Source organism: Microbulbifer mixtoriginis (SeqCode), from assembly GCF_052466865.1.
Window position 1 is genome coordinate 122,844 of record NZ_CP174293.1, and the last position, 664,657, is coordinate 787,500.

Here is a 664,657-nt window from a genome sequence, read left to right on the forward strand (position 1 = left end):
TCTCGTACAGGGACCTAGACCGCACTCCAATAGGGTGCTGGCCAGGTTCGCCATGGCAATGGTGAGAAACAGCACCGCGATAAATTTCTCGGGAAAGGTGAATCGACGCGGTGACAGGTTCCGCCGCAAGAAGCCCAACATCATTGCGACCCCGCAATAAGTAAGCAGCCCAAAAAAAGCCACGGCCGCCCAGGTATAGAGATGCAAGCCGAGAAAGGGCTCTCCAAATCCGGGGTTATTGGGCAGAATATGCAACAACACCTGGCGCCCGGCAGCAGCCAGCCCGGCAATACTCGAGAGAATAACAATTCCGTAGTGAGCGGGACGTACACCAAATCGCAGGTTCATCAGCAAGCCCAAGCCAGCCATGGTAAAGGCTACACGCTGAAGCAGGCATATGGGGCAGGGCAGTTGGTGCTCGTAAAGCTCGATGATAAAAGCCGCCCAGAGAAACGCAGAGAGGCCGAGAAGAGCCAGGGCATCAAGCCTTCGGACCATATACACCATAGCGGCACCCCGGCTAGAAGGAGAGGTCCAGCGTTGTGTTCGAGTGATAAATCAACCAGATGATGTAAATCACCATAGTCAACAACCACCACACGGTGGCCGCGCGCTGGCGGCGCTTCCATATATACCAGGCTGCAATCAGAACGGTAAGAAAAGGCAGTACCAATACCACGGGCCATCTCCACAGACAGCAATACTCTGAGATTAGTAGTAAATTCCCGCCAATGCCCTACCGCAAAGTAAACTCAACGCTGGCAACGAGTGCAAAAGAAGGTACTGCGCTGGCCCAGAACCATATCCCGCACCGGGCTCCCACAACTGGGGCAAGGTGCTCCCGCGCGGCCGTAGACATTGAGTTCCTGGGCGAAATATCCCGGCTTGCCATCACCACCGATAAAGTCCCGCAGGGTAGTGCCACCTTGGGCAATGGCACGACTCAATACCTTTTTGATCGCCTCTGCAAGGCGCAGATAGCGGGCTTTTGAAATAGAGCCCGCTTCACGATCCGGGCGGATACCTGCCAGGAAGAGGGATTCACTGGCATAAATATTCCCCACCCCCACCACGATACGCCCATCCATTATGAACGTTTTCACCGACTGTTTACGCTTGCGGGAAGCGGCGAACAGGTAGTCACCACTAAAACTCTCCGACAGCGGCTCTGGCCCTAAATGACTGAGGAGATCGTGGGCCAGGGGGTCTGCTGCGGTCCACAGAAGAGCGCCAAACCGGCGTGGATCCCTGTAGCGCAGGGTCAGGCCACTATCGAGTCGCCAGTCGATATGGTCGTGCTTCTCAGGGGATTCTTCCTGCTCGACCAAGCGCAGGCTTCCAGACATCCCCAAATGCCAGATGGCACACCCCTTATCTGTATGCACCAGTAAGTATTTGGCGCGACGCTCCAGCTTCAGAATACGGGCATTTTTAATGTGCTTGGCGAAGTCCAGGTCCACAGGCCAGCGCAGTCGTGCCTGTCGCACCACAACCGATCGCACCCACTGTCCCTCTAGATGGGGGGCGAGGCCACGGCAGGTGGTTTCTACTTCTGGGAGTTCAGGCATTTCTCATCTCACGATGGCTGTAGCCGAGGAGCGGACACAAAAAAGCCCGGCAAGAACCGGGCTCTTCTGCGAGTACTCGAAAGGCAATTACTTGATTTTGCCTTCTTTGTACATAACGTGCTTGCGAACAACGGGATCGTACTTTTTGATCTCCATTTTCTCAGGCATGTTGCGCTTGTTCTTGGTAGTGGTGTAGAAGTGGCCAGTACCGGCGCTGGAATTCAGACGAATCTTCTCACGCATTGCTCAATCTCCAATCAGTTAGCTGAATACAGCTAATTATACTTTTTCGCCGCGGGCGCGCAGCTCAGTCAGGACAGCGTCGATACCTTTCTTATCGATAACGCGCATGCCTTTTGCGGAAACACGCAGTTTCACAAAACGCTTCTCGGACTCAACCCAGAAACGGTGGCTGTGCAGGTTCGGCACGAAGCGACGCTTGGTGCGGTTCTTAGCGTGGGATACATTGTTTCCGGTTACCGGACGCTTACCGGTTACCTGACATACCTTGGACATCTGTTGGCCTCTTCAAAACGCTTGTGCCCGCATGGCGCCAATCCTGAAGAGGAAAAGGGTGTGCGGGAACATAAAAATCGGGATTCTAATCCGGTTCCTGGATGGCGGCGGAACCTGTGCAGAATCTGGCCCGGCCGCAAAGAGCGGCGTTTTATACCAAAAGAGCCCGTAGGGAGCAAGTTTTGTACAGTACTTCTGCGTCAATCGCAGCTTCTCAATTGCAGTGCCTACAGCAGCCCCTGCTCCGCAAAGGATAGGGCCTGGCCCTCGCCCACGATCAGATGATCCAGCACCTTGATATCCACAAGCTCCAGGGCCTGTACCAAACGCTCGGTAATCCAGATATCCGCCTGGCTAGGCTCACAAATGCCCGAAGGGTGATTGTGCGCCAGAATCACTGCCGCTGCACCCCGCTGTAAAGCAGCTTGCACCACCTCACGGGGATAAACACTGGCGGCATTCAGAGTGCCCTCGAACAATTCCTCAAAACTGATAACACGGTGCTGGGTATCCAGGAAAAGGCAGCAAAAGACCTCGCGGCGGCGATGGCGCAACTGCATAGCCAGGTAGTCTCGCACTGCCGCCGGACTGCACAAAGCACTGCCCTTTCGCACCGTTTCTGCCAGGTGTCGTCGCGCTATCTCCAGCGCCGCTTGCAGCTGTACAAACTTGGCATCCCCCAATCCGCGGGCGCGACAAAACTGCTCCTTACCAGCCTCCAACAGGGCACGCAAGCCGCCAAACTCACTGAGTAGACCCCGCGCCAAATCCACTGCGGAAACGCCCGGCAGCCCCACCCGCAAAAATATCGCCAACAACTCTGCATCCGACAGCGCCGCGGCACCCTGCGCCAATAGCTTCTCCCTGGGCCTCTCAGCCGCCGGCCAATCCTTGATCTTCATAATCGTTTCTCGCCTTCCCTGACTGTCTTTTTTTGTGAACTCTCTCCCCAACTCACCACAAGCACGATTTTCGCGTCTATTCTGCGCCTTATAAGTCCAGACGCAGAAATGCTAATCTAACCCGCTCGCATATATTCGGAAACTGTATCTATGTCCTCACTGGCCGATAAACGCATACTTTTGGGAATCAGTGGCGGTATTGCCGCCTACAAGAGCGCCGACCTGGTACGCCGCCTAAAAGAACGCGGTGCCCAGGTGAGAGTGGTAATGAGCGCCGGCGCGCGCGAGTTTGTGCAGCCGCTGACTTTCCAAGCCCTATCCGGCAATCCTGTACACACCGATCTGCTGGACCCAGCCGCTGAAGCCGCCATGGGGCATATCGAACTGGCCAAGTGGGCCGACCTGATCCTGATTGCCCCCGCCAGTGCCCAGGTGATGGCAAAACTGGCCTGTGGCATGGCCGACGACCTGCTCACCACCTTGTGTCTCGCCAGCGAAGCACCAGTGGCCCTGGCCCCCGCCATGAATCAGGCCATGTGGCGCCACCCAGCCACCGCTGCCAATGCCAAAACCCTGCGTGACCGCGGGGTACAGCTGTGGGGACCGGCGGCTGGCAGCCAGGCCTGCGGTGACGTGGGACCCGGCCGCATGCTGGAGCCCGCTGACTTGGCTCTGCAGACCGAGTCACAGTTCGGCTCTAGCGACTGTCTGCGCGGCAAGCGCGTGGCGATTACCGCCGGCCCAACCCGCGAGGCCCTGGACCCGGTACGCTACCTAAGCAACCACAGCTCCGGCAAGATGGGGTTCGCCCTGGCCGAGGCCGCCCGGAAGGCCGGCGCCGAGGTCACACTGATCGCCGGGCCGGTAAATTTGGCCACTCCCGCACATGTGAAGCGCGTTGATGTCATCGATGCGCGGGATATGCGCGATGCCGCCGAGCGTGCGGCCGACCTCTGCGATATTTTTATCAGCGCTGCCGCTGTTGCCGATTTTCGCCCGGCCTCGGTGGCGGAACAAAAAATCAAGAAACGCGAGGGCTGCGACGAGAGCGCTATTACCCTGGTTAAAAACCCGGATATCGTCGCCGGCATCGCCGCGCGCAGCGAGCGACGCCCCTTTACCGTGGGCTTTGCCGCTGAGACACAGCAAGTCGAACAGTATGCGCAAAGCAAACTGCAACGGAAAAACCTCGATATGATTATCGCCAACGACGTCAGTGGCAGTGAAACCGGCTTCAATAGTGACCGCAATGCCGTCACGGTGATAGATCGCCACGGCAATACACAACTGCCCGAGGCTCTAAAGGCCGACCTAGCGCGACAGTTAATAGAAATTATTGCCGTCAAAGCGCAGAAATAAAGATTAACAGGCAGGAAAATCAGTGGTTTTCAACAAGAAAAATCAGAGCCAAGGACTATTGCACAAGGGGTTGCTGCTGCCTTCGTTGCTGGCGACCGTCGCCTGGCTTTGCGGGGCCTATCTAATCGTTGAGCATATAGTCACCCCCCACAATCAAGCGCAAGTACAACAGGCAGCCCGGGCGCAGGGAAAAATCTTCGCGCAAGATGTAGAGTCTCTGTTAGCCGAACGCACGCGGCAGCTGCAACAAATTGAACGCAATGGACAGCCCCTTGAAGAACAGCTAAAAACAGCACAACTACCGAAACAATCGCGAATTCAGGTCTTTTCAGAGGCACAAATCCGCGTGGGCGCAGGTGAAAAGCCAACCCTGAACTTCGCGCTAGTAGATCTGCTCAAGCGTACCCGACAAGACAGTCAACAGCCCCTAGAGATACTGCGTACCGGCCCCGACAACAGCTGGCAGCTTCACAATGCTGTTAACCTGGCGGGGCAACAACTTCTGATCAGCCAGCCCTTCGCTGTTTTGCAAACATCCCTGGAAACGCTCGATAAAAACCAGGGGCAGATTCAGCTGCTTCAAAAATTTCCCGATTCGATTGCACAGCCCCTTTGGCGCGGCGGGCAGGGCAGTGGCTTCAGCCATTCTGAAGCAATTCCGGATAGTTACCTGCAGGTGCAGTTCAGCCCCTCCCCTGCATTTATCCAGCAACACAGCTTGCCACTTGTGTGGATCTATCTCACAGCCGGCGCCGGCCTGCTGCTCTCCTTACTGGTACTTCTACGCTTCCTGCCCCGAGACAACCGTGCTCCTTGGGAGCGCAGTCAAAAAGGCGGAAGAAGCGAAAGTGAAAAATTCCCTGCGCCCGAGTCGCAGCAGGATGCTCTGCTGGCGGATGAAGCTTTACCCCAAGGGCTCGCATCGGCACCCAGCATCGCTCCCGAAGCTTTACAACAGAATATGACAAATCGCGCTGAGGCAAGGTCTGCGACCAAATCAGGTAAGCCCCAACATCCGCTAACTACCGAGTTTCCCCCTCATGTATTTCGCGCATACGATATCCGCGGCATCGCCGGTGAGGAAATTGATGAGCCCTTTGCCTACCAGCTGGGAAAGGCCCTCGGTACCCTGGCACAGCACGCCGGAGAGCAAATCCTGCTAGTGGGGCGCGATGGCCGCAACAGTAGTGCACTGCTCAGCAACTGCCTGATGGAGGGGATTCTCGATAGCGGCTGTAACAGTATCGATCTGGGCCTGATCCCATCACCACTGCTTTACTACGCCTGCGCCAAGGGCAAGAACACCAGCAGCGGAGTTATGGTGACCGCGAGCCACAATCCGGCGGAATACAATGGCTTCAAGATTGTGCTCAAGGGCCGCCCCCTCTCTGAAGAAAAGCTACAGGGCCTGCACCAGCTTATGCAGCAGGGGCCCTTCAAAAGCGGGGAAGGCAGTAACCGCGAGCAGGATATTAAAGACAAATATATTGACGAGATCTTTAACAACGTCGCCCTCGCCGGACAACCGCACCTGGTAGTGGATGCGGGCAATGGAGCCACTTCCGTTTTGGCACCCCGGTTGTTTGAGCAGCTGGGCTGCGCAGTCACTCCGCTGTTTTGTGAAGTGGATGGGGACTTCCCCAACCATCCACCCGATCCCTCGCGCCCGGAAAACCTGCAAGCATTGATCGACAAAGTGGCGGAAACCGGCGCAGACCTGGGCATAGCTCTGGATGGCGATGGTGATCGTGTCACTCTGATTTCCAGCAGCGGGCGCATCGCCTGGGCCGATCAGCTGGTTATGCTACTGGCGAGAGACATCCTGGCACGCAACCCAGGGGAGACGATCGTCTTCGATGTGAAAAGCAGCCGTAGCCTTGCTCAATTGATAAACCAGTACGGCGGCCGCCCGGTGATGTGGAAGACCGGCCACGCGCCGATGAAAAACAAAATGCTAGAAACCAAGGCAATTCTTGGCGGTGAGTTATCCGGCCATATTTTTATTCGGGATCGCTGGTTTGGTTTCGACGATGGTATCTACGCAGCGGCGCGGCTCCTGGAGATTATGGCCCTGCGGGAACAGAGCCTGGATGAACTCCTCGACTCACTGCCGCAAATGGAGAGCACCCCGGAAATATTGTTGCCCGTAGAGGAGCAGGAGAAATTCTCCCTGATAGAGCAGTTGCGCGAACAAGGCAATTTTGACAATGCCGATATCAATACTACCGACGGTCTGCGCATAGAATTTTCTGATGGCTGGGGGCTGGTGCGCGCCTCCAATACTACCAGCGCGTTGACCCTGCGCTTCGAGGCCGAAAATAAAGAGGCTCTGGAGCGTATTCGCAAAGTAGTCATGGCGCAGATCAAGAAAATTGCTCCCACAGTTGTCGTTCCCAATTGGGAACTGCTCAACTAGCGCACCAATTTTAAACCTGTGCGGCACAGGCAGGTGCCGCAACCGACTAGCGCTCCGTGCTTTAATCAAAAAAATCTCGACCGCGCAGTATCTACAGCAGCGGCTGGACAGCGGGAAAGCTATCCAACCGCATCCCACCATAAAGGAATTGCCATGTCCCTCGATAAGAAGTCCGCTCTGCGTATTGCTCAGGTTTTGAATGAGGCCTTGCCCTATATCCAGCAATTCACCAATAAAACCGTGGTGGTAAAGTTTGGCGGTAATGCCATGGTCGATCACGAACTGCAAAACGACTTTGCCCGCGACATTATCCTGATGAAGCTCGTGGGCATGAACCCGGTAGTGGTACACGGCGGCGGCCCGCAAATAGGCCTGCTGTTGAACAAACTCAATATCGAATCTCACTTTGTCGACGGTATGCGCGTAACCGATAGCGAGACCATGGATGTGGTGGAAATGGTATTGGGGGGCACGGTCAACAAGCAAATTGTCAATCTGATCAATCAGAACGGTGGTCGCGCAGTGGGCGTTACCGGCAAGGATGGCTTGTTAATCGAAGCGCGCAAACTGAGTCGTAAAAATGAGAGCGCCGGCCTGCACGCCTCAGAAATTATTGATATCGGCCAGGTAGGCGAGGTGGAAAAGGTCAATACCGATGTCATCAATATGCTGATCCAGGGCGGCTTTATTCCGGTAATCGCCCCCATCGGCGTCGATAAAGAGGGGGTTTCTTACAATATCAATGCCGATCTGGTGGCCGGTAAGGTCGCCGAGTGCTTGCAGGCAGAAAAGCTGATGCTGCTCACCAATGTTGCAGGCCTGCAAGATAAGCAGGGCGAGGTACTCACCGGCCTGACGACGCCCCAGGTGGAAGGGTTGATTGAAGATGGCACCATTCATGGCGGTATGCTGCCGAAAATCAGTTGTGCGCTCGACGCGGTAAAAGACGGGGTCACTTCTGCCCATATTATCGACGGCCGGGTACCTCACGCGGTCCTGCTGGAAATATTTACCGACACCGGCGTCGGCACCTTGATTACCAATAGTGAGACATAAAGCCATCGCACAGTAGCGCTTGGCAATTGAAGACAGACGTCCGAATCGGTAGGATTCCGCCGCCGAAATATTATGGCGACAAGAGCAAAAATCACCGTCCACCCCCCAAGTGGACTAAAGGCAATCAATGAGCAGCGAAAAAATCAATCGGCGCCAGCAAATTCTGGAATCTCTGGCACATATGCTGGAAGCCAGTCCTGGCGCACGTATTACAACTGCAGCCCTGGCCAAGGAAGTTGGCTTTTCTGAAGCGGCGCTATACCGCCACTTCCCCAGTAAGTCAAAAATGTTCGAAGGCCTGATCGAGTTTATCGAGGAGACTATTTTCAGTCGCATAGCGCTGATTCTTCAGGAAGAACCCTCTGCTTTGGAGCGATGCCAGAGAATCCTGCACCTTCTGCTGGCTTTTTGTGAGCGCAATCCGGGTATTACCCGACTTCTCACTGGCGATGCGTTGACCGGCGAAACCGAGCGTTTGCACGGGCGTATCCTGCAGCTGTTCGATCGCCTGGAAACCCAAATCCGTCAGATTTTGCGTGAAGCGGAACTGCGTGAACACCTGCGTCCAACCCTGCCCCTGGGCGGTGCCGCCAACCTGTTATTGGCCAGTGCCGAGGGCCGTATCGTGCAATATGTACGCAGCGGCTTTAAGCGCAAGCCCACCGAGTACTGGGCCGAGCAATGGCCGGTTTTGACCTCCGGCTTTTTCCGCGAGACCGTCGCCGCAGCCAGGTAACTGGCTGTGCGGTATGGAAAGTGAAAGATAACTGGAAGGACGCACGTGTAACGAAGCCAGAAAGGCGCTAATGGTCCTGCACTATCAGGACCTGTTAGTAATTTCTGCGTAGCGCGCGGCGGCTTTATCGAATTCCTCACCGATAGAACTAGCCTCGTCGGCGCGCCGTTTAAGGCGCTCGCGCAGTACTGCCACTTCTTTTTGCAAATCGGCAATACGCTGCAGGAGCTCCGGAGCCACCTCGCGCCCACCGCGCTGGGTGCGCGCCGCCTGTGTCTCTTCCTGGGTAATTTGACGAGTGAGACTGGTGATATTCGAGTGCATGATCGCCATATCCTGCTCGACAATTGCCAGCTTGCGTTTGCGAGCACTTTCGATATCGGCGAGGCTGTTATAGCGTTTGAGCAGCTTGCGGTCCGCTTCTTCGCGTGCTTCCTGTCGGCGCTGCGCTTCGAACTCCTCGGGACTCAACTGCGGTGGAACCACTTCTATAACACGGCCAGAAAGGTTGAGAATTTCGTAGCCCTTAGCCACGTACTCCGGCGGCACCATTTCATTGAGTACCATGATGCCCTGCTCATCGGTATAGCGATAGAGCAACTGCTCACCGCTGGCAGCACTCGCCAGGGTACAAAACAACGGAATGGCAGGAACCAGGAAACATTTTATGGGGGCGATTGCCATCGCTCTTCTCACTAAATTGATGCGGCCCGCTATAACGAGCGGGCCTCTCACTTAACCCGTTACGCCGTAACGCTGCCGGTAATCGACAATTTTTTGCAGGGTTTCACTATCCTGAGACTCCTGCTCGAGGAAACTGACTATATCATCCAGCTGTACAATGCTAATGACTGGGATATTAAACTGCTGTTCGACCTTCTGAATAGCGGAGAATTCACAATCTTCGCTGGCCTTTTCCTGACGATTTAAACCGATGACTACACCGGCCGCTTCGGCACCGTGAGATTCGATGATTTGCATCACCTCACGCACCGCAGTACCGGCCGTAATCACATCATCAATGATCAAAACCTTGCCATTAAGCGGCGCACCCACTAAGGTTCCGCCTTCGCCGTGATCCTTGGCCTCTTTGCGGTTGTAGCAGAAAGGCTTATCGATACCTTTCTGAGCCAGTGCCACGGCAGTCACCGCACCCAGCGGGATACCCTTGTAAGCCGGTCCGAAAATGACATCAAACTCCACTCCCGAAGCGATAATCGCCTCGGCGTAAGCCTGTCCTAGTGCGGCTAATGCCGCACCGGTGTGGAAGCGGCCAGCATTGAAAAAATAGGGGCTTTGACGGCCTGACTTCAGAGTGAAGTCACCAAAACACAACACCTGATGATCCAGGGCCAATTGGATAAAATTGCGCTGATATTGCTGCATGGAAAATTGTTAACTATTAGCTAAGGTGAAGGGAGACCTCCCCGTAGCATTTCTTCCGGGGATAGGCATGCAAATAATGTTTCTAATGATACACAGTCCGCTGGTAAGGGGCTAATAATGCGAATAGTAAGCTTGTCTGTAGACGGCGTTCATCAGGCCGCACAGCGCGGTCTCTACGATTGGTTAGCTGAGCAGGATGCAGACATTATCTGCCTTCAAGACCTGCGCTCTCTGGAGCCGGAGCTAGACCACCCCATATTCCACCCCGATGGCTATTACAGCTACTTCTTCGATTCGGGAACGCCCCATGAAAACGGCGTGGCGATCTATACACGCAACCAGCCCAAGGCCATTATTTTCGGTATGGGTTTCGCCAACGGCGAGGATATGTATGGGCGCTATTTACAGGCAGATTTTGAACGCCTGAGTGTGGGTTCTCTGTTAGCGCCAATAGCCACTGACGAGGCTTCACTGGAAAAAAAGGTCCAGTTTTTCGACGACATGCAAGCGCACCTGCACAAAATCAGCCGCAAGCGCCGCGATTTTATTTTCTGCGGTAACTGGGGCATGGCACACCGCCGTGCCGATGTGCAGAACTGGCAGGACCACCAGGATAACCCTGGTTTCATGCGTCACGAACAGCGCTGGCTGGACCAGCTGTTCAATGAAATTGGCTATGTCGATGCCTTTCGCCGCGTGGTCAAAGACACCGATGAATTTACCTGGTGGCCGAGTGGCACCGTAGGCGAAGGTGATGGCTGGCGTACCGACATGCAGATCGTTTCACACGGGTTGAAAAATCGTATTGAGTACGGTGCGATTAACAAGAATGTGAATTTCTCCAGCCACCTACCACTAATGATGGATTACGACCTGGAAGTATAAACCGTTGAGGACTCGGCCCATTTCGGCTGAGAGTAGGGGAGCCGAGTCCTGTCGCGAACCGACCCGCTTTACAGCGGGAGCGGTCCTAACTCAGCAAAATACAAAGCCTCACTCATCCAAGGCTTTTTGCTGTATCTCGATCAGTTCATCGATTCCCGCTTTACCCAAGCCCAGCATCTGCGCGAACTCTTTCTCGGAAAAAGGCTTACCTTCAGCGGTACCCTGTACTTCGATCATACCTCCGTCTGCCGCCATCACCAGATTCATATCCGTATCAGCCGCGCTGTCCTCTGGATAGTCCAGATCCAAAACCGGCTCGCCGTCATAAATTCCGACAGAGACCGCCGCGACAAGGTTGAGCAACGGATCCTCAGCGAGAATTTTTTCCCGCTGCATATGGCGCAGCGCATCCACCAAGGCTACACAAGCGCCGGTAATAGCCGCCGTGCGTGTACCGCCATCGGCCTGGATAACATCGCAATCCAGGGTGATCTGATTCTCTCCAAGCTTTTCCAGATCCACCGCTGCGCGCAGGGAGCGGCCAATCAGACGCTGGATCTCTACAGTGCGGCCGCTCTGTTTACCCTTGGCTGCCTCACGCGGCATGCGGGAACCTGTAGAGCGCGGCAGCATGCCATACTCCGCGGTGATCCAACCGCTGCCCTGACCGCGCAGGAAGCGCGGTACTTCACTCGACACTGAGGCATTACACAGAACTTTTGTGTCGCCAAACTCTACCAACACAGAGCCCTCGGCGTGGCGGGTGTAGTTTCGGGTAATTTTTATCTGGCGCATCTGCGCCGCCGCGCGGCCACTGGGACGCTGCATAGCTCACCTCGGTCAATGAATGAAAGCCCTGCATTATATACCCCCACATGGATATCCGAACGCTGTGCTATGATGCCGAGCCGATAAATACGCCTGCAGGGGATGAGCAATGGCCAATAACCGGGAACAGAACAAAGTGCGAAGCATGACAGCCTTCGGTCGCGCCGAAGCCGCTTATGCCACAGGAAACGCCATTTGGGAGCTGCGCTCGGTCAACCATCGCTACCTGGAGCCGCACTTCCGTCTGCCCGAGGTCGCCCGCCCTCTGGAAGCGCAGTTACGAGATATTTTGCGGAAAAGTTTATCCCGTGGAAAAGTGGAACTCACGCTTACAGTAAAACCCAACAGTGTGGAAACGAGTGGGCTTGAAATTAATCAGCCGCTGGCACAAGCATTGATTAACGCCGCCAAACAAGTGACCGGCGGTGAAGGCGCCCAACCACTCAACCCCCTGCAGATTCTCCAATGGCCCGGTGTTATTAGCGAACCGGAAGCCGATACTGAGCAGCAATCCGCCACTATTTTGCAAGCGTTTCGCGAAGCGCTAGAACAACTGCGCGCGAATCGCGAGCGTGAGGGTGCGGAGTTAGCCAAATTTATTGAAGCCCGCTTAAAAGGCATTGAAGAACAAGTCGCCCTAGTGCGGGAACTGTTACCACAGATTCTAGAGGCACAGCGGGAAAAACTGCGCAACCGCCTGGAAGAGCTCTCTATAGAATTGGATAAGGAGCGCTTGGAACAGGAAATTGTGCTGCTCGCTCAAAAAGCCGACGTCGATGAAGAACTCGATCGCCTAAATGCCCACACTGTAGAAACCCGCCGGGTACTCGCTGGAGGCGGTGCTATAGGTCGGCGCTTGGATTTTCTTATGCAGGAATTTAACCGCGAGGCCAACACTCTCTCTTCCAAGTCCGTGGTAACCGACACCACCCAGGCTGCAGTAGAGCTGAAGGTCTTGATCGAACAAATGCGTGAGCAAGTACAAAATATTGAGTAAGCACATTATGGGGCTTTTTTAAAACCAAAATAAGAGCCCCGTATTCACGTTCGGCTAAAAAACTATCTGCGACTTTACCCAGCTAACATTAAAATACGTTTTATATGCGAAATAATATTAAATGGGTTGGGGCTATATTCTTAGCTGTAACCATTATAGAAATTATTAATATATTATCCGGCCGCTCATTGAATTACTTCGGCCTAGTTCCTAGATCCATCGACCATCTGCCCCATATTTTTACCGCTCCATTGCTACACGGAAGCATCTGGCATTTTCTATCCAATATAGTAACCCTGTGCGTTTTCAGTTTTTTGCTGTTGCAATATGGAGTGAAAACCTACCTAAAAGTCACTCTGACGATTATTGTCACCACTGGCCTTGCCGTTTGGCTATTTGCTAGAGGCGGGAATCATCTGGGCGCAAGTTCAGTAATTTATGGCTATTTTGGATTCTTATTGCTGGCCGGCTTTATCAGCAAGCAGTTTGTTCGACTAATGATATCCATTTTTGTCGGATTGGTTTATGGCGGGCTTATTTTTGGTGTGCTGCCACAAGGAATGTATATTTCCTGGGAATCGCATCTATTCGGTTTTCTCTTTGGCATAATGGCTGCAAAAATATGGGCCCACACACCCAACCCTATTACGGACCGACAAGCTGTATCTAAAAATTCATAGTTTTTCTCTAGCAAATTCACAGCAGGCACACAGGGAGCCGGATGACCGCTCTCTGTGTGCACTCAAAAAAATAAAAACAAGTTTCCGGCCATAGTTCGTACAGACGGCTGAATGCTGTTTTGAAGTCATTGTAATGTCAGAAAAGTTACCAGTCAGATATTCAGCGCGAACTCTGAAAGAAGCTACCACTGGGGATTAATGCATGCGCTGTGACAAAAATACTTAAAATTACCTCACACCAGAAAGGCATAAAATCATTTGCTGCCAAACAGTGATTTACTGTTTTTTTCTGCAAAACCGATAACCACCCCTCGCCAACTGAGCTCGTGAACTAAGACACACCTTCTCACTGACCAAGTTCTCATTACCTGACTTTTTTCTAAAAAATTATAAATTTGTCGTCATAAGCCACACAATTTCAGATTTCTCAGCTGAGGACAATAATCTCAAAGTCGTTATATATCTGTGCCAATGTGAAACTTTGGTACTAATTTTGGTCTTTTTAACCGCCAAATGCCTATTCTGGCGGCTATTCGGGACTTTCTATTGGCGGATATATTTCTGTCAGTGAAAGATCTTTTCAGGAGTGACCGATAGACCAGCTGATTGGCTGGCTGTCGGATAACAATAATTTCGAAGAGCAAATAATAATGACTTCACCACTCAAGAACCTTCGGCAGAAGACGGCTCTAGCGAGCGTTTTTACACTGCTATGCACTGCGCCCTTCACTGCCCAGGCACAACAAGCGGACAACGCTCTACTGACGGACCGCATCATCGTTAAATACAAGGAAAGTGCCAAGGTTGGCCGGGCTGCCAGCATGGCCAGGGAAACGGTGGAAAAGGCCTCCCGTCGCGCCGGCCACAAAATGCGTCACCTGCGCCGTATGGCCACTGGTGCTCAGGTAATGCGCCTGGAAGGTCGCAAAAACAGAACGGAAATGAACGCGATTATCAACCGCCTGAAACAGGATCCGGATGTGGAGTACGCTGAGCCGGATCTGATGATGCGCGCAATGGCTGTGCCCAATGACTCTAGCTATCTCAACCAGTGGCACTACTTTGAGTCCACCGGCGGTCTGAACCTGCCATCGGCCTGGGATGTCACTCAGGGTGAGGGAGCGGTTGTCGCGGTGCTCGACACCGGTTACCGCCCACACCCTGATCTGGTGGGCAATATTCTGCCAGGCTACGACATGATTTCTGACACTTTCGTGTCTGTAGACGGCGATGGCCGTGATAGCGATGCCACAGACCCAGGCGACTGGTATACGGACAAAGCCTGTGGCGATGATCCTCGCATCCCCTCGGAAAGCGACAGTAGCTGGCACGGCACCCATGTCGCCGGCACCATCGCAGGCGTCACCAATAACAATATGGGTATCGCCGGTGTCGCCTACAAAGCCAAGATCGTACCGATACGCGTGCTCGGCCGCTGTGGTGGCTATACCTCAGATATCGCCGATGGCATCATCTGGGGCGCCGGCGGCTCTGTCAGCGGCCTGCCATCCAACCCCAACCCCGCACAAGTACTCAACCTGAGTCTTGGTGGTGGTGGCAGCTGTGCCACGACAACTCAGAATGCTATCAACACCGCACGCAGCCTAGGCGCCACTATCGTAGTCGCTGCCGGTAATGAATCCGATAACGCCAGCCAATACACTCCCGCCAGCTGCGATGGCGTAATAACTACTGCCTCAACGAACCGCGATGGCGGCCGCTCTTACTTCTCCAACTACGGCAGCGTAGTGGATGTTGCAGCACCAGGGGGAGCGCAGAGTTTTGCTAACGACCCGAACGGCATTCTCTCCACCCACAATAGTGGCAGTACCGTCGCGGGCAGCGATAGCTACGTCTATATGCAAGGCACCAGTATGGCTGCCCCACATGTTGCCGGTGCTGCCGCACTACTGTATTCGGTAAACCCTGACCTGGGCCCGGACGACATCGAATCGATTCTCACCACCACCGCACGCAGTTTCCCATCTTCATGCAGCGGCTGTGGTGCCGGTATTGTCGATGCTACAGCAGCAGTGGCCATGGCGAGCGGCGGTAGCGATGGAGACAACGGTGGCGATAACGGAAATGGCGGCGGTGTCAGCTGGACCGAATCCAACCTTTCCGGCAGCTCCGGCAGTTGGAACGACTTCACCATCGAAGTCGCTGCGGGTACCACAAGCTTGAATATAGAGATGTCTGGCGGCAGTGGCGAAGTCGACCTCTATGTCCGCCATGCCAACTACCCCACTCTGCGTCGGTACGATTGCCGCCCCTACCTCTGGGGCAATGAAGAGAGCTGTACTATTAGCAACCCTGACTCGGGCACCTGGTATGTCAGTGTTTACGGTTACGACTCCTACAGCGGCGTCACCCTTAAGGCTGAAACCACTCCCTAATTGACGACATAGGCCGGCGCCAAAAGCTCCGGCCACGGATGAGGTATTTTGGTGCGGATTAGCAATAAAGAACCAAAGTACCTCACCCAATTGGTGCGGGGGGAAGGGAAATAACGAGCTGTGCGTTACGCGGCTAAGTAAGAGGCCATGCCTCTGCACCCCTGCACCAACCCCGAACTTTGCCAGCTGTATCGACAAAATTCCTTAATGCACTTTTTTCGGGCACATATTTTGCCTGTGCTCTAACGGTGCCTCGCTTTTTTGCAGTTCAACCGAAAACCGAGCACCCGGATTTCCCCTCCTGTCAGCTAAATACTGACCGGGGTGATAACCATCCATCACGGAGAGATAACAATAATGAAAACACCACTGAAAAATCTATTGCATAAGTCCGCACTGGCCGGCGTATTTTCACTGCTGTGTGCAAGCCCCTTTGCCGCTCAGGTCGAAGATACCAGCAACGCTCAAATCACCGACCGCATTATCGTCAAATACAAGCAGGGCGCTAAAATAGGGCAGGCGGCCAGACTAGCTCCGGAAACCGTAGATAAAGCCTCCCGCCGCGCCGGCCATAAAATGCGTCACCTGCGCCGTATGGCCACAGGTGCTCAGGTGATGCGCCTGGAGGGACGCAAAAACAAAGCAGAGCTTGAGGCTATTATCAGCCGCCTTAAACAGGACCCCGATGTCGAGTATGCAGAGCCCGACCTGATGATGAAGGCCATGGCCGTACCCAATGACCCCAGCTATTACGATCAGTGGCACTATTTTGAGTCCACCGGTGGCCTTAATCTGCCGGCAGCCTGGGATACCACTCAGGGCGAGGGTGTGGTCGTCGCAGTTATCGATACCGGCTTCCTGCCCCACGCAGATCTGGCCGCTAACCTGCTGCCCGGTTACGACATGATTTCCGATACCGATGTCTCTGTGGATGGCGACGGCCGCGACAGCGACGCCACCGACCCCGGCGACTGGTATACCAATACCTACTGTGGTGACCCCCGATACCCGGAAGCGGACAGCAGCTGGCACGGTACCCATGTCGCCGGCACCATAGCGGCAGTGACCAACAATAATATGGGCGTAGCCGGTGTGGCCTCCAAAGCGAAGATCGTACCCGTGCGAGTACTCGGCCGCTGTGGCGGTTACACTTCAGATATTGCCGACGGCATCATCTGGAGTGCCGGCGGTTCTGTCAGCGGTGTCCCAACCAACGCCAACCCCGCCCAGGTACTGAACTTGAGCCTGGGTGGTAGCGGCAGCTGCGCTACCACAACGCAGAATGCCATCAATACCGCACGCAGCCTCGGTGCCACCGTCGTGGTTGCCGCCGGCAACTCCGCTCGCAACGCTCGCCGTTACACGCCGGCAAGCTGCTCGGGGGTTATTACTGTTGCCGCCACAGATCGCTCCGGTGGTCGCGCCTACTACTCTAATTACGGTAATGTGGTCGACGTAGCCGCACCGGGTGGTGAGACCAATGTAATAAGCAGTGATGGTGTGCTATCCACGCTCAACAGCGGCAACACTGTAGCCGGTACGGATTCCTATGCTTACTATCCCGGTACCAGCATGGCCACCCCCCATGTAGCCGGTGCCGCAGCTCTGATCTATTCGGTGAACCCTAGTGTGACACCCGATCAGGTAGAGTCTATTCTCACCAGCACCGCGCGCAGCTTCCCATCCTCTTGCTCGCGCTGTGGCTCTGGCATTGTCGACGCTGCTGCGGCAGTGGCAGCGGCCAGTAACTGATTCCCCTAAATAGCCACCGCTTGTGGATCTTATGGAAAGGCCGGCATTTGCCGGCCTTTTAGCTTTCACGTGCCGGCCCACGCAATCTAACGAACAAACGCGGCAAATTGGGGGTCAACCGGCGTATCTGCAAGATGATTGATGTAATTGCTCATTACTTTCTGCGCAACCCCAACAATAATCTCCAGCAGGTTTTGGCGGTTATAGCCCACTGCGTAAAACCGCTCTGATACCTCATCTGAAATCACACCGCGCTCACGCACAATCGCCAGGGTGGTATCCCGCAGTACTTCAAGTTTTTCAGTAGGTAGGGGCGTCTTATTGCGAAGGGCCTCATTCACTTCATCCGCTACTTTCATCGCCTTGGCAATAGCGCTGTGTGCCGGTACACAGTAGTGACAGTTATGCTCCACATTGATGCTCTGCCAGACCACGGTCATTTCTTCGGCATTGAATGAGGTGTCCAGGAAGTACTGATGTAAATCCTGGTAAGCCGCCAGGGCTTGGGGCGACTCTGCCATAACCCCGTGCAAGTTGGGGATAGAGCCAAAGGCCTTGATAGATTTCTGGAGTAGGGGTTTGCTGTCTTGCGGTGCACTTTCAAGATCGTAAATCTGGAACTCTTTCATCGCTGAACTCACCTTTGATGTTTGGGTTAAATACTTGAGCGATCGATCAAGTATTGTGAGACTAACCAATATTGAGCGATCGTTCAACAGCAAAGAGTAATTGGCGGATATCTCTTGAAAGGGTAAAATTTGAGCAATTGCTCAAGTGGAGGCAACATGGCGAATACCGCGAAATTTGACCGCCAGGAAGTATTGCAGCGGGCAACCTGGCTTTTCTGGCAAAAAGGGTTTCACGCCACATCGACTCGTGATCTACAACAGGCCACCAATCTTCGTCCTGGTAGTATTTATGCCGCTTTTGGTAGTAAATCTGGACTTTTCAAAGAGGTTCTCAGCTATTACGCGCAAAATCGCGACCAATTACTCCTTCAATGCATAAATGACGAAGGCAGCAACCTTGGAGGCTTGCGTGCCTATTTCCATCACATATTGCTAGGTGACGATTTTGATGCCCCAAACGAGCTCTGCCTATTAGCTAAAGCCATCTCAGAGCTGGATGAAGGGGAAGAAGCACTATTGGCCGAGGCCCGCGCTTTACTGGCTGCACATGGGGCAAAGTTCCGTCAGTATCTGGAGAGTGCGGTGAATGCTGGAGAGCTTTCCAAACAGACAGATTCGGCGCTGCTCGCTCGCCAATTACAGGTTCAAATGATTGGGCTGCGAACTTATCTCCGCGCCACCTCGGACCGCGCTGCGGTTGAGCAAATGATCGAACAGTTGTTTGACCCAGCCTGCGTGCAGACCACAAGTTGAGAAAAAGGCGATTATGCGCGGCCTCTTATACAAACGCTGACGGATTTCGGAATCCAGCCCCTGCGGTTATTTGACCTGCGCAGCCCCTATGGCACATTCAGGAGAAACGGTATCGAGTAATAACAATAAGAGGTCACCGTGGATCTGATTACCTTCGCCATCCCTTTTTTCCTGATCGCCGTACTCACAGAACTCGCACTGGACCGCTGGAAAGGTTGGGGGCTTTACCGCCTCAACGATGCCCTGGGAAATTTGAGTACGGGTATCCTAAGCCGCATACTTGGGCTTACTTATAAAAGCCTATTTTTAGTCATTTATATCCCGCTATACCAGCTGCTGCAGCCTTACTACCAAGCAGTCGGCTTCGACTGGTCCATGAGTAATGGCTGGCACCTGGCACTAGCTGTACTCGCCTACGATTTTTGTTACTACTGGAAGCACCGCATCTGCCATGAGGTCAACGTGTTCTGGGCGGAACACCTGGTGCATCACCAGAGCGAGGACTACAACCTCACCACTGCCTTGCGCCAGTCTAGCGGTGGGCTGCAGTTGGATTGGGTATTCTATTTACCCCTGCTGCTGATTGGCTTACCAGCGGAAATGGTGATCGTGGCCGGAGCCATAGATCTGATTTACCAATTCTGGGTACACACGCAAAAAATTCCCAAAATCCGCTGGATGGAATGGCTGCTGATTACCCCCTCTAACCACCGAGTACACCATGCGCAGAACAAGGTGTACGTAGATAAAAACTACGGCGGAATCCTGATCTTATGGGACCGCCTGTTTGGTACCTATCAAGAGGAGCTGGAGGGGGAGCCCTGTATTTACGGTGTGCGCAAACCCCTTAATACCTTCGACCCTCTGGCGGCAAACCTGCAACATCTGAAACGCATGGCGCAAGACGCCTGGTATACAAAAAACTGGTGGGACAAATTTACCCTTTGGTTCCGCCCCACCGGCTATCGTCCCGCAGATGCCGAAGCGGCAATGCCAGTCCCCTCCACCAACCTGAAATCTTTCCAGCGTTACAACCCACAGATTCATCGGGCCCGGCGCAACTACGCGCTGGGCCAGCACCTGTGCTATTCCGCCGCCACCCTGGCACTCCTGTGGTACTACCAGAGCCTGGAGATTCCCTTACTGCTGGGGGCAGTAGCACTGTTGGTTTTTGGCCTGGTAGTCAATGGGCGAATTCTCGATAACCATCCACTGACCAAATATCTGGAACCCTTGCGCCTGGCCCTCTACTGCGGGGTGCTGCCGATGTTAAACACACAATTTGTCCCAATTTTTAGCGCTTATATTGCGATCAGCGCTCTGGCCTGGGGGTGGTTGGCAATCACTTGCAAAGAGGATACAGTCGCTGTCGTTTGCGATTAGCAACAAGGAGTGAACCTCGATTGCAGGATGTTGGTGGTGATCGAGTGATCTCCCGCTGGGCGATCCCGGCCGGGCTCAGAAGGCAGTTTATAGCGCCTCCTGAAACTCCCAACACTTACCCCCCAATTCCGGCCGGGGTTTAGCCTTTTCCTCCTCCTTTTCCTGGGATTGCGCAACTGCCAGTCACCGCTCAGGTAACGGCTTCGGTTATAATGCGCGCTTTGCCCCCGAACAGGATCAGTTGTGCAAACAGGAACCCTCTATACCGTATCCGCCCCCTCCGGCGCTGGGAAAACCAGTCTCGTCAAAGCACTGGTGGATAGCGACAGTCAGGTCACCGTTTCTATCTCCCATACCACCCGTTCCATGCGTCCGGGCGAGGTCAACGGTGTCGATTACCACTTCGTGTCGCGCGAGGAGTTTCTGGCAATGCTTGAGCAAGATGCCTTCTTCGAGCACGCTCAGGTATACGGTGATAATTACTACGGTACTTCCAAGGGCAGTATCGAGGAAATTCTCGCTGGTGGCCGCGATGTAATCCTGGAAATTGACTGGCAGGGTGCCGCTCAGGTGCGCCGTCTGCACCCAGAGACCGTCGGTATTTTTATTTTGCCGCCCTCTCAGGAGGCCCTGCGCGAACGCCTCACAGGTCGAGGCCAGGACGACGAAAGTGTGATCGAGCGTCGTATGGATCAGGCCATTGATGAAATGACCCACTACGTGGAAGCCGACTATCTGGTGATTAACGACGATTTCGAGCAGGCCCTAATAGAGCTTGGCTCCATCTTCACCGCCCAGCGCCAACGCCTGGAAAAGCAACAGAAACGCCACGGTGAACTGTTGCAGGCACTGTTGCGCCATTGAGCCGGTTGATCGAATTGCGTACACTCCCCGGTCCGGTAAAATAACCGGTCCCCCGAACAGAATTCGCCCACCCGGGCACAGTGAATGGAACCGAAAGTTTATGGCACGTATCACCGTTGAAGATTGCCTGGAGCACGTCGACAACCGCTTCGAACTCGTTATCGTGGGTAGTAAGCGCGCCCGCCAGATTGCCACCGGCGGACAGGATCCGATGGTTCCAGAAGAGAACGACAAACCCACGGTTATCGCCCTGCGTGAAATCGAAGAGGGCCTGGTTGATGCGAGCATTCTCGACCAGCCAGATCGTGAAGAGGCCCCGGCACCCATGGCGGCCCCGGCCTATCTGTCCGACCAGGAAATCTGATTTCGATCTGTTCTGACCTAGAGTTTATGAGTTTTACGAGAGGCGCGCGCGGCATTGCACACCATCGATAGTCTGGCCCACCGCCTCTCCTCATACCTGCCTCCCGAGCAAATCCAAATAGTCCGTCGCGCCTATTTCTACGCGGAACAAGCCCACGACGGTCAGCAGCGACGTTCCGGTGAACCCTATGTGACCCACCCTTTGGCGGTGGCCACAATTCTCGCTGGCATGCATATGGATCACGAGAGCCTGGCTGCAGCCATGCTCCACGATGTGATTGAAGACACCGGAATCCCCAAAGCCGCACTGGAGGAGCAGTTTGGTGGCGAGGTTGCCGATATTGTCGACGGTGTATCCAAACTGACCCAGTTTGAGACAGACAGCGCCGCGGAAAAACAGGCGGAAAACTTCCAGAAAATGGCTCTGGCCATGGCGCGCGATATCCGCGTGATTTTGGTCAAGCTGGCCGACCGCTTGCACAACATGCGCACCCTCGGCGCACTCAAGCCACAAAAGCGCCAGCGCATCGCTCGCGAAACCCTGGAAATCTACGCACCCATTGCCCACCGCCTGGGTATGAACGATGTGCGTATCGAGTTTGAGGACCGATCCTTCTTTGCGATCCACCCACTGCGCGCCAGCCGACTGCGTGCCGCTCTGGTAGCCGCGCGCGGCAATCGCAAGGAACTGCTGGAGCAGATCCAGAACGCCATTGAGCTGCGCCTGCAGCGTGAAGGAATCAGCTCCCTGGTGATTGGTCGCGAGAAACACCTATTCAGCATCTACCAAAAGATGCGCGCCAAGAAAAAATCCTTTAAAGAGATCATGGATGTCTACGCTTTCCGCATCATCGTGGACAGCGTGGACACCTGCTACCGGGTGTTGGGCGTAATGCACAGCCTCTATAAACCCGTCATCTCCGAATTCAAGGATTATGTTGCCATCCCCAAATCCAATGGGTACCAGTCACTACACACAGTGCTGCTGGGAATGCACGGGGTGCCTATCGAGGTGCAGATCCGCACCAAAGAAATGGATGAAATGGCCAATAGCGGCATCGCCGCCCATTGGCTGTACAAGGCTTCCGGCGATGAGGTAATTAACACTGGTGGTACTAGCCAGGTACGTGCACGCCGCTGGGTGCAGGGCCTGCTGGAGATGCAGCAGCGTGCCGGCGACTCCCTGGAGTTTATTGAGAATGTTAAAATCGACCTCTTCCCCGACGAGGTCTATGTATTCACCCCCAAAGGACAGATTGTCGACCTGCCCGCCGGTGCCACCGCTGTGGATTTCGCCTACTCAGTGCATACTGATATCGGCAACTCCTGTGTGGCCGTGCGGATCAACCAGCGCTTGGCGCCCTTGTCGCAGCCGCTGGCCAGCGGGCAAAAGGTGGAAATTCTCACCCGAAAGAATGCTCAGCCAAATCCAAACTGGCTCAACTTTGTTGTAACCGCCAAAGCCCGTAGCGCCATTCGACACTTCCTCAAACATCAGCGCCACCACGACTCCATTACTCTGGGGCGGCGCCTGCTCGAAAAGGCCCTGGGTAAATTTAATACCCGCCTGGAAGAACTGACACCGGAGCAACTGGAAAAAGGTCTGCAGGAAGCCAAGTGTGCCACTCTGGAGAAATTGCTGGAGGAGATAGGCCTCGGCAACAAAGTCGCCTTCTCTGCGGCCAAGCTGTTGGCTCCCGCGCACAGTGAAGAGGCGGAAGCGAGCAATATCTCCTCGCCACTGACCATTGATGCCCAGGAGGGCATGATGATCAGTTTCGCTCGGTGCTGCCGCCCCATTCCGGGGGATACCATCATCGGCCATATCAGCTCCGGCAAAGGCGTAGTGGTACATCGGGATACCTGCCGCAATACCAACGAATTCCGCGAACACCCGGAAAACCTGATGCTGGTGAACTGGTCCCCAGACGTACGCGGAGAGTTCCTCGGGGATGTGCGGGTGGAAGTGGAGTCCGAGCGCGGCATTATCGCGCGCCTGGCCACCCGTATTACCGAAGAGGGGGCCAGTATCGAGCAGATTAATGTGGATGAAAAAGACGCCCATAACAGCGTAATTTCCCTCACATTAGAGGTCAGTGGCCGTATTCATCTGGCGAGAGTCATGAAAAGGCTGCGCAACCTGCCGTCGGTGATCCGTATCTCGCGCCCGTAAGATACTTGGATATCGTACTGGCGAGCTAATTATCGACTCACTGAGAGCGAGCTTTTACTCCGCTTTTTGGCCTATGGCTTCGCTGCCATTCACTACAAAAGCGCGCTATATTTACTGGCTTTCCGCAACAAATAGCAATAAGTAATGGAGTGCCCAATGCCCAACCGCGCAATTATCAAAACAGACAAGGCTCCGGCAGCAGCCGGTACCTACTCCCAGGCGGTAAAGGTCAACGATACGGTATACCTGTCCGGGCAAATAGGACTGGATCCCGAGACTCAGCAGATGGTTTCCGGTGGTTTTGTCGATGAGGCCCACCAGGTTTTCCGCAACCTTGCAGCCGTTTGTGAGGCCTCGGATGGATCGCTCCAGCATATTGTGAAGCTCAATCTCTACATCACCGACAGCAACAACTTTGCCGCAGTGAATGAGGTGATGGCGGAGTTTTTTCAGGAGCCCTACCCAGCGCGTGCCACGGTGGTCGTTAAGGAGCTGCCGCTTGGTGCCCAGTTTGAAGCCGAGGGGGTGATGGTGCCTTAACCCAGCAGAGCGCCAGCCTGCAGTGCCGGACTTCCGCCCGGCACTGCATTTCTAGATTTCTCTCTCGTAGATTTGCCGCTGTCAGCCTTCCGCTTCCAATAGCGCACTGTAGCCCACTTTGTAATCGGGATACTTGAGCTGGTAACCACTAGCGAGCAAGCGCTGATTACTGAGTTTTTTCGAGCGGCGTTCGCTGGTCTGCACAATCTCACGCAAATGGGCGCTGGTATAGCCCATAGCCTTCACCAGCCACTGCTGTAGTTCATACATGGGGACCGGCTTACTATCGGCGCCGATATACAGCGGCTCTGGTATCCAACCCTGCTTGTGCCTTTCAACCAGGTGCAACAAAAAGCCAATGCAATCGTCCACATGAATACGATTACTGAACTGGGGGGGCTGGGGCGGAGCACAGCGACCGGCGCGTACCTGAGAGAGCAAGCGGTCACGCCCCGGACCGTAAATTCCGGCAAATCGTACAATACAGACCCCGGGAATCGCCGAGCGTATGATCTCCTCCGCTGCGAGCAGCGCCTCTCCCTGAAAACCACTAGGTGCAGGAGGCGTCTGCTCATCGAGAAAATCATCACCGCTCTGGCCATACACGCGGGTTGAAGACGCCCATATCACCAAGCGCGGCGGTTTTGGCAGGCGTGAAATGGCCTCGCCCAAAGCCCGCGCGGTTTCCACGTAAGCGCGCTGATAACCGCCAGGGGTATGTTCATCAGGAGTAAATGTGGCGAGGACGATATCGGCACCATCCGTCAGCAGGCGCTCGATATCCCCCACCTTGGTGGCATCCCCCCGACGCCAATTAACCGCATCCGCTCTGCGCTTACTCGCCAGAGCCACCAGAGGGTTGCGTCGCATGCCGTAAACACTGTACTGCTTGCGATCTATATTTAGAGCGAGGCGCGCCCCCAGATCACCACACCCAAGGATCCAAAGCTTCTCTTTTTGTGTCATATAGTTCCCGACAATCTTACGCCTGGGACAGCGTCGACTGCCATATTCCCTTGATATTGTGCTGTTGCGTCCCGCAGAACTCCTCAGATGAGAAGTCCCTAGTCTTATTCATTAACTATTAAACGGTGCGCCAAAAAAAATCCGCAAACGATTGCGGTTTTGCCATCCATGAATAACGATGCGAGGCACTTTCACGCCTCACCATTCCATCTGCCGCTCTGGTATTGAACTAATTACCGCGCCCTTTGAGTAGGCGGTAGACAGCGAGAAAGATAATCGCACCAATGGTGGCTGTTATTATGTCGCCAAATCCGAAACCGGTCACGGGGCCACCGAATCCAATCAGGGCACCAAGCCAACCACCGATGAAGGCACCGATAATGCCAATCACCATTGTGACTATCCAACCACCTGGGTCTTTACCTGGCATGATCCATTTGGCTAAGGCGCCGGCAATCAGTCCGAGAATAATCCAGGATAAAACTCCCATGGCGTTTCTCCATTCTGTTGGCCCTCATAAGATATAGCAAAATTTTGCGCCTCAATTCCATAAAGGCGTCCACAATTGGTAATTTTTCCCAACTTTGTGCCTGAGGTGACAGCTTAGCGCTAGGGTGTGGTCAGCAGCTATTATTTATGAATAATAGCTATCAAATACTATCGCTTAATTGTCTTTACCATGACTCTCAATGAACTGCGCTACATCGTCACTCTCGCTCAGGAACAGCATTTCGGCCGCGCCGCCGAGCGCTGCTTCGTCAGCCAACCGACCCTGTCTATCGCAGTAAAAAAGCTGGAGAAAGAGCTGGGCGTCGCCCTTTTCGAGCGTTCCAAAACCCGGGTACAGGCCACGCCATTGGGGGAGCGTATCGTCGCCCAGGCCCAACTAGTACTGGAACAGTCTGCCGCTATTAAAGACATCGCCAGCGCCGGTAAGGACCAACTGGCGAGCCCCCTCTCGGTCGGGGCGATTTTTACTATCGGCCCCTATTTGTTTCCGCACTTTATTCCGCAGCTACAGCACCTGGCCCCAGATATGCCTCTCTACGTAGAAGAAGGCTACACTGCCACTCTGCGCCAACGCCTGCGCAAGGGCGAGCTGGATGCGATCATTATCGCGTTGCCATTCACCGAGCCCGATGTGGTCACCCAACCACTTTATGACGAACCTTTCGTGGTATTGATGCCTGCTGGGCACCCCCTTGCCCAGCAGGAATTCATAGATCCCGAGCAGCTCACCAAAGATAATGTGCTGTTGCTTGGGGAGGGCCACTGCTTCCGCGACCAAGTGCTGGAGGCCTGCCCACACTTGCAGGTCACTATGGAGAAGGAGAGCGGTGGTGGAGGCATTCGCACAGCCGCCGATGGCAGTTCGCTGGAAACCCTGAGACACATGGTGGCCTCGGGTCTCGGTATCACCGTATTGCCATTCTCCGCTGCCACTGCTTCGCAATATGCCAGCGGACTGCTGGAAACACGCCCCTTCAAGGCGCCGGGGCCCCGGCGCACCGTCGCATTGGCTTGGCGTGCCAGCTTTCCACGCCACCGAGCTATCGATATATTGCGTGAGGCCATCAGCCAGTGTCATCTGATCGAGCCATAAACAACCTTGCAGATCAGCCGGTTACCAACCTCAAAGGGGTAGGAGACAAGTTTGCCCAGGTCCTGGCCAAACTGCATATCCACTCCCTGCAAGACCTGCTGTTCCACTTGCCGTTGCGCTATCAGGACCGCACCCGGGTGGTGCCGGTGGCCGGGCTCACTGCCGGGATGGATGCGGTTATTGAGGGCGAGGTAACTGCCGCCGATGTAGTTTTCGGCCGCCGACGCAGTCTGGTAGTCAAGCTTCAGGATATGAGCGGCAGTATCACTCTGCGTTTTTTCCACTTTTCTGCTGCGCAGAAAAACCGCTTTGCCCGCGGCGTACGCCTGCGTTGCTTCGGCGAGGCGCGGCGTGGCGCCGCCGGCCTGGAACTCTACCATCCCGAGACTGAAGTTGTCGGCAGCGAAAACGCCACTACCGAGGAAACCCTGACACCGGTTTACCCCCTGACCGAGGGCGTCAGCCAGGGGCGTATGCGCGGTCTGATGCAGCAAGCCGTGGAGCTCCTGCGCAGTGGAGCCGTGACCGAACTGCTCCCTGCAGATTTACTTCCAAAGCCATTGCGTTACCCACTGAGTGACGCCCTGGTTTATTTGCACTCGCCACCTGCCGGCACCCAGTTGGAAAAACTCGCCGCCGGCACACACCCCGCACAACAGCGCCTGGCCCTGGAAGAGCTGCTCGCGCACCATTTGAGCCTGCTGGAATTGCGGCGCAACAGCGCAAGGGTTGCGGCACCGCCACTGCCCAAAAACAAATCTCTGGAGAGAGATTTCCTCTCGCGACTGCCATTTTCGCTCACCGGTGCACAACAAAGAGTCTGTGAGGAGATCGCCGAAGACCTCGCCCAAGACCTCCCTATGATGCGCCTGTTACAGGGAGATGTCGGCGCCGGTAAAACCCTGGTAGCGGCCATGGCTGCCCTCAAAGGCATCGGCGCTGGTGCTCAAGTGGTGGTGATGGCGCCGACAGAGATTCTCGCCGAGCAGCATAGAATCAATTTCTGTAACTGGCTTGAGCCTCTCGGCGTACAGGTAGCGCAACTTACCGGCAGCTTAAAAGCCGCCGAACGCCGCGAACAGTTGAGCAAAATTGCCAGTGGCGAGGCGCAGCTGGTGGTAGGCACTCATGCACTCTTCCAGGAGGGTGTGGAATTCCATAACCTGGTGTTGGTGATTATTGACGAGCAACACCGTTTCGGGGTGCGCCAGCGGTTGGAGCTGCGTGAGAAGGGCGCCGCCAGCGGTGCCACCGGCAGGTTGCAACCGCACCAGTTGATTATGACCGCCACCCCGATCCCCCGTACCCTGGCTATGTCCGCATTTGCCGATCTGGACTGCTCCATCATTGATGAGCTGCCTCCCGGTCGCCAGCCTATCAACACCGTGGCGATCTCTAACGACCGCCGCGACCAGGTGATGGAAAGAGTGCACAGTGCCATCGCCGAGGGGCGCCAGGCCTATTGGGTCTGCACCCTGATTGAGGAATCCGAGAGCCTGCAGGCTCAGGCCGCAGAGTCCACCGCCGAGGAATTAGTGGAGATGCTCGACGGTGCGCGTGTGGCCCTGGTACACGGACGCCTTAAGCCGGAGCAGAAAGAGCAGGTAATGAGCGCCTTCAAAGCTGGTGAGGTAGACCTGCTGGTGGCAACCACGGTGATCGAGGTGGGGGTAGATGTGCCCAACGCCAGTCTGATGATTATTGAAAACCCAGAGCGCCTGGGGCTCGCCCAGCTGCACCAGCTGCGCGGTCGGGTTGGGCGCGGCTCCATAGCCAGTCACTGTGTGCTGCTCTACGGTACACCGCTGTCACAAAATGGACGGGCGCGCCTACAGGCGCTGCGTCAGCATAGCGACGGCTTCGCCATCGCTGAGGAAGACCTGCGTCTGCGCGGACCAGGGGAAATTCTCGGCACCCGCCAGACTGGAGAGATCCAACACCGTATTGCAGATCTGCAGCGGGATGCGGAACTGCTGCCACAAGTGCAAAAAATAGCCATATCCCCACATTTGACGGAAGGGATGCGACAGCAGCTAATTAAGCGCTGGTTACAAAACAAGCCCCGTTTCGCCGAGGCTTGAGGAGAGCGCCTTAGTGGGCGCCTACTGTACTGTTATCGTTGATGCTGACACTCTTGTAATTGGCGTCGTAGTAAGTCTCCTCGTCCAAGGCGCCTTCACTCTTCGCCACCACACTGCTCACTACCGCATCTCCGGTGATATTCACTGCGGTGCGCACCATATCCAGCAGGCGGTCAACGCCGATTACAATGGCAATTCCCTCCAGCGGCAGGCCCACCTGCTGCAGTACCATACCGAGCATAATCAGGCCCACTCCGGGCACCCCGGCAGTACCAATAGAAGCCAGGGTTGCTGTCAGGATCACTGTCAGGAAGCCGGTCAAGCCGATCTCAATACCAAAGAACTGAGCGATAAAGACCGTTGCCACACCCTGCATAATCGCGGTGCCATCCATATTAATAGTGGCACCTAGAGGAATGGTAAATGAAGCAATCTTGTTATCCACACCTAGGCGTTTCTCTACCGTCGACAATGTCACCGGGATAGTGGCGGCAGAGGAAGCGGTACTGAAGGCGAACACCATAGTCGACCACATCTTCTTCAGTAGTTCTAGTGGATTTAGACCGCTCAACAACTTGAGCAAAGCTGAATACACAACTAGCGCATGCACTAATAAGGCTGCCAGAACTACAAAGAAATACTTAGCCAGTTGTTTTAGCCCTTCTATCCCCAAACCTGCAAAAGTTTTCGCCAACAGGGCAAAAACTCCGTAAGGAGCAAACACCATCAACACGCCCACCATGCGCAGTACAACGCTATTGAGATCGTTGAAGAAAGCTGCAACGCGCTTCCCTGGCTCACCACAGCGGGAGATCGCATAGCCCATCAATAGGGCAAACACGATAATTTGCAGCATATTGCCCTCGGCCATGGCTGCGACCGGGTTGGTGGGAAAAATATTTACCAGCACTTCAGAGAGTGGGGGGGATTCTTTTGGTTGGAAAGAAGACGTTGCCGCAGCAGCAGCCTCGCTCACACCTACCCCAGGCTGGAAGATCAGTGCCATGCACAGGGCCAGGGTAATAGCGATAGCCGTTGTCAGCATGTAGAGCAGCACAGTTTTACCCGCCAACGGACCGATCCGGCTTCCTTCAGACAGGGCACAGGCACCACTGATCAGAGAAACCAACACCAACGGCACCACCATCAGCTTCAGAGAGGCGATAAAAATTCGCCCGATAATGTCGAACAGGCCACCCGTCAGGTAGAGGTTGATTGCGTTGGTAACACCCTCACCGAGCAACTGGCTCATATTCAGGATATTGATCAGGATTCCCAGCCCAATACCCGCGATCATCCCCAGCAGAATTTTGGTCGTAAGCCCCATAACAAGCTTCTCTTTATAAATTCATTGTTTTCATTAAAGGGAGCACTATATCCATTGCCGCCCCGGTGAGCAAAAATCCAACGGGGTGGCGCCAGCCGCCAGTGGGCAGGGTACAATGCCCTTTTTACCGACTGCGGAGTTATCGTTGCACCAGTCTCCATTTGTACCTGCGGGCGATTGGCGGGGGCGGCCGTTTGAATCGGCACAGTCCCAACCACCAGAAAACCTAATGCCGTGGCTGGCATACACCGGTTCGCTCACCGCTGCACTGAAGCAACTGAGTGGAGGGGATTTCAGTGTGCGGGTACTCGGTCAGAGCTGGCAGCTACCCCGAGCGGAGGAATGCCGCGCGCTCAATTTAAATCGGCACAGCCGCGCCCTGGTGCGGGAGGTACTACTGATAGGGTGTGGCCAACCCTGGGTTTACGCGCGCAGTGTCCTGCCCCTGCGCAGCCTGCAGGGCAAGTCCCGCAACTTACGCAGTCTCGACGACCGCCCTCTAGGGGAGCTACTGTTCAGCGAACCAGGGATTCGCCGAGGCGAAATAGAGTTCAACCAATTGCGGCGCAACCCCGACTTGCAGGCTCAAGGACTCTGCGACGACGGCGACAGTGCCTGGGGGCGCCGCTCAATTTTTTGGCTGCGGAGCAAGCCCCTCTTGGTCGCAGAGGCTTTTTTATCGCAGTTCTGCCCCGATGGCCCACCTGCAGTCCCCGCAAACCAATAATCAAATACAGGGAGATTAGCCACCGTGATTAGCCAACAAATCGCCGCGCGCTGGCCCGCCGCAATGCCCTATTGGCAATTGGCGCGTATGGATAGGCCCATTGGCTCCCTATTACTTTTGTGGCCCACTTGGGCCGCACTATGGCTTGCGGCGGGGGGCTGGCCAGGGCTGCAACTATTTGCAGTGTTCACTTTGGGCGTCATCCTGATGCGTGCGGCCGGCTGCGCGGTAAATGACTTCGCCGACCGCGAGATTGACGGCCATGTTAAGCGCACCGCCACGCGCCCCCTGGCCACCGGCAACGTTACCCCCATGGCGGCTCTTGGCCTATTCGCCGGACTCAGCTTCGCAGCTTTTCTGCTGGTGCTCACCACCAATCAGCTAACGATTTTATTGTCATTGCCAGCACTGGCATTGGCCTTCTGCTACCCCTTTGCCAAGCGGCACACTCACCTGCCTCAAGTCGTATTGGGCGCGGCATTCAGTATGGGTATCCCCATGGCCTTCGCCGCAGTGACAGGCGAAGTCCCCCCTCAGGCCTGGCTTCTCTATGTCGCCAACCTCTTGTGGACCCTGTGTTATGACACTTTTTACGCCATGGTAGATCGGGATGACGACCTAAAAATTGGAGTTAAATCCACGGCAATTCTGTTCGGGGAAATGGACAGAGCCATGACTGCCACCCTGCAGCTTTTGGTTCTAATGGCACTGGTGTTGATCGGCCAGCGCTTCGGCCTCGGCGCCATTTACTACTTGGCAGTTACAGCTATAGCGGCGCTTTTCGCCTACCAGCAATGGCTGATTCGCAACCGCGATAGAGAGGCCTGCTTTAAGGCATTTATCCACAACAACTGGGTAGGGTTGGTGTTTTTTGCCGGTATATTCCTGCATTACCTCTTCAATTGATCCAGGTCTGGGAGTTCAGGCATAACCGTCATATATTTGTCATATAAATCCCGTTTAATCCTCGGCCATAACCGGGAACTTCTGACAACAGAGCGGGTATGGCAGCCAAATGCACAGTAAAACGATCCTGATTGTCGACGATGAAGCCCCTGTACGCGATATGCTGCGGGTGGCTTTAGAAATGGCAGACTACCGTTGCCTGGAGGCGGAAAACGCCCAAGAGGCCCACGCCTTAGTCATCGACGAAAAGCCAGACCTTATTCTTCTCGATTGGATGCTACCCGATGTATCCGGAGTAGAGCTGGCCCGCCGACTTAAGCGCGATGAGCTGACCACCGCGGTGCCCATCATCATGCTCACCGCCAAAGGTGAAGAAGACAATAAAATCAAAGGGTTAGAGACGGGCGCTGACGACTATATCACCAAGCCCTTCTCCCCCCGCGAGCTGGTGGCGCGCCTCAAGGCGGTACTGCGCCGCGCCGGCCCGGCCACCCCTGAAGACCCCCTCAGCGCCGGCGATCTGGTACTGGACCCTCTAAGCCACAGGGTCACTATCAAAGGACAGCCGGTGGATATGGGGCCTACTGAATTTCGCCTGCTGACTTTCTTCCTCTCTCACCAGGAACGCGCCTACACACGCACCCAGCTGCTGGATCACGTCTGGGGTGGCAATGTCTATGTGGAGGAGCGCACCGTCGACGTGCACATCCGCCGCCTGCGCAAAGCTCTGGCACTTGACGGTCACGACCGTTATATCCAGACAGTGCGCGGCACCGGCTATCGATTTTCTGTGCAAACTGTCGAAAAAGTGTGACAATCCTTCTGGATCGGCACTGACTCCCGCGGTAACCCTTGGTCACTCCTGTAAGAGGATCGGGTTTCTAAGATGTATTAAGTGCGGGGGTGGACATCAGCCCTCCCGACAACTGCCAGGTAACACGGCAAGGCTATGTTGGATCGCAGTATTGGCGAATTTTCGCGCTTCTTAATTATTGCTCTGGGCTGCTTGACCCTCGGCTTCACCACGTCCGAGTGGTCGCTCACCCTGATTTTAGGGCTGGCAGCCTACCTGCTCTCAGTGCTGTGGCAGCAGCACCGCTTCAATCGTTGGCTGGCCAATGGCCGCCGCGGCCCCGCTCCCACTGCTTTTGGTATCTGGGGTGAAATCTATGACGACTTCTACCGTATGCAGCGCCGTCACCGCCGTGAGAAGCAAAAGCTACATGTCATGTTACGCCGTGTTCAGGACAGCACCAGCGCCCTGCGCGAAGGCATTGTAGCCCTGGAAAATGGCGACCACCTCGCCTGGTGGAACCCCGCCGCCGGCGAGCTGCTCGGCCTGCAGTCCAGTGATCAGGGGCAGTCCCTGGTGAACTTTGTGCGCGACCCTGGCTTTGTCAGCTATATGCACAGCGAGGATAACAGCCCCCGCGAACCACTGACCCTGCCAGCGCCGGGAAATGAAGCCCTACACCTGCAACTGGAAGTGACCCGCTACGGCAAGGATGAAGCCCTGGTTATCGTTCGCGATATCACCCGCCTGCACAATCTCGAGCAGATGCGTCGTGATTTTGTCGCCAACGTTTCCCACGAGTTGCGCACTCCTCTTACCGTAATTGCCGGCTACCTGGAAACCCTGCAGAACAGTGATGTGGCACCTCCCGCCTGGCGGCGCCCGCTGGTTCAGATGGAGGAGCAGGCGGCACGTATGACCACCTTGGTCAACGACCTGCTTCTTCTGGCACGCCTGGAAACGTCAGAGCGAAAAACGGGTGACGTCTCTGTAGATGTGCGCGAGTTGATGGAGCGAGTTGCCCGTGAGGCGCGCAGCTTTAGCGGCGACCGTCACCAGGTCAGTGTGGCGTGCGAAGGGGATTGCAGTATCCGCGGCGATGCCAGTGAGCTGCACAGTGCTTTCGCCAACTTGGCGCTCAATGCGGTGAAATACAGCCCGGGGAACGGGGAGATACAACTGCGCTGGTGGCAGGATAACGATGGCGGCCACTTCAGTGTGCGGGACCAGGGTATCGGTATAGACTCGCTGCATATCCCGCGCCTTACCGAACGTTTTTACCGGGTAGACCCCGGCCGCTCCCGCGACAGCGGCGGCACAGGATTGGGCCTGGCTATCGTCAAGCATGTACTATTGCGCCACGGTGCGGAAATGAGCGTGCACAGTGTCCCAGCCCAGGGCAGTACTTTCACCCTGCACTTCCCCTCTACCAAGCTGGAAGAGAGCCCCTCTCGGGAACTAATGGAGACCGAGGGTGCGGATTCCTGATCCACCCCCTCAATGATAAAACTATTCAAATTCCGGCAGCTTTACCGGCTCACCATTTTTGATATAAGTTGCCTCTTCTTCATCGTGCACCGGGGTGCTCTCCCGGCGCAGGATCAGGTGGTGCAACTTTAAATCCCCATCTCTTAACAACAGATGCTCATTGCCATTGTCATCCACAGGCAGAGGCTTGTTTCCCACCAAGGCATCGCGCAGAGCGCGCAGCCGCGGCACATCTTTATAGCGATTCAGGTCATTGGAGAGACGCGTTTTCATGCGCTCACTTTCATGCAGGGCTGCAGCAGTTTCACGATATTTGGCGAAAAAAAATACAGCAGCAATGGCAAATGCTACAACAACAGACACTTCAAACCATACGGGCATAATCACTCCTTGTTATCGTATTTACGCCAAACGACCAGCTGGTTGTTCGCTGGCAGGTAATTTAGCTCTTCCCGACGCATGCCGACATCACTGGCCAATTGATCCAACCACTCCAGATCACGGATACCGCTATCGGGGTTGCGCTCTTTGAGGTAGGTATCGAAATCCGCATTGCTGGGCCCGATAAAACTGCCATCAATCTTGAAGGGTCCATATACAACCAGCAAGCCATTGGGTTCTAACAGGGTGTGCAGTTTGTGAAAGAATCGCTGTACTGACTCCTTCGACATAATATGCAGGGTATTCGCGGTAAACACCGCATCGAAATTCAGCGCTGGCCAGGGCGCATCGACATCCAGAGTCAGAGGTTCGCGCAAGTTCTGTGCGGGCGCACTCGCCAACCAGGCACGCACACCGGGCAGCATTTCCGTCCGCTCCGAAGTCTGCCAAATTAAGTGGGGCAGGCGCGGTGCAAAAAAGACCGCGTGCTGACCTGTGCCGCTCCCCACCTCCAATACCTTATGGCTACCATCCAGCAGGCGGCGCAGATGAGTAAGAATTGGATCGCGATTACGCGCACAAGCCGGTGCATCCGGCAGGCTGGTATCGCTCATTGCTGCTCATCCCGAGTGAAAACCCAGTCGTGCTCATTGGACATGCCCGAGTTATAGGCATAGCCGGCTACATCAAAGCCCTTAAGCTCCTCCGCTTTCTTCACCCGCTGCTCAATCGCCCAGCGGCTCATCATGCCACGCGCTTTCTTAGCAAAGAAGCTGATCATCTTATACTGACCATTTTTTAGATCTTTAAAATGGGGGGTAATGACCTCTGCATTGAGCGCCTTGGGCTTTACCGCCTTGAAGTACTCATTAGAGGCAAGGTTGACCAATTCCCGGCTCTTCAGCGCATGCAACTGGGCATTGAGCGTCTCAGTAATTTGCTCTCCCCAAAATTCATACAGATTTTTACCGCGGCTGTTTTCAAACCTGGTGCCCATTTCCAGGCGGTAGGGTTGCATCAGGTCCAGCGGGCGCAACAGGCCATAGAGACCGGAGAGCATTCGCAAATGCTTTTGCGCATAACTGAAGTCTCGCTTGCCCATAGTTTCAGCGGCCAGGCCGGTATAAACATCTCCCTTAAAGGCGAGCAGGGCCGGGCGCGCATTTTTATCTGTGAAAGGGCGTTTCCAGTCTTGAAAGCGGTCGTAATTCAACACACCCAGCTTGTCGGAAATCTTCATCAAGCTGGAGATCTGCTGTGGGCTCAGATCACGCAGTTCGCCAATTAATGCCGCTGACTCCTTGAGAAAGTCTGGCTGAGTGGTTTCCAGTGTGGGTATTTCGCTCTCGTAATCCAGCGTCTTGGCTGGAGAAATCACTATTAACATCGGGTGCCTTACTTATGCTGCTTCGCTTTCTATTTGAGCCCAACCGCTAGGACCGGGGCACTGCTCTATTCGGGCTTCAATATATCCTGCCACCAGTTGAGGGGTGTTTGGCCATCCTTCGGATCGTAGACATTGCCGTAGTACCAGGCACTGTTGGCACCATCACAGATACTATTGAGAATTTCCTCAATCTTATCGAAACCACAGCTGACATGGATGCTGTAAACCAGCATGCGTGGAACTTCCAGATCCAGCTCTCCTCCAAGTTTCTCCAGCTGCGGGCTCAAGCGGTCGGAGAGTTCGGCGCTATCGCCGCGACAAAAAACACGGATCGCCAAATTGCCGGAGCGCTTAACCAGCTCAAATTGCTGGGTGTCTTTATCCACTTTGATGCAATCGCCACTGGCGATACCTTTAATAAATGCGGGAGAACGCACCAGCTGGCAACTGTCGTCCTCATTGACACGTACCTGTAAGCGCTCTACCACCGGCTCGCCATCGGGGTTGGTGCCCGCAAATAACTCTATTACCTGAAGTGCCGTCATAACCTCTATTCCCCGACTGTGTACAATGGGTGATCGTTGAATAATCGGCATTATACAGGGAGGCAAGCAATGATCTCGCGTAACCAGGCTTTCTTCGCCGCAGTGGCGTTGACGGCAACCTCTATAATCAGTGGCTGCGTCACCAATCCAGTGACCGGAAAGCAACAGTTTTCTCTGGTATCGGCCCAGCAGGAATTGAACTTAGGGCAGCAGCAATACCCAATCAACCAGCAACAACAGGGCGGTCAGTACACCATAGATCCCAGCTTGCAGGAATATGTGAACCGGGTCGGGCAAAAGCTGGCAAGATTCTCAGACCAGCCGCAGCTGCCCTACGAATTTGTGGTATTGAATAACTCCGTTCCCAACGCCTGGGCACTTCCCGGTGGCAAAATCGCCATTAACCGGGGCCTGCTGGTCCTGCTTGAGGATGAGGCAGAATTGGCCGCTGTACTCGGCCACGAGATTGTCCATGCCGCCGCCCGCCACTCCGCCACCGCCATGTCACAACAACAGGTGCTCGGAGCCGGACTGGCTGTACTCGGTGCGGCCACCAAAGATTCCGCCTATGCGGACCTTATTTCTACTGGCAGCCAGCTGGGAGGTTCTGCCTATATCGCCCGCTACGGGCGCGGCAACGAACTGGAATCCGACGAATACGGCATGAAATATATGGCTGCCGCCGGCTATGACCCCCAGGGCGCCGTGCGACTGCAGCGCAAATTCGTCGAACTCTCCAAAGGGCAGCAGAGCAACGGCCTGGAAGCCCTCTTCGCCAGCCACCCCCCATCACAGTCCCGCGTCAGCGCCAATATCGAGCACAGTAAATCCCTACCCAAGAACGGGGTCACCAACCGCGATGCCTATCAAAAGGCCATAGCACAACTAAAACGCGATGCCGATGCCTATGAAAATTATGATGGTGCCATAAAAGCAGCCAATAAAAAGCAGTTTGGTACGGCACTGAATTTGATACGAAAGGCACAGAAGCAACAACCAAAAGAAGCCTCTTTCTTCGCTCTGGAAGGAGATTTGCTCGCCCAGAAAAAACAATTTGATAAAGCCCACCAGGCCTACGACCGTGCCGTACAGAAAAATCCTGCACTATTTTCCCACTGGTTAAAACGCGGCATGGCTAGTGCGCAACTTAAAAATTACACTGCTGCGGAGAGGGACTTAAACCGTTCTCTACGTTATTTGGAAACAGCTTACGCACACTTCTATTTGGGCGAGGTGTATGAAAAGCAGGGGAATAAGCAAAGCGCTTTCAAGCACTACGAGACAGCAGCCGGGGCAGGGGGAGAAATAGGCACTAAGGCGCAGGCGCGGATACAGGCATTGACTGGAAAAGCTTAAGCCCAATTTCTCCTAAAAATCGATTAAAAAGGGCTACTTATAAGTAGCCCTTTTATTTAGCTATTAATTACAGCTGAACAGTCAAACCTAGCTCAAATTTATCAATGTCTACATCGAAATCTGCACCAGCGGCATAGGCTTCATTACCAAAGCTGCGCAAGTTCATACCTTCCGCAAAGATAGTGCTATAAGCGGCCTCAACAGCGATATTTCTACTAAAGAAGTGTGAAAAGGCTACCTTATAGTCATCGTTCTCATCAAACTTTACACCAAAAGACGTATTTGAAGTGAAGTAGTAATCTGTACCAACTTGCCAGTAATCATCACCATTATCAATATTGGCATAGGCAAGTTCAGCGGCTAGGTATTGATTACCGCCTAAGCTCGTAAAGTACTTAGAAGAGAACACCTGAACATCGAAGTCATCATCTGTTGCAAAATCAAAACCGATATAATCGGTACCACTTAGCTGATAATTATAACGAGCTTCAACTAAAGTTTTGTCTTCCTCGTCAGTATCAACGTGAGACGCTTCTACCAGAAAGTTGGGGGTGAAAAAGTACCCAAGTGTTAACTTGTTTACGCCACTATCGTCTACTTCTGTAATATTAGCACCGAATACTAAGCCATTATCAGCAAAGTATTCACCTGCAATTGCAAAATTATCAAGGTCTTCACTTTCTACATCGTAGTGAAGAAATGCTGCCGAAACATTGCTAACTTTATTAATATATTCAAATTCTTTAAGCGGTCCTAGTGCCTCTTTACCGCTAAAGTAGTAAGTCGTTTCTGCACCGAACTGATTTCCATCAGCACTATCAAAATCAAGATTGGAATATCCGAGTGTAGAAATAGAGTTGTACTCCTCAGCAGTTGCAGTAGCCGCAAGAAGCATCAGGGGAAGAGCTGCGAGCTTGAATCTCATATCAAAATCCTTCGTTAACGTAGGGATCCAAATTGGGCTGCGGATTGTAACAAAAGATTTTTTGTCCGCAACAACAGTTAATTACACAAAGTCAGTTTGAGAAGACTTTGCGACGAAGGGAGTGAGAACAGAGGCTAGATAGAATAAAAAGCGGCTAGCCTAGATGTAATTATCCGTAATCAAGTACTTTAAATGCTTATTCAATGACCGAGTAAAATTTACAGTTTTTATTTTTTAAAAAATAATTTATTCAGCTTCTATTCAGCTCTGACGTAGCATTCTTAAGAAAGTTCATCACCAGTAGAAGAAGCTACTACGTCTCTAAATTCTTTAAACTCTCCTAAAGGTCGTATTCCCACAAAAGGAGCCACGTTTTGAATAATTTCATCAATCGCTAACGTATGTTTAGCCTGCATAGCATCGCGTTCTGTTTTACTGTGCCAAGTGGCTATCGCTATGAGGCTATTTTCGTCACCGATCTTTTGCAAAAGTTCCGTGCCCATAGCCCCAGGTGCCCGCTGAATTAACTGAGACGCACGTACCCAGGCATCGGCATATTCTTCCGCTGTGAAACCTTCCTTGATTTGAACCTCAAAAATATATTTCATCACCAAGCCTCTATATATTTCCAGTTTTTAAAAATTGCTTGCAATAAAAAAGGCCGCTTTGAGCGACCTTTCTTTGGCTGAGGAAACTCAGGATTTCCTTAAATTCAAATTCCTCTCGTGGCCGTGGCGAATATCCGCTCCCTCCACCAAGTAGACTACCTGCTCACAAATATTCTTGGCGTGGTCACCGATACGCTCCAGTGAGCGCAGTGTCCACAGCACATTGATCACGCGGGAAATACTGCGTGGATCTTCCATCATGTAAGTCACCAGCTCACGGACGGCGGTGCGGTAATCCATGTCCACCTGCTCATCCTCGGCGAGGGTGCGCAATGCGGACTCCACATCGAAACGAGTGTAGGCATCCAGGGCGTCGTTGAGCATTTTGCGTACAGCATTTGCCAGATGGCGTATCTCGGTATAGCCGCGCGGTGAGGTGCCCTCATCGGTCAGGGCAATCGCCATTTTCGCGATTTTGCTGGCCTCGTCACCGATACGTTCCAGGTCGCGGGCGATACGGGTTACCGACATCACCATACGCAGATCCGAAGCGGCGGGCTGGCGCTTGGCGATGATTAAAGTCGCGTGCTCGTCCAGGGCCATCTCGCACTTGTCGATTTCCTCTTCGACGCGCAGGACTTCCTCGGCGAGCTGGCTGTCGGCATTCGACAGAGCATCGACGGCATCGGCTACTTGGCGGGCGACCATGCCGCCCATTTCCAACATCTCGGTCTTGATTCCCTCCAGGTCCTCATTGAACTGGCGGGAGATATGCTGATCGAAGTGCATTTCCATAGTTATCCCTCGGAGCAAGATTGGCTTAGCCGAAGCGGCCGGTAATGTAGGCTTCGGTTAGTTCGTGCTCCGGATTGGTGAACACGGTCTCTGTATCGTTGACTTCAACCAAGTGCCCCAGGTGGAAGTAAGCCGTGCGCTGACTGACGCGGGCCGCCTGCTGCATGGAGTGGGTCACGATGGCAATAGTGTAGTTCTCGCGCAGCTCATCGATCAGCTCCTCAATACGCGCAGTGGCAATAGGGTCCAGGGCGGAGCAGGGCTCATCCATCAGGATAACCTCCGGGCTCACCGCAATGGCTCGGGCGATACACAGACGCTGCTGCTGACCGCCAGACAGGCCGGTGCCCGGCTTGTCCAAACGGTCCTTAACTTCATCCCAGAGGCCGGCGCGGCGCAGGCTGTTTTCCACAATTTCATCCAGGTCGGCGCGGCGGCTGGCGATCCCGTGGATTTTGGGGCCGTAGGCCACATTTTCATAGATAGACTTGGGGAAGGGATTGGGCTTCTGGAACACCATCCCCACCCGAGCGCGCAGCGGCACAACATCCACCTTGGGACCATAAATGGGGTCGCCATCCAGGCTCAATTCGCCTTCCACCCGACAGCCTTCGATAGTGTCATTCATGCGGTTGAGGCAGCGCAGGAAAGTGGACTTACCACAACCGGATGGGCCGATCATCGCCACAACTTCATTGCGGCCGATATCCAGGCCCACATTGTGAATAGCCTGGGTTTCACCGTAGAACACATTCACATTGCGCATGCGTAACTTGGCGGTATCAGTAAAGGGCTGGCCCACTGTTTTCCGCACCTCGGCTTGGCTCACTGCCATTTTTTCACCGGTCAGTTCGGGTTGCGCCGCTTCAGAATGTCCGGCGGCATCCAGGGTCATGGTACTCATAAATAATCCTGTTTTCCGATTATCCGCGCTGTTACCAGCGGCGCTCAAGTTTCTTGCGCAGCATTACTGCACTGGTATTCATAAGAATCAATACACTCAGCAGCACCATAATGGCTGCAGAGGTACGCTCCACAAAGGCGCGCTCTGGGCTGTCGGCCCAGAGAAAAATCTGTACCGGCAATACCGTGGCCGGATCAGTAACTCCGCCGGGTACATCCACAATAAAGGCAACCATACCGATCATCAGAAGGGGAGCAGTCTCTCCCAGGGCCTGGGCCATACCAATAATCGCACCGGTGAGCATACCGGGCATGGCCAGCGGCAATACATGGTGGAAAACCACCTGCATACGCGAGGCACCCATACCCATCGCCGCTTCGCGAATCGAAGGCGGCACCGCTTTCAACGCCGCACGACTGGAAATAATAATTGTCGGCAATGTCATCAGGGTAAGTACCAGACCGCCAACCAGAGGCGCTGAGCGCGGCAACTCAAAAAAGTTGATAAAGATCGCCAGCCCCAGCAAGCCGAATACAATGGACGGCACTGCCGCGAGGTTATTGATATTCACCTCAATCAGATCGGTCCAACGATTCTTCGGCGCGTATTCTTCCAAGTAGATAGCGGCAGCCACCCCGATTGGGAAAGACAGCGCCAAAGTCACCAGCAATGTAAACAGCGAGCCCATCAAAGCGGCGCGGATACCTGCCTGTTCCGGCTCACGCGAATCGCCGTTGGTAAAGAAAGTGGTATTAAAACGCTTCTTCAGTTCGCCACTTTGTAGCAACTGCTCGATCCAGCCGGCTTTCTGTTCGGATGTACGGCCGCGGAAGCCCTCTTTGGAATCCTTCAAGCTTTTAACAAAAGTATCCACATCGTCGTCAGCGGCAAACCATACCTTCTCGCTCTTACCCAGTAGCTCTGGGTTTGCAGCCAAGCGATCACGCAGGTTAAAGGGTGCCCCCGAGGAAACTAAGCTATAGAGCTCACGCTTGTCACTGCGGCCAGTCACCGAGGGAAAACGTTCGCGCAACGCCGCGCGGATCACGCCGGTGAAGTTGGCCCAGGCAAGGCTCTCCTCATCGACCTTCTCAATACCGAGTACCTGCGCATCGTAGTGCACTTCCAGCTCAATGGCGGTCTGCACAAAGGCGCCGCTACCCTTGCTGATAATATCGCTAAATAGAATAACAACCGCGAGTATGCCGAAAGCGATACTGGCAATGCCCAGCCCGCGAAACAGTTTTTCCTTGCGATGGCGGCTGGCGAGGCGCTTCTCGATGCGCTCACGAACCTGCGTCTGGGTGAGGTTAGTCATACTGCTCCCGGTATTTTTTCACTACATGCAGGGCGATAAAGTTCAGCACCAGAGTGGAGATAAATAGCATCAGGCCAAGCGCAAATGCGGCCAGGGTCTTGGGACTGTCAAACTCCTGGTCGCCGACCAGTAGCGTCACGATTTGCACGGTAACAGTGGTTACCGAATCCAGAGGGTTCGCAGTCAGGTTGGCGGCGAGGCCCGCGGCCATCACTACGATCATGGTTTCACCAATTGCGCGAGATACCGCCAAAAGTACACCGCCGACAATTCCCGGCAGGGCGGCGGGAATCACCACCTTGCGCACGGTCTCCGATTGGGTTGAACCCAATCCCAGAGCGCCATCGCGCAGGGACTGCGGAACTGCATTAATAACATCGTCAGATAATGAAGAGACAAATGGGATAATCATAATCCCCATCACCAGGCCAGCGGCCAGGGCGCTCTCACTGGAGGCCTGTAAACCCATTGAGGTGGCCAGGTCGCGAATAAATGGGGCAACAGTCAGTGCCGCAAAAAAGCCGTATACCACGGTGGGTACACCGGCGAGAATTTCCAAAATAGGCTTGGCCACGTTGCGCACGCGCTTGCTGGCGTACTCGGCCAGATAAATAGCGGCCATCAGGCCCACAGGCACCGCCACCAACATAGCGATTGCGGAAACCATCAGGGTGCCGGTAAACAGGGGTACCGCACCAAAGGCTCCGCTGGAACCAACCTGATCGGCGCGTAGGGCCATCTGCGGGCTCCAGTGCAGGCCGAACAAGAATTCAGTCACCGGCACCGACTGGAAAAAGCGCAGCGACTCAAACAGTACCGAGAACAAAATACCCACAGTGGTAAAAATCGCGGCGCAGGCACAGGTAATCAGAATGGCCTTCAGGACTTTTTCCACTTTCTCACGGGCACGCAGCTCCGGTGAAAAACGCAACAGTGCAAATGCCCCCAGGCCCACCGCCAATATCAGGCTTAAAAAGGCCTGCAGAGCATTGGAATTATTGCGCAACTGACTGAGGTGCTCGGCAGCCGACTGTAACTGTGGGGATGACTCTCCCACCAAATGGCCAGCGGCGAGATTTTGAATTTGTGCATAGAGCAGGTTCTGCCCGGCAATGGTATCGGGCTTGTCGGCGATGCTGTGCATCACCATAGAGCGAATAATGGCATCGTCAAAAATCAGCCAGGCACCCAGTAGTAAAAGTGCCGGTAAACCACACCAAAGCGCGGTAAATAATCCATGATAGCTGGGCAGTGAGGCCAGATTACGCAGGCCTCCGCGGCTGCGCGCTGCACTCAGTGCACGACTAAAGCCGGTACCGTAGGCCACTAAAATCAACAGCAGCAAAAGAGCGAACAGTGTGGGGGTTTGCATTGAGTTACCGCGCTAAAAATGTCGATGTCGGCATTATCCCGACTTTTCCCTGTGTTTCCACTTGGCTTTCATAAAAACGGCCAAGCCCTCTCGAGCTTGGCCGTCAATTCCCTTTGACTGTACTACTCCAGGATAAATTTACTTCGCAGCAAGATTGCTCAGGGCATTCAGCTTGCGAACGTCAGTAGCAATTTTCTGGCGTTTCTCTTGGGGCAGCGGGATCATACCTTTGTCAGTCAGGTAACCTTCATCACCCCAAGCGCGCTCATTGGTGAACTCCGCCAGGAACTGCTTGATACCTGGCACTACGTCGGCATGTGCCTTTTTCACGTAAATAAACAGCGGGCGGGAAACTGGATATCTCTGATCGGCGATAGAGTCGAAAGTCGGAGCCTGTCCTTCGATCAAAGAGCCTTGTACTTTATCGGCATTCTGGTCGAGGAAGCTGAAACCAAAGATGCCCAGGGCATTTGGATTGGCAACCAACTTGTTGACGATCAGGTTATCGTTCTCACCGGCTTCAACATAAGCGCCGTCTTCGCGTACGTTGTGACAGATCGCCTTGTAAGCGCTCTTGTCTTTTTTCTTCATGGCCTTGATCCAGCCAAATTTCTTACAACCACCTTCCATTGCCAGCTCCGCGAAGGCATCGCGGGTACCGGAAGTGGGGGGCGGCCCCAAAACTTCAATTTTGGTATTGGGCAACGCAGGGTTTACGTCTTTCCAGGTCTTGTAAGGGTTGGCTACCAGCGTTTCGGAACCGTCCGGGTTCGGTACTTCTTTTGCCAGGGCCAGGAAAATATCTTTGCGGGAAAGCTTGAAAGGCGTTGCTTTCTTCGCATTGGCCAGCACGATGCCGTCGTAGCCAATCTGTACTTCCACAACATCAACGCCGTTGCCGTTACACATCTCCAGCTCGGACTGCTTAATGCGGCGGGAAGCACCAGTGATGTCTGCAGTGCTTTCACCAACGCCCTGACAGAACAGCTTCATGCCGCCGCCAGTACCTGTGGATTCAACTACCGGAGTCTTGAACTGGGTAGCACGGCTGAAACGCTCCGCCACAGTGGTGGTAAAAGGGTAAACAGTGGAAGAACCCACAACACTGATGTAGTCGCGAGCCGCCAGGGCTACCTGAGAGGTGGCAAGGGTCAATGCCGCCAGGGAAGTAGCCAAAATTTGCTTGTTCATGTGTAACTCCGATGAGTGTTTTTTATTTCACGCGGCGATGCTAGGAACAACGGATGACGATTCTATGAATAAAACATGACAAAAAAGTTACAGCCGGAAATTTACCCCGCTGGTGCCCGGGCAGGCAAAGCGGTAACCTGCATACAAACGAGATAACAATAAGATGTAAAGAGAGAAGCCCCCATGCTATTTCTGATGCGTGGAGCGCGTGCACTGGAGAGTCTATCCAGTCGCACCGGCCACCTGCTCGCCTGGTTTACCTGGGCCATGGTCTTAATACAGTCCTGCGTTGTGACTCTGCGCCACCTGTTCGACAGTGGCTCCATAGCGCTACAGGAGTCCGTAATCTATCTGCACGGTGCCGCCTTTATGTTGGGCCTGGCCTATGCCCTACAAACCGACGCCCACGTGCGTGTTGATGTCTTCTATCGGCGAATGGGTCCCAGGGGTAAGGCTTGGGTTAATGCTGTGGGTTTTCTGCTATTTCTTTTGCCAGTCTGCACTTTTATGTTGCTGAGCAGCTGGCAGTTTGCTCTGAATAGTTGGTCAGTGCTTGAGGAGAGCGCCAATGCCGGCGGCCTTCCCGGTGTTTTCCTGCTGAAAAGTCTGATTCCCCTCGCGGCAGTAACCCTCGGTCTCGCCGGCACCGCCCAGTTTATTCGTGCTCTGCTACAGCTTATGGAGGTTTCAAGCCCGGTAAGCGAATCTGTAGCGAAACCACGATTGCTCAAGCAGGTGGAGGAGGCAGAGGCATGATCGAGCTGATACCTCTATTGATGTTTGCCGCCGTTTGCGGGCTACTGATGTTCGGTTACCCGGTAGCTTTCACGCTCGCCGGTACGGCCCTAATCACCGCCGGGTTGGGTATCGTGTATGGCGCTTTCGATGCCGAGCTACTGCGTGCCTTCCCCGACCGCCTCTACGGCATTATGCAAAACGGCACCCTGGTTGCCGTGCCGCTCTTTGTCTTAATGGGAGTCATTCTCGAGAGAGCAAAAATCGCCGAAGACTTGTTGGTCAATCTGACCAAAGTATTTATGGGCGCGCCGGCGGGTATGGCCATTTCTGTAGTAGTTGTCGGCGCACTTCTGGCCGCCAGTACTGGTATTGTGGGCGCCACTGTGGTGACTATGGGATTAATGTCCCTGCCCTCTATGTTGAAGCAGGGCTACTCCCCAAAGCTCGCCACCGGCACCATCTGTGCCACCGGCACCCTCGGGCAAATTATTCCCCCCTCTATTGCTCTGGTGCTGCTTGGGGATACTCTCTCCAACGCCTATCAGCAGGCACAACTATCCGCAGGTATTTTTAATCCCAAGCCGGTCAGCGTTGGCGACCTTTTTATCGGTGCCATTATCCCTGGCCTATTGCTGGTGGCGGCCTACATTGTTTACTTATTGTTCGTGGCGCGCCGTTCTCCGGGTAAGGCCAAGACCGCGCAGCAGCAACCTCTGGAAGTTTGGCCGCTACTGAGTAGCCTTTTTCCTCCTATCGCTTTGATGCTATTAGTGCTGGGGTCAATTATTACCGGTGCCGCAACGCCTACAGAAGCCGCCGCCGTAGGTGCTCTGGGGGCGGGATTACTGGCTTGCAGTCGCGGTGCTCTGCATTGGGCGCAAGCGGGGGAGGTGGGTCGCAGCACTCTACAGGTAAGCGCGATGGTGTTTGCCATTCTTATTGGTGCTTCATTGTTCTCACTGGTCTTCCGTGGATATGGCGGTGAAGAACTTGTCACCAGTATTTTCCACAGCCTGCCTGGAGGTGTTATTGGTGCGACCTTGCTGGTCATGCTGGTGATCTTCTTGCTCGGTTTCATTCTCGACTTTATTGAGATCACCTTTGTGGTGGTGCCCATTGTTGGACCGGTGTTGTTGGCGATGGGTGTGGACCCGATTTGGCTGGGCATCATGATTGCAATCAACTTGCAGACATCCTTCCTTACCCCACCCTTTGGATTTGCATTGTTTTACCTTCGCGGTGTTGCGCCAAGTTCAGTGGCCACTTCCGCTATCTATCGCGGCGTTATGCCATTTATCGCTATTCAGCTGCTGATTTTGTGCCTCCTAGCACTCTGGCCTGCTCTGGTGACTTGGTTGCCGGGGGTGGTTCAGAATTAATCCAAAAGACAACAATCGGTAGTGATAAGACCTTGTATCGCTACCGATTGGATCCAGCCCAAAACGATCGTACTAACATTGAAACTTAATAAACCCTTCGCCCCTTAAATTCATCGGCACATCTTGATTCCCTACGGCAAGTCACCAGCACCTGCTAAATTGGCATTAAATTTTTTAATTTGCTCGCCAGACCTTCAATAAACCTCTGTGGATATCTCTCCTTAAAAATAGATCCATCAAAAGGAATTAAACACTGCTATCGATATCCAAGCACGAATAAAAAATTAAAAAGGATTTAAAAAATGCTAAATATTACCAGCCTTTCCAAGACCTACGATAACGGCGTGCATGCGCTTAAAAACGTCAACTTGGATATTCCCAAGGGTATGTTCGGATTGCTCGGCCCCAATGGTGCCGGCAAGTCTTCTTTAATGCGTACTATCGCCACGCTGCAATTTGCAGACAGCGGCTCCATCACTTTTGATGGTATCGATGTGGCCAGTAACCCTCAGAAAATTCGCAGCACCTTGGGTTATCTACCACAGGATTTCGGGGTTTATCCGAGAATCAGTGCTGAAGATATGCTCGATCATATGGCAGTTCTAAAAGGTATTAGTAATCGCAAAGAGCGTCGCGAAATGGTGGCTGAATTACTGCACCAGACAAATTTATTTAAGGATCGCAAAAAAAACCTAAGCGGTTACTCTGGGGGTATGCGCCAGCGCTTTGGTATTGCCCAAGCCCTGATCGGTGACCCACGCCTGATTATTGTCGACGAGCCTACCGCTGGTCTCGACCCTCAGGAGCGCAATCGCTTTCACAACCTGCTTAGCGAAATTGGCGAGAACGTAGTGGTAATTCTTTCCACCCATATTGTCGAAGATGTTGCCGATCTGTGCCCCAATATGGCGATCCTGGCCGCAGGTCAAATTGTGGCCCAAGGTAAACCCGAAGAACTTATCTCTAAATTGCAAGGACGTGTATGGCGGCGCACCGTCGATAAATCTGAGCTGGAAGAATGCCACAATAATTTTGATGTGATTTCCACTCGTTTATTAGCCGGGCGCCATGTTGTGCATGCGCTGGCAGATACCCAACCGGCAGTAGGCTTTGAGCAGCTGCAACCGGACCTTGAAGATGTCTACTTCTCCACCCTGTTTAGCAGTAAAAAAGCTCAAGTGGCTAACGCCGCTTGAGATGGGGGGGATTTCGAAATGTTTTTATCGGTTGCTAAGTTTGAATTTCACTACCAGTTGCGCCAGCCACTGTTTTATGTGACCAGCCTGGTATTTTTTCTACTGACTTTTGGTGCTATGACCGTCGACAATATACAGATCGGCGGCGGTGGAGGTAGCACCCTGATCAACTCTCCCTACGCGATTATGCTAACCCTGTTAGTAATGTGCGTTTTCAGTATTTTTATCACTGCCGCCTTCGCAGCCAATCCGGTGCTGCGTGATCGCGATATGAAAATGGAAGGTATTGTCTTCAGTACCCCTATCAGCAAGCGTGATTATTTATTGGGGCGCTTCACAGGATCATTCGCCGTGGCCTTCCTGGCTTTCTCATCTACGGCGCTTGGTATGTTGTTCGGTTCATGGATGCCTTGGCTAGACCCAGAGCGCTTGGGCCCCACTCAAATATCCCACTACCTGCAAACCTTATTCATACTTATCTTTCCCACCATGCTGTTTTGCAGCGCCATGTTTTTTAGCCTGGCAGCCATAACTCGCAGCATGATGGCCACTTACCTGGGGTTGATCGCCTTCCTGATACTCTATTTCACCAGCCAGGGAATCATGGATGAACCCGCCTATCGAAGTGCTGCCGCACTGGCTGACCCCTTTGGTATCGCCGCCTTCCAGGAGACAACTCGCTACTGGACCGCTTTCGATCGCAATACCTCTATGATCACACTAGAGGGAAACTTTCTAATCAACCGCTTACTATGGCTGGGCGCCAGCTTATTATTTATCGGCTCAGGCTATAAATGCTTTTCATTTGCCGAACGTAAACCTCTCTGGTCGCGCCGCCGCACCACAGAAGCTGCAGATAGTGAGATACCTCGGTACATCAAGCCCCTACCGCGAATTACTCCAAACTTTGGGGCAGCCACGGTTTGGCAACAATTCCGTATACGCTGCGGTTTTGAAGTAAAAGCAGTAGTAAAAAGCCTAGCTTTTTGGGTAATCCTGGCACTGGGTGTTCTGAATGTCTTGGGCGCATCCCTGAGCCTGGAGGCAGTATTTGGCACCTCGGTATACCCGGTGACTCGTTCTATGGTCAGTCTGATAGAAGGTGCTTTTAGCCTCATCATGTTGATTATTCTGATCTACTATGGGGCTGAATTGGTGTGGCGAGAACGCCAGGCCGGTTGCCATGAAATTATGGATGCCGTGCCCACACCCAGCTGGATTTTCGTAGCGAGCAAGTTTATTGCAATGCTGGTGGTTCTGGCCGGTATCCTGATAGCCTGCATGCTTACCACTGTGGCTGTACAGCTGGGCAAGGGATATACAACTCTTGAGCCTGGACTGTATTTTTACGGACTCTGGTATCAGTTTGCGCTGCCGTTTTACTTGATGGCAGTCCTATCAATCTTTGCCCAGGTGATAACCCGCAATAAATTCCTCGGCATGCTACTGATGGTGGGCTACTTAATTAGCTCCAGTGTCCTTGATGGCCTTGGGTTCGAACACAACCTCTATCAATTTGCAGACTGGAACGCCGCACCTTACTCGGACATGAATGGTTATGGTCACTTTGATCAGGGTCGGGCTTGGTTTGCGTTATATTGGATCAGCTTCAGCCTGATACTGGCCATCTTGAGTTACGGGCTCTGGCAGCGCGGAACCCTGGCTCCTCTAACTAGCCGGGTCAAAGCCCTGCGCTTCCAATTGGGGCTTTCCAGTCGATTAACTGCCTCCACAACCCTGCTACTGTTTATCGGCACGGGCGCCTTTATTTTCTACAACACCAATATTCTCAATCACTACGAAACCAGCAAGGATCGTGAGCGACTGGCTGCAGACTATGAGAAGAAATACAAGGCCCTGGAGGATAAACTCGCACCACATATCACCGATGTCAAAGTGGATGTGGATATCTTCCCCAATGAACGCCGCTATGAAGTGCGCGGCCGCTATTTCCTGGTTAACAAGCGTGAGGAGTCGATTGATGAGGTAGTTATAGGGCTGGATCGCGGCCTTACAGTTAACCAGTTATCCCTAAATCAGGCCAAGTTACGCGAAAAGGACGAGCAGTTCGGACACTATTTCTTCGAGCTGGATCGCCCACTTGAACCCGGCCAGTCCCTCACGCTGGAGTTTGATCTGAGCAGGATCAATCGCGGCTTTATGAACTCCGGCTCCTCCACCACCTTGGTGCAGAACGGTACCTTCTTTAATAACTACGAAGCGCTGCCCTTTATCGGTTACAACAGCAATTTTGAGTTGACTGATCGTCACCTGCGTAAAAAGCACGATCTACCGCCGCCGCAGCGTATGCCCAAACTGGAGGACAAAGAGCACTACCGAAAATCCTATCTTCGCAGCGACTCCGACTGGATCAACTTTGAAACCACCGTCAGTACTTCCTTGGGACAGATAGCACTGGCCCCCGGCTACCTACAAAAAGACTGGCAGGAGGGAGAGCGCCATTATTTTCATTACAAGATGGACGCGCCCATTCACAACTTTTTTTCCTACCTTTCAGCGGACTACACAGTGGTCAAAGATAAGTGGCAGGACGTTGCCATTGAGGTCTACCACCACAAGCCCCACGACTACAACATAGATCGTATGGTTGAGGGGGTGAAAAAGTCCCTGGAGTATTTCAGTGAGGCATTCAGCCCTTATCAGTATCGCCAACTGCGTATCGTCGAGTTCCCAGGCTATGAATCCTTTGCCCAGGCATTCCCCAACACCGTACCTTTCTCTGAATCTATCGGTTTTGTCGCCGATCTGCGGGACCCGGATGAGATTGATTACGTCTTCTATGTAACCGCCCACGAGGTGGCGCACCAGTGGTGGGCGCATCAATTGATTGGCGCCAATGTACAGGGAGCGACTCTACTGTCTGAAACCCTGGCGCAGTACTCAGCACTAATGGTGATGGAGCGGGAATACGGCCCTGAAAAAATGCGTCGTTTCCTCAAATATGAGCTGGATGGCTACCTTAGCGCTCGGGGTACCGAGTTACTTGAGGAGTTACCTTTATCTCGCAACGAAAACCAGACCTATATCCATTACGACAAGGGCTCGCTAGCGATGTACGCCCTTAAGGATGCGATGGGTGAAGATGCCGTCAATGCGGCTTTGGCCTCCCTGTTAAAAGAAAAAGGCTTCTCCAGTGATCCCTATCCCACCAGCATGGATTTAGTGGCAAGACTCCGAGCCCACGCCGAACCACCCCAGCAAGAGCTGATCACCGATATGCTGGAGCGAGTAGTCCTCTTTGATCTCAAAGTCGCAAATGCCAGCTATGAGCTGTTGGAGAACGGCAATTATCGCGTATTACTGGAGCTGGAAGCGCACAAATATGAAGCCGAAGGGGATGGACAGGAGCAAGAAATTCCCATCAATAACTGGATAGATGTTGCGATTTTTGCAGAAGATCCCGACAAGAACGCCAGTTCAGACAATGTGCTCTACTTGACCAAACAGCAGATCAGTGAAGAGACCACCCTGCTGGAGTTTGAGGTGAAGGGCAAGCCGAGCATTGCTGGCTTTGATCCCTATATCAAGATGATCGACAAAAACCCGGACGACAATCTGTTGGCAATAGAGACACTTTAGGGCTCTTGTCACTAATTTCCCGGCCACCTAGGGGGGTGGCTGGGAAAAACTTCCCTCGTTTTCGTTGGAAAAACTCAGACAAGTACTGGTCAAATACTACTCAATTTGTGCTAGAATGCGCCACCTTCCCTCAGGTGGAAACCAATAACTCTAACAATCTGTGAGTAGTCGATGTCCGCACTTTCAGCCCTTGATGAAAACCCGCAACCAACAGGCACGCTTACCCTGCAAACCCTGGCTATGCCCCGTGATACCAACCCCCAGGGGGATGTATTCGCTGGTTGGCTGATGTCGCAAATGGACCTGGCTGGAGCAATCTTGGCCCAAAGCATTGCACGCGGCAGGGTAACTACCGTAGCGGTCGGCAGTATGGTGTTCTTACGCCCGGTTCCGGTTGGCTCTACGGTCAGCTGCTATGCCGAAGCTATAGAGGTAGGGCGTTCCTCTATTAGGACAATGGTTGAGGTATGGCTGACACGGGTGGACTCTGGTGAGCAGGTAAAGGTCACCGAGGGTGAGTTTGTTTTTGTCGCTATCGACGATAGAGGGCATACCAGACCGCTGCCCTGAAACGACTTGCAAAACTATTTCGGGAAACTGCCTTAAACCAGTTTCCCTTCTATGATATTAATTCTGCCTTTTATTCCTGTTTCTTGCTTTCTCCATCAAGTTCACGCGCCTGGTAATAAGCCTCTTCACTTATCTGGTGATAGGGCCGCACATCCCGCTCAAAATCCTTAAAGGCTTTATAGATACGCGCAAATTCTGGGTCCTTATTTGCGGTCTCTTGCATCAGTTGAGTATTGATCTGCTTTAAATGGGCAAGCACATCGTCTGGCAAACGCTTAACTTTGACTCCGTGTGTTTCCACCAGCTCACGCAGGGCGCGATTATTACGTGCGGTGTACTCATCCAACATATCCTGGTTTGCTTCGCGGGCAGCCACGCGCACAATAGCCTGTAGGTCTTTGGGCAATTTCTCAAAGGCTTTTTTATTGACGATAAATTCCATCATTGAGCCGGGTTCATGCCAGCCGGGATAGTAGTAGTACTTGGCAACCTGATGGAAACCGAAAGCGAGATCGTTGTAAGGTCCAACCCACTCGGTCGCATCAATAACACCAGTCTGCAGCGCGGTATAAAGCTCACCACCGGGAATAGTCACAGCGGTACCGCCGGCCCGGTTTAATACTTCACCGCCCAGACCGGGAATTCGCATTTTTAAGCCCTGCAAATCCTTAACAGAGTTAATCGGTTTGTTAAACCAACCCGCCATCTGTACCCCAGTAGAGCCACCGGCCAGGGGGATCAGATTGAACGGTTCATAAATCTCTTTCCAGAGTTCCAAACCGCCACCGTGGTGCAGCCAGCCATTCATTTCCTGTGCGTTTAAACCAAACGGTACCGCAGTAAAAAACTGGGCCGCTGGAATCTTGCCTTTCCAATAATAGGCGGCACCGTGTCCCATCTGTGCAGCGCCCTCAGATACCGCACCAAAAATACCTAGAGCGGGTACCAGCTCACCCGCACCATAAACTTTAATTTTGAGGCGGCCGGAGGACATCAACTCAACATTTTTTGCAAAGCGCTCTGGGGCCTGGCCTAGGCCGGGGAAATTTTTTGGCCAAGTGGTGACAAGCTTCCACTCGAACAATTCTTTATTGCCATTATCGGAAAAGTTTTGTGCAGGGCCCTGTGCTACGCGGGAAGTGACCAATGCAGCAAAGGTAACAACAAGTAGGGCCAGTAGGCCCAAAATAATAGCGGGATACCAGTTAACTTTTTTCATCGCTTTTAATTATCTTTTTTCTTGTAAGGCGCTGATCATCGATAAATGATCTTTTTTAAATGGTCGGGATTTTGGGAAAAACCGAAATCAGTGTAGAAAAATTTCTAATCTGACTTGGTTTTTACCAAAGCAAACAATCTATAAAGGCTGCAGCTTAGCCATAGCCACTACCAGCCATTTACTGCCAGCATCATCGAAATTCACTTGTACACGCGCACGGGGGCCATTACCTTCGAACTGTACTACGGTGCCCTCGCCGAATCTGGCATGCTCAACCCGGCCACCCAGTGCCAATGGTGGTAAATCATCGAAGTCTGGCGCCGGGTCGGAAAACTGGCCCACCTTACCGTAATCCGCCTGGTAGAGGGGACGGGAAATTTCGGTCTTCAAGCGCACTTCGTGCACCAAATTTGGCGGAATCTCACCGATAAAGCGAGATGGACTGTTGTAGGTCTCGCTGCCAAATAGGCGCCGGTTTTCCGCGTAGGTAATATACAGCTTACGCATGGCGCGGGTGATACCCACGTAGCAGAGACGTCGCTCTTCCTCCATGCGGCCGGGCTCCTGTGTAGACATCTTGTGGGGGAATAGGTTTTCCTCCACGCCCGCCATAAACACCAAAGGAAATTCCAGGCCCTTGGCGGAGTGTAGGGTCATCAGCTGGACGGCATCTTCAAACTCATCCGCCTGACCTTCACCGGCATCGAGGGCGGCGCTGTCGAGGAACTGGTTAAGAAGAGGGATTTCCTCCTCATCTTCCTCGCCCTCGGGCAGGTCCACACCAGCAAAAGAGCGACAAGCAGTGACCAATTCCTGCAAGTTCTCCACTCGTGTCTGGCCCTTCTCACCTTTTTCTTTGCCGTGGAATTCCAGCAGGCCGCTAGTCTCGATCACATCCTCAGCAATGGCATCCAGCTCTTTCTCTTCCGCATTTGCAGCCAGCTGGTTAATCAGATCCAGAAAGCTCTGCAGGGCGTTGCCGGCGCGCGCAGCCAGAACCCGCTGTTGCAACATCAGCTTGGCCGCCTGCCACAGGGAGCAGCCCTGCTCGCGGGCATAGGAGCGCACCATCTCCACCGTGCGCGCACCAATGCCACGAGTGGGGGTATTTACCACCCGCTCAAAGGCGGTGTCATCATTGCGATTGCTGATCAGGCGCAGGTAGGACAGGGCATTTTTAATTTCCAGGCGATCGTAGAAGCGCTGGCCACCGTAGATACGGTAGGGCACCTGATCGCGCAGTAGCCCCTCTTCAAGCACCCGGGATTGGGCGTTGGAGCGGTAGAGGATGGCAATGCTGTCGCGGCGATTGCCATCGCGCACCCAGTCATTGATACGCTCGACGATGAAGCGCGACTCATCCTGCTCGTTGTAGGCGGCGTAGACGGCAATAGGCTCGCCTTCTTCACCCTTGGTCCACAACTCCTTGCCTAGGCGACCGCTGTTATTAGCGATCACCGCATTGGCGGCGTTCAGAATAGTGGAAGTGGAGCGATAATTCTGTTCCAGGCGCACCGTCTGCACTTCACGCAGATCTGTAGAAAAGTGCTGGATATTCTCGATCTTGGCGCCGCGCCAACCGTAAATGGACTGGTCATCGTCACCCACAGCGGTGATATGGCACTGCTCCCCAGCGAGCAGGCGCAACCAGGCGTATTGAATCGTGTTGGTATCCTGGAACTCATCCACCAGGATATGGGGGAAACGCCGGCGGTAGTGGGCCAGAATACTGTCGTTATTCAGCCAAAGTTCGTGGGCGCGCAGCAGCAACTCGCCAAAATCTACCAGCCCACCGCGCTGACAGGCCTCTTCATAGGCGAAGTAGATGCGCACCATGGTCTGCAACCAGGGATCGGCGCCGGCATTGATATATTGCGGGCGCAGGCCTTCATCTTTCTGCGCGCCAATCCACCACTGGGTTTCCCGCGGCGGCCACTTTTTATCGTCCAGCCCCAGATCTGCCTGTACCCGCTTGATCAGGCGCAGCTGGTCGTCGGAATCCAGAATCTGGAAGTTCTGCGGCAACTTGGCTTCTTGCCAGTGGGCTTTGAGCAGGCGGTGAGCCAGGCCGTGGAAAGTGCCCACCCACATGCCAAAGGTATTCACCCCCAGCAGCTCTTCGATACGAGCGCGCATCTCACGGGCCGCCTTGTTGGTAAAGGTCACCGCCATAATGGAGTAGGGCGAGGCGCCCTCCACCTGCATCAGCCAGGCGATGCGGTGCACCAGCACCCGGGTCTTGCCCGAGCCGGCACCGGCCAGAACCAATTGATTGCCGGGCGCGGCAGCTACCGCTTCGCGCTGGGCGTCGTTGAGGGGGTCTAAAATCTGAGATACGTCCATGGGCGAAGATTGTACCAGAGCTGCTGCATAAGACCTGTGTAAATAAACAGGATTTTACCCCGGCTGACAATGCAAAGCCCCTCGCCAGCCGGGGGCGCAGCGGCTAAACTGCGCCAACTGGCATAGAGAAGGAAGTCCTGTGAAACCGGCGGAAGTAACGCAACGAATCAGTGAGCAACTGTCATCCATGCGCAAATCTGAGCGCAAGGTGGCGGAGTATATTCTCGCCAATCCCGATGAAATTATTCATATGCGCATCGTCGACCTGGCCACCGAGGCCCAGGTGAGCGAGCCGACCGTGGTGCGCTTTTGTCGCGCCGTGGGCTGTTCCGGCTTCCAGGAGTTCAAGTTGAACCTGGCGCAACAGCTGGCTTCCAGCCCCAGCTTCGGCCAAATCGCGGTGACCGAGACCGACACCATTGCCGAGTACAAACGCAAGGTGTTCGACTCAACAGTAGATACACTGCTGAAAGTGCGCGATAGAATTGACGACCGCGCCCTGGAAGCCGCCGTTACCGCCATGGCTGCCTCCAAGCGGGTGGAATTCTTCGGCTTTGGCGCCTCTGGTGCTGTCGCCGCCGATGCCCAACACAAGTTCTTCCGACTGCAATTGGCCACCGCCGCCCACTCGGACCACCACATCCAGAATATGTCAGCCATGTCTATGCAGCCGGGCGATGTAGTCGTGGCTATCTCCCAGAGTGGCCGCACCAAGGCACTACTGCGCTCCATGAGCATGGCAAAGGAGCAGGGCGCTCTGGTGGTTGGCCTGGCACCCAGCGGTTCGCCGGTGGCACAGCAGGCCAGTATCCCGCTAGAAGTGGATGTGGAAGAAGATATTGAGATCTATACACCACTGTCCTCACGCATCGCCCACCTGGTGGTGATCGATGTGCTCGCCATCGGCGTTGCCCAGCGCAAAGGCCCCCAGTTGCAAGAGCACCTACTAAAGCTGAAGCAGGGCCTGTACACATTGCGGGAAGACAAACACTGAGGGAAATTTGCAAGAATGCGGCACTGGATAATGTGTCGCAGCCCCTCTACCATGCCTGCTGTATCCGGCAATCTACTGCCACTGCCAACAAGTGCCCCTAGCCGTTCCAGAGCAATTCCATGACATCCACCGCATTATCCGCTGAGCAAAAAGCACCGCGCTGGTTGGTGGTATGGCTAGCGGCGCTGGTCTCCCTGACGCCATTTTCCATCGACAGTTACTTGCCGGCTATCCCGGCCATGGCCGGTGCGCTCGATACCGAAGTGGAGCGGGTGCAGTATTCGGTCTCCAGCTTTTTACTGGGTTTTGCCCTAGGCCAGCTCTTCGGCGGCCCCCTCTCCGATCGTTGGGGTAGGCGACTGGTCGGCACTATCGGCCTGTGCATTTATATCGTCAGTTCACTGCTGATCCTGTTTGCCGACCATGTCGATCAACTGATTATCCTGCGCTTTTTCCAGGCCGTGGGGGGCGGTTTTGCTACAGTGATTTGCGCCGCCATAGTGCGCGATCTGCACAGTGGGCGTGAAGCCGCCAAAATTATTTCTATGATCAGTACCATCATGCTGATCGCCCCCCTGATCGCTCCAGTAATCGGCTCTCTACTGCTAGCAGTGGGTGGCTGGCAGAGTATTTTTGTATTCCTGCTACTGTACGCCGCTGCCATGCTGCTATTAGTGCGCTTACTGTTACCAGAAACTGTATCGCGTTTTACCCGCGCGCGGCGCCAGTTGATGCCATTAGCATCACTGATTTCCACTTATGGACAGGTGCTACGCAACCGCCGCGCCCTCGGTTTTCTCGGCGCCCAGGCCTGTGTCAGTGGTTCGATGTTTATCTATATCACCACCGCACCCTTTGTCTTTATGGACTACTTCAGTGTCAGTCCGAGCCGCTTCCCGCTGTTCTTTGGCGCCTGTATTCTGGGGCTGATCTGTATGGTGCAGGTCAATATCCGCCTGCTCAACCTGTTCCAGCCGCGCAATATTTTATTGGCTGGCGTCACTCTGCAGATGCTCGGCTGTGGTTTGCTATTACTCGGCACTTTGACCGGTATTAAAGAACTGACTCTGTGGATGGTACCGCTGGTATTGGTAATGAGCTGTATCGGTATTACCGGGCCCAATGCCGCCGCCTGTTATCTGGAGTTTTTTCCCAAAATCAGCGGCAGCGCTAACGCCCTGTATGGCGCCACAATTTTTATCACCGGCGGCGTGCTGGGCGGATTGGTAAGCAGCCTGCACACAGGCACCCTGGTTCCTATTGCCGCGTCCATGTTTGGGTGTGCAGTAGTGGCCCTGTTCTCCACTCTGGTAATCGCCCAGGCACGCAAACCCATCGACTCGGATATACCAATCACCAGGCGCTTTACCCCGCGTTGAAGAGTCAGTTTTGTTTTCATCTATTGAAAAGAGGGTATTTCGGCCCGGCCATATTGGCTAAGTACTCAGGGACCATATTTGCCACTTCTGTTCCGGAGCTCCACCTAGTTGTTGATAAAAAGCTTGTGCATCTACATTAGTAGAAAGAACTTCCCACTTTATTTTGGCACTACCCCGCTCATAGGCCTCTTTTATTAAATATCCCATCAATGCCCTTCCTACCCCTTTACGGCGATATTCTTTGTTGCCAACTACGTAAAGTTCTTTAATCCACAGCCAGGGAGTTAAATCGTAGGTAAAGGGAAGGGCATAAAAAACCAGGTAGCCAATAGCTACACCACTGTCTTCGGCCACTAAACATTGGAAGTCTGCCCGCTTAAATAGTCGATTATTTAATTCTTCCTCAGTAACCTTGAACCTATCTAAGTAGCCTTCGAATTTAGCTAGCCCACGCATCATCTCCAATAATTGACGAATATCACTAGGCTTTGCGTTACGTATAAGCATTTATTTGTTGCCAAATTTGATGGATTGGTAGAGGGTGCAATCTTCACCCTCTTTATTTCCGGTCTTGAGAGATAAAATCTCACTTTGACCTTAGGCGCTGATAGTTTCCTTTTCTCCCACCAGTTTGAATCCTTCATCTATCCATCCGGTTATACCACCAATCATTTTTTTCACTGGAAGCCCCAATTTTGCCAACCGGACAGCAGCCTTCTCTGTTGCATTGCAATGGGGCCCGGCGCAGTAAACGACGAACAAAGTGGAATCTAGATAGCGAGATACAAGCTCTTTATTGATGTGCTGATAAGGTAAGGACTCAGCGCCCAAAATGTGCCCCTGACGAAAGGCTTCTTCACCACGAACATCCAACAGGACAAAGTCCTGGCGCCCATTGGTTAGGGCATGATGAACATCCCAGCAGTCCGTCTCAAAGGCCATCAGTTCTTGGAAATGTTGCAGGGCTTTTTGGCTGCTAGCTGGGGCAATACGACTTACAGCAGAACTCATAATTATCTCCTTGGTTAACACTCACTCTTTGTCATGTATGTATTCTGTTCTCTGGCTATTTATTTAACGATTGGCTTAAAAGCCATATAGCGTTAAATTTGAGCCAATCTGGGTATCGAAGTGAGAAATCAAGGGAGGGCATGATGGATAAGGGAAAAGCAAAGCGCGTAGCGATTCTGGTTCATCACCAGGTTGCCTTATTTGAACTTGGCTGCGCGACCGAACTGTTCTGTTTACCCCGCCCCTGTACCGATACGCTCTATGAGGGAGAGGTTGTTTCCTTCACTGCCAAGGCACAGCTGGGGCTTGGGGGCGTATCCCTACAGTGCAGACAAGTGAGCAGCCTGATGGATTACGATTTGTTAGTCGTACCCAGCTGGCCGACTACACCACAAACCAAGGACTGCTCCCTACAATCTGTATACGCTGCTGTGGAAGCCTTTGCGGCGGAACGCCGGCAAATTCTGACTTTTTGTTCTGGCGCATTTTTACCTGCCGAAATTGGTTTGCTGGATGGAAGGCAAGCCACCACGCATTGGCGCTATGCGAATACCTTTAAAAAGCGATTCCCCAAAGTAGAGTATGTAGGGGATGTACTTTATGTCTGGCAGGACAAATTGGCCTGTTCTGCAGGAAGCTCAGCAGCAATAGATTTGGGAATAGAGTATTTACGGCGTAGCCATGGTTATGAATTGGCTAATTCTGTAGCCAAGCGCCTGGTGATGGCTCCTCATCGGCAGGGAGGACAGGCCCAGTTTGTAGAGACCCCAGTTCCCAAGCGGCCCGATCATTTCGCGGGCGCCCTGGATTGGGCCCTTGCCAACCTGGATAAACCCATCATGGTGGGCGACTTGGCGAAGCAAGCGCATCTCTCTCGTCGCAGTTTCGATAGAAAATTTCGCCAATCCATGGGGTTGGCCCCTAAAGAATGGTTAACGCAACAACGGCTTCGTGTAGCGCAGAAAGCACTGGAGTCAGGCAGTGAGACCATTGATCATGCAGCACAAGTTTCTGGTTTTGAGAGCAGTGCAACTCTTCGCCATCATTTCCGTAAAGCTTTCGGTATCTCTCCGGGTCAGTACCAACGACAATTTGCCTGTCCAGATAAGGCTGAAGATATGTGTAGGAAGTAAATAAACCTGAACGGGATAAGATGCTTTCAGTGAGTACAGCCACAACTTCGACCAACGCTAGCGGAGCTGATGCACTGTTTATTTGGCGGCAATATACTCTTGGGCCCCCAATCTAACTGAGATTTTCCTCTTGCAAGGCCTGCTGAACTGCCGGGCGCGCTGCCATACGCTCCTGAAAAGCCTGTAACCTGGGCCACCGTGTCATATCAAAATCCTGAACCTTGAGCCAGCGGTTTATCAGGTAGAGATACGCATCCACGACAGATAGAGAATTCCCCAGCAGGTAGTCGTTCTGTAGCTGCTCTTCAATATAGTCTATGCGACGTAGAATCCTTTCCCGAGCTTTTTTCTTTTCTTCCTCAGTGCCTTTCCAAAACAGGGGCAAGAAAGATTTATGAACCTCCGCACTGATAAAATTCAACCACTCCAACAAGCGGTAATGGTCCAAAGTGCCCAACGGTGGCGCCAAACCGGCATCGGGCTTTTGCTCGGCGAGAAACTGCATAATAGCGACGCCCTCTGTGAGTAACTCGCCCCCCTCTAGCTGCAGTACTGGTACATAGCCCTTAGGGTTAACTCTATAAAAGTCGTCGCCGTTTTCCAGGGTATGCGTCTTTAGATCCACCTTGCAGAGTTCGAGATCAATACCTGCCTCCAGGGCGACAATATGTGGGGATAGAGAACAGGCTCCTGGCGCATAAAAGAGTTTCACGGTGACCCTCCTGAGTGGACTGTGCGGCATCGGGCAATATAGGCGCCTACTGGCTTCACAAGGCGCTATTTTTTGCGAATCCAGTGATCTAGGCTGAAGCGCCCAGCACCCGCGCAGGCGAGAATCAGGTAGCCTCCAGCAATGGTGATGTTCTTCATAAAGCTGGTCATCTCTGCGGGATCGCCTGGTGAGTAATGCACCATCCAGGCACTAGCCAGGCAGAAGAGAAAAAGAATCACTGCGGAAAAGCGGGTAAAGAATCCGAGCAATATCGCCAGGCCACCGACCAGTTCTACGATAATCACCAAGGGGAGTAACAGGGCGGGGATTCCCATGGAAACCATAAAGGCTTCCGTCATTTTGTAGCCGCCGATCTTATTCCAGCCGGCAAAGATAAACAGCAGGGACATTAATACCCGCCCGACAAGTTTAGAGGTATCACATAACAGGGGATGATGTGCCACGGCCTTCTCTCTTCTTTAACTGTTACATTGGGCTCTACCTGATGCCTCCAGTGTAGTTGGGAAGCCATATCGAAATGGGGGCGATGCCGACAGCAATGTATTCCACTAAGAGAAACTTGCACCGCAATTGAGAGTCAGACGAAGCGGAAATTAACGAATGACAGTTTCGGCAGGCGCGGAAAAGTTGTTGTGGATATAAATAGAAAATGCGGTTGTACCGCACTGAGGAGCCGTTACAATTGCGCGCCCCCAACCAGGGCGCAGCCGGCGGTATCTATACCTGACACCCCTGTGCCCAGAGCCCTGTCAGGGAAACTCGAGTGGGCCCCTGCGCGACTACACTAACGGCACACTCAGCAACTGATAATTTCGCCCGTAAAAGCATCGCTTTTGAGGGGTGGGCAAGGCCCCGCAATTCTTATCCCTGGAGTCCACGCACGGCATGGAAGTCTATTACACCTTTTGTTTTCTTGCCGCGGTGTCGGTCTTTCTCGGTTTCCTAAATCAGTATGTGCTGCGTGCACAAACCACAATTGCCATCACCACTGGGGCCCTGGCCTTGTCGCTCATTGTCACCGGCCTGGGCAAATTGGGGGTAGTGGAGTTGCGCACCTGGGCCGACCAACTGCTGCCGTTGCTTAACCTGGAAGACATCCTACTCAAGGGAATGCTGGGCTTCCTGCTCTTCGCCGGCAGTTTGCATATCGACCTGTTGGAATTGCGCAATCAAAAACTGGAAATTGGCTTGCTGGCGATTGTTGGTACTTTGATTTCCACTTTTGCGGTGGGCGGCCTGCTGTATTGGTTCCTCATGTTGATCAATATGCCGGTAGCCTTCATTTACTGTCTATTATTTGGTGCCTTGATCTCCCCCACCGACCCCATCGCCGTATTGGCCATTATGAAAAACCTTAAGGCACCGGAGCAGGTTTCCATTCAGGTGGAAGGGGAGTCCCTGTTCAACGATGGCTTCGGTATTGTGGTATTTGCGGTAATTTACGCGGTGGCTTTCGAAGGGGGGCAACCAACTGTACCGGCAGTGGCAGAGCTATTCGTGCTGGAAGCGATTGGGGGAATTCTGCTCGGCCTAATTATCGGTGGGCTGTTCCACTGGCTGATCTGCTGCACCGACGACCACAGCCTGGAGCTGTTGCTCACCCTGGTCATTCCAACTGCCGGATTCTCATTGGCCAATATCCTCGGTGTCTCCGGTGCCCTGGCGATGGTAGTGAGCGGAATTATTATCGGCAACTTCACCCGCGAGCGCGGCTTTTCCAGGGTGAGCCAGCACGAACTGGATAACTTCTGGAATATCACCGAGGATTTCCTCAACGGACTGCTGTTCCTGTTGGTGGGCCTGTTCCTGATTACTATCGATCTGCGCCCGGCGGACTACCTGCTAATGGTGGCGGGAATTGTCATCGTACTAATGGCACGAGTCCTGGCTGTGGGGGTGCCCTTCCTGTACCTGAAAAGGCGCCGCAGCTACCACCCTTACACCAACCGGATATTGATCTGGGGTGGTCTCAAAGGCGGCCTGGCCCTGGCCCTGGCTATGTCCATTCCCTCTGGCAGCGCTTTTGTTCAGGGGCAGGACCTGCGCTACCTATGGGTGGTTATGACCTACGGCGTAGTGCTCTTTTCTATTGTGGTGCAGGGCTCTACCATAGCGCCATTAATACGCCGCAGTCGCGAATTTGCCGAACCGGAAAGCGCGCCCGCCAGCGATCAGCAACACACTGCTAACTAGCGATAATCGATCAATGGAACACTCTAACTTCCTTGTTGAAGCCGTCATCTTTATGGGGGCCGCGGTTATCGCTGTGCCTATCGCCACACGCCTGGGCCTGGGTTCCGTACTCGGATACCTACTGGCCGGGGTGGCCATTGGACCCAGCGCACTGGGCCTGGTGGGGGATGCCAGCGATGAAATGCATGTGGCCGAATTCGGCGTAGCGTTGATGCTGTTTTTGATCGGCCTGGAGATGCAACCTAAAAAGTTGTGGCAAATGCGCGGCGCCATCCTCGGCACCGGCAGCGCGCAACTACTCCTGACCGCTGCTGCAGTGGCGGCAATAGCGCTGTGGTTATTCGATATGAGCTGGCGCACCGGCGTAGCGATCGGTTTGATCCTGGCCCTGTCCTCCACCGCTATCGTCCTACAGTCCCTCAATGAAAAAGGGCTTCTCAAAACTCAAGGCGGGCGCAGTGCCTTTGCGGTGCTGTTACTCCAGGATATCGCTGTAATCCCCATTCTCGCCCTGCTGCCATTGCTCGCGGGTACTACCGCCGAATCCCACGCCAGCGGCTTGGAGGGATGGGGGTATGCCGCTGCAGTTATTGCCACCATCGCTGCCTTCGCTATCACCGGCCGCTATCTGCTGGGACCGCTGTTACGCCTGGTAGCTGGTAGCCAGGTACGCGAAATGTTTACCGTTACCGCCCTGCTGATTGTCTTTGCTGCAGCGGCGGTAATGAGCTGGCTCGACCTCTCACCGGCTCTGGGTACTTTCCTCGCCGGAGTACTGTTGGCGGAGAGTGAGTTTCGCCACGAACTAGAGGCAGATATTGAGCCGTTCAAAGGATTGTTACTGGGACTTTTCTTTATCGCTGTAGGCGCCAGCCTGAACTTTGCGCAGATCGCGCAAAACCCACTGCTGTTGTTTGGTCTGGTAGTAGCCCTGGTAGTGGTGAAATTTGGCGTTCTGTTCCTATTGGCAAGGTTCCTGCGTATGTCCAAGGGCGAGGATTGGTTATTCGCACTATCCCTGGCCCAGGCGGGAGAATTTGGCTTCGTTTTGGTGTCCTTTTCCACTCAAATCCAAGTACTCGACGCCGAGGCCAGCAGCTTGTTGGTAGCACTGATCGCCCTGACTATGGCGCTCACACCGATTCTGTTACTGGTATTTGAAAGGTTTATTCAGCCGCGTTTTCTTATCGGCCCGGAAGCCCCACAGGCAGTCGAACACGAACCACCGCTGGATTCCAATTCACCGGTCATCATCATCGGTTACGGCCGTTTCGGCCAGATTGCCGGACGCCTGCTCAATGCCTGTGGTTTTAGCACCACCCTACTGGAGCGCAACGCCGAACAGCTGGATTTGGTTCGTCGCTATGGTATTGAGGCCTATTACGGTGATGCCACGCGGGAAGACCTACTGCGCGCCGCCGGCGCCGCCCAGGCACGCCTGGTGATACTCACATTGAGTGATCAGGCAGCGTCTTTGGAGATCATCGCGCAACTGCAAAAACACTTTCCGCACTTAAAGATTCTCGCGCGGGCGCGCAGCCGTATGCACCAATACGCGCTGATGGAAGCCGGGGTAAAATATATTTTTCGCGAGACCGTCGATCCCGCCTTGGCAATTGGTGAGAAGGCCCTGGAGCTGCTGGGACTCAGCCCCTTGCAAGCGCGCCGCGCTGCACGCAAATTTAAACAGCACGACCAGCGTATGCTGGAGGCACTGTTTCCCTACTGGCGCGATGAGGCACAGCACATCGCGCAAAGCCGTATCTATCGTGAACAACTCTTGCAGGCTCTACAAGAAGACCGCCGCGATAGGGACCTGCATCTGGACCATTACTGGGAAGAGGCGAAAGTGGAGACCGAAAGGTCTTAATTGGCCACTGCCTGTGCCGATAAAAGACTTAGGAACATAGCGCCAAGATAGCTTTTACCCAGATTAAGGTATTAGCTGACGGCGCAAACTTTTGAGCGCAATGTGGTTGAGTGCGACTTAGTGGCCAACTGCGGAGCTGTGATCGAGCACAGCGATCACAGCCCGACCTGGTATCAGAGTTTCACTCACATGTCCCTTTCCACACAAATCCTTGGCTAATAAAATATCGCCAGCTCTAAAAATATGCTGTTCGCCAGAGCTGGTCGTTATTTTCACCTCACCTTCCAGATAAAAAATAAACTGCTCTCGTGGCGCGCAGTGCCAATCAAAAATCTGATGCTCATCGAACTCGCGAAAATATATTTGCCGCACCTGATAGGGATCAGAATAATCCCCAAGTGGCTGATGGTTCTTCTGGATTATTTTCCGCTCTTTAAAGGTAGATACGCCATCAACACTTAGCAGCTCTATATACTTCATACCTTTCCCAACCTATTGCGAATATTGATCCGGGAAAACTTCTATTCCTTAGACAAAATACTGGCCTCTATCAGATCAACTTCGAGCACTAATTTTCTGTGCAACTCATCATCAATCTCCCGGCTCACACGGAGTTCCAAAAGACGCTGTCGCTCTGCGGCCAATGCCGCCAGACGAAAACGGCGTTCCACCCGTGCCCTCAACCATACCGTCTCGCCCGCTTCATCATCACCGATGTTGATGCGCCGACGGTATATCTCCAGCAGGTGATCGATCGCCTCGTAGGCAATCTCTTTATTTTTCCAGTGTACATCTATTTCTTTACGCAAACTGATCAGCCGATGTTCAGCCGCCTTGGCGGCAGAAACCCTTGCTCCCTTTTCATCGCCAATCGCCGCAAGACTGGGCGTATCCGGTAAGCGCCTAAGAAGAAATGGTAGGAAAATACTGGCGACCAATAATGAAATCAGAATTACCCCCATAGCTATCGCTATAGATGCTTCACGGCCAGGCAATGGTTTGCCATCAGGCATTAAAAGAGGCATTGAAAATGCACCAGCAAGAGTGATAGCCCCACGCACACCAGCCACGCTCAACACACTGACCAGAGCAAATTGAGTAGAGAGAGAGGGAAGGTTGCGGCGAAAGCGCGAGAGATAAAGCGATACCCAAACCCAGATAAAACGCAGCATCAAAAGAACAAAAGAAATTGCCAGGACATACAATACAATCCAACCTAATCCAATATCCTGAGCCCAACTCGAATCTACATCGATAAGGCGCACCAGCTGTTCCCCCAGCAGCACGAAGATAATGCCATCGAGCACAGTTTGTACGGTATTCCAAACTGCTCTACGGTCCATCCGTGTAGCGGATTTTTCTGAACCATGCAAGCTGGTGTAATGAGTGGCAATTCCCGCACTTGCAGCAGCAAGAATTCCCGACACACCTACACTTTGACCGGCTTGGTAGGCGGCAAAAGGGACCAATAAGCTTACCAAAATCTGGATCGCCGTATCCTCACCGCGAAGGTACACCAACCAGCGCAACAGATAGCCACAGATAAATGCCACCCCCGCACCAATGGCAACCCCTCCTATGGCAACCCAAAAAAAACCGGTTACGGCCTGTGGAAAAGAAAAACTGCCAGTCATCGCCGCAGCCAAAGCAATACGAAAGATATCGAGCCCAGAGGCATCATTAAATAATGATTCTCCAGCAAGAATATGCTCAAGCCTTGGGGGAATATTATTGGTGCCCTGCACAACCGATACGGCCACAGGATCCGTGGGGGCAAGTATTGCCGCTAGTGCAAATGCCATGGCGATCGGCATAATCGGCAACAACCAAGCGATAAAAAAACCCATGCCAAATACGGTAAATATTACCAGCCCTACAGCCAAGGTAATTATCGAACCTAAATCTCTGAAAAGAGCACCCTTGGGAATGCGCCAGCCAGCCAAAAAAAGCAAAGGTGGAATAAAAAGCAGAAAAAATATTTCTGGGTCTAATGGTATTTTTATGCCGAACACGGCGCCGAGAAGAACACCGCCTAAAATTTGAATAAGAGGCAAGGGAACAGGAAAAGGCAAAACTCTAGCGACAATCAGGCTGAGCGCCACTACCAGCAATAACAGCAGAGCAACAACGAGATAGTGCATCGCCCACTCATATTCCTTTGAAAGACTGCGGCACTGCAATTTTCAACCCGACTTAACAGGTCAGCCATTCCGCCAGTATAGGAAAGAGGATTACCGAGGCTTCACAAAGTCATTTAAAGTGTGGGCTTTAGCGCCTAAGCAAGATCATAGACGCTTTAAGAAACAAAGATCCCCACAAGAGGGAAAAGAGTTAACCGAAACGCTGTAAACCTAACAATTAATTTCGAACAGGCACCTCTGGCATCGGTAGAGAGATACTCTCTAGAGAGAGTTCATTAAAAATAGGGAAAGATTATTAATAGCCTAAGGTCTTTCTCATAAATTAGAGTTCCTTGTGCATAATTTTGGGAAAGTTGGATTTTTTAAAAAATACTTATCCACATCAAAAGCCACCTGCTGCCGTAGGGTAAATTTTAAAACTCCAACCTGTTAATAACACTCCCTATCTTACCCACCGGAAAAGAACATAGACCAGGTAACAGAGTACCTGTAGAAATCCAGCGGATAATAATCAATCCAGCCAGAAAAATATTAACAGGCCTCTATTTAAACCCGACTAGCTGGCGAGAAAATCACGCAGCAACCGATTAAACCTCTGTGGCGCTTCAAGAAATAGGAAGTGACTGCCTCCATCTTCAGCCTCGATAATCTCCAACCGAGAACTTTTAATTTGTTGATGAATCCATTGCTGGCATTCTACTGGGTGAGGGCTGGCACGGCCGAAGGCGATCAAAGTGGGTTTTCCAATTCTGGGGATAAAATCGCGCCAATCGCGAGTAACATTGTCAATAAACAGGCGCGCCGCCAGAGCGCGCGGGAACTGCAAATTGACCCCAACCAGCTCTTCCCTTTGATCCTGTGTCATTGCCGGAGTCACCATTGACATCAAAATGTCACGGGTTGCCTGCTCGCCCTGGGAGCTACGCAGTTGGCCGGTAAACTGGAAGAGCTGTTCGGCAGTGAGGATTGCACCGGCCTGCAAACGCTCTTGTTCAGACCAATAAGGCTGGGCAAGTAAGGCGGCGGGTTCATCAATAAAAATCAGTTTGGAAACTCGCGTATCGCCAAACATCTCCAGGTAATTCCAGATCACCGAAGCACCGGCCGAGTGGCCAAGTAGATAGAGAGGGGCCGGGTCCAGGGCTGTGATCAACTCCTGTAAGTCCTTCGCCAAGCGGGCAATACGGTAGCCATACAAGGGTTTTTCTGACTGACCGTGGCCACGCATATCGAGAGCAATGACTCGGTAGCGATCACATAAACCGGCAAGTTGATGCTTGAACAGGGCCGCCCCTTGAGACCAACCGTGCAGTATCAGTAGGGTCGGACCAGTCCCGGCACACAGATAGCTGAGCTTTACCCCGTCCGACGTGGTAAAGCTCAAGCGCTGCGCGGATTTGTTCATAAGCCATCCATGGCCTTGGGGAATTACTCTACCGTCACCGACTTAGCCAGGTTCCTAGGCTGATCTACATCGGTGCCTTTCAGCAACGCCACATGATAGCTGAGCAACTGCAGGGGCACGGTATAGAGGATAGGTGCCAAACTTTCTGGGGAGTCCGGCACTTCCACTACGGTAACCCCTTGCTCGCTGGTGAAGCCGGCCTTCGGGCTGGCAAAGACAAACAGCTGTCCACCGCGCGCACGCACTTCCTGCAAGTTGGACTTAAGCTTTTCCAACAGCTCGTCATTGGGGGCCACAACAATTACTGGCATATCCGCATCTACCAGTGCCAGCGGGCCGTGCTTGAGCTCACCTGCCGGATAGGCTTCTGCGTGGATATAAGAGATTTCCTTAAGCTTTAATGCGCCTTCAAGGGCGATAGGAAACTCGACACCACGGCCGAGGAACAACGCATGATTCTTCTCCGCAAAAGCCTCACTGGTATGTTGAACCAGTGCATCGAGGCCGGTGAACTCTTCCATCAGCTTCGGCAGCTGATGTAGCGCACTAACTAGTTCCGCTTCACGCTCACTGGGGAGGCCGTTGGCCTTGGCCAACGCAATACTGAATAACTGCAGGGCCACCAATTGGGTGGTGAAGGCTTTGGTAGAGGCCACACCAATTTCCGGGCCCGCTTCCGTCATCAGCGAAAGTTCAGACTCACGCACCAGAGAACTGTTGGGCACATTGCAAATCGTCATAAAACCCAGGTAGCCAAGTTTTTTGGCCTGACGCAGAGCCGCCAGGGTATCCGCAGTTTCGCCGGACTGAGAAATAGTCACGAACAAAGTACCCGGACGAACAACAGTCTTGCGGTAGCGAATCTCACTGGCCACCTCCACGGAGCAAGGCACTCCCGCCCAGTCCTCCAGCCAATAGCGCGCCACCATTCCCGCGTGGTAGCTGGTACCGCAGGCGACGATCTGTACCTGCTCTACCTGGGGCAGGATTTCCTGGGCGCGGCTACCCAGCGCCTGGGACAATACCGAATGCTCTCCAATGCGTCCGGCCAAAGTCGCCGCCACAACCTCCGGCTGTTCGAAGATTTCCTTCTGCATATAGTGGCGATAGCGCCCCTTGTCGGCAACGTCGTGGCCCCTATCCAGCTTATGCACCGGATGGCTCACTTCTTCACCTTGCTTATTGCGAATGGAAATCCCACTGCGACGCACTTCCGCCACATCCCCCTCTTCGAGGAAGATAAAACGATCGGTTACCTGGCGCAGTGCCATCGGGTCTGAGGCGATAAAGTTCTCCTCAATGCCAACGCCCAAGACCAAGGGGCTACCGTAGCGCGCACAAGCCAGGACCTCTGGCTCCTCTCTGCTGATCACGGCGAGGGCGTAGGCACCCTCCAGCATCTTGGTCGCCTTGCTAACCGCATCCACCACGCCCAGGCCCTCTGTGCTCAGGGAGTGAATCAGGTGAACCACCACTTCGGTATCGGTATCGGAGGCGAATTCATAGCCCTTGGCCTGTAGCTCCTCGCGCAGAGCCTGGTGATTCTCAATAATCCCGTTGTGCACCAGGGTGATATGTTCAGACATATGTGGATGGGCGTTTTCGTCGGAAGGCACTCCATGGGTAGCCCAGCGTGTGTGGGCAATGCCTTGATGGCCCTCAGTGGGATCGACCTTCAGCTTGGCCTCCAGGTCTACAACCTTACCCAAACTCTTGCGCAACTGTAGCTGGCCTTCATTATCGCGAAGGCAGACGCCCGCAGAATCGTAACCGCGGTACTCCAGGCGGCGCAGGCCCTCGAGAAGAATACCCGTTACATTGCGCTGGGCCAGTGCCCCAACAATCCCACACATACCGATCTCCTCTCAAATCCTAAAATTTTTGTTTGTTCTTTCGTTAGTCGCCTGCAACTGACTTTAGCGATGCGCAAATCACCCGCACCCCCAAATCTTGCAATTGCTCGCGCGCACTCTCTTCCAGACCAGAGTCTGTCACCAGTACATCGACTTTTGACCAGGATAGCTCCAGGTTGGGAATACGCCTGCCAACCTTGCTGGACTCCGCCAATACCACTACTTCCCGAGCAACTTGCGCCATCACCCTGGATAGGCCTATTTGCTCGTTAAAAGTACAAGTGCCTCGCTCCAGATCTATGCCATCCGCACCAATAAACGCTCTGTCAAAGTCGTAATCGCGCAAAACCTGTTCCGCCACCTTGCCTTGAAAAGCCTCGAAGTGGGGGTCCCAGGTGCCGCCTGTCATTAACAGGGTTGGCTCGTTTTCCAGTTCCCGCAGGGCATTGGCCACATGTAGCGAGTTGGTCATAACCACTAGACCGCGCTTTGATTCCAGCTCGGGGATCATCGCCGCAGTCGTGCGGCCGTAATCAATCACGATGCGATGGTGGTCGGGAATCAAGGCCGCCGCAGTGCGGCCAATGGCGCGCTTCACTTCCGATGGCCCTTCCTCTACAACCAATTCTCGCGGTACCGGTATGGCACCACCACGGCGACGTAGCAGCAAACCGTGGTTTTCCATCGCAGTAAGATCCTTTCGAATCGTAACTTCTGAAGTTTCGAAACGCCTTGCTAAATCTTCGACACTGGCCTCCCCAGTTTCATTCAAAAGACTCATAATCCCATGGCGACGTTGTTGGGTATTGCGTTTCGACATAACTTGCTAACTTTCATTTCGAAACTTAAAGATAGCAAAATGAAAGATAAATTCCCACAGGAATTTCAAAAAGGCAGAGGCCCAACAGGGAAACAGCAGAAATGATGCCGCTACTCAGGTGGAAAGCGCGGCTAGCATCGCCTGGAGAAAGCGCGCCAGTTCACCGCCGGTCACCGCTCGATGATCAGCACTAATAGAGAGCGGCAACAGTGGCCGCATAGCCGGCCAACGATCTATGACGACGACTCCTTGGCAAACCCTGCCCGCACCGACAATGGCCACCGTAGGGGGCAACACAACGGGTGTCGCATAGCGCCCGGCAATAGCACCAAAGTTGGACAAGAGAATCGTTGCGCCCTGCAAATCGCTCTGGGCGATTCCGGTCTCCCTGGCCTGATGCTTGAAGTCGGCCACCTGGGCCATCAGTGAGTCATCTGATCGCGTGGCTACATCTTTGAGCACAGGGACATATAGGCCTCGCGGGGAATCTACCGCCAATCCGATATTGACGGGCTGTTGAGGATACAGCTGATCATCTTGGAAATACGCATTGAGGGTAGGCTCCGCAGCACAGGCAGACTGCACAGCGCGAATCAGTCTCAATAATGCCGGTTCGCTGCCCCACCAGCTGGAGATATCCGCATCATCACACAGAGTAATCTGCGCTACCTGGTCCCTAGCGCGACTCATGGACAGGCCCATGGCACGCCGCGCCGGGGACATAATTTCCCCAGGCTCTTGAGCTTTTACCAAATCCCTCTCAGGCAAAGGCTTCCTTGTATTTTGCTCAGCTTGATCGGTAGCTATTTCCGCGGCACTAAATTTTGCCCCCGCGGCAGAGCGCACCTGTGCAGCTGTGATCAGTCCCCCGTCCGTGGAGAGCTTTTCCAAATTCACCCCCAGGCGCCGAGCTAGGGCACGAACCGAGGGTGTTGCCAGCCGTTTAGGCCCCTCAGTAAGGCCCTGCTCGGCGCCGAGGACATCTTCACTCTGTTCGAGCTTCCCAACCACCGTTCCACTGTCGGCCCGCGACCGACTAGATGCCGATGCCCCGCACACTTTTTCCTTTTCAGGTTCTTCCATTTCAGGTTCTTCCTGAAAGACAGACTCTTTGGGAGAAGAAGCTTCAGCAGGCACTGCTGATTGCGATGTCTCTTGGTTACTGCCTTCAGCGACAAAGCCCACTAAGGGCTCACCCACATTGACGGTTTGATCCGGCTCTGCAAACAGCTTTTCTATTCTGCCTCCCCAAGGAGCTGGAACTTCTACCAGAGCTTTGGCGGTCTCAACGGTTACCAGGCTTTCGTGGGCGGCAATTTCATCTCCTTCGTGCACATGCCATTCCCGCACTACTGCATCCGGCAACCCCTCACCGAGGTCGGGCAGGGTAAAAATTTTCATGCCACCCCTCCATTTGCGTATTCGAGCACTTCGCGCACCGCCGTCATAATTCGCGGCACACCGGGTAGGTAGACATCTTCAAGCTGGTAATAGGGCATCACCGTATCGAACCCCGTTACTCTTTGTACCGGTGCATGCAATAGGTCAAAGGCATATTCATTGATCTGTGAAGCCACCTCCGCACCCAGACCACAAAAACGCGCGGCTTCATGTATCAAGACACAGCGGTGGGTTTTCTCCAAAGAATCAATAATGGTGTGAATATCCAGGGGTTTTAGAGTGGCGAGATCGATCACCTCCGCTTCGATGCCTTCAGTGGAGAGCTGCTCGGCAACCTGCAGAGTCTCCTTCAGCGAAGCTCCCCAGGCGATCAAGGTGATATCACTGCCCTCTCGCAAGACAAAGGCACGGTCCAGCGGCAGAGCCTCACCATTGTCGACGACTTCCTGGCGCACCGCACGATAGATCCTCTTGGGTTCGAGAAAGACAACCGGGTCTGGATCGCGGATCGCCGCCAGTAACAATCCATAGGCCCGCGCCGGAGAAGAGGGCACCACTAAGCGCAATCCGGGAATATGGGCGAACAGGGCCTCAGTACTCTCCGAATGATGCTCTGGTGCATGAATTCCGCCTCCATAGGGGGCCCGGTAGACAATCGGGCAGGAGAGACGGCCGCGAGTGCGATTGCGATAGCGCGCGGCGTGGCTGAGGATCTGATCGAGACCGGGATAGATAAACCCCATAAACTGAAATTCCGCCACCGGTCGCAGGCCCTGCACCGCCATACCAATCGCAATCCCGGCAATCATATTTTCCGCCAGCGGAGTATCCAGTACCCGTTCATGGCCAAAACGCGCCTGCAGGCCATCGGTAGCACGAAAAACGCCGCCGTTCAGTCCCACATCCTCACCGAAAACAACCACCTTGGGGTCTCTCTGCATTTCGAAAGCGAGCGCCTGGGTAATCGCTTCTACCAGGGTAATTTGCGCCATCAGCTGTCCCCCTGCAATTGTTGGTATTGCTCGATAAAGGCCTCGGGCAAGGTTCCATAGAGGTGATCGAAAATAGCCGTAGACTTATCTCGAGGAGTTTGCCGATACACCCGCACTGCCTCCTCCAGTATCTCCTTCAACTCCCGCTGTAATTCCTCTTCCTGTGCATCTCCCCAGATACCCAGGCTTTCCAAATAGATTCTAAGCCGCCTGAGCGGCTCCCTACCCCAAGCTTCTTTGACGCCCTCTTGTGGTTGGTAGCGGCTGGCATCATCCGCAGTGGTGTGATCGCACAGACGATAAGTCACCGCCTCAATCAATGAAGGCCCGCCACCTTCATGGGCCAGTTGTAGCGCCTCCAACACGGCCTGATACACAGCGATCACATCGTTGCCATCAACCTGTAAACTGGGGATACCGGCGGCGATTGCCTTCTGCGCGAGGGTCTTACAAGCAGTCTGCCCAGAGCGGGGTAGGGAGATGGCCCACTGGTTGTTATTGATCACCACCACCAGCGGCAACTTCCAGTCCCCCGCTAGGTTGATCGCCTCATAGAAATCTCCCTTGGAAGTGGCGCCGTCACCGCCACTGGTAACCGCCGCACGTATGGGCTCCCCCAGCTGCTCCTGTTTATATTTGAGCGCAAAGGCAACGCCGGCCCCATGCAACATTTGCGTGGCAATAGGTACGCTTAGCGGTAGATCCTCGCATACGTGGCGATAGTTCTGGCCGCGTTCATCTCCTCCCCAAATAGCGTAGATTTCCTCTATACGCACACCGCGCTCCAAAAGGGCACCGGTTTCCCGGTAATTGGGGCAGTAGACGTCTTCTTTTGCCATGGCGGCACCGACACCCACACCGATCGCTTCCTGCCCAAGACTGGACGGGTAGGTACCGAGTTGACCGGTGCGCTGCATCTTCACCGCACGATCATCGACCATACGCGCCAGGGTCATCTGCCGGTATAGGGCAACCAGAGTATCCGGGGTAGCGAAATCGGGTAGCGCCTGCGTAGTTTGTCCTGACTCATCCAGGTACTGTAGAGAGGCGATATCAAAGCTGGCGAGCAGCTGCATTCTAGGCTTGTGCATCGGGCCATTCCTTTTGTTCCCGAAGCGCAAGTTTAATGGAAAGGAGGTATCCCACCGGGTGGGAGGAGTGAAATCCCGCCGGAATTCGATTTTCCAGCGGGTTTCCCCTTTTAGGAAGGGTAAAAACTAATTTCGTTTAATGGGACGTTCCCAACCGGTGATATTGCGTTGCTTGCCCCGCGCCACGGCCAGCTCCTCGCTGCCCACCTCCCGGGTAATGGTGGAGCCCGCTCCTATGGTGGCACCACTGCCAACTTTCACCGGAGCAACCAGAGCGGTATTGGAACCAATAAAGGCGCCGTCACCAATTTCAGTGAGGGACTTATTCACACCATCGTAATTACAGGTGATGGTGCCGGCACCGATATTCACAGACTCACCCACAACTGAATCCCCCACATAGGAGAGGTGATTAATCTTGCTGCCGACTCCCACTTTGGCCTTTTTGGTCTCTACAAAGTTACCCACCTTGGCTCCATCAGCCAGCTCGGTGCCAGGGCGCAGGCGAGCAAAAGGACCAATGGTACAAGCTTCACCCACATGAGCACCTTCAATGACAGAATTGGCCTCTACACAGGTACCATCCGCCAGGCGGCAATCTTTTAGCAGGCAATTGGGGCCAATCTGTACTCCCTTGCCCAGTGAGACATCACCTTCGAAGATACAGTTGATATCAATGGATACATCGGTATCGCATTCGAGGCTGCCACGGATGTCGATCCGGGCTGGATCGAGCAAAGTGACACCGGCATTCATCAGTGCCACTGCGCGGGTATGTTGTAAGGCCCGCTCCATCTGAGCCTGCTGGGCGCGGCTGTTGACACCGGCGACTTCCAGCGTGTCACTGGCACGCTCGCCCGTCACCGCGATCTCCTCACTCACAGAACGTGCGATGACATCGGTCAGGTAATACTCGCCCTGGGCATTCTCACAAGACAACTCAGGTAACCAACGAGCCAGCAGATCTGCCGGCGCCGCCAGGATACCGGTGTTCACCTCACTAATAGCCAGTGTATCGGCATCCGCATCTTTCTCTTCTACAATCGCCCGCACCCGACCCGACGTATCGCGTACTATGCGCCCATAACCGGCCGGATTGGCCATTTCTACCGAGAGCAGGGCTGGGCCATGATCCGCAGCCGACAGCAGGGACTGTAGAGTTCCCGCCCTGACCAATGGCACATCACCATAAAGTACCAACACGGTGGCACCCTCGCGGAACTGAGGGATAGCCTGTGCCACAGCGTGGCCGGTGCCCAGCTGTTCCGTCTGCTCAACAAACTTCACACCACTATCGGCAAAGCGCTGACGTACCTGGTCTGCGCCGTGTCCGACAACCACGGTAATTTCAACCCCCTGCAACTGTCGCGCCGTCTCAATGACATGTCCCAACATGGGAATTCCGCCAATCGGGTGCAGCACTTTGGGCAGGTCCGATCGCATACGGGAACCTTTGCCCGCAGCCAAAATTACTACGTCAATAGTCATAATGGTCTGAAATCTCACTAACTCCTTAAATTTGTCAGCATTGTGGCTACTAGTCAGCTGTAACTCAACCCGATGTAACAGCTTGTCGCTTAACTCATCGTGATTGCCGCCGGACGGCAATCCCGGTAATTTAGCCTCCTGAAGATCAATACGTTGCCCATTACAACAGTACAGTCAGAGCCAACGCAGACAATGCGGTGGAGGGAAATTGTCCATGAATACAATCGAGCAAAAAAAACCACGGCGCCATTTATTGGCTCTGGCAGCGCTTATGCTGTCCCTGCCTCTGGGAGCCGTAGCAGAAGCAGAAAGCGCTGAAGAAAAAGAAGGAGATAAGGCGGAAGCCCAATCCTGGGATATCAACAAGCCGCCCTACGAATTCAAACCGATCCAGTTGGACACCCGCGAGACCACCTGGAGCAACCTGGATATCAGCCCAGATGGCAAAACCATCCTGTTCGATATGCTTGGCGATATCTACACAGTGCCGGTAGCAGGCGGCGAGGCAGTAGCCCTGACCAATGAAATCGCCTGGAATATGCAGCCGCGCTTTAGCCCGGATGGCAAGAACATCGTATTTATCAGTGACCGCGACGGCGCCGACAACATTTGGTTGATGGATCGCAATGGCGACAACCTTCGCCAGCTCACCACAGAGAAGGAAAACCTGCTGCACTCGCCCAACTGGAGCCCCGATGGCCAGTACCTGGTAGCACGTAAAGGTTTTATGTCCGGCCGCAGTATTCCCGCCGGTGAAATCTGGATGTACCACTACGGTGGGGGTGAAGGTCGCCAATTGAAAGAGCGTATCGGTGGCGATATCGCCCAGAAGAATATTGCCGATCCGGCCTTCTCTCCAGATGGACGCTACGTCTATTACTCCATCGATACCACACCCGGTACCGTATGGGAGTACAACAAGAACTCGACCAAAGAAATATTTGCCATCAAGCGCTACGACCTACAGGACGGTGAAGAGGAAACCTTTATCTCTGGTCCCGGTGGCGCGGTGGCGCCAGTGCCCTCTCCGGATGGCAGCAAACTGGCCTTTATTCGCCGCCAGGACAACCAGACCTCCCTGTTCCTGAAAGATTTGGATACTGGGCTGGAAACCCCTGTTTACGCCGGCCTTGAGCGAGACCTACAGGAAATTTTCGGTCCTCATGGTAACTACGTTCAATACGACTGGATGCCCGATGGTGAGTCATTGGTCGTTTGGACTGGCGGTAAATTCCTGCGCATTTCAATAAACGGTGACAGCGTCGCGCCAATTGAAGCCCATGTGAAGGTAGAGAAGCAGGTCGCCGACGCGGTGCGCTTCCCTGTGGAAGTAGCCCCGGATACCTTCGATGTGAAAATGATTCGCTGGGCGCAAAAATCCCCCAATGGCAAGCAGGTCGCTTTCCAGGCCTTGGGCAAGATTTATATTCAGGATATCGACAGTGGTGAACGCCGTCGCCTGACCCGCCAGAATGACCACTTTGAGTTCTACCCCAGCTGGTCCCGCGATGGTCGCGAGATCACCTATGTCACCTGGGACGACCAAAAACTCGGTCATGTGCGTGTAGTATCCGCCCGCAGCGGTCGCGGCAAGAACATCACCAAACAGCCCGGTCTCTACGTAGAGCCGAGCTTCTCCCCCAGTGGTGACACCGTGGCCTACCGCCGCTTTACCGGCGGTTACCTGCTCAGCCCCGAATACTCTTTAGAACCGGGTATCTACCTGGCAGACGTCGACGGCGACTGGCAACGCCGGGTCGTGAAGTCCGGCTATGAGCCGCACTTCGGCGCTAGCGAGGACCGTATCTATTTCTCCGAGTACCAACACGCCGGCGGCGGCAAGCGCGTATTGAAGAGCACCAACCTGGAAGGCAAAGATGAGCGTGAGCACCTGCACGGTGCCGAGATTACCTCCTTCAGCCTGTCCCCAGACGGCAAGTGGGTCGCCTTTACCCAAGACTTCAAAGCTTTCGTCGCGCCCTTTATGCACACCGGCAAGTCCGAGGTGATCGGCCCTAATAGTAAAGCGGTCAAAGTCACCCAGGTATCCAAGCGCGCCGGTGAAAACCTGCATTGGTCTGCCGATAGTGACACCCTAGGCTGGGCACACGGGCCCAAGCTGTTCGAGCGGGAACTGAAAGACGCCTTCGAATTTGTCGCCGGCGCTCCGGAGGATCTACCAGAGCCGGTTTCTGAAGGCATCGACCTGAGCTTTGAGCAGTCCTTCGACAATCGCGCTGGCCTCGTTGCCCTCACCGGTGGCAAAGTCGTCACTATGCGCGATGCGGAGAACACCCGCGAAATTATCGAGGATGGCGTGGTTCTATTCCGAGGCAACCGCATTGTCGCGGTGGGCCCAGCTGCAGAAGTTGAAATTCCCGCCGAGGCGAAGCGTATCGATATCACCGGCAAAACTGTATTGCCAGGGCTGATTGACGCTCATGCCCACGGCGCTCAGGGTCGCGAAGAAATTATCCCGCAGCAAAACTGGAACCTGTTCTCCAGCCTGGCATTTGGCGTGACCACGATTCACGACCCCTCCAATGACAGCAGCGAGATATTCTCCGCCGCAGAAATGCAAAAGGCCGGTCTGATTACCGGACCGCGTATTTTCTCTACTGGCACCATCCTCTATGGGGCCAAAGGTCCAGGCTACAAAGCCAAGATCAATTCCCTGGAGGACGCTCAGTTCCACGTCAACCGTCTCAAGGAAATGGGCGCCATCTCGGTGAAGAGCTACAACCAGCCCCGCCGCGACCAGCGCCAGCAAGTGCTGCAGGCAGCCCGCGAAGCCGGCATTATGGTAGTGCCCGAGGGCGGCGGTAAGTACCAGCACAATATGAACATGATTGTGGACGGGCACACCGGTATCGAGCACTCACTGCCGATCGCCAATGTCTACGGCGATGTGGAGCAACTGTGGAGCCAAACCCAAGTGGGTTATACACCGACCTTCGTTGTGGCCTACGGCGGCCTCTGGGGTGAGGAGTACTGGTATGACCGCACCGAAGTATGGAAGAACGAGCGCCTGACCCGCTTTACCCCCGATTTTATCGTTAACCCCCGCTCTATCCGTCGCCCCACTGCGCCGGATGCCCACTACAACCACTTTAATGTGGCCCGTCAGGCCAAGCAGCTGCGCGACGAAGGTGTCACCGTACATATCGGCGCCCACGGCCAGCGCGAAGGACTTGGAGCGCACTGGGAGATGTGGATGATGGAGCAGGGCGGCTTTACCCCCTGGGAAGCCTTCCGCGCCGGTACCATCGATGGTGCCCGCTACTTGGGTATGGACGGTGATATCGGCAGCATTGAGGCTGGTAAGCTGGCTGACCTGATCGTGGTTGACGGCAACCCCTTGGATAACCTACGCCTGTCAGAGAACATTACCTACACGGTAATTAATGGCCGTGTGTTCGAGGCAGAAACCATGAACGAAGTCGGTGCTGGCGAACGCTTGGCATTCTTCCACGAACGCCTGCCTATCAGCGCTATGCCCGCTCCTACGGCAGAGGCGGTACAAGAGAAAATGGAACGCCACCACTGGGTACATTAATTCCCAGAGTCTTCGTTTTGAATCCGGTGGCTTCCGCCGGATACAACTTCTAGGGCGCGGAGAACTATCAAAGCGCCCAATTACCTATCTCTTATAACCCTACTACAGAGAGTTTTCGGCTAGGGCAAATTATTGGTGATATAGCCATATTTCAGAAGACCCACAAATACGGCCCCACCAAAGGTATTACCCAACGTGGCTAAGATTTGAAAGCGCAGTACTTCCATCAAACCTACCGAGCCATCACCACCTATCCAGGCACTAAATATTGCTACGGCCCCTGCTACGCAATGCGGCAGACTGCCCAGACCGATTACAAAGGTCACTATTGCAATAACCATTATTCGACTAATGGTGTCAGTACTGGATGAAACCAGCCAACCGAGTAAACCCATTAGCCACCCAGCCAAAATTGCACCAAGAAATAACGCACTATTATTCGCACTAATCAGCTTTTGACCATAGTAATCAAAACCTGCTGAGACAATGTTTTGACTGACTGAGGCATAACCCACTAGTATCAACGCAAATAAAAAAGTGCCAATCATATTGCCGAGATAAATGAATCCCCAGATACGCCCCAGATCACGCAAACGCTGCCTTCTATCAGCAACTGGTAAAATTGCCAATGTCGTATGTTCGGTAAAAAGATCTGTGCGCCCTATAATGACCAAAATAAAGCCAACCGGGTAACTCATCGACAACACAAGGTGTAACGCCGATTTATCCAGCTCTTCATGAAAACTGCTAAACAGCACCATCATCAAGAAAAAACTAAAACCAATTTCCAATCCCGCAGCAATAGATGACCACAACAGAGAGCGACTCTCACGTTCATATTCATGCAGGCTGGCATCCATCTGTTCACACAAAACCACCCGCTCACTCTTGGGTCTATCGCTATTGATACTCATAGAAAATCAGAATGGGAGATGAAAAAAATTACATCATGGGAAGATGCGACACAGCATTCAGGATAGCTGCTTTGGACTTGAACAAGGCTCTAACTAGCCTCGCCATTAAATTAAAAAATTCATAAAAAATATGAGGTAATTATTCACTCTACATAATTACCGGTGAAGTTCAAATGCATCCAATACTTTTCTCCAGACTTTAACACTCATCCATTAAAAAGCCTCGCATAGCGAGGCTTTACATAGTAATCTCAAAAAGTGATAACTAAACTTCATTAACCTCTTCTATTAGAGCTTTATCCAATGCGTGCGCTCGCTGGAAAGCTTCACGTTTAGATAAGCGCTCAACATATTCCTGAAACTCTATTCTCTTCTCTATAGTGCCAAACTGCAGCCCCCATTCTAACTGGGCGCCTATATAAACATCCGCTGCAGTAAAACGCTCACCGAGAATATAGGGGCCGGACTTAATCACCTTAGAAAGTGTGTCTAATGCCAACTGATAGGAACCGTAACCGAGCATCAGCTGCTTGTCTGCACCTGCCTCTTCCCCAAAGATATATTTATTCACAATGGCAGATTCCATAGGGCCAGCCGCAAAAAACATCCAGCGATAAAAACTCGCTCTCTCATCGTCATTCATTGGCGCCAATTCTGACTCAGGGAACACTTCCGCCAAGTAAACACATATAGCTGAAGCTTCTGTAATAATTCTCTCACCATGAACCAGAGTAGGTACCTTACCCATTGGATTGATAGCAAGGTATTCGGTGGTCTTCATAGGTTCACCGTACTCAAGTACCTCTGTACGATAAGATAAGCCCAATTCTTCTAGCATCCAGCGCACTATGCATCCGCGGGACTGGGGGTTAGTATATAAAATCAAATGATCTGACATGATTCTCTCCCTGAAAACGGAGAGAATAGTTTATTTTAAAACTATTATTTTTCGAGAGATTTTTGCGCCAGTAGGGAGGTTCTTGCTTTGGGATTAGAATAATCTTGTAAATAATTAAGCTTGTAAAAAGGTCATAAGGCTAATTTTTCATCACAGCCATTCAGCCAACTCTATCGTGATGTATTCAGGACCCTCAATGTATACCAACTTTCTACTCAAATACTCTATAACCTGACCACGAATATGAACTCCATTTTTCTTCAAGTAGTCCACAGAAAACTCGATATCATCAACCCTCAAGCAAAGATGGTTATAGCCAGGTCTTGCCAGATTTAATAAATTGGAATCAGAAAATATCTTTGGTGCGCGGAAGTGTAACAACTGAATTTCAAATCTAGGCTCAGCATTCTTCAAAACCATTGTTAAATGGTCTGCCTGAACATTGGGGACCTCCAGGTATTTAGAGATTTTCTCTCCTGAAATAACATCAGTAATCTCCAATTCAAAATCTAATAATTCAAAGAATTTTTGGCTTTTTTCCAAATTGGTGACAGCAATGGTTACGTGATCAGGATTCTTTATCATCAACTAATCCTCAAAACTCTCTATCGATTCCTGGAAATTGCTCTACCAATTCTCTCGTACTGTTGGAGTAAGTTGGGCATACTCTCGGCTCCAATATATTCTTTTGAATGCTCGGTAAAGCCTTTCCAGTGAAAAGGAAACATCACTTCCACCTTGGAATTTGAAACAGCAAAGTTATAAGCTTGACGAGCTCGAGAAATAAGTTGTGCCTCTGATAAAATTCCATAATCTCGATTAGTGGTCTTAAACCCTCTCGGAATTAAATAATATTTAGCATTCATATGCTGAGTTTTATGCATCAATTTTTCAACAATTTCGTCCTGGAAGTTAACCCCAACATAGTGATCAACCCCGAATAAATTGTAGTTCTCTGGTACGATTAGCTGAAATCTAGCCTGACTCACAGTGTTGTGTGTAAATGTAATAGCAAGTTTTGCCTTAGGGAAATCTCTCCTTATCAATTCTCCAATCTCCTCAAGGTAAGTTTTCAAATCTTTATCCGGTAACAGAGATCTTTGGAAGGGTTCATCTAGCGGATCAAAAGCGTAAATAATATCTTTAAAAGGCAGTAACTCTTTCCTGGCTTTTTCCCATCTATCCAGATAATTCTCCTGCTTATTTTTTCCATAATCCTTAAAAAAAATAGGGGCCAAAGCCACCCAGATTTTCAACCCATGCTTCCTGGCAATTGCCATTAGGTCTTTATCGAAGTACCAAATGTCAACGAAAGTAGAGAATTTTGCGACTTCAGGGATATCATCTTCATCCCAACCGGAGTGATAAAACCCAAATTCTTTTAGGTGGCTTGGCACCCTATTTTTCTCAGGAGTGATTCCTGTGACAAAAATATTACCGGGAATATAAAAATGCTTGGTGTTACTGAGATATTCGGCGGGAGTGGGGGCGTCATAGAATTGAGAGTGGCTATTTACACCCAAGAACAACAAAAAAAATGTCAGAAAAATCGAAACTTTTCTAAATGAGGCCTGATACAACTTACTGAGAACCATAAATCAGCGCCACTTTAAATTTAAAACATAAACTTAGCTTAGGCAGCCAACAACTAGTATAGAGAATGTGACAGAAAGATATTATGATTTTGTACGCAAGGCACTTATTTACACAGGTTTACGAAATGAGCTCAAATAAAGACAGAATGTATAATTTAATTATCTACTAACACCAACCACCTTTGGAAAGGTATCACGCATACAACAAACTAATATAGAGAAATGTGAAAGCAAGAATGACATGATTAAATGTACACAGAGGTCGTACTTTCACCCAGAAGCATGGACAGTTGACATAAAATTTTTTCTAAAATAAAGATAACTTTTAAATAAAACCAAAATCTCATAAAAAATTAATAAAACTATTTATTAACCTGAAACAACTAGATTTTTGGCATACAACATTGGAGCGAAATTTTGTGAGAAAATCGATTAAATCACTAATAAAGACATTAGTATGTCTGTATAAATAGATTCTCTCTCTACGAAAATCTGTCAGCAGCATTTCAATTCAACAATATATACCTGGCCTCCTTGAAAACTAAGCTAGGAGGCTCATAAGCGCCAGAAAAAATATTGCTGGCGCCAGAACAATTAAAAACTATTGTGTTACAGTTAAATACTGCTTTGTTTGCATATCAAAAACAGCGATACTTCTATTAGGCATAGCCAGATATACTTTATTCTCTTTAGTATCAATCACAGGTGAAATCAGCATATCCTCATTATTCTTCTCCTGAAGATTCAGCAACAAAGTTCTATCTCCAGTTTCCAGATCTACAGCCAGAAGCTCAATATCAATTGGGAATTCATCTCCTTCAGTATGGTTATAATCCTCAATAATTATTTGATTATTTAACTCATCAAACACCATAAAGCCAAGTTCATTCATACTTGGTCCACTGCCAATATCCTTACCTGATACTGTGGTTATTTCCTGACTATTCAGGTCAATTTTGTTGATAGTTCCATGAACATCCGAAATGTAGACGTGCGAAGAATTCGAGTTCAAGGATATATATTGTGGATGCCACATATCCATATACGTAAAATCTGTTATTACACTTCGATTTCCTGTCTCTATATCAACAGCAATCAATGAAGATCCAGATATAGTTAATATTCGATTTTGTGTCGAATCTACAGCTAGAGCTCTCGACCCCATAAGGTTTTCACCAACTCCTATTTCCACTCCTGAAATTATGGTTCGATTCCCGTTATTAGGGTCTATTTTGACGATACTATTGGATACAGATTCCGTTGCGTAAATATTTCCATTTCTATCGTCTACAGCCAGATTATTAAAATAGCCTTTAATGATACCTTCGCCATAGTTTGGTCCTGATAGAATGGATCTGTGCCCAGTTTGTAGATCTACAGAAATAACTTGCTGAATCTTATCGAAATCAGAAAATAAATCAGAGTTACCATAACTATCATTCAGAACGATAATACGGTTATTATCTTGGTCAAAGATAGGAGCTTCACTTACAGAAATTAAGGGCCCATCCCCTCTAATTTTTCTGGATAAGCGACTCCTCTCTCCACTTTCCTTATTGATTGAGAAAGTATGCCCAGTCAGGCAGGAATTAATTAGAATAAAAGGCCCTACATCCAAAAAGCCATTTCTAGCTGAGTCGAAATTGAGATTTTCTTCACCGGCATCCAGTTCAGAAGAAATTACCTCTCGATCACCTGTTGTTAAATCAATTTCAAACAATCTACTATGGTGGTCGCCCACGTAGGCTTTGTTATTCTCTAAATCGACAGATAGACCTTTTATACTGTAAAAAGACTCTCCTGCACCTATATTCTTCCCTGAAATTTCACTTGCCGCCCATGTAAATGGATTTAATTCCAGTAACGCCTTCTCTTCGAGTACAAAAAATCTGCCACCTTTAATTTCAAGTCCCTGGTTTAGGTAGCCTACGGAACTTCCATCTACATACTGAAACTCTGATATTTTTTCTCTCTCACCTGTGGCAGGATCAACTTTTATTAAGGAGCTCGGCCAATAATTTTGAACATAAATATCTCCACTACTATCATCAATTGAAATCTGGGGCCTCTTGCCAAAAGATAGTGATTCATCATCAGTTTCTGAAATGCTATTTACTACATTAAAATCCCTATCAACCAACAACAACCTGTCTTTTTCAATAACTAAAAAATTTCCTGTAATCGCATCGTATTTCGCACCGACGACATCAGTAAGACTTGAGGAGATAAATCTCTCTTGCATCTTTTCCAGACTAATTTCCCTAACAGGGTTAAACGTATAGGCTACATTTCTATCATCATCATATGCCAAAGGGCTGCAAAACCTATAACTGTCAAAATTGTCATAGGCGTTTACAGTTAAAAAAGCAGCTTCCGGGGTTCTATTTCCATTAACATCAGTGACCTCTACATTGATGCCCGTGGTTTCACCTGCAGTCAACGGTATTTCTACTTGCCAAGTTTTAAAGCCATCATCGGAATCTGCTTCTATCCCGTTTACCAGCACATTTTCCACCCCAACATTGTCTGTCGCACTCCCGCGGACGATCAATGTTTCCCGATCACTCCACAATCCGTTGGCAGATGGAAACAGGATACTGGCGCTTGGGTTTTCGTTATCTGTTTTCTGTTCACGATTATCATCGCCTCCGCCGGATGAGCCGCCACCACATCCGGCCAGTAGGTAAATTAAAGTTGATATTGTGAAGAGTTTTTTAAAGGTGGGCTTCAATGTAGATACCTCGTACAACTTAGATCTACCCCTATGGGCACATAGAGTAGGGAGTGACTTTCAAAAACAGGGGGAAGGTAAAGTGAGAACCAAGAATACAAAAAAAGCAGCCGAAGCTGCTTTTTTATCGCCTTGAAGTAGGCGCTTTACACGAATGCAAGCGCTGCTTACTTGCCGGCCGCCTTGCGGATTGCCTGCAGAGTGCGCAGACGCGCCTCGGCTTCGGCCAGCTGGGCTGAGATACGCGCATAATCAACTTCAGAAGGCGCTTTGTGCAGGGCGTGTTCCGCTTCTTCGCGGGCCTTCTGCGCGGCTTCCTCGTCAATTTCACGCTCGGCTACATCCGCGAGGATGGTAACCATGTTCGGCTGCACTTCGGCGTAGCCACCGCTGACGAACAGTACTTCCTCTTCACCACCGGGCTTGATGATGCGTACCGGACCGGGCTTCAGGGCGGTAAGCAGTTGCGCATGGCCGTAGGAGAGACCCAGCTCACCTTCGATACCACTCACAATCACCATCTGCACCAGTCCGGAGAAGAGAGACTGCTCGGCGCTGACAATGTCACAATGTACTGTCATGGCCATAGTATATGCCTCTCTGGCTTAGCCTTTGGTCTTGTTGGCTTTTTCCACAGCTTCGTCGATGGTTCCCACCATGTAGAAGGCCTGTTCAGGCATGTGGTCATACTCACCGTTCAGGATGCCCTGGAAGCCACGGATGGTTTCTTTCAGGGAAACGTACTTGCCTGGTGCACCAGTGAAGATTTCCGCAACGTGGAACGGCTGGGACAGGAAACGCTCGATCTTACGGGCGCGGGCTACGATCTGCTTGTCTTCTTCAGACAGTTCGTCCATACCCAAGATCGCGATGATGTCCTTCAGCTCTTTGTAGCGCTGCAATACGGACTGTACGCCACGAGCCACTTCATAGTGCTCCTGACCGATTACCTGCGGGTCAAGCTGACGAGAGGTGGAATCCAGCGGGTCAACAGCCGGGTAGATACCTTTAGCGGCAATGTCACGGCTCAGTACTACAGTGGAGTCCAAGTGCGCGAAGGTGGTCGCCGGAGACGGGTCAGTCAAGTCATCCGCCGGTACGTATACCGCCTGGATAGAGGTGATAGAGCCAGTCTTGGTGGAGGTAATACGCTCCTGCAGAACGCCCATCTCTTCCGCCAGGGTCGGCTGGTAACCTACCGCAGAAGGCATACGGCCCAGCAGTGCGGATACTTCGGTACCGGCCAGGGTGTAACGGTAGATGTTGTCGACGAACAACAGCACGTCTTTGCCTTCATCACGGAATTTTTCCGCCATGGTCAGGCCGGTCAGGGCTACGCGCAGACGGTTGCCGGGCGGCTCATTCATCTGGCCGTAAACCATCGCCACTTTGGAGTTGGCTTTGTTTTCCAGGTCAACAACGCCGGATTCAGCCATCTCGTAGTAGAAGTCGTTACCTTCACGAGTACGCTCACCAACACCTGCAAACACGGACAGACCGGAGTGCTCGGTAGCGATGTTGTTGATCAGTTCCATCATGTTTACGGTTTTACCTACACCGGCACCACCGAACAGACCAACCTTACCACCCTTGGCGAACGGGCAAACCAGGTCGATTACCTTGATGCCGGTTTCCAGCAGTTCGGTAGAGCTGGACTGCTCTTCGTAGGTCGGTGCAGCGCGGTGGATAGAGGAGCGCTCTTTCTCACCGATAGGGCCACACTCGTCAATCGGGTTGCCGAGCACGTCCATGATGCGACCGAGGGTTTCCAGGCCTACCGGTACAGAAACCGGAGCGCCGGTATTGCGCACGGGCAGACCGCGGCTGATACCTTCGGATGAACCCATGGCAATAGCGCGTACCACGCCGTCACCCAACTGCTGCTGCACTTCCATGGTGAGGTTCTTGTCCTCAACCACCAGTGCGTCGTATACATTCGGAACAGAATCGCGTGGGAATTCCACGTCGATGACGGCTCCGATCACTTGCACAATTTGCCCGTTACTCATTTCCGGATCCTCAGCTTTAAATTCTTTCTAGGCTGACCATTACTGCTAGGGGCAGCGGATTAAACCGCCGCCGCACCGCCGACAATTTCGGACAGTTCCTGGGTAATGGCCGCCTGGCGCGCCTTGTTGTAGACAAGCTGCAACTGATCGATCAGCTCACCGGCGTTATCGGTGGCGCTCTTCATCGCGATCATACGCGCTGCCTGCTCACAGGCTTTGTTTTCAACTACTGCCTGGTATACCTGAGACTCGATATAGCGAGCCAGCAATCCATCCAGCAATTCAACCGGATCCGGCTCGTAGAGGTAGTCCCACTCGTGCATGAGTTTTTCATCTTCGTCTTTCGGCAGCGGCAGCAATTGCTCAACCCGCGGCTTCTGTGACATGGTGTTGATAAACTCGTTGGATACCAGGAACAGGCGATCGATATCGCCTTCTGCGTAACGGTCCAGCATTACCTTAACTGAGCCAATCAGCTTGTTGGCCTGGGGCGCATCGCCCAGGTCGCGAACTGCTGCGACAACCTTGCTGCCGATGGCGTTAAAGAAACTGGCCGCCTTGTTACCTACCGCGCAGACTTCTACGTCAACGCCTTTTTCGGACCACGCCTGCATCTCGCGAATAGCCGCCTTGAACATGTTGATGTTCAGGCCACCACAGAGTCCGCGGTCAGTGGATACCAGGATAAAACCGACCCGCTTGGCCTCGCGCTCCTGCAGGTAAATATGCTGGTACTCGGCCGAAGCGTTGGCGACGTGGCCGATCACTGCGCGTATGCGCTGGGCGTAGGGACGCCCCAGTGCCATGCGATCCTGAGCTCTACGCATCTTACTGGCTGCAACCATTTCCATTGCGGCAGTAATCTTCTGCGTGCTCTTGATGCTGGCAATTTTTGTGCGTACTTCTTTTCCGCCTGCCATAGTGATTTACCTTGTTCGCTGGAAGTTAGATTCCGAAAGAGCGGCAGTGCCGCTCTTTCGCGCTCTCCAGGGAGTTCTTACCAGCTGCTAGTAGCGACGAACTTCTCGATAGCGGCTTTGAAAGCTGCGTCGATTTCGTCGTTGTAGTTACCAGTCGCGTTCACTTTCTCCATCAGCTCTGCGTGTTCGCTGTTCATGTAAGCGAGCAGGGCGGCTTCGAAATCGAGAACCTTGGCAACTTCTACTTCTTTCAGGTAACCCTTGTCGGCGGCGTAAACGGAAACAGCCATGTCCGCGATAGACAGCGGAGAGTACTGTTTCTGCTTCATCAGCTCGGTTACACGCTCACCGTGATCCAGCTGGGCCTTGGTAGCTTCGTCCAGATCAGAGGCAAACTGGGAGAATGCCGCCAATTCGCGGTACTGAGCCAGAGCGGTACGGATACCACCGGACAATTTCTTGATCACCTTGGTCTGCGCTGCACCACCTACACGGGATACGGAGATACCCGGGTTGATCGCAGGGCGGATACCGGAGTTGAACAGATCGGTCTCGAGGAAGATCTGGCCGTCGGTAATGGAAATCACGTTGGTCGGTACGAACGCGGATACGTCACCGGCCTGGGTTTCGATGATCGGCAGGGCGGTCAGAGAGCCGGTTTTGCCTTTCACTTCACCATTGGTGAATTTCTCTACGTAGTCGGCATTTACACGCGCAGCGCGCTCCAGCAGACGGGAGTGCAAGTAGAAAACGTCACCGGGGTAGGCTTCACGTCCAGGCGGACGCTTCAGCAGCAGGGAGATCTGACGGTAGGCCCAAGCCTGCTTGGTCAGGTCATCGTATACGATCAGGGCATCTTCACCGCGGTCGCGGAAGTACTCACCCATGGTACAGCCAACGTAAGGAGCCAGGAACTGCATCGCTGCCGGATCGGCGGCGCCAGCGGCCACTACGATGGTGTGGTCCATAGCGCCGTGCTCTTCGAGCTTGCGCACTACGTTGGCAATAGAGGACTGCTTCTGGCCCACGGCAACGTAGATACACTTAACGCCGGTGCCTTTCTGGTTGATGATGGCGTCGATCGCCACAGCAGTCTTACCGATCTGGCGGTCACCGATGATCAGCTCACGCTGGCCACGGCCAATCGGGATCATGGTATCAACCGCTTTCAAGCCGGTTTGTACAGGCTGGTCAACGGACTGACGGGCGATAACGCCAGGCGCTACTTTTTCTACCGCGTCGGTCAGCTTGTTGTTCAGTGGACCTTTACCGTCGATCGGGTTACCCAGCGCGTCTACAACGCGGCCGAGCAGTTCCGGACCAACCGGGGTTTCCAGGATACGGCCGGTACAACGACACTTCTGACCTTCGGCCAGAGATTTGTAGTCGCCCAGGATTACAGCACCAACGGAGTCGCGCTCCAGGTTCAGCGCCATACCGTAAACGCCGCCTTCGAACTCGATCATCTCACCGTACATCACGTCGGCCAGGCCGTGGATGCGGATGATGCCGTCGGATACGGAAACAATAGTGCCCTCATTTTGGGCTTCAGTGCTCACATCGAGATTTTCGATGCGGCTCTTGATGATTTCACTGATCTCAGAGGGATTCAGTTGCTGCATGCTCTGTTCCTCAAGTCCCCCGCCGGCTGACGCCGACGGGGAGAGTAATTTAGGAGTTCATCGCCTCGGCGAGCTTGGCCAGACGGCCGCGTACGGAACCGTCGATGACTGTATCACCGGCGCGGATGATCGCGCCGCCCAGCAGGCTCTCGTCCACCGAGCTGTGCAGATGTATTTCGCGTTCAAACTTCGCCCTGAGCTTTTGGCCCAGTGCTTGCGCCTGTGCATCGCTCAGGGCGTGCGCGGAAACAACTTCCACCTCGAGGGTGGCTTCCGCCTGCGCTTTCAGCTCTTCGAACAGCTCGGAAATTTCCGGCAGCAGCTGCAGGCGGTGGTTTTCCGCCAGCAACCGGATGAAATTTTTTCCGTGCTCGCCGAGCTCGTCTGAACAGATCGACAGGAATTTATCTGCGCGCTCTTCACTGGTGAGCTGTGGGTTATCCAGCAGCTCACGCACTTTTTCGTTCTGGCTGACCGCCGCCGCAGTTTCCAGCGCAGCGCTCCAACCACCTAAGTGGGAGGCTTGCTGCGCATAGGCAAATGCAGCTTTAGCGTAGGGCCGGGCCAGTGTGCTGAGTTCCGCCATGGGGTTCCTCGCTTACAGCTCGGCTGCCAGTTTGTCGATCAGGTCGTCGTGCGCCTTAGCGTCGATATTGACCGCGAGAATCTTCTCCGCACCCAGGACAGACAGGTCTGCCACACGGCTGCGCAGTTGCTCTTTAGCGCGATTCACTTCCTGGTCGATCTCAGCTTTAGCCGCAGCTTTCAGGCGATCGCCCTCAGCATGCGCAGCCTGCTTTGCTTCATCGAGAATCTGATTAGCGCGCTTGTTGGCGCCATCGATAATCTCGCTCGCCTGATCTTTGGCTTCTTTCAGCTGCTCGGCAGCTTTGCGCTTGGCCAGTTCCAGATCTTTCTGCGCGTGCTCGGCGTCAGCGAGACCATCTGCGATCTTCTGCTCACGCTCTTTCATCACGCCCAAAAGCGGCGGCCAAACAAACTTCCAGCAAAACCAGACGAAAAACAGGAAAGTAATCGACTGGCCGATTAGAGTCAGGTTGATATTCACACCGACACCTCTTGCTCTTTAAATAGGGTTAAGGGCAATTGGAACGGCGTAATTAAACCAGACCAGGAGCTACGGCGAAGATCAGGTACATAGCGATACCAACACCGATCATCGGAACCGCGTCAAGCAGACCAGCCATCAGGAACATTTTGCCCTGCAGAGCCGGAGCCTGTTCAGGCTGACGAGCGGAACCTTCCAGCAGCTTGCCACCCAGAGTACCGAAACCGATAGCGGTGCCCAGGGCGCCCAGACCGATCAGCAGTGCACTTGCGATGTAAACCAGACCTAATGCTTCCATTGTGTTCTCCAAATCAAAGTTAAAGAGTTGTTGTAAAGGTCGAAAAAAGGGTTAAAAACTTATTGATCGTGCTCGTGCTCATCGTCGCGATGGTGTGCCATCGCCATGTACACGGTGCTCAATACCATAAATACGAACGCCTGCAGCACGATTACCAGTACGTGGAAGATCGCCCAGCCCATGTGCAGGAGACCCGCACCAATAAAGCCGAGAACGCCAACGCCAAAGACAATCGCAATCAGGATAAAGATCATTTCACCGGCGTAGAGGTTTCCGAACAGACGCAGGCCCAGGGAGATCGGCTTGGCGATCAGGGATACTGCCTCCAGCAGGAAGTTGACCGGGATCAGCAGGATGTCAAAGAACAGTTTGCCGGTATGGAAAGGGTGCAGAGTCAGCTCTTTCAGGAAGCCGATGGCACCTTTTTCGCGAATACTGAAGAAAATCATCAGTGCAAACACCGCCAGGGCCATACCCAGAGTGGCGTTCGGGTCGGTAGTCGGAACCACTTTAAAGAAGAGGTGATCGTTACCGGAAATCTTGGCGGCAGCCATTGGCAACCAGTCCACCGGCACCAGGTCCATCAGGTTCATCAGGAATACCCACACAAAAATGGTCAGCGCCATCGGGGCAACCATGGTGTTGCGGTGGGGGAAGGTTTCCTTAACCAGCTTGTCGATAAACTCGGTGACCAGCTCCACAAAACTCTGGAAACCGGTGGGCTTGTCCACACTGGCCTTTTTGGCAGCGCGGGCAAACAGGAAACAGAAAATCAGGCCGAGGCCGATAGACCAACCCAGTGTATCCACATGTAGGGCCCAAAAGCCCATATCCGCGGCTTCCTGAGAGGAATGCGCCATAGTCCAGGTGGACTCACTAAGCACAGAACCATCGGCGCGGGTGTACCCGGCCGGCAGCTTGCCGTAAGTCATATTTTGCAGGTGGTGTTGGATATACCCCGTCGCAGTTAGAGCTTCGCCCGCCATAGTTCCTCAACAATCGTAAAAGTAAGAATTCTTTTTTTCTTATCCACCGGCTAGCGGACCATGCGCGCCACCATAATCCACTGCACGATCACACAGAGGACGTAGCTGATAAAAAGCGCTGCCGCATTCAGCGGCTTGACGGTGGCAAAAACTGCCGCAAAACCCGCCATGGTCAATATAAATTTGCCGGTTTCCGCGCGGTAGAAATTGCCTACCACGCGATGGGCCGCGCGCGCACCGCTATCGCGAAAGGCGCGCCTGCCGAAATATGCTCCGGGCAGTGCACATAGGGCACCGCCGATAAATACGGAAAGCGCCGTCACCGGTTTGCCACTCAAGTGCAGTACCGCACTGGCCACCGATATCAGCAGAAGCTGTACCGCGGCAATTCGTAATACCGGGGGTTTTCTCATAGACGGGATAAGCCGACTTCTGTGCGCTGTCCGCCCAAAATTTGGGCGTGCGAATTATGCTGCAACAGCATCGCCGATTCAACCGGCAAATGTCGCCAACTTATTTGATTTTCGGGCGGTTTTGCGCGGAATTACTCGGCGCAGTGAGTAATTGCCAACAGTTATTGCGCGCGCCACTAGGACGCGCATTTCGCCGCGGCTTTAATCCTCGGCGTAACCGAGGTGGGCAAGGATTCCGTCCAGCTCTTCCAGGGTGGTAAATTTCAGCACCAGGCGACCATTGCCCTTTTCGTTGTGATCGATAGAAACAGGCACTCCGACCTTTTCCGCCAGACGCTCAGTCAGGCGGCGGATATTGGGGTCGGGCTTGGGCTTTTCCTGCTTCGGCGTGGCCGGCTGTTGCAGGCGACGCACCAGCGCTTCCGTCTGGCGCACGGTGAGGCTGCGCTCGACAACCTGACGTGCGGCGGAACGCTGGGTGGCACCGGAGAGACCGAGCAGCGCCTTGGCGTGGCCCAGCTCCAGGTCACCGCGCTCAAGGAAAGTGCGCACCTCTTCACTGAGGCTCAATAAGCGCAGTAAGTTGGTCACGGCAGTTCGAGATTTACCCACCGCATCGGCCACTTCCTGCTGAGTCAGCTTGAATTCATCCTGCAGTCGCTTAAGGGCCACAGCCTCTTCGACCGGATTCAGATCTTCACGCTGGATATTCTCGATCAATGCCATGGCGATGGCGGCTTCATCGGAAACGCTGCGCACCAGCGCCGGCACTTTCTCCAATCCCGCCAGTTGGGCGGCACGCCAACGCCGCTCACCGGCAATAATCTCGTAGCTTTGCTCGCCGATACCACGTACGACGATCGGCTGCATAATACCCTGGGCGCGAATCGAGTCCGCCAGTTCCTGCAGGGACTCCTGTGGAAAATCCCGGCGCGGCTGGTAGCGACCCCGCTGCAAAAACTCGATCGGCAATTCTTTCAACTCACCGTCGACCACGGCAGTTTCGGTTTCAGATTCACCGGTAGCCTCGGCGATCGCGGTGCTGTTTTTATTGCTGATCAGGTGGGATAAACCCCGGCCCAGTCCTTTGCGTTTGGCGGCCATAGTTATTACCCCTTATACCGCTTCCGCCATAGGGCGGCTTTTCTTTTTGGTAGGTTGATTGGCGGGATGGCGGCGATTGATTTCACAAGCCAATGCCAGGTAGGCGATAGCGCCCTTGGAGTGGCGATCGTAATCCAACGCCGGTTTGCCAAAACTGGGCGCTTCCGCCAAGCGCACATTGCGCGGAATACAAGTTCGATACAGGCTATCGCCAAAATACTCCTGCAACTGCGCCGACACTTCGCTGGTAAGACTGTTGCGCGGATCGTACATGGTACGCAAGATGCCTTCGATTTTCAGATTCGGATTAGCGGTCTGCTGGATCTGGGTGATCGTATCCACCAAGGCTGACAGTCCCTCCAGGGCATAATATTCGCACTGCATGGGAATCAACACGCCGTGAGCTGCACAGAGTGCGTTTACCGTCAGCATATTTAGCGACGGCGGGCAGTCGATAATCACGTAATCGTAACGATTGCTCACCGTTGCCAGAGCGCGGCTCAGACGAGATTCGCGGCCCTCCAGATTCAGCAACTCCACCTCTGCCGCAGACAGGTCACCGTTGCCCGGGATCAAATCAAAACCGCTCTCTGTGGATACAATGGCCTGCTCAACGGGTAATTCAGCGGCCAGCACATCGTAACCGGACACCTCAAGGTCACTTTTATCCACACCGCTGCCCATGGTGGCATTGCCCTGGGGGTCCAGGTCGATCAGCAATACGCGCCGCTTGTTGGCAACCAAAGATGCGGCCAGATTGACGCAGGTAGTGGTCTTACCAACCCCGCCTTTCTGGTTGGCCACAGCAAATATCTTGCTCAAGATTCTTGTCCTTTGTTGTTTCCGGGTGCGTTTGCCCCGACGCCGGCTCGGCTTCGGGCAGCGGCTGTTGTGTCCCTCGAAAGGGGAGCAGGATTGGGCGGGCGACAGACCCACCAAACTACCATCTTATTCTGTGCGACAGAGCTGAATCATATGTCGCTCACCGTCGCAGCCGGGCACCGACAACCGGTGCACCTGCTCGACCTTAATGCCTTTTGGCAGAGCGCTCAACTCATCCTCAGGCAGCTTGCCCTTCATGGCATAAAAACGACCCTTAGGCGCCAGCATATGCTCACTGCCATTGACCATATCCTCGATGGAGGCAAAGGCGCGGGACACCACACCGGCAAAAGGCTGTTCTGGCACAAAGGCTTCTACCCGCTTATTGACTACCGTGATATTGGGCAGGGGCAGGGTGCTGGCCACTTGGAACAGGAAGCGGGTCTTCTTGCCATTGCTGTCGAGCAGGGTGATGGCGCGCTCCGGATGCACAATTGCCAGAGGAATCCCTGGCAGGCCGCCACCGCTACCCACATCGATCAAAGAGCCTTCGCCACAGAGATTTACCACACTGAGGCTGTCGATAATATGGCGCTCCAGCATCTGCTCCGGGTCGCGTATGGCGGACAGGTTATAGGCACTGTTCCAGCGGGCAAAAAGCGCCAGGTATTCCAGTAGCTGATCCTGCTGCCGGTCACTGAGTGCCACCGACATCTGTGCCGCCGCCTCTAACAGGCGCGGACGAAACTGTTCCATTGAGTGAGAAATGGGTCTATCCCCCAGTAGTCCCGCGAAACTCAAACCCCGCAGGGCCTCGCGGGATACCCTGTGGAAAACCGATTTATACCGCTTTTTTGCGCTTCAGCAGCCCGCGCTTTTTCAACTGGATCAGCAGCAGGGATATGGATGCGGGCGTCACGCCCGGTATCCTCGAGGCCCGCGCCAGGGTATCCGGGCGGGTCTCTCCCAGCTTTTGCTTGACCTCATTGGACAGACCGGAAATATCGCTGTAGTCGAAGTCCGCCGGGATCGGGGTATCTTCGTAGGCCTGCAAGCGCTCAATTTCCTCGCGCTGGCGATCGATATAACCGGCGTACTTGGCCGAAATTTCCACCTGTTCGGCAACCTGCTCGTCGGTTACCGCTTCCCCTTTGAGGCCCGCCACATCCTGATAGCCCAGTTCCGGACGGCGCAGCAGGTCCATCAGGCTGTATTCCCGCGCCAATGGCTGCGGCAGTTTGGTTTCTACGGAGGCGGCCTGGGATGTCTTTGGGTGCACCCAGGTCTCTTGCAGTCGCTGGGTTTCCTGAGTGATCGCCTCGCGCTTTTCACTGAACGCTGCCCAGCGGGTATCGTCGACCAGGCCCAATTCGCGACCTTTTTCGGTCAGGCGCAGGTCAGCATTGTCCTCACGGAGCAGCAAGCGATATTCCGCGCGGCTGGTAAACATGCGGTAGGGCTCTTTGGTGCCACTGGTGATCAAATCATCTACAAGCACGCCCAGGTAGGCTTCATCCCGACGCGGGGACCAAGCTTCGCGCTCCTGCGCCTGTAGGGCGGCGTTGGCGCCAGCCAGGAGTCCCTGGGCGGCCGCTTCTTCGTAGCCGGTGGTACCATTGATCTGGCCGGCAAAATAGAGCCCCTGGATAAATTTGGTTTGCAGGGACGGCAAAAGATCGCGCGGATCGAAGAAATCGTACTCAATCGCATAGCCCGGGCGGGTGATATGCGCCTTTTCAAAGCCCTTGATGGAGTGCACCAGCTCAATCTGCACATCGAAGGGCAGACTGGTGGAAATACCATTGGGGTACAGCTCGTTGGTAGTCAGCCCCTCCGGCTCGATAAACACCTGGTGGCTGTCTTTGTCCGCAAAGCGGTGCACCTTGTCCTCAATGGAGGGGCAATAGCGCGGGCCGATCCCCTCAATCACACCGGAATACATGGGCGAGCGATCGAGCCCCCCTTGGATAATTTCATGAGTGTGGGCATTGGTGTGGGTAATCCAGCAGCAGACCTGGCGCGGGTGCTGATCGCGGCTGCCCAAGTAAGACATCACCGGTGTGGGGCTATCTCCCCACTGCTCCTCCAACTCACTGAAATCTACTGAGCGGGCATCAATACGAGGAGGGGTGCCGGTTTTGAGGCGGTCGACACGGAAAGGCAGTTCGCGCAGACGATCCGCCAAGGCAATCGAGGGCGGATCTCCGGCGCGGCCGCCGGCGTGGTTATCCAAGCCGATGTGGATACGCCCACCGAGGAAAGTACCGGCAGTCAGTACCACTGTCTTGGCTCGAAAGCGTACTCCTGCGTTGGTGACAACGCCAACAACCCGTTCACCTTCGACTATCAGGTCATCTGCCGCTTGTTGGAAGATCTCCAGGTTTTCCTGTGCTTCCAGGATCGAACGGATCGCGGCGCGATACAGGGCTCTATCGGCCTGGGCACGAGTTGCCCTTACTGCGGGGCCTTTGCGGGCATTGAGGACCCGGAACTGAATTCCGCCCAGGTCTGTTGCCGTTGCCATAGCGCCACCGAGGGCATCGACCTCCTTCACAAGATGACTCTTGCCAATACCGCCAATGGCCGGGTTGCAGGACATTTGTCCAAGGGTCTCGATATTGTGGGTCAGCAGCAGAGTGGAAGCTCCCATACGTGCCGCTGCCAGTGAGGCTTCGGTACCTGCGTGGCCTCCGCCGATCACGATCACATCATAGGTCTTAGGGAATTCCATAGTGGCTGCTACTGGTTACAACTTGGGGCGCACATTTTATAGTCAGTAAGTGTCCTCAGCAATTGGCTTTATTCAAGCCTTTTAGGAAAGCTCTGCCTTTGTCTTTCTCTCTCCTTCCTGAATATCAACTTCTGATCAGATGAATTTCAAAACTCTGTCTTGCTTTCTTAAATACTCTTACTAATGAATATATGTATATCTTAAAGAGTATTTTTATATTTGTTGTTTTTATTAGACCTGCCGCAACTCGGTATAAGCACAAAAAAACCTTTAAAAACAATAAGTTACAAAGATGAAAACCCTGCCGACAAACCCTTGGTGGACACAGGGGTAACCGGGGTATGAGGCTGTGAAAACTTGGGACAACTTTGCCCTATCTACTCTTATTAGGAAGTTATCATCATACGATTATTCTATTTTGCAGGTGCTTATCCCCTCTTTTGCCCACAGTCAGTTTTTTTTGACTAGTGTCTGTGGTGCTTTACCCAGACATTCTGGGGGATACCTGTGAGTAGTCAAACGCAATGTATAAATCTGTGCATATACCCATTGAATGGGTGTGGGTTAATGGTGAGATAACTGCCAATAAGATTATCCACGGGAAATCCCCGTGGACATGTATAACTTCTTTCCCTTAAGAGCCATTTAAACAGCTATCTCAAGCTTATTTCTCACCTTTTTCGTGGAAAATATGCGGGAAAGCTGGGGATTAAATAGAACTTTTTTAACAACCTAGGATAGATCTGGGCTCTTCCTGTGAGCAAGAGGTGTGGAACTTGTGCCAGAAGGAGAATAAGAAGATGGAGAGTAGGGAGGTACTATAGGGAAGAGAAGAGGACGCTATTTACTAGCGCCCCCAATTGGATAAGTGCGTGGAACTCCACACCTTCTTATTTTCCGATACAAAAGCTGCCGAAAATTTTCCCGAGCAGCTCGTCCGCACTCATTGCACCGGTGATTTCTCCCAACGCCTGTTGGGCTTGGCGTAAGTCTTCCGCGAGTAACTCACCGGCACCATGACTGTGGAGCTGCTGGGAACCTTGCTCAATAAAGGCTCGGGCGCGCTCAAGAGCCTCTAAATGGCGTCTACGCGCACTAAAAGTGCCTTCGGCAGCACCACTGAAGCCGATAGACTGTTTCAAATGCTCCTTCAGTGCTTCGAGGCCTGAGCCAGTCTTGGCGCTGATGGCTATAACCGGCACTCCTTCAGTGTGAGCTTGGAGGCCTGCACTGTAATCGCTGAGATCAATTTTGTTCAGTACCAGTGTGAGCTTGTCTAAGTCCTGAAGCTGGTTGGTAAATTCCGGCCAGGCCTCTGCCGGGTCCAGTGAGTGAAGTTGCTCTGCATCCATTACCAGGAGCACGCGATCCGCCTGGTGAATCTCCTCCCAGGCGCGCTCGATGCCTATTTGCTCTACTTTATCTGGCGCATCCCGCAGGCCGGCGGTATCGGCGAACTGCAGGGGCATGCCGTCAATGTGGATATCTTCCCGCAAGATATCGCGGGTGGTGCCGGCGATATCGGTGACGATGGCGGTATTGCGACCCGCGAGGGCATTGAGCAGACTCGACTTGCCGGCATTGGGGCGCCCGGCAATGGCCACCCGCATACCCTCGCGCATAATGGCGCCCTGGCGCGCCTGAGCTTCCACACCAGCCATTTGTGCCAGTAGGGCCTGGATATCCGCAGCCACCTTGCCATCGGCGAGAAAGTCGATCTCCTCTTCGGGAAAATCGATGGCGGCTTCCACATAGATACGCAGGTGGGTAAGGCTTTCCACAAGGTGTTCGATCTTGTCGGAAAATGCGCCCTGTAGTGAACGCATGGCGTTGCGCGCCGCTTGGGCACTACCGGCATCAATCAGATCGGCGATCGCTTCGGCTTGGGTGAGATCCATTTTGTCGTTGAGGAAGGCGCGTTCAGAAAACTCCCCGGGACGTGCCTGGCGGGCTCCCAGTTTGATCGTTGCCTTCAGCAGTTGATCGAGAATGACCGGTCCACCGTGGCCCTGCAGTTCCACCACGTCTTCTCCGGTAAATGAGTTGGGGCCTGGGAAGAATAGGGCGAGTCCCTGGTCGATCAGTTGCTCACTGTGGAAAAAATTTCGGTAATGGGCATAGCGCGCTTTGAGCGGTTTATCCCCGCAGATTTGCTGGGCAATGGACAGGGCTTTGGGGCCAGAGAGGCGGATTACACCGATACCACCGCGCCCTGGTGCGGTGGCGACGGCGGCGATGGTGTCACGATTAAGGCTTTGTTGTGTCATCGGCTGAGTGTACTCGACATAACGGAAAAGGGCCGCAGTTGCGGCCCTTGTTGTTTGTGATCTGTGGATACTTGATCAGTATTTTCCGGCATCCACCTGCTTGTTGATATACCAGGTTTGACCGATGGTGATCAGGTTGTTTGCGATCCAGTACAGGACCAGGCCAGCCGGGAACCACAGGAAGAACACCGTCATCATCACCGGCATCAACTGCATGATACGGGCCTGGGTCGGGTCGGTGGGGGCCGGGTTTAGCTTCTGCATAAACCACATGGACAGGCCCATCAGTACTGGCAGGATGAAATAAGGGTCCTTTGCCGACAGGTCGTGAATCCAGAAGATCCAGGGCGCGTGGCGCAGCTCTACGGTTTCGGTGAGCATCCAGTAGAGGGCGATAAACACCGGCATCTGCAGCAGGATCGGCAGGCAGCCCCCCATGGGATTGATCTTCTCGCGGCGGTAGAGCTTCATGGTCTCTTCCGCCAACTTCTGACGATTGTCCTTGTACTGCTCCTGCAGTTTTTTCATCTGTGGAGCAAACTTGCGCATGCGCGCCATAGACTTGGTGCCTGCGGCGGACAGCGGCAGCAGCAGTGTCTTGATAAAGACGGTGAGCAAGATAATCGCCCAGCCCCAGTTGCTGACAATATGCTCCTGGATAAAGTGCAGTACGCGGAACAGCGGCTTGGCAATCCACCACAGCCAGCCGTAATCCACGGTCAGGTCAAGATAGGGCGAGATCTCCTCCAGGCGGTAGACATCCTTGGGGCCGGCATAGAAGGAAGCGCTCAGCTCGCCCTGAGTCGCGGCGGGGATTTGTACCGGCTGGGCGGTGAAGCCCATACGGAATAGTCCGTTGGACAATTCGCGCAGCTCAAAAGTGTTGCGTTCATCCTGTGGGGGAATCCAGGCGCTAAGGAAATAGTGCTGCACCATGGCTACCCAGCCGCCTTCCACTGTGGTGCGGGTGGGTTTCTCGGCGATTTCCTCAAAATCCTGCTTGAAGTAATTTTCTTCGTTGGTGTGAAGAGCGGCACCGAGGAAGGGTGACATACCAAAACCAGTATCAGTCACCGGCTCACTGGCATCGCGCTTGATCTGGCCAAACATAGCGGCGGACCAGGGCTTGGCGCTGGTGTTATCCACCAGGTAGGCCACTTGAACGAGATAGTCGCCACGCTTGAAGGTGTAGCGCTTGGTGATATTTGCGCCTTCTTGTTGCAGGGTCAGGTCCACAACCAGCTGATCCTGCCCTTCGACCATGGCGTAGTTGGTCTTTTCAACCTTAAACAGGGGGCGGCCAGCGGCGCTATCGGTGCCGTTGTTACCGATCAGACCACTCTGGGCGATATAGGTGTGATAGCGGGTCTGGTTTAACAGGATTAAGGGCTGATCAGGCGTATCCAGCTTTTCCTGGAACTGTCGCAGGGCCACTTTTACGATATCACCGCCACGGGGATCAATGAGCAGATCAAAGACGTCGGTGGTGACATTGATGAGCGTGCGTTGGCCGCTATCGGTGCCTGTCTCTGCTGGCGCTTGGGACTCCAGTTGGGGTACATCGCCATTGCCGTTTTCGCTGGTCTGCGCCGGGATTTGGCTGCCGCTCTGTATATCGTCGTGAACTATGGTTTCGCGGTCGAGTTCAGGAGTGTGCTGCTCTTGAAATGCATTCCACTGGAAGATAAGTGCGAGGAGAACCGCGAGAATTCCACCTAGCAGCGTATAGCGTTGCCAATCCATCTTAATACCTAGAGCGTGTTCTTGTGTTTGGTGGGGGGAACCGGGTCCAGTCCACCAGGGTGCCAGGGGTGGCATTTTATAAGGCGGCGCGCAGTTAAATAACCCCCCTTTAAGGCTCCGTGAGTTTCAATCGCCTCTTCGGAGTATCGCGAGCAGGTTGGGTAAAAGCGGCACTGGTTACCTACCCATGGGCTGGCCAGATAGCGGTAGACGTGTATCAGCTTGATCAGTAGCCACTTCATGACTTCGATTGTGGCTGTTGCGTGCGCTTGGCCAGCTTGCGCCAGAGCTTGTTTAGTGTCTTCGCCAGTGCGGCCTTATCCAGATCTGCAACCCCCGGGCGAGCCAATACTACAGCATCCAGCGGCGGCAACTGGTGTTGCTGCAAGCGGAAGGTTTCTCGGGTAATTCGCTTGATTCGATTGCGGTCGGAGGCGTTGCGCACATGCTTCTTGGCAATTACCAAGCCGAGGCGCGGATGCTCAGAATCACTGGGGCATGCGAGGATCAGGAGGTGGGGATGCGCGGCGCGCACAACGTTTTCATTGAAAACCTTGCGATACTGCGCCGCATTAAGCAGGCGCAGAGTCTTGGCAAATCCAAAGCTGCTGCGCACCTGCTGCATAGGGAGAATCTCTAAAAAGAAGAGGAAGAGATATTATGCAGACAGTACTTTGCGGCCTTTAGCGCGGCGGCGGGCCAGGATTTTACGGCCGTTTTTGGTTGCCATACGAGCGCGGAAACCGTGAGTGCGTTTGCGCTTCAAGTTGCTGGGTTGAAATGTGCGTTTCATAGTCTTGCTACCTGAGACTTTGTGTTCAAGATTTCTCGGGACCATCCCCGGCCGCGGCCTGGGCTCCGGTCCGGCACAGAGCCGGCGCAGACGGAGCTACGCGCTGCGAAGGCCGCGGATTGTATAGAAAGGCAACAGTGAAAGCAACGCACAGACGGGAGATATTCGGCTTGTTTACCACTAAATCACTGATGCCAAATAACGGCTATTCGACAAGCCCTTGAGCTACCTGATGTATTTCGTGATGCCCACCGATTGACCCCAAGATATGCACAGACGGCTGTGGATAAAGTTCCAAGGGCGTAGGCTTCAATTGTCTAATTGTTACGCAAATACCTGATTGCATGGACATTTTTGCGCAATTTTTTCAACAGCGCCACGCTTTCTTGTGGATAACCCATCGATGGAAAGGTATACTGCGCCGATCTTATTTGACGGCTAGGGCACTCCAGTCCTTTCATGCCGTTGTCTCCGTGGTCTTACCATTTTGGGGTTTTGGGGGGTTTCTTGACTGAATCCGTTTGGAAGCAGTGCGCGAGCTGTTTGCAGGATGAGCTGCCATCTCAGCAGTTCAATACCTGGATCAGACCGCTGCGCGTCAATCCCGCGTGTGCAGAGGGCGAGTTGCGACTGGTTGCACCAAATCGCTTTGTTCTGGACTGGGTTGGCGGTAAATTCCTTCATCGTATCCGCGAGCTGGTCCACCAGTTCTCTCCTGGACAGCCACTTCAAGTAGGGCTGGAGATCACTGCTCGTCGCCCCGCGCGTTTTCAGCGTAGTCGCGCTGCAATGGAAGCGGCACCTGTACCGGCTCCCGTGCCCCCTACGGCTCCGGTTGCCAGTGCTATGCCGCCACCGATAGCACCTACAACTTCCCCGGCACCTTCTGTTTCATCGGGTCCGGTGGATTTTTCCACAACACCTGGTGTGGTTTCTCCCTCTGTCTCTCAGGGGTTTATGAGCCATGCGGAGCCACAGGCTCCTGTTCCCAATCAGCCGCTGAATGGTGGCGGCTTTGGTGGTGGCCCTGGTGTAAATCCTCATTCAATACTGGAAGAGGAGACCAACTCCAGACAGGTCAGCAAGGGGGAGCAGGCGGTATCCGATATTCGTCCTGCGGTAATGAACGACATGGTGCGTTCTATCCCGGAACAACCCGCGCGGCAGGTTGAGGTTGAGGGTGCCATTAAGCACGGCAGCTCCCTCAATCGAAACTTCACTTTTAAATCTTTTGTTGAAGGCAAATCCAACCAATTGGGCTTGGCTGCTGCGCAGCAAATCTCCGACAACCCTGGTGGCGCCTACAATCCGCTCTTTATTTATGGTGGTGTGGGCCTGGGTAAAACGCACCTTATGCATGCGGTGGGCAATGCGTTGTTAGAGCGCAATCCCAATGCCAAAGTGGTCTACCTGCACTCTGAACGTTTTGTCGCGGATATGGTGAAGGCTCTACAGCTCAACGCCATCAGCGATTTTAAGCGCTATTACCGTTCTGTGGATGCGCTGCTGATTGACGATATTCAGTTCTTTGCTGGTAAGGAGCGCTCTCAGGAGGAGTTTTTCCACACTTTTAATGCGCTTCTCGAGGGTGGTCAACAGATTATCCTGACCTGCGACCGCTATCCCAAGGAGATCGACGGCCTTGAAGAGCGCCTCAAGTCCCGCTTTGGTTGGGGCCTGACTGTGGCTGTGGAACCGCCTGAACTGGAGACGCGGGTAGCCATATTAATGAAGAAAGCGGAGCAGTTCGGTGTAGAGTTACCCCACGATTCCGCTTTCTTTATCGCGCAGCGTATCCGCTCTAATGTGCGCGAGCTAGAAGGCGCCCTGCGCCGTGTGATAGCCAACTCCCAATTTACCGGCCGTGCCATTGACGATGTATTGGTGCGCGAGGCCCTCAAGGATCTACTCGCCTTGCAGGATCGTTTGGTGAGTGTGGACAATATTCAACGCGTGGTGGCCGAATACTACAAGATCAAGGTGGCTGACCTGTTGTCCAAGCGCCGCAGCCGCTCTGTCGCGCGTCCGCGTCAGGTGGCTATGTCTCTGGCTAAAGAGTTGACCAACCACAGTTTGCCAGAGATTGGCGATGCCTTTGGCGGGCGTGACCACACTACGGTCTTGCATGCCTGCCGCAAAATTCGCGAATTGCAGGAGTCTGATGCGGATATCCGCGAGGACGTAAAGTTACTGACACGGTCGTTGACCACTTAATCGAATAACTGACAAACAAGGCGAAACTACCGATGAAATTCAATGTGAGCCGGGACGCCCTGCTGAAGCCCCTACAACTGGTAGCCGGTGTCGTTGAGAAACGCCAGACCCTGCCGGTCCTGGCCAATGTATTGATGCAATTACAAGGTCAGGAGTTGTCCCTGACTGGTACTGATCTCGAAGTGGAAATTGTCGGCCGCTTGCCGGTGGATGGCGTGGAAATGGAAGGTGAAGTAACTGTTCCAGCACGCAAGCTGCTGGATATCTGTCGCTCATTACCGGATGGCGCTGAATTAAAATTTGAGCGCGATGGCGAGCGCCTGGTATTGCGCAGTGGCCGCAGCCGTTTTCAGTTATCCACTTTACCCGCAGCGGACTTCCCCAATCAGGAGGAAGCCAGTGCCCAGACTCGATTCGATATTTCTCAGCGCGAGATTCGCCGTCTGATCGAGGCAACCAGCTTTGCCATGGCCCAGCAGGACGTTCGCTATTACCTGAATGGCCTACTGCTGGAGTGCCGCCCACAGCAGCTGCGCGCAGTCGCCACTGACGGTCACCGCCTGGCACTGTGCGACCGCGATGCTCCGGGCTTGAATGTATCGGCACCCATTCAGGCGATTGTACCGCGCAAGGGCGTGTTGGAATTGGGGCGTTTGCTGGAAGATAGCGACGTGCAGGCGCAGGTAGTATTGGGCAACAACCATATCCGTGTGATGAGTGGCCAGTTCACCTTTACCTCTAAGCTGGTGGATGGCAAGTTCCCGGATTATGAGCGCGTTCTGCCACGTGGTGCCGGCAACGTGGTCTATGCCGACCGTCAGGGCCTGCGTCAGGCTTTCTCCCGAGCAGCGATTCTTTCCAATGAAAAATATCGCGGGGTACGTTTGCAGGTCTCCGAGGGTTTGCTGCAGATTGTGGCCAATAACCCCGAACAGGAGGAGGCCGAAGAGCAAATGATGGTGGATTACGTGGGGGAGCCCATGGAAATAGGCTTTAACGTTTCCTATTTGCTCGATGTTACTGGTGCTATTCACAGCGACCAGATTCGCATTAGTCTGGCGGATGCCAACAGCAGTGCTTTACTGCAGCAACCTGAGGACGGAGATGCCCTCTACGTGATTATGCCGATGCGTCTGTAAGCCCTGGTTAGTAAGCATTTGGCTCACAATCGAGAAGGGACCGCACTGTATTATCAACAGGCGGTCCCTTTATTTTTTCTGAATATTGCCGCTGAATTTTTCCCAGCCAGCGGGGCGAGGGGTCTATGGCGCTGACCCGCCTTCTGATTTCTAATTTTCGAAATATCTCTCACGCCGATCTGCTTTTGGACACTGGGGTTAACCTGTTCTGTGGCATCAATGGCAGTGGCAAGACTTCCATTCTTGAAGCTGTTCATATGTTGGCTACAGGCCGCTCTTTTCGGTCTCGCCAGCACAAATCGGTTATCCGCCATGATCATTCAGGGCTCACGGTTTTTACCCAGCTGGATACGGGCTTCAATCTTGGGGTCGAGCGCCTAGCTGATGGCGGAGGCCGTGTGCGTGTCAACCAGGCGGCGGCTGAGTCCAGTTCACAGCTTGCTAACTGTCTCCCCTTACAACTGATTAACAGCGATAGTTTCTCCGCCCTGGATGGTGGCCCTGGAGTGCGTAGGCGACTTCTGGATTGGACAGTGTTCCACGTGGAACATCTCTTTGCTCAGCAATGGAAAAACTATCAAATCGCACTGAAGCAGCGAAATGCCTTGTTGCGACGTGGTAAAATCGATCCGGACGCGATCGGGATTTGGGAGCATCAGTTGTCCCAAAGTGGCGAACAGGTGGATACCCTGCGTCGCAGCCAATTCGAGCAATTGCGTGCGGCCGTAACAACGCTACTGGAAGAGTTACCTCCCAGCCTGCTAAATCGGGTAGATATGAGTTATCGACGCGGTTGGCGAAAAGAGGTTGAACTGGCCGAGGCGCTTAGAGAGTCTCGGGATAGTGATCTCAGTCAGGGACATACCCGCACTGGGCCTCACAGAGCAGATCTCCGTTTTACCGTTGCAGGTGAGCCTGCACACAATGTTTTATCCCGTGGCCAGCAGAAAATGCTGGTATGCGCCGTACGCACGGCTATGGCGCAGTTGGTTTGTCGTCACCGAGAGAAACCGGTATTTCTTGTGGACGACCTTCCAGCAGAGCTGGATGATCACAATCAGCATGTTTTTGCCCAGTGGGTTGGTCGTTGTGCCAGCCAGGTACTGGTAACCGGAATAGATGAGGGCACTACAAGCCGCCCCTGGCGACAATTGGAAGCCCCTTGGAATTGCCCAAAAGTGTTCCACGTGGAACATGGGAATATCAGCGCCGATGCATCGGCTGCATAATAAGTTGAATGGAGCGAATAAATGTCAGAGCAGCAAAGCTATGACTCGAGCAGTATCAAGGTACTCAAAGGCCTGGATGCGGTGCGCAAGCGCCCCGGAATGTATATCGGTGATACCGACGATGGCACCGGCCTGCACCACATGGTGTTCGAGGTGGTCGACAACTCCATCGATGAAGCACTAGCAGGCCATTGCGATGAGATTCGCGTAACCATCCATCCGGATGAATCGATTTCTGTCTCAGATAACGGCCGTGGTATTCCAACAGAAATCCACCCAGAAGAGGGGGTTTCTGCTGCAGAAGTAATTATGACCGTGCTGCACGCCGGTGGTAAGTTCGATGACAATACCTATAAGGTATCCGGTGGTCTGCATGGCGTGGGTGTGTCAGTAGTAAATGCGCTGTCAAAAGAGTTGAAGCTGACTATTCGCCGTGGGGGTAAGATCCACGAGCAAACCTATCATCACGGTGTGCCCCAGGCTCCACTGGAGGTGGTGGGAGATAGCGATACCACCGGCACCACCGTGCACTTCAAGCCCTCTGCAGATACCTTCAGCAATATCGAATTCCATTTCGATGTACTGGCCAAGCGCTTGCGCGAGCTGTCCTTCCTCAATTCCGGTGTACGTATTGTCTTGAAGGACGAGCGTAGTGGTAAGGAAGAGGTCTATGAATACGAGGGCGGCTTGAGTGCCTTTGTGGAGTTTCTTAACCAAAACAAAACTCCCATCAACAAGGTGTTGCACTTCCAGAGCCAGCGCGATGACGGCATCGCCGTAGAAGTGGCGCTACAGTGGAATGACAGTTTCCAGGAAAGCATTTTCTGCTACACCAACAATATCCCCCAGCGCGATGGTGGTACCCACCTGGCAGGCTTCCGCGCGGCGCTGACTCGCGGTTTGAACACCTATATTGAGCGCGAGGGCCTGGGCAAAAAAGATAAGGTCAACACCACCGGCGACGATGCCCGAGAAGGCCTCACCGCGATAATCTCTGTGAAGGTACCGGACCCGAAATTCTCCTCGCAGACCAAAGACAAGCTGGTTTCCTCTGAGGTGAAGCCCGCTGTTGAGCAGGAGATGGGACATCACTTCAACGACTACCTGTTGGAGAACCCCCAGGAAGCCAAGTCCGTCGTTACTAAAATGATCGATGCGGCGAAAGCCCGTGAGGCGGCGCGTAAGGCGCGTGAGATGACCCGCCGTAAGGGTGCCTTGGATATCGCTGGTCTGCCCGGAAAACTGGCAGACTGCCAGCAGAAAGACCCAGCCCTGTCGGAAATCTACCTGGTGGAGGGTGACTCTGCCGGTGGTTCTGCTAAGCAGGGCCGCGATCGTCGTACCCAGGCGATCCTGCCGCTGAAGGGCAAAATCCTCAATGTGGAAAAAGCGCGCTTCGACAAAATGCTTTCCAGTGCCGAAGTGGGCACCTTGATCACCGCACTGGGCTGTGGCATCGGTAAGAGCGAATTCAACCCGGACAAGCTGCGTTACCACAGCATCATCATCATGACCGATGCGGATGTGGATGGAGCCCATATCCGCACATTGCTGCTGACATTCTTCTTCCGCCAGATGCCGGAGTTGATTGAGCGTGGCCATATCTATATCGCCCAGCCGCCACTGTATAAGATTTCCAAGGGTAAGCAGGAGCAGTACCTAAAAGATGAGGGTGCTCTGACTCAGTTCCTCACCAACGCCGCCCTGGAAGGCGCCACATTATTTGTGAACCCGGATGCACCTGGACTATCTGGCGCTTCCCTGGAAAGCCTGGTGGGCGAGTATCGCAGTGTGCTGGCTACTATTGATCGTCTGTCCCGCCTGTATCCAGAGGAGGTGCTGCGCAGCATGATCTACCTGCCCAGCTTGTCTCAGGAAGACCTGCAGTCTCAGGAGAAAGTCGCGGCTTGGAGTGAGAAGCTACAGGAGAAACTCGGTGACGAAGAGAGCGGAGGAACCCGTCGCCATGAAGTGACTGTGCAGGAAAATACCGAGCGCGGCCTATTCCTGCCCCATATCCATATCGTGGCGCACGGCGTCGGCAGCGACTACCTGATCAACCATGAGTTCTTCGATTCCGCTGAGTACGCGTCTGTTTGCGCTCTGGGTGAGAAGATGGTGGGGCTGTTGGAAGAAGGTGCCTTTATTCAGCGCGGCGAAAAGCAGCGCGCTGTTGGCAGCTTCCCTGAAGTGATGGACTGGCTGATGGGCGAGAGCCGCAGAGGCTATGGTATCCAGCGCTATAAGGGGCTGGGTGAGATGAACCCGGAGCAGCTTTGGGAAACCACCATGGACCCAGAGAGCCGCCGTATGCTGCAGGTAACCGTTGAAGATGCCATTGCGGCTGACCAGATATTTACCACCCTGATGGGGGATCAGGTAGAGCCACGCCGTGACTTTATCGAGACCAATGCCCTAGCGGTGGAAAACCTGGATGTTTAAGTCTTCCAGACGCTCTTACGCTTAAAAATAGATGGATTGCCTGGGGCGGTTTTATACCGCTCCAGGTAAGTATCGATCGAAATCACCCCGCCAGTTTGCCTTCCAGCTTATCCTCAAGGCGCCTGAATAGACTCACAATAAACTCTCGAAAGACTTTAAAGCGCAGTACATTGCGGTGTTCCGGTGTAGAGACCAGCCACAGATCGTGCAGGCTGGAGGGTTCCGCGCCGGGTAAGCGAATAACACCATTAACTCCATCGGCGAGAAAGCAGGGAAGCCTGGCCAAGCCCAGTCCGCTTCTGACAGCTTCTAGCTGAATCAGGCCATGGCTGATCTGATGTTGATAGGGCAAATCCGGATAAGGGGTGTTTTGGGCCCAGTTCACCCTGCCATCCTCATTACTCCAGCCGAGCCAGCGGCCGTGCTCTGGTAGTGATTCTGCAATATAGGCTGGCGAGCCGTAACAGCAGCTAGGTAGGTTGGTAAGCTTACGGGCAATAAACCTTTCGGGTACCTCTGCACCTTTGGGCAGGATTCTCAAAGCCACATCCGCCTCGTGTTTCTCGAGGCTGAGCACCTGGCTGGTCACTAGGAGCTGAACGTTTATCTGTGGGTAGGCGTTGGTGAACTCATTGAGGTGCGGAATCACAAGATGGGAGGCCACGACATCAGGCATGGTAACGCGTATTTCACCAGAGAGCCGATGGCTACCACCCTGCAAGTGCTTCTGTGCCGCGTCGAGGTACTGCTCTGCGGATTTGGCATAACCGAGCATGGCTTCTCCATCTTCGGTTAGTTGATAACCTTTGGAATTACGGTAAAACAGTCTGGCTTGAAGCCTCCCTTCAAGAGCGTCAATACGGCGGGATACAGTGGAGTGGCTTACTCCAAGGTCTTCGGCAACGCTGCGGGCACTATGACTCCTGGCAACCGCAATAAAGAACTGAATATCAGTCCATTCAATGGATCCTTTATGCAACACAGTGTCCTATTTTGTTATATTCCGTTGCAAATAGTGTCCAGCTAATCTGTCTCCCGTCAATGTTTATTGCACCGAACATCCTGGGAGAATCCAATGAAAATCGTTCAAGTTAAGAGAGAAGTTGCCATAGACCGCCCGATTGAGGAGGTCTGGAAAGTGCTTGCTGTGGATTTTGATACCGCTTACCAATGGATGACGCTGATACCGCATTCCTTTGCCAAAGAGGGTACTCCGGTTGGCAATGCCAGTGTAAAAGGGCGTGTCTGTGTACTGACAAATAAAGGCCCCAATGGTCTTGTCGCCGATGAAACCATCACAAGATTTGATGATAAAAAGCATGAGCTGGATGTGTCTGTAGAAACCAAGAACACACCGCCAGGATTTCCGGTGAAGAAAAGTTTATCGCAGTTTAAATTAGAGGCTTTATCCGAAAATGGGACAAGGGTGAGCTTCACTGCGAACATGGAGCTGGGTGCCATTGGTGGCGTACTGAGCCCGGTAGTGAAAAAAATGACGGGCACACAGTTTGGTAAAATGTTGGAGGACCTAAAAAATCATTTGGAAAAAGGCCGGCATCTTACCGGTGAGGCCGCTGCTTAGTTGGCTGAATATTAAGAATATAGTTTTATAAGCCCTTCTGTTTCTGCTATCAGCAAGCAGAAGGGAATGGGAAAAAAGCAAAGAAAAAAAATATTTTTTGCAGAGAAATCTGACAAAAGCCAAAATTATGAATTAATTGCTATGCATAAATAAGAACTATTTGATCGCGGAAGATTGGGTATCTTGGAAGAAAAACTAAGGGAAAAAGAAAGTTTTTAGAAAAAAAGCGGAGAAAAAATTCCCCCGCCGATCTATGAATTTATTTCTCCAGTAATAACCCGCACTCGCGATGTTCTTCACCCTTGGTCGGATCGAAATACACATCATTGTCCGGCAGTTCGTTTTCGTAAACGTACTCTTCTACATCAATCTCTTTCAAATGAAACATTGGCGCTACGCGAATGGTGCCGTGATTCCCCTGGGTAAAAACATCCAGGTTTTTACGGTGTGCATTCTGATCGTGACGAATGCCGTTTAACCACACATCCGGTTTCAATTCCTGCATGGCGCGGTTAAACGGCTCGAGCTTAACCGTACGCGAAAAGAAGTCGTGCTCGGGAGTATCCAGGGCTGGAATACCACCGTATACAGCGTTGTAGTGGGCCGCGGACATCTTTGGAGAGTAGGTACGCAGATTGAGGCCCAGCTGTTTTACCACATTTTCAATATGGCGATAGGTCTCAGGAGTGTTGTAACCGTGATCCACCCAGATCACCGGAATATCCGGCTTGGCTCTGCTCACAAGATGCAGAAAGGCCACAGCAAGGGGGCGGAAATTGGTAAAGACTACCGGGTTCTGGGCCTTTTCCATGGTGAATTGCATGATTTCGCTGGGTTTAGCCTCAGCAAAAGTCTGATTCAATACTGCCAGGTTGGCATTGTGATGAAAGAAGCGGCCTCTCGAAGACTGCAGGGCATTACTGGAAGCGTTGTGTCCCATAAAAATCAGCGCATTGGAAAACTAGAATGGAAGTCATGCTACCCGGATAGCTTGTCGCGTAGAAACAATAAAAAGGAGTGAATCAATAAGCTTCGGTTATAAGTAATGGGTTCAACCTCGGATATTAGGTTATGAACTCAGGGGCGAAGACCTCCACAGGACATAAAAATCTGATGCTGCCCATATTCGGCATTGTATCCGCGTTGTGTTTCTACAAACCCATGTTTTTGCAGGAAATAACGCGTGCGCAGGTTTTCACGAAATACTTGAGCCTGGAGTTGTTTACATCCCCTGGCAACAGCCTGAAGTAAGGTGGCGCCAATACCACAGCCGGTGAACAGTGGGCTGACACAGAGGTGGGCGATGTTATCCCTGTCCACCAGGGTAATAAAAGCCTCCGCAACGGCGCTGTGGCGGCCGGTAAAGACCAGGCATTGGTTGGATCGGCGGCAGTCTCTACGAAATTCACTTCGGCGCTGCAACCAGAACTGACGGGGCAGCGAAGGGTGTGAATTTGTTACAGCGTGTAGCCAGAGCTGTTCCAGCCTATCCAACTCTTTGAGTTCTGCCATTCGTATCATGGGCATTCCCAAAGTGGATACATGGGCCCAATGCTAGTCAGCTCAAAGAGTAGATCCTAGGAAACATCCAGTTATTAGGATAGAAACTAAAAACAAAGAGGTTTTTTCCTCGTAAAGGCGCCAAAAAACAAAAAAATGTTCTGTCATATCCCACCCTTCTAAGTGGTAAAATACAATCATTCTTATTAACAAAAACAATTACAAATTACTTAGATTCATTGGAGGGTTCATGAAGAGATTTTTCCTGTCGCCAATGGCTTTTGCCCTGGCGGTTGCTGTCGCAGCTCCCAGCCTCGCTGAGGAACGTTTAGAGAGCGTATCCGTTATTGGTAACTCCGATTCTGTCTCCAAGCTGCCGGGCTCCGCGCACCTGGTGGATGCCGAAGAGCTGGCAAAATTCGAGTTTGTGGATATCAACCGTATGATGCGCTCGGTTCCGGGGGTCTACATCCTTGAAGAGGATGGCTACGGCCTGCGCCCGAATATTGGAATTCGCGGTGCCCAGGGTGGGCGCTCCGCCAAAATTTCCCTGATGGAAGATGGAGTCCTGGTGGCTCCAGCACCCTACTCGGCACCGGAAGCGTATTATTTCCCGAGTGCCGGCCGCATGGATGCCATTGAAGTAGTGAAGGGCCCCGCTGCGTTGCAATACGGCCCATTCACCGTGGGTGGTGCGGTAAATATGTTGAGTACCCCCATTCCCACTTCCAGCCAGGGGATGGTGCAGCTGGAAGCCGGTGAATACGGTGAGACCCGTGTGCACGCACACTATGGCACCAGCACAGAAAATACCGGCTGGCTACTGGAGACCCAGCAACAGTATGCCGACGGTTTCCGCGAAATTGATCGATCTGGCAGTGCAGATATCGCCAAAGAAGACTATCTGCTGAAAGGTCGCCTGCAATCCAATGCGGATGCGACTTACCGCCAGCAGTTGGATATCAAGCTGCAGTACTCCGAAGAGGAGTCTGGCATGAGTTATCTGGGCCTAACGGATGCCGACTTTAAGAAAGATCCGAACCGTCGATACGGTATCAGCGCCCTGGATGAAATGCAGAATCGCCACAGCACTATCCAGCTGAACCACAGCATCGAACTGAGTGACAGTTTTACCCTGCATACCCAGGCTTACTACAACAAGTTTAAGCGCGACTGGTTTAAGGTCAGCGAGGGTGACTTGATAGATGCTGTTAATACCGGCGGCAGTGTTGATGGAGTTCTAGACCCACAGGCGGTATTGGATGGCACTGAGGATTACACCTTCGGTGTTAAGCACAACAACCGTGAGTACGAGGCCAAGGGCCTACAGATTAGTGCCGGTTGGCGCTTTAGCACTGGCACCGTCGCCCATGAATTAGCCTTCGGTATACGTCAACATCAGGATGAAGTCGACAGATATCAGCCCGTAGAAGTTTTTAATCAGACCGATGGCCAGCTGGTATACGAACGTGTTGAGCTGCCAAGTTCAAGTAATAACCGTGTTGAAGAAGCGGATGCAACTTCGTTCTTTATCTACGACGATATCCAGCTGAACGATAAGCTGACTCTCACTGCTGTTCTTCGCTACGAGGATATTGAGACCGAGCAGCAGCGTTATAACGACGCCGAGCGTACCGAGAAGGGCAGTTATCGCTCCAATCAGGTGGATGAATGGCTGCCAGGTTTGGGACTTGTTTACCAGGCAAGCGAACAGTGGAGCCTGCTGGCAGGTGTGCACCGTGGCTTCGCCCCTCCAGGCGCAGGTGCAGCCGATGGCCAGGGGCCGGAGTTATCCACAAACTATGAATGGGGTGCTCGCTTCGATAACGGCAGCCTGAACGCCGAATTGATCGCCTTCTACAGTGACTATGAAAATGCTGTGCAAAACTGCTCGGTGGCGGTGAAATGCCCCAATGGTGCCGAGAGTGGTACCTACCAGTTGGGTGAAGCAGAAATCAAAGGGCTGGAAGCCACCTTTGGAAGTGAGTGGGTGCTCACAAATGGTTGGATACTACCGGTGCGGGCAACCTATACCTTTACTGATGCAGAAATCAGTGAAGATAGTGATGGCAATGACCTGCTTGCCGGCGATAATCTCGAATATCTGCCGGAAAATGTTTTTGCCGTATCCGCCGGCCTCGACAGCGGTGCAGCCTGGCGTTTAAACCTGACCGCGGCTTACCAGGACGAGATGTGTGTGAATACCGGTTGTAACCGGGGGAATACCGATAAATTCGATTACACAGAGTCTCTGTGGGTTGTGGATGCCGCTGCGCACTACGATTTCAGCGCAGACCTGACCGGTTACCTGAAAGTGGATAACCTGTTTGATGAGCAGGTGATTATCAGCCGCAGTCCCGATGGTGCCCGCGCCAACCGGCCGCGCACCGCCACACTGGGTATGAAATACATTTTCTAATCCCACAGAGTGACAGAGCACTCAATTAGAAACCCCGGCTTTCGCCGGGGTTTCTTTTATAGCGAATAAGTGCACGCTACCAGCGGCTGCCGCCCAAATGGGCAAAGTGGGCCTTGAGGTAGTTGGTCTCAGGAATTGCCGGATGTATTGGATGGTCTGCGCCCTGGCCACCGCTGGCGAGTATTGAAGCTCTACGACCCAATCGGTGCGCAGCACCGCGTATACAATCGAGCAGTTCTTCCGATTGAAGATGCATAGAACAGGAAGCACTTACTAACAAGCCGTCCTCCGATAATAAACGCATAGCCAGTTCGTTTATGTGGCGGTAAGCGGCAAGGCCGGCTTTGTGATCTTTGCGTCTTTTAATAAACGCGGGGGGGTCTAGCACTATGACATCAAACTTCTCGCCCTCGGCCACCATGGCCTTCAGAACCTCCAGCGCCTTACCTTGCACCGTATCCAGTCTGTCGGCAAAACCGTTGTGCTGTGCATTCAATTGACACCAGTCCAGGGCCTGCTGCGAGGCATCTACACAAACTGCGTGACTGGCGTCGTTGGCCAGAGCCTGGATTCCCCAGCCGCCCGCATAGGAGAAGAGGTCCAACACACGCTTCCCTCGTACCCAGCGGTTTAACAGGCGGCGGTTTTCGCGGTGATCGTAGAACCAACCGGTTTTTTGCCCCTGGTGAACTGGCGCCAAAAGCGGAACGCCATTTTCCTCAAAGGGCACTAGTTCTGGCACTTCTCCGTAAGCAATCTGGTTAATGAGGGGCATATCCTCAACTGCACGGCCCTGGTGATCATTGCGCAGTAAAATTCCTGTAGGTTGAGCCAGCTCGATTAACTTATCCACAACCACCTGTTGGTAGCGATCCATGCCCCAGTTGCTGACTTGTACGACTAGATGATCGTTAAAGCGATCAACTACCAGCCCCGGTAGGGCATCGGAATCTCCGTAAACCATACGGTAGCTGGGGTGGTCGAAGTAGCGTTGCCGCTGTAGCAATGCGGTTTGCAAGCGCTCACCAATGTCGTCTTCGGAAAAATTGTCCTTGCGGCTCAATAGGCGGGCGCAGATTAATTGACTGGGGTTGACCCAGGCTGTGCCCAGAAGTTTACCCTGACTATCCAGAACCTGGCACTGGCTCCCCGCTTCCAAGCCTTTCAGCGGGGAGCGCTTGGTGTCCACCTCATTACTGTATATCCACAGGTGGCCGCGCTTTAAACGGCGCTCTGCGCCGCGATTCAATATTAATTCCGCCAATTGGGGTCTCCGTAAGCTGGGGTGATTCGCGGAGGCAATTGTGCTTGGCTCGGGGGATAGGTCAAGGATTTCGAGTCTTTGTGGATAAACAGGATCGATGTGCAGTGATCAAAGAGCAAAGTACGAGTAAAAGTGTGAATAACTAGCTAATGGGTCATCTTGTGGATAACCCACAGGAATTCAGATATTCAGTAAGCAGAGTAGCTCACTAAGGATGTGAGCACTTACAAACATAATGTATTCTCGACAATAAATGTAGTCACAACCTCTGCAGGAGGAGGGGTATTTAGCAGAAATGGTTGGTAAAGTGCGAATTAATCGGCAGAATTTACCGCCAAGATAAAATTGTGCCTTGTTGGCGTTGTGGAAAACTCTATCAATGAAATTGACTCAGGACCAGTCTATTCAAATTGCCATGTTTATCTATCCGGGCGCTTCCAGCTTGGATGTGACTGGGCCACTGGAGGTTTTTGCTCTGGCCAATCATCTCCTCCGTGAGGAGGGGCGTTACCCTTCTGACTTTTACAAAATTCAGTTATTGGCTGAAGAATCCGGGCTGGTACAGATGGGCACGGGTGTAAAGCTGTATGCGGATTGTGGATATCGTGAGGTGAAAGATATCCACACCCTGTTGATGAGTGGTGGGCCGCCTGGAAGTTATAAAGCCCTCTATTCCCAAACAGATATTCTTGACTGGCTGTGTGAACAAAAACAGGTGGTTAAACGAATGGGCTCAATTTGTAATGGTGCTTTGATTTTGGCTAAGGCTGGGGTGCTGGCTGGTCATAAAGCAACTACCCATTGGGCAAATGTGGATGAGCTACGGCAGTTTGCCGATATTGAAGTAGACCCTGATGCGATTTATGTATGTGATGATCATATTTATACCTCGGCCGGTATTACCGCGGGTATTGATCTCGCTCTGGCGTTAGTCGAGGAAGATCACGGGCGTAGTTTGGCACTGGCAATCGCCAAACTAATGGTCCTCTATCTCAAGCGAGATGGTGGCCAGCGGCAATACAGCAGCCACTTGATGAATCAGCAACAGAGTGATCGCTTTGCCAGGCTTGTGGAGTGGATTTACCAAAATTTAAATCAGTCTCTCACAGTAGAAAAATTGGCACAGGAATCTGCTATGAGTCCCCGTAATTTTTCTCGCTGCTTTCTCAAGGAGCTGGGAGTGACCCCAGCGCGCTTTGTCGAAAATATCCGTGTGGAAAAAGCCTGCCAATTATTGTCTGAACAAAACTTGTCGCAGGAAAAAATAGCCTGTCTATGCGGCTTTCAATCCCAGGAGCAATTGAGACGCACGTTTCGAAGACATAAAGGCATACTTCCCAGTGAGTTTCGTCGGCGATTTCACTAATACTAATATTTTAAATAAAGAAAATCGCCAGTATTTAAATTCCATTTAAAAATAGTCAAATAAATTTTTAACTCTTCTCGAGGTTTACTGCATCTAGGTCATACTTTTTGCGCATCTAATATTTTACGGAACAAGAAAGATTCTCTTCGTTTAAAAATAGGTAATTAGATGCGTAAAATTTTTATGATTTTTTGTATGGTCATCACTCTTCCGAGCCTCGCTCAAAAAGGAGATCGGCAAGGTGATATAGAGCGCCTGGACAGTAGTACTATTTCTCGGGATAAATTAATTGAGAAAATTGAAAATCTGAGAAAAGAGAATAAAATTCCCGGTCTGGTTGTCGCTATATTTAATCGACATGAGGTGGTATTTTCTGAAGCACTTGGTTATGCCAATTTTCCAGAAAAAGAAAAATTAGATATAGACACTGAAATCTATGGAGCCTCATTGAGTAAAGCTGTTTTTTCAGTATTGGTCATGGCGCTGGTTGAACAGGGGATAATTGATTTGGATAGGCCTCTGCAATCCTACCTAGAGGAACCAATTTGGAAAAATTCTGGTGAACACTGGCATCAAAATTTTACCCATCTTCGAAATGATCCTCGTTATGAAAAAATCACAGCGCGAATGTGCCTGTCACACACTACTGGACTGCCAAACTGGAGGTGGATTGAGCCAGATAACAAACTGAAATTACATTTTGATCCAGGAGAGCGATATAGCTATTCGGGTGAAGGAATGGTACTGCTACAGTTTGTGCTGGAAAAAATTACCGGCAAACCTTTGGAGAAATTGGCACGAGAAATTGTATTCGGCCCCTATGGTATGACTCATTCCAGTTATACATGGCAAGCGTCCTTCGAAAATAAATATGCTTTGGGTCATCGTTCAGATGGGAGCACCTATCCTCGGGACAAGGATAATTCGCCCAGAGCACCCAGTACCCTAGAGACAAATCCCGCAGATTACATAAGATTCCTGCAGGGAATTTTACATAGAAAGAATTTAAGTAGTAATGCCTATCGAGAAATATTTCACCCCCAAGTAAGAATTAAAAGCGAAACTCAATTTGGCCCTGGAGTTCATAGGTTTACTAATGCATACGATTCTATTCAGTTGAGCTATGGATTGGGTTGGGGACTTTTCCATACTGAGCATGGTTGGGCAGCGTTTAAAGAGGGCCATGGCGAAGGTTTTCAGCATTACTCTCTGATTTATCCTAAGGCTGGCACGGGTGTTTTACTGATGAGTAACAGTGATAATGCTGAGGATATATTTGGGCGTTTGCTGGAGTTGACGATTGCGGAGAGGAAGGTTCCTTTAGGTTGGGAAGGTTACTTAGATGTAAATGCTAAGAAAAAGATAAATAGTGAGTAGAAATAGAAAAACTAATCAGAGGATATTTACGTTTTTTTGGTTATCGAGTAAGAAAAAAGACTGAGAAAAAGCCATTTATACTATTTGTCCTGGCCGACCATCGGCTAAAAACACCCTCCGCTATTTAGCGGAGGGTGATATTCCTTACTGGGTATTCACTATAACTTCGGTTTCGGCAAATACCGTCTCACCGTTACCGTGGCTGAGAATCCCCAAGGCTCGGGTACCAGGGGAGAGATCCTGCCACTCCAGATTGATAGTGCCACTACTATTTATTTGTGCCTGCGGCGGAGCTGTGAGCTGGGTATTGCCGTTGTCTCCACTCAGGTTAAAGTTAAATAGGGTAAATGGCGTAGGGCCCTCCGCAGAGGCGTAGTCCACTACGAATACCGCATACTGACCTGCGGCGGGATTGACCAAATCGACAGATTCAGCGGAAGTCGGTGAGCCACTGGTGCCCACCTCTGGGAAATCGGGGCCGGGGCCGTAGACTTGTAAATCCAAGTCGTCGCTGCCACTACCATCGCCCACATCCGCATCAAATAAGGCTACGCGGGCAAGCTTTGTACCCTCCGGAATATCGAAGAAAATCAGCTGGTTTTCTCCATCCTCAACGCTACCAGGGAAAGGTACGCCTTCCGCCAAGCCGTTGATATCCACTTGATAGTTGCCGTTATAACCAAATTGTACGGGCAGGTTTACTGCACCATCGCTGCCATCGACACTGATCTTCTGAGTTGTGGATAGTGGAACCGGGCGTACAGCGATAGGACTGCGTACTTCCTGGCGTAAACCAACAGATTTCCAGCTTAATTCGCCAAATACCCACTCGTTCATGGCCGCTTCTTCGGTAACCGTAAAGGTAACTTCAAACTCGGCGCTATCTCCCTCTCTAAGGCGTAGGGTTTTAGGGTTAACACTGACCTCGACACCTGCGGGTGCCTCTACAGAAGCCCAATACCATCTCTGGCCGCGGCCGACGCTGGTGACACGGCGCTTGATGGTTTGCGTGCCAACCAATTCACCGATGCCGATTGATGGCAGGTTGAGATCGCTGGAATCTAAAGAATAGCCAGCGGAAACCAGTCCCTCACAGGTACTGGCCTCGATAATCTGCGGCTGATTTTCTGCGCCACAGAGGAAGGCTAGATAGTCGTTGAAACCGGCATCGTAGACTAGACCGGGGTCGAAAGCCGCGGCGGGCACTATAGCGCCAGCACCAATATCGAAGGGATCAGCGGCTTCGGGTCCGAAGGACTTTTGAAGGTTGGTGCGCGCTGTACTCATCAGTGCGGATTTGGCCATAGCCGGGCTCCAGTCCGGATGAGCCTGTTTTAACAGGGCCATAATACCGGCGACATGGGGGCTGGCCATGGAGGTACCATTTTTGGCGGCGAATAGGTTGCCGCCACTCAGTACCGGTGAAGTACCGGCGAGAATGCCTACGCCCGGTGCTGCCACATCCGGCTTGATAATATCCGTCGCACCCACGTTGTGGCCGCGGGAAGAGAAGCTGGCGATGCGGTCTTCGCGGGAAATCTTCAGCTCAGGATCCAGGGTGCCCGTGACCCCCGAATTCTCAACCAGCATGGCGCCATCCGCATGGCGAATCATCACACCTGGGATCGTAGTATCCGGTGCCGACATAACGATCGGATCCATACGGTCTACAGCACTGCCGTCGTTATAGACAACAATGGCCACTGCGCCGGCGTCTGCAGCATTGTTGTATTTAGTACTGAAGGAGCATCCCCCACGCTTCACCAGCGCGATTTTGCCTTCAATGGCCTCGGAGTTGGTGAGTGCGGAGCAGGCCTCCAGAGGGGCACCCACAACAACAGGTGCCGATAGTAGACCTACATCTTCCATAGTGATCGGGCCGTTGCCTTCACGGGCATCGTAGGTGCCCACAACCGCTTCAGGGGCATCCACCTGCAGGGCTGTGCCAAAGCTCTGGTCGTCTTCGGCGGCTGCCACTGCGGTAATCCAGGGGACACCGGAAGGCGTGCCCATTGTTTGTGGGCCTGGGCCATTATTGCCGGCAGAAGTGGCAACAAAAACGCCCGCATCGGCGGCAAACAGGAAGGCGATCTCATCGGCACCGGTGAAAACGGTACTGGAGCCACCCACTGAGAAGTTGATGACATCCACACCGTCGGCCACGGCTTCGTCAATAGCAGCCATGGAGTCTGCCGAGGAGCAGCCACTATCGTCCGGGTCTGGGGCATCCCAGCACACCTTATAGGCCGCGATACGGGCACGCGGCGCCATACCGGTCAGGGTTTTCCCATCTGGGGTCACTACACCGTAGTTCCCTGCGGCAGTGGTGGCGGTGTGGGTGCCGTGTCCGTCCGCATCCCGTGCAGAGAGAAACTCGTAATCCGCCAGAGTCTTGTTGGAGAGGAAGGCGTCTGAAAAAGACTTGGCCTTGATCAGTTTGTTATTGCAGGTAAAGGCGGCGTCACCGGGGTTAAAGTCTGTGTTACCAAACTCACAGCCCTCACCGATAAAGGATTCAGGCACCGGACCATAGGAAATATTGACGCCACGATTACCCTGCCGTGGCGTTGGAACATCCATCAGGCTCGGGTGTTCTGGATGAATACCCGAGTCGATTACACCCACGACCACATCCTCACCGGTGATTCCCCAGAGCCAGGGACTGGGTGTATTTGTCAGGCCGAGGAAGTCTGCAGTGGAATCGGTATGCATTTTCAGCAGGCGATCTTCCCAGACGCCTTTCACATCTTTATGGCTACGCAGTGCTTCGGCATCCTTTTCACTCATAATCGCGGCAAAGCCGTTAAAGGCCGCCTTGTATTCATGCACTTTGCGTGCGCCGGGCACCGCGGAAAGCACCTGTTGACGACGTGTTTTGAGAAAATCGGAGTAGTGGCGATAGCTACTACTGCGGGGGTCAGCCTTGCGACGTACATTGGACTTAGCGCTGGAGAGGCCCGCGACTGTGCCGCTGTAGGTGGAGAGTGGCTCGCCATCGAGCTGTACGATATAGACCTTTTTATTCTTTTGGATTTCGGGGGTGAGTGTGTCTGCTACTGAGGCTGCGAAACTACTGCCAGAGCACAGCAGGCCCGCAATAAGCGAGGAAATTATTTTTCTTTTCATTGAGTTGTCCCATTTTTTATTTTAACAGGCGGGTAGAGGTGGGAGAGAAAGTGCGCTGTTTATCCAATGTCACTGACACCCAACAAGCCATCCTAGCGCGCTTTCACTGGGATAAAGCCACCCGACCTGTGACTCGCTTTTAAAGTAATGTGTCGCAGGACTCAATAAACTGGCGTCATAGTCATTGTTTTGTACTATTTTTGCTAACTGGCGAGAAAGAAAAAAACGTAAGTCACAAATGCGAGGTGGCGCAGTAGTGGAGAGGGTTTCTGATGACGCTTTTCTGCGAGATTGGAAAAGCTCATTAAATTTAGAGGGCTGTAAAAGAGAGATCAGTGGGCTCAGGGGCCCACTAGAAACAGGCTGAAACTGGCTAAGTCGGCAAACACAGCGGTTTCCGCCAGACGCGGATCGGGGCTCTCTACTAGCTGTTGCAGGGTTTCTGCGCCTGCACCGGTTTTTAGTAGTACCGGCTTACACCCCTTGACCAGGGCCAGCTGTAAATCGGCCAGTTTATCACCGAGCAGATAGCAGCCATGCAAGCTGGTGTCGAATTCCGCTTCGATGGCATCCAGCAGGCCCGCCTGGGGCTTGCGGCAACGGCAGTTGTCTTCGGGCCCATGGGGGCAGTAGAAAATCGCGGCAATTTCACCGCCTGCATCCTCTACCTGGGAACGCATCTTGGCGTGTATCGCCTCCAAGTCATCCAAGTCAAACTGGCCCAGGGCCAGGCCGCTCTGGTTGGTGGCAATCACCAGTTGGTGGCCAGCCTGACTGAGCGCAGCCAGTGCTTCAATGCTGCCGGGCAGGGGCTGCCATTCGTCTGCGGATTTTACGAACTGGTTGGGGTTTTGATTAATGACCCCATCGCGGCCAAGAAGAATTATTGCCATGTCGATTCGCCTGTTTCGTTGAGGCGGGGCGCAGAGCCCCGCTTCAAGTCGCTATTACTTGGCTGGAACCAACAGGGAGATGTCGGCAACTTCGAGGAACAGTGCACGCAGCTGGGCCAGTAGGGCCAAGCGGTTGTTGCGCAGTTGCTCGTCGTCACTCATTACCATCACATGGTCGAAGAAGTTGTCCACGGTTTCACGCAGGCCCGCCAGGCCGGCGAGTCCTTCGGCGAAAAGCGCATCGCTATACAGCGGTTCAACTTCTGTGCGGGCAACCTGTACTGCGGCGAACAGGGCTTTCTCCGCTTCCTCCTGCAATAGTGCTTCATCGACACTGCTGGGCACTGTGCCATCCAGCTTGGCAAGGATATTGGAAACGCGTTTGTTCGCGGCGGCCAGGGCGCCGGACTCCGGTAGTTGGCTGAAGGCGTTAACCGCGTGCACACGGTTGTCGATATCCAGCGGGCGCGACAGCTTGCGCGCGGCAACGGACATAAATACTTCGGTGGCGATACCCTGATCCTCGTAGCGGGCGCGGAAGCGCTCCAGGACATACTGCAAAGTCTGCTCTACCACTTTGTCGTATTCACCCAGAGCAGTGCGCGGATAGTTGTCACGGGCCAATTCCAGCAATTCGCGCAGGTCCAGGTCGAGACGCTTCTCTACGAGGATGCGGATGATCCCCAGGCTGGCGCGGCGCAGGGCGAAGGGGTCGCGGGAGCCGCTGGGGGGTTGGCCTATGCCGAAGATGCCGACCAAAGTATCCAGGCGATCCGCCAGGGCGATTACAGTGCCGGTGTCGCTGGCGGGCAGCTCGTCACCGGCAAACTTGGGCATATACTGCTCGTACATGGCCTTGGCCACATCCAACGGCTCGCCGTCATTTTCGGCGTAGTAGTAGCCGGCGATGCCCTGCATATCGGCAAACTCGAACACCATCTCGGTAACCAGGTCCGACTTGCACAGGCGGCCGGCGCGCTCGGCCCAGTCGCCGTTGCTTCCGGTTTTCTCAGCGATGGTGCAGGCCAGGGCGGCTACCCGTTCAGTCTTGTCGTAGACGCTACCCAGGTGCTGCTGGAACACGATTTGGCGCAGTTTCTCGCGGCGTGATTCCAGGCTGGTCTTTTTGTCGGTCTCAAAGAAGAAGGCAGCATCTGCCAGGCGCGGACGGATTACGCGCTCATTGCCGTGGATAACCTGGGCGGCATCCTGGCTCTCGATATTGGACACGGTGATAAAGAACGGCAGCAATTGGCCATCTTCATCTACCACATGGAAATATTTCTGGTGCTCCTTCATGGAGGAGATCAGGGCTTCAGCGGGTACTTCCAGGAAGCGCTCTTCGAAGCGGCCGGTGAGGGCGACAGGCCATTCAACCAGTGCAGTCACTTCGTCGAGCAGATCGTCATCGATGACCGCTTCACCATTGACGTTGTTGGCTTCGGCGATCACTTGGGCGCGAATGGCTTCGCGGCGCTCGGCGAAGTCAGCCATTACGTAGCCGGGTTCGCGCAGAACCTGTGCATAGTCGTGGGCGGAGTGGATCTCCAGTTCCCGATTGCAGTGGAAGCGATGACCACGGCTGGTTTTTCCGGCTTTCAAGCCGAGTACTTCACCATCTACGACCTTGTTGCCAAACAGCATGACGAGCCAGTGCACCGGGCGCACGAACTCTTCGCGGCGCGCACCCCAGCGCATGCGCTTGGGAATAGGAAGCTGAGCCAGTGCCTTTTCGACAATACCAGCCAACAGGGATTCAGTTTCAGCGCCTTTCTGTTCACTGATAAAGGCCAGGCGCTCGCCTTTGTCGGTCAATTTGCGTCCCAGCTCTTCAACGGTTACGCCGTTGCTGCGGGCGAAACCCTCTGCGGCCTTGCTGGGCTTGCCTTCTTTATCGAAGGCGGCTTTGACGGCCGGGCCCAGCTTTTCAATTTGTTTGTCTTGCTGCTTATCCGCCAAACCGAATACCGCTACGGCCAGGCGGCGAGGGGCTGCGTAGGCTTTCACTTCGCCAAAAGACAACTCGGCGCCTTTGAGGCCTTGGGTAATACCATCGGCGAAAGCGCTCATCAATTTGTGTAACGCCTTGGGTGGCAGCTCTTCGGTGCCCAGCTCTACCAGAAAATCCTGAGCCATTACTGCTTCTCCTCTTGCTCGATGTCTTCCGCCAAAATATCTGCTCGCAGTGCTTCATCTGCCATGGGGAAGCCTAAGGCGCGGCGCGCATCGTAGTAAGCCTGTGCCACGGCGCGGGCCAGGGTGCGTACACGCAGGATATAGCGCTGGCGCTCAGTCACTGAGATGGCGTGGCGCGCATCCAGAAGGTTGAAGGCGTGGGAGGCCTTCATAACTTGCTCGTAAGCGGGGAGCGGCAGGCCCAGCTCAATCAGGCGTGTGCTCTCGCGCTCACAGTGATCGAAGGTGGCGAATAGGAATTCCACATCGGCGTGTTCAAAGTTGTAGTGGGACATTTCCACTTCGTTCTGGTGGAAAACGTCGCCATAGGTGACGGGGCTGCCGTCCGGGTTGCGGGTCCACACTAAATCGTAGATAGACTCGACCCCCTGCAGGTACATGGCGATACGCTCGAGACCGTAGGTGATTTCGCCGGTAACCGGGTAGCACTCGAGGCCGCCCACCTGCTGGAAGTAGGTAAACTGGGTGACTTCCATACCGTTCAGCCAAACTTCCCAGCCGAGGCCCCAGGCGCCCAGGGTTGGGGATTCCCAGTTATCTTCCACAAAGCGGATATCGTGGATAGCCGGGTCTACTCCCATGGCGCGTAGGCTATCGAGGTACAATTCCTGGATATTGTCCGGGGATGGCTTCATCACTACCTGGTATTGGTAGTAGTGCTGAAGGCGGTTGGGATTCTCGCCGTAGCGGCCATCGGTGGGGCGGCGGCAGGGCTGTACATAAGCCGCATTCCAGTTTTCCGGGCCTATGGCGCGCAGGAAAGTGGCCGGATGAAAGGTGCCGGCGCCCACTTCCATATCCAGAGGCTGTAGAATGACGCACCCTTGGCGCGCCCAATAATCCTGTAGGGCAAAAATAAGTCCCTGGAAGGTACTGAGATCGTATTGCTTGGACACCGCTATCTCCGGATCAGTATCTGCTGTGGGCAAAGGGACGCAATTATAGCGGCAGCGACTGCTGCGCTTAAAGCGCTATAGCCGCGTCAAGAGGTTTCAATGGCCATACTTGGGCAACACGACCACTTTAAAGTGGTTTTTGTATAGGAAGTAGTGAGTGGATATTAAGGGGCGCCTTGCTGTAGGGGCACTGAAAATCATCGGCAAATTGCCGTTGCACTGGTCGCGGCGATTGGGTTGGTTTGCTGGCAAAATGGTTGTGTGGACTCGTTCCGAAGGCCTGCGCCTGAGCCGCATTAATCTAAAACTCTGCTATCCGGCAATGGACCCCAAGCAGCGCGAAAAGCTGGCAAGGGAGAGTGTGATCAACACGGCCATGGCGGGTTTTGAGATGGCATCACTGTGGAATACGCCCTGGGCAAAAAATGAAAATGCCATTGTTCGTGTGCGCAATCAGCAGTTACTCAACGCCGGTGAGACCGATGGGCGCGGCACTATTGTCTTAATGCCACATACTGGCAACTGGGAAATATTCGGCCTGTATGTAGGTACCTTGTCCCCCTGTGCTGTACTTTACCAGCCTCCTAAAATAGAAGCCCTGGACCCGGTGATTCGCAGCGGGCGCGAAGTAACTGGCGGCAAGATGGTGCCCACCAATGTGCACGGTGTGCGCGCGCTGCTTAAATCATTGAAAGCGGGAGATTTAGCCCTGATTCTTCCCGACCAGGAACCGGATATGGGCGGTGACTTTGCCCCGTTTTTTGGGCGCCCGGCTCTGACGATGACCCTGGTGCACAATCTGATACAGCGCACCAAGTGCCATGTGGTTTTTGGGTTTGGCAAGCGTGTAGAAGGCGGTTTTGAGCTGGTTTTTGTCCCCGCAGAAAAAGCGATTTACAGCGAAGAGCAAAAAGTATCTCTGGCGGCGATGAACCGCGGTGTGGAGGCCTGCATCGCCCAAGCGCCGGAGCAGTATCAGTGGGAATACAAGCGTTTTCGCAGACAGCCGGAGGGCAAGAGTAAAATTTACCGCAAACAAACATAGGGGCCTGAGCGGCCCCTTTGTCTATCGGCATCTAGGTAAAGTTTACGTCGCGTGGCGAAATGCCACAATTACCGGCATACGCGCGGCGCGCCAGGCGGGGAAAAAACCACTGACAAAGCCGATTACCAACGCCAACACGGCGCCCTGCACGAACAGGTCTGGGGACATTTCAAAACTGAACACCACCTGGGTAAAACTGCCGCCCAGGGTTGAGGTATTTAGGCCGTCGAAGAACAAGTAGGCGGCCAATGACCCCAGTAGTCCACCGGCCACCGCCAGTACCATCGCTTCAGCAATCGTGCCGCAGAAAGCGGAAAAATTACTGAAGCCGAGGGCGCGCAGGGTGGCAATTTCCTTGGCACGGTCCGCCACTGAGGTGTACATGGTATTGAGTGCTCCAGCCAAGGCACCGAGGGCCATCACCGCACTGATTATCCAGCCAAAGGTGGCGATGTACTGCAGTTGTTTACCCTGACTGGCGAAGTATTCTCGCTCGGTCTGCGCTTCGAGATTAAGGCGCGGTTCCCGCGCAATGGTTTCCTTGACCGATGCCAGGCCGTCGTCATTATCCAGTTGCAAGCGAATGGATTGATAACTGCTGCCACGGTTGTAATGGCTCTGGATTGTTTTGATATCTGCCCACAGCTCACTTTCAAAAATATTGCCCCCTGTGGAAAAAACTCCGACAACTGTCCACAGGTTTTTACCAAAGCGCACTTCCTTGCCAATCTCGAAACCGCTGAATTCCCGCAGGACACCCTCGCCGACAATCATTTCATTGGTTCCGGGAAAAAACATACGGCCTTCGGTTAAGTGCATGTTGGTGCGCATGGCCATACCGGTTTGGTTGAGTCCGCGCAGGGGGATATTGGCCTCGGTACCACTGGACTTTTTGATACCATCCACAATGACATAGAGTTCCGGTGAAACCTGTGGGCCGTTGGCGTCGCGGGCGACTCCTGCAGATTCGCTAACCAGGTTGACTTGATCCTGCAGGATCACCGAGTTGAGCTCGGTAGAGGAACCCTCGCGCATCAGGATGGCGATTTGGTTGGAGCCGGCGCCGCGCATAGTTTCTTCGAAGCCTTTGGCCATGGCGAGAAATGCCAACAGTATTGCCACCACCACCGCCGAGGCCAGTACCATCGCCAGTGACATCCACAGGCGCCGGCGCAGGCTGCCCAGGTTCATCAGGGTCACTGAAATAATTTGTGCAATTAGAGAGCCCATTGGCTGTCCTCCGGTCGGGCTTGATCAATCGGGCACCTACAGTTGTTAGGAACTCGATACGATGTATTTAGGGCTGACGATTAAATGCCGAGACAATATTCAATCGCAGCGCGTTAAAAGCCGGTAACAAGCCGGTAATAATTCCCAGCAGCAGCATAAAAAACAGCGCCTGTAGAGCGATATCGCCATCGAGAATCAAGTTGGGCAGGAAACGGGCGAGAAAGGTTTTTATTCCTTCAACTAACAGCCAGGCCGCAGCGAGTCCGGAGAGACCGCCGATAAATGCGACCAACAGGGATTCCGATAGCACCATGCGAAAAATGCGTGCGCTGGAAAAGCCCAGGGTTTTGAGTACAGCAATCTCGCCGGTGCGCTCGCGAATCGCCAAGGCCATGGTATTGCCAACCACAATCAGAATGGTGAAAAACGCGGTGAAAACCACCGAGAAAATAATCAAACCGATATTGCCAATTTGCTCGATAAAAGCTTTATTAAAGGATTTTTCCGTACTGGTATCGGTTTCACTTTGCGAATTGGCAAAACTGTCATCAATGGTTTTGGCTACTTTCTCATTGAGAGAGGGATCGTCAGTAGTGAGTGCCATCCATCCTATCCAGTCATTGCCAAATGTCTGAGTTTCCATGAAGTATTTATAATGGAATAACATTTGGCGAGTATCGTACTGCTCGGTATCCCCTTTAAAAATTCCTGAGACTACAAATTCCCAGGTATAGCCACCATCTTTATGGGTGAATATATTTGAGGAGATAGGGATCCGGTCACCAATTTTCCAGCCATATATTTGCGCGAGTTTCTCACCTATCAGCGCGCCCTGGCGATTATTAAACCAAGCCTGTTTTTGCTCATCCGGAATCACTATTTCTTCGTAAACGCGTAAATAGGATTCGGGGTCCACAGCCAGCGAGACAATTTGCCTACTTTGTTCCTGATAATAACCGCCAAACCAGTTCAGGTGGGTGACATCTTTTACTCCCTCGACCGCAGCGACTTTTTGGAAATAAGAGATGGGTAGCGATTGGGTGAAATTGATCCGGTTAAAAACTACCAGGCGATTATCAGCGGACAACTCCACACTGGAATTGAGTGCAGATTTCAAACTGGTCACTGCGCCAAAAATTAAAAAAGCGATAAAAATTGCAAAGCAGGTGAGAAATAACCGCAGAGGTTTCCGCGTCATGTTTTTATAAATTAAATAGAGATCGTTCATGCCACTATTTCCCTCTGCACAAATTGTCCCTTGTCGAGATGCAGGGTGCGTTTGGCGTATTTGGCTGCGGCCGGGTCGTGGGTAACCATAACGATAGTCTTGCCGTGATCGCGGTTGAGTAGTTGCAGCATCTCCAGGATTTCATCGGCGGTGGCGCGGTCGAGATCACCGGTGGGCTCGTCACACAGAATGAGTTTAGGATCTGAAACAATTGCGCGGGCGATGGCCACCCGCTGTTGCTGGCCGCCGGACATTTCACTGGACATATGTTTGGCGCGATCGCTCAAGCCCACCAAAGCGAGGGCGGTTTCGACATTTTTGCGGCGCTGTGCCTTGGAGAGCTTGGTTAACAGTAGCGGCAGTTCTACATTGCGTTGGGCATTGAGCATCGGCATCAGGTTGTAGAACTGGAAAATAAAACCAATATTCTGCGCGCGCCAACGGGTTAGGGCGCTCTCATTGAGGGAGTCTATGCGGGTACCATCAAACCAAATTTCCCCGCTGGTGGGTTGATCGACACCGCCGAGCATATTTAACAGAGTGGTTTTTCCGGAGCCGGAAGGCCCCATAATGGCGACAAAATCTCCTCGCTCAATACTCATATTGAGATCGTCAAAAATAGAGATTTTCTCTTTACCTTTGATAAAATTCTTGCCGACATTTTTTAACTGAAACAACACATCTTCAGACATCTGTAATTTCCTTTTTTAATGAATAATTAGAGCCGTAGTCTGTGCCGTTAAAGAGCGACTTCCTCCCCGGCCAGGAAGCCGACCTTCACCCCCATATCCGGTAGGATACGGGCGTCTTTTTGATCGATACCGATACGCACACGCACCGTAGCTTTGGCGCGATCGGCGGTTGGAATAATTGCCACCACCGTGGCGGGAATATCCCACTCCGGGTAGGCGTCAAGATTCGCGTTTACCCTTTGACCCGTGGAGACCCGGCCGATAAATGCCTCGTTGACATCCACTTCAATTTCCAGGGAGTTCATATCCACAATGGTACAGATACCGGTGCGGGTGAAACCGCCTCCGGCGGAGCTGGGTGCGACAATTTCTCCGGGCTGAGCATTTTTTTGTGTAACGATTCCCGCAAAGGGCGCGCGTATCGTGTGATCCTCCAAGCGCTCCCGCTGTCGCTCGGCTTCCAGTTTAGCCACCTCAATATTTGCCCGAGCGCTGTTTAAATCGGCTCTCAAGCCTTCAACAGTGGCCTCACTCTGGGTGAGTTGTGCTTTGCTGGAGTAGTTTTTTTCACGCAAGCCAGCGAAACGCCGGTACTGACGCTCTGCTTCTTTTAGCTTGGCGAGAATACTGGCTTCCTGGGCTTGCAGTACCTGAATCTGCGCACGGGCAAATGCCAGGCTGACGCGCGCTTTGACGTCGTCGAGGCGGGCTAGCACTTGACCTTCCTGTACCTGCATACCCTCCTCGACATCTACACTGCTGATCAGTCCCATTACCTCTGCTGACACCGTAGCCATGCGTCGGGCGGTGATATATCCGGAGGCATTCAACACCGTCTCCAGGTGTGCGCTGGAGGGGGCAGATGGCGTAGTGTGTGTGTTGGCGGGAGTTGGGATTGTGTTAGGGCTTGCGGGTGGGTCTTCGGCCAAGAGGGAGGCGCCAAAAAAACCAACTAGCAGGCCGGCGACTGCACCGGAGGAAGCCGCCAGTAGGGTTTTTCGGGGCGATGACGATAAATCATTGGGAGCCGTATCCCGGTCAATTTTCAACTGACCGAGCAGCTCACTGGTGTTTCTGCTCATACAGCCATGTTCTTATTGATTACTTCCTGTAAAGAACAACTGTGGCAGAAACTAAAAAATATTGCTATTCGATCTGACTTGCGGCGTTGGCGCCAAATTAGTGGCGCCAAAAGGCGGGGGTTAACAGCACCAGCAGGGTGAAAATTTCCAGGCGTCCCATCAGCATGGCGAGGATCAGAAACCACTTGGCCACCTCATTGACTGAACCGTAGTGAGATGCGGCCTCACCCAGAGCCGGGCCGATATTGCTCAGGCAGGAGGCCACCGTTGTCACAGAGGTGACGAAATCTTCGCCGGTGGCAATCACAATAATCGAGAGAATAAAAAACGACAGCACATAGACGGCAAAAAAGCCCCACACAGCATCGGTTACCCGATCGGGTACGATCTTGCGGTTGATCTTAATGGGTATCACCGCATTGGAGTGCACCAGTCGATTTAATTCGCGCATACCGGATTTCATAATCAACATGCCGCGTACCGCTTTTATACCACCAGAGGTAGAGCCGGCACAGGCGCCGAGAATACCCAGAAGAAGCAATGCGTAGGGAAGGAATACCGGCCAGGCGGAAAAGTTTTCAGAGGCAAAGCCGGCAGTGGTACTGATAGAAACCACCTGGAAGAAACCGTGTAGCAGGCTGTTGCCTGGTGAGAAGATATTCAGAATCCACAGATAACAGCTGATCAACAGGCCGGCCCCCAAAATCAGCATTACGTAGAAACGAAATTCGGAATCGCGCCAGTAGTGCTTGAGGGTTTTATTGCGGAAGGCGTAAAAATGCAGGCCAAAGTTAATCGCCGCGGTGAACATGAAAATAATGCAGATCACCATAATGGCCCGGTTGTGAGCGTAGAAGCCCATACTGGCATCGTGGGTGGAAAAGCCGCCGTTAGCCACGGTGGAGAAGGCGTGTCCCACGGCATCGAACACGGTCATGCCCGCCCACCAGTAACCGATGCCGCACAGAATGGTCAGGATTACATAAATTACGATCAGTGCCCGTGCCGTCTCGGCGATGCGCGGTGTCAGCTTGGTATCTTTCACTGGGCCGGGTATTTCCGCCTTGTACAGCTGCATACCACCGATGCCGAGCATGGGCAGGATTGCCAGTGCAATAACAATTACGCCGATACCACCAAACCACTGTAGCTGCTGGCGGTAGTAGAGGATGGCTGGAGGCAGGGAGTCCAGGCCGGTAATTACGGTGGCGCCAGTGGTGGTGAGCCCGGAAATCGATTCAAAAATCGAATCGGTAATACTCAGGTCCGGCTGTGGACTGATAATAAACGGCAGGGAGCCAAAGCTGCCGAGGATTAGCCAGAATAGCGAAGTCACCACAAAGCCGTCGCGGGTGCGCAGATCCTGGCGCAGGTCGTGTACCGGCAGCCACATAAACAAGCCGGTCACCAGAGTGATCACAAAGGCAATAACGAAGGCGTTGTGGGTATGGTCCTCATACCACAGGGACACGGCGATCGGTGGCAGCAGTGTCAGGCTGAACACAGTGAGGAGAATTCCGAAAACTCGCGCAATTACCGCAATTCGCATTGGCGCCTGTCAGCCTGTTATCTGTTGTTACTTTATATATATGGACGGCGGTGTTTGTAATCGCCGGACTATTCAATAAAAAATATGATTTAGAAAAAGCCGAAGCCAACCTGGAACAACTGCTCCACATGGCGTGTCTGGCGGCGATCCACCAGGAATACAATCACGTGATCGTCGCTTTGCACAATTACATCGTCGTGCGCCATCAAAACTTCGCTGCCATTTTCTGTTTCGCGCACTATGGCACCGATGGAGGCGCCCTCGGGCAGATCGATATCCTCGATTTTCTTTCCCACCACCTTGGAGGTGCGCTCGTCGCCATGGGCGACAACTTCGATCGCCTCGGCGGCACCGCGGCGCAGGGAGTGCACATTAACCATATCGCCGCGGCGCACATGGGTGAGCAGGCTGCCGATAGTATTTTGCTGGGGCGAAATGGCAATATCGATTTCCCCGCCTTGTACCAGGTCCACGTAGGCGCGGTTGTTGATCAGGGTCATCACCTTGCGCGCGCCCAGGCGTTTGGCCAGTAGCGATGACATGATGTTAGCTTCGTCATCGTTGGTGAGTGCGAGGAAAACATCGGTGTCCTCAATATTTTCTTCCAGCAACAGCTCTTGGTCCGAGGCGCTGCCGTGCAAGATAATGGTGTGGGACAGCTCCTCGGATAAAAATACGCAGCGTTCATGGCTGCGCTCAATAATTTTAACCGAGTAGCGGTTTTCCAATTTGGTTGCGAGCCGCAGGCCAATATTGCCACCACCGGCAATTACCACACGCTTATAACCGTGTTCCAGGCGGCGCAACTCGCTCATTACCGCACGGATATCGGCGCGTGCGGCGATAAAAAATACCTCGTCGCCGGCCTCGAGCACCGTGTCCCCCTGGGGAATGATCGGCCGGTTGCGCCGGTAGATGGCCGCCACACGAGTATCCACCTTGGGCATGTGTTCGCGCAGATAGCGCAGCTGATGGCCTACCAGAGGACCGCCCTGAACTGCCAATACAGTGACCAGCTGCACGCGACCACCGGCGAAATCCAGCACCTGTAGCGCGCCGGGATGTTCCATCAGGCGTGCGATATATTCGGAGACCAGCTGCTCGGGGCTGATCAAAACGTCGATGGGAATCGCCTGGTTGTCGAATAACTCGGGGTACTGCAGATAGGAAGAGGCGCGCACGCGCGCGATCTTGGTGGGCACACGGAACAATGAATGGGCAATCTGGCAGGCTGCCATATTGGTTTCATCGTTATTGGTGACCGCCACCAGAATATCGGCATCCTCAATGCCGGCATTCATTAGCACGTCGGGATGGGAGGCGTGGCCGTTAACCACGCCAATATCAATGCGATCACGCAACTCGCGCAGGGTTTTTTCGTCGCTGTCCACCAGCACAATATCATTGCGCTCGGAGGCCAGAGCCTCCGCCAGTGAGCCGCCCACCTGGCCGGCGCCGAGAATGACAATTTTCATATCGGATGAGACTCGCGGCTAGCGCTGCTGTTATTCGGCCTTGCTGAGCAGAGCGTAGTAGAAACCGTCGCCGCCACCGTTATGGGGTAACAGTTGCATTCCAGCAACTTGTTTTTCACCCCAGGACTTACCGTGCAGCAGTTGCGGGGTATTGTCGCTCGCATCGTCGGTCTCCGCAACGAAGGCGGCGACAACTTCACTATTTTCGGCTGGTAACACTGAACAGGTGGCGTATAACAGACTGCCACCGGGTTTGAGCAGTGCCCAGGTGGCGCGCAGAATTTCCGCCTGCAGCTTGGCCAGCTCGGCGATATCCTCGGCACGGCGCAGCAGTTTGATATCCGGGTTGCGGCGAATCACCCCGGTGGCAGAGCAGGGTGCATCGAGCAGAATACGGTCGTACTGCTGTCCATCCCACCAGGCATCCGGCGCAGCCGCATCGGCGCAAATTAACTGTGCGGAGAGGCCGCAACGTTCGAGGTTTTCCTGCACCCGATCGAGTCGCTCCTCCTCGATATCCAGGGAACTCAATTCTATAGCGGGCTGCTGCTCCAATAGATGGCAGCTTTTGCCTCCCGGCGCGGCACAGGCATCCAGCACCCGCTCGCCTTCACAGGGGGCCAGCAGTTGCGCTGCCAGCTGGGCGGATTCATCTTGCACACTCACCAGGCCCTCGGCAAAACCGGGCAGAATTCCCACAGGTACTGCTTCGAGCAGGGTGATGCCAACCGGAGAGAGGGTACAGGCCTCGGCGGACAGGCCGGTCTCGTCGAGCTGCTGCAGGTAATCCTCGCGGGAAATGCGCGCGCTGTTGACCCTCAAGGTCATGGGGGGGTTGGTATTGTTAGCGCGAAAAATCTCCGACGCTTGCTCTGGCCAGGCGGCTTTGATCGCCTGTTGCATCCAGGCGGGGTGCATAGAGCTGAACTGGGGGTTGCCGGACAATTTTCGCTGCAAACGCTCGCGTTCGCGTAAAGCGTTGCGCAGTACGCCGTTGATCAGGCCAGTGGCGCGATCCAACTTGAGACTGCGGGCGGCATTGACCGTGGCAGAGATAGCAGCGTGATCGGGGATGCGGGTGTATTCCAGTTGATACAGGCCCAGCAGGATCAGTGCGCTTACCAGGCTATCGCTGGGGGTTTTGCGCAGTAGCTTGGTAGCGATCAGTTGCAGGCGCGGGGCGGTGCGGGCACTGCCGTAGCACAGCTCGCGGAGCAGGGCGCGGTCGCGCTCCTCAACCTTGTCTTCGGCTTTAGGTAACAGGCGTGCCAGTGAACCTTGCGCTTCCAGTAGTGCGGCCACCACTCGGGCTGCTTCGGCGCGTACATCTCTACTCATAGTGATCCCAATTGTGTTCCGGGAGTGAACAGCGCCCGGTAGCCTTTCAAAATTTCCGCTGAGGGCAGCGCTTTTTTACCGGGTAGTTGAAGTACTTGCAGACGCAGGGCTTCGCGACCACAGGCGACCAGAATACCCTCGTCATCGCTGGCTAGAATGGTGCCGGGCGTATCGCTGTGGCAGCCGCGTTCCAGGCTGGCGCTGTAGATACGCAGGCGTTGTTCGCCTTTACTTTCGATATAGGTAGTCCAACACACCGGGAAGGGATTGAAGGCGCGGATCTGGCGCTGAAGTTCTTGCGCCGGGCGCTGCCAGTCGATGCGCGCTTCCTCTTTGCTGATTTTATTAGCGTAATTGGCTGTAGCATCATCTTGAGCCACCGGCTTGGCGACGCCTGAGGCCAGCTGCGCTAGGGCTTCAATCAGAGCCGGGCCGCCGAGCTCGGCGAGCTTGTCGTGCAGGCTGCCTCCCGTATCTTGCTCAGTAATGTCACAGCGGCGCTCCACCAGTACCGGCCCCGTATCTAGCCCGGCTTCCATTTGCATGATTGCCACACCACTGTGGCTGTCTCCCGCCTCTACGGCGCGCTGAATGGGAGCGGCGCCGCGCCAGCGCGGCAGCAGGGAGGCGTGTACGTTGATACAGCCCAGTCGCGGGGTGTCCAGCACTGCTTGCGGCAGGATCAGTCCATAGGCCACCACCACCATGATATCGGCGCCGAGTGTCGTCAGCTCTTCCTGCGCTGCCTGGTCGCGCAGGCTCTGAGGTTGATACACGGGGATATCGTGGGAGAGGGCCAGCTGCTTGACCGGGCTGGCCAGCAGTTTCTTACCGCGCCCCGCCGGCCTGTCCGGTTGGGTGTAAACGGCGATGACAGTGTGGTCGCTGTCGAGCAGCGCCTGCAGATGCACGGCGGCAAAGTCCGGCGTGCCGGCAAAAATGATATTCACTGGCGGATTCTCAGATCGAGGGATGGAGATGGCGCCGGGCCTGCCGGCGGCCAGTTTTTATAGATCAGGCGCGTCGGCGCTGGGACTTTTCCAGCTTGGAGCGAATGCGGTTGCGCTTGAGTGGGGAGATGTAATCCACGAACAGTTTGCCATCCAGGTGGTCAACTTCGTGCTGGATACACACTGCCAGCAGCCCCTCTGCCTCTATGGCAAAAGGTTCGCCGTTGCGATCCAGCGCCTTGACTCGCACCCTGCGCGGGCGTTCTACCGTCTCGTAGAAACCGGGTACCGACAGGCAACCTTCGTCGTACTGGTGGATCTCCGGGTCCAGTACTTCGATCTCCGGGTTGATAAATCCGTACGGCTCGCTGCTGTCTTCGGAAATATCCACCACCACGACGCGCTCGTGCACATTGACCTGGGTGGCGGCGAGGCCTATGCCAGGTGCGGCGTACATGGTTTCGAACATGTCGTCCAGCAGTTGACGGTGCGCGTCGGTAACTTCTGCGACGGGTTTGGCGATCTCACGCAGGCGCGGATCGGGAAATTCCAGTATCTCGAGTTTAGCCATAACACCTGTGACAAACTTCTAGTATTCGTTGAACGTGCGCTGATAACATTATGATCGCGCTCAATATTTACCGAGTGGACCCCGATTTTCGCTGGCGCCTTGCGCCCGGGGCCGGCCACACTTCCTGTAGAAGGGTGGTTCGGCGCTGAGAATTATAGCGATAAAGAGCATAGGAATGCTTCCATGAAAAAAATAATCCTGGCCGCCGTCTCGATTTTGGCGGTCGCCCTTGGCACCCAAGCGCAGGATCAGGTGCGCCTGAACCCCAGCCATCCGGATGCCTATGTTGTGCAAAAGGGCGATACCCTCTGGGATATCTCCAGTGAGTTTCTGGTACAGCCCTGGTATTGGCCGGAGATCTGGCAAGTAAACCCCCAGGTTGAAAACCCTCACTTGATTTACCCCGGCGACAGCCTGCGCCTGGTGTATGTGGATGGCCAGCCGCAACTGCAGCTGCAGCGCGGCCCGCGGGCTTATCAATTGTCTCCCGGTGTTAATGGTAACCGCTTAACGCCGCAGATCCGTCGCCAAGCCGTGGAGGATGCGATTCCGGCGATTCCCCTCGATGCCATCAATGCCTTCCTCTCGCGCACCCGTATCGTCGAGCCCAATGCCTTCGAGGGTACGCCCTATATTGTGTCCGGTTCCGATAACCACATTTTGATGGGTGCCGGCGATACCATCTACGCACGCGGTGATTTTGAAGTGCCCCTGGCCTCCTACGGTCTCTACCGCCCGGGCCCGGTGTATGTGGACCCCGTCAGCAATGAGACTCTAGGACGCCAGGCTCTTGGGATAGGTGAAGTGGATTTGCTACAGCTGGACCCGGATAACCGCCCTGGATTCTCCGTCGCCACCCTGGGCGTGGCCAGCACCGCCCGCGAGATCCGTCTCGAGGATCATTTGATGCCAGTGGAAGAGCGTTCTATCGATGCACTCTTTCACCCCAGTGCCCCGGCCGTGACAGTGAATGGCTTGATTGTTGGTGTCGATGAGGGCGTGACTCAGATTGGTAAATTCGACGTAGTTATCCTCAATCTGGGTGAGCGCGATGGCATAGTGCCTGGCAATGTGATGGCAGTTTATAAGCGCGGTTCTTTAGTGCGCGATCGTATCGCCGGAGACAGCGTGAAGCTGCCCGATGAGCGCGCAGGTGAGATGATGGTTTTCCGCACTTTTGAAAAGATGAGCCTGGCGCTTATTCTCGAAGCTGATCGCCCCTTGGCGGTGATGGACTCGGTGCGCAATCCCTAAATAAGCATAGAAATCGAGCGGCGCCTCTTGCTGTTTGGAGCGCCGCAAATCTGAATACAACCTCTCCTGTAAAACAGACAAAAATGGTGAGCCCGCATGGATGCGTTGACCGCCAGCATGGCCCTGCTGCGTTTAGAGGGCCTAGGGCCCGCCCGCTACTGGCAGCTGCTAGAGCACTTTGGCAGCCCCGATCGGGCCTTACTGCAATTCCCCCCAACTTTGTTGAGCAAACTACCGCCGCGGGCCCAATCCCAGTGGCGTGATTGTTGTCGTCTTGGCCTGCAGAGCGAATTGTTGGAGTGGGTGGCAGCCGAGCGCGCCCGCTGTGCACAAATCGGCGTGCAGCTGCTGTACCACGGTGATGCAGGTTTCCCGAATTTGCTCGCAGAGATCTCGCGACCACCGCCAATACTCTATGTGCGGGGCGAAGCTGCTGCTCTCACCTTGCCCCAAATCGCTATTGTTGGTGCGCGTCGCGCCACGACTTCTGGCCTGGATAACGCTCGCAGTTTTGCCATGGAGCTCGCCGGATCCGGTTTTGCCATCACCTCGGGGTTAGCACTGGGGGTGGATGCGGCCGCGCACCAGGGTGCTTTGCGGGGACAGGGAGCCACGATTGCGGTGCTGGGCAGCGGTGTCGACTCTGTCTATCCGCGTCAGAACCGCGCCTTGGCGGAAGAAATCCTGAGCGCGGGTGGCGCCATTGTCAGTGAACTTCCACTCGGCAGTAGCGCTGAGGCGAAAAACTTCCCGCGTCGCAACCGGATTATCAGTGGGCTCTCTATGGGAGTACTGCTAGTGGAGGCTGCAATGCGATCGGGGTCGCTGATCACTGCGCGGCTGGCGTTGGAGCAAAATCGAGAGGTTTTCGCTATCCCCGGCTCCATCCACAACCCGATGGCCAGGGGCTGTCACCACCTGATTCGCGAGGGGGCAACATTGGTGGAGACCAGCGCAGATATCGCCGGGCAGCTGGGGGGGCTGTTAGCGGAGCCTGCGGATAGTGAGCCCCTAAGCAATACCCTGCTGGATAATCAGCAGCTGTCAGTGTTATTAGCCCTGCAGGGAGGGCCTCGCAGTATCGAGCAGTTGGCCGTGGATACTGGGGAGCCGGCGGGTGAACTGATGGCGCTGCTATTGCAAATGGAGTTGCTAGAGCTATTGGAGCAGCTGCCCGGTGGGTATCAATTGACGGCTCAGGGAGCTGCCTGTTGTCTCCAGAAAGAAGGCGTGGCCACCTGAATCCTCCCCTGAAGGACCAGCCGCCGAGCGATTCGCGAAGTCAAAGCGCTGCGTTAATACTCTGTGGACTCGAACACAGGAGGCAAGTCATGGCGAATAATTCCAAGCTCACCACGGATGCTGGCGCACCCATCGCGGATAACCAAAACAGCCTTAGCGCCGGACCACGTGGCCCCCTATTGATGCAGGATTATCAACTGCTGGAGAAGCTCGCTCATCAAAACCGTGAGCGGATTCCCGAACGCACGGTACATGCCAAGGGCTGGGGAGCTTACGGTACTCTGCGGATTAGTGGAGATATTGCCAAGTACACCTGCGCCAAGGTATTGCAGCCCGGTGCTGAAACACCAATGATAGCCCGCTTCTCCACTGTAGCCGGAGAGTTGGGAGCGGCGGATGCCGAGCGCGATGTGCGCGGCTTTGCCCTCAAGTTTTATACAGAAGACGGCAACTGGGATCTGGTGGGCAATAACACCCCGGTCTTCTTCGTACGCGACCCCTATAAGTTTCCCGATTTTATCCACACGCAAAAACGTCATCCCCGCACGCACTTACGCTCCCCAACAGCCATGTGGGATTTTTGGTCGCTATCTCCAGAGAGCTTACACCAAGTTACGATCCTGTTTTCAGATCGCGGCCTGCCAATTTCACCTATGCATATGAATGGTTACGGCTCCCACACCTACTCTCTGTGGAACAGTAGTGGCGAGCGCTTCTGGGTGAAGTTCCACTTCAAGACCCGCCAGGGGCACAAATTTCATACCGATGCCGAAGCGGAGTCAGTGATTGGCCGCACTCGCGAGAGTTATCAGGAAGCCCTGTTTGGTGCGATTGAGAAGGGTGACTATCCCAAGTGGAGTCTACAGCTACAAGTAATGCCTGAGGCCGATGCTGCCAAGACAAATTACAACCCTTTCGATCTCACCAAAGTGTGGCCACATGGGGATTACCCGCTGATTGAGATTGGCGAAATGGAGTTGAATCGCAACCCCGATGATTATTTTGCCGAACTGGAACAGGCAGCCTTCTCTCCCTCAAACGTAGTACCGGGCATTAGTTTCTCCCCGGATAAAATGCTACAGGCGCGAGTGTTTTCCTATGCCGATGCCCATCGCCACCGTTTGGGTACTCACTATGAGAGTCTTCCGGTAAATGCACCTCAATGCCCAGTGCATAACTACTATCGAGACGGCGAGATGAATACCAGCGGGATTCGCACAGGCAATCCCGATGCTTATTACGAACCCAACAGTTTCAACGGCCCGCAGCAAGACTCCAGTGCCAAGGAGCCGCCACTAAAGCTTTCCGGTGCTGCCGATCGCTACGATCATCGCGAGGGCGACGATGATTACGGCCAAGTGCGGGCGCTTTTCAATCTTTTTGATGACGCCGAAAAACAGAGACTCTTTGGCAATATTGCCAGAGCCATGGCCGGAGTTCCGGATGAGATAGTACAGCGACAATTGGTACTTTTTTCCCAAGTCGACTCTAGTTATGCTGAGGGCGTAGAGTTATCTTTAGGAAAAAAATAAAAATACTTTCTATTTCGTAAAGCTTTAATTACCTGACAATTATGGTAAAAATGTATTTCTTACTTTTTAAAAAAAAGAAGATAAGCTTATGGATTGGATGATAAAAAAAATAACTGCCCTCTCATTTTTCACTGTTTGGCTGTCAGCTTGTTCAGTTCAACCATCTATTGTCGATTTGTTACCACCTTCAGAGTTTTCTAAAAAGCAGCTTTTATCTGGTTCTATTTTAATTGGAGAGCCTGTAAAAATTAATGATCTGCCAGAAGTTGATATTTTGGCAATAAATTCCGAAATGGAAATGTTTTTAGATGAAATAAAAGGTAAAGACGATACTGACCGGTTAAATAATTTTTTGCTAAAGTTGCAGGAAATTAATTTCTCTCTTTTTTATGAAGCTAATGCCACTTTAAATGCCTCTGAAGTGTTTTTGGAAAAGAGGGGTAACTGTATGGCCTTTAGTGCTTTTATGGTTGCCATGGTTAGGGAACTCGGAATAGAAATAAACTTTAATCAGGTATTTGTTCCAGAAACTCGATACTTGGAGGATCAGCAGACCTATGTTTATCAACACATCAATACTATTTCAGACCTAGGAAGTAAAAAACAGGTTTTGGATTTTAATTTTATTGACTACGAATCAGATTATCATGGGGAGGTGTTAGATGACTCGGAAGCATTTTCTAAATTCTATAGTAATTTATCAGTAGATTTCCTTTCAGAGAGGAACTTCAAACAGGCCTTTCTCTATATTCGTAAGGCATTATTATTGTCGCCTGATTCCTCAAATCTATGGAGTAATCTAGGTGCAATTTATCGATCTGCAGGCTACCGAAATCTGGCAATCAGCACTTATAGAGTCTCTCTAGAACTGGACAGCCATAATATGGTTGCATTGAATAATATGGAAAGGGCGCTCAGGGAGAGGGGAGATTTGGAGTCCGCCCAGATTCTCTCTAAACAGTTACAAAATTACCGTGAACAAAACCCTTACTACTGGTATGCCAGTGCTCAGGCAGCTTACTCAAAAAAAGATTACGCTTCAGCAATCCGAAACATCAAGGATGCAATTTCTCTAGAAAAAAATGACCATCGCTTTCATTACCTGCTGGGGCTTGCGCGATTCAAGTCTGGGAGTCGAGGTTATCGTAAGAATTTTCAGGAGGCTTTAATTCTGTCGGAGACAAAGTATGATCAAACGCGTTATAAGAAAAAGTTTGATGCTCTGGGAATACAAAATATTGAGCCAGTAATTCGAAATAAAGAATATAGACACCCATTCTCTCTATGGGACTGGTGGTATCTAGATACTTAAATAAGACATCATATAACAAAATAGGATGCTATTTGTATCATGAGCACAAAGTTGCCTCTGTTTTCAATTGCTGTAGGCACACCTTGTGCATGGTTGCGCAATCCGCTAGATTTTGGCGCTTGTCCCTACTTTGACAGTTGAGAGAGTTGAAATGAGCAAGCCTTTTGTAGCGATCCTGATGGGGGCCGGCCCCGATCTGCCAGTTATGAAAGCCGCCTTCGGTGTACAGGAGAAGTTAGACATTCAGCAGTGCGAAGCGAAGTAGCAGCGATACTGTCATGAGGTACTCTCCGCTTGCTGTACAGAAGGCTGCCCGTGCTCTTGCGGCGGGCGGTGTTATCGCGCACCCCACCGAGTCCGTGTGGGGCCTCGCCTGTGATCCAAATAACCTGCAGGCAGTAAGGCGCCTGCTGCGCCTGAAGAACCGCCCACTGGAAAAGGGCCTGATCCTGGTTTCCGGTGAGGAGGAAAGTTTTAGTCAGCTGCTCGACCCACTCAGCGCCGAGCAGCGCGAAAAGATGCGGGAAACCTGGCCCGGACCCGTGACTTGGCTGGTGCCCCATCGCGACCGCATACCCTATTGGGTCTGTGGCGCCCATCCCGCAGTGGCCCTGCGTCATACCGACCACTCTTTTACCGCTGCGTTAACAAGGGCTTTTGGCGGTGCTATCGTATCCACTTCTGCCAATCCGGCGGGGTGTCAACCTGCCCGGCACAAGTACCAGGTACTTCGCTATTTTGGTGATGCCCTCGACTTTGTCGGCGGTGGTTCCACCGGGGGCCGAAATTCCCCTAGTGAAATTCGCGACCTGCTCAGCGGAGAGCAGTTGCGGGCGGGCGGATGAATTCTTTAAAACGAGTTAGTGTTTCCCAATGAGTGATATTGATACCAAGGAAGTAAAGGGCTACCTGCTGGATCTACAGGATCGAATCTGCAGCGCACTGGGTAGCGAGGACGGCCTGGAGTTTCACGAAGACGCCTGGGAGAGGCCCGGCGGCGGGGGCGGTAGAACCCGGGTGTTGGAAGAGGGAAATTTAATCGAGAAAGGTGGGGTCAATTTCTCGCACGTCTATGGTGACGGCCTGCCGCCCTCTGCCACGGCCAGCCGCCCAGAGTTGGCTGGCTGCTCTTTCGAAGCGATGGGGGTTTCTTTGGTGATCCACCCGCGCAACCCCTATGTACCCACAAGTCATGCCAACGTGCGCCTGTTCGTGGCCAAAAAGCCTGGCGCCGAGCCGATCTGGTGGTTTGGTGGGGGCTATGACCTCACTCCTTACTACGGTTTCGAAGAGGATGTGGTGCATTGGCACAATACTGCAAAGAGCGCCTGTGCGCCCTTTGGTGAAGAGATCTATCCGCGCTTCAAGCAGTGGTGTGACAAGTATTTTTACCTGAAGCATCGCGATGAGGCCCGCGGAGTAGGCGGCCTTTTCTTCGATGATTTTAACGAAGGTGGTTTTGAAAACGCCTTTGCCCTAACTCGCGCCGTGGGTGATAGTTATTTGGATGCTTATCTGCCCATTATTCAAAAGCGCAAGGATACGTCTTACGGCGAACGCGAGCGGGATTTCCAGCTTTACCGCCGCGGCCGTTATGTGGAATTTAACCTGGTATTCGATCGCGGCACCTTGTTTGGCCTGCAGAGCGGTGGGCGCACCGAATCTATCCTTATGTCATTGCCCTCGCTGGTGAGTTGGAAATACGACTGGCACCCAGAAGCAGGTTCGGCGGAGGAAAAACTCTACACGGATTTTCTGCCGCATAGGGACTGGGTATAACCCCAGGTCACGCACTACGGAGGTTCGCTGTGCAACAAACGCGATTGGAAGCCATCAACTCGCTATTTTTGGATTACAGGCGTCACTTTGAGACCGGGGATGCGGAACAGATAGCGGACTATTACCGTTTTCCTCTGCATTATTACCGTGAAGATGGCAACAAACTGGCGGTAGATCGCGGCGCCTTCGTGCAGCAGGTTGAGAAGCTGCTCAACGCTTATAAGCGCCTGGAGGTATGCCAGATACTCGGCACTGTCACTGAAATCATCGAATTGAATGATTACAGCAGCTTGGCCAGTGTACGCTGGACCCTGTTACATCACAGAGAAGAAGACGATAAGACCCTCGAACTCTACAGTTCACACACACGTTACCTGCTCACTGATACCGAGCAGGGCCTTAAAGTCGACGCTTTAGTACTCGTCGATGAAAGTGCCAAGATCCGCGAGGCGGTCAGGGCGCGCAAGAGGGCCCAGTCGTGAGTGACCGCTATGCAGTGGTAGGCAATCCCGTCGACCACTCCCTGTCTCCACAAATTCACGCCGCCTTTGCCGCCCAGACCGGCGAGGACCTGGTATACGAAAAGATACTTGCCCCTCTCGATCGTTTTACTGAGTCGGTACAAACCTTTTTTGCCGAGGGTGGGCGCGGCCTCAATGTGACAGTGCCATTTAAGCTTGAAGCTTGCGAGCTGGCTGATGCGCTTACCGAGCGCGCGGCCGCTGCCGGTGCGGTGAACACCCTGGTATACGGAGAGAGTGGAAATCTGCTGGGCGACAATACCGATGGCGCCGGCTTGGTTTCAGATATCCGCAACAATCTGGGTTGGACAATTCAGGATAAGCGGGTGTTACTTCTGGGGGCCGGTGGCGCCGCCCGCGGAGCCCTATTGCCGCTGCTGGCTGAGCATCCCTCACAGCTACATATCGCTAACCGCACCGCCGCTAAAGCCTGTCAGTTAGCAGATGAGTTTTCCCACTATGGGGCTATGACTGCAGGCGGACTGGATCAGCTGTGTGGAGGTTTTGATCTGGTTATCAATGCCAGTTCGGCGAGCCTGGGTAACCAGTTGCCCCCCCTGCCTGAACACCTTTTTACAAGCACTGGTCGGGCCTATGACATGGTCTACGGTGCAAAGCCGACGCCTTTTGTACACTGGGCCCGTGAACTGGGGGTTGAAGCAGCCGATGGTCTCGGCATGCTGGTGGGGCAGGCCGCGGAAGCCTTCTATTTATGGCGCGGGGTGAAGCCCCGTGTTGAGCCGGTGTTGGCGCAGTTGCGGCGAACACTAACAGCCTGACTAATGCGGCTGAAGTTATAACAACAAAAATTAAGAGGATGCTGGTTGTGCGCGAGTGGTTGCGTAATCTCTCTATGTGCTTTGCGGTGGGTTGTTTCGGCGGCCTTTGTTATGCCCTGGGTCTGTGGGCTATGGGCAGCTACGGGTTTACCCGCTGGTTGGGGGTAGACTTGGCACCGCACCTCAGTAACGCTTATCTATACCAGCGTATCGTTTGGGGTGGGCTCTGCGGTCTGTTGTTCTTGCTCCCCTGGCGCAATGCTTGGCTATTGCGCGGTGCTTTATTATCACTGCTACCTGCCGCTTTCTTGCTGTTCTACCTCCTGCCCCAGCGTGGCTATGACTATGGCGCTTTTGTGCTGGGAACTATGACTCCGCTAGTGATCGTTCTCGCCTGTGCTATTGGCGGTATTGCCGCATCCGCGCTGCTGCGACTACAGGGTAAGTAAAGTAACTGAGGCCAGTTAGGCACCGCCGCAAGTGACTGCGGCGGCTGCTCCAATCAGGCCTCAAACTCAATTTCGATAAGGCTACAGCTCTGGGTGTGGCCCATAGCTCTCTTGATGGTGGGATATACAGAGGCGGTGGCGACGCTGACGCCCAGCTCGATTCGCTGTTTTTTATCCAGCTGCTCAGAGATACGCTGGCCTAACAACGGATCAATGTTTTTGTAACTGGCCAGCGCAGTGGCAAAGTCAAAAATATCCTTGAGAGGCTCCGGTAAATTACTGCCGCCCTGAATGCAGGCCTTTACCAGTTGCGGAGCGACATTGGCTTCCAACGCCATGCGCACATTCAATTGCAGGCAGGCACCGCAGTCCGCCACCTGCATGGCGGCCAGTTTGCTCACCCAAAAAACCTCCAGCGGTAAGAATTCCCGGTGCATCGACAGGGGCTGGAACTGTACAAATTTTTCAAAGCCCTCTGGAGACGAGCGTAAAAACTCTTTTAGATACTCCATGTCGTAGCGATATTTCTTGGAGAAGGCATCCATTTCTTGCAGCTGCTGCTGTTCTGTCATCTCTATGGCTCCTATTGCCGGTGATAGAAAGTCGGACCTCCTCGGTCCTGCAGCCAAGTTTTATCGGTATTGCTGTTAGATAAAAATTAATAACTATCGGATTTCTCGATAGGTGGGCTGTAATAATTACCGTATAGACGCCGAGCTTCCCGGGCGAACCAAAGGCCGGCTTTGCCTTGAGCTGTTTTTGCCGACCACAACAGGTCGACATCCAGACTCCAGGCGCTCAGTGCGCTGGTGAGTTTCAGCTCCACCAGTTTTCCACTCTTCAGGAAAGGGCGAGCCAACTCATAGGGCGCGTTGACCCAGCCTATGCCTTTGCAGGCCAGATCCAGGGCCTGTAGCAGGGAATCGCAGACCCAGACCTGCGACGAGAGCTGCCAGCGTTGTTGGCCCTCCTCCATGGCTGCGATTATTTGCCGGTGGCGCGCGGCCTCACGCAGAGAGCTAGGCTGCTGATGCGCCAGTGGATGGTCCGGTGTGGCCAGGCAGAGAATTTGTTGGCGTCCGAGTGTGTTGAACTCTAGTGCGCCCGGGTAGCTGCCGCCGCTTGTCACAAACGCAAAATCGGCTTCACCTTTGGCGATACTTTGCACTGCCTGATGATGACTGGAACTGCGCAGTTGCAGCTGGGTGTGGGCAAAACGCTGGCTGAAGCTTGCCAGTACATCGTTGAGGCGATCGGGCATCACCAACTCCTCAAACAGGATACGCAGCACGGGTTCCTCGCCGCGCTGGTAGGAGTCCGCGGCCTGCTGAAAACGCTGCAGCTGCCCCAGCGCTTGGCGGGCAAGCGGCAACAGGGCCATGGCCGCAGCTGTGGGGTGTGGGAATTTTCCGCTACGGTCGAAAAGGGCGAGTCCCAGGTCCAGCTCAAGATTCTGAATACAGGCACTTACCGAGGATTGAGCACGCCCCTGTTCGCGGGCAACAGCGGAGAAAGAGTCCAGCTCGCAGGCGCGTACAAAAGTATGCAATTGATCAGTATTCAGATTGAGCATGAGTGTCGAATCGCCCGGCGATGAGTTATTCAATATCCTGGCGCAGATATTGATCCTTCAGATTCACATAATTTTGCGCAGAGTAGCTAAAAAACGCCTTTTCCTTGTCGGATAACGGGCGGGCTTTGCGGCAGGGGGAACCCACATAGAGATAACCGCTCTCCAAGGTTTTGCCTGGTGGTACCAACGCGCCGGCTGCTAAAACGACCTCGTCTTCTATAACCGCACCGTCGAGTACTATGGCGCCGATACCGATCAAAATCCGGTTACCGATGCTACAGCCATGCAGGCAGGCCTTGTGGCCAATTGTGACGTCTTCGCCGATTGTCAGTGGCCACCCCTCGGGATTAAACGGCCCCGCATGGGTGATATGTAATACTGCACTGTCTTGGACACTGGTACGGGCACCTATCTGAATTCGATGCATATCCCCGCGCACCACCGCCATGGGCCATACGGAGCAATCATCACCCAGAGTGACATCGCCAATCACAGCTGACTGTGGGTCAACAAAAACACGATGGCCAAGTTGCGGGGATTTCTCGCTCGCAGAATCGTTGTGGCTGCGCAGTGGGGACATAAAGAAGCTCCTGTACAATGAATCCTCTATCATAGCTGTATCCTATTTCGAGCACAGGGTCCCGTATGTCCAATCCATTGTTGAATCTCCCTCTTCTGCCACCGTTCACCCAGCTGCAGCCCGAGCAGGTTGAGCCTGCAATTGCAAAACTCATCGGAGACTGCCAAGGGCAGTTACAAAGAGGCTTAGAGAACCCTGGCTGGGAGAGCACCTTGCAGCCACTTGAACAGGTTCAGGATCAGCTCAACCGGGCCTTCTCTCCGATCAGTCATCTCAACAGTGTACTGAGTGGTGAATGGCGAGCGCCCTATGAAGCGGCGCTTGTTCAGGTAACAGCCTATTGGACTGAGCAGGGGCAAAACCGCGAATTGTACGAGGTGTATCAACAGCTGGCGGCATCGCCTGAATTTGTGAGCTGGCCGCAGCCGCAAAAGAAATCTGTAGAGTTGGGTTTACGGGATTTCGAATTAAGTGGGGTCGGCCTGGAGGGTGAAGCTCGGGAGCGCTTTGCAGCCAATAGCAAGCGCCTGGCTGAACTTTCCAGCCAGTTCGCCAACAATGTTTTGGATGCTACCAATGCCTGGACCTGGCATACGGAAGATGAGGCAGATTTAATTGGCTTGCCGGAAACCGCTATAGCGGCGGCGAAAAGTGCGGCAAACACAAAAGGCAAAAGTGGTTGGTTGATCACCCTAGAGGGTCCGAGCTATTTGGCGGTAATGACTCATGCGGAGAACCGAGAGTTGCGCCGGTTGGTGCATACCGCATTTGTGAGCCGTGCCTCTGAGGTTGGGCCCAACGCTGGAGAATTCGACAATTCAGAAGTGATGGAATCTATCTTGGCACTTCGCGCAGAGCAGGCCCAGCTATTGGGAATGGCTAATTACGCCGAGTTATCTCTGGCCAGTAAAATGGCGCCAGATTGCGAAGGCGTATTGGAGTTTCTCAATGACCTGGCGAAGAGAGCCAAGCCCGCAGCCGAGCGGGAGATGGCTGAATTACGCGTATTTGCCAGCGAAGAGTATAAGTTAGAAGAGCTTCAACCTTGGGATATTGCTTGGGTTGCGGAAAAACTCAAGCAGCAGCGTTATGCCATTAGCCAGGAAGAGCTACGCCCTTACTTCCCTTATGCCAAGGTTCTGGAAGGTTTATTCGCCGTAGTGGAAAAGCTCTTTGGAGTTGCTGTGCAGGAAGACACTACTGTGGAAACCTGGCATAAAGATGTACAGTTTTTCTGGCTTTATCGCAATGGTGAACGTATTGCGGGCTTTTATCTGGATGCCTTCGCGCGAGAGAAAAAGCGTGGGGGTGCCTGGATGGATACTGTTGCCACACGTCGCCAAGGTGAAGAGGGCTTGCAGCTGCCTATCGCTTATTTGGTGTGTAACTTTAGCCCCGCAGTGGGAGATATGCCCTCTCTGCTAACACATTACGAAGTCACTACCTTGTTTCACGAGTTTGGCCATGGCCTGCATCACATGCTAACGCAAATTGCTATAGCTGCGGTTTCGGGTATCAATGGTGTGGCCTGGGATGCGGTAGAAATGCCCAGCCAGTTCCTGGAAAATTGGTGTTGGCAACCTGAGGCGATCGCCATGATCTCTTCTCATTACCAAACTGGAGAGCCGTTGCCTGCAGAATTACTAGAAAAAATGCTTGCGGCAAAGAATTTCCAGTCCGCTATGTTCACTGTGCGACAACTGGAGTTTGCAATTTTTGATTTTCGACTTCACGCCAGTGAAGAAGTGATGGATACGCAGAAAATTCAGCAGCTAATGTCAGAGGTACGCACCGAGGTGGCTGTAGTTCCCGTGGCTAAAGAAAATCGCTTCCAGCATGGTTTTAGCCATATTTTTGCCGGTGGCTACGCTGCAGGATATTACAGCTATAAGTGGGCAGAGGTGCTCTCAGCAGACGCCTTTTCACTATTTGAAGAAAAGGGTATTTTTGACAGTGCTACTGGCGAGAGTTTTTTGCATTCTATCCTCGAACAGGGTGGCAGCCGGGATGCTTTAGACCTGTTTGTAGAATTCCGAGGTAGAAAACCCGATGTTGATGCACTATTGCGTCACTCAGGTATTGAGCAGCTTGAATTAAATATCAGCCCGGCCTGAAAAGGCCGTTAAGTCATGCATGTTGAGCAGTAACTATGGTCGATGAGGAAAATTCCGGTGGGCATTCCAAAAAATCCAAAAAACGATTTATTGCTGGCGCTGTTTGCCCACGCTGTAGCGAGATGGATCGTATAGTCAATTACCAGGAGGATGGAAAAAATTTTCGTGAGTGTGTTTCCTGCGGATTTAAAGATGAAATACGCCTGCAGTCCGCGCCTTCTGAGCTATTAACCCGGGTTAGTACCGGGCAGAGAAAAGAGGCGAGTGAAGAACCGGTAAAATTTATTCAACCTACAAAAAAAAATAAGTAGTGAAAAAGGCAATTGTAGTTATAGCCGTGCTTGCCATTGCAATTATTGCTGGCTTGTACGGCCTAAATCATTATCGAAAAATTCAGAAACAGCAACTGGAGCAGACCTCACATCTATTGGCCAGTTGCGTCAACCAAGGACTTCTCAGCCTATTTCGTTTACAGGCAAATGATTGGCACAAGAATCCAGGCTTTGTTCTGCAACAGCAGCGATCACTTAATGAGAGTGTCGAAGGGCTACCGGAAAAGATTTTAGAGGGAAAATCCTTTAAGAAATGGGAGTATGCTGTCGATATCTGTAATAAATTAACAAGAAATAGCAATTTACAACATATTACTATTTTCAGACCGCTAGCCGACCTCGCTTCATTTGAAATGTCAGATGCTGCTACGTTTAAAAGTAGAAAGTCACTGAGAAAACGTAAGAAAACTATTGGTGCACTGAGAGAGTCAGCACAGGCAGCGGATAGATACCTGAAAGATTTACGCAGTGATATAAGTACTCAGATGAAAGTTTATAGATTTTCTGATGAAGAAAAAGAATTTATTCAAAAACAAATAAACACAGAAGTTCTGGACTATTATCAGAAAGGGAATTTTTCACTTAATAATGCCAATGTATATCTTGAAAGATTATCAACCTTTTATAAGTTGATGGCCGAAAACCCGAAAGCTTACACTGTGCGTAGTGGCAGTCTTTATTTTTATGATCGCTCTCTAAGAAGCAAAATTGATATTTTGAATCGAGCAATTTTACAAGGAGAAAGTGAGTTCTTTTCCAACTACACTCAGATTTTGGTCAGTAAGCAGATAAGAGCTTTGGGATTTTAAAAAATCGTGAGCGGGTATTAATACATTATTGTTCCCGCTCAATATTTGTCATCCTGAGATTATTATTTTTATTTCCTGAAACCATGAGTTTCATAGATCAACAAAATCCCTAAAAAAATTTATTAGACATTGATCTTCTAATGGTTTTCAATCTAATCAATTGTTGTACATCATCTCCGATATAAATTCAGTATCATACTACTCTATTCTGTATTCAGCTGAATAATTCAGCTTATTACAAGCCAGAAACCCTCTAAAACTTAATTTATAAAAGTATTAAATTATTTCTTAATCCATGTGTCGGTTACAGTGTAGTATCGAAAGTAAGCAACAAGCCCTAAAGATCGTGCGCCAATCCACAAAAAAAGACTAAACCATATGCCATGGTTTCCCCAATCTCGAGTTAACCACCAGCTTGGGAAAAAAATTAGAATAGTAGCTATAAACATAGTATTGCGCATTTGTCGGCTTTTTCCGGCGCCAATAAAAACACCATCAAGTTGGTAACTCCATACGGCTAATAGCGGCAGAGCGCAAAGCCACCAATAAACGTTATTTACTTGCTGGATCACACTAGAGAGATCTGTAAACAACTTTATTATTATTGGCTGACAAAATATCAACAATAGAGTAATAAAGAGTGCACTTCCTAAAGCCCAAATGCCTGCGGCATTAACTATTTCCTGAAATAGTTTTTTTGATTTTTTTCCTATTGATTCACCTACTAATGCCTCAGTTGCATGGGCAAAGCCATCCAGCGCGTAAGAAGTCATCATTAATAGTTGTAATAATATTGCATTGGCTGCAAGGGTGGAGTCTCCTTGGGCGGCCCCTTGAGCAGTAAAGAATGTAAATGTTAATAACAGCAGGCAGGTTCGAATAAATAAATCTGTATTGATTTGCAGTATCTCAAGCCAAGGCTTCCACTCTATCCATGGCTGAAATTGAGGGGTTTGAAGACACTTTTTTAATGCTTTCCAAATTTTAGGATTAACACGCTTAAGTAAAAACAATCCCATCAATAAGGCGAAAGTATCAGAACAAACTGTGGCTATCGCAGCGCCTTTTGCCCCTAAACCAAGACCGAGAATAAAAAGAAAATCCAAAAGGATATTGAGTATATTTGCTGCTAGCAAAATATATAGTGGAGCCCGGCTATCCTGTCGGCCTATAAAGAAACCCAGTATGGCAAAGTTAACTAGTGCAAGAGGAGCACTTATCAGACGAATCTGTAAATAAGCCACTGCATGTGGGCTGGCTGCACTACTGGCATTCATCCAACCAACAATATTGTCTAGCAAAGGATAGGTAATAATCTGAAGTAGTATCCCTAATGCCATTGCCAATAGTACTGCTCTTAGCAACCATTCAACACCACCATCTTGACTGCGTGCAACGACACCAGTGGTGCCCATGCGAAGAAAACCGAAGGCCCAAAGCAGCATTGTCATAACACTTGCGCCAATGGCTACTCCAGAGAGGTAAACGGCCGAAGAAAGGTGACCGAGAATTGCGGTATCTACTGCCCCAAGTAAAGGAACTGAAATATTACTAAGAATCATAGGCCAGGCAAGATTCCAAACCCGACTCATGCTTCTTGAATCAATTGTTAGGTACTTCATAGGGGCTACTTATGATTAATAACTGTAAGAAAAAAAACGTATCAGTTTGGAGTTTTGTCTGATGTATTTTAAGAGGGATTAGTATCGTTTTGGCGCATAAATCTACTGTTACTAAGCTGTCGATTATACCTTATTGTTCAATTTGATGATTGTTGAAGGCAGGATTGGACAGAAGGGAGCAATAAAGGAGAGCAATTTTATACAAGCAATAAAGTGGTACTGAAGTGGAGAGTCTGTGTGAATGCACAACGCAAATAATCTTTTTAATACAAATTAATCGTCCCGGGACAACAGAACTTGAGCTTATTGCAAAATAGGAGTTATATCATCAAATAATGATTAAATTTATTTGAAATTTCCTATGCAGGAAGCTGGTTTGAGCATAATTTATCGCTATAAGGCCTGATTGACTTTTCATTGACAATATGTTCCTGTTGTACCTGCAGTAGTTGCGACAAATAAAGAAACACAGGTTGTTGGTTGTACCTTCCGGGCGACGACATCTGAAGTAAAAATTTTTTTACTAAAATAACAAGTTGCACTGACGGCAGTAATGCGGGGATGTCACCTCGTCCAGTGTATGTAGTCTTGTGTTACTACAGTATGTCCAAAATTATTGAGTGGATTTAACCCTGTAACAGTATATAGACAGGGCTATTTCAGCTATCCGTGAAGGCCGGCGGCCAAAAATAAAATTCGGGTTTTCGAAGGAAACCCGCAACCACGGAGATCTGTAGGCGATGTTGAGAGGCTTTGATCGGCTGTTCGCCTTGCTGGCCGCTTCGCTATCTGTCCAATCCGTACTGGCGGAAGAGCAGGCTGTTGAGCGCTGGGGGGTCAATATGCCCAAAGGGGTGACAGAAGTTGCCCAAACGACCTATGAATTACACATGCTGATTTTCTGGATTTGTGTAGCCATTGGTGCTCTTGTATTTGGTGTCATGTTTTACAGTATGTGGCGTCATCGTAAGAGTAAGGGGTACAAGGCTGCACAGTTTCATGAAAGTACAGCTGTGGAGCTGGTGTGGACAATAATTCCCACTGTCATTTTGATTCTCATGGCTATTCCTGCGACCAAAACCCTCTATGAGATCTATGATACCGATAAAGCGGATCTAGATATCATGATTACGGGGTATCAGTGGAAGTGGAAATACGACTACATTGGTTCGGATGTTACTTTTTTCTCAAATCTCTCAACCCCACGCAGCCAAATTAATAACGAACAGCCAAAAAGCCCAAACTATCTATTGGAAGTTGATGAACCCTTGGTTGTTCCTATTAAGAAAAAAATTCGATTCTTAATTACTGCCAATGATGTGATTCATGCTTGGTGGGTACCTGACTTAGCTGTAAAAAAAGATGCTATTCCAGGTTTCATTAATGAATCCTGGACACGTATTGAAGAGCCTGGAATTTATCGTGGGCAATGTGCAGAACTCTGTGGCAAAGATCATGGATTTATGCCGATCGTGGTAAAAGCTGTTCCCCAAGAAGAGTACAACGCTTGGCTGGATGGGCGAGTTGCTTCTGCAGTAAAAATGCGCGAGCTTACGGGAAAAACTTTTACTTTTGATGAGCTTTTTGCACAAGGGGAAAAAGTCTACAACAGCATGTGTGCAGCCTGTCATCAGCCAAATGGAAAAGGGGTTCCCGGCGTATTTCCAGCGATTGCCGGATCAAAAATTGCGACAGGTCCCCTGAATACCCATCTTGACATAGTCATTGATGGATCACAGGTAAACCCTGCCATGCAAGCATTTGGAGAACAGTTATCTGAGGTGGATATAGCCGCAGTGATAACTTATCAACGCAATGCCTTTGGTAATGAAATGGGCGATACGGTTCAGCCCGTTGATATCCTTAATTTTAAGAATAAGCAGTAAGCGCTAGGGGATTTTAACATGGCACACGGACCTCAATCTGGCTTGAAACGCTGGCTATATACCACAAATCACAAAGATATTGGTACTTTGTATCTTTGGTTCAGCTTTGCAATGTTTTTCCTGGGTGGCTGTATGGCACTCATTATACGAGCTGAGCTTTTCGAGCCTGGGCTACAAATCGTACAGCCAGAATTTTTTAATCAAATGACGACCATGCATGGGTTAATCATGGTCTTTGGGGCGGTAATGCCGGCATTTGTCGGGCTAGCAAACTGGATGGTACCGATGATGATCGGCGCTCCGGATATGGCATTACCACGGATGAATAATTGGAGCTTTTGGATTTTACCTTTCGGTTTTGCAATGTTGGCATCGACCTTATTTATGGAGGGGGGAGCACCTAACTTTGGTTGGACATTCTATGCCCCCTTGTCGACAGAATATGCACCACCGAGCGTCACGTTTTTTATATTTTCCATTCATATTCTGGGTGCATCTTCCATTATGGGAGCCATTAATATCATAGCGACCATTCTGAATATGCGTGCTCCAGGCATGACTTTAATGAAAATGCCACTTTTCGTCTGGACCTGGTTGATCACTGCTTATCTTCTAATCGCAGTGATGCCAGTACTAGCTGGTGTAGTGACGATGATGCTGATGGATATCCACTTTGGTACCAGTTTCTTCAGTGCTGCAGGTGGTGGTGACCCAGTTCTATTCCAGCATGTTTTCTGGTTCTTTGGGCACCCAGAGGTATACATCATGATCTTGCCTGCATTCGGTATTATTTCGGCGATCATTCCCACTTTTACGCGTAAACCACTATTTGGATATAGTTCTATGGTTTATGCCACAGCTGCCATTGCATTCCTCAGCATGATTGTGTGGGCTCACCATATGTTTACAGTGGGTATGCCTATAGCCGGCGAGCTGTTCTTTATGTATGCCACCATGCTGATTTCAGTACCCACGGGTGTGAAAATTTTTAATTGGGTTTCTACCATGTTTAGAGGCTCCATGACATTTGAAACCCCCATGTTGTTCGCTATAGCTTTTATTATTCTGTTTGCCATTGGCGGATTCTCAGGATTGATGTTGGCCATTGCCCCAGCGGATTTCCAGTATCATGATACCTACTTTGTAGTTGCCCATTTCCATTACGTACTGGTTCCTGGGGCTATTTTTTCCATTACGGCAGGGGTTTATTACTGGTTGCCCAAGTGGACAGGGAATATGTACAACGAAACTATGGGGAAAGTGCATTTCTGGTTAGCTTTCATCGGATTGAATTTAACCTTTTTCCCGATGCATTTTGTCGGTCTGGCGGGTATGCCCAGAAGAATTCCAGACTACGCACTACAATTCGCTGACTTTAATCAGATGGCCAGTATGGGGGCATTTCTTTTCGGTGCGGCTCAGGTGGTATTCCTCTTTAATGTGGTACGTACAGTCATGGGTGGTAAAAAAGCCACTGATAAAGTATGGGATAACCCGGAGGGGTTGGAATGGACGGTGCCATCACCGGCTCCCTATCACACCTTTAGTACCCCTCCGGTTATTCGTTAATTTCTGGTTCTTGTGCCGATGAAATTTAGCGAAAATACGAAAGTTTCTGCGAAATTGCTGGCGCTTGCCGCCAGCATGCTGGTGTTCGCCATATTCGTGATGCCACCACTTTATGATGCTTTTTGCGAGATTACTGGTTTGAATGGTAAAACTGGCGGGCGTTACGAAGCGGTCCCTGCTGCTATCGATACCAGCAGGTCTATCACCGTTCAGTTTATTGCGAGTAATAACGACAATATGCCTTGGAAGTTTTCTCCCAGTGTAATGTCGGTGGAAGTCCATCCAGGTGAGGTTATGGATACCGTTTTTATCGCTTTTAATCCTACTGGAAGGGATATGATCGGTCAGGCCATTCCCAGCTTGGTTCCTTTTAAAGCCGCGGAATACTTTCATAAAACTGAATGTTTTTGCTTCAATCAGCAAATTTTAAAAGCGGGTGAACAGGCAGAGTTACCATTGCGATTTATCGTTGATCCCGAGATTCCTAACAGTGTAAATACCATAACCCTTTCCTACACGCTGTTCGATGTTACGGAAAGAATTTCTAAAAATATCGAAAAAAATAACGAGCCCGAGCGAGAGGGATAAAATTCATGGCTAGTGAAAGCAGTTATTATGTTCCAGAACAATCCAAGCTGCCGATATTTGCCACTATAGGTTTGTTTTTAATTGCCTTTGGTGCTGCGAATTGGATCAATGGTGGTAGCTCCTATATTTTCTTTACCGGTGCGCTGGCTTTGGCAGCAGTCTTATGGTTCTGGTTTGCAGCGGTAATCAGAGAAAATATGGCTGGTCTGAACAGTGAACAGTTAAAGAGATCTTATGTCTGGGGAATGGGATGGTTTATTTTCTCTGAGGTTATGTTTTTTGCTGCATTTTTTGGGGCCCTATACTACATAAGAAATTTCTCTGTTCCTTGGTTAGCTGGAGAAGGCGATAATGGAATATCCAACATGTTGTGGGAGGGGTTTGAGAATACTTGGCCTCTCTATGTGACTCCGGATGCAGCAGCTCATGGCGATACAGCACAATTTATAGGACCTAAAGATGTTATTGATCCATGGCATTTACCTCTTTGGAATACAATAATTCTTTTATCTTCCAGCGTTACCGTACATTTCGCTCATGTGTTTCTTAAAAAAGGGGAGCGTGGGAAATTTAATCTGTGGTTGGGAGGAACTGTTCTACTAGGTTTCATATTTTTATATCTTCAGGCGCAAGAATACTATGAAGCCTATCAACATCTTGGACTCACTTTAGAGTCAGGCATTTATGGCACAACTTTTTTCATGTTGACGGGTTTCCATGGAGCTCATGTAACTCTGGGAACGATAATGCTGCTCATAATGTTGTTACGTTCTGTAATCGCACATCATTTCAAACCTAATGATCATTTTGGCTTTGAAGCAGCAAGCTGGTACTGGCATTTTGTAGATGTTGTCTGGGTTGGCTTATTTATTTTTGTATATGTGCTAGGTGCATAATTTATAAGTACATAGGATTCGCCTCAGGTTGAATTAACTTGAGGCGATATAAACTAATATTTATCTGTCCAGGGGGCAGTATTAGCCAAAATGCCGCTTTCGAAGCCATACCAGATGGCTAATAAAAGAAGTGCGGCAAGAGAAATCCGTATACCTAAAGCATAAAGAGTACGTTTAGACTGGGGAGCACCCATATCTCGCAGTAGAAAAAATAAAGCACTGGATAGGCTCACCAGTATCGCGAGAAAAAGAACGACTATAACGATTTTGAGCCACATATAATTATTTTCCATTATTTTATGTAGTAGCACATGACAGTAGAGATACCATCAGTTTCTTCAGATAATACCAGTGTATCATTGATTCGTAACTGGTCGATCACCCTGTTTTCTTTTGGGTTTATTCCAGTTTTTGTGTTGTTGGGATTTTGGCAGCTCGGTAGAGCTGATGATAAGAGAATCATAGATTTAGAAATCAATTCAAGATTGTCATCCCAACCAGAAAATCTACATTTAGTTACGAATTTAAAAAGATTTCTGCCTGTAAAATTTGATGGAAATTATTCTGATGAATATTTCTTATTGGATAATCGAACTCGCACTGGAAAGGTAGGGTATGAGGTTCTTCAAGTCTTTATATCTGATGAACAGAGATGGCTAATAAATCGAGGCTGGATTCCATTTTCAGCTAGCCGGGATGTAATGCCTGAAGTTAATTACCCTAAAAATAAGATAAAAATCAATGGGTTTTTATACCCGGTTGAAAACTTAAAATCTATAGAGACTAAAGAAAAAATAATAAATCGTAGAATACAGATTGTTAATAAAGAAATTGTTCAAAATATGACGCTCAGTAATAACAACTGGATCGTTAGGTTAAGTGCTGACTCAGACTCAGCATTCATAACTGATTGGCAATTAGTAAATAGCAGCGTGGATCGACATATCGCTTATGCGATTCAATGGTTTGCTATGGCTACAGCTTTATTTTTTCTTTGGTTTTTTACTGCTACCAATTTTATAAAAGTAAATAAAATAAATAATTAGGGGTATGATAATGGAAGGAAGAGAAGGGTCCTCCACTCTGCAAGAAAATGGAGAAATAAAAACAAATTCTTCTTCAAAAAAAATACAGATATTTTCTATTGCAGCATCGGTATTTCTACCGATTGTTGCAGCTTATATAGTGTTTTATACGGGAGTGGGAATACCTGATGGAACAACTAATCAAGGTGAGTTACTTCAACCACCGATTAATTTTAATGATTTAAAAATATCTTCACTTGAAGAGGAGACACAGTTAATTGGGGGGGAACACCAAAAGTGGAGATATCTCATTATAAGTCCTTCAGACTGTGGTGAGGACTGTGAAAAACTATTATATACCAGTCGCCAAGTGCATATCCGATTGGGTGAGAAAGCCAGCCGAGTTGAGAGGCTTCTTGCAACTCATCATTCCATGACTGAAGAAAAAAAAGAAAAACTACAGTTAGAACATCCTCGTCTAAAGATTTTCAGATTGAATGACAATAGCGTAAATACGCTACATGAACTGACCGACCATAAAAAAATTGATGATGTTAAAGCAATATTAATAGATCAGGAAGGGTTCGCAATGATGATCTATGACAACCAACATAGTGGTAATCAACTATTGAAAGATATCAAACGCCTGTTGAAGTACTCCTATGAAAAATAATGGAGAGTGACATGGAATCGTCAGAAAAAAAGAAAATAAAGCAACCTATAAAAGAGCAATTTGGTTGGCGTTTGAAGTTAACATTGGCTGGATGTGTCTTAGCCATAATTGTTGTTACTTTAGGAGCATTTACTAGGCTTGTTGATGCTGGGTTGGGCTGCCCCGATTGGCCTGGTTGTTACGGCCATCTTACTTGGCCAGATAAAAATCATGAAATTCAAGCGGCTAACTATGCATTTCCAGATACACCTGTAGATACTAGCAAAACTTGGCCTGAAATGGTGCATAGATACTTTGCAGGCATCCTGCTTTTATTAGTCGCTTCACTTGTTTACATATCCTGGCGTAATCCTAAACAACGCACTTTTAAACAGATACATTTTTTGATGGCCCTGATTACTTTGCAAGCGGCTTTCGGTATGTGGACTGTCACCTTGAAGTTATGGCCTCAGGTTGTCACTGCGCACTTACTAGGAGGAATGGCAACATTATCTATGCTGTGGTTACTCGTAGAAAGAATGAGATATGACAAATTATCAGGTCAATTTAAAAATTACCGTAAACTTCATAATTTATTACCACTTGCCGTTTTGACTGCTATAGCAGTAGTTGTTCAGATAGCCTTGGGAGGCTGGACGAGTTCAAATTATGCTGCACTTGCCTGTCCAGACTTCCCCTCGTGTCATGGAGAGTGGCTTCCTAAAGCTGATTTTAAGGAAGGGTTTAATATCCTCCAACAAATTGGGCCAAATTATTTAGGTGGTGCTTTGGAAAGTGATGCACGTACGGCTATTCACTTTATTCATCGTATCGGCGCTTTAATCGTGACCGGACTAGTCCTTAGCCTTTCATTTTTTTCCTGGAAAGCTGGTGAGTATCGTTGGGCCCTTATATTGATTGCTTTGATAGGGATGCAGGTAAGTTTGGGTGTCGCAAATGTAATCATGTTTTTACCACTATCAATTGCTGTTGCTCATAATGCCGGTGCCGCATTTCTATTATTAGGTATTTTAACTTTCTGTTATCGTATTTACTCAGCTGGCTCTATTGAAGTACGAGAAAATAATTCTAAAAAAAATAGAATTATAAAAGATTCAGAATTGGCTGCTGAGTTGTAATGATCTATGTCTTATCAAGGAAGAATTAGAAAAGAAGAATATTATGGCTATACAAACTGCTAAATTGAGCTTCACTAACTGGCGTGATTATTATGAACTGACTAAACCCAGAGTAGTCATGCTGATGATTCTTACATCTCTGATTGGTATGTTGTTAGCTGTTCCAGGAATGGTTCCGTTAGAAATTTTAATATTGGGTAATTTAGGTATTGCCCTTTGCGCTGGTAGCGCTGCAGCGATTAATCATCTGGTTGATCGTTACATTGATACAAAAATGGCGCGTACTAGCAATCGCCCAGTTGCAAGAGGAAGGGTTGAGCCACGCAAGGCCATACTATTTTCTCTGTTTCTGGGTATTCTTGGTATGGCAGTGTTAATGGTATTTGTGAATGTCTTAACTGCTTGGTTAACACTGATATCTCTGATTGGTTACGCTGTTATTTACACTATGTTTTTAAAGCATGCCACACCTCAGAATATTGTCATTGGCGGACTCGCTGGTGCAGCACCGCCACTACTCGGCTGGACAGCGGTAACTAATGAAATTCATCCACATGCCCTGTTACTGGTACTGATCATATTTGCCTGGACACCTCCGCACTTTTGGGCACTAGCAGTGCATAGGAAAGAGGATTACGCCAGAGCAAAAGTTCCGATGCTTCCAGTTACTCACGGTGTTCCATACACAAATCTGCATATTTTACTTTATACATTTATTTTATTTGCAGTTAGCTTACTTCCTTTTGCGACTGCAATGTTAGGTTGGTTGTATCTTCTTGGGGCGGTGGTGCTAGGTCTTGGGTTTATATATTGGAGTTTGGTAATGCTACGGGGTCGAGACCCCAATGCGGGAATCGAAACCTTTAAGTATTCTATTATTTATCTGATGGCTTTATTTTGCATTATGTTGTTGGACCACTATTTAATATCGGTGTAAAAAATGACTAATGTTCATAAGATGGCTGAGCCTAAATTCATACAACGCCAAAAGCGTGGTGTTCGAATAACGATTACCGTTTTACTGATGTTTATTGTGGCAGTTTTGGTTGGCTTTGTTCATAAGTTAAGTCAGCCAAGGATATTAAGTGATTCTGAGCTTCGCATAAATGGTGCCGTGAAATTACAGCGAGCAAGAATTTTAGATAATTTTCAGTTAATCACTGATACAGGCAGTGCATTTGAAACAAAGAATATGAAAGGCCAATGGACTTTCATATTCTTTGGATTTACCCATTGTCCCGATGTTTGCCCTACAACTCTGTCGAGTCTCAATAGTTTCTATAAACTCCTTGATGAAGATATTCGTGCAGATACCGATGTTATTTTAGTTTCGGTTGATCCTGCCAGAGATAAACCACTGATTTTACATGATTATGTTCGATATTTTAATAATGATTTTCGCGGTGTTACTGGTAATTTCATAGAAATAAAGCGTTTTGCTAGTCAACTTAATGTTCCTTTTAATAAAGTTATTCTGGAAAATAATGATTATACGATGGATCATGGTTCTCAAGTTGTATTAATAAATCCCCTTGGACATTACCATGCTTTCTTTAGAGCTCCACTAGATCCGGCAAAAATGAAATTAACCTATCGTTCAATTCGTGCCACTTTTAATGGTTAATTTACATATTGGTGTATTCTCATAAATTACTCTTTGACCTGTGTATACTTAGATGTAAGGAAGTAAAGTGCAGTTGAAAAGCCTTGACAAGGTTCACTCAACGGATGTTTCTAAAGTCCCTTGGGGTGCACCACTTATATTATCCTTATGTATTATTCCTTTTGGCTGGGCTGGCTTTCTTGCACCTCTTACCTGGATCGCTTTAACCTCACTTGAAATATGTCGAGGGTGGAGGCGTGCGGCTTTATATTTTGTTTGTATTGCCCTTATGCTGTTGGCCGGCTTTAATATCATTCCTGGTAGTGAGCGAATTCAAATTTTAACTCCCTACTCAGATAGTGCAGGGAATTTGATATATGCGAGTTTCAATAGTGGTAAAGCATTAGTTGCTATTGGCTTACTCGCTTTTATGCTTCGTCAAAAACAAACCGTACGACCTATCGATTTATTTTTTTTAATAATTACTATTGCTATTCCAATCGCTATTGGGTTGGTTTTGTATGGTCCTTCGGTAAAAATATCTAATACAATATTAATAGCAGCAGTTATCAATCTTTTAGTCGTATGTATTAGTGAGGAAGGCTTTTTTCGCTGGGTGTTACAAAGAGGATTAGAAGAAACCCTTGCTGAGTGGCGATGGCTTTCTGTTCCAATAGTCACAGTTATTTTTACCATGCTTCATGTTGGGTGGTCTGCAGATACTTCAGCAGTTATTCTACTCGGTTTAGCCTCTTTTTGTTATGCAATTCTCTGGTATTTACGTAGAAATTTTTGGCTTTGTGTGATGGCTCACTGGGCGGTCAATGTATTTCATATGTTATTACTCCCTTATCCTCTTCCTGCTTAAAACTGAAAAGTGATAATAATCTATCCAAGATATTCGTTGAAGCGTACTGATAATGTTCAAGTTTTTACCGCAGATCTTATTCACGTTTACCATTTGATTGGGAGATTCTTATGAAAAAATGCTTGGTTTTTATTTTGATATTCTTGTCGGCTTGCGATGAGTGGAATGTTGAAAATCACCATGCACTTGCGAACAAACTTGTACTGGAAAATATGTTAGTGGATGGTCATATAGATGTTCCATATAGGTTGTCGAAAGAAAATGTTGATGTTGGTTCCAGCGTAGAAGGGGGAGACTTTGATTATCATAGGGCCATTAAAGGTGGTTTAAACGCTCCTTTTATGTCGATCTACATACCTGCTGAAAAGGAAATTGATGGAACTGCTAAGGATTATGCAGACCAGCTGATTACTAATGTCGAGACATTGGTAGAAATGCATCCCGAAAAATTTGCGATTCCTAAATCTTTAAAAGAATTAAAAGCTCAAGTTGAGCAGGGTAAAATTTCACTGCCTCTGGGCATGGAAAATGGTGCAGGTGTTGACGAAAGCTTAGATAATTTAAGGCATTTTTATAACCGCGGGGTTCGCTATATTACCCTAACCCACTCTAAGAGTAATCATATCTCGGATTCTTCCTATGATGAGTCAAGGCCGTGGAAAGGATTGAGTGAGTTTGGTAAGGATCTAGTGAGAGGGATGAATGCACTAGGTATTATGATTGATGTGTCCCATATTTCTGATGAGGCCTTTTGGCAGGTAATGGAAATTTCATCAGTTCCTGTAATCGCCTCACATTCCTCAGCGAGACATTTCACCCCAGGTTTTGAGCGCAATATGAGCGATGCAATGATAACTGCGCTTGCAAAGCAGGGAGGGTTGATTATGGTCAATTTTGGCTCAACATTTATTAGTGCTAAATCTAGAGATTCCTATAACTCAATTAGTCGGCTGACTGAAAAATATATTAAAGAAAATAACTTAGATATACATAGTCCGGAAGTTGAAAAATATACGGAAACGTTACATCAGGATATGTTTGTCTATGCCGATTTAAGTGATGTACTTGATCACTTTGATCATATTCGCGATTTAGTTGGTGTTGACCATATTGGAATAGGCTCAGATTTTGATGGTGTTGGTGACAGTTTACCTGTTGGGCTGAAAGATGTTTCAGAATATCCAAACCTTGTCTTTGGTTTACTTGAACGAGGTTATAGTGAAGAAGACATCAAAAAGATCCTCGGGGGTAATCTACTGAGAATCTGGCAAAGTAATGAAGAGCATGCGACTTCACAAAGGCACTGATTTAGACATTGGCCTCAAGTTGGTGAGCTATGCTTTTAGCAATTTTATAAATTTTACTGTCGAACCTGAACACAGGTCTTTTGAAGAGATTAATTTGTATGTTTCATCGGCTGAGGAAAGCGCGGCTTTTTCTTGGTTGGTTTGGTCTTTTAATTGCTATGCCATTTTTTCTTTGGGGATTGGCAGGTGTGCTAAATATTGTTCCATCAATGATTCAATATTTTGGGGTCCAAGGGATAGGTATTCCCGCGATGATTACAATATCAGGATTTTTATTAGCTGCGGTAGGGTTTTGGCACTATGATTAAATTTGGCGGTTAAATCAATGTTGAAGGCATCTGATTTCTTTATTTTATTAGCTGTTCTGATCTCATTTTTTTTGTCTGGGTACTTATGGTTTAACGGCTATAAGGAACAGGGTATTTTTACTGCCTTATGGGTGCCCAGTATTTTAAGTTTTGGCATCTACTTTAAAGTATCAGCCCTTCTGGCAAGAAGATAAAAGCTATGTCTGATACATTAATTTTGATAATAGGAATTGGCGTATCTATCTGTCTATTAATAGGGGTAGGGCTGACTATCTATGAATTCCATAAGGCGGGTTATGAGCCAGTTGGAGATCGATCGAAGAAGAATAAGTCTATTAAATAATTTCGGAAAATCTATAAGATAAAAAGGGAAGCCGATGGCTTCCCTTTTTGTTTGTGAAAGCCCTTTGATTAGAAGCTATAAGTCATTTTTCCGTAGATAAAGCGTCCGCGTGGGTCATGCTGAGATTGTACATAGCCATAAAGATCATCTTCTCCATCACCAATTGCGAAGGGTGGTTCTTCATCAAAGAGGTTTTCTGCCCCTAGGCTGACCACCATATTATTAAATCCGGTATATCTGGCTTGGAAATTTATTGTCATGAAGGAATCTACGGTACGATCCGTACGGGAGGCGCCAACGTCAGGGATATCCTCAAACTCACCGATGTAATTAACTCCTGCGGTTAGGCCAAAGTTATTGAGAGCCCAGTCAGCAGTTGCCATCCATCGATGTTGTGGGTATTCATACTCTCCAGCTAAGTCCTCTGTAATTGGGTCCTCTGTAGAACCCAGGCCAACACGTTCAAATTCAGCAAGATAGGAATAATCTAAACGCAGGCCAAGTTCCCCACCAGCCAGGGCTAATCCACTATACACAGCGGTAAAATCAATGCCAGAGACATCTTGCTCCCCAATATTCAGATAGCTACCGTAGATATCCTGAATTGGGCCTAAAGTATCGCCTGGTTTCAGAGGATCTGCACGGACACAGATGACACTGTCCTGACTACCACAGTATTTGTCATAAAGATATTGAGCTGGTTCTGCCTCAATCTTATTTTCCTGAATGATATTCCAGTAGTCTAAAGATAATTTCAGACCATCCATTGGTTCAAGAACTGCGCCGATATTGAATGATTCGGATTCTTCTGGCTCCAAGTCGGTATTGCCCGTGAAAACAACGGTATAGTCGGTCCTTGCACAGAAGGCATCATTCACTGCACAACCGTAACTATCTTCAATAAATAATGATTTTTGTGATGGTCCCAATCCTACTTGAGCTAAGGATGGGGCGCGGAACCCTGTACCCCAAGAGGCGCGTAGAGAAAGCATTTCATTTGCGTTCCACAGCAAACTGGCCATAGGGTTTGTGGTATCGCCGAAATCACTGTAGTCGTCGTAGCGTCCAGCCAAGCTCAGTTCGAAGTTGGCGGGCAGGGGAATTGCAAACTCGATAAAGGCAGAGGTGATATCACGACTAGCTTTGGCAAAAACAGATTCAGTACCAAAAATTAAACCACGCTGGAATTGGTCATCGGGGATATCGGATATCTTTTCCTCGCGGTATTCAAGCCCAGTAGCCATGGCAATGGTGCCGTTCTGGGTTTGAAATAAATCACCACTGATTGAAAAGTCGTAACCAGTGAAATCAGACTTGCCTTGTCGAACCAGATTGGTGGTTATCGCATCAATTACTGAATCGGGATTCTGAACTCCACCAAAAGGATTGTATCGCCCTGCATTGATTTCCTGCTGGAGTAAGTCAGTGCGAACCCAGCCTTGGGAGCGGTCACCTGTTTGGGTCGATTCGCTGCGAGAGCGCTGAACTGAGGCCTCCCAATCCCACTCAGCAATACTGCCGCGCAGACCGAAGACACCACGTAGGTTATCGGTCTCAATATCCCATTGCCGTGCGCCGGCATCTACAGTGCGGTAGCGGTAGATTTTTACATCTTCACCGAAGGGATTGTTGGGGTGGTCTGCAAGTACATAGAGATTAGCCTTGTCGTCCAAAGGTGTTGGCGCACCCTGGGCTACGGAAGTGTTGTGCTGCACAGCAATTTCGCTAAAGAATTCAACGCTCTCAGTCAACTGGGAATGGCCAAGCATCAATAGACCGGTACGCTCCGATTCTGGAGTGAGCAGGTTCCAGGGGCCATAGTTGTATACGCAGACACCTTCGGAAACGCGATCCTGCGGGCAGTTTGGATCGGCAACAGTGGTTCCATCACTTAAGGTAAAGCTACCTGGGTAGCCACGGGATGATCGGTTGTCTGCGCCTCCGCGACTTTTTAAATTAGGGTTGTCTAAACCACGCTCAGAGCTGGTAAGACGGGTGTTTGCACTGTGATCCAAAATTACAGTGAAGTTGGAGCTTTCCCCATTGATGCCCCAAACAGCTGAAAAGGACCGTTGGGAGTAATCTTCCGCACTGCCGTAATCCATTGAGACTTCTGTGCCCTCAAAGTCCTTACGCAATACCAAGTTAACAACCCCTGCTACTGCATCGGAGCCATAGATAGCCGAAGCACCGTCTTTCAGAATTTCCACTCTTTCAACCGCTGCCAGGGGAATGCTGTTGATATCGACGAAGTTCGTGCTGATACTTTCAGCGAAAGAGCTGATAGCAACACGCTTACCATTAACCAGTACGAGCGTGGCATCAGCCCCCATACCACGCAAACTCACCGCAGCAGCACCGTTGGCGGTGGAATCCTGGTTGTTGCCGCGGGTGGAGAAAGTGCCGTTACCGGCGGCGGGGTTTTTCTCAAACAGTTGCTGTAGGTTGGTATAACCGGATTTCTCGATGCTTTCGCGGTCCATTACCTGGATCGGGGTAGCATTTTCAAATTCAGAGTTGCGGCTGATTCGGGAGCCGACAACGGTGACCTCTTCAATAGCACCTTCCTCGGCGGCGAAGAGAGCCTGTGGAGTTATTGAAGCGGCCGCGGCCAAAATGGCAGAGGCCAACACATTGCGACGGAGAGTGAATTTTTCCATGTTTATTGCTCAACTTTTTTATTGTCATAGTCCATGACTGGCCCAAATTGGCTGGTCGTCGAGCAACACTAGCAATGGCGGAAAACTGAAACAATTAGCTCAGAGCTGGGCAAAGACCCTGTGGATAAATGGGTGAAGTGGGTCGCTTTTTTTGGATGAAATAAACGCCAAAGCTACTAAAGGCAGTGTATTAGAAGCTGTGGCAGAGCTTAAAGACTGTTAGAAGGAACGCTAGTAATTTTGAAGTGGACGAAGTTGGCTACAAAGAAAAAACACAGTCGCTGCCAGGACAATAGAGGGCCCGGCTGGCGTGTCCCATAAAATAGAGGCGAGCAAGCCGAGCACTACGGCGAGGCAGCCGATCAGGGATGCCAGCAGCGCCATTTGCTCTGGAGTGCGGGAGAGCCTGCGTGCTGCAGCAGCGGGAATAATCAGCAAGGCGGTGATCAGCAACACACCAACCACTTTCATGGCAATGGCAATTAGCAGGGCTAGCATCAGCATTAGCGCCATGCGTATTCTCTCTACCGGTACACCTTCCACCGAGGCCAGCTCCTCGTGCAGAGTGAAGGCTAATAATTTTTCCCATAGCCAATAAAGCAGAGTGAGGATGCCCACGGCAGTAACAGACATCAGCACCAGATCTTGGCTGCCTACGGCGAGTAAGTCGCCGAGTAACAGGGAGAGTAGGTCCACCTTAATTTCGAACAGGCTGACAGTCACGATTCCGAGAGCGAGCATCGAGTGGGAGAGAATCCCCAATAGAGTATCCACGGCTAACTTCTGTCTGCGCTGCAGGTACACCAGTAGAATTGCCAGCAAACAGCAGGTTGCGCCAACGGCGAGGGTGGGCATGATGTGTAGTACAAAGCCGAGGGTGACACCGAGCAAGGCTGAGTGAGCCAGCGTGTCACCGAAGTAAGCCATGCGCCGCCAGACGGCAAAACAGCCCAGTGGGCCGCTAACTAATGCGACTAGCAGACCGGCACCCAGGGCGTACCAGAGAAATTGGCTGTGCAGTAATTCTCCAAATTCGACCACTTATTGTTGCTCTCTATTTTTGCCGTTCGACTTTGTACCAGAGTGGTTGCACTCTCCGGCAATATCGCCACTCAGTTTGTGCTGATGGTTATGCTGGTGGGTATAGGGAGCCACGGTATCGCCAAAGAGCGCCAGGTAGGCGGGATCTTTGCTCACCTGTTCCGGGTGTCCGTGACAGCAGATGTGTTGATTGAGACACAGCACCCTGTCGGTGGCGGCCATCACCAGATGTAAATCGTGCGACACCAGCAGCACTCCGCAGCCCAGCTCATCGCGAAGGGTGGCTATCAATTGATACAGCTCACTCTGCCCACCAACATCGACGCCCTGGGTGGGCTCATCCAGTACCAGTAATTGCGGTTTGCGGGAGGCGGCGCGAGCGAGTAGTACTCTCTGCATCTCCCCGCCAGAGAGGTTTGCCAGGCTGGCTTGTAACAGCTGCCCGGCACCCACCCTATCCAGTGCAGCCTGTGCTTGAGTAGTCTTTATTCCCGGCTGGCCCATTTGTAGGAAGCGCTGCACGGACATGGGCATCGAGTTGTCTATGTGTAAGCGCTGGGGCATATAACCGATTCGCAAGCCCGGTTGGCGCCAGACGGTGCCACTTGTAGGCTTGGTCAGCCCCAGTAATAGTCGCAGCAGGCTGGTCTTGCCGGCGCCATTGGGGCCGATCAGGGTGACAATTTCCCCCTGAATCAACTCCACGGAGATATCCCGGAGTAATTGCCGGCCGGCGAGTTGTAGCGCGACACGGTCGGCGGTAATTAGCGGCGGGGAAGGGTTCAGGACAAAATCTCCGGGACGGGCGTGAAAAACCGTATGTTTGTGGCCTCCAAGCGAGGACTCAAAAGGAGAGTCTGTCACCAGTCGGGCTGGCGGCACGAAGCCGGTTGTGATTATATCTCAGTTTTGCGTCGCCAAATGTCTCTCATGTCTCCCTCTTCGCGTGTTTTCTACTTTTCCGCCCTGATGTTGTTCTGCCTCAGCCTGCTGGCCTGTGGTAAATCGCAGCCCATTGAGCGCACAGAGCTGGTGGTGAGCGTGCGCCCGCTGGCACTGATCGCACGGGAAATTGCCGGTGATAACCTGCCGGTGAAAATATTAATCCAGGGGGCCGACCCCCACCATTACGCCCCCAGTGTTGCGGAGCGGGCACGTCTGGAGCGCGCCTTATTAATGATTTGGTTGGGGCCGCAGATGGAGGGGCTGCTGGCCGGGCAGGTGAATTCGCTACCCGAAGAAAGGCAATTGCAGTTATTGGGCGCAACTGAATTTGAGTACCAGGGGGCCAATGCAGCCGATCCCCACCTGTGGCTGCGTCCGCGCAATGCGGCATTGGCTGGGGCCCTGATCGCTGAGCGCCTGGCACAATTGCAGCCGCAACAGGCTGAGCTGTATCGCAGTCGCGCCCGCGACTTTTCCCAATCTATGGCCAGCCTTCAGAAAGTGCTGGACCGGGCCCTGTGGGCCTACCGCGATGTACCCATAGTGGTGACCCATGATGCTTATGGACATTTCTTTGGCTCCGCTGGGGTGAATACCCGTGCTCTAAGCAATGGCAGCGGTGGTGGTCGCGGTGCACGCGCCATGTTAGGCCTCAGTGGGATGGGGCGAGGTTGCCTGTTTGGAGAAGTCCCAGAAAATACTCGGGACCGGCAAGTGGCAGAGCATTTGGGGTTGGAATATGTCGCTCTGGACCCCCTCGGCGAACAGCTGGGGCCCGATGCCAGCTATCGCGACTTGATCGAGTCACTGTTGGCACAGGCGCGCAGCTGTCTTAGTGAGATACCTGACAGCGGTGTAGATGAAGCAGAGGAGTAAACTGGGCCCCAGGTAATGTGATGTCGACTTGGGAAAAAAAGATGGCCCGACAGTAGAGACGCGGGCCATACCTTGTAACCATACCTTATTAGAGCCGCTTAACCGGCATTACCGGATTTATTTTTGAACTGCAGAAGTTTTTCTGCGCGCGCTGAATCTCGCTCGGCCTTGCGCTGCATCTTTTCCAGTTGACGCATCTGGCGTTGAAATAACGCTTCACTCTGTTCCCTGGTGGCTTCTTCCAGCATCAGCTCGTGACTTGGTATCTGTGGATAATCTGCTGTAGCGGAGACCGTTTGCTGGGACTTTTCCGTTTGGCAGGCAGATACCGCGGCTACTGGCGTTGCTAGAAATGAGGCGGTAAATAGCAGTGCGGCGTACATCACTCCTCTCATAATAAGAATCCTTCCTGTACATCTGTGGGTAACTTTTTTGCGGAAATAAAAGGCCCCGTGCCGCCTGTGGGCGGCCATTGGCATTTGTTTCCGGGGAGTTGGCGATTAATGAAAGTCGCTACCGGCAAGACTAGACAAGCCTGAGCATTTGGTGAGATTGCTGCGTCGATTGTTAGTAACCCAGCGTCGAGATGAGTTGGCTTTGCCGCAGGGGCTGTGGTGGCGGTAAATGTTCTGCCTGGCGCTAGCGAGCGGAAAAACTGTGCAAAGGGGGGTATCCTATCGGCCAATCCAGCGCCGCGAGCGCCCGACAGGACAAATAACAGAATCCCGAGATTTATGAGTAAACAAAGCACCCCTGCCGCCCCGCTGATCCTGGTGGATGGCTCCTCCTATCTGTACCGCGCCTTTCACGCTCTTCCGCCGTTGACCACCAGCCAGGGCAAACCCACCGGCGCCGTGCGTGGTGTGATCAGCATGCTGCGCCGCCACTTGAAGGAGCATCCGCAAAGCCCAGTGGTAGTGGTGTTTGATGCGAAGGGAAAAACCTTCCGCGATGAGATGTTTGCCGAATACAAGTCCCATCGCCCTCCCATGCCGGACGACCTGCGCGAGCAAATTCAGCCGATCCACGACATTATCGATGCCATGGGGCTACCGCGCCTGGTGGTAGATGGGGTCGAGGCGGACGATGTGATCGGCACCCTGGCCCTGGAAGCCCAGCGTAAGGGCCAGGAAGTGATTATCTCCACCGGTGATAAAGACATGGCGCAATTGGTGCGCCCCGGTGTCACTCTGGTCAATACCATGTCCAACACGGAGATGGATAGCGAAGGGGTTGTGAAGAAGTTCGGCGTGGGGCCGGAGTTGATTATCGACTTCCTCGCCTTGATGGGGGATAAATCCGACAATATTCCCGGTGTCCCCGGAGTGGGGGAAAAGACGGCGCTGGCGTTGCTGCAAAATCTCGGCAGCCTCGAAAATATCTACGCAGACCTGGACGCCATTGCACCGCTGGGATTCCGCGGCGCCAAGACCCTCGGTAAGAAAATGGCCGAACACCGCGAGGCGGCAGAACTCTCCTACAAACTGGCCACCATCAAGACCGATGTAGAGATGCCTTATCACCCACAGGGTCTGCATAATGCGGATCCCAATACCGATGCCTTGATAGAGCTGTTCACTGAGAATGAATTTCGCGGCTGGCTGGAAGAGCTGACCAGTGAAGAGTCTGAAGAGGCCATGGCTGAGGCGGTTGAGCGGGATTATGTCATCGTTACCGAGATGACTGAATTCGACGCCTGGCTTGAACAGCTCAAGGCATCTGAGATCTTTGCTTTCGATACCGAGACCACCAGCCTTAACTATATGCAGGCAAAACTAGTGGGGGTGTCTTTCGCAGTCGAGCCCTATCGAGCCGCTTATGTGCCTCTGGCCCACGACTATATGGGCGCACCTGAGCAACTGCCCTTCGATGAGATTCTCGCCAAGCTGAAACCTCTGTTGGAAGACGAAAAACAGAAAAAGGTGGGGCAAAATCTTAAATACGACAGTCATATCCTGGCCAACTACGGCATTGAGCTGCGTGGTATCGCACGGGATACGATGTTGGAATCCTATGTACTGGACAGCACCGGCAGCCGCCACGATATGGACAGCCTGGCACTAAAATACCTGGGCGAGCACACGGTTCATTTTGAGGATATTGCCGGTAAAGGCGCCAAACAGCTTACCTTCAACCAGATCGAGCTGGATAAAGCCGGTCCCTATGCTGCTGAAGATGCGGATATCACTTTGCGTCTGCACAATGAGTTGAGCGCACGCCTGCAGAGGGAGCCGACGCTGCAAAAGGTACTCGATGAAATCGAGATGCCATTGCTACCGGTGCTCGCACTTATGGAGCGCAACGGCGCCTATATCGATGCGAAAATGCTCGCCGAGCAGAGTGCCGAACTCGAGCAGAAGATGCGCGCGTTGGAGCAAAAGGCTTACGAGGTGGCCGGTGAGGAATTCAACCTGGGTTCCACCAAACAGCTGGGAGTCATTCTGTTTGAGAAATTGCAGATCCCGGTGATCAAGAAAACCCCCAAGGGGGCGCCATCCACTGCCGAAGCGGTACTGCAGGAACTGGCCCACAATCACGAGCTGCCAGCGCTGATCATGCAGTATCGCGGTCTGGCCAAATTGAAGAATACCTATACCGACAAGCTGCCGAAAATGATCGACCCCAGCAGCGGGCGGGTGCATACCTCTTACCACCAGGCGGTGGCGGCCACCGGTCGACTGTCCTCCAGTGACCCCAACTTACAGAACATTCCCATCCGCACTGAGGAAGGGCGTCGTATCCGCCGTGCCTTTACTGCGGACCCGCGCATTAATGGCGGTAGTGAAATTATTGCAGCGGACTATTCACAAATTGAGCTGCGCATCATGGCGCACCTGTCTGGGGACAAGGGTTTAGTGGATGCCTTCGCCCACGGAGCCGACATTCACCGCGCCACTGCTGCAGAGGTCTTTGAGGTGGCGCTGGATGAAGTCAGTGATGAACAGCGCCGCCGTGCCAAAGCCATCAACTTTGGCCTGATCTACGGTATGTCAGCATTTGGCTTGGCCAAGCAATTGGATATCCCACGCGCCGATGCGCAGACTTATATCGACCGCTATTTCGAACGCTATCCCGGTGTGTTGCGCTATATGGAGGATACCCGCAAGCAGGCGGCGGAAAAGGGCTACGTAGAGACCCTGTTTGGTCGCCGCTTGTATCTGCCGGAGATCAACTCGCGCAACGGCATGCAACGCCAGGCGGCCGAGCGTACTGCGATCAACGCGCCAATGCAGGGCACCGCCGCAGATATTATCAAGCGCGCCATGATAGCCGTGGATGCCTGGCTGAAAGAGCAGCAGTTGTCGACAAAACTGATTATGCAGGTACACGATGAACTGGTACTCGAAGTGCCTAAGGATGAGGTTGAGACAGTGGCCAGTGGTGTACAGGAGATTATGCAGGGCGCTGCCCAATTGCATGTGCCTCTGATTGTGGATCTGGGACGCGGCAAGAGCTGGGATGAAGCGCATTGAGTTTCTCAATTTAAGCGACTGGTTCATCCATTAAGTAAAAGAGCCAGTTCAATGAGATACGCCGGTACAAGATGGCTTAATAGGCGTCTTTTTGATGAAAAAAGTGCCAATAAGTGTGTTTTAGTCGGCGTTTTTGCATTCTTTGCGCGAAATCGTGGAACTGTTCCGGCGACATCCCCTCTAAAAAGGCAAGATCGTTGGAATGCGTCATCATCCCCCAAGGAAGTCAGATGTTTGCCCCGGAACTCCCCCAAGTCCGGGGCATTTTTTTTGCCTTCAAATTAAACCCTTCTACAGCTCTCGCTTTTTCATGGATTAAGCGACACAAGTAATTCCCGTAGGCCCGCTGGCGTTCATCTGGTCTAGTCTGAGCACTACAAAGATTTCATTCGTTTGCCACAACGTCTGGGCGGCTAGGATTATTAACTGCCCCTGTCCCCTGGTTACCGAGAGGGCCATCAATGCAGAACAAAACTATAGCGTTGGCTGCCGAGCACAAAACTCTACAGGCTTCTCTCACGCTGCCCCAGGAAGCGCGTGCGCTGGTGATCTTTGCCCATGGCAGCGGTAGTAACCGCAACAGTCCGCGCAATATCGCCGTGGCGCGACGTCTGAACGATGATGGATTTGCCACACTTTTATTTGATCTGCTCAGCAAAGAGGAAACCCGTGCAGATGAGGCTACCAGCGAATACCGATTTGATATCGACCTGAGTGCCCGGCGCCTGGTGGAAGTGATCGATTGGGCCGCACATGGGGAAACTACACGGACTCTGCACATCGGACTATTCGGCGCCAGCACTGGGGCTGCGGCAGCGTTGATTGCCGCCGCCGAGCGTCCGTCCCTGGTGGGTGCGGTGGTTTCACGGGGCGGCAGACCGGACCTGGCCGGTTCCGATCTACCCCTGGTTAAGGCACCCACGCTGTTGTTGGTAGGCGGTGATGACAAGCAGGTGCTGGAATTGAATAAAGAGGCCCTAAATCATATGGTCAATGAGCCCCGCTTGCACTTGATACCCCACGCCGGTCATTTATTTGAGGAACCCGGTGCCATGGATGAAGTAGTGCGCATGACCGAGCGCTGGTTTCGTGCGAGTTTACTATGAGTAGACTGAAACTATTTAGCCTGGATGCCGGCGCCGATTTTGCTGGTCGTGTGGCTGCAGCCCTGGGTGAACCATTAGCTCGCCACGAAGAGCGATGCTTTGCCGATGGTGAGCATAAAGTGCGCCCATTGGATGATGTCGAGGGGGCGGATGTCTTCCTGGTGCAATCCCTATACAGGGACCATTGCAGTAGTGTCGATGAAAAACTGCTGCGTTGTTTGTTCTTCATTGGCGCCCTGCGCGATGCCGGGGCGGCACGTATTACCGCAGTAATGCCCTACCTTTGCTACGGACGCAAAGACCGGCGCACCAAATTACACGATCCACTGCCGACTCGCTATCTGGCCAGTTTGTTTGAGGCCGTGGGGACTCAGGTGGTCGTGACTCTTGATGCCCATAACCTGGCTGCGTTCGAGAATGCTTTTCGCTGCCGCACCTTACATTTGCTGTCGGAATCGCTGTTACTGGAGTTTGCGCTGAGTCAGCTGTTGGCGGAGCCGCGACCACTATCGGTTTTATCGCCGGATGAGGGCGGTATAAAGCGCGCGGAGGCCTTGCGCGAGGCCCTGTGTGAGCGTCTGGGGCGCCCAGTAGGTTGCGCTTTCGTCGAGAAGTATCGCAGTGGAGAAAAAATCAGCGGGGGCACCTTGGTGGGGGAAGTGCAGGGGGCGGTCGTGTTGGTTGTGGATGATCTTATCGCCAGTGGGGCAACGCTCTGTCGGGCGGTGGAAGCTGCCCATGGAGGCGGGGCGGAGCGTATCCTGGCACTGGCCAGCCACGGCCAATTTAGTGGTGATGCTTTCTCAAACTTGTCACAACTACCCCTGGAGGCGGTGGCAGTGACCAACTCCTTACCCCAGTTAAATTTGCCACAGAGTTTCCATCTGCTCGACTGCGCCCCATTGATGGCGGAAGCGATTCGGCGCCTGCATGATTGTGGTCCGGTGAGTGAGCTTACACTTTAATTTTTTCAGCAAATTTGTCTTATCGACAAAGTAACTCTCAGCTTCACACCTGTCTTACTCAATGTTGGCGCATAAATACTCTTCTGAAATCCGTTCCATCCCTATCACGCGTTATTTTTTCCGCCCCTGAGCCGCATTTACATTTATTTACTTAAGCAATGGGAACAAACCGGGCAAATGTCCTATCGAATAAAACAGATCATTGTTGCTCCCTAACCCCAAAGCGTTCAGCTTTTTAACCCCGGAATTCCCCAAACCCGGGGTTTTTTTTGTCTGCGCGCAGGAGGATTTGTTTTCCGCCTCTCTGGACCTTTCTTATTAGCCGCTGATTTATTGGTGTCTTTGGAACCTATTTCCGGAAATTAGTGATTAAAGGGCATAGTATTCGCGCACCTCTGATCGTGGTGTTTACTGGCTGGGAAACGAATCTGAGCCAGCCTAACCTTTCAATATGTAAGGTGTTTGCATATGTAGAGGAACCCTCAGACGTACCCGTCCCCCTGGGTACGTCTGGCAAGTGCCCCACCCCAAGGGCACTGACCCCTAGCCGGCAGCCCCCATCTGCCGGCTTTTTTTATGCCTTGTTCTCAATACCTCCCCAAAAGTCTTTTCATTTGTCTCTTTCAGTTAAATGCACTTGCAAATGATAATGTTTCTCATTATCTTTAATTTGAACCTAACAGGGGGGCTACCGTGAATTTACGTTACCTATGTGCTAATCACCGCCAGTGGCTGATTGAGAATAACGATCGTGCGGAACAGGCGTGGTTGGATTGGATGGAGCGCGGCAGGATGCTGTGCGAAGAGGGAAATCATAGTGAGGCGATTCCCTATCTGGGTTGCGCGTTTGATGTGGCGGGAATGCTGCTCACAAGCGAGTGGCCCAGCTATGCCATATCTGCAACACGTTTTAGTGAATGTGCCGCTCAATTAATGGCGGCTTACCGGAAGCAGGGAGATGAAAAACACCACCACTACCTCCTTGTTGGAGCCAGTTCTGTTCTCGCCCGCCAACTGGGAGATCGCGATAAACAGCGGCTTGCCGCTGACTGCATCAGCGCACTCTATACGGATGGGGACGACGAGCCGGCACCCTTACTTGCCGGGGGAAAGCTCGTATCCCATGGCGGGGCGAACCTGCAGTTGCACTAAAGGGGAGGCGGCAGCAGAGGCCGAAAAATCCTCGCATCTGCTCACCGTTGCTATTTGCGAGGATACCCTGGTGAATCTGTTAGCACAGCGTGCCCTTTGCGCAGAGGCGCTGCACTGTGCGACCCCCCAAGCGCGACGTCGTCTGCGCGAGTTACTACTGCGTTCGCTGTTGCCCGGGGGAGAGAACATTTCGCCGGGCGGGAACTGACAGGGTGATCTCGGAGCCCCCGACCTCCTTGAACATCGCTTTGGCTTGCAGACCGGTGGCTTTGGCCTAGATGTTCACTGAGCAGAAACGCGTGCCAAGGCGTAACTGGATCCCGTCTCCCCCAGAGTTTGCTTTAGCTTTCAGTCTCGGTTGGCACTTCAGCATCGGTCTGGGGCGCCAGCCAGGTGTTTAGCTTGCGCTCCAGCTTGTCGAGGCCGGTTTTTTTCAGTGAAGAAAAGGTCTGTAGGGTTACGCCGCGACTCAACCCCTGCTCCTTGAGGGATTTCTCCACGGCGAATAGGGCGTTGTTGGCCGGGCCATTTTTCATTTTATCGGCCTTGGTAAGCAGGATATGCACGGGCAGTCCGGCCTCTACCGCCCAGGTGAGCATATGCAGATCGAACTCCTTGAGAGGCTGGCGTATGTCCATTAATAACACCAGGCCGCGCAGGCAGGTGCGCTGCTCCAGGTACTCGGCCAGATGGCGCTGCCACTCGTCTTTCATAGCACGGGCTACCTTGGCGTAGCCATAGCCCGGTAAGTCTACTAGGCGCTGGTCTTCTGACAGGCTGAAAAAGTTGATCAGCTGGGTGCGCCCGGGGGTTTTAGAGGTGCGCGCCAGCTTGTTGTTGCTGGTCAGGGCATTGATGGCGCTGGACTTGCCCGCATTGGAGCGGCCGGCAAAGGCCACCTCGGCGCCAATGTCTTCAGGACACTGTGCCAGAGTAGGGGCGCTGGTGAGAAATCGTATGGAACGATAGTTCAGTTTCTGTGGTTGGGCTTCAAATTTGTTAATTGGCATCGTTTAAGTCTGCTGATTCAGTACACTCGCTTGGCGCGCAAGTATATAATGCCGCGGTTTTCGCGTCGCAGGACTATCGGGGGCGACACGAAACGCCATATTTCAGCGCGCAACGGGACGACGTATGAACAGCATTATCAAGAACACTGCTCTGGCACTCGGTTTGGTTTTCGGCTTGGGGGCCGTACCTTTTGCAATGGCTTCTGGCGATGCTGCTGCGGGCAAGGCTAAGGCCGCCCAGTGCGCCGCCTGTCACGGTGCTGATGGCAACAGCCTGTCACCGGCTTTCCCCAAAATCGCTGGCCTCGGTGAAAAGTACCTCTATAAGCAGCTCCAAGACATCCAGAGCAAAACTCGCGACATACCGCAGATGATCGGTCAGCTGGATAACTTTAACGACCAAGACCTACAGGATATCGCCGCCTACTTCGCCTCCCAGCCAATGCAGCTGACTGGCTCAACAGCCTTCCCGGTGATGCTTAATAGCGGCGACAGTGTCGATAGCCTAATCCTTGGCCGCAAGCTGTTCCGCGCAGGCAATAAAGAAACTGGCGTACCGGCTTGCATGGGCTGTCACTCTCCCACCGGTCAGGGCAATGCCCCGGCGGGCTATCCGCGCCTGTCCGGTCAGTATCCGGAGTATATTGAAGCGCAGCTGAAAGCCTTCCGTGCGGGTACTCGTGCCAATGATGGTGAGATCCGCACCATGCGCACCGTTGCCAAGCAGCTCTCCGATGCAGAGATCAAGGCGGTTGCCAACTATATCGCTGGTCTGACCGACTAAAAGGGTTAGCCACAGTAACGAGAGGCCGGTCACACACCGGCCTTTTTTGTGCCCGACGCTCGCTCAAGTGGGCGGGAATTGGGTAAAGTATTGCCACTTTTGCGACCTTTCCTTGCGCCTGGCGCTGGGAACTTAAATAATCTGCGCTGTCTATTGTGTCCTCAGTGGCCCGACAGTATGCCGCCAAATCAGGCGCTCGAACCACGAATGTACAAGCTGGAGAAGACTTATGAGAGCAGTTCTCGCCCCTATAACGATGGTTTTGGCTGTGTTGTTCAGCCTAGTCGCCTGCGCCCAAGAAGGCGGTGAATTCAAGGCGGGCCAACACTACCAAGTGCTGCCACAGGCGGTAGCGCAAAAAAACGCCAATAAAATCGAAGTGACCGAGATGTTCTGGTATGGCTGCGCCCACTGCTTTCATTTCGAACCGACCCTGGAGCGCTGGAAAGAAAAAATGCCCAGTGATGTCTCCTTGGTGAAGCTGCCGGCTATTTGGCAGCCCGTGATGGATGTTCACGCCCGCTTGTTCTACGTGGCTGATGCCATGGGTGTTCTGGAAAAAATGCACACTCCGCTGTTCAATACCATTTACAACCAGCGCCAAATGCTGGCGATTCGTGAAGGTCGCAACTTTAAGCCCGACCTGGCTGCTATTGAAGCCTTATTTAACAAGCATGGCGCCGATGGTGCTAAAGCGGCCAAGCTGATGAACTCCTTCGCCATTAACAGCAAGGTCAAGCAGGGTGTTGCCAATCAGCGCGCCTATAAAATGACTGGTACACCTGAAGTGGTTGTGGCTGGTAAGTACCGTATCAGCTCCTCTCTGCCGGGTTACAAGGGCAAAAGCAATGGTCAGGAATTGATGCTGCAAGTAGCGGATTACTTGATCGCCAAGGAGCGCGCCGATCGAGGCTAATAGCCCATCTGAAAACAAACCCCGCCCAGTGCGGGGTTTTTTGTATCTAGGCGTTTGCCACAATTAACGACTACCACCCCTTTCGTTATCTGCCAGTAACAGGAAGTCATTTTTGCGAAATTCATGGACTTTACTACTCTTGCTGGCCCTCTCAGTTCAATCTCTTTGGGCGCAGCAGGTCGCGGAAAATGACAAGCTTGCCGCGCGCGCGAGCAACCTGCTTTCCTATATCGCTGTGGGTTACGGGGATGCCATCGATAAAGGCCAAATTATCGATATAGGTCTCTATCAACTCCAGCAAGACCATGCTGCCGAGGCGCTGGATCTGGTGCGGAAGTTGCCAGATAAACCGGGCCGTTCAGCCCTGGAAAACAGCATGGCAGGGTTACAGGCGGCTTTGAGCCGACGCGAGGATGCTGAAAAAGTGCGAAGGCGCGCCAATGAGATAGCCGACCGATTGGCGGCTCTCTATCAAATGCAGCGTTCACCAGCCCACTCACTGCCTTCAGCCAGCTTGGCTGCTCCCCTTTTCCAACAGCGCTGCGCCAGCTGCCACGGTAGATGGGGCCAGGGTGATGGAGCCCTGCCCGATCTACGCGATGCTAGGCGGATGGCGAGTTTCAGTCTTTATGACCTCTACAATACTCTCGACCCTAACGTGGATAGCGTGCATAGCGAGCGGGTTGATGGCGACTTAAATAGTCGCCAGCGCTGGGCTCTCGCGGTGACGGTGGCCGCTTTTGCCGTAAAAAATCAGCTGCCACCCTCCGCCGATCTTGCCGAGCGCTATCCAGCACTGATCAGTCTGCCGGGTATGGCGGTAACCCGACCGATTGAGTTGCCCACTGATGCCAGGAGTGCCTTATTGTGGTGGCGGGGCCACCCGCACCTGATCCGCTCCCTCGAACACCCCCTTACTCGCGCAGAGGGGTTACTAAGCCTGGCGGAAACCGCTTATCGAGGCGGTGACAATGCCGGTGCTTATCACAAATTGATGCTCGCCTATCGAGAGGGCTATATGCCGTTACAGCAATCCATTGAAATGAGCGACCGGGTTTTGTACAGCGAGTTACAAGCCCAATGGCAAACATTGCGCCGAGAAGTGCTCTCAAACGCGCCCAATACTGATGTGATCGCTTCAATTCAAAATTTAGGCACCTTGCTAGGAAGAGCCAGAGCACGCTTGGAACCAATGCCGGGGGGACACATCAGCTATTTATGGGCGGCATTGCTCTTTGCATTGGCACTGGCACTGGGGGTGTCACTTTGGTGGGGACTGCGCTGGAGAAAGCGGTCTAGACTTTAAAGGGTTTGTGCGCCAAATCAGCTGATCAGCCGTGAGGAAGTCGCCGTGGCAAGATCCTTATTCTCCGCTCTTATTCTCTGTTGTGTGGTGCCGCTTCAGGCGGCTGAACCGCTAGATGCCTTTCCTGCAGAAGTTGAGGGTAAGCGGCGCCATGTTATTGAGTTGCCCAAGGTGGTCGATGAGAGCCGCTTTATGGTTGAGTTAGTGCCAGGCAAGAATGCATTGGCCGATTGCAACCTGCGCAGTTATAGCGCGCCCTTACAGCGCCAGGTTCTACCGGGTTGGGGTTACCCCTATTATGTGCTGGCAGAACCAAAGCCCTCCAAAGGTACCAGTAAAGTTTGCGGGTCCGACTCCGAATCGCGCCGTTTTATCCGCGTGCGCGGTAACGGCCTGATACTGCCTTATTCAAGTAGCCAGCCCCTGGTGGTGTATTTGCCGGAGGGCGTCCAATTGAAATACCGTGTGTGGCGTGCGGATAAAAACCTGTCTGATGCTCACTCAAAATAATGATTGCTCGTAGCCCTATCTAACAGCCTTTCTAATTCCACTCCCCCATAGTGGCGCCTCAATAAATATTTTTAATGCTTCTAATGCCACTGTGGGATTTAGCGTCTAGCCTTACTAAGCAAGGGATGTGAAAAATAGCGCCTGTGCGATTTTTCACGCCGGTTTTTTTGGCCTGTGGCCGTAACCGGCCAGGAAAATTGGCGGTGACGCCAGCCGCCGTTTACAGCAACCCCTTTCCGCGGTTCTTACCGTGGAGCACTTACGGTAGAGCAGCGCATGAAGTATTTGCGTAATCCCCCTTCGAATTTTGTGTTTGTCTCCATACGACAGAGTTGTGCCATTGCCTTAATGCTGTTCCTGTTATTGCCCTCGATGGCAACGGCGGAATCAGCTCAACAAAGGTGGGCGGGCAACTGGTTGGTAGTGAGTGAAGGTGACGACCAACTGGTTTGGCAACTCAATGCCGATGGCTCCGGTTATGCATATGGCTTTAACTCCGGTGGCAGATTGACCCATGGCTTTGCCATTAACTGGCAACTGGATGGTGATCGTGTGCGGGTCCGCACCGGTGCTTCCGTTAGCTGTAAGGGCGGTGTGGTCTCGGTGGCGTTTCGTGGTTGGAGCCGCTCCACTCTGTTATTTGCCGTAATAGACGGGCGGCACTGGCTGCAGGCTGGCGGTGGGTTACTGAGTTTCCAGCGCCGATTGAGTGACTGGAGTACGCCTAAAGCGGGTAGTAACTGCCCCAACATTGCCAGCTGATTTTTGGGCCCGAGTAAGAAACAAAAACAGGAATTTTCCACTCAGGGAGGGGAGCGCCGAACATTGGAGTAGAGCTGTGATGCAAAAGTCCTTGGTTTTGACTCTGGTATTTTTGCTCACAGCATTTTCAGCTTTTGCCAAGGAGGAGCAGAAAAAAAAAGAAAAACAGAGTGAACAGACACAGCAGCGCAATGCAGGCTGGCACGCTCAATCCAAGCTGAATGCCAGCCAGTGGGTGGGTGCCTGGCTAATCTCCAGAGATGGGGAGGCCCGCCATGTATGGAGTCTCAAACCCGATGGTACTGGCCGCTCCTACGCTTTTCTCCCACATGACGGAAAAATGCAATTTGCTTTTGGTTACGATATCCACTGGTATTTTGATCCTTTCACCCAAATGGCCAATATAAAAACCGGTCGTAGAATCATTTGCCGCAGAGGAAAAATATATCCCTATTTTCTCACCTTGAAATCCTATGAGAGCGATTATTCAGTGCGAGGTAAATTTGCCTGGCAGACTACCTGGACGGAAGTGAGTATCGGTCGGGATCGCCTGCATAAATCTCTGATTGTTTTTGTTGCACCATTATCTGCCTGGCATGATCCTGGCAAGGGTGCTCCCTGTCCCGAGTTCCCTCGTGTGCGTCTGGAAAAAGCGATTGATAGAATGTTGCAACGCTGGGAAAAGAAAGATTCCCCCGATTTAGAGGTGAATACTGCACCAGCTCCGGGCGAGCCAGAGCTAGAAGGAGAGGAGCTGAAAAAAACCAATAAAAAGAGGGTGAAAACCCGTCAGCGAAATTAAAATAAAAAACCTCTGAGACAGTGGTGTTGTTATCCATTAATAGAACGTGATGATCAAGCAGGTCTTATGGCCATGTAGTTTTACCTGTGGGAAATGTTCCCTCTGGATAATTACACTAGGTGGTTTCTGACTGGTAACCATTCGCTGAGTATTTTCACAGCAGGTTTTTTCAACGGCAAACCGGATATGACTGCAGAAGTTTCCCTCGCAAATATCCTGAGAAATATGTGCCCAAAGTTACATGAGGAAACCTACGTGTTTTGCCAGGTGTCGGATGCTCGGCTCGAAGAAGTCTTGACTCAAAGCCTGTGTATCTTCCGCGAAGGCGAGGGGATGAGCGCGATCTTACCCAGATGCTTGGCACAGCAGTATGGGATTGCTTCCAGCGGGCCCTTCAGACAAATTACCCTGCAGGTCTTTTCCGGTCTCAGTGCGGTGGGCCTTACCGCTACAGTCGCCAGGGAGCTGGCTGATGCGGGCATAGTGGCGAATATGGTAAATGCCCTGCGTCACGATCATGTCTTTGTCCCTGAAGAGAGCGCGCAGCGAGCCTTACAGCTTTTACGCGGGCTCAGTAATCGGGTGTATTACACCTGAGCGCTTGCCAGTGCGTATTAATTACCCTGAACCCCAGCCCCACGGCGAGATTCGCCAACTACTACCAGACCTGTTCTTCGTCCCTGGGACCGTAAAACTGGCACCGGCGGTTACCATTAACCGCAACATGGCCATTGTGCGTTGGCAGGAAGAGCTGATACTGGTGAACCCGATACGCCTGCGCCCAGCGCAAGAAGAGAAGTTGCAGGATCTCGGCCGAATAGCTCATGCAGTGCGTCTTGGCTACCATCACGGCCAGGATGATCTTTATTACCGTGACCATTTTGATCTGACTTTTTGGCGGCAGACCGGTTCGAACTTTTATCCACCCAGTGCCGATAGATTGGTGAGGGATGGTGGAATTTGTCCAATACCCGGCAGTCGCTTCGTGGAACTGCGTTACAGCCGTTACCCAGAGGCATTCTGGTGGTTGCCCTTCAATGACGGCCTGTTGCTGGGCTGTGATGCTCTGCAGTATTGGGGGAAGTGGAGCGGTTGTAGCTGGTTTGGCCGAAATCTGCTGCGACTGTCCGGTATGCGCTCGGGGATGCAGGTACCGCCTGCCTGGCGAACACGGATGACTCCTGAAGGCCGGGACCAACGCTGTTGGCTGCAGGAGGATTTTGAGCGCCTGCTACAGCTGCCCTTCCTACACTTTCTGGCAGCCCATGGAGAGTTTTGTGCGGATCGGGCCCATGAGGAAGTGACCGCCGCAATAAGCCGAGCCTTTCCTGGTCTCTACAAGGCCGCCTGAATTCTATATATTAATCCTTTCAAGTAAGTGATCACTCACATTTTGGTGCTCTGCGCTAAGTCTGAACGTGGTAAGATTGCGCTCCTTTTTGGTGCGGTGTTGGTTCTGTCTGGCAGACCGCAAAGATTTATTCGAGAAGTAGTAATCCGATGAAAAGTAAAGTCCTGCTCAGCGGCCTGCTGTCGTTGCTGCTGGTGGCCTGTATGCCAGTTTCCACCAGCACAGCCCCAAGCGCGAATATCGACAATATCAGTCGGGATGTGAATTACCTGGCTTCTGCAGAGCTGGCGGGAAGAGACACAGGCAGCGAAGGCTACCTCAAGGCGGCGCAATATGTGGCCGCGCAGTTCCAATCCATGGGGCTCGCTCCGGCTGGTGAGCAGGGGTATTTTCAGGATGTACCTTTCCGTAGTGCCAGCTGGAATGGCACTGAGCCGACTTTTGTTTTAAAGGGGGGCAAAGGTGAGGTCGGCTTTGCCTTCGGGGAGGACTTTATCACCTCGCCTTCTGCGTCCAGTGAGCAGGCACGCTTGGAGGCCGAGCTGGTGTTTGTTGGCTACGGAATTGAAGCGCCGGACTATGGCCTAGATGATTATGCCGGATTGGATGTGAAGGGTAAGATTGCAGTGATACTGGGTGGTCGCCCGAAGAGTCTGCCCAGTGAAGTGGGGGCTCACTATGCATCAAGTCGCAACAAGGGTGAGACCGCTGCTCGTCATGGTGCGGTGGGTTATATCACCATTTATACCCCCGAGCGCGAGAAGCGCCGCCCCTTCGTGCGCTATGCGGAGCATCGTCACGATGAGACTTTCGACTGGGTAAACCGAAAAGGCGAGCCGGGCAGCGCTATCCCCGGTTTGTATCCTGGTGTATTGCTTGATATCGATGCGGCGAGCAAACTCTTCGACGGTGCCCAACAGAGCCTCGCAGCTATCTTCAGCATTATGGAAAAAGGTCAAAATCCCCGTGGATTTTCGCTGCCTTACCGTGCTGCCCTGAGTACAAGCTCTAGGCACGAGGAAGTGCGTAGCCCCAATGTTGTGGCCGTATTACCGGGTAGCGACCCGGTGCTTAAAAATGAATATGTGGTCTTCTCTGCACACCTGGACCATATCGGTAAAAAAGAAGATGGCCAGATTTATTACGGCGCTCAAGATAACGCTGCAGGAATCGCAGTAATGCTGGAAACCGCACGGTTGTTTGCGGAGTCTGGCCAAGCACCACGACGCTCTCTATTGTTTGTTGCGGTGACCGGGGAAGAGAAGGGATTACTCGGCTCGGACTACTTTGCCGAATACCCTACCGTACCTCTGCAGTCCATCGTGGCCAATATCAATCTGGATATGCCCATGCTGCTCTACCCATTCCGCGATATTATTGCCTTTGGTGCCGAGCATTCGTCCCTTGGCCAGATTGCGGAGCATGCGGCAAAACTCAGCGGTTTAAAATTGAGCCCTGATCCCATGCCTGAAGAAGTGATCTTTGTTCGTAGTGATCACTATAATTTCGTTCGCCGCGGTGTGCCCTCTATTTACCTAATTACTGGGCGCGAAGCTCAGGATCCGAATATTGATGGTACCGCTAAACAAGTGGCATTCCTGAAAGAGAGCTATCACAAACCCGGAGATGCGCCTGATGCTGGGGTGAGCTATGCAGCTGCTAAGCAATTTACCGAAGTTAATTATCTAATTGCCAGGGAAGTGGCGGATGCTGCGGATAAGCCTTCATGGTATGAGGGAGATTTCTTTGGGGACCTGTTTAGCCAGTAGTTAACGTACACTAGTGGTTATTGGAGATTCCCTCGATACCTGGCTAATTTGAGCAGGGAATCTCCAGGTCATGAAGCTTTCAGCCGAATTTCTCGAGTTGCAGGGCCTTTAAAACTATTGCGGTAAGTACCTATTACCTCTTTAGAAGTAAAATGGGGCCTAGGCCTAACTACGAGTGAAAGGTAGATATCTTCTTCAGGTTGCCCACTCCAACATCGGTATTCAGAATAGGGTTCAGGCCAATTTTCTTCTTGGCCGACCAGTGAAGAGACTTTAAGCAGCTTACCGAGTGGATCACCACTGCACTTGGCAAGCGCCTCCTTCATGGTCCAAGATTTTATAAACTCTCGCTTTAAGAGGGCTTTCGGTAAGCTTTGTAACCAGGACACCTCATAGGAGCTAAAGTAATTCTGGGCTATTGCCAGCCAATCTCTTTTGGGATGGTCTCTTTCACAGTCAATACCAACCGGAATTTTTCCAATGGAGACTGCAAGGTAGTCTGCCGTATGGCTGATCGAGAGGTTGACAATAGGGGTTCCTGAGAAATTGGCAACTGTAGGGTTCTTAGGGTCAACTTCCAGATCAGAAGGGTGGCATCCGAACCGTTCAGCAATAAGGGTTTTCGCGAGTAGGCGCCCGGCTAAAAATTGCATCCTCCGATTCGGGTTGCGAATGTTTTTTAAACGTAAATGTTCCGTGTCACTCAATAAGAAAGATGAGTTCGCCTGCCAATCCTCAGGCCAATTTTTGAATGAAGAGCAAGTAAAATAAAGCATAAAGTCTTATCTATCGATTCAGACTTAGATTGTAATCACTAACAAAGCTGAATAGCAGAACGGCTCTCATGGTAAATGGTTGAGGAAAAGATGGGGTACATACATCTTCAGAAATGCCTCAGAAATAGACCATAAATGCCGGATTGGGCAATTAAGAATCATTCTTAAATTTAGAGTTTTTTACCTTAAATTGTCACCTTAAGGGAATTTTATTCTTGGTGAGGGATTTGTCATTTTTAGTGGCCCACGAAGGCTTAAGTTGACCTTATGCCAGTGAAATTAAGGGCGCTAGTATACAAGAAATGTCCTAAGGAATAGTTCTCGTGTATTTAGGTGTAATAAAGAAACTCACCAGTCCCAATTGAAGGTTCTTTTGCTAGCGGGAATTGATCATTTTGTGTACCATTCCCGCCCTGTTGCCGGTCACGAAAAGCTCAAAAAGCCACCTAAAAACAATGGTAGAGCTGGCTGGATACTAAGGCTTGATATTGAGGGTTGGAGCCAAGCTCCATAAGAGTAGTTTGTCTATTGAATTTGTAATTTCCGATTGGCGAGCTTGGTATGCGGGGGTTTCGGAACCTGCGGACTGGCATCGATGGCACAGTGGCGAGTTAGAACTGCAGGAAGATACCCTGGCTGATGTCTCCTTTCTTCCGGCGATGCTCAGGCGCCGCCTGAGCCCATTGTCTAAAGCCGTATTTAATAGTGCTTACCCACTTCTGCAGCAGAGAGATATCCCCCTGCTGTGTTGCTCTGTGCACGGAGAGGCGATGAGAACTTACTCTCTTCTACAGGGGGTTGCTGCGGAAGAAGATTTATCCCCTACGGCGTTTGGTTTATCAGTACACAATGCGATCGCCGGCCAATTGTCTATAGCGAATAAAGTACGATCTCCAGCTCTCGCTTTAGCGGGTGGTGACTATCCATTACTGGCAGGTTTAATGGAAGCTACCGGTATTTTGCGGGAAGGTGCAAAAGAAATACTGCTGATATTTTGTGAGGAACCCCTGCCAGAAATGTATCACCCTAGCACCCAAAGTCCCTCAGGTGTTTGTGCTACAGCTTTACTCTTAACCTTACCAGTTGAGGGAAGTAAGGGTACTGGAGTGACTTTGCTAAATTCTTCGAGCGTCAGACTAAAAACGGCATTTGAAGAGGCTGATTATCAGCTACCTCTGATAAGCGCGCTTATTAAAAACTCAGGAAAAGTACCTGTTGCCAAAGGGTGGGAGTTACTAATCAATGCAAACTAATTTGGAGTCTGGCAAGAGGTATGATCGGTATTGGTTTAGGCTGATAGCCACTGCCGTTGCGTTTAGTCTATTTGGTTTTGGTGGTCTGATCCTTCGATTTATTTTATTTCCACCTCTCAGAATTTTATACCCTAATGCAAATGTACGTATGCGTAAGGCTAGGTTAATCATACATCATGCCTTCCGTTTGTTTATTGGGTTTATGCACAAAACAGGGATATATACTTATGATTTCAAGGATGAGATTAAACTGCAAGAGCCCGGCCAATTAATACTGGCTAATCATCCCACTCTTATTGATGTCGTTTTTCTTATATCTCGAATACCTAATGCAAACTGTATTGTAAAGGCGAGTCTATTTCGAAATCCCTTTATGCGTGGTGCTGTAATGACTGCGGGTTATATTCCCAATGATGACCCGGAAAAAATAATTGAGCTTGCCTCAAAATCTTTGAAAAAAGGGGAGTCAGTGGTTTTATTTCCGGAAGGAACCCGCTCTGTGCCAGGGAAACCATTCAAGTTCCAGCGGGGGGCTGCCTATATGGCACTTCGTTCTGGTATTAGTCCGACTCTGGTTACCATTCGCTGCAACCCGCCAATGCTGATGAAAAATATCCCGTGGTACAGCATTCCGTTATCGCGGCCACATTTTGAATTTGATGTCTCTGAATCTTGGGAGATTCTCAAGATGAAAGAAAAAAGCGAAAGCCCATTGGTAGCCAGGCAAGTTACCCAAGAATTAAAAGCATTTTATACTGAGGAGTGTGCTGCGTGAATGATTTGGTTGAAGAGCTAAAGACACTGATTATTGAGGTTCTAAACCTAGAGGATATTACACCAGAGGAAATCATCGCAGATGAGCCTTTATTTGGTGAAGGTCTAGGTTTGGATTCCATTGATGCGCTTGAGCTAGGTCTGGCATTGCAGAAGAAATATAACATATCTATCGATGCGGAAAATGAAGATACCAAATCACATTTTGCTAGTGTGAACAGCCTGGCAAAATTTGTTAATGGTAGCCGCGCGTAAGAGAGATATGTATGTTGAAAGATAGAGAAGAAATTTTTCCAAAATTGACCGAAATCCTTGTTGAGATGTTTGAGGTTGATGAAGAGGATATAACAGAAGAAGCCCACCTTGCTGATGATCTGGATATAGATAGCATTGATGCGGTTGACCTGATAGTTCGTTTAAAAGAGCTTACTGGAAAGAAAATTGCACCTGAAGAATTCAAAAGTGTAAGAACTGTTGGAGATGTAGTTGGTGCAATTGAAAAGGTAATGGCGGAGAAGTGAGTCGATTCGCGCAGCTAATATTGGTCATTATTCTGACACTGTACCCTGTGGCAATTTATTTTGGCATAGAATACTTGTCTTTAAGTAGTATTCTGTTACTGCTATTGATTGTTGCGGTTTCAAGGGTATTGTTTGGCAGCGCGAATAAGGCGATTGGCACCAAGCTAATGGCCGTGGCCTTGGCTTTTGTTGTTGGCGTCTCCTGGTTAAGGGGCGATTCAAGTGGACTTCTTTGGTATCCAGTACTTTGTAACCTGATTCTATTTTCACTGTTTTTATACAGTTTGAGTCAACCGCAAACATTAGTAGAACGGCTTGCTCGCCTTACGACTCCAGATTTACCACCTGAAGGTATTCTATATACACGAAAGGTTACCAAGGCATGGTGCATATTCTTTTTAATTAATGGAAGCCTCGCACTGGCAACTGTTTTAAACGGCGATATGAAAATCTGGACTCTTTACAATGGCCTTGTTTCATATGTGCTAATGGGAACTATGATGGGCGGTGAATGGCTACTGCGTCGTCGTGTCCAAAATAAGGTGTGAGTTAAGGCCGTGGACAAAGTACAGTTTGAACAAGTGTTTGGTTACTCGAATGACCAAGCAGTAGTTAGCTATTCAAGTCGTGGGGAAATTTCATTCGCACAATTTAAACGTGAATTGGCATTTGTTGAGCGAAAGCTAAAAAAATCCCTAAACGAAGCTGGGATCAAAAGAGCTGCCATTTTCTGTGAAGATAGTTACGAGTTTAGTTTGCTCTTTTTTGCAGCTATGTCTTGTTGTGAAGTCGTTGTTATTCCGGCAAATAACAAGCGATTTACTCAGCAAAAACTGGGTGAGCAAACCCTATTACTGGGCAGCTGGGAAGATAGCTCGGCATTTAGTATAAATATTCCGGATCAATATAGCGAAGAGCTATCGGTTCCCAATTATTTTGATGCTGGTATTCAATTATTCACATCAGGAACCAGTGGTGAACCACAAACCGTTGATAAAACCTTATATCAATTGCTCAACGAGGTTAAGGCCCATAATCTGAAGTGGTCATCCCGGGTGGTTAATACAACTACTTTGGCAACAGTCAGCCACCAGCATATATATGGCTTACTGTTTAAATTACTGTGGCCACTCGCCAGCGGGCGTCGATTTGTTAGTAAGACTTATGTGGATATTGTGGGATTACTCCAAGACGCCCACAAGTGGGGGCCTGCCGTGTGGGTTGCAAGCCCTGCACAGTTAAGCCGCCGTATTTCTTCCTGGCCATGGGCGTTAGGAAAGTCCTTAGTGGATATCTTTTCTTCTGGGGGGCCTTTACTGGAAGTAGATGCAAAGGCGATCGATCAGTTGTGTGGAATCCAGCCCATAGAGGTCTATGGAAGCACTGAAACGGGGGGGATTGCCTGGCGTAATCAATTGCGTCAGAAAAGTTGGAGTCCACTAAAGGGAGTGAACATTGCAAAAAACAGCGATGGGTTACTCAAAGTCTCTTCTCCGTGGTTGCCCAAGGAGTTTATTTGTCAGGACAAAGTACAAATAAGTACAGATGGTATGTTCGAACTCAAAGGACGAGCTGATCGCATTGTTAAGATTGAAGAGAAAAGAATTTCTCTTACACAAGTTGAGTCCCTACTAGTTGGAAGCTCATATATTGTAAAAGCCAATGCACTTGTTCTGGAGCGTAAAAGAAAAATAGTTGCCGCTGTTGCCACACTAACGGAATCCGGGAAAGAACTATTACAAAAGAAAGGAAAGGCTTCTCTTGTTCGTAAACTTAGAGAAACCCTGGCCAAGGATCTTGATGGCGTGGCTGTGCCACGTTCTTGGCGTTTTGTTGATGAAATCCCCACTAACTTACAGGGAAAAATAACGAGAGACCTGCTAATGCAACTTTTTGATGAAATTCCGGCAGCAATGGTGCCACAGATTATTAGCAGCGAAATATTAGATAATGCTCGTCAAGTTAATTTTACGGTTAATGACGATTTGCCTTGCTTGGATGGTCATTTTGAAGGCTCACCGGTAGTGCCGGGAGTAGTACAGCTGGATTGGGCTATGCATTTTGGCCGCCCACTTGTAAAAGCCGGCAGTACGTTTACCCAAATGGAAGTGATTAAATTTAAGCAGTTAATGATGCCCGGTGATGCTGTCACTTTATCTTTGGAGTTCAGCCAGGAAAAGAACAAATTAAATTATTCTTTTCGGAACACTCAAGATGGCAATTTAGAATATAGCAGTGGTAGATTGTGCTTCAGCCATGTCTAACTTTTGTTTTGTAATACCCGTTTATAATCATGAGGGGGCGATCGCAGAGACGCTGGCATCTCTGGATAACTTTAACCTGCCTTACATTCTGGTAGATGATGGCTGTGATGAACCCTGTAGAATTGAACTGCAACGGTTAGAGCAGAGCTACGGTCCCCGGGTTCACTTGGTTGTTCGCCAGGCTAATGGTGGAAAAGGTGCCGCGGTAAAAAGTGGTCTGCGAGCTGCGAAAGCGCTTGGATATAGTCATGGAATTCAAGTCGATGCCGATGGTCAACACAGCCCCGCTGATATACCTCAATTCCTTGAGAAAAGCAGAAAGTGCCCTGACTCACTGATTTGTGGCTATCCGCAATACGATAAATCAGTTCCTAAAGTTCGTTTGTGGGGACGCTATCTAACTCATGTATGGATCTGGATTAATACTCTTTCTCTGGAGATTAAGGATTCCATGTGTGGGCTGCGTTGTTATCCCTTATCTCGAACTGTAGATTTGTTAGATAACGAGTATACCGGTGATCGAATGGATTTTGATCCAGAGATCTTGGTACGGTGGTATTGGAGCAAAGGCGGTCTCTGCCAGGTACCAGTTAATGTGAGCTACCCAATAGATGGCGTTTCCCATTTCCGGGGATTTGAGGATAACTTCCTTATATCGGCAATGCACACCCGTCTATTTTTTGGCATGTTGGCCAGAACTCTGCGTATTTCGACAGTAGGGCGAAAAGCGTGAGTAATTTACACTGGTCAAAATACCGGGAACAAGGCTTTTTCCTGGGTATCAAATTCTTATTCTGGTTGCACCACTGGTTGGGTCCGATTGCCTTTAAAGTTGCGGTATACCCGGTAGTTTTATGCTATTACCTAAAAAATCAGAGTGGCCGCAATTCGATCCGTGAGTACTTGGAATTATTCGCCAAACGCTACCCATCTAGCGAAATAGAACCGAATTGGAAAACCGGATTTAAAATTTTCCTTAATTTTGCTAACAGTGCTAGAGAAAAGCTTGAAGCTTGGTTTGTGGGTATCCCGGATAGTCAGGTAAATTTCCCAGAAAGAGCGGGTCTTCACCAGTTGGCCGCTAGTGGCCAGGGTGGATTAATTATTGGCTCTCACCTCGGGAACCTGGAGGTTTGCAGGGCACTTGGCAGCCTGACAAAGGTACGGGTAAATGTGTTGGTGCATACAAAGCATGCGGTGAAATTTAATCGCATGATGAAGATGCTCAACCCCCTGAGTCAAGTGCGGCTTATCCAGGTGACAGAAGTAACTCCCGCTTTAGCGATGCGACTCTCCGAGGCTGTTGAAGCCGGGGAGCTGGTTGTTATTGTCGGTGATAGAACACCGATTAACTCTATGGGGCGCACCTGCGAGGCAGAATTCCTGGGGCGAAAAGCGCCTTTTCCCCAGGGGCCCTATATTCTTGCTGCGCTGCTCAAATGCCCGGTGTACACACTTTTCTGTCTGCGCAGTACTTCCGGATACGATATTTATATGGAAAAACTCTGCGATCGTGTTGTGATGAAACGCGGTGACAGAGAGGGGCATATTCGCTCTCTTGTCGAGGAGTTTGCACGACGGTTGGAACGCTATTGTCATATAGCACCTTTGCAATGGTATAACTTTTACCCGTTCTGGGATCAGCAAAAATGAATTCAGCAGTACTACAACGAACCCAAATAGTCTTTGATGGCACAGATCTATCTATTGATCAGGTAAACACCATTGCAGCCGGCCGTGGCGATATCTCTCTATCTGATGAAGAGGGCTTTGTCGCAAGGATAAATCGCGGTGCCGAGTTCCTGGATAGCCTTTGGCAGAAGGAAGGTGTGATCTACGGAGTAACCACTGGGTATGGTGATTCCTGTACCGAAAGTATTCCAGCAGACCTGGTGGAAGAGTTACCTCATCGATTATTTACCTTCCATGGTTGTGGAATGGGGGAAGTCTTTACTCTTGAGCAGAGTAGAGCGATTGTTGCTGCCCGGATTGCCAGCCTTGCAAAGGGCAGTTCAGGGGTCCGATATCGGCTGTTGCAGCAATTGGTTTTGTTACTTCAGAAAGACATTATTCCGGTAATTCCCCAAGAGGGTTCTGTGGGAGCCAGTGGCGACTTGACCCCACTGTCTTATGTTGCTGCGGTTTTGTGCGGGGAGCGCAAAGTTTGGTACCGAGGCCATCAGAGAGATACTGCTGAGGTATTCGATGAATTACAGATTGAGCCATTAAAGCTATATCCAAAAGAGGGTTTAGCAATAATGAATGGCACCGCCGCAATGACTGGCTTGGCGTGCTTAGCCTACAAACGGGCAGAGTATCTAGCACAGCTGAGTGCTCGTATTACCTCCATGATGAGCATTGCACTGGATGGCAATGCCTATCATTTCGATAGCGCGCTTTTTGCAGTGAAGCCTCACCCCGGTCAAAACCAAATTGCAAAGTGGATTCATGACGATCTCAATGTTGGTGCTGCTCCAAGACAAAATAGTCGATTGCAGGATCGCTATTCACTTCGGTGTGCTCCCCATGTAGTTGGTGTGTTACAGGACTCTCTGCCCTGGCTCCAGCAGTTTATTCATAACGAACTAAACAGTGCCAATGATAACCCGATCATTGATGGTGAAAACGAGAGGGTGCTTCATGGTGGGCACTTCTATGGTGGGCATATAGCCTTCGCCATGGATAGCCTGAAGAATGCGGTAGCAAACCTCTCTGATTTACTGGATCGACAAATAGCCCAACTGGTAGATGTTAAGTTCAATAATGGGCTCCCGGCAAACCTATCAGGTGTAACCGGGCCTCGAAGATCAATTAACCATGGCTTTAAGGCTGTTCAAATTGGTGCGAGTGCCTGGACTGCTGAAGCACTAAAGCAGACCATGCCCGCAAGTGTTTTTTCCAGATCAACGGAGTGTCATAACCAGGATAAGGTCAGTATGGGCACCATTGCTGCCAGGGACTGTATCAGGGTATTACAGTTAACGGAGCAAACAACCGCAGCGGCACTGATGGTTGCTTGGCAGGGCATTCAGCTTCGAGTTCGTAGTGGAGGAGTGGATTTGGAAAAATTATCTACCGCTCTTAATACCACAATCAGGCAGATAGGAGATGAATTTTCTTTTCTGGAGGAAGATAGAGAGCTTGAACAGCCATTGAGAAAATTCGTTTCGTTAATTCAGCAAAGACATTGGCGCTTATATGAAAACTAATACACCTATGCGCCCTGAAAAATGGACGGCACAAGTTGAACTACAAATTCCTTTCCACGATGTGGATATGATGGAGATAGCTTGGCATGGGCATTATGCAAAGTACTTTGAAATAGCCCGATGTGCATTGTTTGATCAGTTGGAATATAACTACCAACAGATGAAGGAATCAGGTTTTGCCTGGCCGGTCATAGATTTGCGCGTACGATATGCAAAGCCTTTACGATTTCAGCAGTGGATTGTTGTTCGCGCTGAGGTTTCTGAATATGAAAATCGATTTAAGATCAATTATACGATAACAGATAGAGATACCGGTGTACGCTTAACAAAAGGGCATACCGTACAGGTAGCTGTCGAAATAAGCAGTGCCGAAATGCTGTTTGCATCACCTCCAATTTTGCTGGAAAAATTGGGGGTAAATTAGTGATGACTGCCAAGCGTTTGGTTTTATTTTTTATTTGCTTTCTATTTTCCACAGTAACTTCTGCTTTGACTTCAGAGCAGCAGGCGGTTTTGCGGGAGATAGAGAAAAATATTGTGTCATATCCACAGATGCTTGGCACTTTTTCCCAGACAAAGAGGCTGCCCCAGTTGCCCAGGCCTCTGGTTTCTTCAGGCATCCTGGCTATTTCTGAAGAGTTAGGATTAAGCTGGCGAATAGAGAATCCAATAGAATCCCATCGAATATTTAAGCTAGATGATGCTGATTCTGGTAATCGGGTCAATAGCAATATTGTAGGAAATCATGTGGCTGATCCTCTATTAAAGATTATCAGTGGTGATTTTAGCGAACTGGATCAGACTTTTACGGTGGGACCTCAGATCGCAGAAGAGCAATGGCGAATTAACTTAATTCCCAAACAAGAGGCTTTTAGAAAGGTTATTGAATCGATAGAAGTCGTGGGAGACAAAAAGATTCGGAAAATAGTACTAGCTGAAGCCAACATGGCAATTACTGAAATAGATATTATGAATTTACATTCAGTTGAAGCTAATAACAGTCAACTACTGAGTGAATTCTCAGAAGATAACCAGAAATAATCTCATGTCACGTCGAGTTGTTATTTGGCTTTCCTTTGTTAGTGTAATTCTTGGGATAACTGTATTACGCTATCAATCCAGCTGGCTGCAAACAGATATTTTGTTATTAGCTGATAATAACTCCGACTCGGTAAGTAGTGCTGGCATCCAGAAAAAAGTCAGTCAGCAATTACAGGGAAGTTTAATTTGGGTTTTAGTTTCTGAAGGAAAAGAATCACAACGTCTGGCCAGGCATACCCAAGAGTTGGCGCAGAAACTAAAGGCCGCTAAATCTTTAGAGTCTGTTGAATATCGTTGGACCGATTCTGAAAGCTATAAAGAGGAGTGGGAGCTGCTCTTTCCTCTGCGCCAACAGCTACTCAGCCTTGAAGATAGGGCGTTATTAGACGCTACGCCAGAGGAACTTATACAGCGTCAATTGAGTAAATTATACGGGCCTGACGGCGCTGGAATCGATTTGGAGAAAGATACTTTCTCAACTTTTCGCAATTACTTTACCGCTGATATTGGAGTTACTCCACAAGTCTTTGATGGAATTCCGGTACATACAGAAGGACATAAAGTTTTTACCCTGCTTTATACGCTGGCCGCACCAGTTGATTTGACTGGAGAGAGCGATATATCACTTCTTTCTTTACAGTCAGAATTAAAGCAATGGGCTCAAAAAAATGGTTATTCGCTGCTGGTAGCTGGAGCCCCCCTGCATACAGAGTATGCTGCTGCTATGGCACAGGATGAAATACGCCTGATTGGCTCCCTTTCGATCCTTGCTATTTGCTGTCTATGTATTGTTGTCTTTCGCTCATTAAAACCTCTACTAGCTTGTACATTCGCAATTCTATGTGGCGTGGCCAGTGGCATATCTGGCGTCATTATCATTTTGGGCCAAATTCATATACTGGCTTTTGTATTTGGTACGACGGTTTCTGGATTGGCAATCGATTACGCATTTCACTTTATTTGTAATAGATTGAGGCTTGGCAAGCCAAAAGATAAGGATATTTTACCTGGGCTATTGTTGGGCTTGATATCAAGCTGCTTGGCATTTTTCTCTCTTGCATTAACACCTTTTCCGCTTTTACAACAAATAGGGGTTTTTGTCGGCTGTGGTTTAATAGGGGCTTGGTTGACTGTAATCCTGTTATTTCCAGGCTGGATTAATATTAAGCATAGGCCTTTATCGTTTTCCAGTCAGTTTCCTAAACTCAATATTAGGTACTACCTGTTCCCATTGGTTGGGCTGTTGATTTTTGGAGCTGCGGCACTTCAGAAAATTCAATTTAATGATGACCTAAAACTGTTTTACCAGCCTCCAGAATTTCTTACACAAGATGAAATAGATCTAAATTCTCTGATTAGATCCCGGCCAGACTCCCGTTACTTTCTGGTTTTTGGTGAAGATGAGCAACAAGTATTAACACGGGAATGGGAACTTAGAAATCAACTGGACTATTTAGTAGAAAAGGAAATTATTAGTGGTTTTCAGGGGGTAACCAACCGGATACCTCCAGAAGAGGTTCAAGAAGCTGACTGGATGTTATTGTCGAAGTTTTATAGTGGGGATGCTGTCAGGTCTTTTTATCAGCAATTGGGTTATTCTGCACAAGATATTAATCAACAGTTAAAATCTAAAATACAGCCATTCAATACCTTTAACTTCTCTGAATGGTTGCCAGTTGCAGGTCGGCAATATAAAGGACTATGGCTGGGTTGTGAAAATAATCACTGTTATTCTGTGGTTCGTATTTATGGCTTAACAGAAGATTTGTCATCTTTAGAGTTACTGCCTGGAGTAACCTATGTCGATACTACCAGAAGTATCTCTAATGTGATGTCACAACAACGTGATCTGTTGCTGCAATTACTACCATTAATATTCATTGTTGTATTTTTAGTGACGGCAACTAAAACAGGAATAAAACAAGCCTTAAGTATAGTTGCACTTCCATCCAGTGCAGTACTAGGCACCCTGGCGATAGTGATTTTACAGGGATCAGCAATTAATCTATTTCATGTTGCGGCTTTATTGCTTGTCTTTGGAATTGGTATAGATTACGCAATATTTAGCCATACGAGCCGGAAAGCAGAGCAGCATTATACCCTGCTGGCGATAGCTATGGCTGGGTTAACAACTTTTTTAGGGTTTGGTTTGCTAGCATTGTCTGGCACACCGGCGATTGCAAATTTTGGGTTAGTCCTGGCTGTGGGCACAGTATTAACTTTGTTGTTGGCATTTCTATTTTTTTGTACACGGGGTAAGGGATATTAGCCAATGAAAGAAATTAAGTCTGACGTTGTTATTATTGGTGCCGGACCTGCTGGAGCTGTAGCCGGTGTTTTGTTGGCTAAAAATGGCTGGAGTGTATCGATCGTTGAGCGAGAGATGTTCCCTCGCTTCTCTATCGGCGAGAGTTTGCTGGCACAGTGTATGGAATCTCTTGAAAACGCAGATATGTTGGAGGCAGTAAAATCCGCAGGCTTCCAATTTAAAAATGGTGCTGCTTTTGAATGGGATGGTGCCCGTACCTCATTTGACTTTCGTGAAAAATTCACACCAGGGCATGGTACAACTTTCCAGGTACAGCGAGCCAAGTTTGACAAAATACTGGCCGATGAAGCTGAGCGCCAGGGAGTAAAAATTTATTATCGTCATTCTATTGTATCAGCTGATATTGCCGAAAATGGTGCGGAACTGATTGCAGAACACAATGGTGAAGAGCTTGCTTTCCAGGGCCGTTTTGTTCTGGATGCAAGTGGTTTTGGACGAGTTCTACCAAGATTACTGGACCTGAATCGTCCATCAGAGTTTCCTGAACGTGAATCAGTATTCACACATGTAGAGGACAATATTACTGATAGTAATTTTGACAGAGATAAAATACTTATCACAGTCAATCCCAATGAGAGAGATATTTGGTATTGGTTGATACCTTTCGCCGATGGCAGAGCTTCTGTTGGTGTTGTTGGTGAGAAGGAAAAGATCGCGGCTTGGGGACAGGATCCAGAACAGATCCTGAAAGGTGCTATTTCGGCTGCACCAGAGTTGGCAAAAACTTTATACAACGCAAAATTTGATACCGAGATTCAACGTATTCGTGGATATTCAAGTAATGTAACCAAGCTGGCAGGTCCAGGCTTTGCTCTTTTGGGAAATGCTGGTGAATTCCTTGATCCAGTATTTTCTTCAGGCGTTACCATCGCAATGAAGTCTGCAGAGTTAGCTGCTGAATGTTTACACCGTCAACTCTCTGGAGAGAGCGTTGATTGGGACAAAGAGTTTTCTGTGCCTTTAAAGCAGGGTGTTGAAGTTTTTAAAACGTATGTAAAGGCTTGGTATGATGGTCGTTTTCAGGATGTGATTTTTTATCAGACTGAGCAAAAAGAAATTAAAGGAATGATTTGCTCAATATTGGCAGGTTATGCCTGGGATAAGAAAAATCCTTTTGTTGCTGCTGCAGAGCGTAGATTGAATACACTGGTGGAAATATGCTCCGCTGGTTAGTGCTTTATTTTAGTATCTTTACTCTGGTGGGTTGTATTTCCCCTAGGGTAGAAAAAGATAAGTCTGAAGGCTGGTCTTTGGCGCCTCTTTTAGCTGAGCAACCGCGTCAGATGAATCAACATTTGCGTATTGTTTATCAAAACAATGTGTACGAAGTGATTGCGGCCACCTTGCTCTCTTCAGAGAACATGAGGGTTTCGCTTCTCAGCCCTGAAGGTATGAGTTTGTTAGATATTGCATATGATGGTAATGAGATCAGCACTCATCACTACATGCGTAGAGCGGCAAGTCTGCCACCTGAAAAACTGTTAGCAGACATTCAGTTTGTATATTGGCCAGTTACTCAGCTGCAGAAACAATTACCTGTTGGGTGGAAGTTGCAAGAGTCCATAGTTGAGGGGGATTATATCCGTCAGCTCTTCCACAATGGAGAAATAAGTACAGAGGCGCGCTACAGTACTAATGATATTTGGGAAGCACAGGTTGAGCTTGAGCACAAACGACTTGGTTACAGGTTAAGCATCAGGAATTTTTAGGTATGACTAATTTCTATCTTAATCATATGGGCATCATCTGTACCCTGGGAAATTCTGCTGAATCGGTAGCTAAACCCCTTTTTAGCGGTGATAGCTCTTTTATGCGACTGGATGAAAACCGATTATTAAACTATCAGGGAAACCTGGGTATTGTGCAGGAGAAGTTGCCAGAATTACCGAGTTCGCTACAAGCCTATCACTGCCGTAATAATCAGCTGGCTTTGGCTGCACTGGGCCAAATCGAATCAGAGATCGGTAGTCTTGTTGAAAGATATGGTACAAGCCGAGTTGGAGTGGTTATGGGAACTTCAACTTCTGGGATCGATTCTGGTGAATCTTACCTCAGTGGTAAAAAAGACACTGGTTACAATTACCGGCTTCAACAGCAAATGGCAGGACTTAGTACTTTTGTCGCAAAGTATCTGGGTGTGCAAGGCGTACAACTTACAGTTTCTACAGCGTGTTCATCCAGTGCGAATGCCCTTGCCAGTGCCCGGCGCCTTCTCTCTACCAATGTTTGTGATGCTGTGGTTGTTGGTGGTGTGGATTCTCTTTGTGGCATGACGATTCGTGGCTTTCATAGCCTGGGGGCACTTAGTGCGGGCCAGACCAACCCCTTCAGCGTTAATCGGGATGGTATTAATCTTGGGGAAGCTGGCGCAATATTTGTGATGACCAAAGAACCTGGGCCTGTGATTCTATCCGGTGTTGCTGCCACGTCTGATGCCCACCATATGTCGGCTCCAGATCCAGAGGGGCGCGGTGCAGAGGCCTGTATGCGCAGAGCACTGGAAAATGCGAGCTTGGATGCAAGCGATATTGATTATCTAAATCTCCATGGTACGGGCACACCACAAAATGACTCTATGGAGGCTTTAGCCGTTGAAAGGGTGTTTGGAAGCCAACTGCCTTGCTCTTCCACTAAACCTTTAACCGGGCACACATTGGGAGCTGCTGGTGCACTTGAAGCGGCCTTTTGCTGGCTTGCCCTGCAAAATGATCAACTCCCCCCCCATCAGTATGATGGGCATTATGATCCGGAGATTGTGCGGCTGAACCTTTGCCAGGGCCAAGAAGCTGCTGGAGGATTGCGCTACGTAATGAGTAACTCCTTCGCGTTTGGTGGGAGTAACTGCTCGGTAATTATGGGCAGTCAGAGGTAAAATATATGCAAAAATATACTGCTGGAGAATTGGTTCCACACAGTGGAAATATGTCACTTCTCGATGAAGTAGTTTCAGTAGATGAGGAACAACTGCTGGCAAAATTGCGGGTCCGAGATGATGGAATTTTTTCTCGCGACGGTCGTGTTCCCGCCTATGTGGGAATTGAGTATATGGCCCAGTCAATAGCGGCATTTTCCGGTTACCACGCCAAGGAACGGGGCGAAGAGGTTCGCCTGGGCTTTTTATTGGGTACCCGTAAATTTGTGTCAAATGTTGAAAGTTATCGCTGTGGCGATGAACTGACGATTGAAGTCCAGCGTTTGCTGCAGGCTGAGAATGGCATGGCGACATTTGAGTGTGTAATAAAGGGCCCCTCCATCGAGCAAAGTGCGCGGTTAAATGTATATCAACCGGACAACGTGGAACAGTATTTGAAGGGTAGAAATTAAATGTCTGAGTGGATTTTAGTTACGGGTTCAAGCCGTGGTATAGGTCGGGCAATTGCCCTTCAGTTAGCTGAAGATGGTTATAATATCGTTTTACATTGCCGTAGCCGCCGTGACCAAGCTGAAGAGGTTGCAGAGGAAATTGCCAAGCTAGGAAGTAAAAGTAGAATTCTTCAGTTTGATATTTCTGATCGGAACCAAACTAAAGATGTTTTGCTAGAAGATGTCGATGAACACGGTTGTTACTATGGGGTTGTATGCAATGCAGGTGTAACTGCTGACAATGCTTTTCCCGCAATGCCTGCCGAGGATTGGGATTCAGTCGTTCACACAAATCTGGATGGTTTCTACAACGTCTTGCATCCCCTGACTATGCCCATGGTTAGACGCCGTGCTCCCGGTCGAATAGTTGTGATGACTTCGGTCTCTGGCGTCGCTGGAAATCGAGGACAGGTAAACTATTCCGCGTCTAAAGCTGGTTTGATTGGTGCGAGTAAAGCGCTCGCACTGGAGCTGGCGAAACGAAAAATCACCGTTAATTGTGTTGCTCCGGGTCTTATTGATACCGATATGCTGGATGAAGATTTGCCGGTTGAAGACATTTTAAAAATGGTTCCAGCCCGCAGAATGGGCAAGCCTGAAGAAGTCGCAGCGACTGTAGCCTTTTTAATGCATGAGCGGGCTGCTTACATTACCCGTCAAGTTATTTCCGTAAATGGTGGTCTCTGCTAATGAAGCGTGTTGTTGTTACAGGAATGGCCGGAATATCTCCTATCGGCCAAGATTGGGAGTCGGTTAGTGAGTCTTTGCAGAGCCGTCGTTCCGGAATTGTTTATATGGAGGACTGGGACAAGTATGAGGGACTTGAAACTCGCCTTGGTGCCCCAGTAAAAGATTTTGAAAAGCCATCTCATTACAATCGCAAACGCGTTCGCAGCATGGGGCGCGTCTCATTAATGGCAGTTCGCGCCAGTGAAATTGCTCTTCAGGATGCGGGATTGTTGGATGACCCCATTCTCAAAAGTGGAGCTGTCGGAGTTTCATATGGCTCGTCAGCAGGCACTCCGTCAGCAGTGGCTGATTTCGGCAATATGTTGATAAATCACCGCACCGACGGCCTTAATGCCACCAGCTATATAAAAATGATGTCTCACACGGCTGCGGTCAATATCGGAGTATTTTTTGGTTTGTGTGGGCGGGTTTACACCACCAGCTCTGCTTGTACTTCTGGCAGCCAGGGAATTGGGTATGCCTATGAAGCGATCCGCAATGGTAGCCAAACTATTATGGTCGCCGGTGGTGCAGAGGAGCTGTGTGCAACTGAGGCAGCAGTTTTCGATACGCTTTATGCTACCTCCACAAAAAATGATACTCCTGAAGCGACCCCGCGTCCCTTTGATAGAAACCGGGATGGTTTGGTGATCGGTGAAGGTGCTGGCACGCTGATTCTGGAGGAGTATGAGCATGCTGTTGCACGTGGAGCCAGAATTTATGCGGAAGTTGTTGGCTTTGGTACAAATTCTGACGGTAGCCATGTTACTCAACCCCAGTCGGGGACTATGCAGGTGGCTCTGGAGCAAGCTATAGCTCAATCTGGCGTAGATGCTAGTGAGATAGGTTATGTCAGCGCACATGGTACTGCCACGGACCGAGGAGATATCGCCGAGAGCCATGCGACTCGCAATGCGTTTGGTCGTGCTGTGCCTATCAGTTCCCTCAAGAGTTATACCGGCCATACGCTGGGTGCCTGCGGCGCTTTGGAAGCTTGGACAAGTATCCAGATGATGCGCAATGGTTGGTTCCATCCCACAATGAATTTGGCAGAAGTTGATGCTGATTGTGCGGACTTGGAATTTATCCAAGGCCCCGGCAAGCACATCGATACAGAATATGTCATGAGTAATAATTTCGCCTTTGGTGGAATTAATACTTCATTAATATTTAAAAAAATTTCTTAATTAATCGATGAGTGACCTTTAAATAAGGGATAGCAGATGAAGTGGATACTGGCTGTAGTTTCAATAATTTTCTTAGCTCAGCCAGTATTAGCTGACGAATTGTTGTTAAGTTTTGGTGGTGGACCACAGCCAGATTCAAAACAAAGTAACAAGACCTTTGGCTTAGACTACTCCTTTAAAACGTTTGAAAAGAGTTATCGGCAGCATATTGATATAGGTGTAAGTTACACAGAAATTAGTACTAGTGCGGATGAAAATAAACGCATAAGGGCTTTTTCCATTTACCCGCAGTTAAATTTGTACCCAAGGCAAAGAAGTTGGGGGCAACCCTTTTTCTTTGTTCGAGCATTGGGCCCCAGTTATATATCCAGTAACTATTTAGGCGATCGACGCCAAGAGAACAACTTTTCTTTTCAGGCGCAGGTGGGTTATGGCGCAAGAATTAACTGGAGGAAAAAGGAGGATCTGGTACTAATGGTATCTTGGAAGCACTTTTCAAATGCTAATTTGTTTGATGAAAATGATGGTATAGATATGCCATTTGTCTTAAATGTTGGCATAAGGCTTTAAAAAATACTCGTATTCTCCCAATGATAGATATCATTGGGAGAATTCTTAAGCTTTAAATTGATAACTGCTTAATAATCGCATCATTCAAGTTACGTACCCAGCGATTGTAATTTCTGTGGATAGTATAGTATTTTTCATTGTAATCAAGCAGGTCGCTATCTTTATAAGTAATACTATAATTATCCATATCGTATTTGATATCTGCCTCAGCGTGATGTTTGCGAACATTAATTGAAGCAATTATTTGTCCAGGGGCGACCTCACGACAAGTCCAGTTTCTTGCTATACATCCCGCGATAATTGATTTTTTAATGGTATCCTGAGTTTGTGCAGAACCATCAAGGCGGTCAGGAATACTTCTTTCTTGGATATTCATAACTGGATTACTGGTGCAGCCAGCGAGAGTTAATGCGAAAGCCGCAGAGAACAATATTTTCTTAAAATTTTTCATTTAAATATCCTGTTGGTAGTTTTAGGATCAAATTTCGTGGTTTTTCTTCATCCACTTCGCTACATCATTACCAAGTGTATGAACACAGCGTTGGAGTACTTGGCAAGAGTTTTTAAAATTTGCACCAAATCCACCGCTAGAATTTCTAGTATTAGTAAAACTGTCTACTAATTTCCCATTATTGTAAAGTTCCGCCTCAATAGATACCGACTTTCTATGTCCTAACCAAGCGTTACCAGAACTCAGGGCATTTAGAATACTTAGTTTGAGACTATAGCCCTCTGACTGAGGATTTAGTTCAGACGTTGAAGAGATATAGTATCCATATTTACTAAGAAACTTCTGGGTCGAATTAGAAAACTGCGAGCCGAGATTCGGGCATTCACTAAGTATATTGGCAGCAATTACTTTCTCATCATGATAGTGAGCTGCTGAATTGATCTTAATGACATCTTTTGCCATTGCTAAAGAAGAGATACTTAAAATTGTACCAGCTAGTACGACTTTAAATCCGCTGATATTCATATTGCCTCAAAGGAATATTACAACTGCCAGGAAGTATACAGATGTAGCCAAATTGATAAATTGTCGAATTTTTATGCGCGATAATTTACCAGATAAGAAAGCCTGACAATAGTGGTTAAACGAACTTTAGGACAGATGATTTTTCACTGAAAAGTAATATAGCGGAACTCAATATTCATTTTATACCCATCAGTCATCTTTAAATTTCTCGACACTGACAAATGTATATTGCCGTCAAAAGCTAAAATTTAGCAGTTGATACCGTAGTGCTCGGAAAACTAAATCTCATTGAGAGTTCATTTAATTGATTTCGATGGATTGGCATAACTCCAACCATCGCTCAATCCCCGCACTTCTATATTTTTGTCGATGAAGGGCGAAATAAAATTCTCTGTGGAAATTTCTCTGCGATACCGGCAATTCGATCAATGAACCCCGCTTCAGGGCATCAGCTAAAGAGACTCTAGATAGGCAGCTGATACCGAGCCCAGCTTCCACCGCTCGCTTAATTGCCTCTGTATGCTGAAGCTCCAACAAAATATGGAGTTTTGGTAGTAGTCCGACCATTGCACGCTCAAAAGTCTGACGTGTGCCGGAGCCAGGTTCCCGGGTAATCCAGGTGGCTTTGAGCAGATCTTTGTCTGTCAGGCGCTTGCGTTTGGCGAGGGGGTGAGAGGGGGCGCAAAAGACGACTAATTCATCACTACGCCAGGGAATCATCTCCAGATCTGGGTGATTAAATTCACCCTCAATAAGTCCAAGATCCAGCTCAAAGTTGAGCACCCGCTCGGTAATTGCCGAGGTATTGGCGACCTCCAGCTCCACGCGTGTGCCGGGTTGCTCCTCCATGTAGCGCGCCATTACGTTCGCAGCCAGGTAATTGCCGATGGTTAGGGTTGCCCCTATTTTTAGGCGGCCCAGATCGCGATGACTGGCGAGGCTCTGTTCTAATTCCTGTGCCCGTTCCAGCAGTTCCTTCGCCTTGGGCCAAAGTTGCCTACCCAGCTCATTCAGGCGCAGGCGCTTGCCGGTGCGCTCGAATAAGCGCAGCTCAAACTGTTGTTCGAACTCTTTTAGGGCGGTGGAGGCGGCAGACTGGGACATGCTCAGGCTCTCTGCCGCGCGGCTCACATTCTCGTGGTGGGCACAGGCCAGGAATACCTCCAGTTGGCGCAAGGTATAGCGCAAAGGGAATTCTCCACTTAATCGTTAAAATAGATAAGGAATATCGAAATATCCCACTTTGCCAATAGATCTTCCAGAGCTAAAATTCAACTATCAAGAGACTCGTGGAATAACCGGTTTTAAGTTTATGTCCAAATTGAATATAGAGAAGGTGTTGGATGTCCATCACTGGAACGACACGCTGTTTAGCTTTAAGACCACCCGAGATTCGGGTTTTCGCTTTGAGAATGGACATTTCACGATGATCGGTCTGCAGCAGGACAACGGCCGTCCACTGCTGCGTGCCTACTCCATTGCCAGTGCCAACTACGAAGATGAGCTCGAATTCTTCAGCATCAAGGTACCCGATGGTCCCCTGACTTCTCGTCTGCAGAAAATTGTGCCGGGCGATGAGATCTATGTGAGCCAGAAGCCCACCGGTACTCTGGTTGCGGATCACCTGTTACCTGGCAAGCGTCTGTGGTTGCTGTCTACGGGTACTGGTTTGGCACCTTTCATGAGCATTATTAAGGATCCCACTGTCTACGAGCGTTTCGACCAAGTGATTCTTACCCACGGGGTGCGCTATGTCTCTGAGCTGGCTTATCAGGAACAGATCGAGAATGAGCTACCTGAGCATGAGTATTTTGGTGAGATGGTGCGTGAGCAGCTGCTCTACTACCCCACTGTAACTCGTGAGCCTTATCGTAATACCGGCCGCCTGACCGACTTGATGCTGACCGGTAAGCTCTTTACAGATCTCGATGTGCCCAAGCCGAATGTCGAGGAAGACCGCTTTATGTTGTGCGGCAGCCCAGCAATGCTGAAAGATCTCACCAATATCCTAGATGACTGGGGATTCAAGGAGACACGCGCAGGTGTACCGCACGAGTATGTGATTGAGCGCGCTTTCGTCGAAAAGTAAGTTGGCCTGTCCACCCATAAAAAAACCACCCTCAGGGTGGTTTTTTTATGGGTGAAATACAAACGCTCGAAACTATCCTGACCTTGTGAAACCCTTACCTTCTATTTTGATTCGAGGGTGAATTTGCTGGGAGTGGCTAGATGAAGCGGTTTTCGCTGGGAGTACTACTGTTTTCCTTCCTGTGGCTAGGTGCCTGTACACGAGTGCCGGAGGGGGTTGAGCCCGTACAGAATTTCCAGCTGCAGCGCTATTTAGGCCACTGGTATGAGATAGCCCGCTTGGATCACTCTTTCGAGCGGGGCCTGACCCTGGTAACGGCGGACTACAGCCTCAACCCCGATGGTTCTGTCGCAGTGGTGAATACCGGTTATTCACAAGCGCGTGATGATTGGCAATTGGCGAGAGGGAAGGCTGAGTTTGTTGGCGCAAAAGATGTAGGACACTTGAAAGTTTCTTTCCTTGGGCCCTTCTATTCTTCCTATATCGTGATTGCCCTGGCAGGCGATTATCAATATGCGATGGTTTCCGGCTATAACAAATCCTATCTGTGGATATTGTCCCGCACCCCGACTATGCCCAAGGATGTTCTGGAGCGGTTTTTACAGAAAGCTAAGGCGATGGGTTATCCCGTCGATCAGCTGATTTTCCCCAAGCAGGAGGCGCAGCCGGGTAATAAACCCTCCGCGCAGTCTTCAAGATAAGGGCCTGTTCAAGATTCTTTGCTCCCTCCACCAGCTTGTGCAGACCAATAACAGCAAAATCAGAGCCGGCCATTGGCGTTCAATCGGCTCTTTGTTTGTGTGGGTATTAGCTATTGGTCCCAAACGCGCGGCGGCCATTTGTCGGGTCTCCCTGGCATTTACAGACTGCTGCCACTGAGGCCAGTCCTCCTTGGCAAAGATATAGAAATCCAATGTCGCTTCGCCCTTCAAATCCGTCTTAAGCTGATGCCAGCCAGAACCCTGTGGCCAGAAGCTGTAGCACTGGCCCTGGGAATTACTACTTACGGCGACACCACTGATGGGTAGGGAGTTTTCTTGGGAGCTTAATAATATTGGTCTCTGATTAGAAAAAAGTGGGCTGCATAGGGTGGTGCGTACCAGTGTACGCGGTAACTCATTGGAGAGGGTTACTGGCGGCTGACTACCTAAATGCTTGAGTTGGTAATCAATAATCGACTTCCACAGGCTGGCGAATTCAGTAGCAAACCCACTGGTTAGCCAGCGGTGGCTGTCGCTAAATAGGATAAATCCCAGGTGTTGGGCCTCGGTTGAGCGTCCCCAGAAAAGCGGATTTTCTCTTTCACCCAGTAATAAGTCGCTGGAGCTGGGCTGCACGGCTATAAGGCCTAGATTGCGTAGTGGGGGAATCTCCGCATTGTCCGCTTTTTGGTAGCCAAAGCCGGAGTGTAAACGGGTATCTTCTCCCTTTTGCAGAGGCATGGATTGGGCTGCAGCGTATTGGAGAAACTCTTCAGAGCTATCGCCACTGACTAACCATAACAGTGACTTTGTGGCGGCCAGCTCGCGGAGCTGATGCTTTTGTTGAGAGGAGAGTTGTGCCCACAAACTGCTATCGAGAATGACTAAATCGAAGGGACTTTCCTTTGTGAGTAGATCCGCAGACTCGGTAAGTGGAAGCCCATTGAGAGTCTCTTTTCTACTAATTTCAGGTGCCAACTGGGTCATCACCTGTGCCGCTACACCGGATTGGCGCAGCCAGCGAGAGAGAGCTGCTGTCTCAAAAGAGGGGCGTGCCAGCCACAGTAATAATTTGGGTTGGAGCGGTTCTCGCACCAGGATGGGTAAAGGATCTGTATGGGTTTCGCCGGCTTCGCTTTCCGTACGTACTCGGTATAGCTGGGGGCCTGCGAGTTTTGGGGTGGCAGTGAGTTGTGCCTGAATTGTTTCTCCCACTTTCAGCTCAAGACTGTCTTCAATATGGCCGTAGGGATTGAGCAGACTAATTTTTAAGTTTTCAGTCAGTGGCTGGTTGTTGTGAATCTTTAACTTTAAAGAATCACCCAAGGTAATTTGCCGCTGCCAGTCCAATTCCCAGCGGCCATCAGATTCCTGGATCTTCGATAACTCCAGGCGCACCGGTGCCAGGTCCCGAAGTTTGTCGCGGCCGAGTGGCTCCCCATTGAGAGAGATATTTTCCACACCATTGAGATTTATTGGATGTGAGCTCGCCAGCTGTTTGCTGTCGATAGAGATATTGCGCTCGGCGGGAATGATTGCCGGCGGCTGCCAGAGCATCCAGGCACTCAACCAAATCGCCAGTTGCAGGCCATAGTCGAACGGCTTGGCACCTCGGCGGCGCAATAGTACGAGTGATGCTAAGCAGGCCAACAGGCACAGGCCGGGTATCAAGAAATCAATCACAATGATTTCTCCCCTTGCTGGTGCAGCCAACGGCTGAAATGGCCGTCGGCCTCAGTTTGCAAAGGCAATGAAGGCGCAGATTCCGGTGCTGGCAGTAGCTGATAGAGCAGCTGATTCAGGGAGTTTGTGCAATCAATGCAATTCGGTTGCTGGTGGCGCTGCTGGTATAAACGCAGCTGTTTGGACAGCTCCAGGCCAAGATCTAATGATTGCTCTGTGGCTAGCTCATTTATCTGCACCAGCAGATCGGTATCGAGTTCGGCACCAGAGTCTACTTGGGCCATTAGGGCGAGCACCTGTGCTCTTTGTTTTTGTTCAAAGGCACTGTCGAGGGTTTCTGGCGCTACGTCTTCCCGTTCGCCGCTAAGCCGACGGCTTTCGTCTACGGGGGGCGCCTCGAAGCCGACTCTCTGTAAGTAAATACGTGAAGCCTGTTGTACTTCCTTGATAAAACGCAGCGCCCGGTGCTGATGGGGCAGGGAGGCTTGGGGCTCTATAACCGACAGGTCGCGCCAGGAACTCCACATGGCATTCAGCGCATTGCGTAGTAGCTCCTTGGTCTGGGGATCAAACAGGGTGGCATGCTCTGAGCTGTCATGCCGGTGTCCGGCAGAAGCCGCTATGCGCTCTGCCTGTTGGAAATGGGAGTCTCGCTGTGCAAAGGGAGTGGCATTTTCTTCGCCATGTGCCTGGTGCTCAGCGCCTTCTTTGTGGTGATGACTATCGCCGTGTTCGGACTCCTCTTTATCATCGTGCTTCTCGCTCTCTGCTCCAGAATGCTCCGCTTCCGAATCCTCTTCGCCGAGAAAGCGGCCGTAGCGCATGCGCAGCAAATTCTGTTCATAGGCTAAACCCTCGGAGCGTTTGCGAAACTCCTGCGGATGCAGCTGCTCTCGCTCGGCTAGCAGGGCCTCGGTGTCAATAATCAGCTGGCGTTGGCTGCGAAAGTACTCCGGTAATATCTTAATCGCCATCCCCTCGCTGTCACTCAGCCCGAAAATCTCTTCTTGCGGCCAGCGCAAGATAAAGTGTTGGCTCTTGGCAACGTTGGCACTGGGCTCGCGGTTATCCCTGGCCTCCAGGTACCAGTAGAGTTCATCTCCCGCTTCCATGGAAAACTGGTGGATGGGCAGGGTGAAATCGTAGCGAGCTGCTTTTTTATCTTCCGAGGGGTTTGTTGATAAAGCAGTGGATTGCAAACTGGTGAGTGCAATACGCTCTTCGCGAAAGCGTAAATTTTCCCCGGTGCCGCTGGCGAGGGTGACCAATAAATCCGCAGAACTCACCTGGTAATCATCATTAATGATTACTTTCACGGGAATACCTTGGGTGCTCCCTTGAATGGTATCGACGCGCAGGCTGGGTGCCTCAAAGGTAAACTCCGGGGCACTGTCTTTTTGCACCCGAATATTATGGATTTCCGGCAATAGCAATTGGCTCTCCTCGAGTTGTACTGAGAGCTGATAAAAGTCTGCCTTAGCGATAGTGCGTTGTAATTGCCATTTTTTACTGGGTAGATCACCTAGTGGAGAAAAGGCGAAGCGCTCAGCTTCGGCCAGCATTTCCAACCCTTGCACCGGCTGATTCAATTCAAGTTGCCACTCGACCGCAGACTGCTCCGGCACATCGATTTGTAGGGATTGGCTGTCGGCTGCGAGCCCAGTGTAGGCGGGCGGCTGGATATGGGTTGCCGCGCGCGTTATGGCAAGTTTTTCGGCAACGGGAATAGCTGTATTTTGTTGCGTGGTCTCAGTTTTATCCCCGGTGAAGAGAGAATCGCTCAGTACAAATAACAATAGTCCCAGGCAGGCACCGAAGGCATTTGTCAGGGCACTGCGGAGTTTTTTTGGACCGAAAGACGATCTGTCGCCACTTTTTAGCAGTTGTTGCAGCTCTGTTTCGATACGCGCGCGCTGTAATTGCTGCAATGGGCTTTGGTTGGTTTCCTGCTGGTTAAGCAACTGGCTGCTGTCTTGTAGCTGTGGATATTGTCCATCCAACTGTCGACATAGGCTTTCAGGGCTTAGGCGCCAGCTGCGATCCAATAGAATTGCTACAACAATAATTCCGAGCCAGGCGAACAATAACCACTGTGGCCAGCCGAATACAAAAATGCCCAAGCCAGCCAGAAGGCTGAGGCCAGTGGCAAGCCAGAGATAGGGCCGTAGGGCCGTCAGTTGCCAGCGCCTGCGCACAGCATTAAGGGTGGACTCACGCTTATCCATGGTCAGCCTCCCCGTTACTAACAGTTGCCATAATGACTGCAGGTCGCGATAGGATAATTAGGCGTTCAAAAGCCAGAAGTAACAGTAGGGCGGCTATTAACCAGGGTTGCAGTTGTACAATACGACGGTTTTTTACCTCGCTGTCTTCTACAGGAAGGCCTGCCCCAGCTATGTCTGCCACTACTTTTTTATTGGCAGACCAATAGCCACGATTTTGGTGTTGCAGAGCCCAGTCTTGCCCAGACCAGTGCTGCCACAGGAGTTCGGGCAAATCTGCGCGGCGATAAAAGGCCTCGCTGTACCAGTCACTTTCGTAGCGCAGCCAACTTCCCCGTCCCATTGAGGCCGCTTGAGCTGACTGGCTGTTATCCACAGCAACGAAGTTGAGATTATCGGTAGGGGGGATGCTGTTGTCGGTGATTAACAGGCCGCCATCTGAAACAAATTCCAGCACGGCTTGTGGCAGGGGCGCGGGGCCCGTGTAGATCAACCAATCTGCCTGCTCGGCATTGGGTGTCTCTTCTTGTTCCTGAATATGCACCGATAGTCCCGGCATATTGCCTTGCCAGTCTTCCAGCACAGGCGCCCACCAGCTGGGCGCCTTGCCCATTAAAGCGATACTCGGTAATGCCTGGCTCGGAGCTGTGGATGCTTTGTTGAGGCCGTGCCACTGCCAATGGGGACTGAATCTCAGTGCCTGGTGGGATGCTGGAACCCCGTTGTTTATCAACAGGATATGAGCCCTGCGCAAATCCGCCCGGCGTGATAGTGCTGATAGAGTTTTCCACAGGTCCACATTTTGTGGTGGGGGTGAGGTTACCGAAGGCGTTTCTGGGGATAACCACAGCACTTTATAACCTTCCCCCACAAGCTGCGGCAGTGAATTGTGGATAAATGTATTCGCTTCGCCCGCCCCAATTCTGGGGTCTACCAGTATCACGCCCTCTTGGGGATAAATTTTCCGTTTAATCAGCGGCTGAGCCAATAAACTTGCCAGCAGGGCGACGATTAGCAGGCGCAATAGCAGCAACCACTTGTTATCCACAAGAGGGCGGCGCGCGCGACTCTGTGAATATCTTTGTACCCATTGCAGCGCAGCAAAGGAGATCTGCTGTGGATTACTTCGGCGCAGCAAATGAATGGCGACAGGGATAATCAGGGCAGTGAATAGCCATAGCCACTGTGGGGATTGAAATAAGTTATTTATCCACAACATCTCAGCACAACCTGCCGTGCAGTTGAATAAATTGCTGCAATGACTTTTCCACAGGTTGCTCGATAAGGTCGGTCTGCAGTGAACATTCCTGTGTGGCAAAGCGTGCTTTTAACTCGCTCTGTGCTTGAGCAAAAGCATCCAGGTAAGACTGGCGTTGCCGCTCGGCGTCCACTTCTAAAGTTGCGGGAGTAATGGCGCTTACTTCTGGATTGAGCAGCTTTAGCTCTCCGCCAAAAGGAAAAGTCTGTTCTGCCTCAACTAACAATTGCAGTGGCAGGCAGGGGCGGCCGGCGGCATGCAAGCGTGCGGCAAAATCGCCGATCTCATTGCCCTGTTGAAAAAAATCACTCAGCAACACCACCTGACAGGGGCGTTCAAAGTATTGCCACAGCGGCGCCAGTTGAGCGCGATCTGGCCAGCGGTCGCTGGCGTCGAGTTGTTGTAGCTGAAGGGCGATTTGGCGCTGGTGGCTCTCACCCTGGCCTTCGGGCACATAAACCGTCCGGCTGTTGTTAAACGCCAATAGGGAATAGCTGTCTCCCTGGGCGTTGAGCAGCCAGCAGAGGCTGGCAATCCAGCACTTGGCGTAATGCAGTTTATTCAGGCTGGGCTCGACAAAGCTTGCCTGGCTCAGGGAGGCGCTGGTATCGAGCACAAAGCACACGTGCATACGGCTCTCCTGCTCGGTCTCGCGCACATAGTAGCGATCGCTACGGGCGAACAGTTTCCAGTCGATATGGCGAATGGAATCGCCCGCTTGATAGCCTCGGTATTGGTGAAATTCCAGACCGGTGCCACGGCGTTGGCTGTGTTGCACACCGAGCATCACGCCCTCGGCAATATGTCGCGACAGCCACACCAGATCGCGACAACTGGCCAGGGTTTTGGGGGACAGATATTCCACGCTGATCAGTCCCGGCCCGGTTCCGGCACCGCTGTCAGTAATTCGTCAATCAGCTGTGGCATCTGCACGCCATCGGCCTGGGCCTGGAAGCTGAGCAGCACCCGGTGGCGCAATACCGGCAGTAACAGGCTACGGATATCCTCGCGGGTGACGGCGAGGCGTCGCTGCAACAGGGCCCGCGCCTTGGCAGCGAGAATCAGAGCCTGTCCCGCGCGGGGACCGGCGCCCCACTTGATCCACTGTTGCAGGGTATCGCTGCCGCTGGTTTCCATGCGTGTAGCGCGCACTAGTGTCGCCACGTAGCGGTACAGATCGTCGCTGACATGAATTTCTCGCACCAGTTTCTGCATTTCCCGCAGTTGCTCCGCATCCAGGCTGGGACTGGGTTTGACCCTGCTGGCACCGGTGGTGGAGCGCAGGATTTCAACTTCATCCCGCTCATCGGGATAGTCGATATGAATATTTAACAGGAAGCGGTCCAGCTGAGCTTCCGGCAGCGGATAGGTGCCGGCCTGTTCGATGGGGTTTTGTGTGGCCAATACGAAATAGGGATCGGGCAATTTGAGTGTTTTACCGCCCACCGTTACTGAGCCTTCCTGCATGGACTCCAATAGGGCTGCCTGGGTTTTCGGCGGTGTGCGGTTAATTTCATCGGCGAGCAGGATATTGGTGAAAACCGGGCCCTGCTGGAATTTAAAAAAGCGCTTGCCGGTGCTGTGATCTTCTTCGAGGATTTCACTGCCAAGAATATCTCCGGGCATTAAATCCGGGGTGAACTGTACCCGCTTAAAATCCAGCGCACTGGCATCGGCGAGGGTTTTTACCAGCAGGGTCTTACCCAGTCCCGGCACCCCTTCGAGTAGGGCGTGGCCCCCGGCCAACAGACAGATCAACATCTGCTCCACCACGGGTTTTTGGCCGACAATCACCCGCGCAATCTCCTGTTGAAGATTGTCGAGGCTGTGCAGTTGTTCTTCGATACTATTTTCCAGGGTGGTCAGCATAATCAGCTCGTCAGTGCGTAAATAACAATGTTCACCGCAAATTTTGTGTTATCGATGGCGAGCCAGCGTTTGTTGCGGTAGTCGTAGTCCCATTCGCAGCCGAAATCTTTGTTGCTGTAGAGCACGGCGATACGGCCGTTTACAACAATGGCTTTCAGGTAGTCGTGTACCAGATCATCACCCCAGCCATTTAATTCAAAGCTGGTTACCGGCAATTCATCGAATTGAAAGAAACAGCGGTAGAGGTCGTGATCGTCCGGGAGCTTTTGCAGGCAGTCTTCGCCAAACAGCTCGGCCATTTGCGCTTCGAAGGATTTGGCAAAGAGACCGTCGATATCGTGGTTGCAGTCGTCGACAAATACAAAGCCACCGCGATTGGCGTAGTCGCGAAAATTCTTTGCCTCTTCCGTGGTGAATTGCACCAGCTTGTGTCCGGCCAGGTAGCAGAAAGGCGCCAGCAGCATTTTCTTATCGGCCAGCGGCACTATGTGCTCTTTGGGATCAACCCTGAGATTGGTGTATTCCACCAGTGAATTGAGCAGGTTAGAAGGCATGCGCTGATCCACATCCCAGTCACCGGACTCGTACATCAAGCGGGTGAAATAAAAATCGTAGTGCTCCTGCGCACTACCCGGTGCGGTATTTTGTGCGCGTGTGCCCAGCGGCAGCGCTGCGGCGCAGCTACCCAGGATCAGGCGCTGGAGAAAAGCCTTGCGGGTGAGGGACACGGGATAACTCTGTTACTGCGTTGGTTTATTGTTAGCTAGAAAGGAAAGTAGGTACTTCACTCAAGACCGTATGAGGCATGGATGCCGATTACGAGCGTACAGGGACGTATTAACAGCGTGTCTTGAGTGAAGTGCCTGCTTTCCTTTAATCATAACGCTAGGGCCATACCGGTTATCCGGCCTGACCCCTGCGTGGATCAGTGATTAGCCCAGCTTGCGCTTGGTGTTAATCACATTGATACCGTCGAAGCGTGCAGTGGAACTACCGTGGGATACCGCACTGGTTTGCATCGGCTGTCCCTTACCGTCAAAGAAGGAACCACCCAGGCGGTAATCATCTTTGTCGCAGACCTGCGAACAGGCATTCCAGAATTCCTGGGTGTTGGACTGGTAAGCGACGTCCTCCACCATGCCGGTAATCTTGCCGTCTTCAATCTCGTAGAACAGCTGTCCACCGAACTGGAAGTTGTAGCGCTGCTGATCGATGGAGAAGGAACCGGCACCCACAATATAAATGCCTTTCTCCACATCCTTGATCATATCGTCAACACTCAGCTCCTCCTTGCCAGGCAACAGCGAAACGTTGGACATGCGCTGGAATTGCACGCTGGACCAGCTGTCGGCGTAGCAGCAGCCGTGGGATTCCTTTTGCCCCAGCATATGTACCTGGTCGCGGGTGGCCTGATAGTTCACCAGCACACCGTCTTTTACCAGATCCCAGTTGCGGGTCTTCACGCCTTCATCGTCGTAGCCGACGGCGCCGAGAGAGCCGGGTTGTACCTTATCGGCAAACAGGTTGACCTTGTCGCTGCCGTATTGGAATTTGCCGCTGCGCCATTTATCGATAGTGGCGAAAGAGGTGCCGGCAAAGTTGGCCTCGTAGCCGAGCACGCGGTCCAGCTCCAGCGGGTGGCCGACGGATTCATGGATGGTGAGCCACAGGTGGCTTGGGTCCAGCACCAGGTCGTACTTGCCTGGTTTGACCGATTTAGCCGTGAGCTTTTCCTTGGCTTGTTGCGCCGCCAGTCGCGCGTCTTCGGCCATATCGTAGGAATCGCGGTAGAGCACTGTCTGCGCTTGGATCTTGTCTTCGGCGCGGCCATCCAGATATTCAAAGCCGCGTCCTACCGGCTGGCTGAGGCCCTGGCGGGTACGGAAGCCGCCAGTTTTCTTGTCCACTGCGGTGACCGAGAAGGGCGCCCACAAACGGTGAACATCCTGGTCGATATAGGAGCCGTCGGTAGAGGCAAAATACTTTTGTTCATTCACCAGGTACAACATGGAATTGATATAGCTGGCGCCGGCATCCATAGCGGACTTGTTCACGTCCATTAACAGGTCCACCTTGTCGGCCAGGGGGATCTGCATAGCGTTTTTCTGGATGGGTGTCTGCCAGCTCACCTCGCCGTGGCCTTTTACCGGAGCCAGCTGTACTGGTTCCTGCTGGTACTTGGAGTTGGCCTTGGCCGTGGCTACTGCCTGACGGGTGGCGCGGGCGACGCCATCGGCGGTCAGGTCATTGGTGGCAGCAAAGCCCCAGGTGCCATTAGCAATAACCCGAATGCCCATGCCGATAGATTCGGTGTTCACCACGTCCTGCACTTTCATCTCGCGGGTGATTACGTATTGATTCAGGTAGCGACCAATACGCACATCGGCATAAGTGGCGCCGAGTTTAGTGGCGGTATTCAGGGCGACATCGGCAAATTCTTTTTTTACCGAGAGATCAATACCGCTCTGGGTCAGTTTGCTCTCGGCCACCAGATTGCCGGACAGCGGCAACATGGAAACACCCAGGCCGGCACCGCTGAGCTGGAGAAATTTTCTTCTATCCATTTCGTTATCCTCAAGTGGTGCTGGCGGTTAAACGGCGTCAGAAAGGCTGCTGAAAGTAAAGTCGCGTACTTTCAGTGCGGGAATCATGGCGGACATGCCCCACATACCCACTCGCTGGGGGACGCCCATATCTTCGATATTGTTGAGCATGATTACCGGGCTCTCGTTGAAGCGGAAGTTCTTCACCGGGTATTTAATCTTGCCGTTTTCGATATAGAAGGTGCCGTCGCGGGTGAGGCCGGTGAGCAGCATGGACTGCGGATCGACCATACGGATATACCAGGTGCGGGATACCAAAATACCGCGGCGGGTATTTTTGATCAGTTCTTCGGTGGTTTTATCGCCGCCGATCATAATCAGGTTTTTGGGCTCGGGGACCACTTCGCCTTTGCTTTGCTCGGCCCAGTAGCGGCTGCGCGCCAGGTTTTTCACTACGCCGTCTTTCACCCATTCGGTGCGCCCCAGCTGCATAAAGTCACCGTCGGTCCAGGGTTGGGCCGGCACATCGAGACTGGTGGGATCGGAGTAGAAATTTACGCGCTTGTCGAACATCTTCTCGCCGGTGCGGTTGCCGCCGCCCTTTTTGCTCATAAAGCTGCGGCCTTCGTCGGCACTGCGCGCATCGAAGCCGCTCATCATGTAACCCACCAGGCCGGACACTGCATTGGGCTCCAGGATCACGGTGTACTTGCCCGGTTCCAGGGCGCGGGCTTCCTGGGACAGGACCGCTTTGTCGATGGCGACAGAGGAAGTGCTGCCGGTATTCATTGCGCCGAAATCGGTAACATCACTTTCGGCCCAACCGGAGCCCAGGCCATTCTCGGTGCGCATGGTTACGGTGAAGTTGGCTGAAGTGGAGGCGTGGTAGCCGAACAGGCCTTTACTGGTGGCGACTGCGGCAAAAGAGCGCTCGTCTTCCAGGTAACCCGCGGCAACCACCTTCTTTTCCTTGGCCGCAATAATGGAATCTGCGGCCGCCTTGGCGCGCTGGTCTGGGGTGATATCTGCGGTGGACTTGGCGAAGCCGTCCACGCTGACATATTTCTGTGGGCCCAGCATCGGCATGGCTTCAGGATTTTCCGGAGACAGCTTGGCCAGCTCTTCGGCGCGACGCATCACTTTTTCCAGGGAGGCATCGCTGAATTCGTTGATGGTGGCTACGCCCGACTTCTTGCCGAAACGGGCCTCTACCGCCAGCTCGATATCGTTGACGATGCCACTTGTGGAAACACTGTTGCGCGCATAGCGAATATTGCCGGTCTCGCTGCCGGCCAGCTGCGCGCTGGCTTCATCGGCGCGGCTGTATTTCAAAACCTTATCGAGAATACGCTTCGCTTCACTTCTACTCAGAATTGCCATTGCCTTTTCTCCAATTACTTATTCTTGTGCGCTCTTCAGGAAATCTTGCGCTTGGTATTGATTACATTAATTTGGTCAAAACGGGTGGTGGAGCAGCCGTGGGATACCGCACTCACCTGGCTGGGTTGGCCCTTACCATCGAAGAAGGTTCCGCCCAGGCGGTAGTCGCTGCTGTCGCATATTGCCGAGCAGGAACTCCAGAATTCCTGCGTGTTGGACTGGTAGGCGACGTCCTCAACCTGGCCGACGATCTCACCGTTTTTGATCTCATAGAACAGCTGTCCGCCGAACTGGAAGTTGTAGCGCTGCTGATCGATGGAGTAGGAGCCGCGCCCGACGATGTAAATGCCTTTTTCCACATCGCGGATCATGTCTTTGGCTGAGTACTTCTTCTCTCCCGGAGCCAGGGAGACATTGGGCATGCGCTGGAATTGCACGCTGGACCAGCTATCGCCGTAGCTGCAGCCGTGGGATTCCTTTTGGTCGATCATATGCACCTGATCGCGAGTGGCCTGGTAGTTCACCAGGATGCCATCTTTCACCAGATCCCAACGCTTGGTTTTAACCCCTTCGTCGTCATAGGCGACGGCACCGAGGGAGCCCGGTTGTACCTTGTCGGCAAACAGGGTGACTTTGTCGCTGCCGTACTGGAATTTACCGCTGCGCCACTTATCCAGGGTGGCGAAGGAAGTTCCGGCATAGTTGGCTTCGTAGCCCAGCACGCGGTCCAGTTCTAATGGGTGGCCCACAGATTCATGGATGGTCAGGCATAAGTGCGAGGGTTCCAGTACCAAGTCGTACTTGCCCGGATCGATGGATTTGGCCGATAGCTTGGCTTTGGCCTGCTCGGCCGCGAGCACGGCATCCTCGGCCATATCGTAGGAGGCTTTGTAGAGCGTGGTCTGTCCGCGAATTTTGTCTTTGTCGTGACCAGCCAAGTATTCATAACCCCTTCCCACTGGATCGCTGAGGCCATTGCGCGTTTTGAAGGCCCCACTTTTCTTATCCACAGCGGTCACCTGCATGGGCGCCCACAGGCGGTGGATATCCTGGTCGATATAGGAGCCGTCGCTGGAAGCAAAGTATTTCTGCTCATTGACTAAATACAGGGAAGAGCGAATATAGCTGGCTCCGGCTTTGAGTGCCCCATTGTTAACATCCATCAGGAAATCGACTTTCTCACTGATGGGCACCTGCAGGGCATTCTGTTTGATCGGTGTCTGCCAGGAAACCTCGCCTGCGCCTTTAACCGGTGCCAAGCGCACGGGCTCGGTCTGATATTTGGCGTTGGCCTTGGCAACGGCAACCGCCTGGCGTGCGGCGCGGGCAACGCCGTCGGCAGTCAGATCGTTGGTGGCGGCGAAACCCCAGGTGCCATTGGCGATTACGCGGATACCGGCGCCGAGGGATTCCGTATTGACGATATTCTCCACGTTGGTTTCGCGGGTCATCACGTACTGGTTGAGATAGCGACCGATGCGCACATCGGTATAACTGGCACCGGCTTTGCGCGCCGTATTCAGGGCGACATCTGCCAGGTGTCGTTTGTGCGAGCTGTGCATGCCCTCATTGAGCAGTTGCTCGGCGCTGACCTGAATGCCCTGCAGTGGTAATAAAATACCACTGGAGCCGACGCCGGCGATCTTGAGGAATTTTCTTCTTTCCATTGGCTACCTTTATCCCCCCATAGCGTTTGGGGGTGTGCTTATTGTTATTGTGCCCGATACATACAAGAGGCCCGGCCGGGCGCCTTGTCCAGACAACAAACCTATACAGGTAACAGGCCATGATTGCTTTTGTAAAGTGTTGGTTCGGTGAAATGAGGTTTGCTAGGGGCAAATGGTTACGGAAAGAGGAGGGGGATGAATCAAGTTGCTAAATGGCTGCGCGCTGGCGCACCTCAGCAAAAGTCGTTTCTATAAGCAAATTGCCGTTACGAAACACTGGTCTCAGAAAATTCTTGTATTGATTTACATCCTCCAGACGAATGGTTCTGAAGTCGCCATTCTCGCATTGAATCAGGGCCAGGCGTCCGCGCTTGGATTTTTTCTCTGGCCCTGTGCGCGGGTCCTTGTAGATGTCTCGCCAGATACCGTTGATGCGAATAGCACTGGCTTTCATGGCAAAGCTCATTAAGTCCCTGTCGACTTTTTGCAGCAGTCCGCCACCCATACCGAAAGCGACATTCTCGGCACTCTGCTTATGCTTCTGCATTGCCTGCAGTATTTTGGGGATAGTGAAGCGGGAGATACTATCTCCTTGGATAACACGGATATACTCAGGCAAAACACGGTAACCTTTGCTGTTGGTGTGAGCTCCAAATATATGCATCAATCGCTCTATACAATCGACAACAATCTGTACAGGGTTGCCGGAGTCTGGGCGGATAACCAAGGTCCCACCACTGTTTTGAATCGTGTTTTTTAATTGGCCACCCCAGATATTTTCCACTGCATGCCATAAATCATAGCTATCACTGACCACCGCAACGGTTTTATTTTTTCCGGAAAAATGTTGCAGAATGTTCTGATAGGCCAATGCTTCCCCATCCCGGCCCCAGGCGGTAATGGTGCTATGCTCCGCAGCCGGAATAGAAAATCCAGGCATATCGGCATGGTAAAAATTTCTCGCACCTAATATTCCTGAGAGAGTATCTGTTCCGTAAAAATTCACTAGATGAGCCATACCGCCCAACGTGGCACTTTCCAAGCTACTGGCCCCACGCGCACCGAAATCGTGTAATTGAAAGGGGAGACTCTTCTGGCTGTCGGCCGTTTGCTGTAAATAATGCGCAATGATTTTTTTGATTTCCCGGCTCTGTGTGGCGACAGTACAGGGATACCAGAGAGCGCGCACCAGTGCGGTCTCAAGATAACTGGTCAACCAGAAACAGGATGGGCAGGTATTAACAATTTGTGCCATAACATTGTGTAAAGGAATAATGCTTCCCTCCTCTACAGCACAAATCTCTAAAGGCAGCAGCCCTCGATGTTTACTGACGATATGTTCCCAGCCCGCGCGATTAAAGGGCAAACCGTGGGTTTCTAATAGCTTTTTTGCCTCTTCGATATTGGCAAATGTGATAGGTCTTTGTAGGTACTGTTTAATAAAAGCTTGTAAACCAAAAAATACCGTTTCAGAAAATTCCCCGCCGCGGCACTCGATATAGCTGCTAATAAATTCCGTACCTGGTGGATACTGCAGGTAGTGGCTGGCTTTATAGCTATCGACGTTGAGAATCAGGTTTTCTATCGACATTAAGTTCGTCAATTGGCGATGGAACTATGGGTGTGTCGCCAAAAGCCTGTTTCTGGGTGTGAAAAACAAAAATATTTTTGCGGGAATTTATCCCTGTAAGGATGTGTAATTTAAAACAACTGGCGGTAATCAGAACAATTCCTTACAAAAATCCCCTGAATTATAGATAGCACAATCAACAAAAGATTATTTTTCCACACCGGCTGGTTCTGTCGTACCAATAGGTCATGCGAGTTTTAATTGACCCTACACATAGTGGTGTGTACTTTTGTATACATAGCAAGCAAGGGATCATTATGCTCAATAAAACACAATCTATATCGGCACGCCTATCGGCGGAAGATTATGCATATTTGATGTCAATTGATCGCAATGGGGCGGTGACCCAAAGTGAAAAAGTACGCGAAATTATTGCACTGGCGAGAGAGTCTATTGGCGGGGATTGTCTTTCCCGCAGCTATCTCTCCTCTGCAGAGGCCATGCTGCCGTTAAAGGCTCGTTATCTGGAGGAAAACCAGCGGAGCCTGTTGATTGAGGCGGTAATGGACCTGCTCACAGAAGGTGCCGCCATTATCCAAAATGTGGCCGGTAAAGAGCCAATGGCACCGGAATTAGAGAAAGACTTGTTGCCAAGTGTCGAGGCTTTCCTGGAAAAAATGTTGCTGTTGTCACAACAGAGCAGTCCACGCAGCATTCACCGTGATTCCGCCGTGAGAATTCGTGAACGCCTTGAAAGTGAAACTGCGGAATAAGTATCTGCGCAAATGAGTTTTATGGTTAAGCAAGCGGCAGAATTACTGTTGAAATAAAAACGGTAAATCCACAGTCTGTTGTGGTAAGTACTTAATAGAGTTTGTCAGATCTTGAGGGACTTGGTCTGGCTTTGGTGGAAATTAAACAGTAAAAGGAAAGAAAATTTTGAGAGAAGGATTAATTAAGCGCATTTCACGCTTAATCTCTGTGTCTGCGAATGCAGTTGTGGACTCAGTTGAAACTGCTGCGCCAGAGTCAGTGATGGAACAGGCAATCCGGGATGTGGATGATGCGATTAAGGATGTGCGAGATCAGCTAGGGAAAGCCGAAGCATCTAAATATCTAAATAGTAGAACGTTAAACGAAGAAAAAACACGTCATAAACGTTTAGCTGAACAAATTACCATCGCTGTAAATGAAGGTCGTGATGATTTGGCTGAAGTCTCCATCGCCAAGCAAATGGATATTGAGGTGCAGCTTCCAATTTTAGAGAAAGCGATCAGTGAAAATGAGATAGAAATAAAGGAACTAGGTTCTTATATTCTTGCTCTGCAAGGTAAGAAGCGTGAAATGCGTGAGCAATTACAGGAATTTATTGCAGTCAATAAAAATGCAAGAGGTAGCGTTGTTACTGATGAATATGGTAGGGATAGAAAGTCGAAAGCCCAGGTAGAACAAGCTACCGATGCATTTAATCGAGCAATAGGTAGTACAGCTATATCGACATTTGATTCCGAAATAGATGCCAGTAAGTTAGCAGAGCTTGAGGAGTTTGCACGAAATAATCGTGTGAAAGAACGTTTAGCCAAAATTAAATCGGGGGGCTGATGATATTCTTGTTGCAAGATCAAAACCTGATCTTCACTGGCGCGCTACTTTTAATGTTTATGATAGCGCTTCTTGAAGGCGTGATGACATTGATTGGTGTTGGTATTTCAGACTTACTGGATAACGTACTACCAGATTTTAATGTTGACGTACCAGACACAGGGTTATCTGGGGGGATGACTAAACTACTCGGATGGTTACGTTTTGGGGAGGTGCCTGCACTTATCCTGTTAGTTACTTTTTTGGTTGGTTTTGGAGTAACGGGCTTATTAATCCAAATACTCATGGAGTCATTCTTTGGGTATCTATTACCGGGCGGTTTACTTGCTGTCGGAGTCCTTTTCCTGGCTCTCCCCCAGGTACGTTTTGTTGGCAATATCATGCGACGCTTTGCCGTGGGTGATGAATCTGAGGCGGTTGAGAGAAACTCCTTTATTGGCCGTGTAGCGATTATTACGATCGGCAGAGCAGAAATCGGTTCACCGGCAGAGGCGCGTTTTAGTGATGAATACGGAACCACACACTATGTAATGGTGGAGCCGGATGAGAGTGAAATATTTAATCAGGGGGATAAGGTGTTACTGGTTGAAGAGCTGGGAGCACATTTTCGAGTAACTCGCCCCAGCAGTATACATCTTATGGAGAATAACTAAATGGAGAATCTAGCAGTGATAGGAAACCTTCCGATTATGGTATTTATTGCCGGGGCTGTATTAGTGGCCCTGATTGTTATTGGAACTATTTTTGCACGGCTTTATACACGTGCCTCTAAAGAGCGTTCTTTTGTACGTACCGGTATGGGTGGGCAAAAAGTCATTATGAATGGTGGTGCACTGGTATTACCGGTGTTGCACGAAATTATTCCGGTGAATATGAATACTCTGCGCCTTGCGGTATCCCGCAAAGAGCACCAGGCGCTGATTACCAAAGATCGCATGCGTGTCGATGTACTTGCGGAATTCTATTTGCGCGTGAAGCCCGATGCCGAGGCGATTGCCAATGCGGCACAGACTTTGGGCCTACGCACTCTGGACCCCGAAGCGTTGAAGGAAATGATTGAGGGCAAATTTGTCGATGCGCTTCGCTCTGTGGCCGCCGAAATGGAAATGGCAGAGTTGCATGAACAACGCAGCCAGTTTGTACAAAAAGTACAACAGGTAGTTTCCGAGGATTTGTTGAAAAACGGACTGGAACTGGAGTCTGTTTCTTTGACCGGTCTGGACCAGACTCATAAAGAGTTTTTTAACCAGGATAATGTCTTCGATGCCGAAGGCCTTGCCAGCATGACCCGCTCCATTGAAGCGCGCCGCAAGGAAGTGAACGACGTCGAACAGGAAACTATGGTGCAGATCGAGAAGAAAAATCTCGAAGCCGAGCGCCAGAAACTGGAAATCGATAAGGAAAAACGTTACGCCCATTTGGAGCAACAACGCGAGCTAGAAAATCGCGAGGCCGCACAAAAAGCTGATATTGCTCGTGAACTGGCCGCTCAAGACAGGGCTGCGCGTCAGGCAGAAATTGAAGCCCAGCGTGAGGTTAGTCAATCCCAGATTGCCGCTGAGCAGGCGACTAAACTGCTGGAGATTGAAAAGGAGCGCCGCCTGAGAGAGCAGGAAATTGAGCGTGAGCGTATTCTCGATGAGCAGCGTATCTCCAAAGAGAAATCTGTAGAGATTGCGGAGCAGGAGCGGGCAATTGCCGTTGCGGAAAAATCCAAAGAGCAGTCCCAGGCAGACCAGCAGGCCAACGTTGCACTGGCTGAAGCGGTAAAAGCCGAAGAGCAGGTGCGCACTGCCAAGGACGTGGAAGTGGCAGAGCGTGATAAGCGCATCGAGATTATCGAAGCCCAGAAAGTGGCTGAGCGTCAGGCTACCGGTATTAAAGTAATGGCCGAAGCGGAGAAGTCAGCTGCAGAAGATAAAGCCGAAGCACTTCGCTTGCAGGCTTCTGCAGAGGCAGAGGCAATTCGTATTAAGGTTGAAGCAGATCGCGAGAAATACGCGGTGGATGCTGAAGGTCAGCGTCTGATGAACGAGGCATACAACAGTCTCAATGAAGCTCAGATTGCATTGAAGAAGGTGCTGAGCCTGCATGAGAATCTGCCCAATATTATCCGTGAAAGCGTTAAACCGATGGAAAGTATTGATGGCATGAAAATTATTTCTGTCGAAGGTTTAAATGGTGTGGATGGTCGTGCCTCCAGTGGAATTCTGGATGGAGAATCGGAAGCTAAAGGCCAAAGCCTGCCGGAAGCTTTAGTCGGCAGTGCTCTGAAGCACCGTGCGATGGCCCCCTTAGTGGATTCTCTCTTGAAAGAAGCGGGTGTTGGCAACTTAAGTAAACCCGTTGAGACAGAGAGTTAATATTTTTCAGATTTGATAGATAAACGATATTTGGGCTTTATTTACTAGTTATTTATTTGATAAAAACCCTAATCTCGCAGCCCAGATCTTTAAAAAAGATCTGGGTTATTTTTTATGGAAAAGAAATTATGAAACGTTGTACCAGTTGTAAAAAAGGTGTGCTCAAACCAGTTGTCATTGAGCAGTTGTTTCGTGCACATACCTGCTCAAGTTGTGGTGGGAACTGGATTTTGGTTGAAGACTATCTGACTTGGAAAAGAAAAAATCCCGAGTACCAGTTTTCCGATAATATAGCTGTGCTAAATGAAATCGTGGCCGAAGATACCAAGAAAGCTATTTTATGTCCGGTAACAGGCATGATCATGCAGAAGTTAAAAATTACTGCGGCTAGTGAACACCGTTTAGATTATAGCCCGACAGTTGGTGGTATTTGGCTGGATAAAGGAGAGTGGGAGCTTCTGAGAGCTGAGGGGCTTGCTGCTTCTTTGAACTCATTGGTTACCCATGAGTGGCAGAAAAAGGTTAGGGATACTAGGGCACAAGAGACTTTTTCTGAGGTTTATAGAAGCAGATTTGGCGAAGAGCTATATGACAAAGTAAAAGAAATTCGAGAGTGGTTACATTCCCAAGAAAAGAAAGCAGATATTCTTGCCTATTTGACCGCGGAAGATCCTTATTCTGCGGAGCGATAATTACCAGTTTTGTAGTGATGTTACTCTGGGAGCATGATTCATTTTTGTTTCCTTTAGCTGAGTAGTTGATGTTTATGTGCTATTTAAGTCGCTAATTGAAATGGCGCATCAATACTCTTTTTTTGGTGTCGTCTTTAAAGGCTGAATCGACATTTAAATTATCCGTATTTGGATTTTATAAACTGATCTATTGGTAATGGATAAAAATTGCATAAAATTGATAAAAGATTCTCAATTTTTTTCGTTAGGATTCTGGAAGCGCCTTTGAAGATTAAAATCTGGATGTTAACCTGATTAAGGTCGCTAATTTGGTTTGCTGCGACAACTAATATATAAAAATAACTAGGTTAGGAAAATGACTATCAAAAAAATTCTATTAGCGAGTTCTTTGATTTTTGCCTCCTCTTTAGCCGTGCCGGCTTTTTCTGCCAATCTTGTTTGCCAACTAAATGTTAAGCCTGGTGGCCATGTAATGGGTAATGGCACTTCCCACTGTAATGGAATAGATTTCAGTTTTGGAAGCTCCACTTCTGGAAGTTGGAGTATTACCAATATCTCTAAATCTATTGATCGGGTCCATTGGGTAAAAGGCTGTAATTCTGGGCTGTCATGCGGTGTGACAGTCAGAGCTTATTCATCCAACGAGGCGCAGGCCTATATCCATTACAAGGATGGAAGTATCGAATATGTAACAGCCAACATGTGGTACGAAACCGGGCATTAAGTTAGTACTACGGCGCCGATTGTTCTATCGGCGCTTCTATTTACCAGTGGACATCTACTTAATCAGATAATACTCGCGTCGATTTTCTCACTTTAAATACGTGGCGAACCCTCTCATCATCGGCTTTTATTAAAGCCATGGAATACAAGGACTATTACAAGATTCTCGGTCTGGAGCGGAATGCTGATCAGGCGGAGGTCAAGCGTGCCTATCGAAAGTTGGCACGTAAATACCACCCCGATGTCAGTAGTGAGAAGGATGCCGAGGAGCGCTTTAAAGAGGTGAATGAGGCCTACGAAGTGCTTAAGGATCCAGAGAAACGTGCGGCCTATGATCAGTTGGGTAGTGGCTTTCAGTCCGGCCAGGATTTCCGGCCGCCCCCTAATTGGGATCAGGGGTTTGAGTTTCACGGTGGTGGTTATACCGATGCCGATAGTGAGGCCTTCAGCGATTTCTTTGAGAGCTTATTTGGGCGAGGCGGATTTAGTCAGGGCTATGGCGGCAGACAGAGGCGCCAGTACAGTGCTCAGGGGGAAAACACCTACGCGCGAATCGCCATAGATCTGGAAGACAGTTATCGCGGCAGCAGTCGGCAGATTACCCTTAAACACACGGTGTTGGGGGAGGATGGGCGCCCGCAACTGCAGGAGCGCACACTAAACGTCAAGATTCCAAAAGGGATTACTGAAGGTCAGCAAATTCGTCTGGCCGGGCAGGGTGAAGCAGGCATTGGCGGCGGTAAACCCGGTGACCTTTATCTCGAGATCATTTTCAACTCTCATCGTCTCTATCATACCGAGGGCCCAACGGTTTATCTGGACTTACCCATGGCCCCTTGGGAGATGGCCTTGGGGGCCAAAGTACAGGTACCAACACCGAGCGGGCCCCTGAAAGTTACCATCCCTGCCAATAGTGATAACGGCAAGAAGCTTCGCCTCAAGGGGCGGGGTATCCCTGCCAAACAACCTGGTGATATGTACATCGTGCTGCAGACAGTTACCCCCTCTGCCACTAGCGATGCTCAGCGCGAGGCCTATCGTCAATTCAGTAAGGCCTTTGACTTTAATCCGCGCCAATCCATGGGGAGCTGATAATGAGAGTTAGAAAGGCCGAACAGGTCACCGGTGTGCTGCTTGATGAAGAGAGTGAACTGAGTTTGAGCGAATTGTGTCGCGCCTGTGAGCTTCCTGCTGAACGTATATTGGCACTGGTGGAGGAAGGTATTATCGAGCCACGTGCGCGCAAACCCCGCTGGCGCTTTAGTGGTATTTGCGTGCGCAGGGTTCGTCGTGTCTACACGCTGGAGCGGGATCTTGGAGTCAATCTTGCCGGTGCTGCGCTAGCGCTGGAATTACTCGAAGAGATAGAGCGGTTACAAGCGCAGCTGGCGCGATTAGAGCAGCGGCGAAAACGTTAGTATTTATTCATGGCTGGCTTGTAACAGTGGACCAATGACTTCAATTTTCTCAATCCAGATAACACCGTTGTAATTCTTAGGCAGGAAATTTAAATCCTCTGGTCGGTAGATAGCGGTAAGGCCGCCCTTTTTATCTTGATGATCCAGCACTATGACTAAACTGCCGCTTTGGGCTACCCGGTCGATAAATCGGTTCGGCCAGCCCCAGAGTGCCCAATGCCAGGTATTGGGTGCCATAACAATACTGTTGCGGCAAGCCTCGGGGATATAGCCGCTCCACCCAATCAGCAAATATCCCAGTGCACAACCTTTTGCGCTGTTCCTACTGAAGGCCAAAGCTTTGGGCCTTAACTCCCGTATTCTTGCGATTGGGAGGGGGCCGCCGTAGACCATTAAGCGGGAATCGGAGAGTAGTTGGTGTTGGCGTAAATAGTTATTGAGTAGGTCTGCTTCATTGGGGTCATTACTTTTTATATTGATCAGGAATTGTCGATCTGGGAAGTGTTGCAGAACTTCTTTCAATGTGGGTAGTAGTCCAATGCCCTGGCCGCGAAAAGGGAAGCTTTTTCCGCCATCGAAGGTGTACCCATAGCCGATATCGAGTTTCTTTAGGTCAGTGATGGCATGCTTCCGAGTGACGCCTCTTCCATTTGTACGGCAATCCAAAGTCCAGTCATGAAATACGGCAAATTCACCGTCGGTTGTGGGATGGATATCGAGTTCGACAATATCCGCGCCATGCGCAAATGCTGCTTCCATGGAGGGAATGGTGTTTTCAAGATAGCGGTGCTCAGGCTGGAATATGCGAATAGCCGTACAATCGTCACGCCCTAGATTATCGCGATTGTAGGTTTGGTAGACACCGCGATGGGAAATAAGAACGGGCTCGCCCTGGGGTGTTGGAGCCAACCAGGAAGCATTTAATAGGTAAATAGCTCCAAAGCCGAATAAAGAACCCAACATGCCAACTTTGGCAAAAAAGCTCCGCCTCATAAAAGCATCTCCGTCATTATTTCCCTTGAGGTGCTGCCAATACTAGCTGGCACTGGTCTGGAAGAACGGGCTTTTTGGGGGCAAATTATGGCGAATTCAGGCGGTAAACTTGGGGTGGTGTGAAGCCACCCCAAGTACGGTCAAAGTGCGGCTTTAGTAATGGTGGTGATGAGGTAGCCAGTGTAGATAAGGTAAGCTGTCAAAAGAGCACCGCCTTCCCAGCGGTTGATTCGACCCTGGCCACGAAAGCCATAGGCGAAGACAAACAGGGCCAGGGTCAAGCCGATCACCATGGGCCAGTCTCTGGTGAGTACTTCCGGTGGCACACTGGACATGGGAGCGATAGTGCCGGCAATCCCCACCACGGCCAGCAGATTGAACATATTCGAACCCACCACGTTGCCTATCGCAATATCGTGTTCGCCTTTGCGCGCGGCTACTATGGTGGCTGCCAGTTCTGGTAGAGAAGTACCGAGGGCGACAATAGTAAGGCCGATAATCAGATCGCTAACACCCAGCGATTCGGCGATGGTCACTGCGCCCCAAACCAGCAACCGCGAGCTGACAATCAGAAGTACCAAGCCGGCGACTACCCAGAACAGAGCCCGGCCCAGGGGCATGGCGTGTTCTTCCAACTCCTCAGCGACCTCACCTTCCAGATTATCGCCTTTGCCGCGCAGGGCGGAGAATACACTCCAACCGATCAAGCCGAAGAAACCCAGTAGTAGAATGATTGATTCCCAGCGCTCCAGCTTGTCATTCCATAGGAAGGCGCCACTCAGAAGAGTGATGGCCATTAATAGCGGCAGCTCTTTGCGCACAATTTTCGAATGTACGCTCAAGGGAATTATCAGGGCACTGAGGCCAAGGATCAGGCCGGTATTGGTGATATTGGAACCATAGGCGTTGCCCAGGGCCAGGCCGGGGCTGCCATCCAGCGCGGCAATGGCTGAAACTACCATCTCAGGGGCAGAAGTACCGAAACCGACAATCACCATGCCGATCAACAGCGTGGGCATACCGGCGTGCTTGGCTGTGGCAGCGGCGCCTTCCACGAAGCGGTCAGCACTCCAGACCAGCACAATAAAGCCGGCGATAATGGCGAGAGCGGCGAGAAGCATAGGCAGTCCTCAAAAGATACAGGCGGATTGGGGCATGGCCCGACAAACGGTCAGCGATTGTACCGGCTCTCGGCGTCACAATCAGTGAATTGCTGAAAAGGTAGGCGCGATATCTGTAAAAAATCGAAAGTGTCCCGCCAGTCAGATGGTTCCGCTGCCAGTGTGGGCTACAGTCAATGCATGGCCCGGTAAATCTACGGGATGGCTGAGAGGCTCTGTGCCCCGGTGCGAAGCCCGCTCAGTTGGTGGAGATGTCGGGTATGTTTACGCGGGTCGCACAGAGCCATGGGCGGCGGATTCCGCGACATCCATGTCACCGGCCACTCGCCGGCTAGTTAGGAGGCCTATATGCAATTCAAAGCTTCAATCGGAATACTGGCGGCTGCGCTGGTGCTGACCCTCTCCGCTTGTGAACAGAGGAAAAAGGAAGAGTCCATGGACAAAGGCGGTATGGGCACTGCTGAAACCGGGTGCTGCCAGCATGCAGAAAGTGCCTGCGCCGGGGATGTTACCAAATCCCAGTGCGACCAGATGAGCGGCAAGTTTCATAAAGAGCATATGTGCCGCACCGATACTGGCAAGTGCGCTCGTAAATAGCATCTGCTGCTGAGGGTGCGGTACAAGCCTGTGCTGCGCCTCTCTTTCTCACCTGAATCGCTTATCTAGCGGTCTTTCTTACAATTCACGTGAATGCATAATCCCCTCATGTTCAGTGACTGAATACTACCTTTGGGTACGTATTCCTGGCCCCCTTGACATTAGTTACATCTGCAACTAACTTCCTTTGCGCTAGAAATTAACCAGCGCGCAGCCCCGATAAATGGCGCCGCGATGATAAGAGACGGAGGACTGCATGGCCGACTTATTTGAGAACCCGATGGGTTTGGATGGCTTCGAATTTGTAGAATTCACTGCGCCGGAGAAAGGCATTCTCGAGACTGTGTTTAGCGCCATGGGCTTTACTAAGGTGGCCAGCCACCGCTCTAAAGCCGTGGAGTTGTGGCGCCAGGGTGATATCAACTTTGTCACCAACTACGAGCCCGACAGCCACGCCTACTACTATGCCCAGGAGCATGGTCCCTCTGCCTGTGGCCTGGCCTTCCGGGTGAAAGATGCCAAGTTTGCCTACGAAGAAGCTCTGCGCAAGGGCGCTCAACCGGTAGATGTACAGACAGGCCCTATGGAGCTGAAACTGCCGGCTATCAAGGGTATCGGTGGTGCGACTCTGTACCTGATCGACCGCTACGAAGATGGTGAGTCCATCTACGATATCGACTTTATCTGGGAAGAGGGCGTTGACCGTCGTCCGGAAGGTTGTGGTTTCCACACTCTGGATCACCTTACCCACAACGTGTATCGCGGCCGTATGGATTACTGGGCCAAGTATTACGAAGACCTGTTCAACTTCCGCGAGATTCGTTACTTCGATATCAAAGGCGAATACACCGGCCTGCTGTCCAAGGCGATGACTGCACCGGATGGCAAGATCCGTATCCCGCTGAACGAAGAAGCAGCTGGTGGCGGTGGCCAGATCGAAGAGTTCCTGATGAAGTACAACGGCGAGGGTATCCAGCATATCGCCTTTGCTTGTGATGACTTAATTGCCTGCTGGGATCGCCTGAAAGAGCGCGGTATGGAGTTTATGACCCCGCCGCCGGACACTTACTACGAAATGCTGGAAGAGCGCCTGCCAGGGCACGGCGAACCTACCGAGGAATTCCAGAGCCGCGGCATCCTGCTGGATGGCACCACTGAGGGCGGCCAGCCGCGTCTGCTGCTGCAAATTTTCTCTGCCAATATGCTCGGCCCGGTATTCTTCGAGTTTATCCAGCGCAAGGAAGACGAAGGGTTCGGCGAGGGCAACTTCAAAGCCCTGTTTGAATCCATTGAGCGCGACCAGCTCAAGCGTGGCGTCATTAAAGAAAAGGAATAACAATCGGAGGCTTCAATGGGCATTAAGCGCATTCACCACGTGGCGTATCGCTGCAGGGACGCTAAGGAGACGGTGGAATTTTACCGCGATCTTCTCGGCATGGACTTTCAGCTGGCCATTGCCGAAAACGAGGTACCCTCAACCGGTGAGCCGGACCCTTACATGCACGTCTTTATGGATGCGGGTATGGGGAATGTGCTTGCCTTCTTCGAAATCCCCAACTCCCCGGAGATGGGGCGCGATGAGAACACACCCAAATGGGTGCAGCATATCGCTTTCGAAGTGGAGTCCATGGAAGAAATGCTTGAGACCAAAGCGCGACTGGAAGCGGCCGGGGTCGACGTACTCGGCCCTACCAATCACACGATTTTCCAGTCTATCTATTTCTTCGACCCCAACGGTCATCGCATTGAGCTGGCTGCCAATACCGCCAAGCCTGGTATGCACAAAGAGCTGAAGCGGGTTGCTGAGGATATGTTGGAAGAGTGGTCGCGTACTAAAAAAGCCCCAAGGCACGCCGCCTGGATGCACGGGGAAGAAGAGTTTGTGGAAAAAACTGAAGGGGAGGCACAGTGAAGTTAGCCAGCCTTAAATCCGGCCGCGATGGCCAACTGGTTGTTGTTAGCGATGATCTTACCCGTATGGTGCCGGCCGGCGATATCGCTCCCACCATGCAGAGTGCATTGGACAACTGGGCAGCCGTCAGTGGCGAGCTGGAGAAGCTGCACGAGCGTTTGCACAACGGCGAGATTGCCGGAGAGCCATTCGAGCAGAGCCTGTGTGCATCGCCTCTACCGCGCGCTTATCACTGGGCCGATGGCAGTGCCTATGTGAACCATGTTGAGTTGGTGCGCAAGGCTCGCGGTGCCGAGGTGCCTGAGAGCTTTTATAGCGATCCGCTCATGTACCAGGGGGGCTCTGATACCTTCCTGGCCCCGCGCGAGCCGGTGACCATGCCGCAAAGTGAGGGCTTTGGTATCGATTTCGAGGCGGAAATCGCCGTAATCACCGACGATGTACCCATGGGAGTATCCGCCGAGGATGCGCTCTCCCATATCAAATTGGTAATGTTGGTGAATGACGTTTCCCTGCGTGGATTGATTCCTGCGGAGTTAGCTAAAGGTTTTGGCTTCTACCAGTCCAAACCCTCCAGTGCTTTCTCACCGGTATGCGTGACTCCAGAGCAGCTGGGTGAAAACTGGCGTGAGGGCAAATTGCACCTGCCACTGGTCTCACTACTGAACGGTGAGAAGTTTGGTGAGCCCAATGCTGGTGTGGATATGACCTTCCACTTTGGCCAGTTGATTGCCCACGCGGCGAAGACCCGCCCACTCTGTGCGGGTACTATTATCGGTTCCGGTACCGTATCCAATAAGCTGGATGGCGGTCCCGGCAAACCGGTAGCAGAGGGTGGAGTTGGCTACAGCTGCATCGCTGAGATCCGCATGATCGAAACCATCCAGAATGGTTCGCCTAGTACACCGTTTATGGATTTCGGCAACACTATCGCTATCGAGATGTTCGATGGTGAAGGTCAGTCTATTTTTGGGCGTATCGAGCAGACAGTGGAGAAGGTTTAATATCACCTTCTTGCCACAGTTTATGTCGTAAAAAAGGGGCAACCGTTAGGTGGCCCTTTTTTATTTAGATACCTTTTGTTTAGATTCCTTTTATTTAGACCCCAAGCCGACGCATGGAAAGTAATGACATTTGCCGCCGTATATTGGCCAACTTTTCACTTTCCAGTGTGGCAGTGATGACTGCTTCACCCTCGCCGGCTTCGGCCAGGATTTCACCCCAGGGATCAATAATCGCGGAATGTCCCCAGGTACGTCTTTTCTCCGAGTGGGTCCCCCCCTGATTGGCGGCAATTACAAAGCAGCCGTTCTCAATCGCACGTGCTTGCAACAGGGTCATCCAGTGTGCCCGCCCTGTGGTGTGGGTAAATGCCGCAGGCACCAAAAAAATCTCAGCACCGGCTATGGCTAGTAGGCGGTAGAGTTCGGGAAAGCGCAGATCAAAACAGATACTGAGCCCCAGAGCCCCCCAGGGCGATGTCGCCACACAGGGCTCGTTGCCGGGTTCAATACTGGCGGATTCACGATAGCTGCCGGTAGCGTCCTCAACTTCCACATCAAATAAATGTATTTTGTCGTAGCGAGCCAGCAAAGCGCCTTGATCGTCGAATAGCAGGCACGCTGAGCGGCTGCGCTTCCCCTCAGTAGGGCTACCGTCGGCTCGCTCCAGTAAGGGTATCGAGCCTGCGACCAGCCAGATACCCAGCTCCTCTGCCCAATTTGCAAGGGCGTGTTGAATGGGTTGTCTATCTGCGTTGGCTTTACCAGAAATGCAAAAAGGTTCGGCCACGGAAAAACTACCTTTATCCGAGAAATGCGCAAAGTTTTCCGGCAGTAGTATCAGTTGCGCGCCGTGCCCGACTGCTTCCACAAGCAGTTTGTAAGCCTGTGAGAGATTATTTGTAACGCTCTCGCCACTGACCATTTGCACTGCTGCAACACAAAGGCTATTCACTAAGGGTCTCCTTTTTCTCCGGTTTTATTACGGAGTATTGATCAAGCTAAAACCTGATAATGAGAATGAAATGTAACAGAGTGATAATTCTCACTTTGTTAGCCCCACTTATCTTGAGGCGAACTTTGGAGGGGTGAATCCCATATTGGTTTGATAAGTTCTTTTTAGTGTAGATCCAGTTTCTTAGGGATATGGCTACTGAAAATTCCCCTGATTTTTCTGCAAAGGTTTCCCTCCATTTTTTCTTTATACTTTTTAAGCAATTAAAAAACTGGGTGGTTTTGTATATGCTCTTAGCAGAAATGGTAATTCCGCGTGGAAGCCCTACCAATTAAAATTTCAGTCAGTAATTTTTAGACTCTTACTATCTGTTTTTAAAGTGGTTGAACGAAAAAATACCACTTTAACCAATAAAATTTGGCCAACATCCCTTAAAACCTCCCTTCAAAATAAGCATTTATGCGGCCTGGAAAAAGAGTGCCAGAGTCGATTTAAAAAGCTTTTCTATTTCCTGTTGGCGCTGAAACTTTTCTGCTTCAATGCCGGCCCAATCTGATAAGTGGCGTAGAAAAATTCCACGAAATTTTTAAAAGGGATTTTAAAAGCGCTTTTCTTGCCTAGTAGAAGTGAGAGAATAAAAATGCCTATTTGGGTCGACAAAACCATTCTTACCGTAACTGGTACACGTGTACAGCCCGTGCAACAGGCGGTGCCCAGATACAATGGAGTAATTGTCAAGGACTTTAGCCAATGCTTCGATCCGGTGAAGGGGTTGATCACCATGCATGAAGATACTGCTGGTGGTGTGTGTGAATCCCTCTCGGCTTTTTGGATGAAGTATCACTCTGAAGGCGGTACTTTGTGGAGCTGGTTATACCCCAATAACACGCTCGATGAGCGCCATCTCTATCATGTGATGACTTTACAACAGGCAGGCATGCACGATGATCAGGATCGGATTACCGAAGCTTGGTTGGGGGTGCAAAACCTGTATCCTGTCAGTCAGAATATTTTTGGGGGGGCTTTCCCCAATGGGCGTGGTGGTAATACGATTCGTGGTATTAATAATCCGCGTAGAGCCAATGGGCAGAGCGGTTTGTTCTCTCCCAATGCCTTGGCTCGGGAAATTATTCTAGATCAAACGGGCGGAGCGGGCTGCTATAAAAAAATCAGCCTGGATGGCACTTTCGCCGGTCACACCATGGCTGCCTGGGTGGCGCAAGACATCGCCTTCTTTGATCCGAACTTTGGCGAATTCTGGTTTGAATCCCGCGCTTCTTTCTTTAATTGGTTTACCCAATCCTTCTGGTATCAGTCCATGTATTCCGCCGGTTTGAGTGGTGGCTTTGCTATTCGCTCTTATGCGCGCAGGGGCTAATTAGTCACCGATAGTGTGGGAGTTGTAGCCACTGCGGCTCCCACAGTCCTCTTAATTCACACCCTTTTATGTAATCAATCTTCAACCACCTCGTCCTCAAGTCACGAACTATCTCGGTTTCAGGGTCACGGAAAACAATCTTGCAGTGTGTCACTCATGTTAAGGTTGGCCGGTCATAACGAATATCAATTTCGATGAGCATAAACTTAGCGATTAAATGGAGAGCAGCGTGAAATCCGGCAAGGCCCTGGCAAAACACTTTAAGCGGCTATCTGGCGTTATCTTGGCCACTTGTGTACTAACCCCAGTATCTTGGGCCACAACGGCAACAGAACAGCTCCAGGATGTGATCGAAGACCACTGGCAGTATCGTCTGCGCGAGGATCCAATTACTGCGGGACGTATGGGGGTGTCGGACTATAACCGTCAGTTGCCGGGGGTGACTGCTGAGGATAGAGCGCGTCGGTTGAAGTCCGAGCAAAAATTGCTGCAGCGCTTGCAAACGATAGACGCTAGTGAATTAGCGGATTCGGACAAGGTTAATCGGGAGTTGCTCACCTGGGTACTGGAAAACTCCATCGAGGCCAATCAGTTATTCTTGAAGCGTATACCGCTCAATACCTTCTCTAGTTTCTTCGGTACAGCCCTGGATGCGCACAGTGGCCTGGCGATGACCAGCGTCGCGGATTATGAGGATTACATCGCTCGTATCCGCGAGTTTGGCCGCTTCTTCGATGAGAATATTGCCAATATGCGCGAGGGTATTCGCACAGGTTTTGTTTTGCCCAAAATAGTGGTGCAAGGCATAGCCCCTACGGTGCGAGCCCAGGTTTATAAAGACCCAACTAAAAGCAGCTTGTATAAGCCATTTGCGGAGATGCCTGCTGCAATTACTACTGAAGAGCAGCAGCGCCTGCGCAATGCCGGCAAAGAAGCCATTGAACAGGTCGCTATTCCGGCTTTTGACCGTGTAGCAAACTTCCTGGAAGGGGATTATCTGAAAGCCGCCAGTGAGACCCTTGGGGCTGAACAGCTGCGTGGTGGTAAGGATTACTATCGCTACAACATCGGCTATTACGTCACCTTGGATATGGATCCAGCGGAAATTCACCGCACAGGTTTGGCCGAGGTGAAACGTATTCGTGCGGAAATGGAAGCGTTAATAAAGGAATCTGGTTTTAAAGGTAGCTTTGCGGAATTTACCCACTTTCTGCGTACGGACCCCCAGTTCTATGCCAAAACGCCGGAAGAGCTGCTAAAGGAGACTGCCTATATCTCTAAGCGAATCGACTATGTGTTGCCGGAGTTCTTTAATCTGCTGCCACGCACTCCCTATGGCGTCGTTCCGGTACCCAGCGAAATCGCGCCCAACTACACCACGGCCTCCTATAATCCTGCCGCTATCGGTGGCACCCGTGGTGGGGCCTATTGGCTGAATACACACGGCCTGGATCAGCGCCCCTTATATGAACTGCCTGCACTGACTTTACACGAGGCGGTACCCGGTCATCACTTGCAAGGTGCTTTGTCTCAGGAACTGGAGAATGTACCGGACTTCCGCCGAGAACTTTACTTAAGTGCTTTTGGTGAAGGATGGGCGCTTTACTCCGAGCGCCTTGGCAAGGAGATGGGCTTATATACAACGCCTTATGAACACTTTGGTCGTCTCAGCTATGAAATGTGGCGTGCGGCACGTTTGGTGATCGATACCGGTATTCACTCTCAGGGCTGGACTCGCCAGCAGGCGCTCGATTTCCTCTCCAGTAATACCTCGCTATCTCCCGCGAATGTACGCGCAGAAGTGGATCGTTATATATCCTGGCCGGGCCAAGCCCTCTCTTACAAAATGGGAGAAATTAAGATCCGCCAGTTACGCGCTCAAGCGGAAAAGGAGTTGGGAGAAAAATTTGATCTGCGTGCTTTCCACGATGCACTGTTAAAAAATGGAGCCCTACCGCTTTCCATGTTGGAAGAGCAGATGCAACGGTTTATTGCGGAGCAGAAAGCCTCTTAAAGTGTCTTGTTTTGCAATCCCGCTCTTCATTGTTAGAGCGGGATTGCCAGAATAAGCCAGCGTATAACCGGCAAATTATTGATACAAGCGGTAAAGCAGCTTTTTTTCAGATAAAACCTATCCATCCCATAGCGTGTGCGTATTTTATTAGCATCCCGCTACACATCAGTACGACTACCCCTCTCAAATAGGTGGGGTTGATTTTAAAAAGGCAGTGTGACCCTATCCATGCACCTATGACTTGTCCAGCCATCATCAAAATGCCTATGACCCATACCACTTGCCCTGCAACTAAAAATACCAATAAAGAGGCGACGTTGGTGGAGAAGTTAAGAGGCTTTGCTATTGCGGTGGCTGTCAATAAATCTTGTCCTCGGCAAGCAATGCCTGACAAAGTGAAAAATGACCCAGTCCCAGGCCCAAACATGCCGTCGTAGTATCCAATAAATGGAATTACCCCATATTGATATTTCTTGCTAGATAGTTTGGGTTCATCATTATTCTGGGCTATAGCCGGAGAAATCAGAAAGTAAATAGCAATAAATAACAGTACTATAGGGATAACAAAAGATAAGATGTCAGTATTGATAAGTTGTACGGCTATGGTTCCAATAGCGGCTCCAATAAAGGCGGATAGCATCAACCTTTTAATCCCATCCCAGCTTACTTTTTTACCCCTAATCATCATATAAGTGGCTGTTGCTGTACCGATACTGCCTTGTAATTTATTGGTACCTAAGGCAGATAGTGGTGGAATACCGCTTAAGACTAAGGCCGGAACGGTTATCAGGCCGCCGCCACCCGCTAATGTATCGAGTAGGCCGGCAACAATAGCAACGAAAAATAAGATAAGTAATAACTCTGTAGAGAAGCTAGCGAAATCCAAAAAGATACCTCCTTTCGCTTACTGTTAGATTTATTAGCTAATAAAGCCTGAATATTTTTTACAGGAAGAAGCATTTATAAATTTCCCGCCAAACTAATAAGAAATAACTTATTTCTGACGAAGAAATACCCATCTAATTTGCTTTCTCTTTCCCCTGCCACCACATCAGGAAGTCCTCTCCCACTGAATACTGGGGCAGGGAGTGGCGGCTTCTGCTAATTTCCTGCTCCTGCTCCATTTCGGTTACTTTTAATTTTGTAGCTTCAAACCAGGCTTCAGGATTGTCCACACCTTGGTTAAGGGCCTCACCGTAAAGGGCTGAGCTAAACCAGGTGCGCTGAGAGTCGTCACTGCAACCAAAGGAGCTACGGTCGGCAGCGGCTGAAGTAAAGATTACTCTGTTGGGGTTATTTAAAGCTTCTATCCACTGTCCGGAAAAGCAAGCCGAAATTATGATCCATTGGTGCTGAGCGTTAATATTGTCTAACCACTGTTGCCCATCTTTTAGAGATAGGTCGTTAAGTGGTATTTCACCTTCGGCAATTTTGAAGTCTCCATTGCGAGCACCATGGCTTACAAGATGCACCAGAAGTAAATCTTCTTTGGGGTCCATCAGTTGGTCTAAAGCTGTTAGACTTTCCTGGATACTGGTTCGAGTGGCCAAGGGAAAACCGTAACCGCCACCGTTACTAAGGCGCAGCAGTCGCTGGTCGATATCAAAAGCTTCATCTAGGCGTTCTGCCACCCACTCCAGCTCCCTTGCAAATACCGGAGAGGTACCATCACCACCTACTAGTAGTGTGTAAATATCACGGATGCCGGGTCTTTGTGGGGGCAGTGCGTTTATAGCATTTCGTAAGCGTTCACTCTCACTGTAGAGGCGGGTTTCCGCTTGGGCGCCGGGTATATTTGCCAGTGCGCGCCAAGCAGCTTCGCTAGGGTAATAAATACCTTCGGAGAAATAGCCAGGTTTCTCGATAATGTTGCCTTCAGCATCCCTACTAATTTGTTTACCTTCCCCCTCAGCTTCCCCATAGCTGAATGTGGCATGGATCACAGTGCCGTCAGGCTGAGTGAGTTCACCCTCGCCAGAGTATGAGCCGTACTCAAAGCCGCCGGTATAACGATAGCCATCGCTATCCGAGTAGTTGCCTTGTATTAAATAGCCGTTTTCAAAAGTGCCCTGATAAAGGCTGCCATCATCGGTACTGAGTTTGCCTTCGCCATGAGGGTCAAAAGCCAAAAATTCGCCATTGTAAATGTCACCGTCATCCCAATTTAACGTACCGTTTTTTAGCTCCCCTTCAAGGAATTCACCTATCCACACAGTTCCATTGCAGGTATAGCGACCTTTGCCGTGGGGCTCCCCATTGAGAAACTCGCCTTCATAAGTACAACCATCATTTCCGGTTAATACGCCTTCGCCCGTCATGCGGCCTTCTCGAAAGTTTCCACGATAAAGGCTGCCATTGGGCCATTCGAGTTGGCCCTGCCCATGAAACAGGCCGTTTAACATATCGCCTTTGTATACCGAGCCATCTGGCAAGGCGGTTCCGCCTGCAAACTGAGTTGGCTCGCAGGCACTGAGTAAAAAAATAAGCGGGAAAAAGTAGATAGATCTCATTCCATGATCCAGCATCAGGGTTTAGGAATGAGACTAACAAAAAATGGTGCCAGGCGGTCTCTATGTTTTATTCAGTTGGTCGAATTTAAGACCGTATTTATCTAAAAGTTGGCGTATCCGGTGAGAGTCGTTATTGGATTTTTTTGCTGTGCGGCTCACTTGAAACAGTTTGCGCCCGGCTGCTGCCATAGAGTTGGACTCCTCACAAACTTGAATCAGTCCCGCCAACTTGATCTGCTCGTAGTAATCCATCTGTTCGATGCGGTCACGGCCCAACAACATTTCAATACGGGCAAAGGGCAGTGATGACTTACTCTGTGGGCTTTGCCACTTAATCTGTAATCTGTGAATTTCCTCCTCCACTACCTGGGTCGTGATACGCCCGCCGTCGGCGAGGGTGCCCATGCGCAGGATACTGGCGATAAGATCGCGAAAGTTCGCTGACCAGCTGGCCTCTACCGAGCGGCCAAAGTTCAGGTACCTCTCCCGCGCCGCTTTATTGAAGCTCACCAGGTGGCCAGACTTTGTGGAGAAGGCTTCAAGCTCAAAGTCGATATTGGGTTCCAGGTCTTCAATACGCTCACGCAGAGAGGGTAGGCGGTAGGTCCATAAGTCGATACGGGCCAGCAGGTCTGCACGAAACTTACCCTCGCGACTGAGCTGTACTAGATCCCGGTTGGTGCCAGCGATCAGCTGGAAGTGACTGCTCACTTCTTTATCTGAGCCAAAGGGCATAAAGCGCTTGTGCTCTATGGCCCGCAGTAGCATTGCCTGTTCGTCCAGTCCCAACTCGCCAATCTCATCCAGAAATAGCAGACCCTTATCCGCCTCCATTAATAGCCCAGGGCGGTGTGTGGTGGCACCGGTAAAGGCCCCTTTGCGGTGGCCGAATAGGGCGGACATGGCATTCTCACCACGTAGGGTGGCGCAGTTTACCGCGACCAGGCCTCCTTCCAATTTTCCGCGTTGTTTACGTAACTCATAGACACGCTGGGCCAGCTGAGATTTTCCTGCCCCCGTCGGTCCTGTAATGAGAATGGGCACATCGGAGCGAATAGAGACCTGCTCTAACTGCTCGATCATCTGGTTAAAGGCCTGGTTGTTGGTTTCGATACCGCCTTTCAGGTAGGTAGTGCCCTCCTGGTGTTCTCGCTGGAAACGTGAGGCAATCTGGTCGTACTTGGATAGATCCAAGTCGATAATCTGGTACTGCCCCGGCAAATTACTGTTTTTCTGTGCAGGAGAAGTTTGCAGCAGGCGCCCAGGGAAATAACCGGCCTCTGTGAGCAGGTAGAGACAGATCTGGGCCACGTGGGTGCCAGTCGTGATATGTACCAGGTATTGCTCCTGATCCGGCTTAAAAGCGTAATCGCGGGCGAAATCCAGCAGGTTGCTGTACACACTCTCGAAATCCCAGGGGTCATTGAAGTTGACCCGGTGATGAACCACGTCGGTTTCAGGGGAAATACGTGCAATGTCCTCAGTGACCTGGTCTGCCAGGTTTTTCGAGTGGTTGTCGAAAAGGAGCTCCAGCCGATCGATCAGCAGGTCATCGTGCTGGCACATAGAGATATTGGGGCGCCACTTGTCCCAACGCTTGTCACTTGTACGCGCCGGTCTTTAGTCGTGCCGAGAATACTGATAGCTACTGTTTTCATACTATCTAAAATAATAAATAGCTATCTTAAAAGATAGATATTCTATACATCGTACTGGGCTAACCCTCCCTTAGAACGCTACCGATAAAATAATTTATTTATAAAAAACAATGAGTTACAGAAAATTGGAAAGTTTCTGCAAAAGTTGGCACTCAATTCGCTATATCAATGGCAAAAGAAGCGCGTGAAGTGGTAACGCGGTTTCATGAGATTCTTAAAGGAGCGAGAGATGAAGCCATTGCCGTATGAAGTGATGCAGGCATGTGGGGTACCGATTAAGTCCTGGACCTTAGGTGTGCCCTTTGAAGAAGAAGCCAGGGCTCAGCTTAAAAATATTTCGCAGTTGCCTTTTATCCACAAGTGGGTGGCGGCAATGCCCGATGTACACCTGGGCAAAGGCGCCACCATTGGCAGTGTGGTACCCACCCTGGGAGCGGTAATCCCCGCAGCTGTGGGTGTGGATATTGGCTGTGGCATGATGGCAGTCCGCACCAGCCTCACTGCAGCACAGCTGCCAGACAACCTGGCGGGCGTCCGCAGTGCCATTGAGCGCGCAGTGCCCCACGGCCGCACTGGTCGACACCGGGGTAGGGGTCGGGATAAGGGTGCCTGGGAGAATCCGCCGCACGATGCACTTGCCGGCTGGGCGCCGTTGGCAGCGCAGTTTGAGGTGCTGAAGGAGAAACACCCAGTATTGAAAAATACCAATAATATCAATCACTTGGGAACGCTTGGTACCGGTAATCACTTTATTGAGATGTGCCTGGATAAGCAAGGCAGCGTGTGGCTGATGTTGCACAGCGGCTCTCGTGGTGTGGGTAACCGTATTGGTACCTACTTTATCGAAAAGGCCAAGCGGGATATGGAACGCTGGCATATCCACTTGCCTGATAGTGACTTGGCCTATTTCCCCGAGGGTAGCGAGCATTTCGATGACTATGTGCGGGCGGTGGAGTGGGCGCAGGAATTTGCTCGCATCAATCGTGAAGTCATGATGGTACGCACTATTGGCGCGGTGAAGCAGGCACTGGGTATGGATTTTGAGGCGCGCATGGAGGCGGTAAACTGCCATCACAATTACGTTTCCCGCGAACAACACTACGGCAAGGAGGTACTGGTAACGCGCAAGGGCGCTGTAAGGGCGCGTGTTGATGAAATGGGCATTATTCCCGGAAGTATGGGGGCCAAGTCTTTTATTGTGCGGGGGTTAGGAAACGAGGAAAGCTTCTGCAGCTGTAGCCATGGTGCCGGGCGGGTGATGTCCCGCACAAAGGCGAAAAAACTGGTATCCCTGGAAGAGCATCGCGCGGCTACTGTCGACGTGGAATGCCGTAAAGATGAAGGTGTGATCGACGAAACCCCATCGGCCTACAAACCTATTGAGAAGGTTATGGCAGCACAAAAAGACCTGGTGGAAATCGTTTACACCCTCAAGCAGGTAGTCTGTGTCAAAGGATAGTTAGCACCGGCCAGGGATAAGGCGTTTAATAGTGAGGAATGTCGGAAGTTATGCCTAAAGGGCAGGCTTTCCGCAAGCAAGTTTGAATGTTTGTGTTCCAGTCAGCGGAGCCGGTTCTGTATGCCGGCCTGGCACCCCCGACGCTGGCGGTAGGTGTACCCACTGGGGCAATCTTCAAACGCCTACTTTGTCGCTCAATTGGTAAAGCAACCGTTAAATCGGTTTGTTACAGGTTCGATTCCTGTCAAAGTCACGTCGCCTGGAAAGCGACTTTAAGGGAAGGCGAGAGCCTGGGGTTCGAGTCCCCACAAAGAAGCCCTCTTTGTTGAAATCTATCCGGGGCCTACAGTGCCTTATGGTTTCGGTTATTGGGAATTGCAGCAATCCAGCCATAAAGGCACGCCGGCGGCAGTGTCGCCTTGCGTGGGTTTACGCTGTGCGTGTGGATTACAGCATTTGCATTGATTCTATTCTGGCCAAGGATGTTGGCTTCGTCACCCAGGATGGGTGCAAGAAGAACTTTGCAGAACCGCTGTATTTTGCACCCTCTGTGTATAAGCGTTGGGCCACTCTGAGATCGAGTGGGCCCCACCCTAAAGGAATAAAATGATAAGAGATCGGAGAAATGAAGTCTCTCTTTAAAATATGGAAGATTGTCAATGTGGCTGATAACGAGCGAGCACTGCTGTTTCGCCGCAGCCGATTTGAAAGGGTGCTGCCACCAGGGCGTCACCGTATTTGGCTGCTCTCAGGTGATGTACGGGTGGAGACCTATGATATTACTGAGGTGGTTTTTGATGCGATTAAAGCAAAATTCCTGCTGAATACTTATAGCGAAGTGTTAGGTGAATATTTGCAGTCCTACGAATTGTCTGATCAGCAAGTCGGACTTTTCTATCGGGATGGTAACTTGGTAGATATCCTTCCCCCTGGTTCATACCGGGCCGTATGGAAAGGAGGGGAAACCGTTCGTGTAGGTATTGTGGATATTTCCAGGGAATACACCATTGATGACAATGTACTGGGGCTTCTCGGTCGCGGTGCCTGTGCAAGCCAAATACGCATCGCTGCTCAGGCAGTGAGCTATAACGAAGTTCCCGATGAGCATGTGGGTCTTTTAGTTGTCAATGGAAAGTTGGAGAAAGCGCTGCAGCCGGGTCGCTATGGATTTTGGAAATACAATCGCTCTATCGCAGTGAAATTGATAGACATGCGCCTGCAAACTATTGAAGTGAGTGGCCAGGAAATTCTAACCAAAGATAGAGTTAGCCTGCGTATCAACTTAAGTGGCAGTTTCAAGATTACAGATCCACAGCGGGTGGCATTGAAACTCAGTGATTATAAAAACCATATTTACCGTGAATTACAACTAAGTTTGCGTGAAGCGGTGGGTACCCAGACTCTGGATAGCTTATTAGCAGATAAAGATCGGCTGAATATTGTTATTGCAACGGCTATCCATAAAAAACTAGCGCATTACGCTATCGAAATTGTCAGTGTCGGAGTGAAAGATATTATCTTACCGGGCGACATGAAGATGATTCTTAATCAGGTAGTGGAAGCGCAGAAGGAGTCTGAAGCGAATTTAATAAAGCGTCGTGAAGAGACCCAGGCTATGCGCTCCCTGCATAACACTGCCAAGATGATGGATAACAATCCTACATTACTGCGTCTAAAAGAATTGGAATCCTTAGAAAAAGTCAGTACACGCATCGATAAAATATCAGTTTATGGCGGCTTAGAAGGCGTTCTTAATGATCTCGTGAAACTGCGTCCAACAGCTTAAGGTAGCAAGCCACGGAGTAAGCTTTGAGTTTTAAGGACTTAGGCAGTGACTAAGATAGACGGTGCTCAGGGGAAGGGCTGCAGACAGATTTTGCGGACTTCCCTTACTTTGTCCTTATGCCTGGGAATGCCGATTCTTATTAAAACTATTCGTGCAGACCGTAAAAGCTTAGCTTTTTAAATCGTATTGTCACCGCTATTGTTGACCAATGGAGTAAGCAAATTATGCTTTGAAAGCTGTGTCTACAATAAAAACCATTTTAGATTTTTCCAAAAAGAATTTTTTGACGACGTTAATACGTATGGGTGCAGAAAAAGAAGCTGGACGAAGATATAAATACTGATCATTTATCGTTATAGATTCTTCACGAGAGAAATTGGTTCAAGGGTAACAAAAAAATTCGATGAAGAAATTAGATAAAAATAGAACGAAAGTAACTCAAGCAGCGCAGTTAATTGAGGAAAACCTTCATAGAAATTTGAAAATTACCGATATTGCTAATCATGTTCATCTATCGCCTTTTCATTTTCAACGATTGTTTTTTGCCTATATGGGAGAACCTGTGAATCGCTATATTGCGGTGCGCCGTCTGGAGATCGCAGCATTAGAACTCACCAACGCTTCAAACGTCAACTTACTGCAGCTTGCACTTAATTGCGGTTTTCAAACCCATAGCGCGTTTTCTCGGGCATTCAAAAAACAGTTCGGAATAAGCCCCTCTGCTTTTCGCAATTCTCCCGAAGCCGCGGAAACAGGGGTGCAACAGGGCCGCCCGTATTTGATCAATCAGCCGCCGCGCCAGGTGATTGAGCCAGTCGAGATCGTCACTCTACGACCATTCTATTTCCGGTTTCAGCAGTCGAGAGGAACCAATGAAGGCCAGTTTTTCCACAAGAGTGATTTGGATATTGGTGCATATTTTTTAGCGCTACTGAAAGAGACAGTGCCACCGGATCAATTCTTGATGAGCTGTTTTCCTAACACCCCCCAGATGCTCAATGATGATACCGTTACAGTTTGGTACGGTGGAGCCTATTCAGAACGCCTAAACAACAACAAAAGCTATAATTGGCGCATGTTCGACGCTGGAACATGGGCGGTCTTTGAACACTGGGGGGATTACAAATTTCTCTACCAAACTTGGAACCAGATTTATCGCAACTGGCTTGCTCAGACAGCGTATAGGCTGCGTGATGAATTACCGTTCGAAGCTTATTCGGGAACACCGAACTACATCGACCCAGTAAAACAACTCACTCGTATTTATATTCCACTCAGAAAAGCATGATAGGAACAGCAGGTTTCCACTTTACTTGCTAAATTCGTCCGGAACAAAATTGTTCGGGATTAAGCGATGCAACTTCATCAATACTCAGCTACCCAGATTTGTGCAGCCTTGTCGGCAGGCGATATCCAGGCCAAAGAGGTAATACACCACCTGCTAGAACGTATACAGCGCCTCAACCCGATGATCAATGCCGTTGTAACACTCAATGAAAACCAGCCTACAAGTAACATGTGTCCATTGGCGGGTTTGCCCATTACCCTGAAAGATCAAATTTACTATCGAGGTATGGCCTGCACATTTGGGTCGGAACGTTACAAGGGGTTCCACCCTACCCAAACCGCATCTGCCATTGAACGACTGCTGAATGCTGGTGCACAGGTTATGGGTAAAACGAATCTCCCGCCCCTCTCGATGGACTTTCAGTGCAGTAATACTCTATTTGGCACCACTAACAACCCTTGGAATTTAGAATACACACCGGGGGGGAGTAGTGGTGGCGGCGCAGCTGCGATAGCGGCGGGGATGAGCTTTGTCGATATTGGTACAGACTTGAGTGGGTCTTTGCGTATCCCTGCCTCATTTTGTGGTGTGTTTAGCCTTCTGCCGAGCGAGGATGCCATTCCCATTGATGGGACTATGCCAAACCAGGTTGCACCGCTGAAGCATTTTGCGCGTATGGGACCGATTGCCAGAACTTGTGATGACTTGGATCTAGTATGGACACATATGAATAACCAGCCAGACGTTGGGCAGAAAGAATTTAAAATGCCAAAGGTCAACTGGAGTGTCGATAGCGGCGGGATTGAAGTTTGTAAGAGCATCGTTAAATGTTTTGAAAATGCGAAAAACGCATGGGAAGAATCTGGGGTTCACGTAGTACAGGATCAACCAAAAGATTTCGATTTTAAACGGGCACGTCGTGCATTTGGTGAAATTATGGGGTTTGAAACAAGCGCTTTAATGTCGGCGCCTGTACGTTTTCTTTCCAGCATTCTTGGGCGTGCAAGTGCGCGCCGTTCACCAGAATTCATCGCGAATGTCATGCTTGGTTATCGCCACAATAAAAGCCGCCTTAGCAATGCAATTGACGAAAAAAAGATATTGTCTGGTGCTATTGATGCCTTTTTGGCAGATAACAGTGTATGGGTGTTGCCCGTTACGGCGACTTCGGTGTTTAAGCATATGGCACCAACCAGCGATCGCAATGGTGTGCGTGATTACGCCCTCCCTATGTACATCAATGAGCAACCGGTAAATTATTTTGATGCGATGGCAGCCTTTACAACGCCGATTTCACTGACGGGTCATCCAGTTGTGACCTTACCAATAGGATTTGATGGAAACGGGCTTCCGATCGGAGCACAGCTGATCGGCCTTAAAGGCCAAGAGAAAGAGCTTATCGAAACTGCGAAACGCTTACATAACATTCTGAAACCACACCAGTGTCCCATGTTTATGAATGGCTAATATGGATTCCATGCGGCTTGTAACATCACATTCAAAAACATGAATTGCAGATGTTTATTGAGTTGATATTAGCGGTAGCTTTGATTGTCAATGACACCTTTTCTTTGCATAAAAATTACGCAATTATGCTCGTAGCGAAATGCTAAAGAGGGAACTTTAGCGTGAACTACCCAAGGTTGATTGGCCCATTGAGTGTTTGTATATCCGAAAATCAGGCTATTAAAGGACAGGCAATGTACTCTCCCTGTGACTGTTATCCCAGCATTTGACTAAAGTGTTTTATGTTATGGGAGAGTATCAGATAGATTCTGATCGCATTGTCGATCTTGTAATTCGGCAGATACAGCTTTGTAGGCGTGCCGGTGGATGAGCACTTGGTGGATCAATTGATACTACCCATGGCCTTAGATAGCAGAGGCTGTTTTACCTAGCTCGCATTTGCTAACCAATATTTCAGTCATTCAAAAGCTAACTGGAACGAACGTTTAGCTGAAAGTTTAGTGAAGGTAATTGGAAAGCTCTTTTTCTAAATTAGTAGGAAACATAAGCAAGTGATACAGCGAAGATGACGATTAAAAAAATTATTCAGGTTATGGACGAGCTGCTCGTCAGCTTTGGTTGATTAATGTGTCTTTGCATAAATAAAAAATAGTTTAGTATATTGCCGCCTTATGGAAGAGCTGAAATCACTCAACTAGTTCATGGGATGTAATAACGTAAAGTTTTCTACACGAGAGTTGACATTGCTCTTTGTTGAAAGTGTAAATAAAAGGAACTTATCTGAATGATGTCTAAGATTTTAAAATTAACTGTTTGCGTAGCTGCCCTTATGGCTGCGGCATGTAGCGGCGGTGGCGGGGGTGATGGAGATAGTGGAACCGGAGGTGATGGGACGACTGTCCCAGTAGCCAACCAAGCACCGGTAGCAAGCTTTACTTTGTCTTCGCAGTCTGGGCTTTCGCCTGCGCAGGTTAAGTTTGATGCATCTGCTTCAAGCGATGCGGACGGCAGTATTACTAGTTACGAATGGAATTTTGGTGATGGCAGTGATGCTACTGGGAAGGAAGTTGAGTATACCTTTTATGCATACGACGGGATTGACAAGGAGTATACGATTCAGCTGACGGTTACGGATAATGACGGTGCGACTGCCACTTCCGAATTGACATTTACAGCCCTTAAAAATTCACCGCCAGTTGCAAAATTTGCATATAACCAGCCAGATCTTGAATCACCATTGGTTTTATTCGATGCTTCAGAAAGTACTGATGCAGAAAGTACTGACTTATTGTACCAGTGGGATTTTGGTGATGGTACGACAGGTGAGGGTATCCAGCCCGAGCATGAATACCAGGAGTATGGAGATTACACCGTCAGCCTAACTGTGGATGATCAGACGGGTAATACCAATAAGTATGTAACTAATTTGCTAGTCAGTGATGGCCAGTTTGTTGCTTTTGGAAAGATATCTCTTGCAAAAGGTGAGTATGCTGATAGCGATACCAATGATCCTAACAGCGAGCTTGTACCAAATAACTCCATGAAAGAAGCGCAGGCAATTTCAGGGGTTAGTGAAGTTGTTGGTTTTGTTGTTGCTCAATTTGCTTCTCAAGATAAGAGTTCAAGTGCCTACCGGGATGAGTTTGATTTCTATGTTGCTTCGTTAAAAAAGGATCAGAATGTTTCTCTACATATTCAGGACTGGCAAAATGGTGATGCAGATATCGATCTTTGGTTGATAGATGAGTCTGGTAATTTGCTCATAAGTTCAAATGGTGTTGAAGAAACGGAATCCCTAAAAATCCCAGAAGATGGAAGTTATTATTTAGCAGCATTGGCATTTGGTGGGGCTTCTGCTTACCGTATGCAAATATCCTCTGCTCCGATAGTTGATAGCGTTGGTAATTCAATCCGTACCAACGAAAAATTTGTCGCTGGTGAACTTATAGCTCGTCTAAAGCCCACGGCTAAAATAGCAGGTATTGGGAAGCTTACTGCGGCAGGCGCGGTCAAGCACACTACCAGGGATGATGGCCCAATGCTACTGGATTCAAATCAGGCGGCGAAGGGGTTTGGCTTATTTAAGTCAGCGGGAGTATCCTCGCTATCGAATACTGCTGGCGTAAAGGTTTCAGCTGAAATACAGCGTAAATTGGAGACCATTTATAATCTCAAGCGTCTTAATGCTAGTGGCCAATTTGAATATGTTGAACTGAACCGGATTCGTCAGCGTCAATCAGTCAGCGATCCTTTGTATCCAAAGATGTGGCATTACTCACAGATTGCTGTACAGGACGCGTGGAGTACGTCAACCGGAAGAGGTGCAATCGTTGCGGTATTAGACACGGGTATCTTATCAGGTCATCCAGACCTCCAGGGTCAGTTGGTAGCTGGCTTCGATATGATCAGTGATATTGATAATTCCGTGGATGGAGATGGTATTGATCCAAACCCTGAAGACCCAGGTGATGCTCCAGACAGTGATAATGATTCCTGGCACGGTACCCATGTGGCGGGCACAATCGCTGCAGCTACTAACAACGGTATTGGTATTGCAGGCGTTGCCCATGAAGCCAAAATAATGCCTGTACGGGTGCTGGGCGCTGAGGGAGCTAGCGATTATGACATTGCTCAAGGGATTTATTTTGCTGCAGGTCTCACAAATGATTCTGGTAAAGTTCCGGATCAAAAAGCTGATGTAATTAACATGAGTCTCGGAGGGGCAGGTTACTCTCAAACGATGCAGGATGCAGTGCATGCAGCCCGTGAAGCGGGTGTGATAGTTGTTGCAGCTGCAGGTAACAACGGCGATGATGTAAGTAATTATTCACCAGCTAACCTCGATGGGGTTGTTACAGTGGCTGCCACTCGACAAGGCGGTGAGCCTGTTTGGTACTCCAATTTTGGGGGCAATATTGATTTGACTGCCCCTGGCGGTTTAATGCCAATTGATAGACGCAGGCCAACAGAGCCCTTTGATCCTAAGATAATAGCTAAATCCGATGGCGGCGTGATAAGCACTCTCGGGAAAGAAACTGAGAGCGGTGAAATCGAGTTTATTTATGGAGGTATGCAAGGTACTTCTATGGCTGCACCCCATGTGTCCGGTGTTATTGCCTTGATGAAGGAGGAGTGGGAGTCAATGACTCCTGACGATTTTGACAAATTGATAACCGACTTTAGAGTTTCCTACGGTAATACACCAAGCCCTCGATTTGGTTATGGTGAAATAAATGCTGAGCTTGCAGTTGCTTCTGCAAAATCTCGTGCCTTTGCTACACCACAGCTTGGACGTTTGTATATCAAAAGTGGTCATCAGCATGAACTGTGGACCCAAAAAGAAGCGAAGGTAGAACTGCTGGCAGATATGCCTGGAGTCTCGGTTGCTGAGATTAATGCATCTGTCTCTTGGTTGAGTGCGAGCTATCTAGATGAGGATTCAAATGGTCTTGGCAGTTATCAAATTACTGTAGACACTGACAACCTAGAGGCAGGTCGTTATTCTGGCATTTTGAGCTTTGTTGCTTCTACCGAAACCCGTTTTGATTTATGGATATCAGTCCAGGTTATCGCTGAAGATGTGGAATCTGGTGGTAATGCCGGCGCCGTTTATGTCGATTTTGTTGATATTAAAACTGGTGAAGCTGCAGGCCGGGTAATGGCAACTTTCGATCCAGAACAGGGTGTCTACCATTATAAGTCCCCTCAATTAGATGCCACTTCTGAGTTAGGATTTGGTGTGATGGCCGGAACCGATATCGATAATGATGGGGTGATCTGTGAAGTGGATGAACTGTGCCACCGCTTGGTGACTAATGATGATTGGTTACCAATAGTTAGTGGGTATTTTCACGAAGATGTAGAAGTTACGGATTTAGAGTTAAGGGCGTTATGGTTTCCCTTGAAAGATCTGTAATCTAAGAGACCATATTAGTCTATGGCTATCCCCATACATCTAAGATGGGGGTAGCTATTCATTACGAATGCTTATTAATAAGTTTCCCATGCAGTTTATGCTCAAAATTATTTTTTTGGGTAATTTTTATTTTGAGTATAAATACTCCGCCTTGATGGTAATAAATTTCAGAGAGGCAAGCAGTCTTGAACAATTGTCGGAATGTAGAGTGTTTTTTTGAATATATCGCCAGTAAATGTAGCAAGTTGGCAAAAATTGTTTTTCTAGGTGTTTAATAGGCGAATTCTTTTTTTAATTTTTTAGAAGAGGCTAATGTAAACTCTAGTAGTAATGAGGTAAATAGTTCAAAAAGTGCTGTGATTAACTTTTACCCAAGAAAGTCTTTTTCAGAAAGTAAGTCTATAAGTTGTTTTTTTCAATAAGTATTTGGGCGACCTCCGTTCCCACTTAAAAAGTCCTTAAGACTACCAAAAAGGTAATAATCCCAGCCACTTTTACACATATCCCAACATTTCATTTCTGGAGATAGACCAATATGGGTAAATTTAATCAGAGTTCCCGTATTCTCCTCAGAAAATTCGAAACGCAGAGTACTGCCTTTCCACTCCTCGGGGTCATCTACGTTATCGGAAACCATATTGGATTCAGTACATTCAAGCTCAATCAATTTCTCGGGCTTCAATATTTTGGCGCGAAAGACCCAGTAAGATTGACCTTTGAAACCGGTTTTGGCGATGTCACCGACCTTTAGGAAGGGTGCGCTTACCGGTGTCCACCACTGGGACATTTTTTCGGTTACTGCCTTGTAAGCATCTTCCCGGGAACTTGGGCTAAAAAATGATGTAGTGTAGTTGGACATCACCGTTCTCCATAGGGTCATCGAAGCTGGGTCTGGAAGGCATGGTAAAGAATGCTATTTACCTTTCATCAGCAATCCAGAGATTTCACCCTTGGGATCTAGTTTGCTGTGCATATTAATAAAGACCTTTCCATCCATTAGCGCTTTTCGATAAGGCTCTTCCACCATCCATTTACCCATAATAAATCCACTGGTGCCCTCGGAGCATTTCTTTTCCAGTCCGTGTTTATCCTTATCGGTTTTGGTCTTGGGCCAATCGGGAACCATTCCGGGGTTTGTCGGCATTCCACAGATAGTTTGGATAATCGGACCGCTCGCTTTACCGGGCTTGCAGATAGGCGGCTCTTTGCCATCGCCAGCGCATTGCATATGGAAATGCGACATGGCTACCCCACCGGGTGATAGATCGCTGTAGCCAACCATAAAACTCAGCATATGTGTCTGGTTATTGTAGGCGCCAATAAAGAATCCACCCGCATCTTTAGGGGTTTGTGGATTCACCTTTTTGCCGAGCATATTTTCGTTAGCGGTGGTCAGGTCAGCCTTAAAGATGGTAAACCGCTTGTCATCTCCGGCATCGGACCAGGCTTTCTCGCCAGATCCATGTTTGGCAGTTGGTGAGTCTTTTTCTTTTTTATTGTGGTTATCTGCAGTGGTGAAAGTGGAATAGGCCAGTAAAAGCATCGCCATTATTAAATAAGCGATTTTGGGTAATGAACTGAGTTTCATAAACCTCTCCTCTATATTGAGTCGATCTTGTTATTACCTATACGAGAAATTTAATGCCAGACGCTTAATAGCGCTCATATTCACTATGAATAATGGTGTAGATCATGGATGGCTGGCGATAACTACTTGTAGCATATGCGCTTGGTTCTGGCCGCTTAGGGCCAATTTGGGAGACAGTATTTTTTACTGGGTATCTTGGGGAATAAAGGAATTCGTGGAAACGGACTATCCGGCTTCACATGAAGGGATGGGTATAGGGAGGATGCAGCCGGAAAAAATTGGGGTTATCGGAAAAAATTATTAACAGGCATTTTCGCTAAATTTAAAATACTGGATACAACGATTGCTCATCCGTACCCAGTGACTCTGCTATCGAGGATGGGGGCGCTATCACCCCGCATCCTTCCAAACTAATTCGCGCTCTCGGGCATAAAGGGGAGTAAAGTTAAATTGTACCTCTGTGCCCCCCTGCGTACGCCGCTGAATATTCAGTTTTCCATTCAGATTACTGGCGCGCTCCTGCATGATTGACATACCGAAGTGGTTGCGTTTTTCCGGTGCGTTGCTGATACCCACACCGTTGTCGCGGATGCGCACATTGAGCGATTGGTTATTAGCCTGGATCATGCTGATTTGCACCATATCGCCCTGAGAGTGGTATACGGCATTCTGGGTAGCTTCGCGTACCAGCTGCAGCAGATGGATTTCTTCATGGGGAGTGAGCGGTACTTCATTGAGGTGATAGTCGAGCAAAATAGTGATCTGCGGGTGTTGCTCGCGATAAGCGAGGATGGATTGCTCGAGGATATTGCGTAGGCCGCCAGGGCCTATCTGCAGCCTGAAGGTGGTGAGCAGTTCGCGCAGCTGGCGATAGGAGGAGTCCAACCCCTCTTTTAGCTCGGTAATAATCTCCTTCACCTTGGACTTATCTACCTGCTCGCTGCGATTGGCGCGATTGAGCCTAGTGACTTGGATTTTCAGGTAGGACAGCGATTGGGCCAGGGAGTCGTGCAGTTCCCGCGCGATGATCGCGCGCTCATCCAGAAGGGCAACGCGGCGCTCTTGGGCCTCGCGCTCGTTGATGGCAATGGCGGCGGTGACGCTGTCGGCAAAGGTGGCCAGGCGTTGTTGCTGTTCCTCATCGAGGCTGTTGCCTCTGGGCAGAGTGCACATCAGTACGCCGTAATTGCGCTTATCCACTTCCAGGGGGAAGCGGTACACGCGGAACTCTCCCTCATCGGAGGGGCCGCAGGTGCTCACGCAAACCCGACAGTCACTGCCGCTGCACTGGCTGTTGCCAAACCCCTGTACCAGATGTTCGTAGGGGGCTTCGCCTTCGGGTGTCATCAGGCACAGGTCCAGGTTGTTCAAGTCGGCGACATTGGCGAACTCGCCCAGCCATTGCCCCAGCTCGGACCCGGCCAGGGGCCCCTCGCTAATACGCCGTGCCAGTCGGTATTGGAAATCCAGTGCCTCGTGGCTCTTCTGTAGCTGGGCGGTTTTTTGCTCGACGCGGTGGGCCAGGTCACGATGGGTTGCGTGAATCTCGTCGCTCATATAATTGATGGTGCGCGCCAGAACCCCCAACTCGTCTTCGCTGTCGATCTCCAGGCGATTTTGGTTGAAGTTCCCCTGGGCGATGCTCATTGAGCGGCTGATGAGTTGCTTCAAAGGTTGCTCCACGGAGCGATGGAGTATGTACAGGGACAGGTAAACAAGCGCCACTATGGCGAACAGGGAAGCCACCTGTACCAGGCGCAGCAGGCTGATCTTTTCTTCGGCGATGGTTTGATAGTCCAGTACCAGGGTGTCTACATCGTGAATAAATGGTTCCAGGTGGGTGGCCAACTGCAGGGAATCCATGCTGGTGCGACCGGCGGCGATGGATTCCAGCAGCGGTCGAATCTCTTCCTCCCAACTGCCGATTACCTTGCGGTAGTTGCGCGCCGCGCGCAGGTTATCGCTGGCACTGAAGTCGGAAATACTCAATACACGGCTCAGGCGCGAAGTCACTTCGTTCGATAGTGTGGCGGTGGCTTCCATATCACCAGAAGGTGCTGTCGCTGCGAGCCGGTAGCTCATAGCGCGCAGGGAACCGGCCAGGTTCACTGCGGCGGCATCGTTTTCCGCGGCGTCAGAGATAATGTAAGAGGCCACCATGGAGCTCAGCGCGACTAACACTGTGAGCAGCATCAGGGTGCCGATTCGATAGACGATGGACTGTCGGATTCGATTCAACATATCAGTTCACTTCGATCTCGGGCCGCTGTTGGATAGCCTCTATTGTGCCGCTTACAAGCGCTCAAATTTGTGAGTACCACCAAAGAGTGCCAGTTTTGCACAAAATTTAACCTATTGCCTGTGTTTTAAATACCGCCTAAGTCATTACGGGACTTACGCCCAACCTCAACCATTAACTGGCGCCATTTTCTTACCTACTCATGGGTAGCTCAGCGCTTTTCTACCCCTTTTTGGTCAGGTGATCCTCTTTTACAGCGCTTTTATATTCCCAGCTAAACCGATGCTTTAACCGCATTTCGATGCCCTGGGAGTACCGCATGAGCCATTTCCTGGACCGACTGAAATATCTGAAGAAACAAAAAGAGCCTTTTTCCGGAGGACACGGGGAAAAGACCCATGACGACCGTAGCTGGGAAGACGGCTATCGTCGCCGCTGGCAGTTCGACAAGATTGTGCGCTCCACCCACGGGGTGAACTGCACCGGCTCTTGCAGCTGGAAGATCTACGTCAAAGACGGCCTGGTCACCTGGGAGACCCAGCAGACCGATTACCCGCGCACCCGCCCGGACCTGCCCAACCATGAGCCCCGAGGTTGCCCACGTGGCGCCAGCTACTCCTGGTATATGTACTCGGCCAACCGCCTTAAGTACCCGAAGATCCGCAAGCGCCTGGTAAAACTCTGGCGCGAAGCCAAGTTGAGACACAGTGATCCGGTGGATGCCTGGGCCAGCATTGTTGAGGACCCGGCCAAGGCCAAGTCCTACAAAGAACGCCGGGGAATGGGTGGCTTTGTACGGATTAAGTGGGATGAAGTTAATGAGCTAATCGCCGCTGCCAACGTCTACACGACCAAGAAATACGGACCTGACCGGGTAACCGGCTTCTCGCCGATTCCCGCCATGTCCATGGTGTCCTACGCCGCCGGTGCCCGCTACCTGTCATTGATTGGCGGCAACTGCCTGAGTTTCTACGACTGGTACTGCGACCTGCCGCCCGCCTCTCCGCAGATTTGGGGCGAGCAGACCGACGTGCCCGAGTCCGCCGACTGGTACAACTCCAACTACCTGATCGTGTGGGGCTCCAATGTGCCGCAGACCCGTACCCCGGATGCGCACTTCCTCAGTGAAGTCCGCTACAAGGGTGCCAAGACCTGCGTAATCACCTCCGATTACTCCGAGTGTTCCAAGTTTGGCGACACCTGGCTGGCACCGCGTCAGGGTACCGATGCGGCCCTGGCGATGGCCTTCGGCCACGTGATTTTGAAAGAATTCCACGTCGACAAGCCCAGCGCCTACTTCACTGAATATGTGCGCACCACCACCGATATGCCGATGCTGGTGACCCTGGAAGAGCGCGACGGCAAGCTGGTACAGGGCCGCTTCCTGCGCGCCTCCGATCTGGCAGATGACCTCGGCCAGGACAACAACCCGGAGTGGAAGACCATCGCCGTCAACCACGATGGCCAGCTGGTGTCACCTCAGGGTTCCGTAGGTTATCGCTGGGGGGAGCCATCAGCGAAAGATGGGCGCGGTAAGTGGAACATCGAACAGCGCGATGGCCTCACAGGTGAAGAAGTAAAGCTGAAACTCAGCCTGAAAGACTGCGCCGATGAAATCGCCCAGGTGGCCTTCCCTTACTTCGGTGGCCAGACACATGAACACGACTACTTCCAGCACACCGACCACAGCGATGTGATCGACTACAAGGTGCCGGTGAAGTTTGTGCAGAACAAAGACGGCGAGGTGCTCAAGGTTGCCAGCGTCTACGACCTGACCCTGGCCAACTACGGCGTTGAACACGGCCTCGACGATCCCAACTGTGCGCACAGTTACGACGAAGACAAGCCCTACACACCCGCCTGGCAGGAAAAGATTACCGGCTGTCGCCGCGAGAACGTTATCCAGGTTGCGCGCGAGTTCGCCAACACCGCCGACAAGACCCGTGGGCGCTCCATGGTGATTGTGGGTGCCGCCCTCAATCACTGGTACCACATGGATATGAACTACCGTGGCCTCATCAATATGTTGATGATGTGCGGTTGTATCGGCCAGAGCGGCGGTGGCTGGGCCCACTATGTGGGGCAGGAAAAACTGCGCCCGCAAACCGGCTGGACCCCGCTCGCTTTCGGCCTCGACTGGCAGCGCCCGCCGCGCCATATGAACGGCACCTCCTTCTTCTACAACCACGCCAGCCAGTGGCGCTACGAGAAGTTGGAGATGGACGAAGTGGTTTCGCCATTGGCCGACAAGAGCAAGTGGCAGGCTTCCATTATCGATTACAACAGCCGCGCCGAGCGTATGGGCTGGCTGCCCTCCGCACCGCAGCTGGGTATGAACCCGCTGCAACTGACCAAAGATGCCGCCGCTGCGGGTATGTCCGCCAAGGATTACACCGTACAGCAGCTCAAGCGCGGCGCGCTTAAGTTCGCCAACCAGGACCCGGATAATCCGCAGAACTACCCGCGTAACATGTTCATTTGGCGCTCCAACCTGCTGGGTTCCTCCGGTAAGGGCCACGAGTATATGCTGCGCCACTTGCTCGGCACCAAGCACGGCCTGATGGGTAAGGACCTGGGTGAAGCCGGCGGCAAGAAGCCGGAAGATGTGGCCTGGCACGATACCCCCAGTGAGGGCAAAGTCGATCTGCTGGTGACACTGGACTTCCGTATGTCCACCACCTGTCTCTACTCCGACATCGTGCTGCCAACGGCCACCTGGTATGAGAAGGACGATCTCAATACCTCCGACATGCACCCCTTTATCCACCCGCTCACCAAAGCGGTGGACCCGGCCTGGGAAGCGCGCAGCGACTGGGACATCTTCAAAGGTGTGGCGAAGAAATTCTCCGAACTGACCGACGGCCACCTGGGGGTGGAGAAGGATCTGGTAACCCTGCCAATCCACCACGATACCCCCACCGAAATCGCCCAGCCCTTTGGGGTGAAGGCCTGGTGGAAGGGTGAGTGCGACCTGATCCCCGGCGTTACCGCGCCAAGCATGATCGAGGTGGAACGCGACTATCCCAACACCTACAACCGCTTTACCTCTATCGGCCCACTGCTGGAAAAACTCGGCAACGGCGGTAAGGGCATCAGCTGGAATACCGATGACGAGGTGGACTTCCTCAAGAAGCTCAACCGCACCTGGAATGATGAAAGCGCCCGCGATGGCCGCGCCCGTATCGACAGCGCCGTAGATGCCGCCGAGATGATCCTGTCTCTGGCCCCTGAAACCAATGGCCAGGTGGCGGTGAAGGCCTGGGAAGCCCTGGGCAAGATTACCGGTCGCGATCACACCCATCTGGCCAAGCCCAAGGAAGACGAGAAGATCCGCTTCGCCGATATTGTGGCGCAGCCCCGTAAGATTATCTCCTCACCCACCTGGTCCGGCCTGGAAGATGAGCATGTGAGCTACAACGCCGGCTACACCAATGTGCACGAGCTGATTCCCTGGCGCACCATCACCGGCCGCCAGCAGTTCTACCAGGATCACGAGTGGATGCGCGACTTCGGCGAGACCATGTGTGTGTACAAGCCGCCCATCAACCTGAAAACCGTACAGCCGGTGCTGAACCAGAAGCCGAATGGCAACAAGGAGATCCTGCTGAACTGGATCACCCCGCACCAGAAGTGGGGTATCCACAGTACTTACTCCGACAACCTGCTGATGCTCACCCTGTCTCGCGGTGGCCCCATCGTGTGGATGAGTGAGAACGACGCCAAGCTGGCGGGTATTGAAGACAACGACTGGATCGAAATCTTCAACGTCAACGGCGCCATTGCCGCCCGTGCGGTGGTGTCCCAGCGAGTGCCAGACGGCATGGCCATGATGTACCACGCCCAGGAGCGCATCGTGAATACACCCGGAGCGGAAACCACCGGCACCCGCGGCGGTATCCACAACTCCGTAACCCGCGCGGTGATGAAACCCACCCATATGATCGGCGGCTACGCCCAGCAGTCCTACGGCTTTAACTACTACGGCACTGTGGGCTGTAACCGGGATGAGTTTGTGGTGGTGAGAAAAATGAACAAGGTCGACTGGCTGGATGGCGAAGACATCAAAGAGCCGACCCGAGAGGAGGTGTAACAATGAAAGTTAGAGCCCAGATCGGCATGGTGCTGAACCTCGATAAGTGTATCGGCTGCCACACCTGCTCCGTGACCTGTAAAAATGTCTGGACCTCCCGCGAGGGGGTCGAGTACGCCTGGTTTAACAACGTCGAGACCAAACCCGGTGTCGGCTACCCCAAAGAGTGGGAAAACCAGGACAAGTGGAACGGCGGCTGGACCCGCAAGAAAAACGGCAAGCTGCAGCCCAAGATCGGCAGCAAGCACCGGGTACTGGCCAACCTGTTTGGCAACCCGGATATGCCGGAAATCGACGACTACTACGAGCCGTTCGACTTCGACTACCAGACCCTGCACAAGGCGCCGGAGCAAAAACACCAGCCGGTAGCCCGCCCGCGCTCGCTGATCAGCGGCGAGCGCATGGAGAAGATCGAATGGGGTCCCAACTGGGAAGAGATTCTCGGTACCGAATTCGACAAGCGTAAGAAGGATAAGAACTTCGAACAGGTCCAGGCGGATATCTACGGTGAGTTTGAAAACACCTTTATGATGTACCTGCCACGCCTGTGCGAGCACTGCCTCAATCCGGCCTGTGTCTCTGCCTGCCCCAGCGGTGCCATTTACAAGCGCGAAGAGGACGGCATCGTCCTGATCGACCAGGACAAATGCCGCGGTTGGCGCATGTGTGTGTCTGCCTGCCCCTACAAGAAGATCTACTACAACTGGAAAACCGGTAAATCCGAGAAGTGTATCTTCTGTTACCCACGTATTGAGGCGGGCCAGCCAACTATCTGTTCCGAAACCTGCGTAGGCCGTATCCGCTACCTGGGGGTGCTGCTCTATGACGCCGACCGCATCGAAGAAGCCGCTGCGGTAGAAGACGAAAAAGCCCTCTACCAGGCCCAGTGCGATATTTTTCTCGACCCCAGCGATCCCAAAGTCCAGGAAGCCGCTCGCGCCGAGGGTATCCCCGAAGCCTGGCTCGAAGCCGCGCAGAAATCCCCGGTGTACAAGATGGCCATCGACTGGCAGATCGCCCTGCCGCTGCACCCGGAGTACCGCACCCTGCCCATGGTTTGGTACGTGCCGCCGCTGTCTCCGATCCAGAACGCAGTGCAGGCCGGCCAAGTGGAAACCGTCACCGTGGGGCGCGGTGCCGAGATCCCCGATCTCTCCACCCTGCGTATCCCGCTGCAATACCTGGCCAACCTGCTCACCGCCGGCGACGAAAAGCCAGTGGCCCGCGCCCTGGAACGCATGATTGTGATGCGCGCCTATATGCGCGGCATCCATGTGGACGGCGTGCAGGAACGCGAGTTGCTGGAAGAGGCCGGGATGACCGTAGCCCAGGTAGAAGAGATGTACCGCTATATGGCCCTGGCCAATTACGAAGACCGCTTCGTGGTGCCTTCAAGCCACAAGGCTTACGCCGAAAACGCCTATGACATGAAGTCCTCCTGTGGTTTTAGCTTCGGCAACGGCTGCAGCACCGGCAATGACAGCACCAACATCTTCGGTGGCAAGCAGAATGCAGTGCGCGAAGTGATACCGGCCAAAGTAGTCGACTGAGGCTGAGGGGAGAGTACCGATGAAAGTATTAAACCTGATCGCCCGCCTGCTGGATTACCCGTCCGATGAGCTGGTGGCGCATCTGGATGAGTTAACCAACTGGGTGGCGGAATCCGAAGACCTGGACAAGCCCCTGCGCGATTTGCTGCTGGCGTTTATCTCTCATTACGAGCGTATGGATGCGCTCGATTGGCAGAGTGAATACGACGGTTTATTTGAACGCGGCCGCGCCGTGTCCCTGCACCTGTTCGAACATATCCACGGCGAATCCCGCGATCGCGGCCAGGCCATGGTGGATCTGATGAACCGCTACCGAGCTGCCGGTCTTGAGCTGAATGAGCGCGAACTGCCGGATTACCTGCCCACCTACCTGGAGTTTTGCGCCACCCAAGGTGAAGGCGCCTATGAGTGGGTGCACGACATTACCCATGTTATTGCCCTGTTGAGTGCGCGCCTGTCCAAGCGCGAGAGCCCCTATCACCTTTTGATGGATGCGCTCTTGCAAATGGCCGGAGTCTTCGTCGACCTGACCGCGCTCAAAGAGGAAGTCGCCAATGAGGAGCGTGACGATACCCCCGAGGCGCTGGACAAGATCTGGGAGGAAGAGGTGGTCAGCTTCACCGGCGCCAACAATTGTGACCAGTCCATAACGCGGCCCAGCGCTGCGCAGCTGCGCGACGGCCAGCCCCTCACCTGGGCCTCCAGTGCCAAAGATGCCGCGCAGAATTCTGCCCAGCCCATACCACAGGAGTAACAAGATGAACTATCTGAATACGCTGCTCTTTGCCATCTATCCCTTCGTTGCCCTCACGGTGTTTCTGGTGGGGAGCCTGATCCGCTATGACCGCGACCAATACACCTGGCGCACCGGCTCCAGCCAGTTGTTGGAGCACAAGCAATTGCGCATCGGCAGTTACCTGTTCCATATCGGGGTGATTGCCATTCTCGCGGGCCATTTTGTCGGCCTGCTTACGCCCAAAGCGGTGTGGCACCTGCTCGGCATTGAAGCCTCCACCAAGCAGATGATGGCGATGGGGATCGGCGGTTTCTTCGGGGTAATTTGCTTTATCGGCCTCACCATTTTGATTAAGCGCCGCCTCACCAATCCGCGAGTGCGCGCCACCACTTCCAAAATGGACCTGATCATCCTGCTGATGCTTTACGCCCAGTTAATCCTCGGCCTGATCAGTATCCTGGTTTCCGCCGGCCATATGGACGGTGCCGAAATGCTCAAGCTGATGACCTGGGCCCAGTCCATTGTCACCCTCGATGGCTCCGCAGCCGCAGCGGCTATCGCCGACGTAAATATCATCTACAAGCTGCATATTTTCCTTGGTATGACCCTGTTCCTGCTGTTCCCCTTCAGCCGCCTGGTGCACGTATGGAGTGTTCCAGTGCAGTACTTCCGCCGCAATTACCAGGTAGTACGCGCCAAAGCCGCGCGCTAATCCCAGCAATCGTTTACCAGGCCCGCCAAGTGTGGGCCTTGTGTGGAGAAGAGTCATGAGTGCATTACTAGCTTCCGACGCCGCCGGGCATGAATTCGAACTGGCTGAAGCCGTGGCCGTGAACGGCAGTGAAATTCCCGCAGACCTGATTTACCAGGAGATGCAATACCAGACCGCCAACTCCCCGCGCCAAGCAATTTACCGCGCTGCACGGGCATTGGTTATCGGTTGGCTGTTACGGGAAAAGGCCGCAGGGCAGGGGCTATGCGCCGCCGATGAAGACCTGCACAGCGAGGCCTTCGATCACGCCGTTTCAGATCTTTTGAAAGGTGAGTTGCAAGTGCCCCCGGCCAGTGAAGCCGAGTGCCGCGCCTATTTCGAAGCCCACCCACATAAATTCCGCTCCGATCCCCTCGCCGAAGTGCGCCATATCCTGATCCCGGCCGCACCGGATGACTCCGAAGCCTGCGCCAAAGCACGCGCCGCTGCTGAGGAAATGCTCAAGCAGATCCGCAACGATGCCAATCCGCTACAGACCTTCGCCCAGTTGGCCCAATCCCACTCCGCCTGTTCCTCCGCCGAAGCCGGTGGCAGCCTCGGCCAAGTAGGGCGCGGTGATACCGTCGCCTCCTTCGAGCGCGCAGTATTCGAGCAGGGCACCGGCTTGGTAGCAGAGCCCGTGGAGACCCCTTATGGAGTACACCTGATTTATGTGGAACACTGCGAACCGGGCCGCCCGCTGGAATACGAATATGTTTCGGAGCGAATCGAGGAATACTTAACCGAAAAACGCCGCCGCCAGATGACTAGCGACTACCTGCAAAAAATGGTGCAGGCCGCGCAAATCTCCGGCCTGGATTTATCGGGGGAGGCCCACTGAGGTGGCAGAGATTCGCAACCGTTCGCATGCGATTGCGACTGGGTAAATTGAATTAGAATTCTTAATCCAGTACAGGTACAAAGTCACTTGTTAATCTTTTCTATATAAGAGGCCATAACCTAAACCACTAGTAGCTCCAAATAGAAGGCCTACTGTAAGTATATGCTTTAGATAAATTAACCAACCCCAAAGCGTTGGATAGCCATTAACTGCTTTTATTACATCTATGCCGATTAAAGTATCTTCAACCTTACCAATGTAACTGCCATCAGGGTACGGCCAGTCATTAAATCCAGGATATAGAGAGCCAACAATTAAACCTAGACACATACACTTGAATATATTTAAACCAAAGTATCTTTCTATTATTAATGTAAGTGGTACATAAATCATCATGTGTGCTAGCGATATGGGAATTGAAAAAATCAAAATAAATGCTGGGCCGGCTGAGTTTATTTTAGAAAATCCTAACGTACCGGCCAGTAACAAAAGTAATATCGAAGGAATAAGGCTTGCAGCAATTATTGATGGTATATGTCGCACAGAGATTTGGTTTGAACTTACGTCCAGAAATTATAGGCTATCATAGGGTGCCTAAGCTATGTAATTGATTGATGTGTCATATCCAGCTAGTACTTTCGCACCAAAGCGTCGCATGATGTTTAAATACGTTAGTGTGGCTGTCTTCGCAAAGACCACAGCGCAGCGATTATTACCATTCCACAAAACCCTAAATATATTATTTTGCCGTTCAAATTTTCAACATCAACACACTGCCAATTTTCACACTGACGGACTATAAAAACATTTCTCGGATCAATCCAGAAAATTATACCTGCCGTTATTGCGGAAAATATAACCGGGTAGGATCTTACTTTGGGGGCAACTTCGGCCAAGAATGCCGCAAGCCAGAAAGCGAAGAGTGATGCCAAATATAACTTTAATTGGCTCTCACCAGAGAAAATCAAGCTGGTAATTGTGCTGAAAAAAGCACACAGCCCGATAAAGAATCTAAGTCCGCTTAATCTGGAAAGACCACCATCATCCTTGGTAAATTTGTAGCCATATCTTTTCATGGTTTATTCTAGTGTATTGATGGGCAGCCTAGGCTTAAACCGTTAGTCATTGAATTTAAAGCGTAATCTAGCCTTATATTTACACCAGCTTCCTGACCAGTCAAATTTCCTACATTCTTAATGCTTTTACAGCAGATCAATCAAATAAGTTATCCGGCTCTGACTCTACAATTTCAATTTTTTGCAAAATTCCATCAGGATTAAGCAGGGCAGTTAGCACTACCCAGCCATCTACAGATCGTCGGTACTCTCTAATTGGATATTTAGGGTCATATCCCTCAATGCGCTGAAGGTTTTCTGGTCAATGAGTGATGTTTTCAGCATGATAAAATGTGGATGAAATAATTGGTAAAAATGAGGTTGCAATATTCATAAATGAATAAAGCCTTGCTAGAGTGGTTTTTTTCTCCGACAAAAAAAGAATAGCGTTAATATGTACTTGCCCTGATAAGACTTCTTGTTAACTATTATTTTCTTCATTAATCACTAAAATAGTTCTTTCTATAAATCTTTTATAAGCTTTATGAGGTAGGAATGGGGATTTATTATTTATATTGAACTTCTCCAAAATATCTTTAACTTGTGCGTCAATCATTATTTGTTCCACACCCAACCCTTTTTGATGAAGCTCTTGAATTTTATTTATCCATGTAAAAGTATTTTTCCTGAATTCAAGCAAAGATGGCTTGTTTGCTGGAGCGCCATGCCCCGGTATTACCAAGCTCTGATCATCGCCCAGATTTAAAATGGCCTCAATGGCTTCATTAAAACCTTTAATTCCACCAGCATAAAATGTTGGGTGCCAGCTGGTATCGAATACATCACCGACAAATATAGAATTACTTTCCTTATGGTAATAAATATTGTCGATTGTTGTATGAGACTTGACTTTAATGTTAGTGAGTTCATCTAAATTGAAGCTGCTCTCTATCAATTTTCCACCTTGCTTTTCAAAGTGCGCGTTTCCACCGGTGTGGTCGGAATGCGTGTGTGTGTTTAAGATGAAGGAGATAGGCTTATCGTAAATTGATCGAATTGTTTCATCTAATGCACTTAACTGATTATTTCCTGGCATAGGATCAATGAGTACCAATCCATTTTCCGTTGATATTAAGCCAATATTCGTTCCGTACTCTTTTCCACTCAAGATATGTAGGTGTTCAGAAACTTTTTGCACACTAATGCTACTTGATAAAGCGATAGAGCTGGTGAGTAGAAATAAAGTGGAGGTCAGAATTCTAAATCCTTTCAAAACTCATCCTCTTGCACTGTGATAAATGGTTCTTTAGTTTGTAACGGCTTTGTCAGTTGCACTTTGGATACGGGATGGTAGTGGGCTACTTTAGTAAGGCTAGCCAAAAACGTTAACTGCACATAATTGCTAGCCGTAGCTATTCCACGCTTATTTTAATTTCATCAATAGGGTAAGCCGGCTTAATTTGAGCACAACTTAGTGCCTTGATGAAGGCAATGCACGATATTTAAGTAACCAGTTATGTGAATTAATGTTTACTGGTGATAACTGGCTATTTCATAGAATGAAAACCGATATTATTTCCTTCGGTATCTTGCGCTATTGCGATAAAACCATGCTCCCCAATAGACATTTTAGGCACTACTACCTTCCCACCTGCTGGCTCAACTCTGGCCAGTTCAACAGAACAATCTTCGCTATCAAAATACGCTAGAGTGCTATTACCTCCAGCTTCAACACCCTCCATTTTACAAATTGCTCCACTTGCACCCGGCTCTTGTTTCATTGGAAATGCCCACATCTCGGGTTGAGGGAAGTCTTTTACTTCGTCAGGATTGTCTAGTCGAGTTAACTGCTGCTTGAGAACAGCTTCATAAAAGGACTTTGCACGAACCATATCATTTACATAAATTTCAAACCAACAAACTGCATTTGTATTCATTTGAGTATCCTCACTGTTAAGTATCTAAGTATGGTTTGTATTTCTGGAGACATAACGAAGTTTTAGAAATATCATTCATATTTTACGCGCAATAATGAAAACTACCATGTCATGCATTCCATGCTGCCATATAACTTCAATGGTAAAACCAGCGTCTTGAATTTCTTTCTCTAATTTTACTTTTGTTAGGATGAAGACATCGGGCATTATGCCCATGAATTTTCCCAGAGGTGCTAAGAGCTTAATAAACCGTATATAGGAATTACCCATACAAACGGTACTACTCACGAAAACACCACCAGGCTTGAGGATTCTAGCAGTTTCTGCCAAAACATCTCTTCTATCCGGTAGTAAGTGAATAACATTTAAACCCAATACTGCATCAAAACTTGCAGACTCAGCATTGAATTCGGTTAATGTACCTCTGGTAAATCTAATATTATCGATACAGGCTTCCCTGGCCTTAGTTCGGCCAATCTCAAGCATATTTTCAGAGATATCTACCGCTTCAATATGTTGCACATGTGGAGCGTGGCAAATCGCTGTAGTTCCTGTTCCGCAACCAAACTCCAAAATATTCATATCAGGCGTAAAGAATTTCTGGGTATCTGAGAGCTTCTTCTGATAACTTGCTTCGTCAGAAATAGGGCTCCTAGCATACTCCTCTGCTTTTCTATCCCAGAACTTATCAGACCTAGTCATATCAGTTCCTGTATAAATGCCAAGGCGTTATCGGCGCTGTTTTTTTCTCCCTGACTCATAAAACCTCATGCTGCGGACCGAAGCGTACGAAAGCCTTAACATTTTAAGTTTCAAAACCCATTAAGAACACCCCACAACTTATCCCAGCGTTCAAGCTTTTCAGCGGCACTCAACAGTCTTGGCTGAATTTGAATAGGGTTGCCAAGTTGATTCACGTCTTGCAATAAATTAGAATTTACTGCTCCGCGAAGCCGACCATTTATATTGCAGCCTACGGCTAGCAGTTCATTACAAGCTTTACAATGGTAGAAATTAGCAAGCTGATCACCATTTTGTTTAGTTAAAATCCCATCACCAATGAAAACCACTGACATATTCGGATCACTAATAATAAGTGACGGGTTGGCTTGGCAATAATTACAATCGCAAATGCGCGGATTCAAACCTTCGAGTGGTCCAGCTAACTGAACCTCAACCCGCCAACGCTTACATTTACACGATCCCTTAAAGAGCATAATAATTAGCGCCAATTACGATGAAAGATACGCTTGCCTCAATTGCCGGAGGCTACTGGCATCTTTTTGTCAGGGTTTTGACAAAAAAGGTGACAGCAACCGCAGATCAGATTGCATGCACTTGGTACGCCCAGCATAGGCGTGAACTAATAGGGTGAAAGTTCCCTGTAGGAAGATCAGCATTTAATGGCACTCCATTAAATGCTAACTACCAGCGAATGGCAACTGCAAAATGGTGAGATCTTAGGGGGAGGGGGCCACTGAAAAACTACAAATTACCGAATAGAAATATCATTTAATGCTTAGCCTAGAGGCGAGGTGGTCAAGGGCACTGAAGCCATGTGATCTAATGGGTAGAGTAAATGATGAAATTGTGTGGTGAAAGTCACACCCTTATCAGGGGAGATCTGTGTAACCTGCTGATATGAAGCTGTCAGTATTGCCGCTGACTCATAAGTAGGCCCAATCCGCTAGCCACCATCGCAGGGAAAAGAAGTGGTGAAACATAGCTGCGCCTCGGTCAGAAATGACCAAGGTGATTAAACAGAAGTCAGGCTACGGGCATAGTTATCCATGATGAAGAAACAAAAGCAACTTATGCAAGCATCTAAGATGGCATGAATAAAGCAATTTTGGAGTATGCTAAAAGTTATATTGATTGCGCCGAAGATGATATTTTGTCAGTAACTGCAATGCTCATTGGTGCAGTTGCCATAGCAAGAATCATAGGTAACGAGAGTTCCGTTACAAAATTATTGCAAGCGTGTCGCCAACAGGCAGGGTTGAAATTGGGTGGAATATAACGCTGAGCATATGGGCGGCCGAAACAGAGCGAAGCGGTGTATAGATCGTCCCAACCCGCGCTATTTGCAGATGAAAGCTGCGTTTGTATGGTTGTTCTAGTTCGATTCAAATGTTGAAAACCCTTTTCGTTAACGGGTAAATTGAGACACACCTTCGCCGGTCACCGAAGATCTTTTCTGCCACAGTTCGTTGCATTGTCGGTTCATAAAGGCCGATAACAAGTATGAACGTAACAGACACTCATTAGGCATAACTCGAATAGTCATGTGGGACTCAAGCCCGAATAGTGAGGCCGAAATACCTTTATTTTATGGAACCTCAAGAGATTAATGTCGGTATCGATGCTAGTAGCATACAGCTCGATATTTTTGTGATATCAACTGGCCAATTCTTTACTGTTACCAATGATAAATATGGTATTAAGGACACCATTCAACAACTGTAGTGCCTTAAACCCAGAAGAGTACTTATCGAGTCCACCGGAAGGCTTGAATTGGAGTTTGTCTGTGCTGCTCACAAGGCGGGACTGCCTATAGTTGTTTGCAATCATTCAAATGTAAGAAACTTTGTAAAGTCAACAGAGCAACTCGCCAAAGCTGACCAGCTGAATGCTGTCGAAATTGCTCACTTTAGGGAGGCAAAGAAGTCGATGTTATCGCCAATAAAACCTGTAAATTTAATATTAGAGACTTACTGCTGGATCTAGCATCGCTGGTTTAATAATGTGATGCTTTATACGCCAAATGGTAAAAAATTAACTTGCCTTTATTGACTTACTAGCAACAGTAACTGCAAAATAATCATGTTGTAAATTTTGTGTCAATTTCAATATTTGTTTTTTCGTAAGGACGCGTTAAATGAAAAAATTAAACTTACACCTATCGGTAGTTGCAATATTATTCTCGCTTCTCTCTCACCAAGCACTTTCTACAGATGTGTCATCTGGGTATAAAGCCAAAATAGAAATGGATTTTTTATTGGCCCCAATAAAAAATGAAGTTGATTTGGAAAACTATTTAGCTATTACTCCAATAGATAATAGTCCTCTGAGAGTTCTGCCGGAAATAGAGCGAGATATATTTATTAATAGCTTGGTCTTTACCAAAAAAGGTCTCGCTTCATTTGATTACAGTGCACTTACTTATGGACCGAGTGTTACCGAAGTTTATAGCATTTTAGCGCTATTCGGGTCTCAATCCGTCACTCCATTTTTACCAGGTTTATCAGTAACATCCGGACCGGATAAATCGATAATGAATGCGGCCGATACTATGCCAGTCGCATCCCAGTTGCTTGATTATCAATGTAGGTGGAATAGCCCTATTAACCAATTTTCCTGTCTTTTTACTCCATTTCAAACTTGCTTTCCTGCTTGGTGCACCTGATAGTTAGTTAGGTTGATATCCCCACTCAACTAAGTGGGGATATCAAGAAGGCTAGAAGAGTTAGCTCTATATATTGAGATTGTTATCTAATTAGATGAGATTTCAAAATCATACTTGGGTTTACGAATCTAAAATTTACATTATGACGAGGTCTATTGGTTAGATTACTGAAATATTTACATGCTTCAATTTCAATTCGATTTTCACAGTTGTAGTAGATGCAGGATTTCGCAGTAAGAAATAATAGTAACCTCATCTCCTTTTTTAAAATAGATGATTAAAAAAATGAATAATGTTAAAATATTGGTTTTTGTAATGCTAATTTTTAATGCAAGCTTTGGGGTTTGGGCAAGTACAAATAAACCAATAAAGAGCCTTTACAACCAAATAAATCAAATCTACAAAGATACACGAATGGATCCAAGTGGGAACAAATTAGCTAAGAAGTTTTACTCAGATAACTTTAGTCCCATTATAAATTCTGAAGCCTTAAGTGATTTTAGTGGAATTGAACTGGAATACCTATTTCAAGCTACAAAAACCGCTATTGCTTATGATCCAGATGTCAATTACGCCAAAGATATGGCTAGAGTATTACATTATTTAAAGATAAAGAATCTTGTGAAAGAGCGTCACTTAGTTGCTCTGCAGGAGGCCTATATTGCAACTCGACAATTTGAATTAGCCAGTAATATGGTTGAACAAAAAAGTTCTGGATATTTACAAGTTATACCGGAAGTTCATAGGGTTAGCGAAAAAACATCTAGGCATCCTACAATTTGGAAAGTCGAGAAGAACTCTATTAAACAGAGTGCTTTTAGCATACCAGACAATGGCCCATTCATTTTGGTTGCATCAAACCCCTTATGTAGTTTTTCCATTTCAGCAGCTCAACATATTATTGTTGATGAGGAGCTATTAGAGATCTTCTCTGAATACTCATATTGGCTCACTGAGCCTAGGGGTAAACTGTATATTGAGGGGTTCCTAGATTGGTCGCGAAATTATCCAAGCTTACCCACAGGTTTGATGCATGAGACTCCACCATGGTCTGAGTTACCTGAGTTGCGTAGCAACATAGGAACTCCGGCATTTTATTTCTTTTCTGATGGTAAATTTATCGAATACTTTGTTGGTTGGCCACGAGAGGGAGAACCTGAAGCACTGAATAATGCTCTCAGGAATGTCGGTTTGAATCGTTCTGAAAAACAAATATCTGTAATGAATGGGGGTGGCTAATGGACTTTACCGAGATTGATAACATCACTACTCAATATTTCTATGTAATGAAAAATAAACTCGTAGACGTATCAAGAATGCCATTAGCATTGTAAAACAGCTAAACCTGTAGATGATAATGCTGGCATCAAGGGCTGAAAAATTGATACCTTAATAAGTAAATTAGAGATCTGGTCACATTTTTTAGGTTTGTAAGAGCAAAATTACTCTCTTTCAACAGGTTTGAGATAGACTTTAAAGCTTGTCACTCAGATTGCCAATATAGTCACTTAATATCTATCATTAGCGCTATTATTGCGTTGAACCAAATGTCATCGTTTACAAATAGGCATAATATGAAGGCATTCACACTAACTATTTTAGTTATTGCAGTACTATCTTTCTTTTTCTTACAGCCAGTGTTCTCTCTAGATACTTCACTAAAAAGTCAAGGCGAAAAATTTACGCGCAGTAGTTTAATTAAACAAAAACAAAAATATTGGATGGATAAGAGAGAAAAGGATTACCAGCTTGCTCCAATAAAAAATCAATTAGAATTAGAAAAATACTTAGAGATTACTCCAACTGAGAAATCACCTTTGAATGCATTATCGGAAATAGAAAGAGAAATATTTATTAATAGTTTGACTTTTACTAGTAGAGGAATAGCTGGATTTGACTATAGCGTACTTAGCTATGGTCCAACGGCTACAGAAGTCTACAATATACTTGCATTATTCGGTTTTCAATCCAATACCCCATATTTACCAAACTTAACAGTAGCATCAGAATCAGATAGCTCAATAATGGCAGTAGCAAAAATTATGCAGGGCGACTTTGTTATATTGGATAGCCTTTGCATATGGAATACTGATATTAAACAGTTCTTTTGTGGGCAGCGCGGGCTTGAAATTTGTTTCCCAATGATTTGTTTGTAAATAATCCGTGTTTTGTAATTCGGTATTTTCCTATATATTGCAGTACATAAATCCTAGACCCCCACTAAAAGCGACACACTTGGTGATAGCCAAGGAGGAAAGTTGGCTGTAGGCTGGTTAACTTCCACGCAAATAAGCCAGCAATCCCATGGAACCTGCACCAGCCAGCTAACCCTCAACGAACGATATCAGATTAAAGTCCTCAACGGGCCAGAACTATACAGCCAGAGCCATTGCGCAACAACTCAGTCGTTCAAACAAAACCATTTCTCGTGAGCTAAATCGCTGTAGCCTTTATAGTGCGAAGAGCGCTCACTTACTATATATGGGTAGGTCGACATCGTGTGCGTATGGTCCTGTGTATTTCCACATTGTTGCTATCAAGTCCCACTTCATATTAAAGCCAATGTAGAAACGTCTAGTCGACGTTGGAAAATTTAAGAATGTGGCTCTAATTGCATGTATGAGAAAGTAATTTATCATCCTGACTACCATGGTGAATAACAACACCTATAGGGATGAAAATATGGCTTAAAAGCTTGACGAATAACCATAGTCATTTGTTATGTGGTATGTCTTCATGCCAGCCGGCACGTGAATACCGGACAGGGGGATGCTTCGGTTAGCACTTGGGTGTTGCCTTCGATGATCATGAATCTCTGGGTGACTCTTAAGCTGATTAAGCAATTCGAGAGGAAGTTGGAGGACTTCGCCAAAACGATACCCGGAGGCGGTTTGCGTTATCGTCTCCAGTGAAACCAAGGTCCACCCCGTCCGATCGCCTCATTCACCACGCACGAGTAATTGCAGGTCTTCCGCAGTCCCTTCGATAAGGCGGCTAAGGGATTCGGCGCGCGAGATCCGGCCGTCTCTTAGCGTATACAGGCTGATTACCTTGATTGTGAGCTGTTGGCTATCTTTCGCCTTCGCGCGCACCAGATGCATATCAGCTATCCGATCGCCCTCACCAATTACGGAAAGGTAATCGAACCTGACGGCCGAGTACTCCATTCGGAGCAAATTGATACGCGAATCGAGTTGCGATCGCCCAATCGTTGTGTCGTCGATAACCTGCACGAAGTCTTCGGTAAAGTAGCGGTCGGTGACCTTAGAATCAGCGTTTGGATCACATACCGCTTTGGCCATCTCATCCAGAAAAGCTTCGGCCTGCTCACTATTCATTTTTCGATTCTTCTCCGTTCGCGTCTGGTTGTGGTCGAACGCATGGACAGACATCTACCACTGTATAACGCTAAGGTTGACCGAGCTGTCATGCAGCTCGCAAATAATATTACAAACTAGGCGGAGCCTATCTAGCGAGTTTGATTATAGCGGCTTTGGGCCAACGCTCTGTGATGCGCAAGTGGGTCAGCTTAAACCTTTGGTATCCGGGTGGCAGTTAAGAGGACCGCGATTTGGACACTTATGGATGATGTTCAAATCAGACTGGTGTGCTGAGCCAGATGATGCATCCTCAATAGCTCGTCGCTTAAAGGCGACCTGACAATCGAAGCATGCAAACTTATGCAAGAACTCAGTCATAGTGTATAGCGCGTGGTGAAGGGGTGGGCCATGCAATGAATTATCTCGCTTATAAGCTTTATTAAGTGGCTATTGGCTGGCATGGTAGAGAACGAAACTGATTGTTAAAGAGGCTACTATAGCCCCAAGGATACTGAGCGCTACTTTCACTGGGATAATGGGTACTGGAGTCCTATAACGTTGCTCTCGGCCAAAGACTGTGAACGAGCTCCGCTTACCATAGGGGGCGAACATGACAAAGAATATCATAGAGCCAATGGTTATAGAGTAAGCCAACCATCCAAATACGCTGGAGGCTGTTAAAGTTTCTTGAGTTGCCAGGATATAGACATAGATACCTATACCAGGGAGCAAGCCGAGTAACTTTTTATCCATTTTTCTTCGCATGATAACTCTATTACTAAGGGCTGCTTTCTTTTTGATTGTCTTGTGCGAACATAATGCTTGCCATGAAACAAAGCGGTCATAAAGGAACTCTTTTCCTGTGACCTTCTCTTAGGCATCATTGGCTATATGTATAAAGTCTTCAGCTTCGTAGCCCTACAGTTCTGGACACCACTAACATCTTAACCCGTAATATTCTTTGTACCTCAGCCTATGGGGATCAAAGATTAAGTCAGATTCTCCATGCCCCTATCTTAATTACTCGGTTAAAACGGAGTGCTTAAAAATTCATTAAGTTTGTACAGTTAGTGCAGTGAGCTTTCGAAATAGATAAAGGCATATCCGAAAGCTAACCCAAGGAGGACAGGTCCGGGGTAACGTCTAAACAGGCGTTTTACTTTACTAGGTGTTCGACCATTACGTAGGTCATTAATTAATTCTTGCTGTGCTTGAAAGGCATGTAGCGCTGAGAAGACGGCGGCGGTCAAAGAGTAGGTGAACCCTTCAGAAATAGGTGTATCAATACCAAGAGCAGTTTTGAGAGTAACAATACCGCCTATAAATGCCATCGCAAATGACAAATTAGACTTTAAAAATTCGAACTCTAATTCTTGGCTCAGAAGATAATGAGGGCTTTGCTCTATGGGTTTATCATTTACTAATTCTTGTAACTTTGCTCTCATTACTCACAACCGTTAACAGGATCTATTTGGATAATAGTACCTTTGCCTTCCCAATGGAATACTCAAAGCTTACGGTAAGTTCTGTAGCAGTAGAGCGACAGTTGTTCAGCAGAAAATGTTCGATCGTACCAATTTTATGGGTTTAGGCCATCTGGAGCTATTTTTATAAAGTAAATTATTACAGGTATAAAGCACATCAAGGTTAAGACTAGGTTTGCGATATTCAGTATTCGCTTGCTCCTAAATATCACAAATAACAACCCTGCTAATTGAGCAACGACGGTATAAAGGAAATACATCCCTAGTGTTCTATAAAAATTTGCTAGTTCTAGGGTAATAAGAGCTGGAAAGATCGCTACCAGCAAATATGAGATGAACCCACATAGCATCGCGATACTAAGTCTACATACTAAATAATTTGTTCTTCCCATATTAGTTTTTAATTGTACTTCTCGCATAATGAAGCGGGTCAGACATTAAAAAGCTCTATGACAGACTGGGTAGATTTATTTTCTAATAATACATATGTAGTATAAGGTCAAAACCTTTTATTGAAAATCTTACTCTTTCCATGTCTTCTGTATATTTGCCGAGATTATTCCCATCAAGATCCCAGACATTTTCTTTGGCGAACCACGTATTTAATTCGTGATCATGACATTTGAACTGGCTTTGTGGTACTACCTTACCGTTTTTCATGGTCGGCCCAAAATTCCTACATTCTGTGCCCCACCTCCACCACTTTATATCTGGCATATTTACCATGCCTTCTCTGAGGGGAACGCCAAAAACTGTGATTTCGGACTCATAGTTTTTATAAATTATGTATCTAAAGCCCCACTTCCCTCCCACCTCATAATTTACATCCCGAGTAAGTATTTCACCCGGCTCCAGGTCAGCTATATCAATACTAGGAGATAGTTCACCAGCATTTGCTGGAGGCTTTAGGGCACTGCCAAACATGCCAAGTATGAATCCGATTCCAATTAGAGAGACAGTAAGAAGGCTAAACCAAAGTAATTTTTTGCGCTTTTCCATTTGATGCTCACAGTGTAGTCAAAATAAGTTTGATTAAAATGTATAATTACCTTATCTGGTGGTGTAAATTGAAATACGGCCATCTAAAGATGAAGAAAATTTTTCTTCAACTAGAGATTTAAGCTTGCTCCATTTCATGGAAAGATTTTCCTAATTACACATAAATCCATCATTTAACGGCTGCTTTTTATTGATAGCTTCGTGCCAACAAAATGGCAACAACATACCCAAGGGATGGGAAAAATCTTTCAGTATTAAGTATTTCTATCAAAAATACTTATCGCACAAAGCCGGGTATAGCTTGGGTAAATCGTCCTCATCCCACGCTTCGCCAAAGGGATCATCTCTGCCTTCAGAAGTAAGGCGGTCATAAGGAAACTCCTCTCCTGTGACCTTCTCGTAGGCATCATTAGCTATATACATGAAGTCCTCAGCTTCGAAGTCTTCAGGTAGCCAATCGGCCAGAGATTCAGGATTTATTAGTGCTGCTTCAAACTTCTCGCGTCCTCCAAGTATCAAGCCAGCTCTGAAGTAAGTAAAACCATCATCGGAACAGCCACCATTTAAGATATATGCCACAGCCCAAATATCCCAACGGTATGTGAGGTCATTTAGTTCGCACTGCTTTTCCTTGAATGCAATAATTTCATTAGGAGTGAGCTTGCTTACAGCCTCAACTAATCTATCAAAAACTTCCTCAATATCGGGTACTCGCTTTGTTACGCTTTCTACCAAATCCCAAAATCTTGAGTCTTCCACGATCACCCCTTTACTTATAAGATCGTAAATATGGTCCGAAACGGAACAGCAAAGCTGCGAAACGAAGGTTCAGCCAACACTGCTGCCATTTTAAAGGAATGATATTGATCATTCCCCAGAGCGCTTCCTGCGGTTTTCAAGTAGCCAAAGTTGACCTTCAATACCGTTTTTTATCCATGCCTCTTTGGCAGACTTCCATGTATTATTCATATATAGATATCATCTTTTCCTAGTGGAAAAACAAGCTTTCACCTTTTCCAAGCAATAAAAGATGAAAGCTAATTTAATTCCACTACATCAGTTTGTTAAAGACTCAATACTTCCCAAGCATCACCCTTGCGAACAAAACCTTTCTCTGAAACTATATGAGGCCACTCGTTCTCAGGGTCATAAACTATACTTCTTACTTGTTTGAGGCCTTCAGCATCTTCTGATCCGGTTACTATTACCAAATCTCTAGATGGAATATAAACAACAATATCTCCCTTTACGGGAAACTGTTCTTTATTCCATAGCTTGTCATAAAGTATGAATGAGGCTTCATAATTTCCACCTGCCAGTAACATCGATAAAGAGGCAGGATTGCCTTGTATTTGCAATTCAATGGAGTTCCGTAAGTTTTCCTTAGCTAGGGTGCGTAACTCTTCATTTTTAATCTGTAGTTTATCTATATCTTTTTGAGAGATATATCTCATTGAGGTTTCAGTATCAAATACATAGAGGACATAAAGCTCTTCATTTAACTGTTCAAAGTAAAAGGGAAAAGGAGCATCACTACCTTTTTCTCTAAACATTGCTGCTACTTGACTAATATAATCTCTATTTTTGATGACTGGGAATATTTGTGTCTTGCCAAAATTAATTTCTTTTGGTTGGAATAGCTCTTCTAAGCTTCCAGTATATTGTTTAATAATATCTTCAAGTGATTCAGGGCTATTTGTATAAGAAATATAGGCGTTTTTTAAAAAAGAAATCTGCTCTTCACCCTCATTGTTTTCGAAGTGGACTTCTAGCTGATCTTTTTTCTCAGCTTTAATGCCCACAATCTTTTTTTGAACAGCTTTGATATATCGTTCAACAAACTCATCTTCACTTAATAATTCTTCAGCAATACTTAATTGACAGAAAAGTATCATTAATAGAAAAGCTATTTTTTTCATTCTTTACCCCTAATTAGAATATACCATGTATTTATTAGCTTTGTTTACACTTAACTGTTTTATCAATAGCTTCAGACCAGGCTGATTGACTATCAAAGTTTTCAATGAGACCGTTATTGGCTTGATTACCTGTGAAAGCACCAATACCATGCTGGATCATATATGTTGGATGGTATGTCGGTAGCCCCCGTGCGCGCAAAGCTTCACATACTTGTTCATTACTTTCCAAGATTGTATTTATTTCTGATTGAAGAAGAGAAAGCTGTTCCTCCGAAAGGCCGCTTAAGGTATTCATGCGAAGAATAATGATGCTTTGATGTGCTGTTTGATCACTAACTCTTTTGGTATCATAAATTCCATAAGTCATGGCAGCGTAATACATTTTTGCTGCACCTGAATAATTTCCAGAGTTTAGGCATTTCTTCATGCCAGAAAATATATCAGCAGGATTTTGACTGGCTTGGAGCGAGTTAATATCCTCACAGGCAGCTGGCTTAGGCGCTTCTAGGTTTCCTTTGCTTTGAAAGTTTGTAACATCAGAATTGCTAGCGCATGATGTAATAGCGATGGATGCCAGTATTGCAATGATTTTATTCATATATTTGATACCTCTTGTGAAGCCAGCAACGTATTTAAAAGAATGCTGCATTATACCGATTTTATATATATTTGAACAAAGCGGTTTGCTGTAACCAAAAAACCTATCACCCAGCATATTCTGAGTAAATATACTGCAAATAAGAACTATCGTACCTGAGGCAGTCTTTATGTAGCGGATGAACGGATTGCTGTTATCGCTGAAAGTGTGTCGATAATGATCGATCTATTATTTTTTATCTTCAACTAGAGGATCTGTAAAGAGTACCAATTTAAGTTGCTATTTTTATGAGCAGCCTGGATTTTCGTCAGCATAAATAAACAAAAATATAGGCACAAAAATGATCTTATTGGATTTTATTCAGTTTGTTTCAGTGTCAAAGCTGCGTAAAATCGAAAGATATTTATTGGTATTTTGGCCGGGATTGGGTGACCTTTTGTAGACCGATGACCAAAGACCAAAGGGATTCGAGAGAATCAAGATATCTAAGAGTTTTCTAAAGAACCATCCTCTCACAGGAGAACGGTAGCGTGACGTAACAGTAAGTAAAAGGCGCTGACCCAAGGTGCAGCAACACCAGGGGCCAGCTGACCAAATTGATAAGCGAACTATCAAAATGGCTATATGGATCATACGCTAGAAACCCGCTCGTCTTCAATAAAGTGGAGTACATTCAGCGGCTTGGTGCGATTCCCCAAGCTCTGGGAGCGTATTGCCTGCCTTTTCTTCTTCTATGCCTATCGTTCCCGTGCACCACCTCGTATTTCCTCACAACGTTACTTTCTCAGCCTTCCATCAGAGAAGGTCTATCCATGGTTTGAGTATCAGTAGGAAATAACTATGTTGATCTTAAAACGTAGGACTGGTGAAAAATTAAGAATTGGAGCCAATGTCTCCATCACGGTATTGGAAGTTAAGGGTAATCAGGTGAAGATAGGAATACGTGCTCCTAAATCCCTATCCGTTCATCGTGAGGAAATATATATAAGAGTCCAAAAGGAACGATCGTTAAGGGAGGTAAATTTTTGAGAATTGATTTTAGAATTTCGAATGTTTAGTAAAGTGACGGCTTAAGTGAAGTATGAGCCGTCTCGGCTGTCTATTTTATCGCGAAAGCAACACATGGTAGATTGTCTAGTAAACTCTGTTTGTTTGTATATTACTATTTAAACGTTTCCGGTATTCTGTAGAATACGTTCATTCATGATGACCCAATATTATTTCTAGATTGTTATTCCGGTATTTATTTAATTTTATTGTGTCCATATAGGCTTAGGTCATTAACAAGATCGTCTGTTTTTGACACGATTCCTACACTATTGAAAATGGAGTAAACGATCGGAATTGAGAAGATATATGGTCTTGCCTGTTTTGCGTTAGGTTTCTCCTCTTGGATTTTTCTCATTTTATAGCTATGTTTAAACATATTATCCTCTGTTGGCTCAGTGGGAATTTTTAATTCGCTATCTGTCGTCAGTGGTATTGATAACGATTTTGTTCTATTAATATATTTTTCTGAGTCAATATATGGAGAGGAATAAAATAAGTTTTTGATTGTGAAACAGCTAAAGTAATCACGCTTATCTTCGGTGATGTCTAGCAAATGAATGTAGCTGTTTGCTAACGCAGCTACGATTTGAAAGAAAATAGAGTAATCAATAATTTTAATGTCGGTATAACCATGTTCTTTGACAATATCGATATACTCTAAATAATGCTTATTATTGTGATTTCCCTTGCAGAACTCTTTTAAATTGTACACCCTAAATGGAATATCAAACCTAACACTTCCATCATGCCACCATCTCAAAGTTAGCGCAGCCAATCCTGGGTCCATTTTTGATGTTTGTCGGGCAACAAAGCCATTTTCCGTCGTATGTACAGAATTAAGTGGTGCATGTACCCCATGAACAGAATTATCTAAGTTTCTCATAATTTTAGAGAAATCATCGAACTCAAGTTCATTTTTTGGTAGTGGCTGCCCACTCCTAGGCTTAAAGAATATGTATCCCCAAGTTTGGGAGGATTGCTTTTCTGGTAATTCCGGAACTGTAGTAAGCTTCTTAATAATTTGTTTTTTATATTTTTCAGATCTTTTCCATAACTCATCGAGTATATATCTATCAGTTTCTGCTTTTGGTTTTGATTGATCTGAAAGTCTTCTGTAAATTCGACCAGACGAATGTATATGCGGGGTGTTGTTACTTTGAGGAATACCAATAATAATTACAGAATGATCTTTAGGTAAATTGACCTCTTTTATTGGTCCTGCAATAACTTTTTCTTCATAATATACTTCAGGATTTACATGTGCGGAACTTGCCTCCCTTATAGCTAACAAAATTTTTTCTACTTCATTGTTTTTAACTCCAGGAAACTCGCCAGCTTTTCTTGAACCATTATCTTTTTCCCTGACTCCGATAATTAGCCATCCACCATATTGATTAGAGAAAGCCGATAAATGCTTGGCATAATCAGATACCTTTATGGTTCGTTCTTTATAGTCAATATACCAACCTTCAGATACTTCCTTTAAGTTTCTTAAGTCTGCCCCATTAATTTCTTCAAGTCTATTTTTAAACGGGTAAAATGAATAATTCATTTGGCTATATTCTCGAATCTATGGCTTTAATTATTGTATGCTCGATATTTGATGTTGATATTAATTGATTCCACAGTTGCCTATGGGTGTGTTCCTGCTCTGCAATTCAGTTAAATACATAATACATGTTTAAACGGCCATATTTTTTATTGCAGATAGCCAGCTAGCAATCTCATCATAGCCGCCCCTTTCAATTATTCGCTCAATAGTCATTTTTTCAACAGCAGTAATATTCAATAGTTTTTTCTTATTGCTGCTGAGCTCTTTTTGCTTCTCTGAGGGTAGCTCATCCCAGTTATTATTTATAGCGACATTCATTGCTTGAGCAACAAGCATAGGTACGTCATCTTGGTCTCCTAATGCGGCTAATTCTATATGTGTACCTTTCTCAGCATAAGCCTCAATAATTGCTTCATGATGAAGGTAATTTTCTAGTTCAAGCTTCTCAGTATTAAATGCCACCTTGATTGGATTATTTTCATCGTTAATTTTTTGAACCGCAGTAACATATGATCCAACATCACTGTCATAAATATGGATCTCTGGCTTGCCCAGCCCATCTAAGTGTTTTTGATCAATGTAATGCTTCAACGCAGAACCCCCAGTTATCACATAACCGATAGTTTTGGACTGCATAAGATTTATGATATCTGGATCATATTCATTTAAAATTTTACTGTATCTTTTAAGAGCATTCACATCATGATTGCCTTCAACATAAACCAGAGCTTTAACACGTTCTGATGGATTGGGAAGAATTCCAAGGGTATTTATGATCTTTGATATCACAGCTTCATTTGCTGAGTTAGCTGCTGAATCAAAACCATATTCTACCTGAACTTTCCCATTCTCATCAGAAGATATAAAGCGTAGTGATTTAACTGGTATTTCTCTTACAAGATTTGCGCTATGTGTAGTGAATAATACCTGGACATCATCTTGTTTGCTCAAGTCGTGGAGTGCATCAATAATCATTTGTTGATGATTAGGATGTTGTGCAGTTTCAGGCTCTTCTATTGCATAGATAATTGATGGAGCATTTTTTTCAGCTTTACGCTTCTCAGCTTGAGCTTGGAAAAAACTAAGTACAACCAATCTCCTTATGCCGCTACCTCGTTTATTGAGGGGTATATCATTCTCATTCAAAAGTGTAAGATCGAAGACTTTTGCATAAGTCGGCGTTTTGATGAATTCTGATCTGAGTCTTTCTGAGATATCTTTATCAAAATTCTTGAGTTTTTCGATCGTTCTATCGGCAATCTCTGTTGAGTATTCCTTAACTTTTGATTCGACCTCAGAAAGTAGATCCCGTATCTGAGGTAGTGCAAGTGCTTCTTTTATTGCTGACTGCAATGGATCTTTAATGTCACCATCTTTGTCATCAAATGTTTTGTCAGTTTTAAATAAGGAGAAAATAGGGAGAAGTTTTTTTAGGGAGTTCCAAACAGTCTTAATGTTATCCTCATTATCTATATTTCCATCGACTTTTATTTCTCTCATTTGGCGCCCACCACCTACATGTTCGCGAATAGCGGCCCTTAGAGCGGGGTTCTTACTACTATTTACTCCTTGCAAGTTAACCCCCAGTTCCTTGGCAAAAGATTTAAGGGGTGTGTTCTTCATGCTTAGCAAGTTTGTAAGGCTTTGATCTGAAGGATGATTTGCATTTAAATATATTGAAGTTGTTTTTCTTGCTGCAAAAGTAAATACTTTTTTAATTTCTAATTGATCTTTTGTGTTAAGAATCCCCTCATCTTTTGGTGAGGTTTCTATTGATGTATCTAAAACCACTTCCTTAGGGATGTCTTCAAAGTAGCATGTTATTTCAATGGAATTGTTATCAGCATTGTTAGATAGGTCATTAGCTTCTATAGTATCATTGAAAAATGCATCTACAGCTTCAATTACAGCTGATTTCCCAATATCATTTTTTCCAATTATGGCTGTTAGATTATCCAACTGGAAGGATGTTTCATCCTTGTAGCATCTAAAGTTTTTTATTTTTACTTTTATAAGACGCATTTTATATTTCCTTGGTGAGCGTTCGTATGTGATCAAACTTTCGAATGAGACAATATGATATCATGTCTTCAATATGTACCATGAACTAGAAGACGAAGTGGCCAGGATAAATGTAATTTAGAGTGCTAATTTTGACTAGGGTTAAATAATCCGGGTAATGTATATGAATACATCGTACCTAGATATTTAATTAAAATTATAGATGGTTAAAAATTATTGATTAATGATATAAATCACCATGGACATACGAAACTACGCATGAATGTTTAAACCATAAGAAATCTATAAGTGCCACTTCTTGTATAAGATACAACATAAAGAGAGTACGATGGAGTATACACAATCTTAAATTGCCAATAAAAATAGAACGTTTGTAGCTATATTTGTGACAGCATACTTGTAAGCCGGGACAATCTTTTAGGATAGCTCTGCTCTTACGCACTAGACGAAAACAATGCGGCCACCGCCAATAAAGTAGCCACCCAAATCCCACAAAGAATCTTCCAGAAAAGGGAAGCATCTCTTTTCTCAGTAGGGTCTTCCCTTAGGTAATCCGGGTTAGGATTGGTCAGGTCGCGTATAAATTCCGTCAGGGTGGAGTAGCGCTGTTCCAAGTCGATACTGCATCCGCGCTCCAGGGCGCGGTCGAACCAGATGGGGACTACCGGATTAAACTGGCTGGCGGTGCGGTAGCGCAGGCGTTCGAAGTCGGCGTGGGAGCGGCTGTTTTCGATCTCCTCGCCGTAGGGCAGTTCGCCGGTAAACATTTCATAGGCAATAGTGGCGAGGGCATAGATATCGCCGCGAATACCGCTGTTGTGCCCAAGGATATAGTGGGGGTCGGAGTAGCTGGCGGTGCCCAGCGCTTCCGGGTGTTCCAGGGGGTGGAAAATCTCGGCACTGCCGGCTACGTAGACTGAACCGAAATCGATAATTTTTACCCGCCCGTCGCCGTCGATCATGATATTGGCCGGGCGCAAATCCTGGTGAATGGTTTCCTGATCGTGGAAGGCCTGCAGCCCGGTGGCAATTTCCTTAAGGATACGAAACGCTTCCGCCGGTTTGGGAAAGCGGTTATTGGTGATCCACTGTTCCAGGGTGCTGCCTTGCACATACTCCATCAGGTAGTAGAGCGCGGTTCGTGGGCGGGTCTGGCGGTGCAGGCGCACTACCTGGGGGCTGCGAATACGCAGGCCTATCCACTCCTCCTGAATAAAGCGGTCGATATAGTGGATATCGTCCTCGTAATTTACCGAGGGGGTTTTCATTACCAGGATTTCCCCGGTGGCACTGTCGCGCACCAGGTACAGTTGGCTGCGCTGGGAGGAGAACAGCTCCCGCTCTACCTGGTAACCATCCAATACCATGCCCGGTTCCAATTCTGGCGGGAAGGGCAGGCGGGTAAGCTGGCGGCTGTAGTCGTCCAGGGTGGTTTGTGGCAATGCTTTTACCTTTACCACTAATGCGGAGAGGTTATCGTCACTGCCGTTTTCCTCGGCGAGGCGCACCAGGGTTTCCGCTGTTTCCTGTTCGCTTATTTGGGACTCTGCCAGCAGCTCGCGCAGTAGATCCTGTTTAATAAAGTCGTGCAGGCCGTCGCTGGTAATCAGCAGCACATCGTCCTTAGCCAGGCTGAGCTGACCGTAATCCACTTGCAGGCCGGTATCCATTCCCAGCGCGCGGGATAGCATCTGCTGGCGGTGGGCCAGGGTGATGTTGTGGTCCCGGGTGAGGCATTTAAGGTTGTCGCCGCGCAGGTGATAGATACGGCTGTCGCCGATATGGAAGTAGTGGGCGGTGCGGGATTTAAAAATCAGGGCAGAGAAGGTGCAGAGGAAACCCTTTTCCTGTTGGGGAAAGTCGTGGCTTTTGCGGTATAGCTTGCTGTTAATGGAGGCGAGGATTTTCTGTCCGGCGTGGGCCACAGACCAGGTATCCGGCACCTTGTAATAGTCCCGCACAAACTGCTCGGTGGCGGTGTGGCTGGCTTGGGCACCAGCTTCGGCGGAGCTGACTCCATCGGCCAGTGCGGCGACTGCGCCCAGGTATTCCTGTAAGTGCGGGCTGGCTGGCCAGTGATAGATTGCCGCGTCTTCGTTCTGCGGTTTGATGCCGGCACTAGTGCAGAGGCCGTGGCTCAATCGCGGTGTCTGGGCTTCGGGGTTTGCCTCGGTTTCTGTTTGCACCCCGGAATTGGTTTCGCTCACAGCTTTCTCCTATCTCTTTTCGTCCCCTCAGACCAACGGCGAAAAACAAAGAAGGGCCATTGGCCCTCCTTTGCGTTTGTTGCTTGATAACAGCTTTCCGATCACTCCACGCTAATCAGCTGCACTGTGCCATCCGGTAGCACTTCGGCGATATTGCCTTTGGGCTCCTCCAGGAACAGGCAGGCGAAGAAGATCACCGCTGCTGCGCCGCAGATAATCAGGAAGAACTGGCTGTAGCTGACATAAGACAGGGCGGTAAGGAAAGTAACCGCACCCACGTTGCCGTAGGCTCCGGCCATACCGGCGATCTGCCCGGTCATGCGACGCTTCACCAGGGGTACGACGGCGAATACGGCACCCTCACCGGCCTGCACGAAGAAAGAGCAGCACATGGTGGCAACTACCGCAGCGGGAATCCACCAGCCGCCGTTGATCTGGCTCAGTACAAAGTAACCCACTGCCAGGCCGCCGATCAGGAACATCAGGCTGCGGCGGCGTCCCAGTTTGTCAGAGAAGTATCCACCAGTTGGGCGAGCCACCAGGTTCATAAAGGCGAAGCCAGAGGCGAGCAGGCCGGCCTTCACCGGGCTCAATCCTTCAAAGGTTTCCAGGAAGAACAGGGGCAGCATAGAAACCACGGCCAGCTCTGAGCCGAAGGTGACGAAGTAGGCCAGGTCGAGGATGGCTACCTGCTTGAAGTTGTATTTCTCCAGCTCGGGCACACCTTCGCGCAGGTGGTCTTTGTTTACATTCCAGATCATGCGGGTCTGGAAGGCGAACAGTACTACCAGTAGGCCCCACATCACGTAGGTGGCATTCTGGCTCAGCAGGGCTACGCCGCTGGGAGACAGTTTGTAAGCCAGCGCTGCCAGTGCCAGGTACATGGGCACATTCATCAGCAGGTAGAAGTAGAAATCCCGCTTGCTGGTAACTTCCAGGCCGCCGCTCTTTTTCGGTTTGAAGTAAGTGGAACCTTTAGGAGTGTTGCGGGCAACGCGGTAGTAGATGATGCCGTACAGGCCGGCGATGATGCCGGTGAGGCCCAGGGCATAGCGCCAGCCGTCTTCACCGCCGAACAGCAGGGCGATGGTGGGTAGGGTCATGGCACCGGCAGCAGAACCGAAATTCCCCCAGCCGCCGTAAACACCTTCTGCCAGGCCGACTTGTTTGGCTGGGAACCATTCACCCACCATGCGGATACCAATTACAAAGCCGGCACCCACAAATCCCAGCAGGAAGCGGAACAGGGCCAGGGATTCATAACTGTCTGCGGTGGCGAAGCCCAAACAGATTAAAGATGAGGTCATCAGCAGCCCGCTGTACACCAGGCGCGGCCCCAATTTATCCACCAGCATACCGATAATGATACGGGCGGGGATGGTGAGTGCCACGTTGAGGATTAACAGGGCTTTTACTTGCTGGCTGGTGAGGTCGAACGCTTCCTTGATAAAGACCATCAGCGGAGCGTGGGAGAACCACACCACGAAAGTCAGGAAAAACGCAAACCAGGTAACGTGCAGCGTCTTTATTTTGGGATCGCCCCAATTAAATAAATTGAGGCCGCTGGATTGACTCATGACTATTTTCTCCGGCTTCTCAGAAATTTAGAGGTGGATAGGGTCATGGCCGATAGTATTTGAGCAGCGCTACAGGGAAAGTACACAAAGGGGGTAGTTGGGTACTGAATAAAGGCTTTGGTGCTTGGTGTTAGCCCATTTGGGGTAGAGCCTTTTAAGGGGAGCTGCTGCCTATTGAATAAGATTTACCTCTTGTTGAGTAGCCATAAAAAATCGGCTTGTGAGCGGAGAGTTTTTGGGAGTAATTGTGATTACCGGGGTTTTTATGCATCTTGCTGGCAGGTGGCCTTTACCAATACTGCTCTTTTCAATCCGTTCGTGGCGGCGCAACAGATATGTATTGATCGGGCAGCCGATGTGGTGACCAAATCATTTTCCCGAAAACTGAAAAAACAGGAGAAGCCCGCCGTGCAATATACCCAGCAACTCGCCGGACGTGTGCTGATATTTGCCTCGGCCATGTTTGCTGCAAACTTTTCCGTGTGGACACTCTACGCGGTGCTTGGAGTGGAAGTCCGCGAGCAGCTAGACCTCTCAGCCACAGAATACGGCATCTTACTGGCCGCGCCGATTCTGAGCGGTGCGCTACTGCGTTTTCCCGCGGGCTTGTTGGTGGAATATTTCTCGGCAAAAAAACTTATCCTCCTGCAAATGCTATTGCTGCTGCCGGTGCTTTTATTCTTGCCCTATATCGAGAGTTACGGTGAGCATCTACTGGCCGGTTTGTGGTTGGGGATTTCCGGGGTCTCCTTTGTGTTGGGTATTCGCTATATCACTCCGTGGTTCGAAAGGAGGCAGCAGGGCACCGCGATGGGCATTTTTGGTGCAGGCAATGCCGGGGCGGCGATTACCCTGGCCCTGGCGCCAGCGATCCAGAATTGGCTGGGGCGTGAATGGATTGGGCCGATTTATGCGGTTGGTATTTTGCTTATGGTGGTGTTATTCGAATTTTGTGCACCTGAAGAAACCCGTTATATGCGCAGTCGCAACAAGGCAAAAATTCAGCACCATCTAAGGCCACTGATGCAGATCAAGGTGTGGCGTTATGGGCTCTATTATTATTTTGTCTTCGGCAGCTTTCTCGCACTTTTACTGTGGCTGCCGAATTACTACCTGGCGGTGTACGAAGTCAGTACCCAGGTGGCGATGGCGCTGACCCTGCTGTTTGTGGCCCTGTCCAGTTCACTGCGTGCGCTGGGTGGCTGGTTTGCAGATCGCTATGGTGCGCGCACGGTGAATTGGAGTGTGTTCTGGACCTGCTTGGTATGCCTGTTTTTTCTCAGTTACCCCCCAACCAGTATGACGATTCACGGGGTGGAACGGGATGTGCATCTAAATATCGAGGTGGGCATTGAGTTGTTTACCCTGTTGTTGCTGGTAATTGGTATTGCCCAGGGGTTTGGTCGCGCTTCGGTTTACAAGGCGCTACACGATAATTTTCCAGCACATATGGGCAGTGTCGGTGGCACTGTAGCCACAATCGGTGCGCTGGGTGGTTTTACTCTGCCGGTCCTGTTTGGTATCGCACAGGATTTAGTGGGTATTCACAGTGCGGCATTTATGTTGCTCTACGGCGTGCTGGCAGTTTGTATGTTGGTAATGTATCTGGCAATCCAGAGGGAGCAATATCAACAGCGTTTGGCCTTCGCCAGGCAAAATAATTTTTTGCATGAGGATGCGAGTAACTCTGCGGCTTTGCCAGATAGGTAGCGCCCACTACCAAAATGGAATTATGTGTGTGTAAAGGGTAGGAAGTATTTATTTTTTCTACCGAGAAAAACTGTGGTTTCAACCACGTCTGAAAAATTGTAATTTGTCACTGTCACTCCGTTGTTGCAAAGGAAAAGCGTAATGACCATTTCCAGATTTCCCAAAATTTTCGGTGCTTTACTGTTGGGGGCCTGCAGCACAGTCGCATTGCAGGCCGCTGCGCAGGATGGTGAAAATGCCACTCTTGTCGACGCGCTTAAATCCGGTGAAGTCGGGTTGAATCTGCGTTATCGCGTAGAGATCGTCGATCAGGAAGATTATGACCAGGATGGTATTAATGGGGATGCACTCGCGTCCACTCTGAGAACCCGCCTCAACTGGCGCAGTGGCAGCTATCGCGGCTTCAGCGGTTTTCTTGAGATGGACGATGTTACTGCAGTCGGTAACGACAATTACAACTCCACCGTCAATGGTAAAACTAATTACCCGGTAGTGGCCGATCCGGATGGCACCGAGGTTAACCAGGCCTATATCCGTTATAACGGAGAAAATTCCATAATTACTGCTGGTCGCCAGCGTATTAACCTCGATGGCCAGCGCTTTGTTGGCGGTGTTGGCTGGAGGCAGAACGAGCAGACTTACGACGGCATACGCTATCAGTATGGCAGCGCCGACAGCCTGCAGCTGGACTATAGCTACGTGTACAACGTAAACCGGGTTTTTGGTGAAGATAGCGCCGGCGCCGAATTTGAAGGCAATATCCAGCTACTCCATGCCAGCTACCCGGTGGCCGAAAACCATAAAGTCAGTGGTTTTGTTTACAGCCTGGATTTAGAAAATTTCGTGAATAATTCCAGCCGCACCTATGGGGTGGATTACAAAGGAAGTTTTGGCCCTGTAAAAGCTAATCTAAGCTACGCGCGCCAGGACGATACCGGGGATAACCCCTTCGACTACAATGCCGACTACTATCTGGCGGAAGTTGGCGCAGACCTGGGCCCGGTAACCGCAAAACTCGGTTATGAAGTACTGGGTTCTGATAATGGCGTTGGTTTCAAAACGCCGCTGGCTACCCTGCATAAATTCCAAGGTTTCACCGACCAGTTCTTGGTGACTCCAGGTGAAGGCATTGAAGATATGTATATCAGCGGTGCTATGAAACTTGTGGGTGGCAAGTTGAATATGGCCTATCACAATTTTGATGCGAATGAAGGTTCCGCAAATTATGGCCATGAGTGGAATATCAGCTACGGCCGCAAGCTGACAGAGGAAATTTCTGCACTGGTGAAATACGCCTCTTACCAGGCTGACGATCACAACGTGGATACCGACAAGTTCTGGTTAATGGTGACCGCCAATTTCTAATTAAATAAAGCCGCTCCATAGCGAGGCCCTGGCTCTGGCCGGGGTTTTACTTATAAAAACCGACGAATTTCTTTAGGGGAATTTTTCGGTTTTTAGCCATTCTGCCTACTGAATTTCTATTTTGTGATGTTATTTCCCTTAACGGTTGGCATCACTGTGAGTACCTAGGGAGTACCACCTTTGCCCCAAGCATAAATTAACCAGCTTGATACACTGACATCAGTTTAAACACCGAGTCCCGCTACCTAAACAGCGCCGTTTTTTATTGACGTTGCAAGGTGCCGGGACCGTGGCCGTACCGGCCACCAGGGTCTAGCGGGAAACTGCGCGGCCTCCCGAAATTGGAAAGGCGTTTAATGTTACAAGACAATTTTGGCCGTAGGTTTTACTACCTGCGCCTGTCCGTGACGGACATCTGCAACTACCGCTGCAACTACTGCCTGCCCGAGGGCATCGGTTGCGGACGTTCCCTGGAAGGGGAAAATCCTCTGTCAGTCGCTGAGGTGGGCACATTGGTGCACGCTTTCGCTTCACTGGGTACGGAAAAGGTACGCCTTACCGGCGGAGAGCCCTCCCTGCGCAAAGACCTGGTGCCGCTGCTCGAAGCCGTGCGCGCTAGCGATAAGATTCGCCGCTTAGCCATTACCACCAACGGTTACCGCCTGCCCAGTCAGATTGACGACTGGCACCGCGCGGGCTTGGATCAGGTGAATGTCAGTATCGACAGCCTCGACCCGGCTCAATTCCACCATATCACCGGTCACAACCGCCTGGATAAAGCCTTAGCAGGCCTGGATCGCGCCCTGGCCTTGGGTATCGATACCAAGGTCAACGCAGTGCTGATGCGCCAGTACAACCTGGCCGAGCTGGATAATTTCCTCGCCTGGGTTCGAGAGACTCCGGTGACCCTGCGCTTTATTGAATTGATGCGCACCGGCGATAACCGCGAGTTCTTCGCCAGCAACCATGTCTCCGGCGGCGATATAGAAACCCTGCTGCTGCGGGAAGGCTGGGAGCAGGTGATCCGCACCCGCGATGCCGGTCCGGCGCGGGAGTACTTCCACCCGGATTACGCCGGCCGTATCGGCCTGATTACCCCTTACGGCAAAGACTTCTGTGCAAGCTGCAACCGCCTGCGGGTATCGGCCCAGGGCAAGCTACACCTGTGCCTGTTTGCGGACCAGGGCTTTGATATGCGCGAAATCATTGCCGCCGGCGATAGCGAAGCGCTGGCAGCCCATATCCGTGAGTTGATTGTGGATAAAACCGCAGGCCACCAACTGCACGAAGGTTTTACCGGCGCTACCCGCAATCTGGCGATGCTGGGGGGCTAGGGTTATGGCCAGGGCTCTTGTTGGCAAATCGACAATCGGCGTGGTGCTGGCCGGCGGCCGCTCCAGCCGGATGGGCCGAGACAAGGCCCTGCTGGCCCACCCCCAACGGGGCAATTTTTTGCAGCATGCCGAGGCATTGCTGAGTGAGCTTCCGCTGGAAAAAGTCGTGACCAGCGGCGCCCGCCCTGGAGCGATTGAAGACCTGGTGCCGGAGCGGGGTCCACTGGGCGGCCTTTATTCGGTAGCCCTGGCAACCGGTGCCGATGCAGCCCTGGTGATTCCAGTAGATATGCCCCTACTTGGGCGGGAGCACCTCGCAGAGTTATTGGCAGAGGGGCAGGCAAGTGGCCGGCCCTGTTATTTTGAAAACTTCTTTTTTCCCCTGTGGCTGCCGTTAAATGGTGACTGCCTGGATTATTTGCGCCGTGCCGTCGAAGGCAGTGCGCGCAATTCTGTCGGCGCGCTGCTGCGTCACCTGGGGGCCAAATCCATACCCATAAAAAGTGCCGGCGATTGGCATCGCAATATCAATACGCCGGCAGATTATCTCGGCTTGAGTACGCCGGATAAAACTCCAGAAAACAGTTTTTTGAGAGACCACTGAATATGTCCGCACACGCTAGCAAAGAATTTGTACCGCTCAATATCGCGGTACTTACCGTATCCGATACCCGCAACGAGCAGACTGATACCTCTGGCCAGTACCTGGTGGAAGCCCTCAAAACTGCCGGCCATCAGCTCGCGGATAAGCGCATTACCCCGGACGATGTTTACCAGATGCGCGCGGTGGTCTCCGCCTGGATTGCCGATCCCAAAGTACAGGTGGTATTGGTGACCGGCGGTACTGGTTTTACCGATCGCGACTCCACGCCGGAGGCCCTGAGCCCGCTGTTCGATAAAACCGTCGACGGCTTCGGCGAGCTGTTTCGCCATATTTCCCTGGGGGATATCGGCAGCTCCACCGTGCAATCCCGCGCGCTCGCCGGCCTCGCTAATCGCACACTGATATGTTGTATGCCTGGTTCCACCGGAGCCTGTCGCACGGCTTGGGAAGGCATATTGCTGGAGCAACTGGATGCCCGGCACAAGCCCTGTAACTTTATCCCTCATGTGCGTTTTGCCAGCGCGCCCTGCGAGAGCCGGGGGTAATTTGTGAGCCAGTTAACCCATTTAAACCAGCGTGGCGAAGCCAGCATGGTGGATGTTACCGAGAAGGACATCACTGACCGCAGCGCCCTGGGCGAGAGCAGCATCTGTATGAGTGCAGAGGCTTTTGCACTGCTGAGCCAAGGGACGCACAAAAAAGGCGACGTGCTCTCTGTAGCTCGTATCGCCGGCATCCAGGCTGCCAAGAAAACCTCGGATTTAATTCCCCTGTGCCATCCGCTGGCGTTGACCAAAGTAGCGGTGGATTTCGAATTGCAGCCGGAAAAGCACAGTGTGCATATCACCGCTTTCTGCCGCTTGGCCGGTCGCACCGGAGTAGAGATGGAAGCGTTAACCGCAGCTTCGGTAGCGGCGCTGACCATTTACGATATGTGCAAAGCCGTAGACCCGGCGATGGAAATCGGCCCGACCCGCCTGCTGCAAAAAACCGGCGGTAAGCGCGGCCACTGGCGCGGCGATGCCGCGGACAAGGCGTAAAAATTTCAGAGGTGTAAAGCGATGGTAAAGGTTCTGTTTTTCGCCCGTCTGCGCCAGCAATTGGGCATGGGCGAGACTACCCTGGAGGACTTTTCCGGCAGTCTCAGCGAGTTGCGCAAAACCCTATGTGAACAGCACCCGGATTGGAGCCCGCACCTGCAAAGAGACGATATTCGTATGGCCCTGAACCAGGAGCTGGCAGAAACCGGAGCCCAGGTGAAGGCTGGGGATGAAGTTGCATTTTTCCCGCCGGTTACCGGCGGTTAGTGGTGCCAATATGAAAGCCGTTGATCGTATTGAAGTCTGTGAAACGCCCCTCGACGTAGCGGCTGAATATACTGCGCTGCAAGGCAACAGTGGCGATGGTGCCTGCGCCCTGTTTGTGGGTTCGGTGCGGGACTTCAATGCCGGTAGTGATGTCTGCGGCCTGGCCCTTGAACACTATCCGGGCATGACGGAAAAAAGCCTGCAACGGATTATCAATGATGCCCGCGATCGCTGGTCCCTGGGTCGTGTGACTATCGTCCACCGTGTTGGCCCCATGCAGATCAACGACGAGATTGTTTTTGTCGGCGTTACCAGCCCCCACCGCCAGGCTGCCTTTGCCGCCTGCCAATACATCATGGATCGCCTCAAAACTGAGGCGCCTTTCTGGAAGCGCGAAGCGGTAGCGGATGAGTCCGGTAAGCCTTCAGAGCGCTGGGTTGAAGCCCGGGCCAGTGATGCTGCGGAGATGGAAAAGTGGTCCGCCGGCTGAGCCTGCTGCTATCCGCTTTACTGGTGGCCATCGCGCTACCGGTTAATGCGGATAACTGCACCTTGCGGGTGGCGGTAGCGGCCAGCTTCCGCCCGGCACTGGAACAGGTACTGCCGGAATTTGAGCGTCGCCATGCCTGTGTGGTGCAAATCAGTAGCGGCAGCTCCGGGGTGCTCTACCAACAAATAGCGCACCGCGCGCCCTTCGATTTATTCCTGTCTGCGGATCGTGAGCGCCCCGAACTGTTGGAAAAGCAGGGTGGGGCACTGGCCAACAGTCGTCAGACTTACGCCCTGGGTTTACTGGCTCTCTGGCACCCAAAATCGGAATCGAACATTGAGCAGTTACTGCAAACCTGGCCCGATAAAATTGTATTAGCCGATCCGAAAGTAGCGCCGTTCGGCAGTGCCGCCCGGCAAGCGCTGCAACGCCTGGATTTGTGGAAGAAAAAACAGACTCAATTAGCCTGGGCTCACAATGCCGGCCAAGCCTATTTAATGCTGGATTCCGGCAATGCCCGGCTGGGTTTTGTCGCCGCCAGCCAGATGCAAGCGGCCGGCCGCGATAACTACTGGCTGCTGCCGCAGCATTTGTACAAACCCATTGAACAGCAGCTGCTGATTCCCACCCAGAGTCGTCGGCCTAAAGAGGCGCAGTCCCTCGCTGAGTATTTGCGTTCAGGGGAAGTGCAGGCGCAACTGCACCACCTGGGTTACGGTGTTTTGCCGACTCAATATCGAAGTAGAGATGGAGGGAGTGGCTTATGAATATCGCCGCTGCCGACTGGCAGGCCCTGTGGCTAACTTTGAAATTGGCCGGCTTAACTACCTTACTGCTGTTTATTATCGGCGTGCCCCTGGCCTGGAAGTTGAGCCAATGGCAGAGCCGCTGGCGCCACGGTATCGAGGTATTAATTACCCTGCCGCTGGTACTGCCACCCACGGTGTTGGGTTTTTATTTACTGCTTTTATTTTCCCCTAACTATGCTCCTGGGCAGTGGCTGTCACAACTTTTTGATGGCCCTTTGGTGTTTTCCTTTACCGGCCTGGTATTTGCGTCAGTAATTTATTCCCTGCCGTTTATGGTGCAGCCGCTGCTAGCCGCGTTTAATGCCAATGGTCAGCGCCTGACCCAGGCTGCCGCAGCACTGGGTATACCGCCCTGGGCGGCATTATTAAAAGTTCTTTTGCCGGCGAGTCGCGCCGCTATTGTGAGTGCCTGCGCTTTAACGTTTGCCCATACCCTGGGTGAGTTCGGGGTAGTACTGATGATTGGTGGTGCTATTCCCGGTGAGACCCAGGTGGTTTCTATCGCTCTTTATCAACATGTGGAGGCGATGGAATACGGTGCGGCGCACCGGCTGGCTTTGATGTTGATGGGAATTACTACGATACTGCTACTCGCTGCCCGTTGGCTGGGACATAGTTTGGCCCCGCGCAGATCAAACAACGAGCAGGCTAAACCGGTAATGGGGGTGCTGGGCTAATGGAAATCACCTTACCCCTATTCGGTACTGCGTCTACCACTTCTGATTCCACCGGACTGAGTGTTGCAGGGCTGGTGACTTCGCTTAACGCTGCGGCTCCCTGGCAATTAGAGCTGCCTGCCTCTGGGATTTTTGGTCTTACCGGCCCCTCCGGCAGCGGCAAGAGTACATTGTTGGCAGCCCTGGCTGGACAGCGCCATTGCCGTGGCAATATCACTTTTGCCAATACAGTCTGGCAGCGCGGACGCCGCGCCCTGGCTACCCACAAGAGAACGCTTTCTTTGGGCTTTCAGGATAGCCGCTTGTTTGCCGGCCAGTCGGTGGCAGATAACCTGGCACTGGCCCGCCGTTACAGCCGCAGGCCACTGCCCGAGGAAGAGTGTGATCGGCTGCTAAAGGCTTTTGGTATTGAAGCGCTGCTTCATCAGCCGGTAGACCTATTGTCTGGTGGAGAGGCCCAGCGAGTGGCTGTATTACGCCAGCTTTTTAATAACGCGCAGCTGCAATTATTTGATGAGCCACTATCAGCGGTTGACCGTGCCCAGGTACTGCGACGCCTATTGCCGACCCTTCGGGATTTCTGGGCTCGATATCCGGCGCTGGTAATCTGGACCAGTCACGATTTTGATGAAATCCAGCTGCTGGCCCAGTGCTGTTTGTGGATGGATTCTGCTAATTTGTCCGCACCACTTCCTTTACCTGAAGTTGCCCAACGCTTGGATAGCCACGGCGTAGGGGATAGCTGTCGCAGCCGGATAGAAGCGCGAGTGGAATCTCTAAATGATGGTCTGCTGACTTTGAATTTAGGGGGGATTTCCATCTTTGCAGATAGGGTGACAGGCCATTATCGAAAAGGCGATACCGCTGCTTTTCTGCTGGAAGCTGGAGATATCAGCCTCAGTGTAGAGAAGCCAGGCCTGTCCAGTATTCTCAATTGCCTGCCGGTAACTTTAGTTGCTAAGCAGAGCCTTACCGACGGCCGCATGCGTTTACAGTTAGCCGCTGCTGATCAGGTATTCTACGCAGATATTTCCCGTCTCTCCTGCGAGCGCCTAGAACTGCGTGAAGGCACTACCTACTTTGCCCAGTTTAAGGCCGGTAGTCTTGCTGGTTTGTAAGCCTCTTATTTCTCTTTGAATAATCTTGCACTGAAAACTTCTGCGGAATATGGAGGTTTAAAATGGCTGAGGGAAATATCTGTGAAAAAGGTATCGCTTCTCCACCAGTGCATCATAAAAAAGGGGAGGTAAAAACCTCCCCGAAGCAACGGTATCCCGTGAGTGAAACTGAATTAAGGGTTATAGAACTCCCCGTTTTTACGCAGGTAGAACCAGTAGTTAACCACCAGGCAAACCGCGTAGAAAATGGCAATGCCTGCCAGGGCGTATTCCGGGGTAGTGGCTTTGATCTGCTCGCCGAAGACCTTGGGAATATAGAAGGCACCGTAGGCGGCAACTGCTGAGGTCCATCCCAATACCGGACCTGCCTGTTCTTTCGGGAACACCATGGCGATGGTGCGGAAGGTAGAACCATTGCCGATACCGGTAGCGGCGAACAGCACCAGGAACAGCAGGAAGAAGGGCAGGAAGAACTCTTCCGGCGTGGCTGAGCCGTAGGCGGCCTTCATGTAATAGGCCACACCCAGGGCACTAGCCACCATGATTGCGGCACAGATTTGGGTAACCAGGGCTCCGCCGATACGGTCGGAGATCCAACCACCTACCGGGCGAATCAGGGCGCCGATAAATGGCCCCATCCAGGCGTACATCAGGGCGCTGGGGCCGTTGTTGTTGATGGTATCGTGAGTCATAACCCCGTCTACCATCATATGGCTGTACCCGAAGATCACTTTGATAGCCAGGGGGAAGGCCGCCGCGAAACCGATAAAGCTGCCGAAGGTCATGGTGTAAATCACACTCATTACCCAGGTGTGCTTGTTGTTGAAGATACGGTATTGGCGTTGCAGGCTAGTTCTGATCTCACCGGGCAGCAGTTTCAAACCGAACACGGTGGCAGTGATTACCAACACCAGCACGATTTCCTTGGGCACGCCCCAGCCTGAACCATTGGCCGCTTCGGGAAGCAGCAGCCACAGACCTGCGATTGCAGTGAAGAGGCCGATTCCCAACATCATGGTCATCTTCATCATCGCGCCGATAGAGCTGCCCACATCCGGGGTGACTTCGTCGGTGCGCAGATTGTTCATGCCGAACCAGCCCACAAAGGCCAGCGGAATCAGGAACAGCAACCACACGAAACCGGCATTTTGAATCCACGCTTCAGAACCGGCCGGTATCTTGCCAATCAGGGAGCCAGAGCTGCTCACCAAAGTCATGGGATCGCCGCCAGCAGCGCCGAAGGCACCGAAGGTCATAAATAGCGGTACCAGGATCTGCATGGTGGTAACACCGAAGTTGCCCAGACCCGCATTCAGGCCAAGCGCCAGTCCCTGCTTTTCCTTGGGGAAAAAGAAACTGATATTGGACATGGAAGAGGCGAAGTTACCACCGCCGATACCAGACAGCAGCGCCAGCAATTGGAATACCCACAGTGGAGTCTCCTTGCTCTGCAGGGCGATACCAGTGCCGAGGGCGGGGATCATCAATAGGGCTGTGGTAAATACAATGGTGTTGCGCCCACCGAACAATCGAATAAAGAAACTACTCGGTATTCGAAGGGTAGCGCCGGTGAGGCCGGCGATGGCCATTAGGGTAAACAGATCGGCTTTGGCAATGGGAAAGCCAAGGTTCAGCATTTGAACGGTAATAATGCCCCAGTAGAGCCACACGGCGAAGCCGCACAGCAAACTGGGAATGGATATCCACAAATTCCGGTTTGCGATTTTCTTGCCCTTGGACTGCCAGAATTTGCTGTCCTCCGGGGCCCACTCGTAGATGTCAGACACGGCGGCCACTCCTCCTCGAAATGATTCGTACAGCCACTATGGGCCGGGGTTTGAGCCTACTCAATTACCAACAGGAAGTAACCCTTTTGCCCTGGAGTAATAGCTACCTCTTAGGGGGTAAGTGCCGAGGTGGGACGCTATGGTAAAGTCACTGTACAGATTTAAACCAATTTTCAAATTGAAGCGGGGCTCTCTATGATTTCTTCTGCTACGGTAATGATGGTCGATGACCACCCGCTATTTCGCAAAGGCCTTAAACAATTATTTGCAATGGAGCCCGGCCTGGAGCTGGTGGCCGAGGCCAGTAGTGGAGAGGAAGCGCTGGTGCTGGCCAAGCAACACGAGCCGGACCTTATTCTGCTGGACCTGAATATGCGCGGTATGGATGGGCTGGATACACTGCGCGCAATGCGTGCTGCAGATGTTTCCTCGCGTATCGTGATACTCACCGTTTCTGATAATAATGCCGACGTGGTGTCTTGTATCCGCGCCGGTGCCGATGGCTATCTGCTCAAGGATATGGAGCCTGAGGATATTCTTGAACAAGTCATTCTGGCTACTCATGGCAAGCTTGCAATTAGCCAGCGCCTCACTGAAATTCTCGCCTCGGCACTGCGCAAACCGGATAACTCTGGAGCGGATATCCTCTCCTCTCTCACAAGTCGTGAATACCAAATACTGCAATTAATCGCCGATGGCCTGAGTAACAAATTAATTGCTCGCGAATTAGATATTAGTGATGCAACAGTGAAGGTGCACGTTAAACACTTATTGAAGAAATTGGGGATGCGCTCCCGTGTGGAAGCCGCTGTGTGGATGGTCAATCAAAGACGCCCTGATTTCCAGGATCGAAACCACTGATCACTCTGCCCTAACCGCAAAGGACTGAAGTAAGAGAAATTCTCTATGCCCACTATCGACTGCTGTAGCCAACCGGGTTTGATGCCCATAGAAAGTGCCCGCGAAAAACTTCTCGAAGCACTGAGTCCAATCAGTGGCACTGAGACTTTGCCCCTGGCACAAGCCGCCGGTCGAGTATTGGCTGAGGATGTTATCTCCACAGTAAACCTACCGCCCTGCGACAACTCCGCGATGGACGGTTACGCCCTGCGCTTCGAAGACTTGGCCAGTGGCTTACCGTTAGAGCTGATCGGCAAATCTTTTGCCGGTGCACCTTTTGACGGTGTGGTGAACCCGGGCACTTGCGTGCGCATTATGACGGGAGCCGCAGTACCCGCCGGTGCAGATACGGTGGTGATGCAGGAAAATGTCGATGCCCAGGAAGAGTCGATACGTATAAACGGTGAAGTTCGCTCTGGAGATCATATTCGCCGCTGCGGTGAAGATGTTGCCGAAGGGGCTAGCCTGCTTAAGGCCGGAGAGCGTATTAGCGTTCCCCATATCGCCCTGCTCGCCGCTGCCGGTGTTGGCACAGTGGCAGTAGTGCGCAAACCAGTCATTGCCCTTTTCTCTACTGGCGATGAACTGCGTCAGCCCGGCGAAGCCCTGGGCAAAGGCGATATCTACGATAGCAACCGCATTGCCCTATTGGCTGCTCTCGATCAGTTGGATCTGGAAATTTTGGACTTGGGTATTTTGCCCGATAACAAACAGGCCATCACCAATGCCTTGCAACGCGCTTCCCAAGAGGCCGATGCCATTATTACCTCCGGAGGAGTCTCCGTTGGTGAAGCGGATTACACCCGTGAAGTGTTGGAAGAATTGGGAGAGATTGGCTTCTGGAAAGTAGCGATGAAGCCAGGCAAACCTTTTGCCTTTGGTTTCCTACAGGGAACCCCTTTCTTTGGCCTACCCGGCAATCCGGTTTCCGCTTTGGTTACTTTCTACCAGCTGGCCTTGCCGGCCCTGAGTGTGATGAAAGGCGATCAGTGGACTGGCCCGCAGACCTTACAGGCAAAACTGTTAAAACCCCTGAAGAAAAAGCCCGGCCGTACCGATTTCCAACGGGGTGTTTATCGCACTGATGAAAGTGGGGCATTGGTGGTGGAGCCAGTTGGCACCCAGGGGAGCCATATTCTTACCGGTCTGGCTTCTGCTAATTGCTTTATCGTTTTGGCGCGGGATAGCGGCAGTGTAGAAGATGGGGAGCAAGTGGTGATTGAGCCTTTGGGGGTGCCGTTGGGGTAGGGCTGCTAATAGACTTTTGTGGCTGGCCTGAGCCGATATATGTCTATCTAAGAAAATTTGTCTGAAGAAGCTGATGTAATCAGAGAGGATTAGCTTCGCCCTTTAGGCTCGCTGCTCTAAGGCAGCTTTGCTGCCTCCGAGTCGAACCTGAGTTCGAACAAAGCCTGGGAGTGAGCCACATACAAAAAAGCCCGCATAAGCCGCATAAAAGGGTGGTGTACGTGAGGATTAGCTTCGCCCTTTGGGCTCGCTGCTCTGCGGCAGCTTCGCTGCCTGCGAGTCGAACCTGAGTTCGAACAAAGCCTGGGACTGGGAGTGAGCCATATACAAGAAAGCCCGCATAAGCGGGTGGTGTGCGTGAGGATGAGCTCCGCCCTTTGGGCTCGCTGCTCTGCGGCAGCTTTGCTGCCTCCGAGTCGAACCTGAGTTCGAACGAAGCCTGGGAGTGAGCCATATACAAAGAAGCCCGCATAAGCGGGTGGTGTGCGTGAGGATTAGCTTCGCCCTTTGGGCTCGCTGCTCTACGGCAGCTTTGCTGCCTTAGAGTCGAACCTGAGTTCGAGCGAAGCCTGGGAGCTTGCCATATATAAGGAAGCCCGCTTATGCGGGTGGTGTGCGGGAGGATTAGCTTCGCCCGTTGGGCTCGCTGCTCTACGGCAGCTTTGCTGCCTTAGAGTCGAACCTGAGTTTGAACAAAACCTGGGAGTGAGCCATATACAAAGAAGCCCGCATAAGCGGGCTTCTTTGTATATGGCCCGCCCGAGAGGATTCGAACCTCTGACCTTCGCCTCCGGAGGGCGACGCTCTATCCAGCTGAGCTACGGGCGGTTTTGGCTATCTGCGCCAATGGGAGGCGGATTATACAGAAGGGTGGGGGCGGGTGAAAGGACTTATGGCGCTTCTACGCAGGCTTTGGCAGGGGGCGGCACAGTGCTTATAATGCGCGGCGTGGAAGTTTGCGGCAGTAAATCGATAGTCTACGGGCCAACTCACTTCGGCCCTTTGGGGGAATAGCATGAAGAGCATTTTGGGTATTGTGGCGGCACTGGCCGTCAGTGCGGCTGCGGCAGTGGCCCAGTCTGTTGACCAGGAAATTGAACAGCGTATCGCTCCGGCGGGTGAGACCTGTATGAAGGGCGAGGAGTGTGCGGGGGCAGTAGCGGCTGCCCCGGAAGCTGCCAGTGGCGGTGCCCGCAGTGGTGAAGATATCTACAACAAGAGCTGTACTACTTGTCACGCGGCGGGTATAGCGGGCGCGCCTAAGTTTGGTGATGCCGCTGCCTGGGCACCGCGTATTGCCAAGGGCATGGACACTCTTTATACCAATGCCATCAATGGTATCAATGCCATGCCGCCTAAGGGCCTGTGTATGGATTGTAGCGATGACGAAGTGAAGGCTGCGGTTGATTATATGGTGGATAACAGTAAGTAAGCTGTTTCACTATTGGAAAAAGGCCGCTTATTGAGCGGCCTTTTTTATTTCTCTCCTAAGCAAAACTCATCTTCCTCTAATCGGCTTTTTTCTTGCGATAATTTCCAGCTAACACCTGGATCGTCAAATAAGCTTACCGAATGTCGTAAAAAGCCAAATGATATAACTTGTCTTAAATGACTATAAGAAAATTCAGTGTCAGATAAGCTGCAATAGTAACTGTAATAAGCCGTAATTAGGCGTTATTTTCTTCCAGCCTTATGAAAACTGTATTATCGCATTTGAACTTAAAAAAATTTCTACAAGAAACAAGGGAATTACCTATGAAACTGGGTAAGTTGATTTCTTTCACTGCTCTATCTTTTGTACTGGCTGCTTGTAGTGGCGGTGGTGGTAGTGGGGGCGATAGAGCTAATGGCGAATTACCGGAAACATCTGGCGGATCATCAGGAACGCCTGATGGGAGTGACTTACAACCGGTCCAGATCAGTATTCAAGGTTTAATTGGAGAAAATGTTGACGGCGTTGCTTCGGTGAAAGTCAAGGTGGGTGACACTGATTACGATGCAACCGTTGATGGAAAAGTCTTCTCTGCGGAAATAATAGACGCAGAGGTTGATGAATTAGTCAACATAATTGTTAGTTATCCGGCCACTGAAGAGCGTAAAGAAATTATCCTTAAGTCTTATGTGGGAGATGTTTCACAGCTAGAGGCTCGTGAAAATGACGGCTTGGTTTCTGTTGATGAGCTACCGACACTTTATGTAAATGCGATGTCTACCGCTGCAGCTGCTTTTTTAGAAAAAGTTAATGGAGGCAAAATTACTTTATCTAGTGAGTTGTTGAATGCATCTCAGGTTTTGCCACAAGAAATGCTGTTAGAAAGTGCTGTTGGGCTTCGTTATGTTATTAGTGGTGGTGAATCGCCACTTTTTTCTCACGATAATACTTATGAATTTATTCAAGACTATCCGGTAGCTGCAAAGGTAGCACTTCAGTTGAAAAACACGTCTTCTGTAAGTGCTGAAAATTATGAAGAGCTTCTAGCCCAGTTTTTGAGTGATAGTGAGCAAATTATACCTGTTGAAGGTTATTCTGGAGAGGATGTAATACTTGTTGCAGCAGATCCCGAGATAGAGCGTATTCGTGGATTTGTGATGAATTTATCTGGAGAAGCATCAGGTTCAGGGCAGTTTATAGATGATCATTATGATGTTGAAACAATTGACCCGTTAACTTATGTAATTTCCAACAATAAAACGATTTTAGATGTATCTGGCTGGGATCGAGGTGGCTATTTTCCAGAAGAGTGTACGGCGGATGGAAATTTTTCGGCTAAACTCAATAGTATCCAATTAACAAAATATTACGATGCTGCATTTTATTCAGCGTATAAAATTGATTATGCCTATTCGTGCGAATCACCAGATTTAAATGAGGCAAACGCAGTTAATTTCCAAGTGGAAAATCAGTTTGCCCAAGTAAATACCCAGAGAGTAGGAGATTTGAAGGAGATATCTGCAGCTGAATTTTCTATTGCTGGCTTTAGAGATCGATCTGGGGATAGCAATTTTTCATACGCAGATTCTTGGCAACCTTCGATCATTACTCCAAATGCAAATGGAACGATTGATCAAAGGTTTGACCTTCTTTCTGGTTATAAAGATGGTGGCGTACTTTCTTTTAATGATGCCGGAAACCTGGTTATAGAAAGTAATCGTGGGGTAAAAGTAGAATACTATACTTTTGGTGCTTACGGAGCTGCTATTCGGACTTTGGGTGTTTTGCGCAGAGCAGATGGCTCTTTAGTTTCGGTTGGAGGCCACTTTGCCACTCCGGTTGTGCGCGGTACTGTTATGCCTGCTCCTTCCGACATATTCAATTACGGTGGTATCTTCGATTTACTGGATTCGGAATTCCCAAGCTATGAGGAACAATTCGGATTACGGTACTTTGCCGATGGAAGTGGTACTCAAGTTTATGAAGGGAGTGAAGGAATTACAGAGTCTGGATTTAACCTTTTCAGCTGGTCAGATACAAATATTATGCGTGAACATCGCTATTTTGTAGATCCTACTACCGGTGAAACTTTTAGTTCTTGTCCTGCAGACAATGTTGATTGTGTAGAATGGCGATATCGAGAAGTAGAACCCCTCTTTTTTGATGGTACTTACTACTACCTCCGTGTTTATCAGGAGCTGGACTACTGTAAGATAAGTGGTAGTGATTCATGTAAAGAAGCCTTGGGCTATATCGATCGCTGGACCTTGTCAGCAATCCAGTAACGGGTTGATATATATTAAAAAGGCCGCTTTTCAAGCGGCCTTTATTGTTCTTGGAGCTGATGGGTGGGTGTATAAACTTCAATCAAACATACTCAACAAAGACCCCAAAGTTTCCTCCCCCTTTGCCTGATTCTGCTCCGGCGTCGCCTTGCCAAATCCTTCCAGCAACACATCCTCTTCCGGCAGCTCGTCGATAAAGCGGCTGGGTGTGGTGTCCTGGGTTTCGCCGAACTGTTTGCGCTTGCCTGCCAAAGTCATGGTGAGGGTGCGCTGGGCGCGGGTAATGCCTACATAAGTGAGACGGCGCTCCTCTTCGATGTTGTCGTCCTCAATACTGTTGCGGTGGGGAAGTAAGTTCTCTTCCATACCGATCATAAACACGTGGGGGAATTCCAGGCCCTTGGCGGCGTGTAGGGTCATCAAGCTGACCTTATCGGTGGCTTCCTCTTCTTCCTGGCGCTCGAGCATATCCCGCAGGATCAGTTTGGAGATGGCCTGTTCCAGGCGGATATCCTGCTCCAGCTCATCGTCGGTGCCCTCCATAATCTTGTTGAGGCTCTCCAGCAACCAGTACACATTCTCCATGCGCTTTTCGGCCACTTTCTCGCTACTGGCGTTTTGCGAGAGCCAGCCGGCGTAGTCGATATCCTCCAGCATCTCGCGAAGGGCGCTATTGGCGGTGGTATCGCGACAGTTGCGCTGCACCCCTTCGAGCCACAAGGCGAAGCGATTCAGGCGCTCGTAGCCCTGCTCGTTAATATGCTCCTTAAAGCCGAATTCCGAGCAGGCTTTGAACATAGAGATCTCGCGGCCCTTGGCATAGTTGCCCAGGGCCTCCAGGCTGCTGGTACCTATTTGGCGGCGCGGGGTATTGATAATGCGCAGGAATGCGTTGTCATCATCCGGATTTACCAACAGGCGCAGGTAGGCCATCACGTCCTTGATTTCGGCGCGGGCGAAGAAGGAAGTACCGCCGGACATCTGGTAGGGAACCTGGTGCTCCTGCAGTTTCATTTCAATCAGGCGCGCCTGGTGGTTGCCACGATAGAGCACGGCAAAATCCATAAACTTGCAGCCGCGGCGGCTCTTCTGCAGAAAGATCTCGTTGGCGACCCGCTCGGCCTCCTCGCTTTCATTGGCCACTTTGAGCACGCGGATCTCCTCACCCAGACCGCGATCGGACCACAATGCCTTGTCGAACTCGTGGGGGTTGTGGGCGATCAGGTGGTTGGCCACTTTGAGGATGCGGCTGGTGGAGCGGTAGTTCTGCTCCAGTTTGATCAGGCGAAGGTTGGGGAAGTCGGTCTTCAGCGCACTCATATTTTCCGGGCGCGCGCCGCGCCAGGCGTAAATAGACTGGTCATCGTCTCCCACCACTGTGAGACCGCCGCGCCCGCCCACCAGCAGCTTCACCAGCAGGTACTGGGAGTTGTTGGTGTCTTGATACTCGTCCACTAGTAGGTAGCGAATCTTCTTGCGCCAGCGTTGCAGTAACTCCGGATCTTTGTCGAACAGCTGTACCGGCAGCAGGATCAGGTCGTCGAAGTCGACGGCATTGTAGGCCTTGAGGGCTTCGCAGTAGCGATCGTAGGCAACCGCGATTGCTTGCTCACCGGGGCTCTGTGCCTGCTCTAGGGCACGGCGCGGGGTGAGCATATCGTTCTTCCAATTGGAGATCTGGTTTTGTACCCGATCCAACAGGTCTGTATCCAGGTCGCCATCCCTGAGCATCAGCTCCTTGATCAGGGCGCGGGCGTCTTCCGCATCGAAGATGGAGAAGCCGGGCTTAAAGCCGGCGGCGCGGTATTCCTTGCGTAGGATATTCAGCCCAAGGTTGTGAAAGGTGGATACGGTGAGGCCGTGACTCGCTTTGGAGCGCTTGCCATCTGGACCCGCCAGCAGTTTGCTGACCCGCTCTTTCATCTCCCGTGCCGCCTTGTTGGTGAAGGTGAGGGCGGCGATATTGCGCGCAGCGTAGCCACACTGTTCGATCAGGTAGGCGATCTTGCGGGTGATTACGCTGGTCTTGCCGGAGCCGGCACCGGCCAGTACCAGGCAGGGGCCATCGACATACTTCACGGCTTCGGATTGGCGGGGGTTGAGCTGGGTCATAGATAGAGTTGTATCTTCGCGTGACGAGAAAATGGTGGATTCTAACAGCCTTAGCCCGGATCCACCCGGCATGAGTGCGAATGCCTGGACAGGTTTCTCCTTTGCCCTAGGAGTTGGCTATAGCAGGGTCCTGCGCACTAAATCTATAGCTCACTAGAATAATTCATCACAGCCTTTTATTTAGAAGACTAAGTTAACTAATGGGTATGCTTTAATAGAGAAAATACAGATATCTTTCAGTAAGTGGCAGGATTGAGGCAAATCGATTTTATTCTGTCTAGAGCGCCCTATAAAAAACTAATTATTGAATATTATTGATCTATCTTACTCTTTGTAGATTTGAGACACAGAGTCTATTCTACTTCGAATACCAACTTAAAAGTTTGGCTCGGATTCGCCTATTTGATTATTTGAACGATATAAATTTAGGTCTTTTATACTTCCTTGGTCAGCACTATGTGATTAAATTAATAATTTATTTAAATGACTGAGCGGACTCGAGGCCACTTTATTTGTTGTATAGGTATATCGCAATACAGCTACGGTATCTTTTTGATTTTTACTGAGTTTTGGTCAGGATTTAGCAGTCCTAATCACTCCATAAGGAGAGGGCTTTGCTACCCCGAGTTGAGGGGCTTGTAGTGCTATGTTGTTATATCGGCTAACTATTTTTGTTTTATATTCTGGTGCCTCATGAAAAATCTCCATGGAATTGGATTAGTATTTATTGCCTCGTCTGCATTGTTTGGGTTTAACTCTTGCTCGGATTCGGATTTTTCGAGCGGATATAGGCCTTCGCCCTTGCCTGAATTGTTGTGTAGGAAATATCCAAAAAGAATATATAAAAAATTAATTTCAAATCATAATGGTGAGGTTGAAAATTCTATTGTAGAGCAGTTTAGCGCTAGCTGGAATTCCAGTCTAAATACTCATACCGTCGAAGCAATAGATGATAGCTTTATTTATGTTGATACATATGATTCCCCCAGAAGTTTTATTTTGAATCATAAAGATTTCTTCCCTGTTAATTACTTAAAGTCACACCATCTTGACTTGATTGGTGGCGTCGGGGCAGATGTTGTTAATACATTTGATGATGAAGTTATAAGCTTAACAAATATTTATGTAATTGATCATTATTCTGCTGAACATGTGTATCATTGGGAAGAACATGATGAGCAGGGTAGACCTATAAAGGGGGTTTATTCTTATATTGATGATGGCCATGTTTTATGTGAAAAACTATCAATTGAATTTGTCTACAAGGAAGATGATAGAGCTTTTGAAGAGATCTATAAGGTTGTGGAGGATACGATAATCTATGGTGACTATTCAGGTTTTTCGGGATGTAGTGATAGGGTTTTTAAAGAGTATTACGATGATTTTGGCAGTGTGTATTTAATCGAGCGTACATATAGTGATTCTGGAAATTACTTCATGTATGAATATGAATATAAATATGAAAAGGTGGCTTCTGTTTGTGAAGTTAAACAAGAATAGGTCTTTCGGCTTTACAGATGAGAAATTGATAATTTTTTATTTGAAATATAAGAAGTTCGTTGCCTTAAACATTTAGGCTTGGAAATACTTTAAAATTCAGACTCAATGGGTAAAGGAAATTCAGGCTACTAAGTAGTATATTTTTCTTCCAAGCTATTTTTAAGCAATATGGGTGTCGACCTTTTCAGTTTGTACTAACAGGGGGTTCCACTAGTTTGGCTTATAATCCCCTTTGGTAGCAAAAACCTTTAGCTACAGTGTACTTTGCCAATGGGATTAGCTATAACTGCACCTTTTCCCTGCCTGTGTAACCCCATGCAACAGCCCATCGCCGGCTACCATCTGGATGAAGAGGATCACTGGGTGGCGGAGCTCGCCTGTGGCCACTTCCAGCATGTACGCCACAATCCTCCCTGGACCAACCGGCCCTGGGTGATCACTGAACAAGGGCGCGAGTCCATGCTGGGATTCCAGCTCAATTGCAAGAAATGCGATGAGGGTGCACCGCCCGATACGCTCGAAGAGGTTGTAGAGCCATGACAAAACTCTGGGTTGATGCCGACGCTTGTCCGGTCGCTATCAAGGAAATCCTGTTTCGCGCCGCTGAGCGCACAGCCACAGAACTGACGTTGGTGGCCAACCAAGCGGTACGGGTGCCGCCGTCGCGCTATATCCGCTCCGTGCAAGTGACAGCCGGTTTTGATGTGGCGGATAACGAGATAGTGCAGCGCTGCGAGGCAGGGGACCTGATTATTACTAGCGATATCCCACTGGCAGCAGAGGTGATCGACAAGGGTGCTGAAGCCCTTAATCCCCGTGGGGAGCGCTATACCAAAGCCAATATCCGCGCGCGTCTGAATATGCGGGACTTTATGGATACCCTGCGCTCCAGCGGTGTGCATACCGGCGGACCACCGGCCCTTAGCCAGGCGGACCGCAAAGCTTTTGCCGATCAGTTAGATCGATGGCTGGCAAAGAGTCGCAAGTAACTTTAAGGAGAATTGCCGTGGAGAATTTGAGGCTGAAGCCAATGGAAGAGTGGCAATTCCCAACATTGATGTCTTGGCTACCTGATTGGGAGCAGTGCCAACAGTGGGGTGGTCCTGATTTCAGGTTTCCGTTCGCGGGGAGGTCCTTCTTGGAGGATTGCCGTTGGCCGGAGTTACCCAGCTACGCACTTCAGGACAGCAGCGGTGATGTGCTGGCTTTTGGGCAGTATTACCAACACCTGGGCCGCTGCCACCTAAGTCGCTTAATTGTCTCTCCCAATCATCGCGGAGCCGGATTAGGGCGTGCGCTGGTAGTACAGCTTGCACAAACAGGAGCCAGAGCCCTGGATGCAATCGAGTGCTCTTTATTTGTCCTGCGTACTAATCTAGCGGCACGGACTCTCTACCAGAAATTGGGTTTTGAGGAAGCGGCTTATCCAGGGCAGCGAAAATGGCTGGAACAGTGCGATTTTATGGTTGCACCTTCTAAAGGTTTTCAGCAGAAACAAAATATTGAATAGCGAATATTCCATGCCTGAATTAATACAACCCATCACTGAACGCTTACAGCTACGCCAGTGGCGAGCGAAAGATAAGCCTGTATTTGCTGAAATGAATGCCGACGCCAGGGTGATGGAGTTTTTCCCCTCATTACTGACGCGACAGCAGAGTGATGCCGGTGTGGATCGCAGTATTGCGCATATTGAGAAATACGGCTGGGGCTTTTGGGCCTTGGAGCTGAGAGACACCAACGAGTTTCTCGGATTCGTTGGTATGAAAAATGTGACTGAAGATTTGCCTTTCGCACCGGCGGTAGAGATTGGCTGGCGCTTGGCCTTCCCTTATTGGGGAAAAGGTTATGCCAGTGAAGCCGCAAAAGCATCTTTGGATGTAGCTTTTAATACTCTTAGCCTGAGTGAAGTTGTTTCTTTTACGCCGCTTCAGAATCTTCGCTCCCAGCGGGTGATGGAGCGGCTGGGCATGCGGCGGGATTCTCTTGTCTTTGAACATCCGCAGGTTCCAACCGAAAGCCCTTTGTTAAAACATTGTTTATATCGTATCAATGCTGATGAATGGTCTAGAGGGCATTCAATCAAATAATTTGTCAACTCTGGGTGCTCTTTTGCTGAAAAAGGGGCCCCTGATTAGTTTCGTATTCATTTGCGGCCTCAAGGTCCTCCCTGCGCAGCTTACTATGTGACTCACACTCTGTATTGCGACATCTTGAAAGACTTACACATTCCTGCGAAGCCGCGCCTTATCGAGAACCATTCTGAAAGCCAGGGGCATCATTAATATTGAGTGATTCCCTGGTAAATTTTCCCACAATCAGATGTTTCTTAGGGTGTGTATGTTCTGCTGGAAAGGAATACACACACCTATAGAACGGTTTACATTTCTTTTAGTCCATTTGATGCTTTATTAAGGTAGGAAAAGTTCGTCAAATTTAAGTTAATCATTTTTTAGTTGACTGGACTTTCATTACTTCAAAATGGTCTTAAGGGTATAGGTATTACCAAAAATTTTCTCAGCGCGTAGCTACTCAGACAATGGCCAGATTGATTCAGCCTGATTCAAAGCGATTAGTCCTTCGCCAATGGCGAGAAGAGGATCGTGGTGATTTTGCTCATTTAAATGCAGATACTCGGGTTATGCGGTTCTTTCCCTGCACTCTGAACCGAACTAAAAGTAATAAACTACTAAATACCCTTAAGGAACATATCGATGAATACGGATGGGGGTACTGGGCGGTGGAATTGAAAGAGAATGGACAATTTATTGGTTTCGCTGGTATTAAACATGCTTCGGCTGAGTTGCCTTTCTCTCCAAGTGTGGTACTTGGTTGCCGCTTCATTAGGGATTTTTGGGGGCGGGGGTATGCCAGTGAAGCGGCCAAGGCTGTCTTTGCAGTAGCATTCGAACAATTAAATCTTACTGAGGTAGTGGGGTGTACCGCATTACAAAATCTTCCTTCACAAAGAATGATGCATGGCCTGGGTATGAGTCGTGACGCCTCAATCTTTGACCATCCACTGGTACCGGAAAACAGCCCCCTGCGGCCTCACTGTTTGTATCGGCTCTCGTTTGATACCTGGTGGGAGCAGATAGGCGGAAAATCCTATTAAGTGGTTTAAATTAAAATTATAGATAGTCTTTAAGCTATTCAATGGAACCTATTTAATGGACTTGCGTCATAAACAGCAATCTCAATAAACATAAGAAACAAAAGCAAATGGAGGTGTTTTATGATGAATCTGTTTCGGTTAAAGGCAATAAAAGTTGTCCTTATAAATATTCTGCTGTTAATCAGTTTGCCAATGGCTCATGCGGAGTTCATAAAAAATACGAGTAAACGTCCGGATACCTCAACCCTTTATTGGTCTCTAGAATTTCCTGCCCACAGCGAGTCTCACGGCTTGTTACTGATCGCTCAGGGCTCAGGTTGTCTTCCTGCCATTAAGAATAAGACAGTACAACAAGTTAAGAAGATTGCCCCAAAATTTGCCGTGCTATTGGTAGAGAAATACGGGGTTACCCATGCGGATGGGCCCAATGACCAATTTAAAGACTGCTCACAGGCTTATGTGGCGAAGCATACCGTTGAGCAGCGCACCCGGGATGTTGTGCAAATTGTTGATGAGTTAAAAGGTTCTGACTGGTGGAATGGCAAGCTGGTACTCTTTGGTGGCTCAGAGGGCGGTGATGTTGTTGCCCGTTTGGCCCCCAAATTAAATCCAGATGCGGCTGTAGTTTTCTCTAGTGGGCTTGGGCAATCTTTTGCAGAGGTACTTAAGTCCTTGGTTCCTCCTCACGTAGCGACAGAAGTCGATGCCAAACTCGCTTACGCACGGACGAATCCTGAAAGTGTAGAAGTCTGGGGGGGGAATTCTATGCGCTGGTGGGCGGATGTTGTCGATCGGGTACCAGTCAATGACTTATTAGATAGCCATGTCCCTGTCTTATTGATTCAGGGTACAGAAGATAAGTCCTCTCCTGTCAGCTCCGGCCGTGCAGCGCGTGATGCTTATACAAGCGCGGGGCGATGTGAATTATCTTATTGGGAGTATCCCGGTTACGATCACTATATGACAGATACCGATGGTGTGAATCACCGAAGAGAGGTTTTTGAACGAGTTGCTAGATGGATAGAAAATACCTTACTTAATGGAGCACCCAGATGTATATCCGGTGTAAAGAAAATAGAGAGCAATTGATGAATATAAGAACCAAACTAGCCGCGATAGTAATGACAGTTTACGCCAGTACCACGATGGCAGAAAATTTCTCAGTATTGCCGCAACTGGAAAACTACAAAGTGCCAGAATCCTGGCGCCAGCCAGTAGCGCCTCTAAAAATAGCAGATAATACGTGGCAAATAGGTACAGAGGGAATTACCTCACTGTTATTAAAAGGCAAAGAGGGATCGATTTTAATTGACGGTGGCATGGAGCAGACGGCTGAACATTTATTGGAGAATATGCGCAGGTTGGGAGTCGCCCCCACGGATCTCAAATTAATCTTGCACAGTCAGGCCCATGCAGACCACGTAGGTTCCTTAGCCGAGCTAAAACGCGTGACTGGTGCACAGGTAGTAACCAATGCCGAGTCGGCAGTGCTGATGGCTCGCGGTGGTGCTAATGATATTCACTTCGCCGACGAACTTTTATATCCGCCAATAAAGGCAGATCGTATTCTTCATGATGGCGAGCAAGTGGTTCTGGGAAATTTGCGTTTACGCGTACATTTTATCCCAGGTCATACACCGGGCAGTATGGCCTGGACCTGGGAAGATGTAGCTGATGGTAAAGCTACAGACATCGCTTATGTGGATAGCCTTACAGCGCCGGGTTATCAACTGATTGATAATAGCCGCTACCCCAATATCGTAGAGGACTTCCGCACAAGCTTCGCCCGTGTGCGCGATTTACCTTGTGATTTACTACTTACCCCTCATGCTCCTGCCAGTGGCTGGGAGTTTAAAAACCAAGCTATACAGAACAAAAGGGTAACTTGTGGTCAATATGCACAGAAAGCAGAAGCAAGATTAAATAAAAAGCTAGAAGCTGAGAAAAATTCAGATGACTAATTATTGGTGCCATTAAAATACACCCAGCATAATTAATGCCGGGTCAAAAATTGATGTACCTTTGGTACAAGATAGAAATACATTAGTGGGACCAGAATGGCGGTCATTATTAAAGCCTTTAAACCAATTGCAATTTGCAATTCCAGTGCCTGTATCCCCAGAAGTAATAGAGTAACAATGGGGTAAACCAATGCCCATATGCACAGGACGTGTAGTATCGGTCTCTTCATTTGTTCAGTTTCTCCATAAATTTGGAAATTGTCTTAAAATACCCAGGCAAAATTTTCTGTAAAAATTGTTTTCCACTCTTGGTGAGTGCTACACATTTTGCCCTACCATCGCTGGAATCTGCTTCCATAGCGATAAGCTCTTCTTCCACCATGCTTTTCAAGGTTCGTGTCATTACCGGCCGGGAAACATCAATTCGTTCTGCAATTTCGGAAGCTAGTAAACTGTTTCTTTGAGGCTCCCGGTCGATAACGATCATCACTAAGAAACGCAGCTGGGAGGTTCCGTGTTCAGTAAAATAGCTCTCCAGCTCTCGTAAAAGCAGGCTTGCATCCCGCATCATGGTAAGTGCGCCCTGAACGGCAGTTGGATCTTTTACTGAATAACGTTTGGCATATCCTTCAACCATTTGTTGCGAGGGAAGAGCTTTGAGGAAAAACATTAGGCAAGTCTCTTGAGCTTATTGATCTCCACCGGCTCTTTTAGCCACTCTTGATAGGCTTCGAAGATCGGAGTGATATAGGGCATGGTGTAATGCTTTTCTAAGTCTTCCTGGCTGCGCCACTCCTCGTATAAAAACAGGCATTTCCCATCCTCGTGCACTGCGAACTGGAGGCAGCCTTCCTCTTCGAGGGTATTTGGCACTATGGATAAGATGGTCTGTTTGGCTTGTTCGAAGAATTCCGCCTTGGGGGAAATCTTGGCAATGATGAAAAGATTCATAGCCACAAACGTCACTTAATATAGAATTTGATTACCATGATAATCAAATAGCTTGAGTTGTCAAACTACTAGTGGGTCAGTTTAATGTAAGGAGTAGAGGAGAGCAGCCGGTTTACTTAACATTGTAGAGATAGCAGTGGCTCAACTAGGAGCCACAGAAATGATGATTGCACGAAACTAGTAATGAGCTACCTTGGAGCGGCCAAATAAACTTGGCGTTTGTAAAGCTTACGCCACTGGATACCGTCTTCTGATTTCCATATGTCATTATTTATTCCCTCACCCTGACCCCCAATAAGTAATAGATGGTCACCATTGCTCACTATTTGGTGAGAGCCTCTGGCTGAGAAGGGGGCGGAAGAGGTTTCCAGAGTCCAGTTAACCCCATCCTTAGAAGACCATATATCATTGGTATATTCCGCCACTTCTGTGTCCCATCCCCCAATTACCCATAGCTTATTCTTAAAGGCTACAAATTGGTGATCGTAACGAGTATTAAAGATTGGGTTGAGAGTTTCTTTTGACCAATTGATACCATCGGTAGATGACCACATGACATCATCTGAACCTAAGTCCCCTTTTCCTCCAAAAATCCAAATTTTATTATTGAAGCTAAGTGCCTGATGAAAGTGGCGAGATATAAATGGAGGGTTATCTGTGACTAGTGTCCAGTTAATACCGTCTATTGATGACCAGATATCTTTTTTTCCTTTATCGCCATAATCTTCGGTACCCCCAATAAGCCATAGCCGCTCATCGTGACTTATGAGTTGATGGCCGAATCGGGCTGAGAATCCAGGAGTCTCTGACTCTAACTTCCAATTTATTCCATCTATAGATGACCAAACATCATTCTTTAATCCGTGGGATTGCTCGCAACATTCTCCGTCATTACCTCCAATTAACCACATTTTTCCATTGTGGATCGCGACTTGATGTCGATAACTGAAAGGGAAATTCGGATTGTCTTTCGCTAGTGTCCAATTTGAACCGTCACTAGATGACCAAATATTATTCTTTGAATTTCCAGAACCACCAATAATCCAATATTTATTTTTATAATAAATAGCTTGATGTTGTGTTCTTGGTGGTATTTCATCAGTTTTTGTGTGTTGTTGCCAATTCACACCATCTATAGATGACCAAATATCATTTCTTAACCCACTAAACATACCACCTGATCGACCACCAATTAACCATATTTTTCCAGTAAAACTAATAGCTTGATGGTTTTCACGAGATGAAAAAGGGGTGCTTTCGGTTTCTTGCTGCCATCTAACCCCGTCTGTTGATGACCAAATATCGTTTATATTATTTGGGCCGCCACCTTCACTGCCACCAATTACCCAAAGCTTATTGTCATGGGATACTAGTTGGTGGTCTTCTCTCGCCATAAACGGAGTCTCTTCTGATACCTGTTTCCAATGCTCTCCATCCTCTGATGACCAGATTTCACCCCTTGTGAAATCAAATCCCAGGGCGCCGATCATCCATAGTTTATTGTTAAAACTTATTGTTTCTGCCGCCCATCCGATTAAGAATGAGGGGTCGTCTGTAACAAGAGTCCATGTGACTCCATCAGTAGACGACCATATATCATTGAGCAAATTGTCCCCTGTTGAATCTCTATACGCACCACCAATGATCCATAATTTATCATCGTGAGTAATAAACCTCTGTGTAATACGACCCGGAAAATTGGGATTATCAGTAACCAGTTCCCAGGTAATTCCGTCATCTGATGACCAAATTTCATTATTATCAGGGTTACTAATAGGACCTAGCACAACCCATAACTTATTATTGTATACAGTGGCTTTAGGAGACCAGGCTAGGGGGAAAGGTGCATTTTTAGTTTGTAGTTCCCAAATAATTCCGTCATTACTGGACCAGATATCATTCTGGTACTTCAAACCATCATAACCACCGATTAGCCAAAGTTTTTCTTTAAAAGCTATTACCTGATGTCCCTCTCTCCCAGAAAATTCTGATGTAGTTACCGTGACAGAGGCTTTTGAAGTATCAGAAAGAAGATTATAGAAAGCTGGCTGGGAGAGAGTGGCAGCTGTGTCGGTAATTATTTGACCATTGATAGTACTTAACTGCCCATTTTCACAAGTATTATAACTTTCTAAATTACACTCATTTTCAGTGCTGCGATAAAATAAGGTGTTGTCATCTGACTCAGAAAACTGAACTTTAGTATCAGATTTGCCTACCCACGCAGTCATACTTATTGTTTTTATTTCAGAGATAACTTGATAGTTAGATGAAGCGGAAAAGTACTGATTGTCCTGATCTATAGTTGCCGTTATGGTAGCTGAGCCTGCGGCTATAGCGGTAATTAAGCCTTCTGAATCAACGGTGACTATTTCCGGATTACTAGAGCGGTAAGCTATTGAGCCTGTGCCTTGTCCACTAGCAGTGTTTTGAAACATGTCACCTAAATACAAACTTATTGAGCCTGTGTGAGCGAAAGTCAGATTTTGATGGCTCAATGATGAATCAGGCTCTTCACCACCACCACCACCACCACCACCACCACCACCACCACCACCACCACCGCAGCCGGTTAAGAACAAAAAAATAACTGCATTAAAAAACGCTGATAAAATAGAACGGAGATATAGTCTTCCTTCTATCATTTAATTATTCCTTTTAATGTGCACATACGCGTTACTTGAGATAGATTTTCAGAAGCGAATAATAATATTAAGTGTAAGGCTTAAACTCATGCCATAGATTAATTATTTTAAAACTTAGATTTGTTGCTAACTGGATAACGCTGTGATATTTCTTCGGTCAAAATTTCGATAGGCTAGTGCTTCAGCAATCTGAACAGCACCAACTCTTTCCTGTTTGGCTAGGTCCGCCAGAGTGCGGGCGACTTTAAGCACTCGATGATAGCTGCGTGCAGAAAGCCCAAGTTTTTCTACTGACTGTCGCAGTAGTAGTTTTTCGGTATCGCCTAGGGCGCAGTGGTTTTCCAGCGATGCCCCTTTTAATAAGCTATTGATTGTTCCCTGTCGCTGTAACTGCTGTTGGCGGGCATTACAGACTCGCTCACGCACACTCTCAGATGACTCACCGGGAGGAGAATCCTGTAACTGTATTGCGCTCATTGCGCCAACTTCCACCTGCATATCAATACGGTCCAACAGCGGTCCGGAAAGCTTGTTGCGGTAGCGGTCTATCTGGTCCGGTGTACACCGGCAACGAGTTTCTCCCAAATAACCACAGGGGCAGGGATTCATCGCGGCCACTAATTGGAAGTGGGCGGGGAAGGTGACTTGCGCTCTGGCGCGGGAAATACGCGCCTCGCCATTCTCCAGCGGCTCACGCAATATCTCTAGGGCATGGCGGGGAAACTCCGGCATTTCATCTAGAAATAAGACCCCGCGGTGGGCCAGGGAAATCTCTCCTGGGCGCGGTGTGCTACCGCCGCCCACCAGCGCGGTTGGGGAGGCGCTGTGGTGGGGGGCGCGGAAGGGCCTGTGACTCTGGTGGGGTAATCCAGCGCTGGAGTACACAGCTGCCACTTCTATAGATTCACGGCTGGTTAAAGGCGGCAATATACCGGGCAAACGGCTGGCTAACATGGTCTTGCCTGTACCCGGTGGACCATAGAACAAAAGGTTGTGGCCTCCTGCTGCAGCGACTTCCAAGGCCCGTCTTGCCTTGAGCTGGCCGCGAACATCAGCGAGGTCTGCAGTGTGTGTAATTACTGGCTCTAATTGCTGCTCGGCGCGGGGTAATTTTTCCCGGCCATGCAGTTCTGCACACACTTCAAGAAGTGAGTTGGCGTTAGCGATTTCGCTGCCAGCCAGGGCGGCTTCGCTGCCGTTTTCTTTCGGCACTATTAATAGGCGTTGAGCTGCAGCACTGGCGATGGCCGCGGGGAGTGCGCCGCTGACTTGGCGTATTCCGCCGGTAAGGGCGAGCTCTCCGATAAATTCGTAGCTTTCCAGGGGCTCACTAGGCACTTGGCCGGAGGCGGCGAGTATGCCTATAGCGATGGCGAGATCGTATCGCCCGCCGTCTTTGGGTAGGTCCGCGGGGGCCAAATTAACGGTGATACGCCGCTGGGGGAATTCAAAGTGGCTGTTAATTAGGGCACTGCGTACCCGGTCGCGGCTCTCGCGCACGGCAGCTTCGGGTAGGCCGACGATATGAAAGGCGGGGAGCCCGTTGGCCAGGTGGGTCTCAACGGTGACCAATGGGGCGTTAACACCCAGCTGGGCACGGGTGTAGCTAACTGACAGGCTCACATTTTCATCCTTGATGCGGCGGCTTGTGGAAGAACTAATCCTCGGGTTTGTGTTCTCTCTGTGCGAGAGCCTGCTCCAGTATTTCCACCTTGTCTTCCAGGCGAGCCAATTTTTCTCTGGTGCGCCTCAGTATCTCCACTTGAGTATCGAACTCGCGCTGGGAGACCAGCGGCAATTTATCCAGTGAAACCTCCAGCGCACTGCGCAGGTCATTGGTAACTACTGTGCCCTGCTGTTGCAGTTCTTTTAAGAGTTGTTGCAGTTTGTCCGCAGCCACGGGCAACTCCTTGCTGTCAAAATCTTATTTAATGGCACCAGATTGTAACCCACACCCTATAGCCACAAAAGCTGACTCTTTGTGCACTATTCTGATCACTGCCTCTGCAAGATTCCCCACTTCTGTGCACGCGATGACAAACAGTTCCATCTTGGTGCGTGAGACTTTGCGGGCTCATTGTTCGTATTTATTCCGGTTGTCTGCTTTCCCGTTAACTTATTGATTTTATTGGATATTGCTGTCCTGGCATCAAGTCTGCAGTGAATAGGCAGGTGTGCCATTTACGATCACTGGGAGTCTGGGAAAGTAGCGGTTCACAAGACGCAAGAGACCCTCTGTCATACCCGACAGTGCAGGACCGATTGCAGGCGGCGCCATTACAGCTCTTGAAATACAGCCTATAGAAATTTAGGAGAAATAAAGTGGAAGTTAAAAAGCATAAAATTGCCACTATTTTCGCTGGCGCTTTACTGGCGTTGGGCACTGCCAATCTAACAAATGCTGAAGAAAATACCTCTTCCAGCAGCTCTCAGGAAGAGGGCATCAGTTTCAGCGCCAACCTGGGTATGGTTTCAGATTATCGCTTCCGAGGCATTTCACAAAAGGATAGAAATCCTGCAATTCAGGGTGGTCTGGATCTGGATTTTGGCAATGGCTTTTACGTGGGTACCTGGGCTTCGCAGGTGGATTTTGCCTATGGATTTGATGAAACCGATTACGAGCAGGATTTTTACGGTGGTTTCTCCGCAGATATTAATGACTCCATTAGTTACGACGTCGGCTATATCTATTACGCCTATCACGGTAGTGACCAGGATGAAGATTACTGGGAAATTTACAGCAACCTCAGCATTTCAGACCTGACCCTCGGAGTTGCTTACTCTCCCGACTATTGGGCGCAGAGCGACGAATTTTATTACACCTTTGCGGAGTACAGTTTCTCACTGCCAGCAGATCTGAGCCTGGATTTGCATGTTGGTTACAACATTTTTATGGAGCGTAGTGAGTTCCTTTATGAGGACGATGATTATATCGATTATTCCGTAACGCTCAGCAGAGGCTTCGGTGGTTTGAACCTGAGTGCGGCTTACGTTGGTACCGATGTCAGTAAAGAGGAATGTTGGGATACCGATTGGTGTGAGCCAACCCTGGTAGTTGGTGCTACTTATACTTGGTAATCAGTTCGCCCGCGATATTTCGCGGGCATTTTTTTTGGAGGGGGGAATCCATGAAATTAATCACCGCAATTATCAAGCCTTTTAAGTTGGATGCCGTGCGCGATGCCCTCAGAGAAGTGGGTGTTAATGGCGTGACTGTTACTGAGGTAAAAGGGTTTGGTCGGCAAAAGGGCCATACCGAATTGTATCGGGGCGCTGAGTATGTCGTGGATTTTCTGCCGAAAACCATGCTGCAGATTGCCGTAGAGGATTCTGAGTTAGACAAAGTTTTGGAGGCACTGGGCTCCAGTGCTCACAGCGGAAAAATCGGTGATGGAAAAATATTTGTTGCCAACCTGGAGCAGGTAGTGCGCATACGCACCGGCGAAACCGGCAGAGACGCGATCTAACTCGATAGCAACAAACATAATTTTAAAAATATACAGACTTGAACGGAGAGAAACATGGAAAACCAGATATTTCAGTTGCAGTATGCAATTGATACTTTTTATTTCCTGATGTGCGGTGCCCTGGTGATGTGGATGGCTGCGGGTTTTGCCATGCTGGAAGCTGGCCTGGTGCGCTCAAAGAACACTACAGAAATCCTCACCAAAAATGTTGCGCTGTTTGCAATAGCCTGCATTATGTATCTGCTTACTGGATACGCCATTATGTATGATGGCAACTGGATGCTATCTGGCATTGAGGCATTTAGCCTCGACACTGTACTGGCCGATTCCTCCAGTAATGGATTTGAAGGCGATTCCGTTTATTCGAGTGCTTCTGACTTTTTCTTCCAAGTCGTATTTGTCGCCACCGCTATGTCCATCGTGTCCGGTGCCGTGGCTGAGCGCATGAAGCTGTGGAGCTTCCTTGCTTTCGCGGTGGTATTGACTGGCTTTATTTACCCTATGGAAGGTTCCTGGACCTGGGGTAGCCAGGATGTCTTTGGTCTATTTAGCCTGGGCGACCTCGGTTTCTCCGATTTTGCCGGCTCCGGTATCGTACATATGGCTGGCGCCGCCGCCGCTTTGGCAGGCGTGCTGTTGCTGGGCGCACGTAAGGGTAAATACGGACCCAATGGCCAGGTTTATGCGATTCCCGGTGCCAACTTGCCGCTGGCCACACTCGGTACCTTTATCCTGTGGATGGGGTGGTTCGGCTTCAATGGTGGTTCCGTATTAAAACTGGGCGATGCCGCCAGTGCGCACTCAGTCGCCATGGTATTTGTTAATACCAATGCCGCTGCAGCCGGTGGTGCTATTGCCGCACTGATTACCGCCCGTTTGCTGTTCGGCAAGGCCGATCTCACGATGCTGCTCAATGGCGCGCTGGCGGGCTTGGTGGCAATTACTGCCGAGCCCTCTACTCCTACCGCGCTGCAGGCGACTGTGTTCGGTATGTTTGCCGGTGTTCTGGTGGTCTTCTCCATCATTACTCTGGATAAACTCAGAATTGATGATCCGGTCGGCGCTATTTCCGTGCACGGTGTAGTTGGTCTGCTCGGCCTGTTGCTGGTCCCCCTAACCAACGAGGAATCCACCTTTGTGGGTCAGTTGGTTGGCGCCTTGACTATCTTCCTGTGGGTCTTCGTAAGCTCCCTGGCGGTTTGGTATCTGCTCAAGCTGGCAACCGGTATCCGTGTCAGTGAGGATGAAGAGATTGAGGGTGTTGACTTGGCCGAGTGTGGAATGGAAGCTTACCCGGAATTTATGAGCAAATAGTCGCTCGGTAGTGGCGTCGCCTTAATATTGGGGTGGCCGCCGCATTGAGGTTCCCGCAAAGAAGATAAACCAGGGGAAAACACAAGATGAAATTAATAACGGCCGTAGTGAAGCCCTTCAAGCTGGATGATGTGCGCACTGCCCTTTCTGAAGTCGGTGTCCAGGGAATGACGGTAACAGAGGTGAAAGGCTTTGGCCGCCAGAAGGGCCACACCGAACTCTACCGTGGTGCGGAGTATGTGGTGGACTTTCTGCCCAAGGTTAAACTGGAGCTGGCCGTCGATGACAGCATGGTGGATGCGGCTGTAGAAGCTATCACCAAAGCGGCGCAAACCGGAAAAATCGGTGATGGAAAAATCTTTATCACCGCGCTCGAGGAAGTGATCCGAATCCGTACTGGGGAAACCGGTAGCGAAGCGGTGTAATGTTTGCCGATTAATCAGGGTATTTCTATTAATAATACCCAGTGTGTTTAAGGCCCCGTAAGGGGCTTTTGCTTTTCTTTATCCCCTAAAATGATCCCTGACCGTCTCCTACTAGAAGGTTTCTCCCTACCTGTCACTTAAATCTCCATAACAAACTGCAATATCTCCTCGATTTTTTCCCAACAAAAAACTCTACGGGCTCCGGTGCCTGCAGCTGGCAGCGTAGATTGTAAGTGCCTATATATTAATCGCCGCTTTTGATGCGGTGGGCGATTGCTACTCCGGTGGCTTTCAATTTCATTGGCGCCGCGGGAAGGGGCGGCACAGAGGTACTCCCTCTGTAACAGGAGTAAGGGTTACAGGGTTTTGCTATGAAAGATAGTTATGAAGATCAGGGTAAGAATGCTCGCAGCAAGGATACAGAGGAATTTGCCGAAGAGCGCTCCATTACCTCCCGTGAACGCGCCAGAAGCCAGCTGAGTTCTGATGTTGAGGAATTTCTAGCCGGTGGCGGGGCGATTAATGAAGTCGATCCAGACGTCACCGCCGACCCGCCACGGAAACCGCAGCCAAAATACGGTAGTCGACCTATTTAGTGCTTTTCAACGTTGCCGCCCCTGAGATCAGGTTGGCGGCAAAATCTTTTCTGCAGGAACCCCTGAAGCCTGTTGGCCTCAGGGATTCAGTAGCCTGGGCAACAGGCGCTCCAAAACTTCGCCAATGTAAGAGAGAAACAGAGTGCCGAGGCTGGAGCGGTAGTATTGGGGGTCGGATGATCCAACTGCCAGCATGCCGAGCTGATTGCCGAGCGGGACCACTGCGGCGGAGGCAATTTCCTGCCATTGGTCTCCGAATAAATACTCTCTTTCCCCGGGACGCAAAATTCCACATATTGGGCGGCCATTACGCAATATGGCGCCAACGGCCGTCTCTGCGCTGGAGAGTGTGCTGGTGCGCACTTCACCGAGCTTGTCGGCTGGCACGCCTAGCGGTCCAAATAGAGTTAGGCTGGTAAATTCCACATTGAAGTCATGGGAAAAGCTGTTGTACAGAGCCGTGGTAGCCTCACCAATGGTTTGTGCTTCCAATAGGGCGAGGATCAGACGGCGGCTATTAAAAAACAACTGATCGTTATCGCGTGCATTGTGCAGTAATTGGTCGAGGCGTTGCCGCATCTCAATATTGCGCTCGCGTAGCAGATTAGTCTGATGTGTCATCAGCGACACGGTCTTGCCATTTTCCCGCGGCAGTTTGATGGTTTCGAGCAGGTCCATGCGCTCGACAAAAAACTCAGGGTTTTGCATTAGGTAGCGAGCTACCTGGCGCGCGAGCAACTTGTCATCGCGCTGGGTTTCCCTGTGGTTGCCGGCGACAATCTCATCAGAAGTTTGATTGGCGTCTGTGTGTTCCATCGTGTTCTGTTCACATTGGCGCGGGCGCGTGGTGAATCCTGTGCTCTATCGGAATTAGAGCTGAGGCTCGCCCGCTAAATTATTTAAACAATGATTTGCCCGTGGAAAACGGTAGTCGCGGGCCCGGTCATAGTAACCGGCTGATTCGGCCCACTCCAGTGGATTGTCAGGGACCCGCCGGGAAGGCGGATTTCCACCTGCTCATCCACCAGGTCGCGCAGGTGGGCATACACCATGGCTGCGCAGGCACCGGTGCCACAGGCGTGAGTTTCACCTACGCCGCGCTCAAATACACGCAACTGTGCCTGACTGCGGGAGTCGACTTGCAGAAAACCCACGTTCACCTTCTGGGGGAAGCGGGGATGTGCCTCGATTAAAGGGCCGAGGGTCACTACCGGGGCGCTGTGAATGTCGTCGACCAACAGTATGGCGTGGGGGTTACCCATGGAGACTGCGCCGATGGTAAAGGTCTCGTCACTGGCTTCCAGCAGGTAGCTATCCGCACGGCGATCGGCATTGAACGGAATCTTCTCCGGCTCTAAAACGGGGGCGCCCATATCGACACTGACCTGGTCGTTATCCAGTACACGCAGGTGCAGCATACCCGCAGCAGTTTCGACCTTGAGCCGTTTTTTTCCCGTCAGGCGGCGTTCGCGTACAAAGCGGGCGAAACAGCGTGCACCATTGCCGCAGTTCTCCACCTCGCCGCCATCGGCATTAAAGATGCGATAGCGAAAATCTGCCTCTGGCCCCCGTGGCGGCTCTGCCAGTAGTACTTGATCACAGCCGATGCCTAGGCGCCGATCGGCGATTCGGCGAATTTTATCTGGTGACAGCTTGAGTCTCTGGCTGATGCCATCGAGCATTACAAAATCATTGCCGAGCCCATGCATCTTGCTGAATTTAACGCGCATTCCATTTCTCTGTAAAACTGATTGAGCGGGCCATCCTAGGGGTGCTCGCCACCGGTGACGCCGGCATTGCTAGCGCCCCGGAATTCTTTTGGTTGGTAATTAAGAGGCAAGGGTGACACAAACCGTTAGACCTTTTCAGGCACCGGGGTCTCACCCCGAACCAGGTCGTCGAAAGTTTCCCGTGTGCGCACTAAATAGCTATTCTCGCCATCCACCAGCACTTCCGCTGCACGCGGGCGGCTATTGTAGTTGGAACTCATGGTAAAGCCGTAGGCGCCGGCGGACAGCATGGCCAGTAATTGCCCCTCGCGCAGAGCCAGGGCGCGGTTCTTGCCGAGGAAGTCACCGGTTTCGCAAACGGGGCCAACGATATCCCAGAGTGTGTCCTCACCGTCGCCCGGAGTAACCGGCACTATATCCTGCCAGGCCTGGTAAAGGGCAGGGCGCAGGTTGTCGTTCATGGCCGCATCGACAATGGCGAAGTTGTGTCCTTCGGTGTGCTTCAGGTATTCAACCCGAGTCAATAGAACACCGCCGTTAGCGGCAATCGAACGGCCAGGTTCCAGTATCAGGCCCAGCTGGCGTTCGCCGATACGCTCCAGAACTGCTTTCAGATAGTCTGCAACTACTGGGGGCTCTTCACCCCGGTAGCGGACCCCGAGGCCGCCGCCGAGATCCAGGTGTTCCAGCTGGATACCTTCGGTGGAGAGGGTGTCCACCAGCATCAACAGCCGGTCGAGGGCATCTAGGAAAGGGGCCACTTCGGTGAGCTGGGAGCCGATATGGCAATCCACCCCGGTCACTCTCAGGTGAGGTGAGCGCGCTGCGTATAAATACACATCCAAAGCGCTGTTGATGGCGACGCCGAATTTATTTTCTTTGAGGCCGGTGGAAATATAGGGATGGGTTTGTGCGTCTACATCTGGGTTGACCCGCAGTGAGATTGGGGCAACAGCTTCGCACTCCGCCGCTACTTGCTCGAGGCGGCGCATTTCGGCCTCCGATTCGATATTGAAGCAGTGCACACCCACTTCCAGGCCACGGCGTATCTCGTCTGCGGTTTTACCCACACCGGAAAATACTATTCGCGAGGGATCTCCTCCCGCCAGCAATACCCTTTCGAGTTCGCCCCCGGAGACGATATCAAACCCAGCGCCAAGCTGGGCCAAAAGCGACAGGATACCCAGATTGCTGTTGGCCTTCACCGCATAGCAGATCAGGCCGGGGTGGCTGCCCAGTGCTTCGGCATAGGCTTGATATTGGCGCTCGAAGTGGGCGCGGCTATAGACGTAGGTGGGGGTTCCGAAACGCTCGGCGACCTCTTCCAGTGATACCTGTTCTGCCCACAGGCTGCCTTGGCGATAACTGAACTCACTCATTTCTGCGGTGCTTGCTCCTCTGGGTAGCCCTCTTCCGGGTAGTCTTCTGGCGCAGAGTAATCCCCGGGTTCTGAATAGTCGTTTGGTTCGGAGTACCCTTCCGGTACAACAGTTTCTCCGGCTGGAACAAGTACCGGCTCATCCGGCTCCACCGCAGTGCTACTAGTGGGCACCGTAGTGGGCGGGCCTGTGGTGATAGCTGGCGCGGGTTCGGCCGGCGCCTGAGGCAGGTACAGCGGTCCTTTCTGACCGCAGCCACTGAGGAGTGCGGATGCACTCAGCAGGGCGCAAAGGGGGTAGAGCATTTTCTTTGGCATGGGTGACATCCTGCACTCGGGCTTTAGAGCGGTGTTCGGCAAAAGCCTGATAGTATAGCGAGCCAATAGATTGAACACAGTAGACGGTAACAGAAGTAATAAAAGATGAGCCAAACGGAATATGAAGCGGCCATTGAGCATACCCTGATGGCGATTGAGGATGCCCTGGACGATTGTGACTGGGATATCGATTACGAGCGCAGTGGTGCCGTGCTCACCTTGACCCTGGAGGATAATGGCAGTCAGGTTATTCTCTCCCGGCAATCTGCCAATCAGGAACTTTGGGTAGCTGCCAAGTCGGGCGGTTACCACCTCACGTTTACCGCGCCCGGCTGGAAATGCAGTACCACCGAGGAAAATCTACCGACCCTGCTCAATCGCGTGCTGAGCGAGCAGCAGGGTGAATCGGTCGAACTGGGATTACCGCAGTAATCCCGGTTTACTGATCGGCCGTACCCCAGGCGCCCGGATGCAAAAAACGGGCTCCTAGTCCTGCTGGGGTCTGCCTTAATGACGCCCTTCAATTTGCACTCGTGCTTGTGCACAGGCAGCGCGAACCTGATCGGGAGCGGTGCCGCCGATATGGTTACGAGCGGCTACCGAGCCTTCCAGGGTGAGCACTTCAAAGACATCCGCACCGATATCAGCAGAGAATTGCTGCAGCTGCTCTAAGCTCAGCTCCGCTAGGTCTTTCTGCTGTTCAATGGCAAAGGAAACCGACTGGCCGACGATCTCGTGGGCATCGCGGAAGGCAATGCCTTTGCGCACCAGATAATCCGCCAGGTCGGTGGCAGTGGAGAAACCCTTGGCGGCTGCCGCCAGCATGTTTTCTTTTTTTGCCTTGAGTGCGGGCACCATATCCGCAAAGGCGCGCAGGCAGTCCAGTGCGGTATCGGCAGCGTCGAACAAAGGCTCTTTATCTTCCTGGTTGTCTTTGTTGTAAGCCAGGGGCTGGCTTTTCATCAGGGTCAGCAGTGCAATCAGGTGGCCGTTCACACGGCCAGTCTTACCGCGTACCAATTCGGGCACATCCGGGTTTTTCTTTTGCGGCATAATTGATGAGCCGGTACAGAAGCGATCCGGTAGGTCGATAAAGTCGAACTGGCTAGAAGCCCAGAGCACCAGTTCCTCGCTGGCGCGGGAAAGATGGGTGAGCAGTAGGGCGGTGAAGGCGCAGAATTCAATGGCGAAATCCCGGTCGCTCACCGAGTCCAGGGAGTTCTCGGTCGGAGCATCGAAGCCCAGCAGTTCGGCAGTGCGCGCGCGGTCGATTGGGTAGCTGGTGCCGGCCAGTGCTGCGGCACCCAGGGGCGAGCGATTGACTCTTTTGCGGCAATCCATCAGGCGCTCGAAATCCCTGCTGAGCATGGCATTCCAGGCCAGCAGGTGGTGGCCGAAGGTCACCGGCTGCGCACTCTGCAGGTGGGTAAAGCCGGGCATAATGGTATCGGCTTCGCGTTCGGCCAGGTCTACCAACCCGGTTTGCAGTCGGGTTAATTCGGCGCCGATCCGGTCGATGCGGCCGCGCAGCCACAGGCGGATATCGGTGGCGACCTGGTCGTTGCGGGAGCGGCCAGTGTGCAGTTTTTTACCGGTGGCACCGATGCGTTCGGTCAGGCGCGCCTCGATATTCATATGCACATCTTCCAATTGCACCGACCAGGGAAAGTCACCCGCCTCAATTTCTACTGCGATCTCTTTCAGGCCATTGGCAATCTGGTGATATTCATCACCGCTCAATACCCCAACCTCGGATAGCATCTGTGCATGAGCGAGGGAACCCTGAATATCTTCCAGCGCCATGCGCTGATCGAAGGTGACAGAGGCAGTGAATCGCTCTACGAAAGCGTCGGTGGCTTCGCTGAAACGGCCGCCCCAGAGTTTGGCGGCGGGATTAGTGGCGGAGTCGGGTTTGTCGTTGCTCATGGTTTTCCTGGCTGCAGTGAGGTGAAAGGCCGGGGAGCTTGGTGGTATCGTGCGCTTTGAATATAGGGACAATCAAGAATAACAACTGCATGTCATTTCCCAGGCCGCCGGGCATTATATCGCAGAAAATTCGAAAAACTGACACTGATAGCAAGGATTCTGCGCTTTGCAGGCAAGTGCCTTTTCTTCCGGATTTATGCGGTGTCACCGCCCTGGCCGCATTGGTGTTGATGGGGGAATTGCTGGCCCTGGTTCTGGTGCTCGCCTTGGACGGGCTGCGCGACTTCAGTTGGCAGCGCCTTGGCTTAGTGTCCCTGGTGATTCAGTGGGTGATATTGCCCTGTGCCGCCGTGCTTTGCCGGCTGCGCCCCTATCTAGCCAAGTTACCCCACAAACATGCCGGCGCTATCAGCTTTATCGCGGTGTTGGGCGTGCTTGGATTAGTAATGGGGATTCAGCGCTATGTGCGTGCTCTATTGCTGCAGGCGGATTTCGACTGGTGGGGACTGGCTAGTGATTGTCTCCTTGGGGCTATCTGCGCCGGGGTGGTATTGCGCTACGCCTATTTACAACAGCAGTTATACAACCAGCAACAGGCGGAACTGGGCGCGCGTATCGAGGCGTTGCAGTCGCGTATACGACCGCACTTTTTGTTTAACAGCATGAATAGCCTGGCCAGCCTGATCGCGGTAGACCCAGATCGCGCTGAGCGTTTGGTGGAAGATTTGTGCGTGTTGTTTCGGGCCAGCCTCGCTGACCCAAAGCTGGTGCCGCTGTCGCAGGAAATACAATTGTCCCAACGTTATCTGGAGATTGAGGCTCTGCGCCTGGGCGAGCGTTTGCAGCAGCAATGGCAGCAGCAGGGTACTTTGGAGGATATACAAGTACCCAGCATGTTGTTGCAACCATTGCTTGAGAATGCCGTTTTACACGGTGTGGCACAGCTGCGTGAGGGCGGCACAATTACTGTGGCCGTGAAAACCGAAGGCGGTGTTCTGTACATTGATATTGAAAACCCACTTCCGGCAGAAACTGTGCATTTCACCAGGGAAAGCAACGGTATGGCAGTGGAGAATATTCGCCAGCGCCTTGCCGCCTATTACGGTGATCGCTTCAAGTTTACCGCCGGTCGGGTGGGGGACCACTACCGAGTGCAGCTACAACTACCCTTGTTTCCCCGGGAGGTGGTTCAGCGTGAAACAAAACCGACCATAAATTCCAGTAGAGATACTGAGGTGATGGAGTGACCCAGTTGCGAGTCCTGATTGTCGATGATGAACCCCTGGCCCGCGCGCGGCTGCAGCGGCAGTTGTCTACAATCGAAAATTGTATTCCTGTTGGTGAAGCGGCGGATATTGAATCCGCGTTGATACAGGTGCAGATACTGGACCCGGATCTGGTCTTGCTCGACATAGAAATGCCCGGCGGCAGCGGCTTGGAATTGGCCCAGCAGCTTTCCACACGCGAGTGCCCACCCGCGATAATTTTTTGCACTGCCCACGATGAGTTCGCCCTGCCGGCCTTCGCCACCGCCGCAGTGGGTTATCTACTCAAGCCTGTCAGCGTGGAGCAGTTGCGCCAAGCGCTGGCAAAGGTGCAGTGCCTCAATAAACCCCAACAAAAACTTGTTAGTGGTGACGAGAAGGATCGCGGTCGCAGCCGAATCAAAGCGGTGAGCCGTATGGGGGTCGAGCTATTGGAAGTGGACAGCATTCGTTGTTTGGTTGCTGACAGCAAATATGTGGTGGCCCATCACCCTGCCGGTGAGACGATCCTTGATGAGTCATTAAAAGAGTTGGAAAGCGAATTTGCCGAGCGCTTTGTTCGAGTGCACCGCAGTGCACTGGTGGCAGTAGCATTTATTACAGGCTTACGCAGAGACGGAGCGAATTATCGGGTGGAGCTGGAAGGGGTAACACAAGCCCCATTGGTAAGCCGGCGTATGCTGTCTTCGGTAAAAAACCTGATCACGGAGATTTGCTAGTAGTTAAACCATTCCGCGCAGGAACACGATTAGCACAGCTGCTACCATCAGAAGGGCAAAGCAAACTCTGATTATTCGTGCCTGTTTAGGTTTATGAAAAACCGGTCGCAAACTTCCTCCCAAACATAGCCAGATAAAATCGACCACAGCCGCGACTATCAAACAGACCATTCCAGTAGCAATGTAACTTAAGTTGCTTTCTTCAATTGGCAGTAAAAATTGGGAAAAGATGGCAAAGAAGGCGGCATAAGCTTTTGGGTTGAGTAGATTAAAAATAAACCCATCCAACAGTGATGGCGCTTGAGTTTCCGCTGATGGGTTTTTCTCCATTACTGGGGCTGTGGCAATTTTTATGGCGATATAGCCAATATACAAAGCCCCGCAAAGTTGTACGGCAAAGCGCGCCTCGGGCCAGGTTGCCAGCAGGGCCGCTATCCCGGCGGTTGCGCCCATAATTGCAACGCTTAGCCCCAGTAGGATACCGATAAGAAAATGGCTACTTTTCCTGATCCCAAAAGTTGCCCCAGAAGCGGCCAGCGCGAGTGGTGCGGGACCGGGGGAGCCAAGTAGCAGAGCTGTTGCTGCAACAAGGGAAAAAAGTGCTTCCAACATATATTCTTATCTTATTTTCCACCTGCGACATCAATAAATGAGCCGGTTGTAAAGGTTGATTCGTCACTGAGAAGCCAGGCCACAGCCTTAGCCACTTCTTCTGCTTGCCCGCCGCGTTTGAGTGGAATTGCAGACGATACTCGCTCAATTCTATCTGGTTCGCCGCCATCAGCATGCATTTCCGTGTAAATAAAACCCGGTCTTACACCGTTTACCCGAATTCCCTCACCGGCGACTTCTTGGCTGAGTCCGATGGTTAGAGTATCTACAGCACCTTTGCTAGCCGCGTAATCGATATATTCGTTAGGTGACCCTGAACGGCTGGCGGCGGATGAGATATTGACAATAGTTCCTCCGCTGCCCCCGCTTTTTGTTGACATCCTTTTAATCGCCTCGCGACAGCAGAGCAATGTACCGGTGATATTGGTCCGAAGAATCTCGTTGATACGCTGAGAATCCATTAATTCAACACGCATCTGCGGTTTAATGATTGCGGCATTGTTTACCAGACTGTTAATCGGGCCGAGATTTTGGTCAACCTTTTCGAATAGACGGACAACCTCATCTTCTGAAATGATATCGGCACGTGCCGCTATTGCAGTAACACCTAAAGATTGAAGTTCATTTACTAGGTCTTCCGCTTGCTTCCTTCGTTCCCGATAGCTGATGGCAATCTGATATCCACGTTGAGCCAGTAGTTTTGCTGTGGCGGCACCGATTCCCCGGCTGCCTCCGGTTATCAAGGCAACTTTATTTTTCATTTCTATGGCCGCGATGAAGTGAGTAATTCGGTGAGGGGAGGAGAAGGGTAAGGAAATATTGTTCCCCAAGTCAAACAGTAGGTTGGGGCCCTGAGTATCTTGGAATAACGCTGCTCGTAAATTATTGAGCGCAGCTTGCTGTGGACTTATCGGGAAATTAAAAGCGGTTTTTTCAGATGAGAACCGTTTACAGGTGTTAGGGCGTTGATTTTTCTGTAAACGGTTCTTGGATAGCTAAGCAGCAACCTTAGTAAAGTTGCGGCCCACCATCGCCGTACTCAGAGTCATTTTGTAGACTCAACTCGCCGGCGGCGCTGTTTAAATACTCCGCATCGGATTCAGACTTAAGCTTGATCATCAGGCGCAAGTCGTTGGCGGAGTCGGCGTGGGCGAGGGCGTCCTCGTAAGTAATTTCGCCGCGATCGTAGAGTTCATACAGCGCCTGGTCGAAGGTCTGCATGCCCTGTTCGCCGGAGCGTTTCATCAACTCCTTCATCTTGTGCACCTGGCCTTTGCGCACCAGGTCTGACATCAACGGCGTGTTGATCATAATTTCCAGACAGGCGCGGCGGCCATCGCCATCCGGTGTTGGTACCAGCTGCTGGGCAACCATGGCCTTAAGGTTCAGGGACAGATCCATAAACAGCTGTTGGTGACGGTCTGCCGGGAAGAAGTGAATGATCCGGTCGAGGGCTTGGTTGGCATTGTTGGCGTGCAGTGTACAAAGGCACAGGTGACCAGTTTCGGCGAAAGCAATGGCGTGCTCCATCGTTTCGCGGGAGCGCACCTCACCAATCAGGATGACATCTGGCGCTTGACGCAGAGTGTTCTTCAAGGCGATTTCGAAGGAGTCGGTATCCAGACCCACTTCGCGCTGGGTCACAATACAGCCGCGGTGCTGGTGGATAAATTCGATCGGGTCCTCAATGGTGATGATATGGCCCTTGGTGTTCTCATTGCGGTGGCCGATCATCGAGGCCAGGGAGGTGGACTTACCGGTACCGGTGGCACCTACAAAAATAATCAGCCCGCGCTTGGTCATGGCCAGATCTTTGAGTACATCCGGCAGGCCGAGGCCGTCAATGGTGGGGATTTTTGTTTCGATGCGTCGCAGCACCATACCCACCAAGTTGCGCTGGAAGAAAGCCGACACCCGGAAACGGCCCACGTTGCGTACCGCAATGGCGAAGTTTAATTCCTTCTTCTCGGCGAACTCACGGCGCTGTTTCTCATTCATGGTGCCCACTACTAGCTCGCGGGCTTTTTCTGGGGTGAGGGCACTGCTACTGCAAGGCACCACGCGGCCGTGCAGTTTGATGGAAGGCGGTACGCCGGCGGTGATAAACAGATCCGATGCACCTTTCTCTACTACCAGCTGTAGGAGTCTTTCTATATCCATGATTGTTACCGCGTATTATTTTTTGACTGAAGAGGGGCCGTTAATGCTTAGAAGTTTTCTGGCATCTTGGCTTTTTCCCGCGCGACTTCGCGGCTGACGATACGTCGCGCCACCAGGTCTTCCAGACACTGGTCCATGGTCTGCATACCAACGCTGGCACCAGTCTGGATGGCGGAGTACATCTGCGCGATTTTGTCTTCGCGGATCAAGTTGCGGATTGCGGGAGTGCCGCGCATGATCTCGTGGGCAGCGACACGGCCACCGCCGTTTTTCTTCAGCAGTGTCTGCGAGATTACCGCTTGCAGGGATTCCGATAGCATGGAGCGCACCATGGCTTTTTCCTGTGCCGGGAACACATCCACTACCCGGTCGATAGTCTTGGCGGCGGAGGTGGTATGCAGGGTGCCGAATACCAAATGGCCGGTTTCCGCTGCGGTTAATGCCAGGCGAATAGTTTCCAGGTCGCGCATCTCGCCCACCAGAATGATATCCGGGTCTTCACGCAGGGCCGAGCGCAATGCTTCTGCGAAGCCGTGGGTATCTCTATGCACTTCGCGCTGGTTCACCAGGCATTTTTTGGATTCGTGCACGAATTCGATGGGGTCCTCAATGGTGAGGATATGCTCGTATTTGTTGTCGTTGATATAGTCCATCATCGCGGCGAGGGTGGTGGACTTACCGGAGCCGGTGGGCCCTGTGACCAAGACCAGGCCGCGCGGAGTATCGGAGATTTGTTTGAAAACTTGGCCCATGCCCAGATCCTCCATGGTTAAAACCTTGGAGGGAATGGTCCGGAATACGGCACCGGCACCGCGGTTGTGGTTAAAGGCGTTCACACGAAAGCGGGCTACACCAGGTACCTCGAAAGAGAAGTCGGTCTCGAGAAATTCTTCGTAGTCCTTACGTTGCTTGTCGTTCATGATCTCGTAGATCAGGCCGTGCACCTGCTTGTGTTCCATGGCCGGCAGGTTGATACGGCGCACGTCGCCATCCACACGGATCATCGGCGGAAGGCCTGCGGAGAGGTGCAGATCCGAAGCGTTTTGTTTGGCGCTGAAGGCGAGGAGTTCAGTGATATCCATACTGCTACCTTATGGTTCTTGTTTGGGCTCAGGTAAAATCGCCACTCATTTCGGTAAGGGCCTCAGTATATGCGCAAAGAGACAATCGTCGAAAACCTGAATGCAGTAGGTGAGCGGATTGTGACCTGCTGCAACAACTGCGATCGCGATCCTGCAGAAATCACCTTGCTAGCGGTTTCCAAGACCCGCCCAGCGGAGGATTTGCGTATCGCCTATGCGGCCGGTCAGCGACACTTTGGCGAAAACTATTTGCAGGAAGCCCTGGAAAAACAGGATGCCCTACAAGATCTGGATATCCATTGGCATTTTATCGGGCCATTGCAGTCGAATAAGTCTCGCGCGGTAGCCGAGCACTTTGATTGGATGCATACGGTGGATCGTCTAAAGATCGCCCAGCGTCTGTCATCCCAGCGGCCAACTAATTTGGCTCCCCTCAATATCTGTCTGCAGGTCAATATCGATAATGAGCAGAGCAAGTCTGGCATAGCTCCACAGGATTTGGAGGCACTGGCGCGGGAAATAGTGCAATTGCCGGGGCTGCGCCTGCGTGGTTTGATGGCGATCCCCGCGGCGCGACAGACAGTACAGGCGCAACACCAACCTTTTTTAGAGATGGCGCGCCTGCTGCATTCTCTGCAAGAGTTATTTCCCAACGAGGAGCTGGATACACTTTCCATGGGTATGTCTGCCGATATGGAGGCGGCGATTGCCTGCGGTGCGACCATTGTGCGCATCGGCACAGATATTTTTGGCGCGCGCAATTACTCTGAATGAAAGATCCTATTTTTATCCGAACGCTTGCCCGAAGTTCTAGGGCTGAGTTCGTGGGGAAAGTGTAAGAGACCAATGAAACGCTCAGGGACTCTCGAAGTGATATTGCTGGGGTTGACGCTATGCGCAGTGATTTCCCTGTCTATGGCGCACACCCTGCTGGTGACCTGGATGGCCTTGGAATGGCTGGCTTTTCTTTGCCTGCTTTCCTTTGCGCTACCTAAGGTCACACTGATCACCAATTTCTTAGACCGCACCGTCTCCCAGGCCCTGTGGCCTGAGAGCCGGCACTGGTTATGGATACTTGCCATAGCGCTCAACCTGATCGCTGTTGTGGAAACATTGAGTTTAAGGCCTTAAAAACTAAACGGCCCACTGGGCCGTGTATTAAGCATTACGATTTATAAGAGCCTTTGGCACTACTCAATTAAAGTCAGTTTTTCCTTCTGTGTTTCGTCGAGCAAGTGTTCGGCAAAAAACAATGCGGTAGCCTGGGTGAAGACATCATTGTTTTCCTTTTTACGGTAGCCGTGCCCCTCATTTAACGCATTCATGTACCAAACCTGGTTACCGCTTGCTCGCAGTGCCGTCACGATCTGTTCCGCTTCTGTGACGGGGACGCGAGGGTCGTTTTGTCCCTGCACCACAAACATGGGGACCTGGATTTTCTCCACATGGTTGTTAGGGCTGATACCTTCCAGGAATTCGCGCATTTGCGGATCGCGCTCGTCACCGTATTCCACACGGCGCAGGTCCCGGCGATAACTCTTGGTATTGGTGAGAAAGGTGACAAAATTGGAGATACCGACAATATCCACAGCCGCTTTTAAACGATCCGAATAGTGAACGCTGCTGGCCAGTACCATATAGCCGCCGTAGCTACCACCGAAGACGGCAACCCGCTTGGCATCCAGGTCCGGCTGGGTGGCGATCCAGTCCAATAGCGCGCCAATGTCTTTCACCGAATCTTCACGCTTGTAGCCGTTGTCCATGGCCAGGTAACTTTTTCCGTAGCCGGCGGAGCCGCGCACATTAGGAGCGATCACTGCAGCCCCCAATTTCTTCAACCACAGTTGGTACTTGCTGGAAAACAGTGGGCGGTACTGAGCTTCGGGGCCACCGTGAATGGAAATAATGACCGGCACAGGCGCCTTTATATCGCGTGGTTTGTAGACGAAGGCGGGAATCTTGCGTGGCTCGCCATTTACCTTATCGAAAGTGGGGTAGTGCAACAGCTTGGGCTCGATAAATTGCTCGGTATCCAGGCCGCCCACCTCACTAAATGTCCAGCGGTTCAGATCGCCACTGGATAGGGGGCGCCGGCCCAGATCCAAAACAAAGGTATCAGTGGGGGTTTTGGGGGTGTTCAGTGATAACGCTAACTTGTCTCCGCTGGGGTTGAACTCGATACCGCCGATCACACCAATAGGTAGTGTGTCGACTTTGCGGTAGCGATCATTGCGCGGATCGTACAAGTACAGTGCCGACATGCCGTTCTCGTTGGACACGAAAGCACCGCGGCGGCCGTCCTCACTAAGGACAAAGCTGCTGATATCCCAGGGAATACCGGCGCTAATAATTTTCTCATCGCCGCTGGCTAGATCTTTGCGGATCAGTTGGGTGAACTCGCCATTTTTATCGCTAACCAGGTATATGGAGCGGTCGTCGTAGCTAAAGCCGGCGGGAAAGTTGCGAGAGTCTTTTTCATCATCACCGGAGAGCAATGTTATTTCGCCGCTGTCCAGGTCCAACAGGTGAACTTTAGAGCGGGTGGAAGAAATATATTGCAGAACCAGTAGCTGGCTGCCGGATTGAGAGAAGTCACTGGGTCCCCACCAGCCACCATCCTCCGATTTTAGTATCAGGCGATCTTCATTTTTCTTGTCGCCAATCATAGTCAGCCAGATATCGTTGGCCCTACCATCGCGGCGGGTGCTTTGGTAAGCCAGGGCCGAGCCCTGCTTATTCCAAAGAATGGCACCATTGCGAGATTCGCCATCGCTGAGCATCTTGCTCTTACCGTTGGTACTGTCAAATAGGAAAATCTGCGCATATTCGTTGCCGCCGGCGTCCATGGTGTAGGCCAGCTGTCGGTGCTGGGGGCGGGTAAGTACTTCCCCAATTGGTTCGTCAAAAAAAGTCAGCTGGCGGCGGGCTCCTCCAGCGCGCTCTACCTTGTGCAGCTGGTTTACTTCGCCAAAGCGGGTACTGATATACATACCGCTGCCTTGCATATCCCAGCCGCGAAAACTGGCTGAGCGCACATTCTGGTAGCGGTCGAGCTCTTCCACCAGGCTCGCTGGAATTGGGGGAATGTCGTGTAACTGCAGCTGGCCATTGTTCTCGGTGCGGGTCTCCACTCCATGGGCAACAGCAGCCGCGCTGAGCATTGCGGCGGTCACCAAATAGCGCCATTTCAACATCGTGTTCTCCTTGGCTAGCGCGCTGGGGCGCGCTTCTCTTGTTATTGGAATTGAGCGACCACATATTATCGGAATCCCTGCGGGGTATAACAGCCAGTAAAACTCACAGAGAATGAGGCGAATGCTCGCCGAGGTAACCCAAGTGACTGCAACAAATCCCAAAATTGTTTTTATCGGCGGTGCCGGAAATATGGCCGGTGCGGTAATCGGTGGCCTGCTGGCGGCGGGATACCCGGCCGATAGAATTGTGGCTACCGGGCGTGATCCCCTCAAACTTGAGGCGTTTGCCAAGCGCCACAATACCGTGGTGCACAGTGACAATATCGTCGCAATCGATGGCGCGGATGTTATCGTTTTGTCGGTAAAACCCCAGGTGATGCGCGATCTGTGCATGGATTTGCGCCCCCACTTGAAAGGACGCAAGCCGCTGATTATTACTTTGGCCGCAGGTATTCCCTTGGCCGCCTACCAGCGTTGGCTGGGGGAGCATCTGCCGATTGTACGCGCTATGCCCAATACGCCGGCTCTAGTGCAGAGTGGGGTGACCGGGTTGTTTGCAGATGAGGCGGTAACTGCGGAGCACCGCGCCATTACTGCGCGCATAGTCAACGCAGTAGGTATCTCCCTATGGGTGGATAAAGAAGAGGGCATCGACCAAGTGATCGCTGTGGCAGGGTCGGCGCCGGCGTACTTCTTTCAGTTTATGGAGGCGATGATCGACGCCTCCGCAGCCAGTGGCTTTGCCCGCGCCGATGCCGAGCGCCTCGTGTTGCAAACTGCCCTGGGCGCCGCCAAACTGGCCATGACCAGTGATGTAGATGTAGCCCAGTTGAAGCGCAATGTGATGTCGCCGGGTGGTACCACCGAGCGCGCTGTGCAGCGCTTTGAGCAGGGCGGCCTGCCGCAGTTGGTGGCCGATGCCATGCGCGATTGTGCCGAGCGCGCTGCAGAGATGGCTCGCGAACTGGACCAATAAACTTATCAACACAATAAATGGTGCAGGCTGCGCCGCGAGTTGATCACTCTTTAGGGATTTTCAATGACAAGTACCTTCAGCAACATCGGTGTTTTCCTGGTGGCTACCCTGGGTATCCTCTACCTATTTGCGGTATTGATGCGTTTTTTGCTGCAATTGGCCCGGGCAGACTTCTATAACCCGATTTCTCAGGGCATCGTTAAAGTTACCAATCCGCTACTACTGCCCCTGCGCAAGGTGGTGCCGGGTCTCTTCGGCGTGGATATGGCCTCGGTAGTGCTGGCCTTGCTGGTGGGTCTAGTGATGATACTGGTTTGCGGTGCGTTTGCCGGATTTGGTCTTTTCAATCCCCTGAGTGCACTGCTGTGGTCTCTTATCGGCTGTGTCGCTACCGTGATCGCGGTCGTGTTTGTGGGAATGCTGATTTCCATTGTGTTCAGCTGGATCGCTCCGCAGAGCAGCCACCCAGCACTGATGCTACTGCGCCAGTTGCTAGAGCCCTTCTGCGCACCGGTACGCCGCTTGATTCCGCCTTTGGGGGTGATCGATATCAGCCCTATCTTCGTGTTTATTTTACTTACTGTGGCGGATAAGTTGCTATTAGGCTTTGCCAGTATGGCCAATATGCCGCGCTTTGTTTATAGCCTTTTCTGGCATATTCCCGGTTTTTAAATTGACTACTGTGCGCTTTTCTTCCACCGCGCGCACTGGATCGCATTTGGCGCGGTGTTAGACTTTTATACTAACGGCTACCGGACCAACTTAGCTTTGAGTGCTTTGGGTCGGTAGCCCACAGAGTATAAATTACAAGAATACTGTGAAATGGAAGACGCACTCCTACGCCAACATATCTCTGAATACGACCGCTGGAAAAAGAATCTGGATCGACAATTCGCCCAGTTCAGTCAGTGGTTACAGCAGCATTTCCCCAACTCTGCCGGCGCCTGCCAAGTTGTACAACAGGCCCGTGCGCTTCTCAGCGATGATCAGTTCACCTTGGTGTTTGTGGGAGAATTTTCCCGTGGCAAAACCGAGCTGATCAATGCCCTCTTGGCACAGACCTACGGTCAGCGGCTGCTACCCTCCAAACCCGGCCGCACCACCATGTGCCCAACGGAGATCTTTAGCGATGGCGGAGAGCGCGCCAGCCTGCGCCTGTTGCCCATTGAGACCCTGGCGACCAATACCAGCCTTGAGAGCTTCCGGCGAATTCCACAGAAGTGGGTCACGCACGAGTTCGACGCCAATAATCCCGATGCGACCCGCGAAGCTTTACTAAAAGTGGCCGCCACCAAATCGGTGTTGCCGGAGGAGGCTGCGCGTTATGGCTTCGATCGCCGCCACCTGGATGACAAAGGCAATTTGGTGGAAATTCCCGCCTGGCGCTATGCGCTGATCTGCCTGCCACATCCACTGCTAGATCAAGGCCTGCGGATTATTGACACACCGGGACTCAACGCTCTGGGCAATGAGCCGGAACTGACTCTGAGCACACTGCCTGGCGCCCAGGCCGTCGCATTTCTGCTGGCCGCCGATGCCGGTGTCAGTGGCACTGATATGAATATGTGGGAGACCCACCTGGCTCCTCTGCGTGAACATCGCGGCACTCCGGTTATGGCGCTGCTGAATAAAGTGGATGTGCTTTGGGATGACCCAGATGAAGATGCGCAGCAACTGTTGCGGCGCATGCGTTCTCAGGTCGCAAAATTACTGTCCCTGCCACAGGAGAGTGTCACCGGAGTCTCGGCAAAAATGGCCCTGTTAGCGCGTCAACAGCAGGATGTCGAACTTTTGCGCAACAGCTGTTTTACTGATTTTGAAAAGCTGTTGGTTCAACGTTTGCTGGAGCACCGCCAAAAAGTGGCGGAACACCGCTCTCTGCACCAGGCCCTGACGTTGATGGCGGATACCCGCGATCTGCTCAAGCGCCGGCTCAACAGCGGCCGTGCCGCGCTGATGCATTTGCAGCGCAATAGTGCCAGCACTGAGGAGCAACTGACCGAGTTGGGCCAGTTGCAGCAGACTGTGCGTGAGCAACATAAGCTCTGCCATCAGGAGTTACTCACCCTAAAGTCCAGCCAGCGCATGCTAATGCGGCAGAGTACGGCCCTACTCGCGCCTATTACCATACAGCAGCTGCAACGGTTGGTTGATGAAACCAGTAAGGCGCTGCATAAGCGTTGGACACCCATGGGACTTGCCAAGGCCATCGATACCTTTATGGAGGGAGTCGATTGCCAGTTAGCCACCTTAGAGCGGGAAGTGGATCAGGCGAATCGACTGTTGGATGCGATTTTTGAGCGTTCCAGCCTGAAGAAGGTGGACAGTGCCGAACAGTACTTCACCATTCGCCAATTCCGTATCACCCTGCGCGGCCTACACCGCCAGGCGGCCCAGCTGCGACGCTCCCCACAGCTTTTACTGGCGCGGCGCAACCGTTTGAGCGAGCGTTTTGTTACGACCCTGGCCAGTGAGGTAGGGCGCCTTTATAGCGAAATGGGTGCCGCGGCAGAAAACTGGCTTGAGCAGGCGCTGGAACCACTCAAGCAACATACGCAATACCAAAAACATCTTCTGAATCGGCACTTGATCAAATTGACCGAGCTGAAGCAGAAAACCCGAAGTCGGCACACCGATTTGCGTACCCTAGAGGATGAGGTACTGCGCAATGATCGGGCCCTGTCCGCACTGGAGGACTTGCTGCGCTACAGTACTTCGGCACCACAGCCTTTGGCGCCAGCGCCGCGCGTGCACAATGTCACCCCACTGAAACCAGCTCTGACGACTTAACACACTCGCCGGCGGTTGCTAATTGTCATAAGTTGCAGCACTCCCGTACACTTGCTGCAGTGACAATAACCAACCGCCAAATAACCCGACAGATATAATTACTTTGTCCACGGAAAACTCCAGTCCCTCCCGCGAGGCACCCAGTACAGCAGATCATGGCTCTGTAGGTCTTGTAACAGCAAAGAGCCACAAGTTTTGTGAACCTCTGCAGTTGGCCTGCGGGCGTGTTTTACAGGACTACACCCTAGTCTATGAAACCTATGGCGAAATGAATGCCGATAAAAGTAATGCGGTGTTGATTTGCCATGCGCTATCCGGTCACCACCATGCTGCGGGCAGACACAGCCCCGAGGACAAGCGCCCAGGGTGGTGGGACCACTATATCGGTCCCGGCAAGCCCATCGATACCAATAGGTTTTTTGTGGTGGCGGTCAATAACTTGGGCGGCTGCCATGGTTCTACCGGGCCCGTCTCTATCAATCCCGCCACGGGTAAACCCTGGGGCCCGGATTTTCCCTCCTTGCGGGTGCGCGACTGGGTACACAGCCAGGCGCGCTTGGCAGATATTCTTGGCATAGAGCAGTGGGCCACAGTGATTGGTGGCAGCCTGGGGGGAATGCAGGCCATGCGTTGGTCTCTGGAGTACCCGGAACGTTTGCGCCATTGCGTGGTGATTGCTTCGGCGATGAAACTCTCGGCGCAGAATATTGCTTTCAATGAGACCGCACGTCAGGCGATAACCTCGGATCCGGATTTCTGTGCAGGGCGCTATCTGGAGGAGGGGAAACTGCCACGTGGAGGTTTGGCCGTCGCGCGCATGATTGGCCACATTACCTATCTTTCCGATGATGGTTTGGCGCATAAATTTGGTCGTGAACTGCGTTCCGGCAGCTTCCAGCAGGGCGTTGACGAAGAGGTGGAGTTCCAGATTCAGAGTTATTTGCGCTACCAGGGTGATAGCTTTTCCAGCAGTTTCGATCCAAATACCTACATCCTTATGACACGAGCGCTGGATATTTTTGATCTCGCACGGGAGTACAACGACGACCCAGTAGCGGCTTTTGCCCATGCGCGTTGCCGCTTCCTGTTGATCTCCTTCACTTCGGACTGGCGCTTCGCCCCCAGCCGCTCGCGGGAAATCGCCGATGCGTTGATGCACGCCAATCGAGCGGTGAGTTATGCAGAAATAGAGTCCGCCATGGGACACGATGCCTTCCTGTTGCCAAATAAGCGCTACGAGGGCGTCTTTCGTGCCTACATGCAGCGTGTAGCGCTGGAGCACAAAGCAGGGCAGCCCGCATGCGTATAGATCTCAATGTAATCCAGGAATGGATAGCACCCGCAAGCCGAGTACTCGATCTGGGCTGTGGTGATGGTGAACTGCTGGAACAGTTGCAGAAGAACAAAGACGTTGTCGGTTACGGACTGGAAATAGATGCGCAGCAGATACACCGTTGTGTGCAGCGTGGGGTCAATGTCGTCGAGCAAAACCTCGATGCGGGGCTTACCAATTTCGCCGATGCCAGTTTCGATACCGTGGTAATGACCCAGGCCCTGCAAACGTTGAGGCACCCGCATCTGGTGGTGGGTGAAATGTTACGAGTTGGGCGCGACTGTATTATCACCTTCCCCAACTTTGGCCAGTGGAAGGCCCGCTGGCACCTGGCTTTTTCTGGGCGTATGCCGGTTTCCGATTTATTACCATTTGAATGGTATGACACACCCAATATTCATTTTTGTACTTTTCGAGACTTCGAGGTGCTGTGCGAGCAGAACGATTGGACTATTTTGCACCGCCAGGTAGTATCTGAGTCGAAATTAGGGGTGGTCTTTAAAGACTTTTTGCCAAATTTATTTGGTGAGACCGCGATATACCACCTGACTCGCTAAACTAATATCTGCGCCAAGTTTTTGTTCCGGGTCTCTGGGGCAAACTGCTGATATGGGTGATTATCGCTCTGGCCAAACCGCCGGGTCTGCCCGGTTATTCAGTTGAAAGGGCGCTCATAACAATTGGAGGTGACCCGTGAACCGCATCTTTAATGTCGCTGCCGCTCTTACGCTGCTCTTCCTGACCGCTAGTGCCATGGCACAACAGGCCCGTGTTATTAAAAATTACGAGGACTTCGGAGATTACCGGGTGATTTTCTCGGTGTTCAACAGTGACTTTATCCAGCCGGACATCGCCCAACAGTACCAACTGGTGAGGGCTAAAGACCGCGCCTACGTGAATGTTTCTGTGGTGAAAAAAGATGGTGGTACCAAGGGCCTTAGTGCGGAGATGTCTGGCAATGCGACAAACCTGATTCAGCAGTCGCGACCGTTGAAGTTTAAAGAAATTCGGGAAGGCGACGCGGTTTACTATTTGGCACCCTTGCGCTTTGAAAAAGAGGAAACTCTCACCTTCAACGTGGATGTGACCCTGCCCAATGGCAAGAAACAGACGATTTCCTTCCGTCGCAAGCTCTAGCGGCAATGGTGAATGATCTGAGTGAGCGATTCTCTCTGTTTATATGGCTGCAAGCTGTGTGATCACAGAAAGACATCTCAATTAAACTGAATCCTTTGCGGGCCCAGAGCCCGTTTTTTATTTGATACGGCATGTTAAAAAGAATTGTTTTGGCCAGCGGTAACGCCGGCAAATTGCGAGAATTTTCCCAACTCTTCAACAGCTGGGACATCGAGGTTCTGCCACAGTCTGAATTCGGTGTGAGTGATGCAGAGGAGACCGGGCTCAGCTTTATTGAAAATGCCCTGATCAAAGCACGTCACGCCAGCCGCATTAGCGGCCTCCCGGCGCTAGCCGATGACTCTGGGTTGGCAGTGGATGTGCTCGGTGGTGCGCCGGGAATCTATTCGGCGCGATATTCCGGCGAGGGTGCTACGGATGCACGCAATAACAGCAAGCTGCTTGAGGCCTTGCAAGGGATCGAAGAGGTGCGTCGTGGTGCCAGTTTCCACTGTGCACTAGCCTTTGTACGCAGTTTTGATGACCCGGTCCCCCTAGTATGTAGTGCCCAGTGGCGCGGCCGTATACTCAATGAGCCTGCCGGTGAGCAGGGCTTTGGCTACGACCCCCTGTTCTTTGTGGATGCGGAAGGAATGACCTCTGCGCAGATGCCGAGAGAGCTGAAAAACCGCATTAGCCACCGCGCCCAGGCAGTGGTGGCATTTGAAACGATGTGGCAGGAAACTATGCTGGGTACCGATCTTGCAGGATAGAAACCATAGTTTGCAGTTACCGCCGCTTAGCCTTTACGTACATATCCCCTGGTGTGTGCGTAAATGTCCCTACTGTGATTTCAACTCCCACCAGGCGAGCAGAGATCATACGGATACGGAGTATGCTCTCCCCCAGGCGGACTATGTGGCGCAACTGCGCCGTGATTTGATCAGCCAGCTGCCTTGGGTGCAGGGACGCAAGCTGCGCTCGATTTTCTTTGGTGGTGGTACCCCGAGCCTGTTTTCTCCCGAAGCAATCGGCCAGATCCTGATAATGGCTGAGGAGCTGGTTGGCTTCAGTGAGAATATTGAAATAACTTTGGAAGCCAATCCGGGTACTTTCGAGCAGGCTAAATTCACCGGCTATCGGGCCGCAGGGGTTAATAGACTCTCGATTGGCGTGCAGAGTTTTAGCAGTAGCCAGTTGCACAATCTGGGCCGCATCCACAGCGGTGAAGAGGCCAGTGAGGCCCTAGGGATGGCGCGGAAGGCCGGCTTCGATAATATCAATCTCGATCTGATGCATGGCCTGCCTGGACAGACAGAGGCTGAGGCTCTGGAAGACCTACAGCGCGCTGTCTCCCTGGCGCCTGAACATATCTCCTGGTACCAATTAACCATTGAACCCAATACAGCGTTCTACAGCGCTCCCCCCTCGACACCGGGTTCACAGCTGATCGCCAGTATGCAGAGCCACGGGCGCGAGTTCCTTGCCTCGGAGGGGTACTTTCGCTACGAGGTGTCCGCCTACAGTGGCAGGGGACTGGAGTCGCGCCACAACCTCAACTATTGGGGCTTTGGCGATTACCTGGGTATTGGTGCCGGAGCCCACGGCAAGGTCAGCTTGCCTGCAGAGGGGAAGATATTGCGCAGTCGCCGTACGCGAACTCCAAGAGACTACCTATCGATTGCACCCCAGGGAGGGGAGTTGTTGCAGCGCGCACTGGCTGAGCCCCATATTGATTCAATAGAGTTCAGCGATTTGCCTCTCGAGTTCTTGATGAACGCCCTGCGCCTGGTCGAGGGTGTACCGGTAGATACTTTCGAGCGCTATACCGGCCTATCATTGGAGGCCCTGCAGCGACATTGGCCGGGGCTGATGGCTATGGATCTGGTACAGCCGCTGGAGCGCCGTATTGCTGCCAGTGCCTTTGGCTTTGACTATCTTGATGAGATTCTTCAGCGGTTTTTGGAACAGGCCTGATATCTGAGCAGGGCTTGAAAACGGAATTAATGCCCCAAACTCTGGGCTGATCGGCGCAGTACAGCTGTATTACCACAGCCGGCATCGTGAGATGATGCGCCTGCGGTGTCCCCGCATCGAGTAACTAAAGAACAGGAAAGCATTATGAGCGAGCACGCAATCATCAACGTAACCGACGCTGAGTTTGAAGCCGAGGTTCTCAAGGCTGAAGGTCCGGTGCTGGTGGACTTCTGGGCGCAATGGTGCGGTCCGTGCAAAATGATCGCTCCGGTCCTGGAAGACCTCTCTGGTCACTATGGCGAAAAATTGAAAATCGTCAAAGTTGACGTGGATGCCAACAAAGAAACCCCGGCAAAGTACAATGTACGCGGTATTCCTACCCTGCTGCTGTTTAAAGGTGGCAATGTGGAAGGCACTAAGGTTGGCGCCCTGTCTCGCGCCCAGTTGACCGAGTTTATCGATAGCCAGCTTTAATCCCGGTTAATTCATCCTGCAAAGAAGGCAAATTTCTTTGCAGGATGGGAAACACCCGTTATACTGGCTGTAATTCTGTAATAGTTCAGTCAGCTGTGAATCCAGTGACGATCAGCTGAAGAAAACGCCCTCCCATAGGTTCCTGACTATTCCCGGCGTATTTATTCCTCGAATTGAGCTTAATTGAGACGGCTTTCCCTATAACGTTTAGTGTTGGAAAGCTAAAGCCAATGAGTATTACGCTTTTGAAAGGCATGGAGTCCTGGAGTACCGGGCAAATAAACGAGCAAATCTCTGATTTTCAAACCCCTCCTCAAATTATTTCCGGCGTGTCCGCGCCAATGACAACAGAAACCTTAATAAGCAATTGGTATGAATCTCTCCGAATTAAAAACCAAACCCATTGAAGAGTTGATTGAAATAGCCAAAGGCATGGGCCTGGAAAACCTGGCCCGGTCGCGTAAACAGGATATTATTTTTAATATTCTCAAACGCCACGCCAAAAGCGGTGAAGATATTTACGGTGATGGCGTATTGGAAATCCTTCAGGATGGTTTTGGATTTTTGCGTTCCGCTGATTCCTCCTATCTCGCGGGTCCGGATGATATCTATGTTTCCCCCAGCCAAATTCGTCGATTTAATTTGCGCACGGGTGACTCAATTTCCGGAAAAATTCGCCCACCAAAAGAGGGTGAGAGATATTTCGCTCTATTAAAGGTTAACGAAATTAATTTCGATAAACCGGAAAATGCCCGCAATAAGATTCTTTTTGAAAACCTCACCCCGCTTTTCCCCAACGATCGCTTAACCCTGGAATGTGGAAATGGCTCTTCCGAAGACCTGATTGGCCGCATTATTGATCTGGTTGCGCCGATAGGTAAGGGCCAGAGGGGTTTGATCGTGGCGCCGCCAAAAGCCGGTAAAACGATTATGTTGCAGAATATGGCTCAGGCTATCACGCGCAACAATCCGGAGTGCCACCTTATTGTCCTGCTGATCGATGAGCGCCCGGAAGAAGTTACCGAAATGCAGCGCTCGGTGCGCGGAGAAGTGGTTGCCTCTACATTTGATGAGCCTCCGGCACGTCACGTGCAGGTTGCCGAGATGGTTATCGAAAAGGCCAAGCGCTTGGTAGAGCACAAGAAAGACGTGGTCATCCTGTTGGACTCTATTACCCGTCTGGCGCGTGCCTATAACACCACGGTACCCAGTTCCGGTAAGGTATTGACTGGTGGTGTGGATGCCCACGCCCTCGAGAGACCTAAGCGTTTCTTCGGCGCCGCACGGAATATTGAAGAAGGCGGAAGTCTGTCTATTATTGCTACTGCACTGATTGATACTGGCTCGAAGATGGACGAGGTGATTTTCGAGGAGTTTAAAGGCACGGGTAATATGGAGTTGCAGTTGGATCGTAAGATCGCGGAAAAACGTGTTTATCCGGCAATTAATGTTCGACGCTCGGGAACACGTCGAGAAGAGCTGCTGATGCCTGAGGGCGAGCTGCAGCGGGTATGGATCCTGCGCAAGTTACTACATGATATGGAAGATGTAGCCTCAACTGAATTCCTGGTGGACAAGCTGAAAGACTTCAAGACAAATGACGAATTCTTCCTGTCCATGAAACGGAAATAATTTTTTTATATAAAAGGCGCCCATATCGGCGCCTTTTATATTCTGGTTTGCACAAAGTGATTATTTGCGCGAATTAATGTTGAAAAGGCGAGCTATAAGGCATATAAAGTTCCACATCGTGGCGCTGGGTATGAAATTTATAGTTTGGCGCCCGACCGAATTGGCCCAGGGATAACCCCGCAAAGGGCCAATCTCAAATGGATAATCTGGTGGAGCTGGTTATTCATTTGTGACTGCACGACAGCCCACACATCTAGTGAGAACCTTTTGTGAATATCTATATTGGAAATCTGGCCTACGCGGTAACCTCTGACGACCTGCACGAAGCTTTCGGCGCATTCGGAGAAATCTCTCGGGCTACTGTTATTACTGACCGTGAGACTGGCCGCTCTAAGGGCTTCGGTTTCGTAGAAATGCCTAACGACGACGAAGCGCGCAAAGCGATCGAAGAGATGAACGACCAGCCTCTGTCTGGCCGTAACATCCGCGTGAACGAAGCTAAGCCTCGCGAAGATCGTCCGCGTCGCCCTCGCTTCTAAGCTACGGCTAGCTTAAGTTTTTTGCGACCCGCAGCATTTTGTTTGCGGGTCGTTTCTTCCTTTTCTCAATTGGCACCCTATCCTGGGGGCTGTTCCCCATTTTGTAATTTCTGTTTTACACTGCGCGCTGGATTTTTCTTCTTGACCGGCAGCCCATGAAATACAAAGACCTGCGTGATTTTATCCAATTGTTGGAAAAGCGTCGCCAGCTCAAACGGATTAAATTCCCTGTAGACCCCAATCTGGAAATGACAGAAATCTCTGATCGCGTTCTGCGCTCGGGAGGTCCTGCATTACTTTTTGAAAATCCTATCGGTTTTGATACGCCGGTGCTCGCCAATCTGTTTGGCACCACTGAGCGAGTAGCGCTTGGGATGGGGCGTGAGAGCATTGATGACCTACGTGAGGTGGGTGAATTACTCGCCTTCCTCAAGGAACCTCAACCGCCTGAGAATTTGCGCGATGCCTGGGAAAAACTGCCGGTTTTCAAGCAAGTGCTCAATATGGGGCCGAAGGTGGTCAAGGGTGCAGCCTGTCAGCAGGTGGTAGTAGATAAAGCTCAATTAGACCTCACCAAATTGCCAATTCAGACCTGCTGGCCGGGAGATGCGGCTCCATTGGTAACCTGGCCATTGGTGATCACTCGTGGGCCAGAGAAGAAGCGCCAAAACCTGGGTATTTATCGCATGCAGTTAATCGGTAAAAACCGACTGATAATGCGTTGGCTCAGCCACCGGGGAGGTGCGTTGGATTACCGTGATTGGTGCCGGAAGCACCCCGGGGAACCCTATCCTGTAGCTGTAGCACTTGGTGCAGATCCGGCCACAATACTGGGAGCAGTGACCCCGGTACCTGATAGCCTGTCGGAATACGCCTTTGCCGGGCTATTGCGTGGAGATAAAACCGAAGTAACTGGTGCATTGCTCAGTGATCTGCAGGTTCCCGCCAGTGCTGAGTATGTGTTGGAAGGTTTTATCTACCCCGATGACATGGCCGATGAAGGCCCCTATGGGGATCATACGGGCTATTACAATGAGGTGGACCGTTTCCCGGTGTTTACGGTGGAGAAAATCACCCACCGGAAAAACCCCATATATCACAGTACTTACACTGGCCGTCCGCCGGATGAACCCGCGATCCTGGGCGAGGCGCTCAATGAAGTATTTGTGCCTATTTTGCAGAAACAATTTCCTGAAATTGTCGATTTTTACCTGCCACCTGAAGGCTGCTCCTATCGGCTAGCTGTAGTAACTATGAAAAAGCAGTATCCCGGACATGCCAAAAGGGTAATGATGGGAGTCTGGTCTTTCCTGCGCCAGTTTATGTATACCAAGTTTGTTATCGTTACCGATGATGATGTGAATGCAAGAGATTGGAAAGATGTAATTTGGGCTATGACAACCCGTATGGACCCCGCGCGTGATACGGTGATGGTGGAAAACACCCCGATTGATTATCTGGATTTTGCCTCACCAGTTTCTGGCTTGGGTTCGAAGATTGGTTTTGATGCTACTAATAAATGGCAGGGAGAAACCAATAGAGAGTGGGGTAATCCTATCGAGAAAGATCCACAGGTGGTCCAGAGAGTCGATGAAATCTGGTCCAAATTAGGTTTTGAATAATTACTGGTCCTACTTTATTTTAGTTGTCCTTCCATAGGGCGTCCCAAGAGGCGCTCTAGTTGCTAATTTCTTAGCATTTAACCATTTTCCATATTCCCGCATCTATAGATAAAGCTGATAACGTCAAATCTCGGTAGCAGCTTTATGGCCGTCTTTGATTAATTGTGGGGAATATTTAAATGAGAGTACTTTATGCTGTCAGCTTAATGATTGTTGGCGTTTTCGGATTTTGGGCTATATTGCCAAGCCAGCAGGAGAGAAGCGCCGAGATTACCAATATTGAAGAATTTCTGCCCGCAATTATGACAGAGGCGGCTATTCCTGGTATGGCCGTCTCAAGAGTAAAAGACGGTAAGCTTGTTTTTCAGCAAGTCTACGGAATGGCGGATGTGGAATCTGGTGAGGCAGTTACCCAGAATACTCCCTTTAATATCGCATCAATTAGCAAACCTATTATGGGCGTAACGCTATTGCAATTGGTCGATAATGGAAATTTGGAACTCGATCGGGATATCAATACCTATTTACCATTTAAGGTGGATAATCCACATACAAGAGGTGAAAAAATTACTTTAAGAAATCTGGCAAGTCACACTGCAGGTATTGCGGATTACTATGACTATGCCACTTATTCTGAAAACCGCGACCCAGAAATTAGTCTTGAGCAACATCTCCGTGCTCTCCTTACTAAGGAAGGTAGTCTGTACAATAATGGAGACTATTATCTGAAATCTATGCCAGGGAAAAGACGGCAATACAGCAACTTATCTGCAGGTTTGGCGGGGCTTCTAGTGGAGTCTGCAATAGGCCAAACCCTCGCTGACTATAGCAAGGATACCCTTTTTCACCGTTTGGAAATGGAAAGTGCAAGCTGGAAACTTAATGGAATGGATCTGAATTCTATAGCTGTGCCTTATAAAGTAGAGCAATGTGTACCATTTGTCGGCCTGTGTACTGATGATGAATCGAGCAAAATAAATTATTTTGTGGGAAGGTTAATTAAGCCACCTTTCGAATATAAAAAATTTCATCCATATCCTCACAATGGTAATCCACAGTATCCGGATGGTGGTGTTCGCGTAAGTATTGCAGACCTTAGTGATTTCCTACTGGCAGTCCTTCATAACCGGGATAAATCAGGGGCGAAACTCTTGTCTGATGCCATGTATGAAGAAATGTTTCGTTTGCAGTTGCCCAAATCGGTTTCTGATTCGCAACGCTTTTTTTGGAGAGATCGCGATGGGTTTGTGGGGCATATGGGGTCAGATCTGGGGGTTTTTACTGCTATGTATTTTGACCCAGACCGTAAGGATGGCTTTATTATACTAATGAACCGTGGTATGGATAGTAAGTCAGCCGAGGCGATGAGGCATATTGCCAGACGCTTAGTGCAAATATAATAATCATAAATAAGATAAAGTGATTAAGGTTGTATCTGAAATTTCTGAAAATCCATTAATAGGTTTTTTCGGTGATTGAGGAAGTTCCAATGGGTATCATTGGGTTGAGCTCTCTCACTATAGGAAAAGGAGTACCAATTATGATTAGAGCCAAAGAGGATATAATTAAAATTCTTTCAGTCGCCCTGTGTTGTTTTCCACTTATGGTGAATTCAGGAGAGACTAACCTGAAGAGTAAGGAAGCTTTCGAACGAATAAAATCACTTAGTGGAGACTGGAAAAAGGAAGGCGATACTGGGGGGGATTTTTATATTAAATTTTCCCAGACTGCCGGAGCCTCTGTTTTGGTAGAGAATTGGCTGTATAAGGGTAAATCTCATTCGCTCACTATCTATCATATGGATAATGGCAATTTATTGGCAACCCACTATTGCCCTCAAGGAAATCAGCCCCGTTTGCAGCTTCGTTCAAGTGGTGAAAGAAGACAGCTGTTATTTTCTTTCAAAGATGCTACCAATCTTTTGGATTTAGAAGCCAATCACCAACATAGTTTGGGCTTTGAGTGGTTAGAGAGTGAAGGGATTATCCGTACAGAGAGCTATATGGAAAATGGAACTCTAAAGCCTTCGAGTATGCGCCTAGTACGTAAGTAAACTGTCAAATCAATCAATTCTGTATATCACTCTTTCTTGCAATAAAGCTGGTAATGATTCTTCTGCCAGCTTTTTTTGTGCGTCTAATTCAACCAAATGTGACTTAGGTAGTATGATGTAATCTCTTCTATACTTCGATGCTATATTGCATGTTAATTATGCAGTCGACCAATATATTTAACATTTGATGACATTCTTGTCTGGCTTTTAGTGGTCGATAAACAAATTACATCATGATGGTCCTGGGGATTAGGGCAAATAATTACAATATGAGGGAGGGGTGATAAATGGAATTGATTCTTTTTGTAATCATTATGGTGGCAGTCTTAGTCCTGCCATTAAAAATGGCTGCTGCCATGATGGGGGCGAGAAATACAGGAGTTTTCCACTGTCTTTTTGCTTTATTGTTGGCATTAATTGTACAGAGAATAGTGGGCGGCATGTTGCCCGGTGTGAGTGACAGCGCCGGGGTTCTCTTGACTATTCCACTGGCGGCTATTGCCTATATGTTGGTATTGGGTACTGGATTTTTGAAAGCAATAATTATTGCGATTCTGCAGGGAATAATTACTTTCCTAGCGATGCTTCTTTTTGCTGGTATGTTCGCAAATATCTAATAGCTTCGGGCAATTTTTTTCTTATTCAGCTTGGTCAAATAGCTTTTTTACGGATGCCTTCTGTTCCTGATCCAAGTTAGATCTCCCTTTAAGTGGCGCTGTTTTATAAATTTTTCTTTTTTTCTGGTGTAAAGGTAAACAGAAGCTTCGCTGCTTTACGGTATAGATTTAGTGAAAATCCCCAAGCTAGAGAATTTTATTGCTGTCTGGAAAGCTTTTATTTTTCCATTGAGGCTATTTCAGTCATGTGGGGCTGATTTAGGTTGAAAGGAATTTTTCAATCGGAATCCTGCTGAAACTCCTCATTAAGGAACTGGCTCAGGGGTTCGAAATAATCATTGAAGGCCTCGAACTGCGGTATGTGCCCGACCCCATCAAGTTCGGTTAACTTCGCATCTGGAATAATGGCAGCCGCTTTTTTACCCAATAGGTCATAACGCCCCAGAGTCTTTTTAATGGGTTCGGCAGCGCGGGCGCGGCCAATCGCGGTGCGATCCCGGGTACCGATAATCAGTAAGGTAGGCACAGTGAGATCTGCGAATTCATAGATAACCGGCTGTGTGAAAACCATTTCTGAAGTGAGGGCATCAATCTTGGCTATATGCTTAGAATCAGGGCCCAGTGACCAGCCGGCCTGAATATCGAGCAGGGAATCGTAGGACTTTCTCCATTTCCCATCAAAATAGGCCCTGGACATATAGCTCTTAATCCCTTCGGGTGTTTGTGCCTGCTCCCTAAGGATGGCTTGTTCCAGGGGTTCGTATGGTACGACGCGCTTCCAGTCCTCCAAGCCGATTGGGTTTACCAAGGCGAGCTTTCTCACCATCCCCGGGTACATTAAAGAAAAGCGTGTAGCCAGCATGCCTCCCATGGAGTGACCAACGACAGAAACCTGATCCACTTTGAGTTTGTCGAGCAGAAATTTGGTATCTGTAGCCATACCGTGCAGGTTGTATTGCATCAATGGCTTACTGGACTTTCCGAAGCCAATTTGGTCTGGAGCAATAACACGGTAGCCCTGTTCTGTGAGCGCGGCGATACTATCTTTCCAGTAGGCGCCGGAAAAATTTTTACCGTGCAGAAGCAGTACTGTTCCCTTAGAGGGTACAAGCTTGTTCGCAGAAATATCCATATAGGCCATGGCCACAGGCTGGCTTAATTTGGATAGCTCTAGAGTCTTAACCGGATAGGGGTACTCGTAGTCACTCAGCAGCTTATCTTGTGGCTGGATTGGGTTGTCAGCAGCCAGCGTCACCTGTGATAAGAGAATGGAAAATAAAATAGCGAAGGATGAGAGATATTGCTGTGACGGTGTCATGGAGCAAGCCTCAAAAAGGATGCGGAGGCTTACTACTATGGGGCAAATAGTATAACAGGAAAAGGGCCCAGATTATCTGGACCCTTGGAGAAACGGTTAGGCGTGTACCCCGAGCAGGGGTTTGTCCTGACTGGGCATGGATACAGGAGGTAAGTTTGGAACAGCTTGCATCAGCCCTTCCTCAAACAAGCGCGAGGCTTTGTCCTTCTCGCCGAGTGCTTTAAATAGCCGTGCCAGTTCTGCAGAGGTTGCGGGGTCCTGACGTAACAACAGGCTCTTCTCAAAATACTGTTGTGCCTTTCCCCACAGCTCGTTGCGTAAGCTCAGGCGCCCGAGACAGGTGAGCAGGTCGGCACTCTCACCATATTCCTTGAGCCAGCCCTCTGCAGCAGAGAGCTGAGCCGCTGCGTCGGCACCGGCAAGGCGGCCGTATAGATCGGCCAGCTTGGGAGCCCACTCTCGGTTTAGTAGCCAACGCAGGTGTTTTTCCGCGGCACTGTCATCACCGCTTTGGTGCAGCAGACGGGCAAAGAGACTGCGAAGCTCTACGTTGCGTTGCCAGCGGCCATTCAGGCCGTGCCAGATGTCATGTAGTTTCTCTCTGTCATTTCGGTTTGCGGCTTCGATGAGTTGATGTTCGTAGACTTCCCGCTCTAGTTTTTGTCGGTCTTCTTCGGACATATTGGCGTGTTTTTCTAATTCAGGGAGAAGTTCTCTCAGGTTGCTCCAGTCCCCCAAAGCGTAATAGGCCTGCTTGAGCATCTGTAGCAGAGCCGGGTGCTTAGGTTCTAATTGCTTGGCTCGCTTGAGGCTGGCGATACACTGTTCGTAGTGTTTATCCTGTAGCTGCATACGGGCCTGGCTCAAAGCCACTGCCAAGCCAGTGTCATCGCCACAGGCTTCGGCTTTTGCCAGCAACTCATTGGCTTCTTCGCGAAATCCAAGCTCATGAGCGCTGCGCGCGGCAGCCAGGTAATTAATCAGTGGCGCCTCGGAGCGCGGCGCACTTTTTAAAAGTTGTCGTCGGGCACGTGACCAGTTGCCCTCCATAAACTCCACCAGGCCACTAGTGAGACGTCTGCGGGCGACCCGCTGGCGACCAAAGCGCAGGCGATCGACGCTGCCGCGCACAGCGCGAAAGAGACTGCGGCTTATCCAGGTGAGAAGAAACAGGGCGAGCAAAAGGGCAACTAGCGCGACTATGGCGAACCAGAGATTCATCTCATAGCCTTTGTTGAGTTCGCCACCGAAGCCGATTACCAAATACCCGGGGTAATTCTGATTTATCTGCGGCAGTAAGGCGCCGAGAAGTAATAGGGCGACAGCAGCAAAAAGGACCTTTCTCACTGGCTGACCTCCTCGGTGGTGCCGGTGCCATACCCTGACGTTTTGTGCAGCCGCTCAATGTAATTGTAGAGAGCCACCTGTGAGGCATTCAGGTCTGGCATTTGCGCCTGAATGGGCTGTTTGCTGAGTTCTGCCAGTTGTTGCGCGAGTGTGTTGCGCTGGGAATTGGCTGTGCCATAAGTCAGAAGCAGCTCGCGGGCGCTATCAAGAGCGTCCTTGTAAATGGTGCTATCGCCGCGCAATAGAGCCAGTTGTGCCTGCTCCATATTTAGACGCAGGGTTTGGCGAAAGCGTGCCTCGCTTTGAGGGGAGAGCATTACCGGGTTGATATCGCCATCGATGGGGCGAACAGAGTCGCGTAGGAAGTTGGTAAAATTTTTCCAGCTGCTCTCCCATGCAGATTGGTTATCCTGCGTGGGCTCTGCTTTTGCCACCTCCCTTGGAGTTTGGGTCATATCGAATTGCGGCTGTATAGAGGCGCGGATCAACTGCTCTTCCAGGGCGCGCAAGCGTAAATAGAGGCCTTCTCGATCGATATTTTCCACGAGTTTCAAAGCGGTGATATCCCGTGCCAACTGTTGGCGCACTCCGTAGAGATCGGGAAGATTTACTTGGCGCAAAATGGTGTCGACCTTTTCAACAAGGCCCAGAGCGGCGCGGCTATTATCTTCAAGCATCAGCCGTTGATTGGCCATTCGCAACAGGTAGTCGGCCTCGGCCAGCTGCCAGTCCTCCCGGCTCACATTACCGAGCTCACTGAGCCGGTTGCCCTGGGCGGTGAGGCTGCGCTGAAGAGCCGCTAGCTGTTGCTGTAGCTGCAAAATAGTGCGCGTTTGCGATTGTATTTGATTGCGCAACTCAGTATCTGTCTGTTGAAGTTGATCAAGCTGCTGGTTCTGTGGGGAGACGCTCGGCGCTTCTGCCTGCTGGGGTTCTATGGAAGGAGGTTCGGCAGTAGATTGTGCAGCGGGTGCAGTAGAAGTTATCCCTTCGCGGGCTTGGCTGGAAGTATCAGGCCCGGTAGAAATATTTGGCGATGTGACTTCACCTTTTGATTCGGCTTTCTGTGTGGACACAGTTTGTTTGGCAGGGAAAAAGTCCAGCTGTGCGATGCGGTTGCGCAGTTGGGGCCAGCTGTACCAGGCAAAAGCGATCAAAGCGATAAGCAGCAGAATAAAGACCAGCCACCACCAATGCCCACCGCCCTTTTTAGGCATCACATTTTTAGCGGCCTTATCAGTTTTGCCTTCTGCTGCTTTGGCAAAATTGCTCTTGCTCCCCCCCTTGTCCAGTGCATCGGAAGTGAGTTCGTTAGCCGGGGTGGAAGGATTGTCCTTGGGTTTTTCGTTGGTCATGGGCTTGGGGCGCAGCTGGTAATTGTCGTCGAATTATAGCGAGTGGCACCGACCATAATAGCGCCGGTGGCGTCGTTTTGAGATTTTTAACCCAATAGGGCAGCAAATTCGAGAGCAATTCAGTTTAGCGCCCTGAGCAGTGCCTCTAGCATAGCGCTGTCTCCGGCATTCTGAGCACTGCTGGTATAGATAAAACCCAGAGCACGGGCTTGCTCCGCGACGCGCGCGCTGGGACAGATAAGGGCAGCCTGGAGGAGGTGTGCGCAATTTGCACGCTCAATGCAGCTGTGTAGGTTCGCGAGAGTCTCGCCACTGTGGACCGTGATGGCATCCGGGGTGAAAGAATACCCCGCCAAATCCGCTGGGGCACCTGCAGGTAGGGACCTACGGTAGAGTTCACAGTAATCCACACGCCCACCCCGTGCGCGCAAGGTGTCGCCAATAAGAGTGCGTCCGCCAGTGCCGCGGAAGATCAGTACCCGAAGTCCTGAAACCTCTTGTAGGGTGGGTAGGGCGAGCAAGTCCTCGGAAGTCATGTGTTCGCCGCTGTGCTCGCAGGTTATACCACGCATCAGTAATGCTTTAGCCGTGGCCGCGCCAATAGCGAGGTAGCGTGGCCCCTGGGGTAATTGTGGCCAGTAATCCTCCAGCCAGTCGACGGCGTAGCGCACCGCATTCTGGGAGACGAAAATAGCAAAATCCACTTGGTCGAAATCGAGAATCCGTTTTTTAATGGCCTGCTGAGCCGCCTCATCAATGAGGGGCTCAATAGCCAACATAGGGATAGTGTCAACTTCCGCGCCCGTAGCGCGCAATAGCGTACCCCAGGTGTCGGCTTGATGGGCGGGGCGCGTGGTCAGTACGCGTTTGCCTTGCAGGCGCTTGGCCATATGGATCTGTCCTGGGCTTAAATCGCGTCGAGAATTTTGTCGGCACCCTGCTCCAGCAACTGTTCAGCGAGTTGAACGCCCAGAGCTTCGCCATCAATGGCTGCACCACGGATTTCGGCGCGGATCATGCTGGTGCCATCGGGACTGCCGACCAGGCCGCGTAGCCACAGAGCGTCGCCTTCCAGCTCGGCATAACAGCCGATGGGAACCTGACAGCCGCCGTTCAGGCGCTTAACCAGTGCGCGTTCTGCACTGAGTCGCGCGGCGGTTTCATGGCAGTGCAGTGGTTGCAGTAGGGCTTCCAGCTCGCTGTCTTTGCGGGCTTCGATACCGACAGCGCCCTGGCCGCCGGCGGGTAGCAATACAGTGGCGGGGAGAAAGCTGCGGATGCGTTCGCGCATCTCCAGGCGCAGCAGCCCGGCGGCAGCGAGAATAATGGCGTCGTACTCTCCCGCATCCAGTTTGGCTAGGCGAGTGTTTACGTTACCGCGTAGGAACTTGACCTCCAGATCGGGGCGCTGCGCCAGAAGTTGGCACTGGCGGCGCAGGCTCGAAGTGCCCACAATCGCGCCTTGTGGCAGTTCCTCCAAATTGGCAAAGCGGTTGCTGACGAAGGCATCACGCGGGTCCTCGCGCTCGCAAATAACTGGCAGGTAGAGGCCTTCGGGAAATTCCATCGGCACATCCTTCATAGAATGTACGGCGATCTCCGCGCGTCCCTCCAGCATGGCCACTTCCAGCTCTTTGACAAAGAGCCCTTTGCCGCCCACCTTGGTTAGGGGGATATCCAGCACCTGATCGCCACGACTGGTCATTGGCAGCAACTCTACCTCCAGCTGAGGGTGCTCCTGCAGCAGGCGATCCTTAACATAATTGGCTTGCCATAGGGCCAGGGCGCTCTCGCGCGTAGCGATGCGGATACGGGAAATGGGCATTGGGCTCGATCACTCATTTGTGTGGGCGGGTAATTCTATCAGAGCGCCGGCAGCTATGGCTCAGCTTGCACAGATTCTGGGAGCGGATATCAGGCGCGTGTGCGCAGCCAGTCCTCGAGAATGATACGCGCGGCAATGGAATCCACTGGATTATCGGCATAGCTACCGCGGTGGCCGCGCTCGGCAGCCTCTTCTTTGGCTGCGCGGGTACTGAGGCGCTCATCAATCATTTCTACCGGTAGCCCGGTGCGCCCGTGCAGGCGCTGGCCAAATTTACGCGCACGAGCACCAAATTCACTCTCACTGCCATCCATATTCAGTGGTAAACCCACAAGCAAATAATGTGGCTTCCACTCGTCGATTAGTCGCTGGACCTTGTCCCAGTCGGGTTTGCCATCCTTTGCCGGTAGTGGTGGCAGCTCTTTGGCACTTCCGGTCAGGCTCTGGCCAAAGGCGAGGCCAATGGAACGGGTGCCAAAATCGAAGGCGAGGGCGGTAATGGGTTTACTCATCAGAGGGAACATCCGGTATTAGAGGGATCAATCTTGGGCCGAATGATAACCGGGAAGGGCTAGGCGTGTCCGGCCTGTGAGCCGAGCCCTGAGAGGTCGATACCGTGTCGAGCGGCAGCACTTTGCCAACGTTTTTGCACTGGGGTGGCAAACAGGATTTCGGGTTCTGCCGGTAGAGTCAGCCAGGCGTTTTCTGCCAGTTCCTGCTCCAATTGTCCTGGCCCCCAGCCGGCGTAGCCCAGAGCTAGCAGCACATCGTCGGGGCCATGACCTGAGGCCAGTGACTCGAGAATATCCCTGGAAGCGGTAAGACTGATTTCCATATTGATTTCGCTCGTCGAGTCGAAATGTACACCGGCACCGTGCAGGACAAAGCCCTGCTCGGGAGAAATAGGCCCGCCCAGCAGGACAGTTTCATCGCCACGTTGGCTGGAGTCCTTCAGCGACAGCTGCTCGAAAACCTCTCGCCAGTGCACTTTGCTGGGGGCGTTGATCACTATGCCCATAGCCCCCTCTTGGCTGTGCTCAACAATTAGAGCGATGCTGTGCTTGAAGCGCGGGTCCTCCATGCCGGGCATGGCCAGTAGGAATTGGCCGCGCAAGCTGCCATGGGTTAGGTCGCTGTCAATGTTCGAATTGGGCATAGTTGGATTCTAGGTCGCTTGCGTGCAAGGCAAGTTTAGCCGCGCTCGGGCAGCTCACCTGCGGTAGTGGAGAAGCCAGTTAAATCGAAGCGCCAGGTGCGGATAATTTCGAGGCGGTCAGCCTCCTTGCGAATCTCCGCTGGGAAAGGCGCAAAGGGGGCTGCCAGGCGTACAATCTGTTGGGCGGCATCGTCGAGGATTCGCTCTCCCGAAGAGTCCAGAATCATGACTTCCTCCACCGCGCCTGTGGGCAGCAAGCGCACCATCATGCGCAGGCTGCCAGTGATTTTCTGCTGCAGGGCTTCCGCGGGGAAGTTGTCGCTACCTATTGCTTCCACCTTCTGGCGCCATTCGTGCAGATAAGCGGCATCTGCAGAGGCCTTGGTTGCCACTGAGGTCAGGCGTCGCACTCGCGGGCGTTGGGCAATAGTTTGGCGAATTTTATCCAGGCGTGCTTGCAGGCTGGCAATCTTTGGATTTGTCCTGGCTAGATCATTTGGGGCATCGCCGCGTTTCTCTTCGGAAAACTTGTCTTCGGCGGGTAGTTCCGGGGCCTGCAGAGGGCTATCGCCGATGGTGGTGATCAACTGGCGGCGCTGGTCAGCAGGCCGTGCGGCTTGCTGCTGTGGTAGAGGATTTACATCGTGAATTTGCGTATCGGCAAATTCGGCGCGACGATTGCTGGACAGCTCCTTTGGGGTATCTGCCGTGCCGCTGGCCTGCTGGTTGTGTTGGGCCAGGTAGTCGGCATCTTCCGGTGCTTGTGGCGAGTTATATTGCGACAGAGTAACTTCCAGGGTTGGTGCGGCTTGCCGCCCTTCAGGCTCGGCAAAAGCCACACCAAAAATCAAAAGCGCGTGAATGGCGCCAGCGAGAAACAGCGAGAACGCAAAACGCTCGCGCTGAACTGCATAATTTGGCGTCGTGTTGGCGGTGGAATTCATTATCTATTATCAGTTACTGCTTATATCTTGCCGAGCGTTACGCTCGGCATTCCCATCCGGCCCGTTCACTGGTGGGAGTCATTCAAGTTGAAGGCGCAGTTTAGCGCTTTTGTGCCAGACGGTGTGTGATGGCGCTCATTAGTCGCGCACCGATATAAGTGTCGTAGGCCGTATCAATCTCACGCACACAGGTTGGGCTGGTGACATTAATTTCCGTGAGGTAATCACCGATAACATCCAGACCGACGAATAACAGCCCTTTTTCCTTCAGGGTGGGGGCGACTTGTTCGACGATCCATCGATCTCGGTCAGTCAGTGGCCGCGCTTCACCACGGCCACCGGCGGCTAAATTGCCGCGAGTTTCACCCGCCTCGGGAATTCTGGCTAGGCAGTAGGGTACGGCTACACCATCGACAACCAGAATGCGCTTATCGCCATCTTTAATTTCGGGAATATAACGCTGCGCCATGATTTGTTGGCGGCCGTGTTGGGTGAGCATCTCCAGAATGGCGCCTAAATTAGCGCCGTCCGGTTTGCAGTGAAAAATACCTGCGCCACCCATGCCATCGAGGGGTTTGAAAATGACATCCCGATGGGTTTTATGAAACTCCCTCAGGCGCTGCATATCCTTGCTGACCAATACAGGCGGGCAGCACTGGGGAAAAGTCGTTGCAAAAATTTTTTCATTACAGTCCCGCAGAGACTGCGGTTTGTTAACGACTAATGCACCTTCGCGTTCAGCCGCTTCAAGGATGTAAGTGGAGTAAATGTACTCATTATCGAAGGGGGGGTCGATACGCATTAAAATGGTATCGAGTTCTCCAAGGGGCATCTCCCTGGCTTCTTCCAGGCTAAACCAACGCTCGGCATCGTCAAATACCCTCAGTGGTCTGCCCTTACCAATGGCGCGGCCATTGTCCAGATACAGGTCGCTTTGCTCAAAATAAAACAGCTGGAAACCGCTGTCTTGTGCGGCCTGTAACAGTGCGAGTGTCGTATCTTTCTTAAAATTGATCTGGGCGATGGGGTCCATCACCACACCGAGGGAGTAATTCATCTTAGCTTCCGTAGTTGAAGGGATTTTTGATCCCGCGCCGCGGTGGTTGTGGCTGATTGAAATGTTGCCACTGCCAACTTGTAGGGTGGATAAGGTAAGAGCAGCTTCGTCTAGGTGCAACTTAATTAGATAAGTTGTCTGGATTGGCAATAAAAAGTGGTGATTATTTGCACCATAAGGTCTGCGGTGCTTCAGCGCGGCTAGATTCACCTGGGGTTCTGTGATAAAAGTTCCACCCAGTGTGCGATCTTGGCAAAGAGAGACACCCAGGCCCCGCAAGCGGCTCAAAAAAGGGTGCAGATAAAAAATTTTCGCGTGCCCGAAAATAAGTAAACAGGGGATTCAATAAAGACTATGGAGCTTAACTGGGAAAGTCTGACTGTAATGGTGATTGACGACAGTAAGACAATTCGCCGCACTGCCGAGACTCTGCTACAAAAAGCAGGTTGCACGGTCGTCACTGCTACAGATGGTTTTGATGCGTTGGCGAAAATCGCGGACTCCCGTCCCGATGTTATTTTTGTCGATATCATGATGCCGCGCCTGGATGGCTATCAGACTTGTGCGCTGATTAAAAACAACAGTGAATTCCGCTCCACTCCAGTAGTGATGTTGTCGAGCAAAGATGGTTTGTTCGACAAAGCGAAAGGCCGCGTTGTTGGTTGTGATCAATATCTGACAAAGCCATTTAGTAAAAGCGAGCTGCTGGGAGCAATTTCCGCTCACGCAAAGCCGCACCACGCAGCCTAAGTAATCACTAACAAAAAGGGTCTGATTTTTTGGGCCAACCCCTTCGCTCTTTGGGGGGGGATGAATTAACAGACATACCGTTCACCACATCTGCCTGTGGTGGAAGGTTCTGTAGTCTGGCAGTGCATTGGCAGTAAGTGCAGACTTGGCACATGCCATCAAAATAAATACAACAAATCGCCAAGCACTGTCATTTATTGAGCAGTTGCCAATTCGAAGAAGTCATGGGGGAAATGATGGCAAGAGTATTAATAGTTGATGACTCTCCTACCGAAACACACAAGCTGACCACAATACTTGAAAAGCATGGCCATTCGGTAATTACCGCGCCCAATGGTGAAAATGGTGTGGATGTTGCACGCAGTCAGCGACCAGATCTGATTTTGATGGATATTGTGATGCCTGGGTTAAATGGATTCCAGGCCACACGCCAGCTGAGTAAGGATGGCAATACCGCGGGGATACCGATCATTATGGTGACTACCAAAGATCAGGATACCGACCGGGTTTGGGGTATGCGCCAGGGCGCAAAAGCTTATCTCACCAAGCCCGTTGATGAGGGCAAATTGTTGAGTGCAATTGGGGAGGTGTTGGCCTGACGGCCAGCTGCTCAGCGTGCAGTCACAAACCCCCTATCTAGCACTTGTTGATATCGCTCGGCGAGCTAAAGCGCAGGCCACCGGCCTGCCCGGCCGCCGAGAAATCAAACCCTATTGGACCGGAATCGGTTTCTCTTTACTCGGCCACAACTTCGTCGCCTCAATGGATGATGTTGTGGAATTGCTCGAAGTGCCGCAGCACACTTTTATTCCCGGCGTTCAGCCCTGGGTAAAAGGTGTTTCTAATGTTCGCGGCCGCCTGTTACCCCTGATTGATCTCGCAGCCTTTTACGGCGGCCACCTCTCGGGCCAGCGCCAACAGCGCAGGGTTCTGGTGTTGGAGCGGGAAAAAACCTACGTGGGGTTGATTGTCGACAGGTTGCACGGAATGCAGCATTTGGCATTTGAATATGCCCGTGAAGCACCAACAGATTTAATTGAGCCATTTGCGCCGATGGTGCATGGCCAGTTTATTTTACAAAAGGACCGGTGGCTGGTGTTCGACATGCGGGCTCTGCTCAAAGACCCTCATTTCATGGATGCTGCCACTCGTTAAGGTCCGATTGAATTTTCGGCATCTCGCAGCTTTTGAGATGTTGGGGGGACCCTAAAGCGGTGCAGGGATATTCGCACTGGCTGAGGGCCATTGTCATTAAAGCGTTAAATATTCAGTGGTATTAAACCGGCCTAATGCTTGGGCCCGCTAGGAGTAAACTATGAAAACAGGCTCCCAGAGCTCCTTTTCCGCGTTTCGCAGTAACCCTGCTGCGCTGGGTTTGGGTCTGCTGGTACTCGCCGTACTGGCGGGGCTGATTGTCAGTATCTATTTGGTGCAGACCCGCAGTGATCGCGATAAAGAGTACCTACAGCAAGTTGCTGAACTTCGAGCACTTTCCTATCAGCTGGTCTCCTATGCACCGGCGGCCACTTCCGGAGACGACGAAGCGTTTGCCGAGCTGGAAAAAGTTTCCGGGCAGATGGCTAACGCCTGGAATCAGCTGCAGGGAATGGATAAAGGCAGCCGCAGGGCGCTGGACGCTGAGCTAGCGACTTACGGTACCGTTTGGCGTAAGTTGCGCGAGCAGGTGGAAACGATTACCGGTAACAAAGAAACGATTATCTTCCTGAACGATGTTGCCACCACTTTGAGTGACTCCCTGCCGGAATTGCAGGCTGAGCACAACAATATTGTGGAAATTCTGCTAGCTAATAATGCCCCCGCTAATCAGGTTGAACAGGCTCAGTTACAGGTATGGCGGGCTGAGCGAATCGGTCGAAACATCGACAAGATGCTGCAGGGTGATGACGATGCCGAAGGCGCAGCCGACCAGTTTAATACCGATGCTAGCTTGTTCGGTAAAGTGGTAGATGGCATGAAGAGCGGTGATGTAGTGATGGGAATTTCCCGCATTACCGATGAGGAAGCGCGCCGCTCGCTCGATGAAATTACCGAACTGTTTGAATTTGTAAGCTCGTCTGTTCGCGAGATCTTCGAAGCAACCCCGGCACTGTTTGCATCACGTCAGGCAACCAACGGCATTATTGCATCCTCGCCACAGCTGCTTGAGGCTCTCAGTACTCTGAACGACCGTATTGTGAATCTGGCCGATGAACGTCAGCCAAACAATATGACTATTACCATTTTGGCTGCAGCCTTCGTGCTGTTAATTTTTGCCATGATGGGAATGGCCTTCTCCGGTACCCGCCGCAGCCTGATGGAAGAAGCCGAGACCAATGAGCGCAACCAGCAGGCGATTATGCAGCTGCTGGATGAGCTTGCTGACCTCGCCGATGGTGACTTGACCACCTCCGCAACGGTAACCGAGGCCTTTACTGGTGCGATTGCAGACTCTATCAACTTCACCATCGACCAGTTGCGTGTGCTGGTATCTCGAATTAACGGCACCGCACAGGAAGTATCTGGGCTTTCTCAGGAAACCCAGCAGACAGCCCTGCACCTTGCCGAGGCTTCCGAGCATCAGGCTCAGGAGATTGCCGGGGCCTCTGCCGCGGTGAACGAAATGGCGGTCACCATTGACCAGGTATCTGCTAACGCCTCCGAATCTGCTCAGGTTGCCGAGCGCTCGGTACAGATCGCAAGCAATGGTTCCAAAGTGGTACAGAACACCATCAAGGGCATGGATAATATCCGGGAGCAGATTCAGGACACCTCCAAGCGGATCAAGCGCCTGGGTGAATCTTCCCAGGAGATCGGCGATATCGTAAGTCTGATTAATGACATTGCCGACCAGACCAACATCCTCGCACTGAATGCTGCCATTCAGGCGAGCATGGCGGGTGACGCCGGTCGAGGCTTTGCCGTGGTTGCGGACGAGGTTCAGCGACTGGCGGAACGCTCTGCCGCGGCAACCAAACAGATTGAAGGCCTGGTAAAAGCGATTCAGTCTGACACCAACGAGGCGGTAATCTCCATGGAGCAGACCACCACAGAGGTGGTACGTGGTGCACGTTTGGCACAGGACGCCGGTGTTGCGCTGGAAGAGATCGAGAATGTATCCAGCAACTTGGCCTCTTTGATTCAAAACATCTCCAACGCCGCCCGCCAGCAGGCTTCCTCTGCTGGCCACATCTCCAACACCATGAACGTGATTCAGGAGATTACTTCGCAGACTTCTGCCGGTACACAGGCTACTGCTCAGTCTATTGGTAATCTGGCGCAGACCGCCAGTGCCCTGCGTGAATCTGTTGCCGGCTTCAAACTGCCGCAAGAGGAGAGCGTGGAAACCAATAGTGAAATGTACGACGTGGAGTTGCCGGAGATGGATGCGGAAACTTTCACGCTCGACAGTGAGGAAAGCAACTCCTTGGAGTCCCGTGAAGACCGGGCTCTGGCCTAACCCACAAAATAAAGCCCGGCGCCTTCGTTGGCTGCCGGGCGGAGAGGGCGCACGGAGCAATTTCCGCAAGATTGCGAACCCTGGATCGCTTCGGGTAGAGCGCCTGCATAGAGAATGAATTATTGGGGACTTGGCGTGAGTCACGACAATCCGAACTTCATGGCCCTGGACTGGCTGATAGGCGAAATTAACGAGACTCTGGCACAGGCACGCCAGTTCCTCGAGACTTTCGCAACGGATCCGCAAGCCGGTGAGACCCTGCTGCAGAACAGCTTGTCCCTGGTGCACCAGGTACACGGTAGCCTGCATATGGCGCAACTCAATGGTGCGGCGATGCTGGCTGAGGAAATGGAGCAATTGCTTCAGTCACTGGCCGGTGGCACCGTTGAAAATACCGATGAGACGCGCGAATTTACGATGCGCGCCCTGCTGGAATTACCTCTCTATTTAGAGAAGGTTTCTTTTCAGCGCCGTGATAATGCGGTGCTGTTGCTGCCCCTCCTCAATGATTTGCGCGCGGTGCGCCGCGAGCGCCTGATTACCGAGGGCGCACTCTTTTCCCCGGACCTCACTTCATCGAATCGCATCAACGGAAAGCGCCAGCCTTTGACTGCAGACAATGTGCGCCTGCAGGAGCTGGTGGGCAAGTTGCGCAAGATGTATCACGTTGCCGCAGCGGGGCTAATCCGCGATGTAAACAGTGGTGAGAGCCTCTCTTACCTGGTGAAAATTGTCGAGAAGTTGCAGCTGCTCTACAGCGGTAGCCGGCGGCAGTCTCTGTGGGAAGTATTACTGGGTATCCTGGAAGCCCTGGCGGAGCACCGTATCAATGTGCAACCAGCATTGCGCCATCTGCTGCGCCGAGTCGATGTAGAGTTCCGCCTGCTGCAGGGTCGCGGTGCCAGAGTACTGGATGCCGAGCTGGATGCAGACTTCCTGAGTAACCTACTCTTCTACGTTTATCTGGCCGGTCCAAATGGTAGCCGTTGCCAGGAACTGTACCAACGCTTTGCCCTGGATAGGGCAGTGCCGGGCACGCCTCGTCCGGATACAGAAGATGTCTTGGCCATGGGGCCTGAAGCATTGGGTACCGCAATAACTGCACTGCGTGAAGAGTTGCAGCTGGTGCGTGAGGCGCTGGAACCCAGTGGCGCAGCCTCCGAACTTCCTCCCCTCAGTGAGACTGCTGCTATCGCCAAGCGGATTGCAGATACCCTCGGCGTTTTGGGTCTCGAAGCGCCAAGAGGTCGTGCCCGCGGCATTTATGAGTATCTACGCGATGCCTCGCGCGGCACTGATGTCGAAGAGTACCTGATGCGCGCCGCAGGTGAGCTGGTGCAGCTTGACTCAGCCCTATCGGCTGCTGTCGACCGCAATAAGCGCGGTGATAATGAACAGCCGATTATGGGTGATGCTACAGATTCGGTGCTGCGCGAAGCGCGCCTGGGCCTGGAGGCGGTTAAAGAGGCGGTCATGGAGTATGTGGCCAGCCACTGGGATATCAGCTATCTAAGCCGCGTACCCCAGCGCCTGCAAGAGGTATGTGGTGGCCTTGAAATGGTGGGCTACCAGCGTGCGAGCAAAATTATTGCCGCTTGTAATCGCTTTATCAGCGATGCACTGATCGACCGGGCAGAGCAGCCGGAATGGCGAATGCTCGACACCCTGGCCGACGCGATCACGAGTGTCGAATACTATCTGGAACGCCGAGTTGAAGGCCTGGATGATACTGAGATGTTGCTGGCTCTGGCGGAAGACAGTGTCGCGAACCTCGGCATTACCTTTACTGATGCTGAGGTATCTGCGGAGGAGACTGAGTCCGTCCACGAAAGCGCGGTGATTGAAGAGGATAATGCTGGACTTAAGCTATTTTCACCGGAGTTTTTCGATAGCGCAGACACCGACAAAGATAATCGTGAAGAGCAACTTCTCAATGTTGTCTCTGCACCGGCTGAGCTTGAGATCGAATCCGTCCCTTATGTTGAACAGCCAGTGGAGAAAGCACTGGATCTGCAGCAAGTGGAAGTCCCTGCTGCGGAAGAAGCTAATGAGCATGAAGACAACTGGTTCTCAACAGTTGAAAGTACTGTCGAGCCTGAGACTCTTTCCGAGGCCCCGGCGGTAGCTGCAGAAGAAGAAATTTCTGTAGCAATGGCAGCAGACAGCGAAGATGAGTCGTCACCTAACGAAGTGGAGCCGCTTGCAGAAACTGGGTCAACCTCAGAGCCTGTTGAGAGCGAATCGCAAGAGTTAGTCGATGATAGCGAGAGCTTGATCGATGATGAGATCATCGAAATTTTCCTCGAAGAAGCCAGCGAAGTACTCGCGCATATCGGCAATTATTTTCCGGAATGGGCCGCTAATTTTGCCAACTCAGACGCCCTGGTGGAGTTCCGCCGTGGCTTCCATACCCTGAAAGGCTCTGGCCGTATGGTCGAGGCGCTGGATATCGGTGAGTTGGCCTGGTCCGTGGAAAATATGCTTAATCGGGTAATCGATGACAGCATAAAGCCTGAGCGCGCCCATGTGCTGTTAATTGAGCGGGTATATCAGAAGCTGCCATCGATGATCGAGGCATTCCGCCTCCGCAAGAGCGATCCGGACAAATCCCTTACCCTGCAGTTACAAGCCTGGGCGGAGCAGCTCAGCCAGGGGCATATCCCCTCGGAACTGCTGGTCGAAGATGCCAATACCGCAGCTACTGCAATCGTTGAGGAAGAAGAATGCAGCGACGAGCGGGCACAGTTGTGGGAGATCTTTGCCCAAGAAGCCGATACTCATCTGGGTGTCGTTGATGACTACCTTGCAGACATGCGTGCTGCGGCTCCGGTTTACGGTGTACCCAGCGACCCCCTGCACCGAGCCCTGCATACCCTGAAGGGCTCTGCGCATATGGCAGAGGTCAAGGTGGTGGCCGAAATGATGGCGCCTCTGGAGCGCTTCGCCAAAGAGCTGCGTATTTACCAGGTGCCCATCGATGCGGATATCTTCGAGCTGATTGGCGATGGCGCAAATTACGTACGTCAGGTTTTGGCACAGATCCGCGCTGCAGAGCCCATTGAGGTTGAGAGGGCCGAGCAATTCCTTGCCCGTGTTGCCGAGTTGCAGGAACGTTCCGTAGGTCACCTGATCCGCGAGCGCGAAGCGAATGAGCCCAGAGCAGTAGATCCTCAACTTCTTGAAGTGTTGATGGCAGACGGTATGCGTGTCCTGCTGGATGCGGATCAGATGCTCAATCAGTGGCGTGCAAACCCTGCCGATAAATCTCAGGTGAGTGAAGTTGCCGAAGAGCTCAATACCCTGCAGGAGGCCGCCAGCCGCGCTCAGCTACCGACCCTGGCAGAGCTGGCACAGTTACTGCTGGAGGTTTATCGCAAAGTATTGGCCGATCAGCTAGAGGAAGAACCCGCCTTGTGGGCTTCCCTTGAACAGGGGCACAACGAGTTACTCGATTTAGTGGATGCTGTCGCCGCTGCCCAGGACTTACCTGAGGTTAGTGAGGCGGTAGAGGAAGCTCTGCGCTATCTGGCCGAAGGCGAAGTGAGCGAAGATGTATCAGAGGATGACTACGACCTGAGCGAACTGGGTATCGAGGCACAAACTCTCGACCCTGAAGCTGGAGTGGCTGCAGAGGTTTCTGATCTAGAAACTGAAAATATTGAAGAGCACTCAGTTTCCGTCGACGAGGTGCAAGCCTCCGTACTGGAGCCGATTTTTGCCCCCACCGCTGAGTCCGTTTCTGCGACTTTGCCTGAGGTAGAGTTAGAGTCCGCGCAATCAACGGAAGTTGAAACTGTCGATGCTCCAATGGTGGAGATGGTAGACAAGAGCGCTGTGGAATCCGTGGACGTCTCACCCGAGCCAGTCTTGGATGACCTCTATGACGCACTGTTCGAGGTGGCCGAGACTACAGACATCTGCGCTGACAAGACAGCTGAACCTGAACAGAATGCAGTAGAGCCTGCTATTGAGGCTGTGGAGCCTGTTCGCCAAGCGCCTACTGTGGAAGTGGTATCAGAGTCACAAGCTGGGCTGAGTATTGCCGAACAACAGCGCCTGTTGGCGGATATTGATCCCGATGTGGTCGATGTCTTTATGGAGGAGGCTGGCGATCTTACCGACGAGCTGGAAGAGCTGATTCAGGCTTGGGAAGACACACCAGAGAGTGGTGAGCAGGCTGAGGCGCTCAAACGGGTTCTGCATACCTTCAAGGGCGGTGCCCGCATGGCCGGCCTTATGGGGCTTGGTGAAGTTGCTCACCGCTTTGAAACAGCGATTGAGGGCATGCGCGATATTGTGAAACCCTCCGCACAATTCTTTAGCGAGGCGCATTTCACACATGACCGTATTGCCGAGGGAGTAGAAACCGTTCGCGCCTGGATGGCAGGTGAGCAGTTGGAGGCCTTTGTTCAACTGATCACTACCGATTGGGCTGACATTCAAAACCCGCTTGGCAATGTGTCTGATCCTGTCACTCAAGCTATCACGGAGGAAGTACCTCCAAGTGTTGATGCTGAGCTTGTGACTGTTGCTGATGAGTCCATCATTGTCGATAAACAGGAGCCACTGTCCACAGAAAGCGAGGAACGTCCTGAACCTGAGCAGGGACTAGAGCCCTCTGGGTCATTGCCGCAGCCAGTACAATCTTCTGATGCCGGCAATGTTCTGCCATTTATCCGCAAGCCCGAGGGTGTGGAAAATGAGGTGGCGGCTCCCACCAGGAACCAACCACAGGAAATGGTTCGGGTTGCCGCTGAGCTTTTGGAAGAGCTGGTGAACCTCGCTGGTGAAACCGCAATCTCCCGAGGCCGTCTCGAAGAGCAGATGAGCGAGTTTGGTCTGGCCCTCGATGAGATGGATTCAACCCTGTTGCGTCTCAATGAGCAGCTGCGTCGTCTGGATCGTGAGACCGAGGCACAAATCTTGTTCCGCCAGGAGCAGCTGGCTGAGCAGGATGGTGATTTTGACCCGCTAGAGATGGACCGCTACTCATCTATTCAGCAGCTGTCCCGCTCCCTGCTTGAGTCCACTTCTGACTTGATGGAGCTGCGCTCCACCCTGGATAACAAAGCCCGCGATACCGAGACACTGTTGCTGCAGCAATCCCGTGTTAATACCGAGTTGCAAGAGGGGTTGATGCGCAGTCGCATGGTACCTTTCTCACGCTTGGTGCCCAGGCTGCGTCGTATTGTGCGCCAGGTGAGTGCGGAGCTCGGAAAACAGGTGGAGCTGGTGTTCTCCAACGTCGAGGGGGAACTGGACAGGTCCATGCTGGAACGTATGGTGGCACCTCTGGAGCATATGCTGCGCAACGCGGTAGACCACGGCATTGAAATGCCTGATGCACGCCGCGCGGCAGGCAAGGCCGAACGCGGTCGCATCGATGTGGCTCTGGCTCGAGAAGGCAGTGAGGTGGTGCTGACCATTCGCGACGATGGAGCAGGGGTGAACCTGATCCGCGTGCGGGAGAAGGCTGTGGAAAATGGCCTGATGCGCCCGGATGCGGAGCTCTCCAATAGCGAGATATTGCAGTTTATTCTTCAGGCAGGTTTTACCACTGCGGAAAAAGTTACCCAAATTTCCGGCCGTGGGGTCGGTATGGACGTGGTTTCCGCCGAACTCAAACAGATCGGTGGCAGCGTGCATATCAATTCCGAGGCGGGTGCCGGCACGGAATTTGTAGTGCGCCTGCCGTTTACCGTATCGGTCAACCGCGCACTGATGGTGAAGATTGGCGAAGACCTGTTTGCTCTGCCGCTCAACACTATTGAAGGTATCGTACGCCTGAGCCCCTTTGAGCTGGAGCATTACTACCGCTCTAGCGATGCCCGCTTTGAATATGCAGGCGAGCTGTATGAGGTGAACTACTTTGGCACCCTGCTGAAGTCTGGTGCCCAACCGAAGCTCAGTGTTGATGATATGCAGTTACCGGTATTGTTAGTGCGCTCCGAGGGTCACGCTATGGCCCTGCAAGTGGATGCTATCCGCGGCAGCCGCGAGATTGTTGTGAAGAGTCTTGGTCCACAGTTTTCTGGGGTACAAGGAGTTTCTGGGGCAACGGTAACTGGTGATGGCAGTGTGGTGGTGATTCTCGATGCCCATGCCCTGCTGCGGCGTCAGGCAACCCAGTTAGCACGCCCGGATATCCCACAGCTGCAGTTACAGGTAGAAGAGCAGCCCGAGCGGGAAGAACGCCAGCAGACTGTAATGGTGGTAGACGATTCCGTAACGGTACGCAAGGTAACCACACGCTTCCTGGAGCGCGAGGGGTATCTGGTCAGTACCGCCAAAGATGGTCAGGATGCCGTGATTCAGCTGCAGGATAAGGTTCCAGATCTGATACTTCTGGATATCGAGATGCCCCGTATGGATGGCTTCGAAGTGGCGCGGCATATTCGCTCCAGTAGTCGCTTGCGAGATATCCCCATCGTGATGATTACTTCCCGTACCGGTAGTAAGCACCGTGATCACGCTATGTCTCTCGGAGTCAATCACTACCTGGGTAAGCCCTACCAGGAAGACGTATTGCTGGAGGCTATTCGAGAATATGCCGGCACTTCGGCCGTTGGCAGTTGAGCGAATACCAAGAAATGAAATATTGCATGCAAGAGGTAGGCAATGAGTGAAGTTGAAGCGCTGCCGCTAGATGTTCCCCAGGAGGTGAGCAGCCTGCTGTTGCCGCTACAACAGGGCCAGATGTTGGTTCCTGTAGAAAGCCTTTCCGAGGTGATCGCTATGCAGGTACCTATGGCGGCATACGATGTGCCTGAGTGGTATCTGGGGGACCTCATTTGGCGTGAGCAACGCCTGCCGCTGTTGTCTTTTGATGTGATGCGTGGCGAAGCACTGGGCGGAACCTCAGATAATGCTCGTATCGCGGTGCTGAGTAGCGGAAACCCCGATGGAGACCTGCCCTATTTTGCTCTTATATTGCAGGGGACACCGCGTTTAGTAAGGGTGACCCAGGAAGAACTAGTGCTACGGGAGCAAACCCTGAGCCCAGGGGAGCTAATGCACGTGGCACTTTTAGGTGAAGAGGCCGTCATTCCCGATCTGCAGAGCGTAGAGCGTTCCTGCCTTAGGTATAGAGAGTCAGAATAGTGGCGTAATAGCGCGGATGTCTCTTGTATGACAGGTGATAAGAGAGAAAACAATAATCAATAAAAGAAAAGGGGCCATGGGCCCCTTTTCTTTTATTGGTATGCCCACTCATTAAGTGGGCTTATGGCAGGGATGCCGTATCTTAGAAAAGCTCTTCGGGTGGTGGCTCACTCGAGCGGTCCCGGCCTGGCATCTCATCGTCGGAGTATCTGGTGCGATAGGGGTTGTAGGCCTCGCGCCCGGGTACCCTATTGGTGCGGAAGATCTCAAACATGCCGCCATAGGAGGTACGTAGGCCGTTCTTGGGGTTGATACGCACGGTCGTTATGCTGTCTGGCTGGGGCAGGTGACGCTCGGGCAAGCCCTCCAGGGCAGTACTCATAAAATCTATCCAGATAGGCAGTGCCGCAGAGCCACCGTACTCATTTTTACCGAGTTCGCCGTAAGAGTCGAAACCCACCCAAGCACTGGTGGCTAGGTAGGGGCTATAGCCTGAGAACCATGCGTCGCGCGGGCCGTTGGTTGTTCCCGTCTTGCCAGCAATATCACCGCGCTTCATAGCGAGGGCGCGTCGGCCGGTGCCTTTTTTGATCACATCCTTGAGAATGGAATCCATGATGTAAGCCGTCTCCGGGGTCATGGCGCGCGGTGCCAGGGGGCGTGCTTGGGGCTTGGATGAATCTAGTGGGCCTACCGGGAGTACTTTCAGCTCGGGAGGCTCTTTGCCTTGGTCCGGGCCCTCTTCACCGGGCTGAATTGCCGCTAGGTCGAGTGGCTCCTGATTATTGAATCCTTGGGACTCACTGCCAGGCTCAGGGCAGTCATTGCACACAGTGAGTGGTAGGGCCTGGTAGAGAGTTTCGCCATTTACATCTAAAACTCGGTCAACAAGATAGGGTTCCACTCGATAGCCACCATTGGCGAAAGCTGCATAGCCACGCACCATTTCTAGGGGCGTCAGGGCCGAGCTGCCCAGTGCGATGGTTAGGTTGCGCGCCAATTTACTGCGGTCAAAGCCGAAGCCCTCGACAAAACCGAGGGCGTAATCGAGCCCCAGTGCCTGCAGCAGGCGAATGGAGACCATGTTACGTGACTTATACAGAGCCATACGCAGGCGGGTGGGGCCAAGGAAAGTGCCGCCATCATTCTCCGGGCGCCACACATCTTGCAGGTTGGTTTCCTCGAAGATTATTGGGGCGTCGTTAATCACACTGGCGGCGGTATAGCCGCGCTCGATAGCCGAAGCGTAGATAAATGGCTTGAAACTGGAGCCCGGTTGCCGCGCCGCCTGGGTGACGCGATTGAAGTGGCTCTGGCGGAAGTCATAGCCACCGACTAAGGCGCGTATGGCGCCGTCTTGAGGATCGATAGAGACTAGGGCTCCCTGGGCCGATGGCACTTGGGTTAGCTCCCATTCCTCAGTAATTTGTGGCTCCAGGGGGCTGGAAGAGACTTCTTCGGCCTCTGCAAATGGATCGGGGTTGGGTGTGTCTTCAAAGGCGCTAGCAAGTTGGGCTGCCCCACCTGCGCTGGTAGGTTCGCCCTGGGAGCCGATAACCTCAGTGTGCTTAATCTCAATGCGGCGCAGGCGCACCACATCACCAGGTGCAAACATCTTCTCGGCAGACTGTAAGCGTGGTCCTCGTGAGCTTTCAGTAATATAGGGGCGAATGGAGTCGAGCCCATTCTCCCAGGGAACCTCGACCACACGGCGGTCGCGCAGCTGTACTTGCAACAGCTTTGGCTCCACCGCAGTGACTACCCCAGGCTCAAGCCCACCCAGCACAGGGATTTCATTGAGCAGATCAATCAGTTGGTCACTGTCATGCAGCAGTTCCGGTGGCAGTCGCTGTTCCGGGCCACGATAACCGTGGCGTGAATCATAGGTTTCGAGGCCGTGTTGCAGTGCCCTGCGCGCCTGGTCCTGCAGGCGGCTGTTGACGGTGGTGATGACCTGATAGCCATCGGTGTAGGCACTGTCGCCAAAAAGCTCAACAGCTTCTTTGCGCGCCATTTCGGCGATATAGGGGGCATCCAGATCCAGATCGCGGCTGTGGTAGCTGGCGGTCACCGGTGCGGTAATGGAGTGCTTGTACTCATCCTGATCGATATATCCCAGGTCGAGCATGCGCTTCAAGATCCAGTTGCGGCGCACCAGGGCCCGAGTGGGGTTGGCGATGGGGTTGAAGGTGGAGGGGGCCTTGGGCAACCCCGCCATCATTGCCCATTGTGCCATGCTCAGGTCCTTGATGTCGCGACCGTAGTAAACATGTGCGGCAGCCTGAAAGCCATAGGCGCGGTTACCCAGGAATATTTTGTTGATATAGAGTTCCAGAATCTCATCTTTGCTGAGTTCGCGCTCAATTTGCAGTGATAAGAGGATCTCATTGAACTTGCGGATAAAACGCTGCTCACGGCTTAGGAAGAAATTGCGCGCCACCTGCATGGTTAAGGTACTACCACCAGACTGGATTGAGCCGGTCTGCACGAGCTGCGAGGCTGCCCGCATCAAACCCTTAATCGAAACCCCACTGTGTGAGTAGAAGCTCGCATCCTCTGCTGCCAGTATTGCCTTGATAAATGGTTCTGGCGTTTGTTCGATGGTGATAGGGTTGCGGCGTTTCTCACCAAACTCGCCTATCAGTTTCATGTCTTGTGAATAGACGCGCAGTGGGGTCTGTAGGCGAATATCCCGCAGGCTTTCGACTGAGGGCAGCCCGGGTTTCAGGTAGAGGTAAATGCTGGCGAAAACCATGGCTGCGCCGGCTGCGCCGGCGAGACAGAGCCAGAGCAGCGCTAGTAGACGATTTCGGGCTTTTACTGTCATGAAACTGCTTCTGTGTACTTCATTTGAGTGATTCGGTGAATAATTATACGAATATTGTGCGCTATTACCTATGCAAATGCCGGTTGAAGCGGTAATTTAAAGTGCTATAACATCAAACTTTCATAACCCACGGAAAAGATAAGAAAAATGGGGATTTTCCCTTTTCTGGATAAAGGCCCGAAGGCCATGTTGGGACTCGATATTAGCTCGACCGCAGTAAAGTTGCTGGAGCTAAGTCGCAATGGTGACAAATATCGGGTCGAAAGCTACGCCGTGGAACCCCTGCCGCCGAATGCGGTAGTGGATAAGAACATCAATGATGTTGGCGCCACGGCGGAAGCTATCCGCAAGGTAGTGCGCCGTTCCAAAACCCGACTGCGCCGTGCGGCTGTCGCCGTATCCGGCTCCGCAGTGATCACTAAGACCCTGGAAATGCCCGCTGATCTCTCCGATGAGGATCTGGAAGCGCGTATTGCCTTGGAAGCGGATCAGTACATTCCCTATCCCCTCGAAGAAGTTAGTCTCGATTTTGAGGTACAGGGGCCATCTGAAAGAGGGGATGACCAGGTGGAAGTGTTACTGGCAGCATGCCGCAGCGAAAATATCGAACAGCGGGTTTCCGCCCTCGGTGAGGCTGAGTTGGAGGCGGGTGTCGTGGATGTGGAAGCTTACGCTATTGAGCGCACTTACACTCTGCTGGAAGATCAGTTTCCTCCCCAAGAGCAGTTGGTTGTTGCGGTAGTGGATATCGGTGCGACTATGAGTGCACTGTCTGTACTGGTTGATGGCAAGACAGTTTATACACGGGAGCAGCTATTCGGTGGTCGGCAGCTCACCGATGAGATTCAGCGGCGCTACGGCCTCTCCGCCGAAGAGGCCTCTCTGGCGAAGCACCAGGGTGGCAGCGGATTGCCCGATGACTATTATGCCGAGGTTCTGGAGCCGTTTCGGGATGCGGTGATTCAGCAAGTCACCCGCGCGCTGCAGTTCTTTTACTCTTCGACTTCCTACAGCGATGTGGATTACATATTGCTCAGTGGTGGGGTTGCCGCGATGGAAGGTTTGTCTGATTTGGTCGGTGAAAAACTGGGCAAACCCACAGTGATTGCCAATCCTTTTTACAAAATGGCTACCTCTTCTCGGGTAAACCAACAGATATTAGCCAAAGAGGCTCCAGGGCTGATGATCGCGGCAGGGCTCGCCATGCGGGAGAAGGAGTACTGAGATGGCCAAGATTAATCTACTCCCCTGGCGCCAGGAATATCGCGCACAAAAGCAGAAAGAGTTTCAGCAAGTATTAGTGCTGGTGATTATTGCTGCTGCGGCGTCGGTTTTTCTTTGGATGAAAACGGTTGATCGGCAAGTCGCTTCCCAGAATGAGCGCAATCAGATACTGCAGGTCAAGATTAATGCTCTAAATAAACAGGTAAGTGAGATCAAGGACCTGAAAAAGCGCCGCCAGGAACTGATTGATCGAATGCGGGTGATTCAGGAGCTCCAGGGGAACCGTCCTCTAGCTGTTCGTTATTTTGATGAGCTGGTACAGGCAACTCCTGAGGGGCTTTGGCTCCTTGAACTTACCCGCAAAGGTTCTCAATTGGAGTTGTCAGGAGTAGCAGAATCCAATAACCGTGTATCATCTTTTATGCGCAATTTGGACCAATCCGACTGGTATGAATCTCCAAACTTAACGGATGTTACTGCTAGCCCTGAATATGGGGAACAAGCGAGTGCTTTTCAGTTAACAGTAAATTTGAGTGGTCGTAAGAGTGACGATGCTAACGATAGTGATTTAACTACCACTGGCGTTGAGTAAAGGAATTATATAATGGCATTCGCAGAAACTCTTAAGCAACTCCAAGATTTAGATATTAATGACATCGACTTTTCAAGAGTTGGAGTCTGGCCGATAGCTGGTCGTATTACTCTCTTAATCATTGTTTCAGCAGTTTTAGTTTTTATTGGGTATTACCTCTGGATAGGTGATCTTTATAACAGCCTGGAACGTGCGCAGAATAAAGAGAAAGAGCTGTTTTTGCAGTTTGAAAACAAGCAATTTGAGGCTGCAAATCTGGATGCGTATCGTGAGCAACTAAGGGAGATGGAGGGCACCTTTGGCGCACTGCTAAAGCAACTACCAAAAGATACAGAAGTTCCAGGATTGTTAGAGGATATTGATGAGTATGGGAGAGGTAGCGGCCTAACGATCGAAAAAGTTGCTCTGGAAAGTGAGTTGGTTGGAGAGTTTTATGTTGAGCTGCCAATTCGTATAGAGGTTCAAGGGGGGTACCATGAATTTGGTTCTTTCGTGAGTGGTATTGCTGGAATGCCTAGGATTGTGACTCTTCATGATTTTACTATCTCAACCAACCGAGATAGTGGTGGGCTGCTTGATATGGTTATCAATGCAAAAACCTACCGCTATAAAGATCAGGAGGATGAGGAGTGACAAAAAAAACAGCCATCGTAGCTACACTTTTAGCGGTTTCTGCTTGCAGTATGAATGTAGATCAAAATGATTTACATCAAAGAATGGCTGAGGTTGAGCGGAGGCCTAAAGGTCAAATTGAGCCTATCCCGACGTTTACGCCATATAGCCCATATATTTATAGTGCCGCTGCTCAGAGGAGTCCATTTACTCGCCCTGTTTTGGAGTCTGATCAGCGATTAGTTGGTAGAAGACTTGAAATAGCACCTGATTTAAGTAGGCGTAGAGAGTTGCTTGAAAGTATTAACTTTGATGCTTTGGCAATGGTGGGCACGATTTCCCGTGATGGCCAGTTATGGGCCCTGATTGATGATGGTAATGGTGGAATTCACAGAGTAACTGTGGGGAACTACTTGGGGAAAAATCACGGGCGAGTTGTGAGCGCTACACCCACGCAACTCGATGTGTTGGAAATTATACCGGATGGTACCGGGGGCTGGATTGAGAGGCCACGTGCACTCGCGCTGGAAGAGAAGGACAACGGATAATGATTAATAAGCAGTTTGCTAAGTGTTTGGCACCGTTTCAGATTTTACTGCTCGCTGTATTGATGGTTCCTGCGGCGTTACAAGCGCAGGTGAATCAACTGAACGATATACAGTTTTCAGAGCTTCCCGGTGGCCGGGTTCAGCTGCGTTTAACTTTCACGGAGGAGCCTCCAGAGCCCACTGGATATACAATAGAGCAACCGGCTCGGATTGTGATGGATTTTGCCGGTGTTGAAAGTGTGCTACCACAAAAGAAATATTCACTGGGAATAGGTGCCGCTCGCAGCGCTGTGGTAGTTTCCAGTGAGGGGAGAACTCGCCTAATTGTTAATCTGGATCAACTGCCGGTATACACCAGTGAACGTCATGGTAGCCAGCTCGTGATGGAGATTGGTGAATCTGTAGTTGCGACGGCTTCATCTCCACAATCCCCCACCCATGACAGTGGCCTTAATCTTGGTGGAAACAAGCAGTTCAATGCCTTGGGTGCTATTGCTGTTAACGGGGTTGACTTCCGGCGCGGTGAAGAGGGCGAAGGTAAAGTCATTGTTAGCCTTTCTGATCCGGCAGTAAATATTGATGTGGAACGCACCAAAGGCAAAATCTATTTGACTTTTCTGGGCGCAGAATTGCCCGAATCTCTTCGCCAGAAGCTTGACGTAACTGACTTTGCAACCCCTGTGAATGCCATTACGGTAGACTCTGATGGCCGCAATACCGTAATAGCTGTGGATCCGACAGATGCAGATTATGATTATCTCGCTTATCAAGCCGATAATCAGTACGTGTTGAGCGTAAAACCTCTGTCCGCAGCGGAAGTTCGCGAGAAGGAGAAAGAGTTTCAATTCACAGGGAAAAAGCTTTCGTTAAACTTCCAGGATATTGAAGTTCGTTCCGTGCTCCAAATTATTGCTGACTTTACTGATCTCAATCTGGTGGCAAGTGACACCGTGCAGGGGCGAATCACATTACGGCTTGATGGTGTGCCTTGGGATCAGGCCTTGAATTTGATTCTTAAGGCCAAGGGCTTGGATAAGCGCCAGGAAGGTAGCGTCATTATGGTAGCTCCAGCTGCTGAGATTGCAGAAAGAGAGCGCCAGGAGTTGGAGAGCCGTAGGCAATTGCAGGAGCTGGCTCCACTAAGAACTGAATATATTAGTGTGCGCTATGCTGATGCCGGAGAGCTGTTTACATTATTTTCTGGTCAGCAGACGGATGATCAAGGAAAGGGCAATTTTGCTGGGGGTAAACAAGACGCTAATCAAGCAAGTATTTTGTCAGCCCGTGGTAGTGCAATTGTAGATGAGCGAACCAATACAATTATCCTTACAGATACAGAAGAAAAAATCGCACAGTTCCGCGAACTGATAGAAGTTATAGATGTTCCTATTCGTCAGGTGATGATTGAGGCCAGGATCGTCACTGCAAATAGTGAGTTCGAGCGCGAGCTCGGTGTTCAGTGGAACTATACAGGCACTCATGATATTGACGATGACTCTGTAGTCATTGGTTCTGGAGGGCAAAATAGCACTAGTGTCGGTGGATCTGGATCTGGACCCAGTGTCTCTTCACCGGCCAGCACCCATGATCCTTTGCTGGTGGACTTAGGTGTTGGAACACCTGCTGGGCAACTAGCTTATGCGATATTAAAGGACAATTTTTATTTGGGTTTGGAGCTGTCTGCGATGGAAGATGTGGGCATGCTTGAGATTGTATCCCAGCCCAAAGTAGTAACTGGTGATAAACAAGAGGCGAATATCCAATCGGGAGTGGAAATACCTTACTTGGAGGCTACCTCTTCTGGTGCAGCTTCTGTGACATTTCGAGAAGCTGTTCTTGAGTTAAATGTAACACCTCAGATAACTCCAGATAACAATATAATAATGACGCTTAATATCGAGCAGAATAGTGTTGGGGATTTGTTTAGCGTTAGTGCTAATACGGCTGTTCCTACAATTAATGTGAACACCCTAGCGACAAAAGTACTAGTCAGTAATGGCGAAACAATTGTTTTAGGCGGTGTGTTTGAGAGCAATGTTCTTGAGGGGGAGACTAAGGTACCCTTACTTGGAGACATTCCGTACATAGGTAACTTGTTTAAGAAAACTGTACGCACAGATGATAAACGTGAGATATTGATGTTTATCACCCCGCGTATTATCGAAAGTGAGACTTTTTTATCTAAGTGATTAACCGCTCCATCTTTTTAGTCGGCCCCATGGGGGCCGGCAAATCCACGATTGGCAGGTTGTTAGCGGCACAATTGCAGCTGCCTTTTGCTGATACCGATAAAGTGCTGGAAGAACGCACAGGGGCAGATATCCCCTGGATATTTGATGTAGAAGGCGAAGCCGGCTTTCGTCGACGCGAAAGTGAAGTGCTCGAAGAACTTTGTCTGGGTCCCCACCAAGTTATCGGCACCGGTGGTGGCATCGTTCTACTGGAGGAAAACCGGAGGTTGCTGCAAAAGTTTGGTCATGTGATTTATTTACAGGCCGGGGTAGAGCAGTTGCTGGAACGCACTTCCAAGAACAGTAACCGCCCTCTTTTACGAGTGCCCAATCCACGCGCGCGTATTGAAGAAATTTTACAAGAACGCGCCCCTCTTTATCGCGAAGTTGCGGATGTTATCTGCGACACTGATGACCTGACCCCCAAGCAAGCATCAGCCCTGGTTGCTGAGCGCCTTATGGAAAGCCTCTCCCAATAACCCCTTTTTCACTCTGTGCTAAAGTGCGTCTCATTAACTCAATGCGCTACATATTGGCGCTAGTGGGAAGGAGAGCATTGTGCACTGTTTTAATGTGGAACTGGGGGAGCGCAGTTACCCCATTGTCATTGGGTCCAAGTTATTAGCCGACTCACAATATTTACTGCCCTATTTACGTGGGCGCCAGATCTGTGTGGTTACAAATGAGACAGTGGCTCCCCTGTATTTGTCCCGCTTACTGGATGGGCTCTCTGACTTTGATAAGGTTGATGTTGTCGAACTACCCGACGGGGAAGCCTTCAAGACTTTGGATACCGTCAATCGAATTTTTGACGCTCTATTGGAACAGCGTCACAACCGCACGACTACGCTAATTGCCCTAGGGGGTGGTGTTGTGGGAGATATGTGTGGATTTGCCGCTGCCTGTTATCAGCGCGGCGTCGATTTTATTCAGGTGCCCACTACACTCCTTGCCCTGGTCGACTCCTCTGTGGGAGGTAAGACTGGCGTCAATCACCCGCTAGGTAAAAACATGATTGGGGCTTTTTACCAGCCCCGGCTAGTACTTGCCGATATGGATACATTGACGACTCTGCCAGATCGTGAATTCTCAGCAGGTATTGCTGAAGTAATCAAGTATGGCCTGATCTGTGATGCACCATTTTTCCACTGGATAGAGACCAACATTGATGCACTCTTATCGCGAGATCCCAAGGCTTTGGCTTATGCCGTGGATCGTTGTTGTCGTGATAAGGCAGAGGTTGTGGCTAGTGATGAGCGTGAGGCAGGCCGCCGCGCCATATTAAACTTTGGTCATACCTTTGGACATGCAATTGAGACTGTGCAGGGCTACGGGCGTTGGTTGCATGGTGAGGCGGTGGCCGCAGGAATGGTGATGGCTCTGGAGCTCTCGCATTTACTGGGAGACGTGGACAGTGAATTGGTTCAGCGTGTTCGTCAGCTGCTGCAAATAGCCCAGTTGCCGCAGCAGTCTCCCGCGGATATGAGTGTCGATGATTTTCTACAGGCTATGCAGTTAGACAAGAAAGTGCTGGATGGCAAGTTGCGTTTGGTATTGCTGAGATCTTTGGGGGACGCAAAAGTTGTCGATGATACGCCTCAGGAAAAAGTTATAGATGCGCTAAGGAACTGTGGTGCCAGGTGACAGGGGATTCGCGAACTGCGCTTATTAGAGAGTACGATCACTTAAAATCAAGTCGACAGGAAATAAATCTGCCTTATTTTTGTTTGGCAGTTAAAAAAACTGTGAATTATTGAAAATGTAGTGGTAAGCAAGTAATATTGCGCGCCCCCCGGAAATAATGGCGGGGCAAAATAACCGCCAATAAGAACAATAAAGAAAGCCCCATTAGAGGGCTTTTTTTATCTCGGGATCTTTTACTTAGGGACCGCAGGAGAGCGTAGCGCGAGCGTTAAGCCATTTTTGCCCATATCAGGCCGCTATCGGCAGTGCCTGTGGTCCCCCAATCGATAGTGACGAGGAATTCTATGGGTAGCAGTCTGTATCAGTTGGATGAGTTTAAGGACAACTGTGGTTTTGGTCTGATCGCTCATTTACAGGGTGTGGCGAGCCATAAGTTAGTACAGACGGCCATTGAGTCCCTCACCTGTATGACCCACCGCGGCGGTATTGCCGCCGATGGTAAAACTGGCGATGGCTGCGGTTTGCTGCTGCAGAAGCCCGATAAATTCCTGCGCGAGGAAGCGCTAAAGTTGTTCGGTCTGGAACTCACTGAGGCCTATGCCGTAGGTTCGGTGATGTTGCCTCTGGATGACAGTGAGGCGCAGAGCGCTCGTCAAATCTTTGAGTCTGAGCTGCAGGCGCAAGGAATGCGGATTGTTGGTTGGCGCACCGTGCCCACCAACCCCGAGTGTCTTGGCCCCATCGCCAGGGACTGCCAACCTCGCTTCGAACAACTGCTGATCAATGATGCCGAAGAGCCACTGGGTGAAGCCCGTTTTAATGCTCGGCTGTATGTGGCCCGGCGTAAGGCCGAGTTGCAGCTGAGTGGTGATGTTTATATCGCCAGCCTATCGACTAGTGTGCTCTCCTACAAAGGACTGATGATCCCGGCGGATCTGCCGAAATTCTTCCCTGAGTTGGCGGATCCGCGCCTGGAAACCGCTATCTGTGTTTTCCACCAGCGCTTCTCTACCAATACCATGCCGCGCTGGCCTCTGGCCCAGCCTTTCCGCCTGCTGGCGCACAATGGTGAAATTAATACCATTACCGGCAACCGCAATTGGTCGGTGGCACGCACCAACAAATTTGTTACCGAGCTGATTCCCGAGCTGAATGCGCTGGTACCGCTGGTGAACCGCGAGGGCTCCGACTCCTCCAGTTTGGATAATATGTTGGAGATGTTGTTGGCGGGTGGTATGGAGCTACACCGTGCGGTGCGCATGCTGGTGCCGCCTGCCTGGCAAAATGTTGAGGGCATGGATGCAGACCTGCGCGCTTTCTATGAATACATCTCCATGCATATGGAGCCCTGGGATGGCCCCGCCGGCTTGGTGATGACCGATGGCCGTCACGCGGTATGTACTCTCGACCGCAACGGCCTGCGCCCGTCCCGCTGGGTGATTACCAAAGACGATATTATTACCGTGGCTTCGGAAGTCGGTGTTTATAACTATGCACCGGAAGATGTAGTAGCTAAAGGGCGTCTCGGGCCCGGGCAGATGCTTTCTGTGGATACCCAGGAAGGCAAGCTGTACCACACTGCCGATATCGACAATATGCTCAAGCGCGCCCAGCCTTATAAACGCTGGCTGAAAGAGAAGGCGCGCCGTATTCGCTCCACCTTGGTGACCGCACCGGTTGACAATAATTTTTCCCACCAACAGTTTAAGGTCTACCAGAAACTGTTCAGTTCCTCGCTGGAGGAGCGCGATAAGGTAGTGCGTCCGATGGCGGAAGCCGGCCAGGAAGCGGTGGGTTCCATGGGCGACGATACGCCGATGGCGGTGCTGTCCCGCTACAACCGCTCGCTCTACGATTACTTCCGCCAGCAGTTTGCCCAAGTGACCAATCCGCCTATAGACCCGCTGCGGGAAACGGTGGTGATGTCCCTGGAAACCTGCTTGGGCCGTGAAAAATCCGTGTTTGAGGAGACGCCAGAGCACGCCGACCGCGTGATTCTGTCCTCGCCGGTGCTCTCCCATATGAAATACACCGCGTTACTGTCGCTGGATCGCCCCGGTTTCGACGCGGAAATTTTCGACCTGAACTACGATCCGGCAAATCTGGATCTTCATAGTGCAATTGAACGTCTGTGTACCAAGGTAGAGGCTTCTGTTCGTGCCGGCACCGTGATTGTGGTGCTGTCCGACCGCGATATTCGCCAGGGCCATCTGCCCATAGATGCGCTGCTCGCCACCGGTGCCGTGCACCATCATTTGGTGCATGCGGGCCTGCGCTGTGATTCCAATGTGGTGGTGGATACCGCCAGTGCACGGGATGCGCACCAGCTCGCCTGCTTGGTGGGTGTGGGAGCGACGGCAGTACATCCCTATTTCTCCTACAGCATTATTAATCACCTGATCGACAGGGGAGAGTTGCTGCTGGATGCGGCAGAAGCGCAGAAGAATTACCGCAACGGCATCATCAAGGGCCTGTTAAAAATCCTGTCAAAAATGGGTATCTCCACGGTAGCCTCTTACCGCGGTGCGCTGTTGTTTGAGTTGGTCGGTCTTTCCAAAGAGGTGGTGGACCTGTGTTTCCCCGGTGCACCCACTCGTATCGAAGGCGCCGGCTTTGCCGAGTTGCAGGCAGATATGGCCGCGCGTGCGGATATCGCCTGGAAAGCGCGTAAGCCGGTGTCCCCCGGGGGCCTGCACAAATATGTGCATGGCACCGAATACCATACTTTTAACCCGGATGTGGTGACGGCCCTGCGCCGAGCGGCCAGTACTGGGGATTACTCCGCTTGGCGTGATTACTCGGAACTGGTCAACCAGCGCCCGGTGGCAACCTTGCGGGATATGCTGGCCTTCAAGGAAAACCTTGAGCCTGTGCCATTGGAGGAAGTGGAGCCGGTCGAGCAGATTGTGCGTCGCTTTGACTCCGCTGCTATGTCCCTGGGAGCTCTGTCTCCCGAGGCGCACGAATCTCTGGCTCAGGCCATGAACCGCCTGGGTGGACGCTCCAACAGCGGAGAGGGCGGTGAAGATCCGGCCCGTTTTGGCACCGACAAAGTCTCCAAAATCAAACAGATCGCCTCCGGCCGTTTCGGCGTGACGCCGCACTATCTGGTCAATGCCGAAGTGCTGCAGATCAAGGTGGCTCAGGGCGCTAAGCCCGGTGAGGGTGGTCAGTTGCCCGGCGGTAAGGTGAATGACCTGATTGCTCGGCTGCGCTACTCGGTGCCCGGTGTCACCCTGATTTCACCGCCACCGCACCACGATATTTACTCCATTGAGGATCTGGCCCAGCTGATCTACGACCTCAAACAGGTTAACCCGGATGCACTGGTATCCGTAAAGCTGGTGTCCCGTCCAGGAGTTGGCACTATCGCCGCTGGCGTGGCTAAGGCTTATGCGGATTTAATTACCATTTCCGGCTATGACGGCGGTACTGCAGCGAGCCCGATCACCTCTATTCGCTATGCTGGTTCACCTTGGGAATTGGGCCTGGCGGAAACACACCAGACCCTGCGAGCCAACGACTTGCGCGGCAAAGTTCGTGTGCAGACGGATGGGGGCCTTAAAACTGGCTTGGATGTAGTCAAGGCGGCGATTCTCGGTGCGGAGAGCTTCGGCTTTGGTACTGCGCCAATGGTGGCGATTGGCTGTAAATACCTGCGTATCTGTCACCTGAATAACTGTGCCACGGGTATCGCGACCCAGCGCAAGAACTTGCGCGATGCGCACTATATCGGCACCGCAGAAATGGCGATGAACTTCTTCCGCTTTGTTGCCGAGGAAACCCGCGAATGGATGGCGAGCATTGGTGTGCGCACCATGGAAGAGCTGGTCGGCCGTGTAGACCTACTTCGCATCATTGAGGGAGAAACCGACAAGCAGAAGAAACTGGATCTGTCGCCGCTGTTGCATACCGATGCACTACTCGATAGCAAACCGCAAACCTGCCAGCAGGCCACAAATGAGCCCTGGGATAAGGGCGAGTTGGCCGAGCGCATGGTGGAAGAAATTCTACCCGCCATTGAGAACCTGACTGGTGGTGAATTCAGCTTCGAGGTGACCAACTGCGATCGCTCTCTGGGGGCGCGTCTTTCTGGCGAGATCGCCAAGCGCCACGGCAACCAGGGCATGGTGGAGGCGCCAATAAAACTCAACCTCAATGGAGTTGCCGGGCAGTCTTTCGGCGTATGGAACGCCGGGGGGCTGGAGATGTATCTCGAAGGGGATGCCAACGATTATGTCGGTAAGGGCATGGCCGGCGGTAAGCTGGTTATTCGACCGCCTGAGGGTAGTGAGTTTGCTTCCCAAGACACCAGCATCGTCGGTAATACCTGCCTGTACGGTGCTACTGGCGGTAAGTTATTTGCCGCTGGCCGTGCCGGCGAGCGCTTTGCTGTGCGCAATTCCGGTGCCTTCGCCGTAGTGGAAGGGGCCGGCGATCATTGCTGTGAATACATGACCGGTGGAATGGTCGCGGTGCTAGGGCGCACCGGCTACAACTTTGGTGCCGGTATGACCGGTGGTTTTGCCTATGTGCTGGATCTGGAGCGCGATTTCTTCGACCGCTGCAACCACGAGCTGATTGAGCTGCGCCGTATCAGTAGTGAAATTCTCGAGCCGCACCAGAGTCATCTGCGCGAAGTGATCGAAGCCTATGTCGCGGAGACCGGCAGCGCCTGGGGTGAAGAGCTACTGGATAACTTCGACGATTACCTGAGCCGGTTCTGGCTGGTAAAACCTAAGGCGGCGAGCCTTGCGGATCTTCTTTCTGACGTGCGCAAGCGCGGCGAATAAGGCTGGGGTGGAGAGACAGTATGAAAGACAGACTGAACAATGATTTCCAGTTTATCGACGTGGCCCGTATAGATCCGCCGAAGAAAGATATCATCGCGCGCACCAGTGAATTTGTGGAGATTTACCAGCCATCCAGTGAAAACCAGGTGGCGAGCCAAGCACACCGCTGCCTAGACTGCGGCAACCCCTACTGTGAGTGGAAGTGCCCGGTGCACAACTATATTCCCAACTGGCTGAAATTGATCAGCGAGGGGAATGTGATCGAGGCGGCGGAACTCTGCCACGAGACCAACACCCTGCCGGAAGTTTGCGGGCGCGTTTGTCCCCAGGACCGCCTGTGCGAGGGCGCCTGTACCCTCAACGACGGTTTCGGCGCTGTGACCATCGGCAATGCTGAAAAGTACATCACTGATACTGCCTTTGCCCTGGGTTGGCGTCCGGATCTCAGCCATGTGGAAAAGACAGGTAAAAAAGTCGCGATTGTGGGCGCGGGCCCAGCCGGACTGGGCTGCGCCGATATCCTGATACGCAACGGCGTACAGCCGGTGGTCTTCGACAAGCATCCGGAGATCGGCGGCCTGATCACTTTCGGTATTCCGGAATTCAAGTTGGAAAAATCGGTGATGGAAAAGCGCCGCGAGGTGTTTGTTGAGATGGGGGTGGAGTTCTGTCTCAATACCGAGGTGGGCAAGGACATCAGTTTCGAGCAGTTGCTCAATGACTATGATGCCGTATTCCTGGGGATGGGTACCTACAACTACATGAAGGGCGGCTTCCCTGGTGAGGACCTGCCCGGCGTGCACGATGCTTTGCCGTTCTTAGTGGCCAACGTCAATCGCAATATGGGTTGGGAGAAGGACCCTGCGGAATTTGTCTCGGTGGAAGGCAAGCGTGTAGTGGTGCTGGGTGGCGGTGATACCGCCATGGACTGTAACCGCAGCTCTATTCGACTGGGGGCCAAGAGCGTGACCTGTGCCTATCGTCGCGATGAGGAAAATATGCCGGGCTCCCGCCGCGAAGTGGTCAATGCCAGAGAAGAAGGGGTGCAGTTCCTGTTTAACCGCCAGCCGGTAGAAATTGTTGGCGACGGCAAGGTCTCTGGAGTGAAAGTAGTCACTACCGAGTTGGGTGAGCCCGATGAAAATGGACGTCGCCGTCCGCAGGTGGTGCCCGGTTCCGAAGAAGTCATCCCGGCAGATATCGTGCTGGTCGCCTTCGGTTTCCGCCCAAGCCCGGCGGAATGGTTTGCCGAGCACAGCATTGAAGTAGCGGACTGGGGTGGTGTCGTTGCCCCGGAAGAACAGAAATACAAGTTTCAGACCTCCAACGAGAAGGTCTTTGCCGGTGGCGATATGGTACGCGGTTCCGACCTGGTGGTAACAGCTATTTGGGAAGGGCGCCAGGCCGGTGAGGGTATTCTCGATTATCTGGATATCTGATTTTCCCGGTTGCGGATGGGAGGCTTTAAGCCTCCCATTTTTATATCTTTGTAGAGCGGCACCAGCCCTCAACCTGCCTGGATGATATTGTTGCCAAGCTGTATCTAGTGGCCCCGCCCCCTGTACAATGGCCGTTTTTTTAGCCCGCTCGGTGTACCTATGTCTGATACCAAACCGTCCGAATTGAAAAACGACCGCTTTCTCCGCGCCTTGTTGCGCCAGCCCGTGGATCGAACACCAGTGTGGATGATGCGCCAGGCGGGTCGCTACCTACCCGAGTACCGCGCCAGCCGCGCCGAGGCTGGGAGCTTTATGGATCTATGCCGTAATACCGAATTGGCGTGCGAGGTCACTCTGCAGCCGTTGGAACGCTACCCACTCGATGCGGCGATTTTATTCTCCGATATCCTCACCATCCCAGATGCTATGGGCCTTGGGCTCTATTTTGCCGAGGGCGAGGGCCCCAAATTCCATAAGCCGCTGCGCACTGCCGCTGATATTGAGGCATTGGAAGTGGTGAACAGCGAACGGGATCTGGACTATGTGATGAACGCTGTGTCCACCATTCGCCGCGAGCTAAATGGTCGTGTGCCGTTGATCGGTTTTTCCGGCAGCCCCTGGACCCTGGCCACTTACATGATTGAGGGCGGCTCCAGCAAGGACTTTGCCCGCAGCAAAGAAATGCTCTACAACCGCCCCGAGCTGATGCACCAGCTGCTGACTGTACTCGCCGATTCGGTGACCGACTACCTGAATGCACAGATTCGCGCCGGTGCCCAGGCGGTACAAATTTTCGATACCTGGGGCGGCGCCTTAAGTCACAGCGCCTACCGCGAGTTCTCCCTGCAATATATGCAGCGTATTCTCAACGGTCTGATCAAAGAGGCCGATGGCCGCCGGGTGCCCGCTATCCTGTTCACCAAAGGGGGTGGTCAGTGGTTGGAAGCGATGGCGGATACCGGTGCTGATGCTCTGGGGCTCGATTGGACCACCGATATCGGCAGTGCCCGCGCCCGTGTTGGGAATCGCGTTGCCCTGCAGGGTAATCTGGATCCTTCCGTGCTCTACGCCAGTCCAGAGCGCATCCGCCAAGAAGTGGAAGCTGTGCTGCAGTCCTACGGCCAGGGTAGTGGCCATGTTTTCAACCTTGGCCACGGTATTACTCCGAAAGTAGATCCGGCCCATGCCGGCGCCATGATCGAGGCAGTGGTAGAGCTTTCCGCAAAATATCACGTCTAACTGTGGCAACTAGTGTCTGAGTCTGTGAATGCAGTCTCACTTTGTATAGGTGCTCGCCAATATCTGTCCGTGATATAAATGTGCGCTTGCCCGAGGGGGCCCGGATTTAGAAACGGGGCCCTTGCTGAGGGCGGTCTCCAAGCATTTACTACAGTGGTCGGTACCTCCCCAAGTGGCACTCGAACAGGCAAAAATTTCCGTCGGTGATCTCCAGCGCGGCATGTTTGTGTCCAGGCTAGACAAACCCTGGACACAGACTCCATTTGCCCTGCAGGGCTTTTATATCCGCGATTTGGAGGAGATTCGCCAACTACAGAAGTACTGCCGTTTTGTTTATGTCGATGTGCACAAAACCGTAGGCAGTGCCGGTGTTACCTTGCGCCGTTTGATCGGCGCTAGTGGTGCAAGTGCTAAAGGGCATGGCCGAGCCGCTGTGCGCGTCACCATTCCCTGCCGCCCCGTTGCGGTCTCTCACAAGACTTACCCCCCCCCTCAGCCCGCCCAGCGCGAGGCAGGCAATGCGCGCAAGTTGCACGGCCAGATATTGCGCGGCATGGGTGAAGTTATGGGGCTGGTAGCGAGCAATCGACCACTGCCGGTGCCACAGATGAACCGGGTGGTAGAGGATCTGGTTGAGAGTGTGCTGCGCAGCCCGGATGCTTTCGCCTGGTTGGCGCGAGTGCGAGACAGGGATGAACATACTTACAGTCACTCGGTACGCGCCAGTATTTGGGCGGTGCTGTTTGGCCGACATATCGGCTTGGCGCGACATGAGTTGGTGCAGCTGGGGGTGGCCACCCTGTTAAAGGATGTGGGCAAGTTATCGATTCCCGCAGAAGTGCTGCAGATGCCTAAGCGCGACCCGCGCAGCGAGCTGGAGTATCGTAAATTTGTGCAGCACAGCGTGCAGATGCTATCGGCAGACGCCCAGGTCGACCCCCAGGTGATTGATATTGTGCGCGGTCATCGCGAGCGCCACGACGGCGGTGGTTATCCCGGTGGCTTGCGCGGTGACAAGATTCCCGTATTGGCGCGCATGTGCGGCATCGTTACTTTTTATGATGAAGCGACGAACCCCCGCGGCGCCAGCCAGCCCATAGCGCCTTCAAAGGCCGTGGCCGAACTCTATGACCTGCGTGGCATCGCCTACCAAGAACAGCTGGTCGTCGAATTTATTCAGGCGATAGGACTCTACCCCACCGGTACCCAGGTAGAGCTCTCCAGTGGCGAAGTGGGTGTAGTGGTGGAGCAGACCTATGACCGGCGTTTGCGCCCCAAGGTGATGATTGTGCTGGATGCGCACAAGCGCCAGCTGAGTAAACCGCGCCTGTTTGACCTGGCGGCTGCCGAGGATCGCGCAGAAAAGCTGATTGAGCGTGGCAAGATGCGCCCGGAGGAAAAGATCAGCATAGTGCGGGATATAGAGCCAGGGGCTTATCCGGAGGTGAATACCTCGGCGGTGCGGGACGATTACCTTTTCAATAGTGGTGGGCAGCTGTCCCGCTTTTTCTCGCGCCTGGCGAGATAGTTTATTCCCGGGGGAAGCCTTGAGAGCGGCGTAACTTACCGCTCTCCCGAAGAATCAGCCGGCGTCAGCTATCATGCTGCCGAAATACTCACCCATACGCACAGGGGTTTCCGCCTCAAGGCTGTCCAGCCAGCGCACTTGATCCGTCCCAAACAACATGATGACTGTGGAGCCCAATTTAAAGCGCCCCATCTCCTCGCCTTTTCGCAGGTGAATCGGTGCATTCTCAAGATAGTTGGTGGTGCGCACATCGCGGGTATGGGGCGCCACCTGGCCCGCCCAAACAGTCTCGATTCCGGCAACGATCATGGCACCAACCAAAATCATGGCCATGGGTCCGGCTTCAGTATCGAATACACACACCAGGCGCTCGTTGCGGGCGAACAGGCGCGGTACGTTTTCGGCGGTTACGGTGTTGACCGAGAACAGCTGGCCCGGCACATAAGTCATACTGCGCAGGGTGCCGTCGATAGGCATATGTACCCGGTGGTAATCCTTGGGTGACAGGTACACGGTGGCGAAGTGGCCATCGTCAAATTGGGCCGCCAATTCCGGATCACCACCCACCAATTCCAGCAAGCTGTAGTCGTGCCCCTTGGCCTGGAACACACGGCCATTGTGGATAGCACCGAGCTGACTGATGGCGCCATCTGCGGGACAGGCCAGGCTACCCTCGCTACTGACAATCGGCCGTGCGCCCTCTTTGAGTTCACGGGTAAAAAAGTCGTTAAAGGTACGATAGGCGGTGCAATCGGTCTCTTTGGCCTCCTGCATATCGACACCGTACTTTTCGACAAACCAGCGGGTGAAAGGGTCTTTGATCGACTTGATCTCGGTGTTCGCCAGCCAGCCCGCAGCGCGGGAAAGAGCGTGTTGCGGAGTCAGGTATTGCAGGGTGGTAAAGAGTTTTGGATTCATACGGGTACAACGTTTTCCGGTAATACTTACTGTTCGACGGGCGTATTGGGCAGGTTGCCCCACTCACTCCAGGAGCCTGGGTAGGCGCGAATATCAAAACCCAGGGACTTACCCACCAACCAGGTAAAACCAGAGCGGTGATGACTTTGGCAGTGGGTGACGATTTTATGTTTTTCATTGATGCCGAGCTTGGCGAGTAGCTCGCGCGCATCGGTGCGGATACGCAGGTCGCGCTGAGGGTCCATCAGCTGGGTCCACTCGCAGTTGATTGCGCCGGGAATATGACCGCCCTTGGTAGCCAAGACCCTTTCTCCACTGTACTCCTGGGGGGAACGGGCATCCCAAACGAGGAAGCCGGGGTTGCCAAGATGCTCCTGGATTTCCCGGGCACTCATGGCAGCATCGGTATCGATCGAGACTTCGATATCGCTTGGGGCAGCCTGTGGTTCTTCAGTGGTCAGTGGTAACCCGGCACCGCGCCAAGCGTGCATACCACCGTTTAAGTAGCTGTAATTGCGGTGGCCAATACTCTCCAGGGTCCACAGAAGGCGTCCGGCCCAGCCGCCGCCTTCATCATCACAGGCCACTACATGGGTTTCCGGGCGCAGGCCAATAGCGCGAAAAACTCGGGTCAGCTGCTCGGCGCTGGGGAGTTTACCCGGCGCAGGGGCAGTACCCGCCATCAGTGCCTGAAATGGTAGGTGCAGGGCGCCGGGGATGTGTCCGTTCAAGTAATTTTGCAGGGAGCTGAGGTCGACAATCAATAGCTCTTCATGCTCCAGCTCGGCGGCGAGCTCTTCCGCCTCAATAATCAGGTTCAAAATTTATTCTCCGATTCCAGGCTGTTGCGCAGGTGTAAAAAGCTGTTCATACGGCGCTCACTGATGTCGCCGTTGGCCAGTGCTTCGTGAATGGCACAGCCGGGTTCGCCCTGATGGTTGCAGTCGCGAAAGCGGCAGTGGCCGATAAAGGGGCGGAATTCCACAAACCCTTCCAGTAGCGCGGCCTCCTCCATATGCCAGAGGCCAAACTCGCGGATGCCGGGAGAGTCTATCAGATCGCCTCCGCTGGGCAGGTGAAACAGTTCCGCTGCGGTGGTGGTGTGGGTGCCCTTCAGGGTTGCCTCGGACAGGGCGCCGGTACGGGCGCCGGCACTCGGTAGCAGGGCGTTGACCAGTGAAGATTTACCCACGCCGGACTGCCCGACAAAGACGCTGCTGCCCTTGGCCAGGGTCTCGAGTAGTTGTGGCAGGCCCTCGCCGGTTTTAGTGGAAAGGCGCAGTACTGGGTAGCCGAGGTCGGGGTAGGGGGCCAGTAGGGTATCCAGTGCCTGGCGGTTGCCATCGTCGATCAGGTCGATCTTGTTCAGCAGCAGGATTGGCGCTATACCGGTGGTCTCTGCGGCGACCAGGTAGCGGTCGATGGCATTAGCGAAGGGCTCCGGGTAGGGGGCTATAACAATCACAATGCGGTCGATATTGGCTGCTACGGTTTTCAGGTCGCCGTAGCGATCAGGGCGCTGCAGCTCTGAGTTGCGCGGCAACCGCGCACCCACAACCCCATAGCCGCCATCGCTATCACTAGTGGCGGGACGCCAAGCGACGCGATCGCCGGTTACCAGGGTATCGATATTGGCACGCATGTGGCAGCGTTGGCGCAGGGAAGCATCGCTCTCACTTTCCACCAAAATTTGGGTGCCATAGTTGGCGATGACAAGACCGGTCTGTTCCTGGCCCAGTTGACCGTCGTCCAGAGCTTGTTCTGCGGACTCTTCGCGCTTGCGCGCGCGGGCCTCACGCTCCTGCTGGATCTTGGCGACGCGCCACTGTTGGCGGCGGTTTAATTTGCGTTTACTCATGCACTGGCACCTGGAGATTAGCGGCGGATTATAGCCATTGCCGGGTAGTTGCGGTAACTTGCGCGGAAAGTTTGAGGAGACCCGCTGTGGATCAGAACAACCTGATCTGGATAGATCTGGAGATGACCGGCCTCGATCCGGAAAAAGAGCGCATTATCGAAATCGCCACCATTGTGACCGATTCGCGGCTGAATGTGCTCGCCGAAGGCCCGGCGATGGTGATTCACCAGAGCAAAGCCCTGCTGGATGCCATGGATGACTGGAATACCGAGCAACACGGCGGTTCTGGTTTGGTGGCAAAAGTAAAGGAATCGAATATATCCGAGCGGGAAGCGGAGCGAGAGACCCTGGAGTTCTTACGCCACTGGGTGCCGGAGGGTGCCTCGCCCATGTGCGGTAACTCTATCGGCCAGGACCGTCGCTTCTTGGTCAAATATATGCCGCAGCTGGAATCCTACTTCCACTACCGCAATCTGGATGTGAGTTCGGTGAAAGAGCTGGCCAGGCGCTGGCGTCCGGATGTGTTGGATGGGGTGAAAAAACACAGTAGTCACTTGGCTCTAGACGACATTCGCGATTCCATCGAAGAGTTGCGCCACTACCGCGAGACCTTCTTTCGCCTCAGTTAAGCTTCCGACTTAGCGGAGCTCTCGGCAGATTAGAGCCTCTTTTCTGCTGCCCCGACTCTTTTCTGTGCCTCGATAAGGGGCTCAGGTTACGCGTTTGATCTTGCGTTTGCGTTTGCGTCCACTGCGTAGCCGCGCCAGGGCCCAATCGATATGCTCCAGCACCAGAGGCGTGGCCGTTTGCCGCGATTGTTCCAGGCTTTCGAATACCTCCTCGCTGGCCGCGCCATTGCCGAGCGCCACCGCCAGGTTGCGCTGCCAGCGCTCATAGCCGATACGGCGGATTGGCGAGCCCTCGGTCTTGCGCAAAAACTCCTCCTCGCTCCAGTTGAACAGCGCTAATAGCTCGCCGTTGTCGAGGCCGTGGCGCGGGTGGAAGTCCTGCTCTACGGTGGGTTTGGCGAACTTGTTCCAGGGGCAGATTGTCTGGCAATCGTCGCAGCCGAAAACCCTATTGCCGATGGGCTCGCGGAATTCCTCCGGAATCGGCCCCTTGTTTTCGATGGTTAGGTAAGAGATACAGCGCCCGGCATCTAAGGTGCGCGGGCCGATAAAGGCATCGGTTGGGCAGACTTTAAGGCAGGCCACGCAATCGCCGCACTCGTCGGCAAAATCTCCGGCATCGACAGGCAAGGGCAGATTGGTATAGATCTCGCCGAGGAAGAAAAAAGAGCCAGCTTTGGAATTGATCAGCAGGCAGTTCTTGCCGACCCAGCCGAGGCCGGCCTTGCGCGCCAGAGCGCGTTCCATTACCGGTGCGCTGTCGGTAAAGGCGCGACCCTTGGAATCGATACCCTGTTCGGCACAGAAGGCATCGATCTTCTTGGCCAGGCTGGCCAGGCGCTTGCGAATCAGCTTGTGGTAGTCGCGACCATTGGCGTAACGGGAGACATAGGCCTTACTGGAATCCTTGAGCACTTTGATCGGCTGGGTATCCGGTGGCAGGTAGTCCAGGCGCACACTGATGGCGCGCACGGTTCCCACTTCCAGTAGTGCCGGGCGCCAGCGCTTTTCCCCGTGGGCGCCCATCCACTCCATATCCGCGTGGTAGCCCTTATTGATCCAAGCGCGCAGGCGCTCACCGTCCTCCTCCAGCTGGCAGTCGGTGATACCAACCTGCTGGAAGCCCAGCTCCCGTCCCCAGAGTTTGATCAGGTCGGCTAATTCGGCGAGCAGTGATTCGGTCATAGATAAAGCGGCTCGATATCCCATGCAAGCACAATGACTGGCCGGGGCGGTATACTTTGCTGTCAGTGCAAGTGGCAGCGATACAATCGCCCATTTTGCCACAGATGACATCTTCACCACATTGCGGGAGCCGCATGGATACGCCACAACCTTTGTACAGTGCCGAATCGGTACGGGAACTCGACCGACAAACAATCGCCGCGCTGGAAATTCCTTCGATACAGCTGATGAAGCGCGCGGCCCGCGCTGCTTTCATCCATTTACGCGCCCGCTGGGCAGATATCGGCCGCATCCAGGTATTTTGTGGCGGTGGCAACAACGGCGGTGATGGCTATGTGATTGCGGCTCTGGCCGCGCAGAAGAAGATACCGGTGACGGTGTTTGCCTGTACTGACCCCGAACTCTTGAAGGGCGATGCCCGCGAGGCCTATGCCTACGCCGTTCGCGAAGGCGTTCAGGTGCTGACCTCGCTGACCGAGCTGGACAGTGCCGACGGCAACACCCTGATCGTAGATGCACTGCTGGGGACAGGGATTAGCGGTGAATTACGTCAGGATGTTGCTCATGCCATTGAGCGAATTCGCAAGAGTCCCGGTCCGGTTTTTTCCGTAGATATTCCCTCTGGCCTGAGTGCCGATAGCGGCGGCGCTGATCTGGCCGTTCAGGCCGATATGACCGTGACGTTTATCGGTCGCAAGCTGGGCCTCTACTGTGGGCGTGGTCCGGCGCTTTGTGGCGAGGTGATCTTTGCCGATCTGGGTGCCCCCGCACCGGTTTATCAAGCAGTAGAGCCCCTGGCGCAACGGTTTGAGGGCTCCAGCCTGAAACGCCTGCCCGAGCGTGCTGCGGACAGCTACAAGAATATGTTTGGCCATATTTTGATAGTCGGTGGCGACAGCGGTTTCGGTGGCGCAGCGTTGATGGCGGCGCAGTCCTCTGCGCGCAGTGGCGCCGGTCTGATCTCCCTGGCAACTCGCCCGGAACACTTAACTGCCGCTTTGACCCGTTGCCCAGAGGTCATGGCTCATCCGGTTATTTCTGGCCAGGAACTGGAACCACTTTTAGAGGGGCCCGATGTCATCGCAGTGGGCCCGGGTCTTGGCCGCTCTCCCTGGAGCGAACAGTTACTGGCCCGCGCCGGCCGCGCTCAGGTGCCGCTGGTGGTGGATGCGGATGCATTGAATATCCTCGCCGTTGGGCGGGTACTCGCTGGTGTAAAACGCGATGATTGGGTGCTGACGCCCCATGTCGGCGAGGCGGCGCGCCTGCTCGGCTGCAATACCGCCGAGGTACTGGCAGATCCCCGCGCGGCGGCGATGGCAGTTCAGCAGAAATTCAGTGGTGTGGTGATACTAAAAGGCGCCGGCACTCTGATTGCCCACGAAGGCGGTGTCGATCTGATCAACAGCGGTAATCCGGGTATGGCCTCGGGAGGCATGGGTGACCTACTCACCGGAATAGTGGCGGCCTTGATCGGTCAGCACCTGCCTTTGGTAGATGCGGCGCACCTGGCAGTTTGGCTGCATGGCGAAGCGGGTAACCGCGCCGCGGAGGATGGTCAGCGCGGTTTGTTGGCTACAGATTTATTGCCCTGGATTCGACGGTTGGTGGACTGATAGTGAGTGAACTGAAATTGCATTTAGCGGACGAAGAGGCAACGGTGGCCGGCGGCGAAGCGCTGGGCCGCGCCTGCCTGGCCAGTGGTCTACAGCGGGGGCTCACTCTGTACCTGAATGGCCAACTGGGTGCTGGCAAGACCACCTTTTGTCGCGGTGTGCTTAGAGCCTTTGGGCATCAGGGCGCGGTGAAGAGCCCCACTTACACCCTGGTTGAGCCCTACGAACTCGGCCCCCAGCGGGTATATCACTTCGACCTCTATCGCCTGGGAGATGCCGAGGAGTTGGAGTTTATGGGGGTGCGGGACTATTTCGCCACGCATAGCCTGAGCCTGGTGGAATGGCCGGAACGCGGCGCTGGCGTTTTGCCCGAACCAGACTTGGAATTGACGCTGCAAGTACCGGACAGCGGCCGCCAGCTGCTGTTGAATACCCATTCCAAACAGGGAGAAGCGGTACTCGATACTCTGGCAAAGATGCTAAATAAATAGCAATTGGCCTGGATTCAGGGATGTGTAAAAACAATAAGTGAAAGGGTTGGGAAGTAATGAGTAGGATGTGGCGCTCGCTGGTGGCCCTGGTAACTGGGCTGGTAATTGCACTGCCGCTGATGGCGGCTGAAGTGGAGGGCGTGCGCCTGTGGCGGGCGCCGGACCACACGCGCCTGGTCTTCGACTTGAGCGGCCCGGCGGAGCACAAGTTGTTCACCTTGAGTGGGCCTCACCGTGTTGTGGTGGATATTGCCGATACCCAATTGAAGGCGCAGTTAGATACTCTGGACCTGAAGGGTACTCCCATCGCCCAAGTACGCCACGCCCGCCACAACAAGAAAGACCTGCGCGTTGTCCTCGATCTGAAGCAGCAGATCAATCCGCGCAGTTTTTCCCTGCGCCGTCATGAATTACTGCCGGATCGCCTGGTGCTTGATCTTTACGACAAAGTGGAAAATCAAGAGAAGACCCTGCAGCAGGTGAGTACTGAACGCGACATCGTTATTGCCGTGAATGCTGGTCACGGCGGTGAGGACCCGGGTGCACTGGGTCCCAGAGGTCTGCGCGAGAAGGATGTGGTGCTGGCTATTGCGCGAAAACTACACAAAGAACTCGATCGTGAGCGGGGTTTCAGCGCGAAATTGGTCAGAACCGGCGATTACTTTATTCCCCTGCGTCAGAGGGTGAAGAAGGGGCGCAAAATGCGCGCTGATCTGTACATTTCGATTCACGCCGATGCCTTTACCCGCAAGGAGGCCCGCGGTGCCGGTGTCTATGCCGTTTCCTCGCGCGGCGCTACCAGTGAGACAGCACGTTTCTTGGCCCAGCGGGAAAATGAATCCGACCTGATAGGCGGTGCCGGTGACTTAAGCCTGGATGACAAGGATGACACCCTGGCCGGGGTATTACTGGATTTGTCGATGACCGCCACCATGAATGCCAGCCTGGATATTGGCGCCAGTGTACTGAATTCACTGGCCAGCTTTACACACTTGCACAAAAAGAAAGTCGAGCAGGCGAATTTTTCGGAGTTGCGCAACCCGGATGTACCCTCAATTTTGGTGGAAACGGGCTTTATCACTAACCCCTACGAGTCACGACGATTGAGTGATCCCAAGTTTCAGCAGCGTATGGCAGAAAAGCTCAGTGAGGGTATAGTGGCTTACTTTCGCGCTAACCCTCCGGCGGGTACCTGGCTGGCAGCCAACAAGCCTGCCAAGTCGCGTCGCCATGTGATTAGCCGCGGCGAGACACTGTCCGGAATTGCCGCGCGTTACCGGATTTCCGTGGCCTCCCTGAAGAAAGCCAACGGTATTAAGAGCTCAGTGATCCGCGTGGGGCAGACTCTGAGTATCCCCTCGGGTTAGCCCCAAAGTTATCGACTTATCGGCCCTTCAAATTAGCGTTAACAAGTCAGAGTTATGCACGAACGTATCCAGCAATTATCTCCGCGTCTCGCCAACCAGATCGCTGCCGGTGAGGTGGTCGAACGCCCCGCCTCTGTAATTAAGGAGCTGCTGGAAAACAGTTTGGATGCCGGCGCCACGCGACTGGAAGTGGATATCGATAATGGCGGTATCAAGCGCATGAAAGTGCGGGATAACGGCAAGGGTATCGAGAAAGAGGATTTACCCATGGCGTTGGCGCGTCATGCCACATCGAAAATCCATGTACTGGAAGATCTGGAAGCGGTGGCCACCCTGGGTTTCCGTGGTGAGGCCCTGGCCAGTATTTCCTCTGTCGCGCGATTGAATCTGATCAGTAGCCGCGATGAGAGCGGCAAGGGCTGGCAAGTGAGTGCCGAGGGCCGTGATATGCAGGCGCAGCTGGCCCCAGCGGCCCACCCCCGCGGCACCACCGTGGATGTGCGTGATCTATTTTTCAATACGCCGGCGAGGCGTAAGTTTCTGCGCACCGAGAAGACTGAATTTAACCGTATCGATGACACCATCAAGCGCCTCGCGCTGTCCCGCTTCGATGTGTCTATCACTCTGCGCCACAACGGCAAGGGCGTGCACAACCTGCGCGCCGGCAGCGGCCGTGTGGAGATGGAGCGCCGCGTGGCGCAGGTATGCGGTCCGGCGTTTATGCAGAACGCCCTGCATATTGATGTGGAGCGCAGTGGTTTGCGCCTATGGGGTTGGGTGGCCGAGCCGGCTTTCTCCCGCTCCCAGGCCGATCTGCAATTCTTCTACGTCAATGGGCGTGCTATCCGCGATAAGGTGGTGAGTCATGCGGTGCGCCGTGCCTTTGCGGATGTGCTTTATCACGGCCGCCATCCGGCGTTTGTGCTCTATCTGGAGCTGGACCCGGCATCGGTAGATGTAAATGTACACCCGACCAAGCACGAGGTGCGTTTCCGCGATGGTCGCTTGGTACACGACTTTTTGTTTGGCAGTTTGCATCGGGCTCTGGCGGATGTGCGCCCTGGGCAGAAAGATGAGCAAGCTGAAGAGACTGATGGGCAAGAAAATGGTGCTGCTGAAAGAGTCAGTGGTATTCAGGCAGGAGAGTTTTCCGGCCAACAAAAAATGCCGCTCTCCAATCGCCCCTCACCGGCGAGCTTACAGCAGCAAATGAATGCCTACGGTGCCTTGCATCAACCCTATCGGGAGCCGGCGGCTGTTGCAGAGCCTGCGGTACCCTCTCCAGATGCGCCTCCGGCTGGCGCTCCTGTTGCACCAATGGCTGCGCAGGCACCCACGATTAATGAGAGTGCTCATGGAGAAGATGTTCCGCCGTTGGGTTTTGCCATCGCTCAGCTGCATGGCATATATATCCTCGCGCAGAACGAGCAGGGCATGATCGTGGTGGACATGCACGCCGCCCACGAGCGTATTGTCTATGAACAGATGAAAGTGGCCCATGCTGCGGGCGGTATTCAGGCACAGCCATTGCTGGTACCAGTGAGCCTGGCGGTCAGCCAGCGCGAGGCGGATTGCTTCGAGGAGCGCAGCGAAGTGTTTACGGCTCTCGGTTTCGTGCTACAGCGCGCAGGCCCGGAAACTTTACTGGTACGGCAGGTGCCGACCATGTTGCACGGTGCTCAGGTGGAGCAACTGGTGCGCGATGTGTTGTCAGATTTACTTGGGCAGGGTGACAGCGAGCGTATAGGCGAGCAAATCAACGAAGTGCTAGCCACCATGGCCTGTCACGGTTCTGTACGCGCCAACCGCCGCTTGACGATTCCGGAAATGAACGCGCTGTTGCGGGATATGGAGCGCACTGAGCGCAGCGGCCAGTGTAATCACGGCCGTCCGACCTGGACCCAGGTTAAACTGGCGGATATGGATAAGTGGTTTATGCGCGGTCAATAATCGCGTTTTGGAAGTAGGTGGTGATTTGAGCGAGCGCACTCTGGACGATAAACCCCGCGCAATTTTTTTGATGGGTCCCACGGCATCGGGCAAGACGGATTTGGCCATGGCTTTGGCCGATCGCCTGCCGGTGGAATTAATTAGTGTGGATTCGGCTCTCGTTTATCGGGGTCTCGACGTGGGCTCGGCCAAGCCCAGCGCGGAGGAGCTGGCCCGCTATCCCCATCGCTTGATCGATATCTGTGATCCCAGCGAGTCTTTTTCTGCCGGCCGATTTCGCAAAGATGCTCTCGAAGCTATGGACGAAATCAGCGCAGCCGGTAAGATCCCTTTACTGGTTGGCGGAACTATGTTGTATTTCCGTGCTCTCCTGGAAGGAATGGCAAAGTTGCCAGAGGCCGACCTGAAGCTGCGCGCCGAGATTGAAGCGCGTGCCGAACGCGAGGGCTGGCCCGCGCTACACGCGGAGCTGGCACAGGTCGATCCACAGTTGGCGGCAGAATTGCACCCCAATCACTCAGTGCGCATAGAGCGGGGACTGGAGGTTTATCGGATTACCGGTGTCCCTCTTTCCCAGTTGCGTCGAGAACAATCTGGTGGTGGGGTACAGGAACGCTACCACTTGACTCAGTTGGCGATTATCCCCCGGGACAGGTCGCTGCTACATCGGCGTATCGAACTGCGCTTTAAGCGGATGCTCGAAGCTGGGTTTGTGCAGGAAGTGCGCGGTTTATTTGATCGTGGCGATCTGCATGAGGATCTACCGGCGATTCGTGCGGTGGGCTATCGTCAAGTTTGGCAGTATCTGGAAGGGCACTGCGATTATGATGAGATGGTTGCTGCGGGAATTGCCGCCACCCGCCAGTTGGCCAAGCGACAGCTGACGTGGTTGCGGCGCTGGCCCGAGTTGGAAATTTTGTACACTCAGGACAGCGAGGGTAGGGTGCGTGAGAATGATGAAATATTGGCCGAAGCCTTGAAATTTCTCGCTTGAGCATCCATAACGTGGTTGGGCTATAAAACGACAAGCTCAGTCAGTCAGTTTTCACAGGGTCGGCCTTTTCCGGCTCGCAACTACACTACTTATTACGCGTATTCGACCTCAGTCGTTTTTTGATCCGCGCACTTCGCGGATACGATTGCGGCCTGCATACCGCATTCAGCTTTTTGACAAGGAGAAAAAAGATGTCAAAAGGGCACAGCTTACAAGACCCTTACCTCAACGTATTGCGCAAAGAGCGTATCCCGGTTTCTATCTATCTGGTAAACGGCATCAAGCTCCAAGGGCAAATTGAATCTTTCGACCAGTTTGTGGTGTTGCTGAAAAATACCGTCAGCCAAATGGTTTACAAGCACGCTATTTCCACTGTTGTACCGTCCCGCGCAGTGCGCGTTCCCCTGTTGAACCCAGCCGCACAGCATGGCGGCGAGGGCAATGGTGAAGGCGGTGAGCGCGAATCTTTCAGCTGATTGAGTTGCGCTTAACGAGACTCGCGCCCCGTTACCGGGGCGCAAGCAGCCGAGTGAATCCGGAGTTGGACTTGCGGCTGCCATTTCAATCTAGGGAGCCAGATAGGCGCCCATTTCCTCATATAGAGATTTCCCATTGTTTTTCGATCGACCGGAATCTGGTGAACTGGCAGTACTGGTACACCTTGAACTCTCCGCTATAGACAGCCCCGATGATCCTCGCGAATTTGAGGAGCTGGCCCTCTCTGCCGGAGCCGATCCGGTCAGTTTTATTTTTGGACAACGTGCCACTCCAGACCCTAAAACCTTTGTTGGTCGAGGTAAGCTGGAAGAGATTCGCCAGGAAGTGAAAGAGCAGGGTGCCGAGCTGGTGATCTTTGATCACACCCTCTCACCCAGCCAAGAGCGCAATATTGAGCGTGAACTCAAGTGCCGGGTGCTGGATCGCACCGGCCTGATTCTGGATATCTTCGCCCAGCGTGCGCGCACCCATGAAGGTAAGTTGCAGGTGGAGTTGGCGCAATTGCGCCATATGACCACCCGCCTGGTGCGAGGATGGACCCACCTGGAACGGCAGAAAGGCGGTATCGGTTTACGCGGACCGGGCGAGACCCAGCTGGAAACGGATCGGCGTTTATTGCGTGCGCGTATCGATTCCATTGAGAAGCGCCTGGAAAAAGTTCGCCGCCAGCGAGAGCAGGGCCGGCGTGCGCGCTCCCGTGCCGAAGTGGCTACGGTTTCCCTGGTGGGTTACACGAACGCCGGCAAGTCGACTCTGTTTAACAGGCTCACTGATGCCGACGTGTATGTGCGCGATCAACTGTTTGCAACCTTAGACCCTACTATGCGAAGGGTTGAATTACCCAATGTCGGCGCCATGATCCTTGCTGATACGGTAGGTTTTGTTTCGCACCTGCCACACAAACTGGTGGAGGCGTTCCGCGCGACCCTGGAAGAGGCTGCGCAGGCAACGCTGCTTCTACATGTGGTGGATGCCGCCGCAGAAGATCGTCTGCACCTGATGGAAGAGGTTCAGACCGTACTGGAAGAAATTGGTGCTGCGGATATCCCGCAGCTGCTGGTGTACAACAAAATCGACCTGCTCGCCGACAGTGAGCCCCGCATTGACCGCGATGAAGAGGGGGTACCGCGTGCGGTTTGGCTCTCAGCGGTGACCGGTGCTGGTTGTGACCTGCTGGTGGAGGCGATTGCAGAGCGCCTGGGAGAGCAGATGGTACAGGGGCTGCTGGTGGTAAAACCACAGCAATCCCGCCTGCGCGCACAGCTCTACCAGATCAACGCGGTGCAGAGCGAACACTATCGGGATAATGGCGATTGCGAATTGCAGTTATTGCTTCCGCGCAGTGATTTCCAGCGTTTACTGGCCCCATTTACAGATGGTGGTGAAGAGCCGGAGTGGCTGCCAAAAGAGGCACTTCCCGATGATAATGAGGCGCAAGAACACTAGCGCCAGCACATTTTCGTGTGGCTGATGCGGCCCCAATTGCGACAAACTTGCCTTCAGCAGAGGTCTGGCGGCAATATTTTGCCGGCGGGGAATGCTAGAATCCGCCGGAGTCAAAGCTTAAATGATCAGAGTTGGAGTAATTTAGATGGCCTGGAATGAACCGGGTGGTAACAACGGCAAAGACCCTTGGGGTGGCGGCGGTGGTAACCGCAATAACGATGGCCCACCGGATCTCGACGAACTGTTCCGCAAAGTCCAGCAGAAACTCGGTGGGTTGTTTGGTGGCAGTCCCAGTACTGGAACGGGCAACTTTCCCTGGATGCTGGTGATTGTTGTTGCCGTATTGATTTATGCAGGGCTTGGTATTTATCAGGTCAATGCCAACGAACAGGCGGTGGTATTGCGCCTTGGTAAATACCACTCGACCGAATCGGCCGGCCTGCACTGGAATCCACCGCTGATCGACAGTGTAACCAAGGTCAATATGACTGAGGTGCGTACCGAGCGCACCACCGGACAGATGCTGACCGAAGATGCCAATATCGTTGAAGTGGTATTGACCGTGCAATGGCAGGTAAGTGATGCGGAGTCTTTTGTACTGCGTGTACGCGAACCTGTGAAGAGTCTACAGGAGGCCACTGACAGTGCCCTGCGCCACGTAGTGGGCTCTCTCACTCTGAACGGTGTGATTTCGCAAAACCGGACCCAGGTATCCACCGACACCCAACAGCGCCTGCAGGAGTACCTGGATTTGTACCAAACGGGTATCCGTATCGATGTGGTGAACTTGACTGACGCCAAGGCGCCCCGCGAAGTGCAGGATGCCTTTGACGATGTAACCAAGGCCCGCGAGGATGAGGTGCGTCTGCAAAATGAAGCCCAGGCTTACGCCAACCAGGTGATCCCTGTTGCCCGCGGTCAGGCCCAGCGCATTATCGAAGAGGCGGAAGCCTACAAGGCCCGTGTAGTCGAGAGTGCCCGCGGTGAGGCGGTACGCTTCGAGAAGCTGCTCACAGAGTATGAGCGTGCGCCGGAAGTGACTCGCGAGCGTCTGTACCTGGATGCGGTGCAGGATGTAATGTCCAGTACTTCGAAAGTCATGGTGGATGTCGAGGGTGGCAACAACATGATGTACCTGCCGCTGGATAAGCTGGCACAGGAGAGCTCATCCCAGGCGGCCCAACGTAAAGACACCTCCCCGATCGTAATCGAAGAGGTCTACCAGCGTATCGTCGAGCGCCTGCGTCAGGATGCCGCCAGCAGCCGCCGCAGCCAGACTGTTCGCTAGGAGGTGATGGAATGAACAACAAATCTTTGGGAATTATTGTTGCACTGCTGCTCGTCGTCCTGTTGGTTTCCTCCAGCGCCTTCGTGGTGAAGGAAACGGAAAAGGCCGTGTTGCTGCGCTTTGGTGAGCTGGTGCGCACCTATACCGAGCCGGGGCTCTACTTCAAGATTCCGTTTGCGGAGAAGCTGCGTAAGTTTGATGCTCGTATCCAAACTGTGGATTCAAGCCCGGTGCGTATGCTCAATAGCGAAAACAAGTTCATGATGGTGGACTCGTACGCTAAATACCGTATCTCCGATGTGAGTAAGTTCTACATCGCTACCCGTGGCGATGAGCGCAATGCGGTGCGTCTACTGTCTGAGCGGATCAACGATCAGCTGCGTAACCAGTTCGGTGTGCGTGACCTGCATGAGGTAGTCAGTGGTGAGCGCGATGAGCTGATGGCGGAGATCACCAAAAACCTGAATAAGGTTGCTCAGGGCGACTTGGGTGTGGAGGTGATCGATGTGCGCGTCAAGCGCATCGACCTGCCACCAGAAGTCTCCGAGTCCGTGTTCCAGCGTATGCGTGCAGGCCGTGAGCTGGAGGCAAGGGATCACCGAGCCAAAGGGCAGGAGGCCAGTGAGCGGATCAAAGCCAATGCCGATCGCCAAAAGGTGGTGATTGAGTCCGAGGCCTACCGCCAGGCCGAAGAACTGCGTGGTGCTGGGGATGCGGAGGCTGCATCGATTTATGCCGCAGCCTATACCAAGAACCCCGAGTTCTACCGCTTCACGCGCAGCCTACAGGCTTATAGGGAATCTTTCCGCAGCAAATCCGATATGTTGCTGGTGGATCCGGATAGTGAGTTTTTCCGCTATCTGAAGGACCCTAAAGGGCAATAAACCAACTTGCGGGGCAAATGGCAGCGGATTATCCCTAACCCCCAGCTGTTTGCCCGAGGTCGTGGCTGTCCTTGCGACAGCCCTACCTTCCTGCCGGCAGTTGGTGCTAAAATCACGCAAACCGGGCCTCGCCCGGTTTTTTTGTGGAAGCCGACGCGCCTCATTAACTCTGAAAAGTCCGTTTCACCATGACTCAAGCCGATCGTTGGATGCTGCCGGATGGCATCGCGGAGATTTTGCCCGCGGGAGCTGTTCAAGTTGAAACCCTGCGCCGCCGACTGTTGGACCTCTACCATTGCTGGGGGTACGAGTTGGTGATACCGCCAATGTTGGAATTCACCGAGTCCCTGCTGGTTGGTATGGGGCGTGATCTCGACCTGAGCACCTTCAAGGTCACAGACCAGATTTCCGGCCGCACACTCGGTATTCGCGCCGATATTACCCCGCAGACCGCGCGTATCGATGCGCATAGTTTTCCTCGTGCGGGGGCTAACCGCCTGTGCTACGCGGGTCAGGTCCTGCACACCCGGCCACGTACCGCGATGGGCTCGCGTGCGCCGATCCAGATAGGTGCGGAATTGTTTGGCGTGGACAGCCTCAGTGGAGATATCGAAGTGATCTCCCTGATGCTGGAGAGCCTGCAGGTTGCCGGGGTAGAAGATATTTATTTGGACCTCGGCCATGTAGCGATTTACCGAAGTCTCGCCGAGGCAGCCGGGCTCGGTGACAGTGAGCGTGAAGAACTTTCCGCGCTGCTGCAGAACAAGGCCAGTGCCGATGTTTACAGCTGGGTGTCTGAGAATATTAGTGATTCACAGGTATCGGGCTGGCTGCAAGCTCTCCCCAGTCTTGCCGGCGGGCTTGACTGCCTGGAACGAGCCGCCACTCAGTTGGCGGGAGCGCCGCAGGCTCTGTTGGATGCTTTGTCTGATCTGCAGCAGGTCGCCGAGGCTCTGGGGCAGCGCTACCCGGCGGTGACCCTGTTCTTCGATTTGAGTGAAGTGCGTGGATACGACTATGAAACCGGCTTGGTATTCGCCGCTTACACACCGGGCCACGGGCAGGCACTCGCCAATGGTGGCCGCTACAACGGTATCGGTGCAGTATTTGGCCGGGACCGCCCGGCAACGGGCTTTAGTAGTGATTTAGTGGCTCTCAACACGCTGGGTACCAGCGCGATACCCGCTGAGGGCGCCATACTCGCGCCGGAGGTAAGTGGTCCCCAGGGCGCCGGGCTGTGGCGCGCAATTGATGAGCTGCGCGAGCGGGGAGAGGTGGTCATTGCCACTCTTTCCGATAGCGCAGAGAGCGATCTTCATTCGCGTTGTGATCGCGAGCTGGTATTCGAGGGCAACTCCTGGGTGGTAAAGCCCCGGGATTGAACAAAGGCGGGCGCAGCGGATGTGCCAATAATGTGCCTATATTGGTGCGGTGAACCCCGCAAGATTCATTGATGTAGGGGCCTCTCGGCCTCCTGCAGAACGAAACCTGAGTTAGAGATTGATACAGATGGGCAAGAATGTAGTAGTGCTGGGTACCCAGTGGGGCGATGAAGGCAAGGGTAAAATTGTCGATTTGCTGACAGAACAGGTCTCCCTGGTGGTGCGCTTTCAGGGCGGACACAACGCCGGCCATACCCTGGTGATCGACGGTGAGAAAACTGTACTGCACCTGATCCCCTCCGGTATCCTGCGCCCCAGCGTGACCTGCCTGATCGGCAACGGTGTGGTGCTGTCACCGGAAGCATTACTCAAGGAAATGTCTGAGTTGGAAGAGCGCGGTGTTCCAGTGCGCAAGCGCTTGCGCCTGTCTCCGGCCTGTCCTCTGATTCTGCCGGTGCATGTGGCACTGGATCAGGCCCGTGAAAAGGCGCGCGGTGCCAAAGCAATCGGTACCACCGGTCGCGGTATCGGTCCCGCCTATGAAGACAAAGTTGCCCGCCGCGGTCTGCGCCTCGGTGACCTGTGTAACTGGGAGAACTTCTGCAATCAGCTCAAGGAGCTGATTGACTACCACAATTTTGCCCTGACCGAATACTACAAAGTCGATCCGGTGAGCTACGAGGATACTCTCGAGCAGGCTAAGATCTGGCGTGAGCAACTGGTGCCGATGATCATCGATGTGGCCGACCAGCTGCATAAGGCCCGAGAACAGGGTGAGCACATCCTATTTGAGGGGGCCCAGGGTTCCCTGCTGGATATTGACCACGGTACCTATCCGTTTGTGACCTCCTCCAATACCACTGCTGGCGGCACCGCCACTGGTTCTGGTTTTGGCCCCCTCTACCTGGATTACGTACTGGGTATCACCAAGGCCTACACCACCCGCGTTGGTAGTGGCCCTTTCCCCACCGAACTCGACTGTGAAGTAGGGCGTCACCTGGGTGAGAAGGGACATGAATTTGGTGCTACTACCGGGCGCCAGCGTCGCACCGGCTGGTTCGATGCCGTTGCCGTACGTCATGCTATTCGTATTAACAGTATCTCCGGCTTGTGTCTGACCAAGCTGGATGTACTCGATGGTCTCGAGGAAGTGAAGATCTGTGTCGGTTACCGCAACAGTGCCGGAGAAGAAGTACCGGTACCTTTCGACGCTGCCGGTTGGGAAGGGGTAGAGCCTGTATACGAAAGCATGCCTGGCTGGACAGAGAATACCTTCGGTGTACGTCGTGAGGCGGACCTGCCGGCCAATGCCAAGGCTTATATCTCCCGTATCGAAGAGCTGGTGGGTGCGCCGGTAGATATTGTTTCTACAGGTCCCGACCGCAACGAGACGATCGTTCGCGCCTCTTCCGCTCTATGTGAAATGGGAATCCATAACGCGAGCGTATAAGCCTCTAAAGCCTGCTTGTGAATCTACGGTCAAACCCTGGCCTTGCTATTTTTAGTGAGGCCTTTGATCATTAGACCTGATTCAAGTTATCGGTCGAGTGGTTTTGAAGCCACTCGCTACCAGAATTCAATCGGGCCAATTTATGACCTCTTCCGTTTCCGTTACCAGCCGCTATAGCTTTGCTGAAGAGATTGCCAATAGCGTAACCCACGGTATCGGAGCCGTTCTGGCTATTGCTGGTTTGGGTGTTCTCACTGGTTTCGCCGCACTGCGTGGGGATGCCTGGCATATCGTCAGCTCCAGTGTCTATGCCTCTACCCTGATTCTTTGTTTCCTCGCTTCGACTCTTTATCACGCCGTCAGCCATATAGGCGCCAAGGCGATATTACGAACTCTGGATCACTCCTCAATTTTTCTGCTGATTGCCGGCACCTATACGCCCTTTACCCTAGTGACTCTACGCGGGCCCTGGGGTTGGTGGTTGTTTGGCATTATCTGGGGCTTGGCACTGCTGGGCTTGATTATCCAGTTCACTCCCTTGAAAAAGATCCGTGCACTGTCGATCACCCTCAGCGCCCTGATGGGCTGGGTGGTTATCGCTGCAATCAAGCCCCTGGCGAATAGTCTTGAGACCGGTGGTCTATGGCTGTTGGTGCTGGGGGGGCTCTGTTATACCGGCGGTATTGCCTTTTATTTGTGGCGCAGCCTGCGTTTTCACCACGCTATTTGGCACCTATTTGTGCTGGCTGGCGGTATTTTGCATTTCTTCGCCGTACTCTTTTACGTCATTCCCTGATTTTGTGGCCCTGGTCACAGGGCCTCGCCATCACCAGAACTTCCTTTCGACTCCACTGTCCCCATTAATGACGGATCAAGCGGATGACACCATTGGAGAAATCCGCCTTCCGGAAGAGAGAGGCTCGTTCTAACCTTGTGCGAGCGAAATGTCGTGTCAAAGGTACTCCCATGCCCAAATTGCAACGGTTCCCCGCACTGCTCTATGTTCTTACCCTCTGTTTGGCGTTATTCACTCTACAGGCTCAGGCTGCCGATAAGCCGGACCCGGCTTTTGAAAAGTGGGTAAAGGAGTTCCGCCAAACGGCCGTTAAGAATGGGATTTCCCCTCAGGTTTACGACCAGGCCTTTAAAGGCATTACCTCTCCTGACCAGTGGGTACTGGATAGAGCCAGTTACCAGCCGGAATTCAAGGCGCCGGTGTGGCAGTACTTCGACAACCGTGTGCAAAAGCGCGCTATCGAGCGGGGCAAGCGGGAAAAAGAGAAGATGCAGCCCTGGCTCGATAAAATCGAGAAGCGCTTCGGTGTGGACCCCAATATCCTACTGGCAATCTGGTCGGTGGAATCGAGCTTCGGAGGCATTCTTGGCAATGAGACGGTAATGCGCAGTGTAATCCGCTCCCTCGCGACCCTGGCCTATGCAGATCCCCAGCGCAAGAAGTTTGGTCGGCAGCAGTTGTTGGCGGCACTGAAAATCCTGCAGGCCGGTGATGTTGAAGGTCAACACCTGCTTGGATCTTGGGCAGGAGCTATGGGGCATACGCAGTTTATCCCCACCAGTTACCAGGCTTATGCTGTAGACATCGACGGCGACGGCAAGCGTGATATCTGGAATTCGGTGCCGGATGCACTGGCTACCGCAGCCAATTTGCTTTCCAGTAATGGCTGGCAGAAAGGTAAGCCCTGGGGCTATGAAGTCACCATTCCCGCCAAGAAAATGCCGGGCGGTAAATTGACAGTTGCGGAGTGGGAAAAGCTCGGAGTCAAGCGCGCCAATGGTGAGCCCTTTCCAAGTAAGAAAGCTGTGGCGGAGCTGAAGCTGCCTGATGGGCGCAATGGTCCGGCATTTCTAGTATTTAAGAATTTCTTTGTACTCAAGCGTTACAACAACTCCGATCGTTATGCTATAGCCATCGGTTTACTTTCGGATCGTATTGGCGGCGGCGCGCCGCTGGTGAAAGACTGGAACCGCCCATTTACTCCCCTCGACGGCAGTCAAGTTGAACAGTTGCAAAAACTGCTGAAGCAGAAGGGTTTCTACAGTGGTGAAATTGATGGTAAAGCTGGTCCGGGAACCCGAAAAGCGATAAAGGCTTTCGAGAAGAGCGCCGGTGTGGAGGAGAAGGGCTTTCCCAGTAAAGAGGTATTGGAGTTGCTTCAGAAACAGTAGGGCGCCTCTAAAAGTTCTCATCCGGTAGTAGGCTGTCCTGCAATAACTCGAGGTTTTCAACTACCTCCTGGGGTTCGTGGAAATAGGCGATGTGATACATCGCCTCGCCCTCCTGCACCAGTGGGATGTTCTGCTTGCCGATTATGATTCCCTCGCCATTACTGCGTACCTGGTCTAGTTCATTGCCATAGGGGTCGGCAACAGTGGCGAGCAGGTCACCTTCGTACACTTGATCACCAAGCGCTTTAAGGTGGGTGGCTATGCCGCTGTCGCCAGCTCTTAGCCAGCCACTGCTACGAGCGATAAAGGGTTCTATTAAGCTGCGTCTGCGCCTTACCGGGAGCATACCCAGATGCCTGAGAACGTTAGTCACTCCTTTCAGCCCAGCGCGAATGCACAACTCATCAAAGCGCAGGGCTTCTCCTGCCTCATAAAGGAGGATTCTCACTCCCCGATCTGCGGCCGCCTGGCGTAGGGAGCCATCGCGAATCGATGCATTCAGCAATACCGGTACACCGAAAGCCTTGGCCATGGCACGGGTCACATCGTCGTCGAGATTGGCGCGTACCTGGGGAAGGTTACTGCGGTGGGCGGCCCCGGTATGTAGATCGATGCCGTAATCGCATTTGGCCACTATCTCACGTAGAAACACATGGGCCATTCGCGCAGCCAGGGAGCCTTTGGCTGAACCGGGAAAGCTGCGATTGAGGTCGCGGCGATCGGGTAGGTAGCGGGTGTGCTGGAGCACACCGTAGACATTGACCATAGGTACGGCAATCAGGTTACCGCGAAGGGATTTTAGACTGCGGCTCTGAATCAAACGGCTGATGATTTCGATGCCGTTCAGCTCATCGCCGTGCACGGCCGCACAGACAAAAATCGTGGGCCCCTCCCGTTTACCGCGCTGTACATAAACGGGTATGGCCATTTCTGTATTGGTGTAGAGGCTGACTACAGGCAGGTCTATATGGCGGGATTCCCCCTTGGCCACTGCGATACCGCCAATTTCAAAGTTCGGGGATTCTTGCATGGTTACGTTCACAATTGAGAGCTCTAAGTTTAGGGAATAGAGCAGGCGAGGGTGGGCCCCGATGAGGGGCGCCAGTAGGATTTTAGAGCCTGATTAGCGGCATATTGGACGTAGTGTGAGAGAAAATCCTTGAGCCGTTCAGCCACATTTGCAGGGCGGGATTCCAATATCCGGAAGTGGTGTACCACAGGCCAGTCTCAATATCGGCGATCAAGCCGATACCGCGCCAGGGGCCAGGAGTTTGTCCAAAAGCTCGGCCATTTCTGTCCTCGGCATCTTTTCCCTGAGACCATTGCACCGTGCCCTGTGCGTCGAAAATAGCCAGCGGTTTTCCCTGTGAGTCAGTGTGATAGTACTCACAGCGGCCGGAGCTCCAGTGGCAGAGTACGGATCCGTTTAAGGGGTGTGTTATCCAATGGCCGATGCCGCGGGATTTACCATCGATCTGGTGTGCTTCAGCCCAGATGCCCAGGCCACTCCAACTGCTGGTGACCCGGCGCTGGCGTGACGATTTCCGATGGGTGCAGGTTTTACTCAGGCGGCGCCCGAACGGGTCATAGCGGAAATGAGTTTTAAAATCGCCGCATTCTGCGGTGCTCATCAGCCCCCAACCGTCGTACTGGTATTGATAATCTCTGCGCCCGGGAATTTGCCGCTCGGCGACCACGTTGCCGCGCTTATCCCTGTCAATTTGTGCCTGGGGAAACCCGGTCTGGCGTATTGGAGTAGTGAGCTGTAGCGGGGGGCACTTATCAAATTGCCAAGCGAGGGCGAGTCCACTTTCCAGGCTAAAAGGGCTTCCAAACCGATGTTTGACTGTACTGCGCACCTCTCCCTGGATATGAATAGTGTTTTGCTCTTTGAACTCACTGCGCAGCACCGGCTCGCCATTGCCATCCACACCGTAAAGCGCACCACAGGGTGTGAGCGTGTAGGCCAAGTCGAGGTTGTCGGAGCTGGCGCTTCTCAACCAGCCGCGTGAATCGTACTGATACCTCAGGCTGAAATCGCGCACGTCACTGCTGTCGTGGTTCTCGGCGATAACCCGGTTGCGTCGGTCGTATTTAAAACGGACAGATGAATGTAAATTGTTAGCTTGAATCAGGCGTTTTTCAGTATCGTAATGGAACTCATTAATTTGGCCATTATTATTGCGTATGCTGGCGAGGGTGCCTCTGTCGTAATAGTGGAAGTACCAACGGCAGTCGTTATCACAGTATTCACTTAGGCTGCCATCAACGCTGTAGTTCCAAGTGAGTTGGCGCTCGTCCGGGGTGCGGTGGCTGATCAGTTGGCCGAGTCCATCATATTGCCAGCAGTAATCTCCGGTGGGGGTTTGCAGTTGGGTCAACTGGCCCTGGGTATTGTGGTGTAAAGCCCATTGATTGCCATCGGCGAAATGTATCTGGCAAATACGGCCGCAGCTATCGTAGTCCCACTGCAAGCTTTGGCTGTTACTGGCATGGATGGCGTGGGGTTGGCCACGCTCGCAGTAATCGATTCCATATTGGTAGCTGCCTATGTGGGACTCGCGTAATTCGCCGGTGGGGCCATAGCGCCACTCACGCCAAGTTTCCCCATTGACGACCAGCGTGGTCATGCGCTGCCAGTGATCGTATTCGAAACCCCACTGCTTTTCCCCTCGGCGCACCGTTTGTAACTGCCCCTGGCCATCCCAGGTAAACTCAATGCAGCCGCCCTCGGGATCTGTAATTTGCGAGAGCAAACCGCGATCGCTATAGAGCAATTTCCACTCTTGCTGTTCCGGGTCGATAATTGCCTGTGGCCGTCCCTTGTCGCTGTAAGAGAACAGCCATGATTGTTGTTCACTTAACTGTACTGCCTGTGGGTAGCCGTCTTCACTGTATAAATAACGCTTGCTGTTGCTCCCTTCGGTGATGCGCCGCAAGCGGCCAAATTCATCGTAGCGGAAGAAGGTACGCTGTCCATCGGCATTAATCTGCTGGCAGAGATTCCCGTAACAGTCGTAGAGCCAGCTTTTTTGCCGCTGCCCTTGACGCTCTTTGGTGAGCTGGCCGAACTGGTTGAAGTGCAGCTGTTGTGGAGTTCGCTCAGTATTTTCTACCTGGCAATTCCCACGGTTGTGTTGCCAGGTTAATAATGTTTCCGATTCCTCTTGTATCAGCCTGTGGCAGTGCCCTTGCAGGTCGTATTCAAATTGACGCTTGCCACTCACACCGCTGTGCGCTTGCACAAGCAATAAATCGTGATAGTGATAGCTCTCCAGATCGTGATTACTGTGGACTTCGGTTAGTAGACCGCCCTGGAATTCATAGCTGCACAGATTGCGCTGATCATCGGGAGCGTGGTTATTCAGCAGTTTGGTAAGGCGCCCGCCGCGGCTTTCGAAGTCGAGTACCCGCCCCCAGGAGCTGACAATTTTTCTGGGTAACCCTTCGCTGTAATCAATGGTTAGGGAATTGCCGAACTGATCTCGAATCTCGGTAAGCGGGAGTGCACTGTTGACTCCATCTGCGCGAAAAATTTTATCGGGCTCATTAAAGGTGGAGAGTCGATAGCTGTGCAGACTCTGCCGGAATAGCAGCAGTCGTTCGAAGCGGTTATAACAGCCGTGCCCAATCGCGGGTAACTGGAACTGAATCTTGCGGCCTTCGGCATTAAACAGTTCTACTTGGTTATCCTGCACCAGTAACTGTTCGCTCAGCGAATGACGCCAGCCAGCTCCAATTCCACTGTCTTCATCGATACTAGAGCGGTAGTATCGTTTCCAAGAAAATGGCAGTGGCCCCGGTATTGTGAGGTCCACACATTCGAAATTCAGTTCGCCGGTTGCAATGATTACCTGTTCGTGTACCCGACGGCACCGGCTAAGAGCGGGGACATGAGTCCCCAGTGGGTTGGTACCGGGAGTATTAATAAATTGAACTGGGCCCTCATTGACTCCGGGTAACAGCTCGACTTCAGGTGCAGCTGAAATTGTATAGGTGTTGACCTCGACAGTAGGTGGTTCTGGCCACAGAGGTCGGTGGTGGCCGTCAGTAATTTGGGCCTCGGGAAGTTCTTCAATAGCCTCCACCCAGCGATAGGCTGCCGCAGGATTTCCCTGGGGGAAGGTGGCTGTGGAGGGGCTTAAGACTTTGAGCAGGTTGGGGACCAGCTGGGTGAGACGTTCCGGTGTCATTCTTCAGCTTCCGGCAAACAGTTTTATCGTTGCGCTTTTCTGATAGTTACATCTGGTGATTTTGGTCTTTGGGTTGCGCTCTGCTCTTGTGCGAGTATCTGCGCTGCGGGTTGGGAGGAGTATTCAAGAATACCCGCACTGATATTGTCGCGCCCTCCCATTCTGTTGGCATCATCAATAAAGCGATAAACACATTCCAGAGCGGGGCGGTGAGTGGCAAGCACTCGCTCAATCGCATGATCGTCCAGATATTCAGTTAAGCCATCGGTGCAGAGTAATAGCAAAGCGTTCTCTGTTAATTTCCAGCTATTAATTTCTGCTTCTACAGAATTGGAAACGCCCAAAGCGCGGGTTATGTGATTTCGCACACTGGATTGCTGTGCCTGCTCCTCGCTTATTTGACCACTGTCTATCATTTCCTGAACAACACTGTGATCGCGTGTAAGGCGCTGTAAGCCGAAGTTATTCCATAGATAAGCGCGAGAATCACCAATATGCGCGACGATCAGAAAATCGTGCCACATAACAGCGACAACAATTGTTGTTCCCATTTTTGCAAAATGCGGGTTGGTATTTTTTGTGTTTAGGAGGGCGTTGTTGGCACTGTTGATAGCGTCGATCAAAGTCGCGCGTAAAATCAATTGTTGTTGCTCGGGTGTGCAGGAGAGAAAGGTATGTTTTAAAAGATCTTCTAAATGGAATTGAACGGTTTCTGCCGCTATTTTGCTAGCTGTGGCACCGCCTGTGTATCCCCCCATACCATCCGCTATCACGATATAGGCGAAAGGTTGGTCGGCGCTGGCATACCAGCGAATACTATCCTCGTTTTCCTCGCGAACTTGACCAATGTCAGTGCGTCCGTTGACCGCCAGACTTATCTGATCCATGTCTGGTGCAACTCCCCTTTATTTAAATAGCAACAAAATGCAGCGTAACATGATTACAACCACTAACCAGAGTTCATGTTAACTTGGCAGTAGACTAAGTTTGAAATTTTTTTCCCTGATTTGCGATAATAAAACCTTTATTCATCACTAGAAAGGCATTGCGCCTTATAAAAAAGGATTTGCTGGCAAAATGCCTCGTTTGCCCAGGCTCAATCTAATAGATATCCCTCAGCATATTGTGCAAGTTGGTCACAATAATTTGCCGTGCTTCTTTGATGAGGAGGATTATCAATATTATTTGATTAGTTTGCGCAATGCTGCTGATCAGTACCATGTGGATGTGCATGCATACGTCCTACTGCCCAATATGATTCAGATTATTGCCACCCCGAGGGTTCCAGATGGCATACCTTCAATGATGCAATCTCTAGGGCGTCGTTACGTACAGTTTGTCAATCACCGTTACAAGCGTTCCGGCACCATTTGGCGAGGGCGTTATAAATCCAGCTTGATTGACTCCGATGCCTACTTGCTGACCTGCTACCGCTATGTGGAACTGCGCCCTCTTTATTTGGGACTTGCTGACTCACTGGGAAATTATCAGTGGTCAAGTTTCAATCATCATGTAAACACTAAGCATGATAATTTGATTAAAGATCATCGTTTATATACCGACTTGGGTGAAAATGCCGGGCAACGTGCACAGGCTTATCGCCAGCTTTTTCGCTATAGCTTTGATAGCCGGCTACTGGATTACATCGCTGAAACCATTAAGTTGGGGCATGTTCTGGGTGGAGATGCTTTTAAAGATAAGATTGAACAAATCGCCAATCAGAGGGTTCGTCCGCTGAAAAGGGGACGACCAAGAAAGTCGAATAAAATCGAAAAACAAGTAGTGGAAACCAAATAGATAAAAACGCATGATGAGTACAAGAGGTTTCGTTGTGCTGCGTATTTTTTTTACCTGTGGATAATTAACTGTGAGCAAAGCCACTATAGCTGCCGGATTTCAAATCCACGGCGATAAAAATAAAAAGGAAGAAACCATGGACCATGGCAGTGATATTCTAAAAGTCGCAATCTTGGGCGATTTTAGTGGTCGCTCCAGCCGTCGTCAGTGCGAGCCTGAGACTATTGCTCAGCGCAGGGTATATGTGCTGAACCGGGATACTTTTGAAGGAGTATTCAGTGATCTTAGGGTGAGCCTGCAGTTGCCGGTGATGGATGAGCCGCTGCAATTACCTTGTTTCGATGATTTACACCCGGATTACCTCTACAGCCGTCTACCGCTTTTCAAACATTTTATAGCGCTCGGTCAACGCCTGCGTGATCCTGGCCAATTCCAGCAAGCCGCAGAGGAGATTCGTCAGTGGAAACCGGAGCTGACTGAAACGGGCCAAGAGGCTGCGGATTATTCATCTGAGCAGTCAATCCTCGATGAGATTCTCGCGGCGGGTCGCGAGCGCCTGGCTAGGGAAAATGGCAGTGCTTTCCAGGTGGATCAACTGATTAGGGACATTGTTGCCCCCTATGTACAAAAAAGCGTGGATCCCATGCAAGGGGAGTATTTAAACGCCTTGGCCGAGGCGACCTCTGACACTATGCGCAAGGTGATGCATCATAGTGATTTCCGCCAGTTGGAGGCGAGCTGGCTCAGTCTGCATTTCTTAATGAGGCGACTAGACGAACACCCAAATTTGCAGCTGCACCTGATTGATGTCAGCAAGGAAGAGCTGCTTGCCGATTTTGCCAGTGCTGAGAGCGATCTGGAAAAGTCTCAGGTTTTTAAATTACTGGTTGAGCGTGAAACAGTCGCCGGTGATCGTCCCTACAACCTCGTGTTGGGTGACTTCTTTATTACGGACGAGGAGAGGGATCTGCATCTGTTGATCGATCTCTCCACTATTGCGGAAGCGGCTGGAAGTACTCTGCTTCTCGGAGGGGACACCAAACTGGCCGGCTGTCCCAGCTTGGCAGGATCAGTTGATCCAGATGATTGGTATTATCCCTTGAGTGAGCGCTTTGCCGAAAGCTGGCAGGCGGTACGGGATTACTCCGCCAGTGAGTATGTTGCACTGGCCTCCCCACGCTTTATGTTACGGCTGCCATTTGGCCGTGAGACCTCCACCACTGAGCATTTTGATTTTGAAGAACTAACCCCCGATCAGGGCCATCAATACTACCAGTGGGGTAATAGTGCCTATCTGCTCGCCTTGGCTATCTGCCAGGGTTTTTCCACAACCGGCAGATTCCAGGCTCCCACCTCTGCAACCTATGAAAGCCTGCCTTTGCATCTGCGTAAACTGCCCCAGGGACAGTGGATCACCCCCTGTGCTGAAGCGTTGCTTACCGATCGTGCAGCAGCAGAGTTTAGTCAGGCGGGGCTGAGTACTATGCGCTCGGTACAGGGCCGCGATCAGATTGTCCTCCCCAGTTTAAGATCTCTCGCCGGTGGAGAATTAAAAGGGCCCTGGAGTTAAAAAGTATTTCCCGGTCACGGCATTCTCTGTAGGCCGGGTTTGAATTTCTTGTGTGGAAGGCCATTGTGCCCGAATCATTTTCGCTCTCCTTGGTAGTTTGTGTCCCAGCGGATGAGCGAAGTACAACAACTGTGTGAGTCAGGAAGACATGGATCTAATTCTCTCAGTATTGGCCGACCCCGCAGGGGCCAATATGCTCAAGCACACCAAGCTGTTCACTAAAGATGGGGGTAGTCTGGGGCGCTCTGCTGATAATTACTGGGTGCTACCCGATCCCGAACGTGTTGTCTCATCTCAGCACGCGCAAATTTCTTTCAGTGATGGGCAATTTTTCCTGACAGATACCAGCACTAACGGTACCTATCATAACGATGGCGATAACCCGCTGGGTAAAGGCAATAAACTCCCTCTGAGCGAGGGGGATATCATCAATGTGGGTGAATATCGCCTCAAGGTGACGTTGCGACAGCCTCAGGCCGAAAGTGACCTGCCAAAGGGATTGGGCAGTGCCGATTTTCTCGATACTTCCGATCGCACCACCTTCAATGCCAGTGCTATGGCCAAGATGCAGAGCCAAGCGGAGGCAAAGCAGCTGGATAACTGGTTGGAACCCGGTGGCAGCAACGATATTTCCCAGTCTGGCGAATGGGGTTACGTCCCACAGAGTAGTCAGAGTGCTCCCGCGCAGGATGATTTACTGGCTGCAGATCCGGGTCCACTGGACCCTATGTCGGCTTTTGAGCAGCCACAGTCTTTCGGATCGTCAGATGTGCAGGGACTCGGTTCATTTGGTAGCGAACCCCAAGGGCAGGCGGCGCCAGGGCAATGGTCCGATGATGAGTGGTGGAAAGATGGCAGTGCCCAGGACCATGTGCCGGCAGATCAACACTCTATGCAAATTGCTCCACAAACTCCGGCCCAATCATTTGAGGCTCCTCCCTCCACACAGCCTCAAGCACCTCAGCCGCAATCTTTCCAGGCGCCAGCTCCGCAACCCCAGGTAGCTCCTCAGCCTCCGCTTGCGCCCCCATCACAGCCAGTTGCCCAACAGCAGCCCCAGTTCGCCCCAGCGCCAGTGTCACCACCTCCGGTACAAATGCAGCCACAAGCCCCGCAGGCTCCACAGGATAATCCTTTTGCGGATTCTTTTGCGGCAATACAGGGACAACAGGTAGCGGGCGCACCGGGCTTTGATACTGCACAGGCGCCTCCTGCAAGCCCTATGGGTTTTGCCTCTCAGGGGCAGAGCTTTTCCCAATTGCAACAACCGGCTCCTGTTCAGCAGAGCCCGGCGCCTGAAGTACCGGTAGCACCGGTGCAGCCAGCCCCGGTTCCTCCGGTATCCAGTGTGCTGGCGGCAACGCTGGGCCTGAATATGAATCCTGGGCAACAACAAATAGCCGATCAACAGGCCGCGGAGATCGTCCGCGAAACGGTTTCCCGCCTGATCGACCTCCTACGTGCGCGCAGCAGTATCAAGAATGAGCTGCGTGTACAGCGCACTATGATCCAGACAGAGGCGAATAACCCACTGAAATTCAGTGCCACGGAGAGAGATGCGCTGGAGGCGATGTTCGCCGGTAATGGTGCTTTTTTACAGCCGAAGGAGGCGGTGCAGGATAGTTTCGATGATCTCTCCGATCACCAGGTCGCGGTGCTGGCGGGGATGCGCGCTGGTTACAGTGCGATGTTGCAGTATTTCAGCCCGGACAATATTGAACGTCGCCTGGGGAATACCTCTGGTGTATTCGGCAATAAGAATGCAAAGAAATGGGAGGGCTTCAGCGCGATGTATCGGGAATTAGTGGGCGATCCGGATGCTTGTTACCGCAAGCTTTTCGGTGATGAGTTTGCTGTGACTTATGAAAACCAGTTGTCTGAGCTGAAGAATGCCAGACAGCTGAAAAATTAATAGATCGGAAGAGGGAATTGGTCGTGTCCATAACAAAGTTACTGAAATTCACCCTACTCGGAATACTGGTAGTCAGTCTGGCAGCGTGCCAAACAACTAGGCGCACCCTGAATCTGGATACCAGTGTCGAGCTCTCGGTCAACATCCGCAATGACGTCAATCCGGATGATGATGGTCGTGCATCGCCGGTGGTAGTGCGCGTGTTTATGCTGGCAGACGACCGCCAGTTTGCCCGAGAGGATTTCCTTAATCTTTATGAAAATGCGGAATCCCGTCTCGGCAAGGATCTCCTTGATACCGTTATCCTGAAGGAGTTCGCACCTGGTGAGCAGCGTGTGGAAGAGCTGCCTTTGACTCCAGAAGTGAAGTACATCGGTTTATTGGCAGAATTTGTGCAGTATCAAAAAGCCGATGCACTCATGGTGCTGCCGATAACCGACCACAAAAAGAATAGTTATCAGATTGCCTTGGCCGACACGCGTATCGGCACACCCGATAATATCGCCAAGCGACGCCGAGGCATTGTTTCACCGCTATCTCGCAACGATACCAGTGGGAAGAAGGGCGACACGGTGACAATCTCCAGTGAAGACTATGACTTGATGAAGAAGCGTCTTCAGGAAGCGGAAAAATCTAAATAGAGCGTCGCTCAGCACAGGTTTAATTAAGCCCACTTCAAGTGGAATTGGGTTTTACAAGGAAGACATATGTCGGTTAACAACAAGGTGATCTGGAGTGAGGGCATGTTTTTACGCCCTCAACATTTCCAGCAGCAGGACCGCTATCTCGAACAGTTAGTTGAGGCTCGCACAGCTTCGCTGGGGCCCTATACCTGGGGTGTGCTGGAGCTGGCGATCGATAGTGAACCGCTCTCTATGGGAAAGATATCGCTATCCCGTGTACGTGCGATATTTCCCGATGGTACGCCAATTCTTGCACCGGAAAATGAAATCCTACCGGATGTCCTGGATGTGCCGGTTAACACCCGCGATGAGATCGTCTATCTATGTGTACCGATGAAGCGTCCCGGCAGCCAGGAATCCATCCGTGACCAGGAAGATTTTCCCCAGGCGCGCTACCAGACAGCAAACTTCGATGCGCGCAATAGTGCCGCAGCCTCCGGGGAGTCTGCCCGTATCCAGGTGGGCAAACTGCGAGTGTGTCTCAAGCTTGAGAGCGATGATCTCAGTGGGTACGCGTCTATTGGTATCGCCAGAATACGCGAGCGCCAGCCGGAGAAACCGGTCGAGTTGGATTCTGACTATATTCCACCGCTATTGAATGCAGAGACTTCAGCGGTAATCAAAGCCTATATCGAAGAGGTTAAAGGCCTGTTGGATCACCGCGGCTCCGCGCTGGGACACCGCTTGAGTGATAGTGGCCGCAGCGGCTCAGCAGAGATTGCCGATTACCTGTTGCTGCAGGTTATTAATCGTTTTGAACCCCTGCTAAAACAAATTACAGCTCAGCCACGCCTGCACCCGCACAGTTTGTTTGTGGAGTTGCTGCAATTGGCTGGTGAGCTGTCGACATTTACTTCATCGACCAAGCGCCCACCGGAAATCCCCAGTTACTCGCACGAAAACCTACAACTCAGCTTTGCTGGGTTGTTTTCAGCCCTGCGCCAGTCGCTCTCTACAGTTCTGGAGCAGACTGCTATTGCCATGGAATTGGTGCAGAGAAAGTTTGGTATTTATGTGGCCCCGGTCTCCGATCCCTCGCTACTGAAAACGGCCAGCTTCGTGATGGCTGCTAAAGCCGATATGCCCGGCGACCTGTTGCGCAGTCGTTTCCCCACGCAGGCCAAAGTGGCGCCAGTGGAAGCTATCCGTGAGTTGATTTCCGCTCAGCTGCCGGGATTGTCATTGCGCCCCTTGCCAGTGGCGCCGAGACAAATTCCCTATCACGCGGGTTTTACCTATTTCGAAATGGAGCGCAGCGGTGAGCTGTGGCAGGCCATGCAGAGATCTGGGGGCTTTGCGGTGCATCTTGGCGCGGAATTTCCGGGGCTGACCATGGAGCTCTGGGCCATAAGGAATAACTGATATGAGCAACGACAGCTTCAGCCCTCCACCGTCGCCCAATGCAGGTGACAGGACCGTAATGATTCCCACTCCAGGTGCCGCAGCTCCGGTGCAGCCCGGTTCATCTGCACAGCCGCAGTTCTTTGCCAATCCCGGCAGTTCAGCGGATATGCAGATTCGCAATAGTTTGAATCCCCTGGTCTCCGCAGCCTCCAAGCTGCTGGGGGTGATTATCAAGCTGCGCACAACCATGAATCACTCCAATGTGCCGGATCTGCACAAGCGGCTGACCAAGGAAATTCAGGCATTTGAGCGGGAATCCAAACAGCTGGGCCTGGCCCCTGAGGCAGTGCTTACCGCGCGCTATCTGCTGTGTACCGTTGTGGATGAAGTGGTGTTGACTACGCCCTGGGGTACGGCGAGTGGTTGGAGTCAGCACTCGTTGCTCAGCCTGTTCCACAAGGAGACGTTTGGTGGTGAGAAATGTTTTTCCATTCTGCAGCGTATGCTGGAAACCCCTGCGTCTCATCTGGAGTTGTTAGAGCTCTTTTATCTTTGCCTCAGTCTCGGTTTTCAAGGCAAGTATCGCTTGGTGCAGCGGGGCCACGAGCAGATTGAGCAGATTCGCGATGAGCTTTATCGGACCATAGAGCAGCACAAATCGGCAATGGACCGCGATCTCTCTCCCCACTGGCAGGGCTGTGTCGAGCGCAAGTCGGGCCTGATTCACTACATGCCTTTGTGGGTGATTATGAGCGTCGCACTGGGGTTGTTGGTTGCCACCTACAGCGGCTATCGCTGGTGGCTTTACGAAACGACCACCCCTGTGGCTGACCGAGTAGTGGAATTAACAGGCAGTGACAGCGAGCCCCCGCAAGGGGAAGGGTGACACTCGGACCGAATTGATCCGGTGCCGACTGAGCCCGGGAGATGGAGCTATTCATGAAACGCTTGCGCGACTTTTTTACCAATAAATGGGTGCTTGGCATTATCGGCCTCGCAGCCCTGTCTGTTCTGATTTGGTTTGGGGCGGATTACATCAAGTTTGGCAGTGATAACGCCACACTGTCCCATACAGTTCGCATTACCATCATTGTTTTTATTTTCGCAATTTGGTTGGTGTGGAACCTGAGCCAGTGGCTGGTTGAACGGCGCCAAAACCAGGCTCTGATTAAGGGCATTGAAGAGTCTCAGGAAGATACCCAGGATCCGGATGAAGAGCATTCCCTCGAAGAGCTTGAGGCTTTATCGGGGCGTTTCCGCGAGGCCATGGATGTATTGCGCAACGCTCGCTTTAAGTCAGAGAAGGGCAAGGTGTCCCTTTACCAGCTGCCCTGGTACGTCATTATTGGTCCACCCGGCTGCGGCAAAACTACTGCGTTGGTAAATTCAGGGTTGGAATTTCCCCTGGCGCAAAGCCACGGTAAAGAAGCCCTGGGAGGAGTTGGCGGCACGAGAAATTGCGATTGGTGGTTTACCAACGATGCAGTTTTGATCGATACCGCCGGCCGTTATACCACTCAGGACAGCCACCGGGTTTACGACAACAGTGCCTGGCGCGCATTCCTCGGGCTATTGAAACGCTATCGTCGTCGCAGGCCGATTAATGGTGCCCTGGTTGCCATCAGTTTGCAGGACCTGATGGTGCAGACCGATGAACAGCGCCAACATCAGGCCAAGACGATTCGTTCGCGAGTGAATGAACTCCAGCAGGAGCTGGGAATACGTTTCCCTATTTACCTCACCTTTACCAAGTGTGACTTGGTAGCGGGCTTTAGTGAATTTTTTGACAACCTTTCACAGGCGGAGCGCGAGCAGGTCTGGGGTATGAGCTTCCCCCGTGAAGCCAATGCCACTGTCGGCGCGCCGTTGGATAACTTCAGGGCCGAGTTTAACCAGCTGATTGAGCGCTTAAATCAGAGAGTGTTGTGGCGTGTGCACCAGGAGCGCAATGTTGAGAAGCGCGCGCTGCTGCAGGGATTTCCCGCCCGCATGGAGAGTTTGTCAGATATTTTAGCGGACTTTATCAAGCAGACTTTCGAGCCAAACCGCTATGAAACTGTGCCTATGGTTCGCGGTATATATTTTACCAGTGGTACCCAGGAGGGCAGCCCGGTAGACCGTATGATGGCTTCGGTAACAGCGGATTTTGGCCTGGAGCGCAGTGTTGGGCCCAAATTCCAGAGGGTTGGAAAAAGTTTCTTCCTGAATCGCCTGCTCAAGGATGTGGTATTCCCCGAAGCTGAATTGGTGGGAGTCAATCGCAAGGTAGAGAGCGCTAACCTGTGGTTGCGCAGAGGGGTATATGTCACTTTAGCTGCGGCATTTGTGGGTTCGATCTTTCTCTGGAGTGGCAGTCTCGCATCCAACAAATTGTCCATGGGGGAAGTCAATGACCACCTGGCGGCCTATGAGCAAGCTGAGGAAAAGCTAAATGGTAAGAGGCCTACGCCGGCGAATGTTTTGCAGATGCTTGAACCCTTGCGGCAGGCGACTTCGGTGTATGACCGCGAGGAACACCCCTGGATCTCCAATCTGGGATTGTATGACACCCGTATAGATCAGACGCTGGATAACCTCTACCGGCAAAAGCTTGAAGAGATCTTTTTACCGGCGCTATTGCGGGATATTGAAAGTAACCTCAGCCGCTTGGGGAGTGATGATCCTGCACTGGTCAGTACCCTCAAAACCTATCTGATGTTCTTCAACCCGGACAAATTGGACATCACGACCGTTGAGGGCTACTACAGCGCCCGCTGGGAACGCCAATTACCCGGCGAAGCTCAGGAGCAAGATAATTTACGCTACCACCTCGATCAATTGTTGGCGCGTCCAATACCTGAAAGTGTTCAACAAAATGAGCGTGTAGTGGCTCGCGCCCGCCAACAGCTGCGACGCATCCCTGTGCCGCAAAGGCTGTTTGCGCAATTGCAAAATAGCGATCTTGGGCAGACCTCTGTCGACTTGTATCAGGAAATCGGCGGTGATACCCAACGGGTGTTTGGTGTGAGAGCTGGCGATTCACGCTTTAGTATCCCCTTCCTATATACCAAGGCGGGTTATAAGGACGTGGACTTTGGTGCAGATTCCCAGTTGATGACCACTATGGCGGATGAGCGCTGGATCTACGGTGGGGAACTCAGTGGTGAGGACTTTACCGAAGCCGACCGGACGAAACTTGGCGAGGATGTAAAGCGTATTTATCTGGGGGAGTATCTTCAGCACTGGCAATCCTTCCTTGGCGGTTTCAGCATTCGCAGATTCAACAGCACTTCCCAGGCGCTTGAGGTTCTCTCAACCCTGTCAGACCCCATTTATTCCCCATTGCTGGCAATCACGGAAATTACTTCGGATAACACACGCCTGACATTGCGACCGGAGCTGTCGGTGGATGCCAAGGGGGTGCCTTTACCGGTATCCAGTACAACTCGTCGACTCGGTGGTGCGGCACTTGATAGCGCGGCAGGGGCGTTGAAGGACCGCTACAAGCCTAATATTGTCGATGTGCGCTTTGAGGAAATACAGCGCATCACACAAAGCGAGAAAGGCAGACCCGCACGGGTTCAGGAGTATCTCCAGACTATCAATAAGATTCAGGAATATCTGACTGAAATTGACAGTGCTCCAGACTCCAATGAAGCGGCGTTCGCCAGTGCCAAAGCCCGTTTTGCTGGGGGCGGCGATGCGATTAAGCAGCTAAGAGTCAAAGCGGCCAATGCGCCGGCGCCTTTTGATAAATGGCTGACCGAAATTGCTGACAGCACTTGGGCTCTGGTCATGTCGAAAGCCAAGGGGCATCTAAACCGGGTATGGCGTGAGCAAGTTTATCAAAGCTACGCCAGCAGCCTGGCAAATCGCTATCCGCTGCGCAGTGACCGGGACCAGGAAGTACCAGTTATTGAATTTAATCAATACTTCAAGCCTGGGGGCATTGAGCAAAAGTTTGTTACTGAATACTTAAAGCCTTTCGTCGATACAAGAAATTGGAAAGTGAAGTATGTGGAAGGGCAGGGTATGAGCCTTTCAACTGAAACGCTGTCCCAGCTGCGTAGAGCGGAGAAGATTCGTAAGACCTTCTTCAAATCGGGAGAAAGCGCAGCTTATTCTTTCCGTATAGAGCCAACCAAGCTGGATTCCAGTGTGCGCCTGTTTGAACTTGAGCTGGGAGATCAACGTGTTCCCTATTCACATGGCCCCAAGACCAGTAAAAAACTCACCTGGCGCGGTGGCGAGAGTAATCGGGTGCGGATTATCTTTGAAGATCTCAATGAAACCGTACACCGTAAACATTTCGAAGGAGATTGGGCTTGGTATCGACTTCTTGCAAGCTCAGATCTTGAGACAGGGCGAAGCAATGCGGAGCGTTTGGTGACCTTCTCTGAAGAAGGGCGGAAAGCACAATTCAAACTAGTGGCTTCGAATATAAATAATCCTTTCGATCGCAGTTTACTGCGTGGTTATCGGTGCCCGGAAACTCTGTAGTAGGGAGTGAGTGACTTGCAAAGCAGCATAGGTATCTTTGGCAAGCTTCCTGGGCATGGGGATTTTATCCAGCGTCAGCTTCCAGCGAGTTTCGTCAGGGTGTGGGATGAATGGCTGCAGCGTGCAGTGCATGGCTCCCGAGAAATAATGGGTGAAAGCTGGCTGGACTATTATTTGACCAGTCCGGTCTGGCGCTTTGCCCACAGTAAAGGAATCATTGATGAGAACCCCTGGGTAGGGGTTCTAGTGCCTAGTGTGGATAGTGTGGGGCGTTATTTTCCTTTGACTATCGCCGCACCGTTGCCCTCCTCTATCGACATAATTAACTTTATGTCAGATGCAGATAGGTGGTATCGGGAACTTACAGAATTGGCTGTCAGCGCACTGCAAAATATGCTCCATGCAGATCAGTTGTTCGAGGCCTTTAGTGAGGTGCCGGTAGAACTGGGGCAGCTGGCTACAGCTGCAGCACAGAGTGAGTTCTTTGTCGCGAGTAATGATGCCTCGGGTAACGAAAAGCGCTACGCGGGGTTGCTCGGACAGGTATGTCGTAAGCAGTTCGCCAGTTACAGTCTGTGGTCTTGCGAAGGATCACAGCATCTAGCCCCAACCAGCGTGCTTTGCCCCTCTTTACCCAGCCCTGAATTTTACTGCTCTATGTTGGGTGCCAGTCAGCAAAGACAGTGAATAAATAGGTAAAGGATATCTAGTGTGAAGCAAATAATAGTGGCTTTAAATAGTAATAAGCATCGGCGGCATAGTGTGTTAACCGGTGATATTTCACACAGTGAAACTCGACATATCTGTCAAGTGTACCTACCCGAGTTCACGGCTCTAGCTGGAGAATGTCCGATCATATTTTTAAAGTCTCAAGAAGAGAATGTCCTGGAAAGTTGTGCTTTATTAGGTATAAAACCGGGGCAGAATCTTTTTATTCAGCAGGATAAATGGTTGGGTGGTTATATCCCGGCAACATTGAGAGCTTATCCATTTTACTTGCATTACAAAGATCAACTGGAAACAAATCCAATAATTTGTGTGGATTCATCCTCTCTCTCACTTGGTAGCTTAGATGGAAATAGAAGTAGGCTATTCGATGATGAGGGGCAAGCGACAAATGCATTATTGCAGGCCAGAAACTTACTGAGTGGAATTCATCAGCAGAAATCAAATAATAAAGAATTTATTCGTTGCCTCACTGAGATGGAACTCTTTCAGGAGCAGGTAGTGGTAGTCGATTTACCTGGTAATACCAAACATCGATTAACCGGTGTATTTTGTGTTACTTCAGAGCGTATGAATGCATTGGATGATAATGACTTCTTACGCTTAAAAGAGCGTGGCTATTTAGCTCCAATATACGCTCATATGCTGTCTTTGCATCAGTCAACAAATTTAAGCCGGCTATTCAAAAAGTATCAAGCGAGGCTACTTCACTAGAGGGTTAAGGCTAAACAATAAAAACCCTATTGTTTTTAAATCATTTGAGCTTGGTGAAGCAATGGCAACTTACTCCAGATGCATTAAAGCTCATGGCATAAGTGAAATTAATTGAATAGCCTATTTAGGAAAAAGGTACCAGTGTACAGGGCTCTTTGGTTGTCCAAATATCCGCCAACCTATCTATAACTGCAGGAAGCAAGGGTTAAGGTATGTCATATATCGTGGTATTTACTGGGGAGATTAGAGCACTTTTTGAGCGGCGAAAGGCAATATCAGCCCTGGGTAGCGAGTTTGGATTTAGTTTTACACAAATTAAAGCGCTTATGGCTAGCAGCCGCTCACAGCTTAGAAAGACTGCAGATCGTGCAGAAGCCTGTCGTTTTGTTCAGAAATTATGGATGGCCGGTTGGCACTCCAAATTATTTTTGGACTCTGACTTGTTGCACTCTACTAAAGAATCCGTTGAGCGTGGTGCTTCTCATTTACCTGTGGTTATGGGAAAACTCCACTGTGAAGGTTCGCAGCTGCAACTGTGCGCACCGCGTAATTGGGTGGTTTGTAATAATTTGAATCCAAACGCTGAAATTCAGGCTGGTGATACCGAATTAAACCGGTACCTGATTGTATTGGAGCAAAAGCGAACTGAACTTCCCGAAGAGCTAAGCCTCACGGACTATGCCGAGGCTCAGATGCAGCAGTGTTTGAGCAAAGTATCTAATGGCAACCTTCTAAGTGGCCCACAAGTGCTAGAGCGCGATTGGCAAATGGGTTTGTTGTACGAGATGGGTGCTAATGTCGGCAAAGATTCGGTTCAATATATGGTTGTTTTTTTTCGCGGCAAAGAGAGTTTCTATACCATTTTTCTATGGACCTCTTTGCAAAGCTTTGCACAAGCAAAAACAGAATTTATTCAGATAGTGGCAAGTTTTCAATGCTCTCCGGAAAGTGAGACTACCGCAGAAAGTAAGGCCTCAGCTGTAATTGCTGTGTAATCGGCTTGTCAGCGGCTGTAAAATCTAAAAAAATAACAAAAATTATTTGTTTAATATTGTGCGCTGTGCACTTTTTTTAAGGTATTGCGATTACATTGTGTCATTTGCCTTGATTAGATCTTTACAACGTGTACTCTTCTCGGAAATCTTCTTGAAGGAATTGATTGGGTAGAAGGGACTTTTTTCATGGCATTCCCAAATACAATAAATATCGAAGAACTCACGGCTCCTATTTCTTCAGAGAGCCCTGTCGGTGAGGATATTCGGGAGGATCGATCACCGACCTCTGATTACTACTCCATCAAAGATGCGCGAAATAGTGCTAGGGCCGCAGAGCGCTCGGCCATGTTTGATGACACAGATTCTGATCTGCTGGCCCCTTGGCGTGATGTGGCAAAGGCCGCAGAAAAGATTCTGACAAAGAAAAGTAAAGATCTGGAAGTGGCCAGCTGGTATACAGAGGCCCTAATTCGTCTCCATGGCTTTAGTGGCCTCAGAGATGGCTTTCTATTAATTGAGCAGCTGGTTACCAATTTTTGGGATGGCCTATACCCAGTTCCTGATGAGGATGGTATTGAAACTACGGTTGCACCACTGACGGGCCTTAATGGTGATGGCGGTGACGGTACGCTAATGATGCCGATCCGTAGTGCACCAGTAACCCCGGAGGGGGATTACGGAGATTTCTCTTTTTTCCAGCATCAGCAAGCCCGGGATGCAGATCGTATCGCAGATGAAGATGCTAAAGCGGCCCGCATTGAGACTCTGGGATATAGCCTGGAAGATGTAGATCAATGTGTGAACAGCGCGACTAATGAATGGGCTAAGAATCTGATAGAAACTATAGAAGCTACTATTAGCAGCTATAAAAATATCAATGATGCTTTGCGCTCTAGTTGCGGTCACGATGCACCGCCATCAACTAATATTTCCTCTCTACTGGATGAAGTATTGCGTACAGCGAGATTCATTTATAAGAGTCAGCTTGATGCGCTAGCACAGAATGAGGCACCGGAAGTAACTGAAGACACACAGAGTAACTCCCCCATTGAGGAAGCTGTTCCCAATGTGGCATCAACAATAGTTGCGAATGCTATTGCAGCACCCACCGGACCGGTTAGCTCCCGAGAGGATGCTCTTAAATTACTAGAACAGGCCGCGAAATATTTCCGTACCTACGAGCCACATACTCCTTTGGCTCCAGGGTTGGAGCGATTAATAGGCTGGGGTCGTATGACAGTCTCTGAATTGATGACTGAGTTACTACCAGATGAGCAGTCCCGAGCCCTATATTCCCAGTTGACAGGTGTTCGTCTCGATGGAACGGATACCCAACGTTATGTAGCTCCGCCGGTAACGAGTAATACCCCATCACCAATTCCAGCTGCATCTGAGCCAGCATCAACAGCCACTGAAGCTGCATCTGCAGCTGAGGATAGCTGGGGTGGGCAAGCACAAGAAGAAGCCAGCTCGGGTTGGTAATTAATTAAGAACAGCAGTCCCTAAATCTAGGAAGGAGACCTGAGATGTCTGAGAGTATCCACAATAAACTTAAGCGTGTGCGCAAACCACGTGTACATATAACTTATGATGTTGAAACCAATGGTGCGGAAGTTAAAAAGGAACTTCCCTTTGTTGCTGGTGTAATGGGCGACTACTCAGGGGATAACACCGAAAATCGCAAAGCATTGAAAGATCGTAAGTTTGTTCAAATTGATCGCGATAATTTTAACGATGTAATGACCAAGGTTAATCCAAAACTGAATCTTCAGGTGGAAAATACCTTATCTGGTGATGGCAGCAAAATTGGTATTGATCTAGATTTCAATCATATGGATGACTTTTCTCCAGAGAAAATCGTCGATCAGGTTGAGCCGCTGAAACAACTCTTGGAAGCACGCAGTAAATTACGTGACCTTCTCAGTAAGGCAGACCGCTCTGAAGAACTAGAAAAAGTTTTAGAAGACATCCTGAAAAGTACGGAAAATGTCGGTGCTATTTCCGAGCAGTTGGGGTTGAACAAGGATAAAGGAGAGGACTCAGAATGAGCACAGAAGTAGAAAATGTTGCGGAAGGTGAAGCTGAGGAACAATCGGTCAACCTACTGGAGCAGGCTATTGCCGCGACCAAACAAACAGAACCGCAGGAAGCCCAGGATCTGATCGCAAACCTGACAGAGCAGGTTTTAAAAGGAACCGTAACCTGGGACCGTAACCTTACCCAGACAATCAAAAAAGCAGTCAGTGCAATTGACCAGGCTATGTCTAAGCAAATGGCCGCTATTCTGCACGATGAAAAATTCCAGAAGCTTGAAGGTTCCTGGCGCGGACTGAATCACCTGGTGATGAATTCTGAAACAGGTGCAACCATGAAGATTCGCATGCTCAATTTGAGCAAACGCGAATTGTTCCGAGACCTGGATAAAGCAGTTGAATTTGATCAGAGCCAGACCTTCAAAAAGATTTATGAAGAAGAATTTGGTATTGCAGGTGGTGAGCCATACGGATGCATGATAGGTGATTTCGAATTCACCAGTCACCCTGAAGATATCGAGCTTCTGAGTAAAATGTCCAATGTTGCGGCAGCGGGTTTCTGTCCGTTTATTGCTGCAGCCGGTTCCGGTATGTTTGGATTTGATAACTTTACCGAACTGTCGAAACCCCGTGACCTCGGTGGAATCTTTGAGTCAGCTGAATATATTAAGTGGCGTAGTTTCCGAGATAGTGAAGATTCTCGTTTCGTTACTCTGGTTATGCCACGGACTCTGGCCAGAACTCCCTATGGCGCAAATACCAAGCCAATCGAAGCTTTTGACTTTGAAGAGTTTGAAGTTGATGAATCTGGAGTTTCACGCCCTGCGGACCACGACCAGTACTGCTGGATGAATGCCTCTTATGTAATGGGCACCACCATGACCAAGGCCTTTGCTGAGAATTCCTGGTGTACAGCCATTCGTGGTGCCGAGGGTGGTGGTAAAGTGGAAGGTCTGCCCTCACATATATTCAAGAGTGATGACGGCGATATGGACCAGAAATGTCCAACAGAGATCGGTATTACTGATCGCCGTGAAGCCGAATTGAGCGCTCAAGGATTCTTGCCGTTATGTCACTACAAGAATACCGATTACTCTGTATTTTTTGGTGCTCAAAGTGCGCAAAAACCAAAAGCCTATGACGACCCGGATGCTACCGCGAATGCGGCGATTTCTGCACGTCTTCCCTATCTGATGGCTACTTCAAGAATTGCCCATTACCTGAAAGTAATGGCGCGGGACAAAGTTGGCTCCTTTATGGAGGCTAGTGATTGTGAACGCTGGTTGAATAAGTGGATTACCCAATACACCAACTCAAATCCGGACGCAAGCCCAGAGATGAAGGCAAAGTATCCGCTTTCAGAAGCTCGAGTTGAAGTGAAGGAAATTCCAGGTCAACCTGGGTGCTACAGTGCTGTTGCCTACCTGAAGCCCTGGTTACAAATGGAGGAGTTGACCACCTCCATGCGTATGGTTGCCAATATCCCATCTGCTGGATAAAAACATGTGCCCGCCTCGGAATAAGGGGCGGGCTATTTTTTGAAAAGCCTTCATCAAAGCTTTAAATTACTTGAAACTGTAAGAAATGCTAATGGGAGTTTTCCGGTGCCCTGCGCAACAAAAAAAGAATTTACAGAAGATTATTTAGATATTTTGCCGGAAAATTTAGCGAGTGGAGATCAGGGTGAATTAAAGCGTTTTTTACGCGAACCAGACGAACTATTCTCTTTTGAATACTGGTTAACAGAAATATGTCCTTGTCCAAAAAAGGAGAATTTTTCTGTTCGCCAATATTTGAGTCGTATTATTGTTGAGCTTGATGAGCTTATATGCGATCAAGTTAATCGGATTCTTCATAACCCTCGTTTTCAGCGTCTAGAGGCAAGTTGGCGTGGTCTATCAATGCTGGTATTTGATACACCACATTCAGACAATATTAAGATAAAACTGCTAGATGCCAGCTGGAAAGACTTGAGCAAAGATATGGAGAGGGCCCCAGATTTCGATCAGTCTGGACTTTTTCATTTAGTTTATAACGAAGAGTTTGGTACTCCAGGTGGAGAGCCCTTTGGTTTGTTAATGGGAGATTATTATATCTCGCATCGGCCGATGGCAGATCACCCTTACGATGATATTTTTACCCTGCAAGGCATAGCCCATACAGCCGCCGCCGCTTTCGCGCCATTTATCTGTGCTGCAACACCTCAACTTTTTGGCGTCGATCATTTTGATGATTTGGCCAAGCCAATTCGCTTCTCTGAGGTTTTTCGCCAAAAAGAATATATACGCTGGAATAGCCTGAGAGATTTAGAGGATAGTCGCTTTATAGCCATTACTTTACCTCAAGTGCTTATGCGCGAGCCCTATAGCCTAGAGTTTTCAGAATATCGTGGGTTGAGATTTGAGGAACAGGTTAGCGGATCTCACAACCGGCGATATCTTTGGGGGAATTCCTGCTTTGCTATGGGGGCAGTACTGTTACGCGAATTCAGTGAAGTTGGTTGGTTTTCCCATATTCGCGGTGTTGCACGGGATCATCTTGGCGGTGGATTGGTGACTCAGCTGCCCACCCTGGCCTATAAGCCGGACAGCCGCCCCGGTATGGTTAAGATGACCACTTCGATTCTGGTTACAGATTTTGTAGAAAGGGACCTATCAGAACTGGGTTTTGCATGCTTGAGCCACTGTTATGACACGCCATATAGTGCTTTTAATAGTGTGCCCTCTCTTCAGAAAGCTAAACAATATACATCGAAAGCGGCTACGGCGAATGCGCGTATTAGTTCTATGCTGCAACAAATTCTTTGCGCCTCACGCTTTGCTCACTATATCAAGGTGATGATTAGGGATAAGGTGGGTGCCTATATGAATGCTGCTGATTGTGAGCGCCAGCTTCAGCATTGGTTGGACCAGTATACTACTGGGCGAGATGATTTATCTTGGGAAATGTTGGCACGTTACCCCCTGCGTGAAGCTCGAGTTCGTGTGGCGGATGAGCCTGGCAAAGTAGGTAGTTATCAAAGCGTAATTCATCTTAAAAGCCACTATACGGTCGATCATTTGGTCTCCGAGCTCAAGCTCACTACGGCTCTGGCAACGATAGGTGTTGGGGCTTCATAGAATTATGGCAAGAGAAAAAAGACTGTTAGCTCCAGTGCTAGATCGACTACTTGAATCATCTAGTAAAGTAAATGTTCACCAATCCCATCAGATTTTACGCCAGCTACGTGAGGGGGTTAGGCGCGACCTCGAATATTTATTTAATACACGTTATCGCTGTATTTCACCACCATCTGAACTGCGGCACTTGGACGAGTCAAATATAAATTATGGTCTGCCAGATCTGTCTACTGTCAATTTATCTTCATTAGACAGTCGAAAACAATTCTGCCGGGATATTGAGAAGACAATTTTACATTTTGAACCAAGAATTCGCTCTGTAAAAGTTACCACTCAAGATAAGGTAGATGTGGAAGATCCCAGCATACGTTTTCGTGTAGAAGCAGTATTGCATGTTAATCCTGCATCTGAGGTTATCGTATTTGACTCTGCCTTAAACCCGGTAACACAAATGGTAGACGTGTCTGAGATTATGTAATGAGTGAAAAATTAATAGATCTCTATGAGCGTGAGCTCGCATTTATTCAGCAAACATCCGCTGAGTTTGCACGTATGCACCCTGCAGCTGCATCACGACTGCAGTTAGATGCAGATACCGTAGATGATCCGCTTGTGGGGCGTTTGTTGTCTGGTTTTGCATATATGAATGCCAGGGTTCAACAAAAACTTAGTGATGATTTCCCTGAGCTTACAGATGCAATGCTGGAAACATTGTATCCACATTATTTACGACCCATTCCATCATGTGCGATCGTTCAATTTGAACCGGATTCAGACCTTGATGCAATTACGCAGGTTGATGCAAAAACGTTATTGGAAAGTGACAGCTTTCAAGGACAAACTTGCAGGTTTACAACTTGTTATCCGGTGGAAATTAATCCGTTTCAACCGGTCAGCGCAAGCTTAATGCCACGCCCGTTTATTGCTCCTGGTTGTAATGAGATTCAGGGAGCAAACGCCGTTCTTAAGCTCTCCCTTAAAGCTTTGAGTCCTGATCTGAGCTTTGCGGAGATGAATCCCGAAAAAATAAGATTCTTCTTGCGTGGTCAAGCGACACATGTGTATAGCCTCTATGATCTGCTTTTAACCAAATGTGTAAAGCTGGTTGTGGCAAATGGAGAGAGTGATCCAAAACCGACTTTTCTATCCCCAGAGGATATTTGCCAGGTCGGGATGAATGCAGAAGAAGGTTTATTACCCTATCCAGATACAGCATTCATCGGTTACAGGTTGCTTACTGAATATTTTGCTTTCCCCGAAAAATTTCTCTTCTTGGATATTGAAAATTTACAGGGGGCTTTGAATGATAGTTATGCAGATACATTGAACCTGTATTTTTATCTTTCAGAGACGCATGAGGAACTGGAAAAACAATTGGTTCCAAGTATGTTTGCACTCGGCTGTACGCCTGTTATTAATTTATTCAAGCAGAGTGCAGATCCTATACCGCTCACCCATACTCAGTATGAATATCATGTTATAGCAGATGCTCGTCGTAGCGATGGACTGGAAATATATTCTATTGATGAGGTGGCTGCCACAGACGGTGATGGCGAAACCACTAAATATAGGCCTTTCTACGGGATTAAGCATAGCCAACACCACGCGGAACAGTCAGCATTTTGGTTCAGTCGGCGTCGTGAAGTTATAGAAGGGGAGCATCGCAATGAGCAGGCTTCCGAAGTTGATTTGAATCTCGTTGATTTAGATTTCAATCCGCACAGGATTAATGATCAAACACTCGATATTAAATTAACTTGCTGTAATCGGAATCTGCCTAAGAAGTTACCCAGTGGCAATTCTCAACCTTATCTTGAAGTAGTTGATGGTGACGTCCCAGCGAAACGAATTAGCTGTGTTGTGGCACCAACAGCGACATTGAGGCCTCCGAGAAGAGAGCGAGGCTACTGGAAGCTGATATCACATCTGAACTTGAATCATCTCTCCTTATCTGGAAGTCAGGGATGTGATGCCCTCAAAGAAATTTTCAGACTGTATGATTTTAGGGATTCAGCCAGTACTCGTAATTTGATTGAATCTTTATTAAAGCTGAATACAAAACCCATTACTGCTCCTATCCAGATTGATCAAAGCGTCGTTCTTTGTCGGGGAACTGAGGTAGAAATTGAACTCGACTCGATGATGCTTACTGGCACTAGCCCTTTATTATTTGCCAGCATCATTGAACGTTTTCTTGGCTTATATTGTTCTATTAATTCATTTACTAAATTGATTGCTACCATGAGTGGCAGAGATGGAGAACTTAAAAGATGGCCACCTCGCGCCGGCGAAAAAGCTTTACTGTAATAGAGCGGCTGCGTCGAGAGCCCTATCATTTCGAATTCTATCAGGCGGTGCGTATCCTGGAGCGTGCTGTGTCTTTGGCGGATGGCGGATTTTGTGATGAACCTATTGCCAGTGCGGCTCCACCAGCGAAGGAAATGGTTCGCTTCAGCGCCCAGACCGGTTTATCTTTTATTGGCTCAGACGTTTTACGTCTGGAAAAAAAGACCAGTAATAATGTAGAAATACAAAATAAAGAAGTTAGTCAATGGCATATGGAGGTTGGCTTTACTGGTCTTATAGGGAGTCAGGGTGTAATGCCCTACTACCTGACGGAAATAGTTCAAAAAGAGCTCAGAGAAAATAATACCGCTCTGCGGGATTTTCTCGATATGTTTAATCACCGTCATACTTCGCTACTTTATAAAGCATGGCATAAATACCAATTGCCTGTGAACTATGAACGCCAGCGTTTACGCAATGAAAGGGTTCCAGATATTTTTACACAGGCGATTGCCTCTTTGGCGGGCCTGGGTACTAGCGAGATGCGCTATCGATTGCCAATTCCCGATGAAGCTCTTTTGGGCATGGCAGGCCATTTGGGGCAGGGACGTTGCTCTGCAGCTGCGCTGACCAGCATGATTAAGCATTTCTTTGGTTTGGATGTCGCTATAGAGCAATTTCAGGGGCAGTGGGATGAATTACCGAAAGACATTCTCTGTCGCCTGCCTTGTGATGAAGCTCCCAGTGGAGTAAATAACTGTCTAGGGGTAAACACAATTCTGGGTACGCACTGTTTCCAAGCTCAAAATAAATTTCGAATAGTCATCGAACCAATGGCTTATGAACAATTTATGACTATTGCCCCGGGAACTCAGAAACTGGAATCCCTTAAAGCCTTTATCAAACTAAGTGCTGGGATTGAGTTGGACTTCGAGCTATCAGTATCTTTACCTGCGCAACAAGTTTCGCCTGTTCAGTTAAACAAAAAATCTGATCATGAACCTCTTTTAGGGTGGAATACACATATGGCCAGTGAACAGGAATCAGCAGAACTCATACAGATTACCTTAAGTGCTGAAAATATGTCGCCTGATGAAGCCTTGCCAGCAGCATAATTGTTCATTAACAATAATTTTTAAAAGGATCTTTTTACTGTGATAAATATCGATTTGAAGCGGCTTGTTGATACCATGACACCGCATATGCGTGATTCTCTTGAAGGCGCAGCCGGCCTTTGTTTATCTCAAAATCAATACAATGTTGAACTTGAGCACTGGCTGCTTAAATTATTAGATCAATCAGATACAGACCTTTATCACCTACTGGAAAAACATGACTGTAATCCGGCAAATTTTGCTAAACAGCTTGCCTCCTCTATAGCTGGATTCCGCTCGGGAAGTAGCCGACCTCCTGCACTATCTCCGACAATTGTCGAAGCGGCAAAGAATGCCTGGATGCTGGCGTCTATCGACTATGGGCACCGTGCAATCAGTTCTGGACACTTCCTCGCAGCTCTGCTGTTGGAAGAGACTTCACGTCGACAAATTCAAGAATCTTGTCCAGAGCTTAAAAATATAGCGCCTGAGTCTATTCGTGAAACTGCCCGGGCGATGTTTGGGCAAAGTGGTGAGTCGAGTCATATTGGTGCTGCCTGCGCAACTGATGATGGCGCTGCTGCCGTAGCGGCCGCCGCTAGTAAAGCGCCAGCTCTCGATAAGTATACCGTCAACCTGACTGAAAGAGCGAAGAAGGGGGAGATTGACCCAGTTCTAGGCAGAGATGAAGAGATTCGGCAGTGTATTGATATCCTCACTCGTCGTCGACAAAACAACCCGATTCTCACTGGTGAGGCAGGTGTTGGTAAAACAGCCGTAGTTGAAGGCTTTGCTTTACGAATTGCCAGTGGAGATGTACCTGAGCCTCTACGTGGTGTAGCAGTTCGGACGCTGGACCTGGGCTTACTTCAGGCCGGTGCTAGCGTAAAGGGCGAGTTTGAGAATCGTCTTAAATCTGTGATTCAAGAGGTCAAATCCTCCCCAACGCCTATTATTTTGTTTATTGATGAAGCTCACACCATGATTGGTGCAGGAGGCAAGGAGGGGCAGGGAGATGCGGCCAACTTACTTAAACCCGCTTTAGCACGAGGTGAGCTGAGAACATTGGCAGCCACGACCTGGGCTGAATATAAGAAATACTTTGAGCGGGACCCTGCTCTGACTCGGCGTTTTCAGGTTGTAAAAGTTGAAGAGCCCAGTGAAGCAAATGCCATTGATATGATGCGTGGAATTGCCACTACTCTTGAAGCACACCATAAAGTACGCATCCTTGACGAGGCAGTTATTGCTTCGGTTAAGTTATCCCACCGCTATATTCCTGGGCGTCAACTACCTGATAAATCTGTAAGCTTGCTGGACACCGCCTGTGCCCGCGTGGCCCTGAGCCAATCAGCTACTCCTGGCGCTATTGAAGATGCTCAAATTAATATTGAGCGGACTAACACAACGCTTGCTAAGTTGGAACGTGAAAATGCAGCGATGGGTGAGCACGAAGAACAGCTGACAGAACTGAAAGAATTCAAGCTGACTGAAGAGCAGAGATTATCCTCATTAAAACAACAGCTTGTTCAAGAAAATGAGCTGATTGAACAGATACAAAAAATTCGAGATCAAATTGACTCCGAATTTATGAAAGGAAAGAGTGAAAATCTGGAGCCCGATTCAGCGCTTTTAGCTGACTATCAGCAACAATTGAAAAGCCTGTCTGCAGAGCTTGAGGTAATACAAGGTGATACACCTTTGATGCAGCCATCTGTTGATGAGCAGGCTATCGCTGCGGTGGTTGCCAACTGGACAGGTATTCCTGTTGGGAAAATGGTCAGTGATGAAATCGTAGCTGTGAAAACTCTGGCTGGGCGCCTGAACAAGCGTGTGATTGGTCAACCCCATGCGATTGAGGCTGTTGCTCAGGCAATTCGTACTTCACGGGCAGGATTGACTGATCCACGCAAGCCAGTTGGTGTATTTATGTTTTGCGGCACTAGTGGCGTAGGTAAAACTGAGACTGCATTGGCTTTAGCCGATGAGTTGTTTGGTGGTGAGCAAAACATCACTACGATAAACATGGCCGAATTTAAAGAGGAACACAAAGTATCTATGCTGCTAGGGTCTCCTCCCGGATATGTAGGGTATGGGGAAGGAGGAGTTCTAACCGAAGCTGCTAGGCGTAAACCTTACTCCGTAATCCTACTGGATGAGATGGAGAAGGCCCATCCCGGCGTACAGGATATTTTCTACAACCTGTTCGATAAAGGTACCATCAAAGATGGTGAAGGTCGTGATATCGACTTTAAAAATACCGTTATCATTATGACCTCTAACGCTGGTGAGGATGCTATTAGGGCTATATTCAGCCAGGTAGAGAAAAAGCCAGAACCAGATGTACTGCTAGATAATATACGTCCCCAATTACTACAGAAGTTCAAACCAGCGTTTCTTGGCCGTGCTAATGTTGTTGCCTACTATCCACTGGATGACGAGAATCTGGTTGAAATTTGTAAAATCAATATGCGTAAGATTGAGAAGCGTGTTCGTGAACACTATGGCGCTTCTTTCTCATATGATGAGGATGTACTTATCAATATTGTGGCGCGTTGCCATGAAGCAGATACTGGAGCCCGCAATATTGAGGTAATTCTAAATAAAACTTTATTACCAGAATTGGCCAGTGAATGTTTGGATAAAATGGCGAAAGGTGAAGAGGTTAAGGCAATTAAAGTGTCTGCGACTGAAGAGGGTGATTTCGCCTATAAAGTAGAATAATCTGGAAATTAGCCCAGTAGTGCTAAACTCCTGGGCTATTCATGATGTATCCAATACCTTAATTAAAAAACGCTAAGTGAATTAATTTAATTTATATTGGTTTTTATCTATTTTGGCGTTGTGTTTGGATATAATTCCTGAAAAATATACAAGTGAAGCTTCATAAGCTATATGGGTTATTCAAATAATTTTCTTGCTGGGGAATTTAGTGCATTTTTCTATGTTTGAAGGGGTGCCTAAGGTTTTTTACTTTGTGCGATAGATTAATTCACCTGTCCAATGCTGCCATATTTTCTTCGTCTAGCTATACCATGTTCAACACGAATAGTATTTTCTGAAATTGTCAGTGGGTCATTAGGGAGAACATTGTTGTCATCGCTTAGGCCCCCTACATTAGCTAGCTCTTCAAGTAAAATTCTTTCAGTTGTTACCCAAATCCAGCCTTGGGTTCTCGTAGTAATAACATTATTTGGGTTGTTGACGGTTCTATTGAGATCTGGAATTCTAATGCTTGCCCCGCCAGTATTTACGCGAGCCCTAAAGAATCGTGATGGTTGAGTTACTTGAACATTATGTAGCATGTTTTGACGCTCATCTACTAAGCAAGTAATTTCAGTTGCGCCACTTAAATAAACTCCACGATTTATTCGATCAGCGTGGCCGAGCTCATGTGCCAACGTGATAAAAATAGGGCAAGCACCGCCATCAGTCACAGTGCCATTTTGATTGAGGTTTGTGGTAGTCTGAACTGTGTTATTCCAGTGGACACATGCACTGGCTCCTGCGCTCATTACTTTTCCCATGAAACCTTGATCGTGTTTAACCAGTGGGACGTAATACTTAAAGTTACTCCATACCCTATCTTTTAACCACTTATCTGGAACTGCCGCTAATCCCGCACTTTCAGTTATTCTTGTATCATGTGGGCTGGCAATAATCCGAGAAACAAGGGTTGCACTTTGAGGTAGCTGTAAGAGTGCATTGGTCATACCAACACCCCGTGTAATTCGGGTAACCGTACGAGCACCGAAGTGATATTTTTCTGCAGAATATGCTAGGGCATTGGCTTGCCCAAGAAGAACAGTTAAAGCGTTTCTAACTTGATTAATAAATGCAACATTGGTTGAATCAATACAAAGTCCCATAAAATCCTCCTTTTATGGTTGTTGATTGTCATAAAGCTATGGCTCTTATTTACTTCAATAGGAAAGTTTGTTGGCAGCCAGTAGATTTTCATTTTTGGGCATGAAGGTATGTATTTGTAGTTGACTAAGCAGTTCTTCTCGAAGTAAAAGATAATAAAATGCGAAAAACTAATCGAGATATTTTTGGAGCAAGTTAGACATAAAAGACCTTATTCTTAGTTGAGTTGTATTATATTTTTGGCTTTTATGGTCTTTTCTAATTTTTTTAATTTATACTGCTAATTGGTGCGTCATGACAAACAGAGTTTGTCTTATAAGGGTTATTAAGTAAATTTATTGTCCCTTAAATTCTTTTTTTGCTCTTATTTAAGTTAAGCAAAGGCCACTGTGAGTGGTTAACCACCAATTAATACTGTTGGACACCCAATAACAATCTTCCCTCCATGTCCAGTTGTATCCCCCATACGGGCAGCTGGTTTTTTTTGTAGCATTACGGTAGTGCTACCCATAGCAACAGTATCTGGTGGTCCCACACAAGTACAAGTGCTGCCAACAGTTGCGGATGGCATGCCGCCGATGATTACTGTTGGAGCACCTGGGCTGAGAATAGGGCCGCCTACATGAGGTACCGTACCAGTAACCATGGGGCATACATGCATATCGGTGATACGTGAAGCTGGCTTGCCCATAATTTAATCCTTCACTCTTCCATTGCCGCCGCGGGCCAGATCCAGACCCTGTTTCATATAGCGGTCAAAGCGTTTGGCGGGGTCTACTGGGTCAGATAAGACTGCTGCTAATGTAATACTGCCAGCCACTGCGTGCGCATAGAGGTGTTCTGGCGGTTCAACCACAGGCTCGCCTTCGGCTGCGAGGCTGCCGTGACACCAGCTGGCAGCGGTTGCTGCCCAGCTTGCGGGCGTCTTGTGTTTGGTTTTATCACCCAGTGTTTTACAATTTAATCGCGACTCCTCATTGGGTTTTTTAGCCCAGGTTTCTGCTGCGATCAATGCACTAACGTTGTCTTCGTCAGTCTCAGGACTTTGTATATCGCGTGCCGCAAGGCAGGCCCACCATACCGCTTCTCGTTTTGGCAGTCCGTGGGCTAGTAGTTTTATTGCATCCGGATAGAGGCCAGCTTCTATCAGTTGATTAATGCTAACTTCAGGTGCGGTATCTGGCACCAGATGCTCTTCCGCCTCCTCGCTAACCTCAAAATTCTTAAGGAGCTCAGCTGCAGTTAACGCTTGTACTTTGATCAGGTCGGTCATCTGCTGTTTAATCCCATCAATTGATCATGGTAACGCCACCTTTTAAGGTAAGCATACCACCGCCCTTAACTTCAGCCGTCGCGTCTCCTTTGCAGGAGAGCATTGTTCCTTTGATGGTAATACCTGCCGGCGTTAGCTTGATACTGCTGCCACCAACCTTTAACTCAATTGAAGCCTTGGAGGATATCTTGATTGCCCCCATAGCATCGGTTGTTTGGGTGCCTTTACTCACCTTAAGGGTATGGTTGCCTGAACCGATAGTGACAACCTGGTTGCCCTTATTGACATTGAGTTTTTGGTCCCCTTTGGCAATGGTGATAACTTCGCTACCATCCGTGACGGTAACACTACGATCCTGTTTGATTTCTAGTGTTTGCTGGTTTTCAATTTTGCCGGTTTGATCGTTATGGATCACAAAGTTATGATCCTTGCCAGCTTCCATATAAATTTCTTCATTGCCACCCTTGTCATCAAACCTAAGCTCATTGAAAGTGCTACCTTCATACTCGGTTTTCCAGCCACTTTGGGTCGCTGTGTAGTTGGGCCCAGGGTTGTCACCGTTATAAACCGCCCCGGTAATCAATGGCCGATCCGGATCGCCATTGATATAGGTAACAACGACTTCTTGGTTAACTCTTGGAACAAAATTCGCGCCCCAGTTCTTACCGGCAAAGGACTGCATTACCCTTACCCAACAGCTGTTCTGTTGAGAATTCCATGGGAATTTAACTTTGAGCTGTGTATAGGGATCCTGTGAGCTGTCTGAAGCTGTGGCCTTGACCTCTAAAACTCGTGCTACCTGTGGTGAATGGATTTTTTTCGCACATACATTGGGCTGTGGGCGTGGCATTACCGTAGAAGGTATACAGCTAAAGGTGTTGTGGAAGTGGGTATCAATACCATTTCCATCTGCTGCAGAAGTATGCACTGAGGTAATAAGATATTTGCCCTTTTCAGAAGATAATGAGTGATCGAAATTGAAACGACCGCCTGCAGTAAAGGAGGGGCAATCACTGCGACCGTGGCTTACATCAAAAAGTGCTTCTTGCGCTTCCATTGCTCGTTCGGCAAGTGCTTTGTGATAGCTGTCTGTAAATTTGTGCTTGTGCTCACCATCAACCTGGAAATGGTTTAAGCCATAGAGGCCGCGCATATAATTTGCAACATCATTAAGCTGGCTAGTCGTTTTTACCTGCTGCTTGTTGTCTTTAGTTGCTGTGTACTCGCTATAATCTTTAAGCTCAAACCCACCACCGTGATAGTTGAAGTTTCTTCTCCAGCTACTTATGGTATTTTTGGTTGGATGGCTGCCTCCGCCGTCATACTCAATGTCAGCGCTTTCACAATCATAAAAGTCTTGAGAATCGTCGCAAAGAACGAGTTCGTGCTGTCCTGTGGAATGCTTGAAATAGTAGGATATGCCTTCTTCAGCCATCAGACGATTGATAAAATCAAAGTCGCTCTCGTCAAACTGAACACAATATTCACGGGTAATATACTCAGCATTTAACTTTAACGTGAGTTTTATTACTCGGCTATATTCTCCCAGAACCTCTTCTAGAATCTGCTTGGCAGATTTGTTTTCAAAGACTCGATTGCTGCCAGCCAAACTGGTAAACCACAGACCCGGTTGCAAAATGGCGCTATAACTACGTACACCCTCAGCATTAACATCATGTAGAGAGAACTGGGTAACGTAACCATTGATATGGCGAGGTGTTTCAGAGTGGTGAATGGAAACTGTTACCGGTTTGCCAACAATATCCTTTTGTTCAATAGCATGGTCATCAGAAAGCAATTGCACTTCATAGCGGAAAAGCTTAGATATATGCTCTTCGCCTTGCAGGGTCGTAGCAATTAGCGCATCTGTGCCAACCGGGCTATCGACCGTAATCATTCTTTTATCTTGATTGAGTGTAGCCATGGGCAGCCCCAACTATCCCTACGGTGCCTGAAAGAAATGAGAAACTAGCAGATTTGCAGATCTTTAGCTGAATACTCAATGAGCATTCAGCTAAAGACCTGTAGACAGCCCGCAGAGATTCTGCAGGCCATCTTATCCCAAAAGGGTATAGACCTATTACAGCGGAGTAGCGGTAGTGAGGTCGTATCCAACACGCATGTTTTTGGGGTTCTTGTTGGATTTGTCAGCGTGATTGAGGTCAGCCTCAATCTTGGCAAAGCTAAGGGAGATGGATTCCTGAGGTGCGCCGCCAGCAGAAGCACCGATGCTGTAAGAGGAGATCAGTACGTTTTCTAGCTTATACACAGCGTACTTTTCTACAGAGTTAGCGCCAGTTTGTACAACGTGGATCTCAACAGGTACGCCTTCGTCACCAGTTACGGAAGCCTTAAACAGGCCACCAGATGCAGCGTCAATACGCTTGGTGAAGGTAACTTCGCTCAGGCTCGGACGAGAAGCTTCACGGTTGGAGGTAGCGCCGGCTTCCATAGTGATACCGCGACCAACACCAAAGTTGAAGCTGTCAACTTCGATCCAGTCTTCGTAGCCCTTGGCAGTAACGTTACCCTTAGTGGCGAGGCTGTTGAAGTTCATGTAAATAGCCATGGGAAATCCCTCTTTGTTGGCTTGAGATATTGGTGGTTAGTTCCTTGCTACCGAATTAGTGCGGTAACTCAGATGGTGTCGCAATGACAACTGAGGTGATTTAAACAGAGTGAAATACAAAAAAAAACCGAAATTTCAGCTTATAAAATCGACTCTGGCACTAATTATCCAGGGGAGTATATTGATTGCTGGAGGTATGCCGTCTGCGCTTATTCGACTCTGACACTAATTAATTTTCTATTGAACAGAAAAGCATGATGTCAAAAAAAATGAGTATTTGAGGAAAAAATATTAAGAATTGTTAACGGAATCACGTTAATAAAATATTTTAAGTTAGGGATTTTCTTCTGTCAGGTGAGCTTGTAAGAAGGTGTAATTATTTGTCTTCAGTATCAGTTTCTCTTCTGAGTCTGTAATTGTCGAGTAGTTTTTTCAAAACGGTATATAGTCAAATATATTTGCTTACCTGTTCATTGTTGCCTAAAAGGCTGTTCGATATACTTTGCCCCTTATTTAGCTTGACAACCTGCCCGTAGCAATATTTTGTTACGGTCTTTGGATGTGTCGAAAAGCTTTCCCATGGAGGCGGAATTGAACGATAAGACACGTGTTGTTCGGCCGAACGGCAATCTGCCCGGACCGGATCAATCTAAAAAGGGACTGACAGATGATGGCGACGTAACCGTCGTTGTTAATCAGGACTCCACTGGGAAAAATGATCACCCTCCGGTGCGGGGTGCGCAGGCAATACTGCCCTCTGCTGCATCTGGGTTTAATCCAGATGCAACAGTTTTTAGCCCTGCACCTCGAAAGAATACCGGCCAAAAGAAAGAGCTGGGCCAACTTTCTGGTGGAATTTCTGCAAACCCTATTGATACTTCTGACTCTTTTGAGCCATTGCCATCTGGCGCTGTAACCAAAACAGTGATCAAGGGGCGATTTGAGCTAGATAAGCTCCTTGGGGTTGGCGGTATGGGAGCTGTTTATAAGGCACTTGATCGCCGTAAGCTGGAAGCGAATGACAGCGAGCCTTATGTAGCAATCAAGCTGTTAAATGATGATTTCCAGAAACATCCTGATGCCTTTATTTCCTTACAGCGCGAAGCGCGTAAGTCACAAACGCTGGCCCACCCCAACATCGTAACGGTTTACGATTTTGACCGCGATGGTGATCGGGTCTTTATGACCATGGAGTTTCTCGAGGGTGCACCGCTTGACAAACTCCTGCGAGAGCATGCGGATGTTGGGCTGGAACCCGAAAAGGCGCGCTCTGTTTTTTCTGATATTTCCCAGGCCCTCATTTACGCCCATTCCCATAAGATCGTCCATTCCGACTTTAAGCCTGGCAATATCTTTGTTACCAGTAAGAAAGGTGCGAAGGTTTTTGACTTCGGTATTGCTCGAGCCGTATCTGAAGGGGGGATCGCCAATAAAACTGGCGAGACTACGGTTTTTGATGCCGGCAGTCTGGGAGCTTTGACGCCCGCCTATGCCAGTTACGAGATGCTGAAAGGGGGGGAGCCCGCTCCATCTGATGATGTCTATGCCCTGGGTTGTGTGGCCTACGAGCTATTTTGTGGCCGGCATCCTTATGACAAGGTTCCCGCCGACAAGGCCTTAGAAAAGAAGCTACGCCCGAAACGTATCAGGGGATTAAATCGACGGGAGTGGCGTGCTCTTGAGGCCGCTCTGCAGCTAAAACGAGAAGATCGTACTGACACAGTAGAAAAATTTGTTCAGGCATTTTTTGTCAGCAATACCTGGAAGTGGGTATTAGGTGGGGCTTTCACCATGGTGCTTGTAGGTGCTGGGGTGGGCTATAGCCACTTGGAACAGCAGAATACAGCTGAGCAAGAAAGAGTAAAGATTGAGCTTGAAAAGAAGCTCCAGGAAGAGCTACTACAGCGGCGAATCAGTGATAAAAAAGAAGCGATTAATCGTTTGGTGTCACTGAGTATCCTTACTCCAGCCTGGGAAAAGGACCTTCGCTTGGAGCTTCATGAGTATTCTGAGCTTAACCCCAGCGATGAAGAATTTCTCGATAATAAACGCCGTGAAATTTCGGAGCTGTTTCTCGCCGCGGCTACCGGTCAGTTAAACCTGGGTAATCTGGATCAAGCGGATTCCATGCTGGAAAGCGCTGCCAGCTGGTATGGCGTATCCAGCCAGGCTGTTGCGATCAAATCCCAGCTGGCTACGGATAGAGAGAACCTGCGAGCTCGCTTGGAGGCTGAGCGCCTAGAGGCAGAGCGTGAGGCTGAGCGCATTCGTCTTGCGGAAGAACGCGCTGAACGCCGACGCTTGGCCTCTATTAAAAACAGGCAAATCGACACTGTTCTGGCCAATATGGAATCCACACTTACCTGTGGCTTTGATATGAATGTCGCCGCTGTGGGAGCGCAGTTATCTCAGCTGGCAGGGCTAGATAGTGTTAAAGCCAGACAGATTCGTCCGGTTGTTGGTGAAGAGCTTAATAACTGTGCCACCAAATTGGGTGCTGAAGACCCACTAAGGACAGAGGCTCTAGTCGATGAGTTCAGGGCGCTCCTGCCTGGTTATCAGCCCCTCAAAGAATTCAAGCTGGATTTTTGTGGACACCTAATCCCAGGTAGCGGTGGCAGGGGAGATCGCTACAGCTGTCGCGATCGTCTTGCAGATGGTACCAAGGGGCCAGCAATGGTAGTGGTTCGAGGTGTGAGTGGTCGGCCCTTGGCAGTTGGAAAGTATGAAGTAAGTAACCGAGACCTCGAGCACTATTGTAGTGCAACCAAGCAATGTGCAGCCATCGATATCGCCGCGGGCGATCTGCCAGCCAATAACTTAACTCTTCAAGATGCAGAAGCGTATATCAGCTGGTTATCCGATGAGACGGGGTACCGTTATCGCCTCCCATCAGAGCAAGAGTGGTTTGCGGCTGCCAGTGCTAATGGCGAGGAAGAGGTTGCAGATCGCAACTGCCATTTAAAGTATGGCGGTATTGAGAAAGGGGTCGAGTTGGTACCAGCCCAGGACGGATCGACAAATAGATTTGGCCTAGTGAATGCTGTGGGCAATGTTCAAGAGTGGGCGAAAGGTACTGACGGGGAGTTACTTGCGCTTGGCGGTAATCGACAAGACCCCATGAGCCGTTGTCTCGCTACATCCAAAAGGTTGCATGCAGGACTCGCAGATGAATTAACAGGCTTTCGCATCGTTAGAGATGTGAATTAATAAAAAAATACGCCTCTTCTAGCCATGTGAAGGCTGGATTCGGCCAAATAAATATGAGTAATTTGGGGGAGTTATGCTTGGGCTTGGAAAAAGTAAGCTGGCGCTATTTGTGGGCGCAGGCTTCCTGCTATCAAATTTGCCTGTTTATGCTCAAGACGAGGGTTCCAGTTTTCGCAGTCGTGTAAAGCAGGCTTTTGACCAGGATACGCCAACAGTTAATGAGGCGGACGTAACCAAGGACTTCCTGCAGCGCACCTATGAAGCGGAAGATCCAAATTTGAATACTGAGATTCCAGATATCTCTCAACGTAATCAAGGCCCAAGAATTACTGTAAAAGAGTTTAAGTTTCATAGGTTAGAAGAATACCCAGATTTTGGTATTGAACGTGAAATTGTCGAAGAGATGGCAGAAAAACTTCGCGTCAAATTTATGAAAGAGGATAAAATCCTCGCTAGCGGTTATACGGTTGATAACCTAGAGGAGTTAGCAGTTTTATTGGGTAATATGCAAGCCCAATTTAATCCAGGTGGTTTGGGGCCTGCTGAACTCAAAAAACTCGTCAGTGTCATTGAGAAGCAGAATAAAGAGCGTGGTTTGAGTTACGCTGATCTGGAAGAAATTGCTGCGGAACTGACTAATTTTTATCGTCGCCAAGGACTTTTTCTCGCTCAGGTACAAATTCCTGCCCAAGATGTTGAGGATGGCGTTGTAACTCTGACGGTTCAAGAGGGATTGTTGGGGCAGGTCGCTGCTGAGGATAATAAAGAATATGCTCTAGAACAGCTGGCTAAGCCCTTTGAGAAACAAAAAGGTAAGCTAGTTAATCACGATAATATAGAAGAGGGTCTTTACCTTCTAAATGATCTGCCAGGCTTAAATGTTACCGGCTATTTTAGTGCAGGTGAAAATCCTGGTGAAACTAAGCTCAACTTGAAAGTACGCGATGCGTCTAGCTGGAAAACTTCATTTAGGGTGGATAACCACGGATCAGCTTATACTGGTGACCAGAGATTTTATACAACCGTAGACTGGTTAAACCCTTTGGGTATTGGAGATGCACTTACCATTGGCTATTTGAAATCGACTAATGTTTCCGATTTTGATTCGGACTTCGGTTCTGATCTTGGCCAGTTAAGATACAGCCTTCCACTATTTGGACCGCGCACTAGGCTTGAGTTAACAGCAGATTACAATGACTTTGTATTGCGTGATGTTGAGGATCCAGATAACCCTGTAAATGTGCTCGATATTCATGGTGACAATACCAGTTACGCGCTTACAGTGGATCATAAATTTCGTCGTTCTAGGGGTTTCAACTTGACGGGCTCTTTTGGACTTACTGATAAAAAGTCCAATCTACGTGCAATTACCAAATTTGATGAGCCTGGAGATCATGTATACGGCGGTGAACTAGGTTTTTACATGGACCACCTCTCCAGTGGTGCTATTTCCATGCTTAATATATTGAGTACCAATATTCAATATGGGGAGCATCAAAGGGAACTTGAAGGTAAATTGCAAGCAGCGCGCGGTGACCATTTTACCAAAGTGTCTTTAAATAGTAGCTCACTACTATTTTTGCCGATGCCGTTCACTAATGATCAGTCTCGCCTAATAATTAAAAGCCGTATACAGCAAAGCGATAATCCCCTGCCTGCGTTTGAGCAGATGTCCTTGGGGGGGGCTAATGGAGTTAGAGCCTTTGATGTACGAGACTTTTCTGCTGATAGGGCCGGACTTTTATCTGCCGAATGGTATCCCAGTTTCCCCGAAGTGGTGAACCCTATCTTATTTGGTCAGCGCCTAAACGATATGATGCAAATTGCGTTATTTGCCGATGTGGGTTACGGCATTGTGAATAACTATAAATCAGGGAAAGAGGATGACTGGGCCAGGCTTGCCGGAGGTGGTCTGCTGTTTAAGTTTACCTGGAATGAAATCTTCTCCAGCAAAGTATCAGTCGGTTGGCCTATTGAAAAAGCCTCTTCCATCGAAGGTACTGGTGAAGATATAGATCAGCCTATGGTCTATGCCGATTTTTCCATTTTTTATAACTAATAATTCAGAATATCATCGATAGCTGAAGCTGACCTGACCGCTCTATGCAAGGTACCGGTATGAAAGCCAAAAAAAATACTCTTGAACTGAAAAAACTGACTTCTGCAATCAAGGTATCCCGCTTAGCGTATGCTGGCATGTTTGCAGGCTTACTAAGCCCTCTGACGCATGCAGGCCCGGAAGGCGGTGTGGTAACCGGTGGTAGTGGCACAATCGATGTGAATGGTACGACCACCACAATCGATCAAAATACCGATCTGCTCTCGATAGATTGGGATTCTTTTAATCTAAGTGCTGAAGAGTTGGTTAAGTTTCTTCAGCCAAATACCTCCTCAGTCGTACTCAACCGAATTTTGGATCAAAGTGCTAGTACGATTCATGGCTCCATTGAAGCCAATGGCCACGTTATTCTAGTAAACCCGCGCGGGGTACTCTTTACCGAAAGTGCCACTATTAATGTTGGTGCCATTACCGCCTCTGGGCTCGATATGAGCCCAGAGGATTTTATGAATGGCAACTTTACCTTTAAGGGGGAGGACGGCTCCGCGGGCTTTGTTGTCAACAAAGGTGTTATCAATGCAGCCAGTGCTGTATTGGTAGGTAAACAGGTCACCAACGCCTCGTCAGGTCTGATTAGTGCAGAGCTGGTCAGTTTGGCCGCTGCAGATGAAGCGATCCTTACCTTCGATGCCGACGGCATGATCGGTGTGCAAGTCACTAAAGAGGTGATGGAAAACGACCTCGGTGTTGATAGCGCTGTTTTAAATAAAGGTAATATCGATGGTGCCCAGGTTCTCCTGGAAGCGAGTGTATCTGGTGACTTATTTACTGCTGCAGTAAATAACGAAGGCACGATTAAAGCCCAGGGAATCGACACCAGCGGAGGCAAAATCCGTTTATTTGGTTCGGGTTCCAGTGTCATCAATAGTGGCGCGTTACAAGCCGCTGGTTCCACGGGCGGTCAGGTGGTGCTCGAGGGTGATACTGCAGAACACAGTGGTGCGATTGATGTTCGTGGTAGCGCTGGCCGGGGCGGTCAGGCCATGGTTCTCGGCGATGAAGTGCTGGTCAGCGGCACCATAGATGCCCGTGGCACGGCGGCAGGTGGTGAAGCATTAATCGGTGGAGATTATCAAGGAAAAAATTCCCGGATTCGTAATGCCAAAAAAACAACAGTCACTGAAGATGCTCATATTGACGCGAGTGGTTTAGGCGAAAGCGATGGTGGTGAGGTTATTGTTTGGGCCGACCACACTACGAATTTTGCCGGAACTATTTTAGCCGAGTCAGGTAAGCAAGGTGGTGATGGTGGTTTTGTCGAAACTTCAGGTAAGGTTTATCTTAACCTTGGTGAAGATGGCATGTATGTTTCTACATTAAGCCATGGCAAAGGAATTACAGGAGAATGGCTATTAGATCCAGGTTGGTTCGATATCCTAGATGATAGTTCAGAGGATGTTCCTGATTGCATAAGTAACTGCATGAGTGTGGGTACATTACAGGACGCTTTAACTAATAATAGTGTAACTGTAAAAACAACTTCCGATAATACTGCAAATGCTGCTTGGAATAGTGGTAATGAAAGTTATTCTGGTGATTTTACTTATGGAATACGTATTCGAAATAACTTGAGTTGGAGCAGTAATACTACATTAACTCTAGATTCCCATGCTGGAGTAATGATACACCAAGATGCAACTGTAAATGCTGGTGGAGCTGGTAGCCTCTCTATCCTTGCCAAAACAGATGTAATTAATAACGGAACTATTCAAGGCCTAGTAAACTTTTCTGTGGCAACAGATGGTAGTTTCATTAATGCCGCTTCGGCCGTATTGAATGATAGTTATTTTGGTTCCATAACTGCTGAGAATATTCAGATTATAGCTCAAGGGGATATCGAAAATAATCTGGATGGAGATAAGGCAGCAGAAATAGTTGCTAATAAGATTAATTTATCTGCTGGTGGCTCTTTTAATAATTACGGTAAGATAAATTTTTCAGGTGTCTCAGATGGTCAGGGTGCTTTTGAAGGAGATAGTTTCGAATTAAAAGTTGGTCAAAAAGGTGAGGGCTCAACTAATTATCTTGGTAAGATTTATTTTGATGGTGCATCGCAAGCTACTTTCAACGTTTTAGGTGGCAGTGGTTCTGATATATTTGTTCTTAGTGATTGGCAAGATGAAGTATTCATCACTGGGAATAATGCATTTGATCTGGTATCAACCTCAACAAACCCTGATGAGACCAATGTAAATCATCTAAAATTGTCCTTTTCTAGCATTGAAAATCTTAATACCGGTGCGGGTACAGACAGTATTATTGACGGTACTGGGCAAACCGGCAGTCAGTGGATTTTGGGATCCGGGAATAAAGAAATCACAGGCTACAATATTGCCTTCAGTGATGTAGAAACTATCCAGGCAGATGTTGGCGAGCTGGTTGGCAGAAATGACCAAGATGAAATTTTTACGCTTTCTGCTTACACAGATAATGGACAGCAAAAGACCCAGATTGATACTAAAGGCATGGCCTTTACCGGTATTGATATTTTAAGCGCTGGGGACTCAAGCTCTTTTACAGACACGATTAACAGTAGTGTTAACAATAGAAACTGGGCGCTCACAGCGAGTGATAACCAGGTAGAGCATGCCGATGTCATCATCAATGATGCTGATATATTCAGTGGCGGCAATGGAATACTGCAGGGTGCGTCCAATAGCAATGATAGCTACCAAATTGTAAAAAATGCTGATAGCACAACGGCGATCCAAGTTGATGGGATGCACTTTAATGGGCTTACCCGAGTGGAAGCCGGAGCACATGCTGGTGTTAACACAACAGATATTTTGATCGGTACCGACGAGGCCGATACGTTTGGTTTCCTTAGTGGCGAACTACATACTTACGGTATCAGCTTCACCGGTATTGAAGAAGTTAATGCCGGAGGCACAAGTAATGATGGCATTTCTGATCAACTGAATACAGAAACTGATGTAAATCTCACTGGAAATCAAGAAGAGCTGCGCAATGCCAATATCCTGTTCAAAGATATTGAACAGGTCGCTTTTATTAACAACTCAAACGGCAAGATTGTCGGATCGGCTATAGATGACAGCTTTATCATTGCCAGTACCGCTGACAAAATCACAGCCAATAGTATTGACTTTACTGGCTTCAATAAAACGATTGATACCGGCGAGGGTAGTGATACTGTTAGCACGCTTGTAGCCAACAGTACATGGAGTCTCTCGAATACAGATAAAGAAGCCACAAGCAGCGGAATTACCTTTACCAATATAGAAAAAGTCACCGCTTCAGATAATCAGGGCACACTGGAAAGTAAGAACGATGATAATGAATTTGCCCTGACTAGTGATGGACGTATTGATGCTGATGCTATTCGCTTTACTGGATTTACCACAATTGAGGGTAACGGTACTGCGTCACTAGATGCCAGTGCTATTAGTGGCAATCTTCTTTTGCTAGATGACAACAACGTAAAAGCAGATTTTACCGATGGCAACATTATCGATATTACGATATCCGGTATTAATGAAGCGGTAGCGAGTAATCTGCTGGGTGCGGATATCGCTTATACGGTAAAAGATACCAACAAAGTTTTCGCTAAAGCGATCACCTTCTCCAGTGTTGATCGTATTGTTGATACTGGCTCTAGTGGAGCTGTTACCTCTGAGACCAGCGACCAGTGGGAACTCGTTTCTGCGGATAATGAAGTTAAGCACTCAGGCATTACTTTTGCAGGAATGCGCAGTCTGACGGGTGGTAATAACACCCTCGTTGGTGCCGCTGATAACGGAGATAGCTATCAGCTTTCCCTGACAGGCGATATCACCGTTGACTCCATGATCTTTAAAGGTATTCGCAATGTGAATGCGAATACGGATGATACTAATTATACGGACACGGTAGATGCAACCGGTGCAGTTACTCTTCAAGGTAATAATGCCTTTGGTGTAACCATCGATCCTAATGGTAGCAGCTATGACATCAACTTCAGTGGCATTGATGCGGTTACTAATACAGGAATTTTAACCGGCACCACGGGTGCAGACACCTTCACCGTTGAGGGTGATAATAAGCTGCGCAGCAAAGGCATCCAGTTCTTGGATGTGAGCTCTGTATTAGCCGGCAACGATACTAATATTGCCGACACCGTGAATGCAAAGGCTGGAGAAACGGTTGCGCTCACTGGAATCGCAAAAGAACTGATTACCAGCAATATCTTATTTAAACAGATTGAGATTGCGGGTGCGGGTGGCGAAAATCTTGTCGGCTCAGATTCGGACGATACGATCGAAATTACTGGAGACAAGGCCTTCAAAGCCAATGAGATAGCCTTTACCGGTATTGCAAGCCTCAATACCGGTGCGGGTACAGACAGTATTATTGACGGTACTGGGCAAACCGGCAGCCAGTGGATTTTGGGGTCCGGAAATAAAGAGGTCACAGGCTACAATATTGCCTTCAGTGATGTAGAAACTATCCAGGCAGATATTGGTGAGCTGGTTGGTAGAAATGACCAAGATGAAATCTTTACGCTTTCTGCTTACACAGACAATGGACAGCAAAAGACCCAGATTGATACTAAAGGCATGGCCTTTACCGGTATTGATATTTTAAGCGCTGGGGACTCAAGCTCTTTTACAGACACGATTAACAGTAGTGTTAACAATAGAAACTGGGCGCTCACAGCGAGTGATAACCAGGTAGAGCATGCCGATGTCATCATCAATGATGCTGATATATTCAGTGGCGGCAATGGAATACTGCAGGGTGCGTCCAATAGCAATGATAGCTACCAAATTGTAAAAAATGCTGATAGCACAACGGCGATCCAAGTTGATGGGATGCACTTTAATGGGCTTACCCGAGTGGAAGCCGGAGCACATGCTGGTGTTAACACAACAGATATTTTGATCGGTACCGACGAGGCCGATACGTTTGGTTTCCTTAGTGGCGAACTACATACTTACGGTATCAGCTTCACCGGTATTGAAGAAGTTAATGCCGGAGGCACAAGTAATGATGGCATTTCTGATCAACTGAATACAGAAACTGATGTAAATCTCACCGGAAATCAAGAAGAGCTGCGCAATGCCAATATCCTGTTCAAAGATATTGAACAGGTCGCTTTTATTAACAACTCAAACGGCAAGATTGTCGGATCGGCTATAGATGACAGCTTTATCATTGCCAGTACCGCTGACAAAATCACAGCCAATAGTATTGACTTTACTGGCTTCAATAAAACGATTGATACCGGCGAGGGTAGTGATACTGTTAGCACGCTTGTAGCCAACAGTACATGGAGTCTCTCGAATACAGATAAAGAAGCCACAAGCAGCGGAATTACCTTTACCAATATAGAAAAAGTCACCGCTTCAGATAATCAGGGCACACTGGAAAGTAAGAACGATGATAATGAATTTGCCCTGACTAGTGATGGACGTATTGATGCTGATGCTATTCGCTTTACTGGATTTACCACAATTGAGGGTAACGGTACTGCGTCACTAGATGCCAGTGCTATTAGTGGCAATCTTCTTTTGCTAGATGACAACAACGTAAAAGCAGATTTTACCGATGGCAACATTATCGATATTACGATATCCGGTATTAATGAAGCGGTAGCGAGTAATCTGCTGGGTGCGGATATCGCTTATACGGTAAAAGATACCAACAAAGTTTTCGCTAAAGCGATCACCTTCTCCAGTGTTGATCGTATTGTTGATACTGGCTCTAGTGGAGCTGTTACCTCTGAGACCAGCGACCAGTGGGAACTCGTTTCTGCGGATAATGAAGTTAAGCACTCAGGCATTACTTTTGCAGGAATGCGTAGTCTGACGGGTGGTAATAACACCCTCGTTGGTGCCGCTGATAACGGAGATAGCTATCAGCTTTCCCTGACAGGCGATATCACCGTTGACTCCATGATCTTTAAAGGTATTCGCAATGTGAATGCGAATACGGATGATACTAATTATACGGACACGGTAGATGCAACCGGTGCAGTTACTCTTCAAGGTAATAATGCCTTTGGTGTAACCATCGATCCTAATGGTAGCAGCTATGACATCAACTTCAGTGGCATTGATGCGGTTACTAATACAGGGATTTTAACCGGCACCACGGGTGCAGACACCTTCACCGTTGAGGGTGATAATAAGCTGCGCAGCAAAGGCATCCAGTTCTCGGATGTGAGCTCTGTATTAGCCGGCAACGATACTAATATTGCCGACACCGTGAATGCAAAGGCTGGAGAAACGGTTGCGCTCACTGGAATCGCAAAAGAACTGATTACCAGCAATATCTTATTTAAACAGATTGAGATTGCGGGTGCGGGTGGCGAAAATCTTGTCGGCTCAGATTCGGACGATACGATCGAAATTACTGGAGACAAGGCCTTCAAAGCCAATGAGATAGCCTTTACCGGTATTGCAAGCCTCAATACCGGTGCGGGTACAGACAGTATTATTGACGGTACTGGGCAAACCGGCAGCCAGTGGATTTTGGGGGCCGGGAATAAAGAAATCACAGGCTACAATATTGCCTTCAGTGATGTAGAAACTATCCAGGCAGATATTGGTGAGCTGGTTGGTAGAAATGACCAAGATGAAATCTTTACGCTTTCTGCTTACACAGATAATGGACAGCAAAAGACCCAGATTGATACTAAAGGCATGGCCTTTACCGGTATTGATATTTTAAGCGCTGGGGACTCAAGCTCTTTTACAGACACGATTAACAGTAGTGTTAACAATAGAAACTGGGCGCTCACAGCGAGTGATAACCAGGTAGAGCATGCCGATGTCATCATCAATGATGCTGATATATTCAGTGGCGGCAATGGAATACTGCAGGGTGCGTCCAATAGCAATGATAGCTACCAAATTGTAAAAAATGCTGATAGCACAACGGCGATCCAAGTTGATGGGATGCACTTTAATGGGCTTACCCGAGTGGAAGCCGGAGCACATGCTGGTGTTAACACAACAGATATTTTGATCGGTACCGACGAGGCCGATACGTTTGGTTTCCTTAGTGGCGAACTACATACTTACGGTATCAGCTTCACCGGTATTGAAGAAGTTAATGCCGGAGGCACAAGTAATGATGGCATTTCTGATCAACTGAATACAGAAACTGATGTAAATCTCACTGGAAATCAAGAAGAGCTGCGCAATGCCAATATCCTGTTCAAAGATATTGAACAGGTCGCTTTTATTAACAACTCAAACGGCAAGATTGTCGGATCGGCTATAGATGACAGCTTTATCATAGCCAGTACCGGTGACAAGCTCACGGCTAATAATATCGACTTTACTGGCTTCAATAAAACGATTGATACCGGCGAGGGCACTGACACCGTTAGTACGCTTGTAGCCAACAGTACATGGAGTCTCTCGAATACAGATAAAGAAGCCACAAGCAGCGGAATTACCTTTACCAATATAGAAAAAGTCACCGCTTCAGATAATCAGGGCACACTGGAAAGTAAGAACGATGATAATGAATTTGCCCTGACTAGTGATGGACGTATTGATGCTGATGCTATTCGCTTTACTGGATTTACCACAATTGAGGGTAACGGTACTGCGTCACTAGATGCTAGTGCTATTAGTGGCAATCTTCTTTTGCTAGATGACAACAACGTAAAAGCAGATTTTACCGATGGCAACATTATCGATATTACGATATCCGGTATTAATGAAGCGGTAGCGAGTAATCTGCTGGGTGCGGATATCGCTTATACAGTAAAAGATACCAACAAAGTTTTCGCTAAAGCGATCACCTTCTCCGGTGTTGATCGTATTGTTGATACTGGCTCTAGTGGAGCTGTTACCTCTGAGACCAGCGACCAGTGGGAACTCGTTTCTGCGGATAATGAAGTTAAGCACTCAGGCATTACTTTTGCAGGAATGCGTAGTCTGACGGGTGGTAATAACACCCTCGTTGGTGCCGCTGATAACGGAGATAGCTATCAGCTTTCCCTGACAGGCGATATCACCGTTGACTCCATGATCTTTAAAGGTATTCGCAATGTGAATGCGAATACGGATGATACTAATTATACGGACACGGTAGATGCAACCGGTGCAGTTACTCTTCAAGGTAATAATGCCTTTGGTGTAACCATCGATCCTAATGGTAGCAGCTATGACATCAACTTCAGTGGCATTGATGCGGTTACTAATACAGGGATTTTAACCGGCACCACGGGTGCAGACACCTTCACCGTTGAGGGTGATAATAAGCTGCGCAGCAAAGGCATCCAGTTCTCGGATGTGAGCTCTGTATTAGCCGGCAACGATACTAATATTGCCGACACCGTGAATGCAAAGGCTGGAGAAACGGTTGCGCTCACTGGAATCGCAAAAGAACTGATTACCAGCAATATCTTATTTAAACAGATTGAGATTGCGGGTGCGGGTGGCGAAAATCTTGTCGGCTCAGATTCGGACGATACGATCGAAATTACTGGAGACAAGGCCTTCAAAGCCAATGAGATAGCCTTTACCGGTATTGCAAGCCTCAATACCGGTGCGGGTACAGACAGTATTATTGACGGTACTGGGCAAACCGGCAGCCAGTGGATTTTGGGGGCCGGGAATAAAGAAATCACAGGCTACAATATTGCCTTCAGTGATGTAGAAACTATCCAGGCAGATATTGGTGAGCTGGTTGGTAGAAATGACCAAGATGAAATCTTTACGCTTTCTGCTTACACAGATAATGGACAGCAAAAGACCCAGATTGATACTAAAGGCATGGCCTTTACCGGTATTGATATTTTAAGCGCTGGGGACTCAAGCTCTTTTACAGACACGATTAACAGTAGTGTTAACAATAGAAACTGGGCGCTCACAGCGAGTGATAACCAGGTAGAGCATGCCGATGTCATCATCAATGATGCTGATATATTCAGTGGCGGCAATGGAATACTGCAGGGTGCGTCCAATAGCAATGATAGCTACCAAATTGTAAAAAATGCTGATAGCACAACGGCGATCCAAGTTGATGGGATGCACTTTAATGGGCTTACCCGAGTGGAAGCCGGAGCACATGCTGGTGTTAACACAACAGATATTTTGATCGGTACCGACGAGGCCGATACGTTTGGTTTCCTTAGTGGCGAACTACATACTTACGGTATCAGCTTCACCGGTATTGAAGAAGTTAATGCCGGAGGCACAAGTAATGATGGCATTTCTGATCAACTGAATACAGAAACTGATGTAAATCTCACTGGAAATCAAGAAGAGCTGCGCAATGCCAATATCCTGTTCAAAGATATTGAACAGGTCGCTTTTATTAACAACTCAAACGGCAAGATTGTCGGATCGGCTATAGATGACAGCTTTATCATAGCCAGTACCGGTGACAAGCTCACGGCTAATAATATCGACTTTACTGGCTTCAATAAAACGATTGATACCGGCGAGGGCACTGACACCGTTAGTACGCTTGTAGCCAACAGTACATGGAGTCTCTCGAATACAGATAAAGAAGCCACAAGCAGCGGAATTACCTTTACCAATATAGAAAAAGTCACCGCTTCAGATAATCAGGGCACACTGGAAAGTAAGAACGATGATAATGAATTTGCCCTGACTAGTGATGGACGTATTGATGCTGATGCTATTCGCTTTACTGGATTTACCACAATTGAGGGTAACGGTACTGCGTCACTAGATGCCAGTGCTATTAGTGGCAATCTTCTTTTGCTAGATGACAACAACGTAAAAGCAGATTTTACCGATGGCAACATTATCGATATTACGATATCCGGTATTAATGAAGCGGTAGCGAGTAATCTGCTGGGTGCGGATATCGCTTATACGGTAAAAGATACCAACAAAGTTTTCGCTAAAGCGATCACCTTCTCCAGTGTTGATCGTATTGTTGATACTGGCTCTAGTGGAGCTGTTACCTCTGAGACCAGCGACCAGTGGGAACTCGTTTCTGCGGATAATGAAGTTAAGCACTCAGGCATTACTTTTGCAGGAATGCGCAGTCTGACGGGTGGTAATAACACCCTCGTTGGTGCCGCTGATAACGGAGATAGCTATCAGCTTTCCCTGACAGGCGATATCACCGTTGACTCCATGATCTTTAAAGGTATTCGCAATGTGAATGCGAATACGGATGATACTAATTATACGGACACGGTAGATGCAACCGGTGCAGTTACTCTTCAAGGTAATAATGCCTTTGGTGTAACCATCGATCCTAATGGTAGCAGCTATGACATCAACTTCAGTGGCATTGATGCGGTTACTAATACAGGAATTTTAACCGGCACCACGGGTGCAGACACCTTCACCGTTGAGGGTGATAATAAGCTGCGCAGCAAAGGCATCCAGTTCTTGGATGTGAGCTCTGTATTAGCCGGCAACGATACTAATATTGCCGACACCGTGAATGCAAAGGCTGGAGAAACGGTTGCGCTCACTGGAATCGCAAAAGAACTGATTACCAGCAATATCTTATTTAAACAGATTGAGATTGCGGGTGCGGGTGGCGAAAATCTTGTCGGCTCAGATTCGGACGATACGATCGAAATTACTGGAGACAAGGCCTTCAAAGCCAATGAGATAGCCTTTACCGGTATTGCAAGCCTCAATACCGGTGCGGGTACAGACAGTATTATTGACGGTACTGGGCAAACCGGCAGCCAGTGGATTTTGGGGTCCGGAAATAAAGAGGTCACAGGCTACAATATTGCCTTCAGTGATGTAGAAACTATCCAGGCAGATATTGGTGAGCTGGTTGGTAGAAATGACCAAGATGAAATCTTTACGCTTTCTGCTTACACAGACAATGGACAGCAAAAGACCCAGATTGATACTAAAGGCATGGCCTTTACCGGTATTGATATTTTAAGCGCTGGGGACTCAAGCTCTTTTACAGACACGATTAACAGTAGTGTTAACAATAGAAACTGGGCGCTCACAGCGAGTGATAACCAGGTAGAGCATGCCGATGTCATCATCAATGATGCTGATATATTCAGTGGCGGCAATGGAATACTGCAGGGTGCGTCCAATAGCAATGATAGCTACCAAATTGTAAAAAATGCTGATAGCACAACGGCGATCCAAGTTGATGGGATGCACTTTAATGGGCTTACCCGAGTGGAAGCCGGAGCACATGCTGGTGTTAACACAACAGATATTTTGATCGGTACCGACGAGGCCGATACGTTTGGTTTCCTTAGTGGCGAACTACATACTTACGGTATCAGCTTCACCGGTATTGAAGAAGTTAATGCCGGAGGCACAAGTAATGATGGCATTTCTGATCAACTGAATACAGAAACTGATGTAAATCTCACCGGAAATCAAGAAGAGCTGCGCAATGCCAATATCCTGTTCAAAGATATTGAACAGGTCGCTTTTATTAACAACTCAAACGGCAAGATTGTCGGATCGGCTATAGATGACAGCTTTATCATTGCCAGTACCGCTGACAAAATCACAGCCAATAGTATTGACTTTACTGGCTTCAATAAAACGATTGATACCGGCGAGGGTAGTGATACTGTTAGCACGCTTGTAGCCAACAGTACATGGAGTCTCTCGAATACAGATAAAGAAGCCACAAGCAGCGGAATTACCTTTACCAATATAGAAAAAGTCACCGCTTCAGATAATCAGGGCACACTGGAAAGTAAGAACGATGATAATGAATTTGCCCTGACTAGTGATGGACGTATTGATGCTGATGCTATTCGCTTTACTGGATTTACCACAATTGAGGGTAACGGTACTGCGTCACTAGATGCCAGTGCTATTAGTGGCAATCTTCTTTTGCTAGATGACAACAACGTAAAAGCAGATTTTACCGATGGCAACATTATCGATATTACGATATCCGGTATTAATGAAGCGGTAGCGAGTAATCTGCTGGGTGCGGATATCGCTTATACGGTAAAAGATACCAACAAAGTTTTCGCTAAAGCGATCACCTTCTCCAGTGTTGATCGTATTGTTGATACTGGCTCTAGTGGAGCTGTTACCTCTGAGACCAGCGACCAGTGGGAACTCGTTTCTGCGGATAATGAAGTTAAGCACTCAGGCATTACTTTTGCAGGAATGCGTAGTCTGACGGGTGGTAATAACACCCTCGTTGGTGCCGCTGATAACGGAGATAGCTATCAGCTTTCCCTGACAGGCGATATCACCGTTGACTCCATGATCTTTAAAGGTATTCGCAATGTGAATGCGAATACGGATGATACTAATTATACGGACACGGTAGATGCAACCGGTGCAGTTACTCTTCAAGGTAATAATGCCTTTGGTGTAACCATCGATCCTAATGGTAGCAGCTATGACATCAACTTCAGTGGCATTGATGCGGTTACTAATACAGGGATTTTAACCGGCACCACGGGTGCAGACACCTTCACCGTTGAGGGTGATAATAAGCTGCGCAGCAAAGGCATCCAGTTCTCGGATGTGAGCTCTGTATTAGCCGGCAACGATACTAATATTGCCGACACCGTGAATGCAAAGGCTGGAGAAACGGTTGCACTCACCGGAATCGCAAAAGAACTGATTACCAGCAATATCTTATTTAAACAGATTGAGATTGCGGGTGCGGGTGGCGAAAATCTTGTCGGCTCAGATTCGGACGATACGATCGAAATTACTGGAGACAAGGCCTTCAAAGCCAATGAGATAGCCTTTACCGGTATTGCAAGCCTCAATACCGGTGCGGGTACAGACAGTATTATTGACGGTACTGGGCAAACCGGCAGCCAGTGGATTTTGGGATCCGGAAATAAAGAGGTCACAGGCTACAACATTGCCTTCAGTAATGTAGAAACTATCCAGGCAGATATTGGTGAGCTGGTTGGTAGAAATGACCAAGATGAAATCTTTACGCTTTCTGCTTACACAGATAATGGACAGCAAAAGACCCAGATTGATACTAAAGGCATGGCCTTTACCGGTATTGATATTTTAAGCGCTGGGGACTCAAGCTCTTTTACAGACACGATTAACAGTAGTGTTAACAATAGAAACTGGGCGCTCACAACAAGTGATAACCAGGTAGAGCATGCCGATGTCATCATCAATGATGCTGATATATTCAGTGGCGGCAATGGAATACTGCAGGGTGCGTCCAATAGCAATGATAGCTACCAAATTGTAAAAAATGCTGATAGCACAACGGCGATCCAAGTTGATGGAATGCACTTCAATGGGCTTACCCGAGTGGAAGCCGGAGCACATGCTGGTGTTAATACATCGGATATTTTACTAGGCACCAATGATAAAGAAATATTTACTTTTAATGACAGTGCTGAGCTACAGGTTAATGGCTTAACGTTTACTGGTCTTGAGTCTGTCAATGCTTTGGGCGGCGATGATTATGTAGATGCCGAAAATTACTCTAATGGTCTGGAGCTAACAGGTATTGCTGGAGAGTTACGTCTTTACTCTCAGGGGTTACTTTTCCAGGATATTGAAGACGCTTACACGACAACTCTCTATGGCACCGATAATGTTGATGCTTTCAGCATAATTGAAAACGGAAATGACAATCTTGTTGTTGCCTCAGCGATCGATTTTACTGGGGTGACAATTGTCGATGCATTGGGAGGCCAGGACACCTTATCCGTCGATGAGGCAAATCTAGAAAATGGAAAAATCAACGGGATCCAATTCGTTAATCTCAGTGACATTATCTCCAGTAGCATTGTTATTGGGGCGTCCCAAGAAGGAGATTTTTATGTATTAGGGGATGGGTTGGTTTCATCTGATACTGATTCGCAAAATCCTGGATATGAATTTAATTTCACTGGTGTAACAAGTGTTAAAACAAATGGCTATGCAAGAACTGTAACTGGTTTACTTGGCCACAACTGGATAATTAATAACGCTAACACTGCGACGAATAATGGCATTACATTTTTTGATGTCTCTTACTTAATTGCAAAGAATGCAGGTTTAGAAGGGTACTCAAATTTAGGCTGGGCTTTGACTGCTAATGATAATGAAGTAAGTCATGCAGGAATTATTATAAAAAATGCGAATTTAATTAGTGGAGGCGGTAGCACGCTGACGGGCAAAGAAGGCTTTGCTGACACCTACACCTTCCTAGACGGCGGCAGCCAAGGGCAGTTAGTGAAGGTGGACGATATGCAGTTCGCCGGTCTCAGCACAGTCGCCGCCGGTGATGGAGGTGACACCGTGATTGGCCAGGCGGGCCAAGGTTGGGCCCTGACCGACAATGCGAATGAAGTAGAGCACGGCGCGATCACCATCCAGAACGCCGAGTTTATCAGCGGCGGCATCAGCACCCTGATGGGGGGAGACTTCGCTGACATCTACACCTTCCTCGACGGCGGCAGCCAGGGTCAGTTGGTGAAGGTGGACAATATGCAGTTCGCCGGCCTCAGCACGGTCGCCGCCGCCGGTGGTGATGACACCGTGATCGGTCAGGCGGGCCAAGGTTGGGCCCTGACCGACAATGAGAATGAAGTAGAGCACGGCGCGATCACCATCCAGAACGCCGAGTTTATCAGCGGCGGCATCAGCACCCTGATGGGGGGAGACTTCGCTGACACCTACACCTTCCTCGACGGCGGCAGCCAGGGTCAGTTGGTGAAGGTGGACAATATGCAGTTTGCCGGCCTCAGCACGGTCGCCGCCGCCGGTGGTGATGACACCGTGATCGGCCAGGCGGGCCAAGGTTGGGCCCTGACCGACAATGAGAATGAAGTAGAGCACGGCGCGATCACCATCCAGAACGCCGAGTTTATCAGCGGCGGCATCAGCACCCTGATGGGGGGAGACTTCGCTGACACCTACACCTTCCTCGACGGCGGCAGCCTGGGTCAGTTGGTGAAGGTGGACAATATGCAGTTCGCCGGTCTCAGCACAGTCGCCGCCGGTGATGGAGGTGACACCGTGATTGGCCAGGCGGGCCAAGGTTGGGCCCTGACCGACAATGAGAATGAAGTAGAGCACGGCGCGATCACCATCCAGAACGCCGAGTTTATCAGCGGCGGCATCAGCACCCTAATGGGGGGAGACTTCGCTGACACCTACACCTTCCTCGACGGCGGCAGCCAGGGTCAGTTGGTGAAGGTGGACAATATGCAGTTCGCCGGCCTCAGCACGGTCGTCGCCGCCGGTGGTGATGACACCGTGATTGGCCAGGCGGGCCAAGGTTGGGCCCTGACCGACAATGAGAATGAAGTAGAGCACGGCGCGATCACCATCCAGAACGCCGAGTTTATCAGCGGCGGCATCAGCACCCTAATGGGGGGAGGCTTCGCTGACACCTACACCTTCCTCGACGGCGGCAGCCAGGGTCAGTTGGTGAAGGTGGACAATATGCAGTTCGCCGGCCTCAGCACGGTCGCCGCCGCCGGTGGTGATGACACCGTGATCGGTCAGGCGGGCCAAGGTTGGGCCCTGACCGACAATGAGAATGAAGTAGAGCACGGCGCGATCACCATCCAGAACGCCGAGTTTATCAGCGGCGGCATCAGCACCCTGATGGGGGGAGGCTTCGCTGACACCTACACCTTCCTCGACGGCGGCAGCCAGGGTCAGTTGGTGAAGGTGGACAATATGCAGTTCGCCGGCCTCAGCACGGTCGCCGCCGCCGGTGGTGATGACACCGTGATCGGTCAGGCGGGCCAAGGTTGGGCCCTGACCGACAATGAGAATGAAGTAGAGCACGGCGCGATCACCATCCAGAACGCCGAGTTTATCAGCGGCGGCATCAGCACCCTGATGGGGGGAGACTTCGCTGACACCTACACCTTCCTCGACGGCGGCAGCCAGGGTCAGTTGGTGAAGGTGGACAATATGCAGTTCGCCGGCCTCAGCACGGTCGCCGCCGCCGGTGGTGATGACACCGTGATTGGCCAGGCGGGCCAAGGTTGGGCCCTGACCGACAATGAGAATGAAGTAGAGCACGGCGCGATCACCATCCAGAACGCCGAGTTTATCAGCGGCGGCATCAGCACCCTGATGGGGGGAGACTTCGCTGACACCTACACCTTCCTCGACGGCGGCAGCCAGGGTCAGTTGGTGAAGGTGGACAATATGCAGTTTGCCGGCCTCAGCACGGTCGCCGCCGCCGGTGGTGATGACACCGTGATCGGCCAGGCGGGCCAAGGTTGGGCCCTGACCGACAATGAGAATGAAGTAGAGCACGGCGCGATCACCATCCAGAACGCCGAGTTTATCAGCGGCGGCATCAGCACCCTGATGGGGGGAGACTTCGCTGACACCTACACCTTCCTCGACGGCGGCAGCCTGGGTCAGTTGGTGAAGGTGGACAATATGCAGTTCGCCGGTCTCAGCACAGTCGCCGCCGGTGATGGAGGTGACACCGTGATTGGCCAGGCGGGCCAAGGTTGGGCCCTGACCGACAATGAGAATGAAGTAGAGCACGGCGCGATCACCATCCAGAACGCCGAGTTTATCAGCGGCGGCATCAGCACCCTAATGGGGGGAGACTTCGCTGACACCTACACCTTCCTCGACGGCGGCAGCCAGGGTCAGTTGGTGAAGGTGGACAATATGCAGTTCGCCGGCCTCAGCACGGTCGCCGCCGCCGGTGGTGATGACACCGTGATCGGCCAGGCGGGCCAAGGTTGGGCCCTGACCGACAATGAGAATGAAGTAGAGCACGGCGCGATCACCATCCAGAACGCCGAGTTTATCAGCGGCGGCATCAGCACCCTGATGGGGGGAGACTTCGCTGACACCTACACCTTCCTCGACGGCGGCAGCCTGGGTCAGTTGGTGAAGGTGGACAATATGCAGTTCGCCGGTCTCAGCACAGTCGCCGCCGGTGATGGAGGTGACACCGTGATTGGCCAGGCGGGCCAAGGTTGGGCCCTGACCGGCAATGCGAATGAAGTAGAGCACGGCGCGATCACCATCCAGAACGCCGAGTTTATCAGCGGCGGCATCAGCACCCTAATGGGGGGAGACTTCGCTGACACCTACACCTTCCTCGACGGCGGCAGCCAGGGTCAGTTGGTGAAGGTGGACAATATGCAGTTCGCCGGCCTCAGCACGGTCGTCGCCGCCGGTGGTGATGACACCGTGATTGGCCAGGCGGGCCAAGGTTGGGCCCTGACCGACAATGAGAATGAAGTAGAGCACGGCGCGATCACCATCCAGAACGCCGAGTTTATCAGCGGCGGCATCAGCACCCTAATGGGGGGAGGCTTCGCTGACACCTACACCTTCCTCGACGGCGGCAGCCAGGGTCAGTTGGTGAAGGTGGACAATATGCAGTTCGCCGGCCTCAGCACGGTCGCCGCCGCCGGTGGTGATGACACCGTGATCGGTCAGGCGGGCCAAGGTTGGGCCCTGACCGACAATGAGAATGAAGTAGAGCACGGCGCGATCACCATCCAGAACGCCGAGTTTATCAGCGGCGGCATCAGCACCCTGATGGGGGGAGACTTCGCTGACACCTACACCTTCCTCGACGGCGGCAGCCAGGGTCAGTTGGTGAAGGTGGACAATATGCAGTTCGCCGGCCTCAGCACGGTCGCCGCCGCCGGTGGTGATGACACCGTGATTGGCCAGGCGGGCCAAGGTTGGGCCCTGACCGACAATGAGAATGAAGTAGAGCACGGCACGATCACCATCCAGAACGCCGAGTTTATCAGCGGCGGCATCAGCACCCTGATGGGGGGAGACTTCGCTGACATCTACACCTTCCTCGACGGCGGCAGCCAGGGTCAGTTGGTGAAGGTGGACAATATGCAGTTCGCCGGCCTCAGCACGGTCGCCGCCGCCGGTGGTGATGACACCGTGATTGGCCAGGCGGGCCAAGGTTGGGCCCTGACCGACAATGAGAATGAAGTAGAGCACGGCGCGATCACCATCCAGAACGCCGAGTTTATCAGCGGCGGCATCAGCACCCTAATGGGGGGAGGCTTCGCTGACACCTACACCTTCCTCGACGGCGGCAGCCAGGGTCAGTTGGTGAAGGTGGACAATATGCAGTTCGCCGGCCTCAGCACGGTCGCCGCCGCCGGTGGTGATGACACCGTGATCGGTCAGGCGGGCCAAGGTTGGGCCCTGACCGACAATGAGAATGAAGTAGAGCACGGCGCGATCACCATCCAGAACGCCGAGTTTATCAGCGGCGGCATCAGCACCCTGATGGGGGGAGACTTCGCTGACACCTACACCTTCCTCGACGGCGGCAGCCAGGGTCAGTTGGTGAAGGTGGACAATATGCAGTTCGCCGGCCTCAGCACGGTCGCCGCCGCCGGTGGTGATGACACCGTGATTGGCCAGGCGGGCCAAGGTTGGGCCCTGACCGACAATGAGAATGAAGTAGAGCACGGCACGATCACCATCCAGAACGCCGAGTTTATCAGCGGCGGCATCAGCACCCTGATGGGGGGAGACTTCGCTGACACCTACACCTTCCTCGACGGCGGCAGCCAGGGTCAGTTGGTGAAGGTGGACAATATGCAGTTTGCCGGCCTCAGCACGGTCGCCGCCGCCGGTGGTGATGACACCGTGATCGGCCAGGCGGGCCAAGGTTGGGCCCTGACCGACAATGAGAATGAAGTAGAGCACGGCGCGATCACCATCCAGAACGCCGAGTTTATCAGCGGCGGCATCAGCACCCTGATGGGGGGAGACTTCGCTGACACCTACACCTTCCTCGACGGCGGCAGCCAGGGTCAGTTGGTGAAGGTGGACAATATGCAGTTTGCCGGCCTCAGCACGGTCGCCGCCGCCGGTGGTGATGACACCGTGATCGGCCAGGCGGGCCAAGGTTGGGCCCTGACCGACAATGAGAATGAAGTAGAGCACGGCGCGATCACCATCCAGAACGCCGAGTTTATCAGCGGCGGCATCAGCACCCTGATGGGGGGAGACTTCGCTGACACCTACACCTTCCTCGACGGCGGCAGCCTGGGTCAGTTGGTGAAGGTGGACAATATGCAGTTCGCCGGTCTCAGCACGGTCGCCGCCGCCGGTGGTGATGACACCGTGATCGGCCAGGCGGGCCAAGGTTGGGCCCTGACCGACAATGAGAATGAAGTAGAGCACGGCGCGATCACCATCCAGAACGCCGAGTTTATCAGCGGCGGCATCAGCACCCTGATGGGGGGAGACTTCGCTGACACCTACACCTTCCTCGACGGCGGCAGCCAGGGTCAGTTGGTGAAGGTGGACAATATGCAGTTTGCCGGCCTCAGCACGGTCGCCGCCGCCGGTGGTGATGACACCGTGATCGGCCAGGCGGGCCAAGGTTGGGCCCTGACCGACAATGAGAATGAAGTAGAGCACGGCGCGATCACCATCCAGAACGCCGAGTTTATCAGCGGCGGCATCAGCACCCTGATGGGGGGAGACTTCGCTGACACCTACACCTTCCTCGACGGCGGCAGCCTGGGTCAGTTGGTGAAGGTGGACAATATGCAGTTCGCCGGTCTCAGCACGGTCGCCGCCGGTGATGGAGGTGACACCGTGATTGGCCAGGCGGGCCAAGGTTGGGCCCTGACCGACAATGAGAATGAAGTAGAGCACGGCGCGATCACCATCCAGAACGCCGAGTTTATCAGCGGCGGCATCAGCACGCTGGTGGGTGGAGAACATACGGACACTTTCTCCTTAAGTAAATCCGGAGCGGATGCCATAGTGCGAGTCGACAACATGACATTTATGGAACTTGATTCTGTGGATGCAGGCGAAGGCTCAGACACTATTGTGGCTACAAGTGATATAGCTGGAGAAACCTGGGTATTGGGATTAGGCCGCGGTGCTCTTGCTGTTGCAGGTGTGAGCTTTGAGGGCATTGAGCAGGTTGATGCAGACAACGTGTCGCTGGACGCATCAACAAATAATCAGGCAGACACTTTCGAACTTGCCAAAACTGGGAAATCGCTCAAAGCGCGGGGTATTGAGTTCTCGTCTGTTGCCAGCGTTTCTGCGGGAAGTGGTAACGATGATAGCGATACGATTCAGAGCGATGCGGGAAGTTGGCAGTTAGCTGGTACTGCAAATGCCCTTGAGGTGAATGGTGTTCAATTTAGCGGTATTGATCATGTAGAAACTAATAATGCACAGTTATACGGTACTGACGCTGATGATGTCTTAGCCCTAACTGAGTCTGGAATCGCCACGGCCGGAATAGCATTTACAGGCATTACTAAAGTCAGCAGTGAGGGAGGTACTGACCATCTTATAGGTACCTCTGGCAAGGATACCTTTGTCCTGGCTTCCAATGGTGATATTACTGCTGCGGGCATTCTCTTTACCGGGCTTGAAAGTGTGGATACTGGTGAGGGTGAGGACACTGTTAATGCAGCCAGTAGTGGCGCTAGCTGGACATCTTCCAGTAATGGCAGCTCCCTAGAAAACGGAGCGGCTCAAGCCAGGGTGAATGGCCTGACTGTTCTGTTTGATAATCTTGAGATGGTCCAGGGCGTGGGTACATATATTGGCCAGGACATCGGCAGTAACTATGTCTTCGATAGCCTCAACAGCATGACAGTTGCCGGGGTCACTTTTGCGGATCTGGAGAGCCTGAGTGCGGGTAGTGGAAACGATACTATCCAGGGGGCCAATATCGATGCGGTTTGGGATATTAACGATGCGCAGAGTACCGTAAGCGGCAATAACAAAAAGCTTGTGTTTAGCGGTATTGAAGCGATAAATGCGGGTAGTGGCCAGGATACTTTTAATTTAAATGGCGGTGAGCTTGCTTCAATAGATACCGGTGCAGGTAATGACACGGTCATACTCTCTGCAACCACCATCGATAGTATTTCCCTGGGAGAGGGGGATGACTACGTGGAAGTGAATGAGAATAGCTCTGACACAGTAGCACTCTCTGGTGGCAGCGGAAGTGATTCCTTCCAGTACAACCTTGCTGGTGATACCTGGCAGGTGAAATCCTCTGGCAACAAAGTAGGCAACTTTAGCTTCTCTGATTTTGAGTTCCTTGATAACACTTCCAGTAATCTCACTTTGGAAACAGACTTTGCTTTTGATTTTGAAAATGGCGGTGTTAATTCCGGCAGCTTTAACAAAAGCGGCGTAGGTTTGCGATTTGCTGGCAGTGGTATGCGTCTCGGTTACGATGGATCAGGGGATATTAATGTACTTAGCAGTGCCACGGGTACTATTGGCGGTAGCCTCAAAGCTAAGCGTGCAGATTTGGTGGTCAGCGGAGATGTCAACATTGAGTCCGATGTCGATGTCCTTGCTATCTCTACTTCCGGGCCGGATGTCGATATTACGGTGCTGGCGAAAGACAACCTACTGATTGATGAAATCAATGCCGGTCGCGGTAACGTTCAGTTGGCGAGTGAGGGCTTTGGTATGCTCACCGCTGAAACCTACGGCGATACGCATATCACAGCGGGCAATATCACTCTGGGTACCGATACTCAGCTCTGGAGTATTATCGGTAGCGAGTTGGTGCCGCTGCGTATGGATGCGCTTACCAATGTGGCAATTGTTTCTGTCTCCTATTACGAGCCTGAATTTATTGGGCAGGTGCCTAACTTCACTAGTAAGGGTGACGAGCTGCAGTCTATCGCTGGTGCTCAGGCATCCCAGGGATTGCGCTCCGCAATCCAAAATGGTGTTGAGGACTTCACCCAGGTTGACCCGGCGATTTTCAGTGCGGTGAAACCTTACAGTAGTGGAGTGGATGCGGTGAATTCCCCGGAAATGCGTTTGAGATCCGGTGAGTTGTTACCTGCAGCAGGACTTTCCGGAACCGATGAGGAAGATCCGGAATTCGACGCCAGGCTGGAAGAGAGCCAGGATGTTACTGTCGACTACCGTGAGCAGGAGACCTTGGCCTCCATTAATTCAGGGGGCCGATGACCCCTAGAAGACTTTAAAATACCGAACCGGCCCCAGTGGCCGGTTTTTTTATGGGCGTTTGTATTGGAAATATCTGGGGACTTTTCGTGGGTAAGATTTACATAAGCCGCAACGAAAAAAGGCCGACTCTTTCGAGTCAGCCTTTTTGGAATTGGTGCCCAGGAGAGGACTTGAACCTCCACGACCGTTAGGTCACTAGCACCTGAAGCTAGCGCGTCTACCAATTCCGCCACCTGGGCAAATCAACGTGTGCTCCGTTGAGGACGCGAACTATAGAGATCTGCAGGGGGAGTGTCAACGGTTTCTTAGCGCTTATTTCAACATTTTACCCAAAGGTCTGGAAATGTGCTGAAATCGCTTATAATGCGTTCAACAGCGGCGAAACATTGAACAAAAACTCTCTACCTCCGCCGCCTGCCTTTGACCGGATAACCTCCGGAAGCCGCCTCAATGGGCGGTTATCTCAACAACGGATGCTGTTTTGACACACAAAAATACTTCAGGCCCCCTCAACGCTGACCCTCATGCCCAGCGAGAGGCGGAAAAATATGAAAAGCCTATCCCCAGCCGAGAATATTTGCTGCAACTTTTGGAGCAGCAGGCGGAACCGGTGCCCTGGGAATTTGTTGCCGACCTTCTTGAATTAGAAGATGAGGACCGGCGTGAAGGGGTGCGCCGGCGTCTAATCGCCATGTCCCGAGATGGCCAGATTGCCAGCAATCGCTCTGGTGATTTTGGCGTACTGGACAAAATGAGCCTGGTTCGTGGCCGCGTGATTGGCCACCGCGACGGTTTTGGTTTCGTTGTGCCCACGGATGGTGACGGCGATTTATTTTTGTCCCATCGACAAATGCGCAAAGTCTTTGACGGCGATGAGGTGCTGGTGCGGGAGACTCCCGGCGGCTTTCGCGGCAAGCGTGAAGGTGCCGTGGTTCGGGTAATCAAGCACAATACCGAACAGCTGGCTGGGCGCCTTTACCGGGAAAATGGTATCTGTTTTGTGCGGCCCGATAACCCCCGCGTGAACCTCGATGTGATGGTAGCGGCAGAAGATGCCGCCGGTGCCGAACACGGCCAATATGTCGTGGTAAAAATTGTCACACAACCTGGGCGTGACCGCGTACCTCAGGGGGAAGTGCTGGAAGTGCTCGGCGACCATTTGGCACCGGGCATGGAGATCGATGTCGCGATCCGCAACTATGGCATCCCCCATATCTGGCCCGCGGCCTTACAGGCGGAAGTGGATGCCATTGCCGATGAAGTGCTGGAAGAGGATAAAAAAGCGCGGGTTGACTTGCGCCAATTACCCCTGGTCACTATTGATGGTGAGGATGCCCGCGATTTTGATGATGCAGTTTACTGTGAGCTTTTGCCTGACAACAGTTGGAAGCTACTGGTAGCCATTGCCGATGTGTCTCACTACGTGCGCCCCGGCTCGGTGCTCGATGAGGAGGCCCATAGCCGCGGCAACTCGGTTTATTTTCCCGACTTTGTCGTGCCTATGCTGCCGGAGAAATTGTCTAATGGGCTCTGTTCATTAAATCCGGAGGTAGATCGCTTGTGTATGGTGTGCGAGATGCACATTGATCGCAGCGGTGAAATTACCGATTACCGTTTCTTTGAAGGTTTGATGCGCAGTCATGCGCGTCTGACCTATACCCAGGTAGGGCAGGTATTAGAAGAACGGGACAATCGCGATAGTGGTCTGCGTAAGCAGCTCGCCGCACTGGTTCCACATCTGGATAATTTGCACGATTTGTACCTGGCGTTGCGCAGTGCCCGCGATCGGCGTGGGGCGATAGATTTTGAAACCACCGAAACCCGTATTCTGTTTGACAGCGAACGCAAAATTGAGCGCATAGTGCCGGTTACCCGCAATGATGCGCACAAACTGATCGAAGAGTGCATGTTGGCGGCCAATGTTTGTGCGGCGGATTTAATGGAGCTGTCGGAATTACCGGCTCTCTATCGCGTGCACGATGCCCCGAAAGAAGAAAAACTCAGCAACTTGCGCGAGTACCTCGGTGAGCTGGGATTGCGACTGCCCGGTGGCTCCGAGCCACAGCCCGCGGATTTTCAGGCGTTACTGGAGCAGGTCGAGGGCCGTGCGGATGCCCATATAATTCAAGTGATGTTACTGCGTTCCATGAATCAGGCGGTCTATCAGCCGGAAAATCGCGGCCACTTTGGTTTGGATTATCGCGCCTATGCCCATTTCACCTCGCCCATTCGCCGCTATCCCGATTTGCTGTTGCATCGTGCCCTGCGCTGGCTAATTCGCAATGGCAGTGCCAATGAAGCCGCAGTGGTGCAGAAGGTGTACAGCGTGCCGGGCGCCAGACCTATCGATCGACAGCAGATACTGCCCTACGATATGCCGGCGATGTTACAGCTCGGCGAGCAGTGCTCCATGACTGAACGCCGTGCAGACGATGCTACCCGCGATGTGGTTAGCTGGCTCAAGTGCGAATATTTGCAGGATCATGTGGGTGAAGTTTATTCCGGCGTAATTAGTGCGGTAACGGGGTTCGGCTTATTTGTCGAGCTCAATGATCTTTTTGTTGAGGGGTTGATCCACGTGACCGCGCTGCCAAAAGATTATTACCGCTTTGAGCAGGCGCACCAGCGTTTAATCGGCGAACGCAGTGGCAAACGCTACCATCTAGGTGACTCAGTTAGCGTTCAGGTGGCGCGGGTCGATCTTGAAGAGCGCAAAGTAGACTTTATTCTCGAGGAATTGGTGCCGCGTCAAAAGGCCTCCCGTGCTAAGAAAGAAACGACTAAGGTCAGTGCCCGCGCGATGGAAATGGCTGTAGAGCATCAATTGGAGCGGGAGCGGCGCAGCAAGCAGAAAAAAGACAGCAGCCGTAAATTACATGCCAGCCCCTGGGGAAAGCGCGCAGAAACCTCAGCGGAAGTAGCGCCTATTCGCAAACGTAAGGTCGGCTCCAAAGAGGCGGTCCCTGTGGGAGAGCTGACGGAGGATAAGCCCAGTACGAGCAAGAAAAAATCAAGCGAGGATACCGACAAGCAAAAAACTGAGGCGCCGGCAAAGCGTCGCGGAAGCAAGCGCACTCCCACGCGCAAAGGCGGCAAACGCCCAGCGGTAGCTGCGCGCAAGGCTGCACAGAAAGCAGAAAAGGCCAAAACGCGTAGCGGCAAAGTTAAAAAGAAGAAGAAAGCTTCTTCTACCAGTAAAAAGAAAAAGTGATCGAGGCATAAGTTGAGCCAAGAATTGGTATATGGCCTGCACGCGGTGCAGGCTTTGTTAAAGGGTTCCCCACAAAATGTGCAGGAGTTGATGCTATTGCGTGGGCGCAAAGACCAGCGCTTACAAAAAATTATTCAGCAGGCGGAAAAAAATGATATCGCACTGCGTTTTGTCGACCGTCGCACTTTGGATGATAAGGTGGAAGAGGGCGCTAATCACCAGGGGGTAATCGCTCTTTGTGCGAGTAAAACCCAGGTTCTGGATGAGAAATTTCTGTTTGGCATGCTCGAAAAGCTGGACCAGAAAGGTGAGGCGCCATTTCTCTTGGTCCTGGATGGCGTGACCGATCCCCATAATTTGGGTGCCTGCTTGCGCTCAGCGGAGGCTGCCGGTGTACACGCGGTGATTGCGCCCAAGGATAAATCCGCAGGTTTGACCCCGACAGCCCGCAAGGTGGCCTGTGGTGCGGCTGAGGTTTTACCCTTTGTTACGGTGACCAACCTCGCGCGTACCCTACAGCAGTTACAGCAGGCTGGAGTGTGGATTTTTGGTGCGGCAGGAGAGGCTACTCAGGATGTCTACCAGTCTCAGTTGACGGGTCCTATGGCTTTAGTGATGGGTGCCGAAGGCAGTGGCCTGCGCCGATTAACCCGGGAGCACTGTGATCATTTAATTAAAATTCCGATGGCCGGTGAAGTCAGCAGCCTGAATGTGTCTGTTGCCACCGGTGTTTGTCTATTTGAAGCGGTGCGTCAGCGCAGCGCCTGATTTATTCCTTTTTTTTTGATCTGTAAGTCCTGGTGATTACTGATGCCGGGACTTGCAGTATCTCGGCGTAGCGCTTCACACGCAAACCTCTTTTTCCCCTCTATTTCCACTATTCACTGCTAGATTTTTTCCACTGTCACACAGCAATTTTACTGTGCAGCTTTCTATTTCATGCCGCGGGTGAAAAATTTGCGGGTAACTTTCCTTTGATATCCGGGAGTAGCGGTTTGTACGCCTGGCCCCAAAAATTACTGCGACGACGATCGCGTAATGCTCGTTTTGCTGAGTTGATACATCCACATATTCGCCAACTTTATCGTATGGCCTTTCGCTGGACAGGGAATCGCGAGGAGGCTGAGGACCTGGTACAGGATGTTTTGGCAAGCCTGCTGACGCGATCTGTAGCACTGGAAAAAATTCAGCGCTTAGGTCCCTGGTTAATCAAGGTGCTCTATAACCGCTATGTGGATCTCTACCGCCGACGCCGAAGCTCCCCCATTGATGAAGAGGTTGATTGGGAGACGGTGGCAAGCGGCACGCCAGAGAAGGGGCTTTCTTCTCAGGTGGAAATGCAGCGCATTTTACTGCAGGCGCTATCGAAACTAGAGGTCGATTGGCGCGATACGGTATTGCTGCACGATGTAGAGGGGTACTCCCTACTAGAGGTGGCAGATATTTTGGGCATAAGTGTGGGCACGGTGAAATCACGCCTACATCGCGCCCATAAAAAATTAAAAAAATTGCTCGGTGAGGGAACTATTAGCGAGGGTCATCCGTGTTAGTAATCAGAGGAAAAGCCAATGCTGAAATATGACGCTGAAGATTTTTCCAGTGAGATGTTGTTACGTCACCAGCTCCGCGCCCTGCCGGTTGAGAACCCTGGCGATGACTTGGAAGAGCGTATCTTAAAGTCTGTCTTCGCTGGGCAGGAAAGCAGTCAATCGTCTTCTTTATCAAAATTATTTTTTGACGAATATCGGCGAGTGGGACAGTTGGCTGTAGCTGCGGGTTTCTTCGTGGTCGTGACATTGGGAGTGATACTGACATTCTTAAAAGATACCCCGATGGATGTTGGGGCTGGTTATACGCAGCAAGATGTCGAAGGTACTATCAGGCGGCCAGTGCACCTTTTACTGCACAGCAGTCGCCGGATGCCGGGGGCACTAATCAGGGTCGTCTTACCGGAAAATATGCAACTTGATGGTTATGCGAGCAGTCAGGTGTTGCAATGGCAAACGGATATTGCTGCAGGAAGTAATCGCTTGTCGTTGCCGGTGAAAATCCTCGGTGAAAATAGCACGGGGGAGATATTGATCGAAGTGGAATACGGTGGGGTGAGCAAGCGACTGCGTCAACGATTAACGCACTTGTGAAGCCGGCCGCAATGTAGGGTTCGATAGCAATTTTTGTCACAACCTAGAGGTAACCAAGCGATGTGGAAACAGGGATTATTGGCGGCGGGTGTCGCTGCAGCAGTTATGTATAGCGGCCCTTTATTGGCGCAGGAGGCACCAGAAGACCTGGATGTCACTCTCACTGTGGTTGAGGAGGGGCAGGATGCGCAAGATGTGGTGAACAACATAGAGCTTCCGCCGGATATGCAGGAGGTGGCTGAGGAAACCATCGCGGCGGTAATGGAAGCAGTAGCGGCTACTGGGCAGGGCGCTGAACATAGTGAGGAAATTGAAGCAAGGATGCGTGAGGCCCTCACACGCCATCAGGAGTTGATTGCCAATGCGCGTCTCTCAGCAGAAGCGGCCAGGGAGGAAGCTCTGCGCACCGCTGAAGTAGCCAGGGAAAGTATCGAAGAGGCCGTTAAGAGTGCGATGAACGGTGCAGATATACAAGGCGTTATCGAGCAAGTGATGCAGGATATTCTTTCTAGTCTACCTGCGGATATTCGCGACCAGATTTCTATGGAGCTTGATGGAATGTTTGAGCAGGCTCAGGACAATTTACCCGATGGGCCAGATGCCTAATTAATTGGCATTGCAAAATTTATGACAGGGAATGTTTAGAGGTAATCCACAGTGCGAAATGGGCGAATCGGAATAGTGCTAATTACGCTGTTGGTGTTGATATCACCAGTATCAATAGCTGCAGAGTTCTTCAGTGAGGCTACGGAGGCTTTCAAGCAGGGAAAATACCGTAGGGCGCTTAAGTACTTTGAAATTGAGCGTGAGTCTGGCAATAACTCTGCAAAGCTCAGGTATAACATTGGCGTTACCTTGATGAAACTAGAGCGTTATTCGGAGGCCGCGATATATTTTCTCGGCCTCCTGAATAATGCCCGCTGGAAGGATTTGGCCCGTTATAACTTGGCCATTGCCGCAGAGCGAAGTGATCGAGAATTGGTCGCACTTAAACATTACCGTATTGTGCGAGCAGGGGCGGCTACAGAAAAGCTGCGGGACATGGCTGCGCGCCGTCTGCGCTTATTGGCAGAGGATCATCGCGGCGAGCGTGAGAAACCCTGGCTGGCCACTGTCAGCCTGACGGTGGGCAATGATGACAACGCCTATGCGTTGCAAAATGAACTACTGGAAGAAGCCTCGATTGGGGATGACAATTACGCCGAGTTGTTTGCCTGGGGTCAATACCGCCTCAAGGGAACTGCTGGGAGTGGCTGGCGGGTGCAAGGTTACGGATTTGGGCGCAAATACAAGGAATATGACAATCTCGATCTAGCCAGCGCCAGGGCGGGATTATTCCATGATCGCCGCCTGTTTGGTTGGACTGCAGAGATGGGATTTGCCGTCGAAATGGTGACCTTGGGGGGGGAGCCTGTCACACAGCAAGCACGGCTGTTGGGTAAAGTTTCAGGGAATTGGGGTCGCTCCAGAATTGTCTTTTCCTATAGCCCAGGTTACTACTTTGGTGGCGAGGATTATGCTTATTTGGATGGCTGGCGTCAGTACTTTGACTTGAGTTGGCAGCGTTCATTATTTTCGACCGAGGCGAAGTTGTTTTATCGATTCGATTACAACGATCGTGAAGGGCAGGAGAAAGCAGAGGGGGATTACTATAGCTACTCACCCGCTCGTCATACTCTTGGAGGCACCCTGGTTTGGATACCTTCACCAAGGTGGAATATATCCACAGGGGTGGAGTATCGCAGTAGCCTCTATAACGAGAGCAATCGTATTACCGATAGCCAAGGTGATGTGGATCTCTATTTTAGAGAATCTGATCGAATGAGATCCTGGTTAGGAGCAAAGCTTCGTATTACCCCTAATCTCCATGTTAATGGGAAGTACCAATATATTGAAAATGAGGAGAATCGGGAATTCTATACTTACGACAAAAGTGAATATAGTTTAGGGGTCGGTTATAGTTTTTGATAGCTGAACTATTAAATCGCTTGGGGGCAAGGATGGCTCCCCCAAGCGCATCTGTAAATTTATAATGGGTATTGAGAAGTTTAAGTTATTCCTTTTCGAGATTATTGATCTTTTTTATTGGATATTGGAGCCCAGGTTATTTAGATAGTTATAGTCCAGACTGTGTTCAAAGATTTGTTTTGGATGTTTTCCTTGGAATAACTTATTGGCCATGTTGCTATAAAGCGCATAACTCGATTGAAATAAAGCAGGTCCCCAGCTTAGCCTACGAATACCCGCTCGCCAGAAATGGGCGGGCTCTTCCATACCGGCTAGCAGCATTAAATTGAGTGGCATACTGATTTCTTGTGTTAGCTTTTGTGCGTCCGCCAGGGAGGTTAAACCAGGAATAAATCCTCCGTTGGCACCGGCCTCCCGGTAATCGGACAACCTTTGCATCACCTGTTTCAGTGAATCCTGGCTGTTCTCCGTACTGTTCAGGTAAATATCGGTCCGTGCATTAATAAAAAAGGGTCGCGCCTTTAACGTGGAGCGAATAGCCAGGATTTTTTCACGCAGCAGTTGTGGGCTTTCCCTGCCATCTTCGATATTGATGCCAGCTACGCCAAGATCACACAAGGTTGCAACTAACTCCGCTACTTGCCCGGGATCAGAGCTGTAGCCATCCTCAATATCAATGGATATCGGGACGCGGGAAACCCTCAAAATGCGCTTAACGGCGCTCAGGTGTTCCGATATTGGCATGCTGCTGCCATCGGCATAACCCAGTGACCAAGCCACAGCGGCGCTACTGGTAGCTAAGGCGGGAGCGCCGGCTGCTTGGCAGAGCTGTGCGCTAGCGGCATCCCAGATATTCGGAAGGACTAAGAGTTGGCTGCCTTCATGCAAAGCGTTGAATTGTTCGAAGTAATTAATGGCCATTAAATTTCCCCATGCGACGATTTATTGATCGAGTAATTGGGGTAGAAAATTACTTCGAGCCTTTTCTAACTTCTGGCCAAAAACGGAAGTGAACAGAGTAGGCGTTACTGTGTATGGGGGTATTACTGTGCTGGAAAATAAGCAGGAGTAGAAAAACTGGGGGTTGAATACCTGAAGAGTTCAGCTGCCTCGGCGCCACACTTTGGATGGCGCCAAGACCTGTATTTCCTCAGTAAGAGCCTGCTTGGTGTTGAGTCAACCAGCTGTCCACTTCGGCGATAATCGGGCGTGGATTTTTGATCCAGCTTAGGTGGGGGTTGCCTTTCGGATAGGTAGCGGCCATCTCACGGGTCTCGCCATCTACGATAGCAGCCAGTTTGCGCGCAGCCTTTACTGGTGCAAAGGGATCTCCGGCCAGGGCGATATGAAGAGTGGGTTGGTTGTTGGGCTTGTGTTTTCCAAAGCGTTTTTCTGGAGCGAAGCGCCCACTGAAAATAGAACGGGCCCAGTCTTTCATCAGTTTGCGCGCTTCACGCCAGCCAAAACCCATGCGTGCGCCAGGGAAATAGCCAAGCAGACTCGACGTGACACTCACTATTGAGGCAAAAAGTAAAATGGCGTACCTGTGCAGTCCGCTCCAGCTGCGGTGGTCTACATGGCCGGAGGCGATGGTGACAACCCTGGCATTGCCGGTCAGGCCGGCACGGGCCGCGAGAGTGCTAGTTTGGCCGCCGATACTGTGGCCGAGAATCAGGGCCGGGCCTGCGGGGAAGGACTCTTCCAGCAGTGCCAGTAGTTGCGGGATAAAGGCAAATACCAGGTCATCGTAGCCGTAGTCGGCATTGCGGTTAGGTCTCGGCAGGCTTTCGCCGGTTCCCGGCAGTTCGGTGATGGCGGTGCTGTAGCCGAGTCGCTGTAATTCCTTCAACAAAAGATGGTAGCGATTGGCGGGAACGCCCATGGCGGGAATCACCAGGACTAGTGGGCCTTCGCCGTTGTGAACGGTGGTGACGGGCACCTGGAAGGCGCCAAAACTAAGGTTGTGCGTTTCTTGGGGCATGGTACTTCTCCCTACAGAGGGAGGCACTATATGCCAGCTCGCCGCCACAAACCCATGACCAGAACGCGCAGTTCAGTGGCTGAATCTACACAAAGACAGGGTTTCGCTGGGCTAAGGCCCAGGGTGGAACGGGTGGTCTCTGAGGGAGCAGTTGGAATAATTAGTTCACTTGTCCCCGCGCTGGAGAAGACACAGCCCACAAATAATTGATCAACTTGCAAGCAATCCCGCAACTGCCTAGAATACGCCGCCCGCAATGGGCTCGGTCTATCCGCGCCCGTTGTACTCCTTGCCTTACCGGACTGTCCGGAAGGCTGATTAACCCGTAAGGAGCTAAAATGCGTCATTACGAAATTGTATTCCTGGTTCACCCGGACCAGAGCGAGCAGGTACCCGGCATGGTGGAGCGTTATACCGCTGCCATCAAGGACACTGGCGGTGAAGTACACCGTCTGGAAGACTGGGGCCGTCGCCGTCTGGCTTACCCGATCAACAAGATCCACAAAGCCCACTACATTCTGATGAATGTTGAGTGCACCGAAGAAGCTCTGGAAGAGCTGACCACCAACTTCCGTTACAACGATGCGGTTATCCGTAATCTGGTAATCCGTGAAGACGAGGCGATCACCGACGAGAGCCCGATCATGAAAGCGGAAAAAGAAAGCCGTGAGCGCAAAGCTGCCCGTGCAGAGCGCACCGAGCGTCGCGAGCGCGCTGAAGAAGAGCAGTCCTCTTCTGACGCCGCAGAAGCTTCTTCCGATAACGCTGAAAGCGAAGAGTAAGGGGATTATCAGATGGCACGTTTTTTCCGTCGTCGCAAGTTCTGCCGTTTCACCGCCGAAGGTGTTAAGCGTATCGACTACAAAGATCTCGATACCCTGAAAGCCTACATCTCTGAGACTGGCAAGATTGTTCCAAGCCGTATCACCGGTACCAAAGCCAAGTATCAGCGTCAGCTGGCCTCTGCGGTCAAGCGCGCGCGTTACCTGGCCCTGCTGCCGTACACGGACAGCCACGAAGCCTAAGCCGCAGTTTGCTTAGACTCATTAATAGAGAAGCTATCTAACTATGCGCGCCGTAGCTGAGTTTATTATGCGCGGGCGCGTGCGGGCGGTGATCCTCACCATGGTGGGGATACCGCTGATAAGCCCGGCAATCCTCGCTCTAGTGAGTTTGCGCCGCGGCAGCAGTGAAGGCCTGATGGTTTTGGCCTGGGCACTGTTGCCGATCGTTGTTATGGGCATGAGCGGTCATGTACTACCACTGGTGACCGGTATTTCCGCCGGCCACTTTGCCGCAGTGTTCTGCGGCGCCGTGGCACTGCGCAGTAGCCGTTCATGGGTCGCCGCATTGTTCACTGTAACAGCGGCCTCGGCGGTGGGTATTTTGCTCACCTCTGCCTTCAGCGGCGGTTTGCTCCAGGGCTTTATGCAAGCGCTCGAAAGAGCGGCAGAGCAGCCCAATACGGTTCCGATGGAAGAACTGAAGCAGGTGTTCTCAGGCGAATTGCAGATCACTGGATATCTGAGCCTGATATCGGCGATGAGCGCCACACTGGCTTTGGTTCTGGGGCGCTACTGGCAGGCGCTACTGTATAACCCCGGCGGTTTCCGCCAGGAGTTTCATCAGTTGCGTATGCCGGTATGGCTGGCGGCACTGAGTATGCTGCTGTGGGTGGTGAGCCTGGTGACCCCGGGTTACGCCTTCTGGGGTGCAGTAATCGCCTTCCCCATGGTGGTTGCAGGTATCGCCCTTATTCACTGGCTGGTCGCCAGTCGCGGTTGGGGGATTGGTCCCCTGGTGGCGATGTACGTGATGCTGGTGATTGGTGGCTTGCCCCTGGCTGGATTCCTGTGTGGTTTGGCTCTGGTAGATAGCTGGATAGATATTCGCGGGCGCTCCGCAAAGTAGGCGCGCTCTGCACAATACAGAAATTGAGGAAACCGAGATGGAAGTTATTCTGCTCGATAAAGTAGGCAAACTGGGCAACGTGGGTGATCGCGTTGAAGTTAAAGCCGGTTTCGGCCGCAACTTCCTGCTGCCGACTGGTAAGGCAATTCCGGCTACCGCAGCCAATGTTGCTGAGTTCGAAGCCAAGCGCGCTGAACTGGAAGCCGCTGCAGCTGCCAAAATGGCAGAAGCTGAGAGCCGCGCTACCAAGCTGGCCGACCTGGTTGTAACCATTGCTGCCAACGCTGGTGACGAAGGCAAGTTGTTCGGTTCTATCGGCACTCGCGATATCGCAGACGCAATTACTGCTGGCGGTGTTGAAGTAGCCAAGGCTGAAGTGAAGCTGCCGGAAGGCGCTCTGCGCGAAGTGGGCGAGTACGAAGTAGACGTACAGCTGCACTCCGACGTGACTGCTGTAGTTAAAGTCGTTATCGAAGCCGAGTAAGGTTTTGCCGACAAGCAGTTGGTGCCACAGGCGCCAGCCGCGCTACAATCGGGCGCTGCACCCTACCGGGTCAGCGCCTGTTTTGTTTCTGGTATCCAGTAAAGTCCCATGATCGACGAATACGCTACCCCCGAAGAAGAAATCCACAGTGAAGAGAGTTCACCGCTGCCACACTCGGTAGAGGCGGAGCAATCGGTGCTGGGGGGCCTGATGTTGGATCCGGGCCGCATCGATGCGGTTGCCGAGCAGCTGAGTGAAGAGGACTTCTTTACCGCCAGCCACCGCAAGATCTTCGCGGTAATGGGCGAGCTGAGCAATGGTGAGCAGCCGCTGGATATCGTTACTCTCGCCGAAGGCCTCGCCAGTCGCGACCTCCTCGGCGAGGTGGGCGGTCCGGCCTATCTGGCGGAACTGGCCGAGAACACTCCCTCCGCGGCGAATATTGTCGCCTATGCCAAGATAGTGCGCGAGCGCTCCATGTTGCGCCAGCTGATTGCCGCCGCCGGTGAAATCAGCCGTACCAGTTTCAATCCCGGTGGCCTGGCCTCCGCCGATCTGCTGCAGATGGCTGAGCGCCGTGTGGCGGAAATTGCCGAGGGACGCGCCAAAGAGGGCGGTTTCGTCGGTGTGGATAGCCTGCTGAAGAAAACCGTCGAGCGTATCGATGAGCTGTTTAAAACTGAAGGCGATATCACCGGCCTCAGTACCGGCCTGACCGAATTGGATCAGCGCACCTCCGGCTGGCAGCCGGGCGAGCTGGTAATCCTTGCAGCACGTCCTTCCATGGGCAAGACCGCGCTGGCACTGAATTTTATCGAGAGTGCCATGCTCAGCCAAGAGCGCCCGACCCTGGTCTTCAGTATGGAAATGCCGTCTGACAGCCTGGTAATGCGGATGTTGTCTTCAATCGGTCGTATCGACCAGGGCCGTATCCGCAACGGCAAGCTGCAGGAAGAGGATTGGCCCAAACTTTCCAGCGCCGTACAAAAAATGAAGGGCAAAGCCCTGTATATCGACGATACGCCTGCGCTCAGCCCCAGTGAGGTGCGCGCGCGCACCAAGCGCACCGTGCGCGATCACACCAATAAGTTGATGCGCGAAAATCCTCGTATGAGTCGCGAGGATGCCGAGGCCAAAAGCCTGCCGGCGATGATTATGGTGGACTACCTGCAGCTGATGCAGGTGAAGGGCTCTACCGAGGGCCGCACCCAGGAAATTTCCGAAATCTCGCGCTCTCTCAAGGCATTGGCGAAAGAGTACGACTGCCCGGTAGTCGCCCTGTCGCAGCTCAACCGCGGTGTGGAGCAGCGCCCCAATAAGCGGCCGATGAACTCGGACCTGCGGGAATCCGGGGCGATCGAGCAGGATGCCGATGTGATTTTGTTTATCTATCGCGATGAGTACTACAACGAGGACAGCCCAGACAAGGGGCTGGCAGAGCTGATTATTGGCAAACAGCGTAACGGTGAGATAGGCACCTGTCGCGCGGCATTTATCGGCAAATATACGCGCTTCGATAACCTGGCACCGGAATATTATCAGGGCGAGTAGATCGCTAGGTGCCAGTCTCTGAAACCTGACTGGTAACTGCTGCTCAGCAAATACAAGGAGGGTGACACCATGCTGTCAGAGCAACAGGTCCGCGCACTGGTGCTGGAGCGTCAGTTTATCCACAGTCCCTGGAAGGAGGGGCTCCCCGCCTTAATAGCCCATCTCGGCGCGCTGCAACTGGATGCCATCCAGCGCATTACCCGTGCGCACCACCACCAGCTGTACAACCGTCTGCCCGGTTACCGTGAGCCAGACTTAGCCGAAGCAGAACAGCGCCGCGAAATTTTTGAATACTGGTCCCACGCCGCCGCCTATATGTCGATGGAACACTACCCCTATGCTCGGGTGCGTATGGATCGTATCCGCGCTGGGCAGCGCCACTGGTATGAGAAGAATGCCAAACTGTGCCGCTATGTGCTGGATCGGGTAGGCGCTGAGGGACCATTGCGGGCCAGTGATTTCGTACGCACCAAAAGCGGTTGGTGGGAGTGGTCCGATGAAAAGAAAGCGCTGGAGCAGCTATTTCACGAGGGTGAGCTGATGGTCAGCCACCGAGTGGGTTTTCAAAAGGTCTTTGATCTCCCCGAGCGGGTATTGCCGGCAAATACGTCGATCAGCGCCGCTACCGAACTGGAATACGGCAGTCACCTGGTACGCACTTTTCTCGGTTGCCAGGGCATTGGCCGCCCTGAGGAAGTCGCCTATCTACGTCGTGAAGACAAGCCCCTGATTCAACGGGCCATCGAAAATATGCTTGCCACTGGTGAGCTGACTTCTCATGGCAAAGAGTTGATGCTGACAGAGCAGCTGGAGCAGAGTCCGGCGCGGCCAGCGCGCAAGATGCGGCTGTTATCGCCTTTCGATCCACTGATACTACAGCGCAAGCGCCTGAGCCGGCTATTTGAACTTGAATACCAGTTGGAGTGCTATGTCCCTGCAGCCAAGCGCCGCTATGGCTACTTCTGTCTGCCGATTTTATACGGCGATCGTTTTGTGGGGTTGGTGGACTTGAAGGCCGATCGGGATGCGGGAGCACTGCGTATCGAGACTCTGCACTGGTTGGAAAAGCCCGGTGTCTCGCTGGAGGCGAGCTTTCACCGGGCCTTGGGTCAGTTCGCCCGCTTTCACGGGCTGGAAAGTGCGGCGGCGCTTACAGCTTGACCACCACATAGACTTCCTGGCCATCGCGTTGGGTCGGCATGAAGTAGTTGCCGCCATAGCGGTAGTACTGGATACCATTGATCACTTCAGCCGCGTAGCCTTTGGGCAGCGTCTCTAAGACCTGACCGGGCTGGAAACCTTCTGGGCCAGGATCTGGTGTTGCGGGGACTGTCGCCGGTGCCGTGGTTGGAGCTTGTGCAGGCGCCGGAGTTGCAGCGACTGGTGCTGGAACCGTAACCACTGGTGCCGGAGCTGGAACGACCGCTACCGGTGCTGGGGGCGCTACTACCACATAAGTGCGGGTAGCCGGTACCCACTGGTAATAGGCATCGGCATACTGGTAGTAAGTGACACCGCCCACTTGTACCGGCACGGCTCGGCTTGGCAGTGTTACCACTGAAGCGCCCAGCGGCGCATTCACGACGACGTAACCCCTTGGGCCATGACGGTAGAAGTGTCCGCCGTGGTAGTAATAGGGACGCCCGCCAACGGCAACCCGTACATGATTGGTGGGTAGTATCGGGGCGACAAAGCCAATGGAAATGCGGCTGCCGCCATGGTAGTGACCGTGGCGATGATGATGGCGGTGCTCCCCCCAGCGATCGTAGCCACGGGCGTCTGCAGATGGACTAAAGGCAAAAGCCGCCAGTGCAATGAAGGCACTGGCGCCAAGAACGATATTCAGCTTATTCACGGTCTCTCCAGCGAAGTGATTACTCACATCGACATACTAACCCTTAATCTGACAGCAATGACAGGTTAATTGGTTAAGAATTGTCAAAGTGCTGGAAAGCGAGGCTGCCTCAGCGGTTGCGCTGAATAATCCCCATCAGTTTGTACATCAGCTGGGCAGCGGCGAAATCATAGGCGTGGAAGCCGTCAATCGGCGCGAATTCCAGTACGTCAAAACCGATAATCTGGCGTTGACGCGCCACGGATTCGAACAGGTTGAGGGTCTGGTACCAGCCCAGACCGCCGGGTACTGGAGTGCCGGTAGAGGGAAACACCGAAGGGTCCATGCCATCCACATCCAGAGTAAAGAAGACTTTCTTGGGGAAGTTTTCCGGCAGCTGGAATTCCTGCACGTTGTTGGGCACTAGCTGATGGGCGTCCAGATAGCCGACGTTGTAATCCTTGCGCGCTTGCATCTCTTCTTCGCAGTAGGCGCGAATCCCCAGCTGGAACAGGGGCACACCGGCCTCTACCACCAGGCGCATCACACTGGCGTGACTGTGCTTGTGGCCTTCATAGCGGTCGCGCAGGTCGGCATGGGCGTCGATCTGAACCACACCGAAGTCGGTTTCACCGGCATCCAGCAGGCCTTTGATAATGCCCCAGGTCACCGAGTGTTCGCCGCCGATGCCCACGGGCATCTTACTCAGTGCCAGCACCTCTTTGGTGGCTGCGGCGATATTGTCCATTACCTGCTCTGCAGCGTCGGAGACCGAGACAGGCGGGCGGGTGTAGATACCTAGCTCGCAGGGTGAGGAGAAGTTGTCGAAAGTTTCCAGCTGCCAGGAGGCCTCGAGGATGGAGGCCGGGCCCTTGCCAGTGCCGCCACCGTAGGAAACAGTCTCCTCATAGGGGATGGGGATGATATGAAAGAAGGCGTCCTCGGGCTTGGGTTGCTCAATTTCGGAGCCCAGGAAGATCGGGTAATCGTTTTCTGGCTGCATCTACGTATCCTCTGGCGGCGGGGATTGTACTGCCCGCCGCATCACTATCTTGTTGGGGCTATCAGGAGAGGCGCTCTTTGAAGTCGTCGTAACCGAAGCTCTTGATGATTTTCAGGTCGTCGGTCTCTGAGTTCCACAGGGCGATGGAGGGCAGGGGGATGCCATTGAAGGTGTTGGTTTTCACCATGGTGTAGTAGGCCATCTCCTCGAATACCAAGCGCTCCCCTACCTTGAGGGGGTTGTGGAAGCTGTATTCGCCAATGCTGTCCCCGGCCAGACAGCTCTGCCCGCCCAGGCGGTAGGTGTGGGGCAGCTCGCCGGGGCGAGCGGCACCGGTGATTCCCGGGCGGTAGGGCATTTCCAGAACATCCGGCATATGGCAGGTGGCGGAGGCGTCGAGTATGGCCTGGTTCTGACCATTCCAGGCGGTATCCACCACTTCTGTCACCAGGATACCAGCGAACAGGGAAATGGCCTCACCGGGCTCCAGGTAAACCTGCACATCATATTTTTCAGAAAAATTGCGCACGGCGGCAATCAGCTCGTCGACCTGGTAATCGCGGCGGGTGATATGGTGGCCACCGCCAAAATTGATCCACTCCATCTGCGGGATTAGGTCGCCAAATTTCTCTTCCACGGCAGCGATGGTGCGCTCCAGCGGTTTAAAGTCCTGTTCGCACAAGGTGTGGAAGTGCAGGCCGCTAATGCCCTCCAGCGACTCATCGTCAAACAGTGAACGCACGATACCGAGCCGTGAGCAGGGCGCACAGGGGTCGTAGAGGTCGGTGTGGCCTTCGGAGTGCTCTGGGTTAATACGCAGGCCAAAGCGCAGTTCCGGGCGCTGCTTCTGCATATCCAGGCACAGTTCCCGGTAGCGTTTCCACTGGGAAAAGGAGTTGAAGATCACGTGGTGGGCGAACTGCAGAATTTCGCGTAGTTCATCTTCTTTATAGCCGGCACTGAAAACATGGACTTCCTTGCCCTGGTCGCGCCCGCCGTACTCTTCAAAGCCGAGTTTCGCCTCAAACAGGCCACTGGCACAGGTGCCCGACAGGTATTCAGCAACAATTGGACCGGTGCTGAACATGGAGAACGCTTTCAATGCGGCCAATACTTTGGCGCCACTGCGTTTCTGCACATCGGCCAGTAGTGCCAGGTTGTCGCGCAAGGCGATTTCATCGACCACGAAACAGGGAGAGGGTACACGGTAGGGGTCAAAGTGTCCGAAGTAGTCTAGGCGGGGAGTGAGATCCATAGGGAGCTTCTTTATCCTGCTGCGCGGGATGGGCGCCTGGGCCCATCCCGAAGGGTATGGAAAAGTGCGGAATTACTGGAAGGGCTTATCCAGCCAGGTTTCCTGCCAGGGCAGGCCGTACTTGTTCAGGTCGTCCATAAAGGGGTCCGGGTCCATCTGCTCCATGTTCCACACGCCGGGCTTCATCCACTTACCTTCCAGCATCATCTTGGCGCCGATCATTGCCGGTACTCCAGTGGTGTAGGAGATGGCCTGGGACTGTACCTCTTTGTAGCAATCCTGGTGATCGCAGGTGTTGTAGACGTAGTAGATCTTCTCTTCGCCGTCTTTGCTGCCGCGGATAATGTTGCCGATGCAGGTCTTGCCTTTGGTCAGCGGGCCCAGGCTGGCGGGGTCTGGCAGCATCGCCTTGAGGAACTGAATGGGCACAATTTCCTGGCCTTGGAATTGCACCGGTTCGATGCCGGTCATACCGACGTTTTGCAGTACTTCGAGATGCTTCAGGTAGCTTTCACCAAAAGTCATCCAGAAGCGCGCGCGCTCGATTTCCGGGAAGTGCTTGGACAGGGATTCCAGCTCTTCGTGGTACAGCAGGTAGATGTCTTTGTCGCCGATGCCTTCGGGGAAATTGAAGACACGCTTCTCTTCCATCGGCTTGGTGGTTATCCACTGGCCATTTTCCCAATAGCGGCCGTTGGCGGTAATCTCGCGGATATTGATTTCCGGGTTGAAGTTGGTGGCGAAAGGCAGGCCGTGGTCGCCGGCGTTGCAGTCGAGAATATCCAAGGTGTGGATACGATCGAAGTGATGCTTCTTGGCGTAGGCGGTAAATACGCTGGTCACACCGGGGTCAAAACCGCTGCCCAGCAGGGCCATCAGACCGGCTTTCTCGAACTTCTCCTGGTAGGCCCACTGCCACTTGTACTCGAACTTGGCCTCTTCCGGCGGCTCGTAATTGGCGGTGTCCAGGTAGTGCACGCCGGTTTCCAGGCAGGCATCCATGATGTGCAGGTCCTGGTAGGGCAGGGCCACATTGATGATCATGTCCGGCTTCACTTTTTCGATCAGCTTGACCAGTTCGGGTACGTTATCCGCATCGACTTCGGCGGTATCAATTTTCCGTGGCAACATCTCCGCGATCTTGTCGCACTTGCTCTTGGTGCGACTGGCGAGGGTGATGTTTTCAAATACTTCAGGAACTTGTGCGCACTTGTGCGCAACTACCTGGCCGACGCCGCCGGCGCCGATGATCAGTACGTTGGCCATAAAGATCTCCTTAGTCTGCGACGTTGGCCGCCGCTATCTTCTTAAAGGCTTACCGCCTTATTTTTTAAACTTACTTTTCGAAGTAGGTGTAACCGCTCATGCTGGCGGTATAGGTATGCAGAATCTGCTTGCGCTGGGCTGCGGTGATCAACCCCTGTTTCACAGCGCGCTCCGCCAGGCGGCGGAAACGCTCGAACAGTTCTTTGGGTTGATATTCTACGTAACTCAGCACGTCGGAAATACTGTCGCCGTGAATCTCATGGCTGAAGTCGATACTGCCGTCCTCCTGGATACGCACACTCACCACGTTGGTATCGCCAAACAGGTTGTGCAAATCGCCCAGAGTTTCCTGGTAGGCCCCCACCAGGAAGGTGCCGAGGATATAGTCCTCGCCGTCTTTCAGTTCGTGCAGGGGCAGGGTTTTCTGCTCCTTCTCGCGACCGATAAAGCGGTCGATCTTACCGTCGCAGTCGCAAGTGATGTCGGCGATGATACCCGAGCGGGTCGGCGCCTCATCCAGGCGATGGATCGGCAGTAGCGGGAATACCTGGTCGATGGCCCACATATCCGGGATCGACTGGAAGACGCTCACATTGGCGTAGTAGATATCCGACAGCACCTCTGGCAGGGCCTGCAGGTCAGCGGGTATTACTTCGGCTTCGTCGAGGAGTGCGCGAATCTCCTGGGCACCCTGCAGGAACAGGTTCTCCGCATTGGCGCGCTCGCGCAGGCTCACCTGGCCGTGCAGGTACAGGGAGCGCACTTCGTCGCGATAATAAAGGGCGTCGTTGTAGCTCTCCTGCAGGTTTTTGGGGGTGATACTACTCACCGCATCCTGCAGATTGAGCAACATCTGGTGGTCGCCATCGCTGATCTTGGTGTGCTCCAGTTCCACCGGTTCGAAGCGGGTGGTGTCGAGCACATCGAACAAAAGCACGGAGGAGTAGGCCACGGTAGCGCGGCCGGACTCGGTGATAATCACCGGGTGGGCAACCCCTTCACTGTCGAGAGTCCCCATAATGGCTTCCACGACATCCACGCAATACTCGTCGAGGGAATAGTTCTTGGAGTGGGTGTAGTTGGTCTTGGTGCCGTCGTAGTCCACCGCCAAGCCACCGCCCAAGTCCAGATAGCCCATGGGAGCGCCTTCTTCCACCAGATCGGCGTAATAGCGGCAAGCTTCCAACACTCCGGTGCGAATATCGCGAATATTCGGTACCTGCGAGCCCAGGTGGTAGTGCAGCAGCTTGAGGCAGTCGAGCATATTGTGGCTGCGCAGCTGGTCGACCATGGCAATCAGGTCGTTACTGCCCAGGCCGAAAATGCTGCGGTCGCCACTGGTGGCGTTCCAGTAGCCGCCCACCTTGGAGGCGAGTTTCACCCGTGCGCCGATATTGGGGCGCACCTGCTCGCGCTCTGCGCAGCGGATGATGGTTTCCACTTCCGAGGGCGTTTCTACCACGAAGAAAATCTGTACACCCAGACGCTGCGCCTGCAGGCCGAGGTTGATAAATTCCTCGTCCTTGTAGCCGTTACAGATGATCAGAGATTCGGTGTTGTCCAAAATGGACAGTGCAGCGATCAGCTCCGCCTTGCTGCCAGCCTCCAGGCCGTGGTTAAAACGGCGGCCGGCGCTGGCGATCTCCTCGATCACCTGGCATTGCTGGTTGACTTTGATCGGGAAGACCCCACGAAAAACATTGCCGTAGCCGCAATCTTCGATGGCGCGGGCAAAGGATTCATTAATGCGGGCGATCTGTGCATCGAGCAGGTTTTCAATGCGCAGTAGTAAGGGCATGCCCAGGCCGCGCTCGGTGGCGCCGCGGGCGATCTCCATCAGAGAGACACTTTGGGATTCCCCGTTGGGACCCTCGACCAGGACCGAAACTTCACCGTCTTCATTTAAATCAAAATAGCCGGCGCCCCAGTTGCGGATGCCGTAAAGTTCGGCAGAATCGTCGCAGGTCCAGTTTTTTACTTGTTGCTGTTTCATGGCGCCTTTCCGTTGATCTGTGGCGGGCGCGAATCTTGGGCCCAGCAGTGCTGGAAAGCAATAACTATAGATAAAAAAACGTTGATTTTTTTCCCTGTAAAAAACTAAATATTTATTCGGTTTTTTTCTGGCTTCAGCGCGCTTTACGATGAGGAATTGTTGTGGAAATTTAGCCGCGAAATAAAAAAGCGGTCCGAAGACCGCTGAAGCTTGGGGGGATGGAATAGGGCGGTTAAAACAGTCCGGGATTGGGCACAACGCGGTAGCCGCGTCGTCGGTCATCCCAGCGGTAATAGGTGTCGTAGGCTACGTAGTAGTTGTAACCACCGACAACCACTGTCAGGGCCGAGGCCGGTAAGCTATGCACGATGGCGCCGTGGGGCGGGCGGGTTACCACATAGCCGTGAGAAGCCGGGCGGTAGAAAATACCTTCGCTATAGTAGAAGCCGGTGGCGCCGATGCTGATACTGACAAAATTTTGCGGTAGGTGGCGCCAGCTGTAGCCGTAGCCGTAATGTGCTGGGCGCCAGCGAGGACGATGCCCATGGTGGCCACGGCGATAATGGGGTCTGTGCACCGCGCGGTGCTCGTGCCGGTGGCCTGTGCGGTGGCCGCGGCTATAGCCATCGGAGTAACCATCTTTGTATGCGTGGCGGACTTCTCGGCGATGTCTGCGCTCCTCTCTACGCTCTCTGCGTGCTTCCTTGCGCTGTCTGCGCTCTTCTCTACGATGTTCTCTCTCGTGCTTGCGATTATGATGTCTGTCGCGTTCCATGTGACGCTGCTCGCGATGGGCTCTTCCCTGTCCGTGGTGATCCTGGTCCATTGCCCGCTGGTGTCCCCTATGTACTTCGGATATGGCAGGGGTTGCCAGGAGCAATAGGCCCGCGGCGGCGATGGCAGTAGTGAGGTGTCTCATGGCAGCGCTCCCGAGCACGGATGGCTCTTTGATGTCGTTTAAAGTCGTTTGTGGATCTTGGCGGGCAGTTTGCCCTGGCGGGTATGAACACTTCCTGAACTCTGCTCGATAATCTGAGGCGGGGGAGGTGTGGTGGGATAATTTGTAAGTGACTTGGAATCCGGCTGATATGACCTAGACAGTAGTCTGTGAGCTATCAGAGATGTCGTGGGAAAAACCTGGGGATAGCGGCACTTTTGCTAAGTTGAGACGCCTCGTCTCAGCGAGTATGATGCCGCGCTGATACATAGTGAGCGGTAGAGAGATGCAAGTCTTCCACCACGTAGCCAGCCTGCGCGAGGCGCTGGCCCAAGCCCGAGCAGACGGCAAGACCGTGGGCTTCGTGCCCACCATGGGCAATCTGCATGACGCCCATATCGAGCTGGTCAAGTTGGCCCAGCAGCACTGCGACCTAGTAGTGGTATCGATCTTCGTCAACCGCCTGCAGTTTGGCCTGAATGAGGATTGGGACAAATATCCGCGCACTATGGAGCGGGATATGGCCCGGTTGCGCGAAGCCGAGTGCGATTTCCTGTTCCACCCGGATGAGAACGAGATTTATCCCAACGGTATGGACCAGCAGACCCGCGTGGTTTGCCCGGCCATGACCGATGTGCTTTGTGGCGCGAGTCGCCCCGGTCACTTTGAAGGGGTGACGACGGTAGTCTCCAAGCTGTTTAATATTGTGCAGCCGGACAAGGCCGTATTTGGCATCAAGGACTTCCAGCAATTGGCGGTGATTCGTCGTATGGCCGAGGACCTGTGTATTCCGGTGGAAATCATTGCTGCGCCGGTACACCGCGAGAGCGACGGTCTGGCTCTGAGCTCGCGCAATGGCTATATCACTGCCGATGAGCGCCCCAAAGTGGCGGTGCTCAACCAGTCGCTGAATTGGGTTAAAGATGAAATCGTGGGTGGGCGCCGGGACTTTGCCGACCTGGAAAAAGAGGCGCGCCAGCGTATCGAAGACACTGGCTTCCGCGTCGACTATTTCTCCATCTGTTACAGCAAGGACTTACAGCCGGCAGCTGATGACGATAAACAAATTACGATTCTGGGGGCGATGTATACCAGTGCCGCGCGCCTGATCGACAACGTATCCCTGGAACTCTGAGGGGCATCCAACCATGCAAATTGAAATGTTGAAGTGCAAACTGCATATGGCCGCGGTGACCCAGGCCGAACTCTGGTATGACGGCTCCTGCGCAATTGATGAAGATCTGGTAGAGCTGGCCGGTCTGCGCGAATTCGAAAAAATCGATATTTACAACGTGAGCAACGGTGAGCGCTTTCACACCTATGTGATTCTGGCCGAGCGCGGCTCCGGTATTATCTCCATGAATGGTGCCGCTGCCCGCCGTGTACAAGTTGGCGATCGTATTATTATCGCTTCCTATGCCCAGATGACAGAGGCAGAGGCCGATAGCCACAAGCCCAAGCTGGTCTATCTGGATGAAAGCAACAAGGTAGAGCGCAGCACTAATACCATTCCGGTTCAGCTCGTTGAAGCCTGATTCTCTCCGTTACAGGGCTTTGTGCCCTGTAGCATCCCTGCCATTTAGTGATCAGACATCAATAACACTTCCTGATTGAACCTCTTTTCCAGGTAGGACTCATCCAGGGTGTAATGCCAGAGATTTTTCTTTTGCCCTTTAGCAAGGGCGATTTCGCCGATTCTGCCAGGATTGTATTTAATCGGTTGGTCGAGTTGGTATTTGGCGATGGGATCTTGATAGGCCTCCTGCAAAGAAATTATTTCCCAGCCTTCCCGCTGCAGGCGACGAGCTAAATCGCCAATAAACAACGCCGTAATGTCCATTTCGTGTAACAGTAGGACGTGCTTGGGTGAACGCCCAAGATATTTGCTCGCCATATCTTCGTAGTAATTAATACTCGCCATAAGAACGTCGACATAAAACTTTGAGAGTCTCTCCATATCAACCGGTTTCCCGACTTTCACTGCCGCTTGAAAAAGCTCTTCGATATACCAGTCGTAATTATTTAAGGTGATATAGGCATTTTGGTAATTATTTTTCTGTAATAGATTTCGCATGCCATCCCGTTTTTCGATAGTTTCTCCCTCGCGCAGGTAGGGAAAGCGGAAATAGGGTTTAAAATTGTCAAATTGTTGCAGTATATGATGGGCTTGTAAAAAATCCGACTGATAGACGGATAGCTCTGTCTCAAGAAAGTTGGGATGGCTATGGGTGTGATTGCCAATAGTATGCCCAGCCTTGTTGTATGTGCCTATTCTCTCTAGCCCTTCCTGATTCAGTGACTGCGTGGTGGCAAAGAAGGCTACTTGTCCAATTTTGTGCTTTTCCAGGTTCTCAATTAGTGTTTTTGCTCGAGTTGGTCCGTCAAAGTAGCCATCGGCTTTGCGGGGGGCATCGTCAAGCGTAATCGCCAATTGTTTGGCATTAGCTACAGGGATTGTTAACAGGCTGATAGTCAAAATCAGTATAGAGCGCAGCATGATTTATTTCTCTAATGGATTTGTTTGGGGGCGTTCGCTTAACCTGGATTTATTTGTCTTACTTTTCCGACTTTCTGTCTTAATTTACTTGCTGGGCAACCTTTATGCTCGTGTAATCTAAGTGACCTTTAAGCATTATTTTCTATTGTGTCCATTTTGACCGAAGGTGTATATGACCAAAATACTAGTGAGTTCTTGTCTCCTGGGGTGTGCCGTGCGTTATAACGGTAGTGATGTTGAGGTCCATAACAGCGATTTTGATTGGCTTATAGAAACCCAGGATGTCGTTCCTCTGTGTCCGGAAGTTGCAGCCGGATTGCCTATACCCAGGGCTCCGGCAGAGATTTTCGGCGGTAGTGGTGCTGAGGTTTTAGCGGGCACGGCCAGAGTTATAGGAATTGATCATAAGGATCTGACAGATCAATTTATATGGGGAGCCGACGTAGCCCTGCGCTTGTGTCGAAATCAGGATATCAAGTTTGCGGTGCTTACAGAAAACAGCCCATCCTGTGGTTCGAATTTTATTTACGATGGCAGTTTTTCAGGAGTGAAGAAAAAAGGAATTGGAATAGTGGCTGCCCGTCTAAGTGAATCGGGGGTGTTGGTTTTTAGTCAGCATACTGTTGGAAGCCTCAGAGACTTAGTTGAGACCTCACGTTCGATATAGTTTTAATTAATAAGTGCTTTCTTGCTTAGGAGGAAAGGATTAGAAATGCGCTATAAAGTCATTAATTTTAGAGAAAAGCTAGCAAAGTTCTCGGACCATTGGTCTCCTAAGGTCATCGCGGAGATGAATGATTACCAGTTCAAGCTGGTAAAGATACAAGGAGAGTTTACCTGGCATGATCATCCCGATACGGATGAGGTTTTTATCGTTGTCTCAGGACAAATGGAAATTGAGTTTCGCGATAATACTATCTGTTTGGGTCCTGGGGAGATGGCTGTGGTGCCCAAAGGCGTGGAGCACAAGCCAAGGGCTGAACAGGAGTGCGAGATTTTACTGGTTGAGCCCAGAGGCGTTGTGAATACTGGTGATGCCGGAGGTGAACTGACCGCGGATAATAATATCTGGATTTAATATCCGGTAAATTGCCCAGGGCTTAATCGATAATTTTCTGTTGTTAGTCAACCTTCTGGCCCCTTGTTGTTTTAGCCGTCCCCAGTGGGTGAGGAATGGACGAATTATCTTGTACCGTGTGAATGTTTCCTACTTTTCAGCTCTGCCAGCGGTGGGGGGATTGTTTCACCCAGGCAATGCTATAAAGTGAGCCGAATAAGACCCAATAAATTCAGATTTCTCTATGCCAAAGTGCCAGGCTAATAATAAGGGAGAAGATGATGTCAGATGTGCATACCCGCCCCATACCTGCAAAGTTTGCTGCCAATGCTCTGATTGGCGCTGAAGACTACGAAAAAATGTATCGACAATCGGTGCAAGATCCAGAGGCATTCTGGGCTCAGCAGGCCAAGGATTTTCTGCAGTGGGAAAAATCTTTTACCCAGGTGCTGGAGGAGGATATGCACCGAGGGCATACGGCTTGGTTTGCCGATGGTCAACTCAATGTCACGGTGAATTGCATCGACAGACACTTAGCTAGCCGCAGTGAGCAAACCGCCATTTTGTGGGAGGGAGACGACCCGGCGGATAGTGTGGCGATTACCTATCGCACTCTGTATGACAATGTGTGCCGCCTGGCGAACTTGTTGAAATCTCGTGGAGTGAAGAAAGGGGATCGGGTTTGCATTTATATGCCCATGATTCCCGAGGCGGCCTATGCCATGCTCGCCTGTGCCCGTATTGGTGCGGTGCATTCGGTGGTGTTTGGCGGTTTCTCGCCGGTTTCGCTAAGGGATCGCATACTCGACTCTGATTGTCGCTTGGTGATTACCGCCGATGAAGCGATTCGAGGGGGTAAGCATATTCCCCTCAAGGCTAATGTAGATCAGGCCCTGTCTGAGTGCCCCAGCGTACATACGGCCATTGTGGTAAAGCATATCGGCGCCCCAGTGGACTGGGATAGTAAACGGGATATCTGGTATGCGGATGCCATCGCAGAAATGGATGGCGACTGTGCACCAGAAGTCGTCAGCGCTGAAGATCCGCTGTTCATCCTCTATACCTCCGGTTCCACCGGCAAACCAAAAGGGGTGCTACATACCACCGCTGGTTATTTGCTGATGGCCAGCATGACTTTCAAATATGTATTTGATTACCGGGAGGGTGAGGTTTTCTGGTGCACCGCGGATGTCGGTTGGATTACCGGACACAGCTATATCGTTTACGGTCCCCTGGCTGCAGGAGCCACCACGTTAATGTTTGAAGGCGTGCCCACCTATCCGGATGCCTCACGTTTTTGGCAGGTTGTAGATAAACATCAGGTCAACAGCTTTTACACTGCGCCTACAGCGATCCGTGCACTAATGGGAGCGGGGGATGCATTTGTCACCAGTACAGAACGCAGCTCCCTGCGACTATTGGGGACAGTGGGTGAGCCAATTAATCCAGAGGCCTGGGAGTGGTATTACAAGGTGGTCGGTGATGAGCGCTGTCCTATTGTGGATACCTGGTGGCAGACGGAAACCGGCGCTCATATGATCACACCGCTACCCGGTGCTATGGCGCTTAAACCGGGTTCCGCCACAAAGCCTTTCTTTGGTGTGCAGCCGGTGTTGTTGGATGGGGACGGCAAAGAAATCGAAGGTGCGGGAGAAGGCGCTCTGGCGATTAAAAAAAGCTGGCCCTCAATGATTCGCGGAGTATATGGCGATCGTCAACGTATGATCGATACCTACTTTTCCACTTATCCCGGTTATTACTTTACTGGCGATGGTGCGCGCAGGGATGTGGATGGTTACTACTGGATCACTGGGCGTATCGACGATGTGTTGAATGTTTCCGGCCACCGCCTAGGCACCGCTGAGATCGAGAGTGCCCTGGTGTTGCACCCGGACACCGCAGAGGCCGCGGTGGTAGGTTATCCGCATGATATTAAGGGGCAGGGTATCTATGCGTTTGTTACTCTGAAATCAGGGCGGGAACCCAGTGAAGCCTTGCGGCAGGCGTTAATTGAGCTCTGCTCCACGGAGATAGGGCCTATTGCCAAGCCGGATGTTATTCAATGGGCGCCGGGCCTGCCTAAAACCCGCTCGGGAAAAATTATGCGGCGTATTCTGCGTAAGATAGCCTGTAATGAGTTGGATAACCTTGGAGATACCTCCACCCTGGCGGACCCTGCAGTAGTTGACGATCTACTGGCACATCGCGAAAATCGCTGACCTGAATTTAGCGCAAGTACTATTCCCTGGCGGCGCGGCTGTTGGGGACTGTAGAAAAGCCGGGCATCGCCCGGCTTTTTTGCTCTTATCAGTGCCATCGCGCGGTGGTTCAAGGCCAGTAAATTGACTCAAGGAGAAAGAGTTTGGAGCAGGTAAAGTACCTTTGTGAGCACTATCGCTTTGCAGCTGACCAGCGCCTCAAGGTTTTTAATTTTTTTGTTTTACTGACCATGTTTGTGGAGGGTGGGATTTTTACTGCGGTGGAGAAAAATTTTCACCCGCTTATATTGGCCCTGCTCGGTGGTTTTGTGATGATCCTGGTAACGGTATTTTGGTTGATGGATGTACGCAGCCGCGAGCTACTTAGGTTAGCGGTACCCGCCCTGCAAAATCTCGAGCAACAGTATCCCGAAGAGGCCAGAATTTTTTCCAATGACGCTATCCGCCGTGGGGAAATTGCGCGTTACACCTTTGCCTATCGAGTACTTTTGGTCGGCCAGCTTATCTTTGGATTTGGTGTGGCAGCATATGGGTTGTATCACTGGTATATCACTCCTTAACCCGACCCCTCAAATTTTGGCATGGCAACTTGGCGACAGAATTTGCTGGGTTGTCATCAGCCTCGACACTGTAATGGTTCTTTTCACGCAGTAAAGCCCGTCACGATTCCATTCCAAGCAAGGTCTAACTCCCTTCCCTGGACTATCTTGCAGATTGGCGGTGAAGCCAGCCTAAGAAAGGGAAAGTAAATCCATGTTGGATCACATCAGAATACCGGTCGAAGATTTTACTCGCTCCCGTGAATTTTATCGCCAGGCCCTGGCGTGTTTGGGGTATGAACTGGTGATGGAGTTTGATAATTCAGCTGGTTTTGGTTGGGCGGATAAGCCGGAATTTTGGATTCGCGGCGAGGAAGTCAGCAGCTCTCAGCTTCATATTGCCTTTCGGGCCGAGGAACGTGAGGTGGTGCGTGATTTCTATCGAGCCGCATTGGCAGCGGGTGGTACCGATAATGGTGTACCGGATATCTATGAAGAGTATCACCCGGATTACTACGCAGCCTATGTATTAGACCCGGATGGCAACAATCTTGAGGTGGTTTGTCATTTGCCCGGCGATTTGCAGGAATAATTCAGGTAGTTGCTTATCTAATAAATTAGAGACTCTGTTATGGATGATGCAGTCCGCGCCAAGTACCTACCTATTGCACTGGTAGTTGTAGGTCTGATCTTTATATTTGCTATTTATCCGATGATGATGTGGGTTTGGCCATCTGGGTGGGGGTGGACCCCACGGCAGCCGGAATATGAGCAGATGATTATGGGAATCTATGCAACTTTGGGTGTTTTTCTAATTCGCGCGGCAAAAGATCCCGCAGCCAATGCCAGCCTAATTTGGTTTACCGTTTGGTCCAGCCTGGTGCATGCTACGATTATGCTGTTTCAGGCACTGTACGATCGCACTGAGCGAGCGAATTTGTTGGGAGATATTCCTGCGCTTTTTTTTGTGGCAATTGTGCTTTGGTATCTGATGCCAAAGCGTCACTTTAAAAAAAGTGATAAAACTTGAGGGGGAATTTTATAGTCAGTGCAGCTTATTAATCCCAACTATAAGAACGATAATAAGGTCTAATTTCCCACTAAATATACTCGCTTATAAGCTCTGTCCCTGTAATAGAAACAATTTTAGGGACGGACTTGCCGATGAAATATCTTCCTTTATTTGCATTAACTATCGGCCTGATAGGCGGTGCCAATGCTGAGACATTAACTCGCGATAATGGCGCACCGATAGGTGACAATCAGAACTCACAAACTGCGGGAGAAAATGGTGGGAATTTGCTGCAGGATGTGCACCTGATCCAGAAATTACAGCGCTTTGCCCGCGAGCGTATTCCAGAGCGGGTTGTACATGCGCGCGGCACAGGAGTACACGGTGAATTTGTCGCTACAAAGGATATTGGTGACCTGACCCGAGCGGTGGTATTTGAGCCCGGTAGCAAGACACCAGTTTTCGTGCGCTTCTCAACCGTAATTCATTCCAAAGGCTCGCCGGAAACTCTGCGCGATCCCCGTGGCTTCGCCACCAAGTTTTATACCGATGAGGGCAACTGGGATCTCGTAGGCAATAATCTGCCGGTATTTTTTATTCGCGATGCGATTAAATTTCCGGATATGGTGCATTCCCTGAAACCCTCTCCGGTAACTAATCAGCAGGATCCGAATCGCTTTTTCGATTTCTTTAGCCATGTACCAGAAGCCACCCATATGCTCAGCTGGGTTTATTCTGACTACGGCACCCCGGCAAACTTGCGTCAAATGGATGGTTGGGGTGTGCACGCCTATAAACTTATCAATGATAAGGGCGAAGTACATTATGTGAAATTCCACTGGAAAACCCGCCAGGGTATTAAAAACCTAAGTGCGGAGGAAGCGGCGGAAATCCAGTCGAAAGATTTCAGTCATGCGACGCGAGATATGTACGCGGCCATTGAGAAAGGCGAATACCCCCAGTGGGATTTGTATATCAAGGTACTGAAACCTTCTCAGCTTGATGGCTTTAATTACAACCCACTCGACGCGACTAAAATGTGGCTGGATGTGGAGGAAACCAAAGTCGGCACCATGACGCTCAACCGTGTGCCCACTAATTTTTTCCAGGAAACTGAGCAAGCCGCATTTGCGCCAGCCAATATTGTGCCCGGCATTGAACCGTCTGAAGACCGTCTGCTGCAGGGCCGTGTTTTCTCCTACTCCGATACTCAAATGTATCGCTTGGGAGCGAATCATCAGCAGCTGCCGATCAATCGTCCCCGCGCAGTAGTGAATAACTGGAACCAAGATGGAGCCGCAAATTACGGGCAGCAGACTTCCGATGTGAACTATCAGCCGAGCCGTATTGATGCCCGCAGCGAAGATTCCAAAGGCCTGTACAGCAATAAGCTGCTCACTGGCAGTACCCAGCAAAAGGCGATTGAGAAGAAACTGCCATTTGCCCAGGCCGGTGTTTTCTATCGCAGCTTGAGTTTGAAAGAGCGTCAGAACCTGATCGAAAACCTAGCTGGTGATCTGGGTAAGGTGCGCGATGACAACACCAAACACATTATGCTGAGCTATTTCTACCACGCCGATAAAGACTATGGCCAGCGCCTGACCAAAGCGGTTGGTGGCAACCTGAGCCGAGTGAAAAAACTGGCCCAGTAATATTGACCCATTGGTGGGCGGCAGTTGCCGCCCACCAAAATGTTTAGGTGAACTCATGAGATCAATTCTATTTGCAATCGTCTTTCTCGCCCAGGGGCTAACTCTAATGGCTCAGGCAGTGGAGCCGGAAAAAAATGACTCTGACTTTACCGAACTCTCCCAGTATTTTTTTGCCGCTGCCAGGATTGGTGATACCGAGGTGCTGCGTGAATTCTCGCAAGCCGGATTTCCCCTAAATACCCGCAATTCAAAAGGCTATACGGCACTGATGATTGCCACCTATAACGGCCGCAGGGAAGCTGTGGATTATTTGTTGCAAAGGGGTGCGGACGCCTGTGCACAGGATCGTCGCGGCAATACCGCGTTGATGGCGGCAATTTTTCGTGGTGAGTTTGCCTTGGCAAGAACCTTGTTAAAGCAGGACTGTGATTCGCAACAGGTCAATAGGGCCGGCCATTCGGCAGAGGATTTTGCCGAGGTCTTTGGTCGTGACCAAATGGTTCAGCTATTGCAGCAACAGCGGTCAAGTGGCGGTTAGTCACTGCAATTCAGAGAGTGGTTCTGGTTAGTGCTATTGCACGCCACTTCCCCTTCTGCAGCCTCTTTGGGTGTCGCTAAAGCTGCGGGGCTATTCTGTGTTTGTCCCCGCCCCCGCGAGCGCGTTAGCATAGCCAACCGATATTCAGTTGGTACCCGCTATGACCCAGAGCCACCATCCCTATGAAGCCCTTACGCCGGACGTGGTGATTGACTGTGTCGAGAGCACCGGGCTGATTTCCGATGCGCGCATTTTTCCCTTAAACAGTTATGAAAACCGGGTCTACCAAGTGGGCATTGAGGGCGCGGAGCCATTGATCGCCAAATTTTACCGCCCCGGCCGCTGGAGTGATGAGCAGATTCAGGAAGAGCATCGTTTCACTCTGGAATTGGCCGAAGCGGAGATTCCGGTGGTGGCGCCGATGCAGTTTGATGGGCATACCCTGCTGGAGTCGGCAGGCTTTCGCTTTGCCTTGTTTCCCCGCCGCGGGGGGCGCCAGCTGGAGCTGGATAATTTCGATCATCTGGAGCAGGTGGGCACTATGCTCGGGCGTATCCACGCAGTGGGTGGCGCTAAGCCCTTTATTCATCGCCCGACTCTGACTCTAAAGCACTTTGCCGTTGATAGCCGCGAATTTATCCTGGGCGGTGATTTTTTACCGCGGGAAAACCGTGAGGCCTACGCCTCGGTAACCGGGCATATTATTGAACAGGTCGCCCCGTTGTTTGAGCGCGATTGGGACTTACTGCGTCTGCACGGTGACTGTCACAGTGGTAACTTCCTGTGGCGCGATGAGACGCCCTGGTTTGTGGATCTGGATGACTGCCTGATGGGCCCGGCCATCCAGGATATCTGGATGCTGATCTCTGGCAATCGCGCCGAGCAAACCGCCTACCTTGATGCGGTACTCGAAGGTTATGAAACCTTCTATAGTTTTGATCCCCAGCAGTTGCAGCTGGTGGAACCATTGCGCTGTTTGCGCCAGATGCACCACGCTGCCTGGCTGGCGCGCCGCTGGCAGGATCCGGCTTTTCCCCAGGCATTTCCCTGGTTTAACACGCCTCGTTATTGGGCGGAACATATACTGGCACTGCGCGAGCAGCAATCGGCACTACTGGAGCCACCTCTGACACTGGGAGCGGTTTGATATGGAAGAGTCCACTGTGAATGCCTCATGCACCGAGACAAATTCGGATTTACTATGGGAGCGAATTCGCATCGAAGTGGCACAGCAGGTCGAACGCGAACCGATCCTGGCCAGTTTTCTGCACGCCACTATTCTCAATCACAGCTCCCTGGAGGCGGCCCTCAGTTTTCACCTGGCCAACAAGTTGGACAATGCCGTGGCGCCGGCATTGCTGATCCGCGAGGTGATCGATGAAGCCCTGGCGGCCGACCCGGAAATAGGTCGTGCGGCGCGCGCGGATCTGAATGCCACTTATCTACGGGATTCCGCCTGCAATTCCATGCACGAGCCCTTCCTCTACTTCAAAGGGTTTCACGCCCTGCAGGTGCACCGGGTGGCGCATTGGTTGTGGCGGCAGCAGCGCCGTTCGTTGGCCATGTTTTTACAGCACCGGGTCTCGGTGGTGTTCAGTGTGGATATTCACCCCGCGGCAAAAGTGGGGGAGGGTATCCTGCTGGACCACGCTACCGGTATTGTGATTGGTGAGACTGCGGTAGTGGAGGACAATGTTTCCATCATGCAGTCGGTAACCCTGGGGGGGACCGGTAAGGAGAGTGGCGACCGCCACCCCAAGATTCGCTGTGGGGTTTTGATTGGCGCCGGCAGCAAGGTACTGGGCAATATTGAAGTGGGCGAATGCGCCCAGGTGGCCTCTGGCAGTGTGGTCTTAAAGCCGGTACCGGCAAAAACCCTGGTGGCCGGTGTGCCGGCCAAAGTGGTGGGGCCGGCGACTTGTGCCCAGCCGGCAATGTCTATGGATCAGTGTGCGCTTTCGCAAGTGGAAAAGTAGTGATCGCAACCCCGCCTTGTGCGGGGTTTTTCGTTCTTTAGGGAGTTGGATAAACGGAACTATCCTTGTACCCATGAAATACAGTCTCAGCGCCAAAAACCTTGTCTGCCGCAATCTAGAGGCTCACGCCAGTTATTGCGCGGCTTTGCTCAATCCCAATCACACCAAAGAGATCACCGGTATTGTGCGCAGTGATACTGGTCTTTTATCGGGCCGCCTCAACCAGGCGGTTTCCAATACAGTGATGCAGCCACGCATACTGCAGCGCTTCGCGCTGGACTATTTTGCCGAGCGCCACAGCGCATTTACCTTGTGGCACAGCGCCTCCAAGCCGCTCGATGACGAGGCTCTGGCGCAGCTGGGATTACAGCGCAAGCAATCGCAGGTGGCGATGGCCGCAGAGATTGAACGCCTGGCAGTGCAGGGGGCCGCACAGAAAGTGGATGGGTTGGTGTTGTCCCCGGTAAAAAAAGAGGCTCTGCCCGAATATGCAGAAGTACAGGCGGCGGAGTGCGGCAGTGCCCTGGAAGCCGCGGAGCTAAAAAAATTTTACACGGCACTGGCGGAGATTCCCGAACAGCGCCGAGCGCGGCTCAGGTTCTTTTTGGCACGGTTGCAGGATACTCCGGTGGCGGCGGGCTGCCTGTTTGCCTCCGCTGATGCTCTGGGACTCTACGATCTGGTGACTCTGCAAGACTACCGAGGGCAGGGGATTGGTCGGGCTCTGTTTCACTATCTGCTGGAGCAGGCTCAGAGCAGTCATCACCGCAGTCTAGTGGCGCTGGTACCTGCGGAACGTCAGCAGTTGCCATTGGATTGCGGCTTTTTTGCTGTGGGCGAGGTGGCGCGCTATGTTTACACGCCTTGAGGGGGCTGATCAGTTTGTTGTTCTATAGAGTCTAACGAGGGTCAAGCGCGTTCAATAGGAAAGGCGATCACTTCTTCGATGGTTTTGTAACCACCGGCCAACATCAATAAACGATCCACACCAAGTGCCACACCGGCACACTCCGGCATCCCCGCCCGCAATGCCTCCACTAATCGCTCCTCATAGGGATAGAGATTGAGGCCGTGCTTTTGGCGATAGGCATGGTCCACTTGGAAACGGCGCAGCTGTTCCGCACTATCGGTCAATTCCCAATAACCGTTGGCTAGCTCCAGTCCGCCCACATAGGCTTCGAAGCGCCTTGCCACTGGGGTGCCACCTTCGTCGGGAAGCACCTTGGCAAGCGCCGCTTGGTCTGCGGGGAAGTCGTACAGCAGCGTAATACCCTCACCCATGGTGGGCTCCAGGCGATGGCTCATCAGCAAGTCCAGACATTCGCTGCGATCAGCGGGGCTGAAGGCCAGGTCCATCTCCTGCTCGACACAGCGGTGTAAGTCACTATCGCTGGCGTTATGGGGGTCCAGCTGTAATTCGCGCTGGAACAACTCCCGATAGCTGAGTAACTGCACTTGTTGGATTTCTAGTACTTCGCTTAGTAGATCGGCCACTTCGTCCATCAGGCGTCGATCATCCCAGCCGCAGCGATACCATTCCAACATGGTGAATTCCGGGTTGTGGCGGCTGCCTGCTTCACCTTGGCGAAACGCCTTGCCCAGGTAGTAGCAGTCGCCGAAACCGGCGGCCAGCAAGCGCTTCAGCCCAAACTCTGGGCTGGTGGCTAGGTAGGCGTTGTCACCACCGCATTGGGTGGGAATGGAATCGATATGTGGGTCGCTGGTAGCGCGGCGTGAAAGCACTGGCACTTCGGTTTCCAGCACCTTGCGGACAGTAAAAAATTGGCGAATTTCAGCCAGTAACGCGGCGCGATGGCGCAGGGCTTCAATGGTGGCGCTAGGACGCCAGAGGTTAGAGGTCATGGGATTGGCTCAGGCGGCGGACGGCCGGTGGCCGCCCGCGAGAGGTGGGAAATTAATCTTCTTTGGCGCGGCCCAGGTATTCACCGGTGCGGGTATCTACTTTGATGGTCTCGCCGATTTCCAGGAACAACGGCACTTTAACCACAGCGCCGGTAGCCAGGGTAGCCGGCTTGGTGCCGCCCTGGGCGGTATCGCCGCGCAGGCCGGGATCGGTGTCAGTGATTTCCAGAATGACGTGGTTGGGCGGAGTGACTGCCAGCGGAGAACCGTTGTACAGGGTTACAGTGCAGATATCCTGCTCTTTCAGCCATTTGGATGCGTCGCCCACTGCGTCGGTGCTGGCCTGGTGCTGTTCGAAGGTTTCGGGCTCCATAAAGTGGAAGAACTCTCCATCGTTGTAGAGGTATTCCATCTCGCGGTCCATAACATCTGCGCCTTCCAAGCTTTCGCCGGAGCGGAAGGTGCGCTCCCAAACTCGGCCGGTTTTCAGGTTGCGCAGTTTAACGCGGTTGAATGCCTGGCCCTTGCCAGGTTTGACGAACTCGTTTTCTACAATCGAGCAGGGATCGCCGTCGAGCATTACCTTGAGGCCGCCCTTGAATTCGTTGGTAGAGTAATTAGCCATAGCAATTAGAGCCCTTATAAGTCATGTATCTCTATGATTTTTAACGAGTTTTCCCCTCACAAAAGCCCGGCCGCGGCCCGCTCCAGCCCTGGGAATCCCGTGCGCTCCCGCCAAAAATGGTAGCTGCAGGCGACTCGTTAGGCCGCGGCGCAGAGACTTTACCTGCGGCCCTGAAATGTTGGGGCGAGATTATACAGGAGGGCGGCGGCTTGAACGACTCCGTGCGGCGATTTGAAGAGTTGTTATGGCCGCTTGTACAGATCTTGGCTGGAGCTGCTTGCGAGCCCGCAGGTGTTGGGCCCGCGGACTGAAAAAAGTAGCGGTGGCTGTGTATTAGCCAAGCGGATTATCGCTGCTTTTGTCGATATCTCGCAGCAGGCGTCTGGCATAGTAAGCGAAGGTAGCCTGACTGCGTTTTTCCTGCAGGATCCAGTCGTGGGCTTCGCGGCCGAGTTCCGGTTTTATATCCTGAATGGTGCCAGAGGACTCCGCCAGCATTTGCAACTGGGCGGCGCGCTCGCACTGGAGGGCCATGGAGCAGGCTTCCTCGACGGAGCGACAGGCAATGATCAGGCCGTGATGGGCGAGCAGAATAGCGCGCTTGTCACCGATCGCTTCAGCAATCAACTCGCCCTCGCTGTTGCCCACCGGCACGCCTGGCCACTCCTTGAGGAAGGCGATGTCGTCGTACAGCATGCAGGCGTCCATGTGGGAAATTTTCAGTGGGCGCTCCAGCATGGACAGTGCAGAGATATGAATTGGATGGCTGTGCACTATGCACTTAACATCCGGACGTGCACGGTAAATCCAAGTATGGAAGCGGTTGGCAGGGTTGGCCATGCCGTCGCCGGAAAGGACTTCGAGATCTTCGTTCACTTCCAGCAAATTGGACGCGGTAATTTCATCAAAGCCCAGGCCCAGGCGCTGGGTGTAATAATTTCCTGGTGTTTCTGCTCGGGCAGTGATCTGTCCGGCCAGACCGGAGTCGTGTCCGTGGGCAAAAAGAATACGGCAGGTGAGCGCAAGTTTTTCACGCAGAGTCCAATCGGGCACGCCTAGATGCTGCTTCATGGATTCGCTGGCGCGCTCAATCAGCTCGCTTTTATTCATTGATAGTGTTTCAGCCATTTTTAACTCCAATATTTACGGCACAGAATGTTCACCGGTCGCCGTGCGCGGTGGAACTCTGGGAAAGTGCCGTTCAATCTTTTTAATTTTTTATAGCAAGCACAGTGGTTTCACTGTGGTAAATACATCCCTGTATTGTGCCCAGCCACAATAAATGGCCGGGCAAACACGGTTTAGGCGGGGATCGCTTGGGGCTGACTCTGGTTCGAGGTGCGGTAGGCAGTTTCGATAGAATCGAAGAACTGTTGGCGGGCCTGCACCAGACGGCGTCCCGCATCGAGCATGACATCAAGCTGGGAGGCATCTTTACTGCCGATATCGACCATAATATCGCGGATGGTTTCAGCATGGCCGTCGTCGCATTCGATATGCAGCAGAAAGAAAGTTAACTGTTCGTCTGCCACGCCGCGGGCGCGGAAGCCGGCTACGATATCGCTATAAAGGTCCGGTACCAGTGCCTCTGCGCCCAGGCATAGTGCGCCCAGTCCCGAGCTGGCACGCAGGTCGCGGCAGTGTTGGAACATAGTGTCGATCAGGTGCTGGGTGCCCGGCAGAATTTCTGCATTTTCCAAGCTCAGACCAAAATGCTCGAGAGTCTCGCGGTAAATCTCAGCGTGGGGCTTGGGGCTGTCGGGTTCCAAACCCAGTTCTTCCATCAGGTTTTCAGCCAGCTCATGTACTTCTTGATTACTGGGGAGGTTGGCCATCATCGCACACAGGTAACGCACGAAGTAGCTGCTGTAAATTCCCTGTTGGACCAGGAAAATTTTCAGCTCTTCCATGGTTATAGAGCCATCGCGGCAGCGCTTGAGGAATGGGTGAGCACGAGTTTGCTCAATCAGTAAATCTTTATTTGCCTCAAGTAACTCAAGCTGCATTTCCATCGAATTATTCCTTTATGTAATTCCATTTTTATTGGACGAGGAAGATGTCCGGTTTATTTTTTTATTGAAATTCGAGTGCACTGAATTCAAGAAAGACAAGGTTGTTATCGCTTTGTCTTTGGTTAAATTAACACCGTATTAACCCTGTTGTGAATGGGGGAATTGTGAAGATTTTCCTAAGGAAATTTGTATGAGTAGTAATATTTTTATGCTGGTAGTTATTTTTTTGTTAGTAACAACTTTTATTGATTCGGAGTGATTTTTTACCTTGGTGGTAGTGAAGTCGTTACTTCGCTTGCAGCGCAGGCTGTGCGCCTATGTTGAAAGGGCGATATTGAGATTTTCTAATCTAAAGATCAGTGTGGCGTTTATTTTTTTGTCGATTTTTTTTCGTTGTTTATGTGACAAAGTTGAATAATTGTGAGAAAAAAAATATTTGGCACAGGCTTGGTTTACACTCCTTGTTACTGAAATTCAGAGTGTGGGCCTGACTGAACCCGATATTAATTGGCTTTAAAGCCATTGTGACTGTGTGGTTTTATTGGTTTTGGCTCGGTAACTTTGATCGGCAGTTTTCCGCCTTTTGGGTACCGCTATCAGGCTTGGTAGGCCGAATACCTGGAGCGTCTGTGCTGGGGGCAGCTTCTGGTACAATGGCTTCTTTTAGTGTTGCTCCCTTCCGTGCGTATTCCTATGGCGAAATCCCCAGCCGTCGACAGCGAAATGATCGACATCTCCGAAGCCCGCCGCTGGCAGGATGAACTTTCAGACTTGATCACTGATCCTGAAGAGTTGATCCGGTTGCTGCAGCTCGACCCGGCGCAGATGCCTTGGGCGCAACGGGCCAATGACAAGTTTGCTTTGCGGGTACCGCGCCCGTTTCTCCGCCGTATACGCCCTGCCGACCCAAATGATCCGCTGTTGTTGCAGGTTTTGCCCGGCGCTGCAGAGTTGGAAGTAGTAGCGGGTTATAGTGCAGACCCGCTAAAAGAAGCTGAGGCGAATCCACTGCCGGGGGTGGTACATAAATATCACGGTCGCCTGCTGTTTATTGCGGCGGGACAGTGCGCGGTAAATTGTCGTTACTGCTTTCGCCGGGAATTTCCCTATGGCGATAATCATTTGAATCGCAAACAGTGGTCTGCAGCGCTTGATTATGTGCGCACACACACAGAGTTGCGCGAGGTGATTTTGAGCGGTGGTGATCCACTGGTATTGAATGATCGCCAACTCGGTTGGCTCGCCGGTGAGCTGGCACAGATCCCCCATCTAAATAAATTGCGCGTGCACAGTCGTGTACCCATTGTGGCGCCTAGCCGCATTACTGATGAGATGCTGTCCTGGTTCAGCCAGTCGCGCCTGAAGCCAGTGCTGGTTTTGCACTGCAATCACGCTAACGAAATTGATGCTGAGGTGCGTGGGGCCCTGCTCAGGTTACGCGAAGCGGGAGTGACTCTGCTAAATCAAGCGGTGTTGCTGCGCGGCGTCAATGATAGCTGCGAAGCCCTGGAAGCCCTCAGCGAAACCCTGTTTGATGCGAGTGTGTTGCCCTATTACCTGCATCAGTTGGACAGGGTCAACGGTGCGGCCCACTTCGAAGTGAGTGATAGTGTGGCAGTGGAAATCGTTGAGCAATTGCGCCGGCGCTTGCCAGGTTATTTGGTGCCGAAGCTGGTGCGAGAAGTGCCGGGTGTCGCTTCCAAGTCGCCAATAGAGGCTTGCGTCAAACCTTCTAACGTCGATTAATAAAAATCCTGAGGCGCAGAGGATAGAAAAATGGCGTCAAATTGATCTGTGCTAAATACACGGCAGAGCCTATCTATATAGTGGCTGCCGATTAATTGCGCCGCACAGCCCGCGGGCCAGAAAAGCAGCTGCCGGCCTGCTCAGTGATTACTTATTCGCAAAAAGATACTCTCGGGCGTGTTTTTGGCAGGAAGAATAGTGTGACTTGAATCACGCGTACCACCCAGATGTGCTCTTGTATGCCACCACAGGGGCCCCCTAAACTACCGCATGGGGTTGCGGTGCGCTGCCCTGAATAAATAGAGCAAATAATGAATAGCAACGACACTATCCGACTCCTTCTGATTCACGATATGCCTTCAGAGGCACAGCGCCTGGTGAGCATGTTGCACAATGCAGGCAGGCCCAATCGTGCCCAGCATGTCGCTAATGAAGCGGTTTTTACCCGCTTGCTGCAAGATAAAACCTGGGACCTAGTGATCGCCTCAGAAGGTAGTACTCAGGTTCCTCCTGCAGTAACTCTACGCACTATCAGTAAACTGCAAAAAGATATTCCGGTGATTCTGCTGAGTGAGCGCAGTGGCTCTCAGCCGGTGGTTGAAGGGCTGAAACTGGGCGCCAGGGACGTGGTGACGGTGGATGAAGATCAACACCTATTGTTGGTGATCCAGCGCGAGATGTCGGCTCTCGAAAACCGCCGCCAGGCGCGGCTACACGACCGTCGCTATCACGCCACACTCAAGCGGGCTAAAGAATTACTCGACAGCTCCAAAGATGCCATAGCCTATGTCTCCGACGGCCTACTGGTATATGCCAACGATTCCTTTGCCGAGCGTTTCGGCTATGAAACTGGTGAGGATATCGAATACCAACCGCTGATCGATATGTTGGCGGAAAATGAGCAGGAGGGCGCACGGGAATTTCTCAAGCGCTGCGCTATCGACAACAATGAAGTTGAGGCCAAGGAGTGGCAGTTTACTGCCAGAACTGTGAGCGGCGATCCACTGCCCACCCGTGCAGAGGTACTCAGTACGACTTACGAGGATGAGCGCTGTTTGCAAGTGCGCATTGCCAGTCGTCGCGGCGATACTGAACAGCTGGAAGCTCAGCTCAGCGATATTAAAAATCGCGACCCTCTCACTGGCCTATATAACCGCCAGCATTTTTTGCAGCTACTGGACTCCACCATCAAGGCTTCGGCGGATTCACATCGCACCGGTGGCTTAATGTTTATTCAGGTGGATCGCTTTGCTGAGGAGGTGCAAAAAGTTGTGGGTGTGGCTGGTGCCGACGCACTGCAGAAAGCCATGGCCGAATTATTACAGGGCTGCCAGCGCAGCGGTGACACCCTGGCACGTTACAGTGATGACAGTTTCTGCCTGCTGAGCTCCGATACCACGCCGGATAGTATCGAGCTGCGCGCTAAAGACATACTCAAGCGAATTGCTGACACCATTTTCGATGCCGCCGGCAAGACCCAGCAGGTGACCGCCTCGATTGGGATTTCATTACTGAGCGAGGCTTCCAGTGGCTCCCAGCAAGTGCTGGAGCAGGCACAAACGGCCCATAAACAGGCCCTCGGCGAAGACGCTCAGGGCGGTGCTTTTGCCCTTTATGAGCCGGATACCGAAAACAGTGCCGATGCCGGTACCTATCACCGTGCCCGAGTGGTGCAGGCGCTGGAAGCGGGCAACCTCAAGCTACTGTACCAGCCGATCCTGAGTCTGCAGGGCACCGGCGAGCAGATGTACGAGGTATTAGTGCGTATGCTTGATGAAAAAGAGGAACTGGCGCCGCTGGCTTTTCTGCAGGAGCTGGGTGATGCGGGGCTGTCGGCAAAGATGGATCGCTGGGTGATCCTTACCGCGATTAAGGCCGCGGCCGCCGCCAGGGCCGAGGGCAAGGAGGTTTCGCTGTTGCTGCACCTCACTACCGCCTCACTACTCGACAACAGCCTGCCGGCCTGGTTAGGGGTGGCCTTCAAGGCCGCCAAGTTGATACCCGCTTCGGTGGTATTTCAGTTGCGCCAGGAGGATATCACCAGCAATTTACACGCTGCGCGGGACTTCACTACCCAAGTACAGCAGATCGGCTGCCGTGTTTCAGTCTGTCACTTCGGTACCGGCCTGAACCCGTTTAAGGCACTGGAGCATGTGAAGGTGGATATCGCCAAGATCGACCCGTCATTTGTGCGCGAAGTGCAGGACGAGGGCGAGAGTAGCGACACCCTTGCAGGGTTGGTACAGCGCCTGGGTGAGGCGAATACCAAGGTGATCGTGCCCCATATCGAGCAGGCCAGCATGTTGCCCACTCTTTGGCAAACCGGCACTGACTATATCCAGGGTTACTATGTGCAGGCTCCGGCAGATGAGATGAATTTCGACTTTAGCCTGGATTGATCCGGCTCTTAATTGGCGAGAGAAAACCGCGCGACTCGATGGGCCGCGCGGTTTTTTTATGCCGCTTAAACCTGATAGCGGCTGCGCAGGGCGGCAATGGCGTTACGCGCCAGAGTGGCATAGCCTGGAGCCGGTGCAGGCACTTCAGCGGGAGCATTACTCTCACTCCAGGCTCTTTGTATGTGGTTGGCGCCGGCCTTTTGCTTATAGATTCGCGCGAGGTTGGTGTTGTAACTCTTACTGGTGACAGTATCCACATGGTACCAGTGGGCTTTGGTGCGAGAGTGGGATACATCCATCAACAGATAGCCGCGCTGGGTTACGTCAACCCACTTCAGATGAGGAATCAGTCCATCCATGGCGATGGCGGCTACATCAGTTAAATGGGACTTGTCCAGGAAGCTAGAGGTCACTCCCGGGGTGACAAACTCGCCGCCCAGGGCACCGCGGCCGGTTAGGCGGCCGTACTCGAGAATATTGAATGGGTTGCTGGCCAGGTCCCAGGCCCAGGAGCTGTGGATATCTCCGGTGAGCACGACAAAATTGTCGATATTGTGGTTGCTGATGTGATCGAAGAGGCGCTCGCGGGAGGCGGTGTAACCATCCCATTGGTCCATATTGATCGACAGATCTTTGGCCAGAGTCAGTTGCGCCATCATCACTTGCTGCCCCAGTACCCGCCAGCGCACACCGTCCGCTTGGGATTGCGTCAGGCCGCTGTGCAACCATTGCTCCTGTTGTGCGCCGAGGATGCTGCGATCGGGATTATCGGCGGTCTTCTGGTCGAACCAATTGGCCTGCTCGTCACGCGCGGCAATTCGCGTATCCAGCATCATCAAATCCATCAGGTTGCCAAAGCGGAAGCTGCGGTAAATGGCCTTGTCACCAAATAAATCGAGGATGCCGTTATCGCGGATTGGCATCCATTCAAAGTAGGCCTGGTTTGCCACAGAGCGGCGCACCGCCCATTCGCCTTCGCCGTCTTGGGGGTTGTGGTTCTCCGCACCACCGGCCCAGGCATTGTTGGTGGTTTCGTGGTCGTCCCATACGCAAATAAACGGGTGCTGGCGGTGGACTTCCTGTAGATCGGGGTCTGAGCGATATTGTGCGTAGCGCTGGCGATAGTCCTGAATATCCACCATTTCCTTGGCGGGAATTGGCTCGCGTCCGAGACCACTACCGGTGCCAAAACCACCGGGACCATATTCATAGATGTAGTCTCCCAGGTGCAGTACCACATCCAGATCTGCGCGCAGGGCGATCTCGCGATACACATTGAAGTAGCCCATCGGGTAATTGGAGCAGCTGGTAACGGCGAAGCGCAGGCGCTCCACATGACCGGTGGGCAGGGTGCGGGTGCGGCCGATCGGTGAATCGATACCGTTGGAGTAGAAACGGTAGTAGTAACTAGTGCCTGCCTGTAGTCCTGATGCGTCCACCTTGATGGTGTAATCCACTTCTGGGCCGGTGAGACCACTGCCGCTGTTAACCACCATGGCCATTTCCGGGTCCAGTGCGATCTGCCAGCTATAGGGCACCATGGACTGGAAGGCGGGATCATCGGAGGGGGTGATCCTGGTCCAGAGAATAACGCGATCCGCTAGGGGATCTCCGCTGGCTACGCCGTGCTGGAATGGCTGCAGGCCAGCACCATAGGCTTTCAGCAGTGGCAGCGATGCTAGGCCGGCGCCGGAAAATTGTAGAAACCGCCTCCGGGATAGTGACATGGGGCTCTCCTTATGTGCTTGTTTTAGAGGGCCCGCAGTCTGAATAGGGAAAGTGAAGGCTTTGTTAATTGATGGGGGGATTTTTGTGTTGTAGGTGCGGATTAGTCGGCAAATTCGTCCGCCAACCGATAAGTTGAGACATATGTCTATTTTTATTGCTCCTGAGAGCACGATCGCCGCTGGCGAGACTCTGTACACCTTCATTGTGACCGGTATCCAGCAATGGTCTTTCCCGCTGTCGTTCCGCAAGCGCTTACTCTCGGGTATCCTGTGGCGCAAATTGAAAAGCTGAACCCAGGGAGTAGACCCATGTTGCCCCGTTTACTATGCACCAGCCTGATCGTCGGCGGCCTCGCCGTAGCCTCAGGTTGTTCCAAGAATGAACCGACCAAGGTCGAAGCTGACAGCGCCGATACGTCGGTAAAAGCGGCTGCGGTGATCGAGAAGAAAAGCGTTGCAGAAAAGGCGCCGCAATCCGGTGTGGATTATCACTCCTTCGCCAATAGCAATGACTACCAGGTGCAGCACCTGGATCTGGACCTGACTGTCGACTTTTCCCGCAAGGTACTCGAGGGCGAAGCCAAGCTGGACTTCAAACGCCTCAACGATAAGAACCTGCCGATGGTGCTCGATACTCGCGAGCTGGAAGTGGTTTCTGTATCGGCCAATGGCACGCCGCTGAAGTTCTCCATGGGTGAGAAAGACAGCCACCTGGGCACTCCGCTGAATATCGAGCTGCCGGAAGATGCCGACAGCATTACTATCCGCTACCGCACAGCGCCGGGCGCCTCTGGCGTTCAGTGGCTGGAACCGCAGCAGACCGCGGGCAAGAAGCATCCGTTCCTGTTTACCCAGGCCCAGGCGATTCACGCGCGCAGCTTTATCCCGCTGCAGGATTCCCCGAAAGTTCGTCTCACCTACAACGCTACCGTTCGCACCCCGAAAGAACTGCGCGCGGTAATGAGTGCGAACAACGATCCGCAGGCAGCCAAAGATGGTGTTTACGAATTTGAAATGCCCCAGCGCATACCCTCTTACCTGATTGCCCTGGCAGTAGGCGATCTGCAGTTCAAGCCCATGGGTGAGCGCACCGGTGTCTACGCCGAGCCTTCCATGCTGGAATCTGCAGCGGCGGAGTTTGCCGATACCGAATCCATGCTGGAAGTGACCGAAAAGGCGTATGGCCCCTACCACTGGGACCGCTACGACCTGCTGATTCTGCCCCCCAGCTTCCCCTTCGGCGGTATGGAAAACCCGCGCCTGAGCTTTATCACTCCGACGGTGATCGCCGGCGATAAGAGCCTGGTAGCCCTGATTGCCCACGAATTGGCCCACTCCTGGTCCGGCAACCTGGTGACCAATGCCAGCTGGCGCGACCTGTGGCTGAATGAAGGCTTCACCACCTACCTGACCAACCGCATCATGCAGTTCGTCTACGGCGATGAGCGCTATCAGATGGAAATGGCTCTGGGTTATGACGACCTGCAGGCGGACCTGGCCGATAAAGAGCCCCGCGATGAGATTATGGCGATCGACCTGCGCGGCCGTGATCCCGATGAAGTCTTCTCCAATATCCCTTACGAGAAAGGTTCCCTGTTCCTGTATGAGCTGGAGCAGAAAGTGGGCCGCGAAGCTTTCGACCGCTTCCTGATGGAGTACTTCAACCACTTCTCCTTCCAGAGCATTACCACCGAGGATTTCGTTAAGTACCTCGACAAGACCTTGTTGGTTGAGCACGCCGATAAGTTGGATCGCGAGCGCATTCACCAGTGGATTTTCGAGCCGGGTATTCCTGAAGGTGCGCCGCACCCGCAGTCCGATGCCTTCAGCAAGTTGGACCCAGTGCGTCAACAGTGGTTGGACGGCAAATTGGCAGCGAAGGATATCGACACCAAGGGCTGGACCTTCCACCAGTGGAAGTATTTCCTCGACGGTATGCCGGAAAAGTTGACTGAAACGCAATTGAAGGAACTGGACAGCGCCTTTGGCCTGACCCAATCCCGCAATAACGAAGTGGCCTTTAGCTGGCTGATGATTGCCGTGCGCAACGACTACGAGCCGGCATTCAATCGCCTGGAAAACTTCCTTACCAGCATCGGCCGCAACAAGTTCCTGCGCCCGCTATACCGCAATATGGTTGAAACCGGCAAACAGGATGTGGCAGCGCGTATTTTTGAACGCGCCAAGGTGGGGTATCACCCGCTGACGGTAAAAGTGAACAGCCTGGTAATCTACGGTAAAAAAGAAGGCTAGCTCGGCCTTCAACACTTGTGCGATTTTGGTGCTGTGCACCAGAATCGCCACTCTCCATACTGGTTGTTGCCAGCGCAACACTGGCCACCTACGAGCTTTCCCTAGCTTTATCTGCCCGTTTTTCCTCTTGCCAAGATTAACTCAATGAATCTGCTAAAGCTGATTTCGGATTGGGTTTGGCTGGCGCGCAGTGCTAAAAAAGGCCTGTGTAATCGGTTGTGTAGCAAAGCTGAACAAACTGGTACAAAAGAAAGAATTTTACGTCAATTTTCTGGCATAAAAATCATTAAACTGCTGTTCAAAACGGAACCCATTGCGTACCCTGCTGCTCGAATAAAAATCCATTTAGGCAAAGGGAGGTACCTATGTACAGGCGGATTTTAATATTGGCTTTTCTCAGCCTTTTGGCAGCAGGCTGCGAGTATGAACCCAGTGCCTGCTCGGATAACACTAAGCCGCGCTCATTCCCCTTCCCACACGCGGTGATATAAACCTTTTTTGGGACACCTTTAAGAAGGCTGTCCCAATTCGGCAATTTGCTGGTCGTTGAGACCGAACAGGTAAAGCGCCGCATCTAGTCCAAATAGAGTGATAGCTTGCGGCGCCTCCCTGCGGACTTTGGGTTTCGGGTGTATGGCGATACCCAGGGCACCCAGGTTCAACATGGGTATATCGTTTGCCCCATCCCCAACGGCAACCACTTTTTCCAGCGGCACTCCCATCTCCTTTGCTGTTTCTCCCAGCAATAACCGCTTGCGCATTCCGTCCACGATAGGCTCTATCACTTCACCGGTGAGCGCGCCCTCGGCAAACTCGAGTTCATTGGCGTATATCAGGTCAACAGCCAGGCGTTCCCTTTGTAGGAAATTGGCGAAGTAGGTAAAACCGCCGGACAAAATGACAGTTTTGCAGCCGAGTTTGCGTAGGCAGTGCAACAGGTTTTGGGCTCCATCTTTTAGTGGCAGTTGCGTGGCGATTTCTGCCAGGCGCTGTTCGGAAAAACCTTTTAGCAACGCCATACGTTTTTTGAAACTATCGCGAAAATCCAATTCGCCGCGCATTGCGGCCGCAGTGATGGCCGCCACCTGGTCGCCGATTCCGGTAATCTTGGCTAGCTCGTCGATCACCTCTGCATCGATCAGAGTGGAATCCATATCGAAGCCAGCCAGTGCCGGTACCCTCTGACTGATGCCCTCCTGCAAGACCAGATCGGCTCCGATTGCTTCGGCCAGTTGTAGGCAGGTAAAACGTGCCGGGGAAAACTCCAGTTCAGCGCTGAACTGAAAGCGGATGACCGTGCACTCGTGCCGGTGGGCTAGGGTGTCGATGACATCAATATGCCAGTGTTGCTCAGCACAAAAATCCAGCAGGCGCTGCAGTTGTGACAGGGTGGCTGCTGGGCTTAGGAAGGTCAGGCACCAGGGCGATTGCACATCTGATGGTATCGCACTGGGTAAATTCAATTGGCAACTGGCGCCGTCCGAAAAGGGGGCTGTATTGTCGTATTCCAACCCCAGCAGTGCATGGCCGCCGCTATAGGTGAGGTAGCGCACAGAACAGTCGAAGTGTGACTGGGTAATTTGTGCCAGGGGCAGATGAAATTCTTGTGCTTTAGTCTCGACGCCCATAGCGAAGGTCCCCAATTTATTCAATAAGCGACGCATTATAGCTCTAGCGGGAATCTTCGTTAAAATCAGCGCCGCAGGTTGGGCCCGCTTATTTATTACAAATTAAAAAATCCCGTATGGAACTATTTTGTTGCGGGATCGACCAACGGCACAGGAAATTACACTGCGTATTATTTGCGCTTTGTGAGGATAAAATTGCGCCAGGGCCGTTGGCCGTGGAGAGTTCCAAAAACGCAAGGTAATAAAAACAAGGCAAGGTATTAAAGCCGTATTTATGTCTGTATCGATGATTTCCCTTCTGCGCAGGTTGCCAGAGCAGTTTGCGCGTTTATCTAAACGTACCCGCCAGCGTCTGCTGGCTGCGATGATCTGGCTGATACTGGCGCTGTTCTGCAGTGTGGCTCTCGGTCATTACTATGCGCAGCGCCATGCTGATGCGGTGGAGAGAGACCGGGTCTCTGCGCAGGTTGCGGCCAGTTTTCTCGCCGGGCAGAGCCTGGAGCGTATTGTTGCCGATGATCGTATCAGTATGCAGCTGTTGGCCAGGCAGCTGCTGGAATTGCCCGCTATCAGCGGTGTTGCCGTTGAGGATGTGGAATCCAATAGTTTGGCGGAAGTTGGTGATCTGAAGAGTGGCGAGACCATCAGTGTGCCAGTAGTGCTGCATGACAGTATCGCCGGCAATGTTACCGTAGCCCTGATTCCTGGTGCGGACGTCAGCTTTCCCTGGGCCAGTTTATTGCTGACGCTGGTATTTGCCCTGCCATTTAGTGCAGTGGCGGCACTGATGACAGGGGGTTTTTCCGCGCAGCGCAGTTTGCCAGCGGAAGAGCCTCTTTCCTCTGCGGATCTTCCCGAGCAAAAGCAAGACTCTATAGGCCTGTACCTGCGGCCATTGAACTGGGCTCAGTTGACCAACCAATTGAGTCGCAGTGCGCTCGAAGGAATTCAGCGGGAATTGGATGGGCGTATGCAGTTGCTGCGTCGGATCTACGGTGCCCATCCTTTGAGTTGTGCAGGGCCGCAAGTTGGTTTGGGGTTTTCCGGCGCCGATTCGGCGTTTCGTGCGGTCTGCTGTGGCCTGTTGCTGCGGGAGATGCAGAGTGTCAGCCGCGCTACCGGTTTGAAGTTAGCCCTGGCGGTGGCGCCTTGTGAGCCAAGCACGCCAGATTTTTCTGCTGAACAGCTACTAAACCAATCGCGTGGTTTGTTTTTACATCCTGAGTTGCTGGAGGATAGCTCTCTGGCTGGGCGTATTGAGCACCACGGTGCTGGCTGGGCTCTGGAAATCACAGGCCTTACACCCTCCTATCAAAAGTTGCTCGACAATCAGTTGCAACAGCTGTTGGGCGTCTGATCTCTCCCTTCCGATTACTGCGATGGGTTAATGACTGAATAGCCCCTCGCAGTTATTTTTGGCGTTTGCTTTACGTTTACGTCAACGTAAACTCTTGTTAGGCTCTGTTGCGTCTCGAGGAAGTACTTATGAAAGCCAAAGCCAGCATCGTAGAGCCCCAGAGTTACAGTATTTCGGAGCTGGCGCGGGAGTTTGAGATAACCACCCGCGCCATCCGTTTCTATGAAGACAAGGGCCTGCTCAAACCGGAGCGGCATGGTCAGACCCGTGTCTACAGCCCCGAAGAACGGGTGCGCTTAAAGCTGATTTTACGCGGCAAGCGCCTGGGTTTTTCCCTCGATGAGAGCCGCGAGATTATCGATATGTACGACCCCGCTCATGGCAATGTAGAGCAGTTACAGCGCCTGCTGGAGCGTATAGCGCAGAAGCGGGCACAGTTGCAGCAGCAGCTGCGGGATATTGAGAGCCTGATGGGGGAACTCGGTGAAGCCGAAGCCCGTGCACAAGCGGCTTTGGTAAAGAGCCGCAACGAGGAAAGCCCCTAGTTCACCGGTTAAAAATTTCGACAGGCGCCTGCGAAAGCCTGTGACCCGCAGAGGTTTAGCGTGTCACCCGATGTATCGAGTGGTTGCAGGTGCCGCCAGTTTAAAAGACTTTTCTAATAATTATTGGAGCCATTATGAATACCTCCTATCCAACCCTGAATTTCGGCCTCGGTGAAGACATCGATATGCTCCGCGACATGGTCTACAAGTTCTGCCAGGCGGAGCTGGCCCCGCGCGCGGCGCAGATCGATGAAGACAACCTGTTCCCCGCCGATATGTGGAAAAAATTCGGTGAGCTGGGTCTGCTGGGTATGACCGTGGAAGAGGAGTTCGGCGGTTCCAATATGGGTTACCTGGCACACGCTGTGGCCATGGAAGAAATTTCCCGCGCCTCCGCTTCTGTGGGCTTGTCCTACGGTGCCCACTCGAATCTGTGTGTAAACCAGATTCGCAAAAATGGTACCCGCGAGCAGAAGCTCAAGTACCTGCCCAAGCTGTGTTCCGGTGAGCATGTAGGCGCCTTGGCCATGAGTGAACCGAATTCCGGTTCCGACGTAGTGAGCTTGCAACTGCGCGCGGAAAAGCGCGGTGATCACTTTGTTTTGAACGGCAATAAAATGTGGATCACCAACGGCCCCGATGCCGATACCTATGTGATTTACGCGCGCACTGAGCCGGGCATCAGTTCCGGTGGTATCACTGCATTTATCGTTGAGCGCGGTTTTGCCGGTTTCTCACAGGCGCAGAAACTCGACAAGCTGGGTATGCGCGGTTCCAACACCTGTGAGCTGGTGTTCGAAGACTGTGAAGTGCCGGAAGAAAATATTCTCGGTGAGTTGAACGGCGGCGTACGCGTTTTGATGAGCGGCCTCGACTATGAGCGCACCATTCTCTCCGGTGGCCCTGTCGGTATTATGCAGGCCTGCCTGGATGTGGTGGTTCCCTATATCCACGAGCGCAAGCAGTTCGGCAAGGCTATTGGTGAATTCCAGCTGATGCAGGGCAAGATCGCCGATATGTATGCCGACCTGAATGCCTGCCGTGCTTACCTCTACGCCGTGGCCCGTGCCTGTGATCGCGGTGAGGACTCGCGCAAGGACGCCGCTGCAGTAATCCTGTTTACTGCAGAGCGCGCAACCCAGATGGCCCTGCAGGCTATCCAGACTCTGGGCGGCAATGGCTACATCAACGAGTACGCCACCGGTCGCCTGCTGCGCGATGCCAAGCTCTACGAAATCGGCGCGGGCACTTCTGAAGTGCGTCGTATGCTGATTGGTCGCGAGCTGTTTAACGAGACCCGCTAAGGCTGGGCATTTCTTCTCGCTGCCGGCGCCTGTCGGCGGCAGCTGTCTCCACGGACATTGCGGCGATAAGCCGCGCTCCGTGGAGGTCTTTTCTCCGGGAAAGTGAATCGGACTTTATGAATCAGTTGCAGAGCAAAATAAATACGCGCGATGCCGCCTTTGGCGAAAACCGCGAGCAGATGCAGGCGCTGGTGGCAGACCTGCGTGAGAAAGTGGAAGCCATCGCCCAGGGCGGCGGCGAACGCGCAAGGGAAAAACACCTGGCGCGAGGAAAATTATTGCCACGGGACCGTATTGATGCGCTGCTCGATCCGGGTAGCCCTTTTATGGAATTTTCCCAGCTGGCCGCTTACGAGGTTTATGGTGAAGATGTCCCGGCCGCGGGCATTATTACTGGCATCGGCACCGTCTCTGGCCAGCCTTGTGTCATCGTCGCCAACGATGCCACGGTAAAAGGCGGTACCTATTACCCGCTCACGGTAAAGAAACATCTGCGCGCGCAGACCATTGCCGAGCAGAACAATCTGCCGTGTATTTACCTGGTGGATTCCGGTGGTGCCAATCTTCCGCGCCAGGACGATGTTTTCCCAGACCGTGAGCACTTCGGTCGCATCTTCTTTAACCAGGCCAACCTGTCTGCACAGAATATTCCGCAGATCGCGGTGGTTATGGGGAGCTGCACCGCCGGTGGAGCCTATGTGCCGGCCATGGCAGACGAATCCATTATGGTGAAAGAGCAGGCCACCATCTTCCTGGCGGGCCCGCCCCTGGTGAAAGCGGCCACCGGTGAAGAGGTTTCCGCGGAGGAACTCGGTGGTGCCGAGGTGCACTGTCGCACTTCCGGGGTTTCCGATCACTACGCCAATAACGACGTACATGCGTTGCAGTTGGCGCGTCGCTCTGTAGCGCGCCTGAATCGTATCAAAAATCCCGGCCTGGATATCCAAAAGCCGGTGGAGCCGATTTATCCACCGGAAGATATTTACGGTGTGGTGCCTAAAGATTCGCGCCAGCCGTTTGACGTGCGCGAGATTATCGCGCGAGTTGTGGACGGCTCCGAGTTCGATGAATTTAAAGCGTTGTACGGCACCACTCTGGTAACCGGTTTTGCCCGTATCCAGGGCTATCCGGTGGGAATTGTTGCCAACAATGGCATCCTGTTTGCGGAAAGTGCGCAAAAAGGCGCGCACTTTATTGAGCTGTGCGCGCAGCGCAAGATCCCGCTGGTTTTCCTGCAAAATATCACTGGTTTCATGGTGGGCAAACAGTACGAGGCGGGCGGCATCGCCAAACACGGTGCCAAGATGGTAACTGCTGTAGCTACTGCAAAGGTACCCAAAATCACTATTCTTATCGGCGGCTCTTTCGGCGCCGGTAACTACGGTATGTGTGGCCGCGCCTACGATCCCAACTTCCTGTTTATGTGGCCCAATGCGCGCATCTCGGTTATGGGGGGAGAACAAGCCGCTGGCGTATTGGCCCAGGTGAAGCGCGACCAGATGGCGGCGCGAGGTGAATCCTGGAGCGAAGAGGAAGAGCAGCAGTTTAAGCAGCCGATTGTGGATAACTACGAACATCAGGGGCACCCCTACTACGCTTCTGCACGTTTGTGGGATGACGGCGTTATCGACCCGGCGGATACCCGCCGCGTGCTAGGCCTGTGCCTGGCGGCGGCCAGCCACAAAGAGCCGGAAGAGACCAAGTTCGGCGTGTTCCGTATGTAAGGAACTGTGGTTGCGGTGCCGCGGGCTACCCCGGTGCCGCTAGAGAGAAACGCCCCAATCGAGGAATTACAATGAGCGATAAATTGCTGTGCGAAGTGGATAGCGAGGGCGTGGCCACGGTCACCCTGAATCGGCCGGAAATCCACAACGCTTTTGACGATGAACTGATTCACGAGCTGGCCACCACCTTTGACACTCTGGCGCAAAATCCTGCTGTTCGTGTGTTGGTACTGGCTTCCAATGGCAAGAGCTTTTCTGCCGGAGCTGACCTCAACTGGATGAAGCGCATGGCGACTTATTCAGAAGAGGAAAACCGCCGCGACGCGGCCGCGCTTGCTGCCATGCTGTACAAGCTCGACACTTTCCCTGCGCCCACCATTGCGCGAGTACAGGGCGCCGCTTTTGGCGGGGCCGTGGGTCTGGTGAGCTGCTGTGATATGGCCGTGGCCTCTGAGCGCGCCAGCTTCTGTTTGTCGGAAGTCAAAATCGGGTTACTGCCCGCTACCATCAGCCCCTATGTCATCAATGCGATCGGCACTCGCTGCGCGCGCCGTTACTTTGTCACTGCGGAGCGCTTCTCCGCCGAGCGCGCAGAACAGATGGGCTTGATATCTGAAGTCTGCGCCGAGGGCGAGCTGGACCTGCATGTGCAGAAATTAGTGAATGCCATTGCCGATAATGGCCCCAAGGCGGTCGCCATGGCCAAGCAACTGGCCATGTCCATGTCCAACCGGGTTATCAACGATGAATTGCAGGGCCAGACCAGCGCGTTGATCGCTGCCGTGCGTGTATCGCCGGAAGGGCAGGAAGGGCTAAGTGCGTTTTTAGAGAAGCGCGCACCCAAATGGATGAATGGCGGCGAAGGATAATTTTATGATTCGCAAACTGTTAATAGCTAATCGCGGCGAAATTGCCTGCCGTATTATCAAAACCGCCCGCCGCCTGGGGGTGGCCACCGTTGCTGTCTATTCCGATGCGGATGCTGACGCCCTGCATGTGCAGATGGCGGACGAAGCGGTACACCTGGGCCCGGCCCCGGCCAGGGATTCGTATCTGGATATCGACAAGGTATTGGGTGCTGCCAAGCAGACTGGTGCCGATGCCATCCATCCGGGTTACGGCTTCCTGTCGGAAAATGCCGAGTTTTGCCGCGCCTGCGATAGCGCCGGCATTATTTTTGTCGGCCCGCCCACCGGCGCGATTGAGGCGATGGGCTCCAAGTCCGCCGCCAAACGTATTATGGAAGAGGCCAATGTGCCCTTGGTGCCCGGTTACCACGGCACCAACCAAAATGAAGAGCTGCTGGAAGGTCACGCCAATCGCATCGGTTACCCGGTATTGCTGAAAGCTGCTGCCGGCGGTGGTGGTAAGGGCATGCGCCGTGTCGACAGTGCCGATGAATTCCACGAAGCGTTAGCTGCTGCCAAGCGAGAGGCCATGAATGCCTTTGGCGACGACATCATGCTGCTGGAGCGCTATGTGGTGAGTCCTCGCCATGTAGAAATCCAGGTGTTCTGCGATCAGCAGGGCAACGGTGTCTACCTGTTTGAACGGGATTGCTCGGTGCAGCGCCGCCACCAAAAAGTAGTGGAAGAGGCCCCCGCACCGGGCATGACTCCTGAGTTGCGCGCGCGCATGGGTGAAGCGGCCCTGCGCGCGGCCCACGCGATTGGTTACGTGGGTGCCGGCACGGTGGAATTCCTGCTGGATGCTAGCGGTGCCTTCTACTTTATGGAAATGAATACCCGCCTACAGGTAGAGCACCCGGTGACGGAAATGATCACCGACCAGGACCTGGTGGCCTGGCAGTTGTCAGTTGCCGCTGGCGATACCCTGCCCATGAGCCAGGATGAGCTGCAGATCAACGGCCACGCCATGGAAGTGCGCATCTACGCCGAAGACCCGGACAATGATTTCCTGCCGGCAACAGGCGTGTTGGTGCGCCACCAGCCCCCGGCGGAAGGCGAGGGTGTGCGGGTGGATACCGGTGTGCAGACCGGCGATGAAATCAGCGTGCATTACGACCCGATGATCGCCAAATTGATCTGCCACGGCCGCACCCGCAAAGAAGCCCTGGCCAAATTGGATCGCGCACTGCGTGATTACCAGATAGCCGGTGTGCGCCACAATATCGAATTCCTGCGCCGAGTGATCAATCACCAGGCATTTGCCAGCGGTTGTATTTCGACGCACTTTATCGAGGACTACGAGGCGGAAGTACTGCATCAGGAGCAGACACTGACGCCGCTGAAATGTGCTGCTATTGCCGGTTATTTGCAGCAGCGTGAAGAGCGCGATCTGCGCAATAGCGCACCTCAGCGGGATCCTTTCTCTCCTTGGCACAATGGTGATAACTGGCGCAATGCTCTAGCTGGCAGTCGCACCCAGACGGTGGACTACCGTGGTCAGCACGCTCAAATTCGCTTTGTTGCGGAGGGCGATAGCCTGCGCTGGACTTGCGATGCCTTGCCTGAGGAACAAAACAGCGGTGAGATTCGCCTGCTGCCGGGACGTGACTTGATGTTGGTGGATGGCCGCCGCAGGAGTTTCTCCGCCGTGGATACCCGCGATGGCGGTGCTGTATTTATCGATGGCACCCAGGTGGAATTTAAGTTGCTGCCACCGGATATCGGCGAGAGCAATGACCAGGCCCACGGCCTTGATGCCCCCATGAATGGCACCATAATTTCGCTGCTGGTTGAGCCCGGTTCGACGGTGGAAAAAGACCAGCCGCTACTGGTCATGGAAGCCATGAAAATGGAACACACCCTGCGGGCTCCAGCCGCCGGCACCGTGCAGCAGTTCTTCTGTGCCGAAGGTGAATTAGTGGATGGCGGTAGTCTGCTGGTGGATTTTGCCGGGGAGGAGCAATAATGACATTGCCCAAGCAAGTCAAAATCGTCGAAGTGGGGCCCCGCGATGGGCTGCAAAATGAAAAGCAGCCTATCTCTGTGGAGACCCGTATCGCGCTGGTGGACAAGCTCAGTGCCAGTGGACTGTCGGTTATTGAAGCCGGCAGTTTTGTCAGCCCCAAGTGGGTACCGCAGATGGCCGCAAGTGAGGAAGTGCTGGCGGGTATCCAGCGCAATGAGGGTGTTATCTACAGCGCGCTCACGCCAAACTTAAAAGGCTATGAGCGCGCCGTGGAAGCCAAAGCGGATGAGGTCGCCGTTTTCGGTGCGGCCTCAGAAGCCTTCACCCAGAAAAACATTAATTGCAGTATTGCTGAGAGCCTGGAGCGCTTCCGTCCACTGGTGGAAAAAGCCAAGCAAGACGGTATACCCGTGCGCGGATACGTATCCTGCGTACTTGGTTGTCCCTATGAAGGCGATATTGATCCGGCTAAAGTGGCAGAAGTTAGTGCCGCTCTACTGGAAATGGGTTGCTACGAAATTTCCCTGGGCGACACCATCGGTGTCGGCACCCCGGAAGCCGCCAAGCGTATGCTGGAGCAGGTGATGGCCCGTGTACCTGTGGAAAAACTTGCGGTACATTTCCATGATACCTACGGCCAGGCACTGGCCAATATCTACGCAGCCTTACAAATGGGGGTCGCAGTAGTGGATTCCGCCGTAGCCGGCCTGGGTGGCTGCCCCTATGCCCGCGGCGCTTCCGGTAATGTTGCCAGTGAGGATGTGCTTTATATGCTCAATGGCATGGGTATTGAAACCGGCGTGGATTTACAGTTGCTGGCAGAGGCAGGGAACTTTATTTCTGAACAGCTGGGGCGGGAGACTAACTCCCGTGTGGCTAAGGCTTTGGCGCCCTGCTGAGTGAGTAGTGGGTTCTCTCCAGAGAGTGTTTTTCTGGAGAGGACCTTTTAGAGAATTTTAGAATCATTTTTGTCGATGCTAAAATAAACAGGGTTGCCTGTTCTAAAACTTTCTGCCTCACCCCTTCTCTATTGCCTTTTACTGATACAAGATACTTACGCCTTTCTCAGTTAATTCCATAAATATAAACCTTTAAGGGGCTGCTCAGCTTTCCGCTTAGAGAAATAATATCCCCTCTTGTTTGTTGATTTTTATTGCCAGAAATTAACGATATGCAGAGTGGTAGATTTCAAAATAAAGAGTGATAGATTGAGAGACATGTATAGAGCTCTAAAATCTAACATTTCATTAGATTCCTATTTCCAGTATTCAATAATCCTAGAAATCTGATCGCCCTCAAATTCAAATACTGTTAAGTGGTTAGAGGTAACGCCTTGATAGGTTTGTTGCCGCTCAAGTGAGACTGCTTTGTAACCAGCGATGATTGATATAATTTTATATCTAGCGCCAGTCATTTGATATTCTCCATCCTTTAAATATTTTACAGAGTTGTTGTATAGGTGCTCTCTGGTATAGGTGCCGCCATAAACTTCATGGATATAGATAAAGTCGTCGGTGTAGTGAGAAAATAGTTTGTCGATATCTTCGATTGTCGATCCCTTCATCAGCATTTTGTTTTGTAGCTCATTGATAAGGACAGCTTTTTTCTTCAAGTTTTCCTTTGTTAATTCCGGTATTTCAGTGGCAATTGCCCCTGATGCCAGTGTAAAAAATAATAATATTATTAGTGTTTTCATCGTAATTACTTATTTTGTAAAGCTCAATTCCGAGTTTTTTTTGATTTTCTTGGGTGATTGTAAACATTGATGATGTTGTTTGCTTCTATTCTTATTCTTGCTGTCTTATTTGTTGTTCGGTTTATCGATTAGTTTCTAGGTGTTTACTTTTCATATTAGATTAGAGCTTAAAAGTTAATGGATTACTGGTTGTTTATTGGTTTTGGCGCCAATACCTTAAACGGCCTCATCATATCGTAGTCCTCATGGGAGAGCAGATGGCAGTGCCATACATAGAGTCCCTCGCGGTCGAAGCGGGCTATTACCCGTGTTACTTGGCCGGGAAGGGCGATGACCGTATCTTTGGGGCCGCTTTCTTCTGCTTGTGGTGGAAGGGGTTTCCCCTGTAGAGATTCTATTTCCAATCGTGCCCCCTGGAATGTCTTATTGGTATGCATGAATTTCTGCGGCTTGGGGATAAGTTTGCCTTTAAAAGGCTGGCGATCCAGTATCTGGAATTCCACCAGATGAATATGGATTGGATGAGCCGATACTGTAGGGTTGTATATCTCCCAGATCTCAACAGCGTTGTGCTGGATTATTTCTGTAGTGGGGTCTTCAAAAAATAGGGAGCCCTCCTTTACTGGACCTAACATGAGTAGATTGCGGCCGTAGGGATCGTCCAACCGGTAGGTGGCAAGTTGTCGTGTGCGACTGGCATGGTTAAGCCTATTAAGAGGGGTGCGCAAGGGAGTATTTAGGGTGAGTTTTAAATCTCCAATGGTACTTTTGATCTTTGATTTCTGTTTATTAGAAGTGGCGTCTGTAGATTTCTGAGCAATATGGAATTGCAGGATCTGGCCTGTAGTATTTGGATTGGTAGCAGGTGTGATGCCGCCGCGTCCATCGCTTAATACGCGTTTACCCCCCGGGTTGTAGACAAGTGGAATCGAATTCTTTGGGTCATTGGCCTCTACAAAGCCTTTAAAAGGGACATCCGGTCCAAAGTTCCGCAATGTCAGTTCACGCTCTTCATAACCACTGAAATCTACTAAAACATCTGCTCGCTCTGCGGGTGCCAATATCAACTCGTTCAATTTTACAGGGTAATCGAGAAATCCGCCGTCACCGCCGACTTGTACAAAGGGTATATTTTCGTCGATCCTGAGTATCAGTGTGCGGGTATCGGATGCGTTGAGTAATCGCAATCGATAGACGTGTGGAGTGACACTGACTTTGGGCCAGGTCATACCGTTTACCAGAATAAAATTGCCAAAAAATTCGTCGAGATGGGACGGATTGGGCCAATTGGCCTTAACCATCTCATGGGAAACCGGTGATGGAGGCTGGTCCCTCCTGCCAGGAAAATACAGCTGCCCATCGGAGCTAAACAAGCTGTCTGTAATAGCGGCTACAAAAGTGCGCTCTTCTGCGGGGAGCAGCTTTTCCTGTATCAGACGGTCTTCATTGTCATCGCCTACCAGGTAAAAACCGAATAGACCTGCGTAAACATTAAGGCGCGTCATGCCCAGTGTGTGGTCGTGATACCAGATAGTGGCGGCATCCTGGGAGTTGTCGTATTCGTAAATCCTTTTCTCAAATAATGGTCCCGTCTCACGATAATTGCGGGTGTACCAAGCGAGGGGGTTGCCGTCACTTTTCCATTCTGTATGCCCGCCGTGAAGGTGGATAACCATAGGTACAGCTTTTGGATCTTTTACGTCGGCGAGGTGAATGGATCGATCCACAGGAAATAGATGCGGACCCGGTAGCTCATTCGCCCAGTGTACAAATACCGGTTGGCCTTCTCGGGCGCGAATAGTCGGGCCAGGAGAGTGGATGCGACCTGCATATTCAAAACCCCAGGCCTTAGTCATTATGCGTTTGCCATCCTTATCCCGTAGCCCCATCCAAACTTCAGTGGGGCGGGCGGGTAGTTTAATCGGGGCTGAGCCCTGAGGGCGGATTTCTACGGGTATTGGCAGTTCATTGACGAACTTATCCACAGTTGCTGGATCCAGCAGCCGCAGGGGAGTTGCTTTAGCCACATCTTCAGCAGCAGTCAGGGCAAGGGGAATTAACAGCAGCAGGGAAAAGATTACCCGAAACATTGGCTGTTCTTAGCTGTGAGTATTTAACAGTCAAGTATAGGTAAGCAGGTGGTTTCGGTGGCGTTAACTTGGGGGCAGGGAAGAGTGTACAGGGCCCTTCCCTGATGCGACCCTTCATTAGATAAAGCGATTGATCGCCGTTTTGGCATTGTCCTGATAGGTAGGATTGTCCAGGTCCGGGAAAAGCTTCCGCTGTTCACCAAGAGGTCCAGTCAATCCGCGTTCACTGCCGTAAAAAACACCTGTGCGGAAGGATGTTGTATCCAGCAGGGCATCGATATAGCGCTTGGCGCCTATTTCTACTTTGTGGACTTTGCCAAGTAGCAGCATAATCCGCATCATGCCCTTCATCATATATTGCTTGAATAACGACAGTGTATTGAAGCCCTCTGTGCCTACAGTAGCCCCTGGACTCATGGTTACGAAGCGGATATGGGGGAATTCTCGCGCCATGGAAGACATCCATAGGGCGCCCATATACTTTATCGGACCATAGGGTACCGTAGCGTCTTTGGTACTGGCATAGAGCTTTCCTTCACAGATCTGCATAAATTCTTCCACAGAGGCGCTTTTCAGCTCTGGTCGCTTCATACCCATCTCTTTTACACCGCGAGCGGCCTCGGAACCGGCGTAGATAGCAGCCTGCGTTAATTTATTGGCTTTCAGCAACTCGTTAGTCAGTAGTGCATGCCCGAGCAGGTTGACGGCGAAAATTTGTGTGACTCCCTCAGGGGTCTTGTTGTAAAACTCTTTCCCCCCGGTACCGCCAGCATTCATAACCAGAGCATCAATCGGGGAGTCCAGGTTGTTAACAGCCTCTTTCACAGATTGTTGATCCGCGACATCGATCAGCAATACTTCGAAGATATTCCTGCCTGTTTCCGACACCAGCTCGGTCTGGGTTTCTTTGGCTTTGTGCAGATTGCGGCAGCCGAGATAGATCTTGTTAATCTGCTGGTACTCCGCCAGTTGCTTGGCGCACTCCCTGCCTAAGCCTGCATTCGCTCCGGTAATCAATACACTCTTAATCATCTTTCTGTCTCTGTGGATATTGGGAACTGGTGCCCGGATATGGATATACCCGGCTGTTGGAGGGAAAGATAAGCGGTTAAGCGCCTCGTCTTTTGACATTTCTTGCGGTCTTAGTGGGATACCAAGACCGCAAGAAATATCAAAAATAGGGCCTTACTGGCCAATATGATTAGGTCATCACTCCAAATACGGCAAACTAAGGCGACACTATGAATCAGGCGAGTTCTATAGAAAGAAAAATTTTCCAATTGTTAGTGGTAGCGTTGGCGGTGATCTGTTTTGTACCCGGTGGTATCAGTGCATTTGGAGGGCTGAATGGCAGTGCTGCCCTGAGTGGTGGTGCTATGATTTTTGGCCCGGATAGCCCCTTAAGAGGATTTTGGGATAATCAATATCGATTTGCCTTTGGTGTTTTCTTTGCCCAGGGGTTGGTTCTGCTGTATTTCCTGAGCAATATCGAAAAACATAAAGCATTGTTGTACTTCGTGGCTTTATCCCTCTTCATTGGCGGTCTGGGCCGCTTAAGCAATATTCTGGAATTTGGATTGGTGGATGATCAGGTCTTACCGCCTACGATTATTGAGCTTGCGATAGTTCCACTTCTGGTTTTTTGGCATAGGCGAGTGGCGTCTCAACGTTAGTCATTAGAAGCTCTTAGTTAAGCAACTAAAAATCATTTATGCTTAAGAGGTTATTACTTTGTTACCAGTATTTTTACATATAGAGTCTTCACCAAACCTACAGGAATCGCAGGCTCTTCAGCAGTATATAGGTTTGGCACCGCAATTAATGCAACAGTATGGGGGGGTGCCTATTGCCTCTTATGATGTGGAAGAGGCCCTGGACGGAGGTCGGTCACCAAAGGCATTTGTTGTGGTATCTTTTCCGGATCGGGAGGCGATCTATGCATTCTTTAATGATCCAGCCTACCAGGCGATTATTCCTTTGAGGGATAAGGCATTTGCCCATTTACGCTTTTTTATCACTAGTGAACGAATTTGATTTAAAGGCAGGCTAATGTGGGAAGGTGTTGCTCAAAAATCTCACCGTCCCAATGTAAACAGGTAGGAAGGGAGCCTCATATGCAGCGATTTTTTAAAAGTATCAACTTCGTAGAGCAGCATCTATACGACAAAATTTCTGTTCACGAAATTGCTGCTGCCTCTCATTACTCCACCTACCACTTCAGCCGTATTTTTAAGGCATTAGTGGGGGACTCACCGAAAGAGTATTTGCGTAAGCGCCGATTGACCGTCGCCGCAAAGAGGTTGTTGAGTGAAGATATTGGTATTCTTGAGCTTGCCATGGAGTGCCAATTTGATTCCCAAGAAGCCTTTACTCGCGCGTTTAAAGCTTTATTTAATGTAACCCCGGCGCAGTATCGAAAGCAGCAGGACCCTTTCCGGTTGCTATATAAAGATCAATTTAGCCCTCATATGCTGCACTTCTTGCAAAATGAGCTATCCATGGAGCCACAAATTATTTCGCGGCCTGCGATGCAATTGGTGGGGGTAGCGCAGGAATACGACCATGAAAATCTCAGCTTACCAAAGCTCTGGTCTGCATTTCGGCCCTACAGGGATAAAATCCCCAATCGTATCAGCGATGAATCTTTTGGTATCTATGAGTGTTATGAGGAAGCGGGTGATGAAATTCAGTTTAAGTATGTCTGCTGTGCGCCGGTTGCCGACCTGACCCAGGTACCCGAGGGTATGGTGGCGCGGGAACTACCGGAGCAGCTATATGCAAAATTTGTTCACCGCGGATCTATTACCACCCTGGAACAGACATTGAAGTATATTTGGGGAAGCTGGTTGCCAAAGTCCAATTACGACTATATCGAGAGGCCAGACTTTGAGCTGTACCCACCCAGATATCAGGTTACTAGCCCGACAGCGGAAATGTTTCTCCATATCCCGGTCAAAGAAAGGCTGTAATCGCTTGGCAATAGCGTAGTTTTTCGCTACTCAAACTTTTTGGTTGCCTGACCTGCGTTGTATCGGTAATGCCCGGTAATTTTAAAGGAAAACAGCATATCTTCCAGCACGGGTCCAGCCCCGATATTGTGTGCGATCAAGTACCGGTTGGTTTTTTGTGAGCGTTTCGCAGTCACAATTCCGATATGCGGTAAATTACCAGGCAGCATCCAGGTAACGATGTCCCCTGGCAGATAATCCACTGCCTTGTCACTTATTGAGAGCGACTGCCCTTTGCGAGAAAAAAAAGCCTGTAGATTGGGTACTCGCCGGTGATCAATATTTTTATCTGGCCTGGAAAGTCCCCATATGCGTTTAGACGGGTAGGCTTGAAAATGACCCGATATATCCTCGTGAACTTCTTTTTGCAAATCGATCCCCAGTTTCCTATATGATCGAATCACTACGTCGGTACAAACACCGGTATCAGCCGGCACATCTCCATTTGGGTAGGGGATAGACACATAAGCAGGATCGTAGCGTACCTTATGATAGGTTCGCTCCAGAGCAGCTTCGGCCAAAGTCATATTTTGTGCATAGCTACTGGATGAAATAATACCAATAAAGAATATCAACCTTTTCACCTTATTATCCTTCTATTTTTTTCTTGCTCTGTGGATTCACTTTGCTAAAAAGAATATAGATAAAAATCTCTTCCATACTATCTATTGTGCATTGGTCAGAGGATGTGCATTCAATGATGTATAGATTGAGTTCTTTATTGGTCTAAATCGACCAGTTCGTTTAGTTGCTCCCAGATATACCAATAAGTTGGTACTTTACTTCCATCGGGAGCATGCCAAATACTTTCCTGTACTTGTCTCCCGCCCAGTTTTTGGTAGAAGGATTGCGCTTTAATATTATCCTGATTGACTAAAAGACACATGCCTCTATGTGGAGCCTGTTGATAAGCCCTGCGCGCGCCCTCTATAAAGAGCGCTTTGCCAACTCCCATTGAGTGGTAGCCTTTGCGTACATGTAAGTTGTCCAGGTGTGTACCCCAGTCAGGGTGATTATCCATGTATAGACAGATAAAGCCGGCGATATTGCCCTCTACTTCAGCTAAAAACACCTGCTGATTGGATTTAGGGTGCTCAAAGCGATCTTTCCAGAGTCGCATCCTTTCCATTGGAACCCTATCTTCAAGGTACTGTTTGCTAAGCACGCTACGATAATTTTCCTGCCAGCTGACACTATGTATGTTAGCGATGGTGGGTACATCATGCTTTGAGGCTTTACGTATTTTCATAGTGTTTATCTACTTCCTGATAAGTAAGGATAGTAATGGCGATTAATTGATGATATTTTTCAGTTAGTTTGGAACGGTTTTCTCATGGGTTTTTAAGTAATAAATTCCACGTTTGTATCAAATTCTTTCTGCAGATGTGCACGAAAAGAGGTGAATTTGCTGGAGGGAAAGATAAACTCTGGAATTTCTCCCGGAGATATCTGATTGTAAGGGAGAGAAAAGTAGCCGCGATCCTTAACCGAGTCGATAGCAACTTTCCTTATCTCTGATCTCTTGATTGAGTGATCACCAATGAAGATAAACTCTCCATCAAACCTTACATGGGAAACTGGATCTTCTATTATTGGTTGCTGATACTTTTTGCGGTTGTAATTTATGGCAATGAGAGCCGTTATAAAAGGAAACAATCTCCAAATGAGATGATCCTCGGGTAAGTGAATTGCCATTAAAAAGATTAAAAGAAAGATGCTAGAGATTTGTAACGCCCGTAATAAAAATTGTTTGTTGCTCATTCCCTGTACTCTATGTTTTTCTTTATCTTCTCATTTCTTGGCTATGCTGCCAAAAGAGCTTATCTCAAGCTAACGCTGTATTTATCCCAGTACCATTTAAAGAACGGTAATTCAATTAGTAAAAAGCTGATTAGAGAAAAGCCAAACCAGTTAGCAGTAAATAGCAGCATATTAAAATTGTATCCGGACTCCCAAAAGAGAGCGCCGGCGATCAGTAGTGCGATACCAGTTGCCAGGAGGTCATTAATTATGATCTTGTTAAGGTCAGCGCCTGCATGCCTTGGGTAGATATAGAGATAGGCGGCGCAGATGATTATAGCGTTAACGGTTAGTAACGTTACCTCGGGTTTCAAAATTAGATCTCTCTGATTGGTACAACTTTGAATACCATTATACGGCAGGACTGCGCCAAAGTACTCTAGATATTGGGGTTATAGAGGGTTAGTTAGCTACTGGAATCTGTGGGAGTTATTGCACTTATAAAAGGGGAGAATATTTTTAGCTTTTAATTTTTTATAGCGAACACTCGTGCTGTATTATCATTAACCCTAAGATTCAGGGGGTATTTTTATCAAGCCTGGCAATCCGTTTTGTCTGGTTGTTTAGCGTGGCCCCTTCTAAAGGGAATCGCCCATTGGGACTATGGAATAGGCAAAGAGGTTCAGCCCTGTTACTGCTGTCGCACTAATAACTTCATAATCTGCTACCATCAGCGCAAATCCTGTTGTTAGATCGACTCTTATGAAACTCTTGCGTTGGCTTCTGTTAATCCTACTGGCTTTACTGGTAATTTCAGCCCTGGCGGCGCCAGGATTCATTGGTCCCAAGGTGGAGGAGGTCTGGAAGCAGCAGCTGAGCAGGATGCAGGGGGGAAGCACTACCGGCTATCAACGCGGTTGGTTTGGAGCTGAAACCAATACTGAGGTGGCGCTACAGAATGGCACCACTGAGCTGCACACTGAAATTCATCATGGTCCATTGCTGTTAACTTCTGGTGGGCCCCGTTTGGGGGTTATCTATAGCGAGACCCGCCTAGATCTAGAGCAATTAAACCCGCAGCTACGCGCTCAACTTGAGGGAATCTATGGCCGCTTGCAGAGCAGCCCCCTGGTTTTGGAAACCCTGGTTTTAGCGGATAACCGGGTACTCAATACCCTGCGCCTGGAACCCTTTAAAAGTTCAGGTGATTTTGGCCAGCTGGCATTTACAGGTGGTGAGATTGCAGTGTCGACAGATTACAGCGGCGCGGTGTTGGATGGGGTAATCGATCTGGGTAGCCTGACCCAGATGCGCGATGGCGTGGAAGTATTATTTACCGAACCGCTTAAAGGAGAGTTTCAGTTAGAGCCCCGCCGTGGCGGTAAGGCACAGCTATATCTGTCACTGTTGCGCGCCGAGCGTGATTCGGGGCCGGCGGAACTGCGGGATATTAGCCTGGAACTGGATATAGAAATGCTCGCTGCGCAGACCCTCAAAGTGGTGAGTGATCTGCAGCTACCCAGTGTGCAGTCTGCCACTCCTATTACTTCTGTGCGCCAACAGATGACCCTGCCTAAGATCAAGGCTGCCGATCTGGGCCACTATTTACGTGTACTACTGCCGGTGGCGGAGCGCAATTGGGCGAGTGATATGCGTCCACCCCTGCGCCTACAACAACAGCTGGTAGTGGAATCTCGCAATGGTCCGGTTCTGGTGGATGCGGATATTGACTGGAAAGGAATGAAGCGCCCTCCGCGCCATCGCAACGGCAGCGCTTTAAATCAATGGCTGAATCCTTTGGTGGGCAGCATGACCCTGAGTGCGGCGGAATCGGCGTTGCTGCAGTCGCCGCTGGTAGGCCAGGCAATGATGTTGCGACAATACGGTTTGCTGATTGAGCAAAACGATGAATTGCAGATGCACCTGGAGGTGAATCGCGGGCGCCTGGAAGTGAATGGCCAGCAGTTGCCACCAGATTTGTTCCTAATGGCACTGACCGGACAATTTTAAAATCTAATTGGCTTAACGGTTAGATTGGAGAAAGGAGTGATGTGATCGTTCCTTTCTCTTTCCGGTAAATCCATTTTTTAACAAGACGGTATCTTGGGTACTCATTGCGTCCTAATTTATATCGACCGGACAATGCAAAAATCCTCTTGCTGTTAGATTAAAGGAGTACTGAGCCAGCTAATATCATAGTGAGGTGGCAGTACATCGTCCGGCAGGTTTTTTCTTTCCTGTGGGGGCAACCTTAGAAACTCTCCTTGTATTCCTAAAGCTTCACACCCCACCTCCCAGTTAGCGCACCAGATGCCAGTAGCCACTGCGGCATAGTATCTAGAAGATGTTGTCGCATAAAAATCAAGGCGCACTTGAGAGCCTTTCTTGTGGGCAATACAGCGTGTGGTTTGACCGTTATAGGAAGACGGTGCCCACCGGCAACTTTCAAAACATCGATTAAACGCCTCCCAGGGCGATTTATCTATTTTTAATGCTTCTTTCATGGCGTTATCTACGAAAAACAGGTCGGACAGCGGCAGACGCTTATGAAACTGATTGTTAAAAAAACGGATAAACAATGGTGCGTACCAGCTTTCGTAACCCACAGCGCAGAGACAAATAATAGAATCCTTTTTCTTATCAAAGCGCTCGCGGAGGTGGGTTTTGACACTGCGGTGATCTGCTCCGGGACCAATCCAGCAAGTCCCTAAACCCATTCGCGTAGCGTCTAAAACAATCTTTTGCAGGGTTCTGCCGATATCAAGAATGGCCGTTCGATTGTATTCCGCTGGGGCTATTGCAACGAGGAAATATCTGGCATTGACCACCGGCCAAACAGTGATGGGTGCTTTGACCCACTCCAGACGTATCGGTGCATTGCCGAGACGTGGTTGCTGTAGGTGAATTGCAATACGAGCTTTTAGTGCTTGCTCATGGATGGGGATTAAGGGACGGGTTTGATAGGCGCGGCACGATCTACGGTCACGTATCAGCGCGAAAATATCTTCTCGGCTGCGGGCTTTGGGTAGCGGTTCCGGCAAACGGATACAAAAACGGCAAGTCACAATATCAAAAAGAATAATGGCCGTTAGTATCAAGGGTAGCCAGATCAACACATTGGCCAGTCCAGTTAAACCTACTAGATATATGAGTCCCACCAACAGGAAGAGGCCCAGAGTGATTGGGACAGGCATTAGGTACTGCAGCCAACCAGTAAATTGAAGTTGCAACTTTATACCCAAAAGACGAATAAACAGGCGGCGAAGCCAAAGGGGATGCACTTTGTCGACCATGGCCCGCTCGTTGGGTCCAAAGCTGGCGTAAATGACTTTTGACTTGCGGGTTCTAGCCGTGGTTTCAGGGTCGCTCATTGGCATCTCCTGTAATGCAAATGACCACTTGCATTATGCGCCAGTTTATATCGAAAAGGAGATTCTATGCAGTGCACCATCGATGAAGCCAAGCTGTTTAAAGTAGTTATCAGCGAATGGATGGCTCATGGTTATGGGTGCTGTACAACTAGGGACATGGCCAGTATCGCAGGTGTTAATAAGGCGATACTGTTCCGGCGGCTTTGGCGGTAAAACTGGTTTATTCACACGGACGATAGATCATCAGCTGGCTGATACCCCGTTGGAGTTATTCTGTATTTCGGGAGATCTGAATAACGATCTACGGGTTCTAGCAGAAGAGTATATGGACACTTATCGATTGTATGGGGGCGTGGTGTATCGTGCAGTGCAGGAGTTGCCCTGGTATCTGGTAGTGCCTCGATTTAATTTGATTGGCTATATATCAGGCTTTTTATAGGGACAAGGGCATAGGCGAGCAGAGTAGGGGACTCTGCCCGCCAACGGTTATCCGGTATTGCGCATGCCCGCGGCGATACCGGCGATCGTTACCATTAGGGCACTCTCCAACACGGCGTCATTCTCCCGCTCGCGCAGACGCGCCATTAATTCGGCCTGAAGCAAATGCAGTGGATCGGTATATGGATCGCGCACGCGGATGGACCAACGCATCACTGGGTTATTGTCCAACAGACTTTCGCGACCGGTGAGTTGCTGCAAAGCACTCACTGTGTGAGCCAGGCGTTCGCGCAGGCTTTCCCCCAGCTCTATCAGCTCCTTGTTGTCTGTGAGGCGTTCCTCATACCAGGAGGCGACACGGGTATCGGATTTCGCCAAAACCATCTCCAGCATATCCACCACGCCCTGGAAGAAGGGCCACTCACGACTCATTTCTCCCAGGGTGTCGGCTTCGTCTGCCTGTTTTAGGGCTTGTTCGAGTGCGGTGCCGGTGCCGAGCCAGGCGGGTAGCATCAGGCGCATCTGGGTCCAGGCGAACACCCAGGGAATGGCGCGTAGTGTTTCTACGCCGCCACCGGGCTTGCGCTTCGCCGGTCGACTACCGAGAGCCAGACGGCGGAGTTCCGTCTCCGGGGTGACGGTGCGGAGGTAGGCCACCAGAGCCGGGTCGTCACGCACCACTTCGCGGTAACTTTGCACCGAGACTTCCGTGAGGCGTTCCATCTGATTGCGCCACTCGGGACGAGGCTGGGCCGGTGGCATCAGGGTAGCCTCCAGTGTGGCGGCCACATACTGCTCCAGATTGTAGGCGGCAACGGAGGGGCGGCCGTATTTGAAGCGGATCATCTCTCCCTGCTCGGTAACGCGGATACGCCCAGCCACCGAGCCCGGTGGTTGCGACAATAGTGCCATGCGCGTTGGAGAGCCGCCGCGGGAAATAGAGCCGCCACGGCCGTGGAACAGGGTTAGGGGAATGCCGTGATTGCGGAAGATTTGGGTGAGCGCCTCCTGAGTACTGAACTGTGCCCAGGCCGCGCCGAGGAAGCCGGCATCCTTGGCCGAGTCTGAGTAGCCGATCATTACTTCCTGGCCCTCCAGCACGCGCTGTTTGTACTGGGGAATATTGAGCAGGGTACTCATGGTGTCGGCAGCATTATTAAGGTCGTCCAAGGTTTCAAACAATGGCACCACGCGCATAGGTTGGGTTACCCCGGCAATTTTCTGCAGCAACATGACCGCCAACACATCGGAGGGCTTTTTCGCCATGGAAATCACATAGGCACCAAACCCCTCGTGGCCCTGCTCAGCAACCACCTTGCAGGTTTCTAATACCTCGCGCACATCCCCATCGCAGAAATCCGTATGGTAGAAATCCTCATCGATTAATGGCCGGCGGTTATCCAGCTCCGCCAGGAGGAAGTCCAGTTTGCTCTGCTCATCCCAGGTGGCGTAATTCCCCAGCCCCAGATAGCGTGTGATAGCGTCGATGGCATCCATATGGCGGGTGGATTCCTGACGAATATCCAGGCGCAACAGGGTGATACCGAAGCAATTGAGCCGGCGCAGGGTGTCTTTGAGCTGGCCATCGGCGATGGCCGAGAGCCCCACCGCGCGCAGAGAGCGGTCGATCAGGTTCAGCTCAGTGAGCAGTTGTTGACCGCTGTGAAATACTGCACCCGCTGGTTCCTGCTGCTCGTTAATGCGGGCCTCCAGTTGCGCGCGAGTATTGCGCAAGCGGTAGCGCACGCGGCGGAGTATGAGCCGGTAGGGCTCATGGCTTGGGCCTGTTTGTGCCAGTAATTCCTCGCTGGCCTTGTGCATAGATAGATCGGCCAGGAGGTTTTCCACATCGCGCAAGAGAAGGTCGGCGGCCATCCAGCGTGCCAGCAGTAATACCTTGCGGGTTACCGCTGCGGTAACATTGGGGTTGCCGTCGCGGTCGCCACCCATCCAGGAGGCGAAGCGTATGGGTACCCAGTTATCCGGCAGTGGCGGTAATCCCGCTAGGGCTAGTTCCTCCTCGATGGCGCGCATAGTCTGGGGTACTGCCTGCCATAGGGACTGTTCAATGGTGGCGAAGCCCCACTTGGCTTCGTCTACCGGCGTGGGCCTCTCACGGCGAATTTCATCGGTGCTCCAGGCAGAGAGTATTTGCTCGTGCAGATGACGCCGTAGCTCGCGGCTTTCTTCCTGGGTAAGGTCTGGTCGGTCCAATGCGGCGAGGAGATCGGCGACGTGGTCGTACTTGCGGATCAGGGTGCGACGGGTGACCTCGGTGGGATGGGCGGTGAGGACCAGCTCTACGGAGAGATCCCTGAGTGCGGTGTGTATATCGTCGGTTGAGCGATTGATGTTCTTTAGCTCTGCCAATACCTGGCGCAGGCCGCGGTCTGTATCTGGGTCGCCAGAAAAACGCTGATGCTGCCGGTGCAGGCGTTCGCGATGGCGTTGCTCGGCGATATTGGCGAGATTCAAAAACTGGCTAAAGGCGCGCGCCACTTCCAACAATGTATCGTCGTCGAGAGGGTCCAGCAGCTGGTGTAAGCGATCCACCTGCATCTCTCCGCTACTGCGGCTTTCCACTGCGGCCTGGCGGATGGTTTCCACAGTATTAAATAGCGAATCACCGGCTTGCTCGCGCAATACCGAACCGAGCTCCTCGCCGAGTAGGCGGACGTCCTCCCGCAACGGGGTGTTTTGATCCTGACTCACAAGCCTTTTTCTCCCTAACGATATCCGGTGAAAGTACCGGGCTTTATCTTCGCATAATTTTTTCGCAAGGAGGCTGTGCTGCCAAAATAAAAGATTTTTTCAGTAATAAATTTACTTAAATAATGATAAATAAAGGAAAGGTCTTACGATAAAGGTTGGTTTTTAGAAAATTTATAATCCAGCAGGTATAAATATCATGCCAGGTATTTTATCGACTATTAGAGAGAGCTCTCGACCAGATTTTTTTAGGCGGGAGGTCATCAGGAGGGGAATTAAATTGGAAAAAGCGAAGAGTAACTTGGTAAGGAAGGCGTGAAATTTATAGGGGATTTTTAAATATCCCCTATTTGCGTAGGGCAGAAGCGCCCGCGCGAGATTTTCACGCGGGCTGGGTTTTTAGTAATAGTCATAGGCGGGGCGGCGATCGACTAGGCGCAGCCAGCCGCGAATAACCCGGTAGATAACCCAAATCCAGTTTACGGCGAGAATCACATAGCCGAGACCGAAAACCCAAAAGGTCAAAGAACCAACCACAGTCCACAGCAACCAGAACCAGAAAGTGCGGATCTGCCAGCGGAAATGGGACTCCGCCAGGGTGCCGCGTACATCGCTGCGCTTGAAATAGTTAATCAGTACGCCAACAAAAAATGGAACCGCGGTAAATAGGCTGATGGCCTGGATCAGGTAGACCATGATGGCCAGATCTCGACCACTCTGTTCGCGGGCCTCTTGGGAGCGTGTGGGGTACTGCTCTGACATAACTTTATTCTCTTGTGGACTCTGAAAAATATAGTGTGGTCCCCAATGCGCAATTCAACTTGACTGCGTTGGAATGGTATTTTTACACGACAGTCGGTGAAGAGCCCAGGGTGTCGTAACGTCCCATGTTATTTTAGTGCCCACTCGGTGTGCACATTGCGCTCGCGCCATGCCTTCAGCTGTCGCACCGATTCCCGCATCAGTTGCAGTAATTCTGTACGCTGCTGACGGCAGTGTTCGCGTTCGCTGTCGATGGAGAGGTTGGCGGCGAGACTGCGCAGACGACTGGCTACGCTATCGAGCCCCACCTCTGCCGCTGCCCGGGCGACATCCTGCGCCTGTTTTTCTGCATCCAACCAGTGGCGGCCGGTGAGGGCGCTGGTGAGCGCAGTGATTCGTTTGGGTAGGGTGGCGCTGCGGTCACTGAGTAGCTCGGCGAAGGTCAGGTGATCGAGAGTATCCTGCTGGCGTAAAAGAGCACTGGTGTTGAGCAGCTGGGTGGGGCGGTTTTTTTGTTGTGGTGACGTCCCCTGCGTGCGCCGTGAAGCCCATTGCATCAGTTGCATTAGCTGGCGATCGGCAATTGGGTGGGTAAGTACGCCGGTAAAACCTCGGGCCTGATAGCGCTCTTTATCGCCGGTTTTGGCAGATTGCAGCAGGGCGAAAATGGGTAAATCGTTGCCCCGTTCGCGGCGAATTTCTCGTACTGCCTCCACGCCATCCATCAGCGGTAGATGGGTGTCGGTCAGGATTAGGTCAAAGTTTTTTTGAAGGGCGGCGCTGCTGCCGTCGATACCGTTACACTCCCTTTGCACATGGTGGCCCATGGCTTCCAGCGGCGCTTGCAGGGATTCGTGTTTATTATTTTCCACCAACAGGATGGCGAGGCCGCTGCCAGTATTGCCGAGCACTTCCTTGGGAAGTTTCAGCTCTACAGTTTCCACCTTGCCGATCTGACGTAAATCGTCCAGAGATTTGAGAGCGGCGTTTAACTGTCGCTTGCCGATTTCAACCAGCGCTTTGATATTGTTGTCCTCACTGCGTCCAATCAGGTTGAGGGTGCCCATCAATGTATCCAGGGGGTGATGCAACTGGTGGCGTACTATTGTGAGCAGATCGGATTTTTCCTGGCGCAGTAATTCGAGGCTTTCACAAGTTTCTTCGAGTTGCTTCTCTAGGGCGAGAAATTCACTGTTGCGGCTATGCACCTGCTGAAACAAATTACTGTTTTCAGCGCTGATATTATCGACACGCTCTGCACTCTCTTTACGCAATTTGCGCAGACTCAGTTGTCTATTGAGTGTAAAAGCACAAATTAGCACAGTTAAAATCAGCGCCGCGATCAACCAGTAAATAGGAATTTGTTGCTGCAGAGCATTTAATTCAATGGCTTGTGCGGTGGTGGAGATAAATACTGAGCCGCACAGTAGTGCTCCGGCTAGCAGAGCGTGAAAAAAAACACGACGAGAGGGCAATCCCCCAGAAGAAATGGCTTTTATCATCCTTATAACCACTTGTGTTAGGGCGGACTAAATCCTGCAGTCCGCAGTGTGATTTTCGCGGTAGGTTTTGATCGATACTCCCGAAAAGATCAGAGCGTTTGATACTGCAATATGGCACGGCGTACAAGAGATATTTTTATAGGACTGGCAGGCTAACGGGTGGATAATCCGGTCAGAGGCATGAACGCTATCGCCATTAGCCAAGAGTTATTGCGCCAAAAACAGAGGATGGTTTTTTTGGGGGGGCTTGATGCTGAAGAATTGCACGCTATTACATAGGCTTATATAGCGGGAGGTTTTGCACTGGGTTGGCGTATTTTACCGAGATCGGTGGCACAGTGTTCCTCGATAAAATACGCAAAAAATTAAAAATATCAGGGTTGATTCAAGCGGCCTGAGGTAGGCGTTCCTGCAATAACTGCAACATGCGCTCAGAAGGCAGAAACAGGCGAATTCCATCACAATGGGCGAGCAATTCCTGATAAAAATAATCGAAATGTGTGCAGCCCAGAATCAGTATCTGTACGCCGCTTTTCACCAGAGCCGCGACCAGATCATCCAAAGCGTGCTGACGCACGATCATCTCGGCGGCGAGGCCATCCTCAATATCTTCGACGATCTGCAGATTGCCGATACCGATCACCTTGGCGGTTGTGTTGCGCTCGAGAATTTCACGCTCAATATTGGCGCAACTTTGGCAGTTGGCGGCGAGCAGGCCAAAGTTGCGGTAGCGCTGGGTGAGTTCGGCGTATACCTCAAGGGGAGAAACCACCTCAATTGGCGAGGTGGCTTTGACCGCTTCCATATCCACCGCACCGGAAAGGGAATTGCAGTAGATCATGGCGGCTTCGGCGCCGGCCTGATGCAGCTGTTCAATCGCTTCGATCAGCTGCTGGGTGAGAGCGCCGCGTTCTAGCGCTTGCAGTTGCGTCTGTGCCTGGGGCGATGTTGACAGAGACATACCGACGCCACGCAGCTGACGCGCGGCGAGGAAATCCAGGCCAAAGCGGGTGTCTGTAGGGGTGCCGGCGACCACGCCAATGGTCATAGAACTTTTTTCAATGGCGTTATCGGTCAACACAGTCATGCTCCTCTCTCGTAATGCTCAATCGAGTATTGGTGCCCCTTAGATGGCGCGTCTGCCCAGCAGGGGAACCAGCGTATTAATCCACACTCGGCGCACCCAGTCGAGATAAATTCCATAAGGCCGCCCCAAGGCGCCTGCGATCAGCATAAAAGTGATACTGGCTGTGGCAATTTCGTCCCAGCTGGCACCGCCTAGGCGCATATTGGCCATATATAGGGGAAACTGGAAGCTGAGGAAGACAAAGGTGTCTACCAGGTAAGCATTTACAAAACCGCCGCCACCAAAGCGGTTCACAATCCAGCTGCGGTACATGCTGAAGGGGCGAGCGATCAGTGTATTGAACACCAGAGCCATCAGACGCACTTTCAGGTGCTCACTCCAGCTCATACCTGCCAACACCAGCTCGATGGGGATCGCCACGGCCCAGGAAAAACTGTTCATGGCGAAGATATCGAGCAGGAAATCCCAGCGTCGCGAGTTGGGTGCGGCTGGTTCGGCGTCGGGGCCGGATGGTGTTAATGCGGGCGCGGACATGGAGCAGACAACCTCTTGAACCTCGAGCCGCCATATCAAGATGGCGGCAGGCCGGCGATTATATCTCCAAATTGCGTAAATGCTAGCCTTGCATCTCGACTGGTGAGGTCTGCCGAGATAAACGTCCTACTAATTATTAGAAAATTAATCTAATTATCTTATTGGCCTAACGCGCCTCCTGGTCACGATGGCGCCGCAGAGGTTAATATGCAACTCTTTGCATAAGACGAATCGGAGCCGCCATGTCCCTGCGCTATGCCGTACTCACCCTGCTGGATATAGAGCCCGGCAGTGGCTACGACCTAAAGCGCCGCTTCGAGCGCAGTGTTTCCCATTTCTGGAGCGCCAGCCACCAGCAGATGTATCGGGAGCTGCACAAGTTGCACGACGAAGGATTGCTGGATTGCGAGGAGCAACCGCAGGAGGGCAAACCGGACAAAAAGGTCTACAGCCTCACCGACAAGGGGCGTGCGGAGCTGCGCGATTGGGTCATTCAGCCAGCGGCACCACAGAAGATTCGCGAACCCTTTTTAGTGCGTATGTTTGCCGGCCACCATTTAAGCCAAAAGGAGTTGCGTTCGGCTCTCAATGATCAGCTGCACAGGCACCGAGGGCTGTTGGAGAATTATCGGGAACAAAATGAGCGGGTGCTTAAGAGTGACCCCGCCCTGCAGGAGCGCTATTGGCTGGCCCACCAGACACTGCTGTTAGGCATAGAGGCGGAGAAGACCTGGATCAACTGGGCGGAAAATATGCTGCAGCAACTTGAACAAAAATGTGAAGAGAGCAGTTAAAAAAACCGGGCGATGCCCGGTTTTTTGTGTCTATGGTGCGGAAATGAGTCGAGTGCTAGCTTATAAAGCGACTTTCTCCACTACCAAGCTGCCGATAGAGTAGCCTGCGCCAAAGGAACAGATAATTCCGCGCTCACCTACTTGCAGGTCATCGCTGTGCAGATTGAAGGCGATGACAGAACCGGCGCTAGCGGTATTCGCGTAGCGGTCCAGCACCACCGGGGCGCGTTCTGCGCTGGCTTCATCACCCATCAGTTTCTTGGCGATCAGATTATTCATGTTGATGTTGGCCTGGTGTAGCCAGTAGCGGCTCACTTCACGGGGATCGGTGCCGCTCTCCCCTAGGTGCTCCTCAATATGGGCGGCGGCCATGGGGCAGACTTCCTTGAATACCTTGCGGCCGTTCTGGCGGAACAACTTGCCGGGGCCGAAAGGGTCCACATCGGCTGCGCGTGCGGCATAGCCGAAGTTGGAGCGGATATTGTTGGAGTAGACGGTCTTGGCCTTGGTGCCGAGGATTTCCCAGGCAGTGTCTACGCTGCAAGTCTCGCGGCGTTCGATCACACTGGCGACCGCCACATCTCCGAAGATGAAATGACTGTCGCGATCGGTAAAGTCCACTTGCGGTGAGGCCAATTCAGAGTTGATCACCAGTACGGTGCGTGCGGCGCCGGAACAGATGGCATCTACCGCGCGCTGCAGAGAAAACGTTGCCGAAGAGCAGGCGACTTCCATATCGAAAGCGAATCCATCGATGCCGAGGGCGCCCTGAATTTCGATGGCAATGGCGGGATAGGCGCGTTGCATATAGGAGGCGCCAACAATCACCATATCGACATCGGAGGCCTGTTTATTGGCTTTCTCAAGCGCCAGTTTGGCGGCTTTTAGCCCCATCTCCGCCTGAACACACAGGTCGTCGTCGTTGCGCTCGGGAATAAAGGGGCGCATGCGCGCGGGATCGAGAATTCCTTCACGGGTCACCACATAGCGGCTCTTGATACCGGAGGCCTTTTCGATAAATTCCGCAGAGGACTGTGGTTTGGGCTGCAGTTCGCCGGATTCAATTGCTTGAGCGTGCTCCAGGTTGTACTGCTTGGCGTAGCTATTGTAGGCGTCTACCAGCTCTTCGTTGCTGATCGCTTCCGGTGGGGTCCACAGGCCGGTGCCGCTGATGACAATGCCCCGTGGCAACTTGTGTTCACTCATCGCTGAATCCCTGGCTCGCAGCAAAACACCTGCGAGCAATTAGTCACTGATTAAAACCTTAGCCTTTAGCGGTGCCGGCTTGTTTGGGATTTATCTGCCAGAACGGCAAGGCAAGTTATTGTGACGTCTCTGTGACTGTCGGTCTATCTGCGGTCGCGCCGAAGAGTCATGGCGTTCTGGCCAAAACGAACGCACTGACCTTGTGTGCACCAGCTTTCAGGAGTATCTGTGCCGCTGCCTCCAGGGTGGCTCCGGTAGTCAGGACATCGTCCACCAGCCCGATATGCATTCCTTCAACGGATTCACGCAGGGCAAAACTTTGCAGTAGGTTGCGTAGGCGTTGTTGCCGGCGCAGCTGCGACTGGGTGCGGGTGGCGCCAGTTTTGCGCAACAGTCGCGTTTGCACCGGCAAATGCCATTGCTTTCCCAACTCGCTCGCGATCAGTTGCGCTTGGTTGTATCCGCGTTGCCAGTAGCGCTGCCAGTGGAGAGGAATGGGGGCGAGTAGGTCGGGGGGCTCGTTGTGTGGGGCTATTGAGGTGGCGGCAAGTTGCGCCAGGCTATGGCCGGCGGCCAGGTCGCGTTGGTACTTGAAGCGCTGGATTAGCTGGTTCACCGGAAAGGCATACTGCCAGGCGGCCTGAACCCTCTGGCAGTGCGGCGGCTGGCGCAAACAACTGGGGCACAGGCGTGCGCTGGAGGTCAGCGGCAGCGCACAGCTTTCACAAGCCTGGCCCAGATAGGGCAGGTCCCGGATACAGCTGGCACAGATACCAAAGTCACCGGCTCTATCACCGCACAGCAAGCACTGCGTCAGGTAGCGGGAGAGTCGAGCTGAAATCAGGCTGTAAACCATAAGAGAGCTTCTGAGTTGACAGCAGGTGGGGCCTGGCTAAACTGGCCAGTCTGTTTGGTCGAGTTTGCCACTGCTGTCTTCTGCAGTCACCCCGCCCGAATACATAAAAACAGCACCCCAACTCCAGTAACAGAGAGAGTAAGCTTGTGACTGCAGCCCAGACTATGCCCGCCGCCGATATCCGCCACGACTGGACCCGTCAGCAGGTTCTGGATCTCTTCGCTATGCCATTTAGCGATCTGATGTTTACCGCGCAGCAGGTTCACCGGACACACTTCGATCCCAATCGGGTCCAGGTCAGCACCCTCTGTTCCATTAAGACCGGCGCCTGCCCGGAAGATTGCGCCTACTGCCCGCAGAGCGCCCGTTACGATACTGGGCTGGAGCGGGAAAAATTGATGAAAGTGGAGAAGGTGTTGGAAGAAGCTCGCGCGGCCAAGGCTGGCGGCGCCACTCGCTTCTGTATGGGAGCTGCCTGGCGCTCACCCAAGAAAAAAGATATGCCTTACGTTACCCAGATGGTGCGCGAAGTGAAGGCACTGGGTATGGAAACCTGTATGACCTTGGGGATGTTGAATGATGACCAGGCGCAGGAATTAGCTGATGCCGGGCTCGATTACTACAACCACAATCTGGATACCTCACCGGAGTATTACGGCGAGATTATTACCACCCGCACCTACCAGGATAGGTTGCAGACACTGGGGCGCGTGCGTGCCGCCGGTATGAAAGTCTGCGCCGGCGGTATTGTCGGCATGGGCGAGGGCGACAAAGATCGCGCCGGCCTGCTGATGCAACTGGCCAACCTGCCTGAACACCCCGAGTCGGTGCCCATTAATATGTTGGTAAAAGTAGCTGGTACGCCGCTGGAGCAGGAGAAGGACCTAGACCCCTTCGAATTTATCCGCTGCATCGCCGTAGCGCGCATTATGATGCCCAAGTCTCATGTGCGCCTGTCCGCCGGGCGCGAACAGATGAGTGATGAGATGCAGTCTATGGCTTTCCTCGCGGGTGCCAACTCCATCTTCTATGGCGAGAAGCTGCTGACCACCGCCAATCCCGAGGCCAACAAGGATATGCAATTGTTCTCCCGCCTGGGTATCCAGCCGGAGGAGTATCAACAATACGCCGATGAGAGCGCAGTGGAAGCGGAGTTGAATGCACAGATTACCGAGCAGCAAAACGACGCTTTCTTTTACGATGCGGCCAAATGACCCTGGATAAAACCCTGCGCCAGCGTCTCGATGAGCGGCATCGGGACAATCTTTATCGCCAGATTAAAACTCTGGAAACGGCGCCCAGCCCCATCGCTGTAGTGGATGGGCGAAAGCTGCTGACCTTTAGTAGTAACGATTACCTGGGACTCGCAAGCCACTCAGAAGTTATCCGTGCCCAGCAGGCCGGTGCTGAGCTGGGCGCCGGTGCCACCGCTTCCCATTTGGTTAACGGCCACCTTCAAGTCCATCAACAATTGCAACAGAGCCTTGCCGAAGTCACCGGACGCGAGGCCGCACTGGTTTTTTCCAGTGGTTATATGGCCAATGTGGGGACACTCTGTGCGTTGCTGGGCCGCGCGGACAATGTTATTTCCGACAAGCTCAACCACGCCTCCCTGATAGACGGCGCACGCTTGTGTGGCGCCAACAGTTTGCGTTTTGCCCACAACGATCCAGTAGCCCTGCGCCGTCAGCTGCAAAGGGCGGCCGCACGCGGTGGCAATACTCTGGTGGCGGTAGATGGGGTCTACAGTATGGACGGCGACAGGGCTCAATTGGCGGAGATTGCTGCCCTGTGTTGGGAATTTGATGCCTGGCTGATGGTGGATGAAGCCCACGGCTTTGGAGTGATGGGGAGTGAACAGCTGCCCCTTGCCGGCAGCTGCGCGGCCGCCGGTCTCGGCCAGGATGAAGTGCCGGTATTGATGGGTACGCTGGGAAAGGCCGCCGGCAATGCAGGTGCCTTTGTGGCCGGCTCGCGTATGTTGATCGATTTTTTGGTGCAGTTTGCACGGCCTTATATCTATACCACCGGTATGCCGCCGGCAGTGGCGGCAGGTTGTATTGCCGCAATTGAACTGATGCGCAATGCGCCCGAGTTGAACCAGCGCCTGCAGGCGAATATCACTTACTTCCGCCGGCGTGCGGCGCGAGCGGATTTACCTCTGACGGATTCATCCAGTGCGATTCAACCACTCCTGTTGGGCTGTGAAGAAACTGTGATGACTGTGTCCAAACAGTTGGAGCAACGTGGTTTTCTAGTGGGCGCTATTCGCCCACCTACCGTGCCCAGAGGTACCGCTCGCCTGAGGATCACCCTGAGTGCCTCCCATAACCACAGCCAAATTGATGCTTTGGTAGATGCCCTCGTAGCTGTGCTTCAGGAAAAAATAGCGGTGCCTTTGTGATTGAGATAGAGAACCTGGTATTCCTGCACGGTTGGGGGGGAGATAAAGGGCCCTGGCGGCCCCTACTCGAAGCGGTGCGTGAACAACTGGCACAACCTTTGATTTGTATCGAATTACCGGGGTGTGGGGAGCGTAGTGGCGAGCCCTGGCCACAATTAGAGACACTTTTACAACGGCTGTATAACGAACTGCCTAATAACTGTGTTTTGGTTGGGCACTCTCTCGGAGGCATGTTGGCCCTGCAGTTGGCGGCCAGACCGGGACAGAAAAAAATCCTCGGTGTTGTCACCATCTCTGCCAATGCCTGTTTTGTGGAGCGGGACAACTGGCCGGGTATGCAGCGGCGTGTTTTTGAGAGATTTCGCAGGGCCTTTGTGCAGGACCCCTACGCAATCTGGGAGCGCTTTTGTGCCCTGCAGTCCCATGGTGACAGTGCCATGCGCGACCTGCTCAAACAGCTGAAAGAGCGCCGGCCCAATATCAATGCCGAAGCCTGGAAGCGGGCCCTGGACTGCCTGGCGGGTTTGGATAATCGCCATTTACTGCAGACACTCAAAGTCCCCTCTCTGCACCTGTTTGGCAAGCGGGATGCCCTGGTGCCCCAAGCTGCCGTAGAGGAGATCCAGGGCTGTGGTGCAGCGGTAGAGGTGATTGAGGGGTGTGGTCATAAACCGCATTTATCTCAGCCGCGTCAAGTGGCAGAGCGATTGCGGCATTTTGTCGAGAGCCTGTCTCCCTCTGATAGCGGTACTTCCGAGCCCTTCGATAAATCTGCGGTGGCGCGTTCTTTTGGTCGCGCCGCCGCCAGTTATGACGACTGCGCCCATATACAGAGGGCGGTGTGCCGGCAGTTGATGAAAATGGCGGATCGCCACTGGACGCCACGCACGATTGTCGACCTTGGTAGCGGCACTGGCTTTGGTAGTGAGTTGCTGCGCCAACATTTTCCCGAGGCGAGAATTATCGCCTTGGATCTGGCGGAAGATATGTTGCGCTATGCTCGCACAGAACGCCCCCAGGCTGATGATTATATTGTTGCAGATGCGGAACAGTTGCCCCTAGCAGATGACAGCGTAGATCTGGTGTTTTCCAGTATGGCGCTACAGTGGTGCTATCGCTTGCCACAGCTGTTTACCGAGTTGCGTCGGGTACTCTCTCCAGAGGGATTCTGCCTGGTGGCGACACTGGGGCCGGGCACGCTGGCAGAGTTGCGTAATAGCTGGGCCCAGGTGGATGGCGATATACACGTCAATCGTTTCCTTCCCCTGGTAAAGTGGCGTGAAGCGGCGGTGCAATCGCAACTGAATGGTGAGGTGCTCGATGAGCAGCGCCTGTTGTATTTCGATAGCCTGCGCCAGCTGATGAAGGAATTAAAAGGTGTGGGAGCACACAATATTAATCGTGCCGCTAAGCGGGGGATGACTGGGCGTGCCAGGTTACAGCAACTGGCCGAAGCCTATGAAGGCCTCAGGCAGCCCAGAGGGCTGCCGGTAAGCTACGAGGTCATCTATATGAAACTGGCCTGTGGACCCGATCAGGGGTAGATATCGATGGGGATCGGGGTTTTCACTAGCGCCCAGATCTCGTCCATTTCCCGATTGGAGGCCACCGCAATACAGCCATCGGTCCAGTTATTGCGGCGCAGGTGCCTCTCCATATAGGACCACTCGGGCTTGATGCCGTGGATCATGATATCGCCGCCAGGGCTGACCCCCATTTTGGCTGCCCGCGCACGGTCCTGTTTATTTGGATAGGACACATGAATAGAGCGGTAGAAACGGCTGTTGGGGTTTTTCCAGTCGAGGGTGTAGCGCCCTTCGGGGGTGCGTTCATCCCCCTCGCGGACCTTGTGTCCTCTGGGATTATCGCCGAAGGAGACGGTATAGCTTTTCACTACCCGGCCGTCGCGAATCAGCTGCATCAGCTTCTTCGACTTGTACACAACAACATGATCGACAGGAGTTACTTTTGCTGAGGCGAACAGAGGCATCGCCAACAACAGGGCAAGAGTCAGGTATCGCATGGTCTCTAAGCTGCTTGGATGTTTTCAGTTATTTCGAGATTTCCCGCGTCCCTGCAGAGCAGTTTCCCCTTTTGAGGGAATTATTTTGTGAGCGCGGCCCCGTGCCTTTGTTATCAGTGCTTGGCTTGATTTGTTCAAAATCTGCGCTACACGACTAAATTATCATCAAGTGGCTGGCGTGAAAAGTCACCACAAGAAAAAATTTGAACTTTTTGAATAGGGGAGGCCTTGGTCTTGGGCAGAAGTTATTTTGTAGCCGGTACCGATACCGAAGTGGGCAAGACCTTTGTCAGTGCGGCCCTACTCACAGCGGCCGCGAATGTGGGATTGCAAACCGCAGCAGTAAAACCGGTGGCCTCCGGTTGTGAGCAAACTGAATATGGACTGCGCAATGAGGATGCCTTGCTGTTACAGGAGGCCATGACTTTGCATCTGCCTTACCAGCAGGTGAACCCTTTTGCATTGGAACCGGCAATCGCCCCCCATATAGCCGCCATAGAGGCGGGTAAGCAGCTCAACGTATCGCGCATGGCTGGAGTCTGCCGCGGTGTGATGTGTGCCGGTGCTGATCTGGTGTTAATCGAGGGAGCCGGTGGTTGGCGCACACCCCTGGGTCCCAGAGCCTTTCTTTCGCAACTGCCGCGGGAGTTGAATACCCCGGTGATTCTGGTGGTGGGTATGCAGCTCGGCTGTATCAACCACGCACTGCTGACCGCCGAGGCGATTCGCCACGATGGGCTGCCTCTGGCGGGTTGGGTGGCCAACTTCGTCCGTCCGGGCATGGCGCGGGCCGAGGAAAACCTGGCCACCCTTGAGGCCCTGCTGCCGGCCCCGTTGCTCGGTGTGCTACCCCACAGCGAGACGCGGGATTACCGCGAAGCGGCGCAACACCTGGATATCCGCCCGCTGATACCCAGCTAAAGCACCTCATCAAAGCATTCTCAGTCGGGCCCGAGAGGGCCCAAATCGGTTGACTTTGTACGCCTTCGGCCCTAGATTCAAACAAGCGTTTGAAACACCTGAATGAGGACCGGGAGCATGGCCGACTACAAGGCGCCACTGCGGGAGATGAACTTCCTGCTGCACGAAGTATTTGCTGCGGAAAAACTCTGGGCGGAACTGCCCGGGTTGGCCGGAGCTGTGGATCGCGAGACCGCAGATGCGATTCTCGAAGAGATGGCCAAGTTGGCTTCCAACACCCTGGATCCGATCAACCGCAGCGGTGACGAAGAGGGCTGTGATTGGAACGATGGTGTTGTGACCACCCCTGCGGGCTTCAAAGAAGCCTACGCCACATTCTGTGAGGGTGGCTGGGGCGCGCTGTTGGGCAACCCAGAGTACGGCGGCATGGGTATGCCGAAGATGCTGGGCGCTCAGGTCGAGGAAATGATCAACGCCTCCAATATCTCCTTCGCTCTCTACCCGGTACTGACCAACGGTGCCTGTCTGGCGATCGATGCTCATGCCAGTGAAGCGCTGAAACAGAAATTCCTGCCCAAGATGTACGAGGGCACCTGGGCCGGGGCCATGGACCTGACCGAGCCCCACGCCGGCACCGACCTGGGTATTATCCGCACCAAGGCCGAGCCCCGCGAAGACGGCAGTTACAGCATTAGCGGCAGCAAGATCTTTATCACCGGCGGTGACCAGGACTTGTCCGAAAATATTATTCACCTGGTACTGGCCAAGTTGCCGGACGCACCCAAGGGCCCTAAAGGCATTTCCCTGTTCCTGGTGCCGAAGTACAAGGTGAACGAAGACGGCAGCATCGGCGAGAGCAATAACGTTAATTGTGGTTCCATTGAACACAAGATGGGCATTAAAGCCTCAGCTACTTGTGCGATGAATTTCGACGGTGCTCAGGGTTGGCTGGTGGGTGAGGAGAACAAGGGCCTCGCCGCTATGTTTACCATGATGAACTATGAGCGTCTGGGTGTGGGTATCCAGGGCCTCGGCGCCTCTGATCGCTCCTACCAAAACGCCCTGGAATACGCTCGCGATCGTATCCAGAGCCGCTCTCCTGCCGGTGCCCAGCAGCCGGAAAAAGCTGCCGACCCGATTATCGTGCACCCCGATGTACGCCGTATGCTGCTCACCCAGAAAGCGCTGGTAGGCGGTGGCCGCGCCCTGTCCACTTACGTGGCTCAATGGCTGGACATTTCCAAGTTCGGCGAGGGCGAAGAGAAAAAGAACGCCGAGGCTATGGTGGCCTTGCTGACCCCTGTGGCCAAGGCCTTCACCACCGATATGGGCCTCGATTGCACCGTAATCGGCCAGCAGGTTTTCGGCGGTCATGGTTATATTCGTGAATGGGGCCAGGAGCAGCTGGTGCGCGATGTGCGTATTACCCAGATTTACGAGGGCACCAACGGTATTCAGGCATTGGATTTGGTGGGTCGCAAGACCGTCGCCAGCGGTGGCGCCCTGTTCGAGCTATTTGCTGCGGATGTACAGCGTTTTATCGATAGCCAGGTTGATCGCGAGGTGATGGCTGAGTTTGTACAGCCGCTGGCAACTGAGTTGCAGCGCCTGCGCGAAGCCACAGAGAAAATGATCGCCGCAACCAAGGAAGACCCCCACGCGCCGGGTGCAGCTTCGGTGGAATACCTGCATCTGTTTGGCTATGTGGCTTACGCCTTTATGTGGGCCAAGGTGGTTGCAGTTGCGTTGGACAAGCAGGAGGCGGATAGCTTCTACAAGGGCCAAGTGAAAACTGCACGCTTCTATTTTGCGCGCTTACTGCCGCGCACCCAGGCACTCGCCAGCAGCGTCAATGCCGGTAGCGCCACCCTGATGGATCTGGAAGAGGAACTGTTCTAACAGCCCTCTCGGTAGATTCTAAAAAAGCCTCGCCTTGCGGGGCTTTTTTTATGGAGTCGCTTTTCGCTTTCTCCTACACTCGGGAGAAAACAATAAAGAGCGAAACAGCCAATGACCAATATCTCCCAGAAGAGACTCTCCGAGGAAGACCAGGCCCGGGTCGATCAGTATCTGCAAAGCGCGGTCAACCAAGTGGAGCGCAAGCCCTTCCGCCCCTGGTTGTTGTTCGTCATGCTCCTGGTGGTGCTGACCCTGCTGTCGTTGATCAGCGTGTTGATCGCGCAGACCAAAGGCGTGGTGTGAGGGGCTTGCTATGGAGCCCGATAAAAACTTTCAGCCACTGGATTTTACTTGCCTTGACGATGACGAGATGCGCCGTCGCGCAGGGGACTTTTTCCGTTTGATGCGCCGGCGCCGCTCGGTGAGGGATTTCTCAGTTAAACCTGTACCCCGCGAGGTTATCGAAGACGCCGTGCGTGCCGCCGGTAGCGCTCCCAGCGGGGCCAATATGCAGCCGTGGCATTTTGTCGTCGTTGAAAATGCCGAGGTTAAACGCCGTATTCGCCTGGCGGCGGAAGAGGAGGAGCGCGAGTTTTACCAGCGCCGTGCTTCAGAGGAATGGCTCAACGCATTGGAACCCCTGGGCACAGATGCGCACAAGCCTTTTCTTGAAACGGCGCCCTACCTGATTGCAATTTTTCTGAAGAAGTTTTCCAGTGCGGAAAATGGTGAGCGATTAAAAAACTATTACACCGCGGAATCGGTAGGTATCGCCACAGGCATATTGATTGCTGCCCTGCATAATGCCGGTGTGGCGACCCTGACCCACACCCCCAGTCCAATGAAATTTCTCAATGAAATTCTTGGCCGCCCTATACAGGAAAAACCCTATATGATTCTGGTGGCTGGGTTGCCCGCTGAAGGTGCTCAGGTGCCAGCTATCGGCAGAAAACCCTTGGATGAAATTGCTGATTTTATTTGAGTTACCGCTTTCCGCGCGGCAAAAATAGATACACTGGTGGAATTTGAGCTTAGGGTTCCATGCCAAGAATATTGATCGTCGAGGACGAAGGCGCAATAGCCGATACCCTGATTTACGCGCTGCAGGCCGAGGGTTTTACCACTCACTGGCTGGCGCTTGCCGGCGAGGCATTAGCACTGCTGAAGAGTGAGTCTTTCGACTTGGTGATTCTGGATGTGGGACTGCCGGATATCAGTGGCTTCGAAGCCTGTAAACAATTGCGACGTTTTTCCGAAGTGCCGGTGATTTTTCTCACTGCGCGCAACGGGGAAATAGACCGGGTTGTAGGGCTTGAAATTGGCGCAGACGATTATGTAGTGAAACCTTTCAGCCCGCGCGAGGTGGCAGCGCGGGTCAAGGCCATCCTCAAAAGGGTGGCGCCACGCTCAGAGAGAGTAGAGCTATCTGAGGCTAAAGGCCCTTTCCGTATTGATTCGGCGAGTTACCAAATCCTCTTCCACGAACAGTTATTGCCTCTGACCCGCCACGAGTACCGCCTATTGGAAACCCTGCTTGCCCAGCCCGGAAGGGTGTTTTCCCGTGCACAATTGCTCGATGCTTTGGGGGTGGCTTTGGAGGTGGGGTATGAGCGCAATGTCGACAGTCACATCAAAGGGTTGCGGGCAAAAATTCGTGAGATAGCGCCAGACTCCAAGCCAATCCAAACCCATCGCGGCCTCGGATATAGTTGTTGCCCGGAGCAATAATATGCCGCTCGGGATACGCATTTTTGCCGTCTATTTCCTGTTTGTAGGGTTGGCCGGCTGGTTTGTATTGGGCACGGTGATGGATGAGATTCGCCCCGGCGTGCGCCAGTCCACTGAGGAAACCCTGGTGGATACCGCTAATCTATTGGCGGAAATCCTGCGCGACCCGGTGATCGCCGGTAACTTGGCTCAAAGTCATTTACCCGAAGTACTTAAAGCCTATGGTCGCCGCCGCCCGGAGGCGAGTATCTGGGGATATACCAAGATCCAAGTCAATCACCGTATCTATGTCACCGATGCCAGCGGTACTGTTTTACTCGATTCCAGTGGCCTCGCGGTGGGGCGGGACTACTCCCGTTGGAACGATGTTTATCTGACCTTGCGTGGCGATTACGGTGCCCGATCCACCCGCGAAGACCCCAATAATCCAGATTCTTCCGTCATGTATGTGGCGGCGCCAATCCGCGATGGCGAACAGATTATCGGCGTGGTTTCGGTGGCCAAGCCCAATCAAACCTTGCAGCCCTATATCGAGCGTTCGCAGCGTCGCCTGATATGGCAGGGTGCGGGGCTGGTTGTGCTCGGTTTGTTGGTAGGCGCCCTTCTGTCCTGGTGGCTCAGTCGTGCTCTGGGGAAACTCACCGATTATGCCCAGGCTGCCAGTGCGGGCCACAGGGTAAAACCGCCGCAGTTACCTAGTGGAGAGTTGGGGCAGTTGGCGGTGGCGGTAGAGCAGATGCGCGGTGAACTAGAGGGCAGGGACTATGTGGAGCGCTATGTACACACCCTGACTCATGAACTGAAGAGCCCATTGGCGGCCATTCGCGGTGCCGCCGAACTGCTCGATAGTGATATGCCGACCGAACAGCACCAGCGTTTTGTGGGCAACATCCAGCGGGAGGCCGAGCGATTGCAGCAGTTAAGCGAACGGCTGCTGCATCTGGCCCAGGTGGAGCAGCGTCAGGAGCTGGAGGAGCGAGTGGCGATACCGCTGGCGCCGCTCGTTGAGGAGCTAATCGAGGCTCAGCGAGTTCGTATCAGTGCCGCCCAACTGCATGTGGAGCAAGAGCTGGCACCGGCACTGCAGCTGTACGGTGAGCGCTTTCTGCTGCGGCAGGCCCTGGCCAACCTACTGGACAACGCGCTGGATTTTACCCCGGATGGCGGCCTGATTCGCGTCAAAGCCGAATGCTGTGGAGAATGGGTCAAGTTGTGCTTGTTCAATCGGGGCGAGGCAATCCCGGAATATGCCCTAGGGCGCCTTACTGAGCGCTTCTATTCGCTGCCGCGTCCTGGGGGCGGTCGTAAGAGCACTGGACTGGGACTCAATTTTGTTGAGGAGGTGGCGGAGTTACACGGCGGTACTCTGTCGATCCGCAATGTGCCTGGTGGTATTGAGGTCAGTCTAAATTTGCCCGCAGCCTGATGGGTAAGGGGCCCCCACACAATCTCCCCAGGCTCTCCATATTGCCTCCATCGGCAATCCATACTCGCAGCTCAGACTGAGGTTATCGAAATTGGATACCGAGGTCTGAACCATGAACCGAGCCCTGGCTTTTAAATTGGGCGCTATTGCTGTTTTGATTTTGTTGCTTCTTATTCCACTGACCATGATCGATGGCCTGATCAGTGAGCGAAAGCGTTACCAGAGTGATGTGTTAAAGGATATTGCCCGCAGTTCCAGCTTTAACCAACAAATTACCGGCCCTATTTTAGTGGTGCCCTACGTCAAGAAATACTGGAAGTGGATAACCAATGAAAAAACCGGTGAGAGGCACAAGGAGCAGCGGGAGGAGCGTGGCCACCTGTATTTTCTGCCCGAGCGCTTTGTCTTCGATGCCGACCTGACAACCGAGCGGCGTGCTCGGGGTATCTATGAGGCGCTTCTGTACCACAGCGATAGCAAGGTTAGTGGTTTGTTCCGAGTGCCGGAGAAACTGGGCTTGGGAGCGAATTTGGATCAGTACCGCTTTAGCACGCCTTACTTATCGGTAGGTATCAACGATATTCGCGGTATCCGCAACGATCTGAAATTGCGCTTGAACAACCAGACATTGGAATTTGCCCCGGGCAGTCGCGCACCGATTCTCGGTGATGGTGTGCACGCTATGCTGCCAATGTTGGACTCGAAAGGCGGCCAAACCCTGGCGTTTTCCTTCGATCTCAAACTACAGGGTACCGAGCACTTCAGCCTGGTACCGGTGGGTCGTGACAGTCGTGTAATGATGAGGGCCGATTGGCCGCATCCGAGCTTCTTTGGCAACTTCCTGCCCAGTAGTAGAGATTTAAACGATCAAGGCTTTACTGCGGAATGGCAGACCAGCTTTTTCGCCACCAACTTGGAGGAGATACTGCAGCGCTGTATGGGCAGTGATCATTGTAATAACTTGATTAACAGCCGCTTTGGTGTGAGCTTCCTCGATCCGGTGGATCAGTACCTAAAAACAGATCGCGCGATCAAATATGCATTGCTGTTTATCACCCTGACCTTTGCCACCTTCTTCCTATTTGAAATACTCAAGCGCCTGGCAGTGCACCCGGTGCAGTATGCCCTGGTGGGCTTGGCATTGGCGTTGTTTTACCTGCTGCTGTTGTCTCTGTCGGAGCATATCGCTTTCGTCAAAGCCTACATAATTTCCGCCGCAGCCTGCGTGGGCCTAATTGGTTTTTATGCCAGCGCGGTGTTGCGCAGTTGGCAGCGCGGTCTGGGTTTCGCCGGGTTGTTGGCCGCCCTATATGCACTCTTGTATGGTCTGCTCAGCGCTGAGGACTACGCCCTGTTGATGGGCTCGCTGTTAGTGTTCGGGGTGCTTGGCTGCACTATGGTACTGACTCGTCAACTGGACTGGTACAACGTCGGGCACAGCCCTACCCAGAGGGGCGGCGAGCCCGGTGGAGATGAACAACCGTAAGCTGGGATAAATCACTTCGGGGTGGCATGTAACCGCCCCGTTCTAGTTTTCGCTTCCGGTTTTATTGCCCGCCCAATTTCACGATGTAATCCCACTCTTCCTGGCGCACCGGCTGTATCGACAAGCGCCCCTGCCTGACCAGTACCATTTCCGCCAGCTGTGGATCCTTCTTGATTTCTGCCAGGGGTACTGGGCGTTTGAATTCGCTGCGCCATGCCAGGTCCACACAGAACCAGCGCGGACTATCGGCGCTGGCCTTGGGGTCGAAGTACTTGCTCTCTGGGTCGAATTGCGCCGGGTCCGCATAGGCGGCGCGCACTACCTCGGCGGTGCCCACCACCGCCGGCAGCTTGCAGGCGCTGTGATAGAACAGCACCCCATCGCCCACGGCGACCTGATCGCGCAAGAAGTTGCGCGCCTGGTAATTTCGAATACCATCCCAGCGACCGCTGCCATTGGCTTCGGCGGCGAGGTCTTGCAGGCTGTACTCATCGGGTTCGGATTTGAATAACCAGTGTGTCATGCGGCAGTTTGTCCCTGTGCTGCGCCGGTTGGTGTTTCGCCGGCGATCGGCGCCATTTAGTATGAAGCCATACAAAAGTGTCAAATCGGCGTTATTTTTTTACGCCTCTAGCGGGAGATTATGGGAAACAAAGCATTTCAGTGGCTTTCAGAGCGCCTGTCGAGCCACAGGTCCCAGTACTGGGCCCTGCAAATCAGTGGTTGGGCCGGCTACACACTGCTGACTTTTGTCGGTAGCTTTTTCTGGGTGAAGGACCACTGGATCCATTCAGGTTATATCGCTGTAGCTACTGTCGCGGGGATATTTCTCAGTGAAGCCATGCGCTTCGGCTTTCAGCGCCTCTGGAACAAGCCTCCGGCGACTCGATTCTTTGGTTCACAGCTGCTTGTGATTGGTGCAGCCGCTGTGTGGGCGGCAATCAAGTTTGGCGGTTCCCTGTGGTTGTACGGTAAGGACAGCGATGAGCATCCGGCCGTACTGGCCATGTACTGGTTTTCCTATTCCTTCCTGATTCTCACCACCTGGGCGGCACTGTATTACGGCATCAAGTATTATCGGTCTTCACAGACTCAGCGGGCCAAGGCTCTGCGCGCGGAATCCATGGCGCATCAGGCCCAGTTAAAGATGCTCCGCTACCAGCTGAATCCCCACTTCCTCTTCAATACGCTAAACGCTATTTCCACTCTGATCCTGGATAACGATGGGCGCACCGCCAACAATATGGTCACACGCTTGTCTCAGTTCCTGCGCCACTCCCTTGATAACGACCCCATGCAGAAGGTCACTCTGGCCAAAGAGGTAGAGGCGCTGATGCTGTATCTGGATATCGAGAAAGTACGCTTTGCCGATCGCCTTGGGGTACGGCTGGATCTGCAGGGCGACTCGCCCAAGGCACTGGTGCCCAGCCTACTACTGCAACCCCTGGTGGAAAATGCGATTAAATACGGTATCTCTCAACTAGAGAGCGGTGGCGAGATCAATATCAAGGCGCGAGTGTTCGCAGGGGAGTTACTACTCGAAGTGAGCGACAATGGTCCGGGTATGCCAGAAGAGGAGTTGCGCCTCATAGGCAAAGGATACGGTGTTGGTATTCGCAATACCTGTGAGCGCCTGCGCGCTCTGTATGGCGATGATCAGAGAGTGCGTTTCCACAACCGTCCACAGGGTGGGCTGTCGGTGAATATCCGCATTCCCTATGAACAGGAATAACGAGATGAGTGCAGTTGAAAACCTGACCGCAGTAATTGTCGATGATGAACCCCTGGCACGTCGCGGCCTGCGCCTACGCCTGGAGCATATGTCCGGTGTCGATGTAGTTGCTGAGTGCGGCAACGGCCGCGAGGCTCTGGAAATTATTCTGCAGCTAAACCCGGATGTGGCGTTTGTGGATATTCAGATGCCTGGTGTCAATGGCCTGCAGCTGGTGCAGCAAATACCCCTGGAAAAATTGCCCCAGGTGGTGTTCGTAACTGCTTATGATCAATATGCGGTGGAGGCCTTCGAGGTCAACGCGGTAGATTATGTATTGAAGCCCATCGAAGAGGAGCGACTGCAACTGGCTCTGACTCGCGCACGGGAAAAAATGGCCACGGCGGATATAGCCATACAGCGCGAGCAGCTGCTGGAGGCGGTGGCGGATTTGACCAAGGAATCTCCGGAGGCACTGGAGCAGAAACTGGTCAGCGGCCAGTTTGCTGGCAGCGCCTACCCGGATAAAATCGCTGTGAAAGACTCTGGCAAGATCACCCTCGTACCGGCACGGGAAATCGACTGGATTGACGCTGCCGGGGACTATATGTGTGTACACGCCCAGGGCGAAACCCATGTGATGCGCATTACCATGAAGGAATTGGAGCAACAGCTGGATCCAAAATTATTCCAGCGTATTCACCGCTCCACTATCGTAAATTTAAGCCGTGTGCGGGAAATTCGCGCGCATATTAATGGTGAATATCACTTGGTGTTGGACAGTGGCGAGTGCCTGAAAATGAGCCGTAGCTATAAGAGTAAAGTGCAGCATTTTCTTTGAGGTATTTTTGCGCCTAGCAGAAATAAAAATTCACTAAGTAACCTGATCGATTATTCCCGACACTTTGTCGCAACGGCCTTGTTTGCAACTCCTATTGCATTAATCTTCCTTTCCCTAGCCCGCTGTTCTTCAGCCGCGGGCATATCGCACGGCACAGGAAGTGCGGTTATTGATCCAGGGCCTAATTGGAAGAAACGCGGCAGTTTTTTCTTGAAATTTTGCTTTTTCGATGGGAATGAACTGGGCGTAAACCGGCAGGGTAACAGTAGGTTTAATACTCTACTCCAGAGTTTTGCCGGAGATGATGACCTAGATAAGGACTCGTCTATGGAATTGCTAGTTTAATCGTAAATATAAAATAAGGGCCTATGGAATGGCGCTGACAAAAGCCGCTCTGAAAAATCCTGCCGCCGCTGGTGTGGCTGTAGTGCTTGCTGTTTTACTGGGGTCCTTTCTCGCCAGTCGTCTGCCGGTACAACTTTTCCCCGATATTGAAAATCCTCGTATAGCTATCCAGGCCGGTTGGCGTGCTGCCGCACCGAAGGAAGTAGAGGCGGAAATTGTTGAGCCGATTGAATCGGTTCTACAGGGGCTCACCGGCCTGGAAACCATGGAGGTAAATGCCGGCCGTGGCGGCGCATGGGTGAATCTCGAATTTAGTATGGGCACCGATATGGACAAGGTGCTGATCGATGTGATCAGCCGTATGAGCAGCCTGCCGCCTCTACCTCGGGATGCGGAACCGCCACGGGTAATGCTCGGTGGTTGGGGTGGTGATGCCACCGCACTTACCTACTTTTTTCTACAGAAGCTGCCTGGCAACCCTAATCACCTCGATGACTATGCCGGTCTGATTGAGGATGTATTGCGTCCTGAGCTGGAATCCGTGCCTGGTGTTTCCAGTGTGGAGGCCCAGTCCGGTCGTGCCGCACAGGAGGAGTTACAGGTTGTTTTCGATCCCTGGAAGGCCGCCGATTTAGGCATTCAGTTGCCAGCGATCAGCCGTCAGTTGGCCTCGGCAAGAGATGTTTCTGGTGGTTTTACCGATGTCGGGCGTCGCCGCTACACACTGCGTTTTGTCGGTGAGTACAAGCCGGCGGATTTATCCGAGCTGGTGCTGGAGTGGCGCGATGGCCAGCCGGTGCGCCTCGGCGATATTGCCGAGGTGCGTGTGGGACCGTCGGAATCCCGCGGGGTAACCACCCAGAACGGTAACCCAGCGGTGTCTATGCGTATCAACCGTACCAACGATGCCAATATGCTCGCTACTCTGGAGCTGGTAAAGCAAAAGGTGGAGGAGCTGAATGAGACCAAGCTGAAAAACGAACAGCTGGTGCTGGTGCAGTCCTTCGATGCCTCGGTGTTTGTGTATCGCGCCCTAAACCTTCTAGGTGGCAATTTGATATTGGGCATACTGCTGGCGGTAGGGGTGCTCTGGTGGTTTATGCGGCGTATGCGTGCGACATTAATCGTTGCCGCAGCTATTCCCATCTCCCTACTGTCCACTTTCGTCGTTTTATCAGCTGCCGGGCGCAGTGTGAATGTGATTTCCTTAGCGGGGCTGGCCTTCGCCACAGGTATGGTGTTGGATGCCGCAATTGTGGTACTCGAAAATATTGTGCGCCTGCGGGAAAAAGGCAGTAATCCGGAGGAGGCCTCGGAACAGGGGGCAGGGCAGGTTTGGGGTGCACTGCTGGCGAGTACCGCCACTACCGTAGCGATCTTCCTGCCGGTATTTTTCCTCAACAGCGTTGAGGGCCAGGTATTTGGTGACCTAGCCCTGACCATCGCTGTGGCAGTGGTATTTTCTCTCTTAGCCGCTGTTGCCATAGTGCCACTGGCGGCCAAGCTATGGTTGCCACCAATTTCCAGTGAGGACCGACTGGCGAATTTATGGGAGAAGATAACTAAGCGGGTCATGGCGCTTACTGGCACTCGCGCGCGCCGCTGGCAGGTGATTGGTGGCTTCTTACTCGTGCCTATTGCTGCGACCTACTTTCTTTTACCCAACCTTGATTACTTACCTCCGGTAAAAAGGGATGCGGTGGATGTATGGATGAATTTCCCCTCTTCTACTAATACCAAAACTATCGAAAAGGATATCGTCAACGAGCTGGATCGGCGTATGGCGCCTTACATGAGTGGTGAGCACGAGCCGGCTCTCAAAAACTACTACATCATTACCTGGCCCAATGGCGGCACTATGGGCGTGCGTGTTAAGGATATGGACCAGGCCAAGGAGATGGAGAGGTTGTTGCGCGAGGAAATTCTGGTGGATATTCCAGACTTTCAGGGTTTCGCTGCGCGTGGAAACTTATTTGGGCAATTCGGTGGTGACCGCCGTATCGCCTTACACCTGCAATCCCGTGATGCTGATGGCTTGATGCGCGCCGCTGCCCGTGGTGTAGAAGTCATGAAAGAAGTAATGCCGGGCACGCCGGTACAGACCAATCCAGGCCTGTCTCTGTCGGAGCCGGAGCTGACGGTGCGGCCTAACGACCGCGCCATGCTGGAGCAGGGCTGGAACCGCCAGGATATGGGTAGCTTGATTCGCACCCTCGGCAATGGCCTCTATGTGGGTGAATACTTCGACGGGGAAAAACGCCTGGATGTGATTTTCAAAGCACAGCCTTGGAGCACACCGGAACAGTTACAGAATACGCCGTTGGTCACTCCCCGTGGAGAGGTGGTATCGCTGAGCCAGTTGGCGAGTGTGGAGCGCACCGTGGGCCCGGGCAACCTGCGTAGAGTGGATGGTCGTCGCACTATTACCCTGAATATTGTGCCACCGGATGACATCTCTCTAGAGGAAGTACGTGCCCAGCTTGAGGAAGAGGTGCTGCCGAAAATTCGCGAGGCTTTGCCCGAGGATGGCAGTATCCTGGTAGGGGGGAACGCTAGTGATTTGGATAAAGCTCTGGTATCTCTTTCACAGAACTTCCTGTTGGCGCTGTTGATTCTGTTCCTGCTGATGAGTGCTTTGTTTCGCTCACTGCGCGATGCTGGGCTGGTGCTGTTAACCGTACCGCTGGCTACTGTCGGCGGGGTCTTGGCACTGCAGTTGCTGAATCTGATCAGCTTCCAGCCCCTCGATCTTCTCACCATGATTGGTTTCGTTATTCTTCTGGGGTTGGTAGTGAATAACGCCATCTTGTTAGTACACCAGACCCGCTCAGCGGAAGGCGCGGGCGCCAGTCGGGTAGAGGCGGTGGAGCAGGCGTTGCGCCTGCGCCTGCGGCCGATCTTTATGAGTACCTTGACCAGCGTATTCGGCATGTTGCCCCTGTTGGTAGCTCCGGGCGAAGGAAGTGTGATCTACCGCGGTCTGGCCTCCGTGATTGTCGGTGGAATGGCGGTCAGTACTCTGTTTACCTTGATTTTATTACCGGCGCTGTTACAGACCGGTCGCCTGCCTGTGCCGCAATTTACCCGCTTGCGTCAAAGGCTGGCCCTGAGGAGTTCCCAATGAAAAAGTTACTTGCCGGAGTTGTCCTGTCCCTCACCTCTGTGGGACAGGTTTTGGCCCAGAGTGGCGCCGTAGCGGTCACTGTGGATCGGGCTGAGACCCGCCAGATGGCAGCTAGCCAGTGGTCCGCCGGGGAGGTGGTGAGCCGTCGCGATATACGTATTTCCTCTGAACTGGATGGCGTGTTGGAGTTTGTTGCTGAGCCCGGTAGCTTGGTAAAAAAAGGTGAGCGCCTGGCGCAGTTGGATGGAACCCATTGGCGCCTGCAGTTGCGCAATAGTGAAAGTCGTATTGCCCAGCTGAAGGCGCGTCTCACCTACCTGGACGCGCAGCTGCATCGACTGAGTAAATTGGCGGAAACCAACAGCACCTCCCGTGCAGCGTTGGAAGAACAGCAGGCCGAGCGCGAGGCGATGGCCCAGGATCTGTTAGCCGCACAGATTGAGCGGGACAGGCGCGCCTATGAACTTGGTAAGACCAACATTGACGCCCCCTTCGATACCCTGGTGGTGAGTCGCGAGTTGCAGGCGGGGGAATATGTCCGCACCGGCTCCGAGCTGTTGCGCGCGCTGGATATGTCCCAGCTGGAGGTGGAAGCAGATATTCCGTTGGCTGCTCTGCCCCTGATTGGTGCCGGCGACAGTATTTCGGTGCGCAGCGATGCCTTGTCCCTCTCTGAGAGTGAGCGCGCTAAAGCAAGGATTATCAGCGGTCATGTGCGCCAGTATGTACCTGTGGCCAGCGAAAACTCTCGCAGAGTTAAGCTGATGGTGCAGCTGCCCGGCAAGGCTTCACAGCAGTGGGACTGGGTAGTGGGCATGCCGGTACAGGTGGCAGTCCCCCTGTCTGAGGCCCGCGACACCATGGCAGTTCCGCGTGACGCCTTGGTGTTGCGCAATGGCGAAACCTTTGTTTACCGTGTGGATAAAGAGGATAAAGCGGAGCGTTTGTCGGTTCGTGTTGGCAGCGGTGATGGAGAGTGGATAGCCGTTTACGGTGAACTCGCTGATGGCGACCGGGTTATCGTGCGTGGTGCCGAGCGCCTGCAGCCAGGGCAGGAGGTGAAGATATTATCAGAGGTGGTGCGCGATAAAGATGACAGCAGTGTTCTGGCGGTGGCTGACTGAATTATTGATACCAGTCTCTTTTAATTAAATTGGGGAACAGAGTTCCATGACAATACACTTCTGCGACATTTACTTGCTCGTCGAGGTGTCTTATGCGTTTCCTGCTTGCGCTGCTGTTACTGACGATTGCCTCAGCACCTCTCGCGGAGACGCAGGTGGTGCCCCTTCTGGACGGGGCGCGCCTTATCGAAGCCAACAATGAAATTTATTTCTATGCAGATGGATATTTCTACCGGCAGGGACCGGATGGTTACACCCGTGTGGAGCCACCACTCGGGGCTAGAGTGCCGGAAGTACCAACAGGCACATCCTTTTACCTCGGTGGTAAGGATTACCGGCGAGCGGGGAATGGCACTTTCTTCGAGTTTGACCCTAAAGACAACCAATTTGTGGTGGTTACCCCTCCGGCCAATTGGCGCAATTACAATCGCAATCCCCTAGCACCCGAAGTAAGAATTTACCCGCGTGCCTATCCGCCCAATTACGAATCTACCCGAGCCTATCCTCCTAAATACGAATCCTCCCGCAATGTCAGCCAGCTACGTCATTCGAGAAATGTCCGCCGCCCTGACCGAAATCTCGGCCGTAGGGAAGTGTTTTGCAAGGCCAGAGCAGCCAACCTGGTGAGAAGTGTGCATAGACCCGGAAGGGTATCTGTGGTTAGTACTCGCGCCTATCGCAGACAATACCTCAATTGTATGCGCAGCTATGGGCGCAGACGCTACTGAGCCCCTTTAAGTTGAAGAGCCGAGAGCCTGGCCGCTCTCGGCTACACTCAAGAAATAAGCCCCTAGGGGCAAGGTCTTCCCCTTGCTGATACTGCTTCACGGACAGATGTGTATTTTATGCTGGGTGTTGGTGGTTACTTCTTTACTGATAAGCCTAAGACTCGCACCGGGCAACGACTTTCCCACTTTTTTCCGATCGCCTTCTGCCTGATTTTTTTCGCCCTTTGCTCTCTGGCCGCTAGTGCCCAGTTACCCGGTTCCAAGCCCAAGGAATTCAAGGCGGTGGTGCCTGAGTTTGCCGATCCTTCTGCAGATTGGTGGACCGGCTGGACCAATGCATCGCCGGAGCAGCGACGAGAGTGGCTACAGGCCATTAAAAAGGGTTGGCAAGAGTGGCAGCAAGAATTACCTGAAGAGGATGAGGCGCTGCAAAAAGGGGCGAAAAAAATTACCCAGAGCCTGGAGGGGGTGGAGGTCACCTGGAAGAAGCGTCAGGAATATTTAAAAGTTGAGTTGATGCCGGAGGTGAAGTTTCCGGAAAGCCCTAGTGTACTCGACTGGGCCCGCGCCGATGCGGCCATTAGCCGCGGTCAACGCCGCCTGAGTGGTGTGCAGCTAGAGGCGCGGCAGCTGCGCGCTAGCCGATCGCAATCCTTGGCGCAGTTGCGCAAGCAGGTAATTGTGCTGCGTGATGCCAAAGGTGAGGAAGAAGACCAGGCGGCACAAGCGCTGTTATTAGCGCAGATCAATCACCTGAATATTATTGAGCAGCTGGATACGGTGAATGAGTTTCTCGGCACCTGGCAGGAAAAAATCGAACTGTCGGAAACCAAGCTGCGCGGTATGCTCGACGACCTGCAGTTCAGTGAGAAGGATGCCGAAAAGCTGGAGAAATCCATCACCGACAGCGATAAGAAAATTGAGCGTATCGCCGCTACCCGCACCAGTATCCAGAGCACTACCGAGCCCTCCACTGACCCCGACGTCAATATGAAAAAGGACCTCACCCTGATGCAACTGGAGGTGGACCTTTTAGAGGAACACCTGGGTAAGCGCAAGAGTGAGTTACTGCAATCCATCAACCGCGTATTGAATCCAGAAACTGGCGAGGAGACATTGGTTGTCAGTCGCGAGCTACTGGAGAATGCCAATGCGGTGATCGATAGCACTTCGCGGGAGCTGGCGATCCGACAGCGGCAGGTGGTGGCTTGGCGCGATGAGGAGGAAAGTGCCGATCTGAGTCGTTGGTGGGCTTACTTTGAACGGATCGGCAGTGGTCTGGCGCGGGCCAACGACTTGGAGCAGGATATCCAGCGTTATGAGAAGGCCCAACTTGAAGTTTACCGCGAGCGCCAGGGCTGGTGGGCCACGGTTCGCGAACGTTTGGCGCTGACCGGCCGCCAGGTATACAAACGCTGGCGCACTCTGGCGGATTACCAGCTGTTTACTATCGCGCAAAACCCAATCACGTTGCGCCTGATTGCCAGGATGGCATTTGTGTTGGTCTGCGCCTGGTTGCTGTCGGTACTGACTCGCGCCTTCCTGCGCCGGCTAGTACGCAGGGAACACGCCAGCGAATCCTCCATGTATAACCTGAGCCGCGTATTGCACTACACCTATATCGGCGTCGCCCTGATTGTGGTGTTGAGTATGCTCGGCCTGGATACCTCCAAGCTGGCACTGGTGGCTGGAGCCCTATCTGTAGGTATTGGTTTTGGCTTGCAGGCTATTTTTTCCAATTTCATTTCCGGGCTTATTTTACTGTTCGAAAGGCCCTTGAAGGTTGGGGACTTGGTAGAGCTGGAGTCCGGTGTTTTTGGCCGAATCCGCGATATCAATGTGCGTTCAACCCGTATCACCACCCGCGACAATGTGGATATCCTGGTACCGAATACCGAGTTTGTCGCTGGGCGGGTGATTAACCATACCCTCGATGACCCGGTGCGTCGTATTCATGTGTCCTTTGGTGTTTCCTATGCCTCCGATCCAGACTTGGTGCGGGAAGCTGCACTGGAGGCCGCCTCGCGGGTCAATATCACTCATACCGACTGGAAGCGTAAAACTGAAGTCTGGCTGATGGAATTTGGCGATAGCGCGCTGAATTTTAAGCTGGTGGTATGGGTGAACAGTAACATGGTCACATCTCTGGGTGACTCCTATGCGCTTTACAATTTAGAACTGTTGCGGGAATTTCGTGAAAAGGGTATCGAGGTGCCTTTCCCACAGCGGGATCTGCACCTGCGCAGTTGGGATGCACCGGCAATGATTACTCGCGCAGGAAGAAAGTAACAGCCCAGGGAGAGCATCGGGCTTGAGTTGCGGTGGACAGGCGTAGTATTTTCCAAGCGACCGACGGTGATGTCGGCCCCATCCCTGTTATTTTTATTGCAGCGTTTTGCTATTGGGCGTTCGTGCAATATCTACAAGGAACTGCCCGTGCTGATAATCCCGATCCAGAATAAACCAGACTGGCGTCGACCTCCTCTGATGTGCTTTGTGCTAATCCTCGCCAACTTACTGGTATTTATGTTCTACCAGGGCGGTGACGATGCCCGCTGGCAGCAGGCTGAGGAATATTACTTCGACAGTGACTTACCGGATCTGGAGGAGCAGCGCTTCCTGATTTATGTCAATGAGGAGCATCCCGAGTGGCGCCTGCAGATGGATGTAGAGGGCGAGGAATTTGTCTATCGGGAACTACTGTGGAATACGGAATTTCACCAGTGGCTACTGCCCAGGCTGGAACAGGAGGGGCAAACCCAGTGGTTACAGCAGCGCCAGCATTTTGCCGGGCTGCGCGACAAGATTAGCAGCATGGCCCTGGGTCTGACGCCGGCGGAACCCAGTGCGGCTGGACTTTTAGGTCATATGTTTTTACACGGCAGCTGGGATCACCTGATTGGCAATATGGTGTTTTTGCTGCTGTTTGGCTTATCGGTTGAGCTGGCACTGGGGGGGCTTTGGTTTATCGCCCTTTATCTTCTCGGTGGCTTGGCTGCGGCTAGCCTGCATATGTTGGTTGAATCGGGTAGTTATGTACCTATGGTCGGTGCTTCTGGCGCTGTATCGGCGATTATGGGGATGTTCGTTGCTATATACGGAGTGCGGCGCTTGCGCTTTTTTTACACCGTCGGATTTATGTTTGGCGAGTTCAGTGCGCCGGCTCTGATGGTGTTGCCCCTGTGGCTGGGTAAGGAAGTGTTTGGCTACTTATATGGTGATGCCGGGATCGCCTATTGGGCCCATACCGGCGGCTTGCTGGCTGGATTTGTTCTGGCCTTACTGCTGATTTACTGGCGACCACCGTTAATGGCGATGCCGCAGGAAGAAGAGGAACTACCATCCCCGCAAAAGAGCGCGCTGGCGCGCATCGATCGATTCCAGGAAGAGGGTAAGTTGCTCGAAGCCGCAGAGGCTGCGGCCTCCGCAGTACGTCAGTATCCCGACCACCTACCGCTGATACAGCGCTTTATCGAGTTGACCGCGATTAATCCCGATAGTGAGGCGTATCACCGAGCCAATTTGGCGCTATTTGCCCAGGCGGTCAACCCAACAGTTGATGCTCGTATTATTTCCTCCGGTTATTACAGTTACCTGCAAACTACGCAGAAGCCTCGAGCCCTAACAGCCAAAACTTGCCTGCTGATGGCGCGTCGCGCTGCTGAAGCCAAAAACTGGCCCTGGCTCGATGAACTCTTGAACAAGCTTATTGCGCAAAGAGTACAGCACCCGTTGATACCCAAATTAGGTATGACTCTGGTGAATTATTACCGACGTCTGGGCGAGGAGGGGCGCGCGCGGGAAATGAAGGCGTTAACCCAGGGGATGGAAATATCTGGACAGCCCTAGAGGATAAAAACCTGTTTATTAAAATACATTGGCAGTTAGACAGATCCCAGTAAGCATCCATAAGATCAAATTGGCAGGGGAGCCTTATGAATAAATATATTCTTAAAAAAGAACAAATCTTGGATATGGAGGGGGAGCACAAGGTGCACTTCCTCAACCCGAATGCAGTGCGCCGCAATAAATCCTTGGGAGACATGACCGGGATAAGTGGCTTTGGCTTTCACATTATTGAAATAGAGCCTGGGTACGAATCCACAGAGTATCACTGCCACAAATTTGAAGATGAATGTGTCTATATCCTGCAGGGGCAGGCTTCAGTATTCATCGGTGAAGAAAACTATATAGTGGGTGAAGGGGACTTTATCGGATATCCGGCTAATGGCCTTCCCCATGTGATGAAAAATACTGGAAACGATATTCTGCGTTGTATCGTAGTGGGCCAGCGCCTGGATCATGATGTGGCAGACTACCCCAATAAGAATAAGAGGATTTACCGTAATAAGGGATTGCCGTGGGAGCTAGTGGATCATAAAGATATCGAGCACCCTCGTTAACTCCACAGACAGAGATTCTGTATGGCCACAAAAGTACGTGTTTTCTACAATTCTGCCTGTCCGGTATGCGATGCGGGTATCCGTGCTCAGAAGAAGAAAAACACCACTTGCGGTGTAGAGTGGGAAGATGTTCACCTTGATAATGCCAAAGCACAGCAGCTCGATGTGGACCTGGAATTTGTGCGAGAGCGCTTGCACGTGATTGATACACAGGGGCACCTGCGAGTGGGTTACGAAGCATTTATAGCGATTTGGGAGAACTCTCCCAGTGAACAGTGGAAAGCAAGGTTGTCAAAAACACCGGGTCTGCGATGGTGTCTTAACAAAATCTATAATGGCTTTGCCCGCTGCCTCTATCTATGGAATAGGGCTTTAAAGCACTGGTGAGATTGCTTCTGATTTTCTACCGGGTGGAATAAACGGATAGAGAAAGCACGCAACCCTCTCCTGGAAGCGTGCTATCGGTACAGGCTACTGACTCGTTGACTCTGTGAATTTATTGGCGTGTGTTCTCTGAACTATTTAGTACTTTCCACAGAGTATCGATTTGATTGCGTAGAGTGCTGTTGGGGAATTTCTGTCTAAGGAATTGCAGTAATTTCCTGGCCAGGTCTTCGCGGTTCAGCCCATCCATATATACCTGTGCCAGCAGCAGGTAAGCCGCATCCAGCTGTGGATAACTTTCTTTGTGTAGATTGTTCAATAATTGCGCCGCCAGCTGGTATTTGTGCTGTTGGTAGAGCACCTTGGCTAGGGTGTGGCGAAGCTCGGGTTTTACAATAGGGGGGGCCGGCTCGGTGGCCAGGTAAAGTTCCGCCGCTTTGTGTGGCCGGTTGAGTTGTATGAACTTATCCAGTAAATGGGGGCCGAGTTCCCGCAGGGCTTTTTGGTCTTGGGTTGCCAGCAGCAAGCGGTAGTAACGTTCGTTGAGGGCTTCATCATTGGGGTAGCGGCGCAAGCCATCTACCAGCGCCTGACGTGCGGCTGGTAGATTCGATTCGCGCATTAAAATCTGTGCATCGGCCAAAGCGCGTGCGCGGTTGAATTCGTCCTCTTCCAGAAAGGTACTTTCATCATCCAGTTCGGCCTGAATACCCAGTTTTTGCTGTCGTGACAGGCAGATGTAACCCATCATGGCGCTAGTTACGATATAGAAATAGGTAGTCGTGGCTGCAATCACCGGGCCCAGGGACCAGGGGGGTAGCTTTTCAATGGCAATGGCCATCAGCAGATTGGGTGCAGCGGAAACCGCAGTGGTGGTAATCCACAACAGCCAGTAGGGCCAGCCGATAATCAAAGTGAATTGTAGTAACTTAAGTGGATTGATCGCCGCACGCAGGCTATGTTCAAGGGCCAGTACAATCATCGCTGCCGGCGCAAATAGGAAGAGGACAAAAGCATAAAGCTGCACGGCACCCATACCGAAAGAGAAGAGTTTGTAACCAACAAAACCGGCAATCAAGGTCATAGCGATGACTTTCAAGAACAGCGGTGCACTATTACCGTCCAGGGCATCGCCGATTCCGGGAGCTTCCAACTGGCCACTGGCAAGCCGCTCGATAACCAGCAAGTTGTAGCGGCTCACCAGGGCAACGATGCCCACCAGGGCCACGATTGCTAAAAGACCCAGGCCTGAGATTAGCAAACTGGCTGCAGCTGCCAGTGCTATGATCGCCAGGGGACCTGGTTTTAAGGCGTAGAGAAAATAAAAAATTCCCATCTGCCAAAAGGGCTTAGCACTGTTGCTGGCACCGATATACTCAACTGGATCGCGACACAACGGACACTCGGGTCCAAGGCCCTGATAGTTGGCACTGGAGCCTGGGATACATTCGCTACAGTATTTGCGCTGACAGGGTTGGCACTGCCAGGATGCATCGGCACTGGAATGGTAGCGGCAGGATTCAGCCATGAATTTTCCCTAAAAACTTTTCTTCCTAAAGGTTTATTGTGTTTCTTTCTAACAGTTTATCCGCCGTCATCGTGGCGGCGCAATCGTCGAGTATTTTTGATGTACTGTTAGAATGCAGCGTGAATCCTAATAAAATTGGCACACAAGTTTCAAAAAAGGTGTTGTATGACAAAAGCTATGCGCGTTCATTTGGTGGAAGGCACTGCAGGAGAACCCTGGGGCGAGGCGGCGTTACTCAGTTTTAATGGCAGCGAAGCGCATATCCATATTGGTGCGGCCAAAGGTGCTGCACTGGTGGCGGCGCAACGCGCGGCTCGACGCCTCGATGGCATGGGAATCAATGAGGTGATACTCAGCGGTGAGGGTTGGGATATCGAAAGTCGCTGGGCTTTTTGGGGCGGTTATTTTAATCCACGTATCAATAATAAAATCCACTGGGGCAGCGAGGATGCTGGCGAGCTAAAAGAACTGGCAGCACGTGAAAATGCTGCGTGTTGGGTCCGCGAGATTACCAATGGCACGCCGGATGATGTTTCTCCCAGGGTGCTGGCGGAGAGCGCGGCGGAAATGCTACAGAAGCTTGCCCCGAGCGCAGTTAACTATCGCATAGTGGCCGGGGATGACTTGCTGCGCGATGGCTTTGTTGGTATCCACAATGTGGGCCGTGGTAGCGTGCGCGAGCCGGTCATGTTACAGCTCGACTACAACCCTACAGGCAATGCGGATGCTGAGGTGGATATCTGTCTGGTGGGCAAAGGGATCACCTTCGATTCCGGTGGCTACAGCATTAAGCCCTCAAGCAACATGGCCACCATGAAATCTGATATGGGCGGTGCCGCTATGGTGACTGGAGGCCTCGCGCTGGCCATTGCGCGTGGTCTGGAAAAAAGAGTGAAGCTGTATCTTTGCTGTGCGGAGAACCTGGTTTCCGGCCACGCATTTAAGTTGGGCGATATTATTGAATACAAGAATGGTGTCACCGTTGAAGTGCTGAATACCGATGCGGAAGGGCGTCTGGTATTAGCGGATGGCCTACTCGCGGCAGGGGAAGATAAGCCTCGCTTTGTTTTGGATGCCGCTACCCTGACGGGTGCTGCCAAAATGGCTGTAGGCCGCGACTTTAATTCAGTCTTCAGTTTTGAAGATGAAATGGCGCAGAAGGTACTGAATGCCGCAGCACAGGAGAATGAGAAGGCCTGGCGCTTGCCACTGGAGCCCTTCCATCTAGAGCAGACCCCCTCTAACTTTGCCGATATTTCTAATATAGGCGCTGACGGTAGCCCTGGGGCTTCAACTGCGGCGGCCTTCCTTGCTCGTTTTGTATCGGAGGAGGGCCGCAACTGGGTACATATAGACCTCTCTGGCTCTTACCAGCCAAGTGCCAATGACCTTTGGGCCGCTGGTGCCAAGGGACATGGCTTGAGAACTATTGCTCGTTTCCTATTGGATAATTAACACCCAGCAATTACTGCCAAAAGCCTTGCAAAACGCGCCTAAAATTGGCGCGTTTCTATTTTTTCCCGACCTGCGCCTGTAAATTTTCAAGAAATTATATTCCTTTTGAAAGCTTGAATCAGTGAACTTTCACTAGTTGAGGTTTTTTTAATTTAGCTCGTTAATTGGGACTTGGGCTCATAAATACGTTTTGTGTAATTCGGAAATTTATTTTAAATGTCGAGGGGTAATAGGTAATGAGTACTACGGCATCCGCAAATCATTCTGCTCAAAAATCAAATCGTTGTGCTAACTGCGAAACTGAACTTTTGGGACCTCACTGTTACAAATGTGGTCAGCCGGTCAAGGGGATGGTGCGTCATTTCTCCTCCATAATTGGAGACTTTTTTGACACTCTACTGGCATTTGACTCGCGTACATGGAAAACAGTGCCGTCCTTATTCTTTCGACCTGGATTTTTAACTACTGAATATTTTTCAGGTCGTAGAGTCCGCTATGTAAGTCCTGTAAGGTTGTTCATTTTTCTTTGTATCACCAGTTTTTTTGTTACTCAGATTAATAGTGACTGGGCTATTAACTTTGGTGGCAATAAATCTGTAGTTGTGGATACGGAGTCTGCCGAAAGAGGTCTTGATCAGGCTGTTGAGAATTTAAAAGACCTCCAAAAAAAACATGCTGAAGACAATTTGGTGGTCATCAATTTAGAGGAGGTAGAATCTGAGCTTGTTGAAGAACGCATTGAAATTAAGACAGATTTAGACGAACTGAATACGGATCTAGATAAAGTTAATGTCAATCTAAACGGAGTTACAGGGGCATCAAAGCAATCCGAATATTTCACTAAGGATGCTATTGCTTCGGGACTAAATGAAACCATTACCGAAATAGATGAAGAGTTTTTTCAAGTTGACTGGCTTCCTGATTCTTTGGAAGGTTGGGTTAATAAAAAAGTAGACAGTGCCCATAAAAATGTAGAACGAGTCACTGAAGATCCAAATCGACTTAAGAAAGCATTTCTGGGAGCCTTGCCTTCTACTTTAATAATCATGTTGCCAATTTTCGCCATGATGTTGTGGGTAGCTTATATCTTCAAACGTCGACTTTATATGGAGCATTTGATTGTTGCACTGCACAGTCATGCTTTTATTTGTTTAAGTATTTTAACTGCCAATCTGTTTTACAGTGCAAGCGAAAAATTTTCTGATTACAATGTAATCTCTTCACTTTTTGATAATCTGTTTTTTCTGCTAATTATTTGGGTCCCCATTTATCTATTTTGGATGCAAAAGCGTATATATCAGCAGGGATGGCTTATTACCTTATGTAAATACTCTTTTCTGGGAGGGGCTTATTTGATTTTGCTGGCCTTGGGTGCAGCTTTGACTGTCCTCTGGAGCTTGGCAGAGCTTTAGTGCTAGTTTTTAGCTATTCTTGAAATAAAAGAAATTGATCAGTGGTTAGTATTTTTAGGACGTTCTTCACATAATAAGATGCAAAGAAATAGAACGTTTTTATGGTTGATACTTAGAAGTAGAAAAAAGGATAGAGGTAATGAGTTGTTCAGAAACAGTGGAACATATAAAAGGAAGTGTTGCTGAATGTGCAAACTGTAAGACCGAACTTTTGGGGCCACACTGTTATTCTTGTGGTCAGCCTGTAAAAGGAATGGTGCGCCAATTTTCCAACATAATCGGGGATTTTTTTGACACATTACTAGCGCTTGATTCGCGTATAGTACGCACTCTGGCGCCTTTGCTGTTTCGTCCTGGTTTTCTAACAGTCGAGTATTTTGCTGGACGGCGGGTACGTTATGTCAGCCCAGTACGTTTGTTTATTTTCTTATGTATAACAACCTTTTTTACAATTCAGCTTAGCACTGATTGGAAGGATTATTCATCTGAGAATGATGAGACTGTGGTTGAGGAAGTATCTGATATAAAGCAGCCCCTTGATGAAGGGAGAAATACTATATCAGACACACCAAATCAGGATGTCGAGACTGAGTTTTTGCCGAATGAGGCTCCAAAAAAAGTTGGTGAAATAATCGATGAATTTCAGAGGGCTGAGCCCAAATTGGTAGTTGATATTTTTGATAGTGAAGAGGATGAACATTGCAATGTAAAGATTGGTGGAGCTTGCTGGGATAACAAAGCTGAACGCCCAAGATTTTCAGGTGTACCACAATCCCTGGTGGATAGCGTGGCTGAATTCTTGCTAAAGATCGAAAAAAATAGTGATCTAGTTGAAGCTGATCCCAATCGGTTCAAGAAGATTTTTCTTGGTTCTTTACCTTCCACACTATTTATTATGCTGCCTATTTTTGCATTCATGTTATGGGTGCTTTATCTGTTCAAGCGAAGGTTATATATGGAACACTTAATTGTTGCATTACATAGCCATGCATTTATTAGTTTGGCACTATTGTTGACGACTCTTCTACTTAATTTTCAGAGTTGGTTTGGCGGTTATCCATGGGTTGAGCAGATCACGTGGAGTTTAATATCTATCCTTGTCTTTTGGATACCTGTATATCTTTTAATCATGCAAAAGCGTTTATATAGGCAAGGTTGGATTATGACTTTGATTAAGTATTCTTTCTTAGCTGTTGTGTATCCGCTAATGCTTTCAATTGGAGCTACATTGGCAGTTTTATACAGCGTCGCGGAATTTTAGTATTTTCTGTTTATTTTCGGATGTTCTCACTCAGTAGTAATTAGGGTGCTAGGGTATTAAAAATACACGTTTAATACCCTTGATTATAAGAGGATAAGTTAATGTGGATGGATGAGGATATATGCTTTGTATCTTGGTTATATTTACATTTTCTCTAGCGCTGAAGTGTCTTAATTATAAAACTGAATTTAAAATTAAAAAAATCATGATAAATAAGAGAGCTGCAACTGTTTAAGATTAAATCCCGCCAATATTTTCCAGCTATATATAGATATTCCATAAGGTCGCTTTACAATCTCTCCAGCCAATAGAATGTAGTTTTTATTTGATATGTGGTTGAAGGGTAAAATAGTTAGTAAAAAAATACTTTATGGAGGGTAACATGTTGAGACTGATAATCAGTTTTTTAGCTAGTTTACTGACGTTGATTTTTGCGATAATCAGTTATGCAGATCCGATTCAGGATATAAGTATGCAGAACTATAATGCTGGTTGGTACCCTAACTTCTATCAAGGTCAGGGTCCATTGACCTGTCGTAGAACTTGTGCAATTTGGGTCGGTGCTACACCAGAATCTGAATTGACAAAGGAAATGACAGAGGAGTTTGAACGAACCAATGTTTGTAAAATCACTCGCAATCCAGAGATTATTGAAAAGCCATATGATGATCCACTGGCCCATTGGTTATATGGTAATCAATTTGACGACAAAGCTAATTGTTATGCGGGTACACCCTTTGGAGTAATTGAAGATGATCACTACATGTGCTTATGTGTATGTGATAAACCAGACCTGATCGTGAGCAAAATTCATGATCCAATCTGGGACTCTGGTTCAGGGCAATCCCTGATTGCTGTAGATATCACCAATGTCGGGCAAATGGCAGCTGCCGCAAGTTTTGCTCGCCTGATCGATCCCGATACTTTGGCCAATGATGTTCAAGCAATCCCAGTCTTAGCCGTTAGTGCGACGATAACCCTCATCTTTACCTTGAATTATTGGGTATTTGATCCTGATGCGGTGCTGGAAGTGACCGCAGACTATAAAAACATCGTGGAGGAATGCGATGAAACTAACAATACGCAGGTTTATAAAAAGCAAGGTTAAAGTACATCTTATTAGTGTTCGACAATAAATTAACGAGCTAGGTGAACATTAATTACCTCACAGTTCTCCTTACCCACTGTAGCCGTTGGCATACCACCACCCTTGATATTGGTATCGGGCTTTTTAGGAATAATGATGTACATACGATGATAGTTACGTAATACGTAGTCTTTCTTGTTTGCGCTTAACCAAGGGTATTCGTTTGCAATGGCGGCTACCCCTCTTGCCAGGGCAATACCATCGGTACAATTATTTGGTGTGGTGGTGGCCATAACCATGGCTATTAGGGCAGATGAAAAGAGCATAAATCTTGTTCTTTGGCCGAAGTCGGGGTAATTGAGGCACTAAGCTGTCACTCGGGAAGTATAACTAAGTCGGATACAGAGCTGTAGTGATCTATACCAGAGTTTTGTCAATCTATACTCTCTCACAGCAGAGTGACAGGTCTATACCGGTCACTCTGCTAAACCTATTTTCCCTCATGAATTCTCAACTATCCCCATACTGATTTATTTGCTTTGCAATATCTCCATTTGATTATCCGCTTCGACGGTTCTCAGTTGAAACTATAAAAGGAGAAATTTGAAGGAATGAGTACTTCTGAATAGCGAATATCTGTGGCTTGCGACACGAGTACATAAGATGGAATGGAAAATGAAGCTGTTACCCACAGCGTATTTTGCGTTGCAATCGGCATGTCTGTTTTTGTCGTAATTGCGTCTTTTGTGACATTTCTAGAGGAGTAGAATAGGTACAAGGAGGAATTACTATGAGCAGAAAGATTGGTTTTTTCATTGCCGATGGTTTTCAGGCCTTGGACTTATTTGGCCCCTTGGATGCATTTATGGAGACTAACAGTTTTATCAGTGAGGCCTATTCTTGCTATTTATTAGGTTTGTCTTCAGGGGTTGTTGAAACAGTATATGGACAATCCCTTTCTGTAGACTGCGATATCTTTGAATTACCACAAGTCGATTACTTGGTCATTTGTGGCGGTGTTGGAATGCGGCAAATGGAACTGAGCTCGAAGCAACTCAATGCTTTGAGGCTGATAGCTGAAAATGCCCGTAGGGTAATGAGTATCTGTACCGGTGCTTTTATTCTGGCAAAGATTTTTCCTGAACAGAGTCATAGAGTTACTACACATTGGCGACATTGCCGAGAATTGGCACAACAGGCAGTTAATTATCAAGTAGAAGAAGACCCGCTGTTTATTGAAAGTGAAGGAATCTGGTCTTCCGCCGGTGTTTTATCCGGCGTCGACCTAGCCTTAGAGATCATCCGAAGAGACCACGGCAATACTATTGCTGCGAGTGTTGCCAAAGAACTGGTGGTCTATCTACAGCGCCGTGGTGGTCAGGCACAGTACTCAGACTTATTACAGGTACAATCTGGCGATAGCATGCGTCTCAACCCATTGCTGGAGTGGTTAGCTCAAGATTATCAAAAACCTATCAGTGTCTCCGATATGGCCGAGAGAATATCTATCAGTGAGCGTCAGTTAACACGCTTGTTCAAGCGTCATTTACACAGCACGCCTAGCCAGTATTTAAATCAAATTCGTCTCAACCGGGCGCGGGACCTGATTACTTGCGAGTCCTTGAGCTTGGAGCAAGTAGCTCTACGAGTGGGCTTTTCCAGTTACGATAGTTTTCGCCGGGCCTTTCACCTTCAGTTTGGGGTCTCTCCCTCATATTTCAGCCGGAATCAAGCATAAAACAAAGATTATTTTTAATTATCTACTTGTTATTTTTTTATATAAAGCCAACACACTTGAAACTGATAAGGTTAGTGTGTGGAAGGAAGATATACAGCAATTGCAGAAATTAATTGAGACACATCATATAGATCCGCTTGTTAATGTTGATAAATATGAATTCTATGAGCAAATCCATAATCTACTTAAATCTCTGCCAGATATGAATGAAACAGAAGTAGAGGTGGGAATAATGCGTTTAATACGTAGTATTGGCAAAGTTTCTTTATGGCACTGGCATTATTGATGGACAAGATGAGGTGACTTACCAGTTTTTAAAAGATGGTAGATCTATCTCAATGAAAGTGCACTCTGTGCCTATGGAAAAATTTGGTGGGCTGAACACACAGTATCCGGTTTTGGTTCCTGATATTAATTATTTTAATATCGACTTGTCTGGTATCCGCCTGGCTTTACTAAGAAAGTACGACGCAGTTTACGTGGACTTTGATAGTTATCCAGATTTACCTGATCTTCAAGAACAGTTTGAGAATATTGTTGATATCGTACGTGATAGTAGAGTTCAGAATCTTGTTATCGATTATCGAGATAATCATGGCGGAAATTTTTACGTAGGATTGGCTCTCTCTTCCTGTATTAAAAATTTGGATCAATTCGATTGGCGCAATGGTATATATGTAATGATTGATGAAGGTACTCAATCAGCAGCGATGAGTAATGCGGCCCAGTATCAGCAAATTCTCAATACCAACTTGGTGGGTACTCCGACAGGCGCCGATCCTAATATAGCCTCTGAAACTAACCGTTTTAAGCTTAAAAACTCGAAGAGAGATAAGCATTGCCAAGCGCTATTATCGCTTTATTCAATTTCCTACCGATGCGCTCTACCCTGATTTTCCGATGACGACAAGCTGGCGTGACTATAAGCAGGGTAGGGACGGAGCACTATTACAGTTACCAAATCATATTCAAGAAAAGGATCGTGAAAGTTAGGTAAAGTCATAGTAAATATTGACTTTCATTGTACTGAAAAAATAATACACTGCACTCGAAATTTTATTAGGTATCAATACTCATTGAGCGTATCCATGAGTTTATACATAATAAATGCCGGTAGCAGTGTATTACTCATTTTCTAGGGAATAGCTCTTTAAAATAAACGGTTACCACTCCACACAAATCTTACCAAAGTGCGAACCGCTGGTTTGATACTCAAAAGCTTCCTCAAGATTGGCAAACGGAAATGTCTTATCGATAACTGGATGCACTGTGTTGCTTTCCAATGCCGCAACATAATTCTGCTGTTCACGGCGATTTCCCACAACCAGCCCTTGTAGGCGTGCTTGTTTTCCCATCAGTAATGCTGTTGGGACTTCTCCCTCTCTGCCAGTTAGCACCCCAATGAGAGAAATGTGCCCCCCCACCCTAACTGACTGAATGGATTGTTCCAAAGTGGCGGGCCCACCCACCTCGATAATATGATCGGCCCCTTTGCCATGGGTTAACTCCAGTACTTTTTCTGACCACTGTGTATGGGTTTTGTAATTAATCCCGTGAGTTGCCCCCAGCTTCTTGGCGCGTTCTAGTTTCTCATCGGAGGATGAGGTCACAATTACTTGGGCGCCCAACATATTGGCAATTTGAATTACGGCAATAGATACGCCGCCAGTACCAAGGGTTAAAATTATATCTCCTGGTTTAACCTTGCCATCGCTGACCAAGGCCCTCCAGGCCGTGAGGCCCGCTGTGGTAATAGTGGCAGATTCAGTATGACTCCAGCCCTTGGGTGCCAGGGTAAATGCAGTGGCATCACGTACTACATGCTGGGCTGCCATTCCATCAATGCCATCTCCGGGTGTATTGGCGAAGCCCCAAACACTGTGGCATGCCGGCCCTGCCTGCCATTGGGGGAAAAAGCAGGAAACCACGGAATCACCGATCTTAAATTCGGTGACACCCTCACCAACGGCCTCAACTGTTCCTGCACCATCAGACATTAAAATACGGCCATCTTCGGTAGATATACTGCCGTCGGCAACCAGCAAATCATGGAAGTTGAGCGAGGATGCGCCAATGGCAACACGGATCTGCCCAGGCCCTGGCTTGCCGGGGTCATTAATTTCGCTCAGAGAGATATTTTCAAGACCGCCAGGTGCTTTTAGCGTCAGTGCTTTCATGATCCTCACCTTTTGTTGAATAGCGTGCTCTTTTATTTGTATCAGTCAATCAATACTGGTCTTTGATCATGGGGTTACAACTGGCATTTCTCAAGTGTATAAAAAATTATTGCTCCAACTTTTAAGTCAGCCAAAAATCATCTATTGGTAACTTCTATGTCGCCGATTTCATCGGTTGGTTAAATTTTAATTAAAATGATTAAGCTAAAAAATAGCTAATTCAATTTTCCTTGAGCGACTTTTCATTCAGTGATAACTTCTATTGAAGATTGATTTTGCTTAAATTTAATTTATCCGTTTTGGTTGTGGGTTAATAGTGACGGATAAAATGAAGAGCTTTTTGAAGTGGTATGTTTCCTCTATGAATAATGGACAGTGTATCAAACACCTATTTCCTCTTTAATTGTGTTCACTTTTAAATTGTGCAAAAAGATTTTTATATAAATGAATAACTTCTATCGCTGTAGAATAGAATCAGATAGTTCGAATGCTAGTCGTCTTCCAAGAGAAAATAGCCGCTTTGTGGTGCCATTTTAATTCGATAAGGGTTCTCCAGGGTTCTCCTTTATTTTCCCGATTTTTAATCCTGGGCATACTCGGATATCTTAATGTTGTGAAGTTTAGGTATTCTTTCCTTGCCCTGTTTGCTTAGGCAATAGAGTACCTCTGACTTAAATGTACTTTTATCTACAGATTCATGCCCCTGCCGCCCATTAATAAAATTATCTCTAATGATCTTTATATCTTCATTAGAAAAGTCTAACTTTATATCCATCAAAGCTTTTTCAAATTTCATCAAATGTATCACGTGAAGTTTATCAGACATAGACACTGAAATAACGCCTTTAGGCAGAAAGCCAAAGTACTGAATTGCTGCATCAATATTTTCGTAATGCTCATATTTAACTTTATTTTTGAAGTGATAAAGGAGGGATTTTCTTGATCCTCTATGCTTGGTTAAATACAGTTGTGGACAGTCGGCATAACAAAAATAGCGCCCTTTAGAAAGCATGGATAACCATATAGCAGCATATCCCCCCATAGATGACCCAGCAAAACAAACTCTACGTTTTGCTACAGGTACATCAGATAGCATTTCTTCTACAAAGCTAAAAACTTCAGGCAAAAAACTTCCATTTTTGCTGTTTAGAAACCAGCCGCCATGAAGGTTGGGGTTGTTTTCATTCAAAGACGGATCTGCAATTGCTATAATACAATGTTTTGGAAATAAGTTGGCCCATCGAAATCGGGTAAATTGAGGTAAGTGTTTTCTACCTGCACTAGGCAAAAGAACTATAAGTCCATTTTCAATTTTATCAGGACGAATTATTCTTGCATATTTATCCATAAAAATTCTAATTACAATTGTTATTTATAAATGATTCTATTTATATAAGCTTGCATGCGAATTAGCAAGAATCGTAGTTGAGAGAGATAATATAAGTTGTTGTTAGGAGGGGGCAATAAATAGTTTTAACCGAATTGAACTAGATGGCGCCTAGATTGATGTTAAGCATACAACTTGTATTCTGGATTTTGAGGTCTGTGGTAAGACACCTTTATATATGCCATTGAGAGTAGTAGGAAATATATTCTTTTAATATCAAATTTCAACCAAGGTTGGTTAGGTTTTGAGTTAGAGAAAATTTCACCTTTATGGCCACTTCATGGTGATTCCATATATTGTTGTATACTTTAATGTCCATGTAGGTTTTGGCGCAAAAATATCCTTGGAGCAAGGTTGTTGAGTAATCCTGAGAGAAGCTCTGAACCAGATTATTTTACTCATTGTGGTCTTGGTAATGTTGATGACGGTCAATCACTTTTCTCTGCAGAGTTGCCAATATATTCTTTAAGCTCACGACTCTTCTGTATGGCGTTGAAGGGGTCATAGGGCTATATACTTCAAGTTTTTATTCATTATTCTCTATGAGAAAATCTTATATCTAACTTAAGGTTTAAGTACTTGCAATATATTTATTTGGGTGCTTAAAAGGTCTAGAAATTAAAAATTATTTGAATGGAAAGAAACTGGCGTTATTTTCTGCTGCTATAAGTATTTAGTGGTATACGTCTCTGGGAAACTGGTATAGCTCATGACAAAGACTTTTAATGGGAATAAGTTGTTGATAGCTCTGATTGTATCTTTATCTGTAGAAAATTTTGCGTATTCTGAGAGTTACGATACGGGCGATGAGCGTGATTGGTTGTTGAATGCAGAAAATGATAAAGATCGCTTAATTTTACTGCAAAACTATCTTGGTGGTTTTTCTGTTTCCATGTGGGAAGTAGGGGATCGTTACAAAACCATATATTCGGCGCTTCAGAATGAGAACTTTGACCTAGCTATATATCATTGGAAAAAAATTAAAGCTGTCATTGAGAATGGTTACCTAAAACGTCCTGCCCGGAGGGCAAATTCGGATGCAATTTTTATAAACTCAACATATGAAGCTGTGCTTAGTGCATTTGAGACCAGGGATATAAAAAAAGCTTGGCAAGGGTTTTCCAATGCCCGTTCTGCATGTATGACATGTCATGTCGCTGAAAAAATACCTTGGATGAATGATCAAAATTTATTTAAAGATACTGCTGTTTCAAATAACTGAACACTATTTTTTATTGATTTACTAATAGGATTGAGCACCCTATTTGAAATTACAACACTTCGACTAGTTGTTAGGAGTAGTCTTGATATAGATCTATTCATAATAGTTCAGGTTTCTAATCGCTCTCTACCAGCTGTGAGTATCATCCGCTGTAAAAGTTTTTATGACCTTCTATGTTTCTTGGAGATTTTGGTGGTGATGGCGGATTAATAGTTTGATGTTTGAATTTAGTGGCTCTAGAAAAGGTGTGATATATCGTTAGCTACTTCAAAGTTGGGAGTGCGTGCTTTTCCTAGGCGCCTAGAAAGCCAGTGAGTCACATGAGAAGGGATTAATTGGGGATTAAAATGGTGGGCCCTCCGGGACTTGAACCCAGGACCTGCCGATTATGAGTCGGATGCTCTAACCAACTGAGCTAAGGGCCCACACTTTGCTTGCGGGTATCGTTGCAAGCGGTTGGGCAAAGTACAAGATTTTTCCTTTCAAATCAATGCCTTTGTGGCAGAAATTTCTTCTTGTCGTGTTTGCACAACAACGTCAATCTCAGTAGCTATTATTTGAGCGGTCTTTAAATTTTAACTTCCCAGCCTAGAAAGTAAGGGATGGATATCCCATTTTGAGCTTGTTGGTACGCCTGTTCAGTTTGCTGGTGTTAGTTAGTACCATTGTTCAGGTTATAGAAGGGGAGGCGTAGCCTCCTTTTTTTATAACTAACGATTTTCAAGTAGTGCGGTTAAATCGGCAACTTGGGAATCACAATACAACCCCAGACGATAAACCACATTAACAGGGCCACTGCTACTGCGGCAGAGCCGGTGTCTTTGGCGATCTTGGCCAGTGGGTGCTTCTCAGCTCCTATGCGGTCCACAGTGGCTTCAATAGCGCTATTGATAAGCTCCAAAGGCAATACCACCAGGCTAACAGCTATCAATACGGCGCGTTCAGCCGGGGTGTCTCCTACCCATAGGGCAAAAGGGACAAAGAAGATAGCGAGGATAACTTCAATACGAAAGGCTTCCTCATTACGCCAGGCGGCGCTGAGACCTTCGCTTGAATATTTGGCGGCGGCAATCAGGCGGGCAATGCCTTTTTTGCCTGGCTTGTTGGCGACTTCTTCAGACTCTTCCGGTTTATTGGCGACTTCTTTTTGCATGCTGCTCTCCTGCCATCCGTAGACCCTTGCGGGCGGTCATGATTGTGTCACATAAAAAAGCCCGGTCGAACCGGGCTTTTTCGTGGGGGCTTACTCGTCGAGGAAGCTCCGCAGGTGCTCTGATCGGGATGGGTGCCTCAGCTTACGCAGGGCCTTAGCCTCGATCTGGCGAATACGTTCACGGGTTACATCGAACTGCTTACCCACCTCTTCCAGGGTGTGGTCGGTGTTCATGTCGATACCGAAGCGCATACGCAGTACCTTGGCTTCACGCGCGGTTAGGCCGGAGAGCACGGAGCGGGTGGCGTCGTGCAGGCCGGTCTGGGTGGCGGTGTCCACCGGGGAGGACTGGTTCTGGTCCTCAATAAAGTCACCCAGGTGCGAGTCTTCATCGTCACCGATAGGAGTTTCCATGGAAATGGGCTCCTTGGCGATTTTGAGAACCTTGCGCACCTTGTCTTCCGGCATATCCATGCGCTCGCCCAGCTCCTCCGGCGTGGGTTCGCGCCCCATTTCCTGTAGCATTTGGCGGCTGATACGGTTGAGCTTGTTGATAGTCTCAATCATATGCACCGGGATACGAATGGTACGTGCCTGGTCTGCGATAGAGCGGGTAATAGCCTGGCGAATCCACCAGGTGGCGTAGGTGGAGAACTTATAGCCACGGCGGTATTCGAACTTATCCACCGCCTTCATTAGGCCGATATTGCCCTCCTGAATCAGGTCCAGGAACTGCAGGCCGCGATTGGTGTACTTCTTGGCGATAGAGATAACCAGGCGTAGGTTAGCTTCAACCATTTCCTTTTTAGCGCGGCGGGAGCGGGCCTCGCCAATGGACATACGGCGGTTGATCTCTTTGATCTGGCCTACGTCTAGACCGGAGCGCTCTTGGCACTGGGCCAGCTTGCGTTGCGCGCGAACGATATCGTCTACGACATGACGCAGGGCGTCAGAGTAGTCGCGCTTCTTTTTGATGATCGCGGGGATCCACTCTTCATTGGTTTCGTTGCCGGGAAATTCCTTGATAAAGGTCTTGCGCGGCATACGTGCACGCTTGATGCACAAATTCATAGTGATGCGCTCTTGCCTGCGCACACTATCGAGAATATCGCGAACTTCGCCGTAGAGAGGATCGAACTGGCGTGGTGCCAGTTTGAAGTAGCGGAATACCTCGGCGACGGCTTCCAAAGCAGTACCGGCTTCCTTGGAGTCGCGACCGTGGGCGGCGATGGCCTCATCGGCGGCTTTCTGCGCAGCGATCAGCGCATTCATGCGCTCGGCCAGCTCCTCTGGGTCGAGACCGCCGGCGTTTTCCTCTTCTTCCTCGCTGGAGGAATCGTCGGCGTCGTCCGAGTCATCGTCCTCTTCGCCTTCGCTTTCAGAGGACTCGCTGCTGTTGTCGCTTACTACAGCGGCTTGGCCAGCCTGGGCTCCGGGGGGCACATCTTCTGCTGGGTCGAGCCAGCCGGCGATGACATCGGGGATACGGCGCTCTTCTTTCTCGATTAGCGCGTATTCATCGATGATTTGCTGTACTGCGCCAGGCCAGTAGGCGAGGGCGGCCATCAGCTCGCGTAGGCCCTCTTCGATACGCTTGGCAATGGCGATTTCGCCCTCGCGCGTGAGCAGCTCTACAGTGCCCATTTCGCGCATATACATGCGTACCGGATCGGTGGTGCGGCCTACATCAGACTCAACTGCGGCCAGTGCGGCGGCGGCTTCGGCTGCGGCGATTTCGTCGGCGGAGCTGTCACCCTCGGCCATCAACAACTCTTCGGCATCTGGTGCGCTTTCGAACACCTTGATACCCATGTCGTTGATCATGCCAATAATGTCTTCCACCTGATCGGGATCGGAAATATCTTCCGGGAGGTGGTCATTTACCTCGGCATAGGTGAGATAGCCCTGCTCTTTACCGCGGGCGATCAACTCCTTGATACGGGAGGTTTGTTGCTGGGTTTTGTCGGTCATGCACAACCCTGAATTCTGGGGATGAAAATACGGGACAAAGACGCGGGATTATAGCGTATATGCACTAGCAATAACCACTCTAGCTGTCAAGCAACGGCTCTGGTGTGAATTTTAGGGTGCTGAGGTTCCCGTTCCCGCCCGGCGGGGTGAGTGAATATAGTGTTGAGGCCGCAGTTTTCAAGGGGTTATTGCAGATTAATTGTCTTTTCTGCGCCAGTTGGCCAATAAAGCCAGTTGTTCTTCCTGACTGAGCTGGGCACCGGCTTTTAACTGGGCCAAGAGATCGCGATTGCGCTGCTTGGCATCGGATTTTTCTAGGTGACGTAGACAGTCGTTAAATTCAGCCTGGGGATCGTATTCCAGGTTGCTATCGCCTTGGGCTAGGTGACGAACCCCGGAAACTAGGGGAGATATCGCCAGCTTAGCCAGAATATCGCTGGATTCGGCGCCGTGATGGGCGCGCCAGTGGCCGATCAATTGGCGAAAGTTAAGTTGTGGGCGGCTCTTGAAAAGCTCCACCAGCTGGGCAAATAACAGCAGGTCTGGGTTGTCGGCGCCGAGGAACTGTTGCAAGTCCTCAATCTGCGCGGCCAGCTCGGGGTGGTGGAGGATCAGCGCTACTAGCATACGTTCAGGAGGTAGGCGATACTGGCCGGTGCGGCGTGGGCTGTCCCCAAGTGTGGGGGAATATTCAGATTCGTCTTCGCGGGGCCAGGGTTCCGGCGGGGTGCGGTGTTGGAGTTCCTCATCCTGCTCGGTAGAGAGGGGTGCGCCGGTGACAGTTGGCTGTGCCTGTGCTTGCTGTAACTGGGTGTTGCGAGCTTTCTCTGCGTGAATCACCTCCTGCAGAGTGTCTTTGTCGAGTCCGGTACGCGAGGCCAGCTGCTGGAACATCAGTTGGCGATATACGCCTCCTGGCAGCAAATCCAGCAGTGGGGCGGCCAGCTTGGACAGGCGCGCGCGGCCGTCCATGGTCTGGAGGTTGATGTCTTCGCTGAGCAGGTCGAAGAGAAAGTCCTCCAGGGGGCGAGCCTGCTCTTCTATCAGTTGCTGGAAACGTTCTCCACCCAGTTGTCGCACCAGAGTGTCCGGGTCTTCTCCTTCCGGCAGCAACAAAAAGCGTAGGCTGCGGCCGTCCTGCATATGGGGCAGGGCAGATTCCAGTGCGCGGCGGGCGGCGGCGCGGCCGGCGCGGTCACCATCAAAACAGAATAGCAATTCACTAGTATGGCGAAAGGCCAGCTGAATGTGCTCTTCGCCGCAGGCGGTGCCAAGGGTGGCGACGGCGTAGCGGATATCGAACTGCGCCAGGGCCACTACATCCATATAGCCCTCCACCACGATCAAGCGCTCTAAGTTGCGATTGGCCTGGCGCGCCTCCCATAGGCCGTAGAGTTCACGGCTCTTGTGGAAAATCGGGGTTTCCGGGGAGTTGAGGTACTTGGGCTTTTCGTCCCCCAATACCCGGCCGCCAAAGGCGATGGTGCGGCCGCGCTGGTCGCGAATGGGGAAGATGATGCGGTTACGGAAGCGGTCGTAGTGGTGACGCCCGCCTGGTTTGCTGTTGCCGTCACTGTCCTGGCGGCGAATGGCGAGTCCAGCCAGTTCAAGCTGGTCGGCCTTTTCGGGAGTGTCGGCCAGGGCATTGAGCAGGTTGTCCCAGCCCGGTGGTGCCAAGCCGATGTCGAAATCTCGGGCGATTTCCCCGGATAATCCGCGATTGCGTAAGTAGGCCACTGCGTTACCTGCCGCAGGGTGGTTGCGTAGTTGTTCTCGGTAGAATTCTGCAGCTTTTTCCGTCAGTTGATAGAGGGATTGGCTTTCCCTCTGGCGCTTTTCCTGCCCGGGAGCCAATGCCTCTCTGGGTACTTCCAAGCCGCGGGTGGCCGCCAGTTTTTCCACGGCTTCGGGAAATGGCAGGCGATCGTATTCCATCAGGAAGCCGATGGCATTGCCGTTGGCGCCGCAGCCGAAGCAGTAGTAGAACTGCTTGTCTGGGCTCACGGTAAAAGAGGGGGTTTTTTCGTCGTGGAAGGGGCAGCAGGCTGAGTAGTTTTTTCCGGTCTTACGCAGTTTTACCCTACTGTCCACCAGCTCGACGATATCTGCGCGGGCGAGCAGGTCGTCGATAAAGTGCTGGGGAATCTTGCTGGGCATACTGTTCTGTAATCCGGCTGGGCGTTAGGCCAGTCGGGCCTTAACCAATTTGCTGACTGCGCCCATATCTGCACGGCCTTGAACCTGAGGCTTCACCTGGGCAATCACTTTACCCATGTCGGCCATGCCGCTGGCCCCGGTGCTCTGCACGGCGGAAGCGACAATTTCGCTAATCTCCGCTTCGGTCAACTGTTTGGGCAGGAACTCTTGGATGACTTCGATCTCCGCCTGTTCCACTGCAGCCAGCTCGGCGCGGCCGGCCTTTTCATACTGGGTGATGGAGTCGCGGCGCTGTTTGGTCATCTTGTCCAGCAGAGCGAGGATACGCGCGTCATCCAGATCGATGCGCTCATCCACTTCAACTCGTTTGATCTCAGCATTGATTAAACGCAGGGTGGCAAGACGCTCTTTGTCGCGTGCTTTCATTGCGTCTTTGGTCGCTTGAGTCAGGGTGTCCTTGAGAGTGCTCATAGTGAGTGTTCCGGGATTGGCATTGATTGTGGTTTATTGGGTTGAGCGCTAAGGATAGCGCGTCCGACGAGCATGGAAAATGCGGTTGGCAGAACGAAAAACGGCGCGCGAGTAGGGCTCGCACGCCGTTCTTTATAGCTCCGCTACGGGCTAAGCCCGTCCGGCCGCCTCGCTGCGACAGGCTTATTCAGCCTGCGGCTCTTAGTAGAGACGCTGGAACTTGCGGTTTTCGCGCTGAAGCTTTTTAGCGTGACGCTTAACAGCGGCAGCAGCTTTGCGCTTACGAACAGCGGTGGGCTTCTCGTAGAACTCGCGACGACGTACTTCAGACAGTACGCCTGCTTTTTCACAGGAGCGCTTGAAGCGGCGCAGAGCGATATCGAAAGGTTCGTTGTCTTTGATTCGTACAGAGGGCATTAGGATACCTGTTAAAATTCGTTTCTCTCGGCCATTCCGGCAATGCTCTCGCAGTTGCATCCGGTGGCCGGTTCACAGCGAGGGCGCAAATTCTAAACACTCCTATACGGGATCGCAACCCCATTTTCCAGTATGATAACCGCCCCTCGAAGTAGTCACGAGAATGAAATCAAGTGCGCGTCCTCGGTATAGAAACTTCCTGCGATGAAACTGGCGTCGCTATCTACGATTCTGAGTCCGGTCTGCTCGGCCATGCTCTATTTAGTCAGGTTGACCTGCACGCCGGTTACGGCGGTGTAGTCCCTGAACTGGCAAGCCGCGACCATGTGCGAAAGCTGTTGCCGTTGGTACGGCAGGTAATGGCGAAGACCAATACCAAGCCTTCCGATTTGGGGGGTGTAGCTTATACCGCCGGTCCAGGCTTGGTTGGCGCCCTGATGGTGGGCGCCTGTGCCGGCCGCGCCCTGGCGTATGGCTGGGGGGTGCCGGCTGTGGCTGTACATCATATGGAGGGTCATTTATTAGCTCCGATGCTGGAGGACAATCCACCGGCTTTTCCTTTTGTGGCCTTGCTGGTCTCTGGTGGTCATACCCAATTGGTCGAAGTGCGCGGTCTTGGCGACTACGAACTGATGGGGGAATCCCTGGACGATGCCGCTGGTGAAGCTTTTGACAAGGCCGCCAAGATGCTTGATCTGGACTACCCCGGTGGTCCGCGTTTGGCAGCCTTGGCTGAGAAAGGTGATCCCAAGCGCTTTACCTTTCCTCGCCCTATGACTGATCGACCGGGGCTGGATTTTAGCTTTTCGGGCTTAAAAACCTTCACCCTGACCACTGTGCGTCAGCACGCCCTCGAAGATGGCCTGCCGGATGAACAGACCTGTGCGGATATTGCGGCAGCCTTCCAAGAGGCGGTTGTGGATACTCTAGTGATTAAATGTCGTCGTGCAATTAAAGCCTCTGGTTATAAAACTCTGGTCATTGCCGGTGGGGTTTCCGCGAATAAATTGTTGCGTGAACGTTTAGAAACGTGCCTGCGCAAGGATAGTGCCAGCGTCTACTACCCCCGTCATGAGTTTTGCACCGATAACGGCGCTATGATCGCCTATGCCGGTAGTTTGCGTTTGCAAGCCGGAGAACAGACGAGCCTTGCAGTTGATGTGCGTCCACGTTGGCCAATGACAGAATTGCCCAAGACCGAACTTTAAGAAATCCCAGGGGCATCCTGGCAGTAAAAAGAAAAGAGCCGATAAATGGATATTGTTTATATACGGGATTTAAAGGTGAATACCATTATCGGTATTTACGAGTGGGAGCGGGAAGTACGCCAGACTGTCAGCCTTGATATAGAAATGGCTTTCGATATCAGCGAGGCGGCGCGTACAGACAATATCGAGCACACACTTAACTATAAGGCGGTAGCCAAGCGCTTGATCGCTTTTATTGAAAGCAGCGAGTTCCTGCTGGTGGAAACTATGGCGGAACAGGCTGCGGCAATTGTCAGGGAAGAGTTTTCCGTAAGCTGGCTGCGACTGCGTTTGTCCAAGCCGGGTGCGGTCCGAGGGTCCAGGGATGTGGGTGTCATTATTGAGCGTGGCGAAAGGCCAGCAAAAGGTGCAGCAGCGATGTCTGCGGGAGTGTAAACGTGGCTCAGGTGTATCTCAGCCTCGGCAGTAATATCAATCGCGCGCAATATATCCGCGCAGCGCTGGATGCCCTTGCAGGACAGTTTGGCGACTTGAAGGTGTCCCAGGTTTTCGAGAGCGAAGCGGTAGGATTCCCTGGGGATAATTTTTACAATCTGGTGGTGGGACTACAAACTGACCTGCCGGTAGGACAGCTGGCCCTGTGTCTGCGTGGTATCGAAGATGCCAACGGCCGCCTGCGCTCTGGACCTAAATTCAGTGCGCGCACCCTGGATATTGATATTCTTACCTATGATCAACTTACAGGGACTATCGACGGGGTAAAATTGCCTAGAGGTGAGATTGTAAAAAATGCCTTTGTTTTACAGCCTCTGGCAGAGATTGCTCCGGAAGTATTGCATCCGGTCGAATTGAAAACTTACCGTCAGCTGTGGAATGAGTACGACCAGGCTTCACAAAAATTGTGGCCGGTAGAATTTATTTGGCCGTGATTCCAATAATTTTTTAAAAAATGTAGATAAAAAAGCAGCCCTTTGAGGCTGCTTTTTTGTTAGGAATAATTAACTTAGGCTCATTAGCGCCTCTTTGGTGAACGGAGTGATTTCCTCCGCGCGATCTTCACGCACCTTGGCGAACCAATGTGGGTCTTGTAATAGCGCGCGGCCAACGGCAATCAGGTCGAACTCCTGGTTGTCCATACGGCGGGTCAGTTCGGCTAAATCGGTAGGATTGGCAGTGCCGCCCATGCCCTGGTTATTGCCGCCGATAAAATCATCGTCGAGGCCGACACTGCCGACAGAAATTACCGGTTTTCCCGTCAATTCCTTGGTCCAGCCTGCCAGGTTGAGATCAGAACCCTCAAATTCTGGCACCCAGAAGCGTCTTGTAGAGGCGTGGAAAATATCAACGCCAGCTTCAGCTAGCGGTGTTAGGAAGCGTTTCAGTTCTTCAGGGTTTTGCGCCAACTTGGCTTCGTAATCCTGCTGCTTCCACTGGGAGTAGCGCAGCACTATGGCGAAATCTTCGCCTACGGCTTCACGTACCGCTTTGATAATTTCTACTGCAAAGCGGGTGCGATTTTCGATGGAGCCACCGTACTCGTCATCGCGTTGGTTGGTACCTTCCCAGAAAAACTGGTCGATCAGATAGCCGTGGGCGCCGTGGATCTCTACGCCGTCAAATCCAATTTCCTTGGCTGCTTTCGCCGCGTCCGCAAAAGCTTTTATAACTTCCTGGATGTCCTCTTTGCTCATCGCCTGGCCATTGGGCTTGCCGGGTTTGAACAGGCCTGAGGGGGAGTAGCCGGGCACTGATTTATCCGGGCCTATGCCCTCTTTGCGCACGGAGCCTACGTGCCATAACTGCGGGATAATCTGGCCACCGGCAGCGTGTACTTCGTCTACCACTTTTTTCCAGCCAGCGAGAGCGGCCTCACCGTAGATTGCCGGAACATTCTCGTAGCCGTTTGCGGCTTTATGATTAACGAAGGTGCCTTCGGTAATAATCAGTCCCACTTCACCTTCAGCTCGGCGGCGATAATAGCCGGCCACTTGGTCATTGGCTGAATAGCCTGGTGACATAGTGCGGGTCATGGGGGCCATTGCGACCCGGTTGCGTAGCTTTAGGGATTTATGCTCGAAAGGACGCAGTAGGTTGTCCAGGGAACCACTCATATTTCTCTCCTGAATTGCTCGATTCAACACTGGGACTCACTGGTCCCACAAGGTCACAATTAAAACGGTTGCGTTATAAGGCCTTATTTTAAGGTTGAGTTCAATATCTGGTTTCGTATTGCAACTCTTTTGCCGGTATAATGAGGGTATGTCACGTAAACGCTTTGATGATCTTGATTGCTCCCTGGCTTGCGCCCTGAATGAGGTGGGGGACTGGTGGTCCCTGCTGATAATTAAGCAGGCGATGCTGGGTACCCGCCGTTTTGTGGATTTCCAAAGAAATTTGGGAATTGCCAAAAATATCCATGTGGATCGGTTATCACGTCTGGTGAATAACGAGGTGCTAGTTCGCTTTGATGCGGGTGAACACGGCACTCGCTACGAGTACCGCTTAACGGAAAAAGGTCGGGACCTGTTTACGGTGGTAATCGCCCTGCGCCAGTGGAATCTGCGCTGGAATGGCAATAAAGATGGGATGCACCTGGTCGATAAAAACAGTGGTGAGCCTATCTCCGAAGTGGCTGTACAGAATGCCCAGGGACAAAAACTCAGTATTCGCGATGTATTATTTGTGGATGAAAATGGCCAGCCCCTAGAGCAGGCTGGCTAGCTGGCTTCTTGAGAGGCTCTATCAATCCTGGCTATTGGACAGCAGTCTGATTATGTCCAGAGCCCTGCCCGGCTCCCAGCGCATAACAGAGACAACGCCGTGCATGGCCAGTAGACGCTGGTCTATTTTCCCTTTCTCCTGAAGCTTTTGTAATTTCTCTGTGGCCTCGGTAAAGCCATGCTGCTCATAAGTGAGTAGTAATTTGACGGTCTGCTCCGCCGGAGTGATTTGGCGTGGAACAGGGGTATAGCCCATCGCGTTTACCATACTCTCAGCCGCTAGCCAGGTGGACCAGGGGTTTTGCCCGGTAATAAGCTGGCCATCCACACTGACTTGTTCCAGGTAAGTGGGCCCAGCCTGAAAAAACGCGCCTTGCTCACGTAATCGATCCTCAAGCAGGAATGGAAATCGTTGCTCGGCGTCAGGAATAAGAAAAAGCTCCTCTTCGTTAGTAAAAGCACTGATCTGCCGATCGGCGATTAAGGGCTCGCCATTATCCAGGGTGACATTGGTAAGGGCTGCTGGCCCGTGGCATACCGCTCCGATAATTTTGCCGCTGTTATAGATTTCCCGCACCAGGGACTGGATATGGGGATTGTCGGGGAAATCGAACATGGTGCCTTTACCGCCGACAAAAAATACGGCCTGGTAATCCTCTGCTGATACTTGATCGATAGGAATACTGTTGTTGACCTTTTGTTGTGCCTCCGGGTCATTGAGAAAGGCATAGTCGAAAGGCCCCAGATCATCTTTATCGATCACCGCAGGCGGTTTGCCGCCTTTGGGACTGGCAATATCGACAATAAATCCGTTGGCTGAAAAGATGTAATAGGGGCGTGCCAGTTCAGTTAATTCATAACCAGTCGCCTTGCCACTATCTCCCATCGTTTCAGTACTGGTGACAACAGCTAAGATTTTTCCTCGGCTTTCCCTGGGTAATTGTTGTAAATACGGCAGGTCACTTACTGTCGTAGTGGAAAAGTCCTGCTCTTGGGGTGGAATTAGGCCCTTAATCCAAATAATAAAACCAAAAAATACGGACAAAGTCAGAGCCAGGGAAATAACAATTTTCTTCAACATATTAATCTCCAAAATTGCAGTAGCAGACGGAAAATCTTCTAGTGAGTTCGTAGGAGAATAAGGGATGGAAGGTGAAATTCAGGTGAGATTGCAATTGCTATTTAGGAAGAAAGAAAAAGCTGCGCTCGAGATCGTATAAGGTATGGATGCTGATTCACTGTGCATCTCGAGCGCATACGGTAAAAATTTGAATCTTAGAACGCTACTGTGTAAAAAACAGAGCGCACTGATAAATATTGTTTCGACATTGGATTGAGATGGTCCAATTTAAGGCTTCACAGATTCTCTTGGCCAGGAAAAGGCCTTGACCAATGCCGTCACTGCCTTCCCTTTTTTGGCCGGGTAAGAGGGAGGTTTCTAGATCTAATTGGTTGTCTGTGGCGTTCTCAAAAAAGAGTGTGTCCCCCTTATAGGTAATAACCAATTCAGGGCTGGTAGCGTGCTGTAATGCATTGCTGATCAAGTTGTCGAAGAGCAGACTTACTAGGTGTCGATTGGCCAGGACTCTGACTTTGTGCCCTAACTTTAAATCAACATTAAAGTGCTTTTGTACAATTAACTGGTGTTGAGCTAAAAGGCGTTCCTCTATTAAAGCGCGCAATGGGATATCTTCCGACTGTAGAGACTCAGAGCGGGCGAGGGCTAATAGTGTCTTAACGGTTTTTTCCATACCGATAACAGTTTCTAATAGCTCATTTTTCTCAGCTAAAGTCATTTCCCGATTTTGACTGAGAGCCAGTGTGCTTTTCAGAATGGTTAGCCCGGTGCGCAACTCATGGCTTGTATCCCTGGTAAACTCAGTTTCCCTGCGCAATGTTAGCTTGAGCTGGTTAAGTGTATCTTGCAACGTACTTGCGAGATAACCGATTTCATCTTGTTCATTGTTATAGGGCAGGGAAATTTGAGAATCGCAGTTTCTCTGCTGCTGAACTGCTTTAGCGAGGGTTACTACAGGCGCGATGGTTTTACGGGAAATACGAAAAGCACAATAGAGGGCTAAGAGTAGGGTCAAGATACAGGCGCTGGCAAAGAGCCAGAGAAGTTTTGAAGATTGTTGCGTAACAGTGAGCAATTCACTGACTTCAGCTACGAGAATGGCGGAATGTTTGTCCGGAAAATGTACTCTGCGTAAATGGAAGTGATGTTCAGTATCACTAAACCACTCAGCCTTTTCTGCATAGCTTGGTAAGGCAGTGCGCAGTTCGGCCGGTATTATTTTGCTTTCAGTGTATAGCGTTAAATAGGGTAGGCGTGGCTCTGGGGTCGCATTAGTCAGTCTTGCCTGCTGTTCGAGATAGCGGACTTCTCCGGCCAATAAGTTATCGAGTAAATGGTCTTCAACTACATAGGCCACCATCATACAAATGGCAAAAAACACCAAGCATAGCAGCAGGGTAAAACTGCCAAAAATAGCGAAGACCTTCCTCTGTAAATTACTGGTTTCGCGCATTGGGAGTTTCCAACTGATAACCGAGATTGGTGATGGTTTTCAACATAGGGGCCTGGAAAGGCTTATCCAGTGTTTGGCGAAGACTATAAATGTGGGATTTTAAGGCGTCTGTTTCTGGGGGTTCATCACCCCAAATATGGTGGATTATTGCTGAGCGGCTTACTGGTGCTGGCGACGCCTGGGCGAGCATAGTGAGAATGCGAAAACCGATAGTTGTCAGGGGCAGAGGTTGTTTATTCCGGTAGGCGGTTTGCTGGCGCTGGTTTATCTGTAAATCACCGACCTTAATTTCTTCACTGGTATGCAGCTGGTGTCTACGTGCCAGGGCGCGGCATCTCAGTATCAGTTCTCTTGGTTCGAAGGGCTTACATAAGTAGTCATCGGCACCGATACCAAATCCGCGTTCTTTATCTGCGAGAGCATCGCGGGCAGTTAACATCAGAATTGGCATGTTAACTGGCGCTTGTGCCTTGATCTTTTCACAGACCTCCAAACCGTCTATATCCGGCAGGCCCAGGTCGAGAATGATCAGGTCGAAGATTTGTTCCAGGGCCAGCTGTAAGCCCTGGTGACCCCGGTGGGCATAATCTATCTGCCAGCCCTCAGCATGTAGGAATTCGGCAAGCTGGCGGGCGATAGTGGGGTTATCTTCAATCAGCAATATCTTCAGTGAGCGCACCGGCAAATCTCTTGTGGCAGAAGAAGTTGAAAAACATTCTGACAGAGTGCCGGTGAAATTGAAGTGAAGCCCCGTTGTTGAACTGTTTTAGATATTGAGGTTGCGGCCGCCGTCAACGGCAATAATCTGACCGTTGATATAGGGGGCATCACAGACAAGGAAGCGCACGGTCTTGGCGATATCGCTGGGGTCACCGGTTCGGGCCAAAGGAATGCGCTGGGTGATTTTTGCTTTCTTGGCTTCGTTAGTTGCCTCTTGCTCTGGCCAAAGAATGGCACCGGGGGCGACTGCATTGACCCGGACCTGGGGAGACAGCTCCAGAGCGAGGCTTTTTGTCAGCATTACCAGCCCAGCCTTGGCGGCGCAGTAAATAGTGTGCTCGGGCATCGGGCGCTCGGCGTGAATATCCGCCATATTAACAACGCAACCCTGTTGTTGGCTGAGTGTTTCTTTCAGGGCCTGAGTGAGAAAGAAAGGGGCTTTGAGGTTACTGCCTACCAGCCGATCCCAGTCCTCCTCGGTCGCCTTTCCCACAGGTGTGGGGTGAAATGCTGAGGCATTGTTGATCAGAATATCAATACCGCTCCAGGCCTCTTGTGCGCGCTGGGCCAGATTGGAACAGGCTTCGGCGCTATTCAATTCACTGTGCAACGCTATGGCAGAGTTGGGGCGAAGTTGGTTCAGCTCGTTTGCCAGGGCCTTGGCAGCATCAGCCGAGTTGCGATAGTGAATAACAACTCTGTGATCTCTATGCAGCTCCACAGCAATAGCACGGCCCAAGCGTGCAGCGGCACCGGTAATCAGCACATTACGCAATGTAGTTATCCTTTACTTTGGCGATTGCCTTGATGCGCTCCCGGTCCAGTGCTTGCCCGAGTTTCGCACCCTGGAAGCCCTGTTTAATCAACTCCTCGGCAGTTACTGCCGCTGCCCCATCTCGAGCGGCGCGCAAAAAGTTCACCTGTGGATAATCTCGATTCTCCAGCCCCTCACGACCTCGGGCATCTGCCTCACAGGCGCGAAGAAAGTTTTCAAATCGCTCGGGACGTCGCAAGGCATCCAGACTGCGGATCATTTTCATAATGGTCTGTGGGCGCAATTCGAAGGCTCTGTGGCAGTGCAGGTGATATTCGCAGACCCCGACAGCTAGTGCAGCCAGGTCTTTTGGGGTACGCCAGCGCTCACAGACGGCCTTTACCAGGGGCACGCCTGCGGCCTCGTGTCCGTGGTGGCTGGGGAGAATCTCCTCGGGAGTCAGTCCTTTGCCCAGGTCGTGTAGCAGTACTGCAAAACGCAAGGGGAGCTCTGCCGGTGCGGCGCGCAGGGCTAGCAGTACGTGTTCTCCAGTGTCCACTTCGGGGTGGTGTTTGGGCGGCTGGGGAACACCAAACAAATTCTCTAACTCTGGTAAAAGTACTGATAGGGCGCCGCAGTCTCGCAGTACCCGAATAAAAATATCGGGGTCTGGCTCGGTAAGTGCCCGGCTTACCTCTTTCCAGACCCTCTCGGCCACCAGATATTCCACTTCACCCGCTTCTACCATCTGGCGCATGAGTATCATGGTTTCAGGGGCAACGCTAAAGCCAAGGTGATGGTAGCGGGCGGCAAAGCGGGCCACTCGCAGAACTCTTAGCGGGTCTTCTGCAAAAGCAGGGGAAACATGGCGCAATAGCCGAGCTCCAAGATCTTCCTGCCCTCCGTAGGGGTCAATTAGATTGCCGTCGCTGTCTTCTGCAATGGCATTAATAGTGAGATCTCGCCGCAGGAGATCCTCTTCCAGGGTGATATTGGCATCGGCGTTAACGGTAAAACCGCCATAGCCGTGTCCGCTCTTTCTTTCGGTGCGAGCGAGCGCGTATTCTTCACCGGTCTCAGGGTGTAGGAATACTGGAAAATCTTTGCCGACTGGGCTGTATCCGAGGTCCTGCATTCTATCTGCATCTGCCCCAACCACTACCCAGTCACGCTCGGTGACTGGACGATTCAACAGTCTGTCGCGCACTGCGCCGCCAACAAGGTAGATCTTCAAAAATTGTTCTCCAGAGCTGGAGATATCATTAATTCGGTAGGTGATTGTACTGCCATAAGTCCATTTATTCCGGCAATGTCCGCAGGGGTGCTGCTGGATAAGAATGCAGGGAAGGAGAGTCAGAGGTTTTGGCAAGATAAAAAAAAGGCCCCGAAAAAACAAGGGGGCCCAGGGTCTTAGGGTATTCGCTTAGCAAACATCTAATTGCCAATAGCGGGATCACTGACTTACCGGCCATACCCGCTGGAGAGGATCTGGCGACACACTGGTACCGCTAAATCTGTAGTCATTCTATGTGACCTGTCATACCTGTCAACTATATCTTTTAGTATTTTTTGAGGGGGTTGTATCTCTGTTCGTTAACTAAATACATGGACCGAATTTCGGGCTGGTTTTGCAGCATTGAACAGCATAATTTATAGGGGCGATCCTGTTGGGCAGGATAATTTCGCGCCTGGCTTCGGGGGATGGAGTTGGGGCTTTTGAAATTGACTTGTTCGTCAAGGATTGCAGTTGTTGGGGAGAATAAATATGAGCGAACTACATGTGCTAACCACCGGGGAAGCGGCTCGGTATTGTGGAGTCAACTTCCGAACGGTGATTCGCTGGATTGAGCGGGGGCAGCTCAAGGCTTACAAGCTTCCTGGGCGTGGCGACCATCGGATTTGTGTAGAGGACTTCGTGGGTTTCCTGCGGGATAACTCTATGCCAGTGCCGAATGACCTGGCGGTACCCAGTCGCAAAGTTCTGTTGCTGACAACAGATCCGGAACTGACTTCTTCAGGCCTCCAGGCCTTGAAAAATATCGGCTGTGAAATTGAAGTGGCTGGTGACAGTTTCTCTGCGGGTGTTTTATTAGCTAATGCCAAGCCGGCGCTGTTGGTTGTCGATGCCGCATTGGTTGGTGACGGGGGCTTTCAGGTGCTGGATTACTTGAGGTCGCGCAGCGAGTATAGCAGCCTACGTATCCTGGTTGTGGCTGCTGAGGAAGATCTGGATAAAGCCCGCTGGCTGGATGCGGGGGCCGATGCCCTTCTGGCACATCGTGAAGAACGCGGTGAACTGGCTGCTAAAGCCAGGTTGCTGCTAGAGGCTGATCACTAAGCCAAGTTTTCTGCCTGGATTTATTCCTGGCCATTCGCCCCGTTTGCACGGGAGTTTTAACAAAAAGCTCCCGTGCAAAGATTCAGATTGGTTTCGGAATCAGCATTGACTCCTCTTCTCCTTCCTGTCGATCACGGCCCTGTTCAGGGCAGTGGAAGCTAGCCGTAATTTCATCGCCGTTGAGGCTGTTTAGATGTATATCAAAACCCCAGAGTCTGTGTAGATGCCTTAAAACTTCCGGAGTATCTTTGCCAAGTGGACGGCGGCGATGCTGGGTGTGATTTAAGGTAAGTGAACGATCTCCTCGTGTATCTACAGAGTAAACCTGTATATTGGGTTCTCGATTACCCAAGTTGTACTGGCCGGCGAGATTCTCCCGAAGTTGTCGATAACCACTTTCGTCATGGATTGCACTGACAACAATTTCATTTTCCTGATCGTTGTCGCTGACACAAAAGAGTTTCATATCACGCATCACTTTTGGTGAGAGAAACTGTAGGATAAAACTCTCATCCTTGAAGTCACGCATGGCAAACTGAAGTGTTTCTCGCCAATTGCTCCCAGCGATATCTGGGAACCAGCGGCGATCTTCATCAGTCGGTTCTTCACAGATACGCCTGAGATCACTGAATATACTGAAGCCCAAGGTGTATGGATTGATGCCAGTGTAATAAGGACTGTCAAAACTGGGCTGATAGATCACGTTCGTATGACTTTGTAGGAACTCCATCATAAAGCCTTCAGTCACTCTTCCTCGCCGGTAGAGTTCTGTTAGCAGTGTGTAGTGCCAAAAAGTGGCCCACCCCTCGTTCATGACTTGAGTTTGGCGCTGTGGATAAAAATACTGTGCGAGCTTGCGCACGATACGTACTAATTCTCTTTGCCAACCTTCAAGTAAGGGGGCATTTTTTTCGATAAAGTAAAGGAGGTTCTCCTGGGGTTCCTCCGGAAAACGTTTCTCATTGGTTTCCTCGGTGCCTTCTCCAAGTTTTGGGATCGTTCGCCATAGATCGTTGAGTTGACGTTGCCGATATTCTTCACGCTCCTGTTGCTGGCGCTCTTCTTCAATAGCGGAGATAGGGTAAGGGCGTTTATAGCGATCTACGCCGTAGTTCATTAAGGCATGGCAGGAGTCGAGAATGGCCTCGACTTCATCAAGCCCGTGGCGTTCTTCACAGCGGGAAATATAATTTTTGGCAAAGATTAGGTAGTCGATAATACTACTGGCATCCGTCCAGGAGCGGAAAAGATAATTGCCCTTGAAAAAAGAATTGTGTCCATAGGATGCATGAGCGATCACCAGGGCCTGCATTGTCATGGTGTTTTCTTCCATGAGGTAAGCGATGCAGGGGTTGGAGTTGATAACAATTTCGTAGGCGAGCCCCATTAAACCGCGCTGATAATTATTCTCAACACTTATAAATTGCTTGCCAAACGACCAATGGTTGTAGCCCACTGGCATACCCACCGAAGAGTAGGCATCCATCATTTGTTCTGAACTGATAACCTCAATTTGATTGGGGTAGGTATCCAGGCCAAATTCGTCTGCCAACGCGCCAATGGCGAGGTCATATTCCTGGATCAGCTCAAATGTCCACTCTGAGGTGGTAGAGATAGGGTTTGCTGATTCTGGTTTTTGCGAATCGCTGCCGCTGGCAAATGTATCTAGCATCGAGCGGTCACCTTCTGGCTGAACAGTTGACGGAATACAGGGTAAATATCCTGCACATCCACAATTTGCTCCATGGCGAAGTGATTTGGGAATAGGGTACGTACACTTTCGTATTCTTCCCACAAGGCTTGGTGGTCTCTGGGAGTTATTTCCACGTAGGAGTAGTACTGTACATGGGGCATGATGTCGTCAATTAGGATACGATGGCAGGTGCTGGAGTCATCATTCCAGTTGTCGCCATCTGAAGCTTGGGCGCCGTAAATATTCCATTCACTCTCCGGGTATCGATCGCGCATAATCCGTCTCATTAACTTCAAAGCGCTGGATACGATGGTTCCTCCTGTCTCACGAGAGTAGAAGAATTCCTCTTCATCCACTTCCTTGGCGCTAGTGTGGTGGCGGATAAAAACGACTTCTGTGTATTCATAACTGCGTTGCAGGAATAGATAAAGCAAGAGGAAAAAGCGCTTAGCCATGTCTTTAGTGGCTTGATTCATAGAGCCGGATACGTCCATAAGGCAGAACATAACCGCACGCGAACGAGGTTTTGGTTGTTTGATTAATAGATTGTATTTCAGATCAAAATCATCCAAAAATGGCACCCGCCCAACACGGCGACGCAACTCAGCGATTTCGCCTTTCAGAGCCTCTATCTTGCGCTGATCGCGCAAAGCAGTATCTTTTTGTTCCTCTAACTCTAGGGATGTCTCCAGTTCACGGATATTTCGCCTTTTACTACTAGTGAGTGCGATACGACGAGCATGAGCTGCTCTTAAGGAGCGAATGACATTTAGCCGACCAGGGGTGCCTTCGTTACTGATTCCAGCGCGGACAACTTGAAAGGACTCATTACCAGCGAGCCGCTGTTTAACCATGTTGGGTAGCTGTAGCCCTTCAAACATAAAGTCGAGAAATTCTTCCTGTGAAATTTGAAAGACAAAGTCATCCACTCCCTCGCCACTATCACTGGCTCCTCCGCCACTGCCATCACCACCTTTAGGTTGCTGGCGTGGAATACGATCCCCTGTGGTAAATTCTTTGTTGCCAGGTAAAACACGCTCGACATGCCCCCCTGAGCCATGTGAAAAAAGGGGTTCACTGATATCTCGGGTAGGAATGCTGATACGTTCACCCTTGTCCATGTCCATTATGGATCGGCTGTTCATAGCGTCACCCACGGCTTTCTTTATATGGGCTTTATAGCGCCTTAAAAAGCGTTGCCGATTTACAGTACTTTTCTTTTTTCCATTTAGGCGGCGGTCGATGATATAGCTCATAGTTCTGCCTTTAGTCTGAATAAAACCATCTGGCAAGGCCACCATGCAATCTATTCAGAAATGCTTTTGTCGTCTATTTGGTCCCCTGTAGGGGGCCAAATAGACGAAGTTTTTCAGATCTAGGAAAATAGGAATAGATACTTGAAAGTTTCTATCCGTCATTGCAATTAATCCAGCTACTGAGATTTACGTACTCGGAGATACCATTCTGATAACAGGCGAACCTGTTTTTCTGTATAGCCGCGTTCTACCATGCGGGCAACAAAGTCTGCATGCTTGCGCTTGTCATCCGCAGAAGCTTTGGTGTTAAAGGAAATAACTGGCAGGAGATCCTCGGTGTTTGAGAACATCTTTTTCTCAATAACAGCGCGCAATTTCTCATAGGATCGCCAATCTGGATTTTTCCCCTGATTGTTGGCGCGAGCACGTAAAACAAAGTTGACAATTTCATTGCGAAAGTCTTTTGGATTAGAGATACCTGCAGGTTTTTCTGTTTTCTCTAATTCTTCATTTAGTGCGCCACGGTCTAGGATTTCCCCAGTCTCTGGATCTCGATATTCCTGATCCTGAATCCAGAAGTCTGCATAGGTGACATACCTATCAAATAAATTTTGCCCATACTCGGCATAAGATTCGAGATATGCGGTTTGGATTTCCTTGCCAATAAATTCTACATATCTTGGGGCGAGATATTCCTTGATGAATCCAAGATAGTTTTCTTGTATTTCTGGAGGGAATTGTTCTTGTTCTATTTGTTGTTCCAGGACATAGAGTAAATGCACAGGATTGGCTGCTACTTCTGTAGCATCAAAATTAAAAACTTTGGAGAGTATTTTGAAGGCAAAGCGAGTGGACAGCCCATTCATTCCTTCATCGACGCCGGCATTATCTCGATACTCTTGTATAGTTTTGGCTTTGGGATCTGTGTCTTTCAGATTTTCTCCATCATAAATGCGCATTTTTGAGTAGAGGCTTGAATTTTCCGGGTTTTTAATGCGTGAGAGCACCGAAAATTGAGCCAGCATACGTAAGGTGTCAGGTGCGCATGGAGCTTTTGAAAGGGAGCTATTTTCCAGTAGCTTCTGATAGATTCGAATCTCTTCCTGAACCCGAACACAATAGGGGACTTTGACAATATAAATTCTGTCAAGGAAGGCCTCGTTGTTTCGATTATTTCGGAAGGACTGCCATTCAGACTCATTAGAATGTGCCAGAATGGTCCCATTAAATGGTATAGACCCGAGTCCTTCGGTGCTATTGTAGTTGCCCTCTTGGGTTGCGGTAAGTAGGGGGTGAAGCACCTTGATCGGGGCCTTGAACATCTCAACAAATTCCATCAGCCCTTGGTTGGCACGACAGAGACTGCCTGAAAAGCTGTAGGCATCTGGATCATTCTGAGGAAAATCCTCTAGCTTTCTGATATCAATTTTGCCAACCAGGGAGGAGATGTCCTGATTGTTTTCGTCGCCAGGTTCAGTTTTGGAGATGGCAACCTGATCAAGAATCGATGGGCGGATCTTAACTACCCGAAACTTACTGATATCACCTTTGAATTCATGAAGGCGCTTAACAGCCCAAGGGGACATGATAGTATTTACATAGCGTCTGGCAATACCATAGTCTTCTTCAAGGATTCGCCCATCTTCATTGGGGGAGAACAAACTCAAAGGAGATTCAAAAACCGGAGACCCTTTGATTGCGTAGATCGGCACTTGCTCCATAAGTGCTTTAAGACGTTCTGCCAGTGAGGATTTACCGCCCCCAACAGGCCCTAATAAATAGAGTATTTGTTTTTTCTCTTCCAGCCCTTGAGCGGCATGTCGGAAGAAGGAGACGATTTGCTCAATTGCCTCTTCCATACCATAGAACTCGCCGAAAGCCTTATAGCGCTTGATAACCTTATTACAGAAAATACGTGATAAGCGAGGATCGCGAGAGGTATCTATCAGCTCTGCCTCTCCAATGGCCATCAGCATTCTCTCAGCGGGTGACGCATAGGCACTGCGGTCTGTCTTACAGAGTTCCAGGTATTCTTGAATACTGAGCTCTTCATCCTGGATTGACTCGTATCGTTCCAGGTAGTGATTAAAAATTGTCATGGAATTTACCTCCCTGTAGCCTGGTGGGCAGAGTCCAGCGTCCTGCTTATCATTTTGAATCAGAGCACTGACTAGTTGTTTCTGTGGCTTCCGCAAAGTGTTTGATTGGCGGTTATCCAGTCATTACTTTGTTTTAGTGTTGCCCGGCATAAAGCGCTATTCATTATCGCCGTTGCTAACCTTGTCCTTCCCCGGATTCGATGAAACGGTTCCGGCTTTTCCAGCATAGCTTTTTGGTTCACTACGGCACTGGATTGTCATTCAGAGAGGTTGAATTTAATGGCAGTTTTGGTCTTTACTTACGACCCGGAAGAAGTAAGTGGGTTAATAAGGAACTGAAATGGCGATTTTAGTGACTGGCGGCGCCGGTTATATTGGTAGTCACACCTGTGTTGAGATGCTTTTGGCTGGATTACAGCCAGTAGTGGTGGATAACCTCTCCAATAGCAGTCGTGAGGCCTTAAACAGGGTAAATCTGATCACAGGTGAGGATATACCTTTTTTTGATCTGGATATTGCTGATAAGCCTAGGCTTCGCCAAGTATTTACTGATCACAAGATAAAGGCAGTAATTCATTTTGCAGGCCTTAAAGCAGTGGGTGAATCCGTGGCTCAACCTTTGCGCTATTACCAAAATAATGTGGCTGGTACCTTGGCACTTATGGAGGTGATGGAGGAGTTTGATACTAAACAAATTATCTTCAGTTCCTCAGCCACGGTCTATGGAGATCCAGAAACGGTACCTATACATGAAAGCTTCCCCACTGGCGCTACAAACCCATATGGTGCTAGCAAGCTGATGGTAGAGAATATAATGAGGGATATTTGCTCAGCGCCAGGTAACGACTGGAAGGTAAGTCTTTTAAGGTACTTTAATCCAATTGGTGCACATAAGAGTGGTTTAATTGGTGAAGATCCTCGCGGTATACCTAATAATTTACTGCCTTATGTTGCCCAGGTTGCTGTTGGTCGGCGCCCATTCCTACAGGTTTTTGGGGATGACTACGCTACGGTAGATGGTACTGGTGTCAGAGATTATATCCATGTGGTGGACTTGGCTCGAGGTCATCTTGCAGCTTTAAATATGTTGTGTAAACCCTCAACCCCAGTAGGTTGCTATACCCATAATCTTGGTACAGGCAAGGGAAATTCAGTATTAGAGGTAGTAAGGGCTTTTGAGGCGGCTAGTGGGAAGTCTATACCCTATAAAATTGTACCCCGTCGAGCGGGAGATATTGCTGAATGCTATGCAGATCCAACCCTGGCGGAGAGTGAGCTTGGCTGGAAGGCTGAGCTTGGCCTGGAACGGATGGTAGAGGATACCTGGCGTTGGCAGTCTCAAAACCCAAATGGTTACGAAGCTTAAGTAACTATCTTCTCTGATTGTAATGCTATGTAGTGGGAGGGAGTCTACTACTTAGTGCCAATTCTTTAAGAACTCTGGAACTATTAACTCCGCAAGGAGTCACTACTTTTTGTTATTTAGGATAGCTTATTCTTTATGGAGTGAAGAAGTTTTGAATCAATTGGTTGTTGATGCTCTATATGTTCATCGAGGAATAAACAGTGTTATTGAAAATCTGTCCTTCTCTGCCTCTTCCAGAATAATAAAAATATTGGGAAAGAATGGCTCCGGAAAGACAAGTTTTTTGCTCGGGATATCAGGTCTAATTTCTATATCCTCAGGTACTATTAATTTACTTGGGGAAATAAAAAGGTCAAGCCGAAGAGAAAGGTGTGGAGTGTATTCTGATGCGATCACCCTTCCAAGTTATTTATCTGTTGAGGAAGTCCTATCTGTTTGCCATATACAAAAATCTGACCGTTTAAAAGAATTTAAAGAAGAGTTTTTGTGCGATATTCATTCTTGTGCAAAAGTTTCCGACTTATCGGAAGGGCAGCGAAGAAAAGTAGCTATAGTTTGTGCCTTATTTAAAGAAAATGGAGTTCTTTTATTAGATGAGCCCTTCAATGCTTTGGATGAGAACTCTAGCAGAGCTTTGATCGAGCATTTATCAGATTATTCTGGAATGCTTATTTACGCGAGTCATAATTCCGTTTCTTTTTCAGAAAAAGAAACGGAGGTAATGTTGTGAGCCTGTCTTTGAATAACTTGTTGTTTGCAGGGGTTGCCTTTAGGTTGAGAATTTGGGTTGAGGCAAATCAATGGATTTTAATTGGGCTGGCCTCAATAATAACCCCTGTATTGATGATGATTCATCTTCCTGTAAGCTTGCTCTTGACAGGAGAGGGTGGAGATATAAGGACTTCTCTCTCTATTCTTCTAGTGGCGCATATTGCTTTTGCAGTTTGTGGAATTCTGTTGTCTCCTGAATCTGCGGAGTTAAAGTGGTATCTGAGCTGCTTCCACCCTCTAGACTTGATTAAATCTCTATGTATAGTTCAGCTTAAATACAATCCACTTTTTTGGGCGTTATGGTTGCTTCCGCTCTTAGTGTTGGTGTACTTGGGAGAGCCGTTTAGTATCTTAGGGTACCTGACTTGGTTTTTCTTATTCTGTACCATCCAATTGCTTTCTTTTTTGTGTTTAATGGGGCTCAAATATAGACAAATTCTGTTTTCACAATCAAGGACAGTTTTATTAAAAAAATCGCGTATAGTCATCAGATTACTAATCGCGTTTGCAATTACTATTTGCTGTTATGTGTTTGCGGCTAATGAGGTTTTGATTGCCTTGCGTATTTTATTGGTAGTTGGCTCTTCAATAATTTTTACCTACGCAATAAATTCCATTTTGGAGGATGAGGCTGAAGTTAATTTTTGGATGATGATGAAATCTTGTGGAAAGGGTGAAATTGTTATTCAGGAGTACTACAAAGGTATCCTAATACCCATGCCTGGGATTATGGTGGTTCTCTTTATAAATGGGCTGGAGTCAGCGGCCCATTTTTTGATTTATATGCTTGCTATAACGGGGTTCTCTTTACTTTCACTTTATAAGTGGGGGCGAGTTATTTTAGCTCCTTTATTAACTGTCACCGGGGTGATATTGTTGAGCGTATAAACCCTCAAGTCAGGTATACAGCTCTAAGGACAAAACTAAATTTCTAGTAGCCTCCATTGACCCCTGAGATTTTTTATAGTTTTGTGGAGGCTCAGAGGCTGCAGTCTGTACAAAAAAACTCTTCGTCTCCCAGGCGCATAGCTGTTAGATATCCCCCCCATACACAGCCGGTATCCAAAGCATAGATATTTTCGGTATCGGCTCTTCCTTCAAGGGCGGCCCAGTGGCCAAAAATTATTTTGTCATTTTTAGTCTTTCTATTAGAAAAACTAAACCAGGGCTTGTAATCACCATGGGATGCCTGGGGCCCACGTTTGGTAACAAGGTCGAGGGTGCCATCCTCCTTGCAGAGGCGCATACGCGTGAAATAGTTGGTAATTGAACGAAGCCGCTCAATTCCGATTAGGTGATCATCCCAGCAGTGGGGTTCATTACCATACATGCCGTAAAAAAAGGCCTTTGCCATGGCTTCATTCGAGAGAGCATGCTCTACCTCACGAGATAGCTTTTGGGCTTTGGTAATACTCCAGATAGGGGGGATACCGGCGTGGACCATAGTGTATCCCTTTTTATGTACCATTAAGGGAAGGGTCTGTAGCCAGCTTAACAGACGATCTGAATCTTTTGCCCTTAGAATCTTTGCGAGATCTTGCTCTTTCTCTGCAAGATGCTTGGCCCCATGTGCCAAGGCCAAGAGATGCAGATCGTGATTGCCAAGAACCGCGGTAACTTGATAACGGTGTTCATAGAGAAAGCGTAAAGTCCCCAGACTGTCTTCGCCACGGTGCACTAAATCTCCGGCGATCCATAGTTTGTCACTGTCAAAACTAAAATGGATTTTCTTTAATAGGCGCTTTAAAGATTCGAAACAACCCTGAATGTCGCCAATAGCATAGGTAGCCAAACTCTTATCTCCCGAGGCTTAGCTTGCTCAGTGTTGTCCAAGTTTTGTGCAGTAATTTGATAGCTGTACAAACTCTTGCACACTCAGAGTTTCTGGGCGACGGCTGGCATCCACTGGCAGTTGATCTGGATCGAGGTCTGGGAACAGGGGCTTTAGTGCATTGCGCAGTGTTTTACGGCGTTGCTGAAAAGCGACATTGACGATTCTTTCCAATAGTTTTTCATCTTCGGCAATGTAGGGAATTTTGCTATGGGGTATTAGGCGGACAATAGCAGACTCCACTTTAGGGGCTGGCCTGAAGGACTGGGGTGGTACTGGAAATAGCCCTTGAACACGGCAGTAATACTGTACCATTACTGTGAGACGGCCATAGGACTTGGTACCAGGGCTGGCTCCGAGGCGATCGACTACCTCCTTTTGCAGCATAAAGTGCATGTCCTGCACTTTGCTTTTGAAACTGAGCAAATGAAATAAAAGAGGCGTGGAAATATTGTAGGGGAGATTGCCAACAATACGCAGAGGGTTCTCACCGGCAAATTCTCCAAAATCGAATTTCAATGCGTCTCGCTCAATAATCTTGAAATCAGGGTAGTCCCTGAATTTAAATTCCAACAGAGGAATCAGGTCCCGGTCCAGTTCCACGGCTGTGAGTGAGGGACAACGTTGTATTAGTAATTCGGTAATAGCCCCTTGTCCAGGGCCTATTTCGACCAATTTATCGGTTTCTTTAGGGGCTATTGAACGAACTATACGCTCGATGATATTCCCATCGACCAAAAAGTTCTGGCCAAAACGCTTGCGTGCCTTATGTTGGAAAAAATTGTCCATTAATTAATCTGCAATTCAAATAGTGGTATTAGGCAAACAGGATGTTATATAACCTGCTGTTTCCGTAGTTGTGCCAGTTCTATTGCCTGAGTGAGGGCAGCTTCGAGACTGCCACAACTGGCTTTGCCAGTGCCCGCCAAGTCCAGGGCGGTGCCATGATCGACCGAGGTGCGAATATAAGGTAAACCCAGGGTGATATTAACCGCCTTGCCGAAGCCATGAAATTTTAACACTGGCAGGCCCTGATCGTGATACATGGCAAGTACTGCATCGAAATGCTCTAACTGGGGTGGGGTAAATAGTGTATCTGCCGGTAGTGGCCCGGTCAGATGAAGGCCACGTTGACGCAGCCTTGCCAGTGCTGGCTGAATCACTTCGATTTCTTCCCGGCCCAAGTGGCCCCCCTCTCCAGCATGAGGGTTCAATCCACAAACCCCAATGTGAGGCGAATGGATACAGAACTGATCGCGCAGACCGCCGTGTAGAATCTCGGTGATGAGCTCCAGACGTTTGCCAGTTATTGCTGTGCTCACATCTTTAAGTGGAAGATGTGTAGTGACAAGGGCTACTCGAAGCTCCTGCGCAGCCAGCATCATGACTACTTGTGCTACGCCTGCTCGCTCCGCAAAAAACTCGGTATGGCCACTGAAGGGAAATCCAGCTTCATTGATTACCCCCTTATGTACAGGGCCCGTCACTAGCGCATCAAATTGACCATTTTGACATCCATCTGCGGCTATCTCCAATGTCCTCAATACATAGAAGGCGTTGGCGGTGTTTAGCTTTCCAGGTAGGGATGGCTGCTTTAAAGGACTTTCTAAAATATAGAGGCTACCTGGTGCTGTTTCCGACAGTGGGGTATCTTCAGAGAAAGATATAAGCTGAAGGGGAAGGTCTAGCTTTTTAGCAGCCCGCTCCAGCAGGCTTGGGTCCGCAATGGTAATCAGTTGTGCAGGGCTGCCATGCTGAGACAATTTTACACATATCTCTGGGCCAATACCGGCGGGTTCTCCGGGGGTCAGCGCGATTCTGGGTATCATAGAGGGGCCACACTTTATACGAATAAAAAACCGGGCGCTTTGGCCCGGTCTTCGAGGTCTTAAAAAGCGCTTTTATTGCGCTTCCTGTTCAGGGCCTTCTTGCTTTTCATCTTTTAATTTAATTTCTACATAAGCTTGGTCGCGGATTTCCCTGCGCCAATTTTGCAGTTCTTCTTCATAGCGGCGGTTGCGTAAGAGGTTGGCAGCCTGGTTGCGAATATATTGATCGGTCATATCTTGTTTGCGCCGCCCCTCGACCATCAGGATATGCCAGCCGAATTGGCTGCGAAATGGCAGGCTGATTTCGCCGATGCCGGTGGTGTTCATGGCCTGGGTAAATTCAGGCACAAATTGTCCTGGCATAGACCAGCCGAGATCACCGCCGGACAGCATGGAGCCAATATCTTCGGAATTCTCGCGAGCGAGCTCGGTAAAGTTATCGCTAGCCATCGCCTCTTCTCGCATGGCTACCAGCTTGTTGTAGGCTTCATCATCTGTGAGGATGGCTGAGGGTTTGAGCAGGATATGGCGAACTTTAGTCTGCTCCACTAATTGCTCGCTGGCACCTTTTTGTGCATGAATCTTGAGCAGGTGGAAGCCGGCATCACTGCGGAAGGGCTCAGTGATATCACCTACCTTGAGGCCGCTTAGCGCATCAGCAAATAGGGTGGGGAGTTCCACTGTTTTGCGCCAACCCAGGTCGCCACCGGCGAGGGCATTCTGCCCAGCAGAGTTGGCGATCGCCAGGCGACGAAAGTCAGTGCCGCCGCGCACCTGCTGAACCAGCTCCTCGGCTTTCTCGCGAGCCTGGGTAACTTCGCTGGCTGGAGCACTGGAGCTGATGGGGATCAAGATATGTCCCAGCTCATACTGAGGGGACTTCCAGAACTCGCCCTCTTTAGAGCGAAGGAAATTGTCGATGTCTTGGTCGGTGATCTGGATTCGGCGGTTGACGCTGCCTTGTTCTACCCGGCGGATCATCAGTTCCTGACGGATCTGCTGGCGAAAGCTTTTCATGGTCATACCATCGGAACGCAGGCGCTGACGAAATTCTTCCGGACTGACACTCGCATTTTGTTGAACGCGAGCGATGGCTTGATCGAGCTCGGATTCAGATATTGTAACGCCCGCCCGGGAGGCCATCTGTAGCTGTAATCGTTCGATAATCAGTTGTTCCAGTACCTGACGACGCAAAACATCCACAGGTGGTGCCTGGACCTGTTGGGCTTGAATTTGGCTGGCTATGGTATTCATGCGCTGGGCAAGTTCACTGGCCATAACCACATCTTCATCAACAACGGCGACTACCCTGTCCAGGGTTTGTACTTGCGCTGTGACCGTGCCGGCGATCAGGACGCAAGCAGCCAGAACGGATGACAAGCCTAATTTCGGCATCAATTTCTGCATTATTTTCATCACGGTTTCAGCTTTTCTCTCTGATCAAAATTGGCAATTCCTTGGCTTAGCATTTGAGTGACCGTTGCGCCAAATCCTGCTAGACCCTTCAGTTGTATTTCGAGGTAGATACCTTCATCGTATTGGAGGTCTTCAGCTCTAACAACACCGGCTAGGTCATTGTCCAGGGTTCGGCGCCATAAAAGGCGCGCACGATAGCAGCAGTCGTCATATTCGATACCTGCCAGGTATTCCAGTTCCCGGTTCAATGACAAATCGTAAGCTGCGCCAGCCATTATAGAAGTGTGCGTGTTGATAGGCAGTACAGTGGAGCTGTTCAGCTGGCGCGTAGGGCCGACCTGCTCAACACCGTCCTTATTGATAAATGTGACATTGTCACGCTTATAGTAGTAACTGAGGTTAAAAATACGCGCTTCATCATCAAAGTAGCGCAAGCTGAAGTTGCCGCGGTTGACATTGTGCTCTGTGTCATCGTAGACCAGCTCACTGCCAATACGTAGGGATTGAATTGGGCGGCTTTCCAGTCTGGCGGCAAGCTCAGAGCGCGGGGTTTCTTCGATAAGCTCGCGCAGACCAATCTGGGTATCGCTGGAGTAGAAAACCTGGCCGACACTTGCAGACAGCAAGTCACGGCCACTAATAGGCTCAATAAAGCGGGTGGTTAGCCCCAGAGCAACCCTACTTGCATCGTCAATACGATCATTGCCGGTAAAACGGCTGTGGCGAAATAGCTGATCGTAGCTGAAGGTGAACAGCGAAGTGTCATAGAGTAAGTTATTACTTTGGGGGTCGATGGGGCCTATATCGTTTATGTCATCCCCAGTAATATCGAAGAAACCTTCCTGGTTGGCGTTACTACTGAGTAGTCCGTATAGGCGTGGCTCCAGAGTCTGGATATACTCGCGATTAAAGGCAAAGCCATCACGTTCGAAGTAGAGGCCGGTGTCCAGGGTAAGCTGGGCGGCGGAGGCGCTTGGCGTGTCGTTGGCACCTTCTGGCAAGAAGGTGTCGCTGACCTGATAACCCAGATAGCGACCTGCCAAACCCGGCTTAAAGTAGCCCCACAGCCATTCTTTATCCCAAAAAAGCTCATAGTCCAGGCGCAGGCGGTCTGCGGTGATAAAGTCTCTTGTTAGCTCAGTGACACTGTCGGGGTCATCAATATCTCTAATAAACCTGATCGTCTGAGTGTCCTGGTGCCGCCATACAGTGGCTTCATTTTGCAAGGCTAGTTGCCAGTCACCCCAGCGGTAATTGCCATCCACATCTAGCCGAGGCAGCTGGGCGAAAGTATCGAAACGATCATTTTCCAACACTTGGTAATCCTGGGCACGAAGGCTGATTGCCCAGTTTTCAAAAGTGAGTCTACCCTGGGCTTTTTGGCTAACCTGGGTTTCCGCGTTGATATCAAGGTTGGCGGTACTTAAATCGCGAAAATAGTCGGGATCGCTCACCTTGGTGTAGTCGATGTCGGTACGCCAGATACTGCCGCTATAACCACCCTGTTGTTCTAGGTTCACTAACCAGCGATCGTCCCCTTTGTAGGGCAGGACCAGGTCTTCAGGGAAGCCCCGGTCAATCAATTCCTGGGCGAGATCACTATTGCCGCCCTTATCATTAGGGAGATCGGCTAGGCGTATTTCGGTGTTGAACACGGGGCTTAGGTGGCGGAATTCTACTTCCAGACCAGTGCCGCGATACTGGATATAGCGTGGAGTGATGGTCGCATCCATCTCCGGGGCGATATTCCAGTAATACGGAACAGATAGGTCCCAGCCATTCTTATCGCTGTTGCTTAGAGAAGGAAAAAGGAAGCCCGACATGCGCGCATCGCCCACCGGGAAGCGAAAATACGGGAAATAGAGTACGGGAACATCCAGTATCTCCAGGCGTACATCCCTAGCGGTTCCCTGGCTCTCCACTTGATCGATATTGATTTCTCCGCCACTCAGGCGCCAGAAAGCCCGGCCCGGCTCACAGCGGGTATAGGTGCCATCGGTAAGGGTCAATTCACCACTGGTCTGACGTGCGACTTGGGCGGCGTCACCATGAATAAATTCGTCGTGTACAACGTATGTTGCGTCCTCAATGGAGGCCGCTTCGGTATCGGTGTGAACCTCTGCCGAGTCCCCTCGAACGAGTAAATTGGGTTCGCGCAGTTCGATAGCGCCACTTAGGAAAGCGGTGTTGGTCTGGCGGTTGAGGGTCACTTCATCGGCAAATAATTGGCGATAGCCTTGGGTGATATGGACGTTGCCAATTAGTTCAGCAGATCCGTCATCGAGGATGCGAGACTGCTCGGCTGTGGCACGTAGTGGCGCGTCTTCAGGGGGCAAGTTGGCATCGGGGTAATCCCTAGGCGGTTCGATAAAGGCTCCGGAGCAAATCGCCGGTACTCTGGCGCTTTCCTCAGGGGTCAATTCAGAACGTGGTAACCAGTCTAAGTACAGGTAGGGGTTGTATTCGGGATCTACGGCGGTTTGGTCCGCATGAGTCCATATAGGGTGCGCGGCCATCAAACCGAGGGCTAGGGAGTGGGCTCGTGGATTCTGAGCTATTGCTAGAGCGAGGCGACGCCACCGGGAGACTTCAAGCATCAATCGATAGGTTCCGGCTATTCTTTGGTGTTTCTTGTATCGGCAGATGCGTGCGACAGCTATCCAGCCGGGGCGCGCAAAAAATTATCGCCCGATTCTACTTGAATGTAGAAGTGGTTAATAGCCGCACAGATGGTACGGATGTAAGAGACGAGAGTGTTATAGTCGCTTCAAGCTCCCTGGGGCAGGGTTTCAATACGAGCTGCTTAATGGGAAACTGCCGCGATAGAAAGAATCATTGATGGGCCGAATGATAAATGAAGGGTGTACTGTGAGTGATGACCTGCGACAAGAGGCTTTGGCTCTTTGGGTGGGTAAGGCTCTGGATATTGAATTTCCAGCAGACTTGGCCAACCTTGCCGGGGATGCGGGCTTTCGGCGCTATTTTCGCACTTCTACCGAGCCCAGGTTAATCGCTGTAGATTCTCCACCTGAGTGTACTAACCCGGCCCGATTTGTAGCAGTTGCCGATTATCTGCGGCGCAATGGTGTGCACACACCCATGGTAATAGCAGCTGATACAGCCAATGGGTACCTGCTATTGGAAGACTTGGGTGATACCCAATTATTCGATGTGCTGAGTAATGACAGTGTCGAGGGACTCTATGCGGAGGTAATGAGTGAGCTGCTGAGTCTCCAGCAGATACCCCGTACAGAGGATTTGTTTCCAGATTACAACCGGGAACTATTGCTGACAGAGATGCGTATTATGCCCGAGTGGCTGGTAGGCAAGTTACTCGGCTACTCTCTGAGTGAAGTGGAAAACCGCCTGCTGCAAGAGACCTTTCAGCGGTTGCTGGAGAGTGCTGCAGGCCAACCGCAAGCTCTAGTGCACAGAGACTACCACAGCCGTAATTTAATGATCCGTGGAGGTGAGCGCCCTGGAATCGTGGACTTCCAGGATGCCGTGTGGGGACCGATTACCTACGATTTGGTCTCTCTGTTGCGAGACTGCTATATCCGCTGGCCACGCCAGCGGGTCGAGCGCTGGGCTTTAGCCTATGCCGCTACTGCAGAAGCTGCTGGGGTGCTGGAACCTGTCGAGCCTAAAGAGTTCTTAACTTGGTTCGACTGGATGGGGCTCCAGCGTCATATTAAAGTGCTGGGCCTTTTTCCACGTCTATCATTGCGCGATGGCAAGCAGAACTACCTGGGGGATTTGCCCCTGGTGATACGCTATGTACTGGAAACTGCTGGGCGCTATGAGGAGCTTCAGCCGTTTGCGCAGTGGTTTGAGCAACAGCTACTTCCGCTTATAGAGCAGCAGCCTTGGTACAGTGATTATCGCTATGCCGGTGAATAGCACTAATAAGCTGTATAAAAACTGATAGATGAATTGAATGACTCAGCTCACTGAGATAGCCCCAACTACCGCTATGGTCTTGGCTGCGGGCTTTGGGCGTAGAATGCGCCCCCTTACTGACCAAACCCCCAAGCCTTTGTTGTCTGTGGCGGGCAAGCCGCTCATTGAGCATGTGCTTGAGCGACTACAGGCTGTGGGAGTTCAACGGATAGTGATCAACCTGGGCCATTTGGGCCATAAGATTCGTGATTACCTGGGGAGTGGTGATCGCTGGGGACTCGATATCCAGTATTCTGTGGAGCAAGAAGACCGACCCCTTGAGACCGCAGGGGGTATTCTCAACGCGATGCCGCTGCTGGGAGAGGGCCCATTCTTTGTGGTTAATGGGGATGTCTGGTGTGACTTTGACCTTTCGCAGTGGGTGAATCGCCCCCTACCTGAGGGCTGCCCCGGCCGACTTTTGATGGTGCCAAATCCTCCACATAACCCCGAGGGAGACTTCGGAATTGATAATGGCCTACTGTCTGGAACTGCCAAGCCCCGCTATACCTTTGCCGGTATCAGTTGGCTGCGCCCCGAGGTGTTAACCCGCTATCCCAAAGTGCGTGAATGCTTCGGCCTTGGCGAGGTCTTTACTTTCAATGAGGACAAACTACAGGCGGACTTATACCCTGGGGACTGGTGTGATGTGGGCACCCCCGAGCGCCTGGAAAACCTGCATTGCCGCCTGAGCGCGGAAAATTGAGTTACTGAAGGAAATAATGATGTCAGATTACAAGATTGCCCCCTCGATTCTTTCCGCCGACTTTGCCCGCCTTGGTGAAGAGGTGGACAATGTGTTAGCCGCTGGTGCTGACTGGGTGCACTTCGATGTGATGGACAACCACTATGTGCCCAACCTAACCATCGGCCCAATGGTGTGCCAGGCGTTGCGCAAGCATGGTGTCGAGGCACCCATTGATGTGCACCTGATGGTGGAGCCGGTAGACGATATGATTCGCATGTTTGCCGATGCGGGCGCAAGTTATATTACTTTCCACCCCGAGGCTTCGCGACACCCGGACCGCTCCCTACAGTTGATCCGCAGTCTTGGCTGTAAGGCCGGTTTGGTCTTTAACCCAGCCACAGGACTGGATGCGGCCAAGTATGTGATGGACAAGCTGGATATGATTTTGTTGATGTCAGTCAACCCTGGCTTTGGCGGGCAAAAATTTATTCCGGGCACTCTGGAAAAACTGCGCGAGGCGCGCCAGCTGATCGACGCTTCTGGTTACGATATTCGCCTTGAGATCGATGGCGGGGTCAACCGTGACAATATTGCGGAGATTGCCGCAGCCGGCGCGGATACTTTTGTTGCAGGCTCTGCAATCTTCAATGCCCCCGACTACGCTGAAGTGATCGGTGCTATGCGCGAAAGCCTGTCCTGAGAAAAACTTGGCGGGCAGCCCCTTGCCCGCCGCATACGGGATTTGTAAACTTGTGCGCCTGCACAGAGGGAATTTCCGTGAATCACACTATCCCCACATCCAGCAGTTGGCGATGGCGCCACTGATCCGCTGAGGCCAACTGGTCAACAATACCGTTCGGCCACCTCTCCCGTGGGCGCCGCCTATACTTTGGCGCCAACAAGAAAAATACCCAATAGATCGGAGTCTCTATGACCCCTAGTGAATACGCCCAACTTGTGTCTTCGGGCTATAACCGTATACCGCTAGTGCGCCGTGTGCTGGCGGATATTGAAACCCCCCTGTCCACTTATCTGAAGCTTGCCGAAGGTCGCTACAGCTACCTGCTGGAGTCGGTACAGGGCGGGGAGAAATGGGGTCGCTACTCCATTATTGGATTGCCCGCCAGAACCCTGCTTCGGGTGCGTGGCAATGAGGTTACGGTGGAGTGTGACGGGGCGGTGATAGAAAGCTATACCGAGCGCGATCCGCTGACATTTGTCGAGCAGTTCCAGCAGCGCTACCGAGTACCGGAACTTGCCAATTTGCCGCGTTTTAACGGTGGCTTGGTTGGGTATTTTGGCTATGACTGTGTGCGCTATATTGAACCGCGTTTAGCGCACAGTATGCCGCAGGATAGCCTGGGTAATCCGGATATCCTGCTGATGGTCAGTGATGAGCTGGTGGTGTTCGACAACCTCGCCGGTGCGGTTATCTTTATTGTGCATGCGGACCCTTCCCAGGCCGATGCCTATGAGCGGGCCCAGCAGCGTCTGGATCAACTGGTGGAAAGGTTGGCCCGGCCTTTACCGGATACAGTGCCTCTGGACCTGGATGGCAAGGGAATCGAAGAGGGTGCTTTTCACTCCCACTTTGGTGAGAAAAATTTCAAGAAGGCCGTTGATAGGGTAAAGGAATATGTCCTCGCCGGTGATGTTATGCAGGTGGTGCCATCTCAGCGCTTGTCGGCTCCTTTCGATGCCCCGCCACTGAATTTTTATCGCGCCCTGCGTAGCCTGAACCCCTCGCCCTATATGTATTTCCTCGACCTAGGGGATCACCAGGTTGTGGGCTCCAGTCCAGAGATTCTGGTACGCCTGGAAGAGGGGGAGATGACTGTGCGTCCGCTGGCAGGCACCCGCCGTCGCGGTACTTCCGAGGAGGAGGATAAAGCCCTGGAGCAGGAGCTATTGGCGGACCCCAAAGAGTGTGCTGAGCACCTGATGTTGATCGATCTGGGGCGCAATGATGTGGGCCGTGTAGCGGCGACTGGCAGCGTGCGGGTTACTGAGCAGATGGTGGTGGAACGCTACTCCCATGTGATGCATATCACCTCCAATGTCACCGGTCAGTTGCGGGAGGGACTCACCGGTATGGATGCCCTGCGCGCGGCGCTGCCGGCCGGTACTTTATCCGGGGCGCCGAAGATCCGCGCTATGGAAATTATCGATGAACTCGAACCAGAGAAGCGTGGTATCTATGGTGGTGCGGTGGGTTACTTGGCTTGGAATGGCAATATGGATACAGCCATCGCAATTCGCACCGCAGTTATTAAGGACGGACAGTTATTTATCCAGGCCGGTGCCGGCCTGGTGGCCGATTCAGACCCCCAATCCGAGTGGGATGAGACCATGAATAAGGCTAGGGCGTTGTTCCGTGCAGCGGGCATGGCTCTGGCGAGTAGTTGTAAAGAAGTAGAAGTAAAGATCGAACAAAATGAGCGAAGCTAGTATTTCTCAAAAAGTATCTCTTGCCGCCCGTTGTCAACAGATAGTCGAAGCTCCCCTGTTTAATCAGGTGATCATTGGCATGATCCTGGTTAATGCACTGGCGGTGGGGCTGGAGACTTCAATATGGGTGATGGAGCGTTTTGGTACTGCATTGGGGGTTGTTAACCAATTGGTACTGACGGCTTTTATTTTAGAGGCAGCGATAAAAATAACTTCGCACGGATCACGCCCCTGGCGTTATTTTGCCAGCGGCTGGAACTGCTTCGATTTCACCATCATCGCCTTAAGCTTGATTCCCGCCACAGGGCCCCTGGCAACACTCGCGCGCCTGGTACGGATCCTGCGGGTGTTGCGACTGGTTTCTGCCTTCCCTGAATTGCGTACTCTGGTGGATACACTGTTGCGCAGCTTGCCAAGCATGATGCACATCGCAATCTTGATGGGAATTATCTTTTATATCTATGGTGTGGCGGGCTACTTTCTCTTTCATGAGATAGACCCAACCCATTGGCGCGACCTGCCGATAGCTCTGTTGAGTCTGTTCCGTATTGTGACGTTCGAGGATTGGACCGACATTATGTATACCGCCATGGATGCAATGCCCTGGGCCTGGCTCTACTTTGTCAGTTTCGTGGTTATGGGCGCCTTTGTCATGATTAACCTGTTTATTGGCGTGGTGCTCAATAATCTGGAGGAAGCCAAGTTGCGTCGAATGGATGAAATGTGTCTGCCACCCAGTCAAACCGAAATTCTGCGCGAATTGCGCTCAACCCAGGCGGCGCTCGCACGACTGCAAAAGCGCATGGAAGCAACTACCGATACTGCACAGGCTATGGGGGCCAAGTAATGATTTTGATGATCGATAACTACGATTCCTTTACCTGGAATGTGGTGCAGTACCTTGAGGAGCTGGGCGCTGAGGTTGTGGTCAAGCGCAATGACGAAATTACCCTTGAGGACATAGAGCAGTTGGCCCCGGCGAAAATTGTGATTTCACCAGGGCCCTGCACACCCAATGAGGCAGGCATTTCCCTGGAGACGATCCGCCATTTCGCCGGGCGTATCCCCATTTTGGGTATTTGCCTTGGTCACCAGAGTATCGGCCAGGTTTTTGGTGGTCGCGTCGTACGTGCCGGCCAGGTTATGCACGGTAAAACATCGCCTATAGTGCACAACAACCTGGGAGTGTTTCACGGCCTATCCAATCCTTTCGAGGCCACCCGTTATCACTCCCTGGTGGTGGAAAAGGGCAGCTTGCCTGAATGCCTGGAAATTACCGCCTGGACGGAGACGCCTGACGGCGAGATTGATGAAATTATGGGGCTGCGCCACCGGGAATTACCGATAGAGGGCGTGCAGTTTCATCCAGAGTCCATTCTCACCATGCATGGCCACGATATGTTGAAGAATTTTCTCGAGTCCTGATGCGAAGGGCAAAACGCGGGGCAGTTAATTACGCTTCGCACCAATCATTACTGAGCGGGACAAGGGGGGCACAATGAATATACAAAATGCTATCGCCAAGCTGGTGGATGGAGAGCATTTGAGCCGTGAGGAGATGCGTGAGACTGTAGGCCAAATCATGCGCGGTGAAGCCCTGGAAGCGCAGATAGGGGCCTTGCTGATCGCGTTGCGCATTCGCGGTGAAACTGTCGACGAGATCGTCGGTGCGGTGGAAACCATGCGCGCACTGGCCACTAAGGTTGAACTCGACCTTGAGAATACCGTAGACATCGTCGGCACCGGCGGAGATGGCGCAAATCTATTTAATGTATCCAGTGCCAGTAGTTTTGTTGCAGCTGCAGCTGGGGCCAGGGTGGCCAAACACGGCAACCGCTCGGTGTCTTCCAGTAGTGGCTCCGCCGATTTGCTCGAACGCGCCGGGGTTTATCTGGATTTAAGCGCGGAGCAAATGGCCCGCTGTGTGGAAACGCTCGGTATCGGCTTTATGTTTGCGCCTAGTTTCCATAGCGCCGTTCGTCATGTAGGCCCAGCGCGTAAAGCACTGGGGCTGCGCACTATTTTTAATCTGCTCGGCCCCATGACCAACCCCGCCGGAGTTAAGCGCAAGGTTATTGGTGTTTATGAGAAACGCTACTGTCGTTTGTTGGCTGAAGTCCTGCAACGACTTGGTTCTGAGCACGTGCTGGTCCTGCACAGCGATGACGGCCTCGACGAAGCCAGTATCGCCGCGGATACTTTTGCGGTGGAATTGAAAGATGGTGTTATTAGTGAGTTTACTCTCTGCCCCGAAGCCTTTGGTCTGCCCCGCCAGAGCCTGGATGGCTTGATCGTTGCGAGTGCCGCAGAGTCTCTATCCTTGATTCGCGACGCATTGGGTAAACGTGAAACTGCAGCAGGGAAAAAAGCTGCAGATATTATCGCCCTGAATGCCGGCCTGGCCATTTATGTCAGCGGCACTGCGAGCACGGCAGAGCAGGGTGTTGCCATGGCGCAGGACGCCATCGATAGCGGTTTGGCCGCAGAAAAAATCAATGACCTGGCTGCCTTTACCAGCGCCTTTCGCCCCGAGGAAGTGAAATCGTGAGCACACCGACCATTTTAAAAACTATTATCGAGCGCAAGTGGCAGGAAGTGGCGGAGCGCAAATCTCAATGCAGCCTGGAAGAAATACGTCTGAGCGCGCAGGACCAACCACCGGCACGGGGATTTGTCACGGCATTGGAATACAAAATCGCCGAGGGGGAGGCCGCAGTGATTGCGGAAATCAAAAAGGCTTCCCCCAGCAAGGGGGTGATTCGCGAGGACTTTCTTCCCGCAGAAATTGCGACCAGTTATGAGAGAGGTGGCGCGGCATGCTTGTCGGTACTCACCGATAAGGATTTTTTCCAGGGCGATGACAGTTATTTGCAGCAGGCGCGCAACGCGGTTCGTCTACCGGTTTTGCGTAAGGACTTTACCGTGGACCCTTACCAGGTGTATGAGGCGCGCGCTATTGGAGCTGACTGCATCCTGCTAATTGCCGCCTGCCTGGAAGATCAGCAAATGCAGGAACTCAATGGTTTGGCCCTGGAACTGGGATTGGATGTGCTGGTGGAAGTGCACAATCGCGCAGAGCTGGAGAGGGCGTTGGCTCTCCCCAACCGTCTAATTGGAATTAACAATCGTAATCTGCACACCTTTGAGGTACAGCTGGAGAACACTTTTAAACTGCTCAATCTGATTCCCAAGGACCGCATTGTTGTAACAGAAAGCGGTATCCACACCACGGATGATGTCGCGGCCATGCGCGGACACAGCGTTGATGCATTTTTGGTTGGCGAGGCTTTTATGCGCGAGGAAGAACCGGGACGAAAATTGATGGAGATGTTTAACTGAGTGCTAGTGGGGTTTTAGAAAGTTAGCTAGATAAAATCACAGACACAAAAAAGGGCGATTGATTACATCGCCCTTTTTTGTGTCTGTGGTATTTGACTCTGGGACAGGTATTTAACGGGTGCCGTAAACCACCATGGTTTTACCTTTGACCGATACCAAGCCCTGCTCTTCCAGGGTTTTCAGCACGCGCCCAACCATCTCACGGGAACATCCAACAATACGGCCAATTTCCTGGCGAGTGATCTTGATTTGCATGCCTTCTGGATGGGTCATCGCATCGGGCTCATTACACAGGTCCAAAAGGGTTCGCGCCACGCGACCGGTAACATCAAGAAAGGCTAGATCGCCAACTTTTCGAGTGGTATTGCGCAGGCGCCCGGCCATTTGTGTGGCTAGAGCGAACAGGAATTCTGGGTGCTGACGAGTCAGTTCCTGGAATTTGGTGTAGGAGATTTCCGCAACCTCACACTCGGTTTTGGTGCGCACCCAGGCGCTGCGGGTGTCCTGATCAAATAGCCCCATTTCACCGAAAAAGTCCCCGTCGTTTAGATAGGCTACGATCATTTCGCGGCCCTCGTCATCTTCGATTAAGACGGTGACTGAACCGCGCATAATGAAATAGAGGGACTCACAGCGGTCGCCGGCATAGATAATCGTGCTCTTGGCCGGATAGCGTCGCCGGTGGCAGTGGGCCAGAAAGTCTTCAATATTGCCGATAGTCATGGGGTCTTCGATAGCAACCGTCACGGATTTATTCCTCATTTTTTGTCTCGTGCTCTATCCCGGCTTTAGCAGCTGAGCACTATTGAATTATCGCGCGAAAAAACAGTCCCCAACAGAGGTTGGTCGCGGCAAAGTTCCGCAGTGTGACCTGTGACACTCTGGCGCGGGTGCGATTGGACTGCAAGCGGGCTATTGCGTTCACTGACGAAGGGGGAAACTTCAGTAGCGAACATTTCGCGCGGAGGTGTTACGGACACTATACCGGAAATACTCTGCCTGTCAGGATAATCTTGTACTCTGTGCTAAGCTTCGCGGCTTGAATTTCAGCGGGAGAATGGCAATGCAGGGCAAGGTAACCTGGGTTAATGATTTGACCTTCGTCGGCGAAGCCGGCAGTGGTAATTCGGTCGTGATGGAAGGGGGGCGCACTAATAATGGTGTGCGTCCAATGGAGATGATCCTTCTCGGAGTTGGCGGCTGTGCAGCCTATGATGTGGTTTCCATTTTACAGAAGGCGCGCCAGGATATTATTTCCTGTCATTGCGAATTGAATGGCGTTCGCCCGGATACCACCCCATCACCTTTTGAGCGAATTGAAATGGAATTTGTTGTGCGAGGCCGGGGAATAAAAGAATCCCATGTAGCCCGCGCTGTGGAGCTATCTGCAGAGAAATATTGCTCTGCTTCAATTATGTTGCGCAATGCGGGAGTGGAGATCGTGCATCGCTATCGAGTAGAAGAAGTCTAAGCAATACTCAGATAAAGAAAAGGCCTGCTCAAAAGCGGTTGCTTTTAGCGGGCCAGTCAATTTTTACGAACCGGTTATTAATATTTTAAATTTTGTAACTGGCTGAGGTCATCACCTTGGCTACCAGAGACATAGCGCCTTTCACCGGTGCTGGGAAACGTTTGCCTCCGGCGGCTAGCGCGGCATGAGCGTGTTCGCTCTCATCGACCAGCATTTGCTCCACTACGGCGCGACTGCGTTTGTCCTGGGCTGGAAGCTTCTGCAGGTGACTCTCCAGGTGTTCGCAGACCCTTTCTTCTGTCGCTGCGACAAATCCCAGGCTGATGCGATCGCTGATTTTGCCGGCGGCGGCGCCCAGTCCAAATGACAATCCATACCAGAGTGGATTGAGCAGGCTTGGGCGGCTGTCCAGTTCTTTGAGGCGCTGCTCACACCAAGCCAGGTGGTCGATCTCCTCATCCGCAGCGCGCTCCATTTCACCGCGTACCTCGGGCAGTTTTGCTGTGAGTGCCTGGCCTTGGTAGAGGGCCTGAGCACAGACTTCGCCGCTGTGGTTGACCCGCATCAGACCGGCGGCGTGCTTGCGCTCGGTATCGCTGAGCTCGGCCTCCGCTTCGCCTTTGGCCGGAGATGGGCGCCCGTGACAGGGCTCGCCGGGACTCAGAGTGCGCAGGGCGCGGTCAGCCTGAATCAGCAGGTGATCGAGGCCACTTAAATTGCGTTCACTCATGTTTATGACTTCCTCTGTATGGCGGTAGTCAGCCCTACCGCCATGCTGGGTAAAACTACTTATCGCTACTAGTCTGTTCTCTTTCGACCGCGCGATAGCCGATATCTTTCCGGTAAAAGACACCTTCCCAATAAATGGCGCGGGCAGCTTCATAGGCATTGGTCTGAGCTTCGGCGACAGTGTCGCCCAATGCGGTGGCGCAGAGTACGCGGCCGCCATTGGTGACCACACGTTCGCCGTCCAGGGCAGTACCAGCGTGGAAGACTTTGGCATTATCGCCGTCAGCTTTCTCAAGCCCACTAATAGCATCGCCCTTGCGGTAACTGCCGGGATAGCCGTGTGCGGCCAGTACCACCCCAAGTGATGGGCGCGCGTCCCATTCAGCCGTCACGCTATCGAGCTTTTTGTCCAGTGCGGCCAGGCAAAGATCTACCAGGTCGGATTTCAGACGCATCATAATAGGCTGGGTTTCGGGGTCGCCGAAGCGGCAGTTGTACTCGATCACTCTGGGAGCACCCTGCGGATCGATCATCAGGCCAGCGTAGAGAAACCCGGTATATGGCGTACCCTCAGCGGCGAGGCCTGTTACTGTGGGTTCAATCACTTCTTGCATAATGCGCTGATAAACACTGTCGGTCACTACCGGTGCTGGGGAGTAGGCACCCATGCCGCCGGTATTGGGGCCAGTATCGCCGTCACCGACGCGTTTGTGGTCCTGGCTGGTGGCCATGGGCAGGATATTCTCCCCATCTACCATAACGATAAAGCTCGCCTCCTCACCCTGCAGGAATTCCTCGATCACTACTCGGCAGCCAGCGTCGCCAAAGGCATTACCGGAGAGCATATCGCGCACAGCCAGCTCGGCCTGCTGCTCGGTCTCGGCGACGATGACGCCTTTACCAGCGGCGAGGCCATCGGCTTTGACTACGATGGGTGCTCCGCGCTCACGAATATATTCGATGGCTGGTTCAACTTCGGTGAAATTGCGATAAGCGGCGGTGGGGATCTTGTGGCGCTCAAGGAAATCCTTGGTGAAAGCCTTGGAGCCTTCCAGCTGCGCAGCGCCTTTGCTGGGGCCAAAGATGGCGAGGCCACGCCCGTTAAAGAAATCTACAATGCCATCAACTAGTGGCGCCTCGGGGCCGACGATAGTGAGTTCCACGCCGTTTTCCTCGGCGAAGTCCGCCAAAGCAGGGAAGTTGTCGACACCGATGGCCAGATTCTGCACTTTGCCTTCGCGGGCGGTGCCAGCATTGCCTGGTGCTACAAACACAGTACCCACTTTGGGGTTTTGCGCGGCTTTCCACGCTAGGGCGTGCTCGCGGCCACCTGAGCCGATGATTAATACATTCATTCTTAAATCCCCCTAAGTCGACCACTTGGGTCCATTGGACAGGTATCAGGTGCGCTAGTTTAGCGCGGAATCGTTGCAGGTGGTGTTACACGCCTACAATAGGCGCCTTTTTGATAGTGGGCGCTGGGAACTACTCGATAACAGTGACGCATCCTCTGCGTCACTGTCACGAACCTCCTTGAAGCGAGAGAGGGCTTCGTGGAGAGTGCCGGTTTAGTGGCGGAAGTGGCGCATGCCAGTAAAGACCATGGCCATATTGTGCTCGTCCGCTGCGGCGATCACTTCCTCATCGCGCATGGAGCCACCAGGCTGGATAACCGCCTGGATACCGACAGCGGCGGCGTTATCAATACCATCGCGGAAGGGGAAGAAAGCGTCGGAGGCCATCACGGACCCTGCAACGGCGAGGCCGGCATGCTCGGCCTTGATCGCGGCGATACGCGCGGAGTTTACGCGGCTCATCTGGCCTGCGCCTACACCGACAGTGCGACCGTCTTTGCCGTATACGATGGCATTGGATTTTACAAACTTGGCCACTTTCCAGGTAAACAACAGATCGCGGATTTCTTCTTCAGTGGGCTGGCGCTTGGAGACTACTTTCAGGTCGGCAGCGGTGATCAGGCTGTCGTCACGGTCCTGAACCAGCAGGCCGCCATTAACGCGCTTGTAGTCCAGTGCCGGGGTGCGCTCGCTGCTCCACTGGCCGCATACCAGCAGGCGTAGGTTCTTCTTCTCGGCAACGGCCTGTTTGGCCTCTTCGGAGACTGACGGTGCGATGATGACTTCAACAAACTGTCTCTCGACGATAGCACGGGCAGTGGTGCCATCGAGTTCGCGGTTGAAGGCGATGATACCGCCAAAGGCGGATTCGCTGTCGGTAGCGAAAGCCAGGTCGTAGGCCTTGTGAATATCTTCAGCGATTGCCACACCACAGGGGTTGGCGTGTTTAACGATCACGCAAGCGGGTTGCTCGAAGGACTTAACACACTCCAACGCGGCATCGGTATCGGCGATATTGTTGTAGGACAGCTCTTTACCCTGCAGCTGGGTGGCAGTGGAAATGCTGGCCTCAGCCGGGTTGGCTTCGGTGTAGAAAGCGGATTTCTGGTGCGGGTTCTCACCGTAGCGCAGATCCAGTTTCTTGATAAATTGGCTGTTGTAGGTGCGAGGGAACAGCTGCTTTTCCTCGCCTTTAATGGCACCCAGGTAGTTGGCGATAGCGCCGTCATAGCTCGCCGTGTGCTCGAAGGCTTTTACCGCCAGGTCAAAGCGGCTGGCGTGGCTCAGGGCACCGTCGTTAGCTTTCATTTCCTCGATGATGCTGCCGTAATCGCTGGCATTGACCACGATAGTGACATCTTTGTGGTTCTTGGCCGCTGCGCGAACCATGGTGGGGCCGCCGATATCGATATTCTCGATAGCGTCCTCAAGGGAACAGTCAGGCTTGGCTACGGTTTGAGCGAAAGGGTAGAGGTTGACCACAACCATATCAATGGGGGTGATACCGTGCTCGCCCATGATGGCGTCATCGGTGCCTCGGCGCCCCAAAATACCGCCGTGTACCTTCGGATGCAGCGTCTTGACGCGACCGTCCATCATTTCGGGGAAGCCGGTATAGTCGGAAACTTCTACGACTGGAATCCCGGCTTCTTTGAGCTGGCGGTGGGTGCCGCCGGTGGAGAGGATTTCTACGCCCATTGCGGAGAGCTGTTGGGCGAACTCTACGATGCCACTCTTGTCCGAGACACTAATTAAAGCGCGGCGGATGGAAACCTTGTCTGTCATTGCACTAGATCCAACTGGTTTTTGGAAAAGATATTTAAAGGGTTTATGCGAGTTGTCCTCTGCGGCAACATATAAAATTGCTGCCGGGAAAATAGCGAAGGGGGATGAGTTACCTCATCCCCCTTCAGAATTTCTCTCGGTGGAAAGCTTACAGCAGGCCGTAGCGCTTCAGCTTTTTGCGCAGAGTGCCACGGTTGAGACCCAGTAATTGCGCGGCGCGGGTCTGGTTGTGGCGAGTATATTTCATCACCACTTCGAGCATGGGCGCTTCGATCTCCGACAGCACCATGTCATAGACATCGGTAACCATCTGGCCATCCAGGTGGCGGAAATAGTTCTCCATCGCGTGCTCAACGGCATCGCGCAGGGACTGTTGTTGCGGCTGTGCCAGCTGCGTCTGCCCCCTGGAGGATACTTCTTCGCTGCCAGTATCCGGAATCAATACTTCATTATTCATGCCGCTTGTGCCCCTCTCGTTATTCGGCGTTCAAACCACTCGTGAACGCTGGCATGTTGTACTTCTGCGCTCTCTATTTGGAAAAAGGTCTTGCGGAAGGACTCGCTGTCCGCGAGTGTCTTCAAGTACCAGCCCACGTGTTTGCGGGCGATACGGACCCCCATCACCTCACCGTAGAATCGGTGCAGTTCACCCAAGTGGGTGAGCAGTATTTTTTTTACTTCGTCCAATGTTGGTTCGGGCAGCCGCTCGCCGGTGGCGAGGTAGTGGGCTATCTCCCGAAAAATCCAAGGTCGTCCCTGTGCGGCACGGCCAATCATGACCGCCGCAGCACCAGTGTAATTGAGCACCTCGCGGGCTCTCTCGGCACTGGTTATGTCGCCGTTGGCAAAAACTGGGATTCTTACCCTGGATACAATATCGGCAATGGTATCGAATTCAGCCTGTCCGTGGTAGCCGCAGGCACGAGTACGACCGTGAACCGCCAAAGCAGCGATACCAGCATCCTCGGCCATTTGAGCAACGGTGACGCCATTACGGGAATCCGTACACCAGCCGGTGCGGATCTTAAGCGTCACCGGGACGGAGACAGACTGGACCACGGCCTGCAATATATCCGCAACCAGCTTTTCATCCCGCAGCAGGGCGGAGCCCGCCGCTTTCTTACACACTTTTTTTGCCGGGCAGCCCATATTTATATCAATGATTTGCGCGCCGCGACGCACGTTCTCCCGAGCGGCCTGAGCCATCATCTCGGGATCACCACCGGCAATTTGTACCGATATGGGAGCTGCCTCACCACCGTGGTCCAGACGCAGTCGTGACTTGCGGCTATTCCACAGACGCGTGTCTGAGGTCACCATCTCCGATACCACCAAGCCGGCGCCGAGTTGGCGACACAGTTGACGGAAGGGGCGATCAGTAACTCCGGCCATTGGCGCCAAGATTACCGGGTTGTCGATAATGTAGGGGCCTATAGCAATAGACACGATAGCTCCGTTTGGGCTTTGGAAGGGCGTTCTGGGCCCAGGCAAAAAGGCCGCCTATGATAACGACTGCCCCGGCGTTGGCAAAGCGAAAAAGCGGGCAAATTGATCGATCCCTGTGCGTTTAGCTTGCAGAGTGGTCAATTTTAGTGGCTTTGCACGCCAGGGTGGCCAATGTCTTGACGCTCAAACCTTCCTCAAGGAGCGATTTTCATCTCGTAGTTCACCGCCTCGGCCCCTGGATCGACCACCTCAATGGCAATGTGAATAGGGCTGCCCTGGGGCATTAGCTTGCGCCCAGCCAACTCCCCTTGTAAATACTCTTGGGGACTAAAGCGGCGACTCGCTACCGCTTTATTTTTCAGGTCGCTGAAATTTAACAGCAAATTGGGAAACGCCTGGGGGTAGGGCGCTGTATTAAGCAGCACAGCGTCCACAATCAGAGCGCCCTCCAACTGGGGATGGCTGCGCACCATTAGGTTGGAGGCCTGGATCGCTCTGGCATCGCGTAATGGGGGGAGAGCACAGCCGAATAGTGGGCAGGCTACAGCGTAAATTTTGCGCCATGGTTGCTGCTTGCTGAGACGGTCGAACTGAAAGTAGCCCACTTGAACCAACAGTAAAATTACCAAAGCTGGCAGGAGAAGTCGCCACAGCCAGGGGCTCACCGCTTTCTTCGATGGTGTCGCACCCCAGCTCATTTCCAGCGGGGCAGGTTGAATGGCGGAGATCAGCTGTTCGCGAGCGGGCTCGGCCTGCGGCTCAGGAGTGTCCTCAGCTTCTGTGGCAAAGTAAGGCTCCCTGCGTTGACCACTTGCCTCAGGCTGGGATATAGGGAATATCTCTTCGGAGCTAGGGGGCGTCTCGGATGTTGATTTTAGATCGCTGGGCTTTGTGGCAGTTGTTTGCGCCTCCAGGGGCTGTTCCCAGGGATCCAGGTCATTGAGGCTATCGTTTTTATGGGTGGTGTCCCGATTGTCATAATCGGTGTCAACCCTATTGCCTGTAGTACTGTTATCGAAGTCGGGTACATCGTCCCAATCCGGTTTGAGTACCGACTCTAGGTCTTCCTCCTGGGCTTCCTCGTGGTTGTTTTCTGCTTGTAGCTCCTGCCACTCGTTATCGCCAAATGCGTCACCAATGAGGCTCTCGGAATTCGCGGGTGGTGCTTCGGGCTGGGTGTCTTCTGCGGGTTCCCCGGCTTCAAAATCGATGGGAGGCTGCTTTGCATTGGCGCTGTTGGGGGCTGCCTTATCCGCATCCGCCGGATCGTCGTCTTCCAGCTCGATATCGTCATGAATCAGGAAGTCATCGTCTTCCAGAAGAGTTTCCAGATCACTGCGTGTGTCGGGGCCATTGTCATTAAAGACAATGTTCTCATCTGCACGGAAAACTTGCAGGCAGGAACCACAGCGCACAGCGCCACGGGCAGCGCGCAGCTGCTGGTCATTAACGTGAAATGAGGTGCTGCAATGGGGGCAGCGGGTTACCAGTTGAGACATTCGACTATGGCGCAGTTTATTTTGCGCTCAAGTTTATCAGTCTGCCCGGTCCCCGCGTAGTACTGGCTAGCGTATTTAGCGAATACGGGTACCACTCAGGCGTACCCAACCCTCGTGCTCCGCATCCTCATCGAAATCGATCTGGTCTGAGTAGGCAGTTTTTACTTGTTCGGCCTGGGAGGCGAGGATACCGGACAGGCAGATACGCCCGCCGATTTTGGTCAGCGCAATCAGCTGCTTGGAGAGCTCTACCAATGGGCCGGCAAGGATATTGGCTAGCATCAGATCGGCGGCTTCCTGAGGCATCTGTTCTGGCAAATAGACTGGGAAGCGCTGCGGGTCTATGCCGTTGCGCACCGCGTTGTCGCGACTGGCAATCAGAGCCTGTGGATCGATATCGGTCCCCATGGCGCATTTGGCTCCGAGTAGCAAGGCGCCGATGCCAAGGATGCCGGAACCACAGCCAAAGTCGATGGCGCTCTTATCCTGCAAGGGCTCTTGTGCCAGCCAACGCAAGCACAGGTAGGTCGTGGGGTGGGTGCCGGTGCCGAAGGCGAGTCCAGGGTCCAGTAGCAGGTTGACCGCCTCCGGTTGAGGCGGCTCGCACCAGCTGGGGCAGATCCACAAGTTGTCGCCGCACTGAATGGGTTTATAGTGAGACATCCACTCGCGTTCCCAGTCTTTATCCTCAAGTTGGTCCCAGCGGGCATTGGGTAGGAGTTCGCAAAGGAAGGAAGCTGCTTTGGCCTCAGTGACAGCAGTGTCGACCTCGGCATCGAATAGACCGGTAACCCGTGTTTGATCCCACAGGGGTACTTCGCCGAGTCCGGGTTCGAGAATGGGTTGGTCTGCGTTGTCTTGCAGGGTAACGGATACGGCACCGGCAAAAAGCAGTGCATTTTCAATTTTGTCCGCTTGGGCACGATCGGTGTCGACGCGGAGTTGTAGCCAGGGCATAGGGATTCCGTGGTGAGTAACTGCTATTGGGTGGAGTGGCCACCCTACTTTTGCGATGTCCGCCGCCATCCCTGGCGTTCGGCATCATCGTATTGTGGCCGCAATTCTCTCCAACTTTGCCCTGGCTGGCGAGGGTTAGAGTCCCAACTTCTTCTCCAGGTAGTGAATATTGACCCCACCCTTGGCAAAGGCCTCATCGCGTACCAGATCCTCCTGCAGGGGGATATTGGTCTTGATGCCATCAATAACCAGCTCAGATAGGGCTACGCGCATGCGCGCCAGTGCGGTTTCGCGGTCCTCGGCGTAGGTGATCAACTTGGCGATCATCGAGTCGTAGTTGGGGGGAACCGTATAACCCGAGTAGAGGTGCGAATCGACCCGCACACCCAGGCCGCCGGGCATATGAAAGTTGTTGACCTTGCCGGGACTGGGGAAGAAAGTCTGGGGATCTTCCGCATTGATACGGCACTCAAAGGCGTGCCCGCGAACGACAATATCCTCCTGCTTGAGAGAGAGCTTCTCTCCAGCACAGACACGAATCTGTTCCTTGATCAGGTCTACGCCAGTCACCATTTCAGTAACAGGGTGCTCAACCTGAATACGTGTGTTCATCTCGATAAAGTAGAAGCGTTCATTCTCGTAGAGGAACTCGAAAGTGCCTGCGCCGCGGTAGCCGATATCGATACAAGCTTGCACGCAGGATTCGTGTACCTGTTCACGCACGGCATCGGGGATTCCGGGAGCTGGAGCTTCTTCTAGTACTTTTTGGTGACGACGCTGCAGGGAGCAGTCGCGATCCCCTAGGTGAATGGCATTACCCTGTCCGTCGGACATTACCTGGACTTCGACGTGGCGTGGGTTCTGCAGAAATTTCTCGAGGTACACGGTGCCATCACCGAAGGCAGCTTGAGCCTCAGACTTGGTAACAGCGATAGCGTTGATCAGGTCTTCGGCGCGCTCCACGACACGCATACCGCGACCACCGCCACCGGCGGCAGCCTTGATAATGACTGGATAGCCGACTTTTTCGCCTATTTCTAGACAGCGCTCGCTATTTTCGGGTAGGGGACCATCGGAGCCGGGTACGGTGGGAACGCCGGCCTTTTTCATGGCGGCGATGGCGGATACCTTGTCACCCATCAGGCGAATGACATCCGGGTCTGGGCCGATAAAAGTGAAGCCGCTTTTTTGTACTTGCTCGGCGAAGTCCGCGTTTTCTGCGAGGAAGCCGTAGCCTGGGTGCACGGCTACTGCATCGGTGATCTCCATAGCAGAAATCAGGGCAGGAATATTCAGGTAGCTCTGCGGCGAGGGGTTGGGACCAATACAGACAGATTCATCGGCCAGGCGTACATGCTTGAGATTGCGGTCCACCAAAGAGTGAACCGCAACTGTGGCGATGCCCATTTCTTTGCAGGCGCGCAAAATCCGCAGGGCGATTTCACCGCGGTTGGCGATCAGGATTTTGTCGAACATAGTGACTTACCCCACTCAGACGATGGTCACGAGCGGCTGATCGAACTCTACCGGCTGGCCATCTTCGAGCAGAACGGAATCGATGGTACCGGCCTTGTCGGCTTCGATCTGGTTCATCATTTTCATGGCTTCAACGATGCACACGACGTCGCCGACTTTAACCTGCTGGCCAACTTTGACGAAAGGCTCGGCGCCGGGGCTGGGAGCTGCGTAAAAAGTGCCCACCATCGGGGATTTCACCGCATGGCCGCTGATCGTTGGTTTGGATTCTTTTTCTACCGCCGCCGGAGCTGGTGCAGCTTGGGCAGGTGCAACAGGAGCCGGTGCCGGTGCCATTGGAGCCGTGTAAATTGGAGCAACCGGTTGATTTGCACCGCTGACCCCGCGGCTGATACGCACCGATTCCTCGCCCTCTTTAATTTCCAGCTCGCCGATATCCGATTCTTCGAGCAGCTCAATTAGTTTTTTAATTTTGCGGATATCCATAGTTCTTTCACTCGCAGGTTTGATTCATTGATTTTGAGACGCCATACCCAGTTGGTGTATGGCCGCCTGAAGTGCCAGGGTGTAGCTGTGTGGCCCGAAGCCGCACACCACACCACGGGCTAAATCGGATAGATAGGAATGGTGCCTAAATGCCTCGCGGGCATGAGGATTGGAAAGGTGTAACTCGATAAACGGTATGGCAACGCCCGCTAAAGCATCTCGTAAAGCCACGCTGGTGTGGGTGTAGGCGGCGGGATTGATTACGATGAAATCCACGCTGGTATTGGCGGCTAAGTGGATGCGTTCCACCAAGGCAGACTCGCTATTGCTCTGGAGGGTTTCCAGCTGGTGGCCTGCAGCATCACATTGGCGCTCGGCGGCCTGATTGATTTCCTCAAGGGTGGCGGCGCCGTAGATATGCGGCTCGCGACTGCCGAGCAGGTTGAGGTTGGGGCCGTGCAGGAGAAGAATTTTAGCCATAGTGTGCCCTGGGGAAAGTTGCCGAAAAACCCAAAAAAATGGTCTAAAGTTGGCTATCTTGCGGGCAAACTCGAATTTTTGGCCTATTTGCCCGAGTGCTTTAGGCGAGTGTGCCGCAAAAGTGACTCCCTGTCCATGCCTGCTGGGCAGTTTATCGAAGTTAGCGGCAGTTCGGCGATATTTGCCTAAAAATTAGCGCAAAATATCCGCAATGTGGCCTTTTTACCCTTGGGATTGGCTACAAAGGCGGCAGTTTCCTTTAAGGGGCAGAGGATCTACTGAGTTCGCTCCCGGCAGCGGCTTCCAGCTCCATCAATAGCTCCTCGCGGGAGAGGATTTGCGGCAGGATTTTGGCCTCGCCGCCATTGGCGGGGTAAAGCAAGTAAAGCGGCACGCTGGTGCGGCCGTATTTTGCCAGGAGCTCGCTGATATGTGGGTCCTGATTGGTCCAGTCCCCTTTAAGGGCTACTACCCCTAGCCTCTCAATGGCGTCGCTCACAGCATCACTCGACAACACCACTTTCTCATTGGCCAAGCAAGTAATACACCAGGCCGCGGTCATATTGGTTAGCACTGGGCGCCCCTCCCTCCGCGCTGTCTCGAGCCGTTCGGCGGAGTAGGGCTGCCAGTAGTCACTGGTCTGTTGAAGTGCTTGGGGGGCAGTACTGAGGCGTGGCAGTAGCATTAGCGCAAAGCTCAGGGCCACAACCGCCACCGAACCCCGCAGCCAGTGCCACTGAGGGCTGGGCCAAAGCCATAGCGCAAAGGCGATTGCCACAGCGCCGCTGAGAACCAGAGCGATACCATCGCCACCAGTCTGACGTCCCAATACCCACAGCAGCCACACTGCGGTCAAGTACATGGGGAAGGCCAGTAGTTGCTTTAAGCGATCCATCCAGGGGCCGGGGCGTGGCAGCTTGTCCACTAGAGCGGGAATATAGGTGAGCAGCAGGAAGGGGGCGGCCATACCGGCGCCAAGGGCGGCAAAAACACTGAGCGCCACGGCGGGAGATTGTGTGACCGCAAAGCCCAGCGCCGAGCCCATCAGGGGCGCGGTGCACGGGCTGGCCACGAGTGTGGCCAGGGCGCCGGAGGTAAAGGAGCCGCGCAACCCCTGACTGTTACTTAAATTGTTACCAACGCCCATCAGGCTGCTGCCGATTTCTGTGACACCGGACAAGCTGAGCCCCATGATAAAGAACAGGTAGGCCAATGCGGCTACCAACCAGGGAGACTGTAGCTGGAACCCCCAACCTATTGCCTCACCGCCGGCGCGCAATGCCAGCATGGTGGCGGCTATGGCGACAAAGCTGAGTACAACACCGGCGGAGTAGGCCCAGCCGTGATGGTGACGTTGATTGGCATTCTGTGCTGTCTGGCTAACTGCAAGCAGTTTGATTGAAAGCACTGGAAAAACACAGGGCATTAGATTGAGTAGCAGGCCGCCGGCAAAGGCGAAAAGTAGTGCCAGGGGGTGCGTGATGGCGCTAGCGTTACTTCCCTGAGGCGAGGAGCTGCCACCTGTACTTTGGGGAGAAGAATTTTGCGGGCCTCCCTCAATAGACTGGATGCTTCCCGAGCCAATATCCACGCGATAGTGGCGTACCTCTGGCGGGTAGCAGAGCCCCGCATCGGCACAGCCCTGATAGTGCAGTTCTAATTGTAAGTTATTGGCGCTGTCGTTGAGGGGAATGGGGAATTCCAGCTGGCCGCGATAGACCTCGGTTTCCTTCTCAAAATACTCATCCCAGATAACTTCACCGCTGGGGAGATTCAGTGGAACTGCGGTCTTTTGTCCGTTTTCTACAAGGTAAAGGGCAAGTTTGTCGCGATAGAGATAGTACTCTGGAGCTATTTCAAACAGCGCACTGAGCTGGTTGCCACTCAGCAGTAGGTCCTGCCGGTAGGCTTCGTCTACTGGCAGGAAGGTATTTTGCTGCTGGCCGATAGAAGACGCAAAAGGATTACTTTCCGCCTGCGCAAAAGCGTTGGTTGTGGATAGGCATAGCAATATTGCCAGCAGTGCGAGGAAATTATTTCTGAAACTTTTGGTCATCACAGCCATAGATGAAAAAATTCATTATAGTCGGGCGCATGGTTCTGACTGCTGCGCCGGACGGGGGTTCAGTCGCGTCAGCAGTATAGCGATGCTAGTGGTACAAAAAAACAACAGCGGAGAATTGCTTTGCCGTCACTTGAACGCCTTCACAGCTTTGCTATCTGCCTCTTGATGGCGGCGTTACTTGGTGCCTGTGCTTCGCAACAACCTCCTCTCCCGGCGCCCAGCCCACCTCCGCAGAAAGCCAAACCATCCGTTAATGAGGTGCGGCGTACCAATGTGGCTTACTTCTTAAAGCGTGCTGAACAGGCGTTACGCAAAGGCCATCTTACCAAGCCTGCCGGCGCCAGTGCCTATGACTACTACCTAAACGTGCAGAAGTTGGACCCTGGAAATCGTAAGGCTCAGACCGGAATTCAAACAATTGTGGTCACCTACGTTGAGCGTGCCCGGGAAGCGCTGCGCAGGCGTGCTTTTACCGAAGTGGGCGCCCTACTACAGCGCGCGGAAATGCTGGCTCCGGGGAATCCTTTGGTGGCTGAGGTGCGTACACAGCTAGTCCATGAGCGCGGCCGCGCACAGCTGGATCTACCACAGGGAGAGGCTATTGGCCTGCCTGCGGCTGGGCTGCGGGCGAGATCGGAAAATTTGGTCACACAGCTGCGCCAAGTGGCCCAGCGTATTCGCAGAGAGCAACTACGCGTCATAATTGTCACCGACAATGACGCGGAAGGTCGCTGGGTTTACCAGCAGCTGCGTGAAGCGGTGCCCGGTTATCGGGTGCGGGGGGATATAAAGATTGGCAGCCCCGCGCGTTTACTTCTTATTAAACCCAGTGGAGGGGTCCAGTGAAAAAGCCAAATGTATTTGTGTGGATTCTGCTTTCCAGCAGCCTTTTGTACACCTTGGGGGCTTTGGCCCTCACCCAGTCTCTTATGATTGAGGGTTATGCCAGAGAGACTCCGCCGGGAGCACCTATGAGCGCGGCGTACCTCTCCCTGCACAACACCGGCAAACAACCGCTGCAGTTGACGGCGGTGGAGTTGCCCGGAGGGGGGGGCGGGGCTGTCAATTTGCATACCACTGAGCGTGAGCGGGGCGTCAACCGTATGCGTCCACTGGAGAAACTGTCGATTGCCGCTGGAGAGAAACTACAGATGATGCCAGGTGGTATCCACTTGATGATTCACGGGGTGCGCCTTCAGGCTGGAGATACACTGCCCCTACGCCTGCTTTTTGCCGACGGAAGTAGTTTGGAGGTCGTGGTTCCGATCATGGGGCGAGATAGACTTGAAAAAGAGCACCACCATCATCATGGCGGTGCTGGGTAAAGAAATCCTGTTGAAGTAAAGGTAAGAAAAATGAAGAAGTTATTGTTATGGGTGGGGTCTCTGGTCGTGGCTGGGTGTGCTCACAGCCCACTGCAAATCCAATTGTATCCACAGGTTCAGGTGGCTCCCGAATCCATTGGTTCGGGCTATAGCCTCAATGTTCGCGGTGTTAATGAACTATCCGGTGGGGGGCTCGGTTCTCTCGGCGGAGTCTATGCAGACACATCTCAGGTGAGTATTGCCAACGATGCAGGTAGTGCTATCGCCGCAGGGTTGAGCCAGGGTTTTGCCAATTGGTCATTCCGTATCACCGACTCAGCACCTGAGGTGCAGGTGACGGCGAAGTTGGTGAAGCTGACGTATAACAGCCCCAGTCAGGTCTACACCACCCAGGTTGATACCTCTGCTGAGATTCACTTGGAGGTTAAGGTGGGCCATGCCACCTATTTTGGAACTTACAGTTCCTCTGGCAAAGACCGCAATCTGATTAAGCCCAGCCGCGAAGAGGTGGAAAGCCGGGTGAATGGCCTGCTGAGTGCGACTATGCAGCGGGTATTCGAAGATGAGAAACTGAAAAAATTCTTGCGCGCAAATCTTTGAATGTGCAATTTAGGGATCTAATGAAGTGAGCCGGCTGGAGGCTGGATAATTGAATACAATCGGCGATTTTGGGCGATGATAAGGCTATTTTTAGCCATTTCTTGCGGTGAGATGCCTACAAGGGCTGCGCCAGCCACCCTTTTCCAGGGATATTTCGGTTTTCACTGGGAGTGTGGCCGTGGCCTTATTTGACACTCAATCCGCCGAATACCTCGGTTTATTGGGGGAGCTGGAGGCTCAACTCAAACCCTGTGAGCAGATCAGCCTACAGGCCGCTGAGGCGGCGCTGGGGGAGATTGCCGATGGAGTGATCGTCACCGATCCCCGCGGTATTGTGCAATATGCCAATCCGTTGGTCAGTGAGATGAGTGGTGACCTGGTTGGACTCCTGCCTGGTCAGTCTGTGAACGAGGGCCTGCGGCTTCGCGATAGTCAGGGCACCCTGTTGCCTGCGCTGATACCAGACTCCCCTTCTCACGAAGTACCCAGCGTGCGGGAGGTTCGCGCCTTTATTTGGAGACTCGGGGAAAACCGTCCACCGCTGGAAGTCTCTGTGCAGGTGATGGCTTTGTGGGATGCCGGCACATTAAAAAATTATGTGTTGGTCTTGCGGGATACCTCTGCTGCCCGACGAGTGTCTACTCGCCTGAGCTGGCAGACCAGCCACGATGCGTTAACCCGCTTACCCAATCGACAGTATTTCGAGAGCGAATTGCAAAAGCTCCTGTCACAGTGCGTCGATAAGCGTCAGCATCATGTACTCCTTTACTTGGATGTCTATCAATTCAAAGTAATCAACGACACGCTGGGTTTTGTCGCCGGTGACCAGTTGTTGGTGCAACTGGTTGCACTGCTACAGAAGGGTTTATCTGGGGCCGATTTGTTCGCACGTGTGGGCAGTGATGAGTTCGCCATTTTGCTGCGGGATTGCACCCTTGAAGAGGGCGGGCGTGTGGTTGCGCGTCTGCGCGAATCTGTTCAGGAATTCAGCTTCCACTGGCAGGGTAATGATAGCCGTGTAGCGATATCAATTGGGGTGGTGGGTGTGGACCGATTCACTCCCAGTGCCAGCCAGCTGCTGGCAACCGCCAATGATGCCTGCTGTTCAGCCAGGGATCAGGGGCGCAACCGGATAAAGTTGTTTGGAGATTCGCGCAAGGCGTTGGAAAAGCGTCGTGAGTCCACCTGGGTTGCAGAAATTCACGCTGCCCTGCGAGAGGATCGCTTGATCCTCTATCGGCAGCCGGTGGTCTCCCTGAAAGGGGAGCGCCAGATTCATCACTATGAAATTCTGGTACGCATGCGCGGGCGGGATGGAGGGGTGATCTCGCCGGGCTTGTTCCTACCCGCGGCGGAGCGCTATGGCCTAATTGAGGAGGTAGATCGTTGGGTTATTCAGCGCGTGTTCCGTTATATGGCCCAGGAGCAACTGATCGGTATTGCTACGGCCAGCTATGCCATCAATATTTCCGGAATCAGCCTGGGCGATGATACGTTTGCAGACTTTGTACTCGCATCAATGAGTGAGGAGGGGGTAACGCCTTCAAGGGTACAGTTTGAGATTACTGAGACCAGTGCCATCAACAACCTTGAAAGGGCTCTGATTTTTATCCACAAGCTGCGCGCTGCGGGCTGTAGTTTTGCCCTGGACGACTTTGGCCGTGGAGTTTCTTCGCTGGCTTACCTGCGTCAGTTACCGGTGGACTTCCTCAAAATCGACGGGAGCTTTGTGCGCAATATGCTTGAGGATGAGATCGACAGCGCGATGGTCAGTACCATTGATCATCTGGCAAAGCGTATGGGGATCAGCACTATCGCCGAGTATGTCGAGAGCCCCGAACTGATGGATAAACTCTGTCGTATGGGGGTGGATTACGCCCAGGGCTTCGGTATTGCTGCCGCTTCGGGATTGCCCGATATTGGTGAGCCCTAAGGTTTAAAGCTGAGCGGCCGGTAAAGGCCGCCCTCAATCTCTACCGCTGACTTCAGATAACCGCTGCCAATAGCTCTGGGTGTTGTTCTGCTTGTAGTCGTGGACCGTATTGGCTGACTACCTGGGCGGCGGCGCGGCAGGCAAGTTCGCCGGCCTCAGCAAAGCCCATCTCCCGGTTGAGTGCATATAGAAATGCGCCTGCGAACATATCGCCGGCACCGTTGGTGTCTATTGCGCGCACCTGCGGACTGGCAACTCGGTATTGCTTGGTGCCATCCCACAGTAGTGCACCATCGGCGCCCAGAGTGATGGCAAAGCTGCGGCAGTAATCGCTCATTGCTTCTGCCGCGGCATCCAGTGAGTCGGTGCCGGTGAAGCCCAGTGCCTCATCGCGATTGCAGAACAGCATATCTACGCCGCCGCCAATCATTTCTCGCAAGCCCTCACCAAAGAATTGCACCATGGCCGGGTCTGAAAGGCTCAGCGCGGTTTTCACACCAGCTTGCTGGGCCTGTTCACGCAGAGTGATAGCGGCGCGGCGCCCAGTTTCGGAGGAGACCAGATAACCTTCGATATAGGCCCACTTGGAGGCTTTCAGGGCTTCGCTATCCAGTTCGGCTACCGAGAGTTGCTCGCTGATACCCAGGTAGGTATTCATACTGCGCTCGGCATCGGGGGTAATCATTACCAGGCACTTACCGGTAGTGCCGCCATCTGCTTGCTGCAAAGTGGTTGGATAGTCAACGCCAGCGGCGCTGAGGTTGCTGCGATAGAAATCTCCGTTATCGTCGGCGGCAACTTTGCAGGAATAGAAAGTGTTCAGGCCAAAATAGCTGGCGGCGATAACTGTATTAGCACCAGAACCACCACAGGCGCGTTTGGCGGTGATCATGTGGTCCCGAAGGTCGTCTACCAGCTGTTTCTGCCGGGCATCGTCGACTAGGGTCATAATCCCCTTTTCAACACCGAGCTCCGCAAGATCCTTGTCGGATACCTCAATTTCCGTGTCCAAGAGGGCGGCGCCGATGCCGTAGAGATCATATTGCTGCATATCCATCCTTTTCGGGCGATTTGTATAGATTTCCGCCGCATTATGGCTGTGATTATGGCAAGTGCAAGGTGGTTGGTTTGACTTAAAGCGGTCAACGTTTATAAAGGCGTCATATGCCTCAATATGAACTTATTGGAGGCAATTGCGGTCAATCCTCGAGCAGGTACTTTGTGTGCTTGTGGTATGACTTCCGGGATACTCAGCCCGGATTCTGGCGGTTCACGGATGTTCCCCAAGGCGCCGGTTTAGGCGTCTACGGCAAGATACCAGCGGAGCTGCCACCTGCTGGTGTCCTGCCTGTGATAGTGATGAGGCTCCAGAAGATCCCCACTGTCTAGAGATGTACCGAGATGGCAGCTGGAAAACTCTTATATGGCCTCGACGAAACGCCGGCGCAGTAAAGCGTCAAAACCGAAAAGACGCTACCGCTGGTTAAAGTTCTTATTCCTGCTGGCCCTGGTGGGGGCAATGGCCCTTGCCGGCTATATGGCATACCTCGACGTACAGCTGCGGGAGCGTCTCGATAGCCGCCAGTACCAGTTGCCGGCGCGGGTTTTTGCGCGCCCTCTGGTACTGCGCGAAGGCATGGCAATGCACCCGGATGAGCTGGAAAGCGAGTTTGCCGCCCTCAACTACCGCAAACAAAAGACTCTTACGGAACCTGGCGCCTGGACACACGAGGGGATGAATTACCGGGTCTGGCGCCGGGACTTTATTCATGCCGATGGCCGTGAGCCGGCGGCTATGGTTACTTTCCGCCTGCGTAACGATGAAATTGACAACCTGCGCAATGAAGATGGGCAGCGTATCGCCGAGTTCCGCCTGGATGCCGCTAATATCGGTTCATTGCTGGGGGGCGGAGACGATCGCAATCCGGTGCGTTTCAAGGATATCCCGCCGTTGGTGGCGAATACCCTGATAGCGGTGGAAGACCAAGACTTCCTCAACCACTTCGGCATCTCTCCGCGAGGTATTGCCCGCGCTATGGTGGCGAATATCAAGGCAGGGCGCCTGGTGCAGGGCGGCTCAACCATTACTCAGCAGCTGGTTAAGAATATCTTTTTCGACCATAAGCCGAGCCTGCAGCGCAAGATCAATGAAGCCTTGATGGCGGTATTGATGGAGATACACTACGACAAGGGTTATATCCTGCAGGAGTACATCAATGAGGTGTGGTTGGGCCAGCAGGGAGCCAGAGGTATTTATGGCTTTGGCCTGGCCTCGGAGTTCTATTTCCAACAGCCGCTGGATACTCTGGAGCCCCATCAGGTCGCCCTGCTAGTGGGGCTGGCCAAGGGTGCCTCTTACTACAACCCTTGGCGCCATCCCCAGCGCGCATTGAAGCGTCGCAACACCGTTCTGGAACTGATGCGCGAGCAGGGCCTGATTACCCAGGCAGAGTTTGAGAACTACTCCGCCAAACCACTGGGTGTGGTGAAAGGCGGTGTAACCGCACAGAATCCCTACCCGGCCTTTACTGAGCGCCTGCTCTCAGAGCTGCGTCCTTATTACTCCTACGAGGAGCTGCGCACCACCGGTTTGCGGGTTTATACAACCCTTGCGCCTTCGGTACAGAAACTCGCGGAAGAGTCCATCAGTCAAGGCGTACAGAAGTTGGAGAAAGATCGCAAAATTAAGGCGAATACTCTTCAGGCTGCTACGGTATTGCTAGATAACAACACGGGTAATGTGTTGGCCATGGTGGGAGACCGCGATCCGGATTATCCCGGCTTCAATCGAGCCCTGGAGGCGCGCCGCCAGGTGGGTTCTCTGATCAAACCGGCGGTCTTCTTAACTGCCTTGGAGCGTCCCGAAGAGTACAACCTGGCTACCTTGATCGACGATGCGCCAGTGCGAATTGAGGAAGCCGATGGCGATGTATGGATGCCGCAGAACTTCGATAAGCTCGCCCACGGTCAGGTGCCTCTCTATGTCGCCTTGGCCAAGTCTTACAATCTGGCTACTGCCCATCTGGGGCTCGATCTGGGACTGCAGAATGTGCGTCAGACAATTCGACGCCTGGGTGTAGATACTAGTCTGCCGCATGTGCCTGCAATGTTGTTAGGCGCAGTGGAGATGACGCCATTTGAGGTAGCTGGCATGTATCAGACCATCGCCAATAATGGCGAGACGGTGCAACCGCGCACCTTGATGGCTGTATCCGATGCACAGGGAGGGCGGGTACAGCACTTCCGCCCGCGCACTAATCGTGGTGTCGATCCGGTGCCCGCCTACTTGTTGCGCTGGGGGCTGGAGCAGGCGATGCGCGAAGGCACTGGGCGCAGGTCGGCCAAGCGTCTGCCCAGTAGTGTGCCCTTTGCCGGTAAGACGGGTACTACCAACAATAACCGCGACAGCTGGTTTGCAGGGTTTTCCCCTGAGGTTACCGCCGTGGTGTGGCTTGGGCGCGATGACAACGTACGCACCCGTCTAACCGGTTCTACCGGAGCTCTGCCGATCTGGACTGAAATCATGCGCAAGTTGCCCCATCAGCATGGTCCTGTCGAGGCACCGCGGGGTGTTGAGTTCAAAGAGGTGAATGCGCGCGGGCAGTTTATGGACCCGGATTACTGTCGGGGCGGCTATGAGATTCCCTTCTCCTACGAAACCCACTTGCAACCTGCGCCTGAATGTCGCGGGCGCGACCGCTGGCGCTGGTTCCGCAACCTGTTTGGCAATGAGCGGTCCGAGGCGGCTCCAAGGGAACAGATGACACCGGGTTGGGGCAATGATACAGAGCGGCGCCAATATGAAAGTGAGCGCCGCCATCAAATGCGAGAGCAGTTGCGCCGTGATGATGCGGAGACATTGGGTGGGGATTCCAGTCTGGAGCCTTTGGAGCTCCCTCGCGGACAGTCCACAGAGGTGGACTACCGAGGTGTCCCCGTTGAGGAGGCCCAGCCGGTGGGCCCCGCGCTGGAAGACCAATGGCCCTGAACCGGTGGCGCGGCGCAGGCCGCGCAAAATTTACAAGGGTTCAGCCCTGCAGTAGCTGTGCGGCCTCCTCGGCAAAATAGGTGAGGATTCCGTCCGCGCCCGCGCGCTTAAACGCCAATAGGGATTCGAGAATTACCGCCTCGCGCTGCAGCCAGCCATTTTCAAACGCGGCGCAATGCATGGCGTACTCGCCGCTTACCTGGTAGGCAAAAGTGGGTACTCGCAGCTCTTCTTTCACCCGGCGCACGATATCCAAATAGGGCATACCGGGCTTCACCATCACCATATCCGCACCCTCTTGCAGGTCTAGGGCGCACTCGTGTAAGGCTTCATCGGAATTGGCGGGGTCCATCTGGTAACTGGCTTTGCTGCCCCCCTTGAGGTTACTGGCGGAGCCGACAGCATCGCGGAAGGGGCCGTAGTAGGCGGAGGCGTATTTGGCAGCATAGGACATGATCAGGGTATTGCTGTGCCCGGCGCCTTCAAGTGCTGTACGAATAGCGCCGATACGGCCGTCCATCATGTCTGACGGCGCCACCATATCTGCGCCGGCTGCGGCATGGGAGAGGGCCTGCTGTACCAGTACTTCAACCGTCTCATCATTGACGATATAGCCGCTGTGATCCATCAAGCCATCCTGACCGTGGCTGGTGAACGGGTCCAGGGCCACATCGGTAATAACCCCTAACTCCGGCACGGCATTCTTCAATTCCCGCACGGCACGTTGGGCCAGGCCATTGGCATCGTGGGCAGCGCTGGCGCAGTCGGATTTCACCGAGGGGTCAACTACAGGAAACAGCGCGACGGCGGGAATACCGAGCTGTTGCAGGGACTTGGCCTTATTGGCCAACAGGTCCACACTGAGGCGCTCGACGCCGGGCATCGAAGCCACCCTCTGAGTTTCGCTGCGCCCCTCGATGACAAACAGGGGCAGGATCAGGTCGTCGCAGCTGAGCTGATTCTCCCTCACCAGTCGACGGGAAAAATCCTGCGCGCGCAGGCGGCGCAAGCGGGTGTTGGGGTAGGCTCCGCGGCCGAGATTTTGACTCATAGGGAATTACTCCGGCTATCGATAAGGCCGCAGCAATCCCGCGACCGCAATTGGCGGCCATCATATCAAATTGCCGCCACCGGTGATTTCCCTCAACTTGCTTTAGGGGCTGTTTGGCGTGGTGTGAAGAAAGGACACCAATTGCTTGCCGGCGGTTTCGATATGCGTGGCTAGCAGGGCTGCGGCTTCCTGTTCCTTCTTTTGTTGTAGGGCCTCGAGAATTGCGTAATGCTCTTTCTGGCTGGTGTTTTGGTAGTCCAGGCTGCGGGATTGGTAACCAATATAGCGCTCACATTGCCTGTGCAGCTGCTCCACAGTAGCGAAAAGGGTGGGGCGCTCTGCGGCGAGGTAGATAGTGGCGTGAAATTGCCAGTTAAGACTGCCGATCTGCTCGGCTGAGAGGTTGGGGTTCCCCTCCATGGTATCGAGAATGTCTCGTGCCCGACCGAGAATTTCCCCGGTGAGTTTTTTTTGCGCAAGGGTCTGTATTAGAGGTTCCAGGCGCATACGCATCAGGTACAGATCTTCTACTTCCAACGGATCGAACTCAGGTACAGCGACACCCCGCTTGCCATGGGGCGATAGCCAGCCTTCATTTTTTAACCGCTGCAAGGCGTCCCTTATGGGGATACGACTGACCTCGTAGAACTCGGCCAATTCAGCCTGCTTCAATGCCTGGCCTGCGGGAAAACGTCCCCGCTGTAAATCGGCTTTGATTTTCTCGTAAAGGTTCATTGGCCCTTTATTTATTATCCTGCTTGAAAAACCAATAACAGCCCAGTCCGCCGACCAGGCCCCAAAAAGCAGCGCCTATGCCCAAGAAGCTGATGCCTGAAGCGCTGACAAGAAAGGTGATTAGCGCCGCCTCACGGTTTTCTGTATCTGCGGTAGCACTCGCTAGGCAGTTGCCTAGTGTCCCAAGCAGCGCCAGGCCAGCCAGGCCGGCTATGAGTGCCTTGGGGAAATTACTGAATAATGCCACTACGGTGGCGCCGGATAATCCTACCAGAAGATAGAAGAAGCCCGCGGCAATCCCAGCCGTATAGCGTTTGTCTGGGTTGGGGTGTGCTTGGGGTCCGGTACAAATTGCCCCGGTAATCGACGCCAGGGTCAGGGTGAAGCCGCCGAAAGGAGTGAGAAGCAGGTTGGTTAATCCTGTTCCGCTGATCAGTGGAGAAACTGGCACTCGTTGGTAACCACTGGCGGCCAGGGTTGCAGCCCCTGGGAGATATTGAGAAGTCATTGTGACGATAAACAACGGGATGCCGACGCTGATTAGGGTTGAGAGTTTGAATTCCGGTGTAACCCAAATGGGCTTCGCAGCCTGCCAGTGAATCTGGTCAGGTACGAACAATTGCAGTTTCCAGCAGACAGCCACCCCACAAGCGAGTACCAAAATAATGGCGTAACGGGGTATCCAGCGCCGCCCGATGAAATAGGCCAACAACATGGCACCCACTAGTACAGGCTGGGATTGTAATGAGGTGAAAGTAGCGAGGCCGAACTGGAGCAATATGCCCGCCAGCATGGCGCCGGCAATTGGGCCGGGTACTAGCCTGGCTACTCGTTCGAAGGCTCCGGAGAGTCCTACTACAAGGGTCAGCATAGCGCTGAAAAAAAATGCACCGATGGCCTCGGCAATTGGGATACCGCTGAGACTGGTTGCTAGTAATGCTGCGCCGGGAGTCGACCATGCGGTAACAATCGGTGCGCGATAATACCAGGAGAAGAAGATACCGGAGAGCCCCATCCCCAACCCCAAAGCGCCGATCCAGGAAGCAATCATCGCTTCGTCTGCGCCGGCTGTGCGGGCTGCTTCAAACACAATGGCTGCGGAGCTGGTTACGGCGACCAGCACGGCGATAAAGCCAGCGCTGATCGTGGACAGGCTGGTATCGGAAAGCAAGCTTCTCAAAATGTATACCTTTTTAATTTTGTATACATTTTTGATCACTAATAACAAAAGAACAACGTTTCTTCGACAAAGCGTTGATCTACAGTGCTTGGGGGCCGTTGTGATACTGGGAGAGGGTACAGGCACCCACCCTGCGATGGATGCCTGAGAGAGAAGGGCTAGTCGAGCCGGGCGATGACGCGTTCTGCGGCAGCGATAGTCTCTTCGATATCCTCGTCGCTATGGGCGGCGGACATAAACCCGGCCTCATAGGAAGCGGGTGCCAGGTATACGCCTTCCTCAAGCATTCCGTGGAAGAATTGATTAAAGCGCTCGTTATTACAGGCCATTACCTGCTGGTAATTGGTGACTTGGGGTTCTTCGGTAAAGAAGAATCCGAACATACTGCCGGCTTTATTGGCGGTGATAGGAATACCGGCCTTTTTACCTGCGGCCAAGATACCTTCTACCAGACGATCTGTTCTGGCTACTAAAGGCTCATAGAAGCCAGCTTCCTCCACTAAACGTAAAGTTTCGAGGCCCGCAACCATGGCCACGGGATTGCCGGATAAAGTGCCGGCCTGATAAACCGGTCCCAGGGGGGCGATTTGCTCCATAATTTCGCGTTTTCCACCGAAGGCGCCTACCGGCATACCTCCGCCGATAACCTTACCTAGGGTGGTCAGGTCCGCCTCGATACCGAAGTGGCCCTGGGCTCCGGTAAGGCTTACACGGAAACCCGTCATTACTTCGTCGAGAATCAGCAGGGCGCCGTGCTGGTCGCAGACTTCGCGCAATGTCTCGAGGAAACCGGGGACTGGAGGAATACAGTTCATATTGCCGGCAACGGGTTCCACGATAATACAGGCAATTTGGTCGCCAATTTCATCGAAGCAGGCGCGCACGCCGTCAGCATCGTTATAGCTCAGGGTAATTGTGTGGTCGGCCAGGGCGGAAGGAACACCGGGAGAGGAGGGCACGCCCATGGTTAGGGCTCCAGAGCCGGCTTTGACCAGTAGTGAGTCGGAATGACCGTGGTAGCAGCCCTCAAATTTCACAATTTTATCGCGCCCGGTGAAGCCGCGAGCGAGGCGGATAGCGCTCATGGTGGCTTCGGTACCGGAGTTGACGAAGCGCACCAGGTCCATATTGGGCCACAAGCGGCAGAGCTCTTCGGCAAGCTCGGTTTCCAGCTCGGTGGGGGCACCGAAGCTGAGGCCTGACTGGGCCTGCTCCACAACCGCTTCAATCACTTCCGGGTGTGCATGACCCAGCACCATCGGGCCCCAGGACTGTACATAGTCGATATAACGCTTATCGTCCGCATCGAAGAGGTAGGCGCCTTCGGCGCGACGGATAAACAGAGGGGTGCCGCCCACAGCGCGGAAAGCGCGCACCGGTGAGTTAACGCCGCCGGGGATAAATTGCTGGGCTTCAGCAAAGAGCTGCTCGGATTTACTCATAGAATTCATTCAGAAATTGCGAAAAAGGCCAAGAGTCAGCGGCCATTATCAGGGTGTGAAGCTCTAAGGACAATGCGTGAAGAGTCAGGGCGCAGTAGGGGAGGCTGGCTGGTAAGTCGCACCGACCTTAGTGTCGGTGCGGATCCTATTGTGCAATGAGGAGGGAAGTGCCCTAGCGTTCACACCAGAATAAGCGGTTGGGAATCGGCCGTCCCATCCCCAGACGACGGCTGTCGCGGATGGCGCTCCAGGCGTATTGCTGGCTGCGGCTCACTGTCTCGGTGATGGTCAGGCCGTGGGCGATATGACAGGCGATGGCGGTGGCGAGGGTGCCGCAGACCCCATAGGCTGCAGGTGGCAACCGCTCCCAGTGGAATTCACGGATCAGGCCGCGTTCATCGTAGAGGCGATTCTGCAGTTGTTGCTCATGCGGTACTCCGGTGAGGAGCAGGTAGCGACAACCGCTTTCCAACAATTCCTGGGCCATAGCATCATGGGTGTCGGCCTCTACTGCCATGGCGCGCGCCTCACGGCGGTTGGGGCAGACCATGGTGGCATATGGCAATAACAGAGAGGTCATGGCCTCCCAGAGAGGCGGGGCCAGTACACTCTCTTTATCGGCCAGGGTGGCATCTGGGTCGATAATGACTGGAACGTCCGGGTAGTCGCGCAGCACGCTGTGCAATGCCCGCACATTTTCCACCGAACCGAGATAGCCAACCTTGATAGCCGCTATCGGCATATCTTCAAGGACCGTGCGGGCCTGCTCAATTAAAAGGCTGTCATCCACTGGCGCTACGCCGAGCAGTTCCCCGGTATTGCAAACGCTGATGGCGGAGACGACGGAGGCTGCATGGCAGCCCAAACTGACGGCCGTTTCTGTATCTGCGCCTATTCCTGCGCTGCCACTGGGGTCGTGGTGGGTGACGGTCAAAATAATGGGCTGCGGTGTATCCATAAAAGATCTACATGACTGCCAATTGCTGTGCGCCTAATTTTAGTTCCTGTAAGCCCCACATAAAGAATGATTTTGCGCCAAATTAAAATGGCTTCACGACGGCTAAAATTACAATGGCGAATAGAGCCACTGTTGGAACCTCATTAAAGATACGGAAGTAACGCCCGCTGCGGGTATTGGTGCCCTGGGCGAACTTACGAACGTAGGCGCCACACATATGATGATAGGCCAGGAGCAATACAACGAAGGTGAGTTTCGCGTGCATCCAGCCGGCTGAGGTGTAGTAGCTGGGATTCAAGCTGTACAGCCAAATACCCAGGCCGACGGTGGCGAGCATGGCCGGAATGGCGATCCCCCGATACAGTCGCCGTTCCATGATGCAGAAACGATCGCGGCTAAGGGCGTCGGTAGCATCTACGTGGTAGACGAAAAGACGCGGTAAATAAAACAGCGCGGCAAACCAACATACCATGGCAATAATGTGAAAAGCCTTGATCCACAACATGGAATATCCCCTCAAAAATAAAAACGGAAACGATTATTTCCGGTAAAAGTTATCGATCTGTAGCGGCAGAATAATGCCCGCGATGCGATTGTCCAGAGAACCGCTCTGATGGCGGCTGATGTAGAGAGCGTCGGCACCGGTTTTTTTCAGTTCCTGCTGGGCCTCCAACATAGTGGCCCGCCAATTTAATTCCGCCATTTGTTTGCGCTCACCGGGAATTTTTAACAAATCAATAGTTGCTGCTTTTTCCCCGATCTTTTGTTCGTGCTCAACAAGAGACTCTTCACTTCCCTCCTCTCCACTGCCCTGGAGGAATGTAGCCAAGTCAGCGGCGCGTAAGAGTTCAGGCGGTTTTTCATTAGATAGGTCGATCAATATCCATTGGGGGTGTTGTGCGATGTAACTCTGTGCCTGCTCTACAGTAATTTCCTGTTGAGCAACAATAAAACGCCGATCCATTTGACTTGCAACACCCACACCACTGAGCATCTGCTGACGCCAGGTTGGGGTACCGGCCTTGTCTAATGCACGCAGTGTCTCCAGGTAAATTCCCTGGGTGCCGAAAAATTGTCGACTGATCAAGGTGGCCACCACGATCATCATCATGCCGGGGAACAGCACATTGGGGTTGTAGGTCAATTCGAGAATAGCGAGTAGGGCGGCGAGGGGTGCGTTGAGCATGGCAGCCATCATTGCTGCCATACCCACCATGGCGTAAAAGCCAGGGCTCGCGGTGTGCTCACCCAGCCACATATTGGCAAGGCCGCCGGCGATGCCACCGAGACAGGCACCGAGGATCAGGCTGGGTCCAATGACGCCTCCGGGAATACCCAACCCGGACCCCAGAGCGGTGGCAACCAGCTTGGCCGCAACAATAACCACCAAAGTGTTTACGCCCAACTCTCCCAGCATGGCCATTTGCAATGTGTCGTAGCCCCCACCGAGAATTTCTGGGACCCAGATTCCGATGGTGCCTGTCACCAGGCCGACCACTAAAAAACGCAATAGTGGGGATCGATTATTCTGCTTGGTGAGTTTGCGGTGGGCCAGTATGAAAAGTGCAGCCAGAAAGCCGATAGCCAGTGCACACAAAAATAAAATTGGCAATTCGGCCAGGGAGTTGAGATGGATTGCCGGCACATTAAAGTCTGGTTCGCGTCCAAAAGTGAGCTGGGTGATTGCGCTCCCAGTTACCGCCGCCAACATAACCGGTAAAAAACCGGCCACGGAATATTCCAGCATTACCACTTCCATAGCGAATACCACACCGGCCAGGGGGGTGTTGAAAGAAGCGGCAATCGCGGCGGCAACACCACAACCGAGCAGGTTGCGCGCAGAATTATTGGGTAGTCGCAGTGTACGGGCTAACCAGCTACCGCTGGCGGCACCCAGATGTACAGCTGGGCCTTCTCGCCCGACCGAATGCCCGCTAATTAGGGCGATGGCACCGGCGAAAAATTGCAGTATTGCGTTGGATATCGGCATATTGCCCTGGTGGTTATAGAGACGGTCGAGCACATGCACTACACCGACGTCGTAGCGCTTGGGACTGAGCGCCAGGTAAATAACCCCGATGAGTAGAGAGCCGATTATCGGTAGGGCAAACCGCCACTGTGGGGGCAACGACTCATAATTTTGGGGGACTGAAAGAAAAAAAGCTGTCGGCCACTCCATAGCAAAACGGAATAACACTGTGACTCCACCGGCGAGTGCTCCGGTAATCAAAGCCATGCCAAGCAGTGGTGCCAGGGCTTCCCGGGCAGAGAGTTGCAGGCGGATCTGTTCCAGGCCGTTTGTCTTTGGTAAGTAACGGCTCAGGGTGCTTTTAAGTGAAATCCTGGGGCGCTGTGACACCGCACATCCTTCAAGGTCCGGGGCTTGTGTTAGAGTGCTTGGCTGATTTTATGATTATCGTCTCAATTGACGAATTTATCGGGAGAGTTTTGCAAGGTGATTAAGGTAGCAATTGTCGGAGGCACCGGCTACACGGGAGTGGAACTGCTGCGGATTTTGGCGACACATCCTCAGGTAAAGGTAACCGCAATCACCTCACGATCCCTGAAGGGCACACCTGTCGCAGAATTATTTCCCAGTCTGCGTGGTCATTATGACCTGGCTTTTTGTGAACCGAATGTTGAGCAGCTGGCTAGCTGTGATCTTGTATTTTTTGCGACTCCCCATGGAGTTGCACAAGCGCAGGTGCCGGCGCTGATTGAACGCGGCGTGCGGGTGGTCGACCTCTCCGCTGATTTTCGTCTCAAGGACATTCCCTCCTGGGAAGCCTGGTACGGTCAGCAGCACGCAGCTCCGGCCTTGGCCAAGGAGGCGGTTTACGGGTTACCCGAAGTCAACCGCGCCGATATTGCAGCTGCGCAACTGGTGGCTTGTCCCGGTTGCTATCCCACTGCGATTCAGTTGGGCTGGATCCCTCTAGTGGAAGCGGGGGTAGTGGAACCATCAGAACTGATTGCCAGTGCGGCCAGTGGTGCTAGTGGTGCCGGGCGTCAGGCCAAGACCGATCTAATTCTGGCGGAAAATAGCGATAACTTCCGTGCCTACTCCGCTGCGGGCCATCGCCATTTACCAGAGATTGAGCAGGGGCTGCGGAATATACAACCACTCGGTGCCAACCCAGTAAAGGTGACATTTGTGCCGCACCTACTTCCTATGGTCAGGGGCATCCATGCCACACTTTTTGCTAAAACCAGCTCCTCAGCGAGCCTGTCTCCAAGTGAATTGCAGATGCTATTTGAGCAGCGTTACAAAGATGAGCCCTTTGTGGATGTACTGCCGGCTGGAAGTCACCCTCAAACCCGTAGTGTGCGCGGAACAAATATGTGCAGGATTTCCGTGATGCAGCCTCAGGATCGGGATACCCTGGTGGTAATGTCGGTGATCGACAATCTTGCCAAGGGCGCCTCGGCTCAGGCGGTCCAAAATATGAACATTATGTTTGGCTTAACTGAGACGTTGGGCTTGGAGAGCCCTGCGCTGCTGCCTTAAAATCAAAAAAATACGACAACCGGCAACTCCGGTTTGGCCCCAGCGAATTTTATGGAGCTCAAAGTGAAAGGCAGCAAGCAGTACCGTATGAAAGTGGTGCCTCATCGCCCCTTCTCCGGCGTGATTGCCGTAGGTGGAGTCACCTTGTTGGTTTTGGTCACCGCTGCTGGCTCTTATTTTGCGGGCCAATACCATCTACGTAAAAACCTCGATGAAAAGACTCTGGAGTACACCCGGGTGCTGGAGAAACTCGAGGCGCTTAATAGCGAGAATGAGGCGTTGCGCCTGCGTGCAGCTACCGCCGAGCAGTCTTTGGTAATCGGTGAGCAGGCCAGTGAAGCGGTGCGAACTGAGTTGGTACAGAAAGAGAGCCAGATTGCCGAGCTGAAGCAGGAAATCTCTTTTTATCGAGGGGTCATGGCGCCAGCAGAAGGAGGGGAAGGGGTTTCAATTGGACGTTTTATTCTCTCCCAGACTGCTGATGCGCGCAGCTATCAGTACAAGCTGCAAGTGCAGCAGTCGGCAGCACGCCGCAATGTAATCAAGGGGGCTGCCACTTTTACAGTTGTGGGTCGTCAAGATGGTGAGCCAATGCGCTACGCCCTCAAAGACTTATCAGAGCAGGTGGATACAGAGTCTATACCGCTGCGTTTTAAATATTTTCAGAACATTGAGGGTGAGTTGAGCCTACCGGAAGGATTTATTCCAGAGGGTGTGGAGCTGTCGCTCAAATCCAGTGGGCGCACGGGTTTCAATATTGAACAGCGCTACGGCTGGTTGGTACAGAAAAGCTAGCATTGATGCCAAAGGCATGAGGTTTTAGGGATTATGTTAAGAAAAAAAGAGAAGCACGTAACTATGGCCAGCACCGGTAGTAACCATACCACTCTGATCGCGCGCCAGACGGAAGTCACTGGCGATATACACTTTCGCGGTAACCTGGTAATCGAGGGCAAAGTAAAGGGCAATGTTTCCGCTCATAGCGACAGCGATGCCCGCTTACAGATTGTCGAGGGTGGCGTTATAGAGGGAGAAATCCGTGTGCCCCAGGTGGTCATCAATGGTAATGTGAGTGGAGATGTATTCGCTGCCCGTCATTTGGAATTGGCGTCCAAAGCGATGGTTGAGGGCAATGTACACTACAAGTTGATTGAGATGATGAAAGGTGCCCAGGTCAATGGCGCCTTGGTTTCCAATGCTGACCTCAGTTCTGCGGGTGAGCCCCCTATGATTGGGTATTCCGAAGACGAGACGGTGATAGAAGCCTCATAAACTAAACCTTAAATTACTGCCCCGGTTCTCACTGATGCTGGGGTCTGTTGTGCCAAATACTTGACTGATTTGCTGGGTTTAAGCAAGATGACGCCCCCGAGGCTGTGCTCAGTATGGTTTTTATACGAGCTGCGAACGTCCCGATGAGTTGAGAGAGACTTATGTCAGAAGCTGTATCCTTTTCTCCTGCACCACTAGTGGTCACCGAAAAAGCGGTGGCTAAGGTCAAGAGCCTGTTGGAAGAGGAGGGCAACCCGGAATTAAAGCTCAGGGTCTTTGTAACCGGTGGCGGCTGCTCTGGATTCCAGTACGGCTTTACCTTCGATGAACTGGTTGCCGAAGACGATGCCATTATCGAAAAGGATGGTATCCAGGTGCTGGTTGATGCGATGAGTTACCCCTATTTAGTGGGTGCCAATGTGGACTACGAGGAGGGACTGGCTGGTTCCCGCTTTGTGGTGCAAAACCCCAATGCCTCTTCGACCTGTGGCTGCGGCTCATCTTTCTCAATCTGAGCCGCTCGTCAGCTAGCCGCTTAAGGGGGATAGATAGCCCCTAGCACGGCTTCTTTTTTTGCTCCGGTCACACCGGGGCAATTACCGGGCAGACCGAGTAATGTCTGCCGTGCCAGCCAGGCAAAGCCCACTGCCTCAAGCCAATCGGCATCAATACCATAGGTGCCGGTATCGGCAATCGACCAAGTGGGCAATCGCCTCTGCAACCTGGATAACAAATCTTTATTCCTGGCCCCGCCACCGCATATTAGCAACTCTCCACCATCAGCGAATGAATGCACGGCTTCAGCAATACTTGCAGCGGTAACTTCCGATAGAGTTGCCTGTACGTCTGCGGGAGCTAGCTCTAGCCCAGCCAGGGCCTGTTCTAGCCAGTTGGCATTGAAAGTTTCACGCCCAGTGCTCTTGGGAGGCTCTGCGGAAAAGTAGGGCGCTGACATTAAACGATTGAGCAACTCGGGACTTACGCGTCCGCTGGCTGCCCAGCCGCCGTCCCGATCGAAAGGCTGTTTTTTGTGTAGACCTACCCAGTAATCCAGCAGGGCATTGCCGGGGCCAGTATCGTAACCACAAATGCTGCCATCGGCTTTCAGCTCGGTGATATTGGCCATGCCGCCAATATTAACAACGGCACGGTTGCCTTCGGTTTTGAATGCGGCGCGGTGGAAGGCGGGCATCAATGGTGCCCCTTGGCCTCCCAGGGCCATATCGCGTCGACGAAAATCTGCGATAGTGCTGATACCCGTCAGTGCCGCAATGGTGTTGGGGTCGCCCAACTGTAGAGTAAAGGGGGAGCTAACGGTGCCGGGTGGCCGGTGCCTGACAGTTTGTCCGTGGCTGCCGACTGCGGTGACATCCCTCGGTTCTATACCGGCACGAGCTAATAGGGTATTCGTAGCCTCGGCAAATACTTGGCCGAGCTGTCGATCCAGCTGCCCCGCACGGTCTAATTCTGAGGGACCTGGAGAGCATAGAGCGAGGATGGCACTGCGCAATGAAGGGTGGATAGGGTGGCTTAGAGCTGCCAGGATGCGCGGCTTGATTTTCTCTTCGCCGCCAAAGTCGACCAGCACCGCGTCGATAGCATCGACGCTGGTACCGGACATCAGGCCGATAAAAAGATCGGACATAAAAATAGTGCTTGTTTAGTTGTCGTCTTCGAGTTTTGCCAGGGCGGGGCCCTGGTAATTTTCCAGCTTAGCCAGCAGTGGCTGGGTTTGGTTTTTAAAGCGCGTCAGTTCCGCTGAAGGCACAGACTTGGCCTTGGGCAGTTTACGCACGATCGTGGCCGGGTTGCGGTGTCTGCCATCCACCAGGAATTCATAGTGCAAGTGGGGGCCGGTAGCATAGCCAGTAGAGCCGACAGTACCAATAACCTGGCGCTGTTTTACTCGCTGGCCTCTCTTCACTTTGCGCTTTGTTAGGTGCAAATAGCGGGTAACGTAGCGTTCGCCATGCTGAATAAATACATAGTTGCCATTGGGCTTACTGTAGCCGGATGCAATGACTCGGCCGTCGCCCGTTGAGTAAACTGGAGTGCCGCGCGGAGCAGCATAATCGGTACCGTTGTGAGGACGACGCGACTTGAACACTGGGTGTAGACGGCGAGGATTAAAGTGTGAACTGATACGCACTATATCCAATGGCGTGCGAATAAACGCCTTACGCATGCTTTTACCTTCAGGTGTGAAGTAATTGGCATCGCCACTACTATCGACATAGCGAACTGCGCTGTAAGTATTTCCCTGATTGGTAAAGCTGACGGCGAGAATAGGACCATTGCCGATTTTCTCTCCGTCGAGGAATTTTTCTTCAAACATCACACTGAAACTGTCGCCTTTGCGAATATCCAGTGCGAAATCGATATCCGAGCTGAAGACATCGGCCATTTCCATGATCAGGCTATCGCTCAAACCGGCATCACTACCGGCAACAAATAATGAGCTATCAATTTGTCCCTGGCGGTAAGCTGGATGGCTGTCGGGTTCACGCTGGACTAAATCGTGTTGGAACCTGCTTTCCGCATCGCGGGTGAATCTGACCTGACGGAGTTGGTCTTTTTGCAGCGCTAAACCCTGCAATTTTCCATCCGCATTGACTGTAAAGGTCAATTCTTCGCCAGGATTAAGTCGCGCTAATTTTTTCGCTTCCTTGCCACTACCCAGTAGCTGATACATCTCCCCGGCGCTCACTTTGGCGCGCTTAAACAGGTCGGATAGAGTGTCACCATTACGTACGGTCAAGCTTAATGACTGTACTTTAGCCACAGCTGCTGTGGCTAATGCAATACCTTGCTCGGGAGCAACTTTCTCAACATGCACGGGTTGCTGATCGGTCACGGTCTCTTCAGTTGAAGATAAATTGACGGAAAGCGGCATACGCTTGGCTTCCACTTCCGGCGTTGGAATAAAAACTGCCAACACCAGCACACAGGCCGCGGCACTAGCCGTGAGCGCATGTACGCGGGGAAAATGTTTGGGCAAGGCGCCTATACGGACACGGGATGTCGGTTTGCGATGATTCTGCATGGTATTAACGGGCGGCGCCGGCTGTGGTTGTTATCTGCGCTTGGAGTAATAAGTGTTTAAAAAACAGGCATTGAAGAGACTTTATAGCAAAAAAGCCGCCTGGGTTCACTGGGTAATTGACCCATATCTCCATGAATTAGTTCCTCAGCACTTATTTCATCATTTCAGTGGGGCTATAAGGCCCGCTTGTATTTGCCAAAAAGTTCGGTAATGTTGCAGCGCATTTTGCCGCCGCCCGGTGGCGCTATTTTCAAGCCTAAATATGAGGGGAAAGCATGGCTGGGGTCGACATGACACTGCTTGAAGACTTGGACCGTCGCGGATTAATCAATCAGGCGACTGGTGACGGCGAACTTACGCAGCATTTGTCTGAGAGCCGAACCCTTTATTGTGGCTTTGATCCCACCGCAGACTCCCTTCATATAGGCAGTCTAGTACCGTTGTTGACTTTGAAGAGGTTTCAGGCGGCAGGTCACCAACCGATTGCTTTGGTGGGCGGTGCTACCGGATTAATCGGGGATCCGTCTTTTAAAGCCCAAGAGCGCAGTCTAAATACCCCGGATGTGGTTGCCGGCTGGGTTGAGAAGTTGAAGAACCAAGTTTCTCAGTTTATCGATTTTGACTGTGGTGAAAACAGCGCACTGGTAGCGAATAATCTGGACTGGACACGTGAGTTGAACGTGCTCGACTTTCTACGTGACGTGGGAAAACATTTCTCAGTCAATAATATGGTGAATAAAGAGTCGGTTAAGCAGCGCATTCAGAGAGAGGGTGAAGGTATCTCCTTTACTGAATTTTCCTATATGTTGCTGCAGTCCATGGATTTTTCCGAACTGTACAAACGCAATAGTTGCACTTTGCAGATCGGCGGTTCCGACCAGTGGGGTAATATTACCGGCGGTGTTGATCTGACCCGTCGCCAGCACCGCGGTAAAGTTTATGGTTTGACCTTGCCATTAGTGACCAAGGCGGATGGTACCAAGTTTGGTAAAACGGAAAGCGGTACTATCTGGCTTGACCCCAAACGTACTAGCCCCTATGCCTTTTACCAATTCTGGCTGAATACCGCCGATGCGGATGTCTATAAATTCCTGCGTTACTTCACCTTTTTGAGTGTCGATGAAATTGAAGCCATTGAACAGGCTGATGGTGAGCGAGCAGGTAAGCCCGAGGCTCAGAGTATTTTGGCTCGAGAAGTAACCCGTCTGGTACATGGTGAAGAGGGGTTGGCTGCGGCTGAGCGTATTTCTCGGGCGCTCTTCTCAGGGGATATTGCAGATTTATCCGCCAGTGATTTGGAACAGCTTCGCCTCGATGGCCTACCCTCATCTGCACTTCCAAAAGATTTTGGTGAGCAGAGTCTGATCAACATACTTGTGGATGCAGGTATGGCGCCTTCTGGTAAGCCGGTGAAAGATGCCTTGGGTCGTAATGCCGTATTGATTAATGGCCAGGCGGTAGGCATGAGCGCGAATGCGGAGCCCGCATCAGTATTTGAACGTGATAAAGCGATGAGTGATAGCTACTTTATCGTTCGCTTGGG

At 51.4% G+C, this 664,657-nt stretch carries 573 protein-coding genes, 4 tRNA genes, 1 pseudogene and 1 riboswitch (2 of these 579 only partly in view); of the genes and pseudogenes, 329 read left to right on the forward strand and 249 right to left on the reverse strand.

Going from position 1 to position 664,657, the window contains the following annotated elements; translation table 11 throughout:
• The 6 genes from ACJJJA_RS00605 to radC form a co-directional block, all read right to left on the reverse strand.
• Window positions 1-507: the 5' portion of a disulfide bond formation protein B gene (locus ACJJJA_RS00605; RefSeq protein ID WP_444903460.1), read on the reverse strand. The gene continues 33 nt to the left of window position 1, outside the view; the window shows 507 of its 540 coding nt (coding positions 1-507); it begins with the start codon at window positions 505-507; its stop codon lies off the left edge, out of view.
• Between the two features lie 13 nt (window positions 508-520).
• Complete coding sequence (locus ACJJJA_RS00610; RefSeq protein ID WP_444903461.1) at window positions 521-679, reverse strand: DUF5993 family protein; 159 nt, start codon at window positions 677-679, stop codon at window positions 521-523.
• Between the two features lie 73 nt (window positions 680-752).
• A complete protein-coding gene (gene mutM, locus ACJJJA_RS00615) occupies window positions 753-1,568 on the reverse strand; it encodes a bifunctional DNA-formamidopyrimidine glycosylase/DNA-(apurinic or apyrimidinic site) lyase (protein WP_444883195.1) in 816 nt (271 codons plus the stop codon).
• Window positions 1,569-1,655: 87 nt separating this feature from the next.
• On the reverse strand, window positions 1,656-1,811 hold the full coding sequence (gene rpmG, locus ACJJJA_RS00620; RefSeq protein ID WP_020413983.1) for a 50S ribosomal protein L33: 156 nt from the start codon (window positions 1,809-1,811) through the stop codon (window positions 1,656-1,658).
• A 36-nt stretch (window positions 1,812-1,847) separates the two neighbouring features.
• Window positions 1,848-2,084 (reverse strand): 50S ribosomal protein L28, encoded by a 237-nt coding sequence (gene rpmB / locus ACJJJA_RS00625; RefSeq protein ID WP_020413982.1) that lies wholly within the window; start codon window positions 2,082-2,084, stop codon window positions 1,848-1,850.
• A gap of 227 nt (window positions 2,085-2,311) precedes the next feature.
• Window positions 2,312-2,986 carry a RadC family protein gene (gene radC / locus ACJJJA_RS00630; RefSeq protein WP_444903462.1) on the reverse strand — a complete coding sequence of 225 codons (675 nt, stop codon included), beginning with the start codon at window positions 2,984-2,986 and terminating at the stop codon, window positions 2,312-2,314.
• 150 nt (window positions 2,987-3,136) lie between these two features.
• On the opposite strand from radC, the gene coaBC reads away from it, so the two are divergent.
• The 4 genes from coaBC (at window position 3,137) to slmA (ending at window position 8,553) form a co-directional block, all read left to right on the forward strand.
• Window positions 3,137-4,345 carry a bifunctional phosphopantothenoylcysteine decarboxylase/phosphopantothenate--cysteine ligase CoaBC gene (gene coaBC, locus ACJJJA_RS00635; protein WP_444903463.1) on the forward strand — a complete coding sequence of 403 codons (1,209 nt, stop codon included), beginning with the start codon at window positions 3,137-3,139 and terminating at the stop codon, window positions 4,343-4,345.
• A 22-nt stretch (window positions 4,346-4,367) separates the two neighbouring features.
• Entirely contained in the window at window positions 4,368-6,761 is a 2,394-nt protein-coding gene (locus tag ACJJJA_RS00640; protein ID WP_444903464.1) for a phosphomannomutase/phosphoglucomutase, read from the forward strand.
• Between the two features lie 153 nt (window positions 6,762-6,914).
• The gene (gene argB / locus ACJJJA_RS00645) at window positions 6,915-7,817 is read left to right on the forward strand and encodes an acetylglutamate kinase (protein ID WP_252083880.1); all 903 of its coding nucleotides are present in this window, start codon (window positions 6,915-6,917) and stop codon (window positions 7,815-7,817) included.
• A 127-nt stretch (window positions 7,818-7,944) separates the two neighbouring features.
• Window positions 7,945-8,553: a nucleoid occlusion factor SlmA gene (gene slmA / locus ACJJJA_RS00650; protein WP_252083881.1), complete on the forward strand. Its 609-nt coding sequence runs from the start codon at window positions 7,945-7,947 to the stop codon at window positions 8,551-8,553.
• Window positions 8,554-8,637: 84 nt separating this feature from the next.
• Here slmA and ACJJJA_RS00655 read toward each other — a convergent pair whose 3' ends face one another.
• On the reverse strand, window positions 8,638-9,237 hold the full coding sequence (locus tag ACJJJA_RS00655; RefSeq protein ID WP_444903465.1) for a hypothetical protein: 600 nt from the start codon (window positions 9,235-9,237) through the stop codon (window positions 8,638-8,640).
• Window positions 9,238-9,288: 51 nt separating this feature from the next.
• The gene (pyrE, locus tag ACJJJA_RS00660) at window positions 9,289-9,939 is read right to left on the reverse strand and encodes an orotate phosphoribosyltransferase (protein ID WP_444899476.1); all 651 of its coding nucleotides are present in this window, start codon (window positions 9,937-9,939) and stop codon (window positions 9,289-9,291) included.
• A gap of 117 nt (window positions 9,940-10,056) precedes the next feature.
• On the opposite strand from pyrE, the gene ACJJJA_RS00665 reads away from it, so the two are divergent.
• A complete protein-coding gene (locus ACJJJA_RS00665; RefSeq protein ID WP_252083884.1) occupies window positions 10,057-10,824 on the forward strand; it encodes an exodeoxyribonuclease III in 768 nt (255 codons plus the stop codon).
• A gap of 108 nt (window positions 10,825-10,932) precedes the next feature.
• On the opposite strand, the gene rph is transcribed toward ACJJJA_RS00665, so the two are convergent.
• On the reverse strand, window positions 10,933-11,652 hold the full coding sequence (gene rph / locus ACJJJA_RS00670; protein ID WP_252083885.1) for a ribonuclease PH: 720 nt from the start codon (window positions 11,650-11,652) through the stop codon (window positions 10,933-10,935).
• A gap of 109 nt (window positions 11,653-11,761) precedes the next feature.
• Here rph and ACJJJA_RS00675 point away from each other — a divergent pair, with 109 nt between their 5' ends.
• The 4 genes from ACJJJA_RS00675 to ACJJJA_RS00690 all read left to right on the forward strand — a co-directional run bounded on the left by ACJJJA_RS00675 (window position 11,762) and on the right by ACJJJA_RS00690 (window position 17,477).
• Window positions 11,762-12,649: a YicC/YloC family endoribonuclease gene (locus tag ACJJJA_RS00675; protein WP_444883201.1), complete on the forward strand. Its 888-nt coding sequence runs from the start codon at window positions 11,762-11,764 to the stop codon at window positions 12,647-12,649.
• Between the two features lie 104 nt (window positions 12,650-12,753).
• Entirely contained in the window at window positions 12,754-13,329 is a 576-nt protein-coding gene (locus tag ACJJJA_RS00680) for a rhomboid family intramembrane serine protease (RefSeq protein WP_444883202.1), read from the forward strand.
• 650 nt (window positions 13,330-13,979) lie between these two features.
• On the forward strand, window positions 13,980-15,725 hold the full coding sequence (locus ACJJJA_RS00685; RefSeq protein WP_444887581.1) for a S8 family peptidase: 1,746 nt from the start codon (window positions 13,980-13,982) through the stop codon (window positions 15,723-15,725).
• 357 nt (window positions 15,726-16,082) lie between these two features.
• On the forward strand, window positions 16,083-17,477 hold the full coding sequence (locus tag ACJJJA_RS00690) for a S8 family peptidase (protein ID WP_444903466.1): 1,395 nt from the start codon (window positions 16,083-16,085) through the stop codon (window positions 17,475-17,477).
• An 86-nt stretch (window positions 17,478-17,563) separates the two neighbouring features.
• On the opposite strand, the gene ACJJJA_RS00695 is transcribed toward ACJJJA_RS00690, so the two are convergent.
• Complete coding sequence (locus ACJJJA_RS00695) at window positions 17,564-18,106, reverse strand: carboxymuconolactone decarboxylase family protein (RefSeq protein WP_444887583.1); 543 nt, start codon at window positions 18,104-18,106, stop codon at window positions 17,564-17,566.
• A 156-nt stretch (window positions 18,107-18,262) separates the two neighbouring features.
• On the opposite strand from ACJJJA_RS00695, the gene ACJJJA_RS00700 reads away from it, so the two are divergent.
• The 6 genes from ACJJJA_RS00700 to ACJJJA_RS00725 all read left to right on the forward strand — a co-directional run bounded on the left by ACJJJA_RS00700 (window position 18,263) and on the right by ACJJJA_RS00725 (window position 24,182).
• Window positions 18,263-18,859 (forward strand): TetR/AcrR family transcriptional regulator, encoded by a 597-nt coding sequence (locus tag ACJJJA_RS00700; protein WP_444903467.1) that lies wholly within the window; start codon window positions 18,263-18,265, stop codon window positions 18,857-18,859.
• A 138-nt stretch (window positions 18,860-18,997) separates the two neighbouring features.
• The gene (locus ACJJJA_RS00705) at window positions 18,998-20,242 is read left to right on the forward strand and encodes a sterol desaturase family protein (RefSeq protein WP_444903468.1); all 1,245 of its coding nucleotides are present in this window, start codon (window positions 18,998-19,000) and stop codon (window positions 20,240-20,242) included.
• 243 nt (window positions 20,243-20,485) lie between these two features.
• Window positions 20,486-21,106 (forward strand): guanylate kinase, encoded by a 621-nt coding sequence (gene gmk, locus ACJJJA_RS00710; protein ID WP_444899467.1) that lies wholly within the window; start codon window positions 20,486-20,488, stop codon window positions 21,104-21,106.
• Window positions 21,107-21,206: 100 nt separating this feature from the next.
• Window positions 21,207-21,470, forward strand: coding sequence for a DNA-directed RNA polymerase subunit omega (gene rpoZ, locus ACJJJA_RS00715; RefSeq protein ID WP_252086044.1), 264 nt, complete (start codon window positions 21,207-21,209; stop codon window positions 21,468-21,470).
• Window positions 21,471-21,524: 54 nt separating this feature from the next.
• Window positions 21,525-23,642, forward strand: coding sequence for a bifunctional GTP diphosphokinase/guanosine-3',5'-bis pyrophosphate 3'-pyrophosphohydrolase (spoT, locus tag ACJJJA_RS00720; RefSeq protein ID WP_252083894.1), 2,118 nt, complete (start codon window positions 21,525-21,527; stop codon window positions 23,640-23,642).
• 156 nt (window positions 23,643-23,798) lie between these two features.
• Entirely contained in the window at window positions 23,799-24,182 is a 384-nt protein-coding gene (locus tag ACJJJA_RS00725) for a Rid family detoxifying hydrolase (RefSeq protein ID WP_444883209.1), read from the forward strand.
• An 81-nt stretch (window positions 24,183-24,263) separates the two neighbouring features.
• On the opposite strand, the gene ACJJJA_RS00730 is transcribed toward ACJJJA_RS00725, so the two are convergent.
• Entirely contained in the window at window positions 24,264-25,148 is an 885-nt protein-coding gene (locus ACJJJA_RS00730) for an NAD-dependent epimerase/dehydratase family protein (protein WP_444887588.1), read from the reverse strand.
• Between the two features lie 229 nt (window positions 25,149-25,377).
• The gene (locus tag ACJJJA_RS00735) at window positions 25,378-25,638 is read right to left on the reverse strand and encodes a GlsB/YeaQ/YmgE family stress response membrane protein (protein WP_252083897.1); all 261 of its coding nucleotides are present in this window, start codon (window positions 25,636-25,638) and stop codon (window positions 25,378-25,380) included.
• 189 nt (window positions 25,639-25,827) lie between these two features.
• Between ACJJJA_RS00735 and ACJJJA_RS00740 the strand changes: the two genes are divergently transcribed.
• Window positions 25,828-26,751 (forward strand): hydrogen peroxide-inducible genes activator, encoded by a 924-nt coding sequence (locus tag ACJJJA_RS00740; protein ID WP_252083898.1) that lies wholly within the window; start codon window positions 25,828-25,830, stop codon window positions 26,749-26,751.
• Complete coding sequence (recG, locus tag ACJJJA_RS00745) at window positions 26,730-28,832, forward strand: ATP-dependent DNA helicase RecG (protein WP_444903469.1); 2,103 nt, start codon at window positions 26,730-26,732, stop codon at window positions 28,830-28,832. Before ACJJJA_RS00740 ends, recG begins: the two co-directional genes overlap by 22 nt.
• Window positions 28,833-28,842: 10 nt before the next feature.
• On the opposite strand, the gene ACJJJA_RS00750 is transcribed toward recG, so the two are convergent.
• The gene (locus tag ACJJJA_RS00750) at window positions 28,843-30,159 is read right to left on the reverse strand and encodes a dicarboxylate/amino acid:cation symporter (protein WP_444903470.1); all 1,317 of its coding nucleotides are present in this window, start codon (window positions 30,157-30,159) and stop codon (window positions 28,843-28,845) included.
• 115 nt (window positions 30,160-30,274) lie between these two features.
• On the opposite strand from ACJJJA_RS00750, the gene ACJJJA_RS00755 reads away from it, so the two are divergent.
• The 4 genes from ACJJJA_RS00755 to phoR all read left to right on the forward strand — a co-directional run bounded on the left by ACJJJA_RS00755 (window position 30,275) and on the right by phoR (window position 34,073).
• Complete coding sequence (locus tag ACJJJA_RS00755) at window positions 30,275-30,886, forward strand: chorismate--pyruvate lyase family protein (RefSeq protein WP_444903471.1); 612 nt, start codon at window positions 30,275-30,277, stop codon at window positions 30,884-30,886.
• Window positions 30,887-30,949: 63 nt separating this feature from the next.
• Window positions 30,950-31,792 carry a 4-hydroxybenzoate octaprenyltransferase gene (gene ubiA / locus ACJJJA_RS00760; protein ID WP_444905273.1) on the forward strand — a complete coding sequence of 281 codons (843 nt, stop codon included), beginning with the start codon at window positions 30,950-30,952 and terminating at the stop codon, window positions 31,790-31,792.
• A 109-nt stretch (window positions 31,793-31,901) separates the two neighbouring features.
• The gene (phoB, locus tag ACJJJA_RS00765; RefSeq protein ID WP_444903472.1) at window positions 31,902-32,606 is read left to right on the forward strand and encodes a phosphate regulon transcriptional regulator PhoB; all 705 of its coding nucleotides are present in this window, start codon (window positions 31,902-31,904) and stop codon (window positions 32,604-32,606) included.
• Window positions 32,607-32,741: 135 nt separating this feature from the next.
• Complete coding sequence (phoR, locus tag ACJJJA_RS00770) at window positions 32,742-34,073, forward strand: phosphate regulon sensor histidine kinase PhoR (RefSeq protein ID WP_444903473.1); 1,332 nt, start codon at window positions 32,742-32,744, stop codon at window positions 34,071-34,073.
• Window positions 34,074-34,094: 21 nt separating this feature from the next.
• On the opposite strand, the gene ACJJJA_RS00775 is transcribed toward phoR, so the two are convergent.
• The 4 genes from ACJJJA_RS00775 to ACJJJA_RS00790 form a co-directional block, all read right to left on the reverse strand.
• Window positions 34,095-34,454: a hypothetical protein gene (locus ACJJJA_RS00775; protein WP_252083904.1), complete on the reverse strand. Its 360-nt coding sequence runs from the start codon at window positions 34,452-34,454 to the stop codon at window positions 34,095-34,097.
• Window positions 34,455-34,456: 2 nt separating this feature from the next.
• Window positions 34,457-35,068: a DUF938 domain-containing protein gene (locus tag ACJJJA_RS00780; RefSeq protein WP_444903474.1), complete on the reverse strand. Its 612-nt coding sequence runs from the start codon at window positions 35,066-35,068 to the stop codon at window positions 34,457-34,459.
• Entirely contained in the window at window positions 35,065-35,841 is a 777-nt protein-coding gene (yaaA, locus tag ACJJJA_RS00785) for a peroxide stress protein YaaA (protein WP_444903475.1), read from the reverse strand. Before yaaA ends, ACJJJA_RS00780 begins: the two co-directional genes overlap by 4 nt.
• 65 nt (window positions 35,842-35,906) lie before the next feature.
• Window positions 35,907-36,386 (reverse strand): DUF4265 domain-containing protein, encoded by a 480-nt coding sequence (locus ACJJJA_RS00790; protein WP_252083907.1) that lies wholly within the window; start codon window positions 36,384-36,386, stop codon window positions 35,907-35,909.
• A 69-nt stretch (window positions 36,387-36,455) separates the two neighbouring features.
• On the opposite strand from ACJJJA_RS00790, the gene ACJJJA_RS00795 reads away from it, so the two are divergent.
• On the forward strand, window positions 36,456-37,742 hold the full coding sequence (locus ACJJJA_RS00795; RefSeq protein ID WP_444903476.1) for a M48 family metalloprotease: 1,287 nt from the start codon (window positions 36,456-36,458) through the stop codon (window positions 37,740-37,742).
• Window positions 37,743-37,809: 67 nt separating this feature from the next.
• On the opposite strand, the gene ACJJJA_RS00800 is transcribed toward ACJJJA_RS00795, so the two are convergent.
• The 7 genes from ACJJJA_RS00800 to ACJJJA_RS00830 form a co-directional block, all read right to left on the reverse strand.
• Window positions 37,810-38,667: a putative porin gene (locus ACJJJA_RS00800; RefSeq protein WP_444903477.1), complete on the reverse strand. Its 858-nt coding sequence runs from the start codon at window positions 38,665-38,667 to the stop codon at window positions 37,810-37,812.
• A gap of 281 nt (window positions 38,668-38,948) precedes the next feature.
• Window positions 38,949-39,275, reverse strand: coding sequence for an antibiotic biosynthesis monooxygenase family protein (locus ACJJJA_RS00805; RefSeq protein ID WP_444903478.1), 327 nt, complete (start codon window positions 39,273-39,275; stop codon window positions 38,949-38,951).
• An 87-nt stretch (window positions 39,276-39,362) separates the two neighbouring features.
• On the reverse strand, window positions 39,363-40,070 hold the full coding sequence (gene phoU / locus ACJJJA_RS00810; protein ID WP_252083912.1) for a phosphate signaling complex protein PhoU: 708 nt from the start codon (window positions 40,068-40,070) through the stop codon (window positions 39,363-39,365).
• Window positions 40,071-40,095: 25 nt separating this feature from the next.
• Window positions 40,096-40,974: a phosphate ABC transporter ATP-binding protein PstB gene (gene pstB, locus ACJJJA_RS00815; RefSeq protein WP_252083913.1), complete on the reverse strand. Its 879-nt coding sequence runs from the start codon at window positions 40,972-40,974 to the stop codon at window positions 40,096-40,098.
• Between the two features lie 31 nt (window positions 40,975-41,005).
• Window positions 41,006-42,292 carry a phosphate ABC transporter permease PstA gene (gene pstA, locus ACJJJA_RS00820; protein WP_444903479.1) on the reverse strand — a complete coding sequence of 429 codons (1,287 nt, stop codon included), beginning with the start codon at window positions 42,290-42,292 and terminating at the stop codon, window positions 41,006-41,008.
• Window positions 42,285-43,664, reverse strand: coding sequence for a phosphate ABC transporter permease subunit PstC (gene pstC, locus ACJJJA_RS00825; RefSeq protein WP_444903480.1), 1,380 nt, complete (start codon window positions 43,662-43,664; stop codon window positions 42,285-42,287). Before pstC ends, pstA begins: the two co-directional genes overlap by 8 nt.
• A gap of 138 nt (window positions 43,665-43,802) precedes the next feature.
• Window positions 43,803-44,855: a PstS family phosphate ABC transporter substrate-binding protein gene (locus tag ACJJJA_RS00830; RefSeq protein WP_252083916.1), complete on the reverse strand. Its 1,053-nt coding sequence runs from the start codon at window positions 44,853-44,855 to the stop codon at window positions 43,803-43,805.
• A gap of 183 nt (window positions 44,856-45,038) precedes the next feature.
• Here ACJJJA_RS00830 and ACJJJA_RS00835 point away from each other — a divergent pair, with 183 nt between their 5' ends.
• The 5 genes from ACJJJA_RS00835 to ACJJJA_RS00855 all read left to right on the forward strand — a co-directional run bounded on the left by ACJJJA_RS00835 (window position 45,039) and on the right by ACJJJA_RS00855 (window position 52,338).
• Complete coding sequence (locus ACJJJA_RS00835) at window positions 45,039-45,611, forward strand: TRAP transporter small permease subunit (RefSeq protein ID WP_444903481.1); 573 nt, start codon at window positions 45,039-45,041, stop codon at window positions 45,609-45,611.
• Window positions 45,608-46,972, forward strand: coding sequence for a TRAP transporter large permease (locus ACJJJA_RS00840; protein WP_444903482.1), 1,365 nt, complete (start codon window positions 45,608-45,610; stop codon window positions 46,970-46,972). Before ACJJJA_RS00835 ends, ACJJJA_RS00840 begins: the two co-directional genes overlap by 4 nt.
• A gap of 302 nt (window positions 46,973-47,274) precedes the next feature.
• Complete coding sequence (locus ACJJJA_RS00845; protein WP_444903483.1) at window positions 47,275-48,168, forward strand: ABC transporter ATP-binding protein; 894 nt, start codon at window positions 47,275-47,277, stop codon at window positions 48,166-48,168.
• Window positions 48,169-48,186: 18 nt separating this feature from the next.
• Complete coding sequence (locus ACJJJA_RS00850; protein WP_444903484.1) at window positions 48,187-51,768, forward strand: ABC transporter permease/M1 family aminopeptidase; 3,582 nt, start codon at window positions 48,187-48,189, stop codon at window positions 51,766-51,768.
• 171 nt (window positions 51,769-51,939) lie between these two features.
• Window positions 51,940-52,338, forward strand: a complete 399-nt coding sequence (locus ACJJJA_RS00855; RefSeq protein WP_152455932.1) for an acyl-CoA thioesterase — start codon at window positions 51,940-51,942, stop codon at window positions 52,336-52,338.
• Between the two features lie 70 nt (window positions 52,339-52,408).
• On the opposite strand, the gene ACJJJA_RS00860 is transcribed toward ACJJJA_RS00855, so the two are convergent.
• On the reverse strand, window positions 52,409-53,557 hold the full coding sequence (locus ACJJJA_RS00860; protein WP_444903485.1) for a TRAP transporter substrate-binding protein: 1,149 nt from the start codon (window positions 53,555-53,557) through the stop codon (window positions 52,409-52,411).
• Window positions 53,558-53,695: 138 nt separating this feature from the next.
• Complete coding sequence (gene uvrD / locus ACJJJA_RS00865; RefSeq protein ID WP_444903486.1) at window positions 53,696-55,900, reverse strand: DNA helicase II; 2,205 nt, start codon at window positions 55,898-55,900, stop codon at window positions 53,696-53,698.
• 139 nt (window positions 55,901-56,039) lie between these two features.
• On the opposite strand from uvrD, the gene hexR reads away from it, so the two are divergent.
• Both hexR and ACJJJA_RS00875 read left to right on the forward strand, forming a co-directional pair.
• Entirely contained in the window at window positions 56,040-56,894 is an 855-nt protein-coding gene (hexR, locus tag ACJJJA_RS00870; RefSeq protein WP_108735063.1) for a transcriptional regulator HexR, read from the forward strand.
• Between the two features lie 119 nt (window positions 56,895-57,013).
• Window positions 57,014-58,273, forward strand: coding sequence for a multidrug effflux MFS transporter (locus ACJJJA_RS00875; RefSeq protein WP_252083926.1), 1,260 nt, complete (start codon window positions 57,014-57,016; stop codon window positions 58,271-58,273).
• A 57-nt stretch (window positions 58,274-58,330) separates the two neighbouring features.
• Here ACJJJA_RS00875 and ACJJJA_RS00880 read toward each other — a convergent pair whose 3' ends face one another.
• Together ACJJJA_RS00880 and ACJJJA_RS00885 are read right to left on the reverse strand one after the other, a co-directional pair.
• A complete protein-coding gene (locus ACJJJA_RS00880; protein WP_444883230.1) occupies window positions 58,331-58,780 on the reverse strand; it encodes a GNAT family N-acetyltransferase in 450 nt (149 codons plus the stop codon).
• A gap of 90 nt (window positions 58,781-58,870) precedes the next feature.
• Window positions 58,871-59,284: a rhodanese-like domain-containing protein gene (locus ACJJJA_RS00885; protein WP_444887604.1), complete on the reverse strand. Its 414-nt coding sequence runs from the start codon at window positions 59,282-59,284 to the stop codon at window positions 58,871-58,873.
• A gap of 140 nt (window positions 59,285-59,424) precedes the next feature.
• On the opposite strand from ACJJJA_RS00885, the gene ACJJJA_RS00890 reads away from it, so the two are divergent.
• Window positions 59,425-60,417: a helix-turn-helix domain-containing protein gene (locus tag ACJJJA_RS00890; RefSeq protein ID WP_444925254.1), complete on the forward strand. Its 993-nt coding sequence runs from the start codon at window positions 59,425-59,427 to the stop codon at window positions 60,415-60,417.
• 112 nt (window positions 60,418-60,529) lie between these two features.
• On the opposite strand, the gene gstA is transcribed toward ACJJJA_RS00890, so the two are convergent.
• On the reverse strand, window positions 60,530-61,129 hold the full coding sequence (gstA, locus tag ACJJJA_RS00895; RefSeq protein ID WP_444883233.1) for a glutathione transferase GstA: 600 nt from the start codon (window positions 61,127-61,129) through the stop codon (window positions 60,530-60,532).
• A gap of 65 nt (window positions 61,130-61,194) precedes the next feature.
• Complete coding sequence (locus ACJJJA_RS00900) at window positions 61,195-61,593, reverse strand: DoxX family protein (protein ID WP_252083931.1); 399 nt, start codon at window positions 61,591-61,593, stop codon at window positions 61,195-61,197.
• 442 nt (window positions 61,594-62,035) lie between these two features.
• On the opposite strand from ACJJJA_RS00900, the gene ACJJJA_RS00905 reads away from it, so the two are divergent.
• Both ACJJJA_RS00905 and ACJJJA_RS00910 read left to right on the forward strand, forming a co-directional pair.
• Window positions 62,036-63,343, forward strand: coding sequence for a cation:proton antiporter (locus ACJJJA_RS00905; protein WP_444899452.1), 1,308 nt, complete (start codon window positions 62,036-62,038; stop codon window positions 63,341-63,343).
• Window positions 63,344-63,356: 13 nt separating this feature from the next.
• A complete protein-coding gene (locus ACJJJA_RS00910) occupies window positions 63,357-65,213 on the forward strand; it encodes a monovalent cation:proton antiporter-2 (CPA2) family protein (RefSeq protein WP_444899451.1) in 1,857 nt (618 codons plus the stop codon).
• Window positions 65,214-65,330: 117 nt separating this feature from the next.
• Here the strand turns inward: ACJJJA_RS00910 and ACJJJA_RS00915 are convergent, their stop codons facing one another.
• From ACJJJA_RS00915 to glmU, 9 genes are all read right to left on the reverse strand, one after another.
• Window positions 65,331-65,693 carry a cupin domain-containing protein gene (locus ACJJJA_RS00915; RefSeq protein ID WP_252083934.1) on the reverse strand — a complete coding sequence of 121 codons (363 nt, stop codon included), beginning with the start codon at window positions 65,691-65,693 and terminating at the stop codon, window positions 65,331-65,333.
• Window positions 65,694-65,734: 41 nt separating this feature from the next.
• Window positions 65,735-67,354, reverse strand: coding sequence for a Na+/H+ antiporter (locus tag ACJJJA_RS00920; RefSeq protein WP_252083935.1), 1,620 nt, complete (start codon window positions 67,352-67,354; stop codon window positions 65,735-65,737).
• 556 nt (window positions 67,355-67,910) lie between these two features.
• On the reverse strand, window positions 67,911-68,759 hold the full coding sequence (locus ACJJJA_RS00925) for an alpha/beta fold hydrolase (RefSeq protein ID WP_444903488.1): 849 nt from the start codon (window positions 68,757-68,759) through the stop codon (window positions 67,911-67,913).
• A gap of 23 nt (window positions 68,760-68,782) precedes the next feature.
• On the reverse strand, window positions 68,783-70,612 hold the full coding sequence (gene glmS / locus ACJJJA_RS00930) for a glutamine--fructose-6-phosphate transaminase (isomerizing) (RefSeq protein WP_444903489.1): 1,830 nt from the start codon (window positions 70,610-70,612) through the stop codon (window positions 68,783-68,785).
• 43 nt (window positions 70,613-70,655) lie between these two features.
• Window positions 70,656-71,432 carry a DeoR/GlpR family DNA-binding transcription regulator gene (locus ACJJJA_RS00935; protein ID WP_444903490.1) on the reverse strand — a complete coding sequence of 259 codons (777 nt, stop codon included), beginning with the start codon at window positions 71,430-71,432 and terminating at the stop codon, window positions 70,656-70,658.
• Window positions 71,433-71,546: 114 nt separating this feature from the next.
• The gene (locus tag ACJJJA_RS00940; protein ID WP_444903491.1) at window positions 71,547-72,833 is read right to left on the reverse strand and encodes a dihydrolipoamide acetyltransferase family protein; all 1,287 of its coding nucleotides are present in this window, start codon (window positions 72,831-72,833) and stop codon (window positions 71,547-71,549) included.
• Window positions 72,830-73,825 (reverse strand): alpha-ketoacid dehydrogenase subunit beta, encoded by a 996-nt coding sequence (locus ACJJJA_RS00945; protein WP_444883240.1) that lies wholly within the window; start codon window positions 73,823-73,825, stop codon window positions 72,830-72,832. Before ACJJJA_RS00945 ends, ACJJJA_RS00940 begins: the two co-directional genes overlap by 4 nt.
• The gene (pdhA, locus tag ACJJJA_RS00950) at window positions 73,825-74,916 is read right to left on the reverse strand and encodes a pyruvate dehydrogenase (acetyl-transferring) E1 component subunit alpha (RefSeq protein WP_444903492.1); all 1,092 of its coding nucleotides are present in this window, start codon (window positions 74,914-74,916) and stop codon (window positions 73,825-73,827) included. Before pdhA ends, ACJJJA_RS00945 begins: the two co-directional genes overlap by 1 nt.
• A 126-nt stretch (window positions 74,917-75,042) precedes the next feature.
• Complete coding sequence (gene glmU / locus ACJJJA_RS00955) at window positions 75,043-76,404, reverse strand: bifunctional UDP-N-acetylglucosamine diphosphorylase/glucosamine-1-phosphate N-acetyltransferase GlmU (RefSeq protein ID WP_444888889.1); 1,362 nt, start codon at window positions 76,402-76,404, stop codon at window positions 75,043-75,045.
• A 214-nt stretch (window positions 76,405-76,618) separates the two neighbouring features.
• On the opposite strand from glmU, the gene ACJJJA_RS00960 reads away from it, so the two are divergent.
• Window positions 76,619-79,960, forward strand: coding sequence for an amidohydrolase family protein (locus ACJJJA_RS00960; RefSeq protein WP_444903493.1), 3,342 nt, complete (start codon window positions 76,619-76,621; stop codon window positions 79,958-79,960).
• Window positions 79,961-80,079: 119 nt separating this feature from the next.
• Here ACJJJA_RS00960 and ACJJJA_RS00965 read toward each other — a convergent pair whose 3' ends face one another.
• The 23 genes from ACJJJA_RS00965 to rpmH all read right to left on the reverse strand — a co-directional run bounded on the left by ACJJJA_RS00965 (window position 80,080) and on the right by rpmH (window position 102,875).
• Window positions 80,080-80,820: a formate/nitrite transporter family protein gene (locus ACJJJA_RS00965; protein WP_444903494.1), complete on the reverse strand. Its 741-nt coding sequence runs from the start codon at window positions 80,818-80,820 to the stop codon at window positions 80,080-80,082.
• Window positions 80,821-81,139: 319 nt separating this feature from the next.
• Window positions 81,140-81,772 (reverse strand): glutathione S-transferase family protein, encoded by a 633-nt coding sequence (locus ACJJJA_RS00970; protein ID WP_444903495.1) that lies wholly within the window; start codon window positions 81,770-81,772, stop codon window positions 81,140-81,142.
• Window positions 81,773-81,922: 150 nt separating this feature from the next.
• On the reverse strand, window positions 81,923-82,357 hold the full coding sequence (locus tag ACJJJA_RS00975; RefSeq protein WP_444903496.1) for a VOC family protein: 435 nt from the start codon (window positions 82,355-82,357) through the stop codon (window positions 81,923-81,925).
• Window positions 82,358-82,377: 20 nt separating this feature from the next.
• On the reverse strand, window positions 82,378-83,367 hold the full coding sequence (locus ACJJJA_RS00980; protein WP_444903497.1) for a hypothetical protein: 990 nt from the start codon (window positions 83,365-83,367) through the stop codon (window positions 82,378-82,380).
• Between the two features lie 601 nt (window positions 83,368-83,968).
• Entirely contained in the window at window positions 83,969-86,098 is a 2,130-nt protein-coding gene (locus tag ACJJJA_RS00985) for an NHL repeat-containing protein (RefSeq protein WP_444903498.1), read from the reverse strand.
• A 167-nt stretch (window positions 86,099-86,265) separates the two neighbouring features.
• Window positions 86,266-86,685, reverse strand: coding sequence for a F0F1 ATP synthase subunit epsilon (locus ACJJJA_RS00990; protein ID WP_020413901.1), 420 nt, complete (start codon window positions 86,683-86,685; stop codon window positions 86,266-86,268).
• Between the two features lie 18 nt (window positions 86,686-86,703).
• Window positions 86,704-88,107, reverse strand: a complete 1,404-nt coding sequence (gene atpD / locus ACJJJA_RS00995) for a F0F1 ATP synthase subunit beta (RefSeq protein WP_252083948.1) — start codon at window positions 88,105-88,107, stop codon at window positions 86,704-86,706.
• Between the two features lie 59 nt (window positions 88,108-88,166).
• Window positions 88,167-89,027 carry a F0F1 ATP synthase subunit gamma gene (atpG, locus tag ACJJJA_RS01000; protein ID WP_252083949.1) on the reverse strand — a complete coding sequence of 287 codons (861 nt, stop codon included), beginning with the start codon at window positions 89,025-89,027 and terminating at the stop codon, window positions 88,167-88,169.
• Window positions 89,028-89,104: 77 nt separating this feature from the next.
• Window positions 89,105-90,649 (reverse strand): F0F1 ATP synthase subunit alpha, encoded by a 1,545-nt coding sequence (atpA, locus tag ACJJJA_RS01005; RefSeq protein ID WP_152455988.1) that lies wholly within the window; start codon window positions 90,647-90,649, stop codon window positions 89,105-89,107.
• 49 nt (window positions 90,650-90,698) lie between these two features.
• Window positions 90,699-91,235, reverse strand: coding sequence for a F0F1 ATP synthase subunit delta (locus ACJJJA_RS01010; RefSeq protein WP_252083950.1), 537 nt, complete (start codon window positions 91,233-91,235; stop codon window positions 90,699-90,701).
• A 12-nt stretch (window positions 91,236-91,247) separates the two neighbouring features.
• Window positions 91,248-91,718, reverse strand: coding sequence for a F0F1 ATP synthase subunit B (locus ACJJJA_RS01015; protein ID WP_444903499.1), 471 nt, complete (start codon window positions 91,716-91,718; stop codon window positions 91,248-91,250).
• A 52-nt stretch (window positions 91,719-91,770) separates the two neighbouring features.
• A complete protein-coding gene (atpE, locus tag ACJJJA_RS01020; protein ID WP_020413895.1) occupies window positions 91,771-92,016 on the reverse strand; it encodes a F0F1 ATP synthase subunit C in 246 nt (81 codons plus the stop codon).
• A 59-nt stretch (window positions 92,017-92,075) separates the two neighbouring features.
• Window positions 92,076-93,002, reverse strand: coding sequence for a F0F1 ATP synthase subunit A (gene atpB / locus ACJJJA_RS01025; RefSeq protein WP_252083952.1), 927 nt, complete (start codon window positions 93,000-93,002; stop codon window positions 92,076-92,078).
• A gap of 50 nt (window positions 93,003-93,052) precedes the next feature.
• Window positions 93,053-93,415, reverse strand: coding sequence for an ATP synthase subunit I (locus ACJJJA_RS01030; protein ID WP_252083953.1), 363 nt, complete (start codon window positions 93,413-93,415; stop codon window positions 93,053-93,055).
• 201 nt (window positions 93,416-93,616) lie between these two features.
• The gene (locus tag ACJJJA_RS01035) at window positions 93,617-94,519 is read right to left on the reverse strand and encodes a ParB/RepB/Spo0J family partition protein (protein ID WP_444903500.1); all 903 of its coding nucleotides are present in this window, start codon (window positions 94,517-94,519) and stop codon (window positions 93,617-93,619) included.
• 12 nt (window positions 94,520-94,531) lie between these two features.
• The gene (locus ACJJJA_RS01040; protein WP_444903501.1) at window positions 94,532-95,341 is read right to left on the reverse strand and encodes a ParA family protein; all 810 of its coding nucleotides are present in this window, start codon (window positions 95,339-95,341) and stop codon (window positions 94,532-94,534) included.
• A gap of 126 nt (window positions 95,342-95,467) precedes the next feature.
• Window positions 95,468-96,097: a 16S rRNA (guanine(527)-N(7))-methyltransferase RsmG gene (gene rsmG / locus ACJJJA_RS01045; protein ID WP_444903502.1), complete on the reverse strand. Its 630-nt coding sequence runs from the start codon at window positions 96,095-96,097 to the stop codon at window positions 95,468-95,470.
• 85 nt (window positions 96,098-96,182) lie between these two features.
• Window positions 96,183-98,072 (reverse strand): tRNA uridine-5-carboxymethylaminomethyl(34) synthesis enzyme MnmG, encoded by a 1,890-nt coding sequence (mnmG, locus tag ACJJJA_RS01050; RefSeq protein ID WP_444903503.1) that lies wholly within the window; start codon window positions 98,070-98,072, stop codon window positions 96,183-96,185.
• 890 nt (window positions 98,073-98,962) lie between these two features.
• Window positions 98,963-100,339: a tRNA uridine-5-carboxymethylaminomethyl(34) synthesis GTPase MnmE gene (gene mnmE / locus ACJJJA_RS01055; RefSeq protein WP_444903504.1), complete on the reverse strand. Its 1,377-nt coding sequence runs from the start codon at window positions 100,337-100,339 to the stop codon at window positions 98,963-98,965.
• A 75-nt stretch (window positions 100,340-100,414) separates the two neighbouring features.
• Window positions 100,415-102,082, reverse strand: a complete 1,668-nt coding sequence (yidC, locus tag ACJJJA_RS01060; protein ID WP_444903505.1) for a membrane protein insertase YidC — start codon at window positions 102,080-102,082, stop codon at window positions 100,415-100,417.
• Between the two features lie 8 nt (window positions 102,083-102,090).
• Window positions 102,091-102,324 (reverse strand): membrane protein insertion efficiency factor YidD, encoded by a 234-nt coding sequence (yidD, locus tag ACJJJA_RS01065; protein ID WP_083922742.1) that lies wholly within the window; start codon window positions 102,322-102,324, stop codon window positions 102,091-102,093.
• Window positions 102,321-102,707, reverse strand: coding sequence for a ribonuclease P protein component (gene rnpA, locus ACJJJA_RS01070; protein WP_444903506.1), 387 nt, complete (start codon window positions 102,705-102,707; stop codon window positions 102,321-102,323). The genes yidD and rnpA overlap by 4 nt, the downstream gene beginning before the upstream one ends.
• Window positions 102,708-102,740: 33 nt before the next feature.
• Complete coding sequence (gene rpmH, locus ACJJJA_RS01075; protein ID WP_020413885.1) at window positions 102,741-102,875, reverse strand: 50S ribosomal protein L34; 135 nt, start codon at window positions 102,873-102,875, stop codon at window positions 102,741-102,743.
• A 507-nt stretch (window positions 102,876-103,382) separates the two neighbouring features.
• Here rpmH and dnaA point away from each other — a divergent pair.
• The 4 genes from dnaA to gyrB all read left to right on the forward strand — a co-directional run bounded on the left by dnaA (window position 103,383) and on the right by gyrB (window position 109,899).
• A complete protein-coding gene (dnaA, locus tag ACJJJA_RS01080; protein ID WP_444903507.1) occupies window positions 103,383-105,089 on the forward strand; it encodes a chromosomal replication initiator protein DnaA in 1,707 nt (568 codons plus the stop codon).
• Window positions 105,090-105,121: 32 nt separating this feature from the next.
• Complete coding sequence (gene dnaN / locus ACJJJA_RS01085; RefSeq protein ID WP_252083962.1) at window positions 105,122-106,228, forward strand: DNA polymerase III subunit beta; 1,107 nt, start codon at window positions 105,122-105,124, stop codon at window positions 106,226-106,228.
• A gap of 125 nt (window positions 106,229-106,353) precedes the next feature.
• The gene (gene recF / locus ACJJJA_RS01090; RefSeq protein ID WP_444903508.1) at window positions 106,354-107,457 is read left to right on the forward strand and encodes a DNA replication/repair protein RecF; all 1,104 of its coding nucleotides are present in this window, start codon (window positions 106,354-106,356) and stop codon (window positions 107,455-107,457) included.
• Window positions 107,458-107,478: 21 nt separating this feature from the next.
• A complete protein-coding gene (gene gyrB, locus ACJJJA_RS01095; RefSeq protein ID WP_444903509.1) occupies window positions 107,479-109,899 on the forward strand; it encodes a DNA topoisomerase (ATP-hydrolyzing) subunit B in 2,421 nt (806 codons plus the stop codon).
• A gap of 82 nt (window positions 109,900-109,981) precedes the next feature.
• Here the strand turns inward: gyrB and ACJJJA_RS01100 are convergent, their stop codons facing one another.
• Window positions 109,982-110,878 (reverse strand): LysR family transcriptional regulator, encoded by an 897-nt coding sequence (locus ACJJJA_RS01100; RefSeq protein WP_444903510.1) that lies wholly within the window; start codon window positions 110,876-110,878, stop codon window positions 109,982-109,984.
• A gap of 96 nt (window positions 110,879-110,974) precedes the next feature.
• On the opposite strand from ACJJJA_RS01100, the gene ACJJJA_RS01105 reads away from it, so the two are divergent.
• The gene (locus ACJJJA_RS01105; RefSeq protein WP_252083966.1) at window positions 110,975-111,481 is read left to right on the forward strand and encodes an SRPBCC family protein; all 507 of its coding nucleotides are present in this window, start codon (window positions 110,975-110,977) and stop codon (window positions 111,479-111,481) included.
• A gap of 259 nt (window positions 111,482-111,740) precedes the next feature.
• On the opposite strand, the gene ACJJJA_RS01110 is transcribed toward ACJJJA_RS01105, so the two are convergent.
• Window positions 111,741-112,421: a phosphoadenosine phosphosulfate reductase domain-containing protein gene (locus ACJJJA_RS01110; protein ID WP_444883259.1), complete on the reverse strand. Its 681-nt coding sequence runs from the start codon at window positions 112,419-112,421 to the stop codon at window positions 111,741-111,743.
• Window positions 112,422-112,558: 137 nt separating this feature from the next.
• Window positions 112,559-113,002 carry a GNAT family N-acetyltransferase gene (locus ACJJJA_RS01115; protein ID WP_252083968.1) on the reverse strand — a complete coding sequence of 148 codons (444 nt, stop codon included), beginning with the start codon at window positions 113,000-113,002 and terminating at the stop codon, window positions 112,559-112,561.
• Between the two features lie 229 nt (window positions 113,003-113,231).
• On the opposite strand from ACJJJA_RS01115, the gene ACJJJA_RS01120 reads away from it, so the two are divergent.
• On the forward strand, window positions 113,232-115,400 hold the full coding sequence (locus ACJJJA_RS01120; RefSeq protein WP_444903511.1) for a TonB-dependent receptor family protein: 2,169 nt from the start codon (window positions 113,232-113,234) through the stop codon (window positions 115,398-115,400).
• Between the two features lie 76 nt (window positions 115,401-115,476).
• On the opposite strand, the gene ACJJJA_RS01125 is transcribed toward ACJJJA_RS01120, so the two are convergent.
• On the reverse strand, window positions 115,477-116,664 hold the full coding sequence (locus ACJJJA_RS01125) for a class I SAM-dependent rRNA methyltransferase (protein WP_444903512.1): 1,188 nt from the start codon (window positions 116,662-116,664) through the stop codon (window positions 115,477-115,479).
• Window positions 116,665-117,043: 379 nt separating this feature from the next.
• Here ACJJJA_RS01125 and ACJJJA_RS01130 point away from each other — a divergent pair, with 379 nt between their 5' ends.
• A complete protein-coding gene (locus tag ACJJJA_RS01130) occupies window positions 117,044-118,030 on the forward strand; it encodes a GlxA family transcriptional regulator (protein WP_444883263.1) in 987 nt (328 codons plus the stop codon).
• A 168-nt stretch (window positions 118,031-118,198) separates the two neighbouring features.
• Complete coding sequence (locus ACJJJA_RS01135; RefSeq protein WP_444903513.1) at window positions 118,199-119,407, forward strand: serine hydrolase domain-containing protein; 1,209 nt, start codon at window positions 118,199-118,201, stop codon at window positions 119,405-119,407.
• Window positions 119,408-119,551: 144 nt separating this feature from the next.
• On the opposite strand, the gene ACJJJA_RS01140 is transcribed toward ACJJJA_RS01135, so the two are convergent.
• From ACJJJA_RS01140 to glyQ, 4 genes are all read right to left on the reverse strand, one after another.
• Complete coding sequence (locus ACJJJA_RS01140) at window positions 119,552-122,533, reverse strand: S8 family serine peptidase (RefSeq protein WP_444903514.1); 2,982 nt, start codon at window positions 122,531-122,533, stop codon at window positions 119,552-119,554.
• 341 nt (window positions 122,534-122,874) lie between these two features.
• Complete coding sequence (gmhB, locus tag ACJJJA_RS01145) at window positions 122,875-123,426, reverse strand: D-glycero-beta-D-manno-heptose 1,7-bisphosphate 7-phosphatase (protein ID WP_252083974.1); 552 nt, start codon at window positions 123,424-123,426, stop codon at window positions 122,875-122,877.
• Window positions 123,427-123,480: 54 nt separating this feature from the next.
• Window positions 123,481-125,562, reverse strand: coding sequence for a glycine--tRNA ligase subunit beta (gene glyS, locus ACJJJA_RS01150; protein ID WP_444903515.1), 2,082 nt, complete (start codon window positions 125,560-125,562; stop codon window positions 123,481-123,483).
• On the reverse strand, window positions 125,562-126,518 hold the full coding sequence (glyQ, locus tag ACJJJA_RS01155; RefSeq protein ID WP_444883267.1) for a glycine--tRNA ligase subunit alpha: 957 nt from the start codon (window positions 126,516-126,518) through the stop codon (window positions 125,562-125,564). The genes glyS and glyQ overlap by 1 nt, the downstream gene beginning before the upstream one ends.
• Window positions 126,519-126,675: 157 nt before the next feature.
• Here glyQ and ACJJJA_RS01160 point away from each other — a divergent pair, with 157 nt between their 5' ends.
• Window positions 126,676-127,563 carry a lysophospholipid acyltransferase family protein gene (locus tag ACJJJA_RS01160; protein WP_252083977.1) on the forward strand — a complete coding sequence of 296 codons (888 nt, stop codon included), beginning with the start codon at window positions 126,676-126,678 and terminating at the stop codon, window positions 127,561-127,563.
• Between the two features lie 42 nt (window positions 127,564-127,605).
• Here ACJJJA_RS01160 and ACJJJA_RS01165 read toward each other — a convergent pair whose 3' ends face one another.
• The 9 genes from ACJJJA_RS01165 to def form a co-directional block, all read right to left on the reverse strand.
• A complete protein-coding gene (locus ACJJJA_RS01165; RefSeq protein ID WP_444903516.1) occupies window positions 127,606-128,793 on the reverse strand; it encodes an ABC transporter permease in 1,188 nt (395 codons plus the stop codon).
• Window positions 128,794-128,860: 67 nt separating this feature from the next.
• On the reverse strand, window positions 128,861-130,021 hold the full coding sequence (locus tag ACJJJA_RS01170) for an ABC transporter permease (protein ID WP_444888978.1): 1,161 nt from the start codon (window positions 130,019-130,021) through the stop codon (window positions 128,861-128,863).
• Window positions 130,018-130,713, reverse strand: a complete 696-nt coding sequence (locus ACJJJA_RS01175; protein ID WP_252083980.1) for an ABC transporter ATP-binding protein — start codon at window positions 130,711-130,713, stop codon at window positions 130,018-130,020. Before ACJJJA_RS01175 ends, ACJJJA_RS01170 begins: the two co-directional genes overlap by 4 nt.
• Window positions 130,714-130,760: 47 nt before the next feature.
• On the reverse strand, window positions 130,761-131,795 hold the full coding sequence (locus tag ACJJJA_RS01180) for an efflux RND transporter periplasmic adaptor subunit (protein WP_444887629.1): 1,035 nt from the start codon (window positions 131,793-131,795) through the stop codon (window positions 130,761-130,763).
• A 97-nt stretch (window positions 131,796-131,892) separates the two neighbouring features.
• Window positions 131,893-133,344, reverse strand: coding sequence for a TrkH family potassium uptake protein (locus tag ACJJJA_RS01185; protein WP_252083982.1), 1,452 nt, complete (start codon window positions 133,342-133,344; stop codon window positions 131,893-131,895).
• Window positions 133,345-133,433: 89 nt separating this feature from the next.
• On the reverse strand, window positions 133,434-134,819 hold the full coding sequence (trkA, locus tag ACJJJA_RS01190; RefSeq protein ID WP_252083983.1) for a Trk system potassium transporter TrkA: 1,386 nt from the start codon (window positions 134,817-134,819) through the stop codon (window positions 133,434-133,436).
• A gap of 30 nt (window positions 134,820-134,849) precedes the next feature.
• The gene (rsmB, locus tag ACJJJA_RS01195) at window positions 134,850-136,157 is read right to left on the reverse strand and encodes a 16S rRNA (cytosine(967)-C(5))-methyltransferase RsmB (RefSeq protein ID WP_444903517.1); all 1,308 of its coding nucleotides are present in this window, start codon (window positions 136,155-136,157) and stop codon (window positions 134,850-134,852) included.
• The gene (gene fmt, locus ACJJJA_RS01200; RefSeq protein ID WP_444903518.1) at window positions 136,154-137,107 is read right to left on the reverse strand and encodes a methionyl-tRNA formyltransferase; all 954 of its coding nucleotides are present in this window, start codon (window positions 137,105-137,107) and stop codon (window positions 136,154-136,156) included. The genes rsmB and fmt overlap by 4 nt, the downstream gene beginning before the upstream one ends.
• A 64-nt stretch (window positions 137,108-137,171) precedes the next feature.
• Window positions 137,172-137,678, reverse strand: coding sequence for a peptide deformylase (def, locus tag ACJJJA_RS01205; RefSeq protein ID WP_444887632.1), 507 nt, complete (start codon window positions 137,676-137,678; stop codon window positions 137,172-137,174).
• Window positions 137,679-137,861: 183 nt separating this feature from the next.
• On the opposite strand from def, the gene ACJJJA_RS01210 reads away from it, so the two are divergent.
• From ACJJJA_RS01210 to ACJJJA_RS01250, 9 genes are all read left to right on the forward strand, one after another.
• On the forward strand, window positions 137,862-138,932 hold the full coding sequence (locus tag ACJJJA_RS01210; protein ID WP_444903519.1) for a LysM peptidoglycan-binding domain-containing protein: 1,071 nt from the start codon (window positions 137,862-137,864) through the stop codon (window positions 138,930-138,932).
• Between the two features lie 96 nt (window positions 138,933-139,028).
• Window positions 139,029-140,174: a DNA-processing protein DprA gene (gene dprA, locus ACJJJA_RS01215; protein WP_444903520.1), complete on the forward strand. Its 1,146-nt coding sequence runs from the start codon at window positions 139,029-139,031 to the stop codon at window positions 140,172-140,174.
• A gap of 89 nt (window positions 140,175-140,263) precedes the next feature.
• Window positions 140,264-141,706 (forward strand): catalase, encoded by a 1,443-nt coding sequence (locus ACJJJA_RS01220; protein WP_444903521.1) that lies wholly within the window; start codon window positions 140,264-140,266, stop codon window positions 141,704-141,706.
• Between the two features lie 88 nt (window positions 141,707-141,794).
• A complete protein-coding gene (locus ACJJJA_RS01225) occupies window positions 141,795-143,018 on the forward strand; it encodes a transglutaminase domain-containing protein (protein ID WP_444899412.1) in 1,224 nt (407 codons plus the stop codon).
• Between the two features lie 278 nt (window positions 143,019-143,296).
• Entirely contained in the window at window positions 143,297-143,863 is a 567-nt protein-coding gene (gene tsaC, locus ACJJJA_RS01230; protein WP_444883279.1) for an L-threonylcarbamoyladenylate synthase type 1 TsaC, read from the forward strand.
• Window positions 143,864-143,891: 28 nt separating this feature from the next.
• Window positions 143,892-144,797: an oxygen-dependent coproporphyrinogen oxidase gene (gene hemF, locus ACJJJA_RS01235; RefSeq protein WP_444883280.1), complete on the forward strand. Its 906-nt coding sequence runs from the start codon at window positions 143,892-143,894 to the stop codon at window positions 144,795-144,797.
• Between the two features lie 29 nt (window positions 144,798-144,826).
• Window positions 144,827-145,279 carry a DUF6841 family protein gene (locus ACJJJA_RS01240; RefSeq protein WP_444888969.1) on the forward strand — a complete coding sequence of 151 codons (453 nt, stop codon included), beginning with the start codon at window positions 144,827-144,829 and terminating at the stop codon, window positions 145,277-145,279.
• Window positions 145,276-146,097, forward strand: coding sequence for a shikimate dehydrogenase (aroE, locus tag ACJJJA_RS01245; protein ID WP_444903522.1), 822 nt, complete (start codon window positions 145,276-145,278; stop codon window positions 146,095-146,097). Before ACJJJA_RS01240 ends, aroE begins: the two co-directional genes overlap by 4 nt.
• A 38-nt stretch (window positions 146,098-146,135) precedes the next feature.
• Window positions 146,136-146,546, forward strand: a complete 411-nt coding sequence (locus ACJJJA_RS01250; RefSeq protein ID WP_444903523.1) for a hypothetical protein — start codon at window positions 146,136-146,138, stop codon at window positions 146,544-146,546.
• A gap of 53 nt (window positions 146,547-146,599) precedes the next feature.
• Here the strand turns inward: ACJJJA_RS01250 and ACJJJA_RS01255 are convergent, their stop codons facing one another.
• From ACJJJA_RS01255 to ACJJJA_RS01265, 3 genes are all read right to left on the reverse strand, one after another.
• Window positions 146,600-147,118 carry a hypothetical protein gene (locus tag ACJJJA_RS01255; protein WP_444903524.1) on the reverse strand — a complete coding sequence of 173 codons (519 nt, stop codon included), beginning with the start codon at window positions 147,116-147,118 and terminating at the stop codon, window positions 146,600-146,602.
• A gap of 86 nt (window positions 147,119-147,204) precedes the next feature.
• Window positions 147,205-148,119, reverse strand: a complete 915-nt coding sequence (locus ACJJJA_RS01260; protein ID WP_444887637.1) for a LysR family transcriptional regulator — start codon at window positions 148,117-148,119, stop codon at window positions 147,205-147,207.
• Window positions 148,120-148,144: 25 nt separating this feature from the next.
• Entirely contained in the window at window positions 148,145-148,699 is a 555-nt protein-coding gene (locus ACJJJA_RS01265) for a gamma carbonic anhydrase family protein (protein ID WP_444883284.1), read from the reverse strand.
• A gap of 65 nt (window positions 148,700-148,764) precedes the next feature.
• Between ACJJJA_RS01265 and ACJJJA_RS01270 the strand changes: the two genes are divergently transcribed.
• Genes ACJJJA_RS01270 through ACJJJA_RS01280 form a run of 3 tightly spaced genes read left to right on the forward strand, consistent with a single transcriptional unit; the run spans window position 148,765 to window position 151,954 of the window.
• Window positions 148,765-150,813: a M3 family metallopeptidase gene (locus ACJJJA_RS01270; RefSeq protein WP_444903525.1), complete on the forward strand. Its 2,049-nt coding sequence runs from the start codon at window positions 148,765-148,767 to the stop codon at window positions 150,811-150,813.
• 35 nt (window positions 150,814-150,848) lie between these two features.
• Window positions 150,849-151,124, forward strand: a complete 276-nt coding sequence (locus ACJJJA_RS01275; protein ID WP_444903526.1) for a YheV family putative zinc ribbon protein — start codon at window positions 150,849-150,851, stop codon at window positions 151,122-151,124.
• Window positions 151,124-151,954 carry a hypothetical protein gene (locus ACJJJA_RS01280; RefSeq protein WP_444883287.1) on the forward strand — a complete coding sequence of 277 codons (831 nt, stop codon included), beginning with the start codon at window positions 151,124-151,126 and terminating at the stop codon, window positions 151,952-151,954. Before ACJJJA_RS01275 ends, ACJJJA_RS01280 begins: the two co-directional genes overlap by 1 nt.
• A 281-nt stretch (window positions 151,955-152,235) precedes the next feature.
• Here the strand turns inward: ACJJJA_RS01280 and ACJJJA_RS01285 are convergent, their stop codons facing one another.
• Window positions 152,236-153,576, reverse strand: a complete 1,341-nt coding sequence (locus ACJJJA_RS01285) for an MATE family efflux transporter (RefSeq protein WP_444903527.1) — start codon at window positions 153,574-153,576, stop codon at window positions 152,236-152,238.
• Between the two features lie 740 nt (window positions 153,577-154,316).
• On the opposite strand from ACJJJA_RS01285, the gene coxB reads away from it, so the two are divergent.
• The 4 genes from coxB to ACJJJA_RS01305 are packed head-to-tail and all read left to right on the forward strand — an operon-like array spanning window position 154,317 to window position 158,515.
• Window positions 154,317-155,462 (forward strand): cytochrome c oxidase subunit II, encoded by a 1,146-nt coding sequence (coxB, locus tag ACJJJA_RS01290; protein WP_252084002.1) that lies wholly within the window; start codon window positions 154,317-154,319, stop codon window positions 155,460-155,462.
• Window positions 155,463-155,480: 18 nt separating this feature from the next.
• Window positions 155,481-157,031, forward strand: coding sequence for a cytochrome c oxidase subunit I (gene ctaD, locus ACJJJA_RS01295; protein WP_444883290.1), 1,551 nt, complete (start codon window positions 155,481-155,483; stop codon window positions 157,029-157,031).
• An 18-nt stretch (window positions 157,032-157,049) separates the two neighbouring features.
• Complete coding sequence (locus tag ACJJJA_RS01300) at window positions 157,050-157,619, forward strand: cytochrome c oxidase assembly protein (RefSeq protein ID WP_444883291.1); 570 nt, start codon at window positions 157,050-157,052, stop codon at window positions 157,617-157,619.
• A gap of 5 nt (window positions 157,620-157,624) precedes the next feature.
• Window positions 157,625-158,515, forward strand: a complete 891-nt coding sequence (locus ACJJJA_RS01305) for a cytochrome c oxidase subunit 3 (RefSeq protein WP_252084005.1) — start codon at window positions 157,625-157,627, stop codon at window positions 158,513-158,515.
• A 53-nt stretch (window positions 158,516-158,568) separates the two neighbouring features.
• Here the strand turns inward: ACJJJA_RS01305 and ACJJJA_RS01310 are convergent, their stop codons facing one another.
• Window positions 158,569-158,793, reverse strand: coding sequence for a DUF2909 domain-containing protein (locus ACJJJA_RS01310; protein ID WP_252086046.1), 225 nt, complete (start codon window positions 158,791-158,793; stop codon window positions 158,569-158,571).
• 33 nt (window positions 158,794-158,826) lie between these two features.
• Here ACJJJA_RS01310 and ACJJJA_RS01315 point away from each other — a divergent pair, with 33 nt between their 5' ends.
• The 8 genes from ACJJJA_RS01315 (at window position 158,827) to ACJJJA_RS01350 (ending at window position 165,417) form a co-directional block, all read left to right on the forward strand.
• Window positions 158,827-159,561 (forward strand): SURF1 family protein, encoded by a 735-nt coding sequence (locus ACJJJA_RS01315; protein ID WP_444903528.1) that lies wholly within the window; start codon window positions 158,827-158,829, stop codon window positions 159,559-159,561.
• Window positions 159,562-159,571: 10 nt separating this feature from the next.
• Window positions 159,572-160,213, forward strand: coding sequence for a redox-active disulfide-containing membrane protein (locus ACJJJA_RS01320; protein WP_444903529.1), 642 nt, complete (start codon window positions 159,572-159,574; stop codon window positions 160,211-160,213).
• 11 nt (window positions 160,214-160,224) lie between these two features.
• A complete protein-coding gene (locus tag ACJJJA_RS01325; protein ID WP_444903530.1) occupies window positions 160,225-161,331 on the forward strand; it encodes a COX15/CtaA family protein in 1,107 nt (368 codons plus the stop codon).
• Window positions 161,332-161,374: 43 nt separating this feature from the next.
• Window positions 161,375-162,268 (forward strand): heme o synthase, encoded by an 894-nt coding sequence (gene cyoE, locus ACJJJA_RS01330; RefSeq protein WP_444899403.1) that lies wholly within the window; start codon window positions 161,375-161,377, stop codon window positions 162,266-162,268.
• A 3-nt stretch (window positions 162,269-162,271) separates the two neighbouring features.
• Window positions 162,272-162,955, forward strand: coding sequence for an SCO family protein (locus ACJJJA_RS01335; RefSeq protein ID WP_444903531.1), 684 nt, complete (start codon window positions 162,272-162,274; stop codon window positions 162,953-162,955).
• 67 nt (window positions 162,956-163,022) lie between these two features.
• The gene (locus ACJJJA_RS01340) at window positions 163,023-163,802 is read left to right on the forward strand and encodes a CPBP family intramembrane glutamic endopeptidase (protein WP_444903532.1); all 780 of its coding nucleotides are present in this window, start codon (window positions 163,023-163,025) and stop codon (window positions 163,800-163,802) included.
• Between the two features lie 110 nt (window positions 163,803-163,912).
• Complete coding sequence (locus ACJJJA_RS01345; protein WP_444903533.1) at window positions 163,913-165,109, forward strand: dipeptidase; 1,197 nt, start codon at window positions 163,913-163,915, stop codon at window positions 165,107-165,109.
• Window positions 165,110-165,207: 98 nt separating this feature from the next.
• Window positions 165,208-165,417 carry a hypothetical protein gene (locus ACJJJA_RS01350; protein WP_444903534.1) on the forward strand — a complete coding sequence of 70 codons (210 nt, stop codon included), beginning with the start codon at window positions 165,208-165,210 and terminating at the stop codon, window positions 165,415-165,417.
• A gap of 411 nt (window positions 165,418-165,828) precedes the next feature.
• Here the strand turns inward: ACJJJA_RS01350 and ACJJJA_RS01355 are convergent, their stop codons facing one another.
• From ACJJJA_RS01355 to znuC, 3 genes are all read right to left on the reverse strand, one after another.
• Complete coding sequence (locus ACJJJA_RS01355) at window positions 165,829-168,420, reverse strand: TonB-dependent receptor (protein WP_444903535.1); 2,592 nt, start codon at window positions 168,418-168,420, stop codon at window positions 165,829-165,831.
• Between the two features lie 231 nt (window positions 168,421-168,651).
• Complete coding sequence (znuB, locus tag ACJJJA_RS01360) at window positions 168,652-169,461, reverse strand: zinc ABC transporter permease subunit ZnuB (protein WP_444903536.1); 810 nt, start codon at window positions 169,459-169,461, stop codon at window positions 168,652-168,654.
• Window positions 169,462-170,247 carry a zinc ABC transporter ATP-binding protein ZnuC gene (gene znuC / locus ACJJJA_RS01365; RefSeq protein ID WP_444905274.1) on the reverse strand — a complete coding sequence of 262 codons (786 nt, stop codon included), beginning with the start codon at window positions 170,245-170,247 and terminating at the stop codon, window positions 169,462-169,464.
• Window positions 170,248-170,382: 135 nt separating this feature from the next.
• Here znuC and ACJJJA_RS01370 point away from each other — a divergent pair, with 135 nt between their 5' ends.
• Window positions 170,383-171,282 (forward strand): metal ABC transporter substrate-binding protein, encoded by a 900-nt coding sequence (locus ACJJJA_RS01370; RefSeq protein ID WP_444903537.1) that lies wholly within the window; start codon window positions 170,383-170,385, stop codon window positions 171,280-171,282.
• A gap of 98 nt (window positions 171,283-171,380) precedes the next feature.
• Here ACJJJA_RS01370 and ACJJJA_RS01375 read toward each other — a convergent pair whose 3' ends face one another.
• Window positions 171,381-171,677, reverse strand: coding sequence for a hypothetical protein (locus tag ACJJJA_RS01375; RefSeq protein ID WP_444891684.1), 297 nt, complete (start codon window positions 171,675-171,677; stop codon window positions 171,381-171,383).
• A gap of 339 nt (window positions 171,678-172,016) precedes the next feature.
• Here ACJJJA_RS01375 and polA point away from each other — a divergent pair, with 339 nt between their 5' ends.
• The 5 genes from polA (at window position 172,017) to ACJJJA_RS01400 (ending at window position 178,186) form a co-directional block, all read left to right on the forward strand.
• Window positions 172,017-174,755, forward strand: coding sequence for a DNA polymerase I (polA, locus tag ACJJJA_RS01380; RefSeq protein ID WP_444903538.1), 2,739 nt, complete (start codon window positions 172,017-172,019; stop codon window positions 174,753-174,755).
• Between the two features lie 461 nt (window positions 174,756-175,216).
• Window positions 175,217-175,861 (forward strand): dienelactone hydrolase family protein, encoded by a 645-nt coding sequence (locus ACJJJA_RS01385; RefSeq protein ID WP_444883305.1) that lies wholly within the window; start codon window positions 175,217-175,219, stop codon window positions 175,859-175,861.
• On the forward strand, window positions 175,858-176,826 hold the full coding sequence (locus ACJJJA_RS01390) for a ribose-phosphate diphosphokinase (protein WP_444903539.1): 969 nt from the start codon (window positions 175,858-175,860) through the stop codon (window positions 176,824-176,826). Before ACJJJA_RS01385 ends, ACJJJA_RS01390 begins: the two co-directional genes overlap by 4 nt.
• Window positions 176,827-177,519: 693 nt before the next feature.
• Entirely contained in the window at window positions 177,520-177,978 is a 459-nt protein-coding gene (locus ACJJJA_RS01395; protein WP_444899393.1) for a hypothetical protein, read from the forward strand.
• A complete protein-coding gene (locus ACJJJA_RS01400; protein WP_444903540.1) occupies window positions 177,950-178,186 on the forward strand; it encodes a hypothetical protein in 237 nt (78 codons plus the stop codon). Before ACJJJA_RS01395 ends, ACJJJA_RS01400 begins: the two co-directional genes overlap by 29 nt.
• Before the next feature lie 133 nt (window positions 178,187-178,319).
• Here the strand turns inward: ACJJJA_RS01400 and yihA are convergent, their stop codons facing one another.
• Entirely contained in the window at window positions 178,320-178,988 is a 669-nt protein-coding gene (gene yihA / locus ACJJJA_RS01405; RefSeq protein ID WP_252084022.1) for a ribosome biogenesis GTP-binding protein YihA/YsxC, read from the reverse strand.
• Window positions 178,989-179,112: 124 nt separating this feature from the next.
• Here yihA and ACJJJA_RS01410 point away from each other — a divergent pair, with 124 nt between their 5' ends.
• The 9 genes from ACJJJA_RS01410 (at window position 179,113) to ACJJJA_RS01450 (ending at window position 187,188) form a co-directional block, all read left to right on the forward strand.
• Window positions 179,113-179,772, forward strand: a complete 660-nt coding sequence (locus tag ACJJJA_RS01410) for a c-type cytochrome (RefSeq protein ID WP_444883307.1) — start codon at window positions 179,113-179,115, stop codon at window positions 179,770-179,772.
• Window positions 179,773-180,001: 229 nt separating this feature from the next.
• Entirely contained in the window at window positions 180,002-180,688 is a 687-nt protein-coding gene (locus tag ACJJJA_RS01415) for a thiol:disulfide interchange protein DsbA/DsbL (RefSeq protein ID WP_252084024.1), read from the forward strand.
• Between the two features lie 112 nt (window positions 180,689-180,800).
• Entirely contained in the window at window positions 180,801-181,994 is a 1,194-nt protein-coding gene (locus ACJJJA_RS01420) for a c-type cytochrome (RefSeq protein WP_444903541.1), read from the forward strand.
• 45 nt (window positions 181,995-182,039) lie between these two features.
• Complete coding sequence (locus tag ACJJJA_RS01425; RefSeq protein WP_444887656.1) at window positions 182,040-182,504, forward strand: ecotin family protein; 465 nt, start codon at window positions 182,040-182,042, stop codon at window positions 182,502-182,504.
• A 276-nt stretch (window positions 182,505-182,780) separates the two neighbouring features.
• Entirely contained in the window at window positions 182,781-183,266 is a 486-nt protein-coding gene (locus tag ACJJJA_RS01430; RefSeq protein WP_252084027.1) for a hypothetical protein, read from the forward strand.
• Between the two features lie 76 nt (window positions 183,267-183,342).
• The gene (locus tag ACJJJA_RS01435; RefSeq protein ID WP_444903542.1) at window positions 183,343-184,068 is read left to right on the forward strand and encodes a hypothetical protein; all 726 of its coding nucleotides are present in this window, start codon (window positions 183,343-183,345) and stop codon (window positions 184,066-184,068) included.
• Window positions 184,069-184,254: 186 nt separating this feature from the next.
• Window positions 184,255-184,665, forward strand: a complete 411-nt coding sequence (locus ACJJJA_RS01440) for an ACT domain-containing protein (RefSeq protein ID WP_444883311.1) — start codon at window positions 184,255-184,257, stop codon at window positions 184,663-184,665.
• A gap of 10 nt (window positions 184,666-184,675) precedes the next feature.
• A complete protein-coding gene (locus tag ACJJJA_RS01445; RefSeq protein ID WP_444903543.1) occupies window positions 184,676-185,419 on the forward strand; it encodes a hypothetical protein in 744 nt (247 codons plus the stop codon).
• A gap of 149 nt (window positions 185,420-185,568) precedes the next feature.
• On the forward strand, window positions 185,569-187,188 hold the full coding sequence (locus ACJJJA_RS01450) for a M28 family metallopeptidase (protein WP_444903544.1): 1,620 nt from the start codon (window positions 185,569-185,571) through the stop codon (window positions 187,186-187,188).
• 68 nt (window positions 187,189-187,256) lie between these two features.
• Here the strand turns inward: ACJJJA_RS01450 and ACJJJA_RS01455 are convergent, their stop codons facing one another.
• Window positions 187,257-187,964 carry a 4'-phosphopantetheinyl transferase family protein gene (locus ACJJJA_RS01455; protein ID WP_444903545.1) on the reverse strand — a complete coding sequence of 236 codons (708 nt, stop codon included), beginning with the start codon at window positions 187,962-187,964 and terminating at the stop codon, window positions 187,257-187,259.
• A gap of 521 nt (window positions 187,965-188,485) precedes the next feature.
• Here ACJJJA_RS01455 and ACJJJA_RS01460 point away from each other — a divergent pair.
• From ACJJJA_RS01460 to ACJJJA_RS01550, 19 genes are read left to right on the forward strand one after another with little or no spacing between them, the layout of a single operon-like run.
• Window positions 188,486-189,217, forward strand: coding sequence for a beta-ketoacyl synthase chain length factor (locus ACJJJA_RS01460; protein WP_444891673.1), 732 nt, complete (start codon window positions 188,486-188,488; stop codon window positions 189,215-189,217).
• On the forward strand, window positions 189,207-189,992 hold the full coding sequence (locus ACJJJA_RS01465) for a lysophospholipid acyltransferase family protein (protein WP_444891672.1): 786 nt from the start codon (window positions 189,207-189,209) through the stop codon (window positions 189,990-189,992). The genes ACJJJA_RS01460 and ACJJJA_RS01465 overlap by 11 nt, the downstream gene beginning before the upstream one ends.
• Window positions 189,989-190,246, forward strand: a complete 258-nt coding sequence (locus ACJJJA_RS01470; protein ID WP_444883316.1) for an ApeE family acyl carrier protein — start codon at window positions 189,989-189,991, stop codon at window positions 190,244-190,246. Before ACJJJA_RS01465 ends, ACJJJA_RS01470 begins: the two co-directional genes overlap by 4 nt.
• A gap of 11 nt (window positions 190,247-190,257) precedes the next feature.
• Complete coding sequence (locus ACJJJA_RS01475; RefSeq protein WP_444903546.1) at window positions 190,258-190,512, forward strand: acyl carrier protein; 255 nt, start codon at window positions 190,258-190,260, stop codon at window positions 190,510-190,512.
• The gene (locus tag ACJJJA_RS01480) at window positions 190,509-191,060 is read left to right on the forward strand and encodes a COG4648 family protein (RefSeq protein WP_444903547.1); all 552 of its coding nucleotides are present in this window, start codon (window positions 190,509-190,511) and stop codon (window positions 191,058-191,060) included. Before ACJJJA_RS01475 ends, ACJJJA_RS01480 begins: the two co-directional genes overlap by 4 nt.
• A 9-nt stretch (window positions 191,061-191,069) precedes the next feature.
• Window positions 191,070-192,776: an ApeI family dehydratase gene (locus ACJJJA_RS01485; protein WP_444903548.1), complete on the forward strand. Its 1,707-nt coding sequence runs from the start codon at window positions 191,070-191,072 to the stop codon at window positions 192,774-192,776.
• Entirely contained in the window at window positions 192,769-193,509 is a 741-nt protein-coding gene (locus ACJJJA_RS01490) for a glycosyltransferase family 2 protein (protein WP_444903549.1), read from the forward strand. Before ACJJJA_RS01485 ends, ACJJJA_RS01490 begins: the two co-directional genes overlap by 8 nt.
• Window positions 193,506-194,429, forward strand: a complete 924-nt coding sequence (locus ACJJJA_RS01495) for a lysophospholipid acyltransferase family protein (protein WP_444903550.1) — start codon at window positions 193,506-193,508, stop codon at window positions 194,427-194,429. The genes ACJJJA_RS01490 and ACJJJA_RS01495 overlap by 4 nt, the downstream gene beginning before the upstream one ends.
• A complete protein-coding gene (locus tag ACJJJA_RS01500; RefSeq protein WP_444903551.1) occupies window positions 194,426-195,985 on the forward strand; it encodes an HAL/PAL/TAL family ammonia-lyase in 1,560 nt (519 codons plus the stop codon). The genes ACJJJA_RS01495 and ACJJJA_RS01500 overlap by 4 nt, the downstream gene beginning before the upstream one ends.
• The gene (locus ACJJJA_RS01505) at window positions 195,975-196,409 is read left to right on the forward strand and encodes an acyl-CoA thioesterase (RefSeq protein WP_444903552.1); all 435 of its coding nucleotides are present in this window, start codon (window positions 195,975-195,977) and stop codon (window positions 196,407-196,409) included. The genes ACJJJA_RS01500 and ACJJJA_RS01505 overlap by 11 nt, the downstream gene beginning before the upstream one ends.
• A gap of 2 nt (window positions 196,410-196,411) precedes the next feature.
• Window positions 196,412-197,026, forward strand: coding sequence for a LolA family protein (locus tag ACJJJA_RS01510; RefSeq protein WP_444903553.1), 615 nt, complete (start codon window positions 196,412-196,414; stop codon window positions 197,024-197,026).
• Between the two features lie 4 nt (window positions 197,027-197,030).
• On the forward strand, window positions 197,031-199,295 hold the full coding sequence (locus ACJJJA_RS01515; protein WP_444903554.1) for an MMPL family transporter: 2,265 nt from the start codon (window positions 197,031-197,033) through the stop codon (window positions 199,293-199,295).
• Between the two features lie 3 nt (window positions 199,296-199,298).
• Window positions 199,299-200,528 carry an NAD(P)/FAD-dependent oxidoreductase gene (locus ACJJJA_RS01520; RefSeq protein WP_444903555.1) on the forward strand — a complete coding sequence of 410 codons (1,230 nt, stop codon included), beginning with the start codon at window positions 199,299-199,301 and terminating at the stop codon, window positions 200,526-200,528.
• Window positions 200,513-201,064, forward strand: a complete 552-nt coding sequence (locus ACJJJA_RS01525; RefSeq protein WP_444883326.1) for an ApeN family LolB-like membrane protein — start codon at window positions 200,513-200,515, stop codon at window positions 201,062-201,064. Before ACJJJA_RS01520 ends, ACJJJA_RS01525 begins: the two co-directional genes overlap by 16 nt.
• A gap of 2 nt (window positions 201,065-201,066) precedes the next feature.
• On the forward strand, window positions 201,067-202,227 hold the full coding sequence (locus ACJJJA_RS01530; protein WP_444903556.1) for a beta-ketoacyl-ACP synthase: 1,161 nt from the start codon (window positions 201,067-201,069) through the stop codon (window positions 202,225-202,227).
• Between the two features lie 5 nt (window positions 202,228-202,232).
• Window positions 202,233-202,679, forward strand: a complete 447-nt coding sequence (locus ACJJJA_RS01535; RefSeq protein ID WP_444903557.1) for a hotdog family protein — start codon at window positions 202,233-202,235, stop codon at window positions 202,677-202,679.
• Entirely contained in the window at window positions 202,680-203,408 is a 729-nt protein-coding gene (gene fabG / locus ACJJJA_RS01540; protein ID WP_444883329.1) for a 3-oxoacyl-ACP reductase FabG, read from the forward strand.
• Window positions 203,408-204,634 carry a beta-ketoacyl-ACP synthase gene (locus ACJJJA_RS01545; RefSeq protein ID WP_444903558.1) on the forward strand — a complete coding sequence of 409 codons (1,227 nt, stop codon included), beginning with the start codon at window positions 203,408-203,410 and terminating at the stop codon, window positions 204,632-204,634. Before fabG ends, ACJJJA_RS01545 begins: the two co-directional genes overlap by 1 nt.
• 36 nt (window positions 204,635-204,670) lie before the next feature.
• Window positions 204,671-205,204, forward strand: coding sequence for an acyloxyacyl hydrolase (locus ACJJJA_RS01550; protein ID WP_444903559.1), 534 nt, complete (start codon window positions 204,671-204,673; stop codon window positions 205,202-205,204).
• Between the two features lie 52 nt (window positions 205,205-205,256).
• Here ACJJJA_RS01550 and ACJJJA_RS01555 read toward each other — a convergent pair whose 3' ends face one another.
• From ACJJJA_RS01555 to ACJJJA_RS01565, 3 genes are all read right to left on the reverse strand, one after another.
• Window positions 205,257-205,655 carry an ApeA family protein gene (locus ACJJJA_RS01555; RefSeq protein WP_444883332.1) on the reverse strand — a complete coding sequence of 133 codons (399 nt, stop codon included), beginning with the start codon at window positions 205,653-205,655 and terminating at the stop codon, window positions 205,257-205,259.
• 27 nt (window positions 205,656-205,682) lie between these two features.
• Complete coding sequence (locus ACJJJA_RS01560) at window positions 205,683-206,180, reverse strand: hypothetical protein (protein ID WP_444899373.1); 498 nt, start codon at window positions 206,178-206,180, stop codon at window positions 205,683-205,685.
• Window positions 206,181-206,480: 300 nt separating this feature from the next.
• Complete coding sequence (locus ACJJJA_RS01565; RefSeq protein ID WP_444903560.1) at window positions 206,481-207,368, reverse strand: LysR family transcriptional regulator; 888 nt, start codon at window positions 207,366-207,368, stop codon at window positions 206,481-206,483.
• Between the two features lie 124 nt (window positions 207,369-207,492).
• Between ACJJJA_RS01565 and ACJJJA_RS01570 the strand changes: the two genes are divergently transcribed.
• Both ACJJJA_RS01570 and ACJJJA_RS01575 read left to right on the forward strand, forming a co-directional pair.
• Entirely contained in the window at window positions 207,493-208,269 is a 777-nt protein-coding gene (locus tag ACJJJA_RS01570; RefSeq protein WP_252084055.1) for a ferredoxin--NADP reductase, read from the forward strand.
• A 140-nt stretch (window positions 208,270-208,409) separates the two neighbouring features.
• A complete protein-coding gene (locus tag ACJJJA_RS01575) occupies window positions 208,410-208,970 on the forward strand; it encodes a lipocalin family protein (RefSeq protein WP_444883334.1) in 561 nt (186 codons plus the stop codon).
• On the opposite strand, the gene ACJJJA_RS01580 is transcribed toward ACJJJA_RS01575, so the two are convergent.
• From ACJJJA_RS01580 to ACJJJA_RS01625, 10 genes are all read right to left on the reverse strand, one after another.
• Window positions 208,962-210,653: a hypothetical protein gene (locus ACJJJA_RS01580; RefSeq protein ID WP_444903561.1), complete on the reverse strand. Its 1,692-nt coding sequence runs from the start codon at window positions 210,651-210,653 to the stop codon at window positions 208,962-208,964. The genes ACJJJA_RS01575 and ACJJJA_RS01580 overlap by 9 nt on opposite strands.
• Entirely contained in the window at window positions 210,650-212,878 is a 2,229-nt protein-coding gene (locus ACJJJA_RS01585; protein ID WP_444903562.1) for a hypothetical protein, read from the reverse strand. Before ACJJJA_RS01585 ends, ACJJJA_RS01580 begins: the two co-directional genes overlap by 4 nt.
• Window positions 212,871-214,094: an N-terminal double-transmembrane domain-containing protein gene (locus ACJJJA_RS01590; RefSeq protein WP_444903563.1), complete on the reverse strand. Its 1,224-nt coding sequence runs from the start codon at window positions 214,092-214,094 to the stop codon at window positions 212,871-212,873. The genes ACJJJA_RS01585 and ACJJJA_RS01590 overlap by 8 nt, the downstream gene beginning before the upstream one ends.
• 1 nt (window position 214,095) lies before the next feature.
• Entirely contained in the window at window positions 214,096-214,998 is a 903-nt protein-coding gene (locus tag ACJJJA_RS01595) for a DUF58 domain-containing protein (RefSeq protein WP_444903564.1), read from the reverse strand.
• A gap of 5 nt (window positions 214,999-215,003) precedes the next feature.
• Window positions 215,004-216,002 (reverse strand): AAA family ATPase, encoded by a 999-nt coding sequence (locus tag ACJJJA_RS01600; RefSeq protein WP_353375814.1) that lies wholly within the window; start codon window positions 216,000-216,002, stop codon window positions 215,004-215,006.
• 2 nt (window positions 216,003-216,004) lie between these two features.
• Complete coding sequence (locus tag ACJJJA_RS01605; protein ID WP_444903565.1) at window positions 216,005-216,730, reverse strand: DUF4159 domain-containing protein; 726 nt, start codon at window positions 216,728-216,730, stop codon at window positions 216,005-216,007.
• A 204-nt stretch (window positions 216,731-216,934) separates the two neighbouring features.
• The gene (locus ACJJJA_RS01610; RefSeq protein ID WP_444903566.1) at window positions 216,935-218,566 is read right to left on the reverse strand and encodes a TldD/PmbA family protein; all 1,632 of its coding nucleotides are present in this window, start codon (window positions 218,564-218,566) and stop codon (window positions 216,935-216,937) included.
• A 27-nt stretch (window positions 218,567-218,593) separates the two neighbouring features.
• Complete coding sequence (locus ACJJJA_RS01615; RefSeq protein ID WP_444883341.1) at window positions 218,594-219,925, reverse strand: TldD/PmbA family protein; 1,332 nt, start codon at window positions 219,923-219,925, stop codon at window positions 218,594-218,596.
• A 35-nt stretch (window positions 219,926-219,960) separates the two neighbouring features.
• The gene (locus ACJJJA_RS01620; protein ID WP_444903567.1) at window positions 219,961-221,592 is read right to left on the reverse strand and encodes a TldD/PmbA family protein; all 1,632 of its coding nucleotides are present in this window, start codon (window positions 221,590-221,592) and stop codon (window positions 219,961-219,963) included.
• A 208-nt stretch (window positions 221,593-221,800) separates the two neighbouring features.
• Complete coding sequence (locus tag ACJJJA_RS01625; protein ID WP_444903568.1) at window positions 221,801-223,183, reverse strand: nicotinate phosphoribosyltransferase; 1,383 nt, start codon at window positions 223,181-223,183, stop codon at window positions 221,801-221,803.
• A 296-nt stretch (window positions 223,184-223,479) separates the two neighbouring features.
• Between ACJJJA_RS01625 and ACJJJA_RS01630 the strand changes: the two genes are divergently transcribed.
• From ACJJJA_RS01630 to ACJJJA_RS01665, 8 genes are all read left to right on the forward strand, one after another.
• The gene (locus ACJJJA_RS01630) at window positions 223,480-223,935 is read left to right on the forward strand and encodes a hypothetical protein (RefSeq protein ID WP_444887691.1); all 456 of its coding nucleotides are present in this window, start codon (window positions 223,480-223,482) and stop codon (window positions 223,933-223,935) included.
• A 166-nt stretch (window positions 223,936-224,101) separates the two neighbouring features.
• Window positions 224,102-224,764 (forward strand): PspA/IM30 family protein, encoded by a 663-nt coding sequence (locus ACJJJA_RS01635; RefSeq protein WP_444903569.1) that lies wholly within the window; start codon window positions 224,102-224,104, stop codon window positions 224,762-224,764.
• Window positions 224,764-225,417: a YqiJ family protein gene (locus ACJJJA_RS01640; RefSeq protein WP_444903570.1), complete on the forward strand. Its 654-nt coding sequence runs from the start codon at window positions 224,764-224,766 to the stop codon at window positions 225,415-225,417. Before ACJJJA_RS01635 ends, ACJJJA_RS01640 begins: the two co-directional genes overlap by 1 nt.
• A complete protein-coding gene (locus tag ACJJJA_RS01645) occupies window positions 225,418-227,127 on the forward strand; it encodes a flotillin family protein (protein WP_444903571.1) in 1,710 nt (569 codons plus the stop codon).
• 128 nt (window positions 227,128-227,255) lie between these two features.
• The gene (locus tag ACJJJA_RS01650) at window positions 227,256-227,819 is read left to right on the forward strand and encodes a TFIIB-type zinc ribbon-containing protein (RefSeq protein WP_252084071.1); all 564 of its coding nucleotides are present in this window, start codon (window positions 227,256-227,258) and stop codon (window positions 227,817-227,819) included.
• Between the two features lie 355 nt (window positions 227,820-228,174).
• Entirely contained in the window at window positions 228,175-228,543 is a 369-nt protein-coding gene (locus ACJJJA_RS01655) for a hypothetical protein (protein ID WP_444891645.1), read from the forward strand.
• A gap of 137 nt (window positions 228,544-228,680) precedes the next feature.
• Window positions 228,681-229,634 carry a DnaJ C-terminal domain-containing protein gene (locus ACJJJA_RS01660; protein ID WP_252084073.1) on the forward strand — a complete coding sequence of 318 codons (954 nt, stop codon included), beginning with the start codon at window positions 228,681-228,683 and terminating at the stop codon, window positions 229,632-229,634.
• Window positions 229,635-229,636: 2 nt separating this feature from the next.
• Window positions 229,637-229,960: a chaperone modulator CbpM gene (locus ACJJJA_RS01665; RefSeq protein WP_252084074.1), complete on the forward strand. Its 324-nt coding sequence runs from the start codon at window positions 229,637-229,639 to the stop codon at window positions 229,958-229,960.
• Window positions 229,961-229,963: 3 nt separating this feature from the next.
• Here the strand turns inward: ACJJJA_RS01665 and ACJJJA_RS01670 are convergent, their stop codons facing one another.
• Window positions 229,964-230,953: a glycerophosphodiester phosphodiesterase family protein gene (locus tag ACJJJA_RS01670; RefSeq protein ID WP_444903572.1), complete on the reverse strand. Its 990-nt coding sequence runs from the start codon at window positions 230,951-230,953 to the stop codon at window positions 229,964-229,966.
• 140 nt (window positions 230,954-231,093) lie between these two features.
• Window positions 231,094-232,074 carry a calcium/sodium antiporter gene (locus ACJJJA_RS01675; protein ID WP_252084076.1) on the reverse strand — a complete coding sequence of 327 codons (981 nt, stop codon included), beginning with the start codon at window positions 232,072-232,074 and terminating at the stop codon, window positions 231,094-231,096.
• Between the two features lie 348 nt (window positions 232,075-232,422).
• On the opposite strand from ACJJJA_RS01675, the gene ACJJJA_RS01680 reads away from it, so the two are divergent.
• From ACJJJA_RS01680 to ACJJJA_RS01695, 4 genes are all read left to right on the forward strand, one after another.
• Window positions 232,423-232,671, forward strand: a complete 249-nt coding sequence (locus ACJJJA_RS01680) for a hypothetical protein (protein WP_252084077.1) — start codon at window positions 232,423-232,425, stop codon at window positions 232,669-232,671.
• A 256-nt stretch (window positions 232,672-232,927) separates the two neighbouring features.
• Window positions 232,928-234,007 (forward strand): 4-hydroxyphenylpyruvate dioxygenase, encoded by a 1,080-nt coding sequence (hppD, locus tag ACJJJA_RS01685; RefSeq protein WP_444887697.1) that lies wholly within the window; start codon window positions 232,928-232,930, stop codon window positions 234,005-234,007.
• Between the two features lie 15 nt (window positions 234,008-234,022).
• The gene (locus tag ACJJJA_RS01690) at window positions 234,023-234,583 is read left to right on the forward strand and encodes a VOC family protein (protein ID WP_252084079.1); all 561 of its coding nucleotides are present in this window, start codon (window positions 234,023-234,025) and stop codon (window positions 234,581-234,583) included.
• The gene (locus tag ACJJJA_RS01695) at window positions 234,580-235,587 is read left to right on the forward strand and encodes a fumarylacetoacetate hydrolase family protein (RefSeq protein WP_444903573.1); all 1,008 of its coding nucleotides are present in this window, start codon (window positions 234,580-234,582) and stop codon (window positions 235,585-235,587) included. Before ACJJJA_RS01690 ends, ACJJJA_RS01695 begins: the two co-directional genes overlap by 4 nt.
• Window positions 235,588-235,681: 94 nt before the next feature.
• Here the strand turns inward: ACJJJA_RS01695 and ACJJJA_RS01700 are convergent, their stop codons facing one another.
• Window positions 235,682-236,539, reverse strand: a complete 858-nt coding sequence (locus ACJJJA_RS01700) for a carbon-nitrogen hydrolase family protein (RefSeq protein WP_444903574.1) — start codon at window positions 236,537-236,539, stop codon at window positions 235,682-235,684.
• A gap of 640 nt (window positions 236,540-237,179) precedes the next feature.
• Between ACJJJA_RS01700 and ACJJJA_RS01705 the strand changes: the two genes are divergently transcribed.
• Both ACJJJA_RS01705 and ACJJJA_RS01710 read left to right on the forward strand, forming a co-directional pair.
• Window positions 237,180-237,917 carry a YopT-type cysteine protease domain-containing protein gene (locus tag ACJJJA_RS01705; protein ID WP_252084082.1) on the forward strand — a complete coding sequence of 246 codons (738 nt, stop codon included), beginning with the start codon at window positions 237,180-237,182 and terminating at the stop codon, window positions 237,915-237,917.
• A gap of 229 nt (window positions 237,918-238,146) precedes the next feature.
• Complete coding sequence (locus ACJJJA_RS01710; RefSeq protein WP_444903575.1) at window positions 238,147-239,931, forward strand: DUF885 domain-containing protein; 1,785 nt, start codon at window positions 238,147-238,149, stop codon at window positions 239,929-239,931.
• Between the two features lie 106 nt (window positions 239,932-240,037).
• On the opposite strand, the gene ACJJJA_RS01715 is transcribed toward ACJJJA_RS01710, so the two are convergent.
• The 3 genes from ACJJJA_RS01715 to rtcR form a co-directional block, all read right to left on the reverse strand.
• The gene (locus ACJJJA_RS01715; protein WP_444903576.1) at window positions 240,038-240,817 is read right to left on the reverse strand and encodes a TSUP family transporter; all 780 of its coding nucleotides are present in this window, start codon (window positions 240,815-240,817) and stop codon (window positions 240,038-240,040) included.
• A gap of 133 nt (window positions 240,818-240,950) precedes the next feature.
• On the reverse strand, window positions 240,951-242,441 hold the full coding sequence (locus ACJJJA_RS01720) for a C13 family peptidase (protein ID WP_444903577.1): 1,491 nt from the start codon (window positions 242,439-242,441) through the stop codon (window positions 240,951-240,953).
• Between the two features lie 60 nt (window positions 242,442-242,501).
• Window positions 242,502-244,007, reverse strand: coding sequence for an RNA repair transcriptional activator RtcR (gene rtcR / locus ACJJJA_RS01725; protein WP_444903578.1), 1,506 nt, complete (start codon window positions 244,005-244,007; stop codon window positions 242,502-242,504).
• A gap of 321 nt (window positions 244,008-244,328) precedes the next feature.
• On the opposite strand from rtcR, the gene ACJJJA_RS01730 reads away from it, so the two are divergent.
• The 7 genes from ACJJJA_RS01730 to ACJJJA_RS01760 all read left to right on the forward strand — a co-directional run bounded on the left by ACJJJA_RS01730 (window position 244,329) and on the right by ACJJJA_RS01760 (window position 254,015).
• Window positions 244,329-245,558, forward strand: a complete 1,230-nt coding sequence (locus tag ACJJJA_RS01730) for an RtcB family protein (RefSeq protein WP_444903579.1) — start codon at window positions 244,329-244,331, stop codon at window positions 245,556-245,558.
• A 184-nt stretch (window positions 245,559-245,742) separates the two neighbouring features.
• Window positions 245,743-245,811, forward strand: a tRNA-OTHER gene (locus ACJJJA_RS01735).
• A gap of 372 nt (window positions 245,812-246,183) precedes the next feature.
• Window positions 246,184-247,344 carry a slipin family protein gene (locus tag ACJJJA_RS01740; protein WP_444903580.1) on the forward strand — a complete coding sequence of 387 codons (1,161 nt, stop codon included), beginning with the start codon at window positions 246,184-246,186 and terminating at the stop codon, window positions 247,342-247,344.
• Window positions 247,345-247,389: 45 nt separating this feature from the next.
• On the forward strand, window positions 247,390-247,524 hold the full coding sequence (locus tag ACJJJA_RS01745) for an RNA 3'-terminal phosphate cyclase (protein ID WP_444903581.1): 135 nt from the start codon (window positions 247,390-247,392) through the stop codon (window positions 247,522-247,524).
• 223 nt (window positions 247,525-247,747) lie between these two features.
• Window positions 247,748-248,632 carry a helix-turn-helix domain-containing protein gene (locus ACJJJA_RS01750; RefSeq protein ID WP_444903582.1) on the forward strand — a complete coding sequence of 295 codons (885 nt, stop codon included), beginning with the start codon at window positions 247,748-247,750 and terminating at the stop codon, window positions 248,630-248,632.
• Window positions 248,633-248,698: 66 nt separating this feature from the next.
• Complete coding sequence (locus ACJJJA_RS01755; RefSeq protein ID WP_444903583.1) at window positions 248,699-250,099, forward strand: amidase; 1,401 nt, start codon at window positions 248,699-248,701, stop codon at window positions 250,097-250,099.
• Between the two features lie 784 nt (window positions 250,100-250,883).
• Window positions 250,884-254,015 (forward strand): S8 family serine peptidase, encoded by a 3,132-nt coding sequence (locus tag ACJJJA_RS01760; RefSeq protein ID WP_444903584.1) that lies wholly within the window; start codon window positions 250,884-250,886, stop codon window positions 254,013-254,015.
• 415 nt (window positions 254,016-254,430) lie between these two features.
• On the opposite strand, the gene ACJJJA_RS01765 is transcribed toward ACJJJA_RS01760, so the two are convergent.
• From ACJJJA_RS01765 to ACJJJA_RS01775, 3 genes are all read right to left on the reverse strand, one after another.
• Window positions 254,431-254,874, reverse strand: a complete 444-nt coding sequence (locus ACJJJA_RS01765) for an SRPBCC family protein (RefSeq protein WP_444903585.1) — start codon at window positions 254,872-254,874, stop codon at window positions 254,431-254,433.
• Between the two features lie 54 nt (window positions 254,875-254,928).
• The gene (locus ACJJJA_RS01770) at window positions 254,929-255,603 is read right to left on the reverse strand and encodes a CHRD domain-containing protein (RefSeq protein WP_252084092.1); all 675 of its coding nucleotides are present in this window, start codon (window positions 255,601-255,603) and stop codon (window positions 254,929-254,931) included.
• Between the two features lie 390 nt (window positions 255,604-255,993).
• A complete protein-coding gene (locus tag ACJJJA_RS01775) occupies window positions 255,994-257,844 on the reverse strand; it encodes a histidine kinase (protein WP_444903586.1) in 1,851 nt (616 codons plus the stop codon).
• A 317-nt stretch (window positions 257,845-258,161) separates the two neighbouring features.
• Here ACJJJA_RS01775 and ACJJJA_RS01780 point away from each other — a divergent pair, with 317 nt between their 5' ends.
• The 5 genes from ACJJJA_RS01780 to ACJJJA_RS01800 are packed head-to-tail and all read left to right on the forward strand — an operon-like array spanning window position 258,162 to window position 265,810.
• Window positions 258,162-261,932, forward strand: coding sequence for a nitrate reductase subunit alpha (locus ACJJJA_RS01780; protein ID WP_444903587.1), 3,771 nt, complete (start codon window positions 258,162-258,164; stop codon window positions 261,930-261,932).
• A gap of 2 nt (window positions 261,933-261,934) precedes the next feature.
• Window positions 261,935-263,482, forward strand: coding sequence for a nitrate reductase subunit beta (narH, locus tag ACJJJA_RS01785; protein WP_252084095.1), 1,548 nt, complete (start codon window positions 261,935-261,937; stop codon window positions 263,480-263,482).
• A 19-nt stretch (window positions 263,483-263,501) separates the two neighbouring features.
• Window positions 263,502-264,236, forward strand: coding sequence for a nitrate reductase molybdenum cofactor assembly chaperone (gene narJ / locus ACJJJA_RS01790; RefSeq protein ID WP_444903588.1), 735 nt, complete (start codon window positions 263,502-263,504; stop codon window positions 264,234-264,236).
• Window positions 264,196-264,930, forward strand: a complete 735-nt coding sequence (narI, locus tag ACJJJA_RS01795) for a respiratory nitrate reductase subunit gamma (RefSeq protein WP_444903589.1) — start codon at window positions 264,196-264,198, stop codon at window positions 264,928-264,930. Before narJ ends, narI begins: the two co-directional genes overlap by 41 nt.
• A 55-nt stretch (window positions 264,931-264,985) precedes the next feature.
• Complete coding sequence (locus tag ACJJJA_RS01800; protein WP_444883370.1) at window positions 264,986-265,810, forward strand: peptidylprolyl isomerase; 825 nt, start codon at window positions 264,986-264,988, stop codon at window positions 265,808-265,810.
• Between the two features lie 90 nt (window positions 265,811-265,900).
• Here the strand turns inward: ACJJJA_RS01800 and ACJJJA_RS01805 are convergent, their stop codons facing one another.
• The 7 genes from ACJJJA_RS01805 to ACJJJA_RS01835 all read right to left on the reverse strand — a co-directional run bounded on the left by ACJJJA_RS01805 (window position 265,901) and on the right by ACJJJA_RS01835 (window position 269,947).
• On the reverse strand, window positions 265,901-266,299 hold the full coding sequence (locus ACJJJA_RS01805; RefSeq protein ID WP_444903590.1) for a hypothetical protein: 399 nt from the start codon (window positions 266,297-266,299) through the stop codon (window positions 265,901-265,903).
• 182 nt (window positions 266,300-266,481) lie between these two features.
• Window positions 266,482-266,886: a hypothetical protein gene (locus ACJJJA_RS01810; RefSeq protein WP_444903591.1), complete on the reverse strand. Its 405-nt coding sequence runs from the start codon at window positions 266,884-266,886 to the stop codon at window positions 266,482-266,484.
• A 136-nt stretch (window positions 266,887-267,022) separates the two neighbouring features.
• Window positions 267,023-267,169 carry an energy transducer TonB gene (locus ACJJJA_RS01815; RefSeq protein ID WP_444905275.1) on the reverse strand — a complete coding sequence of 49 codons (147 nt, stop codon included), beginning with the start codon at window positions 267,167-267,169 and terminating at the stop codon, window positions 267,023-267,025.
• Window positions 267,170-267,346: 177 nt separating this feature from the next.
• Window positions 267,347-268,138, reverse strand: a complete 792-nt coding sequence (locus ACJJJA_RS01820) for an MBL fold metallo-hydrolase (RefSeq protein WP_444903592.1) — start codon at window positions 268,136-268,138, stop codon at window positions 267,347-267,349.
• A gap of 274 nt (window positions 268,139-268,412) precedes the next feature.
• Window positions 268,413-268,802, reverse strand: coding sequence for a VOC family protein (locus tag ACJJJA_RS01825; RefSeq protein WP_444903593.1), 390 nt, complete (start codon window positions 268,800-268,802; stop codon window positions 268,413-268,415).
• Between the two features lie 75 nt (window positions 268,803-268,877).
• Entirely contained in the window at window positions 268,878-269,504 is a 627-nt protein-coding gene (locus tag ACJJJA_RS01830) for a class I SAM-dependent methyltransferase (protein ID WP_252084103.1), read from the reverse strand.
• Between the two features lie 110 nt (window positions 269,505-269,614).
• Entirely contained in the window at window positions 269,615-269,947 is a 333-nt protein-coding gene (locus ACJJJA_RS01835) for a hypothetical protein (protein ID WP_444903594.1), read from the reverse strand.
• Window positions 269,948-270,636: 689 nt separating this feature from the next.
• Between ACJJJA_RS01835 and ACJJJA_RS01840 the strand changes: the two genes are divergently transcribed.
• The 4 genes from ACJJJA_RS01840 (at window position 270,637) to ACJJJA_RS01855 (ending at window position 274,364) form a co-directional block, all read left to right on the forward strand.
• The gene (locus ACJJJA_RS01840; RefSeq protein WP_444903595.1) at window positions 270,637-270,822 is read left to right on the forward strand and encodes a hypothetical protein; all 186 of its coding nucleotides are present in this window, start codon (window positions 270,637-270,639) and stop codon (window positions 270,820-270,822) included.
• 858 nt (window positions 270,823-271,680) lie between these two features.
• Complete coding sequence (locus ACJJJA_RS01845; protein WP_444903596.1) at window positions 271,681-272,208, forward strand: hypothetical protein; 528 nt, start codon at window positions 271,681-271,683, stop codon at window positions 272,206-272,208.
• 285 nt (window positions 272,209-272,493) lie between these two features.
• Window positions 272,494-273,447 (forward strand): hypothetical protein, encoded by a 954-nt coding sequence (locus ACJJJA_RS01850; protein WP_444903597.1) that lies wholly within the window; start codon window positions 272,494-272,496, stop codon window positions 273,445-273,447.
• 335 nt (window positions 273,448-273,782) lie between these two features.
• Entirely contained in the window at window positions 273,783-274,364 is a 582-nt protein-coding gene (locus ACJJJA_RS01855; protein WP_444903598.1) for a hypothetical protein, read from the forward strand.
• A gap of 783 nt (window positions 274,365-275,147) precedes the next feature.
• On the opposite strand, the gene ACJJJA_RS01860 is transcribed toward ACJJJA_RS01855, so the two are convergent.
• From ACJJJA_RS01860 to ACJJJA_RS01890, 7 genes and pseudogenes are all read right to left on the reverse strand, one after another.
• Entirely contained in the window at window positions 275,148-275,546 is a 399-nt protein-coding gene (locus ACJJJA_RS01860) for a nuclear transport factor 2 family protein (RefSeq protein ID WP_444903599.1), read from the reverse strand.
• 1,049 nt (window positions 275,547-276,595) lie between these two features.
• The gene (locus ACJJJA_RS01865; RefSeq protein ID WP_444903600.1) at window positions 276,596-276,973 is read right to left on the reverse strand and encodes a hypothetical protein; all 378 of its coding nucleotides are present in this window, start codon (window positions 276,971-276,973) and stop codon (window positions 276,596-276,598) included.
• Window positions 276,974-277,486: 513 nt separating this feature from the next.
• The gene (locus tag ACJJJA_RS01870; RefSeq protein ID WP_444903601.1) at window positions 277,487-278,011 is read right to left on the reverse strand and encodes a hypothetical protein; all 525 of its coding nucleotides are present in this window, start codon (window positions 278,009-278,011) and stop codon (window positions 277,487-277,489) included.
• A gap of 57 nt (window positions 278,012-278,068) precedes the next feature.
• A pseudogene (locus ACJJJA_RS01875) lies at window positions 278,069-278,149 on the reverse strand (SF0329 family protein); the annotation flags it as partial.
• A gap of 129 nt (window positions 278,150-278,278) precedes the next feature.
• The gene (locus ACJJJA_RS01880) at window positions 278,279-278,770 is read right to left on the reverse strand and encodes a DUF4240 domain-containing protein (RefSeq protein ID WP_444903602.1); all 492 of its coding nucleotides are present in this window, start codon (window positions 278,768-278,770) and stop codon (window positions 278,279-278,281) included.
• 305 nt (window positions 278,771-279,075) lie between these two features.
• Complete coding sequence (locus ACJJJA_RS01885; RefSeq protein ID WP_444903603.1) at window positions 279,076-279,930, reverse strand: DUF1444 family protein; 855 nt, start codon at window positions 279,928-279,930, stop codon at window positions 279,076-279,078.
• A gap of 34 nt (window positions 279,931-279,964) precedes the next feature.
• Window positions 279,965-280,528 (reverse strand): hypothetical protein, encoded by a 564-nt coding sequence (locus ACJJJA_RS01890; protein WP_444903604.1) that lies wholly within the window; start codon window positions 280,526-280,528, stop codon window positions 279,965-279,967.
• 840 nt (window positions 280,529-281,368) lie between these two features.
• Between ACJJJA_RS01890 and csrA the strand changes: the two genes are divergently transcribed.
• Complete coding sequence (gene csrA, locus ACJJJA_RS01895; protein WP_444903605.1) at window positions 281,369-281,557, forward strand: carbon storage regulator CsrA; 189 nt, start codon at window positions 281,369-281,371, stop codon at window positions 281,555-281,557.
• 214 nt (window positions 281,558-281,771) lie between these two features.
• Here csrA and ACJJJA_RS01900 read toward each other — a convergent pair whose 3' ends face one another.
• The 4 genes from ACJJJA_RS01900 to ACJJJA_RS01915 form a co-directional block, all read right to left on the reverse strand.
• The gene (locus ACJJJA_RS01900) at window positions 281,772-283,130 is read right to left on the reverse strand and encodes an AlbA family DNA-binding domain-containing protein (RefSeq protein WP_444903606.1); all 1,359 of its coding nucleotides are present in this window, start codon (window positions 283,128-283,130) and stop codon (window positions 281,772-281,774) included.
• A 129-nt stretch (window positions 283,131-283,259) separates the two neighbouring features.
• Entirely contained in the window at window positions 283,260-285,152 is a 1,893-nt protein-coding gene (locus ACJJJA_RS01905; protein WP_444903607.1) for an ATP-binding protein, read from the reverse strand.
• A 434-nt stretch (window positions 285,153-285,586) separates the two neighbouring features.
• Entirely contained in the window at window positions 285,587-287,359 is a 1,773-nt protein-coding gene (locus ACJJJA_RS01910) for a bifunctional protein-serine/threonine kinase/phosphatase (RefSeq protein WP_444903608.1), read from the reverse strand.
• 101 nt (window positions 287,360-287,460) lie between these two features.
• Window positions 287,461-288,936: a NarK family nitrate/nitrite MFS transporter gene (locus ACJJJA_RS01915; RefSeq protein WP_444903609.1), complete on the reverse strand. Its 1,476-nt coding sequence runs from the start codon at window positions 288,934-288,936 to the stop codon at window positions 287,461-287,463.
• 174 nt (window positions 288,937-289,110) lie between these two features.
• On the opposite strand from ACJJJA_RS01915, the gene ACJJJA_RS01920 reads away from it, so the two are divergent.
• The 11 genes from ACJJJA_RS01920 to ACJJJA_RS01970 all read left to right on the forward strand — a co-directional run bounded on the left by ACJJJA_RS01920 (window position 289,111) and on the right by ACJJJA_RS01970 (window position 298,350).
• Window positions 289,111-290,646: an MFS transporter gene (locus tag ACJJJA_RS01920; RefSeq protein ID WP_444903610.1), complete on the forward strand. Its 1,536-nt coding sequence runs from the start codon at window positions 289,111-289,113 to the stop codon at window positions 290,644-290,646.
• Between the two features lie 141 nt (window positions 290,647-290,787).
• Complete coding sequence (locus ACJJJA_RS01925; protein ID WP_444887741.1) at window positions 290,788-292,011, forward strand: alginate export family protein; 1,224 nt, start codon at window positions 290,788-290,790, stop codon at window positions 292,009-292,011.
• Between the two features lie 217 nt (window positions 292,012-292,228).
• Window positions 292,229-292,379: riboswitch (molybdenum cofactor riboswitch) on the forward strand.
• On the forward strand, window positions 292,368-293,345 hold the full coding sequence (gene moaA, locus ACJJJA_RS01930) for a GTP 3',8-cyclase MoaA (RefSeq protein ID WP_252084121.1): 978 nt from the start codon (window positions 292,368-292,370) through the stop codon (window positions 293,343-293,345). It overlaps the preceding riboswitch by 12 nt.
• A 4-nt stretch (window positions 293,346-293,349) precedes the next feature.
• Window positions 293,350-293,949 carry a molybdenum cofactor guanylyltransferase gene (mobA, locus tag ACJJJA_RS01935; protein WP_444903611.1) on the forward strand — a complete coding sequence of 200 codons (600 nt, stop codon included), beginning with the start codon at window positions 293,350-293,352 and terminating at the stop codon, window positions 293,947-293,949.
• A gap of 2 nt (window positions 293,950-293,951) precedes the next feature.
• Window positions 293,952-294,494 carry a molybdenum cofactor biosynthesis protein B gene (gene moaB / locus ACJJJA_RS01940; RefSeq protein ID WP_108731355.1) on the forward strand — a complete coding sequence of 181 codons (543 nt, stop codon included), beginning with the start codon at window positions 293,952-293,954 and terminating at the stop codon, window positions 294,492-294,494.
• Window positions 294,495-294,497: 3 nt separating this feature from the next.
• Window positions 294,498-294,989: a cyclic pyranopterin monophosphate synthase MoaC gene (gene moaC, locus ACJJJA_RS01945; RefSeq protein WP_444903612.1), complete on the forward strand. Its 492-nt coding sequence runs from the start codon at window positions 294,498-294,500 to the stop codon at window positions 294,987-294,989.
• Between the two features lie 21 nt (window positions 294,990-295,010).
• Entirely contained in the window at window positions 295,011-295,256 is a 246-nt protein-coding gene (moaD, locus tag ACJJJA_RS01950; RefSeq protein WP_282951930.1) for a molybdopterin converting factor subunit 1, read from the forward strand.
• Between the two features lie 10 nt (window positions 295,257-295,266).
• Entirely contained in the window at window positions 295,267-295,746 is a 480-nt protein-coding gene (gene moaE, locus ACJJJA_RS01955) for a molybdopterin synthase catalytic subunit MoaE (protein WP_252085941.1), read from the forward strand.
• Window positions 295,731-296,513: a molybdate ABC transporter substrate-binding protein gene (gene modA, locus ACJJJA_RS01960; RefSeq protein ID WP_444903613.1), complete on the forward strand. Its 783-nt coding sequence runs from the start codon at window positions 295,731-295,733 to the stop codon at window positions 296,511-296,513. The genes moaE and modA overlap by 16 nt, the downstream gene beginning before the upstream one ends.
• Entirely contained in the window at window positions 296,510-297,232 is a 723-nt protein-coding gene (gene modB, locus ACJJJA_RS01965; protein WP_444903614.1) for a molybdate ABC transporter permease subunit, read from the forward strand. Before modA ends, modB begins: the two co-directional genes overlap by 4 nt.
• Window positions 297,232-298,350, forward strand: coding sequence for an ATP-binding cassette domain-containing protein (locus ACJJJA_RS01970; protein ID WP_444903615.1), 1,119 nt, complete (start codon window positions 297,232-297,234; stop codon window positions 298,348-298,350). Before modB ends, ACJJJA_RS01970 begins: the two co-directional genes overlap by 1 nt.
• Before the next feature lie 173 nt (window positions 298,351-298,523).
• Here the strand turns inward: ACJJJA_RS01970 and ACJJJA_RS01975 are convergent, their stop codons facing one another.
• Window positions 298,524-300,137 carry an MFS transporter gene (locus tag ACJJJA_RS01975; RefSeq protein WP_444903616.1) on the reverse strand — a complete coding sequence of 538 codons (1,614 nt, stop codon included), beginning with the start codon at window positions 300,135-300,137 and terminating at the stop codon, window positions 298,524-298,526.
• Window positions 300,138-300,332: 195 nt separating this feature from the next.
• On the opposite strand from ACJJJA_RS01975, the gene narL reads away from it, so the two are divergent.
• Window positions 300,333-300,998, forward strand: coding sequence for a two-component system response regulator NarL (narL, locus tag ACJJJA_RS01980; protein ID WP_252084129.1), 666 nt, complete (start codon window positions 300,333-300,335; stop codon window positions 300,996-300,998).
• A gap of 45 nt (window positions 300,999-301,043) precedes the next feature.
• Entirely contained in the window at window positions 301,044-302,285 is a 1,242-nt protein-coding gene (gene moeA, locus ACJJJA_RS01985) for a molybdopterin molybdotransferase MoeA (protein WP_444903617.1), read from the forward strand.
• A 751-nt stretch (window positions 302,286-303,036) separates the two neighbouring features.
• Here moeA and ACJJJA_RS01990 read toward each other — a convergent pair.
• Window positions 303,037-303,113: transfer RNA gene (locus ACJJJA_RS01990), tRNA-Arg, on the reverse strand.
• A 187-nt stretch (window positions 303,114-303,300) separates the two neighbouring features.
• Here ACJJJA_RS01990 and ACJJJA_RS01995 point away from each other — a divergent pair.
• On the forward strand, window positions 303,301-303,717 hold the full coding sequence (locus tag ACJJJA_RS01995; RefSeq protein WP_444903618.1) for a c-type cytochrome: 417 nt from the start codon (window positions 303,301-303,303) through the stop codon (window positions 303,715-303,717).
• Window positions 303,718-304,040: 323 nt separating this feature from the next.
• Window positions 304,041-306,002, forward strand: coding sequence for a hypothetical protein (locus ACJJJA_RS02000; RefSeq protein ID WP_444903619.1), 1,962 nt, complete (start codon window positions 304,041-304,043; stop codon window positions 306,000-306,002).
• Between the two features lie 78 nt (window positions 306,003-306,080).
• Here ACJJJA_RS02000 and rep read toward each other — a convergent pair whose 3' ends face one another.
• A complete protein-coding gene (gene rep / locus ACJJJA_RS02005) occupies window positions 306,081-308,114 on the reverse strand; it encodes a DNA helicase Rep (protein WP_444903620.1) in 2,034 nt (677 codons plus the stop codon).
• Between the two features lie 801 nt (window positions 308,115-308,915).
• Here rep and ACJJJA_RS02010 point away from each other — a divergent pair.
• The 8 genes from ACJJJA_RS02010 (at window position 308,916) to bla (ending at window position 314,690) form a co-directional block, all read left to right on the forward strand.
• Window positions 308,916-309,614, forward strand: coding sequence for a hypothetical protein (locus tag ACJJJA_RS02010; protein WP_444903621.1), 699 nt, complete (start codon window positions 308,916-308,918; stop codon window positions 309,612-309,614).
• A 270-nt stretch (window positions 309,615-309,884) separates the two neighbouring features.
• Window positions 309,885-310,154, forward strand: a complete 270-nt coding sequence (locus ACJJJA_RS02015) for a DUF3565 domain-containing protein (RefSeq protein ID WP_444883402.1) — start codon at window positions 309,885-309,887, stop codon at window positions 310,152-310,154.
• Window positions 310,151-310,603: a YaiI/YqxD family protein gene (locus tag ACJJJA_RS02020; protein ID WP_152450565.1), complete on the forward strand. Its 453-nt coding sequence runs from the start codon at window positions 310,151-310,153 to the stop codon at window positions 310,601-310,603. The genes ACJJJA_RS02015 and ACJJJA_RS02020 overlap by 4 nt, the downstream gene beginning before the upstream one ends.
• 17 nt (window positions 310,604-310,620) lie before the next feature.
• On the forward strand, window positions 310,621-311,124 hold the full coding sequence (locus ACJJJA_RS02025; protein ID WP_444903622.1) for a GNAT family N-acetyltransferase: 504 nt from the start codon (window positions 310,621-310,623) through the stop codon (window positions 311,122-311,124).
• 10 nt (window positions 311,125-311,134) lie between these two features.
• Window positions 311,135-311,704 carry a GNAT family N-acetyltransferase gene (locus ACJJJA_RS02030; RefSeq protein WP_444903623.1) on the forward strand — a complete coding sequence of 190 codons (570 nt, stop codon included), beginning with the start codon at window positions 311,135-311,137 and terminating at the stop codon, window positions 311,702-311,704.
• A gap of 449 nt (window positions 311,705-312,153) precedes the next feature.
• Window positions 312,154-312,729 carry a GNAT family N-acetyltransferase gene (locus ACJJJA_RS02035; protein ID WP_444899309.1) on the forward strand — a complete coding sequence of 192 codons (576 nt, stop codon included), beginning with the start codon at window positions 312,154-312,156 and terminating at the stop codon, window positions 312,727-312,729.
• A 120-nt stretch (window positions 312,730-312,849) separates the two neighbouring features.
• Window positions 312,850-313,818: an alpha/beta hydrolase family protein gene (locus ACJJJA_RS02040; RefSeq protein ID WP_444903624.1), complete on the forward strand. Its 969-nt coding sequence runs from the start codon at window positions 312,850-312,852 to the stop codon at window positions 313,816-313,818.
• Window positions 313,819-313,823: 5 nt separating this feature from the next.
• Window positions 313,824-314,690 carry a subclass B3 metallo-beta-lactamase gene (gene bla / locus ACJJJA_RS02045; RefSeq protein ID WP_444905276.1) on the forward strand — a complete coding sequence of 289 codons (867 nt, stop codon included), beginning with the start codon at window positions 313,824-313,826 and terminating at the stop codon, window positions 314,688-314,690.
• Window positions 314,691-314,722: 32 nt separating this feature from the next.
• Here the strand turns inward: bla and ACJJJA_RS22370 are convergent, their stop codons facing one another.
• The 6 genes from ACJJJA_RS22370 to ACJJJA_RS02070 all read right to left on the reverse strand — a co-directional run bounded on the left by ACJJJA_RS22370 (window position 314,723) and on the right by ACJJJA_RS02070 (window position 320,186).
• Window positions 314,723-314,920 (reverse strand): putative antibiotic biosynthesis monooxygenase, encoded by a 198-nt coding sequence (locus tag ACJJJA_RS22370; RefSeq protein WP_507021855.1) that lies wholly within the window; start codon window positions 314,918-314,920, stop codon window positions 314,723-314,725.
• Complete coding sequence (locus tag ACJJJA_RS02050; protein WP_444903625.1) at window positions 314,917-315,360, reverse strand: MarR family winged helix-turn-helix transcriptional regulator; 444 nt, start codon at window positions 315,358-315,360, stop codon at window positions 314,917-314,919. The genes ACJJJA_RS22370 and ACJJJA_RS02050 overlap by 4 nt, the downstream gene beginning before the upstream one ends.
• Window positions 315,360-315,641 carry a putative quinol monooxygenase gene (locus tag ACJJJA_RS02055; protein ID WP_444903626.1) on the reverse strand — a complete coding sequence of 94 codons (282 nt, stop codon included), beginning with the start codon at window positions 315,639-315,641 and terminating at the stop codon, window positions 315,360-315,362. Before ACJJJA_RS02055 ends, ACJJJA_RS02050 begins: the two co-directional genes overlap by 1 nt.
• Before the next feature lie 188 nt (window positions 315,642-315,829).
• Complete coding sequence (locus ACJJJA_RS02060) at window positions 315,830-318,286, reverse strand: Kelch repeat-containing protein (protein WP_444903627.1); 2,457 nt, start codon at window positions 318,284-318,286, stop codon at window positions 315,830-315,832.
• Between the two features lie 126 nt (window positions 318,287-318,412).
• Window positions 318,413-319,909, reverse strand: a complete 1,497-nt coding sequence (locus tag ACJJJA_RS02065; RefSeq protein WP_444903628.1) for a YifB family Mg chelatase-like AAA ATPase — start codon at window positions 319,907-319,909, stop codon at window positions 318,413-318,415.
• A 34-nt stretch (window positions 319,910-319,943) separates the two neighbouring features.
• The gene (locus ACJJJA_RS02070) at window positions 319,944-320,186 is read right to left on the reverse strand and encodes an accessory factor UbiK family protein (RefSeq protein WP_252084143.1); all 243 of its coding nucleotides are present in this window, start codon (window positions 320,184-320,186) and stop codon (window positions 319,944-319,946) included.
• Window positions 320,187-320,608: 422 nt separating this feature from the next.
• Here ACJJJA_RS02070 and ACJJJA_RS02075 point away from each other — a divergent pair, with 422 nt between their 5' ends.
• The 5 genes from ACJJJA_RS02075 (at window position 320,609) to ACJJJA_RS02095 (ending at window position 324,088) form a co-directional block, all read left to right on the forward strand.
• Window positions 320,609-321,364, forward strand: coding sequence for a TorF family putative porin (locus ACJJJA_RS02075; protein WP_444903629.1), 756 nt, complete (start codon window positions 320,609-320,611; stop codon window positions 321,362-321,364).
• Window positions 321,365-321,414: 50 nt separating this feature from the next.
• Complete coding sequence (locus tag ACJJJA_RS02080) at window positions 321,415-321,753, forward strand: P-II family nitrogen regulator (RefSeq protein WP_252084145.1); 339 nt, start codon at window positions 321,415-321,417, stop codon at window positions 321,751-321,753.
• A gap of 54 nt (window positions 321,754-321,807) precedes the next feature.
• The gene (gene amtB, locus ACJJJA_RS02085; protein WP_444903630.1) at window positions 321,808-323,067 is read left to right on the forward strand and encodes an ammonium transporter AmtB; all 1,260 of its coding nucleotides are present in this window, start codon (window positions 321,808-321,810) and stop codon (window positions 323,065-323,067) included.
• A gap of 86 nt (window positions 323,068-323,153) precedes the next feature.
• Window positions 323,154-323,492, forward strand: coding sequence for a P-II family nitrogen regulator (locus tag ACJJJA_RS02090; RefSeq protein WP_152450594.1), 339 nt, complete (start codon window positions 323,154-323,156; stop codon window positions 323,490-323,492).
• Window positions 323,493-323,863: 371 nt separating this feature from the next.
• Window positions 323,864-324,088: a hypothetical protein gene (locus ACJJJA_RS02095; RefSeq protein WP_252084147.1), complete on the forward strand. Its 225-nt coding sequence runs from the start codon at window positions 323,864-323,866 to the stop codon at window positions 324,086-324,088.
• A 78-nt stretch (window positions 324,089-324,166) separates the two neighbouring features.
• On the opposite strand, the gene ACJJJA_RS02100 is transcribed toward ACJJJA_RS02095, so the two are convergent.
• The 4 genes from ACJJJA_RS02100 to lptM all read right to left on the reverse strand — a co-directional run bounded on the left by ACJJJA_RS02100 (window position 324,167) and on the right by lptM (window position 327,514).
• The gene (locus ACJJJA_RS02100; protein ID WP_444903631.1) at window positions 324,167-324,904 is read right to left on the reverse strand and encodes a DUF484 family protein; all 738 of its coding nucleotides are present in this window, start codon (window positions 324,902-324,904) and stop codon (window positions 324,167-324,169) included.
• Window positions 324,905-324,987: 83 nt separating this feature from the next.
• Window positions 324,988-325,818, reverse strand: a complete 831-nt coding sequence (gene dapF / locus ACJJJA_RS02105; protein ID WP_444903632.1) for a diaminopimelate epimerase — start codon at window positions 325,816-325,818, stop codon at window positions 324,988-324,990.
• A gap of 125 nt (window positions 325,819-325,943) precedes the next feature.
• Window positions 325,944-327,197: a diaminopimelate decarboxylase gene (gene lysA, locus ACJJJA_RS02110; RefSeq protein WP_444903633.1), complete on the reverse strand. Its 1,254-nt coding sequence runs from the start codon at window positions 327,195-327,197 to the stop codon at window positions 325,944-325,946.
• Window positions 327,194-327,514 carry an LPS translocon maturation chaperone LptM gene (gene lptM / locus ACJJJA_RS02115; RefSeq protein ID WP_444883417.1) on the reverse strand — a complete coding sequence of 107 codons (321 nt, stop codon included), beginning with the start codon at window positions 327,512-327,514 and terminating at the stop codon, window positions 327,194-327,196. The genes lysA and lptM overlap by 4 nt, the downstream gene beginning before the upstream one ends.
• Window positions 327,515-327,619: 105 nt before the next feature.
• On the opposite strand from lptM, the gene cyaY reads away from it, so the two are divergent.
• Complete coding sequence (cyaY, locus tag ACJJJA_RS02120; protein ID WP_444883418.1) at window positions 327,620-327,946, forward strand: iron donor protein CyaY; 327 nt, start codon at window positions 327,620-327,622, stop codon at window positions 327,944-327,946.
• A gap of 75 nt (window positions 327,947-328,021) precedes the next feature.
• On the opposite strand, the gene argH is transcribed toward cyaY, so the two are convergent.
• Complete coding sequence (gene argH / locus ACJJJA_RS02125; protein WP_444883419.1) at window positions 328,022-329,440, reverse strand: argininosuccinate lyase; 1,419 nt, start codon at window positions 329,438-329,440, stop codon at window positions 328,022-328,024.
• A gap of 89 nt (window positions 329,441-329,529) precedes the next feature.
• Here argH and ACJJJA_RS02130 point away from each other — a divergent pair, with 89 nt between their 5' ends.
• Both ACJJJA_RS02130 and ACJJJA_RS02135 read left to right on the forward strand, forming a co-directional pair.
• The gene (locus ACJJJA_RS02130) at window positions 329,530-330,687 is read left to right on the forward strand and encodes a sensor histidine kinase (RefSeq protein WP_444903634.1); all 1,158 of its coding nucleotides are present in this window, start codon (window positions 329,530-329,532) and stop codon (window positions 330,685-330,687) included.
• Complete coding sequence (locus ACJJJA_RS02135) at window positions 330,684-331,424, forward strand: LytR/AlgR family response regulator transcription factor (protein WP_444899297.1); 741 nt, start codon at window positions 330,684-330,686, stop codon at window positions 331,422-331,424. The genes ACJJJA_RS02130 and ACJJJA_RS02135 overlap by 4 nt, the downstream gene beginning before the upstream one ends.
• Before the next feature lie 3 nt (window positions 331,425-331,427).
• On the opposite strand, the gene ACJJJA_RS02140 is transcribed toward ACJJJA_RS02135, so the two are convergent.
• The 4 genes from ACJJJA_RS02140 to ACJJJA_RS02155 all read right to left on the reverse strand — a co-directional run bounded on the left by ACJJJA_RS02140 (window position 331,428) and on the right by ACJJJA_RS02155 (window position 335,278).
• Window positions 331,428-332,036, reverse strand: a complete 609-nt coding sequence (locus ACJJJA_RS02140) for a LysE family translocator (RefSeq protein ID WP_444883422.1) — start codon at window positions 332,034-332,036, stop codon at window positions 331,428-331,430.
• 11 nt (window positions 332,037-332,047) lie between these two features.
• Window positions 332,048-332,797: an SDR family oxidoreductase gene (locus ACJJJA_RS02145; protein WP_444903635.1), complete on the reverse strand. Its 750-nt coding sequence runs from the start codon at window positions 332,795-332,797 to the stop codon at window positions 332,048-332,050.
• 247 nt (window positions 332,798-333,044) lie between these two features.
• Window positions 333,045-334,196, reverse strand: a complete 1,152-nt coding sequence (locus ACJJJA_RS02150) for a PilT/PilU family type 4a pilus ATPase (protein ID WP_152450611.1) — start codon at window positions 334,194-334,196, stop codon at window positions 333,045-333,047.
• 47 nt (window positions 334,197-334,243) lie between these two features.
• Window positions 334,244-335,278, reverse strand: a complete 1,035-nt coding sequence (locus ACJJJA_RS02155; RefSeq protein WP_252084158.1) for a type IV pilus twitching motility protein PilT — start codon at window positions 335,276-335,278, stop codon at window positions 334,244-334,246.
• 69 nt (window positions 335,279-335,347) lie between these two features.
• Here ACJJJA_RS02155 and ACJJJA_RS02160 point away from each other — a divergent pair, with 69 nt between their 5' ends.
• Entirely contained in the window at window positions 335,348-336,052 is a 705-nt protein-coding gene (locus ACJJJA_RS02160) for a YggS family pyridoxal phosphate-dependent enzyme (protein ID WP_444903636.1), read from the forward strand.
• A 72-nt stretch (window positions 336,053-336,124) separates the two neighbouring features.
• Window positions 336,125-336,409, forward strand: coding sequence for a hypothetical protein (locus tag ACJJJA_RS02165; RefSeq protein WP_252084160.1), 285 nt, complete (start codon window positions 336,125-336,127; stop codon window positions 336,407-336,409).
• A 59-nt stretch (window positions 336,410-336,468) separates the two neighbouring features.
• Here the strand turns inward: ACJJJA_RS02165 and ACJJJA_RS02170 are convergent, their stop codons facing one another.
• The gene (locus tag ACJJJA_RS02170; protein ID WP_444903637.1) at window positions 336,469-338,472 is read right to left on the reverse strand and encodes a S9 family peptidase; all 2,004 of its coding nucleotides are present in this window, start codon (window positions 338,470-338,472) and stop codon (window positions 336,469-336,471) included.
• A gap of 142 nt (window positions 338,473-338,614) precedes the next feature.
• Here ACJJJA_RS02170 and proC point away from each other — a divergent pair, with 142 nt between their 5' ends.
• From proC to ACJJJA_RS02245, 15 genes are all read left to right on the forward strand, one after another.
• Window positions 338,615-339,448, forward strand: a complete 834-nt coding sequence (proC, locus tag ACJJJA_RS02175; protein WP_444887776.1) for a pyrroline-5-carboxylate reductase — start codon at window positions 338,615-338,617, stop codon at window positions 339,446-339,448.
• A 63-nt stretch (window positions 339,449-339,511) separates the two neighbouring features.
• Window positions 339,512-340,120, forward strand: a complete 609-nt coding sequence (locus ACJJJA_RS02180; RefSeq protein ID WP_252084163.1) for a YggT family protein — start codon at window positions 339,512-339,514, stop codon at window positions 340,118-340,120.
• A gap of 150 nt (window positions 340,121-340,270) precedes the next feature.
• Window positions 340,271-342,238, forward strand: a complete 1,968-nt coding sequence (locus ACJJJA_RS02185) for a dynamin family protein (protein WP_444891580.1) — start codon at window positions 340,271-340,273, stop codon at window positions 342,236-342,238.
• A gap of 103 nt (window positions 342,239-342,341) precedes the next feature.
• A complete protein-coding gene (metX, locus tag ACJJJA_RS02190) occupies window positions 342,342-343,547 on the forward strand; it encodes a homoserine O-succinyltransferase MetX (protein ID WP_444903638.1) in 1,206 nt (401 codons plus the stop codon).
• Entirely contained in the window at window positions 343,538-344,128 is a 591-nt protein-coding gene (metW, locus tag ACJJJA_RS02195) for a methionine biosynthesis protein MetW (RefSeq protein ID WP_444903639.1), read from the forward strand. The genes metX and metW overlap by 10 nt, the downstream gene beginning before the upstream one ends.
• A gap of 136 nt (window positions 344,129-344,264) precedes the next feature.
• On the forward strand, window positions 344,265-344,708 hold the full coding sequence (locus ACJJJA_RS02200) for a DUF4426 domain-containing protein (RefSeq protein ID WP_444883429.1): 444 nt from the start codon (window positions 344,265-344,267) through the stop codon (window positions 344,706-344,708).
• 131 nt (window positions 344,709-344,839) lie between these two features.
• On the forward strand, window positions 344,840-345,460 hold the full coding sequence (gene rdgB, locus ACJJJA_RS02205) for an RdgB/HAM1 family non-canonical purine NTP pyrophosphatase (RefSeq protein ID WP_444899289.1): 621 nt from the start codon (window positions 344,840-344,842) through the stop codon (window positions 345,458-345,460).
• Window positions 345,450-346,664 carry a radical SAM family heme chaperone HemW gene (gene hemW / locus ACJJJA_RS02210; protein WP_444887780.1) on the forward strand — a complete coding sequence of 405 codons (1,215 nt, stop codon included), beginning with the start codon at window positions 345,450-345,452 and terminating at the stop codon, window positions 346,662-346,664. Before rdgB ends, hemW begins: the two co-directional genes overlap by 11 nt.
• A 144-nt stretch (window positions 346,665-346,808) precedes the next feature.
• Window positions 346,809-347,138 (forward strand): thioredoxin TrxA, encoded by a 330-nt coding sequence (trxA, locus tag ACJJJA_RS02215; RefSeq protein WP_252084169.1) that lies wholly within the window; start codon window positions 346,809-346,811, stop codon window positions 347,136-347,138.
• A 372-nt stretch (window positions 347,139-347,510) separates the two neighbouring features.
• Window positions 347,511-348,770 (forward strand): transcription termination factor Rho, encoded by a 1,260-nt coding sequence (gene rho, locus ACJJJA_RS02220; RefSeq protein WP_108731406.1) that lies wholly within the window; start codon window positions 347,511-347,513, stop codon window positions 348,768-348,770.
• Between the two features lie 269 nt (window positions 348,771-349,039).
• Window positions 349,040-349,309 (forward strand): RNA-binding regulator, encoded by a 270-nt coding sequence (gene rbp / locus ACJJJA_RS02225; protein ID WP_020413665.1) that lies wholly within the window; start codon window positions 349,040-349,042, stop codon window positions 349,307-349,309.
• 155 nt (window positions 349,310-349,464) lie between these two features.
• Entirely contained in the window at window positions 349,465-350,931 is a 1,467-nt protein-coding gene (gene ubiD / locus ACJJJA_RS02230) for a 4-hydroxy-3-polyprenylbenzoate decarboxylase (RefSeq protein ID WP_444903640.1), read from the forward strand.
• A gap of 179 nt (window positions 350,932-351,110) precedes the next feature.
• Window positions 351,111-352,331: a serine hydrolase domain-containing protein gene (locus tag ACJJJA_RS02235; protein WP_444903641.1), complete on the forward strand. Its 1,221-nt coding sequence runs from the start codon at window positions 351,111-351,113 to the stop codon at window positions 352,329-352,331.
• A gap of 140 nt (window positions 352,332-352,471) precedes the next feature.
• Window positions 352,472-352,984, forward strand: a complete 513-nt coding sequence (locus ACJJJA_RS02240) for a hypothetical protein (protein WP_444903642.1) — start codon at window positions 352,472-352,474, stop codon at window positions 352,982-352,984.
• Between the two features lie 287 nt (window positions 352,985-353,271).
• Complete coding sequence (locus ACJJJA_RS02245) at window positions 353,272-353,601, forward strand: hypothetical protein (protein ID WP_252084173.1); 330 nt, start codon at window positions 353,272-353,274, stop codon at window positions 353,599-353,601.
• A 277-nt stretch (window positions 353,602-353,878) separates the two neighbouring features.
• Here the strand turns inward: ACJJJA_RS02245 and ACJJJA_RS02250 are convergent, their stop codons facing one another.
• The 9 genes from ACJJJA_RS02250 to gshB all read right to left on the reverse strand — a co-directional run bounded on the left by ACJJJA_RS02250 (window position 353,879) and on the right by gshB (window position 362,603).
• The gene (locus tag ACJJJA_RS02250) at window positions 353,879-354,919 is read right to left on the reverse strand and encodes an alpha/beta fold hydrolase (protein WP_444903643.1); all 1,041 of its coding nucleotides are present in this window, start codon (window positions 354,917-354,919) and stop codon (window positions 353,879-353,881) included.
• Window positions 354,920-355,015: 96 nt separating this feature from the next.
• Complete coding sequence (locus ACJJJA_RS02255; RefSeq protein ID WP_252084175.1) at window positions 355,016-356,266, reverse strand: heme biosynthesis HemY N-terminal domain-containing protein; 1,251 nt, start codon at window positions 356,264-356,266, stop codon at window positions 355,016-355,018.
• Complete coding sequence (locus tag ACJJJA_RS02260) at window positions 356,263-357,621, reverse strand: uroporphyrinogen-III C-methyltransferase (RefSeq protein ID WP_444903644.1); 1,359 nt, start codon at window positions 357,619-357,621, stop codon at window positions 356,263-356,265. The genes ACJJJA_RS02255 and ACJJJA_RS02260 overlap by 4 nt, the downstream gene beginning before the upstream one ends.
• 119 nt (window positions 357,622-357,740) lie before the next feature.
• On the reverse strand, window positions 357,741-358,511 hold the full coding sequence (locus tag ACJJJA_RS02265; protein WP_444887784.1) for a uroporphyrinogen-III synthase: 771 nt from the start codon (window positions 358,509-358,511) through the stop codon (window positions 357,741-357,743).
• Between the two features lie 17 nt (window positions 358,512-358,528).
• Window positions 358,529-359,446 (reverse strand): hydroxymethylbilane synthase, encoded by a 918-nt coding sequence (gene hemC, locus ACJJJA_RS02270; protein ID WP_444887785.1) that lies wholly within the window; start codon window positions 359,444-359,446, stop codon window positions 358,529-358,531.
• Window positions 359,447-359,535: 89 nt separating this feature from the next.
• Window positions 359,536-359,958: a Holliday junction resolvase RuvX gene (ruvX, locus tag ACJJJA_RS02275; protein ID WP_444887786.1), complete on the reverse strand. Its 423-nt coding sequence runs from the start codon at window positions 359,956-359,958 to the stop codon at window positions 359,536-359,538.
• A gap of 59 nt (window positions 359,959-360,017) precedes the next feature.
• Window positions 360,018-360,602 (reverse strand): YqgE/AlgH family protein, encoded by a 585-nt coding sequence (locus ACJJJA_RS02280; RefSeq protein ID WP_252084180.1) that lies wholly within the window; start codon window positions 360,600-360,602, stop codon window positions 360,018-360,020.
• A gap of 35 nt (window positions 360,603-360,637) precedes the next feature.
• Window positions 360,638-361,546: an energy transducer TonB gene (locus tag ACJJJA_RS02285; protein ID WP_444887787.1), complete on the reverse strand. Its 909-nt coding sequence runs from the start codon at window positions 361,544-361,546 to the stop codon at window positions 360,638-360,640.
• A gap of 100 nt (window positions 361,547-361,646) precedes the next feature.
• Window positions 361,647-362,603 (reverse strand): glutathione synthase, encoded by a 957-nt coding sequence (gene gshB / locus ACJJJA_RS02290; RefSeq protein ID WP_444905277.1) that lies wholly within the window; start codon window positions 362,601-362,603, stop codon window positions 361,647-361,649.
• Between the two features lie 354 nt (window positions 362,604-362,957).
• On the opposite strand from gshB, the gene pilG reads away from it, so the two are divergent.
• From pilG to ACJJJA_RS02320, 6 genes are all read left to right on the forward strand, one after another.
• The gene (gene pilG, locus ACJJJA_RS02295; protein ID WP_020413651.1) at window positions 362,958-363,353 is read left to right on the forward strand and encodes a twitching motility response regulator PilG; all 396 of its coding nucleotides are present in this window, start codon (window positions 362,958-362,960) and stop codon (window positions 363,351-363,353) included.
• 236 nt (window positions 363,354-363,589) lie between these two features.
• Entirely contained in the window at window positions 363,590-363,952 is a 363-nt protein-coding gene (gene pilH / locus ACJJJA_RS02300; protein WP_252084182.1) for a twitching motility response regulator PilH, read from the forward strand.
• Between the two features lie 16 nt (window positions 363,953-363,968).
• Window positions 363,969-364,508 (forward strand): chemotaxis protein CheW, encoded by a 540-nt coding sequence (locus ACJJJA_RS02305; protein WP_444883443.1) that lies wholly within the window; start codon window positions 363,969-363,971, stop codon window positions 364,506-364,508.
• Between the two features lie 160 nt (window positions 364,509-364,668).
• Window positions 364,669-366,810: a methyl-accepting chemotaxis protein gene (locus tag ACJJJA_RS02310; protein ID WP_252084184.1), complete on the forward strand. Its 2,142-nt coding sequence runs from the start codon at window positions 364,669-364,671 to the stop codon at window positions 366,808-366,810.
• A 159-nt stretch (window positions 366,811-366,969) separates the two neighbouring features.
• The gene (locus ACJJJA_RS02315; RefSeq protein ID WP_444905278.1) at window positions 366,970-373,386 is read left to right on the forward strand and encodes a hybrid sensor histidine kinase/response regulator; all 6,417 of its coding nucleotides are present in this window, start codon (window positions 366,970-366,972) and stop codon (window positions 373,384-373,386) included.
• A gap of 42 nt (window positions 373,387-373,428) precedes the next feature.
• A complete protein-coding gene (locus ACJJJA_RS02320) occupies window positions 373,429-373,911 on the forward strand; it encodes a chemotaxis protein CheW (RefSeq protein ID WP_444903645.1) in 483 nt (160 codons plus the stop codon).
• A 142-nt stretch (window positions 373,912-374,053) separates the two neighbouring features.
• On the opposite strand, the gene ACJJJA_RS02325 is transcribed toward ACJJJA_RS02320, so the two are convergent.
• On the reverse strand, window positions 374,054-376,738 hold the full coding sequence (locus tag ACJJJA_RS02325; protein ID WP_444903646.1) for a penicillin-binding protein 1A: 2,685 nt from the start codon (window positions 376,736-376,738) through the stop codon (window positions 374,054-374,056).
• Between the two features lie 147 nt (window positions 376,739-376,885).
• On the opposite strand from ACJJJA_RS02325, the gene ACJJJA_RS02330 reads away from it, so the two are divergent.
• The 11 genes from ACJJJA_RS02330 (at window position 376,886) to ACJJJA_RS02380 (ending at window position 392,588) form a co-directional block, all read left to right on the forward strand.
• Window positions 376,886-377,962, forward strand: coding sequence for a pilus assembly protein PilM (locus ACJJJA_RS02330; protein WP_252084188.1), 1,077 nt, complete (start codon window positions 376,886-376,888; stop codon window positions 377,960-377,962).
• A 1-nt stretch (window position 377,963) separates the two neighbouring features.
• A complete protein-coding gene (locus tag ACJJJA_RS02335) occupies window positions 377,964-378,554 on the forward strand; it encodes a PilN domain-containing protein (protein WP_444903647.1) in 591 nt (196 codons plus the stop codon).
• A gap of 12 nt (window positions 378,555-378,566) precedes the next feature.
• The gene (locus ACJJJA_RS02340; RefSeq protein WP_444899276.1) at window positions 378,567-379,187 is read left to right on the forward strand and encodes a type IV pilus inner membrane component PilO; all 621 of its coding nucleotides are present in this window, start codon (window positions 378,567-378,569) and stop codon (window positions 379,185-379,187) included.
• Entirely contained in the window at window positions 379,184-379,714 is a 531-nt protein-coding gene (locus ACJJJA_RS02345; protein WP_444899275.1) for a pilus assembly protein PilP, read from the forward strand. The genes ACJJJA_RS02340 and ACJJJA_RS02345 overlap by 4 nt, the downstream gene beginning before the upstream one ends.
• Window positions 379,714-381,903 (forward strand): type IV pilus secretin PilQ, encoded by a 2,190-nt coding sequence (locus tag ACJJJA_RS02350; RefSeq protein ID WP_444903648.1) that lies wholly within the window; start codon window positions 379,714-379,716, stop codon window positions 381,901-381,903. Before ACJJJA_RS02345 ends, ACJJJA_RS02350 begins: the two co-directional genes overlap by 1 nt.
• The gene (gene aroK / locus ACJJJA_RS02355) at window positions 381,903-382,424 is read left to right on the forward strand and encodes a shikimate kinase AroK (RefSeq protein WP_252085944.1); all 522 of its coding nucleotides are present in this window, start codon (window positions 381,903-381,905) and stop codon (window positions 382,422-382,424) included. The genes ACJJJA_RS02350 and aroK overlap by 1 nt, the downstream gene beginning before the upstream one ends.
• Before the next feature lie 79 nt (window positions 382,425-382,503).
• Window positions 382,504-383,589, forward strand: a complete 1,086-nt coding sequence (aroB, locus tag ACJJJA_RS02360) for a 3-dehydroquinate synthase (RefSeq protein WP_444903649.1) — start codon at window positions 382,504-382,506, stop codon at window positions 383,587-383,589.
• Between the two features lie 344 nt (window positions 383,590-383,933).
• Window positions 383,934-388,382 (forward strand): glutamate synthase large subunit, encoded by a 4,449-nt coding sequence (gltB, locus tag ACJJJA_RS02365; protein WP_444903650.1) that lies wholly within the window; start codon window positions 383,934-383,936, stop codon window positions 388,380-388,382.
• Window positions 388,383-388,402: 20 nt separating this feature from the next.
• On the forward strand, window positions 388,403-389,821 hold the full coding sequence (locus ACJJJA_RS02370; RefSeq protein WP_444903651.1) for a glutamate synthase small subunit GltD family protein: 1,419 nt from the start codon (window positions 388,403-388,405) through the stop codon (window positions 389,819-389,821).
• Window positions 389,822-389,980: 159 nt separating this feature from the next.
• Window positions 389,981-391,060, forward strand: coding sequence for a uroporphyrinogen decarboxylase (hemE, locus tag ACJJJA_RS02375; RefSeq protein ID WP_444903652.1), 1,080 nt, complete (start codon window positions 389,981-389,983; stop codon window positions 391,058-391,060).
• Window positions 391,061-391,232: 172 nt separating this feature from the next.
• Window positions 391,233-392,588, forward strand: coding sequence for a cyclic di-GMP phosphodiesterase (locus tag ACJJJA_RS02380; protein WP_444883455.1), 1,356 nt, complete (start codon window positions 391,233-391,235; stop codon window positions 392,586-392,588).
• A 54-nt stretch (window positions 392,589-392,642) separates the two neighbouring features.
• Here the strand turns inward: ACJJJA_RS02380 and asd are convergent, their stop codons facing one another.
• Genes asd through rsgA form a run of 3 tightly spaced genes read right to left on the reverse strand, consistent with a single transcriptional unit; the run spans window position 392,643 to window position 395,364 of the window.
• On the reverse strand, window positions 392,643-393,506 hold the full coding sequence (gene asd, locus ACJJJA_RS02385) for an archaetidylserine decarboxylase (RefSeq protein ID WP_444903653.1): 864 nt from the start codon (window positions 393,504-393,506) through the stop codon (window positions 392,643-392,645).
• Window positions 393,507-393,532: 26 nt separating this feature from the next.
• Complete coding sequence (locus ACJJJA_RS02390) at window positions 393,533-394,327, reverse strand: sulfurtransferase (protein WP_444903654.1); 795 nt, start codon at window positions 394,325-394,327, stop codon at window positions 393,533-393,535.
• The gene (gene rsgA / locus ACJJJA_RS02395; RefSeq protein WP_444887793.1) at window positions 394,324-395,364 is read right to left on the reverse strand and encodes a small ribosomal subunit biogenesis GTPase RsgA; all 1,041 of its coding nucleotides are present in this window, start codon (window positions 395,362-395,364) and stop codon (window positions 394,324-394,326) included. Before rsgA ends, ACJJJA_RS02390 begins: the two co-directional genes overlap by 4 nt.
• Window positions 395,365-395,450: 86 nt before the next feature.
• On the opposite strand from rsgA, the gene orn reads away from it, so the two are divergent.
• Window positions 395,451-395,993, forward strand: coding sequence for an oligoribonuclease (orn, locus tag ACJJJA_RS02400; RefSeq protein ID WP_444883459.1), 543 nt, complete (start codon window positions 395,451-395,453; stop codon window positions 395,991-395,993).
• 81 nt (window positions 395,994-396,074) lie between these two features.
• On the opposite strand, the gene queG is transcribed toward orn, so the two are convergent.
• Complete coding sequence (gene queG / locus ACJJJA_RS02405) at window positions 396,075-397,178, reverse strand: tRNA epoxyqueuosine(34) reductase QueG (protein WP_444903655.1); 1,104 nt, start codon at window positions 397,176-397,178, stop codon at window positions 396,075-396,077.
• Window positions 397,179-397,312: 134 nt separating this feature from the next.
• Between queG and ACJJJA_RS02410 the strand changes: the two genes are divergently transcribed.
• The 13 genes from ACJJJA_RS02410 (at window position 397,313) to ACJJJA_RS02470 (ending at window position 412,731) form a co-directional block, all read left to right on the forward strand.
• A complete protein-coding gene (locus ACJJJA_RS02410) occupies window positions 397,313-398,794 on the forward strand; it encodes an NAD(P)H-hydrate dehydratase (protein WP_444903656.1) in 1,482 nt (493 codons plus the stop codon).
• A gap of 2 nt (window positions 398,795-398,796) precedes the next feature.
• Entirely contained in the window at window positions 398,797-399,285 is a 489-nt protein-coding gene (gene tsaE, locus ACJJJA_RS02415) for a tRNA (adenosine(37)-N6)-threonylcarbamoyltransferase complex ATPase subunit type 1 TsaE (RefSeq protein WP_444903657.1), read from the forward strand.
• A gap of 56 nt (window positions 399,286-399,341) precedes the next feature.
• Complete coding sequence (locus ACJJJA_RS02420) at window positions 399,342-400,652, forward strand: N-acetylmuramoyl-L-alanine amidase (protein ID WP_444903658.1); 1,311 nt, start codon at window positions 399,342-399,344, stop codon at window positions 400,650-400,652.
• A 54-nt stretch (window positions 400,653-400,706) separates the two neighbouring features.
• Window positions 400,707-402,602, forward strand: a complete 1,896-nt coding sequence (gene mutL, locus ACJJJA_RS02425; protein WP_444903659.1) for a DNA mismatch repair endonuclease MutL — start codon at window positions 400,707-400,709, stop codon at window positions 402,600-402,602.
• Between the two features lie 70 nt (window positions 402,603-402,672).
• Entirely contained in the window at window positions 402,673-403,596 is a 924-nt protein-coding gene (gene miaA, locus ACJJJA_RS02430) for a tRNA (adenosine(37)-N6)-dimethylallyltransferase MiaA (protein ID WP_444905279.1), read from the forward strand.
• A gap of 191 nt (window positions 403,597-403,787) precedes the next feature.
• A complete protein-coding gene (gene hfq, locus ACJJJA_RS02435; RefSeq protein WP_020413623.1) occupies window positions 403,788-404,072 on the forward strand; it encodes an RNA chaperone Hfq in 285 nt (94 codons plus the stop codon).
• A gap of 136 nt (window positions 404,073-404,208) precedes the next feature.
• Window positions 404,209-405,540, forward strand: a complete 1,332-nt coding sequence (gene hflX / locus ACJJJA_RS02440; protein WP_252084206.1) for a ribosome rescue GTPase HflX — start codon at window positions 404,209-404,211, stop codon at window positions 405,538-405,540.
• Between the two features lie 145 nt (window positions 405,541-405,685).
• Entirely contained in the window at window positions 405,686-406,828 is a 1,143-nt protein-coding gene (hflK, locus tag ACJJJA_RS02445) for an FtsH protease activity modulator HflK (protein ID WP_444887799.1), read from the forward strand.
• An 11-nt stretch (window positions 406,829-406,839) separates the two neighbouring features.
• Window positions 406,840-407,712: a protease modulator HflC gene (hflC, locus tag ACJJJA_RS02450; protein WP_252084208.1), complete on the forward strand. Its 873-nt coding sequence runs from the start codon at window positions 406,840-406,842 to the stop codon at window positions 407,710-407,712.
• Window positions 407,713-407,900: 188 nt separating this feature from the next.
• Window positions 407,901-409,094 carry an ATP phosphoribosyltransferase regulatory subunit gene (locus ACJJJA_RS02455; protein ID WP_444903660.1) on the forward strand — a complete coding sequence of 398 codons (1,194 nt, stop codon included), beginning with the start codon at window positions 407,901-407,903 and terminating at the stop codon, window positions 409,092-409,094.
• A 127-nt stretch (window positions 409,095-409,221) separates the two neighbouring features.
• On the forward strand, window positions 409,222-410,544 hold the full coding sequence (locus tag ACJJJA_RS02460; RefSeq protein ID WP_444887801.1) for an adenylosuccinate synthase: 1,323 nt from the start codon (window positions 409,222-409,224) through the stop codon (window positions 410,542-410,544).
• A gap of 142 nt (window positions 410,545-410,686) precedes the next feature.
• Window positions 410,687-411,340, forward strand: coding sequence for a PAQR family membrane homeostasis protein TrhA (trhA, locus tag ACJJJA_RS02465; protein ID WP_444903661.1), 654 nt, complete (start codon window positions 410,687-410,689; stop codon window positions 411,338-411,340).
• A 170-nt stretch (window positions 411,341-411,510) separates the two neighbouring features.
• Window positions 411,511-412,731: a lytic murein transglycosylase gene (locus tag ACJJJA_RS02470; RefSeq protein WP_444887802.1), complete on the forward strand. Its 1,221-nt coding sequence runs from the start codon at window positions 411,511-411,513 to the stop codon at window positions 412,729-412,731.
• Between the two features lie 7 nt (window positions 412,732-412,738).
• Here ACJJJA_RS02470 and ACJJJA_RS02475 read toward each other — a convergent pair whose 3' ends face one another.
• The 3 genes from ACJJJA_RS02475 to ACJJJA_RS02485 form a co-directional block, all read right to left on the reverse strand.
• A complete protein-coding gene (locus ACJJJA_RS02475; RefSeq protein WP_444887803.1) occupies window positions 412,739-413,761 on the reverse strand; it encodes a succinylglutamate desuccinylase/aspartoacylase family protein in 1,023 nt (340 codons plus the stop codon).
• Between the two features lie 82 nt (window positions 413,762-413,843).
• On the reverse strand, window positions 413,844-416,924 hold the full coding sequence (locus ACJJJA_RS02480; RefSeq protein WP_444887804.1) for a DUF6531 domain-containing protein: 3,081 nt from the start codon (window positions 416,922-416,924) through the stop codon (window positions 413,844-413,846).
• 23 nt (window positions 416,925-416,947) lie between these two features.
• On the reverse strand, window positions 416,948-417,811 hold the full coding sequence (locus ACJJJA_RS02485) for a Stp1/IreP family PP2C-type Ser/Thr phosphatase (RefSeq protein ID WP_252084215.1): 864 nt from the start codon (window positions 417,809-417,811) through the stop codon (window positions 416,948-416,950).
• A 190-nt stretch (window positions 417,812-418,001) separates the two neighbouring features.
• Between ACJJJA_RS02485 and ACJJJA_RS02490 the strand changes: the two genes are divergently transcribed.
• The 18 genes from ACJJJA_RS02490 to tssH all read left to right on the forward strand — a co-directional run bounded on the left by ACJJJA_RS02490 (window position 418,002) and on the right by tssH (window position 442,400).
• Window positions 418,002-418,721: a transposase gene (locus ACJJJA_RS02490; RefSeq protein WP_252084216.1), complete on the forward strand. Its 720-nt coding sequence runs from the start codon at window positions 418,002-418,004 to the stop codon at window positions 418,719-418,721.
• Between the two features lie 70 nt (window positions 418,722-418,791).
• On the forward strand, window positions 418,792-420,291 hold the full coding sequence (locus tag ACJJJA_RS02495) for a type VI secretion system contractile sheath domain-containing protein (protein WP_444883470.1): 1,500 nt from the start codon (window positions 418,792-418,794) through the stop codon (window positions 420,289-420,291).
• Between the two features lie 133 nt (window positions 420,292-420,424).
• Window positions 420,425-422,203: a type VI secretion system-associated FHA domain protein TagH gene (tagH, locus tag ACJJJA_RS02500; RefSeq protein WP_444887805.1), complete on the forward strand. Its 1,779-nt coding sequence runs from the start codon at window positions 420,425-420,427 to the stop codon at window positions 422,201-422,203.
• 23 nt (window positions 422,204-422,226) lie between these two features.
• The gene (gene tssJ, locus ACJJJA_RS02505) at window positions 422,227-422,844 is read left to right on the forward strand and encodes a type VI secretion system lipoprotein TssJ (RefSeq protein WP_444887806.1); all 618 of its coding nucleotides are present in this window, start codon (window positions 422,227-422,229) and stop codon (window positions 422,842-422,844) included.
• A gap of 66 nt (window positions 422,845-422,910) precedes the next feature.
• Window positions 422,911-424,248: a type VI secretion system baseplate subunit TssK gene (gene tssK / locus ACJJJA_RS02510; RefSeq protein ID WP_444883473.1), complete on the forward strand. Its 1,338-nt coding sequence runs from the start codon at window positions 422,911-422,913 to the stop codon at window positions 424,246-424,248.
• A 1-nt stretch (window position 424,249) separates the two neighbouring features.
• The gene (icmH, locus tag ACJJJA_RS02515; protein ID WP_444903662.1) at window positions 424,250-425,116 is read left to right on the forward strand and encodes a type IVB secretion system protein IcmH/DotU; all 867 of its coding nucleotides are present in this window, start codon (window positions 424,250-424,252) and stop codon (window positions 425,114-425,116) included.
• Window positions 425,117-425,169: 53 nt separating this feature from the next.
• Entirely contained in the window at window positions 425,170-428,709 is a 3,540-nt protein-coding gene (gene tssM, locus ACJJJA_RS02520; RefSeq protein WP_444903663.1) for a type VI secretion system membrane subunit TssM, read from the forward strand.
• Window positions 428,710-428,724: 15 nt separating this feature from the next.
• Complete coding sequence (gene tagF / locus ACJJJA_RS02525; protein WP_444903664.1) at window positions 428,725-429,396, forward strand: type VI secretion system-associated protein TagF; 672 nt, start codon at window positions 428,725-428,727, stop codon at window positions 429,394-429,396.
• A 24-nt stretch (window positions 429,397-429,420) separates the two neighbouring features.
• Complete coding sequence (locus ACJJJA_RS02530; RefSeq protein WP_444903665.1) at window positions 429,421-430,149, forward strand: SapC family protein; 729 nt, start codon at window positions 429,421-429,423, stop codon at window positions 430,147-430,149.
• 212 nt (window positions 430,150-430,361) lie between these two features.
• A complete protein-coding gene (locus tag ACJJJA_RS02535; RefSeq protein ID WP_444903666.1) occupies window positions 430,362-431,144 on the forward strand; it encodes a hypothetical protein in 783 nt (260 codons plus the stop codon).
• Window positions 431,145-431,330: 186 nt separating this feature from the next.
• Window positions 431,331-432,626, forward strand: coding sequence for a type VI secretion system protein TssA (gene tssA, locus ACJJJA_RS02540; RefSeq protein ID WP_444883478.1), 1,296 nt, complete (start codon window positions 431,331-431,333; stop codon window positions 432,624-432,626).
• 44 nt (window positions 432,627-432,670) lie between these two features.
• Window positions 432,671-433,192, forward strand: coding sequence for a type VI secretion system contractile sheath small subunit (tssB, locus tag ACJJJA_RS02545; protein WP_252084227.1), 522 nt, complete (start codon window positions 432,671-432,673; stop codon window positions 433,190-433,192).
• Entirely contained in the window at window positions 433,189-434,676 is a 1,488-nt protein-coding gene (gene tssC, locus ACJJJA_RS02550) for a type VI secretion system contractile sheath large subunit (protein WP_252084228.1), read from the forward strand. Before tssB ends, tssC (ACJJJA_RS02550) begins: the two co-directional genes overlap by 4 nt.
• Window positions 434,677-434,781: 105 nt before the next feature.
• The gene (tssC, locus tag ACJJJA_RS02555; RefSeq protein ID WP_444887811.1) at window positions 434,782-436,296 is read left to right on the forward strand and encodes a type VI secretion system contractile sheath large subunit; all 1,515 of its coding nucleotides are present in this window, start codon (window positions 434,782-434,784) and stop codon (window positions 436,294-436,296) included.
• Window positions 436,297-436,300: 4 nt separating this feature from the next.
• Window positions 436,301-436,774, forward strand: coding sequence for a type VI secretion system baseplate subunit TssE (gene tssE, locus ACJJJA_RS02560; RefSeq protein WP_252084230.1), 474 nt, complete (start codon window positions 436,301-436,303; stop codon window positions 436,772-436,774).
• Entirely contained in the window at window positions 436,774-438,603 is a 1,830-nt protein-coding gene (tssF, locus tag ACJJJA_RS02565) for a type VI secretion system baseplate subunit TssF (RefSeq protein WP_444903667.1), read from the forward strand. Before tssE ends, tssF begins: the two co-directional genes overlap by 1 nt.
• Window positions 438,567-439,697, forward strand: coding sequence for a type VI secretion system baseplate subunit TssG (gene tssG, locus ACJJJA_RS02570; protein WP_444903668.1), 1,131 nt, complete (start codon window positions 438,567-438,569; stop codon window positions 439,695-439,697). Before tssF ends, tssG begins: the two co-directional genes overlap by 37 nt.
• 39 nt (window positions 439,698-439,736) lie before the next feature.
• Window positions 439,737-442,400, forward strand: a complete 2,664-nt coding sequence (tssH, locus tag ACJJJA_RS02575; protein ID WP_444903669.1) for a type VI secretion system ATPase TssH — start codon at window positions 439,737-439,739, stop codon at window positions 442,398-442,400.
• A 263-nt stretch (window positions 442,401-442,663) separates the two neighbouring features.
• Here tssH and ACJJJA_RS02580 read toward each other — a convergent pair whose 3' ends face one another.
• The 5 genes from ACJJJA_RS02580 to ACJJJA_RS02600 all read right to left on the reverse strand — a co-directional run bounded on the left by ACJJJA_RS02580 (window position 442,664) and on the right by ACJJJA_RS02600 (window position 447,385).
• Window positions 442,664-443,545, reverse strand: coding sequence for a hypothetical protein (locus ACJJJA_RS02580; RefSeq protein ID WP_444883485.1), 882 nt, complete (start codon window positions 443,543-443,545; stop codon window positions 442,664-442,666).
• A 395-nt stretch (window positions 443,546-443,940) separates the two neighbouring features.
• On the reverse strand, window positions 443,941-444,234 hold the full coding sequence (locus ACJJJA_RS02585; protein WP_152450772.1) for a PAAR domain-containing contractile injection system baseplate protein: 294 nt from the start codon (window positions 444,232-444,234) through the stop codon (window positions 443,941-443,943).
• Window positions 444,235-444,237: 3 nt separating this feature from the next.
• Window positions 444,238-444,816 carry a DUF6931 family protein gene (locus tag ACJJJA_RS02590; protein WP_444883486.1) on the reverse strand — a complete coding sequence of 193 codons (579 nt, stop codon included), beginning with the start codon at window positions 444,814-444,816 and terminating at the stop codon, window positions 444,238-444,240.
• A gap of 16 nt (window positions 444,817-444,832) precedes the next feature.
• Complete coding sequence (locus ACJJJA_RS02595; protein ID WP_444903670.1) at window positions 444,833-446,740, reverse strand: type VI secretion system Vgr family protein; 1,908 nt, start codon at window positions 446,738-446,740, stop codon at window positions 444,833-444,835.
• 156 nt (window positions 446,741-446,896) lie between these two features.
• Window positions 446,897-447,385, reverse strand: coding sequence for an Hcp family type VI secretion system effector (locus ACJJJA_RS02600; protein ID WP_252084237.1), 489 nt, complete (start codon window positions 447,383-447,385; stop codon window positions 446,897-446,899).
• A 591-nt stretch (window positions 447,386-447,976) separates the two neighbouring features.
• Between ACJJJA_RS02600 and ACJJJA_RS02605 the strand changes: the two genes are divergently transcribed.
• The 3 genes from ACJJJA_RS02605 (at window position 447,977) to ACJJJA_RS02615 (ending at window position 474,526) form a co-directional block, all read left to right on the forward strand.
• Window positions 447,977-450,595, forward strand: a complete 2,619-nt coding sequence (locus ACJJJA_RS02605) for a bifunctional serine/threonine-protein kinase/formylglycine-generating enzyme family protein (RefSeq protein WP_444887820.1) — start codon at window positions 447,977-447,979, stop codon at window positions 450,593-450,595.
• A 73-nt stretch (window positions 450,596-450,668) separates the two neighbouring features.
• Window positions 450,669-452,654: a ShlB/FhaC/HecB family hemolysin secretion/activation protein gene (locus tag ACJJJA_RS02610; protein WP_444887821.1), complete on the forward strand. Its 1,986-nt coding sequence runs from the start codon at window positions 450,669-450,671 to the stop codon at window positions 452,652-452,654.
• Window positions 452,655-452,713: 59 nt separating this feature from the next.
• The gene (locus ACJJJA_RS02615) at window positions 452,714-474,526 is read left to right on the forward strand and encodes a beta strand repeat-containing protein (RefSeq protein WP_444903671.1); all 21,813 of its coding nucleotides are present in this window, start codon (window positions 452,714-452,716) and stop codon (window positions 474,524-474,526) included.
• A gap of 152 nt (window positions 474,527-474,678) precedes the next feature.
• On the opposite strand, the gene ACJJJA_RS02620 is transcribed toward ACJJJA_RS02615, so the two are convergent.
• Window positions 474,679-474,765: transfer RNA gene (locus ACJJJA_RS02620), tRNA-Leu, on the reverse strand.
• 242 nt (window positions 474,766-475,007) lie between these two features.
• On the opposite strand from ACJJJA_RS02620, the gene rnr reads away from it, so the two are divergent.
• From rnr to ACJJJA_RS02650, 6 genes are all read left to right on the forward strand, one after another.
• Entirely contained in the window at window positions 475,008-477,737 is a 2,730-nt protein-coding gene (rnr, locus tag ACJJJA_RS02625) for a ribonuclease R (RefSeq protein ID WP_444903672.1), read from the forward strand.
• Window positions 477,738-477,749: 12 nt separating this feature from the next.
• Window positions 477,750-478,505, forward strand: coding sequence for a 23S rRNA (guanosine(2251)-2'-O)-methyltransferase RlmB (gene rlmB / locus ACJJJA_RS02630; protein WP_252084243.1), 756 nt, complete (start codon window positions 477,750-477,752; stop codon window positions 478,503-478,505).
• A gap of 227 nt (window positions 478,506-478,732) precedes the next feature.
• Window positions 478,733-479,287 carry an RNA polymerase sigma factor gene (locus ACJJJA_RS02635; RefSeq protein ID WP_444903673.1) on the forward strand — a complete coding sequence of 185 codons (555 nt, stop codon included), beginning with the start codon at window positions 478,733-478,735 and terminating at the stop codon, window positions 479,285-479,287.
• Window positions 479,288-479,305: 18 nt separating this feature from the next.
• Complete coding sequence (locus tag ACJJJA_RS02640; protein ID WP_444903674.1) at window positions 479,306-479,878, forward strand: hypothetical protein; 573 nt, start codon at window positions 479,306-479,308, stop codon at window positions 479,876-479,878.
• A gap of 60 nt (window positions 479,879-479,938) precedes the next feature.
• Window positions 479,939-480,484: a hypothetical protein gene (locus tag ACJJJA_RS02645; RefSeq protein ID WP_444891528.1), complete on the forward strand. Its 546-nt coding sequence runs from the start codon at window positions 479,939-479,941 to the stop codon at window positions 480,482-480,484.
• Window positions 480,485-480,535: 51 nt separating this feature from the next.
• Complete coding sequence (locus ACJJJA_RS02650) at window positions 480,536-481,846, forward strand: tetratricopeptide repeat protein (RefSeq protein WP_444903675.1); 1,311 nt, start codon at window positions 480,536-480,538, stop codon at window positions 481,844-481,846.
• Window positions 481,847-481,960: 114 nt separating this feature from the next.
• Here the strand turns inward: ACJJJA_RS02650 and ACJJJA_RS02655 are convergent, their stop codons facing one another.
• Together ACJJJA_RS02655 and ACJJJA_RS02660 are read right to left on the reverse strand one after the other, a co-directional pair.
• Window positions 481,961-482,767 (reverse strand): isocitrate lyase/PEP mutase family protein, encoded by an 807-nt coding sequence (locus ACJJJA_RS02655; RefSeq protein ID WP_444903676.1) that lies wholly within the window; start codon window positions 482,765-482,767, stop codon window positions 481,961-481,963.
• 229 nt (window positions 482,768-482,996) lie between these two features.
• Window positions 482,997-483,827 carry an alpha/beta fold hydrolase gene (locus ACJJJA_RS02660; RefSeq protein WP_444903677.1) on the reverse strand — a complete coding sequence of 277 codons (831 nt, stop codon included), beginning with the start codon at window positions 483,825-483,827 and terminating at the stop codon, window positions 482,997-482,999.
• A 338-nt stretch (window positions 483,828-484,165) separates the two neighbouring features.
• On the opposite strand from ACJJJA_RS02660, the gene rpsF reads away from it, so the two are divergent.
• The 6 genes from rpsF (at window position 484,166) to ACJJJA_RS02690 (ending at window position 488,934) form a co-directional block, all read left to right on the forward strand.
• Window positions 484,166-484,609 (forward strand): 30S ribosomal protein S6, encoded by a 444-nt coding sequence (gene rpsF / locus ACJJJA_RS02665; RefSeq protein WP_252084250.1) that lies wholly within the window; start codon window positions 484,166-484,168, stop codon window positions 484,607-484,609.
• A gap of 12 nt (window positions 484,610-484,621) precedes the next feature.
• On the forward strand, window positions 484,622-484,852 hold the full coding sequence (rpsR, locus tag ACJJJA_RS02670; protein ID WP_108731487.1) for a 30S ribosomal protein S18: 231 nt from the start codon (window positions 484,622-484,624) through the stop codon (window positions 484,850-484,852).
• 43 nt (window positions 484,853-484,895) lie between these two features.
• Window positions 484,896-485,738, forward strand: coding sequence for a hypothetical protein (locus tag ACJJJA_RS02675; RefSeq protein ID WP_444903678.1), 843 nt, complete (start codon window positions 484,896-484,898; stop codon window positions 485,736-485,738).
• Between the two features lie 37 nt (window positions 485,739-485,775).
• On the forward strand, window positions 485,776-486,222 hold the full coding sequence (gene rplI / locus ACJJJA_RS02680; RefSeq protein ID WP_152450807.1) for a 50S ribosomal protein L9: 447 nt from the start codon (window positions 485,776-485,778) through the stop codon (window positions 486,220-486,222).
• A gap of 108 nt (window positions 486,223-486,330) precedes the next feature.
• Window positions 486,331-487,773, forward strand: a complete 1,443-nt coding sequence (dnaB, locus tag ACJJJA_RS02685; protein WP_252084252.1) for a replicative DNA helicase — start codon at window positions 486,331-486,333, stop codon at window positions 487,771-487,773.
• A gap of 69 nt (window positions 487,774-487,842) precedes the next feature.
• Window positions 487,843-488,934 carry a winged helix-turn-helix domain-containing protein gene (locus ACJJJA_RS02690; RefSeq protein WP_444903679.1) on the forward strand — a complete coding sequence of 364 codons (1,092 nt, stop codon included), beginning with the start codon at window positions 487,843-487,845 and terminating at the stop codon, window positions 488,932-488,934.
• Here ACJJJA_RS02690 and ACJJJA_RS02695 read toward each other — a convergent pair.
• The 6 genes from ACJJJA_RS02695 to ACJJJA_RS02720 all read right to left on the reverse strand — a co-directional run bounded on the left by ACJJJA_RS02695 (window position 488,924) and on the right by ACJJJA_RS02720 (window position 496,043).
• A complete protein-coding gene (locus ACJJJA_RS02695) occupies window positions 488,924-489,628 on the reverse strand; it encodes a DUF6515 family protein (RefSeq protein ID WP_444903680.1) in 705 nt (234 codons plus the stop codon). The genes ACJJJA_RS02690 and ACJJJA_RS02695 overlap by 11 nt on opposite strands.
• Window positions 489,629-489,737: 109 nt before the next feature.
• Window positions 489,738-490,610 carry an agmatinase gene (gene speB / locus ACJJJA_RS02700; protein WP_444903681.1) on the reverse strand — a complete coding sequence of 291 codons (873 nt, stop codon included), beginning with the start codon at window positions 490,608-490,610 and terminating at the stop codon, window positions 489,738-489,740.
• Between the two features lie 61 nt (window positions 490,611-490,671).
• The gene (gene nspC / locus ACJJJA_RS02705; protein WP_444899240.1) at window positions 490,672-491,865 is read right to left on the reverse strand and encodes a carboxynorspermidine decarboxylase; all 1,194 of its coding nucleotides are present in this window, start codon (window positions 491,863-491,865) and stop codon (window positions 490,672-490,674) included.
• 72 nt (window positions 491,866-491,937) lie between these two features.
• On the reverse strand, window positions 491,938-493,131 hold the full coding sequence (locus ACJJJA_RS02710) for a saccharopine dehydrogenase family protein (protein ID WP_444883553.1): 1,194 nt from the start codon (window positions 493,129-493,131) through the stop codon (window positions 491,938-491,940).
• A 70-nt stretch (window positions 493,132-493,201) separates the two neighbouring features.
• Window positions 493,202-495,124, reverse strand: a complete 1,923-nt coding sequence (gene speA, locus ACJJJA_RS02715; protein ID WP_444885946.1) for a biosynthetic arginine decarboxylase — start codon at window positions 495,122-495,124, stop codon at window positions 493,202-493,204.
• 232 nt (window positions 495,125-495,356) lie between these two features.
• Window positions 495,357-496,043, reverse strand: coding sequence for a DUF6515 family protein (locus ACJJJA_RS02720; RefSeq protein ID WP_444883554.1), 687 nt, complete (start codon window positions 496,041-496,043; stop codon window positions 495,357-495,359).
• Between the two features lie 304 nt (window positions 496,044-496,347).
• On the opposite strand from ACJJJA_RS02720, the gene panC reads away from it, so the two are divergent.
• The gene (gene panC / locus ACJJJA_RS02725; RefSeq protein WP_444905280.1) at window positions 496,348-497,196 is read left to right on the forward strand and encodes a pantoate--beta-alanine ligase; all 849 of its coding nucleotides are present in this window, start codon (window positions 496,348-496,350) and stop codon (window positions 497,194-497,196) included.
• Between the two features lie 13 nt (window positions 497,197-497,209).
• Entirely contained in the window at window positions 497,210-497,596 is a 387-nt protein-coding gene (gene panD, locus ACJJJA_RS02730; protein WP_444903682.1) for an aspartate 1-decarboxylase, read from the forward strand.
• Between the two features lie 44 nt (window positions 497,597-497,640).
• Here the strand turns inward: panD and ACJJJA_RS02735 are convergent, their stop codons facing one another.
• Window positions 497,641-498,558: a polysaccharide deacetylase family protein gene (locus ACJJJA_RS02735; RefSeq protein ID WP_444903683.1), complete on the reverse strand. Its 918-nt coding sequence runs from the start codon at window positions 498,556-498,558 to the stop codon at window positions 497,641-497,643.
• 172 nt (window positions 498,559-498,730) lie between these two features.
• On the opposite strand from ACJJJA_RS02735, the gene ACJJJA_RS02740 reads away from it, so the two are divergent.
• The 11 genes from ACJJJA_RS02740 to ACJJJA_RS02790 all read left to right on the forward strand — a co-directional run bounded on the left by ACJJJA_RS02740 (window position 498,731) and on the right by ACJJJA_RS02790 (window position 508,419).
• Window positions 498,731-499,225 carry a 2-thiouracil desulfurase family protein gene (locus ACJJJA_RS02740; protein WP_444903684.1) on the forward strand — a complete coding sequence of 165 codons (495 nt, stop codon included), beginning with the start codon at window positions 498,731-498,733 and terminating at the stop codon, window positions 499,223-499,225.
• Window positions 499,226-499,270: 45 nt separating this feature from the next.
• Window positions 499,271-499,636 carry a cupin domain-containing protein gene (locus ACJJJA_RS02745; RefSeq protein ID WP_252084261.1) on the forward strand — a complete coding sequence of 122 codons (366 nt, stop codon included), beginning with the start codon at window positions 499,271-499,273 and terminating at the stop codon, window positions 499,634-499,636.
• Window positions 499,637-499,896: 260 nt separating this feature from the next.
• Entirely contained in the window at window positions 499,897-501,834 is a 1,938-nt protein-coding gene (acs, locus tag ACJJJA_RS02750; protein ID WP_444905281.1) for an acetate--CoA ligase, read from the forward strand.
• 143 nt (window positions 501,835-501,977) lie between these two features.
• Window positions 501,978-502,394 (forward strand): RipA family octameric membrane protein, encoded by a 417-nt coding sequence (locus ACJJJA_RS02755; protein WP_444903685.1) that lies wholly within the window; start codon window positions 501,978-501,980, stop codon window positions 502,392-502,394.
• Between the two features lie 193 nt (window positions 502,395-502,587).
• Entirely contained in the window at window positions 502,588-502,965 is a 378-nt protein-coding gene (locus ACJJJA_RS02760; RefSeq protein ID WP_444887842.1) for a VOC family protein, read from the forward strand.
• Window positions 502,966-503,004: 39 nt separating this feature from the next.
• A complete protein-coding gene (locus ACJJJA_RS02765) occupies window positions 503,005-503,403 on the forward strand; it encodes a DUF6632 domain-containing protein (protein ID WP_444903686.1) in 399 nt (132 codons plus the stop codon).
• A 134-nt stretch (window positions 503,404-503,537) separates the two neighbouring features.
• On the forward strand, window positions 503,538-505,037 hold the full coding sequence (locus ACJJJA_RS02770) for a catalase (RefSeq protein ID WP_444903687.1): 1,500 nt from the start codon (window positions 503,538-503,540) through the stop codon (window positions 505,035-505,037).
• Window positions 505,038-505,092: 55 nt separating this feature from the next.
• Entirely contained in the window at window positions 505,093-505,575 is a 483-nt protein-coding gene (locus tag ACJJJA_RS02775) for an ankyrin repeat domain-containing protein (protein ID WP_444883560.1), read from the forward strand.
• Window positions 505,576-505,735: 160 nt separating this feature from the next.
• Complete coding sequence (locus ACJJJA_RS02780) at window positions 505,736-506,722, forward strand: SrkA family protein kinase (protein WP_444887844.1); 987 nt, start codon at window positions 505,736-505,738, stop codon at window positions 506,720-506,722.
• A 1-nt stretch (window position 506,723) separates the two neighbouring features.
• Complete coding sequence (cysE, locus tag ACJJJA_RS02785) at window positions 506,724-507,551, forward strand: serine O-acetyltransferase (protein WP_444887845.1); 828 nt, start codon at window positions 506,724-506,726, stop codon at window positions 507,549-507,551.
• 73 nt (window positions 507,552-507,624) lie between these two features.
• On the forward strand, window positions 507,625-508,419 hold the full coding sequence (locus ACJJJA_RS02790) for a GNAT family N-acetyltransferase (RefSeq protein ID WP_444887846.1): 795 nt from the start codon (window positions 507,625-507,627) through the stop codon (window positions 508,417-508,419).
• Between the two features lie 41 nt (window positions 508,420-508,460).
• On the opposite strand, the gene epmA is transcribed toward ACJJJA_RS02790, so the two are convergent.
• The 4 genes from epmA to ACJJJA_RS02810 form a co-directional block, all read right to left on the reverse strand.
• Window positions 508,461-509,414 carry an EF-P lysine aminoacylase EpmA gene (gene epmA, locus ACJJJA_RS02795; RefSeq protein ID WP_444887847.1) on the reverse strand — a complete coding sequence of 318 codons (954 nt, stop codon included), beginning with the start codon at window positions 509,412-509,414 and terminating at the stop codon, window positions 508,461-508,463.
• Between the two features lie 52 nt (window positions 509,415-509,466).
• A complete protein-coding gene (gene efp / locus ACJJJA_RS02800) occupies window positions 509,467-510,039 on the reverse strand; it encodes an elongation factor P (RefSeq protein WP_252084272.1) in 573 nt (190 codons plus the stop codon).
• Window positions 510,040-510,372: 333 nt separating this feature from the next.
• Window positions 510,373-511,167 (reverse strand): aldolase, encoded by a 795-nt coding sequence (locus tag ACJJJA_RS02805; protein ID WP_444883565.1) that lies wholly within the window; start codon window positions 511,165-511,167, stop codon window positions 510,373-510,375.
• Between the two features lie 173 nt (window positions 511,168-511,340).
• Window positions 511,341-512,051, reverse strand: a complete 711-nt coding sequence (locus ACJJJA_RS02810; RefSeq protein WP_444883566.1) for an iron-containing redox enzyme family protein — start codon at window positions 512,049-512,051, stop codon at window positions 511,341-511,343.
• Between the two features lie 693 nt (window positions 512,052-512,744).
• Between ACJJJA_RS02810 and epmB the strand changes: the two genes are divergently transcribed.
• Entirely contained in the window at window positions 512,745-513,797 is a 1,053-nt protein-coding gene (epmB, locus tag ACJJJA_RS02815; protein ID WP_444883567.1) for an EF-P beta-lysylation protein EpmB, read from the forward strand.
• A 311-nt stretch (window positions 513,798-514,108) separates the two neighbouring features.
• Window positions 514,109-516,196: an EAL domain-containing protein gene (locus tag ACJJJA_RS02820; protein ID WP_444883568.1), complete on the forward strand. Its 2,088-nt coding sequence runs from the start codon at window positions 514,109-514,111 to the stop codon at window positions 516,194-516,196.
• Window positions 516,197-516,261: 65 nt separating this feature from the next.
• On the opposite strand, the gene ACJJJA_RS02825 is transcribed toward ACJJJA_RS02820, so the two are convergent.
• Window positions 516,262-517,923 (reverse strand): alkaline phosphatase D family protein, encoded by a 1,662-nt coding sequence (locus ACJJJA_RS02825; protein WP_444903688.1) that lies wholly within the window; start codon window positions 517,921-517,923, stop codon window positions 516,262-516,264.
• A gap of 142 nt (window positions 517,924-518,065) precedes the next feature.
• Between ACJJJA_RS02825 and ACJJJA_RS02830 the strand changes: the two genes are divergently transcribed.
• The 3 genes from ACJJJA_RS02830 (at window position 518,066) to ACJJJA_RS02840 (ending at window position 520,560) form a co-directional block, all read left to right on the forward strand.
• Complete coding sequence (locus tag ACJJJA_RS02830) at window positions 518,066-518,215, forward strand: hypothetical protein (RefSeq protein ID WP_444887850.1); 150 nt, start codon at window positions 518,066-518,068, stop codon at window positions 518,213-518,215.
• Window positions 518,216-518,232: 17 nt separating this feature from the next.
• Complete coding sequence (locus ACJJJA_RS02835) at window positions 518,233-520,176, forward strand: M1 family metallopeptidase (RefSeq protein ID WP_444903689.1); 1,944 nt, start codon at window positions 518,233-518,235, stop codon at window positions 520,174-520,176.
• Between the two features lie 144 nt (window positions 520,177-520,320).
• Entirely contained in the window at window positions 520,321-520,560 is a 240-nt protein-coding gene (locus tag ACJJJA_RS02840; protein ID WP_444903690.1) for a hypothetical protein, read from the forward strand.
• A gap of 125 nt (window positions 520,561-520,685) precedes the next feature.
• On the opposite strand, the gene serB is transcribed toward ACJJJA_RS02840, so the two are convergent.
• Window positions 520,686-521,840, reverse strand: coding sequence for a phosphoserine phosphatase SerB (gene serB, locus ACJJJA_RS02845; RefSeq protein ID WP_444903691.1), 1,155 nt, complete (start codon window positions 521,838-521,840; stop codon window positions 520,686-520,688).
• 238 nt (window positions 521,841-522,078) lie between these two features.
• On the opposite strand from serB, the gene ACJJJA_RS02850 reads away from it, so the two are divergent.
• The 7 genes from ACJJJA_RS02850 to ACJJJA_RS02880 all read left to right on the forward strand — a co-directional run bounded on the left by ACJJJA_RS02850 (window position 522,079) and on the right by ACJJJA_RS02880 (window position 530,507).
• Window positions 522,079-523,161: a hypothetical protein gene (locus ACJJJA_RS02850; RefSeq protein WP_252084281.1), complete on the forward strand. Its 1,083-nt coding sequence runs from the start codon at window positions 522,079-522,081 to the stop codon at window positions 523,159-523,161.
• Between the two features lie 128 nt (window positions 523,162-523,289).
• A complete protein-coding gene (locus tag ACJJJA_RS02855; protein WP_444887854.1) occupies window positions 523,290-523,706 on the forward strand; it encodes a MerR family transcriptional regulator in 417 nt (138 codons plus the stop codon).
• A gap of 134 nt (window positions 523,707-523,840) precedes the next feature.
• Window positions 523,841-525,010, forward strand: a complete 1,170-nt coding sequence (locus tag ACJJJA_RS02860) for an isovaleryl-CoA dehydrogenase (RefSeq protein WP_444903692.1) — start codon at window positions 523,841-523,843, stop codon at window positions 525,008-525,010.
• A 116-nt stretch (window positions 525,011-525,126) separates the two neighbouring features.
• Window positions 525,127-526,734 carry a carboxyl transferase domain-containing protein gene (locus ACJJJA_RS02865; RefSeq protein WP_444903693.1) on the forward strand — a complete coding sequence of 536 codons (1,608 nt, stop codon included), beginning with the start codon at window positions 525,127-525,129 and terminating at the stop codon, window positions 526,732-526,734.
• 71 nt (window positions 526,735-526,805) lie between these two features.
• Entirely contained in the window at window positions 526,806-527,603 is a 798-nt protein-coding gene (locus ACJJJA_RS02870; RefSeq protein ID WP_444903694.1) for an enoyl-CoA hydratase/isomerase family protein, read from the forward strand.
• 4 nt (window positions 527,604-527,607) lie between these two features.
• Window positions 527,608-529,608 carry an acetyl/propionyl/methylcrotonyl-CoA carboxylase subunit alpha gene (locus tag ACJJJA_RS02875; RefSeq protein ID WP_444903695.1) on the forward strand — a complete coding sequence of 667 codons (2,001 nt, stop codon included), beginning with the start codon at window positions 527,608-527,610 and terminating at the stop codon, window positions 529,606-529,608.
• Window positions 529,608-530,507, forward strand: coding sequence for a hydroxymethylglutaryl-CoA lyase (locus ACJJJA_RS02880; RefSeq protein ID WP_444903696.1), 900 nt, complete (start codon window positions 529,608-529,610; stop codon window positions 530,505-530,507). Before ACJJJA_RS02875 ends, ACJJJA_RS02880 begins: the two co-directional genes overlap by 1 nt.
• A 356-nt stretch (window positions 530,508-530,863) precedes the next feature.
• Here the strand turns inward: ACJJJA_RS02880 and ACJJJA_RS02885 are convergent, their stop codons facing one another.
• The 3 genes from ACJJJA_RS02885 to ACJJJA_RS02895 all read right to left on the reverse strand — a co-directional run bounded on the left by ACJJJA_RS02885 (window position 530,864) and on the right by ACJJJA_RS02895 (window position 534,426).
• Window positions 530,864-531,304, reverse strand: coding sequence for a nuclear transport factor 2-like protein (locus ACJJJA_RS02885; RefSeq protein WP_444903697.1), 441 nt, complete (start codon window positions 531,302-531,304; stop codon window positions 530,864-530,866).
• 182 nt (window positions 531,305-531,486) lie between these two features.
• Entirely contained in the window at window positions 531,487-533,394 is a 1,908-nt protein-coding gene (locus ACJJJA_RS02890; protein ID WP_444903698.1) for a multicopper oxidase family protein, read from the reverse strand.
• A 117-nt stretch (window positions 533,395-533,511) separates the two neighbouring features.
• Window positions 533,512-534,426 (reverse strand): SDR family NAD(P)-dependent oxidoreductase, encoded by a 915-nt coding sequence (locus ACJJJA_RS02895; RefSeq protein ID WP_444903699.1) that lies wholly within the window; start codon window positions 534,424-534,426, stop codon window positions 533,512-533,514.
• Between the two features lie 209 nt (window positions 534,427-534,635).
• On the opposite strand from ACJJJA_RS02895, the gene ACJJJA_RS02900 reads away from it, so the two are divergent.
• The 3 genes from ACJJJA_RS02900 to ACJJJA_RS02910 all read left to right on the forward strand — a co-directional run bounded on the left by ACJJJA_RS02900 (window position 534,636) and on the right by ACJJJA_RS02910 (window position 536,363).
• The gene (locus ACJJJA_RS02900; RefSeq protein WP_252084291.1) at window positions 534,636-535,067 is read left to right on the forward strand and encodes a DUF4345 domain-containing protein; all 432 of its coding nucleotides are present in this window, start codon (window positions 534,636-534,638) and stop codon (window positions 535,065-535,067) included.
• A gap of 58 nt (window positions 535,068-535,125) precedes the next feature.
• Window positions 535,126-535,428, forward strand: coding sequence for a DUF1330 domain-containing protein (locus tag ACJJJA_RS02905; protein WP_020411580.1), 303 nt, complete (start codon window positions 535,126-535,128; stop codon window positions 535,426-535,428).
• Between the two features lie 80 nt (window positions 535,429-535,508).
• A complete protein-coding gene (locus ACJJJA_RS02910) occupies window positions 535,509-536,363 on the forward strand; it encodes an AraC family transcriptional regulator (RefSeq protein ID WP_444903700.1) in 855 nt (284 codons plus the stop codon).
• Between the two features lie 26 nt (window positions 536,364-536,389).
• Here the strand turns inward: ACJJJA_RS02910 and ACJJJA_RS02915 are convergent, their stop codons facing one another.
• The 3 genes from ACJJJA_RS02915 to ACJJJA_RS02925 all read right to left on the reverse strand — a co-directional run bounded on the left by ACJJJA_RS02915 (window position 536,390) and on the right by ACJJJA_RS02925 (window position 538,163).
• Window positions 536,390-536,986 (reverse strand): DUF1287 domain-containing protein, encoded by a 597-nt coding sequence (locus tag ACJJJA_RS02915; protein WP_444903701.1) that lies wholly within the window; start codon window positions 536,984-536,986, stop codon window positions 536,390-536,392.
• A 134-nt stretch (window positions 536,987-537,120) separates the two neighbouring features.
• Window positions 537,121-537,651, reverse strand: a complete 531-nt coding sequence (locus tag ACJJJA_RS02920; protein WP_252084295.1) for a GNAT family N-acetyltransferase — start codon at window positions 537,649-537,651, stop codon at window positions 537,121-537,123.
• 92 nt (window positions 537,652-537,743) lie between these two features.
• On the reverse strand, window positions 537,744-538,163 hold the full coding sequence (locus ACJJJA_RS02925; protein ID WP_444903702.1) for a hypothetical protein: 420 nt from the start codon (window positions 538,161-538,163) through the stop codon (window positions 537,744-537,746).
• Window positions 538,164-538,904: 741 nt separating this feature from the next.
• Here ACJJJA_RS02925 and ACJJJA_RS02930 point away from each other — a divergent pair.
• Complete coding sequence (locus ACJJJA_RS02930; protein ID WP_444903703.1) at window positions 538,905-540,152, forward strand: DUF945 family protein; 1,248 nt, start codon at window positions 538,905-538,907, stop codon at window positions 540,150-540,152.
• Window positions 540,153-540,304: 152 nt separating this feature from the next.
• Here ACJJJA_RS02930 and ACJJJA_RS02935 read toward each other — a convergent pair whose 3' ends face one another.
• Window positions 540,305-541,513, reverse strand: coding sequence for a nitroreductase family protein (locus tag ACJJJA_RS02935; RefSeq protein WP_444903704.1), 1,209 nt, complete (start codon window positions 541,511-541,513; stop codon window positions 540,305-540,307).
• A 66-nt stretch (window positions 541,514-541,579) separates the two neighbouring features.
• Here ACJJJA_RS02935 and ACJJJA_RS02940 point away from each other — a divergent pair, with 66 nt between their 5' ends.
• Window positions 541,580-541,726: a hypothetical protein gene (locus ACJJJA_RS02940; RefSeq protein ID WP_444903705.1), complete on the forward strand. Its 147-nt coding sequence runs from the start codon at window positions 541,580-541,582 to the stop codon at window positions 541,724-541,726.
• 273 nt (window positions 541,727-541,999) lie between these two features.
• On the opposite strand, the gene ppc is transcribed toward ACJJJA_RS02940, so the two are convergent.
• The 5 genes from ppc to alaE all read right to left on the reverse strand — a co-directional run bounded on the left by ppc (window position 542,000) and on the right by alaE (window position 548,545).
• Window positions 542,000-544,663 (reverse strand): phosphoenolpyruvate carboxylase, encoded by a 2,664-nt coding sequence (ppc, locus tag ACJJJA_RS02945; RefSeq protein WP_444903706.1) that lies wholly within the window; start codon window positions 544,661-544,663, stop codon window positions 542,000-542,002.
• A gap of 396 nt (window positions 544,664-545,059) precedes the next feature.
• Window positions 545,060-545,422: a DUF4870 family protein gene (locus ACJJJA_RS02950; protein ID WP_252084301.1), complete on the reverse strand. Its 363-nt coding sequence runs from the start codon at window positions 545,420-545,422 to the stop codon at window positions 545,060-545,062.
• A 128-nt stretch (window positions 545,423-545,550) separates the two neighbouring features.
• Window positions 545,551-546,924, reverse strand: coding sequence for an ATP-binding response regulator (locus ACJJJA_RS02955; RefSeq protein ID WP_444903707.1), 1,374 nt, complete (start codon window positions 546,922-546,924; stop codon window positions 545,551-545,553).
• A gap of 385 nt (window positions 546,925-547,309) precedes the next feature.
• A complete protein-coding gene (locus tag ACJJJA_RS02960; protein WP_444883594.1) occupies window positions 547,310-548,011 on the reverse strand; it encodes an aspartate/glutamate racemase family protein in 702 nt (233 codons plus the stop codon).
• 39 nt (window positions 548,012-548,050) lie between these two features.
• Complete coding sequence (gene alaE / locus ACJJJA_RS02965) at window positions 548,051-548,545, reverse strand: L-alanine exporter AlaE (protein ID WP_252084304.1); 495 nt, start codon at window positions 548,543-548,545, stop codon at window positions 548,051-548,053.
• Window positions 548,546-548,787: 242 nt separating this feature from the next.
• Here alaE and ACJJJA_RS02970 point away from each other — a divergent pair, with 242 nt between their 5' ends.
• The gene (locus ACJJJA_RS02970) at window positions 548,788-549,339 is read left to right on the forward strand and encodes a PadR family transcriptional regulator (RefSeq protein WP_444903708.1); all 552 of its coding nucleotides are present in this window, start codon (window positions 548,788-548,790) and stop codon (window positions 549,337-549,339) included.
• Between the two features lie 60 nt (window positions 549,340-549,399).
• Here ACJJJA_RS02970 and ACJJJA_RS02975 read toward each other — a convergent pair whose 3' ends face one another.
• On the reverse strand, window positions 549,400-550,545 hold the full coding sequence (locus ACJJJA_RS02975; protein WP_444891486.1) for a beta-ketoacyl-ACP synthase III: 1,146 nt from the start codon (window positions 550,543-550,545) through the stop codon (window positions 549,400-549,402).
• 166 nt (window positions 550,546-550,711) lie between these two features.
• Window positions 550,712-551,401: a ComF family protein gene (locus ACJJJA_RS02980; RefSeq protein WP_444903709.1), complete on the reverse strand. Its 690-nt coding sequence runs from the start codon at window positions 551,399-551,401 to the stop codon at window positions 550,712-550,714.
• Between the two features lie 164 nt (window positions 551,402-551,565).
• Here ACJJJA_RS02980 and bioB point away from each other — a divergent pair, with 164 nt between their 5' ends.
• Genes bioB through bioC form a run of 3 tightly spaced genes read left to right on the forward strand, consistent with a single transcriptional unit; the run spans window position 551,566 to window position 555,349 of the window.
• A complete protein-coding gene (gene bioB / locus ACJJJA_RS02985; protein ID WP_444888898.1) occupies window positions 551,566-552,615 on the forward strand; it encodes a biotin synthase BioB in 1,050 nt (349 codons plus the stop codon).
• Complete coding sequence (gene bioF / locus ACJJJA_RS02990; RefSeq protein ID WP_444903710.1) at window positions 552,612-553,805, forward strand: 8-amino-7-oxononanoate synthase; 1,194 nt, start codon at window positions 552,612-552,614, stop codon at window positions 553,803-553,805. The genes bioB and bioF overlap by 4 nt, the downstream gene beginning before the upstream one ends.
• Entirely contained in the window at window positions 553,802-555,349 is a 1,548-nt protein-coding gene (gene bioC / locus ACJJJA_RS02995; protein WP_444903711.1) for a malonyl-ACP O-methyltransferase BioC, read from the forward strand. The genes bioF and bioC overlap by 4 nt, the downstream gene beginning before the upstream one ends.
• Here bioC and ACJJJA_RS03000 read toward each other — a convergent pair.
• Window positions 555,340-555,828 (reverse strand): L,D-transpeptidase family protein, encoded by a 489-nt coding sequence (locus tag ACJJJA_RS03000; RefSeq protein WP_152450920.1) that lies wholly within the window; start codon window positions 555,826-555,828, stop codon window positions 555,340-555,342. The genes bioC and ACJJJA_RS03000 overlap by 10 nt on opposite strands.
• A gap of 228 nt (window positions 555,829-556,056) precedes the next feature.
• Between ACJJJA_RS03000 and bioD the strand changes: the two genes are divergently transcribed.
• From bioD to creD, 7 genes are all read left to right on the forward strand, one after another.
• A complete protein-coding gene (gene bioD / locus ACJJJA_RS03005) occupies window positions 556,057-556,749 on the forward strand; it encodes a dethiobiotin synthase (protein WP_444887877.1) in 693 nt (230 codons plus the stop codon).
• Window positions 556,750-556,866: 117 nt separating this feature from the next.
• Window positions 556,867-558,648, forward strand: a complete 1,782-nt coding sequence (locus tag ACJJJA_RS03010) for an acyl-CoA dehydrogenase C-terminal domain-containing protein (protein ID WP_444903712.1) — start codon at window positions 556,867-556,869, stop codon at window positions 558,646-558,648.
• A gap of 111 nt (window positions 558,649-558,759) precedes the next feature.
• Window positions 558,760-558,951, forward strand: coding sequence for a DUF3094 family protein (locus ACJJJA_RS03015; protein ID WP_252084312.1), 192 nt, complete (start codon window positions 558,760-558,762; stop codon window positions 558,949-558,951).
• A gap of 10 nt (window positions 558,952-558,961) precedes the next feature.
• Window positions 558,962-559,630: a nitroreductase family protein gene (locus ACJJJA_RS03020; protein WP_444899202.1), complete on the forward strand. Its 669-nt coding sequence runs from the start codon at window positions 558,962-558,964 to the stop codon at window positions 559,628-559,630.
• A 59-nt stretch (window positions 559,631-559,689) separates the two neighbouring features.
• A complete protein-coding gene (gene creB, locus ACJJJA_RS03025; protein WP_444903713.1) occupies window positions 559,690-560,376 on the forward strand; it encodes a two-component system response regulator CreB in 687 nt (228 codons plus the stop codon).
• A gap of 1 nt (window position 560,377) precedes the next feature.
• Window positions 560,378-561,802, forward strand: coding sequence for a two-component system sensor histidine kinase CreC (gene creC, locus ACJJJA_RS03030; protein ID WP_444903714.1), 1,425 nt, complete (start codon window positions 560,378-560,380; stop codon window positions 561,800-561,802).
• 112 nt (window positions 561,803-561,914) lie between these two features.
• Window positions 561,915-563,288, forward strand: a complete 1,374-nt coding sequence (creD, locus tag ACJJJA_RS03035) for a cell envelope integrity protein CreD (protein WP_444903715.1) — start codon at window positions 561,915-561,917, stop codon at window positions 563,286-563,288.
• Window positions 563,289-563,349: 61 nt separating this feature from the next.
• Here creD and ACJJJA_RS03040 read toward each other — a convergent pair whose 3' ends face one another.
• Complete coding sequence (locus ACJJJA_RS03040) at window positions 563,350-563,811, reverse strand: EVE domain-containing protein (protein WP_444903716.1); 462 nt, start codon at window positions 563,809-563,811, stop codon at window positions 563,350-563,352.
• Window positions 563,812-563,931: 120 nt separating this feature from the next.
• Between ACJJJA_RS03040 and ACJJJA_RS03045 the strand changes: the two genes are divergently transcribed.
• The 9 genes from ACJJJA_RS03045 to ACJJJA_RS03085 all read left to right on the forward strand — a co-directional run bounded on the left by ACJJJA_RS03045 (window position 563,932) and on the right by ACJJJA_RS03085 (window position 575,951).
• A complete protein-coding gene (locus ACJJJA_RS03045) occupies window positions 563,932-565,020 on the forward strand; it encodes a sensor histidine kinase (RefSeq protein WP_444899197.1) in 1,089 nt (362 codons plus the stop codon).
• 4 nt (window positions 565,021-565,024) lie between these two features.
• Window positions 565,025-565,840, forward strand: a complete 816-nt coding sequence (locus tag ACJJJA_RS03050) for a LytR/AlgR family response regulator transcription factor (protein WP_252084319.1) — start codon at window positions 565,025-565,027, stop codon at window positions 565,838-565,840.
• Between the two features lie 373 nt (window positions 565,841-566,213).
• On the forward strand, window positions 566,214-569,309 hold the full coding sequence (locus tag ACJJJA_RS03055; RefSeq protein ID WP_444903717.1) for an efflux RND transporter permease subunit: 3,096 nt from the start codon (window positions 566,214-566,216) through the stop codon (window positions 569,307-569,309).
• Entirely contained in the window at window positions 569,306-570,433 is a 1,128-nt protein-coding gene (locus tag ACJJJA_RS03060) for an efflux RND transporter periplasmic adaptor subunit (protein ID WP_444883605.1), read from the forward strand. The genes ACJJJA_RS03055 and ACJJJA_RS03060 overlap by 4 nt, the downstream gene beginning before the upstream one ends.
• A gap of 92 nt (window positions 570,434-570,525) precedes the next feature.
• The gene (locus tag ACJJJA_RS03065; RefSeq protein ID WP_444887887.1) at window positions 570,526-571,161 is read left to right on the forward strand and encodes a DUF6515 family protein; all 636 of its coding nucleotides are present in this window, start codon (window positions 570,526-570,528) and stop codon (window positions 571,159-571,161) included.
• Window positions 571,162-571,278: 117 nt separating this feature from the next.
• Entirely contained in the window at window positions 571,279-573,450 is a 2,172-nt protein-coding gene (locus ACJJJA_RS03070; protein ID WP_444905282.1) for a mechanosensitive ion channel family protein, read from the forward strand.
• Between the two features lie 69 nt (window positions 573,451-573,519).
• On the forward strand, window positions 573,520-575,010 hold the full coding sequence (locus tag ACJJJA_RS03075) for a rhomboid family intramembrane serine protease (RefSeq protein ID WP_444903718.1): 1,491 nt from the start codon (window positions 573,520-573,522) through the stop codon (window positions 575,008-575,010).
• Between the two features lie 86 nt (window positions 575,011-575,096).
• Window positions 575,097-575,564 carry a cupin domain-containing protein gene (locus ACJJJA_RS03080; protein ID WP_444883608.1) on the forward strand — a complete coding sequence of 156 codons (468 nt, stop codon included), beginning with the start codon at window positions 575,097-575,099 and terminating at the stop codon, window positions 575,562-575,564.
• 21 nt (window positions 575,565-575,585) lie between these two features.
• Window positions 575,586-575,951: a thiol-disulfide oxidoreductase DCC family protein gene (locus tag ACJJJA_RS03085; protein WP_444883609.1), complete on the forward strand. Its 366-nt coding sequence runs from the start codon at window positions 575,586-575,588 to the stop codon at window positions 575,949-575,951.
• Window positions 575,952-576,060: 109 nt separating this feature from the next.
• Here ACJJJA_RS03085 and ACJJJA_RS03090 read toward each other — a convergent pair whose 3' ends face one another.
• Window positions 576,061-577,476, reverse strand: coding sequence for a hypothetical protein (locus ACJJJA_RS03090; protein ID WP_444903719.1), 1,416 nt, complete (start codon window positions 577,474-577,476; stop codon window positions 576,061-576,063).
• A gap of 165 nt (window positions 577,477-577,641) precedes the next feature.
• Between ACJJJA_RS03090 and pepB the strand changes: the two genes are divergently transcribed.
• The 4 genes from pepB to ACJJJA_RS03110 all read left to right on the forward strand — a co-directional run bounded on the left by pepB (window position 577,642) and on the right by ACJJJA_RS03110 (window position 582,712).
• Complete coding sequence (pepB, locus tag ACJJJA_RS03095) at window positions 577,642-578,931, forward strand: aminopeptidase PepB (protein ID WP_444883611.1); 1,290 nt, start codon at window positions 577,642-577,644, stop codon at window positions 578,929-578,931.
• 236 nt (window positions 578,932-579,167) lie between these two features.
• Window positions 579,168-580,343 carry a DUF3667 domain-containing protein gene (locus tag ACJJJA_RS03100; protein WP_444903720.1) on the forward strand — a complete coding sequence of 392 codons (1,176 nt, stop codon included), beginning with the start codon at window positions 579,168-579,170 and terminating at the stop codon, window positions 580,341-580,343.
• Between the two features lie 139 nt (window positions 580,344-580,482).
• Window positions 580,483-581,604 carry a DUF3667 domain-containing protein gene (locus tag ACJJJA_RS03105; RefSeq protein WP_444903721.1) on the forward strand — a complete coding sequence of 374 codons (1,122 nt, stop codon included), beginning with the start codon at window positions 580,483-580,485 and terminating at the stop codon, window positions 581,602-581,604.
• Between the two features lie 382 nt (window positions 581,605-581,986).
• Window positions 581,987-582,712, forward strand: a complete 726-nt coding sequence (locus ACJJJA_RS03110; RefSeq protein WP_444903722.1) for a CARDB domain-containing protein — start codon at window positions 581,987-581,989, stop codon at window positions 582,710-582,712.
• 29 nt (window positions 582,713-582,741) lie between these two features.
• Here ACJJJA_RS03110 and ACJJJA_RS03115 read toward each other — a convergent pair whose 3' ends face one another.
• Window positions 582,742-583,017 (reverse strand): hypothetical protein, encoded by a 276-nt coding sequence (locus ACJJJA_RS03115; RefSeq protein WP_444903723.1) that lies wholly within the window; start codon window positions 583,015-583,017, stop codon window positions 582,742-582,744.
• 464 nt (window positions 583,018-583,481) lie between these two features.
• Between ACJJJA_RS03115 and ACJJJA_RS03120 the strand changes: the two genes are divergently transcribed.
• Window positions 583,482-584,429: a GlxA family transcriptional regulator gene (locus ACJJJA_RS03120; RefSeq protein WP_444903724.1), complete on the forward strand. Its 948-nt coding sequence runs from the start codon at window positions 583,482-583,484 to the stop codon at window positions 584,427-584,429.
• A gap of 251 nt (window positions 584,430-584,680) precedes the next feature.
• Window positions 584,681-585,322, forward strand: a complete 642-nt coding sequence (locus ACJJJA_RS03125; protein WP_444903725.1) for a hypothetical protein — start codon at window positions 584,681-584,683, stop codon at window positions 585,320-585,322.
• Window positions 585,323-585,592: 270 nt separating this feature from the next.
• Here ACJJJA_RS03125 and ACJJJA_RS03130 read toward each other — a convergent pair whose 3' ends face one another.
• Window positions 585,593-586,606, reverse strand: a complete 1,014-nt coding sequence (locus ACJJJA_RS03130) for a zinc-dependent alcohol dehydrogenase family protein (protein WP_444887899.1) — start codon at window positions 586,604-586,606, stop codon at window positions 585,593-585,595.
• 580 nt (window positions 586,607-587,186) lie between these two features.
• Entirely contained in the window at window positions 587,187-587,954 is a 768-nt protein-coding gene (locus ACJJJA_RS03135) for a hypothetical protein (protein ID WP_444903726.1), read from the reverse strand.
• Between the two features lie 748 nt (window positions 587,955-588,702).
• Between ACJJJA_RS03135 and ACJJJA_RS03140 the strand changes: the two genes are divergently transcribed.
• Entirely contained in the window at window positions 588,703-589,215 is a 513-nt protein-coding gene (locus ACJJJA_RS03140) for a hypothetical protein (RefSeq protein WP_444887901.1), read from the forward strand.
• Window positions 589,216-589,563: 348 nt separating this feature from the next.
• Here ACJJJA_RS03140 and ACJJJA_RS03145 read toward each other — a convergent pair.
• The 6 genes from ACJJJA_RS03145 to rpsU all read right to left on the reverse strand — a co-directional run bounded on the left by ACJJJA_RS03145 (window position 589,564) and on the right by rpsU (window position 595,384).
• Window positions 589,564-589,640, reverse strand: a tRNA-Ile gene (locus ACJJJA_RS03145).
• Window positions 589,641-589,948: 308 nt separating this feature from the next.
• A complete protein-coding gene (locus ACJJJA_RS03150; protein ID WP_252084337.1) occupies window positions 589,949-590,368 on the reverse strand; it encodes a diacylglycerol kinase in 420 nt (139 codons plus the stop codon).
• Between the two features lie 90 nt (window positions 590,369-590,458).
• Entirely contained in the window at window positions 590,459-592,339 is a 1,881-nt protein-coding gene (rpoD, locus tag ACJJJA_RS03155; RefSeq protein WP_444887903.1) for an RNA polymerase sigma factor RpoD, read from the reverse strand.
• A gap of 195 nt (window positions 592,340-592,534) precedes the next feature.
• Window positions 592,535-594,496 carry a DNA primase gene (dnaG, locus tag ACJJJA_RS03160; RefSeq protein WP_444887904.1) on the reverse strand — a complete coding sequence of 654 codons (1,962 nt, stop codon included), beginning with the start codon at window positions 594,494-594,496 and terminating at the stop codon, window positions 592,535-592,537.
• Between the two features lie 24 nt (window positions 594,497-594,520).
• Window positions 594,521-594,967, reverse strand: a complete 447-nt coding sequence (locus ACJJJA_RS03165; RefSeq protein WP_444883624.1) for a GatB/YqeY domain-containing protein — start codon at window positions 594,965-594,967, stop codon at window positions 594,521-594,523.
• A gap of 201 nt (window positions 594,968-595,168) precedes the next feature.
• Window positions 595,169-595,384 (reverse strand): 30S ribosomal protein S21, encoded by a 216-nt coding sequence (gene rpsU, locus ACJJJA_RS03170; RefSeq protein WP_020411530.1) that lies wholly within the window; start codon window positions 595,382-595,384, stop codon window positions 595,169-595,171.
• A gap of 173 nt (window positions 595,385-595,557) precedes the next feature.
• Here rpsU and tsaD point away from each other — a divergent pair, with 173 nt between their 5' ends.
• From tsaD to folK, 3 genes are read left to right on the forward strand one after another with little or no spacing between them, the layout of a single operon-like run.
• Window positions 595,558-596,592, forward strand: coding sequence for a tRNA (adenosine(37)-N6)-threonylcarbamoyltransferase complex transferase subunit TsaD (tsaD, locus tag ACJJJA_RS03175; RefSeq protein WP_444887905.1), 1,035 nt, complete (start codon window positions 595,558-595,560; stop codon window positions 596,590-596,592).
• Window positions 596,593-596,637: 45 nt separating this feature from the next.
• Window positions 596,638-597,027, forward strand: coding sequence for a dihydroneopterin aldolase (folB, locus tag ACJJJA_RS03180; RefSeq protein ID WP_444887906.1), 390 nt, complete (start codon window positions 596,638-596,640; stop codon window positions 597,025-597,027).
• A 2-nt stretch (window positions 597,028-597,029) separates the two neighbouring features.
• Window positions 597,030-597,521 (forward strand): 2-amino-4-hydroxy-6-hydroxymethyldihydropteridine diphosphokinase, encoded by a 492-nt coding sequence (folK, locus tag ACJJJA_RS03185; protein WP_444887907.1) that lies wholly within the window; start codon window positions 597,030-597,032, stop codon window positions 597,519-597,521.
• Between the two features lie 69 nt (window positions 597,522-597,590).
• Here folK and ACJJJA_RS03190 read toward each other — a convergent pair whose 3' ends face one another.
• A complete protein-coding gene (locus ACJJJA_RS03190; RefSeq protein ID WP_444887908.1) occupies window positions 597,591-598,703 on the reverse strand; it encodes an NADH:flavin oxidoreductase in 1,113 nt (370 codons plus the stop codon).
• Window positions 598,704-598,851: 148 nt separating this feature from the next.
• On the opposite strand from ACJJJA_RS03190, the gene ACJJJA_RS03195 reads away from it, so the two are divergent.
• Entirely contained in the window at window positions 598,852-599,313 is a 462-nt protein-coding gene (locus ACJJJA_RS03195; RefSeq protein WP_444903727.1) for a winged helix-turn-helix transcriptional regulator, read from the forward strand.
• Between the two features lie 21 nt (window positions 599,314-599,334).
• On the opposite strand, the gene ACJJJA_RS03200 is transcribed toward ACJJJA_RS03195, so the two are convergent.
• From ACJJJA_RS03200 to ACJJJA_RS03220, 5 genes are all read right to left on the reverse strand, one after another.
• Complete coding sequence (locus ACJJJA_RS03200; protein ID WP_444903728.1) at window positions 599,335-600,393, reverse strand: type 1 glutamine amidotransferase domain-containing protein; 1,059 nt, start codon at window positions 600,391-600,393, stop codon at window positions 599,335-599,337.
• Between the two features lie 202 nt (window positions 600,394-600,595).
• Complete coding sequence (locus tag ACJJJA_RS03205; RefSeq protein ID WP_444887911.1) at window positions 600,596-601,843, reverse strand: sensor histidine kinase; 1,248 nt, start codon at window positions 601,841-601,843, stop codon at window positions 600,596-600,598.
• Window positions 601,827-602,522, reverse strand: coding sequence for a response regulator transcription factor (locus ACJJJA_RS03210; protein ID WP_444887912.1), 696 nt, complete (start codon window positions 602,520-602,522; stop codon window positions 601,827-601,829). Before ACJJJA_RS03210 ends, ACJJJA_RS03205 begins: the two co-directional genes overlap by 17 nt.
• A gap of 87 nt (window positions 602,523-602,609) precedes the next feature.
• Window positions 602,610-603,338: a pteridine reductase gene (locus ACJJJA_RS03215; RefSeq protein ID WP_444887913.1), complete on the reverse strand. Its 729-nt coding sequence runs from the start codon at window positions 603,336-603,338 to the stop codon at window positions 602,610-602,612.
• Entirely contained in the window at window positions 603,331-604,551 is a 1,221-nt protein-coding gene (locus ACJJJA_RS03220) for a multifunctional CCA addition/repair protein (RefSeq protein ID WP_444887914.1), read from the reverse strand. The genes ACJJJA_RS03215 and ACJJJA_RS03220 overlap by 8 nt, the downstream gene beginning before the upstream one ends.
• 531 nt (window positions 604,552-605,082) lie before the next feature.
• On the opposite strand from ACJJJA_RS03220, the gene ACJJJA_RS03225 reads away from it, so the two are divergent.
• On the forward strand, window positions 605,083-605,655 hold the full coding sequence (locus tag ACJJJA_RS03225) for a helix-turn-helix domain-containing protein (protein WP_444883633.1): 573 nt from the start codon (window positions 605,083-605,085) through the stop codon (window positions 605,653-605,655).
• A gap of 82 nt (window positions 605,656-605,737) precedes the next feature.
• Here the strand turns inward: ACJJJA_RS03225 and ACJJJA_RS03230 are convergent, their stop codons facing one another.
• The 3 genes from ACJJJA_RS03230 to ACJJJA_RS03240 all read right to left on the reverse strand — a co-directional run bounded on the left by ACJJJA_RS03230 (window position 605,738) and on the right by ACJJJA_RS03240 (window position 610,703).
• The gene (locus ACJJJA_RS03230) at window positions 605,738-607,327 is read right to left on the reverse strand and encodes a SpoVR family protein (RefSeq protein ID WP_444887915.1); all 1,590 of its coding nucleotides are present in this window, start codon (window positions 607,325-607,327) and stop codon (window positions 605,738-605,740) included.
• Complete coding sequence (locus ACJJJA_RS03235; protein WP_444887916.1) at window positions 607,321-608,604, reverse strand: YeaH/YhbH family protein; 1,284 nt, start codon at window positions 608,602-608,604, stop codon at window positions 607,321-607,323. Before ACJJJA_RS03235 ends, ACJJJA_RS03230 begins: the two co-directional genes overlap by 7 nt.
• Window positions 608,605-608,780: 176 nt before the next feature.
• Window positions 608,781-610,703, reverse strand: a complete 1,923-nt coding sequence (locus ACJJJA_RS03240; protein WP_252084352.1) for a PrkA family serine protein kinase — start codon at window positions 610,701-610,703, stop codon at window positions 608,781-608,783.
• A 340-nt stretch (window positions 610,704-611,043) separates the two neighbouring features.
• Between ACJJJA_RS03240 and galE the strand changes: the two genes are divergently transcribed.
• From galE to ACJJJA_RS03255, 3 genes are all read left to right on the forward strand, one after another.
• The gene (gene galE, locus ACJJJA_RS03245; protein WP_444903729.1) at window positions 611,044-612,069 is read left to right on the forward strand and encodes a UDP-glucose 4-epimerase GalE; all 1,026 of its coding nucleotides are present in this window, start codon (window positions 611,044-611,046) and stop codon (window positions 612,067-612,069) included.
• Between the two features lie 109 nt (window positions 612,070-612,178).
• Window positions 612,179-612,799, forward strand: a complete 621-nt coding sequence (locus ACJJJA_RS03250) for an ABC transporter ATP-binding protein (RefSeq protein WP_444887918.1) — start codon at window positions 612,179-612,181, stop codon at window positions 612,797-612,799.
• Window positions 612,796-613,728 (forward strand): hypothetical protein, encoded by a 933-nt coding sequence (locus ACJJJA_RS03255; RefSeq protein ID WP_444903730.1) that lies wholly within the window; start codon window positions 612,796-612,798, stop codon window positions 613,726-613,728. Before ACJJJA_RS03250 ends, ACJJJA_RS03255 begins: the two co-directional genes overlap by 4 nt.
• 91 nt (window positions 613,729-613,819) lie before the next feature.
• Here ACJJJA_RS03255 and ACJJJA_RS03260 read toward each other — a convergent pair whose 3' ends face one another.
• The 5 genes from ACJJJA_RS03260 to ACJJJA_RS03280 form a co-directional block, all read right to left on the reverse strand.
• Window positions 613,820-614,632 carry a symmetrical bis(5'-nucleosyl)-tetraphosphatase gene (locus tag ACJJJA_RS03260; RefSeq protein WP_444883638.1) on the reverse strand — a complete coding sequence of 271 codons (813 nt, stop codon included), beginning with the start codon at window positions 614,630-614,632 and terminating at the stop codon, window positions 613,820-613,822.
• 27 nt (window positions 614,633-614,659) lie between these two features.
• On the reverse strand, window positions 614,660-615,460 hold the full coding sequence (gene rsmA, locus ACJJJA_RS03265; RefSeq protein ID WP_444883639.1) for a 16S rRNA (adenine(1518)-N(6)/adenine(1519)-N(6))-dimethyltransferase RsmA: 801 nt from the start codon (window positions 615,458-615,460) through the stop codon (window positions 614,660-614,662).
• A 44-nt stretch (window positions 615,461-615,504) separates the two neighbouring features.
• Window positions 615,505-616,500: a 4-hydroxythreonine-4-phosphate dehydrogenase PdxA gene (pdxA, locus tag ACJJJA_RS03270; protein WP_444887920.1), complete on the reverse strand. Its 996-nt coding sequence runs from the start codon at window positions 616,498-616,500 to the stop codon at window positions 615,505-615,507.
• 72 nt (window positions 616,501-616,572) lie between these two features.
• On the reverse strand, window positions 616,573-617,895 hold the full coding sequence (locus tag ACJJJA_RS03275) for a peptidylprolyl isomerase (protein ID WP_252084359.1): 1,323 nt from the start codon (window positions 617,893-617,895) through the stop codon (window positions 616,573-616,575).
• Window positions 617,896-617,915: 20 nt separating this feature from the next.
• Window positions 617,916-620,513 (reverse strand): LPS-assembly protein LptD, encoded by a 2,598-nt coding sequence (locus ACJJJA_RS03280; protein ID WP_444903731.1) that lies wholly within the window; start codon window positions 620,511-620,513, stop codon window positions 617,916-617,918.
• 271 nt (window positions 620,514-620,784) lie between these two features.
• Here ACJJJA_RS03280 and ACJJJA_RS03285 point away from each other — a divergent pair, with 271 nt between their 5' ends.
• From ACJJJA_RS03285 to trpC, 8 genes are all read left to right on the forward strand, one after another.
• Window positions 620,785-621,816 (forward strand): aminoglycoside phosphotransferase family protein, encoded by a 1,032-nt coding sequence (locus tag ACJJJA_RS03285; protein WP_444903732.1) that lies wholly within the window; start codon window positions 620,785-620,787, stop codon window positions 621,814-621,816.
• A gap of 37 nt (window positions 621,817-621,853) precedes the next feature.
• Window positions 621,854-622,561: a nucleotidyltransferase family protein gene (locus ACJJJA_RS03290; RefSeq protein WP_444903733.1), complete on the forward strand. Its 708-nt coding sequence runs from the start codon at window positions 621,854-621,856 to the stop codon at window positions 622,559-622,561.
• Between the two features lie 19 nt (window positions 622,562-622,580).
• Window positions 622,581-623,243, forward strand: coding sequence for a ribulose-phosphate 3-epimerase (gene rpe / locus ACJJJA_RS03295; RefSeq protein ID WP_252084363.1), 663 nt, complete (start codon window positions 622,581-622,583; stop codon window positions 623,241-623,243).
• A 230-nt stretch (window positions 623,244-623,473) separates the two neighbouring features.
• Window positions 623,474-624,991, forward strand: a complete 1,518-nt coding sequence (trpE, locus tag ACJJJA_RS03300; protein ID WP_444903734.1) for an anthranilate synthase component I — start codon at window positions 623,474-623,476, stop codon at window positions 624,989-624,991.
• Window positions 624,978-625,838, forward strand: coding sequence for an ion transporter (locus tag ACJJJA_RS03305; RefSeq protein WP_444903735.1), 861 nt, complete (start codon window positions 624,978-624,980; stop codon window positions 625,836-625,838). The genes trpE and ACJJJA_RS03305 overlap by 14 nt, the downstream gene beginning before the upstream one ends.
• Window positions 625,838-626,416, forward strand: a complete 579-nt coding sequence (locus ACJJJA_RS03310; RefSeq protein ID WP_444887925.1) for an anthranilate synthase component II — start codon at window positions 625,838-625,840, stop codon at window positions 626,414-626,416. Before ACJJJA_RS03305 ends, ACJJJA_RS03310 begins: the two co-directional genes overlap by 1 nt.
• A gap of 73 nt (window positions 626,417-626,489) precedes the next feature.
• Window positions 626,490-627,539: an anthranilate phosphoribosyltransferase gene (gene trpD / locus ACJJJA_RS03315; RefSeq protein ID WP_444903736.1), complete on the forward strand. Its 1,050-nt coding sequence runs from the start codon at window positions 626,490-626,492 to the stop codon at window positions 627,537-627,539.
• Entirely contained in the window at window positions 627,533-628,330 is a 798-nt protein-coding gene (gene trpC, locus ACJJJA_RS03320; protein ID WP_444905283.1) for an indole-3-glycerol phosphate synthase TrpC, read from the forward strand. Before trpD ends, trpC begins: the two co-directional genes overlap by 7 nt.
• Window positions 628,331-628,441: 111 nt before the next feature.
• On the opposite strand, the gene crp is transcribed toward trpC, so the two are convergent.
• The gene (gene crp / locus ACJJJA_RS03325) at window positions 628,442-629,092 is read right to left on the reverse strand and encodes a cAMP-activated global transcriptional regulator CRP (RefSeq protein WP_051089460.1); all 651 of its coding nucleotides are present in this window, start codon (window positions 629,090-629,092) and stop codon (window positions 628,442-628,444) included.
• A 301-nt stretch (window positions 629,093-629,393) separates the two neighbouring features.
• On the opposite strand from crp, the gene ACJJJA_RS03330 reads away from it, so the two are divergent.
• A complete protein-coding gene (locus ACJJJA_RS03330; RefSeq protein WP_252084368.1) occupies window positions 629,394-629,801 on the forward strand; it encodes an OsmC family protein in 408 nt (135 codons plus the stop codon).
• 85 nt (window positions 629,802-629,886) lie between these two features.
• Here ACJJJA_RS03330 and coq7 read toward each other — a convergent pair whose 3' ends face one another.
• The 11 genes from coq7 to ACJJJA_RS03385 all read right to left on the reverse strand — a co-directional run bounded on the left by coq7 (window position 629,887) and on the right by ACJJJA_RS03385 (window position 642,070).
• Window positions 629,887-630,531: a 2-polyprenyl-3-methyl-6-methoxy-1,4-benzoquinone monooxygenase gene (gene coq7, locus ACJJJA_RS03335; protein WP_444883649.1), complete on the reverse strand. Its 645-nt coding sequence runs from the start codon at window positions 630,529-630,531 to the stop codon at window positions 629,887-629,889.
• Between the two features lie 55 nt (window positions 630,532-630,586).
• Window positions 630,587-631,885, reverse strand: a complete 1,299-nt coding sequence (purD, locus tag ACJJJA_RS03340; protein ID WP_444903737.1) for a phosphoribosylamine--glycine ligase — start codon at window positions 631,883-631,885, stop codon at window positions 630,587-630,589.
• A gap of 213 nt (window positions 631,886-632,098) precedes the next feature.
• Window positions 632,099-633,670, reverse strand: coding sequence for a bifunctional phosphoribosylaminoimidazolecarboxamide formyltransferase/IMP cyclohydrolase (gene purH / locus ACJJJA_RS03345; protein WP_444903738.1), 1,572 nt, complete (start codon window positions 633,668-633,670; stop codon window positions 632,099-632,101).
• Window positions 633,671-633,818: 148 nt separating this feature from the next.
• Complete coding sequence (gene fis / locus ACJJJA_RS03350) at window positions 633,819-634,127, reverse strand: DNA-binding transcriptional regulator Fis (RefSeq protein ID WP_152451046.1); 309 nt, start codon at window positions 634,125-634,127, stop codon at window positions 633,819-633,821.
• The gene (gene dusB / locus ACJJJA_RS03355; RefSeq protein ID WP_444905284.1) at window positions 634,124-635,062 is read right to left on the reverse strand and encodes a tRNA dihydrouridine synthase DusB; all 939 of its coding nucleotides are present in this window, start codon (window positions 635,060-635,062) and stop codon (window positions 634,124-634,126) included. The genes fis and dusB overlap by 4 nt, the downstream gene beginning before the upstream one ends.
• 248 nt (window positions 635,063-635,310) lie before the next feature.
• Entirely contained in the window at window positions 635,311-636,615 is a 1,305-nt protein-coding gene (locus tag ACJJJA_RS03360) for a DUF3426 domain-containing protein (protein ID WP_444903739.1), read from the reverse strand.
• 75 nt (window positions 636,616-636,690) lie between these two features.
• On the reverse strand, window positions 636,691-637,572 hold the full coding sequence (gene prmA, locus ACJJJA_RS03365; RefSeq protein WP_444883653.1) for a 50S ribosomal protein L11 methyltransferase: 882 nt from the start codon (window positions 637,570-637,572) through the stop codon (window positions 636,691-636,693).
• A gap of 135 nt (window positions 637,573-637,707) precedes the next feature.
• A complete protein-coding gene (gene accC, locus ACJJJA_RS03370) occupies window positions 637,708-639,048 on the reverse strand; it encodes an acetyl-CoA carboxylase biotin carboxylase subunit (protein WP_444883654.1) in 1,341 nt (446 codons plus the stop codon).
• A 15-nt stretch (window positions 639,049-639,063) separates the two neighbouring features.
• Entirely contained in the window at window positions 639,064-639,534 is a 471-nt protein-coding gene (accB, locus tag ACJJJA_RS03375) for an acetyl-CoA carboxylase biotin carboxyl carrier protein (protein ID WP_252084375.1), read from the reverse strand.
• 24 nt (window positions 639,535-639,558) lie between these two features.
• Window positions 639,559-640,014 carry a type II 3-dehydroquinate dehydratase gene (aroQ, locus tag ACJJJA_RS03380; RefSeq protein ID WP_444903740.1) on the reverse strand — a complete coding sequence of 152 codons (456 nt, stop codon included), beginning with the start codon at window positions 640,012-640,014 and terminating at the stop codon, window positions 639,559-639,561.
• A 259-nt stretch (window positions 640,015-640,273) separates the two neighbouring features.
• On the reverse strand, window positions 640,274-642,070 hold the full coding sequence (locus ACJJJA_RS03385) for a protein-disulfide reductase DsbD family protein (protein ID WP_444903741.1): 1,797 nt from the start codon (window positions 642,068-642,070) through the stop codon (window positions 640,274-640,276).
• A 129-nt stretch (window positions 642,071-642,199) separates the two neighbouring features.
• On the opposite strand from ACJJJA_RS03385, the gene ACJJJA_RS03390 reads away from it, so the two are divergent.
• The 4 genes from ACJJJA_RS03390 (at window position 642,200) to ACJJJA_RS03405 (ending at window position 645,937) form a co-directional block, all read left to right on the forward strand.
• Window positions 642,200-642,925 carry an N-acetylglucosaminyltransferase gene (locus ACJJJA_RS03390; RefSeq protein WP_444903742.1) on the forward strand — a complete coding sequence of 242 codons (726 nt, stop codon included), beginning with the start codon at window positions 642,200-642,202 and terminating at the stop codon, window positions 642,923-642,925.
• On the forward strand, window positions 642,922-643,404 hold the full coding sequence (locus ACJJJA_RS03395; RefSeq protein WP_444903743.1) for a copper chaperone PCu(A)C: 483 nt from the start codon (window positions 642,922-642,924) through the stop codon (window positions 643,402-643,404). The genes ACJJJA_RS03390 and ACJJJA_RS03395 overlap by 4 nt, the downstream gene beginning before the upstream one ends.
• A gap of 30 nt (window positions 643,405-643,434) precedes the next feature.
• Window positions 643,435-644,004, forward strand: a complete 570-nt coding sequence (locus ACJJJA_RS03400; protein ID WP_444903744.1) for a YajG family lipoprotein — start codon at window positions 643,435-643,437, stop codon at window positions 644,002-644,004.
• A gap of 178 nt (window positions 644,005-644,182) precedes the next feature.
• On the forward strand, window positions 644,183-645,937 hold the full coding sequence (locus tag ACJJJA_RS03405; protein ID WP_444903745.1) for an EAL domain-containing protein: 1,755 nt from the start codon (window positions 644,183-644,185) through the stop codon (window positions 645,935-645,937).
• A 52-nt stretch (window positions 645,938-645,989) separates the two neighbouring features.
• On the opposite strand, the gene ACJJJA_RS03410 is transcribed toward ACJJJA_RS03405, so the two are convergent.
• The gene (locus ACJJJA_RS03410; protein ID WP_252084382.1) at window positions 645,990-646,988 is read right to left on the reverse strand and encodes an adenosine kinase; all 999 of its coding nucleotides are present in this window, start codon (window positions 646,986-646,988) and stop codon (window positions 645,990-645,992) included.
• Window positions 646,989-647,360: 372 nt separating this feature from the next.
• Between ACJJJA_RS03410 and mrcB the strand changes: the two genes are divergently transcribed.
• A complete protein-coding gene (gene mrcB, locus ACJJJA_RS03415; protein ID WP_444903746.1) occupies window positions 647,361-649,925 on the forward strand; it encodes a penicillin-binding protein 1B in 2,565 nt (854 codons plus the stop codon).
• A 40-nt stretch (window positions 649,926-649,965) separates the two neighbouring features.
• Here the strand turns inward: mrcB and hemB are convergent, their stop codons facing one another.
• The 7 genes from hemB to ACJJJA_RS03450 all read right to left on the reverse strand — a co-directional run bounded on the left by hemB (window position 649,966) and on the right by ACJJJA_RS03450 (window position 657,650).
• A complete protein-coding gene (gene hemB, locus ACJJJA_RS03420; RefSeq protein WP_444891433.1) occupies window positions 649,966-650,976 on the reverse strand; it encodes a porphobilinogen synthase in 1,011 nt (336 codons plus the stop codon).
• Between the two features lie 102 nt (window positions 650,977-651,078).
• The gene (locus tag ACJJJA_RS03425) at window positions 651,079-651,711 is read right to left on the reverse strand and encodes a GntR family transcriptional regulator (protein ID WP_444903747.1); all 633 of its coding nucleotides are present in this window, start codon (window positions 651,709-651,711) and stop codon (window positions 651,079-651,081) included.
• Between the two features lie 7 nt (window positions 651,712-651,718).
• On the reverse strand, window positions 651,719-652,891 hold the full coding sequence (locus ACJJJA_RS03430) for a benzoate/H(+) symporter BenE family transporter (protein ID WP_444903748.1): 1,173 nt from the start codon (window positions 652,889-652,891) through the stop codon (window positions 651,719-651,721).
• Window positions 652,892-653,049: 158 nt separating this feature from the next.
• Entirely contained in the window at window positions 653,050-654,333 is a 1,284-nt protein-coding gene (gene hemL, locus ACJJJA_RS03435) for a glutamate-1-semialdehyde 2,1-aminomutase (RefSeq protein ID WP_444903749.1), read from the reverse strand.
• 172 nt (window positions 654,334-654,505) lie between these two features.
• Entirely contained in the window at window positions 654,506-655,291 is a 786-nt protein-coding gene (gene thiD, locus ACJJJA_RS03440; RefSeq protein ID WP_252084388.1) for a bifunctional hydroxymethylpyrimidine kinase/phosphomethylpyrimidine kinase, read from the reverse strand.
• 82 nt (window positions 655,292-655,373) lie between these two features.
• Window positions 655,374-655,796, reverse strand: a complete 423-nt coding sequence (hemJ, locus tag ACJJJA_RS03445) for a protoporphyrinogen oxidase HemJ (RefSeq protein ID WP_252084389.1) — start codon at window positions 655,794-655,796, stop codon at window positions 655,374-655,376.
• Window positions 655,797-655,829: 33 nt separating this feature from the next.
• Window positions 655,830-657,650 (reverse strand): chloride channel protein, encoded by a 1,821-nt coding sequence (locus ACJJJA_RS03450; protein WP_444903750.1) that lies wholly within the window; start codon window positions 657,648-657,650, stop codon window positions 655,830-655,832.
• Between the two features lie 96 nt (window positions 657,651-657,746).
• Here ACJJJA_RS03450 and argC point away from each other — a divergent pair, with 96 nt between their 5' ends.
• From argC to erpA, 4 genes are all read left to right on the forward strand, one after another.
• Window positions 657,747-658,799 carry an N-acetyl-gamma-glutamyl-phosphate reductase gene (gene argC / locus ACJJJA_RS03455; protein WP_252084391.1) on the forward strand — a complete coding sequence of 351 codons (1,053 nt, stop codon included), beginning with the start codon at window positions 657,747-657,749 and terminating at the stop codon, window positions 658,797-658,799.
• A gap of 63 nt (window positions 658,800-658,862) precedes the next feature.
• On the forward strand, window positions 658,863-659,594 hold the full coding sequence (locus tag ACJJJA_RS03460; RefSeq protein WP_252084392.1) for a DUF6776 family protein: 732 nt from the start codon (window positions 658,863-658,865) through the stop codon (window positions 659,592-659,594).
• Between the two features lie 33 nt (window positions 659,595-659,627).
• Window positions 659,628-660,071: a bactofilin family protein gene (locus tag ACJJJA_RS03465; protein ID WP_252084393.1), complete on the forward strand. Its 444-nt coding sequence runs from the start codon at window positions 659,628-659,630 to the stop codon at window positions 660,069-660,071.
• Between the two features lie 161 nt (window positions 660,072-660,232).
• The gene (erpA, locus tag ACJJJA_RS03470) at window positions 660,233-660,586 is read left to right on the forward strand and encodes an iron-sulfur cluster insertion protein ErpA (RefSeq protein ID WP_444903751.1); all 354 of its coding nucleotides are present in this window, start codon (window positions 660,233-660,235) and stop codon (window positions 660,584-660,586) included.
• 20 nt (window positions 660,587-660,606) lie between these two features.
• Here the strand turns inward: erpA and ACJJJA_RS03475 are convergent, their stop codons facing one another.
• Complete coding sequence (locus ACJJJA_RS03475; RefSeq protein ID WP_444891428.1) at window positions 660,607-661,716, reverse strand: anhydro-N-acetylmuramic acid kinase; 1,110 nt, start codon at window positions 661,714-661,716, stop codon at window positions 660,607-660,609.
• Window positions 661,717-661,731: 15 nt separating this feature from the next.
• Window positions 661,732-663,114, reverse strand: a complete 1,383-nt coding sequence (locus ACJJJA_RS03480) for a peptidoglycan DD-metalloendopeptidase family protein (protein WP_444903752.1) — start codon at window positions 663,112-663,114, stop codon at window positions 661,732-661,734.
• 275 nt (window positions 663,115-663,389) lie between these two features.
• Between ACJJJA_RS03480 and tyrS the strand changes: the two genes are divergently transcribed.
• Window positions 663,390-664,657 carry the 5' portion of a tyrosine--tRNA ligase gene (gene tyrS, locus ACJJJA_RS03485; RefSeq protein WP_444903753.1) on the forward strand. Its footprint extends 37 nt past the window's final position, so 1,268 of the gene's 1,305 nt are visible here — the first part of the coding sequence; it begins with the start codon at window positions 663,390-663,392; its stop codon lies beyond the right edge, outside the window.

Bases quoted from the DNA above. Each gene is read 5' to 3' on its own strand.
- mutM (WP_444883195.1), bottom strand. From the start codon at position 1,568: ATGCCTGAACTCCCAGAAGTAGAAACCACCTGCCGTGGCCTCGCCCCC.
- rpmG (WP_020413983.1), bottom strand. From the start codon at position 1,811: ATGCGTGAGAAGATTCGTCTGAATTCCAGCGCCGGTACTGGCCACTTC.
- rpmB (WP_020413982.1), bottom strand. From the start codon at position 2,084: ATGTCCAAGGTATGTCAGGTAACCGGTAAGCGTCCGGTAACCGGAAAC.
- radC (WP_444903462.1), bottom strand. From the start codon at position 2,986: ATGAAGATCAAGGATTGGCCGGCGGCTGAGAGGCCCAGGGAGAAGCTA.
- coaBC (WP_444903463.1), top strand. From the start codon at position 3,137: ATGTCCTCACTGGCCGATAAACGCATACTTTTGGGAATCAGTGGCGGT.
- argB (WP_252083880.1), top strand. From the start codon at position 6,915: ATGTCCCTCGATAAGAAGTCCGCTCTGCGTATTGCTCAGGTTTTGAAT.
- slmA (WP_252083881.1), top strand. From the start codon at position 7,945: ATGAGCAGCGAAAAAATCAATCGGCGCCAGCAAATTCTGGAATCTCTG.
- ACJJJA_RS00655 (WP_444903465.1), bottom strand. From the start codon at position 9,237: ATGGCAATCGCCCCCATAAAATGTTTCCTGGTTCCTGCCATTCCGTTG.
- pyrE (WP_444899476.1), bottom strand. From the start codon at position 9,939: ATGCAGCAATATCAGCGCAATTTTATCCAATTGGCCCTGGATCATCAG.
- ACJJJA_RS00665 (WP_252083884.1), top strand. From the start codon at position 10,057: ATGCGAATAGTAAGCTTGTCTGTAGACGGCGTTCATCAGGCCGCACAG.
- rph (WP_252083885.1), bottom strand. From the start codon at position 11,652: ATGCAGCGTCCCAGTGGCCGCGCGGCGGCGCAGATGCGCCAGATAAAA.
- ACJJJA_RS00675 (WP_444883201.1), top strand. From the start codon at position 11,762: ATGGCCAATAACCGGGAACAGAACAAAGTGCGAAGCATGACAGCCTTC.
- ACJJJA_RS00680 (WP_444883202.1), top strand. From the start codon at position 12,754: ATGCGAAATAATATTAAATGGGTTGGGGCTATATTCTTAGCTGTAACC.
- ACJJJA_RS00685 (WP_444887581.1), top strand. From the start codon at position 13,980: ATGACTTCACCACTCAAGAACCTTCGGCAGAAGACGGCTCTAGCGAGC.
- ACJJJA_RS00690 (WP_444903466.1), top strand. From the start codon at position 16,083: ATGAAAACACCACTGAAAAATCTATTGCATAAGTCCGCACTGGCCGGC.
- ACJJJA_RS00695 (WP_444887583.1), bottom strand. From the start codon at position 18,106: ATGAAAGAGTTCCAGATTTACGATCTTGAAAGTGCACCGCAAGACAGC.
- ACJJJA_RS00700 (WP_444903467.1), top strand. From the start codon at position 18,263: ATGGCGAATACCGCGAAATTTGACCGCCAGGAAGTATTGCAGCGGGCA.
- rpoZ (WP_252086044.1), top strand. From the start codon at position 21,207: ATGGCACGTATCACCGTTGAAGATTGCCTGGAGCACGTCGACAACCGC.
- ACJJJA_RS00725 (WP_444883209.1), top strand. From the start codon at position 23,799: ATGCCCAACCGCGCAATTATCAAAACAGACAAGGCTCCGGCAGCAGCC.
- ACJJJA_RS00730 (WP_444887588.1), bottom strand. From the start codon at position 25,148: ATGACACAAAAAGAGAAGCTTTGGATCCTTGGGTGTGGTGATCTGGGG.
- ACJJJA_RS00735 (WP_252083897.1), bottom strand. From the start codon at position 25,638: ATGGGAGTTTTATCCTGGATTATTCTCGGACTGATTGCCGGCGCCTTA.
- ACJJJA_RS00740 (WP_252083898.1), top strand. From the start codon at position 25,828: ATGACTCTCAATGAACTGCGCTACATCGTCACTCTCGCTCAGGAACAG.
- ACJJJA_RS00750 (WP_444903470.1), bottom strand. From the start codon at position 30,159: ATGGGGCTTACGACCAAAATTCTGCTGGGGATGATCGCGGGTATTGGG.
- ACJJJA_RS00755 (WP_444903471.1), top strand. From the start codon at position 30,275: ATGCCCTTTTTACCGACTGCGGAGTTATCGTTGCACCAGTCTCCATTT.
- ubiA (WP_444905273.1), top strand. From the start codon at position 30,950: ATGCCCTATTGGCAATTGGCGCGTATGGATAGGCCCATTGGCTCCCTA.
- phoB (WP_444903472.1), top strand. From the start codon at position 31,902: ATGCACAGTAAAACGATCCTGATTGTCGACGATGAAGCCCCTGTACGC.
- phoR (WP_444903473.1), top strand. From the start codon at position 32,742: ATGTTGGATCGCAGTATTGGCGAATTTTCGCGCTTCTTAATTATTGCT.
- ACJJJA_RS00775 (WP_252083904.1), bottom strand. From the start codon at position 34,454: ATGCCCGTATGGTTTGAAGTGTCTGTTGTTGTAGCATTTGCCATTGCT.
- ACJJJA_RS00780 (WP_444903474.1), bottom strand. From the start codon at position 35,068: ATGAGCGATACCAGCCTGCCGGATGCACCGGCTTGTGCGCGTAATCGC.
- yaaA (WP_444903475.1), bottom strand. From the start codon at position 35,841: ATGTTAATAGTGATTTCTCCAGCCAAGACGCTGGATTACGAGAGCGAA.
- ACJJJA_RS00790 (WP_252083907.1), bottom strand. From the start codon at position 36,386: ATGACGGCACTTCAGGTAATAGAGTTATTTGCGGGCACCAACCCCGAT.
- ACJJJA_RS00795 (WP_444903476.1), top strand. From the start codon at position 36,456: ATGATCTCGCGTAACCAGGCTTTCTTCGCCGCAGTGGCGTTGACGGCA.
- ACJJJA_RS00800 (WP_444903477.1), bottom strand. From the start codon at position 38,667: ATGAGATTCAAGCTCGCAGCTCTTCCCCTGATGCTTCTTGCGGCTACT.
- ACJJJA_RS00805 (WP_444903478.1), bottom strand. From the start codon at position 39,275: ATGAAATATATTTTTGAGGTTCAAATCAAGGAAGGTTTCACAGCGGAA.
- phoU (WP_252083912.1), bottom strand. From the start codon at position 40,070: ATGGAAATGCACTTCGATCAGCATATCTCCCGCCAGTTCAATGAGGAC.
- pstB (WP_252083913.1), bottom strand. From the start codon at position 40,974: ATGAGTACCATGACCCTGGATGCCGCCGGACATTCTGAAGCGGCGCAA.
- pstA (WP_444903479.1), bottom strand. From the start codon at position 42,292: ATGACTAACCTCACCCAGACGCAGGTTCGTGAGCGCATCGAGAAGCGC.
- pstC (WP_444903480.1), bottom strand. From the start codon at position 43,664: ATGCAAACCCCCACACTGTTCGCTCTTTTGCTGCTGTTGATTTTAGTG.
- ACJJJA_RS00830 (WP_252083916.1), bottom strand. From the start codon at position 44,855: ATGAACAAGCAAATTTTGGCTACTTCCCTGGCGGCATTGACCCTTGCC.
- ACJJJA_RS00835 (WP_444903481.1), top strand. From the start codon at position 45,039: ATGCTATTTCTGATGCGTGGAGCGCGTGCACTGGAGAGTCTATCCAGT.
- ACJJJA_RS00840 (WP_444903482.1), top strand. From the start codon at position 45,608: ATGATCGAGCTGATACCTCTATTGATGTTTGCCGCCGTTTGCGGGCTA.
- ACJJJA_RS00845 (WP_444903483.1), top strand. From the start codon at position 47,275: ATGCTAAATATTACCAGCCTTTCCAAGACCTACGATAACGGCGTGCAT.
- ACJJJA_RS00850 (WP_444903484.1), top strand. From the start codon at position 48,187: ATGTTTTTATCGGTTGCTAAGTTTGAATTTCACTACCAGTTGCGCCAG.
- ACJJJA_RS00855 (WP_152455932.1), top strand. From the start codon at position 51,940: ATGTCCGCACTTTCAGCCCTTGATGAAAACCCGCAACCAACAGGCACG.
- ACJJJA_RS00860 (WP_444903485.1), bottom strand. From the start codon at position 53,557: ATGAAAAAAGTTAACTGGTATCCCGCTATTATTTTGGGCCTACTGGCC.
- uvrD (WP_444903486.1), bottom strand. From the start codon at position 55,900: ATGGACGTATCTCAGATTTTAGACCCCCTCAACGACGCCCAGCGCGAA.
- ACJJJA_RS00875 (WP_252083926.1), top strand. From the start codon at position 57,014: ATGACATCCACCGCATTATCCGCTGAGCAAAAAGCACCGCGCTGGTTG.
- ACJJJA_RS00880 (WP_444883230.1), bottom strand. From the start codon at position 58,780: ATGCTTATACGTAACGCAAAGCCTAGTGATATTCGTCAATTATTGGAG.
- ACJJJA_RS00885 (WP_444887604.1), bottom strand. From the start codon at position 59,284: ATGAGTTCTGCTGTAAGTCGTATTGCCCCAGCTAGCAGCCAAAAAGCC.
- ACJJJA_RS00890 (WP_444925254.1), top strand. From the start codon at position 59,425: ATGATGGATAAGGGAAAAGCAAAGCGCGTAGCGATTCTGGTTCATCAC.
- ACJJJA_RS00905 (WP_444899452.1), top strand. From the start codon at position 62,036: ATGGAAGTCTATTACACCTTTTGTTTTCTTGCCGCGGTGTCGGTCTTT.
- ACJJJA_RS00910 (WP_444899451.1), top strand. From the start codon at position 63,357: ATGGAACACTCTAACTTCCTTGTTGAAGCCGTCATCTTTATGGGGGCC.
- ACJJJA_RS00915 (WP_252083934.1), bottom strand. From the start codon at position 65,693: ATGAAGTATATAGAGCTGCTAAGTGTTGATGGCGTATCTACCTTTAAA.
- ACJJJA_RS00920 (WP_252083935.1), bottom strand. From the start codon at position 67,354: ATGCACTATCTCGTTGTTGCTCTGCTGTTATTGCTGGTAGTGGCGCTC.
- ACJJJA_RS00925 (WP_444903488.1), bottom strand. From the start codon at position 68,759: ATGAACAAATCCGCGCAGCGCTTGAGCTTTACCACGTCGGACGGGGTA.
- glmS (WP_444903489.1), bottom strand. From the start codon at position 70,612: ATGTGTGGGATTGTTGGGGCACTGGCCCAGCGCAATGTAACGGGTATT.
- ACJJJA_RS00935 (WP_444903490.1), bottom strand. From the start codon at position 71,432: ATGTCGAAACGCAATACCCAACAACGTCGCCATGGGATTATGAGTCTT.
- ACJJJA_RS00940 (WP_444903491.1), bottom strand. From the start codon at position 72,833: ATGAAAATTTTTACCCTGCCCGACCTCGGTGAGGGGTTGCCGGATGCA.
- ACJJJA_RS00945 (WP_444883240.1), bottom strand. From the start codon at position 73,825: ATGGCGCAAATTACCCTGGTAGAAGCGATTACCCAGGCGCTCGCTTTC.
- pdhA (WP_444903492.1), bottom strand. From the start codon at position 74,916: ATGCACAAGCCTAGAATGCAGCTGCTCGCCAGCTTTGATATCGCCTCT.
- glmU (WP_444888889.1), bottom strand. From the start codon at position 76,404: ATGACTATTGACGTAGTAATTTTGGCTGCGGGCAAAGGTTCCCGTATG.
- ACJJJA_RS00960 (WP_444903493.1), top strand. From the start codon at position 76,619: ATGAATACAATCGAGCAAAAAAAACCACGGCGCCATTTATTGGCTCTG.
- ACJJJA_RS00965 (WP_444903494.1), bottom strand. From the start codon at position 80,820: ATGGATGCCAGCCTGCATGAATATGAACGTGAGAGTCGCTCTCTGTTG.
- ACJJJA_RS00970 (WP_444903495.1), bottom strand. From the start codon at position 81,772: ATGTCAGATCATTTGATTTTATATACTAACCCCCAGTCCCGCGGATGC.
- ACJJJA_RS00975 (WP_444903496.1), bottom strand. From the start codon at position 82,357: ATGATAAAGAATCCTGATCACGTAACCATTGCTGTCACCAATTTGGAA.
- ACJJJA_RS00980 (WP_444903497.1), bottom strand. From the start codon at position 83,367: ATGGTTCTCAGTAAGTTGTATCAGGCCTCATTTAGAAAAGTTTCGATT.
- ACJJJA_RS00990 (WP_020413901.1), bottom strand. From the start codon at position 86,685: ATGGCCATGACAGTACATTGTGACATTGTCAGCGCCGAGCAGTCTCTC.
- atpD (WP_252083948.1), bottom strand. From the start codon at position 88,107: ATGAGTAACGGGCAAATTGTGCAAGTGATCGGAGCCGTCATCGACGTG.
- atpG (WP_252083949.1), bottom strand. From the start codon at position 89,027: ATGGCAGGCGGAAAAGAAGTACGCACAAAAATTGCCAGCATCAAGAGC.
- atpA (WP_152455988.1), bottom strand. From the start codon at position 90,649: ATGCAGCAACTGAATCCCTCTGAGATCAGTGAAATCATCAAGAGCCGC.
- ACJJJA_RS01010 (WP_252083950.1), bottom strand. From the start codon at position 91,235: ATGGCGGAACTCAGCACACTGGCCCGGCCCTACGCTAAAGCTGCATTT.
- atpE (WP_020413895.1), bottom strand. From the start codon at position 92,016: ATGGAAGCATTAGGTCTGGTTTACATCGCAAGTGCACTGCTGATCGGT.
- atpB (WP_252083952.1), bottom strand. From the start codon at position 93,002: ATGGCGGGCGAAGCTCTAACTGCGACGGGGTATATCCAACACCACCTG.
- ACJJJA_RS01030 (WP_252083953.1), bottom strand. From the start codon at position 93,415: ATGAGAAAACCCCCGGTATTACGAATTGCCGCGGTACAGCTTCTGCTG.
- ACJJJA_RS01035 (WP_444903500.1), bottom strand. From the start codon at position 94,519: ATGGCCGCCAAACGCAAAGGACTGGGCCGGGGTTTATCCCACCTGATC.
- rsmG (WP_444903502.1), bottom strand. From the start codon at position 96,097: ATGGAACAGTTTCGTCCGCGCCTGTTAGAGGCGGCGGCACAGATGTCG.
- mnmG (WP_444903503.1), bottom strand. From the start codon at position 98,072: ATGGAATTCCCTAAGACCTATGATGTGATCGTGATCGGCGGAGGCCAC.
- mnmE (WP_444903504.1), bottom strand. From the start codon at position 100,339: ATGACACAACAAAGCCTTAATCGTGACACCATCGCCGCCGTCGCCACC.
- yidC (WP_444903505.1), bottom strand. From the start codon at position 102,082: ATGGATTGGCAACGCTATACGCTGCTAGGTGGAATTCTCGCGGTTCTC.
- yidD (WP_083922742.1), bottom strand. From the start codon at position 102,324: ATGAAGTGGCTACTGATCAAGCTGATACACGTCTACCGCTATCTGGCC.
- rnpA (WP_444903506.1), bottom strand. From the start codon at position 102,707: ATGCAGCAGGTGCGCAGCAGCTTTGGATTTGCCAAGACTCTGCGCCTG.
- rpmH (WP_020413885.1), bottom strand. From the start codon at position 102,875: ATGAAACGCACATTTCAACCCAGCAACTTGAAGCGCAAACGCACTCAC.
- dnaN (WP_252083962.1), top strand. From the start codon at position 105,122: ATGAAATTCAATGTGAGCCGGGACGCCCTGCTGAAGCCCCTACAACTG.
- recF (WP_444903508.1), top strand. From the start codon at position 106,354: ATGGCGCTGACCCGCCTTCTGATTTCTAATTTTCGAAATATCTCTCAC.
- gyrB (WP_444903509.1), top strand. From the start codon at position 107,479: ATGTCAGAGCAGCAAAGCTATGACTCGAGCAGTATCAAGGTACTCAAA.
- ACJJJA_RS01105 (WP_252083966.1), top strand. From the start codon at position 110,975: ATGAAAATCGTTCAAGTTAAGAGAGAAGTTGCCATAGACCGCCCGATT.
- ACJJJA_RS01110 (WP_444883259.1), bottom strand. From the start codon at position 112,421: ATGGGACACAACGCTTCCAGTAATGCCCTGCAGTCTTCGAGAGGCCGC.
- ACJJJA_RS01115 (WP_252083968.1), bottom strand. From the start codon at position 113,002: ATGATACGAATGGCAGAACTCAAAGAGTTGGATAGGCTGGAACAGCTC.
- ACJJJA_RS01120 (WP_444903511.1), top strand. From the start codon at position 113,232: ATGAAGAGATTTTTCCTGTCGCCAATGGCTTTTGCCCTGGCGGTTGCT.
- ACJJJA_RS01130 (WP_444883263.1), top strand. From the start codon at position 117,044: ATGAAATTGACTCAGGACCAGTCTATTCAAATTGCCATGTTTATCTAT.
- ACJJJA_RS01135 (WP_444903513.1), top strand. From the start codon at position 118,199: ATGCGTAAAATTTTTATGATTTTTTGTATGGTCATCACTCTTCCGAGC.
- ACJJJA_RS01140 (WP_444903514.1), bottom strand. From the start codon at position 122,533: ATGAAAAGAAAAATAATTTCCTCGCTTATTGCGGGCCTGCTGTGCTCT.
- gmhB (WP_252083974.1), bottom strand. From the start codon at position 123,426: ATGGCAATAATTCTTCTTGGCCGCGATGGGGTCATTAATCAAAACCCC.
- glyS (WP_444903515.1), bottom strand. From the start codon at position 125,562: ATGGCTCAGGATTTTCTGGTAGAGCTGGGCACCGAAGAGCTGCCACCC.
- ACJJJA_RS01165 (WP_444903516.1), bottom strand. From the start codon at position 128,793: ATGGGCTCTCTAATTGCACAAATTATTTCAGTGACCCTGATGAACCTG.
- ACJJJA_RS01170 (WP_444888978.1), bottom strand. From the start codon at position 130,021: ATGAACGATCTCTATTTAATTTATAAAAACATGACGCGGAAACCTCTG.
- ACJJJA_RS01175 (WP_252083980.1), bottom strand. From the start codon at position 130,713: ATGTCTGAAGATGTGTTGTTTCAGTTAAAAAATGTCGGCAAGAATTTT.
- ACJJJA_RS01180 (WP_444887629.1), bottom strand. From the start codon at position 131,795: ATGAGCAGAAACACCAGTGAGCTGCTCGGTCAGTTGAAAATTGACCGG.
- ACJJJA_RS01185 (WP_252083982.1), bottom strand. From the start codon at position 133,344: ATGCGAATTGCGGTAATTGCGCGAGTTTTCGGAATTCTCCTCACTGTG.
- trkA (WP_252083983.1), bottom strand. From the start codon at position 134,819: ATGAAAATTGTCATTCTCGGCGCCGGCCAGGTGGGCGGCTCACTGGCG.
- rsmB (WP_444903517.1), bottom strand. From the start codon at position 136,157: ATGAGTAGAGATGTACGCGCCGAAGCAGCCCGAGTGGTGGCCGCACTA.
- def (WP_444887632.1), bottom strand. From the start codon at position 137,678: ATGGCTAAACTCGAGATACTGGAATTTCCCGATCCGCGCCTGCGTGAG.
- ACJJJA_RS01210 (WP_444903519.1), top strand. From the start codon at position 137,862: ATGAAAAAAATAATCCTGGCCGCCGTCTCGATTTTGGCGGTCGCCCTT.
- dprA (WP_444903520.1), top strand. From the start codon at position 139,029: ATGGATGCGTTGACCGCCAGCATGGCCCTGCTGCGTTTAGAGGGCCTA.
- ACJJJA_RS01220 (WP_444903521.1), top strand. From the start codon at position 140,264: ATGGCGAATAATTCCAAGCTCACCACGGATGCTGGCGCACCCATCGCG.
- ACJJJA_RS01225 (WP_444899412.1), top strand. From the start codon at position 141,795: ATGGATTGGATGATAAAAAAAATAACTGCCCTCTCATTTTTCACTGTT.
- tsaC (WP_444883279.1), top strand. From the start codon at position 143,297: ATGAGGTACTCTCCGCTTGCTGTACAGAAGGCTGCCCGTGCTCTTGCG.
- hemF (WP_444883280.1), top strand. From the start codon at position 143,892: ATGAGTGATATTGATACCAAGGAAGTAAAGGGCTACCTGCTGGATCTA.
- ACJJJA_RS01250 (WP_444903523.1), top strand. From the start codon at position 146,136: ATGCTGGTTGTGCGCGAGTGGTTGCGTAATCTCTCTATGTGCTTTGCG.
- ACJJJA_RS01255 (WP_444903524.1), bottom strand. From the start codon at position 147,118: ATGACAGAACAGCAGCAGCTGCAAGAAATGGATGCCTTCTCCAAGAAA.
- ACJJJA_RS01260 (WP_444887637.1), bottom strand. From the start codon at position 148,119: ATGCTCAATCTGAATACTGATCAATTGCATACTTTTGTACGCGCCTGC.
- ACJJJA_RS01265 (WP_444883284.1), bottom strand. From the start codon at position 148,699: ATGTCCCCACTGCGCAGCCACAACGATTCTGCGAGCGAGAAATCCCCG.
- ACJJJA_RS01270 (WP_444903525.1), top strand. From the start codon at position 148,765: ATGTCCAATCCATTGTTGAATCTCCCTCTTCTGCCACCGTTCACCCAG.
- ACJJJA_RS01275 (WP_444903526.1), top strand. From the start codon at position 150,849: ATGGTCGATGAGGAAAATTCCGGTGGGCATTCCAAAAAATCCAAAAAA.
- ACJJJA_RS01285 (WP_444903527.1), bottom strand. From the start codon at position 153,576: ATGAAGTACCTAACAATTGATTCAAGAAGCATGAGTCGGGTTTGGAAT.
- coxB (WP_252084002.1), top strand. From the start codon at position 154,317: ATGTTGAGAGGCTTTGATCGGCTGTTCGCCTTGCTGGCCGCTTCGCTA.
- ctaD (WP_444883290.1), top strand. From the start codon at position 155,481: ATGGCACACGGACCTCAATCTGGCTTGAAACGCTGGCTATATACCACA.
- ACJJJA_RS01300 (WP_444883291.1), top strand. From the start codon at position 157,050: ATGAAATTTAGCGAAAATACGAAAGTTTCTGCGAAATTGCTGGCGCTT.
- ACJJJA_RS01305 (WP_252084005.1), top strand. From the start codon at position 157,625: ATGGCTAGTGAAAGCAGTTATTATGTTCCAGAACAATCCAAGCTGCCG.
- ACJJJA_RS01310 (WP_252086046.1), bottom strand. From the start codon at position 158,793: ATGTGGCTCAAAATCGTTATAGTCGTTCTTTTTCTCGCGATACTGGTG.
- ACJJJA_RS01315 (WP_444903528.1), top strand. From the start codon at position 158,827: ATGACAGTAGAGATACCATCAGTTTCTTCAGATAATACCAGTGTATCA.
- ACJJJA_RS01320 (WP_444903529.1), top strand. From the start codon at position 159,572: ATGGAAGGAAGAGAAGGGTCCTCCACTCTGCAAGAAAATGGAGAAATA.
- ACJJJA_RS01325 (WP_444903530.1), top strand. From the start codon at position 160,225: ATGGAATCGTCAGAAAAAAAGAAAATAAAGCAACCTATAAAAGAGCAA.
- cyoE (WP_444899403.1), top strand. From the start codon at position 161,375: ATGGCTATACAAACTGCTAAATTGAGCTTCACTAACTGGCGTGATTAT.
- ACJJJA_RS01335 (WP_444903531.1), top strand. From the start codon at position 162,272: ATGACTAATGTTCATAAGATGGCTGAGCCTAAATTCATACAACGCCAA.
- ACJJJA_RS01345 (WP_444903533.1), top strand. From the start codon at position 163,913: ATGAAAAAATGCTTGGTTTTTATTTTGATATTCTTGTCGGCTTGCGAT.
- ACJJJA_RS01350 (WP_444903534.1), top strand. From the start codon at position 165,208: ATGTTTCATCGGCTGAGGAAAGCGCGGCTTTTTCTTGGTTGGTTTGGT.
- ACJJJA_RS01355 (WP_444903535.1), bottom strand. From the start codon at position 168,420: ATGGAAAAATTCACTCTCCGTCGCAATGTGTTGGCCTCTGCCATTTTG.
- ACJJJA_RS01370 (WP_444903537.1), top strand. From the start codon at position 170,383: ATGTCTCTCATGTCTCCCTCTTCGCGTGTTTTCTACTTTTCCGCCCTG.
- ACJJJA_RS01375 (WP_444891684.1), bottom strand. From the start codon at position 171,677: ATGAGAGGAGTGATGTACGCCGCACTGCTATTTACCGCCTCATTTCTA.
- polA (WP_444903538.1), top strand. From the start codon at position 172,017: ATGAGTAAACAAAGCACCCCTGCCGCCCCGCTGATCCTGGTGGATGGC.
- ACJJJA_RS01385 (WP_444883305.1), top strand. From the start codon at position 175,217: ATGCAGAACAAAACTATAGCGTTGGCTGCCGAGCACAAAACTCTACAG.
- ACJJJA_RS01390 (WP_444903539.1), top strand. From the start codon at position 175,858: ATGAGTAGACTGAAACTATTTAGCCTGGATGCCGGCGCCGATTTTGCT.
- ACJJJA_RS01400 (WP_444903540.1), top strand. From the start codon at position 177,950: ATGGCGGGGCGAACCTGCAGTTGCACTAAAGGGGAGGCGGCAGCAGAG.
- yihA (WP_252084022.1), bottom strand. From the start codon at position 178,988: ATGCCAATTAACAAATTTGAAGCCCAACCACAGAAACTGAACTATCGT.
- ACJJJA_RS01410 (WP_444883307.1), top strand. From the start codon at position 179,113: ATGAACAGCATTATCAAGAACACTGCTCTGGCACTCGGTTTGGTTTTC.
- ACJJJA_RS01415 (WP_252084024.1), top strand. From the start codon at position 180,002: ATGAGAGCAGTTCTCGCCCCTATAACGATGGTTTTGGCTGTGTTGTTC.
- ACJJJA_RS01430 (WP_252084027.1), top strand. From the start codon at position 182,781: ATGAAGTATTTGCGTAATCCCCCTTCGAATTTTGTGTTTGTCTCCATA.
- ACJJJA_RS01440 (WP_444883311.1), top strand. From the start codon at position 184,255: ATGACTGCAGAAGTTTCCCTCGCAAATATCCTGAGAAATATGTGCCCA.
- ACJJJA_RS01450 (WP_444903544.1), top strand. From the start codon at position 185,569: ATGAAAAGTAAAGTCCTGCTCAGCGGCCTGCTGTCGTTGCTGCTGGTG.
- ACJJJA_RS01455 (WP_444903545.1), bottom strand. From the start codon at position 187,964: ATGCTTTATTTTACTTGCTCTTCATTCAAAAATTGGCCTGAGGATTGG.
- ACJJJA_RS01465 (WP_444891672.1), top strand. From the start codon at position 189,207: ATGCAAACTAATTTGGAGTCTGGCAAGAGGTATGATCGGTATTGGTTT.
- ACJJJA_RS01475 (WP_444903546.1), top strand. From the start codon at position 190,258: ATGTTGAAAGATAGAGAAGAAATTTTTCCAAAATTGACCGAAATCCTT.
- ACJJJA_RS01490 (WP_444903549.1), top strand. From the start codon at position 192,769: ATGTCTAACTTTTGTTTTGTAATACCCGTTTATAATCATGAGGGGGCG.
- ACJJJA_RS01500 (WP_444903551.1), top strand. From the start codon at position 194,426: ATGAATTCAGCAGTACTACAACGAACCCAAATAGTCTTTGATGGCACA.
- ACJJJA_RS01505 (WP_444903552.1), top strand. From the start codon at position 195,975: ATGAAAACTAATACACCTATGCGCCCTGAAAAATGGACGGCACAAGTT.
- ACJJJA_RS01510 (WP_444903553.1), top strand. From the start codon at position 196,412: ATGACTGCCAAGCGTTTGGTTTTATTTTTTATTTGCTTTCTATTTTCC.
- ACJJJA_RS01515 (WP_444903554.1), top strand. From the start codon at position 197,031: ATGTCACGTCGAGTTGTTATTTGGCTTTCCTTTGTTAGTGTAATTCTT.
- ACJJJA_RS01520 (WP_444903555.1), top strand. From the start codon at position 199,299: ATGAAAGAAATTAAGTCTGACGTTGTTATTATTGGTGCCGGACCTGCT.
- ACJJJA_RS01525 (WP_444883326.1), top strand. From the start codon at position 200,513: ATGCTCCGCTGGTTAGTGCTTTATTTTAGTATCTTTACTCTGGTGGGT.
- ACJJJA_RS01530 (WP_444903556.1), top strand. From the start codon at position 201,067: ATGACTAATTTCTATCTTAATCATATGGGCATCATCTGTACCCTGGGA.
- ACJJJA_RS01535 (WP_444903557.1), top strand. From the start codon at position 202,233: ATGCAAAAATATACTGCTGGAGAATTGGTTCCACACAGTGGAAATATG.
- fabG (WP_444883329.1), top strand. From the start codon at position 202,680: ATGTCTGAGTGGATTTTAGTTACGGGTTCAAGCCGTGGTATAGGTCGG.
- ACJJJA_RS01545 (WP_444903558.1), top strand. From the start codon at position 203,408: ATGAAGCGTGTTGTTGTTACAGGAATGGCCGGAATATCTCCTATCGGC.
- ACJJJA_RS01550 (WP_444903559.1), top strand. From the start codon at position 204,671: ATGAAGTGGATACTGGCTGTAGTTTCAATAATTTTCTTAGCTCAGCCA.
- ACJJJA_RS01555 (WP_444883332.1), bottom strand. From the start codon at position 205,655: ATGAAAAATTTTAAGAAAATATTGTTCTCTGCGGCTTTCGCATTAACT.
- ACJJJA_RS01560 (WP_444899373.1), bottom strand. From the start codon at position 206,180: ATGAATATCAGCGGATTTAAAGTCGTACTAGCTGGTACAATTTTAAGT.
- ACJJJA_RS01570 (WP_252084055.1), top strand. From the start codon at position 207,493: ATGTCCAAATTGAATATAGAGAAGGTGTTGGATGTCCATCACTGGAAC.
- ACJJJA_RS01575 (WP_444883334.1), top strand. From the start codon at position 208,410: ATGAAGCGGTTTTCGCTGGGAGTACTACTGTTTTCCTTCCTGTGGCTA.
- ACJJJA_RS01585 (WP_444903562.1), bottom strand. From the start codon at position 212,878: ATGGATAAGCGTGAGTCCACCCTTAATGCTGTGCGCAGGCGCTGGCAA.
- ACJJJA_RS01590 (WP_444903563.1), bottom strand. From the start codon at position 214,094: ATGTTGTGGATAAATAACTTATTTCAATCCCCACAGTGGCTATGGCTA.
- ACJJJA_RS01600 (WP_353375814.1), bottom strand. From the start codon at position 216,002: ATGCTGACCACCCTGGAAAATAGTATCGAAGAACAACTGCACAGCCTC.
- ACJJJA_RS01610 (WP_444903566.1), bottom strand. From the start codon at position 218,566: ATGGATAGAAGAAAATTTCTCCAGCTCAGCGGTGCCGGCCTGGGTGTT.
- ACJJJA_RS01615 (WP_444883341.1), bottom strand. From the start codon at position 219,925: ATGGCAATTCTGAGTAGAAGTGAAGCGAAGCGTATTCTCGATAAGGTT.
- ACJJJA_RS01620 (WP_444903567.1), bottom strand. From the start codon at position 221,592: ATGGAAAGAAGAAAATTCCTCAAGATCGCCGGCGTCGGCTCCAGTGGT.
- ACJJJA_RS01625 (WP_444903568.1), bottom strand. From the start codon at position 223,183: ATGTCGATAGAAAACCTGATTCTCAACGTCGATAGCTATAAAGCCAGC.
- ACJJJA_RS01630 (WP_444887691.1), top strand. From the start codon at position 223,480: ATGCTCAATAAAACACAATCTATATCGGCACGCCTATCGGCGGAAGAT.
- ACJJJA_RS01640 (WP_444903570.1), top strand. From the start codon at position 224,764: ATGATATTCTTGTTGCAAGATCAAAACCTGATCTTCACTGGCGCGCTA.
- ACJJJA_RS01645 (WP_444903571.1), top strand. From the start codon at position 225,418: ATGGAGAATCTAGCAGTGATAGGAAACCTTCCGATTATGGTATTTATT.
- ACJJJA_RS01650 (WP_252084071.1), top strand. From the start codon at position 227,256: ATGAAACGTTGTACCAGTTGTAAAAAAGGTGTGCTCAAACCAGTTGTC.
- ACJJJA_RS01655 (WP_444891645.1), top strand. From the start codon at position 228,175: ATGACTATCAAAAAAATTCTATTAGCGAGTTCTTTGATTTTTGCCTCC.
- ACJJJA_RS01660 (WP_252084073.1), top strand. From the start codon at position 228,681: ATGGAATACAAGGACTATTACAAGATTCTCGGTCTGGAGCGGAATGCT.
- ACJJJA_RS01665 (WP_252084074.1), top strand. From the start codon at position 229,637: ATGAGAGTTAGAAAGGCCGAACAGGTCACCGGTGTGCTGCTTGATGAA.
- ACJJJA_RS01670 (WP_444903572.1), bottom strand. From the start codon at position 230,953: ATGAGGCGGAGCTTTTTTGCCAAAGTTGGCATGTTGGGTTCTTTATTC.
- ACJJJA_RS01675 (WP_252084076.1), bottom strand. From the start codon at position 232,074: ATGCTTCTCGCCGCTCTCGCCATTATCGCCGGCTTTATTGTGCTGGTC.
- ACJJJA_RS01680 (WP_252084077.1), top strand. From the start codon at position 232,423: ATGCAATTCAAAGCTTCAATCGGAATACTGGCGGCTGCGCTGGTGCTG.
- hppD (WP_444887697.1), top strand. From the start codon at position 232,928: ATGGCCGACTTATTTGAGAACCCGATGGGTTTGGATGGCTTCGAATTT.
- ACJJJA_RS01690 (WP_252084079.1), top strand. From the start codon at position 234,023: ATGGGCATTAAGCGCATTCACCACGTGGCGTATCGCTGCAGGGACGCT.
- ACJJJA_RS01705 (WP_252084082.1), top strand. From the start codon at position 237,180: ATGCCTATTTGGGTCGACAAAACCATTCTTACCGTAACTGGTACACGT.
- ACJJJA_RS01720 (WP_444903577.1), bottom strand. From the start codon at position 242,441: ATGAGATCTATCTACTTTTTCCCGCTTATTTTTTTACTCAGTGCCTGC.
- rtcR (WP_444903578.1), bottom strand. From the start codon at position 244,007: ATGTGCCAGCACGATGACCTGCTGATCGATCGGCTGGAGCTCCTTTTC.
- ACJJJA_RS01730 (WP_444903579.1), top strand. From the start codon at position 244,329: ATGAAGCCATTGCCGTATGAAGTGATGCAGGCATGTGGGGTACCGATT.
- ACJJJA_RS01740 (WP_444903580.1), top strand. From the start codon at position 246,184: ATGAAGTCTCTCTTTAAAATATGGAAGATTGTCAATGTGGCTGATAAC.
- ACJJJA_RS01750 (WP_444903582.1), top strand. From the start codon at position 247,748: ATGAAGAAATTAGATAAAAATAGAACGAAAGTAACTCAAGCAGCGCAG.
- ACJJJA_RS01755 (WP_444903583.1), top strand. From the start codon at position 248,699: ATGCAACTTCATCAATACTCAGCTACCCAGATTTGTGCAGCCTTGTCG.
- ACJJJA_RS01760 (WP_444903584.1), top strand. From the start codon at position 250,884: ATGATGTCTAAGATTTTAAAATTAACTGTTTGCGTAGCTGCCCTTATG.
- ACJJJA_RS01765 (WP_444903585.1), bottom strand. From the start codon at position 254,874: ATGTCCAACTACACTACATCATTTTTTAGCCCAAGTTCCCGGGAAGAT.
- ACJJJA_RS01770 (WP_252084092.1), bottom strand. From the start codon at position 255,603: ATGAAACTCAGTTCATTACCCAAAATCGCTTATTTAATAATGGCGATG.
- ACJJJA_RS01775 (WP_444903586.1), bottom strand. From the start codon at position 257,844: ATGTTGAATCGAATCCGACAGTCCATCGTCTATCGAATCGGCACCCTG.
- ACJJJA_RS01780 (WP_444903587.1), top strand. From the start codon at position 258,162: ATGAGCCATTTCCTGGACCGACTGAAATATCTGAAGAAACAAAAAGAG.
- narH (WP_252084095.1), top strand. From the start codon at position 261,935: ATGAAAGTTAGAGCCCAGATCGGCATGGTGCTGAACCTCGATAAGTGT.
- narJ (WP_444903588.1), top strand. From the start codon at position 263,502: ATGAAAGTATTAAACCTGATCGCCCGCCTGCTGGATTACCCGTCCGAT.
- narI (WP_444903589.1), top strand. From the start codon at position 264,196: ATGCCGCGCAGAATTCTGCCCAGCCCATACCACAGGAGTAACAAGATG.
- ACJJJA_RS01800 (WP_444883370.1), top strand. From the start codon at position 264,986: ATGAGTGCATTACTAGCTTCCGACGCCGCCGGGCATGAATTCGAACTG.
- ACJJJA_RS01810 (WP_444903591.1), bottom strand. From the start codon at position 266,886: ATGAAAAGATATGGCTACAAATTTACCAAGGATGATGGTGGTCTTTCC.
- ACJJJA_RS01825 (WP_444903593.1), bottom strand. From the start codon at position 268,802: ATGAATACAAATGCAGTTTGTTGGTTTGAAATTTATGTAAATGATATG.
- ACJJJA_RS01830 (WP_252084103.1), bottom strand. From the start codon at position 269,504: ATGACTAGGTCTGATAAGTTCTGGGATAGAAAAGCAGAGGAGTATGCT.
- ACJJJA_RS01840 (WP_444903595.1), top strand. From the start codon at position 270,637: ATGAATAAAGCAATTTTGGAGTATGCTAAAAGTTATATTGATTGCGCC.
- ACJJJA_RS01845 (WP_444903596.1), top strand. From the start codon at position 271,681: ATGAAAAAATTAAACTTACACCTATCGGTAGTTGCAATATTATTCTCG.
- ACJJJA_RS01850 (WP_444903597.1), top strand. From the start codon at position 272,494: ATGAATAATGTTAAAATATTGGTTTTTGTAATGCTAATTTTTAATGCA.
- ACJJJA_RS01855 (WP_444903598.1), top strand. From the start codon at position 273,783: ATGAAGGCATTCACACTAACTATTTTAGTTATTGCAGTACTATCTTTC.
- ACJJJA_RS01860 (WP_444903599.1), bottom strand. From the start codon at position 275,546: ATGAATAGTGAGCAGGCCGAAGCTTTTCTGGATGAGATGGCCAAAGCG.
- ACJJJA_RS01865 (WP_444903600.1), bottom strand. From the start codon at position 276,973: ATGAGAGCAAAGTTACAAGAATTAGTAAATGATAAACCCATAGAGCAA.
- ACJJJA_RS01870 (WP_444903601.1), bottom strand. From the start codon at position 278,011: ATGGAAAAGCGCAAAAAATTACTTTGGTTTAGCCTTCTTACTGTCTCT.
- ACJJJA_RS01885 (WP_444903603.1), bottom strand. From the start codon at position 279,930: ATGAAAAAAATAGCTTTTCTATTAATGATACTTTTCTGTCAATTAAGT.
- ACJJJA_RS01890 (WP_444903604.1), bottom strand. From the start codon at position 280,528: ATGAATAAAATCATTGCAATACTGGCATCCATCGCTATTACATCATGC.
- csrA (WP_444903605.1), top strand. From the start codon at position 281,369: ATGTTGATCTTAAAACGTAGGACTGGTGAAAAATTAAGAATTGGAGCC.
- ACJJJA_RS01900 (WP_444903606.1), bottom strand. From the start codon at position 283,130: ATGAATTATTCATTTTACCCGTTTAAAAATAGACTTGAAGAAATTAAT.
- ACJJJA_RS01905 (WP_444903607.1), bottom strand. From the start codon at position 285,152: ATGCGTCTTATAAAAGTAAAAATAAAAAACTTTAGATGCTACAAGGAT.
- ACJJJA_RS01915 (WP_444903609.1), bottom strand. From the start codon at position 288,936: ATGAGTCAATCCAGCGGCCTCAATTTATTTAATTGGGGCGATCCCAAA.
- ACJJJA_RS01925 (WP_444887741.1), top strand. From the start codon at position 290,788: ATGACCATTTCCAGATTTCCCAAAATTTTCGGTGCTTTACTGTTGGGG.
- moaA (WP_252084121.1), top strand. From the start codon at position 292,368: ATGTTACAAGACAATTTTGGCCGTAGGTTTTACTACCTGCGCCTGTCC.
- mobA (WP_444903611.1), top strand. From the start codon at position 293,350: ATGGCCAGGGCTCTTGTTGGCAAATCGACAATCGGCGTGGTGCTGGCC.
- moaB (WP_108731355.1), top strand. From the start codon at position 293,952: ATGTCCGCACACGCTAGCAAAGAATTTGTACCGCTCAATATCGCGGTA.
- moaD (WP_282951930.1), top strand. From the start codon at position 295,011: ATGGTAAAGGTTCTGTTTTTCGCCCGTCTGCGCCAGCAATTGGGCATG.
- moaE (WP_252085941.1), top strand. From the start codon at position 295,267: ATGAAAGCCGTTGATCGTATTGAAGTCTGTGAAACGCCCCTCGACGTA.
- modB (WP_444903614.1), top strand. From the start codon at position 296,510: ATGAATATCGCCGCTGCCGACTGGCAGGCCCTGTGGCTAACTTTGAAA.
- ACJJJA_RS01970 (WP_444903615.1), top strand. From the start codon at position 297,232: ATGGAAATCACCTTACCCCTATTCGGTACTGCGTCTACCACTTCTGAT.
- narL (WP_252084129.1), top strand. From the start codon at position 300,333: ATGATTTCTTCTGCTACGGTAATGATGGTCGATGACCACCCGCTATTT.
- moeA (WP_444903617.1), top strand. From the start codon at position 301,044: ATGCCCACTATCGACTGCTGTAGCCAACCGGGTTTGATGCCCATAGAA.
- ACJJJA_RS01995 (WP_444903618.1), top strand. From the start codon at position 303,301: ATGAAGAGCATTTTGGGTATTGTGGCGGCACTGGCCGTCAGTGCGGCT.
- ACJJJA_RS02000 (WP_444903619.1), top strand. From the start codon at position 304,041: ATGAAACTGGGTAAGTTGATTTCTTTCACTGCTCTATCTTTTGTACTG.
- rep (WP_444903620.1), bottom strand. From the start codon at position 308,114: ATGACCCAGCTCAACCCCCGCCAATCCGAAGCCGTGAAGTATGTCGAT.
- ACJJJA_RS02015 (WP_444883402.1), top strand. From the start codon at position 309,885: ATGGGATTAGCTATAACTGCACCTTTTCCCTGCCTGTGTAACCCCATG.
- ACJJJA_RS02020 (WP_152450565.1), top strand. From the start codon at position 310,151: ATGACAAAACTCTGGGTTGATGCCGACGCTTGTCCGGTCGCTATCAAG.
- ACJJJA_RS02030 (WP_444903623.1), top strand. From the start codon at position 311,135: ATGCCTGAATTAATACAACCCATCACTGAACGCTTACAGCTACGCCAG.
- ACJJJA_RS02035 (WP_444899309.1), top strand. From the start codon at position 312,154: ATGGCCAGATTGATTCAGCCTGATTCAAAGCGATTAGTCCTTCGCCAA.
- ACJJJA_RS02040 (WP_444903624.1), top strand. From the start codon at position 312,850: ATGATGAATCTGTTTCGGTTAAAGGCAATAAAAGTTGTCCTTATAAAT.
- ACJJJA_RS22370 (WP_507021855.1), bottom strand. From the start codon at position 314,920: ATGAAGAGACCGATACTACACGTCCTGTGCATATGGGCATTGGTTTAC.
- ACJJJA_RS02050 (WP_444903625.1), bottom strand. From the start codon at position 315,360: ATGTTTTTCCTCAAAGCTCTTCCCTCGCAACAAATGGTTGAAGGATAT.
- ACJJJA_RS02055 (WP_444903626.1), bottom strand. From the start codon at position 315,641: ATGAATCTTTTCATCATTGCCAAGATTTCCCCCAAGGCGGAATTCTTC.
- ACJJJA_RS02060 (WP_444903627.1), bottom strand. From the start codon at position 318,286: ATGATAGAAGGAAGACTATATCTCCGTTCTATTTTATCAGCGTTTTTT.
- ACJJJA_RS02080 (WP_252084145.1), top strand. From the start codon at position 321,415: ATGAAATTAATCACCGCAATTATCAAGCCTTTTAAGTTGGATGCCGTG.
- amtB (WP_444903630.1), top strand. From the start codon at position 321,808: ATGGAAAACCAGATATTTCAGTTGCAGTATGCAATTGATACTTTTTAT.
- ACJJJA_RS02090 (WP_152450594.1), top strand. From the start codon at position 323,154: ATGAAATTAATAACGGCCGTAGTGAAGCCCTTCAAGCTGGATGATGTG.
- ACJJJA_RS02095 (WP_252084147.1), top strand. From the start codon at position 323,864: ATGAAAGATAGTTATGAAGATCAGGGTAAGAATGCTCGCAGCAAGGAT.
- ACJJJA_RS02100 (WP_444903631.1), bottom strand. From the start codon at position 324,904: ATGGAACACACAGACGCCAATCAAACTTCTGATGAGATTGTCGCCGGC.
- dapF (WP_444903632.1), bottom strand. From the start codon at position 325,818: ATGCGCGTTAAATTCAGCAAGATGCATGGGCTCGGCAATGATTTTGTA.
- lysA (WP_444903633.1), bottom strand. From the start codon at position 327,197: ATGAGTGAGTTCAGTTATCGCCAAGGCAGCCTGTGGGCAGAACAGGTA.
- lptM (WP_444883417.1), bottom strand. From the start codon at position 327,514: ATGCCAAAGAAAATGCTCTACCCCCTTTGCGCCCTGCTGAGTGCATCC.
- cyaY (WP_444883418.1), top strand. From the start codon at position 327,620: ATGAGCCAAACGGAATATGAAGCGGCCATTGAGCATACCCTGATGGCG.
- argH (WP_444883419.1), bottom strand. From the start codon at position 329,440: ATGAGCAACGACAAACCCGACTCCGCCACTAATCCCGCCGCCAAACTC.
- ACJJJA_RS02130 (WP_444903634.1), top strand. From the start codon at position 329,530: ATGTCATTTCCCAGGCCGCCGGGCATTATATCGCAGAAAATTCGAAAA.
- ACJJJA_RS02140 (WP_444883422.1), bottom strand. From the start codon at position 332,036: ATGTTGGAAGCACTTTTTTCCCTTGTTGCAGCAACAGCTCTGCTACTT.
- ACJJJA_RS02145 (WP_444903635.1), bottom strand. From the start codon at position 332,797: ATGAAAAATAAAGTTGCCTTGATAACCGGAGGCAGCCGGGGAATCGGT.
- ACJJJA_RS02150 (WP_152450611.1), bottom strand. From the start codon at position 334,196: ATGGATATAGAAAGACTCCTACAGCTGGTAGTAGAGAAAGGTGCATCG.
- ACJJJA_RS02155 (WP_252084158.1), bottom strand. From the start codon at position 335,278: ATGGATATCACTGAACTCCTCGCCTTCAGCGCCAAACAAAACGCTTCG.
- ACJJJA_RS02160 (WP_444903636.1), top strand. From the start codon at position 335,348: ATGCGCAAAGAGACAATCGTCGAAAACCTGAATGCAGTAGGTGAGCGG.
- ACJJJA_RS02165 (WP_252084160.1), top strand. From the start codon at position 336,125: ATGAAACGCTCAGGGACTCTCGAAGTGATATTGCTGGGGTTGACGCTA.
- ACJJJA_RS02170 (WP_444903637.1), bottom strand. From the start codon at position 338,472: ATGTTGAAATGGCGCTATTTGGTGACCGCCGCAATGCTCAGCGCGGCT.
- ACJJJA_RS02180 (WP_252084163.1), top strand. From the start codon at position 339,512: ATGACAAGTACCTTCAGCAACATCGGTGTTTTCCTGGTGGCTACCCTG.
- ACJJJA_RS02185 (WP_444891580.1), top strand. From the start codon at position 340,271: ATGGAAGACGCACTCCTACGCCAACATATCTCTGAATACGACCGCTGG.
- metW (WP_444903639.1), top strand. From the start codon at position 343,538: ATGCGTATAGATCTCAATGTAATCCAGGAATGGATAGCACCCGCAAGC.
- rdgB (WP_444899289.1), top strand. From the start codon at position 344,840: ATGTTAAAAAGAATTGTTTTGGCCAGCGGTAACGCCGGCAAATTGCGA.
- trxA (WP_252084169.1), top strand. From the start codon at position 346,809: ATGAGCGAGCACGCAATCATCAACGTAACCGACGCTGAGTTTGAAGCC.
- rho (WP_108731406.1), top strand. From the start codon at position 347,511: ATGAATCTCTCCGAATTAAAAACCAAACCCATTGAAGAGTTGATTGAA.
- ubiD (WP_444903640.1), top strand. From the start codon at position 349,465: ATGAAATACAAAGACCTGCGTGATTTTATCCAATTGTTGGAAAAGCGT.
- ACJJJA_RS02235 (WP_444903641.1), top strand. From the start codon at position 351,111: ATGAGAGTACTTTATGCTGTCAGCTTAATGATTGTTGGCGTTTTCGGA.
- ACJJJA_RS02240 (WP_444903642.1), top strand. From the start codon at position 352,472: ATGATTAGAGCCAAAGAGGATATAATTAAAATTCTTTCAGTCGCCCTG.
- ACJJJA_RS02245 (WP_252084173.1), top strand. From the start codon at position 353,272: ATGGAATTGATTCTTTTTGTAATCATTATGGTGGCAGTCTTAGTCCTG.
- ACJJJA_RS02250 (WP_444903643.1), bottom strand. From the start codon at position 354,919: ATGACACCGTCACAGCAATATCTCTCATCCTTCGCTATTTTATTTTCC.
- ACJJJA_RS02260 (WP_444903644.1), bottom strand. From the start codon at position 357,621: ATGACCAACGAAAAACCCAAGGACAATCCTTCCACCCCGGCTAACGAA.
- ACJJJA_RS02265 (WP_444887784.1), bottom strand. From the start codon at position 358,511: ATGGCCAAGCGCCTGCAAGGCAAACGCGTACTGACCACGCGCCCCGCC.
- hemC (WP_444887785.1), bottom strand. From the start codon at position 359,446: ATGCCCATTTCCCGTATCCGCATCGCTACGCGCGAGAGCGCCCTGGCC.
- ruvX (WP_444887786.1), bottom strand. From the start codon at position 359,958: ATGAGTAAACCCATTACCGCCCTCGCCTTCGATTTTGGCACCCGTTCC.
- ACJJJA_RS02280 (WP_252084180.1), bottom strand. From the start codon at position 360,602: ATGCCCAATTCGAACATTGACAGCGACCTAACCCATGGCAGCTTGCGC.
- ACJJJA_RS02285 (WP_444887787.1), bottom strand. From the start codon at position 361,546: ATGAATTCCACCGCCAACACGACGCCAAATTATGCAGTTCAGCGCGAG.
- gshB (WP_444905277.1), bottom strand. From the start codon at position 362,603: ATGAATTACTCCCTCGGTGTGGTGATGGACCCCATCGCCCAGATCAAT.
- pilG (WP_020413651.1), top strand. From the start codon at position 362,958: ATGGAGCTTAACTGGGAAAGTCTGACTGTAATGGTGATTGACGACAGT.
- pilH (WP_252084182.1), top strand. From the start codon at position 363,590: ATGGCAAGAGTATTAATAGTTGATGACTCTCCTACCGAAACACACAAG.
- ACJJJA_RS02310 (WP_252084184.1), top strand. From the start codon at position 364,669: ATGAAAACAGGCTCCCAGAGCTCCTTTTCCGCGTTTCGCAGTAACCCT.
- ACJJJA_RS02315 (WP_444905278.1), top strand. From the start codon at position 366,970: ATGGCCCTGGACTGGCTGATAGGCGAAATTAACGAGACTCTGGCACAG.
- ACJJJA_RS02320 (WP_444903645.1), top strand. From the start codon at position 373,429: ATGAGTGAAGTTGAAGCGCTGCCGCTAGATGTTCCCCAGGAGGTGAGC.
- ACJJJA_RS02325 (WP_444903646.1), bottom strand. From the start codon at position 376,738: ATGACAGTAAAAGCCCGAAATCGTCTACTAGCGCTGCTCTGGCTCTGT.
- ACJJJA_RS02330 (WP_252084188.1), top strand. From the start codon at position 376,886: ATGGGGATTTTCCCTTTTCTGGATAAAGGCCCGAAGGCCATGTTGGGA.
- ACJJJA_RS02335 (WP_444903647.1), top strand. From the start codon at position 377,964: ATGGCCAAGATTAATCTACTCCCCTGGCGCCAGGAATATCGCGCACAA.
- ACJJJA_RS02340 (WP_444899276.1), top strand. From the start codon at position 378,567: ATGGCATTCGCAGAAACTCTTAAGCAACTCCAAGATTTAGATATTAAT.
- ACJJJA_RS02350 (WP_444903648.1), top strand. From the start codon at position 379,714: ATGATTAATAAGCAGTTTGCTAAGTGTTTGGCACCGTTTCAGATTTTA.
- gltB (WP_444903650.1), top strand. From the start codon at position 383,934: ATGGGTAGCAGTCTGTATCAGTTGGATGAGTTTAAGGACAACTGTGGT.
- ACJJJA_RS02370 (WP_444903651.1), top strand. From the start codon at position 388,403: ATGAAAGACAGACTGAACAATGATTTCCAGTTTATCGACGTGGCCCGT.
- hemE (WP_444903652.1), top strand. From the start codon at position 389,981: ATGTCTGATACCAAACCGTCCGAATTGAAAAACGACCGCTTTCTCCGC.
- asd (WP_444903653.1), bottom strand. From the start codon at position 393,506: ATGAATCCAAAACTCTTTACCACCCTGCAATACCTGACTCCGCAACAC.
- rsgA (WP_444887793.1), bottom strand. From the start codon at position 395,364: ATGAGTAAACGCAAATTAAACCGCCGCCAACAGTGGCGCGTCGCCAAG.
- queG (WP_444903655.1), bottom strand. From the start codon at position 397,178: ATGACCGAATCACTGCTCGCCGAATTAGCCGACCTGATCAAACTCTGG.
- ACJJJA_RS02410 (WP_444903656.1), top strand. From the start codon at position 397,313: ATGGATACGCCACAACCTTTGTACAGTGCCGAATCGGTACGGGAACTC.
- ACJJJA_RS02420 (WP_444903658.1), top strand. From the start codon at position 399,342: ATGAGTAGGATGTGGCGCTCGCTGGTGGCCCTGGTAACTGGGCTGGTA.
- mutL (WP_444903659.1), top strand. From the start codon at position 400,707: ATGCACGAACGTATCCAGCAATTATCTCCGCGTCTCGCCAACCAGATC.
- miaA (WP_444905279.1), top strand. From the start codon at position 402,673: ATGGGTCCCACGGCATCGGGCAAGACGGATTTGGCCATGGCTTTGGCC.
- hfq (WP_020413623.1), top strand. From the start codon at position 403,788: ATGTCAAAAGGGCACAGCTTACAAGACCCTTACCTCAACGTATTGCGC.
- hflK (WP_444887799.1), top strand. From the start codon at position 405,686: ATGGCCTGGAATGAACCGGGTGGTAACAACGGCAAAGACCCTTGGGGT.
- hflC (WP_252084208.1), top strand. From the start codon at position 406,840: ATGAACAACAAATCTTTGGGAATTATTGTTGCACTGCTGCTCGTCGTC.
- ACJJJA_RS02455 (WP_444903660.1), top strand. From the start codon at position 407,901: ATGACTCAAGCCGATCGTTGGATGCTGCCGGATGGCATCGCGGAGATT.
- ACJJJA_RS02460 (WP_444887801.1), top strand. From the start codon at position 409,222: ATGGGCAAGAATGTAGTAGTGCTGGGTACCCAGTGGGGCGATGAAGGC.
- trhA (WP_444903661.1), top strand. From the start codon at position 410,687: ATGACCTCTTCCGTTTCCGTTACCAGCCGCTATAGCTTTGCTGAAGAG.
- ACJJJA_RS02470 (WP_444887802.1), top strand. From the start codon at position 411,511: ATGCCCAAATTGCAACGGTTCCCCGCACTGCTCTATGTTCTTACCCTC.
- ACJJJA_RS02475 (WP_444887803.1), bottom strand. From the start codon at position 413,761: ATGCAAGAATCCCCGAACTTTGAAATTGGCGGTATCGCAGTGGCCAAG.
- ACJJJA_RS02480 (WP_444887804.1), bottom strand. From the start codon at position 416,924: ATGACACCGGAACGTCTCACCCAGCTGGTCCCCAACCTGCTCAAAGTC.
- ACJJJA_RS02485 (WP_252084215.1), bottom strand. From the start codon at position 417,811: ATGGATCAGATAAGTCTGGCGGTCAACGGACGCACTGACATTGGTCAA.
- ACJJJA_RS02490 (WP_252084216.1), top strand. From the start codon at position 418,002: ATGCCTCGTTTGCCCAGGCTCAATCTAATAGATATCCCTCAGCATATT.
- tssK (WP_444883473.1), top strand. From the start codon at position 422,911: ATGTCGGTTAACAACAAGGTGATCTGGAGTGAGGGCATGTTTTTACGC.
- icmH (WP_444903662.1), top strand. From the start codon at position 424,250: ATGAGCAACGACAGCTTCAGCCCTCCACCGTCGCCCAATGCAGGTGAC.
- tssM (WP_444903663.1), top strand. From the start codon at position 425,170: ATGAAACGCTTGCGCGACTTTTTTACCAATAAATGGGTGCTTGGCATT.
- ACJJJA_RS02535 (WP_444903666.1), top strand. From the start codon at position 430,362: ATGTCATATATCGTGGTATTTACTGGGGAGATTAGAGCACTTTTTGAG.
- tssA (WP_444883478.1), top strand. From the start codon at position 431,331: ATGGCATTCCCAAATACAATAAATATCGAAGAACTCACGGCTCCTATT.
- tssB (WP_252084227.1), top strand. From the start codon at position 432,671: ATGTCTGAGAGTATCCACAATAAACTTAAGCGTGTGCGCAAACCACGT.
- tssC (WP_252084228.1), top strand. From the start codon at position 433,189: ATGAGCACAGAAGTAGAAAATGTTGCGGAAGGTGAAGCTGAGGAACAA.
- tssE (WP_252084230.1), top strand. From the start codon at position 436,301: ATGGCAAGAGAAAAAAGACTGTTAGCTCCAGTGCTAGATCGACTACTT.
- tssF (WP_444903667.1), top strand. From the start codon at position 436,774: ATGAGTGAAAAATTAATAGATCTCTATGAGCGTGAGCTCGCATTTATT.
- tssG (WP_444903668.1), top strand. From the start codon at position 438,567: ATGGCCACCTCGCGCCGGCGAAAAAGCTTTACTGTAATAGAGCGGCTG.
- ACJJJA_RS02580 (WP_444883485.1), bottom strand. From the start codon at position 443,545: ATGGGACTTTGTATTGATTCAACCAATGTTGCATTTATTAATCAAGTT.
- ACJJJA_RS02585 (WP_152450772.1), bottom strand. From the start codon at position 444,234: ATGGGCAAGCCAGCTTCACGTATCACCGATATGCATGTATGCCCCATG.
- ACJJJA_RS02590 (WP_444883486.1), bottom strand. From the start codon at position 444,816: ATGACCGACCTGATCAAAGTACAAGCGTTAACTGCAGCTGAGCTCCTT.
- ACJJJA_RS02595 (WP_444903670.1), bottom strand. From the start codon at position 446,740: ATGGCTACACTCAATCAAGATAAAAGAATGATTACGGTCGATAGCCCG.
- ACJJJA_RS02600 (WP_252084237.1), bottom strand. From the start codon at position 447,385: ATGGCTATTTACATGAACTTCAACAGCCTCGCCACTAAGGGTAACGTT.
- ACJJJA_RS02610 (WP_444887821.1), top strand. From the start codon at position 450,669: ATGCTTGGGCTTGGAAAAAGTAAGCTGGCGCTATTTGTGGGCGCAGGC.
- ACJJJA_RS02615 (WP_444903671.1), top strand. From the start codon at position 452,714: ATGAAAGCCAAAAAAAATACTCTTGAACTGAAAAAACTGACTTCTGCA.
- ACJJJA_RS02640 (WP_444903674.1), top strand. From the start codon at position 479,306: ATGCTGAAATATGACGCTGAAGATTTTTCCAGTGAGATGTTGTTACGT.
- ACJJJA_RS02645 (WP_444891528.1), top strand. From the start codon at position 479,939: ATGTGGAAACAGGGATTATTGGCGGCGGGTGTCGCTGCAGCAGTTATG.
- ACJJJA_RS02655 (WP_444903676.1), bottom strand. From the start codon at position 482,767: ATGGCCATTAATTACTTCGAACAATTCAACGCTTTGCATGAAGGCAGC.
- ACJJJA_RS02660 (WP_444903677.1), bottom strand. From the start codon at position 483,827: ATGCCCCAAGAAACGCACAACCTTAGTTTTGGCGCCTTCCAGGTGCCC.
- rpsF (WP_252084250.1), top strand. From the start codon at position 484,166: ATGCGTCATTACGAAATTGTATTCCTGGTTCACCCGGACCAGAGCGAG.
- rpsR (WP_108731487.1), top strand. From the start codon at position 484,622: ATGGCACGTTTTTTCCGTCGTCGCAAGTTCTGCCGTTTCACCGCCGAA.
- ACJJJA_RS02675 (WP_444903678.1), top strand. From the start codon at position 484,896: ATGCGCGCCGTAGCTGAGTTTATTATGCGCGGGCGCGTGCGGGCGGTG.
- rplI (WP_152450807.1), top strand. From the start codon at position 485,776: ATGGAAGTTATTCTGCTCGATAAAGTAGGCAAACTGGGCAACGTGGGT.
- dnaB (WP_252084252.1), top strand. From the start codon at position 486,331: ATGATCGACGAATACGCTACCCCCGAAGAAGAAATCCACAGTGAAGAG.
- ACJJJA_RS02690 (WP_444903679.1), top strand. From the start codon at position 487,843: ATGCTGTCAGAGCAACAGGTCCGCGCACTGGTGCTGGAGCGTCAGTTT.
- speB (WP_444903681.1), bottom strand. From the start codon at position 490,610: ATGCAGCCAGAAAACGATTACCCGATCTTCCTGGGCTCCGAAATTGAG.
- nspC (WP_444899240.1), bottom strand. From the start codon at position 491,865: ATGGATCTCACTCCCCGCCTAGACTACTTCGGACACTTTGACCCCTAC.
- ACJJJA_RS02710 (WP_444883553.1), bottom strand. From the start codon at position 493,131: ATGGCCAACGTACTGATCATCGGCGCCGGCGGCGTCGGCCAGGTAGTT.
- speA (WP_444885946.1), bottom strand. From the start codon at position 495,124: ATGAAACAGCAACAAGTAAAAAACTGGACCTGCGACGATTCTGCCGAA.
- ACJJJA_RS02720 (WP_444883554.1), bottom strand. From the start codon at position 496,043: ATGAGACACCTCACTACTGCCATCGCCGCCGCGGGCCTATTGCTCCTG.
- panC (WP_444905280.1), top strand. From the start codon at position 496,348: ATGCAAGTCTTCCACCACGTAGCCAGCCTGCGCGAGGCGCTGGCCCAA.
- panD (WP_444903682.1), top strand. From the start codon at position 497,210: ATGCAAATTGAAATGTTGAAGTGCAAACTGCATATGGCCGCGGTGACC.
- ACJJJA_RS02735 (WP_444903683.1), bottom strand. From the start codon at position 498,558: ATGCTGCGCTCTATACTGATTTTGACTATCAGCCTGTTAACAATCCCT.
- ACJJJA_RS02740 (WP_444903684.1), top strand. From the start codon at position 498,731: ATGACCAAAATACTAGTGAGTTCTTGTCTCCTGGGGTGTGCCGTGCGT.
- ACJJJA_RS02745 (WP_252084261.1), top strand. From the start codon at position 499,271: ATGCGCTATAAAGTCATTAATTTTAGAGAAAAGCTAGCAAAGTTCTCG.
- acs (WP_444905281.1), top strand. From the start codon at position 499,897: ATGTCAGATGTGCATACCCGCCCCATACCTGCAAAGTTTGCTGCCAAT.
- ACJJJA_RS02760 (WP_444887842.1), top strand. From the start codon at position 502,588: ATGTTGGATCACATCAGAATACCGGTCGAAGATTTTACTCGCTCCCGT.
- ACJJJA_RS02765 (WP_444903686.1), top strand. From the start codon at position 503,005: ATGGATGATGCAGTCCGCGCCAAGTACCTACCTATTGCACTGGTAGTT.
- ACJJJA_RS02770 (WP_444903687.1), top strand. From the start codon at position 503,538: ATGAAATATCTTCCTTTATTTGCATTAACTATCGGCCTGATAGGCGGT.
- ACJJJA_RS02775 (WP_444883560.1), top strand. From the start codon at position 505,093: ATGAGATCAATTCTATTTGCAATCGTCTTTCTCGCCCAGGGGCTAACT.
- ACJJJA_RS02780 (WP_444887844.1), top strand. From the start codon at position 505,736: ATGACCCAGAGCCACCATCCCTATGAAGCCCTTACGCCGGACGTGGTG.
- cysE (WP_444887845.1), top strand. From the start codon at position 506,724: ATGGAAGAGTCCACTGTGAATGCCTCATGCACCGAGACAAATTCGGAT.
- ACJJJA_RS02790 (WP_444887846.1), top strand. From the start codon at position 507,625: ATGAAATACAGTCTCAGCGCCAAAAACCTTGTCTGCCGCAATCTAGAG.
- epmA (WP_444887847.1), bottom strand. From the start codon at position 509,414: ATGACCTCTAACCTCTGGCGTCCTAGCGCCACCATTGAAGCCCTGCGC.
- efp (WP_252084272.1), bottom strand. From the start codon at position 510,039: ATGGCTAATTACTCTACCAACGAATTCAAGGGCGGCCTCAAGGTAATG.
- ACJJJA_RS02805 (WP_444883565.1), bottom strand. From the start codon at position 511,167: ATGGCTGAAACACTATCAATGAATAAAAGCGAGCTGATTGAGCGCGCC.
- ACJJJA_RS02810 (WP_444883566.1), bottom strand. From the start codon at position 512,051: ATGGAAATGCAGCTTGAGTTACTTGAGGCAAATAAAGATTTACTGATT.
- epmB (WP_444883567.1), top strand. From the start codon at position 512,745: ATGGCGAAATCCCCAGCCGTCGACAGCGAAATGATCGACATCTCCGAA.
- ACJJJA_RS02820 (WP_444883568.1), top strand. From the start codon at position 514,109: ATGAATAGCAACGACACTATCCGACTCCTTCTGATTCACGATATGCCT.
- ACJJJA_RS02825 (WP_444903688.1), bottom strand. From the start codon at position 517,923: ATGTCACTATCCCGGAGGCGGTTTCTACAATTTTCCGGCGCCGGCCTA.
- ACJJJA_RS02830 (WP_444887850.1), top strand. From the start codon at position 518,066: ATGTCTATTTTTATTGCTCCTGAGAGCACGATCGCCGCTGGCGAGACT.
- ACJJJA_RS02835 (WP_444903689.1), top strand. From the start codon at position 518,233: ATGTTGCCCCGTTTACTATGCACCAGCCTGATCGTCGGCGGCCTCGCC.
- ACJJJA_RS02840 (WP_444903690.1), top strand. From the start codon at position 520,321: ATGAATCTGCTAAAGCTGATTTCGGATTGGGTTTGGCTGGCGCGCAGT.
- serB (WP_444903691.1), bottom strand. From the start codon at position 521,840: ATGCGTCGCTTATTGAATAAATTGGGGACCTTCGCTATGGGCGTCGAG.
- ACJJJA_RS02850 (WP_252084281.1), top strand. From the start codon at position 522,079: ATGTCTGTATCGATGATTTCCCTTCTGCGCAGGTTGCCAGAGCAGTTT.
- ACJJJA_RS02855 (WP_444887854.1), top strand. From the start codon at position 523,290: ATGAAAGCCAAAGCCAGCATCGTAGAGCCCCAGAGTTACAGTATTTCG.
- ACJJJA_RS02860 (WP_444903692.1), top strand. From the start codon at position 523,841: ATGAATACCTCCTATCCAACCCTGAATTTCGGCCTCGGTGAAGACATC.
- ACJJJA_RS02865 (WP_444903693.1), top strand. From the start codon at position 525,127: ATGAATCAGTTGCAGAGCAAAATAAATACGCGCGATGCCGCCTTTGGC.
- ACJJJA_RS02870 (WP_444903694.1), top strand. From the start codon at position 526,806: ATGAGCGATAAATTGCTGTGCGAAGTGGATAGCGAGGGCGTGGCCACG.
- ACJJJA_RS02875 (WP_444903695.1), top strand. From the start codon at position 527,608: ATGATTCGCAAACTGTTAATAGCTAATCGCGGCGAAATTGCCTGCCGT.
- ACJJJA_RS02880 (WP_444903696.1), top strand. From the start codon at position 529,608: ATGACATTGCCCAAGCAAGTCAAAATCGTCGAAGTGGGGCCCCGCGAT.
- ACJJJA_RS02885 (WP_444903697.1), bottom strand. From the start codon at position 531,304: ATGAAAACACTAATAATATTATTATTTTTTACACTGGCATCAGGGGCA.
- ACJJJA_RS02890 (WP_444903698.1), bottom strand. From the start codon at position 533,394: ATGTTTCGGGTAATCTTTTCCCTGCTGCTGTTAATTCCCCTTGCCCTG.
- ACJJJA_RS02895 (WP_444903699.1), bottom strand. From the start codon at position 534,426: ATGATTAAGAGTGTATTGATTACCGGAGCGAATGCAGGCTTAGGCAGG.
- ACJJJA_RS02900 (WP_252084291.1), top strand. From the start codon at position 534,636: ATGAATCAGGCGAGTTCTATAGAAAGAAAAATTTTCCAATTGTTAGTG.
- ACJJJA_RS02910 (WP_444903700.1), top strand. From the start codon at position 535,509: ATGCAGCGATTTTTTAAAAGTATCAACTTCGTAGAGCAGCATCTATAC.
- ACJJJA_RS02920 (WP_252084295.1), bottom strand. From the start codon at position 537,651: ATGAAAATACGTAAAGCCTCAAAGCATGATGTACCCACCATCGCTAAC.
- ACJJJA_RS02925 (WP_444903702.1), bottom strand. From the start codon at position 538,163: ATGAGCAACAAACAATTTTTATTACGGGCGTTACAAATCTCTAGCATC.
- ACJJJA_RS02930 (WP_444903703.1), top strand. From the start codon at position 538,905: ATGAAACTCTTGCGTTGGCTTCTGTTAATCCTACTGGCTTTACTGGTA.
- ACJJJA_RS02935 (WP_444903704.1), bottom strand. From the start codon at position 541,513: ATGAGCGACCCTGAAACCACGGCTAGAACCCGCAAGTCAAAAGTCATT.
- ACJJJA_RS02940 (WP_444903705.1), top strand. From the start codon at position 541,580: ATGCAGTGCACCATCGATGAAGCCAAGCTGTTTAAAGTAGTTATCAGC.
- ACJJJA_RS02950 (WP_252084301.1), bottom strand. From the start codon at position 545,422: ATGTCAGAGCAGTACCCCACACGCTCCCAAGAGGCCCGCGAACAGAGT.
- ACJJJA_RS02955 (WP_444903707.1), bottom strand. From the start codon at position 546,924: ATGATAAAAGCCATTTCTTCTGGGGGATTGCCCTCTCGTCGTGTTTTT.
- ACJJJA_RS02960 (WP_444883594.1), bottom strand. From the start codon at position 548,011: ATGACTGTGTTGACCGATAACGCCATTGAAAAAAGTTCTATGACCATT.
- alaE (WP_252084304.1), bottom strand. From the start codon at position 548,545: ATGTCCGCGCCCGCATTAACACCATCCGGCCCCGACGCCGAACCAGCC.
- ACJJJA_RS02970 (WP_444903708.1), top strand. From the start codon at position 548,788: ATGTCCCTGCGCTATGCCGTACTCACCCTGCTGGATATAGAGCCCGGC.
- ACJJJA_RS02975 (WP_444891486.1), bottom strand. From the start codon at position 550,545: ATGAGTGAACACAAGTTGCCACGGGGCATTGTCATCAGCGGCACCGGC.
- ACJJJA_RS02980 (WP_444903709.1), bottom strand. From the start codon at position 551,401: ATGGTTTACAGCCTGATTTCAGCTCGACTCTCCCGCTACCTGACGCAG.
- bioB (WP_444888898.1), top strand. From the start codon at position 551,566: ATGCCCGCCGCCGATATCCGCCACGACTGGACCCGTCAGCAGGTTCTG.
- bioF (WP_444903710.1), top strand. From the start codon at position 552,612: ATGACCCTGGATAAAACCCTGCGCCAGCGTCTCGATGAGCGGCATCGG.
- ACJJJA_RS03000 (WP_152450920.1), bottom strand. From the start codon at position 555,828: ATGCGATACCTGACTCTTGCCCTGTTGTTGGCGATGCCTCTGTTCGCC.
- ACJJJA_RS03010 (WP_444903712.1), top strand. From the start codon at position 556,867: ATGGCCGACTACAAGGCGCCACTGCGGGAGATGAACTTCCTGCTGCAC.
- ACJJJA_RS03015 (WP_252084312.1), top strand. From the start codon at position 558,760: ATGACCAATATCTCCCAGAAGAGACTCTCCGAGGAAGACCAGGCCCGG.
- ACJJJA_RS03020 (WP_444899202.1), top strand. From the start codon at position 558,962: ATGGAGCCCGATAAAAACTTTCAGCCACTGGATTTTACTTGCCTTGAC.
- creB (WP_444903713.1), top strand. From the start codon at position 559,690: ATGCCAAGAATATTGATCGTCGAGGACGAAGGCGCAATAGCCGATACC.
- creC (WP_444903714.1), top strand. From the start codon at position 560,378: ATGCCGCTCGGGATACGCATTTTTGCCGTCTATTTCCTGTTTGTAGGG.
- creD (WP_444903715.1), top strand. From the start codon at position 561,915: ATGAACCGAGCCCTGGCTTTTAAATTGGGCGCTATTGCTGTTTTGATT.
- ACJJJA_RS03040 (WP_444903716.1), bottom strand. From the start codon at position 563,811: ATGACACACTGGTTATTCAAATCCGAACCCGATGAGTACAGCCTGCAA.
- ACJJJA_RS03045 (WP_444899197.1), top strand. From the start codon at position 563,932: ATGGGAAACAAAGCATTTCAGTGGCTTTCAGAGCGCCTGTCGAGCCAC.
- ACJJJA_RS03050 (WP_252084319.1), top strand. From the start codon at position 565,025: ATGAGTGCAGTTGAAAACCTGACCGCAGTAATTGTCGATGATGAACCC.
- ACJJJA_RS03055 (WP_444903717.1), top strand. From the start codon at position 566,214: ATGGCGCTGACAAAAGCCGCTCTGAAAAATCCTGCCGCCGCTGGTGTG.
- ACJJJA_RS03060 (WP_444883605.1), top strand. From the start codon at position 569,306: ATGAAAAAGTTACTTGCCGGAGTTGTCCTGTCCCTCACCTCTGTGGGA.
- ACJJJA_RS03065 (WP_444887887.1), top strand. From the start codon at position 570,526: ATGCGTTTCCTGCTTGCGCTGCTGTTACTGACGATTGCCTCAGCACCT.
- ACJJJA_RS03070 (WP_444905282.1), top strand. From the start codon at position 571,279: ATGCTGGGTGTTGGTGGTTACTTCTTTACTGATAAGCCTAAGACTCGC.
- ACJJJA_RS03075 (WP_444903718.1), top strand. From the start codon at position 573,520: ATGTCGGCCCCATCCCTGTTATTTTTATTGCAGCGTTTTGCTATTGGG.
- ACJJJA_RS03080 (WP_444883608.1), top strand. From the start codon at position 575,097: ATGAATAAATATATTCTTAAAAAAGAACAAATCTTGGATATGGAGGGG.
- ACJJJA_RS03085 (WP_444883609.1), top strand. From the start codon at position 575,586: ATGGCCACAAAAGTACGTGTTTTCTACAATTCTGCCTGTCCGGTATGC.
- ACJJJA_RS03090 (WP_444903719.1), bottom strand. From the start codon at position 577,476: ATGGCTGAATCCTGCCGCTACCATTCCAGTGCCGATGCATCCTGGCAG.
- pepB (WP_444883611.1), top strand. From the start codon at position 577,642: ATGACAAAAGCTATGCGCGTTCATTTGGTGGAAGGCACTGCAGGAGAA.
- ACJJJA_RS03100 (WP_444903720.1), top strand. From the start codon at position 579,168: ATGAGTACTACGGCATCCGCAAATCATTCTGCTCAAAAATCAAATCGT.
- ACJJJA_RS03105 (WP_444903721.1), top strand. From the start codon at position 580,483: ATGAGTTGTTCAGAAACAGTGGAACATATAAAAGGAAGTGTTGCTGAA.
- ACJJJA_RS03110 (WP_444903722.1), top strand. From the start codon at position 581,987: ATGTTGAGACTGATAATCAGTTTTTTAGCTAGTTTACTGACGTTGATT.
- ACJJJA_RS03115 (WP_444903723.1), bottom strand. From the start codon at position 583,017: ATGCTCTTTTCATCTGCCCTAATAGCCATGGTTATGGCCACCACCACA.
- ACJJJA_RS03120 (WP_444903724.1), top strand. From the start codon at position 583,482: ATGAGCAGAAAGATTGGTTTTTTCATTGCCGATGGTTTTCAGGCCTTG.
- ACJJJA_RS03130 (WP_444887899.1), bottom strand. From the start codon at position 586,606: ATGAAAGCACTGACGCTAAAAGCACCTGGCGGTCTTGAAAATATCTCT.
- ACJJJA_RS03135 (WP_444903726.1), bottom strand. From the start codon at position 587,954: ATGGATAAATATGCAAGAATAATTCGTCCTGATAAAATTGAAAATGGA.
- ACJJJA_RS03140 (WP_444887901.1), top strand. From the start codon at position 588,703: ATGACAAAGACTTTTAATGGGAATAAGTTGTTGATAGCTCTGATTGTA.
- ACJJJA_RS03150 (WP_252084337.1), bottom strand. From the start codon at position 590,368: ATGCAAAAAGAAGTCGCCAATAAACCGGAAGAGTCTGAAGAAGTCGCC.
- rpoD (WP_444887903.1), bottom strand. From the start codon at position 592,339: ATGACCGACAAAACCCAGCAACAAACCTCCCGTATCAAGGAGTTGATC.
- dnaG (WP_444887904.1), bottom strand. From the start codon at position 594,496: ATGCCCAGCAAGATTCCCCAGCACTTTATCGACGACCTGCTCGCCCGC.
- ACJJJA_RS03165 (WP_444883624.1), bottom strand. From the start codon at position 594,967: ATGAGCACTCTCAAGGACACCCTGACTCAAGCGACCAAAGACGCAATG.
- rpsU (WP_020411530.1), bottom strand. From the start codon at position 595,384: ATGCCCTCTGTACGAATCAAAGACAACGAACCTTTCGATATCGCTCTG.
- folB (WP_444887906.1), top strand. From the start codon at position 596,638: ATGGATATTGTTTATATACGGGATTTAAAGGTGAATACCATTATCGGT.
- ACJJJA_RS03190 (WP_444887908.1), bottom strand. From the start codon at position 598,703: ATGAGTGGTTCCCTGGACAACCTACTGCGTCCTTTCGAGCATAAATCC.
- ACJJJA_RS03195 (WP_444903727.1), top strand. From the start codon at position 598,852: ATGTCACGTAAACGCTTTGATGATCTTGATTGCTCCCTGGCTTGCGCC.
- ACJJJA_RS03200 (WP_444903728.1), bottom strand. From the start codon at position 600,393: ATGTTGAAGAAAATTGTTATTTCCCTGGCTCTGACTTTGTCCGTATTT.
- ACJJJA_RS03205 (WP_444887911.1), bottom strand. From the start codon at position 601,843: ATGCGCGAAACCAGTAATTTACAGAGGAAGGTCTTCGCTATTTTTGGC.
- ACJJJA_RS03225 (WP_444883633.1), top strand. From the start codon at position 605,083: ATGAGCGAACTACATGTGCTAACCACCGGGGAAGCGGCTCGGTATTGT.
- ACJJJA_RS03230 (WP_444887915.1), bottom strand. From the start codon at position 607,327: ATGCTAGATACATTTGCCAGCGGCAGCGATTCGCAAAAACCAGAATCA.
- ACJJJA_RS03235 (WP_444887916.1), bottom strand. From the start codon at position 608,604: ATGAGCTATATCATCGACCGCCGCCTAAATGGAAAAAAGAAAAGTACT.
- ACJJJA_RS03240 (WP_252084352.1), bottom strand. From the start codon at position 610,703: ATGACAATTTTTAATCACTACCTGGAACGATACGAGTCAATCCAGGAT.
- galE (WP_444903729.1), top strand. From the start codon at position 611,044: ATGGCGATTTTAGTGACTGGCGGCGCCGGTTATATTGGTAGTCACACC.
- rsmA (WP_444883639.1), bottom strand. From the start codon at position 615,460: ATGGACAATTTTTTCCAACATAAGGCACGCAAGCGTTTTGGCCAGAAC.
- pdxA (WP_444887920.1), bottom strand. From the start codon at position 616,500: ATGATACCCAGAATCGCGCTGACCCCCGGAGAACCCGCCGGTATTGGC.
- ACJJJA_RS03275 (WP_252084359.1), bottom strand. From the start codon at position 617,895: ATGCCGAAATTAGGCTTGTCATCCGTTCTGGCTGCTTGCGTCCTGATC.
- ACJJJA_RS03280 (WP_444903731.1), bottom strand. From the start codon at position 620,513: ATGCTTGAAGTCTCCCGGTGGCGTCGCCTCGCTCTAGCAATAGCTCAG.
- ACJJJA_RS03290 (WP_444903733.1), top strand. From the start codon at position 621,854: ATGACTCAGCTCACTGAGATAGCCCCAACTACCGCTATGGTCTTGGCT.
- rpe (WP_252084363.1), top strand. From the start codon at position 622,581: ATGTCAGATTACAAGATTGCCCCCTCGATTCTTTCCGCCGACTTTGCC.
- trpE (WP_444903734.1), top strand. From the start codon at position 623,474: ATGACCCCTAGTGAATACGCCCAACTTGTGTCTTCGGGCTATAACCGT.
- ACJJJA_RS03305 (WP_444903735.1), top strand. From the start codon at position 624,978: ATGAGCGAAGCTAGTATTTCTCAAAAAGTATCTCTTGCCGCCCGTTGT.
- ACJJJA_RS03310 (WP_444887925.1), top strand. From the start codon at position 625,838: ATGATTTTGATGATCGATAACTACGATTCCTTTACCTGGAATGTGGTG.
- trpD (WP_444903736.1), top strand. From the start codon at position 626,490: ATGAATATACAAAATGCTATCGCCAAGCTGGTGGATGGAGAGCATTTG.
- crp (WP_051089460.1), bottom strand. From the start codon at position 629,092: ATGAGGAATAAATCCGTGACGGTTGCTATCGAAGACCCCATGACTATC.
- ACJJJA_RS03330 (WP_252084368.1), top strand. From the start codon at position 629,394: ATGCAGGGCAAGGTAACCTGGGTTAATGATTTGACCTTCGTCGGCGAA.
- coq7 (WP_444883649.1), bottom strand. From the start codon at position 630,531: ATGAGTGAACGCAATTTAAGTGGCCTCGATCACCTGCTGATTCAGGCT.
- purD (WP_444903737.1), bottom strand. From the start codon at position 631,885: ATGAATGTATTAATCATCGGCTCAGGTGGCCGCGAGCACGCCCTAGCG.
- purH (WP_444903738.1), bottom strand. From the start codon at position 633,670: ATGACAGACAAGGTTTCCATCCGCCGCGCTTTAATTAGTGTCTCGGAC.
- fis (WP_152451046.1), bottom strand. From the start codon at position 634,127: ATGAATAATGAAGTATTGATTCCGGATACTGGCAGCGAAGAAGTATCC.
- dusB (WP_444905284.1), bottom strand. From the start codon at position 635,062: ATGGCCGGAGTTACTGATCGCCCCTTCCGTCAACTGTGTCGCCAACTC.
- ACJJJA_RS03360 (WP_444903739.1), bottom strand. From the start codon at position 636,615: ATGTCTCAACTGGTAACCCGCTGCCCCCATTGCAGCACCTCATTTCAC.
- prmA (WP_444883653.1), bottom strand. From the start codon at position 637,572: ATGCCCTGGCTACAACTCCGCGTCGACACCGATCGTGCCCAAGCGGAC.
- accC (WP_444883654.1), bottom strand. From the start codon at position 639,048: ATGTTCGACAAAATCCTGATCGCCAACCGCGGTGAAATCGCCCTGCGG.
- accB (WP_252084375.1), bottom strand. From the start codon at position 639,534: ATGGATATCCGCAAAATTAAAAAACTAATTGAGCTGCTCGAAGAATCG.
- aroQ (WP_444903740.1), bottom strand. From the start codon at position 640,014: ATGGCTAAAATTCTTCTCCTGCACGGCCCCAACCTCAACCTGCTCGGC.
- ACJJJA_RS03385 (WP_444903741.1), bottom strand. From the start codon at position 642,070: ATGACCAAAAGTTTCAGAAATAATTTCCTCGCACTGCTGGCAATATTG.
- ACJJJA_RS03400 (WP_444903744.1), top strand. From the start codon at position 643,435: ATGAAGAAGTTATTGTTATGGGTGGGGTCTCTGGTCGTGGCTGGGTGT.
- ACJJJA_RS03410 (WP_252084382.1), bottom strand. From the start codon at position 646,988: ATGCAGCAATATGATCTCTACGGCATCGGCGCCGCCCTCTTGGACACG.
- mrcB (WP_444903746.1), top strand. From the start codon at position 647,361: ATGGCCTCGACGAAACGCCGGCGCAGTAAAGCGTCAAAACCGAAAAGA.
- hemB (WP_444891433.1), bottom strand. From the start codon at position 650,976: ATGAGTCAAAATCTCGGCCGCGGAGCCTACCCCAACACCCGCTTGCGC.
- ACJJJA_RS03425 (WP_444903747.1), bottom strand. From the start codon at position 651,711: ATGAACCTTTACGAGAAAATCAAAGCCGATTTACAGCGGGGACGTTTT.
- hemL (WP_444903749.1), bottom strand. From the start codon at position 654,333: ATGAGTAAATCCGAGCAGCTCTTTGCTGAAGCCCAGCAATTTATCCCC.
- thiD (WP_252084388.1), bottom strand. From the start codon at position 655,291: ATGGATACACCGCAGCCCATTATTTTGACCGTCACCCACCACGACCCC.
- hemJ (WP_252084389.1), bottom strand. From the start codon at position 655,796: ATGTTGTGGATCAAGGCTTTTCACATTATTGCCATGGTATGTTGGTTT.
- ACJJJA_RS03465 (WP_252084393.1), top strand. From the start codon at position 659,628: ATGTTAAGAAAAAAAGAGAAGCACGTAACTATGGCCAGCACCGGTAGT.
- erpA (WP_444903751.1), top strand. From the start codon at position 660,233: ATGTCAGAAGCTGTATCCTTTTCTCCTGCACCACTAGTGGTCACCGAA.
- ACJJJA_RS03475 (WP_444891428.1), bottom strand. From the start codon at position 661,716: ATGTCCGATCTTTTTATCGGCCTGATGTCCGGTACCAGCGTCGATGCT.
- ACJJJA_RS03480 (WP_444903752.1), bottom strand. From the start codon at position 663,114: ATGCAGAATCATCGCAAACCGACATCCCGTGTCCGTATAGGCGCCTTG.